Raw genomic sequence first — 922,746 nt, forward strand, 5'->3', positions numbered from 1 at the left:
CCTCCCTACGCCGAGTACCGGCAGGCGATCATCGACTCCGGCGTGACGATCGTCGAGACCGCCGGCTCCGACCCGACCAGGCATGTCGAGCATCTGAAAGAGCACGGCATCAAGATCATTCACAAGTGCACGAGTGTGCGGCACGCCCTCAAGGCCCAGCGGATCGGCGCCGACGCGGTGAGCATCGACGGTTTCGAGGCGGCAGGTCATCCCGGCGAGGACGACGTACCCGGGCTCGTCCTGATCCCCGCCTGCGCCGACGCCCTCGACATCCCGTTCATCGCGTCGGGCGGCTTCGCCGACGGTCGCGGACTCGCCGCCGCTCTCACCCTCGGCGCCGACGGCATCAACATGGGCACCCGCTTCATGTGCACGCAGGAGAGCCCCATCCACGAACGCATCAAGCAGCAGATCGTCGGCGCGAGCGAACTCGACACCCAGCTCATCTTCCGGCAACTGCGCAACACCATGCGGACCGCGCGGAACTCGGTGAGCGAGGAGGTCGTGGACATCCTCGGCAAGGGCGGGCGGTTCAAGGACGTCAAGGATCTCGTCGCCGGATCGCGGGGGCGCACCGTCTACGAGGACGGTGATCCGGAGGCCGGCATCTGGACGGTGGGGCAGTCGCAGGGGCTCATCCGCGACATCCCGCCGGCCGGTGAGCTGGTGCAGCGGATCGCTGCCGAAGCCGAAGCGAGACTGCGCTCCCTGACCGCTGACATCGTCGTCGACTCCGTTCCCGTCCCGTGAGGAGAAATCGATGACACGACAGGCCGAGACCGCCGAAGACGTGCGGGAGGACGACACGCCGGTGCTCGTCGAGCGCGACGGTGCCGTCACGATCCTCACCCTCAATCGTCCCGACCGCCGCAACGCGATCAACCGCGCCATGCGGAAGGCGCTGAAGAAGGAACTATGGCGCGCCGATGCCGACGACGAGGTGAACGTCGTCGTCCTTACAGGCGCAGGGACGTCCTTCTGCGCGGGTGTGGATCTGCCCGAGGCGTTGTCGGGTCCGCCTCCCGCCGCGGAAGGGCCCACCCCCACCCACGTGCTCCGCGGCATCTCGAAACCGGTCGTCGCGGCGGTCAACGGACCCTGCTACACGGGCGGTTACGAACTCGCCGTGAACTGTTCGTTCATCATCGCGTCCGAACGCGCCGAGTTCGCCGATACCCACGCGCAGATCGGTCTGCTCAACGGTTGGGGCGGCAGTGCCATGCTGCCGCGGATGATCGGTCTGCCCGCCGCGATCCAGTTCATCCTGTCCGGGGAGCCGATCGACGGCGCGACCGCCGCGCGCATCGGCCTCGCGAACGAGGTCGTCCCACACGACGAACTCCTGGACCGCAGCGTGGCCGTCGCGCAACGCATTGCCGGAGGTTATCCCGGGGCGATCCGGCGGATGCTCCGGTTGCTCAAGGAGGGCGCCGGCACGTCGCTCGCGCACGCCCTCGCCCTCGAATCCGAAGCGGCGGCGACCTACCGAGCGGACGGCGCGGACATCGGTGCCCGCTACGCGAAGCGCCGCACGCAGTCCGACTGAGCAACAGTCGGTTTCCGGCACTTACAGCACCATCACCCGGGAGGTGACGTGGAAGAAGGCAAGCCCACGGTGACGCTCGAGTCCGACGCTCGCAGCGACTGGCGTCCCCGACTGTCCGCTCTGCTCGACGACTTCCGGCGACGCCCCCGTCCCGAGACGTCCCGCGCGCGGTTCGAGGCCGCGATCGCGTGGCAGTCCGAACTCGTCGACCGTTCCCTGGCGGCGCCGGGCTGGCCCGCAGAGGTCGGTGGCATGGCATTGCCGCTCGAGGATCAACTCGACTACTACCGCGCCATCACCGAAGCCGGTGCGCCCAAGCATCCGTGCCCACTGTCGTTCATCGTCGCGCCGACGATCATCGTCCACGGCACCGCCGAACAGAAGAAGCGTTTCCTCGAGCCGTTGCTGCGCGCGGAAGAGTTCTGGTGCCAAGGTTTCTCCGAGCCCGGCGCCGGCAGCGATCTTGCGTCGCTGTCCACCCGTGCCGTTCGCGACGGCGATGTCTACCGGGTGACGGGCAGCAAGATCTGGACGACGATGGCCGATCACGCCGACTGGATCTTCACCCTCGTGCGCACCGGCCCACCCGGGCGGGGCACATCGGGCATCACCTACCTGCTCATCCCGATGAACTCGCCCGGTATCGAGGTGCGACCCCTGCGCGACGCGGCGGGCGGCCACCATTTCGCTCAGGTCTTCTTCGACGACGTCGAAGTGCGGGTCGAGAACCGGGTGGGGGAAGAGGGGCAGGGCTGGTCGATCATGCGGACCTCGCTCGGCCACGAGCGTGCGACCGCCTTCCTCGCCGACGAGTTCCGGTACCGCTCGACCGTCGACAAGGTCTTCCGCTTGGCCGGCGGCCGTGGATATGCGCACGATCCGGTGATCCGCCAGGAACTCGCCACCGTCGAGACGGGTGTGCGCGAGATCGCTGCAAACAGTGCCCGCGCCCTCGATGCCGTTCTCGCCGGGCGTGATCCGGGTGGGGTGGCGTCGATCAACCGGTTGGTGAAGGCCGAGTTCGAACAGCGCATGCACCGGCTCGCGCTGCGCCTGACCGGTTCGGCCGCCGTCCTCGGTACCCGCTCGGAAGGGGTTGTCGAGAAGGGGCGCTGGACGTACGGATACCTCATGTCCCGTGCTGCGACCATCGGTGCCGGAACCTCGGAGATACAACGCAATACGATCGCCGAGAACGTTCTCGGTCTGCCTTCGCACAGAGGTGAGGGCACCCGTGCGCCGGCCGTGGTGCCGGGGCGTCCCCTTACACCCCCGCCGGAGGACGAGGCGAATCTGCGGGAGGCTCTGCGCGACATCCTGTCCGCCCGCGTCGATACCGTCTCGCTGCTCGAGCGCGTCGACTCGGCGGGCGAACACGACACCGGACTGTGGTCCACGCTGGTGGAATTCGGCCTCCCCGGCCTGTCGTCGCCCGAGCATCTCGGCGGCGACGGCCGGTCGCTGCGCATGTTGTGTGCGGCGGTGGAAGAAGTGGCCTTCCATCTCGGGCCGGTCGCCCTCGTCCCGACCGCGATCGCGTTGGAGGTGCTCGTCGCGGCCGGCGCCGAGGAGGACGCGCGACGGGTCGTGAGTGGTTCGCCGGCAGCGTTCGTCGTGCCCGTCGGAGATCGCGGGTGGGACACTGCCGACCTCCCCGTCCTACGCGACGGAGGGCTGACCGGTCACGTGGAGCGGGTCGCGGGTGCGCCCGTGGCCGAGGTGCTCGTCGTCCTCGCGACGGACGATGCGACAGGCGAGCACGTCCTGCTCACTCTCGACCGGGCCGACGTATCTGTCACCGTGCAGACATCGCTCGATCCGACCGGGACGGTGGGGATCGTCTCGTTCGAGGACGTCGCCGCGACCGTGCTCGTGTCGGGGGTCGATGCCGACGCCGCACTCGAATCGTCCTTCCGCGTCGCGGAACTGCTCATCGCCGCCGACGCGGTGGGTGTCGCGAACAGAGCCTTGGCGATGGCGGTGGACTGGGCGGGGCAGCGTGAGCAGTTCGGCCGGCCCATCGGTTCGTACCAGGCGATCTCGCACCGCTGCGCCGATATGCTGGTCGCGGCCGAAGGTGCGCGGGGACTGGTGCTGGCGGCCGCCGACCGTGCTCCCCAGGAACCCGAGGAGGCCGCGGCGGTGCACCTGGCGACCGCGGCGGCGTTGCGGGCCGCGGTGTCCAATGCCGAGGGCTGTATCCAGATCCACGGCGGTACCGGCTTCACATGGGAGCATCCTGCTCACTTGTTGCTCCGTCGAGCGGTCGCCGACGAGGCGCGAATCGCCCGCCCCGAGGTGCTTCGGGACCGCGCGGTGGGAGAGGTGCTGGCGCGATCGACCTGAGCGGGCAGGTCGACGGGGTGACGGACGAAGCAGCGGACTCGGCACAGGATGCCGGGTCCGCTGCTTTCGGCAATCTAGTTCGCGATGTGCTCGCGAGGTAGGCCCAGCAGCCGTTCGGCGATGACGTTGCGGTTGATCTCCGAGGTGCCGCCGGCGATGGTCATCGCCCGGCCGAGCAGGTAGTAGTGGGTCCACACCGGCTCGTCGCCGAGGAGCGCTGCGGGACCGGCGATCTGCATCGCGAGTTCGCCTACGTGATGGGTGTGTTCGGCGATGAGCATCTTCGTGACGCTGCCCTCCGGACCGAAATCGCCACCGGCGACCGCCCGTACGACCTGCCGTAGGTTGAGGATCGAGAAGGCCTGCTCGCGAGCGATCAGCGACGCGATCCGGCGCGTGACGGAGACGTCGCCGGGCGCGTGCTTCGCGGCGAGATCGAGCAGCGCGTAGGCGGAGTAGGTCTCGTCGGTCTTGCCGCCGCCGATCGAGACGCGTTCGTTCCCGAGCGTCGCGCGGGCCACCGTCCACCCGTTGTCGACGGCGCCGACCACGTCCTCGTCCGGGACGAAGACGTCCTCGAAGAACACCTCGTTGAAGGCGGAGTCGCCGCTGATCTCGCGGAGCGGACGGACGGTCACGCCGGGTGCGGTGAGGTCGATGACCATGGTGGTGATGCCCTTGTGCTTCGGCACGTCGCGGTTGGTGCGGATGGTCGCGAGACCGCGCGTCGAGTTCTGCGCATTCGACGTCCACACCTTCTGGCCGGTGACGCGCCATCCACCGTCGACCTTCACCCCGCGCGTCGACACGGCCGCCGCGTCGGAGCCGGCACCGGGTTCGGAGAACAGCTGGCACCAGACCTGATCACCGAGCAGACCGGGGCGGATCCACCGTCCGATCTGTTCCGGTGTGCCGTGCTGGGTGAGGGTGAGCAGGATCCACGCACCGATACCGAGACCGTGCGGTTCGACGTCGGTGAACTCCTCGTCGATCACCAGCTGTTCGACCGGCGACGCCCCGCGACCGAACGGCGGCGGCCAGTGCGGCATGAGGTAGCCGGAGTCGACGAGCAGTGCGCGTCGCTCGGATTCGGGGGTCGCGGTGTACCTCGCGACGAAGTCGCGTGCGGCGACGCGGTATTCCTCCGCCTCCGGAGGAAGGTCGACGGCGTAGTGGCGGCGCACTCCCGAGGTGCCCGATTCGGTGAGCGAGTCGAGCGCGGTGGTCGGTTCGCCGAACAGGATCCGCAGGGCGTGGGCGCGACGAAGGAACAGATGGCAGTCGTGTTCCCACGTGAAGCCGATGCCGCCGTGGATCTGGATGCTCTTCTGGGCATTGGCGATGTACGAGTCGAACGCAATGACCCGTGCCACGTCGAGTGCGAGTCGCGCCTGCTCGCCGTCGACCCCGGCACGTGCGGCGTCCCATGCCACGCCGGTCGCCAATTCGCTCGTCGCGAGCATGTCGGCGAGGTGGTGCTTGATCACCTGGAACGAACCGATCGGCCGGCCGAACTGCTCGCGCACCTTCGCGTAGGCCAGCGCGGCCTCCAGGGTTGCGCGGGCTCCGCCGGACGCCTCCGCAGCGGCGAGCGCGCGGGCGACGTGGCTCGCGTGGCGGCCGGCGCCCGGCACCACGGCGAGCGGAGGAGTCTCCCGGAGTGCTGCCTTCGCGACCTGCGACGTGGGGTCGAACTCTCCGGTGGGCGCCACGGAGACGGAGGCGTGGTCCGGATCGACGAGAACGAGATCGTCGCCCGCGACGAGGGCGAGGAGCGTGGCGCCCGTGCCTCCCACGACAAGGTCGGCGTGACCGCTCACCGTGTCGCCGGTCGTCGTCAGGGATCCGGCCAGGCCGAGCCCGGGGATCACCGAACCGTCCGCGAACTTCGGAAGCCAGGTCGAACGCACTTCGTCGTCGCCCTTCGCGTCGAGCGCGGCGGAGACGGCGACATTCGCGAGGTAGGGGACGGGGACGACGAGTCGGCCGAGTTCCTCGGCCACGACCGCCACCTCGGGCAGGCCGGCGTCCGACCCTCCGAATTCTCCGGGAAGGTGCAGGCCGAGCCATCCGAGATCGGCGAGTTGCTTCCACAGCGTGCCGGTATCGGCGCTCGGGTCGTCGGTCACCTGCCGGGCGAGACTGCCGGCATCGTGGCCGCCGAGGAACGATCGGACGGCATCTGCAACGGCCCGGTGATCGTCGGTGAGTGGAAGTGGCATGGAGGTCTCCTCGGCCGTACACGGATCGGTTCACTTGTAGCACTATCTAAACTATGTGACGCACGCTACTTTGGGAAGCCACAGCGCAGTACCGCTCGATCGGAGGAATCGTGAAACTCGAAGTAGGTCGATCCTGGGCCAGCGCCGTCGACGGCACCGCCGTGGTCGTCGTCCGAGCCCCCGGCGACGAGGTCGCGCTCACCTGCGGCGGCGTCGAGATGGTGCAGGGGAAGAAGGGGACCGGCGACGGCACGGCGATCGACGACACGCATCACGGCCCGACCGCGCTGGGGAAGAGGTACACCGACGCCGAGGGCACGGTGGAACTGCTGTGCACCACGCCCGGTGCCGGCGTTCTCGCCGTCGACGGCGTTCCGCTGTCGGTGAAGACGGCGAAACCGCTGCCGGCCTCGGACTGACCCTGTGTCACACCTACACCGAATCACACCTGCACCAGGGGCTTACATGAACCTCACGATGTTGCTCGACATGGCTGCTGACGGGCTCGAGGACCGCATCGTGGTGGGGCGCCGCGACGACGGCATCTCCGCCCGGCGCCTGCGCGACCTCGCCGTCGCCGGTGCCGCCTCGATCCGCGAGGCGGGCGCCGATTCCCTCGTCTATCACGCAGTCAACGGCCCCGCCTTCCCCGTGGCCCTGTTCGCTGCAGCGTACGCGGGTGTTCCGCTCGTGCCGATCAACTACCGGCTCGGCAGAGAACAGGGTGAGGCGCTGCTGTCCCATCATCCCGACGCGCTGGTGATCGTGGACGATGCCGGCGACGCACCGGGTGTGTTCTCACCCGCGGCCTGGCTGGACCGGCTCGGACGGTCGGCGGTCATGGAAGCCGACGATCCCGAATCGGACGCCCCCGCTGTGGTGATCTACACCTCCGGCACCACGTCTGCGCCGAAAGGTGTTCTGCTGCAGCATCACAACCTGGTGTCGTACGTGCTCGGGTCCGTCGAGTTCGCGTCGGCCGAGGACACCGATGCGGCCCTGGTGAGCGTGCCGCCCTATCACATCGCCGCGGTGGCCAATGTCCTCACGAATCTGTACGCCGGTCGTCGGACGGTGGTGCTCGAGCAGTTCACCGCAACCGAATGGCTCGACACCGTCCGCGGGGAGGGCATCACCAACGCTCTCGTCGTCCCCACGATGCTCGCGCGCATCCTCGATTCCGGTGCCGACACCTCGGTGCCCTCGTTGCGTTCCCTGGCGAGCGGTGGTGCGCCGATGCCCCGTCGGGTCGTCGAACGCGCCCTCGTGACCTGGCCGCAGGTCGACTTCGTCAACGCCTACGGGCTCACGGAGACCAGCTCGACGATCACCGTTCTCGGCCCCGACGACCACCGGGCTGCGATGACGAGCACGGACGAACGGATCCGCGCCCGGCTCGGATCGGTGGGCCGGCCCGTCCCCGGCATCGACCTCGAGATCCGCGATGCGGACGACCTCGTAGTCGAGGCTGGTGTGCCCGGACGCATCTGGGTTCGTGGACAACAGGTCTCGGCCGAGTACGCGGGAATCGGCAAACTCGTCGACGACCGCGGATTCTTCGACACCCGCGATACCGGATTCGTCGACGAGGACGGCTATTTGTTCATCGGTGGGCGCAGCGACGACACCATCATCCGCGGCGCCGAGAACATCGCGCCGGCCGAGATCGAGGACGTGATCCTGCGTCATCCCGCCGTCACCGACACCGCGGTCGTGGGAGTGCCCGACGACGAGTGGGGACAACGCATCGAGGCCGTGGTGGTACTGCGTCCCGACGAGTCGGTCGATGCGGAGGAGCTGCGCTCGTTCGTGCGCGAGACCCTGCGTGGATCCAAGACGCCCGACCGCATCGTCTACTGGGACGAACTGCCGCGCACGGAGACGGGAAAGCTGGTGCGCCGGCATGTCGTCGAGCGTCTGGCCGGTGACGGAGTGCCCGGCCGGACGTGAGGTTCGGCAGAGTCTTTACATGTATAACTAGGTTGCCCTACTGTGGGTGATACGGGCCGCTCGCGTCGAGCGTCGTCCCCTATACGGAGGTAGTCGATGACCACGTCGGAGAAGACCGAGAAGCCTTCGGAGATCTACACCTTCCGCGATGAAGACATTGCGCGGGCGAGGGATCTCGTCGGCGTCTACCACGCCATGACGCAGCGGGAGCAGTACACGCGCGCCTCACCCGACATCATGCGGAACTTCGCGCGCAGCTACGGCGACGACAATCCGCTGTTCACCGACGAGGAGCACGGTGCCGTGACCCGCTGGGGCGGCCAGATCACACCCCCGATGGTCAACATCGCCGTCCGCAAGGAACTGCTGGCCGACCCCGTACCCCGCGAACAGCGCCGCCCCTCGTTCCGGGGGATCCACGTGTTCGTCTCCGGCACCACGACCCACTGGTACCGGCCGATCCTCGACGGCGACACGCTGTACGGCTTCCACGGCACCGAGAAGGTCGAGGAGAAGCAGTCCGAGTTCGCCGGGCGTTCGCTCATCATCACCGGACTCCAGGTGCAGTTCAACCAGCGCGCCGAGGTGGTCCAGACCCAGCGGGTCATCACCATCCACACCGAGCGCCACGAGTCGAAGAAGCGCAAGAAGTACGACTCGATCGAACCGGCCTCCTACACCCCCGACGATATCGCGAGGATCGACGAGATCTACGCGCAGGAGCAGGTGCGCGGCGCGAACACCCGCTACTGGGAGGACGTCGAGGTCGGTGAGAGTCTCGGGACGATGGCCAAGGGTCCGCTGACGACCACCGATATGGTCGTCTTCCATTCCGGTGGCTACGGTTTCGCTCCGTACACCCCGTGCGCGAGTCGTCTCGCCTACAAGAACCGGCAGCGCATCGCGCCGTTCTACATCCCCAACGAGCAAGGGGTGCCCGACGTGGCCCAGCGGATCCACTGGGACAGCAGCTACGCCCGCTCCATCGGTCTGCCGGCCGCCTACGACTACGGCATGATGCGCGATTGCTGGCTCAGCCACTACCTCACCGACTGGATGGGCGACGACGGCTGGCTCGAGTCGATGTCGAGTCAGATGCGCAAATTCAACTATCTCGGCGACACCCACACCTTCACCGGTGAGGTCGTCGGCAAGCGGTCCGAGGGCGGGCGTCGTCTCGTCGACGTCGAACTGCGCGGCACCAGCCAGCGCGGCGAGGTCACGTGCCCCGCCACCGCGACGATCGCACTCCCCTCCCGTGCCGGCGGCGCGGTCGATCTGCCTGCGGCTCCCGCCGATTTCGAGCAACTGGCGGCCCGGATGCTCCAACGCGATGCCGAACTGCGGGAGGAGCGGCGACGCGCGGCGGGAAACCGGACGACGTCGTGAAAGGCCACCCGTCCCCGCCGGCAGCGGGGCAGGATGAGGCGACACGGAGCGATCGGCTCGAGGAGGACCAGTGGACCTGACCGGCACGACCACGGTGATCGCCGAGCTGAAGGATCACGTTCTGACCATCACGCTCGATCGTCCCGACAAGCTCAACTCGTTCACCGACACGATGCGCGAGGAATTCCGGGAGCTGTGGCACTACGCCTCCGAGACCGACGATGTCCACGTCGTCGTCCTCCGGGCGAACGGCGACCGGGCATTCAGCACCGGTGTCGACGTTCACGAGGGAACCTTTCTGTCCGACAACGTCTTCAGCCGTCGTGATCCCGGTGTCGACCTGTCGCCCAAGCAGAACAACTGCTGGAAACCGCTCGTGTGTGCCGTCCACGGCATGGTCGCCGGCGGGGCACTCTACTGGCTCAACGAGGCCGACATCATCGTCGCGAGTGAGGACGCCCAGTTCTTCGATCCGCACGTCTCCTACGGCATGGTCGCCGCACTCGAACCGATCGGCCTCGCATACCGCATCCCCATCGGCGAGGTACTGCGTATGGTGCTGCTCGGTCTCGATGAACGCATGTCGGCGAAGAGGGCATACGAGATCGGCTTCGTCAGTGAGATCGTCGCCCGCGACGCGCTGTGGGACCGCGCGCAGCAGCTTGCGGAACGGATCGCCGCCAAACCACCGGCCGCGATCCAGGGCAGCATCCGCGCGATCTGGGAGTCCAAGGACCGCACACGATCCCACGCTCTCGTCGCCGGGATGATGTACACCGACCTCGGCAATCCCATCGGGCTGGCTCAGGTCGATCGGTCCCGGGTCCCCACGCGCGACTACGAGGTGCGCTGACATGGACTACGGACTGACACCCGAACTCGAACAGTTCCGCAAGGAGGTGCGCGAGTTCGTCGACACCCACAAACCGGATGTGCCGGTGAAGGCGGGTGTGCGCAGCGCCGACGACGCCGGCGAGCTCGCAGCGCTGAAGGAATGGACCCGCAAGCTCTTCGAGGCCGGCTACATCGGTGCCGACTGGCCGGAACGCTATGGCGGCGCCGGAGCGGCGCACTCACCGGAGAAGGACGTGGTCGTCGGTGAGGAGCTGGCGCGCGGCCGGGCACCGGCGGCGGTGCAGGGAGCCGGACTGCTGGTCGCGCATGCGTTGATCGACTTCGGTACGGAGGAACAGTGCGAGAAGTATCTTCCGGGTATTCGATCGGGCGAACTCGTCTTCTGCCAGCTGTTCAGCGAGCCGGGATCCGGCAGTGACCTCGCGTCCCTGCGCACGAAGGCCGTACCGGCCGAGGGCGGCGGGTTCACCGTCACCGGCCAGAAGGTGTGGACGACCAACGGGCACTGGGCCGACTACGGCTACCTCCTGGCGCGGACGAATCCCGACGCACCGAAACACCGTGGTATCAGCGCGTTCCTGCTCGACATGCGGTCGCCGGGTGTCGACGTGCGGCCGCTGCGGGAGATGACCGGGACCTCGGATTTCAACGAGATCTTCCTCGACGACGTTCCCGTCGGATCCGACGCGCTCATCGGTGATCTCGACAACGGCTGGCTGATCGCGAATTCGAGTCTCGCCCACGAACGCAGCGCCGTGGCGTCGGCCGCAGTACGCCTCCAGCAGGACGTCGATGCACTGAAGGAACTCGCGCGCAGGACGATCCGGTACGGGCGTCCCGCGATCGAGGACGGTGCGGTGCAGGAACGGATCGGCGAACTCCAGGCGTCGGTGGAAGCGTTGTCGGCACTGGTGTACGCGAACATCGGTCGCTGGTCGCGGGGTACGGAACGTTCCCACGATGCTGCCATGGCCAAACTGATGTTCAGTGAGATCGGCGTCGAGACAGCACGATTCGCCCTGGAACTCGCAGGGGAGGACGGCATCCTCGTCGAGGGCGACCCGCAGGTCGTCGACGGGGGCCGGTGGCAGGACGAATTCCTGTACGCCCGCGCGTACACCATCGCCGGCGGTACCTCGGAGATCATGCGCAACATGATCGCCGAGAGAGGGCTCGGTCTTCCGCGCTGAGGCGCGCTTCCCGGCCGGATCGCCGGCCGGCACTACGAACACCTTCGGGTCGACCGAAGAGGAGGCTCCGCGATGACGGGCATCAAAGAGGCGTTGGCCCTGCTGTGGTCGACCCCCGACAGTGCGAACATGGTGCAGGAGGACAAGACCTGGCACACCTGGGCGCAGGTGCGTGACACGGCCGAGCGGATCGACGCGGAGCTCGAACGACTCGGGTGCGGACCCCGCAGCCGGATCGGTGTCGTGCTGACCAACCGCACCGAATCCATTGCGGCACTGATCGCGATCCTGAAACACGACCGCGTGCTGCTCACCCTCAACCCTGCCCAACCGTCGCGGCGGATCGTCGAGGACGCCGCCGAGGCCCACCCGGATGTGATCCTCGCGCCGCGCGAGTACTGGGCCGATGAGGAGTTCGCCGCACCCATCGCCGCAGCGGGCATCGTCGGTGTCGCCGTGGACGGTTCGGACGTCGCATGTGTCTTCGGCGACGCTCCCGTACCACCCCGCCCGGACGAGCAGGACCCGGTCGCGGTCGAGATGTTCACCTCCGGCACCACCGGTCCGCCCAAGCGGGTTCCGCTGACCTGGCGCCAACTCGAGGCCGCCCTCGAGGCCGTGCACGGCCATACCGGCAAGGGAAGAGGCGATCACGAGCCGTTCACCGGCCCCGTCGCGCTGATCTCCCTGTCGATGGTGCACATCGGCGGGTTGTGGGGCGTGATCCAGTCGCTGTCGGAAGCGCGGCCGATCGTGTTGATGCCCCGCTTCACCGTCGAGGGATGGGTCGACGCGGTCTACGAGCACCGGATGATCGTCGCGGGTCTGCCGCCGGCTGCCATGCGGTCGGTCCTCAACGCCGACGTGCCGAAAGAGAAGCTTGCGACCCTCCGGGCGATCACCGCCGGCACCACCTTCGTCAGTCCGGAACTGGCCGACGAATTCACCGAGCGGTACGGCATCCCGATCATGATCATGTACGGGGCAACCGAATTCGGTGGTGCCGTCGCAGGGTGGACGAAGCCCCTGATCAAGCAGTGGTGGGATCGCAAGCGTGGCAGCGTCGGCCGGCCCTTCCCCGGAGTACGGATGCGCACCGTCGACGAGAGTGGCATGGTGCTGCCCGACGGCAGCACCGGCCGCCTCGAAGTGAGTTCGCCGCAGACCGGCACCGGGGTCGGTGATTGGGTCCGCACCAGTGACCTCGCTCATCTGGACGAGGACGGCTTCCTCTACATCGACGGCCGCGCCGACGACGCGATCGTCCGCGGCGGGTTCAAGATCCAGCCCGAAACCGTCTGCAACGCGTTTCGGGCCCACCCGTCGGTTCTCGACGCGTCCGTCTTCGGCCGCCCCGACGACAGGCTCGGCCACGTGCCGGTCGCCGTGATCGAAACCGTCGACGGTGCAGAAGGTATCGACGTCGACGAGCTGAAGACCTTCCTGCGTACCCGCCTGACGGCCTACGAGATTCCGGTGGAGATCCACACGGTCCACGCTCTGCCCCGGAGTGTGTCGCTCAAGGTGGACCGTCGCCGGCTGCTGGAGATGGTGGACGAGATCGAATCGTCCCGCGCCCGGTAACACGACGGGAAAGGGGCGGGATCCGACCGGATCCCGCCCCTTTCCCGTCGTCTCAGGCCACCGCGAGCCGGCGACGGTGGTACGAGACCGATCCGTCGAGGAGTTCGTCGACCTTGATGCGGCGCAGCAGCAGGTGCACGTCGTGCTCCCAGGTGAAGCCGATGCCGCCGTGGACCTGCAGCGTTGTCTGGGCGGTGGTGGACGCTCCGGAACATGCGAACGCGACCGCGGCCGACACCGCCCGGGCGCGCGCTGCGGGATCGTCCCCGTCGAGGGCGACCGCGGCGGCCCAGAGTGTCGCGCGGGATGCCTCGGTCGACGTCGCCATGTTCGCGCAGTGGTGCTTCACGGCCTGAAAACTGCCGATCGTACTGCCGAACTGAGTTCTGCTACCGGCATATTCGATACTCATCTCGACCAGGCGGGCAGCGGCACCGAGGGCATCGACGGCGCGGAAGGTCGCGAGACGGTCGTGGGCGAAGGCTACCGTGCCGGGCAGGAGGGGGAACCAGGAATCCTGCGGGAGGGTGACGTCGACGTCGGCGACGGCCCACGACCGGGTGAGATCGAGTGACTCGAGCGACCGCACGGTGAGCGTCTCCACAGGCACGACCGCCGCGACCTCCGCGCCGGTGTCTGTGACGGCGACCAGCAGGAGGTCGTGCGCGTCGATCAGGCCGGTGATCGGTGCCGTCGTGCCACTCAGCACGAGTGTTTCCCCGTCGAATCGCGCATGAAGACCGGACTTCTCGGGCGAGGACAGGGCGGGCAACACGACGCGTTCGCCGATTTCCGCCGCTGCGGCCGCGGGATGACCGATCGTCTCGAGGAGACTCGCCGCGATCGCGAGTTCGGCGAGGGGAACGGAGCTGCCGGCCCGTCCGTGCTCCTCGACGAGCACGGCCAGATCGACGTGGGTGCCGCCGGTTTCGGTGGTGAGCAGTCCGATCGACCCCGAGTGCGCGAGGTGGCGGAGTCCGTCGGCGGGGAGGCGGGCGGGGCCGTCGTCGATGACCGGTCTGCGCGCGGCGATCGGGTCGTTCTTGACGAGCCACGCGCGCTCGCTCTCGCCGAGGGCCACCTGTTCGTCGCTCAACGCGAAGTCCATGACGCTCCTTCGATGTGGTCGTCAACGTAGTTAACCATGTGTGTCGCCGTTTGTGGAGTCTGCGAACCGCGTGCGACATCGGACGAGTTTTCGATGAAGTCTGGTCCTTACATCGTTATACAGGTAATACTTGTCGCCGACGTCCACGAGGGAGTGACCGATGACGATGCCGTCGATGAACCCGACCGATCTCGCCGCCGCCTTCGGTGACAAACCGGCGATCGTCATGGTCGAGGACGGCGCGACGCTCACCTATCGCGAACTCGAGTCGTCGTCCAACCGCATTGCGCACCTGTTCCGGCAGCGTGGTCTGCGGGCGGGCGACCACATCGCGATCCTCATGGAGAACTGCCTCGACGTCTTCCCGGTGGTGTGGGCGGCGCAGCGCACCGGTCTGCTCTATACGCCCGTCAACTGGCACCTGTCCGACGACGAGGCCGCCTACGTGGTCGAGAACTGTGGAGCTCGTGTGCTCGTGCACTCGGAACGTCTCGACCGGCTCGGGGCGGTCGTCGCCGACGGAAACCCCGTCCTCGACGCGCGGGTCACCACCGGCACCCACTCGCCGAGCGGTGCCGAGATCCTCGCCGACACTGTTGCGACCCTGCCCGATACACCCGTCGGCGACGAACTCGAGGGGTATTACATGCTGTACTCCTCGGGCACCACCGGACGCCCGAAGGGGATCCTGCCCGCCCTGACCGGAGCTCCTTTCGGCACCGGCCTGGCCATCGACTCGACGATGCGCGACGCCTTCGGATTCGGCCCGCACTCCGTCTATCTCAGCCCCGGCCCGCTCTACCATGCCGCACCGCTCGGCTGGACGATGGGAACGGTCCGCAACGGAGGCACCGCGCTGGTGATGGAGACCTTCGACGCCGAACGTGCGCTCGAGGCCATCGAGCGGTACGGCGTCACCCACGCCCAGTTCGTTCCGACGATGTTCGTGCGGATGCTGAAGCTGCCCGAATCGACCCGGATGCGCTACGACGTGTCGAGTCTGCGCGTCGTGGTCCACGCGGCGGCGCCATGTCCGGTCGAGGTCAAGGAACGCATGATCGACTGGTTCGGTCCGAAGATCCTCGAGTTCTACGCGGGCAGCGAAGGCAACGGTTTCTTCATGATCACCACGCCGGAATGGCTCGAACATCGCGGTTCCGTCGGCCGTCCGACCCTGGGGCAGGTGCACATCTGCGACGAGTCCGGCCGCGAACTCGGGCCGGGAGAAGTGGGCACGGTGTGGATCGGCGACGGCCTGGACTTCGAGTACCACGGCGATCCGGCGAAGACCGCCGCCGCCTACAACGACAAGGGCTGGACGACCCTCGGCGATCTCGGGCACGTCGACGAGGACGGCTACCTGTACCTCTCGGCGCGGCGCACCGATCTGATCCTGTCCGGCGGCGTCAACATCTACCCCGTCGAGGTCGAGGACGTGCTGACGATGCACCCCGCCGTCCTCGACGTCGCCGTCGTCGGCCTGCCCGACGAGGAGATGAGCCAACGCGTCCACGCCGTTGTCACACCCGTGGACGGGGTGCGGGCCGACGATGCCCTGGTGACCGAACTCGTCGAGTACACCCGCGAACGCCTCGCGCACTTCAAGGTGCCGCGCACCGTCGAGTTCGGCGAGGTTCCGCGACTGCCGAGCGGCAAGATCCTGCGCCGGGCCCTGCTCGCCCGCTACGACGAGGTGTCGCCGGCGCCGTGACGGCTCAGGACAGCTGGGTCACCACGATGCGTGTGACGCCGTAGAAGGCGGTACCCGCTGTGACGATCGCGAACAGCGCGATCCACACGCTCGCCGGGATACGGGTGAGCCCGCGCAACTGGTCGGCGTCCGAACCCCGGCCGCGACCGCGCGAATGGGTGCGGGCGAGTTCGAGGACCGGGCGGGTCGCGCCGAGGAGCAGGACCCACGTGATGAGATAGGCCGCGGTGTACCGGACGACCGGATCGCCGAGATAGGCGGCCGCACCGACGAGCGCACCCGCGATCACCACCGAGACGAAGCCGTACAGATTGCGGATCAGCAGCAACAGGACGGCGAGCGCGGCGAGGATCGACCACAGCACCGCGGCGGGCCGGTCCAGGGTCAGCAGTGTCGCCGCCGCGAAACCGAGCACAGCCGGGCCGGTGTACCCGGCGAAGGTCGTCGCGACCATGCCGGGACCGCGCGGATTGCCGGACGACACCATCACCCCCGAGGTGTCGCTGTGCAGGCGGATACCCGAGAGCTTGCGGCCCACGAGCGCCGCGACCAGCGCGTGCGATCCCTCGTGCGCCTGCGTGATGACGTGACGGGTCTTCAACCACAGCGGCCGCACGGTGACGAGCACGAATGCGACGATGGCCGTTCCGACGACGACCATCGTCGGAGCGGGTTCGTCGACGGTCGACACGGCCTGCCACGCGGAGGACACGACCTCCGTGAACGAGGCGGACACAGATCACCTTCCTTCGGGCATGGCGGGGCCGGGCACTGAGTCTTCCGGCCCGGCGATAGCCTGATGAGCATGCCCGACCGCCGTACCCTCGAGATCCGCGCGGGTATCGCGGACTCCTGGGCCGTGGGTCTCGGACTGATTCCGCTGGGACTCGCGTTCGGTGTGGTGCTCACCCAGCGCGGGTTCGAGTGGTGGTGGGCACCGATCTTCTCCACCGTCATCTACGCGGGGTCGATGGAGTTCCTCGCGATCGGTCTCATCGCGGCGGTCACCCCGCTCGCCTCGGTGGCGGCGGCGACGCTGCTCGTGAACTTCCGGCACGTCTTCTACGGCCTGTCGTTCCCGCTGCACCGCATCCGCAGCCGGCTCGGGCGCCTCTACGGCGTCTATGCGCTCACCGACGAGTCGTACGCGATCGTCGCCCCCAAGGCACGTGAGCAGCTCTCCGGCACCCGCGTCCTCACGGTCCAGGTGCTCTGCCAGCTGATGTGGGTCGTGTCGGGCACGATCGGCGCCCTGATCGGAGCGGTGCTCCCCGAAGGGCTCTCCGGCCTCGAGTTCGCGCTCACCGCGCTGTTCGCCGTCCTCGCGATCGATGCCTTCCGCGCCAACCGTGACCTGCCGGCACCGGTGATCGCGATGATCTGCGGTCTCGTCGCACTGCTGGTCGCGAAGGAGCAGATGCTCGTCGTCGGGCTCGGCCTGTTCGTGGTGTGCCTGTTCGTGCGGTTCGTCTACCGGAACAAGGTGGCCCGTGCCTGAGTCGGTGCCCGGCGCCGGATACGTCCTCGGCGCTCTGGCGGTGATGTTCGTGGTGACGATCGCACTGCGCGCGGCGCCGTTCCTCGCGTTGTCGGCGCTGAAGAACTCCGCCTTCGTCGACTTCCTCGGCCGCACGATGCCCGCGGGGGTCATGGTGATCCTCGTGATCTACACGCTGCGCGATGTGGGGGAGTCGACCTGGCTGCCCGCGACCGTCGGTCTCGCGGGCACGATCATCGTGCATCTGTGGCGACGCAACGCCGCACTGAGCACCGTGGTCGGGACGGGTCTCTATCTCGTAGCGTCGGCGTTCTGGACCTGAGCCGGCGCGGCGACGGTCTCCTCGCGCTCGACAGTGTTCCCGGCACCGGGTCGACGACTGCGCGCGGCGAACATCGCGGCGACGAACACAGCGATCGCGGCCAGGCACTGCGAGGTGCCGAGGACTTCGAGGAGAAGCTGCTCGACCCAGCCGCCGGAGGACGCTTCACGCAGCAGGTGGTTGGGTCCGATGAGGAAGACCGTGGTGGCGGGCAGCAGCACCGGCCACCAGCGGCGGTAGGCAGGGGCGATCAGCAGCGGCACGAGGAAGAGGGCGTACACCCAGTGGTGGGTGACGGCGATCGGAGCGGCGAGCAACGAGGCCAGGCCCACCAGAGCCACCGCGACCACCGGCTCGTCGGCCCGCAGGAAGCGATAGGCGGCCCACGCGGTACCGGCCACGATGATCACCGCACCGGCCAGCCAGAGCGCCTTGGCGGTGCCGTCGGAGAAGTCGAAACGGGCGATGAGACCCGTGAGTGCCTGATTGCGGAAGAACGACGGGTCGCCGGCGCGGTCGGTCGCGAAGAACTCCGTCGTCCAGAAGTAGACGGTTGAATCGGGGCGCAACCAGTAACCGAACGCGACGGTCGCGGCGAATGCACCCAACGCGCGGAAGGCCGACGGCCAGTCGCGGCGCAGCAGGAAGATCAGACCGAAGGCGGCCGGGGTCACCTTGATCGCGGCGGCCAGCGCGATACCGACACCGCGGAAGCGCTTCGGGATCACGCCGAGCAGGTCGGCGACCACGAGCGCCATGAGCACGATGTTGATCTGTCCGAATGTGAAGTTGGAGCGGAACGGCTCGAGCCACAGCACAGGACCGAGTGACGCGGCCGCGATCAGACTCGGCTGCGACATGTCGAGTCGCTGGTAGACGACCTTGAGCACCCACCACACGAGGGCGATGAGCCCTGCCGTCCACAACACCTGCAGTGCGGTACTGCCGACCAGCGCCATCGGGGCGAACAGGAACGCTGCGAAGGGTGGGTAGATGAACCGGAAGCCGGAGTGACTGAAGAAGCCCTCCGTGTACAGCGGTGTGTGGTGCAGGAAGGCCCAGCCGGCATCGCGGAAGACGTCGAGATCCATGAGGTACTCGTTCACCGCGTCGCGCATGTATCCCGCGACTGCCAGGGCCGAAACCGTCAGACCGATGGCGATCAGCAGGGATCGAACAGGTCGGGAACGGACTTCGGTCGACAGCACGGGCGATACCTCCCGGTCGGAAACAGGTGCGTCGCTACGTTACACAATCGTTGTCTTCGAGATCGGGTGACGAGAACAATGTCTCCCCAACCGTTTTGACGGAGATTTCCGTTTCGCACGCTTGTCGGGTGACGTGGATCACGTTGTCGGAAGGCGTCGTTCCGCTGTTCTCGACGGAAGTATTCGCCTTTCTAGTGCTGATACTAGAAAGTCGAATACTTCCGTAGCGGAGTCAGTCGACGCTGCTGATCTCGTTCGGGGTGCGCGGCAGTTCGGTCGACCGGATCTCCCCGGAGGTCACATCCACCGCGTGGAGCGAATCGGTGGCGGGGTCGGTGACGAACGCAGTCCCGTCGTGCACCTCGAGTGCGGGCCGGGGCGCCTGCCACTCCTCGGGCTCGGTCCACGGCTCGAGCACCTCGATCTGCCGGACGATCTTACCGGACCCGGGATCGATCACATGGAGGTTGCCGTCGGTGCCGAGGACGAGTGCTTCACCCGCCGGCCCGCGACCGAGCGAGCGGAAGGTGTAACTCGTGCCGAGGTCGACGAGGCGCACCGACGCCGTGCGGGTGTCCACGAGCGCGACGCGCTCGGGGCGTTCGAGTTCCGCATCGGGATCGGTCTTGTAGTCGCCGAGGACGACGGTCGAGTCCTCGCTTCCGGCCTGGTTCCCGATCCGGCCGTACGGGTCGGGCGCCGACGCCTTGGTGAACGATCCGTCGCGGAAGATCACCATGCCGTCCTCGCATCCGAAGGCGACGACTCCGTCGGACGCAACCGTCTCGCCGTGGACGCCGGGGCATTCCTCGGTACGCACGATCTCGGTGCCCTTCTCGTCGAGCAGCGCCACCCCTGTCCGCTCCTCGGAGTCGCCGAGGGTGACGAGCATTCCGCCGTCGGGCATCGGGACGGCCACACCGTGGTGGGCGTCGGGAAGCGTGCGGCTGTCGAGGGTCGGGAGTTCGGTCGCCGATGCGAGATCGGCGGGGTCGAACACGTCGATGCGTCCGGTGCCGTCGTCGAACAGTGCGGTGACACCGGCGTGCGGCACGGCGTGTCCGGGCTTCTCGGCGGTGAATGTCAGGCCGGTGAGGGCAGGCGCTCCGGCGTAGTGGTGCCCGTGGTCGCCGTGGGCCTCCGTCCAGCTGCCGGTGTCGAGGGCGCGGAATCCGCCCTCGGTGGAGATCAGTACGTGGCGTCCGTCGCCGGCCGGGGAGAGGCGGTTGAAGCCGTCGAGCGCGAAGTCGCCGACGACGGTGAGGTCTTCTTCGTCGACGACGAGGACGCCGCCGTCGTAGGTGACGACGAGGCGCGGTTCGGCGCTCACCACTTCGGCGGCGGCGGATGTGGGTGTCTCGGAGGTATCGGCCTCGGTCGTGCCGGCGCATGCGGCAACGAAGGTTGCAGCGACGACGGTGAGGGCGGCGCCGCCGTAGCGGGAGAGCGTTGTCATGCAGAAAGAAATAGTCTCTATCGAAAATGAATGTCAAAGTCTTGAATGCGCATGCGTGCATGGACGCCGTAGGCACCGAGGTTGCAGTTGTTGTCGAATATTTGCCGAAACCTCGACAACAACTGCGGTTTCGAGCACGGACAAGCGCAAATACCCCCTGTCTGAGACACGCGCTGGATGAGCTCAGAATCCGATGTGCTCGCCGTTAGCATCGACGGATGGATCCTGTCCGCAACCCGTACGCCCCGGGCGCGGGACAGCGCCCGCCCGAGCTCGCCGGCCGCGAGAAGCAACTCACCGCGTTCGAGGTCGTTCTCGAACGGATCGCCCGCGAGCGACCCGAACGCAGCGTCGTCCTGACCGGGCTCCGCGGCGTCGGGAAGACCGTCCTCCTCAACCATCTGCGGTCCGCGGCCATCGCGAAGAGCTGGGGAACCGGCAAGATCGAAGCCCGCCCGGATCAGGGCCTGCGGCGTCCGCTGTCGTCCGCGCTGCACATGGCGGTTCGGGAAATCGCCGCAGCACATCCGGATCCGGAATCGGTCGAATATTTTCTCGGCGTGCTCAAGTCGTTCGCGTTGCGGGCCACTGCGGACAAGGGCATGCGCGAACGCTGGCAGCCCGGGATCGACGCACCGGCCGTCAAAGGGCGTGCCGACTCGGGGGACATCGAGATCGACCTCGTCGAACTGCTCGTGGAGGCCGCCGGGCTCGCGCGCGACGTCGGCGTGGGCATCGCCCTGTTCATCGACGAGATGCAGGACCTCGGGCCCGAAGACGTCTCCGCGATCTGCGGTGCCTGCCACGAGCTGAGCCAGGACGCCGCACCGCTCGTCGTCGTCGGGGCCGGTCTACCGCACCTCCCCGCTGTGCTCTCGGCGTCGAAGTCCTACTCCGAGCGGCTGTTCACCTACCACCGCATCGACCGACTCGACCGCGCGGCGGCGGACCACGCGCTCATCGCGCCGGCGAAACGTGAAGGCGTCGAGTTCACGCAGGAGGCCCTCGACCTGCTGTACGAAACCGCCGACGGCTACCCGTATTTCGTGCAGGCCTACGGCAAGGCGACATGGGACGTCGCGGCGGATTCACCGATCACCGCCGACGACGTGCGGGTCGCGGCACCCGCCGCGGAAGAGGAACTCGCCGTGGGCTTCTTCGGCTCCCGCTACGAACGCGCGACACCCGCCGAACGCGAATACATGCGGGCCATGGCGGATCTGTCGGGCGACGACGGTCCGGTCGCGACATCGAAGATCGCCGTCGAACTCGGCCGGAAGCCGGCTTCCCTGTCACCCGCGCGCGACGGATTGATCAAGAAGGGCCTGATCTACTCCGCCGAGCGCGGGTTCATCGGGTTCACCGTGCCGCACTTCGGGCGCTACCTGCGCGCCCAGAACGACTGATACTCGGACAGCGCCGGAACGACCGAGCGATCAGTCGTGCCACTCGACCGTCTCGTCGAGTGACGCACGATCCGTGCGACACGCATTGGCCGGATGCGCCTCGTCGGCGTAGCCGAACGAGATGGCGCAGACGATGTCGCGGTCGTCGCCGATGTTCAGTTCGCGTCGCAGCGCGGTGGAGGTCATCGCGACGGCGGCCTGCGGGACGGCGGCGATGCCGAGCGATTCGGCGGCGAGCAGCAGCGTCGAGACGTACCCGCCGCAGTCGACCGCCCCGTACACGCCGAGGGCCTCGTCGGTGGTGATGATCGCGACGTGCGGTGCGCCGAAGAAGCGGTAGTTCTCGAGCATCTGCTCGGTGCGGCGCTGATAGTCGTCGCGCGCGATACCCAGCGCGTTGTACAAGGCGTAGCCGGCGCCGCGGCGGCGTTCGGCGTACGCGCCGCGGTATTCGGCGGGCCCCGGGATGTCGGGATCCAGATCGCCGGAGGCCGCCTGCGCGTAGACGGCCTCACGCAGACGGTCGGTGGCCTCACCGCTGACGATGTGGGTCTGCCACGGTTGCGAATTGCACCAGGACGCTGTGCGCTGCCCCATGAGAAGCATGCGTTCGATGTCCTCGCGCGGGACCTGCTTGGTCAGGAAGGCGCGGCAGCTGAAACGGGTGTCGAGGAGGGACGACAGCGCGTCGGCGGCAGAAGTCATGGCACCACGATGGCACACCACTTCAATTAACGTTCGCTCAGCCTAGGAGGTATGGACGACAGCTCTTTATTCGGCTTTCTGATACCTGCCCTAGAAAGCCGAATAAAGGGTCAGACGATGTCCTCCTCATGGCCGGGAGCGACGCGACGCAACCCCCGGTACGCGTCGGTCGGGGTGCTCTTCCCGGTCACCACGGCCGCCACCTCGGCTGCGATGGGCATCTCCACCCCGTACTCGTGCGCGAGTTCCATGACGGTCGGCGCGGTCTTCACCCCTTCGGCGACCTGCCCCAGAGCCTCGACGGCCTCGTCGATGCTGAGCCCGCGCGCCAGCGCCTCTCCGATCCTGCGGTTCCTCGACGACGGGCTCGTGCACGTGGCGATGAGATCGCCCATGCCCGTGAGCCCGGCGAACGTGCGCGGGTCCGCACCCATGGTTTCCCCCAGCCGCGTCATCTCCGCCAGTCCGCGGGAGAGGACCATCGCCCGGGTGTTGTCGCCGACGCTGAGCCCTTCGGCCATTCCGGCTGCGATCGCCACGATGTTCTTGAGGATTCCGCCCAGTTCGCAGCCCAGCACGTCGGTGTTGCGGTAGACGCGGAACAGCGACGTGGCGAAGAGCGGTTGCAGTGCGGCTCCCACTGCCTCGTCCTGCATCGCGACCACCGCCGCGGCGGCCATCCCGTCGGCGATCTCCCCGGCGATGTTCGGCCCGGCCAGCAATCCGACGGGATGTCCCGGCAGGCATTCGGCAATCACCTCGGTGGGCCGGAGTCGCGTGCCCGGCTCCAGTCCCTTGACGAGGGAGACGACCGGCACCCACGCGCGCACCTCGTCGGTGACCTGCTCGAGCGTCTTGCGCATCGCATGCGACGGGACACCGACGACCAGGACGTCGGCTTCGCGCGCCGCCTCCGCCAGATCCGGGGTTGCGCGCAGACCTTGCGGCAGAGGACGTTCGCCGAGATAACGGTGGTTGCGATGCTCGGTATCGATCTCGCGGGCGACATCGTCGTTCCGCGCCCACAGTGTCGTCGGAGTGTTCCGCGCGGACAAGGAGGCGAGCGTGGTGCCCCACGATCCCGATCCGAGAACGACGACGCGAACCGCACGAGCCATCGGTGACCTTTCGTCCGTACATGAGCAGGTAGGGACAGGTTGTCAGTTTTCCGGGTTCGGCGGGTCGTGTTTGTGCTTCCATGGTCCCCGTGGGGTGAATCGGCTGTGGACTCCCACGAGGAACGGTGTGTGACGCCATCCCGTGGCACGATCGGACCGTGCCCGGTAAGACCGTCACCGATCAGCGTCTGCGCGACCTCGCGTTGCTGCGCCGCGTCCGCGATCGCATCGATCGCGAGTACGCGCAGCCCCTCGATGTGGAGGCGCTCGCGCGGGGTGTGAACATGTCGGCCGGACATCTCAGTCGCCAGTTCCGCATCGCATACGGCGAGTCGCCCTATTCGTATCTCATGACCCGGCGCATCGAACGGGCCATGACTCTGCTGCGCCGCGGCGATCTCACCGTCACCGAGGTGTGCTTCGAGGTGGGGTGCTCGTCGCTCGGCACCTTCAGCACCCGGTTCACGGAACTCGTCGGTGTGCCACCGAGCGTGTACCGCAAACAGGCATCCGAGGAGACGAACGGGATCCCGTCGTGCGTGGCCAGGAATGTCACCAGACCGATCAGGAATCGAGAAGCGCGGACGGGCCCGCCGGTCCTACCGTGATCGACATGGACATCACCATTCACCAGACATTCCTTCCGCACATCGATCCCGAGGCGTCCCTCGCGTTCTACCGCGACCTGCTCGGCTTCGAAGTCCTCAACGACGTCGGCTACGCCGGAAAGCGCTGGATCACGCTCGGCCGCAGCGACACTCCCGGTACGTCCTTGGTGCTGTACCCGCCGGACGCCGACCCCGGTATCACCGAGGACGAGAACGCCACCATCGCCGAGATGATGGCCAAGGGCACGTTCGCGTCGATCATCCTCGCGACGAAGGATCTCGACGCGGCGTTCGAACAGTTGCAGGTCGGCGACACCGAGATCGTCCAGGAGCCCACCGACCAGCCGTACGGCGTCCGCGACTGCGCTCTCCGCGATCCCGCGGGCAACATGGTCCGCATCCAGCAATTGCGCTGACCGATCCTGCGATCGGCCTTACTCTCCGATCGTTGTACTCGTTTCCGAGTCCGTACCGATACCAACACTGGAGTCTTCGAACATGACCTCGACGAAGGACGCACCGGCACACGAAGTGCACGTCGCCGACACTCACGACGCGATCCGGGTACACGGAGCGCGGGTGAACAATCTCCGCGACATCAGCGTGGAGATCCCGAAGCGGCGGCTCACCGTGTTCACCGGTGTGTCCGGCTCGGGGAAGAGTTCGCTGGTGTTCAGCACCATCGCCGCGGAGTCCCAGCGGTTGATCAACGAGACGTACAGTGCGTTCGTACAGGGTTTCATGCCGACTCTGGCCCGCCCGGACGTCGACGTGCTCGACGGCATCACCGCGGCGATCATCGTCGGTCAGGAGCGGATGGGATCGAACCCGCGCTCGACGGTCGGTACCGCCACCGATGCCAACGCGATGCTGCGTATCCTGTTCAGCCGGGTCGCGCAGCCGCACATCGGCCCGCCCAACGCGTACTCGTTCAACGTGCCGTCGGTGCGGGCCAGCGGCGCGGTCACGGTGAACAAAGGGGAGGGGAAGACGCAGGCCGAGAAGGTCACCTTCAACCGCCTCGGCGGCATGTGCCCGCGCTGCGAGGGCAAGGGCTCGGTATCCGATTTCGACCTGACAGTGCTCTACGACGACAGTCTCTCGCTCAACGAGGGTGCGCTGAAGATTCCCGGCTACAGCATGGAAGGCTGGTACGGGCGGATCTACCGTGGATGCGGCTTCTTCGATCCCGACAAGCCGATCGCGAAGTTCACCAAGCGGCAACTCCACGACCTGTTGTACAAGGAACCCACCAAGGTCAAGGTCGAGGGCATCAATGTCACCTTCGAAGGGTTGATCCCGAAGATCCAGAAGTCGTTCCTGTCCAAGGATCTCGAGGCGATGCAGCCGCACATCCGCGCGTTCGTCGAGAAGGCGGTCGTCTTCTCCACGTGCCCGGACTGCGAGGGCACGCGCCTCGCTCCCGAAGCCCGGTCGTCGAAGATCGACGGCAAGAGCATCGCGGACGTGTGCGCGATGCAGATCAGCGACCTCGCGGAATGGGTTCGTGGACTGGACCTCCCGCAGGTCGCTCCGCTGCTCGCCGGGCTCCGGCATCTGCTCGACTCCTTCACGGAGATCGGGCTGGGTTATCTCTCGCTCGATCGTCCCACCGGCACTCTGTCCGGGGGAGAGTCGCAGCGCACCAAGATGATCCGGCATCTCGGCTCGTCGCTGACCGACGTGACCTACGTGTTCGACGAACCGACGATCGGTCTGCATCCGCACGACATCGCCCGCATGAACAACCTGCTGCTGCAGTTGCGCGACAAGGGCAACACCGTGCTCGTCGTCGAGCACAAACCGGAGTCCATCGAGATCGCCGACCACATCGTCGATCTCGGTCCGCGCGCCGGCACCGAAGGCGGGCAGGTGGTCTTCGAGGGCACGGTCGACGAACTGCGACGTGCCGACACCCTCACCGGCAGGCACCTCGACGACCGCGCGTCGCTGAAGCCCGAGGTGCGTACCCCCTCCGGGGCACTCGAGATCCGCGGCGCCGACACCCACAACCTGCAGAACGTCGACGTCGACATCCCCCTCGGTGTGCTCGTCGTGGTGACCGGCGTGGCCGGCTCGGGCAAGAGCTCACTGATCCACGGTTCGGTGGCCGACCGCGACGGGGTGGTCTCGATCGACCAGAGCCCCATCAAGGGGTCGCGTCGCAGCAATCCCGCGACCTACACGGGTCTGCTCGAACCCGTCCGCAAGGCGTTCGCGAAGGCGAACGGCGTCAAACCGGCGCTGTTCAGTTCCAACTCCGAAGGTGCCTGCCCCACCTGCAACGGCGCCGGCGTCGTGTACACCGACCTCGGAGTGATGGCCACCGTCGAATCGGTCTGCGAGGACTGCGAGGGCAAACGCTTCCAGGCCGCCGTGCTCGAGTACACCCTGGCGGGGCAGAACATCGCCGAGGTGCTGGGCATGTCCGTGGCGCAGGCGCAGGAGTTCTTCGCCGAGGGGGAGGCGCGTACACCGGCGGCGTCGAAGATCCTGCAGCGACTGTCCGACGTCGGGCTCGGCTATCTGCGGCTGGGTCAGCCCCTGACCACTCTGTCGGGAGGTGAACGGCAGCGGCTCAAGCTCGCCACGGCGATGGCCGAGAAGGGCGAGATCTACGTCCTCGACGAACCCACCACGGGTCTGCACCTCGCCGACGTCGAACAGCTGCTCGGGCTGCTCGACCGGCTCGTCGAGTCCGGGAAGTCGGTGATCGTCATCGAACATCACCAGGCCGTGATGGCCCATGCCGATCGGATCATCGACCTCGGTCCCGGCGCCGGCCACGATGGTGGACGCGTCGTCTTCGAGGGCACCCCCGCCGAGCTGGTGGAGAAGCGGTCGACGCTCACCGGCGAGCACCTCGCCGCATACGTCGATGCCGGTGTCAGCGGCTGAAATCCGGGCGTTCCATCAGCCACGACACGGCCACGCCTGCGACGAGCCCCCAGAAGGCCGCACCGATGTTCCACACGGTGATGTTCGAGGCGGTGACCACGAACGCGACGAGCGCACCCATCGTGTGTTTGTGTGCGAACCCGGCCACGAAGGCGCCTTGCAGCGCCTTGAGCATCGCCAGTCCACCGAGGGTCGCGACGAACGAGGCGGGGGCGGCGATCATCCACCGGACGAACAGCGGGGCGAACAGACCGAAGGCGATCGCCAGCGTGCCGCACGTGATCGCCGCCGTGTACTGACGCGTGCGTTCCCCGGAGGCGACGAGCAGCGCGTTGGTCGGTCCGGTGAGGCAGGTCGACACGGCGCCGACGCAGGCGGCGGGGAAGGACCACAGTCCGCACGCGATGGCGGAAACATTCACGGGCGGGTTGTGCCCGGCCGAACGCAGGACCGCGATCCCCTGACCGTTCTGCACGACCAGCACGGTGATGGCGAGCGGCACGACGAGTTCGAGGATCGCCGACCACGTGAAATGGGGCGCGGTGAACACCGGTGCGGCGAACACCGCGCTGTCGGTCCCGGACGGAGCGAACCGGCCCGACAGCGCGACCGCGCACACCCCGGCAAGGAGTGCTCCGAGGATCGGTGGCATCCACTTGCCGAGAACCGCAACGGAACCGAGCAGGAGAAAGACGATCACCATCGGTGCGGCGATCGCCACGTCGGAGCCGAGCGCGGTCACCAGATCGAGGCCGAACTTCAGGAAGACTCCCGCGACCATCGCCATGACGATCGGCATCGGCAGCGCCTCCATCACTCGGCGCACCAGACCCGATGCTCCCAGCACCGTCACGAGGGCAGCGGTCACGAAGAACGCGCCGACCACTTCCGCCCAGCTCAGATGCGTCAGCGACCCACCGACGAGCACCGTGCCGGGGATCGTCCAGAAGAACCCGAGGGGCTGCCGGTAGGCGACACTCATCACGATCGTGAGCAGGCCGTTGAGTACGAACACCCCGAAGATCCACGACGCCAGTTGCGGTGCACTCAACCCACCGGCGGCGCCGGCCGCGAGGATCACCGCGACCGGGCCCGTGCACGAGAAGATGAGGCCGATCAGACCGTTCGCGGCGTAGCGCGGTCCGAGATCCCTGAATATGCCGCGCGGCCCGACGACGGGACGTGCGGGGCGTTCGAACAGGTCGGTCTCGGCGGTGGGGCGATCGTCCACGGCGGTCATCGGATCGTCAACCTCAATTCTGTTGTCGGAACTTTGCGGCGAGTTCGCTGCGCGAGCGGATGCCGAACTTCGAGTACACGCGGGTCAGGTGGTACTGCACCGTCTTGACGGACAGGAACAGCTCACCGGCGACCTCCTTGTTGGTGCGTCCCGACGCGACGAGTGTGGCGACGGCGCGCTCCTGCGGAGTGAGCGTCGAGAAATCCGAACGGGGCGAATCGGTCTCGCCGTCGCCGGTGCGGAGTCCGCCGGCCTTGAGCTCCCGATCGCAGCGCTCGACGTACGAGACGGCGCCGAGAGACGAATACAGCTCGCGCGCAGTGCGGACCACGGTGTCGGCGTCGCGGCGACGTCCGGCGCGGCGCAACGTCTGGCCGTACGCGAAGTTGATGCGCGCGCGGTCGTAGGGCAGTGGCAGCGTGTCGATCTCGTCGAGCGCGTTCTCGAAGGCATCGCGGGCGGCGTCGATGTCGCCGCGTGCGCCGTGGATCCGGCCGCGTACGTAACCGAGGCGTGCCTTGGCGGATCGGTGCCCGCGCTCGGCGGCAAGTTCCTCGTGCGGCCGCAGGAAGTCGTCGGCATCGTCCACGCGTCCGGTGAGCACGAGAGCGTTGCCGTAGAGGTCCGGCCACGGCCAGTGCCCGGGTTCGTCGATCGCACCCCGGTCGCGCATGGTGACGATCGGCTGCAGGTAGCGCAGGACGCTCGTGTAGTCGGACACGACCTCGGCGCACTGTGCCAGACACAGGCAGGCCGGTACCAGCATCAGTGAGTAGTCGTTGTTCCCGGCGCGAGCCCGATGGGCGTGTTCTCGTGCTGCACCCCAGTTCCCGCGCAGAGCATGGACCTGGGCCCCCGTCCAATGGACGAGTGGTCGCAGCAGGTCGAGTTGCGTCGCCTCGAGTTGTGCCGCGGCACGGTCCACGGTGCGGAGGGCATCGGACCAGGCACCCAAGGCGAATTGTGTTCGTGCGAGCCACGCCTGCGCCCACAGGGAGATGCGGAGCGACCCCCCGCGGAAGGTGGTCGGTTCTGCGGCTTCGAGTTCCGTGCGCGCCAGGTCGGGCCGGTCGAGCACCAGCGCGAGCCATCCCTCGGCCATGCGGATGCGCTGACTCTGCGCACCGAGCCGGATGGCGTCGGACAGGGCCGAATACGACTCGACCGCGTCGTCCACCCGGCCGGTCATCGCCAAACCGAGACCTCGGATGGCCTGCGACTCGACGACGGGTGGCGCCGTGTCGGGGAGGGTGTCCGAGGCGCGATCGGCCCACAGGACGAGATCGTCGCCGCGCAGCCGTGCCAGCGAATGCAGTACCAGTCGTTGGGAGATCGTCGCGGCGAGTTCGGGTTCGGCACTCGGGTCGTCGAGCATCGACCATGCTTCGGTGAGCAGGTGATGTGCTTCGGCGGCCCGCCCCTTCTGGATCGCGAGATAGCCCAGCACGGCATTGCGCATCGGTCCGCTGGGCACGCCCTCGATTTCGGGAACGAACGTCTGCGCCTGAGGGAGATCCGCGGCGCCGGTCAGTGCGTCGACTCCACGGATCATCCGCTGCGTCCGCAGATCCCGGTCCAGGCTGATGCGACTCGCGGTGATCAACGCTTCGGCGGCCTGCGACCACGCACCGTCGGCAGCGCAGCGCCGGGCGTAGGAGTCGAGGCGGGCAGCGAGTTCCTCGTTGCCCGTCGGCGTCGCGGAGACGAGGTGGAACAGCCTGGCGCCTTCGTCGTCGACGAGCACCGCCGCCCGGGCGTGCAGACTGTGCCAGCGCGCCGGGCCGATCCCGTCGGCGACTGCCGCGCGTGTCATGGGATCCGGGAACGACAGCGACACCACCCCGCGTTGTTCGCGCATCGTGAGCAGCCCGAGGCGGTGGGCTTCGTCGAGCGGTTCGGTGGTGTCGTCGATTTCGGCGAGTTCGGCAACGAGTGCAAGTGATTCGGCGGAAGCCTGCACGGTGGCCGTGCCCAGCACGGCGACGGACTCGACGAGTGCGCGCGTGTTCGGCGAGCAGCGGTCGAGGATGCGGCTCACCCGGCCGGCATGTTGCTTCGGGGCGGGAAAACGTGCCTGCCACCGATGCCACTCACCACGGGGTATCTCGTCGAGGAGCTGCAGGATCGAACGAGGATTGCCGAGTGTGTGCTCCTGAAGTCGGCGTGCCGTCCACGCGGACAGGTCGACACCGATGCGATGCAGGGCGAGTTGCACGATGTCGGGTGGTGCCAGCGGACCGACATGGAGCGTGTCCACGCGGTGGCTGTTCGAGAGAAGGTCGGCGGTCGCCTGGGCGACGTCGTCGGGAAGCACGTCGGGCACGATCCAGATCATGAGAAGGGGGCGTCCGTGCGCTCGCCGCATCGAGGATGACAGCGACTGCAACGACTCGACGTCTGCGTAGTGCGCGTCGTCCACGACGATCACGGTCACCTCGTCGATCCGATCGAGGAGAGTGCGGGCCGCTTCGACCGGGTCGTCCGCGACGACGGTGTCACCGAGAAGCTGCTCGAGCACGGACCAGGGATGACCGGCCTCCCACGGCGCGCCGGATGCGTCGTGGACGATCAGATCGTCGTGGCGATCGACGAAATGCGAAACCAGCAAAGATTTTCCGACGCCGGAAGCCCCCTCGACGAGGACGAGCGAGGGGACCCCCGCCCGCGCCTCGTCGAGGAGGCGTTCGAGTTGCATCAACTCGGAGTTCCGGCCGATGAGCACAGCGTTGTCCGTCACGCATCCACGGTAGTCGGCGCGGGACGGTCGGAACTGCGGACCGGCGAGACGCCGTGGACCGGCTTGGGAACGAACCAGGTGACCAGACCGCCGGCGAGCGCGATACCCGCGAAGATGTAGAAGTTCACGTTGTTCGCGAAGCCTGCACCGATGAGCAGACCGCCGATGACCGGGCCGACGATACCGCCGAGGCGGCCGAAGCCGGCACACCATGCGACACCTGCGGCGCGTGCCGGGGTGTCGTAGTAGTTGGACACGAATCCGTAGATGAGCACCTGGGTACCGATCGTGCCGACACCCGCGATCGCGACGGCCGTCAACAGCACCGGCAGCGGGAAGCCGAGGGTGAGCAGGATCAGGGCCACAGCGGCGAGGAAGAAGGTGGTGACGATGACGGACTGTGGTCCGCGGCCGTCGGCGACCTTCGAGGCGAGCAGGCCGCCGAGGATGGCACCGCCGTTGAGGACGAGCAGGAAGGCGAGCGATCCGTTGGCGTTGTAACCGGCGTCGGCCATGATCTTCGGCAGCCACGTGTTGAGACCGTAGGTGAGCAGCAGGCCGGCGAAGCTCATCATGCCGAGCAGTCCCGTACCGAGCGCGTACTTGCGGGTGGCGAGTGCCGCGAACCCGATCTTCTCGGTCGGGGCGGTGGGAGTCGCGGACGGCAGGGGGAAGCCGAACTTGGCGCACACTGCCCGTGCCTCCTCGGAACGTCCACGCGACTGCAGCCAGGCAGGCGACTCGGGAAGCTTGATCAGCGCCAGCGGAAGCAGGATCACGAGGGGCAGCGCGCCGATGAGGAACAGTCCGCGCCAGCCGATGGCGTCGCGCAGCAGGATGGCGAGCAGCGAGGCCAGGACACCACCGGCGGGAACGCCGCTGTAGACGATGGCGTTGAAGAGGTTGCGCTTGCCGGGCGGAGCGAACTCGGCGACCACGGCACCGGCGGTGGCGACCAGGCCCCCGACACCGATGCCGGTGAAGAAGCGGAGCGCACCGAACATCGGGATGCTCGTGGCGAAGGCGGCTGCGCCCATGCCGATCGAGAACCAGACGATGTTGATCAGCATCATCTTCCGGCGACCGACGCGGTCGCCGAAGGCTCCCGTCGTCAGTGCGCCGACCATGACGCCGATGAGGGCGTAGGAGCCGAGGGCACCGCCTTGCTGGGCGGAGATCTCGCCGAGCTGAGTGGGGTCGGCCATCAGCGTGGGGAGGACGGTGCCGTACACGACGAGGTCGTAGCCGTCGAAGATGATCGCGAGGGTGGCGAGCGCGACGATCCAGACGACGCTGCGCCGATGCTGTGGACTGGCCCAGGTCTGCGTGGCATGGGTCATGAGTTGCTCCGGTCTGTGAGGGGAGTCACAAGCGAATTCGGGGAGAAAAGTGGCCTCACCGGAGGGACTGGCGCCTCCGGTGAGGCCGAGCGAGGGGCGGTCAGCCCAGATCGCCGCCGGCAACGGGAAGAACCGTGCCGGTGATATAAGAGGCCTCCTCGGAGGCCAGGAAACAGATCGCGGCGGCCTGCTCCTCGAGTGTGCCGTACCGCTTGAGCAGGGAGGATTCGACGGTCTGGTCCACGATCTGCTGGTACCAGCCCTTCTCTTGCTCCGACTGCGGGGACGGACCGCGAGCGATCCGTCGTTCCGGCGCGACGGTGCCGCCGGGCGCGGTCGCCACCACACGAACGCCGTAGGGCGCCAGCTCGAGTGCGAGCGACGCGGTGATCGCATTGACACCGCCCTTCGCCGCCGAATACGGGACGCGGTTGACGCCGCGGGTCGCGACCGACGAGACGTTCACGATCGTCCCGGCACGTCGCTCGATCAGATGCGGAGCGACCGCGCGGCACGTCCACAGAGTGGGGAACAGCGAACGCCGGATCTCCTTCTCGATCTCTTCCGGCGCGTAGTGCTCGTAGGGCTTCGCCCAGATCGTTCCGCCGACGACGTTGATGAGCACGTCGATGCGGCCGGTGGTCTGGATCGCATACGAGATCGCTTCCTCGGCGCCCTCGAAGGTCTCCAGATCCGCCGTCACCGAGTGGGCCTTGCCGCCCGACTCGCGGAGCTGCTCGGCGACCTCGTGCACGAGGTCCGCGCGGTCGACGAGCACGACCTCACCACCCTCGGCGGCGATCCGCGTCGCGACCTCGAGGCCGATGCCTTGCGCCGCACCCGTGATCGTCAGGCACCGTCCGTCGAACCGACCGGGGAAGATCTTCGTGTCGGTCATGAGGATGCACCGGCCGTGGCACCGCTGGCGATCGCCCGGCGCATCGTCTCCTTGGCGTGCTGGGAGTGGACGACGATCAGATCCCGTGCGGCGGCCTTGTCGCCCTTCTCGAACGCCTCGACGATCTTCATGTGCTCGTCGACGATGTGTTCCTCGATCCACTGCGCGTCGCGCAGGACCTGCTTCATCAGCCGGGTCACCTCGAGCTTGTTGTAGGCCTCGAGAAGAACAGGGTTGATGCAGCAGCGGAAGAGGAACTCGTGGAAGGCCGCGTTGGTGTCGGTGAACGCCGCGGCGTCGGTGAAGTGGTCACCCTCGACCGAGGCGCCGGAGGCCTCGGCCAGGATCCGGAACTCGACGAGTTGCTCGGGGGTGAGCCGGCCGATCGTCAATTCGACGACACCGAGTTCGAGTGCCATGCGGGCATCGAACTGCTCGTCGGATTCGGCGACGGGCGGATGCTCTTCGCCGATCTCGTAGTTGCCGGGCTCGGGATTCTCGAGCACCACCGGACGGCCGGTCTCGGCAGCGGCCTTCTCTGCAGCGGCCTTCTCCGCGTCCGTCGCCACCGGCGCGGTCGCTCCGCCCGGGGTCGCGGACGTGTTGAACTTCTCGAAGTAGAAGTTCGTCGGGTTGATGCCGTTGTCCGACAGATGGTTACGCACTGCCTCCACCATGGGCGGCGGACCGCACAGGTAGATGTCGACGTCCCCGTCGTTGAGGTGCGACGGCTCGAACAGACCCGTTACGTATCCCTTGTTGGGAGCGGACGACGATTCGTCGGCGACGCAGTAGTCGAACGTGAAATTCGGGAGCTTCTTCGTGTACTCCTCGAGCTTGTCGAGTTCGACGAGGTCGTGATCGAAGGTGACGCCGTAGATCAGGTGCACCGGATGGTCGGAGCCGTCGGCCTCGATCTTCGACAGGATCGACAGCAGCGGCGCCAGGCCGGTGCCGCCGGCGAGCAGCAGCGACGGGCGCTTGCGCTCGCGCAGGAAGAAGCTGCCGAACGGGCCGGTGAACTCGAGGGTGTCGCCGACCTGCGCGCGGTCGCGCAGATACTCGGACATCAGACCGCCCTCGGTGATCTTCACCAGGAAGGCGAGCGAGTTCTCGTTCGGGCCGGTGCTGAAGGAGTACGAGCGGGTCGCGAGCTTGCCGGTGCCGTCGTCGCTGCCGGGCACACCGATGTTGACGTACTGGCCGGGCAGGAACACCAGGTCGTCGCGGTTGTCGATCTCGACGGTGAACCCGACGACGCTCTCGGAGAAGCGGCGCAGGTCCGTGATGGTCGCGGTGTACGACGCGGCCGCGGTCTTCGCGACATCGGAGGTGCTCGCGATCTGCACCACGAGGTCGGACTCGGGCATCATCTGGCACGGCAGGCAGTAGCCCTGCTCGGCCTCTTCGTCGGTGAGGGCGTCCTCGATGTAGTCGCCGCCGTCGTAGCTGCCCGACTCGCAGAAGGCCTTGCATGTTCCGCAGGCGCCGTCACGGCAGTCGAGCGGAATATTGATGCGAGCCTTGTACGAGGCGTCGGCAACGGTCTCGTTGGGGTTGACCTTGATGAAGCGGGTGACCCCGTCCTCGAAGCTCAATGCCACCTGATACGCCATGGCACGTGCCTCCTTTCGTGTCGGGGTCGGACTAGACGACGTAGACGTCGACGATGTGATGGATGTAATCGTTCTTGAGGACGATCTTCTTCTTCTTGATCACCGGCTGCTCACCCGACACATCGAGAGTGAGGAAGGTGGTCCCGAAGTAGGTGTCGGTGGTGTTGTACCGGAAGTACAAGGAGAACCAGTTGTGGCGCAGATCGATCTCGGTGCCGCGACGCTCGAGGATCTCGACGTTGGTGATGTTGTGACCCGTGCGGGGCTCGGGCAGTGAGGTCGCCGACGAGCGGTCGGTGCGGATGCGGAACACGCGGTCCTCGAGGCCGCCGCGGTTCGGGTAGTAGATCAGCGAGATCTCGGTCTGCGGGTTCTCCGTGAGCTCACCGGCGTCGTCCCAGGCCGGCATCCAGTACTCGGCGTCGGGGTGGTAGCACTCGAGCCACTTCTCGAACTCGCGGTCGTCGAGCAGCCGGGCCTCGCGGTAGAGGAACTGTTCGATGTCGGTCTGCGTGAATTCGCGTACAGCAGTCATGATCTGAAGTCCTCTCAGAGCGCGGAGGGGTCGGCGGCGGAGCTCTCGGATGCGATGGCGTCGCGCATCACTTCGAGCCAGTAGCCGTGCTGGATCGGGTACAGGCCCTCGTCCTCGGTCTTGACACCGCTCGACAGCACCTTCGTCATCCCCAGATCCTGTGCGACCTCGTCGGGTCCGTTGAGGATATGGGTCGCGCCGCGGCTCATGTCGTTCCAGGGCGCGGCCGTCGCGAGATAGGTCTTCTGGCAGGAGCGGAATTCCTCGAGATCGTCCGGGGTGGCCATGCCGGTCGCGTTGAAGAAGTCCTCGTACTGGCGGATCCGGTTGGCGCGGGACTCGGGGCTCTCACCCTTCGGCGCGATGCAGTAGATCGTCACCTCGGTCTTGTCCACGGAGATCGGCCGGAAATGCCGGATCTGCGAAGAGAACTGGTCCATGATGTACACGTTCGGGTACAGGCACAGGTTGCGCGACGCACCGACCATGAACTCGGCCTTCTTCTCGCCGAACTCCTTCGCCAGTTCATCCTTGCGCGGGTACAGCGGGCGATCCTCGGGGTTGCCCCACCACATCCACAGCAGCAGGTGGCCGTGATCGAACGAGTAGTAACCGCCACCCTGCTTGCCCCACGTGCCGGCGTCCATCGCCTTGGTCTCGTTGGCGGACTCACCGGCGGTGCGGCGCGCCGTGGTCGCGGCGTAGTTCCAGTGGGTGGCCGAGACGTGGTAGCCGTCGGCGCCGTTCTCCGCCTGCAGCTTCCAGTTGCCGTCGTAGGTGTAGGTGGACGAACCGCGCAGCACCTCGAGGCCCTCGGGGGACTGGTCGACGAGCATGTCGATCATCTTCGTGGTGTCACCGAGGTGCTCCTCGAGCGACTTGACGTCCGGGTTGAGGCTGCCGAACAGGAAACCGCGGTAGCTCTCGAAACGGGCGACCTTCCGCAGGTCGTGGCTGCCGTCGGTGTTGAACTGCTCGGGGTAACCGGCGTCGCGGGGATCCTTGACCTTCAAGAGCTTTCCGTTGTTACGGAACGTCCAGCCGTGGAAGGGGCAGGTGAAGGTGGTGCGGTTGTCGGTCTTGCGACGGCACAACATCGCGCCACGGTGGCTGCACGCGTTGATCAGGCAGTGCAGCTCGCCTTCCTTGTCGCGGCTGATGACGACCGGCTGCCGCCCGATGTTCGTCGTGAAGTAGTCGCCGACGTTCGGGATCTGGCTCTCGTGCGCGAGGTACACCCAGTTGCCCTCGAAGATGTACTTCATCTCGAGCTCGAAGATCTCTTCGTCGGTGAAGACGTCACGGCGGATCTGGTACCGCCCGGTGGTCGGGTCCTCGATCAGAGCGCCGTCCAGTCGAGCGCGCACGTGTTCCACGGTGTCGGTCATGAGATCCTCCAGGTATCGGCTTCGTTCCGGGACGGACGGGCTGGGTCCGACGCGGCCGACGCGGGCGGAAAGGGCGGCGGACGAGTGTGTCGTCCGGTCCTGTCCGGCCGCGGGGTGTCCGGCAATACATCCACGATGACAGCCTGTGGCCGCAGTCACACCGGGTAAATGCCTAGGGATACCTAGGACCCCTGGGGATCGGGTCGGAGGACCCTCGACAAGCGAACGCCGCCCGTGAACACACGGGCGGCGCTGCCGAATTCCTGGTTCAGCCGGCGGTACACAACTGCCGGCTCAGCCGGCGGTACACAACTGCCGGCTCAGCCGGCGGCAGTGAATCGTTCCCGCCGGATACGCCGCGGCGCCATACGGCGCCGCTTGAACGACTTGACCGATGCTTCCACGAATGCGTCGGATCCGCAGATGTAACCGGTGAACTCTTTCGCGGACGATACGTCCTCCACGAACGCGTCGGTGACGTAACCCTCCCGATCGCCACCGGTCTCCCGGCTGACGCAGGTGACGTACCGGAAGCCCGGATGGCGTGCCTCGAGTTCGCGGAAGAAGTCGGCGTCGTACACATCGGCACAGGTGCGGACCCCGTGGTAGAGAAGGATCTCCCGATCGGAATTCAGGGCGAGTGCATGCCGGACGATGCCCTTGAGCGGCGCGAGGCCGGTACCACCACCGAGCAGCGCCATCGGTCCGGTGCTCTCGGCATCGAACGTGAAGTCGCCGTAGGGACCCGTGATCTCCACACGTTCACCCACCTCGATGTTTCCGAACACCCATTCGCTCGCGACCCCACCCGGTTGCCGCCGGACGTGCAGTTCGAGCAGTTTCGGCTCCGACGGAGGGTTGGCCAGGGAGTACTGGCGACGAACGGAGGTCCCGGGCACCGTCAGCTCGACGTACTGCCCGGCCGAGAACTCGAGCGGCTCGTCGGTGGTGAGCAGGACCCTGCGGGTCCCGGCGGCGATGTCCCGGACCTCGATGACGGTCGCCGCGACGTCGCGCAGCGTGTGCGTGCCCGTCGTATCCTGCCCGGCAGGGGTGTCCAGGACGGCGTCGCTGCAGGGGGTGGTCTGACACGCCAGTGCGTAACCTGCGGCGCGTTCGTCGGGTGTGAGCGTCTGCTCCGGCGAGTTCCGGTGATCCACCTCGCCGCTGCGAACCCTGATCTTGCAGGTGCCGCATGTGCCCTGATTGCACGAGTTGGGCATCCACTGTCCGCTGCGCAGGAACGCGTCGAGCACCGTCTGATCGGGTTCGCACGGCACTGCGACGGTTCCGGCGGTCAGTGTGTACGTCACGGTCAGATCTCCCATCGGGCGTGCAGAGCCTTCGGTCCACGGAAGCCCCAGCCCCAGAACTCGACGTCCTCGGAGGTATCGCGCTCGAGGTTGGGGATCGTCTCGAGCAACTCTTCCAGGCCGATGCGGCTGACGTTGTTCGCGAAGTAGATGCCTGCGCAGGCATGCTTGCCGGCACCGAAGGCGAGATGCGGAAGCGGCGGACGCGTCATGTCGTATCGGCTCGGTGCGTCGAAGATGTCGATGTCGTGATTCGCCGACCCGTACGACAACATCACCACCGAACCCTCGGCGATCTCGATTCCCGAGACGATGCTGTCCCGCTTGGCGATACGCGCCGTTCCCGACCAGATCGGGGCAGTCCAGCGCATTCCTTCGGAGATCGCACGGGGGATCAGCGACGGTTCGTCGACGACCGCTTCGAATTGCTCCGGACGGGTGAACAGACCGGCCAGCGTCGAACTCATCGCGTGACCGGGCTCCTGCATCGCTCCCAGCAGGAAGACGTACAGCGTGGGGTAGATGTAGTCGCGGTCGCGTGTCTTCCCCTCGGGCATGCCGTCGTGCAACCAGTGCGAGATGGCACTGTCGTCGGGATGCTCGATCCAGTGGTCGATCAGCGGATCGACGACGGAGCGGATCTCCTCCTTGGCGCGGTCGCCCTCGTCGAAACGTTCCTGGCTCAGGAAGTTTCCGTCCTCGTCCATCGCTGCGTTGGTGAACGAGTCCGACAGCTTGTGAAACCATTCGCGCAGTTTGTCCGAACTCACGTCCTTCAGTCCGAGCAGGTCTCCGAGCGACCGCACACTCACCGGCTCGCAGAACTGGGCCACGAGATCGGCCCTGCCGTCGGCTTCGAACGCCTCGACGTAGCGTCGTGCGATCGGGCGGACGAGATCCTCGATCCAGCGGTCCACCTCGGCGGGCTGGAGGGCGGGTTCGACCATCGACCGCAGGTCGCGGTGGATGTCGCCGTTGACGCCGATGATCGCCGGATGGCCGAAGGTGCGCCCGCCCGCCGGCGTGATGATGCCGTCGAAGTCGTCGCTGGTCGCGACTTCGCGGCAGGCCTCCATCGTCGAGGCGACGTAGGCGCCGAGAACAGGGACGAAGGCCACCTGCGCCTCGGCGCGAAGACGCTCGTAGACGGGATACGGGTTCCGCTCGAGCTCTTCCATCGTGACCTCGTCGAGCCACGAAAGGGTGCTGGTCATAGTGCTCTCCTACACGTCGGGGAACTTCGGTCCTCCGGGCGGGACCATCGGTGACTGTGATGTGGACCATATTGATGGTCGGGGTGGAGGTCGATGCACATTGCGCGGAGTCGGGACGAATCGCGCGACAATGTGATCGGCGTCTCGGTTCTGGCTAGTCTCGAAGACGTGAGTGTGCCCGAGATCGAGGATTGGGACGAGGCTTCCCGTGCGGTGGCGGATGTCTACTTCCCGCACCGGCTCACGGACCTGGGGAAGGCGGATCGACCCGAACTCGAACTGGTGTCGGCCGATCTCGGTGGTGTGACCATCGGCCGGATGAGTTGGGGAGCAGACGTTGCGATCGAGTGCGACTATCCCGGCGCCTACGAGGTGAACATCCCCCTGAGTGGACGTCTGGAATCGCGGGGCCGGTCGGGAATCGTCGTTTCCGAGCCGGGCTCCGCGACCGTCTTCCGCGCCGACACTCCCTCGCTCATCACCCGCTGGGATGCGGAATGTTCCGTCCTGGGAATCAAATTCGATCGCGATCACCTCGAACGCGAAGCGGACCGGATCCTCGGGGGGCCGTTGCGATCACGACTCGAGCTTCCCGATCGGATCGACCTGAAGGGTTCCGCGCAGGAATGGCACGGGCTGGTGGCATCACTGAGCGACCAGCTCACCGGTGCCACGCAGGTGTTGACGAACCCTCTGGTGTCCGCTCAGCTCGCCGGAGCGGTCACCACCGCTTTCGTCCTGGCGGTCGCGCCGGTCGACGGGCTGTCACCGGCGCCGCGTCCGGGGATGGTGCGCCGGGTGTTGAACGCTCTGCGGGAGGATCCGGGCCGTGCCTGGACGGCAGCCGACATGGCGGAGATCGCCGGAACGAGTGTGCGTCGACTGCAGGAGGCGTTCTCCGAGTACGTGGGAAGCAGCCCGTCCGCATGCCTGCTCGACATCAGATTGGACCGGGCGCACGCCGACCTCGCGGCAGGAGGAATCACGGTGGCGGACGTAGCCTTCCGATGGGGCTTCGGTCACCCGGGACGTTTCGCTGCGGCCTTCCGGAAGCGGTACGGTGTCACTCCCGCCGAAGTCCTGCGTGGCTGAGCAGCAGGGAGAGCGAACGCACGCGAGCGGGTGACGACATCGTTGTCGTCACCCGCTCGGTACCCTGTCCGGACAGCTCAGCCGAACCAGAGCATCGGCGTCGGCCGGTCGAACGACAACTCGGGGAAGTCGTCGTCCGCGACCGGCGTCCGCAGCCTCCGTTCGACGTAGTCCAGACCGTTGCTGCGCATGTACTCGATGCAGGACACCGTGTACCCGACGGGGTCCGTGTGCGTAGCGACGATGGGGCGGAACAGGTTCGGGAAACCGTTCACCGTCACGGTGTGCCGGTCGAGCGTGCTGTCCTCGCGGCCCTGCATCGTGAGTCCGCCGTGTCCGTCGACGACGAACTTGGCTCGGGTGACGACGGTGTCGCCGATGAGGATCTCCCATCGGTGGTCGATGTCGTCGTAGCGGGCGAGAGTGGCATTGCCGATCTCGTGGATCGACAGGCGCAGTTCGTTCCTCAGCCGTCCGGCCGAACGCTGGGATGCGAAGGAGCGTCCGAGAACCACCACATCGAATTCCGGGACCGGATGGGGGGATACGGAGTTCGAGGCAGAGGTGATCATCTCGGACGCTCCTTCGCAGCGGAGTGGTCTTGGGACCGCGCGCGGGCGGGCAGGGGGAACGGAGATCATCCGCCCGCGCGCGGAGTGCGGGTTTCTACTTGTAGTACGCGCTGACGTCGGCGTTGCCGATCAGGTCGGGTACGGTCCAGCCGTCGAGGTCGTACTCGCTCATGAACTGCTCCGCGAAGCCCTTCATGGAGGCGACGTCACCGCGACTCTCGGCGGCGAACAGCAGTTCGGCCTTGACGTTCTCGTGGTTGCCGGCGTAGTTCCGTTCGTACAGTTCGTGGCGACCACCGAACTCGGAGCCGATCGAATCCCACAGTGCCTTCATGACCTTCACGCGGTCGACCGCCTGGATGCCGTCGGAGCCGCGGACGTACTTGTCGAGGTACGGACGTACGTCCGGGTTCTTGAAGTCGGCGGCGGACGAGGGCAGGTAGATCAGGCCCGAGGCGACGTCCTGCTCGATGATCTCCTTGATGCGCGGGTAGCCCTGCATCGCGAACATACGGTAGGTGAGGCCGTATTCGAGCTTGGGGATCACGGTGCCGTCGATCCACGGTTCCGGGTTGTTCACCATGGAGTCGGTGAGCGACCAGAACAGGTTGCGCCAGCCGATCACCTCACCGACACGAGTCTGCACGCCGCGGAATCCGCCGGCGCCGGTGGCGTCGAGTGCCTTCATGAGCAGACCGGCGATGAAGTCGAGCTTGACCGCGAGTCGCGTGCAACCCTGCAGCGTGAAGCGCTGGAGGAAACCGGAGCCCCCGAGGAAGTTGTTGATCTTCTCGACGTCGCCGTACATGAATACGTTCTCCCAGGGCACGAGCACCTTGTCGAAGATGAAGATCGCGTCGTTCTCGTCCATCCGCGACGACAGGGGGTAGTCGAACGGCGAACCGACGACGTTCGCGTTCTGCGAGTAGGAGGCGCGCGAGATGAGCTTGATGCCGGGTGCGTCCATCGGCACCGTGCAGATCAGCGCGAACTCCTTCTTCTTGATCGGCAGACCGTAGTGGGCGATGAAGTTGTAGTTCGTGATGGCCGAGCCGGTCGCGACGACCTTGGCGCCGGAGACGATGAGGCCGGCGTCGGTCTCCTTCTCCACCTTCATGAACACGTCGCCGACCTGGTCCGGCGGCAGCTGACGGTCGACCGGCGGGTTGATGATCGCGTGGTTCCAGTACAGGACCTTCTCCTGCGACTCGCGGTACCAGCGCTTCGCGTTGTCCTGGAAGGGCGAGTAGAACTCGTCGTTCGCGCCGAGCGTGCCGAGGAAGGACGCCTTGTAGTCGGGGCTGCGGCCCATCCAGCCGTAGGTCAGCCGCGCCCAGGTGGCGATGGCGTCGCGGTCGGCCCGCAGGTCGTCGGCGGACTTCGGGGTCCGGAAGAACGGCATGGTCACGCCGCCGTTACCGGTGTCGGTCGGGGTGGTGAGGGTGTTGACGTGCTCGCCGGTGTGCAGGGCGTCGTAGAGACGCGCGGTCATCCGGATGGAGTTGCGGAAGGCCGGATGGTTGGTGAAGTCCTTGACGCGCTCACCGTGCAGGTAGATCTCGCGGCCGTCGTCGATCGAAGCGATGTACTCGTCGCCGGTCATCGGACGGGAGGCGAAGTTCTTCTGCTGGTTGGCCGGGGAGTCCGCGGCGACGTTCACCTTGGAACGGTCGAGGGTTTCCGTGGGCCGGGGTTCGGTGGTGGTCATGGAATGTCTCCTTGTCCGGGGGTCTGTCCGGGGAAATCGGAAGATGTTCAGGCGTGGACTGCGGCGGTGTGGAACGGCACGAATCGGGTCCGGGAGTCGAACCATCCGTTGTGCGGGTCGTCCAGGCAGCCGTTCCACGCGGCCGATGCGCTCGGGGCACCGAGATCGTGGAAGGTGCTGCGGTAGAAGAGAAGCGGGTCCGCGGTCTCGTCGAAGGTCGCGTCGACGATCTCGCCGATGTAGATGACGTGATCGCCACCGTCGTACTCCCGCCACGGAGTGCACGACAGCGTCGCGGCCGTACCGGCGAGGATCGGGGCGGTCGGTCCCTGCTCCCAGACGGGCTCGGGGGATTGCGGCCGTCCGGCGAAGTGCATGGCGGTGCCGAGCTGATCGGCCGCGAGAATGTTGACGGCGAACGGAGCGTCGGAGAGGAATCCGCAGGCCTTGGATGTGCGGGTCAGGGTGACCTGGCACAGGCGCGGTTCGAGCGAGATGGCCGTGAACGCGGTGACGGTCGCGCCGTGAGGCTCCCCGTCACTGTTCGCGCAGGTGATGACGGTGACGCCGCTGGCGAACTGTCCGAAGATGTTGCGGAGTGTGCGCTGATCCATGTCTGCGTCCTCCTGTCCGGTGCGAATTGCTGGACTTCGATCTGGTGTGACACAGACCATATGGACGTGGAAGGGCTTGTGCGATCCGGTGAGCGCGGTCACTATCCACCTAGCGCGACGAATGAGTCCTAGGTCCCTGTTTGCTCGGGACCGTGTTCCGCATCACACTGGATCGCACGCGCTCGAATCGCAGGAAATGTGCAGGTCGGCGACGACGACGAGCTGGGAACGAAGGTGGGGAGCCGATGGCAGTGGAGCCGACCCCGAGGCCGGTCGATTGGGGAGAAGTGGAAGAAGTCGTCTCGAATGCGTATTTCGAGCACGATCTGACACCGCTCGACGATGTCGCGCCTTCGCTGCAGCTCCGCACCCTGCCGCTCGGTCCGATCCGTCTCGCCCGGATCGGCTGGGGAGCTGCGGTCTCGATCCGGAGTGAGCACCCCGGTGCCTATGCGGTGAACATCCCGATCGCCGGGCGCATCGCGGCCGGCAACGGGGTGATCTCCGAGGTCGGTCACGCCGCCGTCTTCCGTCCCGACACCGCCGCGCCGGAGCAGAAGTGGACGAACGACTGCGAGATCGTCGGGATCAAGCTCGAGCGCGACTACCTGCAGCGAGAGATGTCGCGCATTCTCGCCCGCCCCGACCTGCAGCTTCCGGACCAGGTGGATCTGACGACCCAGCCGGGGCGCAGCTGGATGACATTGCTGCGCTCGATCGTCGAACAGGTGAAATCGGATGAATCGCTCTGGCGGAATCCGCTTGTCGCGGAACAACTGTCGGGTGCCCTGACGACGTCGTTCATTCTCGCCGTCATGCCGGACGATGCGGATCCGACCGGCGGTGCCCGGCCTCGCATCATCAAGCGGGTGCTCGATCGGCTGCACGAAGATCCCGCGGCGGCGTGGACCAGCGCCGACATGGCAGAGGTAGCCGGAGTCAGTGTGCGGCGCCTGCAGGAAGGATTCCGCGAGTACCTCGGAGTGTGCCCTCGCGACTACCTGCTCGACCTGCGCCTCGAGCGCATCCACGAGGAACTCGCGGTGGGTGATGCTTCGGAGCTGTCGGTCACCGATGTTGCCCTCAAATGGGGCATCACTCATACCGGCCGGTTCGCGGCGGCCTACAAACGCAAGTACGGGGTGCCGCCGTCGACGACATTGCGTGGATGAGGTGGGCCGTCCTCAGTGGTGACGGTAGCCGAGTTCGCTGCTGAGGCGCTCTGCGCAGTCCACCACCCGTTTCGCCGTGAGATCGCGGAAGGACTCGAGCGTGTGCCGGCCGGTCGACGTCGAACATGCGAGCACTCCGACCGCGTGGCCCGAGGGGTCGAAGACGGGCGCGGCGATCGTGATGAGTCCTTCTTCGAGTTCCGCGGCGGTGATGGCATACCCCCGACTCCGCACATGAGCAAGTTCGGCCCGCAGGTCGTCCGGGTTGTCGATCGTTGCGCTCGTGAGTCGCTCGAACTGCGTCCGGTCGAGTACGTGATCGACCAGTTCACGTGGTGACCAGGCCAGGAGTGCCCGGCCCATCGACGTGGCGTAGGCGGGGACGCGGGTGCCCACGGACACGTTGATGCTCATGATCCTGCGGACCGGAACACGTGCGGCGTAGACGACCTCGGTGCCGTCGAGCACGCCGAGCGACGCCGATTCGTTGGTGTGTTCGGCGATCTCGACCAGTTTCGGTAGCGCCGAGTCCACGAGGGTGTGGGAGGCGGTGTAGTGCTGACCGATGCTGAGCACGCGCGGAGTGAGCGACCACCGCGTCCCCTGCGAGGTGACGTACCCGAGCCTCTGCAAGGTCAACAGGATACGTCGAACCGCAGGCCGGGACAGGTGGGTCTTGGTGGCGAGTTCGGCAAGGGTGGGATTGGGGTCCTTGTCGTCGAAGGCGTGCAATACCGCAAAACCACGCTCGATGCTCTGAATGAAGTCCCGCTCGTTGCTAGGACCATTACCTAGGTCGATGCTCGGCATCCCGCCTCCTACCTGCGTACTCGTCGATGTTGCCCGATCCGGTGTTGACAAGCTGTGTGACACCACGCACAGTATGTGGTGTACGCACTGCGATACACAAGTACGCACAGCGTACATACCGGTGATCACCGCAGCCCCGTGTCGCACCGGCCCCACACTTTCCGATAGTTCAGTCCCTCACGAGGAGAGCCATGACCACCATGGAGAACCCCACCGCCCACGGGTCCGGCAACGCTGCGACCGACAAGTTCAAGTCCGAGCGGGTCACGTCCGACACCTCGGTCGAGCGCGCGTCGGCGATCTACAAGGACCTGCTGGACGCTCTCGCCGGTATCGTCGACAAGCACCAGGTGACCTACGACGAGTACCGCGTGCTCAAGCAGTGGCTCATCGACGTGGGTGAATACGGCGAGTGGCCGCTGTGGCTCGACGTCTTCCTCGAGCACGAGATCGAGAAGGTGCACTACAACCGCAAGGGCTTCACCGGCACCAAGGGCTCCATCGAAGGCCCCTACTACGTCCCGGACAGCCCCAAGCTCCCGTCGAAGTGCACCATGCCGATGCGCGAGAAGGACAAGGTCGCCCCGCCGCTGGTCTTCAAGGGCCAGGTCACCGACCTCGAGGGCAACGGTCTGCCCGGCGCCACCGTCGAGCTGTGGCACGCGGACGAAGAGGGCTTCTACTCGCAGTTCGCCCCCGGTATCCCCGAGTGGAACCTGCGCGGCACCGTCCAGGTGGACGAGAACGGCAACTTCGAGATCACCACGCTCAAGCCGGCTCCCTATCAGATCCCGTCCGACGGCCCGACCGGCTGGTTCATCAAGTCCTACGGCGGACACCCGTGGCGTCCCGCGCACCTGCACCTGATGGTGAAGGCTCCCGGCAAGCGCGCCATCACCACCCAGCTGTACTTCCAGGGCGGCGAGTGGGTCGAGGACGACGTCGCGACAGCGGTCAAGCCCGAGCTCATCCTGGATCCGCAGCCCAACGCCGACGGCATCGCCGAGGTGACCTACAACTTCGTGCTCGACCCGGAATCGTGATCCGGACCGCGGACGCGGCCTGATCAAATCCGAACGAGAGTGCGGTTCGCATCGTGAATGCCGGTGTCCCTCTGGGGCACCGGCATTCATGCTGACTACGCCGGCGACGTACCCCCTGTCACACCCCGACCCGATTGTGAGCAATTCCGATGTCCGATCCCGATCTGAAGATCGCATCCGTCACCACGACGATCATCGACGTGCCGTTGATCCGGCCCCACAAGTTCGCCACCACCACTTCGGAGGCGCAGCCGATCCTGCTCGTCGCGGTGACCACCGAAGGTGGTGTCACCGGTTACGGTGAGGGCGTCGTGCCGGGCGGACCGTGGTGGGGCGGCGAGTCGGTCGAGACGATGCAGCAGATCGTCGACCGCTACATCGGTCCCTACATCATCGGGCGCGGCGTCGACGAAATCAGCGGCGTCATGGTCGATATCGAGCGCATCGTCGCCAACGCGCGATTCGCGAAGGCCGCTGTGGACGTCGCGATGCACGACGCGTGGGGTCGCGCACTGGGTGTGCCGGTCGCGTCGCTGCTCGGCGGAGCCTTCCGTACCGGCGTCGACGTGCGCTGGGCGCTCGGCGCGGCTCCGCTCGAGGAGATCGTCGAAGAGGTCACGCACAAGCGTGAGCAGCGCCTGAACTTCTCCTTCAAGCTCAAGATGGGTGCGCTCGACCCGGTCGTCGACACCGACCGTGTCGTCAAGATCGTGGAGGCGTTCGGCGGCGAGGTCGGATTCAGCATCGACGTCAACGCCCGCTGGGACCGCTTCACCGCGTTGCGTCACGTCCCGCAACTCGTCGACGGCGGTGTCGAACTCATCGAACAGCCGACTCCCGCAGATCAACTCGATGTGCTCGCCGAGATCAACCGCCGCGTCTCGGCGCCGGTGATGGCCGACGAATCCGTACAGACTCCGCACGACGCGTACGAAGTGGCCAAGTTGGGTGCCGCCGATGTCGTCGCGCTCAAGACCACCAAGTGCGGCGGGCTGCAGCGCAGCAAGCAGGTCGTCGCCGTCGCGAAGGCGGCAGGCCTGCGCTGCCACGGCGCGACCTCCATCGAAGGACCCATCGGCACTGCGGCGTCCATCCACTTCGCCTGCGCCGAGCCGGGGATCGACTACGGCACCGAACTGTTCGGTCCGCAGCTGTTCGCCGTGGAACTTCTGCAGAAGCCGCTCGACTACTCCGAGGGCCAGGTGCACCTGCCCGAGGGACCGGGGCTCGGCGTCGACCTCGACATGGATGTCGTGAACAAGTACGCGCGCTCCTGATCCGCACTTTTCGTCAGAACACAAGAAGGAGAAACATCATGGCACTGTTCCATGTTCGGATGGACGTCGACATCCCCCGTGATCTCGACCCCGACGTGCGCGCCGAGACCGTCGCCAAGGAGAAGGCCTACAGTCAGGATCTGCAGCGCCAGGGCAAGTGGCGCGAGATCTGGCGGATCGTCGGCCAGTACAGCAACATCTCGATCTTCGACGTCGAGTCGGCGGACGAGCTGCACGAGATCCTGTGGAACCTGCCTCTGTTCCCCTACATGAACATCGAGATCATGCCGCTGACGAAGCACGGGTCCGATATCAAGTGACACCCGCGCGCGGGGCCGTGGCTCATACTCGGAATATGAGCTTGCCCCTGCGCGACGTCTACGCCGAGCCGACCCTCGCCGACCTGATGCCGTCGGTGCTCTCGTCCGCGGGGGTCGCCGGTGAGAACAATCGGCTCGATCTCGCCCCGGCCGACCACACCGTCGTCCTGCTCGTCGACGGGATGGGATGGGAACTGCTGCAGCGCAATGCGAAAGCAGCCCCGTACCTGACACAGACGCCGGGGAGCCCGATGCGTGCCGGTTTCCCCACGACCACAGCGGTCAGCCTCGCCTCCCTCGGGACGGGACTGCCGTCCGGCCTCCACGGCATCACCGGCTACCAGTCGTACGTCGACGAGATCGAAGCCCCGGTGAACTGGCTGCGCTGGACCCTCGCCGGAACCGCGGTCGACCAGCGCGACGACCTCGTCCCGGAGACCGTGCAACCCCACCCGACGGTGTTCGAACGCGGCCGCGAGGCCGGCCTGACCGTCACCACCGTCGTGCCGAAGGCCTTCGAAGGGAGCGGCCTCACCCGGGCCGTGCTGCGCGGCGGCAACTTCGTCGGGGTCTCCGCCTACGGCGATCTCCTCGCCCAGGTGGTCGCCGCGGTGCGCACCGGCGACCGCAGCCTCGTCTACTGCTACATCGGTGAGGTCGACACGCTCGGGCACGTCTACGGGCCGGAGTCCGCGGCGTGGCTCGCGCAGCTCACGGTGGTCGACCGTTTCGTCGAGCAACTCGCCGGGACGCTGCCGGACGGCACCCGCCTGCTCGTCACCGCCGACCACGGCATGGTCGACGCCTCACGCGGCCGTCGCATCGACTTCGACCACACCCCGGGTCTCGGCGAGGACGTCACCGTCATTGCCGGCGAACCACGATGCCGTCACATCTACACCGACCACGTCGACCGGGTCCTCGAACGCTGGCGCAACGAACTCGGCGACCACGCGTGGGTCGGCACCCGCGACGACGCGTTCGCGGCGTGTCTGTTCGGACCCGATCCCGATCCGTCGCTGATCAAGCGGATAGGCGACATCGTGGCTGTCGGGCGAGGCGAATCGACGGTGATCCGCAGCGACGGGGAGCAGGTCATGTCGAACCTGCCCGGACAGCACGGGGCGTTGACCGACGAGGAACTGCTCGTGCCACTGCTGCGGATCGGGTGACCCGCATCCCTGCCGAGACTCGCGGGTGTCGGAACTCTCGATGCCCGAACCGTATCGGTCACATAGTGTGTGCACATGCGTACCGATGCGGTGACCTGGCACGACCGCAGCAGTAGGGTCGCGCTGATCCTCCTGTGGGTGGTCCGGATCCTCTTCAAGCCGATCCTGAGCTTCTGGCCGAGCAACGACTTCGGAATCGCGGTGCTCGGCCGGCTGTCGTGGGTGGTCGACAGGATCACGCCCACCCCGCGTGCCGTGTACGTCACGCAGACCGAACTCGGCGGAGTGCCCGGTGAGCGGATCATCTCCCCGAAGCCGGTCGACGACCCGCTCGAGGACGCCACCATCCTCTACTTCCACGGCGGCGGCTTCGTCTTCTGTGGCCCGTCCACCCACCGTCAACTGTGCGTGCAACTGGCCCTGGACTCCGGTGCACCGGTGTACTCGATGGACTACCGGCAGGTGCCCGCAGTGCCGATCGCAGGATCGGTGCAGGACGCGATGAACGCGTACACCGCGCTGCTCGAAGTGGCCGACGACCCCACCCGTATCGTCGTCGGGGGTGATTCGGCCGGGGGTTATCTCGCGGCGAAGGTCGCCGAGCTCGCCGCGCGGCGCGGTATCCAGCGACCGGCAGCGGTGATCGGTTACTCGCCGCTGCTCAACCTCGATCTCGACAAGCACGATCCGAAGTACATGGCGAGGGACGCCTACCTACCCATCAAGGCCCTCGGGAAGATCCGTCCGCGCTGGTTCGCCGGAGAAGAGGCAATCGAGGGTGAGATGAACCCCGTCGACGCCGACCCCGCGCTGTTCCCTCCGATGTTCATGTGCGCGGCCGAATACGAGCTGACCAGGCCGGACGTGGAGATCATGACCGAACGCCTCGCGTCGGCAGGTCGGCCGGTGGAGACACATCTGTGGCGCGGGCAGATCCACGCATGGCCGGTCCTGGCCCGCGCGATTCCCGAGGCCATGGAGCTGATCGGGCTCAGTACGCGGTTCGCGCGACGCGCGATCGTGGCAGTGGACGACGCTGCCTGAGCGCTCACAGGTTGGTGTCGGGTGGCTCCGGGCTCTCGGGTAGTCCGGCGCCGTGACCGTCCCCGTCGCGCGGCGGGCAGTTCCCGCCGACGGCGTAGGACGTCATCGACAACGATCCGTATTCCACACCGTCCACGAGGGTCGTCGGCTGTTCGCCGGACTCGGCGGCCAGACCCGCGACGTACAGCAGCGGCAGGAAATGGTCCGGGGTGGGCACGGCCTTGTGATAGTCGGCGTGCTCGTGCAGCGCAGCCGCATCTCCGGGACGGTCCTGCAGGACGGTAAGGGCGTCCTCGTCGAATCGATGCGCCCAGTCGAATCCCGCCCCCGGTTGCCGCGGATCCATTGCCCCGAGGTTGTGGACGACGTTGCCGCTCGCGACGATCAACACCCCGCGGTCGCGCAATCCGGCGAGGCGGGCGCCGAGATCGACGTGATAGTCGAGTGGTTTGTAGGCGTTGAGGCTGAGCTGCACCACCGGGATGTCCGCATTCGGGAAGGCATGGGTGAGGACCGACCAGGTGCCGTGGTCGATGCCCCACGAGTCGACGTCGGCGCCCACCCACGTCGGGTGCACGAGATCGGCGATCTCCTCCGCCAGTTCCGGAGCACCCGGAGCCGGATACTCCACGTCGAACAGATCCTGCGGGAACCCGAAGAAGTCGTGGATCGTGCGCGGAGATCGCATCGACGTCACAGCGGTGGCGTTGATGTACCAGTGCGCGGAGATCGCCAGGATCGCGCGGGGAGTCGGAACGGAACGTCCGAACGCTGCCCATGCCTGCGTGTAGCGGTTCGATTCGAGAGCGTTGAGCGGACTGCCGTGGCCGAGGAAGGCGACCGGCATGCGTGTCTGCACGAGTCCTCCTATCGGTCGGCGAGCCGGGCCTTCAACCACGCCGTCAGATCGTCGAGCACGCGGTCCTTCTCCGGCTCGTTGAAAATCTCGTGGAACAACCCGTCGTACAACTTCAGCGTCAGATCCTTGGAACCGGCACGGTCGGCGATGAGTTGCGCCCCGGCCGGATCGGCGAGGGTGTCCTCGGTGCCGTGCATGACGAGCAACGGCAGGGTCAGGTTCGGAAGGCGCTGCTCGAGGCTCTGCTCGTTGAGCACCAGCACTCGAGCGAGCCCGGCGGGCACGAGACCGTGGTGCACGAGCGGATCGGCGTCGTACGCTGCGACCACGGCGGGATCGCGCGACACCGCCTTGCTGTCGAGCTTCTGCACCGGCACACCCGGCAGGAAACGTCCGATCAACTTCCCGATCTCCACGACGGGCTTCGGTGTCCCGGACGTGACGACCACGGCCGGTCCGGACAACACGAGCGCGGTGAGCCGGTCCTGATGGTCGAGCGCGTAGGCGAGAGCGATGGCACCACCCATGGAGTGCCCGAGCATGAACACCGGCAGTCCGGGATGTTCGTGGAGCGCCAGATCGATCAGGGTGTCGAGATCCTCGGTGAACTCGCGCATCTCGCGCGCGTGTACACGCTTGCCGCCCGACCGTCCGTGACCGCGGTGGTCGGGCGAGTACACGACCAGGCCGAGGTCGGTGAGCCGTTCGACGACGTGGTCGTAGCGACGCGCGTGCTCGCCCAGTCCGTGGCTGAGGATCAGCACGCCTGTGGGGGCCTCCGGCGACCACACGTCGTACACGATCGGGATCGCCCCGCCGCCGGTGAACGACGATTCGGTGTGCTCCATGAGCGCCTCCTGCGGCCTCGTCGACTACTGCTCCTCGCATCCTCGCACGAGTGTCGGTTCGAAGGCTTGTGTCCGGCCGGAGACGGAGAGACCCTCGAAGAGGGGCGCGGCCGAGGAGACCTGTGATGGAAACCGAGATCACCGAGATCGCTCAGGATGTATACCGTTTGTCCACATATCTCGACGCGGCGGATCTGACGATGAACCAGTTCCTCGTGGACGGTGACGAACCTCTGCTGTTCCACACCGGTTATCGTGTGCTGTTCCCGTCGGTGTCGGAAGCGATGGCGCGATTGATACCGCTGGATCGGTTGCGGTGGATCACCTTCGGGCACGTCGAGGCCGACGAGTGCGGGTCGATGAACTCCTGGCTGGAGGTCGCGCCGGCGGCCGAGGTTGCCCACGGCGCGATGGGGTGCTTCGTCCAGGTCGCCGATCTCGCGGACCGCCCACCGCATCCTCTGCAGGACGGGGATGTCCTGGATACCGGGCGCCGCCGCGTACGCCATATCGATACCCCACACGTTCCGCACGGATGGGACGCGGGTCTGATGTTCGAGGAAACGACCTCGACCCTGTTGTGCGGTGACCTCTTCACGGCATTCGGCAGGTACCCGGCGCAAACGACGAACGAGATCGTCGGTCCGGCTCTGCAGGCGGAGGATCTGGGCCGCGCAACGTGCTTGACCCCCGAACTCGGACCCACCATCCGCGCACTCGCGAGTCTGAACCCGAGCAGCCTCGCACCCATGCATGCCCCGGCCTATGCGGGTGATTGCGTCGCGACTCTCGAAGAATTGGCCGCGGCCTACGAAGAACGGTTCACCGCGGCTACCGATGCACTGCGCGACCGGGGACGGAAACTCGATTGACGGTACTCGGACGATCGGTACCCTGGACATCGTGATTCAGGCGCTCTACTTCCACTGACGACACCCACTCCGCGCCTCGTGATGTGATCCGAGGTCGCGGTACGAGGTGTACCCACATCCGGCCGACTCTCGGCCGTTCGTCAGCGAGCGCATCCTTCCCACCCGTGGTTTCGGGACGAGTGCGCCTCCACTCGGAGGAATCCATATGACCACCACCATCACCCTGCCCCGGCGATCCCGCGCCCAACTCGGCGCCGTCGACGTTCACCTCGCACGCGACGGCCATCCCGTCCTGCGCGGAGTCGATCTCGCGGTCACGCCGGGTTCCAGGCTCGGTGTCGTCGGAGAGAACGGCCGCGGCAAGTCCACCCTGCTGCACGTGCTCGCCGGTCGCCTCGAACCGGACTCGGGGACCGTGCGTCGGTTCGGCTCGTTCGGGATCGCCGAACAGGAGATGACCGTCGCCGAGGGGCGCACCGTCGGCGATCTCGTCGACATCGAACTCGCGCATGTCCGCGTCGCACTGCAGGCGCTCGACGAGAGCACCGAAGCGCTCGCCGATGAGCGGCCGGGAGCCGCCGACGCGTATACCGACGCCCTCGAGATCGCCGAGCAACTCGACGCGTGGGACGCGGATCGTCGCGTCGACACCGCCCTCGAAGCGCTCGGAGCCGTCACCGACCGTTCGCGACCCCTGGCAGAGATGTCGGTCGGACAGCGCTACCGTGTGCGCCTGGCCGCGTTGCTCGGCGCCGAACACGATTTCCTGCTGCTCGACGAGCCGACCAACCACCTCGACGCGTCGGGCCTCGACTATCTCACCGAACGTCTGCAGCAGACCCGTAGCGGAGTGGTCCTCGTCAGCCACGATCGCGCCCTGCTGACCGATGTGGCCACGTCGATCCTCGACCTCAACCCGAGTCGCGACGGTCGTCCACGTTTGTACGGTGGGGGATACGCCGGGTTCCGGACGGGACGCGAGGCCGAGTATGCGCGCTGGGTCAGCGAATATGCGCGCGAGCAGGCCGAGCGAGCCCGGCTGGAATCGGACCTCGGGTCCGCTCGGGATCGCCTCGTCACGGGCTGGCGCCCGGAGAAGGGCACCGGCAAGCATCAACGTGCCACTCGTGCGCCGGCGCTCGTGCAGTCGGTGCACCGCCGTCAGGAAGCACTGGACGACCATGCCGTGGCGGTACCCGTACCGCCGCTGCAGTTCTCGATGCCGGCGCTCGGAGCGGAGGCCGATGGGATCGACCCGGACACACCGTTGGTGCGGGTCGAGGACGCCATGGTGCGCGGCCGGCTCGACCGTCCGGTCAGCCTGGCCGTGCTTGCCGGCTCGCGGCTCGTGATCACCGGACCCAACGGTGCCGGCAAGTCGACGTTGCTCGCGGTGCTGGCCGGCGAGGTCGAACCGACATCGGGGACCCGCGAGAGCGACCCCGTCGTGCGGATCGGACGGCTCGCCCAGGAATCGCCGGCACCGTCGGCGGCCCGGGTGCAGCAGGTCTACGACGCGCACGTCGGTGAGCTGGTCGTCGCCGGACTCGTCCCGGACCAGGGAGCAGTGGATCTCGGCGAACTCGGATTGTTCACCGAACGCGATCTCGGCAAGAGGGTCCGCGACCTGTCGATGGGGCAGCAGCGACGCCTCGACCTGGCGATGGTTCTCGCCGCACGCCCGCACGTGCTGCTCCTCGACGAGCCCACCAACCACCTGTCCATCACTCTGGTGGACGAACTGACCGACGCCCTGGGGGCGACAGACGCGGCGGTCGCCGTGGCCACCCACGACCGGCAGATGCGACGCGATATCGCCCACTGGCCGCACCTGGCGCTGGGGCTCGCGCCGAAGGAGTGCACACGAGGGGGTCCGACGACATGATCGCCCGGGTGCGTGCGTCGGCGCCGCTGCGGCACCGAGAACAACGTCATTGCGCGACTGGAGTTACCTCATCGGCGCGCGAAATGGTCGTCAGAGCGCGAAGTTTCGCGACCTGACGACCACTTTGCGCTCCGATTCTCGCGCCGGATGAGCTACGTAACGGAGAGTCCGCAACGAGCGCGTCGCTATCGTGGTGGCACCGGGTCAGCGGCCCGATTCCGTGGAGACGGAGGCCGGCACCGGTTCGGACGAGGCGTCCGCTGATCGTGCCGGACGCAGCGCGAACAGCGCCACCGCGGCGAGCACGACCACGCCGGCCACTCCGAAGTAGAGCTGCTCGGGCGTCCATCCCGCGTCGAGGAGCATCCCGGCCGCGGTCGGTGCGAGGATGGCGCCCGCTCGGCCTATGCCGATGGCGGAACCGACGCCGGTGGCCCGAACCTGCGGACCATAGAGAGACGGTGCGAGGGTGTACAGGCCGGCGATGCACCCGTTGATGAGTCCACCGATCAGGATGCCGAGCGCGAATGCCAGCGTCAGTGTCGAGATGGACACGATGAAGACCGTCATGGTCGCGGCGGCGGCGATGGTGAAGGTGATCAGGACCGACCGGGTGGTCCAGCGGCTGGCGAGGACTCCGAAGAGCACCGACCCGACGGTGCCGCCGAGGGTGAGCATCATTCCCGCCGTGGCGCTCTGGTCCTTGGTGAGACCGGCGGTCTCCATCAGGGTCGGTGTCCACGAGTTGACGAAGTAGAAGCCGAACATGGTGGCGAAGAAGGCCGCCCAGAGCAGCACCGTCGAGCGGGTGTTGCTTCCGGAGAACAGATCCGAGATCCGCCCCGCTCGCGGTGCCGATTCGTCACCGGAGCGGTGGAGTGCGGAGACGGGGCTCTGGCCGATGCGTCGCGCGATCGTGTTGATCCGGTCGAGATCGCCTGCGCGTCCCCGGCTGGTGAGGAAGTCGAGGGATTCGGGCAGCAGAACGACGAGAAGGGCGAGCGCCAGACCGGTGAGCCCGGCACCGGTGACGAACACCGCACGCCAACCGTATTCGCTCTGGAGACCGACGGCGGCGATACCGCCGATCGTGGCACCCACGCCGTATCCGGCGGTGTAGATGCTGATGGCCAGCCCTCGCCAGCGAGCCGACGAGTATTCGCTGGCGATCACGGTGGTGCAGGCGAGGACGCCGCCGATGCCGAGTCCGGTGATCACCCGCCAGATGCCGAGTTCCCATGCGGATCCGGCACTCGCGGACAGACCCATGCCGGCGGTGGCGAGTGCAACCGACAGCAGGATCAGAGGCCGGCGTCCGATCCGGTCGGCCATCGGTGCGAGAGCGAGAGCGCCGACGGCCATTCCGATCAGACCGGCACTGAGCAGCACGCCGAGTTCCGATCCGCCGAGGCCGAAGTCGCTACCGATGCTCTTGGCGGTGAACGCGAGTGCCATGACGTCGAAACCGTCGAGGATGTTCAGCACGACGCACAGGGCGACGATCATCCATTGGTAGGGATGCATCGGCGAGGCGTCGATGCGTGCGCGAAGGTCCATCGTGTTTCCTCGTGGTGTGAAATGCGCAGTGGTCAGGGAAGGTCGAGCGTGACGACACCCGTCGTCGATCGGGACGACGCCGAATCGCGCACCACGCGTGACACGCATGCGCACATTCGACTCGCGGTGCTCTTCTGCTCTTCGCTGAAGAAGACGTCGCGGTGGTCGACTCGTCCGTCGAGCGAGGCGACGGAGACCTCGCACAGTCCGCATTCGCCCTTGCGGCAGTCGAACATCATGTCGACCCCGGCGCGGCAGAGGGCGTCGAGCATCGTTTCGTCGGAGCCGACAGTAGTGGTGACACCGAGTTCGGGTACGGTCACCGTGAATTCCTCGGCCTCGAACCATCCACTGTTGCCGAAGGTCTCGTAGCGGAGGTTCGGCATCGGGAGGTCGCGATCGTGCCACCGGCGTCGCACGGCGTCCATGAGCCGGATCGGACCGCACATGTACAGCTCGGTGCCGTGGTCGATGCCGTCGACGAGTGCGGCGACATCCAATCCGGTTCCCTCGTCGTCGATGTGGACGTCGAGGCGGTCGTTGTGGAGGGCTTCGAGTTCGGGCAGGAAGGCCATCGCGGAGCGGCTACGGCCCACGTACACGAAGCGATAATCGGCGCCGAGGCGCCGGAGGACGGCTCCCATCGCGCGGACCGCGGTGATGCCGATGCCGCCGGCGAGCAGAACGTATCTCGGTGCGCCGACCCGCAGCGGGAAGTTCTGGAGCGGCTCGGTGATGTCGAGTTCGTCGCCGGGACGCAGGGAGTGCATGAATTCGGAGCCGCCGCGCGAAGTGGGGGAGCGGTGGACGCCGAGCGTGAGCCGACCGTCCGGGCTACCCGCCACGAGGGAGTACGAGCGCGTGTCGCCCGAGGGGAGTCGCACGTCGATGTGGGCGCCGGGCTCGACGCGGTGGGCGGTGTCGGCGGCGAGGGTGATCTCGGCGATCGAATCGGCTGCCCGCTCGATCCTCACGACCCGCGCTCGCTGCCAACGGATCTGGTTGCTGCTCATGTCAGTGGGCTCCCTCGGGAACGACGGTGGCCGAGGCGAGGTTCCGTTCCGCTTCGATCATGCGCTGGATCAGCCTCCGGACCCACATGCCGCCGGCGTCGATGTTGAGGTTGTAGAACTCGTGATCCGGGTTCGCTTCGATGGCCTTCTGCTGCGCGGTGAGCATCGCCTCGTCCTCACCGAACACACCGTGCACGCCGTCGCGCAGCTGCGTGGTGATGAGCTGGCTGTCGAGGCGGTAGTTGCGCATGAACGCCCAGAAGTAGAGGGCGGTGCGTTCGTCGACGGGGGAGATGGTGTTCATGACGAATCCGTTGACGCCATGGCTGCGGTCTCCTTCGGGAGCACCGGTGCCGGCCTCGGCCACACCGACGTCGATGCGGATCGTGGAGGGCGCCTGGAACTCGATGATCTGCCAGCGGTCGACCTTGCCCTCGAAGCCGGGGAACTTGTCGCGCATGTTCTTCAGCCAGAACGGCGGTGCGTCGATGTCGTGCATCCAGCGGGTGACCGTGACGGTGCGATCGTCGTGGGTGACGACGAAGTCGGACTCGCTCAGTTCGTCCTGGCCGATGGACGACGAGTGCACGAATTCCTCGTGGGTGAGGTCCATGAGGTTGTCGAGGACGAGCTGGTAGTTGGCCTGCACGTCGATCGTGCGTCCGTCGCCGGCCCAGTCGGGGGAGTCCATCTGGAACATGTCGGGGATGAGATCGGGATCGGCCTGCGTCGGGTCGCCCGGCCAGACCCACACGAAGCGGTGCCGCTGGACGACGGGATAGGACGACACCATCGCGGACGGATTGATCGTCTGCTGGGCGGGCATGTGAGTGCAGCGTCCCGCAGAGTTGTACTGCAGGCCGTGGTAGGGGCACTGGATGCCCTCGCTGCCGACGAGCGTGCCCATCGACAACGGTGCGAGCCGGTGCCAGCAGGCGTCGGCGAGGGCGACGGGACGGCCCTCCTCGGTGCGGTACAGAGCCATCGGTTTACCGGCGATCGTGCGGGCGAGGATCTCGCGGCGACCCACCTCGTGATCCCAGGCGACGACGTACCAGGCGTCGAGCGGGTAGGCCATGTTCTTCGCGGTCGCCCCGGTGGGGCCGAGATCGGTCATGTCGGATCCTCCGAGCACTGAGGGGAAATAACTATCTGCATAGATAGTCGGTGAGCTGGAGCACACACTATCTATCGATATAGTTGTTTGCAAGGGTGGAATACTCGCCCGGGGAAAGGTGGTGGTCCATGAGCCTGCGGTACGCGCTGCTCGCGTTGCTCACCGCCGAGCCTCTGACCGGCTATGACGCAGCCAAACGGTTCGGCGGGTCGGTCGGGCACGTGTGGCATGCACCCGACTCGCAGATCTATCCCGAACTACGTCGGATGGAGCGTGAGGGCCTCGTCGAAGGCGAGCAGGTGCGTTGGGGTCCCAACAGCACCAAGACCCGGTACTCGATCACCGAGGACGGAATCCGGGCCTTCCGTGAGTGGATGTCCACTCCGCTGGATTACGCCCCGGTGCGAGACGCCGCCCATATGCGCGCGGCCTACTTCGAATGGGCCGACCCGGACAGCGCCCGCGATTGCCTGCGCCGGCACATCGATCACTACACCGAGCAGATCGCTCAATGGACCGCGGTGCGCGACGCGATCCTCGATCTCAGCAACGCGACCATCGCGAGGCGCGTGCAGAAGTACCCGGCCGAGGACCACGAACGGATCATCGCGTTCAAGGCCTTTGCGTACGACGGTCTCATCGGCCGGGGCGAAGCCGAGATCGCGTGGGCGCGTCAGGGCCTCGAACTCCTCGACAAGCTGTCGCCGCGCCACTGAGGCACTTCACGGCGCGCTGTCGGTGGGTGGCACGATCGAATGCGCGAGCGCCTGCATGAGGAACTCGAGTTCGGGATTGGGGGTCGCGTTGCTCCGCACCACCCCGCACACCGGCACCTGCAGCCGGTGGTGGATCTCGCGCATGAACTTCAGCCCCTTGCGAGGTGTGTCGGCTGCGGTTCCTGCGTAGAGCACGGTCCACGCCCGCGGATTGGTGATCACCTCGAGGGTCGCCGTGTGGTCGCTGGCGATCGGAGGGCCGAGACGCACGCGGCGACCGACCTCGACGAAAGCGTCCTCGACGACACGGTGCAACAGCACCTGGCTGCCACGCGGCGGCAGCAGCAGCGGATAGTGGGCGAGGTCGCCGAGGTCGACGGTCGAGAACGCCGACAGCGGGTGCGCGCTCGATGTGACGATCACGAGTTCCTCGATACCGAGACGCACCGCTTCCAGACCCGGGCGGTCGACGTCGCCGCGGATCAGCGCGAGATCGGCCTCCCCGGACGCGACCGCATTGACGCGGTCGGTGAAGTCCTTGATGACGAACTCCACGTCGATCTTGGGATGACGTTCCCGGACGCTGGAGATCGCGTCGAGGCTCTGCGACGCGAAGCTCATGTTCGCGGTGATCCGGATACTTTCCCGCGGCTCGTGGCCGACCTCGAGGGCCTTCGCCTCGAGGCTGAGTACCTCGGCGGCGATCGGCATCAGGCGTTGGCCGGCCGAGGTGAGCTTGACCGAACGAGTGGTGCGGTCGAACAGGGTGGTGCCCAGTTCGTGTTCGAGTTTCGCGATCTGATGGCTGATCGCCGACTGCGAGATGAAGCAGCGCTGGGCGGCACGCGAGAAGCTGCCCTCCTCGCCGACGGCGAAGAAGTAGCGCAGCTGACGGAAATCCATGGCTCCTCCCGGGATGTGTGCCACCTGCATTTATGAGCAGAACAGATAACAGTTTTTCGAATATCCCAGGTTAGTGGATAACAAGGGGCCTTCGTACCTACGTTGGGAGTCATACATCAACGGAGATGACACCCCAGCACGTGGAGGTTTACGACAGCATGGACGATGCGGACACAGCGACCCTGGTCGATCGGACAGATGTAGTCATCGTGGGTTCCGGCTTCGGAGCATTGGCCACCGCCAAGAAGCTCGCCAAGGCCGGCACACCCTTCGTTCTCATCTCGGAGACCACCGAGCACCTGTTCCAGCCTCTGCTCTATCAAGTCGCGACCGGTGTCCTTTCGCCCGGTGAGATCGCTCCCTCCGTGCGCGCGATCCTCGCCGAGTACCCCAACGCCGACGTCCGTCTGGGCCGAGTCGTCGATGTCCTGCCCGACGAGAACACGGTCGTCTACGAAGCCGGCGGTCAGCGTCTGCGCCTCGGCTACAAGTACCTCGTCGCCGCGACCGGTGCGCGTCAGGCGTACTTCGGACGCGACGAGTTCGCCGACCTGACGTACGCGCTGAAGACGGTCGAGGACGCAGAGCGGCTTCGTCGTCAGATCGTGCGGTGCTTCGAAGAAGCGCACGTCACCACCGACCCGGAGCGTCGGAAGAATCTGCTCAGCTTCATCGTCGTGGGCGCCGGCCCGACGGGCGTCGAGCTCGCGGGGCAGATCAAGGAGCTGGCGCAGCGCTACTTCGCCGAGAACATCGGCAACATCCGCGCCGATGACGTCACCGTCACGCTCGTCGAGGGCGCCGACAAGGTGCTGCCCCCGTTCGGCGGCAAGCTCAGCGAGTACTCCGAGGAGTCGCTCGAGAAGAGTGGCGTCGACGTCGTTCTCGGGACGATGGTCACCGACATCGACGAGCACGGTGCCACGCTCACCACGCCCACGACCGAGGAGACCCGCCGCCTCACCGCGGAGACCATCATCTGGTCGGCCGGTATCCAGGCCAACGATTTCGCCGACGTGCTCGCCGAGCGCACCGGCTGCGAGACGGTCCGCGGCGGACGCCTGCTCGTCGACCCCGACTTCACCGTCGGCCGCAGCGACAACATCTTCGCGATCGGCGACATGGTCACCCTCGACAACCTGCCGGCTCAGTCGCCGTTCGCCATGCAGGGCGGCCGCCATGTCGCGAAGATGATCACCGGCAAGGTCGCGATGGGCACCCCGTTCCAGTACAAGGACAAGGGCAGCATGGCGATCATCAACCGGTTCCGCGCGATCACGCGGGTCGGGAAGATCGAGCTCACCGGCTTCATCGCGTGGGTGCTGTGGCTCGCCGTCCACCTCGTCTACCTGGTCGGCTTCCGTAATCGGTACATCGCGGTCATGTCGTGGTGTGGTTCCTTCCTCGGTCACCGCCGCCCGCACTTCTATTACGCGCAGGACACCGTCCCGGTGCCCACCGCGGAGAAGGAAGAGTCGGCCACGACAGGCGAGCCCGAGAGCGACAAGGAACCCGTGCGGACGTCCGCATAACTTCCGACCTACGAAAGGTCCCGACCACCCGGTCGGGGCCTTTCGTCGTTCGCGTGCCGAACCGGGATCGACGCGGCGTGTTGCGGTAGCGAATCTCGTTTCACCGCGCGAACTGCCGATACTCGACCGGGCCCACCGGGTGAAAGTCGGGGTGATTTCCGGGATGTCCTGCACGCCGCAGGTGTTCGGACGGTGTACCTCGACCGGCCTGCGGCTACCGTGTGCAGCGCATCCCGAGGAGTGACCCATGAACGACGATGGCGGCGGTCCCCGCGTCGCGACGACACGCGTCGGCTGCGATGTCGTCACGGTCCGCGACATCGCGTCGAGCATCGACCGGTTCGGCGACCGCTACCTGCAGCGTGTCTTCACCCCGCACGAGCTGGAGGTATCCACCGGCCCGGGTCGCGCACAACGGCTCGCGGCGCGCTTCGCCGCGAAGGAAGCCGTGATGAAGGTCCTGCGTCCCCGGAACCACGCGGTGCCGTGGCGCGCCATCGAGATCCGCCGCGCGGACTGGGGCGGATGCACCGTCGTACTGGCCGGTAACGCGGCCACCCTGGCGCGAGATGAACAGGTGATCGACATTCAGGTCTCGATTTCTCACGAGCCCGCATACGCCATCGCGACGGTCGTGGCGACCCGCGTCGAAGAAGCAGAAACTGGAGAACATCCATGACGGAGCAGGTGATCCGCAAGGTCCTCGGTGAGCACGCGAAGCTGTCGGTCGACAGCATGGCGCTCGACCCCGCCGCCGATCTCTACGAACTCGGCCTGACATCGCACGCCAGCGTGAACGTGATGCTCGCCCTCGAGGACGCCTTCGACGTGGAGTTCCCCGACGAACTGCTGCGCAAGAGCACATTTGCGAGCATCGGAGCCATCAGGTCGGCGTTGACGGAACTGGGCGCCGCGTGACCTCCGTGTCCGCACCCTTCACCGTTGCGGAGAACGCCGGACTGTCGTTGCTCGCCCGCGCCGAGATCGTCGGACGCGAGAGTGCCGGCCCCGCGGCTGCCGAGGTCGATCGTGAGGGACGGTTCCCGCACGAGGCCCTCGACGCGCTCCGCGTCCACAAACTGCTGAACTGCGCCGTCCCCGTCGACCAGGGCGGAGAGGGAGTGTCGCTGGGTGAGCTGTGCGCCGTCGCGCGCATCCTCGGCCGGTACTGCGCCTCGACCGCGATGATCTTCGCGATGCACCAGACGCAGATCCTGTCGCTCGTGCGTCACTCCACCCCGGGTGTGACGGCCTTCGTCGCCGAGGCGGTGGCCAACGACTACCTGATCGCTTCGGCGACCACAGAACTCGGCACCGGCGGCGACGTGCGCAGCAGTGTCTGCGCAGTCGCCCGGGACGGAGAGGCCGTCTCGCTCACCAAGAACGCGCCGGTCATCTCGTACGGTGAGTACGCCGACGCGATCCTGGTGACCGCGCGCCGCACCGCCGACAGCCCCCCGAGCGACCAGGTGCTCGTCGTGTGCCGACGCGGCGACGTGACCCTCGAGCCCACCGGAAACTGGGACACCCTCGGGCTGCGGGGTACGTGCAGTCCCGGATTCGTCCTCACCGCCACGACGTCCGCCGACCTCGTGGTCGGCGCGGCCTATTCCGAGATCTCGTCGCGCACCATGCTTCCCGTCTCGCACAGCGTGTGGTCGGCGGTGTGGCTCGGCATCGCCGACGCGGCGATGGAGAAGGCTCGCTCGTTCGTGCGGTCGGTGGCCCGCCGGAGCCCGGGTGTCACCCCGCCCGGTGCACTGCGACTCGCCGAAGCCGCCGCCGTGCACCAGCAGTTCGCCGATCTCGTCGCCGCGTCTGCCGCTCGGTTCGATGCCGCCGCGTCGGCGCAGGACGAATCGATGTCGGGCATGGGCTTCTCGCTCGCCATGAACAATCTCAAGGTCACCGCGTCCACCCTCGTCGTGGATCTGGTGAACCGCGCGATGCTCATCTGCGGGATCGCCGGATACCGCGAGGATTCGCAGTACTCGCTCGGTCGTCACCTGCGCGACGCGCACGGTGCCGCCGTGATGGTCAACAACGATCGCATCATGAACAACTCGGCCCAGTTGTCGATCGCCTACCGGGGGACGCTGTGACAAGTACTACCGCGACAAGTACTGCCACAACCGGCGAACTGTCCGAACTCGAGCGCGCCCGCCTCGACTTCCAGCACCAGTTGCTCGAAGCCGAACTGCTCGTGGAGACCGGTGTTCCCGGCCTCTACGGACGTTCGGGTGTCTTCGAGGACATCGTCGACGGCATCGACCGCGTGGTGGTCGCGGCAGGTCCGGGCCGGGCGGCGACGCGTCTGCGCTTCCCTCCGGTCTTCCCGCGGACGAGTTTCGAGCGCACCGACTACATCGCCTCGTTCCCGCACCTGACGGGAGCGGTGAACACCTTCGCGGGCAGCAACATCGAGCACGCCGAACTTCTCGCCGCGCGGTCACGGGGCGAGGCGTGGGATCCGTGGCTCGAACCCGCCGACACCGTGCTCGTCTCCGCCGCATGCCATCCCGCCTATTCGCGCTACACCGGCACGTTGCGTGAGGGTGGTGAATTGCTCGACGTTCTCGGCTACTGCTTCCGGCACGAACCGGCAGTCGACCCCGCCCGCATGCAGGCCTTCCGGATGCACGAGTTCGTGCGTATCGGCACCGAGAACGACGCTGCACAGCATCGTGATTCCTGGGTTCAGCGAGGGCTCGAGGTGCTCGACTCGCTCGGTCTCGACGCGACCGCCGTGCCCGCCAACGACCCGTTCTTCGGGCGGGCCGGACGTATGCTGGCTGTCAATCAGCGCACCGAGAACCTCAAGACCGAACTGACGGTCCGGCTCTACGGCGACCTCGACGAAGGCACCGCCGTGGTCTCCTGCAACTGCCATCGCGAGCACTTCGGCGAGACCTTCGAGATCCGCACGGCCGACGGCGAAGTCGCACACAGCGCGTGCGTCGGGTTCGGTATGGAGCGGATCGCTCTGGCGCTGTTGCGGACCCACGGATTCGACGTCGACCGCTGGCCCGTTCCGGTGCGCGACAGGATGTTCCCGTGAGTGGTCGGCTCATCGACGTCCGCGTCGACGGGTACTCACCGCATTTCGTGCACGCTGCCGACCGGATCTGGACCGAGACCAACTGCTACGTCGACCTGTGGGTCGAGGTGCTGCATGCGCTCGGCCACGATCCGGTCCCCGCGGCCGCGTGCGCGTTCTCGGCCCGATTCGACGGCACCCAGTGGACCTTTCTCAAGTTCCGACCCGAAGACTTGTTGTCGCTGTACGGGATCGACGTCGCAGAGATGAATGTGTGGCGCCGTCCGGTGGACCACCTCGAGGACAACGCCGCTACCGGTCTGCTGTCCACGATCGAAGTGGACGCCTTCTGGTTGCCCGACACCGAGGGCACCGGATACCGGGAGAGTCGTTCCAAGACGACGATCGTGCCCAACCTCATCGACCGCGATGCCGAAACGCTCGAGTACTTCCACAACAGTGGCTATCACGTCCTCACCGGTGAGGACTTCTACGGAGTGTTCGGTCTCGACGAGCCGGTGCCTACCTGGCCGCCCTATCTCGAGCAGGTGCGGATAGAGGCGTCGCAGCAGCAGTGCGATGCCTTCGACACGGTGGTCCTCCGGCACCTGCGTATGCGCGCCGGTTCGAATCCGGTGCGCGAACTCGGAACCCGGGTACTCGTGGACGTCGAGCGGATCCGTACCGGCGGGATGGACGTCTTCCATCCGTGGACGTTCGGGGTGCTCCGCCAGTGCGGTGCGACCGCCGAACTCGCCGCCGACGTCAGCCTCTACATGGACGGTCGCGGGTACCCCGGTGCGGCGGCCGCGGCCGACGGATTCCGCGCGGTCGCCGAGGGCGCGAAGAGCGTGCAGTTCCGCATGGCACGCGCGGCGCGCGGTCGCAGTGTCGACCCCGGCGATCAGTTGGCCGCGATGGCCGATGCCTGGGGGGACGCCATGGCGACCGTCGTCCGCGCCGTCGGTGTGCGGTGACGGGGTTCGACACACATGGATCTGCTGCACGCTTCCCGATGGCGCTGTCTCCGTGTCGGTCCCGGGGAGATGGAGCATCCCGGTGACCTTCCGGAGGACGGTCGCTGGTTGCCGGTCCGCATACCCGGCACGGCCGCGGGCGCGATCCTGGATGCCGACGGCGCCGAGGCGGCCCGGGCGTCGTCTCCCGACAGCGGTGACTGGTGGTTCGTCACCGACGTCGAGGTGTCCGGACACGGACCGTGGTATCTGACCTTCGACGGGCTCGCGACTCTCGCGGACGTCTGGGTCGACGGCACGCTCGTCGCCACATCGGAATCGATGTTCGTGCCGCTCACCGTCGTTCTCGACCGTCTTCCGTCGACGGCGCGGATCGCGATCCGCTGCGCCTCGCTGGACGCCGCGCTCCGCAAGCGCCGACCGCGAGGACGCTGGCGCTCGTCGCTCGTGTCGGCCCAGGGACTACGGTGGTTCCGCACCACGATGCTCGGGCGCGCTCCGGTCTACGGTGGAGCCCCGGCACCGGTCGGTCCGTGGCGTCCCGTGCGTCTCGTCGGCTCCGGCGAGCCCGTCGTCCTCGAACGCACGATACGGACGGCTCTGCGTGGATCCGACGGGATCGTCGACATCGGCCTCACCCTGGCCGGCTCCGCCGTCTCCGAGGCGATCGTCGACATCGAAGGTGTGACGGCACACGCACGGCCCGAATACGGATCCCATGGGACGGCGCACGTGCGGATGCAGGTGATGCTTCCCGAGGTGAGACGGTGGTGGCCGCACACCTACGGTGACCCGAACCTGTATGCGGCGCACCTTCTTCTGGACGGACATCGGATCGACCTGGGCAGCATCGGTTTCCGATCGGTGGAGCGCACTTCGGGAGACGGGTTCGGGCTGCGGATCAACGACGTCGACGTCTTCTGCCGCGGATTGGTGTGGACACCGGTCGACCCCATCGCGCTGAACGACCCGGCCGGCACTCGACGCATCCTCGAACGCTGCGTGTCGGCAGGTGTGGACACGATCCGCATCTCCGGCACCATGGTCTACGAGGACGACGAATTCTATCGGTCATGTGCGGAGCTGGGCATCATGGTGTGGCAGGACGTCATGCTCGCCACCACGGATCCGCCCGACGACTCGCACTTCCGCTCGCTGCTCGAGGACGAAATGCGTGCCCTGTCGCGCCGGTGGGCCGGGAATCCGGCTCCCGTCGTGCTGTGCGGGGGGAGCGAGACCGAACAGCAACCGGCCATGCTGGGGCTGAACGGCGTGCCGATTGCTGCGCTCGGCGACTGGTTGCCGGACATCGTCGACCGCGAGTTTCCGGAAACGGTGTGGGTGTCGTCGTCGCCGTCCGCGCCCCCGGGTAGCGACACGCTTCCGATCGCGGTGGGTTCGGGTGTGGCGCACTACTTCGGAGTCGGGGGATACCGTCGTCCGACCGGCGACGTACGTGCCGCCGGTGTCCGCTTCGCCGCCGAATGCCTCGCGTTCTCGATCCCGCCGTCCGACACCGCGATCGAGGCCGAGTTCGGCAGCGTGAATGTCGCCGGTCACCATCCGCGGTGGAAGGCGGCTGTGCCGCGCGACAACGGGGCATCGTGGGACTTCGAGGACGTGCGAGACCACTATGTGCGCACGATCTTCGGAGTCGACCCTTCCGAGGTGCGGTGGGCCGATCCCGCTCGGTATCTCGCGCTCGGACGGGCAGCGATCTGCGAGGCGTACACCGAGGTGCTGCAGTACTGGCGACGATCGGGATCGGGATGTCGCGGAGCCCTGATCCTGTCCACCCGCGACCTGCAACCGGGTGCCGGATGGGGCGTGCTCGGCGCCGACGGGAACCCGAAGGCACCGTGGTGGGTGCTGGCCCGGGTATTCGCGCCCGTCACCGTGCTTCTCACCGACGACGGCCTCGACGGCCTGCGTGTGGACGCGATCAACGACACCGCCGATGCCCTCGCCGTCACGCTGCAGTTGCAGGCCCACACCGCCTCGGGTGCCGTGCCGGTGGACGTATCGCTGCCGCTGCGTCTCGATCCGCACGAGACCCGGGTGTTCTCGTGGGCCGCGGTGACGGGCGGTTTCACCGATGTCAATTTTGCGTATCGATTCGGGCCGCGCACTTTCGACACTGCGGCCGCCAGATTGGTGGATCCCACCGGCGCGGTGCTGGCGGAGTCGGTACATCTCGTGGGTGGTTCTGCGCGGCCCGTCGAGCGTGGAATCGGTCTCGCTGCAACTGCTCGATCCGTCCCGGACGGGTGGAGCGTGGAGGTGCGGACCGAGGGTGCGGCGCAGTACGTGCACCTCGACGTCACCGGCGGTGACCTGCAGGATTCGTGGTTCCACCTGCCTCCTGGAGGTTCTCGCACGATCTCCGTGCGGACCTGTGATCCGGCCGCGACGCTGAGGGGTCGGGTGGGGGCACTGAACTCGGCCACGAGCGCACCCATCCGAGTGCTCCCCACCCCCGACGGCCATGAGGTCGACAGATAGCTCCCGAGGGCGTCCGAAGAACCGCGCGCGGCTCGCCGAAATCGACAGGTGCATATCGGGCATCGAGCGGGTATATGTATCTCTCGAGGGGTCGCTCACCCGATTTGCACCTTCTGTACGGTGCCGGTGGCCACCTCTTCCCGCCTTCCGAGAGGAGACCGACATGGCGATCCGCTCCACGTCGCAGATGGGTGCCTCGCGCACCGCTTCGCCCACTCGCCGTCCTGCCCGGGTCGAGCAGGACGGACCGTCCTTCACCGAGGTCATCCATTCGCAGCTGTTCTCGAACTATCAGGTGCCTCGCGGCGAGGTGCAGCGCAGCGCCTGACCCGACACCCCTCCGGCGCGACATCGTGCCTGCCGGGGTGCCCGCGTGCAGCGTTTAGGACGCCTGCGCGTGCGGCACACTGTCGGCATGAGTGAAGCCACGACGAGTCAGAGCACCCGCATAGTTCTCGCGTCGCGCCCGGAGGGGGCACCCACCGCCGACAACTTCCGCTTCGAGACGGTGGATCTGCCCGAGGTCGGCGACGGTCAGATCCTCCTGCGCGTCGTCTACCTGTCCCTCGATCCGTACATGCGCGGCCGGATGAGCACCGCGAAGTCGTATGCCGCGCACCTCGAACTCGGCGACGTGATGGTCGCCGGGACGGTGGGCCAGGTCGTCGAATCGCGGTACGACGGCCTCGAGGCGGGCGACTATGTCCTGGCCGGTGCCGGCTGGCAGTCGCACGCCGTCCTCGACGGTTCCACGGTACGCAAACTCGATCCACAGGCCGCGCCGATCTCCACCGCCGTGGGTGTACTCGGAATGCCCGGTTTCACAGCCTATTCCGGGCTCCTGAAGATCGGGCAGCCGAAGGAGGGCGAGACCGTCGTCGTCGCGGCCGCCACCGGGCCGGTGGGATCGGCCGTGGGACAGATCGCAAAGCTGAAGGGGGCCCGCGCGGTCGGTATCGCCGGTGGGCCGGAGAAGTGCCGCGCGCTGATCGAGGAGTTCGGTTTCGACGCGGCAATCGACCACCGCGACCCGAACTTCGCCGACAAACTGACGGAGGCGGTTCCCGACGGCATCGACGTCTACTTCGAGAACGTCGGCGGACCGGTGCAGGAGGCGGTGTGGCCGTTGCTCAACACCTACGCACGAATCCCGGTGTGCGGTCTGGTCGCGCAGTACAACGGTGCAGACCTGAACCGCAAGGACCGCCTTCCTGGACTGTTCAACTCGATTCTCACGAAGAGTCTCACGATCCGCGGATTCATCCAGAGCGAATTCGTGAAGGAGATGTACGGCGACTTCCTGCGTGAAGCCTCGGCATGGGTCCGAGACGGAAAGATCAAGTACCGCGAGGACATCGTCGACGGACTCGAGAACGCCCCGGAGGCGTTCATCGGCATGCTCGAAGGGAAGAACTTCGGGAAGATGCTCGTGCGGGTCGCGCCGGAGTGACGGACACCGGTCCGCCCTCCGGCGCCAACCGCGTCAGCGTCGGGGGGTTCCGGTGGACCACAGCGCCCACAGGATGAGCACGGGCTGGAAGAACAAGCGGATCAGGCGCTTACGGTCGGTGTCGAGGCCGAAGGCGCTGCGCTTGCCGAGATACTGGGCGATGTTGCCCGGGAAGACTGCGGCGAAGAACAGCGCGGCCAGACGTCCGACACGGACGCGGTCGCGGTTCGCCACGGCGAGTCCGGCGCCGAGCATGATCTCGACACCGCCGGATGCCATGACCACGCCGTCCTTGTCCATCGGCACCCAGTCGGGCACCTGTGCCTGGAAGTCCTTGCGGGCCCAGAAGAGGTGGCCGAGCCCGGCGAAGACGAGTGAGGCGGCCAGCAGATAACGCGCGAGGGTCCGGGCTCGTGTCGTGGGCGGAGCGGGGGCATCGGTGGGTGGGGTTATCCGTACTTCGCTCATGATCACGAGCGTACGGACTGTACGGTGCTCGCGACGGAGGATCCGTCGCGAGCACCGCACCTGGAATGTCAGACGATACGGTCGAATACCGTCACTCGCCGTCAGGCGATGCGCTCGAATACAGCAGCGAGCCCCTGGCCACCGCCGATGCACATCGTCTCGAGTCCGTAGCGACCCTCACGGCGGTCGAGTTCGCGCAGCAGTGTGGCGAGGATACGTCCGCCGGTCGCGCCCACCGGGTGTCCGAGCGAGATTCCGGAGCCGTTCGGATTCAGGCGCGGGTCGTCGGCCTCGATGCCCCACGAGCGTGTGACCGCCAAGGCCTGCGCGGCGAACGCCTCGTTGAGTTCGATGACGTCCATGTCGGCGAGCGTGAGCCCGAGTCGGCCGAGGGCCTTCTCGGTGGCCGGCACCGGGCCGATCCCCATGGTGCGCGGCGGCACGCCGGCGACCGCCCAGCTCGCGAGGCGGGCCAGCGGACGCAGACCCAGCGCGGCGGCCTTCTCGGCGGTGGTGACGATCGCGAGAGCGGCACCGTCGTTCTGGCCGCTGGCGTTGCCCGCGGTGACGGTCGAATCGGGATCGACCTTGCCGCGGATCGGACGCAGCTTGGCGAGCGACTCCATCGAGGTGTCGGCCCGGGGATGTTCGTCGGTGTCGACCACGAGCGGATCGCCCTTGCGCTGCGGCACCCGGACGGGCACGATCTCCTGCGCGAACACGCCGTTCTTCTGCGCGGCGACGGCCCGCTGGTGCGACTGCACGGCCAGGGCGTCCTGGTCGTCGCGGCTGATGGAGAACTCGGCGCGCAGGTTCTCGGCGGTCTCGATCATGCCGCCGGGCACCGGGAAGTCGCGACCACCGGCGGTGACGCGGGCACGGGCGAGGCGATCGGACAGTGCGACGGCTTCGCCCTTGACGCCCCAGCGCATACCGGTCGCGTAGAACTCGGCCTGGCTCATCGACTCGGCGCCGCCGGCGAGGATCAGGTCGCTGCCGCCGGTCTGCACCTGCATGACGGCCTGCAGGATCGCCTGCAGACCCGAGCCGCAACGACGGTCGACCTGAAGGCCCGGAACGTCCACGCCGAGACCGGCGTTGAGGGCGGCGACGCGGCCGAGAGCCGGGGCCTCACCGTTGGGGGAGGCCTGGCCGAGGAAGACGTCGTCGATGTCGGAGCCGGCGATGCCGGTGCGGGCGACGAGTTCGCGGATGACGGTGGCCGCGAGATCCTCGGGGGCGATGTCCTTCAGGACACCACCGAACCGGCCCACCGGGGTGCGCAGGGGTTCGCAGATCACTACGTCGGTCATGATGTACCTCGATCGGAGTTGTTCACTGGTGGGTCTGGGTGCGGGCGAGATCTGTGGAGATCGCCTCGGCGGTGGCGAGCAGCGCCGGGACGAGCTCGTCGTGCACGGTCTCCATCCGGTAGCGCGCCGCATGGGTCGACAGGTTCACCGACGCCACAACGGTTCCCGACGCGTCGCGGATCGGTGCGGCGAGCGATCGCAGGCCTTCTTCGAGTTCCTGGTCGACCACGCAGTATCCGTTGCGACGCACCGCGGCGACCTCTTCGCGCAGCGCCTCGGCTGTGGTGACGGTGTTGCCGGTGATGGGTGCGAGATCGGCCCGGGCGAGACAGGCCTCGAACTCGTCGTCGGTCAGGCCGGCGAGCAGCACTCGTCCCATGGAGGTCGCGTAGGCGGGGAAGCGGGTGCCGAGTGTGATGGTGACGGTCATGATGCGACTGACAGGGACTCGCGCGACGTAGACGACGTCGTCTCCGTCGAGCACCGACACCGAGGTCGATTCCTTGACCTTCTCGGCGAGCGCTTCGAGATGCGGCCGCGCGACCTCCGGCAGCGTCAGCGCGGACAGATAGCTGTATCCGAGTTCGAGCACCCGCGGGGTGAGCCAGAACTGGGATCCGTCGGTGCGGACGTAGCCGAGTTCGATGAGGGTCAGCAGGAATCGGCGGGCGGTGGCGCGGGTGAGGCCGGTCGCGCGGGCGACGTCCGAGAGCGACTGCCGTTGGGTGTGCGCACCGAAGGCTTTGATGACCGACAGGCCGCGGGCCAGCGACTGCACGTAATCGGGTGACGCCCCGGGGTTCTCGCGGACGACCGTCGGTGACGTGACATCGGGAGTGGTCACGACCCGGCGCCCCCTTCAGCGTCGGCGAGGGCCTGCCTGCCGAGCGCGAACGCGCGGTTGCTGTTGGGGACACCCGCGTAGACCGCGGTGTGCAGGAACACCTCGACGAGCTCGTCGGGGTCGATCCCCGCGCGCAGGGCTGCGCGGATGTGCATGTCCAGTTCGTGCTCGTTGCCGACCGCGGTGAGGATCGCGAGGGTCAGCAACCGGCGGGTGTGATGGTCCAGACCCGGACGTGCCCAGATATCGCCCCACGCGGTGCGGGTGATGAAATCCTGGAAGGGGCGGGTGAATTCGGTGGCCGACTCGATGGACCGGTCGACGTGGGCGTCACCGAGTACGGAACGGCGCACCCCCAGTCCCTCCTCGAACACCGCGGTGCGGTGCGCGGCGGACGGAGTGGCGCGCGAGATGTGTTCACGGATGAGCTTCGTGATCCGTCCCGCCTGTTCCACATTGGCGAGGTGCGCGCCGGGGGAGACGACGTGGAAGGCCGAGTCGGCGATACCGTCGGCCAACTGCTGCATCGTCGACGGCGGGGTGGCGGGGTCCTGCTCGCCGGCGATCACCAGGGTGGGTGCGACGATCCGGGCGAGGTCGGGACGGCCGTCCCAGGTGGCCAGTGCCTCACAGCATGCGGCGTATCCCTCGTCGGTGGTGCCCTTCACCATCTCGACGTGGCGGGCGACGAGTTCCGGATCGTGTTCGGCCAGTTCGGCGGAGAACCAGCGGGAGACGATGGAATCGGCGATCGAGGCCAAGCCGTCGTTGCGGACGGAGGCGGCCCGGTCGTACCAGGGCTGCGCGGGTCGGAAGGCCGGCGAGGTGCACAGCAGCGTCAACGTGCGCACACGTTCGGGGTGATGCGCGGCGAGCCACTGCCCGACGGCGCCACCGAGCGACAGGCCGACATAGTGCACGGCGTCGAGTTCGAGAGAGTCGAGCAGGGCGACGACGTCTCCGGCGAGTTCCCCGATCGTGTAGGGACCGACAGGGGCGGGCGACGCGCCGTGCCCACGATGGTCGACAGCGACGACATTCCAGGCGGTCGACAGGGCGTGAATCTGCGGCGCCCACATCGACAGGTCCGAGCCCAGCGAACCGAGGAGCAGGACGGTCGGCTTCGTGGGGTCGCCGTACTGTTCGTAGTTGAGCGTGACGGTCATCGGGCATCTCCTGTGGTTCGGTTCGTGCTGTCGTGACGGGCGAGAACGCGATCGACGATGTCGGCGGCATGACCGAGATAGCGTGTGGGATCGAGACGTTCGCGCACATCCTGCGGATCGAGGTGTGCTGTGATGGCGGGGTCCTCGTCGAGGGACCTACCTGCGACCGCTGCGTCGGTGACGATCGAGCGTGCGTCGTCGGTGTGTTCGGCGAGTGCGGCCGTGACCTTCTCGGCAAGGATCGCACCGCCGGTCAGAGCGAGATTGCGGTCGAGGGCGTCGATGTGGACGTGCAGGCCGTTGAGGCTCGTCGAGAGTTGGTGCGCGGCACCGCCGGTGAGACGCAGAATATCGCCGAGTGTCTCCCATTCGGCGTGCCATGCGCCGGCGGCGCGCTGGAACTCGTGGTCGGTCGACGACAGGATCGTCGAGACGAGACCGGGTACACGCCGGGCAGCGGCACGCGCGGTGATGGAGGCGACGGGATTGCGCTTGTGCGGCATGGCGGACGACCCACCGGGCGCATCTTCGCTCACCTCGCCGAACTCGGTGCTCGCCATGAGCACGACATCGGTGGCGGGCTTCGCGACCGCTCCTGCGGCGACACCGAGTGCGCTCGCGAGGGTTGTGATCGGGGTGCGTGCGGTGTGCCACGGGGCGACAGGGCGTGCGAGTCCGAGCAGGTCGGCGACGGTGTCGGCGAACACGAGGCCGTCCGGGTGGACCGCGGCGAGGGTGCCGGCGGCGCCACCGTACTGCGCCGGCAGGCGGGCCAGGACGCGGTCGAGTTCGGCGACGGCGTCGTCCAGGGACAGGAGCCAGCCGGCTGCGAGCGCACCGAAGGTGGTGGGCAGTGCCTGCTGACCGAGGGTGCGCGCGACCATCGGTGTCTCGCGGTGAGTGGTGGCGAGTCGGGCTGCGCCGTCGGCCGCGGAGCGCAGATTCGCCACGACGATCCCGCCGGCGCGCCGGGCGAGCAGCATCAACGCGGTGTCGAGCACGTCCTGGCTGGTCGCGCCGACGTGCACGGCCCGCGCGGGAGCATCGGCGCGCTCCCGCAGCAATGAGACCAGAGGGATGACGGCATTGCCGCCCGCTGCTGATCGTCGTCCGAGATCGGCGGGATCGAGATCGTCGGCGAGCGACCCGGCCGCTGCCGCGACGGCATCGGCGTGCGCGTCGTCGACACGACCGAGTGCAGCTGCCGCGCGGGTCAGCGCGACCTCCACGTCGAGCAGGGCACCGATCCACGCCCGGTCCGACAGAGCAGTGCCGAGTTCGTCCGCGCCGAAGACGGGATCGAACAGTGGGCCCCGGTATCCGGCGTCGAGGGATGAGGGAGACACGGACCTCCGATCCGAAACGTTCGCGATGTGGACGGATGGACGCTATGCGAACAGGCTAGTGCCGCCGTTCTGTGCTTGCAACGATCCTGAGCGGATTTGTTCGCATAGCGGACGGAAGTTCACATGACGTACACCTGAGGGTATCGTGGCACACATGGACAAAGTCGTTGCTTCCGCCGCCGAGGCCGTAGCCGACATCCCCGACGGCGTCACGATCGCCGTCGGAGGATTCGGCCTGGTCGGCATCCCCGAGATCCTCATCAACGCAGTGCTCGAACAGGGCGCCACCGACCTCGAGACCGTCAGCAACAACTGCGGTACCGACGGCTTCGGGCTCGGTCTGCTGCTCGAGAAGGGGCGCATCCGCCGCACCATCTCGTCGTACGTCGGCTCCAACAAGGAGTTCGCACGCCAGTACCTCGCCGGTGAACTCGAAGTCGAGCTCACCCCGCAGGGAACGCTCGCCGAGCGCCTGCGTGCCGGCGGCGCAGGCATCCCCGCCTTCTTCACGCCCGCCGGTGTCGGCACGGCCGTCGAAGAAGGGGGTCTGCCGCTGCGCTACGACGGTCACGGCGGCATCGCCCTCGCGTCGCAGGCCAAGGAGACCCGCGAGTTCGACGGCGAGACCTACGTGCTCGAACGCGGCATCGTCGCCGACTACGCGCTGGTGCACGCGTGGAAGGGCGACCGCCACGGCAACCTCGTCTACCGGGCCAGCGCCCGCAACTTCAACCCGCCGGCCGCCGCCTCGGGACGCATCACGATCGCGCAGGTCGAGCATCTCGTCGAACCCGGCGAACTCGACCCCAACGAAATCCACACGCCCGGCATCCACGTGCAGCGTGTCGTACACGTCGGCCCCGTCGAGGTCGGCATCGAGAACCGGACGGTGCGCTCATGACGCAGGCAACGAAAAAGGGACTGACCCGCGAGGAGATGGCGGCGCGCGTCGCCAAGGAACTCGAGGACGGCCAGTACGTCAACCTCGGTATCGGCATGCCCACCCTCGTGCCGAACTTCCTCGAGCCGGGCGTCGAGGTCATCCTGCACTCGGAGAACGGGGTGCTCGGCGTCGGTCCGTACCCCACCGAGGAGGAACTCGACCCGGAGCTGATCAATGCCGGTAAGGAGACGATCACCGCGATCCCCGGTGCGTCGTACTTCGACTCGGCACAGTCGTTCGGCATGATCCGCGGAGGCCAGATCGATGTCGCCGTCCTCGGCGCGATGCAGGTCTCCGCCAAGGGTGACATCGCCAACTGGATGGTGCCCGGCGCGATGGTCAAGGGCATGGGCGGGGCGATGGATCTCGTCCACGGCGCCAAGCGCGTCATCGTGATGATGGATCACGTCACCAAGAAGGGCGACCCGAAGATCCTCGAGGAGTGCGTCCTGCCGCTCACCGGTCGTGGATGCGTGCAGCGCATCATCACCGACCTTGCGGTCATCGACGTCACCGACGAGGGACTGAAGCTCGTCGAGACGGCGCCCGGTGTGAGCACCGACGACGTCGTCGCTGCGACCGCGGCGAAGCTCATCGTCTGATCGGACAACGACGGCGGGGCCGGGCGCGAAGAGATCTCGCGCCCGGCCCCGTTCCCGCTTCTCAGTCGTAGTCGTCACTGTCGGCCGTGAGGTCGGGGCTGTCCGGGTCCTGCTCCTCCCCGCCCACCTCCGGGATCAGTTCGTAGCGGTGCCCGAAGGACTCGGCGAGTGCCTGCAGAATCGCGACGACCGGCACGGATACCAGAGCTCCCACCGGGCCGAACAAGGTGGCGCCGACGATCACCGAACCGAATGCCACCGCCGGGTGGATCGACACCGTGCGGGCCGTGATGCGCGGGTGCAGCACGTAGTTCTCGACCTGCTGGTAGATCGTGCCGAAGGCGATCACCCACACGCCGTCGAGCGGTTGCTGCACCGCGGCGATGAGGGCAGGGAGCCCGATCGCGAGATAGGTGCCGAGGGTCGGGATGAACTGCGAGACCACTCCGGTCCAGATCGCGAGGGGAAGCCAGTACGGAACCCCGATGATCAGGAAGAAGATCCCGGTGAAGATCGACGCCGCGGCGGCGAGGATCAACCGGGAGACGACGTAACCGCCGGCCTTCTCCACCGAGGTCTCCCACACGTTCGCGATCAGCTGCTGCTGCCGGGCCGGGAACCAGCTCGCGATCGTCCGGCGCATCTGCGGCCCCTCCGCAGACATGTAGAAGACGAACAGCAGCATCGTGAGGATCTGGAACAGGGCGCCGACGAGAGTGCTGAGGACGCCGAGGACACCGGGCGTGAACCGTTGAGCCAGATCGCGGAGGGTGTCGGGGGTGATCTTGAGCAGCTCGTCCCCGCTCTTGAAATTCGTGTCGAAGGTGCGGTTCGCCCAATCGGTGAGGCGCGTGAGCGCATCCGGCAGTGTGGTGAGCAACTGGGCGATCTGTTCGAACAGGAGCGTGCCGAACACCGCGAAGAACCCGATGGTGAGTGCGATCAGGGAGAACAGCACCAGGCCGGTCCCGGCGCCGCGACGCATTCCGAACCGCTCGAGACGATCGACGATCGGTTCGATGGTGATGCTGAACAACCACGCCAGGAACAGCAGGCCGAGAAAGCCCTTCAGATTGTGGAAGAGCCATCCCGACATCTGATAGAAGGCGACGGCGAACAGTACGCCGATGATCGTGGGCCGGAGCCAGCGGGGAGTTCGTGGACGATCGGCGACGGTCGCGCGCTTGGTCATCACATCCTCCGCTCTGCAGAGACTCTGTCGCGAAATCTACTAGGTGAGCGCTCCTGGGGGAGCGGTACCGAGACCGAGGCGTCGACACAAGAGAACCGGCCCGGACTCGTGTGAGTCCGGGCCGGTCAGTGGTAGCGGGGACAGGATTCGAACCTGCGACCTCTGGGTTATGAGCCCAGCGAGCTACCGAGCTGCTCCACCCCGCGTTGCATGTCCAACCATACACGACTTTCGAGGGTGCTCTGACCACCCCTCGTCCGGGCCACCGAATCCAGGGGGAGGTTGTGCGCGAATTTCGCGGTTTCGGCGCACACAACCTCCCCCTCGTTTCGACTCCCGAAGCTTCCCCTTGAGCCCGTTGATCTCGATCAGCGGGACCTGCAGGGTGTGCCGCGTCACAGACCCATAGGTTCGGTCGGTATTCAGGCGGCCGTGTCACGGCCGCCTCGAAATCGTTCTGCACGAATACTTTCGAGAGAGGGGCGGCATGACTGTTGCGTCGAGAAGGTCGCCGATCCGTTTGTGGGGTGCTGTGATCGGGACCTGCGCGGTATTGCTCACCGCGTGTGGGTCGACTCCTCCCGAGAACTCCGGAGTCAGTGATCCTGCAATTCCGCTGCACTATGCCACCGTCTTCGGCGTCTCGTCGTTCGATCCGCACAAGACGCGAATCACCAGTGACGCCACCATGCTCAACATGGTCTACGACCGCCTCGTCCACCGTGACGCAGCCGGACGACCGATTCCAGGACTCGCCGAATCGTGGGAGATCGACGAGACCGCCCTGACACTCCACCTGCGTGAGGGGTTGACCTTCTCCAGCGGCGCCGCCCTCGATGCCGACGCGGTGGTCGCCAATCTCCGACGTGCCCTGGAACCGGACTCGATCACGGCGCCGATGCTGGCCCGCGTCGTCGAGGTCGACGCATCGGACGATCGTACGGTCGTTATGACCTTCGACGGTCCGGGCGCCCAGTACGTGCTGGCGCTCTCCGATCTTGCCGGAATGATCGTCGACCCCGAGGCTTTCGGGACTCCGGAGAAGGACGCACGACTCGCACTCGCGCCTGCAGGTGCAGGACGTTACGTCCTCGCCGAGTCCCGACCGGGCGCCGAGTACGAGTTCACCGCCAGGGCGGATTATTGGGACCCGGATGCGATCGGCGCCGAGAACTTCGTGTGGACGGTGATGACCGATCCGCAAGCGCGTCTCAGCGCGGTGTCGGCAGGAGATATCGATGTCGCGATCACTACGCCGCTGACGATCGACGCAGCCGAACAGCAAGGTCTTCGGGTGGAGACGGCACTTCGACTCGACCACATGGCGCTGAACTTCAACCGGAACCGCAGCGAGTTCGGCAATCTCGACGTGCGCAAGGCCATCGCTCATGCAATCGACCGCCAGGCAATTGCGGACACCGCCATGGAGGGCCACGCCGAAGCGGCGACGCAGAACTTCCCGAAGGATTACTTCGCGTACGACCCGGACCTGGCCGACGACTATCCGTACGATCCCGAGAGGGCGCGGCAGTTGCTGGCCGGCGCAGGACTGCCGGAAGGTTTTTCGTTCACCGCCATCCTGTTGAATCTTCCCGAGAACGTGCAGGTCGCGCAGATCGTGCAACAACAACTGGCGCAGATCGGCATCGACATGGAACTCGAGCCGTTGCCTCCGTCCGATGCGTCACCGACCTTCTACCGAGGCGACGCCGACGCATTCCTCACGACCTTCACCGGCCGTTCCGATCCAGCGTTGTTGCTGTCCGCGCTCTACGGTGAGAATTCGCCCCAGAACCCCTCCGGTACCACTGCGCCGGGATTCCGGGAGGCGCTCGACTCCGCCAACCGCGAGACCGACCTGCAGGCCCGTGGAGACAAGCTCGGAGAGGTATCGAAGACCGTCACGGACAACGTTCTCGCCGTGCCCTTGGTCTTCTTCGAACTCGGATCGACGCTCACCGACCGGGTCGTCGGTTACGAGACGAACCTGTTGATCGACGAATGGCGTGGCGTCGGCATTGCCGCGTCCTGACCGCCCGCCCGCTTCAGAAACGAAGGAATCTCTCATGTCTCGTAGATCGCTGACCTCGGTCGTCGCTGCCTTCGCGACCGCACTGCTTCTCGCCGGCTGTGGAACGTCGGCAGCAACCGACAGCACCGCGGAGATCGACCCGCAGGCGACCCTGCGTTACGCCACGACATACGGTGCGTCGTCCTTCGATCCGCACAAGACCCGGATCACGAGCGATTCCACCATGTTGAATCTCGTCTACGACCGACTGGTGCATCGTGATCGGAACGCAGAGCCGGTGCCCGGGCTCGCCGAATCCTGGGAGTTCTCCGAGGACAGATCCACTCTGACGTTGAACTTGCGTCAGGGCGTGACCTTCTCGGACGGAACACCGCTCGACGCACCTGGCGTGGTGGCGAACCTCCGCCGCGCATTGGAACCCGACTCGATCACCGCTGCGATGCTCACCGGAGTCGAGTCGGTGGAATCGACCGACGCGCACACCGTGGTGCTCCGCCTGAACGGTCCGGGCGCCCAGCTCATCCTCACGCTGTCGGATCTCCCGGGAATGATCGTCAACCCCAACGCTTTCGGCACTCCGGACAAGGACGCCGCGCTCGTGCTCGCTCCGGCAGGAGCAGGCCGGTACACCGTGGTCGAATCCCAACCCGGGGCCCAGTACCGCTTCGTCGCCCGCGACGACTACTGGGATCGAGAAGCGTTGCAAGCCGGGGAATTCGAATGGGTTGTCATGACCGATCCGCAGACCCGAGTGAACGCGGTCGCCTCCGACCAGCTCGACGCCGCCATGGCGACACCGATGTCGCTCGACCCCGCCGAGCAGCAGGGCCTGGAGACGTACGTGCAGACGAGCCTCAACAACTACGTCCTCAACCTGAACCGAACCCGCAGCGAGTTCGGCAAGCTCGAAGTGCGGCAGGCGCTCGCCCACGCGGTGGACCGGAAGTCGGTCGTGGAGACGGCGCTCGAGGGGCACGGTGAACCCGCGAGTCAGAACTTCCCGGCAGGATATTTCGCCCACAACGACACCCTCGACGGTCGGTACGCCTTCGATCCCGACAAGGCGCAGCAACTGCTCGCCGAAGCGGGTGTTCCGAACGGATTCTCCTTCGTGGCAGGTGTCTCCAACCTTCCCGAGAACCAGATGATCGGGCAAATCCTGCAGGAGCAGCTCGCGCGCGTCGGGATCGCCATGGAGATCCGCTCCATGACGCCGACGGACCTCAATCCCGCGTTCAATCGTGGCGAGCTCGATGCCATTCTCACCACGCTCGTCGGCCGCGCGGACCCATCCCTGTTGCTGACATCGTTCTACGGCCAGGAGTCTCCTCAGAACCCTTCCCGTGACGAGATTCCCGGTTTCCGTGAAGCCATGGAAGCCGCCAACCGCGCCACCGACACCGACGAGCGTGCGGCGCTGCTCGGCGAGGTGAACGCTGTGGTAATGAATTACGCGGCGATGCTGCCGATCGCTTTCGCCGAACTGGGTGCTGTTTCTTCGGACCGGCTGGTGGGCTACGAGCCCAATCGGGTGGTCGACGAATGGCGCGGTGTCGGCGTGGCCGCCCCGTAACGCACAGGCAGTCGAACGGTCCCGCGGCCGTGATCGGTCACGGATCGCGAACTCGAGGGAGCACAGAGTGTTTCGACTTATCGGGCAGCGGCTGCTGGCGGTCGTCCCGCTGTTGATGATCGCCACGGCCATCACTTTCGGCTTGATCTTCCTGATCCCCGGTGATCCGGCACACCGGATCGCGGGGGAGTCGGCGACACCTCAGCAGGTCGAGGTGGTCCGGGAGGAACTCGGTCTCGACCAGCCGATCCTCGTGCAGTACTTCGATTTCCTTTTCGGGCTGGTGCGCGGCGATCTCGGTACGAGTTTCACCTATCAGGCGCCCGTGCTGGAGATGATCGTCGATCGCCTGCCCGTGACGTTCTCACTGGCGATGGTGGCCGTGGTCGTGGCACTGCTCGTGGGTATTCCGGCAGGAATCATCGGCGGCAGCAGACCCGGAAGCTGGCAGGACCGCGCCACCGGCATGGGATCGACGCTCGGCGTCGCCACGCCGAACTTCGTCCTGGGTCTGCTCCTCGTGCTCGTCTTCTCCCTGACCCTCCGTGCTCTCCCTGCCACCGGTTACACTCCGCTCGCAAAGGGGTTGTGGCCGTGGCTGAGCCATCTTTTGTTGCCGGCGATCGCCCTAGGGCTGGCCGCAGCTGCCGAGATCGCACGCCAGCTACGCAGTTCCATGATCGAAGTGATGCAGCAGGACTATGTTCGCACTGCCACTGCCAAGGGCCTGAGTCGACGCAGTGTCCTGTGGAAGCACGCCTTGAAGAACGCCTTCATTCCGACGGCGACGGTCCTGGGAATGCAGATTGCATTCCTGCTCGGCGGCACGGCCGTCATAGAGTCCGTCTTCGGCTTGAAAGGTCTCGGAGATTTCGCGGTGCAATCGGTGCTCTCCGGAGATTTGCCTGCCATCCAGGGAGTCGTGATCTTCGGCGTGTTCGCCACTGTGATCATGAGTCTGCTCGTCGACATCTCCTACGGCTACCTCAATCCGAGAGCAAGGAGCGCCGCATGAGTGACATCACCGTCTCGACGAAGCCGGTCGAGGACACGGCCGTAGCCGTCGGCGAATCTCCGCGTCACAGGTTCCTGCGACGCTTTCGGAACCGTCCGGGAACCGTGGTCGCAGCCGTCTTTCTCGTCCTCATCGCAGTTCTCGGTCTGCTTGCGCCTCTGATCGCGCCGTACGACCCGATCGCGCAGGAACTGACCGCGCGCCGACTGCCTCCGCTGTCCGAGGGATATCTGCTGGGCACGGACAATCTGGGTCGCGACACGCTGTCCCGCTTGCTGTACGGTGCGCGTGTCGCCGTCTCCGCGGCGATCATCTCGGTGTCGGTCGGACTGCTCATCGGTGTCGTGCCTGCTCTGATTGCCGGCTTCCTCGGCGGCTGGTGGGACACGATCCTCTCACGTGTCGCCGACGCCTTCCTCAGCTTTCCCCCGCTGCTGCTGGCCATGGCCATCGTCGGCGTGATGGGCACCAACCTCACCAACGCGATGATTGCGATCGGTATCGTCTTCGGCCCCAGATTCTTCCGCGTGGTACGCGGCGCCGTGATCGGAGTGCGCGAGAACACCTTCATCGAGGCCTCACGCAGTATCGGCACTCCGACAGCGCGGATCGTGCACATGCATGTATTGCCTCACACTCTGTCTCCCCTGATCGTCCAGATCAGTCTGGCATGCGGGTTCGCGTTGCTCGCCGAGTCGTCGCTCAGCTTCCTGGGGTTGGGTGTTCAACCGCCCGAGGCCAGTTGGGGCCGCATGCTCGCAGAGGGGCGCGAAGCGTGGAACTACACGGCGTGGCCGGTGGTGATTCCTGCCCTGACGATCATCCTGGCGGTACTGGCCTGCAACACCCTCGGCGACGGCATCCGTGATTCGGTGGGCCGCGAGAACCGGAGCGGACAATGAGCGAACCCCTGTTGAGTGTCGACAATCTCGGCGTCGAGTTCGCGACCGGCTCCGGCTGGACGTCGGTCCTGCAGGACGTCTCCTTCGACGTGGCGGCCGGTGAACTCGTCGGTCTGGTCGGCGAATCCGGCTCCGGCAAGTCCGTCACGTGTTCGTCGGTCCTGCGACTGCTGCCGGCGAACCAGTCCCGTACCGTCTCCGGAAGCATCCGGTTCCGGGGCCGCGATCTGCTGGGGATGCCGGATCGCGAACTGGCGGACGTACGTGGCAACGACATCGCGATGATCTTCCAGGAACCGATGACGAGCCTGAACCCGGTCTTCACGGTCGGCGACCAGATCTCCGAGGTGGTGCGGCGACACCGTCGTGTGAATCGGAAGGCTGCGCTGGCGAGGGCCGTCGAAGTACTCGATCTCGTCGGTATCCCGAATGCTGCCCGTCGGGTGCGTCAGTACCCGCACGAGTTCTCCGGCGGTATGCGGCAGCGGGTCATGATCGCGATGGCACTCGCATGCGAACCGTCCCTCCTCATCGCGGACGAGCCCACGACCGCGCTGGACGTCACGATCCAGGCGCAGGTGCTCGACCTGATCCGGGAGATGGCGGAACGGTTCGACATGGGCGTGCTGTTCGTGACACACGATCTCGGGGTGGTGGCCGACCTGTGCACCGAGGTGGTCGTCATGTACGCCGGTCAGGTGGTCGAGAAGGCCCGCACCGAGGAACTCTTCGCGACGCCGAAACACCCGTACACACAAGGTCTGTTGCGATCGGTCCCGACCATCGACGGTCGCAGCGATCTGCACACCATTCCCGGTTCGCCACCCGTACCGGGGTCGATGCCGATGGGCTGCCGCTTCGGGCCGCGTTGTGAGCACCGTCGCGACGAATGCGACACGGTGATACCGCTCCACCCGCTGGAGAACGAGCGCGTCTCGCGCTGTGCGCGGGTGACCGATCTTATGTTGGAGGGAACCCGATGACCGCAGAACTCGCCGACAGCGGCACCAGGAAGCCGCTCCTGACGGTGCGTGGGTTGCGCGTGGAGTTTCCCGTGGGCCGGCGGATGTCGCGTCGTAAGCAGTTGGTGCGCGCCGTGGACGAGGTGGACCTCGATATCTTCCCCGGTGAGACGTTCGCCTTGGTCGGTGAATCAGGTTCGGGCAAGTCGACGACGGCACGGGGAATCTTACGGCTCGTCGATGTTGCCCGAGGGACGGTCGTTCTCGACGGCGTCGATGTGACCGCGCTGAGCAGAAACGATCTGCGCACCGCGAGACGCCATATGCAGATGGTGTTCCAGGATCCCTATTCCTCGCTGGATCCGTCGCGCACCGTCGGTGAGGCGATCGCCGAGCCGCTGCAGGTACATACCGACCTCACGGAGGACGAACGACGACGGAAGGTCGGTCGGTTGCTCGAGCAGGTCGGGTTGCGCGCCGAGCACGCCGATCGGTATCCCTACGAGTTCTCCGGCGGGCAGCGTCAGCGCATCGCCATTGCACGGGCCATCGCCGTGGAACCGAAGTTGGTGATCGCGGACGAGGCCGTCAGCGCGCTCGACGTCTCGACGCAGAATCAGGTCGTCGCGCTGCTCGAGCAACTGTCCGCGGAGCTGGGCATCGCCTACCTGTTCATCGCACATGATCTGGCGGTGGTGCGTCACATCGCCCACACCACGGCGGTGATGTATCTCGGGCGGATCGTCGAGTGGGGCCCGACAGAACGTCTGTTCAGCGAACCGGCCCATCCGTATACCCAGGCTCTGCTGTCCGCGGTCCCCGTCCCGGATCCGGCACGGCAGCGCCGCCGCGAACGCATCCGTCTCAACGGAGAACTGCCCGACCCGGCGAACCCGCCGACGGGTTGTGCCTTCAGCACCCGTTGTCCACTGGTCATGCCGGTATGCCGGGAGACACGACCCGCTGTTACAGAAGTGACAGGAGGTGGGCAGGTCGCCTGCCACCTGCACACCTCAGAACAGCGGCCCACCCCCGAAGATATCCCGGTGTGAATCGGGTTGGTTACCTTCGACATCCACGATGCCGTACTCGAGTGCGGTCTCGGCGGTGATGAGGGTGTGGCCGCTGCGGGCATTCACCTCGGGATCGGCTGCGAGAGCGACGATGACCCGTCCGATGAACTCCGGCGTCTCGGCATCGGCCAACGAGAAGCCCTCGAAGTTGTCGATGCCACGAGCGAGCATGGCTTCGTTCTTCACCAGACCCGGCCACAGCGACAGGGTCGTCACACCGGTACCGCGGAGTTCGACGGCCATGTCGGCGGCCATCTTGTCCAGGCCGGCTTTCGACATGCCGTACAGCACAGAGTGCAGATAGCCGCGGGTACCGAACGACGAGATATTGACGACCATTCCGGCGCTACGCGGCACCATCAGCTGTGCGGCCTCGACGGAGGCGACGTAGTGCGCGCGCAACCCGACGCCGATCAGGCTGTCCCAGTCGCTGATCGGACGCTTCCAGAAGGGCTCGGAGAACCCCGCGAATCCCGGCGGTGACGCCCACACGTTGTTGACGAGCAGGTCGAGTCGGGAGTCCTGTTCGTCGGCGATGCGGCGGAACAACTCGTGGATCTGCGTGTCGTCGCGGTGATCGCACTGCACCGCGATACCACGTCCGCCGCGTTCGGTGACCTCGGCCGCGGTGCGGTCGAGCGGTCCGTCGACACCGACTGGGCCACGAGCGGTGACGTAGACGGTCCAGCCGTCGGAACCGAGGGCGCACGCGATGCCTTTGCCGACGCTGCGGCTCGCGCCGGTGACCAGCGCCACCTTCGTTTCTGTCATCACTGCACCACTTCCACGTCGTCGGTGAGGGACCGCTGGATCGACCAGAGCACCTTCACATGGCAGCGGGAGATCTTCCATTCGCCGCTCTCGACCACGTAGTCGTCGTCGTAGTCGAGAGCGGTGACCCGTTCGGTGCGGGCACGCAGATCCACCTGCCGGAACCGCAGCGTCCAGGCGCCGGTGGCGGTGTCGGATCCGGTGAAGTGGATGCTCGGATGCATGCCGTGGTGCATGTCGAGCACGACGTAACGGTCGTCGACCCGCTCGAGGGCGATACGCGAGTAGATGTCGACCAGGGCGTCGGCGTCGTCGAAGCTGCCCAATGCGGGTCCGTAGTAGATGTCGGCACCGTGTGCGACGAAGCACCTGCGCATCGCGTCCGGGTCCTTGGCGTCGCACGCCCGGAAATAGCGGTGCTTGAGCATCCTGATCTCTTCGAGGGCTTCGAGCCGGGCGAGCCGTTGTTCGACGGTCTCCATCGGGGTGCCTTCCGGTCGGGGGTGAGCGTGTCCCGGACCCTAGCCCGCAACCATATGATCGGAGGAGAGACGATCCCGTTCACCGGACTCCCGAATCCGCTTCAGCCCTTCAGCTTCCATTCTGCGAGATCGACTGCGGTGGAGATCGCCTCGAGCAACACGGCCATGCGTTCGGCGGGGCCGGGTGCGGCGAGAACCGCGTAGCGGTCCGCTTCTCCCATCGGCACGTATCGGGCAAGCGCAAACAGTCGGGCGCCGGGATCCTCCGGCAGCTCGGTGGTGGCGGGAGGTAGCGGGGCCCGACCCTCGGTGAGGCGATCGAGCACCCCGTACAGTCGGCCCATCGGTCCGGTGATCGCGGCGAAATCCACCGGCCCCGAATCGGTGTCGGGCCAGGGCTCCACCTCGGCGCGCGGGTAGGGGTCGTCGGTAAGCCATCTGGTGACGCGAATGCGTTCCTCTGCAATGCATTCGAGTTCGCGACGACCCGCACCGACCTCGTTGTCGACCACGATCCGCGCGACGGTACCGACATCGTGTCGTTGCTCGCCTCCGCCCACCTCGTGTCCCCGGGCGATGAGGACGACACCGAAGCGAGGACCGTCCGGCGATGCCGCGCAGTCCTGGACGAGCTGCAGATATCTCGGTTCGAAGATGCGTAGCGGCAGGTCGGATCCGGGAAGCAGGGCGGTGCCGAGCGGGAACATGGGAAGTATCGGCATCAGGGCATCCTCAGGCGCGGGGTCGGGGGAGCGGGAACGGTTTCGTCGCGAGCGATCTCGGTGAGCAGATGGTCGGCCCAGATCGAGAGGCCGTCGATGTCGAGCCGGTACGGCGGTTCGTCCTCGTAGTGCCGCACCCGGGCCTGTCCCTGCTTCAACAGTGACGCGGCCCCCGCCGGGTTTCCCCGGAGCAGATGGGTCAGTCCGACGGCGAGCTGCGCGAGACCCTGCCAGAGGGGACGTTCTTCGGGCGGTGCCTTCTTCCACATCGCCTCGAAGACCTCGTGCGCGTGGAAGGGAAAACCGTGATCGAGGAGACGCTGACCTTCGGCGATGGTCTCCTCGACATCGAGGTCGAGGTCTTCGGGAACACGTTCGACGCCTTCTTCGCCCGGCGGCAGCGGACGCCCCAGGGCGTCGCGCGGACGCGCGTTCTGCGGCCTGCCGTCAGGTGTGCGGTCCCGGTCCGTCATGTCGCCAGCCTAGACGACAGGCCTGATCGGGGAGGGGGTCCGAACGACGCTCAGTGCGGCCGGAGGACGTCGCTCCTATCCTCGTGCGACGACCTGCGTACCCGGGCCAGTTGCGCCGACAGTTCCCGGACGAACGCGTCGACGGTGCCCGGGGCGACCCGGAGATCGGGGCCGGGGAGGAAGAGATACCGGCCGTCGTCCACGACGTCGAACCAGCCGATGTCGGCGACGGGTGCGTACCCCGGATGCGCGTACCGCAGGATACGGATGCTGCCGGTGGCCGAACGTTCGTGACGCAGCAATCGGCGCAACGACTCTGCGTGCGTGCCGCCCGCCGGACGACGGACCGCGCCGAACTCGGACGGCTCGAGCACCTCGCGGCTCGGTGCGATGCGTGCCGGTTCGCGGCCCGCTGCCACGACCGGCAGTTCCCCGACGATCACACCCGCGAGGTCTGTGGTCGTGGTGATGCGGATGTCGCCTGCGGCAGAGGCCTGACGGGTGAGGACGGCCTGCTCGCCGGTCGCGGCGGCGCGGACGAAGACCTCGCACGCCGGATCCGTCGCACGGCCGTAGACCTCTACCGCGACCTCACCGGTCAGCAGGATCCGTATCGCGTCGTCGAGGACCGGGTCGGGTGTCTCGTGCCGCCACGCCCGGGCGGCCTGCAGGTTCGCGACGTGCTCGTCCTCCCAGATCGCCGAGGTGCGGTAGCGCAGGGGGAAGGGGAACTCGTCGCCGCCGGCGGCGGTCCAGGAGGCCAGGAATCGGTCGGGGGTGAGATGTCGGTCCACAGCGTCAGGCCCCCAGTACCGGCGGTGCGGTGTCGGGCAGCGACCCGATCAGTTCGTTCCCGTTGTCGCCGGTGACGAGATAACTCGCCACACGCTTGTCCTGCTCGTCGCCGCGGGACGACGCGGGTGGGATCATTCCCGGCATCATGCCGAACGGGCGTACGCCCGCGGCGCGCGTCGCGGCGGAACCGGGTCGGCCGGAGGCACCCCCGGCGGGTGTGGCCCCGGCGACGAGCGGAGTGGGACCCGCCGTGGGTGATGCCCCGGCGGCCGAACCACCACCCGGTAGACCACCCCCGACACCTCCACCCGACCCGGAGTACGGAGAACCGTACGGCTGACCGGTCGGGCTCCCGAGGGCCCCGCTCGCTGCCGGGGAGGTGGACGCGGGAAGGGTCGCCGCGGGATCACTCGAACCGGCTCCACCTGCAGGAGCGGAGTCTTCCGCGCGTCTGTCCGTGTCTCCCGCGGGCGTCGACGCCGCCGTACGGTTCTGCGGTTCGGTAGGCGTCGGCCCGTCCGGAGCCCGTCCGTTCTCGCCCGAGATCCCCGCCGTGCCCCCCACCGACTGGGCGCCGTCGACCGCCGACGTGCCGTAGTCCTGGGGAACGAAGCCCTCGGTCGCGCGACTCGTGGTGGCGGCATACGGCGAGGGCAGTATCGGGACCGCCGTGCCGGAATCGCGGTAGTACGGCTTGTAGAGCACCTCCATCACCCGTACTGACTGGGCACGAACGGCCTCCTCCTGCCGGGCGGCGGCGGCACCCGCGACAGGATCGAGCGCGTACAGGAGAGACGACGTGTTCGCCGAGGGCGGGGGCACGGACGATCGCACCCGCTCGCCGACGTCGGCGGCGATACGGAGCTTCTCGGACGTCGCGCGTGCGGCGTCGGACAGTTGTTGTGCGGACTCGCCGAATCGCACGGTCGCGTCCATTGCCGCCTCGGCCGCCGCGCCCTCCCAGTGCTGGGAGACGAGCTTGCGGATCATCAGCGTGCCCCACGCGACGGTGAGGCTGAATCCCTTTCCGAGATCGGCCCATTCGGTGGCCAGGGTGGTCATCGCGACGGGGTTGATGCTCTGGGCCAGCCGGTAGATGTCGGCATGCTCCATGCCGTGGAAATTCTCGAACGCCGCGATGTACTCGGGATCGACTCCTGCGTCGATGCGCGCGGCCAGTGTGTCGTAATTGGACTGCCGGCGGGAGACGGAATCGGGCACCGGGGCATCGACCCCGATCGACACCAGTAGTCGATCGACGACATCGTCATTCATGGACATGGACGACAGCTCCCCTCCGATGCTCTCGCGTCTCGAGGAGCCGACGGCGGCGCGATATCCCCCTGCCCATGTAGATCCCCCCGATCCGATGGTGGCGACGATGCTAACGCACGGCACCGACCAGGCGCAGGGCAAGATCGCCATACAGGGCGCTGATCGTCGCGGCTTCGTCGTAGCGCCCCGAGGGGTACCAGCGGCAGATGTCCACGCAGAGCGACATCAGCGCGAGAGTGACACCTTCGGCGTCGGGAAGGGTGAACTCTCCCGACGCGTGGCCGGCGTCCACCACACTCCGCACGACCTGCGTCGTCTGCCGTCGCAGTCCGACGATCGTGCGGTAGTGCTCGCGGTCGAGCGCGACCAGCTCGTACTGGATCACCCGGCTCCACCGATGGTTCTCCGCCTGCCAGCCGGCGAAGCGGCCGACGACGGAGGCGAGGCGGTCGGCCGGATCGGCGTCGGGACGGTCGGCGGTCTCGACGACCCGCAGGGCGAGGGCGTGGCCCTCGTAGGCGATGGCGAAGAGGAGTTCTTCCTTGGACGGGTAGTGCGGGTACATCGCCGCAGGACTCATGCCGAGTCGTGCCGCGATCCGGCGGGTCGTGGTGCCTCCGTAACCGTGCTCCGCGAACTCCTCTATCGCGGCCGTGCGGATGCGGGCGGCGGCCTTGGATCCACCGACAACGTCGTCCCATGCATCACTCACGAGGTCTTCCGTTCCTGTCCGATTGCTGTTGACAAGCCCGCTACGGCATCGCACGATAAGCGAGCGCTTAGAAATAAGCCAGTGCTTATCGACTTGGTAACGGTGGGTGCGACGCGGGATCCTCTCCGCGCTGCTGCGTCTGCGGCAACATAGGATCCACCGAAGAGACGAATAGGACCTGGCTCTGAAAGACAGTGCTGTCCAATAAAATTGGATACAGCCTGTTTGGTGGATGAGAAGGCGGTCGGCTATACAGTTCCTGTAGGCCCCGTCACAGCGAGGAGATGACGTATGTCCGTGCTCGACCGCTTCCGTCTCGACGGCCGCGTTGCCATCGTCACCGGTGCCTCTTCGGGCCTCGGTGTCGCGTTCGCCCGAGGGCTGGCCGAGGCGGGCGCCGACGTCGTGCTCGCTGCACGCCGGGTCGACCGCCTCGAGAAGACCGCCGAACTGGTTCGTGAAGCCGGACGGCAGGCCGTCACGGTCGAGACCGACATCGCCGATCCCGAACAGGCGCAGCGCATGGTCGATCGGGCGGTCGAGCAGCTCGGCCGGGTGGACATCCTCATCAACAACGCGGGGATCGGCACGGCCGTCCCCGCGACCAAGGAGACCCCCGAGCAGTTCCGGCAGGTCATCGACATCAACCTCAACGGATCCTATTGGGCGGCGCAGGCTGTCGCCCGTGTGATGCAGCCCGGTGGCGCGATCGTCAACATCTCGTCGGTTCTCGGTCTCACCACCGCCGGTCTGCCGCAGGCCGCGTACTCGGCCAGCAAGGCGGGCGTCATCGGCCTCACGCGCGATCTGGCGCAGCAGTGGGGAGCGCGGAAGGGGATCCGCGTCAACGCCATCGCGCCCGGCTTCTTCCACACCGAGATGACGGACGAATACCAGCCCGGCTACCTCGATTCCATGAAGCAGCGAATCATCCTCGGCCGGACGGGAGATGCCGAGGAGATCGCGGCCACCGCCGTGTGGTTGGCGTCCGACGCCGCTGCATACGTCACCGGTCAGACCATCGCCGTGGACGGCGGACTCACCATCACCTGACGGCACCACCCACCCCTACGGAGGAACGCTATGAGCCCACAACCCCGCACTGCCATCGTCACCGGAGCTGCACGCGGTATCGGCGCAGCCGTCGCGAAGCGCCTCGCCGGCGACGGGTACCAGGTCGCCGTCCTCGACCTCGACGAATCCGCTTGCAAGGACACCGTTTCGGCGATCGAGTCCGCCGGTGGCAAGGCACTCGCCGTGGGTGCCGATGTCTCCGACGAGAAGTCCGTTGCCGCTGCCGTGGAGAAGGTCGCCACCGAACTCGGCGAGCCGACCGTCCTGATCAACAACGCCGGCATCACCCGCGACAACCTGCTGTTCAAGATGACCGTCGACGACTGGGACGCCGTCATGAACGTGCACCTGCGTGGCGCTTTCCTCATGACGCGTGCCGTCCAGAGCTACATGGTCGACGCCAAGTTCGGCCGCATCGTCAACCTCTCGAGCACGTCGGCCCTCGGCAATCGTGGCCAGGTCAACTACTCGGCAGCCAAGGCCGGCATGCAGGGCTTCACCAAGACCCTGGCGATCGAGCTGGGCAAGTTCGGTGTCACCGCCAACGCCATCGCGCCGGGCTTCATCGCCACCGAGATGACCGCCGCGACCGCCGAGCGCCTCGGCCTGTCGTTCGACGACTTCAAGTCGAACATCGCGGCCAACATCCCGGTCGGCCGCATCGGCGAGGTCGACGACATCGCCCATACCGCATCGTTCCTCGCCTCCGAGGGTGCGGGTTTCGTGTCCGGTCAGGTCATCTACGTGGCCGGTGGCCCGAGGGCCTGATCCACTTCCGTACGTCCGCGGCGCCGCGTCCCATCCGGGATTGCGGCGCCGCGGACGTTTTCAGTGGATCGATCGGAACGGCCCGTCCTTGTCGGTCGCCGCGGTTAACCTCTCCGGCATGAGCGAAAAGGTCAAGGGACCCGAGTCGTATTTCCCGTCGATCGAGCAGAAGTACGGACGCCCGATCGAGGAGTGGAAGACCATGATCCGTGCGTCGGATCTCGCCAAGCACATGGAGCTCGTGAACTGGCTCAAAGAGGAACACGGGATGGGACATGGGCACGCCAACGCTCTCGTCGCGCACACTCTGAAGGAACGGAAGACCGACTGACGAGAGCGTCCGACTACGGCAGGCGCGGTGGCGCCGTGCGGTAGGTAGCGGGGGTGGCGCTGAGCCGGATCGGGTTGGCGATCTGGCGCAGCGGAGCGTCCCGCTCGGGATCGTCGATCGACACCACCGGCGACAGGCCGAGTCGTTCGGCGAGCGCGACCGCATCGGCGATGTCGTTGAGCGGACCGCACGGCACCCGGGCTGCGGTCAGGGCGTCGAACCACTCGTCGGCCGTCTTGGCCGAGAGCAACTCGTCGACGATCTTCGTCAGTTCCTCCCGGTTCGCGACACGGGCGGTGTTCGTGGTGAACCGGTCGTCGGAGGCGAGTTCGGGAGCGCCGAGAACCTCGACCAGCGAGGCGAATTGACGATCGTTGCCGACGGCGAGGACGAACGGTCGATCGGCGGTGTGGAACACCTCGTAGGGCGCGATGCTCGGATGACGGTTGCCCATGGCCTTCGGCACCACACCCGCCGCGACATAGCCGGACGACTGGTTCGCCAGCGCCGACAGCAGAGATGACAGCAGGTTCACCTCGACACGCTGGCCCTCGCCGGTGCGGTCGCGGTGCCGAAGTGCGGCGAGAATTCCTACCGCAGCGTGCATTCCGGTGATGACGTCGACCACGGCCACACCGACCTTCGTGGGTGTCGCCGGGTCGGGTCCGGTGATGCTCATCAAGCCGCCGACGGCCTGGATGAGCAGGTCGTAGCCGGGCAGATCGTTGTGTCCGCCGAAGCCGGTGATCGACGCGTAGACGATGCCGGGGTTGATTTCCCGGACCTGCTCGTATCCGAGTCCGAGCCGAGTCATCGTGCCGGGCAGGAAGTTCTCGACGACGACATCGGCGCGGGCCACGAGATCGCGTGCCTGCCCGAGTCCGTCGTCGGTGGTCAGGTCGATGGCCACCGATTGCTTGTTGCGGTTGACGCCGAGGAAGTAGGTCGACTCGTCGCCCACCCAGGGCGGGCCCCAGTGCCGGGTGTCGTCCCCGAAGCCGGGGCGTTCGATCTTGACGACCTCGGCGCCGAGGTCGGCGAGCAGCATCGTGGCGTAGGGGCCGGCGAGCACGCGACCGAAGTCGGCGATCACCAGCCCCTCGAGCGCACCGGGAGAGGTGGTCACCGGAAGGCTGCCTCGCCGGTCAGCGCCTTGCCGATGGTCAGCTGGTGCACCTCGGAGGTGCCCTCGTAGGTCAGCACCGATTCGAGGTTGTTGGCGTGCCGGATGACCGGGTACTCCAGCGTGATTCCGTTGGCGCCGAGGATGGTCCGGCACTCACGAGCGATTGCGATGGCTTCGCGCACATTGTTGAGCTTGCCGAGGCTGACCTGCTCCGGGGAGATCTCGCCGCGGTCCTTGATGCGCCCGAGGTGGTAGGCGAGCAGGTGGCCCTTGCCGACCTCGAGCGCCATGTCGGCGATCTTGGCCTGGGTGAGCTGGTAGCCGGCGAGCGGCTTGTCGAACACCTCGCGAGACTGCGAGTACTCGATGGCGGTCTCGAGGCAGTCGCGGGCGGCACCGATGGCACCGAAGACGATGCCGAAGCGGGCCTCACCGAGGGAGGTCAGCGGTCCGCGCAGGCCCTTGGCCTTCGGCATCATCGCCGAGGCGGGGAGGCGCACGCCGTCGAGGACGAGCTCCGAGGTGACCGAGGCGCGCAGCGACAGCTTGGAGTGGATCTCCGGTGCGGAGAAGCCGGGGGTGTCGGTGGGGACGACGAAGCCGCGGATGCCCTTGGCGCCCTCGTCGAGGTCGGTCTGCGCCCAGACGACGGCGACGTCGGCGATCGAGCCGTTGGTGATCCACATCTTGGTTCCGTTGAGGATCCAGTCGTCACCGTCGCGCTTCGCGTTGGTGCGCATCCCGGCGGGGTTGGAGCCGAAGTCGGGTTCGGTCAGACCGAAGCAGCCGATGGCCTCGCCTGCAGCCATGCGGGGGAGCCATTCCTGCTTCTGCTCCTCGCTGCCCCAGTGGTGGATGGAGAACATCGCGAGGGAGCCCTGCACGGAGACGAGGCTGCGGATACCGGAGTCGACGGCCTCGAGTTCGAGGCAGGCCAGGCCGTAAGCGGTGGCGCTCATGCCGGCGCAGCCGTAACCGTCGAGGTGCATGCCGAGCACGCCCAGCTGTCCGAGTTCCTTGGCGAGTTCGCGGGCCGGGAGCTTCGCTTCCTCGAACCACTGGGCCACGTGCGGGCGGATGCGCTCGTTGCCGAACTTGCGGACGGTGTCGCGGATATCGATCTCCTCCTGCTCGAGCAGGGAGTCGAGGGCGAAGAGCTGGGGCAGCGACTGAGCGTGGGACATGGCTTTCTCCGGTGGTCGAGGAAACGTTTGTCAGAACGATTGCGAGAACGTTTGCACGAACGATTGCATGGCATACGCTAAAGGCATGTTCCGGGCTCGTCAACCCGGAACGCGAACTCGATGCGAGACAAGCAGGAGAGCCGAATGCCCCGTCCCGACCGCGCCCCGACGCTCAAGGAGATAGCCGAGCGCGCCAGCGTCCACGTCTCGACGGCCTCTCGGGTGCTGCGCCAACCCGAACCGGTCGACGGCTGGTCGGACTCCGCCCAGCGGGTGCGCGAGGTCGCGGCCGAACTGGGATATCGACCCAACCTGTGGGCGGCGAGCCTGCGCACCCGCAAGACCACGACCCTCGGTGTCGTCATGCCGCGACTCACCGACGGGGTGGTCGCCACGACCTACCAGGGCATCGAGGAGGCCGCCACGAAGGCGGGTTACTCGGTACTGCTGTCGAGCCCTCCCGACGACCTCGACGCACAGCGTCGGGCAATCGCGCTGCTCGTGGGCCGGCAGGTCGACGGCCTGCTGCTGAGCAGCCTGCACCTTCCGGGCCGCGCGTTCGTCGAGTCGCTGGCACTCGGGTCGCTGCCGATTCTCGCGGTCACCCGGCACGCCGACGCAGGGTTGCCGTTCGTGGTGGGCGACGACTACCGGGGTGGGGCACTGGCCGCCCGGCACCTGCTCGACCGCGGCTACGACGACCTGGCGATCATCGCCGGTCCCGACCACGCCAGCACCGCCCGCGACCGTCGCGACGGCTTCGTCGACACCGTGAAGGACGCCTCGGTGTCGCTTCCGCCCGAGCGGGTCGTGCGGTCGAGCTTCGATGTCGCCGGAGGCGTGGAGGCCGCGCGTGCGCTGCTGGATCGCCCCGATCGCCCCCGCGCGATCTTCGCGGTCAGCGACACCATCGCGATCGGCATCCTCGGCGTCGCCCGCGACCTGGGTCTGTCCATCCCCGGCGATCTCGCCGTGGTCGGTTACAACGACATCCCCGTCGTCGCACAGTTGCCGGTTCCGCTCACCACGGTCCGTTCACCCGCGCACGATATCGGGGTGACCGCCATCGAGCGTCTGCTCGAACTCGTGCGCACCGGAGAAACGGAATCGATGAAGCTGCCCGTCGAACTCGTCGCACGCGGATCGAGCTGAGCGACCTCACCCGTTGCCGTTACCGCGGCCGCTGTTCCCGTTTCCATTGCCGTTGTTGCCGTCGTTGCCGTTGTTGCCGTTGTTGTTCCCGTTGTTCCCCTGGGAATTGCCGTTCCCGTTGTTGTTTCCGGGTCCGCTGTTCCCACGGGATTCGGGTTCGGACCTCGCGGGCCCGGCATCCGTCGGCGGTGCGACGGGAGCGGTCTCCGGAGCGGGTACGACGGGCGGAACCACGGGGGTCTCGTCCGCTGTGCGCGCCGGGACGACCGTGGATTCGGGGGTCGCAGGAAGTTCGGTGGTGGCCGGTACCCGTTGAGGCGTCGATGCGGAGATGCCCGGCGTCCGGGTCTCCGGCGTGGCCGTGGGCGGGGAGTCGCCCCGTCCGAATCCGAGCGCGAGACCGCCCACGGCGAGCGCCCCGACCAGCGTCAGACCCGCCGCGACGACAACTCCACGGGAACGGTCCGTGCCTACGGTGGTCGCCGGTCCGGCGATCTCACCCGCCGGCAGGAGGGTTGTCGCCGTGCGGTATCCGTCGAAATTCTGTAGTGCCGCGAGCATCTCGTGCGCACTGCTGAACCGGTCGGAAGGCTCTCGCGCCATGGCCCGTTCGATCACTGCGACGAGCCCCGGATGGGCATCCGGGCGGAGTTCGGTGAGCGGGATCGGCCGGTCGTGCGTGATGGAGCGTGCCAGCGTGAGGATGTTGTCCTCGGCGAACGGCCTCCGCCCGCAGAGACACTCGTATCCGACGACCCCGACCGCGTACAGATCGTCCGTCACGGATGCGGGATGTCCGGTGATGCGGTCCGGGCTCAGATAGGCGACGGTCCCCACGAGTTCACCGGTGCGGGTGAGGTCGTCGCCGACGCTCTTCGCGATACCGAAGTCGGCGACCTTGATCTCGCCGTTCTCTGCGATCAGCACGTTCGCCGGCTTGATGTCCCGGTGGAGGATCCCCGCCCCGTGCGCGGCGACGAGCGCCTCGAGAATTCCGGCGAGCACCGTGCGCACGCGATCGTCGGATAGGGGTTCGCGGGCGATGTCGTCGGCGAGGGTCCGCCCGGGGAGCCGTTCCATAACGATGTAGGGACGTCGGTCGTGTTCGCCCGTGTCGTACACGGCGACAATGCGAGGGTGGTTCAGGGCTGCGGCGGCCCGGGCCTCGCCCTCGAAACGTCGTCGTACGTCCGGTCTGCTGCCGAACTCCCGTCCGAGCAGTTTGACCGCGACGGGCCGGTGTAGGCGAGTGTCCCAACCGTCGTGGATCTCGCCGCTGCCGCCTACGCCGAGTAGGCCGCTCAGCTCGTAGCGGCCGTCGAGGACTTTGTGGACGGTCACAGAGTGACGGTAGCCGTTCGAACAGGAAGGTAAACAAAATGCGCTGGTGGGGCGAGGTGCATCCACGCTTCATCCGGGATCTTCACCCGCCGCTCGTAACGTGTTTGTAATTCGTGCCGATCTCAAGCCGGGAGAACAAGCTGCCGGAGGGTCTGAATGAAGGCGATTGTGCGAGCCGGGATCGTCGCCGGCATGGCAGCTGCATCGATGGTGTGGCCGGTGTCCGCGATGAGCGACCCGGGGAACGAGCAGGGCATCCGATACGTCGCGCTCGGCGACTCGCGTGCCGCCGGGCCCTACCTCGATGCAGCGGCGATGCTCAGCGGATGCGCCCGCGCCGATGCGGGATATCCGAACCTCGTCGCGGGTTCGCTGCAGACCGTCAGCTTCGTCAACGTCGCGTGTTCGGGTGCGCGCACCGAGCACATCACGTCCGTCCCGCAACAGACGTCGACCGGATCGGTCCCGCCCCAGATCGATTCGCTCACGCCGGACACGAATCTCGTCACGCTGAGCATCGGCGGCAACGATGTCGGCTGGTCGGGGCTCGTCTCGGCGTGCTACACCGAGCTTCCGGGCGGCGACGCGCACTGCCGCACCGATCCGGGTACCACCTCGCGCATGGATGCCGCCCTGAGCGCGCTCGGACCGAAGGTCACCGCGACACTTACCGCTGTCCAGCAACGCGCACCGCGCGCACGGGTCCTGCTGGTCGGGCACGGTGGTGTCTTCGGCAACCGGGGCTGCTGGCCGAACATTCCCACCAGCGACGCCGATGCGTCGTTCGTGACCACCTTCTTCTCGCGGATGAACCGTGTGCTCGCCAGGTCCGCCGCCGAGGCCGGTGCCGAGTTCGTCGACGTCATGGCCGGGTCGGAAGGGCACGACGCGTGTGCCCCCTCCGAGCAGCGCTTCTACGAGGGACGACAGTCGCTGTCGCTGGCGAAGGCACTGCACCCCACCGCCGCGGGGATGCGGCACATGGCGCAGCGGGTGACGAACGTCTGGTACCAGCGGGGCTAGGTAGACAACCGAAAGGTGAGGCTCACAACCCTCATGGTCGACCACCAAGGTTGTGAGCCTCACTTCTGCGTTGTGAACCCATCAACCGACGACCAGCGGCGTTTCGTTCGCGACACTCGCCGGACACGAGGGCGAAAAAGTGGAATGCTGCACTCCACTGCGTGCTCACATCCGTCGAACCGGTCCTGCGCGGGAGGCCTCGATGACGCTCTACCGACAACCGCTCGGCGGAACCGCCTACAAGTTCGACGGCCTCGTCGATCTGCTCGGGAAGGCCTCCCCGCGCCGCTCGGGTGATGAACTCGCCGGCTGCGCCGCCACCTCGGATGCCGAACGTGCCGCCGCGCAGTTGGCCCTCGCCGACCTCCCGCTGACCACCTTCCTCACCGAGGCGGTCGTCCCGTACGAGACCGACGAGGTCACCAGGCTGATCGTCGACACCCACGACGCGACGGCCTTCGCGCCGGTCTCGCACATGACCGTCGGGGAACTGCGCGACCACCTTCTGGAGGTCGCGGCCCGACCGGACTCCGCCGACGTGCTCGCGGCACTCGCGCCGGGACTCACCCCGGAGATGGTCGCGGCGACCAGCAAGATCATGCGCAACCAGGACCTCATCGCGGTCTCCCGCGCCGTGACGGTGACCAGCGCGTTCCGCACCACCATCGGGGTGCCCGGCCGGCTCGCGACGCGCCTGCAACCGAACCATCCCGTCGACGATCCACAGGGAGTCGCCGCGTCCGTCCTCGACGGTCTGCTGATGGGATGCGGCGACGCGGTGGTCGGCATCAACCCGGCGAGCGACTCGCCGCACGCCGTCGCCGACCTGCTGCATCTGCTCGACGACATTCGGCAGCGGTTCGAGATCCCCACGCAGTCGTGCGTGCTGACCCACGTCACCACCACGATCGATCTGATCGAGAAGGACGCACCCGTCGACCTGGTGTTCCAGTCCGTCGCCGGCACCGAGGGTGCCAACCGCAGCTTCGGGGTGGACCTCGCCGTGCTGCGGGAGGGCAACGAGGCCGGCAGATCGCTGCGACGGGGGACCGTCGGTAGCAACGTCATGTACTTCGAGACCGGGCAGGGTTCGGCGTTGTCGTCCGGTACACATCTCGGTACCGGTGGCAGACCGGTCGATCAGCAGACCCTCGAAGCACGTGCGTATGCCGTTGCGCGCGAATTCGATCCGCTGCTCGTCAACACGGTCGTCGGGTTCATCGGACCGGAATACCTGTACGACGGCAAGCAGATCATCCGCGCGGGTCTCGAAGACCAGTTCTGCGGAAAACTTCTCGGCCTGCCGATGGGCGTGGACGTCTGCTACACCAACCATGCCGAAGCCGATCAGGACGACATGGACACCCTGCTCACCTTGTTGGCCGTCGCCGGGACAGCATTCGTCATCACCGTGCCCGGCGCCGACGACGTGATGCTCGGCTACCAGTCGCTGTCGTTCCACGACGCGCTGTATGTGCGGGAGGTGGCAAAACTACGACCGGCACCGGAATTCGAGGACTGGCTACGCAGGCAGGGCATGGCGGACGACGTCGGTCGCATCCTGCCGGTGGACGTCGGCACGTCTCCCCTCCGAGCGCTCGGGAGTGCCCTGTGAACGATCTGTGGGACGAATTGCGTCGGCACACCCAGGCCCGGATCGGACTGGGACGCACCGGGAACAGCATCCCGACCCGTCGTCATCTGGAGTTCGTGACGGCCCATGCCGAGGCGCGCGACGCCGTGCACGTCCCGCTCGATGTGCCCGGGATGGTGCGGCGGACGAAGGAACTCGGACTCGGCGATCCGTTGGTCGTGGAAAGCGCAGCGGAGGATCGCAGTACGTATCTGCGGCGCCCCGACCTCGGCCGGCAACTCGCCGAGGGAACCACGCTGCCACGAACGGAGGTCGATCTCGGCATCGCGCTGTGCGACGGGTTGTCGTCCACGGCCCTCGACGCCCACGGACCTGATCTGCTCGCGGCGATCGTCGCCGCGCTGCGGGGGCTGACCGTGGCGCCGCCGGTGATCGCGACGCAGGCGCGCGTCGCGTTGGGTGACCAGATCGGTGAGAAGCTCGGCGTCACGACGATGCTCGTGATCATCGGCGAACGCCCCGGCCTGTCGGTGGCGGACAGCGTCGGCGTGTACCTGACGCACCACCCGAGGCCGGGACGCAGTGACGCCGAACGCAACTGCGTGTCGAACATCCACCCGCCCGGCGGGATGACCTACGACCACGCGGCGCGCGTCGTCGCGGCCCTCGTGAACGGCGCGCGGCAGTTGGGGGCGTCGGGGGTGGCGTTGAAGGACACCTCGCGGGATCCCGCGCTCACCGACCCCAACGGCGGAGCGGCAATTGGTCATCGGAGCGCGCAATAATGCGCACCTATGACCATTTCGCGCTCCGCAGCGTCGAGGACCTCCTGATTACTGCGCGGTGTAGCCGCCGTCCACGAGGAATTCTCCACCGGTGATGAACGACGCTTCGTCGCTCGCCAGGAACGCGACGAGGCCGGCCACTTCGTCCGAGGTGCCGAGCCTGCCCAGTGGTGTCAGTGCGGCCATCCGTTCCCGGCCCTGATCTCCGAGGGTGGGGGTGTCGATGAAACCCGGGTGCACCGAGTTCACACGGACACCGTCCGACGCCCAGGCGACGGCCGTGTTCTTCGACAGCGTCCGCACCGCGCCCTTCGCGGCTGCATACGCCGGAGCGGATCCGAAGCCTCCGACGACGCCGAACATCGAACTGACGTTGACGACCGAACCGTAGCCGGACGCCTTCAGTGCGGAGCTCGCCGCTCGTTGACCGAGGAAGACACTGGTCTGCGTCACCGCGATGACCCGGGCGTAGAGCTCAGTGTCGGTGTCCTCGATCAGGTCCGGGTGAGCGATTCCGGCGTTGTTCACCAGGATCCCGAGGCCTCCGAAGGTGTCGACCGTCTCGGCGATCGTCTCCTGCCACTCCGCTTCGGAGGAGACATCCAGGTGCCGGTAGACGGCTCGACCACCGCCGTCCACGATCGACTGCGCCACAGCGGTGCCGAGGTCGTCCTGGATATCGGCGACGACCACGGCCCCACCTTCGGCGGCGATGCGTTCCGCGACCGCACGACCGATCCCGCTCGCGGCGCCGGTCACCAGCGCCACCTTGTTCTCGAACCGACTCATCGACCCGCTCCCTTCTCGGAGTTCCGCATACGGGATGTCAGACTCCGAGAGCGACCCGACCGGCAGTGGCCCCACCGTCGACGATCAGATCGTGCCCGGTGACGTAGTTCGCGTCGTCCGAGGCGAGGTACAGGATTCCCGTGGCCATCTGGGAGGGGTTCGCGGCGTATCCGACGGGCTGGAGCTTGTCGAGGACGTCGACGATGCCCTCCACATCCGGCACCATGCCGCTCAGCATGGTTCCCGGCGAGATCGTGTTCACACGAATACCTTTGGGTGCGAGTTCGAGCGCGCACGCCTTGGACATCGCGACCACGGCCGCCTTCGTGCCGCAGTAGACGGCCATGCCCTCGGTGGGCAGGTAACCACCGTTGGAGGCAGTGTTGACGATGACGCCGGATCCCTGCTCCGCCATGACGCGACCTGCCGCTCGCGTGCCGTAAAAGATGCCGCCGAAGTTCACGGCGACCACGCGCTCGAAGTCGTCGTTCGTCGTGTCGAGAAGGGGGCCGGCGGCGTGGACTCCGGCGTTGTTGCACATCACGTCGAGTCGTCCGTACCGGGCAACGGTCCCGCTGACGAGAGCGTCGACCTCGGCGGGGTTGCCGACGTCGGTGCGGACGAAGTCGGCGCCGATCTCCTGCGCTGCGGTCTCACCCGTCTCCTGGCTGATGTCCGCCATGATCACGCGAGCGCCTTCGGCGGCCATCAGTTCGGCGGTTGCCCGGCCGAGACCGGAGGAGGCGCCGGTGATGATGACGATCTTGTCCTGCATACGGTGTGCCATGTCGGCCTTTCGGATGGTGGTGCCGGAAGTGGAAGTGTCAGGCGGTGGGCGAACCGAGGGTGCGCTCGGCGTGGAGCGCCTCGCTGCGCTTCTTCAGTGCGACGGCGGTGTCGTCGAACGCGCGCTTCACCCATACACCGCTGTCGGCCATGATCTGGTGCGCTTCCTCGCCGAGGAAGGCGTCGGTGGAGTAGTAGCGGCACCGGTTCTCGTCGATCGGTTCGATGACCTGATCGCGTCGCGCGGCCTGCGCGGAGATCTCGGTGGGACGGAGCTCCCACGACAGCAGGCGTTCCGGCACCACGGCACAGACGTATTCGGTGTACGGGAAGGTCTCCGTGGCGCCCGAGTAGTCGGTCAGCGTCATGTTCACCGGCGCGCCGATTTCCAGTGTCGATTCCACTGCGATGCAGAAGGGGTTCCAGTTCGGATAGTTGTCGAGGTCGGTGAGGACCTCCCAGACGACACTCGCGGGCGCGTCGATCTCGACCTCGACGGAGCGAACGGTGGTGGCGGAATCGTATTCGGGGATGGACAATTCGGTCATCGTTCCTCCGATGATCAGCGGATGAGGGTTCCCAGGTCGACCGGAATCTGAGCACCGGTGATGTGACGGGCTTCGTCGGACAGCAGCCAGGCGACGGTTCCGGCGATGTCTTCCGCGTCGGTCGCCGCGTCCGGCAGGGCGTTCATGAAGATCGGCCCCAGAGTGTCGGCATGATCGGCGATCAGCTGCTGCATCTCGACCGGCTGCATGTCGGTGGTCACCCCGGCTGGGTGAACAGTGTTGACGCGGATGCGGTGCTGGCCGAGTTCGTTGGCCAGGGTCTTGCACAGGCCGACGACCCCGTGCTTGCTGGCCGAATAGGCTGCCACGAAAGGCAGCCCACGTAGACCCGCCACCGAGCTCGTCATGACAATGGCGCCGCCGCGGCCCTGCTCGAGCAGGATCGGCACGGCCGCCTTGACGGTGTGGAAGACCCCGGTCAGGTTGATGTCGATGGTCTCCTTCCACTGCTCGAGGGCGTGCTCCCAGGTGGTGGCGGCGGTGCAGACACCGGCATTGGCGACGACGACGTCGAGGCCGCCGAGTTCGGCGACGCCCTCCGAGAGCGCCTGCTGGAGCGCGTCGAAGTCGCGGACGTCGACCTCGCGGGCGACGATGCGCCGGCCGAGCGCTTCGATCTCCTTGACGGTGACGGCCAAATCGTCGGGGGTGGCGCCGGGGTAGGCGGGGTATTCGAGGGGCTTGCAGATGTCGATGGCGATGATGTCGGCGCCTTCGCGCGCGAGCCGGACGGCTTCGGCGCGGCCCTGCCCGCGGGCGGCTCCGGTGATGAAGGCGATCTTGCCTTCGAATCGGGGTGTGCTCGTCATGATGCTCCGATCGGAACGGGAATGGGGTGCGGTCGGGTTTAGCCGAAGGACGCGCGGCCACCGGTCAAGACGGATCCACCGTCGGTGGTCACGTCGAAGCGCGCGTCGGTGGCGTCGCCCCAGGCGCGGACCTGCGCGGTGTCGCCGGGAAAGACGGGTGCCGCGAAGCGGCCGGACAGAGTCTTCAGGTCGGCCGGGTGGGCGCCGAGCATGTCGGCGAGAGGCAGGGTGGTTGCCGCAAGCGTGCACATCCCGTGCAGGATCGGCCGCGGTTGTCCGATGCGCGCTGCCGCGTCGGGATCGATGTGGATGTGGTGCCGGTCGCCGGTGAGCCGGTAGAGCACGGCCTGATCGGCGTCGGTCGTCAGTGTGCCGACCACGGTCGGATCTCCCTCGGGCGCGGCCGGTGCCGAGGGGCCGCGATCGCCGCCGAATCCTCCTGCACCAGGCGCGAACAGCGACCAGCCGGCCACGAAGTAGTCGCTCTCGACGACCACCTCGAAGACCGCGGCACGACCCTTGTCCCAGACCTCACCGACCCGTGCCGACATCGAGATCTCGCCGGACCGGGGCAGGGGAGCGAGCACGTCGAGACTCTGGGAACCGTGGAGAGCGGTCTTCGTATCGAACGCCCCGAGAGCGCCCAGCGCATCGGGTGCCCACTGTGCCAGGGTCAGGGCGAAGGTGGGCAGGACGCGGAGCCGGTCCTCGAAGACCAGGTCGAGGTCGGTGGCGTGGGCCCCGACCGCCAGCGCGTACAGGATGGCGTCGCGCTCGTCGTAGCCGACCACTCGGGTGCCCAGGTCGAGGCCACGCCACCGGGTGGGGGTCGACGTCGTTTCGGTCATCGATGGAGATCCCTTCTGGTGTTGTCGGCGCGCGTGTGGTGGGGCTGGAGGGTCACACGGCCGCCGGGGTGAATCGCGGATAGTCGAGGTAGCCCTCGGCGCCCCCGCCGTAGTAGGTGCTCGGGTCCGGTGCCGTCAGCGGCCACCCGTTCTGCAGGCGTGCGACGAGGTCGGGATTCGCGATGAACGGTTGCCCGAAGGCCGCGAGGTCGATCAGGTCCCGCTCGAACAGTTCGTCGGCGTACTCCTGGGTCACTCCGCCGGCGAGGATGATCGTTCCCCGGAACCGGGCGCGGAAGGCCGTGAGGAAGTCGGTGTCGAGAAGCCGACCGCCGGCAGGGCGCTGGTCGATGAGGTGGATGTAGGCGAGGTTGCGGCGCGACAGTTCCGAGGCCAGATACAGATAGGTCTCTGTGGCCTCGGGATAGGCGGGCATGTCGAACAGTTCGCTGAACGGGGAGAGTCGGATGCCGACCCGGGCGGAGCCGAGTACGTCGCTCACGGCGTCGACCGTCTCGAGCAGGAACCGGGCGCGATCGGTGTAGGAGCCGCCGTACCGGTCGGATCGGGTGTTGGTCGCGGGGTTGAGGAACTGTTCGAACAGGTAGCCGTTGGCTCCGTGCAACTCGACACCGTCGAAGCCGGCCACCTCGGCATTTGTTGCTGCACTGGCGAAGTCGTCGACCACACGGCCGACTTCCTCGGTGTTCAGCGGGCGGGGATCGCCGACGTCGACGAAGCCGACGTTCCCGTCGTCGTCGAGCGCGAAGATCTTGCTCTCCGGAGCAGGTACGGCGCCTGCACTGACGGGTTGTCCGCCTTCCGGCTGGAGGGAGGCGTGCGACAACCGGCCGACGTGCCAGAGCTGGGCGAAGATCCGCCCGCCCTCGCTGTGGACGGCGTCGGTGACCGTGCGCCATCCGGCGACCTGCGCCGGCGACCAGATTCCCGGGACGTACACGTAGCCTTGCGCTTCCGGGGAGATCGGTGTGCCTTCGGTGACGATCAGTCCGGCGGTCGCCCGCTGGCGGTAGTACTCCGCCGTCTCCGCGGTCGGGATGGTGTCGATGCACCGTGCCCGTGTCATGGGCGCCATCACGAGACGATTGTCGAGGACGAGTCCGCCGAGCCGATGGGTGTCGAACAACCGAGTCAACGCTGTCTCTTTTCTGGAGGAGGTCTACGACTCTTGTTCACGGCCGCGGCGCGGAACTCCATCGGACGTGGTGCCCGGAGATCGAAACGCGACAGATTGTTCACGAAAAATAATGGAGTGAAACGGATTTCACTCGCACGGGCCGTGATGGGGATCACTGTAGCCGTTGGCTTCGACAGCGTCAACACATTCCGGCCCGTCGAGCGAGTGGTGTCAGAACTCGATCTCGATCGGGCCCGAATCGGGACGCGCCTGGCATCCGAGGATGTACCCCTCGGCGATATCGGACGGATCGAGGATGTCCGACTTCTCCATCACGACCTTCCCCGAAACCACTGTGCATGCGCAGGATCCGCACTCACCCGATCGGCAGGAGAACGGCACGTCGACACCGCGGTCGAGTAGCACATCGACGAGGGTGTTGCCGCTCGGCCACTCGAACCGATGCGACTCGCCGTCCAGGTGCACGACCGTGTCCACCGCAGAGGCGGGATCGTCGTCGACGAGCGGCGCGGGTGCTTCGAAGGGGTCGCCCGAAAGCGAGACGAACACTTCCTGATGGAAGCGCTCCGCGGGAACATCTGCCGCTCGTACCCCTTCCGCCACACCGTCCATGAACGGGGCGGGGCCGCAGACGAACACCTCGCGTAAGGGGTGCTCCGCCGCGAGTGCCGCGAACCTCTCACGAGAAGGGATGCCGTGCACGTCGTCGAACCAGTAGTGGATCGTCAAACGTTCGCCGAACTTCGCGGCGTATTCCTCGAGTTCGCGGTGGAAGATCACCGAGTTGCGGTCGCGATTGGCGTAGAACAGAACGACCGACCGGTCGGACCGGAGCAGGGCCGTCTTCAGGATCGAGATGATCGGCGTGACGCCACTCCCTGCCGCGAACAGCAGGAAATCGTTCGTGAAATCCGCCGGCGTGAAGCGGCCCGAGGGCGGCAGGACGGTGAGGGAAGTTCCCGGTTCCGCGTTGTCGCACAACCAGTTCGAACCGTATCCGCCGGCGGTGCGTTTGACGGTGACCTTCAACTCGTCGTCGATGCCGGGAGCGCTCGACAGTGAATACGACCGGGCGACATGTCCGGTGCGGTCGCTCGGTATCCGGACGGTCAGGAACTGGCCGGGCCGGTACGCGAACAGTTCACGAGAGTTCTCCGGCGTGCGCAGGACGATCGACTTCGAATCCGGGGTCTCTTCGATGACGTCGGACACGGTCAGTTCGTATCCGACGCCGACTGTCTGCAAGGTGCTCACTCTCGGTCGCCTGCGCTCTCCGTTGACTACGTTGTTCTCGTGAATCCGACTGTGGATCCGGAATCCGGACTCAGGACAGGGGTACGCGCTGCTTCTTCTCGAACCCCGTGTACCCCTCGTCCGCGGCGCGGGTGCACCAGTCGGAATAGCGTTGGAAACCACCGACGTACATCAGCAGGGCCCGCGGTTTGCCGGGGATGTTCGCACCCGTGTACCAGGAGTCGGTGCGGGAATGCATCGTGCGCGAGGCAGCGGTGTCGACTTCGGCCGCCCACTCGCTCTCCTGCGCAGGGGTGGCGCCGAAGCGGGAGATCTCGTTCTCCTCGAGATGATCGATGGTCCGCAGGATCCACTCGACCTGCCACTCACCCGTGGTGATCATCTGCGCCAGGACGGACGGGCTGCCGGGGCCGTGCACCATGAACAGGTTCGGGAAACCGGCCGTCATCAGCCCGAAGACGGTCCTCGGTCCGTCGGCCCAGTGATCGGCGAGTCGCGCTCCGTCGACGCCGGTCACGTTCATCCTCAGCATCGAACCGGTCATCGCGTCGAAGCCGGTGGCAAAGATGATCACGTCGAGGTCGTATTCGGACTTGCTGGTGCGAAGGCCCGACTCGGTGACCTCCTCGATGGAATGGGCCCGTACGTCGACCAGGCTCACGTTGTCGCGGTTGAAGGTCTCGTAGTAGCCCGAGTCGATGCAGATCCGCTTGCCGCCGATCGGATAGGTCTTCGGGCACAGGAGTTCTGCGGTCTCCGGGTCGTGGACGATGGACCGGATCTTGTTGCGTACGAACTCGGCGAGGATCTCGTTCGCCTTCGGATCGCTGGAGGTATCGGTGAACGTCCGGATGAACTCGAGTCCGTTCCGGGCGTTCCACGCCCGCTCCATGACCTCTTCGCGCTCTTCTTCGGTGTAGTCGAAGATCGAACGCTGCTCGGCGACATTGCTCATGAGCACGGCGCCGTGGGTGCCGAGGATCTGCTTGCGCCGCTCGGGATAGTTGGCCTTCCACTCCTGCTGGTATTCCGAATCCAGTGTCCGGTTGCGTGAGGGAAGGCTGAAGTTCGGGGTCCGCTGGAAGACCGTGAGGTGCTCGGCGACCGCAGCCACTTCGGGTGTGATCTGGATGCCCGTGGAACCGGTGCCGATCAGACCGACGCGCTTGCCGGCGAGGTCGACGCCCTCCTTGGGCCACCGCGAGGTGTGGTACGCCTCGCCACGGAAGCGATCCAGTCCGGGCCAGTCCGGGACGTTCGAGACGTCGAGGCTGCCGGTCGCCGCGATCACGTGCCGGGCGACGAAGCGGTTGCCGGAGGCGGTACCGACATGCCATTCGTCCGCGGACTCGTCGAAGGTCAGCTCGTCGACGCGGGTCTCGAAACGGATGTCCTCACGCAGGTCGAAGCGATCGGCGACGTGGTTCGCGTATGCCTCGAGGTCCGGTTGCGGCGAGAAGTGCTCCGACCACGACCATTCCTGCTGGAGATCGTCGTCGAAGGAGTACGAGTACTGCATGGACTCGATGTCCACGCGGGCGCCGGGATAGCGGTTCCAGTACCAGGTGCCGCCCACGCCGTCGCCTGCCTCCAGACACACGACCCGACGGCCCTGCTGACGGAGACGGTGAAGCGCATACATTCCGCTGAAGCCCGCGCCGATGACGACGACGTCGAAGCGTTCGGCGGTACGGCCGGCTTCCGGGGTCGAGGTGGACATGTTCCTCCAAGGATCGGATCTGCTTCAGCGGCGCGAGGTGGCCTGCTGAGGAATTCGGGGGTGGGAGACTGCTACCCGAGCAGGGAGCCGCCGTCCGCGACGATGTCGATGCCGTTGACGAAGGACGCGTCGTCCGAGGCGAGGAAGACCACGACGTTGGCGGTCTCCTGCGGGTCGGCCTGGCGCTTGAGGCCGGTCGGGGCTTCGGTGGAACCGGTGGTCGGCGACATGTCGGTGCGAAGGTTGCCGGGCAGCACCGCATTCACCCGGATCTTCGACGGTTCGAGCTCGATCGCTGCGGTCCGCGTCAGTCCGCGCAGCGCCCATTTCGACATGCTGTACGAGCCGTGCCCGGCATAGGACGTCGTGCCGGCGAGCGACGAGACGTTCACGATCGAACCGCCACCGCGGGCGCGCATAACGGGGGCGACGGCCTGGATGCCGAGGAACGGGCCACGCAGGTTGACGGCGAGGACCTTGTCGAGGTCGGCGACGGTCTCGTCCTCGATGAGTTGCTTGCGGTAGATCGCCGCGTTGTTGACGAGGACGTCGAGGCCGCCGAAGGTCGAGGTCGCCAGGACGACAGTGGCGGCCCAGTCCTCCGGGGAGGTCACGTCGAGGTGGGTGTGGACGACGGAGTCTCCGAGGTCGTCGGCGACGGTCTTCGCCAGGTCGTCGAGGACGTCGCCGATCACGACCGAGCAACCTTCGCGCGCAAGTGTCCGGACGATCCGTTCGCCCTGTCCGCGTGCGCCACCGGTGACGATCGCGACCTTTCCTTCGAAGCGGTGCGGCATGATTCTCCGATTCCGGGATGCTCGTGGTTCAGCTGGTCAGTGCTCGCCGGATGGCGGCGGTGTAGTCGGCGTCGATCCGCTGGGAGATCGCAGCCTGGGGGAACACTCCGGACGATCCGTGGAAGGTTCCGGGGTAGAGATGCAGTTCGGTGGGCACGCCTGCCTGCGTCAACCGCTGGGCGTAGTCGATTCCCTCGTCGCGGAGCGGATCGAAGGAGGTGACCGCGATGTACGCCGGTGGCAACCCGCTGAGGTCGGTGGCCCGTGCGGGGGCGGCGTATGCCGAGGTGGCGGTCCGGTCGGCGTCGGCTCCCAGGTAGTGGTGCCAACTGTCGATTCCGTTCTGCCGGTTCCACAACGGGGAATCGATGTACTCGGTGGCAGAGGTCGTGAGCAGGCGGTCGTCGAGGACGGGGGAGTCCAGCGCCTGGAAGATCACTGCGGGACCACCGGTGTCGCGGGTCTTGAGCGCGACTGCCGCGGCGAGCCCGGCGCCGGCGCTGATCCCGGCGAGGACGATCCGGGTCGTATCTATCCCGAGGTCGTCGTTGCCGGCGACCCAGGTCAGGGCATCGAACGCATCGTCGAACGGTATGGGGAAGGGGTGTTCCGGAGCGAGTCGATAGTTGACGGAGACCACGACCGCGTCCAGGCTCGCGGCCAGTGCCGACGGAACCCGGACATCGGTCGCGGCGTCGCCGAAGACGAACCCGCCGCCGTGGAAGTAGACGACGCACGGGAGTGCTTGCGCGGTGCGGCCTTCCGGTTCGAACACGATGAGGCCGATGTCGGCTCCGTCGGTTGCGGGCGCGGTCCGGCCGTGCACCGCGACGCCTGTGGGTACGGCCGTCATCGGATCTTCGGTCCTCATCGACCGGATGACTGCGCGCGCCTTCTCGGCGTCGGCGACGTCGAGTTCGGGGAGGAATCCCGTCATCGGCCGGTATTCGGGATCGACGGCGTAGGACATCGATTCCTCTCCTTGTGCGCTAGGAACGAGTGCTCCGGTCGACCGCGACCGGAACTGTGTGACGTGACCGCGATCACTGCGGCTGAGAGAACTGTAGCCATTGGCTACTTTCTCGTCAACCGTCAATCGTGATGTTTCCCGGAGCAGGCTCGCATCGACTCAGAAACCCGACATGTCGTACGGGTATTTGTTGGTGGCTCCGCCGTCCACGATCATCACCTGGCCGGTGATGGTCCGGGCGAGGTCGCTCACGAGGAAGGCCAGGGCGCTTGCGACGTCGGCCGGCAGCGTCAACCGCTGGAGCGGAATCTGGGTGCGGGTGTTCTCGAGTGCGTCGGAGTCGAGTACTGCCGAGATCCGCGGTGTGACGACGAATCCGGGAGCCACGGCATTGACGCGAACACCGTACGGTCCCAGTTCGATCGACGCGGACCTGACCAGCGAGCCGAGTGCGGCCTTGTAGACGCCGTAGGCGGCGTGCACCGGAGAACTGCCGATACCGGAGACCGACGAGACGAACGTGACGGACCCTTCGCCGCGGTCGCGCAGCCGACGACCGAAATGCCGCAGCGTGAGTAACGCGTGTCGCAGGACGATGGACTCTTCCCAACGCCAGTCCTCATCGCTGATGTCGAGCAGAGGCCCGTAGCGCGCCATGCCGATGACGTCGACGACGCCGTCGAGCTCACCCGCCCGTTCGGCCAATGCGGCCATCTCGGAGTTGTCGGTGGCATCGACCTGCTCCGATGTGGCGCGGGAGCCGATCTCGGCGCACACCGCGTCGGCGCGGTCCCGGTCCACATCGACGACGATCACCTCGGCGCCGAGCTGGGCGAGGGCATGGGACACCTGCCGTCCCATTCCCTGCCCGCCTCCGAGCACGAGGTAGCGGCGTTGTGAGAGGTCGAATCGACTGCGGTAGTCGATGATCCGGTCGCTGTCTGCGGAGCCGTGAGACGGCGCGGAATCCTGGGGCATGGGTACTCCGATCGAGAGAGAGCAGGCGGCCTCGGGGGCGTGGAGTCATGGGCGTGACCCCGATGCGTACGGGCGCATCGGGGCCACGATCGGTACGTGTCAGACCATCTTCGGAGCCGGTGAAGGTTCCTCGACCGGATTCGCATCGACGGATTCGGTGTCGCCTGTGATGAGCGAGGCTTCGGGTGCCGCGTTGCTGTTGCTGTTCGGCATGGTGGCGATCACCACGATGCCCAGAAGTGCTGCAGCGCCGACGACACCGGACGCGGCGTAGGGATTGCCCGTGATCGCGGTGAACTTCCCTGCGAGATAGGGGCCGAGGCCTCCACCGATCGCCGAGCCGAGACCGAATCCGATGGCAGCGCCCGTGTAGCGGACCGCGGCGGGGAATACCGACGTGAGCGTCGCATAGACGGGGACGGCGGATGCTCCGGCCAGGCCGACGAGAAGCATGTGGCCGCCGGCGGTGACGATCAGGTTTCCGCCGGTGGCCTTCATGAAGTACATGATCGGGAACATCGTGACCAGGATGATGCCCAGCCCGATGACCATGGTGTTCCTGCGGCCGGCCCTGTCGATCAGGAAGCCGGCCCCGAAACCGATGGCGACGGCGAAGGTCGATCCGGCGGTGGCGATCCAGGCGGTGACGCCCGGGGCCATGTCGACCTGCTGCTGCAGGAACAACGGCATGTATGCCGGAACCACATACCCGATCGCAAGGACCGAGGTGCTGAGTGCGATCACCCGGAGCAGGGTCGCGGGGTACCGCGTGACGACCGAACGCACGGGTGAGGACTGGACCTTGTGTGCACTGGCGAGTTCCTGGAAATCGGGTGATTCCTCCAGACGCTTGCGCAGATACAGCACGTACAGCATCAACGGCAGCGACAGGAGGAGCGGAATGCGCCAGCCCCAGTTCGCCATCGTGTCTTCCGAGGTCAGCGAGGTGGTGAGGGCGACGGCCAGGGGAGCGAGGGCGGCACCGAATGCGAATCCCACCGGGGTCATCGCGCTCAGGATGCCGTAGTTCTTGGCGGAGGCGTGCTCGGCGACGAAGGTGGCCGAACCCATCTGTTCGCCGCCGGCGAAGAATCCCTGCAGCATGCGGGTGAAGACGAGCAGGACCGGGGCCATGATTCCGACGGTGGCGTGAGTCGGCAATAGACCCATGAGAATGGTTGCCCCGCCCATGCCGGAGATCGTGACGATCAGCGCGAAGCGACGACCGTATCGGTCACCGATCCGGCCGAAAACGATGCCCCCGATGGGGCGTGCGAGGAATCCGGTACCGAGAACGGCGAGCGAGCTCAGGACTCCGGCCGTGGGGTTGTCGCTGGGAAAGAACAGAGGCGATAGGTAGGCGATGAGGAAGGTGAAGACCATGAAGTCGTAGGCCTCGACGGCAGTTCCGAAGAAGCCTGCGAGCGACGCCCTGCGGGCCACGCTCGGTGACGGCGCGATCTCGGGTGAGTTCATATCGATCCTGTTCGGTTGTGTCCTCCGGTGTGCTCACCGGGAAAGTTCGGCTCCGACTCGGTGCAGGCGGGTCTCGTGAGCGGACTGCGCAGACGTCGCGGCCTCCGCCACGAGCGGGGGGCGTATGTGTCTCCGATTCGCATTCGATGTGGGTCGGTCTCGTCCGGGCCGCTACCTGGTCACGTGACCGAGCAGCGTCCGGGATCCCGACATGAATGTGTTGGTGACGCGGTCGCACCGAGCCGCCGTCGACCTAGTGACTGCCGTCACAGTAGCCATTGGCTACGCTTGCGTCAATACGTGTCGGCACGTTGTTCCGTCGAGCGGGATGACAGGGCGTAGGAGATTCGCAAAGATGGGGTGTGACATCGGAACACCGATCGGTCGCCGTTTGTACCGGCGAGCGGATTCGTCACGCGAATCCCGCTGTCGCTGATCATGATAGGGTCTGCGCCATAATGGAGCACCTCAGTGAGACCGCCGCCTTCGCCGACGACGTCTGGACCACACCACAGGTGGCGAGCTTCCTGGGTATCAGTCGTCAGGCGATCAACAAGCGTGTCCGGAGCCGGAAGATGCTCGGATATGCGGGCGACGGGGTGACGCTCTTTCCGGTGTGGCAGTTCGACACCGAGAACCACACAATCCGTCCCGAGGTCCCTGAGTTCCTCGCGGCCTTCGACGAGAACATCGAACCTGCTGCCATCGCCCTGTGGGCGATCACGAAGGTCGACGGATTCGATCGGACTCCCGCCGAGTTGCTGTTGGATCCCGAGACCGAGGACGACGCGCTGCGGTTGGCCGGCACCTGCACGACCGACTCGATCGAGGAACATCCCGCACTGCAGGCCGAGCCCGACCCCGAAATCGCGGAGAAGAAGGTCGCCGAGTGGAGGCCCACCCGGCCGGGGGCGTCCGGAGCGCAGGAGGCCATCCTTCTCGCCGCCGCGGAGCTCTTCGCGCGCAAGGGCCCTGCGAAGGTGACGCTCCGGGAGGTCGCGGCCGCGGCGGATGTGTCGTACGGATTGATCCACCGCTTCTACCGCACCAAGGAAAACTTGTTGATGGCGGTGATGGAGCTGCTGGTCAGTTACGGTGGCACGCGTCTGTCGGAGGAGAAGGACGCCTACGCCGCCATCGACAACTCCTTCGGTGCCGATCTCGACTCGGGTCAGTTCGGTCGGATGCTGATGTGGTCGATCTTCGAAGGAATCGCGCCGGATCGATTGATCGGAGAGGCACGCTCGGGTGGTTACCGCGCGCACATAGACGCCTTGTGGAAGAACCCGGTCGAGCCGGAGTTGCGCTCCGAGTTCGATTCGAGTGTGGTGGCGGCTCTGGTCGGTCTCGTCGCGTCGGCGTGGGAGGTGTACGAGCCGTACCTCACCGAACTCGCCGACGGTACCTGGCGCAGCCCGGAAGATGTCCGGCAGCAGGTGACCGAGTTGCTCAAGCTGCTCGTCTACGCTTCCCGACCCAACAGGTGAGACGAATCGACGAAATGGAACACGCGGAAGACCTCGGGGAGGTCTTCCGCCTGTTCTCGTGTGAGGTGAGTGCCGTCAGGACCGCATCAGCAGCACACCGCGGTCGAGCTTCCCGGCCCGAGCATCGTCCACGAGGGACTCGAAGTTCTCCAGCTCGTAGGTCTTGGTGACGAGCTCGTCGAGGAGGAGCCGGCCGGACCGGTACATCTCCACGTACTTCGGGATGTCCGCACCCGGTCGTGAGGAGCCGTAGCGGCAGCCCAGCACCGAGCGGTCCATGTAGAAGGTGGTGGCCGGGACCGACAACTTGGCCTCGGGTCCGGCGACACCGAGCATGATCAGCTGCCCGCCCCAGTCGAGCATCTCCATCGCCTGACTGGTGATGGCCTCACCACCGGCGCAGTCGAAGACGTGGGCGGCGCCGCCGTCGGTGAGCTCCCGGATCGCGGCGACGGTGTCGCCGGCGGTCGCGTCGACGAAGTGGGTGGCACCGAACAGGCTGGTCTTCGTCTCCTTGTCGGGATTGGTGTCGATGGCGACAATCGTCGTGGCACCGGCGATGCGGGCGGCCTGGATGACGTTGAGGCCGATGCCGCCGGCGCCGATGACGACGACAGAGTCGCCGGGGACCACACGGGCACGGTTGAACACCGCTCCGGCGCCGGTCAGCACCGCGCAGCCGATCAGGCACGCCGTCGACAGTGGGACATCCTTAGGGATCGGCACTGCCTGACCGGCCTTGACGACGATGCGCTCGGTGAAGGTGGACAGGGCTGCGTAGTTGTAGATCGGGGTGCCGTCGAGTTCGAAGGGGGTCTCCCTGTTCCCGAACGAGGCACGGCACATCGTGGGGCGTCCGGAGGTGCATGCGGCGCACTGACCGCAGGTCGCCAGGGTCGACAGCACGACGTGGTCGCCGACGGCGGGCGTGCTCACACCCGGTCCGACGGCCTCGACGATGCCGGCGCCCTCGTGCCCGAGGATGACGGGTGTGGGGAAGGGGATCTTGCCGTTGACGACGCTCAGGTCGCTCTGGCACAGGCCACTCGCGACGATGCGGACCTGGACTTCACCGGGGCCGGGGTCGCGGACGGTGACACCGTCGACCAGCTTGTTGACGGTGCCGTCGAAGACGATCGCTTTCAATTCTCGACCTCGCTGTCAATGAGACCCATCCGGACGATACGCGGAAGCGCAGTGGGATGCGGGTGGGAAACGAAGGGGTGGTGGGAAATCCGGGGCCACCGCAGTGGCACCTGTATCGATGCCGGTGATGCTATGGCCGACGGGTCCGAGCGTCAAGCGTGGCGTCAACACCGCCCAACTGGCGAAACGAGGAGAAATTCTCGACTTGTTGACGCAAGCGTAGCCAATGGCTACAGTGATGCCAGTCACGACATGAGGTTGCAGTGGCCCCGAGGCCGAGCGGAGGAAGTTTCGCCCGACGCCGGGTGGGCGCGTGTGCCCGCGCATGTCTGTCGATCACGATTCGTGAATGCCCTCGTCGTGGAAAGTCTTCTGCGCCGGTGCCCGAAAAAGCTTCTGTTGCAATATTTCAGGAGGATGAAGTGTCACCCATGGCCTTATCGATGAAGCCGACGGGGTGGTTCCAGATCGGTTGGTCCACCGACCTCGAGGCCGGCGACGTCAAGCCGCTGCGGTACTTCGGTCACGATCTCGTCGCCTACCGAACCCAGAACGGCCGCCTGGTGGTTCTGAATGCATATTGTGAGCACCTCGGCGCCCACATGGGCCACGGCGGCACGGTGGCGGGCGACGACATCCGATGCCCCTTCCACGGTTGGCAATGGAGCCCGGAAGGTCGCAACACCTGCATTCCGTACCAGAAAGCCACGAACCGGGTCCGCAGGATCGGCACCTGGTCCACTGCCGAACGCGATGGAATCATGTACATCTGGCACGACGTCGATGGCCGCGACCCGCTGTACGACGTTCCCAGCATCTTCGATCTGTTCCCCGGTTCCGGTACGGCGGACGACTACCACGAGCTGGGGGAGGCCGGCCGTTTCCAGAGCGACGAACTGCCGATCCACCCGCAGTACGCCGCCGAGAACGGTGTCGACTTCGCGCACTTCAAGTACGTCCACCGTGCCGACGAAATCCCGACCGTCGTCCACCGCGAGTTCGGCGACACCGATTTCAAGACCGAACTGGCCCTGAACTTCAAGCGCCGCGGCGCCGACGGTTCGTACGAGCTCGTCGAAGGTCGTACCCGCGCTTCGCTCCTCGGCCTCGGGCTCGGTTTCTCCCATGCCGACGGTGTCGGCTCCATCTGTTCGCTGACCGCGGTCACTCCCGTCGACGACGAGCGCTCGATACTGCGGTTCTCCGCGTGGGCGAGCAAGGAGGACGGCGAGGACGAGACCCGAGTGGCCAAGCGACAGCGGAACGCCGTCGGACAGCTGAAGGCCGATATCGCCATCTGGGAGCACCAGCGCTACACCGAGCCCCCGGGTCTCGCGACCGCCGAGGCTGCGGGCTTCCGCGACATCCGTCAGTGGGCCCGCCGCTTCTACCCCGAAGGTCACCTCGGCAGCGGTGCCGCCGAGCAGACCGCGGGTAACGACGAATTCCAGGCAGGAACCGCTTCATGAGACCGACCCTGACAGCAGACCACGAGGCCTGGCGTGCCGAGATCCGGGAGTTCCTCGACGCCGAGCTGCCGAAGGAACACGCCTTCAACCCTGAGTTCGACGACGCGCCCGAACAGTGGGCGATCGCTGTCGAATTCAGCAAGAAGATCGCCGCCAAGGGATGGATCGGCCTGACCTGGCCGAAGGAGTACGGCGGCAAGGGGTTGACCCCGATCTTCAATCAGATCTTCCTCGAGGAGCTGTACGCGGCCGACGCGCCTCTGATCAACTCCGTCGGCATCTTCCTCGCTGCCGGCACCATCCTGGTGGGTGGCACCGAGGAGCAGAAGAAGCGGTTGCTGCCCGACATCGCGAACATGCGCACCCTCTGGGCCGAGGGCCTGACCGAGCCCGGAGCCGGTTCCGACCTCGGCTCCCTGCGGACCAAGGCCGTCAAGGACGGTGACGAGTGGGTCATCACCGGCGAGAAGGCGTTCACCTCGTGGGGACCGATGTCGGACGTGCTGTACGTGGCCGCTCGCACCGATCCCGAGGCAAGCCTGAGCGCCGGCGTCAGCATCTTCGTCGTCGACCTGAACAGCCCCGGCGTCACCCTGCACCCGATGCGCAACTACGGCGGCGGCGTCCAGTCCAGCACGTTCCTCGACCACGTCCGCGTGCCGGCGTCGTCGCTGATCGGTGAGGAGGGCAAGGGCTGGCAGTACATCATGCGTGCCTTCTACGCGTCGGGGACGGTCGAACCGATCTACGCCATGCAGGAAGCGCGGCTGCGCGACCTGCTCGAGTACTGCAAGGCGATCCCCGGCAAGCTCGACGACCCGCACGTGAAGGCCGACCTGGCCGAACTCGCCGGCATCGTCCAGACCCAGCGTCTGCTCGCCTACGAGATCATCGGCGACAACGCGCACGGTCGCCAGACCCCGTGGGGCGGTGGCGTCCAGCAGGTCGCCGCGAAGGAGTACGAGCCGCTGTTCGCGCAGATCTACGACCGGGTGCTCGGCCCGACCAGCCAGCTGCGGTCGGGATCGTCGTACGCCCCCCTCAACGGAAAGCCCGAGGCGTGGTACCGGCAGTCCTTCGCCAACCACGCCGGAGGAACGTCCCAACTCAAGCGGATGGTGCTCGCGACGCGGGGCCTCGGCCTGCCCCGATAGGAGCTGAAGATGGAATTGGCATGGGGCGAGGACTTCGCTGCCCTCGCAGATGTGAGCAAGTCGGTGTTCGCGCGGTACTCGCCGCTCGAGGACCGATCCAACACGGTTCCGTTCGCGGACCAGGTCGCGCAGTTCGCCGAACTCGGCTGGCTGCAGCTCGGCGACCCGACCGGCGCCGACGCCGACAGCCCGTCGCTCGCGACGATCGCCGGCATCTTCGTCGAGGCGGGACGGTCGCTGGCCGCCACTCCGCTGCTCGAACTGACGATGTCCCGCGACGCCGCTCTGGTCCTCGGCACCGACGAGGCGACGAACCTCGCCAAGCGCATCGGCAACGGTGAGGCCGTGGTGGTCCCGGTGTTCCCCTCCCCCGAGTGGGGCTCGTCGGTGACCTACGAGAACGGCACGCTCGACGGGGTCGCACTGGCCGTGGACCACGCGGGCGACGCCGACAGCTTCCTCGTGTACGCACCCGGTGTGGAAAGCATTGTGGCGGTGGTGGAGGCGAGCTCGGCGACCGCTGTCGAGGCGATGCCGAACATGGGCGGGTACCCGATGTTCGCGGTGACCTTCGACAAGGTGCCGGTGGCCGACGCTGCCGTGCTGGCTCGCGGCGCCGACGCCGACAGTGCCGTCGAGGTCGCAGAGCAGCGCGCAGCGGTGCTACGCGCGGCGCAGCTCTACGGTGCCGGGCTGAAGCTGCTCGACATCACCGTGCTGTACGCGCAGCAGCGGCACCAGTTCGGTGGACCGATCGGACGCTTCCAGGCGGTGCAGTACCTGTGCACCGACCTCGCGATCGCTGCGCACTTCACCTCGGTGCACGCCCGGTCGGCAGCCGCCGCCCTCGACGCCGGTCTCGATCCGCAGCCGCACATCGGTCTGATGCGCAAGCAGGCGGCGAAGGCCGCGCAGGAGATCGTCCACTCGGCACACGAGGTTCACGCCGGCATCGGGTACATGATCGAGTCGAACGTGCACCTGTTCACCGACGCCGCCAAGCGCTGGCAGTTCGATTTCGGTTCTGCGGCGCGCAACGACGCCGACATCGTCGATGCTCTCGACCGCATCTACACCGGGACCGGCCGATGAGCTACATCGACTACCGCGTCGACGACGCCGTCGCCGTCATCAGCCTGAACCGTCCGGACCAGCACAACGCGCAGGACGCATCGCTGTTGCAGGACCTCGACGCCCGCTGGCAGGAGGCCGCCCGCGACGACGACGTCATGGTGATCGTCGTGCGTGCGAACGGCGACAACTTCTCCGCCGGCCACGACCTGAAGACCGTGGCCCCGGGGTACTTCAAGGAGGGTAAGACGACCCTCGAGAGCGCCTACGGCTGGGAGACCGAGCACTACCTCGGTTTCTCCCGCAAGTGGCGCGACGTACCGAAGCCGTCGATCGCAGCAGTCCAGGGTGCCTGCGTCGCCGGGGCTCTCAACGTCATCTGGCCGTGCGACCTGATCGTCGCGGCCGACAACACCTATTTCAGCGACCCCGTCGTGAAATTCGGTGTCGGTGGCGTCGAATATCACGCGCACACCTGGGAACTCGGCGCCCGTCGCGCCAAGGAGATGCTGTTCACCGCCCGGAAGTTCACCGCTGCGGAGGCGTTCGACGCCGGCATGGTGAACCGCGTCGTCCCGCTCGACGAACTCGACACGCAGACCATGGACCTCGCGCGTGAGATCGCGCAGATGGACCCCTGGGGACTGGCCACCGCCAAACGTGCCGTCAACCAGACCCTCGACATCATGGGTCAGCAGGCGGCCCTGCAGTCGGCCTTCGACATCCACTGGCACGGGCACGCGAATGCCCTGTTGCGCACCGGATATCCGCTTCTGACGCACGGCCCGCTTTCCTCGAAGACGAAGACGAAGGAGGAGAACTCGTGAACTCGGACATCGCGCCGAACGACGCAGTCTCCCTGTGGGATCTGCTGGCCCTGCGGGCCGAGACCACCGGCGACGCCGTCGCCCTCATCGACGAGCACGATCGTCGTATGACCTTCGCCGAGGTCGTTTCCGTGGCCGAACGCGTCGCGGCCGGCCTGCTGGCCCGCGGCATCGAACCCGGATCCACGGTGAGCTGGCAGCTGCCCACCCGCATCGAGACCGTCGTCCTGAGCCTCGCACTGTCGCGTCTCGGCGTGATCCAGAACCCGATCATCCCGCTCTACCGGGCACGCGAGGTCAAGGCGATGCTCGCCCAGTGCGAGTCGGAATGGCTGATTACTCCGGGGGAGTTCCGCGGTTTCGACCACGGCGCCATGGCCAAGGAGTTGCGCGCGGCGAGCGGTGACCGCCTGAAGCTGTTGACCGTCTCCTCCGAGCTGCCCGACGGCGACCCGGCCGGTCTTCCTCCCGTGCCGGTCGGCCGCGACGAGGTGCGTTGGATCTATACGACCTCCGGAACGACATCGGCACCGAAGGGTGTCTGCCACACCGACGGCACGCTCATCGCCGGCGGAGTCTCGCTCGCCGACGCGATCGGTGCGACCGCGGAGGACGTCGGCACCATCTTCTTCCCGTACGCGCACATCGGCGGCCCCGACCTGCTGATCGCCTCGCTGACCACCGGCATGTCGCTGACGCTCATGGAGGTCTACGAGCCGCGTGCGGCGGTGGACCTGATGCGTCGTGCGGGCGTGACCATCACCGGTGGTTCGACCCCGCACTACGCCCTGCTGCTCGAGGAGCAGCGGAAGAACCCGGGCGTTCGCGTGGTTCCGACTCTGCGCATGCTGACCGGCGGCGGAGCGCCCATGCCGGAGAAGCTGTTCCGGGACGTGCTCGCCGAGATGGGCATCCCGATCCTGCACGCCTACGGCATGACCGAGTGCCCGATGATCACCTCGGCGCGGATGAGCGACAGCATCGAGCAACTGGCCACCACCTCCGGTCGTCCCGTGCTCGGTTGCGAGGTGCAGATCCGCACCGAGGAGGACGACGTGCTGCCCACCGGCGAGGTGGGCCGGGTGTGGCTGCGCGGTCCGATGTTGTTCAAGGAGTACCGCGCCGACGGCGAGATCATCCGTCCCTTCGACGCCGACGGCTGGATGTTCACTGGCGACACCGGCAGGCTCGAGGCGGAAGGCCATCTGGTCCTCGTCGGCCGGGAGAAGGACCTGATCATCCGCAAGGGCGAATCGATCAGCCCCACCGAGATCGAAGAGGTGCTCGCGGCGCATTCCGCCGTCGCGGACGTCGCCGTCATCGGCCTGCCCGACGACCGGTCGGGTGAGCGCATCTGCGCAGTGCTGCAACTGCACGACGGTGCAGCCGATCCCGACGTCGACGAGATCCGTGCGTACTGCCGGGAGGCCGGTATCTCGCCGGCGAAGTTCCCCGAGGACGTCGTGATCGTCTCGGAGATGCCGAAGACCCCGACGATGAAGATCCGTAAGCAGCACCTCCGGCAGTCCGTCATCGACCAGCGGGCACTGTCCGGCGCGGCCGTCGACTGACACCACCCCGTGCCCGCCCCCGAATCCGAGAATTGGAAGTTTCCATGCCAGGACGTAGCTTCATAGAGCGCGCCGTCGAGTGCGCCGACACCAATGCGTTGCGGATGGCGCTGTACCAGGCGACCCGCGACGCGGAGATCGCCGCGATCACCCCCGAACGCGTCTTCGGCCCGACGACGGACGCGATCGTGTTCTCCGACGAGGACACCGCGCTCATCCGGGCGAAGTCCGTCGAATACCTGCTCTCGGAGCCGGACGAGTCGACGCTGCCGGTCCCGTCGCGGGACGAGATCGTCGAGCTGCTCGAGATGGCGGAAGCCCGCACTCTCGGACCCGACGATCTGATCATGCGGCACAAGCTCCTGGCCTTCCCCGACCTGCCCTATCAGGCACAATGGCACGGGGAGAAGGTGATTCCGGAGGGCTACCACGTCGCGATCGTCGGTGCCGGCTTCGCCGGTATCGCCATGGGTGTGCAGCTGGCGAATCTCGGTGTCCCGTTCACGATCTACGAGCGTCGCGCCGAGGTCGGCGGGGTGTGGAGCATCAACACCTATCCCGACGTGCGCGTCGACACGGTGAGCTTCACCTACGAGTACGCCTTCGAGAAGAAGTACCCGTGGACCGAGTACTTCGCCCGGCAGTCCGACGTACGCGCGTACCTCGACCACGTGGCACGCAAACATGGTGTGTACGAGCAGATCCGGTTCGGCTCCAACGTCACCCAGGCCCGTTTCGACGAGCCGACGCAACGCTGGACACTGACCGTGAAGGACGAGGAGTCCGTCACCGAGGTCGAAGCGAACGTGGTGGTCGCAGCCAGCGGTGTGTTCGCGACACCGCGTGAACTCTCGGTGGAGGGAGTCTCCGACTTCACCGGCCGGATCGTGCACACCGCCCGGTGGAACGAGGACGTCGAGTACGCCGGCAAGAAGGTCGCCGTGATCGGCAACGGCTCGACCGGTGTGCAGTTGCTGTCGAAGATCGCCGAGAAGGCCGAATCCGTGACGGTGTATCAGCGCACACCGCAGTGGATCTCGCCGCGAACCAATTACGGCGTGCCGATCTCCGATGAGCTGCAGTGGCTGATCCAGAAGATGCCGTTCTACTGGAACTGGAACAAGTACGTCGCCGGCCTGGCCACCATCGACCTGCGCAACGTGCTCATGCCGGACGCGGAGTGGATCGCGAACGGGGGGCAGATCAGCAAGCGCAACGACATGCTGCGCGAGATCCTGGTCGGCTACATCTCGGCCCAGGTCGACGGCCGGCAGGATCTCATCGACAAGCTGGTTCCGGACTACCCGCCGATGACGCGCCGCCCGGTGGTCGACAACAACTGGTACGCCTCGCTCACCAGGAACAACGTCGAGCTCGTCACGACCCCGATCGAGCGGATGACCGACACCGAGATCGTCACCGTGGACGGGGAGGCCCGCGAGACGGAACTCGTCATCGCGGCGGTCGGTTTCCAGACCGAGAAGTACATCTGGCCGACGCAGTACTTCGGCCTCGGTGGTGTGACCCTCGAGGACGTCTGGACCGCGCAGGGTGCGCAGGCGCACCTCGGCATGACCGTGCCCGGCTTCCCGAACATGTTCATGCTGTACGGCCCCAACTCACAGCCGGTGGCCAGCGGTGCGGGCCTGCCTGTGTGGTTCGAGGTCTGGACAGGCTACATCGCCGAATGCATCGTGGGGATGCTCGAGAAGGGCCGGGCGTCGATGGTCATCCGCAAGGACGCCTTCGACGAGTACAACGAGCAGTTGCACGAAGAGGCCAAGAAGCTCATCTACCTGATGCCGAACTCGGCGATGGAGAAGAACTACTACGTCAACGAGTTCGGCCGGCTGCAGATGAACGCGCCGTGGAACGGCGAGAAGTACTACGAGCTGTGCGAGAGGCCGGACGAGTCGCACTACGACTTCACCGCCGCGCAGTAACGCACTCTCCGCGAAGTGAAGTTCACTCTGGAGTATCCCGGTGACGTCGCGGGTGCGGCGCCCTGCTTCCGCGAAGGCGCCGCGCTCGCTCGGATCAGCAGGGACGCACAGGATCACGGTTTCCAAGCACTGTGTCTGCCCGATCATCCGGCACCGTCCGCGAAATGGTTCGACGCCGGCGGGCACGACAGCTTCGAACCAGCGGTCGCGCTGGCGTACGCGGCGGCGGCCACCACGTCGCTGAAGTTGATGACCAACCTCTACGTGTTGCCCTTCCGCAATCCGTATCTCACCGCCAAGGCATTGACGACATTGGATCTGCTCTCCGGTGGCCGTCTGGTCGTCGGGGTGGGGGCGGGATACCTGCGGTCGGAGTTCGCAGCGCTGGGTGTGAACTTCGATGACCGCGCCGCACTGTTCGACGAAGCGATCGACGCCCTGCGCCGTATCTGGTTGTCGCCGGCCACGCCGGTGACCGGCGACGGTTTCGGTGGGACAGGGGAGATGCGTCTGTACGGTCCTGTGCAGCAACCGCATCCACCACTGTGGATCGGTGGGAACAGTCGTGCGGCGATCAGGCGGGTGGTGACGGCAGGGGAGGGTTGGTGCCCGGTCGTCGGATCCGAGCAGATGACCTCCTCGGTTCGGACGGCATCGCTGGCGGGCGTCGACGACCTGCGTCGCGCAGTGGGGCGTCTGCGGGACGAACTGCTCCGTCTCGGCCGGGACCCGGCGCAGATCTCGATCCAGGTGGAGGCCCCACCGGTCGATGTGGCCGACTCCCGCTCCGTGATGAGGTTCGTCGAGCACACCGACGAACTGGCGGAGGTCGGTGTGACGCACCTGTGTGTGCATGCCGATGCCCGGTCGCTCGAAGCCGCGTCGGAATTCGTCGCGGGCTTCGGAGAGCAGATCCTCGAGCCGCTGTCGGGTTGACGCCGATATCGTCGGCGGGTTGACGCCGGTGGCCGGAGGGATCGGTGCCGGGTGTCCCGGCGCGCTCACGTCGACGTGCGATTGTCAATGGGAAATTCGGTTCCGCGAAACGGGCGGTGTCCTGAATGGGTACCCGCCGTCGCGATTTCGTGAGTGCTGTCGCGTGGACGGCCGACATTCTCCGGATCGGATCGAGTGCGGACGAAAATCCGGCGGAGTTGTTGACGCGGACGTAGCCGATGGCTACAGTGAGTCCGGTCACAAGTCGTACGGGTGGATGTCGTCGTTCACGAAGCCGATTCGCTCGTCGTTTGGCATGTCCCGAAAACGACCGACAACCACCCCCGCACCTCGTTACCGAGGACCTGATGTTGAGGAGTCGATGTTGAGCACGCGTAAGTCGAACTGGGGCCGTTGGGGCGAAGCGGACGAGCTGGGCGCCCTCAACCACCTCACGCCGGAGCGGGTCCTCGCCGCCCTCCGCCTGCCCAAAACGGGCAAGACCTACAGCCTCAGCATTCCGATCCAGCGATCGGGCGTGCCGAACCTCGAATACCGTGGCATCCCGCAGCGTCTCACCCTCACCAACCACCAGGACGAGGCGATGGCTCTCGCCAACGGTGGTGTCCCCGGCGTCGGTGCCAACGAGGACCAGCTCGTCATGCCGTCGCACACCTCGACGCACATGGACGCACTGTGTCATGTGTACTCCGAGAACAAGATCTATAACGGCTTCCCCGCCGACCAGGTCACTCCGTACTCGGGTGCAGCCAAGTGCAGCATCGACAAGGTCGGTGGCATCGCCGGCCGCGGCGTCCTCATCGACGTCGCCGCCTCGAAGGGTGTCGATCTGCTCGAGCCCGGCTACGTCATCACCGTCGCCGACGTGCAGAAGGCACTGGACGACCAGGGTGTCGAACTGCAGACCGGCGACCTGGTGCTCATCCGCACCGGATGGCTCGAGGACTACCTGGCCAACCAGGGCGAGCTGATGCCGCAGCCGGGCATCGGCCTCGAAGCTGCCGCCTTCCTCGCCGAGAAGGATGTCGCGCTGGTCGGCTCCGACAACGCCGCGATCGAGCCGATCCCGTTCGACCAGAACGTCTACCTCGGCGGACACATCATCCTGCTCGTCGAGCACGGCATCTATCTGGTCGAGAACATGAACCTCGCAGAGCTCGCCGCCGACCGGTGCTACGAGTTCCTGCTGACCATCGGCGCGCTGAAGATCACCGGCGGCACGGCGAGCCCGGTCACCCCCGTCGCCGTCGGCTGACCGAACCTCCCCTCACACGAACAGGACCCCCGGATGACTGCGAACACCGAAGCTGCCGTACACACGTACCGCACCTCCCACGTCGGACTGTGTGTCTCCGATCTCGCCAAGAGTCTTCGCTTCTACTGCGACGGACTGGGTTTCACCAAGATCATGGAATACGACCTCGACGAGCAGATCCCCGAGGTGGATGCACCGTGCAGCCTCACCTCGACTTTCCTGGAAAAGGACGGCATGCGCATCGAACTGCTGTCCTACCGGCAGCCCGGCGTGATCGGCACCCCGCCCACCCGCCGTAACCACCTGGGTATGACCCACCTGTCGTTCTTCGCCGACGACATCGACGCCGCAGCCGACGCGCTGTGCGAATACGGCGGCACCCTGGTGCCGGAGACCCGGGTCGGTCTGGGCGATCCGACCGCGCCGCAGTTCGTGTTCGTCGCCGACCCCGACGGCAACCGCGTCGAGCTCATGTACATCCCTGCCGGCACCCCCTGGTGACCGGACCTGCGCCGGATCACGGCTTCCCCTCGATACATCGCTGAATGCGGCACCGCCGACGAACCCCTCCGTCGCCGGACCGCACATTCCGACGCAGTGACGACCAAAGGACTTTCATGACCGCCCCCGACATCACACGCGATCCACATCTCTGGGAACCCCGGCGCAAGGTCGACGACCTCGAATGGTTCCGTAAGAAGTACGCCGAAGAGCGCGACAAGCGCCTACCGCTCACCGGCGCGGACAAGGTCCAGGCCATCGATTTCGAAGGCAAGTTCGCTTCCTACGACGCCGACCCCTACGTCGACGGACCGCGCACCACGGCTCCTGAGACCGCCGAGCTCGACATGCTCGTCATCGGCGCCGGATTCATGGGTATCAGCACCGCCATCGAGCTGAAGAAGATCGGCGTCACGAACTTCAAGATCCTCGATGTCGCAGGTGATTTCGGTGGTGCCTGGTACTGGAACCGCTATCCGGGCGTGCGCTGCGACGTCGAGTCGTACATCTACCTGCCGTACCTCGAGGAGACCGGCTACGTCCCCACCGAGCGGTACACCCGCGGCAGCGAGATCTTCGCCTACACGAAGTCCCTCTGCACGCAGTTCGGTCTTTACGAGCACGCCCTGTTCCAGACCCGGGTCACCGAGATGGAATGGGACGAGGACACCGCGCGGTGGACGGTCCGCACCGACGGTGGCGACGAATTCCGCGCTCGCTTCGTCTCCACCCAGAGCGGCCTGTTCAGCCGCCCCCAGTTGCCCCGCATCCCCGGCATCGAGACCTTCGCCGGCCACAGCTTCCACACCAGCCGCTGGGACTACGAGTACACCGGCGGCGACATCACCGGAAACCTCACCGGGCTCCGCGACAAGCGCGTGGCCATCATCGGCACCGGCGCCACCGGCATCCAGGCCATCCCGCACCTGGCCGAGCATGCCGGGTCGCTGGTCGTCTTCCAGCGCACGCCCACTCAGATCGCACCCCGCGAGAACGCACCGACCGATGTCGAATGGTTCAAGTCCCTGCCGGCGGGGTGGCAGAAGGAGCGTCGTGTCTCCTTCGACAAGTGCGCGATGGACCGCGCCACCGCCGACTGCGACGTCGACGACGGCTGGATCAAGTTCGCGAAGTACCAGATGCGCAAGATCTACGAGGCCGGCGGTGCGGAACCGACCCTCGAGCAGTACATGGACGCGATGGAGCGCTCGGACTACGAGTGGAACGAGATGCTCCGCGACCGGGTCGACGCCATCGTCAAGGATCCGGCCAAGGCCGAGAAACTGAAGACCTACTACCGCACCATGTGCAAGCGACCCGGCTTCAGCGACGACTTCCTTCCGGTCTTCAACAAGGAGTCGGTCGACATCGTCGACACTGCCGAGACCCCGATCGACCGGATCACCGAGAAGGGGATCGTCGTCGGCGACCGCGAGTACGAGGTCGACCTCATCATCTACGCGACAGGTTTCCAGCAGGCCCGCGCCTGGACCGACAAGGCCGGTTACGACGCGCTCGGCCGCAACGGCAACCGGCTGTCGAAGAAGTTCGCCGACGGTGTCAGCACCTACCACGGCTTCCTGAGCAAGGATTTCCCGAACCTGTTCTTCTTGGGCTTCACCCAGTCCACCCAGGTCTCGAACATCTCCAACCTCATCGACAATCAGGCGCGGCACATGGTCTACATGGTCGGGAAGTGCCTGAAGGAGGACATCCGGGCCATCGAGCCGACCACCGAGGCCGAGGACGGCTGGAACGCGACCATCGCCGAACACGCGGAGATGCGCCGGGACTGGAACGCGACCTGCACCCCTGGCCAGTACAACAACGAAGGCCGCCTCGACGACAAGCGCAGCACCCTGGTCGGTGGCCTGTACGGCCCCGGCTACGAGTACTTCGAGCTGCTCCTGAAGTGGCGTGAGGACGACACCTTCGACGGCATTGCCGCGACTCGCTGAACCGGCGGCGTACCGACAGGAATTCTCGCGGGCCGCGGGCAGCCGACCTTCCGGCTGCCCGCGGGTCCGGTTCACGAAAGTAGGAGAGAGTAATGACGTTGACTCCGGTGCGACTCGGCTACGCACTGTTCACCATGGTGGATCCGTCGCGCGGCCACGAGGTCGAGTACAACCGGTGGTACGAACGCGATCACCGCTACTCGGGCTGCATGGTGGGTCCGGGCTGGTTCACCGGCAGCCGTTGGGTCGCCACGAAGACTCTGAAGGACCTGCGCTTCCCGGAGACCGGACCGGTCGCGACGAAGACCGAGGATGGTTCGTACCTCGCGATCTACTGGGTACACGAGCCCGATGCGGAAGTCGCAGACGCGTGGGCGCAGAAGCAGGTCGGCGAACTGTACGCCGCCGGCCGCGGCTTCGCCGAGCGTGAGCACGTCCACACCGGCCAGTACCTGCCGGACTCGACCGTCTCTGCGCAGGAGGACGGCGTCCCCCTCGAACTCGCACACGATCACCATTACGGCGGTCTTGTCACCGTGATGATCGAACCAGCAGAGGGCGTCGACCGCGCCACCGCTATCGACATGATCGACAACGGACCAGCCAAGACCCTGGCCGGCAAGGGCGCCGTCGATCTGATCAGCAGCTGGCGAATGAAGCCCTGGCCCTCCGACCACAATGTGCCGATGAAGATGGGCAACGACGGCGGAACCACCGACCGCATCCTTCAGATGTTGTTTCTCGAAGACGAGCCGACCGCGAGCTGGCAGCACATCGTCGACTACGCAACGGATATCGAGAAGTCGGGTGCGGGCAAGGTCACCTTCGCGTCGCCGTTCATCCCGACTGTGGTCGGTACGGACAAGTACACCGACGAATTGTGGTGAGACCTGTGTTGAGCGGTGAGAAGATCCTGGTGACCGGGGTGACCGGTCAGATCGCGTTCCCGATCGCAAGGACGCTGGCGGCCGAGAACGAGGTGTGGGGACTGGCGCGGTACAGCCGCCCCGACGACCGGCAGCGGGTGTACGAGGCGGGAATCGTCCCGGTCACCTGCGATCTCGGCAACGGCGACTTCGACGGTGTACCGGCGGATTTCACGTACGTCGTGCATCTGGCGGCGAGCCTGGCTCCGGGATGGGATTACGACGCCGCAATTCGCGCCAACGCGGAAGGCACCGGACTTCTCCTGCAACACTGCCGGTCCGCCAAGGGTGCACTCGTGATGTCGACCCATTCGGTCTATCGCCCGCAGGACGACCCGATGTACGTGTTCACCGAGCAGTCACCGCTGGGGGAGTGCAACAGCACCCACACCCCGACCTACTCGATGTCGAAGATCAGCCAGGAGGCCACCGCGCGGTTCGCTGCGCGCGCCTTCGGCGTTCCGGTGACGATCGCTCGGATGAACGCCTCGTACGGTCCCAACGGGGGACTGCCGGCCATGCACGTCGACGCCATCGCCGACGGCCGGCCGATCACCACCCGCTGGGATCCGTGCATGTACAGCCCGATCTACGAGGACGACATCAACACCCAGGTCGGTGCCCTGCTCGAGGCGGCCTCCACACCTGCTCTCATCGTCAACTGGGGTGGCGACGAACCGGTGAGCGTGCAGGAGTGGGCGGTCTACGCCGGCGAGTTGATGGGGGTCGAGCCCGTCGTCGACGTGGCTCCCATCGAGGGAACGCTGCGCGGATCCATCGCGGACACCGCGCTGCGTGCCTCCATCACCGGGCCGTGCACGGTGGATTGGCGTGAAGGCATCCGTCGGACGGTTGCCGCTCGTCATCCGGGCAAGCTCGTCGAGACCGTCCGCTCGTGAGCATCCTTTCGTAGAACACCATTTGGGAGACGACATGCCGACGACAGTGCACGAGTCGCTGCCTGCCGAACGGGCCGGTAGGCCGGCGGGTCCGGAACTGCTGGACCGCCGCGCGATGTTCGCCGCGACCGAGATCGACCCCGCGCTGGGGGTCACCGCGGGCGATGCGGAATTCGCGGGTGTACCGTGCCGGACCGTCCGGGCCGGCGACCGGGCCACCATCCTCTATCTGCACGGCGGCGGATACCGGATGGGCAGCCCGGAGGCATACAACGCCTACGCGGCGAAGATCGCGGCGGGCGCCGAGGCCACGGTCGTCCTGCCGCGGTACCGGCTCGCGCCGGAGAACCCGTTCCCGGCCGGGCTGCGCGACGCCGTCGCTGTCTACGAGGTGCTCGCCTCCGCGGCGGAGGGACCGATCGTTCTTGCCGGCGACTCGGCGGGCGCCGGTCTCGCCGCTGCGGTGATCGTCGCGGCGAAGGCGGGCGGTCTGCGCACTCCCGACGGCTTGATGCTGCTGTCGCCGTGGCTCGACCTGCACTGCTCGTCGCCGTTCTACGAGACCGCACCCGACGTCTTCTTCCCGCTGGCGACGGCGGAGTCGGCGCGCAAGGCCTACCTGCAGGGCGTCCCTGCAAGTGACCCGCTTGCGTCGCCGTTGCTGGCCGATCACACCGGATTCCCGGCCACCCTGATCCAGGTCGGCGGCAACGAGGCGTTGGTCGGTGATGCACTCGGGTTGGCCGGATCACTCGCGAAGGCGAATGTCACCTGCACGCTGGAAGTGGTTGCACAGCAGGGACACACGTGGCCGTTGATCCAGCCTGAGCACAGCGTCTCCGTCGCATCGATCGAGTCGTGCGCCCGGTTCGTCAGGGCGCGTACAGACGAATTCGAACCAGCCCGCTGACTCGCCTTTGCCGACCCCCGACAGCGGAGCGCGAAATGGTCATCGGAGCGCACAATAACGCGCACCTATGACCACTTCGCGCTCCGCTGCCCTCGGTCGAGGGTGATGGTTACCGGAGGAAGTGCGCGTAGTCCGCGCGTCGCTCCGCCTTCAGTGTCGTGTTGAGCACCAGCCGGGTCTGGAGTCGGATGTAGTCGTCGAGGGTGTAGATGGACCCGAAGTGCCAGTGCTTGAGCGCCCACCCGTGGGCGAGCAACAGGATGTCGAACACCATCAGGTCGACGTCGATGGGCTCCATGATTCCGGCGGCGATACCGTCATCGAGGGCGGAGCGCAGCGGCGCCGACGTCTCGACCTCCAGTTCCTTGATCCGGGCGCGACCGTCGGCGTCGAGCGTGCGGCTCTCCCGGTAGGTGAGGACGGTGGCGTCGAGGTTCTCGTCGACGATCTCGATGTAGCGGCGGATGCCGGCGGCGAGCCGTTCGACCGGGTCGTCGCCGGCGGCCTCCATCGCAGGTTCGAGCTGGTCACGGAAGGTGTCGAGGATCGAGACGATGGTGGCGAGGAGGATCTCCTCCTTGCCGCCGAAGTACTTGTAGATCAATCCGACACTGACCCCGGCCTCGTCGGCCAGCGCCTGCATCGACATCTGGTGGAAACCGGTGCGCTGCATGACCTGCACGGCGGCGTCGAGCACTTGCTTGCGGCGAGAGCTGGTACGAACTGCCCGCACGGCCTCTTCCACGGGAAGTGCATCGTGGTCGGTGGTCATAAGGGCTCCTCGTCGCGTTTCGGTCCGATTCACAGTACCGAGTGTTCAGCGGTGTGAATCGTGCAGCTCGGACGGTCGTCAGATCCCGAGATCTTTCGCGACGATCGTCTTCATGATCTCGGTGGTTCCGCCGTAGATCGTCTGGATGCGGGCGTCGACGAAAGCGCGTGCGACGCCGTATTCGCGCATGTAGCCGTAGCCGCCGTGCAGTTGCAGGCAGCGATCGGCGACACGCACCTGCAGTTCGGTGGTCCACCACTTCAGTCGCGCGGCACGGGCGGCGGTGAGCTGCCCGGCCACGTGTTCGGCGATGCAGTCGTCGAGATAGGTACGGGCGAGGTCGAGCTCGGTGGCCAGTTCGGCGAGCACGAACTGGGTGTTCTGGAAGCTCGACACCGGCTTCCCGAAGGCCTTCCGCTCGCGGACGTAGTCGAGGGTCTGCGCGAGGACGCCCTCGGCGGCTGCGACCGCGCCGATGGACAGCGACAACCGTTCCTGCGGGAGGTTGTGCACGAGCTGGTAGAAGCCGCGACCTTCGTCGCCGAGCCGGTTCGCGACCGGCACCCGCATGTCGGTGAACATCAGCTCGCTGGTGTCCTGGGCATGCAGACCGATCTTCTCGAGATTACGTCCGCGGGAGAAGCCGGGGGTGTCGGCCTCGACGACCAGCAGCGTCAGACCCTTGTGCGGGTCGTCGGAGGTGCGGGTCGCGACGACGAACAGGTCGCCGTTCTGACCGTTGGAGATGAACGTCTTGGCTCCGTTGACGACGTAGTGGTCGCCGTCGCGCACCGCGGAGGTGCGGATGCCGGTGAGGTCGCTGCCGGTGCCCGGCTCGGTCATGGCGATGCCCAGCACGGTTTCGCCGCTGACGACGCCGGGCAGCCACCGTGCCTTCTGTTCGTCCGTGGTCATGTCGGTCAAGTACGGCAGCACCACGTCGTTCTGCAGGGAGAACGCGATGCCGGCGGCGGCGTTGCCTGCGCGGTTGACCTCGTTGATGAGGATGGCGTTGTAGCGGAAGTCGTCGACGCCGGGACCGCCGTACTTCTCGTCGACGGAGAAGGCGAGCAGTCCGAGTTTTCCGGCTTCGGTGAACATCGACCGGTCGAGGCAGCTCGCGTGCTCCCAGTCTTCGTGCACGGGAGTGATCTTGTTGCGGACGAAGTCGCGAGCGACCTCCCGGAACTGCCGGTGCTCGGTCTCGTATTCGAGGCGTGCGTTCATCGGGTGATCCTCGAGTCGGTGGGGGTGGTGAACAATCCTGCGGCGACCTCGTCGGCTGCCGTTCGGGTTGCCTTGTAGTGCAGTTTCTTTCCCGTGGCCGAAACCGGCAGCGACTCGACGAACCGATACGCCCGCGGTCGCTTGAAGGTGGACAGCATCGGGTGTTCGCGACAGTGCGCGTCGAGGACGTCGGCCGTGACATCGGAACTGCCGGCGACGATGTATGCGACGACGATGCGTCCCCACTGGTCGTCGGGCACGCCGACGACGAGGCAGTCGGACACACCCGGATGCGAGTTGAGCGCTTCCTCGACCTGCACCGGATGGACGTTCTCACCACCGCAGACGAGCATGTCGTCCTTGCGTCCGACGATCGTGACGAACTCTTCGGCGTCCCATGTGGCGAGGTCGCCGATGTGCAGCCATCCGTTGTTGAACTTGGCCTTCTCCTGGTCGGGCGAGTCGAAGTAGGCGTTCGAACCCTTGGGGGAGCGGACGATCACCTCTCCGACCTCTTCGCCGTCCTTGGCGACGACGTCGTCGTGGTGGGCGAGCCGGTCCTCGTAGATGTGGACCACGCGCACGTCGTCGTCGGTGCAGGCCCGACCTGCGGTGCCGGCATGCTCGGGCAGATCGGCGGGGCGCAGGAAGGTGTTCCAGAACCCTTCGGTGCTGCCGTAGCCGTTGAAGATCCGCGGGTTGAGAACCTGCTGGTAGCGCAGTGCCGCTTCACGTTCGAGCGGCGCACCCATCGTGACGATGCCGCGCAGCGACGACAGGTCGCGCGGACGGGCCTCCTGCGCGGCCGCGAGCATCGCAAGATTGGTGGGTGCTCCGATGAGGAAGGTGAGGCCGTGCTCGGCGACGAGGTCGAGGACGCGGTCGGCATCGAAGGTGCGCAGCGGCACCACTTCTCCGCCGATGTAGAAGACCGGGTTGGGTCCTCCGGAGTACAGGCCGCCGCGGTGGAACCACGGCGTCATGTTGAGCGTCTTGTCCTCGGGACTGAGCGGGAAATGCATGATGACGTCGTGCGCGCTGAAGATCTCGATCATGCTGTTGAGCGGCACGCCTTTCGGCATACCGGTGGTGCCGGAGGTGTACAGGCGAGTGGTTTCGTCCCACACCGTCCGGTGCAACGGGGGCAGAGCAACCCGATCGGCCGCGAGGTGGCGGTAGCGGATGAGGGTGGCGCCGGATGTGGTGACGGGTTCGCCGTCACCCACCGCGACGATCACCTCAGGAGTGTGAGCGGCACGTTCCAGTGCTTCCTGCACCATCGGGGTGAGTTCGGTGTCGTAGACGAACACCTTCGGGGCGCTCTTGTCGAGGACGAACGCGGTCTCGCCGGCTGCGAGCCGGAAGTTGATCGGCGAACCCACGGCACCGACGGCCTGCGTGGCGAGATACAGCTCGGCGAACTCGATGCCGTTGAACAGCTGGTAGGCGACGACGTCTCCAGCTTGTACCCCGACGTCGGCGAGGCCGGTGGCGATCCGGTCGACACGCTCGCCGAGTTCGGCGTATGTCAATTGGATTCCGGTCTCGGGATCGGTGATGGCAACGCGGTTCCCGTACCGTCCCAGGTTGCGCCGGAAGCCGTTGAGATACGTGAAGTCGTTCTCGAAGTACTCCCGGTAGGCCCGGGCGTTGTACGACGCGCTCATGATTCGATCTCCCCTGACGATGTCGGTCAGCCGGCCATGGTGAGGCCGCCGCTGACGCTGATCACCTGGCCCGTGATGAACGATGCGGATTCGGATGCGAAGAACAGGACGGGTGCGGCGACCTCGTCGGGACGCGCGAGTCGCCGAAACGGGATGGCCTTGATGAGCGCGGCTTTGAGCTTCTCGTCCTGTGCCTGGAACAGCGGCGTGTCGGTGGGGCCGGGGCACACACAATTCACATTGATGCTGTGCCGGGCCATCTCGCGAGCGAGCGATTTGGTGAGGGCGATGACGCCACCCTTTGCGCCCGCATAGATGGATTCGCCGGAACTGCCGACCCGACCGGCATCGCTGGCGAGGTTGATCACGCGACCGCCGTTGCCTGCCTCGATGATGCCGGGCAGAAAGGCGCTGCAGATGTGAACCGGGCCGAGATAGTTGATCGCGACGACCTTCTGGGCGAACTCCGGTGTGGCGTTGAGGAACTGATCGGTGCGGTCCCAGCCGGCGGCGTTGACGATCACGGTGGGCACGCCCACCTCGGCATGGGTGCGGTCGCGGAGTTCGTCGACCTGGGCGCGGTCGGCGATGTCGACCGGCAACGCGGTGATCAGCTCGGGGCTCTCCTTGGCGGTGGCTTCGGCGGCTGCGAGGTCGAGATCGGCGGCGACGACACGATCACCCTGCGCGGCGAAAGCGAGAGCGATGGCCTTGCCGATTCCGGAACCGGCGCCGGTGACCAGTGCGATGTTGCTCATGGGAGGTCCTTACGGGGTCTGGGGAACTGGGGTCAGGCCTTGACGTACTTCGCGAAGTCGGCGGGTCGCTTCTCCGCGAACGCCTTGGCTCCTTCGAGTCCCTCCTCAGACTTGCCGAACAGGTCGAGGGCCGACATCGCGAGATTGCTCAGGCCGGCCTGGTGGTCGGTGTCGGCATTGAACGACTGCTTGAGGAACTTGATCGCGGTGGGGCTCTTCTCGGCGATCTCGGCAACGACTGCCTTCGCCTCGTCGAGCAATTTGTCCTGCGGGACAACCCAGTTCACCAATCCCCAGCGTTCGGCGGTGGCAGCGTCGTACTGGCGGCACAGGTACCAGATTTCTCGCGCACGCTTCTCCCCGACGACGCGGGCGAGGAAGGCGGAGCCGAATCCGGCGTCGAACGAGCCGACCTTGGGTCCGGCCTGGCCGAACCGGGCGTTCTCCGACGCGATCGAGAGGTCGCACAGCACGTGGAGAACGTGTCCGCCGCCGACGGCGACACCGTTGACGGCTGCGATGACCGGCTTGGGGATGTCGCGGATGAGCTTGTGGAGGTAGCCGATCTCGAACATGCCACTCTCGGTGGGGCCGTAGTCGCCGGTCTCGGCGCGCTGTTTGACGTCGCCGCCGGTGCAGAAGGCCTTCTCGCCGGCGCCGGTGAGAATGATCGCCGCGACCCGGCTGTCGGCCCAGGCCGATCGGAACGCCTTGATCAGTTCCTCGACGGTCTTGCCGCGGAAGGCGTTGTAGCGCTCGGGCCGGTTGATCGTGATGATCCCGGCTGCGCCGTCGATCTCGTACGTGATGTCTTCGAAGTCGGTCATGGGGATCCCCTTTATCGCTGCAGGTAGAACCTTGATCGAACGGTCATTCCCGGTGAGTGAATGACTATTCATTTATCTTGAAGATACATTCACCTATTGCATGTGTCAACCGTCACACCGCCACTTTCACGATTCGAGTGGTTCTGGCCCCGGATTCCGGGGTCGAATCCACCTGAATCGAGATCCGTGCGTCGTAACGACGCGGGGTGACGCTCCGACACCAATCGAGGAAGGCGCTCCGCGCGTGTGCGGTCCAGAAGATGGCGGCGCACAGGGTCTGGTCGGGTCGAAGGAGAAGCATGAAGTTCGTTGTCCCCTACCTGCGCGTCGTAGCGGGGATGTTCGCCGCCATCACGCTGTGGCTGGCGATCGTAGAAGTACTCAACGGCAACGTGGCCGACGCGCTCCTGTTCCTGGCATTCGCGGCCGGCCTCGGATACCCCGCGATCGGCAAGCCCCTGCGCGACCGCCGCAAGCGGATCAAGGCCGAACAGGACGCAATCGCCGCACGCGCCGAAGCGGGCCACCGCGCATTCCTGGCGGGGGACGTGCGTGCCGCGATGGCGCCGCCGCCCGAGCCGCCGAAGCCTCCGAGGGTCCGCCGCGGGGTGCTCATCGCCGCTGCCGTTGCCGGGCTGTTCGTCTTCATGGGCATCGTCAACGACATCTCGGACGGGCTGGACTCGCCCACGAAGGACGACGCGAGCACCACCCCGCAACCCACTCCTCGTGCCGCTGCACCGACGACCACCACGCCATCCACGACGTCGGCTGCCACTACGGCGCGGACCGTCGCTCCGGAGACCGCTCCCGCAACGAGGATTTCCACCACGCAGGTCGCTGCTGTGGCGCCCGTTGCCGTGATGCCGAACGTCGTATGCATGAATCTCCAAGCAGCACAGGACATCATCCAGGCTGCGGGAGTGTTCTATTCCACGAGCGTCGACGCGACCGGCCAGGGGCGCGCGCAGGTATGGGACAGGAACTGGGTCGTCGTCGACCAGACTCCTTCGGTGGGAGCATCGATCGGTGAAGGCGACCCAGTGCTGTCCGTGTTGAAAGAAGACGAATTCAGCGGGTGCTAGGTCATCGGCTGCTCCGTGCGGGAGAGCTGTTCGGTGGTGGCGGTGTTCGACGGATGACGGCCACCCCTCGGGAATCCCACCGCTCCCGGACGTAGGGCTTCGACCCGCAGGCCCGCCATCGCGGCCTTCAACCCGAGATCCTTGATCGTCGAGGCGATCCGGCCGGAATAGGCCCGTTCCTTCGGGGTGTCGTCCCGCTCGTGAAACTGGACGACGCCGACGCGTCGGCCCAGGCTCACACCGACGCCGTTGAACCCGAAATCGAGGTTCGCGGGTTCGTCACCGGCGATACGACTGAGCACGGTATCGGCCGCAGCCAGGCCCGTCGGCAGTGCGGACTGACACGCCATCCGCAGCGGCTCTCCCGATGGTGCCGCGCAGTCGCCGGCGGCGATCACGCGGTCGTCGTCGATGCTGGTCAGCGTTTCATCGGTGAGGATGCGGCCGAGTTCATCCGTCCTGAAGCCGCTCGACCGGGCCAATTCGGGTACGCCGAATCCGGCGGTCCACACGGTGATCGCGCTCTCGAGCACAGTGCCGTCGTCGAGTGCGAAACCGTCCGGTCCGACCCGGGTGACGCGCACATGTTCGATCACATCGACCTGCAGGTCCGCGAGTCGCTCGTAAATTGCGGCACGGGCCTTCTCGGACAGCATCGGACCGATGACACCGCTGCACACGAGACGCACGCGACGTCCCTGTTCGGCCAGCTCGCCCGCTGTTTCGAGTCCGGTGAGCCCGGCGCCGACGACCGTGACGACGGAATCGTCGTCGAGTCCGGCCAGTGCGAATTTCAGGCGCTCGGCGTGCTCGAATTCGGCTACTGGGAACGCGAATTCCTCGACACCGGGAACGGTGGACCGTCTCGTGGCGGTACTTCCGACGGCGTAGACGAGATAGTCGTAGTCGAGCGTTTCGCCGGATGCGAGCTGGACGGTGTGCGTGCCTGGTTCGATGCGGGTTGCGGTATCGACCAGAAGGTCGACTCCTTTCGCCAGAAGTTTGCGGTAGTCGCCGGCCGCATGGTGGTTGCCGACGGCGAACTGGTGCAGCCGGGTTCGCTGGACGAAGTGCGGCCGGGGGTTGACGATGGTGACCGCAGCCTTCCTGCTCATACGGTTGGCGGCGACCGTTCCGGCGTATCCACCGCCGATGACGACGACGCGGGGGCGTGTGTTGGACATGGCTTCTCCGATCCGTTCGTTGGCTCTGTCGAGAGCCCTCGTCATTCAGGACCGGACAGCTACGTCGTTTGTGACATGCCGCGGCGAACAACCGGTGACTTTCAGGGTCGTTGCAGGTCGCGGAGTTGTCGGGCAAGGGTGCGTACTTCTGCGACTCGTCCCAGGTGGGCGAGTTTGTCCGGGTTGACCATGACTCGTACGGTGCCGATCTTTCCGTCGACCACGTCGAACGTCATGACCTGCACGAGCGCGCCGCTCGCGTCCCGTGCGATCACACCGGGTTGCCGATTGACGTCGTGCGGTTCGAGCACCATACCGAGCCGCGCCATAGGCGATATGTACGAGGCGAGCAACCGCATGACCTTCTCGTTGCCGACCACAATCTTTCGTATCGCGGGCGCCTTGCCGCCCCCGTCGGCGACGAGTTGGACGTCGGCGGCCAGCAGGTCGCGCAGACCGTCGACGTCACCGTCTTGGAAGGCCGTGAGGAAACGAGCGGTGAGCTGTTCGTGTGCCTGCGGATCGGTGTCGAACCGCGCCGAACCCTGATCGACGTGCCGTCGTGCCCGCACGGCGAGTTGTCGGCACGCTGCTTCGGAGCGGTCGACGATCTCGGCGATCTCCGAGAAACCGAATCCGAACGCCTCGCGTAACACGAATACGGCCCGTTCGAGGGGGCTGAGTCGTTCGAGCAGCACGAGCGCTGCTGTCGAGATCGACTCCCGCAGTTCGGCCGAGCGTGCCGGATCGTCGTACGGCTCCTCGAGTATCGGTTCCGGCAGCCACTCGCCCACATATCGTTCGCGCCGCGCCCGCGCCGATTCGAGCATGTTGATCGATACCCGGATGACGATGGTGGACAGGAACGCTCTGGCCGAATCTGGTTCGACGCCGGAGGTTTCGTATCGCACCCAGGTCTCCTGGACCGCGTCCTCGGCTTCGGTCACGCTCCCGAGGATGCGGTAGGCGATGGCGGACAACAGCGGACGCAGGTTCTCGAACTCTTCGACGCCGGTCACGTCGGCCCCTCCCGTAGACCCGTGCTTCGATCACAGCACTCGACCCGGGGTTCGCGCAACGAGGATGAAGTCGATCGGGAACGAAGCGGGCGCCCTGCGGGCGGCTGATCTCGACCGATCGGAGACCCTTCGGGTCCCTGAGCTGTCGTCCCCTTCCCCAAGGCTGCCCGGTCGCCATGCCCCGATAGACCGTCTCGGCCAGCACGGATAGCCCCACGTCGCGGAGGACGTGCGGCTCGTACTGGACCCGGTCGTTCGTGTCGACCCGCACGATCGGGTGCTCCACCACCAGCTGTGGAGACGAGGGATACTGGTGCCCAGTCGGTTTCGAGACAGGGAACGGCCCCGGCTCGCAGCGTCGGCGCGCTGACGTCGGACTGTGGGAGACGAGCGACGAGCTGCACCGACGCGCCTCGGCTACCGGAATGGCCCTCGTGCGCGACGATGCAGGTGAAACGCCTCGAGCCCTCCGATCACGGTCGGATCGGAGGGCCGGAAAGTCAGAACGTCAGGTGTGGACCCGGGGGAGCGGGTGTGCGGCGGCCGGCGCGGAAGAATGCGCTCGCGGCTCGTTGCTGGAATACGCCTCTCGAGGGCGTGTGGATAGACTCCACCTTACGGTGCATGACAGTCCCTATCTGTCTTGTGCCCAGACCCCGGTCCGGTGTTGGCGCACCTGCCGGGGTCGACCTGTTCTCAGGTTGGTGCAGGGATGGTCGCACGAGTGTGCGAAGTCGTCAACTCGAACACATGTTTTGCTCGTGCATACTCCTGGGATGCCGATCGAATCGCCGAGATCGCGGCCGACGATGGGGTGATGGTGTCGGAAGCCGGCACGGAATCGGGTCGGCGATCTCGACCGCACCCGAACGCGGGATGCGTCCGAATAGCGAGCCTTGCAACGATTGTCGTCGTTGTTCATGGATAGACCGGTGGTGCGGATGTAAAGCCGATTGTCAGACGTCATCGATCCGGCGGCGGGATGCGGTGAGACTTCCTTGCGTCGGGCCAGGTCTCCCACAAGCGTGCGTCGAGATGGCACAGTGCGGCACGGCCGACATCCGAGAAGAAGGGGGACTCGCATGGGAGCTGTGCGACGGACGATGGTGGCGACGGCAGTCGCGGCCACAGCTGCAGTAGGCGTATCGACAGGGCAGGCAGCGGCGACTCCAGCAGTCGACACTGTGGTGAACGGCGTACTGTCCATCACCCCGCTGTGCCAGGGAACCATCGACGCACTCATTGTCGTGTGCACCGAGCTCGAGAAGCTGACGCCGCACTTTCCGCTGATGCTCGACGTGAATCCGAGGGGTACGCATCTCGTCGTGCTCGGGGCCGGGCTCACCGAGGACGGCAAGATCAGACCGGTGCTCGAAGAACGTCTCGAAGCGGCTCTCCGTGCGGCGCATCGCTATCCGGAATCGCCGATCGTCGTCACCGGTGGCGTACCGCGCAATGGCGTCACCGAAGCGCGGGCGATGAAGGACTGGCTTGTGGCACGAGGGATTCCGCCGGAACGCATCACCGAGGAATCGGAATCCAGTTCCACCGTCGAGAATGCACGCTTCACCAACGATGTCCTGCTCGAACGGCGAGCAACAGGAGCTGTGCTCGTGACGAACCGCGATCACCTCGAGCGCGCGATGATCAACTTCCGGCAGGCGGTCGACGCACGCATTCCCGTCGCGGGCATTGTTGCAGCATGAGCGCCGTAAGTGTCAGCTCGATGTGTTCGCCTTCCGCGTGAGCGTCTGACTGATCTCCGAAACGTTCTTCGCCAGTTCGAAGTTGACCCACCCGGCCACTTCCCACAGGGGCGTGGGTTCGGGCATGAGGCCGATAATCGTCTTCTCGATGTCGGCCGTTTCGAGAAGGGCGACCCATTCGGTGTGAACAGTCCGGATGCGGTCGGTCGAGCCGGACCAGTCGTACGCGTCCGGCCCGACCGCAGTTCCTCCAGTGCAGACCGCGACGGTGTTCGTCCACCACCACTCGATATGCCAGAGCAGCCACGCGATCGTCGGCTCAGGAAGGACGTCGGCCGTCTCGTCCGGCCAGTCGGCGACGAGACGGCCGTCGGCACGTCGAACGCCTACGCAGTTCGGCGAGGGCTCCCAGTGCACAGCTGCCTCGTCGATCCGCGGCAGCACGTGTTGTTCTGTAAAGAGCCAGACCAGGTCGAGTTGTCTCAGCAGTGCGCGCGTAGCGAGGGCGGGGTCGTCCGAAGTCATGTGTGAATGATCGGAGGATACCGACGCCAGAGCAAACAGGTTCGCGAAAGAGCCGATCAGTTCTGGAGCGACGGGATGGGCACAGGGGTGATTCCTGCGGATCGCATCGAAGTCCGCGGTGGAGAAGTTACGGGTGGATCAGTCGGTGGTCCTCTTGCGTGGCCGGCCACGCCGCGCCGCCTTCTTGATCGGGGCTTTCGGTCGCGGAGCGGTTTGCGGCGGTTCGTCCTCCTCTTCTTCGTCTTCGTCTTCGTCTCGAACCGCCTCCTCGCCCTGGCCCTCGTCCCTCTCCTCGTCCTCCTCTTCGTCCGCCTCCTCATCCGAGTCCTCTTTCGAACTCTCGGAAGGGGAGTCGCTCCAACTGAATTCGATCTCGATCTCGACTTCGTCTCCGTCTACCTCGATCTCGAGTTCCCATCGGAGCCGGTCGGGGACGTCGACCGAAATCGAGCCTCCGTCCGAGTCCAGGTCCACTTCGGATCCCGTCGCCAAGGCGCGTCCGAGCGCAATCAGTCGCTCGGATACCTGTTTGCGGGAGAGTTGAGATTTCTGCTTGATTTCCAGCTTCGGCACGTCGACTCCTGACCTCGGTGCAGTATCCATCTACGGTATCTGCCGCGATGTGGGTAGGTGTCGTGAACGAGGGTGTCTCGTGCGCCATGTGCCGAGCAAAACAATCACCATTGCTTGCTCCGAGAGCGGTGACATGTGACGCTGATCATATGGTGGAGTCGTCCGAGCTTCCCGACGATCTGTGCGCCGGAGGCGATGCCCTCGACGATCGCGTGAACAATCCCGTGCGTATCGGCAACTGCTCCGGCTTCTACGGCGATCGTCTGTCGGCGATGCGCGAGATGCTCGACGGCGGTGAGCTGGACTATGTGACCGGCGACTACCTCGCCGAGCTGACGATGCTCATCCTCGGTCGTGACCGTCTGAAGGATCCGGGTCTCGGCTACGCCAAGACGTTCCTGCGGCAGGCCGAGGATTGCATGGGGCTCGCCCTCGACAAAGGGGTGCGGATCGTCGCGAACGCCGGTGGTCTCAATCCCGCCGGTCTGGCCGCGGCACTGCGTGCGGTTGCGGATCGGCTCGGTCTGTCACCGCGCATCGCCCACGTCGAAGGCGACGATCTCCTCGCTCGCATCGACGAGTTCGGTTTCGCCGCCGACCCGCGCCCGCTCACCGCCAACGCATATCTCGGTGCGTGGGGCATCGCTCGGTGTCTCGAGGCCGGAGCCGACATCGTCGTGACCGGGCGCGTCACCGACGCTTCCGTGATCGTCGGTCCCGCCGCCGCCCACTTCGGCTGGGCGCACGACAACTTCGATGCACTCGCCGGTGCGGTCGTCGCCGGGCACGTCATCGAATGCGGCACCCAGGCGACCGGCGGAAATTACGCGTTCTTCACCGAACTCGACGATCTCGTCCGCCCCGGATTCCCCATCGCCGAGATCGAGGCCGATGGAGCGGCCACGATCACCAAGCACCCGGGCACCGAAGGAGCCGTGACCGTCGGCACTGTGACCGCGCAACTGCTGTACGAGGTAGCGGGCGGACGGTACGCGAACCCCGATGTCACCGCGCGCATCGACACCGCCCGGCTGAGCCTGCACACACCCGATCGTGTCCGTATCACCGGGGTGAAAGGCGAACCGCCCCCACCGACGCTGAAGGTGTGCCTCAACGCGCTCGCCGGGTTCTACAACGAGGTCGTCTTCGTTCTGACCGGATTGGACATCGACGCGAAGGCGCACTTGGTGCGATCGCAGATGGAATCGAACCTGTCGAGACGACCTGCCGAACTCGAGTGGACCCTCGCTCGCACCGACCATGCGGATGCCGACTCAGAGGAAACTGCGAGTGCGCTGCTGCGATGCACTGCACGCGATCCCGATCCCCACGTCGTCGGACGCGCATTCACCTCCACGGCGATCGAATTCGCCCTCGCCGGATATCCCGGTTTCTTCGTGACCGCCCCGCCCGGCCCGGGCGCAGCCTACGGTGTCTACACGGCCGAGTATGTCGAGGCGGCACGAGTGCCGCACGTGGCGGTGTTGCCCGACGGCACCCGTCTCGACATCCCTGCCGCGGACCACATCCGTGTCCTCGAGCCGCTGCCCGACCCGAGTGTGCCCGCGCCGCTGCCACCCGGACCGACTCGCCGAGTTCCACTCGGCACGCTCGCAGGTGCCCGCAGCGGCGACAAGGGCGGTGATGCCAACATCGGCGTGTGGGTTCGATCCGATGACGAATGGCGTTGGCTCGCACATTGTCTCACTGTCGAAGCTGTGAAGGATTTACTCCCCGAGATCGAGTCCCTGTCCGTGACGCGGCATCTGCTCCCGAACCTGAGGGCCGTGAACTTCGTGATCGAGGGCATCCTCGGCCGTGGCGTCGCTTCCCGCGCTCGCTTCGACCCGCAGGCCAAGGGTCTCGGCGAATGGTTGCGAGCCCGATACATCGACATTCCCACCGTCCTGCTGGAGAAGCACACGTGAGCACATTGATCTCGACCCTCGATCCCGGCTCCACCGAATACGGCGCGGCTGCCGAGACGATGCGTGCTCGCCTGGCCGAACTCGACATCGAACACAGCAAGGCCCTCGCCGGCGGGGGAGAGAAGTACGTCCGGCGACACCACGACCGAGGCAAGTTGCTTGCGCGGGAGCGGATCGAACTGCTCCTCGACCCCGACTCGCCGTTCCTCGAGCTGTCACCGCTCGCGGCCTGGGGCACCGACTTTCCCGTCGGTGGCAGCGTCGTCACGGGTATCGGCGTGGTCGAGGGCGTCGAATGTGTCGTCGTGGCCACCGACCCCACCGTGCGCGGCGGGACCAGTAATCCGTGGACGCTCCGCAAGACATTGCGTGCCGACGACATCGCCCTGCAGAACCGGATGCCACTGATCTCCCTCGTTGAATCCGGCGGCGCGGATCTGCCCACCCAGAAGGAGGTGTTCATCCCCGGCGGTCGGCTCTTCCGTGATCTGACCCGGTTGTCGGCGGGAGGTATCCCCACCATCGCGCTGGTGTTCGGCAATTCGACCGCCGGGGGCGCGTACATCCCCGGTATGTCCGATCACGTGGTGATGATCGAGAAACGGTCGAAAGTGTTCCTCGCCGGTCCGCCACTGGTGAAGATGGCCACCGGTGAGGAATCCGATGACGAGTCACTCGGCGGTGCCGAGATGCACGCGCGTATCTCGGGTCTGGCCGATCATTTCGCCGTCGACGAACAGGACGCGGTGCGCATCGGGCGCAGTATCGTGCGGCGTCTCAACCACCGCAAGGCCGGTCCGGCGCCCCGGACCGAGGTACGCGAACCCCGGTACGACTCCGAAGAGCTGCTCGGGATCGTCCCCGAGGACCTTCGGCAGCCCTTCGATCCACGAGAAGTCATCGCCCGCATCGTCGACGATTCCGACTTCGACGAGTTCAAACCGCTCTATGGGTCGTCGCTCGCGACCGGTTGGGCACAGGTGCACGGCTATCCGATCGGGATTCTCGCCAACGCGCGTGGCGTGCTGTTCAACGAGGAATCGCAGAAAGCAGCGCAGTTCATCCAACTCGCCAACCGTGCAGACACCCCACTGCTGTTCCTGCACAACACCACCGGGTACATGGTGGGTCGGGAGTACGAGGAACGCGGCATGATCAAACATGGGGCGATGATGATCAACGCGGTTGCCAACTCGACGGTGCCGCACATCTCCGTTCTCCTCGGTGCGTCCTACGGTGCCGGTCACTACGGCATGTGCGGACGTGCCTTCGAGCCGCGTTTCCTGTTCGCGTGGCCCAGCGCCAAATCCGCAGTCATGGGCGGTGCCCAACTGGCCGGGGTCATTTCCCTCGTCGGGCGCGCGGCCGCGCAGGCGCGTGGCCAGGCCTTCGACGAAGCCGCCGACGAAGCGATGCGCGCGGCCGTGGAGAACCAGATCGAAGCCGAATCACTTCCGATGTTCCTGTCCGGTCGTCTCTACGACGACGGCATCATCGACCCCCGCGATACCCGCACCGTGCTGGGACTGTGTCTGTCGGCTGTTGCCACCGCCCCGATCAGCGGCGCCGAATCCTTCGGCGTCTTCCGGATGTGAGGTTCCCGTGACCGAATCGATCATCACCACGGTGCTCGTGGCGAATCGCGGGGAGATCGCCCGTCGCGTGTTCGCCTCGTGCCGTCGGGCCGGACTCGGCGCGATTGCCGTGTTCTCCGACGCCGACGCGAACAGTCCACACGTCAGCGACGCCGATGCCGCCGTGCGACTGCCGGGCGTCACTCCCGCCGAGACCTACCTCGACGGGAAGAAGATCGTCGCTGCTGCGCTGGCGGCGGGTGCCGACGCGGTTCATCCGGGTTACGGATTCTTGTCCGAGAACGCCGGATTCGCACGTGCGGTGCTCGAGGCGGGGTTGATCTGGATCGGACCGCGCCCGGAGTCGATCGAACGGATGGGCTCGAAGGTCGAAGCCAAGAAGATCATGGCCGACGCCGGTGTCCCCGTTCTCGCCGAACTCGACCCCGCCGACATCACCGACGCCGATCTGCCGGTGCTCGTCAAGGCCTCCGCAGGTGGCGGAGGGCGTGGAATGCGGGTGGTGCGCACGCTCGCCGACCTGCCGGGGCAACTCGACGCGGCCCGCCGGGAGGCGGCGTCGGCGTTCGGGGACCCGGCGGTCTTCTGCGAGCGTTACCTCGAGAACGGACGACATGTCGAGGTCCAGGTCCTCGCGGACCGGCACGGCACGGTGTGGGCGGTGGGCGAACGTGAATGCTCGATCCAACGACGCCACCAGAAGGTGATCGAGGAAGCGCCCTCGCCGCTCGTCGATGCGATCGAGGGGATGCGCGGGCGCCTGTTCGATGCCGCTCACCGCGCCGCGCAGGCCATCGGTTACGAGGGCGCCGGCACCGTCGAGTTCCTCGCGGAGGGCTCCGGGCAGTTCCACTTCCTGGAGATGAACACGCGCCTGCAGGTCGAACATCCCGTCACCGAATGCACGACCGGGCTCGATCTCGTCGACCACCAGTTCCGCATCGCCGATGGTGACCGTCTCGATCCCGCACCACCACCGGTGCACGGTCATTCCGTGGAGGTGAGGCTCTACGCCGAGGACCCGGCCCGGGACTGGCGACCGCAGTCCGGCACCCTGCACCGTTTCGCGCTGCCGCAGGAGGCACGTGAGTTCGACGTGCTCCGGCAGACCGGTGTGCGCGTCGATTCCGGTGTCGTCGCGGGAACGGAGGTGGGGGTCCACTACGACGCGATGCTCGCCAAGGTCATCTCCTACGCGCCGACCCGCGACCGTGCGGTGCGTCTGCTGGCGTCGACATTGGCACGCACCGAGATCCACGGCATCGTCACGAACCGCGATCTCCTCGTCGCGGTGCTGAGACATCCCGCCTTCCGTGCGGGAGAGACCGACACCGCCTTCTTCGACACCCACGGACTCGCGGAACTGTCGGCCCCGCTCGCCTCCGCGCACGCGGAAGCGGTGTCCGCGATCGCAGCCGCTCTGGCGGAGTCGGCCGACAACCGCGCTGCTGCCACGGTGAATACCGGCCTGCCCTCGGGGTGGCGGAATCTGTCCTCACAGCTGCAGCTCAAACGATTCACAGGCGTTCACGGCGACCACGAGGTGCGCTACCGGATCACGCGCGACGGTGCACACGTCGACGGCCGTGACGACCTCCGTGTCGTCGGGTTCGCACCGGATCGGGTGGCCCTCGACATCGAGGGCGTCCGCCGGCATTTCGGGGTGGCGCGGTACGGCGACGCGGTGCACGTCGACTCGTCGCTCGGACCGGTGCGTCTGATCGCTGTACCGCGCTTCGTCGACCCCACCGCGCGGATCGCCGCCGGATCTCTGCTCGCGCCCATGCCGGGATCGGTGATCCGGCTCGGCGCTGCCGTCGGCGATGCGGTGGAAGCCGGCCATCCGCTCGTGTGGCTCGACGCGATGAAGATGGAGCACACCGTCACCGCACCCACCGCCGGCACCCTCACGACGCTCGCGGTCGACGTCGGAGATCAGGTCGCCATCGGCGCCGTCCTCGCCGTCGTCACGCCGCACCACGATGCCGCACCACTGGAGAGCATGGAAGGCAGAGCATGAGCATCATCGAATCGGACGAACGCACCCTATTGAGGGACTCGGTGTCCGCCCTGGCGACGCGCTACGGCTATGTCGACTACGTTCTGCCGAAGGCTCGCCGGAACGAGCCGCTCACCGAACTGTGGAGCGCGGCCGCGGACGCCGGATTCCTCGGTGTGAACATCCCCGAGGAGTACGGCGGTGGGGGCGCGGGCATCTACGAACTGGCCCTCGTCCAGGAGGAACTCGCCGCACAGGGATGCGGATTGCTGCTCGTCGTCGTATCCCCGGCGATCTGCGGCACGATCATCGCCAAGTACGGCACGGATGCGCAGAAGCAGCAGTGGCTGCCCGGGCTCGCCGCGGGCACGAAGATCATGGCCTTCGCCATCACCGAACCCGGCGCGGGATCGAACTCGCACAACATCACCACCCTCGCGCGGCGTGACGGCGACGACTGGATTCTGACCGGCAGCAAGGTGTACATCTCCGGAGTCGACCAGGCCGACGCAGTTCTCGTCGTCGCCCGCACCGAGGACGCCCGTAGCGGGAAACTGCGACCCGCGCTGTTCATCGTCCCCGTGGACGCGCGCGGCTTCGCCAAGACCCCGATGGACATGGACATCATCGAGCCCGATCGCCAGTTCACGCTGTTCCTCGACGAGGTGCGTGTGCCCTCCGATGCGCTCGTCGGGGACCCCGATGCCGCGCTGATGCAACTGTTCGCCGGGCTGAATCCCGAACGCATCCTCGGTGCTGCGATGGCCGTGGGCATGGGACGGTACGCACTGTCCGCCGCCACCCGGTACGCCCGTGAGCGCACCGTGTGGAAGGAACCGATCGGAACCCACCAAGGCATCGCGCATCCACTCGCGCAACGCAAGATCGAGCTCGAGCTCGCCAAACTGATGATGCAGAAGGCCGCGGTGCTCTACGACAGCGGCGACGACCTCGGTGCCGCCGAAGCTGCGAACATGGCCAAGTACGCCGCGGCGGAAGCCGCCATCGCCAGTCTCGATCAGGCGATCCAGACCCACGGCGGAGCCGGGCTCACCAACGAGTACGGCCTGGCCGCGATGCTGGGTGCCGCACGCATCGCCCGGGTGGCCCCCGTCAGTCGCGAGATGATCCTCAACTTCGTCGCACAACACTCGCTCGGTCTGCCCCGGTCGTACTGACGACCGCCACAACATCGGAGGAGTGGTCATGACCGAACCGAATCCTGTGGTGGTGCGCTACGCCGTCGACCACGGTGCCGTGACACTGACCCTCGACTCACCACACAACCGCAACGCCTTGTCCGTCCCGTTGCTGACACAACTGAGCCGCGGACTCGACAATGCAGCCGCCGACCCCGATGTCCGCGCGGTCGTCCTCACCCACACCGGTGGAACCTTCTGTGCTGGAGCAGATCTGAGTGGGTCCTCCGGATCTGCGCAGGAGACGGCTGCCGCCCGCACCCGCGACATGACCGCGTTGCTCCGGCAGATTCTGGAACTACCCAAACCGGTCCTCGCTCGCATCGACGGGCACGTCCGCGCCGGCGGTATGGGTCTGATCGGGGCCTGCGATATCGTCGTCGCCGGCCCCGGATCGACGTTCGCGCTCACCGAGGCACGGCTCGGTCTGGCCGCCTCGATCATCTCCTTGACCGTGCTTCCGCGATTGTCCTCGCGCGCGGCCGCACGGTACTTCTTGACCGGCGAGCGGTTCGGTCCGGAGGTGGCGTGCTCCGAGGGGCTCGTCACCGTTTCGACGGGGGATACCGGAGCTGCCATCGCGGATCTGCTCGCGGAGATCCGTGCATGCTCACCGCAGGGCCTGGCCGAATCGAAACGTCTCGTCACAGAGCGGATCCTCACGGATTTCGATCGTTACGGAGACGACCTGGCAGCGCGTTCGGCCCGGATGTTCGGTTCCGAGGAGGCGATGGAAGGGATGACGGCGTTCCTGCAGAAGCGGTCCCCGTGGTGGGCCGACCGGTGACAGCGCATCACGCAAGAAGCCTAGGAACGTTGACAACCGCGGTGGTGTCGACGTCCGTTTCGGCTCATAGCGCCGTGGGAACCCAGCGGATCAGCACGCTGTCGTTCCTGTGGAGCGGCAGCCCTGTGAAGGAGGACGATGAAAGCTCTGACATGGCAGGGGAAACGCTCGGTGAGCGTGGAGAATGTGCCGGACCCGCAGATTCAGGAACCCACCGACGCGATCGTGCGGATCACCTCGAGCGCCATCTGCGGCTCGGATCTGCACCTGTACGAAGTGCTCACTCCGTTCATGGACAGGGGCGACATCATCGGCCACGAGCCGATGGGCATCGTGGAAGAGGTCGGATCGTCCGTCACCCATATCAAGGCAGGGGACCGGGTGGTGATCCCCTTCAACGTCTCCTGCGGCCACTGCTTGATGTGCACCCAGGGCCTGCAGTCCCAATGCGAGATCACCCAGGTGCGCGAGTACAACAACAATGCCCAGTTCCTCGGGTACTCCCGCCTGTACGGCTCGGTGCCCGGCGGGCAGGCCGAGTACCTGCGCGTGCCGCACGCGGACTACGGGCCGATCAAGGTCCCGCACGCCGGGGAGGACGAACGCTATCTCTACCTGTCGGACGTGCTGCCGACCGCCTGGCAGGCGGTGCAGTACGCCGCGCCACCGGAAGGTGGATCCTTGGCGGTACTGGGCCTTGGCCCGGTCGGGCAGATGTCCGCCCGCATCGGCCGCCACCTCGGCTACGAGGTGTTCGCGGTGGACCCGGTCCCCGAACGCCGGGCCATGGCCGAACGCCACGGCATCCACGCCTTGGACTCCACCGGTGAGGTCGCGGAGCAACTGAAGGACCTCACCGGCGGTCGCGGCCCGAATTCCGTGGTCGACGCGGTCGGGATGGAAGCCCACGGTTCCCCGGTGGCCTGGGCCACCCACCAGGTGGTCGGAGCGCTACCGTCCCGTCTGGGACGCATGGCGATGGAAGCGGCCGGGGTGGATCGGCTCGATGCGCTCTACACCGCCATCGATGCGGTGCGGCGGGGCGGGACGATCTCGATCAGCGGCGTCTACGGCGGCATGAAGGACCCCTTGCCGATGATGACGATGTTCGACAAGCAACTTCAGTTGCGTATGGGGCAGTGCAATGTGCGCCGATGGACCGAGGACTTGCTGCCACTGGTCGACGACCCCTCGGATCCGCTGGGCGTGCTCGACCTGAAGACGCATACGGCTCCCCTCGAGGAGGCGCCGGCGATGTACGAGAAGTTCCAGAAGAAGGAAGACGGCTGCATCAAGGTGGTCCTCAAGCCGTAGTCCGCTTTGCGGGGCGACTCGGCCCTCTACGGCAACGGCCTGCAACCTGTAGGCGCTGCATTCTTCACCGCGAGTCCTGTTGCCGGCCGTGGCTGTTCGATGGGGTCTACCAGGTCTTCGTCCTCGCTGAGAAGGTGTCATAGCCTCTACCTCGGTGGCCCGGTCCCAGTCGGCTGACGACCGGACGAAGAGTCGAAGGTGGCTAAGAGCGCCGGAGTGGTTTGCTGAACAAACCCGGCTACCGGGTGGCCTCAGCGACTCCCAGCGACAGCGCGCCGAAGAATTTCGGTGTCTTCTCCTCGTAGAAGGTGTCGAGTTCGCGGATGTCGAAACCCGCGCCGCGGATGAGGTCGGGAATGCGTCGTGTCAGATGGCAACCACCCGCGACCCGCTTCTGGATCGGTTCGAGTCGGTGCTGCCACCGTCGGACGCTCTCGTCCGGGGCGAGCCCGTGCTCGACGAAGTTCAGTGTGCCGCCCGGTTTGAGGACGCGCCGAACCTCGCGCAGGGCCGCGTCGGCATCCGGGATGGTGCACAGGGTCCAGGTCGTCAGTGCGCTGTCGAAGATGTTGTCCTCGAACGGAAGTGATTGTCCGTCGAGACCGGATCGCTCAATGTGGACGGGCGAATCCTCGATGCGTGAACGGGCGAGTTTCCATCCGAGATCGGCGGGTTCGACGGCGCTGACCGACTCGACGGTAGTGGGGTAGTAGGGAACGTTGAGACCCGATCCGAACCCGATCTCGACGACGCGGCCGCTCAGGCCGGCGCACACTCGTTTCCGGTTCGCTTCGGTGAACGACGGCGCACAGGCGATGTTCACCAGTCGCGGTACGACGTGATCGTTGTAGAGGCCCATGGCAGTCCTTTCGCCTCGTGGCGTACTGATCTGCTCGATCAATCATGCCACTTGCCCCGCCGAACGGAACCCCCCGATTCGTACAGGTGCGGTGCTCGCCGGCCGTCGCTTCGACCGAGGAGGAACAGGGTGTGCCGAGTGGGTTTACAGGAGGAACTCGCTCGGCACACCCGTCACGCCCCTATTTCAGCGTGCTGCCGGCATCGACGGTGAGCGTGAGTCCGGTGACGTAGCGGGCTTCGTCCGACGCCAGGAACAGGACGGCATTGCTGATGTCCTCCGGCTCCACCCAACCGACGGGCAGGACGTGCATGAACTGCGTGGCCACCTTCATGTCCTCCGGCCCGGGATTCTCGAGGTCGGGCCGGAACATCTTCATGGCACCCTCGTTCATGAACATCGGTGTGTTCACGTTGGTGGGATGTACGGTGTTGACCCGGATGGAATGCTGTCCCAGTTCGACGGCGAAGGTGCGCATCATGCCGACCACCCCGTGTTTCGCGGAGATGTACGGGCCCATGGTGGGATAGGCCTTCAGGCCGCCGACCGAACTGGTCAGGACGATCGACCCACCGTTCCCACCCGCGATCATGTGCGGCACTCCGGCTTTGATCGACTTCCACACACCCGACAGGTTGATGTCGAGCATCTCCTGCCAATCGAATTCGTCCGTCTCGTGCAGCATCGCCCCACCGGTGCCGATACCGGCATTGGCGACGATGATGTCGAGACGTCCCAGTTGCTCGACACCGTTGTCGACTGCGGCCTTCACCGCGTCGAAGTCGCGCACGTCGACCTGGGCCGTGACGATCCGCCGATTCAGACTCTTGACGGCTTCGACGGTTTCGGCCATATCCTCCGGGGTGGACGGTTCGATCTGCGCGTTCTCCCGGATCGGCCCGCAGATGTCGAGCGCGATGATGTCGGCACCCTCCTGCGCCAGCCGGATCGCATGGCTGCGTCCCTGCCCGCGTGCGGCTCCCGTGATGAAAGCGACCTTACCTTCGACTCTTCCTGCCATTGAACACCTCTCACTTCGTGCATCGTCCCGTCGGGCGATGCAGAGCCATGGGATTGCCGGTTACGTCGTGCTGCGGGTGAACTCGATGTGGAGGTCGACGAGCCCGCGCAGAAGGAAGGTGGGCTCGTAGGCGAACACGCGGTCGTCCTCCGGGCCGTGCGCGCGTTCGCTGAGACGAATGTCCTCCATCCGATCGAGCAGGCGGTTGAGCGTGACGTGTCCTTCGATGCGTGCGAGCGGTGCACCGGCACAGGTGTGCAGCCCGCGTCCGAACGCGATGTGATCGTGCGAGTTCCTGCGATCGAGCCGGAACTCGTTCGGCTCATCGAATTTACGCGGATCCCGGTTGGCGGCAGCGAGGCTCAGCATCACGACGGTCCCGGCCGGCACCTCGACGTCGCCGATCGTCGTGGTCTTGCGGGCGAGGCGGAAGTCCACCTTCGTGGGGCTGTCGAAGCGCAGCGATTCCTCCATGAACGGTTTGATGAGGTTGCGATCCTCGCGCAGGATCTTCTGGTACTCGGGACGTTCGCAGAGCACCCGCAACGACGAGCTGAGGAGTTTCGTCACCGTTTCCTGGCCGGCGGCGAACAGGAACGTCGCGGGGCGGACGACCTCGAGGAGCTCGGGTGTCGAGCCGTCCGGATAGGTCGCGGCGGCCAGCCCACTGAGGATGTCGTTGCGGGGTTCGCGACGACGGTCGGCGAGATACTTCTCGAAACGGCCGTCGAGGAATTCGAGGGGATTGATCCCGACGGGTTCGTGGTCGAGCGCGCCGACCCGGGTGCCGGGCCGTTCACCTGCGCCGAGCACCCACCGGAACTCCTCACGGTCCTCCTCCGGAACACCGAGCAGGTCGGTGATCGCCATGGTGGCGAACGGTTTTGCGTAATCACCCAGGAACTCGCAGCGACCCTCGTCGATGAACTCGTCGAGGACGTCGTCGGCCAAGCCCCAGAGATACTCCTCGTTCTCTTTCAGTCGTTTCGGGGTGAGGAGACGTCCGAGCAGCGACCGGGCACGCGTGTGGTCGGGCGGGTCCATCGTCACCATGTGCTCGAAGATCGGGAACTGGTGACGATGGGCCTCGATCTGTTCGGTGATGTCGTCGCCTTCGGGCTCGAAGGGCAACGGCGGGAACGGACCTCCGATCGAATTGACCGCGGACAGTGCCTCGCTGTTCTTGAACCCTTCGACCACCTCGTGATAGCCGGTGACGACCACGACCCCGTAGTGGGGTTCCCGATGCACCGGGTTGTGACTGCGCATGTGGTCGAAGTATTCGAACGGACTCTGGGCGATCTCTCCGTCGGTGAAATAGTCGGCTGATGCGAGATCGGTCATCGGATCACTGACCTTTCGGGGAAGGTTGGGCGGAGGGGGAGGTCTCGACGATGCCGATGGCCTGCCGGGGGCAGGCGCCGGCGGCGGAATGGGCCTTGGGCCAGAGGCTTTCCGGTGGGTTCTCGTCGCAGGTCGCGATGTCGTCGTCGGGGAGGTCGAAGATCTCGGGTGCGATCTCGATGCACAACGCGTGTGCTTCGCACAGATCCCGATCGATGTACAGGCGCTTCGGTGATCCCGTCATCGGCGCTCCAAGAGGGGGATGTGGGCTCGAACGGTGGCGGCGTGGCCGGGCCGGGTGGCCGCCACCGGGTAGGGTGTAACCGTGTTACTTAGGTCACGATAACGCGGTTACCGGTTGACGGCAAGGATGTTTTCGGAATGAGTGGTATCGCTATCCCGAACGAAGCGGACGAGGCGCGGGCACGCCTGCTCGAGACCGTCGTCGAACTCCTGGAGGAGGGTGGCTACGACGCCGTCCAGCTGCGCGAGGTCGCACGTCGCACCCGCATGTCACTGTCCACCGTCTACAAACGGTTTGCGACACGCGAGGAACTGATCCTTGCTGCCATCGAGCACTGGATGAAGGAGAACCACGCCGGCCTCGTCGAGCAGCCGCGCGCACCGGGTGAGCGCCTGCACCCGGCGATGATGCGAGTCATCCGCGCCATCTTCGAACCGTGGGAGAAGAACCCCGCGATGCTCCTCGCCTACTTCCGGGTGAGGACGGCCCCGGGATGGGAAGGTCTGCATACGCAGGGCTTCGACGCGGTGGTGCCCGTCGGCATGGCAGTCCTGGAGGATGTCGACCCCGGCTTCGTCGACGAGATGATGTCGATCTTGTCGAGCGTCGTCTTCGGGCTCGTCGGCCGGTGCCTCGAAGGGCAGATCGAGCTCGCCGACATCCTGCCGACGATCGATCGCGCGGTGTACTGGCTGACCACCGGATACGAGGCCACGCACGGCGAGGGACGCGGCCAGGATTCCTAGCCGCGTCCCGTGGTCGTCGGGTCACTCCACTTCGGCGAGTCCGTACTCGGGTCGGCCGGTCGGCCGGTACACCGTGATGACGACACCGGACGAGGTGGCACGCGATTCGACGAGATCCAATTTCGTGTCGCGACCCCCGATCGGGAACAGTCGCCGACCCTGCCCGAGGACGACGGGGAATGTGATGAGTCGGTACTCGTCGACCAGGTCGTGCTCGAAAAGGGTGTGGACGAGGCGGATGCTGCCGTGCACCTGCAATTCCCGTCCGGGCCGCTTCTTCAGTTCCGCGATCGCGGACGGGACGTCGCCCTCGAGGACGGTCGTATTCTGCCACTTCGGGTCGGTGAGCGTCGTGGACGCGACGTATTTCGGCAGGGTGTTGAGCGCACGGGCGACCGGGTCGTCGGGATCGGTCGAGTTCGGCCACGACGCAGCAAAGACGTCGTAGGTGTTCCGGCCCAGAAGGAACGCATCGACCTGCGAGAACACCTCGTCGATGAATTTGCCGGTGTCCTCGTCGAACAATGGCACCACCCAGCCGCCGCGATCGAAGCCGTCGCTGCGATCCTCGTCGGGGCCACCCGGCCCCTGGGCAACACCGTCGGCCGATACGAAGGTCGTCACCGTGAGTTTCATCGTCGTCCCCTTTCGAAGGTCGTCGACGAATACCGACCCGGGGATCTCGGAGAACTCATCGCTTGCATCCCTCGGACACGGAAGGTATCTCTGAACGCAGCGTCGCGTGTCGATGACGGACTGCGTCAGGCATGGAGGCGCAGGACCTCGAGGAGTTCTCCTTGACCATCTCGTTCAACCACACCATCGTCGCGGCAGACGACAAGCAGCATTCGGCCTATTTCCTCACGACCCTGTTCGGTCTGCCCGACCCTGTCCCCGCCGGGCACTTCCTCGCCGTCGAACTCGCCAACGGCGTCACCCTCGACTTCGCCGAGCCGCCGCCGGACGTGGAGTACCCGCCGCAGCACTACGCGTTCCTGGTGTCGGAGGAGGAGTTCGACGAGATCTACGCTCGGATTCTCGAACAGAAGATCGAACACTGGGCCGATCCTCGGCAGTCGGCGCACGGCATCAACAGGAACGACGGGGGTCGAGGAACCTACTTCCTCGACCCCGCCGGTCACTTCATGGAGATCATCACGCGCCCCTACGGTTGGCGCCCCTGAATCGTCTCGGCCTGAATCGTCTCGGCCGCAGCGCGTCGCCGTGCCAGTACCGTGCAGGTACCCGCGATCGCTGCGGTCAGCGCGCCGGTCGCGAGCAGCTGAGTGCGCGCGGCAGGGTCGAACAGTGCGAGCACCGCGATACCGGCGAGCAGGCCGAGCGTCGCGTACGACAGGTACGGGAAGCCCCACATCTTCAGCGGCAGTGCGTCCTCGGTGCCGTTGCGTCGTGCGCGACGGCGGAGTACGAGGTGCGAGACCGCGACGAACGTCCACAGCACCAGGATGGTGGAGCCGACGGCGTTGAGGAGCAGAGGCAGCACCTTGTCGGGGTAGAGATAGTTCAGGCCGACCGTGACGAAACCGAAGGCCACCGAGGCGAGCACCGCGTTGCGCGGAACTCCGTTGGAGGACAGTCGCCCGAAGGCGGGATGTGCGGACCCGCGATGTGACAGCGAGAAGATCATCCGCGAGGCGCTGAACAGCATCGCGTTGAGCGACGAAAGCAGTGCGACCACGACGATCACCGTCATCACGGCGGCGGCACCCGGAACGGCGCCGGCCTGCAGCACGGCGACGAACGGACCCGTCGCAAGATCCTCGGAGGTCCACGGCAGGATCGTCACCATCACGAGCACCGACCCGATGTAGAACACGAGGATGCGCCACACCAGGGTGCGCACCGCGCGGCCCACGTTGCGGCGGGGATCGGCGGTCTCTGCGGCGGCGATCGCGATGATCTCGGTGCCACCGAACGCGAACACCACGATGAGCAGGCCGGCTGCGATACCGGCGATACCGGTGGGAGCGAACCCGCCGTGTGCCGTGAGGTTCGCGAAACCGGTCGTCTCGAAGGTGGGCATCCATCCGGCGATCATCGCGACACCGATCACCAGGAAGGCGAGGATCGCGACGATCTTGATTGCGGCGAACCAGAATTCGACCTCGCCGAAGCGGCGCACGCCGACGAGGTTCACGCCCGTCAGCACGACCATGTAGAACAGCGCGGACGCCCACTGGGGAATCCCGGGCAGTGCCACCGCGGTGATCGCGGCAGCACCGGTGGCCTCCGCAGCGATCACGATGATGACCTGGACCCAGTACAACCACCCGATGGTCCGGCCCGCCACAGGACCCAGGGCGTTCTCGGTGTGCTCGGAGAACGCACCGCTGGCGGGGTTGGCCGCGGCCATCTCACCCATCATGTGCATCACGAACACGACGAGAACGGCCGCCACCAGGAACGAGATCAGGATCGCCGGGCCGGCGACGGCGATGCCCGCCCCCGACCCGACGAACAGGCCGGCCCCGATGGCACCGCCGAGGCTCATCATGACGAGCTGGCGGGGCCGCATGGCGCGATGCAGACCGGCGGTGCTCTGGGCACCGGTGGTGGTCGCGGGAGCCAGGGTTTCAGTCATCGATGCGCTCCCCGGCCGGGACCAGCTGGTCGAGTGCGATCTCGAAGGCCGTCGCGGCGAGTCCGGTGAGCTCGGCCGACCGGTCGTGGCACCGGCGCAGAGCCGTCTCGATGGTGGTGGACACATCGCCGAAGATCGCGGCGTCGGAGACCTCCACGTCGCCTTCCATGAGCTGGGCGAAGGCGCGGGCCATACCGCAGTTGGCGATGAAGTCGGGGATCACGGCGACGGACTTGTCGGCGTGCTCGTAGGTGGGGCCGTAGAAGATCTCGTCGTCGGCGAACGGGACGTTGGCGCCGGAGGCGATCGTCTCGAGTCCCGCAGCGACCATGCGGTCGACTTGTTCGCGGGTGACGAGTCGGCTTGCGGCGCAGGGCAGGAAGATCTCGGCTCCGAGATCCCAGATGCGGGCGTTCACCTCGTCGAAGGGAAGCATGCGGTCGCTGCGCAGGGCGTTGCCGTCGCGCTCGAGCAGCAGGGTGCGGATCTCGTCGAAGGAGAGTCCCTCGGGTTCGAGGATGCCGCCGTCGCGGTCGATGATGCCCACGATCGACGCGCCGGCCTGGGCGAGATAGTAGGCAGCGGCGGCGCCGACATTGCCCCAGCCCTGCACGACCACACGCTTGCCCGCGAGGTCGCTGCCCCGGTAGACGAGCTGGTGGTGACGGACCGACTCGGCAACACCGTAACCGGTGATCAGATCGGCGACAGTGTATTTCGTGCTGGTGGCCGGAGTGAACCGCGCGTCCTCGACAACCTTCGCGACGCCGAGCCGCAGCTGGCCCACCCGCTGGATCCGTTGGCGCTCGTCCTTGCCGAAGTGTCCGTTGACGACACCTTCCTGCGGGTGCCACAGGCCGTTGGCCTCGGTGAGCGGAACGACCTCGTTCATCTCGTCGACGTTGAGGTCGCCGCCGGTGCCGTAGTACGCCCGCAGCAGGGGAGTGACGGCCGCGAACCAGCGGCGCAGCACACCCTCCTTACGGGGGTCGGACGGATCGAAATCGATGCCGGACTTGGCGCCGCCGATCGCAGGTCCGGAGACGGTGAACTTGATCTCCATGGTCTTCGCCAGCGACTCCACCTCGCGCCGGTCGAGACCGCGGCGCATGCGGGTGCCGCCACCGGCTGCACCGCCCCGCAGGGAGTTGATGACGACCCAGCCCCGGGCGGTGGTCTCGGTGTCGTGCCACTCGAAGACGATCTCGGGGGCTTTTTCTTCGAATCGCGTCAGCAGGTTCTTCATGGCGAACGACTGTGACGGCAGTAACAAATCCCGCGCAACTGTGGCTCGGTGAACTGTGCAGCGTGCGGAGGGTCCGAATGCCCGAGGCGCATTTTTCTGTGCAATCCGGCTAGTCGGAACCGGATTGTGGGCGTGATCGGCTCAGCGCCGGTAGGCCGGTGCCTTCGCGGATCGTTCGGGCTGGAGGGTGCGGAGCAGCGGCATCGCCCGATAGTGCACGACTTCCGACAACACCATCACGCTCGTCGACCGCGCGACGATCGAGGAGCGGTTCAGTTCGATGAGGGTTTGCTGGAGACCGAGATGCGATTCGGCCCCGATGCGGCACAGGACGTCGCCTGCGCCGGTGGTGGCGAATGCTTCGAGCACCCCCGGGATGCGTTCGAGGACCTCGGTGACATCTTCGAGAGCGCCCTGCACGATCTCCATCGTCACGAACGCTTGGACGTCGAAACCTGCTGCGGCAAGGTTGATTCGGGGTTCGTAGCCGGCAATCACACCGGTGTCCTCGAGGCGTCGCAGGCGTGCCGAGACGGTGGCACGCGCGACCTTCAGGCGACGGGACAGCTCGAGCGCGCCGACCTTCGGGTCGGCATGCAGAGCCTCGAGGAGAGCGAAATCCAATTCGTCCAGCTGCACGGGCTCGCGCATCGCGCTTCCTTCCCATCGAGCGTCGAAAACTAGCCCGATTGTATAGGTGAGCCCGAGGATTCCGACGAATTCGAGTCAGTCGGACCAGTTGCTGAAGGCGACGTTGCGTCCCACCGGCGGGTGGGTTTCTCCTGGTGACACACGACACAACGACTGCGCCGCAGTGAGCGGCAGGAGGTTGCAGCCATGACTCTGGAATACACCCTGACCGACAGCGAACGCCTCGCTCAGCTCGACGCCGAGGAGCTCCAGCGCCTCGTCGGTCTCGTGGAGTACGACAGCGAACGGGATCCGTTCCCGGTGAGCGGCTGGGACGCTGTGGTGTGGGTGGTCGGCAACGCCACGCAGACGGCGCACTACTTCCAGTCGGCCTACGGCATGGAACTCGTCGCCTATTCCGGACCCACCACCGGCAACCGCGACCATCACGCCTACGTACTGCGCAGCGGCGCCGTGCGATTCGTGATCAAGGGTGCGGTCGATCCGGACAGCCCGCTGATCGAGCATCATCGGCGGCACGGTGACGGTGTGGTCGACATCGCCCTGCAGGTGCCCGATGTCGACAAGTGCATCGAACACGCCCGGCGCCAGGGAGCGACCGTCCTCGAGGAGCCCTACGAGGTGAGCGACGAGAACGGTACCGTCCGCATCGGCGCCATCGCTACGTACGGCGACACGCGGCACACACTCGTCGACCGGTCGCGCTACAACGGCCCGTACCTGCCCGGCTACGTCGAGCGCACCTCGACCTACCGCAAGCGCGAGGGTGCGCCCAAGCGGATCTTCCAGGCGCTCGATCACGTCGTCGGCAACGTCGAACTCGGGCGCATGGACGAGTGGGTCGACTTCTACAACCGCGTCATGGGTTTCACGAACATGGCGGAGTTCATCGGCGACGATATCGCGACCGACTACTCGGCGCTCATGAGCAAGGTGGTGTGCAACGGCAACCACCGCGTGAAGTTTCCGCTCAACGAGCCCGCGATCGCAAAGAAGCGTTCGCAGATCGACGAATATCTCGACTTCTACCGCGGACCGGGCGCACAGCATCTCGCCCTGGCCACCAACGACATCCTCACCGCGGTCGATTCGCTGCGAGAAGAGGGCGTGGAGTTCCTCGCGACTCCCGATGCGTACTACGACGATCCGGAGTTGCGTGCCCGTATCGGAGAGGTCCGGGTGCCGATCGAGGAGCTGAAGAGGCGAGGCATCCTGGTCGACCGTGACGAGGACGGCTATCTGCTGCAGATCTTCACGAAGCCCGTCGGCGACCGTCCGACGGTGTTCTTCGAACTGATCGAGCGGCACGGCTCGCTCGGCTTCGGCAAGGGCAACTTCAAGGCGCTGTTCGAGGCGATCGAGCGGGAGCAGGCCGCGCGCGGCAACTTCTGAGTCCGGTCCTAGACGAGCTGACCGAGCCGCGTGCGCAGCGCGTGCTCGGTCTGCCGGATCGCCGTCCCCACAACAGGTTCGATGAGCAGGCCGAGTGTGTGGCCGGCGATCCCGCCGGGCAGTCGGTAGCCGAAGTCGACGTCGAGTCGCGTCGCGTCGCCGAGGTCGGTGAAGGTCCACGACGACGCGGCGCGGAATCCGGCGATCGAGTCGAGGACGATCGTGCGGTTGCGTTCCCAATCGACGACTTCCACGCGCGAGTCGAAATCCTTGGGGCCGATCCGCATGGTCGAGTCGTAGACGGCACCGAGGCCGGAGACCTGCCCGCCCACGGGTTGGAAGCGAGCCACTCCGAACATCCAGTCGGGCACGTTCCGATAGTCGTCGACATAGGAGAACGCGAGGTCGACGGGGATGTCTGCGACGGCGCTGTGGCGGACGTGAATCATGGCAGGAGCCCTTCACGAGAAGTTGTCTGTTACCGACTGTAGCGGGTAACTCTCCGATTCGGAAGGTGTAGCCGAGCCGTTGCTCTAACGTCCGATAAGTGTTTGAATGCCGTGATGCACGTCACACTACACGTTCGGCTCAGGAGGCTCGGGTGAAGACGAAGGCAGCAGTCGTCAAGGGAATCAACCAGCCGTGGGAGATCGAGGAGATCGATCTCGGCGATCCCGTCGCAGGTGAGGTGCAGATCCGTCTCGCGGCTTCGGGTCTGTGCCATTCCGACGAGCATCTGCGTTCGGGTGCGACGCCGCTGCCGTCCTTTCCGGTCCTCGGTGGTCACGAAGGCGCCGGCGTGGTTACCAAGGTCGGTCCGGGTGTAAGGGGCCTGAAGGAAGGCGACCATGTCGTCCTCGCGTTCATCCCGGCCTGTGGCCGCTGTCGGTCCTGCGCGAAGGGCCTGCAGAACATCTGCGACGAGGGCGCCGGCCTGCTCACCGGTCAGGCCATCTCCGACAAGACCTACCGCGCGACCTTGAACGGCGATCCGGTGCTGCAGATGTGCCTGCTCGGCACGTTCGCGCCGTACGTCACCGTCAATGAAGCATCGGTCATCAAGATCGAGAAGGACATCCCACTCGAGAAGGCCGCCCTGCTCGGGTGCGGCGTCGCGACCGGCTGGGGTTCGGCCACGGAGATCGGCGGCACCAAGCTCGGAGACACCGTCGTGGTCATCGGTGTCGGCGGTGTCGGCATCAACTCCGTGCAGGGCGCGGCGCACGCCGGCGCGCGGTTCGTCGTCGCGATCGACCCCGTCGAATTCAAGCGACAGAAGGCCAAGGAGTTCGGCGCCACGCACGTATTCGCGTCGATCGAGGAGGCCGCGCCGGCGATCGGCGAGATCACCTGGGGGCAGATGGCCAACGTCACCGTCATCACCGTCGGTGAGATCACCGGCGACATCATCGGTCCCGCACTCGGTCTCACGGCCAAGGGTGGGCAGGTCGTCGTCGTGGGCATGGGCCATGCCACCGACTCGCAGGTGACGATGAGCCTGTTCGAGCTGACGCTGCTGCAGAAGCGCTTGCAGGGGGCCATCTTCGGTGGCACCGGCCCGCGCTCGCAGATCCCCAAGCTGCTCGAGCTGTACCGGAACGGGCAGCTCGATCTCGACAACCTCGTCACCAAGACCTACAAGCTCGAGGACATCAACGAGGGTTACGCCGACATGCACGCCGGCAGGAACCTCCGCGGTCTCGTCCTCTACGGCGAGGACGATTACTGATCCTTCGGTGACCGACGTCGCCGGAACCGTCCCTTACGGTGTTGACCATGGACACGCGTGAGGATTCGGTTTCCGGCGACGTCGGCGCTTGGCGGCACTATGGGCCGACCAGCCTTCCCAAGCCGCTCACCGCTGCGCTCGAGGCGTTCGCCGAGCGTGGCTACGACGGCACGTCGATCCGGGAGATCGCATCACGCTCCGGTCTGTCGGTGCCCGGGCTGTACCACCACTACCCGTCGAAGCAGGCGCTGCTGGTCTCGCTCACCACCACCGTGCTGCGCGACCTGCTCGCCCGCAGCAGGCAGGCCCTCGCCGAGGCCGGACCCACCCCGTCCGAACGGTTCGACGCGGTCGTCGAGTCGCTGCTGCGTTTCCACATGTTCCGCCGCGACCAGGCGTTCGTGGCATCGACCGAAATGCGCAGCATGGAACCCGAGGCCCGCCAGGCCTTCGTCGCGCTGCGCGACGAGCAGCAGCGCATGATCGACGAGATCGTCGAGGCCGGCGTCGGTGACGGCACCTTCTCGACGCCCTTCCCGAAGGACGCCAGCCGCGCGGTGACGACGATGTGCGTCGCGGTGGCGAGCTGGTACCGGCCCGACGGTTCGTTGTCTCCCGACGAGATCGTGCGCCGATACCTGCAGGTCGCGCGGAATGCGGTCGGCGCGGCGTAGTCGAGCACCCTTCCGGGCTTGACCCGATCGCGGGAATATGCCACGGTGAAGTCGACCGAGCGATCGATCGGTCGGTACGGAAGGAGCTCAGCATGGCGGTCGACCTGTCCTACTCGGATCACGTCCGGGACCTCATCGCGCGGACCGAGCAGTTCATCCGCGACGAGGTGCTTCCCGTCGAGGACGCCCACGGTGGCGACATCACCGCTGCCGGTGGCGACGCGATCCGGGCGGATCTGCAGAAGGCCGCCAAGGCTGCCGGTGTCTTCGCTCCGCACGCACCCGTCGAATACGGCGGTCACGGCCTGAACATGTCCGACCGCGCTCCGGTCTTCGAGGCGGCCGGCTACTCGCTCTTCGGTCCTACCGCGCTCAACATCGCCGCCCCGGACGAGGGCAACGTGCACATGCTCGCGCACATCGCGAGCGACGAGCAGAAGCAGCAGTTCCTCGCGCCCCTCGCCGCCGGCGACGTGCGCTCGGCCTTCGCGATGACCGAGCCCGCCCCCGGTGCCGGCGCCGATCCCAATGCTCTGAACACGCGTGCCGAGAAGGTCTCCGGTGGCTGGAAGATCAACGGCCGCAAGCACTTCATCACCGGTGCTGACGGAGCAGGCTTCTTCATCATCATGGCCCGCACGTCCGGCGAGCCCGGGCAGCGCGGCGGCGCCACCATGTTCCTCGCCCCCGCCGACACCGCGGGCCTGAAGGTCGGCCGCCACATCAACACCCTCGACCGCTCCATGATCGGTGGTCACTGCGAGGTCGACTTCGAGGACCTGTTCGTCCCCGATTCGGCAGTGCTCGGCGAGGTCGACCAGGGCTTCGCCTACGCGCAGGTGCGCCTCGGACCCGCCCGCATGACGCACGTGATGCGCTGGCTCGGTGCCGCCCGCCGCGGTCACGACACGGCCGTCCGCTACGTCGCCGAGCGTGAGGGATTCGGTTCCCGCCTGGGCGATCTCGGCATGATCCAGAAGATGGTCGCCGACAACGAGATCGACATCGCGGCGACCCGGGCGCTGCTCGTGCAGGCGTGCTGGGAACTCGACCAGGGTTCGCACGCCTCGAACGCCACGTCGATCGCCAAGACCTTTGCCGCCGAAGCCATCTTCCGCATCGTCGACCGGTCCGCTCAGATGTGCGGCGGTCTCGGTGTCTCCGAAGACCTTCCGATCGCACGCCTCACCCGCGAGGTCCGGCCGTTCCGTGTGTACGACGGCCCGTCCGAGGTGCACCGCTGGGCCATCGCCAAGCGTGCCGTCGGTGCCGTCCGCAAGGCAGCCCGTGAGGCCGCGAAATGACCGCGGTACACGAAGGACTCGATCTCGCTGCGCTCGAACGGTTCCTGACCGGCTCCGGCGTCGCCGTCGACGGTGAACTGCGCGCCGAGTTGATCGCGGGCGGCAAGTCCAACCTCACCTACGGCATCCTCGACGACACCTCCCACTGGGTGTTACGTCGTCCGCCCACCGCAGGTCTGACGCCGTCGGCGCACGACGTCGCCCGCGAGTTCCGTATCACCTCGGCACTGAAGAACACCGGTGTGCCGGTCGCGCCCACCGTCGTCCAGTGCGAGGACGATTCGGTGATGGGCGCGCCGTTCACGCTCGTCGGATACGTCGACGGGCGCGTGGTGCGCAGCAAGGCCGACCTCGATGCGCTCGGCGACGACGAGATCGATCGCTGTGTAGGCGAACTCGTGCGCATCCTCGCCGAACTCCACAATGTCGATTTCGAAGCGGTCGGCCTCGGGGGACTGGGTCGGCCCGACGGCTACGTCACCCGTCAGGTGAAGCTGTGGGCGAGCCAGTGGGGTCGCGTCAAGACCCGCGAGCTGCCCGACCTCGAACGGTTGCACGCCGCACTCGCCGAGTCTATTCCGGAATCACCCGCTCCCTCGATCGTCCACGGCGACTACCGCATCGACAACACCATCCTGGATACGAGTGACACGGGACGTGTCGTCGCCGTGGTGGACTGGGAACTGTCCACCCTCGGCGATCCGCTCACCGACCTCGCGATGATGTGCGTCTACCGGCATCCCGCCCTCGACGACGTGCTCGGCTTCCCGGCCGCATGGTCGAGCGATCGCCTGCCCGGAACGGACGATCTGGTGCAGCGCTACGCCACTGCGTCGGGTCGCGACATCGCCAACTGGAACTTCTACATGGGTCTTGCCTACCTCAAGCTCGCCGTCATCGCGGAGGGCATCAACCACCGGTGGCGTGCCGGAGCGACCATCGGCGACGGCTTCGACCGCGCCGGTGAAGCCGTGCCGGACCTGGTGGCAGCAGGACTCGCAGCACTGAAGGGAGCCCATACGTGACCAGCGCGCTCGTGACCGGAGCATCGCGCGGAATCGGCCTCGGCATCGCGACCCGTCTCGCCGAACGTGGCTACGCACTGACGATCAGCGCCCGCGGAGCCGAACGCCTCGAGAGCGTCGCGGATCGCCTCCGGGAAGCCGGTGCCAAGGAGGTGCGCGCGGTCGCTGCCGATCTCGCCGATCCGGAAGCCACCGCTCGCGTCGTGGAGACGCATCGTGAGGCGTTCGGCTCGATGAAGGCGTTGATCCTGAACGCCGGTGTCGGCACAGCAGGCTCGATCGCCGAGTTCCCGGCCCGACGGTTCGACAAGACCGTCGCCGTGAACCTCAATGCCCCCTTCGCATTGATCCAGGCGTCGCTGCCGTTGCTGCGTGCCGAGGCGGAGAACGATCCGGCACGCGGATCGAAGATCGTTGCGCTCTCGTCGATCACGGGTGTCTATGCCGAGGCCGGTCTCGCAGCCTACGGTGCGACCAAGGCCGCACTGATCTCCCTGGTGGAGACGCTCAATGCGGAGGAGTCGGGCAACGGCATCTCGGCGTCGGCGCTGGCACCCGCCTACGTCGACACCGACATGTCCGACTGGATCAAGGACAAGATCCCGGCCGAGTCCATGATCGAGGTGAACGACGTCGTGGAGATCGTCGACGCGCTGCTGAAGCTGTCGTCGCGGGCCGTCGTGCCCAAGCTCGTGCTGAGCCGCGCGGGCGCGGGTCTCTACACCGCCTGACTCTCTACACGGCCTGACGGTCGGGGTCGGTCGACCGCAGTCGCAGGTCGACCGGCTGCCCGTCTGACGGGAACGGTAACGACGTGAAGTCGAGCGGGGCGACGTAGCCGGGGTCGACGTGCCACTCGAAGCGCAGCAGCAGTTGGTGGACGATCGCCTTGACCTCGACCCCGGCGAAGTGCATGCCGAGGCACTTGTGCACGCCCCCACCGAAAGGCTCCCACGCGTACCGGTGGACCTTGTCCTCGCGTCGATGGTCCGCGAAGCGTTCGGGATCGAAACGTTCTGGCTCCGGCCAGTATTCCGCCATGTGGTGCGTGAAGTGCGGTGCCACGGAGGCATACGTGCCGGCCGGCACGAAGTGGCCTCGAACCTCGGTGTCGCGCACGGCTCGTCGTGCGAGGACCGGGACAGGGGAAACCAGTCGGAGGCATTCCTTCATCACCAGATCGAGGCTGGCGAGCGCATCGAGATCGGAATGGCTCGGGATGGCGGTGCCCAGTGCGAGCGACTCGGCCCGGCACCGGTCCTGCCACTGCGGATGCTGCCCGAGATACTGCATCATCGTGGAGATCGTGATGGTCGACGTGTCGTGCGCGGCCATCAGCAGGAAGATCATGTGATCGACGATCTCGTCGTCGCTGAATCGTTGTCCCGCTTCGGATTCGATATGGCACAGGACCGAGAACAGATCGTCGGTCTCCTGCGCTCGTCGCGCCGGTAGGTAGTGCCGGAAGAAGTCCTCGAGAAGGCGGCGTCCGTCGAGTCCCCGCTTCCATCTGGTGCCGGGTACGGGATACCGGATGATCGAGGTCGCCGCCTGCACACAGTCGATGAATGCCTTTTTCACCGCTTCGATCTCGGCCGGCGTGGAGTCCTCGGCGCCGCCCATGAAGATGTCGGTGGCGAGATCGAGGGTGAGTGTCTTCAGTGCCGTGTATGCCCTGAATCCGTCGGCAGGAACCCACCTGTCGAGCATTTCGGTGATCGCCGGGTTCATGACCTCGACGGTCTTCTCGAGTCGTGATCGGGTGAACGCCTGTTGCATGATCCGGCGGTGGCGCAGGTGCTCCTCCGAGTCGAGGAGCATGAGGCCATCGTGAAAGAACGGGCCGATCAGCACCGACCAGCCGTCGCCGTTGGCGAATGCTCGGTCCTTGTTCTGCAGCACCTCCTGGCACGCGTCGGGACCGAGCACCGAGATCCACCGCTGACCGGCCGCCGAGAACCAGGAGATCTCGCCGTAGCGGTCCCAGTGCTTCTGCATCATCGCGAGGGGATCGCGGATGTACTCGAGCACGTGCCCGATGCCGGGCAGCCCCGATCGCCCCGGGATCGGGCGCAGCTGTGACTGGGCGGGGGGAGCGGCCAGGATCTTCGTCACGACGACCTCCACTTCTGCGTACATCTGACAGGGCGTCCTGTCAGATTGTGGTGTAGTCTGCGTCACAACAATGCGGTCTGTCAAGATCGGTCCATGACTTCCCCCACGCCCCGCCGCTATGCCGGTCTGAGCGGTGAGCAACGTGTCGCGTTGCGGCGTGAAGCACTGCTCGAGGCAGGTCTGGAACTGTTCGCGGCCTCGGGGAAGAGCGGTGCCACCATGACCGCGATCTGTGCCCACGCCAAGTTGACGGAGCGGTACTTCTACGAGAGCTTCGCCAGCAGGGACGATCTGTTGCAGAAGGTTCTCGACAAGATCGCAGACGAGGTGCGCGAAGCCGTGCTTGCTTCTCTTCGGACGGGTACGGGGACACTCGAACAACTCGTGCGGAACGCCATCGCGTCGTTCGTCGAGATCCTCACCGACGATCCACGCAAAGGTCGTGTCGCGCTGATCGAGTCCGCCGGCTTCGAACCACTGCGCACCCACAGACGGGCGTCGCTACGAAGTTTCGCCCAGATGGTCGCCGACGAAGCGACCCGCATGTACGGCGACCGGGCGTGGCCGCCGGAGCGGGGAGAGATCAGCGGATTATTGTTCGTCGGCGGCCTGGCAGAACTGGTCACCGCGTGGTTGAACGACGAGATCGCCATCGCGCCCGAGGACATCGTCGAAGCCGCGACCCACCAGTTCCTCTCCACCGCCCACCGGTAGAGCCGACCGCGGTGCGGTCAGTCGTCCCCGACCGCGGTGCGGTCAGTCGTCCCCGACCGCGGTGCGGTCAGTCGTCCCCGTTGGTCTCCTTCTCCTCCCCGCGCCGTCGGAGGAAATTGAAACCGGGGACACCGACGATGGCCTGGCGGACGTCCTTCGCGACGAGAAGCAGTTCGTGGATCTCGGGTGAGACGGTGTCGAGTGTGGCCATGATCGGCAGAACGGCATCCACCCGCTCGGTGATCTCGGGGAGCCGGTCGATGAGCCTGATCGCGGCGTGCAGTTCCACCGACGAGAACTCCTCGACGAACTGGGTGGCCAGCGGCGCTGCCCGATCGGCGAGAGGGCGGTAGGTCTCGAGCAGTTCCGCGGCGGCATCGGAGCTGCGACCTGCGGATTCGACGACGACTCGCGCATCCGATGCCACTGCCGTCGCGTCGCGTACGACCCCGCCCGTGGAGTCGATGATCTCCGTTGCGCGCGTGACTGCGTCGGCGGCCTCCTCCACCACGCCGATGGTCGAAGCGATCACCTGCGTCGCCTGTGCGACGGCCACCGACACTCCCTCGACGATGTCGGTGGCATCGGTGACCACGCTGTCGATGCGGCGGATCAGCGACTCGACGGAGTCGATGAGTGATTCGGCGTCGTCGAGCAGGCTTTCCACCCGCGCCGGGATCGAGAGCGCGAATTCGGCGGTCTCGCGTGTGCGTCCGAGCACGGTCCGGGTGACATCGACGATGGAACCGGCAACCGAGAGTCCGAGCGCGGGCACAGGCAGCGAGATCATGTCGTCATAGTGCAGTACGACCGATCATCGTGATCACGGACCTCACATTTTCGGCATCCCGTCCGTCTACCCGGTACAGAGCACACACCGGATGGAAGGATCGAAGCCGTGACCGCATTGCGCACCCACACCGTGATCGACTCACCGATCGGCGAGCTGACATTGGTGAACACAGACGGCGTCCTGAGCGGCGTGTACATGGCCGAGCATCGCCCCGCGCCCGATCGCACCGGTTTCGGCGAGCAGACGACCGACGGTTTCGACGAGGCGATCACCCAGTTCGCGGAGTACTTCGCGGGTCGTCGTACTCGGTTCACCGTCCCGACAGCTCCCGTCGGAACCCCTTTCCAGCGCGAGGTGTGGGAGTCGCTGAAGATGATCGAGTACGGCACCACACGCACCTACTCGGAGATCGCACTCGCCCTCGGCCGGCCTACCGCGGTACGGGCGGTGGCCGCGGCCAATGCCCGCAACCCCCTCTGCATCATCGTCCCGTGCCATCGCGTCATCGGCAGCGGCGGCAAGCTCACGGGATATGCCGGCGGCATCGAGCGCAAACGCTTCCTGCTCGACCAGGAGGCGCAGATGCTGCGCTCCGGCGATGCCGGTGTCCCTGCCGATACCCATGTCCCTGCCTGATCACACACCGCGGACGAGCCTCCCACCCTTCGAGGAGGTGGTCACCCGCCACGGCGCGACGGTCCTCCGGGTCTGCCGTGCACTGCTCGGAACTGTCGACGCCGACGACGCCTGGTCCGAGACCTTCCTCGCGGCATTGCGCGCGTATCCCGAACTTCCGCCGGGCAGCAATGTCGAAGCGTGGCTCGTGACCATCGCGCACCGGAAGGCCGTCGACATCCACCGCGTGCGCGGGCGCACCCCGGTACCCATCGAGACACTGCCCGAACCCACGTCGACGACGGGGAATCCCGGTGAGGGCGACGACGAGCTGTGGACCGCGGTCGCAGAGCTTCCCTTCACACAACGGGCGGCGTTGGTCTACCACTACGTCGGGGGCTTGCCCTACGCCGAGATCGGCACGATCCTCGGCAACAGTCCGGCTGCGGCGCGTCGCGCGGCAGCCGACGGGCGGGCGGCGTTGCGTCGTCGGATCGAATACGGAACAGGATGTCGCTCATGAACTTTCCACAGCCCTCGGTCGGATCGGCCGACCTCGCATGGTTGCGGGAGAAGCTCGTACTCGACGCCGAGGCGGCCGGACTGCTCGATGTCGCGTTCCGCGTCGTCGACACCCCCGTCGGCCCGCTCCTGCTGGCCACTACCACCGTCGGACTCGTGCGGGTCGCCTATGTCGCCGACGGATCCGACGCCGTGCTCGACGAACTCTCTCGCCGGATCAGTCCGCGCGTCCTCGACGCACCGCGGCGACTCGACCTCGTGGTCCGGCAACTCGACGAATACTTCGCCGGTACGAGGACACATTTCGACCTCCCGCTCGACCTGCGCCTCGCCGACGGATTCCGCCGCGAGGTGATCACGCGACTACCCGACATCGAATACGGGCGCACGGCGAGCTACGCCGAGATCGCGGCCGCCGCCGGCAGCCCTCGGGCAGTGCGGGCGGTCGGTACGGCGTGCGCGAAGAACCCGCTGCCCGTGGTGGTGCCGTGTCATCGGGTGGTGCGCAGCGACGGCAGCATGGGGCAGTACGTCGGGGGAGTCGAAGCGAAGAAAACGCTGTTGCAACTCGAATCGGTGGCATGACCACGACCTTTCGCATCCCGGTGGCGGAACCCGTTGCGGTGGGGCCGATGCTGTCGTCGCTGCGAAGTCACACCGTCCCCGGCTATGAACACCACGACACCGCGACCGGCACCCACCGCCGCGCGATCCGCACGAACGGCGGTGCCGCACACGTCACCGTCCGCCTCGGAGATTTGGCGACATCCGCGCTCGAGAAGGGCGGGGGTGTGCGGCATCTCGAGATTTTCGTCGAGACGGCAGGTCGCGCGGACGCCGCCGACGTCGGAGACATGATACGGACGTGGCTCGATCTAGCGGCCGACCCGTGCGTCGTGGATTCGGCGTTCGCGTCCGATCCCGTGCTCGGGCCTCTCGTGCGAACCCACCCCGGTCTGCGCGTGGTCGGTACCACCGACTGGTTCGCCACCGCCGTGACGACGGTGCTCGGGCAGCAGGTGAGTGTCGCTGCGGCATGCACATTCGCAGGGCGTCTCGTCGCGGCATTCGGCGACGACGCACCGGGCGGGCTGCGGTGCTTTCCTGCGCCGCACCGACTCGCCGAAGTCGAGGAGAACGAACTGCGTGCTGTCATCGGCACGACGCGATCTCGTGCCCGCACCGTCTCCGAGCTGGCCCGAGCCGTGGCCGACGGATTGGGTCCGGAACACCCGTCGTTTGCGGAGGATCTTCTCGCGCTCCCCGGTATCGGTCCGTGGACCGTCGACTATCTGGCTCTGCGACTCGGCGACCGCGATGCCTATCCGTCCGGCGATCTCGTTCTCCGACGCGCTCTGCAGGTGACGAGCGCGCGCGACGCCGCTGAGCGGGCCGAGCAGTGGAGGCCGTGGCGAGCCTACGCCGTCACCCATCTGTGGACACACGCCACCTACTCGCCGCCGGAATCCTCGGCATAAGCGGCGCGCACCGCGGTGTCCATCGGGAAACGAACCTGCGTGTCGCCGAACATCAGTCGCGTGGCCACCTCGACGGAGGCCGTGATGTGCGACGACGCGAGTTCCGGATTGCCGGTGTGCACCACGACTTCGTCGTGCTGGAAGAACACGAGATCGCCGGCGGTCGGATCGGGATCGGTGGTCAGTCGCCGACGTAGTTCGGCGAGCACGCACAGCGCCCACTCGGCTGCGGTGGCCTGCACGACGAAGTTCCGTGTGAAGCGCCCGCGCGCGTGCGCATCGCCGTGCGAATGGAATCCCTCCGGGGCGGGTGGGCACGCCCGCCCCAGCCACGAATGCACCACCTCGCCACGCTCGCCCGCGCGCGCCGCACGCTCGACGAAGTCGACGGCGGTCGGAAAACTGCGACGCAGCACCGCAAGCAGGGCACGCGCGTCGCCGGACGTGGCTCCGTACAACACGCCGAGCACCGCGACCTTCGCCTTCGCGCGGTCGCCACCGAAGGACGCCGCTGCGACGGGGGCGTACAGATCGTCCGACCCGGCGGCCGCCACCATACGCCGGTCACCCGACATTGCCGCCAGGATGCGGGGTTCGAGCTGGCCGGCGTCGGCGACGACGAACGACCGGCCGGGATCGGCGACCACGCTCGACCGCAACGCCTTGGGGATCTGCAGAGCGCCACCGCCTCGACTCGCCCACCGACCCGAGACGACGGCGCCCGGAACGTACACCGGGCGGAACCGGTCGTCGCGTACCCAGGTGTCGAGCCAATGCCAGCCGTTCGTGCTGTACAACTTCGACAGCTCGCGGTGCCGCAGCAGCAGCGGCACCACGGGATGGTCGATCCGCTGCAACACGTGCTTGCGGGTCGACTCGACCGTGATGCCCTCGCGACGGAACGCCTCGAGCACCTCGCTGTGCGATGCGGGATTCACGGCGCGGCCGAAGACAGCGCTGATCTCCTCGACGACTTCGGCGATGCGGCTCGGCAGGTCGTAACCGGTCGGGCGGGGCCCGAGTGTGTCCTCGAGCAAACGACGATGCGCCTGCGCCGAGAACGGCAACCCGTCGAAACCCATTTCGGCCGCTGCGAGCGTGCCGGCCGATTCGGCGGCGGTGAGCAGTTCCAGGCGGGCATCGCCGGTGATGCGCCGACGCTGATGTGCGAATTGTTCGACGACCGCGTCGACGTCGATTGCGGGTGCGGCATCGAAGAGACCGGGCCGCTCGTCGACCGACTCCTCCGCGGCAGGCGGTGGCAGGCCCTCCCGCACGGCGAGGATGGCGCCGGTGGTGGCGAGGTCGTGGCATCGCTGCACTCGAACGCCCGCGCGGAGGAGCTCGGGATAGACGGTTGCCGTCGAGGTCCATACCCAGCGCGGTCGCGATTCGGCTTCGATCGTTGCGACTGCAGCTGCACATTCGGGATACTCACGTATCGGTCCGAGTGGCGCACCCGATGCGTCGACCTCGACGATGCTTGCACCGCGACGGCCCCGGCCGTCCGCAGGATGAGTAACGACGACCGTGCGCACCCATACAGTGTGCTCCATCACGGCGACAGCTTTCGACGCGCTGTAGCCCCACGATTCACCCTTGAATTCACCCGTACCGAGGGCGATCCCCGAGAGAACCGGCACTACCGTGATAGAGGAGGGGCTCCGCCGCTACCCCCGACGCGCGGCGGGGTCCCCCATTTCGTTCGCGGGCCCGTTGTTGTCGCTCGAACGCTCGCCGCCGGAAGATTCGCCCGGGTCGTCACGATCGTCGTCCTCACGATCATCGACGGTGTGGTCCGAATGAACCGTATCGCCCACGAGCACCGAATCCTGATCGTGCTGTCGGGACGGCCGCCAGGGCAGTCTCACCGGTGCGTCCGGTGCCCGATGGAATCCGATGCGGTCGTAGATCCACGTCACGACGGCGCCGACGACCAGTCCGAACACGAGTCCGACGATCGTCATGGTCACACCGTGGCCGAGCCCGGCGTCGGCGCGTCCGTCGAAGTAGAGGATGGCGCGCACCGCGAGATAGATCTGGTGCATCGGCTCGAAGGTCGACAGCCACTCGAACAGTCGTGGCGTGGCCTCGATCGGGATCGTTCCACCGGACGAAGGAAGTCCGAGCACGATGAACACGATCAGGTTCACCAACAGGCCCGCCGCGCCGAAGATCGACATCACCGCGAGTGACGTGATGCCCACCGCCGAGATCGCGAGGGCCCCGTACTCCCACAACAACAGCGCGCGTGGCGCCGGCATACCGAGGCCGGTGGCGATCCACACGTACAACGCCGAGACGATCAGCGACATGACCACCGTGATGCCCCACTTGAGTGCCAGCACCTGCAGGCGCGACATCCGGGTGGTCTCCCTCGCGATGTAGAGGGGGCCGTATTCAGTGGGTACGAAGCCGAGCTTGGTGTCGACGACCGCGTTGATGATCGTGGCACCGGTGAAGCCGGCCAGGATCAGCAGCAGGGTGTAGAAGAAGGCGGACAGACCCGCGCCCGTCCCACCCGGCAGCGGCTTGTGCTCGACGGTGAGCGCATCGATCGGTTGAGCCAGCGTCAGGCTGCCGGCTCCGGAGAGCTGCAGGTCGGGAGCAGTGTCGGCGAGTGTGGCGGTGACGGTCTCGGTCAGCTGTTCACCCACCGAATCGTTCACCTGGGTCAGTGCGCGGTCGCCGATCGTCGTGACGATGCCCGTCGCGAACGCCCCTGTGCGGGGGTTCGTGTACAGGGTGATGATCGGTTTCTCGATGTCGCCGGGAACCACCGAGGCCTGCGCGAGGATCGAGATGCGTTTGGTGAAGTCGCTCGGGATGACGATCGCCCCGTACAGGCTGCCGTCGTCGAGCCCGCGGTTGGCGGCCGAGATCCCCATCCGTTGCAGGTCGATCTCCTCGGGATCGATGCCGTCGAGGATGCCCTCGGTGATCTGGTCGCCGAAGTTCTGTCGCTCGTCCGATCCGGGCAGCACATCGCCGACGTCCTGATTGACGATGGCCATCGGGAACTGTCTCAGGTTCTCGCTCGGATCGAGGAGTGCGCCGAGGTAGAAATACGCCAAGGCACTCATCACTGCCGCGACGACAGCGAAGGGCGCGAGCCAGAAGCGTGGACTGCGCAGGGTGCTGTGGTGCGGGTCGATGGACGACTGGGTTGAACTCACCTGTCGATTGTGCACACAGGCGTGTGCTGTCGGAGGTCTCGAGTGCTCGAGTACACGCGGCGCCGGGCTGCGTGATCTGGCACTCTGCGGTCCTCACCCGCCATCGATCACCGGAGCAACTCGCCGAGGGTCGACGCTGCAGAGACCACGGCCGCCGCGAGGCGCGCTTCATCCGTGGCATCGAAGACCGAGACGCCTATCGCCGCCTGGGTGCCCCCGGGACGGCTCGGTACCGCTGCCGAGATTCCGATGGTGGTGGATACGACCTCGCCGGCGGAGACCGCATAGCCCGTCTGTCGCGCCCGGGTCACTTCCGGGCGCTCGTCGGGACGCGGAGGCATGGATCCGAGGATCGCCAGACCGGCGGAGCCCCGGTCCAGCGGATGGACCTGGCCCGGACGGAAGGCGATGTGAACATCGGATCGCCGGGGTTCGATCACCATCATCGCGCGCACCGTGGTGTCGGACTCGCGGACCACGAGGTGGGCCGTGGCCTCGACGCTGTCGGCGAGTTCCTCGAGGATCGGTCGCGCGAGGGTTCGCAGGTCCTGCTCGACGGATTCGGCGAGTGTCACCAGGCCGGTGCCCAGTGAGATGCGCTTGTGGTCGTCGCGGCGGCACAGCCGGTGTGCCTCGAGAGTCCGGACGAGTCGGTGGGCGACCGTGCGGTGTACGTCGAGGTTCTCGGCGATCTCGCTGACCGATAGGCCATGTGGGTTCCGCGCGAGCAGTTCCAGGATTTCGAGACCGTTGTGGAGCGTCTTGGACATGCCCGCGTCCGGCTCGATCCGCGGCAGATTCAAATCCTCTGTTTGCGCAGGTACATCCCGCATTTGTGTCATGACCCCCGTTACCTCTCTTGACGTCTGTGAACTGTAACACCTAGCATTTCCGTTAATCGCACATGCTGTGCGATTACCGCACACAATCACGGATGGTTTTCGTACGACATGACACGGACCGAATACGTGGACGCGGCGGTTCTCGCTCATATCCACCAGCTCTACGGGCGACAGAGCCACCTCATCGACGAGGGCTCTGCGCGCGAGTGGGCCGAAACGTTCACCGCCGACGGCGAGTTCTGCTCGCCCAGTTACCCCGCCCCCGTGGCAGGTACCGCCGAGCTCGTGGCCTTCGCCGAGCGCTTCCACGTCGGCGCGCAGGCAGCAGGTGAAGTGCACCGGCACGTCGTCACCAACCTCGCGGCCTACCGCGTCGACGACGACACCCTCCGTGTACGCGCCTACCTGCAGATCACGGCCACCGTTCGTGGGGGCGAATCTCGGCTCGTCCGGTTCACCACCATCGACGACAGCCTCGTGCGCACCGGCGGTGAATGGCGCATAGCCCGCCGCATCGTCTCCCGCGACGACAGTTGACCGTCGCACCTCTTTCCACTTCGTTTCACATTCTCGGAGGAATCACCCATGACCGTTGACGCCCAGAACCCGGGCCGTACCGTCACCACCCAGATCGTCGCCCTCTACCCGGAGATGGCAGGCAAGGTTGCCGTCGTCACCGGCGCGGCGCGCGGTATGGGTGCCCAGTTCGCGCGCGGTCTGGCCACGCGCGGCGTGCACGTGGTCGGCGGTGATATCAACGACGTGCAGATGAAGGAGGCCGCGGAGCAGATCAACACCGATCTCACCGTGGAGGCTCTCGTCGAGACGCCCGGCACGGTGATCGGAGCACGTGTCGACGTGACCGATCCGGCCGACCACGAGGCGCTCGCGCAGGTCGCACTGCAGGAGTTCGGCCACATCGACTTCTGGATCAACAACGCCGGCATCTTCCCGTTCGCCCTCGCCGAGGAGATCTCGAAGGAGCAGATCGCGACGACTCTGGACGTCAATGTCGAAGGCGTGCTCTTCGGTTCGCAGGCCGCGGCACGGCACATGGAGCCCGGTAGCGCGATCGTGAACATGTCGTCGGTCTCGGCGCTGCGCGTGCGCAAGGGCCGCGGTGCCTACTGCGCCTCCAAGGCTGCCGTCGCCCATCTGACCGAATCGTTGGCAGTCGAATTCGGCGACAAGGGAATCCGCGTCAATTCGATCGCGCCGGGATACATCGACACCGAGATGACCCGGTGGGTCCAGGAGGACCCGGCCGCCCTGAAGCACGCGCTCGACGTCGTCCCGCTGCACCGGCTCGGTGCCCCCGAAGAGGTCTTCGGACCGTTGCTGTTCCTGCTCTCCGACAGCGCCCGCTACGTCACCGGACACTCGATTGCCGTCGACGGTGGATCACGTCATGTCTGACCGCGTCGTCGAATCGGTGTCGTACCCCTCGGTCGTACTCGTCACGGGTGCGGCCGGGGGGATGGGCGCCAACCACGCACGGGTGCTCGCTGCACGGGGAACGCATGTGTGCCTTGCGGATATCCACGACCCGTCCGAGGTCGTCGAACAGATCGAGACTGCAGGCGGTTCCGCGTCGGCGCACACGCTCGACGTGTCCGACGCCGCGGAATGGGGCAGGGTCGTCGACGAGATCCGCACCCGGCACGGTGAGCTCGGCGGACTCGTCAACAACGCCGGGATCTCCCGACGCCTCGAATTCATGGACACCCCGGACGACGTCTGGGAGAAGACCATGCGGATCAACCTCTTCGGCCCCTTCTACGGAATGAAGGCGGTAGCTCCGCTCATGCGCGACAGCGGCGGCGGGTCGATCGTCAACATCTCGTCGATCTCGGGCCAGATCGGCTACTTCTCCCCGGCCTATTCGTCGAGCAAGTGGGGCCTGCGGGGTCTGTCCAAATCGGCGGCAGGGAATTTCGCGAGCTGGGGTATCCGCGTCAATTCGGTCCATCCCGGCCTCGTGGGCACGGCCCTGCTCGGCGGCGCCGACGCATTCGTCGGTGCCGCGTTGAACAGCGTGCCGGCCGGCCGGATGGCCACCGTCGACGAGATCACCGACGCTGTGCTTTTCCTGCTGTCGGACCGTTCGAGCTATATGACCGGCAGCGAAGTGACCGTCGACGGCGGTATGACGTCCAACGGCCTCTATCACCGCATCATCGCGGAGACAGGAGATCAACTCTCATGAACGACGACATCATCGACGTCGTGGTGATCGGTGGTGGCGGTGCCGGTCTCGCGGCCGCAGTGTCTGCTGCCGAATCCGGTGCGAGCGTCCTGCTGTTCGAATCCGAGAGCGAACTGGGCGGGTCGACCCAGCTGTCCGCGGGATTGTTCACCGCGGCAGGGACGAGTGTGCAGCGCGGCCTCGGCGTCGAGGACTCCGCCGAGAAGTTCTTCCAGCATTACATGGATCTGAACCATTGGGTCCTCACACCCGGACTGGTCCGTGCGTTCTGCGAGAACGCGGGCCCGACACTCGAATGGCTGATCGGCCTCGGCGTGGAGATCCCCGCCCGGGAATCGTCGAACGCGCACATGCCCGGTCTGTGCCAGGCCGGTGTCGAAGACGTCTGGCGCGGGCACGTGCCGAAGGATCAGGGCTACGGACTCGTGCAGACACTCGACCGTGCGCGTCGCGCACAGGGTGTGGAAGCCGTGCTCGGCACCCGGGTCCAGAGGCTGCTCGTCGAGGGCGGACGTGTGGTCGGTGTCGTCGCCGACGACATCGAGGTCCGTGCCCATGCCGTCGTGGTTGCGTCCGGTGGCTTCGCGCAGAACCGCGACCTGCTCGAGCAGTACTATCCGTATCCGCTCGGAGCAGGCGAGTCGCTGTTCGTCGTTGCCGCGCCGGGTAGTCGCGGCGACCACTTCCGCTTCGGCGAGCAGGTCGATTCGGCGATCGCCGGCACGGACTGGGGGCTGACCATGCCCACCGCCTACTTCCAGCGCTACCACCACTGGCAGGCCGGTTTCCCGCCCAAGTCGAGGGTGTATGTGAACAAGTCCGGCCGACGGTTCATGGACGAGGACGCGTCGTATGCGGTCTCCGGCGGTCTCATGGATCGTCAGGACGGGCCTGTATGGGCGATTTTCGACGAGAAGGCACGCACAGGGCTGCCGTCCGGCTACACCGACTGGGATGCCGACCGCATCACCGAGGAAGCCGATGCCGGTCGTACCCTGCGCGCCGACAGCCTCGCCGAACTCGCCGATCTCATCGGCGTACCGGTCGATGCTCTGATCGCCACGATCGATCGCTGGAACACCCAGCTGCCCCACGGGACCGATCCTGACTTCCTGCGCCATCGCACCCTCGTCAACAAGGGATCCGCCTCGAACCCCGACCCCATCGCGCAAGGACCGTTCTACGCGGCACGTATGCTGCCCGCCGAACTGGTCTGCACCCACGCCGGACTCGAGATCAACCCGAACGCGGAAGTCCTCGACACCCTCGGGAACGTCGTACCCGGGCTGTATGCGGCCGGAGAAGCGGGCGCCGGCATCCTCGGTCTCCGCTATGTGGGCGGCGGCAATGCCGTCGCCAACGCGTTGACCATGGGCCGCATCGCCGGCCTCAATGCGGCACGGTCGGCTGAATCCGGCGTCGCTCCACGCACCGCACTCGGTGCTGCCGGCGTGTGACGCCACCTCCCCTTACATTCGAAAAGGACACGAACATGCTCGGATCGGACGCGGTATCCCCCGCAGTGAGTCCACCCCAGGCCGAGGCTTCACAGCCGAAGCAGTCGACGCTCAAGGTCATTCGTGCTGCTGTCGTGGGCACCATCGTCGAGTACTACGACTTCGGTATCTACGGCTACATGGCGACGATGGTCGCCACCCTGTTCTTCGTCTCCGAAGATGAGACAGCTGCCCTGTTAGGTACATTCGCGGCGTTCGCAGTAGCGTTCTTCCTTCGAGTGCCCGGTGGCATCTTCTTCGGGCACATCGGCGACAAGTACGGCCGGAAGAACGCGCTCTCGTGGACGATTCTGCTCATGGTCGTCGCGACTGCGGCCATGGGCCTGATGCCCACCTATGCGACCTTGGGGGTGTGGGCGACGGTCATGCTCGTGCTCGCACGCTGCCTCCAGGGCTTCGCGGCAGGCGGGGAACTCAGCGGAGCGAACGCGTTCGTCTCGGAATCCGCACCCGCCCGCTGGCGTGCCACGCAGACGTCGATGGTCAACTCGGGCACCTACCTCGGCTCACTCGTCGCGTCTCTCGTCGCACTCGGCATCACCACGGTCTTCACCGAGGAACAGATCCTCGAATGGGCTTGGCGTATCCCGTTCCTGCTCAGCGTCGTCATCGGTGTCGTCGGCATCTGGATCCGTAACCACCTCGAGGACACCCCGCAGTTCGAGGAACTCGAGGAAAAGGGTGAGACGAAGAAACTGCCCATCGTCGAGTTGCTGAGGACGTCAGGTGGAAGCGTCGTCAAGATCATCCTGCTCGGTGCGCTCATCATCGGTGGCTACTACATCGCATCGGTGTATGCCGCGACCTACCTGCAGACCACAGGCGGTCTGTCGTCGTCCGTCGCGTTCCTGTCGACATGCCTTGCGCTCATCCTGGGTGTGATCACGTTGCCGATCGCGGGTTATCTCGCCGACAAGTACGGACGCAAGCCGGTGTTGTTCGCCGGTAGTGCGGCGTCGGCGATCGTCGGTGTCCCGATGTTCATGTTGATGTCCGGTGGCACCGTGTGGCAGGCCATCGTCGGCCAGTCCGTGCTGTTCATCTGCGTGTCGGTGGTCAACGGCGCCTCCTTCGTGACGTACGTCGAGATGCTCAAGGCCTCGGTGCGGTACAGCGGTATCGCCCTCGGAAACAACGTGACGAACATGTGCCTCGGCGGAACCGCACCGTTCATCGCGACGTGGCTGATCGACGTGACCGGGAACTCGTTGGCACCGGCAGGGTACTTCGTGTTCTGCGCGCTGCTCACCCTGGGTGCGGTCTTCTTCATCGAAGAGACGAAGGGCATCGAACTCCGCACCGACTAGTCCTGCGGTGCAGCCGGAATTGTCGGTACCCGTCGGGGGACCGACAATTCCGGCATTCGTGTATCCGGCCACTGTCGTCCGTGATTCGATGTCCGGAAGACACGGGGTGGAGGGGGAACGATGGCGAACGGATTTCGGCGGGTGCTGCGAGCGGGAGCGGTTGTCGCGGTGACGGGAGGAATCGTCCTCGGGGGCGCCGGTGCGGCGTCGGCGCAGGACGAATGGCCGGTCCAGCAGCCGAACAGCCCGATCACCGTGTCGGATGCCGATCCTCGCTCCTGGCTCACCCCGGACAACCTTGCGTACTGGAACCCGCTGGTGAACGAGCCGCGGCTGACCTCGCCGTTCGGCGCGAACACCCGCATCGTGTGCCAGGGCTTCCACGGTGTGACGACCGACTGCTGGCAGGCCGACCTCGAAGGCCGACCCCACAAGCTCACTCGTCTGCCCGCGAACCTGCCCAACGTGACGGGATCGAGCGCGCCCGGTGGGGGCGTCGGCCACTTCGTGTATCCACTCTTCTGATCACGAGATAGTAAATGGATGAATTACCCCGACTCTGCGGTACTGTGACCGCATGTCCGGACCCCGCGACCTCGACTACTGGTCCTTCGTCGAACTCGCGCAGGAGCGTCTGAACAGCAAGTTCGGTGAACATCACCGCAGCGCGACGGAAGTTCTGCTCACACTCAACCGGGCTTCGGACATCGTCACCTACGATCTCGAGTCCGCAGTCCACCGCCCGCGGGGCAGGTCGTGGTCGGCCTACCGGCTCATGTTCGTCATCTGGCTCGCGGGTCCGATCGAACCGAATGTCGCCGCGCGGCTCACCGGGATGAGTCGCGCCGCTGTGTCGAACCTTGCGAAACCCCTGGTCGAGGCGGGGATTCTCGAAAAGACTCCGGTCAGCCACGACGCGCGTTCGGTGCAGCTGTCGCTCACCGAAGCGGGGGAGAAGGAGATTCGGGACAGCTTCCGCGCCCAGAACGAGCGCGAGGAGGCCTGGGTGGAGGTGCTGACCCCCACCGAGCAGCAGATTCTCGTGATGCTCCTGAACAAACTGATCACCAACCGCAGTCAGTTCGACGTGCGCGGACGCAACTGACACAGGGTCGTGACCTCTCTGTGGTTGCGCTCACGCGCTCGGTTTAGTTAACGTATTTACTAATTCCAGGCGAGCGACCTTCCCCCGCACGCCCGAGATCCGCGAGGAGTCAGACATGGCGTTCTACCGACAGCTTGGCGTCATCCCGCCGAAGCGTCACACCCAGCACCGTGACGAGAACGGCAACCTGTACTACGAAGAGCTCATGGGCGAGGAGGGCTTCTCGTCCGACTCGGCGCTGCTCTACCACCGGTACATCCCGTCGGCGATCGTCGACGCCACCGAGTGGAAGCTGTCCGATCAGACCACCACGCCGAACCATCCGCTCAAGCCGCGGCACCTGAAGCTGCACGATCTGTTCCCCGAGACGATCTGGGCCGAGACGGATGTCGTGACCGGGCGTCGCCTGGTCCTGGGCAACGCCGACGTCCGCATCTCGTACGTCGTGTCGTCCAAGCCCTCGCCGCTGTACCGCAACGTCGTCGGCGACGAGATGGTCTACGTCGAGTCCGGTGAGGCCACCGTCGAAACGGTCTTCGGTCCGCTCGAGGCGAAGGCCGGCGACTACGTCCTGCTGCCGATGGCCACCACTCACCGCTGGGTGCCCAAGGGCGACGCACCGCTGCGCGCCTACACCATCGAGGCCAACAGCCACATCGTCCCGCCGAAGCGCTACCTGTCGAAGTTCGGGCAGTTCCTCGAGCACGCGCCGTTCTGCGAGCGCGACCTGCACGGTCCGACCGAGCTGATGCAGGTCGAAGAGGAGAACGTCGAGGTGTTGGTCAAGCACCGCACCTCGCACGGCATCGTCGGCACCCGATACCTGATGCCGCACCACCCCTTCGACGTGGTGGGCTGGGACGGTTGCCTGTACCCGTACACCTTCTCGATCCACGACTACGAGCCCATCACCGGCCGCGTCCACCAGCCGCCGCCGGCGCACCAGGCGTTCGAGGGCACCAACTTCGTCATCTGCAACTTCGTGCCTCGCAAGGTGGATTACCACCCGCTGGCCGTGCCGGTGCCGTACTACCACTCGAATGTCGACTCCGACGAGGTCATGTTCTACTGCGGTGGCGACTACGAGGCCCGCAAGGGTTCCGGCATCGCTCAGGGTTCGATCTCGGTGCATCCCGGTGGCCACGCGCACGGCCCGCAGCCGGGTGCCTACGAGCGCAGCATCGGTGTGGAGTTCTTCGACGAGCTTGCCGTCATGGTCGACACCTTCCGTCCGCTCGAACTGGGTGAGGGCGCGCTCGCGTGCGAGGACGCCGCCTATGCCGGCAGCTGGAACCGCAACGCAGGAGCGAACAAATGAGCTTCGGCCCTCTGTTGACCGGTTTGTGCGACGACGCAGCACTGTTCCCTCCCGGCAACGCCCCGCTGCCCGCTGCCGTCCCCGCCCACGCCGGCCACCGCACGGCGACGCACGCGCCGCTCGTCGGAGCATTCGTCTTCCCGGCGGGGCGTCTCGGTGAACTCCGGGAATACCTCGCTCAACACCCGTATCCCGGTGAACTGGCGCTGAGCCTGACTGCACCGACCGGCACCGACGCCGTCGGCCCCGCGCTCGAGCAGGTCGCTGCGATGGACTCGGTGTCCGTGGTGGCACTTGAGATCGCGGTTCCCGCAGAGCAATCCGTCGACGAGTTGTTCGCGGCGCTCGACGAGATCAGTACGAGCCGATCGAATATCGATGTGTTCGTGGAGGTCCCACGCGACGAGCGTCGCGCCGAGATCCTCGCCCGCCTCATCGGAACACCGTACGCCGCCAAGTTCCGCACCGGCGGGATCGTGGCGGAGGCCTATCCGGACGAAGCCGAACTCGCTGCGGCGGTGTCGACGGTCGTCACCACGGGGGTTCCGTTCAAGGCGACCGCCGGTCTGCACCACGCGGTGCGTAACACCGATCCGAAGACGGGCTTCGAACAGCACGGGTTCGTGAACCTGCTGGCCGCGGTGGACGCGGTGCTCTCCGGAGCGGACATCGACGAGGTCGCTTCCGTGCTGGCCGAACGTGACGGGGCAGTGCTCTCCGCACGCCTCGGCGCACTCTCCGACGACCGGGCCGCAGAGGTCCGGCGCCGATTCCTGTCGTACGGCACCTGCAGCATCGCCGAACCGCTCGAGGATCTGCTCGACCTCGGCCTGGTGCCCTCGACCGTTTCCCCGATCACCGAAGGAACGAACGCATGACCACCATCGCCATTCCGGAGGGTTCGCTCTTCGGCATCGACAACCTGCCGTACGGCATCTTCTCCACACCCGACAGCGAACCCCGTGTCGGTGTCCGCGTCGGCGATTCGGTTCTCGACCTGAGCCGTGTCTTCGAGGACGATGTCGTCTTCGCCGAGCCCTCGCTCAACGCGTTCATGGCTCAGGGCCGTGAACGGTGGGACGAGGTCCGCGCTGCGATCAAGGAACTCGTGGCCGGCGATATCGCCGAGGAGGCCGTCTTCGCCGTGGCCGACGTGACGATGCACCTGCCGATCGAGGTGGCCGACTACGTCGACTTCTACGCGTCGGAGAACCATGCGTCGAACCTCGGCCGCCTGTTCCGTCCGCAGAACCCCGACCCACTGATGCCGAACTGGAAGCACCTGCCCGTCGGTTACCACGGCCGGTCGAGCACCGTCGTGACCTCGGGGGTCGACATCGTGCGGCCGAGCGGACAGCGCAAGGGCCCCAACGATCCTGCGCCGGTATTCGGTCCGTCGATCCGCCTCGACATCGAGGCCGAGATGGGTTTCATCGTCGGTGTCGGCTCCCCGATGGGATCGCAGATCCGACCCGACGACTTCGCCGACCACTGCTTCGGCGCCGTCATCCTCAACGACTGGTCGGCCCGCGACATCCAGGCGTGGGAGTACGTGCCGCTGGGCCCGAACCTCGGCAAGTCCTTCGCGACGTCGATCTCGCCGTGGGTCGTCCCGCTCGCCGCACTCGAGGCAGCCCGCATCGACACCCCGGTGCAGGACCCGGAACCGCTGCCGTACCTGAAGGGCGCCGAGAAGTGGGGCCTGGACATCGATCTCGAGATCGAGTGGAACGGACACGTCGTCTCGCGCCCGCCGTACGCGCAGATGTACTGGTCTCCGGCGCAGATGCTCGCCCACACCTCGGTCAACGGTGCCGCGACCCGCACCGGTGATCTGTTCGGCTCCGGCACCATCTCCGGTCCGGAGAAGGACCAGCGCGGCGCCTTCATCGAACTCACCTGGGGCGGAGCAGAACCCGTGCAGGTCGGCGACGAGACCCGCACTTTCCTCGAGGACGGCGACGAGATCGCCATCTCGGCCACCGCGCCCGGCCCGAACGGGACCCGCATCGGCTTCGGTGAGGTCCGCACCCGCATTCTTCCCGCGATCGGGGAATAAAAGAAACAGGTCCGTGCGTCAGCCGGAGCGCCACCGGCCGGACCATCGGCGATGCCCGGAACCCACGAGGTTCCGGGCATCACCGTGCTCGGGGCCGGTCAGTCGACCGAAAGGATATCCCCCACAGAGCAATCCAGCACGCGACACAGAGCGGTGAGGGTCGAGAAGCGGATCGCGCGGGCGCGTCCGTTCTTGAGCACGGACAGGTTCACCACGCTGACACCCACCTTGTCGGCCAACTCGGTGAGGGTCATGCCCCGGTCGGCCAGCAACTCGTCGAGATGACACCGGACGGCATGCTCGGTTTCCGGAGGCATCAGACGAGTCCTTCGTTGTCGCGCGCCATGCGACTGCCGATCCGCAGCACCACACCTACGGCCGAGATCACCATGCAGAAGACGTACGCGTACCAGAATTCGGGTCCGAGGGGCGCGTTCGAGAGGACGTAGTTCATGTCCACGTCCCGAATCAGCATGTTGGTGCCCAGGGTGCGGGGGATCATGGGGACGATGATCGTCGCGATCGCGACGATCGACGTGATCCACACCAGCCGGATGACACCCCGGTCGAACAACCGGCCCCGGACGAATCGCACCATGATCCAACTCAACAGGGCCAGGGCCGTCAGGTAGCCGAGGGTCTGCACCGCCTCACCGGCGCGGATGAGACCGACGCTGACGGGCGAGAGGGAATCGGTCGGAACATCGACGACCGTCGTCGAGGTGGTCTCCAGGCCGACGCCGTTCGGGGTGGACAGCACCGGCGCCACTGCGGCGTCGTCGAATCGGACCCGGGCGGTCACGATGCCGCCGTCGAGAGAGCGAACGAGGTCGCGGACGTACGTGAAGAGCACGATCAACGAGGTCAGCGCGAAGACCGTGAGGGACGCCCACAGATCGGTGCGGTCCTTCTTCGACGTCTCGGTAGGGGAGAGCGTGTCGGGTTCGGCCCCCGGTCCCTGGGGGCGGTCGGTGTCGTGGGTGGAATTCATGGTCGTCTCCGAACTCGCGGGACAGCGGGTATATCGATTGTCGATACCATCGATAATCGTTATACCCATCGAAAAACGATATGTCCAGAGGCGGTGGAGTCCGTCGCTTGCTCTCGGGGCGGATCAGGGCAGGCGGCGCTCGATCGCGTCCCTCACTGCCAGCGCCTTCGCGCCGTAGTCGGGGAAGAGGTCGGGAGTCAGTCGCGAGGCCGGGCCCGAGATGCTGAAGCAGCCGCGCACGGTGCCACTGCGCCCGCGCAGGGCAACGGCGACGGCAGCGATGCCGTCGTGCAGCCCCTGCTCGGTCACGGCGTACCCGCGGGCGCGGATCTCGGCGATCTCCTCCCGCAGTGCGGCGGGGTCGGTGACCGTGTGCTCGGTCAGCGAGGGGAGTTCGGTCGCGAGGAAATCCTCGATCCGATCCTCGGGCAGCGACGCGAGATATGCCTTACCGGTGGACGCGGCGTGCAGGGGAAGGCGCGTGCCGAGGGCGAGGAAGGCACGCAGTTGATGGGCGCTGTCGAGTCGCTCGATCAGGACCAGCTCGTTCCCGTCCGGCACGGCGAGATGGACGGTCTCGCCCGTCTCGGCCTGCAGGCGGTTCAACTCGGGGAGTGCGACCTCCCGCAGGTCGTCGCCGGACGACATCGCGCTGCCCAGGCTGAACGCGCGGCCGGTGATGACCCACTGCCCTGTGTTGGCCGTCGAGGGGCGCAGCCAGCCGGCTTCGGCGAGGGTCTTGAGACACCGCTGGACGGTGCTCTTGGGGACGTCGAGTCGCTTGCTCAATTCCGAGAGCCCGACCGGTTGCGTGGTCGCAACCTCCTCGAACACGCGGAGTGCGGTGAGAACGCTGTTCATCGGAACCTTTCGCGCGTCGTTGACGGCAGGCGTCACGGGTTATAGGTTGATCCGGACCGCATCGTAGCACGGCGGTCCACAATACGGACCATGCGCTGCGCGACACCGTCCGGCAGGACGTCGAGAAGGGACCACCACCGATGACCACCACCACGCCCGTGCCGTTGCTGACCTCGCTCACCGAGTCCGGGGCAGGCGGCGACGACCGCAGCGCCGTCCGCGTCGGAGACGTCTCGCTCACCCGATCCGAACTGATCGCGGCTGCCGCCTCTGTGGCCGACGAGGTCGCCGGCTCTTCGCGGGTCGCCATCGACGCCACCGCGAGCATCGAGACGGTGATCGCCACGACCGGGTGCCTCATGGCCGGCGTGGCGGCGGTGCCCGTGCCACCGGATTCGGGTCCGGCCGAGCGCGCTCACATCCTGAAGGACTCGGGCGCGCAGATGTGGCTCGGCACTGCCCCCGAGGACGTCACCCTGCCCGCGATCCCGGTCGACGCGAGTGCGCGTTCGTCGTCCTCACACGCCGAGGCCGACCCGGGCAGTGCCGCAATGATCATGTACACCTCGGGAACCACCGGCGCCCCCAAGGGAGTCGTTCTCTCACGGTCCGCGGTGGCAGCCGGTCTCGACGGTCTCGCCGAGGCATGGAACTGGACGTCCGAGGACACACTCGTCCACGGCCTTCCGCTCTTCCACGTCCACGGACTCATCCTCGGTGTCGTCGGTGCGCTGCGGCAGGGCTCGCCACTCGTGCACACGGTGCGCCCGAAGCCCGAAGCCTATGCAGCTGCGGGTGGTTCGCTGTATTTCGGGGTTCCCACCGTGTGGTCGCGGGTCGTCGCCGACGAATCGTCCGCTCGCGCATTGTCGTCGGCGCGACTTCTGGTGTCGGGCAGTGCGCCCCTGCCCGTTCCGGTCTTCGAGCGCATGCTCGCCCTCACCGGTTCCGCACCGATCGAGCGGTACGGGATGAGTGAAACGATCATCACGATCAGCACCCGCCACGACGGTGAGCGCCGGCCCGGCTGGGTGGGACTGCCGATCCGCGGCGTCTCCACCCGCCTGCGCGACCAGGCCGGAACACTCGTGCCGCACGACGGTGAAACCCTCGGTCAGCTGGAGGTTTCCGGTGCGACCCTGTTCGACGGCTACCTGAACAACCCCGAGAAGACCGCCGAGTCGATGACCGAGGACGGCTGGTTCAGGACCGGCGACATCGCCGTGATCGACGACCAGGGCTTCCACCGCATCGTCGGCCGCGAATCGGTCGACATGATCAAGTCCGGTGGTTACCGGATCGGCGCCGGTGAGGTGGAGCATGCCCTGCTGAACCATCCCGGCGTGCAGGAGGCCGCGGTGGTGGGTGTGCCGGACGACGATCTCGGACAGCGGATCGTCGCCTACGTCGTCGGGGATCTCCGTGATCCGAGCGAACTCTCGGACTTCGTCGCGCAGACGCTCTCGATCCACAAGCGCCCCCGCGAGATCCGTACCGTCGACACTCTTCCGCGCAACGCCATGGGCAAGGTGCAGAAGAAGATCCTCGTCGAGGACCACCTCGCCGGGAAGTGATCCGGATTATCCGATCCCGATCTCGTCACCGACGGTGATGTCACCGGGAGCCAGGACGGTCGCGTAGACACCGATGCACGGCATCGGCTTGCCGTCCGGCACATTGGGCACCTGATGCGCGGTCGTCACCTCACGCAGCATGTCGCGCCGCGCGGGAACCTCCTGATGGGAGAGCGTCACCATGACGCACCGCGCGGTGCGCTTGTGCGGTTCGAGGACCGCGGAACCCACCGACACCCGTCGGCCGATCCACTCGTCCTCCACGAAACCGGACGAGTCGGGAGTGTCGACGACCAGTTGCGGCCGGAACCGCCGCAACGCCACGTCGGTAGGGTCGCCGGTACCGAGCGCCTCCACCGCGGAGCGGGAGACGAGATGTAGCGGTGCCTCGTCGTATGTGCGGTTGCGCGGTTCGAGACGCACGTCGTGACCGACCAGCTTCGACAGCAGGTCGTCGACCTCGGGATCATCGCCGCGGACCACCGTGCCGTCGGCCAGCGTCAGTTCGAGTGCCGCCGGATCGAGGGGATCCTCGTCGCTCAGAAGCCGAGCCGAGCAGGTCAGCAGCAGACCGTAGCGTCGGAAACGCTTCGCGCTCGCGATATTTCCGGATTCCGCGTCGACGAGGGCCCACACGTGATCACCGCGCAGACCGTCCGCTTCGATCGCTGCGGCGTCGATCCGTTCACCCCCGAACGACTTCACCGGATAACGCCACAACTGATCGATACGCACGACTCGCGAGCATACGGGGACCGGGGCGGCTGCGGGGCGGGGCCGAGCGGTCGGGCCGAAACACGCCCGGGTATGACGTGAGCCACAGTGTGGCTAGGGTGGCGGTCATGACGGAGAACACGACACGACGATGGGGCCTGACCGTCCCGCTCGACGGCATCCCTCTGCCCGACCAGCGACGCATCATCGAGGAGCTCCCCGACCTCGGGTACACGGACGTGTGGTCGTCCGAGGCGGGCGTCGCCGATGCGTTCACCCCGCTCACCCTCGCGAGCGTGTGGGCTCCCAGCCTGCGGCTGGGCACCGCGATCGTCCCCGTCTACACCCGAGGCCCCGCCACGCTGGCCATGTCGGCCGCGAGCCTCGCCGCCGCCGCGCCCGGCCGTTTCGTGCTCGGAGTGGGCACGTCGTCCGACGTCATCGTGGAGAAGTGGAACGGCATCCCCTTCGAGGAACCGTTCAAGCGCGCCCGCGACACCCTCCGATTCCTGCGTTCGGCGCTGGCGGGGGAGAAGGTCTCCGAGAAGTACGACACCTTCGCCGTCGACGGCTTCCGGGCCGGCATCGTGCCCGACCCGGCGCCGCCGGTGCTGCTGGCCGCCCTGCGCCCCGGCATGCTGCGTCTCGCCGGACGTGAGGCCGACGGCGCCATCATCAACTGGCTGTCCGCCGACGACGTGCGCACCGTGACGCCCTACGTCCACGAGGGAGGCGAGAGCAAGGAGATCGTCGCGAGGATCTTCGTGCTCCCCGGCTTCGACACCGAGACCGCCCGCGCCATCGGACGACGCATGATCGCCGCCTACATGAACGTTCCCGTCTACCGCGCCTTCCACGAATTCCTCGGCCGTTCGGACGATTTCGCCGGCATGTGGAAGGCGTGGGCGGAAGGTGATCGCAAGGCCGCCCTCGAGGCGATCCCGGATCACGTGGTGGATGCTCTCGTGATCCACGGCGAGCCCGAGGCGTGCCGCGAGCACGTGGAGCGCTACGTCGAGGCGGGGGTGACGACCCCGGCTATCGCCCTGGTGCCCTCGGGCGACCCCGCGCCGATGATCCGGGCCCTCGCCCCGCGCTGACGACCGGACGTCACGATTCGATGTCGGAGGTTAACGCCGCCCGGCGGTGACGCGACAACTCCTGCAGATCCGCTGTGCAGGAGGCGACATGGCCGACCCGATATCGAGTACGGACCGGAACATGTCCTGTCGCGTCACCGTGGTCGCCGACGACGGAGTGCCGTTGGCCGCCACGGTGACCGGCCCGCGGGATGCGGATCTGACACTCGTGTGCCTGCACGGGCACTGCCAGGACGCCGCGAGCTGGGATGCCGTCTGCGATGGCGTGGACGTGCGGGACGTCCGCATCGTCCGCTACGACCAGCGAGGACACGGTCGTTCCGGGACGGGTGACGCAACCGGCTGCACGGTCTCGGGACTGTCGGACGATCTCGACGTGGTGCTCCGGACCCTCGTTCCGGACGGGCCGGTGGTGCTGGCCGGATATTCGATGGGCGGCATGGTCGCACTGTCCTACGCCCGTCATCACCCCGACACCATCGGTGACCGCATCGTGGGCGTCGGCCTGATCGCCACCGCCGCATCGGGACTCGCGGACGGGGGTGTCGGGCGCTATCTACGCCATCCCGCCGCATCCATCGTGCACCGGGCGGTCTCGCGCGTACCTCGCGTGATGGAACTGTCGAAGCGCGCCGGAGGTCGCGTGTGCACGGTCGCCGCCCGCAGGCGCACGGCGGAGTCCTGGCTACGGGTGGTCGGGTCGGCGCTGTCGAACGAGACGTCGGTCGTCACCTGGTCGCGGCTGCTGGCCGACTTCGCGGTCCTCGACGAGTCCGCCGCTCTCGCCGTGCTCGCGAGAGTGCCGGTGGTGGTTGCGGCGGGCACGGAGGACGTCTTCGTGCCCTTGTCGCTGTCGGAGGCAATGGCGGCCCGGCTGCCGCACTCCGACCTCGTGCGGTTCGTCGGTGCCGGTCATCGCGTGCTCGCCGAGCGGCCCGAGGACGTCGCCCGCGCACTGTCGGACCTGCTCGGGCAAGTGCTCCTGGGGAGCCCTGCCGCTACCGCTCAGCGCCCATCGATCGCTACCGCTCAGCCCACATCGATCGCTACCGCTCAGCGCGAACCGACAAGGGCCGCGTCCTGATCGGCGATCAGCTTCTTTGGGACGAGCGCGAGCACGAGCAGGACCACCGCGATCGCGAAGCACGCCACGAATCCCACCTGTGGCGCGGCGAGCGAGATGACGAAGGGCACCGCGAAGCCCAGATAGATCAGGCAGTAGAAGACGGCGACGGTCTGCGCCAGTTCGTCGGAGGGCGCGATGTTCTCGACGGTGACGAGGCCGGAGACGAGCAGCATGCCGTAACCCCCGCCCAGGAAGACGGCGGTGACGAGGACGGCGAGTACCGCTCCCGGACCGTCCACGAGCACCGCGACAGCGGCCGAGACGAAGCCCAGGACACCGAGGCCCACCCCGGTCCACACCCCGCGATCCTCCCCGTGCCGGGTGATGCGCCGGGCCACGGGCTGGATCAATGCACCGGTGAGCAGGGTCAGTGCGGCGACCACACCGGTGAACGCGACGGCCACACTGTCCACCCGATCCGACACGATCGGCGGCATCGTGGCGAACGAGACGGTTGCGCATCCGAAGACCCACGGAGCCCAGGGGACGACACCCCATCGGAAGCGTGGGGACGACAGGCTCGACAGGCGCCACGAACCCTGCACGGTGCGGGGTCGGTGAGCATCGGGGACGGCCCATACCAGCGCCAGCGCGACCACCATCAGGGCGATGTGCACCAGATAGGGCAGACGGTCGGGGGCGGGCAGCCACTGCGCGATCAGACCGGCGAACAGGGCACCGCTGCCGAATCCCGCCGACAGCGAGACGGCGGCCCGGCGTGCTCCCACGCCCGGTCCCTCGCTGAGTTCCTTCATCCAGGCCGTGCCCGCTCCGAACGCCATCCCGGACGCCAATCCGGCGAGGACCCGGCCGAGATAGAGCAGGGCGGGGATGTCGGCGCCGATGAGCAGAACGATCGACGACACGACGCTCACCGGGATCATCGCCCGGATCACCGGGCGGCGGCCGATCCTGTCGGCCACCCGCCCGAAGTAGAGCAGGGCGGGGATCAACCCCACGATGTAGGACCCGAGCATGGCGGTGAACGACCCGCTGCCGAGTCCGAGGTGATCGCGGTAGACCAGTTGCATCGGAGCGAACTGATTGGCACCCCAGCTCACCGCGAACACGGCGAACGCGAGACGAGCCCAGGACGGAATCATTCCCCGATCCTCTCAGGCCGGGTTCGGCGGAAAAGTATCAACTCTTCACACCGCGGCGACCGCCTTCCTGTGGAGTGTGGACGTAGGAGGGGCCCGGAGTCGACCATAGCGTTCTCGTCGAACGCAGACGAAGGAGGGCCAGTGGCGGTAGACGGTCGATCCCCGACGCTCGACACCGAGCGCACCGGCACGTGGACCGGCGCCGACGCGCGGTCGATTGCCGCCAAGGTCCGCAGCCGCGAGGTCACCGCCCGTCGGGTCGTCGAAGACCACCTCGCACTGATCGCCGCGCAGAACCCGCTTCTCAACGCGATCGTCACCGTCGCAGCGGACCATTCCCTCGCCGAGGCCGACGCCCTCGACCAGCGCCTCGATCGCGGCGACGCGGCCGGTCCCCTCGCGGGGGTGCCGTTCACCGTCAAGGACCTCATCGCCACGACAGGCGTGCGCACGACGGCCGCCTCACGGGCGCTGGCCGGCAACGTCCCCAGCGTCGACGCACCTGCCGTCGCCGCGATGAAGGCGGCCGGTGCGATCCTCGTCGGCAAGACCAACACGCCCGAATTCGGGACCTCCGGACTCACCGACAACGAGATGTTCGGACCGACGGTCAGCCCGCTCGGCAGTCCCGACTCGCCGCGCTCACCCGGCGGATCCAGCGGGGGCGAAGCGGCGTCGATCGCGTCGGGCATGAGTGTCCTCGGACTGGGCACCGACTTCGGCGGGTCGGTGCGCTGGCCCGCGCACTGCGCCGGCCTGTGCTCGATCCGCCCCACCGTGGGGCGGGTCTCCGCGGACGGCCAGTACCCGGGGGTGCTCGTCGGCGACCACGTGCGGGCCAATCCCGCGACGGTGCACGGCACGCTGCAGACCCTCGGCCCCATGGCACGGAACCTCGACGACCTCGTCCTTGCGCTGCGCGTGATCTCCGAGCCGCACATCGCGTGGACGGACCCGTCGACGGTCGACGTCGACGCGCTGACGATCACCTGGGCCGCCGGGGAGGGCACCGTCCCCGTCGCCGACGAGATCGTGGGCGCCGTCCGGGAGAGCGCGCGTCGACTCGGTGCGCGTCCGTACCGAGGGTCGGCGCTGACCGAGGGAAACGACTTGTTCGGGCGGTTGCGAGCCACTCAGACCCACACCGACATCGACGCGTTGGGGAGCGCAGACCGATTCGGTGCCGTCATCCGCGACCTGCTGTCCACGGCGGGCCGCGCGGAGCAACGGGAGGTGGAGGACCTCTGGGCGCAGCGCACCGCGCTCGTCCATCGGCTGCTCGACGAGATGGGCGATGTGCTGGTGCTGCCGGTCGCATCCATCAGCGCGCCCCCGCTCGGTCTCGAGCGTTTCAGCGTCGACGATCGGCTGCTCACCTGGCAGGAGGCGTTGGCGAGCTGCCGCACGATCAGTGTCACCGGGTTCCCGTCCGTCGTCGTCCCCGTCGGGCGGACGAGCGACGGCATGCCCATCGGTGTACAGATCGTCGCGCGCCCCTTCCACGACCATGTCGCGCTGGCCGTCGCCGCGCGTCTGTGACACGCCTGCTGTGGCATGACTGCTGTGACATGACCGAAAGGACCGAAGGAGGTCGCTGTGCGGGACATTCTCGACGAGCTGTCGCGGTGGTTCGACGACGGTGAGGCGTTCGCGCTGGCGACCGTCGTGCGCACCTGGAAGTCGTCGCCGCGCGAACCCGGCGCCGCGATGGCCGTCTCGCAGTCCGGCGAGGTGGTGGGCAGCGTCTCGGGAGGGTGCATCGAAGGTGCCCTGTACGACATCGCGGGCGAGGCGCTCGCCGACGGACACGCGCGGACCGAAGTCTTCCGCGTCACCGATGACGACGCCTTCGGCGTGGGTCTGACCTGCGGCGGCACCATCGAGGTATTCGTGCAGCGCGTCGATGCCGCCACCTACCCGGAGTTTGCGGAGGTGGCGCGACGGATCGGTGTGGGGGAACCGGTCGCGGTGGTGACCGACCGTGAGCCCGTCGCACATCGGGTGATCACGCTCGACGGGGACGGACCCGAGACCGAGGTTCGTCTGCGTCTCGCGCAGGGCGAGTCGGAGGTGTACGTCGACGAGGAGCGTTCGCAGATCGTGGAGATCTTCGCGCCGCGGCCGCGGATGTACATTTTCGGCGCCATCGACTTCGCGTCCGCTCTGTGCACGCTGGGGAAGTTCGCCGGCTACCGGGTGACGGTGATCGACGCCCGCCCGGTCTTCGCCACTCCCGCACGTTTCCCCGACGCCGACGAGATCGTGGTGACGTGGCCGCACGTCTTCCTCGAGTCGGCACCGATCGACCCGACCACCGTTGTCGCGGTCCTCACCCACGACGAGAAGTTCGACATTCCGCTGCTCGAACGTGCGCTCCGGTGCGATGCCGGATACATCGGGGCGATGGGCAGCCGATCCACGCACGAGCGCAGGGTCGCGCTGTTGCGCGAGGCCGGTCTGTCGGCGGACGAGTTGGCGCGACTGCACTCGCCCATCGGCCTCGATCTCGGCGCGCGCACACCGGAGGAGACGGCGGTGTCGATCCTCGCCGAGATCCTCGTGAGCACTCGCGGGGCCACCGGGCGCAGCCTCGCGGCACTGCGCGGACCCATCCACCGGGTGCCGACGGGACGCGCTGCCCGACCTGCGGCTTGTCCGCCCGCGATTGACGGTGTTGCCGCAGCCCTCTAATGTCACGTGTCTCCCGATCGGGGGTGAACGACTGGCAGGTGGACGGGTATTGCTGTGACGGTGCGCAAGGCTGGGAAACCGGAACACAGCGCAGCCGAACCGGCGCGCAGCGCAGCGGTCCCATTCGGACCCTGCCCGGTCGCCGACGTCGTCTCCTCGGGTTTCCTCGTCGCACCGAAGGTGGTCGCCGGCGACGTTTCCACGGCGCGCGCCGTCACCGATGTCGCGGTGATGATGCTCCCGGAGATCGGGCCGTGGCTGCGTCCGGGACTGTTGCTCGTCACCTCCACCACGGTGCTCACACGACTCGCGGTGCCGATCGCGAGCTTCCTGGCACGACTGGACCGGAACGAAGTCTCGGCGCTCGTGGTCCGGCTCGACGCCGGACATCCGCTGCCGCAGGGCCTCACGGACGACGTTCTCTTCCCGGTGCTGACGACGCCGGAGGACGTCGTCGCAGACCATCGGCTCGCGCACGGACTTCGCGAGATGGCGGTCGCTCAGGTGGAGGCGGTGTTCGAGGCGGATCACCTCCGTCGTGGGCTGCTCGAGATCGTCATGGCGGGTGGTGGGCACAGGGCGCTCGCCGAGGGCATTGCGCGCCGGCTCGGCGGGGCGGTCCTGATCACCACCCCCGACGGCCGGCAGACCTACAGGGCCGGAAAGGAATCCGACTTCGCCTGGTTGTCGTCGACGGCGGCCGTCGACCCGACGGGCCGGGTGCGGACCGATTCGATCGAGGGCGGGCTGGGGTTGCACCGCTTCGGCGACGAGTACGTGGCGATCGCGGCGATCTCCGCCAACGGCGTCGACCACGGGCGGCTCGTATTCTTCTGTCCCTCACGTGGTCTCTCCGCGCCGGATCTGTATCTCGTGGAGCAGGCGGCGACGGTGTGCGCGCTCGTCGTCAGTCGTGAGCTCGCGGTCTCGGCGGTCGAGGAGAAACACCGGGCCAACTTCGTCCGGGACCTGTTGCGCGGCCGTGCCGGTGAGCCCGAGCAGGTGATCGTGCACGCCCAGATGTTCGGCTGGAATCTCGACCGCCCGGTCGTGGTGGTCGCCGTCGAACCCGATCGCGTGGACGACGATTCGCCGGCGACACCGGCCCGCTTGCCGGTGGTGGAACGGCAGGCCCGAGCGTTCGCGGGTGCGCTGGCCGGTCGCGACTCCGGAGCGTCCGTCACGGCGCTGGCGACCGAGACCGTCGTGCTCATGGGGGAGGGCAGCGACACCATGACCCTGGTGCACGAACTCGTCGCCCAGGTGCGCGGAGCCGGTGGGGGAGGCCGACGACCGTTCGGGGTCGGGGTCTCGCGTGCGTCGTCATCCACCGACGACCTGCCGACGCTCTACGCCCAGGCGCGCACGGCACTCGAGGTGGGACGCAAGATATCCGGGCCGTGGGCGGTGACCCATTTCGACGATCTGGGTGTGTACCGGTTGCTGAGCCTCGTCGAGGACACCGAAGAACTCGAGTCGTTCGCGCGCGAGACGCTCAAGGAACTGACCGACGGCACGGCGGAGGCACAGGACATGTGCCGCACCCTCGAGGTGCTCCTCGCCACCAACATCAACATCGCAGAAGCCGCCCGCCAGTTACATTTTCATTACAACACCCTGCGGTATCGCGTAGCGAAACTCGAAAAGATCCTCGGTCCCTTCACTGAACAGCCCGAACTCCGATTGGACCTTTCGCTCGCGCTCAAGATCATCGCGATGCGTGGAATCGATTCCTGACGATCAACCACCGATCTTGCCAATTTCGGAAGGTTGCTCCTGGCAGAATCCTCCCACGCCGGGCCGGAGCTGCTCCGTTAGCGTTTGCGGCTACCGAAGTACACGTGTGATCGGCAACACAGGCGTAACAATCCACGTGAACTCTATCGGCACCCACACCCTGCTGAAAGGTCCGATATGCCCATCTGGACAGTGCACGGAGACGGCAAGAACATAGAACCGGGACAGGTCGTGGCGCCGATGGAGCGCCTGAGTTGGGGTCGCACCATCGGTCTGGGCGGCCAACACGTGGTGTCGATGTTCGGCGCCACCTTCGTCTTCCCCATCATCATGGGTCTCAACCCGCAGCTCGCGGTCATGCTTTCAGGCTTCTGCACCCTGTTCTTCCTCGCTGTCGTCAAGGGCCGGATTCCCAGCTATCTCGGCACCTCCGCCGCCTTCGTCGGTGGCATCGCCGCGATCTATGCCCAGGGTGGGTCCCCCTCGGAGGTCACCGGCGCGATCATGGTCTCGGGGCTCGTGCTTGCCGCGGTCGGTGTGGTGATCCATTTCCTCGGCGGCTCGCTGGTGTTCAAGATCCTGCCGCCGGTGGTCACCGGTGCGGTGGTCATGCTCATCGGTTTCAACCTGGCGCCGGTGGTGGCCGGCACCTACTGGCCGCAGGACCAGTGGGTGGCATTGACCGTGATGGTCGCGCTGATCGTGGGCAGTGTCGTGTTGCGCGGATTCCTCGGCCGCATCGCCATTTTCCTGGCACTGCTGTTCGGTTACGCACTGTCCTGGATCCTCGACCGGATCAGCGGACCGATCACCTCCTACGATGCCGGTGCCGACGCCGTCACCGAACACTTCCGCGTGAACTGGGAAGGTGTTGCGTCCGCGCCGTGGTTCGGCCTGCCCCCGTTCACGGACGAGGCCGCCGGCGTCGTCGGCATCCATGCCCCGTCGTTCAGCCTCACCTTCATCGTGCTCGTCCTGCCCGGCGTCATCGCCCTGATCGCGGAGAACGCCGGACACGTCAAGGCGGTCGCCGAGATCACCAAGACCGACCTCGACCCCATGATGGGGCGCGCACTGGCCGGTGACGGTCTCGCCACCGCCCTCGCCACCGGTGTCGGCGGCTCGCCGACGACGACCTACGCGGAGAACATCGGCGTCATGGCCGCGACCCGCGTGTACTCGACGGCTGCCTACGCGGCAGCCGGCGTCATCGCCATGCTCCTCGGCTTCTCCCCGAAGTTCGGCGCGGTCATCTCCGCGACTCCGGGTGGCGTCCTCGGCGGCATCACCGTGGTCCTCTACGGCATCATCGGCCTGCTCGGCGCCAAGATCTGGAAGGAGAACGGCGTCGACTTCGGTGACCCGCGCAACCTCATGCCCGTCGCGGCCGGCCTGATCATCGCGATCGGCGACACCAGCCTCCAGTTCACCGACACGTTCTCGCTGAGCGGTATCGCGCTGGGCACCATCGTCGTGATCGGTCTCTACCACCTGTGCCGGGTCATCGCCCCCAAGGACATCGCACCCGAAGACCCCGGAACTCCCCCCGAACAGGGAGAACCGGTCCGAACGGAGCCCGACCCCGACGGGGAGAGCGGCGCGGGAAGGGTGAAGGAGTTCGCGTGACCTCTATTACATCTGACATTGTCGAGCGGTGAGCTTTGTCACTTCTCCACGAAACGTCGATCGCACTATGCGGGCAGGATCTGTCGAATGAAACCGTCGCCACTCACCTATCACCGACCGCGGTCGATCGACGAAGCCTGCGAGATCCTCGCAGGGGTCGCGCACGAGGGCAAAGTGCTCGCCGGTGGCCAGTCACTGATTCCGCTGCTGTCGATGCGCCTGGCGGCACCGGCTCACCTCGTGGACATCGGCTCGATCCCCTGCCTCGACGCGATCTCCGCCTCGCCGGAACTCGGCGTCACCTTCGACGCGCTCACCACCCACGCAGCGCTTGAATCCGCTCCGACGGTCGCGCAGGTCCAGCCCCTGCTGGGCCGCGCGCTCCGGCTGGTGGCACACCCGACCATCCGCAATCGCGGAACGACCGTCGGTTCGATCGTCCACGCCGATCCGTCCGCGGAGATGCCGGCCGTGCTGTCGCTGCTCGGCGGCACGCTCACCGTCCGCTCCGTGCGCGGAGTCCGGCAGATCCCCGCCGGCGAACTCTTCGCCGGACCGCTCGAATCGACCCTCGAGGCCGACGAGATCGCGACCAGCGTGACGGTGCCGGCGGCGCGTCCGGGCACCGGCACCGCCATCGACGAGATCGCGCGACGCCACGGCGACTACGCCCTCGTCGGCGTGGTCGCGCAGGTGGAGGTCGAGGACGGAGCGGTGACGTCCGCCCGGATGACCTACGTCTCCGCCGGAGAGCTCGGGCAGGTCGTCGACTACACCGACATCCTGCGCGGGGCCTCGGCGCACGACGAGCGCGACCCGCTCTGGCAGCAGGTCGGGGAGAAGGCACGCGAGACCGTCGAGACGGAAGCGGACATCCACGCCACCGACCGCTACCGGTCGCAGCTGGTGGCAGCACTGACCGGCCGTGTCGGGTTCGCGGCCGCACAGGACGCCGTCCGCGACGACACACGGGTACCGACGCACACGGGAGGAAGTCGATGACGAGCTCGATCCACAAGGGTGGTCGCGACGCCTCGCGGCGGACCGTCGCCGAACAGGTCGACGAGCTACAGGCGGAGACCGGTGAACACCACGTCGCCGTGACCTTCACCCTCAACGGCGTGACGCAGACGGTGGTGCTGCCCTCACGCACACTGGCATCGGACGCGATCCGTCATCACCTCCGCCAGACCGGCACCCACGTGGGATGCGAGCACGGCGTGTGCGGCGCGTGCACGGTACAGCTGGACGGTAAGCCGGTGCGGTCGTGCCTCGTGCTCGCAGCGAGCCTAGAGGGCCGCTCGGTGACGACGGTCGAAGGACTCGTCGAGCCGGATGGCACGCTGCATCCCGTGCAGCAGGCGTTCGTCGACTGCCACGGTCTGCAATGCGGCTTCTGCACACCGGGTTTCGTCACCACGATCGCCGCATTCCTCGAGGAGAACCCGTCGCCGACCCACGAGGAGGCGACCGAGGCGATCGCCGGAAACCTGTGCCGGTGCACGGGTTACCAGAACATCCGCGCGGCCGTACTCCGTGCCGCCGAGATCACGCGTGAACGGTCCGGGGGCTCGCCGCTCGGACCCGACAGCGAGGCGGCGCGCGCCTCGCTCGACGCCAAGGTCCGCGGCACCACCGCTCCGGTCGGAGGAAAGGCAGGACGAGCATGACCAGCGTCTCCGATTCGCCCGTCTCCAACTCGGTCTCGACGAGCACGGCAACCGGCCTTGCCCCTGCCGACATCGGCGGTGCCGTCGAGTCGGGCAGGTCGTTCGGCAGGCCCATCCCGCGCGTCGAGGACAATCGACTGGTCAGCGGCAACGGCCGCTATCTCGACGATCTCGGCCACGGCGCCCTCGCCGCGGCGTTCGTCCGGTCGCCGCACGCCCACGCCCGCATTCTCGACATCGCCGTCGATGCGGCTCTCGAACTGCCGGGCGTGCACGCCATCTACACCTACGAGGACCTCGAGGCCGACTCGCCCGAAATGGCCGAGAACCTCCCGCTGCTGATCCCGCATCCCGCGATCACCGCTCCACGCAACGGATATCCGCTCGCCAAGGACGAGGTGAACCATGTCGGCGAAGCGATCGTGATGGTCGTGGCCGACAACCGGTACGTCGCCGAGGACGCCTGCGCGCTGATCGACATCACCTACGAGACACTTCCCGCGGTGGTCGGCGTCGACACCGCCCGCAACGCCGAGCGCACCGTCCATCCCGATGTACCCGACAACGTCGCGGCGCACCTCCAGCACGGCTTCGGCGACATCGAGGCGGAACTCGCCGCGGCACCGCACACACTGACCCTCGACCTCGAGATCGAACGTTCGGCGTCGATGCCGATGGAGGGCAAGGGTGTCTACGCCCGCTGGGACGACGACGAGAAGGCGCTCACCTTCTGGACGTCCACCCAGACCTCGACCTCCGCCCGCGCCGCGATCGCAGCGCGACTGGGCATGGCGCACAACAAGGTCCACTGCATCGCCCCCGACGTCGGCGGCGGTTTCGGTGTGAAGATCGTCCACCCGTGGCCCGAGGAGGTCATGGTCACCTGGGCAGCCCGCAAGCTGGGGCAGGCCGGGATCTCCAACGAGGTCAAGTGGGTCGAGGACCGGCGCGAACATTTCATCTCCAGCGCGCACGAGCGCGGGCAGATCCACGAGGTCACCGTCGGGTTCGACGACGACGGCCGGCTGCTGGCCTTCGACTTCTCGATCTGGCACGACAACGGCGCGTACCTCCCGTACGGAATCATCGTGCTGCTCAACACCTCCACCCAGGTGCTCGGCCCCTACAAGCCGCGCGCATTCCGGGTGGACGCCTACTCGCTGTACACCAATACGGTCATCGTCACGCCCTATCGCGGGGCGGGACGACCCCAGGGCGTGTTCGCGATGGAACGGGCGATGGATGCCATCGCAAAGTATCTCGGCAAGGACGTCCTCGAGGTCCGTGAGACCAACTTCATCCGTCCCGAGGAGATGCCTTACGACTTCCACCTGATCTTCCAGGACGGGCGGCCTCTCATCTACGACACCGGCGACTACCAGGCCGGCGCCGACAAACTCAAGACGCTCATCGGCTGGGACGAGTTCGCGGGGTACAAGGAACGCGCCCGTGCCGAGGGACGACGTGTCGGGATCGGTGTGGGAGCGTACGTCGAGGGCACCGGTCCGGGCCCGTACGAGGGCGCCCACGTGCTCATCGAGACCTCGGGCAAGGTCAAGGCCGCCACGGGCCTGACCACCCAGGGCCAGGGACACCAGACCTCCTTCGCTCAGATCGTCGCGGACGACCTCGGTGTGCCGGTCTCCGACGTCGAGATCGTGACCGGCGACACCCGTCGATTCGGGTACGCGGTCGGCACTTTCGCCTCACGCGGCGCCGTGATGTCCGGATCCGCCTTCCACGTCGCCGCACAGATGGTGGCGGAGAAGGCGAAGAAGATCGCCGCGGAACACCTCCGCGCCGACGTCGCCGACCTCGAACTACGCGATGGGCACGTGTGCGTGGTGGGCACCGAAGCCGGTGCGGAGGGGACGTCGATTCCCCTCGGCGTGGTGGCCGTGCTGTCGAACCCGCTCCGTTACGCCTTCGACGACGCCTCCCGCCGCGCAACGGGATTCGCGAACGCCGAGACCGATATGTCGGTGCCGCCCGTCCTCGAGGGCGAACAGCCCGGTCTCGAAGCGACCGGTTACTACTCGCCGCCCACGTCGACGTTCGCGTCGGGAATCCATGCGGCGATCGTCGAGACCGATCCCGTCACCGCCGAGATCCGGGTGCTCCGGTACGCGGTGGTGCACGACTGCGGCAACGTCATCAACCCGCGCATCGTCGAGGGCCAGGTGCAGGGCGCGGTGGCGCAGGGCATCGGCGGGGCGCTCTACGAGAAGATCGTCTACGACGAGCACGGGCAGATGCTCAACGCGTCGTACATGGACTTCCTCATGCCCTTCGTGACGGAGATGCCCGATTCCCTCGAGATGGACCACACCGTCACCCCGTCCGCGCTCAATCCCTTGGGGATGAAGGGCGCCGGCGAGGCGGGTGTCATCCCGACGTCCGCGGTGATCGCCGCGGCCGTCGAGGACGCGGAGGGCATCCCGATCACCAGCATGCCGATTTCCCCCTCGGAGTTGTTCGAGCTGCGTCTGACCCACGCGGCATCCCGAAGCAAGGAGAACGAATGAGAATCGCCGGTACCGCGCAACTGCAGGCACCCCCCGACGTGGTGTACGACAGCCTGCAGGACGGCCGTGTTCTCGCGGCGACGATCCCGGGCGTGCAGGCGCTCGAGCAGATCAGCGACAACCACTACAAGCTGTCCATCACCGCCGGGGTGGCCTCCATCAAGGGCACCTACGACGGGGAAGTGGTTCTGTCGCAGCAGAATCGTCCTCAATCGTTCGTGATGACGGCATCGGGTTCCGGCGCGCCCGGCACGGTCAAGGCCGACGTGGCGGTGCGTCTCGAAGAGCGTGACGGCGGCACCGTCCTCAGCTACGACGCGGACGCGGTCGTGGGCGGCATGGTCGGTGGCGTCGGGCAGCGGATGATCACCGGTGTCGCCAAGAAGATGGCGGGCGTGTTCTTCAACGGCATCGACGGCGTGATCGCCAACGGGCTGCCGGCAGCGCCGAGCGCGGCAGAGGCCGCGGCGGTCGCGACCGTGAACGGGGCGGAGGTGGCCGAGGTCGCCGAGGGTGCGGGTGTGAAGACGACCGCACTGCCCGTCGCCGCGGGAGTTGCACCGGCACCGGCCGGAACGCCCTCGGCAGCTATCGTTCTGCTGTCCGCAGGAGTGGGCGCCGGTATCGCGCTGGCGGGCGTCGCCCTGGGAGCAATCCTCGCCCGACGCTGATCTTTTCGTCGAACCCACACGGCACCCCCGGGCCATCACGGCCCGGGGGTGCCGTCGTCTGCAGGTGGCAGGTGCACGAACCCCGAACTCGGCACGACGAGTTCGGCGAGATGTGACAAAGAAACACCGCCGCTGAGCGGGTGGAATGTCATCAGACGTCAGGTGGGACACCGGCGAGACGAACCCAGGAGGAAACATGGGATCCAGGAAGATTCGGGTCGGCATCGATACCGGCGGAACATTCACGGACGTGGTCGCGGTGGACGACGAGTCCGGCACGATCGTCACCACGAAGACCCCGTCGACACCGCAGGATCCGGCCGTCGGCTTCCTCGCCGGCATCGAGAAGGTCCTCGCGCAGCTCGGCGAGTCCGGCGACGCGATCGACGCTGTCAGCCACGGCACCACCGTCGCGACCAACAAGCTCCTCGAGGGCAAGGTCGGCACCCTCGGCTTCATCACCACCGAGGGTTACGAACACGTCCTCGAGATCGCCCGCCAGTCGGTCCCCGACGGCTACGGCAACTCCTACTTCTGGGTCAAGCCCGACCGCATCGTGCCGGCCGACCGCGTCCGCACCGTCCGCGGCCGTCTCGCCTACGACGGCAGCGAGATCCGTCCCCTGAACGACGACGACGTCCGCGCCGCCGCCCGGTTCTTCAAGGACCGCGAGATCCTCACGGTCGGCGTGTGCCTCATGCACTCCTACGCCAACCCCGAGCACGAGCGCCGCGTCCGCGACATCCTCATGGAGGAGTACCCGGAGGCGACCGTGAGCATCTCGAGCGAGGTGCTGCGCGAGTACCGCGAGTACGAGCGGTCCATCACGACCCTCGTCGACGCCGCGGTCAAGCCCAACATCCGCAACTACGTCAACAACATCGCGAACCGTCTGCGCGAGTTCTCCTCCGCCGAGGGCGAGCAGCGCGACATCCCGTTCTACGTGATGAAGTCCAACGGCGGCGTGCTCTCGGCCGAGGAGGTCGTGCACCAGCCGATCACCACCGTGCTCTCCGGTCCCGCGGCCGGCGCCCTGGGCGCGGCCCTGATCGCCGGCGTCGCCGGTGTCGACCAGGTGCTGACCTGCGACGGTGGCGGCACCTCCACGGACGTCACCGTGGTCGTCGGCGGCGAGCCGGCACTCACCACGGAAGGTCGCGTGGGTGTCTACCCGTCCAAGATCCCGATGATCGACGTGGTGACCGTCGGTGCCGGTGGCGGCTCCATCGCGTGGATGACCCCCGAGGGCACCCTGCGTGTCGGCCCGCAGTCGGCGGGCGCCGATCCCGGGCCCCTGTGCTACGGCAAGGGCGGCAACGAGCCGACCATCACCGACGCTCACGTCCTGCTCGGCCGCATCCCTCCTCACCTGCTCGGTGGTGAGATCCCGCTCGACACCGAACTCGCCCGCAAGGGCGTCGAGGAGCTCGCGCACCGTCTCGGCCTCGAGTTCGAGGCGTGCGCCACGGGCATCCTCGAGGTGTCGGCCTGGAACCAGGCCAACGCACTTCGGCAGATCACCGTCAAGCGTGGTCTCGACGTCCGCGACTTCACCCTGGTGACCTTCGGTGGCTCCGGTTCGCTGCTGGCCTGCCGCCTCGTCGACATCCTCGGTCTCAAGGACGTCCTCGTGCCGCTCAATCCCGGTAACGTCTCGGCCTTCGGTCTGCTCACCGTCGACGTCCGCAACGACTACGTGCAGACGCACGTCAGCCGGCACGACCGGTTGAAGATCGACGAGCTGCAGACCGGACTCGACGCCCTCGCGGCCGAGGCCGAACGCGCCCTGGAGGGCGAGGGATTCGGTCCCGACCAGCGGCAGTACGCCCGCTCGGCGGACCTGCGCTACTTCGGCCAGGCCTTCGAGGTGCGCGTGCCGGTCGGTGACGGCCCCATCACCCAGGAGTTGATGGACGAGGCGGCCGAACGCTTCCACCAGGCCCACCGCGAGCTCTACGGCTACGACTTCCGCAACGATCCCCACCAGCACGTGGAATGGGTCAACCTCCGCGTGAGCGGAATCGGGCCCATCAAGCGACCGGAACTCGCCGAGATCGCCCCGGGCACGGGGGCGGACGTAGCCCTCACCGGCACCCGCGAGGCGTACTTCGACGAGTGGGTCACCACCCGCGTGTACGACCGCGCCCGCCTCGGCGCCGGCGACGAACTCGAAGGTCCCGCCGTGATCGAGGAATTCAGCTCGACCATTCCGGTTCACCCCGGATTCCGCGCTCGCATCGACACTTTCGGCAACATCCGCCTCAGCAAGACGTCCGACTCGAACGGAGCCACCCGATGACTGCGACTCTCGAACCCGCCGCGGCCACGACCCGCAAGCCCTTCCGGCTGACCGACGCTTCGGGCACCGCTCCCGATCCGGTGCTGGTCGAGATCGTCGCCGGCTACCTCGCCAGTGTCGAGATGGAGGTGGAGACCTCCATCTCCAGGACTTCACGCTCGCCGATGATCCGCGACGCCCACGATTTCCGTGCCGGCATCCACGATCGCAATCTGCGCAAGCTCACCGGTCGTTCGTACTCGGCGCTCGTGCATCCGGTGGCCCGGGACTTTCCGCTCGAGACGATGAAGCCCGGCGACGTCTTCTTCCACAACGACGTCTACCTCTCCGAAGGCGGCATCGGTCACCTGCCCGACCTGTGCGTCACCGTCCCGGTCTTCGCGACCCGCCCCGGCGACACCGAGCCTTCGGTGGTCGCGTTCGTGCAGGCCTTCGGCCACCACGACGACATCGGCGGGTGCTGCCCCGGTTCCATGCCCTCGGGTGCGACCACCGTGTACGAGGAGGGACTGATGGTCCCGCCGATCAAGCTGTGGGACCAGGGTGTTCCGAACGAGGCGGCACTGCGGATCATGACCCGCAACTCGCGCATGCCCGACTCGCTCGCCGCCGACCTCGACGCCGAATGCTCGGCGTGCCTCATGGGTGCGCGCCGGTTGTCGGAGTTGTTCGAGCGCTACGGTGTCGAGACCGTCGAAGCCTGCTTCGACGCGATCCTCGACGCGACCACCGAGACGTACCGCCGCGAGATCCTCAGCAAGATCCATGTGGGCACGTACACCTGGGAGGACTACGCCGAGCACGACGGTGTGGACGAGCCGATGCTTCACGTGCAGCGCATCACGCTCACCAAGACCTCCCCGGAGGACGAGGGCGGCGAGCGCCTGATCCTGGACTTCAACGGCACCGGTCCGCAGGCGAAGGGCCCGATCAACCACTGCGGTGACTACGCCGACGGCAACTTCCTCATCAAGTGGCTGGCGCCGATCCTCCGCAATCTGGCCGACACCCCCGACCGCATGGCGGAGCTGGACGTCAATGAAGGTGTCGTGCCGCTGATCGAGATGAAGTTCCCGGAGCCGGGCACACTCATCACGCCGATCTTCCCCGCTCCCACCAACGCTCGGACGTTCGTGATCCTGCGTCTGCTCGGTGTGCTCTCCGGCGTGGTCGCCAAGGCGGTCGACGGCAACATGCCCGCTGACCAGGAGACCATCCGCTACACCGGTGTGTACGGTGAGGACTTCGAGGGCCACTCGTACCTCATGCGTGAGGTGCTCGGCGGCGGTTCCGGTGGCCGGCACTACGCCGACGGCGAGGACACCATCCACGTGGTGCCCGACTCGCGGAACCTGCCCACGGAGTTCACCGAGAGCCGCTTCCCGTTCATCGTCGAGAAGCTCGGACTTGCAATCGATTCCGGTGGAGCCGGTCGCTACCGCGGCGGTCTCGGCTACGAGAAGCACATCCGGATGCTCAAGGACGCGAACTTCATGTCCATCGCCGACCGTTCGATCCTCGCGTGCTGGGGTGTCAAGGGCGGTAAGGCCGGCAAGCCGTTCTCCGTGACGCTCGATCCCGGCGGCCCGAACGAGCGCGAGTTCGACGCTCTCACCGACGCCGAGCCGATCAAGGCGGGGGAGACGGTGCGCATCCGCACCACCGGCGGTGGCGGCTGGGGCGACCCGCTCGATCGTCCGATCGACGAGGTGGTCCGGGACGTGTTGTGGCGCAAGGTCTCCGTCGACGGTGCCCGCGAGGATTACGGTGTGGTCCTGAAGGACACCTCGGCCGACGAGCCCGTCGCCGATGTGGAGGCCACCGAGGCGCTGCGTGCGCAGCTGCGCGCCGAGCGTGGCGACGAGGAGCCCTTCTTCGACCGCGGTCCCGGTTACGCCCGCCTGTCGGGTGGTGCCGAGTTCGCCGAGTACGACTTCATCGGCAACTGATGTCGACGACGGCCGAGATCTCGCGCGGCACCGATCTCGCAGTGATCGGTGCCGCGGGGAAGACCGGAACGGCTGTCGTCTCGGCGCTGGAGACAGCAGACGCGACCCCCGTCCGCCGAGTGGTGCACACCGCTCGACGGGCGGGGGATCGCGCTGTCGACCTCGAGACCGGTGCCGGACTCGTCGACGCGCTGGCGGGTTGCCGCGGCGTCTACTTCATCGCCCCGAACATGCACCCCGACGAACCGGCACTGTTCGAACGGTTCCTGGGGGCAACGGCCGAGGCCGGTGTCGATCACGTCGTCTACCACTCCGTCGCCTGGCCGTACACGCCGGCGATGCCGCATCACCTCGACAAGGCCCGCTGCGAGGACATCCTGCACGCCTCCGGTGTGCGGTGGACGGTCCTCCAGCCCTGCGCGTACACGGAGAACTTCGCGTCGGTACTCGACGGATCGGTGGACGCACTCGACGTTCCCTACGACCCCGACGCGCCGTTCTCGTTCGTCGCCCTGGCGGACGTCGCCGCGGTGGCGGCCCGTGTCCTCGTCGACGGCGCGGACGTCCACCACGGCGCCACCTACGAGCTCGGGGGACCGGACGCGCTGAGTGTGCGGCAGCTGTGCGTCGCCGCAGGCCGACCGGTGGAGATCGAGCAGGTGTCCGTCCCGGCGTGGATGGAGCGTCACGGCCACGGCCTGCCCACCGAGACCCGCCGACGTCTGGCGGCGATGTTCGGGTTCTACGACGATCACGGGTTCGTCGCCGGGAGCGCCGTGACGGCGGCGCTGCTCGGCCGGGCGCCCGCCCGCGTCGCGGATCTCGTCTCGGCGATGCCGAGCCGGCAACCCGCCGGTGGTGTAGGAAAGGGAACGTGACGGATCGCTCTGCGGACGGCCCCGACGCCGTCGACACCCTGCCCCCGCCCGTGCTCATCGCTGTCGACGAGGCCAGCGGTATCGGGGTACTCACCCTCGACCGCCCGAAGCAGCGCAACCCGCTGTCGGTGGAGACGATGCGCGAGGTCATCGCCGGTCTGACGGCGCTCGCGGCCGATGCGAAGGTGATCGTGGTCCGCGCGGAAGGCCCGGTGTTCTCGGCCGGGCACGACCTGCGGCAGATGATCGGGCGCACGCTCGACGAGGAGCGCGCGATCTTCGAGACGTGCAACGAGATGATGCGGACGGTGCAATCGATCCCCCAACCGGTGATCGCATCGGTGCAGGGCACGGCGCTCGCGGCTGGATGCCAGCTCGTCGCGTCGTGCGATCTCGCCGTCGCCGCCACCGATGCCCGCTTCGGCACCCCCGGTGTGCGGATCGGGCTGTTCTGCTCGACACCGATGGTCGCGGTCAGCCGCGCGATCGGGCGCAAGCGGGCGCTGCAGATGCTGCTCACCGGTGAGACGATCGATGCGCAGACCGCCGCGGACTGGGGTCTGGTGAACTACGTCGTCGAGCCGGAGGCTCTGGAGACCGCGACCACCGAGCTCGCCCTGAAGATCGCAAGTTCGTCGCCCGCCACGATGCGGATCGGCAAGGAGGCGTTCTACCGCCAGATCGATCTACCGCAGGAAACGGCGTATGCCGCGATGGCGGAGACGATGGCGTCGAACGCGATGATCGACGACGCGCAGGAGGGGATGACGGCCTTCCTCGAGAAGCGGGCACCGGTCTGGAAGGGTCGCTGATCTTGAGCGATCGCTAAGTCTGGACTAGTTGGTTGGACGTCCTATAAAGTTCGCTGCATGACCCCCGATCCGCGTCAGAGCACCGTCGACGGCATCCTCCACCGCACCGCCGCGCGTCATCCCGCCCGCGTCGCACTCCGCTTCGGCGACCGGCAGTTCACTTATCGGGAACTCGACGACGCCGTGACCCGCGCCGCCGCGCACCTGCTCTCGCTCGGCCTGAGCAAGGGCGACCGTGTGGCCGCCTACGGCACCAACTCCGACGGCTACGCGATCGGTTATCTCGCGGCCGCGCGCGCCGGTCTGGTGCACGTGCCGATCAACTACGCGCTGCGCGGCGCGGAACTGTCGTACCTGCTCGGCCAGTCGGGAGCGAAGGCCGTGCTCGTCGATCCGGTGCTGCGGGAGAACCTCGACGCCGTCCTGGCCGACGTGCCGGCCGAGACCGTCGTCCCGCTCCGCGACGCCGACGATTCCCTGGTGGCGGTCGCGCAGACCGGTGACGTGCCGACGCTCGATGTCATGGTGGCCGACACCGACCTCGTCCAGCTCCTCTACACCTCGGGGACGACGTCGAAGCCCAAGGGCGCCATGATGACCCACCGGGCGCTCACCTTCGAGTACATGTCGTCGATCGAGGCGCTCGACCTGTCGGCCGACGACGACCCGCTCGTGTGCATGCCGCTCTACCACTCCGCCGCGATGCACGTCTTTCTCATCCCGTACTTCGCGGTCGGCGCGACCGTACGGCTGCTGCCGGCACCCGACGTGGCCGAGATCCTCCGGCTGGTGGAGGAGGAGCGCATCGGATCGCTGTTCCTCGCCCCGACCGTGTGGGTGCCGCTGACCAACCACCCCGATCTCGACACCCGCGACCTGTCGTCGCTGCGCAAGGCGCAGTACGGGGCGTCGATCATGCCGGTCACCGTCCTCGAACGCCTCCGCGGCCGCTACCCCGAACTCGGCTTCTACAACTGCTTCGGCCAGTCCGAGATCGGCCCGCTCGCCACCGTCCTCCGTCCCGAGGAACACGACGCGCGTCCCGCTTCGTGCGGCCGGGCCGTGCTGTTCGTCGAGACCCGCGTCGTCGACGCCGACGGCAACGACGTGCCCGACGGCGAACCCGGTGAGATCCTCTACCGCTCACCGCAACTGTGCCTCGGTTACTGGGAGAACCCCGACGCGACGGAGGATGCCTTCCGCGACGGCTGGTTCCACTCGGGCGACCTCGTCACCCGCGACGCCGAAGGCTTCATCACCGTCGTCGACCGCATCAAGGACGTCATCAACACCGGTGGCATCCTCGTCGCCTCACGCGAGGTGGAGGACGCGATCTACACGCACCCGGCCGTCGCCGAGGTCGCGGTGATCGGTACTCCGGACGAGAAGTGGATCGAAGCGGTGACCGCGGTGGTCGTCCTCAAGGACGGTCACGAACTCGATGAAGCAACCTTGATCGACCACGTCAAGCAGCGCCTCGCACCGTTCAAGGTGCCCAAGGCCGTTCGCTTCGTCGACGTCCTGCCGCGGAACCAGAGCGGCAAACTCCTCAAGCGCGAACTGCGCGGATCCTGACCACTCACTCCGAACCGAACACTGCGAAAAGGAACCTGAGTTCAATGCCGAAGAAGCACGTCGCCTCCTGGTACGACGACGAGGTCTCTGCCGTCTACGATCTCGCGCGCGAGTTCTTCGAGCGCGAGGTCATGGGCAAGGTCGAGAAGTGGGATTCGCAGCGTCGTATCGATCGCGAGGTCTGGCTCGAGGCCGGCAAGCTCGGCCTGCTGTGCTGCTCGATCCCCGAGGAATACGGCGGGGGCGGAGGCACTTTCGCGCACGACCTCGCGGTGTTCGACGCGCAGGGCTACTCCGGCGATCTCGCGTTCGGCAACTCCGTGCACAGCGGCATCGTCGCGCACTACATCCTCGAGTACGGCAACGAGGAGCAGAAGAAGGCGTGGCTGCCGGGCATGGCCACCGGCGAGATCCTCGGCGCCATCGGCATGACCGAACCCGGCGCGGGCTCGGACCTGAAGGCCATCAAGACCACCGCGGTGCGCGACGGCGACCACTACGTCGTCAACGGCTCGAAAACCTTCATCACCAACGGTTCCTCGGCCGACGTCATCGTCCTCGCCGTCAAGACCGACCCGAAGGCCGGTGCCAAGGGCGTGTCGCTGCTCATCGTGGATCTGCGTGACGCCCCGGGCTTCTCGGTGGGCCGCGTGCTCGACAAGGTCGGCCAGCACGCCGCCGACACCTCCGAGTTGTCGTTCGTCGACGTGCGAGTACCGGTGACGAATCTGCTCGGTGAGTCCGAAGGCCTCGGCTTCGGCCAGCTCATGGCACAGCTCGTGCAGGAGCGCCTGATCATCGGCGCGCAGGCCGCCGGCGCGATGGATCGGGCCGTCGAGGAGACCGTCCGCTACACCAAGGCGCGGCAGGCGTTCGGGCACAGCCTCTTCGAGTTCCAGAACACGGCCTTCGAGCTCGCCGAGTGTCAGACCATCGCGCGCACCTGCCGCATCTTCCTCGACCACTGCATCGAGCAGCACCTGAAGGGTGAACTCGACCCGTCCGACGCCGCGATGGTCAAGTACTGGCTGACCGACAAGCAGTGCGAGGTCATCGACCGCTGCGTGCAGTTGCACGGCGGCTACGGCTACATGCGCGAATACCTCATTGCGCGGATGTACGAGGACGCGCGCGTCCAGCGGATCTACGCCGGTGCGAACGAGGTCATGAAGCAGATCATCGCGCGGGCGCTGTAAGCACTCGGTTCGGAACTACCCGGCGTCCGGTCCAGTCGACACTCGGCTGCACCGGGCGCCGAGTCGTTTCCGGATGTGGGATGTCTCAACCGGCCGTGGTGGTCAGGAACTCTTCGATCGCCGCGGTAAGCTTCTCGGGCTGGTCTTCGGCCAGCAGGGTGTAACTGTCGTCGATTTCGACCAACCGTGCGGCGGGGAAGGCCTCGACGAGGCGTCGTCCGTGATCGCGCGGCATCATGCGATCCTCGGTGGCCCACACGACCAGCACCGGCCCGGAGAACTGCGCCGCTTTCGCCGCGATCTCGAGCAATTGCTGCTTGGGCGGAGCCGAGGGTGCGTATTTGGCCAGATCACGCCGGATGTTCCGGTCGACGGTGGCCGGACGGAACCAGGCGTCCATGACGGGTTCGGGTACCGGACGTTTGCTCATCCAGCCCCAGGTGCCGGGTCCTCGCCGTCCGAGTTTCGTGCCGAGCACGGCCATGAGCAGGCGTACCCCACCTGGAATCTTGACCAGTGGCAGGAGTAGTTTCACCGGGCCGGGCGGGTAGTTGTCGAATGCCTCGCATGCGGTGAGTACCAGTCGCGAGACCCGTTCGGGATTCGACACGGCGAGGAAAGCCTGGGCGCCGCCCCAATCGTTCTGGATCAGCGTGACGTCACGCAGGTCGAGGGCGTCGAGGAACTCCCCGATGAGATGGCCCATTCCGACGAGGGTGAGGTCTGCCTCCGGACGCATCGGTATGCGGTGCGAGCCGAGAGGCCAGGTCGGCACGATGCAGCGGTAGGTGCCGCGGAGTTGTTCGACGACGTGCCGCCACCCGGTTCCGTCCATCAGAAGGCCATGGATGAACACGAGAACCGGTCCGGTGCCCCTGGTGTCCTCGTACTCGATCGTTCCTGCCGAAAGCTCGATGTCGAACACGCGATCCCCCTTCGCGTCGAGTGGTCGAGATATTTCCACAACTCCGCATCGCTCGCCGACATTTCACGCATCCGGTAGACGTATTCGTCGAATAGAACTTCTTCAGCCGGGATCGCTTTCGGTGAAATCCGCCCGCAGAAACCGGGGGTGGGTCAAGATCACATGAATTCCATTATCTGGCGACAGTATGGACATCCGATGCGACATCGCGCCCGTGCTGCAGTGATCACCACCTTTGTTGTCCCTGCGGCTGTAGTGATCCCAGGAATAGCAGGAGCAGCGGAGGCAGAGGACGTTCGGTACTCGTTCTCCGTCGACGGCACGAGCGTGACCAACACGATCGTCAACAACACCGGCGAGGAGTTGATCTGCTCGACCTCTCTCGGCAACGCACCGGACGGGGTACTGCCTCCGGTCTGGGAGGTCGTCGGAGCCGGACAGTCCCTCTACGAGCAGGGGCCGGTAGCGCCGGGAACCAGCACGCAGGTCATTGCGGACGTACCTGCCGGCTCCTACGTCGCGTTGGCATCGTGCGGCAACGCTGGTTCCACCGCGATGTGGGCCTCGGACTATCCCGGTATCGAGGAAATCCTCGCGCTGTTCCCGCTCACGTCCTTCGCGGTCGAGCAGGGATCCACGGTCGTCACGGTTCCCGCTGAGACACCCGACGTACCCGTACAGCAGTCACCGTCCTTCGGCAGCAGTCAACCTGAATGATGCTCTGACAGAGCAATTTTCGAGTATTTCCGGTTGATCGCGACTCGACGGCGGGTGCGTGCGGACCTAACTCACCACGGCCGGCTGGTGGTGAGGTACTTCGCCATCTCCTGGCTCTGCGCGCGGTGCATGCGGCGGTGCTCCGCCCGCTCGTCCCCGGACTCGTTGAGCTTGCGTTCCTCGTCGGACTCGGGCAGCACCGGGGGGACATGCATGGGGCGTCCGCCGTCGTCGACCGCGACGAAGGTGAGGAAGGCGGTCGCGGCAATGCGACGCTCGCTGCTGCGCAGATCCTCGGCGGTGACCTTGACGAAGACCTCCATCGAGCTGCGCCCGGTCCAGGTCACGAACGATTCGAGGCACACCGAATCGGAAGGGCGCACAGGCTCGAGAAAGGGCCACGGAGTCGGTCGACGCCGTCACAACCGAGGCGCGACTGTGACGTGTTGCCGAGATCGACGCGGTCATATCGATGTCGCTCATCAGCTTCCCACCGAACAACGTGTTGTGGTCGTTGACGTCGTTGGGAAATACCCTGCTGGTCTTGATGACTCGGGATTCTCGGCAAGGTTTGGCCTGCACGCGTGGTCCTTTCGTAGGTCGTGCTCGCGGCGGGATCTCCGCCGGACGCACCTTTTCGAGCCTACGACTGCTGCTGCGCGGGAATCGACGTCGGTCGGGTGTGATACTCGACAAGCCTGGTCAGCATCGAGGTGAGCAGCGCCCGTTCGTCCGCGTCGAGGGGGGCGAACGCCTCGTCCTGCGCCTCGGTGAGCATCCGGTCGAGATCGAACAACCGTCTCCGTCCGCGGCGGGGGAGGGTGATGATGTTGCGCCGCCGGTCGGCGGGGTCGGGAGCGCGTTCGACGAACCGGCGGTCGACCAGGGCATCGACGGTGGCCGCGACATCACTGCGATCGAGCCCGCAGCGCCGGGCGAGGTCGACCTGGCTGGACGGGCCGTACTCCTCGAGGGCGGCCAGGATCCGATAGTGGTGGCCGCGGGCGTCGGCGGAATCGAGTCGGTCGAACACGACGCGATGCACGTGTCGCGCCGCCTGGGTCATGAGGTAGCTCGGAAGGTGTCCGAGGCGGTCGGGGCCGGCCGCGTCGTGGGTGGCGGACATGGGGTCGAGTCTACGAGCACGGACGCGAGGGATCGAGACCCTGTCACCGCCGGCGATGATCGGTGATCGGTGTGCGGGGTCCGCGCTTCGGCACTCGCGCGTACCCGCCGGACTCGACGATCAATCGCACGGCTCGATAACGTTGGGGGCGTAGCGGTTCGAGGTACTCGACCATGCCCGCGTCGTCGAGAGGGCGGGCGAGCAGTGCCCATCCGACGACCTTCGCGAGGTGGTAGTCGCCGACGGAGAGCGCGTCGGCGTCGCCGAATGCGCGTTGCGCCACCTCCGCGGCCGTCCACACGCCCACCCCCGGCACGACCCGCAGCTTCCGCCGGGCGTCGGCGGCCGGTTCGTGCACGAGACGCTCGAGCGAGTCGGCGACCTGCGCGCACCGCACCACGGTGCGTGCGCGGCCGGGATCGACATTCGCCCGATGGAACTCCCAGGACGGCACGGTCCGCCAGGTCGCCGCGGAGGGTGGCACGCGCATACCGTCCGGGGCCGGCCCGGGCGCCGGATCGCCGAACCAGGTGACGAGGCGCCGCCATGATGCGAACGCCGCCACCCCGTGCACCCGTTGTTCCAGGATGGCAGGGACGAGGGACTCGAGCACCCGGCCGGTGCGGGGGATGCGCAGGGCGGGCATTCGTCGGTGCGCCTCGACGAGGGCAGGATGTTCGGGGGTGAAGGCCGACGGATCGTCGTCGGCGCCGAGCAGGGCCGGCAGTCGTTCCGCCAGTTCGGTTGCTCCCGGTCCCCACGCCAGGCACCGCGCGCCGTGTGGGCCGTCCTGGGTGAGCCGGTAGGTCACGGCTCCGGTGTCCATGCGGGAGGTGCGCCACACGGCGTCGCCGACGACGCGATGACACGGATCCCACGGCCCGCGCTGCAACGGTCGCAGGGTACGCACCACGTCGACGGGCCACAGCACGCGTACGCGGGTGTCGAGAAGCCCGTCGTCCACCGCCCTCGCGATGCGACGGCCTCGCTCGTCGGACACGGTCACCGCCCTACCGTACTCTGTGCGCTGGAGCCGACTTTCGTGGTGTCGGAGGGTGCGGCTATGGTCGGGCGCATGATCATCGTGAGCACCGACGGATCCTGCCTTCGCAATCCCGGCGGCGCCATCGGGTGGGCGTGGGTCAATCACGAGGGGCCCAGCGCGTCGGGCGGTGAGCGTTCGGGCACGAATCAGATCGCGGAGCTCCGGGCGGTGCTCGAAGCGCTCCGTGCGCATCCGGGTTCCGAGCCGATGATCATCGAATCCGATTCGCAGTACGCGATCAAGTGCGCCTCCGAATGGCTCCCGGGATGGAAGCGCAAGGGGTGGAAGACAGCCACCGGCGCGCCGGTGAAGAACCTCGAACTCGTGCGCGCCATCGACCGCGAGCTCACCGATCGCACCGGGCCGGTGCGGTTCCGCTGGGTGCGCGGCCACGTCGGCAACCACTTCAACGAGATGGCCGACACGCTCGCCGGGCAGGCCGCGCGCGAGATCGCGGCGCAGCCCGGACCGATCGAGGTACCCAGCACTCCCGTGGTGGCGCACAAGCCGCCGAAGCGCGCCGACGACGCCGAATTGACCTTGTTCTGAGTCAGTAGTAGACCGCGAGGCGGCCGTTGGGTCCTTCGACGCACGTCACCGGAGTATCGAAGACGCGTGTCAAGGTCTCGTCCACCAAGATTTCTTCCGGCGTCCCGAATTCGACGACTTTGCCGTCCTTCATCGCGCAGATTCGGTCCGCGTAGTGGCCTGCGAAATTGATGTCGTGGAGGACGATGACGACCGTGCGCCCCAGCTCGACAGCCACCTTGTGGAGATGCTTCATCATCTGGACCGAGTGCTTCATGTCCAGGTTGTTCAGCGGCTCGTCCAGCAGGATGTAGTCGGTGTCCTGGCACAGCACCATCGCCACGTAGGCGCGCTGGCGCTGACCGCCGGACAGCTGGTCCAGGTAGCGGTGTTCGAGATCGGTGAGGTCGAAAAACTCGATGGACTTGCTGATGGCCTCCTCGTCCTCGAGGGTGAGGCGGCCCTTCGAGTGCGGGAAACGCCCGAAGCCCACGAGTTGCCGCACCGTCAGGCGGGTAACGAAGTGGTTCTCCTGTCGGAGGATCGAAACGATCTTTGCGAGGTCCTTCGACGCGGTGCTCGAGACGTCGTAGCCGGCGATCTCGATGGTGCCGGCGTCGGCGCCGAGCAACCGGCCCACGATGGTCAGCATCGTCGACTTGCCCGCACCGTTCGGCCCGACCAGGGCCGTGATGCCGCCGGCGGGAATCGTCAGGTCGATCTCACCGATCGTGACCGTGCTGCTGTACTCCTTGCGGAGTCCCTTGATCTCGATCACAGTCTGCCCTTCCGGAGGATCACGTAGAGGAAGGCCGATCCGCCGACGGCCTCGATGATGATGGATACGGCGCCCTCTGCGTAGAAGATGTTCTTCAGAACGAAGTAGGCGCCACCCAGGATGACGAACCCGGTCAGGATCGCCACGGGGAACACGAAGCGGTGATCGTGTGTGGTTGCGAACTGGTAGGCCAGGGTCGCGACAAGGAACCCGAGGAACGTCAAGGGCCCGACGAGCGCGGTGGTGGTGGCCATGAGGACCGACACGAGAAACAGGACGAGCATGATCTCGCGGCGGTGGTTCAGGCCGAGGTTGGTGGTGACGTCCTTGCCCAGCGCGATGATGTTGAGCCTGCGCGAACGCCACCACAGTGTTCCGGCCGCCGCGATGCACAGCGGGATCGCCAGCGGCAGGTAGGACGCATCCGCATTGGACACCGACCCGAACAGTTTGGCGGTGAGGATGTCGAACTCGCTGGGGGTGAGCATACGCTGCATGAAGGTCGCCACGGATCCGAGACCGCCGCCCAGGACGATGCCGACGAGCAGCATCACCTGCATGTTCCCGTACTTGCCGGAGAGCAGCCATCCGTAGAGCATCAGCGAGAAGCCGACCATCAGCACGACCATCAGGATGAACTGCGGCACCCCCGTGAGCGCCGTGACCCCGACCGCGCCCATGAAGAAGACGGCTGCGGTCTGGAGCGCGACGTAGAGGGCCTCGAACCCCATGATCGACGGGGTGATGATGCGGTTGTTCGTCGCGGATTGGAACGACACCGTCGCGACGGCCTGACAGACGACGACGAGCACGATCACGACGAGGTTGGTCGCGCGCATCTGTGTGATCCGCCAGAACCCCGCGGTCCCGAACGGCATCGGATTGTTCCAGGTCACGATCCCCACGGCGATGACGACCGAGAGGAGGATGAGGACCCCCACGAGGACCCAGTAGCGGCGTAGCTGGCGCGCGGTCGCGAATGCCCCGGAACCCGTGCGCCCTGCCTTGGTTGCAGGCGCGGCGGTCGGCGTGGCCGTGGGGATCGATTCTGCCGGCGAGATGGACGTGGTGGTGTCAGGCATTGCGGCGGCTCCGGAGCAGCAGGGCGATGAAGACGACGGAGCCGACGACGCCGAGGATGAGCGATACCGGGATCTCGAACGGCATGATGAGCGTCCGGCCGATCAGGTCGCAGACGGTCACGATGGCGATACCGAGCAGGCAGACCCAGGGGAGGTTGCTGCGCAGATCGTCGCCGCGGAACATCGACACGATGTTGGGGACGATGAGCCCGAGGAAGGGAAGCGAACCGACCACGACGGTGACCACTCCGGTGGCGATCGCGATGAGTCCGGTTCCCAGCAGGATGATGCGGTTGTAGTTCAGGCCGACGTTGGTCGCGACGTCCTCACCGAGGCCGGCGACGGTGAACCGGTCGGCGGCGACGAACACCAGGACCGCGACGATCGCGACGATCCAGAGAACCTCGTACTGTCCCTTGATGATCGAGGTGAAACTCCCCGCGAACCAGATGCCCAGGCTCTGGAGTTTGTCGGTGGCGAGAGCGATGTATGTGGTGATGGAGCCGACGACGGCGCCCAGCATGATGCCCACGATGGGCACGATCAGCGATGAGGACAGCTGCACTCGCCGGAGGAACAGGAAGAAGATCATCGTCCCGATGAACGCGGCGACGATAGCGCCGAGCATCCGGGGGAGAAGGCCCGCGGTCGGAGCGACGATCAGCATGATCAACAAGCCGAGTCCTGCCCACTCGGTCGTGCCGGTGGTGGTCGGTTCGACGAACCGGTTCTGGGTGAGCAACTGCATGACGAGTCCGGACATCGCCATCGCCGCTCCGGCCAGTACCAGCGCAATCGTGCGGGGGACGCGGGTGATGTTGAACATCTCCCAGCCGAAGTCGCCGCCGAAGATGTCGAACACCCCGGTGAACAGCGACGCGATCAGCAGGACGCCTACGCCGAGGAAACCCAGCAGCAGTTTCCAGTCGAAGAGTTTGTCCCGCGTCCGGGACGGTGAAGCTTGGGTCGTCATGTCAGTGTCTTTGCTCTGGAAGCACGTCGGCCGTGGACTCGGCTCCTGGCCGAGTCCACGGCGGTCGACGCTGTGGGTTCAGTACTCCGTTGCGCTCTGTGCGGAGGTCACTTGTTCTCTGCGTTCTGGGCGTTCTTCTCGAGCAGGTCCGCCAGGGAGTTGAAGAACTCCGTGTACGTCTGGATGCTCTCGTTGGTGTAGGTGTCGGCGGGCAGGTAGATGATGTTGCCCTCCTGGACCGCCTTCACGTTCTTCAGCGCCTGGGAGTCGTTGATGACCGTGGTTGCCGGCACGTAGTCGGGTCCGCCACCGGTCGAGGTTCCCGCATCGCGGTCCATGACGATGATCAGGCCCGGGTTGGAGGCGGCAATGGCCTCGACGGAGATGTCGTCGCCCTGGTGGTCGTCGCTTCCTTCGGGAACCTCGAGGGCCGGGGTCAGGCCGAAGATGTCGAACATGGGGCCGATGGTGCGCCCGGTGCTCGGGGCGACGTAACCGATCTCGCCGCCGGAGACGATCAGACCCATCACCGACTGATCGGCGGAGTACGCGGCCTGAACGCGGGCGATCGACTCGTCCAATGCGTCGTTGAGCTCCTGCGCCTCCGCTTCCTTGGCGAAGATCTCACCGAGGACGGTGGTGCCGCGCTTCAGCTCGTCGGCGAAGTTCTCGCCGTCGCGCGGAGCAACCTCGACGATGGTGGCGTCCGGTGCGAGATCCTGGAACTGCTCCCTGAACTGCGCGTAGCGCCCGCCGTTGATGATCAGGTCCGGCTCGACCGCGACGACGGCTTCGAGGTTGGGTTCACGATGCGATCCCAGATCGACGATGCTGTCGTCCTCCGTGTAGGAGATCGTCTTCGGCATCAGCGACACCGCGCCGGCTGCGAGGGAAACGCCCCACGTATCGAGTGTCTCGAACGTGCCGTTGTCGGTGGCGACCACGGACCGGGGCGGCACGGTGACGGTCTGCGTACCGAAGTTGTCCTCGACCGTGACGGTGGTGGCGGCGGTGTCGGACGACTCGGTGGCCGGGTCGCTCGAGCATGCCGTCAGGGCGAAGGCAGCCAGGGTGCCGAGCACGGCACCTCGGTACAGGCGGGATGCGTTCATCGATGTTCCTCGGGTTCGATCACAGGGAATGGATAAGGCATTTAGGTCACCCTATGTGATGGTTAGCTTAACCTAACCTTCAGGAATGTCCGGCGATGGGTCGGATGTCACCTGTGACCTGGTATTTTCTGCTCGGACTCCTTGGTCGACGTCGCTTCGGTACGGTCACGTCATGAACGAAGCCGAGTCGGTCGCGCAGTTCCGGAGCACCCACGGTCTCGACCACCTGGTCGATGTCCACACGCACTTCATGCCCCGCCAGGTCATGGACAAGGTCTGGGCGTACTTCGACTCCGCGGGTCCGCTCGTCGGCCGGCCCTGGCCGATCACCTACCGGCACGACGAAGAGGAACGCGTCGCGCGCCTCCGTGAGTTCGGGGTCCGGCGGTTCACCGCCATGCTGTATCCGCACAAGCCGGCGATGGCGGCGTGGCTCAATTCGTGGGCGGCCGACTTCGCGGCACGGACCCCCGACTGCCTCCACACCGCCACCTTCTACCCGGAGACCGACGCGAAGGACTACGTCGCCTCGGCGATCGATGCGGGCGCCCGCGTGTTCAAATCCCACATCCAGGTCGGCGATTACTCACCGCTCGACCCGCTCCTCGACGACGTGTGGGGTCTCCTCGAGGACTCGGGCGTGCCCATCGTCGTGCACTGCGGGTCGGGTCCGGCGCCCGGTACGTACACCGGTCCCGCCCCGATGCAGGAGCTCATGCGCCGGTACCCGAGGCTGACGGTGATCGTCGCGCACATGGGCCTGCCCGAATACCGCGAATTCCTCGACCTCACGGAGCAGTACGAGCGGGTGTACCTCGACACGACGATGGCGTTCACCGACTTCGTCGAAGAAGACACCCCTTTCCCGGAGGATCAGCTTCCCCGCCTTGACGCACTGCGACGGAAGATCTTGCTCGGCACCGATTTTCCCAACATCCCGTACAGCTATCTTCACCAGCTCGAGGTGCTCGAACGCGTCGCGCCCGACAGTGCGTGGCTCCGCGCGGTGTGCCGCGACAATGCCACCTCGCTGTTCGGGCTCGACGAGTGACCGGTGCGCCCGCCGATCAGACCGTGATCGAGCGTCGAATGATCTTTCCGGTTGCGTTGCGGGGCAGCAGGTCCTGCGTGATCCGCCATACGGTGGGGATCTTGTAGTAGGCCAACCGCTCGGCGCAGTACGACCGTAGATCCTCCTCGGTGAGCGTGCTCGTGGACCGCAGCACGACGACAGCGGCGACTACCTGTCCCAGGTCCTCGTCGTCGACACCGATCACCGCGCTCTCCACGACGTCGGGGTGCTCGTCGAGACGCTGTTCGATCTCCGTCGGATAGACGTTCTCTCCCCCGCGCAGGATCAGGTCGGACCGCCGTCCGGTCAGTCGCAGACGACCGTTCTCGATGGTGCCGTAGTCCCCGGTACGCAACCACCCCTCGGCGGTGATCGCCGCATCAGTGGCTTCCGGATCCTCCCAGTACCCGAGCATGACGTAGGGACTGCGGACGCACACCTCGCCCTCGCGGCCGTCGGGTACCCGTTCGCCGAACGGATCACGGATCTCCATACTCACGGTGATGATGGGGCTACCGAGGGTGCCCGGGAACGCTTCGAGTTCGGGGGCCGTTGCCAGAGCGACGGCCGTGCTGCACTCGGTCAGGCCGTAACTGTCCACCAGTGCCTGGTCGGCGAAGGGGAACTTCTCGCGCAACCGCTGCTTCAGCGCGGGGGAGGACGGTGCCGATGCGAGCGCGAATGCCGTGAGCGAGGACAGGTCGTACCTGCCGGGGTTCTCGTGGTCGAGCATGCGGGCTGCCATGGTCGGTACCGCGCCCCAGTTGGTCACCTTCTCCCGCTCGATGAGCGCGAACACCTTGTCGATGTCGAATGCGCCCTCGGTCATGACGACGGCGCTGCCCGTCGCCAGTCGCGGGATCGCCAGATTGTGCAGGCTCGCGATGTGGAAGAGCGGTGACGCCAGCAGGTATCGGTTGTCGCTGGGTACCGAATCGTCGTAAGGGCGCTGGTACATCGCCGCGACCAGCGCGTCCGAGTAGCGGTGGTAGTCGACCACCGCGAGCACGTTGCGGTGCGAGTGCAGGGCGCCCTTGGGACGACCGCTCGTCCCGCTGGTGAACAGGATGACCGCGGGATCGTCCTCGGCCACATCGGCGGACGGCAGCTCGGAGCCGGCTCGCTCGGCGACGATGCGAGGCACATCCTTCTCGAGGGAGAGCAGTTCGAATCCGGAGACGTCGGCAGCGGCCAGCAGTTCGGTGCGCTTGGCATCGGCGAAGATCACCTTCGGTCCGGCGAGGTCTACACCGTAGGTGATCTCGGCCGGAGTCCACCACGAGTTGAGTCCCACCGCGATCGCGCCGAGGCACTGGGCGGCCCAGAAAGCGACGATCCATTCGGGCGAATTGGCTGCCAGCACGGCCACACGATCACCCTTGCGCACGCCGTAGTCGTCGCGCAGTGCGGTGGCGAGCGCGGCCACCGCGTCGGCGTGCTCCGTGAACGAGATGCGGCGATCGGCGGTGACGAGGTAGTCGCGGTCTCCCCACTGCCGGGACGCGGCGACGAGATCGCCGATGCGACGATCGCGATTGCGCATCACCGGCATGCGGTTGCCGCGCACGTCCTCCTCGACGATCTCGAATCGGCCCCCCGGACCGGTGAGCTGGGAAACGATCGTCTGCATCATCTGCTGCAGATCTACTGGTGTTGCCAAGGATTCGCCTTTCTGAGGTCCCGCACGTATCGTCGCGCAGCACGGCGTACGCAGGGTTTACGAAGCTCGATCGAGGTGACGTCCTGCACAGAGTCTACGAGCTGTGTCTGCAATCACAGATCCGTCTCGGTGAGCGGGAGTGGTACAGGTCTCACCCGAACGGCTGGCTACCTTCGCGGCACCCGACCTTCCTTCGGGCACCCCCCTCATCGCGCCTCGGCCCCGGCCGAGACGAAGGAGTCCATCGTCGTGAAACTCAGTGCTGCATCGAAATCGATGGCGGGTCTGTTCGCCGTCGCAGTGGTGACCTCCGCCTGTGCATCGGACCGGGGCGCCGACCCGTCGGCCGGTGCGCTCGCCCCGGCGGGTGCAGGTGTCGCGGCGGCCGCCCAGCCGGCCGAGGCGTCGTTCGGAACACTCACCTCCCCGTGTGGACCTGGCGAGGCCGCCGGGAACACCGATCAGGGAATCAGCGACACCGAGATCCGCATCGGCTACGGCGACGATCGCGGTTACGCCAAGAGTCCCGGTCTGAACAAGGAGATCGGTGACGCCGTCACCGCCATGATCGACTGGTGCAACGCCCAGGGCGGCATCAACGGCCGCACGATCGTCGGCACGAACTATGACGCCGCGATGACGCAGGCCAACGCGGTGATGCAGGACGCGTGTGCGAGCGAGTTCATGATGGTCGGCCACGGGTTCGCCATGGATCAGACCTCCGAGCAGACCCGGGTCGCGTGCAATCTCGCCGCTGTTCCCGCCTTCACGGTGTCCCCGGACGCGGCCAACGGCCCGATGACCTACCAGGGGGTTCCCTTCCCTGTCGACTATGCGAACGGTTCGCAGTGGTTCCAGATCGCCGAAATGTACCCGGAGTTGCGCGGCGAGTTCGACGTCGTCGACAGCACGATGCCCACGATCATCTCGGCGAGCACCAAGATCAGGTCCATCGCCGAGGCTGCCGGTTTCACGCTGAAGAACTGTGGCGTCACCCTCAACTACGAGGGGGAGTCGAGCTATGCGCCCTTCGCCGAGAAGTTCAAGCAGTGCGGGGTCAAAGGTCTGTGGACCTCGCGTTCTCCGGTGCCGGCCGAGTTCAACTTCGTGAAGGCGCTCGATCAGGCCGGCATCGATCCCATCCTGCTCGGTGAGGCCACCTGGTACGGCAACGCCGCACAGGCGTGGAACGGCGAGAACGGTCTGCTCGACAACCTGCACGCCGGCATGACCTTCCAGATGATCGAGAATGCGGACGCCGTCCCGGCCGTGAAGAAGTACGTCGAACTCGTCACGAAGCAGGGCGGCAAGACCGCGCTGCTCGGAATGCAGGCCACCTCCTCATTTCTGCTGTGGGCGACCGCCGCGGACGCGTGCGGATCCGATCTGACCCGTCAGTGCGTCGTCGACGAGCTCTCCCGGATCCACGATTGGGACGGCGGCGGACTGCACGCGGTCACCGATCCCGGGAACAACATGCCCGCGACCTGCGGCCTCGTCGTGAAGCTCAGCGGCGCCGAGTACACCCAGGCCTTCCCCACGGAGCCGGGCACCTTCACGTGCGACGACCGCTATCGCGTCGCGACCGATCCGAGCACGTGGGGCACGGAACTCGGCCCCGACCGCATTGCGACGAAATACCTGAACCCGAACGTCATCAGACCGACCGTCTGAACGCAGGGGCCGGTGCCGGTGAGGCGTGACACGCGCTCGCCGGCACCCCGACCAGAGGTACTCGTATGGACACCTTTCTGACCTTCACGATCGTGGGGTTGGTGCTCGGATCGGTTTACGCGATCGCTGCATCGGGCCTCGTTCTCACCTACAACACGTCCGGAATCTTCAACTTCGCGCACGGCGCGCAGGCGATGCTCGGGGCGTTCGCCTACTGGCAACTGCGCTACGGCTGGGGTCTGCCCACGCCGGTCGCGTTGCTCCTCGTCCTCGGCGTGCTCGGCCCGATGATGGGCCTGCTGCTCTACGTCGTCATCATGCGCGGGATGCGCGACACCGCCGAGGTCACCAAGATCGTTGTCACGGTGTCGATCCTGCTCGGCATGCTCTCGGTGTCACACTGGTTCTGGCATCCCGAGACCGCGCGCACCATGTCGATGTTCTTCGGCGACCAGGCGAGGATCGACGTTCTCGGCGTCACCATCCGCTACCACGAGCTGATCTGTATCGCGGCCGCGGTGCTCATCGCGGTGGGGCTGCGCGTCATGTTCGTCCGCACGCGCGTCGGTGTCGCGATGCGAGGTGTCGTCGACGATCCCGACCTCCTCCGTCTGAACGGACACGACCCCGACCGGCTCGCTGCCCTGTCCTGGATGATGGGTTCGACCCTCGCAGTGCTGGCCGGTGTCCTCGTCACACCGATCAACGGCGGCACGCTCGAAGCGAACATGTTGACCCTGCTCGTCATCGACGCGTTCGCGGCGGCGATGTTCGGCCGGTTGCGCAGCATCCCCCGCACCTTCGCAGGGGCGCTGTTCCTCGGCCTGGCGGCCACCTACGTGCTTGCCTACTTCCCCACGGCGTGGACGTGGACGTCGAATCTGCGGGTCTCTCTGCCGATGATCGCGCTGTTCGTGGTTCTCGTCGTGCTACCGCAGGACCGCCTGCGCGGAGCCGTGACCCGCACCCGAGAGCGATACCACGTGCCGTCGGTGCGCAAGGCGATCGCCTGGGCGGTCGTGCTCGTCGTCATCGTCTACGCTCTGCGGCTGTTGATGGTGACGTCGGCGATCACGACCCTGACGATCGGAATGACCTTCGCGATCATTGCGCTGTCGCTGACCCTGCTGACCGGCTACGCGGGCGAGATGAACCTGGCGCCGGTGTCGTTCGGGGCCATCGCCACGATCGTGGCATTCCATTTCGGTATCTCCGGAACCGGATTGGCCGCCCACCTGAACCTGTGGGGCGTAGCGCTCGGTGTGACTGTCACCGCGGTGATCGGCGGGCTCATCGCGCTCCCGGCCCTGCGGTTGCGCGGTCTCTATCTGGCTCTGGCCACCATGGCATTCGGAGTGTTCCTGTCGAACATGGTGCTGCGCGACACCACCTGGCACGAGTTCTTCGGCATCAGGTTCTCGTTGTTCACCGACGGCAGCATCGCGATCCCGCCGTTGAAGGTGGGGCCGCTGGACCTGCGGAACGAGACTACTTTCCTCATGACGGTCACGGTGATCTTCGCCGTTCTCGGTGTGGGTGTGATTGCCTTGCGCAACAGTGGATACGGGCGTCGTCTCGCGGCGATGAAGGACAGCCCTGCTGCGGCGGCGATGCTCGGCCAGAGTCTGGTGCGTCTCAAACTCGGCGTGTTCACGCTGTCGGCGGGTATCGCGGGTCTGGGTGGTCTGTTCATGTCGAGCGCGATGGGGTCGGTGTCGAGCGAAAGTTTCTCGATCATGGTGAGCCTGTCGCTGTTGATGCTCACCGTCGTGGCCGGTATCGGATACGTCTCGGGTGCACTGTTCGGCGGCCTGCTGTCGGGCGTCGGTTTCGCCGTCATCATGGTGTCGTTCTCGAATCTCGCAGCGGAGCAACCGGAACTGGCCGGCATGTGGACATTCCTCGGGCACGTCGCCGCGGTGAGTCCGGCCTTGATCGGTATCGGGGTCGCGGCCAACCCGAGCGGCAGCGTCCATCAGATGGTCGAGGGCTACCGGCGGCTGAAGAACGCGAAACCGGTGCTCGCCGGGGGAGCTGTGGTGGTACTCGTGTCGTACCTGCTCGCACTCGTCGGCGCACTCGACAATTGGTGGTTCGCGTCGATCACCATCGCCACGGTGTTCATGCTCCCGGTGATGGGGCAGTGGCTGATGCCCGAAGCGGTACTCGGCGTGGAGGAAGCGCGACGCCGTGCCCCCTTGATCCCGGAGCGGATCGGTGTCGACGAACCCTACAGTGCGCAGGCGCGGGACGAGATCGATCGTGAACTCGGCATCGACGGATATCTGTCCGCGCGTTCCGCCGGAACGGAAAAGGAGCTGATTCCGCATGGCTGAGAACCCGATTCTGGAAACTCGCGGTATCACCGTAAGATTCGGCGGACACGTCGCGGTCAAGGACGTGAGCATCGGGATCGAGCCCGGGACCGTGACGGGCCTGATCGGTCCCAACGGCGCCGGGAAGACGACACTGTTCAACACGATCACCGGCTTGCAACGCCCGACGGCCGGCACGGTGCTCCTCGACGGTCGCGACGTCACGTCGCTGCCCCCCTACAAACGCGCCCGCATGGGCATGGCCCGCACCTTCCAGCGACTCGAACTGTTCGTGTCGCTGTCCGTGCGGGACAACCTCCGGGTGGCCGGTGACATCCACAATGCCAACGGACACGACAAGATCGATGTGGAGGAGCACGCCGATCGGCTTCTCGAGTTGACCGGACTGGCCGACATCGCGAGTACCGATGTCTCGGATGTGCCCACCGGACGCGCACGCGTGGTGGAGGTGGCGCGCGCGTTGATGACCTCGCCGCGCGTGCTGTTGCTCGACGAGCCCGCGTCCGGGCAGACGGAACAGGAAACCGAGGCGTTCGCAGGGCTGCTCGACGACCTGGCGAGCGACGGACTCGCGATATGCCTTGTCGAGCACGATATTCCCCTCGTGATGAAGATCTGTTCGCGGATCCACGTACTCGACTACGGCGCGGTGCTCGCGAGCGGCCTTCCGGATGAGATCAGGAACGATCCGGCAGTGATCAACGCCTATATCGGCACCGAGGAGGAGGCGGTATGAGTAGCGGAGCGTTGCTCGAACTGTCCGGCGTCCGAGCCGGATACGGTGCGATCGAGGTGTTGCACGGCGTCGACCTGGTGCTGGAACCGGGAGCGGTGGTCGCCCTGCTCGGTCCCAACGGCGGAGGCAAGACGACGACCCTGCGGGTGTGTTCGGGCATCCATCCCGTGGCGTCGGGGGAGTTCCGGTTGGCGGGCCGCGTCGTCAACGGTGTGTCCGCGGCGGAACTCGCACGCCTGGGGGTGTGTTCCATTCCCGAAGGGCGCGGAATCTTCCCCAATCTCACCGTGCGCGAGAACCTGTGGATCGGGACCGGCACCGGTGTCCCGCTCGCGGATCTCGAAGAGGTGGCCTACACCCGATTTCCGGTTCTCGGCGAACGCCGGTCGCAGCTGGCAGGCTCGATGTCCGGTGGCGAGCAGCAGATGCTCGCCCTGTCGCGGGCGCTCGGGACCGACCCCACGGTGCTCCTGCTCGACGAACTGTCGATGGGCCTCGCACCTCGTATCGTTTCGCAGATCTACGACATCGTCGGCGAACTCGCCGCCGACGGGGTGTCGATTCTCGTAGCCGAGCAATTCGCACGGGCAGTCCTTCCCATCGCCACCAGCGCCGCATTGATGCTGCAGGGCCGGGTGGTTCGCACGGGTGATCCGGCGGAGATGGAAGAAGAACTGTCCACCACCTATCTAGGAGGATGACCATGACCGCACTCGTCGACGAACGACGTGAACAGTTCAAGAAAGACGTCGCAGCACTGGGCCTCGACGCCGCAGGCTCGGATTCGGGTGGAAAGGCCAGGATCATCGGCCTGATCCTGATGGTGGTCGGCGCCGCCGCGGTCTTCGTCGTCTACGTCGCATCGCTGACGCTGTCCGACACGCGTGATCTGCTGTCCTACCAGTTGCTGGCTCTGGGATTCGTGGCGCTCACCGTGATCGGCGCGTCCGTCCACCTTGCGGCCGCGGTCACTCGCGTCCTGAAGCTGTGGCTGGTCAGACAGTTGCTCGAGAGCAACGCGCAGGCGGAGCGACTCGCGCAGACGCTCGCACGCAACGACTGATCGCGCATGCGCCGAACGCGGCGACGGCCCACCCCACAGGGATGGGCCGTCGCCGTTGTCGGTGTGCCGGGATCAGCTGCCCGCAGCCTCGAGACCGGTGGTGATATCGGCGAGGATGTCGTCGATGTTCTCGATGCCCACGGCGAGTCGCACGAGACCCGGGGTGACGCCTGCGGCGATCTGCTCCTCGCCGGTGAGCTGCGAGTGGGTCGTCGACGCGGGGTGGATGACCAGGGAGCGGACGTCGCCGATGTTCGCGACGTGGCTGTGCAGGGTCAACGCGTTGACGAACCGCTTGCCGGCGTCGATGCCGCCGGAGAGCTCGAACACCACGATCGCACCGGCGCCGCGTGGGGTGAGCTGCTGGGCGCGGTCGTACCACGGCGACGACTTCAGACCGGCGTAGGCGACGGAGGTGACCTCCGGGCGTCCCTCGAGGAACTCGGCGACCTTCTGCGCGTTCTCCACGTGCCGCTCGATCCGCAGGCTCAGCGTCTCGAGGCCCTGCGAGATGAGGAAGGCGTTGAACGGGGAGACCGCCGCGCCCATGTCGCGCAGAAGCTGCACGCGCGCCTTGAGCGCATAGGCCGGTGCGCCGAGATCGGCGAAGACGACGCCGTGGTAGCTCGGGTCCGGGGTGGTGAAACCGGCGTGGCGGCCCTGCGTCCAGTCGAACGTGCCGCCGTCGACGATGACACCGGCGATGGCTGTGCCGTGGCCACCGAGGTACTTGGTGGCCGAGTGGACGACGATGTCGGCACCGTGCTCGAGGGGGCGCAGCAGGTAGGGGGTGGCGACCGTGTTGTCGACGATCAGCGGCAGCCCGTTCTCGTGGGCGACACCCGAGATGCCGGGCAGGTCGAGGATGTGGTTCTTCGGATTGGCGATCGTCTCGCCGAAGAACGCACGGGTGTTGTCGCGGACGGCTTCACGCCACTGGTCGAGGTTGTCGGGATCCTCGACGAAGGTGACCTCGATGCCGAGCTTCGGCAGCGTGTAGTGGAACAGGTTGTAGGTGCCGCCGTAGAGATACGGGCTCGACACGATGTGGTCGCCGGCCTGCGCCAGGTTGAGGATTGCGAAGGTCTCGGCGGCCTGACCGGAGGCGAGCAGGAGGGCGGCGACGCCACCTTCCAGGGCGGCGATGCGCTGCTCGACCGCGTCCTGCGTCGGATTCATGATGCGGGTGTAGATATTGCCGGGCTCGGCGAGACCGAACAGCGCAGCGGCGTGATCGGTGCTGTCGAAGGTGTAGCTGGTGGTCTGGTAGATGGGCAGGGCCCGGGCCTTCGTGTCGCCGCCGGCAGGCTGGCCCACGTGGATCTGTTTGGTCTCGAAGCTCCAGTTCGCGCTGGGATCGATTGCTTCAGGGGTGGTGTCACTCATGACTCTGCTCCGGATTCGGGATGTGTTGTGATCGTCGACATGCTGACCTTCGGGCCCCGGACACGACGCCGTCGGGTGGCAGCATCGCGGGGGCGGGAACGGGTGCGGCGGTCAGCGGGCCCGGCACCCGCGGATACACGACAGGGGGGCACGACGGTGCGGCGACCGGATCGCGCGCTCGTACGTCTTGCTCACGGTCCCGACAATAACCTGTCCGAACGATTCCGACCATCCTCATAGGGATTCACTCTCGCCGGGAAACTGACTCCGGAGTACCTACAGTCTGTGTGCACCTCTTCCGGTGTGACCGCTGTTACTGCTAACGTTCTGGAACAGATTCCAGTTTCATGAGGCGCGCAGGGTCGTGGCCAGTACTTTTGGAGGTGCAGTTGACTGCCGTCGACTCCGCGCTCGAGCCTGTCGGTACCTCGTCCAAGCGAGATCTTCCTCCATCGATGGTCGATCGGATGACCCTCATCCTGGAGGCCTTCGACAGCCGCGGCGCCCTCACTCTCGAAGAGGTCACCTGCCGCTCGGGGTTGCCCCGCTCGACCGTCCACCGCATCCTCGACCACCTCGTGCGTCGCGATTGGATCGAGCATGCATCCTTCGGCTACTGCCTCGGCCCGCGTGCCCTCGGTCTCGGTGGCAGCGACACCGGTCACCGCCGCATCAGGGAGGCCGCCGCACCGCATCTTCACGACCTTGCGATGCAGACCGGCGCCGTCGTCCACTTGACGGTGCTCGAAGGCAACGAGGTGCTCTACCTCGACAAGGTGGGTGGGCAGTTCGCCTCCACCGTGCCCTCGCGGGTCGGTGGGCGATTCCCTGCCTACGCAACCGCGGCCGGCAAGTCCATCCTCGCGTGGCTCGAGCCCGAACGCATCGATTCGCTCTACGGCAAGCAACTCGTTCCGTGCACCGAGCGCACCATCCGCGATCACGTCGCACTGCATCAGGAGCTCAACCGCATTCGCAAGCGGCGTGGCGTCGCGTTCGAGCGCGAGGAGGCCGCGCGGGGCATCGGCTGCGTGGGTGTCGCGCTCCGCGGCGTCGACGGCCCCGTCGCTGCCCTGTCGCTTGCGGCGGACGCCCGCTCGACCCGCCTCGAATGGGTGGCACCGATCGTCGCCGACACCGCCCGGAAGATCACGCGCACCCTGTTCCCGGAGCAGGAGCGTGATGACAGCCTGTCGGGTGCCACCGAGAAGGTGGGCTGACACTCTTCCTTTTTCATCACGAACGACTGTGCGCAGTTCTCGTCGGAACCCCTCGCGGGGTCGACGAGAACTGCGCACAGTGCGTTCTACGGCGGTATGCCGTCTCAGAGCAGGTGGACCTTCTTGTAGAGGATCTTCGACGGTCCGCCGATGAGGCCGACGTTGTCGAGGAAGGTCATCAACTTCGCGCCGGACTTGCGCACGCGATCGTGATAGTGCTTGTTGCCCTTGGCCTCTCGCAGAGCGCGCTCGCGGTCGAGGCCCGCATCGGCGTAGACGTCGGGGTGGATCATGCTCTTGACGACGAAGAACACCACGAGCGCGGTGTTGAAGCGCTCGAACGCCAGGCGTGCGCGGCTCGCACCGGCGAGTCGGCGCGCGACCTCCTCGCGGGCGAAGCGGATGTGGCGCGCTTCTTCGAGGACATGGATCTTCGACACCGCGCGGGTGACGGGCTGGACCCGCTCGTCGCGCATGAAGTCGCGCTGCATCATGTCGAGGATCTCCTCGGCCGCCATGACCGATGCATAGGCGTTGGCGCCCTTGAACACATGACCCCACAAACGGCCGAGTTGGTGGATGTAGCGCGGCGGGCCGTAGCCCGGCATGTTCAGCCGCTCGCCGGCGCGCGCGAACATCACCGAGTGGCGGCATTCGTCGGCCACCTCGGTGAGGGCGAACTGGACGTGGCGTGAATGCTTGTCGCGGTCGTAGACGTCGCGCAGGAGCATCTGCATGAGCAGGATCTCGAACCACAGGCCGACGCTCGAGACGCTCGCGGCCTCGTGCTTCGTCAGCTCGATGCGCTGTTCGTCGGTGAGTTCGTCCCACAGCGCGGTGCCGTAGAGGGTGCTCCATTCGGGGGTCATGCCGAACTTGTCGTCCGGAACGGGAGCCTCCCAATCCACTTCGACGACCGGGTCGTACGACTTGCGCGCGGACGAAGCGAGCAGTCGTCCGGCGGTTTCCTCCCGATCGGACAGTGCGACGCCGGGGAGGAAGCCCTTGCTGGTCTCGCGGGTGAGCGATGCGGTCATGTCTCCACCTTTTTAGTGTGACGACTGGTAACTGTTATCCAGGTTAGCGTGATCGCGCGCACAGCACAATGCCCGCGACTCGTGTCGCGGGCATCGGGACGGAACGGGACGGGTGCGGCTATGAGCGTCGAGGTGCCCAGAACGCAGAGATCACCGCGCCGACCAGCAGAATCGCGGCCACTGCCCACGACGCCTGTTGCAGTCCGTCGAGGAAGGCGTTCTGTGCGAGCTCGGCGAGTTGCTCGCCCTGCGGGCCCGCCTGCTCCGCGACCTGTATCGCGGCGGCGAGGGAATCCTGCACGGCGGACCGTGCCGGTTCGGGGATCATCGGCGCCACCGGATCGATGCCGTGCCCGTACGCCGCGGCGAGGACACTGCCCGTGATCGCGACGCCGATCGCCGCACCGATCTCCCGGGTCGCGTCGTTGACGGCCGACGCCACCCCCAACTGGTCCTCGGGAGTGTTGGTGACGATCGCGTGGGTCGCGGGAGCCGTACAGATGCCGACGCCGACGCCGGCGATGGTCAGTGCGAACGCCACTTCGGCGTAGGTGGAGTCGGCGTCGAGCAGACCCATGAGGATCAGTGCGGCACCGATCAGTGCCAGTCCCGCACTGAGCAGGATGCGAATCCCCACCCGCTTCAACAGTGCGGGCACGGCGAGGGACAGGCCCATGACGACGAGGAAGATCGGGGTCAATGCCAGGGAGGCCCGCAGCGGCGAGTAGCCCAGTACGAGCTGCAGGTACTGCACGATGAGGAAGAACAGACCGAAACCGGCGAGGTACTGGAACGACAATCCCGCCGCGCCCACACCGAACGCCCGCTGACGGAACAGCCGTACGTCCAGCAGCGGTGCCGTCGACCGGAGTTCGACGAGGACGAAGCCGGCGGCTGCCGCCAGGCCCGCAACCATCGATCCGAGGGTCACCACGTCCGCCCATCCGCGATGGGGACCCTCCATCACACCGAGGACGAACAGGCCCACGGCGAGAACGACGAGGATGCCGCCACCGAAGTCGAACGGCAACGGTTGCGTGGAACGCGACGAGGCGATGGTGAACGACAGGACGACCAGCAGGAGCGCGATAGCGGCGGAACCACCGAAGATCACCCGCCACGACGCGTATTCGAGCACCAGGCCCGAGAGGATCATGCCGAGCACTGCACCCGATCCGGCCACACCGGCCCAGATGCCGATGACGCGCGCCCGATGGGCTTCGACGAAACCTGCGGTGATCAGCGACAGTGTCGACGGCATGACGAGCGCCGCACCGACACCCGCGATCGCCCGCGCGCCGATGATCCACAACGGTGCGTCGGCGAACAGCGGAAGCAGGGAACCGGCGGCGAAGACGATCAGGCCGACGATCATGACGCCGCGGCGACCGAGCCGATCACCCAGCGCACCGGCCGGGAGGAGCAACGCTGCCAGCGTCAGCGTGTAACCGTCGACGATCCATGTCAGCTGCGACTGCGTCGCGCCGGTGTCGACCGCGATATCGGGCAATGCGGTGTTGAGCGAGGCCATCGCCGCGATGACCACGGCGACGGCCGAGCATGCGACGGCGAGAAGCCGGATCTGTGCTCGCGTCATGCGAGGAGGTGCGGTCGTGGTCGCGGTGGTGTCGGACACGGGAGCCTTCCGGACGGAGGGGAATGCCGGTACCAGAAACGAGACTGTCGGTATCGTAGCTGAACCGTCGGTCTCACAACATGCTTCGCTCGCAGCGACTACAACTGGAGTCGTGAGCGTCGATCCCGAAGCAGAACCCCGCCGTGACGTCGAGTCCCGGCCCGCCGGCTCTCCCCGCGACGAGGACCCGCGCCGGGTGCGCTCGCGTGCCCGACTGCTCGACGCCGCCACCACCCTCCTCGCGACCGGCGGTGCCGACGCCGTGACGATCGATGCGGTCACCGCCTCGGCGGGCGTCGCGCGGGCCACCCTCTACCGGCACTTCGCGAACGGAACCGAACTGGTCGCCGCAGCCTTCGCGCGGCTCCTCCCGCCGGCACCCCCGGTCCCGGAAGAAGGCGACCTCCGTACCCGGCTCGTCGAACTGCTCGCCGCACAGGCACGCATCATCGAGGAGGCGCCCATCCCGTTGACGGCGATGTGCTGGATGGGACTGGGCCCCGGTCTCGGCGAACTGACGAAGGAACCGGGACGCAGTACCCGGCCCGAACTGCAGTCGCTGCGGGAGATCCTCGTCGACCGGTATCGCTCGTCGTTCGATCGGGTGCTCGCCACCGCCGAAGCCCGTAGCGAACTCGGCGAATTCGATTACGACCTGGCGTTGGTCCAGTTGCTCGGACCGATCGTCTTCAACCGCCTCGCCACGCTCGCGCCTATGGATGGGCGCGCGTGCGAGCACATCGTCGACGATTTCATCGCTGCGCGCAGGGCCCGCCGGACGGACCGCTAGAGCCCCATGTCCTCGTCGCCCAGACCGTCCGCGCCCACGGCCGTCGTCTCCCGCGGGCGACGCAGGACGTACAGGCGGGAATGCTGGAAATCCCGCAGCCGTAGCGTGCGCACGGTCTGGAACCGGAATTCGTCGCAGTCGGCGAGCGCATCGGCGAGGTTCTCGTCGACGAGGGTCGTGCCCGGTCGCGCCGCACCCGTGAGGCGGGCCGCGATGTTGACGACCGAACCGAACAGGTCGCCGAAGCGCGGCAACGCCTGACCCCACGCCAGCCCGATGCGCAGATCCGGGTAGTCCTTCTGGGCCACGAACGAATCCTGCAGGTCGAGGGCGATACGCGCGGCGTCGACCGGGCGTTCGGCCGCGAACATCACCTCGTCACCGACAGTCTTGATCACCCAGCCGTTGTGCCGGGCGATGACATCGGAGACCTCCGATTCGAAGTAGTCGAGCAGTTCGCTCAGCGCGGCCGCGTCGATCTGCCGGGTCAGCCGCGTGTAGCCGACCATGTCGGCGAAACCGACGACCAGCTCGTGGAGCTCACCGGAATCCTGCGGTCGCGCGGCGGCGCGGGCGGTCGTGGCCACCAGGTGCCGACGCCACATGTGGCTCTGGAGGCTCACCGCGAGCTCGGTCGTGCGATCGACGATGTGGTCGATCAGGGCGCGGATCTCCTCCTCCTGCGGGGGACTCTCCGATTCCTCGTAGGCGGCGGCGAGTCGCGTGAAGACGTGGGTGTTGAGCAGATTCAGCTGCCATTCGGTCAGCCGCGACATCGACTGTCCGATCGACCGGGCCGCGGGCACCTCGAGGCGTTCGTCGATCGCGCCGCTCGCGATGATGGCCGCTGTCGCGCGCAGGGCCTCGACGTCGCCGTCCGTGAACATCACGACGTCCGGATCGGGATCGACGGTCAGACCGAGAGCCTGCCAGAGTCGACGCACACGCGCAGGTTCGAGTCCGCACAATCCGGCCACCTCGTTCAGGGTGTAGCGAAGAGGACCGCCGAGCAGCGCGCTCTCCAGCTGTGACTGGATCACGGACAGCACGTCGGTTCCTGATGGTGCCGGATCGGACGGGGTCACGCCTCCATCCTTACCGTGCCCGTGGTTCATGCGCGCGGCAGGTCGTGTCGAACACGTGTGCAGGCGTGTCGTACGGATGTGCGACAGTGACCGTCATCGAAGCACTGCCGACCTTCGGCGAACCGAGAAAGGACGTCGCATGCCGCCCCGCAGACGCGCGGATCACCTGACGGAGGAACAACTCGGAGAGCTCGGTGCCGCTCTCGCCGAGGGGCGCCGCACGACCGTCTACCTCGTCGAGGGCATTCCGAGTCTCGGCATCGATCCGGGGACGTCGGCGCGGGTGGTGTCGATCAGCGGCAGCACGGTGACGGTGCGGCCGAAGGGTGTCGACGACGAGTTGCCGTTCGAGGTCGACGAACTGCGCGCTACCCGCGAACCGGCCGGAACCAAGCGTGCACCGGCGAAGGCCGCGCGCACGTCCGCCGTCGCGAAGCCCGCACCGGCCAAGGCTGCACCTGCGAAGGCCGAGACCCCGCGGCCTGCCGCACCGAAGCCTGTCGCACAGAAGCCGGCCGCCCCGAAGTTCGAGACCCCGAGGTCCGAAACCCCAGCACCCACTGCCGTTCCCCGCTCCCAGGAGAAGAAGCCCGTGACCCAGACGACCTCCGCTTCGTCCGACGCTCCCGCGTCCCGGCCGCCGGCACCGGCCAAGCCGAAGGCCCCGGCCCGCAGCAAGGCGAAGAAGGCGCCGTCGATCACGATCACCGTCACCATCGATCCGGAGAACGAGTGGACGGTGGGGGTCGCGCACGGCACCCGCAAGGTCGGAAAGCCCACGCCGGTCGCGCCCGATGCCGTCGAACGGGCGGTGAAGGAACTCGGCGATCCCACGGCCACCGAGGCCGTCCACTCGGTGATCGACGAGGCGCGTCGCGCGGCCGAAGAACGGGTCGCGCAGCTCAGCCGCGAACTCGAGGAAGCCCGTCAAGCTCTGGAAAGCTTGGGCGCAACCCGGAAATCCGGCGGAAACCTCTAGTACGCTCAGCCCGACGGCCGCCGGACGGCGCAGTGCAGGAGGGGCCCCATGTTCAGGAAACTGGTTGTTGCAATCGCAAGTGCGGTCGCGCTGGTCGGAGCGGGTTCGGGAGTGGCCGTCGCGGCGCCCCCGGTCACCCTCGGCGGCGGTTCGGGAATCACTCTCGGAGACAACGGGCAGGACATCTTCGACTGCACGCTCACCACGATCGGTAACGACGCCGCCGGTCGCCTCGTGGGTCTGACCGCAGCGCACTGCGGCGCTCCCGGCATGACGGTGAAGGCCGAATACGACGTCGCCGCCGGGCCCGTGGGTCGCATCGTCTCGGCCAACGAGAGACTCGACTACGCCGTCATCGAGTTCGACCGAAGCAAGGTGGTTCCGGTCAATCGCGTCGGCAACGTGACGATCACGGGCCTCGGCGCTCCCGCGGGCTTCCCGAACATCGCCTGCAAGGAAGGCCGCACGACAGGCAATACATGCGGAGTCGTGTGGGGCGACGTGTTCGGCTCGCAGGAGACGTGGACGCAGGTCTGCGTCGTCGAAGGCGACTCCGGTGCGCCGCTGGTGGTGGGCACGACGCTCGTCGCGATGGTCAATGCCTACCTGCTCGCGGCGTGTGTCGGTCCCGAGGTCGGCACCAACATCGACGTGATCATGGCCGATATCGATGCCAGAGGTGGGCCGGGCGCAGGTTTCCGCCCGATCTAGCAGCAGCTCGGCGGCGGAAGGGTTCACCCGACCCTCATCCGCACACCGCGCCGTTCGATGCGGAACCGACCAGCTTCGTGTACTTCGCCAGTACACCCCGGGTGTAGCGCGGCGGCAGTGGTTCCCAGCCCTGCCGCCGCGTTTCCATTTCCTTCTCGTCGACCAGCACGTCGAGGAGGCCGTTCGAGACATCGAGGCGGATCCGGTCGCCGTCGCGGACGAATGCGATGGGGCCGCCGTCGACGGCCTCCGGGGCGACGTGCCCGACACACAAGCCGGTGGTGCCACCGGAGAACCGTCCGTCGGTGAGCAGCAGGACGTCCTTGCCGAGACCGGCGCCCTTGATGGCACCCGTGATCGCGAGCATCTCGCGCATGCCCGGGCCGCCCTTGGGACCCTCGTAGCGGATGACCACCACGTCGCCGGCGGTGATGGTGCCGTCCTCGAGCGCATCCATCGCGGCGCGTTCGCGTTCGAAGACCCGGGCCGTTCCCTCGAAGACCGATTCGTCGAAACCTGCGGATTTCACGACCGCTCCGCCGGGGGCGAGACTGCCCCGCAGGATCGTGATGCCGCCGGTGGGGTGAATGGGGTCGCTCAGAGCGCGCAGCACCTTGCCGTCCGGGTCCGGGGGTGCGATGCCGGCGAGGTTCTCCGCGACGGTGTTCCCGGTGACGGTGAGGCAGTCGCCGTGCAGCAGACCCGCGTCGAGCAGCGCCTTCATGATGACCGGGACGCCGCCGATGTGATCGACGTCCTTCATCACGTGCCGGCCGAACGGTTTGACGTCGGCGAGATGCGGGACCCGTGCGCCCACTCGGACGAAGTCGTCCAGGCTCAGATCCACGCGGGCCTCGTGCGCGATCGCGAGTAGGTGGAGCACGGCGTTCGTGGATCCACCGAACGCCATGACCACCGCGATGGCGTTCTCGAACGCCTCCTTGGTGAGGATGTCCGAGGCCGTGATGCCGCGCTTCAGCAACTCGACCACCGCCTGTCCGCTGCGCCGGGCGAAACCGTCGCGGCGACGATCGGTGGCGGGCGGGGATGCGCTTCCCGGCAGCGACATGCCGAGTGCTTCGGCCGACGCGGCCATCGTGTTCGCGGTGTACATGCCGCCGCAGGCACCTTCACCCGGGCAGATGGCTCGTTCGATCGCGTCGAGATCGGCCTCGGACATCAGGCCCCGCGCACACGCCCCGACCGCCTCGAAGGCGTCGATGATCGTCACGTCGCGTTCGGTGCCGTCGGACAGTTTCGCGATGCCCGGCAGGATGGACCCGGCGTACAGGAAGACGGCGGCGAGATCGAGGCGGGCCGCGGCCATGAGCATGCCGGGCAGGGACTTGTCGCATCCCGCGAGCAGCACCGACCCGTCGAGCCGCTCGGCCTGCATCACCGTCTCGACGCTGTCGGCGATGACCTCCCGGGATACCAGGGAGAAGTGCATGCCCTCGTGCCCCATCGAGATCCCGTCGGACACGGAGATGGTGCCGAATTCGAGCGGATATCCACCTGCGGCATGCACACCCTCCTTGACCGCTCGGGCCAGCCGGTCGAGCGGGAGATTGCAGGGCGTGATCTCGTTCCACGACGACGCAACCCCGATCTGCGGCTTACCCCAGTCGTCGTCGCCCATGCCTACGGCGCGGAGCATGCCGCGCGATGCGGCCTTCTCCATGCCGTCGGTGACGTCGCGGCTGCGGGGCTTGATGTCGGGCCGGTCCGTCATGAGGCCTTCCGGGGGTCGCGGCCGGTCAGGGCGAGGAGCCGGTCCTGTGGGGGAGCGTCGTCGGGGAGCGGGACGGGATCGGCGAACAGACCGCTCGAGGCGAGCATGTCCTTCTGGGGTTCGATGTCGGCGAGCACGGCGTCCACGAGTTCGGCGTCGAGGGTCTCGTCGGCGCCGATGGCCCGCGCGAGATCCCAGGTGTGCACGGTGATGTCCGCGACCTGCTGTTTCATGTAGTCGAGGCACGGGACGGTGCCGTAGGACAGGTGGACCTCCTGGGCCGGCGCCGCCATGGCCCACGCGGCGGTCGCCTGCTCGGCGAAGCGCGCCCATTCGGCGGCGAGGTCGTCTCCGATCGGTTCGAGTGCGGCCTTCGCGTCGTCGAGGGAACGACCCGAGAGCAGCGGCTGGATCCAGCGCTGCTCGTCGACCATGTGCCACACCAGGTCGGTGACGTCCCATTCGGTGTCCGGGGTCGGGGCGTGCCAGTCGCGGATCTGCGCGACACGGTCGTCGAACTCGCGACGCGCGGTTCGTTGCAGGGAGAGCCAGTCGGTCGCCATGTCTCCCAGCGTAGGGCGCGGGATGCTCGGATCACGGCGATTTCAACTCCTGCGATCATGTGCGGGATGCGGGACGATCGGAAGCTGCACAGCGTCGCTATCGAGGAGAAGTACATGCCTGTTCCCACCGTCCAGCTCGCGCCCGGTCTCGTCGTCAGCGCCCAGGGTTACGGCGCGATGTCCGTCGCCCCCGCCTACGGCGCGGTGGACCTCGACGAGGCGCTCGCGACCCTGCATCACGCCGTGGACCTCGGGATCACCTTCATCGACACCGCCGACGTCTACGGCGACGGCACGAGTGAGAAGGTGGTCGGCGCGCTGCTCGCCGAGCGACGGGACGAAGTCCAGCTCGCGACGAAGTTCGGTCTCGTCGGTGCGGTCGGCGGCACGGGCACCGCCAACCGTCGCATCAACGGCCGTCCCGAGTACGCGAAGCGGGCCGTCGACGAGTCGCTGGGACGTCTCGGCGTCGACCACGTCGACCTGTACTACCTGCACCGCGTCGATCCCGAGGTACCGGTCGAGGACACGGTGGGTGCCCTCGCCGAACTCGTGCAGGCCGGCAAGGTGCGGCACATCGGACTGTCGGAGGCCACCGGCGACGAACTGCGCCGCGCACACGCCGTGCATCCGATCGCGGCGATCCAGTCGGAGTGGAGCATCGTCTCGCGCGACGTCGAACGGCACGTCGTGCCCACCGCTGCCGAACTCGGTATCGGCTTCGTGCCGTACTCCCCGGTGAGCCGAGGACTGCTCACCGACGCCTTCGACCCCGCGCAGGTGGTGGAGAACGACCTGCGCACGCGCTTCCCGCGTTTCGGCGCCGACGCTCTGCCGGCCAACCTCGCGGTGCGTGAGGAGGTGCGTGCCGTCGCGCAGGAAGCGGACGCGACGATTGCGCAGATCGCCCTGGCATGGCTGGATGCGAAGGGCCGCGAGTTCGGTTTGCCGTCGGTTTCGATCCCCGGCACCCGCTACGCGAGTCGCGTCACCGAGAACGCCGGCGCACTCGACGTGACGCTCACGGACGAGCAGGTCGCGCGGCTGGATCGTCTCGCCGGCAAGGTCGCCGGTGCTCGTGCAGCCGACCCGACGTGGGTGTCGCTCGGACGCGAATAATTAGCCTTGTTAACAGACCTGCGCGTATCGTCTGCTGGACATGAGGGCATGGCTGGTCTGGGGTATCGGAGTCTTCGCCTACATCGTCGCCGTCCTTCACCGGACGGCGTTCGGTGTCTCCGGGCTCGCCGCCACCGAACGTTTCGAGATCTCACCGTCGGTGCTCTCCGGCTTCGTCGTCCTCCAGCTCATCGTCTATGCGGGGATGCAGATCCCTGCCGGTGTGCTGCTCGACAGGTTCGGTTCGCGCCGGATGATCGCGACCGGCGCCGTGATCCTCGCCATCGGTCAGGCCGTCCTCGCCGTCACCGAGTCACTGCCGGTCGCGTATCTCGCCCGTGTGCTGGTCGGTGTCGGGGACGCCCTGACGTTCATCTCGGTGCTGCGTCTCGTGCCGGTGTGGTTCGCCCCGCGCCGGGTGCCCGTCGTCTCCCAGCTGACCGGCATCTTCGGCCAGCTCGGCCAGGTGCTCTCCGCCGTGCCGTTCGTCCTGCTGCTCACCGGCACGGGCTGGGCGGCCGCATACGGCAGCGCCGCGGCGCTCGGCCTGCTCGCGTGCGTCCTGGTGCTCGCGATCGTGCGCGACACCCCGCCGGGTGAGACGCGGGAGGCCACGGCGTCGGGACTGAGGGAGGTGATCGGCGGTCTCGGCACGGTGTGGCGGCGTCCCGGTACCAAACTCGGCTTCTTCACCCACATGGGCACGCAGTTCTCGGTGACGACCTTCGCGCTCATGTGGGGTGTGCCGTATCTGGTCTCCGCGCAGGGCCTGTCACCCGCGGCGGCCGGTTCGATGCTGACCGTCTCGGTGGTTACGGCCATCTCCGCCGGGCCCATCCTCGGCGTGCTGTCGGGACGTTTCCCCACCAGGCGCTCGTGGCTCGTGCTCATGATCATCCTGGCCAGTGCCGTGACGTGGTCGGTGGTACTCGCTCTGCCCGGGCCCGCGCCGGTGTGGTTGCTCGTGGTGCTCGTGATCGTCATCTCGGTGGGCGGGCCGGGGTCGATGATCGGCTTCGACTACGCCCGTACCTTCAATCCCGGGACCGCGCTGGGCACGGCCAACGGCATCGTCAACATCGGTGGCTTCCTCGCGACGCTGCTGGTCGTGCAGACGATGGGCATCGTGCTCGACCGGCTCGGCGGCTACACCTTCGACGCCTTCCGCGTCGCGTGGTTCGCCCAGTACCCGATCTGGGTGATCGCGCTCGTCGGCGTGCTCGTGACCCGAGGGCGCGCCCGCCGCGAGGCCGGCATCGAAGCCCGCTCGCTGCGGGCGGTCGTGCTCGACCGGTTCGGGCGCGGCAGACGCTGATCCTCGGTCGAGGTCGTCAGCGACCCTTCCAGACCGGCTGACGCTTCTCGGCGAACGCGCGCGGTCCTTCCATCGCGTCCTCACTGGTGAACACGACCTTCAGCGCGTTGCGATTGGCGTCCCACGCCTCGGTCTCCCAGTCCGGGCTGTTCGCGGTCCGGTGGATCATCGCCTTCGACTCGCGCACGGCCACGGGTGCGTTCGCCGCGATGGTCTCGGCGAGTTCCAGCGCGACCTCCAGTGCCGTACCGGCAGGGGCCACACGGTTGACCAGGCCCAGTTCCTTGCCCTGCGCGGCGCTGATGGGCTCGCCGGTGAGCGCGAGTTCGAGGGCGACCTTCCGGGGGATCTGCTGCTGCATACGGATCACGCCACCGGCGGCGGCGAACAGTCCGCGCTTGACCTCGGGCAGACCCAGCTTGGCTTTCTCGTCCACGACCGCGAGATCGCTCGCGAGCACGAGTTCGGTTCCGCCACCGAGGGCGAAGCCGTTGACCGCGGCGATGGTGGGCTTGGCGCTCCAGTGCTGGGCATAACCGGCGAAACCCCACTCCGGATGGCCTTCGGCCGAGGTGTCCTCACCCGCTGCAAGCGCTTTGAGATCGGCCCCGGCGCAGAAGGCGCGACCGGCACCGGTGATCACGACGACTCGCACCTCGTCGTCGTTGTTCGCCTCTTCGAGGTGGTTGCCGACCGCGGTGGCCAGGGCGCCGTTCACCGCATTGAGGGCGCGGGGGCGGTTGAGGGTGATGAGTGCGATGTTGCCGCGGCGCTCGTAGAGAGCGGCGGGTTCGGGGGTGGGGGTCTCGTCGGACATGGCGACCTTTCGGGCGATGGCGGATAACCGCTACTTATCGATCGCTAAAGAGCTATCACGACGGAGACGGCCGGTCAACGCAAGCAACCCGGCTCAGGCCTGGGCTCTCCGCTCTCCGGCCTGCTGTAATCCTCCGACATTTGTATGGTTTACCTATAGATGTTAGATTCACTTGCGTCGGTGACGATGATCACAACCCGCAGAGTCTGTGAACTCTGCCGAGCAGTGAACGGAGCAGACAGTGCCGGTGAAGTTGTCCTATTGCCGCCTGTGCCCCGCAACGTGCGGGGTGCGGGTCGAGGTCGACGGCAATCGGATCGTCAGCATCGTCGGTGACGGACTGCATCCCCTGTCGGGGGGCTATTCGTGCCCGAAGGGGCGTCGCGGTGGGGACCTCGTCCAAGGACCCGACCGTCTCACGAGCTCGATGCGGCGGACCGCCGACGGCACCTTCGAGCCCATCGAGGCCGAAGATGCGATCGCCGAGATCGCCCAGCGACTCGAAGCCATCACCGGGGAACACGGAGCGGACGCGCTGGGTCTGTTCATGGGAACGCAGCAGAACTTCGCGGCACTGACCGTGCCGCTGGTGCGTGCTTGGTTCCGCACCACCGGATCCCACAAGCTCTTCTCGACCATGACGATCGACCAGTCGGCCAAGTGGCTCGTCCAGTCGCGGATGGGGGAGTACCTGGGAGGCCGGCAGCGCTTCGACACCGCCGACGTGTGGCTCCTGGCCGGCACGAATCCGATGGTCTCGCTCAACGGCGGCGACGGGGACGGCGCGATCACGCAGAATCCGTCCGTGACGATCCGCAGGGCGCGCGACCGCGGGCTGAAGCTCATCGTGGTCGATCCGCGCCGCACCGAAACGGCAGCACGTGCGGACCTGCACCTCCAGCTCAGGCCCGGAACCGACGCCGCTCTGTTCGCCGGTCTGCTCCACGTGATCTTGTCGGAGGGTCTCCACGACCGTGAATTCTGCGAGCGTTTCGTCCACGGCCTCGACGAACTCGTCGCAGCGCTGGCACCGGCCACCCCCCAGCACACCGAAAACGTGACAGGTATCCCGGCAGCGGACGTGGTTCGCGCCGCCAGGCTCTTCGCCGAGGGGCCGCGCGGCATGGCGACCACAGGAACCGGCGTCTGTATGGGACCGCATTCCAATGTCGCCGAGCACCTCATTGCGTGCCTGAATGTGGTGTGCGGCCGCTACCTTCGTGAAGGCGAAGTAACTCCTAATCGTAACGTGCTCGCGCGGAGTGCGCCCTCGAGAGCGGAAGTCCGACCGCCGTACCGCACGTGGGAGTCCGGCTTCCGTAGCCGCATCGGCGGAATCGGAACGATGAACGGCGAACTGCCGTCGGGAATCCTCGCCGACGAAATTCTCGAACCAGGCCCCGACCGCGTCCGGGCGTTGGTGGTCTCGGGCGGCAACCCGGCACGGGCGCTGCCCGACCGGAAGAAGGCAGAACGCGCACTACGCGAACTCGAACTGCTGGTGTGCATCGATACGCGAATGTCCGACACGGCAAAGCTCGCCGACTATGTCATCGCGCCCACCATGCTGTACGAGCGGCCCGACCACACTCTGCTCTCGGAGTTCTTCTTCGAGAAGCCTTTTGCGCAGTACACTCCGAAGCTCGTCGACCCGCCCGCCGGCGTGATCGAGGACTGGCAGTTCTTCTTCGGTCTCGCCGCGGCCGCTGGGAACCCTGTGAAGTTCGCGGGCCGGATTCTCGATCCGGCTGCTCCTCCGACATCGGAGGAGATGCTCACGATGTTCGCGGAACGAGGCCGCATCCCCATGGACGAGTTGACGTCGGCGCCGCGAGGATTGCTCGCACCCGTGGAGGAGAAGGTCGTCGGGCCACCCACGGAAGGCGCGGCCGAGCGTCGGCTCGAGGTGTGCCCGGACGATGTCGCTGCCGAGATCGCCGCCGCGCTCGGTGCAGAGGCACGGGACTCCGACTTTCCGATGCGGTTGACGGTTCGTCGCATGCGGGAACTCATGAACACGTTGGGCCGGGAGTTGGACGGATTGTCCCGGCACGGCTACAACCCGGCCAATGTGAACCCGAAAGATCTGCAGCGGCACGGTATCGAGCACGGCGACATCGTTCGGATCCGATCGGCGCACGGCCACGTGCGTGCCATCGCCCACGCCGACGCGAGTGTCGGCGAACGAACGGTATCGATGACCCACTGTTGGGGATCGTCCGATCCGGACGACGACCCCAGGCTTGTCGGCAGCAACGTCAACGAGCTCACGGGCTACGACCGGGTCCAGACCATCAACGCAATGCCGACGATGACCGCGGTACCGGTAGCGATCGAGAGGGAGATGCATGTCGATGCTCGGTAGCATTCGGGATATATCCACCCGGACGGTGGCAGCGCGGATCTGCCCCTTGTGCGAAGCGACCTGCGGGCTGCTCTTCGGTCTCGAGGGACGCACCGTGGTTTCGGTCGAGCCCAATCACGACGACGTGTTCTCTGCCGGCCACAGTTGCGCGAAGGGACTGGGTCTGGGTCGTCTGGAGAACGATCCAGACCTTCTTCGTACTCCGCTGATTCGCGACGGTGACGGCTTTCGTGAGGCGACCTGGGACGAGGCCTTCGCGGAGATCGACCGCAGGCTACCCTCCATCATCGCGAACGATCCGAACAGCTGTGCGGTGTATTCCGGGAATCCGGCCGCACACCACTTGGATCCGTCGTTCTACACGCTGCCGCTGATCGCGGCGATCGGCACCCGGAATGTCTATTCCCCTGCGAGCATCGATACGCTTCCGAAGAACTACGTGACCACCCTGCTCTACGGAACAGGGCTCGGGATGGCGGTCCCGGACATCGACCGCACGTCGTACATGCTGATCCTGGGGTCCAATCCGCTCGTATCGAACGGAAGCACCATCACCGCGCCGGGAATCGGCAAGCGGTTCGACGAGCTCCGCAAACGCGGTGGCACTCTGGTGGTGGTCGATCCTGCTCGCACCCGCACCGCGGAGGTCGCCGACCGGCACCTTGCGATTCGCCCCGGCACCGATGCGTTCTTCCTCCTGGCGCTCGTGTCCGTGATCGCCGACGAAGGACTCGCGGCCCCAGGTCGCCTGGGCGAGCATGTCGATGGGGTCGACGAGATTCTCGCGCTCGCCGAGCCGTTCACGCCCGAGGCGGTCGCGGAGATCTGCGGGCTCGACCCCGACGTGATCCGCACGGTCGCCCGCGAATTCGCAACTGCCGAATCAGCGGTCGCACACTCCAGAATGGGTTCGTGCACTCAGGAATTCGGCTCGATCGCCAACTGGATCGTCGAAGTTCTCAACATCATCACAGGTAATCTCGACCGGCCGGGCGGCGCAATGTTCCCCGTCCCGCCCGCCGGCGGGCCGACGACGTGGCCGGCCAACCCGAATGCCCCCCTCGTGTTCGATCGATGGCGGTCCCGGGTCCGCAACATGCCGGAAGCCATGGGAGAGATTCCGGCAGTGTGCTTCTCCGAGGAGGTCCTCACCCCCGGTCCCGGGCAGGTCCGGGCACTGATCACGATCTCCGGCAACATGGCGCGATCGCTCCCGAACAGCAATGCTGTCGAGACCGCCTTGGCCGACCTCGACTTCATGGTGTGTATCGACGGGTACGTCAACGAGACCACCCGGTACGCCGACGTCATTCTTCCACCTCCGCCCCTGACGACACGCGGTCATCACGACCTCGCGCTCACACACTTCCAGGTGCGCAACGTGGCTCGGTACACCGCGCCGTTGGTCGAGCCCGGTCCCGGGCAGATGCCGGAGTGGCAAATTCTGTTGCGCCTGACGGCGATTGCCCGTGGCGAAGCGAATCGCCCCATCGCCGAACTCGACGACGAGGTCGCTGCCACGGCGATTCGTCGTGCAGCGAAACTCTCGGGTCGGGACCCCGAGACGGTTGCCGCTGCTGTCGACGATCGGGTCGGCCCGCAACGGTTGCTGGATCTGCGGCTGCGCAGCGGGCCGTACGGCGACCGATTCGGTGAAGTACCTGGCGGGCTGAGTCTCGAACTCCTCGAACGAAACCCCGATGGGATCGACTACGGGCCGCTGGAACCGCGGATCCCCGACGTGTTGCGCACTCCGACGGGGCGGATCGACGTCGTACCCGAAGCATTGACAGCGGACCTGTCGCGTCTACGTGCAACTCTCGTCCAGCCCGTGCCCGAACTGGTCCTCATCAATCGCCGGCAGCGCCGCGGCATGAACTCCTGGTTGCACAATTCGCTGCCACAGCCCGACGAGGGTCAGTGCGCGCTGTTCATGCATCCGGATGACGCTGCGAAACGCGGCATCGTCGACGGCGATACCGTGCGGATCGCGTCGAAGACCAGTGCCGTCGAAGCGGAAGTGCACATCACCGATTCCATGCGGCCGGGCGTGGTGAGTCTGCCCCACGGATGGGGACATGACGGTGACGGTCTGCGTACGACCCGTTCGGCGTCCACGCCCGGTACCAATGTCAACGCTCTCGTCGACGATCTCGTGGTCGAACCGTTGACGGGCGCCCCTATCTTCAACGGGTTCCCCGTGGATGTCGGCCGCGTCGTTACCCGAGATCCGGAGGTGATCGGATCGTGAACGGAAAGACGTTGGAGGGAAGAACGATCGGCGTCGTCGGTGCCGGCATGATGGGCGCTGCCATCGCCTACACCTGCGCGCGGGCAGGAGCCGACGTCGTACTCGCCGCGCGAACTCTCGACGGTGCCCGACGAGGCAAGTCCTATGCCGAGCGGCGAGAATCGCGTGCCCTCGAAGCCGGGGCCACCGAACCCTCCGTGTCGGAGGCTCTGCTCGACAGGATCACCCTCACCGAACGGACCGCCGACCTGGCGCCGGCCGGGCTCGTGGTCGAGGCAGTCTCGGAGAGTGTGTCGCTCAAGCAGCAGATTCTGGGGACGATCGAGTCCGTCACGGAGCCGTGTACGGTGCTTGCCTCTACAACGTCGACCCTTCCGATCACCACCCTGGGTTCGAAACTTGCACGACCGGAGAGCTTCATCGGAATGCACTTCTTTTCACCGGTCGACCGGATGCCGTTGGTGGAGACGGTCGTCGGTGCGTGCACGTCGCAGGCTACGGTCGACGCCGCCCTCGATTGCGTACGGAGACTCGGGAAGACGCCGATCATTGTGCGCGACAGTCGAGGATTCTTCACGAGTCGCGTGATGGAGCGCTACCTCGACGAGGCGATAATTGCGGTCGGGGAAGGCATCGATCCGGACATCGTCGAGCGCGCAGCGACCGCCGCCGGATATCCGGTGCCTCCGCTCCAACTTCTCGACGAGATCACGTTGACGCTCAATCGTGCAGTGCAGCGCGAGAACCGCCTGGCAGCCGAAGCGGCCGACGAGCCCTGGCACGGATCGGATGCCGATCGAGTCCGCGACCGGATGCTCGACGAGCACGGCCGCGGTGGACGGTCGGCGGGGCGCGGTTTCTACGATTACGACTCCACGGGAGCGCGTCTGGGGCTGTGGCCCGGTCTTCGCGACACGTTCGGTCCACCGCGGAGTATTCCGGTCGAGGACATGCGCGACCGGTTGCTGTTCATCGAGGTCATCGAAGCACTACGGTGCCTCGACGAAGGTGTCGTCCGATCCGAGGCCGACGCGGATGCCGGGTCCGTACTGGGCATCGGATTTCCTGCTGAGACTGGCGGAGTCGTGTCGTTCGTCCGTTCCTGTTCGGGCGGTCCCGAACAGTTCACGACTCGCGCCCTCGAACTCGCCGCCAGATACGGCGACCGTTTCGTCCCACCGCCACAGAGCTCGTAAAGCACAAGATCAACCGGAGTACCCATGACATACGTAGTCACTCAAGCCTGCTGCAACGACGCGACGTGTGTCGCCGTGTGTCCGGTGAACTGCATTCACCCGACTCCCGACGAAGCGCAGTACGCGCGCACCGAAATGCTGTACATCGACCCGGACGCCTGCATCGATTGCGGCGCATGCGCCGATGTGTGTCCGGTGGAGGCGATCGTCCCCGACAGTGATCTCACGCCGGAAACCGAGATCTACAAGGATCTCAACGCCGCGTACTTCCTGGGTAACCCCACCGTATCCGGACCGAGCGAGATCCCGCCCGAACCGGTCGTCGCGACCGAGCGGCCCGAGCCGCTCCGGGTGGCGATCGTGGGTTCGGGGCCTTCCGCGTTCTACGCCGCCGAAGAGTTGCTGAAGCGTCGCGACATCGACGTGGAGGTCTCGATGTTCGAGCGGCTCCATGTCGCTGGTGGGCTCGTTCGCTTCGGCGTCGCTCCCGACCACCAGACGACGAAGGCGGTCGAGCGGGTGTTCACCCGTACGGCGGGCCGGAACGGTTTCCGTGCGTTCTTCGGCGTGGAGGTCGGCCGGGACATCGGTGTCGACGAACTGCTCGATCACCATCACGCAGTGATCCATGCAAGTGGCGCCTCCGACGACCGGAAGCTCGGAATCCCGGGGGAAGACCTACCCGGTAGCTACGCCGCACGCGAATTCGTCGCGTGGTACAACGGGCACCCCGACTTCGCGGACCGCACATTCGACCTGTCGGGACGTCGCGCCGTCGTGGTCGGCAACGGTAACGTCGCCTTGGACGTCGCTCGGATCCTGGCGCGGGATCCGGAGCTTCTCGTTCCGGGCGACATAGCCGAGCACGCCTTGGACGTGCTGCGAAAGAGCGCGATCGAGGAGGTCGTCGTACTCGGACGGCGTGGTCCGGAGTACGGAGCGTTCACGACGCCGGAACTACTCGCGTTGGGATCGCTGCCCGAGGTGGACGTGACCGTCCACGGCGGATATCAGGCTCCTGAGGATGCTTCGATCAAGTTGAGGACAATCGCCGAGTATGCGCGGCGCGTCCCGCAGCCGGGCCGCCGGAAGATCACCTTGAGGTTCAACGCTGCTCCACAAGAGATCTTCGGCGACAGCCACGTCGAGGGTCTGCGGATTTCTCCCTACGACGCCGCCGGTGCGGACGAGGTCCTCGCCAGTTCGCTGGTCCTGCGTTCGGTGGGATACCGGGGACGCCCGATTCCGGGACTGCCCTTCGACACCGATCGCGGAACCGTGCCGAATGTTGCCGGGCGCGTCGTCGATTCGGTCGAGGGTCGTCCGGTACCGGGCCTGTATGTCGCGGGCTGGATCAAACGCGGGCCGACGGGGGTCATCGGAACCAATAGGTACTGCGCGGCCGAAACCGTCGAGGCGATCCTTGCCGATCACGACGGGATGCGTCTCGCGTCGCCGAGTCGAACCGTCGACGAGTTGGCCACCGTCATCGGATCACGTTGTCCCGATTCGTTCGGTTTCGACGGCTGGCGGCGGATCGATCGGCACGAACGTACCGAGGGTCGCCGTCGTGGCCGGGCTCGCCACAAGTTGGTCGACGTCGACGCGATGCTCGCGGTTGCGCAGGGCGCATCCGCAGATCGATACTTGCCCCATTAAACAACGACCTTTAGATTTAACGGGCGGATGTGACACGCGGCATCCGGTCCTTCTCGACGCCCGCGATCGACGACCCCGAATCCCTGGAGGCTTACATGAGCGGCACAGTTGTAGATGCTTTGACCTACTGGGCCCGGTCGAAGCCGGACATGACCGCGATCGACTTCGCCGGTGACAGTGTCACCTACGCCGAGTTGTCCCGGTGGGCGGACGGGGTCGCTCACGACATGGCATCGCGTGGCGTAACACGTGGCGATCGGGTGAGCGTCGTCGGCGCCAACAGTCTCGAATGGGTGGTGGCGGCGCTCGGTGCCATGAAGGTCGGCGCTATCGCCGTGGGGTTCAACCATCGGATGGTTGCGCGGGAACTCGATGCCCTCATCGAGAGCTGTGAGCCGACCGTCGTGTATTGCGAGGAGGCGCTTCTCCCTCGGCTCGAGGACGTGCAGAAGGGGCGCAATACATTCACGATCGCAGTGTTCGAGAAGGACGTGACTCCGCTGCGCGGCGGTGAGCACGCGCCCTTCCGCACTCCCGTCGTCGAACTCGACGATCCCACCGCCATCGTGTTCACCAGTGGCACCACCGGAACGCCCAAGGGCGTCATCTTCACCCATGCCACGATCGCCGGCGAGATGCACGAATGGCACCTGGCGGAGCCGATCGAGCCCAATGGATTGCGCCCCGTCCTCGTACTTCCGCTGTTCAGCGCGGCCGGAATCATCTGGGGTATCTCCCGCGTCGTCCTTCACGGTGGAACTCTCTTCCTCCAGCCGGGATTCGACCCGGCGGCGGCGTTGCGTGTGCTGACCGAGAACAAGGCCAATACGCTCACCGGGCCGCCGATTCTCTTCGAGCAGATCGCGAAGGCCCCCGGCTTCACGGAGTCGGATCTGAGCCACATGATCACGGCGCATGTCGGCGGTGCCCGAGTCCCGGTGGATCTGCTGGGTAAGTGGCAGGCGCAGGGTGTCGCGCTGCGACAGATCTACGGACAGACCGAGATCGGGGGCACTGCGACGGCAATGCCGCGCGAGGAGGCCGCCCAGCATCCCGACAAGTGTGGTTGGGGCAGCATCTTCACCAAGATTCGCGTGGTCGATCCCGAGGGCAACGATCTTCCGCCCAACGAAACCGGTCAGATCCTGTTGCGCGGCCCCGGCATGATGCCGGGTTACTGGCGTAACGAGGAAGCCACCCGTGCCGCTCTCGTCGATGGTTGGCTCCAGACCGGTGATCTCGGCAAACTCGACGAGAATGGCTACCTCACGTACGTGGACCGGCTCAAGGACATGATCATCTCGGGCGGAATCAACATCTCGCCCGCAGAGATCGAGGCCGTCATCAACCAGATTCCCGGTGTCGATGAGGTCGCTGTGATCAGCGTGCCCGACGCCAAGTTCGGTGAGACCCCTGCCGCGTTGGTGCGCACAGAAACCGACATGAAGGAATCCGAGATCATCGCGTTCTGCAACGAATATCTCGCCGACTACAAGGTGCCGCGCTACATCGTCTTCATGGACGAACCGCTGCCCCGGATGCCGAGCGGAAAGATCGCGAAGCGTCAGTTGCGTGAGACTTTCGCGGACCTTCCCGACAACTACGAGAAAGTTCGGTGACCCCGTGACGAATCAGCCGAAAGTAGCCATTGTTACCGGAGGAGGGCGAGGTATCGGCGCGGCCGTCTCGCGTCGCCTCGCAGCCGACGGGTTCGCCGTCGCGGTGAACTATTCACGCAGTGCACGCGACGCCGAGGACGTGGTCGCGAAGATCGTCGCGGACGGAGGGCAGGCCGTCGCGATCCAGGCCGACATCTCCCGAGCTGCCGACGCGGAACGGCTCGTCGCCGAGACCACCGCACAGCTCGGCGCTCCCACCGTACTGGTCAACAATGCGGGAATGAACAAGGCCGGCGCTGCCCGCAAGCAGACCCCTGAGGACTTCGACGAGGTCGTCGCGGTCAACCTCAACGGCGCGTTCTACTGCACACACTTCGCCCTTCCTGCAATGTACGAAGCGGGCTGGGGCCGAGTGGTATTCGTGAACAGCCCGTCCGGTGGACGTAGGCCTGCCCCCGGGATGAGCGCCTATTCCGCTGCGAAGGCGGGCCTCGTGGGAATGGCCAAGACCATGGCGCAGGAGGTGGCTCGTCGCGGGATCACGGTCAACTGCGTGATGCCGGGGTTCGTCGCGACCGACATCGTGTCGTCGGGCGGCGAAGCGGGCGTGGAAGTCCTCACGAAGCAATGGCCGTCCATCCTGCCGGAATCGATTGCGTCGACCGTGTCGTTCCTCGTGAGCGACGACGCCGCCGACGTATCCGGTGAGGAGATCGGTGTGTGGAGGGGCGGCCCGGTGGGCATCTGACTCCCGACAACGGCAACGGCCCATGACGTTTCGCTCGTCATGGGCCGTTTGTCGTCTCGGGGACGAGCGCGGACCCCAACCGGTGCCGCTGACCATCGACCTGGCGGAAACGCAACGAAGGTGGGTCCCGGTCGCACGACCGGGACCCACCTTCGAACTTTCTGTTACACCGACGCAGGCACTCTGTCGTCGCCCGGCGTCGCGACCGCCGGCCGGTTGCGGGACAGGAATGTTGCCGCGAAGCCGAGGAGCGAGACGATGCAGATCAACAGGCTGAGCCACACCGTGGTGTCGTCGAAGGCCAAGGCGACTGCGATCATCGGGACGAAGGCGGCACCGAGTGCGTTGCCGGCCTCGCGTCCCAGTCCGAGCCCGCTGTAGGCGTGCTTGGTATGGAACAGTTCGATGACATATGCCCCCATCGGGCCGAAGATGGCAGCCACGCCGACGCCGTTACCGAGCGCCATGACCGCCCAGAACAGCAGTGGCGGGGTGCCGATGCCGGAGAGCAGCGAGATACCGATCCATGCGAACACGGCGCTGTACAGGAACCCGAACATGATCACGGGCGCGCGTCCGACCCGGTCCGACAACGACCCGAAGAACGGAATCAGAATGCCGTTCGCCAACTGCGCGGCAATCAGGCCGACCAGGACCTCGGTACCGCCGTAACCCAGCTGGTTGGTGCCGAAGGTACCCATGAACACGATGTAGAAGTAGCCGATGCCGGTCTGACCGATGGTCATCACGAGTACGGTCAGAAGGGCACGCGGCTGTTGCCGGATCACGTCGAGGAGTGGACTCTTCGAGACGGTCTTGTTCTCCTCGATCTCCCGGAAGGCGGGTGTCTCGGGCAGGCTGCGGCGCAACCAGAGGCCGTAGGCGAGAATGCCGACGCTGCACAGGAACGGGATACGCCAGCCCCAGGAGAGGAAGGCTTCCTGGGACATCATGGCCGACACCACGAGCAGGGACAGTGTTCCGAGCACACCACCGAGAGCCGCTCCCATGCCGGGTAGTGAGCCCATCAGGCCTTTCTTCTTCTCAGGTGCGAACTCGACCGCGACCAGCGCGGCACCTCCGTATTCGCCGCTGGCGCCGATTCCCTGGAGAATTCGCAGGAAGACCAGCAAAGCCGGTGCAAGCCAGCCGATCTGGGCGTAGCTCGGCAGGAAACCGACGAGTAGCGTTGCCACGCCCATCAGAATCAGGGTGAAGACCAGGATCTTCTTCCGGCCGAGACGGTCGCCGAGACTGCCGAGGATCACACCGCCGAGTGGACGAACCAGGAAGCCGACCGCGAAGGTGCCGACCGCCTGCAATGTGCCGAGGAACGGACTCGAGCCGGAGAAGAACACGCTGGCGAATACCACGGACGCCGCTGAGGCGTAGAGGCTGAAATCGTAGTACTCGAGAAGGGTGCCTACGAAGGCCGCGCGGCTCGCCTTGCGGGAATCCGCTCGCGAACGCCCGGGCACGTCGCCCGGGGCGCCCGGTGCAGCGGAAGTACGTTCGGTCATGCGAAACCTCGCAATGTGAATGGTGGGCAACAGCCCGGACGATATGGTGACGACGAGCACACTAAGCTATAGGCATTAGATTTGTCTATTCGGTTTCACGGGGCACAACGTCGACGTTGATGCCGGTGAGCTGTGACTGGTTGCTGATGATGTCGTATCCGTCTCGACCGACCGGCGCGAGGTGATTTACGTTGACGCCGGGGTGATGTCGTGCCACATTCAGGCTACGGGCGCGCTGCCCCCACCCGTGTGTCATGGCGACGACTCCGGGCTTGAGTGCCGTGTCGTATGCCAGGACTGCGTCGAGTGAGCCGTAGCGGTTGTGGACGGTGACACAGTCGCCGTCCAGCAGGCCGCGACGCTCGGCGTCGATCGGGTTCATCCATAGTGGATTCTGTTGATGTGGAACTTGTTTGAACACAGAAATGTTGTGAAGCCAGCTGTTCACCATGTACGGGGTGCGTCGCGTGATCAGCTTGAGCTGATCAGGACTCTCTCCCGACAACTCGGTGAAGATATCCTCTGCCGTGCGGTATGCACGACGGAAGATGCTGGGGCAGCAATCCATCAGACCGTCGTCGTGTTGCACCGCAATTGTGAACACATGGGAGGGGACGGCCTCGGGCAGCACCGCGGTCTGACTCGGCATATCCTTCAGGGCTTCGATGCTCAGTCCGGCGCCGCGCATGGCCGCATCCGCGTTGGCGAGCGGATCGGGATCGGGATTGTCGAGTATCGTCTCGACCCCCATCTCCTGCTGGATGCGCGACAGGATCCACCAGTCGTCGCGACGTTCACCCTTGGGTGCCACCACTGCCGGGGTGTACTGCACGTAGGGTTCCATCGCGACCCCCATCGTGTTCAGGAAGTTGACGTCTTCGTGCTCGAGCCAATCTGTCGCGGGCAGAACGTAATCCGAGATATCGCCGGTCACTGTTCGGTACAGGTCGATCGTCACGATCAATTCCACGTCGTTCAGGGCGCGGCGAAGGTGCTCCTCGCCTCCCACCGACAACAGTGGGTTCCCGGAGATGACGATCAATGCACGAATCGGGTCGTCCGGATTCTCGATGTACTCGGACAGCCGGGCGGCGGGAAGATCTCCGCTGACCGTGCGGATCTCGCCGAGATGGTTCTCGAAGAACGGATTCTCGCGCTTGCGTTTCGAGTTCTGTACCACGTCGGCCATTCCGCGGGAGTAGATGTTTCCACCGCGCCGTCCGAGATTGCCGGAGAACAGGCTGATCATGTTGAGCATCCAGTACGCGAGTGCGCCCTGTCTGCCCTGGTTGACACCCGTCGCCATGTAGATGCTGGCGGTGGGCGCGGCGCAGAAGTCGTGTGCAACCTCTCTGATGGTGGCGACGTCGATTCCGGTGACTGCCGCGACCCGCTCGGCGGGGTACTTCGCCACGAAGTCGACGAGTTCGTCGATGTTGCGCGCGTGCTTTTCCACTGCCGCGCGGTCGTAACCGATACGGAAGACGATCTCGTGCAGAAGTGCAGCGAGAAAATAGAAGTCGGTGTCGGGTCTGATCAGCAGCACGTCGCCCGTGTCCGGGTTCGACGACTCGATCTTGCGCGGATTGACGAACAGGACCGTGCCGCCGCGCTTCTTCACCGCTTTGATCTTGGCCATCGGGTCCGAGATGTGTATGAGCGTCATGTGCGAGACCTGCGGATTGCTGCCCAGGCACAGGAAGTAGTCGGTGTGCAGCAGGTCCGGGATCGGATGAGCCATCGAAGCGCCGTAGATCGCCTCGCTTGCAGCGTACTTGGCTGACGTATCCTGGGTGCCCGCACTGAATCGCATGCGGGTATCGAAGCCGCGTGCAATTGCTGCGGCATTGGCGTAGTACGTGCCGTTGAATGCCGACGGGTTGCCTTGATAGACGGCCAGCGCGTTGCGTCCGTGTCGGCGGCGGATGTCTCCGAGGGCGTCGGCGATCTCGCGCACCGCGTCGTCCCAGTCGATCGGCACGAAATCGCCGACGTCCTCGTCGCGAGGGTTCGTGCGTTTCACAGGGCGATCGAGCCGGTCCGGATCGTTGTGGACCTCGAGAAAGTGCACGCCCTTGTGGCAGGAGAAACCCTTGTGAACCGGGTGGTCTTTGTCGGGCTGCAGTCGGACCACCTGTTCGTCCCGCACATCGGCGACCAGACCACAGGCCGGCTCGCAGATACGGCAGAACGTGTGTATTCGTCGCGTGCCCTGATCAACCACCGATACTCCCGTACTCCGTTGGTTCGGAACCGAAAAGACCGGGCCTGCGGTCAGTGGGCGGATGCCCTGCCGGATGCGGCCCGCGCCTCCTCCAGATAGTTGGACGGCCATTTCTTACCGAGGGTGAGCCCGCCGTCCACACCGAGCGACTGTCCGGTGACGAACGCCGAGTCGTCGGATGCGAGATAAGCGGCGGCATACGCAAGGTCCTCGGGTTCGCCGGCCCGGGGGATGGGCTGGAACTTGCCGAGGCTCCGGCGCACGGCTTCGACGCTGCGATCGAGGGCTTCGTCCTCGAGTCCTGCTCCGTGACCCACGATCCGGGTGGCGACGCCTCCCGGAACGAGAGCATTGACGCGAATACTGAATTCTGCGAGTTCCACCGCAGCGGTTCGCGTCAACTGCAGCACCGCGGCTTTCGCTGCGCTGTACGGATGGGGCCCGAATCCCGTGCGCACACCGGCAACGCTCGAAACGTTGACGATGCTGCCCGAGCCCTGGTCGCGCATCACGCGCGCGGCGTGCTTGGTCCCGAGGAACGCGCTGCGTGCAAGCACGGCGAAGCCGTCCTCCCATTCCTCGAGGGAGGTGTTCTCGAGGAAGGTCCACGCGCCGACCCGCCCGGCATTGTTGACCATGCAGTCCAGTCGTCCGAATCGGTCGACGGCGAGCGCCACTGCCGCCGCGACGTCCGACTCCTCCCGGACATCGGTGTGTATGTAGATGCCATGCTCGCCGAGTTCGGCGGCTACGGCTTCGCCACGGGAGTCGTCGATGTCGGCGACGACGACACGGGCGCCACGCTCTGCGAATATGCGCGCAGTGGCGGCGCCGATCCCGCTGGCCGCGCCTGTGACCACGGCTACCTTGCCGTCGAGGGTCGTCATCATCGGCTCCTTCGATTGCGTTCCGGTTCTCCGGGGCTTAATCTAAAGCCATTAGCCTCTGCCTGTCGAATCCGTCACATCTGGGAGATTGTGTGTCCGATGCGAAACTGGTCCTGACCGAACGGCCGCGTCCGGGCATTCTGCTCGTCCGGCTCAATCGTCCGGACGAGCTCAACGCCATGAACGTCGACCTCATCGATGCAGTACACGACGTGCTCGACGAGGTGCGCGACGATTCGAATACTCGCGCGATCGTCCTCACCGGCGAAGGACGCGCCTTCTGTGCAGGACTGGACCTGCGCGGATACGGGACGCCGCAGGGCGCTACGGAGGGTGAGGGCCGCGCCCAGATCGGATTGCGGGTGCAGAAGCACATCGCGGGTCTCGTCGACGCCTTCCGCAGCACCCGTGCCCCCATCATCGCGGCCGTCAACGGCGCAGCCGCCGGCGGAGGGATGTCGCTGGCACTCATGGCCGACATCCGCATTGCGTCCGAGGCCGCGGTCTTCCACGCCGCATTCATCCGCCGAGGCCTGTCCAACTGCGACATCGGGATGAGCTGGCTGCTACCGCGGATGATCGGTTTCTCCCGAGCCGCGCAGATCATGCTCACCGGACGGTCCATCGACGCGGCCGAGGCTGAGCGCATCGGGCTCGTCTCGTCCGTCGAACCGGCCGACTCTCTGCTCGAGACCGCGCTCGACACCGCCGACGCGATCGCCCAGAACAGCCCGTTCGGGGTCTGGATGACGAAGGAAGTCATGTGGTCGAACCTCGAATCGCCGAGCATGCGTGCAGCGATCGACCTCGAGAACCGCACCCAGATTCTCAGCTCGCTCACGCGGGACCACCGGGAGGCCGTCGTGTCGTTCCTCGAGAAGCGCCCGCCCGAGTTCAAGAACCACTGATCGACATCTGTCGGCGCGAGTCGTCGACACACGGCACAAAGCGATGAGGGTCGAATGAAAGTAGGAGTTGCTGCCGGCTACTGGGGCTCCGGCCCGCCACGGCACGTCGAACGGATACTCACCGAGGCGGAGGCGCTCGGCGTCGACAGCTTCTGGACGGCGGAAACGTACGGGTCCGATGCGTTGACGCCCCTCGCCTGGTGGGGAGCCCGGACATCCACCATCAAACTCGGTACGTCGGTGTGCCAGATGTCCGCGCGCACCCCTACGGCGCTCGCCATGGCGGCCCTGACGCTCGACCATCTCAGTGGTGGGCGCGCGATCATCGGGATCGGGGCGTCGGGACCGCAGGTCGTCGAAGGCTGGTACGGGCAGCCGTACCCGCGCCCCCTCGAACGCACCCGCGAATACATCGAGATCATGCGCAAGGTGTGGGCACGCGAGGAACCGGTCACCTATTCGGGACGGCACTACCAATTGCCGTTCCCGGGCGGAGCGGGGCTGGGGAAGCCGCTCAAGTCGATCGTCCACCCGCTTCGCAACGACATCCCGGTTTATATGGGCGCCGAAGGACCGAAGAACGTCGCGCTCGCCGCCGAGATCGCCGACGGCTGGACTCCCTTGTGGTTCTCACCCAAGAGTGACGACTTCTACCGAAAGGCTCTCGCCGAGGGCTTCGGCCGCGTCGGCGCGCGCCGCACCCAGGACGATTTCGAGATCGCCAACGTGTGCTGGCTCGTCGAGAACGACGATGTGGAGAAGGCGGCTTCCCGGCTCAAGCCGACGATCGCGCTGTACGCCGGCGGCATGGGTGCCAAGGACGCCAACTTCCACAACGATGTGTTCGTGCGCATGGGATGGGGCGAGGCCTGTGCTGAGATCCAGGAGCTCTATCTGAGCGGCCGTCCCGACCTCGCAGCGCAGGCCGTGCCGACCGAGATGGTCGAGGATGTGGCTCTGGTCGGCCCCGCCGACAAGATCATCGAAGAGATCGAAACCAAGTGGAAGCAGACCTGCCTCACCACTCTCATTCTCGGTGGGTGGCCCAAGCCGGAGAACCGCGAGCGAATTCTGGAGGCTGTGCAATCGTGAGTTCGGATCCGAGAACGCCGATCCTGGTAGGAAGCGGCCAGATCTGCGAACGTGACGGCGGTGTGGAGCCGATCGAACTGATGGTGCGCGCGGCGCGTGCCGCCGCGGCCGATGCCGGAGCGGAGAAACTGCTCGAACTGGTCGATTCGGTGCGTGTCGTCGGCTTGTTGTCGTGGCGGTACCGCGATCCGGGCGCACTCGTCGCCGAGCGCATCGGAGCAACCGTCCGGCACACCGGTTACTCCGGGAACGGCGGCAGCACGCCGCAGGTCTTCGTCAACGGTGCCGCCGAGGACATCGCTGCGGGCCGGGCGGACGTGGTGCTCATCGGTGGCGCCGAATCCTGGCGGACCCGCACGAAGATGCGAGCACAGAAGCTTCGTCCCGAGTGGACTGTGCAGGACGAGTCGATACCTGCTGCCGAGATCATGGTGACCGACGTGCCGATGGAGGCGGAGAGCGAGCGGCGGATCGGTCTCGACCGGCCGTCGTACGTCTACCCGCTCTTCGAGCAGGCGCTCCGCATCTCGGCGGGACGTTCGATCGAGGCGCATCGGAAATTCATCGGTGACCTGTGGGCCCGGTTCAGCGACGTCGCGGCGACCAACCCGAACGCATGGGTGCAACGCACGTACACCGCCGACGAGATCGCAGTGCCATCCCCTGACAACCGGATGATCTCGACGCCCTACACGAAGCTGCTCAATTCGAACAACATGGTCGATCAGAGCGCGATGCTGCTGATGTGTTCGGTCGAGGTCGCGACGCGACTCGGAATCCCGCGGGAGAACTGGGTCTTTCCCCAGGCCGGCACGGAGTCGCACGATACCTACGCAATCGCGGAGCGGTATGCGCTCGACGAGTCTCCCGCGATCCGCATCGCGGGGGCGCGTGCGCTGGAACTCGCGGGTATCGGCATCGACGACGTCTCGTACGTCGATGTGTACTCGTGCTTCCCGTCGGCAGTGCAGGTCGCGGCGAACGAACTCGGTCTCGCATCGGACGATCCGGCCCGGCCGCTGACCGTCACGGGTGGGCTCACCTTCGGAGGCGGCCCGTGGAACAACTACGTCAGCCATTCGATTGCGACCATGATGAACCGGTTGCGCGAGTCTCCCGGTGTGTACGGTCTCGTGACCGCCAACAGCGGGTATCTGACGAAGCACGCGATGGGTGTGTATCGCACCGAGCCGCCCGCAGGCGGATTCCGGCGCGTGGACGTGCAGGCAGAAGTCGATGTCGAGCCGCGGACCCGGGCGCTGATCGCGTACGAAGGACCGGCGACCGCGGAATCGTGGACGGTGGCCTACGGACGTGACGGTTCTCCGGAACGGGGTTTTCTCGCCGCTCGAACCCCAGCAGGTGAACGCACCCTCGCCACCTCGACGGACACCGCCGATCTCGAACGTCTGGCATCGGACGATGTTGCTGGTCAACGGGTCGATATCGCCGAAGACGGACACTTCCGTCTCGGGTGACGTTGACGAGCATTATCTAACGACATAAGGTTAATTCCAGTGGTGGGCGCGCGGTCCACGGCCGATGAACGAGGAGGGTGCAATGTCGGTTGAAGAATTCCGGATCCTGTACACGCAACACGTGGGCTACGTGGCCGACGGCGACATGAAGGCCGCACTCGCCGACATGGTTCGCGAGAACATTCCCCAGGTCTTCGAGGGTGTCGACAGTCCGCGCGAGGCACCGAAGAGCTTCGAGATCAAGGACGTCCGTGCGGAAGGCGACCTCATGGTGGGCGAAACCGTCTACGACATGGGTGACCGCACAATCGGATTGCGCTCGATCTGGGAGCTCCACGACGGACGCTGGCTCGCCGCGAAACTGGAGAACTTCCCGACCGAAACGGAAGCGAACGCATGACAGGCACGGAAATTGCTACCGAGCCGTGGGGCCCGACGCCGGACGGACTGGACAGACCGTACTGGGACGGACTCCTCGCCGGTGAACTGAGACTTCAGCGCTGCACGGACTGTCGCACCTGGATATGGGGCCCCCAGGCCATCTGCGGCAACTGCCACAGCTTCGACATCGGGTGGGAAACCGTCGAACCCGTCGGCACCGTGTACAGCTGGAATCGCAGTTGGTACCCGTACATGGAGGAATACGCGGATCGCATTCCATACGTGTCCGTCCTCGTCGAACTACCGCACGCTGACGGCCGACGGGTGCTCGGCATCCTCACCGACGACATCGACGCGGACCCGAAAATCGGCGACCCGGTCGTCGGCGTCCTGGAGCGGGCCGAGGGTGCAACCTGGCCGCTGCTGCGCTGGCACCGGAAGAACGAAACCGCAGAGGGAGAACAGTGATGAGCGCCAACATCATGCGCGGCGCAGCTGCGGTGGTCGGAATCGCCGAGCAGCACTACCGTCGCGGCGAAGCTCCCCACAGCGAGAAGCGCATGACCCTCGAGGTCATCCTGGCCGCCTGTGCCGACGCCGGCATCAATCCTCGTGAGATCGACGGGTTCGTCTCCTACGCGGGTGGAGCCAACGACGGCGCCATCATCGGCGGGGCTCTGCTGATCGACGAACTGCGCTGGTCGAACATGATGTGGGGCGGCGGCGGCGGTAGCGTCGCAGCCGCCATCACCAATGCGGCCACCGCGATCGCTGCCGGACAGGCCGATTGCGTCGTCGTGTATCGGGCTATGTCGCAGGAAGATACCGGCCGGCTCGGTTACGCGAAGTACCACTACGGCAGCCACTTCCTCGCCCACGGCGTCGGTTCGCCCGCGCAGATCTGCGCGATGCGTACCCAGCGGATGCTCGAACACGGTGGGGTGCCGCGCTCGGCGATGCGTGCGCTCGTCCTCGCGTCGTACCGGCACGCGCAGAACAACCCGACAGCACAGGGCTACGGGCGGCCGCTCGACGAAGAGACCTACGAGAAGTCCAGGTTGATCGCGGAACCGTTCCACCTGTTCGACTGCTCCCGCGAAAGCGACGGTGCGGTTGCGCTCGTGCTGGTCTCCGCCGACCGGGCCAAGACACTCCGCCCCGATCCTGCCTACCTGCTGGCCGGTGCGCAGGGCGCTCCGGGCGGTTACTCGGAACTGATCGACAACGATCTCGACGAGCAGTACATGAGCGCCGGCTTCGGGCCGGCCAACAACGGAAAGCCCGGCGTCGCCGAAAGACTCTGGGCAGCAGCTGGTCTCGGACCGGACGATGTCGATGTGGCACAGGTTTACGAGAACTTCAGCGGACCGGCCGTCGCAGCACTGATCGACCACGGCCTGTGCCCACCGGGCGAAGCCGCCGGCACCTTCATGACTGTCGACAACCTCGTCGCTCCGACCGGAAAGCTGCCGATCAACACCAGCGGTGGCAACCTCGCCGACTCGTTCATCAACGGCCTGAACCTCGCGGTCGAGGCGGTACGACAGATTCGCGGGACCTCCACCAACCCGGTGGAAGGCGCGAAGACCTCGTTGTTCATCGGTGGGCCGATGGCGCCGCTCGTCAGCTCGGTGCTGTTCGGCCACGAAGACACCCTCTGACCCTCGGCTCGACCCCTGCGGAAGGCACGGCATGCACAACAACGACACGAACCTCGACAGGAACGAACTCTTCATCGGCGGACGCTGGGTGGCACCGAAGTCCGGCGCCACGGTGGATGTGATCGAGGCGGCGACCGAGAAGGTGCTCGGCACCGCCGCCCTCGCATCCGAGACCGATATCGACGAGGCGGTTGCGGCTGCTCGCGGTGCCCTCCGCGGCCCGTGGGGTGCACTCACCAACGGCGAGCGCGCCGATCTTCTCGACAAGTTCGCGGCGGCCCTGAAATCCCGGGGACGCGATACGTCCCGGCTCGTCAGCCGCGAGAACGGTATGCCGATCGCCCTCTCCGGAGGGGTCAACGGCTTCGGGCCCGCGGCGATGGTGTCGTACTACGCGGGGTTGATCCGTGACGCGTCGAACGAAGACGTCCGTCCCAGCGCGTTCGGTGGCCGCACCGTCGTGCGTCGCGAGCCGGTGGGTGTGGTCGCCGCGATCACGCCGTGGAACTATCCGCAGCCGCTCGCCGCGATGAAACTGGCACCGGCACTGGCGGCAGGGTGCACGGTGGTGCTCAAGCCGGCACCCGAGACCGCGCTCGATGCGTTTGCGTTCGCCGAGGCGGCGGTGGAAGCGGGGTTGCCCGAGGGAGTCGTCAACATCGTCCCGGCGGGTCGTGAGACCAGTGCGTACCTCGTGGAGCATCCGGGTGTCGACAAGGTCGCGTTCACCGGGTCCACGGCTGCCGGACGTGCCATCGGCGAGGTGTGCGGGCGTCTGCTGCGTCCGGTCACCCTCGAGCTCGGAGGAAAGTCGGCAGCGATCGTCACCGAGCAGGCCGATCTCGATGTGTTCGCGAAGAACCTGCTCGAGGTGTCGCTGGTGAACAACGGCCAGACCTGCCACGCGAGCACTCGAATCCTCGCTCCGCGGTCGCGTTACGACGAGGTCGTCGACGTGGTCACCGACACCGTTCGGGCGTTGACGGTGGGCGATCCGCTGGACAAGAACACGAACATCGGCCCGTTGGTCTCGGCTGCGCAGCGTGATCGGGTGCTCGGGTACATCGAGTCCGGGCGTGCCGACGGTTACCGCATCACGGTCGGTGGCGGCGCCCCGTCCTCGCAGTCCACCGGGTGGTTCGTCGAACCGACCGTCTTCGCCGATGTCGACAACTCCGCGCGTATCGCGCAGGAGGAGATCTTCGGTCCGGTTCTGACGATCACGCCGTACGGTGACGAGAACGAAGCGGTCGCGATTGCCAACGATTCCGAGTACGGGCTCGGCGGCACCGTGTGGACCGCCGACGAGCAGCACGGTCTCGACCTCGCCGCGCGTATTCATACCGGAACGGTCGGAGTGAACTACTACGCCCTGGATCTGGATGCGCCGTTCGGTGGCGTGAAGTCTTCGGGGCTGGGCCGCGAGCTCGGTCCGGAGGGGCTCACCCCGTACTACACCGCGAAGTCCATCTATTTCGGAACCCGCTGATCGATCGCAGCCCGAGGGTTCCGCGCGAGCACACACGTTGGGAGCACACCATGGCACTACCTCTGCAGGACGTCCGGGTACTGGACGTGACGGACGGGTACGGCGACACCGCAGCACGATTCCTGGCGGATCTCGGTGCCGAGGTCGTGCGCGTCGAACTGCCGGGTGGCTCGACGACCCGATCGGCACAACCGGTGCGCAACGGTGTGAGCATTCCGTTCGCGCTGCGTAACGCGAACAAGCTCGGGGTCACCGTGGACCTGGACGACGACGAAGGGCGAGAGCGTCTGCGTGAGCTTGCCCGACGGTCCGACATCCTGATCGAATCGTTGTCACCGGGATATCTGGGCTCGCGCGGTGTCGGCGCTGCCGACCTCCGCCGGGTCAACCCTGCGCTGGTCGCCGTCTCGGTCACGCCGTTCGGCCAGAACGGCCCGTATCGTGACTGGGCCGCAACGGAATCCGTGTTGTATGCGCTCAGTGGCGTCTTGTCGCGTTCCGGAGAACCGGGTCACCCTCCGCTGCTCCCACCCTCCGGCCTCGTCGACGAGTCGGTGGGCGTCCACACCGCATGGTCGGCGCTGCTCGCCTACTACGACCGTTTGCACACGGGCGAAGGACAGACCGTGGACATCTCGGCGTTCGAGGTCATCGTGCACGGCTTCGATCCGGGGTTCGGTGTGCAGGGCTCGGCGGCTGCCGGGCGGTCCGAGGACTTCCCGCGTGGGCGGCCCGACGCGGCCAACTTCTATCCGGTCTACCGGTGCGCCGACGGGCAGGTGCGTATCTGCATTCTCGCGAAGCGGCAATGGCAGGCGATGTTCGAATGGCTCGGTAGGCCCGAGGAGTTCGCCGACCCGAAGTACGACACGATTCCCGCGCGCTTCGCGGCCTCGGACCGGCTCAACCCGCTCATCGAGGCACTGTTCGCGAACTACACCCGCGATCAGCTCGTTGTCGAGGGTGCAGCCCGCGGCATCCCCATCGGGGGGCTCAACACGGTGTCGGAGGTGCTCGAGACCGAGCATTTCGACGCGTCCGGCACCTTCGTCGACACCGAGATCGCCCCGGGGCTCGCGGCACGAATTCCGTCGGGCTACGCCAAGATCGACGGGCAGCGTGCCGGCTTCCGGTTCCGTGCGCCCGGTCTCGGTGAGCACAACGACGCGGTGTTCGACGCCGGCCGGGACGAATCCCGTGCGCCGGCGCCGGCCGCGAACCGGAAGGCCGGAACACGGCCTTTCGAAGGACTACGTGTCCTCGACATGGGTGTCGTGGTCTTCGGCGCCGAACTCGGCCGTCAGTTCGCGGACAACGGCGCCGACGTCATCAAGATCGAGAACTCCCATTTTCCCGACGGTCTCCGGCAATCCCGCCGCAAGGGCGCGCTGGCGGCGTCGGTGGCGTGGGGCCACCGCAACCGTCGCAGCATCGGACTGAATCTCCGTACTCCGGAAGGGATCCGGGTATTCAAGAAGCTTGCTGCCGAGGCCGACGTCGTTCTCGCGAACTTCAAGCCGGGCACCCTTGCTTCCATGGGGCTGTCCTACGACGAGCTCGCGGCCGTCAATCCGCGAATCATCGTCTCCGAGAGCAGCGCATTCGGAAGTGTCGGCCCGTGGAACACCCGTCTCGGATATGGTCCTCTGGTTCGGGCTGCATGCGGGGTATCGGCGCTGTGGCGCTACTCGGACGACTCGGACGGGCTGTGTGACGGTTCGACCGTGTACCCGGACCACATCGCCGGCCAGGTCACCGCGACCACCGTGCTCGCCAATCTCATCGATCGTCTTCGCACCGGCCGAGGCGCTGCAGTCGAAGTAGCGCAGGCCGACACCGCGATCGTTCAACTGGGCCACCAGCTGGTCGCCGAGCGTCTCGAGCCCGGATCGATCACTGCGCCGGGAAATTCGGATCCGTATTCGGCACCCTCCGGCGTGTTCCCCAGCGCGGGCGACGACGAATGGTGTGCCGTCACGGTTCGGGACGACGAGGACTGGCAACGCTTGTGCGTCGTGCTCGATCGGCCGGACCTTGCCGCGGACCCGCGCTTCGCGTCCGCCGGCGCCCGCATCGAGCATCGCGCGGAGGCCGACCGGATTCTGATCGACTGGCTCGCCGACCGCTCGCCGACCGAGGCGATGGAGACGTTGCAGGCGGCGGGTATACCGTCGGGCGCGATGGTGCGCCTGCCCGAATTGCTCACCAATCCGCAGCTCGTCGCTCGCGAGGCCTACACCGAACTCCACCACGAGCTACTACCGGACGCCCTGCCTACCGCCCGGAAGGTGGCACACTTCGAGACGCTTCCGGACTGGCCGCTGAAGCCGGCGCCGCTCCCGGGGCAGCAGACGCGCGAGATCTGCGAGGCGGTACTCGGGATGACTGCGGGCGAGGTGGATGCCCTCGTGCGTGACGGAGTGCTACAACCGCCGGCCGACGATCCTGCACTGTCGGCGGCTGCAACGACAGTCTGATCAGAACGGCGGACGTGGGAGGCTCGGTCCGGGGAGCGGCACCGAGCTCCGAACGGGCGCGAGGCAGGCCTACCGCGACGTACACGACGAAGAGGCGGACCACCACCGGTGGTCCGCCTCTCGTCGTCGGCACGGGCGGGTTTCCCCGGCGGGCCGCCTCCGTCCGGTGTCGAAATGCTCCCGAAGGGCTGCCGAGGGAATCGACAGGCACCGGATTACGGCGGATCGGATCTCGAACCTTGTCGAATCTATCTCCATTAGTTAATGTGTGACCTGAGCCACGGAGTGCCAGTCTTGGAACCACCTTGGTGTGCACCTCTCGGAGGTGACGCCGGGTGTGCCGACCCCCGTGTGCGCGACCGACTTGGCGAACGTAGAAGGGTCGACCGTGATGAGAGCGAAAACGAAACTCAACTGCCCGTGTGGCACCGCTGTCGCCGGTGCGGACGAGGATGATCTGGTAGTGAAAACTCAGGCTCACCTGCGCGAAGCTCATCCGGGAATGGAGTACTCCCGGGACGAGATCCTCTTCATCGCGTACTGATGTTTTACAAAAAACGATTGACGTATCACATAAATCGTATGTAGTGTGGATCACAGCCGATGCGGGTCCTGCGGACGTCCGTAGATGAGGCTTCGCGACAGTCCAAGTGAAAGTTCTTTTTGGACGGGCATATCCGCCGTCCATCTCACATTCGACACTGAGGGAGACCTGATGAAACTCGAAGGCAAGGTTGCGCTGATCACGGGAGCCGGTTCCGGCCTCGGCCGTGAAGCATCGCAGCTCTTCGCGTCCGAGGGCGCGAAGATCGCGGTGGTCGACATCGATCCCGAACGCGCAAAGGGCACGGTCGAGCTCGTCGAGAAGCAGGGCGGTTCTGCGATCGCAGTTACCGCAGACGTGCGTGTCGAGCAGCAGGTGATCGATGCCGTAGCGACCACCGTCGAGGCGTTCGGCAAGCTCGACATCGCGTGGGCCAACGCCGGAATCGTATCCCGCGGCGGCGTTCCCTCCGTTGCCGGTGGTGAGCACGTGGAGTTCCAGGACCTGACCGACGCCGATTGGCAGGACGTCGTCGGCGTGAACCTGTCCGGTGTCTTCTACACCGCGAAGGCGGCGGTTCCGCATCTGCGTGCCAACGGCGGCGGCGTAATTCTGGCGACGTCGTCGGCGGCGTCTTTCGTTGCCTACCACAGCATTGCGGCGTACTCCGCCACCAAGGCCGGCGTGAACGGAATGGTGCGGGGTCTGAGCCTGGATCTCGGTAAGTACGGCATCCGGGTGAACGCGATCGCCCCCACCCACGGCATGTCGCCCAACTTCCTGGCCCCCGCAGGTGCCCCTGTCGTGGGACAGTCCTACGAAGAGGTCTCCGGTCCGTGGGATCCGACGGTGTCGCCGATTCCGCTCAAGCTTCAGCGTCCGCCGTCACTGAAGGACAATGCGCGTGCCGCACTGTTCCTCGTCTCGGACGATTCGGCCTACATCAACGGTGTCACGCTGCCGACGACCGACGGCGGAACCCTGTCCCGCGTCGCGATGATGTTCCCCGAGGACGGCAACAACCCGCCGCCCATGGTAACCGGCGAGGAGTGATCGACATGACTGACCACGACACCGAAACATTGCGCGGCACACGCCGTCTCGTCGTGGATCGGTCGGTATGCGCCGGACACGGCTTGTGTTACAGCCGTTCACCCGAGGTCGTCGACTGTGACGATTCCGGCTATCCGGTGCTCCTGCACGACGTGCTGGAGCTCGACGAGCACATCGCGGCGGCCGAAGAGGCCGTCGCGGTGTGCCCCGAGCGGGCTCTGACACTCGAATCGGCCTGATCTTCAGAAAATACACTCCGCCAACAGGGAGTACGAAATGACCGTGACCGAGGGCCGGTCGACGCCCATCGTCGACTTCGATATCTATGACCCCTCTCTTGCGTATCCGGTGGACACCGTGCAGGAAAAGGTTGCCGAACTAGCGGCCAAGGGGCCTGTCGTCTACTCGACCGCGCACGGCGGACACTGGATCGTCACGCACTACAAGGAAGTTCACGACGTTCTCCGCAATCCGGAGATCTTCTCGAGCTTCCCGAACAATCTGGTGAACGCAGGCGACGGCAAGTTCATCCCGCTCGAACTCGATCCGCCGGAACACACCGCGTATCGGGTGGCGTTGCAACCGCTCTTCTCGCCGAATCGCATGAAGGCCCTGACGGAGCAGATCCGCTCGGTGGTCAACGAACTGCTCGACGGTTTTGCTGCGAAGGGCGAAGCGGAGTTCATCGCAGAGTTTGCCCACGAACTGCCGACGCGAGTGTTTCTCGCTCTGATGGACTGGCCGCTCGAGGACGCGCCCATGTTCACCGAAGCAACCGACATAGCGTTGATGGGCAAGCCGGGCGCGAGCGAGGAGGAATCCGCGCAGGCGCGCGCCGAAGCTGCGCAACAGATGTTCGCGTACTTCCAGAAGATCGTCGACGAACGTCGTGCGAACCCGGGAGACGACATCACGTCGGTTCTCATCCACTCCGAGATCGATCTCGCCGACGGCAAGCGGCTCCTCACGGATGAAGAACTCACCCGGATGTTCTTCCTGCTGCTCATAGCGGGGCTGCACACCGTGCAGGGCTCGCTGGCCTGGGCGATCATCCACCTGGTCAACCGCCCGGACCAGCGCGCTGCGCTCATCGCGGACGAGGGGTTGATTCCCAGCGCGGTGGAGGAGATTCTGCGTATCGAGGCGGCCGTGATCATGGGCCGGCGCGCAACGCGTGATGTCGAACTCGGTGGCGCGCAGATCAAGGAGGGCGACCAGCTCATCGTGATGCTGTGCTCGGCCAACCGTGATCCCGAAGAGTTCGACGACCCGAACACGCTCGATCTGGAGCGGAGCCCCAACCGTCACCTGTCGTTCGGTGCCGGTCCGCATCGTTGCCTGGGATCGCACCTGGCCCGGCTCGAACTGTCGATCGCATTGGAAGAACTGCATCGTCGGATTCCCGACTACGACCTCGTCGAGTCCGATCCGCCGATACTGCATGCATCACAGGTCCGCGGATGCATGCGGCTCCCCATCAAGTTCACACCTTCGGCCTGACCCGCTGACTCCGTACTGCCCGGTCGGTGCGGCGCCCGATCACCCTTTGCGTGGACGGACGCCGCACCGGTCGGCATTTCGAAGGATGTTCTGCCAGGACCGTTCATGATCCCCACTGAACTCGTCGTTTGCGTCCGATTGCCGATCACCTTCACCGAGCGCCTGACCGGCCGTAGGGCCGACGAACTCCGGCCATACGCCACGAAGAGGGGCCCGACCAGGTTGTCGGACCCCTCTTCGAGATGTTTGTATGTCAGGTCGTGGGCACGGCGACGTCACCGCACCTTGTCGTAGGTGTCGGCGATGTCCTTGTATTCGTCGCGAATGTCGGCCTTGGAGATCTTGCCACTGGCCAAACGTGGCAGCGGTGACGATCGAAGCACGACAAATCGCGGCACCTTGTAGTTCGAGAGCACACGCTCGCAATGAGCTACGACCTCGGATACCTCGAGGTCGCGGGAAGCTGTGATGATCGCGGCCGGAGTTTCGCCGAACTTGTCGTCGCGCGCCGAGATGACCGCTACTTCCTCCACCCCGTCGATGTCGCTGATGGCGATCTCGATCTCGGCCGGCGAAATGTTGATGCCCCCCGAGATGATGAGGTCCTTCGACCGTTCCACGAACCGAATGCGTCCGGCATCATCGGCCGTCCCGAGATCGCCGGTGTAGAACCACCCGTCCCGGAAAGCACTCGAGGTCGCTGTCTCGTTGTTCCAGTAGCCGGGCGTGACGATCGGACCGCGCACCGCAAGTTCACCGAGTTCGCCCGGCGCCGCTTCGGTGCCGTCGGCGCCGAAGACCCGCACCTCGGTGAAGATCGACCCGTTTCCGCAGCGGTCGGGAAACTCGAGCGCTTCGGAGACCAGCGTCGATGTGGAGACTCCGCCGGCTTCGGTTGCCCCGTAGATCTGACGAACCATGACGCCCTTGTCCGCCCACGTCCTCAACAGCGTGGGTGTGACCGCCGCACCGCCGGTCCATGCGGTACGTATCGAGCTCAGGTCCGCATCCGCGAAGAGCGGAGATCGAGATACCGCCTCGAACAGGAAGGGCACGCCGAAGAACGCCGTGACCTTGTGTTTCTCGATCAGGGGGACGAGGCGGGATCCATCGACCTCCCGCTCGAGGATCATGCGGGCGCCCAAGACCGTGCTCATCAACAAGCCGTAGACGAGCCCAGGGGTGAATGCCAGCGGAAGTGCCATGATGGTGACCGCGCCGGGCCGAAGGCCCTCCTCCGTGAGAGTGTTCTGGAAGACGATGCTCATCAGCATTCGCCCGGAGAGTAGGACTCCTTTCGGGCGACCGGTAGATCCGCTCGTGAAGATGATGGAGACGGGCTCATCGGGTGCCCGATCGATTCGGAAATCATCGACAGCACCGTTCCGTAGCGACTCCACCATCTCGAAGGTTTTCACATCGAACGTCGCACCCCACTCGCGCGCGCCGATTGCTGTGTTCTCGAGCCTCGTCTCGGCCAGAACGAGTGATAGCGAAGCGTCGTCGGAGATCTTTCCGATCTCCGCCGACGTGAGCCTCGGGTTCATCGGAACGAGGATTGCCCCGGCTTTGATCACGCCGATCGCTGCTGCCGCCCACTCGAGCGAGTTCCCGCCGTAGACGCCGACACGGTCGCCCGGTTCGATGTGGGCGTCGGCCAGACTTCGTGCGATGCGGCCGGACCAGGAGCCGAGTTCTCGAAACGTCAGGACCGACTCTTCGAAAACGATCGCTTCCTCCTCACCTTTGGTATGCGCCCACCACGCCAACGCGGATCCCAGCGTTTCCGGCATGTTTTCGTACCTTTCTTTCAGGGTGTGCAGCAGGCATTCGTCACCGGTGTCGGGTCGACGCAGTGAATGTGATGGGAAGACGTACGCACCCTCGAACCTGGGTGGCATGCATGACCGGGGGATCCGCCTCCACCAGCGCGTAGTCGGGGATGCGACGGTGAATTTCCTCGAGGGCGATGGCGAGTTCGATCCGAGCCAGATGCGAGCCCAGGCAGCGGTGAGGGCCGGCGCCGAACGAGAGGTGGCGATTCGGGGTGCGATCGACGAGCAAGTCGTCCGGGTTGTCGAACTCGTCGTCGTCACGGTTTGCGGAGCAGAGCAGCATCGCCAACTGATCACCCTCGGCTATCCGCACACCCCCGATCTCAATATCGCGCATGACCTTTCGCCCGGGAACAACTGCCGCTTCGATGCGGAGAATCTCTTCGACGGCGCTGGGAATCGAGTCGGGATCCTCCATGATCGTGCGTCGTTGTTCGGGGTTGTTCGACAGGTGCACGATCGCCCACGCGAGGGACCCTTGCACAGTGTGCAGACCTGCGATCAGGAGGAGGTAGAACATCCGGCACAATTCCTCCTTGGTGAGAAGTCTTGTGCTGCCTACCATCTGGACGGACGTGTTGATGATCTCGCCGGTGAGGCCGTGGCCCTCCTCACCCGAACGTACCCTGGTGACGATGTCCCCGAAATAGGCGAACATCCGGTTCGCGGCGTCGGCATGGGCTTTGCTCGATTCTTCCTCGGATGCTCCCGGAATGCCTTGCAGGGCAATATCGGTCATCTCGGTGAACATCTCGGCGTCCTCGAGAGGCCAGGCCATCAGAGTGAGAAACACCCGTGTGGGCAGCTCGTGAGCGAACTCGGAGATGAACTCGGCGCTTCCGGCGTCGGCAAACCGGTCGATCAACTCGTCGACCAGGCTACGTATCTGCGGTTCGAGTTCCTGCATGCGTTTGGGACTGAACAGTGGTTGCAGCGCTTGCCGGAAGTACGTGTGCTCGGGCGGATCCAACTCGAGGGGGATCGCACGGCCCTGATGAATATCGAGGAGACTGTTCGGATAGCTCGAGAAGGTCTCCGGATCTCGGAGAATCTGATGAATCTCCTTGTATCGGGTGACGATCCAATGGCCACCGAGGGCTGTGGAGTACACGATCGGGCCTCGCGCACGAAGCGCGGCCGCGCGTTGCTGGAACACATCGGTCGGCATAGCGAGAGTCGGGTCGAACACGTTGAAGTCGACAACGAGGTCTTCGGGGAGATCGGTCGTGGTAGTCATGTGTCTCCTGTCGTCCAGGTCTGCAGCGTTGCTGCGTCAGTTCGTGTCGAGGAGTTTCTTGATCTCTCGCCGGAAAACCTGATTGGCCACTTCGTTACGCCCCAAAATGAGATTTCCGGCATTTGCGCTGTTCATTACTTGCTGCGAGTCGCGAAGAATGGGGAAGTCCTCGCTGTACAGCACTGCATTGAGGATTTCGACGTTCTTGTCCCAGATGCGGTTGTAGCGTTCCTCGGTCAGGCCGCTTTCTTCGACGCTCGGCGCGATGAGCCGGATCTCCATGCGGCAGCGCTGCGGATCGTTGCGGTCGGGACGGAAGGTGAGCAGTTGGAAGTGTCCCGGTTGGTTGAGCAACGTGCTGTTGGGTCCGACGAACTGCCCGCCCGATTGGTGCTCGGCGAGACTGCGGTCGCCGGGATCCTCTTCGATCCACCGGTCGATACTCTTGCGAAGACTGAGGAACCGGCAGTGGCGGCCGAAGTCCTCGAACACCATGACGTTGGTATGGATGTGCTTGGCAGCGGTGTTCGGGTGCGCGTACTGGATGTGGTAGCCGTCGAGGAAGGCGTCCTGCATCAACTTCCAGTTGACGGGTTCGTCGAATGTCTGCACTCGGGTGGTGACCATCTTGTCCAGGCCGTACGACCCGATAATGGTGTCCATCTCGGGGCCGAGCCATTCGGCGACGTCGATCTCGGCATCGGCGTCGTCGACGACCCAGACGAAGCCGTGGCGTTCTTCGGTGGGGAGTTGGACGAGGTTGCGCTGGTCGACGTCGGCATTCTCGAAGGTGTTGTCGCGGGTGACGGTGCGCAGGGTGCCGTCGTCTCGGCGTACGACGATGACGTTGTTGCGGGGGAGTTGGAGGGTGACGAAGTCACCGGACTTGGGGATTTCGGAGCCGTGGAGAACGATCGAAGGGACGCGGCCGAAGACTCGGTCGCGTTCGAGTTGAGCGATCGTGGGGTCGGTGAATTCGCGGGGTTCGAACCAGGTGACGTGGTCGAACTCGTCGGTGGTGTCGTTGCGTAGGTGGTCGAGGGCGCGGCGAATGCGTTCCTCGGTGGGGATTCCGACCTCTGTCATGGTGGCCTCCGGCATCACACTGAACGTCGTCTCGCGGGTACCGTCTTCGGGCATCAGGCGCGAGGGACGATGGCGTTGAACCTAATTGCGGTAGATTGCAGTGTAGGTCGGGAATCGACGCGCGGGGAGTTTTCGTCCGAATACCCGACAGTCGAATTCGCTACGGACACCACTGGAGACGAAGATGCCCGAGTATGCCTTGCCGAATTTCTCGATCGACCTGTCGGGCAACGTCGCGCTGGTTACCGGTGCGACGTCCGGTCTCGGCAGACGCTTCGCGCGCGTCATCGCCGATGCGGGCGCTGCGGTGGCGATAGCCGGGCGCCGTGAGGACCGGCTGAAAGAACTGCAACAGGAGATCGAAACCGCGGGCGGCACGTGCGTGGCGACGACGGTGGACGTGACCGACGCCGATGCTCTCGTTTCTGCGGTCGATCAGGTCGAGTCGGCGCTGGGCATGGTGACCATGCTGGTCAACTGTGCAGGCATACCCGACGCGCGACGCGCACATCGTATGTCCCTCGGCCTCGTCGACGCGGTCATCGATACCAACCTTCGTGCGCCGTTCCTGCTGTCGACCGAAGTCGCCAGGCGCCTGATCGCCGCGGGGAAGCCGGGGCGAATCGTGAACATTTCCTCGATCGGTGCGTACAATTACTCCGGAAACGGTGCCGCCCTGTATTCGATGACCAAAGCGGCCGTCAATCGTATGACGGAGACGCTGGCGGTCGAGTGGGTCGAGCAGAACATCAACGTCAATGCGATCGCTCCAGGAGCCTTCGATACCGAGATGGTCGCCGGGATGATCGAGCGCGTCGGCGACTTCTCACCGTCGCTGCCCCGCAAGCGAATCGGCCACGTTGCTCAGTTGGACAGCACGCTGCTCTATCTACTGTCTCCGTCGTCCGACTTCGTCACGGGCACGATCATCAAGGTCGACGACGGACAGCACCCGAGGTAGCAGATCTGCATCTGCGTAGACCGGCACCTCGAGCCGCTGAATCCGCTCGAAAGGAATGTCGTCCATGTTCGATCCGCTCACCTTTCGCCACGGTCGGCCGATGAGCAATCGGTTCATGCTCGCGCCGCTCACCAACACCCAGAGCGAGCAGGACGGGTCCGTCTCGGACGACGAGTTGCGTTGGCTCACCATGCGTGCCCGCGGTGGGTTCGGCTCGGTGCATACGTGCGCTGCGTACGTACGTGAGGACGGCAAGGGGTTCCCCGGGCAGATGGGCATTTCGAGCGATGTCCACATGAAGGGTCTCGAACGGCTCGCAACAGCGATCAAGGCCGAGGGCGCTCTGGCATCCGTGCAGCTCTTTCACGCCGGCTACAGAGCACCGAGGGAACTGGTAGCGAATCCGGTCGCGCCGTCGCGGCATGCGGAGTCGGGCGCACGTGCCATGTCGACCGGTGAGGTCGAGGAGATCGTCGTAGCTTTTGCCGACGCCGCGCAGCGCGCCGAACGAGCCGGTTTCGACGGCGTGCAACTACACGGCGGGCACGCGTTCCTCCTGGAACAGTTCCTGGCCTCGAAGCTGAACTGCCGTACCGATCGCTACGGCGGATCGGAGGCGAACAGGTCCCGGATCTATTTCGACATCATCGCCGCCATACGTGATCGGTGTTCCCGCGATTTCCAGGTGGGTGTGCGTGTCTCGCCCGACCGTCTGGGTATCGGGCTGGGAGAGAATCTGCGTTTCTATCGAAAGTTGATCGACGGCAACGCAATCGATTATCTGGATCTCTCGCTCGGCGACGCATTGCGCGAACCGCGCGAGGAGGGTCGTCGCGGACGTTCTCTGCTCTCGTACATCACCGCGCTCGATCGGGGTGCCGTGCGGCTGGGTGCGGCGGGAAGGATATCGACCTCGAGCCGTTGCCACGAGGTTCTTCGCGCCGGCGTGGACTACCTCGCGATAGGTCTCGGCGGGATTCTTCACCACGACTTCCCGAGGAGGGTTCACCGTGACTTTGCCTTCGTTGCCGTCGCTCCACCGGTGAGCCACGGCTACCTGGAGGAAGAAGGCGTGGGACCGACATTCGTCGAGTACTTGCGGGGGTGGCCCGATCTGGTGAGTTGAGCGCGACCGGCCTCGGGACGACGCGGAGGGCACCCGATCGAATCGGGTGCCCTCCGCGAAGTTCGAGAAATCAGGACTTCAGCAGATCGCGGTGGATGATCTCCTTCATGATCTCGTTGGTCCCGCCGTAGATGCGCTGGATGCGGGCATCGATGAACGCCTTCGCGACCGGGTACTCCATCATGTAGCCGTAGCCCCCGTGGAACTGCACGCCCGCATCGATGACACGGCCCTGCAGTTCGGTTGCCCACAGTTTGGCCTTCGAGGCGTCGACTGCGGTCAACGTGCCCTTGTTGTATTCGCGAACGCATCGATCGATGTAGGTGCGAGAAACCTCCACCGCGGTCTGCAGTTCGGCGAGAGTGAAGCCCAGTCCCTGGAATTCGCCGATGCGCTTTCCGAACGCGGTCCGCTCCTTGACATAGTCGAGGGTCCAGCCCATGACGGCTTCGGCCGACATCTGCGCAGCGATGCCGATACCGAGACGTTCCAGCGGCAGGCTCTGCATCAGATAACCGAAACCCTGGCCGAGTTCGCCGAGAAGATTCTCCTGAGGGACACGGACGTCTTCGAAGAACAGTTCGGAGGTGTCCTGTGCGTGCAGACCGACCTTGTCGAGTTTGCGGCCGCGGGTGAACCCGGGCGTGCCGTCTTCGACGACGAACAGGGAGAAACCCCGGGATCCGGCCGCGGGATCGGTCTTGGCGAAGACGATGACCAGATCGGCGAGGATGCCGCTGGTGATGAACGTCTTGGACCCATTGATCACCCAGTGGTCACCGTCGAGTACTGCGGTAGTGGTGATCCCGCGCAGATCACTGCCGGCAGCGGGCTCGCTCATCGCGATCGCGCCGATCGTCTCTCCGGTGACGAACCCGGGCAGCCACCGCTTCTTCTGGTCGTCGGTGGCATGCCGGAGAAGGTAGTTCAGGACGATGTCGTCGTTGGTCGAGAATCCCGACTGCAACGCGGATGCACCGACGCGAGCGATTTCGGACTGGATCACGACACGGAATCGGTAGTCGAGTTCGCCGGGACCGCCGTACTCTTCGGGGACACTCAGCCCGAGCAGGCCTTGCCTGCCGGCGGCGCGCCACGTGTCGCGGTCGATGAGCCGATCGGCGTCCCACTTCTCCAGGTTCGGAACGACGTGTTTCTCGACGAAACCGCGGACCGAATCGCGGAACAGCTCGTGGTCACTCTCGAAGAGATCGCTCTCCATATGTAAGCCTCCTTGGGCGGGCGCCGTTCAGGCGCCCGCCATGATGTCTCGGACGGTCAGTTCTCGTCGAGGAGCGACTGGATCGACCGACGGAATACCTGGTTCGCGACCTCGTTGCGTCCGAGCAGCATGTTTCCGGCGTTCGCGCTGGCCATCGACTGTTGCGAATCGCGCAGGATGGGGAAGTCCTCATTGACCAGCACTGCTGTGAGGATCTCGATGTTCTTGCTCCAGGTGCGGTTGTACCGTTCCTCGGTGAGGCCGCTGTCTTCGAGCGTGGGTGCGATGAGACGGATCTCCATGCGGCAGCGCTGGGGATCGTTGCGGTCGGGACGGAAAGTGAGCAACTGGAAGTGATCAGGCTGCTTGAGCAACGTGCAGTTGGGGCCCACGAGGTGGCTTTCCGTCACGTGTTCGGCGAGGCTGCGATCGCCCGGATCCTCTTCGATCCACCGGTCGATGGTCTTGCGAAGATTGAGGAACCGGCAGTGGTTGCCGAAATCCTCGAAGGCCATGACGTTGGTGTGGATGTGCTTGGCAGCGGTGTTCGGGTGCGCGTACTGGATGTGGTAGCCGTCGAGGAAGGCGTCCTGCATCAACTTCCAGTTGATGGGCTCGTCGAAGACCTCGGTCCGCGTGGTGACCATCTTGTCGAGGCCGTAAGACCCCATGATCGCGTCCATCTCGGGGCCGAGCCATTCGGCGACGTCGATCTCGGCATCGGCGTCGTCGATGACCCAGACGAAGCCGTGGCGTTCTTCGGTGGGGAGTTGGACGAGGTCGCGCTGGTCGACGTCGGCTTCACCGAAGGTGTTCTCGCGGGTGATGGTGCGCAGCGTGCCGTCGGTGTCGTAGGACCAGCGGTGGTAGGGGCACGAGAAGAGGCGGCAGCGGCCCTTTTCTTCCTTCTCGACCATGGCGCCGCGGTGACGGCACTGGTTCACGAGGGTTTTGACGCTGCCGTCGCGTTGGCGAACGACGATGACGTTGTTGCGGGGGAGTTGGAGGGTGACGAAGTCACCGGACTTGGGGATTTCGGAGCCGTGGAGAACGATCGAAGGGACGCGGCCGAAGACTCGGTCGCGTTCGAGTTGAGCGATCGTGGGGTCGGTGAATTCGCGGGGTTCGAACCAGGTGACGTGGTCGAACTCGTCGGTGGTGTCGTTGCGTAGGTGGTCGAGGGCGCGGCGAATGCGTTCCTCGGTGGGGATTCCGACCTCTGTCATGGTGCCCTCCAGGTGTCCTCGGATCGATTGCACTAAATCTAACTCAAGTAGATTTAAGTGTAAACCCTGGATCGCCGTTGCGCAGGTACTCGGACCATTGCGCCGAAATATCGATCGGCATTAGATTTAGACTGCGACGACCGGCAGATGAGGAGTAGAAGGATGATCTCGTATCAGTGGTGTTCGGAGCTGGATTCCGACGATCGGGACGAAGTGCTGGCTCTCGTCGGTGCTGCAGCGGAATACGACGACGAAGCCGGGTTCTCGAAGATCCCGCCGGAGGATGTCGGCTCGACCGATCGTGACGGCACGAGGGTCCTCCACCTGCCGATCAAGGCTCGACGAGATCTGAGTGCACGGGCGGACGCTCCTCTCGTGATCGTGGCGTACCTGCACCTGCAGGTGGACGACGAGGGGTTGGGGACGGTGCAGTTCGTCGTGCATCCGGACTACCGATCCCGCGGGATCGCCACGACGCTGGTCGAGGAGATGGGCCTGGACACCACCGGCGAGGGTGGCTGGAGCGGTACGGGTGCGGCGGCGTTGCGATGCTGGGCATACAGCACGCATCCTGCCTCCCAGCGCCTCGCGCGCCGGTTCGATGTCCCGGCGGTGAGTCGGTTGTGGACGCTCTTCCGGCACCTTTCCGGTCCGTTCGCGACACCGCTGGACGAAGCGGTGATTCCTGAGGGCATCACAGTGGAGGAGTCCCGGCCGATCGACGACCCGGAGATCTCCCCGGTGATCACCGAGGTGCTGGATTCGGCAGCGCTGGTACCCGCCCAGCGTGAACGACTCCTGGACGAGGTCCGGCTGGGATCGGGCGAGGTGCTCGTTGCTCGCGACGCTTCCGGTGCGCCCACGGGATTCGTGTGGTTCGATCCCGCCCGATTCGTCCATCTCGAACTCGACGCGGCTTCGGTTCGGGCGCTGCTGCTCACCAAGGCGGCCCGGGAGTCCGGTCTGGGCACCGCGTTGCTCCTCCGCGCGCTGGAAGCCCTGAAGGAGGCAGATGCGCAGATCGCCCTGATTCGCATCGATCCGAGCGATGCCGGCGCGGTGCGGATGTGTCGTCTGATGTCGTTCGAGCAGGAGGAGGAGCACTCGTGCTATCAGGTCGGTGAATGGGCGGACGTGCCCAGTTTCTGAGGTTCGGCGACGAGACGAGGAACGAAATCTGTTCGGTGTTGACCTAATGGCTATAGGCCATTACGGTTTGTGTCGTGACTCACAAACAGTGGAGTCTCGTTCGTCCCTGCAGCGACCGTCCGCCTCGCAATCGAGGTCCGTGCACACCTGCCGACGCCGTGCGGCCGGCATCTCTCGTGTCATCCGCTGAACGCTAGGAGCAACCCTCATGACCACCACCGAAGCCGATACCGGCGCCAACCTGTCGATCGCCGACCGCGAGAAGGTGTTCGTCGGCGGCCGCTGGGTCGAGTCGACAGGCAACGACTGGATCGAGGTCGTCGACTCGTTCACCGAGCAGCCCGTCGCACGCGTGCGTGCCGCCACCGCGGAGGATGTGTCCAAAGCTGTTGCGGCAGCCCGTAAATCCTTCGACGAGGGAACATGGGCGTCGAAGAGCATGGCCGAGCGTGCCGATGTCCTCGAACTGATCGCCGATCGCCTTGCGCAGCGCGTCGACGAACTCACCCCGATCGGTGTGCTCGAGGTGGGCGTGCCGGTGAGTGTGAGCCGGCCGACGCAGGAGATGGTGGCCGGTCTGTTCAGTGCGGTCGCGACGCTGGCCCGCACATTCGAAACCAGTGAGGAGCGCCCCCGCGCCGCCGGCGGAGTCTCCCGGATCCTCAAGGAACCCACGGGTGTGGTGGCGGCGATCATCCCGTGGAACGGGCCCGTCGGCACGATCGCGTTCAAGGTCGCGCCGGCGCTGGCGGCGGGGTGTTCGGTGGTGCTCAAGACCGCGCCGGAGGCTCCGCTGTCTCCGTCGGTATTCGCCGACATCATCGCCGAACTCGTCGAGGAAGGGTACATTCCGGAGGGTGTGTTGAGCGTGCTGTGCGCCGACCGGGAGGTGTCGGAAACGCTGGTGACCAACCCCGAGGTCGACCATGTGACGTTCACCGGCAGCACCGTTGCGGGGCGTCGCATCATGTCGCTGGCAGGCGAGCGCATCGCACGGGTCTCGCTCGAACTCGGCGGTAAGTCGGCGGCGATCATCCTCGATGACGCCGACATCGATCACGTGGTGCAGAGCCTGCCGATGGGCGGCTGCATGCAGTCCGGTCAGGCCTGCATCGCGCTCAGCCGGGTGCTGGTGTCGCGCAAGCGTCACGACGAAGTGGTCGAGGTGTTGAAGGCCGCGTACGGGTCGTTGCCGATGGGCAATCCGTGGGAGCCGACCAATTTCCTCGGCCCGCTCGCCTCCAAGCGTCAGCAGGAACGGGTGCTCGGTTACATCGACATCGCGAAGCAGGACGGTGCGACCGTGGTACTCGGTGGTGGTCGTCCGGAGGGATTGGACAAGGGCTTCTTCGTCGCGCCGACGCTGCTCGACAATGTGGATCCGGATTCGCGGATCGCACAGGAGGAGGTCTTCGGGCCGGTCATCGCGGTGATCACCTACGAGGACGAGGAAGACGCGATCGCGATCGCCAACAACTCGATCTACGGCCTGTCGGGCGCGGTGTACACCGAGGACATCGACCACGGTTTCGAGGTGGCACGCCGAATCCGTACCGGGACAATCAGTGTCAACGGCTCGGTGGCGGACTTCACCCTGCCGTTCGGTGGGTACAAGCAGTCCGGTCAGGGCCGTGAGGGTGGCATCGAAGGACTCGAGGAGTTCTTCGAGATCAAGACCGTCCACATGCCGGCGTAGTCGTACGACGATCTCCGAAACGATGTGGCACCCGCCGACGGTGGGTGCCACATCGTTTCGGGAAGATCGAAACTCGGTTCAGCCGCTGCCGACGCTCAGCTCGGCCGGATCTGTGATCTCGACCTCGGCGTTGCGCACCACGCCGTGCAGAAAGCTGCGGATCATCTCCTCGAACAACTGGCGTGAGGTCTTCTCGTTCTCGGCGAGCGCGCGCGTCAACAGTGGCTGCGAATCTGGATCGACGCTCGGGAAGATCGTGGACTTCGTGCTCGGCTTGCGCATGGCTTCGGTGAGCACCGCGCCCAAGGTCAGGCGTTCCATGCCATCGAGAATCTGCACATGAAGGTGCGCGGGCACTCCCGACCGTTCGAGGAAACGGGCAGAGTCCTCGTAGGTGCCGATGAGGAGATCGCGCGGCAGGTACTGGAGCAGAATCGGGGCAGCATTGCGATGCTCGAGTATCGATCGCCGCAGATTCATGCTCAGCGTCACGAAGTATTCGGACCAGTCCGGCCCCGGTTTCCGGCGGGGCAGCGTGCCCGCGCCCGCGATGTTTCGGGCCACTGCCTCGAGAATCTCCGACTTGTCGGCGAAGTGGTGGTAGAGCGAGGGTGCACGGACGCCGAGGTGCTTTGCGAGACGGGGCAGGCTGAAGGCATCGAGTCCCTCGGAGTCGATGATCTCGATGGACGCGGCCACTGCGGACGCGCGACTGATCAGAGGCTTCGACGGTCGCGCCATCATTCGCTCTCGGTCGGTGCGGTCCACCGGGCAGGTGTACGCGGCAGAGTGAATTGAATGGCATCTGTTCCAGTTCGTTCGATGATCATGCGAGAGCAACCCCATTCAGGAACTCGGACAGGCCCTGGGTCAGCACGTCGTTGTCGTCGCCCCCCACCATGTGGCCGGCGCCGCTCACATCGATATGACGCGAACCGGGGATGAGTCCCAGCAGTTCCCGTGCCCCCTCGTCGCTCACCACATCCGACTGGGCGCCGCGGATGAGCAGGGTGGGAATTGTGACGGCGCGCGCCGCGTTTCGTGCCTGCTCCTCGCGTTCGGCAGTGGCTTCCGGCTGGTTCGTCCGGTGAGCGAGGAGCTGAGGATCCCAGTGCCAGTACCAACGTCCATCGCGTTCACGCAGGTTCTTGCGCAGTCCCTCGACACGCGGAGGCCTGCTGCGATGCGGGTTGTAGGCGATGACGGCATCGAGGGCATGTTGGAGGCTGTCGAACCCGTCCAGGCCGGCCCGCATGAAATCGGTGATCTTGGACAGTCCCTCCGGTTCGGCCTTGGGGGTGATATCGACGAGCACCAGAGCACGTGCGAGGCCCGGGTTGTTCCCCGCTGCGACGAGCGACGCCATCCCACCCATCGAGGCTCCTACGAGCACAGGCGGTTCTCCGAGTCCGTCGACGATCGAGCAGATGTCCCGGGCGTGTGCGCTGTGGCTGTAGTCGCCGTCCTCGGCCCAGTCGCTGTCGCCGTGCCCGCGCGCGTCGATCGTGTACGAACGCCATCCTTGCTCCGCGAGTCGAACGCCGGTGCGTTGCCACGAGTGCCTCGTCTGCCCGCCGCCGTGCAGCAGCAGGACTGTGCCCTTGCAGTCGCTCGGCGGTTCCCACAGGTCCGCGGCGAGAAGAACGCCGTCGCCGCGCAGTTCGCTCTTGTGACGGGTGATCGTCATCGTTGTGCCGTCCTGGGTTGTCGGGAGTTCTGGGTCGTCGAGATCAGTGCCCGGAGGTACCGCCGTCGACGGCGAGCGTCGATCCGGTGATGTAGCTCGAACCTCTGCCTGCCAGGAAGACGACGGCGGCATCCATTTCGCGTTGGGTTGCGGCGCGGCCGAGCGAACTGCCACGGAGGAACTCGTCGAGCGTGTCGGGCGACATCTCGGAGATCATGTCGGTTTCGACGAATCCCGGCGCGATCGCATTGACGCGGATCCCCTTCCGTCCCGACCACTGGTGGGAGAGGTCGCGGGTCAGGCCGATCAGTCCAGCTTTGCTGGCCGAATACGCGGCCTGGGGGAGTACCGACTTGACCAGTCCGAGCATGCTCGAGACGTTGACGATGCTCGATCCGGGCTTCATCACACGTCCACAGGCCTGTGCCGTCCAGTACGCACCGAGCAGGTTCACGTCCAGCACGGACCGGAAGTCTTCGGGTCGTTCCCGGGTTGCAGGCGCGGAACTGGTGACGCCCGCATTGTTGACCAGGATGTCGAGTCGGCCGAATTCTGCGACTGCGGCTGCGGCGAGAGCGTCGCACTGGGCGGGGTCGGTGACGTCGGTGGGGACGACGAGGCAACGCCGGCCGGTCGCTTCGACGGTCGGTGCGACGGCGTCGAGATTCTCACGCCGTCTCGCGGCGATCACCACGTCGGCGCCGGCTTCTGCGAGAGCTCGGGCGAAGCCGGCTCCCAGGCCACTACCGGCGCCGGTGACGATCGCAACGGATCCGTCCAACCGGAAAAGATCGAGGATCGAGCCGCCGTCCGTTTCGGTATTCGTCGAGGTCATCGCTGTTCTCCCGGAGTGTTGCGTAATCTGAGTCGCTGGTGCGTCTTGAACCTTTAAACCTAATTACTTAAGATTAGATCGTAGGCGATGTCCAGGGGAACGAGAACACTGATGGCCCGAAACACCGAAATGACCCACAGCAAGATGCTGGTGGTCGGCAAAGACGTGGTGGCGGACGGTGTCGTGGCGGTAAGACTCGCCGACCCGGACGGTCGAACGATTCCTGCGTGGGAGCCCGGATCGCACATCGATGTCATCATCGACGAGTCGACGGTGCGGCACTACTCCCTGTGCGGCGATATCGAGGACGACACTTCGCTGACCGTTGCGGTGCTTCGCGAGGAGGGCGGGCGGGGTGGCTCACGCTGGATCCACGACTCGCTGCAGGTCGGCGATCTCATCGGTGCGGCCGGGCCTCGGAACAACTTCGTCTTCGAGCAGACGCAGACGTATCTCTTCGTCGCAGGGGGGATCGGCATCACTCCGCTGGTGCCGATGATGCGGGCAGCCGAGGAGGCCGGTGCACAGTGGCGACTGCTGTACGGGGGACGGACCCGGGCCAGTATGGCGTTTGCCGACGACCTCGCGGACGAATATGCGGGACGCGTCGAACTCCGGCCGCAGGACGAGTACGGCATCCTCGATCTGGCAACAGCGCTCGACGACGTCCCCGCAGGCACTCACGTGTACTGCTGCGGTCCGGAACCGCTGCTCCAGGCGATCGAGTCCGAATGCCGTAAGCGTCCCGAATTGACCCTCCACGTCGAACGATTCGTGGCCAAGGAGAAGCCGGCCGATGCTGTCGACACCACCTTCGAGGTCGAGCTGGTCGAGTCCGGCACGACGATCACCGTCGACGCCAACGAGTCGGTGCTGGACGCGGTGCTGCGCTCCGGCGTCGATACCCCCTTCTCCTGCCGCGAAGGTACGTGCGGCACATGCGAAGTTGCCGTGGTGGACGGCGTGCCGGACCATCGCGACTCGGTACTCACCGAGGATGAGCAGGCGGAGAACGACTGCATGATGATCTGTGTATCACGCAGTTGTACGGCCAAGCTCACCCTGGACTTGTAGCGCCTATGGTGACGGAACATCTGACAACTGGGCACACGGCCGAGCGGAAGTCCGCGCCGGCCGTCGTGCTGATTCCGGCGATGTGTCTCATCGTGATGATCACGTCGGTCATGCAGACCGCAGTGGTTCCACTGATGCCGGCCATCACGGAACAGTTGGGGGTCGGTGCCAACGCTGCCGGGTGGATCGTCACGGTGAATCTACTTGTGGCAACGGTCTGCACACCCCTGCTGGGCAGGCTCGCCGATCGGCGTGGTGCACGGAGGGTGCTGCTCGGCATTCTGTCCGTGGTGCTCATCGGTTCGCTGCTGTGCGTCGCCCGGGATTCGTTGCCGGTGCTCATCGTCGGCCGTGCCCTGCAGGGAACATCGTTCGCGCTCTTCCCGATCGGGGTCGCTGTGCTGCGCAGCGCCCTCGGCGCTCGTGGAATCACACCGGCACTCGGGATCATGTCGGGGATGATGAGCGTCGGCGGCGGCGCCGGAATGGTTGCGGCCGGCCTGCTGTACAGCGAGGGAGACGACTACCGTCGGGTGTTCTGGCTGCTCGTCGCGCTCTCCGTGATGGCTGCTGTCATCGCATGGTTCGTCGTTCCACGGGTGCCGGGTTCCGGTTCGGGTACCGATGTCCGGGGTGCCCTCGGGTTGGCCGTCGGGCTTTCGGCTCTGCTCCTCGCGTTGGCTCGAGGAGGAACGTGGGGTTGGACGTCGGTGCCGACACTCGGCTGCGCGGTGGCCGGTGCTCTCGTGCTGGTGGCCTGGTATCGACACGAACGACGAACCGATGCTCCGCTGGTCGCGCCTGCGTTGCTGACCGCCGGATCAGTGGCGCCGACACACCTCGCCGCATTTCTGGTCGGTATCGCAATGTTTGTGCAGTTCTTGGCGATAGCGATGTTCGTGCAGGCAGATCCGGACGAAGTCGGGTACGGATTCGGAGCGTCCGTACTCGAAACGAGTCTGTTCTACCTCCTGCCGGGCCAGGTCGCCGGAGTCACGGCGGCCGTTGTGAGCGGATTGCTGGTGCGGAGGTTCCGCGCCGATCGTGTGCTCATGGTGGCATGCGCGATCGGGGTGGGTGGCTTCGCGTTTCTCATCTTCAATCATGGCCAGGCATGGCAGCTCGTCACCGCTGTTGCCGTGCTCAACGTATTCGTGAGCGTGGCCTACGGGGCACTGCCGGCGATGCTCATCGATCATGTTCCGATGCGCGACACCGGTGTTGCAAACGGGATCAACGCGATTGCGCGGACCTTCGGAAGTTCGCTGGCGAGCGCCCTCGTGGGATCGCTGCTCGCGGCGGTCACGATTGCGGGTACGGAACTTCCGTCGTCGCGGGCCTATGTCATCGCGTTCGTCGTGGGTGGCGTCACTGCATTCGCCGCCGGCCTGACCGTTGCCGTGGGCAGGTTTTTGCAAATTACAAAAATTGATTGACGTCTCATTGCTGTGGCGATAATCTGGCCACACGCGGTACGGGACTCGTCTGTCCGTTCATCTCGCGCCCGAACAATTCTGTGGAAATTCGAGTTTTCTCTCGATCAAGGAAGGCAAGGATCAGATGGCCTCCACTGTCGGCTCAGCCCTGTATTGGTGGGCAAAGACCAAGGGCGAGCAGAACGCGATCATCGTCGCGGACGAAGCACTCACCTACCGTGAACTACAGGACTGGTCCAGTCGTGTCGCGCGGATGATCGTCGACCGCGGTGTCGAAACCGGTCAGCGCGTCGGCGTACTCGGACCGAACTCACTGACATGGCCGGTCGTCGCGCTCGCCGTTCTCAAGGCCGGGGCAGTGCTCGTGCCCCTCAACCCCCGCTTCAAGCCGGCAGAACTTCGCAAGGTCGCCGACGACTCGGGTCTGTCCATGGTTGTCGCACCGAGTGAATTCACTACACTCGTCGAAGACGCCCGCACCCTCGGCGACTCTTTCGAAACCCTCACCTTCGACGACGTCGCGCCGCTGCGCGAGGGCGACCGCGACGACTTCCGCATCGACCTCGAGCCCGATGACCCCACCGCTCTGCTGTTCACCAGCGGATCCACCGGGATGTCGAAGGGCGTCGTCTGCACCAACCGGACGTTGCTCAACATCGTCTTCGAAGCCACCCTCACGGAGGAGGGCTTCCGCCCCGGATCGACCTCGCTGCTGGTCCTCCCGCTGGTCTTCACCCCGGGTCTGGTCTGGGGTCTGGTGATGACCACCGTGCTCGGCGGCACTCTGATCATCGAGAAGGAACTCGAGCCGAACCGCGCCGCGAAGCTGCTCGGCGATCACGAAGTGCAGGCGATCTTCGGTGTGCCGCTCATCTTCGAAGCCATCTCGCGTTCGCCGGAGTTCGAGAAGGCAGATCTGAGTTCGCTGCGGACCGCCATCGTCGGTGGTGCCGCCGTTGCCCCGGCACTACTGAAGCGCTGGGCCGACAAGGGCGTGGCGTTGCGCCAGATCTACGGCATGACCGAAGCCGGTGGTGTCGCCACCGCAACGCTCGTTTCCGAGGCGTTCGACCATCCCGATTCGTGCGGCTCGGGTTCGATCTTCACCGAAGTGAAGGTCGTCCGTGACGACGGCACCGAAGCCGATCCCGGTGAGGAAGGCGAGATCCTGCTGCGGGGCCCAGGTGTCACTCCCGGCTACTGGAACGATCCCGAATCCACGGCCACTGCGCTGCGCGACGGCTGGTTGCACAGCGGCGATCTCGGCACACTCGACGCCGACGGTCGCGTCAAGTTCGTCGATCGTTTGAAGGATCTCATCATCACCGGTGGGATCAACATCTCCCCGGTGGAAATCGAGCGCGTCATCAGCGAGATCCCCGGAGTCGAGGAAGTCGCGGTCATCGCTGCGAGTGACGAACGCTTCGGCGAGACACCCGCTGCGATCGTCACCGTCAAGGACGGTATCGACGAAGCGACGATCGTCGAACACTGCGACCGACTGATGGCCGACTACAAGGTTCCTCGTTACGTCGTGATCCGGGACGAACCGCTGCCGAGGCTCCCCAGTGGCAAGCTGTCGAAGACCGCGATCCGGTCCGACTACCGTGATGTCGCCGAACGATTCGACAAGGTCCGCTGATTCCGGCGGGCAGGATGTGAAGAAGGAGTCACCGTGTCCCAGACCGGCACCGAGGACCCGATAGTCCTCGAGCGTCATGGCGAGATCGCCGTCGTGCGATTGAACCGTCCCGACCGGCTCAACGCGTTCACCAACGAGATGGGTGAACGTTTGATCGAGCTGTTCGACGAGACGGACGCCGACGACGACATACGCGCCGTCGTCATCACCGGAACGGGACGGGGCTTCTGTGCCGGGGCCGATCTCGCCGCCGGGGGAGACACGTTCGTTCTCGGCGACGATCCCGAGTCCGGCGGTGCGCCGCCGGACATGGGCGGTCGGGTCACGCTGCGGATCTACCGGTCGCTCAAGCCGGTGATCGCCGCGATCAACGGTCCGGCCGCCGGCGTGGGCGTCACCATGACTCTTCCGGCCGACATCCGCATCGCGGCCGACACTGCGAAGTTCGGGTTCGTGTTCACTCGCCGGGGTCTGGTTCCCGAAGCATGTTCGACATGGTTCCTGCCGAGGGCCGTCGGAATCTCGACGGCGGTCGAATGGACGGTGGGCGGAAAGATGGTGCCGGTCGAGGAAGCACTCGAACGCGGTCTCGTCCGTGAGGTACTCCCGGCCGACCAGGTTCTGGACCGGGCCATCGACATCGCGCGCGGCATGGTGTCCGGCACGTCCCCGGTCTCGGCGGCGCTGACTCGACAGTTGATGTGGCGGATGCTCGGGGCGGAGAGTCCCGAGGTCGCGCATCGTGCCGAGTCGATCGGCATCTATGTGCGCGGTACGTCCGAGGACGTTCGGGAAGGTGTCGAGGCGTTCCTCGACAAGCGCGACCCGAAGTTCCCGAACCGCGTGTCGGACGGTCTGCCCGAGCTCTTCGACTGAGCTGCGACGTCATTCGGCGGTACTCTGCCTTCGGCCCTCTCCCGAACTTCTGGGGGAGGGCCGAAGGCATTATCGGGTGACCTTCGCTCGGGGGAGCGAGGCGTTCCACTGACAAGTGACGAATCTTGTAGCATCTGCCGTAGCGACACGGCGAACGAGAGGGTAGGAGCGGCGGTATGGCGCGACGGAGGTCGAGTGTCCTCGGCGACGACGCGGAAACCGCGCGCGGAAAAATCCTGAAAGCCACCGAAACGATGTTCCAGCGTTACGGCGTTGTGAAGACGACCATGGACGACATCGCGAAGGAAGCCGGAGTCTCACGGCCGACCGTCTACCGGTACTTCGGAGACCGCGATTCGCTTATCGTCGCGTTGATCGAGGCGAGGTCGCGGCGTCTGTTCGGCAAGGCCCGGGACTACCTGCGCGAACGCGAGACGTTCGCTGAGCAGATCGTCGATGGTTTGATCTTCCTCGTGGACCGTGGCCGTCAGGATCCCATCGTGCGGCTGATCGTCAGTCCCGAGCATATGGACATGGCGACCGCGTTGGTGGGCAGCAGCGGACTGGCCGCCCGCCTGACCTACGAAATGTGGGCTCCTCTGCTGGAAGAGGCACGTGCGCGGGGCGAGATCCGCGAGGGGCTCACCGACGAGGAGATCTGCCAGTGGATCGCTCTGGTGCAGCTCATCCTCGTGGGGCGCCTGGATTTCAACAGCGAGGACGATCCGGACAATCGCCGGATGCTCACGAACTTCCTGCTGCCGTGCATCGTCAACGATGCGCCGGCCCCGCGGCGTTCTCGCGCGTAATCTGCGCGTCGGCCACGTATCGGCCCGGCTGCGCCGTCGCCCGATCTGCTGATCGGGCGCATCGTCGATCTCTCGAGCTTCCCCACCGCCCTCCTCTGCGAGGGCAACCAAAACGCGAACGAGTCAATTTACAAAATTCGATTGACGTAACATGGATCATGTAGGTAACCTGAGTCACACGGATCGGGTGCCACCGCATCGAATCACCGAGGGGTCGGGACCGGTCACGCGTCGTCGCCGGATCAGCCTGTCCGGCAACGAATCCTGATTTCCCACTCATTCACCGGGCGCAGGAGCTCGAAAGAGGCTCGGGGACGCATCTCCGCGGCCTCCCGGCGATCGATTCGGGGACCGATCTCGATCAGGTTGCTGGGCAGCAACGTTCGAAAGGACACAACAGAGCCATGTCCGATCTTCGTCAACAGGTGCAGCGGCTCGTAGTGGATACGTCGGCCTGTGCCGGGCACGGGCTGTGCTACTCCACTTCTCCGCAATTGCTCGATTGCGACGACCAGGGGTACCCGGTTGTCCTGCAGGATCTTTCGTCCGAACACGACGTGCAGGCAGCGGAGGCTGCAGTCATCGTCTGTCCCGAACGAGCACTCACCATCGAACCCCGCTGAGGGTCCAGACGCAGAGGAAGAACCATGACAACCACAGAGAAGGCAGTGCCGGAACACCTGGTGGTCGATTTCGACATCTACGACCAGTCCCTCGCGCAGCCCGTCGACAACGTGCAGCAGCGCGTCGCCGAGCTGTCCGCCAAGGGCCCGATCGTGTACTCCACGGCCCACGGTGGGCACTGGATCGTCACGCGGTACAAGGAGATCCACGAGGTCCTGCGCGACCCCGACACATTCTCCAGTTACCCCAACAACCTGGTCACGGGCCCCGCCGGCATGGGCAAGCTTCTTCCCATCGAGCTGGACCCGCCGGAGCACACCGGTTACCGCCTTGCGATGCAGCCGCTGTTCAGTCCCAGCCGGATGAAGGCACTGACGGAGCAGATCCGCGACCAGGTCAACGAGCTGATCGACGATTTCGCCGGAAAGGGTGAGGCCGAATTCATCTCGGAGTTCGCTCACGAACTCCCCGCCCGCGTCTTCCTCGCTCTCATGGACTGGCCTCTCGAAGATGCCCCGCTGTTCACCGAGGCCACCGACATCATCCTCATGGGCAAACCGGGTCTGAACGAGGAAGAGAACCAGCAGGCCCGAGCTGCGGCCGGCTTCGAGATGTTCGGCTATTTCCACAAGATGGTGCAGGAACGTCGCGAGAACCCGGGTGACGATGTCACGTCGACGCTCATCCACACAGAGGTGGAACTCGAGGACGGCAAGCGGCTACTCACAGACGAAGAGCTCTACCGCATGCTCTTCCTGCTGCTGATCGCCGGATTGCACACCGTGCAGGGCTCGCTCGCCTGGGCGATCATCCACCTCGTGAACAATCCCGAGCAGCGCCGCGCACTGATCGAGGACGAGTCGCTGATTCCGACTGCAGTGGAAGAGATCCTGCGCATCGAGGCAGCTGTCGTCCCCGGCCGTCGCGCGACCCGCGACGTCGAGCTCGGCGGCGTACAGATCAAAGAGGGTGATCAGCTCATCCTCACACTGTGCTCTGCCAACCGTGATTCGGACGAGTTCGACGATCCGACCGAGTTGCAACTCGATCGGCACCCCAATCGCCACCTCTCGTTCGGCGGCGGCCCGCACCGTTGCCTCGGCTCGCATCTCGCGCGCATCGAGTTGTCGCTGGCGCTCGAGGAACTCCATCGCAGGATTCCCGATTACGACCTGGTCGAGAGCGACCCGCCGATCCTGCACGCCAGCCAGGTCCGTGGCTGCATGCGGCTGCCGATCATATTCACGCCGACGGCATGATCCTCGCTCGCTCGCCGGTGACGAAAGGGTACCGGCGAGCGAGCCGAACGTCCCTCCACTATAATTGGTCAACTGTAGGTAAAGGCTCGGCGAGGAGGGTGCATGGCGCGGCGCCAGGGCGTCCTCAGCGATGACGCCGATACCGCTCGTGGTCAGATCCTTGCTGCCGCCGACAGTGCGGTGGAGCGCTTCGGTATCGCCAAGACCACCATCGACGATGTCGCCCGAGAAACCGGCGTCTCGCGCCCGACGATCTACCGGTACTTCCGCGATCGCGACACGCTGATCACCGCGTTGATCGAGGCGCGAGCTCGTCGGCTCTTCGAGGATGCGCAGGCGTATGTCGCCGACCGGAACTCGTTCGCCGACCAGGTTGTCGACGGTTTGCTGTATCTGGTGGACCGGGGGCGCCGCGATCCGGCGATTCGTATGCTCGTCAGTCTCGAACACGCCGGCCGCGGAGCGACTCTCGAAGGAAGTTCCGAACTCGCGGCGCGGCTCACCGCCGAGATGTGGGCCCCACTCCTCGGTGCCGCGCGTGAGCGCGGAGAGATCCGGGACGCCCTGACCGACGCGGAAATCTGCAAGTGGATCACGCTGGTGGAACTGATCCTCGCGGGCCGCATGGACTTCGGCGATCCCTTGGGTGAGGCCAATCGCGTTCTGCTGGCCAAGCTCCTGTTACCGGGAATTGTCACCGTCGTCCCGAATCTCGTTCCGTAATTCTCTTCAGTTCTCTTCCCGTTGCGCGCATCCGCGCGAACGAACTCCTTCCCCGTAGTCGCATCCGAAATCGGGTCCGCGGGTGAATCTGTCGTTCCGAAAGGTGAGCTGTCATGTCTGTGGATCCGTCGTCGCTCGTCGTCACACTCGGGGCCGCGGTCAGCGCCCTCGTCCTCGGTGTCGATCCCCAGGGGGGAGCCGAGCAGGCCGCTGTGGTGTCCGGAGTCGTCGAGGAGAGCGTCGATCAGCTGATGGCCGGGATCGGGGCCGCGATCGGCACCTTGCCGGAAGACGCGCAGATGGCGGCCGAACAAGCGGTCGTCGATTCCACCCGTCGACTTCAGGCAGAGATCGAAATGCATCTCCCGGACCGGGAGCGTGCTGTCCCCGAGGTTACCACAGAATCGGACAATATGGACGAAACGTATTCCAGGTCAAGGGAATCCGTTTCGCCAGTAGTCCGCCTCCCGGCGGCGGCCGGTCCCGTGGGCCCGGCCGTCCTCGTTCCTCCCTCCATCTACCCGCTCATGTCGAGCGCCACGACCGCACCGATCGGTGCGGTCGCCGTGTTCGCTCCGTGGCTGAAGAAGGCCGGGAGCATCTGTGACGGCATCTCCGCACCGGTGCTCGCAGCGCTCTACTCCGTGGAGAACGGTTTCCGGTACGGCCCGGCGGCACCCGTCTCACCGGCCGGCGCACTCGGGCCCGGGCAGTTCATGCCGGGCACCTGGAAGGTCTACGGCAAGGATGCGGACGGCGACGGCACGGCCGATGTGCTGGGGATCGCGGATCCGGTCATGGCGTCAGGTCGGCTGCTGTGCGACAGCTGGGACCGGATCGAACAGTGGAAGAACGAGGGGCGAGTCGTCGGTGACACACTGTCGTTGACGTTGGCGGCGTACAACGCCGGAGCCGGAGCCGTATTGCGCTCCGGTGGAATGCCCAGCGGTCACCCCGATTACGAGAATCAAACGAAGCCGTACGTGGCCAAGATCCTGGCAGCACGACCGGCGTTCGAACGCATGCTCTCACCGTTCATGGCGCTCGAGCTTCCGGTGGGAGACGACGACCTGGGCCGACGCGTGATCGAGCATGCGTCCCACTATCTCGGCCTTCCCTACGTGTGGGGCGGCGGAAACATACACGGCCCCACCGCAGGTGGATTCGACTGCTCGGGCCTCACGTCGTTCGCGATGCATGCGGCTGCGGGAATCGTGCTGCCCCGCACATCCGAGACACAGTGGCAGGTCGGAGTCGAGGTACCCATGGACGAGGCCCGACCGGGCGACCTCGTCTTCGGCAACTGGCAGTCCGGCGGACCCGGTCACGTCGGAATTTATCTCGGCGGTGGCCTGATGGTGCACGCGCCGACCACGGGCGACGTCGTGCGTATCGGTGAGGTGTTCCCCGACATGCGAGCGCGTCGAATCGTCTGATCGTCCGTCCACATCGAGGAGTGGTGAAACGATGGCCCACGTAGTGACCCAACCGTGTTGCAAGGACGCCGGATGCGTCGCCGTCTGTCCGGTGGACTGCATCCATCCGACGTCGGCGGAACGACTGTTCCGCCCGTCCGAGATGCTGTACATCGACCCGGAAGCCTGCATCGATTGTGGTGCCTGTGTGGACGAATGTCCGGTCGACGCGATCGTTCCACCGGAAGACATCACACCCGAGACGAGGCCGTTCGTCGAGATCAATGCGGCGTACTACGAGGACAACCCGGTTCCGTCCCCGCAACCCGAACCGCAGCATGTGGAGGTGAGCGAGGCACCGGGGGTGCTCCGCGTCGCGATTGTGGGAAGCGGCCCGTCCGCGGGTTATCTCGTCGAGGCGCTTCTCGCCGAGCGCCGTGTTCCCGTGGAGATCTCGATTCTCGAGAAGCTTCCCGTGCCGGGTGGACTCGTACGTTTCGGGGTGGCGCCCGACCACCGATCCACCAAAGAGGTCACGGCAGGCTTCCTGCGGGCGATGGGACGCAAGAACGTCGATGTCTTCCTCGATGTGGAGGTAGGGGAGCACGTCACCCACGAGGATCTACTGCAGCATCATCACGCGGTGGTCTACGCCTCCGGTACGAGCGGAGACCGCGCCCTGGGAGTGCCGGGCGAAGACATGCGAGGAAGTGTGTCGGCCCGGGAGTTCGTGGCGTGGTACAACGGTCATCCCGACTACGCGGACCGGAAGTTCGACCTGTCGTGCGAACGCGCGGTGATCGTCGGCAACGGGAACGTGGCACTGGACGTGGCCCGGATTTTGAGCAGCGACGTCTCCCGGCTTCTGAAGACGGATATCGCGGCGCATGCGTTGGAGTCGCTCGCTGCGAGCCGCATCCGCGAGGTGGTGGTTCTGGGACGGCGAGGGCCGACGCATGCGGCGTTCAGCACCCCGGAGTTGCTCGGCCTCACCGAGCTGCCCGGCGTCAACGTCACGGCCTCGCATTCGTTCACCGCATCCACGGCGCTCGACCGAATCCGGGCAGATATCCTCACAGGCTGCGTGATGCAGAGTCCGGACGAGGGGGAGCGTCGTATCCATCTGCAGTTCCTGCGTTCACCCGTCGAGGTGCTGGGGAGCGGACGCGTGGAGGGCCTGCGGGTTGCCGTGAACGATCCTGAGCCCGGAACGAGTGTCGAGGACATTCCGGCGGGCTTGGTGTTGCGTTCGATCGGATTCCGCGGGACACCGGTGCGGGCTGTGCCGTTCGACGACGAGCGCGGAACCATCCCTCATCGGGCGGGTGCCGTCGTGGACCCTCGAACGGATACGCCGGTTCCCGGCGTCTACACGGTGGGCTGGATCAAACGAGGACCGAGCGGGGTCATCGGGTCGAACAGGCCGTGTTCTGCGGAGACGGCGGTGTCGATTCTCTCGGACTTCACGGCGGGCAAGTTCGCCGAACCACCTGGCGATCGACTGTCGTTCTCCGAGTTCGTGGTTGCGGCGCGTCCCGAACGTATCGATCTACAAGGTTGGCGCCGTATCGACGCGCACGAGAAGAGCTCGGGTCGTGCGGTGGGCAGGCCCAGGCTCAAGCTCGTCGACCGCGACGAGTTGGTGGCGGTCGCACTAGGCGGCGCTCTCACTGCCGGATGAGCCGGCAGGCGGGAACATCACGATGTGAATTGTCCGATTACATCCGATTATCCGAATCGCGTGAAATATCGCAACATTCGGTACGAACAAAGATCGAAATACGATTGACAAAAGGCGTACTTTGAATCACAGTTGTTCCGCGTAGGGACTTAAGTCACATCCGGTGACGACGCTCAGCTCTTGTCTGACAACAGGAGTCGACCACCACAGCCGGATATGGACGAACTATCCATTGAAAGCTGCCGTCGACCGCGCATGTCGGTACGACGAGACTTGTGGGAGGAACCGATGGGTGTCGAGGTTTCCGTCGAGGGGCTGACCAAGTCCTTCGGCTCGCAACGTATCTGGCAGGACGTGACGTTGACGCTGCCGGCGGGTGAGGTCTCTGCGCTGCTCGGTCCGTCGGGTACCGGTAAGTCGGTGTTCCTCAAGTCGCTGATCGGTCTGCTGCGTCCGGAGCAGGGTTCGATCGTGATCGACGGCACCGACATCCTGCAGTGCTCCTCGAAGGAGCTCTACGAGATCCGCAAGCTGTTCGGGGTGTTGTTCCAGGACGGTGCGTTGTTCGGGTCGATGAATCTGTACGACAATGTCGCCTTTCCGTTGCGTGAGCACACCCGCAAGTCCGAGTCGGAGATCCGGCAGATCGTGATGAGCAAGCTCGAGCTCGTCGGTCTGCTCGGCGCGGAGGACAAGTTGCCGGGGGAGATCTCCGGTGGGATGCGCAAGCGTGCCGGCCTGGCGCGGGCGTTGGTGCTCGATCCGGAGATCATTCTGGTGGACGAGCCGGATTCGGGTCTCGATCCGGTGCGCACGACCTATATTTCGCAGACGTTGATCGATATCAACGCGGAGATCGATGCGACGATCCTGATCGTGTCGCACAACATCAATCTGGCGCGGACGGTGCCGGACAATATCGGGATGTTGTTTCGTCGGCAGTTGGTGATGTTCGGTCCGCGGGAGGTGTTGTTGACTTCGGATGAGCCGGTGGTCAAGCAGTTCCTCAACGGCACGATGATCGGTCCGATCGGGATGTCGGAGGAGAAGGACGAGGCGACGATGGCGCACGAGCAGGCGCTCGTGGAGGCCGGGCATCATGCCGGTGGGGTGGACGATGTCGAGGGGATCGTGCCGCAGATGCAGGCGACTCCGGGGATGCCGGAGCGGCAGGCGGTGGCGCGTCGGCAGGAGCGGGTGCGCTCGATCCTGCACACCCTGCCGGAGAAGGCACAGCAGGCCATCCTCGAAGACCTCGACGGCGCACCCGGATACGCCGGCTTCCCGGGCTCCGACACGCCCACCGAACTGATTCCCGTGGTCTCGCACTAGCTCTCCCACCGCACGCGACCGGCGACGGGCTCCTGGATGAGCATCCGCCGGTCACGGACGACCAGAAAGGTACAGACGAGTGAGAACTCGCAGTTGCAGGCTCGCGCCTCCATGTCGTGAGGTGATCGCGCGATGACCGCCGAAGCGGCACTCACTTCCCCGGTGTCGGATTCCCGCCGTGGACTCATGGTGCCGGCGGGAATCCGCCGATACCTGATCGAGAAGCCCGCAGCCTCACTGGCCACCATCGGACGCTCGGCGCGACTCGGAGGCAACGTCGTCCGCTACGCCGTCACCGACACCATCGCGTGGCGGCTGCCGGTGCGAGAGGTGATCGAGCAGATGTGGGTCCTGCTCAAGGTTACCGCTCTTCCCGCGCTGCTCATGGCCGTCCCGATCGGTGCAGAAGTCTCGGTGCAGGTGGGTGGCATCATGAATCAGGTCGGCGCCAACTCGCTCGCCGGTGCTGCCAGCGGTCTCGGTGTGGTGGGGCAGGGTGCACCGATGGCCGCGGGACTGCTCATGAGTGGGGCCGCCGCGTCCGCCATCGCCTCCGATCTCGGCGCGCGATCGATCCGCGAGGAGATCGAAGCGATCCGTGTGATGGGTATCGATCCGGTCCAGCGACTCGTGATGCCGAGATTTCTGGCCATGCTCGCGATCGCCCCGATGCTGTGCATCATCATCATCGCCGCGGGTGTTGCTGCGGGCCTGACGATCTCGGCAAACGTCAACGACGTCGTGCCGGGCAGTTTCTGGCAGTCGTTCGGTGCCTTCGCCACCCCCACCGATCTCGCGTTCTCCGTGCTCAAGTCCGTCATCTTCGCAGCCATCGTGGTGTTGATCGCCGGTCTGCGCGGACTCGAGGCCAAGGGCGGACCCACCGGCGTCGCGAACGCCGTCAACGCCTCCGTCGTCCTCAGCGTCTTCTGCATCTTCATCGCGAACCTCGTGGTGAGCCAGCTGCAGCTGATGTTCTTCCCGGCTCGGTTGGCGTGATGACGACGGGAACACCCGCGCATCGCGGGAATACCGGATCAGCACTGTCCCAAATCGGCACGAGATTCGTGATGCGAATCCGGTCGGGAGTCGAGGAAGTCGGACAGGTCGTCCTGTTCACCGCCCGAACGGTCTACCTGCTGCCCAAGACCGTGAAGCACTACCGCAAGCAGACCACCACCACCATGAACAACATGGCGTGGGGCAACGGATCTCTCGTCGTCGACGGCGGCGTGATCAGCCTGATGTTCTTCCTCGGTATCGCCGTCGGTGCCGTGGTGGCCATCCAGGCGTTCATGGCCTTCGACCTGCTGGGATTCGGTGCACTGACAGGCATCATCGGTTCGTTCGGCAACGTACGCGTCATCGCCCCGATCATCACGGGCATCGGCTTCGCGGCCCAGGCCGGCTGCCGGATGACCGCCGAGATCGGCTCCATGCGTATCTCCGAAGAGATCGACGCCACCGAATCCATCGGCCTGCAAGCGATTCCCTTCGTCGTGGGCCCCCGCCTGATCGGCAGCATGCTCGTAGTGCTGCCGGGCTACCTCATGGCTCTCGTCGTCGCGTTCGTCACCGGCGGTGTCGTCGTGAAGACCTTCCACGACCAGCCCAGCGGGACCTACGACCATTACTTCGCGCAATTCCTCAACGTTCCCGACCTCGCGGCATCGGTCGTCAAGGCCCTGATCTTCTGTGCGGTTGTCACGATGATCCACTGCTATTACGGCTATTTCGCCTCGGGCGGGCCGGCGGGAGTGGGCTCTGCGTCCGGCCGGGCAATCCGCGCCAGCCTCGTCGCCATCGTCGTACTGAACTTCGTAATGACCGTCATCATCTGGGGCCTGAGCCCGGAACTCGTCTTCAAGGGATGAGGAAGTAACCATGTCGAGAAGTCAGGACTTTCTCCGCGGCACGGCTGCAGAACAGTCCCGCCGACTGGTCGCCGCCGGTGCAGCAGCGATCGTGTTCCTCGGTGCTGCCGGCGTCGCCGCCGCCACCCTGTATCCGAAGTTCACCGGACCCGACGGGATCGAACTCACCGTCGACGTCCCCTATCTCGGTCCGGGCGTCGCGGAGGGCACCAAGGTGGTACTGCACGGGCAGTCCATCGGACAGGTGACCGGCCTCGAACGCACGCCGTCCGAATCGGTGCAGGTGCGCATGCTGCTCGATGAATCCCAGATCGACGGACTGACAGACCGATTCGAGATCGACTACCGACCCGAGAACTACTTCGGCACCTCGGCGGTGAACGTCCTGGCGCGCCCCGGAGGTTCCCCGCTCGAATCGGGCATGGAGTTGGAAAGGACACCCGAAGGTGACTTCACGATGTCGACGATGATCGAGCAGGGATCGCTCACGATCGACGGCACCCTGACCGACGACATGATCACGTCGCTCGACAAGACCGTCCACTATCTGGACGGACTCACACCCTGGATCGACACCGGCGTGGTCCTCGCCGACCGGGTCGCCGAGACCCAGCAGGAGATGCCGAGCACCCTGCTCGCCCACTTCAACGACATTCTCGAGGCCTTCCCCGGCTTCGGCGACCAGGCGATCGAATCGCTCATGAACATCTACTACAGCAACTACAACACGCTTCCGGACGGCTCCATCGGCGTCGACGATGCGGTCTTCGACGAGGCGAACGCCGGCCTCACCCTGGCGGCGAACCAGTTGTTCGGTCAGGCGGGTGCGCTGCTCGCCTCCCACGGCGAGGAACTGACCCCGCTCATCACGTCCGTCGCCGAAGCCTCCGACGTCTTCCCCCACCTGGTCAACGGCGGAATGACCCCGGCCGCTGCCCAGGACGTGGTGCGACGTCTCGACTCCGCCTTCGTCGACACCCCGGATGGGAAGCGTCTGCGCCTGCGGGTGCTGGTCGACGCCCTGCCCGCCTTCACGGCACCGCTCGGTCTCGGACCCGTCCCGGCCGCGCTCGATCTCGGGGCCGACCCGGCCGGGACGACCGAAGGGGGAGAACGATGACGACACGAGCGACATACATCGCGACGATCGCCAAACTCGTCGTCGCGGCGATCATCTCCGCGGTGCTGTTCGCGCTGGTCATCAGCGCCATGCGCAGCCCGGTCAACGGACCGACCCGCACCTACACCGCCGAGTTCTCGGACGTGTCGGGCCTCGGCGCCAACGGCGATATCCGCACACGCGGCGTCCGCATCGGGAAGGTGTCCTCCATCGAGTTGCGCGAACGCGACGGGAAGACGATCGCCGAGGTCGAGTTCACGATGGAGGAGCCCTACGAATTGACCGACACCACCACCCTGGCGGTCAAATATCAGAACCTCACCGGCGTGCGGTACATCGACGCGGACTTCGGTGAGAAACCGGGCACACCCGTCGAGCACCTCTCGCTCGAGAGCACGAAACCGTCGTTCGACATCACGTCACTGTTCAACGGCCTTCAGCCGGTCCTGGCGACGATGAGCACCGAGGACATCAACCGGTTCACCGAGAACGCCATCGCTCTCCTACAGGGTGACGGTGGGGGACTGAAGCCGATGCTGGACGACGCACAGAAGCTCGCGAATCTCGCCGCCGACCGCGAACAGGTGATCTCGACCCTCGCCGACAATCTGGCACGCATAGCGGACAGCATGGGTGGACGCTCCGACGGCGTCGTGGAGTTCCTCCGATCCGTGAGCTTTCCGATCGCCAAGGCCATGACTGTCCTCGAGGAATTCCACAAGACGGCGACCTACGGGCCGGAATTCCTCACGCCCATCAAGCGACTGCTCGACGCCTACGGTCTCGCACCGGGTGCGGACGTCGACGCGATGGTGACCTCCGCCTTCGCTTCCCTCGAGGAGGCAGCCGAGGCCATCAGGCTCCTTCCGCCGGCCGTGGCGGGTCTCCAGATACCGGCGAGTGCCCCGGCAGGCGCCGGCGCCGGATGTTCCAACGGCATCGCGCAACTGCCGACGGATGTGCAGGTCCTTCTGAGCGGAAGCGAGGTCGTCGTATGCAACGCGGGATGAACAGGCCCCGTCGCCGGTTCGGGAAGGTTCTGTCCTTCTTCGACAACGACATTCGCATCGGAACTGTGGTCGCTGTGGTCGCCGTCCTCGCGCTCGTCGCGACCGCGGTCCTCTATACGCGACCACCGGGCCGCACTACCGTGGCATTCGAGACCACCGACGTCTCGGCGATCTCCACCGGCCAGGACGTGCGCGTCGCCGGTGTGTCGGTCGGCAAGGTCTCGGAGTTGGAACTCGGCGACACCTCGGTGAAGGTGTCCATGGAGATCGAGGACGACCTGATGGTCGGTACCGAGTCGCGGGTCGAGGTCAGGATGCTGACCCCAGTCGGCGGATACGCCGTGACCCTCTTTCCTCTCGGTCGGAACCCTCTGGGTGACAGCATCATTCCTGCTGATCAGGTGTCGGTTCCCTACTCGATCGGCGACGTCCTCCAGGCCGCACCGAACGTCACGGACAACGTCGACGGCACGGACATCGACGCCAACCTGATTCAGGTCGCGGATGCCTTGCAGAACAACCCCGGATCGATCGAGTCGATCATCTCCGGCATGTCCGCCGTCGCTCGGGTCATGGACGAGCAACGCCGGCAGGTCCACACGGTGGCGACGCTCGCATCGGAGTACCTCACGACCTTCAACGCCAGCCGAGAGATGGTGTTCGACGTCCTCCGCGAAATCGACATCGTCTTCGAGACCTACGAGAATACGCACGCCGGCTTCAACGAGGCCTACCGACTCCTCGGGTACGTCCTCATGACCGTCGCCCCCTACTCGGAGTACTACCTCGACAATCGGGATGCACTGGAGAACGGGATCACGCAGGTCCGCTCCATGATCGAAGAGTTCAACACGACCATGGGACCCTCGATCGAGGCGCTGGCGGCCACCCGTGACCAACTCGCCCAGTGGCTGACACCGGAAGGGATCGTCGCTGTCGGCGGGGGCACCCTCATGGCTTCCGACATCTGCATCCCGGTACCCGGACGGCAGTGCTGACCGATGAGTGGCGAATCGAGAACTGCAATGCTGACAAGATTGGCAGGGCCGAGTGTGAAGAGAACGAAGACACTGACAACCGTCGCCGTGGCCGTCACCACGCTCGTGGGTACGTGCGGTGCGGGAGTCGCGGCCGCGCAGCCACTGAAACACGGCGCCGAACCGGCGACCTACTGCGTGGAAATGCCGGATTCGGTCGGGCTCTACCCGGGAAATCCGGTCACGCAGATGGGATTTCCGGTCGGTAAGGTCGATTCCGTCGAGCAGAGGAGCACCCACGTCGAGGTGCGATTCACCACCGACGGCGGACGTGTCTTCCCTGCGGACGTCCAGGCTGTGACCCGCTCCAAGTCGATCCTCGCGGATCGCAGCCTCGAACTGGTGGGCAACTACGAATCCGGACCGCAACTCGCCCCGGAGTCCTGCATCCCGCTCACCAACAGTTACACCCCGAAGACGATCTCCGAGGTAGTCGGTTCGGCGGCCGACTTCATCGAGGCGCTGTCGCCGGAGGCCGGCGACGAGACCGTCGAGATGGCGGTCACGGGGCTGAACGAGGCCCTGCGCGGCCAGGGTGAGAACGCCCGGCAGATGATGATCCATGCGGCGAATGCGATGGAGAATCCCGACGGTTTCATCGCCGACATCGGATCGTCGATCTCGAACATGGCACCGCTCACCGAGGAAACGCTCGTCCAGTGGGCGGCCATCAAGAACATCGCCGACAACATGCCGAGGGTAGTGTCCGACGCAAAGGGGCTGTGGCCCGGCACGATCGACGTCTGTGTCGGCATCGGATGGCTCGTCGCGCTGCTCGACGACATCCAGCGCAACTACGGTGACGACATCTGGCCGTTCGTGCACGGGCAGGCCGTCGAAGCCATCGAACTGGCTGCGCAGCAATCCGGTTCGATCGGCGATCTCGTGTCCACGATCCCATCGATGTCGAAGGCGGTCTCCGCACAGACACGCGACGCCGGTGCACTGTCGGTCGAGTACACGCCCCCGCAGATCGCGTTGAGTGACGACGAGGCGGCTCGGCTGTGCGAGGTTCTGGAGAGCCTGAGCCCGGGAAGTTGCAAGGACGCCGGCACGGGTTCGCGCGTCACGCCCGAAGGTCTGATGAACCTGCTGAACCCGATCGGAGCGGCGCGATGATCACCCGACGTATCACTCGGACGGTCGCCGCTCTGTCCCTGATCCTCGTCGTGTCGTCGTGTTCGCTGCGGCCGGAGGATCTTCCGTCCGTGCGCGGAGGCATCGGGGACGGATACGAGATCTCGGTCGAGTTCGCCAGTGTCATGAACCTGCCGTCCGGAGCGGACGTCATCATGGACGGTGTCCGAGTCGGCGAGGTGCGCGATCTCGAAGTGCAGGACGACGGCGTCGCTGTACGTATCGGAATCCGCTCCGACACAAAGGTTCCGGCCGAAGCTCGGGCGATCGTCCGGCAGAACACCCTGCTCGGTGACACCTACGTCGCTCTGCTGAGGAATCCCGATGACAGCAGTGGAGAGTACTTGGGCGAAGGTGCGACGGTGCCCGTCGAGCGTACGACCTCGCCGCCGCAGCTCGAGGACACCATGGCGGTGCTCGCCACCTTCGTCAACGGAGGCAGTATCCGTCGCATCGAACAGGTGATGGGAAGCGTCAACGCCGTCATGCCCGACGTCGCCGAGATCGAGCGGCTCGCCGGGACCGTCGCCGTCGACCTGAACGACCTGGGGCAGCGAACCGTCGAGATCGACCGGATGCTCGACGGGATGAACGCCTCGGCGACAGCGTTGAACGACAATTCCGAGTCGCTCGTGACCATTTTCGACGGGTCGACGGTGCACTATTGGCGCAGGCTCGCCGTGGACGTCGTGTCGCACATCGGGCAGATCCTGCCGTCCGTCGGCAGCTTGTACGTCGGTGGCTACTGGCTGGTTCCGATGTTCGAGTCGCTGGCCGACACCACCGACATCTCCCGTGGGGGTCCGTCGGCGACGGTGGAACTGTCGAACTTCCTGAGGACGACGTTGATCCCGTTCGCGCAGAATCCATCCGTCGACATCGTGTCGATCGAGTCCGCCGACGGTGATCAGCTCGTATCCGATGCCGAGAACATCCTTCGAATGTTGGGAGCCGTGCAGTGAGTCGGCGAACAGTACTGTCCGTCGCGGGGATGGTGGTCATCGCGGCACTGTCCTTCGTGTACATGGGTCAGGCCGGGCTTCGGACCGGACTCGGCGAGGACGTGTACACCGCCGAGGTCGAGGTGCCCGACACCAACGGCCTGGTCGTCGGGTCGCGTGTGCTCATGCGGGGCATCGAGATCGGGGAGGTCACCGACATCACGGCGTCGGCCGACACCGTCCACGTGGCCTGGAAGTACGACCGCACTTCGCCGATTCCGGTGGACAGCACGATCCGGCTCGACAACCTGTCGGCGCTGGGCGAACCCTTCCTCGCCGTGTGGCCGCAATCCGCATCCGGGCAATATCTGGAGGACGGCGCTGTGATCGGCGACGAGAAGGTGGTCGTACCCACGACATTCGAGGAACTCTCGGAACGTCTGACAAATCTGCTCACGCAGGTCGAACCCGAAGGTGTCCGCGAGATCTTCCGGACACTCGACATCGCTCTGCCCGAGGACCCGCGCATTCACGGCAACCTCGCGCGTTCCGGTGAGCTGATGGCCGCGACGTTCACGCAGAACGCCGATACGTTCACCACGATCCTGCGCACCGTGCAACCACTGCTGCTCGACAGCGGGACCATCCCGGACGCGATGCGCGCCACCGAACCGGGTGTCGCGGAGTTCGGTAGCGGATTCACCGACCTGCTCGCCGGCATCCGCTTCGCATCCGACCGGGGGCCGCTCAATGCCGGCATCGCCTACGGCGCCAGCCCGTTCATCGGCGAACTGCAGAAGTTCCTCGACGAGACCGCGGCCGATCTCGAGGTCATCGGCGTGAATCTTCTGCCCGCCGTCTCGGAAGCGGCGAACAGTATCAGGGCCATGGACATCGGCACGCTGATGAACAACGTGCTCACCTCCACCGAATCCGGCGACGCTCTCACGCTGAACGTCGAAGTTCCCGGCTCCTGACCCGCAGATATCCGCTACCAACCCCCAATCGGAGGACGACGATGAAGACGACACTCGAGGACAGCACCGACACGCACGACCACGACGACGACATCGTGCGCGAATCGACCCGCCGGCGTCTGCCGATGCAAGGCATTGTCGTCGCCGTCGGTGTTCTGCTGGTCGCGGCGCTGGCCGTCGTCGGGTGGCAGTGGAACGACGCGCGGAACGAGCGGGACACCCTCCTGTCGGACGCGGCGACACGGACGGCAGCCGAACAGGTCGCCCTCGACTATGCGCTCGGCGCCGCGGAGATGGACTTCCGTGATCTCGACGCATGGCGGGCGCGGTTGACATCGGGCACCACTCCGGAGCTGACCGATCGTCTGGGTAAGGCTGCCACGTCCATGGAACAGATCATCGTTCCTCTGCAGTGGACATCGACGGCCGAGCCGATCACAGCCAAGGCCGTGAGCGGACCCGACGGAACGTTCACGGTGGACTGCTTCGTGAGTGTTCGCACCACGAACGCGCAGGCTCCCGAGGGCATCGTCTCCACCGCGACGTACCGCCTCGGCATGAACAATCGGGACGGTTGGACGATCACCGAGATCAGCGGCGTCGGGGCGGACGCATTGCCGGACGGGCCGCGGTAGAACCGCAGGTCGCAGGGGTAGAGGCCGCCGGTCGTCCTCGGAACTGGCACACTCGATGCCGAAGAACATCGAGGAGGGACCGAGTGACGACGACGGTGGACGAACCCGAGCCGGGGCTACCGGCACCGGATGACGTGCAGGCACCGCTGGTCGCAGTGGAGCATCTCGCGCAGGATCTCCGCCGCGCGCTCATGGTGTACAAATTCGGTATCGACGAGATGATGACGAAGATCAACATCTTGCGCGAGGAGTTCACCTACGCCCGCGAATACAACCCCATCGAGCACGTCAAGTCGCGCCTGAAGAACCCGGAGTCGATCCTCGCCAAGGCCGAACGAAAAGGTGCACCCGCCTCCCTGGGCGGCATCCGCGAAGCCGTCCGCGACATCGCCGGCATCCGCATCACGTGCAGTTTCACGTCGGATGTGTACCGGATCATCGAGATGATCACCGGCCAGCCCGACGTGAGCGTGATCGAGATCGAGGATTACATCGCGCGACCCAAACCCAACGGGTACAGCAGCGTGCACGTGATCGTCGAGATCCCGGTCTACATGTCCGACCGGGTCGAGCATGTGTACGTCGAGCTGCAGATCCGCACGGTCGCGATGGATTTCTGGGCGAGCCTCGAGCACAAGATCTATTACAAGCACGACCGCGAGGTCCCGGACGAGTTGCGCGACGAACTTCGTCTCGCAGCCGAGACCGCGCGCGATCTGGATGTGCGGATGGAAGCGCTGCACCGGCGCGTCCACGGACCGAACAACGTCGGCTGACCGAGGTACGCAACGCGGGATGAGGGTTCGCAATACGGTCGGTTACCGGCAGTGTTGCGAACCCACCACCGATGTTGCGTGCTTGTCGGTTACTCCCGACGACGCGGCGTTTCTCGCCTGATGCAGAGGCGTTCCCGCAACGGAAGAAGCAAAGAAGTTCTGGGACACCGGACGTCGCGATGAACGTATCAGTCTTGTCGTGTGCCACGAGAGATCGCATCGGCGGTGTCCGCCACGAAGGCTGCGAATGTGCGCAGCGCTTCAGGATCTACATGCAACGTCACGACTGCCCCCGACGGAATCCCCCGATACGTCCGGGTCGGGACGATAGCAGAAAGCGCCCCTACGGATCCGGAACGGACCGCAGGGGCGCCTTCGAAGGCTGTGTGGGACTTCTACTTGTAGCTGTAGAAGCCCTCGCCTGTCTTGCGACCCAGGCGACCCGCGTCGACCATGCGACGCAGCAGTGCCGGGGGAGCGTAATTCGGCTGAGCGAATTCGTCGTACAGCGACTGTGCGGCATTGAGCGCGACATCGAGGCCGACGGTGTCGAGCAGCGTCAGCGGACCCATCGGGTAGCCGCAGCCACCCTTCATCGCGGCGTCGATGTCTTCCTTCGTCGCGTAACCCGATTCGAGCATCCGCACCGCGTCGCACAGGTAGGGGATGAGCAGGGCGTTGACGATGAAGCCCGCACGGTCGCCCGCGCGCACGGCCGTCTTGCCGAGGGTGTTCTTCGCGTAGTCGAACACCGTGTCGGCGGTGGCCTCGTCGGTGGTGAGCGCCGAGATGATCTCGACGAGCGGCATCACCGGCACCGGGTTGAAGAAGTGCACACCCACGACCTTGCCGGGCCGCTGCGTCGCCTGCGCCATCTTGATGACGGGGATCGACGACGTGTTGGTGGCGAGGATGCCTTCGGGCTTCACGATCTTGTCGAGCTCGGAGAAGATCTCCACCTTGAGCGACTCGATCTCGGGGGCGGCCTCGACGACGAGGTCGCGATCGGCGAACTCGTTCAGGTCGAGGGTGACGCGGATCCGTCCGAGGACCGCGTCGGCATCCTCCTGCGTGATCTTGCCGGACTTGACGCCGCGTCCGATCGACTTCTTCAGACGCTCGCGCGCTGCGGCCGCGAACTCCTCGGTGGTCTCCTTGACGAGGACGTCGCTACCGGCCTTCGCGCACACCTCGGCGATACCGGCACCCATGGTGCCGCCGCCGATGACGCCTACCTTCTCCACTGCCACTGCGTAACTCCTGATCGCTGTGATGTTCCGGGGGTAACTTACGCGACCGGGGTCAGCGCAGCAGAGCGCGCGACATGACGACGCGCTGGATCTGGTTGGTTCCCTCGTAGATCTGCGTGATCTTGGCGTCGCGCATCATGCGCTCGACCGGGAAGTCGGTGGTGTAGCCGGCACCGCCGAACAGCTGCACGGCGTCGGTGGTGACCTCCATCGCGACATCCGACGCGAAGCACTTGGCGGCGGCGGAGATGAAGCCGAGGTTGCCTTCACCGCGCTCTGCGCGAGCGGCGGAGGTGTAGACCATCAGGCGGGCGGCCTCGACCTTCATCGCCATGTCGGCGAGCATGAACTGCACACCCTGGTTGTCGGAGATCGGCCGGCCGAACTGCTTGCGGTCCTTGACGTAGGCGATCGCCGCATCGAGGGCGCCCTGGGCGAGGCCGACTGCCTGCGCACCGATGGTCGGGCGGGTGTGGTCGAGAGTCGCGAGAGCGGTCTTGAAGCCGGTGCCCGGCTCGCCGACGATGCGGTCGCCGGGGATGCGGCAGTTCTCGAAGTACAGCTCGGCAGTAGGGGAGCCCTTGATGCCGAGCTTCTTCTCCTTCGGGCCGACGACGAAGCCCTCGTCGTCCTTGTGGACCATGAAGGAGGAGATGCCGTTGGCACCCTTCTCGGGGTCGGTGACGGCCATGACGGTGTACCAGGTGGACTTACCGCCGTTGGTGATCCAGCACTTGGAGCCGTTGAGGATCCAGTCGTCGCCGTCGGCCTTGGCGCGGGTGCGCATGGAGGCGGCGTCGGAGCCGGCCTCGCGCTCGGACAGCGCGTAGGAGGCCATCGCGCCGTTGACGATGTCGGGGAGGACCTTGGCCTTGAGCTCGTCGGAGCCGCGGAGGATCAGGCCCATGGTGCCGAGCTTGTTGACGGCGGGGATCAGCGAGGAGGAGCCACATACTCGGGCGACCTCTTCGATGACGATGCAGGCGGCGATAGAGTCGGCACCCTGGCCCTCGAACTGCTCGGGCACGTGGATGGCGTTGAAGCCCGACTTGTTGAGGGCGTCGAGGGCCTCCTGCGGAAAGCGGGAGTTCTCGTCGACGTCCTTGGCGTAGGGCGCGATCTCCTTCTCGGCGAGTGCGCGGATCGCCTCGCGCAGAGCGTCGTGCTCCTCGGAGAGCTTGAACAGATCGAAGTCGGGATTGAGGGCCATGACGGCGGACTCCTAACGGCACGCGGTGCCAGGTTTGCGAGCGTTGCTCCCTCGAGCTTAGCGAGGCGACGGTTCGCGACGTGACGGAATGAGTCGATTGTAACCACGGCACTCAGTGCCAGGTCAACGGTGCTGACGTGCGCCTTCGAGCTGGAGTCGAACCTGTTCGGCGATCTCTGCGGGTGTCAGATGGGCCGAATAGGTCACCACCGCGACCTCCGGCGGGCTCGGTGAGGCCTTCCCGTTCGCCGTGCCTTCGGGCGCCGGAACCACCCCGTACGTGCGGCGGAGCTCGAGCAACTCCTGCTCGAGGCGTTCGGCGGTGGCAGTCTCGTCACCGCGGATCATTGCGCGCAATACGAAGTTGTGTGTGGCGGTCATCGCCGCCGCGAAGCTGACGGTGCGCACCGGCTTCTCCGTCGGGGCGGCAGCGCGCAGGAAGTCGGTGAACAGCCGCTCGTAACGGTAGGTGGTGACGAGTTCGCGTTCCCGCAGCGCCGGCACCCGCTGCACCACCCGGTACCGCCACACCGCCAACTCGCGCCGGTCGCGGAAGTGCCCGAACACGAGCTTGGCGCCCTCGCAGGCCGCTGCCCAGGGATCGTCGAAATCCTGCGACAGATACTCGGCGACCTGCTCGAGCAACGACTCGTGATCGGCGAAGATCACGTCCTCCTTCGACCGGAACTGCCGGAAGAACGTCCGCCGCGACACCCCGGCGGCCGCGGCGATCTGCTCGACGGTGGTCGACTCGTAGCCGAACTCGGAGAACAGGCGGATCGCCTGCGTGACGACATGCACCCGGAACTGGGCGGGATCGGGACCTGCGGGAGCGGATCTCGTCGGGCTACCTGTACCGGTGGTCATGGTTGCCAAGTATCCCCTGTGGGACCGCCGGTTTCGTGCAGTCGGCGGGAACCGCGCGATCACCTGGACCAAAAACATTGTGTGCAATCTAATTGTGCGTAATATTCCAGCAATGGGAAACGACACCTCGCCTGCCACAGTCCGTGACTCCCGGAAGACCGGTCCTCTTCGGACTGTGGGCAGGCTGCTGCTCGGCGGTTTTCTTCTGTTCGCCGGCATCGGGCACCTCACCGCGCAGCGGCAGGAGTTCCAGGCTCAGGTACCGTCCTGGATCCCGCTGGAGCCGGATTCCGTCGTCCTGGTCCGGAATCGTGGAGATCGGCCTGGGTGCGGCACTCCTACTGGCGCCACGAGCGCTGAGACCGATCGTGGGATGGGTCACCGCAGCATTCTTCGTCGCGGTCTTTCCGGGCAACATTGCGCAGTACATGTCCGGCACCGATGCCTTCGGGCTGGACAGCGACGGTGACCGCTTGGCACGACTGTTCTTCCAGCCCGTCCTCGTCGTGTGGGCGTTGTGGTCGACCGCGGCATGGCGAGCCTGGCGGAGTCGTGACCACTAGGAGCATTTCGGACGCCCGCCGGCTCAGCCTTCGGATGCCTGGGCCGAGCGCAGCTCGAACTTCAGGATCTTCCCGGTCGATGTGCGGGGCAGCTCCAGCGGAAAGACGATGTCGCGCGGCACCTTGTATCCGGCGAGCAGCGTGCGGGTGTACTCGATGAGATCGTCGGCCGTCACGGACTCGTCCTTCTTCAGGATCACGAACGCCTTGGGGCGTTCACCCCATTTCTCGTCGGGAACGCCGACGACCGCCACGTCCAGCACCGCCGGATGGCTGACGATCGCCTGCTCGACCTCCACGGTCGAGATGTTCTCGCCGCCGGAGATGATGATGTCCTTCGCGCGGTCCTTGAGCTGGATGTATCCGTCCGGATACATCACGCCGAGGTCGCCCGTGTGGAACCAGCCGCCGCGGAACGCATCCTCCGTCGCACCCGGGTCCTTGTAGTAACCGAGCATGACGTTGTTGCCGCGCAGCACGATCTCGCCCATGGTCTCGCCGTCGGCGGGCACATCGTTCATGTCCTCGTCGACGACCCGTGCGGTCTCGGCCTGCAGCATGCCCACACCTTGGCGGGAGAGCAGCGCGGCGCGTTCGTCGGCGGGCTTGCCGTCCCAGCTGTCCTGGTATTCGCAGATCGTGTACGGGCCGTACACCTCGGTGAGCCCGTAGACGTGCACGACCGTGATACCCATCTGCTCGAGCTGGGCGATCACCGTCGGCGACGGTGGTGCGCCGGCCGTGGTGATCCGCAACGGGCGATCCAGCGGATGTGCCTGGTCGGCGTTCGCGATGGTCGAGCACACCGCAGGGGCGCCGCACAGATTGGTGACGCCGAGATTGTCGATGGCATCCCAGATCGCATCGGCGCGCACCGCGCGCAGGCAGATGTGGGTTCCTGCCGCCGCAGTCACCGCCCACGGCGTGCACCAGCCGTTGCAGTGGAACATCGGCAGCGTCCACAGGTACTTGCTCTGCCCGTCGAAGCTGTTGTGGAAGGTCTCACCCAACGAGTTCAGGTACGCGCCGCGGTGGGTGTACATCACGCCCTTGGGTTTGCCCGTGGTGCCCGAGGTGTAGTTGAGGGTGATGACGCCGAGCTCGTCGCCGATGCTCCACGGCAACGGCGACGCATCGAGCGAGTCGGCCTGGGCGAGGAATTCGTCGTATCGGGTCGTGGCCACTCCGGCAGGGACCTCCGGAACCGGCACGGTCGAGTCGGGAACCTCGACGATCTCGGCGACGCGCGGAACGTTCTCCCGGACGCTTGCCACCGATCCGAGCAGTTCGGAGTCGACGAACAGCAGCGTCGTCTCGGAGTGGTCGAGGATGTATTCGAGTTCCGGCCCCGCCAGTCGCGAGTTCAAGGCGACGAGCACGCCGCCCGCCAGCGGCACGGCGAAATGCGCGATGAGCATTTCGGGCACATTGGGCGTCAGGTACGCGATCTTGTCGCCCGGCTCGATACGGCTGCGCAGCACCCGTGCGAGTCGCTGGGTCTCGTCGGCGAACTCGGCGTAGGTGTACGTGCGGTCGCCGTGGATGATCGCGGTGCGATCGGGGAACACCGCCGCAGACCGTTCGAGGAAGCGCAACGGGCTCATCTGACTGTAGTTCGCGGCTCCGGTCGAGCCGGGACGGGCGGGGGCAATGGACACGGATACCTCCGGGGGTGGCCTACTCGGATTCCGGCGTCTTCTGTGATCGTCGCAACACCGGGCGATGTGCAGGTTACGAATCGTGGAACCGGCCCTACTACCCTCGAAAGTGGGTGTTCGGAGGGAAGAGCAGGAGCAGTCGATGGATGTCGCCGTACCGGGTGTGCTGCGTCCCGATGATCTCGACACCCTTCGCGCCACACTGCGCGACCTGAAGTCGACGACCGAACTACCGGTGCTCTTCGGTGGTGCCGTGCAGGGCTCGGACGTCGTCCTGTCCGGATTCGTCGGTACTCGCGGTCGTGTCCTGCGCAATCTGGTGATCGCCGCCGAGCGCGGACTCGGCGGGCGGGTGGTCGTCGAACAACGTCCCGGCGCGGTCGCCGACTACTTCACGTCACCGCACATCACCCATCACTACGACCGGCAGGTCGCCGGTGAGGGAATCGAGTCGTTGCTCGCGGTGCCGGTCGTGGTGCGCGGACGCACCCGCGCTGCGATCTACGGCGGGTTGAGGGTCAACCGGCCGATCGGCGATGTGGTCGCGGAGAAGGTCGTGCGGTCGGCTGCGGATCTCGCGCGGGAGATCGAGATCCGCGACGAGGTCGACCGACGGGTGTCGCTGATCGAGAACACTCGTGGCGCGCACGTCGAATCCGTTCCGATTGCCGTCTCCGAGGCGCTGACGGAATGTCTCGTCGCACTGCGGGCGATCGCGGCGCGCACCGACGACCCGGCGATCAGGGAACAGGTGCGGAACGTCGAGGAGACACTGGCCCGGGCACACAGCGGTGCGTCGCAGCCGCGGACGCACCTGACCGCTCGCGAGCACGACGTGCTGAGCCATGTGGCCCTGGGTTGCCGCAACGCGGAGATCGCCGATCGGTTGTCGCTGAGCGTGGAGACGGTCAAGACCTATCTGCGCAATGCGATGGACAAGCTCGATGTGTGCAGCAGGCACGAAGCGGTCGTCGAAGCGCGCCGGCAGGGACTACTGCCCTGATCGACTGCGGTCCTGATCACCGCGGCGCAGTCGCCGGAAGAACTCGCGGATCGCGCGCAGCGCGCGCCGGAACCTCGTCTCGGTCGCGGGACGCTCGAGGACGTCGGTGCCTGCCGGGGTGGGAAGCCGGACGGGCCAGCTGTCGTCGACGTCGACGACTTCGCGCCCGAGCCCGCGCAGATATTCGGCGAAGCTGCGTTGACGTTCGGCGTGCCAGGCGGCCTGATCGGCCATGATGTCGAGTTCGGCGAGTTCGGGATAGCGCGCGACGAGCGCGCGGGTCAAGTGGCCGGCCGCGAGCGCGTCGGCCTCGGCCTCGTGCGGATTCGGCAGTGCCACCCCGTACTCCTCGCAGACCGCCTGCAGTGTGCGCCTGCCGGGACGACTGCGGTCCATCTCGCGGTCGATGACATACGGGTCGACGACCGTGCCGATGTCGAGGCCGGGCAGGCCCAGGCGGCGGCCCTCGGCGTCGAGCACCGTCAGGTCGTAGCTGGCGTTGAACGCGACGACGGTGTGGCCGCGCGCCCACGCGTCGCACACCGCCTGCCGGATCTGCCGGTACCCCTCGAGGTAGTCGAGTCCTTCGGTGCGGGCGTGGGCGGTGGTGATGCCGTGGATCGCGGTGGTCTCCTCGGGTATCGGGATACCCGGGTCGAGCAGCCACGACCGTGCGTCGATGCGGTCGCCGTCGAAGGTCGCGACGCAGGCCGTGACGATGCGGGCGTTGCGGGGATCCCGGTCGGTGGTCTCGAGATCGAACGCGCAGATCGGTCTGTCCGGCCAGTGCGTCATGTTCGGTCCTCGCGTCCGTCGGATGATGATCTGTCGGACGCATTGTTGCGGGAGGCACCGACATGCCTCGAGGAAAGAACCGTCAGATCGTGTCGGTGCAGACCACGAAGTTGCGTTCCCGGTACACGAACCCTCCCTCGGAGGTCGCGCAGTCGTTCACGTCGGAGGTGTCGAGCAGGATCTCGGTGACCTCTTCGCCCTGGACCGCAGGCTCCCCGCATTCGATGCGTTGCGGATCCTCGCCGCCGAGGTCCATGCAGGTCCCCACCACCCAGTCGATGTCGAGACACAACGCGCCGACCTCGACGCCGCCGAACGACTCGTAGTAGGTCTGGTCGATGTCGCCGGGGCACATGGCACTGGCATCCACGACGTCGACGACCTTGTAGTTCGAACTCGGGGTGCCGCAGTCTGCGTAGTCGATGGTCGCGTCGTCGACCGTGCCGCCGAGCGCGACGCATTCGCCCGTTGCGACGTCGATGCTCAGCTCGGTCGACGACGATGCGGACGGAGTCGTGGTGGGCAGGGAGAAGGAGGGAGCCGTGGACGTGGCCAGGGCGTTCGCGGCGGACACGGCCTGTCCTTCGACCTGGCTCGTGCATCCTCCGAGCACCCCTGCTGTCGCCAACGCCATCGCGGCACCGGCCGCCCCTCGGAGAATGTTCATGGTCGAAGAGCCTACGGAAGCGCTGCCGGTACCCGTACGGGGTGGAACGATGTGCCGCATGGACCTGCCTGTGGTGCCGCCGCTCGCCCCGATGCTCGCCAAGGTCTCCTCCACCGTCCCCTCCCAACCCGAGAGCGGTCCCCCCGAGTGGTCCTACGAACCCAAATGGGACGGCTTCCGGGCGATCGTCTTCCGCGATGGTGACGAGGTGGTCCTCGCCTCGCGCGGCGGTAAGGACCTCGTCCGTTACTTCCCGGAGCTCGCCGACGCGGTGCGCGCCGAACTGCCGCACAGGTGCGTGGTCGACGGGGAGATCGTCGTCCCGCGCGAACGCGACGGCCGCACCCGACTCGACTGGCAGGCGCTGTCCGAGCGGATCCATCCGGCCGCCAGCCGGGTCACGATGCTCGCCGAGCAGACACCGGCTGTGTTCGTCGGCTTCGATCTGCTCGCTCTCGGCGACGAGAACCTCATGGAGACCCCGTTCGCCGACCGGCGCGCCCGGCTGCGGTCCGAGATCGGCGGGGGAAAGAGCTGCCACGTCACGGTGGCCACCACCGATACCGACACCGCCCGTCGCTGGTTCGAGGAGTTCGAGGGCGCCGGCCTCGACGGGGTCGTCGCCAAACGGCTCGACGGACTCTATGTGCCCGACAAACGGGAGATGCTCAAGCTCAAGCACGCGCGCACCGCCGACTGCGTCCTCATGGGTTACCGCAAGCACAAGACCGTCGAGGGTGTCGGGTCGCTGCTGCTCGGGCTGTACCACGAGGGCGAGCTCGCCATGGTCGGCGGTGCCTCGGCGTTCACGCGGGAGCGGCGCGAGGAACTGCTCGCCGAACTGCAGCCCCTGCGTCTCGGAGAGGGCGTCGTCGAACAGGGCGAACCGACGCGGTGGCGTTCGGCGGTGGATCGCAGTTGGGTACCGCTGCGTCCCGAACGTGTCGTCGAGGTCGCGTACGACCAGATGGAAGGGGTGTCCGGGGCGGGGATGCGGTTCCGGCACGCAGCGAAATTCCAGCGGTGGCGTCCCGACCGGGACCCCGAGAGCTGCACGTTCGACCAGCTCGAGGTTCCGGTGCGCTACGACCTGTCGGATGTGCTCGACCGGACGGAGGACTGACATGGCCACGAAGCGTTCGCCCGCCGAGGAGCTGGACGTCGACGGCACGCCCGTGCGCCTGTCGAATCCCGACAAGATCTATTTCCCGCAGCTCGGGGCGGACGGCGGCACGAAGCGGCATCTTGTGGAGTACTACCGGAGGATCACCACCGAGTTCGACGCACCGCTGCTGACGGCTCTGCGCGACCGGCCGACGCACCTCCAGCGCTTCCCCGACGGTGTCGAGGGGGAGGAGATCTACCAGAAGCGGGCACCGGTCAAGCGCCCCGATCATGTCGCGACCTGCGAGATCACGTTCCCCTCGGGCCGTACGGCCGATGCGCTGCGGGTGCGTTCGGCCGCCGACGTGGTGTGGGCGGCGAACCTCGGGTGCGTGACCTTCCATCCGTGGCCGGTGCGCTGCGGCGACACCGACCGCCCCGACGAACTGCGCATCGACCTCGACCCGCAACCGGGAACCGACTTCGGCGACGCCCGGGCGGTGGCATTGGAGGTCGTGCGCCCGCTCCTCGACGAACTGGGTCTCACCGGATATCCGAAGACGTCCGGCGGGCGGGGGCTCCACATCTACCTGCGGATCGTGCCCGAATGGGACTTCGTCGGAGTCCGCCGCGCCGGGATCGCGCTCATGCGTGAGATCGAGCGTCGCAGCGACGAGCGTGCGACGACGGCGTGGTGGAAGGAGGAACGCGGTGAGCGGCTGTTCCTCGATTACAACCAGAACGCCCGCGACAAGACGATCGCCTCGGCGTACTCGGTCCGACGCACTCCGATCGCGACCGTCTCGACCCCGTTGACGTGGGACGAACTGGCGGACGCCGAACCCGACGACTTCACGATCGCCACGGTGCCGGACCTGTTGGCGAAGCGGGGTGATCCGATGGCGGATCTCGACGCGCACGCCCATTCGCTGGACGTGCTGCTCGAGATGGCGGAACGGGACGCGGCGAACGGTCTCGGCGACCTGCCGTATCCGCCGAATCACCCGAAGATGCCGGGAGAGCCGAAGCGTGTCCAGCCCTCGCGCGACACCGATCGGGCGAAGGACACGTGAACGGCGGGTGGTAGGACGTTCCGAATCGCGTCCCTGTCGTGACCTCGACTATGAGACCTCCCGAAGCGGGAGTCCATAAACTGTCCGGGAAGACAGTCCTCTGAGGTTCGGAAAGGTCGATGTCGTGATTCGCTGGTGGGCGTCCGGTCGGGTTCTCGGCGTAGGGGCAACGTTCGCTGCCGCGATCGGCGCCGGATTCCTCGTTCCTCAGACCGCATCCGCGGCCACGACCTGCACGGCACCGCCGGGCGCCCCCGCCGAGGTCGTGCAGATCGACGGCGACGAAGCATGCGGCGCGTCCACCGACGGCACCGCCGATGCCTGGAGCTACGGCGAACGCGGGGTGGGATTCGCCGACGCCCGCGGTGCAGCCCAGGTAGGGGCAGCCGGATTCGACGGTGGCGTCGGAGCCGGGGAGAGCACGTCGGGACGTCTGTTCGCAATCGGTGTGGGGGCACAGGCCCTGGCTCTCGGGGTGCTCGACGGTCCGGGAACGGCAGTCGTCGCCGCGGGCCCGCAGTCCCAGGCCTTCGTGGGCGACGCCGACGATCCGGTCCTGTGTCAGGGCACAGCGGCGGCAGCGTTCGATCTCGAGGCGGCTCGCGGGTGCGTCGTGCTGGGCGACTTCCGGTACGTCACTCCCGGTGCCGAGACACCGCCGTCGACACTGCCCTGAGTTTCCGCGCGTTCCGCCCGGGGCACCGACAAACAGACTGTACGTAAACTCTTCCTTTACGTTCTGTTTCGTCGTAGCCTGTCGCATATGCCGATGGGGGTACAGCGATGACGACCGGAGCAGTCTTCGAACCTGCCGGGGCGGCAGCGCCGTTCGCGCCGGTCCACAGTCCGGAGCAGGTCGGCGCCCGACCGGCCGCGGCGCCGACCGAGATGGTCGTCGACCCGCGATTCCTGCGACTGGCCGACGCGTTCTTCTCGCTGTACAAGCGTCCCCGGGACGGCGGCGGCGCGCTCACCGCCTACCTCCACGGGGAGAAGGTCCTCGACATCTGGTCCGGCTGGTCCGCTCCCGACCGTCGATGGGGCCGCGACACGATGGCGCTGTCGTTCTCGACGGGCAAGGGTGTGGCGTCGACCGTCGTGCATCGACTCGCCGAGCGTGGAGTGATCGACTACTTCGCGCCGGTCGCGCAGTACTGGCCCGAGTTCGCCGCGAACGGCAAGGAGGACATCACCGTCGCGGACGTCCTCACCCACCGATCGGGTCTTCATCGGGTGCGAGGCCTGGTTCCGGGAACCCGTGGGATCCTCGAGTACGACGCGACCGTCGCGGCGCTCGAAGCGGCAGCACCGGACCGTCGGCGCAACGGTGGTTCGGGCTACCATGCCGTCACATACGGGTGGCTCGTCGCCGAGCTCGTGCAGCGGGTCACCGGTCTACCCTTCGTGGAGGTCGTGGAACGGGAGATCGCCCGGCCCCTGGGCGATCCCGACTTCTGGTACCGCGTTCCGCACGACGAACGGGGCCGGATCGCGAAGTTGTTCCCGCGGCTTGCCCCGGCGGGTCTGCACTGGGGTGCGAGCGCTGCAGTGCTGTCGCGACTCGGGCCGACCCGAGGTCTCGCCGAGGCCGCGATGCCGGACGGTTTCGACAGGCTCGTCGGGGATCCTGCCGTGCACGACGCAGTGATGCCGGGATGGAACGGTGTGTTCACGGCGCGTTCTCTCGCGCGCATGTACGGCGCGATCGCCGCCGGCGGGACGATCGACGGAGTGAAGTTCCTCGAGGGCGCCACGATCGACGAGATGTCCCGGGTGCGGGTACGCAGCCGGGACTACGTGCTGGGTGTGCCGATGGCGTGGCGGCTCGGCTACCACCAGCCCATCTTCGCCGGCATCCAGCGCCCTCGCGGTGCGCTCGGGCACTACGGTGTGGGTGGTTCGGGGGCCTACGCCGACCTCGACACCGGTCTGTCGCTCGCCTTCGTCACCAACCGGCTCGGAGCCGGTGCGATCCCGCTCGGGGATCTGCGCCTCGCGCGTCTCGGTGAACTCGCCCGGTCGCTCGCTCGTCGTGCGTGAATCTTTCGTCCATTTTTGCTGTTTCGGAGACGAGGGCCGCTCGGTGGCGGGACGATCCGAATCGGAGCATCGCCGATTCGAGGAGTTCAACCATGAGCCATGTCTATCGAGTGATCGAGGTCGTCGGCTCGTCGACCACCGGGGTCGACGACGCGATCGCGAAGGCGGTTGCGCGGGCCGCGGAGACCACGCGGCATCTCGAGTGGTTCGAAACGGTCAACATCCGCGGGCACATCGACGACGGACTGGTGGCTCATACGCAGGTCACCCTCAAGATCGGGTTCCGCATCGAGTCGAGCACGGAGACCGACATCTGAGCGCTACGAAAAGTCGAAAACGCGATGGTACTATTCGGAGAATGCGGTTCTCGACCGGTGGTGGAACCTGTACTAGTCTGAGGCCCGTTCGTCGTCCGGAATCGGCATTGTAGGCAGGTAGAACTGTGGCTTATGTAATCACTCAGGCGTGTTGCAATGACGTCTCGTGTGTCGAGGTGTGCCCGGTCAACTGCATCCACCCGACGCCCGACGAAGCCCCGTTCGCGACGACGGAGATGCTCTACATCGATCCGGATACGTGCATCGACTGCGGGGCGTGTGTGGACGAGTGCCCGGTCGATGCGATCGCGGCGGACAACGAGCTCACCCCGGCGCAGGAGCCGTATCTGGAGATCAATGCCGAGTACTACCGCCGTTATCCGATCGGGCCGGACTGGCCCGAGTTGCGCACGCGCCGCAAGCTGCCCGCCGAGCTGGGCACGCTGCGGGTGGCGATCGTCGGCTCGGGGCCGGCGGCGTGCTACGCGGCGATGGATCTGGTGACGCATGCGGCGGTGCAGGTCGACATCTTCGATCGGCTGCCCACTCCCTACGGGCTGGTCCGTGCCGGGGTGGCTCCGGATCATCAGAGCACCAAGGGGGTCGGCGATGTCTTCCGCAGCGCCATCGGCCACAAGAACACCCAGTGCTATTTCAACGTCGAGGTCGGCACCCACATCACTCACGAGGAGTTGCTCGCGCATCATCACGCGGTGATCTACGCCGTCGGCGCCGCGGGTGACCGCACGCTGAACATCCCCGGTGAGGACCTGGCCGGCTCGCACGCCGCGACCGAGTTCGTGGCCTGGTACAACGGGCACCCGGATTTCGCCGATCGCACCTTCGATCTGTCCGGTGAGCGGGCGGTGATCATCGGCAACGGCAACGTCGCCCTGGACGTGGCGCGGGCGCTGGTGATGGATCCGGAGGAGCTGGCCCGCACCGACATCGCCGAGCACGCCCTCGAGGCGTTGCGGAAGTCGAACATTCGCGAGGTGGTGGTGGTGGGTCGGCGCGGCCCGGCGCAGGCCGCCTACACCAATCCGGAGCTGCTGGCGCTCGGTTCGCTGGCGGGGGTGGATGTGGTCGTCGACCCGGCCGAGGTGCAACTCGATCCGGTCAGCCGCGCACTGATCGACGATCCGGAGGTCGAACCGCGGATCGCGTTGAAGGTGCGGCAGGTCGAGGGCTTCGCGCAGAACACCCCCACCGAGGGCACCAAGCGGATCGTGTTGCGGTTTCTCGCGTCGCCGGTGGAGATCTCCGGGGACGGGGTCGTCGAGTCGATCACGCTCGAACGCACCGAACTCGTCGAGACGGGCGGCCGGCTCGAGGCCCGTCCGACCGGGCAGACCGAGACCCTCGAGGTGGGGTTGGTGCTGCGGTCGATCGGGTATCGCGGGACCGCGCCGGCGGGGTTGCCTTTCGACGAGCGGCGCGGGGTGATCCCCAACGAGGGCGGTCGGGTGATCGATCCCGAGACCGGAGCGCCGGTGCCCGGCGTCTACACCGCGGGGTGGATCAAGCGGGGTCCGAGTGGGGTGATCGGCACCAACAAGCAGTGCTCTGCGGAAACCGTCGAAAAGATCCTCGACGATTTCGTCGAGGGCCGGTTGCCCGAGCCGGTCGCGGATCGGGAGAAGTTGGCGGCGCTGGTCGCCGAGCGGCGCCCGGAGCACATCGACTACCGGGGTTGGTTGCAGATCGACAAGCAGGAGAAGGCCCGCGGGTCGGCCGCGGGACGTTCGCGGCTGAAGTTCGTGTCGATCGAGGAGATGCTGGCGGCCTCGCGAATCGAATCGTGAGTCGCCGGCCGTAGTCGACAACTTTCTGCCTTTCGACGCCTCGCTACGCCCTGCCCGAGGGGTGAAACGAAATCGGTCATAATCACCATATGTTTCCGCAGGAAATGACATGAAGAGTCCGATGAGCGGTCCCGGCTGCTCGCACAGCGGAAAGGATTACGGACGTCCGCGTTTCGGCGAGGGGCACCTCGTATCGGATTTGTGTCTGTCCTGCGGACGTGCCGAGTGCACCGAGCGCCGTCACCATTCCCTGGCTGCGGCAATCGGCGCGGGGAAGGCACTCGCCGAAGCGTCGATCAGGGCCGACGACACCCGTGACCAGGTAGTTGTGGTCGGAAACGCGATTGCCAATCTCCTGCTGTATGTCGCTGATACGCGCGGCGTCGCGGCGGCTCAGGAGGCTTCCGAGCACGGACAGATCCATTTCCACGGAGACTGGATCGCTGCCGGTCGCCCGTGGGGTCCCGAGGATCCGTGAGCTGTACCTGCTGCCGGTTGTTTCGAACGGTCCCATCAGGACTTCATCCATTCGGTGTCGGGGTAGTTCGACAGGATGAAAATCCGGGGTGAAATGTCGGAGTGAAAACCTGGTGAAATTTCAGGATGAAACACTCGCGATCCACCATCGACAGGCAGGAAGATCCGGGACCGGTCCGGTGTTGAGACGGGCATGCAGGTCGCGTTGTCGTTGCTGGATCGGTCCCGGACCCGGGACGGGCAGACCGATGCTGCCGCGCTACGGCAGACCGTGCACCGCGCGGAACTCGCCGAGGCCACCGGTTATCACCGTTTCTGGGTGGCCGAGCACCATGCCGTCCCTGGCATCGCCTCGAGTGTCCCGGCGGTGCTCATAGGCACGATCGCGAACCGGACGAGTCGGATCCGGGTGGGGTCCGGTGGGGTGATGTTGCCCAATCATCAGCCGATCGTCGTTGCCGAACAATTCGCGGCGCTCGAGGCGCTGCATCCCGGCCGGATCGATCTGGGTGTCGGTCGTTCTCTCGGGTTCACCGCACCCGTGCGCGATGCCCTGCGTACCCACCGCGCCGATGCGGACGACTTCGCCGCCGACATCGCCGAATTGCGGGCCTATCTGAACGGTGAATCGGAGGTGACCGTTCGCCCTCGGGTGCCCGAGGCTCCTCCGATCTTCGTGCTCGGGACGCGCGAGGGCCTGCAGCTCGCGGCTCGCTTGGGACTTCCCGTGGTTGTCGCCGGCCCCCTTCTTCGGCAGGGCTCGGAACCGTTCGATCGCTATCGCGCGGACTTCCGGCCCGGCGCAACCGGTGCGCAACCGTATGTCGTCGTCGGACTGGACATCCTGATCGCCGACACCGAAGCCGAAGCGGAGGAATTACTGCTTCCGGAGGCCTGGGCGATGGCCGTCTCGCGCGAGTCGGGCTCGTTCCCACCGTTGTCCCCGGTCGACGAGATCCGCCGGCAGCCGATGACCGAGCGCCGGCGACGCGTCGTCGCCGAGACCGCGCGTGGCGCACTTGCCGGTACCGAGGATCGGGTGGCCGAGTCTCTGGAGAAGTTGATCGCAGTCACCGGGGCAAACGAGGTGCTCAGCTCCGCATCCACCTTCGATACCGTTGCCCTGTACGACTCCGACGCGCGGCTGGCCCGGATCTTCGGCGTCGCCTGACCACCGGACCGAAGTCTCGAGCGTTCGTGCATTCGCTCTGTGGCCGGACCATGTCCTCGGCACGACGATAGGCTGGTGGTCCCAGAGCGTGGTGTCGCTGCGACGGTGCCGCTGCTCCCGCTGCTGTCGATGCCCGTACCGAGCGCACCGACTTTCGGAAGGTGTGCTCATGGCCGACCTGAATCCTGACCGTCTGAGCCGCACGATGGCCGAACTCGCCCGTTCCTTCGACGGCGCAGGTACGGATCTCGACACGACCCTGCAGCGCATCACTGCTGCCGCGGTAGAGCTGATTCCGGGTGCCGACAGCGCCGACGTACTCATCATCGCCGACCGTGGAAAGTTCGAATCGTACGCAGCGACCTCACAGTTGCCTCCGCAGATCGATTCGCTGCAAGCTCGGGTCGGAGAAGGACCGTGCGTGGATGCTGCCATGGACACGGTGTTCACCCGCAGTGACGATCTGGCTGCGGAATCGCGCTGGCCCATGTTCACCGCGGCAGCCGTCGAAGCCGGGGTGCGCAGCATGGTGTCGTTCCGGCTCTATACCCACAACATGCAGGCGGGGGCGCTGAACCTGTTCTCCTCCGAACCGAATGTCCTCGACGAGGAGTCGATCCACATCGGGGAAGTGCTCGCAGCTCACGCTGCGATCGCATTCGTCTCGGCCAACCGGCAGCTTCAATTGCATTCGGCAATCGCGTCCCGCGACCTGATCGGCCAGGCCAAGGGCATGCTCATGGAGCGCTTCGCCGTCGATGCCGATTGCGCGTTCGCGATGATGGTCACCCTCTCGCAGGAGTCCAATGTGCCGGTGACGGCCATTGCCGGTCGCATCGTAGAGCTCGGGCCACAGCACGACCGACCTTCATAGATATGTGAAGTGCACGCTGCGGACTACCGATTCGAGTCGATCACGCGTGCACTTCCTTGCGCTGCCGCACACAGCTTCTCGGTGGCGTCGTCGGTGACGGCGTAGATCTTGCACCGGCACAACGCCTGCCTCCTGCCGGCGCTGACCACGGCGGCGACCGCTCTCAGGAGCGCACCGCTCGCGGGTCGCAGATAGTCGAGGGTCATGCCCGTCGTCACGATCGAGGAGCCGAGGGCCGTGCCGGCGGCGAAAGTGAGTGCGTTGTCCGCTGCGTAGGCCAGAACGCCGCCGTGTGCGAAACCGAATTGCTGGAGCAGTTCCGGCCTGAGGGGTATCTCCAGCACCGCTCGTCCTGATTCGTACTCGACCAGGCGGGCCCCGATCAGGACGCTGAACGGTTGGGACGCCAGAACTTTCCGGGCATCGGCGAGGGTGGGTATTCCGGCGGCCTCCTCGGACATGATCAGCAACCTACCTCGTTCCTCGTCGCCGAACGGTGAACTGCGGCGACGAACTACTGTGCAGATGCCTCTCCGGAAGCGATGACCGCGTGGAATTGTTCGTGCAGCGCATCTTCGAGATCGTCGATCTCGGGGACGAGATCGGGATCGACGGTGATCGTCACGCTCAGCGTGCCGGCATACGACAGTGCCACGAAGGCGACTCCGATGTTTCCCGTACTGACGATCATCGGAACGATCGAGGCGACCGGGGCCCCGGCCACGCTAACGGGTGATGACGGTCCCGGCAGGTCGGACAGAAAAGAATTGACCAGATGTTGGCGGTTCACGAACCAGTGGAACGCCCCGACTGCAGCGAGAATCCGGAAGAGCGGTCCCATCAGCGCAGCGGACAGACCTCGGATGGTCGACTTCTGTGCGCGCGTACGGCGGGAGACCGAAACCAGTCGCTGCTGCGCGGTTCCTTCCAGTGGCACCCGGACGGGCATGACGCCCACCCGATTGCCCAATTGCCCACGCGTGGCCGCGGTGCGGGCGGACACCGGTACCGAGATGACCAGTTCGGACGGGAACTCGCGACGCGTGTGCAGGACCGTGGCCAGGGCACCACTGACGGCGACCAGCAGCACATCGTTGACGGTCGCGTGCCATCGTCGTCCCGTCCGACGGACGGTGTCCAGATCCACCTCGACCGTCCTGAGCGCACGGCGAGTACCGGTAGGCGCATTGAACGAACATCGAGGAGCACGTCCGCCGGAGCCTCGTCCGAGTTCCGCCCACGCATCGGGAAGACGGGCGACGGCCTGCGGAACTCGTCGCAACATGTGCAGACGCCCGATGACGTTGTCGACGAGCAGTTCTCCGGTTCTCGGACTCGTGGAAGGTGGAGGAGTTTCGTACATGGGTGCTGCACTGTCCGCACCGTCGACGAGATGCGCGAGGATTGCCAGGCCACCGATCCCGTCGGCCAGGACGTGGTGCAGCACCATCACCGTCGCCGTGTGTCCGCGCGGATCTGCGATGTCGGTGACGAGGAGCGCGCGCCACAGCGGCCGGGACCGAGGCAGGGGTCGGGTGAGGGTCTCCACGGCGAGCGCCATGGCGGCGTCCAGGTCGGCATCGGCCGGGCACCGCATCTGCGACAGGTGAGCATCGATGTCGAAGTGGTCGTCGTCGAACCAGTAAGGCCGCCCGAGTCCGGGTGCAGGTTCGATCAGGCGTTGCCGCAGGCGCCGGATGCCGGAGAGCCGCTCGGCGAAGGCGGCCCGCAGAGTCGCCGGATCCGAGGCACCGTCGCCGGCGAAGAAGATCACGGCACCGACGTGCAGAGGGACCGGCCCGACGTCGGAGGCGAGTTCGGTCAGGTCGCCGGGGCCGATGCGGTCTATGCGGCTTGAATCCCACACCCTTCGAGGATCGCAGACGGATGGCTCGGAAGAGCAACAACCGCGGCGCTTCGCGAATACCGGTCCCATCGGGGCGATGCCGCCACGACATCACCTCGTCGTCGGGCTCGCGCTGCCGACAATGCCCTATTGCTTACGGCGGAGTAGGGGAGCACTGTGGAACACGGGAAACGACCGGCGACGCCGTGTCGGCGCCGCCCCGAGGAGAGGGGTGCCGATCGTGTTTGCACGTTCGACCACCATTCACGCCCATCCGTCGTACATCGACTCCGGGATCAAACACGTACGTGACATCGTCATGCCGGCACTGGCGGACATCGAAGGTTGTCTGGGGCTGTCCCTGCTGATCGATCGTGGTTCGGGCCGCTGCATCGCCACCAGTTCCTGGCGGGACGAAGATGCGTTGCGCGCCGGCGAAGGTGTGGTTCGCATGCTTCGAGACGAGGCAGCCAGGATGTTCCATGCTGCCACGGAGGTTTCGCAATGGGAGATCGCCGTCATGCATCGCGATCATCATGCGACTCGTGGGGCCTGCTGCCGTGTCACCTGGGTCGAACTGGAACCGGACCGACTCGATCGTGGAGTGGACATGTGGAAGATGGCAGCGCTGCCGCGGATGGAGGAGCTGGAGGGCTTCTGCAGTGCCAGTCTGATGGTCGACCGCGCCACCGGTCGCGGGGTGTCCTCGCTGACTTTCGACAGCGCACAGACGATGGAGAGCAACAAAGACCACGTCGACGCCATCCGGGCCGAGGTGACTCACGCGGCAGGCGCGAAGGTGCTCGATACCGGTGAGTTCGAACTGGCCATCGCGCACCTGCACGTCCCCGAACTGGCCTGAACCGCGACAAAGAATCTGGAAAATCGCCGCACTGCCGTGTATTTCGTCGAATCGCCCGGACCGCGGCAGGGCGTCATCCGCCATGTGGTGTGCGGGCATCGTCGATATCGTGACGGTTCTGCAATGACGGCAGGATCCAGAAACCGAAGAACATCACCATCGCGACGGCAGCTGCGACGATTCCGGTGGGCATATTCGCGACGAAGCTGAAGATCAGCAGGACGACGCCGACGATGGCCAGTCCCAGGACGGTGATACCTGCGATCGCCAGTCGTTGTCCGGTCGCGACGAGCGTGGCCAGAGCGTGCTGCCGGAACAACAACCGGTGCAGTCCGACGGGCGCGACCAGCAAGATCACTGCGGTCACCGAGAGGGCGACCGTGACCAGATAGATCACTTCTTGCACGTCCGACAGCTCCTCGAATCGTTGCTGGAACGGCAATGTGAGCAGGAATCCGGTCAGGAGCTGAACTCCCGTCTGCACGACGCGCAGTTCCTGCAGCAGATGGTTCCAGTTGCGGTCGAGCCGCTGGGTGTCGGTTTCACCGCGCTCCCGGTAGTTCCATGCGGCGTCGTTGCGAGAGCCCGTGTCGTCCATACACTGGCAATGCCCCCTTTTCGAGGTGATCGAACACGCTCGACGCACCGGAGTCACACGAACGTGAAGCGCCGTGTGTTCCACCGACCTGGGCAAACCCCGGAACCGGGCGCTCTCGAATTGCCCCCTCGTTATCGTCCTGTATCTAATGAACGGGTACGAGCACGCCGCGGAGGGGAACAGGACGCGGCGCACCGCTGAACGATGGGTTGTGGAATGTTCGAAAAGCGAGCTTTGTCGAACCGTCGCCGCACGGGCCGCCGATCTGCGCAGGTCGGTGCTGCGCTTGTGGGCGCAGCCGCCGTGGCACTCGCCACTGCGGGTCCTGCGAGCGCGGCACCGCTGTGGCCCGGTGGGCCGGAGGTGCCGAGCGTCCAGGAGCTGATCGAAGGACTCACCCCGCCCGGGATGACGCCGCCGCAACTCCCGCCGCAGCTCGCTCCCGAGCCGGCCGCGCCGTTCTCCGCTCCGTCCGTCAACCCGTCGAACGGGGAGACGGTGGGTGTCGCGCAGCCGATCATCATCCGGTTCAACGAGGCCGTCGGAGATCGTGCGGCCGCTGAACGCGCCATCCGCATCACTTCGCAGCCGCCCGTCGACGGGCACTTCTACTGGGCGTCGAACACGCAGGTCCGATGGAAGCCGTTCGAGTTCTGGCCCGCGAACACCGCGGTCACCGTGAAGGCCGGCGACGCACAGTCGTCGTTCACCATCGGCGACGCGCTGGTGACGGTGGCCGACAACAACACCAAGACCATCACCGTCACCCGCAATGGTGAGGTCGTCCGCACCATGCCGACGTCCTTCGGCAAGCCCGGTCACGACACCCCGAACGGGACGTACATCGTCGGCGAGAAGTACCGCGACATGTACATGGACTCGTCGACCTACGGAGTTCCGGTCGACAGCCCCGAGGGGTACCGCACGTACGTCGAGTATGCAACGCGGATGTCCAACAGCGGCATCTTCCTCCACGCGGCCCCGTGGTCGGTCGGCGCGCAGGGCAACACCAATGTCAGCCACGGCTGCCTCAATGTGAGTACCGAGGACGGCAAGTGGTTCTTCGAGAACGCCAAGAAGGGCGACCCGGTGATCGTGCAGAACACCGCCGGTGGAACCCTCAACGGGTGGGACGGTCTCGGCGACTGGAATCTCTGATTCTGTCGTACGACCGAATCCCCGCCGCACCGACGGCAGAGCCTCCGACGCCCCCTGCTCCCGATTCGTGACTCGTCCGGAGGAGCAGGGGTCGTCGGCTTTTCGGTGTTGCTACGCCGCAATCAGTTCGTCGATCTGGTTGATCGCGGACGAAGCGCCCTCGACAGCGCCCATGTCCAGAATCTGCTGGAGCGCTTCGGCGCTCCGGTAGGTGCTGGCATAGGTTACGCGCGTGCCACTTTCGTGCTCGGTGAAGGTGTACACGTTCTCGGAGACGGGCAGTTCCGGTTTCGGAGTGAAGTCCGGGTCGGCGAAACCGTCGAGGAACGAGAAACTCGTCGGCTCGTCGACAGCGGTGATGTCCCAGTATCCCGCGTATTTCTCACCTTCGGGACCCGTCATGTAGTAGGTCGTGCGGGTTCCGGGCTTCAGGTTGTGGTCGACCATCGTCGCTGGGAAGGTCGGAGGTCCCCAGATCTTCTCCAGCTGACGGGGATCGGCGTAGATCTGCCAGATGCGGGTCACCGGGGCGGCGAACTCGGCGGTGATGGTCAGACTCAGCGTGTCGGGGTCGTGCCGAACGTCGGTTACAGGCATTTCTCAGCCCTCCTGGGAGGATTCGGATGCGATGAGTTCGTCGATGCGCGCGATGCGACCGCGCCAGATCTGCTCCAGCTCGGTGAGCATGGACGCCACCGACCGCACTGCCGTCACGTCACCACTGGCCAACTGTTCCCGGCCGCTGCGTCGCTTCACGAGCAGACCGGCCTTCTCCAATACGGCGACGTGTTTCTGTACTGCGGCGAAAGACATGTCGTAGTTCGCTGCGAGAGCGGACACGGAGTGCTCCCCGGCCAGGACGCGTCGCATGATGTCGCGCCGGGTCCGGTCGGAGAGCGCGTGGAACAGGGCGTCGGCCCGGTCCTCGTCGTCTCCACTCACATCTTCAAATGTACAACCACATGGTTGTATGTCAAGGGCTCGAAGCGATCACGAGTCGGTCGCCGTAGGCTGCCCGTTTCTCTTCGTCCAGGCCGTCGTCGGTGACGACGGACGTGATCTCGTCGAGACTCGCGACCCGGGCGAGCGCACGCTCCCCGAACTTCGAATGATCCGTCACCACGATCGTCTTCTCGGCCGACCGGATCATCGCTCGCTTGATCGGGATCTCCAGTGTGTTGGTGTTGGTGATGCCGGCGGTGGGATGCACGGCATCGGCACCGAGGAACGCCCAGTCGGCGGAATAGTCCGAGAGGAACTGCACGGCATGGTCCCCGACCAGGGTGTACACCGAGCCGAGGAGTTCGCCCCCGGACACGAGGAGTCGGACGTCCGGGAATGTCGCAACGTATTTCGCGATACGCAGGTCGTTGGTGAGTACCGTCAGCGACGCCTTGTGTCGTAGTGCCACGGCTACTTCGTACGTGGTGGACCCGCTGTCGAGCACCACACTGTCGCCGTCCGACACCATGGCGGACGCAACCGCTGCGATGGCCGCCTTCTCTTCGCGACGCACGTCCTTCTTGAGGGCATACGGCACCTCGTGTCCCGCGCCCTCGACCGATCGGGCGCCCCCGTGCGTGCGCTCGACCTTCCCTTCACGGGCTAGCGCATCGAGGTCTCGGCGGATCGTGGAGGCATCGACGCCGAGGTCGGCCGAGAGGGTCTTCGCATCGACATATCCGTCGGCGAGGATGCGGTGGAAGATCTCACGGCGCCGTGCGGTCGCGGACACGATTGCTCCTCAGTCTCTGGGTACTCGACATTCTGGGTACTCGGACGCCGTGGTCGGGGTCGGTGCACGACCATAACGCACGGGGCAACACACCTTTGCGTGGATATTGACACTGTCTGCGCTCAGTGTGCATGATTTCGTGCAGGGTTTGCGCGATTGTGCGTGATCGTTTCGCTGGCACCACGTTGTTCGGAGGTTGCACGGTAATGCTGAAGTTGGGATACAAGGCGTCGGCGGAGCAGTTCGGTCCGCGTGAGTTGGTGGAGTTGGGTGTGTTGGCCGAGGCGCACGGGATGGATTCGGCGACGGTGTCGGATCATTTCCAGCCGTGGCGGCACAACGGGGGGCATGCGCCGTTCTCGTTGGCGTGGATGACCGCGGTCGGGGAACGCACCGAACGCTTGCAGCTGGGCACGAGCGTGCTGACCCCGACGTTCCGGTACAACCCGGCGGTGATCGCGCAGGCCTTCGCGACGATGGGGTGTCTGTATCCGGGGCGGATCTTCCTCGGGGTCGGCACCGGTGAGGCGCTCAACGAGATCGCCACCGGATATTCCGGGCAGTGGCCGGAGTTCAAGGAGCGTTTCGCCCGGCTGCGTGAGTCGGTGCGGCTGATGCGTGAGCTCTGGCGCGGGGATCGGGTGGATTTCGAGGGGGAGTTCTATTCGACGAAGGGTGCGTCGATCTACGACGTGCCCGAGGAGGGTATCCCGGTCTATATCGCCGCGGGGGGTCCGGTGGTGGCCCGTTATGCCGGGCGGGCCGGGGACGGGTTCATCTGCACCTCGGGCAAGGGCATGGAGCTCTATACCGACAAGCTGCTGCCGGCGGTGGCGGAGGGTGCGGGCAAGGCCGACCGAGATGTCGCCGGGATCGACAAGATGATCGAGATCAAGATCTCGTACGACACCGATCCGGAGCTGGCGTTGGAGAACACGCGGTTCTGGGCGCCGTTGTCGTTGTCGGCGGAGCAGAAGCACAGCATCGACGATCCGGTGGAGATGGAGGCGGCGGCCGATGCGTTGCCGATCGAGCAGGTCGCCAAGCGGTGGATCGTGGCGTCGGATCCGGACGAGGCGGTCGAGCAGGTCGCGGCGTATGTGGAGGCGGGGTTGAATCATCTGGTGTTCCATGCTCCGGGTCATGATCAGAGGCGGTTCCTGGAGTTGTTCGAACGGGACCTCGCTCCGCGCCTGCGCGCCCTGGCGTGACGAAAGGGCATGGGAACCAGATGAATACGGATGTGACGACCACGCCCGCCTGGAAGGCTCTGGAAGACCATCGCGACCGGCTCGAATCGGTGTCGTTGCGGCAGTTGTTCGGCACCGAACCCGGCCGGGTCTCGACGCTGACGATCCGCGCCGGCGAGCTGGTGGTCGATCTCAGCAAACAACGCCTCGACACCGCGGTGCTGGACACCTTGTTCGAGCTCGCCGAGCAGAGCGGGATCGCCGCGGCCCGCACGGCGATGCTCACCGGTGAGCACATCAACAGCACCGAGGACCGGGCGGTGCTGCACACCGCGCTGCGTCTGCCGCGCGATGCGGAGTTGGTGGTCGACGGGGTCGATGTCGTCGCGCAGGTGCATGCGGTGCTCGACCGGATGGGCGAGTTCTGCGACCGGGTCCGCAGCGGCGACTGGCGCGGGGCGACCGGGCAGCCCATCGCCACGGTGGTCAACATCGGCATCGGCGGCTCCGATCTCGGGCCGGCGATGGTCACCGGTGCGCTGCGGCGTTTTCACGACGGGCCGGCGACCCGGTTCGTCGCCAATGTCGACCCGGCCGATCTGACCGCCGCCCTGACCGGCCTGGACCCGGCGACCACCCTGTTCGTGGTGGCGTCGAAGACCTTCTCCACCCTCGAAACCCTGTCCAACGCCACCGCCGCGCGCCGCTGGCTGGTCGACGCCCTGGGCGAGGACGCGGTCGCCGCGCATTTCGTGGCGGTCTCCACGCACACCGAGCGGGTCGTCGAGTTCGGTATCGACCCGGCGCACATGTTCGAATTCTGGGACTGGGTCGGCGGGCGTTATTCGGTGGGCTCGGCGATCGGGCTGGCGGTGATGTGCGCGATCGGCCGGGAACGGTTCGCGCAGTTCCTCGACGGCATGCACAGCATCGACGACCACTTCGCCACCGCCGACCCGGCACACAATGCGCCGTTGCTGGCCGGGTTGATCGGGGTGTGGAATGCGAGCATCCTCGGTTACCGGTCGCGGGCGGTGGTGCCGTATTCCCAGGATCTGGCGCGGTTGCCGGCCTATCTGCAGCAGCTGACCATGGAATCGAACGGCAAGTCGGTGCGCGCCGACGGCACACCGGTCTCGTGCCCGACCGGGGAGGTGTTCTGGGGCGAGCCGGGCACGAACGGTCAGCACGCGTTCTTCCAGCTGTTGCATCAGGGCACCGAGATCGTGCCGGTCGATTTCCTCGGCCTCGCCCGCAGCGGGGACGATCTGCCCGCCCGCGACGGCGCCACCGGCATGCAGGTGCTGGTGCTGGCGAACATGTTCGCCCAGGCCCAAGTCCTCGCCTTCGGCCGTGACGCCGCCGAGGTGCGCGCCGAGGGCGTCGACGAGGCGCTGGTGGCGCACAAGGTGATGCCCGGCAACCGGCCCTCGACGACGATCCTCGCCCCGGAACTGACCCCGTCGGTGGTGGGGCAGATCATCGCGTTCTACGAGCACCAGACCTTCGTCCAAGGCATCGTCTGGGGGATCGACTCGTTCGATCAATGGGGCGTCGAACTCGGCAAGACCCAGGCCACCGCCCTGCAGGCGGTCCTCGCCGGCGACGACAGCCCGGACACCGGGGACGCCTCCACCGACCAGCTGATCGAGACCTACCGCACCCTGCGCGACGGAGGGAAGTAAGGACATGCCCGCGCTGAAGTTGCTTTATCTGCCGCCTCCTGTTGCCGAGGAATGGGATTGGCAGATGGACGCGGCTTGTCGCGACGCGGACGGCTCGTTGTTCTTCCACCCGGACAACGAGCGGGGCGACGCGAGAGAGAGCCGGATGGCCTCGGCCAAGAAGGTCTGTGCTCGTTGTCCGGTGCGCGAGAAGTGCCTGCAGTACGCCCTCGATTCCGGTGAACGCTACGGGATCTGGGGTGGACTCACGGAGGACGAACGCACCCGGGTGAGAAGGGCCCGCCGGCGCCGCGCGAGCCGGTGACGCCCGACCGTCCTCACCTGTCCGCGACGACTCGCCCGAGGACCCGGGCTGCCTCCCTGAATGCCGCGGGATTCGGGCCTGCGAAGTTGAGCCGGAGGTACTGTCCGGTGGGCTCTGCCGGGAACCACTCGTCACCCGCCGCGACGAGCACCCCGGCGGCCTCGCAGTCGCGCGCGACGGCTCGGGCATCGACGTCATCCGGGAGCCTGCCCCACAGGTTGAGCCCACCGGGCGGCAGTCCGTCGACATCCACATCCGGTGCATACTCACGAAGTTCGCTCGCGAGGAGGTTGCGGCGGGATTCGAGTTCGCGACGAACCACCCGCAGGTGGGTCTGCCATGCGGGTTGAGTGACGACGTCGAGCGCCACAGTCTGGAGAACACCACTCACATAGACGGATTCGGCCTGCACGTCGGCGAGGATGCGTTCGCGGGCGGGTCCTCGCGCGACGATCGCCGCGACCCGCACCGACGGCGCGACACTCTTGGTCAGCGAGCGGACGTAGACGACGTGGCCGGAGTCGTCGCGCGCGAACAACGGTACGGATGGTGCCGAGATCCCGAAGTCGTGGGCCCAATCGTCTTCGATGACGAATGCTCCTGCGCCGCGCACCACGTCGAGGACCCGCTCGCCGATCGACGACGACCATTGCACCCCAGTGGGATTCGCAAAGTTCGGTTGCGCGTAGAAGGCGCGCGCCCTGGTCCGGTGGAACGCGCGGGCCAGCTCGTCGGGATCGGGTCCGTTGGGGCCGCTCGAGACGGGTACGAGTTGCACGCCCGCCTTCGTGGCTGCGAGGATCGCTCCCCAATAGGTCGGTGACTCCACCACGAGGGGATTGCCGGCGCCGACGAGTGCGCGGAACATCGAACCGAGGCCGCTCTGGCTGCCGGGTGTGATGATCACGTCGCCCGCAGCTGGTGGCGCGGTGGGCGCGTTCGTTGCTTCCGTCAGCTCCGTGGCGAACCATGCCTGCAACTCGGGAAGTCCCGCGGCAGGAGCCCGTCCGACTGCGGCATCGCTGCGGGATGCGCGCGAATATGCTCCGCGGACAAGGCGCTCGGGAAGCAGTGTGCGGTCGGGATAGCCGGAATGGAGCGCCACCACGTCGTTGGGCACTGTGCGCAGGGCGGCGGACGCGCGGGGAAGTGGGGGAGCCGTTCCGAGTGCTTCCGTCTGCCAGCTGTGATCGATCGTGTTCGACGTGCGGATCTGCCGTACGAAGGTGCCGACACCGGATCGGCTCTCCACGAGCCCCCGGGCCTGGAGTGTTCGCAGCGCCTTCTGCACCGTGACGGGGCTGACGCCGTACTGCGCGACGAGCGACCTCGTCGAGGGCAACCGGGAACCGGGTGCCGCGGTGGCGATCCACCGGCTCAGTTCCGCGATGAGATGCGAACTGCTACTGTTCGACATGAGACTACAGAGTAGCGCTATCGTCCCGGATCGGCCAGTGCTATCGCCCGATTCTCGCGGGCTCGCCTGGGGTCTTCTCGGCGTCGCAGGCTTCTCCCTGACCGTGCCGCTCACCCGTATTGGCGTCGAGAGCGGGGCGATGTCACCGCTGTTCGTTGCCGCCGGTCGTGCGGTCGTTGCGGCGGTACTTGCCGCTCTCGCGCTCGCATTCACGGGACAACGACTCCCGAACGGACATCAGTGGGGCAGAATCGCTGTCGTCACGAGCGGCGTGGTGGTCGGATTTCCCCTGCTCACCTCGTACGCCCTGACCACGGCACCGGCGAACCACAGCGCGATCGTCATCGCGATCCTTCCGGCCGCGACCGCGGTGGTCGCGGTACTGCGCGCCCGCGAACGGCCCCCGACCCCGTTCTGGGTCGCCGCGACTGCGGGGACGCTCGCCGTCATGGTCTTCGCCGGCCTGCACGATGGAGCCTTCGAGGGATTCGGCCGAGCCGATCTGCTGTTGCTCGGTGCGGTGGTCGCCGCCGCTGTCGGTTACGCCGAAGGCGGTTTGCTGGCACGGGAGATCGGTGCGTGGCAGACGATCTCGTGGGCACTGGTTCTGGCGTCGCCGCTCATGGTGTCGCTCACGCTCGTCTCGTTCACCGCCGGGCTGCCGCACGGCGGTGTGACGCACTGGGCGTCGTTCGCGTACCTCGGTGTCGTCAGCATGTTCCTCGGCTTCTTCGCGTGGTATCGAGGTCTGGCGATCGGGCCGATGGCGCGGGTCGGGCAGGTTCAACTGACCCAACCGATCATGACGGTCGGGTGGGCCGCGTGGCTGCTGGGAGAACCGCTGACATGGGCGGTGGTTGGGGGCGGTGCCCGCGTCGTGCTGTGTGCCGGCACCGCCGTCCGCGTCCGTCGGACCTGAGGTGTGTCAGTCCTTGTCGAGGAAGAAGTCCCATCGCGGGTTGTCGCCTCCGCCGTAACGCGACAGGTCCGTGACTCCGGCCTCGGCCAGGACATCGGCGTCGACGAAGCACTGACCGGTGGTCTCCTTCGCCGGTCGTGAGAGGATCTCGACCGCGGCGTCGGCCATGATCTCGGGGCTGCGCGATGCGGCGATCAGCGCCTCACCGTCGGGGGTATTGGCCACGGCGGAGGTCGCGATGTAGGTCTCGGGCCACAGGCAGTTCGCGGCGACACCGGCGGCGGCGTATTCGGCCGCGAATCCCAGAGTGAGCAGCGACATTCCGTACTTCGACAGTGTGTACGAGGGGTGGATGCCGAGCCAGTACGGGTTCATGTTGACCGGTGGGGCGATGGTGAGGATGTGCGGGTTCGAGGAATCCCGCAGGTGCGGCAATGCCGCCTTGGAGAGCAGGAACGTTCCGCGGCAGTTGATCTCCTGCATCAGGTCGTACTTCTTCACCGACAGGGATTCGGTGGGTTCGGTGGCGATGGCGCTGGCGTTGTTCACGCAGATGTCGACGCCGCCGAACCGTTCCACCGCCGTGTCGACGGCCCGCCGGACATCGTCCTCCTTCCGGACGTCGCCCACCACCGCGACGGCCTTGCCGCCGGCGGCCTCGATGTCGGCGACGGCGGTGTGCACCGTTCCCTTCAATTTCGGGTGGGGCTCGGCGGTCTTGGCCAGGAGTACCACGTTCGCGCCCCGACGGGCAGCGGCGACCGCGATGGCCAGTCCGATACCGCGGCTCGCGCCGGAGATGACCATGGTGCGGTCGCTGAGGGCATTCTGGCTCGACATCGTTCTCCCTGGTCGACTTCGGGTATTCAGCTCTGTTCTCGCCAATGATATTGGCATTCTCTTTTTCTGCAAGTAATGTATCCGGTGTGAACGACTTCGCAGAAACCTCGTCGGGTATCCCGCTCGAGCCTGTCTACGGGCCGGGCGACCGTGCTACCGAACCGCCGGCGCCGGGAAGCTTCCCCTTCACGCGCGGGAACTTCTCCAACGGCTACCGGGGCCGGTTGTGGACGTTTCGTCAGTACTCCGGGTTCGGCACTGCGGAGGAGTCCAACCGCCGCTATCGCTACCTGCTCGACCAAGGCGGCACCGGACTGTCGGTCGCGCTCGATCTGCCGACCCAGTGCGGCTACGACTCCGACGACCCCGAGGTCGGCGAGGAGGTGGGCCGCGTCGGCGTCGCCGTCGACACGCTCGCCGATGCCGAGGTGCTGTTCGACGGCATCCCGCTCGACAAGATCAGTACGAGCTTCACCATCAACGGCACCGCCGCGATCCTGCTGGCGTTCTACGTCGCCGCCGCGGAGAAGAAGGGGGTACCGCGCGAGAAGCTCACCGGTACCATCCAGAACGACATCCTCAAGGAGTACGCCTCCCGCGGCACGTGGATCTGGCCGCCCGAGCCGTCGCTCCGCCTCATCGCCGACACCATCGAGTTCTGTGCCGCGGAAGTGCCGCGCTTCAACGCGATCTCGGTGGCCGGAGCCCACTTCCGCGACGCCGGCGCGAACGCGGTGCAGGAGATGGCGTTCACCCTCGCCGACGGTGTCACCTACTGCGACACCGTGGTCGAACGCGGACGGATGACCATCGATCAGTTCGCCCCGCAGATCTCGTTCTTCTTCTACACCCACGGTGACTTCTTCGAGGAGATCGCCAAATACCGTGCCGGACGACGTCGTTGGGCGACGATCGTGCGCGAACGCTACGGCGCCACCACCGACAAGGCGTCGATGTTCCGCTTCGGGTGTGTCGCCGGTGGGGCGTCGCTGTATGCGCCGCAGGCACAGAACAATCTCGTGCGCGTCGCCTACGAGTCCATGGCGTCGGTGCTCGGCGGCGTGCAGTCGATGTTCACCGCGGCCTGGGACGAACCGTTCGCCCTGCCCAGTGAGGAATCGGCGACCCTCGCGCTGCGCACGCAGCAGATCCTCGCGTACGAGACCGGTGTGACCCGCGTCGCCGACCCCCTCGGCGGGTCGTACTTCGTCGAGGCGCTCACCGACGCGACCGAGGAGCGCATCGTCGAGATCATGGCCGATCTCGAAGAACACGGCGGTATGGTCCGCGCGATCGAGGACGGCTACCTGCAGGGCCTCATCGCCGACGAGGCCTACAAGATCCACCAGGAGATCGAGAACGGCGACCGGCCGGTGGTCGGTGTGAACAAGTTCGTCTCCGACGAACCCCAGCCCGAGATCTCCACCTACGAACTCGACGCCGAAGGCCGCGAGATGCAGCTGAAGCGACTCGCGAAGGTCAAGGCCGAACGCGACCCCGACGCGGTGCGCACCACACTCGCGGCCCTGTCCCGCGCAGCGGAAGGAACCGACAATCTCATGCATTCCCTGATCGATTGCGCCAACGCGTATTGCACCGTCGGAGAGATGGTCTCCACGCTGAAGAACGTGTGGGGCGAGTTCCAGCAGCCGGTGGTGTTCTGATGACCGCCCGCATTCTCGTCGCCAAGCCCGGACTCGACGGACACGACCGCGGGGCGAAGATCGTCGCGCGTGCGTTGCGCGACGCGGGCTTCGAGGTCGTCTACACCGGAATCCGCCAGAAGGTCGAGGACATCGTCTCGATCGCCGTGCAGGAGGACGTGGCGGTGGTCGGTCTGAGCATCCTGTCGGGTGCGCACATCGCACTCACCACCAAGGTCGTCGAGGGCCTGCGCGCTGCCGACGCCGGCGACATCGATGTCATCGTCGGCGGAACGATCCCCCAGGGCGACGTGCCGAAACTACTCGATGCGGGTGCCGCGGCGGTGTTCCCCACGAGCACACCGCTGGACGTGCTGGTCAGCGAGATCCGCAAGTTGACCGGGACGCCGGACGCGTCCTGACCCGCATCACACATCATCGAGCTCGGGAACCTGGAGGAATCGTGCGTATCGGAGTGATGGTCGGCCCGGAACAGGGTGATACCAACCGCAAGGTCGACCGCATGCTGAAGGACGTCGAGTGGGCAGAATCGGCCGACCTCGACACCGTGTGGGTCCCGCAGATCCCCACCGACTTCGACGCATTGACGGCTGTCGCCCTGATGGGGACGAGAACGTCCCGTATCGAGATCGGTACGGCCGTCGTGCCTCTGCAGGCGCAGCATCCGGTCCACCTGGTGCGGCAGTCGCTGTCGACGCATGCCGCGCTCGGCGGCCGCCTCGCCCTCGGCGTCGGCCCGTCGCACCACTGGATCGTGCAGGACATGCTCGGCCTGCCCTACGACAAGCCCGCCAAGTACACGCGCGACTATCTCGAGGTGCTGAACGCCGCGCGCGACCTGCCGGGTTCGATCGACGTCGAGAACGACACCTTCACGGTCCACAACCCCCTCGACATCGCGCCCGTTGCGCCCATGCCGGTCCTCGTCGCGGCGCTCGGTCCGGTCATGCTGAAGATCGCCGGCGAACTCGGCGACGGCACCGTGCTGTGGATGGCCGACGAACGCGCCATCGCCGAACACATCGCCCCGCGCATCACCAAGGCCGCGGAGGAGGCGGGTAAGCCGAAACCGCGGATCGTCGCCGGTGTGCCGGTCTGCCTGTGTGCACCCTCGGAGGTCGACGTCGCCCGCGAGCGCGCCAATCGCATTCTCGCCGAGGCGGAGATCTCGCCCAACTACCAGCGGCTCCTCGAGCACGGTCAGGCGAAGGACATCGGCGACATGGCCATCGTCGGCGACGAGGACGCGATCCTCGCCGGTTTCCGACGCTACGAGCAGGCCGGGGTCACCGACCTGTCGATGCGGCTGCTGCCGATCGGCGACACCCGCGACGAGCTGGTCGCGTCGAAGTACCGCACCCGCGAGGTCGTCGCCGAGCTCGTGAAGGAACTGCGGTGACGGAAGGCCCGCTCGCGGGGATCAGGATCCTCGAGGTCGGCCACATCCTCGCCGGCCCCTACGCGACGATGCTGCTGGCCGATCTCGGAGCCGAAGTCACGAAGATCGAACCGCCCACCGGGGATCTCTCCCGCCAGGTGAGCGACGCGTACTTCGCCAGCCTCAACCGCGGCAAGCGCAGCATCTGCCTCGACCTGACCACCGACGACGGCGTGCGCCGCCTCGGTGAGCTGGCTTCCGAATCCCACGCGCTGCTGGTCAATCTCAAGCCGTCGGCCATCCGGAAGTTCGGCCTGACCTACGATGCCCTGCGCAGGTGGAACGACAAGATCGTCTGTGTCGCGATCACGGGTTACGGGCTCGACGGTGGCGACGATCCGGCTTTCGATTACGTCGTCCAGGCCCAGACCGGTGTCGCAGCGCTGACGGGCGACCCCGACGGCCCGCCGATGCTGCCCGGTTACTCGGCGGCCGACAACTCGACGGGCATGACCGCGGCGCTCGGCCTGCTCGCACAGATCGTGTCCGGTCGTGGCGGTCAGGTCGACGTGTCGCTGCGCGACGTCATGCTGTCGCAGCTCAACTACCGTGCCTCGGCGTACCTGAACGAGGGAACCGAGCCGCGGCGCATGCCGAACGGAGCACACTCGTATTACGTTCCTGCCCAACTGTTCCCGACCGCAGAGGGCACGCTCGCGCTGTTCGTCACACACGACGGTTTCTGGCGGATCTTCGCCGCCGAGGCAGGGATCGACGGGTTCCCGACCATGGCCGAACGCGCACAGCGACGCGACGAGGTGCTCGCGGTGGTCACCGAGGCACTCTCGCATGACACCGCTGCCGGCTGGGAAGCCCGCCTCCGGCCGCTCGGGGTCCCGGCTGCCGCGGTCCGGTCGCTGCCCGACGCGCTCCATGCGACTCCCGAGATGATCGTCACCGCCGGTGATTACCGTCTGGTGGGGAGCCCGATCCGGGTGGACGGGTATGAACCGCAGTACGGACCACCCCCGAAACTGGGCGAGCACACCGACGCATCGGTGACCGTGGGACCTGCCTGATCCGTCCGCAGGTTCGGTGATCCCACTCGCGACCGGCGCCCCCTCCGTAGCCTGGACGTACCACGGCTGCGGTGGGGGTGACGATGAGACGAGCGGTCCTCGTGATGGTGTTACTTCTGGTCGCGGCCTGTTCTGATGCCGGAGACCAGCAACAACCGACGAACGTTCCTGCAGTGGATGCGGAATGCGACGCCGCCGACCACCGCTTCGTCTCGTCCGTCAGCGCCGACGGTCGTCACTTCGAGGACCAGTACGGCGATCCCGTCCTCGTTCGCGGTGATTCGCCGTGGTCGGGTATGGCCGACTGGTCGCCCGAGCAGGCCGAGCTGTACTTCGCCGACCGCGAGACCAACGGGTTCGACGCGTCGATCATGTCGGCCATCGTCGTCCCCGTGAACGGCGGACCGAGCTACGAAGGTGCCACTTTCGACGGCATCGAACCGTTCGTCGACGGCGATATCACCCGATGGAACGAGGCGTACTGGTCGCGCGTCGACGACTACCTCCGGATCGCGTGCCGCCACGGGAACACGGTCTTCCTCTACCCGATGGACGGATGGAATCTCGCCCACGTGTTCGCCTCGACCACCCCGGAGGAGGCGTTCGAATACGGCCGGAGGTTCGCCCAGCGGTACTCGCAGTTCCCCAACATCGTCTGGATGACCGGCGGGGACTACTCGCCGGAGGCCGACGATCTCGCGGCCGGTGCCGAATCGGACCTTGTGCTGCGCGCGATGCTCGACGGGATCCGCGACGCGGGTTCCGACGCGCCGTTCACGATCCAGCTGGGTTGGGACAAGCTGCTGTCCACGGATCATCCGTTCTGGGAACCGATCGTGGACTGGAACTTCGTCTACACCTACGCGCCGACCTATCAAGCGGTCCTGCAGGCCTACGAGCGTGCCGACGGAACCCGCGACCCGCGACCCGCACTGTTCTCGGAGGGCAACTACGAAGGCGAGAACAACCAGGAGGACACGGCGCCGACCACCGACGAGACCCTGCGGCGTCAGGTGCTGTGGGCGTTGACCTCCGGCTCACCCGGGGAGTTCCGGGGTTCCGACGACTGGGAGTTCCTGCCGGGATGGGAGGCCCGCTTGGACACGCCCGCCGTCGCGCAACTGCGAGCGATACGCGAACTGTGGCAGTCGTGGCCGTGGTGGGAGCTCGTCCCCGACGTCGACGAACCCCTGGTCGTCGCAGGTCGCGGCACTCGCCGAACGAGTGACGAGATGGTCGACGTCCTGGACGACGACTATGTCACCGCGGCCCGGACACCCGACGGTGCACTCGCCGTCGTCTACGTTCCGACGCAGCGCACGATCCGGCTCGATCCTGCCCTGGTGCCGGAGGCGGCGACCCTCGAGTGGGTCGATCCCGCCGACGCGACCGGCCCTCGGCGGCCGGCGACTCCCGACGAGAACGGCGAGGTCTCGACGCCGGGACCCAACGCGGGTGGGGACGAGGATTGGCTCCTCGTGATCACCGACCGACAAGCGTGAGAGCGCGGGAACGGCGGAGCGACACCGCCGGCACCACCGCGAGGAGTCCGACCACACCCGCCGCGACGAAGGTCGCCGCGGTGGACGTCGAACCCAGCAGGGCTCCGAAGACGACCGATCCGGCCGCCTGGCCGGCGGCGAGGGCGATGAACAACGCGACGGTGCCTTCGGCTGCACGCTCGGACACCGAGCGTACGGCCCACACGATGAGCACCCCGCTCATGGCGATGTAGCTCGCGCCGAACAGGGCGACGGAGACGTAGGCGGGGATCGGTGAGCCGGGAAGCAGGCCCAGCAGAACGGTGGCCGCGGACATGGCGGTGGTCGTGAGCGTCCATGCGACCGGCAGGTTCCAGGTCTGCACGATCCGGCCCGCGGTCGCCCCCAGCACCCCGAAGGCGCCCAGGACCATCCACGCGAGAACCGAGTAGGTCTCTCCGCCGGTCCCGTCGCTCATGACGGACCGGCCGAATGTCCATATCGCCGCGCTCGAGGCCCCGGCCAGTACCGCTGCGACGAGAGGGCGGACCAACGGGGACAGTTCACCGAGCCGCACGGGCGTGGTGTGTGCGGGATCCCCTCGGCCGGCCGGTTGCCGGTCGGTGCGGAGGACGGCGAGAGCGACCCCGGCGGTGAGGACCGCGATGATGACCCATCCCACACGCCACTGACCTGCGGTGGCGAAGACCAGTGCCCCGGCGGCGACGAGGCCCACCCCGGTTCCCGAATTGACGATCGTCTGCGCGCTCTCCTGCCGGCCGGGAGCGATATTGCGTTCGACGAGCGTCACGAGACCGGGAGTGGCGAATCCGGACCCGGCTCCGGCGACCACCACACTCAGCGCGAAGACGACCGTGTGCGTCGACGCGGCCACGCCCAGCGCACCGATGGCCGCCGTTGCTCCGGCGCAGGCCACGACGAGACGCGGGCGTCCGCTGCTCCTCGACGCGATGACCGCAGCGACACAGTACGAGAGGAAGCTGCCTGCCTGGATGGCGCCGGCCACCGTCGAGCCCATCCCGAACGAGTCGGTGAACTGGGGCAGGAAGAGTCCGTACCCGAAGCGCGCCAGCCCGTAGGTGGTCGCGATCAGTGCCGTGCCAGCGATGACCAGTGACTGCATCGCGTCCCCCGGACGAGTCGAAGACCAGAACGATCGTTACTCTACTCCGGCACGATCGTTCTATCAGAACGAGCGTTACAGTGTGGGCATGACCACGGCTCGTCGACCCGCTCGCGCCCGTCTGCTCCGGGCCGCCGAGGAGATGCTCTTCGATCGGGGGATCCGGGCAACGCCTGTCGACGACCTGCTGCGCCGGGCCGAAGCGTCCGCGGCGTCCCTGTACACGCATTTCGGGAGCAAGGAAGCGCTGGTCGCCGAAGCGCTGAGGGTCCGGTCGGCCGAGTGGCGCACGGTGTGGGACCGGCACGTGGTCGACGCGGACGACGACATGGGACGCCTACTGGCGATCTTCGACGCCCTCGCGTCGTTCCGTGACAGCGCGGAATCGCCCGCCCGCTGGTGCGCCTTCCTCGCGACCGCGACGGAGTTCCCCGAACCGACGGACGAGATCGGTGAGGTGCTCGCAGCGGACAGCGACCTGCTCGCCGAGCGGCTCCTGCACCTCTCGAAGCCGGTGGCGGGACCGAAAGCGCAGGATCTCGCCGACGACGTACTCACCGCCTACAACGGAACGTTGGCGGCTTTCCTGCGCGGTCGACCGTCGTCGCCGATCGAGGTGGGGCGCAGGGTGGCGCGCTCGGCCGCCCTGTCCTACCGGTGACGATCAGACGTACTTGACCTTGATGTCCTCGCTGTCGGGCACGCCCTGGCAGGTGAGGATGTAGCCGTCGGCGATCTCTTCTTCGGACAGCGCGTCGTTGACGCGCATCGTCGCGCTGCCGTGGGTGATCTGGGCGATGCAGGTCGCGCAGTTGCCGGCCTCGCACGAGAACGGCGGCGCCAGTCCCGCGCGACGGGCACTCTCGAGCAGTGTCTCGCCGGCGTGCCGGGGGACCGACGCGCGCTGGTTGCCGAGGCGGATCGACACGGTGCCCTTCACCTCACCGCTCGTCGCGGGGGCAGTGTCGTCCTGGGCGTCCTCGGGCTTGATCGGTTCGGCTGCGCTGCCGAAACGTTCGCTGTAGATGTTGCCGGGGCCGGGGAGCGCGGCCTCGACCATGTCCATGAATGCTTCCGGCCCGCACAGGTAGCTGTCGGCGCCACCATCGGATCCCACGAAGGCCTGCACGGCGTCGGGGGTGAGCAGTCCGCTCTCGTCGTCGAAGTGCCGCACCACCTCGAGGCGACCCGCGTGCCGGGCGACGAGTTCGTCGGTGAGGCTCGCGAAGATCGCGGACGCGCGGTCACGGTCGGCGATCAGCAGTCGCACCGGCCGGTCGGTCGTCGCGAGTGCACTCTTGGCGAGCGACAGGATCGGCGTGATACCGCTTCCGCCGGCGAAACCGAGTACCGGACCCGCTGCCTCGCGGAGCAGGAAAGTTCCTGCCGGTCGGGTGATCTCGACCTCGTCGCCTTCCGCGATGTTGTCGTGCAGCCAGTTCGAGACGGCACCTCCGGCCACCCGCTTGACGGTGGTCATCATCTCGGTGTCGGTCTCGGGGGCGCTCGACATCGAGTACGAGCGGTACAGGTCGGTGCCGTCGACCTTCACCTTGAAGGTGCAGAACTGCCCTGACTTGTAGGTGAAGGGCCCGTCGAGGGGATCGAGCACGTAGGTGCGGGCGTCGTCGGTCTCCTTCACGATCCGGGTCACGGTCGCGCGCTGAAACAAAGGTGGTCTCGCCATGGACCGTCTCCTCCTGGTATCAATGTTCTGCAAGAACGAGAGTACTATTCTCATTCAGGAGAGCAAGACCTCTCGACCGGTATTGCTGCGAAGCGAGAGAGCGCCATGACAGAGCCCGCCGTGCTGGCCTTCGAAGACCGCGAGTACACCCTCGCGGAACTCGAGGCGCTCACCTGCGGAGTCGCTCGTGCCCTGGCCGACCGCGGAGTCGGCCCCGGCGACCGTGTGGCACTCATGTCGTCGAACCGCCCCGAATTCGTGATGGCCTACCGGGCCATCGGGAAGCTCGGCGCCGTCGTGGTCCTGCTGAGCCCGGCCTGGAAGAGCGCCGAGGTCGAGCACGCCCTGCGCCTGACAGAACCGGCCTTCGCGATCGGCGACAACCCCGTCCTCGCCGACGCGATGCCGATGCTCGACCTCGACGATCCGATCGACTCCCACGACGGTGACTTCACGACGGCCCTCGTGGACCCCGATGCCGACGCTCTGCTGGTGTTCAGCTCCGGAACCACCGGACTACCCAAGGCCGTGCGGCACACGCACTCGTCGTTCGCCGCGGCCGTGGCGCACTGGCGCCGGGCCCTCGACCTGACTGCGGACGACCGGCTCCAGATCGTCACCCCGCCCTCACACATCCTCGGCCTGCTCAACATCGCCACCGTGCTCGACGCAGGCGGATGGATGCGGCTGCACCGGCGGTTCGACCTCGACGCGATGCTGAGCTGTATCGAACGGGACCGGATCACCGTCGAGATGGCCGTCGCGCCGATCGCCCTCGCGATCGCCTCGCACCCGCAGCTCGAATCGTTCGACCTGTCGTCGCTGCGCTACATCATGTGGGGCGCCACGCCCGTCACCGTGAGCGTTGCGGAGACCGTCACCCGGCGTACAGGAGTGACCTGGTTGCCCGCCTATGGGGCCAGCGAGGTACCTGTCATCACCTGCAATCCGGTGGACGACGCCCGCCTCGACAGCGTCGGCCGGCCCGTCCCGGGTGTCGAGCTCCGGGTCGTCGCGCTCGGTACCGATCGTGAGGTCGCGGCCGGGGAGACCGGCGAGATCCAGGTGCGCTCGGCGTCGGCCATGGCGGGTTACCTGCCCGACGATGCAACCGCCGCGGCGTTCTCGGACGGCTGGTACCGCACCGGCGATGTGGGCTCGGTCGACGCCGACGGCCGGCTGCGGATCACCGACCGGGCCAAGGACATGATCAAGGTCAACGGATTCCAGGTCGCCCCTGCCGAAGTCGAGGCCGTGCTGCACGGCCATCCGGACATCGCCGACTGCGCCGTCTTCGGAACGAAGAACGGCGCGGCGGGCGAGACGGTCGTCGCGGCGATCACCACCACCGCGACGCTCGATCCCGACGACATCTCCGCCTATGTGGCCGAACGACTCGCGTCGTACAAGCGACCGGGACGCGTGATCTTCGTGCCCGACATTCCCCGCCTGCCGTCCGGCAAGGTCTTGCGCCGACAACTCGAGGAGCGCCATGGACGTACGTCTGACCATTGAACAACAGCAGTTGCGCGACGCCGCCGCCAAACTGGCCGACGATCTGGGTGCCCGCTCGGTGTCGGATCTGGACGACGCGGCCCGTCGCGCACGGCTGGAGAAGACCGTCGCGTCGACCGGTTGGCGCTCCCTGCGCTCCGACGGTGCATCGGGAGTCGAGGTCGCCCTCGTCGCAGAGGAATTCGGACGAGGGCTCGTCGACGTCCCGTTCTTCGGGCCGGTGCTCGCCGACGACCTGCACCGGCACTTCTCCGACGACCAGCCGACTCGTGCCATCGCCGTCGGTGCCGACGCTTTCGACGCGCACGGTCTGGATCGCGCTCTCGTGCTCCGGGACCGGACGGTGTCGGTGGCGGCCGTCGGGGAGCCCTCACCCGGTGCGGATTTGACCCGCTCGTTCGCGGCGTTCTCCGAACCGGACGAGACACTCGGAGAACTCTCCGCCGAGAACGCCGACCGTGCGTATGCTCTCGCGCTGGTCGTCACATGCGCGGACCTCGTCGGCGTGTCCCGGGGTGCGCAGGCGGTAGCCGTCGACTACGCGAAGATCCGTGAGCAGTACGGCAATACGATCGGGTCGTACCAGGCGGTCGCACACATGCTGGCCGAGAGCGAAGCGCTCGTCGAAGGTTCGATCAGTGTGCTCCGGCACGCCGCCTGGGCCGTCGACGAACTGACGCCCGAGGAAGCGATCCGCGCTGCGCGCATCGCCAAGATCTACACCGCGCGCGCCGCGCGCACCGTCTGCGAGACCGCCGTTCAGGTGCACGGCGGGATCGGCAACACCTGGGAGTGCATCGAGCACGTGTACCTGCGGCGGGCCTTGACGTCCACCGAACTGTTCCCCGTGAGGCTGGAGGAGATCGACCTTGGACTTTCGTGACTCGCCGGAAGAAGCCGCATTCCGCGCCCGGCTGCGGACCTGGCTCGCCGATCAGGCCGGAAAATTCCCTACCTCGGGTGACGAGTACTGGGCGCGGCAGGGCGAATGGCATCAGGCGCTCTACAGCGCAGGATTCTTCGGTCTGTCGTGGCCGAAGAAGTACGGCGGGCAGGATCTTCCGCCCGTCTACGACGTGATCCTCGACGAGGAACTCGCGATCGCCGGGTGCCCACCCCGGCCGAGCCTGGGTTATCTCGTGGTGGGTCTCGGTCATCACGCGAGCGATGAACTGTGCGAACGGTTCCTGCCCGGCATGATCGACGGCACCGAACGGTGGTGTCAGGGATTCAGCGAGCCCGGCGCCGGTTCCGACCTCGCGTCGCTCACCACCACCGCGACCCGCGACGGCGACGAGTACGTCATCCACGGCCACAAGGTCTGGACGAGCTATTCCGATGTCGCCGACTGGTGTCTGCTGCTCGCCCGCACCGAACCGGATGCGCCGCGGCACCGCGGTATCTCGGCTTTCATCGTCTCGATGCACCAGGACGGCATCGAACAGCGCCCGCTGAAGATGATCAGTGGCGTCACCAAGGAATTCGGCCAGGTGCTGTTCGACGGTGCCCGCGTGCCGGCGAGCCGCATGGTCGGTGCGCCGGGAGAGGGATGGCGGGTCGCGATGACCGTCGTCGGCCACGAGCGTGAACCGTCCACTCTCGGATTCGCCGCGCGCTACGGCAAGCTCGTGCGTCAGCTGGCGAAGCGCGTCGACGGTCCGGTCCCACAGGATCTGGCGTGGGCCGCGGTGCAGTCGGAGATGCTGCGCCTGCACGTGCGCCGGCGACTGTCCGAGCAGCTCGACGGCGTGTCGCACGGTTCGGAGGGTTCGCTCGACAAGCTGCTCATGACCTGGGTCGACCAGTCGGTCGGACACGCGGCCCTGGCAGTGGCCGGCAGCCGCGACGAGGAGCTGCTCGGCTCCTACATGTACAGCCGCGCGCAGTCCGTGATGGGCGGCACGTCGCAGATCCAGAAGAACATCATCGCTTCGCGCATCCTCGGATTGGGGGTCTGACATGTACGGCATGACCGACGAGATCGAGGTCCGCGCCGAAGGGCCGCTGCGGATCATCACACTCAACCGGCCGTCGAAATACAACGCGGTCAACGACTCACTGCATGCGGGACTGGCCCGGCTGTGGCCGCAGTTGAGTGCCGACCGTGAGGTCCGCGCCGCGGTGATCACGGGGGCCGGCAAGGCATTCTCGGCCGGCGGCGATCTCGATTATCTGGCCGAACTGGGGCAGGACGCGGAACTGCGCGCCAAGACCATCGCCGACGGCCGCGAGATCGTCCTCGGCATGGCGCGCTGCCGGGTCCCCGTGGTGGCCGCTGTCAACGGCCCCGCGGTGGGACTCGGGTGCAGCCTGGTCGCGCTCAGCGACGTGGTCTACATGGGGGAGGGCACCTATCTTGCCGATCCGCACGTGCAGGTTGGGCTGGTCGCGGCCGACGGCGGTCCGCTGACCTGGCCGCTGCAGATCAGCCTGTTGCAGGCGAAGGAGTTCGCCTTCTTCGGGGAGCGGATCCCCGCGGAGCGGGCGCGCGAACTCGGTTTGGCGAACCACGTCGTGGCCGACCCGCTGGCCGAGGCACTCGCCTGCGCCAAGCGTCTCGTGGAACAACCGCAGAAGGCAGTGGAGGCCACCAAGCGCCTGCTCAACATCCACCTGGAACGCGCGGTGCTCGCGACGCTGGACTACGCGATGAGTGCCGAGGAGATGACCTTCCAGAGCGACGACTTCCGTGCGAACATCGCGAGGATGACTGCAGGGAAGTCGTGAGCGGAGAAACCGGGTGATCGGACGGCTGCGCTCGCTGTCGAGCTTTCATCCCGATCTGCGGGCAGTGGCGCTGCTCGCCCCACGTCGTGCGGTGACCCCGAGGTCGTTGCCGGTGATGCGCATGCTCACCCGCGCGATCCGGGGCACCGACCCGGACGTGTATGTCTTCGAACCGGGAGTGTCCGTCCGCTGGTTCGGTGCTCCGGCCTCTGTGGGGGCTGAACCCGGTGCGGCTCTGCTGTGGATCCACGGCGGCGGGTACGTCTTCGGCCGGGCCGCGCAGGACGACGCGCTGTGCCGGCGGTTCGCCGATCGGCTCGGTATTGCCGTTGCCTCGGTGGACTACCGCCTTGCACCCGAACATCCCTATCCGACTCCGCTCGAGGACTGCCTGCGCGCCTACGAGTGGCTGCGGAGCCGGCCGGAAGTCGATCCGACACGTATCGCGGTCGGAGGCGCGAGTGCGGGAGCAGGTCTGGCTGCGGCACTCGCTTTTCTGATCCGGGACAGGGAATTACCGGCGCCGGCCTTCCAACTTCTGGCCTATCCGATGCTGGACGATCGCACCGGCGACGGTCCCGCGCACACCCGGATGTGGGATGTGTGCAGCAACCGTTTCGGTTGGACGAGCTATCTGGACGTGGCCGATCCGGAGGTCGCGGTGCCGGCGCGTCGAACCGATCTGTCGGGTCTGCCCCCGGCCTGGATCGGGGTGGGCACGCACGATCTGTTCCTCGACGAGGACCGCGCATACGCGGAACGGTTGCGGGCAGCGGGTGTCCCGTGTGCTCTCCACATCGTCGACGGAGCGTTCCACGGCTTCGATTCGGTGGCCTCGCGCACGGGTGTCGCGCGCGGGTTCTTCGACGAGCAGTGCTCGGCCCTGGACACCGCACTCTCCCTGGAACGCTCGTAGGGCCGCTGCCGAATCTCGGCAGCGGCCCTACGGTTTCGTCTCCCGATCAGGAGCGAGGTTTGGTGTATTCCGACTTCACTTCCATGATCCGCATCTTCGGGATCGGGCCGTAGCTGAGCGAGTCCGACATGTTCAGCTGCTTTGCTGCCGCCGCGGCGTGGACGTTGGCCTTGGCCGCCGCGGGATCACCCTCGAGTTCGTACAGGGTGACCGACGGGCCGCCGTCCGCGTCGGCGGGGGACAGTCGTGTGGCGCCGACGAATCCGTCGAGGCCCACCACTTCGGGGATGTGCACCTCGTCGTACCACCTGTTGAACTCCTCCAGCCGCTCGGGATGGGACGGGTACGACTCGACGAGCAGGTAGTGCTTCATTCGTGGTCCTGTCTGTGAGAAGGGTTGGTGTACGGGAGTTTCAGACCCGGACGACCCAGCCACCGTCGATGTTGAGGGTATGGCCGGTGACCCAGTCGCTGCCGGACGACACGAGGTACAGCAGACCGGGGATCAGTTCCTCGGGCTCACCGAAGGGGAACGGGATGGCGTGCTTGACCATCTCCTTGAGCTCGGGCGGCGACGCGATCGAACCGGCCTCGGTGTTGACCATGCCGGGAGCGATCGCGTTCACACGAATACCGAACGGCGCCAACTCGCGTGACAGCGAGACCGTCATGCTCACGAGACCGAGTTTGGTGATGCCGTAGGCCTGCGCGGCCATGAACGCGCCGCTCGAGGACTGATTGACGATCTTGCCGTAGCCGCGCTCCTTCATGTACGGCACCACGGCGCGGGTGCACAGGAGCGGGCCGGTCAGGTTGACGGCGAGGGTGCGGTTCCACAGGTCGAGTTCCATCGTCGTGAGGGATCCTTCGCCGACGACCTCGGCCATCAGTCCCGCATTGTTGACCAGGATGTCGACCGATCCGAAGTGCTCGGCGGCGGTCGCGGCCATCTCGGCCGTGCCGGCCTCGTCGCGGACGTCGACTCCGACGGCCAGGACACGGTGACCGTCCGCCGCGAGTTCGTCCGCCGCGGCCTGAGCGGATGCGAGGTTGACGTCCGCGAGGACGACTGCCGCTCCGGCCTCGGCGAGGCCGCAGGAGTAGGCCCGGCCGATCCCGCCGCCGGCACCGGTGACGATGGCGACCTTGCCGCTCAACTGGGGAGTGTCTGTCATCGTGTTCCTTCTCGATCGGAATGTGCTGGTTACTTCCGTGCCGTCACCGGCGCTGCGATTCCCTGCTCGTCGACGATCTTCTGGATCCGGGCGAGGTCTCGTCGAGTCCGTCGCCGAGGCCGATCCGTGTTCCTTGTGCACATTTTGATGATCTTCTTTCCAAGAATGCTGTTCCGGTTTGTGAGAACAGTAATGTCGCAGGTATCGAACCCGCAAGGGGCGGGATCGAAGGAGCGAAGTTGTGAGGTCGGTGTAGCTATGAGGGCATGGCAATTCGAAGGGTCCGGACGGCCGATCGCGTTGAACGAGGTGCCGGAACCGGAACCCGGGCCGGGTGAGGTGGTGATCGACGTCGCGGCGGCCGGACTGTGCCACAGCGACCTGATGTACATGGAGGTCGGAGAGTCGACCATGCCGTTCCTCCCCATGACGCAGGGGCACGAGAACGCCGGCGTCGTCAGCGCGTTGGGTGACGGTGTGGAGGGCTGGAAGATCGGTGACGTCGTCGGCGTCTGTACCTCGGGGGTGCGGCCACCGCTCGGCATGTTCGCCCACGGTGGGTTCGCCGACAAGCTTGTCGCCGATGCCCGAGATCTCGCCCGGGTGCCCGACGGGCTGGATCTGTCGCTGGCCGCCCTCGCGACCGATGCGGGAATGACCTCATACCACGCCATGATCAAAGCCGGTCGTGCCTCGGCGGGGGTGAAGGTCGGCGTGATCGGATACGGCGGTCTGGGGCAGATCGGTACCCGCGCGGCTGTGCTGGCCGGCGCCGAGGTGCACGTGGCGGAGACGAAGGAGGCGGTCTGGGATCTCGCCCGGCAGGCCGGTGCGACGGATGTCGTGCGGGACGCAGCCGAATGGGCGGGTCGGGGATTCGACCTGGTGGTCGACTATGCGGGATTCGACACCACACAGAAGGCGATCGACGCCATCGCCAGGGGCGGCACCGTGGTGCAGGTCGGTCTGGGACTCCCGACGTTCACCGTCAGGACCCCGACGATCCTCGGCAAGACGCTCGTGGGTTCACTCGGAGGGACCGTCGAGGACATCGAGGAGGTGTACGAACTGTTCGTGAAACGCGAGATCGAACCCGCATACACCGAGATCGGCTTCGAGGAGATCGGTGCCGGGCTGGAACGTCTCCGGCGCAACGAGGTGACCGGACGGCTCGTCGCGCGCTTCGGCCGCTGAGCCGTCGGGTCGGGTTCGCGCACTCGGAAACATGAAGGGAGGCCCGGCGCCGGGCCTCCCTTCATGCGGGACCTCATCCCCTCGCGGACACGAGGCTCTCCGAGCGTTGCACCGTGCCGGAGATTCCATTCGCATCCTGCTGCGCGAGCAGCACTGCGGCGGCGCCCATCGTCTCCGGCGGTTCGACCATCTCGGGTGGGATCTCGCGTCCGCCGCCGCCGGCGGTCCACCCTTCGGTAAGGACGACGCGCGACGGCGCGAGGCAGTTGACCGCGATGTTGTCGGATCTCAGGTCGGCGGCGAGCCCGACATAGAGCCGTTCGACCGCGGCCTTGGAGACCCAGTAGGCGTTCGAACCGCGATCCGTCATCCCCACGCCACTGGTGGTCACCGCGATCAGCGACCCGCCGCCGCGCTCGCGGATGTGCGGGATCGCCGCCTTGGTCACGGTGAACACGCCCGTGAGATTGACGTCGAGGCAGAGCTGCCAGCGTTTCACAGGGGTCGTCTCGATCGGTCCCATCCACAGCACCCCGGCGTTCGCGACGAGGATGTCGAGTCCGCCGAATTCGGCGACCGTCGCTGCGATCGCGGCGTCGACGGACTGCTCGTCCGTGACATCGCACGGCACCGCGAGTGCCCGTCCACCGGCACCGGTGATCCGCTCGGCGACCGAACCGATGGTGCCGGGCAGCTTGCCTTCCTGCTCCGATCGCGCTGCGACCGCCACCGCGGCCCCCGCCTCGGCAAGGGCGACGGCGATCGCCGCGCCGATGCCACGACTGGCACCGGCGACGAACGCGACCTTTCCGGCGAGTGGCTTCACTTCGGCGGGAACCTCAGCGCGCCGTCGAGACGGATGACCTCACCGTTGAGGTAGTCGTTCTCGACGATGGAGGCGACGAGCGTCGCGTACTCGGCGGGACGGCCCATGCGCTTGGGATGAGGGACCTGCGGACCCCAGTACGCCTCGAGCTGATCGCCGGCCTTGCCGTAGGCCGGAGTGAGGATGGTGCCCGGGGCGATGGTGTTGACGCGGATACCGAGCGGCGACAGGTCGCGCGCCGCGACGAGCGTCATGCCGATCACGCCACCCTTGGCAGCGGAGTAGGGGAGCTGCCCGATCTGGCCCTCGTAGCCGGCGATGGAGGCGGTGTTGACGATGACGCCGCGCGAGCCCTCGTCGTCGAAGGGGTCCTGCTTGGCGATCGCGGCAGCGGCCAGACGCATGACGTTGAAGGTCGACGTCAGGTACGACTCGATGGTCTTGGTGAAGGCCTCGAGCGCCATCGGGCTGCCGTCCTTGCCCACGAGGCGTCCGCCCCCCGCCGGACCGCCATGGCAGTCCACGGAGATGCGCAGCGGTGCGAGCGATTCCGCTTCGGCGATCGCGGCCGAGACGGACTCCTCACTGCCGGCGTCGGTGCGCACGTACCGCACACCGAGTTCCTCCTCGAGTTCCTTGCCCTTGTCGTCGTTGACGTCGGCGACGACGACCTTCGCCCCTGCCTCGTGGAGACGCCGGACGGTGGCCTGTCCGAGGCCACCCGTGCCGCCGACGACGATCGCGGAGCTTCCTGCTACCTGCATGCTGCCTCCTTCGAAACTCGAGCTCTTGAAAGTAAAGCTCTCTGTCTGTGAGAATAATGTTCTCATGAACCTAAGCATGATTCTAGAAATGGCCGCAAGCACCGGCGAGCGAGCAGTTGCGACCGTCGGGAACCGGACCCTCACCGCTGCCGGTCTCGACGCCCTCGCACGTCGTGCCGCCGCGCAGTTCCGGGATCATCCGGCGGTGCTCTACCTGGGGTCCAACCATCTCGCGTATCCGGTGGCGCTGTTCGGTTCGGCGCTGGCCGGGGTTCCCTTCGTGCCGCTCAACTATCGCCTCGGCGACCAGCAGTTGAACGCGCTGAAGGCCAAGCACCCCGGCGCCCTCGTGCTCGAACAGGAGGACCTCGACGCCCTCGTCGACGACTCCTATGCCACGGGCGATCCCGAACCGCCACTCGAACCGCAATGGGACGGCGACACGGTCGCCGCGATCATCTACACGAGTGGCACCACCTCGGATCCGAAGCCCGCGATCCTCCGGCACCGGCACCTGCTCGCCTACGTGCTCAACACGATGGAGTTCGGTTCGGCCGCCGAGACCGACGCCTCGCTCGTGTCGGTCCCGCCGTACCACATCGCCGGTCTGACCAACCTGCTGTCGAACTTCTACACCGGTCGCCGGGTGGTGTACCTGCCTGCCTTCGACCCTCAGGTGTGGCTCGAGACGGTACGGCGCGAACGCGTCACCCACGCGATGCTCGTCCCGACGATGCTCGCCCGCATCGTGACCGCCCTCGGCGACGACACGGCCGACACGCCGACGCTGGCGAGTCTCGCCTACGGCGGGTCGCGCACGCCCCGCCCGGTCCTCGAGCATGCGCTGCGGGCCTTCCCCGACACCGGTTTCGTCAACGCCTACGGTCTCACCGAAACCGCGTCGTCGGTCGCGGTTCTCGGGCCCGACGACCACCGCACGGCCTTCACCTCCGACGATCCCGACGTCCGCGACCGCCTCGGTTCGGTGGGCCGGCCGCTCCCCGGGATCGAGATCGAGATCCGTTCCGGGGAGGGCGAACCCGTCCCGGTCGGCGAGACCGGCCTGATCTTCGTCCGCGGCGAACAGATTTCGGGCGAATACGGCAACCGCAGCGTCCTCGACGCCGAAGGATGGTTCTCCACCCGCGATCTCGGCCGGCTCGACGTCGACGGATATCTGTACGTCGAGGGCCGCTCCGACGACACGATCATCCGCGGCGGCGAGAACATCGCCCCCGCCGAGATCGAGGACGTCCTGCTCTCCCATCCGGGCATCGTCGAGGCCGCCGTCATCGGTGTGTCCGATGCCGAGTGGGGACAGCGCATCGTCGCCGTCCTCGTCGGCGACGGTGATCCGGACGAGATCCGCCGGTGGGTCAAGGAACGCCTACGTTCCTCGAAGACCCCCGACAACATCGTCTTCCGGGACGAACTCCCCAAGACCGAGACCGGAAAGCTCTTGCGTCGCACCCTTCTCGCCGAACTGGAGGCCACCCATGCCTGATGCCGTGATCGTTTCCGCCCTGCGCACCCCGATCGGCACCGCCGTCAAGGGCACGCTGCGCGACACCGATGCCTTCGCCCTCGCGGAGCACATCGTCTCCGCGACCGCCGAGGACCTCGACCCGAGCCTCATCGACGACGTGATCCTCGGTGAGGGCCTGTACGGCGGCGGTGTGATCGCCCGGCACGCGGCCCTCACCGCCGGCCTGACCCACGTGCCCGGTCTCGCGCAGAACCGGCACTGCGCGGCGAGCCTGTCGACCGTGCAGTCCGCTGCCGCGAGCATCCGCTCGGGCATGGACCGCATCGTGATCGCGGGTGGCGTGAACTCCGCCTCCACCTCGCCGCGGTCGCTCATCCGGAAGGGTGAGGAGTGGGTGCCGTGGATGTCGCCCAGCCACCCCGACAGCCCCGAGGCCCCCAACCGCGACATGTCCATCACCGTCGGCTGGAATGCCGCGGTGAAGGCCGGTGTCAGCCGCGAGGAGATGGACGCGTGGGCGCTGCGTTCGCACCAGGTCGCGATCCGGGCCATCGACGAGGGCCGCTTCAAGGAGGAGATCGTCCCGATCGACACCCCGCACGGCCTGTTCGACACCGATGAGCATCCGCGCCGGGAGACGAGCCTCGAGAAGCTCGCGTCCCTGAAGGTGCTGCATCCGGAAATCGAGGGCTTCAGCATCACCGCCGGTAATGCCTGCGGAGGCAACGACGCTGCGGCCGCACTGGCCATCGCCAGCAGTGATCTCGGTCTGCCCGCGCTCGGCAGGGTCCTGTCGTGGGCATCGGTGGGCGTCGACCCGGCCATCACCGGACTCGCGCCGGTCGAGGCGATCCCGAAGGCGCTCCGCCGTGCCGGACTCACCTTCTGCGATGTCGACCTGTTCGAGATCAACGAGGCGTTCGCCGCGCAGTGCGTCGCGTGCATCAAGCTGCTCGACATCGACCCCGAGAAGGTCAACGTCAGCGGCAGCGGTTGCTCGCTCGGCCATCCGGTCGCCGCGACCGGCGCCCGCATGCTCGTCACTCTCACTCACGAACTGCGCCGCCGCGGCGGTGGCATCGGTGTCGCGTCGATGTGCGCGGGTGGTGGCATGGGTTCGGCCGTCGTGATCGAGGTGCCGGCACCGTGAACCGGGATACGCCGTGAACATCGGTGAACTGATCGACGCGGCACGCGGGGGCTCCCCGCGTGCCGCGGGTCGATTGCTGACTCTCGTCGAGGGGCCGCGCCGGAACGAGGTGCTCGCGCTGCTCGAACCTGCCCGCGCGCGCGTCGTCGGATTCACCGGCCCACCCGGCGCCGGCAAGTCCACCACCGTCGGGGCGCTCACCACCGCCTACCGCGAACGGGGACTGCGGGTCGCGGTGCTGGCCGTCGACCCGTCGTCGCCCTACAGCGGAGGTGCGTTGCTCGGCGACCGCATCCGCATGGCCGCGCATGTCGGGGACTCGGGCGTGTTCGTCCGTTCGGTGGCATCCCGCGGACATCTCGGCGGACTCGCGGCCGCCGTCCCGGCGTCGATACGGCTGCTCGCGGCACTCGGCTACGACGTGATCCTGCTCGAATCCGTGGGTGTGGGGCAGTCGGAGATCGAGATCGCCTCGGTCGCCGAACCCACCGTCGTCATCCTCAATCCCGGTGGGGGAGACGCCGTCCAGGCCGCCAAGGCCGGACTGCTCGAGGTCGCCGACCTCATCGTCGTCAACAAGGCCGATCGCGAGGGCGCCGATCAGACCGTGCGCGATCTCCGTGGAGACGTGAAGGTCCCGATCCTCAAGCTCGTCGCGGCGACCGGCCAGGGCGTCGACGACCTCGTCGACGCGATCGAGGCGCATCAACGGGCCGACACGGCCGAGCGTCGCGCTGCGAGGGCCCGCAGCCAGATCCTGTCGCTGGCACACACCCTCCTGCGCGATCACTCGGAGCTGGATGCGCTTGCAGAGGCAGTCGCGGAGGGTCGCGACGATCCGTATTCGGCGGCCGCGCGCCTCGTCGAGGGTGTGTGCGTATCCGCGCAGTCGTGATGTTCGCGCGGTGAAACGGGGTTCGCTACCGCTGTAACCGGCGCCTATCCCGTTTCACCGCGTCAACGTTCGTCGTCTCAGGCCAGAACCGGGACGACGAGCGGGAGTTCGACGGTCGTCCGGATCCCAGGCTGCGCCGCGCACACCGCCGCGATCGAGTTCACCGCACGATTGGCGGTGTACGACGGCGAGATCTCGCTCATTCGCTCGAGCGGGATGGGGAAACGCATGTCGATGTCGAGGGGTGCGTCGCCGTCGACGGTGATGTGCCATCCGGTGGCATGCAGATCCCAGTCGGCATCGAGTTGATCGGTGCAGTACCAGGTGGGCCGGAACCGCATCAATTCCCGGCCGTCGCGGATACCGGAGACCGTGATGCGTTGCGCGGCCACCGTTCCTGCTTCGATCGTGCCGGCGGCGATGGTGACCGTGGACCGTGCCGTGGCGAGTTCGCCCGTGGTGTGGATGGTGTCGAGGGTCAGGCCGAGTGCGTCGGCGAGGGCGGCCAGCGACGGTCCGAAGTTCGATTCCACGTGGGCGAGCCGGGCGTCCGCGAACTCGCCGGCATCACCGCCGAATCCCATGACGTCGAACAGGATTCCGGGCGAGTTCCGCTGGGAGAGATCGGCGTACTCGTCGATCGCGAGATGGTCCAGTCTCCGCTGGATGGATGTGAGCACGAGCGGAACGGCCTCGGTGACGAAACCGGGGCTGCTGCCGGTGCTGTGGATCGACGTACCGCCGAGTGCGCACGCGGCCGCCACGGCCTCGCGCACCACCGGATCCATACCCGCCGGTCGGTGGAACTCACCGCGGGTGGTGACGATATCGGTGCCGGAGGCGAGAATTCGGCACACTTCGTCGAGATCGAACAGCAGTGGCATGTACAGCACGCAGTCCGCCCCGAGTTCGATGATCTCGTCGGCGTTGCTGGTGGCGCGCACACCGATCGGGTCGCGTCCGCACAGCTCGCCCGCGTCGCGGCCGGCCTTGTCGTCGCTGTGCACGTACACGCCGACGAGTTCGAGCGAGGGATGATCGATCACCGCGCGCAGGGCGCGAGTGCCGATCGTCCCGGTCGCCCACTGCACCACCCGCAGAGGGCGAGGCGTCGAGATGTCGACGACGGCGTTGTCGGGGGCGGACTGTCGTTGCATGACACCTCGATCTCGATCGGTGGTCGTGGGAGAAGAACCGTCAGGGCAGGCGCAGCAGGGCTTCCTGAGCGAAAGAGGCGACGAGAGAACCCTTCTCGGTGAGCAGGTCGCCGCGGCCGAAGCACCGTCCGTGGGCCACGAGGGGGCTGTGCTGACGCAGCAGCAGCCAGTCGTCGCTGCGGAACGGGCGGTGGAACCACAGGTTGTGCGAGGTGACCGCCGATGTGAACGCCGTTCCGTTGCCGGTGTGGTCGAAGCCGTCAACGGCGAGCAGTGCGGTGCCGATCAGGTTGAGGTCGGTGGCGTAGGCGGCGAGCGCCGGCGGATACGTCTCGTCGACTCGGGGGGTGCGCATCCACATCTCGAACTCGGGGGTCGAGACCCCGCGGTCCTCGAGATCGGTCGTCGTACGGGTCTCCCACGGGATCAACGAGAACTCGGTGCGCGTGCTCTCGTCGAACACCGGCGGCACGGATGCCACGGTCTGGACCTCGGGGCCGTCCTCACCGACGTGGAGGGACACCGACGCGGTGGCGAGCACGCCCTTCGATTGACGGGCGACCGCTGTCAGCGTGGCGAAGGTCCGGCCCTCGTGCAGGCGGGTGGTCTCGTAGCGGACGGGCTCGTCGGCGCGTCCTTCGCGAGCGAAGACGGTGTGCAGGGACTTGATGCTCTTCTCGGGGCAGGTCAGCTCGGCGGCGCGCACGAACTGGCCGAGCAGCTGACCGCCGAAGAGCCGGTGGTATTCGAGGTGCTGATTGCTGCCCTCGAACACCACCGACTCGGGGTGCTCCTCGTCCCGAGGGGACGAGCGCAGGTCGAGACAGGCGAGGAGGTCGTTCCACAACTCGGTCACGAACCGAGTGTAAGTGAACTACTCCGATTTGAGAATGGGGTTCTCTCTACGAGGCGGCGAATCCCTGCGAGCAGAAGTTCCAGACCTCGTCGGACGTGATGGGGCGGTTCGTGTTGTCGTCCCCTCCGCTGGACTGAGCGATGAACATCACGGTCTGCATCGTCATGGCAGCCATCCGCTTCGGGTTCAATCCCTCGCGCAGGCTGCCTTCGGCATCGACCTTCTCCATCAGCTCCGTGAACAGCGCGAGCATGGGCGCGTGCGCGACCTTCACCTCTGCGGGGTGGGTGAGCAGCAGCTGGGGAGCGAAGTCGGTGAACAGCGGTCGCTGGGCCGTGGGATCGGGCCGGGACGACTCGAACAGCAACTCCACCGCGACGCGCAGCTGATCGAGAGGAGCCTTCTCGCCGGCGGCAGCGGCGCGGATCTGGTCGGCGGAGCGGCTCAGGGCGTCCTCGAAGAGGGCGAGCAGCAACTCGTGCTTACCGTCGAACTGCAGGTAGAAGCTGCGAAGCGACTGCTTGGAGCGGTCGACGACCTCCTGGACGGTGAAGTCGGTGCTGCCCTTTTCCGTGATGATCGCCTGCGCGGCGTCGAGGAAGCGCTGGACGCGCTGCTCGGCGCGCAGTTTGGCGGTCCGGATGGAGCGCTCGACTGCGCGTTGCTTCCAGGCTGGTTCTTCGCTGGGGCCCGTCACTGCCGGAATCGCCCTGTGTCGCGTGGGGTGGACATAGGGGCACTGTACCGGAGGGTAGGGACGCATTGCGGGACTGTCCTTCCATTTCCCGCACCGATTCGAGACTATTACTATCTTGAAAAGAGAATGTTATTCTCATCGAGTACCCCAGGCTCAGCGCCAGGAAGGAGGCAAGTCGGAATGCTTTTCGAGTTCGACTCCGATCAGCAGTTGTGGCAGAAGACCGTCCGGGAAGTGACGGCGAAGGAATGCCCGTCGACACTCGTCCGCACTGTCGTCGACAACGGAGCCGATCCGGCACCGTTGTGGAAGACGTATGTGGGCCTGGGCTGGACGGAACTGGTCGAGTCCGAGGCTGCGGTGGAGCTCGCGATCGTCCTGGAGGAACTCGGCCGGGCAACCGACCCCACCCCTTTCCTCGCCACCACCACACAGTTCGCCCCGCTCGTCGCCGGCCGGACCCGACCCGATCGTGCGGGCGCAGCCGTGTACGAGGGCATCTCCGCTGTGCGTGACGCCGACGGCTGGCTGCTCCGCGGCACAGCGCACCGGGTGCTCGACGGCGACCGCGCCGACGACATCGCCGTCGTCACCGAGGCCGGTGTGTTCACCGTTCGGGCCGATCAGGTGTCGGCCCACCGCACGTCCGCCTTCGACCCGGTCCTGCACCTGGCCGACATCGTGTTCGACGACGTGCGGGTCGATGCGGACCCGGACACCGACGTCGATGTGGAGAAGGCGCGGCACGTCGCTCTTGCCGGTCTCGCCGTCACCATGGTCGGCGCCTGCCGTCGCATCGTGGATCTCGCGCTCGACCACGTGCGCAACCGGCAGCAGTTCGGTGTGCCGATCGGATCGTTCCAGGCCGTCAAACATCGCGCCGCCGACATGCATGTCGCCGTCGAACGCGCCCGCGCACTCGCGTATTTCGCAGCACTGACGATCGCAGAGGACGACCCGCGCCGTCGCCTCGCCGCCTCCATGGCCAAAGCCGCTGCAGGAGAATGCCAGTCGACGGTCTTCCGTAGCGGTCTGCAGTTGTTCGGCGCTATGGGCTTCACCTGGGAGAACGACCTGCAATTCGCGCTCAAGCGTGCCCGGGCGGGGGAGCACATGCTCGGCTCCGCCGCGGACCACCGCGCACTGATCGCCGAGGAGTACCGTGCAACTCTCGTTTGATTCCGACGTCGAAGAGTTCCGCGCCGAGTTCGTGGCCTTCCTCGACGAGCATCTGCCCGATCCGTCCGAGGCCACCGTCCGCGCCCGATCGAGCGCCGACGTCCCCGAATGGGCACGCCGTTGGCAGCGAGTCCAGTTCGACCATGGTTGGCTGCTGCCCGGCAATCCGCCCGAATTCGGCGGCCGCAACGCGACGATCCTCCAGCAGTACGTCCACCTCGAGGAACTGTCGAAGCGGCGGATCTACCACAGCTTCAACCCGCAGGGCCTCGGCATCATCGCAGCCTCGCTGCTGTCCTTCGGCACGGAGGAGCAGAAGCAGCGCTGGGCGGTGCCCATACTCCGTGCAGAGATCACCGCAGCCCTCGGAATGAGCGAGCCCGGCGCGGGATCCGACCTCGCCTCCTTGCGGACCCGGGCGGTCCTCGACGGCGACCACTTCGTCGTCAACGGTCAGAAGGTGTGGACTTCCGGCGCCCACGACGCCGATGTACTGCTGACCTTCGTCCGCACCGATCCGGATGCACCGAAGCACAAGGGGATCAGTGTCCTGCTCATCCCCACCGACCTGCCCGGCGTCGTCCGCAGGCCGTTTCCGTCGGTCGCCGACGGCGACGACCGCGATTTCAACGAGGTGTTCTTCACCGACGTTCGTGTGCCCGCCGGGAACCTCATCGGCGAGTTGAACGGCGGCTGGTCGGTCGCGAACGGTTCGCTCGGGCACGAACGCACCCTGCTGTGGCTCAGTTTCGCCGACAGGCTGCAGGATCTCGTCGAGGACTTCCGACCCCGCACGGTGCTCGACCGCGATCGCTACGCCACCCTCGTGATGGATCACCAGGCGCTCAAGTTGCTCGGTTCGGCCGCGCTCGTCCGCGAATCTCGCGGAGCGCAGGATGTCCCGGCTCTGTCGGTGCTCAAGCTCCTCGGTTCCGAAGCGGTCCAGTCCGCCGCCGAACACGCCCTCGACGCGGCCGGGCCGGACGGTCTCGTCCATCCCGCGTCGACGTCGGCATACGTGCCGTGGAATCTCGACAACTTCTCGTCGAGCTGGTTCGAGAGGTTCGTGCGGAGCTTCGCCGGCACCATCGCGGGTGGCACGTCGGAGATCCAGCGCAACATCATCGCCGAACGCGTGCTGGGGCTGCCCCGTGGCTGAAAGCTACATCCTCTACGACGTCGCCGACCGGATCGCGACGATCACGCTGAACCGTCCCGAGGTGGCCAACGCCCAGAATGGTTCTCTGCTCGACGAACTCGACGCCGCGTGGACCAGGGCGGGCGACGATCCGGAGGTCTCCGTGATCGTGCTCCGCGCCGAGGGCAAGCACTTCTCGGCCGGGCACGACCTCCGCAGCGGGGAGCCGGTTCCCGACAAGATCACCCTCGAGATGATCTACCGCAACGAGTCCCGCCGCTATCTCGAGTATTCGCTGAGGTGGCGCAATATCCCGAAGCCGTCCATCGCCGCGGTGCAGGGCAGGTGCATCTCCGGTGGACTCCTGCTGTGCTGGCCGTGCGATCTCATCGTCGCGGCCGACGACGCATCGTTCTCCGACCCCGTGGTCCTCATGGGCATCGGTGGGGTCGAATACCACGGTCACACCTGGGAACTCGGACCGCGTAAGGCCAAGGAGATCCTTTTCACCGGCCGGCCGGTCACTGCGGAGGAGGCCGAGAAGACGGGCATGGTGAACCGTGTCGTGCCGCGCGCCGATCTCGACACCGAAGTGCGGGCACTGGCCGAGCAGATCGCGACGATGCATCCGTTCGGGCTGCGGCAGGCCAAGCGGGCGGTCAACCAGACCCTCGACGTGCAGGGCTTCTACGCCGCGATCCAGTCGGTCTTCGACATTCATCAGACGGGCCACGGAAACGCCCTGAGCGACAGCGGGTGGCCGGTGCTGATGAATCTCGACGAGATGAAGGACAACATCCGCTAGCACGCAAGGGAATCCGCTACCGTTCTCGCTTTCCGCCGCGGCGATTGCGGTCGCGGATGACGAATCTGTCCGCGGATGGACAGCGCACGACGTGTGGGTCCGACCCCGGCTGACGGGGCCGGACCCACACCTATGTCTCAGACCTTGCGGGTGACGCCGCCGTCGACGCGGATGATCGCTCCCGTGGTGAAACTCGAGGCGTCGCTGGCCAGATGGAGTGCGAGCGGCGCGACCTCCTCCGGCCGGCCCATGCGTCGCAGCGGAACGAAGGACGCCTCTTCGTCTTCCGGCGGAGCCCACGCCTTCGACAGGTCGGTGCGGAACGGGCCCGGAAGGATCGAATTGACACGCACTTTCGGTGCGTAGGCCTCGGCCAGCCCGACAGTGAGGGCGTTCAGGCCTGCTTTCGCGCATGCATAGGGGAGTTCGCGCACACTCGCCGTCAGCGACCCTGCGGTACCGATGTTGACGATCGACCCTCCGTCGTTCTCCGCCATGTACTTGCCGGCGCGGACCGCGAGCCGGAACGGGCCTTTGAGATTCACTCCGAAGGTCTTGTCGTACAGCTCTTCGGTGATGGTTTCGAGATCCTGGTAGAGCGGTGACATTCCGGCATTGTTGACGAGGATGTCGAAGCGGCCGAAGTGGTCGAGTGTCGTGTCGACGAGTGCATTGCAGTCGTCCCATTGCCCGACGTGACAGGCGACGGGCAGCACCGTGCTGCCGGTCGATGCCTCGATCTCCTTCGCGGCGAGTTCGCACGCATCGAACTTGCGGGAGGCGACGACGACGTCGGCGCCGTGTTCGGCGAGGATCTGGGCGATGGCGCGGCCGATGCCGCGTGAACCACCTGTGACGACAGCGGTTTTCCCGCTCAGATCGTGAAGAGAGTCAAGTTGTCCCATATACGGATCATGCACCAGAACAGGGGGTCTTGGAAAGGTGGTTCTCTTCTGAAAGAATGAAATTCCGGACGAAGTCGAAGGAGCCTCATGACGCCCGACGAGCTGTGCGACAAGTACGCCATCACCGAACTCCTCTACCGCTATGCGACGGCGGTGGACACCAAGGACTGGAGGAAGATGACATCGGTCTTCACCGAGGATGCCCATCTCGATTACAGCTCGGTGGGGTATCCGCCGGGACCGAGGGACGACGTGCTCACACAGCTGCAGAAGGCTCTGTCGTACCTGCCGATGTCGCAGCATTTCATCACCAACATCGAGGTGGACCTCGACGGCGACCGGGCGACGGTGCGGGCGATGTTCTACAACCCGATGCAACTCCCCGGTGTCGACGGCCTGACCTATTGCGGGGGCAACTATCACCACGAGGTCGTGCGCACCTCGGAGGGGTGGAAGAGTTGTCGCCTCGTCGAGGAGAGCCTGTGGTTCTCCAACCACCCCGACCCGGCGAAGAACGGGTCCCACTGATTGCCGATCGCAGGTCCGGGTAACCGACCGGCATGGACCAGTCGGAAGCTCCGTTGCTCGACGCTCTCGAGCAGTACCACCGGCTCGATCGCTACGGCTTCTCCCCGCCGGGACACCGGCAGGGCCGTGGCGTCGACGAACGTGTCGCGAAGGTGCTCGGACGAGATCCGTTTCGCGCGGATGTCCTCGCCTCGGGCGGCCTCGACGACCGGCTCTCGCGCAACGGATATCTGAGCAGAGCCGAAGAACTCATGGCCGACGCGGTCGGGGCCGAGCAGGCCTTCTTCTCGACCTGCGGAAGCTCCCTGTCGGTCAAGGCCGCCATGATGGCGGTTGCCGGCAACGATCCGGGCGGCCTGCTGCTCGGCCGCGACTCGCACAAGTCGATCGTCGCGGGACTGATCTTCAGCGGCGTCACTCCGCGCTGGATCACACCGCAGTGGGACGAGGAGATGCACTTCTCCCATCCGCCGTCGCCACAGCAGGTCCGCGAGATGTGGGACGAGTATCCCGACGCAGCAGGAGCGCTGATCGTCAGTCCCAGCCCGTACGGGACGTGTGCCGACATCGCGGGTATTGCCGACGTCTGCCACGAACGCGGAAAGCCGCTCATCGTCGACGAGGCGTGGGGTGCACACCTGCCGTTTCACGACGACCTGCCGACCTGGGCGATGGACGCCGGAGCCGATATCTGTGTGGTCAGTGTGCACAAGATGGGCGCCGGTTTCGAGCAGGGCTCGGTGTATCACGTCCAGGGCGACCTCGTCGACGCCGCGCACCTGTCGGCCTGCGCCGACCTGCTCATGACCACCAGTCCGAATGTGCTGATCTACTCGGCGATCGACGGATGGCGGCGGCAGATGGTCGAGCGCGGCACAGAACTGCTCGGCGCGGCCCTCGATCTGGCGCGGACCACGAGGGACCGCATCGACCGGATCGAGGGGATCGCGGTGCTCGACGAACGCCTGCTCGGCGACGAGGCCTCCCACGACCTGGACCGCCTGCAGATCCTCATGGACCTCGACGAACTCGGGGTCTCCGGATACCAGTGCGCCGACTGGTTGCGCGAGCACTGTCACGTCGATGTCGGCATGACCGACCACCGCAGAATCCTCGCCACGATGTCGATGGCAGACAATGAGGACACCGCCGACCGGCTCGTCGAATCGCTCGAGGCACTGTCTCGGGTGGCAGAGTCCTTCGATCCGCCTCCGAGGATCGACCTGCCGAGCCCGGACGAACTGCAGCTCGAATCGGTGATGTCCCCGCGCGATGCCTTCTTCGGCCGGACCGAGATGGTCGCTGCCGACCGTGCTGCCGGTCGTGTCGCGGCGGAACAGCTCACGCCGTACCCGCCGGGTATCCCCGCGGTCGTGCCGGGGGAGCGACTCGACCAGGCGGTCGTCGACTATCTCCGCAGCGGTGTGGGCGCCGGGATGAACGTGCCCGACGCGACCGACAGTGCCCTCGACGAGTTCCGGGTGGTCGTCGAGGGCTGACGTCGGACCGGACCAGGCGTCAGAGGTGGACCAGGCGCGGAGCCGAGCCCTCGGACCGGATGATCGCGCCGGCCTCGCGGGTCAGTTCGCGTGAACTGCCGAGCAGGCCGTCGAGCACCAGCGCGCGCTTGATATGCCGATGCAGGTCGTGCTCGGCGGTGAAACCGATCCCACCGAGGACCTGCTGGCAGTGCCGTGCGGCAATGATCGCCGCACGGCCGGCGGCGGCCTTCGCCAGCAGGGAACCGAGCTCGTCGGTGGCTGCACGTAGGGTGGCTTCTGCTCCCTCGACGGCGACGTATGTCTCGGCGAGCCGGTGCCGCACGGCTTGGAACCCGGCGATCGGCTTGCCGAACTGGGTGCGGTCGAGAGCGTGTGTGCGGGCCAGATCGAGCATCGCCCGGCTCGTTCCGACCAGCCACCAGCCGAGTGCGCGACGCGCCGCGGCGACCGGCACGGGATCACCCGAACGGGCTGTCGCGATCGGCAGTTCGGCGTCGAGGGCGGTGGTGCCCCGGTCCTCGCGCGCCCATTCGATCCACCGTCCACCGGTGTAGGGGAGCGGGACGACCCCACCGGCTGCGCGACCCGCATCGACGAGCACGACGTCGTTGATCACCGGAGCATGAGCGCCGGTCTCGCCGAGCAACCGGAACACCATGGGGATGGTGTCCTCGGGCATCTCGGTGAGCATGTCGTGCCAGCCCAGGTCGATCAGGGCCGTGTCGAGAGCGGCACCGGTTGTGCTCTCCATGGTCTTGCGCAGTGCGTCCTCGAGCAGGCCGAGATCCGAATCCGGCGCCGATGCAGTGCTGTAGGTCGTCACTCCGCCCCCAGATCGAGAAGTCGGCGCGCGACGATGTTGCGTTGGATCTCGGCCGTGCCGCCGTAGATCGTCGCCGCACGGGAATACAGGAATTCGGTCCGCCATTCGACGTCGGACAGTTCGAGCACGCCGGGCAGCAGATCTCGGGCGGTGTCGAACAACTGCTGTTCGGCGGTCGCGAGGAGGATCTTGTCGACCGACGTCTCGGGACCGAGCGGTGCGCCCGACGCGAGTCGCTGCTGGGTCGCGAGCGACCGGCACCGCACGGTGTGCAGTGCGAGGTAGGCCGCACCGAGTTCGTCGTCGGCCGCCGAATCCGTCTCGTCCACAAGTCGATCCAGCCGCGTGAACAGATAGGCGATGCGGTGCCAGAAGCACGTCGATCGTTCGTGCGGCAGCAGATCCATCGCGAGCTTCCAGCCGTCACCGGGATTGCCCAGCATCCGGTCGGCCGGAACGACCACGTCGTCGAAGTACACCTCGGCGAACTCGTCGACGCCGTGCATCGTGCGCAGCGGTCGGACGGTGATGCCCGGGGTGTCCATGTCGACGAAGAAGGCGGTGATGCCCTTGTGTCCCGGTGCCGTTCGGGTGAGCAGCACGCAGCGGGAGGCGAACTGCGCGAGCGACGTCCAGACCTTCTGCCCGTTGATCACCCAGTCGTCGCCGCGCTGTTCGGCCCGGGTGGACAGCGACGCGAGGTCGCTGCCCGATCCGGGCTCCGAGAAGCCCTGGCACCACTGTTCTTCGCCGCGCAACAGTTTCGGCACCATCTCCGCCGCGAGCTCGGGTCGCGCGTAGGAGATCATGGTGGGTGCCAGTACCTCGATCATCGAATAGATGCCCGGTTCTGCGAGATCGCGCGTCGCGACCTCTTCGCCGAGCACGGCACGCAGGACGGCGTCGCCGCCGAGCCCGCCGACCTCCTCGGGCCAGCCGTAGCGCATCCAGCCCGCGTCGAAGAGTTCCCGTCGCACGCGAGCGAGTTGTTCGACCTGGGCGTCGAACGAGTGATCCGGGCCGGGGGTCAGATCGTTCTCGTCGAGCCAGGCGCGGACGGCGGTCCTGAACTCGGTGATGTTCATGCCGGTTCGAAGGCGTGGGGGATGCCGGAGTCGTGGGTTCCGCTGCGGCGGATGAAGGTCATTGCGCGGGTGCGCAGACGCCAGCCGTCGGCCGTGCGGACGTAGGTGTCGTTGTAGTAGCCGATCCGCATGTCGTGGGTGGAATGCTCGACGAAGCACAACGGCTGGGTGCCGGTCGCGGTATCGCCGTCGATGTCGATGAGGGCCGTGCCCGTCATGAACAGGCCCTTCGGTGCGGCCGCGACGAGCTCGGGGAACCGGTCGAGCGGGAATGCGTCGCCGAATGCGCTGTAGGTGCCGTCGGGGGTGAACACCGAGACGACGCCCTCGACGTCGTTCTTCGTCATGTTCACTGCGTAGCGGGCGAGCAGCTGGTTGATCTCGACGAGATCGTCGGTGATCGAACGGTCAGTTGTGGACATAGACCTTTCCGCCTTTCATCACGAACCGCACGTTCTGGGTGACGGTGATGTCTTCGGTGGGATCGCCGGGGACGGCGATGATGTCGGCGAGCAGACCTTCGGCGAGGCGACCGCGGTCGTCGACGCCGATGAGTTCTGCCGCATTGATGGTCGCGGCCTGGATCACCGCGAGATGAGGAAGTCCGCGATCGACGAGTGCGACGATCTCGTCGGCGTTCTTGCCGTGGGGGATGGCCGGTGCGTCGGTGCCGACCGCGATCTTCACGCCGGCCTTGTATGCCGCGAGAACGGAGGTGCGGGCCTTCGGGAACATTTCGGCGGCCTTGGCCTGGAGTTCCGGCGGCGCGTGGGAGGTGTCCATGGCGTCGGCGAGGCGGGTGGTGGGCACCAGCCACGTACCGCGCTCGACCATCAGGTCGATCGCGTCGTCGTCGATGAGGAACCCGTGTTCGATGCAGTCGATTCCGGCTTCGACCGCGTGCCGCACGGCCTCGGCGCCGTGCGTGTGCGAGGCGACCTTCATACCGCGGCGGTGTGCCTCGTCGACGATCGCGCGCAATTCCTCGTCGGAGTAGTGCTGTGCTCCTGCGGACCCGGTCATCGACATGACGCCACCCGAGACGCACACCTTGATCAGCTGGGCGCCGTGCTTGATCTGGTAGCGCACCGCCTTGCGGACTTCGTCCACTCCGTTGGCGATGCCTTCCTCGATCGTCAGGTCGAGGATTCCGGGGGCGAACGCCGCGAACATCGTCGGATCGAGATGGCCGCCGGTGGGGGTGATGGCGTGGCCGGCAGGGACGATTCGTGGACCGTCCACCCAGCCCTTGTCGATGGCCTTTCCGAGGGCCACGTCGAGGAGGTATCCGCCGGTCTTGACGAACAGGCCGAGATTGCGGACGGTCGTGAAGCCCGCGCGCAGGGTGCGGCGGGCATTTCCGACGGCGCGCAGCATGCGCAGGGGCGGGTCGTCCTGGACCGTCGAGTAGACGGGTTTCTCGCCCCGCCCGCCCATCAGGAGGTTGACCTCCATGTCCATCAGGCCGGGCATGAGAATGAGATCGCCGAGGTCGATGACGTCACCTTCAGGTGTTCCGCCCACTCCGACGATGCGCTCGCCGTCGACGCGGATGATTCCCGGACGGACGATCTCGCCCGTGTCGACGTCGAGCAGTCCGGCTGCCTTCAGAGTCAGCATCGCTCGTCCTTTCATCGGAGAGCGACACATTGCGAGAATGTCACTCTCTATCTTGATTATGAGGTTTTCATACAACCCGGACGACGTCAATCGACCCTCGGTGGACAGAACGAAAAAGGGCGTCGGTCCGGACCTTTCGGACCGGACCGACGCCGATGTGCAGCTTCGAGCGGTGACTCAGTCGAGCCGGATCGCCCTCTCGGGGCAACCCGCTGCGGCCTCCCGCACGGACTCCTCATGCTCGGCCGGGACCTCGGACACGAGCGTGACGGCGTACCCGCCGTCGCTCAGATCGAAGACCTCCGGACAGGCGGCGAGGCAGACCCCGTGTCCGCGACAGGCGTCGTCGTCGACGAAGACCTTCACTTCGACTCACCCTCCGCCGGCGTGTACTCGAGGTGCAGTGCGAGCAGGCCGCGCAGGATGAAGGTCGGCAGGTAGCCGAACTTCCGGTCGTCCTCGGGGCCGTGCACCTTCTCGGAGATCCGGATCTCGCTGGTGCGCTCGAGCAGGCGCTGGATGCCCACGCGTCCTTCGGTGCGGGCGAGGGGGGCACCCGGGCACGAGTGCACGCCGCGACCGAACGCGATGTGGGTGCGGGCGTTCCGGCGATCGAGGTCGAACTCGTTCGGATCGGAGAACTGACGCGGGTCGCGATTGGCGGCACCGTTGACCAGCATCATGATCGTGCCGGGAGACACGTCGACCCCGCCGACGGCGGTCGGCGTCTTCGCGAGCCGGAAGTCGCCCTTGATCGGGCTCTCGAAGCGCAACGTCTCCTCGATGAAGTTCGGGATGCGGTCGGGCTCGTCCCGTAGGGTCTTCTGGAGCTCCGGCTGCTCGGCGATGATCCGCAGCGCGGAGCTCAACAGGCGTACGGTGGTCTCCTGGCCCGCGGAGAACACGTTCGCCGCGATGCGGAGGACGTCGTCGACGGGCGGCAGGGTGCCGTCGGGGAAGGTCGCGGTGGCGAGGCCCGTCAGCACGTCGTCGGTGGGGTTCGCGCGGCGGTCCTCGATGTACGCACCGAACTTCTTGTACAGGAACTCGAGGGGGTTGAGCTTCAGGGCCTCACCCTCGGTGCTGCCGAGCGAGAAACCCTTCTCCACCTGGATGTTCAGGCCCTCGATGAACTCCTGGTGGTCGCTCTCCGGGACGCCCAGCAGGTCGGCGATGACGAGCATCGCGAACGGCGCGGCGAAGCCGGTGATGTAGTCGCCCTCACCGCGGACCAGGAGGTCGTCGAGGAGCCGGTCGGCGATGCGCTCGATGAAGGCCTCGTTCTCCTTGAGGCGCTTGGGGGTGATGAGCCGCATCAGCAGGCCGCGATGGTCGGTGTGCTGAGGGGGGTCCATCGTGGGGAGCTGGTCGTTCATCGGCAGCGAGGGACGATGCTCCTCGATGAAGTCGGTGATGTCGTCGCTCTCGGGGCAGGCCGGCAGCCCGGAGAAGGGACCGGTCACCGAGATGCACGACGAGAACGTCTGCTCGTCGCTCAGGACCTGGATCGCCTCTTCGTATCCGGTGACCATCATGACGTTGTGGTGGGGTTCGCGCCTGACCGGGCATCCCTCGCGCAGGGCGTCGTAATAAGGGTACGGGTCCTCGACGAGTTCCGGATCGGTGAAGAAGTTCTTCGTCTCGATGTCGGTCATGGTTCCTCCCGGGGCAGGCTGTGGGCTGGTGCAGAGTTCGGCCTCGTCCCGCGGCCGTCCCGCGCTCGAAGCCGTGTCTCGCCGCACATCCAACCACGGGTTGGAAAGTCCGGCGCGAGGGGATGTTTCGTGCATTTCGGACTTGTGATCGATCACGTGACGATCGTGGTCGATCTGTTTTCGATCTTGAATGCGGAAGCCGTCGAAGTATGGAAACGACGACGCGCCCGTACTCGAACCCCGGAAGGTTCGAGTACGGGCGCGAAGTGCGTTCATCGCCGGAGTGCCCCGACGGAAGGCATCAGACCACCGGCTCCCTGGTGATCTCGGCCCAGGCCGCACCGCTGTCGGGAACGCGCGGTTGCTTCCACACCTCGACCGGGAAGGACACCATGACCAGCGACTGCATCACGTGCATGAGAGCACGCGCGTCGTCGTCGAGGTCGTCGAGATCGAACTTGTCGAGGTAGGTGATGGCGTCCTCGAGGCGGGCGAATGCGGCATCGTAGAACCGCTGCATCTCCGGCATGGTCGAGGCCAGTCGCTTCGCGTAGCGCTCGGGCTCGGTGGCCAGCGCCCAGTCCGCGTAGGGCTCGAGGTCGGCGAATTCGGCGGGCAGCCGCGTCTCGGTGGTGGTCATCGCTGCTGGTGCTCCTTGACGTAGTCGGCGACGGTCTTGTGCAGGTGGCGCAGAAGTACTTCCTGGTCGCAGAGGGGGAACTCGGTCACTGCGCGGGTGCCGATCATGGTCTGGGTCGCTTCCAGGGTGTTCGCGTCCTGGAGGGCGTACTCCTTGAAGGTCACCGCCGCGAGTTCGTGGGCGAGGCGCTCGCGAGCGTTCTTCGGCGGAACGAAGTAGAGGCTCGCCTCGAAGACGTGCTTGTCGACCGCGGTCGGCCAGTAGTTGTAGGTGAGGTACCAGCCCGGCTGCCAGATCAGCAGCGTCATGTTCGGGAAGAACTCGAAGCTGTCCTGGCCCCAGCTGTGGAAGTTGGCCGGGTTGAGGGCCTTCGGCAGAGTGTCGAGACCCTCGATGTCGGGCTTGTCCCAGGGACCGAACAATCCGGAGCGCAGGACGCGCTCGATGGGCTTGACCATCTCGAGGTCCTTCGGCGGCGCCATGCCACCCCAGGAGGAGATCATCGAGTGCGGGGACTTGATGTCGTAGTGCAGGGCCTCGTAGCCGTAGCCGGCGAGCTTCTCGGCCTCGTCCTTGACCGCCTGCTTCATGTGCAGGATCGGGGCATGGTAGAACTCGGCGAAGGCGTCGATGAACAGCTTCCAGTTGGCGTTGATCTCGCTGCGGTAGCTGTAGACCTCGGTCATCTTGTCGAAGGGATAGCCTTCGAGTTCCTTGGCGAAGTCGCCGAGGTAGTCGACGAGCGGAATCGCGTCGGCGTCGAGGTTGATGTAGATGAACCCTTCCCAGACCTCGCAGCGGACGTCCTTGAGTCCGTAGTCCTTCTTGTCGAGGTCGAAGAACTCGCCCTCCTGCTGCACGAAGGTCAGTTCGCCTTCGAGGCTGTAGCGCCAGGCGTGGTACTTGCAGGTGAACTGCTTGCAGCTACCGGCCGTCTCCTCGTTGGGGAAGTCGTTCCACACCAGCTTGTTCCCGCGATGGCGGCAGACGTTGTGGAATGCGCGGACGACGCCGTCGTTGCCCTTGACGATGATCAGCGAGGTGCCGGGGCCGGCCGAAGGCAGTTCCTTCGTGAAGTAGCTGCCGACGCGGGGAAGCTGCTCGACGCGACCGACGTAGAGCCAGGTGCGCTTGAAGATCGCGTCGCGTTCGGCTTCGAAGAAGGCGGGGTCGATCGAGTCTGTGTAGTCGACCGGGGCAGTATCGAGCCCGGGGAAACTCTCGGTCCAGCTTCCCTCGGCCGGTTTGGTGAAGTGGGGCAAGGCTCTACCTTTCGTCTTCGAACTCGATACCGAAGGTGTTGTAGGCCATGGCCATCAGGCTGTAGCCACCTACGGTGAAGATGAGATCCATCAGTTGTTTGGTGGTGAGATGCTCCGAGAGCGCTGTCCAGGTCTCCTCGGACAGACGCGAGGTCTCGGTCAATTCCCGAACGGAGTCGAGCAGACGCTGTTCGAAAGGATCCTCGGCCGACCCGTCGAGGGCCGCGGCGATCTCGTCCGGCGTGAGGCCGGCTTCGGTACCTGCGATCTCGACGTGGTGCTCACGCTCGTACGAGCAGTCGTGCAACGCGGCGACCCGCAGGATCACCAGTTCGCGCAGCCGGGCCGGGAGTGTGGACCGGAACAGCAGGTGCACGCTGAAACCGAGAAAGGCCTTGGTCAACTCCGGATGGTGGACGAGCGTCGCCATCGCGGTGCCGGCTTGCTCCGGGTTCCTCATGTGCCGGGGCATCAGGCCTTTCAGTGCTGCGTCGACGTCCTCGTCCCAGAGTTCCGCCGGCAGCGGGGATAGCAGTGCCACATCAACCTCCTCCCTGTTCGAGAGAATTGCATTCTCATTTCTGATCGATAGATTTCCACGTCCGCGCCGGATAGTCAACGTTCCGCGAGAAATGTCCCGTTTTTGCTGGTAGGGACTCCGTGTGTGGAGTGCGCGCCGATTCGTTCTCCCGATGGGGGTGTGGGCGCGACGCGACTTTCGTCCATACGCGCGGTCTTGCGCGAAGGTTGATTCTCCAGAAAAGAGAGGATAGTTTCCATCTACGAGCCACCCGGGTCGCGCTCGTCCGTCGAGCGATCGAAAGAGAGGTACGTCGTGACCACACCCGCACCACTTCGTCCAGGAGTGCAGCTCGCCGCCGCCGAAGGTTCCACGAGGGTCGTTGTCGTCCGCGCACCGGCCGGGGATGCTCAGGAGCTCACATGCGGTGGCGTCCCGATGATTCCGGCCCCTCCGGGCCGACCCGAACCGTCGGCCGGCGACGCTGTCACCGTCCTCGGCAAGCGCTATGTCGACGCGGACGACACGGTCGAGGTGCTGTGCACCTCCTCGGGGTCCGGGGAACTCGGCTACGGCGGTCTCCCCATGACTCTCAAGGCCGCGAAGCCGCTTCCCGCCTCCGACTGACCGACACGAAAGGGATTCTTATGAACCTCGACGACCTGCAGTCCCGCCGACAGGGCCGGAGGTGCCGACGGTGAGCGGAATGAGTTTCGAACTCAGTGAGGATCAGGAGCTCATCCGCAAGTCGGTGGCCGAGCTGACGAAGAGGTTCGACGACCAGTACTGGATGGAGAAGGACCTCGCCCACGAGTTCCCGGCAGAGTTCTACAAGGCCATGGCGGACGGGGGCTGGCTCGGTATCACCATGCCCGAGGAGTACGGCGGCCACGGATACGGCATCACCGAGGCCACCCTGCTCCTCGAGGAGGTCGCCCGATCGGGTGGCGGCATGAACGCCGCGAGCTCGATCCACCTCAACATCTTCGGCATGCAGCCGGTGGTCAAGCACGGTTCCGACGAACTCAAGGCCCGCACACTGCCGCGCATCGTGAACGGCGACCTGCACGTCTGCTTCGGTGTCACCGAACCCGGTGCAGGACTCGACACCTCGCGGATCACGACCTTCGCCCGGCGGGACGGCGACCACTACGTCGTCAACGGCCGCAAGGTGTGGATCTCGAAGGCGCAGGAATCCGAGAAGATCCTGCTGTTGACCCGCACCCAGCGGTACGACGAGGTCGAGAAGAAGACCGACGGTATGACGTTGTTCCTCACCGACCTCGACCGCAGTCGCGTCGACATCCGACCCATCCGCAAGATGGGGCGCAACGCCGTCACGTCGAACGAACTGTTCATCGACGACCTGCGGGTGCCGGTGGAGGACCGCGTGGGCGAGGAGGGGAGGGGTTTCGAGTATCTGCTCGACGGACTCAACCCCGAACGCATGCTCATCGCCGCCGAGGCGCTCGGCATCGGTCGCGTGGCGCTCGACAAGGCCGTCAAGTACGGCAACGAACGTGAGGTGTTCGGCCGCCCGATCGGCATGAACCAGGGAATACAGTTCCCCCTCGCCGATTCGCTCGCCCACCTCGACGCCGCCGAACTCGTCCTGCGCAAGGCGACCTGGCTGTACGACAACGGCAAGCCGTGTGGACGGGAAGCGAACACCGCCAAATATCTCTGTGCCGATGCGGGATTCACCGCCGCCGACCGGGCGCTGCAGACACACGGCGGTATGGGTTATTCGGAGGAATACAACGTCTCGCGGTACTTCCGCGAAGCGCGCGTGATGCGCATTGCACCGATCAGCCAGGAGATGATCCTGAATTTCCTGAGCTCACACACTTTGGGACTGCCGAGGAGCTACTGATGGCCGTGAACAATTCACTCTTCGATCTCACCGGGCGCTCGGCCGTGGTGACCGGCGCGGCCGGCGGTATCGGCTCGGCCGTCGCCGAAGCTCTCGCGGCGGCCGGTGCGGCCGTTCTCGTCACCGACGTGAACGGTGACGCCGCAGCTGCTGTGGCCGAACGGATTTCGGTTAGCGGCGGTAAGGCCGACAGCGCCGCGCTCGACGTCCGCGACCGGGAGGCGGCCGACGCCGCGATGGCGCGTGCAGCCGGTCTGACCGAGGGTGTGCTCCACATTCTCGTCAACAATGCAGGTGTCACCGACCCGGCGATGTTCGCTGCCACCACTGTCGAATCGTTCCAGCGCATCCACGACATCCACGTGCTCGGCGCCTTCAACTGCTCGCAGGCGGCGCTGCCCTTCCTTGCCACCGACGGCAAGGGGCGCATCATCAACGTGACCTCCTCGGCGGGCATCACCGGCACGCTCGGGCAGGTGAACTACTCCGCGGCCAAGGCGGGGATCATCGGGATCACCAAGTCACTCGCCCGCGAACTGGCCCGCAAGAACATCCTCGTCAACGCGCTGGCCCCCCTCGCCGCGACGCCCATGACGGAGACGATCCGCACCGACGAGAAGTTCGCGGCCACTATGCTGAACCGCATTCCTCTGCGCCGCTGGGCGTCTCCGGAAGAGGTCGCCGGAGCGTTCGTCTTCCTGGCCACGGACGCGGCGTCGTTCGTCACCGGGCAGGTGCTGCCGGTCGACGGCGGCATGGTGATGTGATGACCGAGACGGTGACAACAGGTTCTGTGGGCTCCGACGGCCCGCTCGCGGGCGTCACCGTCGTCACCCTCGAGCAGGCCGTGTCGGCACCGATGTGCACGCGTACGCTCGCGGACTTCGGCGCGCGGGTCATCAAGATCGAGAATCCCCGCGGTGGTGACTTCGCGCGCGACTACGACGACGTCGTCGGTGGCATGGCAGCCCACTTCGTGTGGGCCAACCGCGGCAAGGAATCGGTCACGCTCGACCTGAAATCGGACGACGGTCTCGCGGTGCTGCACCGGATCCTCGAGCGCTCCGACGCCCTGGTGTCGAATCTCGCGCCGGGCGCGACGGCGCGACTCGGGCTCTCACCCGACCAGCTCGAGGAACGTTATCCCGAACTGATCGCGGTCGAGATCGACGGCTACGGTCCGGGTGGCCCGCTTTCCCACAAACGCGCCTACGACCTTCTCGTCCAGGCCGAATCGGGTGCGTGCGCGGTCACCGGTTATCCCGACATGCCCGCAAAACCCGGGCCGCCCGTTGCCGACATCACCACCGGCCTGTACTCGGCCGTGTCGATCCTCGCCCTGCTGTGCGGCAAGGAGCGGCACCGGGGCCGTGGCGGAAGCCTGTCGAAGGTGTCCGTGAGTCTGTTCGACACGATGACCGAGCTCATGGGATATCCGCTGACCTACACGCGTTATTCCGGGGTGAATCAGCAGCCGCTGGGCATGTCGTCGCCGGCCGTCTCGCCCTACGGGTCGTACCGCACCGCGGACGAGCAGGTGGTCGTGCTCGGCACCACCAACGACCGGGAATGGCAGCGACTCGCACGGGAGATCATCGAACGCGACGACCTCGCCGACGACGAGCGCTTCCGCTCCAACGCCGGTCGCTGCGAACACCGCGCCGTGCTCGACGAGGCCATCGCGCAGTGGTGCGCCCGGCATCCTCTCACACACATCCAGAAGATCGCCGACGAGGCCGGTATCGGCAATTCGCGGTACAACCTGCCCAGCGACGTGATCGCACATCCGCAGCTGCAGGCCCGCGACCGCTGGCGCGAAGTCGCGACCCCCAACGGTCCGATCGAGGCGTTGCTTCCCCCGCCGGTCGTCGCGGGGTTCGAACTGCCCATGGGTGCGGTACCGGGGCTCGGCGAGCACACCGACGCGGTGTTGCAGGACTTCGGGATCACCCGCGACGAGATCGCGCGGCTGCGTGAATCCGGCGCGATCGGCCCCGCATACCGCGCACCCGGTAGGGAGGCGACCGGATGAGCGCCGACACCCTCCTCGTCGACGACCGCGACGGGGTCCGGACCCTCACGTTGAACCGGCCGCATCGCAAGAACGCGATCGACGGTCCGCTGTGGCAGGAGCTGCACGACGTGCTCGTCGACACCGCCGATGACCCGGGCGTGCGAGTCCTCGTCGTCACCGGCGCGGCCGGCGCGTTCTGCTCGGGCGCCGATATCGCGAACCCCGCTGTCGCGCACCCGTTGCGCAAGCTGCGGAAGCTCACGGATGTCGCGTTGCTACTGCACGAACTGCCCGTCCCCACCGTCGCGAAGGTCGACGGCGTCGCCTACGGCGCCGGCTGGAACCTGGCGCTGGGATGCGACCTGGTGGTCGCGACACCGCGCTCGACCTTCTCGCAGATCTTCGTGAAAAGGGGACTGTCACCCGATCTCGGCGGTACCTGGTTGCTGCCGAGGCTCGTCGGTCTGCAGCAGGCGAAACGACTGGCGTTGCTGGCCGAGGCCGTCGACGCCGACGAGGCACACCGACTCGGCCTGGTGACCTGGGTGGAATCCGAAGAGGGCATCGACGCGTTCGTCGGTGATCTCTGTGCTCGGCTGGCGGCCGGGCCACCCGTCGCTCTGGCACAGACCAAGGCATTGCTCAACGAAGCCGTCGACCGCGGCCTGCGGGATGCCCTCGCCGGTGAGGCGCGTGCTCAAGCGGTCAACTTCGGAACCGTCGATGCGCCCGAGGCGTTCCGGGCCTTCGCGGAGAAACGCGAGGCCCACTTCACCGGCAGGTGGGCGCTGAATCCGGAACCACAGACTACGAGTGGAGAAGAAGTACATGCGTGAAGCAGTCATCGTCGAGGCCGTCCGCACCCCGGTCGGCAAGCGCAACGGGGGATTGGCGGGCGAGCATCCGGCGGATCTGTCGGCGCACGTCCTGCAGGCGCTCGCCGAGCGCGCGGGGATCGATCCGGCGGTCGTCGACGACGTCGTGTGGGGCTGTGTCTCGCAGGTGGGAGACCAGTCGAGCAACATCGGCCGGTACTCGGTTCTCGCGGCCGGCTGGCCCGAGTCGATCCCGGGCACCACGATCAACCGGGCGTGCGGATCGAGCCAGCAGGCGCTCGACTTCGCCGCGCAGGCGGTGATGTCCGGGCAGCAGGATGTGGTCGTTGCCGGCGGCGTCGAGGTGATGAGCCGCGTGCCGCTGGGTTCGGCGCGCGCCTCGGGGCAGCCGTACGGGCCGAAGGCACTGGCCCGCTACGACGGTTTCTCGTTCAACCAGGGCATCTCGGCCGAGAAGATCGCCCGCAAGTGGGGCTTCTCCCGTACCCGCCTCGACGAGTTCTCGGTGCTCTCGCACGAGCGGGCCGCCGACGCGCTGGACCGCGGTGCGTTCGACGCGCAGATCGTTCCGGTGCCGACCGACGCGGGTGTGGTGTCGGTGGACGAAGGGGTGCGGCGGGGGTCGACCGTCGAGAAGCTGGCCGGACTGAAACCGGCCTTCGACGAGGACGGTGTCATCCACGCCGGCAATTCGTCGCAGATCTCCGACGGTGCGGCCGCACTGCTGGTCACGACGCCGGAGAAGGCCCGTGAGCTCGGGCTCACCCCGCTGGTCCGGTACCGGGCGGGTGTGGTCGCCGGTGCCGACCCCGTACTCATGCTGACCGGACCCATCCCCGCGACGGAGAAGGCCCTCGCGAAGGCGGGTATCGCCTTGGGAGAGGTCGGTGTCTTCGAAGTGAACGAGGCCTTCGCGTCGGTGCCGCTGGCGTGGCTGGCCGAGACGGGAGCCGATCCGGAGAAGATGAATCCGCTCGGCGGGGCGATCGCGCTCGGTCATCCGCTCGGCGGTTCGGGTGCGGTGTTGATGACCCGGATGATCCATCACATGCGTGATCAGGGCCTTCGCTTCGGCCTTCAGACGATGTGCGAGGGCGGGGGCACTGCCAATGCGACCGTCGTCGAACTGATGTGATCCAGGCGGAAACATATATGTGATGAGACCCTTGTCACACTCGGGAAAATGACCTAATGTGCGTTCAGTAGGTTGTTCTTCTTCAACGAAGTGAGGGGCTTTGTCCCAACGTGCATACGACACTCTCCTCGCCAGAGGTGAGGATCGCAGGGAGCTGATTCTCAGCGTCGCCCAGCGGTTTCTGGCGCGGAACGGGTGGCGGAGCACGAGCCTCGCCCAGATCGCCCGGGAAGCAGGATTGACCCCGGCAGGGTTGCTGCACCACTTCGAGTCGAAGGACCAGTTGTTGCACGCGGTGCTCGACGCCCGCGACAACGACGACGACGCTCGTGTGGATCGGACGGGAGATCTCGTCGATCAGCTCAGGAAACTCCCGAAGCGTTTCGAGGAGTCGCCCGAACTGGTCGGAATGTATGCGGTGCTTCTCATCGAGAACCTGGAACCGGATGCTCCTCTGCACGATCGCCTACTCGGGCGGTATCAAGCGGCTCTCGACGCGGTCGAAGCCGGCATCCGGCGTGGACAACACGCCGGGCGATACCGAACGGATGTGGACCCAGCCGTCAAAGCGGTGGAGATCGTCGCTTTCCTGAATGGAATGGAAACCTCATGGCTGCTCGATCGTTCGCTCCCACTGACCGCAATATTCGAGGACTTCATACAGTCGCTCGAGCAACAGCTCATGCCCGCCGTCACATCCTGAGAAGAAGGGTCGCGCTCGTCGCTCCTCGTGTAGCGGACGCCGTTCGCTACACCGGCGGATGGCTGTACGACCAGGTTGCAGCAGGTTGGGAAGTGGTGGTCGTCGTTCCGCAGAGTTCCGATCTGCGTCCGTTCGAGATCCTCGGTGCTACCAAGGCGGTCGACCTCGAGTCTGCTCTGAGCTCTGCGACCTACGGCCCGATGCCCGATATGGTCGCCGTCGCAGGCGATCTCTATGCCTCCGACGAACGGATACGAAACGGTGTGCTCGAGGCGATCTCGGACGGTCCCACCACGGTCGCGCTGTGGGGTGAGACGGTCCCTTCCGAACTCGACTCGCGCATCGTGCCGCTGCAGCATCGGCTGAGCCGCGCGGCCCAGGTCTTCAAGTCGCATGCCCTCGCCGCTGCCGCAGCACCGGCGACCGCGGTCGGCGTCACCGAATCGTTCCGCACCGGAGGTGCCGACGCGCTCCGCATGCGCGGCCACCTCGTCTCCATGGCCTGAGTACCGCTCGAACGACCGTGGCCCCGGCCTCCGGTTTCGGAGGCCGGGGCCACAGTCTCAGTTCCACAGGAGAATCGAGTCGCGTGCCGATCCCGGCGCGCCGAACCGGGGTTCGCTCGGCGTGTAGGACGGGTAGGGCTCGGTTCGGCGCGCGAGGGCGGTCAACGGGTCATATCGATGACGACCTTCCCGACCGCTCGTCCGTCGGCGACGTGACGAAGCGCCCGCGCGGCGTCCTCGAGAGAATAGTCCGCGCCGACGTGCGGAACCGCCGTGCCGGAGACGAGCAGTTCCACGAGTTCTGCCTCGTTCCGCCGGTACTCCTCCGGATCGAGATCCTGGAACTGGAAACCCATGATCCGGATCCCCTTGACCAGAACGAGATTCAATGGGATGCGGGGAATCGATCCGGACGCGTACCCGATGGTGACGAAGCGTCCCCCGCGGGCGAGCGACCGGAGCGCCGGCTCCGAGAGCTCACCACCCACCGGATCGACGACGACGTCGGCTCCCTCCGGCAGCGCGCTCTTCAGGGCTGAACGCAGGTCGCTCGTCCGGTGGTCGATCGTGTGCGCGGCACCGTAGGACGACGCGACCGCGAGCTTGTCGGCCGACGAGGCGACTGCTGTGACCGACGCGCCCAGTGCCACACCGAGTTGCACGGCCGCCAGACCGACTCCACCACCGGCTCCGAGCACGACGAGTTGCTCACCCGGCTGTAGGCACGCCACCGACCGGAGTGTGTGATAGGCCGTCCGGTGCGCCACTCCGAAGGACGCGGCGGTCCGGTCGTCGATCCCGTCCGGGGTCTTCTTCAGGGACGTCGTGGGAGCGACCACCTCGTCGGCGAACGCTCCGACCAGTCCGGTGCCGGTGACGCGGTCGCCGACCGATATTCCGTTCGCATCGTCCGCGATCTCGACGACGGTACCCGCGTACTCACTGCCCGGAACAAAGGGTGGCGGCACGCTGATCTGGTACTTGTTCGCCACGAGAAGGACGTCGGGGAAGTTCACCGCCGCTGCCCCCACTCGCACCCGGACCTGCCCGGGCGCGAGTGGGGATGACGGCCGCGACTCCATCCGCAGGGATTCGGGTTCCCCGTATTCGGTGCAGACGACGGCGCGAACGGTGCTCGTCGGCTCTGCCGGGGCGGTCACTGCCCCTGCCAGACCGGCGCCCGCTTCTCCATGAACGCGGTGGCGCCTTCCTTGGCGTCGTTGCTGGTGAAGACGACCGACTGCCAATGCGAGAGTCGCTCGCCGGCGCGCTCGGGATCGGCTTGGGTCAGCCGGACGAGTTCTTTCACCGCCGACAGGCCGAGCGGGGCGTTCGCCGCGACCCGCCGTGCGTAGTCGAGTGCGGTATTCAGCACCTCGCCGGGCGCGACCACCGCGTTGATCAGTCCGAGTTCGTAGCCGCGCTGCGCCGGGATCGTGTCGCCCATCAGGGTCAGTTCGAGCGCTGCCCCGACCGGGATGCGGGTGCCGATGGCGGTGCCGCCACCGGCAGGGAAGAGGCCGCGCTTCACCTCCGGTAGACCGAACTTCGCCTCCGAGGACGCCACGATGATGTCGGCACCGAGGAGAAGTTCGAGCCCGCCGCCGACGGCGCTGCCGTTGGCGGCGCCGATGACGGGAACGGTGAGTTCGCCCTTGGACAGTCGTGCATATCCGGCGGCTTCGTCGGAGTCGGTGCCGATGTCCTCACCTTCTGCGAATGCACGGAGGTCCATGCCGGCGCAGAACGCCCGGTCGCCCGTGCCGGTGAGCACGATCGCCCGGATCTCCGGATCCGCTTCGGCCCGGAGAGCTGCGGCACCTATACCTCGGATCACGGCGCCGTTGAGGGCATTACGCGCCTCGGGCCGGTCGATGCGGAGGACGAGCACCGGTCCGTGCCGTTCCTCCACCAGTCCTTCCACGACAGTTGTCATCGCAGACCCCTTCAGCCCTTGTAGTCCGTCGACTCGGCGAGATCGGCAGCCGACTTCATGAGATTGGTGATGACCGGTCCGTAGGACTGCAGCTTGGGATCGTCGCCGGCCCGCTGGAAGCCCTGTTCGAGGACGATGGCGAGCTTCCACTTGGCGAGGATCAGGTAGTAGTCGATGTCGTCGACCTGGCGGCCGGAGACCTCGGCGTAGTGCGCGAGCATCTGCGCACGACCGGGCATTCCGGTGAGGTCGACGTAGCTGACCGCACTGTCCTCGTTCGCGCTCGTGTCCTCGGGCCAGTTCATGAGCATCCAGCCGAGGTCGAGCTTCGGGTCGCCGACGGTGCCCATCTCCCAGTCGACGAGTGCCGCGAGCTTCGCGGGGGCGCCGTGCTCGAACATCACGTTGGCGAACTGGTAGTCGCCGTGCATCAGACCCGGGATGTAGTCGAGCGGACGGTGGGTCTCGAGCCACTTCGTCGCGACGTCCATGCCCTCGATCTCGCGGGCCTTGATCCGTTCGAAGAAACGGGTCCACCGGCTCACCTGCCGGTCGTGGAAGCCCTCGGGGCGTCCCAGATCCTGCAGGCCCTGCGCCTTCCAATCCACCTTCGACAGCAGGGCGATGCCCTCGGCGAGCTGGTAGGCCAGGCCGGCGCGGGCGTCGAGATCGGTGTCGAAGGGTGCGGGCCAGGTGCCGCGATGGTCCATCGGCGACCATCCGTCGACGTGGCCCATGAGGTAGAAGGAACGGCCGAGGACGGACATGTCCTCGCATGCGGCAACGGCTTTCGTGTGTGGGACGTCGGTTCCGTCCAGTCCCTGGATGATGCGCCATTCGCGCATGATCCCGCTGTCACGGTCGGCCGGCGCACCGGCCGGAGGGATGCGAATGACGCACGTGAAGTCGTCGCGCGTGAGCTTGTAGATCTCGTTCTGTGTACCGCCGGAGAGGTATTTCGCGTCGAGCGGCGCGCCCTTGCCGGGCAGGCCCTGCTCGTCCATCCATTCGGCGAGACGCTCGGTGTCGATCACAGGTTCCCCACTTCGAGTTCGATGTAGTCGGCGTACTTCTTCCGGGCTTCTTCCTGCTTCTTCGGGATCCACTCCGACGGCCACATGTCGTCGACGGGGCTGTAGTCGCGCAGGACCTGCTTGGCGACGGTGGTCTTGTGGACCTCGGTCGGCCCGTCGGCCAGACCCATCACCGCGGCCCCGTGGATCATCTTGAAGAACGGCATCTCGTTGGTGACGCCGAGCGCACCGTGCACCTGCATGGCGCGCCATGCGATGTCGTGGAGCACGGTGGGCATGATGATCTTCGCCGTCGCGATGTCCTTGCGGACCTTCTTGTAGTCGTTGTACTTGTCGATCTTCCACGCGGTGTTGAGCACGAACAGGCGGAACTGTGCGAGCTGCGCGTAGGAGTCGGCGATGTAGCCCTGCACGGCCTGCTTGTCGGCGAGGCGGCTGCCGGCCGTCTCGCGGCTCAGGGCGCGCTCACACATCATGTCCAGCGCCTTCTGGGCGAGGCCGATGGTGCGCATCGCATGGTGGATGCGACCGCCACCGAGTCGCACCTGCGCGGCGGCGAACGCCTGACCCTCCTCGCCGAGGAGCGCGTCGGCGGGCACACGCACGTTGTCGTAGTGGATGAGCGCGTGGGTGCCGTCGTTCATCGGTTCCCCGTAGAGGCCGACGTTGCGCACGATGTTCACGCCCGGGGTGTCGGTGGGGACGAGGAACATCGACGTGCCCTTGTACACGGGGACGTCGGGATCCGTCACGACCATGACGATGAGGAACTCGGCCGTCCGGGCGTTGGAGGAGAAGAACTTCCATCCGTCGATCACCCAGTGGTCGCCGTCCTTGACCGCACGGCAACGGAACTGGGCGGGATCGGCACCACCCTGCGGTTCGGTCATCGAATACGAGGAGAACACCTCGCCGTCGAGCAGGGGCTGCAGGTAGCGCTCCTTCTGCTCGGGAGTGCCGAAGTGGGCGATGATCTCGGCGTTACCGGTATCGGGTGCCTGACAACCGAACACGATCGGTGCCCACGACGAGCGCCCGAGGATCTCGTTGAGCAACGCCAGCTTGAGCTGTCCGTATCCCTGGCCGCCGAGTTCGGGGCCGAGATGGGTGGCCCACAGGCCCTCCGCGCGGACCTTCTCCTTGAGGGGGTCGATGGCCTTGCGGCGGAGTCCGTCGAGAGGGACGAACTGTTCGTGTTCCCATACGAGATCGAGCGGCTCGACCTCCTCGCGCACGAACGCATCGGCCCAGTCCAGCTTCTTCTGGTACTCGGGCTCGGTTTCGAAGTCCCAGGCCATTGCGCCTCCCTTCCATCGGTGAGAATATCTATCTCGATACCAAGAATCTCATTCTTGCACGACCGAAGAGCAATTGGAACACCTACCTCCGGAGGCGCAGAACATGAAGGCCGAAGACCTCTTCCACCTCGGGATCGTCACCGACGACCCGCGCGCCGCCCGCGACGAACTCTCGGCGCTGCTCGGATACGAGTGGGGACCGCAGGTGGGCGGAGCCGTCGACGTGACGCTGCCGGACGGCGACCGGATCGTCGATCTGCAGTGCTCCTATTCGGTCACCGAACCGCGGATCGAGATCGTCTCGGCCGTGCCCGACACACCCCTGTGGGCTGCGACCTCCGGTATCCACCACCTCGGCTACTGGTCGGACGACGTCGAGTCGGACTGCCATCTTCTCGAGAAGGAAGGATTCGCCGTCGAGGCCACCCGCGCGCTGCCGGACGGCGGTATGTTCTTCGCATTCGCCCGCAGCCGACGGGGCGTGCTCGTCGAACTCGTCACCCGCACCGCCGAATCCGGACTGTCACGGTGCTGGGCGGCGTCCTGATGATCCGAGAGGACTGCATGTCATGACCACGGTGGGGATCGCGACCGGAGCCGGTCGCGGAATGGGATACGCGTGTGCTCAGCGCATGGTCGGTACCGTCGACGCGTTGTTGCTCGTCGATCTGGACGCCGACGCCGTCGGTGCCGCCGTCGACGAGTTGGGTGGGGGCCGGACGCGAGTCGAACCGTTCGTCCTCGATGTCACCGACGTCGACGGGCTCGAGCGACTGGCTGCGCGCGTGACGGAACTCGGGACCCTGCGATCGGTCGCGCACGCCGCGGGCATCTCGCCGACCATGGCCGACTGGCGACGTATCTTCGCCGTCGACCTGGTCGGAACCGCGCGGCTCGCCCGGGTGCTGCGTCCACTCGCGACCGCGGGCACCGCGTCGGTCTACTTCGCCTCGATGGCACCGAACATCGGGCGGATGCAGCCGTCGCCGGAAGAGACCGCCGTGCTCGCGGACCCACTCGCCGAGGACTTCCTCGACCGTCTCCGGGAGGTCGTGGGGGAGGCGATCGAACATCCCGGCGTCGCCTATGCATGGGCGAAATACGGTGTGCAGCAGTTCGCGCGCGACGAAGCCGTGCGGCTCGGGGCGGCCGGTGCCCGCGCATGCTCCGTGTCGCCGGGCATCATCGACACTCCGCAGGGCCGGCAGGAGGCGGACCACAACGAGTCGATGGGCGAGATGGTGCGGGCGACGCCGCTCGGCCGCACGGGCCGTGCCGAGGAACTCGCCGCCGTCGTCGCATTCCTGTTGTCCGACGAGGCGAGTTTCGTCAACGGCACCGATGTGCTCGTCGACGGTGGTGTGGTCGCGTCGATCATTTCGGGAGCGGGACGCGCGTCAGTCCGGACGTAGGCCGCGCAGGAACAGATTCACGACCGCCCGGACGTGGGCGTCGACGTCCTCGGCCCCACGCACGATCCCGAACGAGGCCAGACGTGCGGGACCACCGGACGCCATGGCCAGGAACAGTTCCGCGAGCGTGTCGGGATCGTCGGCGACGATGCTTCCCGTCGCCGCGTGGCGGCGGAGCAGGTCTGCGACCTGCTTTCTGCGTGGCCAGTAGCCGGGTCCGAGCGCCTTCCGGGCGATGTCCGGATAGCGCGAGGCGTAGGCGATGGCGACCTGCTGGAGTTTGATCATCGACGGGTCGAGGGCGCGCCGGACGGCGGCCTCCGCGACGGCGGTCAGTGCGTCCCCGAGATCGTCGTAGTCGGGGATCTCGGGTTCGGGGGTGGGCCAGTCGGTGCGCTGCATGGCCCAACCGAGGACGGACCGGAAGACGTCCTCCTTGGCCGGGAAGCGCGCATACAGCGACGGTTTCGTGGTGCCGGCCGCCGCGGCGATGGCGTTCATCGTCGTGCCCTCGTAACCGTTCTCGAGGAACAGTCGGAGCGCGGACTCGCGTACCGCGTCGTCGAGTCGGCTCGCTTCCTCCCTGGTGGGCCGTCCACCACGGCGTCGAGTGTCCTTCTCGCTGCGGGTCGGGGTCATGAGGGAAGTGTGCCAAATCGTTCCGGGTCTGGACACGAAACTTTCCCGGCGGGTATGGTTATGGCACTTCTTTATCTATACCTCCCAGTCAAGTTATCGATGTTCCGTACCCAGAGGGCCGGAGGACTCACATGACAGAAACAACCCTGCAGAAAGACATTGCCGCGACGCTGAACGCGTACTTCCAGGAACGGCGCGACCAGGTCCCCGTGCTCGCCCAGCGCGCCGCCGACCAGGGCATCGAGGAGATCCGCTCGCGTGAGGACATGATCCCCCTGCTCTTTCCGCACACCACCTACAAGAGCTATCCCGAGACGCTCATCGCGAAAGGCCGATGGGAGCAGATGAACCGCTGGCTCGGTTCGTTGTCGAGCCACCCTGTCGACGACGTCGACGTCTCGGAGGTCACCGACGTCGACGGCTGGATCGCCGCCCTCGAGCAGGCCGGCCACATGGTGTCGAGTTCCAGCGGAACCAGCGGCAAGGGTTCCTTCCTCAACAAATCCCCGCGCGATCTCGAGGTCAACAAGCAGAACCTGCTGGACTGCTTCACCGCGCTCGGTCTGCCGCCGGAGAAGCGGTGGCACGTCATCCCGGTGGGTCCCGAGACCGGCCAGACCCAGCACAACGGCGTGCGCGACCTGATCATCCGCGAGTTCTCCCGTCCGGACGCCCTCCCGCTGTTCGAGGGGGCACCCGCCGAGGGATTCCACCGCTACATGGCCAAGCTGTCGGCCATGCGACGGGCGATGGCCGACGGCACCGCCGCACCCGACGACATCGCACGCTTCGAGGCCGAATCCGCCGAGCGCGCCGCTCAGCAGGATCGGCGGCTGCACCACTTCGCCGACCAGATCATCGCGCGCCGGTCCGAGGACATCCTCTTCAGTTCCCAGTTCCCGCAACTGTTCCGGCTCTGCGAAATTCTGCGAGAAAAGGGTGTCCGCGAGGGCGACATCACCGGCAACAACGCGCTCACCAGCGGCGGCGGTCTGAAGGGTACGAACCTTCCTGCCGACTACCAGGAACAGATCTACCGGCTGCTCAACATCGTCCCGGAGCGCTTCCTGCACTACTACTCGATGCAGGAACTCAACAACCGCATGTTCAAGTGCCCCGAGGAGGGTCGCTACCACGTGCCGGACGAGATCGTGCTGTTCGTCCTCACCAAGGACGGAAGCGCCCTCGCCGAACCCGACGGAAACATCGTCGAAGGACGTGCCGCCTTCGTCGACACCACCGTCGACGGACGGTGGGGCGGAACGATCTCCGGCGACAGGATCACCGTCGATCTCGGAACGTGCCCGTGCGGCCGGCCCGGCGAGACCGTGCTGCCGAACATCGTCCGCTACTCCGACCTCGGCGACGACGACAAGATCACCTGTGCCGGAACGATGGACGCCTACGTCCGCGGACTCTCGGGAGAATAGATGACCACCACTGCACCTGCCCGGACCCGGATCAAGGTCCCGCACTTCGTCCGCGGCGAGATCGTCTGGGGTGAGGACAGCGAATACCTCTCCCGCGACTTCGGCGTCCCCTTCGTCACCCCGAAGCTCGAATACAACGGTCTGTTCGCGCCTCGTTCGGAGGTCGGGCCGGCATTCGACGTCCCGGTCTCCGAGATCATCGACTTCCTCGTGGAGACCGCGCAGTACCTGACCCTGGAGAAGAACGAATACCTCCAGGAATCCCTCGAGATGACGGTCCAGGTGAGCGCCCTTCCCCGCCGGATCATCGAGAACACCTTCGCCCGGCCGGGGCAGTTCCTCACCCGGCAGGCCCTCGAATACCGGCTCGAGCGCACCTTCGGTGGCCTCGACGTGCTCGACGGCTGGGCCGAGCGCACGGATCCGAACGGCAACGTGAGCCGGGTCCGCGCCTTCCCGCCGCGCCTGGTCCACATGATGGCCGGGAACTCGCCGAGTGCGGCGATGACCACCATCGCCGATGCCGCACTCACCAAGGGCGTCAACCTGTTCAAGATGCCCTCGGCCGACCCGTTCACCACCGTCGCGGTGCTGCGCACCATGGCCGACATCGCCCCCGGCCATCCGGTGCTCCGGTCGATGTCCGCCGTGTACTGGCGCGGCGGCGACGAGAAGGTCGAGAACATCCTCTACCGCTCCCAGTACTTCGACAAGCTCGTCGCATGGGGTGGCGGCTCGGCGATCGAGAACGCCGCCCGCTATGCCGGACCGGGTTTCCAGTTGATCTCCTTCGACCCCAAGGTGTCGATGTCGATCGTCGGCCGCGAGGCCTTCGAATCCGACGAGACCCTGCGCGAGGTCGCCGAACTGGCCGCCCTCGACGCGACCATCTTCAACCAGGACGCGTGCCTCGCAGCGCGGCACATCTGCGTCGAGGGTGACGACGAGCAGATCGACCGGTTCTGCGCACTACTGCACGAACGACTCGGCGTGGACCGGGACTTCGCCGAGGCTATCGGACCGAAGCCCGACGCCGAGATCCGCGACGCCGTCGAGGGAATGCGTTTCCTCGAACCGGATTACAAGGTGTGGGGCAAGCCCGACGGCAGCGGTCTGGTGGTGCGTTCACCGGAGATGGTCGACTTCCATCCGACCAACAAGACCGTCAACGTCCTCCCGATCTCGACGCTGGACGAGGCCGCCTCCTACGCTACCGTGGCCACCCAGACCGTCGGCGTCTACCCGTTCCACCGCAAGGCGGAGATCCGCGACCGGCTCGCCACCGCGGGCGTGCAGCGCATCGTTCGTCTGGGCAGCGCGTTGAAGGGCAGCATGGGCGGCCCGCACGACGGCATGTATCCGCTGCACCGCTTCGTCAACTGGGTGGTGGACGACGATGCCTGAGCCTTATGACGGCACCATGGCCCAGCGCGTGCTCGGATCGTCGGGCATCCGGGTGAGCGAACTGTGTCTCGGTGCGATGACCTTCGGTACCGAATGGGGTTTCGGCGCCGACGAGGAGACCTCCCGCCGTGTGTACGACGACTACCGCGCCGCGGGAGGCAACTTCGTCGACACCGCGAACAATTACACCAACGGGGCGAGCGAAGAGATCCTCGGCCGGTTCATCGCCTCCGAGCGCGACGAGGTGGTGGTGAGCACGAAATACACCCTGCCCACCGACCCTCGTGACGTGAACTCCGGTGGCAGCAACCGCAAGAGCCTGCGCCGCAGCGTCGAGACCAGTCTGCGCCGGCTCGGTACCGACCATCTCGACGTACTGTGGGTCCACGCGTGGGACCGGTGCACGCCCGCCGAGGAAACGCTGCGCGCGCTCGACGATCTGGTGCGGTCGGGCAAGGTGCTGTCCATCGGCGTCTCGAACACGCCCGCATGGGTGATCGCGCGTTCGGACGCCATCGCGGAGCTCCGGGGGTGGACCTCCTTCTGCGCCCTGCAACTCGAGTACTCGCTGCTCGCTCGCACCCCGGAGCGTGAACTCCTGCCGATGGCCGACGGTCTCGGCCTCTCGGTGTGCGCGTGGAGCCCCCTGGCGCGAGGCGCACTCGCTCGCGACCACACCGACGAGGCCATGGCGCGCTTCCCCGAGAAGATGCGCAACGTCCTCGACGTCACGAAGGAGATCGCCGACGAACTCGGTACCTCCAGCGCACAGGTTGCGCTGGCATGGGTGCGGCACCGCGGACTGATGATCTCGGTCGGCGCCCGCACGTCCGACCAGTTGCGCGACAACCTGGGAGCACTCACGTTGCAGCTCGATCCCGCACAGATCACACGTCTCGACGAGGTGTCTGCGGTCTCGATGGGGTACCCGCACGATTTCCTTCACCAGCGACGTGAGATGTTCGATCCGGAAGCGTTGCCGCCGATGGGTTCTCCCCACACACCCGAGACGGTGGAACCGGCTGCAGCGCACTCGTCCTGAGAACCATCGGACTCCTCGCGGAAGGCGACATCATGGACAGACTCGACCATTGGATCGACGGCAAGTCCGTAGCACCGAGCAGCGGCGACTATCTCGATGCCACCGACCCCGCGACCGGTCGTACGGTGCGGCACGTCGCGAGGGGTACCGCAGCGGACGTCGATGCAGCGGTGCGTGCGGCGGTTGCCGCCGGACCGGCATGGTTGCGGATCCCCGCGCTCGCGCGCGGACGGATGCTCGTCGACCTGGCCCGGGCGATGCGCGAGGACGTGGACAACCTGGCGGCCCTCGAGACGAGCGAGACGGGTAAACCGTCGAAGGTCGCCCTCGCCGAAGTGGAGAACTCGGCCACGTACTTCGAGTTCTACGGCGGTCTCGTGGGCATGCCCGCGGGGGAGACTCTCGACGTCGCCCCGGACCAGCACGTCTACACCGTCCGTGAGCCGTTCGGCGTCATCGGTGTGGTCACTCCCTGGAACCTTCCGCTCAATCAGTCGGCGCGCGCCTGCGCACCGGCGTTGGCTGCGGGAAACACGGTGGTTCTCAAACCGTCCGAGTACACCTCGGCGTCGAGCGTGCGTCTCGCGCAACTCGCGAGCGACGTCGGATTCCCGCCCGGCACGTTCGGCGTCGTCCTCGGCACCGGCGGGGAGGCCGGTGCCGCACTCGTCCACCATCCGGAGATCGCCAAGGTGGCGTTCACCGGTTCGGTTCCCACCGGCCGGGTCATCGGCGGTATCGCTGCCGAGCGGATCGTGCCGCTCACTCTCGAACTCGGTGGCAAGTCGGCGAACATCGTCTTCGCCGACGCCGACCTCGACGCCGCGGTCGCCGGTGCTGTCCAGGCCTTCACCTCGAACGCCGGGCAGGTGTGTTCTGCAGGAACCCGGCTACTCGTGCAGCGCGAGGTGCACGACGAATTGGTGCGCCGACTCGTCGAGAAGGTCGAGGCGATCCGGGTGGGTACCGACATGGGACCGATCATCACTCGCAGCCAGTTCGAGAAGGTGCAGGAGTACTTCGAGATCGCCGAGTCCGAAGGTGTGCGCGTCGAAACCGGTGGGCGGGTCTCTGCGATCGCAGAACGGACAGGGGGATTCTTCGTCGATCCCACCGTCTATACCGGGGTGGACAACGCGATGCGGATCGCCCGGGAGGAGATTTTCGGTCCGGTCCTCGTCGTGATCCCGTTCGACACCACCGACGACGCCGTGGAGATCGCGAACGACTCCGACTACGGACTCGTCGCCGGAGTATGGACGAGGGACGTCTCCCGAGCCTTGACGGTGAGCGGACGGATACGCGCCGGGCAGGTCTTCGTCAACACCTGGTCCACGGCCTCGGTGCAGACCCCGTTCGGGGGTTGGAAGAACAGCGGTTACGGCCGGGAGAAGGGCGTCGAGGCGCTGCATCACTACGGTCAGGTCAAATGCGTGACCGTCAAACTCGATTCGTCGCGGATGTGAAAGGGCAATGATGACAACACAGGTCGGGCTCGACGATACCGTGCGTGCGGCGCACCGGACGGTCCTCGACTCGGGGCTCGCGGTGCGCCGCGAGGTCCTCGGGGACGAATACGTCGACGCCGCGCTGTCGCGCAATGCCGGCACCGACGGTGAGGGACTGCAGGAGTACGTCAGCGAATTCGTCTGGGGTGGCGTGTGGACCCGGGACGGTCTCGAACGCCGCGACCGGTCGCTCGTGACCATCTCGCTCCTGATCGCCCTCGGACAGCACAACGAACTCGCCACCCATGTGCGGACCGGAATACGGAACGGATTGTCGCGCAGGGAGATCTCCGAGACGGTCGTTCACGCGACGGCGTACGTCGGATGCCCCGCGGGCATCGCGGCGATGCGCGTCGTGCAGCAGGTCCTCGTCGACGAACTCGGTCCTCTGCAGGACGATGAGACGGCGGAGGCGGGCGCATGAGCGATTCGAGTGCGCCGGTGACCCTCAGGACCGTAGGTCATATCGGCCTCGGCGCTATGGGACGTCCCATAGCCCGGAACTTCGTCCGCGGTGGCCGGAGCCTGATCGTGCGCGACGCCGATCCTGCCGCCCAGCAGCAGTTCGTCGACGAGAACCCCACCGCGGTCGGTGCCCGCGGCTCCGAGGACTTCGCCGACTGTGACGTGGTCGTCCTGGTGCTGCCCACGAGCGACATCGTCGACTCGGTCGTGTTGTCCGAGGACGGTCTGCTGCACCATCTGCGGCCGGGTTCGGTCATCGTCGACATGGGATCGAGTGTGCCGACCCGTACGCAACGTCTCGCCGAGATCGCTGAGGAGAAGGGCGTGCGCGTCGTCGACGCCCCCGTGAGCGGCGGTGTCGCGCGCGCCGAACAGGGCACCCTCGCTGTGATGGCCGGCGGTGACGCCGCCGTGGTCGACGGGGTGACGCCGCTGCTGCAGGAGACTGGCAGCGAGATCATTCGCGTCGGACCCGTCGGATCGGGTCATGCCGCCAAGGCGCTGAACAATCTCCTCGCGGCGAACAACGTGCTCGTCGCGGCGGAAGCCCTGCTGGTGGGGAAGAAGTTCGGCATCGACCCGGCGACCCTGCTCTCGGTCTTCAATGCCGGCAGCGGCCGCAATCAGGCCACCGAGACGAAGTACGAGAAGTTCGTGCTCTCACGCACTTTCGATTCCGGTTTCGCGGCGGCGTTGATGCGTAAGGACGTCGGGATCGCCCTCGACCTCGCACACGATCAGGGCATCAGCCCTGTGCTGGGCGAGGCGATCGGGAAGGTGTGGAACGCCGCTGTCGAGGCGCTCGAGCCGGGCGTCGACCAGACTGCGGTGGTCCGGTACCTCGAGCGGGCTCACGGGGTGTCGCTGGAAGACTGACTTCGGTCCACGGCTCCGCCGTCATTCCCACGGCTCCGCCGTCATCTCTCCGGCTCCGTCGTCATCCGCTCTCGTGCAGCCGTCGCGGCACCGTTGCCCACCAGCAGCCACAGCGTGGTGATGTCGTCGATCAATCGCTCGATGCTGCCGTGCCCGGGTTCGCGGAGCCAGGCGAGTACCGCTTCCCCTGTGCCACCGACCAGGAAGGCGGGAGCGATCGTCGCGAGGCTGTCCGCTTCGAGCGCCACGTCGTGGATCGTGCGCGCGTGCTCGACGAGGAGCGCGGTCAATCCGTCGAGCGCGTGTGCGCGGTGTTCGAGGGTGCCGAGCGAGGCGGAGACCGGGCCGAAGAGGGTGTGTGCCTTGCGTGGATCCTCGACCAGACTCCGAATCACCGCGTCGAGTGTGGCGTGCGCACGAGATGCGAGATCTTCTTCGGGGGAGTGGGCCGAGAACGCGGACAGCGCGGCCGCCGCGACGGTCGCGGCGACGGAGTCGACGACGGCCCGCGCCACGTCGTCGAGGCTCGAGAAGCTCTCGTAGAAGTAGCGCTTGTTGAGTCCTGCTCGTGTGCAGAGCGCGTCGACCGTGGCAGCACGCCACACGCCGTCTCCCATCAGATCCAGCGCGGCGTCGATCAGCCGGTCCTTACGTTGCTGCGCTCGTTCGGCAGCCGGAACACCGCGGTAGTTCTGGCCGGATGTCGTGGACATGGACGCCATCGTCTCATCCTTGACCTCCTCGGTTATCTGGTACAGAATCATGCCAAATTATTCGGCGAGCCCGGGAGCTACTCGTGCCCTCACCATCCGCTCATACGAACCACACCGACCAGCACGTCGGCGCTCTTCTCACCGAACTGCGAAGCCTGGCCGAGCACTCGCCGGCAGTGGCACGCAAGGAGACGTGGGAACTCCTCGAACGTCTCGCGCGTGAGGATCGGCGTCCCGAGATCGCGACGTTGTGGGCGCAGGGCCGCCCACCCGAGGTCATGGACGGAGCGCTCGAGGGACTCATCATGGGATCGATGTGGGGCACCCCCGAAACGAAACTGGGGTCGCTGCTGATCAAGATCCATCCCACCTGGCTCGGGAAGACGTTCGACATGTCGTCGGGCACCGGCTTCAACCGGCTCGTGAGGTTCTCGCAGCCGATCTTTCTCGTGATCGCCGCGGGATACCGTTCGTTCCGTTCGGACCGCAGGGTGATCGAAGGATTCCACTTCCGGCACTCGCTGCAGACGGCGGCGATCGCGCCGCACATCCGGGTGCGGGCACTCGATTACGGTGTTCCGGAGTTCGGTAACCCCTCGGTCCGGACGTTCCCGATCGCACGCACCCGCGACGAGGTCGTCGAGTTGGTTCCCGGCGTCTACCTCGGCCGGGCGCTGCTGACGCACTCGAACGGCACGATCGCGCCGATCGCACATTTCGCTCTCCGGGACCGGCTCGGGACGGACCTGGCGTGATCTCGCTCGAGAACGCGGTCGTGGTCGTCACCGGGGGTGCGCAGGGAATCGGGCGCGCGACGGCCGCTCGGCTCACTCGACTCGGCGCGCGGGTGTGGATCGGAGATGTCGACGAGGAAGGCGTAGTCCGCACCGCCGACGAGTTGGGTGTTCGCGGTGCCCGACTCGACGTGACCGACGCGGCCTGCTTCGGTGCGTTCCTCGATCGTGTGCAGACGGACGGTCCGATCGACATGCTCGTCAACAATGCCGGTGTCATGCAGACCGGGGCGTTCCTGGACCTGCCGATCTCCGGCCACGCCGACGAGATCGGCGTCAATCTGCTCGGTGTGGTGCACGGCATGCGTCTCGTTCTGCCCGGCATGGTCGAGCGACGACAGGGACATGTCGTCAATCTCGCGTCGATGGCGGCCAAGATCACCACACCGCAGATGGCGACCTATTGTGCGACGAAGTTCGCAGTCGGGGCGCTCTCGCGGGCGGTCCGTGCGGAGATCCGTGGCTCCGGTGTCACCGTCTCCACCGTGCTCCCGGCCGCGGTGCGAACCGACATGACGAAGCGTTTCACGCTGGGGTCGGTGATTCCCACGTCCGAGGCCGACGACGTCGCACGGGCGATCGCAACGACGGTGCGTCGTCCACGGCCCGAAGTGACGATTCCGGGTTGGCTCGGCGGTATGGATCTCGTCGAGGCAGCAGTCACCGAATCGATTCTCGACCGGGTCAAGAGCATCGTCGTCACCCGGGCGATGCGCTGAACCGTGTCCGTCATACTGCAGCCGCAGTTTGTGATCCGGCGGCCCGTCTGGTAGTTGATCTTGTGTGATGCAGGTGGAGGTGCAGCAGTGGTCGTCGGGGTTCGCGGCGTTCTGTGGCCGGTTCGCGCCGCGGTTCTCCCGGGTGGAGTCGCGGCGGCGGATGGTCGCCTACATCCGGGGATTGCTCGGTGAGCTCGAACGCAAGAACGGCTGGACCCTGGCCGAGGCGGCCGGGGATGCCACCCCGGACGGGATGCAGCGGCTGCTGAACTTCTATGCCTGGGACTGCGACGGGCTGCGTGATGATGTGCGGGAGATTGTGGCCCAGACGATCGGCGACGAGACCGCCGGGGTGTTGATCATCGACGAAACCGGTTTTCTGAAGAAGGGCAGCACATCCGCCGGGGTGGCCCGACAGTACTCCGGTACTGCGGGACGGATCGAGAACTCGCAGGTCGGGGTGTTCCTGGCGTACGCCTCGCTGACGGGTCGGGCGTTGATCGACCGGGAGTTGTATCTGCCCAAGTCCTGGACCGACGACCGGCAGCGGTGCCGGGACGCCGGCATCGACGACAGCATCGAGTTTTCGACGAAACCCGAACTGGCCCAGTCGATGATCGAACGTGCGCTCGATGCCGGCCTCCCGTTCGGCTGGGTCACCGCCGACGAGGCCTACGGGCAGGCCGGCCAGCTGCGCCTGTGGCTCGAATCCCGCGGGGTGGCACACGTGTTGGCGGTACCGAAGTCGCAGATGGTGGTCACGATGCGGCTGCAGCGCCGCCGCGCCCACAGCGTGATCGCCGACCTCGACGAGTCGGTCTGGCAACCGATGAGTTGCGGCGACGGTGCGCATGGTCCCCGGATCTACGATTGGGCCGCCGCCCCGATCCGGCCGCTGCGCGAACGGGGCCGGGGTCATTGGCTTTTGGCCCGTCGCTCGCGGACCGACCCGGAGCAGATCGCCTACTACATCTGCTTCGGGGCCGCCGACACCACGCTCGACGAACTCGTCCGGGTAGCGGGCAGTCGGTGGGCGATCGAGGAGTGCTTCCAGACCGCGAAGAACGAGACCGGCCTGGATCACTATCAGGTCCGCGGTTACACCGCCTGGTACCGCCACATCACCTTGTCGATGGCCGCAGCCGCCTTCCTGACGATCCTGCGCCGCGACGCAGAAAAAGGGGCTGCGTTACCGGTTCCGAAGCGGACACCGCCGCACCGAACCCACCACCCGAGGGTCGGCATGCACTGCTGATTTCTTTCTCTGTCAACGAGATCCGACGACTGTTCAACCGCATCGTCGACCCGGTCCGTCATTCGCCCGCACACATCTGGCGTTGGTCGCTATGGCGGCGCATGCACCAAACCCGAGCACGCCTATGTCACTACGCTCGAAGACATCACAAACTGCGGCTGCAGTACGTCACCGCAGCACGGTGCCGCCGTCCACGTTGACCACCTGCCCGTTGATCCACGATCCGTCGTCGGACATCAGATAGGCGACCATGCTCGAGATGTCCGCGGCTTCACCGAGCCGAGTGCTGCGCGTGCGCGCGAGCATGCCGGCCAGCAGTTCCGGTGCCGCTCCGTTCCGGATCTCGTCGGTGAGGATCAGTCCCGGTGTCACCGCGTTCGCCCGGATACCTTCCCGTCCCCAGCGTGAGGCCACGTGCCGCGCGAGCGCGTTGATGGCCGCCTTCGTCGCCGAATAGGCAGGACGCTGCGGGTCGCCGGTGAACGAGGCGATGGACGAGGTGTAGACGATCGCGCCGCCCCCGCGCTCGAGCAGTTTCGGGACGCTGTGGCGGGTGACGAGCATGTGGCCGCGCAGATTCACGGCGACCGTCCGGTCCCAGATCTCCAGGTCGATGTCGACGACGTCGGTGTCCTTCGTGACGGCGCCCATGTCGCCGGCATTGATGTGGACGGCATCGAGCCCGCCGTACGTCTCGACGGTCTTCGCGACCAGCGCCCGCACGGATTCGTCGTCCGAGATGTCGAACTGCGCCGCCACCGCGGTACCACCGGTTTCGGTGATGGTGGTAGCCGTGCGTTCGGCGCCTTCGTAGTTCAGGTCGCCGACCACCACGCGGGCGCCCTCACGGGCGAGGCGGCGGGCGGAGTCGGCACCCAGACCGGTCGCGGCACCGGCGACCAGCACGATCTTGTCCTTCAGACCTTCCACGACATAACCTTTCGATCGATGAGAATCTGCGGCTCGAGTATGTGCGCACCGCACGGACAGAAACACCCTGCCCGACAGTCGGTTTGTGTCCGCCAGGTGTGCAAGTGCGGTGAGGCGTTCGGTGCGGACGGCGTCCCGCGCAGTGGAGCGGGGCCACCACCCGGGACGCCTCGCCGGACCGCCTACCGGGTGTGTGCGTCGATGGCCGTGTCGAGGACCCCGAGGTCTCCTCCGAGCTCCGACACGGCGGCGCGCACCACCGCTACATCCTTGGTCAGGAATTCACCGACAGCGCTGCGAAATTCCGACACCGATCCACGCATGGCGATGTTCCCCATGACCTTGCACGACGAACTGCCGTGGGGGAGAGCGGAGAACAGTGCCGCCTCGTCGACTCCGAGCTGACGGCCCAGCTCGGCCGCCTCGGCGAGCAGGCCGATCTCCGCCGCGAACAGGGCGTTGTTGACCAGCTTGACCTTCTGCCCGCTCCCGGGAGTGCCGACGTGCAGGACGGGATCACCGTAGCTCTTCAGCACCGGCGTCACGGCGGCGACAGCGTCGTCCGTCCCGCCGAGGAACAACGTCAGCGCACCGGCCGCGATGTCGTGCGGACCGCCGCTGACGGCCGCGTCGATCACCGCGACTCCGTACGGCTCGGCCGCGGCAGCCAGTGTCTCCACGGTGCGCGGGCTGATCGTGGTGTGGACGACGAGGGTCGAACCTCGCGGCATCCGTCCGAGCACACCGCCGTCGAGGCACACCTGCCGTACCTGCTCGTCGGTGAACACGCAGACGACGACGAGTTCGGCGTCGATGCCGATACCGGTGATGTCGCCGACCGCGACCGCGCTGATCTTCTCCACGGCCGCCCGAGCATCATCGTGCCGCGCAAGCACGTGCACGTCGTGTCCGCCCTCGACCAGTCGCTCGATCATGGGCAACCCCATGCGTCCGGCGCCGACGAAGTGCACGCGACTCATCGCGGGTGTCCCATCTTCTCGAGGCTCGCGTCGGCCGTGGTGAAGGTGACCCCCTCGGGGATCCCGGCTGTTGCGGCAAGACCGGCCACGAGGCTCACGTCCTTCTTCAGCAGCTCACCGGCGTGCCCGCCGATCCGGTCGAGGCTGCCCCCGGCCGACACCACGCGTCCGAGCGCGAAGCTGTTCGCGGAGCCGTGCGAGACGACCTCACCGAGACGGGCAGGATCTACGCCGAGTTCCGCACCGAGCGCCAGGGTGTTCTCGGCGAGCACCAGGTTCGCCGTGAACAACAGGTTGTTGAGGAGCTTGGTGACCAGCCCCGCTCCGGTGTCCCCGAGGTGTACCACCGGATTGCCGTAGGTGGAGAACACCGGCCGGCACCGCTCCACGACATCGCTGTCGCCGCCGACCATCACGAGCAGGGTGCCTGCGGCAGCGCCCATTCCGCCGCCGCTGACCGGAGCGTCGACGAGCGACACACCGCGTTCGCGTGCGGCCGCTGCCAGTTCGCGGCAGGTGTCCGGATGGATCGTGCTGTGCACCGCGATGACGCCGCCCTCGTTCATCCCCTCGAGGATGCCGTTCTCGCCGGTGATCACCTGCCGAACGTCGTCGTCGTCGACTACGCACAGGCAGACGAGGTCGCTGACCGCGGCGAGTTCCGCAGGTGACTGCGCATACTTCGCCGCCGTATCGGCATAGGGAGCAAGCGATTCCGGGCGGCGGGCCCAGAGCGTCGTCTCGTAACCCGACTCGACGATTCGGCGGGCCATCGGCCCACCCTGGCTTCCGAGTCCGATGAATCCGACACGCATCACAGTGCCTCCGATCGGGGATTGGACGTCATAGGGGCGGTGCCTCCCGGTGTGCGATGCACTCGTCGACGAATGCGAACACCGTCCGGTGGTAGGCCGGGCCGGCGTAACCGATGCTGAGATTGTGTCCACCTCCGGGATGAAGGTGCAAGGTCACACCCGGTGCCGCCGTGAACATCTCAGCGACGTCCTCGAGTGCCTGCGCGTCGTTGCGCCAGACCTTCTCGTGTTCGGCGGCGGTGAAGTGCACAGGCACTCGGACCTGTGCGGCGAGGGCAGGGAAGTCGACGGTCGGCCAGCCGGCGGTGACGTCGGCCTCGTAGTCGGGCGTGCGCGCGGCGATCACGGCACCGCCGACGATGTCCGGCGGGTACAGATCGGCGGGAGTCCACAGCAGTTCACCGACACCGCGGGCGTTCGCGTACCGCTCGCGGGTGCCGAGAATGCCTGCGGCGAGGGCGTGGTGCTCGCGCCCGGTGCCGGACAGTTCGACGCCCAGGATCTCCTCGTGCCGGTTCTCGACCGCCATGCGTACCGTGAGCTCGCTCCCGACCGAATGACCCCACAGGAACAGGCCCGCACCGCGGGGTGACGTGCCGAGCAGGGCGTCGACGGTGCGGTAGGCGAGATCGACACGCACATCCGGAGCACCCAGCTCCTCACGGTGCGGTCGCGACTCGCCGTAGCCGGGACGATCCGGGGCGATCACAGTGAAACCGTGCGCCACGGCCTCGCGCATCATCGACAGCTCGGGGTGGCCGGGGCAGTCCCAGTAGGCCGCGCGGGCGGCACCACCGTGCAACGCCACGATCACGGCGCGCGGTTCGGGTGCTTCGGCGACCAGAGCGGACATCGGGATGCCCTCGACATCGACGACGCGGGCTACGGGTGAGTCGTCTCCCGCGCCGCCGATGTGAGCCTCCTCGATCGGTGAGGACTGTGTGCGGGCAGTGCTCATGTGTCGCTCCGCAGCAGCATCGCACTGCCGGGAGTGAGCCCGCCGCTGCTGACCACGGCGACGCGGGCGTCGCGCACCTGGCGGTCGCCGGCCTCGCCGCGCAGCTGGGTGACCGCTTCGTGGACGAGGCCCATTCCGTGGGTGCGGCCGTGCGAGAGCTGCCCGCCGTGGGTGTTGAGGGGGAGGATGCCGTCGCGGGCGATGTTCTTCCCGCCGTCGAGGAAGTCCTTCGCCTCGCCGATCCCGCAGAAGCCGAGGGCCTCGATCCACGACAGCGCGTTGAAGGTGAAGCCGTCGTAGAGCTGTGCGACGTCGACATCCTCGGGTCGCAGCGACGTGCGGGTCCACAGATGGGCGGCCGGTCCGAGGACCTGCGGTTCATGGGTGAGCGTGCTCTGATCCCACTCGATGCGTTCGACGATCTGGGTGCCGACGGCCTCCACACGGACGGCCGGTCCGGGCAGGTCCTTCACGGTGTCCGCAGCGGAGACGATGACGGCGACTGCGCCGTCGCACGGCACGTCGCAGTCGTACAGGCCGAACGGGGTGGTCACGGGCCGGGCCGACAGATAGTCGTCCATGGTCAGGGGGTCGCGGTAGATCGCGCCCGGATTGAGTGCGGCGTTCGCGCGCTGGTTCAGCGCGATCCAGCCGAGCGTCTCGCGGGTGGTGCCGTAGCGGTGGAAGTGCCGCTGGGCGTTCTGAGCGAGGGTGTGCGCGGCGGAGATACCGCCGAAGGGCACCATCCAACTGGGGGTGCGTCCGCCGGGCGGCGTGATCTGCCCGACCTTGACGAGTTCGTTGTAGGTCGACTCCCACAGGGTGCGGTAGCACAGTACGTGCCGGGCGAGACCGCTCGCGACGGCGAGCATCGCGGCGATCACCGATCCGCTGGGTCCGGGGGTCTCGATGCCGCCGTTGAACCAGGTGGGACGCAGACCGAGAGCGGATTCGACGGCGGCGACACCGCCTTCGCCGAAACCGATGATCGGGCCGGCGCCGGGATAGGTCGACAGGCCGTCGATGTCGTCCATCGTCAAGCCGGCGTCGGCGACGGCGCGTTCGCACGCCTGCACGGTGAGAGAGACGGGGTCGACCATGAGACGCCGCCCGATGTCGGACATACCGATACCGGTGATGGCGACCTTGTCCTCGAACTTGTCCGGACTCGCGGGCGGGCGGATGTGGAGGCGGATCTGTTCCGGTTCGATCTCGTCCACGGGCAGCGGAGCAGGTGCTCCCTGCTCCGCTGCCGGACGGAAGAGCGGCAGCCAGACGTCGCCGTCCCGATGGAAGACGACCTCCATGCGCATGCCGAGTTCGAGTTGCTCGGCATCGCATTCGACCGCATTGGTGGTCAACCGCACCCGGGAATCCTCCTCGAGTGCGACCTGCGCGATGACGAACGGGGGAGGAAGGCCGGGTAGACCGAAACGGTGGTTGACGGTGAACCCGATGAGCGTCGCGTAGCCGGAGACGACGCGCACACCCATCTGCTTCTCCCGGCAGTACCGGCAGACCGGTTGCGGCGGATGGATGAGAGCCGAGCACGACTCGCATTCCTGGATCCGCAACCGGCCGTCCTCGCCGGAGGTCCAGAAGAACTTGTTCTGCAGGGTCAGTTGGGGGAGGGGGCGTCCGGACACCTTCACCGGGGCATCGCCCGTCTCCCGTTCGACCACTGTCGTCTCAGCCACCGATACCGGCCTTCCTCACTCCTGGTGCACGTTCGAGCGGTGTTACTTGGCGGCGGTGATGGGTGCCGCGAGTTCCTGCTCGTCGATCTGGACCTGCAACTTCTCCAACGTCTCGTCGAGGCCGGCGCCGAGGCGCTTGCCGGGCGTGAACGTCGCCGGGAGGTGCCGCATGCCCTGGATGACGCCGATGGAGTCGTAGTGCACCGTCGTCTCCGGATCGCACGTGTAGTCGGGCATCCGGTCGAGAACGGCGAGCAGCATCCGCTTGAACACCGTGCGTGCCAGGTTCGACCCGATGCATCGGTGGACACCCAGTCCGAAACTGAAGTGGCGGTTGCCCTTCCGCTCGAGATCGATCGAGTTGGGGTCGTCGAACAGCTCGGGATCGCGGTTGGCCATCGCCCACGACAGCCACAGACGCTCGCCCTCCTTGAACTGCGTGCCCTTGAACTCGCAATCGGTGGAGAACGTGCGACCGTCGCCCGGCGACGGGGTGAAGTACCGCAGGAACTCCTCGGTGGCGCTGTCGAGCAGGCTGTCGCGTTCGTTGCTGAGACGCTCGCGCTCGTCGGGGTTCTGACTCAGCCACTCGAATGCGTGCGAGGTCAGTGCTGTGGTGGTGTCGAAGCCACCGCCGATCAGCAGGCTGAGGATGCCGAGAAGCTCCATGTCGTCGGGCTTCTCGCCGAGCACCTCGACGTCGGCGATCGCGTTGATCAGACCGGGGCGGGGATTCTCGCGGATCTCGAACAGGTTCGTGATCAGGTCGATGCCCATGTTGCGATGCAGTTCGCTGACGCGGGCGACGTCCGGGGAGTCCGGCGGGGTGTAGATCGCGGCGTGAACGGGCTCGCAGTACACCTCCCACTTCTTGATGGGGACACCGAGCATGGCCAGGGTGATGACGGCCGGCACGATGTTCGCGAGATCGTCGACGAAGTCGATCCGTCCGCTCTCGATCTTCTCGTCGAGGCTCGCGCGCACGACCTCGTCGATGATCGGGATCCACTTCTTGATCGCCGCCGGGGAGAGGTAGGGGTTGAGCAGGGCGCGGAACTCCCGGTGCTCGGGGTCGTCCATCTCCAGGATTCCGCCGCGCACGCCGGAAGCGCGCTCGGCCGTCGGAATCATGATGCCCTTGTAGCCTTTTCGGACACCCTTGATGTCGTGGTCGTTGGAGACGTTCGGCGAGCGGACGAGGTTGAACACCTCGTCGCTGCCCGCGGCGACCCAGTGGCCGCCGTGGGTGTCCGACCAGGCCATCGGGCATTTCGACTGCATCTCTTCCGTGATCGGAAGGAAGTTGTCGCGGTAGTCGGGTGCGTGCCGGTCGAACTGGTAGACCGGAGTGCGGTGGGATGTGTCGGCAACGACGTCGTCGACGCTCATGACTGTCCTCTCTGACGCTTCGATCGGGGCTGTCGAAACGTTGGTGGTCAGGAGATCTCGATGGCCTGCTCGGGGCAGGACCGGGCTGCTTCGCGCACGTTCTCCTCGAGATGCGCGGGCACGTCCTCCACGATTGCGGTGGCGTGGCCGTCGATGTCGCTCAGTTCGAATACTTCGGGTGCGGCCATGGCACACAGGGTGTGGCCCTGGCAGCGTTCGGGGTCGACTCTGACCTCCACGGTGTTCCTCCCGGTCGATGATGTGTACTGGTCCGGTCCGGCAACGTCCTGTCGTGTACGGGGGCTGCCCGCCACGATCGAACGGTCAGATGTGGTAGTCGTACCACTTGAGGTAGCCGCCGCCGTCGACGCGCATCTGCATGCCGGTCACGTAGCGCGATTCGTCGGACGCGAGGAAGAGCACCATGTTGCTCGAATCCTCGGGTTCGATGTACGGGATCGGCATGGCCTGCTGCACACCGAAGGCGGGCTCCGCGTCCTCGCGCCTGGGATGCTCGAGGTCGGGGCGGAAGGAGCGGTACATCGGTTCGCTCTGCAGCATGTCGGTGTTGCAGTTGGTGGGGTGCAGAACGTTCGCGCGGATCATGCGCGGCGCGAGATGGGTCGCGAGCGTGTCGATGAACTGGGACAGTGCCCGCTTGGAGAACACGTAGGCGACGCCGCCGAGATCCTTGCCGGGCTGATCGACCTTCGACACGTCCATCAGCGCCGCCGTGGAACCGGTGGCGATGATGGAGGCGCCTGCCTTCAGGTGCGGCAGGGCGGCGTGGACGGCGTTCATCGTGCCCACGAGGTTGGTGTTGACCACGTCGGTCCAGGCCTGGGTCTGGGGCTCGCCCTTCATGCCGGCGACACCGGCCTGTGCGACGACGACGTCGAGCTTGCCGAACTCGGCGACACCCCGCGCCACAGCGTCGTCCATCTGCGCTGCGTCACGGACGTCGGCCTGGATCGCGACGATCCGGCGGCCTTCCTTCTCGACGAGCCGGACGGTTTCCTCGAGGTCCTCCGGCGTGGCCATGGAGTACCCCATCGAGTCGATATCCGTGCAGATGTCGACAGCGATGATGTCGGCACCCTCGGACGCGAGCTTGACCGCGTGGCTGCGGCCCTGGCCGCGCGCCGCGCCGGTGACGAACGCGACCTTGCCTTCGACACGTCCCACTGGTTTGTCCTTTCGATCGTGTTTCGGCGGAGTGGGTGGATCAGGTGTTGCGTCCGCCGTTGACTCCGAGGATCTGGCCGGTGATGTATCCGGCCTCCTCGGAGATCAGGAAGGAACAGGCGGCGGCGATGTCCTCGGGTCGTCCGACTCGGCGGACGGGTGTGCGCTGGATGTGTTCGTCGATGGTGCCGCCGAGGAGGCCCTTCTCGGCCGAGCGGTGCAGCATGGGGGTCTCGACGAAGCCCGGGGGTACGGCGTTGACCGTGATTCCGGACGGGCCATATTCCAGCGCAAGCGATTTGGTGAGTCCATTGACGCCGGCCTTGGAGGAGACGTAGGCGGTCATGAACTGCTGACCCGACTGTGCACTCGACGACGAGATGTTGACGATGCGTCCCCAGCCGGCCTCGAGCATGTCGGGCAGCGCGGCCTGCACGCAGTGGAAGACGCCACCGAGGTTGACGTCGACGACCTTCTGCCAGGTCGCGTAGTCGATGTTGTGGAAACGCTTGTAGAGCTCGAGACCCGCGCCGTTGACGAGGATCGTGACGGGGCCGAGTTGTTCGCGGATCCGGGCGAAGGCATCGTCGACCTGCGCGCGGTCGGAGACGTCGACCTTGTACTCGAGCTCCTCACCGGAAGGATTGAGATCGAGCACCGCGACCTGGTGGCCGTCCTTGCGCAGACGCTCGGCGATCGCCTTGCCGATTCCGGAACTGCCGCCGGTGACTACTGCTGTCTTCACTGCCACGGTTCGTCACCGACGATCGTGGTGCGCCGCATCAGTCGTTCCGACGACGGGTCGTAGGGGAGTGCGCGGTGCAGCATGCCGGTGTTGTCCCACACGACGAGGTCACCGACCTCCCATTCGTGCGAGTAGCTGAAGCGCTCCTGTGTGGTCCACGCGAGCAGTTCGTCGAGGAGTTCGCGGCTCTCCTCGGGACGCATGCCGACGATGTGATCGGCCGTGGCCCCGATGACGAGGGAGCGTCGTCCGTCGCGGCGCTCCCAGACCAGGGAGGACTCGCGGGGCGCGAGTGCACGCCAGCGCGCGACCTGCTCCTCGGTGGGGTCGGGATAGACCAGACGCTGGGCGGCCTCGAAGCTGTGCACGACGCGCAGACCCTCGTACCGCTTCTTCTCGTGGTCGGGAAGATTCTCGTAGGCGGCGTAGGTGCTGGCGAATTCCGTTCCGCCACCGACCATTGCAACGTGGCGAGCGGTGAGCGTGGTGGCCTTCGCCGGCACCTCGTTGGTGGTGTCGTCGATGTGCCAGTGGAACGTGCCCTTGAGGTACTCGGCCGAGGGCGTCTTGGCGGGGTCCAGCGAGACCGTGAAGATCTCCTGACCCGGCGCCGGCATGACGACCTTGCCGAGCTTGCGGCTGAAGGCGAGCTGGGCCTCATCGTCCAGGTCGATACCGCGCACGAGAAGTACGCCACGCCATTTGAGTGCTTCGAGCAGCTGCGCGACCACACGGTCGTCGTTGAGGTCATCCAATCCGGTGACTTCTACACCCAGTGCTGGGCTGAGGGCTGTAGTGCTGATCACAAGAATCTCCCTTCCGGTTGCGAGAACCATACTCTCGGCTGATTGGAGGCCGCAAGACCCGGAGAATTCGCCCATGTGAGCCACTGTCGAGTGGTGGGGATCACTTCTGGGGCTACCCCACCGGACTGCTCCTTGCTAGAGTTCTCGAAAGTCGAACAGATTTATTCTCTGATCTGAGAATGCGATTTCCATACGATGCGAGGAGACGGGATGTCAGTGCAGGAGAACGGAGCCACCGCGGTGGCCGACGCCGCGACCACCGGAGTGACGAAGCGGCTGCTGATCGACGGGAAGCTCGTCACCGCCGAGCGCACCTTCGCTTCCTACAATCCGGCGACCGGTGAACTTGTGGGTCACGCCCCCGACGCCGGTGTCGAGGAGGCCGAGGCCGCTATCCGTGCAGCGCGACGCGCATTCGACACGACCACCTGGTCGACCGACGTCGAGTTCCGGATCAAGTGCCTCGACCAGCTCTACAAGGCCCTGCGCGACAACGTCGAGGAACTGCGCGAGCTGACGATCGCCGAGGTCGGCGCCCCGCGCATCCTCACCCACGGCAACCAGGTCGATGCGCCGCTCGAGATCGTGAAGTACTACGCCGACCTCCTGCGGAACACCGAGTTCACGGAGGACCTCGGCGACATCGAGTTCCGGGGCCAGCCGCACCGGCGCTGGGTGGAGAAGGAAGCGGCCGGCGTCGTCGCCGCGATCGTCGCCTACAACTACCCGACCCAATTGGCCATGGCGAAGCTGCCGGCCGCGCTCGCCGCGGGCTGCACGGTGGTGCTCAAGGGCGCACCCGACACCCCGCTCGTCACCCAGGCCCTCGCCGAGATCATCGCCGAGCACACCGACATCCCGGCCGGTGTCGTCAACATCATCTCGTCGTCGCAGGTCGCGCCCGGCGAGCTCATGACCACCCACCCGGACGTCGACGTCGTCACCTTCACCGGCTCGACCCCCGTGGGCAAGAAGATCATGGCTGCGGCCGCGGATTCGCTCAAGAAGGTCTTCCTCGAACTCGGCGGTAAGTCGGCGCTCATCGTTCTCGAGGATGCCGACTTCGCGACCGCCGCGCAGTTCGCCGCCTTCAGCATCTGCTCGCACGCCGGTCAGGGCTGCGCTCTGACCACGCGTCTGCTCGTCCCCCGCGACCAGCACGACGAGATCGTCGCGCAGGTCGCCGGGATGATGCAGCACGTGCCCTACGGTGATCCGTCGAACCCGAAGATCTACATGGGCCCGGTCATCAGCGAGAAGCAGCGCGAGAAGATCCACGGCATGGTGGAGCGCGCTGTCGCCGACGGCGCGACCCTCGTCACCGGTGGCGAGAAGGTCGATCCGGGCTGGTTCTACAAGCCCACCCTGCTCGCGAACGTCGACCCGGACAGCGAGATCGCGCAGGAAGAGGTCTTCGGGCCGGTCCTCGCCGTCATCCCGTTCGACGACGACGACGATGCAGTGCGGATCGCCAACAACTCCAAGTACGGTCTGTCGGGCGGTGTGCTCACCGCCGACGAGGAGCGCGGCATCGCCATCGGTCGCCGCATCCGCACCGGTACCTTCTCGGTCAACGGCGGCAACTACTTCAGCCCCGACGTGCCGTTCGGTGGCTACAAGCAGTCCGGCATCGGCCGTGAGATGGGCAGGGCCGGACTCGAGGAGTTCCAGCAGCTCAAGGCGTTCTCCAAGGCGGTGACCTCGTGAAGCCGCTCGACGGCGTCCGCGTCGTCGAGGTCGCGATGTACGGTTTCGTTCCCTCCGCGGGCGCGGTGCTCGCGGAGTGGGGCGCCGACGTCGTCAAGATCGAACACGCGGTGACCGGCGACCCGCAGCGCGGCCTGCGGCAGACGGGAACCCTTCGCGTCGAAGGCGATCCGAACCCCAACGTCGAGCACGCCAACCGCGGCAAGCGCAGCCTCGGTCTGGACATCTCGATCCCCGAGGGCCGGGAGGTGCTGCTCGAGCTCGTGCGCACCGCCGACGTCTTCCTCACCAGCTTCCTGCCCAAAGTGCGGACCAAGCTGCAGATCGACGTCGACGACATCCGCGCGGTCAACCCGAAGATCGTCTACGCGCGGGGGAGTGCGCTCGGCCCGCGCGGTGTCGAGTCCGGCAAGGGCGGATACGACATGACGGCCTTCTGGGCGCGCGCCGGTGTCGCCGCCACGCTCACCCCGCCCGGCATCGAGGGGATGATCGCGCCTCCCGGACCCGCCTTCGGCGACACGATCTCCGGCACGAACCTCGCCGGCGGTATCGCGGCGGCGTTGTTCAAGCGTGAACGTACGGGCGAACCCTCGGTGGTCGACGTCTCGCTGCTCAGCAGCGGGGTGTGGGCGATGGGCCACACGATCGCACTGTCCGCGCATCTCGGGCAGCACATGGAAGCACCGAAGGCCGGTGGCCACGGAGCACCGACGAACCCGCTCTCGGGTGTCTACGGCACGGCGGACGGACGCTACATCTCGTTCGTGATGCTGCAGCCCGCACGGTTCTGGGCCGACGTGTGCAAACACATCGACCGCCCCGAACTCATCGACGATCCGCGCTTCGCGGACGCCGCGTCGATCGCAGCGAACACCGCGGATGCCGTCGAGATCCTCCGCGAGGTCATCGGCAGCCGCCCGCTCGCGGAATGGGTCCAGCGGTTCGGCACGCTCGCCGGGCCGTGGGCACCGGTCCAGGACTCGCTGCAGGTCGCGAGCGACCCGCAGGTTCGCGACAACGAATATCTGGTCAAAGCAGGGGAACTCGAACTCGTCGCCAATCCGGTGCAGTTCGACGTGACGCCGCCGCAGACCGGGCCGGCACCCGAGTTCGCCGCCCAGACCGAGGAGATCCTGCAGGAGCTCGGTCTGGACTGGGAGCGAATCATCGAGCTCAAGACAGCGGGCGCAGTCACCTAGTCGGGGGCTGCACCCGGTTCAGGGAGGGCCAATGCCTTACATCGCATCGATCGGAACGTACCTGCCGTGCTGGGGTACTCACGACGCCAGGATCGCCGGTGACGACGAGGACGCCGTCACCCTCGCCGTCGAGGCGGGCCGCGCCGCGCTCGAAGCGGGCGGATCCGTCGAGTACGTCGTCCTCGTCGGCCGGGATCTACCGCTGACCGAGAGCAGCAACGCCGCGGTTCTGCTTGCAGGACTCGGACTCGATCCCGAACTCGAGGTGATCGAGCGGCTCGGGGGTGCGCCGGCGACGCTGGACGCCCTCGGCTCGGCGCGACCACGGACACTGGTCATCGGGGTCGACCTGAACTCGGCCGGTGCCGCGGCGGCCCTCACCTCCGACCACGGGCTGCAGGTGCGCACCGCCGCACGCGTGTCGCGCAGCCTGCCCGTACGTACGCGGAACGCCTCCGGCGACATCCACGACTACGGGGACCCGAGACTGCTCCGGAAGCGGGGCTATCTCGCCTCGCTCGCGACGGCCTGGGTGGACACCCCGGCCGTCGTGGCGGGGGTCTCGGCGCAGCACGCGGCCTCGCTCGCGGCCACGCAGACCGCGGATCTGCCCACGACGGGCGCGAGTTCGGCGCTCTTCGCGCTGGCCGCGATGGCGGAGGCCGGTCTCACCGGACCTCTCGTCGGAGTCGAACAGGCCAGCCTGTCGGGGCTGACCGTCGCGGAGGGGACGGCCGAGGTCCGTCGTCGGGAGAGACCGGCACGGCCCGTGCTCGATTCGGCACAGACCCTGCCCGGCGAGATCCCGATCTCGCTGGCGGCCTACGAGCGGGCCTTCGAAGCCAAGGTGCGATGGGAGGGTGGCCGTTTCCTCGACAGCGACCAGGTCGACTTCCCGCCGCGCTACAGGGTCGACGAGGACGGCTCGCTCGACACCGAGTACACCTTCGTCGAACTGCCGCGCACCGGGACGGTCTACACCGAGGTCACCGTGCACGTGCCGGTGCCGGGTCTGCGCACCCCGTACTCGCTCGTCGTCGTCGACCTCGACGGTGTCGGAGTGCGTGCCCTGGTGCGGGTCACCGGCACCGTCGCCGGCAGCGTCGACATCGGTGACCGGGGACGTCTGGTGCTTCGCCGCATCGCGGTACGTTCGGGTGTCCCCGACTACGGATACGCCTTCGAACCCGATTCGGATCCCGTGGACGAGGAGGAAGCGGCATGAGAAAGGTCGCGATCGTCGGCGCAGGAATGACACCCTTCGCCGAACATTTCGCCCTGGGCATCCGGGACCTGCTTCCGATGGCCTTCGCCGAATGCGCGGCGAGCGTCGACAAGGGCGTGCGGAAGTCGGACATCGATGCGGCGTGGTTCGGATCGATGGGGACGACGGACGGTTTCCCGTCCGGGATCCTCGCCGACACCCTGGGTCTGCACGACGTTCCGGTGACGCGGGTCGAGAACTCCTGCGCGACCGGACACGATGCGATCCGCAACGCCGTCTACGGCATCGCATCGGGGGCGTGCGACGTCGCACTCGTGATGGGTGCCGACAAACTCCGGGAGACGGCCTCGAAGGGCATGCTCTGGGAGTGGGAATCCATGACGCGCGACATGGCGTGGGATTTCCCGCTCGGTCTCGCACAGGCGGGATTCGCGCTGCACATGCGTCGCTATCTGTACGAGTCGCCGGCCACCCGTGAACACATGGCGATGGTCGCGGTGAAGAACCACCGTAACGCTCTGAACAATCCCAAGGCATGCCGCCGATTCGAGCTGTCGGTGGAGGAGGTGCTGGCCGCCGACACGGTGGTGACACCGTTCGGCGTCTACGACTGTGCACCGCAGAGCGACGGTGCAGCCGCACTGATCCTGGTGGCGGACGACGTCGTCGACCGCTACACCGACAGGCCTGTGTGGATCCGCGGCACCGGTCTGGGTTTCGACGCCGTGATGCACCAGCACAAGCGCGATCTCACCTCCTTCGCGGCGACGCGGCGCGCGGCGAAACAGGCGTTCGGCACCGCGGGCCTGTCGCCGGGGGACATCGACGTCGCCGAGATCCACGACTACTTCACCGGAATCGAGATCATCAGTTACGAGGATCTCGGATTCGCCGAACGCTTCGAGGGTTCCAAGCTTCTCGAGGCGGGAGTCACCGAGATCGGTGGGTCGCTGCCGGTCAATCCCAGTGGCGGTCTGAACACGAAGGGGCATCCGCCGGGCGCGACCGGTGTCGCCCAGTGTGTGGAGTTGTTCGAGCAGCTCCGTGGACAGGCGGTCAATCAGGTCGACGGAGCGCGAACAGGTCTCGCGCACAATGTCGGAGGGCCGACGGCTGTTGCCGCCGTGACGATCCTGGAGGGCCCCGGGGGCTGATCCGTATCTCCACCCGGCATCGCTGTTCGGTGAGGGCCCGTGCACCCGTCCGGTGCACGGGTCCTCGTCGTGCATACGAGCCGGCCCGACGCCCCTTTCCGTCTCGAATCTCGAATATCTTGCAGCATTGCAAGATTGCCGTTCTGAATAATTGGAAATTCCATTCGTCTTTTCTGTAATCCTTATTGCCGCGGACGCGGAGAGGCTCTAATGTGTGGGGCATCACAGGTAGTGCACTCTGCTCGTGTTCTGCGTCGCCGTGATCCACGGCCTCGGTAGTACGACGAAAGTTGAGTCGGATGTTTCTCACAGTTTCGAAAAAGGTGGGCCGCAGCCTGCTGGTGGTCCTGCTGGTGACCATCGCGGTCGTCGGCCTGCTCGGTCTCGCGCCCGGCTCCGTCGCCCAGGTCATCCTGGGGGAGAACGCAACTCCCCAGGCGGTCGCCGAACTGAACGCCAAGCTCGGCCTCGACGCGCCGTTCCTGAGCCAGTACTTCGGGTGGTTGTCCGACGCGGTCCGGGGCGATCTCGGAACCTCGCCGCTGACGGGTCAATCCGTGAGCGAGGCCATCGCCGAACGGCTGCCGGTCACGCTCCAGCTCGCCGCGATGGGTCTGCTGATCGCACTGATGGTCGCACTCGTCATGGGTGTGATCTCCGCGTCCCGTCCGGGTAGCGCCGTCGACCGCGGCATGAACGCCCTGTCGGCCGTCTTCCTCTCGGTGCCCGCCTTCATCGCCGGCCCCGTCCTGATCTACTTCCTCGCGATCAAGCTCCAGATCTTCCCGGTGATGGGCTGGTCCCGGATCGGCGAAGGTCTCGGCGACAACTTGCGCAGCGCGATGCTCCCGGCGCTCGCCATCGCTCTCACCGAGATCGCGGCCTTCCACCGCCTGCTCCGTACCGACCTCATCGGCACACTCCGTGAGGATTTCATCGCCGCGGCCCGGGCCAAGGGGATGCCCTCCTGGTACGTGATGTTCCGGCACGCACTGAGGCCCTCGTCGTTCTCCCTCATCACCGTCGCCGGTATCAACCTCGGCCGTCTCATCGGTGGCACGGTGATCGTCGAGACCCTGTTCGGCCTCCCGGGTCTGGGTCAGCTCGTCGCCTCCTCGATCACCTCCCGCGACGTGATCATGGTGCAGGGGGTCGTGGTCTTCATCGCCGTCGTCTACGTGGGCATCAACACCCTCGTCGACCTCAGCTACCAAGTCATCGACCCGCGGGTCAGGAAGGTGGTCGGAGCATGACGCAGGTCGCGCTCGAGAAGAAGGACGACGCACAGCGGGTCGAGTCGGCCACCCAGGATCTGCCGAAGGTACCCGCGGCCAAGAAGACCCGCTCGGTGCTGGTCTACCTGTCGATCGTGTGGCTGGTGCTCATCATCGGTGCCGCGATCTTCGCAAGCGTGCTTCCGCTGGCGCAGTACAGCGTTCCGGTCGGGCCACCGCGGACGCCTCCGAACCTCGACTCCCTCGACACTCTCCTGGGAACCGACACCCTCGGCAGGTCGATCCTGTCCCGCGTCGTCTACGGCGCCCAGGTCTCCCTCGTCATCGGCGCCGTCGCCGGTCTCGTCGGCTTCCTGATCGGATCGTTCTTCGGCATGATCGCCGGCTACTTCGGCAAGCGTGTCGACGCCGTGATCTCGCTGCTGGCCGACGCGATGCTCGCCTTCCCGCCGCTGATCCTGCTCCTGGCCCTCGCCTCGATCCTTACCCCGAGCGTGCGGACCATCCTCTTCGGGCTGGGCCTGCTGGCGATCCCGTCGTTCATCCGCCTGTCGCGAGCGAACACCCTCGCCTGGTCGTCGCGTGAGTTCGTCAGGGCCGCGAAGAACATGGGTGCCGGCAGCGGGCGGATCCTGTTCCGGGAGATCATGCCCAACGTCCTCGCGCCCCTCGCGTCGTACATGCCCATCGTGATCGCGGCGCTCATCGTCGCGGAGGGATCGTTGAGCTTCCTCGGCCTGGGCATCCCGCCGCCGCAGCCCAGCTGGGGCGGAATGATCAACGACGGCAAGGACGCCCTCGCCACGTCGCCGCACCTGGTGTTCGTACCGGCACTCGTCATCTTCTTCACGGTGTTCGCCCTCAATCAGGTCGGCGACCACCTCCGCACCAAGTACGACCGCACCCTGCACGACTGAAAGCCCCGGAAGCGCTCGTACTCAGAACTTCCCGATGAAAGGTCGACAATGATTCGACGTAGAAGAATGTTCGCGGCGGTCGCCGTGGCCTGTTCCGCCGTACTGGTCCTCGGGGCCTGCGGATCGGGCGGTTCCGACACCGCCTCGGCCCAGGACACCGCGGCGGTCGGCGATCCCGTGGCGGGTGGTTCCGCCACCGTCCTCCAGGCCGGTGAACCCCGTTCGCTCGATCCGGCCGCGCTGTCCAATACCTGGGCTCATCAGCCGGTGCTGGGCAACGCTCTCTACGGCGAGCTGATGATCACGAACAACGACACCTTCGACGTCGAATACCGCATGGCGACGGACTTCTCGACCGAGGACAACGGGAAGACCTTCACGCTCACGCTGCGACCGGACCTGAAGTTCAGCGACGGCACGCCGCTCGACGCCGCCGCGGTGAAGTTCAACTGGGACCGTCTCAAGGATCCCGCGCTCGCCTCGACGACGATCCGTCAGGCCGTCCAGATCGAGTCCACCGAGGTCGTCGACCCGGCCACCCTGCGCGTGACGATGGTCGAACCCAATCCGCAGTTCGCCCAGGCCATCGTGGCCGGTGCGCTGAACTGGATCGCATCGCCGGCCGCCCTCGAGCAGGGGCAGCAGGCGTTCGACGAGAACCCGATCGGCGCGGGACCGTTCACCCTCGTCAGCTGGACCCGCCAGGATGCGGTCGAACTCGAGAAGAACGAATCCTACTGGGACGCACCGAAGCCCTACCTCGACCGCCTCACCATCCGGACGGTCGCCGACTACAACCAGCGGATCAACGCCGCATCGACCGGTGCAGCCGACCTGTCCATGGAGTCGAGCTGGACCAGCCTCAACCGTGCCGAGGGCGCCGGCCTGGCTACCCAGGTGACCGAGACCGGCGGTGGGCAGTTCGTCGCGATGAACTTCCGCAGGGCTCCCTTCGACGACGAGCGCGCACGCCGCGCCGTGTCGCTGGCGGTCGACCTCGACGCGCTGAACACCGTGGTCTACAACGGTGAGGGCGAGGTGCCCCACACGCTGTTCCCGGAGAGCTCGCCGTACTACTCCGACATCAAGCTCTCGGAGACGAACGCCGAGGAAGCACAGAAGCTGTTCGACGAACTCGCGGCCGAAGGCAAGCCCGTCTCGTTCACCTACCTGTCGTACCCCACCACCGAGAGCCGCTCGCTCGGTGAGGCGATCCAGGCTCAGCTCGCCGCTTTCGACAATGTGGACATGAAGGTCGAGGTGCTCGACTTCCCGACGCTCACGGCACGGAACGGCGCGCGTGACTTCGACATGGTCATCTCGTCGTCCATCACGCAGGACCCCGACTTCCCGCTGTCGATCGCGTTCGACTCCACGTCCACCGGCAACTTCACCGGTGTCAACGATCCCGAGCTCGACGCAGCTCTCGAACGTGGCCGGTTCGGCGCGACCGTCGAGGAACGCAAGGAAGCGTACGACGTCGTTCAGCAGCGCCTCGCCGATCAAGTGGTGGGTCTATGGTACGTCCGGGCCACCCCGTCGGTCGCCTACTCGAAGGATCTGCAGGGCGTGCAGCTCTACACCCTCGGATCGCCGATCCCGGCCGAGTTCTGGCTCAGCAACAACTAGCCGATACAGCCGACAAGACGGAAGGGGCCGGCTCGCCGTGACCACTCAGCCGATTCTCGAAGTGAGAAATCTCCGTGCCTACATCGGCACGCCGCGAGGCACCGTCCGCGCAGTGGACGACGTGTCGCTCGATCTGGACTCCGGACAGGCGCTGGGTATCGTCGGCGAGTCGGGCTCCGGAAAGTCGGTGATGGCCCGGGCCATCATGGGGCTCATGCCGCCCCGCTCGGGCCGATCCGGATCGGTGACCTTCCAGGGCCGCGACCTGCTGGCCCTGACCAAGAAGGAGAAGCGGGAGATCTGGGGCAAACAGATCGCGATGGTCTTCCAGGATCCGGGTCGTTCGCTCAACCCGGTCGTCCGGGTCGAGCGACAGCTCACCGAGGGGATGCGCCAGCACCTCGGCGTCAGCAGGTCCGAGGCACACACGCGGGCGCTGAAACTCCTCGAGGAGGTGGGCGTCCCCGACCCGGAACGGCGCCTCCGCAATTATCCCCACGAGATGTCCGGTGGCATGCGCCAGCGCGTGATGATCGCGATCGCGCTGGCGTGCGAACCGGATCTGCTCATCGCCGACGAGCCGACGACCGCCCTGGACGTGACGATCCAGCGCCAGATCCTCGACCTGCTGCGGCGCGTCCAGCGCGACCGCGGCATGTCGATGATGCTCATCAGTCACGACCTCGCGGTGGTCGCCGGTCGAACCGACCGGGTGTCGGTGATGTACGCCGGACGGCTCGCAGAGGTCGGTTCCACCCGTGAGGTGTTCGAGCAGCCGATGCACCGCTACACCCATGCACTGCTCGGGGCGACCCCGACGATCGACCACGTGCGGCACGCGCCGTTGCGGGTGATCGGCGGGTCGCTGCCCGACCCGACCTCACCGCCCGAGGGGTGCCGGTTCGCGCCACGCTGCACCCACGCGTCGGACGAATGCCACACCATGCCGCCCCCGCTCGAGTCGGTGGGCGTCGATCATCACGTTGCGTGTCTGAGCCCGGTGACCGTTCCGGTCGGGGCCGTTTCCGGAGGTGAATCCCATGGCCGGTAGTGGTGCCACTCATCTGCGCGGCGACGAGGCCCTGCTCAGTGTGCAGGACCTGGTGGTCGAGTACCCCACCGACAACGGCACGGTGCAGGCGGTTTCGAAGATCAGTTTCGACATCCTGCCCGGTGAAACCCTCGGCATCGTCGGCGAATCCGGGTGCGGCAAGTCGACGACCGGTCGTGCGGTGCTGCGCCTGGACCGCATCACCGCCGGCCGTATCCGGTTCGGCGACGAGTGGATCGAGGAGGCGAGCGAGAAACGCATGCGCTCCCTCCGGCGCGACATGCAGATGATCTTCCAGGACCCGGTCGCCTCGCTCAATCCGCGCCGGTCGGTCGCCGACATCGTCGTCGAAGGCCTGACGGTCGCGAAAACACCTGCGAAGGAACGAGCAACGACATCGGTGTCGGTCCTCGAACAGGTCGGTCTGCCCGGCGAGCGATTCGCCGGCATGCTGCCTCGTCAGCTCTCGGGTGGTCAGGCACAGCGTGTCGCCATCGCGCGAGCGCTCGCCCTGAACCCCCGGCTGCTCATCTGCGACGAACCGGTCTCGGCGCTCGACGTGTCGGTGCAGGCGCAGATCCTCAACCTGATCGAGGAACTCAAGGCGGAGTTCGATCTCACCGTCGTGTTCATCGCCCACGATCTCGGTGTGGTGCGCACGGTGAGCGACAAGGTCATGGTCATGTACCTGGGCAAGGTCTGCGAATTCGGTGACTCCATCGAGATGTACGACGACCCGGCGCATCCCTACACGCGCGCGCTGCTCGATTCGGTGCCGCTGACCGACCCGGAGAAGGGTTTTGCCGGACCGCCCCTGGCCGGCGACGTGCCGTCGCCGCTCGCGCCTCCCACGGGCTGCCGCTTCCGCACCCGCTGCCCGATGGCCCAGGACCGTTGTGCCGAAGAGGAACCCGAGATGCGTGAGGTCCGTCCGGGCCAGTACGCAGCCTGCCATTTCCCGCTCCCGTCCGTGACCGGACGCGATCTTCCCGAACCCGCCGCCGTCGGTGCCGGTGCCGGTGCGGACGCCTGACGGACGGAAGGATCATTCGATGACCGATCCTGCAGAGTTCGCCGATCGATACGGCCCGTGGGCGCTGATCCTCGGGGCATCGGAGGGGGTGGGCGCAGAGTTCGCGCGGACGTTCGCTGCACGCGGGCTGAACGTCGTCCTGCTCTCCCGCCGGCCCGAGGCACTCGAGGAGGTCGCCACCGAGATCCGTTCGGGCGGCGACGCGGAGACGAGGATCCTGGCGGTCGACCTGTCCGCTCCCGACGCAATGGAGGTCATCACGGAGGGTACGGCCGATCTCGAGATCGGCACCGTCGTGTACTGCGCGGGCGCAGATCCGAATTTCCAGCCCTTCCTTGATAATCCGGTCGAGACCGCCGTCGGACGCGTCCAGCGCAACTGCATCACGAACATGCGTGTGTGCCATCACTTCGCACACGGCATGGTCGAGCGGGGAAAGGGAGCACTGATCCTCATGTCGTCCGCCGCCGGTCTGCGCGGTGGGGCGAACATGGTGGCCTACGGTGCCTCCAAGGCGTTCGACATGGTGATGGCCGAAGGGCTGTGGTCCGAGCTGAAGCCTCACGGCGTCGACGTCCTGTCCCTCGTGGGGGGCCGCACCGATACCCCGGCACTGCGTCGACTCCTCTTCGCCCGCGGCGCGATCGACAGCCTCGACGCCGCCGTTCCCGGCCTCGCGACGCCCGCGTCCGTCGTCGCCGAGGCGCTCGACAATCTGGCCGACGGGCCGACCCATCTCGTCGGGGAACAACTGCAACAGGCGTGGCGGGACATGACATCCATGACGCGCAGTGAAGCGGTCCGGGAAGCCGCCGCCCGCCAGGCCTCCTTCGCCGCGACCGCACGTTCCTCCTGATCTTCCTTTCTCGGCCCTGCAGTACCTGTGTGCTGCAGGGCCGGTCCGTATCCGGGTTCGGTGTTCGAAAGGTGACGCATGTTCGGAAAGCGACATCTCGCCAGGGGGGTCGCGGCGGCCTGCGCCGGCGTTCTCCTGCTGTCCGGTTGCGGCGGTGGCGACACCGCAGACGCGAGTGAGACCACCGCGGCGGGCGATCCCGTCGCGGGCGGTGAACTCGTCGCACTTCAGCTGAGCGAGCCCCGCACCCTCGACCCGGGAGGACTGTCCAACACGTGGGCACACCACCCGATCGTGGGCAACGCGTTGTACGGGACGTTGCTGACCAACGACCCGACGACGCTCGAGGTCGAGTACGGCCTCGCCACGGGGTTCACGACCGACGACGGAGGTCGCACCTTCACCCTCACACTGCGGCCGAACGTGACCTTCACGGACGGAACACCCCTCGACGCAGCCGCCGTCGAGTACAACTGGAAGCGGATCGCCGAACCGGCGACCGGTTCGAGCGGTATCAGGCAGGCCGCGCAGATCACCGGCTACGAGGTGATCGATCCCGGAACCTTGAAGATCACACTCGCCGAACCCAATCCGCACTTTGCGCAGGGCGTGATCGCCAATGCGCTCAACTGGATCGCATCTCCCACCGCTCTGCAGAAGGGCCAGGCCGAGTTCGACGCGAATCCCGTCGGAGCCGGACCGTTCACGTTGGTGAACTGGACCCGGCAGGCAGAGATGACCTTCGAGAAGAACCCCGAGTACTGGGACGCCCCGAAGCCGTATCTCGACCGGCTGGTCGTGCGCGGTGTCTCGGACGGCGCTCAGCGGCTCAACGCCGTGACGACCGGGGCTGCCGACCTGTCGCTCGAAGCGAACTGGTCGAATCTCGCCAAGGCGGACGCCGCCGGGTTGCAGACCATGGTGACCGAGGTCGGTGGTGGCCAGACCCTCGCCCTCAACCTCCGTCGCGCACCCTTCGACGACGAACGCGCACGACGCGCAGTGGCCCTCGCCCTCGATCTCGACGGCCTCAACAGCGTCGTCTACAACGGTGACGGCGTCGTGCCGACCTCGTTGTTCGCCGAGAGCTCGCCGCTCTATACGGATGTGGACTGGCCCACGGCGAACGCCGAGGAAGCCCGGAGATTGTTCGACGAACTCGCTGCCGAGGGCAAGCCCGTGGCCTTCACCTTCCTGTCGTATCCGACAACCGACACACGGACCACGGGTGAGACCGTCCAGGCGCAGTTGAGCGCCTTCGACAATGTCGACGTCCAGGTCGAGGTGCCCGACTACGCGCAGGCCACGGCCCGGTCGAACGCCCGCGACTTCGACATGATGGTGTCCTCCGCCGCGGTGCAGGATCCCGACTACACCCTGTGGACGGCCTTCCACAGCAGGTCGCCGGGCAACTTCACCGGCGTCGCGGATCCCGAGCTCGATGCCGCGCTCGATCGAGGTCGCCTCTCGGAGTCGACGGACGAACGCAAGGACGTCTACGCCGAGGCCGAACAGCGGATCGTCGAACTCACCCCGGCGGTCTTCTACATCGCGGCGGCTCCTTCGGTGATGGCGTCACCCGAGGTGCGGGGCATCGAGATGTACACCCTCGGATCGCCACTCCCCGAAGAGATCTGGATCGAGGACTGACATCGGCACGGTCCCGGGGTGGAGTCCCCGGGGCCGTCCCGCTCCCACGAACGATCGAATCAGGAGAATCCAGGGTGGACGGAACATCGACGACGGGCTTCGCCGGCCGGACGATCTGGGTACTGGTGTTCGCGGGCATCGTCACCACGGTGATGTCGACGCTGGTCATCCCACTGCTCGGTGAACTGCCGGCGCTACTGGGGACCAGCCCGTCCAATGCGTCGTGGGTGGTCACGGTGACACTGCTCTCGGGTGCCGTCGCGACACCCGTGACGGGGCGGCTGGGTGACATGTACGGCGCGCGGCGGATGCTGCTGGTGTGCACGATACCGCTCGTCGTCGGCTCGTTCCTCTGTGCGATGTCCTCGTCCCTGGCGCCCATGCTCATCGGGCGTGCGCTCCAGGGTGCCGGTTTCGGAATCGTTCCGTTGGGCATCAGTGCGCTGCGTTCCCTCGTGCCGCCCGCGCGTCTCGGATCGGCCATCGCGTTGATGAGTTCTTCCCTGGGGATCGGGGGAGCGCTCGGGTTGCCTCTCGCAGCGGCCGTCATCCAGTTCACGAGCTGGCGAATGTTGTTCTGGGGAGTCGGTTTTCTCAGCGTGCTCGTCGCGGTCCTCATCGCATGGCTCGTGCGGGACACGCCGGTGCCGTCGGAGGCGGGCCGGTTCGACGTCTTCGGCGCACTCGGTCTCTCGCTGGCCCTGGTCACCGGACTACTGGCGATCTCGAAGGGTGGCGACTGGGGCTGGACCAGCGCGACCGTGCTGACCCTGTTCGCCGTGTCGATCGTCGTCTTCGTGGTGTGGGGAAGGTGGGAACTGAGATCCGCGGCACCGCTCGTCGATCTCCGTGTCGCGAGGGGAAACCGGGTTCTGGTCACCAACATCGTCGCGACCCTCATCGGCTTCTCGATGTACTTTCAGGCGTTGCTGGTTCCCCAGATCCGGATGTTGCCCGAAGCAACGGGATACGGGCTGGGGCAGTCGATGGTGGTCATGGGCTTGTGGTGCGCGCCCGCCGGACTGTTGATGATGGCGATCTCCCCGGTGGGAGCTCGCCTGACGACCCTCCGTGGCCCCCGCGCGACCCTGTGCGTCGGGTGTCTGATGATCGCCGTCTCGTACGCCTCGTCGGTGTTCCTGATGGGGTCGACCTGGGGACTGATGGTGATCACGTGCGTCATCGCCGCGGGAATCGGACTGGCGTACGGCGCGATCCCCACGTTGATCATGGGAGCGGTTCCGCCGACGCAGATCTCGTCCGCCAACAGCGTCAACACCCTGTTGCGTTCGGTCGGAGGGACGGCATCGGCCGCGGTCGCGGGAGTGGTGCTGGCGCAGATGAGTGTCGACTTCGCGGGAACCGTGATCCCCTCGGAGAACGGATTCCTCACCGGAATGCTGATCGGCGCGGCGACCGCCCTGCTGGCGGCCGCCGCGACCATGACCATTCGTCGTGCATCACCTGTGGATCGGGACGGTACGCGACCCGCGACATCCGCTTCCCGCCTGTGACAGGCTCTGCGTCATCGTGCGACAGGGCAGTGTCAGCTGCGGGACAGGGCGGTGGGGTGCGCTCGGGTGTCGACACCCGGGATACCGCGCCCGCGCAGCGATGCGCCTGCCGTCTCCGCCACGAAATAGAGCGCGACGAGACCCACCACGCACGCGCCCATCATGTAGAAGGCCGGGACGAGATCGTTCCCGGTCCGTTCCACCAACCATTCGTTGATCGCCGGTGCCGTGCCACCGAAAATCGACGTCGACAAGTTGTAGGAGATCGCGAAACCGGCGAACCGAACGTGCGTGGGGAACATCGCGGGGAAGGTCGCCGAGATGGTCGACAACTGCATCACGTACAGCAGGCCGAGGACGGTGAACGCGACGACCGCCCAACCGAAGCCCACGGACATCAGCATGTACATCGGGACGGCGAGAACGAACAGGCCCGCCAGCGAGGCCGCCCAGAGCGGCTTGCGACCGATTCGGTCCGACAACGCGCCGGCGAACGGGATGACCGCCATCATCGCGAGCTGGCCCATCAACACCAGAACCAGGGACGCCGTGCTCGTCAGTCCGATCCGGTTCTCGAGATAGGTAGGCATGTAACTCAACAGCGTGTAGTTGCACACGTTCAGCGCGATGACCAGACCCATCAGCTTGACGATCGGCCGCCAGTACCTGGTGATCAGGTCCTTGAACTCGGCGCCGATGCTGCTCTCCTCCTCGTGCGCAAGCTCGAGCTCCTTGAAGACGGGCGTCTCGTCGAGCTTCGAACGCAGGTAGAGGCCGACGAGCGCGAGCGGGCCGGCGACGAAGAACGGAAGACGCCAGCCCCACGTGGCCATGAACGCGTCCGTCGACAGCAGATCGATCATCAGGACGAGGAACGCCCCGGCCGAGAAGCCGCCCAGCGTGCCGAATTCGAGGAAACTGCCGTAGAAGCCTCGTTTGCGGTCGGGGGAGTATTCGGCCATGAAGGTTGCCGCCCCGCCGTATTCACCACCGGTGGAGAAGCCCTGGACCATGCGCAACAGTACAAGCAGCGCAGGCGCCCAGAACCCGATCGATTCGTACGACGGAACCGCACCGAGCAGCACCGTCGAACCACCCATCAGCAGGATGGTCAGTGCCAGGATCTGGCGGCGCCCCAACCGGTCGCCGAGCGGACCCCATACGAAACCGCCCAGCGGACGCATGACGAAGGAGACTGCGAAGACACCCAGCGTGAGCAGTGTCGCGGACTCGAGGTCGCCGGGGAAGAACGAATCGGCGATATAGGTGGCCGTGTAGGCGTAGACGCCGTAGTCGAACCACTCGGTGAAATTACCCATGGCCGACGCGCCGATGGCGCGTCGCACCTGCTCCGGGGGCACAGTCGAGGCCTCCGGCGTCGGGTTGACGGAACCGGTATCCACGGTCGTTCCCTTCGATCGAGAGATCGAGATCGGTGCCCCGTCGCGTACCCGGGTGGAAGGGCCGTGAAACCGATGCCGGCGAAGATTCCTCGGGGCCGGGATCAGGCGGACATTTTGCTGAGCGGGTGCGCCGACGAGGCGTACCGCGCCCGGTCACGTCGGCCCGCTGCGGAGCCGAGGTCGACGGTGTGGAGCCGCTCGTCACAGATGTGCACGAGTTGCTCGAGGATGTGCGGTTCGAACCGGTTCCACCGGTGCTTGGTCAGCAGACCACGCAAGCGGTGGAAGTATTCGTCCGGAGTGATCCCGAACGTGACCCAGATGTCCTCGTCGGGCCCGCCGTTCCAGTGCCGCCACTTGACGGCGAAATCGAGCATCGCAGCTTCGTCGGTCATGACGGAACTCCTGTCTGATGTGGGATGTGTCGGTGTCTGTGGGATGTGTCGGTGTCGACGGACCGGTTCGTCGTCAACGGAGTAGTTCCTTGACGACCTTGCCGGTCGCGTTGAGAGGCAGCGCGTCGATGTACTCGACGACGCGGGGGACCTTGAATCCCGCCATGCGCGTGCGGCTCCAGGCGATCAGTTCCTCGGCAGGGACGGGATCGCCCGAGACGACGAATGCCTTGCCCACCTGGCCGAGTCGTTCGTCGGGTATCCCGATCACGGCCACCTGGTCGACGGCCGGGTGCTCGAGCAGGAAACCTTCGATCTCGGCGGGATAGGCGTTGAACCCGCCGACGACGAACATGTCCTTCTTGCGTCCGATGATCCGGAGGTGACCGTCGGCGTCGATCTCGCCGAGATCGCCGGTGTGGAGCCACCCTTCGGCATCGACGGTGTCTGCGGTGGCTTGCGGATCGTCGAAATAACCCTGCATCACGTTGTATCCGCGGATGAGGACCTCGCCGTCGTCCGCGATGCTCACTTCCACTCCGTCGCAGGGTTTTCCGACGGTCGTCGCGATCTGCTCGAAGGTATCGCCACGACGGGAGGCGGTCGCGGTGCCGGCCTCGCTGAGTCCGTATCCCGTCATGATCGTCCGGAACGGCAACTCGCTCCGGATCCGCCGGATCAGATCGACCGGGATGTCGGCGGAGCCGGTCACGGCGGCACGCAGCGACGACAGATCGTGAGTCCGGTGTTGCTGCGCTGCGAGGAGCGAGTGGTAGAGCGTGGGCGGACCGGGCAGCATGGTCACACTCTCCCGCTCGATCAGGTCGAGCACGGTGTCCGTCTCGAAGACCGGGACGGGAATCATCGTGGCGCCCCGGATGAACGACGCGACGAGACCCGCTTTGTAGCCGAACATGTGGAAGAACGGGTTGACGAGCAGATAGCGGTCGCCGCGCCGCAGATCGGCCAGATCGCACCATTCGGTGAACATCCGCAGCGTCTGCAGGTGGTTCATCATCACGCCCTTGGGGCGCCCGGTGGTGCCCGAGGTGTACATGATGTCGGCGATGTCCTCACCGTCGATGTCGTGTACGAAGGGACGTCCGCTGTCGAGGAAGCCGGACGCGAGATCGATCCGCGGGATGCCGGCCGGCACCGCGTACTCCTGGTCGAGGAAGCCGTCCTGCACAAGGGCCAGCTTCGCTCCGCTGCGACGGATGATGTCACCCGCCTCGTCCTCGCGGTAGCGAGTGTTCACCGGGACGAGCACGCCGCCCGCGGTGAGGAGCCCGAAAGCCGCGACGATCCACGCCGCGGAGTTGGGAGCCCAGATCGCCACTCGATCACCTTTGCCGATACCTGCGTCGGCGAACGCTCCGGCGGCACGGCGGATTCGATCGGTGAGATCGGTGAAGGAGATCCGGAGGTCCCCGTCGACGACCGCTTCGGCATCACCGAAGCGGTCGCCGGCGCTGAGGACCATCTCGGGGATGGTCCGCCAGCTCATACCTTCAGGAGCCTTGCGAGATTGCCGCCCATGACCAGCTTCTGGTCCTCGAAGGGCAGGTGCTGGATGTGATCGATGTAGGTGGTCGGCTCGGCCAGGCCCTCGGGGTGCGGGTAGTCGGAACCGAACAGCACGCGCTCGGCGCCGATGAGGGCGGTGAGCTTGCTGAAATCCTCTTCCCAGAAGGGACTGACGTGGATGCTCTTCTTGATGGCGGCGACCGGGTCCTGCATGCCGAAGCCCTCGGGTGCCTTCTTGTAGACGTCGGTGAGGGTCTGGAGGACGTGCGGGAGCCAGGACGCGCCGTTCTCGATGACGGCGATCCGCAGTTCCGGGAAACGGAAGAGAGCTCCGTGGCATACCCATGACGCCACCGCGTCCTGGATGGGGCGCCACTCGCTGACCATGCGGAAGGCGTTGGTGACGAACGGGAGCATCTCGTCGGAGGAGCCTTCCCAGTCCTGGTTGTACCGCGCGTAGCCGCTGTCCGAGGAGTGCTGGGTGACCAGCACGTCCAGCTCGACGACGCGCTTCCAGAACGGGTCGAACTCGGGGAGAGCGAACGAGCGCGGCCCCTTGTAGCCGGGGACCGGTGCGGGGCGCACGAGGATGGCCTTCGCACCGCGCTCGACGCACCACTCCAGCTCCTCGATCGCCTTCTCGACGATGGGGAGGCTGATGACGGGAACGGTGAAGATGCGGTCCTTGTAGTTGAAGGACCACGTCTCGTACAGCCACTGGTTGAGCGAGTGGACGACCGCGTGGATCAGCTCGGGGTTGTCGCGCATGCGCTCCTCGACGAGGCTGGCCAGCGTCGGGAACATCAGGGTGCGGTCGATCTGGAGCTCGTCCATGAGCTCGAGGCGCGCGGCGGGATCACGGAAGGCCGGGATCGACTTCATCGGCTTTCCGAAGATCTCCCGCTTGCTCTTGCCCTCGGGATTGCCGTTCTTGAAGTAGTCCTCCATCGCGCCCGGGCGGGCGACGACCTCGAAGGTCGGGTTGGGGATGTACTCACTGATCTGGCCACGTATCGCGATCTTCGTGCGGCCGTCGACCTGCACGTATTTGATGGCACCTTTGTACTTGTCCGGGAGGAATTTGGTGAGAGCTTCCTCGGTCTCGTACAGGTGGTTGTCCGCATCGAACAACGGGTACGGCAATTCTTTCGCGGGCATTGAATCCTCCTTCTCCTGTTGAGAGAATACTATTCTCATAGTTGGGCGGTCGCAATATCCTGGCGCACGCGGAACTTCTGGATCTTCCCGCTGGCCGTGCGCGGGAAGTCGTCGACGCGGTGCAATTCCTCCGGCCACTTCTGCTTGGCGATACCTGCCTGGCCGAAGTGCGCGCGGACGTCCGCGAGCGTCGGCATCGCGTGCCCGGGCCGCAGACGCAGGACCGCGGCGGCATGCTCGCCGAGGCGATCGTCCGGCGCCGACACGACGGCGGCCTCGGCCACCGCGGGCAGGGTCAGGAGCACTTCCTCGACCTCGAGAGCGCTGATGTTCTCGCCTCCGCGGATGATGAAGTCGGCCTTGCGGTCGGTGATCGTCAGGAAGCCGTCCTCGTCGACGATCGCGACGTCCCCGGTGTGGTACCAGCCGTCCTCGTCGAACGCACGGGCCGTGAGTTCCGGGTTCGTGTACCCCATGCACAGGTCCGGTCCGCGGCTGAGGATCTCACCGTCGTCGGCGATGCGGATCTCGACACCCGGGCATGCGTTGCCGTCGGTGAACAGGCGCTTGTCCACCGGATCGGTGACGAGTGAACTCGTGATCGACGGGTGCTCTGTGCTGCCGTAGGCGCGGAAGACCGTGATGCCGAGATCGTCGAGTCGGCGGGTGACCGCGGCGGGCACGGTCGACCCGCCGAGTCCGGCGTACTTCATGTACCGCAGGTGCCGGTCCGGATCGAAGTTCGGGTGATCGAGCAGGCTCGTGATGAAATACGTCGCGCCGCCGCCGATCACGAGGCCGTCGCTCTCCATGAGTTCGATCGCGCGGGCCGGATCCCAGACGTCGAGCAGATTGATGGGGGAGTGGTCGAGGATCGGGATGAGGAAAGCGTTGACCATGCCGATGAAATGACCGACCGGTGCGCCCGTCAGCTGCGACCCTCGGTCGGCGGGATACCGCTCGGAGAGCTGCCTCGTCTCGAAACCGAGCGTCCGGTGCGTATGGATCACGCCCTTCGGGTCGCTCGTGGTGCCGGACGTGAACGCCAGCAGCGCGGGCTGCGAGGGGTCGACGGGGAGCACGCCCTCGAAGGGGCTGTCGTCCAGCAGATCGTCGAAGTCGCGTCCGACGACGCCGACGATCGGGACGTCGGCGCACAGTTCGGGCCGGTACTCGGTGTAGCCGAACTTCTCGGCGCACACGAACACCTTGGGGGTCGACTCGCGCAGGATGTACCCGAGCTCCTTCGGGCCGTAGAAGTGGACGATCGGCACGACGGTCGCGCCCAGGAAGGACGAGGCCCAGAAGACGGCCGCCGCCTCCATCCAGTTGGGGAGCTGGAAGGCCACCACGTCGCCGGGGCCGACGCCGCGGCGGTGCAGACCGGCCGCGAGGCGCCGGGCGATCTGCTCGACCTCGCTCACCGTGCCCGACCACGGGCGGATACCGGAGTGGATGCGGAACTCGACGTCCGGCGCGGCTTTCAGCCCGCCGGCGAGCATGTCGCCGATCGTCTCGCGTGTCCACCACCCTTCGCTCTCGTAGCGTTCGACCAGTTCGGAGGGGATCTGCCGCATCTGAAAGCTCCAGTGTCCGGGATGGCGTCACGCCGCCGTTCGTCGCGGCGCGACCGGTGCAGTCCGGCCTCGGCCGGTTGTGGAGATGGTATTCTCCTAAAAGTAGAATTCCAATATCAGTTCGGAGAGCAGACCATGGTGGAGCTGGAGCTCGACGACGGACTCGCCGTCGTCACCATCGATCGCCCGCACGCGCGCAACGCCATCGCCCCCGAGACGATGGACCAACTCGAGAAGGTGCTCGACGAAGCCGAGCAGGCGCAGGCGCGTGCGCTGGTGATCCGTGGTGGGGGCGACCGCGCCTTCGTCTCCGGCGGCGATCTCAAGGAACTCGCCAAGCTCCGCACCCACGAACAGGCCGCAGACATGGCCCGGCAGATGCGCACAGTATGCGACCGGATCGCGGGTTTCCCGGCTCCCGTCGTCGCTGCGCTCAACGGGCACGCACTCGGCGGCGGTGCCGAGGTGGCCGTCGCCGCCGACATCCGCATCGCGGCGGACGACATCAGGATCGGCTTCAACCAGGTGTCGCTGGCGATCATGCCGGCCTGGGGCGGTGCCGAACGGCTGGCATCACTGGTCGGGCGGGGGCGGGCTCTCATGCTCGCCGGTGCCGGCGACATCCTCCGCGCCGAGGAGGCCGAACGTATCGGACTCGTCGACAAGGTGATCCCGCGGGAGACCTTCGACGAAGGATGGCGCACTCTCGGCCGTGCCCTCGCCAATCCGTCCTCCGCGTCGATCAAGCGTGTCGTGAACGGCGCAAGTACAGAGGAAGCGGTCGACGCGTTCGCGCGATTGTGGATCGCCGACGCCCATTGGGATGCGGCCGACAAGGTGCTCTCGCGCGGTAAGTAGGGCGCAGCGGGGAGTCGGAGGGCGGGCACTTCCCGATGCTCGAGGTTCCGATATCTACGTGCGCGAGTTGCGGACGGTGTTCGAGCGACGACCCCGACGGGAAACTGCGAAGTCGGGCAGCATGTCGAACAGCGTGTCGCGCAATCTATCCGGAACCGTACCCGTGGAGTCCCTCGTCGAGGATCCGGCGATCGCAGTCTTCTCACGTTCGGTGAGGTGCGCGACGAGGGCCGCGACGAACAGACCGTCGAGTATCGCGTAGGCGGTATCGGGGTCGTACCGCAGTGTCGTGTCCGACAGTTCCGCGTAGCGCGTGAGTACGCGGTCGATCATGTCGCGCAAACCGTTGTCGATCGACGAAACATCTTCCCGCAGAGAAGGGTCGAACATCGACTGGTTGCGCAGGTCGTACCAGAGACGGTGCATCGGGGCTTCGTCCCGGAGTGTCTCGGCGACCTTGCCGGCGAAACCGCGACGGAGTTCGTCGGCGGTCGTCGCGCTCTCGATCACCTCGTCGTATCGCGTCACGCATCGTGTCTTGTAGTAGCGCACGCAGTGCAGGATCAGATCGGTCTTGTCCTTGAAGTAGTAGTGCACGACACCGTGCGAGAACGGGGAGTTCTGGGCGATCTCCCGCAAGGACGTTCGTGCATAACCGAGTTCGCCGAGTGTTGCCAGGGCGGACTCGGCGAGCTGGGTGCGACGTTCGTCGTACCTGTTCTGCCGGCTTCGGAGCGACCGGTCGGCGGGAGCTGCCGAATGGTTCATCGTTCGCCAGTGTAGGTGCGCCGGCGAGTTCATGACACCGACCGGGCTGGACAGAGCGCGTGGGCAGGGCGATCGTCCGGCGTCCTCTTGACAGCCGTCAAGATTTCACAGATCCTGTGACCTGGACCACATTTCCGAGCCGCCTTGCACGGCGGTGCGGGGCATCTCGTCGGCCCACGCGAACCCTGTTCCTCCGAACCGCAGACTTCAGGAGGCCATTCGATGACGGTGTTCGATCTCACCGGGCGCCGAGCCCTCGTCACAGGCGGGGCCCAGGGCCTCGGTGAAGGAATGGCCCGCGCACTGGCCTCGGCCGGGGCGAGCGTCGTGGTCGCCGACATTCAGGACAGCGGCGAACGGGTCGCGGCCGATCTCCCCACTGACGACGGCGGTCGCAAGCACGCCTTCACCCGCCTGGACGTCACCTCGGAGGCCGACTGGGAACGCGCTGTCACCGAGACGATCGCAGCCGTCGGCGGGTTGGACATCCTCGTGAACAACGCAGGCATCGAGATCACAGGACTGATCACCGAGGTCTCGCCCGACGACATCCGCCGCATGCTCGAGGTGAACGTCCTCGGCACCACGCTCGGACTCAAACACGGGCTGCGCGCGATGCGTCCGGGCGGAGCCGCAGGCGACGGCGGCTCGATCGTGAACGTCGCCTCGGTCGCTGCGACGATCGCATTCCCAGGAATCTCCGTCTACTCGGCTACCAAATCGGCCGTCGACCGCCTCACGCGGGTCGCCGCGATGGAGAGCGGAAAGCTCGGCTACGGTGTCCGCATCAACTGCGTCTACCCGGGGCTCGTCCCGACCGCGATGGGTGCCGGACTGGCAAACGACATGGCCACGATCGGCCTGTTCGGCTCACCCGACGAAGCGGTCGCCGCTGTCGTCGACCAGACCCCGTCCGGCCGGCTCGGGACGGTCGAGGACATCGCCGACGCAGTCGTGTTCCTCGCTTCCGACGCAGCACGATTCGTCACCGGTGCCGGCCTTCCGGTCGACGGTGGCATGGGAATGTGAGGGGAAGCCTGTGAGCGCACCGACCACACGTCGCGTCATCGTCTACGGCGCCTCGGGCTACACCGGGCGACTCGTCTGTGAATACCTGCGCGAGTTCCGCATTCCCTTCATCGCCGCCGGTCGCGACAAGGACAAGCTCGACGAGTCCCTCCGTGCACACGTACCCGGTGTCGAGACGGCCGACTTCGAGGTGGTGCAGGTCGAACACACCGTCGAGGCACTGACCGATCTCTTCCGTGGGGCGGCCGTCGTCCTGAACACCGTCGGACCGTTTTCCGCGCTCGGGAACGAAGTGGTCCGGGCATGTCTCGCTGCCGGCGCACACTACACCGACACCACCGGCGAGCAGGACTGGCTCATCACGTGCGACGAGCAGTACGGCGCCGACTTCGCTGCTGCGGGCCTGCTGCTCGCGCCCGGAACCGCGCAGATGTACACCGTCGGTGAGATCGCCGCTCAATTGTGCCTGGAGACACCGGGACTCGACACACTCGACATCGCAGTGTTCTGGGGCGGCAGCCCGACCATCGCGTCCACGCGCACGATTCTCGTCAACGCCGCCACCTCGGCCGCGCACTACCTCGAACAGAACGACTACGTTCCGTTCGACCCCACTCAGGGTCTCGTCCCACTCGTCGTGCCGGGGCAGCACGAACTGGCCCAGTCGCTGCCCTGGGGTGGCACCTCGCACCCGGTATGGTTCCGTCGTGACCCGCGTGTCGCGAATGTGAAGGCGCAGGGTGGTGTCTTCAATGCTGCTCTGATGCACGGTGTTCCGCAGATCGTCGCACAGGCGCTCGAAGCGACCAAGGACATGTCTCCGGAGGATCGCGACGAAGCCCTCACCGCGACCGCGCGGCAGGTCATGAACGTCATGCCGCCCCGCGAGAATCCGCGGGTCAACAAGTCCCTGGACTCGGTGCACGCCTCCGGCCCGCTGGCGCGCGCACACTGCGTCATCCACGGCAACAGCAACTACAAGCAGACCGGGCTGCTCCAGGCGTTCTCCGCGAACTGGCTGGTGCAGCAACCCCCGAAGCAGGTCGGCTTCGCCAGCGCCTGCCAGGCATTCGGTCACCACGAGCTGATCGGTGTGCTGCGCAATTTCGGCCTGATATCGAAACCGGTTCTCACCGTGCAGGACTACTGAGATCCGAGCCGGATCACCGGGAGGGTTCGATGCGGATCGTCGACTATCTCGACAAGGGGGCGTCGCTCGGACCGGACCGGCCGTGCTTCACCACGGACGGTGACAGCTGGTCGTACGCCACCGCGCAGTCGGTGGCCGACGATGTCGCCCGCGCACTGGACGCGCGCGGAGTGCGTCCGGGCGGGAAGATCGCGGTGCTGTCCGGCAACGATCCACGCGCGTTCGCGTGCGTCTTCGGCATCAGCCGGGCCGGGACCGTGTGGTGCCCCATCAACCCCCGTAACGAGGCGGCCGAGAACCGTGAACTGCTCGACCGGTTCGACTGCGAGGTACTGCTGTACGCCTCGGGCTATCGCGAACTCGTCGAACGGTTCCGCACCGACCTTCCCGCGATCCACACCTGGGTGCAGCTCGACGGAGAACCCGCCGACGGGTCTCTGGGGTGGGAAGAGTTCATCTCCACAGCTCGAGGTTCCGCGGATCCGGTCGACCGGCACGCTCCCGAGGATCTCGCGATGATCGTCGGCACGGGCGGCACCACGGGCAGACCCAAGGGTGTGATGCTCACCGGTACGAATCTCGAGACGATGACCGCGCTCACGCTCATGAGCTATCCGTTCCCCGGTCGCGGCGAGCGACCGGTCTATCTCGCGCTCGCGCCCCTCACCCACGCCGCGGGCGTGCTGTGTTTTCCGGTGCTGGCCGCCGGCGGCGAGATCGTCATCATGCGCAGCCCCGATGTGGGGCGGTTCCTCGAACTGGTGCCGGCGCATCGCGTCACTCACACCTTCCTGCCTCCGACCCTGATCTACATGGTCCTCGCGCATCCCGCCTTGGACTCGACGGATCTGTCGAGCCTGCACTGCTTCTGGTACGGCGCCGCCCCGATGAGTCCCACGCGGCTCGCCGAAGCGCTCGAACGGATCGGGCCGATGGCCCAGCTCTTCGGGCAGACCGAGGCACCGATGATGATTTCAGTGCTTCCCCCCGACGAGCACCGCCGGCCCGACGGCTCGATCGCCGAGGAGGTCCTGATGTCGGCCGGCCGGCCGACGCCGCTCGTGACCGTCGCGGTCATGGGTCAGGGCGGTGAGCTACTGCCGCACGGGGAGCGCGGCGAGATCGTGGTGCGCTCGTCCCTCGTGATGGCCGGCTACTACAAGAACCCCGAGGCCACCGAGGAGGTGAGCCGGTTCGGTTGGCACCACACCGGCGACATCGGGTACCTGGACGATTCGGGTCTGCTGTTCATCGTCGATCGGGCCAAGGACATGATCATCACCGGCGGCTTCAACGTGTACTCGATCGAGGTGGAACAGGCGATTCTGGCCCACCCGGAGGTTCAGGACTGTGCGGTGATCGGTCTGCCCGACGAGAAGTGGGGCGAACGGGTGGTCGCGGTCGTGCAGCCACAACCGGGAGCCGAGGTCGACCCCGACGAACTTACGGCCTTTGTCAAGGCTCGCATCGGCTCGGTCAAGGCACCCAAGCAGGTCGTGGTCCGGTCCGACCTGCCCCGCTCGAAGGTGGGGAAGGTGCTGAAGAACGAGATCAAGGCGACCTTCTCCTGAGACCCCTCCCAGAGTGGACGCACGACTCCGGGACGGGCTCTTCCACGGTGTGTGGCAGTGGTAGTCCGGGCGCGATGACACATCCCGACCCCGGAATGTCAGTGGTCGACGACTGCGGAAGTGGATCGGGTAGTGGACCACGTGGTTGTCACGGTGTGTCGACGGCGAGCACCGGCCATTGTGATTCCCGTCATATGTAGTAGCCCGCCGGGCTGCATGGAAGGGAGTCCGAGATGACTGCGATCGCGGAGGCATCGGTAGACACACAGGAAGCGCGCGGCGCCGAGTATCTTGCTCGGGCACGGCAGGTTGCGAAGGTCATCGAGGCCGAGGCTACTGCCATCGAAGCGCAGGCCACCATTACCCGGCCGGTCTACGAAGCGCTTGCGGACTCCGGTCTCTTCTGGATTCTCGTACCCGAGGAATACGGCGGGGCCGGCCTCGATATCGTCAGCGCATTCAAGGTGGTCCAGGAGATCACCCGCGCCGACGGTTCCACGGGCTGGGCGTTCATGGCCAACTCGTGCAGCACCGGTGTCGCGGTCGGGTACACGAATGCCGAGGGCGCGCGGGAGATGTTCGCCGGACCCGACAAGGCCGTCACCGCGGGCATGATCGTCCCGACAGGGAAGGGCGTCAGGGTCGAAGGCGGGTATCGGGTCAGCGGACGCTTCCAGTTCGCCAGCGGATCCGCCCACGCTTCCTTTATCGGTGCCGGATTCGTCGTCCACGACGACCAGGGCAACCCCGTCGTCGACGCCGACGGTCAGCCCGAGGCCCGCATCGCGTGGGTTCCTCGGGACCAGGTGGAATTCCTGGGTAACTGGGACGTCATGGGTATGGTCGGTACCGGCTCGTACGACTATCAGGTCACGGATCGGTTCGTGCCCGAGCGGTTCACGATGAGCACCTTCTCCACCGTGCCCGTCCGGCCCGAGGCCGTCTACAAACTCGGACTTCTGGGGATCGGTGTCGGCGGGCACGCTCCGGTCGCTCTCGGGCTGGCCGAGCGTGCGTTACAGGAGATCTCGCATCTCGTCGCTGCCAAGGTCCGTCCGGGATACGACGGTTTCGTGGGCGATTCCGACGTGTTCAAAATCGAATTCGCGCGGCACGAAGCGTTGTACAGGGCAGCTCGTTCCTATGTCTACGAAGTGTTCGGTGACGCGGAGCAGACGGCTGCTGCGGGCCTGCCGCTCACCGACGAACAGCATGCGCGTCTGCGTCAGGCGGCGACCTGGGTCCAGGAGGTCGCCGGTGATGTGGTCATGTTCGCCCACCGCTGGGCCGGCAGCGCGACAGTTCGCAACCCCAGTGCACTGGGACGGTGTGTGCGTGACGCGGCCGTAGCCACGCAGCATGCCCTCATCGATCGGATGACGCTGAGTGATGCAGCTTCGGCGATCCTGCCCGGTTACCGGCAGAGCTGATCACCGGTCCACGCTCGTTGCACTGTCCGGGCCGGTTCGCGGCCCGGACAGCGCGACATCTCGATAGAGCGGCCGCCACAGGTCTATCGGCTCGTCAGCCGAGCGCTCGGGCCACTTCCGCGCGCCGGGACAGGCCCAGTTTGCGCAGTAGATGCTCGACATGACCCTCCACCGTTCGGGGGGACAGCACCAGTTTCTCGGCAATCTGCTTGTTCGTGAGGCCCTGGGCGACCAGTTCGGCCACTTCACGCTCGCGGGGAGACAGGCACTCCCGGCTGCCCGGATCGACACCGGCCGGCGCGTCGACACGGGTGCTGTCCGAGACGGTCTGCGAGGATGCGGACCCTTCGCCTTCGTCGAAGATGAAGTCGAGCAGCTCGCGCGTCGACATCGCTTGTCCCCGTGCCCACGCCGCGTCGAAGTGCGAAGGGCCGATGTGCGTGCGCGAGTGGTTGACGGCCTTCTCTCGCAGCGTGCCCCAGTGCTCGGCACCGTAGAGTTGCCGGCCGATCGAGCCCCACATGGAGGAGGCCGCGCCGAGCACGACTGCGGCCCGGTCTCCATCCCCCTGCTCCGCAAACGCCCAGCCCAGAAGGTCCGCCATAACTGTTTTTCCTATGGTGTCACCGAACTTTCGCTGGATCTGCAGAGCCTGCCGCGCCAGTCCTTCGGCGGTGTCACAGTCGCCTTCGAGCAGCGCGACGTGTCCGAGCCCGTATGTTGCATAGGAGTGGAACCAGGACTCGCCGACGCTTTCGGTCCTGGCGAAGACCTTGCGGAACTGGTCCGCTGCGGCGCCGGTATCCGACGTCGAACACAACAGCATGCCGCGATGTATCTGCAGCATCGAAACGAAGTCCGGACTGCAGCCGTGCTGCTGATAACTCCGCTCGGCCTCGTCGAGACTCGTCAGAGCCGAATCTGCTCGCCCGGCGAAGAAGTCGCGCAGGCCGGCGATATGAACAGCGAATGCTCCGGTCACCGGATCGTGCTGGTTTCCGGTGATCTCGCGTGCTCGACGTAAGGTGAAGTCCGCAGCGTCCCGGTCGCCCTGAAGTGTCTGCACCAAGGCGAGAACAGTGAGAATGCGACCTTTCGCTTCCTTGGATATCCCGGGGAGATCGAGTGCCTGCGTCAACCACATACGATGCTCACGCACCGATACCCCGCACGCCCAGAGGAAACGCGACGATCCCAGTGTCTCGGCGGCACGATGCCCGAGTGCATGATCGGTCGTATCGCTCATCGCAGAGTGCAGAGCGGCTCTGATATTGCCGCGGTTGACCGAGACTGCGGTTGCCTTTGCCGGCTGTTCGGGGCCGTACCAGCGGGCCGTCGACTCTTCGATCAGTTGTGCGCAGTACTCGAGCAGGCGCGCGTTGGCGTCGTGTCGTTCGCTGGAAGTCAGTTTTCCCCAGCCGTATTCGCGCATCGATTCGAGCAGGCGGAATCGAACACCACCGTCGGATGTCACGCGCACGATCACCGACTTCGCTACCAGTGAGGCGATCGAATCCAGGATCTCGTCGTCGGACAACGAGTCGCCGGAACACACGGCCAGGGCCGTTCCGAGGTCGAAGCTGTCTGCCAGCACCGATGCGCGGCACCAGAGTGCGCGCTCGGTATCCGAACACAGTTCGTAGCTCCAATCGATGGTGGCTTGGAGACTACGGTGCCGCGGGCTGCGTCCGCGTGCGGACACCGTGAGCATCGACAGGCGTCTGTCGAGCAGATCGGCGAGTTCTTCGACCGAGAGCACATTCAGACGGGTGCAGGCCAGTTCTATTGCCAGAGGCAGACCGTCCAGGCGTTCGCAGATCCTCCGGACCGCGGGGATATTCGAATCGTCGAGTTCGAACCCGGACAGCGCGGAGTCGGCCCGGCGGGCGAACAGTTCGATCGCGCCCGAAGTGATATCCCCGTCGGTGGGTAGTGGTGCCAGATGGAAAATGTACTCGCCGGGAACCGCGAGATACTCGCGAGACGTGACGAGGATTCGTAGATTTGCGGTCTCCTGGACGAGCCGGCTGACGAGGGTGGCGGTTCCTTCGACGAGATGCTCGCAATTGTCGAGTACCAGCAGGATTCTGCGGTTCCGCAGGTGCTCGATCAGAACATCGTCGGCGGAGCTGCCGGGGTCGTCGCGCGTCTCCAGCCCGAGTCGATCGCAGATCGTCTGACTCAACAGGTTTTCGCTTCGGAGAGAGGCGTACTCGACGAAGCGGACCCCGTCGGGAAAGGCTCTGCGGAATTCTGCCGCTGCTTGTACCGACAGCCGGGTCTTCCCGATCCCTCCGGGGCCGACAATCGAGACCAGTCGATGATCGCCGAGCAGCCGGCGCAATTCCCGCAATTCGGCATGGCGGCCGACGAAGCTGGTGGGTTGTTGAGGCAACCCCGTTCCGGTCCATCCACTTGCGGAGTCCTTCATCTCGGATCTGAGGTGATTGACCTTGCGCGCAAGAAGTGTGCGCGAGTGCTTCCACTCGATCCGCCTGGCCACTTCGGCGATCGAGATGTCCGGGGACTGGTGGAGTGCATTACGGATATGCACATCGGCGTCATCTGCTGCCGATCCTTTGAGGCGACGGTGGTCGCTCGGGGGCTCCGACATCGACAGCGCTCTGCGCACGGTGTTCCTCGAGATGCCGAGTCGCTGGGCGACGCCCTTGATGGACTCGCCCTCGGCGTGACACCGGCGGATCTCCGACCATTCGTCGACGTTCACACCGTTACCTCCGCTCTGAGACGTACATCACTATCGCCGTCTTGAACCACGGTGTGCAACCAAGGGGGTCAGGATGTGTCGACGGCGCACTGCCGGTACTCCACATATACCCGGCTCGATGACGCATCACCGGCATTCAGCAGGCAAAACGCTGCAGGAGTCCACCCGCGTCCCATGCCGGTACGAAACCACGTAGTCGGACGGTTCCCTGCCGCCGAGCACGGAGAGAAAGTGATAGCGAACACACCGGCACCACGATCCCGATCGAAAGGTAGTTTCGATGACCCAGCAGAACGCCGACGCGCTCACCAAGGCCTTCGCCGCTGCGGACCAGGGCGATCCCGGACCGCTGTTGAACCTCTACGACGACTCGATGACGTGGGCGGGATTCACCTTCGACGGCACACAACGCGTCTACACCAAGGCGGAGTTCTTGGAGGGCCTCGGTGTACTGGCCAAGCTCGACGCCTCGGCGAACGAGGTGATCGGTTGCGACGTGATCGACGACGAACTCGTGGTCGCCAAGATTCGCGCGTACCGCAAGCTCGGTAAGCACGAACTGGATATCACCATGGTGATGGGCCACCGTTTCATCGACGGCAAGGTCGTCCGTGGCAACGATCTCGTGCCCTCCTCGTTCGAAACGTTCTGGTCCGCGACCGGACTGGCCGGCTGACAGGCAATGGCGATGAGCATCACTCGCACCCGCACTCGCGTTGTGGCCATCGACGTAGCACTCGAAGCGCTGCAGGCCGGTCGGCCCGTGATCGCCCTCGACGACGTCGACGGCACCGGAATCGGGATGATGATCCTGGCCGGGACGGCGTCGGTACACTCGGTGGCCGAAATGATCCGTGACGGCAGCGGATTCATCTGCGTCACCGTGACCGAGCCATATGCTCATCGCCTGTGCCTTCCGCCGATGACCTGGGAAGCAGGCACCACTTTCGGGGGCCGGATGTGCGTGGCGGTCGATGCGGCCGAGGGCGTTACAACCGGGATCTCCGCGCACGACCGTGCAGTCACCCTTCGAACGTTGGCGGATCGTCGGGCCACCCCGGCCTCGTTCACCCGACCCGGGCATGTGGTTCCGGTCCTTGCTACGGATGCGGATCGACCCGACAGAGCGCGGCTGATCGCACAGGCCGGGCATCTGTGCGCCCGGCGTGCGGGTGACCCACAGGGGTGGCCGGTCGCGTTCACTTCGCTGGTTTCGCGAAGAGATCCGCGCCGTGACGCGGATACGAGCGAGGTCGGGCACTGGGACCTGCCGGTGATTCGTCATTCGGATCTGTGGGCTTCCATCACCGACACCCACCGCGATGTTGCCTGAACGGCGCTGCACACCGTATCCCTCGTCCCAGGAGAACGATCACTCATGACCATACCGATCTCGGCCGGCACCACGACCGACCTGCCCGCCGATTTCAGAGAAGCGATGGCGCACATGTGCGCACCGGTCACAGTCGTCACAGCGATGGACGACGAGCGTCCCCACGGCACGACGGTGAGCGCGGTGATGTCGCTTTCGGTCGACCCCTTGTTGATCGCGGTGGCGATGGCGACAACGTCCGAGAGCTTGTCGACGATCAAACGCGCCGGACGATTCGGAGTGAACGTCCTCGGCGCACATCAACAACACATCGCGATGCGATTCGCGACCAAGGGTGACGACAAGTTCGCGGAGATGCCGTGGCAACGGCACAATGCGATCCCTCGACTCGATGGGTCGGCGATCTGGTTGTCCTGCCGGCTCGATTCGATACTCCCCGGTGGTGATCACGAGATTCTCGTCGGCGCCGTAACGGAAGTCGAAACCGACAGTAGCGCTGAGCCGTTGACCTACCACGGGCGGCAGTTCGGAACGCACACCGTCTTGTGAGAGGCTTCCGCCCGTCTGTCGACTTCCCGGCAGCGAGGAGCGGCTATCCCGTGAGTACGACCGCCTTGCCTTCGATCTCCCCGCGGTCGAGGCATTCCAGTGCACGAGGTAGATCCTCGAATTCGAATCGAGCCCCGACATACGGATTCACCACACCGGCGGCGATCATTCGATCCAAGGACTCCGCCTGTTCTTTCATCAGCCGGGGATCGACCTCGAGGAAGGCTCCGAAAGCGGCACCGACGACACCGATGTTTCGCAGCAGGAGCCGATTGACCTTGATAGCGGGGATCTTTCCTGCGGCGAAGCCCACGACGAGCAGGCGTCCTTCGGGAGCGAGACTCCGAACGGCTTCGTCGAACAACCAATCACCGACGGGATCGAGCACCACGTCGACGCCGCGCCCGCCGGTCATCTCCCGGATCGTCGATGCGAATCCCGCTTCCAGGACGACGGTTTCGTCGGCTCCCGCGGATTCGGCGATGTGGGCGCGATGCGCAGCGGACACCCCGGCGACCACTCTCGCCCCGAGGCCTTTTGCGACCTGGATGGCGGCTGTGCCGATTCCACCGGCGGCTCCCATGACGAGAACGGTCTCACCGGGTGTGAGACGGCCTCGTCGAGACAGTGCGAAATGCACGGTGTGGTAGTTGACGACCATGGCCGCGGCGGTTTCGAAGCTCACCGACTCCGGAATCGGCACGAGCGAGTTCACCGGCACCACAGCGTGTTCGGCGAACCCGCCCTGCCAGACGAATGCGGCAGCACGGTCGCCGGCCTGCCATCCCGAGCCGGCCGGTGCATCGACAACCGTGCCTGCGATCTCACAACCCGGGACCACCGGAAGCTCGGGCCTGTGCTGATACAGGCCCTTCGTCATCAGCAGGTCGGGAAAGTTCACACCCACGGCCTTCACATCCAGCAGGACTTCGCCGTCACCGGGACGCGGAGTTTCGACCTTCGTGAGGGTCAGGCCGCCAGGGCCGGTGTAATCGCCGAGTTCGAACGCTCGCATAGCTCACTCCAGGGTGCTGGTCAGGGACTCATCTGTTCTTGTCCGGGGTCTCACGTCGGGGGTCTCATGTGGGGGTCTCATGTCGGGGTCTCACGTCGGTGGTCTCACGCTGCGTACGCGAGATAGATCGACTCCCCGACCATGGCAGGTCTTTCCTGACCACGAAGTTCGACACGGACGGCGATCCTGTACCGGACTCCGCCGTCGCCACGGACGCGTGCCTCCGTCAGATGCGCTGCCAGACGGATTTCCGAGCCGACGGGCACAGGGCTCGTGAACCGTACGCGGTCCATGCCGTAGTTGGTGCCGCGTACCTGATCGGAGATCGTCAGAAGCTGGTCGAGCAAGCGGGGCACCAGCGAGAGCGTGAGGTATCCGTGAGCGATGGTGGATCCTAACGGGCCGGAGGACGCCAGTTGCGGATCGACGTGGATCCACTGGTGATCGTCCGTGGCGTCGGCGAAGGTGTCGACGCGCTGCTGCTCGATCCTCATCCAATCGGTACAACCGAAGTCATGTTGTCCGAATGCGGCGAGTTCTTCGACGGTGGTAGTCAGGGTCGGCACAGTAAGTCCCTTCGTCGGCAATCTTTCTCTGTGAGACCTACCTCGGGTACTTGCGGAGCTCGGTCTTGGCGATCGTGCGGACATGCACTTCGTCGGGTCCGTCGAAGATCCGCATCGCCCGGTGCCAGCCGTACATCGCGGCAAGTGGGACATCGTCGCTGACCCCTGCACCACCGTGTACCTGGATGGCACGATCGATGACCTCGAGAGCGACCCGGGGGACCGCCACCTTCGCTGCGGACACGTAGGGTGCTGCAGCCTTGTTGCCGTGCTCGTCGATCGTCTTGGCGGCGAGCTGGCACAGCAGACGCGCTTGGTCGAGGGCAATGCGTGATTCGGCGATCTGCTGCTGCACGACCCCTTGGTCGGCGAGCGGCTTTCCGAACGCGACACGCGACTGGGCACGGGCCGTCATCAGGGCGAGAGCGCGTTCCGAGGCGCCGAGCGCGCGCATGCAGTGATGGATGCGTCCCGGGCCCAGCCGAGCCTGCGCGACCGCGAAGCCGGCGCCCTCTTCTCCGAGGATGTTCTCGACCGGGACGCGGACGTCGTCGTAGACGACTTCGCAGTGGCCGTGCTGGTCGTAACGTCCGAAGACGGGAACATCGCGCACGACGGTGACACCGGGTGTGTCGATAGGGACGAGAACCATGGATTGCTGGCGATGTGCCGGTGCCGTGGGATCGGTCTTACCCATGACGATCAGGACTTTGCATCGCGGGTCTGCGGCCCCGCTGGTCCACCACTTGCGTCCGTTGATGACGTAGTGGTCGCCGTCGCGTTCGATGCGGGTTTCGATGTTGGTGGCGTCGGAACTCGCGACGTTCACCTCGGTCATGGAGAACGCCGATCGGATCTCTCCGTCGAGAAGTGGTTCGAGCCACTGCTTCTTCTGCGTATCGGTACCGAACAGATGAAGTAGTTCCATGTTTCCTGTGTCGGGTGCCTGACCGTTGGTCGCTTCGGGTGCCAGGTGCAGACTCCATCCGGTGACTTCGGCGAGGGAAGCGTAGTCGAGCTGGCCGATGCCGGATTCCGCGGGGAGAAAGAGATTCCACAGACCGCGGGCGCGGGCCTCCTTCTTGAGTTCCTCGACCACGGGCGGCAAGGTGTGATCGTCGGGTCCGGCCTGCCGGCGGTACTCCTCGTACGAGTGCTCGGCGGGGAAGACATGGCCGTGCATGAAGTCGACGAGCTTGTCGCGAAGCTCGAGAGCCTTGGCGGAGGGGCGAAGGTCGAGCGAGTCGGAGTCGAGAGGCGCGGACCTGAGGGCGCTGAGGTGAGAAGTCATGCCAATCCTTGTGATGAGTGCCCGATGGGACGAGATGAATTGTGCGGCAGAGTGGATCAGCCGGCCAGGCCCGGAAGCGACGAGAGCGATGCTCGCTCCAGAGCGCGCTCGAGCAGCGGGCCGACCATGTCGCCGATGTCGTCGAAGCCGTCGCCTTCGGTATGTCCCTGTAGGTGACGGGCATGAATACCTTCGAGGATTACTGCGATCTTGAAGTCCGCGAACACCAGGTACCAATCGATCCCGGATACGTCGATTCCTCGGGCCTTCGCGTAGGCGTGCACGAGGTCGTCACGTGTGGGAAAGCCCGGTAGTGCTGTCGCACCCGCGGTGATGGGGTTGTGGAACTCACCTTCATGATCCCAGAACGAACACAGGATGCCGAGATCGGTGAGCGTGTCTCCGAGCGTCGACATCTCCCAGTCCAGGACACCCAGAATATGGGCCGGGTCGGAGGCATCGACCATGAGATTGTCGATCTTGAAGTCGCCGTGCACGATTCCGGGATGCCGGCTCTCCGGCATCGATGCCAGGAGCCGGGAGTGCAACTCGTCGACCTCCTTGCGGGGCGCGGTCATGGACGAGTTCCACTGTCGTTGCCACCGGCCGAGTTGTCGTTCGAGATAGCCGTCGGGGCGTCCCCAGTCGTCGAGCCCGACCTCGGAGGGGTCGATCTCGTGCAGGGCGACGAGCGTGTCGATCATCGAGTGCGCCAGTGCGGACCGTTGGCTCGGAGTGAGTCGTGCGGTGTCCTCCGCCGTGCGGAGCGTGATTCCTTCGAGCTTGTCCATGACGTAGAAGGGGGCGCCGATGACCGCGATGTCCTCACACAGCCCGACCGTTCGGGGGACCGGGACGGCGCTGTCGCGTAAGGCGGTGAGGGCCCGGTATTCACGGCCCATGTCGTGCGCCGTGGCCAGCACGTGTCCGAGCGGAGGTCTGCGGAGAATCCATCGGTGGCTGCCGTCGGTGAGTTCGTAGGTCGGGTTGGAGCGTCCACCTGCGATCAATCGTGTCGTGAGTTGCTCTCCGATGGTTCCGGTTTCGCTCTCGGAAAGCCAGGGACGCACTCGTGCGCCGTCGAGAGTGGATGCGGTGACGACCGGCGGAGGAATGTTCTGCGTCGTGTTCGGCTTCGTGGGCACACTCATGTGTTCGGCCTTTCGGCAGTGGGAGTCGGATACGGAGTCGGTCGGCTGAGGGGGTGGCTCGCAGGCGTGGTGTCGGCGAGGTCGGCGCCGGCGGTTCCGAGCGCAAGCGCGGCATAACGATCGGCCAGTTCGTCGGGGGAGAGTTCACCACCGGGGCGGTACCAGCTCGCGATGGAGTACCCCATGTTGATGATGGCTCGCGCAGCCTCGCGCGGGTACGGAGTGGTGAACGAACCATCGGCGACCCCGCGGTCGATGACCTCGTGGAACAGTTGCTCCTGGTGGTCGCGCAGGGTGATCACCAGCCGATGTCCCACGTCGTCGAGACTGCGGATCTCCGACGCGCCGATCAGTGCTTCCGCGCGCCGGCTCGTGTGGAACAGGACCCAGGTCCGCACGAGTGCCTCGAGTTGCGACACCGGGGTTTCGCCGGCGCGTAGTACAGCTGCTCGCGTCAACGAGATGACGTCGCCGAGGACCTTCTCCATGATCTCCTGGAGAATGATCTGCTTGGAGGCGAAGTGGTGGTAGATCGAGGCCGGGGTGATGCCCGCGTCCCGAGCGATGTCCCGCACGGAGGTGCCGTGGTAACCGAGACGTTGGAAGTTCTCGACCGCTGAATTGAGAATATTCTCGCGGCCGGTTGCGACTTCTGTTTGCAGGCGCGCAGGCTCTCTGCCGCGGTCGGGGGGACCGGACTTCGACTCACCCATTGCGCAGCTCCCGGCGCAGTAGTTTGCCACTGGCGTTCTTGGGCAGTTCGTCGAGAACGACCACGGAACGCGGATACTTGTAGGCGGCCATCCGGTCCCGGCAGAACGCGATCAATTCCTCTTCCCGGGCTGTCGCACCGGGGACGAGGGAAACGAACGCTCGGACGGTCTCGCCGCGATACTCGTCCGGAACTCCCACCACGGAGGCTTCTCGCACGGCGGGATGCTGGTAGAGAACGTCTTCGACATCACGCGGTACGACCTTGTATCCACCTGCATTGATCAGGTCTTTGATCCGGTCCACCACGAACAGCCATCCGTCCTCGGTCATCTTGCCGAGGTCGCCGGTATGCAACCATCCGTCGCGGATGGCGTGGGCGGATTCTTCCGGTAGTTGCCAGTAGCCCGGGACCACCATCGGTCCGGCAACGACGATCTCACCGGCCTCACCCGGGTCGACGTCCCGCCCGTCGACCGGGTCGACGATGCGGATCTGCGCGCCGGGAACGGGGACTCCGACGGACAAGGCACCGCTTTCCGGATCCGTCGGAGGATCGATGTCGGGCGGCCCGAGGTGCGTCGGAGACGTCGTCTCGGTCATACCGTAGGCACCGCGCAGGGTCCATCCCGAGGCGGCGCGGATCCGATCGACGAGCGCCTGACTGACGGGCGCTCCCCCGGAAGGCGTCTTGGTCAGCGAGGAGACGTCGACCTCGCGAAGGCAGGGATGGTTGGTCAACGCAATGAATGCGGTGCTCGCGCCGATCATGAAGGTTCCTCGCCGGCGTTCCACGGCCCGCAGTGTTGCTTCGGCGTCGAATCGGTGCAGTAGCACGAGCGGGGCGCCGCTGACGATGTGCACACCGAAACCGGCAACGAGCCCGGTGATGTGGAATACCGGTGCGAGGCCGATGATGACGTCGCGTTCGGGCCGCAGATCCCACCACCGCGTGTACACCGTGGAACTGTGCACCATCGCGCTGTGCAGGTTCATCGCACCCTTGGAACGCCCTGTTGTTCCGGAAGTGTAAGTGAGCGAAGCGATATCACTCGAGCTGCACTCTGTGGGCGTCGGGCGGCGATCGCGATACTCGGCCATCGACGATCGCCAGTCCGATGTGTCGGCGAAGACCTTGCGCGGCGGCACGTGCGGTTCGATCGCGGCCGGCATGGTCGCGTTCGGAGTCATGTCGAGGGGGTGGGTGGTCACTACGGTGTGCAGTGGCGTGCGAGGTCGGATGTCGGCGACCACCGATTCGTAGAGCTCGTCCAGGCAGATCAAGGCCACCGCGCCGGAGTCCGTGAGGATGTGGAGGAGTTCTCCGGCGCGCAGCATCGGATTGACCGCGACAGGGACCGCGCGCAACTTCCACGCGGCCAGGAGCGCGACCAGCCATTGCGGATCGTTCTGCAGGTAGATCGCGACTCGGTCGCCCGCTGTCACTCCTTTGTCGTGCAGAGCAGCAGCCAGCGCGTCGGCTGCACCGTCGATATCCGCGAACGACAACGTGGCGTCGAAGTAGTGCACCGCGGGGTCGTGGGGGCGTCCGGCCGCGTGCTCGTTCCATGCATCGAGCATCGTCGGGAACGATCCGGTCAGGTCGGGAGACACGGACGCCGGGTAGTGCTTCGTCCATGGGGATATGGCTGCATCCATTCGGTTCACCATTCTTCACCTCGACTGTGTACGAGTACGTCACCCGCTGCGTGGTTCTCCGGCGTGCCGGCGTAGCGAAGCGGAGACCCGATTTCTCCGCTCCCTGCATGCTTACAACCGAACGATCGTTTGTCAATATCAACTTTACTGCAGATATCGCCGGTTTGAACAGGTAAAACGTTCGAAGTTGATGATTGAGGTTGACAATCGATCGTTAGGCGGACAACGATCACCGGCAATGACCTGGATCACACTTCAATCTGGAGGGTCCGACACATGACCGCACAAGACGTGGGAGCTCGCTCCTCGCGGACCACGACGGATCAGGATCGACGGAAGTCGCGCAGAGCTGCCCTCGCCGGCGGTGTCGGCACGCTGATCGAGTACTACGATTTCAGTCTCTACGGCTACATGGCAGTCGTCATCGCTCCCATGTTCTTCCCGAGCGACGATCCGGTGACGTCGCTGCTGTCGGCATTGGCGGTGTTCGGAACGGCGTACCTGGTTCGGCCGTTGGGCGGAATCGTGTTCGGCCATATCGGTGATCGCTTCGGCCGCAAGAAGGCGTTGATGGCCACGCTGGTCTGCATGGGTGTCGGCAGCACGGCAATGGGTCTGCTTCCGACCCCTGCGCAGATCGGGATCTGGGCAACCGTCCTTCTCGTCCTCGTCCGGGTGATCCAAGGTTTCTCGGCCGGTGGTGAGGTGGGAGGGTCCGCAACCTTCATCTCGGAATCGACACCGCGCCATCTCAAAGCCACTTACGGATCGTTCACGCCACTCGGTTCCACGGGTGGTTTCGCACTCGCTGCGGCCGTGGCAGGAATCGTGTCGGCCCTCACCACGGACGTGCAGATGGAATCGTGGGGATGGCGCATCCCGTTCCTTCTCGCCCTGCCTCTCACATTGTTCTGCCTGTGGGTCCGGACCCGCGTCTCGGAGACCCACGACGTCTCGGAAAGCGCCGAGGCAGCCCACAGTCCGGTCGGATCGGTTTTCCGGAAACAACCGCGAGCACTTCTCCAGGCCACTGCGATCAGCGCTGCGGTCAACGGAACCGCATACATCGGCTTGACCTACATGGCAATCCACCTTTCCAAGCAACTCGGATACGACACGGCACCCGTCTACTGGGTGACCACGCTGGCCATCGGCATCGCAGCGCTGAGCATGCCGCTCGGGGGTCTGCTCGGCGATCGCATCGGACTGAACCGGCTGATGACTCTGGGATTCGTCGGTTTCGTGGTGCTCACCTATCCGATGATGGGCATCATGCAGCACAGCTTGTTCATCGCGGCGGTCGCGTTCATCGTGATCATGATGAATTCTGTTGCCACACAGGTGGGTGCCTACACGCTGCTCCCTCAGCTCTTCGACAAGCGCTCCCGGTACACCGGTGTCGCCATGGGATGGAATCTCGGAGTCATCATCGCCGGCGGCACCGCACCGTTCTTCGCCGTCTGGCTCGTCGAACGGACCGGGAACATCTTGGCCCCGTCGTTCTTCGTCATCACCCTGGCCTTGGTCGGCCTGCTCACAGTGCTGACGATCCGCGCGAACCACACCACCGAAACCGAGGACGAGCCCGGCGTCACCGGGTAGGCGGCGATGATGGAACCGCGGGCATGGCACGACGAACTCTCGAGAAAGCAGGCACTGGGGATTCTGGCGGTGCTGGAGCAATGCGAAGAGGCCCGGGGTGGAAAGGCTTTCAAGGAAGCCATGGTGTGTGCGATATCCACCCACTTCGGTGTACGGGATGTCACGTTCTTCCACGGGAGAACATACGCGGAGATCTTCGATGATCCGGCTCCCGTACTGACCGGCGCGGCAGCACCGCTGCTCACCGCTTACCGAGATCGATGGCAGGACAAGGACGTCTTCGCGTTGCCTCGGTCTCGCCGAGTGCTGTCCTCCTGTGGATTTGCGACCCTGGACGAATTGCCGAAACTGCCTTCGCCGCAACACTCCTATGTCGTCGACTATCTGCGCCCGAACGATATCGGAACCGCCTCCGCCATCCACCTGCCGCTCGCCGATGGCCAAGCACTGGTCGGAATGTTCGACAAGGTGCGTTCATGGGACAGGTCCGATCTGATCGCGATGCGTGTGCTTGCACGCCACTTGCGCTCGCGGACAGCGACGATCGCGATAACCGAGGAATCGGTGGATCCGTTGGGGAACCTCACTCGGCGTCAGCTCGACGTCGCAGAGTTGGTCGGTCACGGGTTGAGCAACGCCGAGATCGCCGAGAGATTGTCCCTGTCGGAGCTGTCGATCAAGAAGTACATCAGCCGGATCTTCGACGTGACGGGCCACCGCAATCGGTCGGAACTGGCAATCGCGGTGCTGCGCCGCGACCGAAAGTCACATGCGCAGCACCGCGATCATGAAGCCGACGCGGGTGTGTAGGCGATGACGCTCAATCCGTTCGGGGACCTCAGCGGCACTCGAACCTCGTGACCACCGCGGGAAACGTCGCCGACGTCCCACCCGAGTGATCGGGCTCGTTCGACGGTGGCCGTGAGGTCGGCGGTGCGGGCGAGCAGAGACCACGCCGGCCCCTCGGACTCGTCGGAGATGCTGAGGACATCCCATGTGGCCCAACCGGTTGCATCGGAGAACTTGGGACGGCCCAGGACCGTGGACAGGTCGTTCGCGGTCGCAGCCCACCGATCGGTCGAGTGCATCACCGTCACGCGCTCGAACAGGGTGCCGAAGCTCTCCGATTCCGGCAGATCGCGTTGTGCGTCGATGTCCGCCGTCGTCATCCGCGGCCGAGCTCTGCTTCGTACTTCTTGGTCATGTGCTCGACGGCCTTGACGTGTTCGGCGGCTTGCCCCTCACGAACCGCCTGCGCGCGCTCGGCGGCGTCGATCATCGGCTGCGCTTGGCCTTGGAAGTACGGCATGACATCCTGCGCGAACAATTCGTAGGAGCGACGTGTGGCCTGCGGGTCGGCCCAGTCGTGTCCCTGGAGGAGCAGGGTACCGAATCCTCCGGACTGGTCGATCAGACGCTGCACCTGTCCGCGCGCTTCCTCTGCGGTGCCGATGACGCCGATGCCCGAGGTGTTGATGAAGTCGATCATCTCGTGCTTGTTCGTGCCCCGGACGTCCATCTGAGGGAAGGCGGCTACGTGCTGGAGATAGTTGAACCAGTACTCGATTCCGTGCTCGACGTCCTTGTACGCCTGTTCCTTGGTCTCGGCGATATGGAACGGGCCGACCAGGCGCCACGTGGACCGGTCCACTTCGTCGCTGCGGCCGGCCTGGGCGGCGAATTCCTCGAGCAGGCCCCAATGATGTTGCAGAGCACTGAAACCGTCGGCGGTCAACGTTGCCGCGATGGAGAGCAGACCGATTCCGTACTTGCCGGCCAGACGCGCACCGGTCGGAGAGGCGATCGCAGCCACTACGACGTCGAAGAGCGGGTCCGAATACGGTGCCATCTGGATCTTGGCGTCGAACAGTTCGTGCGTACGCGTCTTGGCGGAAACGGTCTCGCCTCGGAGCAACCGCATGATGATGTCGGTGTTCTCCGCAAGCAATTCGCGGGTGTCGATCTGCGACAGACCGAGCATCGCTGCATCTGTGGGCAGAGAACCGGGGCCCAGTCCGAACAACACTCGGCCTCGGGTGAGGTGATCGAGCATGACCATTCGTTCGGCCGCCCACAACGGGTTGTGATACGAGACCGACGTGACGCCCGTGCCGAGCTTGATCCGGCTCGTGCGTTCCCCTGCGGCGGCAATCATGATCTCGGGCGACGCGTAGATCTCGGCGCCGGCCGAGTGGTGCTCGCCGAACCACGCCTCGTCGTACCCTAGCTGCTCGAGATACTGCACCAGTTCCAGATCACGCTGCAGGAGCAACGTGGGATTCTGTCCTGGCTCGTGGATCGGGGCGAGGAAGGTTCCGAACTTCAACCGGCTCATGCGGCACTCCCTTTGTCGGTGGCGTGAGTGATAGAAGGCAAAGCTATGACTCGGGCCACACGCGGGGTAGTCCGCAAAAGTAGACATTCGACGAACGAACTAGGGGAGGGGGTGCACGGGCTCCCTCTGCACCATCGCCAACGCGAGATCTGCGTATCGATGCGCCAACTCGTCGGGTGTCAGCGGTCCGTCGGCCCGCCACCACGTGCACACCGACTGGCCCATGTTCACGATCGCGCGAACCGCGTCTCTCGGGTACCGCACGGCAAAAGCGCCCTCTTCGACGCCTCGGTCGATCACGTCACGGAACAGCCCTTCCTGTTCGTCCCGTAAGGCGACGATGAGCCGGCGCCCCGCCTCGTCGAGACTTCGCATCTCGGTTGCCCCCACCAGAGCGTCGAGCTGGCGGGTGGTGTGGAACATGACCCAGGCGCGTACCAGGGTCTGCAGTTGGGCTTCGGGGGTGCCGCCCGCCCGCAGCAACGCACCGCGGGTCATGGAAATCGCGTCGTGCAATGCACGGACCATGATGTCCTGCAGGATCTCCTGCTTGGACGCGAAGTGGTGATAGATCGAAGCCACGGTGATGTCCGCCCCTCGGGCGATGTCGCGCATGGACGTTCCGTGGTACCCCCGCTCGTTCATGTGGCGCAGCGCGGAGTCGAGGATCGCCTGCCGACCGTTACCCGCACTCACCGAATCCGACTTTGCTGCGCACATGCTGGATCCGCCCTTCCTGCTGAAACCGGTGTCAGCGTAGTCGCCCCCGCGGAGACCACCGGACGGAGTCCGTCTTCCGGAGTTGCCTGTCCGGAGGGGCGGGGGCGACTACTCATGCCGACGCTGAAGCGAAGTGCTCCTGCAGGGTTCGTTTCACCAACTTGCCGGTTGGGGTCCGCGGCAGATCGTCGGTGAAGACGATCCGACGGGGAATCTTGTACTTGGCGATACGTTGCTGCAGGTAGGCGCTGAGTTCGTCGGCGAGGGTCTCGTCGCCGACGACGCCGGTGCCGGGTTGCACCACCGCGGTGACGACCTCGCCCATCTCGGCGTCCGGCACTCCGATCACTCCCGCGTCGAGCACCTTCGGGTGTTCGACGAGAACATTCTCGATTTCTTGTGGATAGATGTTGACTCCACCCGAGATGATGAGAAACGAGCCTCGGTCGGTCAGGAACAGGTAACCGTCCTCGTCGAGATAACCGACATCTCCCGTAGTCGTCCAGGTGGGGTGATCCGGGTGCTGGGCGTCGCGCGTCTTCTCCGGGGCGTTGTGGTACTCGAACGGCAGCGTCTCGCGCTCGAAATAGATGGTGCCGATCTCTCCGGTCGGCAGTTCCGTCCCGTTCTCCCCGCAGATGTGAACGGCACCGAGAACAGGCCGTCCCACCGTTCCGGGCTTGCGCAGCCATTGTTCGGTATCGACGATCGTCAATCCGTTGAGTTCCGTGGAGGAGTAGTACTCCGAGAGTATCGGGCCCCACCATGCGATCATCTGCCGTTTGACCTCGACCGGGCAGGGCGCTGCAGCGTGCACCGCAACCCGCAGACTCGACACGTCGTAGCGGCCTCGCACCTGCTCGGGAAGCTTGAGCATGCGTACGAACATGGTGGGCACCCACTGGCTGTAGGTGACCTGATACCGCTCGATGTACTCGAGTGCCTTCTCGGCGTCGAAGCGATCCATCACGACAACCGTGCCGCCGAGGGCCTGAACCGCCGCGCACGTGCGCAGCGGTGCGGCGTGGTACAGCGGAGCGGGCGACAGATAGACGGTGTCGGAGTCGACGTTCCACACCTCGGCGTTCATCGCCGTCATCGTGTCACCGGGTTCGTGGACCTGTCGCTCGGGCAGTGCAGGTTTGATGCCCTTCGGTCGACCGGTGGTGCCGGACGAGTACAGCATGTCGGTCCCGCGCGGTTGGTCGTCGAGAGGTGCATCGGATTCGCCGGCCGCCGCTACGTCCAGGTCGGAGAATCCGGCAACTGCGCCTCCGAAGGAGAGTCGGTGCGTCGTGGTCGGGATCAACGGCACCAAGGCGTCGGCGATCTCCGCCAATGCCGCGTCGACGACGACGGCCCTCGCGCCACAGTCGGTGACGATGTATGCCGCTTCGGCAGGGGTGAGATGCCAATTCACCATGGTGATGTACAAACCTGACCGCATGGCAGCCCAATAGATATCGAACACGCGCAGGTTGTTGGTGGACAATACCGCCAGATGGTCTCCGCGCCGCAGTCCCAGCGTCTGCAGGTGGCGGGCGACGCGAATCGAATTGGAATCGAGTTCGGCGAAGGAGACCGTGTCGCCTGTTCCGGCCATGATCGCGGCCGGCTTGTTCGGTGTGGTGTCCAGATATGCACCGGGATACATGACTACTCCAAGGGGTCGGGAGGGTCAGCGGCGTCGGCGAGCGAGGGCCACCAGACAGATGAGGGCGAACACTGCGAGCGCTACGTTCATCATGCCGACCCGCCAGAAGTTCGCCACGTCGCCGTTGATCAGTGCAACCATCGCCATGGGTGCCATGCCACCGAGGATCGCTGCGGCCTGGTAACCGAGTGACGCTCCGGAATAGCGGATTTCGGGCGGGAAGAGTTCGGAGAACAACGCGGCCTGCGGACCGGTCTGGAATGACATGACCACGCACGAGACGATCAAGGCGACGGCCAGCGGCCAGATGTTCTCCGGCGTGGAGGACCCGATGAGAAGCCACATCGGTACCGCCCACAGTCCCATACCGACGATGCCGATTCCGTAGATGAGCTTGCGGCCGTACAGATCCGACAGGTACGCGGTCAGGGGAACCATCGGCACGAGCACGCCGGCGGCGATCAGGATGATCGTCAGGACATCGGAGCGCGCGATGCCGAGGTCGGTGGTCGCCACCTGCACCGAGCCGGTGATGGTGATGTAGAACATGACGATACCGACGAGATAGGTGCCTCCGGCCATGAGGACCGTGCCGCTGTTGTGGCGTAGGACCTCGAGGATGGGGGAGCGGCGCTGCGCCGGCGCTTGCGCGAGTTTGGCTTCTACTTGCTGGAACTCGGGGGTTTCCTCGAGGTAGCGATGGATCACGAATGCGACGACGAGCATGAAGAGGCTGATCCAGAACGGCACCCGCCATCCCCACGAGGTGAATGCTTCGGGAGAGACCGCCCAGGCCATCACGAGGAAGACGGCATTTCCCACGACCACGCCGATCGGGATGCCGAGCTGGGCGAAGCTGCCGTAGAAGCCGCGTCGGTTTGCGGGAGCGTATTCGGTGGCCAGTAGAACTGCGCCACCCCACTGGGCTCCGACCGCCAGGCCCTGGCAGATACGCAGGAGTACGAGCATCGCTGGTGCGAGCCAAGCGATCGAGGTGTTCGGCACGAATCCGATCAGTGTCGTCGCGACACCCATGATCAGAATGGCGGCTACCAGAACGGGCTTGCGACCGTATTTGTCACCGAAGTGGCCCGAGACGATTCCACCGATCGGACGAGCGATGAATCCGACAGCGACCGTCGCGAACGAGTTGAGTGCTGCGACCACTTCACTGTCGGTGGCGAAGAACGTGGTGTTGAACACCAATGCCGCGGCAGTGGCGTAGATGAAGAAGTCGTACCACTCGAGGGAGGTCGACACCGCGGCAGCGAAAGCGGCCTTGCGGGCGGGTCGGCGTGACTGGAGACGCGCAGCGTGCACGGACTCGTCGAGAGGCGCGTCCTTCGCTCGGGAACCCGAATGGGTAGCCATGAGGCCCTTCCTGTCGAAGATTATTGCCAAGCGATCGTTCGGTCGGCGTCCGAGACGATATGTGACCCACAGCACCGCGTCAACTTCGTGCTCGTTCGCTCCGAGTCGCCGCGTCGTCGACGACTCTTCTTTTGCTACTGGGAAATAGGCTGCACGATGTCGATATCCTTCCGAAATCGACGAAAAGCGCCGAACCGAACGGTGACGGAAGGCGAACATTCGTTCGTCTGAGGATGGGTTTTCCCCCAGGGTCTGCAGCGCCGCCGAGGCGGCCGTCACCGTCCCGCCGGACTCACTGCGTATCGAGTTCGAGGGCAGGATCAAGGTGACGACGTTCGAGCCGACGGGAAATCACCGGTACGAATTCGGCGAGCTCATCAGCCCGAGGACCTCGCGAACGCCGTGGTCCGCGTCATCGACCGACCGTGGGGTATCGGTCTGTCCGACGTCACCGTGCGCGCGAGCGGTGAGGACTACTCGTACTGAACCGGGTGCATGTCCTCGGCCCTCCGTGGCTCCGGAAGGTCGCTCCCCGCGTTTGAACGCGGTCGTGTGGGGGATTCTCCATAGGTCCTGTCCCCTCGACGCCGGGAGCACCTGTGCCTGCAACGACCGCGACCGTTTCGCCCACCGACGCCGTTCGGCTCCTGGGACAGGTGGCCGTGCCGTTCGTCGCGGTGGGACCGATCGCTCGGCGACGTTGGGCCATGAAGTTGCTCGAGAAGAACCAATCGGACGCTCGCGTGGTCCGCTTGGTCGCGGATCTGCGTAAGCGGCACGGTGACGGGCCGCTCGTCGTGCCGATCCCCGGACGCACGCTCGCGCTCGTCCTGACGTCGGACGATGTGGATCGGATCCTGCGCACCGACACGGCGTCGTTCACCGCGGCCAACAAGGAGAAGATGGCTGCGCTCAGCCCGTTCCAGCCCAACGGTGTGCTCATCTCCCGAGGTGACATCCGCGCCCAGCGGCGTGCCTTCAACGAGTCGGTGCTCGAACCGGAACACGCCCTGCACCGCCTCGCGAGCGAGTGGGTCCCCGTGATCGAGCAGGAAGCGCAGGGGCTGCTCGATCAGGCGAGGTCGCGCGGTGAACTCGACGCCCCGGATTTCGTGCGGGCCTGGTGGCGGCTGGTCCGGCGACTCGCGTTCGGCGACGCCGCTCGTGACGACGAGGGCATCACCGACCAGCTGTGGACGCTGCGCTCGAACGGGAACTGGTCGTTCGCGCATCCCCTTCGGCACCGCCTGCGCGATCGATTCACCCAGAACCTGCACCGCCACGTCACTGCGGCTCCCTCCGAAAGCCTGGCAGGGGTGGTCCGAGATCTCGCAGCACCGGCGTCCGTGGACCCGATCGGGCAGATGCCGCACTGGCTGTTCGCGTTCGATGCCGCGGGCATGGTCGGCGCCCGCACCCTCGCCGTACTGTCCACCCACTCCGAGCAGCGCCTGCGCGTCGAGTCCGAACTGACGGGAACCGAAGCCGGGACACCGCAGGTCTACGAGTACCTGCGGGCCTGCGTGCTGGATACGACCCGGCTGTGGCCGACCACTCCCGTGATCCTCCGGGACTCCGTGGAGGAGACCACGTGGAGCGACGGCGCAGGAGGTACCACGACCATCCCTTCGGGGACGGGTTTCGTGATCCTCTCCTCGGCCTTCCATCGCGCCGACGACCTACCGTTCGCCGACACCTTCGAACCCGAGATCTGGCTGGACGGTCGAGCCGAACGCTATCCGGCGCTCGTGCCGTTCAGTGCCGGCCCGACGGTGTGCCCCGGACGCAGCATCGTCCTCTTCACGGCGAGCACCTTCCTCGCCTGTCTGCTCCGCTCCGCGGACTTCACCGTGGTGTCGGACGTGAAGCCCGATCCGGCGCGTCCGTTGCCCGCTACATTCGACAATTTCGGCTTGCGTTTCGCGGTGCGATAACCACCTCGCATACCCCATATCGGGGTGACCTACGGGCAGCCTGTGACATGACGTCGCTCACTGTTTGCCGCGGTTCCACCCCGAACAGGTGAGAGCGATGTTGTCCCTGTGACTCGAGTGGGGCGAAACGGGCAGTTTTTGTCCGGTACCGGTCGGTTTTCTGTCAACTCGACACGCTGGCATCGTCAAACATCGAAGTACTCTGTGATGGAATCGTGACCCTATCGTTACCGAGGGCCTGTCCCAGAGGAACTGTTGTGAGCCGAAATCCTGAATCCACTCCCATCCGAGCAACCACCGACATCCGTCGCCGTGCAGCACGTACCGGCAGGTGGATGGCCGTCGCGGTCCTTGCGAGCGCAGTGACGGTCGGTGGCACGACGGTCGCGAACGCCGCGGGCGACCAGATCCGCGCCGAGTCCGGTGCGGCATGGACCGGTGCCGGCGAGAACCTGTCCACGGCACCCCAGGTGCTGAAGGTTGCCGATGTCGATGCGTCGCACTACACCGAAAAGCTGAACCGCGCCGCCGAGCGGGAAGCGCAGCGCGTCGCCGAGGCGATCGCTGCCCAGGAAGCGGCACAGCGGGCCGACGCCGAGCGGATCGCCCGCGAAGCCGCCGAACAGGCAGCTCGCGAAGAAGCCGCTCGTCGTCCTGCCCTCGCATTCCCGGCCGCCGGCACTCTCACCTCGGGCTACGGCCCGCGCTGGGGCACCAACCACAACGGCATCGACGTCGCCAACGCGATCGGCACCCCCATCGTCTCGGTCACCGACGGTGTCGTGATCGAGTCCGGTCCGGCCTCGGGCTTCGGCCTGTGGGTGCGCATCGCCCAGGACGACGGCACGACCGGCGTGTACGGCCACATCGACCAGTCCCTCGTGTCGGTCGGCCAGCACGTCCGCGCCGGCCAGCAGATCGCCACGATGGGCAACCGCGGCCAGTCCACCGGCCCGCACCTGCACTACGAGGTGTGGCAGCCGGGTGGCGCCAAGATCGATCCGATCCCGTGGTTCCACGCGCGCGGCGTTCCCGTGCCCAGCTCTCACCTGGGCTGATCCGGTGCACGACGGCCTGTGAACGAAGCCTGAAACGAGCACTGCCCCGACGTATTCCGCGTCGGGGCAGTGTCGTTCGTGGAGCTACCAGATGCGCACGCGCTCCGAGGGGTCGAGATACAGTCCGTCGCCTTCGTGGACGTCGAACGCGTCGTAGAACGCGTCGATGTTGCGGATCACGCCGTTGCAGCGGAACTCCGGCGGCGAATGCGGATCGACCGCGAGCCGACGTGACGCCTCCTCGTCGCGAACCTTCGTGCGCCACACCTGAGCCCACCCGAAGAACACGCGCTGCAATCCGGTCAGGCCGTCGATGACCGGCGCAGGCCTACCGCCGAGCGCGATCTCGTAGGCCTTCAACGCGATCGACAGACCACCCAGATCTCCGATGTTCTCGCCGATCGTGAAACTGCCGTTGACGCGCTGTCCGGGAAGGGCTTTCGGCTCGAACCCGTCGTACTGCGCGATGAGTGCCGCGGTGCGCTTGCCGAATTCCTCGCGGTCCGAATCGGTCCACCAGTTCTCCAGGTTGCCGTCGCCGTCGTACTTCGCACCCTGATCGTCGAAGCCGTGACCGATCTCGTGTCCGATGACCGCGCCGATGCCGCCGTAATTCGCGGCGTCGTCGGCATGCAGGTCGAAGAACGGAGGCTGGAGAATCGTTGCGGGGAAGACGATCTCGTTCATCCCCGGGTTGTAGTAGGCGTTGACGGTCTGGGGCGTCATGAACCACTCGCCGCGATCCACCGGACCACCGAGCTTGCCGAGATCGCGGTCGTACTCGGCGGCGTACCCGCTGCGGTAGTTGCCCACCACGTCGTCGGGTGCGATCGTGACGGCGGAGTAGTCGCGCCAGGTGTCGGGATAACCCACCTTGGGTGTGAACTTCTCGAGCTTGCGCAGGGCGGCCTCACGCGTGGCCGGACTCATCCATTCGAGGTCGGTGATGGACTGCCGGTACGCCTCGGTGAGATTGTCGACGAGCACCTGCATCCGCGTCTTCGCCTCGGCGGGGAAGTGCCGTTCGACGTAGAGCTTGCCGACCGCCTCACCGAGCAGGTCCTGCACGAGCGACACACCGCGCTTCCAGCGGTCGCGGATCTCCTGCGTACCGGTGAGCGTGCGGCCGTAGAAGGCGAAGTTCTCCCCGACGAAGGCATCGGACAGATACGGGGCCCGCGCGCGCAGAACCCGCCACACGGCCCACGCCTTCCAGTCGTCGAGGTCCTCGTCGGCCCACAGCGCGGCGAACGTCTCGAGGAAGCTCGGCTGGCGCACCACGATCTCGGCCCACTGTTCGGTGGTCGCGCCGGTCGCGGTGATCCACCCCGCCCAGTCGAACTGCGGGAGTTCGGTGAGCAGCGAGTCGAGGGTGAGCAGGTTGTAGCTCAGGTCGGCGTCGCGACGCTTGACCACGTCCCAGTGGCCTGCGGCCAGCTTCGTCTCGAGCGCGACCACCTTCGCCGCGTCGTAGGGGAGGTCGGCGAGCGCGAACATCCGGCCGATGTGTGCGGTGTACTGCTCACGGATCTCGGCGTAGCGGTCCTCGCGGTAGTACGACTCGTCGGGCAGGCCGAGCCCGCCCTGCGAGACGTGCACGAGATACCGCTCGGAATTCTTCGAATCGGTGTCGACGTAGTGCGCGAGCGCGCCCGTCACGCCGGCGCGCTGCAGGCGTCCGAGCACCGCCGCGAACGCAGCACGGTCGGCAGCGTCGGATACGGCTCGGAGTTCGGCACGGATCGGGTCGAGACCGGCGGCCTCGATCGCCGCGGTGTCCATGAACGAGGTGTACAGGTCGCCGATCTTCTGGGCGTCGGTGCCCGGTTCGGCGCCGGACGCCGCGGCCTCCTCGATGATGGTCCGGACGTCGACCTCGGCCTTGTCGGCGAGGGTGCGGAACGCGCCGTCGAGTGCGCGATCGGCAGGAATCTCGTGTTCGGCCAGCCACCGGCCGTTGACGTGTTCGAACAGGTCGTCCTGAGGGCGGACCCGCTCGTCGACGTGTCCGAGGTCGATGCCGGAGCGGATCTCCGAGTTCTGCGCGAGGGTCATGCCTCACATCCTTACACTCGATTCGCCCGGCGTGCAGACACCGACGTGCAGATATCTGTGGAAGTGGGAGAACACGCACGCGGCCGGACGCAGGCTCCTAGCATCGGGCACATGACCGAAGGTTCCACGGCGGAGCCGCCCGCGGCGACCCCGTCGACACAGATGTTGGTGGATCCCCGCTTCATGCCCGTCGCGGATCTGTTCTTCCGCATGTTCTACAAGCCGAGCCAGGGTGGTGGCGCTCTCGCGTGCTACCTACACGGCGAACCCGTGCTCGACATCTGGGCGGGCTGGGCTGCGCGCGACAAGCGGTGGACGCGCGACACCGTCGTGCTGTCGTTCTCCACCGGCAAGGGGGTGGCCAGCACGGTGGTGCACCGCCTCGCCGAACGCGGGTTGCTCGACTACGACGCCGCCGTGGCCGAGTACTGGCCGGAGTTCGCCGCGGCCGGCAAGGAGACGATCACGCTGCGGCAACTCATGTCGCACCGTGCCGGACTGCACAGGGCGCGTGGTCTCGTGCCCGGCCGCGAGGGCCTGCTCGACTCCGAGTCGGTGGCCGCCGCGCTGGCCGCCGCACCGCCCGATCCCCGCCGATTCCACGGGCCGGGCTATCACGCCGTCACCTACGGAAACCTCGTCGCCGAGGTCGCGTCGCGCGTGTCGGGGGTGCCCTTCCAGGAACTGGTGCGCACCGAGATCGCCGAGCCGCTCGGCATGGACGAGTTCTGGTACTACGTGCCCGAGGACCAGCGACACCGCATCGCCCGGGTGTTCCCGAAGGTCAACTTCCTGCCGGCGCCGTGGACGACATCAGCGGCAGTGCTGTCGCACGCACCGGGAGTCCGAGGGTTGGCCGAGGCGGGCATGGCAGAGGGGTTCGACGAGCTGATGCGCAGTCCGTCGGCGCACGACGCCGTCATGCCGGGATGGAACGGTGTGTTCACCGCCCGGGCTCTCGCTCGCATGTACGCGGCGATCGCGAACGAGGGAGCAATCGACGGTGTCCGCCTGCTGAAAGAGGACACCGTCCAGCAGTTGCTCGAAGTGCAGACGCGGCGGCGAGACTACGTGCTCGGCATCCGGCCCAACTGGCGGCTGGGTTACCACCCCGGATGGGTCGCGCTGCGCGAGCAGCCGCTGCGCTCGGTCGGCCACTTCGGATTCGGCGGCTCGGGAGCGTTCGCCGACCCGGACACCGGGCTGTCGGTCGCTTTCGTCACCAACCGCATGGGCAACACCTTCACCACGATCTCCGACGGCCGGTTCCCGAGGCTCGGCGCGGCGGCCGTCACCGCCGCGCGCCGAGCAGCGTGATCAGAGGTCCACACCTACGTTGACCCGCTATGCGCGGGCGAGCAGCTGGATGTTGGCGTGTGCGCGCACGTAGACGGTGCCGTCGGCGCCGCACAGCGTCGTCTCGAAGGACGCGAGTCGCCGTCCGGCCCGCACCGCTTCGGACCGCAGTTCGATGACGGGACCGGGGGCAGCGGGCGAGCGGAGGTAGTCGAGTCCGATCTCCAGCACGCGATAGTCCTGACCGATACCCGTCAGGGTCTGCGCCGCCAGGCCGGTGACGGCTTCCGCCATCGACACGAGCACACCGCCCTGCACCGAACCGATCACGTTGGCCATCCACTCGAGCGGCGACACTCGGGCCTGCACGACGCCGCGCTCGGCAGCCGTCACCTCGAGTCCGAGCAGTCCGGCGAGGGGACCGCGCGGAAGGGAACCGGTGGAGATGCCCGTGACGATGTCGACGCCGGGCAGCTCGGCCAGAACGGCCGCGTCGGACCACGCTTCCGGCTCGCCGCGTTCCGGCACGGTCTCCGCCGCGTCCGGCCCGAGTTCCATCGGTGTGCGCCCGACGACGACGGATCGCCCGACCAGATGCGCGACGAGAGCACCCTGCTCGTCGCGCACGTCGGTGCGCGACACCGCGGTCGAGTCGTCGTAGTACAGGCTGCTGCCGCGGCCGACGAGAGTGCCCGAAGAGGGGAAGGGGTGCGCGAGCGTCGCCGTCAGGTGCGACAACACGGTTTGCGGCCGGTCGCCGGTCTCGGCGAACCGGGCGAGGCCGGCGGGTGCGCCCGCAGCGAAGTCGGTGAAGACGCCGACGGAGGCGAGGGTCGTCTGCCCGCGGTGGTCGAACAGGTGCGGCCCGACAGGTTGGGTGACCGAGACCGACGCGTCGTCGGCGACCTCGATGTCGACGCCCATGAAACGACCCGGACGGTCGACGGAGAAGTGTGCGGTCTCGATAGCCATCCCTTGCTTCTATCAGGGACGGCGCAGCGGAGCGCGGGCGGGGAGTGGTTCGCCCGGGCGCAGGGGCGGTGGGCTCAGCTCTGCGGCGTCTCCGGACCGCGACGACCCTCCAGTTCCCGGATCCGCTTCGACGCCTCCTCGAGCCGCTTCTTCCGTTCCGCGGCCTCCGATTTCTTCAGCTCCTCGTAGACCTTCTCGTCGTCGTCGCTGTACTTCAGGATCAGACGCGGAACGCTGAGCGTGACGATCAGCGACGGCCACACGATCCACGCGTAGCTCCAGTCGAGGGCGATCTGCAGGACGAGGAAGGTCACCAGGGTGATGCCGATGATGATCCAGTCCAGTGTCTCGACCATGCTCCCGCGTTCGCGGAGCGACGCCAGTTCGTCCTCCGCCGACTGCGGCGCTGCAGGAGATGCGGCGGGGTGAACCGCCGGGGCCGAGACGTCGGGGATCATCCGGATGTGGCCGTCGATCTGCTCGAGGGGCACCCCGCCGGGCAACCCTCGGAAGGAGGGGGACAACGCCGAAAACGTTCGCGCCGAAGATATCTCCCCGGACCGTTCGTAGAACTCGGCACTGTCGAGGCGGCCCGCGGCGTAGTGCTCGCCGAGCGTGTTCAACGCGTGCATGCGTTCGGCGTCGCTGAGCAGCAGGTCGTCGTGATCGAAATTGCCGGTCATTGCTTTCCCGCGCTTTCGGAGTCGGTTGTCGAGTCCTCGTGCATCCCTGATCCTAGGGCCGGCGACCGGACATGTCCCGGGCGAGGATGGCCGCCTGGATCCGCGATTGCACACCCAGTTTGTGGAGCACCCGGGCGACGTGGGTCTTCGCCGTGTTCTCGCCGATGACGAGACGGGTTGCGATCTGGCGATTGGACAGGCCCTCCCCGAGGCATGCGAAGCCCTCCTGCTCACGAGCGGTGAGGGCATCGACATCCGGTCCGTCCGGAAGGTCTTCCTGCCGAGGAGAGTTGGAGACGAATGCGTCGATCACCGTTCGGGTGATCTGCGGAGAGAGTGCGGACTCGCCCGCGTGCACCGCCCGGATCGCGTCGAGCATGGCGTCCGCCGACGCGGTCTCGAGGAGATATCCGGCTGCTCCGGCACGCAGGCTCTCGAAGACGTACTCGTCGATCTCGAAGCTTGTCAGCACCAGCACCCGGGCTCTCGTCTCCCGAGTGATGGTGCGGGTCGCAGCGATCCCGTCGACATGCGGCATACGGATGTCCATGAGGACGACATCCGGGTCGAGCGCACGGGCCCGGGACACTGCGACGGCCCCGTCGGCGGCTTCACCTGCCTTCCGCAAGGAATGTGCGGACTTCGGGCGGTGGCTGATCGCGGCCGGAATCAGCGGGGCACCGTTCTCGGGCTCGGATCGACGGTCGCGAACACCGACCAGGCCTCGGCACTGTACGGAATCTTCCCCACCCTGGGCGTGATCACGGTGATCTGGCTGATCACGGGACCGGTATGGGTGCTCGGGAAGCAGTGACGAAGACGTCGTACCAGGAGATTTCGGGGTGGGTGATGAGTTCTCGCCGAGTATTCGGTCTGTATCCGTGACATCCACACCGCGTCCCGCACGGGGACGATCGAACACAGGAGAAACCATGTCGCGCATGCTGTTCGTCAACCTCGCCGTCGAGAACGTCGCCGCCTCCCGCGAATTCTTCGACAAACTCGGATTCATCTTCAACGACATGTTCTGCGACGAGAACACCGCGTGCCTGGAGATCAACGAGCAGACCTACGTGATGTTGCTCGAGAAGCCACGTTTCCGCGACTTCATCAACGACGACATCTGCGACACCACGAAGGCCCGCGAGGCGCTGCTGTGCGTGTCGGCCGACAGTCGCGAGGCCGTCGATGCGCTCGTGGACGGTGCCGTTGCCGCGGGTGGTAGCGAGTGGGCGACGTCCGGCGGTCAGAAGGCACAGGAGGAGATGGGGGACTTCGCCCACCAGCGGGCCTTCCTCGACCTGGACGGTCACGTCTGGGAGGTCATGTGGATGGACATGTCGGCCGCGGCGCAGGCGTGGGCACCGGAGGACGCCGAGGAGAGCGCCGCCGCCGAAGCCTGACCGTGCGGTTCAGCGGGCTGCCGGGTCCTCCGGCAGCCCGAATCGCGCGAACAACGCGGCGGTGTCGTCGGAGAAGAAGACGGTGGCGTGCGTGACTCTACCGCCGACGATGTCGAGCACTTGCAGTTGGAAAGGGTGGTGGCGGCCGTCCTCCCCCCGCATGTACAGCCCGAATGCCGGTTGGCCGTTCGCCACGGTGGGCAGCAGCACCTGGTCGCCGGGGCCCTTTGCGGGGCAGTTCTTCTTGATGAGGGTGACGATCGCGTCGGGGCCCTGGTACCAGCCCTCGAACGGCGGCATCTCCCAGACGGCGTCCTGAGTGAGCATCTCGACGAGCGAGTCGATGTCGTACTTCTCGAAACCGTCGACCCAGCGCTGCAGCAACGCCTTGGTCTCGGCGCTGTCGGGTTCGGCGAGCTCGTCGTCGCGGACATGGGCGTCCTTCAGCTGTGCCCGCGCCCGCTGCAGGAGGCTGTTGACCGCGGCCGTCGACGTGTCGAGCGCGGCCGCGACCTCGGTGGCGCGCCATTGCAGGACTTCGCGGAGCAGCAGGACCGCCCGCTGGCGGGCGGACAGATGCTGCAGGGCGGCGACGAACGCGAGACGCACGGAATCGCGGGAGGCGGCGATGGTGGCGGGATCCGACGGATCGTCGGCGGTGTACCCGACGGGTAACGGTTCGAGCCAGGGCACCTCGGGACGGGTGACCAGGTCCTCGGTGGGATCGGAACTCGGCGCGCCGAGCCCGGTGGGCAACGGCCGGCGACTGCGACTCTCGAGCGCCGTCAGGCACACATTGGTGGCGATGCGGTGCAGCCACGTGCGCAATGAGGAGCGGCCGCCGAAGTTCTCGTAGCCGCGCCAGGCGCGCAGGTAGGTCTCCTGGACCAGGTCTTCCGCATCGTGCAGCGACCCGCTCATGCGGTAACAGTGTGCGAGCAGTTCTCGGCGGAACGGCTCGGCGAGCTCCATGAAATCGGTCGACGTCGATGTCGAGCCGGCTGATTCTTCGAGCAGTTGTTCGGTCATGAGCGCGATACCCCCGGCTGGTCGGACCCGAATCCGCTACCCGTCAGAGAGTAGTCGGGGGTACCGACAGACGACAGCGATAATTGCCGGGTCTCGATCGAGGCGCCGGATGCAGGTACCGTGCACGAAGTCGCGCCGAGGTGAGCGCGTGGTGGACGGAGTGGGGACAGATCGTGCACGAGTACACGCTGCGCGAGGGCGTATCCGACGGACAGAACCGCAGCGGACCCGACTGCACCGCACCGGTCGGCCCGTACGCGAACGGCCTCCCACCCGGTGCCCTGGACGTCGAACGACCCGCGCTCGACCGATTCGGGCCGGCCGAGCTCGGGCGGGCCGTGGTCGTTGCCGCCGTTCTGATCGCCTTCGTGGTGTGGGCGGTGCTGTGGTGGACCGTCCGGCCCCGGCAGCACAGCGTCGTCGAAGCGGCCGCGCACGGCACCGTCGATGCCTTCGAACATCTCGGACCGACCTTCGTGAAGCTGGGCCAGCTCATCGCGTCGTCGCCCGGATTGTTCCCCGCCGCCCTCGCCGATGCGTGCCTGCGCATGCTCGACGACGTTCCCACCTTCCCTTCCGCGCAGGCCCGCGCGGTGATCGAGGAGGATCTCGGACATCGCATCGACGAGATGTTCGAGTCGTTCGACGACGTGCCGCTCGCCGCCGCGTCGGTCGCCCAGGTGCACGGGTGCGTGCTGCGCGACGGCCGCCGGGCCGTGGTGAAGGTGCAGCGACCGGGGATCGCGCACCGCATGCTCGTCGATCTGCGGGCCGCCTACATGGGCGCGAAGTTGCTGCAGATCTTCGAGTTCTTCCGCATCGCGAACACGCCGGGAATCATCCGCGATCTCTACAACGCGACGATGACCGAGCTCAACGCGGCGGTCGAAGCGGATCGTCAGGATCGCTTCCGCCGCAACATCTCCGCCTTCGGTGACAACACCTTCGTCACGGTGCCCGAGGTGTACTGGCAGTGGTGCGGGCCGCGGGTGATCTGCATGGAGCGACTGCAGGGCAAGCCGGTCGACCGGGTGGTGCCGGGTCAGGACGATCTCGACACCTCCCTGCTGGTGCGCCGCGGCGTGAAGGTGTGGATGGAGGCGGTGCTGTGTCACGGCCCGTTCCACGGCGACGTGCACGCGGGCAATCTCTGGCTGCTCGACGACGGGCGCGTGGCGCTGCTCGACTTCGGCATCGTCGGCGAACTGCCCGAGAAGTGGCGCTCTCTGCTGCGGGCGTTGTTCCGCGCCGCGCTGCTCGACGGGGACTTCACGGCGGTCGCGCAGAGTGTGCGGGCTCTCGGGGTCGCCGCCGACCTCGACGTCGACGACGTGGCGGTCGGACGGCAGGTCGCCGAGATCTTCGGTCCGCTGCTCGGTCAGGACGTGGGGGAGTTGCGGCTCAGTGAGCTGATCGGCGCGCTCGTCTCGCTCGGACGCAAGTGGAATACGTCCACTCCGGAGGAACTCGTGTTGTTCGGGAAGCAGCTCGGATACTTCGAGCGGTATGCGACCGCTCTGGCACCCGGTTGGGTGCTCGGTCGCGACCCGTTCGTCTTCCGGAACATCTTCCCGGAGGAAGTCGCCATAAGAATCGCCGAATCGAACGTGAGCCTGCCCGACTGAGTCAGGACCCCCTGCGGCCTTTACAGGATCCGGCGCACCCCGTAATTTGAACGATCGTTCGACCTAATTATGGTGCGAGCCACACTGGCTACCGGAAGGACCGCGACCGCAATGGCAACTTCGCAGGACGTCGTACTGAGCACGCGCGACGGCAACGTCGTGACCTGGACGATCAATCTTCCGGAGGCGCGCAACCCGATCTCCGGCGACGACGTCGTCGACCGCTTGGTCGAGCTCGTCGAGGAGGCCAACCGCGACATCGACACCCGCGTCGTCATCCTTACCGGCGCCGGATCGGCCTTCTCGGCCGGCGGCAACGTCAAGGACATGGACGAGCGTCGCGGCATGTTCGGCGGTGCACCCCACGCGCTGCGTGAGGGTTACCGCCGCGGCATCCAGCGTCTGCCTCGCGCCATCTATCACTGCGAGGTCCCGATCATCGCCGCCGTCAACGGACCCGCGGTGGGTGCCGGTTGCGACCTCGCGATGATGTGCGACATGCGGATCGCCTCGACGAAGGCGTTCTTCGCGGAGAGCTTCGTCAAGCTCGGCATCATCCCCGGCGACGGGGGCGCCTGGCTGCTGCCGCGCGCGATCGGTGCGGCGCGCGCCGCCGAGATGGCCTTCACCGGTGATCGTGTCGATGCCGCGACGGCACTCGACTGGGGCATGGTCTCGCAGGTCGTCGACCCTGAGCAGCTCCTCGACGCCGCGAACGCGCTCGCCGCGCGTGTCGCCGTCAACCCCCCGAACGCACTGCGCATGACGAAGAAGCTGTTGCGCGAGGGCCAGCGCGTCGATCTCGACACGCTGCTCGAACTCTCGGCCTCCCTCCAGGCCCTCTCGCACCACAGCGAGGACCACCGCGAAGCCCTCTCGGCGTTCCTCGAACGACGCACCGGCGACTTCACCGGCAACTGACCTCCCCATCCCCCCGACTCCAGAGGACAAGCCATGCAGCGGACGATCTTCACCGAAGAACACGAGCAGTTCCGGAAGATGGTGCGCGACTTCATCGAACGTGAGGTCGCGCCGCATCGCGAGGAATGGGACGAGATGGGTCGCCCGCCCCGCGAATTCTTCCGTCGGCTGGGCGAACTCGGCATCCTGGGGATCCAGGTCCCCGAGGAGTTCGGCGGAGGCGGCGAGTCCAGCTTCAAGTTCAACACGATCGTCTTCGAAGAGGTTGCCCGCGCAGGAGTCTCCTTCGGTTCCTACACGGTGCACGCCTGCCTGATCCTCCCGTACCTGCTCGAATACGCCACCGAGGAGCAGAAGCAGCGCTGGCTGCCCGGCTTTGCCGACGGCTCGATCATGACGGCGATCGCGATGACCGAACCGGGCACCGGATCCGACCTGGCGAACATCGCCACCTCGGCGAAGCTGTCCGAGGACGGCAAGCACTACATCATCAACGGTGCGAAGACGTTCATCACCGGCGGCGTCACCGCCGACCTCATCCTGACGGTGTGCCGCACCAGTCCGTTCGATCCCGAGAACCGCCGCGGCGGACTGTCGATCATCGCGGTGCCCACCGACAGCGAGGGTTTCGCGGTGGGCCGCAAGCTCGACAAGATCGGCCTGCACCAGCAGGACACCGCCGAACTGTCGTACACCGATGTGAAGGTGCCGGTCGAGAACCTCCTCGGCGAGGAGGGCGCGGGCTTCGGGTACCTCACCCACAACCTGCCCCAGGAGCGTCTGAGCATCGCCCTGAACCAGGTCGGCTTCGCCGAGGCCGCCATCGCGCACGCGATCGCATACACCAAGGAGCGCAAGGTGTTCGGCAAGCCGGTCGCGTCGTTCCAGAACACGAAGTTCGTGCTCGCCGAGTGCTCGGCCGAGACGCAGGCCGCGCGTGTCTACGTCGACCACTGCCTCGAGCTGCTCGACCGCAAGGAACTGACGGTCGCGGATGCGGCCCGCGCGAAGCTGTTCTGCACCGAGGTCTCCGGCCGTGTCATCGACAAGTGCCTGCAGCTGCACGGCGGCTACGGCTACATCACCGAGTACCCCATCGCCCGGTTGTACGCCGACACCCGCGTGACCCGGATCTACGGTGGCACCAGCGAAGTCATGAAGACGATCATCTCCAAGGATCTGGGGCTGTAGGCATGTACCCGGGCCGTCACGCCGCTGTCGCCCCGGACCGGCCCGCGGTGCACGAGGCCGCGACCGGTCGGACGCTCACCTATCGGGAACTCGAGGACGCGTCCGTCCGGTTCGCGCACTGGTTGCGCGCACACGACGTCGGGAAGGGCGACCACATCGCGGTCGTCACCGTCAACGACGCCACGGCGTTCGAACTGTACTGGGGTGCAGTGAGGTCGGGGGTGTACGTCACCTTCGTCAACACGCACCTCGCTCCGGTCGAGGCCGCGTACATCGTCGACGACTGCGACGCGAAGGTGCTCGTGGTCTCGTCACCCCTCGCCGACCTCGCCGAGGCGATCGTGCCGCTCACCCCGAAGGTGGCGCACCGCGTCGCATTCGGGGGAGTCGTGCCCGGACACATGGTGTACGAGGAGGAGGTGGCGGGTCTTCCGATCACTCCGATGGCGGACGAGCCTCGCGGCAGCGACATGCTGTACTCCTCGGGCACGACCGGCCGCCCCAAGGGCATCAAGCCGGCTCTCTCCGGGGCTCAGGTCGGTGACGAGCCCGGTCCTCCTCTCCTGAAACAAGTGCGCCGGTTCGGTTTCGACGAGAACACCGTGTACCTGTCTCCGGCGCCGATCTACCACGCCGCGCCCTTGCGGTACGGCGTGTCGACGCAGGCGCTCGGCGGCACGGTCGTGCTCATGGACCGGTTCGATCCCGAGCGCAGCCTCGAGTGCATCGAGCGCTACCGCGTGACCCACAGCCAATGGGTGCCCACGCATTTCGTGCGCCTGCTGAAACTGCCGCGCGAGGTCCGGGAGCGCTACGACCTGTCGTCGATGCGGTGTGCGCTGCATTCGGCCGCGCCGTGCCCGGTCGAAGTCAAGCAGGAACTCATGCGGTGGTGGGGCGAGATCGTCTACGAGTACTACTCGGCGACCGAGGCGATCGGTAACACCCTCGTCACGCCGCAGGAGTGGCTCGACAAGCCCGGCACGGTCGGGAAGACCGGCGGCCCGGGCACTCTCGGCCTTGCGCGGATCTGCGACGAGCGGGGAAGTCGGTTGCCTGCCGGGCAGACCGGAACCGTCTACTTCGAGCGGGACGACTTCTCGTTCGAGTACCACAAGGATCCGGAGAAGACGGCGTCCACCCGGCATCCCTTCGAGGGGAACTGGTTCACCACCGGCGACATCGGATATCTCGACGAGGACGACTATCTGTTCCTCACCGGGCGCGACAAGTTCACGATCATCTCTGGTGGGGTGAACATCTATCCGCAGGAAATCGAGAACGTCCTCGCGTTGCACCCATCGATCGCCGACGTTGCGGTGGTCGGTGTGCCGGATGCGGACCGCGGTGAACGTGTCGAAGCGTTCGTGCAGCTCGTCCCTGAGGTGGACGGATCCGACGAGCTCGAGGACGACATCATCGAGTTCTGCCGAGAACACCTCTCGCGTTTCAAGTGCCCCCGGCACGTGCGGTTCGTCGACGAACTTCCGCGCACGCCGACGGGCAAGATGGTCAAGGGTCGGCTCGGTGAGCTGATCGCGCAGTACGCCGATTCGGGAGCGTTGTCGTGAGAGTGCTGTCGCCGAAACAGCGCATCTTCATCGAGGCGGGCCGGAAGGAGTTCGTGCGCAACGGATACGGCTCGTCGTCGATCCGGACGATCGCGCAGGAGGCAGGCGTGAGCCTGTCCGCGCTGTACTACCACTACAAGAACAAACAGGATCTGCTGCTGGCGATCCTGCTCGACGGCGTCGACACCTACGACGCGGTCTGCGACGCCGAACTCGCCCGCGTCGGCGACCATCCGGTCGAGCAGATCCGCGCGTTCGTCAAGGGAAACGTCATCTTCCGCACGCAGTTCCCAGAGCAGGGGCGGATGATCGCCACCGAGGTGCGCAACCTCGAACCCGAGGGTGCGCGCCTGTACGAGGAGCGCCGGCGTGCCGGCCGGCAGCGAATCCGCGACATCATCGATCGCGGTGTGGCACAAGGTGTCTTCACCACGAAGTATCCCGACGATTGCCGCCGATCGATTCTGGCGATGGTCTCTGCGATCGCCAACTGGTACGACCCTGCCGGACCGGACACCCCGGACGAGATCGCGGAACGTTACGCGGACCTGTCGCTGGCGCTGTTGTGTCCTACCGTCACCGGTGGAGAAGGAGATTCACGATGAGTGCACGACTCGTGCCGAGGGCGGGCACCCCCGACCCGGCACTGACCGAACTCCGTGCCGAGGTGCGGGCGTTCCTGAAGGAACAGATCGACGCGGGAGTGTTCACGCCGGGTATCGATACCTGGCTGACGCGATGGAACCCCGAGTTCACTCGGGCGCTGGCCGCCCGCGGCTGGGTCGGCATGACGATCCCTGTCGAATACGGCGGACACGGAAGAACTTTCATGGAGCGGTTCGTCGTCACCGAGGAGTTGCTCGCAGTGGGAGCGCCGGTCGCCGCTCAGTGGGTCGCCGACCGCCAGGCCGCTCCGTCGCTGCTGAAATACGGCACCGAGGAACAGAAACAGCGGTTCCTGCCGGGCATCGCGGCGGGTGAGATCTGCTGGGCCATCGGCATGTCCGAGCCGGACTCCGGATCCGACCTCGCCAGTGTGAAAACCAAGGCGACCCGGGTCGACGGCGGGTGGCGGATCTCCGGCACCAAGTTGTGGACGTCGGGAGCGCACCACGCCGACGCCTTCTTCGGCCTCGCCCGCTCGGCCCCGCTCGATCCGGCGCACCGCCACGACGGGCTGAGCCAGTTCATCGTTCTGCTCGACTCCCCGGGTGTGACGATCCGCCCGATCCTGTCGATGTCCGGCGACCACCACTTCAACGAGGTGCTGCTCGACGACGTCTTCGTCCCGGACGACCTGGTGCTCGGGCAGATCGGTGCCGGCTGGGAACAGGTGACGAGCGAACTCGGCTACGAGCGCAGCGGTCCCGAACGTTTCCTGTCGACCTTCGGGGTGCTCGAGTCCCTTGTGCACGGTGTCGTCGACGGCAGCGTCGAACCGGACACCCGTATCGGAGCGACCATCGGACGCATCGCGGGAATGCATCGCATGTCCACCGCGGTCTCCGAATCCCTCGAGCGTGGCGAGAACGCCGAGCTCGCGGCGTCGGTCGTGAAGGTGCTCGGCACGAAGACCGAGGGTGATCTCGCCGATCTCGCCGACGAGATCGCGGGATACACCGCGGCCGACGCACATCTGGCCGAGCTCGTCCGGGCAGGCGTCATGCAACGACCGGGTTTCACACTGCGCGGCGGCACGAGCGAAATCCTCCGCGGGGTCATCGCACGAGGATTGGGGATGAGATGAGCGGGCAGGACGCACTGCAGTCGACGGAACTGCGCGACTTCACACAGATGCTGTCCGAGGTGTTCACCTCGGGTGACGACCACCGCATCGGCGAGGTCGTCGAACTCGATCGCGCCCTGTGGTCCACCCTCACCGAACTCGGCCTCGATCGGCTGACCGGTTCGGAGGAGAGCGGTGGAAGCGGCGCGGGGTGGCGCGAGGCCGCTCTGCTGCTCGAAGCGACCGGCGGTGCGGCTGCTGCCGTGCCGGTCGCGGAGAACGACCTGCTCGCGGGGTGGTTGCTCGAGACCGTCGGGCTCGACGTCACGCCGGGTGTGCGTACCGCGGCAGTCCTCGACGCCGATGGCCGGGCACGTCACGTGCCGTGGGCCCGATTCGCGGACTCCATCGTCGTTCTGTGGGAGTCGCCGCAGGGATGGCAGGTCGCCGAGGTCGCGCGCGGCGACGTCGAACTCGTCGAGGCCGTGAATCTGGCGGCGGAGCCCCGCGACCATCTGCGTGTCGATCTGTCGGCGCTCTCCGGACGGGACGTTCCGGCAGGTGTCGCCGACGAGTTCCGCTACCGTGGTGCGCTCGCGCGGGCTCTCGCCTCCGCGGGCGCCATGGATCGGATCCTCGAGCTCGTCGTCGAACACACTACGGCGCGTGTGCAGTTCGGTCGCCCGCTGGGCAAGTTCCAGGCCGTGCAGGCACTCGTCGCCGACCTCGCCACCGAGGCCTCGCTCGCGCACGCTGCCGCCGATGCGGCGGTGGATGCCGTTCTCGCAGGAGGATTCGGGGACGCGTCGACGCGTTTCGCGATCGCTGCTGCGGCGTCGTGCGCAGGTCACGCGGCCTCGATCGTCGCCCGCAACGCGCATCAGGCACTCGGCGCAATCGGTTTCACGATGGAACACGAACTGCACCGACATGCCAACCGGATCCTGTCGTGGCGCAGCGAATTCGGCACCGTCTCATCCTGGGATGCCGAACTGCTCGCCGCGGCCGGTGAGGCCGGGGATGTGTGGGCCTTGATCACCGGTGGCCCGGCACGCTGACGAGCACGAGACATGTCGGGCCGGTCACCGTGGTGACCGGCCCGACATGTCGGCGCATGCTTCAACGTGATCTCATCGATGTCGTTCACAGGGGCGAGGAGTGCACACCACGCGTCCCGGGATCTTCGAACCAGTAGCAGTGACAGTTCACGCCACCGGGGATCTCCCCGGCATCTCCGCAGGGTGGGACGGGGGCGAACCACTGCTGGTACCGGCCGGATTCGGATCGGATTTCGCCCGCGCAGCAGCGACCCGTCGACGCAGGGCAAGGGTGACCGTCACGGCTTGCCAGAAGAGAATGCCGACCAGAATCGACAGGGCGAACGCCAACCAGGGATGGTCCTCTCGCAACGGCAGATACACCTGGAAGTGCGTCAGGTAGATGTAGAGCGACGCGCTCGCCAGCACCCCTGCGATTCGGCTCAGCACAGGTGGGCAGGGAACGGACTCGAGCCACACCAGCAGGCCCAGCCCACCGATGACGAGAAGTTCTCGCTGGAGATCACCCGAGAAGTATCCGGGCACCGTGGCTGCGATCACCGCCGTGACGATCATTCGGTGCCACACGGTCGTCGACGTAGCGGCAGCCCAGCCCAGGGCGAACAACCAGAAGACCATCGACGCGCTCAGAATCAGATTGTTGCCGTCCCCGAGCTCGATCACGCGGTAGCGGGGGAGCAGACCCACACCCACCAAGGCCATCGCGAACCAGAACGAGTGCCTGCGCTCAACACGGTCGATGAGCGGGATGGACAACACCGCGATGACTACGAGCAGGATGTACACGATCGCTTCGATGAACCAATACCGCCATTCGGGCGTCCACCCGTCGGGGCCGAGAATGCCGTTGAGCAACAACGCACTGGTCACGAGATAGTCCCCGGTCAGTGCGATCACGACGCCGAGCCAGACCATGCTGGGTACGGCAATCCGGGCGACGCTGCCCAGGACATGTCGCACCCGCTCGGTACGGGGAGTGGCGAGATGAAAGCGTGCGAAGTTGTAGCCGGCGACCCCCAGCAGCACATGCGCGCCGCCGAGCGCGCCGAACAACCGGATGTGCGAACCGACGATCAGCACGATCGCAACAGCGCGGAGCAGCACGTTGGTCTCGACCGCCCGCCACCATCGTCGCCGGGGCGTAGGCACGAAATCCTTGATCGCGGTGGTGTGCCAGTTCTGGGGTAGATAGCCGAGCATGCGCTCGAGCCGCAGAGACATCTGCACATAGGACAGCGAGTCGCCGCCCAGGCTCACGAACGAGCTGTCGTCGGTGACCTGCCCACTGTGCAGCACCTCGGCATACAGGGCCCGCAGGGCGGCCGTGTCCACGACGGTGCTCTCTGCCTCGGGTGAATCGGGCGTCGCGTGGTGCACGAGCTCGGCCACTGCCCGAAGGTCGGGTTTGCCCGTGCCGGTCCGCGGAAGCTCGTCGACGAGACACACCCGCACGGCCGCGACGGGAAGACCGCAGGCCCGTGCGCTCGCGGACCGGATCGCCTCGAGATCGCTCGCGCCTTCGACCGCCACGATCATGTCGTCCGTCCCGCCGACACAGCATGCCGTCAGTCCCTGTTCGGCGAGGGTCGTCTCGACCTGCTGCAGGTCGATCCGTAGCCCGAAGATCTTGACGAAACGGCTGCGTCGGCCCACCACCTCGTACACGCCGCCGTCGATCTGCCGCGCGAGGTCGCCGGTCCGCAGTTCACCCTCGAGGACGTCCCCGAGACCCAGATCCTCGGGCGTGTGCGCGTAGCCGAGCATCACGTTCGGCCCCGTGTAGATCAGTTCACCGGTGCCGTCCGGAGCGTCCGGTATCGGCTCGAGCCGGAAGGATCCACCGGGAACAGCTCGTCCGATCGACTGCGGATAGTCGGAGGCGAGTTCCGGAGGCAGGTACGCCATCCGTGCGGTCGCCTCCGTCTGCCCGTACATGACGAAGAAATCCCAGCCCCGCTCACGGCCCGACTGCGTATAGGCACGGACCCGATCCGGTGAGAGTCGACCGCCGGCCTGGGTGATGTAGCGCAGGTCGGGTAGGTCCAGTTCGTCGAATCCGAACCGATCGAGCAGATCGAACGTGTAGGGCACGCCGGCGAAGCTGGTGCCGCGGTGGTCTCGGAACAGCTCCCAGAACGCCGGGTCGGTCACCGAGCGGCTCGTGAGGATCACTGCGGCTCCGCGCAGTAGGTGGCTGTGGATGACAGAGAGCCCGTAGCAGTAATGCATCGGCAGCGTCGTCACTGCCCGGTCGGTACTACGGATGTCGAGGTACTCCGCGATCGACTCTGCATTGGACTGCACGTTGCGATGGGACAGGCGGACGAGTTTCGGGGAGCCCGTCGAGCCGGAGGTGCTCAGTAGCAGCGCCAGGTCGGGGTGCAGTACATGCGCAGAACCGTCACCCCGTTCCTCGATCGTCACGGTCCCGTCGATACTGCGCACCACCACGTCGGGTCGGTATGCGGCGATCAGGCCTTCCAGGGCGGCGGGGTTGTCGCCCGGCGCCAGCAGAACCGGGTGTCCGGCGAGTAGGGCTGCAAGGTAGACGACAAGTACATCGATCTCGTTGGCACCTGCGATCAACACCAGTCTGCGGGTGTTGCCCAGCCGGGCAGTTGCCCGATGGACTCGGTCGGCCAGGTGGCTGTAGGTGACGGTTTCCTGCTGGGTGATCAAGGCTGGGGCGTCACCGAAGTCTTCCAGATGGAGGACGAAACGCACGCGAGGATGTTCCTTGCGGAAGGACGGGCTGAGCACCGACAGAGTGTAAGGGCTGCCGAACCCGATAACCGAGGGCTTGAAAAAGCCTTTACCACCACCCTATGGGGTGCGTCCCCACGCACATGTCGCCGCGGTCGTGGGTGGATCCGATGCTGCAGTCGTGTCCGAGGTGTTGCGGCGCGCGCACGTGGCGGGCGCACTGCTACAGCAGTCGGCTGCGAGCCGGCCGGACGCCGTCACGCGTCCCTTGCTGTGATCAGGCAGCGGGTGCTGTGCCCGCGTCGCAGGGTGCGGCATCGGCTGTGACGTCGAGGCCGGGAGCGAGGATGTCGAGCAGCATGCGCACCTGGCGTGTGGGTGCCACGATGTGGAAGAGGCCGGGGCGGATGTGGTCGGCATCGGCGAGCGTCGAGGCGACTTCGGAGTACATGAAGGTCACCTCGGACAGGTCGACGACGACGTGATCGCCCGAGTGCGCGAGGTCGCCGAGAGTCGCGGCGAACTCCGCTCGGGCGGTCATGTCGAGGTCGCCCTTCGCGCGCAGGACACTGCAGCGACGGGACGGAGAGTGGACGTCGAGGCGGTAACGCGGTGCTCGGGTGACGGAAGCGGAGTCGACTCGTCGCAGTGCGACGGTGTTCAGGGTGCTCGTGCGTGTGCTCATTGCGGTCTCCTGTCGGCGTGGATTCGTGCCGTCCGGTGCGGGCTGGATCCGAAGCAGGCGGTCGGCCTGCTGGGGAGAAGCAGGCCATCGCCGTCTCGGGGTCGGGATGAGAACTCGCGTCGGGCTTGCACAGAGACTGTCCGACGGAGGTCGCTTCGCAGCGACCCGTTCCATCACGGAACGATAACGAAAGATTACTTTTCGGTAACGCGGGTGATCTGAGCTGCAGAAATGCTCGAAGGGGTCTGTTCCGTCGGCCCGAGCGGACGATCGGTGCCCGGAAATGAGATGCTGAATCGATGAGCGCTGTTCCTGCCGACGCTGCCGCCGACGCGGAGGCCGCGTTCGGCGGCCTCGTCGTGGAGACGGAGCTCGCCCCGATCCACCGGCTCGACAACGGCGCCCTGTCCGCCGTCGAACTGCAGCTGCGGGGACCGGAAGGCTCCTCGTTGCACGACGCGACCGCGTTGAGTGAGACCGCCCGGGCCATGCACCAGAAGCCGGTGCTCGACCGGATCAAATGGCAGCGGGCCGGCAGGCACTCCCAGTCGGCGGTTCCGCATCTGATCACCGTCGATCTCGATTCTCTCGACGAACTCGGTGTGCTCGATGATCGCCCGGAACCGGTGACGGTCGTGCTGATCACCGAGCAGGCGCTGATCGCGAGCCCCGCCAGAACGCTGCGCACCATTGCGGCAGCGCGCACGGCGGGCATGCTCGTCGCAGTGGACGGTGTGGGGGCGCGAGCCCAGGCGCTGGCGCTGCTGCCGCTCGTCGAACCGGATGTGATCATCACGTCGCCCGCGTTGATCGACCGCGCCGCCGATGCCTCGACGGCGAGGATCGCGCACGCCGTCGCGGCCTACATCGAGTCCAGCAATGCGGTCGTGATCGCGCAGGGCGTCGATTCGGAGCTGCATCGCCGCCGCGCTCTCGGATTGGCCGCCGAATACGGTATGGGGAAGCTGTATCCGGTGCATGGGACACGCCGAGATGCCGCGCAATCGAATTCGGTCGTCGATCCCATGTCGTTGCTTCCCCGTCCGGCTATCGCGGACGATCCTGCGCTCACCCCCTTCGCCTTGGCATCCGAAGGGCGCAGGCGCACACGCAGTTTCAAGCGGCTGCTGGTGTCGATGAGCAAGCTGCTCGAGACCAATGCGGTGGGAGCCGGACCGGAGACGATCGTCCTCGGCACTTTCCAGCGCGCCGAGCACTTCACGCCGACCTCACGGGCACGATGGGCGCAGCTCGCCGAACAGGTCGCCTACACCGGCATCTACGGCGTCGGAATCGACCCCTACGTCGACTCCGCAGTACACCATGCGCCGTTGGACCCGGACGATCCGATGGTCGACGAATGGAACGTCGTCGTCCTCGGACCGCACTTCGCGTGTGTGCTGGCTGCGCTCGACATGCACACCGACGCAGCCGATCTCGACCGCGAGTTCCACTACGTGCTGTCCTACGACCGCGGCACCGTCATTCGGTGCGCCCACAGCATTCTGGCTCGTTTCGAGGGATGATCCGCGGGTCGCGGGTCGCGGCTCAGGGCGACGGCGGAGCCTCCACGGGTGCCGGTCGGGGACGGGTCAGGGTCGCGCGCGCCGCGCGGGCGACGGCCCCGCGATCGTAGGAGACGACGTACTCGAACTCCCGCTCACCGCCGGCCGTTCGACGGTGCAGGTCGAGGGCCGAGAGCGCGCACGCGAACGACTCTCCCAGGAGGATGACGTTCCACTCGTCGACGAGTGGATCGTGCGGCTCGATCCGGACGAGGTTCGGGCCCGAGACGCTCGCGCCGAAGCCGACCGCGAAGACCGCGACGTGCGCGAGGGTGTCGGCCATCGACATCCAGCGTCTCCGCGCCGCTCCGGTGAAATGGTCGTGGTGCTGGAAGGTGCCGAGGGCGACCGTGTCGGGGCCGGCCTTCTCGGCTCGCACCTCGAGGTCGGCGCTCATGGAGACCAGCAGGCCCTTGCCGCTCCGCACGCGTTCCCGCCCCGCCGACAGGATGCGGAAGGGCGTGGCGGTCGCATCGTCGAGCGGTGCGCTCCAGGTGGGTTCACGGAACAACCCGCCGTTCGGCGACGAAGGATCGGCCTCACTCTCCGCAGTGTGTAGTGCTGCACCGCAACCGAAGTCGATACCGTGGGCGAGGGCTGCCTGGCGATGCAGGTCGGAGTCGACGCCCTCGGCGAGAACGACGGAGTTCGTGCGCTCGCAGTGTGCCCGCAACGACAGCAGGGTCGTGGCGGCCCGCACGTCGGATGCGACGAACGCCTCGGCCGGTACGACGACCACCTCCGGTTCCACCAAGGCCAGTACCACCGTGGCGCGCGACGCCGAGTCCGCGACGCGTACCGCCACGGCGAATCCGCGCTCGCGCACAGCGGCGATCCCGCGCAGGGCCGTCGGGGGATCGGCGAACACCTCGTGCTCGTCGACCAGTGCGACGGAAGCGCGTCCGGCCACCGGCCTGCGCGCGAGGTCGGTCAAGGGCGTCAGGACGGGGACGCCCCGATCCGCGCCGGAATCCGCCGCGGTCAACGGCATCACGGCCGCGACGACCGTGCCGTCCACGAGGTCGTGGATCGCGTTCGCGTGCATGACGTGCCGCCTTCCCGCATCACGCGGCGGTCCGTCCGCCGAGCACCACAGGGACGCGCAGGTTCGCAGGATCCGGGCGTCGTCCGTTGCGGACATCCTGCCAGCCGCCACGTCGGTCACGTCGACGGGCTCGGCGGGATCACCGCAGATACAGGCGGACCTTGTCGATCTCGTTGCGCAGCAGATCGATCTCCTCGGCCGTGGGATCCTCCGTGCGTGTGAGGTCGTCGGAGACCTTCAGATCCCACCCGGTCGCCGCGCGAACCTCGTCCACCGTGACACCGCGGTGGATGCTGGTCAGTTCGAGTTCGTCGAACGGGTCCTTCCGGGACAGCACACCCAGGCTCGTGAACACCTTCGTCACCCCGCGGCCGCGCGGCATGATGCCGACACCGGCCTCGCGGGCGCGCACCGGGCTCGGCGACGTGCAGAAGTCCAGTTCGGCGGGGAATGCGCTCGGATCGTGGCGTCGCATGATCACGAAGACCTCGCCCGCGTTGGGCATGATCTCGACGGCTCCGCCGCCGCCCGGCAGCCGCACGGTGGGTTTGTCCCAGTCGCCGATGACGCTGGTGTTGAGGCTGCCGTAGCGGTCGATCTGAGCCGCGCCGAGGAATCCGACGTCCACGTTGCCGCCCTGCAGCACGTACCCGAACAGGGATGCCATCGACACGACGGATTCGGCGCCGGAGACCACGACGGAGTCGGCGATGCCCTCGGCCATCGCCTCGGGGTGCGCGCCGCAGACGCCGGATTCGTAGATCAGCTCGACGTCGGGATTCGACGTGCGGGCGGCGAGATCGACGGCGAGGGTCGGCAGACCCACCCCGGCGAAGACCCGGGCCTTTCCGGCCAGAGCCCGCGCGGCGACGGAGACGATCAGCTCGGTGGTGGAGAAGGTTTCGGTGGCAGTCACTTTCGGCTCCCGTAATCGACGGTCCCGGAGGGGCGCGGGGCGACCTCGAGGTCGGCCCAGTAGTCCTCGCCCAATCTCTCGAGGTATTCGGAGTGATCGTTGGTGGTGAGGACCCATTCCTTCAGCCACGTGCGCAGCTGCTGGGGGTCTTTGCTGATCGCGGTCCAGCGACGGTAGAACGCGCAGTCACGGTCGTAATAGCCCTGCGCGTAGGAGGGGTGCGCTCCGCGCGGGCACAGCACGACCGCGTCCACGGCGTGCGACGGGACGAGCGTGCGGCTCGGGTCGGAGCGGATCACGTCGTCGTCGACGATCTCCTCTACCACCACGATGGCCTTCTTCGCCGCATAGACCGCTTCCTGCTGGACACCGGCGATGCCCCAGATCTGGACGTTGCCGGAGCGGTCGGCGCGCTGGGCGTGGATGATCGTCACGTCCGGGTTCAGCGGCGGGACGACGTACACGCTGCCGCCGCCGAAGGGGTCTTCGACCAGCCGGATGTTCGGGTTGATCTTCGGCAGGTCGCTGCCGGCATAGGACCGTAGGGGGAAGAAGGGCAGCCCCGCGGCGCCGGCCTGGTAGCGGCAGACCATGCCGTAATGGCTGTACTCCTCGACCTCCAGCGCGACGGGGTCGTGGTGCTCGATGCGCCGGCGGATCTCGTACAGCGAACCGGCCGAGCCGCTCGCGAAGAACGACGCGACGAGCTTCGATACGCAGTCGGCGGCGATGAGCTGGTCGGAGATGATGTCGGGGGTCATGCGGCACAGCGTCAGGTCGCGCCTGCCCTGCCGGATGATCTCGTGCGCCGCGGCGAACGGGATGAGATGCGAGAAGCCCTCGAGGGCAACGGTCATCCCGTCCTCGACATAGGTGGCGATCGCCTCGCGCATGGTCATGAGTTTGTCCGGCATACCGGTCGTCCTCCGTGTGGTCGGTGATTCGGTGTCGGGTGTCCGGCGCCCGCAGGCGTGATAATCGACGAGTGGAGATCCAGCAGGTGAAAGCGTTCCTGGCGGTGGCGGAGGAGCTGCATTTCGGTCGGGCGGCGCAGCGGCTGCATATGGCCCAACCGCCGCTCAGCCGCACGATCCGCAGACTCGAGAAGGAGCTCGGAGCCGAACTCTTCGAACGCAACACCCGCAGTGTGCGGTTGACGGAGAGCGGTCGGGCGCTCGTGGAACCGGCCCGGAACATCCTCGACGCCTGCCGATCGGCGGAGATGGCGGTGACTGCTGCGGGGTCGGGTCGGACCGGCAGGGTCCGTATCGGTTTCGCCGGTTCGTCCTCGCACTACTTGGTAGGCCGTTGGGCGAAACTCGTGCGGCGCACCCATCCCGGCATCGAGTTCGTGCTCGACAGTTCGGCGTACGCGAGCGAGGCACTCAACAAGCTCGCAGCGGGGAGGCTCGACATCGGTATCGTGCGGCTGTTGTTCTTCCCGCCGGGTATCGCGACGCGCGTGGTGGCCCGCGAGAACCTCGTCGTGGCACTGCCCACAGAGCACCCGCTGGCCGACCGGGAGAGCGTCCGGCTGGAGGATCTCGCGAACGAGGCCTGGGTGATGCTGCCCGCCGAACCCGGATCGATGTTGCGCGAACTCCTGCTCCGGCTCGCCCACGATGTCGGGTTCACACCCAGAATCGTTCAGAGCGCCCCGGACTCGCTGTCGCTGATCGCCCTGGTGTCGGCCGGCGTGGGATGTTCGATGACGGTCTCGTCGGTCGCGGCGAACGTCATCAACCCCGAGGTCGTGTTCGTCCCCCTCGCCGACCATCCCGAGCCGCTCGACGTGCGGCTGGTGTGGCGGGAGGACGACGACAGTGCCGCCCTGCGGGAGGTTCTCCGTCTGTCCGAAGAGGCACTGCCGACCCCGGAGTGACCGGGGCCGGCCGGCGACTGCGCCGGCCGGCCCCGAATGCGAGGGATCCGCGCTATGCATGGACGCGATCTCGGGGGGTGTCATCGGGGCGAGGGGTGTCCTCGGTCACCGGCGTACGACGCTCGCGCTCGGCTGCCTCGGACTGCTCGAGAGCAAGTTCCTCGGCGTCGGACTGCTCGGCGACCGACGGTGCCTTCGGGTCGTACCCGGTGCGCTTGAGCAGGGCCAGGGTGCACACGAGGGAGACCGCTGCGTAACAACCGGCCGCGATGGCCACGCCGGTGACGTCGCCGGACGAGTTGAGCAGGTACTGCGCGAGCACCGGGGTGCCACCACCGACGATCAGCGAGCACAGCTGGTAGGCCAGCGACAGGCCCGAGTACCGGATGTTCGCGGGGAAGGCGCGGGCCAGGATGCCGGCGATGGCGCCGTAGAACATCGAGTGGGGAATCGTCGCGAGACACATGCCGATCACGGCGACCGCGAAGGTCTCGGTGCGGATGGCGTAGAACATCGCGGGCATGAGGAACAGCTCCGGGACGATCATCAGGAGCATGGCCTTGCGCATGTCGATCCTCGACACGAGGACGGCACCGAAGGGCTGCACGATGAACTGCACGACGAGGGCGATCGCGATGATCGCGAGGAAGGTGCCACGCTCGTAACCGAGTTCGCTCGTCGCCCACGACAATGCGAAGGTGTTCTTGAAATAGGTCACCTGGGCGAGGGGCAGCGCGCCGGCACCGAGCAGGACCAGGACCCAGTGCTTGCGCAGCACTTCCTTGATCGGGAGCTTGACGGTCTTCTTGCGTGCCAGAACGGCTTTCATGGCATCCGACTCTTCGAGCTTGAGCCGGATGACCATGCCGACGATGACGAGCAGCGCCGAGAACAGGAACGGGATGCGCCAGCCCCACATCAGGAACTGCGGGGTGGGCAGTGCTGCGAGGAAGAAGAATGCCATCGTCGACAGCAGGTTGCCGGCGGGCGAACCCTGCTGTGCGAAAGCCGAATACAGAATTCCCTTGCCCTTGGGTGCGTTCTCGCTGGCGATGAGGACAGCGCCACCCCATTCGCCGCCGACCGCGACACCCTGCACGATGCGCAGGAAGACCAGCAGGACCGGCGCCCACATTCCGATCTGCGCGTAGGTGGGGAGCAGACCGATACCCACCGTCGCGATGCCCATCATGACGAGCGTGATGACGAGGGTGTTCTTGCGGCCGATCCGGTCGCCGAGATGGCCGAAGATGACGCCGCCGAGCGGACGGGCGAGGAAGCCGGCCCACAGGGTGACGAACGCGAGGAGGGTCGCGACACCGCTCGAGAGTTCGTCCGAGAAGAAGACCTGGCCGAACACCAGTGCGGCGGCCGTGCCGTAGATGTAGAAGTCGTACCACTCGATGGTGGTGCCGATGAAGGAGGCGATGCCGGCCTTGCGGGCCTTCTTCGCGATCTCCTGATCGGTAGGTGTGGACGAACTCATGCGCCCTCCGTCTGTTACGCCCTCGACGGGGCGGGTGGAATGTGGTCTGCGTCTCAGCAGAGAGTGTCAGGGCTCGGCTTTGCAGTCCAATACCCAATAGGACGCGAATCGATACCTCAGAGGTATTACTGAGGAGTTCCTGTTCGTCCTGGTAGACATACAGCGACGCCGGATGGGGAACCGCGGACGCGAAAGGACACCAGGGTGACGAGCGACGGAACCAATCGGAGTGGGGTGGAGGTTTCTGCCGGCCTGCCGCTGGAGGGCATCACCGTGGTGAGCCTCGAGCAGGCGGTCGCCGCGCCCCTCGCGACGCGCCATCTCGCGGACCTCGGAGCTCGTGTCGTCAAGGTCGAACGCGTCGGCGACGGCGATTTCGCGCGCGCCTACGACGGTGCCGTGCACGGCCTGGCCGCACACTTCGTCTGGCTCAACCGCGGCAAGGAATCGTTCGCGGTGGACCTGAAGGCGTCCGAGGGTATCGACGCGGTGAAGAAGCTGATCCGCGGCGCCGACGTCTTCCTGCAGAATCTCGCCCCCGGCGCGGTGGAGCGACTCGGGCTCGGCGCCGACGATCTGCGCGCGGACCACCCGGAACTGGTGGTGGTCAACATGTCGGGATACGGCACAGACGGACCCATGCGCGACCGCAAGGCCTACGACATGCTCGTGCAGTCGGAGACCGGTCTGTGCTCGATCACCGGTACGCCCGAGACGGCGGTGAAGACGGGCATCCCCACCTCGGACATCGCCGCGGGCATGTACGCGCTCACCTCCATCCAGGCGGCGCTGCTGCGCCGGCACCGCACCGGCGTCGGCGCGACGATCGACGTGTCGATGTTCGACGCGACCGCCGAGTGGCTCGGCTACCCGATGTACCTGCAGATGTACCAGGGGCGGCAGGTGCCGCGGATGGGTCTGTCGCACACGTCGATCGCGCCGTACGACAAGTACCCCACCGCGGACGGCGAGATCCTCATCGGCGTCCAGAACGATCGGGGTTGGCGCACGCTCACCGAGGTCCTCGGCATTCCCGAACTGGGCGACGACCCGCGCTTCGCCACCAACCTCGAACGGGTGCGTCACCGCGAGGAAGTCGATGCGCTGGTCGCGCGGGCCACGAAGCAGTTCACCAGCGCGGAGCTCGACGAGAAGCTCGCGGACTCCGGTGTTCCCGCCGCGCAGCTGCGGGATCTGCGCGGGCTCATCGAGCACCCGCAGCTCGCGACGCGCGACCGCTGGCGTGAGGTGCAGACGGAGGCGGGGCCGGTGCGCGGCATCCTGCCGCCGATGAACTTCCGCGACGTCGAACTGCCGATGGGTGCGGTGCCGGGGCTCGGTCAGCACACCGACGCGGTGCTCGCCGATCTCGGGCTCACGGACGAGCAGATTGCGGGCCTGAAGAAGGCCGGCATCGTCGGCTGATCCGCTCCGTGTCGGCCGCTGGTCAAATGTGCGGCCATAGCGTCCGGTGCTTATAGGTATCCGAAGCGACTGCCATCGTCGATTCTGATGGATCTGCGCTGTTCAGCGATTGACGATCCTCGTCGGGTACCGAAAAATGGCCGTACAAATACTCGTTCGGCGAGTGCGGGTCCGCGATGGCCCGAGGGCAAGGAGGCGGCGATGTACGGATCCGGTGACCGCGACTGGGTGGTCGCGGCGCGGTGCCGCGGGGTGGACACGGCGATGTTCTTCCCTCAGCCCGAGGACGGCCGCGGTGCGGTGCTCCGGGCCGAGCGGCAGGCGAAGGAGGTCTGTCGCTCCTGCCCGGTGATCGACGCATGCCTGGCGCACGCCGTGCGCACCGGAGAGACGCACGGCGTATGGGGCGGCATGAACTACGCAGAACGGCGAGCGTTCGAACGTGCGACCAGACTCGGCCGCCTCCAGTCGGTCTGAGTTCAGCCGACGTTGGTGACGGGGATCAGGCCGCCGGTGATGGAGGCGCCCGCATCGGAGATCAGGAACTCGATGACCTTCGCGATGTCGGCCGGCTTCGACCAGCGACTCGTGTCGGCGTCGGGCATCGCGGCGCGGTTGGCCGGGGTATCGATGACGACGGGCAGCAGCGCGTTGACGCGGATGTGGTCGTCGCGGTACTCGAGCGCCATCGTCTCGACGAGCGCCGAGACCGCAGCCTTGGAGGCGATGTAGGACGCGCCGCCGGGGAAGGGGTTGAGCGTCGCGGCGGTGGAGATGCAGACGATCGATCCACCGCCGCGGCGGATCAGGTGGGGCAGTGCGGCCTGGCTGACGGAATAGGCGGTGCGCAGGTTGAGGTCGAGCTGGGAGTCGAGCACCTCGATCGGAGTCTCGTGTACCCGCGGCCCCGACGTGAAACCGCCGACGAGGTTGACGACGCCGAACAGGGGAGCCTCGGGATCGTCGCACGCCAAGTTCAGGGCGTCCTCGAGCTGCTGCTCGTCGGAGAGGTCGGCCTGCACGAGCTGGAGATTCGGATGCGTACCCACGCGCTCGAGCTCGTCGCGGACCAGCCACGGCACCACGACCCGCCATCCGGTGTCGAGGAGATGTTTCGTCACGGCGCTGCCGAGGCCGCCGGTGCCACCACTGACCAATACGGTGCGAGCCATCTGCCTGTATCCCTTTCGAGCGTGCCGTCTGCCGTGCTCCGACCACCCGCCGGTGCATGAGAGGAACGATACCGCAAAACGGAAATGATGTTCTCATTTTTTTTCGGTGAGTGGGACGAGCGGTGCGTGAACTGCGCCGACGGGCGCATCCGCTGCCCGGGAGACGACTTCGTACGAAGATCATGACGAACAATCGACGCAAGTGGAAGGACGGTCGATGACCGACATCGAGGCAGAATTCGTTCACATCGCAGGCCTGCGCGCCTATCTGGCCAGGCCGCTCGGCGGTGCCACCGGAGGAATGCTGCTGCTACCCATGATCACCGGCATCGACGCCCAGGTCCGCGAGTACGCGCACGACATCGCCGGAACCGGAGTGACCGCACTCGTATGGGATCCGTGGCACGGACCGAGCGCCGACGACACCTCGCGCGACGAGCTCATGGAGTTGATGGGCGGCCTCGACGACGAGAAGAGCCTCGCGGAGATGGCAATCCTGCTCGACCACGCCTTCGGCGAACTCCGGCTCGAGAAGATCGGCGTCATCGGGTGGTGCCTCGGCGGTCGTCTCGCCCTCATCCTCGGCGCCCGCGACATGCGGGTCGCGAACGTGGTGGCCTATCACCCGTCGATCGCGGTGCCGCCTGCCCCGAACCACACGCTCGACGCCGTCGACCACGCAGGTCGCGTCGCTGCACCCGTCATGGTGCTGCACGCCGGGGCCGACACGATCATGAGCGCCGAGACCTTCGGGAACCTGCAGGCCACGCTGCAACAGCGGGAGACCGGCGCGACCCTCACCCACGTCTACCCCGGCGCCGAACACGGTTTCTCCTCCCGCAACCGGCACGGCAATCCCGTCAATGCCGAGGCCTACGCCGTGTCCTGGCCTCAGGCGCTGAGCTTCATCGGGGACACCGTCCGCTCCTGATCGGCAGAAAATTTTCGGGAGAAACGGTTGCACATGCGCGCGTGAGGGCCACGATGGAGCGCATGGCGTCGAGCGCGAAACTCGAACAGGTCGTCATCCGCATCGCCGGCGACTCCGGCGACGGCATGCAGCTCGCCGGTGACCGGTTCACCGCCGAGGCGGCGGCCTTCGGCAACGACCTGGCCACACAACCCAACTTCCCCGCCGAGATCCGGGCCCCGCAGGGCACCCTGCCCGGAGTCTCGAGCTTCCAGATCCAGATCGCCGATCACGACATCCTCACCGCCGGCGACCGGCCGGACGTCCTGGTCGCGATGAATCCGGCGGCCTTCAAGGCCAACGTCGGTGACCTGCCCAGGGGTGGCACCGTCATCGTCAACAGCGACGAGTTCACCAAACGGAATCTGAGCAAGGCGGGATACGACGCCGATCCGCTCGGCACCGACGCCGTGGAACACCTGACCGTCCACGCCCTGCCGATGAGCACGCTCACCGCCGGTGCCGTCGAACCGGCCGGCGTGGGCAAGAAGGACGCGCAGCGCTCGAAGAACATGTTCGCGCTCGGTGTGCTGTCGTGGATGTACGGGCGTCCGATCGCGCCGGTCGAGACGTTCCTCGAGCGTAAGTTCGCGTCGAAACCCGACATCGCCCACGCGAATGTTCTCGCCCTGCGTGCCGGGTGGAACTACGGGGAGACCACCGAAGCGTTCGCCACGACCTACGAAGTGGCGCGCGCGTCGCTGCCGTCCGGGACATACCGGCAGATCACCGGCAACACGGCGCTCGCCTACGGCCTCGTCGCCGCAGGTCGCGCGGCGGGCATGGACGTCTTCCTCGGCACCTATCCGATCACCCCGGCCTCCGACATCCTGCACGAACTGAGCAAGCTCGAACGCTTCGGTGTGCACACCTTCCAGGCCGAGGACGAGATCGCGGGCATCGGCGCCGCGATCGGCGCGTCCTACGGCGGGGCGCTCGGCGTCACCAGCACCTCCGGTCCGGGGATCGCCCTGCAATCCGAGGCCATCGGTCTGGCGGTGATGACCGAACTGCCGCTGATCGTCGTCGACGTCCAGCGCGGTGGACCGTCCACGGGACTGCCGACGAAGACCGAACAGGCCGACCTGATGCAGGCGATGTTCGGCCGCAACGGCGAATCGCCCGTCGCGATCGTCGCCCCGCAGTCGCCCGCCGACTGCTTCGACGCGGCACTCGAGGCCGCGCGCATCGCGATCACCTACCGCACGCCGGTCATGTTGTTGTCCGACGGCGCGATCGCCAACGGATCCGAACCGTGGCGGATCCCCGACATCGACGACCTGCCGCGCATCGACCCGCGCTTCGCACAGTCGCCGGACGACGACGACCCCGGCTACCTGCCCTACGCACGCGACCCCGAGACTCTCGCGCGCGACTGGGCGATTCCCGGAACCGCAGGTCGCGAGCACCGGATCGGAGGTCTCGAGAAGGCCGACGGTACGGGCGACATCTCGTACCACCACACCAACCACGAGCTGATGACCCGACTGCGGGTCGCGCGGGTGGCCGGCATCGACGTCCCGGACCTCGAGGTCGACGACCCCACCGGCGACGCCGAGGTGCTCGTTCTCGGGTGGGGTTCGTCGTACGGTCCGATCGGTGAGGCGGTGCGCCGCGCCCGCCGTGCCCAGCATCGGGTGGCCCGAGCGCACCTGCGTCATCTCGCACCGATGCACAAGAATCTCGGGGACGTGCTCGGTCGCTACCGGCGAGTCCTGGTTCCCGAGATGAACCTCGGGCAACTGTCGTTCCTGCTCAGGTCGCGGTTCGATGCCGACATCCAGCCGGTGACGAAGGTGTCCGGCATGGCGTTCCGCGCCGACGAACTCCATGACGCCATCGAAGCCGAGTTCGCCGGGACACTGGCCGACATCGAACGGTCCCGGACACCTGACGCGGTGGCCTCTTCGACGAAACTCGACCCGACAGCAGAGAGGGCACGAGCATGACCGGACTCCTCGGCCACGATCTCGGACTCCGCCCGCACATCGACGCGCTCGACGGTGTGCCCCGCACGGACGACCCGCAGAAGGCGAAGGACTACACGTCCGACCAGGAAGTGCGGTGGTGTCCGGGCTGCGGCGACTACGTCATCCTCGCGACGGTCCGCAGCCTGCTGCCCGAATTGGGCGTCCGGCGTGAGAATCTCGTGTTCGTGTCCGGCATCGGATGCTCGTCGCGGTTCCCCTACTATCTCGACACCTACGGTGTGCACTCGATCCACGGACGCGCGCCGACGCTCGCGACCGGACTCGCGGTCACACGTCCGGATCTGTCGGTGTGGGTCGTCACCGGTGACGGCGACGCCCTGTCGATCGGCGGCAACCATCTCGTCCACGCCCTGCGACGCAACGTGAACATGCGGATCCTGTTGTTCAACAACCGGATCTACGGTCTCACCAAGGGACAGTATTCGCCGACCTCGGAAGTCGGTAAGGTCACCAAGTCGTCGCCCGCGGGCTCGGTCGACGCTCCGTTCAACACCCTGTCGCTCGCGCTCGGTGCCGAAGCGTCCTTCGTTGCGCGCGCTCTCGACTCCGATCGCGCCGGGCTGACGGACGTGCTGCGCGCGGCGGCACACCATCGCGGTGCGGCCTTCGTCGAGATCCTGCAGGACTGCCCGATCTTCAACGACGGATCGTTCGACGTGCTGCGCAAGGACGAAGCGCCGTCGCACCTGATCCCGCTGCGGCACGGCGAACCGATCATCTTCGGAGTCGACGACGAGCTGTGCGTCATCCGAAAAGGTTTCGGTCTGCGGGTGGCGCAGCGCTCCGAGGTGGATGCCGCCGACATCGTCGTGCACGACGCGCACACCGACGACCCCGAGTACGCGTATGCACTGTCGCGCCTGTCGGATCAGGATCTTCGCTACGTCGTCACGGGAATCGTCCGGCAGGTCGTGCGGACGACCTACGACGATGCCGCCCGCGCACAGGTGCGGAGCGCCCAGGAGTCCGGCACGGCCGACCTGCAACAGTTGCTGCGGGGCGACAACACGTGGACCGTGCCCTGAGTTCGGTGTCCGCTACCGTCCCGGTTATCCGCTACGGCAAATTGCTGTGGCGGATAGCCGAAGTCGTAGCAGATCAGGTGTGGTGGACGACGCGGCCGCCGATGACGGTCGCGCGGACCGCGTCGGCGGTGGGTGCGGCGAGGGCACCGGCCAGTGGACGGTCGAGCAGGACGAGATCGGCCGGCGCCCCGCCCTCTACACGACGAGCAGCTCCGCCGGGGTTGTCGAGCGGGGCCAGGTACCGGGCCAGCGCGGTCGCGGCAGGGATACGTTCGTCCGCCCCGACGACGTCGCCGGTGGGGCACGTGCGGGTGACCGCGGCGGACATCACCGTCCACGGATCTGCGGGTCCGTACGGTGCATCGCTCGACAGCGCGAGCGGCACTCCGGCGTCGAACAGACTTCGACAGCGGTAGAGATCGGGCAGGTCGCCTGCGGGCACGTCGCGCAGATAGGCATCGCCACGGTCGGCGAGGAAACCCGGCTGGGTGACAACCTGTAGGCCGTGGCATCGAAGGTCGTCGATCGATTCGGCCGGGACGAGAGCGCCGTGTTCGATGCGGTCGCCGGGCACGGTACCCACTTCGGTGAGAACGGCGAGCAGGATCGCGAACGCCTCGCGGCTGACGCAGTGCACCGCCACGCCACGGCCCGCATCGTGGGCGCGGCGGATCGTCGTCGCGAGATGGTCGAGGTCGGGTAGCCCGGAATCGGCCAGCACGATCTTGTACGGTCCCGCGGCGAACGTCCCGGATCCGGCGAAATCGAGTGGCGCGCCGAGGAGTCGGATGCGTTGCGGGACGGACCCGTCGACATGGGAGGCGCGAAGGTGTTCCAGGGTCGACGGGGTGAGGTCGGGTGTCGCGTCGGTGAGGCCCGTGATGCCGTAGGACGCCAGCTCGGCACCCACATCGGCGAGCGACGGAGGGGCCGAGTCCGGTAGCCGGTCGCGGAGCCACGTGTCGGCGCGCCACACCCGCCCCGTCGGGTGTCCCTTCTCGTCGCGTTCGACGCCGGGGTGGTCGGCGGTCGCGAGGCCCGTGAGTACGGCGGCGGGAGAGTTCAAGAACCACACTGCGCCGCTCCGGTGCTGGATGCGCACCGGACGGTCGGCGTGCAGCGCATCCAGTGAAACAGAATCCAACAGGCCTGCAATGTCTTCCGAGTACCCGACACCGCGGACCCATCCCTCGCCGGGAGCGGTTCCGAGTGCGCGGGCGAGGTCATCGGCGGTTCGGACGGCAGGCGGGCCGCACCGGACCGATGCACGATCGGCCGCAAGGGCGTGCAGGTGGATGTGGTGGTCGTGGAGTCCTGGAAGCAGCGCGCCTCCGTCGCCGTCGACGACCTCCGCGGACGAAGGCACGGGCGTTTCCGGGGCAACGGCCGCGACAGCTCCGTCGCGGATCAGAACATCCGCCCCACCGACACCGTCGATCTCGACGTTCCGTACGACGAGGATGGTCACGACCGGATGCCCAGATCGGTGAGGACACGTCGGGTGTCCCGTCCGGATTCGGCTGCCTCGCCGATAATGTCGCGTTTCCGTGGTTCGGCCACCGGAACGACACCGGACGGTGACGGGAACACCCATTGCTCGCCTTCACGAATGGCGGGTCGGGACACGGTTGTCGGCTCGTCGAGGGTCGCCGCGACGACCGCGGACATCGAGATGTCCCAGAGCATTCCACGTCCGTCGGGCGGAGCCGACATCGCCAGCGCCGCGGCGGTGAGACCGGTGAGCGGATCGGCGATCGCATCACCGACGAAGACGGGACCCTCCGCGTCGTACGCGATCAGGCCGGCGGAGGCGGCGATGTCGTCACCGAAACCCACGCGGTGCGAATCGCGTCCGTGGGCGGTGATCGAGATCCACGTGGTGCCCTCGTTCACGGCCCTCGCGGCGTCGAGGCCGAAACCCGCGAGTGCGCGTGGTCGCGACGCCTCGATCACGATGTCGGCCGCTGCCACCAACTCCGCGAGTTCACTGCGCTGCGTCGCATCGTCCGGGTCGAGCACGACGGACTCGTGCCCGCCGTGCAGCAATCGGTAGAAGTCGACATTGCCGCGACGCGCACCGTCCGGCCGCGACGGCGTTTCGACCTTGACGACGCGCGCACCGGCGAGGCCGAGCAGGTGCGCGCACAACGGCCCGGCCCACAGGGCACTGAAGTCGACGACGAGCAGACCGTCGACCGAGCGCGGTTCCGACGGTGCCGGGGGAGCGGCCGCACCGTGTTCGACGGGGCCCGCCGCGATCCCGAGCAGTTCGGCGCGCTCGGCCAGCTCTGATCCGGTGTGTTCGACGAGCCAGTCGGCGACGGCAGGCCACGGATCGTCGGGGATCTCCGCACCGATCAGGGCGCCGAGCAGCAGCGGATCGTCGGGACGCGCGCACGAGACCGCCGCCCATCCGTCGATCGTCGGCAGCAGGCGGCACGCACCTCCGGCCGACACCGCTCCACTGCGACGATGACCGGTGAACGCGGCACGCTCGGACAGCAGGCGCGCGCCGTCGACGTCGACGACACCACCCGATGCCGCTGCGATCCACGCGGAACGTTCGCGGGCGACAGTGGTGGCACGGCCGGGAGGGAGGAGTGGGGGCCCGTCGACTCTGCCGGTCAGAGAGGCAATTCCGCTCTCCGCCCAATCTCGTACCGGGTCCGCCGCGAGGTCGATGGCCACGACCGTGATGTTACATTTCGTGCCGGATGGGGCCTGGTGGAGCACAAGGACGGACCACATGGATACGGCACGAGCGGTGACTCTTTCCGCTGCAGACCTGGCGAACGGCGGGGCGGGAGAGCCTCTTCTCGGTGACGGGGGTGCCGTGAACCGTCCGATGGTGGTCGTCGACCTCGACGAGCACATTCCCGACATCGAGCGCGCGGTCGAGCGGGCCGCACTCGCCGACCGGATCCTCGTCGGCCGCGCGACCCGCGAGATCCCCGCCGAAGTCGGTCCGTTGATCGACGCCCTCGACGTCACGTACGCGCCGGTGGCTTCGTCTCGCGGGGTGGTGGACACTCCGGACCCGGACGCGAGTATCGCGGAGTTCGCCGAGGCGGTCTCGAGGAACCCACAGGCGGCGCTCGTCGCTCGGCAGGTCGTGTGCGCGTCGGAGACGCTCGCGGTACCGGACGCGATCGACGTCGAATCGTTCGCCTATTCGACCCTGCAGGGAGGACCGGAGTTCGCCGCCTGGCTCACCGAACGCGGCCCGCGCCCCCTGCCGCCGCCCTCGGACGAGCCGGTGCTGATCGCCCGGGACGGCGACGACCTGCACATCACGCTCAACCGTCCCGAACGACGCAACGCCTACGGCACGGTGCTGCGCGATGCCCTCGTGGACGCGCTGCGTCTCGCTCTTGTCGACGACAGCGTCGAACGAGTGGTGCTCGACGGGGCGGGATCGTCGTTCTGCGCCGGCGGCGACCTCGACGAGTTCGGCCGCACCCCGGACATCACCCTCGCGCATTTCATCCGCACGCGCGGGGGAGCGGGACGTCTCGTCGCCGAACTCGCCGATCGCATGGAAGTGCGAGTGCACGGTCATTGCATCGGCGCGGGTATCGAGATCCCGGCCTTCGCGGGACGGGTCGTCGCCGCCTCCGGCACCGTCTTCCGTCTCCCTGAGGTCTCGATGGGTCTCATCCCAGGGGCCGGCGGGACGGTCAGCATCCCGCGGCGGATCGGCAGGTGGCGGTCGCTGCACCTGTTCGTCACCGCCGCGCCTCTCGACGCCTCCCGCGCACTCGACTGGGGGTTGGTGGACGAGATCCGCGAAGGGTAACGACGAAACCGACGTTGTGCGCGATGTTCCAAAGGATTTCGCGCACAAGGTCGGTCTCGGCAGCAGGGCCGTCAGGCCATGAGCGCGGTGAACCGCCAATCCAGGACGGGCGCCGGCTCGGCATCACCGCGGTGTGCGTAGACGAGCGACCGCAGGTTCAGCACGCCGCCACCCTCGGCCAGGGGTTCGGCCGATTCGACGTGCAGGTCGCTGGTGAGGGTGTCGCCCTCCTGTACCGGCCCGGTGTGGTCGCACGACTTCCAGCCCAGCACCGTCACGAGATTCGGCAGGGCGCGCGTCGCCTGCGAGAACGCCAGTCCGATGGTGTGGCCGCCGTAGACGAGACGACCCGACGCGCCGACCCGCTCGTCGTGGTGCGTCGCCGCGATGTTGAGGCTCAGGCGCGCGAGTTCCGGTGCGCTCGAGACGACGTCGCCGCTGGACTGCAGCACGGCGCCGGTGAGGGACTTGTCGAAGTGGTCGCCCGGTACCTTCGCCCGGTAGACGTCGAGGTCCCAGTCGGCGGGTGCCGACCACTGCGGTTCGTCCTGCGGGCCGATGGCCGACAGGTCGTCGGAGTGCACGACGCGTGCGGGGTCGGGATTCTCGCTCAGCGGCAGCATCGCACAGCGGTAGAAGTCGAGGACGGTGTTGCCGTCCTGGTCGACGGTGTTCATCCGCAGCGCCGCAAGACCGGTGGGCTTGCGGCCGGGCTTCGCCGAATTCTCCTTCAGCCCGACCACTTCGGTGGTGGTGTAGAGGGTGTCACCGATGTGCGGGAAGCGGCGGAAACGTAGGCCGCGGTAGAAGAGGTTGGCCTTGACATGGTGCGTGACGAGCGTGGACTGGCCGATCGCGATGTCGGTGACGAAGCCGGCATGGGCGACCGGGCCCCCCGCGACGGCGGCGGACAGGTGCTTGTCGAGCGGAAGACGCAGGCGGTCACCGAGAATGCTCTGGTGCGCGGCGGCGAGACCGTCGGTGAGTGTCACGGCGGGGGCGGTGTCGAAGACCTGGCCGACGGTCAATTCGTCGAAATAGGGTCCGCCGACGTACGAGGTGGTCATGGTTGTCAGGCTCCGATCTTCGACAGGGTGCGACGGGCGGCGACGGCGACGGCCTCGTCGAGCATCTGGCCGTCGAGCTGAGCGGCTCCGGCGCCACGGTTCTCGGCGTCCTCGAGTGCGGTGAGGACCTTACGGGCGGCATCCACCTGATCGTCCGTGGGGGTGAAGGCCGCTGCGGCGGAGGTGATCTGCGCGGGGTGGATGACCCATTTGCCGTCGAATCCGAGATCGGCGACCCACTGCGCCGAGTGGCGGAAGGCGTCGTCGTCGGCGATGCCGAGGAACGGCCCGTCGATGGCCTGGACACCGGCGGCCCGGGCGGCGTGCAGCACGCGGTCCTGCACGTAGAGCCAGTGCTCGGGGGCGGCGGTGCGGGCGCGGCCCAGGGAGGCGCCGAGGTCGGCGTAACCGATGATCACGCCGGCCACCCGGGGTCCGGCGACGATCTCGTCGATGCGCTGGACCCCGGCGGGTGTCTCGATGAGGGCCTGCACCGTGACGGCCGAATCGGTCCCGAGGACGCGGTCGGCCTCGACGAGATCGTCGGCGCTCTCGACCTTGGGGATCACGATCGAGGCGAGGGCATCGCCGAGCGCGGCGCACGCGCGCAGATCGTCCTCGAACCAGGGGGTGCCGCGGCCGTTGATGCGCACGGAGACGGTGCGTTCGCCGCCGTGTTCGCGGACCAGCGGAGCCACGAGTGCGCGGGCGGCGTCCTTCTGCGCGGCCGTGACGGCGTCCTCGAGGTCGAGGACCACTTCGTCGGCGGCGGAGGCGAGGGCCTTACCGGCTTTGCGTTCGTCGGAGCCGGGGGCGACGAGAACGGCGCGCCGGCGGAGGTGTTGCTCGGAAGACACGGGGACCTCGGGGAGTTCGGTCGGCAATGACGGCGCTAAATGTACGGCCATTATTGGCGACATGCCACCCCGTGGAGAGGCGTGCTCATAGGAAGGTGCAGTCGTTCGTATCGGCGAAAACTCTGCAATCACGGCGTCGAATGGTGGCCTTCGCGTTGACACGCCCGAACTTCGTCCACAAAATGGCCGTACAAAGTTTCCCGGGTCCGTGGGGCCCGTCCCGACCGAAGGATCGCCCGTGACCTACCTGAACGACGAAGAGACTTTTCTGGTCAAGACCGTCCGCGACTTCATCGATCGGGAGGTCAAGCCGTCGGTGCAGGAGGTCGAGCACGCCAACGAGTACCCCGAGAAGTGGATCGAGCAGATGAAGCAGATCGGCATCTACGGGCTCGCCGTGCCGGAGGAATACGGCGGATCGCCGGTGTCGATGCCCTGCTACGTGCAGGTCACCGAGGAACTCGCCCGCGGGTGGATGTCGCTGTCGGGTGCGATGGGCGGGCACACCGTCGTCGCCAAGCTGCTGACCCTGTTCGGCACCGAGGAGCAGAAGAGCAAGTACCTGCCCAAGCTCGCCACCGGCGAGATCCGCGCCACGATGGCGCTGACCGAGCCCGGCGGCGGTTCGGACCTGCAGGCGATGACCACCGTCGCCAAGCGGGACGGCGACGAGCTGGTGATCAACGGCGCCAAGACGTGGATCACCAATGCCCGTCGCTCGGGGTTGATCGCGCTGCTGTGCAAGACCGACCCGGCCGCCCAGCCGCGCCACAAGGGCATCTCTGTCGTGCTCGTCGAGCACGGCCCGGGACTGACCGTCTCGCGCGACCTGCCCAAGCTCGGCTACAAGGGCGTCGAGTCGTGCGAGCTGAGCTTCGACAATTACCGCATCTCCGCCGACGCGATCCTCGGCGGCGAGCCCGGCAAGGGCTTCGCCCACATGATGAAGGGCCTCGAGACCGGCCGCCTGCAGGTCGCCTCGCGTGCTCTCGGTGTCGCGACCGCCGCGCTCGAGGATTCGCTCGCCTACGCGCAGCAGCGCGAGAGCTTCGGCCAGCCGATCTGGAAGCACCAGTCCATCGGCAACTATCTGGCGGAGATGGCCACCAAGCTCACCGCGGCCCGGCAGTTGGCGCGTTACGCGGCGGAGAAGTACGACAGCGGCGAGCGGTGCGACATGGAGGCCGGCATGGCCAAGCTGTACTGCTCGGAGATCGCGATGGAGATCGCCCTGAACGCGGTGCGCATCCACGGCGGGTACGGCTACTCCACCGAGTACGACGTCGAGCGCTACTTCCGCGACGCACCGTTGATGATCGTCGGGGAGGGCACCAACGAGATCCAGCGCAACGTCATCGCGAGCCAGCTCGTCGCACGCGGCGGACTGTGACGACCGGCCGCTAGGATCGGTCCGTCATGGACTACAAGGTGCGGGAAACGGAACCGGCCTACGCGCAACTCGCGCGCCTGCTCCGGGAGGCCGTGGAGGCGGGACGGTACAGCGACGGTACGCGGCTGCCGACGGAAGCCGAACTCGCCGAGGAACACGGGGTGAGCCGTCAGACAGTGCGCCGCGCCTTCCAGGATCTCGTCGCCGACGGCATCGTCTACCGCGTGCCCGGACGCGGCACCTTCGCGAACGAGTCGGGCCGGCGCTACCGGCGTCAGCTCGGCTCGATCGAGGATCTGCTCGCTCTGTCCGCCGATACCGTCATGCAGATCGTCTCGCCGCTGCGGCGCGGAGTCGACATCGATGCCGCGAGCCGGCTCCGCCTCGACACCGACGTGCTGTACACGGCGGTGTTCAAGCGTCTGCACGACGGAATTCCGTTCGTGCTCACCACCGTCCATCTGCCCGAGCAGGTCGCGGCGTACGTGCTCGATTCGCCGGAGCTGCAAGTGGGCGCGTCGAGCCGGAACACGATGATCGGCCTGCTCGAACCCCATCTCGACAGTCCCATCGTCGAAGCCGCACAGTCCATCACGGTCTCGCTCGCCACCGAGCAGGTGGCGACGGAACTGAACTGTGCCGTGGGGCATCCGCTGCTGCGCGTCGACCGGCTGTACTCGAACGACGCCGGGGCGCCCACCGAGCTGTCGGTGAGTTACTTTCTGCCCGAACACTACACCTATCGCGTCACACTCAGACGAGCCGGTCTCTGACCGTCGCCACATATCGACAGGAGCAACAATGCGGGTTTTCAACGGAATCGACGAGGTCGAGAAGGCCGTCGGCGAGCACCTCGGCTACAGCGACTGGCTCGAGATCGACCAGAAGCGGATCGACCTGTTCGCCGAGGCCACCGGCGATCACCAGTGGATCCACGTCGATCCCGAGCGTGCCAAGGACGGCCCGTACGGCAAGACCATCGCCCATGGCTACCTGACCTTGTCGCTGCTGCCGATCCTCGGCACCCAGATCTTCTCCCTCGAAGGGTTGAAGATGAAGGTCAACTACGGCAGCAACAAGGTCCGCTACCCCGCGCCGGTCCCTGTCGGTTCGCGGATCCGTGGCGGTGCGGAGTTCAAGTCGCTCGAGCGCACCGCCAAGGGCGCGAACCTCGTCGTCGGATACACCATCGAGATCGAGGGCGGGGAGCGTCCGGCGCTGGTCGCCGAGACGGTGGTCGTTCTCGTTCCCTGATCGTCAGGAGATCTCGACCCGGAGTATGCGATCGTCGTCGTCGGCCGGGCTGCCGCGACCGTCCCGGTTGGACGTCGTCAGCCACAGCGAGCCGTCGGGCGCGGCGACGACGGTCCGCAACCTCCCGTATTCACCGGCGAGGAAATCGGTGGCGGTCGCTGCCTCGCCCTCTCCGACGTCGATCCGCCACAGCCGTTCTCCACGCAGACCCGCCATCCACAGGCTGCCGTCGAACCACGCCAGCCCGGACGGGGACGCTTCCGAGACCGGCCAGGTGAGCACCGGATCGACGAATTCGTCGGAGCCACCGATCCCCTCGACCTCGGGCCAGCCGTAGTTCGCGCCGGCCGTCACGAGATTCAACTCGTCGACGTCGTTCTGCCCGAACTCCGACGCCCACAACCGTCCCCGGCCGTCGAACGCGAGTCCCTGCACGTTGCGGTGGCCGAGCGAGAACACCGGCGACGCCGGATCGGGGTTGCCGGGTGCGGGCTCGCCGTCGCCGGTGATACGAAGAATTTTGCCGCCCAGCGATTCCGGATTCTGGGCGAGTTCACGCTCACCCGCCTCGCCGGTCGCGACGTACAGCATCCCGTCGGGGCCGAAGATCATCCGCCCACCGTCATGGATCCGGCCGGACGGGATGCCGTCGAGGATCACCTCCGGTTCCGCGAGGGCGGTGCCGTCGAAAGTGGTGCGCAGTACCCGGTTGTCGCTCTCGGTGGTGACATACAGGTATACGAATCGGTCGGAGTCGAAGGCCGGGGAGACGGCGATCCCCAGCAGTCCCGCTTCGCCCTGTGCGCGCGTGTCGTCGATGCGGCCCACCTCGCGGGCCGTGCCCTCGCTGACCTCGACGATCCGGCCGGTGTTGCGCTCGGTCACCAGGGCAGAACCGCCGGGCAGAAAAGCAACTCCCCACGGAGTGTCGAGACCGGACGCGACGGTGCCGGTCACGCGCGGAGTACCCGTTTCGGGCGTCGAGGGCTCGGCGACGGTACTCACCCGGGTGGGGCCCTCGTCGACGGACGGGCTCGACGGGGACGCGCATGCCCCGAGATACACGGCTGTTGCTGCGGCGACCAAGCTCGCGAGAAGTGTCCGTGGCATGGGCCGATTCTCTCGTGCCGAGGTCCGTTCCGTCGGCGAATTCCCGGCGCTCGGCGTCAGGACGAGAACGCGAGCCGGACCTGGGTCTTGCCGAGCACCCGCCGGTCGCCGACGGATACCGTGAGATCGATGCGTGCGATGCGCTCCACCTTCTCGAGGTGGCTCACCTTCGCAGACACCGACAGGACGGCCCCGTGCACCGGATCGACCACAACGGGTCGCGTGAACCGTGTCTCGTAGGAGATCACCGCGGTGGGATCCCCGAGCCACTCGGTGACGGTCTGCAGGGCGAGGGCTGCGGTGAGCATTCCCTGGCAGAGCACGCCGGGGAGCCCCTCACCGGCTGCGACGGTGTCGTCGTAGTGGATCGGGTTGAAGTCGCCCGAGGCTCCGGCGTAGCGGACCAGATCGTTGCGGGTCACCGTCAGCTCGGTCTTCGCGATGACCGCGCCGACATCGAGTTCGTCGAATCGTAGTGCGGTGCCGAGGGTCATGCGCCGTCTCCTCGGTGAAGCAATGTCGAAGTGACCACCGCGACCAGATCGTCTGTGTCGTCCCGGATCTCGCAGACCGTGGACAGGATGTGGTTTCCGGCCCGTTCGGTGACCTCCGTGATGGTGAGCGTGGTGGTGAGATCGTCGCCGGCCACGATCGGTCGCCGGTGCTCGACCTTCTCGGACCCGTGCACCACCCGGTGCAGCTCGAGACCGGTACCCGGCGTCTCCAGAAGCTGTGTCACCGAAGGACTCTGGACGACGGTGGTGAAGGTCGTAGGAGCCACGACATCGGTGAAGCCGGCGGCTCGGGCTGCCTCCGGGTCGAAATGAATCCGATGTGTCGATCGGACGGCGCGGGCGAATTCCCGGATCTTCTCCCGGCCGACGAGATAGGACGTCGGCGGAAAGGTGCGTCCGGCAAGGTCGGCGTTCAGCGGCATCAACGCAGCGTAACGGCGCGAGGGACGGATCGGTGTCGTGTTCGTGACCTACACGCCGAGTTCGAGGTGATCGTGGGGGACTGGCTCGGAATCACGTGTTGCACCCTCGTGCCGCGACCTTCCATCGCTCGACCACAGCGTCGCCGGAGACCGCGATCAACTCGTCCGCGAGGTTCACGGCGTTGCATACGTGGTTGGGAATCACCCGCACCCTCTGCCCGAGATGCGGGCGGGTCGACGGGTTCGGCCAGTGCACCGTCGCGTGATGCTCCGACAACGCGGTGATGCGGGCATCGGGCTCGCCGAGGATGCGTCCGTACCCGGTGGCCCAGGCTGGCCGATCGGCGCCGAGCGCCTTCGAACCCGCATCGAGGACGACGACCTCGTCGCGAGCCGAGACGACGGTGGCGAGTGCCGTCAATGCGATGTCGGCTTCGGCCGCCGCCCCCAGCTCGAGTTGCTGGGCATCGCCGAAGACGTACACACCGGGACGCAATTCGGTTGCGGTTGTGGGCACGTCGAGAAGGGCGGTGGGCGAGGACCCACCGCTGATCACGGACGGGTCGATCCCCGCAGTGCGAAGAGAATCGGCAGCCGTAGCCAGTGCGCCGGCCTCGTCCCGGGCAGCATTGTCCGGAGCATCGAGTGCATACGAGTGGCCGGGGAAAGTGAAGACACCGCGCACGTCGAGACCCGCACTGCGAGCCGCCTTTGCCACCGTTCCGGCCTGCTCGGGCCGCACGCCGGTGCGGTGGTGACCGCTGTCGATCTCGACGAGCACACCGATGGCCGTGCCGGCGTGGTCGGCGAGTTGCCGAGCGCCGCTCTCGGAGTCGATTCCGATGGTGAGCCGCACCCGATCGGTCAGAGCGCGCAGGCGGGCACCGCGAGCCGTGTCGACCCACAGCGGGTACGCGACGAACAGGTCGTCGAAGCCCGCATCCGCGAACACTTCCGCTTCGGAGACGGTCGCGACGGTCAGTCCCCGGGCCCCGGCATCGAGTTGGCGACGCGCGATCTCGAGGCACTTGTGCGTCTTCGCGTGGGGTCGCAGCGACATGCCCCTCGAGCGGGCGGACGCCACCATACGCGCGATGTTGCGATCGAGGACGTCGCGGTCGACGAGCAGTGCCGGAGTGGTGTCGAGATCCATGGCCGAACCGTAGACGCTCGGGGCCGGGAATATAGAGAGTGCGCGACCTCTTCTTCGTGTTACCCTCGCGCCATGAGTGGTGTGGATCACAATCATGGGGATTTCGACGTCATCGTCCGGGGCGGTCTCTGGTTCGACGGAACGGGCGCTCCGGGTGTCGTCCGTAACCTCGGCATTCGCGACGGTGTCGTCGTCACCGCAACCCCCGACGAACTATCGGCAGGTCCGGACACCGAGGTCGTCGACGCGCACGGCCGCTGGGTCATGCCCGGCTTCGTCGACACCCATACCCACTATGACGCCGAAGTGCTCGTGGGTCCAGGCCTGCCCGAGTCGGTGCGGCACGGTGTCACGACGGTGCTCATGGGCAACTGCTCGATCTCGACGGTGTTCGTACCGCCCGTCGACGCCGCCGACCTGTTCAGTCGCGTCGAGGCGCTCCCGCGCGAACACGTCCTGTCGGCGCTCGAGAAGTCGAAGACCTGGACCGACCCCCGCGAGTACGTCGATGCGCTGAACGCGTTGCCACTCGGACCGAACGTGACTGCCTTCGTCGGTCATTCGGACGTCCGCGCCTCGGTGATGGGACTCGGCCGCTCCACTGAATCGGCGAACCGGCCGACCCGCGCCGAACTCGCCGACATCGACGCGCGGGTCGAGGACGCCCTCGACGCGGGCTTCCTCGGCGTGTCCACCATGACGAACCCGTGGGACAAGATGGACGGCGACCGTTATCGCTCGCGCACGCTGCCGTCGACCCACGCCTCATGGTCGGAATTCCGCCGCCTGCACAAGATCCTGCGCCGCCGCGGTCGCACCCTGCAGGCCGTGCCGAACCTGAACACCAAGTACGACGTCGCGTTCTTCGCTCTGGCCAGCACCGGCATCGGACGCAAGCCGATGAAGGCCTCGGTCCTCGCGGCGGCCGACACCAAGGCCGAACGGTGGGTCAACCGCATCTTCGCGCCGATCGCGTTCGCCGCCAACAAGATCGGCAAGGGTGCCTTCCGCTGGCAGCACCTGCCCACGACCTTCGAGGTGTACTCCGACGGCATCGACCTCGTCGTCTTCGAGGAGTTCGGATCGGGCCGTGCCGCACTCCATCTGCAGGACGAACTCGCCCGGAACGACCTGCTGCGCGACGAGGCCTACCGTCGCTGGTTCCGGGAGGACTTCGAGAAGAAGTTCTCGCCCCGGGTGTGGCACCGCGATTTCGACGACACCCGGATCGTCGAATGCCCCGACGCCTCGCTCGTCGGCCGGTCGATCGGCGACGTCGCGCGCGAGCGTAACCTTCATCCGGTCGACACCTTCCTCGACCTCGTCGTCGAGTACGGGCGGAATTTCCGGTGGCACACCGTCATCGCCAACGACCGACCGAAGGTCGCGGACCGGCTCATCCGCACGCCCGGCGTCACCGTGGGATTCTCGGATGCCGGCGCCCACCTGCGGAACATGGCCTTCTACAACTTCGCGATCTGCCTGCTCCGCCGCGTCCACGATGCCGAGAGGAAAGGCGTCCACGACGCCGGGAAGAAGGGCAGGCCGTTCCTGACGCTTCCCGAAGCAGTCCGCAAACTCACCGGCGAACTCGGCGACTTCTACGGAATCGACGCCGGCTATCTGCGGGTGGGGGATCGTGCCGACTTCGTCGTCGTCGATCCGGCCGGGCTGAACGGTGACGTCGATGCCTATCACGAGGCTCCGCTCGAGGAGTTCGGTGGCATCCGCCGCATGGTCAATCGCAACGATCGCGCGGTGACGGCGACGGCGGTCGCCGGGCGGGTGGTCTTCCGCGACGGTGAGTTCGTGCCCGGTTACGGACGTACCGTCGGCACCGGCCGGTTCCTGCGCGCGGGGGTGGAGGAGCGGGGACCCGCGCCGATCCGCACCCCGGCGGGCCAGCCCGTCGCATGAGTGCACCCGCAGTACGCCGCACCCAGCAGGAGCGCAGGGAGGAGACGATCGGCCGCATCCTCGACGCGGCCATCACGTCCCTTGCCGAGCTCGGCTACACCGCGACCACGATCGGCGAGGTGTGCCGGCGCTCGGGGGTGTCGTCGGGTGGGGTGTTCCGGCATTTCCCGACCCGGCTGGACCTGATGATCGCGGCGGCCGACGCCGTCCGGGAGCGACAGTTCGCGAACTTCGAGGCGGGACTCGCGGCGCTCGGCGACGAGCGGGCGGACGCCGTCGAATCGGTGCGGGTGTGCCTCGAACTGTTGCGCACCGCGTGCCGGGCACCGATGAACGCCGCCTGGTACGAACTGCTCGGCGCGGCGCGCACCGATCCGGCGCTGCGGGAGCATCTGGCGCCGATGGCCGAGCAATATCACGCCCAGATCGTGGATTTCGGCAGGTCGCTGCCGGTCGCGGCGCGGTTCCCGTCCGAGGTTTTCGACACCCTCCTGCTCTCGCTCGTCCACATGTTCGACGGCGAGGCGCTCGCGTCGACGGTGCATCCGCAGCCGGAACTCGAGGAGCGACGGATCGAACTGGTGGCCCGGATGTTGGCGCTCGTCACATCTGACATAGGTTCGGATGATGAGCAATAACGCATCTGCTCCTCGGTGGTTCGTCGACGCCCTCGCCGCACCTGTCGAGACGGGGAAGGTCGAGGTAGCGGGGGCAACCATCGCCTACCGGGCGTGGGGCGAATCCGGCCGGGAAGGTGTCGTGCTGGTGCACGGCGGTATGGCGCATTCGGGGTGGTGGGACCACATCGGCCCGCAGCTCGCGGCCGGTCGGCGCGTCGTCGCACTCGACCTGAGCGGCCACGGCGACAGCGACCACCGCGAGCACTACAGCCTGGAAGCGTGGGCCGAGGAGGTCCTCGCCGCGGCCGAAGCCGGCGGGATCAGCGGCCCGCCGGTCCTGATCGGCCACAGCATGGGTGGGATCGTGTCGTTCGCAGCCTCGCACCTGCACGGCGACAAGCTCACGGGCGTGGTGATCATCGACTCGCCGATCCGCGACATGACGCCCGAGGAACTCGAGATGCGTGCGAAGGCCGTCGCGAGCGCGAGGCCGCCGAAGGTGTACGCCGCGGTGGAGGACGCCGTCGCGAGGTTCCGTCTCGTGCCGCCGCAGGACGACGCCGAACCCTACGTGCTCGAGCACATCGCCCGCGGGGCGCTGAAGCAGGTGGACGGGGGCTGGTCGTGGAAATTCGACAATCTCCGGATGGGCCGCGAGGGACGCCGTAGCCTCGAGGTGATGAATCCGGGATGTGCTGTCGCCTACTTCCGTTGCGAACGCGGCATCATCGACGATGCGCTCTACGGGCGGATCGTCGACAACCTGGGCCCGGATGCACTTCTGATCGATCTTCCGGCCTCGGGACACCATCCGATGATCGATCAACCACTCGCCGTCGTCGCTGCAGCACGTACGCTGCTGGGTGCCTGGGGGAGATAACCGCATGAATCCGCTCCGACCGGTCGCTGTCCGTATCGGAGCGTTGCCGTGGTTGCCGCGGTATTCACGGCCGATCATCGCGGTGGACAAGACCATCCAGCGCGTCACACGCGGCAAGGTGACCCTGCTCGCGATCGCGGGGCTGCCGTCTCTCGTCCTCACCGTGAAGGGCCGGAAGACCGGCGAACCGCGTTCCACACCTCTGTTGTGTGTACCGCACGACGGGGGATGGCTCGTGGTGGGGTCGAACTGGGGGCACCCGAAAGCGCCGGCCTGGGCCGTCAACCTGCGCGCGGCCGACCGGGCCGAGGTGCTGTACGACGGGCACGAATATGCGGTGTCGGTGCGGGTCGCGGAGGGTGAGGAACGCGAACGGCTGTGGCAGGTGCTGCTGCGGACATGGCCGAACTACGCGCTGTACGCGAAGCGCACCGACCGGGAACTTCCCGTGTTCGTGCTGATGCCGCTCGGATCCTGATCCGGGATCAGAAGGGGCGGTCGGCTTCCTCCACGCTCACCGGCTTGCGGCGTTCGCGCAACAGATGCCGGGCCGCCCAGTCGAGCCAGAAACCGAGAAAACCGATCACGACGATCACGGCCATGACCTGGTCGTAGGCGAGCTGGTCGCGGGCGTTGAGGATCTGGTAGCCGAGACCGGAACGCACACCGAGCATCTCGGCGGGGACGAGCACGACCCAGGCGATACCGAGACCGACCCGCAGACCGGTCTGCACCTGCGCGCGGATGGCGGGCAGGACGACGGTGGTGAGCAGTTCGAGGCGGGTTGCGCCGAACGAGCGGGCGACCATCAGGTAGCCCTGGTCGATGCCGTGCACGCCGGCCGCCGTGTTGATGACGATCGGCCAGATCGCCGCGGCGGCGATGAGGAAGAAGACCGGCTGGTGACCGATACCGAACAGCGCCACTGCGATCGGCGCCCAGGACAGCGGCGAGATCATCCGCAGGAACTGCATGATGGGCATCGTCGCGCGCTCGACCAGCGGGTTGAGCCCGATCAGCAGCCCGAGCGGAATGCCGAGGGTGGCGGCGATCAACAACCCCACCAGCAGACGCCACAGGCTCGCGAGAGTGTCGGGCAGCAGGACACCGCGCGCGAACAGATCCACGATCGCCGGGAAGACGTACTGCGGAGCGAAGTCCCGCACGAGCGAATCCGGTGCGACGAGCACGGTCGTGACGAACCACCACAGGGCCACGGCGATGACGATGGCGACGGCCTGGGGGACCAACGGCAACCGCCGGGCGGTGCGGGTCGGTTCCGGAGCGGTGCTGGTCGGGGCGCTCACGATGGATCGACCTCCTCGGTGCGGGTGAGATCGGCGGGAAGGCCGAAGGCATCGGTGCCGTCGACGCGGGTGAGGGACGTGCGGACGAACCGGTCGTCGACGAGATCGTCGTGCACGGTCGCAGGATCGAGACGCGACAGGAAACGCGTGTCGCCGTCGACGACGGTGTCGTGCATCGCTTCGATCAGCGCCGCGGTGAAACTCGGGAAGGGGAACGGCTGGTACCCGATGCGCTGCGGCTGCCACTGCGGATGCACCGTTCCGGCCTCGCGGTCGGGATAGGTGAGCGCCTTGGTGATCGCGGGCAGCGGCTGCGGCAGATATCCGGACGACAGCATCGCGGCGGCGGCCTGGCGGTCGGCACCGATCTGCAACTGGGCGGAGACCGCCGAGTCGGTGAGGGCCTGGACGCCGACGGGGTCGCGTTCGATCAGGTCCTCGTGCACGAGCAGGGCGCAGCACGCGTGGTCGCGCCAGACGTCGCCGAGGAACCTGTGGATCCGACCCACTCCGCGGACCTCCGCGGCGGCGTTGAACGGGTCGGCGACGGTGAACGCGGCGATCGACCCGTTCGCCAGCGCCGGGATCATGTCGGACGGTCCCATGACGACGAGTCCGACGGTGCGGGCGGACTTCGACGGCGCCTCCCGCACGACAGGCGTCAATCCGTGCGCCCGCAACAGCTGCTGCAGGGCGATGTTGTGGATCGACCACCAGAACGGGATTGCCACCTGCTGCCCGGCGAGATCGCTCAGGTCGGTGATGTGCGGCGCGACTGTCAGCGCCGAGCCGTTGGTGTGGTTCCAGCCGAGGATCCGCACGGAACTGCCCAAGCTGTACCGCAACTGGACCGCCATGGGCATGAGCAGGTGCACGACGTCGACGCGTCGGCTGATGAAGGCCTCGGCGAGCGACGCCCAGCTACGGAAGAGCACCGGCTTCGCCGAATCGACCACACCGGCGGGATACAGACTCGACCCGTGCGCGACGAGCAGCGGTGCGGCATCGGTGATCGGCAGGTAGCCGATGCGCAGTTGCCCCGTGCGGTTGGTGCGGTCGGCGGTCGCGGTGCGCGCGAGGTCGACGACACCCGCGACACCACCGGCAGCCGCAAGCCCGAGCGCCCCGCGCATCAGGGTGCGACGGCTGAACAGACCCGGATCGGTCATGTCGCGGACAGCGACGAATCGCGGTAGTGCGCAAGGATCGCCGGGCGCAGAGCGTCGCGGTCGAGTGCCGACATGTCGCCGAGCGACCATTCCTGCTGCACCACACCCGAACTCCCGAAGAGTGCGATGCGATCGGCCAGTTCGAGCGCCTCGTCGATGTCGTGGGTGACGAGGACCGTCGTGAAGCCGAGATCGCGGGCGAGTTCGCCGAGCCACGACCGCAGATCGGATCGGGTGGCCGGATCGAGGGCGCTGAACGGCTCGTCGAGCAGCAGCAGCCGCGGACGCACCGCGACGGCACGGATCACCGCGATGCGCTGCGCCTGACCACCGGACAGCTGGTCGGGGTAGTAGCCGGCGAGCGAGGAGAGGCCGAAGCGTTCGAGGAGGGAATCGGCGTAGACGGTGTCGAACCGCTCGCGGTGAGCGGCGAAACGTCCACCGAAGGCGATGTTCTCGCGAACCGTCAGCCACGGCATCAGGAAGGGCTGCTGGAAGACCATTCCCGTGTGCGGACGGTTGTCGCCCTCGGTGTCGGGCCAGTCGACGGAGCCGCGATCGAGATGATCGAGACCCGCGACGATCCGGAGCAGGGTCGACTTGCCGCTACCGCTGCTGCCGAGCACGACGAGGAACTCACCGGTCGCGATGTCCAGGTCCACTCCCTGGAGGACCGGGGCCCGACGACCGGCGAAGCTCTTGTATCCGTTCGTTATTCGTACTGCGACAGTTCCCACCGAAGCTGTCCTTCCGACGGCGACTGAATGGGCAGGAAAGCCGCCTCGCGGAACCGGCGGTTGGTGGCGCTCGCCGTCGCGTACCCGGCACCACCGCGCAGGGTCGCTTCGAGGCGGGTCGCGGCGACCGCGACGACCGAACCGTCGAGACGCAGGCGGATGAACTCCGCCGGATCGATCGCGCCGGGGTCGGTGGCGAAGCGGTACAACCGCTCGCGCAGCGACTCGTAGCGGGCCGAGAGTTCTTCGTACTCACCGGTGAACTGTTCGCCGAGTCCGTGCAGGCGTGCTGCGGCCTCGGTGAGCGACGCGCGTGCGATGCCGACGCAGAACGAGGTCTGCAGCATCATGAAGGTGGGCCGGATCGAGCCGCAGAAGCCGGCGAGGTTCTCGGTGAGGATGTGCGACTGCGGGATTTGCACACCGTCGAACTTCAGGGAGGTCGACGACGTGGCACCCAGCGCGAGTAGTTCGGGCGAATCCGCGATGGTGATGCCGTCGGTGTCGGCGCGGACCACGGCGACGAGGCGATCCCCGCCCGCCGTACGGGCCGGGAAGACGATCACCGAATCGGGAAAGACGTTGGACGCCCAGTGGATCGGTCCGGTGACGGTGATTCCGTCGTCGGTCCGCTCGGCGACGAGGGGGAGTTCGCCGAGTCCGGCGAGGTGCTTGAGGGCCGCGGCCATGGCGGTGACGCCGATCGTGCGGCCGGATGCGAGATCGTCCCGATACCGGTCGCGCAGGAATTGCGGTGCGCGATCGATGTATTCGAGTGCCATACGCTGCGCCCACAGCGAGAAACCGACGGTGAGCGATTCGGCGGCAACCTCGTCGATGACCGCGACCATCTCGGAGAGACATTCCCCGTCCAGCCCCTTGTGGAGCAGGCCCAGTTCGCCCGTGCGGGCGATGTCGGTGCGGATGTCGGTTTCTCCGCGATCGAGAGCAGCGGCGCGATCGCGTACGAATTCTGCGATCGCCGCGCGCTGTTGCTCGCTCGTTCGGTCAATGGCCGCGGTCATCGGGTGCTTATCCTTCGAGGGAGTGGAGACGATCGATGGGCGTGCTGACGACCTCGCGGGCGCGGACGACCGCGGCCTCGTCGGGGGCGTTGTAGAAGCACAGGCACTTGTCCATGTCCTCGCGGACGTAGGTGCGCAGGAAGCTCACCTCGGGGACATCGGCATACTTCGGCGAGTTCGCCTTCTTGCGGGCGAGGTAGGTCTCCATGTCGATCGTGTCGGGGATGTCCCATTCGACGAGGTAACCGGCCTCGGGGCGGGTGGCCTTGATCTGATCGAGCTCGGCGCCGACGAGGCGGACCTCGTTCGGTCCGACGACCTCCGCGACCTCGAGGGAGGCGGACTCGAGCTGGGCGGGGCGGCACGCGTCGAACTCGGCGATCGCGAACACACGCGTGCCGCCGGTGGTGACCTGCGATTCGATCAGTTCGCCGCCGGCAGCGACGACAGCGTCGTCGAAAGCCTTGATGGCAGCCTCGGCCTGGCCCTCGGTGGGTACGAGTTCGTAGAGATACAGCGACATGGGGTCACCTTCCGGGAAGAGCGGGTTGGAACTGTGACCGGTCCGGGCGCGACGGGGCCCCGCTTCGTCTTCGGACGGGGCGACTACGACATGCGGCGCGCGCAGACGAAGCCGGTCAGAGAGGGGAGCGACAACACGCAGCAGTCGACACCCGCACGAGATCCACGTGCAGGCGGCGAGTCAGAAGGCTGCGTGTCACGTGCTCCACCGTACTGTGAATAGAACGGTCTGTCTATCGCGCCGTGTCCGTTACCCTGGGTACGTGCGTACGTCCGTCGAGAGTTCTGCAACCGGTTCTCCGGAGGGCACGGCCGAGCCGAAGGGGACGGCCGAGTCCTCGCCGTCCAAGCCCTCGCCCGCCGCGCGTCTGCTCGACACCGCGAGCAGGCTCTTCGCCGAACACGGCATCCGTGCGGTGGGGATCGACCGCATCCTCGCCGAGGCCGGCGTCGCCCGTGCGAGCCTCTACTCGTCGTACGGGTCGAAGGACGCACTGGTGCTCGCGTATCTGAACGATCTCGACCGGCGTGACCGGCAGCGATGGCACGCCGCCGTCGAACCGCTCGACGATCCGATCGCGAAGATCCTCACCTTCTTCGATCTCGCGATGCAGTCGGCGCCGAAGAAGAACTTCCGGGGATGCCAGTACGCCAACGCCGCGACGGAGTTTCCGCAGGAGTCCCTCGAACCGGTACTCGCACACCGGAAATGGCTGAATTCGACGCTCATCGACCTGCTGAATCTCGCCGGGGCGACCGAATCCGAGGTCGTGGCCCGGCGCGTGCAACTGATCTACGACGGTGCCCTGTCGGGCAGCAAGTTCGAGCACGCCGTCGAACCGATCCGGTTCGGCCGCGCCATGGCAGCAGCGACCGTCGAGGCGCACCTCCGCCGCTGACCGACGGCCCGTGTCGCCTGCGGACTCAGCCTGCGGAGTTGCTCCGCTGCTGCGTGTTCCGCTCAGGGGTGGCAGTGTTCAGGGGGCGCGGTACGAGAGCACGGAAACACACGCTTGCCAGGACGAAGGTGCCGAGTGTTCCCAGCACCGCGGCCACGCCCGTCGAACCGGGGCGGCCGTCGATCGTGTAGTCGGCGAGCGCGCTGTCGGCGAGTCGGTGCTCCTCGACGTCCTGTGCCATGCAGTCGCCCGAGAGGTCGTCGGCGAGCGTGTCGATCTCGCAGCCGCGCGTGGTGGCCACTTCGAGAGCGCCGGGGGTGTCGACGGCGAGCGGTGCCAGGATCCCCGCCACGACGAGTGAGGTGAACGCCAGGCCCACGAACAGCGTGCCTCGGGCGCGCGGGCGCGGAGGCGGCGGCGGGGATGCATTCGCGTCGAGGGGGTTGACCGGCAGTCGCGTGAGATGGACGGACTCAGGGGAGACGCGCGCGACGGCTAGTACCACGGCGGCCGTCACCAGGCCTTCGACCATCCCGACCGGAACGTGCGTCGCATAGAGGAACCCGATGTTCGACACCGGCACCGTGGAGGTGCCGCCGAGTGCGTATTCGACGACGAAGCCCGTCACCGCGGCGAGGACCGAGACGAACCCGCCGACGAACGAAACCAGGCCGAGCGTGACGAACGGCCGAATGCCACGGTGCTCGCACAGTGCGCGCAGCGCCGTCGCGGTGAGAAAACCGGCGGCGACAGCGACGAGCACCATGTTGGTGACGTTGGCGCCCAGCGCCGACAGGCCCCCGTCGGCGAAGACGAAGGCCTGCACCACCAGGACGATCGTCAGCGCGACCGCGCCCACGAACGGGCCGAGCAGGATCGCCGCGAGCGCGCCGCCCACGACGTGCCCGCTGACCTCCGGCAGGACCGGCACGTCGACCACCTGCAGGGCGAACAGCAGGGCGCAGACCGCCGCCGCCGTCGGCACCATCCGCTTGTTCAGGTCGCTGCGCGCATACCAGGCGGCGATGCTGATCCCGATCACGGCGATGACGAAGAACCACGCCGATGCGCGGTCGGCGATCAGGCCGTCGCCCATGTGCAGGGCGAGGACGTCGGTGCCGGCAAACCCACTCGTATCGACCATCTCCGATGTCCCTCTCGCCGACGGAGCGCTCTGCGGCGAAGGCTAGTACCGGCACGCGGTATGTGGAGGGTTTTCGGGTGCCCAGTGGGACGAAACCGCGGGTCGGAATCGCCACCTGTTCTATGTTCGGTGCATGTACGAGTGGTCCGACACAGACCTCATGTTCCGCGATGCACTGCGCGGATTCATAGAGAAGGAAATCCGTCCGCACGTCGACAGTCTCGAGTCGGGAGAATTGCCGCCGTACGACATCATCCGGAAGTTGTACGCGACTTTCGGCATCGACGAGATGGCTCGCGAGTCGCTCGACCTTGCCCTCGCGAAAGAGGAACGCGGAGAGAAGTCTTCGGGGTCGTCCGGGGGTACCGGCGGGTCGCCGGGGATGGCGGCGTTGCTCAACATCGAGATCGCCGGGGTCAGTCTCGGGCTCATCGCCTCGCTCGGCGTCAGCCTCGGCCTGACCGCGGGGACGATCCGCAGCCGCGGAACCCTCGCGCAGAAGAAGCGGTGGTTGCCGGAGCTGGTGACCTTCGAGAAGGTCGGCGCATGGGCTATCACCGAACCCGATTCGGGCTCCGATGCGTTCGGTGGGATGAAGACGACGGTGCGCCGCGACGGGGAGGATTACATCCTCAACGGGCAGAAGACCTTCATCACCAACGGTCCGTACGCCGACGTGATCATCGTGTACGCGAAACTCGACGAGGGGGATCCCTCGGTGGATCGCCGCGACCGCAAGGTGCTCGCATTCGTGCTGGACAAGGGCATGGAGGGACTCACCCAGAGCCCGCCCTTCAAGAAGATGGGCATGAATTCCTCGCCGACGGGAGAGTTGTTCTTCGACAACGTGCGCCTGACCCGCGATCGGTTGCTCGGGGAGACCGAGGAGGGTGGCCGCAGCGACGGCAAGGACAGCGCACGGGAATCGTTCGCCACCGAGCGTATCGGCATCGCCTATCTGGCTCTGGGCATCATCGAGCAGTGCCTGAAGCTGTGCACCGAGTATGCGAAGTCGCGGAAGCTGTGGGGCAAGGAGATCGCGCAGTTCCAGTTGATCCAGCTCAAGCTTGCCGAGATGGAGATCGCGCGAGTGAACGTTCGCAACATGGTCTTCAGCGCCATCGAACGCACGCAGGCGGGAAAGCCGGTGAGCCTGTCGGAGGCGTCCGCGATGAAGCTGTACTCGTCGCGGGCGGCGACCGAGGTGGCGATGGAGGCCGTGCAGTTGTTCGGTGGGAACGGATACATGGCCGAATATCGCGTGGAACAACTCGCCCGGGATGCGAAATCGCTGATGATCTACGCCGGGAGTAACGAAATTCAGGTAACACATATCGCGAGGGGATTACTCGCACAGTAACCCCTGGATATCACCGCTCGAAACACGCAAAAGGGACAAATGCCGGGTAGGGGGATGACAATTCGCCCGGTGTGTCGACTATTGTTCGCCATGAGAAAAGTTATGCCGGTCACCGACGAGGGGAGTGACCGGTTCCAGAGGGGAATCCGAGCGGAAATCGGGGGAGCGATGTACGCGGAACGAAAGGGCGGCGAAAAGCCGCCGGTCACGACGGACGGTCGGAGCGCTCGTGCAGAGCGCACCCGGCAGGCCGTCATAGAGGCTCATATCGCGCTCATCCGGGCGGGAGAGCTCAAACCCACAGGGGCGCAGATCGCCTCGCGGGCCGGGGTGTCCCTGCGATCGCTGTGGGGACACTTCGGCGATCTCGAGACGTTGTTCGCCGCAACCGGCGCCGAACTCATGCGGCGCCAGGACGACGCCTACGAGCCGATCGACCCGTCGCTGCCGCTCGAGGAGCGGATCGACGCCTACTGCAAGCAGCGGGCGGAACTGCTCGAATACATCGCGCCGTTCGCGCGGTCGTCCGAGATCCGCGCGCCGTTCTCGCGGGAGTTGCAGCGCAATCGCGTGCGTTATCTCGACCGGGCGCGGTACGAGATCAGGGCGTTGTTCGCCGACCAGTTCGAGGGGGTCGACGACACCGTCCGGACCCACATCGAGAATCTGCTGGGAGTGTCGACGACCTGGCCGACCTGGGTGTCGCTGCGGGACGTACTGCGACTGTCCGTGCCCGAAGCCGTCGAGGTCATGAAGCGGGCGGTGTCGGCGCTGCTGATGGAAGCCTCCGGTGCCGGCCGGCAGCAGGCGGTCGCCCGCGCTGCGCAGGAGAAAGCGGCGATGGTGCCGCACCGGATCGCTCCGCAGTCCCGGACTGCAGCGACGATGACGCCACGCGAACAGGTCGTCGTCCCGGCCTGAGCAGGCCGGCGCGCCGGTCAGTTCAGGCGTGCGCGTGCCGAGAGAAAGGTCTCGACCGCAGGTAGTGCGGCCGAGACCGTCTCGGCATGATCCACCCCGCGCAGGATCGCGAGTCGCGCACCGGGCACGGTGCGCGACAACGCGCGGGTGTCCTCCACACGCAGGCGGTCCTCCGACCCGACGACGGCGAGGACGGGCACGTCGATGCCGGCCAGCGTGTCGTCGTCGATCCCCGGTTCCCGATCCGACCGGCGGAAGTAGGCGGCGAGGGCACGCGCGTCGTTCTTCAGGAACGCCGAGCGTGTCGCGGGATCGACAGGACTGCGACGCCGTTCTTCCCAGGCACGGACGAAACCGTCCATGCCGTCGCGTTCGAGCACGTCGACTGTGCCGGGGAAGAACATCGCGTCCATCGATCCCTCTTGGGGCCGGGCGCTCCCACCGAGCAGGGTCAGGCTCGCCAGCCGCTCGGGGGCTGCGACGGCCAGCGCGAGTCCCGCACGGGCACCGAACGAATAGCCGACGTAGTGCACCCGGTCGGCCCCTGCTGCGTCCAGAACGGCGAGCAGATCCCCGACGATCGCGTCCATCGCGTAGGCGTCCTCGTCGTGAGGGGTGTCGCTGCGGCCGTGTCCACGCAGATCGGGCATGACCAGCCGGAAATCCCCACCGAGCGCCTTCACGTAACCGAATGCTTTCCACACCGCCGACGACAGTGCACTGCCGTGGACGAGCAGAACCGCCGGTGACTCCTCCGCGCCCGCCGTGGTGAACCGGATCCGGGTGCCGTCGGCGGGATTCGTCGCGTGGTTCATCCCAGCAGTATGTCCGAACGGCTCATCCCCCGAGTTCGACCGACCGATCCACCTCGACCTCCTCGAGGAATCGCTCGTCGTGCGAGACCACCACGAGCGCACCGTTGTAGGCGCGCAAGGCCTGGGTCAGATGCGCGAGGCCGGCCAGGTCGAGGTTGTTGGTGGGCTCGTCCAACAGGAGTAGCTGCGGAGCGGGATCTGCCGCGAGCACGATCGCGAGCGCAGCCCGCAACCGTTCGCCGCCCGACAGTGCGCCCACGGGCACCTCGGCCTGGCGTCCGCGGAACAGGAAGCGCGCCAGACGTGCCCGCACCTGCTGCGGAGTCAGGTGCGGCGCCCGATCCTCGGCGTTCTCCGCGACCGAACGATCGTCGTCGAAGATGTCGAGGCGCTGCGGGAGCAACGCGAAGGGAACATGGGGTTCCGCGTCGACGATGCGGTGCAGCAGGGTCGTCTTCCCCGACCCGTTGGGCCCGCGCAGTGCGATCCGTTCCGGTCCGACGATCTCGAGCGGTGCGTCCGCCACCCGCCGCCCGGGCGGAACCGCGGTCCCGGGCAGGTCGATGCGGATCTCCGGATCGTCGCGCACCGCGTCCTTCGCACGGTCCAGGTTCTCCCGTGCCGTGGTCAGATCCTCCTCGTGCTCGCGGCGGAAACGCCCGGCGGATTCCTGCGCCTGCCGTTTTCGCGCGCCCATGACGATCTTGGGTTCGCGCTTCTGCTCGTACATCTTCTGCCCGTAGCGTTGCCGCCGGGCGATCGTGACGTGTGCCGCCGCCAGTTCGCGGGCCTGGCGCCGTACGTCGTTGCGGGCGTCCCGCACCGCGGCCCGCGCAGCCTCCTGTTCCTCCGCGACGATCCGTTCGTACTCGCCGAAACCACCGCCGAACAGGCGCAACGAGCCGTTGCGCAGTTCGGCGATCGAATCCGTCCCCGCGAGCAGTTCCCGGTCGTGCCCGGCGACCAGCACCGTACCGGGGAACCTGTCGAGCGCGTCCTCCAGTCGCTCACGACCGTCGGCGTCGAGATTGTTCGTCGGCTCGTCGAGCAGCAGCACGTCCGGTTCGTCGAGCAACCGGGCGGTGAAGGCGAGCAGCACGGTCTCGCCACCGGAGAGCTGACCGACGGTGCGATCGAAATCGCCGGTATCGTGCAGGATCCGGTCGAGACCCACGCGATGCATGAGCGCGAGCGCGTGGTCCTCGATGTCCCATCGGTCGCCGACGATCTCGAAATCCCGATCGTCGAACGATCCGGATTCGATGCGTCGCAGAGACTTTCGGATCTCACCGATGCCGAGGACCGAATCGACCGGCACCGCCGGATCGAGCGTGACGTCCTGGGGGAGATAGGCGACCCGCCCCCGTACGGTCGACGAACCCGAGGTCGGGCGGAGTTCGCCCGCGATCAGCCGGAGCAGAGTGGTCTTCCCACTTCCGTTGCGGCCCACCAGGCCGATCCGCCCGGCCGGGACGACGGCATCGAGATCCTGGACGGCGGAGGTGCCGTCCGGATGGACGTAGGAGAGTGCGGACAGCGTGATACCGGATGAAGACATGGTGGCTCCCGAAAGGTGAGGGTCGGCGGCGCGACTGCGCGGGGACGGAACCGCTCACAGGAGCAACGGACTTCTCCGATCGACGGGTACGGGATGCGAACACCATGGTGGATCCTGCACCGTCCGGGATGCAACCGAATATTTCACCCCGACTCCTACCTGCGGTAACGGGCACGGGACCGAAAGTGCAGGCATGATCGGGACCGTGCGGATCCGACTGCTGACCCTGGGTGTCGCGACAGCGACGGTGCTGTCGCTGCCGGCGTGCGCGACCGGCCCCGACCAGCCGGAGACGATCGCGGAGGAGTTCGCGGCCGCTCTCGATGCCGGCGACGTCGCCGGGGCGGCCGCGCTGACCACCGATCCGGCGGCTGCGGAAGCCGCCATCGACGCCCTCTTGGAGGGGCTCGGCAACGACGATCCCACCGTGAGTGTCGCGGGCACGGGCGACGGCGACACCTTCGATCTCGACGTGACGTGGACCTTCGGGGAGGGCCGCGCCTGGTCGTACCGCACCACCGGCAGCGCGACGGAGGATCCGGCGGCCGACGCGTGGCGTGTCCGCTGGGATCCTGCCGTACTCTCGCCGGAGCTGACGGGCGGCGCGACGCTGCAGTACCTGACGACGGCCGGTGCCCCGCCGACGATCTTCGACCGGGCCGGGCAGCCGCTCATGGGGGAGCAGGTCGTCACCGTCGTGAACCTCGATGCCACCGCCGACCCCGCTGCGGTTGCGCCCGTGCTGGCCACGGTCGTCCCGACCATCACGGCGGAGAGCCTCACCGAGCAGGTCGCGGCGGCCGGTGGCGGTGCCGCGGGGGTGATCACCCTGCGCGAGGACGACCTCGCACCCATCGAGGACCGCCTCGCTGCGCTGCCCGGCGTGACGCTCGTACCGCAGACCCGTCTGCTCACCACCGAGCGCGCTCTCGCCTCACCCGTGTGGTCCGGTCTCGCCGAACTCTGGCAGGAAGGGCAGGACGCCTCGGCGGGCTGGGTGGTCCGGCGGGTCGCAGCGGACGGTGCCACCACTCAGGTCGCAGGCGAGTCGGGACCGGAGGCCCCGGACCTGACCAGCACGATCGACCTCGACCTGCAGCGACGGGCCGAGGACGTCCTCTCGACCTTCGATACTCCCGCGGTGATCGTCGGGATCGAGCCCGCGACGGGTGCGATCCGCACGATGGCCCAGAACGAGGCGGCCGACGCCGAGGGGCCGGTGGCCACGACAGGGCTCTACCCGCCGGGCTCGACGTTCAAGGTGGTGACGACGGCGGCAGCACTCGGTGCCGGGCTCGCCGAACCGGACACCGTGCTGCCCTGCCCGGGGGTCGCCTCGATCGGCTCGCGCACGATTCCCAACGACGAGAACTTCGACCTCGGGCCCGTGCCGCTGCACACCGCGTTCGCGTTCTCGTGCAATACGACCATGGGGCAGCTCGCCCTCGATCTGCCGCCCGACGCCTTGCGCGCGACGGCCGAACGGTTCGGTCTCGGCATCGACTACGTCACGCCCGGTCTCGTCACGGTCACGGGTGACGTGCCGGTCGCCGACACCGATGCCGCCCGCGTGGAGGCAGCCATCGGACAGGGTCGGGTGACGGCGTCGCCGTTCGGGATGGCGCTGGTCGCGGCCTCGGTCGCGAACGGCCGGACGCCCGCCCCGATGCTCGTCGAGGGACAGCCGGCCACACCCGATCGGGACGCCGAACCCGTGCAGGAGAACGTGCTCGCGGCACTGCGAGAGATGATGCGCGAGACTGTGATCGAGGGTACAGCGGGTACGTTGCGCGACATTCCCGATCTGACGGGGAAGACGGGGACGGCGGAGTACGGTGACAACGTCGGGGCGCACGGCTGGTTTATCGGCTCACAGGATAATCTTGCCTTTGCGGTGTTCGTAGCAGGGGCGGACGGCTCGGCCCCCGCAGTCGAAGCGGCGGGGCGATGGCTGAGGGGGTAGGGCGCGTGGCGCAATTGTGATTGGTTCGTGCACAACGCGTGCTGGTATCTCGTGTGACTGAAGTGAAGGTTGTTACATATGAGATTTCGTGATTGGCGGGGGAAACGAGGGCGTATCGTCGCGCTCGCCGTGTGCCTCGTCGTGGCTGTCGTCGCGCTGACGACAGTTGTGTTCTCGGATTCTCGAAGCGAGCCGCAACGCCTCGTCGACGACTTCGTCGCCGCCCTCGACGATCGGGATGCAGCCGCAGCGGCGGCCCTGACCTCCTATCCGAACGCGGCGGAGGAAACGATCGCGCAGATGTACGACGGCCTGTCCGACGGCACCGTCGACTACGACGTCACCCAGCTCGTCGAACTCAACGACGAGTCGGGATACTTCACCCTCTCCGCGGGATGGAACTTCGGCGAAGGCAAGGACTGGTCGTACCAGGTCACCGGAGCGGTGCGGAAGCTCGCCGTCGGCTGGCGTGTGTCCTGGGACCCGGAGGTCGTCGTACCCGACCTGTCGGGCGGGCGCACCGTCCACCACGTGCGCACCGATGCCGCGCCGCCGAAGATCTTCGACCGCACCGGCCGTCTCCTCATGGAGGAACAGACCATCAACGCCGTGGTGCTCGACCCGGCGGTCATGCCCGACCCCGCCGACACCACCAGGCGCCTGGCCGCTGTTCTCGAGCCGGTCGCGCCCGTCGTCACTGCCCAGCTGATGCAGGAGCGGATGGACGAGAACCCCGGCAACCGGGTCACCGCGGTCAAGCTCCGCGACCAGGACTACCAGTTCCTCGAGGACGGCATCGTGTCCATCCCGGGTGTCGAGGTGCTCACCACCCCCACCTTGATCAGTGCCGATCGCCGGATCTCCACACCTCTGCTCGATTCGCTGCGCTCGGCCTGGCAGCTCGAACGCGACCGGACCGCAGGCTGGGCGGTCACGCTCGAGGATCCCGAGAGCGGCCCGATCCAGGTGGCCGGTTTCCAGGGTCCGCCGCCTCCGGATCTGCAGGCGACGGTCGATTCCCAGGTGCAGCTCGCCGCGAAGGAAGCGGTCGTCACCGCAGGTACGCCGGCCGCGCTGGTCGCCATCCAGCCGTCGACCGGCGGCGTCCTCGCCGCCGACGTCAACAACTGGGCTATGGAACTGGGCCCGGTGCTCACCCACGGTCTCTACCCGGCCGGGGGCGTCCTCGATCCGCTTCGGCTGGCAGCCGGCCTCGAGCGAGGAGTCGACCCGAACGATGTGAGCTCGGACGACATCGCCACGACGGCCCGCAGCCTCGGACTCGGCCTCGACTACGAGGTACCGGGCTTCGATTTCGAGACCGCACAGATCGGGCACAACCGCTCCGGTGTGGTCCAGTTCGCCGGATCGGACTCCGACGAGAATCTGATCACCCCCCTCGGTGCCGCGGTGCTGGCCGCCTCGGTCGCTCGGGGCAGCGCCGCTGTCCCCACGATCGTCCAGGGACAGGAGACCGTCGTCCACGAGGCCCCCGAGGCGCTGCCCGGCTCGGTGATCGACGCCCTGCGCGGCATGATGATCGACAACGTGCAGAACGGTCCCGCGTCCTACCTTCGCGGACACGCCGGTCTCGCGGGTATCGCCGCGGCGAGCGGCGACGACCGGTGGTTCTTCGGCTACACCGGCGGCGATCTGGCCTTCGCGGTCTTCGTCGCCGACGCGGACGGCGGCGACCGCGCGATCAAGATGGCCGACACCTTTCTGCGCAAGCTGGGCGAACCACTGCTCGGCGACTGATCCGCCGGGGACCGCTCCGCGGCGCACGGTACGTTGAGCGACCGTGACTGTCCTCGACGTGGCCCTGCTCGTGGGTGCCGGATTCTTCGCAGGTGTCGTCGGGTTCGTCACCGGCCTGGCGTCGATCGTCTCCTATCCGGCGCTGCTCGCCGTCGGCCTCCCGCCGGTCGCGGCGAACGTCACCAACACCGTGGCGATGGTCGGTGTGGGCGTCGGAGCGCTGTCCAACTCGGCGCGGGAAGTCGTCGACACCGGTCCCCGGGTGTGGTGGTGGACGCTCTACGCCGCGCTCGGCGGCGTGACCGGGGCGGTCGTCCTGCTCGTGGCCCCGCCCGATTCGTTCGAGGCGGTCGTGCCCGGCTTCGTCGCGCTCGCCGCCCTGGCGTTGTTGCTCCAGCCACGCATCCGCACCTTGGCCGGCGGCCGCGACCTGCCGCGGGTGTTCTCCGTGGCGGTCTTCGTCGTCGCGGTCTACGGCGGCTACTTCGGTGCGGGAGCGGGCGTGGTCTTCTACGCGCTGGTGCTGGTCTGCACGTCCGAGCAGATCTGGCGCGCGAGCATCCTCAAGAGCTACCTGCTCGGCGTCGCCAATCTCGTCGCGGCGATCGGGTTCGCCGTCTTCGGGCCCGTGCACTGGGGTGCGGCGGCGGCGATGGCGGTCGGCGCGTTCGCCGGTGGCTACTGCGGCCCGCCCCTCGTGCGGCGCATACCCCCGAACCTGCTGCGCGTGGGTGTCGCGCTCGCAGGGTTCGGGTTGGCGGTATGGCTGGCTCTCCGCTGAGTGGCGTTACTGCACGCCGTGCATGAGCTTCTTGATGCGCGGCGAGAACAGGGCGAGCACGATGCCCACCGCAATCGACGCTCCGCCGATCCACAGGTAGTACGGCACCTCGTTGCTCTCGTCGTAGAACCCGGCGAGGGTGCCGGCCATGGCCGTGCCGCAGGCGACGGAGAGATAGAACAACGCGACCATCTGCGTATGGAAGTTCTTCGGCGCGAGTTTCGTCGACAGCGACAGTCCGACGGGGGACAGGAACAGCTCGGCGAAGGTGAACAGCAGCAGGATGAAGACCAGCCCGAGCAGGGGAGCGCTGTTGGCGCCGCCACCGGCCATGGGGATGAAGCACAGGAATGCGATGCCCATGATGATCGTGCCGGCCGCGAACTTGATGGGCGACGACGGCTGTCGCGGCCCGAGCCTGGTCCACATGGCGGCGAACACGCCGGCGAAGATGATGATGAAGACCGGGTTGATGGACTGCACCCAGGACGGCGGGAACTCCCAGCCGAACAGGTCGCGGTTCAGGCGCGTGTCGGCGTAGACGGCGACCATCGTGAACTGCTGCTGGAAGAGCGACCAGAAGACCGCGCTCGCGATGAACATCGGGATGAACGAGAGCACCCGGCTGCGTTCGATCGACGTGATCTGCCTGCTCGACAGCATGATGACGAAGTAGGTGACGGTCGCGACGATCGTCAGGACGACGACGATGTCGGACATGTTGTTCGTCGTGATGAGGCCGGTGAGCGCCGCGATCGCAATGAGGACCACGGCGACCAGACCGATCCCGGCTGCCTTCGTGCGTGTCTCGGCGGGCAGGGGGTGCGGTGGCACTTTGCCGATGTCGCCGAGATGCTTGCGGTAGATCGTGTACTGCAGCAGGCCCAGGAACATACCGACTGCGGCGAGACCGAAGCCCCAGTGGAAACCGTGGCGATCGGCCAGGAAGCCCGTGAGCAACGGACCGACGAGTGCGCCGATGTTGATCCCCATGTAGAAGATGGAGAACCCGGCGTCGCGCCGAGGGTCCTGCTCGTCGTACAGATCGCCGACGATCGACGTCGCCGTGGCCTTGAGACCACCGCTACCGAACGCGACCAGCACCAGGCCCACCCCGACCCCGGCGAAACCGGGCAGGACTGCAAGGGCGATGTGGCCGAACATGATGAGCACGGCGCTGTAGAACAGGGTGCGTTCGGAACCGAGCAACCGGTCGGCGATCCACGCCCCGAGAATCGTCGACAGATAGACCGTGCCGCCGTAGGCGCCGACGATGGAGGTCGCGGCCGCCTGGCTGATCCCCAACCCGCCCTCGGATGCCGAGTAGTACAGGTAGTAGATCAGGATGCCCTGCATGCCGTAGAAGGAGAAACGCTCCCACATCTCGACACCGAACAGATTGGCCAGGGGCAGGGGCTGGCCGAAGAACCGATGGTCGGATCGGGACCCGGTCAGGGTGGGTGGTTCCAGCGTGGACATGATCTCCACTGTGGCACTGGGAGGGCCGCACACGCGAAGCAATCGCATATCCGGCGGAGGGAGATCACATGTCCCGTGGCGGTGTGAAGATTTACGTCACACGCCGATCGGGGCCCGGGGATCAGCCGGCATGGACCTTTCGGCGCTGTACTGTGCGGACGACGAGGCGCCATCCCACGAGGAAGACCCCCAGGAAGATCGTGGCGACGACGATGAAGGCCGTCGCGGTGCCCTGTCCGGTGACGGCACGGAGCAGCATGCCGATCACGAGGGTGCTCACCCACACCAGCAGACCGGTGGGGACGGCGGCGAACGCGTCGAACTTGTCGCGGTAGAGCCACGCGGTGAGGAACCATCCGACGGTGAGGCCGCCGAGGAACGGCCACGCCGTTCCTGCGAGTCCCACGAGATCGAGCACTTCGTCGTGACTGGAACGACCGAGCGCGGCGAATACGACGACGAGCACGACGTCGACCGCCAACGCCGGGATGTACTTCTTCACGGCTCCAGAGTAGCGGCGACGCGGAGGGAGCCGGAACGTCCGACGCGTGCTCTCGAGCACGATCCGAGCCGGTAGAGCACGGAACGCCTCTCCCGGAGGAGAGGCGTTCCGTGTGTGAGAAGACTCAGGCCTGCAGGCCGGCCTCGATCTCGAGGGTGATGGTGATCTTGTCGCCGACGACGGCTCCGCCGCCTTCGAGCGGCATCTCGATGCTGATGCCGAAATCCTTGCGGTTGATGACGGTGGTGGCCTCGAAGCCGGCGACCGGGCCCTGGCCCATGCCGGGGTTGACGCCGTTGAACTCGAGCTTCAGCTCGACCGGGCGGGTGACACCGTGGAGGGTGAAGTCCCCCGCGACGATGTAGTCCTCACCGTTGGCGCGGACGCCGGTGGAGGTGAAGGTCGCGGTGGGGAACTGCTCGGCGTCGAAGAAGTCGGCGGAGCGGATGTGGGCGTCGCGATCGGCGTTCTTGGTGTTGATCGACTTGACGTCGATCTCGGCGTTTACCGATGCGGTGCCGTCCTCGGCGACGGTGATGGCGCCGGAGAAGTTCTCGAAGGTGCCGCGAACCTTACTGACGACGAGGTGCCGGACGGTGAAGCCCACGTTCGAGTGGACGGGGTCGATGGCCCAGGTGCCGGTGGTCAGGCCGGGGAAGGTGGTGGTGGCGGTCGTCATGGTGGTCCTCCTCGATGGTTCAACTTTCAACTGCTTGACTGCAACCATGCCACCAAATAGTTGCTTGCGCAACTACATTGTGAGGTGTATCACGCCGGTTCGGGATTCTCGACCGGACGACGTCGCCGCTCGAGGGTGCTGCGCTCGTGTTCGGCGCGCTCGGCGATCGGGTCGATCTCGTCGCTGCCGTTGCCCCGGTACATCGCGGCGACCGTACTCCAGCCCGCCAGTGCCACGAACGCGAAGCTCACCATCCGGTACACGAAGACCGCGGCCAGCGACTGCGACGCGCTCAACCCTGCGGCCGTGAGCGTTGCGATGAGGGTGCCGTCCACGAATCCCAGGCCGCCGGGTGCGAGGGGCACGCTCCCCACGGCCTTCGCCGCAGCGAACGCGATGAACAGGCCCGCCACCGACGGGGAACCGCCCACCGCCCAGCACGCCAGTCCGAGGCACGCGACGTCGGCCGCGCGGTGCACGGCCGACCACGCCACGGCGGCCAGGCCGTCGCGGCGGGCGAGCTCGACCGCCTCGAGTTGCGCGAGGGTGCGTTCGAAGACGTCGAAGCCGGTGTCCCGCGGCTTCCTCGTGATGCGGTTGACCTTGCGGAGGACCCACGCACCTGCCGACTCGATCGAGGTGGGGTTCTTCGCGACGTACCGCAGCCCGAAGATCAACGCGACCGCACCGGCGAGCGACAACACGAGAGTGACCGGGCTGATCCGGCTACCGACGGCGAACGCGCCGATCATGCCCACCGAGGCGAGCGTCGCCGCTGCGATGACGCCCGAGACGGCGAGCTGCCACGAGGCGACCACGGGGGTCGCGCCCCACTTGCGCGTCTGCTTGTAGGTGAACGCCGTGGAGAAGACCGGTCCTGCGGGCAAGGTCACCGCCATGGCGGTGCTGCCGTAGATCACCGACGCCGAGCGCCAGTGCCCGACACGCACTCCGCCCGCGCGGAGCAACCGTTGCTGCACCCCGGCGAAGCCGCTGAGGGAGATCATCTGGGCCAGCACACACGCTGCGAACCAGCCCCAGTGCATCTCGGTGACTGCACGCCACGAGTCGCTCATCGTCGGCCACAGGTAGATCGCCTCGACGGTCAGCAGGGCGACGAGCGCGATTGCCGACACCCACTTGAGCCACCGGAACGAGCCCCGGCGCGGCGTGGCGTCGGGGCATGGAGGATCGTCGTGCGGCTGCGCCACGCTGTTCACCGTAACCGACCGTGGGGTAGCGGAGAGGGCGCTATGGGCGTTCCGCACCGCCGACGGGCCCCGCGGAACGGACCGTCACTCGTCCGCCGAAGCGTCCGATTCGTCCGTCCGACTCGACCCTCCGGGAACTCCGGGATAGCGAACCGGCCACGCGAGATGGGTCATCCGCCGCCTGCCGCGCAGCTGCACCTCGTCGCCGAGTTCCCAATGGCTGCGTTCCTCGTCGCCCGCGAAATACAGCGCGCTCGACGACGCAAGAACCCTGCTGGGACGCAGTTTCGCCAACTCGGTCAAGCGCGAGGCCTCGTTGACGGGGTCGCCGATCACCGTGTACTCGAACCGCTCGGCCGCGCCGATGTTCCCGGCCACCGCGAGTCCTGCGGACACGCCGATTCCCACGTCGAGTCCGGTGATCTCGTCCAGAGCGAAACGGAGTTCGCGTGCAGCCGCGAGAGCCGCCGTGGGGGCGTCGGGCCGGTCGAGGGGAGCGCCGAAGATCACCAGCGCGGCGTCACCCATGAACTTGTTGACGAAGCCGTTGTGTCGATCCACCACCTCGACGACGACACGGAAGAACTCGTTGAGCAGTTCGACGACCTCGCTCGGTGGTCGCTCGGCGGCCGTTGCCGTCGACCCCACCATGTCGACGAACAGCACCGCGACGTATCGGGTCTCGCCGCCGAGTTCGGTGCCGTACTGCAGGGCGCGACGCGCGACGTCCTCACCGACGTGCTGACCGAACAGTTCGCGCAGCCGCCGGCGCTCGTCGGACTCGGCCATCATCCGGTTGAAGCCGACCTGCAGGCGGCCGATCTCGCTACCGTCGAACACCTCGACCTGCACCCCCGAGGCACCGCGTTGCACGCGTTCGATCGCCCAGCGCAACTGCTTGATCGGGTCGGAGATCTGCGCCGACGTGAGCAGCGACAGCACGAGAGCGAGCCCGATCGACGTCACGGCGAGCGCAAGCACGGACAGTGCGAGCGCGTCGGCGTCGAAGTCGGTGTTCGCGCTCAGCTGGGTCACGCACAGCAGCACGATCCCGGCGACCGGCATGAGCGTGCCCAGCCCCCAGGTCATGGCCAGGCGCGTGCCCACGCCCGGAGCCATCGTCCGGTCGAAGTTGCCCTCGCTCAGCGCCCGCGCGGCGACCGGCCGCAGGATGCGTTCGCCGAGCATGTAGGTGAAACCGAAGGTGCTGGTCGCGGCCATCGCGACGGTGACCGAGACCGCCACCGCGAGCGACGGCATCTCCTCGGCGGTGAGGAAGACGAACAGCACGCCGCCGAGCAGCCACAGTCCGAGGTGGACGATCGCCTGTCGCAGCGGGGCGTGCAGGGCCGCCATCTGTTCCGCCCGGGTGGGCGGGCCGCCGCGCAGCTGCCACCGCACGACCGAGCGCAGCGTGATCGCCGCAGCACCGAGACTCACGATGCCGGCGAAGACGAGGTACACCGCGAAGACCGCGAAGTTACGGACGCGATCGGCGACGATCGCCTCGGTCTCGGCGATCGGGATCCCGTAGCGGACGAAGGCGAACACGAGCAGCGCGCCGAACAGATTCGAGGCGCCCATGGAGACCATGTAGAGCGGCCAACGACTCCGAAGAGTGGCGGCGACAGCTCGGTACGACCTCAGCACGACTTCAAATCAAACCACTGTGCGGACGGTCACAGGATGGGGCGGTCACCGTAGGGGGTGCGGAGTGGTTGGATTCACTCGCCCACCCACCGTGACGAAAGGTGCGAAACGTACAGATGAGGCCGTCTCCGACCGGTCCCGACGCGGACGCACCCCTGTGGCGGGCCGCCCAGGCGTTCCGGCTCGTGACCGTCGCGTACGCGGTGGGATCGCAGTTCTCGACCGTCGTGAACTACACCCGTCCGAACCTGTCGTGGCTTTTCGTCGGGGTGCTCGTGGCGTGGTCGCTCGTCTCGGCGGTGCTGCTCTCCCGGGAGGCACGTCTGCGCCGCACCGTCACCGCGGTGGACCAGATCCTCGCCGTCGCGCTGATGGCGGCCACCAGGCTGGTCGCCGACCACGAGTGGTACAGCAACCACCAGACCATGCCCACGACGTTATGGGTCGCCAACGCCGTGCTGTCGGCGGCGATCCTCGGCGGTCCGCTCACCGGCATCGGATCGGCACTGCTGATGTCCGTCGTCAGCGCGGTCGTGCGCGACCAGATCAATCTGGATCTGTGGCGGGACGCGACGGCGCCCGTGCTCGTCGCATGTGGCGTGGCGATGGGATTCGCGACCACCACCGCGCGCAGCGCGCACCGGCAGCTCGAGCAGGCGGTGCGAGTCGCAGCCGCCACCGAGGAACGGGACAGACTCGCCCGTCAGGTGCACGACGGAGTGCTGCAGGTACTCGCCCTCGTACAACGGCGCGGACTCGAGCTGGGTGGGGGCGCGACGGAACTCGCGGAGCTGGCACGGGAGCAGGAGGCCGCGCTGCGGCAACTGATCTCCGAGCAGGAGACCCATGTCGATCGCGGTGGCGAGAACGCCGACCTCACAGCCCTCGTGCGGGCCCGCGCCGGTACCGCCGCGACGGTGTCCGCGCCGGCCGATCCGATCATGCTCCCCCGGGATCGGGCCGAGGAACTCGCTGCGCTCACGACCGCGGCCCTGTCGAACACGCACTTGCACGCCGGGGCCGGAGCCGCCGCGTACATCCTCCTCGAGGATCTCGGCGACGAGATCGTCCTCAGCATCCGGGACGACGGCGTCGGGATCGGGCCGGGCCGACTCGACGAAGCTCGCGACCAGGGACGCATGGGGGTGTCCAAGTCGATCGTCGGGCGCGCGGAATGGCTCGGCGGTGTGGCGCTGCTCGACAGCACCGCAGGCGAAGGAACCGAATGGGAGATCCGGGTACCGAAGGGGGAATGAGTGGCCGAGATCAATGGGGAAGCCCACGAGAACACCGCACAGATGCGTGGCGCTGTCAGCGTGATGGTGGTCGACGACCATCCCATCTGGCGTAACGCCGTCGGACGCGACCTCGAGGAGGCCGGGTTCACGGTGGTTGCCGAGGCCGACGGTGTCGCGAGCGCCGCGCGCCGCGCCGCGGTCGTCCGCCCCGACGTCGTGCTCATGGACATGGCGATGCCCGACGGCACCGGCACCGAGGCGACCCGCGCGGTCCTCGAGGTCTCTCCGGACAGCCGGGTGCTCGTCCTGTCGGCGTCCTCCGAACGGGACGACGTCCTCGGTGCGGTCAAGGCCGGGGCATCCGGTTATCTCGTGAAGAGCGCCTCGGTGCACGAACTCGTCGACGCTGTCCTTGCGACCGCGCGGGGGCAGGCCGTCTTCACTCCCGGGCTGGCCGGCCTCGTGCTCGGCGAGTATCGCCGCATGTCGAACGACGTCGCGGACAGACGCCCCCCGCCCACCCTGACAGGACGCGAGACCGAGGTGTTGCGGCTGGTCGCGAAGGGTCTGTCGGCAAAACAGATCGCTGCGCGGCTGACGCTCAGCCACCGCACGGTGGAGAACCACGTCCAGGCGACGCTGCGCAAACTGCAACTCGCCAACCGGGTCGAACTCACCCGGTACGTCATCGAACAGGGTCTCGAGTGACTGCTGAGGCATACCGAGTGTCCCGTTAAGCTCGTGGGCATGGAACCGAGGGATCTGCGGGTGTCGGACGCCGAGCGCGAGCACGTCGGGGAACTTCTCCAGCGGGCGGTCGGGCAGGGAATGCTCTCCCTCGGCGAGTTCACCGAGCGGATGGACACCGTCCTCGCCGCCAAGACCCGAGGCGATCTGAACCAGGTGCTCGTCGACCTGCCGGGCATCCAGATCCGTCCCGAGTTCCAGGAACACAATCTTCCCGGGATGTCGCAGGCCTCGTACCCGGCGCCGACCGCAGCGGCGTTCCCCGCTCCCGGCCAGGGTGCTCCTCTGGTGATCAAGGGGCGTGTCTCCAGCGTCGAACGGAAGGGCCGCTGGCACGTGCCGCCCGCAATCGCCCTGGACACCGTCGCGTCCTCGGTGACCCTCGATTTCACCGAGGCGGTGATGCAGACGCAGGTGGTACGGATCGACGTGAGCGACTACCTCAGTTCGATCAGCATCGTGTTGCCCGCCGAAGCCACGGCGGACGTCAACGGTGTGGAGAATGTCGCGTCGAGCGTGTCGTCCAAGGTGCGTGGCGGTGCGCCGTACGGACCGCTGCACGTCGTGGTGACCGGCAAGGTCCGCGGTGGAAGCCTCAACGTGACGCATCCGCTGTCCACGAGACTGCGCAAGTTCTTCAACGGCAACTGAGCCCGACAACACCCGAGGCGACCCGCGAGCGGGTCGCCTCGGGTTGTTTCGGATCGTCAGTCGCGACGCTGCCGGGCGATCAGTTCGCTGACGCTGATCGAGCGGCCGCTGTCGGGACCGTGGCGTCCGCGGCTGCGTGAATTCTCGTCGTTCTGCTCCTGCTGCGAGTCGTCCGCTCGTTGTTCCGATCGCTCGGCACCACCCGGGAGGGGCGGTTGCTCAGAGCCCCGGGACCGGGTGGGCAGAGGCGGACGGGGAGCACGCTGCGTGGGCGGCTGCATGCCCTGCGTGGGCGGCTGCTGCGTTCCCGGCACGGGGGGCCGGGCCGGTCCCTGTGCCGGCGGTCGCGGTCCTTCCGGCCTCGGGGGGCGCTGTGCCTCCGGGACGGAAGGTCGCTGGGGCTCCGACGCCGGGGAGCGCTGCGCTTCGGGTGCCGGCTGACGCGGTGCGTCCGGTGCGGGCCGCGGCCGCTGCGCGGAAGGCTCCCCGCCGGGCGAGGTGCGGCGCAACTGCGACAACCAGTTCTCGATAGCCTGCGGATCCCGTCCCCTACCGATGCCGGGCTCGCTCGGGCGCGGTGTCCGAGCACCCGGCACGGCCTCGGACTCGCCTGGGTCGGCAGGAGGCCGGACGAACGACTGCGGCAGCGGCGGCGGAACCTCCCCGCGCTGACGGCGGGGGAGTGGCGGCACCGCCGACGTCGGCGACGGGTCGGATGCTCGGCTTCGGGGTGTCTCGGGGACACCGCGCTGTGTGGGATCGAGCGCACCGCGCTGTGTGGAATCGAGCGCACCGCGCTGTGTGGAATCGAGCGCACCGCGCTGTGTGGAATCGAGCGCACCGCGCTGTGGCAGCGACATGCCGTTCCGCTCGTCCACCTGCGGCCGATCCTCCGAACGACGCCGCGGTTCCGGCATCGGTCGCGACGGACGTCCCGGGGCTGCAGCGGGCGGCGCCGGACGGCTCGCCGGCGTCGGACGGCCGGTTGCGGGCGGCACCCGCTCACCGTTCCGAGGTGCGGGGGGACGACCTGCAGCGGGCGCTGCCGGGCGGACAGGGGGACGACCGGTCGCCTGGCGACGCACCGGCGGCGGCGTGAGATCGCGGAGTTTGCGCTGTTCGGCGGCCGGACGCGGCGGAGCGATCTTCGGCAGCGGCTGCGTGAGGTCGGAGCCACCCTCGAAGGCGCCGGGGAAGCGATGCGCACCGGTGGCCGCGACCGTCGCCGGACCGAACATGCCGACGGTGATGAGCTCGGGAACGTCCTGGGGCATGAGTTCGTCGGCGAGGATGGGTTCGCCCAGGCCGATCTTCTCCTGGATGCGTTTCATCCACGCCGGAGCCCACCAGCAGTCGTCGCCGAGCAACTTCATCACGGCGGGCACGAGGAACATGCGGATGACCGTGGCGTCGATGATCAGCGCGGCGATCATGCCGAACGCGATGTACTTCATCATCACCAGTTCGGAGAACCCGAAGGCGCCGGTGACGACGATGAGGATCAGGGCTGCCGCGGTGATGATGCGGCCGGTGTGGGCGGTACCGATGCGGATGGACTCGGTGGTGCTCGCCCCCAGCGATCTCGCCTCCACCATTCTGGAGAGCAGGAACACCTCGTAGTCGGTCGACAGGCCGTACACGATCGCGATGATCAGCACGAGCACCGGCGACATGATCGGTCCCGGGGTGAAATTGAGCAGCTCGGCGCCGTGGCCGTCGATGAAGATCCAGGTGAGGATGCCGAGGGTCGAACCGAGACCCAGGGCACTCATCAACACTGCCTTGACCGGCAGCACGAGCGAGCCGAACGCCAGGAACATCAGCAGGGTCGTCAGCAGGACGACGACCACGACCATCAACGGCAGGGTGTCGAGCAGGGCTGCGATCGAGTCCTGTTCGATCGCCGGAGTGCCGCCGACGAGCACTTCGACACCCTCGGGCCATTCGGCCGCGTGCAGATACTCGATGGTGCCGGAGGACTCGTTGCGGTCGGTCAGGCCGGCCTTGAGGACACGGACGCCGTCCTTCGCAGGACCGGTGATCGTGAACTTCTCGACGAGACCGGGAGCTTCACTGGCCGTCGTGATGATCTTGTTGAGGTCGCCGCCCTCGGCACCGCGGACGACGAGCTTGACCGGTTCGGCGCGCTGGCCGGGGAACAGTTCGTCGAAGGTCTCCTGCGCGACACGCGTGGGGTGCTCGGGCGGCAGGTAGGTCTCGTTGATGCCGCCGAACTTGATGCCGGTCAACGGCATGATGAGCAGCAGCAGGCCGATGACCGTCGGGATGGTCACCTTCATCGGGTTGACCATCACCCAGCGGCACAGGCGGCCGAGGAAGCTGTTCTCGACCTGCTCGTTCGACTGGATCTGCCCGAATCGCTTCATGCCGAACTTGTCGATGCGCTTGCCGAGGATGCTCAGGATGGCGGGCAGGATCGTGATGGACAGCAGGGCGGCCAGCGACACCGCCGAGATCGCGCCGTAGGCGACCGACTTGAGGAAGCCCTGGGGGAAGAGCACGAGACCACCGAGACTCGTGACCACCATGGTCGCCGAGAACACCACCGTGCGGCCTGCGGTCATGACGGTACGCCGCACCGCTGCACGCGTGTCGTAGCCCTCTGCGAGCTCTTCGCGGAATCTCGACACCATGAACAGGCCGTAGTCGATCGCCAGACCCAGGCCGATCAGCGAGACGACCGGCGCGACGAACGAGTTGACCTCGGTGAAGTTGGTGATCAGCCGGACGATGCCGTTCGCCGCGATGATCGTGAGGCCGCCGGTGATCAACGGCAGCGCGGCCGCGACGACACCGCCGAAGACGAAGAACAGCAGGATGCCCACCGCGGGGATCGCGAGGATCTCCATGCGTTTGATGTCGTTCGCCATCGTGTCGTTGAGCGCGCCGGAGATCGGCTGCAGACCGGCGAGCTGCACGTCGACACCGTCGACGTAGAACTCGTCCTTGACGTCGCGGAAGTTGCCGGTCAACTCCGTGTCGTTCTCGCCGGCGATGGCGATCGACGCGATCGCGTGCTGGCGCGACGGGTCGGCCAGCGTCGGCAGCGACGGCGCGTTGTCGGTAGGCCAGTACGCGCCGTTGATCTTGAGAATTTCGTCGGGGTGCTCGGCCACCAGCGAGTTCAGGCTGTCTGTGACCTTCGCCGCGAACTCGGGATCGTCGACCGTCTTACCCTCGGGCGCCGTGTAGAGCACCAGAACGTCGCCCGCGGTGTCGCGGCCGAAGGTGCCGTCGGCGAGCTTGGCAGCGGCGACGGACTCCGAGCCGGGATCGTCCCAGCCGCTCTGGCTGAGATGATCGTTCAGGCTCAGCCCGTACCCGGCGAGCGCGAGCAACCCCGCGACCATCACCGCGATGACGGTGAAGCGCGCGCGGTAGACGAGCTCTCCCCAACGGTCGAACACGTAAGTCTCCTATTCGGCGACGCTCTTGCGCCCCACGAGGAGAGCAGAAAGCGGTCGGAACGGCTGCAGCCAGGCACCCTCGTCGGGCAGCGATTCCAGGCTGACGCGGGGCAGCGGTTCGCGGAACACACCGGGAATGTCCTCGAGATCGAGGAACTCGATGATCTCGGAGGTCACCGCCCAGCTGGCGTGCTCGCGGAAACCGAGCACCGTGGTGGCGATGCCCTGCTGCGCGAGCAGCTCGAGGGGTTCACGGAAGGCCTGCCCGTCGGCGGAGGCCACCATCACACCGGCGAGACCCTCCCGGTGCCTCAGCTCGATGTGGTGCAGCATGTCGGAGTCGACATCGCTGTCCTCGTCGATCTTCGGCTTGGCGAACACCGCGAAGCCCACATTACGCAGGGCCTCGACCCAGGGGCGGACGACGTCGGCGCTGCCCGGTGCGATGTTGGTGAATACCGTGGCCTCGGGCTCGAGGGTGGTGGAGTGCTGACGCGACAGTTCGGCGGTGCGCCCGAGCAGCCAGCGGCCGAGAGCGTCGAAGCGCGGGCGGTAGGCGGCGGTGGGCCGTCCGCCGAGAATCGCGCCGAGGCCCATGTCGAGGTTGGGTGCGTCCCAGACGAGCAGGACCTTGCGGACCGGCTCGACGCCGTCGATCGCGGAGGAGTCGGTCACGCCGGGGAGCTCTTCATGGACACTCATGCTCCGATCTTCCCCCACACGAACTCGTTGATCGCGCTCCCCACCTGGTGTGCCTTGTCCTCGAACTTCGTGACGGGTCGCTCGAGGCTGATCGGAGCGGTGCCGGAGAACCGGGCGAGTCGCGGCTCGGCGTCGCCCACCTCGGCGATCGCTTCGGCATAGTCGGCGTGGTCGGTGGCCACGTGCAGCACTCCGCCGGGCTTCAACCGGTCGGCGATCAGCGCGAACGTCGGGGCCTGCAGGAGCCGGCGCTTGTGGTGGCGGGCCTTGGGCCACGGATCCGGGAAGAACACCCGCACCCCGGTGAGCGACTCGGTGGTGAGCATCTTCTCGAGCACCTCGACGGCGTCGCCGCGCAGGATCCGCAGATTCTCGATCGGCGCGTCGCTGTCGTAGCTGCGCTCGATGCCCTGCAGTGTCTGGGCGATGCCCGGCTTGTAGACCTCCACGGCGATGAGGTTCACCTCGGGCTCGGCCCGAGCCATGGAGAGGGCGGCGGTTCCCGTTCCGGATCCGATCTCGAGGACGAGCGGCGCGGAACGGCCGAACCACGCTTCGATGTCGAGCGGATCGTCGCCCACCTCCTTGCCGAGTTCGGGCCAACGACGGTCCCAGCACTCCTGTTGGGGGTCGGTCAGCGATCCACGGCGGGACCGGAAACTCGTCACCCTGGGGTACAGGCGGTTCCCGCGGGTCGGGCGCTCGTCGAGCGTCTCGGTGGTGTGCTGATCGGCTTCGTTCACCCGTCCATTGTCGCGTATCTCGGGAGTGTGTGGCGGGAGTGACCTGAGGGGCCACAGTGTTTTCTCAGGGAAGCATTCGTTCCGCTGCCGACCTGCGGTCTCTCTGCCACAATCTCCGGCGACGATCGGGGGATCATGACGGGGGACTTGTGGCATCGCCTCGCCGCGCAGGTCGAGCAACTCGACGCGGAGGCCGGGCGTGCCCTGCGCAGTGCGCTGGCCGGGCACGCGGCCGCGCTGCGGGTGCAGGTGGCGGGGCGCGCGGGGACGGGCCGCGAAGTCGTCGAGGCACGGGTCCGGGAATCGCTGCCCGAGGCGAGTGCCGACGCGATCGTCGTCGGAGCGGCAGTGGACACACCGGACGGTCCCGATCCGGTGCTCGACGCCGACCTCCTCGTCTACGTCGTGCCGCGTCGCCTCGACCCGGCCGTCGTGCACCCCGCCGACCGCGCCGCACTCGCGACCGTCGATCCTCGTCGCATCGTCCTCGTGGTCTCGGGCGGGGCAGCCGCCGCGGAGTGCGCCGTCGTCGCCCGCGCGACCGGCGTGGCGCCCGGGCAGGTGGTCGCCGTTCGTGCGGAGGAGCTGCTCGCAGAACTGATCGCCGCGCGTGCGGCCGTCGCCCGTGGCCTGCGTGACGAGGAGCTCGCCCGGGCCGCTGCCGGCATTCCTGCGGCTCCGCAGGTGCGGGAACTCGTCGAACACACCCTGGATGTGTCGGCGGGACCGCGGTGAACGAGGACGACGTCCTGCGCCGATGGAACCCGCGCGGATGGATGCGGTTGCACGAACCACCCGCGACCGGCATACGGGTCGTCGGAGTGCCCGGCTCCGGTGTGGGCGGGCTGGCATCGGAACTGCGGCACCAGGGTGGCGTGGACATCGCGGACGACGACAGGGCTGCTGCTGATGGGCCCTCCGATCGGGCGGCGGTCACCCTCGTGGTGTTCGACCCGTCCGCCGTGATCGGCCGGACCGAACTTGCGCTCGTGCGCGCGGCAGCCGCCGGGTCGATCGAGGTGGTCTGTGCCCTGACGGGCAGCGACCGCTACCCCGACCACCGAGCGGTGCGCGACGCCGACGTCGAGATCCTGCACCGGCACGCACCCTGGCTGCCGCGCGTCGTGGTGCTGCCCGTTTCCGCCGAGGCCGCGCGGCGGGCCCGCGAGCACGAGGCGAGCGAGGCCCTTCGGCAGACCGTGCTCGCCGGTTCGGGGATCGTCGAGCTGCGGGACGTCCTGGCCGCCGCCGTCCGGTCGTCGCACGACCCGCGACGGGTGCGCACAGCGCTCGTCGCCGCCACGCGACCGATGATCGGTGAGGAGATGGAGCGTCTGAGGACGGAGGACGACGAAGCGGACCTCCGCACGGAACGTTCCCGCCTCATCACCGCCGCACCACCCGCGACCTCCGGTCCCGACCTGCGCCGACTGCAGGTGACGCTCGCGCACGAGGTCGCAGTGCGGGTGCGAACGGCATCCACCGAGGCGGTCGAGGTGCTCGAGACCGCGGGTGGGGACGCGGTGGTCGCGACGATCGACGCCCACATCGACGACCTGCGTGCGCGGCTCACCGACGAGATGACCCGGATCGCACCGGGGACACCCGGCCCGGAAGCCACGCGCACGTTCCGCCCACCCGAGACCGCGCGGTCGATGGAGGACACGCTGACGGTGGTGTTCGGCGCGTCGGCGGGTGCGGGTCTCGGCAGGCTGCTCGTCACCCCGTTCGGGAATCTGCCGGGCTGGATGTCGCTGGTGGTCGCGATCGCGTGCGCGGTGCCGGCGGCGGGCTGGCTGATGCGGGTCCGCAGGCGTATCGCGTACCGGGAACGGATGCGCCGGTGGATCGCCGAGGAGCTCGCCACCGTGCGCGCGGAGCTCGACAGCTGGATCCGCACCCGCATCCACGAGGCGGAATTGCAGTCCGCCGCGCTTGCGGCCGCCACCCGTGACCGGCACGCGACCCGCGTGCGCGAGCGCATCGCGGCGATCGACGCGGAGATCACCCGCCGCCGCGGGGAACGACGCGCCCGCATTGCGGCATGCGAACGCGACCTCGCCGTGCTCGGACGCGACTCGGAACCGCGGGATGCCGGGGTGCGTCGAACCGGATAGGAGCGATCCGGCAACCGCCCGGGTCGGAAAGGAAACGATGGCCGAACTCGCCGGCGGATCGGGCGGAGCGCCCCAGCCGTTCACCGATCCGTTCGATCCTTCCGTGTTCGATCCGTCCGAGGTGGCCACCTGGGCCGATGTCCTCGATCCGACCACCGACCTCGACGGCGACGGTGTTGCCGAGACGGTGGTCGCCGACAGCGAGCGCTGGGGAGGCGGCGGCGACTGGGGCGACGGCCTCGTGGTCGCCACCGACACCGATCTCGACGGCAGCAGCGACCGCCTGTCGGTGATCGCGGACGACGGTCGCTACGGAGTGTGGGAATACTGTCGCGAGCTGGACGGATCGGGTCGCTGGAGCCGTCTCGACACAGGTAGCCTGGAATACGACGTACACCACGGAGACGGGTCGAAGTGATCCATCTCCGGCTGCGTAGCAGGGGGAGGGGACGGTATTGTGCGCACGCTCTGAATCGTTTCTGTGAGATTTCCGACCGGCCCCGAGTGACGCCGGTCGGCCTTCCGACGTTAACCTCTATGAAAAGGACATCCGGCGCCTACTTCGCCTGTTCGGCCACGGACGACGTAGGTGGTACCCCTGCCGAGAGGGGAAAGCCCGGGTCTGCCATCATCTGCACCGACAAGTGCAGGTCGGAGGCGGGATCCGGTTCCGGGCACACCCCAGGAGAGTTTTGATGACCTCAGCGACCATTCCCGGTTTGAACGGTACCGACGACAAGCTCCCGACCCAGCATGCCGAGTTGCTTGCCTGGGTCCAGGAGATTGCCGAGCTCACCCAGCCCGATCGTGTCGTATGGGCCGACGGCTCCGATGAGGAATGGGACCGTCTGACCTCTCTGCTGGTGGAGGCCGGGACCTTCACTCGCTTGAACGACGAGAAGAAGCCCAACTCGTTCCTCGCGAACTCGGATCCGTCCGACGTCGCCCGTGTCGAGTCGCGCACCTTCATCTGCTCGAAGAACGAGATCGACGCGGGCCCGACCAACAACTGGGTCGACCCCGACGAGATGCGCGCCACGATGACCGAGCTGTACCGCGGCAGCATGCGCGGACGCACCCTGTACGTCGTGCCGTTCTGCATGGGCCCGCTCGGAGCCGACGACCCGAAGCTCGGCGTCGAGCTCACCGACTCGGAGTACGTCGTCGTCTCGATGCGCATCATGACCCGCATGGGCACCGCGGCTCTCGAGAAGCTCGGTACCGACCGTCCGTTCGTCAAGGCTCTGCACTCGGTGGGTGCGCCGCTCGAGGCCGGACAGCAGGATGTCCCGTGGCCGTGCAACGACACCAAGTACATCACCCACTTCCCCGAGACCCGTGAGATCTGGAGCTTCGGTTCCGGCTACGGCGGCAACGCCCTGCTCGGCAAGAAGTGCTACTCGCTGCGTATCGCGTCGGCGATGGCCCACGACGAGGGCTGGCTCGCCGAGCACATGCTGATCCTCAAGCTCATTTCCCCCGAGGACAAGGCCTACTACGTCGCCGCGGCATTCCCGTCGGCGTGCGGCAAGACCAACCTCGCGATGATCCAGCCGACCATCCCCGGCTGGCGTGCCGAGACCCTCGGCGACGACATCGCGTGGATGCGTTTCGGCAAGGACGGCCGTCTCTACGCCGTCAACCCGGAGTTCGGCTTCTTCGGCGTCGCCCCGGGCACCAGCGCGGATTCGAACCCGAACGCGATGGCCACCATCGAGGCCGGCAACACCATCTACACCAACGTCGCGAAGACCGACGACGGCGACATCTGGTGGGAGGGCATCGGCGGCGAGACCCCGGCGCACCTCACCGACTGGCTGGGCAACGACTGGACCCCCGAGTCCGGCACCAACGCCGCGCACCCGAACTCGCGCTACTGCACCCCGATGTCGCAGTGCCCGATCCTCGCTCCCGAGTGGGACGACCCGCAGGGTGTGCCGATCTCGGCGATCCTGTTCGGCGGACGCCGCAAGACGACGGTGCCCCTCGTGAGCCAGTCCTTCGACTGGCAGCACGGCACCTTCCTCGGCGCGACCCTGTCGTCCGAGCAGACCGCCGCGGCCGAGGGCAAGGTCGGTAGCGTCCGTCGCGACCCGATGGCGATGCTGCCGTTCCTCGGCTACAACGCCGGCGACTACCTGAATCACTGGATCACGCTCGGCAAGAACGCCGACGAGGACAAGCTGCCGAAGATCTTCTACGTCAACTGGTTCCGTCGCGGCGACGACGGCCGCTTCCTGTGGCCCGGTTTCGGTGAGAACTCGCGCGTGCTCAAGTGGATCGTCGACCGCATCGAGCACAAGGGCGGCGCGCAGTCCACGCCGATCGGCTACGTTCCCACCGCCGCCGACCTCACGCTCGACGGTCTCGATGTCGAGCCCGCCGACGTCGACGAGGCCTTGAAGGTCGACGTCGACGAGTGGAAGGCCGAGATCGACGGCATCGCCGAGTGGTTCGACTTCCTCGGTGAGAAGGTGCCCTCGGGCATCCGCGACGAGTTCGAGGCCCTGAAGCAGCGCCTGGGCTGATTCGGTCCTGTCACAGCAGATGCCCGCTTCCGGTACGTCCGGAAGCGGGCATCGTCATCTTCGTACCGGCTCACGGGCGGAAGACCGCGCGCAGGCAGTCGTCCTCCTTGTTCTCGAACATCTCGTATCCGCGCACCGCCTCGGTGAGCGGAAGGTCGTGCGTCATGAGCCAACTCGGGTCCAACCTGTTCCCGAGAACGTGTTCGAACAGGGCGGGCATGTACCGCTGTCCGTGTTGCTGCGCTGTCCGCAAGGTGAGGCTCTTGTTCGTCAGCACGGCCATCGGGAACTTGTCGGTGACACCGTAGATGCCGAGCACCGACACCACACCGCCCTTGCCGCAGGACAGGATCGCCTCCCGCAGGGAGGTCGCGCGGTCGCTCTCCATCCGTAGTGCTTGTTTGACCTTGTCGTAGGCCTGCATGACGCCGGTGCCGTGTCCTTCCATGCCCACCGCGTCGATACACGCGTCCGGTCCGCGCCCACCGGTGCTCTCGCGGAGCGTCTCGTAGACGCTGTCGACCTCGGTGTAGTCCACCGTCTCGGTGCCGACCTTCGTCGCGGCGCGGTCGAGGCGGTCGCGGAAACGGTCGATCACGATCACCCGTTCGGCGCCCATGATCTTCGCGCTCGCCGCGGCCATGAGGCCGACAGCGCCGGCGCCCCAGACCGCCACGGTGTCCCCCGGTGAGATGTCGCAGAAATCGGCACCCATGTACCCCGTCGGCACCGCGTCCGACAGGAACAGGGCCTGCTCGTCACCGATACCCTCGGGGATCCGGAAGCAGTTGACGTCGCCGAAGGGCACGCGGATGTACTCGGCGTGCGAACCCTGATACCCGCCGAAAGGGTGGGTGTACCCGTAGATGCCGCCGGTGGGATAGCCGAGCAGAGGCTGCTGCATGGCGGCGTTCGGATTGGTGGTGTCGCACGCCGCGTGCAGTCCGTCGGCGCAGTACGGGCATTTTCCGCATCCGATGAACGACGGCACGACCACCCGGTCGCCGACCTGCACCGAGGTCACCTCCGGGCCGGTCTCCACGATCTCGCCCATGAACTCGTGGCCGATCACGTCGCCCTCGCGCATCCCGGGTAGGTAACCGCCGAGGAAGTGCAGGTCGGAACCGCAGGTCGTGGTGAGGCGGACCTTCACGATCACGTCGTGCGGGTTGACCAGGCCGGGATCGTCGACCGTCTCGACCGACAACTCGTTCACACCCATCCAGCACAGGGCTCGCATCAGGCGTCTCCTTCCGATTCACGGGCACTCGGGCTGCCCTGCAGCGTGGGGATCTCGCCGGTCTGCATGAGGGCGCGCGCACGATAGAGCGCGGTGAACGTCCACGCACCGGTGACCAGGTCGGGAGCGGGAACCTCGGCACGCAGGGTCATCCCGGTGCCGCCGCGCGGTGCGTCGGATACCGCGAGGACCACCCGTGGTCCCGGAGTGTCCGCGTCGTCCTCTCCGACGAATGCGAGCCCCTCCGAGGTGACATCCACCCGGGTGTCCCAGATCGTGGACCTGCCGGCGGTGTCCCAGGTCCAGCGCAGACGGTTCGCCTCGACCGTCTCGACCCGCACGTGGTCTCCGAACACCTTGCTCAGGTTCTCCGGATCCCGCCAGAACTGCATGACCTGCGCCCGTGGAGCCGCCACGGTCACCGTCTGCGGTTTGCGCGCGTCGACGGGTCGGTCCACGGCGCGCCGGACGAATCCACCGACCGTGTGGCCGGCATCGTTCACGGCCTTGCCCGCGCTGTCGACGACTCTGTTCGCGTTCTGTACGACTCTGCCGAAATCGACCACCGTCGTCTCCTCACCGGTACGGACGGACAGGACCGCCGGTCGCCGAATCGAGGACGAACGCCACAGTGGGCGTCGGGAAGATCGAGGCGGCCGCTGACGTTGAGTACCCGTGTACGCCGGACCGACACACCGTCGCCGCCGCACTGTGCCCGCGCCTGCGCGTGGCCGGGTGGGCGCACGGCTCCCCGGCTGCACAGCACGTATCAGCGAATGATGCAATGGTGTGACGGAAACGACCCGGTCGTCGCTACGACCGCAAGGAGGGATCGGCCCATATGAGCGGCATCTACAACAATGTCACCGAGCTGGTCGGGCGCACCCCGATCGTCAAGCTCAACCGTCTGACCGAGGGGTCCGGCGCGACGGTCGCCGTGAAGCTCGAGTTCTACAACCCGGCGAACAGCGTCAAGGACCGCATCGGTGTCGCGATCATCGACGCGGCCGAGAAGTCCGGTGAGCTGAAGCCCGGCGGCACGATCGTCGAGGGCACCTCCGGCAACACCGGCATCGCGCTCGCCATGGTGGGCGCTGCGCGCGGCTACAAGGTCATCCTCACGATGCCCGAGACGATGTCCACCGAGCGTCGCGTCATGCTCCGCGCCTACGGCGCCGAGATCGTCCTCACCCCGGGTTCCGAGGGCATGAAGGGTGCCGTCGCGAAGGCCGAAGAGATCGTCGCGAACACCGAGAACGCGATCCTCGCCCGCCAGTTCGGCAATCCCGCGAACCCGGAGATCCACTACAACACCACCGGTGAGGAGATCTGGAAGGACACCGCCGGTGAAGTCGACATCTTCGTGGCCGGCATCGGTACGGGCGGCACCATCACGGGCGCGGGCCGCAGGCTCAAGGAGTACAAGCCGGATGTGAAGGTCGTCGGTGTCGAGCCGGTCGACTCGCCGATCCTCAACGGTGGCGAGCCCGGACCGCACAAGATCCAGGGCATCGGCGCGAACTTCGTGCCCGACGTGCTCGACCGCGAGATCTACGACGAGATCGTCGACGTCTCGTTCGAGGATTCGATCCGTGTCGCGCGCGATCTGGGCACCCAGGAAGGCATCCTCGGTGGCATCTCGTCGGGTGCGATCGTCTGGGCGGCCCTCGAGTTGGCGAAGCGCCCCGAGAACGCCGGCAAGCTGATCGTCGCCGTCGTCTGCGACTTCGGTGAGCGGTACATCTCCACCCCGCTGTTCGAACACATCCGGGACTGATCGCCGTCGTGGGTATCCTGCACACTCTGCGGGAGGATCTGCAGTCTGCGCGCGGCCACGATCCGGCCGCGCGCAGCGACGCGGAGAACGCCATCGTCTACTCGGGGCTGCACGCGATCTGGTCGCACCGCATCGCGCACCGGATGTGGCAGGTGCCCGCGCTGAAGGGACCTGCGCGGATCCTCGCGCAGTTCACCCGATTCCTCACCGGCATCGAGATCCATCCCGGTGCGACCATCGGGCGGCGCTTCTTCATCGACCACGGCATGGGCGTGGTCATCGGTGAGACGGCCGAGATCGGCGACGACGTGATGCTCTACCACGGCGTGACGCTCGGTGGCCGGTCGCTGGCGAAGGAGAAGCGTCATCCGACGCTGGGCAACCGGGTCACCGTCGGAGCGGGGGCGAAGGTCCTCGGCCCGGTGGTGATCGGGGACGACACGGCGATCGGTGCCAACGCCGTGGTCACCCACGACGTGCCGGCGGATTCGATTGCCACGGGTATCCCCGCGACCGTCCGATCCCGTAAGAAGCACGAACCGCTCGTGGATCCGACGACCTACATCGACCCCGCGATGTACATCTGAGGTCGCGTCCTGTCGAAGACACGATCGAGGGGGAGGATATGTGCGTTCTCGTCGGAGAACTCGCACACATCCTCCCCCTCGTCGTAGGGGATCAGCCCTCGTAACCGGGCGGGTAGAGCACGGACTTCAGTTCGCAGAACGCCTCGAGTCCTTCGGGGCCGTTCTCGCGTCCGATGCCGGAATTCTTGAATCCACCGAACGGTGAACCGGGATCGAAGGCGTACCAGTTGATTCCGTAGGTGCCGGTGCGCACGCGCGACGCGATCTCGAGGCCCTTCTCGACGTCGGCGGTGTACACGGAACCGGCGAGGCCGTAATCGGAGTCGTTGGCGATCTTCACCGCCTCGTCGACGCTGTCGTAGGGCAGCACGCACAGCACCGGACCGAAGATCTCCTCGCGGGCGATCGTCATCGAGTTGTCGACATCGGCGAAGATCGTCGGCTCGACGAAGTAACCCTTGTCGAGATGCGCCGGACGGCCACCGCCGATCACGATGCGGGCGCCTTCCTCCTTGCCCTTGGCGATGTAGCCCTCGACACGGTCGCGCTGCTTGGCGGAGATCAGCGGACCGATCTGCGCTGCGTCGTCGCCGGGAGGTCCGACGGGGAAGAACGCGGTTGCGCCGGCCACCTTCTCGACGACCTCGTCGTAGCGGGAGCGGGGAGCCAGGATGCGGGTCTGGCCGACACATGCCTGGCCGGTGTTGATCAGACCCGACATCACCAGCATGGCGATGGTGGAGTCGAGGTCGGCATCCTCGAGGATGATGGCCGCGGACTTGCCACCGAGTTCGAGTGAGCAGCGCTTGAGATTGCGCGCCGCGATCTCGCCGATGTGCTTGCCCACCGCGGTCGACCCGGTGAAGGTGATCTTGTCGATGTCCGGATGGGACACGAGGCTCTCGCCGGTTTCCGCGCCGCCCGGAACCACCGACAGCACGCCCTCGGGAAGACCGGCCTCGGTGAAGATCTCGGCGATGAGGTTCACGGCCAGCGGGGCCTCGGGGGCAGGCTTGAGCACCACGGAGCATCCGGCGAGCAGTGCGGGCGCGATCTTGTTCGCGCACAGGAACAGCGGCACGTTCCACGCGATGACGGCGGCGACGACGCCGACGGGTTCGCGGGTGACGCGGGTGCGGCCGAACGAGCCGACCCGCTCCTCGACCCAGTTGAACGAATCCGCCAGTCCGGCATAGAAGTTCAGCGTCCCGAGGGCCGGGGTCATCTGCACCATCTGGACGGAGGGGCCCGGCTGTCCGAGTTCGGAACCGATGACGGTGGCGATCTCGTCGTTGCGTTCCTCGATGAGCGCGACAGCCTTGGCGAGCACCTGCGCGCGTTCGGCCGGCGAGGTGCGCGGCCACGGTCCGTCGTCGAAGGCGCGCCGGGCGGCGGCGACCGCGGCGTCGACGTCCTTCGGTCCCGCGACCGGCACGGAGCCGACGCGCTCCTCCGTGGCGGGGGAGAACACCTCGAGTCTCTCGTCGGTCGACGGTGCCACCCACTCGCCGCCGATGAACAACTTGTCGTAGTCGGTCATGTCTTCCTCATCCGTTGCTGTGTGCTCACGTCTCGGATCGCGCGGCCGTCGAACGGGCCGCGGTGCTGTGACCCCGAACACTAGAACACGTTACAGCCTGAGGCCAGGGGGTCACCAGATCCGATGGGACCGGTTCCTCGAAGGACGGGTGGCGCGAATCGGCGACCGTCACCACACTGGAGTGTGCCCAACGGTCAGGAGACATGTCATGGCGGAGAACAATCCGTTCGGATTCGACCCCGAAGACCTCGACCGCGTGGTGAGGGAAGCCGGGGAGGAATTGCGGGAGCTGAAGGACCGCATCTTCTCGTTCCTCGAGCCACCGGCGGCGCCGACCCGCACGCAGCCGCGGCCCGAGACCACCGGTGAGAAGGGTGACGGAGTCTGGGTCGTCTACACCACCGACGACGCCGGCGTCGCCCGCGTCGACCAGGTCCATCGCACCGAACTCGACGCGCTGCGCACACTCAAGGGCAACACCGATCCGCGACGCTCGGTGCGGTTCCTGCCCTACGGGATGAGCGTGAGCATCCTCGACCGCCCGAGCGCCACCGAGGGCGGTGCCGGCGAAGACGGTGCCGGCGAGGACACTGCTCCCGGCGACGACGCGACCGGCGAGAACTGACCCGGAGGTTCATCCACCGTCGTGGATGTAGGAGGCGAGCTGATCGCGTTCGGTCTGTAGCTCGTCGATGCGGCTCTTGACCACGTCGCCGATACTGACGATCCCGACCAGCCGAGCGTCGACCACGACCGGCAGGTGCCGGATCCGTTGCTCGGTCATCGTCTCGGCGAGACTGTCGACCGAATCGGTGGGCAGGCAGGTCGTCACCGTCCGGGACATCAGTTCGTGTGCCGGTGCGGCGAGGATCGATGGGCCGCGTTCGTGCAGGGCACGCACGACGTCGCGTTCGGTGACGATGCCGGCGACGGTCTTGTCCTCGCACACCACCATCGCGCCGATGTTGAACCGCGCGAAATCTCCGATGAGCTCGCACACCGTGGTGTCGGGCGCGACCGTGCGCACCGCCGAGCCCTTGTTCCGCAAAATGTCAGCAATCCGCATCCGGTACCGCCGATCCGCTCGCCGAGCATCCCGGCGGACCGCCACCGGTTTCCGCCGGGACTCCGATGTGGTCCTCAGGGTAGGCCGGAAAGCGCGGCGTGCCGGGTCAGGTTATCCAGTCGTGACCTGCGGCGACGATCGATGCGCCGGTGAGAGTGCCCAGTGCGCCGAGTTCGGCGGGGACGATTCGCAGGTCCTGCACGAACCTCAGGCGGGCGTGCCGGGCAGCCGACGCGAGCATGGGCCGCCACAGGTGACCGCCCGACTGCGCGAAGCCCCCGCCGACGACCACCCGTCCCACATCTGCCAGTGCGGCTGCCGACGCGAGGACCTGGCCCAGTGCAGTCCCGGCCCGTTCGAGTGCCGCTGCGGCGACACCGACTCCGGCCTCGGCGTCCGCGGCGAGCGCGACGCCGTCGGGCCCGTCCCAGCCGTGGGCACGGGCCCAGCGAACCGCCGACGGGCCGCTCGCCACCGTCTCGATGCAGCCGACACCTCCGCACGCGCACACCGTCGTGCCGTAGGGCGAGACGATGTGCCCGATGTGGCCGGCGTTTCCGGTGCGGCCACGCACGATCCGGCCACCGAGCACCAGACCGCCGCCGATGCCGGTGCCCAGCACGACGCCGAGCAGGTCGGCGACGTCGCGTCCGGCCCCGAAGCGCTGCTCGGCCAGGGTCGCGGCGGCGCCGTCCATCACCAGGTCCACCCGGGCGTCGGGGAACAGGCCGCGCACGGTGTCGACGAGTGCGAAGCCGGCGCTCCATTCGGAGATGTTGATCGGACCGATCGTCCCGGCGTTCGTGTCGACCGGTCCTGCCGCGGCGATTCCCACGGAGGTCACCGGTCTCTCACCGATCTCGGCGACCTGCCGTAGCAGTCCTGCGCACGCGCCCCACACGTCGTTCCGGGGGACCGGCACGGATCGCACTTCGAGCGGGGTGCCGTCGTCGGCTGCGACGGCCGCGGCGAGCTTGGTGCCGCCGACGTCCAGAGCCAATGCGGTCATGGCGACGACACTAAGCGACCGGTCACCGTCGCCGCAGGACCAGTACCAGGTTGCTGACGAGGAACTCCCGGACGCCGGGCACGTTCACGAGCCACCACGCCCACCTCGGGTGGTAGCGGGGAAAGGCCGCGAGCAGTTCGCCGTCCGGCGTCGAGCGTGCCCAGTGCAGGCCGTCGCTCGCGCCGACGTCGAACAGCGACACCCCGTACCGGTTCTTCGGTTCCCTGCCGTGCTTGCGGGCGTAGCGCCTGGCCGCGTACTCGCCTCCGAAGGCGTGCCACGGACCGGTCTCGTGCCCACCGAACGGACCCCACCACAGGGTGTACGACAGCACCATCAACCCGCCGGGACGCGTGACGCGCAGCATCTCGTCGGCCATCGCCCACGGTGTCGCGACGTGTTCGGCGACGTTCGACGAGAAGCACACGTCGACCGCGCCGGTACGCACCGGCAGCGCCAGTCCGGAGCCGCGGATCGCGCCCCCCACCTGCAGGCCGGCGGCGTGCATCTCCGACGGGTCGGGCTCGATCGGCACGTACCGGGATCCCACTTCGGTGAACGCGTCGGCGAAGTATCCGGGACCACCACCGACGTCGACGACCGTGGTTCCCGTCAGGTCGGTGCCGGTCATGCCCGTGTAGAGGTCGCCGATCAGATCGACGGTGTCGCGAGCGAGACCGCCGTAGAACTTCTCCGGTGCCGTCTGCTCGAACCTGAAACTGCCGAGCAACCCCGCGGAACGGCGCAGTGTGGCGCGGCGGGCGAACAACCGGGTCACGTCGGTGCGGGATGAGGTCGTCGAAGGCACGTCCAGTCACCTTAGTGCTGCGCTTGTACTCGTCCCTCACCTGTCGTCGACGGGCACCCGCTACTGTGTCCCTGTCATCGTCCGAGTCACATCTGCCCGGCCGGGTGGTCGAGTCGACACCGGCAGGCTGGTCGAGCCAACACAGGGGGTCGCCGCGTGCGGGAGGTTCTGCTGCTCTGCTGGCGTGACAGCGGGCATCCGCAGGGGGGCGGCAGCGAGCGGTATCTCGAACAGGTCGGAGCGCAGCTCGCGGCGCGCGGCGTCCGGGTCGTCCTGCGGACCGCCGCCTACCCCGGAGCCGCGAAGCACGACCGTATCGACGGCATCACCGTCAGTCGCGGCGGTGGACGACTCACCGTCTACCCGCGCGCACTCGCCGCGATCCTCGCGGGCAGATTCGGTGTGGGGCCGCTCGCCGGCATCCGCCCCGACGCCGTCATCGACACCCAGAACGGCATCCCGTTCTTCGCTCGGCTCGTCGCCGGTGCGCCCGTCACGGTGCTCGTGCACCACTGCCACCGCGAGCAGTGGCCGGTCGCGGGCAGGCTGATGGCCAAGCTCGGCTGGTGGATCGAGTCGTCGCTGTCGCCGCGCGTGCATCGCCGCAACCAGTACCTCACCGTCTCGCTCCCGTCCGCCGACGAGCTGCGCGCTCTCGGCGTCGACCGGGAACGGATCGCGGTGGTCCGCAACGGCGTCGACGCCGTCCCCACCGGTGTCACGGCAGGCGGCGACGACACGCGAACGACCCATCCGAGCGTGTGCGTGCTCTCGCGGCTGGTGCCGCACAAGCAGATCGAGGACGCCCTCGCAGCCGTTGCGGCGCTGCGCGGCACCGTGCCGGGTCTGCACCTCGACGTCATCGGCGGCGGCTGGTGGGAACAGAACCTCCGCGACGCGGCCGCCGAACTCGGCATCGGCGACGCCGTCACCTTCCACGGCCACGTCGACGAAGATCGGAAGCACGAATTGCTCTCCCGCGCATGGGTTCACGTGATGCCCTCGCGTAAGGAGGGCTGGGGGCTGGCGGTGGTCGAGGCCGCCCAGCACAGCGTGCCCACCATCGGCTACCGCAGCTCCAAGGGGCTCACCGACTCGATCATCGACGGCGTCACCGGCGTGCTCGTCGACTCGCCCGCCGAACTGACCGCCGCCGTCGCCGATCTGCTCGCCGACGCGGACCGTCGTCGTCAACTCGGCAACAAGGCCCGCATCCGTGCCGGCGAGTTCTCGTGGGAGGCCACGGGAGAGGGTGTCCACGAGGTCCTGTCCGTCACGACCTTCGGGCACACCGTCTCAGGATTGTTCCCGCGCGCCGACGAGCCGTCGTCTCTCACCGACCCGCTGCCCGAGCGCACACCCAGCGCCGCCGGCCAGTACCAGTAGCCACACCACGTGCGCCCCTGTGGCGACCGGCCGGTGAGGTGACCGGCTCGAGGCGACTCCCTCCACCCGGTACAGACTCAGGTCGTCGTCGCGGTAGGCGACGTCGAGGGCGTCGAGCGTGCTCTGCGCGTCGCCGAGTTCGCCCGGCGTGCCGTCTTCGACGAGCACCCAGCCCACCCCCTGCGCGGCGAGCGCACCCGGGTCCGCACCGGACAGCAACAGGGCCTCGACGTCGGCCGCGCGGCGCCCCTCACCGGCGACGCTGCCGTCGGCGACGACGAGGGTTCCGGTCTGCAGAACGTCGGCGCGCAGCATGCGCGGGGACGGATCGAGAACCGGCACCGGACCGGAGAAGTCGAAGACCCGGAACATACCGGTGGGCAGCACGGCCACATCTCCGTCGTCGGCTGTCACGATCTGCGACACCCGCTCCCATCCGGACGGATACCGCACGGGCCGCAGTTGCCCGCCGACGCCCCACACCAGGTCGGGGAGTGAGACCAGCACGGTGACGATCGCGGCCGTCGCCCACACCGGTTCGGACGCCGCGAAGCGCCGCGCGAGGACCGTCGTGCCTGCGGCCGCGGCGAGTGCGTAGGCGGGCATCGCCCACGCGACCCACTTCTGGGTGTCGCGCAGCAGTCCCGCGCCGGGAACGTGCACCATCGCCCATTCGCCGAGGGCCAGTCCCGGGCCGGTCGCGGCGAGGGCGACGACGAACACCGCGAGGACGGCCGGGGCGACGAGCGCGACGACGACGGGATTGCTGCGCCGCCGCCACAGTGCCGGCACACCGCACGCCACCACCGCGAGCAGCAGCAGGGTGCTAACCAGCGCCCACCCCGTCGTGCGCGAGGAAGGGACGGCATCGGCGTTCCAGATCCCGCCGAGCCCCGCCACCGAACCGATCGTGCCGAGAAGGGGTTCGGCCCGCGCGGCGAAGGCGCGCACACCGGCGGGGTCCGCTTCGGTGCCGCCACCGGCGACCGCCGTCGCGACCAGCCACGGCAGCGACACCGCGACGCCCAGCGCGAGCGCGCCACCCACGCGCGGCAGCACCCGCGTCCGCCCACCGGGCGCGACGAGGACCGCGCAGGCCGTCACGATCGCCAGCAGGGCGCCGGTCGGGGTCAGGCCCGCGGCGGCCAGGCAGACCGCCAGCGACGCCCACCCGCCGCGCCGTCGCCGCCGGATCGCGACGGCCGCGCAGATCGTCCACGGCAACGCGGCATACCCGGCGAGCAGACTCCAATGCCCCTGCAACAACCGCTCGGCGACATACGGATTCCAGATCGCCACCGTCCCCGCCACGAGCCGGGCACCGGTGCCGCTCGTCGGCAACACCACCGCGACCAGCCGTGCCGCACCCCATCCCGCGGCCCACAACGACGCGGCCAGAAGTGCCGTGACCGCGACACCGCCGTCGACGACGGTGCTCACCCACGCCAGCAGGGCGTCCTGCGGCACCGCGCGGGCCGCGGCGTCGGACAATCCGAGCGCGGACTCGGTCGGGAACGATCGGGGAGTGCTCACCGCGTCGCGGAAGAGCAGATAACCGGGGGAGACGAGGAACGGACCGAGCACGGCGACGGTCAGCGCCAGCGACCACACTGCAGGCAGTGCCGCCCGGACGGGCATGCGGGACGGCTCCGGGCGTGGCATGGCGGCAGAATACGGTGTCGTTCCGGATGGGAGGATGAGCGGATGCCGCGAACACCCCGACCCGCGTCGGAGGGCGCCGAGACGACCCGCGGTTCGACGACGGGTACCGCCGTCGCCGGGATGACGCTGGTGACGGTCGGCGCGATGACCGCGAACCTCGCGTCCTATCTGTTGCATCTGCCGGCGGGACGCTGGCTCGGGCCCGCCGGATACGGCGAGTTCGCGAGCCTGCTCGCCGCTCAACTCGTCCTCGCCGTGCCGGCCCTGGCGTTGCAGACGGTCGTCGCCCGGGAGGCCGTGCACGGCACCGGTGCCGCCGCTCTGCGTCGTCTCGGTTACCGCTGCGCCGTGCTCGCCTTCGTCGTCGCGATGCTCCTCGTGCCCGTCGCGGCGTGGGCGCTCGACACGAGCGTCGGGGGAGCGTTCGGATCGCTCGTCACCGCACCGCTGCTCGTCCTGCTCGCCGCCGAACAGGGTCTGTTGCAGGGACGGGGCAGGTTTGCGGCGCTCAGTGTCGTCCTGGCGGCCGCGGGCATCGCGAAGGTGGTGCCGGCGGTCGCGGTGCTCGCGGTCGGAGGTGGTCCCGGCGCCGCGCTGTTCGCCGGTGCGATCGGGACGGGTGCGGTCGCGCTGGCCGCGCGCGTGCTGGTAGGCCGGACGTCCGGTGGCGGGCAGGGGCAGGTCCCGACCGCGGGGGCGGTTCTGCGCGCGTCCCAGGTGCAGCTGGCCCTCATCGCGCTCACCTCGCTCGACCTGCTGCTCGCCCGCATGCTGCTCGACCCCGATTCCGCCGGCCTGTACGCCCTGGGGGCGGTCGCGACGAAGGTCGCCTTCTGGCTGCCGCAGGCGGTCGGGGTGGTGCTCTATCCGCGGATGGCGAACCCCGCGCAGTCGGCGGCCGCGGTGCGCTCGGCCCTCACCGTCCTCGTCGCGATCGGCGCGGTGCTTGTCGCCGGGGCCGCGATCTGCGGGCCGCTCGTCCCGATGCTCGTCGGCGACGCCTACGGTCCCGTGCAGTCGCTGCTGTGGCTGTTCGCGCTGCAGGGTGCCTGTCTCGCGGTGCTCCAGGGCGCGTTGCTGTCGGCGATCGCCGGGGAGCGCACCCATCTCGCGCTCGTCGCGTGGGCGGGTCTCGCCCTCGAAGCGGTGCTGATGTTCACGGTGGCATCGACCCTGCAGCAGTTCGTCGGCGTCGCCGTCGGTGTGGCCGCCGCGACGGCCGCGGTGGTCGCGGTACTCGCGGTGCGGGGTGCTGCAGCGACCCGATCGTCCACGGACGACGCAGTGACGCGGTCGTCCACGAACGACACCGCCCCCCACCGGGATCGGTGAGGGGCGGCTCGGTTCGTCTACCGGACGATCACTCCTGCGTCGGAGGCTTGCGCAGATCGGTGCGCGGGATCTCCTGCGTCTGATCGGTCGTCCAATCGCGCTGCTGCGTGTTCGGATCGGTCTGACGCGGGATGACCTCGGTGCGGTCGTCGGTGTGGTCGCGCTGCGTGCCGGCCGAATGCGCCGGGCCCACGGTGGTGGTGGTGGCCGGGCCTGCCGGAGCGGGACCACCGGTCGCGGTGGCCGGACGACGGTTGCCGCCGCCGCGCAGGCCGAGCACGAAGCCGACGATCAGCAGGATGACGCCGAGGATGCCGAGGATGATCGGCAGGGTGCGGCCGAACAGCGAGATGGTGTCCTGGCCGTCCTTGGCCTGGCCGACCTGGTACTCGATCGTCTCCTCGTTGAACGGGAGCGTCACGTTGAGGACCGTCACCTCGGGCTTGTCGGCCTCGCGGGCGTAGTACTGGTCCTGCTGCTCCTGTCCCTTGACGACGACGCCGGTGACCGGGTCGACCCACAGGTCGCGGGTGTTGTTGTACCAGCGGGTCATCGTGATCGGTTCGTCGCCCTCACCGACACCCCACGTGGAGGCGGGCAGGCTCAGCTTGTAGGTCGGGACCTCGCGGTCGGCCTTCGACAGGTCGATCGGGCCGACCTCCTGACGGAAGTGGTAGACCTTCAGGCCGTTGATCTCTTCCTCACCGACGAAGTCGAGGGGGAAGTTCTCGCGCGCATTGATGTCGTAGTACGGGTACGACTCCTGCTTGACGTCGAACGGGAACTTGTACTGCAGGCCCGCGCGATTGTCGATCTCGACGGGCGGCTTGTCGGCGCTGGTCTGGATCGTGCTCACACGATCCGGGAAGTCCTCCGCCGAGACGGGCATGGCGGTCTTCCGGTCGATCGTAACGCGGTCGACGGTGGCCGAGACGAGGCCCGTGTCGCCCTGCATGTCGAGGCGTCGTACCGTCTGGCCGGACTGCAGCGTCATGATGTCGGCGTCGGCGGGATCCTCGACGGTGACGAAACGCTGCGCGACGATCGGCACGTCGCGGTCGACCTGCGCGTTACCGGCAAGCAACTGACGGGAGTTGAGGATGTCGCCCGTGCCCTCGGCGACCGTCGTCACCTCGAGGTCGAGCGGCGTCGTCTTCAACTTCCCCAACGTGTACGTCGGCACGAGAATCGCGATCACCAAGAGGAAGGCACCCAGGCCCACCAGAATCATTGCCAGTATCCGGCCGGAGCTCGAACGCTCAGCCATGCTTTCTCCTCACTCAACGGTCGTCATCGAGTACCCCCACCGGCAGCAGCAGGGCTGCACGGATCGCCTGGCATCCGGCCCGCGAACACCACGTGAGCTCAGACACTAACAGCCCGGTATGGCAATATGCGCGTCCGATCGCCGCCGGGACGGATCGGTAGTCGATCTTCGTCGCTGCCGGGATCGTCCCGTTCGACGTGATCCTGCTCTGTCCGTTGTTTCCGCGACACGGCACACTGGTGCCCGATGACCATCACCACCGACCGGAACCGCAGCGTGAGCGGATTCCTTCCGGCACTCGAAGGGATGCGCGGGTTCGCCGCGGTGGGCGTGTTGATCACGCACGTCGCGTTCCAGACCGGTGCGGTGCACGACCCGCTGATCGGGCGGGTATGGGCACGATTCGACCTCGCCGTCGCACTGTTCTTCGCACTGTCCGGCTTCCTGCTGTGGCGTCCGCATGCCGCGGCGGCCCGCGGGCTGGGCCCGGCCCCCTCGGCCACTCGCTACTTCCTCTCCCGCGCGACCCGCATCCTCCCCGCCTACTGGACCGTGGTGATCCTGGTGCTGTGGCTGCTGCCCGGTGCGGGAGGTGGCATCACGGTGTGGTGGTCGAATCTCGCGCTCGTGCAAGTGTTCGTCCCACTCACCCTCACCGAGGGCCTCACCCAGATGTGGAGCCTGTCGGTGGAGGTGGCCTTCTATCTGGTGCTGCCCCTGCTGGCCGTGGCGGTGAGCGGACTGCGCGGGGCCGCCGCCCGCTACCGTGTGCCGCTGCTGCTCGCGGTGAGCGGACTGTCGCTGCTGTGGGCGTGGGTGCCGGTCGGCACCCCCGACCACATCAACCACACCAACTGGCTGCCGGGTTTCCTGCCCTGGTTCGCGGCGGGCATGATCCTCGCCGAACTCGTCACCGGACCCGAGACGTGGGTGCACCGGCTCGCGGCGCGGCGCACGGCGATGGGAGTGCTCGCCGTCGCCGCCTTCGCGGCTGCGGCCACCCCGTTGGCAGGGCCGGAGACGCTCACCGACCTCGCACCGACCGAATACCTCGCCAAGATCGCCCTGGGCGCGATCATGAGCTTCGCGCTGCTCGCCCCGCTGACCCTCGCGCCGCGCCGGCATCACCGCGTCCTGGCGAGCCCGGTCGCGCTGGCGGTCGGACGCTGGTCGTACGGCGTGTTCATCTGGCACCTCGCGGTGCTGTCGATCGTCTTCCCCGTGTTCGGGATCCCGGCCTTCGCGGGCCACTTCTGGTTCGTACTGACGGTGACGACCGTGCTGAGCCTGGCCGTCGCCTCCGTCAGTTACGCGCTCGTCGAGGAGCCGGTGCGGGCCGCCTTCCACCGCTGGGACAGGGCCCGGCGCGGCACAGCCGCCAGACCGACCGCGACGACACCGACGAGCGCCGCGAACTGAATCAGGAACGAGTGCCCGACGTATCCGTCGGGTGATCGCCACGGTCCGGTGGACAACAGCGCCATCGCCAGCATCGTCGCGCCGCCCGCGGTGCCCACGAGCACGCGCGACGCGAGCGCGGGACCGCGGCGCAGCGTGAGCGCGCCGATCCCCACCGCGCCCGCGGCCGCGACGACGGCACCGACCCATCCCGTGAGGAGCGTCGCGGCGACCACGACGCCGGCCAGCGCGACCGTCGACGACTCCCAGGTGCGCGGCATCGGACCGGGGTCATCGGTGCGCCGCAGGGTCGATGGTGGTGCCTCGCGACGCGGCGGCCACAGTGCCGCAGCGAACAGCGGGACGAGCAACAGCAGCCCGCCGAAGATCCCGAGGCGGTACCAGCGGTCGGTCGCGAACTCGAGCGTCAGCACCTGTTCCGGTCCGGCCGGCACGATCCAGCCCTGCTGCCAGCCGTCCACGACGACCGGCGTGGCCACGCTGCCGTCCGGGGTGCGCGCCACCCAGCCGACATTCGTGCTCTCGGGTACCACCACGAGCCGATCCTTGTCGCCTTCCGGAACCGTCACCTCACGCAGGTTCTCCGTCCAACGGCCCTTCTGCAGTTCGGTCGGCTCCGCACCAGGCGCGTCGGATCCGGGGACGGCGAACCGCAGGCTCGAGACGACGAAGGCCGCACCGGGATCGACGTCGATGTCGACACGGCCGGGGTTCATGCCGACGACGTCGGACTCGCACAGCGTCGCGGGAACCTCCACACCCGCGGCGAGGTCGGCGACGCTCGCGGTGACGGACGTGCGGTAGCTCCGCCCCTCGATGTCGACGACGGGTCCGTTCTCGCAGTCGATCGTCACCGTCTCGTCGTAGACGGACTGCTGCGCCCCGATCGGCCCGTCGTCACCGAGCACCGACACCTCCGCGAGCCCGGGCGGGGTGAGCTTCGAGAAACCCAGCACGGTGCGATCGAGGGTGTCGCGCCAACGCACCACTGTCAGCTCGACCCGGTCCGTGAAGTGCGGGGTCAGATCGACTGTCGTGCCGTCGAGTTCGCGCACCTGCGGTCCGTTGCCGAGATTCACCGCGACCGCCGACGGCGCGACCGGCAGAGCTCCCAGCGCCGACCTGATGTCCAGCCCGGTCACCCGGTGCTCGCCGGGCAGTTCCAGGGTGAGCGACGGTCGCGGGGCACCCCGTTCGAGCGAACTCTCCTCGGCGGTCCACGACGTCCGCAGCTCGCCGTCGGTGAGCGCGAAGGCCGATCCGTGCAGGTCGACGACGTCGGCATCCCCGCGCGCGACGACCCGATCGGACCGGTCCACGAGCTCCTCGAGCGCCGGCCCGGGGCGCGCACGCAGGAACAGCTCCGGACGCACCCACGTCTCCTGCGGCACGGTCAGGCTGCGCGTGAACGTGCCGGGTTCCTCAGCGGAGGTGGCGAGCCCGCGCGCGCAGCGCACGCGGTCGTCGGTGTCGACGCAGCTGCCGCGGCCGGGGAACTCCTGGCCGAGCTGCCATCCGCGCACCGAGGCGTCCTCGGCCGGGCCCGGCACCACGATGCGGCGACGGATGTCGATCGGGCGCGGTTCGTTCCGGTCGGTGAAATCCTCGACGACCACCTCGGTGAGACCGAACTGGTTGCCGACCGTGCCGCGTTCGGTGTGCACGGACGTGATGCGGATCCACGACGTCGTGCCGAGCGGGAGCGCCACGGTCTGCTCGCGTCCCGGTTTGTCGACGCGCACCGCCGTGCTGCCCCGGTCGGTGGACACCTCGAGCCACTTGACGGGATCGCCGAGGGCTCCGGAGCTCGTGGTCAGGTGCAGCAGACCCGCCTCGATCGGCCGGTCGAGATCGAGCTGCAGCCACTGGCCGATCGCCGATTCGAGGCCGTTGCTGTGCCAGCCGGTCGTGGGGTCGCCGTCGACCACCGCGGCCGGGCTGCTGGCCACCGAGGTGCCGCCGAGCTGGGTGGCGTCCGACGCCGCGCTCGACACGCTGATGCGGGCGCCCTCCCATTCGGCCCGGACGAGTTCGGTGTCGGGCACCGGATAGTCGGGAACGGCGTTGTGGGTGCGGCGCGGGTCGTCGGCCGCCCGGATCGTCGACGAATGATGATCGACCTGCCCGTAGTCCGTCTCGCGGTCCGTCGGGGTGTCGGTGATCGTCATCCCGTCGACGGGAAGACCGGCGCGGGCCGCGTCGGCGGCGAGGAGGGTGGGCCCGACGAAATCGGGCTGCGCGGTGTTGCGGCGCAGCAGGGCTTCGGGGCCACCCTGCACGACCGGCACGTCCGCGACGTCCACGGCGTAGGGACCGAAGGGCGCCGCGGCGGGCTCGGCGACCCGGTAGATCTCCACGGCCGGGTAGACCGGTCGCAGGTCGGCGTCGGTGACGAAGTCGTCGGGGTTGTCGAACACGATGTCGTCGCCGAACCCGGCGGCCTTCTCGATGCCCGGCGAACCCTCGAGCGCGCGGTGCACGAGTGCCGGTCGTGCGGCGGGGGAGCTGTCGGGGTCGAGGTCGTTGCGTACCACGAGGAAGCCGATGCCCTGACCCCTCAGGGTCGCGGCGAGGCCGTCGGACGGGCGGCCGTCGGCGATGTCGCGCTGCACGGCGTCGAGGGCCCGGATCGCTCCGGGCGGCACGAGCGGGACGGCGTCGCGGACGGCCCACGGCGTCGATGCGAGGGCCTGCAGCGGTTCGTCGCGGGTGAGGCCCCACAGTTGGCTGCCGAACGGCGCGCCGGGAACGATGAGGGCGCGTTCGCCGCGGTCGGTCGTGTTCTCCTCGAGCCACGCCGCGGTGGCGTGCCAGTACCCGGGGACCTCGTCGTACGCACCGCGCGGGGCGAGCCGGCCGGTCCACGCGAGCGACGTCGCGAGCGTCATCGCGACGAGGATCAGCGTCGTCACCGCGACCATCGGATTGCGTTCGGGATGCGCGAAGGCGTTCCGGGCGCGGGGCCACGGCACCGACCCCGGCAGCGGCACGGCACGCAGCAGGTGCGCGAGCCCGAGCACGATCGGCAGCCGCACGAGGGGTTCGAGTTTGTGCACGTTGCGCAACGGCGCACCGGTGCTGTCGAGGAACGACCGGACCTGCTCGGCGAACAACGAGTCGAGCTGACCGACGTAGCCGACGCCCATACCGACGAGGCCCACCACCAGAATCAGGGTGAGGCGACCGCGCGCGGGCATCGAGCGCATCGCGAGACCGGCGAGCCCGGCCGCGGCCAGGGCACCGGTGACGAGGACTGCGGCAGGTTGCGTGACGAGGACGGCGCCCGCGATGCGTTCGGGGGAGACGAACGGTGTCCAGCTGCTGGTGCCGCGCAGCACCTCGGCCAGCGACGTCCACTCGGTGGTGACACCGGACGATTCGATGAAGTCGAGGAAGGGCGGGCTGACGCGGCCGAGCAGCAGCAGCGGCACCATCCACCACGTCACCGCGACCACACACAGCGGCAGCCACCACAGGGTGAAGCGCCACCAGCGCCGATTCGGACGGTGCGCAGCCCACCACAGGCCCGCGACGAGACACGCCGCAGCGGTCGCGACGGCATTGATCGCACCCATGAGGGCGACCGCCACAGCGGACTGCGCGGCGAGCCGGCGGGCCGAGCCGGCATTCGGCGTGTTCAGGTACCGCACCAACGGCAGCAGCACCCACGGCGCCAACATCATCGGATGTGCTTCCGACGAGATGGAACCGAGCGTCGTGAGCACGCGGGGGGACAGCACGAACACCGTCGCCGCGATCAGGCGGGAACTACGGCTCCCGATGCCGAGCGCTTCGGCGAGGCGGACGAGACCCCAGAATCCGGCGACGAGCAGCAGCACCCACCACACCCGCTGGGTGATCCACGGGGGGACGTGCAGCAGTTGCCCCGCGGCGAAGAACGTGCCGTGCGGAAAGAAGTAGCCGTACGCCTGGTTCTGCACCTGCCCGAGCGGTGCCACACTGCTCCACTGGTGAGCGGCGCGCGTGAGGAAGCCGATCGGGTTCTGCGTCAGGTCGTACTTGGTGTCGGCGACGACCAGGCCGGGAACCTGGGCGAACGACAGGACCACCGCCACCGCGGTGACTGCGACCAGCCACCGCCGGGACAGTGGTTCGGCGGACGGGAGCTCCGTCTCGCCTCGGTACGTGCGTGAACTCGAAGCGTTGCCGGCGCCGTCAGCGGCTGCCGTACTCAACCTGGTTCAGGAGGGACGAATCGGCGTTGCCACTGCGATCGATCTGAGGGCGCGAATTCTCCTGTACGGCGGCCGTCACACCGAAGACAGCCACGGCGCCGAGTACGGCACCGACGACCACGCTACCCAGGCCCGGTCCCAGGAACTTCCCCATTCCGTCTCCCCATCTCCAGTGACGCAGGCAGTCATCGCCGGACGCCACGCTGTCTATCGGTCCGCGCCAAACTATCACCCCGGAAGGCGTCCGCGGACGGTGCGAGCCTCCGAGGTGATCTTCACGCTCGCCGGGGCGGTCTACACGCCCAGCGCACCGAGCAGCGTGCGCAGTTTCGCGGTGGTCTCGTCGAGTTCGGCGAGGGGGTCGGAATCGGCGACGATGCCGCCTCCGGCCCAGGCCACGGCACGCCGGCCGTCGGAGCTCAGCTCCGCACACCGGATGGCGACGAACCAGTCGCCGTCGCCCTGCTCGTCGCACCAGCCCACCGCGCCGCCGTAGAAGCGGCGGTCACCCTCGATCCGGGAGATCACGTCCAGCGCGGCCTCGGTGGGGGTACCGGCCACGGCCGGGGTCGGATGCAGGACGTGGGCGAGGGTGAGCGCGTCGGTGCCGGGGTCGCGGAGGGTGCCCGTGATCGGGGTGGCGAGATGCCAGACATCGGGTGTCGCGGTGAGTTCGGGCTTGTCGGGGATGTCGAGGTCGCTGCACAGCGGCGCCAGCCGCTCGCGGATCCGGTCGACGACGTAACCGTGCTCGGCGAGGTTCTTGCTCGACATCAGCAGTTCCTCACCGGCACGACGATCCTCGTCCGGGTCCTCCCGGCGTGCGGCGGTACCGGCGAGCGGGCGGCACGTGACGGTCTCGCCGCGGCGGCTCACGAGCAGTTCGGGGGTGGCGCCGACCAGCGTGTGTCCCCAATAGCGTTCGCCCGCCGCACTCAGGTCCAGTGCGTAGGTCGTCGCATCGGGATGACGTTCGATCATGCGCGCGGCGAGAGCGAGCGGGTCGAGGGGTTCGTCGGCCTCGAGCGCGACCCGCCGGGCGGCGACCACCTTCTCCAGCTCGCCGAGGGACAACCGCTCCACGAGCCGGCGTACCCGCTCGACGTGCACCCGGGGCAGGGGGAGTTCGGCGGACACCCGAACCGGGGGCAGTTCCGACAGGTCGGGTGGGGCCTGCCACGGACCGTCGGTGATCTCCACGTCGTCGGGCTGCGCGAGGGCCACCGGACGGTGCGGCGAGAACGGCAGCGCACCGACGACGAGGGTCGCCTTGCCGCTACGGAGTGCACGCGTGGCGGAGTGGACGTCGTCGAAGAACCGGCGGGTGCCGGTGGCGTGCACCGAGCGTTCGGCGCGCGAGAGCAGGAATCCGTCCATGGTGGATCGACAATATCCCTGCCTGTACCCGGCACCGGTGACCCGGTGCGGGACGTCAGCGGCCCGGCGGCACGATGAGGACCGGCCGGTGACTGTGCCGGAGCACGTGATCGGCCACCGACGACTGCAGCAGCGAACGCAGACCGGTGGTGCCGCGGGTGCCGGTGACGATGATGTCGACGTCCAGTTCGTCGGCGGCCTCGATGATCGCCGACCACACCGCGTTGACAACCTCGACGGTGCGGCCCTCGGCGTGCAGACCCGTCGAGCGGGCCAACTCGAGGCCCTCGTCGTTGGTGATGCGGGCGTCGGACAGTGCCACGTCCTCGCTGTCCTCGTCGGGAACCCAGTCGGGCTGCATGACACCGGACAGACCCGACATGCGGGCGGCCTGCCGGACCATCGGTTCCCAGGCGGTGACGACGACGGCGCGGCAGGATTCGAGGAAGCGGCCCGCGTACTGCACGGCACGTTTCGAGTTCTCGGAACCGTCGTAGGCGATGAGGATCAGATCTGCGCCCACCGCGTACCCCCTGGATCGGATTCGGATGTTCGGGTGCACCTTAACCTGCCGGGACGTCCGTGGGGGAGGTTCGAGCTGTGGGTCTTCGAGGTTCGTCCGCTACCGTCGGCACCATGCGGATCCGTCACACTGTCGCCGCCGTCCTCGCGGTCGCCCTCGCCACCGCGGGATGCGGTTCGTCCGACTCGGGCGGTGACGACCCGGCCGGCTCGGCGACGGCCTCGTCCACTGCTGCCGCGACGGCCTCGTCCACGACTACCGCCACGGCCACCACCACCGAGGCGACCGCTGCCGCGACGTCGGCGACCTGCGGCGACGAGCTGCTCGCCCGGCTGACCCTGCGACAGAAGCTCGCCCAGCTGCTCAACGTCGGGGTCACCGGGGCCGCCGATGCGCAGGCGATCGTCGAGTCCGAGCAGATCGGCGGCATCTTCATCGGTAGCTGGACCGACGCGTCGATGCTTACCGACCGTCTCGTGCCACAGGTGGCCGCGCAGAGCGCGTTGCCGCTCATGGTCACGATCGACGAGGAGGGCGGCCGCGTGTCGCGCGTGGGCGCGCTGTTCGGTCCCGATCCGTCCGCGCGGGAGACGGCGCAGACGATGACGGTCGACGAGACCTACCGCATGGCGTTCGAACGCGGACAGGAACTGAAGTCGCTGGGTATCACGGTCGACTTCGCCCCGGACGTCGACGTGAGCAGCCAGCCCGACGACTCCGTCATCGGCGACCGGTCGTTCTCCGACGATCCCGAGATCGTCACGCAGTACGCCGGCGCCTATGCGCGGGGACTGCTCGACGCCGGAATCATGCCGGTGCTCAAGCACTTTCCGGGTCACGGCTCCGCCTCGGGGGACTCGCACACCGGCGCGGTGACCACCCCGCCGATCGAGCAACTCCAGCAGAGCGATCTGGTGCCGTACCGCAGCCTGGTCTCGCCCGAGGTGGGCGTCATGCTCGGGCACCTCGACGTGCCCGGGCTGACCGGCGGGCTGCCCGCGAGCATCAGCCCCGCAGCCGTGGACCTGCTCCGCTCGGGTGCCTACGGCGGCCCCGCCTTCGGTGGCGTGATCTTCACCGACGACCTGTCGGGCATGCGTGCGATCACCGACACCTACGACATCACCGAGGCCGTCGAGGCCGCGATGGTAGCGGGTGTGAACCAGGCGCTGTGGCTGACCACCGCCGAGGTGCCCGCCGTGCTCGACCACCTCGAACAGGTGGTGGCGGACGGCACCCTCTCGCCCTCGTGGGTCGACGAATCGGTGCGGACGGTGACACGCGCGAAGGGCGCTCTGGACTGCTGAAATAGTGCAGGTGGCTTCGGCGGCAGGCTTCCTACCGTAGAGTCAGAACTTCATTCGAGGAGTCCGGGAGGAGTCATGGCGGGCGGAACCAAGCGACTGCCGCGTGCAGTGCGCGAGCAACAGATGCTGGACGCCGCCGTCGAGGTGTTCTCCGAGCACGGTTTCCACAACACGTCCATGGACGCGATCGCGGCGCGGGCATCGATCTCCAAGCCGATGCTCTATCTGTACTACGGGTCGAAGGACGAGCTGTTCGCGGCGTGTATCGCCCGTGAGGGGCAGCGGTTCGTCGAGGCGCTGACCCCGGCGGGCGACCCCACCCTCGCGCCGCGCGAACAACTGCGGGTCGCGCTCGAGTCGTTCCTCGGCTTCGTCGACGAGCACCGGCCGTCGTGGATGGTCCTGTACCGGCAGGCACTGTCGCAGCAGGCGTTCGCGCCTCAGGTGCAGGGCAGCCGCGACCGGCTGATCGAACTCACCGCGCACTTGCTCGAATCGAGCACGCGCGAACCGGAACCCGACACGAACTACACGATCATGGCCGTCGCGCTCGTCGGGGCCGGTGAGGCCGTCGCCGACCGCATCGCCGGCGGCGAGATCGACGTGCAGCAGGCCGCGGATCTGCTCGAGAATCTCGCCTGGCGCGGACTCGCGGGCCGTAAGCGTTCCGACCGGCTGCACTGACTGGCCGAGTCGAACAGCGTTCGGGCACAAGGGGTTCGGTACAAAAGGGTTCGGGCGGGACGGAACGCCCCCATCGCGTCCCGTCCCGCCCGAAATCTCGGTACTTCCCCCCTCCTACCGCAAGGTGGCGGTCAGGTGCGGGTACTGCTTCTTCGGATGCCGCAGCGCGAGATCCCATCCGTCCGCGGCGCGCTGGGCGTACAGGCTCAGCGCCGATGGCAGCAGGACCGGCTTACCGAAACGCACGGCGTAGGTGACCTTCTCGGGAATGCGTCCTTCGACCGTCGAGAGGGTCGCCGCCGCACTCCACATGCCGTGGGCGATGGACTTCGGGAATCCGAATGCCTTGGCGCCCAAGGTCGAGACGTGGATCGGGTTGCGGTCGCCGGAGACTGCCGCGTAGCGGTCGATGATCTTCTGATCGACCCGCAGCGTGGAAGTGGGGACCGGTGGGATCTCCTCCTCCTTCGGCTCCGGCTTGGGCTGACCCGACAGCGACGTGCGCTGTTGGTGCAGGAAGGTCGACGTCTGCCGCCACACGAGTTCGCGCCCGACGTTGACCTCGCTGACGAGATCGACCAGGAGGCCCTTGCGGTGTTCGCGCATGTTCTCCGCGTGCACTGCGATGTCGAGCGGTTCGGTGACCGAGATCGGCCGGAACTGTTCGATCACGTTCTCGGCGTGGACGGAACCGACGGCGGCGAACGGGAAGCCCTTGGACACCATCAGTTTCATCACGAGCGGGAACGTGAGGATGAACGGATAGGTCACCGGCAGGGTGTCGCCGAAACGCAGCCCGCACACCTTGGTGTACTCGGCGAGATTGTCGGGATCGACCTTCAGCGACCGCAGTACCAGGACGTCGTCGGGCAGGCTGTCGCCCGACGCACCCACCACGGGCAGTGCTCCGAGCACGGCCCGACTGTAGATGTCGAAGGTCGACGGCAGTGAGGACAGTTCGATCCGTGCCATCTAGGCCCCCAGCATGGACTGGCCGCACACGCGCACGACCTGCCCGGTCACGGCGCTCGACGCCGGGTTGGCGAACCACGCGACGGTCTCGGCGACGTCGACGGTCTCACCGCCCTGCTGCAACGAGCTCATCAGGCGGCCGGCCTCGCGGGTGGCGACCGGGATGGCGGCCGTCATGGCGGTCTCGATGAAACCGGGGGCGACGGCGTTGACGGTGATCTTCTTGTCGGCGAGCACCTCGCTGGTGGACTGGACGAGCCCGATGACACCGGCCTTGGACGCGCCGTAGTTGGTCTGGCCGCGGTTACCGGCGATGCCCGCGATCGACGACACGTCGATCACCCGGCCGCCCTCCTTCAGCGCACCCTTCTCCACGAGCACCTCGGTGATCTTCTGCGGGGCGATGAGGTTGACGGCCATCACGGCGTTCCAGCGGGCCGCGTCCATGTTCACCAGCAGCTTGTCGCGGGTGATGCCGGCGTTGTGGACGATGATGTCGGCGCCGCCGTGCCGCTCGAGCAGGTGCGCGGCGAGCTTGTCGCCGGCGTCGGGCGCGGTGACGTCGAGTGCGAATGCGGTGCCGCCGACCTTGTTGGCGGTCTGGGCCAGCGCGTCGCCTGCTGCCGGGACGTCGGCGGCGACGACGGTCGCGCCGTCGCGCGCGAGCACCTCGGCGATCGTCGCGCCGATACCGCGGGCCGCGCCGGTGACGACGGCGACCTTGCCGGCGAGCGGACGCTCCCAGGACTCGGGGGCGGTGGCGTCGCCTTCACCGATGCGGATGACCTGGGCGTCGACGAAGGCCGACTTCGCCGAGAGCAGGAAGCGCAGCGTCGACTCCACGCCGGACAGGCCGGTGGCCGCCTTCGGGGAGACGTAGACGAGCTGCACGGTCGCGCCGCGACGCAGTTCCTTGCCGACGCTGCGCGTGAAGCCTTCGAGTGCGCGCTGGGCGATGCGCTCGTCGACCGATCCGGCTTCCTCGGGCGTGGTGCCCAGGACGACGACGCGCCCGCTCGGGGTGAGATTGCGCAGGGCGGGCTGGAAGAACGTGAAGAGCTGTTCGAGGCCCGCGGGGTCGGCGATGCCGGTAGCGTCGAACACCAGAGCGCCGAACTTCGTGTCGGACGGCTCGGCGAACGTGTAGTCGCTCAGGAGGTTGCGGATCGGTTCGACCAGGCGGCCGTTGCCGCCGAGCAGCACAGGACCGGGCAGCGCGGGCTCGCCGGGCTGGTAGCGCCGGAGCTTCTCGGGCTGTGGCAGACCGAACTGCTTGGCGAGGAACGCTCCGGGTGCGGACGAGATGAGCTGGGCGTAGAGCTTGGGTGCGCCCTTGGCTTCGGCCACGATTCCACCTTCTTCGATTCGGTCGTCGGTGCAGTGTTCGACAGCAAGCGTGTTCGACAACAAACTTACCCGTGAGTAAGAATAGTAGCCAGAATTCGAATCCGTCCGAAACCGGGAGACACCAGTGACCACCAAAGCCCGTTCCACGCAGCAGCGCCGTGTCGCCGTCCTCGGAGGCAACCGGATCCCGTTCGCCCGGTCCGACCGCAAGTACGCCCGCGCGTCCAATCAGGACATGTTCACCGCCACCCTCGACGGCCTCGTCGGCCGCTTCAATCTCCAGGGCGAGCGGCTCGGCGCCGTCGTCGGCGGTGCCGTCCTCAAGCACGCCCGCGACTTCAACCTCGTGCGCGAGAGCGTGCTCGGTAGCGCACTGAGCCCCTACACCCCGGCCTGGGATCTCCAGCAGGCATGCGGCACCGGTCTGCAGTCGATCATCGCGGTCGGCGACGCCATCGCCGCCGGACGGATCGAGGCCGGTATCGGCGGTGGTGTCGACACCACCTCCGACGCCCCGATCGCCGTGAACAACCAGCTGCGCGAGTTCCTGCTGTCCCTGAACCGGGCCCGCTCCACGGCCGACCGGGTCAAGCTGCTCGGCAACGTCCGCCCCTCGATGCTCGGCATCGAGATCCCGCGCAACGGCGAGCCGCGCACCGGCCTGTCGATGGGTGAGCACGCCGCGATCACCGCCAAGGAATTCGGGATCGCCCGCGAGGCGCAGGACGAACTCGCCGTCGCGAGCCACCGCAATATGGCTGCCGCCTACGACCGCGGCTTCTTCGACGACCTCGTCACCCCGTTCCTCGGGCTGACCCGCGACGACAACCTGCGTCCCGATTCGTCGGTGGAGAAGCTGTCGACGCTGAAGCCGGTCTTCGGCAACAAGCTGGGCGACGCCACCATGACCGCCGGCAATTCGACGCCGCTCACCGACGGCGCGTCGGCTGCTCTGCTGTCCAGCGAGGAGTGGGCTGCCGAGCGCAAGCTGCCGGTGCTCGCCTACCTGGTGGACTCCGAGACCGCCGCCGTCGACTACATCCACGGCGGCGACGGTCTGCTCATGGCCCCCACCTACGCGATCCCCCGTCTGCTGAAGCGCAACGGCCTGACGCTGCAGGACTTCGATTTCTACGAGATCCACGAGGCGTTCGCCTCCGTGGTGCTCGCCACGCTGCAGGCGTTCGAGTCGGAGGAGTACTGCAAGGGCAAGCTGGGCCTCGACGCACCGCTGGGATCGATCGATCGCAGCAAGCTCAACGTCAACGGTTCGTCGCTGGCGGCGGGCCACCCGTTCGCGGCGACCGGCGGCCGCATCGTCGCCTCGCTGGCGAAGATGCTGCACGAGAAGAAGCAGGAGACCGGCAAGCCCGTCCGCGGTCTGATCTCCATCTGCGCCGCAGGTGGACAGGGTGTGACGGCGATTCTCGAGGCCTGAGCGACCCCCCTCGGAGATCGTTGAGGAAAAAAGTTCCGTTCGGTGTGTAACGCTCCGCGACGGACAGCGATAGACCCAGCGACCCCGCGCTGCTGCCTGACCCCCGACCTGGTAGCAACGCGGGGTCTTCGCATTCCGGACGCAGCCGTGCCGAACAGGCGCACTACCCTTGAGAGCAGGTAGTTCGGCGCGCGGATTCGAAGGCGCGCCCGGCTTTGCGAAAGGATCTGGGTGAGCGGCAGCAACGGGACCGACGACTCCCATCACGAGCACGACGACGCACGGACCGAGAATGTCGGTTCGTCGCCGGAGTCCGCTCGTGAGGACGAGGGTGCGTCGGCTCCTACCGAGCGTTTCGAAGCAGTCGATCCTCACCGGCAGGTGGTCGAGCCGAAGGCGAGCGATGTTCCGGAGCCGAAGGCGAGTGATGTTCCGGAGCCGAAGGCGAGTGATGTTCCGGAGCCGCAGGTAGAAGCTGGGGCACAGCCGCAGGCGAACGAGCCGAAGACGGAGGCCGTGGCCGAGCCGCACACTTCCGGTGAGGCCCGAACCGAGCACGAGAATGCGGATCAGGGTCGCACCGACACCGCAGATGGGCCCCCGACGGAGAACGTCCATCCCTCGGAGGCACCCACCGCGGTGATCCCCGTCGTCGCGTCCGCGAACCGGGCACCGGGTGACGGACCGTCCGCCGCCACCGATGGCCTCCATCGCTCGCCGGGGGAGCAGAGCCAGGGACAAGCCCACCCGCCGCAGGGCGATCAGCCGACCCGGCAGATGCAGGCGGGACCGCCGCCGCAGGGTCCGCCTCCTGTCACTCCTCCGCCCACGGGTGGTCCGGGAGGGACCGGGGACGGGGACGAGCCGGGCAAGTCGGGGTCGAACCTGCCCCGGCGGACGATCGCATTGGTCGTCGGTGGGGTCGTCGCGCTGCTCGCCGTGCTGTACGTGGCCGATCTCGCGATGTCGTCGGGCAAGGTTCCGCGCGGGGTCACCGTCGCGGGAGTCGAGATCGGCGGGATGTCGCTCGACGCGGCCGAGGCGGAGCTCACCGAGCAACTGACGCCGCGGCTCGACACTCCTGTGGACGTCACCGCCGGCGACACCCAGGGGCAGATCGTGCCGTCGGAGGCCGGCATCGGGATCGACTGGCCGGCCACCCTCGACAATGTGGGTTCGCAGCCGCTCAATCCGTTCACGCGCTTGGCGTCCTTCTTCGGGAGCGACGAGGTCGGTGTGGTCTCCACACGCGACGAGGTCGCTCTCGCCGCTGCCGTCGAGAAGGCAGCTGCCGCCGCGGCGCACGAACCGCGCGAGGGCAACATCGTCTTCGAGGAGGGCACACCCGTGCCGGTGACCCCTCAGCCCGGTCAGCGGCTCGACGTCGCCGTCGCGGGTGACGTCTTCGCCGAGCGCTGGCCGTTCGGCGACGTGTCGCTGCCCGTCGAGAGTGTCGATGTCACCGTTACCCGCGAGGGCCTCGACCGGGCGCTGGCGGAGGTCGCCGTTCCGGCCGTGGCGCAGGATCTGGTCGTCCGGGGACTCGACGGAGCCGTCGGTGTGCTGCCGCGTGATGCCGTGGGCGCCGTCCTGTCGTTCGTGCCGGACGGTTCGGGAGGACTCGAACCGCAGTACGACACCGAGGCCGCGATCGGCATCCTCGCGCCGCAGCTCGCGCCGTCGGAGACCGAACCGAAGGATGCGCGGATCGTCCTCGACGGTGGTCGTCCGACGATCGTGCCCAGCGAGACCGGTGAGATGGTCGACTGGCCCGTCACCCTCGAGAAGCTGCCCGACCTGCTGAAGGAGGAGGGCGACCGCAGCATCGACGCGGTGTACGAGAAGGCCGAACCGGAACTCACCACGGAAGGTGCCGAGAAGCTCGGCATCAAGGAAGTGGTCGCGGAGTACACCACCGGTGGGTTCGAGTACGCCTCCGGTGTCAACATCCGGCTGGCCGCCCAGGAGATCAACGGTGCCATCGTCGAGCCGGGGGAGACCTTCTCCTTCAACGACTACACCGGGCCTCGCGGTGCGGCGCAGGGGTACATCGAGTCGGGCATCATCGAGGCCGGACGTCCCGGCAAGGCCGTGGGCGGTGGCATCAGCCAGCTCGCGACCACTCTCTACAACGCGACCTATTTCGCCGGCATGGAGGACGTCGAGCACACCGAGCACAGCTACTACATCTCCCGGTACCCGGCGGCGCGCGAGGCCACGATCTACGACGGTGCGATCGACCTGAAGTTCCGCAATCCGTTCGACACGGGTGTGCTGATCCAGACGATCGGTACCAGCTCCGACATCACGGTGCGTATCTGGGGAACGAAGACGGTCGACGTCCAGTCCATCACCGGTAACCGCACGAACTACACGTCGCCCAACACCATCACGCTTCCTGCCGGCTCCTCGTGCATTCCGTCGAGCGGCGCGCAGGGCTTCACGGTCACCGATACCCGGATCGTCACCGACGCCCGGACGGGCGCGCAGATCTCGAACACGACGCGCACGGTGCGCTACGACCCGGTCCCGGTCGTCAAGTGTGTCAGCCCCGAACCGGAACCGCGCGACGAACCGGAGCCCTCGGGCGGTGGAGACGCCGCGGCCTCCGGCGACGCCGAGGCGGATGCGCCCGCGTCGGCACCCGCACCTGCACCCCAGGCGCCTGCCGAAGAACCCGCGCCGGGCGGAGCCGAAGAGGAGTAGCGGCCGTCTACGAACGAGGGGGAGGTTGTGTGCGTATCCGGCGACGGGTCGCGCACACAACCTCCCCCTTTTCGTCACTCCGGAAGGGGCACCACGTCGGGGATCTCGCCGTCGAGGATGCGCAGCTGAGCATCGCGCAACTGCTTCTCGCCGTGCCGCTGGAGCCACGCCTTGCCGGCCGGGACGCGGCCGATCACATGGTGTCGTACGACGTTGACGGCGAAACGGCCCACCGGATACCAGGGTGGTCGCATCGGAACCTTCAGGGCACGTACTCCGGACGGGCCGAGAAGGGTTGTCGCGAGCGACAGTCCGCGTTCGTATTCGTAGCGTCGGCGCAACGCCTGGAAACGCGGATAACGCGTGCGGAGCGGAAGTTCGACGAGCGACGAGGCGAGCATGTAACTGTTCTCGTCGGCGGCGGGGGAGGACGAGCCGATCTGGTACATCATCCGCAGCCCTGCCCGCTCCTCGAAGCGCAGCCATTTCGGGTCTACGCCCATCAGCCACCCGACGTAGGCCCACAGGTGCAGGACTGCCTCGGCCTCGCGCCGGGTGTACCGCACTCCCAGCACGCGGGTGTGGAGCAGGAAGGTGATCGAGAACAGACCCAGCGTGCCGGCCTGGTCGAACTGGTTGACGGGCAACCCGCGGAACTCGGTGTCCCACTCGGCGTCGTGTTCGTGGTGATAGTCGACGAAGGCGTGCATGAGACGCACGTGCACCGAGAGTGTGAATCCTTCCCCGAACCGTTCGAGCCCGCCGTCGGCGACGCACGCGTTCCACCACGTCCCGGTTTCGGCGATGCGCCGACGGGTGCGTTCGCCGGTAAGGCGTCCCGACGACGTCAGTACCGGTAGGGGGCCGGAGTTGTTGTATCCGCCGAGCAGCGAACCGTAGGCGAGGACGTCGCCGGCGTCGGAGCCGACCCTGCGCAGGGTGCGCGCACCGAGGGCGATCTTGTCGCGGTCGACCCACTCGGGGGTGTCCTCGAGCATCTCGAAGTACTTCCGGAGCACGGGAGGTGCGTCCGGAACGGCATCGATGCCCTCGGTGAGCGCGGTCCGGAACTGCGCGAGGGTGACGGTGCGGTCGCGCCGGATGGCCCGCACCAGTTCGGCGCTGGGTTCGTCGCGTTCGAGCAGGGCGCGGCGCAGCGCGTCCGCTTCCTCGGGTGTGGCGTCGGGGGCCCGTCCCGCGAAGGGACGCAGCGGCGCAGTGATGCGTGCCGCCTTCGTGCGGTCGCGCATGTACCTGGTGGTCCCCTGCGGCTTCGACGTGGTGGTCACGGTCACAGCGTGCTACTGACAACCTATGTTGTCAACATGCTGCGGTGCCACTTTCCGAACGCACCCCGGGCTTCTACTCTGAGTGCACGACAACCGTTCGACGGACCATGGAGACCACGATGTCTCGGTCGGCTGAAAACACTCCGTCACCTCGACCGCCCTCGGACCCGGCCGGGACGGATCACGATGCTGTGACTCCGCCGTCTGCTCGCCGAGCAGCCCCACGAGTGCTCGAGAGCGCCGTCGGCATGATCCGTCTGCTTCGCGCCCGGCTGCTGCACAATCCCCGTGGCAATGTGGGGCAGCGGGTGAGGTTCGCCGACGGCAGTAGCGCTGTGGTGTATCGCGAGACCCGAGTGGGCGACGGCAGAGCAGAGGATCCGGCCCTGCTGGTGGTCGGATTCGTGCTGCGCGGCATCCGCGGTCCCGCTCATCGTGCCTTTCGACTGGAGAGTTGGCTGAACACTCCGATGTTCGTCGGGTTCCCGGGCTTCCGCTCGAAGCTGTGGATGACGCACGACGAGCACGGCTGCTATCGGGGTATCTACGAATGGGACGGTGCCGAGCGGGCTGCTTCCTACGTGCACGCCCTGAGTTGGGTGCTCGGGTTGGTCAGTGTCCCCGGTTCGATCCGGGCGCACATCGTGCCGGGAACGCACCGGGACGATGCACTGAGCCACCCGGAACTACTACCGGGTTCGGACGCAGAGAAGACGACGACATGGTGGCAGCCCGCGGTCCCGGCCGACCTGCGCTGAATCGAGTCGACATCCTGGTCGTCGGTGCCGGTCCCGTCGGTGCCGCGGTGGCGCTGCATGCCCACAGGCACGGTGCCGGTGTCTGCATGGTGGAACGTCGCCCCGAGTTGCAGCGGCCCTCCCGCTCGATGCTGTTGTGGCCGCGCACACTCGAATCGCTGCACCGGCTGGGTGTCGCCGACGAACTGGAATCGCGGTCTCTCGCGCGACTGCGCACGAAGCTGCACCTCGGCGCCCGGACTGTCGACGTCGCGCTCGCCGATGTCGCGGTGCCGGATCGTTCCCGGCAACCGCTGATGGTTCGGCAGGCGCTCCTGGAATCGGCACTGCACAGGGCAGTGGCCGACAGCGGAGTTCCCCTCCTGACAGGTGCCGAGCTCGACGGACTGTGGAACGAACAGGACGGGGTTCTCACCCGGTTGCGTACCCGTGGCGGGCACCGGTACGTGCAGTGCCGGTTCCTGGTCGGTTGCGACGGGGCGGACAGCACGGTGCGCCGCTCGATTCGGATCCCGTGGCACGGTCACACCTATCGCGAGGAGGCGGTACTCGCGGACCTGAACATCGAGGATCTGCCCCCGACCACGGCTCACATCGGGGCGGGTCCCGCCGGCATCGGCTTCCTCTTCCCGGAAGGGGAGCATGGAGCGCGCTGGCGGCTCGTCGCTACCCGGGCCGCGACCGGAGACGACGTCCCGCCGGGGCGCGACGGCCCTCCGGTCCCCGTACCCGAAATCCGGACCGTGCTCGAGGGCGCGAATCTTCCGGGGCGAGTGGGCGCGGCGGCGTGGTCCACACGCGTGCGGTTGCAGCGTGCCCGGGCGGACCGATTCCGATCGGGCCCGGTATTTCTTGCAGGGGACGCAACCCACGTGTTCTCACCTGCCGGTGCGCAGGGAGTCAACACCGGGCTGCAGGATGCCGCCAACCTGGGATGGAAACTCGCTGTCGCATGCGGCAGTTCGACCGATCCGAAGCTTCTGCTCGACTCGTACGAGGCGGAGCGACGGCCTGTCGCCGACAGGGTCGGCACCCTCACCGAGCTGATCCTGCACGCGGAAGGGGATTCGCGACTGCCGTTCCGGTTCCTTCGTACCGCCGTGCTGCCGGCAGTGGCCCCGGTCGTGCCCGCCCTGCTGAGGGTTCATCTGCTCACCGCGGTAGCAGGCGGGATGCTGTCGCAGGACTGGGTTTCGTACCGCGCCGGCCCGATCACCGAACGACATCGATGCCGGGGGGCCGAACGACTGCAGGCGGGCGACCCGCTTCCGGACATCGAGGTGGTCACCGGAGGACGAGCGAGCCGGGTGCACGACCTGACATGCTCACCCGGCATGCACGTATTGCACGGCACGGCAACGCTTCTGCACCCGGCATCCGGGGCGGTGCCGGTGACCTGTCATCCGATCGACACGTGGCCGCCCCGCCGGATTCTCGCCGTCAGGCCGGACGGATACATCGGCTACCGCGACGACGCCGGTGATCCGTCCACTCTGGATCGGTGGCTGTGCGCGGTGACAGGTAGGGCCGAGCCTACCGGGGCGGGGCGACCCGACGGATGACGACGGCCGCTGCGACCCTCTTTCCGAGAGTCGCAGCGGCCGTTCGTATCACCGTCGGAGCGGTTCGATCAGAAAGCCGCTTCGTCGAGCTCCATGATGTCGAGGTCGACGTCGGTGATGATCTGACGCGCGACGCTCAGCTCGGGCAGCACGTTCTTGGCGAAGAAGGACGCTGCTGCGACCTTGCCCTCGTAGAACGCCTTGTCTGCGGCGTCGGTGCCGGCATCGAGCGCACCGAGGGCGATCTCGGCGTGCTCGAGCAGCAGCCAGCCGATCATCAGGTCGCCGAACGCCTCGAGGAAGCGGACCGAGCCGAGGCCGACCTTGTACAGCTCGGTGGGCTGCTCCTGCGCACCCATGAGGTGCTGGGTGAGCGTTGCGACCATCGTCTGGGTCTCACCGAGTGCGGTGGCCAGGAGCGTGCGCTCCTTCTTCAGACGCTGGTCGGCGTCGTCGCGCTCGACGAACTTCTTGATCTCACCGGCGACGTGGGCGAGGGCGACACCGCGGTCGCGGGCGATCTTGCGGAAGAAGAAGTCCTGCGCCTGGATGGCCGTGGTGCCCTCGTACAGCGAGTCGATCTTCGAGTCGCGGATGTACTGCTCGATCGGGTAGTCCTGCAGGAAGCCCGAACCACCGAGGGTCTGGAGCGAATCCTTCAGGTACTGGTAGGCCCGCTCGGAGCCGCAGCCCTTGACGACCGGCAGCAGCAGGTCGTTGATGCGGTGCGCGAGACCGGCGTCGGCGCCCGAGACCTGCTCGGCGACGACGTCGTCCTGGTGCGCCGCGGTGTACAGGTACACGGCGCGCAGGCCCTCGGAGTAGGCCTTCTGCATCGCCAGTGAACGACGCACGTCGGGGTGGTGCATGATCGACACGCGCGGTGCGGTCTTGTCGGACATCTGCGTCAGGTCGGCGCCCTGGATGCGCTCCTTGGCGTAGTCGAGGGCGTTGAGGTAGCCGGTCGACAGGGTCGCGATGGCCTTGGTGCCCACCATCATGCGAGCGTGCTCGATGACGTCGAACATCTGCGCGATGCCGTTGTGGACCTCACCGACGAGCCAGCCCTTGGCGGGAACGCCGTGACCACCGAAGGTGACCTCGCAGGTCGCGGAGGCCTTGATGCCCATCTTGTGCTCGACGCCCGTGACGAAGACGCCGTTGCGCTCGCCCATCTCGTTCTTCTCGAAGTCGAAGTGGAACTTCGGGACGAAGAACAGCGACAGACCCTTGGTGCCGGGGCCGGCACCCTCCGGGCGTGCGAGGACGAGGTGGAAGATGTTCTCGAACAGGTCGTCGGAGTCACCCGAGGTGATGAAGCGCTTGACGCCCTCGATGTGCCAGGAACCGTCGTCCTGCTTGATCGCCTTGGTGCGACCGGCGCCGACGTCGGAACCGGCGTCGGGCTCGGTGAGCACCATCGTGGCACCCCAACCGCGCTCGACGCAGGTGGCCGCCCACTTCTTCTGCTCGTCCGTGCCGTTCTTGTAGAGCACGCCGGCGAAGCCGGGGCCGGCCGCGTACATGAAGGCCGCGGGCTGGGCGCCGAGCATCATCTCGTTGACGGCCCACAGCAGGGCCTGCGGCGACTCGGTGCCGCCGATCTCCTCGGGAATGCCCATCGACCAGTAACCGGCATCCCACCAGGCGCGGAACGACTTCTTGAAGCCTTCGGGAATCGACACCGAATGGGTCTCGGGGTCGAAAACCGGGGGGTTGCGGTCGGTGTCGGCGAATGCCTCGGCCGCCGGTCCTTCGGTAAGCGCCTTGACCTCGGCGAGGATGCCGCGCGCGGTGTCCTCGTCCAGGTCGCCGAACTTGCCGGCTTCGAGGACCTTCTGAATCTTCAGGAACTCGAACAGGTTGAACTCGAGATCGCGGAGGTTGCTCTTGTAGTGGCCCATGTCGTCGGTGTCTCCCAGTGTGGTGCGGTCCAGCTGGCTTCAAGTACCGCCCAAGTTATTACTCGTCGGTAACATCTCTATGTTACTCGCCGGGCAACTAACTGCCAAGGGGTGGTTTTCTTGCCACGACGAGGGCGTCGATCGCTGTTCCCGCGTCGGTTTCCCGATATCGCCGTTCGGCAATCGTGATTTCCAGTCGCCCGGCGATCTCGTCGACGAGATCTGTTGGCGTGTAGAGGATTTCCTTGTCCTGCGGTCCACCCACACCTTCCTCGGGATTAATTGCGTCGTGACCGAGAAATATGAGGATTCCTTCAGGTTTCAGTGAATTGATCGCCCGTTCGAGAAGAGCCCTCCGCTGTGGCGGAGGGAAATGCAGGTAGACGGAGAGTATGAGGTCATATTCACCCTCGAACGAGTCGGCTGTCACATCTCCACGGACGTAGCGAAGTCGGTCTCGCGACCGGGAGGGCGCCTGTGCCGCGATTCGCCGCGCCTTGTCGAGTGCCACCTCGGAGAAGTCGACACCCACCACCTCCCAGCCGCGCGTGGCCAACCACAACGAGTGACGACCTTCACCGCATCCGAGATCGAGGGCGCGCCCGTGCGGCAGCGAGGCCGCGTACTCGACGACCACCGGATTCGGGGGCGCGCCCCAGATCAGTTCCGACGCTGCGTACTTCTCGTCCCAGTCCTGTGCATCCATGACCGCGACGCTAGCCCTGCGTCGTGAACGGGACCCGCGCTTGCGGTAAGGGTTACGGAAGCGCATCGTCGGGGTAGCGCTGTGACGAAATCGTGACCTGCGATATCGTGGACCGGATGCGATGTGCCGACACGCGGTGCGTCGAGGAGGAGGAGTTCGTCTGATGGGTGCACAGATCGCTGTCCCTGCCCCGCTGAGGAACAGCGCGCTGCTCGGTCTGGGTGTGCACCGCCCCGAGCGCATCGTCACCAACGACGAGATCTGCGAGCAGATCGACTCGAGCGACGAATGGATCCAGTCGCGGTCCGGTATCAAGGAGCGCCGCTTCGCCAAGCAGCATCCGGAGGAGTCGGTCGTCGACATGGCGACGAGCTCCGCCGAGCAGGCCCTCGCGGCCGCCGGCCTCACCGGTGCGCAGATCGACACGGTGATCGTCGCGACCTCCACCTACCCCTTCCAGACTCCGCAGTCCGCGGCGCTCGTCGCCGACCGTATCGGCACCGGCGGGGCTGCCGCACTCGACATCGCAGCGGGCTGTGCCGGTTTCTGCTACGCGCTGGGCGTCGCCTCCGACCTCGTGCGCGCCGGCTCCGCCGAGCACGTGCTGGTCGTGGGTGTCGAGCGCATGAGCGACACCACCGAGCCCACCGACCGCTCGGTGCGCTTCATCTTCGGCGACGGCGCCGGTGCCGTCGTCGTCGGTCCGTCCGACGAGGTGGGTATCGGCCCGACCGTCTGGGGCTCCGACGGCTCGCAGGCCAACGCCATCCGCCAGGAACCCGACTGGGTCGACTTCGCGAACAATCCCGATCAGAAGCGTCCCTGGATCATCATGGAAGGCACTGCGGTCTTCCGCTGGGCCGCCTTCGAGATGAGCAAGTTCGCCCGGCAGATCGCCGACAAGGCCGGCGTGGCCCTCGAAGACCTCGACGCCTTCGTTCCGCACCAGGCCAACCTGCGCATCAACGACGTCATCGTCAAGCAGCTCGAACTGCCCGAGACCGTCGCCGTCGCCGACGACATCATCGAGACCGGCAACACCTCGGCCGCCTCCATCCCGCTGGCGATGGAGAAGATGCTGCGCACCGGCCAGGTCGAGACCGGCTCCACCGCGCTGCTCCTCGCGTTCGGTGCCGGCCTGTCCTATGCGGGCCAGGTCGTGAAGATGCCCCCGCTCGCGAAGTAGGAAGCAGCGGTAGCAGTACGACTCGGTAGCAGTATCGACATATGGCGAGTACTCGCACGTCGTCCGTTCCCCGTTGGGTCTGGATCCTGTGCTTCATCGTGGTCTCCGTGGCCGTCGTCCTCCTCGAACCGATGGGGGACGACGAGCCGGGCGGTACCGGCGGGAGCACGGTCGAGAACCCCTCCGAAGCCCTCGCGGCGCTGGCGGCACTGCCCGTCCGTCCCGCCGAATCGCAGAGCGGCTACGACCGCTCGTTGTTCGGCTCGGCATGGACCGACGAGGTGACGGTCGACCTGGGGGGCAACGGTTGCGACACTCGTAACGACATCCTCCGGCGCGACCTCGTCGACGTCTCATTCGAGCCCGGGAAGAAGCAGTGCACCGTCACGGCCGGCACCCTCGAGGACCCGTACACGGGGAAGACGATCTCCTTCCGGCGTGGGATCGAGACCTCGTCCGCCGTGCAGATCGACCACGTCGTCGCCCTGTCCGATGCGTGGAAGAAGGGCGCCCGCTATCTGGACGATCAGGAGAAGCGGAATCTCGCGAACGATCCGCGCAACCTGATCGCCGTCGACGGCCCCACCAACCAGGGCAAGGGCGACTCCGACGCGTCGGAGTGGCTGCCGCCGAACACCGCCTTCCACTGCGAGTACGTCGTGCGGCAGATCGAGGTGAAGACCACCTACGAGCTGTGGGTCACCCGGTCGGAGCACGACGCGATGGCGCGGATCCTCGCCTCCTGCTGATCAAGCCTCACACAATGCCGCGACGATGTCGTCCTCCGACATCAGGACATGCGCGGCCGCGGGGCCGAGGGGTACGTAGCTGTCCCGGGAGGTGACCCGGGTGATCCGGCCCTCCCATTCGTCGTCGACGAGGGTCGCGACGACCCCTTCGGCGACGCCTCCGCTGCGACGGGTCTCGTCGACGACCACCACGCGCTCGAACTCGCGGGCATGCTCGAGCAGCGCGGTCGTCGGGAGCGGCGCGAGCCACTGCAGGTCCAGGACGGTCGCCGCGACTCCCGAGCGACGCACGGCACGCAGACTCATCGGCACCCCGTTGCCGAAGGTCACCACCAGCACGTCGCGGCCGTGTCCGTAGGTGCACACCGATCCCGGTGGTAGCCCGGCGGTGTCGGGGGCCTGTTGCCACAGTCCGTCACCGTCGTCGTACAGGTCGCGTCGGTGGTAGAGCGCGATCGGTTCCAGGTACACGCACACCCGTCCTTCCTCCCGAGCCAGCGCGATGCAGGTGCGCAGCAGCGCGCCGGCCGTGGCCGGCGAGCTCGGCACGGCCAGCACCAGGCCCGGGATATCGCGGAGGACGGCGACGGAATCGTCGTTGTGGAAGTGCCCACCGAAGCCGCGCTGGTAGGGCAGGCCCGCGATCCGCACGACCATCGGGTTGCGGTACCGCCCGTCCGAGAAGAACGCCAGACTCGCGGCCTCCCCACGCAACTGGTCCTCGGCGTTGTGCAGATAGGCCAGGTACTGGATCTCCGGGATCGGCAACATCCCCGCGACGGCGAAACCCAGTGCGGTGCCGAGGATCGTCTGCTCGTCGAGCAGGGTGTCGAATACGCGCAGGCGGCCGAAGCGCTCCTGCAGCCCGCGGGTGACGCCGTAGACCCCGCCCTTGACGCCGACGTCCTCCCCGAACACGCATGCGTGGGGGTCCTCCTCGAGGAGGTGGCCGAGTGTGCGGGTGACGGCCCGGGCGAGGGTGAGCGGTTCGCCGGCCGGATGCGGATCGTCGGCGATGCGCACGAGCCCGGATTCCAGCGGGCGCATCACCTCGGCGGCGGTCGCCAGTCGCGGCGGCCTGTACAACGAGTCCGCGACGGACGCGACCGCGACCCGCGTCCGTTCGTACCGGTCGAGTACCTCTGCGGCATCGAGCACTCCGCGCGCCACGAGCTCGCGGGCAGTGCCCACCAGCGGGTCCCGTTCGTGATCGGCGGCGAGATCGGATGGGCTTCGGTAGGCCGCTTCGACGTCGGAGCCCGCGTGACCGAGGAAACGCACCGCCCGCACGTGCAGCAGAAGCGGGGTGTGGCTCTCGCGCACCGTCTCCACCGCATCGGCTGCGGCGGCGAGCATCTCCACCGGATCGGCCCCGTCCACCGACCGGTACCCGATCCCGGGATAGGACGACAGCGACCGCTCGAGCCAACCGGGCGGGGTGGGGACGCTGATGCCGAGTCCGTTGTCCTCGCACACCAGCAGCAACGGCAACGACAACCCGCGGTAACGGCAATAGGCGGCCGCGTTCAGGGCACCGACCGCCGTCGAATGGTTCGCTGAGGCGTCACCGAAACTGCACACCACCACCGAATCCGTCGGCCAGGCCGCGTCGAGCCCGAGTCGCTGCATCCGCGGCAACGCGAGGGCGAGCCCGACGGCGCGCGGCAGGTGCGAGGCGATCGTCGACGTCTGCGGCAGGATGTTCAGCGCGGCATTGCCGAACACCTTGTGCCGACCGGCCGAGATCGGATCGAGTGTGGACGCCGCGCATCCGGCGAGTACGTCGCGGATCGGGGTGCTGCCCTCGACGAGCGACGCGCGTGCCGCATAGAAGCCACCCGAACGGTAGTGCAGCAGAGCGGGATCCGTCACGCGCGAACACAGACCGAGCGCCGCGTTCGATTCGTGCCCCGCCGACGGGATGGTGTAGAAACCTTCACCGCGTTCCTGCAGTGTGCGGGCTGCGACATCGAGGTGCCGCGACTGCGACTGGGCGTCGAAGTACCGCACCAGCAGGTCGTCGCCGACCCGTCGGTCGGCCGCACGCGACGGTGCGTGCCCGGGCAGGGCGCGCACCGCGGTGACGAAACGTTCGTCGAGTTCGTCGGCGGCGGTCACTCCCTCTTTCTACGCCGTCGTCACCTCGGTCGGAGGTCGATCGGGCCACCGTCGTTCGGGTACGGCAGCGACGTGAAGTTCATCGGTGCGACGTAGTCGGCCGGCACGTGCCACCGATAGCGCAGCAGCAGGTGGTGCAGCACCGTCTTGATCTCGGCCCCGGAGAAGTGCATGCCCAGGCATCGATGCGCGCCGCCCCCGAAGGGCGCCCACGCGTACTTGTGCACCTTGTCCTCGCGGCGCTCCGGTGAGAAGCGTTCGGGATCGAAACGTTCCGGTTCCGGCCACAATTCGGGCATGTGGTGGGAGAAGTGCATGCCGAGATTGAGGAGGGTGCCCTTCGGGACGAAATGACCGAGGATCTCGGTGTCGGTGGCGGTACGTCGCACCACGCCCGGCACCGGGGTCACGAGCCGCTGACATTCCTTGATCACCAGGTCCAGCGAGGTCAACTCGTCGAGTCGGTCGAAGCTCGGTGTGGTGGTGCCGAGAGCATCCGATTCGTCGCGGCACCGTTGTTGCCATTCGGGGTACTGGCCGAGATACTGCATCGCCGTCGACAGGGTGATCGTCGAGGTGTCGTGCGCCGCCATCATCAGGAAAATCATGTGGTTGACCACGTCGTCATCCGAGAACCGTTCGCCCTCTTCGGATTCGACATGGCAGAACACGGAGAAGATGTCGTCGCCGTCGCCCGCGCGGCGCGCGGGGAGATAGTGCCGGAAGAACTTCTCGAGGTGCGCCCGGCCCACGATGCCGCGGCGCCATCGCGTGCCCGGCAGTGGGTAGCGCACGATGGCCGTAGCCGCCTGCACGCATCCGATGAAAGCCCGGTTCACCTCGTCCATCTCGCGGGCGGACGACCCTTCGGCGCCGCCCATGAAGATTTCCGTCGCGAGACCCAGCGTCAGTTCCTTGAGCGCCGGGTACACGCGGAAACCCTCGCGCGGGATCCAGCCGTCGAGGGTCCGTTCGATCGACGGGTGCATGCGGTCGGTGTAGAGGGCGAGTCGGTCGCGGGTGAACGCCTGCGACATGATGCGACGGTGCGCGGTGTGCTCGTCGCCGTCGAGCAACATGAGCCCGCGGTCGAAGAACGGTCCGATCAGGGCGCGCCAGCCCGGTCCGTTGAGCAGTGCACGGTCGCGATTCTGCAGGGCCGTGCCGACTGCGTCGGGTCCGAGCAGGACCACCCAGGGGCGTCCGGCGAAGCGGAACCACGAGACCGGACCGTGCTCGTGGTACCGATGTGTATATGCCGCAATGGGATCGCGCATGTACTTCAGCGCGTATCCGACGTAGGGGAGGCCGCTGTCGCCCGGGACGGGAGCGAGGCCGGGAGGTGGGGGAGCGAGCATCTTCGTCACGGGGCACATCTCCGGGTGGTCGGATCTGACGCTGGCTGTAGTCAGATCCAATGTAGCGTGCATCACATCCCGGTTGCGTCGATTCGTCCCACGGGACGACCGCTGGTCGCGCGTGCGGGTGCGTGCCATGCTGGCGCCATGGATGTCGAACGCCCCAAGCTCGAAGGCACCGTCGCAGTCGGGGAGGGTCGCCGGCTCGGTTTCGCGGAGTTCGGGTCGGCTCAGGGCCGGACGGTGTTCTGGCTGCACGGCACGCCCGGCGCACGCCGTCAGGTGCCCATCGAGGCTCGCGCCTTCGCCGAGCGGAACCACATCCGCCTCATCGGGATCGACCGTCCGGGGATCGGATCGTCGACGCCGCACATCTACGAGAACGTCCTCGCGTTCAGCGACGACCTGCGTATCGTCGCCGACACTCTGGGTGTCGACCGCATGGCGCTGGTCGGACTCTCCGGCGGCGGCCCCTACACCCTCGCCTCGGCCTATGCGCTGCGCGAACGAGTCGTCGCGGCCGCGGTCCTCGGCGGTGTGGCACCGGTCGTCGGTCCCGAGGCGATCGGCAGCAACCTGATGAAGCTGGGCACCTTCGTCGCGCCGGCGTTGCAGACCGCGGGCGTCCCGATCGGCGTGGCGGTGAGCGCGGCGATCCGCGTGGTGCGCCCGTTCGCGTCGCCGATCATCGACCTGTACGGGCGGTTGTCACCCGAGGCCGACCGCCGGCTGCTCGCCCGCCCCGAGTTCAAGGCGATGTTCCTCGACGACCTGCTCAACGGCAGCCGACGCCAGATCTCGGCGCCGTTCTCCGACATCGTCGTGTTCACCCGCGACTGGGGCTTCCGCGTCTCCGACGTGAAGGTGCCCGTGCGGTGGTGGCACGGCGACACCGACCACATCATCCCGATCGAGCACGGCCTGCACATGGTGGACCTGCTGCCCGACGCACAGTTCCACCACCTGCCCGGAGAGAGTCATCTGGGTGGTCTCGGTGCGTCGGAGGAGATCCTCACTACTGTTCTGGAGTTGTGGGACGACTGAGCGAAGCCACCTCCGCGGCACCGGGACCGCTGCACCTGCAGCCCTCGGCGCTGGTCGCCGTCGCAGCGGGCGGACTCATGGGCACCGCAGCGCGCTACGCGCTCGGCACGGTCTTCCCGGTCGAGAACGGTGCCTGGCCGGCGACGACCTTCGCGATCAACGTCGTCGGCGCCCTGCTGCTGGGGATCCTGCTCGAGTCGCTGGTGCGGATGGGTCCGGATACCTCCTGGCGTCGCGTCGTCCGACTCGGTGCGGGCACCGGCGCGCTGGGCTCGTTCACCACCTACAGCGCGCTCGCGGTCGACACCGACCTGCTGCTCCGCGACGGTGAGTTCGTCGCCGCGGCGACCTACGCGTTGGGTACGGTGCTGGTCGGCCTCGTCGCGACCGGCATCGGTGTCGCGCTGGGAGCGTGGTTCGGGCACCGCCGAGGTGCACAGCGGTGATCGCGGTGTGGGTGGCGCTGGCCGGCAGCGTCGGTGCCGTGACGCGGTTCGTCATCGACAGCGCGTTGCGTGCCCGCTTCGCCACCTCGCTGCCCTGGCCGACCGTCCTGATCAACATCGCCGGGTCGTTGCTGCTGGGGATCCTGGCCGGCGCCGCGCTGTTCCACGACGCCCCGACGACGATGCTCACGATCGCCGGGGTCGGTTTCTGCGGCGGCTACACGACCTTCAGTACGACGAGCGTCGACTCGGTACGCCTGATCGTGCAACGCCGGTACGTGGGCGCCGTGGCGATCGCCTTCGGCACTCTCGCGACCACGCTCGTCGCGGCCGCTGCCGGGCTGGGTCTCGCCGCCGCGTGGTGATCAGCGCGAGCGGTCGATCAGCTCGAGTACCGAGCGCAGCTCGTCGGCGTCGACCTGACCGGGCGCCGACGCGGTGCCGACCATCCCGAACGTCGCCGCCGACCCGAAGACCTGACCGGCGATTCGCGACACCACACCGAGGCCACCCATCGACATGGTGATCAACGGGCGGTCGGCGTGGTCCTCGTGCATCGTGCGGGTCGCGTCGAGCAGGGTCAGCACGTCGGCCGTCGACCGCGGCATGACGGCGATCTTGCAGATGTCGGCGCCGAGATCCTGCATCTGTCGCAGCCGCGCGACGATCTCGTCCTTCGGCGGCGTGGCGTCGAAATCGTGGTTCGACGCCACCACCGCGACATCGCGGGCGTGCGCCGCCGCGACGATCCGCTCGACGGCGGCGCGGTCGCGTCGGTACTCCACATCGACGAGATCCACACTGCCGCTCTCGGCGAGCGCGACCGTCAGATCGGCGTACGCGTCGTCGCCGATCGCGATCTCCCCGCCCTCGTTCGACGTGCGGCACGTCGCGAGCAGGGGAGTGCCCTGCACTTGCTCGGCCAGGGCACCGGCCTGCGCGACCACCGAGGCGACGTCGTCGACGGTGTGGAAGAAGTCCACGCGCCATTCGACGACGTCGGCCCGACCGGCGACGGCCGCGAGCTGCTCGCGCAACGTCTCGGGGGTCCGGCCGGTGACGGGGACGACGATCGTGGGTGCGCCTTCGCCGATCACCACGTCCTTGACGCGAACCGGTGTGATCGTTCGTCCCACGTGCCGTCTCCGTTCCCTCGTCCGATGGCCGGACCTATTCGATCACGTGCGCTTCGAACCGCTCTCCGCAGTGTCTTCGGATCCCTCGACGACCACGACGGTGTCGTCCTTCGACGACTTGGCGGGGTCGGCGACCGCCTCGCCGCGCGCGACCATGAGCGCTTCGTCGGAGAGCGGGATCTCCTTGATGAAGCACGCGAGGACGAACGCGATGAGCAGGAACGGGATGAGGTACCAGAACACCGGGGCCAGGGAGTCGGCGTAGGCATCGACGACGCCTTCTCGGACGGAGTCGGGCAGGAGCTTCATCGCTGCCGGATCGACGGTCGCGGTGGCCTGGCCGGCCTGTTCGGGTGTCGCGCCGGCCTCGATGAAGACCTCGACGAGCTTCTCCGACAGACGGTTGGTGAAGATCGTGCCGAAGATCGCCACACCGAGCGCCGCACCGACTTCGCGGAAGTAGTTGTTCGAACTCGTCGCGGTGCCGATCTCGTCGGCGGGCACGGCGTTCTGCACGATGAGGATCACGACCTGCATGATCAGGCCGAGCCCCAGGCCGAAGACGAACAGCATCGAGCAGATGACCCACAGCGGGGTGTCGCCTTCGAGCGTGGTCAGCCACAGCATGCCCGCGGCGGTGATCAGCGACCCCGCGATCGGATAGATCTTGTACTTCTGGGTCTTGGTGATGGCCAGACCCGACCCGATCGAGGTGATCATCAGACCGGCCATCATCGGCAGCAGCAGCAGGCCGGAGACCGCGGCCGACGTACCCGACGACATCTGCAGGAAGGTCGGCATGAACGCGATCGCGGCGAACATGCCGAGTCCGAGGACGAAACCGATGGCGGTGGCGTTGACGAAGATCGAGTTGCGGAACAGCGACAGCGGGATGATCGGATCCTGCGCCCGCGACTCGATGAGCACGAACAGGCACACGAAGATCACCAGGCCGGCGCCGAACGACCAGGTCAGCGGATCTCCCCAGCCGCGGTCGGCGTCGCCGCCGAAGTCGGTGAAGAAGATCAGGCAGGTCGTGGCGAGTGAGAGGGTGACGACGCCGAGGATATCGATCCTCTTGGTGGGCTTCTTCGACGGCAGACGCAGCGCGATCCAGGTGATGACGAAGGCGATGATGCCGATCGGGACGTTGATGTAGAAGCACCACTCCCAGGTCAGATGGTCGACGAAGAAGCCACCGAGCAGCGGGCCGCCGACGGCCGACAGGCCGAAGATCGCACCGAGCGGACCCATGTACTTACCGCGCTCGCTCGCGGGCACGATGTCGGCGATGATCGCCTGCGACAGGATCATCAGACCGCCACCACCGAAGCCCTGGATCGCGCGGAAGACCACGAACGTCCAGAAGTCGTCGGTCAGGGAGCACGCTGCCGACGCGACGGTGAACACGCCGATCGCGATGAGGAACAGGTGCCGGCGACCGAAGACGTCACCGAACTTGCCGTAGATGGGCATGACGATGGTGACGGCGAGCAGGTAGGCGGTGGTGATCCAGGCCTGGTGCTCGACGCCGCCGAGTTGCCCGACGATCGTGGGCATGGCGGTCGAGACGATCGTCTGGTCCAGGCTCGCGAGCATCATGCCCGCGATGAGCGCGGAGAAGATGATCCAGATCCGGCGCTGGGTGAGAACCAGTGGTTCCGAGGTGGTGGTCACGGTGTTCCTGTCGGAGGAGTGATATCGAGGTGTTGCCCGAAGAGTCGCCGCCCGAACTCGATGTTCCGGTACAGCAGTTCGTCGAACGGCCGGTGGTTGTCGTCGGCGAGCAGTTCGTCGACGGCATCGAACGCGAGTCCCATGACGAGCTTGACCGCGAGGCGCGGACGCGGATCGTCGGGCGGCAGCTTCTCGCGGAGCGCGATCAGGTGGGCCAGTTCGCGTTCTTTCGTCTCGCCGATCGCGAAGAGCCGGGCCAGCAGGTTCGGTTCGTTGCGGACGATGTCCTTGTGGAGTGGACGCTGCTCGCGCATGAGGTCGTTGTCGTGGCACCACCCGAGAGCCAACTCGACGAGGTCGCCGAGCAGGGTCGGGGACAGTCCGTCCTCGTCGTGCCGTCCACGCGCGACGAAGGTGTCCTTCTCCTCCTGCGTGAGCTCGGGTGGGGCGGTGCCCAGCACCGCATCCTCCTTGGTCGGGAAGTAGTTGAAGAACGTTCTGCGCGAAACGCCGACCCGCGTGCACAGTTCTTCGACTGTGAAGCCGGCGAGACCGTGTTCGGCGGTGAGAGCGCGGGCCTGTTCGACGAGCGCGTGCCGGGTGCGCTGCATGCGCCGGCTACGTGTGCCGCTCGTTGTCGCCCTGGAAACCACGAGGCGGAATTCTTGCACTATGTGCGCAGGGGTGCAAAATGTTTTTCGGAAGGGTCAGTCGAACCACGACCGTACGGGCGGCTTGACCCACATGATCTTCTCGTCCTCGTCGGTACGTCCCGCTGCCGGATGATCGGGGTGCTTCTGCGCCCATGCCGTCTTCTCGTCCATCAACCTCGCGGCGAGTTCCCAGGTCTCCATCGTGCGCGGCGGATGGGCGTCCGCCGCCCGCGCCAGTTTGCGTCGCGTCTCGTCGGTCATGGCGAGCAGTTCCGCTCCCGAGATGCCGCGATTCCATGCGTACCGGGCCAGGGTCAGGGCCTTGTCGCGGCGGTTCTTCTCGGCGCGATCGGTGTGGGCGAAGTCGGCGTCGCTCATGACTTCAGACGGTACGCGTCGTCGAGATCATGGTCGTGTTCCAAAAGCGACCTTCTTTCGCGCATCCCGGCGGACTCGGCTGCCTACGCTCGACGAGGGGGGACAGGAGGTCGAGATCGTGCCCGACAGTCGCATCCCGGACGGAACGCCCGACGAGGTCGCCGAGCGCGCGGCCGCGCCACCGCGAGTGCCCGAATTCGATCCGACGCTGGGTATCGACCTCGTCCCGCCCGCGGGGCAGGGGACGCCGTCACATCGTCTGGTGGCCATCGGCGACTCGCTGTTGCAGGGATTCCAGAGCGGCGCGATCTACCGCACCGACCTGTCCGTTCCCGCGATCGTCGCGCACGAACTCGGCCCCCACGAACTCGGCACGGCCTTCCGCTACCCGCGATTCGGTGGGCCCGGTGGTCTTCCGCTCAACGTCGAGCTCCTGCTGCGCCGGATCGAAGAGCGTCACGGGCGGAGTCTCGAACCGTGGGAGTTGCCTGTCGCGGCGTTCACCGCCCGCGGTTTCATGGACGAGGTCGAGGACTACTGGGAACGTGGACCCGGCGCGGTACCACCCGTCACCGGTTTCCAGCACAACCTGTCATGCTTCGGATGGGATCTGCGCGACGCACTCGAGAAGACCGCCGCGCTGTGCGAGGCCGCCATCGAGACACCGCACGATCAGCCGCTCGCCCAGATCGTCGAGAACAACGGCGAGCGCGCCGCGTTGCGCGTCTACCCGAACGGCGACGAGCGGCAGCGCGCGATGACGTTGTTCGACGTCGCGGCCGCACTCGGCGCCGATCACGACGACGGAGACGACGCCGGTATCGAAACGCTCGTGGTGTTCCTCGGCGCCAACAATGCGCTGCGCACCGTCACGGAATTGCGGGTCGCGTGGAGCGGCGACGACTTCCGCGACCTCGACGCGAAACGGGCCTACACCATCTGGCAGCCCACGCACTTCGATGCCGAGTTCGCGGAAGTCGTTGCACGCCTGCGGGGCATCGAAGCGAGACACGTGATCCTGTGCACCGTCCCGCACGTGACCATCGCACCCATCGCTCGCGGACTCGGTCCGAAGGACGGTTCGCGCTATTTTTCGTACTACGTCCGCCCGTGGGTCGACGAGCGACGCTTCAGCGCGGCACGCGACGAGCACATCACCGGCGACGAGGCCCGCGTGGTCGACGCTGCGATCGACATGTTCGACGACACGATCACCCGCGCGGTCGCCGATGCGCGTGGCGACGGTCTGGACTGGTACCTGCTCGACGTCGCCGGCATCCTCGCCCGATTGGCGGCCCGGCGGTACGTCGACGATCTCGACGCCCGGCCCGCCTGGTGGGAGCCGTACCCGCTACCGCCGGCACTTGCGGCTCTCGACCCGGTACCCGACACGCGGTTCCTCACCGCGGACGGTCGCGGGGGACGGGCCGGCGGCGGTCTGTTCTCCCTCGACGGCGTGCACCCCACGACCGTGGGTTACGGGATTCTCGCGCAGGAGATCGTGAACATCATGTCCCGTGCCGGTGTCGGGTTCCGAAATCCGAACGGCGCTCCACGAAGCGGCCGGGTGGAGGTGGACTTCGCGCGACTGCTGCGCCAGGACACGTTGATCCACACCCCACCGCAGAACGTCGACTCGGCGCTCTCGGTGCTGGGCTGGGTGGACGAGGTACTCGATCTCTTCCGTATCGAATGGCGACTGGGATTGTAGGAATCAGGTCAGGTTGACGACGTGTTCGTGCGATGCGACGGCGCCCTGCATCTTCTTACGCGAGAGTGTTCGAGGACCGCACGCACAGCCCGAGGGGATTTCGTCGTCCTCGAACTGTGTTGCCTCGAGGGTGTCCACGAATTCCGAATTGAGCGATGTGCCGTTGTGCGGTGTGGATTCCCGGTCGCGGTTGCCGCGTCCACCCGGGCCACTACGGGAGACCACCACCTGCCCCTCGGAAGTGTTGTACACCGCGGCGAGGGTGTGCCCCTTGGGGCAGCGCACCTTGACGACGGCCTTCTCGGTGCGTTGGGGACCCAGCTCTTTCACCGCGGCGAGTGCGAGCTTGCGACGTTCGGTCGGGGGTGTCGTGGCGATATCCATTTTCCTATTCCACCTCACAGTGTCGGGGTTCACAGGACTTCGGGAGAACCGATTCGGGGTTTGTTTTCAGATGATCTCGTCGGTGAGCCGGTGCGGTGTGCCGAATCTGTGTGCGGTGATCGAGACGGCCTGCTCGGCCAGGAAAGGCAGCATTTCGATTCGTCCGGATCCGGTCACCGGATGGTCGAACACCGCGATGTCGCATCGGGTGTTCCACTCGGCGGGTGGCGCTGCGCCGATCAGGCGGACCCGCGCCGGGGCCACGTCGACGATCCGTTCCTCCCATTCCGCGTCGCTCTCCACACGCACGCGACCGTCGAAACGTGCTGTATTCGTGCATCTTACGAGATCAACGGCGAAAGCCGAAGAGATGTCCACCGGCGCGCCCGTCCGGGCGGCGGCACCGAGCACGCGCACGAGTTCGGTCGGACGTCCACCCTCGCCGAGGCGCACGTGTGTGCGAACGGGCCGGTACCGGAACAGGTTCCGCTCGGCCGACAGGTCCGTGACATCGTGTGCCACAGCGAATTCCGACGTCCACATCCGCTCGTCGTCCTCGAACGACCGGCGCAGTGCATCCTCGTCCGGCACGGTACGTTCCCAGGAACCGAAGCCGAAGAGATAATTCGGCCCGCCCGCCTTGAAGCCCGCTCCCACCGACGACTGCTTCCATCCCCCGAACGGCTGCCGGCGCACGATGGCTCCGGTGATACCGCGATTCACGTACAGATTTCCGGCCTCGACGCGATCGAGCCACCGGGCGATCTCGTCGGAATCGAGCGAATGCAGACCCGCCGTCAGTCCGTAATCCACCTCGTTCTGGATCGCGATCGCCTCGTCCAGATCGGCTGCGGTCATCACCCCCAGTACCGGACCGAAGAATTCGACGAGATGTGTGCGCGACCCGCGTCGCACACCGGTGCGCACACCGGGGCTCCACAGCCGCCCCTCCGCGTCGAGCCGTCGCGGTTCGACGAGCCACGACTCGCCGTCCTCGAGTTCCGTGAGCGCAGTGAGCAGTTTGCCGCGGGCCGGTTCGATCAACGGCCCCATGCGGGTTCGCGGGTCGTGCGCGGGCCCGACCGGCAGCGAACGCACCGCGTCGACGAGCTGATCCCGGAAGCGACGCGACGTCGCCACGGAACCGACGAGGATCACGAGCGAGGCCGCCGAGCACTTCTGCCCGGCATGCCCGAATGCCGACTGCACGACGTCGCGCACCGCCAGATCCGGATCGGCGCTCGGCGTCACGACGATCGCGTTCTTGCCGCTGGTCTCGGCGAGCAGCCGCATGCCGGGACGCAGCGAGCGGAACAACTCCGCCGTCTCGTAGGCACCGGTGAGCACCACCCGGTCGACGCGGGGGTCGGCGACGAGTGTCGAGCCCAGCGACCGTTCGTCGGCATGGACGAGATGCAACACATCACGCGGCACCCCCGCGTCCCACATCGCCTCGGCGAGCACCGACCCGCACCGCGCCGTGAGCGTCGCGGGCTTGAGGATCACGGCCGAACCGGAGGCCAGCGCCCCGAGCGTCGACCCCGCCGGGATCGCGACCGGGAAGTTCCAGGGTGGTGTCACCACCGTGAGGGTCGACGGCACGAACCGCGCACCGTCGATCGTGTCGAGTTCGCGGGCCCGCCCGGCGTAGAACCGCGCGAAGTCGATCGCTTCGGAGACCTCCGGATCGGACTGGTCGAGAGTCTTTCCGCCCTCGGCCGCCATCACCTCGAGCAGATCGGCACGGCGCGCTTCGAGCACGTCGGCGACCTGCTCGAGAATCCCCGCGCGCTCGGCACCGCTGCGGGCGCCCCACGAACGTCCGGCCGCGGTCGCGTCGACCAGCACACGCTCGAGCTCGCTCTCGGAGGAGAGCATGTGCGCCTGCACCGTGTCGATGCCGAGTTTCGACGACGGCACCCGCTCGAGGATGCGACGACCCCACTCGCGATTCTGCGGCAGCGACGGGTCGGTGTCGGGGGTGTTCGTGAAGACCGGCGGTGCCTGCGGTGCCTGCGGTGCCTGTCTGTTCTGCGTGCGATGAGGGGAGGGGACGCCGTCGTCGAGCGCCGCCACCGACGCGCGGAACCGCTGTTCCTCCCGCTCGAACAGGGCGGGGTCGTCGGCGAGATCGAACACGGCGGACATGAAATTGTCCTGCCCGGACCCCTCGTCGAGCCTGCGCACCAGATACGAGATGGCGACGTCGAACTCGTCGGGACGCACGACGGGTGTGTAGAGCAGCAGGCTGCCGACCTGTCGACGGATCACCTCGGCCTGGCTCTGCGCCATGCCGAGGAGCATCTCGACGTCGATCCCGTGCCGCACCTCCCGGCAACCCGCGAGCACCCACGCGTAGGCGATGTCGAACAGATTGTGGCCGGCGACGCCGATCCGCACGTTCTCGATCCGCTCGGGTGTGAACGCGTAGTGCAGCAGGCGCTTGTAGTTCGTGTCGGTTTCCTGTTTGGTACTCCATGTCGCGAGCGGCCAGCCGTGCAGCGACGCGTCGACCCGCTCCATCGGCAGGTTGGCGCCTTTGACCACCCGCACTTTGATCGCCGCGCCCCCACGTGCGCGTCGCGCCGCCGCCCACTCCTGCAGCCGCATCATCGTGCGCAACGCATCGGGGAGATAGGCCTGCAGCACGATTCCGGCCTCGAGATGCAGGAACTCGGGCCGGTCGAGCAGGGTCGTGAACGCCGCGACCGTCACCTCCAGATCGTGGTACTCCTCCATGTCGAGGTTGACGAACTTCGGCGTCGGCGAGTTCGCGGCGAGCCGATACAGGGGAGTGAGCCGGTCGACGATGTCCGCGACGGTCTCGTCGAACGCCCACGGCGAGTGTGGCGCGACCGCCGCCGAGACCTTGAGCGAGACGTAGTCCACGTCCTCGCGTGCCAGCAGGGCGAGGGTGCCGTCGAAACGGCGTCGGGCCTCGGCGTCGCCGAGTACGGCCTCGCCCAGCAGGTTGAGGTTCAACCGGATGCCGGGACGCCGCAGTCGTGCGATCGCCCGGCCGAGCGCGGCGTCGTCGGTGTCGACGACGAGGTGCCCCACCATCGCGCGGAGAGCGCGACGGGCGGCGGGGACGACGAGTTGCGGGAAGCGGGGACCGATCGCTCCACCCGCCCGCACCGCCGCCCGCAGGTGGACGGGCAGGAAATCCGGTACGTTCCGGGACAATTCGGCCAGGGCGTGCGCTGCGACCGCCGGGTCCTCGGGGCGGATCACTTCGTCGACGAAGCGGACGGTGAACTCGAGTCCGTGCGGGTCCTTCAGGACGTCGGCGAGGTGGCGGGCGGCACGGTCGGGAGCGACATCCGCCGATTCCTCCACCCACCGGCGGGCAAGGGCGACGGCATCCTCGACGATCCGCACGATGCGCCTCCGATCGATGGCGTTGACGAACCTGACGCCAATCTACCCACCGGAGGCGGTTCGCGTTTGCGGTCCGCGGTCTCGGGAATACAGCGCGAAGGGGACAGTCCCGATCAGCGAGGAGACGAGAGTGAACCGTCAGGCCCCGGCGTCGCGTGGCGCGTCGACATCCGCCGAGCGCGTCGCGCAGAACGGCGTGTTCGAGAAGTTCGCCCGTGCCGGCTACATCGGCAGTGGCATAGTGCACCTGCTCATCGGTTACCTCGCGATCCGGGTCGCGTTCGGCCGCAGCGAGCAGGAGGCCTCGCAGTCCGGGGCGATGGCAGAACTGGGCGAACAACCCGGCGGGAAGATCGCGTTGTGGATCGCCGTCGTCGTATTCGTGATGATGGGCCTGTGGCGCTTCGCCGAAGCGACCTTCGGCAAGGCGTCGGAGCCCGAACGGCCCGACGCCGACACGAAGGACAAGGTGTTCGATCGGTTCAAGGCGTTCTGCGTCGGCGTGGTCTACCTCGCGTTCGCATACACCGCGTTCGGGTTCGCCCGCGGCAGCGGCAAGTCCAGCGGTGAGCAGAACGCGGGACTCACGGCGAAACTGTTGCAGTCCGGCGCCGGCAAGTTCGTTCTTGTCGTCGCGGGACTCGTCATCCTCGGTGTGGGTGCCTATCACGTCTACAAGGGGGCGTCGAAGAATTTCGTCGACGACCTGAAGAGTCATCCGAGCACGTTCGTGAAGCGCCTCGGTGTCGTCGGATACGTCGCCAAGGGGCTCGCGATCGGTCTCGTCGGTGTACTGGTGATCGTCGCGGTCTTCCAGGCCGACCCGCAGAAGGCAGCGGGACTCGACGGGGCACTGAAGACGTTGGGCTCGCAGCCTTTCGGTGCAGTTCTGCTCGTCCTCATGGGCCTCGGTATCGCGGTCTACGGCCTGTACAGCTTCGTCATGGCGCGCGACGCGAAGATGTGACGCTCAGTCGTCCGCGTCGTCGAACCAGAAGTGCTCGGTGGCGACATAGTGGAGGGTCGGTGGGCCGGGCAGGTCGAACTCGATCGCGCCCACCGGCCGCAGCTCCCCGTCGTTGTCCTCGCAACTCGCGGTCGCCACGTTGCGTCCTGCGGAGATCCCCTTGAACTCGAGGGTCTGGTAGTTCGCTCCGTAGATCTCCGCGGTTCCGGACTCACCCGTGCCGAGCGCTGCGACGCAGAGGAAGGGATAGTCCTCGTCCGGTGGGGACGTATAGATCAGTTTCACCACCACGGTGTCTCCGCGGGTGCTGACCGTCCACAATCCTCGGGTGTCGGTATCCGCTGCGCCCGCGCCGGGTGCGAAACCGGCGAGAAGTGCGAGTGGTGCGAGCAGCGCGACCGTTGTGCGCAGGATTCTGCGATGGTGCATGGGATCTCCTCGGAACCGGTGAGCCCCCGACGCATTCATCGTCTCCACCCGACATCGGCGGGAAGGGGCGAACCGGGTGGTTGTGAAGAAGACGTGACGGCGCCGAGATCGTCGTACCCGGCCTGTGACCCCCGCGGTCTCGAAGTGCTACCGTCTCCGCCAAACTAGTTGACAATGCAACTAAATAAGGCGATCCTGGTGGTTGAGAACGCAACTACACCGGGAAGAGGTGGATCGATGACCACCGACGAGCGGCAACGCTCCGAAGAGTTCGAGCGCCGGCGCGCAGTCATTCGTGACGCGCACCTGAAGCCGGCCGAAGCGCGTCCGCAGTCCTCGGCGCGGGGGCTGCATCACACCGCGCTGATCAGCAGCGACGTCGAGCGGACCGTGCGCTTCTACCAGGACCTTCTCGAGTTCCCACTGACCGAGTTGATCGAGAACCGCGACTACCCGGGGTCGTCGCACTTCTTCTTCGATATCGGCAACGGCAACCTTCTCGCCTTCTTCGACTTCCCCGGCCTCGACGTCGACCCGTACCGAGAGGTCTTCGGCGGACTGCACCACATCGCGATCAGCGTGGCCCCTCCCGCCTGGGAACGACTGCGCGCCAAGCTCATCGACGCGGGAATCGATCTCGTCGAACACAGCGAGGTGTCGCTGTACTTCCGTGACCCCGACGGAGCGCGCCTCGAACTGATTGCCGATCCGCTCGGCGAGATGTACGGCTCGAAGGTCCTGTAACCACCGAAGGGGAGGTTGTGTGCGGGTCCGTCGACCGGGCCCGCACACAACCTCCCCCTCGTCCGTCCCTCGAACGCCTATTCCACGATCGGGAAGATCGACTCTCCGTCCTCGGGGGCGCCACTGATCTGACCGCGGTCGATACGCGAATCCTGCACGATCACCCCGTCGACCTCGTCCGCGAGTTTCGAGTCCTCCGGGGCGCCGGTGGTGGCGTCGTCGATCACCTCGTCGACGTCCTCGGTGAGTTCGTCCTCCGGCGTCGCCGCGACAGGCTTGTCCAGCGGTTCGGCGGGTTCGATATCGGGTTCCTCCTCGGCGAGACGCTGGTCCAGCGACTCGCCTTCCTGCTCTTCACGCTGGGTCGTTCCGAACTTGTCGGCTCCGCTCCAGCCCTCGGGCGGATCGACGACCTCATCGCCGTCGTCGTTGCGCACCTCGTCGGAGTCGAGGCCTTCGCTGGGGCTGAGGGTGTCGCCGGGTCCGTCTTCGATGCTCATGTCGAGGAGATACCCGGCCGGTCGGGTGCGAAACCGTCGGCGGTTTCACTCCGGCCCGATCAGGCTATGCCGACGAAACGCGGCATCGAGGGAGTCACACATGGACGAGAACGATCTTTTCCAGCACATCGAGAAGCTGGTGGACGAAGAGAAGTCGCTGCGCTCGCGGACGAGCGCGGACGGACTGGGCGACGAGGATCTGCAGCGGCTGCGCGCGGTCGAGAAGCGACTCGACCAGTGCTGGGACCTGCTGCGGCAGCGTCGCGCGAAGGCCGAGTTCGGGGACGATCCGGACGAGGCGGAGGCGCGACCGGTCGACGAGGTCGAGTCCTATCGGCAGTAGGCGTCGGTGGCCCGCGCGGCGGTCCGGCGCACGAGGTCGACGATGGCCTCGGGGCAGTCGGACTGCGGCGCGTGGCCGGCCCAGGGGAGCGGGACGAACCGTGCCCCCGGGATGATCGGTGTGTACCGCACGGTCTGCGCCGACGCGACCGTGTCGAGAACGCCCTGTGCGAGGGTGACGGGGCACGTGATGCGGTCGAGTCCGGTCGGCACGTCGGTCAGGACGGCATCCCACAGCATCGACCAGAATCCGTCGGACTCGGCGAATCCGCCCTTGACCGAGAGCGCTTCGGCACGGGACGTCGTCCACGGCCTCGCGCGGAGTCCTGCTGTGAGTGCCGTACGGCCCACGACAGTTCGCGCCATCGGTTCGATGAACGGGCTGCGGGCCTTGTTGAGCAGGCGCGAGATCGTCATGAGCGCGCCCTGGTAGATCCGTTCCGGGGGCATGCCGAGGCCTGAGGGGGACAGGGCGACCACGGAGAGGGCTCGGTCGCGCACGGCGAGCTCGATCGCGAGCCGGCCGCCGAGCGAGTTCCCCAGTACGTGCACCCGGTCGAGCCCGTGGGCATCGAGAGTCGTGACGAGGGTGTCGGTGAGGGCCCCGATCGTGGGACGGCCGCTCTGCTGCGGCGACGAACCGTGACCGGGTAGGTCGACGTTCAGCACGTCGAAATGCTCGGCGAGTCGTGGGACGAGTGCGGAGAAGTCGTCCATCGTGGCGCCGATGCCGTGAAGGAGGAGGAGGGGTTCACCGGATCCGGTGCGGCGGTAGGTCAGTCGTGAGTCCATCGGTTCCATTCTGCCCTGCGGGACGGGTCGGATGGCTCTGTCGCAGAGGTTGTGTGTTCTGTCACATTTGTGAGGAACGAAATGAAGCGAGCTGGTCAAATGCTGTCTTATAGCCCTTCCTTATCGAACTTCTAGAAACTATCGATTGGCACAATTAATGGTTCGCGGATAACGTCGGAGCCGTCAACCCCATCGAGACGAGTGAGGTTCTTACATGTCGCTGATCAACAAGAAGATCAAGCCGTTCAAGGCGGAGGCTTTCAAGGACGGCGCCTTCGTGACCGTGTCCGACGAGGACATCAAGGACAAGTGGGCGATCTTCTTCTTCTACCCCGCAGACTTCACGTTCGTCTGCCCGACGGAGCTCGGCGACCTCGCGGACCACTACGAGGAGCTTCAGAAGCTCGGCGTCGAGGTCTTCTCCGTCTCGACCGACACGCACTTCACCCACAAGGCGTGGCACGGTTCGTCGGAGACGATCGGCAAGATCAAGTACGCCATGATCGGTGACCCGACCCTGCAGATCAGCACCGACTTCGAGGTGCTTCGCGAGGAGCAGGGCCTGGCCGACCGCGGCACCTTCCTGGTCGACCCGGACGGCGTCGTCCAGTTCACCGAGGTCACCGCAGAGGGCATCGGCCGCAACGCTGCCGAGCTCGTCCGCAAGGTCAAGGCCGCTCAGTACGTCCGCAGCCACCCGGGCGAGGTCTGCCCCGCCAAGTGGGAAGAGGGCGACGACACCCTCGCTCCGTCGCTGGAGCTCGTCGGCAAGATCTGATTCGTCGACGGAAAATCGTTCCGGTGGCACGGGATCGAGCGTCCCGTGCCACCGGGCACCGTCCGGGTCCGCTCGGCTCGAGCTGAGAAGTTCGCCGACTCCCATCTTTTCCGGTCACAGTTCTTCCACCTCTGGAGTAGATCCTCATGCTCGATGCCTCCCTTGCCGCCCAGTTGAAGTCCCTCCTCGAGAAGGTCACCCAGCCGATCGAGCTCGTGTCGTCCCTCGACGACCGGCCGAAGTCGACGGAACTCGCCGACCTCCTCGACCAGATCGCCGGCATGTCCGACCTGGTCACCCACGTGCGCGACGGTGAAGCCACCCGTCGCCCCTCCTTCCTGATCCGCCGGGTCGGCACCGACATCGAGGTCGAATTCGCGGGCATCCCGCTCGGGCACGAGTTCACCTCCCTCGTGCTCGCCCTGCTGCAGGTCGGCGGCCACCCCTCGAAGGAAGCCGTCGAACTGCTCGAGCAGGTCCGCGACCTCGAGGGCGATTTCCACTTCGAGACCTTCTTCTCGCTGTCGTGCCAGAACTGCCCCGACGTGGTGCAGGCCCTGAACGTGATGTGTGTGACCAACTCGCGCATCAAGCACACCGCGATCGAAGGCTCCCTCTTCCAGGACGAGGTCGACGCCCGCCAGGTCATGGCCGTGCCGACCGTCTTCCTCAACGGGGAGCTGTTCGGCTCCGGGCGCATGAACCTCGAGCAGATCGTCGGCAAGCTCGACACCGGATCCGCCGAGCGCACTGCCGCCGCGATCAGCGAGAAGGATCCCTTCGACGTCCTCGTCGTCGGTGGTGGCCCGGCCGGCGCGACCGCCGCGATCTACGCTTCCCGCAAGGGAATCCGCACCGGTGTTCTCGCCGAGCGGTTCGGCGGCCAGGTGCTCGACACCATGGCCATCGAGAACTTCTCCTCCGTTCCCTACACCGAGGGCCCGAAGTTCGCCGCCGAGCTCGAGAACCACGTCCGCCAGTACGACGTCGACATCATGAACGTCCAGAAGGCCGCGAAGCTCACCCCCGCCCCCACCGAGGGCGGACTGGTCGAGGTCGAGCTCGAGAGCGGCGCCCGGCTGCTCTCGCGCAGCGTGATCCTCGCGACCGGTGCCCGCTGGCGCGCGATGAACGTGCCCGGCGAGGACGAGTACCGCAACAAGGGCGTCACCTACTGCCCGCACTGCGACGGTCCGCTGTTCAAGGGCAAGCGCGTCGCGGTCATCGGTGGCGGCAACTCCGGTGTCGAGGCGGCCATCGATCTCGCCGGTGTCGTCGCTCACGTGACCCTCATCGAGTTCGACTCGGTCCTGCGCGCCGACGAGGTGCTGCAGCGTAAGCTCCGCAGCCTGCCCAACGTCGACATCATCGTCAGCGCCCTGACCACCGAGGTGCTCGGCGACGGTTCGAAGGTCACCGGCCTGAGTTACACCGACCGCACCACCGACGAGTCGCGCACCCTCGAGCTGGACGGCGTGTTCGTCCAGATCGGTCTGCTGCCGAACACCGAATGGCTGTCCGGCACCGTCGAACTCAGCCAGCGCGGCGAGATCGTCGTCGACGACCACGGCCGCACCTCGGTGCCGGGTGTGTTCGCCGCCGGCGACTGCACGACCGTCCCGTACAAGCAGATCATCGTCTCCGCGGGTGCGGGTGCGACGGCCGCGCTCGGCGCGTTCGACCACCTGATCCGCACGAGCGCCCCGGCCGAGGACGCGGTCGCCGCGACCGTCTAGACGTCACTGCAGCCCCGTGGCCGTCACCCCTTCCGGGGTGGCGGCCACGTTGCTTCGAGTGAACTTCGGGGAGGTTGTGGTCGATAATTTCGACGAGAGCGACCACAACCTCCCCCAATTCACCCCGCGCAGGCATTGACGCGCTCTCGCCCTGGGCGTTCACTGAAATGCACACGTGTGTCCCCATCGCGACGGCGTCCCGGGAGGTCGACCTATGCGCAGCACACGGAAGTCCGGCCGGCGGCACAGACGTGGAGGGCATCTGCATCGCAGAGGCGCCACGGTGGTGGCGCTCATGGGGCTCCTCACCCTGTGGGCGACTCCCACGACGTCGGCGGACCCCGGCACCGGCTTCTCGATTCCCTTCTCCGGCGCACCGGATTACGAGCATCTGGCGCCGACGCAGGTCACCGAGCCGTCCCAGTTGCACGCTCCGCTCGGTCAGCAGAGGGCCGACGACATCGCCCGGCAGATCGGGCTGAGCCCGGAAGATGCGTTGTCCGAGCAGCAGGCCCGCGACCTCACCAGCGGCGGAGGAGTGGGCGGTAGCCGCGAGGCGGCGGACATCATCAATGCCTGCGTGGACATCCTCACCAACACGACCGGTCGCCCGCTGTACTCCGACATCGTCGGAGAATCCGTTCCGTCGACCCTTGCCAGTTACGGCCTCTATGTCAATCCCGACGGACTGCTTCAGAGCCCGGCCAACGCGGATGCGCCGACGAGGCAGGTGAACACGCTCATCGCGCCCGGCGGTTACGTCGGCAACTGGTTGAGGGACAACGGTGCGACGCGAACTCTGATCGCGCTCTACCGTTCGGCGTACACCGTGCAAGCCGTCTACGGGTTTGCAGCGCAGCAGATTTCCGGATCCGCCCAGCTGGTGACGAACACGAAGGACGGCGTGGAGTCGGAAGTCGGCATGTCGATGGCGCCGCCGCTGTGGATCGTGAACTTCGCCCTGATCTACGTCGTGGACCCTGCCCTCGCAGCCGCGATGCCGGCCTACTGGGCTCCCATCCCGCCCGAGGTCGTCGAGGCCGTCAAGGCGAGCCCCACCGGTCAGGTGCCCTACGCCGATTACGCGTCCTACCTCGAGTGAACTTCGGGGAGGTTGTGGTCGAGAAATCCGACGAGAGCGACCACAACCTCCCCCTCGTTACGATGTGTCATGGCTGTTGTGGTGATGGGTGTGAGTGGATGTGGGAAAACGACATTCGCGCGGAAGCTTGCCGACGCGATCGGTGGCTCATTCATCGACGCGGACGATTACCACAGCGCGTCGTCGATCGAGAAGATGCGCGCCGGTCGGGCGCTCGACGACCGCGATCGTAAGCCCTGGCTGCGTGCCGTCGCAGTGGCTGCTGCCGAATGCGTCGAGACGCCGGTGATCGCGTGCTCGGCACTGAAGCGGTCGTATCGAGACATCCTGCGTGCCGGTATTCCGAGCGTCTTCCTGCATCTGGACGTGCCCATGGACGTCGTGCGGTCCAGGGTTCGCGAACGCGGCGACCACTTCTTCTCCGAAAAGCTGGTCGCCTCGCAGTTCGAGACGCTCGAGCCGCTGGAACCCGACGAGCACGGCGTCGTCCTCGACGGCACCCTGTCGCTCACCGAACTCCTCGACGCCGCGTGCTCGTACGTCGCGGGCCGATCGGATGGTCGCGGGTGATACGACGGAGACCCGACCGTGTGGCCGGGACTTTCGTCGCGGAGGGGTGTTCACCAACGCCGGATCACGCCGGGCAGCACAGAGACATCGACAACGCCACTCTGATCGACAGTGGCGCAGTGCCGCAGCGGATCATGCCTCGTGACGTGGAATATAGCCAGCGCCGTACAGCACGAAGTCGCAGAGCATTCGCTTGATGTCCGACTCGTCGGTGTCGCGTGGGAACAGGTTGTTCGCGCTGAGGGTCGCGCCCAGGATCAGGGCCAGCGCCATTCGAACCGAGCTGCGCACCTCCCCGGTCGCGTTGCTGCGGCCTATCTCGACGTACCGTTCGACTCCCCTCACCAAAGCATCCAGGCAGGCTTCGAAAACGGGTTCGTCGACCGACCCGGTGTTTTCGGCCGGAACCCTGGCGCTCAATGACACCAAGATCTGCCTGTTGGACATACACAGGTCGTAGAGGCCTGATACGAAGCGGAACGTGACATCGCGGGGGTCGTCCTCGGGGCGTGTCGCGATGCTCCTTGCGAACTCGTACATGAACCGAACGAGTGGACCCGCTGCTGTTGCCCGGAAGAGTTCGTCCTTCGACGTGAAGTGCCGGAAGATCATCGACTCGGTGACGCCTGCTCGCTCGGCGACCGAGCGGATGCTGGTGCCGTCGAGGCCGGTTCTCGCGAACTCTTCGTATGCAGCGCTGGTGATGAGTGCGCGTACCTCATTGCTCGATCGGCGTTTCCGTGCGGGGCTGGCGGTCACCGCCCCATGGTCTCACGACCCCAAATAGGGGAGTGACACTCCCTTGACATGAGATGCAGATTACAGTTGAATCATTCCGAGAGTTAAACCACAAATGACCGGCTCCTGTCCGACGCGCGGACCTCGTGCGCGGGCACGCGACGAGCGGGTTCTCGCACCCCGGCAAGAGGAGAATTTCATGGACACAACACAACCCGAGGGACGACTGTTCATCGATGGCGAGTTCCGCGAGGCAAAGTCCGGACGACGCTATCCCGTCATCAACCCTGCCGATGAGTCCGTGATCGCGCAGGCGGCGGACGCGGGTACGGAGGATGTAGACGACGCCGTCACTGCAGCGCGGAGGTTTGCCGACACATCCGGCTGGGGGACCGATCACGAGTTCCGGAAGCACTGCATGGTTCAGCTGCAGAACGGACTTCGCGCTCGTGCGAGCGAATTCGAAGAGTTGCTGATCGCAGAGGCGGGTGTCGTGCGGTCCAATCTGGCCACGCACGTGCGCTTCATGATCGAAGGGATGGACTTCTTCAACAACCTCATCACATCGTTCCCCTGGGAAGAGGATCTCGGCCCCTACGAGGTGCTGGGCACGCACAGCGAGCGGCAAGTTCGCTATGAGCCCTACGGCGTCGTCGGTGCGATCACGCCGTGGAATGCGCCGTTCATGACCGCCATATGGAAGGTGCACCATGGTCTCGCGACCGGCAACGCGGTGATCCTCAAGAGCGCCCCGGACACCCCCCTGACTGCAGCGCTCCTGGCCGAGGTCATCAGGGACTCCACCGACATCCCGGCAGGCGCGTTCCATGCGCTGAGTTCCGCGGACAAGGGGATCGTCGGTGACGCGATGACCGCCGACCAGCGAATCGATCTGTTCCACTTCACCGGCTCGCCGGGCGTGGGTCAGCGGATCGCCGAGCGCGCGGCCAACGGCATCCGGCACACGGTTCTCGAACTGGGAGGAAAGTCGGCCAACATCATCCTTCCGGACGCCGACTTGGACATGGCATGCGGCCTCGGGGTTGCGATGTGCATGGCCAACAGCGGTCAAGGTTGTGCACTCGCGACGCGCATGGTTGTCCACAGTGATGTCTACGACCAGGTTCTCAAACGCTTGGAAGCGTTTGTCGGAAACCTCCCCTGGGGCGATCCGAACGATCCTGCGAACGTGGTCGGCCCGATCATCCGGGAGGACCAGCTCGAGCGCATCGAAGGGTTGGTCGACCGTGCGCGCGCCGAAGGCGCTCGAGTCCTTGTCGGCGGTGAACGCGGCGACCGCAATGGTCGCGGCTTCTGGTATCGCCCGACAGTTCTGGTGGATGTCGACGAAAACTCGGAGATCGCACAGACGGAGGTGTTCGGCCCCGTGCTCTCCGTGATCCGATACGAGGGTGACGACGACGAAGCGGTCCGTGTAGCGAACAACTCGCGGTATGGGCTCTCGGCCTACGTGCAGTCTGCCGACGAGGATCGCGCGTGGGCGGTGGCTCGTAGGCTCAGGGCAGGAACCGTCAACATCAACAACTCCTTCTACCTCTCACCCGACGCCCCGTTCGGTGGGTACGGAATCAGCGGCGACGGTGTCGAACACGGCGTCGCCGGATTCCGGGAGTACCTGCGCATCAAGTCGATCGCCAGCCCCAGCCACTGAAAGGCCAGCGCATGCGTATGAAAGACAAAGTTGTTGCAATCACCGGGTCGGGATCCGGACTCGGACGTGAAGGAGCGCTGCTCTTCGCATCCGAAGGAGCGTCTGTCATCGTCAGCGACGTCGTACCCGGTCGCGCACAGGCGGTCGCACAGGAGATTCTCGACCAAGGTGGCGCCGCGTCGGCTGTCGATGCAGACGTCCGCGTCGAAGCGGACATGGATGCCTTGGTATCGATTGCCGTCGAGACCTTCGGACGCATCGATGTGATGTGGGCGAATGCCGGTATCCCCGAGCCCGGATTCGGGATGCAGCCGCTGGCCGAGTCCTCGCTGGCGGATTGGAACAACATATTCGCGGTGAACTCTACTGGCGTCTATCTCGCATGGAGGTCCGCTGCGCGATGGATGATCGCACACAGCCGACCCGGGACACTGCTCGCCACATCGTCCGCGGCTTCCTACAACGCCTACCCCGGATTTCCCATGTACACCGCATCGAAAGCGGCGGTGAACGGCCTGGTGCGCGCGGCGGCCCTGGAATTCGGCAAGTTCGGCATTCGCGCCAACGCCCTCTGCCCGACCCACGGCATGTCTGTGAACTTCGCGCTGCCGTCCGACGCCGAGGTACTGGGGAAGTCGTACGAAGAGATGCAACCGTGGGATCCCGACAACCGGGCGATGCCGCTGCGTCTCGACCAGCCGCCGCTGATCCGTGACAACGCAAATCTTGCACTCTTTCTTGCGTCCGACGAGTCGAGATACATGTCCGGTCAGTCGATTCAATCCGCAGACGGTGGCCAATTCGCCCGAACATCGATCATCTTTCCGACCGATCTGGGTCAGGACCAGGACATCACGTCGGGTTCCATCCCGGATGAACTGCGCGACCAGATCGACCGTTGAGTGGTCGACGAACACGGTCGGTTGAACCGGACCGTTCTTCGTCGACGCGCGTGCGCCGGGCCCCGGCATTCAACCCCCCCGGGGTCCGGCCGGTGCTCGCGCACAACAACGCTCGTTCAGGCCCGGCTATATCTGCCCCCTTGGAGGTGTGCACGCATGGACTCATCGGTTCGATTCGATCCGCGAATCTCAGGACTGTCCCAGCAGGTCAAGACCCTCGCCGAGCCACAGGCCGTCTACTCGGAGAAGGCGCGGAACGTTCGCGCCGAGCACATCGACGGTGCTCTGCATCTCTATCGGTACGAAGACATTCTCACCATGAACAGGCATCCTAGCGTGCTTGGAAACGGCGGCCGGGGAGGGAGTTTCGGTTACGAAGGCCGGCTCATCCCGCTGGAAATCGACGGTCCGGACCACATGAAGTGGCGCCGACTACTCGACCCGATGTTCGCGCCACGAGCGATGGCCCGCCTCGAGAACCAGATCCGGGGGCTCGCCCGCGGTCTCCTCGAAGCGATTCGGGACGGCGGGGGCGCGGAACTGTACGGCAGCTTCTGTGTTCCGCTGCCGTGCCAGAGTTTCCTTAGCCTGGTTGGGGCCCCGGTCGAGGACCTCGGTTTCTTCCTCGAGTTCAAGGATGGGGTGATCCATCCCAAGGGGGAGACCACCGAGGAGATCGACGCGAACATGGCGCTCGCAGGTGGGAAGCTCCTCGAATACTTCGACGGGTTCCTGAAGGAGAAGCGTAGGAACCTCGATGACAGCGCAGATGATGTCATCGCGAACCTGCTGCGATCGGAGGTCGATGGCCGGCCGATCGATGAGTTCGATCTGATCAACATCCTGTTCTTGTTGATGTTCGCCGGCCTCGACACAGTGACGGCCTCGATGTCATGCCTCGTCACATGGCTCGGCAAGAATCCGGATCGGCGTCGACAACTTGTCGACGATCCGGGAAAGCTGCGGAAAGCCATCGAAGAATTGATGCGATACGAATCCCCCGTCCCTTCCGGCATGCGGTATCCGGAAGTTGACATCGACCTCGGCGATGGATTGATCGTTCGTGCTGGAGAACAGGTGAACGCGTTCTGGGCTGCAGCGAACGTCGATCCGACATTCCACGTCGACCCGCTCAGCGTCGATTTCGACCGAAAGAAAAGCAGCCACATGACTTTTGCGAGCGGACTGCACCGATGCCTCGGCTCACACCTGGCACGGCTCGAAGTCCGAGTCGCCCTGGAAGAGATCTTCCGCCTCATCCCCGACTACGAGATCGACATCGACGCATTGGTATATGACAACGTCGCTGTTCGCACGGTCACCAATATCCCGATGACCATATGAGGTGACGGAGATGGAAACCCACGGAGAAAAGGCGATGACTGTGTACCTGGAGCGTGACAGATGCGTCGGGCATGCGCAGTGCTTCGCGGTCGACGAGCACCTGTTTCCCGTTGACGACAACGGATACTCGACAGTCGAGTCGTTCTATGTCCGAGCGGGAGACGAGGACTCGGCACGCCGCGGAGTGGACACTTGTCCCGAGCACGCACTGGTGATCGGTGAAGAGGTCGAACAGGCCGAGGGGCCGAACTGACGGAGATCGCATGGAATTGCACGCCGACGCCACCGCTCCGACCACCGGAAACTCACCCGCCAGATGAGCGAGACACGCGCTTCACCACCCCGCTGATACGGCTGCAGAAGCTTGACGAGACCAAGATCGTGGTGGCCACCCTCGCCGAAACCACACCGCGCGTCGAAGCCACCGGCCTGCAAGCCGACCTCGAACGCGTAGGCATCTGCCCGTAAGCGTGGGTGGTCGACAATTCCCTCGCCGGCGCGCACCCGACATCGTCGCTGCTGCAGCGACACGCCGCCGCCGAGGCCACCGAACTCGACACCATCATCGCCGAGCACTCCGACCGGTATGCGATCGTGCCGATGATGCCCACCGAACCGGTTGGGATCAACGCTTTGCGGGCACTCACCTGGAGAGTCGGGTGCGGGCATCGGCCGATCGGACGGGATGATGACGGTGACAGCGGAATTTCGTGGCGTGTGCGGAGCAGGTCATGCGCGGCGGTGACAAACGGGTGGACCGCGCGGCGATCATCGCCGAGTACGATCGCGTCGCCGTGGATCTGCGCCACCTCGTCGCTTCGGCGGACGAAGCGGCACTGCGACGGCCGTCGCACGGCACCCGGTGGACGAATGAGCAGCTGCTCTTCCATATGGTCTTCGGCTACATGGTGGTGCGTCGGCTCCTGGTGCTGGTGCGGCTGATCGGCCGGCTTCCCGACCGGATCGGAAGCGGATTCGCCGCGCTGCTCGACGCCGGGACTCCGATTTTCGATGCCGTGAACTATCTCGGCGCCGTCGGGGGTGCCCGGGTGTTTCACGGTGACGCGCTGGTGCGCCGCAGCGATCGGGTGATCGACGCGCTGCACCGCTCCCTGGAGCGGGAACCGCAGGGGAACTTCGGTCTGCGCATGCGGTATCCGACGAGCTGGGATCCGTTCTTCTCTCGATACATGGACCTCGAGGACATCTACCGGTATCCCACCCGGCACTACGACTTCCATCGCGACCAGCTCACTCTCGACGGAGGGTGACGCACTGGGTCGCCCCAGTCGATCTGCCCGTCGGCTCGTTCAACCGGCGACGACCCCGCCCCGGCAGCGAAATCCACGGATTTCGCGACTCGACTTCGGCCACACCGCGGAATTTGCCAACCGACAGGCTCAACGGGAGCGAAACTCGGCTCAACCTTGTGAGAACCGCGCCGCGGCCCGGTCGAGACCAACCGAAACCGGCCAACCAGACGCCGCAAACGGGGAAACCGGATTCGAATCAGGCCCTCGGACTCGATTGATGAACACAACGGGTCCTATCGGGTGAACACCCGATGGAGCCGATGACGGGAATCGAACCCGCGTATTCAGCTTGGGAAGCTGATGTTCTACCATTGAACTACATCGGCACGCTGGGCTTTTGCCGATTCTCACCGACTCCGACCCGAGCTTCGGAGCAAACTGTAGCAGACTCTCCCCGTCGATCGCGGGACACCTAGACCAGGGATCGTCCCGTCCGGATCCGCCGGCGCATGTCGGCCAGGAGCACGCGGTAGGGCAGTTCCCGCACCGCGACCGGCAGCCTCTTGTTCACCGCACCGAGGGCCCGCATGACGCGGTCGAAGCGGCGCTGGTCGCGCGGCGTCCACGGCAGGAGCATCTGCTCGCGGAACAGTGGCGGCAGAAAGCCGGCGGTGAAGAACAGATTGAGCTTGCCGAACAGGGCCGGGACGGGCTGGGGCAGGAACTCGATGCGTGCGATCGACAGCAGGTGCTCGCGGATCGTGTCGTCGATCTTCACTTTGTGGAGGTTGTCCTCCCAGTACTGCTCGAAGGCTGCGCGATCCTTCGGCCACATATGCTGCGGCACCTGCAGTGTCGTCCCGAAGGTGGCACCGTTCTGGTAGAAGTACTCGATCGCGTCGTCGGGGATCGGCCCGTACAGCGCGCGGTGCACGTCCTCGAATCCGCGGTAGATGCACGACGCGACCCACAGTTGGAGTTCCGGGTCCATCGCGTTGTACTCGACCGGACTCGACTCGGTGGAGCGCACCTGCGCGTGGGCCTTGTTCACGCCGCGACGGAACAATCGCTTCTCGTCGTCGGTGCCGCGGGCGGCGACGGCGAGGTAGGTGAGGGTGGTGCGGGTGCGCTTGATCGGGTGGTCGAACAGCCGGCCCGACTCCACGCGGGATTCGTAAACGCCGTAGCCGACGCCGGGCCACGACAACTGCATGATGATGTTCGCCGCTCCGGCGGCCAGGCCGAGGCCGTCCATCGTGTCGTCCAGGCCGGCGGGTTTGTCGACGGTCGTCGTCATCGAGATTTCCTCCATCGTTCGAAGTGACCACGACTGTACTCAGATACTGTCGGGCGGTAAAGACCGGACGGTGCGAGGAAGGGAGACCGGACGCTGCGAAGATAGGCGTATGGCAACTGGACGGCTCTACGGTGGACGCGCAGGCGAGGAACGACAGGCCGATCGGCGAGCGCAGCTGATCGAGGCGGGTCTCGACCTTCTCGGGGCTGCCGACGGCGAACCTACGCTGTCGGTGCGCGGTGTCTGCAAGCGTGCGGGTCTGGCGTCGCGCTACTTCTACGAGAGCTTCGCCGATCGCGACGAGCTCACCGGCGCCGTCTACGACCACGTCGTCCAGCGCATCGCCGAAAGCACCCTCGCCGCCGTGACCTCCGCCCCCGCCGGCGACGACCGGGCGATCGTGCGTGCCTGCGTCGAGAACATCGTCCGCGAGATCGACGAGGACCCGCGGCTCGGCCGCATGCTGTTCTCCGTCAGCCAGGCCAATCCGCAACTCGCGAAGCGGCGTCTCGACTCGACCCGCATGTTCGCCGGTCTGGTCACCGCCCAGGCGGAGAACATCTACGCCATCACGCCGAGCCCCCGGCTCGATCTGGCGGCGCACTACGTCGTCGGCGGGCTCGCCCAGGCACTGACGGCCTGGCTCGACGGCACCGTGCCCTTGAGCCACGACGACGTCGTCGAGGAATGCACCGAACTGCTGCTCACGATGTCCACCCAACTGCGGCGCGACTCGGCCACGTAGAACCCCGCGACCGGGCGATTGTTAACCTCTACTCGTGCTGCTCTCCGATCGCGATATCCGCGCTCAGATCGCCTCCGGGCATCTGGGCATCGACCCGTTCGATCCGGAGCTCGTGCAGCCGTCGAGTGTCGACGTCAGACTCGACAGCTTGTTCCGCGTTTTCAACAACACGCGCTACACCCACATCGACCCGGCCAAGCAGCAGGACGAACTGACGTCGCTGGTGCAGGTGCCCGAGGGTGAGTCGTTCGTGCTGCATCCGGGCGAGTTCGTGCTCGGGTCGACGATGGAGCGGTGCACCTTGCCGGCCGACCTCGCCGGTCGCCTCGAAGGCAAGTCGTCGCTGGGCCGGCTCGGCCTGCTCACGCACTCGACGGCCGGTTTCATCGACCCGGGCTTCGACGGGCACATCACCCTCGAGTTGTCCAACGTCGCGAACCTGCCGATCACGCTGTGGCCAGGTATGAAGATCGGTCAGCTGTGCCTGTTCCGGCTGACGAGCCCTGCCGAGCACCCCTACGGCAGCGCGAAGGTCGGGTCCAAGTACCAGGGTCAGCGCGGGCCCACGCCGTCGAAGGCGTATCTGAACTTCGTGCACAAGCACCCCGACGCGCGTCCCAGTTAGTTCTTCCCGTCCCGCCTGTCCGGGTCCACAATGATCCTCATCCGCACGGAGGAGGGGGACCGTGGCGCTGCACGCGAAGAACATCGCCGAAGTGATCCGGCTTCTCGACGGCATCGTCGCCGACACCGCCGCGCGCGGCGATCCGCGGGGATGCTTCGCGGCCGTCTATCGGCAGATGACCCTGGCCGTCCAGCAGGGAATGAAGGACGGTGTCTTCGCCGACAAGGACCGCATGGACCGCATCGACACCCTGTTCGCGAACCGGTACTTCGAGGCCTACGAAGCAGTCGCCCCGACGAGGGCGTGGCGGGTCGCGTTCGACGCCGCGGAACACGACCGGCTGATCGTGCTGCAGCACCTGCTGCTGGGCATCAACGCGCACATCAATCTCGATCTCGCCGTCGTCGTGGGTGAGAACCTGTCGGGCAGCCGGCTGGCCGATTTCCGCGCCGACTACGACGAAATCAACAACACGATCGCGGCGGTGATGCCGAAGGCGCGCGACACCATCGAGTCGTTCTCGCCCCTGATCAAGGTTCTCGAACCCATCGACGAGGTGAACCCGGTCCTCGATTTCACCTTCGACCGCGCGCGGGAGACCGCGTGGGTGTGGGCCGAGATGCTGTCGCAGATGGACCCGCGACTGCGTCCGGCCGCGATCGACGTCCTCGACCTGAACGTCGCCACCCTCGGCAGGGTCATCGCACGTCCCGACCCGCTGACGTCGATCCTCGTCGGCCTCGTGTACAACACCGAGAGCAAGGACATGCGCAGGATCATCTCCGCGCTGAACACGCTGTGACGCCGGAGACGGCGCCTCTCACGGCAGCGGCGGAAGAGTGACCGTGGGATCACCGAGCAGCACCATGCTCTGGCGATCGACCGCCGTGAGACGCAATCTGGTGAGGAGGGGGAGTACCGACATGTCTCCCTTCGCGAGTTGTTCCCGCTTCTGTGCCCAGTCGGTGTGCAACTGGCCGACGCCGGCCCGGTAGTCGCCGAAGGCATATCCGAGCGGTTGTCCGTGGTGGATGTTGGACGACAATGCCTGCACGATCGTCCCACCGAGCAACTGTCCGGTGTCGTCGGCACGGAGTGTCCAGTCGAAGGTGGGTTCGACGTGTCCGATCACGGCGCGGACGGGATCGTCGCGCGACAGGAGGCGCAGGGCTGCGGGCGCGACGACCGGCCCCAGTCCGGCGACGGTACGGACGACCGCGGCGGCAGATCCGTCGCCGAGCAGACCGTCGTACGAGCTGGATCCGGCACCACCCGCGGAGCAACACGCTTGCGCGAACCACACTGCACCGGAAGGCATCGCCGCGGCGAGGTCGTCGACAGGGGTCGCCGTGTGTGCGGTGTCGACCGGCGTACCGAGCGTTGCGCGCAGCAGTTCCGGGTTGCTCGTGGGTGTCGCTCCATGGCTGGAGGTGACCACCAGAGCAGGATTGCGCTCGAGCGACTCCAGCAGGTTGGTGGAGGTCGCGGCGTCGTCCGTGAGATGTCTTCTGCCGTCGAGGGTGCCGTCGAACGCCTTGTCCAGCGGTGCTGTGACGGCGGCGCGCATCAGGCGGGTGATGTCCGTGGGGCCGTGGTCGACGGTCCACAACAGGGGCGCGGTGACATCCACGGCGGAGCCGGACCAGTCCCGGAGGAGTGCGTCCACGTACCTGTCGAGACGTTCGTCGCTGAACGGCAATCGTCCTACCGCGTGCCGTATCGACAGCGAATACTGCACCGACCAGGGGATGACCTCCGGCCCTCCGGCGACCAGGACGTAGCGGGGGAGGAAATTCCCCTGCGCTGCACCGAACTTGGTCAGACCCACGAGAAGGTCCTGGGGGTGACCGTCCGGCGTGTACCGACGCAAGTACCTGTCCTCGAGTTCGGGACTCCACCGCAGCAGTACGGTTCCCGGGCGTTCCTTCAGGATCCGCAGTACCCCGGAGGGCGCATCCTCACCTGTGGCCTTCGCGGTGCCGGACACGGCCGGATCGTCGAGCAGGAGAACGCCGTAGCCGACTGCGTGATGACGCCAGTTGCTCGGGTCCGCGGGTGCGTCGAACGCGAGGGGTTTCTGACTGTGCGGCAGTCCTCGGCGGGCGCCCCAGTTCACAGCCGTGTCGGCGAGCGGACCGGTCGCTGCGATGCTGCCGGTCCATGCGTCCATGGACACCTCGGCGGGAAGCGTCATTGCAGGGCCTCGAGTGTGCGTTCGAGCCGTCGTACGGTGGAGTTGACCTTGTCGAGCAGTTCTTCCGGTGCGTCGGACGCTTCCATCAAGTTGCGGAACTCCCGCCAGGTCGTCAATTCCTCCTTGGCCGTTACCAACTCGCCGATACGGGCTTCCGATGCCGCGGGTTCGGCGTGGTAGATCCGGAGTTGTTCCGCTTGGGCGTAGAGCACCGGATCCGACCACGTGCCCATCCCCTCGGGATCGGCACCGCTCAATACGCGACGCGGCACCGTGAGGGCAGTGACCCAGTCGATCGTGTGGACGCGGCCGTTCCCGCTGGAATTCAACGAATCGCGTATCACTCTCAACAGTTCGGGGTACAGCGCCGAGCAGAAGCTGTCGGCCTCGGAGATGTCGAGCAGGCGCCGCATTCCGATCACTGCCGGGATGTTGCGAGCGGTGAGATCCTGTGCGAGAGCGGGTCCTTCACCGACACCGGCACTCTCGCAGGCGACCAGCACGATCAACCAGGGGTTGCATGCCGCGAGCTCACGTACGAGATCCGAGGCGGTCAACGAGACGAGTCCCGTCTCTTCACCTCCCAGGAAATCCGCCGGTGTGGCGAGCAGCAGACTGTGCACACCGCCGACAGCCTTGCCGTGACACAGCACGTGAACGATATCGGGTCTGTGGGCGGCTATCTGCCGGGCGACGGTGGTGCCGGCGGTGGTCATCTCTTCGCACGTGAAGGCCGGTTCGTGTACGTGCTCGGCCGCGTCGAGAACCGAGGGATCACCGGTGATCACGTGAACCGACAACCCGACGTTCCTTGCATCCGGACTCCGGAGCGCCTTCACGAGACTGTCGAGTTGTGGGACGCCGGAACGCCCGGCGGCCGAGAGCAGCGCGACCACCCGTAACGACGACGTGAAGGTGCGGTCGGAAAGGTTGATCCAGCGGTTGACGATTCGGCCCACGGGCCAGCGGTGGTCGAGTGCACAGAAACCGTGGGCAGCCGAGTACAACTCCTCCCACGGTAGTGCGTCGATCTCGGGGGTGCGTACACGTAGATAGAGGGGTCGGGGCGGCCCCTCCGCCGGCTGCGCGAGCGCCATCCGGAGCGCTTCGGCCACCGGCCGGTGCGATTCGAGCAGGGTCATCAGGGTCGCGCCGCGTTCTCTCGGGTTGTTGCTCAGCAGTCCGGGGAGTTCGACGGGATCGCATCTCCCGTCGTCGGGCACGTCGTTCGGCGACTGTTCCAACGTGACCACTGCGCCGTTCCCGACTTGCGACAGGCCCACGACGGTGCGCATCACTGCCTCCTCGAATACCGGGCGGTCAACTCTTCGATCTCGGACAGCGCTCTTTCGATTCCCTCTGCTCGGGCACGGTCGCGTGGGTTCGGCACGGCAAGGGATCTCGTGTTCACCGCTGCACGATTCCTCTCGACGAAGCGCAGTGCGGACGCCACCCACGCCGGTGCGGTGTCCTCCCGGTCGTACCGGCCCTGCACCTCGCGCGCTGCCGGGCTCGGAGACGAGATCGGCGTGCGGCCGGGACCCACCGTCGCGACATCGTCGGCGAGTGCCTGGGGGACGACGGGCCACGACAGTGGTTCGTGGTCCACGACCGTCTCCGGTGGGATGTAGCCGAACAGGGACCTGCTCGCGAACGGATTCCGGTGATCCCGTTCGTAACGGAGCGTTCGGGCGTCGGCGATGAAGGCGTGCGCGGCGACCAGTTCGGCGGCGTCGCGATCCCCCGTGAGCGAGCAGTACAGGGTCGGACCCGGGCGGGTGCGTCCGATGGTGTCGGCGAGCATGCGTACCGCGGCGTCGGAGTGCCTCGTCGGCGGGGAGCCGAGCGAGACGAGCGTCGCTCCCGTCATGTCGGCCAGCCGGATCACCTCCTCGGCGGGAGCGAACCTCCTGTCCGTGAATCCGGTTGCTGTGGGCCGAGGTCGGTAGGTGAGCATCGGGATCTCACCGTGGAAGGCGCCTTCGCCGACGATGTGGACCGCACGTACGGCCCGCCCGTGCAGGCCGTCGAGGGTCCAGTTGGTCCACACCAGATTGCGGTCGTCGATGGCGTCGACGGTGTCCTTCCCGTCGCCACCTCTCGCGGCGCTGCGCGCCTTCTTCCGACGCAGCCGCCGTTCGTGGGCCTCCAGATCGTGGGTCGGCATGTGCAAGCGGATGTTCGGGGCGGAAGCGAATCCGGGATCAGCGGCGAGGAGTTCGTATGTGCCGATGTCCACGAAGATGTCCACCTCGAACGGAGTGGACATCTGAACATCCATCTGGTGCAGAATGTCTCGAATGTGCCGAGCGCCCCAGCGTTGACCCGCAGGCGTATCGAGCAGGATCGCGATCGACCACCTGCGTCCGAGTTCGACGGCCACCGGAAGGCTGTTGGGGACACGGAGAACCGGCAGATGGATGCGGCTGCCGAGTTCCTCCCAGGGGACGACGCCGAGAAAGCCGTAGGGCGGACTCAGGCGCAACCACAGCGACGGCTCCATCCGCAATTCGTCGGTCAGCGTCGATTCGACCGCGCGGCGGAGCCCCGCCGCAACCCGGAGGCGTCGCGGTGGAACGCTGCCCATCCGGAGGCCGAAATCCTCGAGGGGATCCCGCCGGTCCCAGAACTGTCGCTCGTCTCCGTCCGGGAAGGCCGTCAAGGTGCTGCGGACGGCCGGGGTACGACCGGACAGATCCAACCGGACTCGCAGCACCGCGAGCTTCCATCGTTTGGTGAGCCGGACCGCCATCACCGGTCACCCCCTGTCGGGGCCAGGAGGTTGTGGAGAGCCCAGTAGGTGACCGGGTTACTGACGTCGCTGTGGCCGTTGATCGCCGGACGGTGTCCGATGGGGACGCTGCCGTCGACCGCGATCACCTCGGCAGGGCCGGCGAGATCGTAGCGACCGGCGCCGGCAGCGAGTGCCGGAGTCGTGACGCAGCGTCCGTCGAGTCCCTCGGGTCCGTAACCGCCCAGCGCGCCGTACAACCAGGCATCACCGAGGGCTGCGACCCGCGGTTCACCGAGCGAACTGCCCCGAACCGCGAGGTGGAAGAACGTGTGCAGGGGTTGGTCGAACGACGAGAACGTCGTGAGAATCGGGTACTCGACTCGGGCCGTCACCGGGCGATAGCCACCTTCGACGCCCGTGACCGCTACTTTCGACGCGAAACACCACCGGTTGACGGCGGGCTGGAGCAGCAGCATCGACCGGGCCGGCCGCGGCGGTTCGGCGCTCGCGACCGCCGACAGCACGACACGAGCACCGAACGAATGTCCGACGAGATGCAGTCGAGTGGTCGAGTTCCCGGCGAGCACCGCGCGGATCAGGGGCCCGACGCCTTCGGCGCCTACCACCCCGGCGCGAGCCTTCATCTTCCATACGGTGGCCGTACGCAGCAGGTTCCGCGGGTCGAGGTCGCTCGCACCCGCTGCCCGGGGCGACGTGCCGCCGGTGGCGGCGCCCCCGACCGTGCCGATGTCGTCTTCGTCGACGGGCCCCGTCCACGGTGCGGTGGCGGAATCCAGCGACCGCCACACCTCGAGGAGCGACTCCACGTCGGGCGGCTCCGAGCCCGTATCCGGGTCTGCCTCCCGCGCGAGTTCGGCACTCACGATCTCCACAGCCCGTCGGGCATCCCGATCGGCCAGCCCCGTCTGTCCGTCCACGAGTTCGACCAGAGTGGCCACGTCGGAGGAGTCGAGAGAATCGGTGACGAAGGACAACATCTCCTCCTGCCGGCGAGCCGATTCGTCGGACCCGGACGCCGCAATGTCCGGTCCGGATTCCCACGGCATCACGAAGCTCGTCGACGGCCAGATGATCCCGAGAAGCACGGGTCGATAGTTCGGTGGCAGAGGCAGGCCGAGGTCCCTCCGCTGAGCGATGAAACCTCCGATGAAGTCCCTGTATGCGCCGAGGGCTCGGGCGTAGATGTTGTTCCAGCCGTGCGAGAAGCAGATGACATCCGTGGCTTCCCGGGCCGCTGCGAGGAACATCTCCGCCGTTCGCGGACTGATGAGTCTGCCGTTCTTGTCGAACCTCAGCAGGTACAGATCAGCGGTGAGGTCTGCTGTGATGTCGAAACTGTCGACCGGACCGATCATGGTCGTCCCTCCGTCCGGCATGGATACGGTGGTGTGGGTAGCGCCTGGACAGACCAGCGGGTCTTGTCATCTCAGTGTGCTCCTGGATTCATCTCCGGTGAAGAGCCCTTCTGTATGTACCTCCCGGGTCGCCACTCCACTGTCACCCCGGGGCGGATGAGATTCACGAGTAGTGCACTACTCGAACGCCGAGCGTCCCCCTCGGCAGGACCGGAGGTGATCATTCTCGTCCGGTACCCGCTCGGGAACACTCACGACCCGGTTAGTCTCTGGACGTGCGCGTCGCTGTGGTTGCCACCACACTGTTGTTCCTGCTCGCGGCCTGTGCGCAGGACACCTCGTCGCGCCCCTCGCCTCCGGAGGACCTTCCGGTGGTCCGCGCGGATGGCGACCGGCTCGTTCTCGACGACCGCCCGTGGTGGCCGGCCGGGCTCAACGCCTACCAGCTGGGTACGCGCTGGGAGGTCAATCAGGGATGCGGCGCCGAGGTGGATCTCGACGAGTTCTTCGGCGCACTGGCGCCCCGATCCGTGGTGCGGTTCGACGCCTTCCAGTCCCACGCCGTGCACCGGATCGGCGGCACACTCGACTTCTCCGCGCTCGACGCCGTCTTCGACGCCGCCGAACGGCACCGGGTGTACGTGATCCCGGTTCTCGCGCCGCAGGACAGTGATTGCGACGCGGGCGGGTACAAGCAGGCCGGCTGGTACGACGCCGGTTGGCGCGACCCGCTGCCCGGTCATGTGCTCGCCTACGACGACTGGGTCGCGACGGCCGTCGAGCGGTGGGGGTCGTCGCCCTCGGTGGCGATGTGGGAGTTGATCGGCGAACCGGAGACCGCGACCTGCACCGACGACGAGTGCGCCCTCGAACGACGCGAGTGCTTTCCCGGCGGTGCACGACTGCTCCGCAACTGGATCGACGAGGCGGCAACGATCGTCCGCGAACACGACCCCGACCGGCTCATCACGGTCGGCACCATCGGAGGTGACCAGTGCGGTTCGGCCGGAGACGATTTCGGGGCCGTGACGGACGCGGCGCAGCTCGACGTCGTGCAGTACCACGACTACGACGACGCGCAGTTCCTCGAGCAGCGACTCGCCGGGTTGTCGAAGCCGATGCTCGTCGCCGAACTCGGTGTCCGGGCCGGCTCGTGCCTCGACACGAGCGACCGTGCCGAGATCGTCGACCGTACGCTCACGCGGTACCGCGAACTCGGCGCCGACGGTGCGCTGATGTGGTCGTTCGTCCCCGACCCACGGCAGGACGAGTGCACCTACGACATCGGCCCGGACGACCCGGTCCACTACGTCCTACGCCGCCACCATCGCTCAGGGTGAAGCACGGTCGAGTACCCGGAAAAGCCTCCAATCGGGTTGGTCGGCACCGTCGTTGGGAATCTCGAGTTCGAGCACCGCGATGTCGCTGCCGGTCTCGTAGATCGTGGGATAACGACGGTTGACGGCATCCGACACACCGCGTCCCTCGTTCGGGACCGCGAGTATGTACTCGACTCCGAACTCGGCGGGTCGGTTGAGCAGTGTGGTGAAGTCGCCGTCCGACGGAATGACGAACGTGTCGGGTCGCTCGGTGGCCGAAAAGATCGCGAAGCCGTAGACGGTGTCCATCAGCACCGAGCCGGGTGGCAGGTCCATCGCGTCGAGGTAGTCGGCGATGCGCCGTTCGGTGGAGAACGCCGTGATCACCCGTCGCTGTTGCTCACGCACGTCGGACGGGTCGCCGTCGTCCGGGAACAGGACCGTGCGCAGCGCGTGCTGTTCCTGCGACAGGGTGGGGGAGAGCATGGCGACGAACGTGACGGGCAGACTGCACACCAGCAGGATCGCACCCAACGGGGCCGCGCCGCTGTTGTCCTCGGCTCTCGGAACGGTGTGCGGGCCGGGCCGTCGCGCCGCGAACCGCCCGCGTCGCGGCGCCAGCTGCACGACCCACACGGCGAGCAACGGGATCGCGCAGATGTAGAAACGCAGGAACGGAAAGGTCATTCCGCGCGCGTACGACAGTGCCGCGAAGCCCAGGACCGCCCCGAAGACCACGAACGGTACGAGCGGTTCGAGATCGCGTCGTCGCCACGCGAGCACCGCCACGATCGGAATCGACAGGGGGAGGGCGGGTCCGAGCACCACGATCTCGGAAATCGAGAACGCGATCGCTTCCAGGCCCCCGGACGACCCGCCACCGCTCTGTTCGAGGATGGCGGCGTTGCCGTAGGTGGAGGTGAACTGGGCGAGTGCTTCTCCGGTCACGAGCCAGCTCGTGGCGACGAAGGCGACGAAGGCGAGTGCGAGAGGAGCGGCGACGAGGATCGCGTCCATGAGCGCCGGATGCCAGCCCGAACCGGGGGCGTATCTGCGGGAGCGATACCGCACGAGCAGTGCGACGAACACCGTCACCGCCGCACCGACGGCCAGGGCGTCGTAGCGAGCGAGATACGCGACGGCCAGGGCGATACCCGCCAGGGCGAGGTCGTGGATGTCGTCGGTGCTGCACCACCGGATGAGCCGGCGTGCGGCCCAGCACAACGCGAACAGGAACGGCGCCTCGCTCATCCCGTTCGCGCCGTAGTAGACGATCATCGGATTCAGCGCGAACACCGCCGTCACCGTCCACACGAACCACGGGGCACATCCACGATCGCACGCGATCTTGTGGATCTGTACCGCTGCGCCGGCCATGAACGGCGCCGACATGAGCACCGCCGTCACCGAATAGGCCGTCAGTCCGGGAAACCACGCCGACAGGCCGGCGAGAGGCACCTGGACGAGTGCGGTGAGCGGCGTGAACACGAATCCGATGGCGGCGAGATGCGGGTCGCGGCTCAGCAGCACCGTCCGCGCAGCGCTCACACGACTCAGCGAATCCCCTTGGTAGTACTGCACGTCGAGCGCGAGCCACAGACCCGCCGCCAGATAGATCAGGCACGAGGTCCAGAACACCCATCGGCTGCGGGCCTTCACGACGACAACCCGTGGAAGGTCTTCTCCCAGTAGGAGGGGTTACGGATGAGCTGATAGGTGCCTTTGATCGCTGCGATGGACATGAGCACCCAGTACAGCGGGACGGTCAGGCACGGCCACCACAGGTTCGCGTGCCCGGTCTCGCGACACGCGACGAAGTTCATGTACATCACGGCAACGTTGCCGAACACGAGCGAGATCAAGGCGGGGAAGTAGGCGTACCACGGAAAGATCTCCTCGATGAGATCCGCTTGTCCGAGCAGCCACGACAGCGTCGTCATCCAGAACACCATGTTCAGGCACGCGATGATCGGTGTGCCCGCCAGCAGGGTCGTGAACCGCAGCATCCCGACGGTGCCGATGACCCGCCACAGTCGGACGGGACGGCGCATGTGGACCAGCCAGGTCTGCAGATAGCCCTTGTACCACCGGGACCGCTGCCGCACCCAGTTGATCGGATCGCTGTTCGCCTCCTCCAGTGTGGTGGAGTCGAGAACTGCAGTGGAGTAGCCGGATTCGGCGATCCGGACGCCGAGATCGGCATCCTCGGTGACGTTGTACGGATCCCACGCACCGATCTCGTCGAACACCGATCGGCGGATGTGGTTCGACGTCCCGCCGAGCGGAATCGGCGAGTGCGACTTCATCAGGCCGGGCAGGATGAAGTTGAACCACAGCGCGTAGTCGGCGGTGAACCAGCCGGTCAGCAGATTCTGGGTTCCGTTGTGGAAGGCAAGTTTCGCCTGCACGCACGCCACGTCGTCGCCGAGACGGTCGAAGACTGCGACCACTCGGCGCAGCTGCAGAGGTTCGGGGAGGTCCTCGGCGTCGAAGATCGTCACGATCTCGCCGGTCGTGAAGTGCAATCCGTAATTGCACGCCTTCGGTTTCGTGCGCGGGTCGGCGGCCGGAACGAGCAGGATCTCGACGCTCTCGCCGAGTCCGGCCTTCTCCGCGGCGTCGATCGTGACGGTGTCGTCCTCCTCGAGCAGCAACAGCACCTGGAGCTTGTCGGCCGGATAGTCGAGCGCGGCCATGGCGGCGAGCAGGTCGCCGACCACCTCGGGTTCGTTGTAGGCGGGGACGAGCACCGTGTACGGCGGGAGCCGGTCGTCGGGGAGGGCGCGCGCTTCCTCGTCGTCGACGATGAACTGGGCGTCGCGTGCCATGCCGCGGGTGAAGAGCAACAGCCGGTCGGCGAGGGTCGCGATGTACCCGAAGGTGCACAGCACGGTGAAGACGATCAGGGTAGGTTTCGTCGCCACGACGAGCGAGGCCGCGAAGGCCGCGGCGAGGGCGAATCCGAGATACTTCTGCCACGGCACGAATGCGACCGACGCCGACGAGACGGGGCTGCGTTCGCGGAGTCCGTGTACGGCCTCGTGCAGCGCCGCCTTCCGGTAGGCGTCGAACTCGGCGGTGTCTTCGACCGGAACATCGTGTCCGGAGCCGACGTTCACGCGCCCTGCCATTGCGCCTCCACGAGTTCGCGACCCACTTCGATCAACATGGAACGATCCTTGTACTCGGGCTCGTTGTCCTCGACGGTACCGTTGCCGCGCAACAACACTCGCATCAGGGTGCGCGCGTTGGCGACGGTGTTCGGTTCGGGTTGCGGGAACGGCGCATCGAGTTCGTGGTTGTCCACCGTCAGCAGGCTCACCCGCTGGGCGACGGTGTCGCTGCGGGTCCAGACGAAGCTGAGCAGGCTCCACGTCAGGAGCAGTGTGTCGTCGACGACGGTGAAGTACTCGGCGGTCACGCCGCGACCCAGATCGACGTATTCCTTCGGGCTCACCCGTGATTTACCCAGTGCGTACATCGATTCGGTGGGGTACACGGCGAACGAACCGACACGACGCACCTGCAGGGTCTGCACTGCGACGGTGCGGGGACGCAGCAGTCGATCCCACTCCGGGTTCGGTTCCTCCGCTCGGAGCATCTGCCGGCGCAGCACCGATCCCTGGCGGAAATAGGCTCGGGGCCAGTCGTAGTCGACGGACGACAACTGCACCCATCCGGGGGGAACGATCTGGGTGGCGGTGCCCGAATAGGGCGGGCCGGCCGAGACGGGTGTCAGACGTTGGTCGGGGAGTGGCAGGAGCGCGGCGAGCAGTGCGGCCACCGCTATGCACATCGCTCCGCGCACGGCCTGGGGAATCGACACCGGGTTCGCCGGCAGTGTGCGGGGGGCGAGTCCGCGGAACGTCCACAGGTAGGCCCCGGATCCCACGACCACCGTGGCGATCAGGGCCGGAACGTACTGGTCCACGGCGATGGGTGCGTCCGGCCATCGTCGATCGATCACGACGAGCGCGATCAGTCCGGTCACGAATGTCGCGGAGCCGTAGAAGAATCCACGAGCCCGGTTGCGCCGCGTCGCCAGTCCGATCGCGGAGGCGGCGAGCACGAGGGTGACCGCACCGGCGACGAATTTCGTCCCGCCGAGCTCGATGAGCACGATGCGGTACACGATGGGCGAGCTGAGGAAGAGCATCATCCATGCTTCCCAGTACGCCGCGGTCACCCGCAGGCCGAACATCGCGACGCACGCGCCGCACACGAACACCCACGCGGCAAGCACGTCGAGATGCATCGCCTGATAGTTCGTCGGGTACCTCGGCATCAGCAGTCCCTTGATCGCGAGGGCGATCAGCAGCAACAGGACGGACGTGATGATGTCGGTCTGCCGGTCGTGGATGGGTAGTTCGTTCCGGCGCCGACGCGTGACACCGATCGCGACCACCGCGACGAGCGGCGGCACGATCAGGACGTAGCCGCCCGTGGTGCCCGCGCGCATCTCGTCGATCAACTGCAGCCACGTGGAGTGGAAACCGATCAGGGTTGCGGCGACGATCACGATCCACCGATTGGTGGTGTGCAGCATCGCGTTCGTGAAGAACCGTTCGGTGAACGGCGGTTGCTCGACTGTCGTGGTCATAGCGTTCACCGCGACTGCGGACGGCGCCGGCGGGAGATCGCCCACACCGCGGCGCCTACCGCACCGACGACGAGCAGGACGACACCCGCAACGACCACCGCGGTCACCGTGCTGTTCGTTCCCGACGACGCCGCGTCGACGTCGTGGTCCTGGGTCTGTGGATCGATGAGCGTGATCGGATCACGGTCGGGTGCGGTGAACAGCACGCTGCCGTCGAGCTCGAACCAGCGGCCGGGCTCGGCGGAGAGCCAGTCGATCGTCCGATCGAGTTCCTCGGGGACGTCGGTGGAGGTGGCGACCAGCACGGTGCGTCCGTCGTCGCGCACGACCTGCAGAGAGGCGAAGTCCACCTCGGTGCCGAAGGTGAGGCTGGTGCTCTCGCCGTCGGCATTGCGGACCTCGAACCGGCGGTCCTCGGTGCGGACGAGCGGCAACTCCGACTGCAGTCGTTCGGGGAGGACGCCGTTCGCCGCCACGACCAGCGCGGGCGCCGACGAGCTGAGCGCGTCGTCGATCGACACCCAGGTCGGATCCAGCGGGCGCGTGGTGAGCGACTGGAGCCCGGCGACGAGTTCGACGGCACGTCCGACGTCGACGAGTGTGCGACCCGCGGTGGCGACGTTCAACTGTGGCATCAGCGTCTGGGGCAACGACGGAAAACCGACGGGAACGGGCGGGTCGGCGATGGTGCTCGACACGCGGCTGTTGCCGTCGATGCGGAGTGTGACGGGCTGCTGGAGACCGCACTGCTGCTGGGAACCGGTCGTGCGGAGCGCGACGGTGATGTCGGTGAGACGCCCGAGGGAAGAGTTCGGCACCGTGACCACGCGGTCGATGACACCGCTCGCATCGGCTGCCCACGCGTCGAGCTGGACGTCACCGGCCGAGACGGTGATCAGCCCACCCTGGGCGGCGGGGAGCGGGGTGTAGGAACCCTTCAGATCGATGGCGACATCCCGGACGGGCCGGCCGAACTCGGCCTGGTCGAGGAACAGGTGCACGTCGGCGATGCCGAGGCCGCTCGTCTCGAGGTCGGACACTCGCAGGTCGTACAAGGTGGTCGAGTCCGGAGCAAGGATGGGCGGGACGTCGAAGGCGCCGACGGCGACGTCGGAACCGACGGCGAGACCGGACAGGATGCTGTTCACCAGGTGTCCCTGGTCGAGGAGAGTGTCCGCGTCGCCTCGGACGTACAGGGCGGGAGGGCCGTCGGGAACGGCGCCGAGCTCCACACCCGTGTCCTCGCCTTCGCGGACGACGATCTGGCGGACGAAAGGACTGTCGGCGGCCGGGGGAATGCCGTTCGGCGGCAGTTCACGCACGTCCACCGGCACCTGACGTCCCGAATAGCGCGCGATCACGTCGGCGGCGAGATCCAGGGTGACGGTCGACTCGGCGTCCGTCGGTCCTTCCGTCAGATACAGCTCGAGACGTTCGAGGACGGGAGGTAGAAAGTCGGCGACCACGGACGGGAGCGTGGGGGTACCTGCGTACCGCACCACACCGTCGCGCAACCGCACCGAACCGAGGGTCCAGTCGTCGGGGCAGATGTTGTCGACGGCGGTCAGGGACAGACCCAGCGAGATCACCGCGGCGTCGTTCTCCACCTTCGCGCCGGAGAGCGGAATCGACAGGGGCACGATGTCGCCACCGGCCGGAAGTTCCACCCGGGTGAGCAATCGTCCGTCCGAGGTGACGTCGATCCATCCGCGCGCGACATTCGTGGGCAGCTGAGCGGTGGTGTCCAGGAAAGCGGGGGTATTGCCGTCGGGGATCGGAACTGTGAGCGTGACGATATCGGAATTGCCACGGAATTCGATGTTCGGGCCGAGGCCGAGAGTGCGGGTCGGGAAAGTCACCTCGCCCGGACCGGTTGCTCCTGTCGGCTCGAGCTCCTGTGCTGCAGCGGTAATGGGGTTCGCGCACAGCGTCATCGAGACGGCAAGGGCCAGTATGAGACTGCGCCGGGAACGACGACCGGTTCGGGAGAATGTCACCCGAGCAGCGTATTGCGCCGGGTCACGAAGTTATTGCAGACGCGTCGAGAATTCGGTGTGACGTTGTGCTGTTGTAACAAAAGCAGGTGCAGACCCGATTTCGGTCGACGACCACAATTCGGACGAACGGGAGGACTCCGTGGCGGAACCGACGACGGATCGGACGGTTGCTGCGCAGTGAGTGGTTCGCTGTTGTTCGTCGGGCACACCGGTGAGTGTTCGGGTGCCGAGAAGGTGATGTTGACGCTCGTCGACGTCGCCCTCGCACAGGGTCGTCGGGTCGTCGTGGCGTGCCCCGGCGGACCGCTCGCCGAGGCGCTCCCGGCCGGATGCGTGCACGTCCGGCTGCCGCGGCTGGGCATGTGGGGTCAGACGGGACTCGGGCGGATCGTGGGCCTGGCAGGTCTTCCGGTGCGCTGGCTGACGGGAGCACTCCGACTCCGCCGTGTGCTCGCCGTCGAGCGACCCCGGGTGGTGTGCAATTCGCTGTTCGCGTTGCCGTCCCTGCGACTCGCCGTGGCGGGTACGTCCCATCGCACACATGCGAGGTGGCTTGTGCACGACACGCTGTCGTCGCGGAAGCAGCGCCTCGTCGCCCGGTGGGGCAGGGCGGCGGTGGCGGGTGCGGTCGCGGTCTCCCGCGCCTCGGCGATCCCGGTCCGTGAATGCGGGTATCCCGTGGTCGTCGCACCGCACGGCGTTCCGATCCCTCCGTCTCTGTCCCGTAGCGCGCCGCGTGCGGACTCGACGGCGCGGGTGGGCATCCTCGCATCGGTGACCGAATGGAAGGGGCATCGTGTCCTCCTGGACGCGGTCGCCCAGGTGCCCGATGTCCGGCTCGACGTGGCAGGCACGCCGTTCCCCGGCGACGAACCGTTCCTCGACGAGTTGCGGCGGCGCGCCGAGCAGCCCGATCTACGTGGACGGGTGTCGTTTTTGGGCCGGGTCGATCCGGCCGAGGTCTTCGCGGTCTGGGACGTGACGGTCTCGGCGAGCACCTCACCCGAGGCGGGGCCGCTGGTCGCGCTCGAGGCGATGGCGCACGGTGTGCCCGTCGTGGGCACCGATCACGGGGGCACCGCCGAGCATCTGGCCGACGGCGCGGGAATACTCGTGCCACCCGGTGATGCGAAGGCACTGGCAGAGGCGTTGCGGCTGCTGGTGACCGAACCCGGCCTGCGAAACGAACTCGTGATCACCGCGCGTCGCCGGGTGGAGGAACATCACGACATCGAGGTGACGCTTCCGGCCATGGTGGACGCGTTATGGGGGACCAGCGTCACATTGTGAGCCGTCCTCGAGTATTGCTTTTGCAACCATGTTGTGATCCCCGATGTTTGGTGTTGGCGGCGGATTCGCGCACACTGTGAGCCATGTGGGTGTGGATCGCATCGGCGCTGGCGGCGTGGCTGAGTCTCTCGGCTCTCGGCGCGCTCGCGGTCGGTCGGTTCCTGTTCGTCGCCGAAAGCGAGGAACAGCTCGTCGAGATGCAGCGGGAGCAGCGTGATTCTGCGAATCCTCCCGTGGCTTCCTGACACGCCGGACGATCGCCTGCGCGATACTCGCGAGTAACAGTTTCTCGTGTCTAGACTCTGCTTCGCGTCGTCCTCCTGTCCCCCCATGTGAGGACGGCCGCACGGGTCGGTTACCCCCCATCACCGATCCGTGCAGAAGCCCCGGCCGATCCACCACCACGATTGCCGGGGCTTCACCCATTTCTGCCGGAGATATCCTGTGGCTCATGACCGAGCAGACTCCCCGGGTTGCGATCACCTATTGCACACAGTGCCGATGGTTGCTGCGCGCCGGGTGGATGGCGCAGGAACTGCTGAACACTTTCGGTACCGCGCTCGGCGAGGTCGCCCTCGTTCCGGGAACGGGTGGAGTGTTCCGCATCGTCGTCGACGAGACGGTCGTGTGGGATCGTAAGGAAGACAAGGGTTTTCCCGAGATCGCCGTGCTCAAGCAGCGGGTGCGCGATCTCGTGGAGCCGGATCGTGATCTCGGGCACGTGGATCGGGCCGCCTCTGCCGACGACGCCCCTCGTCGCGACAGCACCGACGCCCCTCGTCGCGACAGCACCGACATCTCGCGGTAACGTTCCCGCATATGTGCCCGCGTTCTACGCGCGCGGGCACGGTCGACGGCGTGCCGCTCACGAAAGCGGTCGCCGACATCGAAATACGGGGAGGAAAATCGATGAATTCTGTTGCGAAGAAGGCTGCCGTCGCAGCGTCGGGTGCCGCACTGCTGGCACTGGCAGTGCCGGGAGTGTCGTCCGCTGCGGGTCCGAGCGTGTCGGCGAATGCGGAGAACGGCGCCATCGTCGTCGACTTCGATCTGAGCCGGGCGGACGTCGATCGCGGCGTCACCTGCGTCACCTACGTCCTGAAGCCGGGCACCGTCGACACGGCCGATCCGTCGGGCCGCATCGACGCGCAGCCCGCCGGCACGAGCTTCTCGGTGACCAACACCAGCACCTCGAGCGCGTTGTACATCAAGGACGGCGCACCCTCGCAGGCCGGCCCGGAGTCGATCACCGACGGCACCTACAACGTGTTCTGGGGCTGCCAGGACGCCTCGGGTACGCAGTACGAGAACATCTTCGACGCGTCCGGTCGTCCCTTCACCGGTGGCATTTCGGTGACGGTCGGCGGCGGGTCCGCACCGCAGGGTGAGGCGGCTCCGGCCCCGCAGGCGCAGCCGGCACCGCAGGGTCAGGCCGCACCGCAGGGCCAGGCCGCGCCCGAGGCCGGGAACGTGCCCGAGGCTCCCCAGGCGCAGCCGGAGCCGGTCGACCCCTTCCAGTTCGTGATCAAGTTCCTTCGCGACCTGATCGGCGCCTACCTCTGATCGGCGTCCCACCGGTCCACGAGTGACCCATCGGCGGCACCCCTGTGGGGTGCCGCCGATGCTTTTCGCACCGGCCCTGCAGATGTCGTCGCGTCCGCGCTGGCTGCCCGGTAGCCGACGGACCGTACGGGTCGGTAACATTTGCCCGATTCGTCGCGACACACTGGCAACGTGCCCCTCTCCGGGGCGGCAGCGAAAGGCCTGTGCATCGTGTCCGAACGAAGCATCCGCGACGCCGAACTGCGTCGTGAGCTCGGTGTTCCTCCCACTGTCGATCTCGTCGGGCATGCCCGTGACCTCGCTCGGGTGGCCGTGCCCGCCGCACTCGTCGCCGCGCTCGCCGCGGTCGCGGTGTTCTTCGTCCGCGACAGTGGTCCCGGGGTGTACGAATCGTCGCTCGTCGCGGAGATCCGTTCGTCCTCCACGGTGTCCGGCTCCGACGCGACGCTCGGGCAGCTCATCGCCCCGTATGTAGCGCTGTCGCAGGACTCGGCCGTCGTGGCTGCGATCGCGGCCGAGACGAACGAAGATCCGGTGAAGCTGCCGTCGAGGATCGACGTCGGGTACGGCTCGTCGCCCACACTGCTCACCGTGACGGCCCGCGACGATTCGCAGGCCGACGCCGACCGGCTCGCACAGACGGTCGTCACGCAGCTCGACCGCACACAGACCGAGCGCAATCGTGCCGCCCTCGACGCGCGTATCGCCGAACTCGATGGCGTCGTCGCCGGACTGCGCGCCGATCTCGCCGCAAGTGTCGCGTCCGGTGAGGAGGGCGCAGGCGACCCGGTGGTACAGGCCGAACTCGACGCACGCCTCGAACAGCTCCGCCAGGCACGTTCGGGCACGAGCCTGGAATACCTGCAGGTGCTGTCGATGCCCGCGGGCACGGGGACGAAGGTGTCCCCGCAGCCGCGTGCCGAAGCCGCAGTCGCCTTCCTCGCAGTGTTCGTCCTCGTGGCCGAGTTGCTGGTCGCGTTGAACGGGCGCTTCGGCGCGACGAACAGTGCGGCATGGGCCCGTCGGGTCGCGCGTCGCTACCGGACGGCGGTGCAGGTGGAGACGAACGACCGGACGACGCTACCGCTCGACACGATCGTCGTGCTGCAGCAGCGCGCATCGCTCGGCGACCGCATCCTGCTCCTGAGCGGAGACGGAGTGGACATCGACATCGACGCTTTCGGCGACGCCGGCGACCGGATCGTGTGGTGCGGGATCGGCGAACAGTGGTGGACCCGGGCGCACACGGAGGGTCTCGCGCTCGCCGTGATCGTGCTGCAGGCCGAGGCCGAGGGGCGTGCGGAGGCAGAGGACACGCTGCGTGCCCTGGCCGAGATCGAGGTGCCCACGCGTCTCGTCGTGCTCGGTGCCGGACGCGAGTTGGTGCCCGTGCTCCCGACCCGCCGTCGCGAACCGGCCGCGGAGGCCGCTTCCGGCAGCCCTGCGCCCGTACCGCCGGCGCGTCCCGCTCCCGACGACCGCTATCGGGCGCAGCAACCGGTGTCGTCGCAACCCGAGTCGCTGTTCGTGCCACCGGAGGACCCGGCCTACCAGCAGTACCGCTACGACGAGGGATACGGCTACGGATATCGGGAGCAGCACGCTCACGGGGAGCAACACGGCTACGACGAGCGCCAGGAGGCGTCGCCGCGCTACTGATCCGGTTTCCGCCCGAGTTGAAGCTCTGCGCCGACACGCTATAGTGATGACGGTCACTCCAGGGGATGGGTGTGGCCTGCGCAGCCGAGCACATCGGCGACACGACGAGGGAAACAATTTGTCTATCTGCATTGCCGGCACCCCGCAGCACAACACCGCGACGCCGGGAAGCACCGAATGGATCAAGGCTCATCTCGCCCGCATGGACGACGGCGCGAACTCTGTACCGTCCACCGAGGACGTTGCCGCCGAGAGCGTCGTCGACGCGCGTCGTTAGGCTCCGGGTCGAGGACTGCGACGAGGATCGGCCGGGTACACGTGCCGTGAGCCGAGCGAGGGAGGGAGCGAGACATGAGGGAGTTGTTCAAGGGACAGCTCGACGACCTGGTCGGACGACTCGGTGAGCTCGCAGCGGTCGCCGGTGAGGGCCTCGAACTGGCCACCCGCGCGTTGTTCGACACCGATCTCGACGCGGCTCAGGCCGCTCTGGATCTCGATGCGCGGATCGCCGAACTCGACACCGATTGCTCCGAGCGAGCGGTGCGGATCCTCGCGCTACAGGGTCCCGTGGCCGCCGACCTGCGGTTGGTGTTCTCCGCAGTCCGCATCACGAGCGATCTCACCCGGATGGGCGAACTGAGCCTGCACATCGCGCGGGTCGTGCGGCGTCGTCATCCCGAGTCGCTCGTGTCCGATCTCCTGCGGGACGATCTTCGCCGGATGGCCGAACTCGCGGCGCAGATCGTCGCGATCCTGCGCGACGCGTTCACCGACTTCGACCTCGACACGATCAAGGGCACGCACACCATCGAAACCGAACTCGATGCGGTGCATTCGCGACTGCTGTCTCTGCTCGAGAGCCCCGAATGGGACGGCGACATCCGGACCGCGGTCGACACCGCGCTCCTCGCGCGTTTCTACGGGCGTTTCGGCGACCAGGCTGTCGACGTGGCGGATCGGTTGATCTTCTTCGTCACGGGCCAGCGACCGGCCGCCTGACTTCGGCGCGCGGCGCGTGGCGAACCGTGCGATTCTTCTGCCATGACCAGCGACGAGCGCCTCTCGGTCGACGGTCCTGGGGTGCCCGGGTTCGACGACCTCGACTTCGACGCCCTGTCGGCGCGGTCCGGTGCCAAGTGGGCACGGGCGGCCGCCGACGGGCTGGCCCCCGCGTGGGTCGCCGACATGGATTTCCCGGTCGCACCGCCGATCGCGCGTGCGCTGCACGACCTGGTCGACCGTAGCGACCTCGGCTATCCCGACTGGTTCCACGGCACACCGCTGCGCGAGGAGTTCGCGCAGCGCATGCGCACGCGCTACGGCTGGGAACCCGATCCCGGTGCGGTCCGCGAGCAGACGGATCTCATCCAGGCATTGCAACTCGTGCTGCATCTGAGCACCACACGCGGGGATGCGGTAGCGATCCAGACACCGAACTACCCGCCGTTCCTGGCGTCACTGCGACGGATGGGTCTGCAGCAGATCGACTTTCCGTTCGTCGACCGAGGCGACGGGTGGGTGCTCGACTTCGATGCGTTCGAGCAGTCGGTGGCGCGGCGTCGTCCGCGGGTGCTGGTGCTCGTCAACCCGCACAACCCCACCGGGCGGGTGCACACCCGTGAGGAACTCGAGCGGATCGCCGACCTCGCCGACCGATTCGACATGCTCGTCGTCAGCGACGAGATCCACGCGGAGCTGGTCTACGAACCGCACCGGCACATCCCGTTCGCCTCGCTCGGACCGCAGGTCGCTGCGCGGACAGTCACCCTCACGTCGGCGAGCAAGGCGTTCAATCTCGCGGGTCTGCGGTGCGCGGTGGTGCACTACGGATCCGGGACCCTGTTGAGACGGCGCGACGCGGAACCCTTCGACCTGTACGGGACCGTGTCGGTTCCGGGGGTGGTCGCCACGCTCGCGGCGTGGCGCGAGGGCGACGCGTGGCAGCGCGATCTGCTGCACGTACTCGACCGGAATCGTCGGCGAGTGGACGACGTTCTGCGCGAACGAATCCCGGAGCTGCGGCATCATCTGCCGCAGGGTACCTACCTGACCTGGTTGAACACCGGTCCGCTCGGCATCGATGATCCGGTGTCGACCGTGCGCGATCGGGGCCGTGTTCTCGCCGACGGTGGGGTGCGGTTCGGCTCGGGAGCACGGAACTTCCTGCGCATCAATTTCGCGACGTCGGGTCCGATCCTCGATCGGATCCTCGATGGCGTCACCGACGCGTTCGGCTCCTGACCGTCACCACACCGCGTCGGCCGGAGACGGGTTCACGGCGCCGAGCGAGTCGCTGACGGCCGCGCACGCCGAGGCGGCCGAAGCGACTACGGCGCGTGAGGGTTTGGCCGAGAAGTTCTGGTAGAGCACCCCGAAGTTCTGTTCGACGTCGGCGCGGTTCGTCCCGCGGTCGCGCATCGAGTAGACGAACACCTTCTGCACCCATCCGAGCCGACGCGCCTCCGCGATGCCGTCGGCGATGATGTCCGCCTGCCGTTGGGCGCTCACCGCATTCGAGGCGGTGCCGGTCGGAGCGCCGAACTCGGTGGCCCACACCGGTGTGGCCCCGTCGCCGTACTGCACCATGGTGTCGCGCATCAGACGCATGCGGTAGAAGGTGTTCCAGCTCTGCGTGCTTGCGTCCGACGGCAGCGCCGGATAGCTGTAGGGGTGGACGGACAGGATGTCGAAGTACTGGTGCGCCCCGCGCGCGTAGAGCTGCTGCACGTAGGTCACGGGGGAGATGTCGGAGCCGTTGTCCACCGCCGGAGCGAGTCCGCCGTTGAGGATCCGGGCGCCCGGCTGCACGGACCTGACGGCCGGAGCTGCCGCGGCGAGCAGTTCGACGTACTTCCCGACATCGGGACGGGGACGGAAGAAGTTCGTCAGATTCGGTTCGTTCCAGATCTCCCAGTGCGTCACGCGAGTCGAGTAACGCTGGGCCGCCTGCCGGGCGAAGTCGGCGAATGTCGCAGGATCGGCGGGATATCCGTGGGTGTCGCCGCCACCGGCGACGCGCGCCCAGGCCGGCGTGTACGCGATGATGCCCACCACTTCGAGTCCGCGGCTGCGGGCGCGGTCCACCACGCGGTCCGGGACCGACCAGTTCTGTTGTCCGCGGTTCGGTTCGATCACCGACCAGTCGATGTCCACGCGTAGCCACCGGGCGCCGACCGCACGGATCGCGTCGAGTTCGCGGTCGAGTTCGGAGTCCGGCAGGTACATCAGCGGCGCACCGGCGGCGATGCCGATGTCGTCGCTCCCGCACGTCGTCGGTGGAGCCGGTTGTGTCGGTGGGGCGCACGCTGCGAGTGCTGCAAGGGAGCACGAGAGGGCTGTGGCCAGTACGGCGCGTGCGAGACGACCCATCGACTCTCCTGCTGATAGAACGGACAATTCCGGCATCGGTCGTAACGTCGCGCCTCCGACCTGCGATTCGTCCGGTGGAGCGAGCGGCAGACCGATGCCGCGGGTTCACTGTAACGAGGAGAGGACCGGAAGATGCGGGATTCGTGGACCGAAGGATCCGGTGCATGCGCACCGTGAATTTCGAGATCCACGACGAGGCATCGGCCACCCGGCTGTCCGAGGAATGGGACGACCTCGCACAGGAGCTGGGACAGCGTGTCGCGACACGGCCTTCGTATGCACTGGCGTGGAACCGGATGGGACGCGGACGAGCGGCGGTGTGTACCGTCCGGCGCGGTGGTCGACTCGTCGGCCTCGCACCCCTGCACGCCCGCACCCGCATGGGGGTCACCGCTCTACGCCTGCCCGCCCACGGCCTTGCCACGATAGGCACCTTCCTCGCGACCGACGAGGCGGCGCTCGCCGACCTGCTCGACGGCATCGCCGAGCGGAACATGGCGATGCAACTCGACCACGTCGATCTCGCCGACCCTCTCCTGAAAATGCTGCACGCGTCACCGCGGTGGAGCGTCGAGGTCGCCGGGACGGAACAGTGCCTGACGATCGATCTCGCCGTCGGTGCCGGCGCCGAGTCGCTGCGAGGTCGACGCACGTTGAAGACGCTGTCCCGGCTCGAACGTTCGCTGGAACGGGCAGGCACCCCGGCGTCCGTCGAAGTGGTGTGCGAGCCGGAACATCTCGCGCGGCGATGGCCCGACATCACCGCGGTTGCCGCGGCTGCCGACGAGAACAGCGGACGCGACAACTTCTGCGCGCCGCCGTTCACCTCCTTCACCAGACCACTGTTCGAGGCCGAAGCACGTGCCGGCAGGCTGCTCGTCGTGGGCTTACTCGTCGGTGGCCGATGGAGTGCCCACGAGATCATGTTCCGCACGGGAACGACGGCGGAGATGTGGATGGGCCGCTTTCATCCCGAGGTGCGCCGCCACCAGCCCGGCCAACTGCTGCATCGCCATCTCACCGACCGGCACGGAGAACTGGGCATCGACCGCTTCGACTACCTGCTCGGCACATCGGAATTCAAGTCGCAGTGGGCGAACGGAGGCTACGAGGTGGGTCGGATCGTCGCCGTTCCCACCTCGGGACCGCACCTCCGGTGGGCCCTCCGCATTGCAGACCTCGGAGCGGATCTCGTCCGTCCCCTGCGCCTGGCCGCGCGCGACGCCTTCACGTCGAACCGCTCGTGATCAGAGGCAACCGGGGGTGACCGCGGCCGTGCGCAGCACGTCCCAGGCGGGCTTGGGCGACCCGTCGTGCGCGAGGACCCCGAAGTTCTGCTCGCGATCGGACACCTCGGTGCCCAGGTCGAGGAGGCTGTAGACGAAGAGTTTGTCGACGAAACCCAGCGCGCGCTGTTCGGTGATCCCGTCGCGCAGGATGTCCGCTTGTTCCGTAGGTCCCACCGCGTCGGTGCCCGTACCGGTCGGCGCTCCGAACTCCGTTGCCCAGATGGGCTTGTCGGAGTCCCCTCGCTCGACCATGACGGTGCGCATCTCACGCATCCGGTAGAAGGCGTTCCACTCGGACGTGGAGGCATCCGACGGCAGTGCCGGGTAGCTGTAGGGATGCATGCCCACCACGTCGAAGGCCGACGACACGCCCTGGTCGTACAGTTCGGCGAGGAAGGTCGTCGGGGCGATGTCCGATCCGTTGTCGGTGCCGGGGGACAGGCCGCCGGTGATCACCACCGCCTCCGGGGCGACGTTGCGGATCGCGTCCGACGCCGCCACGAGCAGATCGGCGTACGCGCCGACATCGGGTTGCGGGGTGAAGAAGGCCGTCAGGTTCGGCTCGTTCCAGATCTCCCAGTGCGTGACGCTGTCGGAATAGCGATCGGCGACGTCGCCTGCGAAGCGCCCGAATTCGCCGGGGTCGGCGGGCATCCCGTGCGGGTCGCGGGGATCGGCCTCCGACGTCCGCGCCCAGCACGGAGTGTGGGTGAGCAGGCCCAGCACCTGCAGGTCGTGCGAGTCGGCTGCGGCGACGATCCGGTCGGTGCCGCTCCAGTCGAAACGACCGCGTGCGGGTTCGATGATCGACCAGTCCATGTCGAACCGGATCCAGCCGGCCCCGCTGTCGGCGACCGTCGACATGTACGCGTCGAGATCTGCGTCGTCGAGGGTGTCGAGACCGGCCCCGGTCGCGATGCCCAGACTGCCGTCTGTCAGATCGGTGCGGCAGTCGCGTGCTTCGGTGCTCTGCGTACACGACAGAGCGAACACACCGACGAGGGTGAGAACGGCGCGGAGCGGTATGGATCGCGACACGCGACGCGGCATCGACCGCGAAAGGGACACTGCAACCTCAACGGGACTTGACGAGACCGGCCAGGCCGAGCCCGTCGGTGATGGGAAGGACGTGGGTTCCGGCCAGAACACAGACAGCCGAGACGGCAGCGGTGACGGGCCAGGGAAGATCGTAGCGCTCCGCCAGGAGCGACATCCACACGGCCACCGCAACACCCAGCATCGCGATCGCCACGGTCTGGGCGAAGGGGAACAAACCCGCGATCCGCACGCTTCGGGCCACGACGATCCAGATCGCGACGAGCATCGCGGCCTCGGTGAGCACCGTCGCCACCGCCGCCCCGCCGAACGACATACGGGGAATGAGGACGAGGTTGGCGCCGATGTTCCCGGCCAGAGCGGCCAGCGCCACCCAGGGATACACGCGGTGACGACCGGTCGCGATGAGCACCATGAGACCGAGTTCGGTGAGCATCGACAGGGCACTGCCGAGCACCAGCATGCGCGAGGCGTCGGCGGCTTCGGCGAACCGCTCACCGTAGAGGAGCGACAGCACGCCGTCGGCGGAGGACCAGAATGCCGCCGTGGCGGCCGCGCCCAGCACCGCCAGGAGCATCGCCGCTTCGCGCGTGCGCTGCCGGAACTGGTCGCTCTGCGCTGGCCAGGTCGCGACCAGCAGTGTCGTCACCGGGCCCACGACGGTCGACGACACCATCGACAGCAGGTCGGCGAACTTGTACCCGACGGTGTAGAGGCCCACCGAGTCGAAGGTGTCCATCCGCCCGAGCATCAGCACGTCGATCTTCGACAGCAGGGTGAGCAGAGCGAAACCGATGCTGAGGGGGATCGCCTCGACGAGCATCTCCCGCCAGCGCCACAACTGGGCGCGCGCGGCGGGCAGGGGACCGGCCTTGCCCGCACGCACACCGCGCACGAGGATGCCCGCGCCGACGATCTCGTTGACCACGGCCGGTACGACGAGCACGAGCAACACCGGATTCCACAGCACCGCCGCGACGGTGGCGACCAGTTGGGCGAGTTGGCCGAAGGTCTCGGCAACCGCCACCGACGCCATCCGCAGGCGACTCTGATACATGACGGACAGAGCGTTGCTGGGGGTCGCGATCACCACGACGAGTCCTGCGACCACCGTTGCCCAGACCACATCGGACGAATATCCGAGCACCACGACGTACCCGACTGCCAGCGTGTATCCGAGCAGACCGAGCGCACCGCGCAACGCGATGAACGCCGTGGTGACGTACGAGACCTCCCATGGATTGCATTCGACGAGCTTGGCGAGCACCACGCGTCCCACGCCGAGATCGGTGACGACGGACAGCAACCCGAGCAGACCGAAGACGAAGGAGAACTTGCCGAAGTCCTCCGGTGCCAGCACCCGGGCAACGATCATCGAGCCGGCCCACCCCATCGACGCGACGGCCAGCCGGCTGCCGAGCATCACGACGGTGTTGCGTCGCGCCGCCTGCCCGTCGAGTTCGGGTGTCTGCGGTTCGTGAAGAGTGCCACCGGGGTCGTGCGCCGCGACGATCCGCTCCATCACGACGGTTTCGGCCATGCGATCGGCCAGCGAATGTCTACCCACGGGGCGGCCTTCTCAGATTCTCAGGCCCGTGGTGCGGTAGGCGTCGCGCGTGAGTTCGGCGGTGCGCGTCCACGTCGAAGCCGCGGCGACCTCGCGTCCGCGTGTGCGCAGCGCGTCCGCGGTGTCGGTGTCGTGGACGACCACGCGCAGCGCCGCGGTCCACGACGTCTCCGTGTGTTCGGTGACGAGCAGTGCTCCGTCGTCGACGACGTCGGGCAGAGCGCCGACGGCGCTCGTCACCACGGCCCCACCGCACGCCATCGCCTCGAGTGGCGGCAATCCGAAGCCTTCGTAGCGCGAGGCGTACGCGACGGCAGTCGCCGCGGCGTACAGGGCCGGAAGGTGTGCGGTGGGAACGTAACCGAGACCGATCGAACCGGCCGGCGCGTCGGGCCCGGTGGATCCGGCTCCTGCCAGCACCAGCGGGATATCGAGGATGCGGCACGCGGCGGCGACGAGCGCGACGTCCTTGCGGGGTTCGACCGTGCCGACCTGCAGGACGAACCGGCCGGGCAGCCGGTAGGCCCTGCGGATGTCCCGTGCCTCCTCGGCGGTGGGAGGTTGCGCCCATGGGGCGGGCGCCAAGGGCGTGACGACGGCCTCGCGCCCGCACAGCGCGTGCAGACGTTCGGCGGTGAAGTTCGAGACCGCGACGAGCACGTCGGCCCGCCTCATCGCGTCGCGCAACAGCACGCGCTCACCGGCAGCACGGTGTTTGCCGAACGCCCACGGGGTGTCGAAGACGGCGAGGTCGTGGAACGTCGAGACGGTGACGCCAGAACACAGGGCGGGCAGATCGACGTCGAGGCTGTGGAACAGGTCGACGCCGCGCACGGGCACCTTGGCATACAGCATCCGCCGCACCCCGTCGGCGACCGGCCGCACCTGTGGGGTCACGCGAGGAGGCAGCTCGCCCGTGGCGTCGCATTGCACGGTGGCCCGCAGCGCCGCCGCGGGGAGCAGGGGGTCGAGTGCGTTCAGCAGTTCGCGGACGTAGGTCTGGACTCCGCTGCCGGAGGGGCGGAGTGCGAGCGCCCCGAACCCGATGCGGTGAGCGAGCTTCGGTGAGGTGACCAGTGTTGGGTCAGTGCGCATCCGACAGTTCCTAACAGTAACCAGAAATAGACGTCGAGAGGGAAGATCTCGAGATAGGTCGCCACCGTGGAGGCGACCGCTGCCGCGACGATCGTGCCGCTGACCCCGAGTGCGAGGGCGGCGTCCTGCCCGCTCAGCACCCGAGACGCGCGCAGGGTCGAGACCGCGGCGCATACGAGCACCAGGACGAACAGCCACACGCCGAGCGGGCCGAGTTCCACGGCGAGCTTCATGTAGTAGTTGTCGGGCTGATAGGGCATGAACCCGAACTGCACGGCCGCCAGGTACGACAGCTCCGACAGCATCGGGTTGCTCTGGGCCACCGTGTCGGCTGCGGCCGAACCGGTCGCGCCGAGTCCCTGGCCGAGGGGGTGCACCCACAGCGACGACAGCGTCTGCGACCACCCGTCGCCACGCTCACCGAGACTCGACGAGGAGAACAGCGGCGCGAGAATCGAACTCGGTACGGCGAACAGGACGAGCGGTGCGAGCGCCGCGGCGGCGCCGAAGCCGAGGAAGAGAGGGCGGTAGCGGTGCACGGCCAGCCACAGCAGTGCGACGGCGACTCCGATGTAGCTGGCGCGCACGATCGTCACGCCCATGCCGAGCAGCATGACCGGCGTCGCGCACAGGAAGAGTCTGTTGCGGAGCCGATGCGGATCGGCGAAGGCGACGGAGCATCCCACGATGAGGCCGACCATCACGAACAGGCCGAAGGCGAAGGGTGTCGTGAATGTGCTGAAGCTGCGCAGGATTCCGCCGCTGATACGTAGGTGCTCGTCCCAGCGGTAGCCGAGTTCCGCGAGCCGTTCACCGCCGATAGCCTGCTGGGCGAGTCCGACGACAGCGGTGACGGCCGTGGTGCCCATGAGGATCGACACCAGATGGTCGCGGTCGCGGGCGTCGAACGGTGCGCGCCACAGGATCACCGGAATGACGAGATAGAAATAGGTGATCTTGATGGCGATGATGCCGGCCAGTCCCGAGACGAGCAGCGCCGACAGGACTCCCATCGCCACCCACGCGACCACGGCCGGCCACCACGGATACGACGGTGCGGGGAGTCGGCTTCGATACGGACCGACGACGGTCGCGGCGAGGGTGAGCAGCAGCAGGCCCTCCTTCCACGGCGACAGGGTTTCTCCGCCGGGAATGATCGCCAGCAGGCCGTGGAACGGAGTGAGCGCGGCGATCAGCAGCAACCCTCGCTGGGGGCGCCGCCGGAGCAGCACTCCCAGCACGAGTACCGCGGGTACGGCGAGCAGCAGGAGAGTCACGAGACACGCTCGTCGGCAACAGGAGCCGTTGTGCTGGTTCCGAATCGGGCCAGCACGGCGGAGATGATCGCCGTACGGAGGAACTCGCGGCCGTCCCGCTGCCGACCGGTGTGATCGCCGACATCGCTGGTGAGGATGTCGCCGGTGAAACCACGACGCCGTACCCGGCGAAGGCCTTCCTCACCCCGCTGGGACAGGAACCATCGATGGTCCTCGGCGGACAGCACGACCGTGGTCGACACGCCCGCGCGGCGCAATGCTTCGAGCCCCACCTCGGGAACCTGTGTCACGCCGAGCCTGCCGAGGAGCAACCACAACGGATACGGCAGATACTTCTGCGCCCACGGCTTGATGCGGGCCCGTAAGGACACTGTCTCCGGCTCCGCCGGTGCGCCGGCGGCCGGCACATCGGGCGCGTCGGGGCTGAGGTTGGCGCGCAGCGACTTCCGTCGGTGGGTGCACCACAGGATCACGTTCACGAGCACGGTGAGGTGCGCCGCGCCCCGGAGGGCGGCCCACGACGAGTACCACGCACCCGAGCACAACCCGATCGCGGCGAGATCCTGCGGGTCGATGCCGAGCGCGGCGACAGCGTCGAGGGCATCGCGGTCGGAGGCGTCGGAGTACAGCGGGGTGGGTGCCGACCCGTGCGCCGTGCCGGTGTCGCCCACCCCGGTCCGGTCGAACCGGACCGAGGAGATACCGTGCGCGGCGAACTCCCGTGCCAGCTCGACCCAGAGGCGGCTCGGGCCCAGTCGGTGTTCGTAGGCGGTCCCGAAGAACAGCACCGTAGGAGCGGGCGGGCGCGGGCCGTCGGCGTCCTCGGTGCCGACACCGTGCGTGCGCAACGCGAACATTCCCTTGGGGCCGAGATACTCGACGCTCTCGTGGATCGGGAGCCCGGTGCCGGTGGTCGCGACGACGGCGCGCTCCCGGGCGGGGAAGCGGACCTCGCGTGCGGTGCTCGATGCGACCGCCGCCGCGATCCAGTCGGCGATGCGGGTGAGGTGTTCGGTCGGGATGGCAGGGTGGAGCGTGCTGGGGGTGGTGAAGGACTCGTGGCCGTCGAGGGACAGTTCGTCACCGTCGAGCGCGGCGGCGAGCGCCGACACCGTCGCGGTCTCGCGCGCCACGGGCCGGGTCGCGAGCAGTGTGCGTGCGCCGGCCAGTGAGCAAGGGTCGATCCTCAGGGCACCGAGTGCGTCGGCGGCCTCGGGAGCGAGTACGCCACCGACGATCGAGACTCGGGGGTCGTCGGGATCATCGGCACCGAGGGCAAGGCGGTAGAGGGCGCGCTGCTCGCGTAACAGTGCTCGTCCCGAGACGATCGGATCCCACAGCACGGCGGCATCGACCGGTCCGCATCCCGGCAGAGCGGTTGCGGCGATCAGTGCGCCCGCGCGCAGTCCCGCGACGGTGACGTGTTCGACTCCGCTCGCGCGGGCCGTCGCCACGGCGGTGGCGACACTGCGGTGCCAGGCTGCGACCGCATCGGGTGAATCCTGGTCGCCCGCGGAGTCGCCGGTGCCTTCGTAGTCGAAACGCAATGCCGCGAGTCCGCGCTCGACGAGTTGTTCGGCGAGGGCTTTGACGCCCCGATAGGTGTCGAGGTGTTCCTTGCCGAGAGGTGGGCACAGCACCACCGCGCCGCGTGCGCGGCCGTCGGCGGGAAGGTGGACGTGGCCGAGGAGTGGGGACTCGGCGTCACCGAACCATGACGCGTGTCGCACATCCACTCCGTGACCTCCACTGTCGAAGGGGTGAAAGACGGGGTGATTTCTCGACCCGTTGTTCAACCCTGAATCTTCTTGCCGTTCGGACGTATTCGTATCGAGGGATCGCACCGGCCCGTTACCTTCCACCCTCGGCAGGGTCATAAAGTACCTTCCCTGTCGGTTCGAGGTCTTCGGAGGGATGGCTGTGCCCGGAATCTTGGTGCACGAATGGATCGCGCGCGACGGAGGTTCGGAGAAGGTTCTCGACGAGTTCGTCCGCACCTTTCCCGACGCCGACGTGCTGTGCCTGTGGGACGACGCCGATCGGTATCCGGAGCGGACGGTGCTCGAGAGCGGTCTGGCGCGTACGCCTCTGCGACGGAACAAGGCTCTGGCCCTGTCCGCCATGCCCTACATCTGGCGCCGGCGGCCCGGCGCGTACGACTTCGCCCTGGTCAGCTCGCATTGCTTCGCCCATCACGTCACCTTCCGGAGTGCTCCGAGCGGGTTCGAGAAGTTCGTCTACGTGCACACTCCGGCGCGCTATCTGTGGAATCCGGAGCTGGACGATCGCGGTGCCTCGCTCGCGGTGCGGTGCGCCGCGCCCCCGCTGCGGGCCCTGGATCGGCGCCGCGCACGGGAGGGTGCGCACTTCGCCGCGAACAGCGATTTCGTACGTCGCCGCATCGAACGCGCGTGGGATGTCGAGGCGCGCGTGATCTTCCCTCCCGTCGAGACGGCCCGCATCTCGTCGGTGCCCGACTGGCGTGACGAACTGTCCGCGGCCGAATCCGCTCTGCTGGAGCAGCTTCCCGGAACCTTCGTGCTGGGAGCATCGAGGTTCGTACCGTACAAGCGACTGGATTGGGTGCTCCGGGCCGCCGACCGCGCCGGTGTGCCCGCGGTGATCGCGGGATCCGGGCCGGAGGAGGGCCGGTTGCGACAACTCGCCGCCGAGGCGAAGGTGCCGGTCCACATCCTCGCGCGGCCGTCGGACGCGCTGCTCTATGCGCTCTACCAGCAGGCGCACGTCTACGTCTTCCCTGCGGTGGAGGATTTCGGAATCATGCCCGTCGAGGCGCGCGCCGCGGGGGCGAGCGTGATCGTCAATGCGCTCGGCGGCGCCGGCGAGACGGTCGTCGAGGGGGTCGACGGCCTGCGCTTCCACGAGGACACGGTGGAGGCCGTCGCCGAGTGCATCACGGCGATCGACGCCGTCCCGAAAGGGCGCGACGACGCCGTGACCGCGTTGTCCTCGGAGAACTTCCGGCAGCACATCCGCGATTGGATAGACGAGGAAATCGGACAAAGGTGATCTACCTCATACTACTTTCCAGTAGCAGACCTCTTGTCGTCGGTTCGTCCCTGTTGTACCTTTCTCCCCGGGTCGGGAGCCTGCTGGTGGGTTGATGGGGGATCGTCATGGCGCTGTGCCACCGACCGAGCTGCGCGCGCCGCCGCTCCGAAAATGTGTTCTTCTGCGAAGTAACCACGCGCACAAGCGATTCGAGTTCTTCGTAATAGTTCCGTTTCTGTAGGAAATCGCCAACGATTCTGTGATCCGTTCCACTGGAATGTAATTCGCGTTTCCTTCGATGAAACGGACATAATCACCAGATCGTTCATCGGGCTGTCGGGGCCACACTCCGGGTGGAGTAGGCAAGCAGGAGAAGCATGGGGATCGGACCCGAGGTGGCGCGGCGCAGTGCGCCGACCGACGACACCAGCGATGGCCGCACGAGCGACAGCCGCGGAAGTGTCCCGCGCAGGCATTGGCAGCGAACCTATCTGCGGTCGCTGGCGATCACCGACACCACGATCGTCATCGCGATCGTCGCCATCGTCGCCCTGGCGCAGGGGGCCGGGGCGATGACGGACGGACCGGTCTCCGGCGACACCTCGATGCCACGCGGACTCGGATCGTCGATCGTGGTGGCAGGTCTGTGGCTTGTGGTTCTCGCGCTCAACGGAACTCGGAAGAAGCCGATCGTGGGCAGCGGTGAGGAGGAGTACCGGCTCGTCACCAGAGCGACCCTGCAGGCCTTCGGTCTGCTCGCGATCGCCTCGTTCCTCGTCGACTCGTTCGCCACCGATCTCGACACCATCCGGATCTATCTGCTGCTGGCCCTGCCCGTCGGGCTCCTCGCACTCCCACTCGGACGCCGGTGGTGCCGTCGTGCGATCGAACGACGCCGGGTGCGGGGCGAGTTCCGGACCTCGGTGCTCGTCGTCGGCTCCGAACACGCGGTGGACGCGATGGTCGGATCGTTCGTCCGCGACACCTCGGCCGGCTACCGCGTCGTCGGCGTGTGCACCACCGGGTACACCGGGGAGAGCGACCGCACCATCACCGTCGCCGGGCAGGAGATCCCGGTGCTCGGGGCGGAGACCGACGTGATCAACGCCGTCAAGCTCTCCGGAGCGGACACGGTCGCCATCGCGGCCGGAACCCACTGGGGCAACGGCGACATCGGCGATCTCGCCTGGGAGCTCGAGCCCTACCGCGTCGATCTCGTGGTGGCTCCCGGCGTCACCGACATCGCCCTGCCGCGTCTGTCGATGCACCCCGTAGGTGGGTTGCCGTTCGTGCACGTCGAGGAGCCGCAGTACCGCGGATCGCACCGGCTCGCCAAGACGACCTTCGACCTCGTGTGTGCCGTCCTCGCCCTGACCGTGGCGGCGCCGGGCATGCTCGTGGTCGCCGCGCTGATCAAACTCCAGGACGGTGGTCCGGTCTTCTACCGGCAGGAGCGCGTCGGACTGGGCGGCACCGTCTTCCGCATGTGGAAGTTCCGGTCCATGGTCGTAGACGCCGATCGGATGGTCGATGCGGTCCGAACCCGGACGGGTCAGAACGACGCGACCTTCTACAAATCCTCCCGTGATCCGCGGATCACGCCCGTCGGACGGTTCATCCGCCGCACCAGCATCGACGAACTACCCCAGCTGTTCAACGTCCTCACCCGCGACATGAGTCTCGTCGGCCCGCGTCCGCTCGCGGTCGGTGAGGGGGAGAAGATCCCGGGCTTCGTCCCCCGCCGCATCCTGGTGCGTCCCGGTATGACGGGTCTGTGGCAGGTCTCCGGACGGTCCGATCTGTCCGAGGCCGACCGCATCCGACTCGACCTGTTCTATGTGGCGAACTGGTCGATGGTGCAGGACCTGCTCATCGTCGTGAAGACCGTGCGTGCGGTGCTGGCAAGCGACGGCGCGTACTGACCCCTCCCCGCCGCAGGGTTTCGTCGCCGAGGAGTGGGGAACCCTTCGAGCTCGTCCTGGAGTGTCGGCAGGAGGAGGAGAAGGTGAACACGTCCGTCCGAAGTTTCCATCCCGATCCCGACGACATCCCGCTCATCACCTCACTCGACCAGCTGGCCGATCTCGCGACGGATCCGCTGCTGTACCTGCGATATTCGAAAGGCCCGGCAGCGGACGCCGAGGACGGACCGAGTCGCGACCACGAAGCGAACGTGACCCTGCCGGGACTCTCGGTCACCACCCTCGCCCCCGAGCCGTGGTGGCGGCGCCCCGTCAAGGACTGGGTCGCCCGACGTATCTCCAAGTGCTCCGAGCTCGGCGAGGAAGACGGCCGGTTCGCGTGGATCCTCACAGGAAGGATGGTCGGCCGCGGTCCCGATCACGAACCGTTGCTCGTCGACGTCCGTCCCCACGCACGGCTGAGCACAGGCGTCCTGGACGAGGCCAGACGCTGGTACGACGAGCATTTCCACGTCGGCAGCGATTCCAGCAGGAGTGCGTGAGTATCGTTCGCGCAGAAGGCCGGCAGCCCACCCCGGCATGTCGCGGGGTGGGCTGCCGTCGCTGTCGTCAGACCAGATCGCGCGGTATGCGACGCTGCCAGTTCTGCGAATGGACCCGTCGATCACCGTGATCGTCGTCGAGTTCGAATGCATCGAGCTCGGCGTTGATCACGAACTCCTCAGGAGTGGAGGTGAGGATCGTGCGGGTGCGGACCTCGGTGCGCCAGTCGTCCCGTTCGTAGCGGCGCAGGGTGCGTGTCTCGCCGCGCACCGAATTCGGATCGTTGCCTCCGAAACTGAACCATTCCTGGGTGCGGCGCCGGATGACGGTACCGGTCTCGTCGATCCGGAACGACCCCTGGTCGTCGAGGATGTCGAGGGTCGACACGCCGGTCGCGAGGTCGCGGGTCGTCCGCCAGTGGTGTTCACCCGGCTGCAGGAGCGTGATCCCGAGTTCCGGAGCCGCCTCCGGCTCCCCGAACTCGCGCAGATGTGCGTCCTCCGGTCGCGGTGGCCGCACCGGCAGATGCAGATGTCCGCCGGTGTACACCGTCACCTCGGCGGGTGTCGGCGACGGCCACGCCAGGGGGAAGTAGGAGGTGGACAGCGACAACCGCAGGCGGTGCCCGGCCGGGAACACATGGGCCGTCCCGTTGAGCTCGATCCGGATGCGATAACGCCGTCCCGGTTCGAGGGCTTCCGGCTTCTCGCTGCTGTCCCGGTGAGTGAGGTTCAGCAACCCGTAGGTCACCCGGGTCGCCTCACCGTTCGGCGCGACGTCGGACAACCGCGCAGCGAGCATCGACACCGGACTGTCCGACGAGACCTCGAGCTCCACCTCGGGGCGACCGAGGATCTCCGTCGTGGTGTCGAGCGCCTCGGTCTCGAAGACGAGCGCACCACCGTCCTCCTCACGCTGGTCCGACGGGAGGTCGGGCGTCGCAGCGTAGGAGGCCCACTTGCCGGCGAACATGCCTACGCTCAAAGGGGACCGGAGCGCCAGCGGCCTCTCGTCGACCACAAGGGTGCCGTCGTCGTCGGGATGCAGCGCATGCCGATCGAAGGTGAAGCGGCGATTCCCGATGTTCGGTGACGGCCACGACGGTTCGGCCACCCACCGGCCCGGACGCTCCGCGTAGGACGGGTTCGGTGCGATGGCGTCCTGCATCCAGGCCCGCACCATCGGTTCGTCCATCACCCCGGTGTCGACGCCTTTGAGCCAGTGGTGCCACCACCGCACGACCTCCTGCAGGAACCCGATCGCCGGGCCGGGTACGCCGAGGTGCGGGTACTTGTGGCCCCACGGCCCGATCAATCCCTTGCGGGGGACGTCGAGATGTTCCATCAGCCGGAAGATGGCGTTGGTGTACCCGTCGGCCCAACCACCGACGGCGAGGACCGGGCACTGCACGGCCGAGTAGTCCTCGTTGACGGAGGCCCGTTTCCAGTAGTCGTCCCGGTGCTGATGTTCGAGCCACTTCTCGATCCACAGTCCGCTGCCCTCGAGGCGTTCGTGCCACATCTCGCGCCACCGGTCGCCGACGATCGCGGGATCGGGGGGCAGGCTGTTGAAGGCGAACATCACCGTCGCTTCGGAGAGGTTGTCGGACAACAGACAACCACCCATGTAGTGCATGTTGTCGACGTACAGATCCTCGGTGGCCGAGGCGCTGACGATCGCCTTCAGCGCCGGTGGCCGGCGCGCGGCGACCTGCAGGCTGTTGAAGCCGCCCCACGAGATGCCCATCATGCCGACGGAGCCGTCGCACCACGGTTGCGACGCCAGCCATTCGATGACCTCGCAGGCATCGTCGTGCTCGTCGGCGAGGTACTCGTCGCGCAACACCCCGTCGGAGTCGCCGCTGCCGCGCATGTCCACTCGCACACAGGCGTAACCGTGGCCGGCCATGTAGGGATGGTTCAGCGCGTCCCGACCGCGGGTGGAATCGCGCTTGCGGTAGGGAATGTACTCGAAGACCGCGGGTACGGGGTGATATTCGGCGTCGACCGGCAGCCAGATCCTCGCCGCGAGCCGCGCCCCGTCGCGCATCGTGATGAAGACGTTCTCGATGACACGGACCTCGTGTGGGAGGTCTGTGATCGTGTGCATGCCAACCTCCTCTCAGTTCTCCGGTGCAGGATCGAAGGTGAACGGAAGTGCCTCGAGCCCTTGTCGATAGCGCTGCTCGAGTTGTTCGACGCTGTCGGCACCGATGTACATGGTGCCCAGTTCGTAGCGATAGGCGTCCTGGTTGGGCAGGTCGGCGAGCCGGTCTCCGGGAGCGACGTCGATGCACACCAGGGCGCCGGGAATCGCTTCACGCAGGCGGGCGATGTCCGCTTCCGTGGGCACCGACGTCACGATGCCGTCCTCGTAGCGGGGGATGATGCACTTCGCCGCGACGGCGGATTCACCCTGCCGGTACGGCATCCGGGGCGGTCGGCCGAGCGCGATGTCGATGGCCACCTCGTGGTTGGAGCTCCCGTCGACCTTGGTGAACAACTCGCTGTGCGACTGGGAGATCCGCGTGTTGACCTCGATCAACCAGAGCTTGTCGTTCTCCTCGTCCCACATGAACTCGGAATTGAAGCAGCCGTTGTCGAAGCCGACGTGCCGAAGGTATCGCTCGGTGATGTCGATCATGCGTGCCTGCACCTCGTCGGGCACGGTGCTCGCCGGGTAGTCGAGGCGTTCGAAACTGTGCCCCGCCGCGTCCTTGCGCATGTCGAAGACACCATGAATGCCGAACTGTCCCTGGAACATCGTGCCCTCGGGGGCGGCCTGGATGCCGCTGACGACCTGCTCGGCGAGGCAGGTCGTGCCCGAGCTCTCCCCGATCTCGTCCGGAAGGTCGACGCGGCGCAGCACTTCGTCGAACGCATTGCCGACGAGTCCGATCTTCTCCCGGATCTCCACGAGAGCGTCGGCGAACTCCTGCTCGTTGCGGATCTCGAACCCGAGTTGCGACGAGTGCGACTTCACGGGCTTGACCCAGAACGGGAAGTCGAGGTCGATGCTGTCGAGTGCGTTGTCGTCGAAAGGGTCGAACGAATCGAACTTCGGGACGCACTCGGGGACGGATTCCTTCTGGGCCAGGCGGCTCCAGTACTTGTGTTCGGTGGCGACGATGCTGCGCAGCGACGGCGAAGGAATGTTGCGCTCGGCGGCGAGGATCGGAGCGAGCACGCTGGTGGGGAAGTCCCAGTGGGCGATGATTCCGTCGACGGTGCCGGGGAAGTCGTCAAGTTCGCGCCGGCAGGCGTCGAGAAGATCGTCGAACACGTATTCGTCGGGCTCGACCAGGCTTTCGTAGTCGAGCAACCCGTAGAAGCTCAGCTGGTCGGCTCCGCGTACGGTCTCGAGTTCCTTGCGCTGGATGTCGGTGAGTCCGAGAACGAAGATGTTGGTGCTCATCGATGAAGCCTTCCCGCTCTGTCGCGATATAAAACAAACAGGTAACGAAACAAACCGTCGGGAAGGTACATTCACGCGCAACCGCCCCGGTTCGCAGGAGCCGGGGCGGTTGCATGGAAAAAATCAGGGAGTGTCGGGATCGAGGGCGTCCTTGACCTTGCCCACAAGTCCCTTCTCCGTTCCCATTGCGGCAGAACGAGGCTTGCCCTGGGAACCGTCGTAGGTCGCATACAGCTTCGGGTCCGGCGGCGGCGCGCTCGCGACGTCGCCCAGCGGGACAGGGTCGGCGAGGAACGACATGGGTGTCGTGCCGTCGGGTCCGGTACCGTGCGCCCAGCGCCCCTGATCGGCGGCGGCGCCGTCCGACAGATGCCACAGGCTCGACGCGTGTTCGGAGTGTTCCTCGTCGAACAGTGCGTTCGGTGCGATCGGGCTGGGCTCGATGCCGTCGGCCTTCAGTTCCTCGATGGCGGCCAGCCACAGATTCTGGTGGTAGGTGTCGCGGGCGAGGTTGAACCGGAGCATGTCCTTGACGCCCGGATCGTCCGTCATGTTGTACAGCCGGGCGGTCTGCACCCTGCCCTGCGCTTCGGCAGCGACGTTGGCGTGGAAATCGGCGAGGAGGTTACCGCTGGCCACGATGAAACGGCCGTTCCACGGAACGCCGTTGCTGTCGGCGAGGGTCGGGCCGCCACCGGAGATGATGGCCTGCTGCGGATCCATGCCGCCGAGTACCGCTGCGACCACCGGGTCGGCGGCGGCGTTCTTGGTCGACTCCGTGGCGGGTGCGCCTTCGAGGAGACGCGCCACCATGGTGGCGATCATTTCGACGTGCCCGATCTCCTCGGTGGCGACGTCCATGATCATGTCCTTGTACTTGCCGGGCATTCGACAGTTCCAGCCCTGGAACAGGTACTGCATGGTCACGGTCATCTCGCCGTACGCGCCGCCGATCAATTCCTGGAGTTTGCGAGCGTAGACCGGATCCGGCTTTTCGGGCTTGACGTCGAATTGCAGATGGTCGGTGTGACGAAACATAGGTGTCCCCTCGAATGCCGAGTGTCGTGTGAGAATCACCGGCGACGCCGTGGTCTCGACGCCGTATCGGGAAGCCCGTGGGGGCTACGAGCGGCTACCCCTGTCGAGACGCTCTAAACACGATCCGGTATCTCCCCGTGCTCGTTCCGGTTTATGCCAACGTGGAGGTATGGAAGGTTGGTCGGATTCGACATTCGCAGATGTCGGGGAGGTGGCCCGCAGCCGAGCCGTGGGATGGCTGCGCACAGCCGCCGCGGTTCTGCTGACCCTGGTCCTGGTGGCCGGCGGGGTCGGGTTGCTCGGTGTGCGCAGTTCCACCGCGTCGGCCCGGGGTGGAGGCTACGACCTCGAGTTGACCTACCCGCGGATCGCGCGTCCCGGGCTCGATGTTCCGTGGTCGGTGAAAGTACATCGTGACGGGGGCTTCGAGGGGGAGATCGTCCTCGCGATCGACACGTCGTATTTCGAGGTCCTCGAGATGCGGGGGCGTCTACCCGAACCGTCCTCGGAGACAGCAGGCGACGGGCTGGCATATCTGACCTTCGATCCGCCGCCCGGCGACGAGTTCACCTTCGCGCTCGACGTGCGGATCCGCGCGGGGAAGCAATGGGGCGAATCGGGCTCCGTCTCAGTGATGGACGGCGAGAACTCGGCAGTGACAATCTATTTCGATACCTGGTTGGTGCCCTGATGGAAATCGTGATCCGCGCGCTCGTCCTGTTCCTGTTCCTGTGGGGAATCACCCGCCTCGTCGGTCGTTCCACCGTCGGTGAACTGAGTACATTCCAACTCGTGCTCTTCGTGGCCATGGGTGATCTCGTACAGCAGGGCATCACGCAGGACGACGTATCCGTGACGACCGCGGTCCTCACCATCGGCGTCTTCGCCATCCTGACCTTGGGGCTGGCGACGATCAACGCCCGGTACCCGAGAATGCGCGGGATCACCCATGGTGTCCCGGTCGTGATCGTCAAGGACGGCGAGCCGGACATGCAGAATCTGAAGCGAGAGCGCTTGTCCCTCGACGACCTTCTGGCGGCAGCGCGGCAGGAAGGGATCCGCCGTTTCTCCGACATCGAACTCGCAGTGCTCGAGACGAACGGCCGGATCTCCTTCTTCACCCGCACGCGTACGCAGGACGGCGCGCCGGAGGAACCGGACCCGGCCTGAGGACGGATGTCAGTCGGTGCGCCGTCCCGTCAGAGCATCGCGCAGCCGGTCCACCATGCCGATCCCCGGACCCACCGTCTTGTGGAACAGTTCGGAATGGGGCGCGGACGGATGCGGTCGGGTCGGCGCCAGCTTCTTGGCAGCTTGTACCTTCGTGCCCACCTCCACGAGCCTGTCGTGCCCGAGATGCGTCCTCAATGCCGGAAACTGCTCGGACTCCTCATCGTCCGCGTGGTGACGTAACAGATCCTCGAGCTTCTTCACCAGAGACGTGAATTCGGCACTCGCCGCATCTGCACCCTCGAGCTGCTTCATCACCTGCACGATCTCGTCGTGCTCCTCCTTGTCGTGTTCGACGGCTTCGGTCCCCCCGGGTAGGTGTTTCTCCATCTCCGGATAGACGAACATCTCCTCGGCAACCGCGTGCCTCATCACCTCGGCGATCGCGGCGTCGGTGAGGTCTCGGCGGTCGTCCGCATCGAGGGTGGTCTCTGCTCGACTCAGAAGTTCGAGCATCTCTCGATGGTCGTCGGTGAGGATGCTGACAACATCCGTGCTCTCGTGAGCGGATTCGTTCATCGGTGTCTCCCCTCGAATGGGTCAGGATTGTCCGGTATTGCCGGTCTCGGCCGGTTCGTCTTCGCCCTCCGCCTGGTCCGGCTGCTGCGGGGCCCTCGAGAGGAGATTGTCGGGATCGGCATCGGGATCCTGGGCCGGGTCGTACGAATCGGCGGAACCTTCTGTGCTGCTCATGTATGAAGGGGTTCACCGGTGTTGATTTCCGCAAACACAGGCATATCGGTGGACACAGGGGAGGCGGGAGCCGTGGACGAACCCCGGTCGATGAGAGCGTGGCAGGTGACCGAGCCCGGCCCCGTCGCCGGCCATCCGATGAGCTTCGGATCCGTTCCGCTTCCGGAAGCGGGCGCAGACGATCTGCTGGTGCGCGTGCTGGCGTGTGGCGTGTGCCGGACCGACCTGCACGTCGCCGAAGGTGATCTACCCGTCCACCGGGCGGGGGTCGTCCCCGGGCACGAGGTCGTCGGGGTCGTCCATCGGGTGGGCGAGGCGGTGGAGGGGTTCGCCCCCGGCGACCGCGTCGGGGTGGCATGGTTGCGGTCGACCTGCGGGCAGTGCCGCTACTGCCGTCGGGGCGACGAAAACCTCTGCCCGAATTCGAGATACACCGGTTGGGACGACGACGGCGGATATGCCGAGTTCGTCGCCGTGCCGGCGGCGTTCGCGCTACCGCTCCCCGACGGATACGACGACGTCGAACTCGCTCCGCTGCTCTGCGCCGGCATCATCGGCTACCGCGCACTGAAGCGCGCATCCGTCCCGGACGGGGGCAGGCTCGGCATCTACGGCTTCGGCGGCAGCGCCCATATCGCTGCGCAGGTCGCCATGGCGAAAGGCGCCGAGGTCCACGTCATGACCAGGAGCGAGGACGCGCGGACCCTCGCCCGCGAACTCGGGGCCGCGTCCGTGCAGGGTGCTGCGGACGCGCCACCGGTGCCCCTCGACGCCGCCATCCTCTTCGCGCCCGTCGGAGGCCTCGTGCCGCCCGCGCTCGAGGCACTCGATCGCGGCGGCATCCTCTCGATCGCCGGCATCCACCTCACCGATATCCCGCAGCTGAACTACCAGCGTCACCTCTTCCAGGAGCGCGAGATCCGGTCGGTCACGGCCAACACCCGCGAGGATTCACGGGAGTTTCTCGCCTTCACCGGGCAGCACCGCATCAGGGTCGCGACGATGCGGTACGGGCTCGTCGACGCCGACCGTGCGCTGGAGGATCTCGCAGGTGACCGCGTACGAGGCGCTGCCGTCCTCGTCCCCTGAGAGTTCGGAGATCGATACTGCTCGGATACGCCCGAGATCACCAAGTCGGGACTTTCTACCCTACGGCAGAATCCTGCCCGGGGCGACGATAATGGTGTCGGACCCAGGAGGGCCCCTCGGACTTCTCACTCACGAGGAGATGAGGACAATGTCGACATCATCGGCTCACTCTGCAATGCATGCTCATCCCGACATCGTCGAGATGCGCGAACGCTACGACCGGATGGGCGAACAGCCCACCGTGCAGGTCACCGACGGATTGATGATGGTCGCCGGGCTGTATGCGGCGGCATCCGCATGGATCATCGGATTCGCCGACCAGACGGCACTCGCCACCACCAATCTGATCTGCGGGCTCGCGGTCGCACTGCTCGCCATGGCACTCGGTTCGGCGTACGGCCGCACCCACGGCCTGGCGTTCGTAGCGCCTCTGCTCGGTCTGTGGCTGTTCGTTTCGCCGTGGCTGGTCAGCGGCGTCGATACCAGTACCTCCATGATCTGGTCCCACGTCATCGTGGGTGCGATCGTGTTCGTCCTGGGCGTGGCCACGGCCGCGATGGGAAGCGGTCTGATGGACCGTTCTCGCTGACCGGTTCGGTGCGGTAACCCCGGGCGGTGCTGCCGGCTGCAATTCTGAACCGGCAGCACCTGGCCGGGCGCGGCGTCCGGACGCCGCTTCCGGCTACCGGGGGCAATACCCCCCGGTCGAACGCCGCAACCCCGTTGCCGCTTCGGTGCCACGATGAAGTGATGGACACCGGCGAGCATGGCGGCACTCGTACTACGAACTCGGCAAGGTTCGAACGGCAATTGCGAGCATCCATAGAGGAACTCGCTCGGGAGATGCACGACGAGCATGCCTCCTTGGCGAAGACGCTCGACGTGATAACCCGAGCGGCGGTCGAACTCGTACCCGGTGCCGAACATGCCGGGATCACCTTGGCCGCCCGGGGCTCGAGGTTCGAATCCAGGGCCGCGACGTCCGCTCTGCCGAGCAGGATCGACGAACTCCAGTACAAGCTGCAGGACGGCCCGTGTGTGCAGGCCATCTGGGAGAGGGAGACGATCCGCGTGGACGACATGGAGCACGAGGACCGATGGCCCGCGTTCGCTTCCGAAGCGGTCCGTCTGGGTGCTCGTTCCATGCTCGCGGTCAGGCTGTACACGACGGACGACACGGTCGGGGCCCTCAATCTGCACAGTTCGCAGGTGGGCGCGTTCGACGACGCCAGCGTCGACATCGCGTCGACCCTGGCGACGCATGCGGCCTTCGCCGCGGTGGCCGCGGTGCGCGAGGAACAGTTCCGCGCGGCACTGGCCTCGAGGGATGTCATCGGGCAGGCCAAAGGCATCCTGATGGAACGCTTCGGCGTCGATGCCGAGGGTGCCTTCGGAATGCTGCGCAGGTTGTCCCAGGAGCGCAACAAACTCCTGCGCGAGGTCGCCCTCGCAGTGGTCGAATCCGTCCGGCCTCCGCGCGAACGGTAGAGCTGCTCGTCACGGCCGATGCGCCGGATGGTCCGGAACTGAGCACCGTGCGCATTCACCATGTGTGCTGTGGGTCACATCTGATCAAAATGACGCGCTGGAAAATCTTCTGTTGACGGGTTCGTCTAGCTACCTCGACTATTGCTGTACCAAATGACGCGATCGAAGCGGCGCAGACACAATCGGATGCCGCGACGAAGGACGGTGGTACGCAATGACCGAGACCGTGATCCGCGAAAGCGAACGACTTCCGTACGACCTCGACGACCGATACCGCTCGGGGTCCGGCACCGTACTCCTCACCGGTGTCCAGGCGATCGCCCGCCTGTTCGTCGAGCAGCAGGTGCGTGCCATGCGGGAGGGTCGCCGGGTGGCGACCTTCGTCTCCGGATACCAGGGCAGCCCCCTCGGCGGTCTCGACAAGATGCTCCACGGCATGCCGAAGGTCCTCGCCGAACACGACATCACCTTCGTGCCCGGATTCAACGAGGAACTCGCCGCCACCTCCGTGTGGGGAAGCCAGGGGCAGCTGGGCGCCGGTACACCGACCCACGACGGCGTCGTCGGCGTCTGGTACGGCAAGGGTCCAGGTCTCGACCGCGCCACCGATGCCCTGCGCCACGCCAACATGTACGGGGTGAACCCGAACGGTGGCGTGCTGCTCATGGTGGGCGACGATCCCGCGTCGAAGTCGTCGACCGTCCCCGCCGTCAGCGAGCGGTCCCTCGCCGCGCTCGGCATTCCGGTCCTGTTCCCGCGCAATGCCGCCGAGATCGTCACGATGGGTCTGCACGGGGTTGCGCTGTCGCGCGCCTCGGGATGTCTCGTCGCCCTCAAGATCGTCGCGGACGTCGCCGACGGCGCCTGGTCCGTCGACGGCTCGATCTCCGACCTGCCCATCACGGTCCCCGAGATCCAATGGGAGGGAAGACCGTTCGTCTACAAGCAGCGCCCGATGGCCGCGCCCGGTGACAGCGTCGTCGCCGAGGCCGACCTCTACGGCCCGCGCTGGAAGATCGTGCAGGAGTACGGCCGTCTCAACGGCCTCGACGTGATCGAGGTCGACCCGCCGCAGGCCCGCGTCGGCCTCGCCGCCACCGGCACCACCTTCGACGCCCTGCGTCAGGCGCTTCTCGACCTCGGCGTCGACGACGCCGCGCTGCGCCGCGCCGGCATCCGCCTGCTGCGCATCGGTATGCCGTACCCGATCGGTCCCGAGATCGTGCGCGAATTCGCCCGCGGCCTGGACGAACTTATCGTGGTCGAGGACAAGACCGCTTTCGTCGAGACCCAGATCCGCGAGATCCTCTACGGCACCGCCGACGCCCCGCGGATCGTCGGCAAGAAGGACGCCGACGGCCGACCGCTCGTGCCCGTCGACGGTGAGCTCACCGCAGGTCGGCTGCGCGGGCCGCTGCGTCGCGTGCTGCGCGGCCACGTCGAACTCGGCCCCGCACCCCTGCCACAGCTGTCGCTCGAGGTGCTGTCGGCCACGCGCACCCCGTACTTCTGCAGCGGCTGCCCGCACAACCGTTCCACCGCCCTTCCCGAAGGATCGATCGGCGGCGGCGGTATCGGCTGCCACACCCTGGTCACGCTGTCCGGCCGCAAGGACAGTGCCGTCACCGGCCTGACCCAGATGGGCGGTGAAGGTGCACAGTGGATCGGCCAGGCGCCGTTCACCGACATCGGCCACATGTTCCAGAACCTCGGCGACGGAACGTATTTCCACTCCGGTCAGCTTGCCGTGCAGGCGTGTGTCGCCGCCGGTGTGAACATCACCTTCAAGCTGCTCTACAACGACGTCGTCGCGATGACCGGTGCGCAGGACGCCGAAGGTGCCCTGAAGATCCCGGCGCTGACCCACAAGCTCACCACCGAGGGTGTCCGTAAGATCATCATCTGCTCGGACGAGCCGAAGCGTCTCCGCAAGCGCACCCTCGCCCGTGGCACCGTGGTGTGGCACCGCGACCGGCTCGACGAGGCACAGAAGCTGCTGCGCGAGATCGAGGGCGTCACCGTGCTCATCTACGACCAGCACTGCGCCGCCGACGCGCGCCGTCAGCGCAAGCGCGGCACCCTGCCCGCCCGCACCACCCGCGTCGTCATCAACGAAGCGGTGTGCGAGGGCTGCGGCGACTGCGGCGTCAAGAGCAACTGCCTGTCGGTGCAGCCGGTCGAGACCGAGTTCGGTTCGAAGACCCGCATCGACCAGACCTCCTGCAACACCGATTACTCGTGCCTCGACGGCGACTGCCCGTCCTTCGTGACCGTCGAGACGTCGCCGGAGAAGCCGAAGCGCCGCACGGCGCCGACTCCGCCGCGCATCCCGGACGCCGCCATCGACACCCCGAAGGGAACCCGCAACGTCTTCCTCGCGGGCATCGGCGGCACCGGCATCGTGACTGTCAACCAGGTTCTCGCCACGGCCGCCCTGCGCGCCGGATTCGAGGTCGAGTCGCTCGACCAGATCGGCATGAGCCAGAAGGCCGGGCCGGTGGTCTCCCATCTGCGCTTCGCGGCCGACGGACTCGAGCCCGGCAACCGCATCGGCCCGGGCGGTGCGACCGCTCTGCTCGCCCTCGACCTGCTCACCGCGACCGAGCCGAAGAACCTCGCCTACGCGAACCGTGAGGAGACCGTGGCGGTCGCGTCGACGAGCCGCGTCCCCACAGGCGACATGGTCTACGACCGGTCGGTCCGGCACCCCGACGAGCAGGATCTGCTCACCCGCCTCGACGCCGCGACCCGCACGACCGTCTCGTTCGACGCCCTGGCGGCAGCCCACGCGCTGTTCGGTGAGACCTCGGCCGCGAACTTCCTCGTCGTGGGCGCCGCCCACCAGCTCGGCGGACTCGAGATCCCCGCCGACGCCATCGAGGAGGCCATCGAGATCAACGGTGTGGCGGTCGCGACCAACATCGCAGCCTTCCGTTGGGGCCGGGTGGCCGTCGCGGATCCCGCGGCCTTCGCCGCCGTGACCGAACCGGCCCGCACGGAGCGCGCCGCCACCGTCGCGCCGGAGCGTCTGTTCGCCGGCACCACCTTCACCGGTGAGGTCGAGCGGCTCGTGCGGATCCGCGCCGCTTCGCTGATCGACTTCCAGAGCGAAGCCCTCGCCGCCCGCTACATCGCGCAGGTACAGGCAGCCTGGGAGGCCGAGCGTCGCGTCACGAACCGCACGGACTTCAGCGAGGTCGTCGCCCGCGGACTGTTCAAGTTCACCGCCTACAAGGACGAGTACGAGGTCGCCCGCATGCTCGTCGACCCGGCTTTCCTCGACGAGGTGCAGGGCGAGGTTCCCGGTGGGCACAAGCTCACCTACCGCCTGCACCCGCCGGCGCTGCGTGCGCTCGGCCGCGAGAAGAAGGTCGGCTTCGGGCCGAAATCGCATGTCGCGCTGAAGGCTCTGGCCAAGGCGAAGCGTCTGCGGGGCACGAAACTCGATCCCTTCGGCTACGCACACGTCCGCCGCGTCGAGCGTGCTCTGCTCGCCCACTACACCGCCACGATCCAGCGGCTCGCCGCCGACCTGGACGTCGACTCCTACGACCGCGCCGCCGAGATCGCGGCCCTGCCCGACATGGTGCGCGGTTACGAGGACGTCAAGCTCCGCTCCGTGGAGCAGTACCGGGCCCGTCTCGCCGAGCTCGGCGTCGACACCGACTTCTGATTCGCACACGTCTTCTGCTGGAAAGGACCACACGCGTGACCACCTCGATTGCCGCCCGCCCCGATACCGGATCCGCCTCGGGAGTTTTCGGTCGATCCCGTCGCCTGACCGACCGTCCGCACGAGCAGGTCGTCTTCCACCAGGACGCCGAGACCGGCCTGCGTGCGATCGTCGCGATCCACTCCACGGCCCTCGGCCCCGCTCTCGGTGGAACCCGCTTCTACCCGTACGCCGACGAAGCCACGGCCCTCGAGGACGTGCTGCGCCTGTCGTGGGGCATGACCTACAAGGCGGCGGTGTCGGGTGTGGACCTCGGTGGCGGCAAGGCCGTCATCATCGGCGACCCGAAGACGGACAAGAACGGCGAATTGCTCGCTGCCTACGGGCGATTCGTCGAATCCCTCGGTGGTCGCTACATCACCGCGGCCGATGTCGGAACCCACGCGGAGGACCTCGACGTGGTGGGCCGGCACACCGCCCACGCGGTAGGGCGCACCGTCGCGGCCGGCGGATCCGGTGACAGCTCGCCGCTCACCGCCCTCGGTGTCTTCCAGGCGATGCGGGCCGGAGCCCGGACCGTGTGGGGTGAAACGACTCTCGCGGGTCGCACGGTCGGTGTCGAGGGACTCGGGAAGGTCGGATACGAGCTCGTGAAGCTGCTCGTCGCAGACGGGGCAGAGGTGATCGTCTCCGACGTCAACCCCGCGGCCGTTGCTCGGGTGCTCGACGAGTTCCCGGCGCAGGTCACCGACAGCGTCGTCGCCTCGTCCGCCGACGTGTATGCGCCGTGCGCGCTCGGCGGCACTCTCACCCCGTCGACGGCTTCCCTGCTCGACGCGCGGCTCGTGTGCGGTGCGGCCAACAACCAGCTCGCGGTACCGGAGGTGGAGAACATCCTCGGCGAGCGCGGAATCGTCTGGGTGCCCGATTATGTCGCGAACGCGGGCGGGCTGATCCAGGTCGCCGGCGAGGTCGACGGATCCGACGCCGAGGTCGTCCGCGGACGCGTGGAGTCGATCTTCGACCGCACCGCCGAGATCTTCGACGTCTCCGGCACTCTCGGCGTCACGCCGGGTGCAGCCGCGAATCGTATTGCCGAGCGTCGCATCGATACTGCCTGATCCGCACAGGGGAACAAGGGGAGGCACCGCGAGGTGCCTCCCCTTCTCGTGTCTTCGAGCCGTGCTGTCGGTGTTGGCGTGCTGTCAGGGGTTGCCGGGCGAGGACGAGCGGCCGTGTCCGGCGTCACGGGTGATGTGCTCGACGAGCGGCTGTGTCCGGTACGGGATCGGCGTGGTGAGGGCGAGGGTCGTGGTGGTGTGGGCGACGCCCTCGATCGCGTGGATGCGTTCGAGCACCAGCAGTAGATCTTCCTGGGATTGCGCGGCCATCCGGATCAGGAGGTCCTCCCGGCCCGTTGTCGCATGCACCTCCAGGACCTCCGGAAAGCGCCCCAGCTGGGCGATCACGTGACCCATGCGCGCCTGCACGAGCTCGGCGCCGATGAACGCCTGCAGCGGTACGCCCAACTTCGGCAGGTCGACGACCGGTCGGTATCCGGTGACGGCACCGGACTCCTCGAGTTTCTTGATCCGCGACTGCACGGTGTTGCGGGCGACGCCGAGCTTCGCCGACAGGTCAACGATCCCTGCCCGGGGGTTGCGAGTGAGCTCGCCGAGGAGAGCTGCGTCGAGCCGGTCGAGACTGAACACGATGACACCCTTTCCGTTGTGATGCGCGTCACCACTCGAGCATAATGCTCAGCCGAACAGAAAGATATTGACACTTCACCAGCCAGTGCCATGATTGCTGCATCAAATGCTCATGCAAACACGCACTGCTGCAACGTAATGCGTCGCACGAAGTGAGCGAAATGCCTTCCCCTCGCCCGGACCGGGCGCGGCGGGCGCCGCAATCACCCCGAGGAGCACACAATGCCCGGAGTCGGCATCTGGCGGACCAAATCCGTCGAACAGTCGATCGCGGATACCGATGAACCCGGTTCGCGGCTACGACGAGAACTCACCGCCAAGGATCTGACCGTGTTCGGCGTCGCCGTCGTGGTCGGAGCCGGAATCTTCACCCTCACCGCCCGCACCGCCGGCAACCTCGCCGGACCGTCCATCTCGCTGGCGTTCGTCCTCGCCGCGATCGCGTGCGGCCTCGCCGCGCTGTGTTATGCGGAGTTCGCGTCCGCTGTACCGGTCGCCGGCAGCGCCTACACCTTCTCCTATGCCACCTTCGGTGAATTCGTCGCCTGGATCATCGGGTGGGATCTGATCCTCGAATTCGCACTCGCCTCCGCGGTCGTCGCCAAGGGCTGGTCGATGTACCTCGGGGGCATGTTCGGCGGCGACGCGTCGATCGACCTGGGGCCGATCACGGTGGACTGGGGGTCGCTGCTCATCGTCGGCGCCATCACGATCATCCTCGCGATCGGCACCAAGGTGTCGTCGCGGGTCTCCGCCGTCGTCACCGCCATCAAGGTCGCGGTGGTTCTGCTCGTCATCGTCGTCGGCATCTTCTACATCGACAAGTCCAACTACTCGCCCTACGTCCCGCAGGCCGAGGAAACGCAGAGTGCTGCGGCCGGCATGCACCAGTCGCTGTTCTCGGCGCTCACCGGCGCCGGTGGCAGCACCTACGGTTGGTACGGACTCCTCGCTGCGGCGAGCCTGGTCTTCTTCGCCTTCATCGGCTTCGACGTCGTCGCCACCACCGCGGAAGAGACGAAGAACCCCCAGAAGGCACTGCCTCGCGGCATCTTCGGCTCACTGGCGATCGTCACGGTTCTCTATGTCGGTGTCACGCTCGTGCTCACCGGCATGGTGAAGTACACCGATCTGCGTACCGGCAGCGAACTGGTTGGTGACGGCAGCGCCACGCTGGCCACGGCCTTCGAGGCACACGGCATCACCTGGGCGCAGATGGCCATCAACATCGGCGGTCTCGCCGGCCTCACCACCGTCGTGATGGTGATGATGCTCGGCCAGACCCGCGTGCTGTTCGCGATGTCCCGGGACGGACTCGTCACCCGCAAGCTCGCCGTGACGAACCACAAGGGCGTGCCCGTGCGCATCACCCTGATGGTCGGTGGTGTCGTGGCCGTCCTCGCCGCAGTATTCCCGATGGGCGTGCTCGAGGAGATGGTCAACATCGGCACGCTGTTCGCCTTCGTCCTCGTGTGCATCGGCGTGATGGTGCTTCGTCGCACCCGCCCCGACCTGCCCCGCGGATTCCGGGTGCCGCTCGTGCCGCTGGTCCCGATCCTCGCGGTGCTCGCCTGTGGCTGGCTCATGCTCAACCTTTCGGTCGAGACGTGGATCCGGTTCACCGTCTGGATGCTCCTCGGCGTGGCGATCTACTTCGCCTACGGTCGGCGCAAGTCGGTGCTCGGACAGCGACTGAAGCTCGAAGCGGCCCAGCGGGAAGCCGCGCAGCACGAGACGAAGGAACCCGAACCGGTGTAGATCCGTCGCCCACGAGCCCGCCCGCACCGAACAGGTGCGGGCGGGCTCGTGTGTCGGGGCGGTTGCGGGTATCCGGCCAAGAGGAGACCGGACGCCGTCCGGTCGCGACACCGAACGGAGGACGGTCATGGCCACCTGTGACACCTGCGGAAACGACTACGACAAAACCTTCACGCTCACGCGCGGAGATGTCTCGGGCACCTTCGACAGTTTCGAGTGTGCGATCACGGCGATGGCGCCGCAGTGCGCTCACTGCCACTGTCGCATCCTCGGCCACGGTGTGGAGTCGGCAGACGCCGTGTACTGCTGCGCGCACTGTGCTCGCCAGGCCGGGCACACGGAGTTGACGGACCGCGCCTGAGAAATTGCGAGAAGCGGGCAAAAATAGCAAAACGGACTCTGCGCGTAGACTTTTCGATGAATTCGAGAAAGATCTATGCACACGGGTGAGCAGATTGCTCTATGCTGTGAGCAGCGCCGCAGAGACGAGGGTCACAGGGGTTGCCGGGCGTTTCGTTCGAACGCAGGACGAATTCGGTGTCCGGGAACGCTTACCCTTCGATCTGCCCCTGTCGTCGGGGAGGCAGACAGGGAAGGGCCCCGCCAGCGATTCGAGGGGAGGAGCCGGCGGGGCCTCGCGCTGTATCTCCTGTGTCGGGGAGGACTCTAGGGAGACACGGCCACCTACGCCGTGGCCGCTTTGGAGCTTAGGTGACAGCTGGGCGGTCGTCCAGAGTCGATACTGAAACGAGACCTGAGAAATTTTCTCGGGGTCGAACCGGGACACTCATCCGGCTTTGCGGCCGATCGGGCCCGTCTCGGCATCGCTTCCCGCGGGAAAGACGGCGGTGGGCATGGCTCGGGACCGGTCCGGATGCCCGCGGTACGACGACGTCCGCTGCACGCGCCGACGTCGTCGACGATTCCGCGACGTCCAGAATCCCCAGGCTGCGATGCACACACCCACTCCGGAGAGCAGGTCTGCTTCGGTCAATCCGTGGTTCGGCGTCACCGAATACAGCACGCGACCCTCCAGTGGGCCGTTCATCAGTACCCAGAGCCCGGAGGCGACGAGCGCAGCCGAGCTCGACAGCAGGAGTGGGCGCGACAGACACCAGGTCGACGCGGCGAACAGCGAGCACATCGCGACGAGCGAGTAGAACACCGCATTCTGCACGGTCGACTCCTCTCGCTCCTGCCGGATATCGATCCACTGTACTGGCGGAGGAGTCGGGCCTACCGAGTCGCAGGTGGTGACTCTCGCAACAGGGGTATCAGCGCAACGGCAGGCGTTGCAGGGTGACGGTCGTCAGGGCGAGTACCTGGTCGTCGGCTCCCGCGTCCACGAGGCGGACGTCGACGACCGCATGGTCCGGCGTCTCACGGACCACCGTGACGTGCGAGCGCGCCGGGCCTTCCTTCACCTGCGACAGATAGTGGGCCTGGATGTCGGTGGCCACGAAGCCGGGGAGGACGGTGTGGGCCGCATGCTCGGCGAGCAGTGCCTGGGCGCCGCCCTGGATGGTGCCGATCATGTTGGCCACGAACGGGGTGAGGTCGAGTTCGAGGACACCGGTGCGTGCGTCGAGGGTGCGCACCCCGAGGCGGGCGTAGATCGACCCTTCGACGGGTTCGCTGGGGTACTCGCGGATGGTGCCCACCCACTCTCCGGGGTTGTAGGAATCGGATCCGGCTGCTGCGGTGCGGGGGAGTCGTGCGAAGGTGACGAGGCCGCGTCCGGCCGGGCGCAACGCGCCGTCGTCGATGGCGGCGACGAGTTCGTCCATGTCGGTGACGCCGCGCCCGTCGAAGATCTCGGCGGCGACGTGCACGGTCTTCTTGCCGATGCGCACGAGGCGGGTGTCGACGACGACCGGTCCCTCCGTAAGGGGTTCGGCCGCATGGATGGAGAGGTCCTGTGTCGCTGTCCAGTCCGGGCTGCACGCGGCGAGGGCCGGGGTGGACGTGACGATGTCGACCACGGTGGTGAGCATCCCGAGTGCTGCGGCGCCGGCGTCGTTGCGCAGCTTGTCGTGCAGGTCCACGCGCATGACGGCGCGTTCCTTGCTCACCTGGAGCGACGTCAGGCCGAAGTCGGCGGTGAAGGTGTACTGGCTCATCGTCACGGTCGACCGACTGGTGGAAATGGCATTCTCGCTCATGAGAGTGATATTGCCAGCCTGTCCGCGACGACGGAAGAGCCCCCCGGCCTACTCGGGCCGCGGCGTCTCCGCGAACGAGTCACGCTGCTGGACCATCCACACCGGGGCGATGAAGATGCCTTCCGCTTCCACGCAGACTCCCTCGGCATCGGCGACGTGCCCGACGACGAACGCCTTCCGTCCCTCGATGCGGTCGAGTTTCGCCTCCACACGCAGCGCGCCGAGGGGAGTGCGCTTGCGGTATCGGATGGTGAGCGTGCCCGTCATCCCGGGATGTCCCGAGATACGCGCGGCGTCGCCGAGGACCTGGTCGAGCAGCAGTGCGGAAACCCCGCCGTGGACGTGCCCGGCCGGTCCCTCGTGGATCGGACCGAGGTGGACGTCGGCCCACACGCGACCGTCGCCGTCCTCCTGGATCTCGGCGATGGGGGCGATCGCGTTGCGCAGACCGATCGCGGCATTGCCCCAATTGCGGAATCGGCCGGAGTCGTTGAACCGTGTGCCGTACGGGCCGTCCTCCCGGTCCTGTCCGAGGATCTCGCGAGCGGCCGCGAGGTGCTCACGCGCCCGCGCGACGTCGTCGGCGTCCGCGCGCGTCTGCAGTGCGAGCTGGATCAGCTCGCGCACGTCCTCGGTGAGCGGGCCGTAGACGGCCTTCTGTCGATCGATTTCCTCGTCGGACAATCCGTCGTTGACGTAGAGCTCGAGCGTGGAATCGGTCATCAGGGTCTCCGTGATCGTGAGCGTGGTTAAGGAAGTAGTCGACCGCGCGCACTGTCGGTGAGTCAAGCCCCGCTGCCGCTGCACGGGACACCACAAAGTCCGCAAAACAGACCGTTTCGTACGAAAGTGTGTGAACCCGGTCGGGGGCGGGAACGAGATGAGAGAACCCCGTCGGCTTACGAGGGGAGGGGCCGACGGGGTCCGTCCGTGCCGAGCCAAAAGGGGAGGAGGCGCGGCACGCTTTGTTGCGAGGAGCAACAACGTCTCTACGCTATCGACGATTGTGTCATCTGCCAACCTCACCGGTGGGTGATCGACGGGGTGAAATTCGCCCGATCTGCACCTCTGGCGAGCGTCGTACTACAAGCGTACCGTTCGCTTCTGCGTGCGCGGGTATGCGCCGGACAGGAGTCGGTGGTCGTGGCCGTAACCATCCACAAGGGCCGTGACAGCGTCACCAAGCGAGTGCTGCTGGGAAGACCGCTGCGAAGCGACACGCTCGGCCACACGCTGCTGCCGAAGCGCATAGCCCTGCCGGTCTTCGCGTCCGATGCCCTGTCGTCCGTCGCCTATGCGCCGGAAGAGATCTTCCTCGTGTTGTCGGTGGCGGGTCTGTCCGCCTACGCATTCTCCGGTTGGATCGGTCTCGCGGTCGCCGTCGTCCTCGTCGTGGTGGTCGCGAGCTATCGGCAGAACGTGCATGCCTACCCGTCCGGGGGTGGCGACTACGAGGTGGCGACGAAGAACCTCGGTGCGATGGCCGGCCTGACGGTGGGCAGCGCGCTGATCGTCGACTACGTGCTGACGGTCGCCGTGTCGATCTCGTCGGCCGCCCAGAACATCGGGTCGGCGATCCCCTTCGTCGAACACCACAAAGTGCTGTTCGCCATCACCGCGATCACACTCCTCACCGCAGTCAATCTGCGCGGACTCCGGGAAGCCGGAACAGCTTTCGCCGTGCCCACCTACGCCTTCATGTTCTGCGTCGGGGTGATGCTCGTCTGGGGATTCGTGCGTCTCGTCGTGTCCGATGCCCCTCTGCGCGCCGAGTCGTCGCACTACCAGCTCGCCGCCGAACAATCCCACCTGGCCGGACTGGCCTTCGCCTTCCTCCTCGCCCGCGCGTTCTCGTCGGGATGTGCCGCCCTGACCGGAGTAGAGGCCATCAGCAACGGGGTGCCGGCCTTCCGGAAACCGAAATCGCACAACGCCGCCACCACCCTGCTCATGCTGGGTGTCATCGCGATCACGCTGCTGATGGGCATCATCGTCCTGGCCGAGCGACTGGGCGTCGTCGTCGCCGCAGATCCCGCGACGCAGTTGAGCGGAGCACCGGCCGGATATCACCAGAAGACGCTGATCGCGCAGGTCGCCGAGACGGTCTTCACCGGTTTCCCGCTCGGTTTCTACCTCGTCACCGCCGTGACCGCGTTGATCCTCGTCCTCGCCGCCAATACGGCATTCAACGGGTTCCCGGTTCTCGCGTCGGTGCTCGCGCAGGACAAACACCTGCCGACGCAGCTGCGCACGAGGGGTGATCGACTCGCGTTCAGCAACGGCATCGTCTTCCTGGCACTCGGAGCCATCGTGCTGGTATGGATGTTCGACGCCGAGGTCACGCATCTCATCCAGCTCTATATCGTCGGTGTCTTCGTCTCCTTCACATTGAGCCAGACCGGCATGGTTCGTCACTGGACGCGACTGTTGGCCAACGAGACCGACTCGCGTCACCGCCGGAGGATGCAGCGCTCGCGCGTGGTCAACGGTGTCGGCCTGGCGATGACGGGGACCGTCCTGATCATCGTGCTCGTCACGAAATTCCTTGCCGGCGCGTGGATCGCGATCCTCGCCATGGTGGTCGTCTTCGCGACGATGCGGGCCGTCAACCGCCACTACCGACGCGTGGCGGTCGAACTCGACGCCGGCAAATGGGACGGTCTGCTGCCCAGCCGCACGTATTCGATCGTGCTCGTGGCCAAGCTGCACCATCCGACACGTCGCGCGCTCGCGTACGCCTCGGCCACCCATCCCGACACCCTCGAGGCGATCACCGTCGACGTCGACGAGGCGGACACCCGTGCTCTCGTGCGCGAATGGGAGGCCAGCGACATCACGATTCCGCTGAAGGTGCTGGAGTCGCCGTATCGAGAGATCACGCGCCCGGTGCTCGACTACGTCAGGCGGGTGCGGGGTTCCTCGCCGCGCGACGTGGTCACCGTCTTCATCCCCGAATACGTCGTGGGGCACTGGTGGGAGAATCTGCTCCACAACCAGAGCGCGCTGCGGCTCAAGAGTCGTCTGCTGTTCCAGCCCGGGGTGATGGTGACGAGCGTGCCGTGGCGGCTGCATTCTTCGGAGAAGGATCGACGGCAATAACGTTCTGATGTCACCGATCCCGTTCGGGATCGCCCTCGAAGAAGGACGTCACAGTCTCGACCGTGAAGCGGTGACGCAGGCGGCATGCCGAGTTCTGGTTCGCGAACAGGCCCGGGATGCGGAAGGCATCCTCACGCGCGACGGTGTGCGTCCACTGCACCGGCACGATCCACTCGCGGTGGTCCTCGTGCGGGTCCGTGCCCTCGCTCTCGTGGGTGTACGGCGCCTTCAGATCGAGGCTGCGGAACGGCACCTGCCGGCCGTCGACGACGAGTGCCACCTCGTCGGCCGGAGCCGCCGGGCCGGTCACGACGCCGATGCCCACGTACCCGCTCTTCGGGATGTAGACGAAGACGCGTCCACCTATCGGCAACTCCTGCAAGGAGTCCGAGTACCACCGGCCACCGCCGGCGGCGAGGAAACCGTAACGGCGGCCGTCGTCCCAGTTGCGCGACGGGCTGCGCTCACCGAAGTTCACGTACCAATCCCGGCCGTTCCATTCGGACTCGGGACGAGTCGACCCGGACGATTCCGCCACGCACACTCCTTCGTCGGGAACACCTCGTTCCACGGTAGGCGCGAACGGTACCGCCGGTGTGATCAGTGCCAGTCGCTCCGCCTCCCGAGGGTCTCGACGGGAGTCGCACCGGGCCGGGTCCACTGCGGCACCGGGCGGCTCGTCTCGCCCCACGTCGTGTGCCCCTCGGCGTCCGTGCGCCAGAACCAGCACGGGTCGTCTCCCTCCGGCCAGCCTTCGGGCTTGTCCTCCCACCTCTCGCCACGCCCGTACGGGGTCATGTCGAGCAGGCCGGCGGAACTGTTGGCCCGTTCGGTGCCGCGACCCGTCGTGGAGTAGGTGAGGAAGGTCCGGTCTCCGTCCCGGAGATAGGAGGTGAGATAGCCCATCGCTCCGCCCACGGGTTCGTCGACGTCGCGCACCGAGTACCAGGGCTGGGTGTAGCCCATGAACTCGACGAACGCGGCCACCTCGTTCCACGGACCCGTGGTCACGAAGGCGAGCGAGACCCCGCGGGCCTCGAGATAGACGGCATCTCGGAGGTGCCAGGCCGTTGTGGTGCAGCCCTCGCACTGTCCTTGCGGGGGTGCACCGTCGTACCACATGTGTTTGTAGACGACGAGTTCGTTGCGGCCCTGGAAGAGGTCGAGGAAGGGGACCGGACCGTCGGGTCCGACCACCTCGACCGTCCCGTCGAACTCCACCATCGGCAGTCGGCGGCGAGCCGCGGCGATGGCGTCGCCTTCCCTGGTGTGGGCCTTCTCCCGGAGCAGAAGCTCGTCGCGGGCGGCCTGCCAGGCGGCGAGGTCGACCACGGGTGGGCGGTCCGAGCGCGATGCGGTCACGGTGACCTCCTGATGATCGGACGGGCTTACACGCGGCTCGGTTGCAGCACGTCGCGGAGCACGGCGGCGAAGGCTCCGGGGTCGCCGGGCATACCCTGCTCGGCGCCCATGAAGCCACCGTGGTCGCCGGGGAACAGCGTCGGGGTGGTGCCGAGCCGGTCGGCGAGTGCCGCTGCGGTCCGCCCGCACAGTTGACGCGTCGACTCGCGGCCACCCGCGAGGACGATGCGCGTGGACGCGTTCGCCAGAGCGTCGAGATCGGGGTGGTAGCCCGTGCCCGACAACCAGTTCTGGCTCAACAGCACGTCGTCGCGGGTTCCGTCGTCTTCGGTGGGCAGACCGAAGTCGGCCGGATTCGGGGCGGGACGATCGAGATAATCGGAGGTCAGTTCGCCCTCGTAGCTGATCAGTGCGATGAACTTGGCCATGGCAGGGCCGGTGCCGCCGTGCTGATAGGTGTCGTAGATGTCGTCGCGTACCGCTTCGGCCTGGACGCGATCGGGCAGCAGTCCGATGATCGGCGGTTCGTGCGCGACCAGCGTGCGCACCTGTTCCGGATGCCGCGAGACGAGTTCGAGCGCGTTCACCGCACCGCCGCTGCTGGCGAAGACGTCGACGGGGCCGAGATCGAGTTCGACCAGGAGCCGGTGCAGGTCGTCGGCGTGCAGCGCGGGGGTGGACTGCATCGACGTGTCGGTGCGCATGCCCCGGCCCGTGCCGCGCGGGTCGTAGGTGATCACCGTCCGGTCGTCGAAGAATGAGGCGAGGGTGGTGAAGCCACTCGCGTCCATAGGAGATCCGGCGAGAAGCAGCGGAGTTGTGTCGCCGGGGAGCGGGCGGATGTCGTAGACGAGTGTCGCACCGGGGACTTCGAGCGTGCGGGTGACGGGTTCGGTCATGTCGGCTCCTTCGCGGGTCGGTGACTGTACCGACCCGCGCCGACCGGAAAATTCATCGCACAAACGACGGCGTCCGCACCCATCGGTGGGTGCGGACGCGGCGTGCGCTGGCTCAGTGGGCGATGTCCGGTGTTGCGGGCAGTCCGCCGAGGGGGAGCGCAAGAGATCCTAAGTGCATATGTGTTCCTCCTGTCGTTCGGGAATCCGGACTGCGTCCGCACCGGGACGCTGACCGAGGAGTACCCGTCGCTGCGCCGTGAAACCCTGCAGACGGTCGAGAATTCACTTCGTTACGTTTTCGTGCCCTCCGGGAGTTTCTGCGCGGTGGGACCCGGCCGGGTCTGCGACTCGCTCGGCCGCAGCGGCCCGTGGCCGTGCGCGCAGTGCACGATCGCTTCGACGGGAGCGCCGCAGTCGCGGTGCTCGATGAGCAGCGACGGACCGTCGGGATCGGCGCAGTACTTGTCGCCCCACCGGAGCAGGGCGACGAGGATCGGATAGAGATCGCGGCCCTTCTCGGTGAGCCGGTACTCGTTGCGGGTGCGGCGGCCTTCCTCGCGGTAGGGGACGGTGTCGAGGATGCCGGCGTCGACGAGGGTGCGCAGCCTGGCCGACAGCACGGGGTCGGAGATGCCGGTGTGCCGGCGCATCTGCTCGAAGCGTCGGACACCGTTGAACACTTCGCGTAGGACGATCATCGTCCACTTCTCGCCGATGACGTCCATGGTTCGCTGGACCGAGCAGTTGTCGGTGCTGTAGTCGAGCCACTGCATGCGCATATCGTAGCTGACTTAATCCTTGACAGTCAGCCCTCGGAGTGGCTAACTGTGGATGTCGAAGTCAGCGAGAGTGAGGAGTTGTCATGACGGCAATCGAGGACTACGAGCGGAAGGCGCCGAGTCGCTTCGTCGAGGCGAGCGGCTTCGTCGTCGAGGAGGCCACCGGTACGAAGGTCACCGGATATGTCGATCTGGGACCCGACCATCACACCCCGTGGGGAGTCGTGCACGGCGGGCTCTACGCGACCATCGTCGAAAGTGCCGGCAGCATCGGCGCGAGCGCTGCCGTACTCGATCGCGGTCAGTTCGCCGTCGGCGTCAACAATTCGACCGACTTCCTGCGCTCGACCACGGGATGTCGCGCATCTGTCACCGCAGAACCGTTGCAGCAGGGGAGAACTCAGCAGCTGTGGCTGGTGATCATCACCGACACCGCGACCGGCAAGGTTCTCGCTCGTGGCCAGCTGCGACTGCAGAACATTCCGCTGCCGGAGTAAACGTTTGCGCGCGTCGGCGCCGGGAATCCGTATCCATGGCAAGCATGGAACCGTTTCTCCCCATCAAGCACACAGGCTCGAACGAGATCGACGCGGCCGATCCGGGCCCGGGAGCGCCCGGCACCGATCCCGGACCTATGCCTTCGGGTGAGGACGTCGATCCCGAGATGGCGGAGCGGGAGAAAGAAGAATTCGAGAAGCGAATGGCCGAGAAGCGCCACGAGGACTCGGTTTTCCGAACTCCCGAGGTGCATCCGGATTCGTCCGAACGATGACCGAGCCGCGCCCGCACACAGGGGGAGTGCGGGCGCGGAGTCGGTCTGCGGCCGTCAGAGAATGATGCCCAGCGCAGCGAGCAGGCCGACGAGAGCGAAGCCGAGGGATCCGAGCAGCATGATGTACCTCCATTGTTGTTCGTACACTGGCATGTCCACGAGGGACGGTGCGGAAGTGGACGTGTCCGAGGACGTTTTGTTCACTCCCGCCTCATACGTCGCAACCGTCCCATTTGTTGTTACCCGGCATCAACAGCTGTGATTATTTTGTGATCTTGAAGTCCGATTCGCCCGAAATATCGTCACCTATGGGCGTTTTGAGCCTTTCCTCGTTCGATTACCGAAGCCCGCCGCTCGGCGACCCGCGACGGCGAGAACTCCCGCATCCACGCCTCGGAGGTCTGCTGCTCCACGCGCAGAGCGGGTTCGACGACGTGCTCCTCCGCGCGCCGGTACGACGCGAGCAGTGCCCGCACACCGGGCTGGTCGTTGCCGGCGATCGCCCGCGCAACCTCGAGTGTCGTGTCGAGGAGTTCGTCATGCGCGACCACCTGTGTCACCAGACCCACGCGCAGTGCCTCCTCGGCACTCACGAAGTTGCCGGACAGGCTCATGCGACGCGCGAAGCCCGGACCCACGGCCGCGGGCAGGCGCTGGGTGAGTCCCCAGCCCGGCAGGACACCGACGCGCGCGTGGGTGTCGGCGAACCGGGCGCGTTCGGACGCGATGAGGAAGTCGCACGCGAGCGCCATCTCGAGGCCGCCGGTGATAGCGGCACCGTTCACCGCGCCGATGATCGGCTTGGAGATCGGCGTCCACGGGTGACCGACCGGGAGGTCGGCGCCCGAGACCAGCGAGAGGTTGCCTCCACTCTCTCCGAGTTCCTGCAGGTCGAGTCCGGCGCAGAAGGCCGGATCGGTGCCGGTGAGGACGACGACGCTCGTCGCGTCGTCCACATCCGCTGCGGCGAGCTCGGTGCGCAGTGCGTCGATGAGCGCCGAGCTCAGCGCGTTCCGCGCCTCCGGACGGTTGAAGGTGAGGATGCGGACGGCGTCGCGCTGCTCGACGAGCAGGATCTCTTCGGAAGTCATGGGCCGACAGTATCCGTAACTTCAGTGGACCCGCCCCCACTCAGCGGGGCTGGATCCACTGAAGCTGTGCCTGCGCACGTTCTTCGATCCACGAGCGCATCGAGTCGACGCTCTCCTGCAGCGCCTCTGCAGTGAGCCCGTCGGAGGTCGGCACCGACGCCGCCACCTCGTCGAGGACCTCGAGTGCCAGACCGTTGCCGTAGATCTGCTCGGACAGCTCCCGGTACGCCTCGTGGTAGGCCCCCGTGAAGGCGTCGGAGTCGAGGAAGCGGGTCTTCAGGGTGTTGCCGCCGCCAAGTCCGCGACCTTCGCCGTCACCTTCCGGCATTCCGGGTGGCATGCCCTGTGGGGGACCGCCGCCCGGGGGCATTCCCTGCGACGCGCCGACCTCGGTGTTTCCTCCGGGAGCACCCGGTCCCATGCCGCCCGTCGTGGAGACGGTGTCGTCGGGACCGGCAGAAGTGTCGCCCTGCATGGCCATGTTCAGATCCCACGAGACCACCGACAGCTTCTTCGTGTCGAGGTCGTACCAGAGGTAGTAGTTCTGGCCCGGCCCGGCCATGTCGTCCCCGTTGACGAGCAGGTTCTGGGTGGCGACGTAGCGGGCGAAGGAGTCGACGTCGACCCGGTCGGCCAGGTGCGCGTCGAACTCTGCGTCGTCGGCCGAGTCCAGCCACTTCAAGAAGCTGATGATCGGCTGCAGCGTGCCCGAGTCGGCGGCATTGATCTGCTCGAACTGTTCGGAGTAGTCCGACTGGTCGTCGCCGACGTACTCGAAGCGTGACGACGCATCGGCCTTGTAGAGATAGCCGGGGGAGTCGAACAATGAGTTGGCGTACTGCTCGTCCGGATGCTCGAGCACCAGACGCGTGACGGTGGCACTGTCGTTGACCGAGTACACCGTGTACGCGTACCGCTGAGTGGGTTGCTCGGTCTCGGCGGTGAGAGACAACGCCATCGCCTCGTTGATCACCGGCGAGCCCGGCCGCACCGACAGTTCGGTCATGCCCTGATAGGCGCGACCGTCGACGTACTTGTCGAAGCGGATCAGCAACGGCAGCGACGTAGGATCCTCCGGATCCACCTGCGCCATGCCCTCCATGCCGGGCGGGTCCTGTGCCGGATCGAATCCTTCGGGCAACTCGAAGCCCTCGGGTAGTTCGAACCCTTCCGGAGCTCCGAGCCCAACCGGGCCGTCGCCGTTCTCGTCCTGCAGGCCACGCAGCGTCGAGTTGCCCTTCAGGCGCACCCCCACGTCGTCGATGCGGGTGCCGTCGATGACGACATCGGCGACCACCCATTCCTTGTCGCCGTCCTCCTGATATGCGGAGATCATGTCGTCGTACTCGGCGTCGCCGATCTCGACCGACAGCTCGTGCGGGACGGAGCTGTCGAACAGATCGACTGCGCCGGCGACGTTCTCGGTGATCTCCGAGGAGATGATGGTCGGATCGCCGGTGATGTAGGGCCGCACGCGTGTCGCTCCGAAGGCGGTGGCCACGATCGCGACGAACGCGATGAACGCCACCGGCAGTTTCCAGTGCTGACGCAGCGAGGCCGGTATCCGGTGCCGCAAACGGCGCCGCGGGGTCGGTGCCGTCATCACAGGTCGGTCTGGTCGTATCCGGTCAGGACGGTCACCCGCTGGCCGGCGTTGACGGTGCCGAGGGCGGAGATCAGATCATTGGAGCTCGTGCCCTTCTTCAGCCGAGCCGTGTAGTACAGCTCCACCAGAGCGCCGGCGCGGACGGATTCGGTGGACACCAGCTCGTATTCATTACAGTGCTCGATGAGTACGTCCTCGACGGTGGCGGCGTAGGCCGGCTCCGGCGGCACCTGCACCTTGACCACCTGGCGTTGCACGTCGAGCTTGAACCAGTCGAACTTGTTCATGATCAGCAGCACGAGGCAGATCGCGACCGTCGCTGCGATGGCGAGCACGTAGAAGCGGGTACCGGTGGTCATGCCGATGGCCATCACCAGGAAGATGAACCCGACATCGCGAGTTTCCTTGATGGCGTTGCGGAATCGAACCACCGACAGTGCGCCGACGAGAGCGAACGCCCGCGCGATGTTCGAGCCGACCACCAGCATGATGAGCGCGATGACCATGCCGACGATCACCAGCGTCTGTACATAGGACTGGCTGTAGGAGACGTTCTTGTGGGTGTAGCGGTAGACCCACGCGATCACGCTCGACAGCACGAACGACAACGCCAGCGACACCACGATGTCGAAGGTCGTGAACGTGCCACTGAGGTCCTGGAAATCGAAATTCATATCCGTCCTTGATTCGGAGAAGGGAAGGTCAGCGAACCGGAATCGGTTCGGTGGAACGAAGATCGGCGGGCACTCGCGTGTCGAAACCGTCCGGCAACACCAGCTCCGGTGCACCGAAACGCGATCGAGGCGCAAGCCCGAATGCCTCGACCGACTGGCAGTACTTCGACACCCGGATCACCGACATGCCCAGCCGCGCCGTCAGATCCGTCGCCCAGTACGGGACACGTTCGTTGGCCTTGAGCTCCACGATGGCCAGCTTCGGCGGAATGATGAACCGGTTCCCGGCGCCGGACGCGAAGTGGAAGTCGCGGTCGCGGCCGTGCACCTTGTGGTCGATCGTCACGCGCAAACCGAGGTCGGCGTCGCGGCCGACGAACGCCTCGCGCAGATAACCGGTCGTCACGATCGGTCGCAGATCCAGGTTCCCCAGGAGACCGGAGACCTCGTCGACGAACGGCCGCTGCGAGTCGTCGCACTCGATGTCCTCGCGCCCGTTCAGCCACCGCAGCGCGACACCGTAGGGCAGGGCGATGCGACGTTTCTGCGTCACCCGGTTGACGCGCTGCTTGATCTCGACCTGCACCGGAGTGTCGTCGGTGCACGCGGCCGGATCCCCGTAGAGGCGCATACGCACCTTGCGGCGGAACTTCAGCCCCTCGATCTTCTCCCAGTAGAAACGCAGATCCGCGGTGTCGTAGTACAGCGACGTCACCGGATAGCCCCCGTGTGGGGAGTACGGATCGGTGTCCATCCGGGCGGCGAGCTCGCGCCGTAGTTCGGGCACCTTCATCTCGTCGACGAAATACTTGATCTCGTACCGGTTGAACGCGTGCAGTCTGCTCGCGGTCTGCTGATAGCCGTTGTTCACCCCCACAGCACACACTCGTGATCTCGAGGTTCCGTGGAGTTCTCCTGGCAACTTCCTGACAATCGGAAAGCTCACAGGAACCTGCCAGGAAACCTCGAGCGGGGTACCAGCCCTACCCGCGACAATCGAAGTCGTGACCGACCGGATTCCCGAAGCGCGCGTGCTCGTCGTCGACGACGAGCCGAGCATCGTCGAACTGCTGTCCGTGAGCCTCAAGTTCCAGGGCTTCGCGGTAGAGACCGCGAGCAACCGGGGCAGAGGGCCTCGACACGGCGCGACGTTTCCGGCCCGACGCGGTGATCCTCGACGTGATGATGCCCGGCATGGACGGCATGGGCATGCTGCGCCGCCTGCGCGCCGACGGCATCGACGCACCCGTACTGTTCCTCACCGCGAAGGACGCGGTGGAAGACAAGGTCGTGGGCCTGACGCTCGGCGCAGACGACTACGTCACCAAACCGTTCAGCCTCGAAGAGGTCATCGCCCGGCTGCGCACCATTTTGCGTCGCGCCGGCACGGTGTCCGAGGCCGAACGCAGTTCCCGCATCACCTTCGCCGACCTCGAACTCGACGAGGACACCCATGAGGTGTTCAAGGCCGGCACGCCGGTGTCGTTGTCGCCCACCGAGTTCACGCTGCTGCGGTACTTCATGCTCAACGCCGGCACAGTGCTGAGCAAACCCCGCATCCTCGAGCACGTGTGGAACTACGACTTCGGTGGTGAGGTGGGGGTGGTCGAGTCGTACGTGTCGTATCTGCGCCGCAAGGTCGATACCGGCGACGTTCCCCTCATCCATACCGTGCGCGGCGTCGGATACGTGATGCGGGAACCCCGCACATGAACCGACTGCGGGCGCTGCCGCTGCGCTGGACGCTGGTGGCCGCCCTCGTGCTCCTGGCCGGCATCGGTCTGCTCGCCTCCGGTGTCGCGGTCACCTCGGCCCTGCAGAACTCTCTGCTGTCGCGCGTCGACCGCGACCTCGAAGAGGCTGCACGCACCTGGGCACGACCCGATCGACCCCCACCGGCGCCCCCGCTGGATGCCCCCAGCTCGCGGCGACCACCGAGTCCCTTCTACGTGCAGGCCGTCGACGCCGACGGACAGGTGCTGTTCGTCGTGAACGACGAGTCGACCGCACCCGACGTGCCCGAGGGACCCACCGGCAGGCCTGTCACCGTCGGATCCGCCGGTGACGACGGCCCGCACTGGCGGGTGATGAGCACCGAGAGCATCTCCGGTGTCGTCACCACCGTAGGGATGAGTCTCGAGGAGACGGAGGCGACGGTCGATCGGCTCGTGGTCCTGCAGGCTGGGATCGGTACCGCGGTGCTCGTCGCACTGGCAGTGGCCGGTGGCATCGTGGTGCGGATGAGCCTGCGTCCGCTGGACGAGGTGGAGCGCACCGCCGCGGCGATCGCCGAAGGGGACCTGAGCGAGCGTGTGCCGGAACGTGATCCGCGTACCGAGATCGGCCGGCTATCGGTGACCTTCAACAGGATGCTCGGCAAGATCCAGTCGGCCTTCGCAGCCACCGCAGCGTCGGAGGAGTCGGCGCGGCGCTCGGAGGAGAAGATGCGCCGATTCGTCGCCGACGCCGGCCACGAACTGCGCACCCCGCTCACCACCATCCGTGGCTTTGCCGAGTTGTACCGGCAGGGCGCGAGCACCGACACGGGCATGCTCCTGGAACGCATCGAAAGTGAGGCCCGGCGCATGGGTCTGCTCGTCGAGGACCTGCTCATGCTCGCCCGCCTCGACGAACAACGCCCCCTCGATCGGTCCCCGGTCGATCTCCTCGCGGTGGCAGCCGACGGTGTGCACGGCGCGCGGGCCGTCGCACCCGATCGTCACGTCGAGCTCGAGATCATCGATGGCCCCGGTACTCCCGAGGTTCTCGGTGACGACGCACGTCTACGTCAAGTGTTGAGCAATCTCGTCAGCAACGCACTGACCCACACCCCGCCCGAGGCCGAGGTCACGGTGCGGGTGGGGACAACGGAGTCCGACGCGATCCTCGAAGTGGTCGACACAGGCCTCGGTCTCGACCACGAGGACCGCGAGCGCGTCTTCGAACGCTTCTATCGCGCCGACGCCTCACGCACCCGTGCCTCGGGTGGCAGCGGGCTGGGGTTGTCGATCGTCGCTGCGCTGGTCGCGGCGCACGGCGGCAAGGTGGAGGTGGAGTCGGAGAAGGGTGTCGGCTCGACCTTCCGTGTCCGCATCCCGCGGCTGACCCGGGGTTGACGCGCTGAAACGAGGTTCGCCCCTGCAACACGCGGGGCGAACCCCGGTTCACCGCGCGAGACGATCGGTGGAACGCCGATTGTCCCGCTGGGCTGAAAAGCTGTGTCGCCGGACACATCGCGGTTCCTAGTCTCGGCTCATCCGAGGAAGGGAACCGGCAACAATGCAGTCGCTCGCCTGTCACACCTGTGACGCCCGCGTGCTCGTCGCGAAGTACAGCCCCGCTCATACCAGCATCCAGTGGTCCGACGAGGCCCGGCAGTCGTGCCGCGAGATCGCGGCCGCCGCTGCCGTCGACAACGGCTCCTATGTGATGCGCTGCGAGGCCCTCGACCGCACGGTGGACGAGGCTGTCTCCGACGGGCTGATCCGGCCCAGCCGTCGAGTCGATCCGGCAATCGCGCCTCTCGCTTCCACGGAGGCTGTCACCTCAGCCCGGTGACTGCCGTTCTCTTTCGCCCCCTCTTCAGCCCAGCCTCTATGGAGAAACCATGACCGTCCCCCAGGAGCGGATCGAGATCCGCAACATCGATCCCGGTACCAACCCCACCCGCTTCGCGCGCGGATGGCACTGCATCGGCCTCGCGAAGGATTTCCGTGACGGAAAGCCGCATCAGGTCAAGGTGTTCGGCACCGACCTCGTGGTCTTCGCCGACACGGCGGGAAAGCTGCACGTGCTCGACGCGTTCTGCCGGCACATGGGCGGCAACCTCGCGCGCGGCGAGATCAAGGGCGACACCATCGCGTGCCCGTTCCACGACTGGCGCTGGAACGGCCAGGGCCGTTGCGAAGCGGTGCCGTATGCGCGCCGCACGCCGAAGCTCGGTCGCACCAAGGCGTGGACGACGATGGAGCGCAACGGCGTTCTCTTCGTCTGGCACTGCCCGCAGGGTAGTGAGCCCACCCCGGAACTCGCGATCCCCGAGATCGAGGGCTACGAGGACGGTCAGTGGAGCGACTGGACGTGGACGACCATCCACGTCGAGGGGTCGCACTGCCGCGAGATCGTCGACAACGTGGTCGACATGGCGCACTTCTTCTACGTGCACTTCCAGATGCCCGAGTACTTCAAGAACGTCTTCGACGGGCACATCGCCGGTCAGCACATGCGCTCCTACGGACGCGATGACATCAAGACCGGCGTGCAGATGGATCTTCCCGAGGCGCAAACGATCTCGGATGCCTTCTACTACGGTCCGTCCTTCATGCTGGACACGATCTACACGGTGGCCGAGGGCACGACCATCGAGTCGAAGTTGATCAACTGCCACTACCCGGTGACGAACAATTCGTTCGTGCTGCAGTTCGGCACGATCGTCAAGAAGGTCGAAGGCATGTCGGAGGAGCAGGCCGCCGAGATGGCAACGATGTTCACCGACGGTCTCGAGGAGCAGTTCGCGCAGGACATCGAGATCTGGAAACACAAGTCCCGCATCGAGAATCCGCTCCTCACCGAGGAGGACGGCCCGGTCTACCAGTTGCGCCGCTGGTACAGCCAGTTCTACGTCGACCTCGAGGACGTCACGCCGGACATGACGCAGCGTTTCGAGTTCGAGGTCGATACCTCCCGTGCGCTCGAATCGTGGCACAAGGAGGTCGAGGAGAACCTCGCCGGTTCGGCGGAGTGACACGATGATCCGTCCCGCCTCACGGGGCGGGACGGATCACGCGTCGCGGCGGCGGAAGCCGTCGACGAACAACGACACGATGGTGCGGGCGAGGTCGGCGAGGGTGCGGTCCGGCCCGGGCCGGTACCAGCGGGAGGCGTGCCAGACGGCGTCGTAGATCAGTTCCCGGAACGCCTCGGGGTCGATGTCGGTGCGGAAGGCCCCTTCGGCGATGCCGTCCCGGATGGCTTCGCGCCATGCGACTTCCATGGCATCGGCCGAGGAGACCATGTCGGCCTCGACGACGCGCTCGCGCATGTATTCGCCTTCGCGTCGCCAGATGGAGGTCGCGCCGTGGTAGTCCTCGGAGGTCTCCAACGCGATCAGAGTGAACGCCTCGAGCCGTTCGACGGGCGGAAGCGACCGCGCCAGCACCTCGCGGCACCGTGCATTGAGGTCGGTGATGTATTCGCGGATGAGTTCGGTGACGATCGCTTCCTTGGACGGGAAGTAGTGGTAGAGCGCTCCGGAGTACACGCCGACCGCGTCGGCGATCTCTCGGATGGTGGTGGCGGTGACGCCCTTGCGGGCGAAGATCTCTGCCGACCTGTCGAGTATCTGTCGCTTGCGCTCCTGCGGATCCACCATCGTCCTCTCCCGGGGCCTGAAGAAGGCCTGTTCTCGGACCACATTGTGCCACATCCATTGATCAAACGATCAATGGAGTTCAGTCTCGACGTCTTCAGGAGTATGCATGGCCGTGTCCCGCATGGACCCGATCGTTCCCACAACCCCGCTCGACGGCGCCACGGCCCTCGTGACCGGAGCCGGTCAGGGCATCGGACGAGGGATCGCCCTTGCTCTCGCCTCGGCGGGTGCCTCGGTGGCCGTCGTCGGCCGCACCGCGGAGACGATAGGTGCCACCGCCGTCGAGATCGAAGCACGGGGTGGGCGTGCGGTGCCGTACGTGTGCGACGTGACCGATCCGGTGGCGGTCGATGCGACGGTCGCGGACGTGGTGCGGGAGTTCGGTGGGCTCACCATCCTGGTGAACAATGCGCAGTCACCCGCGCCCGGAACGCTGCTCGAACTCGATGAAGCCGTGTATCGCGACGGCATGGAATCCGGACCCACTGCCACTTGGCGGATGATGCGGGCGTGCCACCCCCACCTGCGTGGCGGTGGTTCGATCGTCAATCTCGGATCGGCGGCGGGTATCCGATGGAACCCGTCGGGGACAGGGGGATACGCGGCGGCGAAGGAGGCGATCCGGGTACTCACCCGCACCGCCGCCTGTGAGTGGGCGGCAGACGGCATCCGCGTCAACAGCATTCTTCCGCTGGCCGATTCGGTTGCCATGCAGGAGTGGGCGGAACGTGAACCCGACGAAGCGACCGCATATGCCAGGTCGATTCCGCTCGGTCGGCTCGGCGACCCCGAGACCGACATCGGGCCGGCCGTGGTCTTCCTGTGCAGCGAGGCCGCCCGTTACATCACCGGCCACTCGCTTCCGGTGGACGGAGGTCAGGCGCTGGTGCGCTGAGGCGCCTGCCCATGGCGGTGCTGCGCGTCGTATTGCGACAGGGCGCGCCACACCGTCCGGGCCGCAAGGCGAACCGGGGTGGCCAGGCCGACGGTGTCGATGCTGCCCACCGGGCCCGTCACGGACAGTGCCCCTACGCACGTCCGTCCGTTTCCGACAGGGGCCGCGACGCATGCGACACCCGATACCGATTCCTCGCGCTCGTATGCGATGTGACGCTCGCGTATGCGTGCGATTTCCGTTCGGGGCAAAAGATTCTCGATGCGGGCGGCGCCACTGCCGGGCGTGCATCCGGAAAGTGGACGCGCGGTATCGAACCGGGAGTGTGCGAGAAGGGCCTTGCCGAGCGCGGTGCGGTGGGCCGGCTGCCGTCCCCCGATGCGCGAGGGCAGGTCGATGTCGCTACGGCCGACCTTGTCGACGTAGCGGATGCTGCTGCCGTCGAGCACGGCCAGATGGACGACGAGGCCGGTCGCCGAATGCAGGTCGTGCAGGACGGGGTTGGCCACTCGGTGCAAGCGGTCGTGGTTCCGTGCCAGTGCTCCCCATTCGAGGGGAGTGCGTCCCAGGCCGTAGGCCTTGCCTCGTTTGCTCACCCACCCGTGCTCGGCGAGTTGGGTGAGCAAACGGTGGGTGGACGAACGCGGCAGGCCTGTCCGCGACGACAGTTCGGACAGGGTGAGGCGATCGCCGGCGTGGAACTCGTCCAGAAGTCCGGCCACGCGGGCGATGACGGCGTCCGGAAAGTCGTCGGTGCGTGTCACGAAAATCCTCCATCAACGGGGCGGGCAGGGGCGGCACATTGATTGATCGGTCGATCAATCAATGGTTGCGACGGTAACAGGATCGGGGCTTACGTGGCCAGCGTCACTTGGAGATGGTCGGCCGCGCGACGTACCCGGCGAGCCGCGTCCTCGGGGATCGCCTCGGCCGGCCCGGCCAACGACAGTGCCGCGATTTCGCCGTCTCCGGCAGCGAACGCCGCAACCACGTGACGGAAGCACGTGCCTCCGTACGCGACACCGTCGACCATCGAACACCCGCTACCGGCCAGGAGTGCGGGGTGCGTTCCGTCGCGCCGGGCCAGGAGCGCGAGGCCTGCGACGGTTTCTTCGGCCGGCCTGCGTTGACCCGCCCACGAGCTGTCGGCCACCCGGATCCCACTGACTTTCTCCAGGTAGACGAGCTGATCTCCGTCGAGAACCGTCAGGTGGACGACCAGTCCGGTATCGCGGTGCAGGTCGTACATCGCCGGCAAGGCTGCGCTGTGGATTCGGTCGTGGGCCTGTGCGAGGGCGCCGAGTTCGACGATCTTCGGGCCCAGGTGGTAGGTGGTGCCGCTACGGCGCATCCAGCCGACCCCCACCAACTGCAGCAGCATCCGGTGGGCGGACGACCGGGGAAATCCCGTCCGGCGGCAGAGTTCGGTGAGGGTCAGACCGTCGGTGTCGCGGAACGGTTCGAGCAACAGGCTGACGCGTCCCATGACGGACGAGGGGGTGTCGAGGACTTCGGACATCGTGTTCTCCGAGGGCTGGCGTGCGGTGATTGATCGACCGATCAATGATGCCTACGACTGTAGCGCCGGATTCGCCGAACGAAAAGAACGAATTTCATAAGAGAACGAAAAGTGCCCCGCGACCTGCGTCGCGGGGCACTCTTCGGATCGAGGTGAAACGCCTCGGATCAGGCAGACGGCGGGATGAATGCCTTCAGTGGCTCGGAGCCCGTCTGGTCGTGACCCCAGTACGCGTCGGCGGTGATCTCCTCGGAGGTGTAGTGGCGCTCGTCGACGAGCATGCCCTCCGTGCCGAACTCGAGATCCCAGCCGCCGGGTGCACGGACGTAGAACGAGATCATCTTGTCGTTGGTGTGCCGGCCCAGAGTCGACGAGATCGAGAAGTCGAGCTTGTTCACGCGATCGAGTGCCTGGCCGACCGCGTCGAGGGTGTCGACCTCGGTCATCAGGTGCACCAGTCCGGGCTCCTCGTTCGGCGGAGCCGGGCACAGTGCGAGGCTGTGGTGACGCTCGTTGATACCCAGGAAGCGGACTCGCACCAGACCGTCCTCGTCGAGACGGATCGATCCGCGCGGCAGGAAACCGAGGACCTGCGTGTAGAACTCGTACGTCTCGGCGAAGTTCGCCGTCGGCAGCACCACGTGGCCGAGGCCCAGACCGCCGGTCACCCAGTGCCCACCGAACCGCGTCACGACCGGGCTGTGGTCGAGCACCGGACCGAAGAACACCTCGAGGCGGGTTCCGGCCGGATCCTCGAACGCGATGGCACCTTCCGCGTCGATGTACGTCGCTTCCTTGTGGGAGAGCACCTCGACGGTGCGTCCCGACTTCTCGACCGCCTCGCGCACCCGCTGGAGTGCGAACTCGTCACGCACCTCCCAGCCCACGGCCAGCGCCTTGTCGGACTCGCCGGGCAGCACTTGGATGCGCGAGCGGCGCTCGTCGACGCGGGCGTAGAAGCCGTCGGCCTCCGGGCCCGAACCCTCGGCCATGCCGAGTCCGTCGAGGAGGAGGGCGCGCCAGCGCGGCACGTCCTGCGTCTGGATGCGGAGGTAGCCGAGACCTCTCAGTTCAGTCATGTTGTCGTCCTCGAAAGTGAAGGGGAGATCAGATCATTGCGCGGTAGGGACCCTGCGGGTCGCCACCGAGCTGAGTGAGGGCCGCGGAATGGTAGATCATGCCGGGCACGTGGATGGCGTGGGTCAGGCCGACGTGAGCGTCGCGCCAGAACCGCTGCATCGGGGTCTTCAGATGCACTGCGGCACCGCCGGCGCGTGCGAAGACCTCGTCCATCGCCCGCACGGCACGCCAAGCGGCCGAGATCTGGGTGCGCCGGCCGATGGCGCGCTCCTCGAAGCTGATCTCCTCACCTCGGTCCGTCTTGTCCCAGAACCGGTCGACGGTCTCGAGCAATGCGAGTCGCGACGCGGAGATCTCCGATGCAGCCTCGCTGATCGCGAACAGGATGTACGGGTCCTCCTTGATCGGGACGCCGGTGACCTGGACGCGTTCCTTCTGCGCCGCGATGTAGCAAGCCAGTGCACCCTCGGTCATTCCGATCAGCGACGAGGTGATGCCCAGCGGGAAGATGTACGAGAAGGGGAACTTGTACAGCGTCTCGTCGCGACCCGCGTGCCGCCAGCCGTTGCCGCTGAGGACGATGTCGGCGTCGATGGTGCGGTGCTCCGGGATGAAGGCGTCCTTGATGATCAGGTCCTTCGAGCCCGTGCCGCGCAGGCCGATGACGTTCCAGCTGTCCTGGTCGATCTCGTAGTCGGAGCGGGGAAGCACGACGTGCAGCACCTGGCCGGTGCGGTTGCCGTCCTTGTCACCCACAGCAGCGCCGATCATGACCCAGCCGCAGTGGTCCGTGCCCGACGAGAACGACCAGCGGCCGTTGAGAATGTACCCGCCCTCGACGGGCACCGCGACACCCATCGGTGCGTACGGCGATGCCATCCACATGTCGTTGTCCTCGCCCCAGATCTCCTCCTGGGCCTTGGGGTCGAAGAAGGCGAGCTCCCACGGATGGACGCCGACGATGCCGGCGACCCAGCCCGTCGCGCCGTCGAGGGCGCCGAGTGCCATGACGGTCTCGGCCGCCTCACGCGGGTGGCCTTCGGAACCGCCGAACTCCTTCGGCTGGAAGGTGCGGATGATGCCGGAGTCGCGCAGACGCTTCGCGGTGGTATCGGTGAGGCGCATGATCTTGTCGCCTTCGATGCCCTCGGCGCGGATCTCCTCCGCGTGCTGCATGATCCTGTCCAATACCTGACCCATGACGGTGACTCTTCCTGGGAATCGGCTGTTGACGAGCCGGGACTACGTGGAGGGGGTGTGCTCCGCCGACCGGAGCGACCTGCGCGGTGTGCAGGTGTGGTACGTCGAACAGTCCCAGCTGTGATGTGAGCGCGCACCGATGTTTCCGTTCAACGGGACGGCCGGGGCGGGGGGCACGGACCCTCGGTACAAAGAGACGGACAGCACAGTGATGCCCTCACCGTGACCGCTCGTCCCGGAAGGATCGACATGACCGACACCGCAGACCTGGTGGCTTCGCTCGTCGAGCGCGTGCAGCTTCTCGAGGACAAGGCCGCCATCCACGAGGTGCTCACGGCCTACGGTCCGGCCGTAGACGCCGGCGACGCTGATGCGGTGGGCGAGTTGTGGGCGGAGGACGCGGTCTACGACATCGACATCCGCGTGATGGAGGGTCGCGACGCCATCACCGAGATGGTCCGCACCCGTCCTCATCAGGACTACATCAACGAAGGATGCGGCCACCTGCTCGACCCGGTCCACATCCGCGTCGACGGCGACACCGCCGTCGCGACCTGCCATTCGCTGCTGTTGCGTCGCAACCTCGATTCCGACTCGTACCGTGTGTGGCGGGTGACGGCCAACCGCTTCGAGCTCGCGCGCATCGACGGTCGCTGGAAGATCAAGCGCCGCACCGCACGAGTGCTCGACGGCAGTGCCGAGGCCCGCGAGCTGCTCGCGAGGGCCTCCCGATGAGTGAATTGTCCGCGGCGGAACAGCTTCTCGCCATCCATGAGATCCAGCAGGTCTTCTCGGCACGTCTGCGCGTGATGGACACCAAGCAGTGGGAGCTGTACCCGACCCTGCACACCGAGGACGTGGTGAGCGAAACGTGGGGCGGGCTGCCCAGCGACAAGCAGCCCCGCACCGGTGACGACGCCGGCCGCGTCGTGGGCCGCGAGGCGCTGACCCGCGCCATCAGCAACTTCCTCGACGGCCCCGTCTCGGTCACCTCGGCCCATCACGGCCACTGCCCGGAGATCGTCCTCGAATCCGACACCACCGCCCGCGGGATCTGGGCGATGGAGGATCAGCTGTGGTGGGACAACGACGGCGTCGAGGAATCGCTGCACGGGTGGGGCCACTACCACGAGGAATATCGCAAGGTCGACGGGGTCTGGCTGATCTCCTACCGCAAGCTCACCCGCCTGCGCGAGGTGCACACGCCCGGCTTCTTCAGCTTCCTGAAAGGATCACCAGATCCGAGCTGACGCGGTGAAACGAGGCTCGCCCCTGCAACACGCCGGGCGAGCCCCGCTTCACCGCGTCAACGTCCGACGTAGCAGCTTTGCGACGTGTCGTTGAAGGAGAAGGCAGGTCCGGTCACGGACAGCGTGGTTCTGCAGCCGCGGCGAATCTCCTTGTCGCCCGCGAACGAGTTCACGTACAGGTACAACGTCTTCTTGTTGTTGTTGTTGTTGTCCGCGACGTAGGTGTGGCCCTCGACCCGGTCGTAGGCCCAGGTCGTCAGCTCCACCCTGTCGACGAAGGTCTGCTGCGGCGCGGTGGTCGTCGTCGGAGTCGGAGCCGCAGTCGTCGGTCGTGTGCTGCGAACCTGGAACGTCTTCACCGCATTGCCGGTGAAATCCTTCAGGGCGCCGGCCATGAGGTCCATCAGCTGTCGGGACAACGAAAACAATTGGAGCGCAGCGCCGACACGCTCACCTCCATGCAGGATGCCGGCGCATTGAGCGACATCGGTGAAGCGCCTCTGATTTCGGTCGTCGGATCCGACAGAAGCAAGCGGAGAAGACAGATACACGGATGACGACATCGTGTATCTGTCTTCTCGGCTTGCGTACTGGGGTCGAGGAGTCTCAGTAGAGGTTGTCGAGCTTGTCGAGATCGACGCCCTTGGTCTCCCGACTGGTGGCTACAGCGATCACGGTGATCGACATGGTGATCACCAGGTAGACGATGACCGCGGTGGCGCTGAAGCGGTCGACCAGCCACACGGCGATGAACGGCGCCGGAGCACCGGCGATGATCGAGGAACCCTGGAACACCAGCGACGAACCGGCGAAGCGGTACTTGGTGGGGAACAACTCCGTGATCCATGCGGCCTCGGGACCGGCGAGCATCCCGTGCAGCAATGCGCCGACACAGACACCCACACCGAGGGCGGTCATGTTCTCGGTGTGCACCAGGGAGAAGAAGATCGGTGCCCAGATGATGAGCGAGACGGCCGGGACGAGCATGGCGATCTTGCGCCCCACCCGGTCGGACCACCATCCGCCGCCGATCATTCCGAGGAACTGGCAGACCGACGCGAAGGCGACGGTGGTGACGATCGCGCCACGGGTGTAGTCGAAGTAGGTTGTGGCGTAGGCGATGACGAAGATCGTATAGACGTAGAACGCGATGTTCTCGCCGAGACGCATGCCGAGGCCGTGGAGCAGGGGGCGGGGCTTACGCAGAGCTTCGACGATGCTGGACGAATCCTTGCGGGCAGCATTTTCCTCGGTGGATTCGGCCTTCGCCTGCGCGGCCTGGTAGACCGGCGATTCCTCGACACCCCGACGGATCAGGAACCCGATGATGAGAAGGGGCACGGCGAGGAGGAAGGCCACGCGCCAACCCCATTCGTCGAATGCGTCCCCGGGGAAGACGACCGCGAGTATGCCCACTGTGACGGTGGCCAGGACGGTGCCGGCCGGAGCCCCGGACTGGGGCCATGCCGCCCAGAATCCACGACGCTTGGGTTCGCCGTATTCGCTGACCAGGATCACCGCAGCCCCGAACTCACCACCGAGAGCGAAACCCTGAATCATGCGCAGGACCACCAGGGCGACGGTGGCCCAGATGCCGATCTGACCGTAGGTCGGCAACAGTCCGATCGCGGCCGTCGCGCCACCGAGCATGAGGAACGTTGCCACCAGGATGGGCTTGCGTCCGAACTTGTCACCGAGATGACCGAAGACGATGCCGCCGAGCGGTCGGGCGACGAACCCGAGTCCCTGCGTCGCGAGGGCCATCAGCAAGGACGCAACGGCGTTGCCGCTGGGGAAGAACAGAGGGCCGAGGACGGTCGCGGCAAGGATGCCGTAGATCGCGAAGTCGTACCACTCGAGGACGGCGCCGGCCATGCTGCCGGCCAGAACCCGCTTGAACGGAGTTCTCGTGGTCGGTGTGCCGGTGTCCGGTGGAACCGGTGGCGTACCCGACTGCTCGATGGTGGTCATGTCGTGCCTTTCGGATCAGGTTCGAGTTCAGCCGTGTGTCACAGCTGGAGGGTCAGCTTGTCGCCGCATGCGCGGGAGCAGCAGGTCATCATGGTTTTTCCGGCTGCGCGCTCGGCCTTGGTGAGGACCAGGTCGCGGTGGTCGACCTCACCGTCGAGGACGGGTACCTCGCAGGCGCCGCAGATGCCTTCTTCACAGTCGCTCTGAGCGTCGATGTTGGAGGCTCGCAGTGCTTGGAGCACGGTTTGGTCGGCGGCGACCGGGACGGTGATGCCGGAGTCCTTCAGCACCACGTCGAACCCGTGTTCCTTGGAAGGATCCAGTTCTTCGAGTGTGGAGGAGAAGTGTTCGACGTGCAGTGTGTCGTCGGACCAATGGGAGGTGGCCTCGCTCAATGCGGAGAGCAGACGTTCGGGGCCGCACGAGTACACCTGTGTGCCGTCCTCCGGATCGGCGAAGAGCGAAGGAAGGTCCATGCGGATGCCTTCGTCGCCGGGATAGACCCGGACACGATCGCCGTGGTTGCGGGCGAGACGGTCGAGGAACGCCATCGAGGTGCGCGAGCGTCCGGCGTAGTGGATCTCGTAATCGCCACCTGCAGCCTTGACCTGATCGGCCATCGCGATCACCGGGGTGATGCCGATGCCGCCGGCGACGAAGACGTACCGCTTCGCGTCGGGGTCGAGCTTGAAGTGATTGCGGGGACCACGTACACGGAGCGTGGCCCCTACGGACAGTTCGGTGTGAATCCATCGGGACCCGCCCCGGCTCTCCGTGTCGTGGAGGACGGCCACCTGGAAGGTGTTGCGGTCGTTCGGATCACCGCACAGTGAGTATTGCCGCGACACCGTTCCACAGTCGATATCGATATGCGATCCCGCCGACCACTTCGGTAGCGGTCGTCCGGAGGTGTCGCGCAGGGTGATCAACAGGATGTCGTCGGCGACCGTTTCGAGTTCGGTAACCGCCATCGTGCGAGCGATGGTGTTCTTGGACGGTTCGCCGATCTTGACCGGCTGGTGCCGGGACAGCACTGTCGGGTCGGCTCGTTCGGGGTTGCGCGCCGGATCCCACCGGACCCACACGTGATCGGGTCCGCGGAACGAGGTGTTGGGCAGATAGGTGAACTCCTGATCCGGTACCAGTTCCATGTGGGGCAGTCGTCGCGTGAGCTCTTCGAGAAAGATCTGAATCTCCATGCGCGCGAGATTCTTTCCCATGCACTGGTGGCTGCCGTAGCCGAAGGTGAGATGGTCGCTGGCGTTGTCGCGCCGGATGTCGAAGTCGTCGGCCTGATCGAAATGACGTTCGTCGTGGTTGGCGGACGAGTTGACGATCAGCAGCTTGGCTCCGGCAGGAATCTCGACGCCGTTGATCGTGGTGTCCGCGGTGACGAGCCGTCGCCACGCGGCGACCGATCCGGAATGTCGTAGGCACTCTTCGACGGCATTCGGGATCAGGCTCGGGTCGGCGCAGATCTCCTCCCACACGTCGCGATGCTCGAGCAGTAGACGCAAGGCGTTTGCGGAGGCGTTGGCGGTGGTCTCGTGGGCGGCGACGATGCCGGCCATCATCATCGAGTGCAGGTAGGAGTCGGTGACAACGTCCGGCTGTTCCTCCTGGACGCGGATGCCGAAGGGCATCCAGCCGTGTCCGCTGGGATCCTTGCGCATCTTGTCGAGGACGGTGCCGGCGAACTGCCAGAACTTGCCTACGGCATCGGCGACGGCGACCTGCTGCTCGGGAGCGGGTCGTCCCCATGTGTTGACGGTGTGCGCGATCGAGTACTCGCGCAGGGTGTCCATGTCTTCCTCGGGCACGCCGAGGAAGTGCAGGGCGACGGTGAGCGGGACCTCCCAGAGCATCTCGTCGACGAGGTCGACGTGCCCGGCATCGATGAAACGATCGACGTATTCGCGGGTCAGCCGGCGCACCATCGGCTCATGGTGGGCGAGTGCGGCGGGAGTGAAAGGTTCCATCAGCGCTCGCCGACGAGGCATGTGCGCCGGTTCGTCCTCGTTGACGAGGGTGCGGTTCATGGCATAGCCGTAGCGGGCCAGGACAGCGTTCGCCTCGTCGGAGGTCGGGGTGATCTTCTCGAGAGCGATCGAGGGGGAGAACAGTTCGTTGTCGCGGAAGACGGCTTTGACGTCTTCGTAGCGAGTGACCACCCAGTAGCCGAGTTCGGGACTGTAGAAGACGGGCTCTTCGTCTCGGGACCAGCGCAGTGATGCGGCCGGGTCCACCTGATACGGCCCGGTGAAGGGATCGAACGCCGCGGCGCGCGGCGAGACAGGGCAGCCGGTAGGGGAGGTGAAGGCGGTGTGGTCGACAGGGCAACGGCTTTCTGTGGCCGGTTGCGGGACTTCGAGGACGGTGCCGCTCGACTGACTCGTCATGATGCTCTCCAAGCTACGAACTGCTGATTTACTAATACCGAACACAAGTGTTCGTTGAACGCACAGGGAGACGGTAATGGCGGTCACACTCGTCGTCAACACCGGGGTGCATCTCTGTGCTGAGAGCACAAAAAAGGGACGCCCTCACAGGGCGTCCCTTCGCTCGGCGAAATAGGTCAGGTACGCAGCAGGCTGTTGATCCGTGCGGCAGTCGCCGCGACCGCAGCTGCGGCAGCCTCGGTGTCGAGTCCTTCGATTGCCACGACCCCGACGCTCGACTCGAAACCCACGCCTTCGGCGTCGACCGGTGTGCGCACGCCGGCCGCCACGCCGACGGCGCCGTGTTCGATTTCGCCGGCCGTGATGCTGAAGCCGTCCTCACGTGCGCGGCGGACCGCGTCGGTGTCGGAATCCGATGCGGGGCGGCCGGCGAGGATCGCGATACCGGCCGCGCCTTTGGATACGGGATGTCTCGTGCCGACCCGGTAGCCCACTCGGAGAATTCCTGAGTCGGGTTCGGCCACCGCGATCACCACGCACTCGTCGCCCTCCAGGGTCGACAGGAACGCTGTGGCCGACGTCTGCTGCGCGAGGTCTCGCAGTAGCGGTTGCGTGACTTCACGCACTCGGGGGCGGAATCGCGAACCGAGTAGCGCTGCTCCTGCGGCCAGCCTGATACGGCCGTCCTGTGTTCGCGCCACGAGCGAGTGTGCCTCGAGGGTCGCCACGATTCGGTAGCTGATGGCACGAGCGATACCCAGCTCCGCCGCGAGTTCTGCGATCGAGATTCCCCCTGGGCGCTGGGACACGATATCCAGCGCGCGTAAACCGCGATCCAGGGTCTGCAGGGTGCTCAACGGTTCTCCTCAGGGGCTCTCGCTAGGGGTGCCGAAGCCTATCCCGACCATATCTCTGGGTATCGGCATGAATGTATGGGCGGGCTTCCGGGGATGGATTTCCGGGGATCGACCGAATTCTCGCGCGCTGAACCGAGGCTTGCGTACCCTGCAACCCGCGCGAACCCCGCTTCGGCGCGCACGACTCCCGTGGTCGGCGACCCGTACTCGGGACGCCGTTTCACCCCATTGGCCCTCGACTGTCTTCTGAATGCGATCCCGTACTTCGTCTCCACGGAATCGGCGCAGATGAGGGAGGAATTGCTCGTCTCGTAAATCCGGGAATGAACGTTACGTGAATGTGATTATCATCACTTTGGGTTTCTTCGGCCGTTCGGACTACACCCAGGTAGGCGCACCCGAAGGTCAAGGGATTCAACCGAACACAGGACACGATCGCGTCGTCGCCCCTGACTTTGGGGCTGGATTTCCCTGCTGATCTGCGACAAGACTTCAATTCACACGTAACGCTCAGCTATTTCTTAGAGATAGCTCGGGTAACGCTTCAATCAAGTCAGGTCCAGCGCCGGCCCTGACTCGTCGAAGGAAGAATCTTGTCTCGGGGAGGAGACATGGTCATGGGGAGGACTGCGGGATGACGACGGTCGACGATCGAGGGGTCGATCCGTCCGACGCTCCGCGGCGCGCGCAGAAGCGCGCGTCCGCGGACGCGTCGCCCGGCACCGGCGTCAATCGGTGGAAGTGGCAGAACGCCTACGTCAAGCGGCTCTACGTCACGGACGCACTCGTCGTGGTGCTGTCCGTGCTGCTGGCGCAGTGGGTTCGGTTCGGGTACGAGGAACTCTTGCTCGCCGGGGAGGGCGCAGCACTCGAGTACTCGTTGACGTCCGCGACCATCATCGTTGCGTGGCTGGGTGCGCTGAGTCTCTTCCGCACTCGGTCGCGTCGCGTCATCGGCGCCGGCTACGACGAGTATCAGCGGGTCATCTCCGCGACCATCGGCATGTTCGGTGCGATCGCGATCATCGCGCTCATCTCCAACGAGCAGATCGCGCGCGGGTTCCTCGCCATCGCGTTGCCGGTCGGTCTCACCGGTTTGCTGCTCACTCGGTGGTTGTGGCGGAAGGTGATCGCGCGCAAGCGGGCTCGCGGGGAATTCCAGACGTCGGTGCTGGTGGTCGGTGGCGCGCGGGCGGTACGGCATATGGCGCGCACCTTCGCCCGTAAGGACGGCGAGGGTTACCGCGTCGTGGGCGTGTGCGTACCCCGCTATTCGGGTGCTCCCGGTGACGTGATCGACGTCGACGGTCGGGAGATCACCATCTACGGCGACGAACACTCCGTCGTGGAGGCACTGAAGCTGTCGCAGGCCGACACGGTGGTGGTCACCGCCACCGAAACCCTCGGCAGCGAGGGGTTGCACGATCTGGTATGGCAGCTCGAACCGCTCGAGACCGATCTGGTGGTCGCGACCGGGGTGGTCGATGTGGCCGGTCCGCGGATCGAGATGCGTCCGGTGGCCGGCCTGCCGCTCATTCACGTGGAGAAGCCGAGCTATCACGGGGCGAAGCGGTCGGGGAAGCGGATCTTCGACTTGGCGTTCGCGGGCGCGGCGTTGCTGGCGTTGGCGCCGGTGTTCGCGGTGGTCGCGCTGCTCATCAAGCTCGAGGATCGGGGTCCGGTCTTCTACAAGGCCGAGCGGATCGGTCTCGATGGTGAGCCGTTCGGGATGGTGAAGTTCCGGTCGATGGTCACCAATGCCGACAAGATGGTCGATCGGCTGCTCGCGCAGAACGAGGGCGCCGGCCCGCTGTTCAAGATGAAGGACGATCCGCGGGTCACCCGCGTGGGCAGGGTGATGCGGCGGTTCAGCATCGACGAGTTGCCCCAGTTCCTCAACGTGATTCGCGGGGAGATGAGTGTGGTGGGTCCGCGTCCGCCGTTGCGGCGTGAGGTGGAGGCCTATGACGGTCGGGTCAAGCGCCGGCTGCTTGTTCGCCCCGGTGTGACCGGACTGTGGCAGGTCAGCGGTCGGTCGGATCTGTCCTGGGACGAGTCGGTGCGGCTGGATCTGTCGTATGTGGAGAACTGGTCGATGGTCTCGGATGTGTTGATCATCGGTAAGACCGTCAAGGCCGTGCTCGCCAGCGACGGCGCCTACTGAGCGACAGCGTGAACAGAACGGCCTCGGAGCGCGACTCCGAGGTCGTTCTCGTTCTGCGGAAAGACTCGAATCGCCATGAGTACATGCACAGGCGGATACCGTGGACGAAACAGTTCGGAGGTAGTCGCATGTGCACAGCCGCCAACTACATTGCCAAGGACCACTACTTCGGCCGGAATCTCGATCTCGAATTCTCCTACCGGGAAGCGGTGACGGTCACGCCGCGAAACTTCCCCTTCGAGTTCCGCAAGGTGCCCCCGCTGAACACTCATCACGCCATGATCGGCATGGCGACCGTCGCCGAGGGTTATCCGCTCTACTACGACGCGACCAACGAGAAGGGCTTGAGCATGGCGGGGCTGAACTTCCCCGACAATGCCGACTACAAGCCCGTGTCGGAGGACGGGACGAACGTCGCGTCGTTCGAGTTCATTCCCTGGGTCCTCGGGCAGTTCGAGACCGTCGCGCAGGTACGGGACGCACTATCGGACGTGCGCATCGTCGACCTCGCATTCAGTGAGGAGTTTCCGCCGTCCCCACTGCACTGGATCATTTCCGACCGGGACGAGTCCATCACCGTCGAATCCGTCGACGAGGGCTTGAAGGTCCACGACAACCCGATCCAGGTCCTTACGAACAACCCGACGTTCGACTTCCAGTTGTTCAACATCAACAACTACATGAGTCTGTCGGTCGACCCGCCCGAGCCGCATTTCTCGAAGGAAATCCCTTTCGACACCTACAGTCGCGGGCTGGGTGCACTCGGATTGCCCGGAGATCTGTCGTCGGTATCGCGCTTCGTCAAAGCCGCCTTCACCAAGGTGAATTCGGTGTCGGGTGAATCGGAATCCGAGGCGATCAGTCAGTTCTTCCACATCCTCGGCTCTGTGGAGCAACAACGGGGATGTGTCCGGCTCGAAGACAAGTACGAGATCACCATCTATTCGTCGTGCTGCAATACGAACAGGGGCATCTACTACTACCGCACCTACGAGAACAGTCAGATCACCGCCGTGGACATGCACAAAGAGGATCTCGACGGTAGCGACCTGGCGTCGTATCCGCTCGTGAAGGGTCAGCAGATCCTCATGCAGAACTGAACACCCCTCGACCGGAACGGCCTCGGAGTTCGCCTCCGGGGCCGTTCTCGTACGGGAGACGTGTTCGAGACTTGACTTCTCGTGTGATGACCCGCACAGTATGTACGCACAGCGTTCATTGCGTACGCAGTGCGTACAAGTCTCTCGTTCCCTCGGAAGGAACCTTCGGTGTCACGACGCTCATTCGAATTCGGCCGGCTCCGCACGGCGGCAGTAGCGGTGTCGGGTGTTCTCGCGCTCGCACTCACGGGCTGCAGCTCCGGTGAATCTGCAGCTCAGGAGACGCCCGCAGCGCAGGAAACGACGGCGTCGGATGGTTCACCTTCGGACTCCGCTCACCCTGCCTCCGACGCTCCCGCCGAGGGAGAGATGCGTGTGACGCTGCTCGGTACGGGCAGCCCGGTGCCGAGCACCGAGCGCTACGGCATGTCCACGCTCGTGCAGGCCAACGGCTTGAATCTCGTGATCGATGCTGGTCGCGGCGCGACAGTGCGTTTGACCGAGGCGGGCGTTCCGGTCGGTCAGGTCGACGCCGTCTTCCTCACCCACTTCCACTCCGACCACATAAACGGCCTGTCCGACCTCTGGATGAGCAGCTACGTCCCCGCACTCGGCGGTCGCGAAGGCACCTTCCAGCTGTACGGTCCCGTCGGCGTCCGCAACATCGGCGACGGTATGCAGAGCACCTACCGCAACGACATCGACGTGCGCGTCGCGGACAAGGAAGTGGACCCCGCGACCACGCCGATCGAATCGCACGAGTTCGCGGAAGACGGAGTGGTCTTCGACCAGGACGGCGTCACGGTCACGATGTTCACGGTGGAGCACGACCCTGTCGGTGCCATCCAGCCCGCGGTCGGATATCGCGTCGACTACGCCGGCAAGTCGGTGCTCATCAGCGGCGATACCGTGCCCACCGAGAACGTCCTGAAGTTCGGTGAGGGCGTCGACGTGCTGGTGCACGAGGTTGCGGACTTCGAGGATCCGTCGGCGCTTCCCAGCGTGTACGCGCACCACACGAATCCGCAGCAGGCCGGCGACATCTTCGAACAGACCCAGCCGAAGATGGCCGTGTACAGCCACATCGTCAACGGCATTCCCGGCCGCGTCCCCGGCATCTCCGATGAGATGCTCGTCGAACGCACCCGGGAGAACTACGACGGCCCGCTGACCGTCGGCACCGACCTGATGAGCTTCCTCATCACCGGCGACGAGGTGCGCGTGGACAGCTGAGCGTCAGCTCGAACAGAACCCGCCGGTGTTCCGGCGGGTTCTGTCGATCGCCGAGGGTTTCGTTCCGGGCCCGCGTGGTCACACATCCGATGTACTGCGTTCCGCACTGAGGAGGACCCGACATGGCGGCTACCGTCTCCGACCGATTCGACATCGACGCCACACCCGAGCAGGTGATGCGCGCCCTCGAAGATGTCGAACGCATCCCCGAGTGGTCCTCGGCCCACAAGAGCGTGGAGGTACTCACCCGGGACGCCGACGGTCGCCCGCAGCGGGTTCGCATGACGCTGTCGTTGTTCGGCTTCTCCGACACCCAGACCATCGAGCACGACTGGACCGAGCGGTCGACGTCGTGGACGCTCGTCGAGAGCGCGATGCAGCGCAGTCAGGACGGCGAATACGCGCTGGAGCAGATCTCGCGCGGCACCCGAGTTCACGTCACCATGTCGCTCGAACCGAAGGTTCCGGTTCCCGGTTTCGTGCTGAAACGCGGGCAGAAGCATGCGGTCGAAGCGGTCCGGAAGGGGCTGACCGAGTTCGTCCTGACTCACTACATCTGACACTCCCCGAGACGATCACCCATGACGGATCAGGTCTGCGGCTTTCTCGCCGATCAACACCGTCGGTGCGTGGGTGTGACCGTGGATGGTGGTGGGCATGACCGACGCGTCCGCGATACGGAGTTTGTCGATGCCTCGGACCCGGAGTCGCGAAGTAACGACGCCGGTGCCGTCGCGACCCATGCGGCAGGTGCCGACCGGGTGGTAGATCGTCTGGCCGAGTTCCTCCAGCGCATGGACGAACATCTCCTCGTCATGGGTTCCGGGACGGGGGATGGGCCGGATACGCGGACCGAGTCGGGATTTCAGCGAGGGCGCGGAGGCCAGAACCGAACAGAGCCGTAGGCCTTCGAGCATCGCGTTCCGGTCGATTCCCGCGCTGTCGCTGAGATAGCGAGGGTCGATGATCGGCTTCACGGTGTGATCGGCGGATCGCAACGTGATCTGTCCGCGGCTGACAGGCGCGAGAAGTATCGCGCCGATGATGACGGTGTGCTGGGTGGGAACGACGAGTCCTTGATCGAAGAACGGCGCCGGGGAGAAGAAGATCTCGAGGTCGGGGACAGACAGGTCGGGTCGACTGCGAACGAATCCGTAGGCCTCCTCGACACAGGAGGTCAGCGTGCCCTTCCGCCGGAGCAGATAGTTGACGAACTCGGAGATTGTGCCGGCCGAGAACAGTGAACCGTCGTCGACGCTGTAGCCGAGACCGGCGACGAAGTGGTCCGTCAAGCCCTGCCCGACTTCGGGGAGATGATGGTGCACCGAGATGCCGTGCCTGCGGAGATGCTGCTCGTCGCCGATACCGGAGAGCATCAGCAGTTGAGGTGTGTTGACGGCCCCGCCTGCCACGATCACTTCGCCTTGGGCGCGGATGATTCGGCGGGCGCCGTCCTTCTCGTACTCGACACCCACCGCGGCGGTTCCGTCGAGCAGGATCCGGGTGGCGTGAGCCCCGGTGAGAACGGTGAGGTTGTTCCGTCCCCGGGCAGGCCGGAGGTAGGCATCGGCCACACTCCACCGAGCGCCGCGCCTCTGGGTCACCATCGATCGCGAAAACCCTTCGGGACGAGAACTGTTGGCTCGCTCGACAGGAAATCCGGTTTCTGCGGCCGCGTCGAGGAACGCGGTGGTGAGCGGTCGTGGACTGCGTTGCTCGGTGACGATGATCGGCCCGGAGTGTCCGGACTCGGGGTCGGTATCGTCCTGTACGCTTTCGATCCGGCGGAAGTACTCGAGCGCTCCGGAGAACGACCACGATGCGTCGCCGGTCAGCTCGGCCCATTCGTCGTAGTCTGCGGCGAAGCCTCGTACCCACATCATCGCGTTCATCGACGACGAGCCGCCGAGCATCTTGCCACGCGGCCAGTAGATCTTTCTGCCGCCGAGCGCTGGTTGTGGCTCCGTCAGGTAGTCCCAGTCGAGTTCGCTGCGGAACAATTTCGAGAACGCGGCGGGGATATGGACGAACTTGTTCTTGTCCTCTGGCCCGGCTTCGAGTGCGACCACCCGTTTTCGGGGGTCGGAGCTGAGTCGGTTGGCGAGCACGGCTCCTGCGGAACCGGTGCCCACGATGACGTAGTCCGCTACTGATGGCTGTTGAGTCATGTCCATCTCCGAGTGTGAGACGACTGCTCCGAGATTTCTGGTTCCGGTCCGAGCGTAGGCGCTCACCTGCGGAAACGCGAGACCTACGTCCTGGCTCACTACGCCTGACGTGCCGTCGGCAATTCGAGGGTGAACCGGGCTCCTCGACCCGGCCCTGCGCTGTACGCGCGGATGCGACCGTCGTGGGCTTCGACGAGCGCCCGCGCGATCGTGAGCCCGATGCCGGTGCCGCCGTGGTTCCGGTCGCGCGCGGTGTCGGCACGATAGAACCTGTCGAAGAGATGGTCGAGGTGATCGGACGAGATTCCGCTGCCCGTGTCGGCCACGGTGATCTCTGTCCGCGCGCGGTCGAGCATGCACGTGGCGACGGTGACGGTGCCACCTTCCGGGGTGTGTCGCAGAGCGTTGTCCAGCAGGTTCGCCAGTACCTGCCCGAGCCGATCCGGATCGACCGTCACCGGCGCGGATTCGGCGACGTCGACGTGCAGCGCCACCCCTTTGCCGTCGTACTGTTCACGCACCGCGCCGACTGCCGTGGTGACAAGCGTGCCGGTGGTGGTGGGCACTGGAGTGATGCGCGTGATGTGCTCCTCGGCGCGGGAGACGGCGGTGATGTCCTGCGCCAGGCGGCTCAATCGGTGGGTGGCGCCTCGCAGGATCTGCCGGGTGTCGTCGTCGAAGCTGCGGACGCCGTCCTCGAGTGCTTCCAGGTAGGAGTCGAGTGTGGCGATGGGCGTGCGCATTTCGTGACCCAGGTCGGCCAGCATCCTGCGGCGGGTGGTTTCGGTGGCTTCCAGTCGTCGCGCGAGTTCGTTGAAACTGGCTGCCAGTTCGTCGAATTCGTGGCCGAGTTCGGGGCTGGGGACGCGGGTGTCGTAGCGACCTCCGGCGATCTGTGCGGTGGAGGTGGTCACCGTGTCGAGCGAGCGCTGGATGCGACGCGCGATGTACCAACTGACCACCGATGCCAGCAGCACCGCGATCGCGATGGCCAGGCCCCACGCGAGGATGATGGCTCGGGTGAAGGCTTCTTCGACGTGGGCGGCCTGGCTCGAGTTGTGATCGATCCCGGCTTGCCCGAGATGGTCGTGGAAGATTCCGGGGGCCAGGGCGGACGCGACGAGCCATGCGCTGACGGCACATCCGACGACCACGGCGAACAGGGCGACGAACAGGCGCGTGCCGAAGCTCGTCGCGGCGGGGGAGCGGGACGTCATTGCCCCGTTCCCATCCGGTAGCCGACGCCCCGTACGGTGCGCACGAAACGTCCCTGGTTCGCGTCGTCACCGAGTTTGCGGCGCAGATGGCCGATGTGTACGTCCACGAGGTGTTCGTCGCCGACCCAGTTCTGCCCCCACACGGCCGCGATGAGCTGTGCCCGGGTGAACACGACGCCGGGGTCCTGGGACAGGGCGGCGAGGATGTCGAACTCGGTGCGGGTGAGCGCGACCGGTGTGCCGGACACGGTGACCTCCCGTCCGTCGACGTCGATGGACAGATCCCCGAACACGCGGTCCTGCCGGCCCGGAGAGGCTGCGATCGGCGCGGCGGTTCGGGGACGACGCAGCATGGCCTGGATGCGGGCCATGAGTTCGCGCGGGCTGAACGGTTTCGTGAGGTAGTCGTCGGCTCCGACGGACAGGCCGATCAGGGTGTCGATCTCGTCGGTGCGGGCGGTGAGCATCACGACGTAGGCGTCGGAGAAGGTGCGCAGTTGCCGGCACACCTCGATGCCGTCGAGTCCGGGTAGGCCGAGGTCGAGCACGAGGATGTCGGGGTCGACCCGGCGGGCGAGGGTCACGGCCTCGGATCCGTCGCCGGTGATCGTCACGTCGAAACCGTCGCGTTCGAGATACGAACCGACGAGGTTCGCCAGCGACTCCTCGTCTTCGACGACCATGGCCCGCATCCGGGCGGTCGAGCTCGCGGCGGGTGCGGATCCGCCGGATGGTCCCGTCGGGCGAACAGAGGAAGGCATGGGATCCATCATCGTCACCCGCCGTGGTGCTGACGACGTGCCCGCACTTCTTGAGCAAATCTTCATGCGATCTCCATCCGAACCCGGGAGCACGCGGGTGAGGGTGGGCGGTATGAACAAGAAGGCTCTGACCGCCGGTGCGATCGCTCTGGCAGTGGCATTCACAACGTCTGCATGCAGTGGTTCCGGTGGTGACGAGGGAACGACCAGCGCCCCGACCGCCGCGACGTCCGACGCGAACATCGCGTCGTTCGATCAGGAAGACGTCATGTTCTCCCGGATGATGATCCCGCACCACGCGCAGGCCATCGAGATGAGTGACATGCTGCTCGCCAAGGACGGGATCCCGGAGCCGGTGAGAGCGCTGGCCGAGCAGATCAAGGCCGAGCAACAGCCCGAGATCGAACAGTTCGAGGTGTGGCTCGACGAGTGGGACATGACGCCCATGCACAGGGAGGACACTCCCCGGATGGACAGACTCGACATGCCCGGCATGCCACACATGGGCGACATGCCACACATGGACGGGATGATGAGCGAGCAGGACATGCAGGCACTGTCCGACGCCCAAGGCGTCGCCGCCGCCCGTATGTACCTGGAGCAGATGATCGTCCACCACGAGGGAGCGATCGAGATGGCGCAGGGCGAGATCGAGGACGGGCGGTATCCCGACACTGTCGAGCTGGCTCGCACCATCGCCGACACCCAGCAGAAGGAAATCGACACGATGCGTCAGCTGTTGACCACTCTGTAGCCGATCTGCGTCGCGGGTTCGTCCCGTCGGCCGAGTGAGGAGCCGTCGATGTCCCAACAGGTGCACGAACACACCCACGAACACGCCGGTCGCGATCGGCATGCCGGACACGGCGCGCACGGTGAGATGTTCCGGCGACGGTTCTGGGTCAGCCTGATCCTGTCGGTGCCGGTCGTGGTCTTCAGCCACATGGTTGCCGAACTCTTCGGCTATCACCTGCCGGATGTTCCCGGAATCGAGTGGATCCCGCCGGTGCTGGGCACCGTCATCTTCTTCTACGGTGGCGTCCCGTTCCTCACCGGAGGCTGGGCCGAACTACGGTCCCGCCAACCGGGAATGATGCTGCTGATCGCCATGGCGATCAGCGTCGCCTTCGTCGCGTCGTGGGCCACGACACTCGAGGTCGGCGGGTTCGACCTGGACTTCTGGTGGGAATTGGCGCTGCTGATCGTCATCATGCTGCTCGGCCACTGGCTCGAGATGCGGGCGCTGGGTTCGGCGTCCGGCGCACTGGAGGCGCTGGCCGCGATGCTGCCCGACACGGCCGAGAAGATCACCGACGACGGTGTGGTCGAGGTGCCGCTGCATGAGGTGACCCTCGGTGACGTGGTGCTCGTGCGCGCGGGGGCGCGCGTGCCCGCCGACGGCACGGTCATCGACGGCGCCGCCGAGGTCGACGAATCGATGGTCACCGGTGAATCGAAGACCGTCACCCGCGACGTCGGCGATACGGTGGTCGCGGGCACCGTCGCCACCGACAGTGCGTTGCGGGTGCGGATCACGGCGGTGGGGGAGGACACCGCGCTGGCCGGCATCCAGCGCATGGTCGCCGATGCCCAGGCGTCCTCGTCCCGCGCGCAGGCCCTGGCGGATCGCGCTGCGGCCTTCCTCTTCTACTTCGCCGCGATCGCGGGCGTTCTTACCTTCCTCGTCTGGACGCTGCTCGGCAATCTCGACGAAGCTGTGGTCCGCACGGTGACCGTTCTGGTCATCGCCTGCCCCCACGCGCTGGGTCTGGCGATCCCGCTGGTGATCGCCATTTCGACCGAACGTGCGGCCCGGGCGGGTGTGCTCGTCAAGGATCGGCTGGCGCTCGAACGCATGCGCACGGTCGACGCGGTGCTGTTCGACAAGACCGGCACCCTCACGCAGGGCAGGCACGAGGTCACCGGCGTCGTCACCACGGCGGGAACCGACGAGGAACGTCTGCTCGCCGTGGCAGCAGCGGTCGAAGCCGACAGCGAGCACCCCGTGGCGCGGGCCATCGTGACGGCCGCCGACGCTCGCGTGCCGGCGGCGGAGCGGATGGCGGTGACGGACTTCCGGTCGTTGCCCGGTCGCGGGGTGCGTGGGCTGATCGACGGTGTGGAGGTGACGATCGGTGGACCGTCCATGCTGACGTCCCTTCAGTTGTCGGTGCCCGACGACGTCGCCGCGGCCACCGAAGGATGGGTGCAGCGTGGTGCGTCGGTGCTGCACGTCTCCTACGACGGTCGGGTGCTCGGGGCTGTGGCGCTCGAGGATGCCGTGCGCGACGAATCCCGCCAGGCCGTCGACGCTTTGCATGCGCGCGGCGTGACGGTAGCGATGATCACCGGTGATGCCCGGCAGGTGGCCGACGCCGTTGCGGCCGATCTCGGCATCGACGAGGTGTTCGCCGAAGTACTGCCGGAGAACAAGGACGCGAAGGTCGCCGAATTGCAGGAGCGCGGGCACACCGTCGCGATGGTCGGTGACGGCGTCAACGATGCTCCGGCTCTGGCTCGCGCCGATGTCGGCATCGCGATCGGGGCAGGGACGGACGTGGCGATCGAGTCGGCCGGCGTCGTCCTCGCGGCGAACGATCCACGGGCGGTGCTGTCGATCGTCGAACTCTCGCACGCGAGTTACCGCAAGATGTGGCAGAACCTGCTCTGGGCAACTGGATACAACATCGTCGCCGTTCCGTTGGCGGCCGGCGTGCTCGCCTTCGCCGGTGTCGCGATCTCGCCGGCAGTGGCCGCGGTGCTCATGTCGGCGTCGACGATCGTCGTGGCGCTCAATGCTCAGACGCTCCGCCGTCTCGATCTCGACCCTGCTCATGCCGCCATGGGACGACGTTCGCAATAACTTCCCTTTTGTTGTCGCGCGCAAGCAACAGATCTGTGAGACGATCTCAATCGCATAACGTATCGGTGCCGCTACGGAGGACGCGACATCGATATACGGGGTTGCCGACGTCCGAGTGCAGGGAGGTACTCGAGTGTCGGCGCGTCTCGGGGAGGAGACACACAATGAGGGTTCTTCCGTCATGACCACGGTTCGTCACACGAACGACGATGCTGTGCAAGACATTTCGGGTATCCACACCAGTACCGGTGCGCCGGTCGGCGGTCGGATGTCCACCCGATGGGACTGGCAGAAGTCCTACGTCAACACTCTGTTCGTCACCGACAGTCTGGTGGTCGCGCTGGCAGTCGCCCTCGCGCACGTGATGCGGTTCGGGCAGGACTCGCTCGTCACCATGGACGGCGTCGGAACGCTGAGTTACACGCTCATTTCCGTCGCATTCGGCGTCGCGTGGATCGCTTTCCTGGCTCTTTTTCGCACACGGTCGAGGCGGGTGATCGGGGCCGGCTTCGAGGAATATCAGCGCGTCGTCTCGGCAACGCTCTATCTCTTCGGTCTGGTCGCCATCGTCGCGCTCATCTTCCGGATGGAGCTCGCGCGTGGCTATCTCGCCATCGCTCTGCCGGTCGGTCTCGCGGGCCTGCTGTTCTTCCGATGGGTCTGGCGACGGGCCGTCGCACGGAGGCGTCGGAAGGGTGAATTCACGACGTCGGTGCTCGTGGTGGGTGGCGCTCGCGCAGTTCGTCACATGGCCAGCACATTCCAGCGCCGCAGCGGCGAGGGTTATCGCGTGGTGGGCGTGTGCGTGCCGCGGTATTCCGGCGTGCCGGGGGAGAGCATCGATGTGGACGGACGCCAGATCCCGATCCATGGCGACGAGAGCACCGTCGTCGAAGCGCTGCGGGCCTCCGGGGCCGACACCGTCGCGGTGACCGCCACCGAGACCCTCGGCCACGAAGGCATCCGCGACCTGCTGTGGGAGCTCGAACCCGAGCGCGCCGATCTGGTGGTGGCCACCGGTGTCGTCGACGTCGCCGGTCCGCGCATCGAGATGCGCCCGGTTGCCGGGTTGCCGCTGATCCATGTGGAGAAGCCGAGCTATCACGGTGCCAAGCGCAGCGGGAAGCGTCTGTTCGACCTCGCGTTCTCGCTCGGCGCTCTGCTCGCGCTGGCCCCGGTCTTCGCTGTGGTCGCTCTGCTGATCAAGCTCGAGGACGGCGGTCCGATCTTCTACAAGTCCGAGCGCATCGGACTCGACGGCACCCCGTTCGGAATGATCAAGTTCCGCTCGATGGTGCAGAACGCCGACAAGATGGTCGACACCTTGCTCGATCAGAACGAGGGCGCCGGCCTGCTGTTCAAGATGAGGGAGGATCCGCGCGTCACTCGTGTGGGCCGGGTCCTGCGCCGGTTCAGCCTCGACGAGTTGCCGCAGTTCCTCAACGTCGTGCGCGGAGAGATGAGCGTGGTGGGTCCGCGTCCGCCGCTGCGTCGCGAGGTGGAGAGCTACGACGGCCGGGTCAAGCGTCGCCTGCTCGTGCGTCCGGGTGTGACGGGTCTGTGGCAGGTCAGTGGCCGCTCGGATCTGTCGTGGGACGAGTCGGTGCGTCTGGATCTGTCGTATGTGGAGAACTGGTCGATGGTCTCCGACGTGCTGATCATCATGAAGACCGTGAAGGCGGTCGTCGCCAGCGAAGGCGCGTACTGACCTTCGATCGGAAGCGACGCTGGCAGCAAGATCAACTAAGCGCTAGTGTCACAGTCTGTCGCCGTCCCCTGCACGGCGACGTCGAGCCCCGCCGGAAGGTTACTCGCATGCCCTTCCGGCGGGGTCTCTCTGTTTATCGGGCACGTTTTCTCTCGTCCGGGGTACGTCTTGCGCCGAGCTGCAGGGTGAATTCTTCGGGTGATATCCGGCCGGGCAGGTAACGAAGCGCGAAGTTGGACCGTTGTCCAAGTTGTGTATTGGCTTGCGTTCGTACTCCTCGGCTGGGGTGTCTTGTCCGTCGCCGCAGCGTTGATCTTCGGACGAATCATTCGTGTTCGCGACCAGCGCGAGGTCCCCCCGCCGTTTCATGAAGGCGGTGGTACGCGGGTGCAGGACGCCGGTCGAGTCGGCGGCGGCCGCCGTTGAAGTCTTCGAATATCCTGTGGCGTTTGCAACGTGGGTCTGGCGGGAAGCCGACTGTCGACGACATCTACGCAGTTCGACGACTCCACTGATCCACAGGACGGTATTCATGCCTGAAGAAGACGTACACACCACTAAGACCGATCAACTGAAGTTTCAGGATCCGACTACTCGCTACCCGTCCATCTCACCTCCGAAGCAGGACCAGCCCGAGCCGGGACTCGACGCCGACATGGTGCCCAAAGCCGACATCGGCGAGTTCTCGTACAGGGGCACGGGCCGCCTCGAAGGTCGCAAGGCGCTGATCACCGGTGGTGACTCCGGCATCGGCGCAGCTACTGCCATCGCATTCGCTCGTGAAGGTGCGGACGTCGCGATCTCGTACCTGCCGGACGAAGAACCCGACGCCAAGAACGTCGCACGCATCATCACCGAGAGCGGGCGCAAGGCGGTCACGCTTCCCGGTGATCTGACGGATGCGTCGTTCTGCTCCGACGTCGTGAACCAGGCGGTCGAGCAGCTCGGCGGACTGGACATCCTGGTCAACAACGCGGGCAAGCAGATTGCGGTCGAGGGCCTCGACGACCTGCCTGACGATCAGCTCGAGCAGACCTTCCAGGTCAACATCCTCGCGATGTTCCGCACCACGCGTGCGGCGCTCAAGCATCTGCAGCCGGGCTCGACGATCATCAACACCACCTCGATCGTGGCGTATCAGCCGTCGCCGGCGTTGATCGACTATTCGTCGACGAAGGCGGCCATCAACAACTTCACGAAGAACATGGCGACCCAGCTGGCGGAGAAGGGTATCCGTGTGAATGCGGTTGCGCCCGGACCGATCTGGACTCCTCTGCAGCCCTCGGACGGTCAGCCGAAGGAGGAGCTGCCCGAGTTCGGGCAGAACACTCCGCTCGGACGCGCGGGGCAGCCGACCGAGTTGGCACCGGCGTACGTGTTCCTGGCGTCGCCGGAATCGAGCTACGTGGTGGGTTCGACGATCCACGTCAACGGAGGGATGCCGTCGCCCTAGGAGCCGGACAAAAGATCGTGCGCGTCGGTGATGTCCACCGACGCGCACGACTCGTTCTGGAAAATCAGACCGCGCTGCGTACAGCCTGTCCGGAAGTGCGTCCCCTAGCTGCCGAGATCGGCACGACCGAAGCAACGTCGGCGGAGGCTTCCGCAAGGATCTGCTCGGGACCGGCGCAGGTGCTTGCGCACGTGATCCCTCGAGCACGGAGCTTCTGAAGAATGAGTGCTTCGGCGGCGGTGCAATAGCCGTCGAGGATGTCTTCGGTGAGGATCGCGTAGTCCACTTCGTCTTCGAAAGCGGTCGTAGTTTCGATGCCTGCGTCGTCGAGGCGCTCCTGCAGTTCTGTCCACCGGTCGAGTGCGACGGCGTTGGAGGGAGTGCCGAGAAAAAGTACCCGTGCCGGTCGGTCGGAAAGCAATGAGGTCGTCACAGGCTGCTCCAGGGTGCGAGTAGGTCAGGTGAAACCGAATAGCCACTCCCGGTAGGGAGTTACACCTTCACCTGCGAAATGTGTTGTTTCACACTGTGTACAGGACCTGTTCACCCGCCGCTACCCGGACAACCATCAGGAAACACGAATGTGACAGAAGTGGTTACGGTTCGGACCGAGCGGCAAGGACTTTCGTCCCGAAATTCTTCATCAAACTCGCGAAAGCGACAATCTTTCATGAGTGAGCGGTGAGCCCCATTGATCGCACTACTGCCTGCGAGGAGGCCCGAGCACAACCGCGCCTGGCCCGACGCCCTGCGACAGAGCCGCAAGAACCTCGACCACCGACCAGGCAGTGATTGCGGAGGTGCGCCCGCTCGAAGTCGGGTCGATCGAGTTCTCGAACGCGAGCTTGTACCGACCGAGCGGCGACGCCCACTCCACGATGTGGCGGGTGCTGGTGGCATCCGGGTCGGCCACGACCACCACCTCGACCCGATCGAGTCCGAGCGTTGCAAGTGCGAGAGCCACCGACGAGTTCGAGGTTCGAGGGAAGGCCAGCGCTGCTTCTCGGGCCGTTCCCCGGAACACCTCGCGTTGGGCGTTTAGGCGTTCTTCGATGCCGAGAGCATTGGGTCGTTTGATCGTGGTGTGGGTCAGGCAGGCGTCGCGTGTTCCTGCTCGTGCCGCCGCAGCCAGAATGTCGAAGCCGCCGATGGCACCCGTCGGCAGCAGCACACGTCCTGGTCCGGCACCGAACGATTCCACGTCGAAGCCCCGCTCCGCGAAGACACCACATGAGCAGACGATGATGTCCTTGCCGCGTTTCACCACGTCGGGTAGAAGAGTCCGAGCGGCGTCAACCGTGGCAGCTTCCACCACGATGTCGGCGGTGTGGAGCGCAGCGTCGGTCTCCTCCGCACTGCCGCGTGAGGTCAACACGGCCGTGAGGCCTACGTCCGGCACCGCGCCCTCGCGTAGAGCGTCGATCACCGTCTGCCCGATCGCGCCGGCTCCAACGACGCACACGGCGATCGGTTGACGCTCGATCCCTTCGGCGGCCAGTTGCCTCACATCCTTCGCGGCCTATAGCCGTCGACGACTGCGGATTGTGGGGTCATGGTACCCGGCGGTGGGAAGACCGGAGGGGAGGCGACCTGACCTTCATTGCTCGTGCCACGGCGCTCACCAAGTAGATGCACCCGCTGCAGTGCTCCGAACACGATGAGCCGGAAGACATATCCGCCGGCACTGGGCAGCTCGATTTCGGCCGCGGCAAAGAGTGTGTTCATCGTGTTCCACATGAGGGCGCTACTCAGCGTCAGTGGCGGACCCATGAGGAACACACTGAGTACGAGCGAGACCCCTGTTGTGCCACCGTAGATGCCGATGACGAACGGAGTGTCGTTCTTTCGCGCTGCCTCCGCCAGCGGATCGTGACTGTAGCTCGCCTCGCACACCGGCCATGAGCGCGGCATGGGCTTTGTTTGCCATGTAGATCTCCTTCTCGCCTAACCGATGCGGAAAGCGTAAGGAGCCGAGGGTGAGTCGGGAATCCGTTGATCGGACTACGCCCGGAGGGGTTCGGTCATGCCGCCGACGGCATCACCTCCTGACCGCAGGCCTGATGCTCGTGCGGTGTCATGCGGCGGCACGGGCAGCGCACTGCGCGTCCGAGATCGTCATCCGGAAGCCAGCCGTATTCGTCGCACCGACCACACCGGGGTGGGAGTTTCGGTCGAGGCGGCCGCAGCGACTGCCAGACCGGGATCCATGCCGTCGCGGAACGAGCTGGATCCCACGGTCGGTGACGATCGAGGGCGGCGCGGACGAGAGTTTCTACTCCATGGATATCAATCACTTGCTCGACGAGTGTGCGCTTCCCGGGCGTCAAGGTGTCGAATCGTGCTGTGAGGCCGGCCCGGCGGCACGCCGTGGCCAGCCGATCGATGGGAGACGGCCGCTGCCCCTCATCTTCTGCTTCGCGGGTGCGCTTCGTCGCGCGGGGGAGTGCAGCAGGTTCATCTCTTGGTTCAAGGACGGTTCGGGTGACTGGCGTGTCACCCCGCTCCGTCGCTCCGGTCACCCCGTGGGCCGCGCTCGTGTCACCCCGTTCGGGCCTCCGGGGTGACGGATTGTCACCCCGCTTCATCGACAGGTCGTAGAGAACGGGCCGACGATCCTCGCGTGGGATCGTCGCCGCCACTCGCCCCTGCTGGCCTTGCGAGATAAGGCCCAAGGCAACGAGCGCCTTCAGGCAACGCTGTACTTGCCGTTCACTGATGCGGGCGTAACCGGCGAGCTTCCGTACGGACGGATACGCGTCGGCGCCGTGACGGGAGGCATGGTTGGCCAGGCCGAGCAGGACCACTGTCAGCGCTGGTGCCGACGGCATGCCGGGCGGGGTAGGGGATGGAATAGCCGCGTGCTCGAGTGCCCAGGTGATCGCTTCGATGCTCACGACGTCACCTGCGCATAGGTATGCTGACGCATGTTCGACTCCCAACTAGTCGGACATCCGGCCCGTCGCGATGCCAGTCGCGGCGGGCCATCTGTTTGAGTTGTTCGCACATCCGTTCGGGTGTGGTTGATCATCTTGGCATCGAGCGTGGGGTGCGTCAACGACTTCGGGGAGCGAACGGCACACCGCGTCCAGGGCATGAATTGTCCCCCGCTCGGATGAAAAACGGGGGTGATTCACGAAAAGGGCGTAACGGAGGAATCGAACTTCGCGAATGTGCAGTGTCAGTGCATCTTCGATTGGGGTCCCCATGAATGAGCGTCTGTCGGCCGAGCAAACGGCCGATACGATCCAGTTCCAGCGCATCGGCCACGGGCCATCGCACCGCCGAGGCGGGGTGTCGTCCTTGCGAAGCGGCGGCGATGAGTCAGAGCGATCGCGCTCATCGGCCGGTCATGCTCCTTCGAAGCGGATCGTGTTCAGAGAGAGGAACGGCCCCAACCTGTGGCTGATCACCGCGATCGTGGCACTGATAGCAGCGGTAGCGGTCTTCGTCGGAGGTGTCGTGGTGAGTCAGTCTCGAGATTCGACCCCGAGGTACCAGTCGGTGTACGTCCCCGAAAACACACTCGGTGGAGCGCAGAAGTAGGACGCGTCGTTCGATGTCGACGAGCCCCGCCGGCGAAGGGGGAGGAGGCCAGCGGGGCTCGATTGCCGCCAATTCCCGGGGAGGGGAACCAGGGCATGTTGCGGGGAGGCAACACACTTGAGAGTTTAACCAGAAGTGGTGTCCTTCGGCATCGCGGGCAGGGACCTAAGTCCCATCGTGCACGACCTAGTCGTGTCCGCTCAGTTCGTGCTGGATCCGTTCTGCCCCAATCGTTCCTGTAGCCATAAACGGAGGCCGTCGCCGTACTCTTCGCTGTCGAGCGCAGCATCGACGGCGGCCCGGAGATATCCACCAGGATTACCCAGGTCATGGCGGGTCCCGCGATGTACTACGACGTGGACCGGATGACCTTCTTCGATTAGTAGCGCGATCGCGTCGGTCAGTTGGAGCTCTCCGCCAGCGCCCGGCTTGATCCGACGTAATGCATCGAAGATCTCACGGTCCAAGAGGTAGCGGCCGGCAGCGGCAAGTGTGGACGGAGCGTCTGCAAGAGCCGGCTTCTCCACCATGCCGCGGACTCGCAGAACATCCGGATTCGCGACGTTGGGTACTTCCTCGACCTCGAACACGCCGTACGAGCTCACCTGGCTCTTCGGAACATCGATGGCGCACAAAACGCTTCCCCCACGCTTGGCGCGGACGCGAGCCATAGTCCCCAGGATGCCGCTCGGTTGCACGATGTCGTCGGGAAGTAGAACTGCGATCGCATCCTCGTTTGCGTCCAAGGCTGCTTCAGTACAGCCAACAGCGTGGCCTAGGCCAAGAGGCTCGGCTTGTACTACAGATTCAACCGTTAGGAGGTTGGGTGCGCGTCGCACTTTCTCAAGCAACTTGAACTTGTGTTTGGCTTCAAGGTGCTTTTCGAGATCAAAGTCTTCCACAAAATGTGCCACAACCCCCTCTTTGCCGGGCGACGTCACGATGAGGAGTCGACGGGCGCCAGACTGGGCAGCCTCCGTCGCGACAAGTTCTATGCCCGGTGTATCGACTACAGGTAGTAATTCCTTGGGTACCGTCTTTGTCGCCGGAAGGAACCGAGTGCCCATACCCGCTGCCGGCACGACGGCAGTGCGGAACACTTCGTGGAACTGTGAACCTGGATGCAAAGTCTCCCCTGTCTCCCTAGTTGAGCGCAGCAGACGAGTGACTGTAAGCGCTAAACAGAAATGTCTCCCCGGAAGGTCCTGTAATTCTCTGCAGTCAGCCTTCGGCACGAGCAACGAGCGTCTGTGAGACAGAAGTCTACGGGCCACTTAGCTGGCACGCATATCGACCACAGGCTCATCTCGAGACCCCCACGTACACAGCCGTGGTGGAGGCGGGGTGCCCTGCGGCCCGGCTCGTGCCTGCGGCCAGGCTCCTTAGCTACCGCAATCCTTCTCCGCGTATCCGCTTCACGATGCTCCAATAGCGGTGCCGACGGTCGATCGAGATGATTTGGCGTGTACCACTAAAGGATGCTTGACGGCGGACGCACTCACACGTGTGGAAGATGACGATGCCACCACGAGTGCTACCAGCACCCATGTCATTGAATTAACGACACCGATTGAGAGTGGGCGCTCGGCGACGCCAAGGATACATACGGAAAGGAGCAAAGGTAGGACGAGAAACTTACGTGCCCTATCGCCAATCACAAGCATGGAAAGAAACCCGAGCAAGAAAATCAGGCAGGCCACCACGCCGCCAAGTAGCAGCATCTCAACCCACTGATTGTGGGTCGAATACGCTGCGGCCGCGCCAAATTCACCAGCTTGATAAAAACGGTTCCACGTGGTCAAACCTGCGCCGACGAACGGCGTCTCCTCAAACTGTGCAAGTGCCAACCGCCAGAGGTATCCACGGCCCGTTGCAAATCTATCCTCGGTGACGGCGAACGGCAAAATCAGGGCAACTGTGATCGCTGCGAGGGCTCCTAGAGTCAGCACCGGAAGGTTTCGTCCGCGAGCTCCATCTCCTTCCACAGCAGGCTGAGTAATGATCAATACCACCGCCGTTACAGCAGCTGCCGTCAGTGCTGTGCGGCTACCACTTGCGAGCAGATTCAACGCTACATACAGCACCATCCATAGCCTTGCCCTTCCAGTGAATGCGAGCCAGACGAACGGAAGACCCGCGGCCGCGATCAAGCCGACAGTGTTTCCGTGTGTAGCTGCCCCCGTGTAAATTTCACCGAACACGGAACACTTTGCGCTACATTCGACGAATGCTTGATCTGGCCGGATCGCGGCGAGTATTCCTCCGACGAAAGCAAAGGAAAGCGTAAATACCGCGCCGCCAGAAATTGCGCCCCGACGGGATGGTGCTGCGAACGTCGCAGCAGCAAGAAGAACGAGCAGAACTGCCGGTTGTCCTGTCGCGAAGTTCACCCACCCCGCAGGCTCGATCGACATGGCGACAACCAAAGTTAACATTGCCGCTACGCCGAATGCGGAAATGGTGCGCAAGGCGGGCTGGCGAATACCACGCCAGAGAAGAATGAGTGCAACAAACAGAATAATTGCATTGGAGGCCAGTATTGCGGCCTCAGGTGGTCGAGCGGAGACTTCGGTTAGTTCCCCCCAGAGATTGCGTTGATATCGAACCTCTGTTGTGAGGCGAGTAAACAAGGCGGGGACCTGAGCCGACCAACCCACTACGAGTATAAGCGTCGACCCCATGTCCCAGGGCAGTGTGCCCCGCACGAACTGCCTGCGGAGTAGTGCCGCCGTAAGTAGGGCCAGCGCAGCCAGAATTGCGATAGTCACCCGCCTACAATACGGCGGAGTCCACTGCAGGGCAGCGTGTGTGCATATGTACGTCGGCGTGCAATCTCAAAGTATCATGAGGTGCGCTAGCCAGTCGTCCGCGTATGCATCCGCCAGTTTGGCTCTCCCCCAAAGAAAGTCGCTTCTCCCGTGAGGTTGGGGTCCGCGCATCCGACACTCGATGAGTGCTGCTGTGTCCCCCGCGCGGCGCAATCGCAATCGCTGCAACATCTGTGACTGCTTTAATCCATCTGTCGTGAATGTCCGGCTGTCCGGACGACGTTCCAGCTTGCCTGTAGACGGTGACGTGCCTGTCACGATGTCGAGTCGTCGCTGGCTCGGGAGGATGATCAAGCGGTCGGTGAGCTCGATCGTGGGCGATCCCGCTCGACGAAGCCTGGTTGTCCCCCGTTCAGATGAAAACGCGAAAGTTAAGTAACGAAGAATTCGGGCTGGGCGACGATGGAGCAGTAGCGCAACTTCGAAGGGGAACCTACATGTGAGCATTCAATGGTTGATCGGGCTGTGGACGCGAGCAGGCGCTGTGCGCCGACAAGAGTGCGGTGAGCAGTCGAGCGGTAATTCCTGTGGCCACAGTGGCTACGGTGGCCTGAACGGGTCTTTTCTCAGAAATCCAAATTCGATGGATTGAATCGAGTCTAAGAGCCGGTTGCACACATTTGGGATTTCAGCTGCCGTATCGGCACAGTGAAGGCAGCCTTAAGCCTAAAAGCAGCGCTACATAAACCGGCAACCTTATTTTCAAGTCTACGATTTTGTGGAATTCGTATGTCAATTAGCGAACCGAGCACGGGATTGATCCGCACGTCGAATGAGACTTTCCAAAGGATTACTAATGATAGCGATTTTTCCGATTCTAGGGCAGAGCAACGCTGTAGGGGCTGCTCTCGACGGACACAAAGTGAGCCATCCGAGAGTGTATCAATGGTCCGGGGGAGCCATCGTTCCAGCGGCGGAGCCGCTCGCCCATCTACCTCCGGTCGGTTTTGGATTCGGAACCACATTTGGGGCGCTTTATGCAGAGAAGTATCCGGCTCGCCAGGTGGTTTTGGTGCCCTGCGCACGATCAGGCTCAACGTTGCGTCCCAGCCGCAACCACGAGAGATTTGTATGGGAATCCGGTTGGCGGCCGCCTCCTGGTGGCGCAAACATGCTCGAACTAGCGGTTCAGCGAACCACCGATGCCCTCGCCGCCGTGGGAAAGGAGGGGCATGTCGCTGGTTACCTGTGGCATCACGGCGAAACGGACGGTCTCACCGGCATCTCGCGGGGTGAGTATGCTCGTCGGCTTCGTGCAGTAATTGTCACAATGCGGCGGGTCGCGGACGCACCGTTCATTATGGCGCAGATGGTTCCCGAGGGGATCGTTGATGTACCCGGCCGAATCGAGACTCACCACGCAACGTTGGAGGTTGCTAACTCAACACCACGAGCAGCCTTTGTATACTCCCCTCGGAATTCTTTTCGATGGTACAAAGGAAAGCCTGACACGACGCATTTCAACGCGGCTGGACAGGTAGAGATTGCGCATCGTCTACTAAATATGCTATGCCGATTGGAGGGAACAGCAACGGACGACGAGCGCGGACGGAATCCCGATCTAGGCCCAGAACTGCGGCGACGCGCGCTCCACGAACGTTTGGCGCGACGCATTCGGCGAGTCTCTTTGAGGCCGTGAGCAACGCTTGATTGTAACAAGGGCTGTGAGCCCGTTTTGTAGGGGGTAGGTGGAACCATGTGGCCCCAAACGTAAGTGCGCACTGGGAATGAAATATTCGCGTCGGAACGTTAAATGCAGGTGTTGCGGCTCTTTAACGGTATGAAGAGTGCGTCACTTAGCAATGCGGTGCAAGGTCGCCTATTTCAGCGCTCGCCCGTAACGCTAATGACACAAAGGTGCGACATGCACGAATGGCGTCTGATCGTCGTCGTACGGCAGGATCGTTCATAGCGGGGAGGAGGCGGCTGCAGCCGGGCGGCGCGACGCATTCGCCGAGACGTCAGAGCTGATACCTCGCTCCGGGAGTCGGATGCCTACATTGAGAAACCCAATCTGCCCGTTACACGGCCATCGCCGAGGTCCTGGGGGCGCCGGTCATCGGTCAACGGGTGATCGACCTTCCTAGTCGGGCAGCTCCGCCGAACCGCACTTCTTGGGCCCTCCATCTAAACGTGTCCTTGATCACTGAGGACCTGGACTGCCGCAGAGTTCAGGATCCGCAACCGGCTTCGAGTCTCTCTGTAGGCCGATGAGCTGCGCCTTCTCCGATCCGGTTCAATGCACGCCCGAGGCCTGTTGGGAGCCTTGTCGTGCGTCTGGGGTGTAGCCGCACCCCCGGAGATGCGAAATCTCGCTGCATGCTCGAATATGGATGACTGAAGACGGGTGGGTCGGTCGCTCTGCGTGTGCCTGGGGAGGAACTCACAGAGCGGTGGCCATGCGGAAGGCTGCGACCACTCGGCACTGTTGGTTCGGGGAGGAGCCGGAATGACGTCAGGTCGACCATCACGCGTACGTACCTCTAGCTGTTCAAGCGAATACGGCCTACCCCGCCTCATCGATCCAGGCGGAGATTTGTCCTGCAGCGGCATCGACGTCGCGTCCTCATCGCGGTGATCAAAGGTTTCAACCCGCGTGTGCTGTTCTGGCCGCGCCGCCTTACACCAATCCGCAAGTCTGACCGAGCACTACGTTCTGGGAGCGCAGCAAATTGAGTAGTCGTATAGCCGTATTTGGAACCGGGTACCTGGGGGCAACGCACGCAGCCTGCATGGCAGAACTCGGTCACGACGTCGTCGGCGTAGATGTGGACGCGGCAAAAATCTCCAAGTTGGAGGCGGGCGAGGTTCCTTTCTATGAGCCTGGCCTCGAAGAAGTCCTGAAGCGCAATCTCTCTTCGGGTCGACTTCGTTTTACGTCCTCTTACAAGGACGCCGCCGAGCATGCAGATGTGCACTTCATCGGGGTAGGGACGCCCCAAAAAAAGGGTGAGTATGCAGCCGATTTGACGTATGTAGACGCTGTGGTCGAACAACTTGCGCCTCTGCTTACTAAGCCAGCAGTGATATACGGAAAGTCTACTGTTCCGGTTGGTACGGCTCAGCGACTGGGCGAACTCGCACGTCGGCTCGCACCTGTAGGCGACGAGGTCGAGGTTGCTTGGAACCCCGAGTTCTTGCGGGAGGGATACGCAGTTGAGGACACGCTGCACCCCGACCGCTTAGTTCTTGGAGTCGATCCCAAACGACCTGGACGTGCGGAATCAGTTGCACGTGAGGTGTACGCGCAACTTCTCGACGAGGAAATACCCTTCCTGGTTACAGACCTCCCGACTGCCGAACTGGTTAAGACCGCGGCGAACGCGTTTCTCGCTACAAAAATCTCCTTCATCAATGCTATGGCTGAGGTATGCGACGCCGCAGGAGCCGATGTAACTGTCCTCGCCGATGCGATCGGTCGAGACGCGCGAATCGGACGCCGGTTCCTCAACGCCGGCATCGGTTTCGGAGGCGGATGTCTTCCTAAAGACATTCGGGCCTTCATGGCGCGTGCCGGTGAGTTGGGAGCCGACCAGGCGCTCACCTTCCTTCGCGAAGTCGACAACATCAATATGCGCCGTCGTACCCAGATGGTCGAACACGTCCGAGAAGCTGTAGGCGGATCCCTCTTGGGAACACGAGTGGCCGTCCTTGGAGCCGCATTCAAGCCGGACTCCGATGACGTCCGCGACTCCCCAGCGTTGAACGTCGCCGGCCAGATCCAGCTGCAGGGCGCGGCCGTTACAGTTTACGACCCGCGCGCCATTGAAAACTCCAGAGCACTCTTTCCGACGTTGAATTACGCGACAAGCGCAATAGAAGCCTGCGTGGGTGCGGACGTGGTGTTGGTCCTCACCGAGTGGAAAGAGTTCCGGGAAATCGAGCCGGACTTGCTGGCGAAGCACGTTCGAGAGAGGCGCGTACTGGATGGACGAAATTGTTTGAATCCAGTTCGTTGGAGGACGGCAGGCTGGGACTACCGAGGTGTTGGTCGCCCGTAGAATTCGCGAATTACACCCTCAGTTACGAACAGTCAACTCCCAGCAGCATCTAGGAGCCTACGTGGGCGTGGTACGCACCCTCAAAATCCAATTAATTAAACGGCTGAAGGGTGGCGACGTCGCAGCACGCGCCCTTGGCATGAAAGTCGGCACTGATTGTCGGATCCTCTCACTCGAGGCCGGTTCGGAACCGTGGCTCGTATCGATTGGTGACAGAGTCACCGTGAGCAGCGGAGTCCAATTTCTCACGCATGATGGCTCAGGTTGGCTATACCGAGACGAACGCGGACGTCGGTACCGCTACGCAAGGATCCTGGTTGGTAGCGACGTCTTTATCGGCAATCGCAGCATTATAATGCCGGGGGTGAAAGTTGGTGACAAGAGTGTCATCGGCGCTGGCTCAGTAGTAACCAAGTCTGTTCCCTCTGGATCTGTGGTAGCGGGAAATCCGGCCCGTTTCATCACCACGTATGACGAACTCATGTCACGAATTTCAAAGTGGACCCACCACGCTGATGTCCAAGGCTTAGATATTCGTGAACGGTCAGAGCGTGCACTGGACCGTGAGTTTCTTCCGTACTTGCAGACCGCACGCGTAGATCTGCCCGATCATCCCGTTAGTTGACATACTGCGTGATAGGAGAATTGTGAAGGCAATCGTCACCGGTGCAGCCGGCTTTATTGGTCACACTCTAGTGAAGCGCCTACTAGGTGAAGGCTATGACGTAGTCGGCGTGGACTGCTTTACTGACTATTACAACACCGATATTAAACGTCGCAATATTGATGCGATCCCCGACAAGAACAACTTTACCTTGGTAGAGGCAGACCTTCGCACCGTTGATTTGCGCAGTCTACTGTCCGATGCGGAGGTCATATTTCATCAAGCGGGCCAGCCTGGTGTAAGAAAATCTTGGGGTAATGACTTTCTGCACTATACCGAGATGAACATAAACGCAACGCAGCGATTGCTTGAAGCTGCACGTGAAGTCAAGAAGCTGAAGCGACTTGTGTACGCATCGTCTTCGTCGGTTTATGGAGACGCGGAAGCTTACCCGACAAAAGAGACGGACCTTCCGCGTCCTGTGAGTCCTTACGGTGTCAGCAAACTGGCGGCCGAAAATTTGTGCTCGTTGTACGCAAAGAATTTTGGAATTCCGGTCACTTCGCTTCGGTATTTCACAGTATACGGGCCGGGTCAACGGCCCGATATGGCCTTCACGCGATTTCTTCGTTCGGCTATCGATCGTTCGACCATCTCCATTTTTGGGGACGGAACCCAGATCCGAGATTTCACCTACGTGGACGACATTGTCAACGCTAATTTGATGTGCTCTCAAGCGGCAGAGGATCCGGGATCAATTTACAATGTTGCCGGAGGGTCAAGCGCCTCGGTTAACGACGTACTTAAGGTAATCGAGGAAATTTCAAAATCCCCTCTGAATGTCGAGTACGTGACCTCCGTGGTAGGTGATGTCAAGCGTACTGGCGGTGATATCAAGTCGATATCCTCGTCTGTGGGGTGGGAGCCGAAGGTAGATCTAAGAAGCGGACTCAAGCGTCATTGGGAATGGGCGCAGAGCGTCTACCGAGGCTAAGACCACCCGTCATCACGCTAAAGGACAAATATGGAAGACCAGCTTCCTTGCATATCTATCGTCACCGTTGTCAGAAACAACCTTCAAGGCCTAATAACTACTGCGGAAAGTATTCAACGTCAAAAGTATAACAAAATCGAACACGTCATCGTCGACGGAGCGTCGACCGACGGGACGCTAGATTGGCTCGCTGCTTACAAACCGAACTACCGGGTCTCATTCATTAGCGAGCCGGACAACGGAATCTACGACGCGATGAACAAGGGTATAAACCTTGCGTCCGGCGACGTCGTCCAGTTCCTGAACGGTGGTGATGAGCTCGCATCTGATTCTGTTCTTAATATCGTGGCACAAAGTTACCATGAAAGTCGCTGGGACTGGGCGTATGGACAAATCCGGTACGTCAACGGGAAGTACGAACGGATTCGCGAATATAGTTTTTCTCCGTTTTCTTTGAAAAAGCTTTCAATGGGACTAGCATTCACTCCCCACCCTGCCACGTTTGTAAAAAGGTCGGGAATTGAGACGATGGGCGGATTCCGGTCCGAGTTTGGCTTCTCTGCGGACCAAGAAATGGCCGTACGGCTGGGAAAGCAAGCCTCACCAAGTATAATTGACACGGTCATTACCAACTATCTAATCGAAGGTGCGCATGGTGCGAGCAAGCCCGCGGATACCGCTCGGCGCTACGCTCGGATACGCCGGGCAAATGGGCTGCTGGTCGGCGGTTCACGTGTACTAGATGCTGGCTTTACAATTGCGCTTGCGACATTTTGGACGGCCCGGGCCCAAGCAGGCCGATTGCGGCAGTATACGAACCGATAAAGATACGTAATTTCCGTACGTGCGGACACCGAGCAGGAACCAGGAGTCGGACAATCCAATGGCGACAAGATGGAATCCAATCCGAAGTAAAGCCGATTACCGTCGATTCTTGGACGAAGACCTGAAGGCGCACAATCTCAAGCGTTGGGGAGTCACCTCGCCGCTTCGCAAGCCTGAGGTCTACTACCAACGATTGATGCGACGAGTTGAGTATTTTAACTCAAAGAGTGGTCCCGCCAATCGAATCTTCCTGTTCTATGCTCGCTATCGCCTACAGCGATTTTCAATTCGGACGGGAATTTCCTTCCCCGCGGGTGTGTCCGACATGGGGCTGTCGATTGCTCACTACGGAAGTATCGTCGTCAATGCCAAAGCGCGAATCGGAAAGTACTGTCGGATCCATTCCGCGACAAATATTGGTACTGCAGGTGGAGGCGTTCCGACGATCGGTGACTATGTTTACATCGGTCCCGGCGCTGTCATCTACGGGGACATCACGGTGGGGGATAGTGCGGTAATTGGAGCCAACGCGGTCGTGAATCGGGATGTTCCACCTGGGGTTACGGTCGCCGGGGCTCCCGCGCGGGTGATATCTGCACGGGATTCGTCCTACATTGTGCCTATCTGGTTTCCTAACCACCGCGGCCGTAGCAGTGAATCGCAAGCGCAGAACATCTCCGAAACCGTGGATGAGAGCACGGCATCATGAGGGTCGCCATACTCGTCCCAAGCCTCGGCGGTGGAGGCGCCGAGTTCGTTGCTCGCGAATGGGCCAGGTGGTTAAACACTACGGGAGTCGACGCGCGACTTGTAGTGTGCGGACCCGTCGACCCTCTGCTCCGTCCTGACGGAGTACAGGTGCACTCCATTCCCGACAAGGGGTTCATTCGCCGGCTTCTCGCGGTCCGTCGATATGCGGCGTCCTCGCGTGTAGATATCATTTTAGGGTTGATGCCGTACTTTAATTTATTGGCTCTAATTTCACAGTTCGGAAGAGTTGGCGGGCGTGCGCGTGTTGTAATTAGCGGTCGCAATGTCGAAGTTCCTCTACGTAAGATCTTCGGAATCAAGTTTCGTGCTATTCAGGCGATCGCAAAGATTTGCTACCCTTTTGCCGATGCATATATCGCAATTTCTCATACGGTTGCAGCAGAGGCAGCCGCGTTGTACCGGATAGAGCCAAAGAACATTTATGTCGTGCCGAATCCCGCCACAGCGAAGGTCGACGTGCGTGCCGCGCACGCAACTATTAAATGTTCGAGAGATACCTTAGCCCCTCAACATTCGCTCAACCTTGTCGTCCCTGCTCGACTCGTGGAGCAGAAGCGGCCCCATATACCCGTTCTGGTTGCTTCTGAAATTACCAAACATTTCGAGCACGTCGAAGTTCATTTCTTCGGCATCGGGCCTTTGGAATCAGAAATTCAACAGCTCGCGCAGGGTTGTTCGGTGTCGGTCAAGTTTCATGGGTGGGTAGAAGCCTGGTTTGAAGAATGCCCGCCAAATTCTGTCGTACTATTGGCGTCTCTGGCAGAAGGGTTTGGCAATGTCCTTGTCGAAGCCGCTTCGGTGGGGATTCCTTCCGTCGTGTCTTCCCGTTGCCTGGGTTCTTCTGACGCAATTGTCCCGGGATTGACTGGAGAGCTTTGCGCGGGCGACTCTGTGAATGACTATGCCGAGGCGGTTTTGGCAGTTGCAGATCTCACTATGAACGGGGCCGAGTCTGCATGGCTTTCGAGATTCACCTTGGAGTCTAGCGGAAACCGCGTACTCCGGGTGCTTCGCGACGTGTACAAAAAGGGTGTGAGGTCCGAAATTGTCCCTCTTGCGGTCGAGTTGGCGGACCGGAGTGAGTAATTCTCCAGTTCACATGGCCAACGCACGATCTCCATTTGTGAGCGTTCGAAGGTTAGGTGAGGCTCAATGAACAGCGACAGTAATGCCGTAATGAAGGACAGTTATGTCCGGGTGGGGAGAGTCCCCTTTATCGCGACCACCGCAGATGAAGCGTGCGGTGATGTAATTCGATGGGGGTTGGAACGTAAGGCGATATCGGTTCGGTTATCGAATGCTTACTGCGTGGCCGTGGCATCAAATGATCGGTCCTACGCCGAGGTGTTGAACGATGAAGGAGTCAATTTCCCGGACGGTCGACCGGTGGTATGGGCAATGAAGGCGAGATCGCGCGGTAGAATTCTCGCGGGCCACGTCCGTGGGCCGTCTCTGTTCCGCAATGTCCTCGATCGGGGCCGCTCTAAGAATCTGAAGCACTTTTTTCTTGGTGCAACCGATGAGACTTTGGAAGACCTTTACAGAGCGGCCTGTAATGAATATCCAGGCATTTCTATCGCGGGCATGTATTCCCCTCAGTTCGGGCCGGTGGATTCTTCATTTCTCGAAGATGTATCAAACCGGATTAACGATGCCGATCCCGATATCGTGTGGGTTGCGCTTGGGACTCCCAAACAAGATTTTTGTACGGCCGCGTTGTGCAGAATGGTCCAACGTCCATGCGTGGGGGTCGGTGCGGCATTTGATTTTGTTGCGGGAACTATTTCGGAGGCGCCTAGATTCTTTCAAAAGTTCGGCATCGAGTGGTTATACCGATTCGCCTCTGAGCCTCGCAGGTTGTGGAAGCGGTACGTGTTCGGCAACGTCACTTTTATTCGTTCGGCGCTGACCGAATCGGGTAACTGACCGCGTATGAACAGTATCGGGAACGGGCCGCTTGCGCGTATCGTGAAGTCCGCAGGTGCGCGCGCGTTTGTACTGCCTTTATCGGGCGGAGCTGCGCTCCTTATTACGCGGCTGATAACTTCCGAATATGGTCCGGAAACTTATGCTGTATTCTCTCTCGCCGCTGCATTGCCCTTTCTAATTCCTATGATGGATCTTGGAATTGGGTCGGCTGTGACAAATGCCGCCGCAGGCTTGCCCGGCCATTCCGATTCTTTCAACGCCGTGCTCCGAAAGGCTCAACGAATTCTGATTTCGGTGGGCGCCGCACTTGGCGCCGCGAGTCTCGCGTTAGGAGCGTCCGGTTTATGGACTACCGTGCTCAATCTTGAGTCGAGCCGAGAACTCAACTGGTCGATTGCAACCGCAGTTCTTTTAATCGCGATTTCGGTACCGTTGTCGTTGGGCGCGCGCATTCTTCTTGGAATTAGACGGAACGCCTTCGTGGTCCTGATCCAGGGAACGACCTCGGTCGTAAATCTAGCCGCAGTGAGTATCTTGTTCGTGGCTCGGGCGGAACCGCCTGTCTTGATCGCGGTTTCCACAGTGGGCGTATTGGCGACAAACGTATTGCTGAATTGGGTTGCTTTGCGGTCGCCTGCAGTCCGGGCGGCACGAGCCGATAGAAAACCGTCTAAACGAGGGCATAGTACTGCAATTTGGTCAACGGCGGTACCAATGGTAGTAGTCTCGATCGCACTGCCGTTCACTTTCCAATCGGACCGAATTGTTCTCGGATGGACTTCGTCGCTTGAACAAGTGGCGATCTATTCGGGTGCTGCGATGGTCTTTCTTCCAGTTCTTTCAATTGTGCAAGTAGCTGGCCGATCGTTGTGGGGTGATTTTGCGGAAGCCCGTCATTCTGGACGGGATGTCAGCAAGTTGTTCAGTCAGGCGGTTCTTCTGAGTACTTTCCTGGGTATCGGTGGCGCACTTGGCTTGGTCATTTTTGGTCCCATCATCGCGAGGTGGGCGACGAGTGGCATAGTGGATATCCCGTACGCGCTCTACTTTGCATTTGCGGGTGTAGTGATTTGTCAGGCGATTCAGCAGCCTGCGGGTATGTATCTGACGGACGTTTCGGGTCTCCGGTTTCAGGCTGTAACGACGGTCGTGACGGCACTTGCGAGCCTCGTTCTATCGATCTATTTTGCTTCGAAGCACGGTGCGATCGGTCCGGTCCTTGCAACAGTGGTGGTTCTTGCGTTTCTACATGTCGTCCCGTGTTTGCTGTATTCGTACATGAGAATTCGCAACGAAAGTGTACGCCGTTCTCAGTTGGCTGTGGTGTCAGTAAGCGATGGATCGTTGGGTAAATTAAGGGGTTAATCGATGAATGAAATAAGCGGCCCGCACGCAGCCTTAGATCGGATCATTGTTGAACATGTAGATCCTGAGAATCTCGTACCGGGTGGTATCGACACGTGTATCCACGACCTTATCAAGTACGGTGATGGCTTTCAATTCGGATTGGTAGGCATCACGCTCAATAAACAGCATAGGGTCGGTGTGTGGACTAAGGTTGAGCTTGCTGGCCGGCAAGTAGACTTTATGCCTGTCGCCCACTTCGATCGGAGCGAGGCATCACGTAGCCGGGTTCGTGTTCCGCATTCGATGCGCCTGCTGTGTGGCGTTGTGAAGTATAACCGCAGGATCCCGCGAGTGCTTTTGCAAGCGCATAGGGTAGAGACGGGATTTCTTCTCTCCTACCTTCGGCGTAGCAGGTTTATCCAGTTCATTCATAATGATTCGAACGGCCTGACCGGTGCACATTCAGATTCCTCGTGGAAGGGACTCGGGTCGGTTTATCGGGCCCTTGAGAAACGCGTTCTTCGGCGTGCGGCAGGTATCGTGGTTTTTAATCGCACGGATGGAACGCGGCTGCTTCAAGCACGGCCTGATGTTCATGTTGCGCAGACTTGGTTCGATCCGCAGGTCTACCAGCGCGCTAATCGCGTTAAGTGGGATGGGAAACGTGCACTTCGTGTGTGCTGGGTCGGACGATTGGAGTCCCAGAAGGATCCCTTGTTGGCGGTCGATACTATCTTCCGGCTCTTGAAACATGTTCCGAGTGCTGAGTTGGTGATGGTTGGTGACGGGTCGATGCGCGATGGCGTAATCGGCCGTGCTGCAGAGCTAGGCGTGTCCGGATCAGTGCACCTACTTGGGAGCCAGGATCGGGCAATGGTTGCGAAAGTCATGAGTGAGTCCGATTGTCTCCTGATGACATCGCACTACGAGGGCTCTCCCCGCGTGTTGGTCGAGGCCGGCGGTACCGGACTGCCGGTGGTGGCGACGAAAGGTGCGGATCCGGATGGTGCGCTTAAGGTTGGTTTTAATGGTATTGCAGCGGAGCATCGAGACCCTGCTTTGCTCGCAACGGGCCTGATTGAGGCCTGCCAGTATTCGGAGGAAGACTGCTGTACGGCGGCTGAACATCGAGCAGCGGGACCATCGGTGAGGCGGATTCTCTCGATAGGGGTTGCATGATTGCTCGGGATGACACCGACTAGCTAGAGATTATTTGTAATGTCGATCATGAACGGAAAAGAGGAGAAAATGAAGACTGCGCTGATCACTGGTATCACAGGTCAAGATGGATCGTATCTCGCTGAATTTCTTCTGCAAAAAGGGTACGAGGTTCATGGACTCATTCGTAGGTCGTCTTCGTTTAATACGTCGCGTATTGACCATTTGTATGTCGATCCCCATGAACCCAATGCAAAGTTGTTCTTGCACTATGGAGATCTGAGTGACGGTGCACGACTTGTTACATTGCTCTCGCAGATCAACCCCGACGAAGTTTACAACCTTGGTGCTCAGTCGCATGTCAGGGTGAGTTTTGATGAACCCGAACACACCGGTAATACAACGGGAATTGGATCCATCCGCCTTCTGGAAGCTGTTCGGTTGGCAGGGGTCAACTGCCGGTACTACCAGGCCTCGAGCTCGGAGATGTTCGGTGCTACTCCTCCGCCTCAGAATGAGGAAACCCCGTTCTATCCGCGTTCGCCGTATGGTGCTGCGAAGGTGTACTCCTACTGGGTGACGCGGAATTATCGCGAGGCATATGGCATGTTCGCGGTGAACGGGATTCTGTTCAACCATGAGTCGCCCCGTCGCGGTGAGACATTTGTGACTCGCAAGATCACGCGCGCGGTGGCGCGCATCAAGGCCGGCGTCGAGAAGCACCTGTACATGGGAAATCTCGATGCGGTGCGAGACTGGGGATACGCCCCGGAGTACGTGGAAGGCATGTGGCGCATGCTTCAGGCTGACGAGCCTGACGACTTCGTACTGGCAACAGGCGAGGCCTACTCTGTGAAGGACTTCCTGCAGGTTGCGTTCGAGCATGGCGGCATGAACTGGGAAGATCATGTCAAGTTCGACGAGCGGTATCTCCGGCCGACTGAGGTTGATTCGCTGATCGGTGATGCGTCGAAGGCTCATGAAAAACTGGGTTGGAAGGCTCGGGTTCATACACCGGAGTTGGCACGGATCATGGTCGACGCGGACATCGAGGCTCTGACGCACGAAGGACGAGCCTGGATCGATAAGCCGGCTCACCCCGATTGGGAGATTCTCTGATGAGCGACGCGTTCGTTCCTCGCCCACTCGATCGCACAGAGCCGTTCTATGTTGCAGGACATCGCGGACTGGTGGGTGGTGCGATTTGGCGGCTTCTGAAGGCCGAAGGGTTCGAGCGCCTGATCGGGCGATCCTCGTCGGAGCTTGATCTTCGGAACCGGGACGCTGTGTTTACTTTCTTCGCGGAGCAGCGTCCGGTCAACGTGGTGCTCGCCGCCGCGAAGGTTGGTGGCATCCTTGCGAACAACACGTATCCGGTGGACTTCCTCTCGGAGAATCTCCGTATTCAGGTGAATGTGTTGGATGCGGCCCGCGAGTTCGGTACTCGACGGCTGCTGTTTCTCGGTTCGTCGTGCATCTACCCCAAGCTCGCGCCACAGCCAATCAAAGAAGAGTACCTCCTCACCGGCCATCTGGAACCGACGAACGATGCATACGCGATCGCCAAAATCGCAGGTATCTTGCACGTCCAGGCGGTCCGACGTCAGTACGGTCTTCCTTGGATCTCCGCGATGCCGACGAACCTGTACGGTCCCGGTGACAATTTCTCACCGAAGGGCTCTCACGTTCTTCCTGCTCTGATCAGACGATTCGATGAGGCGCGACGTGACGGCTCGAGCAGCGTGACGAACTGGGGCACTGGTTCACCGTTGCGGGAGTTTCTGCATGTGGACGACATGGCCGCGGCTTGCTTGCATCTGATGGAGAATTACGACGGTCCCGATCAGGTGAATGTGGGCACTGGCGAGGACCACACGATCAAGGAGATCTCTCAGATCGTCGCGGAGGAAGTCGGGTACACGGGAACGATCGAGTGGGATACCACCAAGCCGGACGGTACCCCGCGGAAACTGTTGGACGTCTCGAAACTTCGTTCGTCAGGTTGGGAGCCGAAGATCGACTTGAGATCAGGAATCGCCTCGACGATTGCGTGGTATCGAGAGAACGTTGAGTCTATCCGGACCTGACTGCTGGGACACTTATGGCCACGAGATGAGCCTCGTGGCCATAAGTATTTTTGGAGAAGTCAGACAGGATCTACCCGCACACTGGGACGTCCACCACCACTTGGGGATCGTCGATCAGCGGTTGGATAGGGATGCGAGCGCTTCCCCTTACGGTGGGCTCGGTCAGTTCGTAGACCACTTCGACGGTCTCACCAGAGGGGACCGATGTCTGCACGTTGAACATCGGGTGCCCCCTTTCTACTGCGGTGTATGCGAACGCTGGACGCCCGTCGACGGTGACCTTGTTCAACTTTGCACCTTGAGTCGCCAACAATCCGATATCGGTGAGATTTGTGCCGACCGGAGCCCCGACGGGGTTATCGAACATTCCGGCGACGTAGTCGGTGTAGTTTCCAGGAGGAACGCTATTGGTCAGCTGTACCGTCACTTTCGAGTTGCGGGTGTCTCCCTCGCATGAATCCGCGATGTATTCGATCTCCCGATTCAAGTAGTAGTCGAGTTTGTTTCCGCCGAGATTGTTGATTACGACTTCCGCATACGGAGCTGGGTCATCAGGGACGATGTGGCCCAGCGGAGTTGTTTCCAGCACCGCTTGCTCGTCCGGAACGGAACTCCATACGGCAAGTCGACCTTCGCCTGCTGCGCGCCCTAATGCTTCGAGGAGAGCTTGGGGCCGTGAGATGCTTCCGGTGAGTTTCTGTACGACAGTCTTTGCAACTGTCTCGAGGTAGCGCTTACGAGCGGCCTGATCGTCGCCGAAGCGCGAATATGCCGTGGACTCGCTCAGTTCCACTACATTGTCGGCAGAGATCTTCTCGCCTCCGGGCAAAGTGACGTCGCCGACCACTTCGAGGACATAGCTCAGCGCTACAGGGTCGGTCGCAATGGCACCATCGACCCGTTCGCCCGTCTCCTGCTGCCACATCGACTGCCAGATCTGGCCGGCGTATGGGAAGTGGGGGCTGACATTGCTGTTGCGGAAGTCCTGGGTGGGGCGGCTGTGGCCGTAGGCCCGCTGGAAATCGGGGCCGAGGTCGATCGGGTCGTAGTCGAAACGGAATTCGCGGTTGCTCGTCACATCGTCGACCGAGACTGCTCCGTTGTTCGCCCGAATGACGGTGAAACCACCCAGCAGGCCACCCGTTCCGCGTGCCTCTGCGTTCGTCTGGAAACCGACGAAGTAACTACGCGGACCGTCTGCGCCAAGCATGGCCGGCGCGATCTGCGCTGCGAGCGACGTGTTGTTCAGCAGACCGGACAACTCGGACACCTGCTCCTGCAGGTCGACTCGCGCGTCGTCGATCAGGCCGAGCCACGTGCTGTCGACGTTCTGCGCTTGCTCGTCGAGGTCGGTGATGGCCGCGGATGTCGCCTCGAGGACGGGGGTGGCATCGCGGAGGGCCGCGAGATTGATGCGTGCACCGTCCAAAATCAACTGATCCGGAGATACGGCGCTGCCTGCATCGACCGCCGGCAGGAGGACTTGCTCTGTGAGACCGCTCACAATGGTGGTCATCTGGCGAGTGGAATCGAACGGGCTGCCCAAAAATGGGACTGCGCCTGCGATGCGCCACGGCACCGAGTCGACCGAACTCTGGGCGTCCTGGGCGTAACGATCGGCGTCGCCTGCGACGATGCGGGCCTTGTCGGTATCGCCTACGAGGAGTGCGTCTTTCGCCTGCGTGGCGAGATTCTGTGCCTTCTCCAAATTCGATTTCGCCTGCAGGCCTTCGTAACCCAGCCAGCCGATGAATCCGACGACAACGAGTGCGCCTACGCCGCAGCCGATCTGCACGCGACGGCGCTTCGTGCGCTGAGCTGCGATCTCCTCGTCGGACAGGCGCCTCCGCACCTTGCGTCGACGCCGTTCGGGCGAATCTGACTCACCGGTAACATCGTTCACGCCGCTTGTGCCCCCTTCGTGGTTTCCGCTCGAGACGATAACCCGATTCTGATCTGGCCGACCGTTCAAGTGGTGGGTAACCGTGACTGTAAGTAAACTTCTGCACGGTGATCGTGACAGTGGAGTTGGGAGGCTCCGTCCACGATCGCACGATAGGGGAGGATTCTGCACGTCCCCTGTCCTGAATTGTGTCGGGCGAGGGCGAGGGGAGCGTGGTGCATCTACTTCCGCTGTCCCCGAGTCAGCGGGGCCTGTGGTTCGCGCAGCAACTGAATCCCGACATACCGTTCACCACGGCGCAATACGTGGAGTTCCGTGGCGATCTCGACGCGGACCTGGTTCGGGACGCCTGTAATCAGGCTGCGCGCGAGGTCGAATCGGGCACTCTCGTGCTCGTCGAACATGACGACAAGCCGTTCCAGAAGGTCGTCCCCGATATCGAGGACGCGCCGCGTTATCTGGACCTGCGGTCCGAAAAGGACCCGGAAGCTGCAGCTCATCGCTGGATGACCGAGCAGTACACAAAGCCCCTCGACCTGCTGAGCGACCGGCTCATCGCCACCACCGTGCTGCGTATCGCGGACGACCGCTATTTCCTGTCGAGCTACGTCCACCACATCGCGCTCGACGGGCAGGGCGCGGTCAACATGCTCAACCGCGCCGCCGAGTTGTATTCGGCGTGGGTCTCCGGCTCCGACGCTCCGCCGCTCAAGGCGATGCCAATCGCCGACATTCTCGATGTCGAGGCTGCCTATGTGGGCTCGAAGCGTCAGGACACCGACCGCCAGCACTGGCTCAAGCGCCTCGCCGACCTGCCCGAATCCGTGTCGTTCGTCGACCACGAAGCACCTCTCGGGGTGCCGGCGCGCCGGGCGAACTCCGAACTCGACGCCGACACGGCTGCTGCGGTCTCGGCGCTCGCCCACGACGCGAACTCCACCGACGTGCCGATCGTCCTCGCGGCGTTCGGCGCGTTCCTCGCCCGCACGACGGGTGTGGTCGACGTCGTGCTCAGCCTGCCCGTCTCCGCCCGCACCACCGCCGCGCTGCGTCGATCGGCAGGTGTTCTCGCCAACGTCGTGCCGTTGCGCCTGTGCGTGGATCCGGCAGCAACGCCCGTCGAGCTCATCCGCGACGTGCAGGTGGAACTGAGCAGCACCCTTCGCCACCAGCGGTATCGGTACGAAGACATGCTTGCGGATCTGCGCAGCCTCGGCCGCTCACGCGACGAGGCAGCAAGCCCGTTCGGCCCCACCGTCAACCTGATGATGTTCCATCCCGAGATCGCGTTCGGTGACGTGACGGGGGAGTACCACCATCAGTCCAGCGGCCCGATCGACGATCTCGCCGTCAACGTCTACCCGGGCGTCGCCGGCCGCACCATGCGCGTCGATTTCGAAGCCAACCCCAATCTCTACAGCGGCGAACACCTCTCGTCGCTGCACAGCCGTTTCCTCGGATTCCTGAAGGAATTCGTGCAGAACACCGGCGTCGCGGTGGGCGATCTCGCCCTTGCCGAACCGGCCGAACTCGACGGCCTGGCTCCCGCCCGCGGACGCACCGCGCCCGAGCCGGAACTGCTGCCCGACGTCCTCCCCCGCCACGCCGCGAGCGACACCGTCGCCGTCGTGGACGGAAGCGACAGCATCACCTACCGCGAACTCGACGCTCGCTCCGCCGCGCTCGCTCATGCGCTGGTCGCGGCGGGTGCCGGCCCCGAAGAGCGCGTCGCAGTGCTGCTGCCGCGTTCGATCGATTCGGTGGTCGCACTGTGGGCCGTCGCCAAGACCGGCGCCGCCTACACCCCGCTCGACCCCGAACTTCCCGCCCGTCGCCTCGACCAGGTGCTGCGCGACGTGCGGATCGCCGTCGCCCACGACCATCCGGCGCTGCCCGAGCACGTCACCCGCATCGTGCCGCCCGTCGCCGACGCATCCGGCGAGACCTTCACGGCCGAGCATCGTCTGCGGCCGCTGCACATCGACAACGCGGCGTGGATCATCCACACCTCCGGTTCCACCGGCACCCCGAAGGCCGTCGCTGTGGGCCACCGCGGCGTCTCGGCGCTCGTGTCGACACTGCGCGATCGCTACCGCGCCGACGAGACGTCGCGTGTGCTGCACCTCGCCGCACCGTCCTTCGACGCGTCGCTGCAGGAACTGCTCCTCGCCTTCGATGCCGGCGCCACCCTGGTGATCTGCCCGCCCGACGCCGTGGGTGGACCGGCGCTCGCCACCCTGCTGCGCAGCGAAGCCGTCACCCACGCGATCACCGCACCGGCGATCCTCGCCGTCACCCCCGACGACGCCCTGCCCGACCTGCAGGTTCTCGACGCGGGTGGTGAAGCTCTGCCGCAGGCCGTGGCTGATCGCTGGTCCACTGGCCGCATCATGCTCAACGCCTACGGGCCCACCGAGACCACGATTCTCGCGACCCTCAGCGACCCGCTGCAGCCCGGCGCGGGTGTGCCCATCGGCCGGCCGATCGACGGCACCACCGCCGTCGTCCTCGATGCCCGCCTGCATCCCGTGCCCGCCGGCGTGATCGGCGAGCTGTATCTCGGGGGACCGGGTGTGGCGCGCGGCTACCTCGGCGCACCGGCCCTCACCGCCGAGCGATTCGTCGCCTCGCCGTTCGGTGGTCGCATGTACCGCACGGGCGACCGCGCCCGCTGGACCACCGACAGGCAGCTCGAATTTCTCGGCCGCGCCGACCAGCAGGTGAAGATCCGCGGCTACCGCATCGAACTCGGCGAGATCGAATCGGCGCTCGTCGGTTTCGACGAGGTGCGGACCGCGACCGTCACCGTCCACGGCGACCACATCGCCGCCTATGTCGTGGGCGACGTCGACCCCGCCGACCTCACCGTCCGCCTCGCCGACGAACTGCCCACCTATCTGCGTCCGTCGTCGATCACCGTGATCGACGCGCTGCCGCTCACGCCGGGCGGCAAGGTGGACCGACGCGCGCTGCCCGCACCGGAGCGTGCCGTGGCCGCCGGGTCACGCCCGCCGAACGGCCCGACGGAGAAGGTCGTCGCCGAGCTGTTCGCCGAGCTCACCGGTGTCGACGACATCGGTGCCGACGACGACTTCTTCGCCCTCGGTGGTCATTCGCTCGGCGCCGCCCAACTCGCTGCTCGTCTCGGTGCCGCGCTGGGCCGCGACGTGCAACTGCGCGACGTGTTCGCCCACCCCACCGTGGCTCGCCTCGCGGCGGCCGCAGCGAAGCGACCGGAATCGGAATCGCGACCGGTCGCCACCCCCGACACCGGGCCGTCGCCGCTCGCCCCCGCGCAGCGCCGACTGTTCCTGCTCGCCCGGGCACACGGCGACCCGGCCGCCTATCACCTGCCGTTCGCGCTGCACCTCGACGGGACCCTCGACCTGCCGGCTCTGCAGGCCGCGGTGGTGGACGTCCTCGACCGGCACGAAACCCTCCGCACGCTGTTCCGCCTCGAGGTCGACGGCCCGGTGCAGGACGTGCTGCCGCTCGAGCATGCCGTCGCCGGTCTCGCCCTCGAACCCGAAGCCGCCGAGGGCGACGTCGAAGCGCTCATCACCGAGTGGGCGGCCGAACCGTTCGACCTCACCGCGCAGATCCCGTTCCGGATCCGGTTGCTGCGCCTCGCCGACGACAAGCACGTGCTCGCCGTCGTCGCCCACCACATCGCGCTCGACGGTGCGTCGTTCGTGCCGCTCACCGCCGACGTGGCCACCGCCTACCTCGCCCGCACGGCGGGGGAGGCACCCGCATGGACGCCGCTGCCGCTGCACTACCGGCACTACGCGCAGTGGCATCTCGATCGTCTCGGTGACCCCGCCGTGTCCGACACGCGTGCCGGTCGCGAGATCGACTACTGGACACGCACACTCGACGGACTCGCCGACGCCGCGCCGCTGCCCACCGACCGTCCCCGCAACGGCGGCTTCGGTCCCGCTGCGGCCGTGGACTTCACGGTGCCGGCCGACCAGGTCGCGGCGCTGCGGGCCGTCGCCACCGCGCACGACGCCACCACCTTCATGGCCGTGCACGCTGCCGTCGCCGTGTGGCTGGCTGCCTGGACCTCCGGGCACGACATCGCCATCGGCACCGGAGCGGCGGGTCGCGACCATCCCGACCTCGATGCGCTCGTCGGCATGTTCGTCGGCACCGTCACCCTGCGGACGAACGTCGACCCGGCACAGCCGTTCACGGCGCTGCTCGCGCAGGCCCGCGACACCGACCTCGACGCCTTCGCACACGCCACCGTGCCGTTCGACTACGTCGTCGACGCCGTCGGTTTCTCGCCGTTCCACGTGATGCTCGCCTACGACAACGTGGACGTGCCCGACCTCGAACTGCCCGGACTCACCGTCCGGCCGCAGGAGATCGCCTCGGCGCAGGCACGATTCGACGTCGAGATCTCGCTGCGCGAACTGCGCGACGGATCGCTCACCGGTCGCCTCGTCTACGACACGAAACTGTTCGACGACGACACCATCGCCCGCTGGGTGATCCGACTGAGCGGAGTGCTCGAGCAGGTCGCGCAGCATCCGTCGCTGCCCGTCGGCGACCTCGACCTCGGCACCCTGTCGGTCGAAGCCGCCGAACCCGGACCGGAAGCGACGTTCGCCGAGATCATCGACCGATCGCCGGCCTGCGTGACCGAGCCCGGGGGACAGGCCGTCGAGATCCGCACGGCGGCCAGGCCGCTCGCGTGGACGCTCGTCGAACGTGGCATCGGGACGGAAGATCGTGTGGCCGTCGTGCTCTCACGCTCGACACGCTCGGTGCTCGCCGCCGCGGCCGTCGCGCTGAGCGGCGCGGCCGTCGTGCCTGTCGACCCCAATCAGCCCGCCGCGCGGATCGCCCAGTTGCTCGGCGCATCCGGCGCGCGGTACGCGATCGTCGACGGCGAGGTCGCGCTTCCCGACGGGGTCGAGCCGATCGCCTTCACCCTCGACGGTGACGCCCGCCCGATCACCGACGCCGATCGCGTGCGGCCGCTGCACCTCGACAACACCGCCTACGTCGTCTACACCTCGGGCTCCACCGGCCGGCCCAAGGGCGTGGTGGTCTCGCACCGCGGACTCGGCCCGCTCGCACAATCGTTCGTCGAACGCTTCGACCTGCCCACCGTCTCCGACACCGACACCGTGACCGACGCGCGGGTGCTGCACTTCGCGACCCCCGCCTTCGACGGCGCGGTGCTCGAATACGTCCTGGCACTGACCTCCGGCGGCACGCTGGTGGTCGCGCCCGCCGACCTGTTCGGTGGCGACGAACTCGTGGAACTGCTTCGCACCGAAGGCATCACACACTGGTTCTCGACACCCTCGGTGCCCACCCAGCTCGACCCCACCGGACTCGACGCCCTGCGCACCATCGCGATCGGCGGTGAGGCGTGGCCCGTCGAGACCGCCGAACGCTGGGCACCCGGCCGCACCCTGCTCAACGTCTACGGACCCACCGAGACGACAGTGCTCGCCACCTCGAGCGAACCCTTCGAATCCGGCGACCGGCTCACCATCGGCACCGGCCTCGTCGGCGTCACGGTGGTGGTGCTCAGCGAGCGCCTGCGTCCGGTGCCCGAGGGTGTGACCGGCGAGCTGTATCTCGGGGGACAGGGCGTGGCCCGCGGTTACCTCGACGCTCCCGCACTCACCGCCGACCGGTTCGTCGCGAACCCGTTCGGAACCGGACGTCTCTACCGCACAGGCGATCTCGTGCGCTGGACCGGCCGCGACGACGAGCGCGCCCTCGAGTTCGTCGGCCGCAGCGACCACCAGGTCAAGATCCGTGGCTTCCGCATCGAACTCGGCGAGATCGACGCGACCCTGCAGACCCATCCGGGTATCGGCACCGCCGTGACCGTGGTGCGCGGCGACACGCTTGCCGCCTACGTGCACAGCCGCAACGGCCGCCTCGATCCGCACGAGATCCGCGACTGGGCCGCCGAGCGGCTGCCCCGGCACATGGTGCCCGCGACCGTCACCGTGCTCGACGCACTGCCGCTCACCAGCACCGGCAAGATCGACCGCGCTGCACTGCCCGAGCCGGTGGTTGCCGCGACCCGCACCGACGGATACCGCAGTGCCACCGAGGAACTCGTCGCCGGTGTCGTCGCCGATCTGCTCGACCTGCCGAGCGTCGCCGGATCCGACGACTTCTTCGCAGTCGGCGGTAACTCGCTGCTCGCGACCCAGCTCGCCGCGCGCCTGCGGGGAGTCGCGGGTCGCCGGGTGGGTGTGCGCGACATCTTCGAGCACCCCACCGTCACCGAACTCGCGAACCTGCTCGCCGAGGAACCCGCCGGTGAGCACCTGCCGCTCGTGCACGTCGACGACGACGCCGATGCACCGCTCGCCCCCGCGCAGCAGCGCATGTGGCTGCTCAACCGGTTCGACGTGGCCGACCGCATCGACGGCGGCGACCACATCGCCTTCGCACTCGACCTCGACGCCGACACCGACCTCGACGCCGTGCGTGCGGCCGCCGCCGCCGTGCTGGCGCGTCACGACTCGCTGCGCACGGTCTTCCCCGACAGCCCGTCCGGCCCGCGCCAGCGCGTGCTGCCGACGGTAACGCTCGACCTAGAACCCGTCGAGGCCGGCACCGACCGCGATGCAGTACTGGCCGAATTCGCCCGCGTGCGTTTCGATCTCACCGTCGACCCGCCGATCCGTACTCGGCTGTACCGCACGGACGCCGGTTATGTGCTCGCCGTGGTGATCGACCACATTGCCGCCGACGGCCTGTCGCTGCTGCCGCTCGGACGCGACGCCGTCGCCGCCTACCGCGCGCACCGCGACGGCGAGCCGGTGGACCTGCCGGCTCCGGCGGTCACCTACCGCGACTACGCGCGCTGGCACCGGGCCGTGCTCGGCGACGAGAACGACCCCGAGAGCCTCGCAGCCCGGCAGCTCGCCTTCTGGAAGCAGGCCCTCGACGACGCACCGCCGCTGCTCGCGCTGCCCACCGACCGTCCCCGCACCGCCTCGACGGCGGGTACCGCGGGTCGCGCGAGCTTCACGATCCCCGCCGAACTGCACGCCGTCATCGACAAACTCGCCCGCGCCCACGACGTCACTCCGTTCATGGTGATGCACGCGGCGCTCGCGACACTGCTGTCGGCGCTCGCCGCCACCGACGACGTCACCGTCGGCTCGCCGGTCTCCGGGCGCAGCGACGCCGCGGTCGACGACCTGGTGGGCATGTTCGTCGGCACCGTGCCGCTGCGGTTGCGGGTGCCCCCGCGGCGCACCTTCGCCGACCTGCTCGCCGATACCCGCCGCGCCGACCTCGATGCCTTCGCCCATGCCGACGTGCCGTTCGATCGCATCGTCGACGCCGTGGGTGCGGGCACCGACGCCCATCACCCGTTGTTCCAGGTCATCCTGGCGTACGAGTCGTTCTCTCTCGACGAGTTCACGGTGCCCGGCAGCGCCACGACGATCCGTGAGATCCCGGTGGGCCTCGCGCGCGTCGACCTCGAGGTGACCGTCCGGGAACGTCGATCCGAGACCGGTGTACCGGCCGGTTTGGAGACGATCCTTACGTACGCGGACGAACTTTTGGATTCGCACACGATTGTGCAGTGGCAGGCGTGGTTTGTGCGTATCCTCGACGCTGTTACCGCCGATCCGGCCGTGTCGGTCGGCGGTATCGAGTTGTGCGGCGCCGACCTCACCCCCGTCGGCGCCGCACAGCAACTTCCGGCCGAGTCGCTGCCCGAGCTGGTCGCGCAGCGCGTAGCCGACGATCCCGAGGCCGTCGCCGTGGTGGGGGACGGGTACTCCCTGAGCTACGGCGCGCTGTGGTCGCGCTCGGGCGCGCTCGCCAAACTCCTCCGTGAACGCGGCGTCACCGCCGAGGACGTCGTCGCCGTCGCACTGCCGCGAACCCCCGAGCTGGTCGTCGCGATCCTCGCCGTCTCCCGCGCCGGCGGCATCTACCTGCCCGTCGACGTCACGCATCCCGCCACGCGACTGCAGGTCCTGTTCGACGACGCGCAGCCCTCCCTGGTCGTCACCGACAGCGACCTCACCGACATCCGCGTGCCGACAGTGCGACTCGACGACCCGGAGGTGGCCGCCCGTCTCGACGACGGTGCCCTCTTCGACTTCCCGCTCGTCGCGGATCTCGGCGCCTATATCGTCTACACCTCCGGTTCCACCGGCACCCCCAAGGGTGTGCAGGTGTCGCACCTCAACGTGCTGTCGCTGCTCGCCGCGACCGTCGACGAGTTCGGCCTGCGCGCCGACGACGTCTGGACGCTGTTCCACTCGCCGGCCTTCGACTTCTCCGTGTGGGAGATGTGGGCGCCGCTGGCCACCGGTGCCCGCGTCGTCGTGGTCGACCACCTCACCGTGCGCGACCCGGCGGCCTTCGTCGACGTGCTCACCCGCCACCGGGTGACGGTGCTCAACCAGACCCCCACGGCCTTCTACCAGCTCGCCGCCACCGAGCACGCACCGCTCGCAGACCTGCGGCTGCTGATCTTCGGCGGCGAAGCCCTCGACCCCGCGCGCGTGCGCCCGTGGGCCGAGAACCATCCGCACGTGCGGACGATCAACATGTTCGGCATCACCGAGACCACCGTGCACGTCACCTACGGCGACGCCACCGCGACCGGCATCGGTGCGCCGCTGCCCGGACTCGCCGTGGACGTGCTCGACGCGTCGCTGCGGCCCGCACTGCCCGGTGCGATCGGCGAACTGTACGTGCGCGGAGACCAACTCGCGCGCGGCTACCGCGGACGCCCCGCCCAGACCGCGACGCGGTTCGTCGCCGCCCCCGGTGGCACCCGCCGCTACCGCACCGGCGACCTCGGCCGCCGCGACACCGGCGGTGCGCTGCACTATCTCGGTCGCGCCGACCAGCAGATCGAATTACGTGGCTACCGCATCGAACCCGGCGAGATCGAAGCTGCTCTGCTGCGCTGCGAGGGTGTGCGTCAGGCCGTCGTGCTGCTGCGCGACGACCGGCTCGTCGCCTATCTCGTCGGCGGTGACGCCACCGCTGCCCTGCGCGATCTGCGCCGCAGCCTGCCCGACTATCTCGTGCCGTCGGCCGCGGTGGTCCTTGAGGCGCTGCCGCTCACCGCCAACGGCAAGCTCGACCGCGCCGCTCTGCCCACCCCCGACGTCACCGCCGGTGGGGGAGCGGCACCGCACGGACCGGTCGGAGAACTCGTCGCGGACGTGTGTGCCGAACTGCTCGGCGTCGCGCCCGGCACCCTCGGTGCCGACGACGACTTCTTCCACCTCGGTGGTAACTCGCTGCTCGCGACGCGTCTGGCCGGTCGCCTGTCGGACGTGCTCGACGCCGACGTCACCGTGCGGGACGTCTTCGAGAACCGCACCGTGGCAGCACTGGCCGACTTCGTCACCGAGAACGGCGAGACCGGCTCTCGCCGCGTGCCTCTCGTCGCCGACCCCGACGCACCCGCCCCGCTGTCGGCGGCGCAGCAACGCCTGTGGTTCATCAACCGCTTCGACCCGGCCTCCCCGAGCTACAACCTGCCGTTCGCGGTGCGGCTCGACGGGACCCTCGACGTCGACGCGCTCGCCGCCGCCGTCGGCGATGTCCTCGAACGGCACCGCACGCTACGGACCGTCTACCCGTCCGCCGACGAGTACACCGTGCTGCCCGCAGCACGCCCCGATCTCGACCCGGTGGCCGTGCCCGAGGACGCCCTCGACGAGTTCGTCCGCGACTACGCCACCACCGGCTTCGACCTCACCGTCGAACCCCCGGCCCGCATGCGGCTGTACCGGACGGCACCCGACCGGCACGTGCTGCTCGTCGTCCTGCACCACATCGCGGCCGACGGCTGGTCGCTCACACCGCTGTTGCGCGACATCGCCGTCGCCTACGACGCCCGCCTCACCGGCGCGGCCCCCGAGTTGCCGGCGCTGCAGGTGCAGTACACCGACTACGCGCGCTGGCAGCGCAGCGTCGCCGACGAGCAGATTCCGTACTGGCTGGGCGAACTCGCCGACCTGCCCGACGAGGTGACCCTGCCCGGCGACCGTCCGCGACCGGCGAAGCCCACCGGACACGGCGCCGCCCACACCGTCTCGCTCGACGCCGACCTCGTCCGCGGTCTGCACACGCTGGCCCGTGAGGGTCGCGCGACGGTGTTCATGGTGCTGCACGCCGCGCTCGCGGCGCTGCTCGCGCGGCACGGCGCCGGTCGGGACATCCCCCTCGGCACCGCCGTCTCCGGTCGCGGCGACCCGCAGCTCGACGACGTCGTCGGCATGTTCGCCGGCACCCTCGTGCTGCGCACCGACGTCGATCCCGATGCCACCTTCACCGACCTGCTCGCGCAGGTGCACCGCCGCGACCTCGCCGCCTACACGAACCCCGACGCGCCGTTCGAGACGCTCGTCGAGAAGCTGCAGCCCGCCCGCAGCGAAGCGCGGCACCCGCTGTTCCAGGTGGCGCTGTCGCAGGCGCGGCCCGTCTCGTCGACCTTCGCGCTGCCCGGCCTGACCGTCACCGCCGCGCCCGTCGACACCGAACACGTCAACGTCGACGTGCAGGTCACCGTCACCGAGCAGCAGGACGGCATCGACCTCGAATTCTTCTACAGCACAGACCTGTACGACGCCGACACCATCGCGGCCTACGCCGACAGGATGCGGACGATCCTGAGTGCGGCTGTCGCGGATCCCGATGTGCGGGTCGGGGAGATCGATCTGCACGTCGACACCGACCTTCCCACCGTCGGTGCCACTCCGGGTGCTCCGAGGTCGCTGCGGCAGTGGCTGGCGCAGGGCGCAGCCGCCGGTGGCGAGGAGCTCGCAATCGTCGACGGCGACCGCGAACTGTCGTATCCCGAACTGCTGTACTACTCCGATGCTCTCGCCGCGCGCCTCCAGCTGGCCGGGGTGCGCCCGGGCGATGCGGTGGCATGCGCCTACCCGCGCTCGCTCGAATCGGTGCTCGCCGTGTGGGGCATCATCGGCGCCGGAGCCGCACCGATGCTCGTCGACCCCACCGCCCCTGCCGCGCGACTGGCCGAGATGCTCGCCGACGTGCACGTGGGTGTCGGTGAAGCACCGGCACTTCCGGCAAGCGTGCGGTGGCTCGAAGTGACCTCCGACGACGAGGAACCGCTCGCCGACGTCGTCGACCCCGCACCGGATGCACCCGCCTACTTCGTCTTCACCTCCGGTACCACCGGAAACCCGAAGGCCGTCACCGTCACCCAGCGCGCCGCCAGCGCGTTCGCCGAGGACATCGGCGAGTACATCGCGGCCTTCCCCGGCGATCGCGTACTGCATGTCGCGGCACCGTCGTTCGACGCCGCGATGCTCGAGATGCTCACCGCCGGCATCTCCGGCGCGACCCTCGTGGTGGCCGACGCCGACAGCTACGGCGGCGCCGCCCTCGGCGACCTGCTCGACAGCGCCGCGATCACCCACGCGGTGATGACGCCGTCCACCCTCGCCACCGTGCCGGTGCGCGACCTGCCGGCCCTGCGCACCCTCGTGCTCGGCGGCGACCGGCTCACCCGCGAGATCGTCGACCGCTGGGGCGGCGACCGCAGCCTCGTCAACAGCTACGGCCCGGCCGAGGCCACGATGTTCGTCACCAACTCGAAGCCGCTGCGCCCCGGCGACGACGTCGTCATCGGCACGCCCGTCCGCGGTGTCACCGTCGAGGTCCTCGACGAGCGGCTGCGTCCCGTGCCCGCCGGGGTGGTCGGCGAACTGTACGTCTCGGGACCGCGACTCGCATCGGGCTACCGCAGCGCTGCCGCGCGCACCGCGGCGCGGTTCGTCGCCGGCCCCGACGGCCGCCGCTACCGCACCGGCGACCTCGTGCGCTGGACCCGCGCCGGTGCCCTCGTATTCGTCGGCCGCAGCGACAACCAGATCAAGCTGCGCGGCGTGCGCATCGAACCCGGCGAGATCGACACCGCCCTCACCGCGCTCGACGGCGTCGACCGGGCCGTGACCCTCGTGCGCGGCGGCCGCCTCGTCTCCTACGTGACCGGCGAGAACCTCGACGGCTCCGACCTGCGGGCGCAGCTGCGCACCGTCCTGCCCGCTCATCTCGTGCCCACCGCGATCGTCCCCCTCGACACGATCCCGCTCACCTCCCACGGCAAGGTCGACGCCACCGCGCTGCCCGAACCCATCGCCGGGGAAGGCAGCGAACCGCGCACGGAGACCGAAGCGCTGGTCGCTCGCATCGTCGGCGAGGTGCTCGGCGAGGGCACGACAGTGGGACGCACCGACGACTTCTTCGCCGTCGGCGGCAACTCGCTGCTCGCCACCGTCCTCGTCGGACGACTGCGCGACGAGACCGGCACCGCCGTGCCGCTGCGCATCGTCTTCGCGAACCCCACGGTCGACGCGCTGGCCGCCGCCCTCGATGCCGGCGGTTTTAACACCGACGCAGGGCCGGTGGCGGTGTCGCCGCGACCGGCCCGGATCCCGCTGAGCCGCGCCCAGCGCCGCTTGTGGGGACTGAGTTCGCTTGCCCCCGAGGCATACCGGCTGCGCAGCGAGGTGAACCTGAGCGGACCGCTCGACCTCGGAGCTCTGCAGGCCGCGCTCGGCGACATCGCGCTGCGCCACGAGATCCTGCGCACCGACTACATCGTCGACGGCGACGGCGTGTACCAGCAGGTCCACGAGGCGCCGCGCAGCGACCGGTGGCGGGTGCGACTCGAACGCACCGGCCCCGACCAGCACGTGTTGTACCTCGACGTCGACCATTCGATCGCCGACGGCACGTCGCTGCGCCCGCTGCTGCGCGACCTCACCATCGCCTACCTCGCCCGCGTCGACGGCACGGCCCCACAGTGGGAGCCCTTGCCCCTGCAATACGCCGATTACGCCCTGTGGGAAGCCGAACGCGGCATCCCCGAACGCGACGTCGAGCACTGGCGACGCGCCCTCGACGGACTGACCGTCACCGAACTGCCCGCCGACGCCTCCGGAACCGATACCGGTGCGCGCGGCGTGGACTTCACGGTGCCCGCCGACGTACGCGACGCGCTCGCCGAACTCGCCCGCGCGCACGGCGCCACCGAGTTCATGGTGCTGCACGCCGCGCTGTCGGTGCTGCTCGCGCGACTCGGCGGCAGCGACGACATCGCCGTCGCCGCCGTGGTGGGCGGACGTCGCTGGGCGCAGCTCGAAGACCTCGTCGGACCGTTCCTTGACACGCTCGTGCTGCGCGCCCGCGTGGACCCCGACATGTCGTTCGCCGGACTGCTCGGCCAGGTCCGCGATTTCGACGTCGCCGCCTTCGACCACGTCGCCGTGCCGTACGAGCAACTGCTGTCGGAGCGGCAGAGCGGCGCACCGCAGGTCGCGCTGGCACTGCAGGACTTCGGATTCGACCCGATCACCCTCGGGGAGCTCACCGTCGAGGCCCGCGAAGCCCTCGACGACACACCGAAGTTCGACCTGCAGTTCACGCTCGCCCCGCGCCCCGACGGTTACACCGGCACGCTCGTCTTCGACGCTGCCCGCTTCGCCGGCCGCACCGCCGAACTGCTCGCCACCCGATTCGTCGCGCTCCTCGGCACCCTGGCGAGCGCGCCTGGCAGTCTCATCGGTGAAGTGGCCGTCGACACCCCGGCCCCCGCCCTCGACGGCGGCGAGCCGGCCCCGGCACGCACGCTCGCCGAGATGCTGCGCGCCACCGCCGCCGCCCATCCCGATCGCGAAGCCCTGCGCGGCGATGGCGAATCGCTCACCTACCGCGAACTCGACGAGCAGTCCGACGCCCTCGCCGACGAGTTGCGTGCCGAGGGTGCGCAGGACGGCCGGATCGTGCGCATCGACGCACCGCGCAGCGTCGACTACATCCGCACCCTGTGGGCAATCACCAAGACCGGTGCGGCCTTCACACATTCGCGGCAGGTGGGGGAGACGTGCCTGCCCGGCACCGCCTACGTCGTGTCCACTTCCGGGTCCACCGGCACCCCGAAGCGGGTCGCGGTGACGCACCGCGGCCTCGCCCCGCTCGCCGCCGAAGTGGCGACGCGCTACCGGGTGGAACCCGGAGACCGCGTGCTGCACGGCTATTCGCCCGAGTTCGACGCGGCCCTGCTCGAACTGCTGCTCGCCCACACCACCGGCGCGACCCTCGTCGTCGCACCCCCGGAGGTCTACGCGGGCAAGGACCTGCACCGCTACCTCGCCGACCAGCGCATCACCCACTACCTGTCGACCCCCACGGTGCTCGGCACTCTCGACCCCGAGGGCCTGCCCGACCTGAAGATCGTCGCGTCCGGTGGCGAATCGCTGTCGCCGTCGCTCGCGGCGCGCTGGGCCGACGGTCGCGTCATGCTCGACGCGTACGGGCCGACCGAGGCCACGATCGTCGCGACCCTCGTCGAGATCGAACCCGGCACGCGTCCGAGCATCGGCCGGCCGGTGCCGGGCACCGTCGCCCACGTGCTCGACGCGCGGCTGCGTCCCGTCCCGGCCGGTGCGGTCGGCGAGCTGTACCTCGCCGGTGAAGGCCTCGCCGCCGGTTACCTCGACGACCCGGCCCGCACCGCCGAACGTTTCGTCGCCGCACCCGGCGGCACGCGCATGTATCGCACGGGCGACCGCGTCCACCGCCGCGTCGACGACACCCTCGGCTACCTCGGCCGCACCGACCGCCAGCTCAAGGTGCGCGGCGTGCGCATCGAACCCGGCGAACTCGAGGCGACGTTGCTCGCCCAGCCCGGCATCCGGCAGGCCGCGGTGGTCGCGGTGGCGGGCACGCTCGTCGCGTTCGCCGCCGGACCGGACCTGTCGGCCGACGACATCACCGCGCGAGTCGCGCTCGTCGTGCCGCCGCACCGCATGCCCACCCGCATGCACGTGCTCGACCAGCTGCCCCTCACGCCCAACGGCAAACTCGACGTCGCCGCCCTCGAACTGCACGACGCCGCCGCGCTCGACGACGACGCCGCCCTGGACCGCCCGCTCACCGACGCCGAGGACCTCGTGGTCACCGTCGCCGAGGATGTGCTCGGCGCCCGCCCGGCCGCACACCGCGGGTTCTTCACGGCCGGCGGCGACTCGCTCTCCGCCGTCGTCTTCGCCGCACGGCTCAGCGAGGCGTTCGGCACCGACGTGCCCGTGCGGGAGGTGCTCGCCGCCCCCACCCTCGCTGCGCTCGCTGCCCGCATCGAATCCGGCGACGACCACCGCGTCGCGCTGCGGCACTATGAGGACGACACCCCGGCGCCGATCGCCCCCGCACAGCGCCGCCTCGGCATCGTCGCGCGCGCCGAGACCGGCACCGCCGGCTATCTCGTGCCGGTCGTGCTGTCGCTGACCGGCGAACTCGACGTCGACGCCCTCGCCGCCGCGGTGAGCGACGTCGTCGACCGGCACCGCGTGTTGCGCACCGCCTTCACCGACGACGTGCAGGTGCCCGTCGACCCGCCGGTGCTCGAACACTCCGCGCCGGAAGATGTCGCCGCGGCCGTCACCGCCACGATCACGACGCCCTTCGACATCACCGCGCAGGCACCGATGCGCATCCGGTTGTTCGACGTCGAACCGGGCCGCTGGGTGCTCGCCGCTGCCGTGCACCACATCGCGTTCGACGGCGCGTCCGTCGGGCCGCTGCTCACCGATCTCGCCGTCGCCTACGCCGCGCGCCGCGGGGGAGAGGCACCGGTCTTCGAGCCGCTGCCCGTCACCTACGGCGACTACGCGCGCTGGCAGCACGAACTGCTCGGCGACGTCGGCGACCCGTCATCCCTCGCCGCCCGCCAACTCGACTACTGGGCAGCCACACTGGCCGGCCTGCCCGACAGCCCGCTGCCGCTGCCCGCCGACCGGCCGCGCCCCGCGCAGCCGAGCCACCGTGGCGCGCAAATTATCTCGAAGCTCGACGCCGAGACCCATCGCCGCCTGCGTGATGTGGCGCGCAGCCACGACGTCACGGTGTTCATGCTCGTCCACGCCGTCTTCGCCGCGATGCTCGCGCGCCGCAGCGGCCGCACCGACATCGCCGTGGGCACGGCCATCGCGGGTCGCACGGATGCGCGCCTCGACCGGCTCGTCGGCATGTTCGTCGGCACCGTGGTGCTGCGCACCGCTGTCGACCCGTCCCGCCCGTTCACCGACCTGTTGCGCGAGGTAAGGGCCACCGACCTCGGTGCGCTCGCACACGCCGACGTGCCGTTCGACGAGGTCGTCGCCCGCCTCGCGCCGCGCCGCGATCCGTCGTACAGCCCGCTCTTCCAGGTGTTGCTCACGCACCGCGTCGAGCTCGGTGAGACGGTGCTGCAGTTGCCGGACGTGCAGGTCGCGGACACCGACGCCGGGGAACCGGCCGCGCAGTTCGACGTGGTCGTCGAACTCGTCGAACGCGAAGCCGGACTCGACCTGCGCCTGGTGTACGCGACGGATCTGTTCGACGACACCACCGGCGACGCGATGCTCACCGACCTCGTCGCGATGCTCGCCGCCGCGCTCGCCGAACCCGAGCGTGCCGTCGGTGATCTCGCCGTGCCGGTGCCCGCACCGCTGTCGGCTCCGGCCGTCGAACCGCGCACCCTGCCCGAGATCTTCGCGACCAGCGTCGAACAGCACCGCGGCCGTATCGCGGTGCGCTCCGGCACCATCGCCTGGACGTACGGCGGACTCGACGCCCGCGCCGACGAGATCGCCTCCGTGCTCGCCTCCCACGGCGTGCGACGTGGAGACCTCGTCGCGATCGCGGTGCCGCGCAGCGAGTACTGGCCGCTCGCCGTCTGGGCGATCACGAAACTCGGTGCGGCCTGGGTGTCGGTCGACCTCACCCAGCCCGACGCGCGCAGCGCCGCGATCCTCGCCGACTCCGGTGCCCGCATCGGCCTGACCGTCGGCTACCGCGAACTCGGACATGTGACGTGGATCGACCTCACCGCCGAGCGCAGCATCGATTTCGACGCCGTCGAACCTCCGCGCCCCGCAGTGACATCCGACGATCTCGCGTACACGATCTACACGTCCGGCACCACGGGCACCCCCAAGGGCGTCGACGTCACCCATCGCGGACTCGCGGCGCTGCTCGACGTGCAGAGCACTCTGCTCGACCTCGGACCGGAATCGCGCGTACTGCAGGTCGCCTCGCACACCTTCGACGCCGCCGTCTTCGAACTGCTCTCCGCCCACGCGCACGGCGGCGCCCTCGTGATCGCGCCCGATCACACCTTCGCCGGGGAACCCTTGCAGGAACTGATCGTCGACGAGCGCGTCACGCACCTCAACCTCACACCCACCGTGCTCGGCACACTCGACCCCGAGGCATTCGAGCCCACGACGATCGTCGCGGCGGGCGAGTCGCTGCCCGGTGCGCTGGTGGACCGCTGGTCGCGGCACCGGATCGTCAACGGCTACGGACCCACCGAGTTCACCGTCGCCGTCTCGTATTCCGCTCCGCTGAGCGGCGACGAGAAGCCGAGCATCGGCACACCCGTCGCCGGAGCCACCGCCTACGTGCTCGACTCGCGTCTGCATCCCGTGCCGCGCGGTGCCGTCGGCGAGCTCTACGTGAGCGGCGACAGCACCGCCCGCGGTTACCGCTACGGATCCGGGCTCACCGCAACGCGATTCGTCGCGAATCCGTTCGGCGACGGCGGGTCGCGGCTGTACCGTACGGGCGACCTGGTTCGGATCCTGCCGAACGGGGTACTGGATCACGTGGCCCGCATCGACGATCAGGTGAAGATCCACGGGATCCGCATCGAACCCGCCGAGGTCGACGCCGCTCTGCTGACCCGCCCGGGAGTCGGTGCGGCCGTCACCGTGCCGCGTCCCGGACGGGCCGGAGACACCGTGCTCGTCTCCTACATCCAGCCCGAGACCGGCGCCGCACCCGACGTCGCTGCACTGCGCCGCGCGCTCGTCGCCGATCTGCCCCGGCACCTGCGGCCGGCGAGCATCACCGTCGTCGACGCGCTGCCGCTGCTGCCGTCCGGCAAGGTCGACCGTGCGTCGCTGCCCGAACCCGACGCCGCGGCCGGCGAACCGCTCGTGGCGCCGCAGGGACACATCGCGCAGACCGTCGCCGCGGTGTTCGCCGCCCATCTCGACCTGCCCGTCGACGAGATCTCCGCCGATCGCGGATTCTTCGACCTCGGAGGCAGTTCCATCGGCGCCGTCGGTGTGGCCGGTGAGCTGCGCGAGGCACTCGGCACCGACGTCCCCGTCGAATGGTTGTTCACCAGCCCGGATCTCGCCGCTCTCGCCGACCGCATCGAGCACGGCCGCAGCAATGACGAGCGCGACCCGCTCGGCAGCATCGTCGAGATCGCCGGTCGCGGCGACGAACGGCCCCCACTGTTCTGCGTCCACCCCATCAGCGGACTCGCCTGGATGTACGCAGGATTGGCGCCGCACCTGGACGGCCGCACCGTCTACGGCCTGCAGGCAACGGGCTTCGACGACATTCCGGACAGCATCGGCGAACTCGCCGCGCGGTATGTGGCCGAAATCCGTAAGGTGAGGGCCGATGGTCCCTACCACCTGCTGGGCTGGTCGGTGGGCGGCACCATCGCACACGAGATGGCCGTGCAACTGCGCGAGCGTGGAGAGCAGGTCGGTGCGGTAGTGCTGCTCGACACGCTCACGCCCGAGACTGTGCCTGCCGATCCCCACCCCGCGGCAGAGAACGTGCCCGACATCGCCGGGCTGCCCGAAGAACTCGTCGCCGAGGTCCGGCGCCGCACCGACGCCGCCGCGCAGGCCGTCGAAGCCGCGGTGCGCAGGCACACCCTCAGCGAATACGACGGCGACATCGACCTGGTGGTCGCCGCCCCCGATCTCGACCGGCACCCAGATCTCGCTGCCACCTGGCAGCGGTATGTGCGCGGTCTCGTCGTCGAACATCCGGTGCCGTTCACGCACTCGGAACTGGCCGATCCGGACGCGGTGCGTGCGATCGGCCCGGTGCTCGACAGCGTGCTCGAGCGCCACGACGACACCCACACCGCGCCCACCGGGTGCGCACGCAGTGTTACCGCAACGAGGGAGACGCCCTGATGGAAGTACATGATTACCTGCGAATTCTGCAGGCGAGGTGGAAGATCGTCGCCGTCACGACGGTGGTGGCGGTTCTTGCCGCTCTCGGCGCCTCCCTGCTGACCACGCCGCAGTACGAAGCCAAGACACGCCTGTTCGTGTCGACCTCGTCGGGCGCATCGGTGCAGGAGATCTACCAGGGCAACCTGTTCTCGCAGCAGCGCGTCACCTCCTATACCGAACTGCTCGAGGGCACCACCCTCTCGCAGCGCACCCTCGACAAGCTCGGTCTGGGCGACCTGTCGGCCGTGGACCTCGCCGGCAAGGTGACCGCCTCGTCGACCCCCGACACGGTGCTCATCGATACCGCCGTCACCGACGAGTCACCCGAGCGCGCCCGCGATCTCGCCAACGCACTGTCGGACGAGTTCGTCGTCATGGCCCGCGAACTGGAGACCCCCGAGGACGGCGGCCCGCCCACCGCCCGCGTGGTGGTCGAGCAGTACGCGGCCACGCCGTCGTCGCCGGTGACGCCGAAGACCACGCGGAACGTCGCGCTGGGCCTGGCCGTCGGTCTGCTGCTCGGTATCGCCCTCGCGGTGCTGCGCGACCGTCTCGACAACACCATCAAGGACCGCAACGCCGTCGAGGACATCGCCGGCACCGGTGTGGTGGGTGTGATCCCGCTCGACAAGGCCCGGCACGAGGAGCCCGCGATCGTCTTCGCCGACGCCAACAGCGGCGACGCCGAGGCCTACCGCGAGATGCGGACCAACCTGCAGTTCCTCGAGGTCGACAACCCGCCGCGCGCGATCGTCATCACCAGCTCGCTGCCCAGTGAGGGCAAGACCACCACGGCCGTCAACACGGCTCTCGTGCTTGCCGAGGCCGGCCACTCCGTGGTGCTCGTCGAAGCCGACCTGCGCCGTCCGCGCGTGACGAAGTACCTCGGCACGCTCGGCGACGCCGGCCTGTCGACCGTGCTGGCGAACCAGGCCTCCCTCGAGGACGTGCTGCAGCCGACCCGCTTCGACGGCATGTGGGTGCTCGCCGCCGGCGGACTGCCGCCCAACCCGTCCGAACTCCTCGGTTCCGCGCACGCCCGCGAGGTCATCGAGGACCTGCGGTCGCGCTTCGACTACGTCATCATCGACGCGCCGCCGCTGCTGCCCGTCACCGACGCGGCGATCCTCACGAGCATCGCCGACGGCGCGCTGCTCATCGCGCGGTACGGCAAGACCACCCGTGAGCAGTTCGCGCGGGCCGTCGGCAACCTGCGTGCGGTCAACGCCCCCGTGCTGGGCACGATCCTGGCGATGACCCCGACCAAGGGTCGCGGCAGCGCCTACGAGTACCGGTACTACTACAGCTCCGACAAGGACGGCGCCGCTGCGGTCGCCGCCCAGACGAGCACGCCGGCGACGCAACGTGTCGGTGCGCCGGCCCCGACTGCACCGGCTTCCCAGCCGACGGCGTCGGCACACTCGGCACAGCCGACCGCGTCGGCACACTCGGTACAGCCGTCGCAGGCACCCGTCGAAGGACCGGCCCGCCCGCAGAACGGTCACCGTCACGCCGAGCCGCCGGCCACGCAGGCCTACCCGGCGCCGAGCAACGACGCCTACCACTACCGCGCGGCGGATCAGTTCCCGCCCGCGCCGCAGCCGGCGTCGGAACGGTACGGCAGCGAGCCCTACCAGGCGCCGCAGGCGTACTCCTCCGCAGAGCCGCTGTCGCGACCCGTGGTGCACGCACCGCGGCGCCCGGTGAACGATTCAGGATCGGAGACCGGCGAGGACAGGTAGCAACAGGTCGGCGATCTCGGATCCGACCGCGACGAACGTCTCCTCGTCGCGGCCGATCGGGTCGACGATGTCCTCCGGCCCGGGCGCAGACATCTGCGCCCGGGCCGTCGCCAGTTCTGCGACGGTCTGCGCTCCGGTGGCCTCGTGCAGCCGGGCGGCCTCACGCAGAGTGAACGTCACGCGCATCCTGCGCGGTGCGAGCTGGATGACCTTGGCCCGGTGCCGCTCGCTCATCGTGATGATCATGTCGGAGTCCTCCGCGATCTGCGGGGTGATCCGACGCGCGGCGAAACCGTCCGGATCGCCTCCGAGCTGCTGCAACACGAGTGCCGCGGTGGGTTCCATGCCGTAGCCGACCATCGCCCGGGTGCCGGCGCTGTGCGCCGAGAGATCGTCGCGGCCGACCTCGGCCGCGTACGCGGTGGTGAGCCTCTCTGCGGTCGGTGATCGGCAGATGTTTCCGGTACACACGTAGAGAATCCGCATTGCGCGATCCTATGGGAGACGCCGCCGAGGTGCTCGGTCCCGGTGTACGTCGTCCGAACGGCCCTCGTGACCGGTCGGTAACGTTCTGTACCATCGTCGGTGTTTTCGGGCGCCGGGGGAAGCTACACGGCTGGCGCAACCAACGTCGAAGGCGGCTGATGAGTTCTATTCTCGGGGTGACCGTGGGGGAGAGCGCCGTTCGGGTGGTACGGCCGGTGGATCGAACGACTCCGACCGCAGGATTCCAGTTCCAGGTGGTCGAGACAGGTAAGGACGATCCGGCGCGTCTGGCTGCCGGCACCCTCGGGGTGCTCTTCCAGACGGGTGTCGCGGGCGACCCGATCGAGCGTGTGGGGGTGGTCTACCGCGACCAGGCCCAGGCCGAGCGCCTGCGCGCGGCGATGGCCGTCGAACACATCGACCGGTACCTGCTCGTCTCCGAACCCGAGGCCGCGGTCACCTATCTGCAGGCCACCGGAGAACTCGGGAGCAACACCGCAGTCTTCTACGACCTCGGCGACGCCGGACTCACCGTCACCGTCGTCGATCTCGTCTCCCGGGAAGTGCTCGCCGAACGCACCGACAGCATCGGCGGCCGGGTCTTCGACAACGTCATCCGCGACCACCAGCTCGACACCAACGGCGTGTGGCGTCCCGACGATCCCGCCACCGACGACGAACTGTCGGCGCAGTGCCGCGAAGCCAAGGAGAAGCTCTCGCAGAGCGACACCGTGGCGGTGCCGGGCGCTGCGGGGGTCGTGTTCATGTCGCGCGAGACGTTCGACCCGCTCATCGGGCAGTGCGTCGAGTCGTCGGCCCAGTTCGTGCACCAGGTGATCTCCCGTGCCGGTCGCAACCCCGAGGCGGTGGTCCTGCTCGGCGGCGGTGCGCACATCCCGCTCGTGCAGGAGGTACTGCGCTCGTGGCTCGGCCTGCCCCTGGTGGTGCCGCACGAGCCCGAACTCGTCCTCGCCAAGGGTGGGGCCATGGCCGCCGCGAAACCGGCCACCTCGCAACCGGTGAGCACCCTCACGCGCATCGTGCCGGGCCGGCCCCCGTCGACGAGTGCCGACACCGAACAGATCCCGGTCGTCGCCACCGCGGCCGCTGCGCCCCCCGCTACCGCCACCGGTCCGGAGTCTGCCGACGCGAAGAAGCCGTGGTGGTCGTCGCTGGCCGGTCGCGGTCCGTCGGTCAGCGGCAGGCAGATCTCCGGCGCCGGTATCGCGGGCACGGCCCTCGCGGTGGTCGCGGTCATCGGCGTGGCGCTGAGCACCGGATTCACCGGTTCCTCCGCCGACGAGTCGAGCCCGACCCAGTCGTACGTCCCGTCCACCACCAGCGCGCCGCGTCCGAACCCGGCACCGGCGGTGGCTCCCACGCAGGTCACCACGACCACCTCGGCCACCCCGGAACCGATCCCGACGACCTACACGCCGCGCCCGGTTCCGCCGGCGCCCGAGCCGGAACCCGCGCCGCCGCCGACCATTCCGGGTCTCGGCGTGCCGTTGCCGACGCTGCCGCCGCTGCCGACGATCGAGCTGCCGCCGCTGCCGCAGATCCGGCTGCCCTGAGGTCGCTGAGTCGCCGGGTCACGCGCGTCGCGCGTGCCGGCCACCCGTCTGCTGTCCGGGGGCGTCGGTGCGCGCGAGCACGGCGGCGATCGCCGTGGTGAGCGGCACCGACAAGGTGAGCGCGATGCCGCCCACACACGCGCGGACCACCTCGATGGCCACGGCGTCACCGGTGATGACATCGGTGATCGACCGCCCCGCTACCGAGAACAACAGCAGCAACGGCAGCGCGCCGCCCGCATAGGCCAGCACGAGCGTGTAGACGGTGCTCGCGATGTGGTCGCGGCCCACGCGCATCGCCGCAGAGAAGATGTCCCGGCGCGACGAGTCGGGATCGAGCCCGGCGAGCTCGAACGCCGACGACGCCTGCGTGATGGTGACGTCGTTGAGCACACCGAGCGAGCCGATGATGAATCCGGCCAGCAGCAGGCCCGAGATCGACACGTGCCCGATGTACAACTGCACATCGGTGTTCTGCTCCTCCGACAGACCGGTGAGGTTCGTCAACCGGATCGCGACGTAGGACAGCAGGGCCGCGACGACCATCGAGGCGAGGGTGCCGAGCAACGCCGAACTCGTCCGCAGATTCACGCCGTGCGCCAGATAGAGCACCGCGTAGAGGATGAGCGCACCGCCGACGAGCGCGACCGGCACGGCGGGTTTGCCGTCCAGGAGCGCCGGAAGCATGAACACCACCAGCACGCCGAACGCGACGACCAGGCCGATGAGGGCGCGCAGGCCGCGCCACCGGGCGATCGCGACGACGACGATCGCGAACGCCGCGACCACCAACGCGAGCGGGAAGCCGCGGGCGTAGTCGTAGAAGGAGTACTGGGTGGTGCCCGTCGGGTCGGTCTGGCGGACGAGGCGGATCTCGTCGCCGGCCTTCAGCTCGGGCTGGCCCGGACCGGGGATCACCTCGAGGAGTGTCCGGGCGCCGTCGTCGGGCCCGGACTCGATGGCGACGATGCTGCGTTCGCAGTCGAAGGTGTTGATCGCGGGCGGGGACGGGTCGCCGGTGAAGACGCGGCCGAAGGACGGGCTTCCGCACGGCCCGGTGTTCTGTTCCACGACCGTCCCGGCCTCGGTGACGACTGCATCCCCACCGGTGGTCTGGAAGGGAGCGGGGATGTCCACGGAGCGGCTGCTCGGCCACAGCAGTGCGGTGCCGAGAAGCACCAGGGCGCCGATCGCGGTCAGCAGGCCGACGACGATCTTCGCGGCGATCGGTCCCAAGGGAGCGGGACCTTCGGCCTGTCCGTGGCTGTGGCCGTGTCCGAGATGGCCGTGTCCGTGATTCATCAGGACAGGCTAGCCAAGAGGCGGGAGAGAGTTGGGCTGGTGGTGGCGGGGAGCAGGGGGGGTGTCCCCGCCACCGTCACCTGATCTCGCACAGGGGGGATGGCGATCGATCAGGGAGCCCGGCACCGTGCGTAGTGCGTAGTGCCATAAGACAAATTACTGGTTCCGACCCCGACTTGGGGAGGGGTTGACATGTGTCGATGGTCACGAATCCGACAAACTGTCCGATCGGGCAGGTGCCACGTGCCCTCAGGCAGGGACTTTGGTCCCGAAAACCCCGAAGTCACCATCCGGTAACGATCTGGTCCCCGGGTTCGAAATGTCCCTTACCTACTGTTTGTAGGACGAAAGGAAGTTCCCGATCCGCTCGATCGCCACCGCGAGATCACGCGCCCACGGCAACGTGACGATCCGCAGATGGTCGTGGTTCGGCCAGTTGAAGCCCGTGCCCTGGGTGACGAGGATGCGCTCCTGCAACAGCAGATCCTGCACGAGCTTCTCGTCGTCGTGGATGTCGTAGACCTCCGGATCGAGCCGTGGGAAGGCGTAGAGCGCACCCCGCGGCTTCACGCAGCTCACGCCCGGGATCGCATTGAGCCGCTCCCATGCCACGTCGCGCTGCTCGAGCAGACGCCCGCCGGGCAGCACGAGATCCTCGATGCTCTGATAACCGCCGAGTGCGACCTGGATGGCGTGCTGCGCCGGCACGTTGGGGCACAACCGGGTCGACGCCAGCAGATCGATGCCCTCCAGGAAGCCTGCCGCGTGGTCCTTCGGTCCGGTGATGACCATCCACCCCGATCGGTAGCCGGCGACGCGGTAGGCCTTCGACAGCCCGTTGTAGGTCAGGCAGAGCAGATCGGGAGCCAGCGAGGCCAAGGAGATGTGCTTCGAGTCGTCGTACAGGATCTTGTCGTAGATCTCGTCGGCGAGCAGCAACAACTGGTGCTTGCGCGCGAGCCGCACGATCCCCTCGAGGACCTCGTGCGAGTACACGGCGCCCGTCGGGTTGTTCGGGTTGATCACCACGATCGCCTTGGTGCGTTCGGTGATCTTGGACTCGATGTCGTCGAGGTCCGGGTTCCAGTCGTTGGTCTCGTCGCACAGGTAGTGCACGGGAGTGCCACCGGCGAGCGAGGTCATCGCCGTCCACAACGGATAGTCGGGTGCCGGGATGAGCACCTCGTCTCCGTCGTCGAGCAGGGCCTGCATGGTGATGGTGATGAGCTCGGAGACGCCGTTGCCCAGGTAGACGTCGTTGATGTCGAACTTGGGGAAGCGCGGCACGAGCTCGTAGCGCGTGACGATCGCGCGACGGGCGGAGGCGATGCCCTTGGACTCCGAGTAGCCCTGCGCGTGGGGCAGCGCCGCGATCATGTCCTGCACGATCGTGTCGGGCGCTTCGAATCCGAACGGCGCGGGGTTGCCGATGTTGAGCTTGAGGATGCGATGCCCCTCGGCCTCGAGCCGCGCGGCGTGAGCGTGCACCGGCCCGCGGATCTCGTAGAGCACGTTCTGGAGCTTCGACGACTGCTCGAGCCGACGGCTGATGTGATGGTGAAGTTGGCCTTGCTCCTCGGTAGTCACGGGTTACATCGTGCCACCGTGCTGCAACACGATTTCATCCGCGTTTTGTCGGTTGCGGTAACGAGTTGGGAAACAAGGCGCGACGAATGTCCGGATCAATGCGATGATCGAGGTCCATCTAGGCTCCACGTCGGGGTGACGTGGGGGAATGCAAGGAGCAAGTGGTATGGCGCAGGGCACCGTCAAGTGGTTCAACGCGGAAAAGGGCTTCGGCTTCATCGAGCAGGATGGTGGGGGAGCAGACGTTTTCGTCCATTACTCCGAAATCCAGGGCTCGGGCTTCAAGTCCCTGGACGAGGGAGCACGAGTCGAGTTCGAGATCGGCCAGGGTCAGAAGGGCCCGCAGGCTCAGGGTGTGCGCGCCATCTAGGTCGCACACTTTCGGATTCCCGCGTACGACGGCGTCGCACTTTTCGTGCGGCGCCGTCGTCGTGTGCCGTCCGCCACACACGGCACCACTGGTCCTACCGGTCGGTAAGTGCAGCTTGTAGGGTGTATCCGGGTCGTGGGGTTACAGTTTGTTTCCTCCGGTGTCGAGGGTATTCGTACCGGACGGTTGTTCTTCCTGGGGGATGGGTGTTTGTGGATTCGGCGACTCCTCGCAGCGCGACGTACGATCGATGGACCGACCCCAGGAAACACCTCTGGCTGTACGGACTCGTCGTCCCTCTGAGCCCGTTCCTCGCCTACCTGCTCGTCGAACACCTGAAGTTCGGCGTCTTCTGGGCTGCAGGTGCACTGATCATCGCCGTCATCTGCCCGCTGGTGGACGCCTTCGCGCGACTGGACACGAGCAATCCGCCCGAAAGCATGATGCGGACGCTCGAGAACGACCGGTACTACCGCTACTGCACCTACCTTTACCTCCCGCTGCAATATGCGGGCCTGGCCTTCGGGTGCTGGATGTGGGTGTCGCAGCCCATGGGCGGCGCCGAACGGTTCGCGATGGCCGCCACACTCGGCATCGTCGGCGGTGTCGGGATCAACGCGGCGCACGAGCTCGGGCACAAACGCACCACCATCGAGCGGCGCCTCGCGAAGATCGCTCTCGCCCAGTCGTTCTACGGCCACTTCTACGTCGAACACAATCGTGGGCACCACGCGCGCGTCGCGACCCCCGAGGACCCGGCCACCGCCCGCATGGGGGAGAGCTACTGGTGTTTCCTTCCCCGCTCGGTGTTCGGCAGCCTCCGCTCCGCGATCCGCTACGAGAAGGGCCGGCTCGAACGCCGCGGCACGTCGTTCTGGAATCTGCGGCACAACGACATCCTGAACGCGTGGGCGCTCAGCGTCGTCCTCTTTGCCGTGCTCATCGCGGTGTTCGGCTGGGCGATCACTCCGTGGCTGGTCGTCCAGGCTGTCATGGCCGTCATGTTCCTCGAGGGCGCCAACTATCTGGAGCATTACGGGCTGCTGCGCGACAAGCGACCCGACGGCGGCTACGAACGCGTCCAGCCCCAGCACAGCTGGAACAGCAACCACGTCTGTTCCAACCTGTTCCTCTACAACCTGCAGCGTCACAGCGACCACCATGCCAACCCGCTGCGCCGCTACCAGACCTTGCGGTCGATGCCGCAGGCGCCGCAGCTACCCGCCGGTTACGCCGTATTGATCATCCTGGCCCTGTTTCCGCCGCTGTGGCGGCGGGTCATGGACCCGCGACTGCTCGATCACTACGGCCATGATCTGACGCGGATCAACATCCAGCCTGCGAAGCGAGCGGCAATTCGGGCACGATACGGTGGTCGTGTTTAGGCGCCGGGTCGGGGAGACCGCGCCGTTCCTGTGATGCGCACGCCCGTGCGGATCACGCGCGCCCGGGGAGATGAGTGGAACAGCAGTATGTGCCTGCAACGTCGCAGGTCGGGGAGGCCCACGGCGGATTTGCGCTCTCGTCGGCACAGCGAGGAATCTGGTTCGCCCAGCATCTGCTCGGCGACATCCCGCTGACCATCGCTCAGTACGTCGACGTGCGGGGCGAGTTCGATCCGGAGATCTTCGCCGACGCCGGCGCCGCCACCGCCCGGGAACTGGGCACCGGCATGCTCCGCATCCTCGAGGTCGACGGGCATCCTCGCCAGGTCATCGACCACACCCTCGAGGACCGCGCCACGATCCTCGACCTGCGCGACGAGGACGATCCCGAAGCAGCGGCGCTCGCCTGGATGCGGGCCGAGTACCGCACCCCCCTCGACATGCTCGAGGACCGGTTGATCGTGTGCGCCGTCCTGCGCATCGCCGACGACCGCCATGTCGTCTACACCCGGATCCACCACATCGCTCTCGACGGTTACGGGGCGACCACCTTCGACACGCGCACCGCCGAGCGCTACACCGCCGCGGTGCAGCACCGTGAGCCGGCCCGCTTCGACGTGAGCCCGCTGCCGGAGATCGTCGAGGACGAACAGCGCTACCGCGCCTCGCCCCGGTTCGAGAACGACCGCGCCTACTGGGCCGAACGCATCCGCGAGCTGCCGCACCCCATCAGCCTCGCCGGACGCGCCGCACCCGTCGGTCCGCACCCCGTCCGGTACAGCGCGCCGCTGCCCGAGCGCGTCGAGGCCGCGATCGACCGGATGCTCACCGAGCGCGAGAAGCCCACGACCTTCGCGACGGCCGTCGCCGCCGCCTTCGCGGCCTTCCTCGCGCGCGTCACCGGCGAGACCGACGTGGTCCTCAGCCTCCCGGTCTCGGCGCGCACCACCGTGCGCCTGCGCCGATCCGGCGGCATGGTCTCCAACGTCGTCCCGATCCGTGTCGCCGTCGAACCGGACGGTACCCGCGACGACCTGATCGACCGGATGCAGCTCGAATTCACCGGGGCGCTACGTCACCAGCGCTACCGGCACGAGGACATGCGCCGCGACACCGGTTACGGCAGCACCGATCGCGGCTTCTTCGGGCCCGCGGTCAACGTCATGATGTTCGACCACGAGATCCGTTACGGCGATTCGGTCGGACGCCGGCACGTGCTGAGCACCGGCCCGGTCGACGACCTCTCGCTCAACATCTACCCGAGCGCGCCGGGCCAGCCCGCCCACATCGACCTCGAAGCCAACCCCCACCTGTACACGATCGACGAACTACGCTCGCACCACACACGATTCGTCGAGTACCTGGCCGAATTCGCCGACTCCGACCGCGCCATCGGGACGCTCCCGGTGCTGCACGACGACGAACGCGAGAGCCTCGTCCCGTATCGCGGGCGGCCCGCGCACCCCGCGCGGTTGTTCGCCGACTTCCTCGCCGCCGGCGTGCGCCGCAATCCCGACGGTGTCGCGATCGTCGACGGCGACCGGCAGGTCACCTACCGCGAACTCGACGACCTCTCCGATCGCATCGCGGCGCAGCTCGTCGACGCCGGGGCCGCCCCGGAGACCTTCGTGGCCCTGAGCATGGACCGCAGCGCCGACGCGTTGATCGCGGTGTGGGCGGTCGCGAAGACCGGCGCGGCCTTCGTCCCGATCGACCCGGCGCTTCCCGGTGATCGGATCGCCTACATGGTTCGTGATTCCGGCGCGCAGCTCGGACTCACCGTGCGCGACCGCTTGATGGACCTGCCGTCCGGGCCCCGCTGGATCGCCGTGGACGACCCGATCCCCTCGAGCATCGACGTCGGTGCAGGGCGTTCGCGGGCCGTGCCGGAGAACCCGGCCTACATGATCTACACCTCGGGCTCCACCGGCACCCCGAAGGGTGTGGTGGTCACCCATCTCGGGCTCGCGACCTTCGCCGCCGACGCCCGCCCCGAGCTCGCCCTGGGCGCCACCTCACGGATGCTGCGGTTCTCCTCCGCGAGCTTCGACGCGTCGATCTTCGAGATGCTGCAGGCCTTCAGCGCCGGGGCCGCCATGGTCGTGGCGCCGCCCCACGTCCTCGGCGGCGACGAACTCGTCGACGTCCTGCGCACCCAGCGGGTCACACACATCGTGTCGGCGCCCACCGTGCTCAACACCGTCGACCCCGTCGCGCTCCCCGACCTCGAGGCCGTCGTCGTCGGCGGCGACGTGTGCACCGCCGACCTCGTCGAACGATTCGCTCCCACTTGCCGTTTCACCAACAGTTACGGCCCCACCGAGACGACGATCGTCGTCACCGCCGGCGAGCCCCTTGCCCCCGGAGACCCGATCACCATCGGCCGTCCCCTCGACGGTGTCGTCGCCGTCGTGCTCGACCGTCGCCTGCGACCGGTGCCCGTCGGCTTCGTCGGCGAGTTGTATCTCGGCGGACCGGCGCTCGCCCGCGGCTACCATCGCCGTCCCGGGCAGACCGCAGACCGGTTCGTGGCCAACCCCTTCGACCCCGGAACGCGCCTGTACCGCACCGGCGACGAAGTGCGGTGGACGCCCGACCATCAGCTCGATTTCGTGGGCCGCTCCGACTTCCAGGTGAAGATCCGCGGTTTCCGCATCGAACTGGGCGAGATCGACAACGCCCTGCTCGACCAGGACGGCGTCGACTTCGCCACGACCGTCGTGCACGACAGTGGTAGCTCCGTGGTCCCCGCGTCGTACGTACGTATGGACTCCGGCACGGCTTTCGACATGCAGGCACTGCTCGACGGGGTCGCCCGCGTCCTGCCGTCCCACATGGTGCCCGCCGCGATCGTCGAACTCGCCGAGATCCCGGTGACCCCCGCCGGCAAGCTCGACCGTGCCGCGCTGCCGGCACCGCAGTTCGCCACCGCCGAATTCCGTGCCCCGGAGACCGAATCCGAACGCCTCCTCGCCGAGGTGGCTGCCGGACTGCTCGACGTCGAGCGCATCGGCGTGGACGACTCGCTGTTCGCTCTCGGCGCCGACAGTATCGTCGCGATGCAGTTCGCCGCCCGCGCCAAGGCCGCCGGGCTGCACATCACCGCCCGGCAGATCTTCGAGCACAAGACGATCGCGGCACTCGCGCGGGTCGCCGCCGCCGTCCCGACCGCCCTCGTTCTCGACGAACTGCCCGGTGGGGGAGTGGGCGAGATCCCGATCACCCCGATCGTGCACGAGATGCTCGGTCGCGGAGACCATTCCACCTTCGCGCAGGCCGTGCTCGTGTCCACCCCGGCCGACCTCACCCACGAGCACCTGCGGGCTGCGCTCGGCGCCGTCGTCGCCCGGCACGACATCCTGCGCTCGACATTGCGCGACGGGCAGTGGTGGACGCGCGCCGAACTGCCGGACCTCGACGCGTGGATCACCCGCGTCCCCGTCGCCGACACGGCCACCGCGGAGGCGCTCGTCGACGACGAATGCGACTCGGCCGCACACGACCTCGATCCGCGGTCCGGTCCGGTGTTGCGGGCCGTGTGGTTCGACGTCGCCGAGGCGGGAGAGCAGGGCCGGTTGCTGCTCGTCGCGCACCACCTCGTGGTCGACGGCGTGTCGTGGCGGGTACTGCTGCCCGACCTCGGTCAGGCGTGGATGCAGGTCGCGGCAGGGCAGACTCCCACTCTTCCCGAGGTGGGCACCTCCTACCGCCGCTGGGCGCACGCTCTGCACGACACCGCCCGCGACCGTGCGGTCGAGATCGACCACTGGACCGAAACCCTCGGTGGTGCAGTACCTCTGGCGGGAGCTGCGCCGCTCGATCCGGAGATCGACACCCTCGCGACCACCGCGACCGTCCGCGTCGACCTCGACCCCGCCGTCACCGACGCGGTGCTCACCCGGCTGCCCGAGCTCTACGGCAGCGGCACCGCCGACGGACTGCTCACGGCTCTCGCCCTCGCCGTCGCCCAGGGCGGACAGCGGTCGCTGTTGCTCACCCTCGAAGGACACGGACGCGACCTCGACGCCACCGGCACCGTCGATCTCGCTCGTACCGTCGGCTGGTTCACCAGCGCGTATCCCGTGCGCATCGACCTCGCCGACGATCTCGACCTCACCGACGCCACCGCCGGAGGGCGCGCGAGCGCCACCGCGATCAAGACGGTCAAGGAGCAGCTCGCCGCCGTCCCGGACAACGGTGCCGGATACGGCATCCTGCGGCACCTCGACCCGGAGACCTCGCCGGTCCTCGCCGCGCTGCCCACCGCGCAGGTGTCGTTCAACTACCTCGGCCGTCTCACCTCCGGCCACATCGCCGACGAGATCTGCGAGATCGGCTGGGTGCCACTCGAACTCGACCTCGATCCCAACCGCACGTCGCAGATGGCCGCGGCGGTCGCCGTCGACATCAACGCCATGGTCGTCGACGGACCCGACGGCCCGCACCTCACCGCATCGTTCACCTACGTGCCGCGGGTGATCTCCGCCGAGACGGTCGGTGCGCTCGCCGAGCGGTGGCAGGACGCGCTCGTCGGCCTGGCCGCGCACACGCAGCGACCCGACGCCGGCGGCCTCACCCCCTCCGACGTGCCGCTCGTGCACACGCACCAGCAGCAGATCGAGCAGTGGGAGAACCGCTTCGGACGGCTCACCGACATCTGGCCGCTCTCGCCGCTGCAGAGCGGCCTGGCCTTCCACGCCGCGTTGTCCGTGAACGCGGTCGACGTCTATACCGCACAACTGCGGCTCGACCTCACGGGCGACATCGATACCGGTCGCTGGCAGGGCGCCTTCGTCTCCCTCCTGGCCCGCCACGCCGCGCTGCGGACGGCGTTCGTGCACGATGACACCGGAAACCCGGTGCAACTCGTGCTGGACCAGGTCGAGATGCCATGGCGAGAAGTCGATCTCACCGGTACCGCCGACGTCGAGTCGTCCTTGGGTGCACTCCTCGACGAGGAACGATTCGCGCGGTTCGACCTCACGCGCCCGCCGCTGATGCGTGCCGTTCTCGTCCGGCTCCCCGGACAGCGCGCCGTCCTCGCCCTGACCAACCACCACATCGTGCTCGACGGCTGGTCGATGCCGCTGCTCGTGCGCGAACTCCTCGTCGGGTATGCCGCCGGTGGGCAGGCGGCACTGCCCGCACCGGTGTCCTACCGCGACTACCTGGCCTGGCTCGACCGGCAGGACACCGAACGGGCCCTCGACGCGTGGGCCGAGGCGTTCGCCGACCTCGACGAACCCACGCTGGTCGCGCCCGGCTCGGCCGATGCCGTCGACGACGCGCCCGTCCAGATCGACATCGCTCTCGGCGCCGACGACATCGACGCCCTCGGACAGCTGTCGCGTCGCACCGGTGCGACGCTCAACACCATCGTCCAGACCGCCTGGGGCCTGCTGCTCGCCCGGCACTGGGGCGCAGGCGACGCGGTGTTCGGCGCGACCGTCTCCGGGCGGCCCGCCGACCTCCCCGACGTCGAGAACATGCTCGGCCTGTTCATCAACACCCTCCCGGTTCGGGTGCGGATCGACGAGACCGAGAGCGTCGCCGACCTCGTGGTGCGCCTGCAGGGCGAGCAGACCGCCCTGCTCGACCAGCAGTTCGTCGGCCTCGGCGCGATCCAGGACCGCATCGGCGCCGGCACCCTCTTCGACACGCTGACCGTCTTCGAGTCGTATCCCGTCGACCGCGCCGGGTTCGACGAGAACACCGACATCGCGGGCATGCGCGTCACCGACCTCGACGCGCGCGACGCCACGCACTATCCGCTCTCGCTGATGGCGCTGCTCGAACCGCACCTGCGGCTGAGCGTGCGCTACCGCACCGACGTATTCGACGCCGAGACCGTCGACGAACTCGCCAGGCGCTTCACCCGGATCCTGAAGTTCGTCGCTTCGCAGCCGGATGGCGTCGTCGGCGACGTCGACGTGTTCCTGCCCGGCGAACGCGAACGAGTGCTCGACTCCTGGAATCGCACCGCGCATTCGGTGCCCGGCGGCGACGTCGTCGCAGAGTTCGAACGGCAGGTCGCGCTGCGGCCGAGCGCGCCGGCAGTGGTGGCCGACGGGGCGGTGCTGACCTACGCGGAGTTCGCCGCAGACGTGTATCGGCTCGCCCGCGCACTTCTGTCCGAGGGTGTGGTTCCGGAAACTCTTGTCGCCGTGGATGTTCCGCGGTCGTACGACCAGCTCGTGGCGATCTACGCCGTGCTCGTCGCGGGTGGTGCGTACGTACCGGTCGACCCCGACCAGCCCGCACAGCGCACCGCCCACGTCCTCGCCACGGCCGCACCGCACCTCGTGCTCGCGACCGACGAGACCCGCCACGGGCTGCCCGCCGACCTGCGGGTGCTCGATGTGTCCGAGGCCGACGGCTACTCCGGCGACCCGCTGACCGGCGACGAACGACCCACGCTCCGGCCCGGCAACCTCGCCTACGTGCTGTTCACCTCCGGCTCCACCGGCCGGCCCAAGGGTGTCGCGGTGACGCACGGAGCGCTGCACAACCAGCTCGCGTGGATGCGCTCGGCTTTCGCGCCCGACGCCTCCGACGCCGTGCTCTACAAGACGCCGGTCACCTTCGACGCGTCGGTATGGGAGTTGTTCCTGCCGCTGCAGAGCGGGTCGCGCCTGGTGATCGCCGACCGCGACGGGCACGCCGACCCCGCCTATCTCGCCTCCGTCGTCCACCGCGAAGGCGTCACCATCGCGCAGTTCGTGCCGTCGGTGCTGGATCTGTTCGTCGCCGAGGTGGAGCATGCCGGGATCGACGCGTCGTCGTTGCGCGCGGTGTTCTCCGGTGGTGAAGCACTCCGGTCGACGACCGCTGTCCGGGTGCGCGAGGTGCTCGGCGCCGAAGTGCACAACCTCTACGGGCCCACGGAGACGACCGTGCAGGTCGCGCACCGGGTAGCGGGTCGTGACGACGCCGAACAGGTGCCGCTCGGCCGGCCCGTGTGGAACACCCGCTTCCTGGTCCTCGACTCCGCGCTGCGTCCGGTTCCCGTCGGGGTGCCGGGCGAGCTGTACGTGGTGGGCACGCAGGTCGCCCGCGGCTACCAGGCCGGTGCCGCCGTCACCGCAGACCGCTTCGTCGCGAACGTCTTCGGGAACTCCGGTGATCGGATGTACCGAACCGGCGACCGCGTGCGGTGGAACCGCGACGGCGAACTCGACTACCTCGGCCGCACCGACTTCCAGGTGAAACTCAACGGTCAGCGCGTCGAACTGGGCGAGATCGAGAGCGCGCTGCTCGCGCACCCCGGCATCACACAGGCCGTCGTCACCCTGCGCACCGGCCGGCACGGCGACCATCTCGCCGCCTACGCCGTCGCCACCGGGGACGGCCCGGACGAGAACGCGGTGCTCGCCACCGTCGCCGACCGTGTGCCCCGGCACATGGTGCCGTCGGTGCTCGTGCTGCTCGACGAACTGCCCGTCACCGCACACGGCAAGATCGACCGAGCGGCCCTGCCGGAACCCGACGTCGACGCCACCGCCGCCTACATCGCGCCGCGCACCGACACCGAGGTGGTCGTCGCCCGCATCATGGGTGAGCTGCTCGAGGTCGAGCAGGTGGGGGCGTCGTCGAACTTCTTCCGGCTCGGCGGAAACTCCCTCGGCGCAACCCGGCTGATCGCCCGTGTCAACGAGACGTTCGGCGCGACCATCGGGATCCGCGCGCTGTTCGACGATCCCACCGTCGAAGGCCTCGCCGCCGCCGTCGACCGTGTGCGCGGCACCGGGGACGGGCAGACCGTCCCGACGGCCGGTCCGCGCCCCGACCGGATTCCGCTGTCCCCGGCACAGACCCGCATGTGGTTCGTGAACCGCTTCGATCCCGGCTCCGGCGCCTACAACGTCAGCGCCGCCCTGCGGCTGCGCGGCGATCTCGACCTCGATGCCCTGCGCGCCGCGGTTGTCGACATCCTCGATCGGCACGAGACGCTGCGCACGATCTACCCGGACTCCGGTGCCGGGCCGTACCAGAACATCCTGTCCGTCGACGATGCGCTGCGCGATCGGCCCGTGCTCGTGGCCGACACCGAGACGGTCGCGGAATCCGACCTCTCGGAACGCCTCCGGAAGCTCACGGCACGCGGGTTCGACATCACCGTCGAACCGCCGCTGGAACTGACGCTGCTCGAGTGTGTCGACGGCAGCCACGTCGTCGTGATGGTCGTGCACCACATCGCCATCGACGGCTGGTCCACCCAGGTCCTCGCCACCGACCTCGTGCTCGCCTACTCGGCACGGGCAACGGGGCGGGCACCGATGTGGGAGCCGCTGCCGCTGCAGTACGCCGACTACGCGCTGTGGATGCGCGAGTTGCTCGGCGCACCGGGCGAACCCACCGAGATCGCCGCGCGCGAACTCGACTACTGGACCACCACTCTCGCTGGTTCGCCCGCCGTCCTCGAGCTACCGACCGACCGGCCGCGACCCGCGAGCTCGTCGTTCCGGGGCGCGGCGGTGCCGTTCACCGTCGACGCCGACATCGTCCGACGCCTCGACGACTACGCCCGGAACCACGGCGTGAGCCGGTTCATGGTGCTGCACGCCGCGCTCGTCGTGCTGCTCGCGCGGCTCGGTGCAACCGACGACGTGTCGGTGGGCACGCCGGTCGCCGGTCGCGGCGACCGGCGCCTCGACAACCTCATCGGCATGTTCGTCAACACCCTCGTGCTGCGGACACCCGTCGACCCGGCCGCGGGCTTCGACGAGATCGTGGCCGCCGTCCGCGACATCGACCTCGATGCCTTCGCACACGTCCAGGTGCCGTTCGAGCAGGTCGTCGAAGCCGTCGACCCCGTGCGCTCGCAGAACAGCGCACCGCTGTTCCAGGTCGCGCTGTCGGTCGAGGAAGCGCACCCCAGCGACCTCGAACTGCCCGGGCTGCGGGTCGAACCGATCGTGCCCGATTTCGGCATCGCCAAGTTCGACCTCGAGTTCACGCTCCGCGACGACGCCGGCGCCCTGGCCGGCACCCTCACCTACGCCACCGACCTGTTCGACGCATCCACCGCCGCCCGCACCGCCGAGCGCTGGAACCGCACGCTGGCGCTGCTCCTCGACGACCCGCGCACCCCTGTCGGGGACCTGCCCTATCTCGATTCCGGCGAGACCGCACGAGCACTCGACGCGGCCCGGCCCGAACCGATCCGGATCCGGACGCTGCCCGACATCCTCGCCGCCGGTGTCGTCGCGTCGCCGCACGGCGTTGCGGTGATGGACGAGACTCGGCAGCTCACCTACCGCGAACTCGACGAGCGTTCCAACGCGCTGGCCCGCGTCCTCGTCGCCGAGGGTGCCGGGCCGGAAACCGTTGTGGCGCTGGCCTTCGAACGGACCATCGAATCGCTGGTCGCGGTGTGGGCGGTCGCGAAGACCGGCGCGGCCTTCGTGCCGATCGACGTGAAGCTCCCCGTCGACCGCATCGCCTTCATGCTCTCGGACTCGGGTGCTGCCTTCGGCCTGACGATGAGCGATGTCGCTCCGTCGGTCGACTTCTCCTGGCTCTCTGTGGATTCCGGGGATGTTGTCGACCGATGTGCTGCCGCCTCTACCGAGGCCGTCGGCGTCGGCGTCGTACCCGATTTCGCGGCCTACATGATCTACACCTCCGGATCGACCGGCACCCCGAAGGGTGTCGTGGTCACCCACCGCGGACTCAACGCGTTCACTGCCGAGTGCCGCAGCGAACTCGGGCTTACCGCGCAGTCGCGGGTGCTGCGGTTCTCGTCGGCGAGCTTCGACGCGTCGGTGTTCGAGATGCTTGCGGCCTTCGGGGCGGGAGCGACGATGGTGGTCGCGTCGCCCGAGATCGTCGCCGGCGCCGACTTCGAATCATTCCTGCTGCGCCACAACGTCACCCACGTACTTACCGCGCCGGCCGCGCTCGGTGGCGTCGACGCCGCGAGACTGCCGGACCTCGAGGCCGTCGTGGTCGGTGGCGACGTGTGCCCGCCCGACCTCGTCGAGCGGTTCGCGCCGCGCTGCCGGTTCTTCAACAGTTACGGCCCCACCGAGACCACCATCGTCATCACGATGACCGATCCGCTGGTCGTGGGCGGTGCCATCACCATCGGACGGCCCATCCGGGGTGCGGGCGCGGTCGTGCTCGACGCACGTCTTCAGCCGGTGCCCGACGGAGTGCTGGGTGAGCTGTATCTGGCGGGGCAGGCCTTGGCCCGTGGCTACCACGACCGGCCCGGCATGACGGCCTCGCGGTTCGTCGCGAATCCCTTCACCGGTGGGCTGATGTACCGCACGGGCGACCTCGTGCGCCGACACGTCTCGGGCGAACTCGACTTCGTCGGCCGCAGCGACGCGCAGGTCAAGCTTCGCGGTCTGCGCATCGAGCTCGGCGAGATCGAAGCGGTGCTGAGCCGTCAGGGCAGCGTTGCGCACGCCGTCGTGGACGTCTACCGCGACGCCCACACCGGCGAACGGCTCGTCGGCTACGTGGTACCCCGGATCGGCGCCGATGTCGACGCCGATGCGCTGCGCAGCGCCGTCGCCGACGTCCTGCCGTCGTACATGGTGCCTTCGCAGATCGTGCCGATCGAGACGGTGCCCGTCACAGTCAACGGCAAACTCGACCGCACGGCCCTGCCCGCACCCGACCCGGTCACCCGCGAGTTCCGTGCCCCCACCAACCCCGTCGAGGAGACGGTGGCCGAGATCGTCGCCGAACTTCTCGGCGTCGAACGCGTGGGCCTCGACGACGACTTCTTCGCGCTCGGCGGCAACTCGCTCATCGCGACCCGTTTGGTGGCCCGGATTGGGGAGGCGCTCGGCACCACGGTGCCGGTGCGCGCGGTGTTCGAGGGATCGACCGTGCAGGCGCTGGCCGAGACCGCCGGCTCGCACCTCGGTACCGGGGAGCGGGTGCCGCTCGTGCCGCAGGAGCGCCCCGAACGGGTGCCGCTGTCGTACGCCCAGCAGCGCATGTGGTTCCTCAACCGCTTCGATCCGTCGTCGCCGCTCTACAACATTCCGCTCGCGGTGCGCCTGCGCGGCGACCTCGACGTCGATGCCCTCACCGCCGCCGTGCGCGACGTGCTCGACCGGCACGAAGCGTTGCGGACGGTGTTCCCGGAACACGAGGACGGACCGGCGCAGCAGCTTCTGGATGTTCGAGAAGTGCCGCTCGACCTCACCCCGATCGCCACACCCGACGCCGACGCGGTGCACGCCGCGATCGCCGAGGTGCTGGGACGCGGCTTCGACGTCACCCGCGAGGTCCCCATTCGTGGAGCGCTGTTCCGGGAGAACGACAGTTCGCACGTGCTCGTGGTGGTCGTCCACCACATCAGTGCCGACGGTGCGTCGACCGTTCCGCTCGCCCGCGACGTCCTCGTCGCCTACTCCGCACGCCTCGACGATGTGCCGCCGTCCTGGGAACCGCTGCCGGTGCAGTACGCCGACTTCGCGCTGTGGCAGCGGACCGTGCTCGGCGACCCGCGCGATCCGCAGGCGCCGATCGTCCAACAGCTCGCCTACTGGACCGCCGTCCTCGACGACACCCCGGCCGTTCTCGAGCTACCCGCCGATCGGCCGCGACCCGCGGCGGCGTCCTACCGGGGCGCCGACACCGGCTTCCGGATCGCACCCGACGTGCTCACCCGCATCGACCGGCTCGCCCACGCCCACGGCGCGACCCGCTTCATGGTGCTGCACGCCGCGCTCGCCGTGTTGCTCGCGCGTCTCGGCAACACCGACGACGTGTCGGTCGGCACGCCCGTCGCCGGTCGTGGCGATCGTGCCCTCGACGACCTCGTCGGCATGTTCGTCAACACCCTCGTGCTGCGCACCCGCATCGATCCCGCGAGCTCGTTCGCGGAGTTCCTCGAACAGGTCCGCACCGCCGACCTCGCAGCCTTCTCTCATGCCGACGTGCCGTTCGACCAGGTGGTCGAGGCCGTCGATCCGGTGCGCTCGCAGAGCCATTCGCCGCTGTTCCAGGTCGCGCTGTCGCTGCAGAACCAGGGCATCGGCGAATTCGAACTGCCCGGGCTGCGGGTCGAACCGCTCGAAGCGGATCTCGCCATCGCGAAGTTCGACGTCGACATCGCGCTGCGTGAGGACGAGAGCGGCGGACTGATCGCCGAACTCACCTACGCGACCGACCTGTTCGACGAGGCGACCGCCGCCGGCCTCGCGGCTCGGTGGGTGCAGGTGCTCGACGCGAGTACAGCCGACCCGACCGCTGCCGTCGGCGACATTGCGCTCCTGTCGGATCCCGAGACCGATCGGGCGTTGGGATGGTCTGTTCCTGCACCGTTGCCGCAGAAGACCTTCCCGGAGATCCTCGCTGCCGGTGTCGCGGCGAACCCGGACGGGGTCGCCGTGGTGGACGGCGACCGGCAGCTCACCTACACGGAACTCGACCGCGCATCCAACCGGCTCGCACACAAGCTGGTCGACCACGGCGCCGGTCCGGAAACTGTGGTGGCACTGTCGTTCCCGCGTAGCCTCGACGCCGTCGTCGCGCTGTGGGCCGTGGTCAAGACCGGCGCGGCGTTCGTACCCGTCGATCCCGCGCTCCCAGCAGCGCGTATCGCATACCTGCTCACCGATTCCCGTGCCGTTCTCGGACTCGGCGACGGGCCGTCGCATGTGCCGTGGCTCGGTGTCGACGCCGACGATCATTCTGCTGCGCCGCTGACGCCAGCGGTGAGTGCGGAGTCGGCGGCGTACATGATCTACACGTCCGGCTCGACCGGCACTCCGAAGGGCGTCGTCGTCACCCATCGCGGTCTCGCGGCGTTCACCGCCGAACACCGCCCCGAACTCGGGCTCAGCGCCGACTCGCGGATGCTGCGGTTCTCGTCGTCGAGCTTCGACGCATCGGTGTTCGAACAGATCTCGGCGTTCTCCGCCGGTGCCACGGTGGTGATAGCTCCTCCGGAGATCGTCGCCGGTGTCGAACTGACCGACCTGGTGCGACGCGAACGCATCACCCACGTCATCACCGCGCCCGCTGCGCTCGGCACCGTGACTCCCGACGACCTGCCCGACCTCGAATCCGTGGTGATCGGCGGCGATGTGTGCCCGCCGGAACTCGTCGAGAAGTTCGGTCCCGTCTGCCGTTTCGTCAACAGCTACGGTCCCACCGAGACCACCATCATCATCACCGAGACCGCGCCGCTCACCCCCGGCGACCGCATCACCATCGGTGCGCCCATCGAGGGTGCCGGCGCCGTCGTCCTCGACGCGCGTCTGCATCCCGTGCCCGACGGCGTCATCGGAGAGCTGTACCTGTCGGGTGCCGGCCTCGCGCGCGGCTACAACGCGCAGCCGGGGCTCACGGCGGCGCGTTTCGTCGCGAATCCCTTCACCAGCGGACTCATGTACCGCACGGGCGACCTCGTGCGCCGCACCGCGACCGGCGAGCTCGACTTCGTCGGCCGCAGCGACGCTCAGGTACAGGTGCGTGGCCTGCGCATCGAACTCGGTGAGATCGAAGCGGCCCTGAGCCGAGCCGACGACGTGGCCCAGGCCGTCGTCGTCCTGCACAGCGACACGCGGACCGGTGACCGGCTCATCGGCTATGTCGTCCCGGCGACCGGTGCCGCAGCCGATCCGCAGGCGTTGCGCGATCGGCTCGCCGACGAACTGCCGTCGTACATGGTGCCCACGCAGATCCTCGTGCTCGACGCACTGCCGATCACCGTCAACGGCAAGCTCGATCGGAAAGCGCTGCCCGTCCCCGGTTTCGAGGCGCGCGCCTTCCGTGCTCCCGAGACGCCGGTGGAGCAGACGGTCGCGTCGGTCTACGCCGACCTGCTCGGTGTCGACCGCGTGGGCCTCGACGACGACTTCTTCGCGCTCGGCGGCAACTCGCTCAACGCGACCCAACTCGTCGCGCGGCTCGGTGCCGCCCTGCACACCACGGTGCCCGTGCGCACCGTCTTCGACGCTCCGACGGTTGCCGCGCTGGCCGCTGCGGTGGCGCGCACTGCCGGTTCCGGCGGTCGTCCCGAGCTCGTCGCCGTCGAGCGACCCGCCCGCATCCCGCTGTCGCTCCAGCAGCAGCGCATGTGGTTCTTCAACCGCTTCGATCCCGGCTCGGCCGCCTTCAACATCCCGATGGTGCTGCGCCTGAGCGGCGACCTCGACGTGTCGGCGCTGCAGGCCTCGCTGCTCGACGTCCTCGACCGGCACGAAGCGCTGCGCACCGTCTTCCCCGACAGCGACGCCGGGCCCTCCCAGGTGATCGTGCCCGCCAGGGAGGCCGCCTCCGATATCGGACCGGACGTCGTCGCGGCCGACGCGATCACCGCTGCCCTCACCGACTTCGTCACGCGCGGTTTCGATCTCACTGTCGACGTGCCGGTGCGTGCACGATTGTTCCGCATCGCCGACGACGAGCACGTCCTCGCCGTCGTCGCCCACCACATCGCGAGCGACGGCGGGTCGCAGGCACCGCTGTCGCGCGACGTTGTCACCGCCTATCTCGCGCGCCGCGAAGGTGCCGAGCCTGGCTGGTCACCGCTGCGCGTCCAGTATGCCGACTACGCGCTGTGGCAGCAGAAGCTGCTCGGCAGCGAGGACGACCCGCACTCGCTGCTCGCCCGTCAGCTCGCGTACTGGACCGACACCCTCGCCGACCTGCCCGACCTGGTGGAACTGCCCACCGACCGGCCGCGTCCGCCCGTGCAGTCGTCGCGAGGCGCGACCGTCCCGATCGCCCTCGACGCCGAGCTCGCCGACCGCGTCGAACAGTTCACCCGCGAACGCGGCATCACGCTGTTCATGCTTGCCCACGCTGCCGTCGCGGTGCTGCTGGCCCGCTGGTCGGGGAGCAGCGACATCCCGATCGGCACCCAGATCGCCGGTCGCGGCGAGGAAGCCCTCGACGACCTCGTCGGCATGTTCGGCAACACCCTCGTGCTGCGCACCCGCATCGATGCCGGCGCCACCTTCGACGAGATCCTCGACCAGGTGCGCGACGTCGATCTCGCGGCGTTCTCGCATCCGGACGTGCCGGTCGAGCGGCTCGTCGAACTGCTCGACCCGGTCCGGTCCACGGCCTACTCCGCGCTGTTCCAGACGCTGCTCGTCGTGCACAACTTCACCCGCTCGGAGATCGACCTGCCCGGGCTGCGGCTGAGCACCGTCGAACCCGGCACGACCGGAGCCAAGCTCGACCTCGAGATCCACCTCGGGGAGACCTTCGACGCCGACGGTCGGCGCCTCGGCATCGACGGCTCGATCACCTACGCCACCGACCTGTTCACCGAACACACCATGACGCAGGCCGCGCAGCGCCTCGTCGCGCTCGTCGATGCCGCGGTGAGCGCACCGGATGTCGCGGTCGGCGACATCGACCTGCGCGGCGACGACGAGATTCGTCTGCTCGCCGACATCAATGCGACCGATGCGGGTTCCGTCGACGAGACCCTGCTCGTCCGCTTCGACGAGCAGGTCGCCCGCACCCCGGACGCGCCGGCGCTGATCTTCGAGGACACGACCCTGACGTACGCGCAGTTCGCGTCGCGGGTCAACCGTCTCGCGCGGCACCTCGTCGGACTCGGAGTGGGTCCGGAGAGCCTCGTCGGCGTGTACACCGGCCGGTCGCTCGAGATGATGGTCGCGATCTACGCGATCCTGCAGGCCGGGGGAGCATACGTTCCGCTCGACCCCGAACATCCCGCCGACCGCACCGAGTACGTGCTCGACCTCGGGCAGCCCGTCGTCGTGCTCACCACCGCGGCCGATCGGGGATCGTTGCCCGCCGCAGCGCCGGTGCTCGAGATCGACGTTCCGTCGGATTCCTCCGATGCGCCGCTCACCGATGCCGACCGCGTCGCACCGCTGCGACCGGACAACACCGCCTACGTCATCTTCACGTCCGGCTCCACCGGACGTCCGAAGGGTGTTGCGGTGAGCCATCGTTCGGCTGCGAACCAGATAACGTGGATGCGCGAGCGATACGACCTCGGCGCCGGCGACGCCGCGCTCCACAAGACACCGATCACGTTCGACGCGTCGGTGTGGGAGTTGTTCTACCCCTTGCAGGTCGGGGCCCGGCTCGTCGTCGCCGTACCGGGTGGGCACCGCGACCCCGCCTACCTGGCACGCGTGTCGCGCGAGGAGCGCGTGAGCATCCTCGAGTTCGTTCCGTCGATGCTCGCGGTGTTCCTCGCCGATCCGGCACTGGAACTCCCGAAGTCGTTGCGCTACCTGTCGGTCGGTGGTGAAGCCCTGCCGGCCGATCTTGCCGCCGACTTCGCCGCGCGGTCGCACGCGGCACTCGACAACACCTACGGTCCTACCGAAACCGCCGTCACCGCAACGGTTCTGCGGGTCGATGGAGAGCATGCGGGCAGCGTCCCGATCGGCCGGCCGATCCGCAACACCACCGTGCACGTCCTCGACGCACGACTGAATCCGGCGCCGGTCGGAGTGCCCGGTGAGCTCTACCTCGGGGGAGTGCAGATCGCGCGTGGCTACCACGGGCGCCCCGATCTCACGGCCGAACGGTTCGTCGCCGCGCCCGGAGGCGGACGTCTCTACCGCACCGGTGATCTCGTCCGGATACTGCCGAGCGGCGACCTGGATTTCCTGGGCCGCACCGACTTCCAGGTCAAGGTCCGTGGTCTGCGCATCGAACTCGGCGAGATCGAGAGTGCTCTGACCGCACTGCCGGACATCACCCAGGCCGTGATGGTCGTGCACGGCGGGGACCACGGACAGCAGCTCGTCGGTTACGTCGTCCCGTCGTCCGGCGCGAGCATCGACGTCGAGGCCGCGCGTGCGGCGGTCGGCAGGTCGCTGCCGCGGTACATGGTGCCCGACGTCCTCATGGTGCTCGACGCGTTGCCGCTCAACGCGTCCGGCAAGCTCGACCGCCGCGCCCTGCCCGAACCCGTCGCGGCGATGCGGGAGTTCCGTCCTCCCGTCACCCCGACGGAACGGGCCGTTACTGCTGCGATTGCCGAGGTGCTCGAGGTGGAGCGGGTCGGTCTCGACGACGACTTCTTCGCGCTCGGCGGCAACTCGCTGATCGCGACCCGCGTCATCGCTCGCATCGGTGCCGCGCTCGGTGCGGATATCCCGCTGCGCACCCTGTTCGAACACCCCACCGTCGAAGCGCTCGCCGCCGCGGTGGCCGAGCACGGTGGGCGGGCTCCGCGACCCGCGCTCGTCGCGGGGGAGCGACCCGAGCGGGTGCCGCTGTCGCTCGCCCAGCAGCGGATGTGGTTCCTCAACCGTTTCGATCCCGACTCGGCGGCGTACAACCTGCCGATGGCGATCCGCCTGTCGGGTTCGGTCGACGTCGATCTGCTGCAGGTCGCGGTCGCGCACGTCGTCGCGCGGCACGAATCGCTGCGGACCGTCTACCCCGACAGCCCGGACGGGCCGGTGCAGGTGGTGCTGCCCGCCGCCGACGCCGTGCCGGATATCGAGGTCCACGCCGTCACAGGTGGGGACGACGCTCTGCTCGCGGCGGTCGCGCCGTTCGCGACCGGCCGCTTCGACGTCACCACCGACGTACCGCTGCGCATCGGGCTCTTCGAACTCGGCGTGGACGACTACGTCCTCGCGATGGTCGTGCACCACATCTCGGGCGACGGCTTCTCGATCGCCCCGATGGTGCGCGACCTGCTCGTCGCCTACACGTCTGCTCTCACCGGCTCCGAGCCCGAGTGGGCGCCCCTACCGGTGCAGTACGCCGACTACGCGCTGTGGCAGCGTCGTGTGCTCGGGTCCGAGGACGATCCCGACTCGCTGGTGTCGCAACAACTCGACTATTGGCGCGGTGCCCTCGCCGGGCTGCCCGACCAGCTGTCGCTGCCGACCGACCGCCGGCGACCCGCCGTGCAGTCCTACGAGGGCGGACGCGTCGAGATCCGCATCGACGCCGATCTCCACGCCCGGCTCGTCGACCTCGCCCAGAGCCGTCATGCCACGCTGTTCATGGCCGTGCACGCGGCCCTGTCGGTGCTGCTCGCGCGACTGTCCGACAGCGACGACATCGCGGTCGGCACGCCCATCGCGGGTCGCGGCGAGCGCGAACTCGACGATCTGATCGGCATGTTCGTCAACACGCTCGTGCTGCGCACCCGGGTGTCCGGCGCGCTGACCTTCGACGATCTGCTCGCTGTAGTTCGCGAAACCGATCTGCGGGCCTTCGCACATGCCGACGTGCCGTTCGAACGACTCGTGGAGGTGCTCAACCCGCAGCGCTCCACCGCACGGCATCCGCTGTTCCAGGTGGGCTTCTCGTTCCAGAACTTCGAGCAGGGCACCCTCGCGCTGCCCGGACTCGACGTCGCCCTCGTCGACCTCGAACACGACACCTCGCAGTTCGACCTGCATTGGATCGTCCAGGACCGCTACGACGAGTCGGGCACACCCACCGGCATCGTCGGCTACCTCACCTACGCGTCGGCGCTGTTCGACGAGTCGACCGCCCGCGTGTTCGTCGATCGCTTCGTCCGGTTGCTCGACAGTGTCGTCGCCGAACCCGACCGTCCCGTCGGTGATCTCGACATCCTGGACACCACCGAGCGCACGCGGATCCTGCAGGAGTGGAACGACACTCGACACGACGTTCCCGCCGGGACGTTGGTGTCGCTGTTCGACGCACAGGTCGCGGCCCGGCCGGACGTCATCGCGCTCGATCACGAGACCGGCACCCTCACCTACCGCGAGTTCGACCGGCGGGTCAACCGTCTTGCCCGTCACCTGATCGACCTCGGTGTGGGGCCCGAGACGGCTGTCGCGTTGGGGATGCGCCGCTCCGTCGAGCTGCTTGTGGGCATGTACGCCGTCGCGAAGGCCGGCGGCGCGTACGTCCCGCTCGACCCCGACCACCCGCGCGAGCGGATCGACTACATCCTGTCGGTCGCCGACCCCGTATGTGTGTTGACCGGTCGCGACGACGACTTCGATGCCGGCGGTCGCCTCGTCGTGCACGTCGACGCCCCCGAACTCGACGCGCTCGACGACAGCCCGGTGCGCGACATCGAACGCCGCGCTCCGCTCCACCCGCAGCACCCCGCCTACGTCATCTTCACGTCGGGTTCCACCGGGCGCCCCAAGGGGGTCGCGGTGCCGCACGCGGCGATCGCCAACCAGTTGCTCTGGAAGACGGAACATTTCGGTCTGTCCTCCGACGACGCTGCACTGCTCAAGACGGCGGCGACGTTCGACCTGTCGGTGTGGGAGTTCTGGTCGGCGCTCGTCTCGGGTGGGCGCCTCGCTGTTGCAGCACCTGACGGTCACCGCGACCCGGCATATCTCGACGCGGTCATGCGCCAGAAGTCGGTGACGACCCTGCACGTCGTGCCGTCGATGCTCGAGGCGCTGCTCGACACCGCCGGCGGTGCACTGAGCCCGTCGGTGCGGCGCGTCCTCGCGATCGGTGAGGCGCTGCCCCCCGCGCTTGCGCAGCGCTTCCGCTCGCTCCACCCCGACGTCGAGCTGGTCAACCTGTACGGGCCGACCGAGGCCGCCGTGTCTGTGACCGACCACGCCGTCACCGATGCCGACACCGACTCGGTGCCGATCGGCGCTGCGGAGTGGAACACCCGCGTCTACGTCCTCGACGGGCGCCTCCGCCCCGTGCCGGTGGGTGTGACAGGCGAGCTCTATCTCGCGGGTGCCCAGCTCGCGCGCGGCTACGCCGGACGCCCCGATCTCACCGCCGACCGGTTCGTCGCCGACCCGTTCGGTTCCGGTGAACGCCTCTACCGCACCGGTGACGTCGTCGCGTGGAACGAGGACGGCACCCTCGACTACCGCGGCCGCGCCGACTTCCAGGTCAAGCTCCGCGGTTTCCGCATCGAACTCGGCGAGATCGACACCGCGTTGCGGGCACAGCCAGGCGTGGCGCAGGCCGTGACGGTCGTACACAGCGACCCGCACACCGGCGACCGGATCGTCGCCTACCTCACCGGTGACGACTCCCTGCGCGAGGATTCGGTGAAGGACGCACTCGCACAGAGCCTTCCGAGCTACATGGTGCCGTCGATCGTCATGATTCTGGACGCCCTGCCGCTCAACGCGAACGGCAAGATCGACCGGAAGGCGCTACCGGTACCCGAGGTCGCGATGCGTGTGTACCGCGCGCCGTCCACCCCGATCGAGGAGATCGTCGCCGGTATCTACCGCGACCTGCTCGGCGTCGACCGCGTCGGTGCGGACGACGACTTCTTCGAACTCGGCGGCAACTCGCTGGTCGCCACCCAGGTGATCGCACGACTCGCGACCGCGCTCGACGCGCGGGTCCCGCTGCGCGTGCTGTTCGAGGCACCCACCGTGGCAGCACTGGCCGTGCGGGCCGAGGAACACGCCGGATCCGGTGGCCGCCCGGCACTGCAGGCGCAGCCGCGACCCGACTCGGTGCCGCTGTCGCTCGCGCAGCAGCGGATGTGGTTCCTCAACCGTCTCGACCCCGACTCCGCCGCGTACAACATCCCGGTCGCCATCCGCCTCACCGGATCGCTGGACCTGAAGGCCTTGGAAGATGCCGTCGCGGATCTGTTCGCGCGCCACGAAATCCTGCGCACCGTCTACCCGGAAGCCGACGGTGTCGGACACCAGGTCGTGCTGCCCGTCTCCCGAGTGCGACCGGACGTCACACCCGTGCCGATCGACGAGATCGACATTCTGCCTACCGTCGTCGAATTCGTGAACGCAGGGTTCGACGTCACGGCGGAGGTGCCGGTCCGTACCCGCCTCTATCTGGTCGGTGACGACGAGTACGTCCTCGTCTTCGTCGTGCATCATGTTGCCGCCGACGGTTTCTCGATGGGCCCGCTGACCCGCGACGTGATGGTCGCCTACGACGCGCGCCGCCGCGGGGAAGCCCCCTCGTGGTCGCCACTGGCCGTGCAGTACGCCGACTACGCGCTGTGGCAACGCGAACTGCTCGGATCCGAGGACGATCCGGACAGTCTCGTCGCACGCGAACTGGCCTACTGGACCGAACGACTCGGTGATCTGCCCGAGCCGCTCGAACTGCCGCTCGACCATCCGCGTCCGCCGGTCGCCACCAACCGCGGTGCGCGCCACACCTTCGAGATCGATGCCGCCACCGTAGGGGCGCTGCAGCGTCTCGCACGTGAGCACAACGCCACGACGTTCATGGTGGTGCACGCGGCGCTCGCCGTTCTGCTCGCGAAACTCGCGGGCACACGCGACGTCACCATCGGCACGCCTGTCGCGGGTCGCGGGGAGGCCGAACTCGACGACCTGATCGGCATGTTCGTCAACACGCTGGTATTGCGCAACGACGTCGATCCGTCTCTGTCGTTCGCGGATCTGCTCGCGCAGGTGCGCGACACGGACCTCGGCGCCTTCGGCAACGCGGACGTGCCGTTCGAGCGACTCGTCGAGGTGCTCGATCCGCCCCGCTCGCAATCGCGGACACCGCTGTTCCAGGTCATGCTCGTCTTCCAGAACATGCAGCAGTCGACGTTCGAACTCGACGAGCTGACCATCTCCGCACTCGACACGGACTTCGCCGAAGCACGCTTCGACCTGCAGCTGACCGTGGGGGAGTCCTACGACGATGCTGGGCGGCCCTCGGGATTGACAGCGGAATTCATCTATGCGACAGACCTCTTCAACGATTCGACGATCGCCGCGTGGGCGGATCGGCTGACCCGGGTGCTGGCCGCGGTGACGGCCGAACCAACCCGCCGGATCGGCGACGTCGAGATCCTCGACCCCGCCGAGCGCGCACGACTGCTGACGCCCGGCCACGAGAGTGCGTTCGTCCCGGTCGCCGACAGGACCCTGGTCGACCTGTTCGACGCACAGGTCGCCCGTACACCCGACGCGGCTGCCGTGATCGCCGGTGACCGAACCCTGACCTACGCCGAGTTCGACGCCGAGGTGAACCGGCTGGCGCGTCACCTCATCGAGGTGGGCGTCGGCCCGGAGACCACAGTGGGTCTCGCGATGGCACGGTCGCTGGACCTGCTGGTCGCGATGTACGCAACCGTCAAGGCCGGCGGCGCCTACGTACCGATCGACCCCGATCTGCCCGCCGCGCGAAACGAGTACGTCCTCGAGGTCACCGCCCCCGTCGTCGTCCTTACGACCGAACGAAACGGCTTCCCGGTACCGGACGGCATCCGCTCCCTGACCGTCGACACGCTCGATCTCCGCCACGTCGAGAGTGGTCCGGTGACCGACGCCGAACGTCGACACCCCCTGCGACCGGACAACACGGCCTGGGTGATCTTCACGTCCGGTTCCACCGGCCGCCCCAAGGGTGTGGCGATTCCGCACGGCCGCGTGGCTGTGGCGTTGGCGTGGCGTCAGAACGCCTACCGGCTGGACGAGCAGGACACCGTCCTGCAGAAGACACCGTTCACCTTCGACGCGTCGGGACGCGAATTCTGGTGGCCGCTGACCGTGGGCGCGCGACTCGTCATCGCCGCTCCGGACGGCCACCGCGATCCGCAATACCTCGCGTCCGCGATCGCCGAACACGGCGTGACCTCGTCCTACTTCGTTCCCTCGGTGCTGTCCGAAATGCTTGCCGTCGCCCGTGACGAGGACTTGTCGTCGCTGCGACAGGTGTACTGCAGCGGTGAAGTGTTCACACCCGGCCTCGCCCGGGCGTTCCGCGCCCGGAACGAGCACGCGGAGCTGTCCAACGAGTACGGCCCCACCGAGTTCACCCTCTCCGTCACGCGCCACATCCTCGACGCCGCCGACTCGGACTCGGTACCGGTGGGTGCGGCGCAGGGTAACGTCGCCGCATACGTCCTGGATCGGTGGCTGCAGCCTGTCCCCGAGGGCGTCGCGGGCGAGCTGTACCTGGCCGGGGCTCAGCTGGGTCGCGGTTACATCGCGCGCCCGGACCTCACGTCCGAACGATTCCTGGCCGACCCGTACGGAGCCGCCGGCACGCGCATGTACCGGACCGGCGACCTCGTGCGCAGGACACCGTCGGGCGAACTGCACTACATCGGACGCACCGACTTCCAGGTCAAGCTCCGAGGTCTGCGAATCGAGCTCGGCGAGGTCGAGGCGGCGGTCGCCGCGCATCCGAACGTCCGTCAGGCAGTCGCGCTCGTCCGTACGGACGCTCTGCGCGGTGATCAGCTGGTCGCCTACGTCGTCGCCGAAGACGGAACGACGATCGACATCGACGATCTGAAGGTTGCGGTCGGCCGCCGCGTCCCGGGCTACATGGTGCCGTCGACGGTGATGGTCCTGCCACAGATGCCGCTCAACCCCTCCGGCAAGGTGGACCGAAAATTGCTGCCGCAGCCGGAATTCGAAGCACGCGAGTTCCGCTCCCCGACGACGCCGGCCGAGCAGGCCGTCGCGGACGTCTTCGCCGACGTCCTCGGGATCGAACGTGCCGGTCTCGACGACGACTTCTTCGAACTCGGCGGCAACTCGCTGGTCGCGACACGTGTGGCGGCGCGCGTCGGCGCGGCACTCGGAACCACGATCGCGGTGCGTACCGTCTTCGAGGCGTCGACGGTTGCCGCGCTGGCGGCGGCAGCGGAACACGCGGGGCGCGGCGCACGTCGTCCACTGGTGCCGATGGTCCGGCCCGACCTGATTCCGCTGCTGCCCGCACAGCAGCGCATGTGGTTCCTCAACCGGTTCGATCTCGCTTCCGCGGCCTACAACATCCCGGCCGCCCTCCGGTTGTCCGGCGCGCTGGACGTCGAGGCTCTTCAGGCAGCGGTGAACGACCTCGTCGCGCGCCACGAGATCCTGCGGACGATCTACCCCGAGATCGATGGCATCGGCTACCAGCAGGTGCTGCCGATCGAGGACGTCCGCATCGACCTGGCGCCGAGAGACGTCGAGGAGGACGCTGTTCTCCGGGCCGTCGCAGAGGTGGTGACCGCCGGGTTCGATGTCACCACGCAGGTTCCGCTGCGCGGTGCGCTGTTCCGCGTGGCTCCGGCGGACTTCGTGCTCGTGTTCGCGGTGCACCACATCGCCGCAGACGGCTACTCCATCGGGCCGTTGACCCGCGATGTGATGATCGCGTATGGGGCACGGGCCGAAGGCTACGCCCCCGGCTGGGCACCGTTGCCGATCCAGTACGCCGACTACGCACTGTGGCAACGAGAGAACCTGGGTTCGGAGGGCGATCCCGCCAGTGTGATCTCGCAGCAGCTCGAGTACTGGACGGCGTCCCTGGCCGGTGCCCCGGACGAACTTGCTCTTCCGTTCGACCGGCCGCGTCCGGTCGAAGCGTCCAATCACGGTGCGTCCTACCGCTTCACCGTCCCTGCCGAACTGCATGCTGAGCTCGTGCGGCTCGGGCGCGAACACAATGCGACGCTGTTCATGGTGCTGCACGCCGCACTGGCAGTGGAGCTTGCGAGGTCGAGCAACACCGATGACATCGTCGTCGGCACACCGATCGCAGGTCGCGGTGAGGCAGAACTCGAAGACCTGGTCGGCATGTTCGTCAACACGCTCGTGTTGCGGGCCCGGGTCGATGGTGGGGAATCGTTCACCGATCTCCTGGCCCGGATCCGCGAGGTCGATCTGGGCGCCTTCGGCCATGCCGACGTGCCGTTCGAGCAACTGGTCGAAGTCCTGAATCCGCCGCGTTCCCGCTCGCGGAATCCGCTGTACCAGGTGTTGCTCACCCTGCAGAACATGTCGCCGTCGACTTTCGAACTCGGTGGCGTGACAATCTCCCCGGTCGAATCGCCGCTCGACCAGGCGAAGGGCGACCTTCAGTTCACGCTCTTCGAGTCCGCCGACCACACCGGTCGCCCGTCCGGATTGGCGTGCGAGCTCACCTACGCCACCGAACTCTTCGACGAGCAGACGGTGCAGGGTATCGCCGACCGTCTGGTCCGCATTCTCGATGCAGCGGTGACGGATCCGTCCGTGCCCGTGGGGGATCTCGAACGGCTGAGCCCTGCCGAGTACGCAGCGCTTCACGGCCTCGGCCGCGGCCCCGAACGGGGCTTCTCGGGTGCTGTCACGTTGCCGGACAGGTTCTCCGCGCAGGCTGCGGTATCGCCCGACGCGGTGGCGGTCGTGTACGAGGGCGCCGGCCTGACCTATGCGGACTTCGCCGGTCGCGTGAATCGCATGGCGCGGCATCTGATCTCGCTCGGTGTCGGGCCGGAAGTGCGTGTCGCGGTGGCGATGGAACGCTCTCTCGACATGGTGCTGAGCATCTACGCGGTCCTCGCGGCCGGTGGTGCGTATGTTCCGCTCGATCCGGAACAGCCGGCAGAGCGCAACGACTACGTGCTCGCCATCGCCGATCCGCAGGTGGTGCTGACGACCTCGCAGCACGACATCGGGACGGGACGAACCGTTGTTCGTGTGGACGAGCAGATTGCTTCCGATGAGTCCGACGCCCCTGTCGTGGATGCCGATCGTCGTGCACGTCTGCTTCCGCAGAACACTGCGTATGTGCTGTTCACGTCCGGTTCGACCGGTCGACCCAAGGGAGTGGCCGTCACGCATGCGGCGGTCGTCAACCAGCTTGCGTGGATGCAGGACCGCTTCGCAATCGGGTCCTCCGATGCAGTGCTGCTCAAGACTCCCGCGACCTTCGACGCCTCGGTGTGGGAGTTCCTGGTGCCGCTGATGTCCGGTGCCCGGCTCGTGATCGCATCGCGCGATGGACACCGGGACCCCGCCTATCTCGCCCGGACGCTGGTCGACTGCGACATCACGATCGCGCAGTTCGTGCCGACGGTGCTCGACGCCGTACTCGACCAGCCGACGGCGCCGACCCCGGCATTGCGAGCACTGTTCGCCGGTGGAGAAGCCTTGTCGTCGACGACCGCCGAACGGGCCCGCTCGAAGTTCGGCGCGGACATGCACAACCTGTACGGCCCGACCGAGGTGACGATTCAGGCGACACACCGTCAGGCGAGCGACGACGGCGCCGTGATTCCCATCGGTACACCTGTATGGAACACGCACGCGCGTGTACTGGACGCGCGACTGCGGCCCGTGCCCGTGGGCGTCACGGGCGAGCTGTATCTGTCGGGCATTCAGCTCGCGCGAGGATATGAGAGACGCGCGGGACTGACTGCCGAACGCTTCGTAGCCGATCCCGCTGGTGACAGCGGCGCGAGGCTCTATCGCACCGGCGACCTCGTCCGGTGGAACCGCGACGGCGAACTCGACTACATCGGCCGGAACGACCTGCAGGTCAAGCTGCGCGGTCAGCGCATCGAAATCGGTGAGATCGAAGCAGTGTTGCGGGGCATGGATCGCGTCGCTGCCGCAGCGGTCGACGTGCGGTCGGACCAGCTGATCGGCTACATCGTGCCCACAGGTGACGTGGATGGTGCGGAACTGCGCGGTACGGTCGGCGAACGGTTGCCGTCGTACATGATCCCCACGCAGTTCGTCGTGCTGGACTCGCTGCCACTCAATGCCTCCGGAAAGCTCGACAGAAAGGCGTTGCCTTCCCCGGAGATCCAGGAGCGGGTGTTCCGTGCCCCCGTGACAGCGGCCGAGCGGGCGGTGGCTTCGGTCTTCGCCGAGGTGCTCGGTGTCGAGCATGTCGGCTTGGACGACGACTTCTTCGCCCTCGGTGGCAACTCGTTGGTAGCGACGCAGGTCGTGTCCCGCCTGGGCGCGGCCCTCGACTCCCGCGTGCCGTTGCGAGCACTGTTCGACGCGCCGAGCGTCGGAGGTCTCGCCGCACGTCTCGAAGGAGAGTCCGGTACCGGCGCTGTCGTCCCGCTCGTAGCGCAGGAACGGCCCGCGGTTGTGCCCTTGTCGTTGGCGCAGCAGCGGATGTGGTTCCTCAACCGGTTCGATCCCGAGTCGGCGGTGAACAACATTCCCGCTGTCATCCGGTTGTCGGGCGTGCTCGATGTCGAGGCGTTGCGGGCTGCGGTGTCGGATCTGGCCGAGCGGCACGAGGTCCTGCGGACCGTGTATCCGGAGGTCGAGGGTGTCGGCCACCAGGTCGTGCTCGGTGTCGGAGATTCCGGTGTCGAGTTGGAGGTCGCGAAGGTCTCCGAGGCCGAGGTGTACGACCGTGTCGTCGCGTCGGTGAGCGCCGGGTTCGATGTGACGGTGGCGCCGCCGTTGCGAATCGAGTTGCTGCAGCTCTCGGAGACCGAGCATGTGCTGGTCGTGGTTGTGCATCACATTGCGGCGGACGGCTTCTCGATGGGACCGCTGTCTCGCGATGTGATGGTGGCGTACGCGGCCCGTTCAATGGGGGAAATCCCGGCGTGGGAGCCGCTCGAGGTTCAGTACGCGGACTACGCGATCTGGCAGCGCCGGGTCCTCGGATCCGTCTCTGATTCAGAGTCTCTGATCTCGCAGCAATTGTCGTACTGGACAGAACAACTGACAGATCTTCCCGATGTACTTGCGCTGCCGACGGACCGGCCACGTCCGGCGGTGGCATCGAACCGAGGTGCGACGCACGAGTTCGTTCTCGATCCGTCATCCCTGGCCGGCATCGATGCGTTGACCGCCGAACTCGGCGTCACTCGCTTCATGGTGGTGCATGCAGCCTTGGCGGTGTTGTTGGCTCGGTTGTCGGGCACGGATGACATTGCGATCGGTACTCCGGTGGCGGGTCGTGGTGAGCGTGCCTTGGACGATCTGATCGGCATGTTCGTCAATACCTTGGTGTTGCGGACGCAGGTCGACGGGTCGGAGTCGTTCGCGGACTTGCTCGGCAAGGTACGCGAAATTGATCTGGGTGCGTTCGGTCATGCGGATGTGCCGTTCGAGCGGTTGGTCGAGGTGCTGGATCCGGTTCGGTCGACGGCGTGGAATCCGTTGTTCCAGGTGATGTTGACGATGCAGAACATGGCGCCGACTCGGTTCGAGTTACCGGGTCTGTCGTTGTCGGCGGTGGACGCGGATGTGTCGTTGGCGAAGTTCGATCTGCAGGTGACGGTGTCGGAGCAGTTCGACGACCGTGGCGAGTGTGCAGGGATGGCGGTCGCGCTGACGTATGCGACCGATCTGTTCGACGAGGCGACGGTGGTCGGCTTCGCCGAACGATTCCAACAAGTGCTGTCGGCAGCGTCGAACGACCCGGAAACGAGCATCGGCGACATCGACATCGTGGCTGTCGAGGAGCGCGAATGCGTTCTGGCTCTTGGCCGAGGACGCGAAATTTCACTGGTCGACGGTGTGATTCCTGCTCTGCTCGAGTCGCAGGCGGGGCGGACGCCGGATGCTGTGGCGGTGTCGGTCGGGGACGACGAACTCATCTATGCGGAGTTCGCGGATCGGGTAGGCAGGTTGGCCCGGCACCTGATCTCGGCGGGGGTGGGGCCCGAGGTGCGGGTCGCGGTGGCGATGGACCGTTCGCTCGACATGGTGTTCGCGATCCATGCGGTGCTCGCGGCGGGCGGTGCGTATGTGCCGATCGATCCGGAGCAGCCGGACGATCGCATCGAATACGTGCTCGCGTCGTCCGATCCTCTGATCGTGCTGACGTCCTCGGACCACCGTATGCGGGTCGAACGGCCCGTCGTGGCTGTCGATGCTCTCGATCTGTCGGGATATGCCGGCGGACCGATCCGTAATGACGAGCGACATGCAGCGTTGCGACCGGAGAACGCGGCGTACGTGCTCTTCACCTCGGGTTCGACAGGACGCCCCAAGGGCGTCGTGGTTTCGCACGGCGCTGTGGTCAACCAATTGCTGTGGATGCAGGAACAATTCGATCTGAACGCATCCGACTCGGTGCTCCTCAAGACAGCCGCAACGTTCGACGCGTCGGTGTGGGAGTTGTTGCTGCCCTTGGTCTCCGGTAGTCGAATGGTGATCTCCTCCGCGGACGGGCATCGCGATCCGAGCTATCTGGCGCGGATGTTGACCGAGTCGGGTGTCACGGTGGCGCAGTTCGTGCCGACTGTGCTCGATGCGGTGCTCGACGAGATCGACGGTGTGGCACCGTCGGCGGTGCGGTTGGTGTTCGCCGGTGGTGAGGTGCTGGCCGCGGCAACGGCCGAGCGCGTGCGAACCGTGCTCGGTGCGGAGGCGCACAACCTGTACGGGCCGACCGAGGTGACGATGCAGGCCACGCACCGTGTCGCGCACGAGGTGGACGGTTCGTACGTCCCGATCGGCCGGCCTGTGTGGAACACCGACGCCTGGGTCCTCGACACGCGACTGAAGCCGGTTCCGGTCGGTGTCGTCGGGGAGTTGTATCTGTCCGGTGCCCAGCTCGCGCGCGGCTATGCGGATCGCCCGCAGTTGACGGCCGATCGGTTCGTGGCGAACCCGTTCGGTGAGGCAGGGGAGCGCCTGTACCGAACCGGCGACGTCGTGCGGTGGGCGCGCAGTGGGGAGCTCGAGTACGTCGGCCGACGCGATCTGCAGGTGAAGGTGAGGGGGCAGCGCATCGAACTCGGGGAGATCGAAGCGGTGCTGCGCGAGCAGTCCGGGGTGGCTGCGGGTGCAGTAACCGTCGTCTCCGATCAGCTGGTCGGCTACGTGGTTGCGTCCGGCGACCTCGACGTTCGGGCCTTGCGGTCCGTGATGAGTGAGGTTCTGCCCGGCTACATGGTGCCGTCGCAGTTCATCGTGCTCGAAGCGTTGCCGTTGTTGCCGAACGGCAAGCTGGACAGGCGGGCACTCCCGAGTCCGGTTGTCGAGGAACATGAGTTCCGGAACCCGATCACCGATGCCGAACAGGCTGTCGCCGCGGTGTTCGCCGAGGTGCTCGGAGTCGAACAGGTGGGCCTGGACGACGACTTCTTCGCCCTCGGCGGCAACTCTCTGGTGGCCACCAGGCTCGTCTCCCGGTTGAATGCGGAACTCCCCACACGAGTCCCCCTGCAGTGGCTGTTCCGGGAACCAGGTGTCGAAGGGCTCGCGGCACTCATCGATCGCGAAAGTGGCGGCGGCGTAGAAGAGTCCGTCGCCCCCCTCCTCCCGATCCGGACGCAGGGCACGGGTACGCCATTGTTCTTCGTCCACCCGATCGTCGGATTGTCGTGGTGCTACACCGGTCTCGCGCGACAGCTCGATCACGACGCGCTCGTTTACGGTCTGCAGACCCCGGCCGTCACCGAGGACGACTTCGAGCCCGCGACTCTCGACGAACTCGCGGCGCGCTACGTCGACGAACTGCGGGCCGTCCAGCCCGAGGGGCCGTACCGGTTGTTCGGCTGGTCGCTCGGCGGCGTGATCGCCCACGCCATGGCTGTTCGTCTGCAGGCGGAGGGAGAGCGTGTGGACACGTTGGTGATGCTCGACAGCTTCACCAGCAACGGTGCACGGACCGGCGAGTCGAGCGAGGTCTCGATGAGTGAGCTGCTCGCCGGCTTCGGGATCGACGACGCGGACGCAGCAGGCGCCGAGAACATCGACGACCTGGTCGCGTCCGTCGCATCACTCACCGGTAACACGGAGGACGACACCCGGCGTGTGGTGACCAGGCTGGTCGCGGCGGCGCAGCGCAACTCCGAGTTGATGGCGGAGCATCGTCCGGGGCTGTACGACGGCGACGTCGTCTACTTCACCGCCGCGGCCGACGACCCGACCGGGACGCGAGGCGCGTCCGGTTGGAGGACGGCCGTGACGGGTGCCGTCGACAACCATCAGGTGCCGGCGACGCACTGGCAGATGACCTCACCCGACGCACTCGACGTCATCGTGCCCGTGCTCGACGCGGTGCTTTCCGAGAGGGAGAGCTGAGGTGCTGTCAGTCGACACAGCCGGTGAGCGCCGGAACGGTCTCGTCGAGGGCGGAGAGCACCAGTTCCGTGGTGAGCCGGTCGGCGAGCATCTCCAGGTGCGTGGTCTTCGCGGAGGCGCATACGTCCTGCAGCACGATGTCGGTGACGTTCGGATCCTCACCCAGGCCGCTCGTGTATGGCTGCACGACGTCGTCGTGGGCGGTGAGGATGTTCGTGTACTCCACCGACTCGACGAACCGGCCGGTCGCGGCGAGATCCTCGAGGAACTGCGAACCGGGAAGCATGTCAGCGCAGGCGGGGCACGTCGCGTACTCGAAGTCGCGCATCAAACCATCACTGGTGACGATGGTCGTCCCGTCCCACAGGGGAGCGAGCGACACGAGCCGGTCGACCTTGTCGGCTCCGCCGTCACCGATCCACTTCGCGGCGACCAGCGTTCCCTGCGAATGGCCCACGATGTCGACCTTCTCGGCGCCGGTCTGCGCGAGCACTTCGTCGACGAATGCGGAGAGCTGGTGTGTGCTCGGCTCGAGCGGCGCCATCCCACCCAGAGCGCTGAGAGGCCACGGCCCCGGGAACGCGCCGAAGGTGGGGGCGAAGACGCAGTAACCGGCGTTGGCGAGCAGAGGCGAGAACGTCTGCCACGCGACCTGTCGATTGCCGCTGGTGTTGTGGACCAGCACAACGGGATTGGGCTTGTCGGCGGTCGGGCGACAATTCGGGTCGTTCGAGCCGGGAGCCGAACCACCCGGATTCTCGAGCTCCAGCGCCACCGTGTCGGGAAGTTCGTACGGCACGGGAAGCGCGTCGGGGGAGGCGGCGGCCGTGCCGGATCCGAGAAGACCCACGGCGAGAACGGTCAGCAGGAGCGATCGGCCAAACACGGGTCATCCTTCGAACAGTGACGATCATCGGCAAGTGCACCGCGGCCCTATAAGGTGTTCCGGGGCTGCGCAGGGGAACGGAATCGGAGTATATCTATGCGGCGGATTTCCGCGTTGGCGGTCGTGACGACCGTCGTGGCGTCGACCTGGGGACTCGGAGCGTCGACGGCGTCCGCGGAACCCGGTGAGGCCAGGCTCGTGAGCACGACCGTCGTCGACGACCGGCAACTCGACATCGAGGTCTACTCGCCGTCCATGGACGAGAACATCGAGCTGCGGATCCTGCGGCCCGCCGACACCGTCACCCCCAGCCCTACGCTGTACGTGCTCAGTGGCGTGGACGGCGGGTCGTACAACAACAGCTGGATGGACCAGTCCGACATCGTCGAGTTCTTTTCCGACAAGCACGTCAACGTCGTCATCCCGGAGGGTGGCGAGTCGAGCTACTACACCGACTGGAAGCACGACGACCCGAACCTCGGCCGGTACAAGTGGGCCACCTTCCTCACCGAGGAACTGCCGCCCGTCATCGACAGCGCCTACGCGACCACCGGCACCAACGGCCTGATCGGCTTCTCGATGTCGGGCACGTCGTCGCTCAATCTCGCGATTGCCGCACCGGATCTGTACGACGCGGTGGGCAGCTTCAGCGGGTGCGCGCGCACAAGCGACCCGCTCGGCCAGGCCTTCGTCACGACGACCGTCGTCAACTTCTTCGGCAACCCGCTCAACATGTGGGGTCCGTTCGACGACCCCACCTGGGTGGCCAACGATCCGTACATCCACGCGGAGAAACTGCGCGACACCACCCTCTACCTGTCGTCGCGCACGGGTCTGCCCGGTCGGTACGACCATCTCGAATCCGAATGGATCAAGGACGAGGAGGACCTCGCCGACGTGGTCATCAAGGGCGGGCTCATCGAGGCCGCCGCGGCCGACTGCACCCGACGCATGGCAATGCGCCTCGACGAACTGGGCATCCCCGCCACCATCGACATCCACGACGACGGCACCCACAACTGGGGCTACTGGCAGGACGACCTGCACAACTCGTGGCCTGTACTCGGACCCGCGATCGGCGCGTCCTGACGAGTTCTCCACAGGCGGTCGGTTCATCCACAGATCCGACCGATTCGTCCTTGTAGGCATCTGCCTGCTCCGGGCGACGGGTGATGCTGAGCGCCATGGGGGAGCTGATCCTACGGCGCGAGGCACATGCGCGCGGCGTCACCGATGGGGAGATCCGACGTCTGGTACGGAACGGAACGTGGACTCGCCTCGCGTCGGGAATCTTCGTCTCGTCCGAGCGGTACGCGAAGACCGACGAGCGCGGTCGACACGCTCTCCGCGCGAGGGCGTTCATCGCGAATGCAGCCCCCACCTCGGTGCTGAGCCACGTGTCGGCCGCCATTCTGCACGGCCTCGACGTCTGGCAGATCCCCCTCGACGACGTGCACCTCACCCGCAACGCGCCGAGCGGCGCGCGAAGGACTGCCGGACGCGTCATGCACGCCGCTCTCTTCCGTGAGGAGGACGTCGTGGACCGAATAGGAGCGCGGGTGCTGTCGGTCGCACGGACGGTCACGGATGTGGCCGCCACGGTGCCGGTGGAGCAGGCCGTCGTACTTGCCGACAGTGCGCTGCGAGCAGGGCTGGTTGCTCCCGACGATCTGACCCGTGCCGTGGAACGGATGGGCAGTCATCCCCGCATCGCGCACGCCCGTCGTGCCGTGCAACTGTCGAGCGGATGCAGCGACAGCGCCGGTGAATCACGGAGCAGGGTCCTGTTCGTCCGCGAGCAGATCCCGATGCCGCTCACGCAGGCAGATGTCTTCTCCGCCGACGGCAGATGGCTCGCTCGCGTCGACTTCCTGTGGCCGGAGCACGGTGTGATCGGCGAGTTCGACGGTCGGATCAAGTACCGCCGCGACGGGGTCGCGACCACAGCCGCCGAGGACGTGGTCTACCGCGAGAAGCTGCGGGAGGACGCACTGCGTCACGCGGGGTGGACGGTGGTGCGGTGGACGTGGCAGGACCTCGGGACCCGCGGCGCTGTCGCGGCGAAAGTGCGGGAGGCGTTCGCACGGGCGGCGCGGGGGAGTGGTCCGACGGGGAGGTACGCAACAAAGAAGTGAGGCCCGCAACACCAGCAGTCACTGCCAGCGTTGCGAGCCTCAACCTCGTGTTGCGTACCTACTTGCGGCCCGGTGCCTTCGCCCCGGCCTTGAAGCCGAGCGCGCCCGGCTTCGCCTTCGGTGCCTCGACCTCCTGCTTCGCCGGGGTCGCGGGCGCCTCGGGCTCCGCAGGAGCCTCGGCGACCGGCTGGGGTTCCGGCGTCGGCTCTGCCTTCGCCGGAGCGGCGGGCGCAGTCTTCTTCGCGCCCGGTCCCTTCAGGCCGCTCTTGAGTTGCAGTCCGCCCGGCTTCGCCTTCGGGATCGCCGACTCCTTAGGCTCCTCCGCACGCGCCGCGGGAGCTTCGGCAACAGGTGCTTCCTCGGCAGGAACTGCAGGAGCTGCGGATGCCGCCGGAGCTGCCTTCTTGGCGCCCGGTCCCTTCAGACCGCTCTTGAGCTGGAGGCCGCCCGGCTTCGCCTTCGGCACCGCGGGTGCCTCGGCAGCGGGAGCGTCCGACGGCTCGGCAGGAGCAGCGGGAGCAGCAGGTGCGGCCGGCTTCGCAGCGCCCGGGGCCTTCGCGCCCGGAGCCTTGAGTCCGCCCTTCATCTGCAGCCCGCCCGGCTTCGCCTTCGGCGCTGCCGGCGCCTCGGCCGCAGGAGCAGCAGGAGCCTCGGATGACGTGGCCGGTGCAGCCGGAGCCGCAGCCTTCTTCGCGCCCGGACCCTTCAGGCCGCCCTTCATCTGCAGCCCGCCCGGCTTCGCCTTCGGAGCTGCCGGCGCCTCGGCTGCCTCGGCAGCAGGAGTCTTCGCGCCACCGGGAGCCTTCGGTCCGCCCGGCGCCTTGAGACCGCCCTTCATCTGCAGGCCGCCGGCCTTCGGGACACCGGTGGTCTTCGGAGCAGCCGGCGCTGCGGCTGCCATCTCGACCTCCTCGACGCGCTCCTTCTCGACCTCTTCCGCGGTCTCCTCGACCTCGACCGGAGTCTTCGGCTGCTGGACGACCTTGATGTTGTCGCTGAGCTTGGCGGCCTCGACACGGGAGATGGACTCGAGCATGAGCTGCGCGACGTCGATGACCTCGACGCCCTCGCCCTTGCCCTCTTCCTGACGCGCCGTCACACCGTCGGTGAGCATGACGCGGCAGAACGGGCAGCCCGTCGCGATCTTGGCGGGATTCGTGGTGAGCGCTTCGTCGACGCGGTCGATGTTGATGCGCTTACCGATCTTCTCCTCCATCCACATGCGGGCACCACCGGCACCACAGCACATGGACCGCTCGCCGTGACGCGGCATCTCGACGAGCTTCGCGCCCGACGCCGCCATCAGCTCACGCGGAGCGTTGTAGACCTTGTTGTGCCGTCCGAGGAAGCACGGGTCGTGATAGGTCACATCCTGGCCGACTGCCTTGACCTGGACGAGCTTCTTCGACCGCACGAGACGGTTGAGCAGCTGCGTGTGGTGGACGACCTCGTAGCTGCCACCCACCTGCGGGTACTCGTTGTTCAGCGCGTTGAAGCAGTGCGCACAGGTCACGACGATCTTGCGCTTGCTCGGCTCGACGCCCTCGAACACACCGTTGAGGACCTCGATGTTCTGCTGCGCCAACTGCTGGAACAGGAACTCGTTGCCCGCGCGGCGAGCGGAGTCGCCGGTGCAGGTCTCCTCGGCGCCGAGGACCATGAACTTCGTGCCGGCGGTCGCGAGGAGCTCGGCGACGGCTTTCGTGGTCTTCTTGGCGCGGTCCTCGTAGGCGCCGGCACAGCCGACCCAGAAGAGGTACTCGTAGCCGTCGAAGCTGTCGGCATCCTGGCCGAAGACCGGGATGTCGAACTCCATCTCGTTGATCCAGTTGAGACGATCCTTGGCGTTCTGGCCCCAGGGGTTGCCCTTGTTCTCGAGGTTCTTGAACAGACCCGCGAGTTCGGACGGGAAGTCCGACTCGATGAGCACCTGGTAGCGACGCATGTCGATGATGTGGTCGACGTGCTCGATGTCCACCGGGCACTGCTCGACACACGCACCACAGTTGGTGCACGACCACAGGGTCTCGGTGTCGATGACGGGAGCGAGCTCGCCCGCGTCGACCAGCGCCTCGGTCTCACCGACCAGCTTGCGGCCGGCTTCCTCACGCGCCGACGCCGGGATCTTCGCAAGCTTGGCCTCGTTCGGGTTGCCCTCCGCGTCGACCAGGCCGACCTCGTCGCCGCCGATGTCCGTGCGGCCACCGGCCAGCAGGTACGGAGCCTTGGCGTAACCGTGGTCGCGCAGCGAGGTGATGAGCAGCTTCGGCGACAGCGGCTTGCCGGTGTTCCAGGCGGGGCACTGCGACTGGCAGCGACCGCACTCGGTGCAGGTCGTGAAATCCAGCCAGCCCTTCCACGTGAAGTCCTCGATGCGACCGGCACCGAAGGTGTCCTTGTCCGGATCGGCATCTTCCATGTCGACGGGCTTGCCGCCGGACATCATCTGGCGTGCGGCGCCGAGGGCGGGACCGCCGTCGTCCTCACGCTTGAAGTAGATGTTGAAGAAGGCCGAGAAGCGGTGCCACGCGACACCCCAGGTGATGTTGCGGCCGACGATGTACAGCCACACCATGCCCGACATGAGCTTGACGAATGCGAACACCGACACGAGTTCGGGGCTCGCCGGGAGGATCTTGGCGACCTGCATGGTGAAGAAGTCGGTCGCAAGGTGGCCACCGCCGAAGGTGGCGATCTTGCCGGCCTTCACCAGGATCATGCCCAGGCCCTCGAGCAGCACGACCGCTTCGACGAAGTAGGCAGCCTTGAAGTTCGAACCGCTGAAGCGCGACATCCGGCCGGGCTGACGCGGATGGTTGCGCTGGCGGATGTAGATCAGCACGAGGATGCCGATCACCGTGCCGAGGCCGAGGATCTCGTCGATGAAGTGGTAGACGGCAGTGTCGCCGATGAGGGGCCAGTGGAACTCGGGATTGAACGTCTGGCCGTAGGCCTCGAACCAGACGATCGCGCCGAGCATGAAGCCGACCATCACCAGCCAGTGCGCCCAGCCGACGGTCCGGAATTTGACCATCTTCGTGTGCGCGAGGAATTCGACGACCATCTGCTTGAAGCGCGGGAAGAACGGCCGCCAGCGGTCCGGGGCCGGCTGGCCGACCCGGATCGTGTTGACCATCTTCAGCGCGCCGCTGATGAACGCGAACCAACACACGAGGCTCAGCAGCACGCCGATCGTGCCCAACGTAATCGTCAGGGCATTCATACGTGGCCTTTCGTGTCGGGGGCGGCGTCGTGCCGCCTGGTATGAGTCACCGCATCGTAACGCAAGCTAAGTTACCCATCGGTAACTTGGTCTGAACTGGAGTTACCCGTCAGTAGCAAAAACTGCGCCGAATCGGAGACCGTGTGCCCGGACACGCTAACGGTCAAACGTGACGTCTCCGTCATGCAGGATGTCCTAAGTCGACCAAAGCAGGAGATTGCGAAGAGGTCTCGTCACCGGTGAATCGTGATACGGCAAGGTCACTTTTGGGCGGATAGGGTATAACGCCCGGGATGTGATGTCGGTTATGATCTGCCGCGTACGTGGAGTTCGAAAAGCGGAGACACTGTCGGGGGCTGCGGAACTCTACGTCGATCACATAAATGGGGGGCGTCCCGACGGGCGTGCGCCATGTCACAGAACGGAAACAGATGAAGCTCAAGAAGCTTGCCGCTGTGGCGACGATGACGATCGCCGCCATGGGCATCACCGCCGGCACTTCCTACGCTGCACCTGCAGCGCAGGACGAAGACACCATCAACTACGAGGTTCGTCCCGACGGTGAGTCCGTCGAGACCGTCATCGATGCGGGCCAGTTCCGGATCTCGGGCGACGGCGAAAGCGTCGAACTGCAGGACGACAACGGCAACACCGTCCTCAGCCTGCCCCTCGCGATCCAGCTCGGCGATCTGCAGCTCCCCTTCGAGCGCGAGATCAGTGAGGACGGCAAGACCCTCACCCTGACCCCGCCGACGGACCTCAGCAAGGCCGTTCCGGTGGCTCCCGAGGACAAGGTCGGGCCCTCGATCACCCCGGTGGCTCTCAAGCTGACCGACGTCGCCTCGCCCGAGGAAAACCTGAAGTCGCAGCAGAACTTCATTTCCCAGCTCGGTATGGCAACGGCGATCGGCACCGTTGCCGGCGCGATCATCGGTTGCATCGTCGGTGCGATCCCCGGATCGATCGTTCCTGGTGCAGGGACCATTCTCGGCTGCGGTGCAGGCGCGGGCGTGGGCGGCACCATCGGTGCGTTCGTCGCAGGTGGACCGACAGCCGTCATCGCGGGTATCGCCGTTGTCCAGGACCTGCTGGCTCCCCCCGGCACTACGCAGTGGGCTCAGGGCAACTAGTTCGTAGCCCGGGCAAAGAGCAGCCCCGACGCCCGAAAGGGCGCCGGGGCTGCTTTCGTTTCGAGGATCAGGCCGTGATGACGAGCCTGATCAAGTTCCACAACACCTGCGGATCGGTGAGCACCGCAAGGCTTCCGATAAGTGACGATCCGAGCACCATTCCTCCTTTGTCGTCCGGTCCACCCGAAAGGGCGCGAACCAGGTTCCGGGAGCTTAACCCGGTGTGATCTTGGTTCCGGTGCGGCGCTCCGTGAATGGCGGAACCATGGGCACACGAAAGAGGCCCCAGCCTTCCATACGGAAGGCCGGGGCCCTGTGCTTCGTAGGCTTGCCCGATTACCAGGTGCGGACCTTCAGGCCCGGGTTCTCCGCCAGGACCGTCTTGATCGGCGTGGCGAACAGTTCGGGGGTCTCACCGAGCAGACCGCTGACGAAGCCGGCGATCTCGCACATGCCGTACTGGCCGACGTTGGACGCGCTGGAGATGCCGACGGCGAGCGTGCCGGTGACCAGGGTGCCGCCGCTGTCGCCCTGCAGGGCGCACAGGTTGGTGGAGAAGCCGTTCTCGAGCACGCGATGGCCGATCTCGACGTTCTGGTTGGCGGCCGTCACGACGCCGCAGCTGTAGCCGGTGCGCAGGCCCGACTTGCAGACCGGGGTGCCGACGACGGGATCCGCGACACCCGTGATGGGCAGCGGAGCGGCGAACGGAACGCGCACACCGTTGTTCTCGAAGCGGGCTGCGGCCTCGGCGGAAGGACGGATCAGCGCGTAGTCGCTGCGGTCGAGCACGGTCTTCTCGAACGAGCCGAGGTGCTGACCGAGGTTGTCGCCGACGAGCTGGTGGACCTGGGAGGCCCATCGCGTACCGGCCTGCGCGCGGTTGGGGTCGCAATGACCGGCGGTGATGTTCACGGGACGCCCGCTGCCATCCTCGGCGTTGAAGCCGAGCGAGCAACGCAGCCCTTCGCCGGCGCCGAGCGCGGCGTAGGCGTCGCCGCCGAAGAGGGCGTCGGGTGCGCCGAGACCACCGGCGATGGGCTGCAGGTCGGTCGCGCCCTCCGGGGTCAGCTCGGCGGGAGCGAACAGTACTCGCACGCCGTCGAGGAAGTCGGGGAGCTCGACGCCGGAGACGTTGTCGGTGCGCACGACGACGTCGTTGTTGACCACGTCGATGGCGATGCCGCGGATGACGTCGGCGACGGCGGGCGGCTGGGTCTCGAGCCAGTCGCCCAGTGCGCCGAGCTGGTCTTCGAGGGCGTCCTCGCTGCGCTGCGTCTCGGCGACGGTGAATCCGGCATCCTCGGCGGCCGTGCGGGCCTCGTCGAAGCCGTCACCCTCGGTGAGACCGACGGTGGGGGTGCCCTGGTCGTCCAGCCACACACCGGCGAAGACGGCGTCGAACTGCTCCCGTGCCTTCTCGGCGAACGCGGCGAGGTCCTGGCTGCGCTGCGCATCGGTGAGGAAGCGCTCGGCATCGATCTTCAGGTCGCGCTGCAACGCCTCGACGAGCTCGGCCGGCAGAGACGATGTCTGCGCGGGTTCGGTCTCGGGTTCGGCCTGCGCGATGGCAGCGGCAGGACCGAGGAGCAGCAGTGCGGCCGAGCCGATGACGGCCGTCCGACGTGCGAAGGTGCGTCGCATGGATACCTTTCTCGTTCCTTCGCGGCCTGCGCGCGCGAAGGCGCCGTCCCCCGCGGATCGGCGTCCGTCCGATCCTAAGGGGTGATCGAGGAAGTACATAGGTACTTCTCGGTTACGGGTGAGACTCGTGTGACTGCTGTGACGAACCGCCCGGACGGTTCCGGACGTTATGCCGGGTTCGCCGCAGTACGGACTCGCGTGCCGGTGGCGTTCTCGATGTCCTGGATCGGGATGCCGAGGCTGGAGGTGCCGCCGTTGGGTGCGAGAACCAGATTGGCCTCGACGCAGTTCGGGGCGCCCGCACTGTTCGATCCGCTGATCACACCGAGCGCGAGGGTGCCGGTGACGATCGCGCCGCCGCTGTCGCCCGCGAGGGTGCACGCCGAGGTCGCGAAGCCTCGGATGGTGCTCGAGAAGCCCGAGTCGTAGGTCAGCTGTGTCTCGATGCGATCCGCGACGACGAGGCCGCACGTGAACGACGAGGACTGTCCCGACTTGCAGACGGGCGCGCCGACGACCGGAACGGCCGTGCCGGTGACCGTGAGGGTCGAGCCGTTGCCGCCACGGACCGCCGGGCGGTCGAGGCCGGCCTCGACGCCTGCCTTGTCGAGCGTGACGATGCCGTAGTCGAGGGTGCTGTCGGTGCCCACCGTGGAGTCGGTGAACTTGCCGATGCGGACGCTGTCGTCGATGTTCGCGCGGTTGGGGAGGTAGACCGTCGAACCGCCGTCGGCGCGAGCCACCGCGTCGCAATGACCGGCGGTGAGGTTGACGGCGTTGCCGTCGGCGTCGACACCGTTGAAACCGAACGAGCAGATGCCGATGCGCTCGATGGGCGTGTTCCGGACGTCGCCGTCGGCGGTGATGTAGGTGTCGCCACCCATCGGGGCCGGATCGTTCGGCGGCATGCCCGGTGACAACTGGACCTGCACGTTCGCAACGAGGGACGGAAGGTTCAGTGCGCGCCCGATCGGCGAGTTCACGATGTCGAGGACGATTTGGTTGTTGAGCACATCGATCGACGCAGAGTTGATCTGAGACGACACCTCGCGCGGGAGTCCCGCCACCCAGCGGTTCAGCTCGGCGAGAGCCTGCTCGAGTCCGTCGGCCGAGACCGGCGCGACCGTCGCGTGGTAGCCGTCCTGAGCTGCCTTCTCGGCGGCCTCGCGGTTCGTGACGGCGATGACCGGCTTGCCGTCCTCGCCGAGCCAGGCACCTGCGAACTCGGAGGGGCGCTCGGAGCGGAAGTCGCGGGCGTAGTCACCGAGTTCCTGCGCCAAGGCTGCACGGTCGAGGTATTCCTCGGGCGTCAGACCCAGGTCGCGCTGGATCGCTTCGACGAGTTCGGCGGGAAGCTCGGGAGCAGGCAACTGTTCGGCGGGCGCGGCGCTCGCTGTGGCGCTCAGAGGCACTGCCAGCAGAACCGCAGATGCCGCTGCGACTGCGACGCGGCGGGTGGTGGAACGGACTGCGGCGCGCGACGCCGACGAGAGACGCATGGAAGCCTTTCATGTGTGCTCGATGTGCTCTTGATCAGGTGCTTCGAGGATTCGGCGAGCCGACCCGCGGGACAGCCTACGGGACGACCCGACGAGCGCCGATAGTGCCGTAGGTCACCACTCGGAGGCCTGCTTGTCTAGTTGCCGGTCTCGGTCTCCGGGGGCTCCGAAGTCTCCGTCGGAGTCTGTGTTTCGGAGGGCTCGGATGTGGGAGTGACGGTCGACGACGGGGTCGTCGGGGTGCTTCCACCGCCGCCGCCTCCTCCGCTGCCGCGGTCGCCACCGGACGAATCGTCGGGCTGGTTCCGCCGCGACCAGCCGGTGCTCGACGTGGTCGAGGACGTGTTCGACGTGCCCGAGGTGCTCGAACCCGGCGAGGACGACGAAGAAGAGGACTGCTCGCTCGTGCCGGTGGTGGGATCGACCCAGGTCTGCTGCACGACCGGCGGGGCGACCGGGACCGTCTCCTCGGCGGTGGCCGACTCGCTCGACTCGGTGGTGGTGGTCTCCTCCGTGCTGCGGGGAGCCGGAGGCGGGCTCGACTTCGAGGTGGTGGTGGTCGCGGGTGCCGTCGGCGTCTCGGCGACCTGCGTGCCCGCGGTGGCCGTCGGAGAGTCCCGCAGGCCGAACACCAGCGCGCCGACACCGACGAGCAGCGCGATGGCTGCGGCCGCCGCGATGGCGGTGACCTTCGACGATCGTCCGGAGGGCTTGTCGTCGGCGGAATCGCCGGCCGCCGAGACGGCAGCGACGGTCGCCTTCGACGTGTTCGCGGCGGGCGCTGCCCCGGCAGCGGCGGGCGTCGCACCCGGCGGGGGAGTCGTCGTGATCTTCGCGATCACCGCGGTGATCTCGGGATCGAGTTCGCTGCGGCGGGGTTCGGCAAGCTTGGCGGTGGGCAGGATCTGCGTCGAACCGAGAAGATCGACCGAGCCGGCAGCGGCGGCGAGCGCGGCGCCGCGCACCATCGTCTGATGCGGCTCGGGAGCGAGGGCGCACCGCACGCCGAGACCGGTCTTCACCGACTGCGCGACGAGCTGCGCGGCACTCGGATCGACGGCTTCGTCGACCGTGACCACGATGGCGTCGAGGTTGCTCACGAGCCAGCCGAACGCACCGAGCGCCGCCGAGAGCTGCGCCGCGACCGATGGCGCGTCGCCCTCTGCGAAACGGAACGCCTTGCCCGCCGCGACTCCCGAGCGCACGAGCGTGACGGTCGAGCCCTGCGGGTCGATGTGATAGACCGCGACGAGTCGTCCCGTCTGGTGCGCGACCTGCGATTCGAACCAGGCCGCGGCGGCCTCGGCGTCGGAGACGAGCGAGACATGGCGCAACCCGACGTAGTCGAGAGCGTTGCGCAGCACCGCGACCGTCGAACTCGGCCAGTCGGTGGGGTACGTCGCCACCGCGGTATACGGGGTATCGCCGATGACAGTGGCCGCGTCGGCGAGGAGGCATTCCATGGCCGTGGCGACCAGGTCCTCGGCGCGGGAGAGCGAACCGTCGTTGGCGCGGACCCCGCCGGAGTGCCCGAGGCGGTCGACGAAGCCGGTGAAGGAGCTGGTGTGTCCGTCGACGACGTCGTGGTCGCCCAGCGTCGCGGTGCCGTCGGAATGCAGATGGACGGCGGTGAACCGCTCGATCGGCGCGGGGTCCGGCCGTCCCGGCGTCGGTGAGGTGACCGCAACCGACGACACGGTGGTCCCCACCCTCAGGCCTACGCCTACGGACATGCCGGCTTGCCTCCATTCCGGTCGGAGTGTGTGTGACGGGGTACATCTGCGCCGTGCCCCATGGCCCGGAGCAGTGACAGGAGCTCCGAGCGGGAACCGGCACCGAGTCGGCGCCGGATACGGGCGACATGATGTTCCACGGTCTTCGCGGAAATGTACAGGTGGTTTCCGACTTCCCGGTAGGTGAGGCCCGAAACCACCAGGTCGGCCACCTGCGCTTCGCGTTCGGACAGTGCACCCGGCTTCTCCCGGGCGCGGAGGGGCGAATCGTCCGGCTCGCTCGGGGGAGTGTCGGGGACGGCGTCGATGGGTGCTCGACCGCCCGGACCGTCCTGCCTGATCGTCCGCGCGACCTGCAGTAATCCGGTGGCCACGGTGGTGTCGGCAGCGCGGAGTGCGGCCTCGCCCGCCAGCTTCGCGCCGTCCCACGGAAGACCCACGGACGCGAGGGCTTCCGCTGCCTCCCGGATACGCGTCGCGTCGACCTCGCCGCGCAGCACCCCGAGCCATGCGTGGCCGGCCCGCGCGAGCACCGCGGCGTACGCGGTGGTCTCCGCGGCCAGCGCCAGGGCGCGTGCGTGGGGGACGAGGTCCGACGGCCGGTCCGCGGCGATCGCGGCCTGCACTCCGTACCAATGCAGCGTGGCGCCCCACAGCGGTGGCTCGCCGAGGGTGGTCAGCAGCGCGCGGGCGCCGGCGACGAGATGGGCGACGCGCGCGGATTCCCCGAGCCGGACGGCGGCCAGCCACAGCTCACCCAGCGGTAGCAGGCCGAACAGATCGACGGAGTACTCGGCCACCACCGATTGCGCGGCCTGCCACCGCATCGTCAACGCCCCGAGATCTGCGTTGCGTCGCGCCAGCCCGACCTGCAGAGCATGGAAGAACAGGAGATCGCGCTGCCCGCTCACCTCCGAGGCGACGGCCTCGGCGGTCGCGGCTGCGGCGGCGAGATCACCGCCGAGCATCTCGGTCCACGCCACCAGTACCCGATTGCGCACGGTGGGTGTCCCCGGGCGATCCAGGATGGCGCGCGCGTGCCCGAGTTCGCCCGAGTGCAGGCAGAGCAGTGCGGCGACGGCGTCGACCGTGTCGGGCCAGGCGCGCAGCGAACCGTCGGATCCGAGGCTCGTCAGTGCGCGGGCGAGGCGGTTCATCGCGATACGGCCGTCGCCGCCGACGGATTCGCGCAGGCCTTCCTCGAGCAGTCGCGCGGCGGAGGCCGACGAGGTGGGCGCACCCGAGGCGGCGGCACCGCGGAGATGTTCTGCGGCAGAGGGCCGTCCGGCGGCGAGCAGCACCGTGGCGGCGAGAGGGGCGTCCGTACCGACCCGTTCGGGTCCGAGCCATTCGAACAGGTCCGCGCTGCGGTCGAGCATGCCGCGATGCGCGGCGATACTCGCCGAGATCCGGGTGGCGGCGCGCACGTCGTCGACGTCGGTCGTATCGGCGCGGTCGAGCAGCCGGTCGGTGATCTGTTCGGCCTTCTCGAGATCCCCTGCCGCGAAGGCAACTTCGGCTCGTCGCACTGCGAGGGCATCGGGATCGGCTCCCGCCGGTACCGCGGCGTCGAGGAGATCGGCGGCCTCGCGCGGCGTTGCATCGGCCGCGAACTCCACGAGCCGATGGGCGAGGTGCGGATCGGTGAGGCCGATCGTGGCGAGGCCCCGGGCGAGGTGCGGCGTGAGCGTTCCGGCGTCGATGCGTGTCGCGAGGAGGCGACGGGCGACGGCGAACAGGTTGTGTCTCCCGAGGACCGCGGCGGGCACACCGCTCGCTCCCGCTGTGAGACTCGCTGCATCGGTCCCGAGCAGACCGCTCGCGCGGGCGGCGTCGACAAGATCGAGGGCCCGCTCGACGGGTACCTCGAGGACGGCCGCGAGCTCGCCGGGATCGAGCGTCGCGCCGAGATCGACGAGCGCCAGAGCTGCGGTGAGATCGAGGTCGGCGAGGAGCTGGCGGCGGATCGCCTCTCCGACGGCGTGCCGGACGTCGCCGTCCCTCCGCAGGGCCTCGAGAGCGGTGTCGACGAGTTTCGGTACTCCACCCGTGAGGCGGTGCAGCGCACGCACCTGGGGCGGTGCGAGCCGCAGTTCGAACGACGCCGCGCGACCGGCGGTTTCGCGAGCTGTCCACCAGCCCAGTTCCACCACCGTGCCCTTCCCCGCGAATGCTGCTGTCAGCGAACGCATCTCGGTACGATGTGGACGCGGTTCGGTGGACACGACGATTCCCGTCGGCGCATCGCGGACGTGGTCGGCCAGGTCCTGCAGTTCCGCGGCGGTCATGCGGTGCGCGTCGTCGACGATGCGCACGTCACCGAGATCGTCCCGGAGCGACGCGAGTACGGCGGACTTCCCGGTTCCGGTGCCGCCGACGAGCAGCAGTCGCGGGGGAACGGACGTGGTCAGGGCACGCGTGACCTCCCGGGGCACCGGTCGTTGCGGGGGAGCGGGGGCGGACGTCATCGCGATCGGTCAGCGTCCGGTTCCGAGCAGCCCGCCGACGACCTGTCCCGTGCCGTCGAGGACACCGCCGACCACGTTGCCGGTGCCGTCGAGCACCCGGCCGACACCGTTGCCGACACCCTCGACGACTGCGCCCGCACCCTGGCCGGCGCCCGACAGGGCATCGCCGGCGCCGCTGCCACCCGTGCTCGGCGCGGTCGGCTGCGGCGCGGGCTGAGGAGCGGGTGCCGGGGCAGGGGCCGGGGCCGGGGCTGGTTGCGGTGCCGGCTGGGGAACCTGCGTGGTCTCCCCGGGTGCCGCCGGGGCGGGGGCGGTGGGATCCGGTGCGGGCACGGCCCCGGTGGGCGCGGCGCCGGCAGCGGGCGTCGCGGCGGCCGGGACAACGGTTACGGAGCCGTCCGGTCCCTGCACCCGGACCGGGACGACGGATCCCGCGTCGGTCGGTTGTGCGCCGGTCGTGCCGGGGACGGCCGAACCGGTCGTGGTCGCGGTCGTCGGATTCCCGGCGACGGCTTCGCTCGTCGTGCGTGGGTCCGAGCCGGTGGTATCGGCTTCCGACGACATGGTGCCGATCGCAAGTCCGCCACCGGCGAGGACGACGACGGCGGCGACAGCGGCACCCACGAGAGCGAAGGAGCGGGCACGGGCGCGGACGGGTGTGCCCGTCGCGGTATCGACGACTGCCGGCCGATGTGCTGTGGTGGCCTGCGGTGTCTCGGCGGCAGGCACCACCGGCAGCGCGACGGTCTCGGGTTCGTCGTCGACGGTGGGTGCCGGCGGGGCAGCAGCAGTCGCGGCCTCGGCCGCAGCGGCTGCGAACGCGGCTCCGTGGGCTGCGGTGTAGGCGGGTCGCGGCGACGAGACGATCGGCAGACCCAGCTGCGACGAGATCAGTTCGGCGACGAGCGGGGTGGACGAGCCGCCACCGGTCAGGAGCACGCGACCGATGTCCGAACGGTCGAGGCCGGCCCCGCGGATCGCGTCCTGCACCACCGCCAGCGATGCCTCGAGCGGTTCCCGGGCGAGCTCCTCGAACTCGCTGCGTACCAGACGCAGGTCGCGGTGCAGGCCGGGCAACGCGACCGGCACCACCGTCTCGGTGTCGCTGGACAGGGCCTCCTTCGCCGCACGGCACCGGGCACGGAAGTCCGCGAGCGCCGCGACGGTCGCGGAATCGAACGGGTCGAGGCCGGCCGCGTTCTCGCCGAGGGTTCCCAGCAGATAGGTCGTGACCAGATGGTCGAGGTGGTTGCCGGAGACGTCGTCGCTGCTCAGGGCACGGCCCAACAGCCTCGGATTCGTCCCGCCCTGCACGACGGCGACGTCGAGGCTGCACGCACCGAGGTCGTAGACCACCGTCACGTCGTCACCCAGCGGTCCGTGGGTGGCGTCGAGCCAGCGCACGGCCGCGATCGGTTCGGGGATCGTCCGGGCAGCGACGCCTGCGCGGACGAGCGCGGCGCGCAGGGCTTCGACGGTGTGAGCCGACCACGTGGCGGGATGCGCCAGCATCGTCGGCACCTCGGTCGTGCCCGTTCGGTACTGCAGGCAGCCCACGGTCGCCGCGACGAGATCCTCACCGAGGTAGGTGGAGCCGTCGTCGGCGAGGATGCCGACCGGATCGCCGACCCGCGAGGCGTAGCCGGAGAACACCTGCATGCCGGGAGCAGGGGAGCCGGCACCGAGGACGGGGGCACCCTCGGCGGGGAGATGGAGTTCGGTGGGGGTCGACAGGGCACCGGGATCACCGGCTCCCGGCTGGTCGAGCACGGTGACAGCCACCGAATTGGCCGTCCCGATCATGACGCCGAGTCCTGTGTACATGCACGCTCCAGGGTTCAGGGCGGACGTCGGTCCGCGATCTCATTCCACCGTTCGGTCTCGATGAGCCTGTCGTTCCCACCGCGGGGCCCGTTAGCTCCCACGCCGTCCGCCGACCCGATCGGGGGGATGATCCCCTAACGCCCCCGGTACCCCCCGACCCGGATCCCCTAACGGCCGGCGACAGACAGGGGGCCGCACCCCCTGTGCCCGTGACCGGCGGTTTCGTAGCTTCGTTCGTAGATCCCGACGACTCAGGAGACACGCGATGGCCACCAACGCCGTACTCGACTTCATCCTCAGCCTGTTCCGTGACGAGAACGAACTCGCCCGGTACTGCAGCAATCCCGCCGCCGTCCTCGCCGAAGCGGGACTGGACGACGTGTGCCACGCCGACATCGTCGCCGTCGCTCCACTGGTCGCCGACAGCGGTCTGTTCGCCGGAACCGCGGCGGAACTGACCGCAGCGCTGAACGGCGCGGCGAACGTCGGAGCGTCGATCGCCGGTACCGCCGCAGCGGGCTTGGGCGGGGCAGCGGGCCTGGGTGGAGCAGTGGGCCTCGGGGGTGCCGCCGGCCTGGGACTCGGTGTCGGCGCAGGACTCGGCGGGGGACTGGGTCTCGGCGGTGGCCTCGGTCTCGGTGGGGGTCTGGATATCGGCGGGGCCGTCGGAGCGCAGACGGGGATCGTCGCCGATCTCGGTGCACAACTCGGCGCAGCGCTCGAAGCCGGTGGCGAGCTCGGCGCTTCCCTGGGTGCGGCGCTCGGTGGTGCACTCGGCGCGGGCCTCGAACTCGGTGGAGCCCTCGACGTCGGGGGTGCTGTGGCCGGTGCTCTCGAAGGCGGACTCGGCCTCGGTGTCGGCGCCGCTGCCGATCTCGCCGCCGCGATCGATGCGGCCGTCGAGGCTTCGGGTGGGCTCGGCGCCGACCTCGCGACCACCCTCGAAGGAGCCCTGGGTATCGGAGGCACGCTCGGTGTCGACATCGGGCTCGCCCTCGGCGGACTGCTGGAATCGGCCGTCGAAGCCGGCGGCGCATTCTCGACCGAGCTGAATCTGGCTCTCGAAAGCGGCGCCGAACTCGGCGCTGCGCTCGGCACGAGCCTCGGCGGTGTACTCGGTGTGGGGACGGAACTGACCGGCGCGCTCGGCACGAGCCTCGGCGGTGTCCTCGGCGGGGTGGCCGATCTCGGTGCCGGACTGGGAACCGACCTTTCCGCCGGTCTCGACGCCGGCGTGGGCGCGACCCTCGGTCTCGGTGCCTCCCTCTCGGCCCTGCTCGGAGCGGGCGGCGGAGCTGCGGCCGATCTCGGCGCCGCGCTGGGGACCGTCATCGAGAGCAGCGCGCAGGGCGGTCTGCTCGGCGGCGTCGACCTCGACGCGGTGCTCGCGGGTGGCGGCGAGATCGATGCGGATGCCGGGGCGGGCATCGAACTCGGCACGCTGGTCGGTGGGGTGCTCGGCGGCGCGCTCGGTCTCGAGACCACCGCGACCACCGAACTGTCGTCGGCCTTGAACATCGCCATCGGTTCGGCCGCGGGCGTCGGTACGACCGTCGATTCGACCGTGCAGGTGGGGACGAGCCTCGGATCGGATCTGTCCTCCGTCCTCGGCTCGACCTTCGCGACCGGCGGTTCGGCCGGCGCCGAGCTCGGCCTGCAACTCGGCAGCGCACTCGACACGGCCGCGGGGTCGGTGTCCCTCGACGCGGGTGCCGATCTCGGCACGCAGCTCGCTACGACGATCGGTGGCAGCCTCGGCGCAGGCGCCGAAGCCACCGGTCAGCTCGGGTATGCCCTCGACGGCGCACTGGACGCGGCAGCGGAACTCGGGGCCGGGGCGAACCTGGGAGCGGATCTCGGCGCGGCGATCGACTCGGGAATCGGGGCGGCCGGTGGGCTGGGTACGTCGGTCGACCTCGGTGCCGCGACCGACTTCGAGAGCGCGTTGGATCTGGGGACAGCGGCCGACCTGGGCGCAGCAGCAGATCTCGGTGTCGCCGGCGGCCTGGAGAGCGCGGCCGACCTGGGTGCGGAACTCTCGACACAGGTCGGGACGGCCCTGTCGGGGCAGGTCGATACAGCTCTGTCCGGCGGTGCGGAGGGCTGGGCGTCGGTCGGCGAGGACGTCTTCGGATCCGCATCGGGCGAGGCAGGCCTGTTCGGCGAGGGCAGCCTCACCGCGACCTCCGGTCTCGGCGGCGGCCTGTTCGCCGGTGCCGGTGGCGACTCGTCGCTCGGCGCCACCGACTCCACCGACGTCGACGAACTGCTGCCCTGACCCGCAGCGGTGCGGGCTCCGGGACATAATGTCCGGAGCCCGCACCGACGGAAGGCGAGTCGACGCAGCCCATGCAGCATTCACCGGATACGCAGCGTTCATCCGATCCCTCGAGACGCCGAGCGCTCCTCGACCTGATCGACTCCGCGATCGAGCGCTCCTGCAGCGCCGGACGCAACGATCTCACCGACAGGCTCACGGCCGCCCGCACGAAGGTCTCCGACCCGCGACTGCGGGTGGTCGTCGTCGGGGGACTGAACCAGGGCAAGAGCCGCTTCGTGAACGCACTGCTCGGCGTCGAGGTGTGTTCCGTCGGCGACGACGAGACCACCGCGGTCTCCACGCTCGTGCAGCACGGACACGAACCGTCCGCCGAACTCGTCCCGTCGGGCTCGGCCCCGCGCATCCCTGTTCCCTTCGACGACCTGCAGCAGGTCGCGCCGAGCAGCGCCGGTCGGGACATCGAACGGCTCGAGGTGAGTGTGCCGAGTCCGCTGCTCGCCGACGGACTCGTGTTCGTCGACACCCCGGGCGTGGGCGGACACGGAAATCCGCACACCGCAGCCACATTGACTCTGCTCGCCACAGCGGACGCGGTCTTCGTCGTGTCGGACGCGAGCCAGGAGTTCACCGCACCGGAGATGTCGTTCCTGCGGCAGGTGCAGACGCTGTGCCCGGCCTCGGCGGTGCTCGTCACCAAGACCGACGTCTATCCGCACTGGCGTGCGATCGTCGACGCCGACCGTGAACACCTGCAGCGAGCCGGGCTCGACCTGCCGCTGCTGCCCGTCTCGTCCCTGCTGCGCGAATACGCTCTGCGCACCGAAGACGCCTCGCTGCAGCAGGAATCCGGCTTCGACGCGATCTACGACTTCCTGCGCGAACAGGTGGTCGCGCGGAACGCCGATTCGGCGCGACTGTCGGTCGCACACGATGTGAAGACCGTCGTCGACCATCTCGCGCTCGGGTGCGAGAGCGAACTCGCGGCTCTGCGCGATCCCGAATCCGGCAGTGCCGCGATCGAGGACCTGAACCGGGCGCGCGCCGCGACCGAAGCGTTGCGCACGCGGGCGGCGCGGTGGCAGATCACGTTGTCGGACGGCATCGCCGACCTCGCGGCCGACATCGACCACGACCTGCGCGACCGGCTGCGCACGGTCACCCGCGACGCCGAAGCGTCCGTGGACGAATGCGATCCCGGCAAGGAATGGCCGCGCCTCGGGCAGTGGCTGGCCGAGCAGGTCGCCGAATCCGTCGGCGACAACTTCGTGTGGGCGCACGAACGCGCCGAGACGCTCGCAGGCAAGGTCGCCGAGCACTTCGCGCTCGACGACGCCTCCTTGCCGTCGTTGCATCTCGAAGACCTGTCGAGACTGCTCGAACCCGTCGAGAACCTGTCCGATCTCGAATCCGGCCGGATCGGGATCGGTCAGAAGGTGCTCGTCGGCATGAAGGGCTCCTACGGTGGCGTGCTCATGTTCGGTCTCGTCACCACCCTGATGGGCATGGCCCTCGTGAACCCGATCTCGGTGGGAGCCGGAGTCGTGCTGGGCACCAAGGCATACCGAGACGACAAGCAGGTACGGCTCACCAAGCGTCGCGCCGACGCGAAGAACGCGATCCGCAAGTTCACCGACGACGTGAGCTTCCAGGTGGGCAAGGAATCGAAGGACCGGCTGCGTCTCATCCAGCGTCAGCTCCGCGATCATTTCACCGAGATCGCCGAACAGACACTGCGTTCGCTCGACGAGTCGCTCGACGCGGCGCGGCAGGCCGCGACGGTGCAGGAGCAGGAACGCCGACGTCGGATCGGTGAACTCGACACGCAGGTCGCGGAACTGGGCCGATTGCGCACCCGCGCGGCGGAGCTCGCGGGAGTGCAGGCGTGACCCCGGCTCTCACGCGCGCCCGCGATCTGCTCGACCGGGCCCGCGCGTCGTACGGCGGGAACCCGGCTGTCGCAGACCGGCTCGACGAGTGTGCCGCGCGACTCGACCAGCCGCTGCGGGTCGCGCTCGCCGGATCCCTCAAGGCCGGCAAGTCGACCCTGCTCAACGCACTCGTGGGACAGGACATCGCGCCCACCGACGCGACGGAATGCACGCGCGTCGTCACCTGGTACCGCAACGGGCCCGTACCGTCGGTGAACGCCTGGTACGACGGGGATCGTCACATGCCGGTGCCCGTGCACCGCCCCGACGGGAGGCTGACCTTCGACCTCGGCGACCTCACCGCCGACCGCGTCGATTTCATCGACGTCGAATGGCCGGCCAGTGCCTTGGCCCAGACCACCATCATCGACACACCGGGCACGTCGTCGCTGTCGCAGGACGTGTCGGCGCGGACCCTCGCGCTGCTCACTCCGGAGGAATCGGCCTCCGGTGCCGACGCTGTCGTCTACCTGATGCGTTCGCTCGGCGCCGCCGACGTCGAGTTCCTCGAACGGATCGGCCGGCACGTCGGCGGGGGGTCGGGTCCGCTCGGCATCGTCGGGGTGGTGTCGCGTGCCGACGAGGTCGGTGCCGGTCGCGCCGACGCGATGATGTCGGCGAAGCAGGTCGCGGTGAGATTCACCGATGAACTCGAACGCACCGGACTGTGCCAGGCCGTCGTGCCGGTCGCCGGATTGCTCGCGCTCGCCGCACGGACGCTGCGGCAGAACGAGTTCGCGGCGTTCGAAGCGCTCGCGCAGGTGCCGGCGGAACAACTGCAGGTCGCGATGTTGTCGGCCGACCGCTTCGCGCGACCGGACGTCGACCTGCCCGTCGATCCCGGGATGCGCGCGCGTCTGGTCGACCGGTTCGGTCTGTTCGGCATCCGCACGGCGGTTCTGCTCGTGCAGCTCGGGGCGCGCGATTCGCCTTCTCTCGCCGCCGAACTCGTCGCGCGCAGTGGGCTCGACGAGCTGCGTCAGGTGATCGACGTGCAGTTCGGTCAGCGTGCCGATCAGCTCAAGACCCACTCGGCGCTGCTGGCACTGGAACGGGTGCTGGACGCGTGTGGCGACCGCGACCTGCTGGGAGCGGTGCGACGAGAACTGGCCGACGACCACGGCTTCGCCGAGCTCCGCCTGCTGGGCAGGTTGCGGTCGTCGTCGATGTCGTTGCCCGACGAGGAGGTTCTCGCGTTGCAGCGCATGGTCGGTGGATTCGGGATCGGCGCCACCCGTCGCCTCGGTCTCGTCGACGATGCCTCGCCCGCCGAGATCCGCGCGGCGGCCGTGGATGCTGTGCGGCACTGGCGGTCGCGGGCCGAACACCCGCTCCTCGATCCGTTCACCACCCGCGCGGCTACGGTGGCGGCGCGAAGCGCGGAAGGGCTGGTCGCGGGGGTGAGTTGAGAGGTCTGCGCGTGGCGCGGACACATACACCAGCTCCGTAACGGTGTATGTGTCCGTTACGTCAGCGAGCCCGCTTATCCACAGACTGCCGATTGCTCCACAGATCCGGGTACCAGGTGCACGGAAGCGCGGATCCGGTCCCACCGGCGGGTGAGGCTGCCGGCCATGAACGAACCGACACTTCTCTTCCGATCCGACCTGCTGGCGTCCGGAACCACCGCCGACGAGATTCGGCACGCACTGCGGGCCGGAAGGTTACGACTTGTCACCAGAGGCGTCTACATCGACGGCACGCTCGAACTCGATCCGATCGAGCACCACCGAGTCCGCGCGCGAGCGATTCACGGGGCGGAGACGGGTGCGGCGGTGATCAGTCACGTCTCCGCTGCCGTGATGCACGGCTTCGATCTCTGGGACGTCGATCTCTCTCGCGTCCACATCAGTCGCGAGTGGGCGTCGGGGGGACGCAGAACGGGGAGTCTGCACCTCCACACGACGTCCTTTCGCTCCGACGAGGTCTGTCGTATCGCGGACGTGTCGGTGACGTCCGTCGCGCGGACCGTCGTCGATCTTGCACGAACGTTGCCTCCTGATCAGGCCGTGGCGTCAGGTGACTCGGCGCTTCGGATGTACCCCGAGGCGGCGGCATCGATCCCTGATGCGCTGGCATCTGCGTGCAACCGGAACGGGATCGCAGCAGCACGTCGTATCGCGCAGTTCCTCGACGGACGCAGTGAGAGCGTGGGAGAGTCGCTCAGCCGCCTGCGGATCAGTACTGCAGGGTTACCGGCCCCGGTGCTGCAGTACGAGTTGCGGACTGCGTCGGGTGCCTTCGTCGCTCGTCCCGACTTCTACTGGAAGGGCGCCGGGGTGGTGGGGGAGTTCGACGGTAGAGGGAAGTACGGCTTCGGGGAGCCGGGTGTGACGGCAGAAACGGTTCACCGGGAAAAGCTTCGAGAGGATGCGATCCGGACGTTGGGTCTCGAGGTGGTGCGGTGGACATGGCGGGATCTGTTCCACTTCGAGGCTGTGCGTGACCGTCTCGTTGCGGCGGCCACCCGTGCCCGTCGGCGATAGTTGCCAACGCAGGAGACATCTACACCACTTCCGAGCCGGTGTATCTGTCCGCGGATCGAGCAAATGCGGCCGCTTGAAGTGATGTGCATCACTGCCGGAACAAATCCCCACGACCTGCCGTTGGACGGGTCAGACAACTTGAGCGCAACAGGCTCAACTTCACTTGACGACGAGAGTCGCTCGGGTGCAGGCTTGAGTCGACCGCGCTCACCTGAGTCGAACAGGCTCAGGTCGGGCATGGAACGTTTTCGCGGTGCACATGCGCCGCGGCAGGAACATTGGAGGAAAATTATGGCTCGTGCGGTCGGCATCGACCTCGGAACCACCAACTCGGTCGTTTCCGTTCTGGAAGGCGGCGAGCCCGTTGTGGTCGCCAACGCCGAGGGGTCCCGCACCACCCCGTCCGTCGTCGCATTCGCGAAGAACGGTGAGGTTCTGGTGGGCCAGCCCGCCAAGAACCAGGCGGTCACCAACGTCGACCGCACCATCCGTTCGGTCAAGCGCCACATCGGCACGGACTGGACCGTGGCCATCGACGACAAGAAGTACACGCCGCAGGAGATCAGCGCCCGCACGCTGATGAAGCTCAAGCGCGACGCCGAGGCGTACCTCGGTGAGGACATCACCGACGCGGTCATCACCGTCCCGGCGTACTTCAACGACGCCCAGCGTCAGGCGACGAAGGAAGCCGGCACCATCGCCGGCCTCAACGTCCTGCGCATCGTCAACGAGCCCACCGCGGCCGCGCTCGCCTACGGCCTCGACAAGGGTGAGAAGGAACAGACGATCCTCGTCTTCGACCTCGGTGGCGGCACCTTCGACGTGTCCCTCCTCGAGATCGGCGACGGCGTCGTCGAGGTCCGCGCGACCTCCGGCGACAACCACCTCGGTGGCGACGACTGGGACGAGCGCGTCGTGAGCTGGCTCGTCGACAAGTTCAAGGCGCAGCACGGCGTCGACCTCACCAAGGACAAGATGGCGCTGCAGCGTCTGCGTGAGGCCGCCGAGAAGGCGAAGATCGAGCTGTCGTCCTCGCAGTCGACCTCGATCAACCTGCCGTACATCACGGTGGACGCCGACAAGAACCCGCTGTTCCTCGACGAGCAGTTGTCCCGCTCGGAGTTCCAGAAGATCACCGGCGACCTCCTCGAGCGCACCCGCGCTCCGTTCCAGCAGGTCGTCAAGGACGCCGGCATCTCTGTCGGCGACATCGACCACGTCGTGCTGGTCGGCGGCTCGACCCGTATGCCCGCCGTCACCGACCTGGTGCGCGAGCTCACCGGTGGCCGCGAGCCCAACAAGGGTGTGAACCCCGACGAGGTCGTCGCCGTGGGTGCCGCCCTGCAGGCCGGTGTCCTCAAGGGCGAGGTCAAGGACGTGCTCCTGCTGGACGTCACCCCGCTGTCGCTCGGTATCGAGACCAAGGGCGGCGTGATGACCAAGCTCATCGAGCGCAACACCACGATCCCGACCAAGCGCTCGGAGACCTTCACCACGGCCGACGACAACCAGCCGTCCGTGCAGATCCAGGTCTTCCAGGGTGAGCGTGAGATCGCGGCGCACAACAAGCTGCTCGGCTCCTTCGAGCTCGGCGGCATCGCCCCGGCTCCGCGCGGTGTCCCGCAGATCGAGGTGACCTTCGACATCGACGCCAACGGCATCGTCCACGTCACCGCCCGCGACAAGGGCACCGGCAAGGAGAACACGATCAAGATCCAGGAAGGCTCCGGCCTGTCCCAGGAGGAGATCGACCGGATGGTCAAGGACGCCGAGGCCCACGCCGAGGAAGACCGCAAGCGTCGCGAGGAGGCCGAGGTCCGCAACCAGGCCGAGTCGCTCGTGCACCAGACCGAGAAGTTCATCAAGGAGAACGAGGACAAGGTGCCGGCCGACGTCAAGGAGAAGGTCGAGGCTGCCGTCAAGGAAGCCAACGACGCCCTCTCCGGCTCGGACATCAACGCGGTCAAGGCCGCCGTCGAGAAGCTCGCGACCGAGTCGCAGGCCCTCGGCCAGGCCATCTACGAGTCGCAGGCCGCCGACGGTGCCGCTGCCGGTGACGGCGCAGCTGCAGGTGCCGACGACGTCGTCGACGCCGAGGTCGTCGACGAGCCGAGCGATTCGGAGAAGAAGTGACTGCCGACAAGCCCGAGCAGGAACCGGTGACCGTCACCGACAAGCGACGGATCGACCCCGAGACCTTCGAGGTGCGCGACCCGGCCGACGAGCCGCGCGCCGAGGAGGGTGAGGTGATCGAGTCGGTTCCTGCGGAGGGTGAGGCCGAGAAGGCCGAGCAGACCGAGGGACAGTCGCAGGAGGCGAAGGAACTCGCCGAGCGCACCGCCGACCTGCAACGGGTGAGCGCGGAGTTCGCGAACTACCGGCGCCGCGCCGAGGCGCAGCGCACGGCCGTCGCGGAGGAGGCCAAGGCCTCCGTCGCAGCGAAGTTCCTCGACGTCCTCGACGACCTCGACCGGGCCCGTGCCCACGGCGACCTCGAGTCGGGTCCGTTGAAGGCATTGTCCGACAAGCTCACCGGCGTGTTCGACTCCCTCGGGCTGGCTGCATTCGGTGTCGAGGGCGATGCCTTCGATCCCGAACTGCACGAGGCCGTCCAGATGGAAGGCGACGGCAACCATCCGGTACTCGGGGCGGTGCTCCGTAAGGGCTACCGCTTCGGCGACCGCATCCTGCGGCACGCGATGGTGACGGTGACCGACGGCGATCCGGTGGATACGCCGTCGGGCGGGTCCGGCACAGAGTAAGAACAAGAAGACGCGAGAGGAGGAGACGCCCGGTGAGCCAGCGGGAGTGGATCGAGAAGGACTTCTACAAGGACCTGGGCGTCTCCCCCGACGCGACGCAGGACGAGATCAAGAAGGCCTACCGGAAACTGGCACGGGATCTGCATCCCGATGCCAACCACGGTGACGCGAAGGCCGAAGAGCGCTTCAAGGCCGTCAGCGAGGCCAACGCCGTCCTGTCGGATCCGGCCAAGCGCAAGGAATACGACGAGACCCGGCGCATGTTCGCCTCCGGTGGTTTCCCCGGCGGCGGTGGCTTCCATGCCGGCACCGGTGGTTTCTCCGGCGGCACCGGAGCGACCTTCGACATCGGCGACCTGTTCGGCGGTGGCGGCGGCGACGGCGGGCTCGGCGACCTGTTCGGCGGACTGTTCAACCGCGCCGGTGGTGGCACCGCTTCCACCGCCGGCCGTTCGCGTCCGCGCCGCGGGTCCGATGTCGAGACCGAGACGACCCTCGACTTCCGCGACGCCGTTCGAGGCGTCACTGTTCCCCTGCGGATGACCAGCCCGGCGCCGTGCACCACCTGCCACGGCAGCGGTGCCCAGCCGGGGACGAGTCCGCGGGTGTGCCCGAACTGCAACGGAAGCGGTGTCGTATCCCGCAACCAGGGGGCGTTCGGTTTCTCCGAGCCCTGCGACGACTGCCGGGGCAGCGGATCGATCATCGACAATCCCTGCACCGACTGCCGCGGCACCGGTGTCCAGAACCGCACTCGCACCATCACCGTGCGCGTGCCCGCCGGCATCAAGGACGGTTCGCGTATCCGTCTCGCCGGCCAGGGTGAGGCCGGATTGCGCGGTGCCCCGTCGGGCGATCTGTTCGTGACGGTGCACGTGCGACCGGACCGCGTGTTCGGCCGTGAGGGCGACGACCTCACCCTCGTGCTGCCCGTCAGTTACGGCGAACTCGTCCTGGGCGCGACCGTCTCGGTGCCGACGCTCGACGGCCGGGTCGGACTGAAGATTCCCGCGGGAACGGCAGACGGTCGGGTGCTGCGCGTGCGTGGCCGTGGCGTTCCCAAGCGCGGTGGCGGCGCCGGAGATCTGCTCGTGACCGTGAAGGTCGCGATCCCGCAGAATCTCGACGAGAAGGCGACAGAAGCACTTCACAACTATCTTCGTGCAGAAGAGGCAGGCGGTTTCGATCCTCGAGAGGGATGGGCAGGTGCGTGATGAGCGAGACGAGAATGCCGCGGGATCTGTCACCGGACCCCGATGCGCGCGTCTACGTCATCTCGGTGGCAGCAGAACTCGCCGGGATGCACGCGCAGACGCTGCGTAACTACGACCGACTCGGACTCGTCACCCCGCACCGCACCAGCGGCGGCGGCCGCCGGTATTCGCCGCGCGACGTCGAACTGCTGCGCGAGGTGCAGCGCCTCTCCCAGGACGAAGGTGTCAACCTCGCCGGGATCAAGCGGATCATCGAATTGACCAACCAGGTCGAGGCGCTGCAGCATCGCGTCGCCGAACTCAACGCCGAGGTCGTGCAGTTGCGTTCGACGCGCGGCGATCTGGTGCCGGTGGCGCGCAGCAACGCCCTCGTGGTCTGGAAGCCGCGCAACAGACGGGACTGACCGCACCGCGGTCGAGCGGGACCGACCGCACCGCGGTCGAGCGGGACCGACCGCACCGCGGTCGAGCGGGACTGATCGGACGATTTTCTCCCGCACAGCGAGACGAGCGTGTCGCGACCCTTCGCCTCCTGCCTAGTGTGGCGTGTTCCACACGAACGGTCGACGGAAGGCAGCAGTCATGGCGGAGTGGGCGGAAGAATGCGACGTCCTCGTGGTGGGGTCGGGAGCCGGAGGGTGCTGCGGTGCGTACACCGCTGCACGTGAAGGACTCTCGGTGATCCTCGTCGAGGCGTCCGAGTACTTCGGCGGCACCACGGCGTATTCCGGTGGCGGGGGTGTCTGGTTTCCCACCAACGCGGTCCTGCAGCGTGCCGGTGACGACGACACCATCGAGGACGCGCTGACCTACTACCACGCGGTCGTCGGCGACCGCACCCCGCGCGAGCTGCAGGAAGCCTATGTCCGCGGCGGCGCCCCATTGATCGACTACCTGGAATCCGACGACGACCTCGAATTCATGGTCTATCCGTGGCCCGACTACTTCGGCAAGGCCCCGAAGGCCCGTGCCCAGGGCCGTCATATCGTTCCGTCGCCGATGCCCGTCGCCGACGATCTCGAACTCAACGAGTCGATCCGTGGCCCGCTCGGCCGCGAACGCAACGGTGAGGCTCTGCCCGATGTGCTCATCGGTGGTCGCGCCCTCGTCGGCCGATTCATCATCGCCATGCGCAAGTACCCGAATGTGGAGCTGCACCGGAACACCCCGCTCGAGGAACTGATCGTCGAGGACGGTGTGGTGGTGGGCGCGATCGTCGAGAACGACGGTGAGCGGCGGGCGATCCGCGCTCGCAAGGGTGTCGTCCTCGCCGCCGGCGGTTTCGATCAGAACGACGAGATGCGCAGTAAGTACGGCGTGCCGGGCGCTGCGCGGGACTCCATGGGTCCGTGGTCGAATCTCGGCAAAGCACACCAGGCGGGTATCGCCGTGGGCGCCGATGTGGATCTGATGGGCGAGGCCTGGTGGTCGCCGGGTCTGACCCATCCGGACGGACGCTCGGCGTTCGCACTGTGCTTCACCGGCGGCATCTTCGTCGACCAGGACGGCAAGCGGTTCACCAACGAGTACGCGCCCTACGACCGACTGGGCCGTGATGTCATCGCCCGCATGGAGCGCGGTGAGATGACCTTGCCGTTCTGGATGATCTACGACGACCGGCGCGGCGCGGTTCCGCCGGTCGGGGCGACGAATGTGCCTCTCGTCGAGACCGAGAAGTACATCGACGCGGGGCTGTGGAAGACCGCCGACAGCCTGGAGGAACTCGCCGAGAAGATCGGAGTGCCTGCCGAGACCCTGCAGGCGTCCGTGGCGCGATGGAACGAGTTGGCCGCGAAGGGCGTCGACGAGGACTTCGGCCGCGGTGACGAGCCGTACGATCTGGCCTTCACCGGCGGCGGGTCCGCACTGGTTCCGATCGAACAGGGACCGTTCCACGCGGCGCAGTTCGGCATCTCGGACCTCGGCACCAAGGGCGGGTTGCGGACCGACACGGTCGGCCGTGTGCTCGACGGCAACGGCGAACCGATCCCCGGGCTGTACGCGGCGGGCAACACGATGGCCGCACCGAGCGGCACCGTCTACCCCGGCGGCGGCAATCCCATCGGCGCGAGCGCGTTGTTCGCACACCTGTCCGTGATGGACGCGGCGACGCGCTGACGCATATACGACCGGGCCCGGAGGGATACGCAGGTATCCCTCCGGGCCGGGGTCGTGTCAGGGACGGGTGACGGCGAAGTCCGCTGTCATGAACGGATATCCGTCCTCCACGGTCGTCGCGACCGCGAATCCGTGCCGGTTGACGCCTTCGATGTGGGTGCCGTCGCCGTTCGCGACGCCTGTGCCGTAGTTGTTGGCCATGAGCGCCACGGTCGCGTCGCCGGGCATCGTGTAGTCGATCTGGATTCCGAACCCGCGCCGGTCGGCACTGCTCGCCGACACCGTCTCGGTGGAGCGGGCCGGAACCACGGTGGCCGGTTCGTCCACCCACGTGCCGTAGGGATTGTCCTTCGACGTGAGGACCATCGGTGCGTCGGTGTCGTTGTGGATCGTCACCGAGATGGTGGGTCCGTCGGTGGGTAGCGAATCGGCGGTCGCGGTGGCCGGTGCGGTGAGTGCCGCCGCAGCGGCGAGAACTGCTGCGGCGACAGCGCGGGTGCGGTACATCATCGTGCTCCTGGCGGTTGACGACTCGTGGTTCACAGCCGTGCCTGGCCGGCCGCCAAAGTGTACCCGCCGGTAGCCTGACGCGTCAGTCTTCGACGATCACGCCGGGACCAGGTCGCTGACCTGGGCAAGTAGTTCGAGCGAGCGCAGCCACGCCTCGCGTCCGGGTGCCGACGACACGACGATCAGTTCGTCGGCCTGCGCGCGTTCGGTGAACCGGTCGAGGTACTCGCGTACCTCCTCCGGCGTACCCACGGCGGTGTACCGGAGCATCTCGAGCACCTGCATGCCGGCGGGGGAGTCGAGCAGCATGTCGATCTCCTCCTCGGTGAAGGTGCGTCCGCGTCCGACCATCTGCACGACCCGTGCGCGCTTGGTCGCCTCGAGCAGGGACTGTGCTTCTTCGGTGGTGTCGGCGGCGATCACACCGACTCCCGCGATCACGTGCGGCTCCGGATGGTCGGGGGAGGGCTGGAACTCGCGGCGGTACAGTCGCACCGCGTCCTCGAGTGCCTGCGGCGCGAAATGCGACGCGAACGCATACGGAAGCCCGAGCAGCGCAGCGAGTTTTGCCCCGAACAGCGACGACCCCAGGATGTACAGCGGCACGTCGGTGCCCTTACCGGGAATCGCGTCGACTCCCGGTATCCGCGACTCGCCCTTCAGGTAGGCCTGTAGTTCGAGGACGTCCTGCGGGAAGCTGTCGGCCGACGTCGGGTCGCGTCGCAGCGCGCGCATCGTCTTCTGATCGCTGCCCGGCGCGCGCCCGAGACCGAGATCGATGCGGCCGGGGTGCAGCGTGGCGAGGGTGCCGAATTGTTCGGCGATGGTCAGCGGCGAATGGTTGGGCAGCATGATGCCGCCCGCGCCGAGGCGGATCGACGAGGTGTGCGCGGCGACGTGCGCGATGAGCACGCTCGTCGCCGACGAGGCGATCGTCGGCATGTTGTGGTGCTCGGCGTACCAGATCCGCTTGTAGCCCCACTGCTCGGCGAGCTGGGCCATCTTCACGCTGGCGTCGAAGCTCTCGCGGGCGGTCTCGCCCTTGCCGATGTGGGCGAGGTCGAGGATGGAGAGGGGAACGGTCACCGGTAGTCCTTCGCGTCGGGGCCCGGTATCGGCCGCCGGGCACACCTTCGGAGCAACCTCGGCCGGTGACCGTCTATTCCCGTCACCTCCGTTCGAAACCGCCGTAGGTTCCCTGGAAGAACAACAGAGGGCCGTTGGTGTGCAGCGATGTCAGGCCGGTGACCCGGGCCAGCACGATCGTGTGGTCGCCGGCGTCGTACTCGGTCTCGACGGTCGCCTCGACCCGCGCGAGAGCTCCCTTGATGGCAGGCGCACCGTTGTCGCCCGGCTCCCAGTGCACGCCGCGGAACTTGTTCCCACCGCTCACCGCGAACGCACCACACAGCGTGCGTTGGCTCTCGGACAGGACGTTGACGGCCAGGGTGCCCACCTCACGGATCTTCGGCCAGGTCGTCGACGTGCGTGCGGGGCAGAACGAGATGAGCGGCGGATCCAGCGATACGGACACGAACGACTGGCATGCGAACCCGAGAGGTTCGTCGCCGTCGAGAGCCGTGATCACGGTGACTCCCGTGCAGAAATTGCTCATCACGTCGCGGATCCGTCGAGGATCCAGCACCGCATGCTCGGCTGTCATCGAGAAATCTCCTATCGGTCGGCGTTCGTTCCAGTGTCCGTCACCGACGGCACAGTGTGCGAACCGTGTCCCGCCGACCGGTCAGCGAACACGCATGTCGCCGGGAGCCCAGACGGCCCGCATGCTGGTGATGCGTCCCTCGTCGTCGAAGGTCATGACGTCGATCGGTTCGACTTCGTAGGTCTGCCCGCCCGCCTTCGTAACCACTCGGAAGTGGAAGGCCGCGGTCGACCCGCTGATCCTCAGCGTGAGCAGTTCGGTGGTGTTCTCCGTGGCCTCGACACCCTTGTAGAACTCGGCGATGGCTGCCTTGCCGACGCGGGGTTCGCTGCCGGCAGGATCTTCCAGGGTGGCGTCCTCGACGTACAGTGCGGCGATGTCGGCGGCAACACCGGCGGCGACGGCGTCGAGATAGGCGTGCACGGTGGCGCGGATGCGCTGTGTACGGGCGTCGGCGTCGGAAACGGTCACGGTCGCTCCTGTGTGGTGCGGGACGAAAGGTGTCGCGCCGACGCTAGCGACCTCTCGGCGCCCGGCATCGATGCTCTCCCGGCCAGCGGGAGATGTCGGGGTCACCGCTTCTCGAGATGGCCGAATTCCCTGCCGAACAGTTCGGCGAGGGCGAGGAGCTGGTCGCAGTAGTGGTCGGCGGATCCGGCGTCCACACCGGCGCCGACAATCGTCGCACCCGCTGCAATCGCCCGGTCGAGCCGCCTCCGCGTCGTGTCGGGATCGCCGAGCGGGTCGAGTCGTGCGGCCGACAGCACGACATCGAAGCTGGGCGGCGGTTGCCTCTTCGCGAGCATCGTCTTCACCTCGTCGAACGCCAGACCGAAAGGCACCCAGCCGTCTCCGAACTCGTATGCGCGTCGCAGGGAACGCGGGGTGCGGCCGCCGATCCACATCGGAACCCGCGGTTGCACGGCGCACGGTTCGACGACCACATCCGCATACTCGAAATACTCTCCACGATAGGAGGGTTCGCGCTTCGACAAGGATTCGCGCAGAGCCGAGAGGGCGTCGTCGGCCCGGGCGCCGCGCTCCGTGAAGGGGACGTCGAGCAGGGCGAACTCCTCCTCGAGCGAACCGACACCGAGCCCGAGGACCAGACGTCCCGCGCTGACGGCGTCGAGTGTGCCGTAGCGTTTGGCGATCTCCAGCGGATGGTGGTAGCCGAGGACGAGGACCTGGGTCACGAGCCGGATCCGTTCCGTGCGGGCCGCCAGGAAGCCGAGGGTCGCCAGCGGATCCCAGTACGTCCCGCCCCGCGTCTCGGCTACCGGCACCGGTACGGCGACGTGCTCGCTGCAGGTGAGGTGGTGGAATCCTGCACGATCGGCGACGACCGCAATCTGCGACAGTTCCTGGATACCCGCATCGGCCTCCCATTCCGCGGAGACCCCGGGGACCCGGGTGACGATCGGGCTGGTGATTCCGATGCGTACCGCCGCGTTGCGGTTCGATCCGTCGCTCATCGCACTCCTTCATAGATCGGTCCGAGTGGGAGTGTGCGCTCGGATGGGCCCGCGGAGCACGTCCGGTCCCGCTCGCCGATACACGGCCCGCTGGACGGGACATCGCCTTCCTGGGCGTTCGGCCCTCGACCTAGCGTGGCCTCACCTATCGACTGCCGAGGAGACCGACATGCCGATGCATCCCGAAGTGGCGTCCATGCTGGAGGCCTTGGAGGCGGGCTTTCCGGACGTCACGGCGATTCCGCCGAGGGAACTTCGGGAGATCATCCGCAGCGGCCGGGCGCCGCTCGAGCACCTGCCCGCCATGCGGGAGGTGCACGATCTCGTCGTCGACGGACCAGGAGGCGGTCTTACTCTGCGGCTCTACCATCCAGGGTCATCTGAGGTCGTGCTTCCGGTGGTGGTGTTCGCGCACGGTGGGGGATTCGTCTTCTGCGACCTCGACAGTCACGACGAGTTCTGCCGGTCGATGGCGGAGGGGGTGAGGGCCGTCGTCGTGTCCGTCGACTACCGCCTGGCCCCCGAACATCCGGCGCCGGCCGCGCACGACGACATGTTCGCGGCGCTCGAATGGACGGCTGCGAATATCGCGTCGTACGGGGGAGACCCGGCGCGCATCGTGCTCGCCGGCGACAGTGCAGGCGGGAATCTCGCCGCGACCGTCGCCTTGGCCGCCCGCGACAGGGGCGGGCCGACGGTGCTCGGCCAGGCGTTGTTCTACCCGGTGATCGACGACGACTTCGACACCGAGTCGTACCGGAAGTACGGGACGGGCTACTACAACTCCGCTGCGGCGATGCGGTGGTACTGGGAGCAATACGCACCCGACGGCACTGACGATCCCCGCCTGATCCCGACCCGCGCCGAGTCGCTCGACGGACTGCCGTCGGCGGTCGTCGTCGCCGCCGAGCTCGATCCGCCGTGTTCGTCCGGCGACGACTACGCCGACCGTCTCGCCGCCGCCGGGGTGCACGTGCAGCACCGGAGATTCGACGGTCTGTTCCACGGATTCCTGACCTTCCCCGCGATGTCGCTCACCGAGCCGGCGCGGCAGGAGGTGTGGAAGATGATGCGCCCTCTGCTCGACGACCGGATCTCCCGGTGAACGGGACGATCCGCCTCCGGTCCTGAGGAACTGCCCTACCGTCCCGCAGACAACGATGTGAAGGAGACAACCGATGGCCACGACACCCGTACCGGCCGCGACCCCCGCCCGCGACACCACTGTGGACCTGCTCGTGATCGGGTCCGGTACCGGCCTGGCTGCCGCACTCACTGCACACGAAGCGGGGCTGTCCACCCTCATCGTGGAGAAGTCGGAATACGTCGGCGGATCCACCGCGCGTTCGGGTGGTGCCTTCTGGGTGCCGGCCAATCCCGTTCTCGTGGAGTCGGGTTCGGGAGACACCGTCGAACGCGGCCACACCTACGTCCGGTCGGTCGTGGACGGTACCGCTCCGGTCGAGCGGGGTGAGGCGTTCGTCGACCACGGTGCCGAGACCGTCGAGATGCTCCGCCGCACCACGCCCATGAAGCTGTTCTGGGCGAAGGGCTACGCCGACTACCACCCCGAACTGCCCGGTGGCTCGGCCGTCGGACGCAGCTGTGAGTGCCTGCCCTTCGACCTGTCGGTGCTCGGTGAGGAGCGCGGCCGCCTGCGTCCCGGCCTCATGGAGGCGGGCCTGCCGATGCCCACCACGGGCGCCGATTACAAGTGGATGAACCTCATGCTGCGCGTGCCGCACAAGGGTTTTCCGCGCATCTTCAAGCGACTGGCGCAAGGTGTCGCCGGACTCGCGATGAAACGTGAGTACGTCGCCGGTGGGCAGGCGATCGCCGCGGGGCTGTTCGCGGGTGTGCTGAATGCCGGTGTGCCCGTGTGGACCGAGACCTCACTGGTGCGTCTGGTCACCGAGGGTGATCGGGTAACCGGTGCCGTCCTCGTACAGAACGGGCGGGAGGTCACCGTGACCGCGCGTCGCGGTGTGGTGCTCGCCGCCGGCGGTTTCGACCACGACATGGCGATGCGGCACAAGTTCCAGTCCGAGAGTCTGCTCGACCACGAGAGCCTCGGCGCGGAGACCAATACCGGCGATGCGATCAAGGCGGCACAGGAGGCCGGCGCGGCTCTCGACCTCATGGATCAGGCCTGGTGGTTCCCCGCCGTCGCGCCGACCCGACCGGGCAGACCTCCGATGGTCATGCTCGCGGAGCGTTCGCTGCCGGGCTCGTTCATCGTCGACCAGACCGGGCGGCGATTCACGAACGAGTCGTCCGACTACATGTCGTTCGGACAGCTCGTTCTCGAACGCGAACGTGCCGGCGATCCGGTCGAGTCGATGTGGATCGTCTTCGACCAGAAGTACCGCAACAGCTACGTGTTCGCGGCCGGGGTGTTCCCGCGTCAGCCGCTGCCGGAAGCCTGGTACAAGGCGGGCATCGCCCACCGTGCCTCCACCGCCGAAGAACTCGCGGCGTCGATGGGGGTACCGGTCGACACCTTCGCAGCAACCTTCGGAAAGTTCAACGACGATGCCGCAGCGGGAACGGATTCCGAGTTCGGCCGTGGACGCAGCGCCTACGACCGCTACTACGGCGATCCCACGGTGCAACCCAACCCGAACATGCGGCCCCTGACCCACGGACCGCTCTACGCCGTGAAGATGACCTTGAGCGATCTCGGCACCTGCGGTGGCGTGCGCGCCGACGAGCGCGCGCGGGTCCTCCGGGAGGACGGTAGTCCGATCGCCGGTCTCTACGCGATCGGCAACACTGCCGCCAACGCCTTCGGACACCGTTATCCCGGCGCCGGCGCCACGATCGGACAGGGCCTGGTGTTCGGGTACATCGCAGCCCGCGACGCGGCTCAGTACGGGTCGTAGCGGATGTTCTCGATCGGGGTTCCGGTCTCGATCAGACGCTGAGCGGTGGTGCGCACCATGGCCGCCGGCCCGCACACGAGCACCTGGTGGTCGCCGAACGCGCCGTAGGACGTGACGACCTCGTCGATGCTGCCTTCGAGCAGTTCTTCGGGGTCGGGGCCGAACTCGTCGATGCGCGGCGCGATGCGGTCGAACCACGGGTCGGGGACGTCCGGAATCTCGAGGGTTTCCACGACCGGCACCACCGTCAGCCATGGCAGCGCCTCCGACAGGAGGGTGAGCATGTCGGCGGCGTACAGGTCGCGCGGGTTGCGGGCGCCGGTGAACAAGAAGGTGCGGGGCGGTTCCGGCCGGCGCGCCGCGTCGAGGATCAACGACCGCAGCGGTGCGAGGCCCGTCCCGCCGGCCACCATGATGACGATGCGGCCGGTGTCGTCGATGTGGAGGTCGCCGCCGCGGGCCGCGCCGATCTGCCACACGTCGCCCGGCTGTGTGTCGGCGACGATCGCGCCGCTCACCCAGCCTCCCGGGACCGTGCGCACGTGGAACTCGAGCTTGCCGTCCAACGACGGCGGCAGAGCGGGTGAGAGGCGACGCGGCAGTGTGGGACGCTGGGGCACGGCGACGTCGACGTACTGGCCGGGGCGGAAATCGACGATCGCGTCGTCGCATTCGAGACGGACGACGGCGAGGTCGTGCCGGAGACGATGATGTTCGACGACGGTTGCGGTGACTGCCGTCTCGGTCTCGCTCGGTGACGGCGTGGCCGACTGCATGCGTGATCCCCCGGGTGTGCTGTGGCAACGAATCGGCGCCGTCGCCGGATGTGCCCAAGACTCTAGGCGAGAAATCGCCGGAAAGGCAGAGTGGAACGTGTTTCAGTTTTCGGCCGGAACGGTTATCGTGACCATCGGCAGGTGATGGTCACCACAGCGGAGAACGCCGACCGGTGACGTCACATATCGGACCGTCACAGCACACCGGAAGGACGACCATGCCCGAGGAGTACGCCGACCTCTACCGTCCCGCATTCACGCCCGATCTCCTCATCACCGCACTCGATCGCAGCGCCGACCGGCCCGCGTTGCACCTCGGTGACGTCGTCCTCACCGGAGCCGAGATGCGCGCCGCCATCAGCCGGTTCCAGCAGGCGCTCGCCTCGGTGGAGGTCGGGCAGGGATCGGCCGTGGCGATGCTGTCCAAGAACCGGCCCGAGGTGCTCATCTCGATGGGCGCCACGATGGTCGCCGGCTGCCGCAACACCGCGCTGAACCCCATGGGTTCGCTCTCCGACCACCTGTACATCTCGACCGACGCCGAAATCGAGACTCTGATCTTCGACCCCCGCCACTTCGAAGAGCGTGCCGCGGAGCTGCGCGAGCAGGTGCCGACCTTGAAGAACTTGTTCTCTCTCGGTCCCTCCTCGGTCGGCACCGACATCCTCGCCTTGTCGGAGCGGTTCACCGAGCAGCGGCTCGTGTCCGCGCCCGTCGACATCGAGGACACCTCGTCGATCGTCTACACCGGCGGCACCACCGGGAAGCCGAAGGGCGTGATGGGCTCGTTCCGCTCTGGCGCGGCCCTCAATCAGATCCAGATGGCCGAGTGGCAGTGGCCCGAGCAACCCCGCTTCCTCGTCTGCACCCCGCTCTCGCACGCCGGTGCGGCCTTCTTCGTCCCGACGCTCCTGCGCGGCGGATGCCTCTACGTGCTGCCCCACTTCGACCCCGCGCTCGTGCTCGAAGTGATCGAGAAGCACCGCATCAACGCGACCATGCTCGTGCCGACGATGATCTACATGCTGCTCGACCATCCCGACTTCGACAGCCGCGACCTGTCGAGTCTCGAGACCCTGTTCTACGGCGCCTCGGCCATGTCGCCGTCCCGCCTACGCGAAGGGATCGAGCGGCTCGGCCCGATCTTCTTCCAGTTCTACGGACAGTCCGAATGCGGCATGACGATCTCGGTGCTGCGCAAGGAAGAGCACCTGGCCGACGATCCGGGTCGCCTCGCGTCGTGCGGTCGACCCGTGCCGTGGCTCGACGTCCGCCTGCTCGACGACGACCTGAACGAGGTGCCGCAGGGTGAACTCGGCGAGATCTGCGTGCGCGGCCCGCTGGTGATGAAGGGCTACCTGAACAAGCCGGAGGAGACCGCCGACGCGTTGCGCGGCGGATGGCTGCACACCGGCGACGTCGCGCGCGCCGACAAGAACGGCTTCATGACGATCGTCGACCGCAAGAAGGACATGATCGTCACCGGTGGGTTCAACGTCTTCCCCCGCGAGATCGAGGACGTCATCTCGTCGCACCCGGCGGTCGCGTCCGTGGCCGTCGTCGGTGTGCCCGACGTCAAGTGGGGCGAGGCCGTCAAGGCGTGTGTCGTGGTGCGTGAGGGGCAGTCGGTACCGGCAGAGGAACTGATCGAGAAAGTCCGTGCCGCAAAGGGTTCGGTGCACGCACCCAAGTCGGTCGATTTCCTCGACTCGCTGCCGCTGACGCCGCTGGGCAAACTCGACAAGAAGACGTTGCGGGCGTCCTATCGCTGACCGTCTTCGCTCGTTGTGTAGTCCCGGATCCTGAAACAGGTCTCGGCGACCGATCGCGGTCGCCGAGACCTGTTGCGTTTCAATTGTTTTCTGTCTCACCACTGGTGCGCGACGTCCAGCACCACCCGTGAACCGCTACCGGGGCCGTCGAGGGTGAACACCCGGAACGGCAGCCGGGCGCGCACTCCGACTCCGAGGGTCGTCTGGCCTTCGAAGCTGTTGGCCCACGCCACCTGTCGCAGAGTGCGGTAACCGCTGACGTCGACGACCTCGCGGCGGTTCGCCGGCACGTAGTACGCGGGAGCGAGAATCACCACCTGGAGGTAGGCGCCTCCGCGCAGTGGCACCTCGAACCCGGAACCGTCCTCGTAGACGGCGGGGACGTAGCCGACGCGGTAGCCCGCCGCGGGCCCGGCGAGATCGACGACGATCCGGTCGAAGCACTCGTGCCGTCCCGATCGCACGGCGGTGAACGGGGAGGTGACCATCGTCGGGTTCGATTTGTCGAGCGAACCCCAGGTGATGCCGCAATAGGGCGTTGCGGCGGACGCGGTCGGGCCGATCAGTCCGATCCCCGCGATGGCGACGACCATCGCGAGCCACACGTGAATCCTGCTCATGTCCGTTCCTCTGTGTGTGGCTGATGATGGGCTATCGCGAGGAGTGTGATCTGCGTTACATCATGCTTCTCTGCTCTGCCGTCGGATGAGGTCGTCGCAGGGCGTCCCTTCCAGCGTGGCGAACACCGGAGCGACGACATTGTCGAGCATCCTGGAGAACGCCTCGGTCCGGGCGAGTTCCCGCACGCCGAGCCGGCCGGTGGCGACCTGCTCGACGAGGCTCTTCAGGGCCGGGTCGTCGACGGCGCCCGCGATCGACTGCAGCGCGGTGACGACGTCGCGGGACAGTTCCGTGTCGCCGCGGGCGACGTCGACGACGATCTCTGGTTCGTTCATCGAATCTCTGTTCCTGTACGGACGGGTATGTCGTTCACGGCGAGGGAAGGCGAGGGATCTCGACGTTCTCGATCGTCGAGAGATGCCCGGTGAGCAGACCCATCAGGCCCTGCACGGCCGTCCACGTCGTGGTGTGGATCGTCATCGCCTCGGACCACAGATCCAGGATCTTCTTCAGCTCGGCCACGGACGTTCCGCCCACGATCACCGAGCCCGCGAGACCGACCCCGGTGGCGCTCGAGACGGTGACCGCCGCCCATTTGATCGCCGCGATGAGGGCGGCATCGGTTATCGCCGAGAGGATCTCGGCAAAAGCCTGACCTGCTTCGTACATGCCGAGCGCGACCCCTTCGAGTTGCTTCCCGATTTCGTGTACGGACCAGGCCTGCTCGCGCAGTGCATCCGCCAGCGTGTCGAGGTGGTGTCCGGCGGCGTCGCCCGAGGGTCCGGTCCACGACGCGATCGAGCTGCGGACGTCCCCGGCGGCAGTCGAGTAGGCACGATGGAAGTCGGCGAGCCTGGCGACTCCGTCGCTCGCCTGCAGCACGGCCGCCCAATCGCCCGCGTAATGTTCGGCGGCCCATGCGTACGGGTCGAGGTCCAGGACGTACTTGCACAGTTCGGCGACCCAGAAGCTGGGGCTCACGTAGTACAAACCCAGGGTGCGTTCGAGCAGGTCGGGCACCGGGTCCGAGGCGGTCGGCTGGGTCAGCGCCTCGATCGGGTGGACGTTCATCGGGCCGCGTCCGGGTTCGTCCGGGCGAGCCGTTCGGACGCCGCGAGAAGTTCCTCCTCGTAGATCCGTGCCGATTCGCTCAAGGCCACCGAAGTGGTGTCGGTGGCCCCGGCCATCTCCTGGTAGAGGGCCGACAACCGGGAGCGCACCCCGTTCACCCGCTCCACGACGTCGAGGAAGACGAACCCGCCGGTCTCCGGTGCCGTCAGCCAGGTCTCGGCATACCTGCGAGCACTCGCGGCCTGTTCGGCCAGTTCGCGCAGATGATGTGCTCCGGCACGTAGGTCGTCCGGTTGCACGTGCAACGTCGGTTCCGTCAAGACACCCCCCGAGTCGTGATCGGACGAGAGTGTAGGGCATCGACACGCCTGTCGCGACCGCCCGCTACACTCCCCGCCCATGAGATTCGGGGGGATCACGAAAGACGGTCGCGCGCATGTGCATCTGGAACTGAAGCGCCGCGACGATGTGAAGCCGGCACCGGAAGGGGGAGTGGATGTCTTCCTCACAGTGCGTGACCCGCTCCCACCGGTCTGCCCCCTTCACGGGGAGCCCGAGGTCCGGACTCTGCGCACCTGGGTGACGACGAAACGGAAGACCCGCCACACCCGTGGTCAGATCCGCATCCTCGGGGCCGAAACGGCTGCGAAGGCACACACCTTCCGTTCCCGCTCGAAGCACTGTTCGCGGCACATCACCGTCCGGATGCCGCTGTGCCGGCGCTGCGTCGTGGTGAATCGGGTGGCGCGAGGGTTCATGTCGTTCTTCCTCGGACTCTCGGCACTGCTCCTGCTCGTGGCGGTGATCATCGGCGCAGTCGGGGCGGCACCCGACAACGCGGCGCTGTTCACGATGGCATTCTTCGGGGGTCTGTGGTCGCCCGCCCTCGGCCTCGGAGTCTCGTACATCCGGCAGGGTTGGCTGGGGCTCGAAGCCCCCATCGACGCCTCCGTGCTGGTCGTCGCCGATGCGCACCCCAACTTCGTGCGTGCTTTCGAGAGCGGACGGGCGGGGAGCCCTCCCGTCCCCGCGCAACCGTACGAGCACTGATCGACGCAGTCGACCGCGGGGAGAAACCGTTCCGACGCGGGCGGTCTTTCACTGCCGGCGGCGTGCTGACATACTCCCTCGCATGGTGAACGGGGACGCCCAGCGGGTCGAAGTGCGGTTGGCGGTCGAGTATCCGGGTTCCGGAGCGACGAACACGCACGGAGACGGTTCGATTCGACCGACCGATCCCATTCCTCCGATCTGTCCGCGGCACGGCGAACCCGAAACCGGTCGTGTCCGAGTGACGGTCGCGGCCGAGGCGTCGGAGCCCCGCGGTGGGTCGAACCGGATCGGCTCGGCGCTCGAAGCCGCCTACACCGTGCAGGTCGCCGCAGTCGATTGGCCGGTGTGTGCCCGATGCGTCGCCGTCCGCACGCGGTGGCAGATCGCCGCCGCCGCGACCTGCACGGTCCTCGGCGTCATCTTCCTCGCACTGGTGTTCGCACTCGTACAGGGTGCCCCGAAGATCTACGGTCTCGCGCTGCTCAGCGTCTTCGGCCTGTCGTTCCTGCCGATCTACGTCGCCCTGCGGGTGCTCGAACCGAAGCGGGGAGCCCTGGGAATGTCGGTGGCGGAGGACGGTTCGGAACTCGTCGTGTCGCAGGCGCACCCGGAATTCGCACGGGCGGTTGCGGCGCAGCGGATGTAGCTGCCGGTCGGTTCTCCTGCGGCGTTGACTTCCGGAAGCGTCGGCTCATACTCGGAGCGGGGGGTCGATCGTCTCGTTTCACAGGCAGGAGAAGTGCCGTGAACATCGAACATTCCACTCCGGCGTCCGTCCCGGAACTCGGATCCGAGGAGAAGAAATCCCTTGCCGTGCGGGCCGTGATGATCATGGCGAACGGTGATCGCGCCGCGTTCGACGAGGTAGTGGCGGAGGACGCCGTCAATCACGAAGCCAAGAGCGAACCGCCCGCCGCCAGAGTGCACGGACCCGAAGGCTTCTTCGCGACCGCACTGTGGTTGCGCGATGCGTTCGCCGACCTGAAGTTCGAGGTCTCGAACGTCGTGGAGCAGGACGGTCTCGTCGTCGTCGAGGCCGTCATGTCGGGGCGGCACGAAGGCCTGTTCGCCACCTACGACGAATACGGGCGCGTCGATCAGGTGTTCGCGCCCACGGGAAAGAGTTTTTCGGTGCGTCAGGCCCATTGGTTGCGGGTGACCGGCGGAAAGGTGGTCGAGCACTGGGCCGTGCGCGACGATCTGGGTATGGCGACGCAGGCGGGCTGGGTGCCGCCGAACCCGGTGTCGTTGGTGCGGAACATCCTCGCAGCACGGAAACTGCGCAAACGGATCAGAGCGGATCGAAGCTGATGTTCTGACGCGGGGTGCCTGCCGCCGACAGCGCGTACAGCGTGGTCCGGATCATCGACGGCGACCCGGCGATCTGGATCTGACGGTCGGCCCACGTACCGAACTGCCCGGCGACCTTGCCGAGTTTGCCGTACACCGGCCGGTTGAGGCCGCTGGGTGGTTCCTTCACGGGAACCGGGTGCCACCAAGGGTTTTCCTTCTCCTCGAGTACGGGCACGATGGTCAGCCACGGGTTGGTCATGGCGATCTGCCACAGGGTCTCGAGGTCGTACAGGTCGCACGGATACTTGCCGCCGTAGAACAGGTGGACGCGCGGGTTGTCGCCGCGCATCGCCATCTCCATGATCTGCGCGCGCATGGGTGCGAGGCCGGTTCCGGAGGCGATCATCAGGACGTCCCGGCCGCTCTCGCGGTCGACGTGCAGGCCGCCGAGCGGCGGGCCGATCGTCCACCGGTCGCCCACGGCGGTCTCGCCGACGAGCGCGGGGCTCACCCAGCCGGTGGAGACCCGTCGCACGTGGAATTCGATCTGCCCGTGTGGATTCGGAGGAATGGCTGCGGACAGGTACCGCCACATGTGCGGACGCTGCGGGATCTGCACGCTCATGTACTGACCCGCGTAATAGGGGATGGGACTGTCGGACTCGAGCCGGATGATCGCCAGGTCGGGGAGCACGCGTTCGTGGCCGACGACTGTGGCACCCCACGATGCGGGCAGGTCGTCGGTGGCCGCGGCGGTCGCCATCGTCTCGACGAGCCGGTCGATCACCTCTGCCCAGGTGCGCTCGAGCGCGGCCGTCCACAGGATCAGCGGGGTGCATTCGCGGACCGCGGCGAGCAGCGCATTGCCGGCGACCCGGTAGTGCACCGGTTCGACACCGTACTTCCGGTGGTCGCGGGCGAGCTGGGCGAGGAACCTGTCGACGGTGTCGGGTTCGTGGAGACGGGCGACGACCCAGCCCACCGCGGTCGCGAAACGCTGCCGCATCGATTCCATACCGGCGGGGAACAGTGAGCGGATGCCGGTGGATTCGGCCCACATGGCGGTGTAGAACGCCGTCGCGAATCGTTCGGCCCCGGTCGGGGTGGCGATGATCGATGCGAAGCTGAGCTGAACCCGGGCGATGGCGAAAGCCTCCACGCCATCCTCCCTGTATCCGTGCTGCGCGAACGCCGCCACTGTAGTCGTTCGGAGGGCGCCGGGCCACCGACCACCAGGTTCGTCACAACCTACCGACGGTGTGTGACCAGAGTCACTACACTTAGGAAAGTTGAGCGGAACAAACTCAACTTACGATCAGTTGGATAGTTCGACACCGCCGAGACCTGTCTGCCAGAGGGGATCGGTTGCAGAATCGACATGGAGCACTCGACGCGCGTGGAGTGCACCGAGAAAGAAAGGGGCGCGCAGTGGACTCGTTCAATCCGACGACCAAGACCCAGGCCGCACTCACCGCTGCACTTCAGTCGGCGTCCGCTGCGGGCAACCCGGAGATCCGTCCGGCCCACCTGCTCGTGGCGCTGCTCGACCAGGCCGACGGCATCGCCGGCCCGTTGCTCGAAGCAGTGGGTGTCGATCCCGCCGCGGTCCGCAGGGAAGCCGAGGACCTCGTCCGCCGTCTTCCGCAGACCAGTGGGGCGACCACCACACCACAACTCGGCCGCGAAGCGATCGCGGCCATGACGACGGCGCAGAAACTCGCCACCGAACTCACGGACGAATTCGTCTCCACCGAGCACGTCCTCGTCGGTCTTGCGAGCGGCGACTCGGACGTCGCGAAACTGCTCGCCGGACACGGCGCGACGCCGACCGCACTCCGTGACGCGTTCACCACCGTCCGGGGCAACCGTCGTGTGACCAGCGCCGATCCGGAGGCCAGCTACCAGGCGCTCGAGAAGTACTCCACCGATCTGACCGCGCGGGCGCGTGAAGGCAAGCTCGACCCGGTCATCGGCCGCGACAACGAGATCCGTCGCGTCGTGCAGGTGCTGTCGCGGCGTACCAAGAACAACCCGGTTCTCATCGGTGAACCGGGCGTCGGCAAGACGGCGATCGTCGAGGGCCTCGCGCAGCGCGTGGTCGCCGGCGACGTCCCCGAATCGCTGCGTGGCAAGACCGTCATCTCGCTCGATCTCGGCTCGATGGTCGCGGGCGCGAAGTACCGCGGCGAATTCGAGGAACGACTCAAGGCCGTGCTCGACGAGATCAAGGAATCCGCCGGGCAGATCATCACGTTCATCGACGAACTCCACACCATCGTCGGTGCCGGCGCGACCGGCGAGTCGGCGATGGACGCCGGCAACATGATCAAGCCGATGCTCGCCCGCGGTGAGCTGCGGCTCGTCGGTGCCACGACTCTCGACGAGTACCGCAAGTACATCGAGAAGGACGCTGCCCTCGAGCGCCGCTTCCAGCAGGTCCTCGTCGGGGAGCCGAGCGTCGAGGACACCGTCGGCATCCTGCGTGGTCTCAAGGAGCGCTACGAGGTGCACCACGGGGTGCGGATCACCGACTCCGCGCTGGTCGCCGCGGCGACGCTGTCCGACCGCTACATCACGTCGCGGTTCCTGCCCGACAAGGCCATCGACCTCGTCGACGAGGCGGCGTCGCGTCTGCGCATGGAGATCGACTCGCGTCCCGAGGAGATCGACACCGTCGAACGCATCGTCCGGCGCCTCGAGATCGAGGAGATGGCGCTGGAGAAGGAGACCGACGAGGCATCGAAGGAACGCCTCGACAAGCTCCGTTCCGAACTCGCCGACGAACGCGAGAAGCTCAGCCAGCTCACGACGCGCTGGCAGAACGAGAAGACCGCGATCGACTCCGTGCGGGAGGTCAAGGAACAGCTCGAAGCGCTGCGTGGTGAGGAGGAACGCGCCGAACGCGACGGTGATCTCGGTAAGGTCGCCGAACTCCGCTACGGCCGTATCCCCGAACTGCAGAAGAGGCTCGATGCTGCTGCCGAGGCGACCGGTGCGTCGGCCGACGGCGACGTGATGCTCAAGGAAGAAGTCGGGCCCGACGACGTCGCCGACGTCGTCGCGGCGTGGACGGGCATCCCGGCCGGTCGCATGCTCGAAGGCGAGACGGCGAAACTGCTGCGGATGGAAGACGAACTGCGTCGTCGGGTCGTGGGCCAGGACGCCGCGGTGCAGGCCGTCTCCGACGCCGTGCGGCGAGCCCGCGCAGGCGTCGCCGATCCGAACCGTCCGACCGGCTCGTTCCTGTTCCTCGGCCCGACCGGTGTGGGTAAGACGGAACTGGCCAAGGCCCTCGCGGACTTCCTGTTCGACGACGAACGCGCCATGGTGCGGATCGACATGTCCGAGTACAGCGAGAAGCACTCGGTGGCCCGCCTCGTCGGTGCGCCTCCGGGCTACGTCGGCTACGAGGCCGGCGGTCAGCTCACCGAGGCCGTGCGGCGCCGCCCCTACACGGTGGTGCTGTTCGACGAGGTCGAGAAGGCGCATCCCGACGTCTTCGACACGCTGCTGCAGGTGCTCGACGACGGTCGCCTCACCGACGGTCAGGGCCGTACCGTCGACTTCCGCAACACCATCCTGATCCTCACCTCGAACCTCGGTGCGGGTGGCGATCGGGAGCACATCATGGCGGCGGTGCGGGCGGCGTTCAAGCCGGAATTCATCAACCGGCTCGACGACGTCGTGGTCTTCGACCCGCTCTCGGAGGAGCAGCTCGAGAAGATCGTCGACATCCAGCTCGATCAGTTCGCCGCACGCATGTCGGCGCGGCGACTGACACTGGACGTCTCGAGCACCGCGCGGTTCTGGTTGGCGGTGCGCGGCTACGACCCGCAGTACGGTGCGCGTCCGCTGCGTCGCCTCATCCAGCAGGCGGTCGGCGACCAGCTCGCCAAGAAGCTGCTCGGCGGTGAGATCAAGGACGGCGACACCGTCCATGTGGGCGTGAGCGAGGACGGCGATCACCTCGTGATCAGCGCCTGACGGCACCCGTGCGCGTTTCCGGCAGCTCCGGCTACCGGAAACGCGCACGGCCTACTCTGGAAGGCGTTATGACGAATCCCCAGGATCCGCGCACCCCACAGGAACGGGCCTACGCACTCGACGAGTCGTCGAACGGGACGGACGACGACTCGACGCGCGTGCTGCACACCGACGACCCGACCGAAGCGTACGGGCGACCGGTGACCAACCCGACGGTGGCGTACACCCGCTACGAGCAGTGGGGCGCACCGGGGAGCGAGTACCAGCCCACGCAGGCCTATCCCTCGTCCCAGTCTCATCCGTCGCAACAGCCCTATTCGCCGCAACAGGCTTATCCGTCGCAACAGCCGTATCCGCCCCCGCACGGCTATCGGTCCACGCAGGTGTTTCCCGCCCAGGGGCAGCCACCCACGGGCCCGGTGCCCGGCACGGATCCCGGGAAGTCGCCGCGCGGGCCGCGCTGGGGACTGATCGCACTCGCCGCGGTGGTCCTCGTCGCGCTCGGCGGCACCATCGGTTTCCTGCTCAGCCGGCCCGACGACTCCACCTCGCGGGTCGCGTCGGATCGCGCGCCGGCGACCGTCGCGCCACCGCCCACGGCGACCCTTCCGCCGCCGGCCGAGCCGACCACCCCGGGGCTGCCCCTGGACCGGCTCCCGGGCGGACTCGGCGAGGTCATGGGTGATGCGGGCGCGGTCGTGGGCACGATCACCGCGAACGACGGCGGCAGCATCACGCTCGGCGTCATCGGCGGTTCGACCGTCACCGTCGTCCTCACACCCGACACCGAGATCATCACCCTCACCGGTGACACCGCCGACAGTCTCGAGGTCGGAGCGACCGCCGTGGCGACCGGCAGCGCCGTCGACCAGGGGCGCATGACCGCCGAGACCGTCGTCAGCGCGTCCCTCCCATCCTTCGGTGGTTCGGGCCGCTGACCCGCTAGGCTGACTCGACGATGACTGTCATGTGGTTCTCTCTGGCCGCGGTCGCACTCCTGGGTGCGGTCGCGCTGCTCTATGTCGACCGGACACGGCGAGAGCAGTCGGGTCGTATCCGGGAGATCTGGGCCAAGGCACAGGGCTACAAGTACACCTCCGCCGAGGACAACCTGCCGTCCAGCTGGCACCGCGCGGCGCTCGCCAAGCAGGAGTATCTGGGCGCGATCGACATCGTCCGCGGGGTCCGCCGCGGCGAGGAGTTCGTCCTGTTCGACATCGAGGAGACCGCGACGGTCATCGCGGTCCGGCGCAAGGTCGGCTCCGACGTCGACATCGACCTGCGACTGAAGTCGACACCGCCGCCGAAGGACCCGGACATGAACCTGCTCGGCTCCATCGGGCCGCGCATCGTCTTCGCCACCGACCTCGAGATCGCGCGCCGCGTGTGCGATCAGCGGATGGTCGCGTTCACCGAATCCATCCCGGACCACGTGCAGATGCTGTGGAGCGAAGGCGAATGGACCCTCGGATCGATCCCCGTCGGCAGCACCGGCCGCGAGTGGGACTCGGCCATCGAGACGGTGGCCCGGCTCTCCGGCATCCTCCACGTGCTGCCGCCCGTCGTCGAACCCGACGAACTCGATCGCGGCACGCAGGATCCGGGACGCCCGTCCGCGTATCGCTGAGAGACATCGCCGAGAGGTAGTCGCGCACGCTGCGTGTCATTAGTGTGACGGCCATGACTTCCGCCCGACCCGTTGCGCTCGTGACCGGACCCACCTCGGGAATCGGTGCGGGTTTCGCCCGCACCCTCGCCGGTCGTGGTTACGACCTCGTGCTCGTCGCCCGCACCCGTCCCGCCCTCGACGAACTTGCCACCGAACTGAAGCAGAAGTTCGGCGCGTCGTCGGAGATCATCGTCGCGGATCTGGCGACCTCCGAGGGCCGCGACCAGGTCGTCGAGCGGCTCGGGCGCGGGGTCGACATGCTGGTCAACAACGCCGGCTTCGGCACGACCGGCGAGTTCTGGACCGCCGACCCGGCTCTGCTGCAGGCGCAGCTCGACGTCAACGTCACCTCGGTGGTCGCGTTCACCCGCGCCGCGCTCCCGTCGATGATCGAGGCGGGTAAGGGCGACATCGTCAACGTCGCCAGCGTCGCCGGTCTGCTTCCCGGGCGCGGTTCGACCTATTCGGGCAGCAAGGCCTACGTCGTGTCGTTCACCGAGGGGCTGGCCGGTGGACTCGCCGGCACGGGCGTGCGCGTACAGGCGCTGTGTCCCGGATTCGTGCGCACCGAGTTCCACCAGCGCGCCGGGATCGACATGTCGTCCACCCCGAAGCCGATGTGGCTGGACGTCGATCAGGTAGTGCGCACCTCGCTCGCCGACCTCGACAAGGGCAAGGTCCGCAGCATCCCGGGGCTGCAGTACAAAGTGCTCGCGACGGCCGGACGGCTGGTGCCGCAGAACCTCGTGCGGAAGCTGACCAACACCTTCGGCAGCGGCCGCGGCCGCACCTGATCCGCGGCAGATGCACTGACGGCGCGCGTTCGAAGATCACAGTACGGATACACCGCGACGGACACGCCGGGTGCGGTATTCGGCGCGATTCATACGCTGGGTACATTTCTGCGCGTGACGTCTGTGGCTGTGGTGCTCTGTGTTGCTGTCGTGGTTGCGGTGGTGCTGTGGTTGCGCGCAGGCGTGCGCCGTCTGCGGACGCTGCAGCAACGCCATCGGGAGAGCCTTCGGCTGCTCCTCCACGAACTCGACGACCGCTACGATCTCGTGCCCGCGCTCATCGCGGCGTCGGCCGGTGCCGGCGTCGAACGCGAACGCATCCGGCCGGTCGTCGGCGCCCGCTCGCTCGCCATCGGTGTGCGCGACCAGCGTCTGGGCCTGACCGAACGCGCCGGCGCCGAGAACGCACTGTCCGCGACGCTGCACGAGCTCATCAGCGGACTCGAGGGTGTCAATCACTGGCCGTTCATCCGGGTCGCCCGCGAACTGCAGACCCGCGAGCAGCGCATCGCCGGAGCGGTCCGCGTGCACAACGACCTCGGCAGGGCACTCGACACCGCGATCGGCCGATTCCCCACCTCCCTGTTCGCGAAGCTCGCAGCGGTCGGACCGGTCGCGCTGTTCGAGGCGCCCGCGCCCGTCGCCGCACCGGCCCGGACCACCGAGACCTCCGCGTCGACCGAGACCGAGGTCCGGCAGCCCGAGCCGGCATCCGACACCGTCGCTGCCTGACCGGCAGGTCGCAGCGACTAGGCTCGTTCCCCGACACGAGCGCGACCGCACCGGCGTCGCGCCCACGAACGACGGGTGAGGACGCAATGAGTGACCGCGACGAACTGGCAGCACTGGTACGCGAGCTGGCGGTGGTGCACGGCCGCGTGACCCTGTCGTCCGGGAAGGAAGCCGACTACTACGTCGACCTGCGTCGCGCGACCCTGCACCACAAGGCCGGACCGCTGATCGGCACGCTCCTGCGCGAACTCGTCTCCGACTGGGACTTCGACGCCGTCGGTGGCCTCACCATGGGTGCCGACCCGGTCGCCCTCGCCGTCATGCACGCCGCCGGCCGGCCCATCGATGCCTTCGTCGTCCGTAAGGCCGCCAAGGCCCACGGCATGCAGCGGCAGATCGAGGGACCGGACGTGACCGGCAAGCGGGTGCTCGTCGTGGAGGACACAACCACCACCGGCAATTCGCCGCTCACCGCCGTCAAGGCGCTGCGTGAGGCCGGTGCGATCGTCGTGGGTGTCGCGACCGTCGTCGACCGCGCGACCGGCGCCGACGAGGTCATTGCGGCGGAGGGCGTCGAGTACCGCTCCCTGCTCGGCCTGGCCGACCTGGGTCTGGACGACGACGAGTAGTCGCGTGGGGGCGCGGGTCCGGCAGACCGTCACGCATCTCGCGGACGGCCGGGAACTGATCTACTTCGACGACACCGAACCGTTCGTCTCCGGTGCCGCGACCCGCCACCTCCACGACCGCCGCGACCTGCCGCCCGTCGCGGCGACCTCCGAGATGCGCCGCGACCCGCTGACGGGGGAGTGGGTGACCTTCGCGGCGCACCGAATGGACCGCACCTTCCTGCCGTCGGCCGTCGACTGCCCGTTGTGCCCGAGCAGGGCGGGCGCGTGCACCGAGATCCCGGCCGACGACTACGACGTCGTCGTGTTCGAGAACCGGTTCCCGTCGCTCGGGGCACCGTCGACCGGTGAGGATCTCGTCGACGGCGACGGGCTGTGGCCGCGCCGACCGGCGACCGGCCGCTGCGAGGTCGTCGCGTTCACCCCCGACCACGACGCCTGGTTCGCGGACCTCTCCCTGCCCCGGGCGCGCACCGTCATCGATGCGCTCGCCGCCCGCACCGCCGCGCTGTCGCGCCTGCCGGACGTGCGGCAGGTCTTCTGCTTCGAGAACCGCGGTGTGGAAATCGGTGTGACGCTGCAGCATCCGCACGGTCAGATCTACGCCTATCCGTTCGTCCCGCCGCGATCGCAGACTCTGCTGGATCGTGCCCGCGAGCATCGCCTGCGGACCGGCAGGTCGTTGCAGGGCGACATCCTCGACGCCGAACGTGGGGCGGGCACCCGACTCGTGTGGTCCGGCGACACGTGGTCGGCCTACGTCCCTGCCGCGGCCCGCTGGCCCGTCGAGGTGCATCTCGTCCCGCACCGCGACGTCCCGGACCTCGCAGCCCTCGACGAGTGCGAACGCGACGAACTCGCCGTGGTCCATCGCGATCTCCTCGGCCGCGTCGACCGGTTCTTCCCCGGCGTCGACCGCGCCCCCTATATCGCCGCCTGGCATCAGGCACCGGTCGGTGCGGGGCGCGAGGAAGTGCGGTTGTTCTGCCAGATCTTCTCGTTGCGACGGGCCCCGGACAAGCTGAAATATCTCGCGGGATCGGAATCGGCGATGGGCGCGTGGATCAGCGATACCACCCCCGAACGAATCGCGGCACGCCTTCGGGAGGTCGCGACATGAACATCCGGGCGCTGTTCGAAGCGGAATTCGGCGTCGAACCCGAGGGCTCCTGGTGTGCTCCGGGGCGCGTCAATCTCATCGGTGAGCACGTCGACTACGCCGGTGGCCTGTGCCTGCCGATGGCTCTCCCTCAGGTCACCGCCGTGGCGGTGCGCCGCCGCTCCGATCATCTGCTGCGCGTGCGCAGCGCCGGATTCGACGCCGTAGACCTCGATCTGCGCGACCGGCACGTCGACGGCTGGGCCGCCTACGTCGCCGGGGTGATCTGGACGCTCGATCCGCCGGGATTCACCGGCGCCGATATCGCGGTCGCGTCGGACGTGCCGGTCGGAGCGGGACTCTCGTCGTCCGCCGCGCTCGAGACATCGGTTGCGGTGGCACTCGCCGACCTGTGCGGGCTGCCCCTCGACGAGGACGGCCGTGATCGGCTCGCCGCGGCATGCGTGCGCGCGGAGAACGACTACGCCGGGGCACCCACCGGCGGGCTCGACCAGCGGATCGCGCTGCACGCCCGCCCCGGACACGCGCTGCTGCTCGACTTCGCCGACGGCAGCAGCGAACACATCCCGTTCGACGCGGAAGCGCAGGGACTGACCGTGCTGGTCGTCGACACCGGCACCGGGCACCGGCTCGCCGACGGGCAGTACGGAGAGCGTCGTCGTCAGGTCGAGGACGCCACCCGGCTCCTCGGCGTGGAATCCCTGCGCGACGCGCCGTCGGCGGACCCGCTCGGCGATCCCGTCCTGCGTCGCCGCGCCCGGCACGTGATCGACGAGATCGCCCGGGTCCGTGAGGCCGCGGAGTTGTTGCGGGCTGGGCGGATCCGGGACCTCGGTCCGCTGCTCGACGCGTCGCACCGCTCGCTGCGCGACGACTTCGAGGTCAGCTGCCTCGAACTCGACACCGCCGTCGACGCGGCCCTCGCAGCGGGTGCTCTGGGCGCCCGGATGGTCGGGGGCGGCTTCGGCGGGTCGGCGATCGCGTTGTGCGAGAACGATCGCGTCGACCCGGTGCGGCAGGCGGTCGCCGCCGCCGCCGCACGCGGCGACCTTGCGGCACCGACCTTCCTGCGCGCCACGGCGTCCGGCGGTGCGCGCCGCTGCTGATCATCTCCGGGTACTGTGCGCGCATGGGTTGGTTCGATCGGAAGAAGTGGGGCGTCGAGCACGCGGTGTTCGCCGCGGCGTCGGCTGCCACCGTCATCGGTGGGGTGTCCGGGAACGAGAAGCTGCAGCAGCTCGCCAAACCGCTCATCGCGCCCGCGCTCGCCGCGCGGGTGCTGCGCCGATCCCGCGACACCGAGCGCGCCGACACCGCCCTGCTGGTCGCGGGTCTCGCAGCGGCCACCCTCGGCGACATCGCCATGATCCGATCCGACGAGGACCGTCGGATCCTGAGCGGCGCAGCCTGTTTCGGTGTCATGCAGACGGCCTACTCGACGATCCTCGTCCGCCACGGTGCGCGCATGTCGAAGCCGGTCGCGGTGCAACGCGCCGGTGCGCTGGCCGGTGCGGCCGGTCTGCTCGCCGCCCGCAACCGATCGGTGGCCGCGCCGCTGACCGGATACGGTGCGCTGCTCGCCACCACCGCCACCCTCGCCGGCGATCCCGCCCTCGCGCCCGGTGCACAGGTGCGCGCGGGTCTGCCCGTGCCGGGTTCCGACCGGCGGAGTCGGCTCGGGCTGGGCGGGCTGATCTTCACGCTCTCCGACGGCTCCATCGCCGTGCGTCGTACCCTGCTGAAGGACAAGAAGACCCGCGCGGCGGCGGAAGGGTTCGTGCTGGTCACCTACGTCGTGGCCCAGCTGCTGCTCGTGGAAGGACTGCTCGCGCTCAGCCGCCGGTCGCGTTAGGCGCCGCGGGGAGTGCTACGGGTAGAGCACGATCCGGTCGCGGTCGAAGGGGTCCACCCAGATGCTCACGACCTCGCCGGGTGCATAGCGGTGCAGGTTGCGGCGGTCGACCTCGTAGACGACGGTGCCGCGATAGGACTCCGAACCCGGGACCGTGAGTTCGAGGTCGAGCCGGGTCAGCTGTCCGGTCGAGGTGAGATTCAGCGGCGTTGCCGAACGTATGGTCGCCCACCCTTCGTAACCCTCGCGTTCGATCCGGCGCAGGGCCTTCGAACTCCGACCCGCGAGCGCCAGGGACAGGCCGAGCACGGTGCCGTACAGGCAGACGAGGAAGACCACCTGGAAGCCCTCGGTGCCCGGTTCGGAGATCGGCAGGAACAGGTTCAGCCACAACGCGAGAACGACGACATATCCCGCGGTGACGAATGCGACAGTAGCGACGATACGACGATTCACAACTCCTCCGATTCCAGCCTATCCCCGCTCGGCCCCGCCGGCTCCCGCCCGTGATTAGGGTGATGCCATGTCCGCTCCCACCGTGGTCGTCACCGGAGCAGCCGCCGGAATCGGCCGCTCCACCGCCCTGCTCTTCGCCCGTCACGGTTACCGCGTCGGTGCCTTCGACGTCGACACCGCGGGGCTCGCGAGCCTCGCCGACGAGGCCGCCCCGATCACCTCGGGACAGATCGTCACCGGCGTCCTGGACGTCACCGACACCTCCGCGTGGACCCGTGCACTCGAGGAGTTCTGCACCGACGGCCGGCTCGACATCCTCGTCAACAATGCGGGCCTGCTGTCGTCCGGCCCGTTCGAGGACACCCCGGCGAGCCGCCACCGGCAGATCGTCGACGTCAACGTCACCGGTGTCGTCCTCGGCTGCCACGCCGCCTTCCCGTACCTGCGCGACACGCCCGGCGCACAGATCGTGAACATGTGCTCGGCGTCGGCGCTCTACGGACAACCCGACCTCGCCACCTACAGCGCCACCAAGTTCGCGGTGCGGGGCCTGACCGAAGCCCTCGAACTCGAGTGGGCGCGCCACGGCATCAGGGTGCAGGCACTGTGGCCGCTGTTCGTCGACACCCACATGGTCGACGGGTTGGATATCGGCGCGCGGCGCTCCCTCGGGGTGAACCTCGGCGCCGGTGACGTCGCCCGGGCGGTCTTCGACGCGACCCGCCCCACCCGGTGCTCCGCACGGGTGCATCGGCCCGTCGGCCGGCAGGCCACCGTGCTGGCCATGCTCGCCCAGGTGTCGCCCGGATGGGCGAACCGGCTGGTCAACCGGCGCCTGACGGGCCGCTGACGCCGGTCGATAGAGTGACACCCGCACGTCGTCGGGAAGGGTGTTGCGTGAGAATTCGGATGTGGCCGGTCGCAGTCGTCACGGGTGCGGCGCTGTTCGTCGCAGGATGCGGAAGATCCTCGGACGGCACGGGCGCCGACCCCGGAGCGACGTCGACGACCACCGCAGCGAGCTCCTCCACGACCGTCGCCCCGAGCACGACCGAGGAGACGGCACCGTCGTCGACCACCGAGGCGGCCCCTGAGCCGGAGACCTCCCCGGAGGAACCGGCACCGCTCGCGCAGGTCGAGTACCAGCGCAACGAGTCGTACTATTTCAGCAGCCCCGACGGCACCTTCGAATGCGGCATCGTCCGGCTGCCCACCCGCACCGAGGCGGGCTGTGAAGGTCCCACCGATCCGATCCCGCCGCGCCCCGAGGACTGCATGGTCAACTGGGGACTCGGTATCCGCGTGCAGGACTCCGGCGAAGGGGAGTTCGTGTGCTCGGGCGGGCCGGTCTACCTCTCGCCCGACGGTGCGAGCCCCGCCCTGCCACCGGGATCGTCGCTCTCACAGCTCGGGTACACGTGTGCCACCACCGCAGCCGACGTGACCTGTACCAACGACGCCACCGGTCACGGCTTCCGCGTCGCAGCGGGTTCTAACGAAACGTTCTGACGGTGACCGATACGCATTCCGTGCCGGCCGTCGAGGACGTGGCGGGACCCACCGAATGGGGTGAGCACCCGCACGGGGTCGGACCGTGGATCGAGGAGTTCGGCACCGAGCCGCCCACCGACCCGCGATACGACCCCGAGCTGCTCGCCCACGGCGACCGGCGCAACGTCGTCGACGCCTACCGCTACTGGACGCGGGAGGCGATCGTGGAGGACATCGACCGTCGTCGCCACCCGCTGCATGTCGCCATCGAGAACTTCGCCCACGACGCGAACATCGGCACGGTCGTCCGCACCGCCAACGCATTCGCCGTGGGCACCGTGCACATCGTCGGACGACGCCGATGGAACCGGCGCGGAGCGATGGTCACCGACCGCTACCAGCATCTGCTCCACCACGCCGACGTCGACGCCCTCGTCGCCTGGGCGGCCGAGCAGGACCTCGAGATCGTGGCCGTGGACAACACCCCCGGTTCGGTGCGGCTGGAGACGGCGACCCTGCCGCGTCGCTGCCTGCTGTTGTTCGGCCAGGAAGGCCCCGGTGTCACCGAGCAGGCCCGCGATGTTGCGTCGATGACGGTCTCGATCGCCCAGTTCGGCTCCACACGGTCCATCAATGCGGGTGTCGCCGCGGGCATCGCGATGCACGCGTGGATCCGGCAGCACGCCGATTTCTCGGACGCCTGGTAACACCCGACCCGCTTTCCGGGATGAAAGTCGCGCGGACCGTCGTCGGGGCGGCCGCAGGTCGGGCAGTGTGGAGGGTGATGAACACCGCAGCAGCACTCTGGTCGGAACGGGCCGATGCCGCCGAGGGAGCGATCGTGTCGCGGCACGTCCGTAGGCTCTGGGCCCTGCCCGGCACAGCGCTCGGAGTGGTCGGATGGCCGGCCGTTCGTCGTGAGCGACTGTTCTTCTCCTGGCACTACTGGTGGCAGGCGCACCTGATCGACACCGCCGTCGACGCCGCCGAGCGCGACGCCACCCCGCGCCGGCGTCGCCGCGTCGTGCGGCTCGCGCGCACCCACCGCCTCCGCAACATCACCGGCTGGACCAACAACTACTACGACGACATGGCGTGGCTCGGCCTGGCGCTCGAACGTGCCGAACGGCACCTGTACGTCGATCACCGCGGCGCGATCGCCACCCTCGTCGACGAACTCGTCGACGCCTGGCAACCCGAGGGCGGCGGCGGCATCCCGTGGCGCCGGCGCGACACCTTCTTCAACGCCCCCGCGAACGGTCCGGCGGCGCTGCTGCTCGCCCGCACCGGCAAGGTCTACCGCGCGGAGGAGATGGCCGACTGGATCCACGACGTCCTGCTCGACCCCGAGACCGGTCTGGTTCTCGACGGCATCCGCGACGGCGTGCACGAACGCGCGATCTACAGCTACTGCCAGGGCGTGACGCTCGGCCTCGAGACCGAACTGGCCCTGCAACTCGACGACCCTCGCCACCGCCGGCGGGTCCACGTGCTCGTCGCCGCGGTCGACGACCACCTCACCGAACGCAGCGTCGTCACCGGCGGGGGAGGCGGCGACGGGGGATTGTTCAACGGGATTCTGACCCGCTACCTCGCGATGGTCGCCACCACGCTGCCCGTCGTGGACGGCGACGACGTCCGCGCCCGCAATGTCGCGGCACGCATCGTGCTGGCGTCGGCGGAGGCCGCCTGGGAGAACCGACTGCAGGTCGAGGAACTGCCCGTCTTCGGACGTGATTGGTCGCGGCAGGCGCGGCTGCCCGGCCTCGGCACCTCGGTCGCGCGGTTCGCGGGCGGCACGGTCCGCGAGTCGGCCGTACCCGAACGCGACATGTCCGTGCAGCTCGGCGGCTGGATACTCATGGAAGCAGCCCACGCCGTCGCGGCGTCCCGGTCCTGATACGGAAGAAGGTGGATTCTCTCCCGTTCGTTCGACGGGAGAGAATCCACCCTCCGGGGTGTGGGGAGCGTTCCTGGCTGGACCGCTCCTCGGACTCGTCCTACTTGGACTCGATGCGGTTGATCGGCATGGTCGCGTCGTCGACCTCGGCAGCCGGCGTCTGAGCGTTCTTGGCCCGACGCGCGCTGAGCACGCGCTTGCCGACCTCGGTGATGATCGGGATCACCGAGACGAACACGATGCCCAGGAAGATGATGTCGATGTTGTCGGCGATGAAGCCGATCTGTCCCAGCAGGTAGCCGAGCAACGTCACGCCGGCGCCCCACACGATGCCGCCGATGATGTTGTAGGTGATGAACACGCGGTAGGGCATCTTCGCGGCGCCCGCGACGAGCGGGGCGTAGGTGCGCACGATCGGCACGAAACGTGCCAGGAAGATCATCGCGGGTCCGTGGCGCAGGAAGAATCGGTGCGCTTCGTCGATGTAGGCCTGCTTGAAGAGCTTCGCATCCGGCTTGAACAGCTTGGTTCCGCCCCTCGCGCCGATGAGATAGCCGACCTGGTCGCCGAGGACCGCCGCGATCGGGATCGTCACCATCAGCACCCACAGCGGGGCGAACGGTTCGACCTCCGCCGATTTGGCCGCCGCGATCAGGCCCGCGGTGAACAGCAGCGAGTCGCCGGGCAGCAGCGGGAACAGCAGGCCGGATTCGATGAACACCACGAGCAACAGCCCGATGAGCATCCAGGTACCGAACGAATTGAGTAGATTGACAGGATCCAGAAACCCCGGTAGCAGGGCCAGATTGGTCACGGACTCCGAGGCTTCGAGCACAGTCACGCGATCCAGGGTACCGGCGGCGTCCATCTCTTCCCGAATCTCGACACCCACCGGGACGGCCCGAGTATCGAACAGGCGTGTCACTTGACATACTGCAAGGACAACCCGGGCACCCACCACATCCCGGTGGGATGCCGATCGACTCTCATCTGGAGGACAGCCGCTGTGCCTATCGCGACTCCCGAGGTCTACGCCGAGATGCTGGCCCGCGCCAAGGAGCACTCCTTCGCGTTCCCGGCGATCAACTGCACCTCGTCCGAAACGATCAACGCCGCCATCAAGGGCTTCGCGGACGCCGGCAGCGACGGCATCATCCAGTTCTCGACCGGTGGTGCCGAGTTCGGCTCGGGCCTGGGTGTGAAGGACATGGTCACCGGTGCCGTCGCGCTCGCCGAGTTCGCGCACGTCGTCGCCGAGAAGTACGACGTGACCATCGCCCTCCACACCGACCACTGCCCGAAGGACAAGCTCGACGGCTTCGTCCGTCCGCTCATCGCGATCTCCCAGGAGCGCGTGAACAACGGACAGAACCCGCTGTTCCAGTCGCACATGTGGGACGGCTCTGCCGTTCCGATCGACGAGAACCTCGAGATCGCGCAGGAGCTCCTCGCTGCCGCCAAGGCCGCGAAGATCATCCTCGAGATCGAGATCGGTGTCGTCGGCGGTGAAGAGGACGGCGTCGAGAACGCCATCAACGACAAGCTCTACACCACGGTCGAGGACTTCGAGAAGACCGTCGACGCGCTCGGCGCCGGCGACCAGGGTCAGTACCTGCTCGCCGCGACCTTCGGCAACGTCCACGGCGTCTACAAGCCGGGCAACGTCAAGCTCAAGCCGTCCGTCCTCGCCGAAGGCCAGGCCGTCGCGTCGAAGAAGCTGGGTCTGCCGGAGGGCTCGAAGCCGTTCGACCTCGTCTTCCACGGCGGTTCGGGCTCGCTGAAGTCGGAGATCGACGAGGCGCTGAGCTACGGCGTCGTGAAGATGAACGTCGACACCGACACGCAGTACGCGTTCACCCGCCCGATCGCGGCACACATGTTCAGCAACTACGACGGTGTGCTCAAGATCGACGGCGAGGTCGGCAACAAGAAGGTCTATGACCCGCGCAGCTACCTCAAGAAGGCCGAGGCGTCCATGACGCAGCGTGTCATCGAGGCCTGCAACGACCTCAAGTCGGCGGGACGCTCGGTCTCGGCCAAGTAGCACCCACCGCTACACGAAGGGCGCCGACGTTCTCGTCGGCGCCCTTCGTCGTCCGGTCGGTGTGCAGTTGTCGTCGCGACACGCCGAGCGCACTCGACGACTTCTGCGCGTTCGGCACTGCCGTTGTTCAGGGCTGCCGTTATTCGCTGCAGACCTTCCACTGCTCGCCGTCGAGGGCGAGATCGAAGGTGCGGTCGGTGACATCGGACGGATTGTTCGCGGTGTGCGCGGTGACCTGGGCGATCGCGGTGCCGTCGGTGATCTGGATGCGATCGACGCTCGTCACCACCGGGATCTCGCCCTGCTCGACGGCGAGCCGATGGATGTCGCGGAAGTTCTGCGGTTCGACCGTCGCGTAGAAGTCGGAGAGCGCTCCGCAGGTCGATTTCTGCAGGGTCGCGAGGTCGCCCGATTCGAGTGCTCCGACGAAGGTGTCGATGCTCGAGCGGATGCGGCTCTCGGGGGAGTTGTCGGCGCGTTCCTGCAGGAACACCACCACCGCGGCCACGACGATCGCCACGACTACCAGCGCGGCTGCGGCCCCGGCGGCTCCCAGCCACCGTCCGCGTCCTTTGTCACGTGCGGGCGGGATGCGCGTGGGTGTGGGCTGGACGGCCACCCGGACGGGTTCGGGCCGCGCCGGCGGTTCCTCGCCGCGCGGCGCGATGCGCTGCGGTGGCGCCTTGGGCACATGGTTGCGGACCGGGATCTGCACCGTCGGCGCATCGGCGACGTCGGGCGCGGGTTCGGGCGCCGGGCGGGACTCGACGGCCTCCTGCTCGACGACGGGCAGCGCCACGGTCTCGTCCGTGGCGATGCTCTCGTTCGTGTCGCGCTCGTCCGTGTCGGCTGTCTCGTCCATATCCGCATCCGGGGGCGTGGCGTCGGAGTCCGGCTTCCCGGTGTCGTCGGCAGGCTCGTTCTCCGTGTCCCCGTCCGGTGTTCCGACATCCGGGGTCGTCGAAGTCTTCTCGGGTGTCTCTTCGTTCTTCGGGTCCGACAACGTGCTGCACCTCGCTCGACGGCCTGCGGTTACCCGGGGACTCTATCGAGCCTTCACGACGGGAGGGCAGAATGACCCCATGACGTCTTTCGGTGATCTTCTCGGCCCGCAGCCCACCCTGCTCCCCGGCGACGACGACGCGGAGTCGGCCCTGCTGAACAACGAGGACCCGGCGAAGGTCGCAGCCGACCATCCCACAGCCTCGATCGCATGGGCTTATCTCGCCGAGGCCGCACTCGATCGTGGTGAGACGATCCAGGCCTACGCCTACGCACGCACCGGCTACCACCGCGGTCTCGACCAGCTGCGTCGCAACGGCTGGAAGGGCTTCGGTCCCGTGCCCTACAGCCACGAACCCAACCGCGGTTTCCTCCGTTGCGTCGCCGTGCTCGCCCGGGCAGCGAAGACGATCGGTGAGACGGACGAGCACGCCCGCTGCCTGGACCTGCTCGAGGACTGCGACCCGCGGGCAGCGGAAGCTCTGGGCGTCGAATAGACACCGCTGAATGTCTGCGGCGAACAAGCGCCGCCCCACTCGTCAGGGGGTTCGCACACGCCTGTCGGATTCGGCCGGGCGGTTGCGCTCGTCCGCGCTGCCGATCGTGCAGTGCGCTCTGGCGGCCGGGTTGGCGTGGTGGGTGGCGAAGGATCTCGTCGGCCACCCCCAACCCTTCTTCGCTCCGATCGCGGCGGTCGTCTCGCTCGGCCTGTCGCTCGGGGCGCGGATGCGGCGTTCCGTCGAGTTGGTGTGCGGCGTCACCGTCGGCATCGGTGTGGGCGACCTGATCGTCTCTCTCATCGGTAGTGGACCGTGGCAGATCGCACTGGTCGTGATGATGGCGATGGGTACCGCTGTGGCGCTCAACAGCGGCCCGATCTTCTCGATGCAGGCGGGTAATTCCGCGGTGCTCGTCGCCACCCTTCTGCCGCCCGGCGGCACCGGGGGTGTCGACCGTATGGTCGACGCTCTCATCGGTGGGCTCACGGGGATCGCAGTGGTCGCGCTCATTCCCACGCATCCGGTGCGGCGGGCGCGTCGCAATGCGGCCGAGATCCTCGCCACCGCGAGCGAGGTACTGCGCAAGGTGGAGTCCGGCCTCGTCGAGAACAATCCGAAACCGATCGAGGAAGCGCTGCGGCAGGCCCGCGCCACCCAGCCCGCGATCGACGCGATGCGATCCAACCTCAAGGGCGGCAAGGAGATCAGCCGGATCTCGCCGCTGTACTGGAACAGCCGCAAGCGTCTCGCGGTCCTGACGGCTGCCGCCGACCCGATCGATCACGCGATGCGCAATATCCGCGTGCTCGCGCGACGTTCCCTGACTCTCGTCCGCGACGACGAGATCCTCGACTCGCGGCTGGTGCACCGTTTCGTCGAGGTCGCCGACGCCGTGGACGTCCTTCGTGAGATGGTTCTGGCCGAGCCGGGGGAGCAGCCCGACCAGGCCGAAGCCGCGCGGGTGCTGCGCAGCGTCGCGAAGAAGATGGGTCCGGAACTGGTCGCTGGGGCGGGGGTGTCGGCGACCGTCGTGTTCGCGCAGATGAGGTCGTTGATCGTGGACCTGCTGCAGACCGCCGGACTCAAGCGGATCTCCGCGATCGCCACCCTTCCTCCCACAGTCGAACACCCGGCCTACGAACCGGACGAATGAGGCCTCGGGCCCGGCCGGACGGCAGGCCGTTGAAACATATGCGCATTCATGCATACGATGGCCCGAAGTTCGGAGAGGGAGATCGATGGGTTCGGGTCACGGGCACTCACACGGCGTCGGCCACGGTCACGGCCGGGGCGCCGGTCCCACGCGCGGCGTCATCCGACGCATGGCCTCCGCGCTGGGCATCCTCGGCGCGTTCTTCGTGCTCGAGGCGTTCGTCGGGCTCCTGATCGGATCCCTCGCGCTCCTCGCCGACGCGGGCCACATGCTCACCGACGTCGTCGGGGTGTCCATGGGCATGGTCGCCCTCATCCTGGCCCGGCGCGGAAGTGCCGCCGCATCGCGCACTTTCGGCTGGCACCGCGCCGAGGTCCTCACCGCGATGGTGAACGCAGCACTGCTGCTCGGCGTCGCAGGCTGGGTCTTCTACGAGGCGATCGACCGCATCGGGGACGCCCCCGAACTCCCCGGATTCCCCATGATCGTCACCGCCCTCGCGGGACTCGCCGCCAACATCGTCGTGATGCTCATGCTCCGGGCCGACGCGAAGGACAGCATCGCGGTGCGCGGCGCCTACATGGAGGTACTCGCCGACGCCGTCGGATCGGTCGGCGTCCTCATCGCGGGCGCACTCGTCATGATCTTCGGCTGGAGCCTCGCGGACGTCGTCGTCGGTGTGCTCATCTCCCTGTGGGTCGTGCCGCGCGCACTGCGACTGGCCGCCGAGTCGCTCCGGATCCTCACCCAGACCTCGCCCGCGCACCTCGACGTCGACCTCCTGCGCACCGACCTGCTCGCGCTGCCCGGTGTGTGCGGCGTGCACGACCTGCACGTGTGGACGCTGACCACCGGTATGGACGTCGCCACCGTGCATCTCGTCAGCGACCACGACCCTCAGTGGATCCTCGACTCGGCGCGCACCGCGCTGTCGTCGCACGGCCTCGAGCACGCGACCGTCCAGGTCGAGTCGACCGTCGACGGGAAGCAGTGCGAGAAGGACGTCACCTGGTAGCTCACCGCGGGAATCGGTTCGGACGCAACGTCCACCGACCCGGCCGGCCGTGCAACCGGACGACGTCCAGCGGCCGCACGTCGACCCGCCAGAAGGCGGCCGCCGGAGCGTCGAGAGCGCACACCGTCGCGGCCCGGACGACCGCGGGGTGCGTCACCGCTGCGACGCGTTCGTAGCCGTCGTCCCGTGCCGCCAGCCAGGTGCGGACCCGGCCGAGCAGGTCCACGACGGATTCGCCGCCGTGCGGTGCTGCCGCCGGATCGGTCAGCCATTCCTCCAGCTCGCTCTCGGGTACGTCGTCCATCGCGGTTCCGGCCCACGTGCCGTAGTCGAGCTCGCGTAGGGCGGGGTCGATCTCGGCGGGGAACCCGAAGGCACGGACGGTGTCGTTCGTGCGTCGCTCCGGTGCACACACCCACCGATCGACGACCGGTGCGGAGGCGCGCTCGAATTCGCGCCGGCCTCTTTCCGAGATCGGCTCGTCGCAGGGAAATCGGGCCTGCTCCGTCGCAAGGGTGGATGCGTGTGCGACGAGAAACAATCGGGTCACGGCAGGTATGTCCTTTCCGCTTGACATCGTCGACCGAGCGGTGCGAAGGTTCGTCGGTAAAGATGTGCCGAGGTGTAGGCAATCCGGTGGGAAGCCGGAGCGGTCGCGCCACTGTAACCGGAGAACACGAGATCTCCGGAAGCCAGAAAACTCCCGCGGCGCATGACGGAATCGAATGGGACGCGAAATCCCTGGAGGATTGTCATGGCTGTTGTCCATACGCCCGACGAGTCGCTCGGCGCTGCCGCACTCGCAGTCGCTCTCGCCGCAGTGATCGTGGCGGCATTTCTCGTTCTCTATCTGGTCGGATTCGATCAGGGCGCGATCTCGCGCACCGGCATGTTCATGCACGAACTGATGCACGACGGCCGGCATCTGCTCGGTCTTCCGTGCCATTGAGAACGGGAACCACGATGCCCGGAACCTACATCCAGTTGTTGCGCAGGGGCCTGCTCGCCGGACTCGTCGCGGGTCTGCTCGCGGGCGGTGTCGCCTTCGTCGTCGGCGAACCCCACATCGAATCGGCGATCGCACTCGAAGAAGCTGCGGGCGAGGCACATTCGCACGATCATGATCACGCGACGGCCGCGGGTGAATCCCACGGTCACAGTCACGGCGACGATGCGCTCGTCGGTCGTACCGGTCAGAAGGCCGGGTTGTTCCTCGCGACCGGCCTGGCAGGTCTCGCACTCGGTGCCCTCTATGCGTCGGTGCTGCACTTCGCGCGCCGTCTCACCGACATGCCGGGCTGGAAGCTCGGGCTGGTCGGTGCGGCCGGGGCGTGGCTGGCGGTCGAAGCGATTCCGTTCCTGAAGTATCCGGCCAACCCGCCGGCCGTCGGCGATCCCGACACGATCGATCAGCGCACTCTGCTGTGGCTCGCCGCGGTCGTCCTCGGACTCGTCGCGATCGCCGTTGCCGTGGCGGTGGCCAAGGCACTCGCCACCCAGGATCTGCACACCGTCCGCATCGCCGGTCCTGTACTCGCTTTCCTCCTCGTAGTGGGTCCGGGATATCTCGTGCTGCCGAGGGTCGACGAGGTCGGAGCAGATTTCCCCGCGACGCTGCTGTGGGAGTTCCGGGTCGCGTCGTTCACCGTGCAGCTCACTCTGTGGGCGACGCTGGGCCTGGTCTTCGCGTACCTCACCGAACGCGCCTCCCGTCGCGCGCCGATCCCGGCCTGACCGCATGGGTTCGGGTCTGCTCGTCGCCGGAACGACGTCGGATGCAGGGAAATCTGTCGTCGTCACCGGCGTCTGCCGATCCTTGTCGCGGCGCGGCCTGAAAGTCGCGCCGTTCAAGGCACAAAACATGTCGAACAACTCGATGGTGACGAGCGAGGGTGCGGAGATCGGTCGTGCCCAATGGATCCAGGCGGTGGCCGCGCGTGCGATCCCCGAGGCCGCGATGAACCCGGTGCTGCTCAAACCCGGCAGCGACCGGCGCAGTCACGTCGTCGTGCTCGGCCGGCCGGCCGGTGCGCTGGAAGCAGGCGAGTTCGCCGGTGGTCGACGGCATCTCGCCGAGGCCGCGTTCGGCGCGTTCGACGATCTCCGCGACCGGTACGACGTGGTGGTGTGCGAAGGTGCCGGTAGTGTGGCCGAGATCAACCTGCGTGCCCACGACTACGTGAACATGGGTCTGGCGCAGCATGGTTCGATGCCGACCGTCGTCGTCGGCGACATCGATCGCGGTGGTGTGTTCGCATCGATGTACGGGACGCTGGCCCTGCTCGATGCTGCGGATCAACAGTTGGTCCGCGGCTTCGTGATCAACAAGTTCCGTGGCGACGTCTCGCTCCTGAAACCTGGGCTGGATTCGCTCGAACAGCTCACCGGCCGCCCGGTATTGGGTGTGCTGCCGTGGCAACGCGACCTGTGGCTCGATTCCGAGGACTCGCTCGCCCTCACCTCCCGTCCCGCTCACGACGGCGACGGCGCTGTGACCATCGGCGTCGTGATGCTGCCGCGCGTCAGCAATTTCACGGACGTCGACGCGTTGTGCCTGGAGCCGGACGTGCGGGTCCGTTTCGTCGACGATCCTCGGGCGCTCGCCGGAGCCGATGTGGTGATCGTGCCCGGAACCCGCGCGACCCTGGCGGATCTCGCGTGGCTTCGTTCGCGGGGTCTCGACACCGCGATCGTCGAACACGCGAGCCGGGGATACCCGGTCCTCGGTATCTGTGGGGGATTCCAGATGCTCGGCACGCACATCGACGACCCGTGCGGTGTCGAAGGTGTGGCCGGCGCGAACGCGACGGGCCTCGGACTGCTCCCTGTGCGAACCACATTCGGCCCGGAGAAGGTTCTGCGGTTACCCAGGGGTTCGGCATTGGATGCGGCTGCCTCCGGATACGAGATCCATCACGGACGCATCACCGTCGACGGCGGCACGGATTTCCTCGGTGGCGCCCGTGTGGGTTCGGTGTTCGGCACCATGTGGCACGGCGCCCTCGAAGGGGACGCTCTGCGGTGGGCATGGCTGCGCGAGGTCGCTGCGGCGGTCGGCCGCGAGATCCGTACCGGCGAAGTGAGTTTCCCGGCAGCGCGCGAGTCCCGCATCGAGGCACTCGCCGACCTCGTCGACGAGCACCTCGACATGGATGCCCTGCTCGACATGCTGTCCGACGAGCGGACCCTGCCGGTGTTGAAGGGGACTCTGCGATGACGGTCCTGATCCTGGGCGGAACCGGTGAAGCACGCGCTCTCGCCGCTGCTCTGGACGACGACGCGATCGAGTTCGAGTCCTCGCTCGCAGGCCGGGTCCGCAACCCGCGCCTGCCCGTCGGCCCGGTGCGCATCGGAGGGTTCGGTGGTGCCGAGGGCCTCGCCCGGTACCTGAACGAGCGCGGTATCCGAGCCGTCGTCGACGCCACCCATCCGTTCGCCGCCGGCATCAGTGCGAACGCCGCTGCGGCCTGCGCCGCTGTAAACGTGCCGTTGCTGCGTCTGCAGCGACCCGGCTGGCACGACCGGCACGGCCGGTGGACATGGGCCGACGACCACCACGCCGCCGCGGAAGCCGCCGCGACCGGCCGGCGGATCTTCCTCAGTACGGGACGGCAGACTCTCGACCGCTTCGTCGGACCGCTCGTTGCGCACGACGTGCTCGTGCGCGTGGTCGACCCGCTCGCGATCGAACTGCCACCGAATTGGTCCGTGCTGCTCGGACGCGGCCCCTACGACAGGGACGACGAACGGAGTCTGTTGCTCGACAACAGCATCGACACCCTCGTCACGAAGGACTCGGGTGGTTCGCTCACCCGCGGCAAACTCGACGCCGCGGACGAGTTGGGCGTACGCGTGATCGTCGTGCGCCGGCCTGCCGCACCCCGCGGGGTCGCCACGGTGGATTCCGTGGCGACGGCGCGGGACTGGGTTCTCCGAGTCGCGGAGGTCAGACCTGCGGACCTTCGGAACGCAGATCGTCGACCTTCTTCATCGCTTCCCGCAGCTCCTGGAGCCACTGCTCCGAGTGCTGACCTACGAGCCTGACGGTCCACTTCAGCGCGTCGGAACGGGACCGTGCGACCCCCGCGTCGACGAGGGTGTCGAGCACCTTCCGCTCGGGTTGACGCAGCCGCGTCATGACCGGGACGGCGAGGTGGGTGAACAGGACCGTCCGGTCGCCGACCTTCACGCCCCAGGCCACCTTGCGGCCGTAACGGGCCTCGGCCTCGTCGGCGATGCGCATCCGGTCGGCGCGTGTGGTCTCGCGGAATCGAGCGATACGTCCGTCGATCTCGGTGTCGCTCGTGCCGTCGGGCACCCCGAGGGTGCCGACGACGAAGATCTCCTCCCTGTCGATCTCGATGTCGGGTTGTCCGGTGAACCAGTCGTCGGGGAGCCTGCCGGCGAACCACTCGGCGGCGTCGCTCGCGTCGGGGATATCGGCCTGTTGCCAGCCGCCCGGTCGTCCGAATCCGTGGATGTGTGAATGTCGCATGATGTCCTCCCTGGGACGCGACGATGCGTGCGTGTTGCACTGATTACAGTGTTGCACCGAAAGCGTGACGCGCGCCACTGCGGAGTCGGTGAAGGCGAGATCAGCGGCCCTGTCGGGGTGTCAGAACTCCGGCCGTGATCGGAGGAGCGCTGCGCAGGGGAGCAGTGGAGAGTACGACGGGCAGCCACACCGCGGTGGACGCGATCACCGCGCCCCAGCACAGATACAGCCCGACCTGCGGTGCGTGCGGGGTGTGGGCGACCATCCCGGCCTGCGACCAGACGGCGAACAATCCCACCATCGACGCCGCGCCCGAACCGAGCATCGCGATCGCCGCGGCACCCCAGCGGCGACGGAGCAGCGCGACGAGCGGTACGACGATGCCGAACACCACTACGAAGGCGTCGAAGATCCGCAACGGCAGGGCGACGGAGTCGGAATCCCAGCGCACGAGGGTCGTCAGAGACGTCACGGACGTGGCCTGCGGAAGCAGCAGACCTACCACCAGCAGTGCGACACATCCCGCCAGGATCCGGACGCGTGAGCGGCCGACGGTCACCTCACCGGCGACGCGGTGTTCGATGCGATCGAGATCGTGACGGAATTCGGCCAGGTCGTCCATGGTGTACCCCCGAACGCGGCGACGCTTCGGTCCCAGTATGCGACGCGGGTCACGCCGGCGTGGGGTGTTCGACGGGCCCGTTTCGGGAGGGCGTGATCGGGCATGCTCCGGAGCGTGAGCCGATACGACGCGTACATCTTCGACGTGCAGGGCACCCTGATGGATTTCTACACCCCGGTCACCCGCGCGGTGACCGACGCCCTCGGACCGGATGCCGATCCGGCGACCGTGGGCGACCTGGTCCGGGCCTGGAGGAGCGACTATTACGAGCGCATCCTCCGTCTCGACCAGTCGGTGGAGAACTGGTACCGCGTGCAGGACTCCTACGTCGACGGACTCGGCGACGTGTGTGAGCAGTTCGGGATCGACCTTCCGGACGACGTGCGCATCGAGACGGCGCGGGCATGGCAACGTCTCGAAGCGTGGCCGGACGTGCGACCCGGACTGAAGGAACTCCGCTCGCGGGCCGTGGTGGCGACCCTGTCCAACACCGACATGGCCACGATGGTGAAGCTCTTCCGCGACCAGCACCTCGAGGCCGACGCCATCCTCACGGCCGAGTTGTTCGGCGCCTTCAAACCCGAACACTTCCTCTACGAACGCACCTGCCGTTATCTCGGGATCGATCCGTCCCGTGCGGCGATGGTCGCCTCGCATCCCTACGACCTCCGCGCCGCCCGCGAGGTCGGCCTGAACACCGTCTTCGTGTACCGCCCGCTCGAGAACGGACGCCTCGAGGACGCGGTCGACGACACCGACGGCGAATTCGACCATCGCATCGACGACCTGCGTCACATGCCGTGACACACATCTGTCGGTCCGGCCCGGCAGAATGCCGGCCATGGCCGAGAACAAGACGCAACCCACCGACCGCCCGGTGCCGGAGTTCCTCGATGCCGTCGACCATCCGGTGCGTCGCGCCGACGGATGGGCACTGCACGACCTGATGCACGACGTCACGGGGCAGCCGGCGGTGATGTGGGGGCCGTCGATGGTCGGTTTCGGCCGCTACCACTATCGGTACGCCAGCGGCCGCGAGGGAGACGCACTCGCCGTCGGCTTCTCGCCCCGCACGACGAATCTCGCCCTGTACGGGTTGACGATCGCGCCCGGCGCGGAGGAACTCCTCGCAACCCTCGGTCCGCACAAGCGCGGTGCCGCGTGCCTGTACGTCACCAGGCTGTCGGCCGTGGACACCGACGTGCTGTCGGAGTTGGTGCGCGTCGGCTTCGACCACATGACCACGGTCGAACACACTCCCTGAGTCTCGGTGCTCAGTCGAGGACGAGGTGCCGGGCGGCGATCACCGCCTCCTTCCCGGAGTTCACGCCGAGCTTCCTGTACAGCGACCGCAACTGTGTCTTCACCGTGTTGACGCTGACGAATTCGGCCTTCGCGATGGTGCGTGCCGAGCGGCCCGCGATCAACCCCTCGAGGACGACACGTTCCCGCGGCGTCAGCCGCACCACCGGCTTGGACTTCGGATAGGTGGCCGTGTCTGCCGTCGCCTCGACAGCGATCGGCAGGTCGACTCCCAGTGCGCCGAGATGCCGGGCCGTCAACGGCGAGATCATCGTGAACGGTCGCAACAGCCCCGTCTGCTGCGACAGTGCGATCGCCCTGTCGAGATGTGGACGGGCCTCGGCGTCGCGTCCCAGCGCGCACGCCGCAGCAGCGCCGAGCACGGCCAGTTCCATCGCCTGGCGGGGTGTGCAGTTCGAGTCGGTCCCGTAGTGATGGACGAGGGCTTCGGCACCGGCGGGGTCGCCGGTCAGCAGCCGCATCCGGGCATGGACGGGCGCGGTGAACAGATACATCGAGTCGGCGATGAGGTTCTGTGCTCTGTCGAAGTCGCCCAGGGCGAGTTCGAGGTCGGCCCGAATCGCGTTCACGAGCACCGCGTTGTATCCGGCGTGGAGTTCGGGATGCTTCCGGATCTCGGCCTTGATGCGTCGCAGTCCGTCGGCCGGGGTGCGGGTGAGCAACGCGAGGGAGCCTTGGGCGTAGAGGACGAACGCCCAGAGTTCACCGGGGGCAGTGGATGCGTCGACGTCGACGAGGATGTCGAGCGCGACGTCGGGTTCGAGCCGGTCGAGCGCCAGCAGCGCTGCCGCGACGCGCTCGGCGGTGTACGGGAGTCGTGCGCTGCCGGAACGATCTCGTCGCTGCGATCGATCCGTGGAGACCGCCCCGCGCGCCTCCGGCCCTTCCCCACGCAGGGCGTGGAGGAGTCCGAGTACGGCAGCGGCATCGTCACCGACGGGGGTTCCCGTTCCCGCCGCACGGGCTCGGCGCAGCATCCCCATCGCCTCGTGCGGACGCACGGCGAAGAAATAGGTCAGGCCCGCCTGGAAACAGAATGCGGCGTCGGAAACGGCCGGCGCGCCGGGCGTCTCGACGGAGGAGGACATCGATTTCGACGCGAGTTCGTCGCAGATCGACGCGGCCTCGGTGAACCGTCCCTCCTTGCGCAGGGTGACGATCTGCCCGAGCATCCGATCGCCGTCCGATTCGTGATCGTCCGTTTCGTGTCCCCGTACCACCAGGTAGGTCCTGTTCGACTCTCCGGACGGATCGGCCACGGCACGCCGCAACAGTGACCGGCGGACAGCGCCCGGGTACACCCGGGCCGAGCCGCCTGACCCTGCCACGGGTTCGACCAGACCGAGGGATTCGAGTGTGGCGACGAACGTCGGGGCGTCCACCACCGACTCTGCGACGGAGGCGCAGGTCAGCGACTCGGTCATCGCCGACATCAGAACCGATCGGAGCAGCTGCGCGAGGAGCGGCTCGTCCTTGATCGTTCGAGCCGTCACCGAGTCGGTCGCCGCGTCCACGAGCCGGTCGAGGTGCTTCTGCTCCATCGCGCCGTGGGCCGGAGCAGAAGACAGGACTGCGGGGAGGACCCCGATCACGGCCGGTAGTCCTTCGGTGCGGTGAACGATCCGCTCCACGAGCCACGGGTCCTGCGGAACGCCGGCCTCACGCAGGTAGGCAGCCGTTTCGTCGACGGTGAAGGCGAGGTCGTCGGAGGTGAGGATCCGTCTGTCGGATCGTATGCCCGCCACAGCCGAACCTGTGGTGCGGGTCGAGGCGACGATGCGGAGCCCGGGGTTGTCGGCGAGCAACGTTTCGATGCCCTCGACGACATCGTCGTCGAGTCGGACACCGTCGAGGACGAGGGTGAAGGGTGCGTGCACGGCCGAAACGATCGCGCGCAGGGCGTCGAATGCCCGGCTCGCGCGCCTCGGCGGTTCGAGGCCGGTGCAGCGGCGTACGGAATCGCACGACCGGCCCCAATATCGTTCGGCGGCGGAATCCGCTGCGGGCGGACCGACATATACGATGACGCCACCGGGTAGGGGATCGGTCATGAGCCAGGTCCGCAGAAGTGTCGTCTTCCCCGAGAATCGGTGACCACGAACGATCACCAGCGGTGGGGCGTCGGACAATTCCGAGAACAGGCGATCGCGCCAGTAAGGAAAAATCTCGACACCTCCACGTCGGCTTCCCCCTGCGCAACGGTTCCGTATTCGTTTTCCGAATTCGAGATCGTCCGAATAGTGAACAAGGTTACGTTCTCGAGCCGAACGACCAGGGATTCACCCCGAAATTTCACCCTCCGGTGGGATAGTCCCCATTCGGGGACGGGGCGAAGGATAGAGGGAGAATTATCGACGGCTCACGAGTGCGACGGCGACTGCCGTCACCACGGCGCCGATTCCCACCTTCGAAGCGAGTCGAGCGGTCCGGCCGATATCGCCGGGGGACGGCGCGGTTCCGTCGCCGAGCGTGCCGCGGTCCTCGACCACCCCGTGATAGATGTTCGTGCCGCCGAGCCTGATGCCGAGAGCGCCTGCGAACGACGCCTCGACCGGGCCGGCGTTCGGACTCGGATGCTTGTGCGCGTCCCGCCGCCACGCACCGATCGCACCCCGAGCATTGTCACCCAGCACCACGGCCAGCAGAGCCGTCAGCCGCGCCGGGGCAAGGTTGAGCAGGTCGTCGAACCGCGCCGACGCCCACCCGAATCGTTCGAGTCGCGGCGTGCGGTGGCCGACGCGCGCGTCGAGGGTGTTCGCGGCCCGGTAGCCGAGCAGACCGGCGGGACCGAGGAGCGCACCCCACCACAGCGGCGCAACGACGGCGTCGGAGGTGTTCTCGGCCACCGACTCGATCGTGGCGCGGGCGATCCCGTTCTCGTCGAGCTGTGACGGGTCGCGGCCCACCAGGTGGGTTACCTGCCGCCGCGCCGCGACGAGATCACCCTCGCGGAGCTGGGCATCGATCGTCCGGGCTTCGTGCCCGAGCGAGCGGCCGCCGAGCACGATCCAGGTCGCGAGCGCCGTGACCGCGATCGACAGCACCGGGCGACGGCGGGTCGCGTGGTCGGCGACGTACCCCACCGCTCCGACGGAACCCACCAGCACCGAGGTGAACACCACCCCGGCGGCACGGTTGTCGGCATAGAGCCGGCCCTCGGCGACGCGCGCCAGCTTCCCGAAGCCGCTCACCGGATGCCACCGTTGCGGATCGCCGAAGACCTGGTCGGCGGCGTAACCGAGCGCCAGTCCGAGTGCCCTCTGCTTCACAGAATCGTTCTCCACGCCTCGACGAGCGCCGCCGTGGTAGCGGCATCGCGCACCGCGATACGCACCCACCCGTCACCGAGACCGGGAAAGGTGTCACCGCGACGCAGCGCGAAACCTTTCTCCCGCAGCTTCTCCCGAGTCCCCTCGGGTACCTCCGCCAACACGAACGGGGCCGTAGCGGCCGGGACCACGTGGATCCCGAGACCGGAGAGCTCGTCGACGAGAACCGCCCTGTCGGCGGCGAGCTCCCGGGCGATCACGGCGGTCTCGCGTGCCGCCTCGTCGGAAGCGCACGAGATCATCGCGGCCGCGGCGGGAGTCGACACCGACCAGGGTGGTTGTTGCGCAGCGAGATCCGCGAGCACCTCGCGGTCGCCGACGACGTACCCGGCGCGCAGGCCCGGGATCGCCCATGTCTTGGTGAGCGACCGCAACACCACGAGCCCCGGAACGGACCGGCCCGTCAGCGATTCCGACTCACCGGCAACGGCGTCCATGAACGCCTCGTCGACGACGACGACCCGCCCGGGCCGCACCAGTGTCAGGAGCATTCCGGACGGATGCAGCACCGAGGTGGGATTGGTGGGGTTACCCACCACCACCAGGTCTGCGTCCTCGGGCACTGCATCCGGATCGAGAACGAATCCGTCACCGCGGCGCAGCACGACCCGTGTGACGCGGTGCCCGGCCGCCAGCAGCGCCGCTTCCGGCTCGGTGAACTGCGGGTGCACCACCACCGGTTTCCGCCATGCTCGCGCCCTGGCGATCAGCGTGAACGCCTCGGCGCCTCCGGCCGTCGGGAGAACCTCGTCGACGCTGCGGCCGTGGCGGACGGAGAGAGCGGCGCGGGCGTCGCTCGGGTCGGGATAACGATCGAGACGGTCGAGCGAGGAACGCAGGGCGTCGTCGAGCCAGGCCGGTCGCGGTCGGCGCGAGACGTTGACGGCCAGGTCGACCAGGCCTTCGGTTGCGTCGCGGTCGCCGTGGTGGTGCAGATCGGGTTCGTGCGCTCGCCGCCGTGCCGGTGACGAGGTGGGTTCGGGCGCGGGGCGGGCCGTGCGCGCGGCCTCCGCGAAACGTCGTGCGAGTTCGGGATGGCCGGCCCAGTGCGTGTGCAGATACGACGCGTGCACGGTCGCGGTCGCGACACCGTCCGGACGGCCGTCGAGCAGCCACGCCGGAGGCGAGCCGGAATCGATCACGGTGCGGTGGAATTCGTGACCGGTGACGCGGCTGCCGGCAGGAGCGAGAAGAGTGTCCTGCGGGGCGATCGCCGTGCGGTAACCGAGTGTCAGGCGCGGTGTCATCCGCGCCGACGTGTCGAGTGCGCCCACCATCTCGTGCCCGTCGACGTCGCGTCCCAGGTAGAGCAGACCGGCACATTCGGCGACGGTCGGAACCCCCGCTGCGATCACGTCGCGCAGGTGTGCGCGCAGAGGCGCGTTCGCGGCGAGGTCGGCGGCATGCACCTCGGGGAAGCCGCCACCGAGGTAGATGCCTGCGGTGCCGGTGGGAAGCCGTTCGTCACGGAGCGGGTCGAACGCCACGGGCCGGCATCCGTGGGCTCGCAGCAGTTCCTCGGTCTCGGTGTACCGGAAGGTGAAGGCCCGGCCGCCGGCGACGGCGATCACCGGTCCGTCCCCCGCGGAGGATCCCGGCTCCCACGCCGTGGCCGAAAGATCCGGTGCCGCCGAGGCGATACCGACGATCTCATCGAGGACGATGCGCTCGGCGATCTGCGCCGCGAGCCGATCGACCTGTGCTGTCGCCTCGTCGCGCTCCTCGGCCGGCACGAGTCCGAGATGCCGTGAGGGGACTGTGATGCCGTCGTCGCGGCCGAGGACTCCGAGGACCGGGATGCCGGTCGGTTCGAGAGCGCGGATCACCTCGTCCGAATGTCGCCGGGATCCGGCCTTGTTCAGGATCACCCCGGCGATCCGTGTGCCGCGGTCGTAGGACGCCATGCCGTGCACGATCGCCGCGACCGATCGGGAGGCGTGCGAGACGTCGACGACGAGGATCACCGGCGCGGACAGCAGGGCCGCGGTGTGGGCGGTGGACGCGTACCCGTCGGTGCCGATCATCCCGTCGTACAACCCCATGACGCCTTCGATCACGGCGATGTCCGCACCGGCGGCGCCGTGCAGGAAGAGGGGAGCGACGAGATCCTCGCCGACGAGGTGCGGGTCGAGGTTGCGGCCGGGTCGCCCGGTGGCGAGCGAGTGGTACCCGGGATCGATGTAGTCGGGGCCGATCTTGTGTCCCGACACGACGTGTCCTGCGCGTCGCAGAGCGGCCATGAGACCGGTGGCGACAGTCGTCTTGCCGTGTCCGGACGCGGGTGCAGCGACGACCACACGTGGAACTCTCACCACTCGATCCCTCGCTGGCCCTTCTGCCCCGCATCCATCGGATGCTTGACCTTCGTCATCTCCGTCACGAGGTCGGCGACCTCGACGAGTTTCGGGTGGGCCCGGCGGCCCGTGATCATCACGTGCTGGCGCCCCGGTCGCGATGTCAGGGTCTCGACGACCTCGTCGATGTCGATCCAACCCCATCCGATGGGATAGGTGAACTCGTCCAGCACGTACAACCCGTGCTGTTCCGCGGCGAGACGTCGCTGGATCTCGCGCCACCCGGCGAGCGCATCGGCGGCATGATCCTCCTCGGTGCCCTCCTTACGCGACCACGACCAGCCCGACCCCATCTTGTGCCACTCGATGGGACCGCCGGTACCCCGCTCGTCGTGCAGGTCGGCGAGAGTCTCGAAGGCCGCCTGTTCACCGAGACGCCACTTGGCGGACTTGACGAACTGGAAGACGGCGACCGACCATCCTTGATTCCATCCACGCAGAGCGAGACCGAAAGCTGCTGTCGACTTTCCTTTTCCGTCACCGGTGTTGACCATCAGCAGGGGCCGGTTGCGACGCTGGCGGGTGGTGAGACCGTCGTCGGGCACGACGGTGGGTTGTCCCTGGGGCATCAGGCGGCCCTTTCCCTGACGATTCCGGCGAGTGCGTCGGCGTCCACCTCACCGACGGGTACGTACTCGGCGCCGAGATGTTCGGCCAGGCGCAGTGCGAGCCCCATTCGGAATCGGCCGGTCTCGGAGTCCACGACGACCGACGAGAGTCCCTGAGCGGCAATCACGTCCGCAGCCTCGAGTGAACGCCGGACGGCATCGGGACCGGCGGTGGCGCGACCGTCGGTGACGACGACGAGCAGGGTGCGGCGATGCGGATCCCGCAGCGACCGGCGCCGCGCGGTCTCGGCCGCCGCGATCAGACCCTCGGCCAGCGGTGTGCGTCCACCGGCGGGGAGTTCCTGCAGACGCGCGGCGGCCACGTCCACCGAATTCGTCGGCGGGAGCGCAACCGTTGCCCCGGTGCCGCCGAAGGTCACGAGACCGACGGTGTCGCGGCGACGGTAGGCGTCGAGCAGCAACGACAGGACTGCGGTCTTGACCTGGACCATCCGATTGCGTGCCGCCATCGATCCGGAGGCGTCGACGCACAGCAGCACCAGATTGGCCTCGCGGCCCTCGACGATCTTGCGGCGCACCTGCCGGTCGTCCTCGCCGGCGAACGCCGTGGCGCGAATCGTCGCAGGCAGATGGACGGGACCGGAATCGCCGCGACGGCTGCCCACGGTGCGGCCGATCGTGGTGACCGCCCGCGACCGGCGACCGGCCGCGCCGCGTCCGACCCGGTCGACGGAGAACACCCTGGTGCGATACGGATCCGATGCCGACGACAGCGTGGAGGACGACCGGCCGGCCGAGTCGGAGGGCACATCGCCCGCAGTCTCCTCCGGTGCGCTCCCGCCGCCGGGATCGTCGGGGCCGGGATCGGGATCGGGATCCGGGTCGGTGTCGTCCCCACCCAGCAATTCGTCGAGTAGATCGTCGCTGCTCGTGGGTGCATCGAAGGGATTGCGCCGCCGCCGATGCGGCAGTGCCAGTCGCGCCGCTGCCGCGATGTCCTCGCGTGTCACTTCGGTGCGCCCGTGCCACGCCGCGTGTGCGATCGCGGTGCGAGCAGTGACGAGGTCTGCGCGCATGCCGTCCACGTCGAAGGCCGCACACACCTCGGCGATCGAGACCAGTGCGTCGTCGCTCAGCACGACCTGCGGGACGAGTTCGCGCGCGGCGACGATGCCCCGCGACCATTCGGCGTCCCGATCCGCCCACCGGGCGGCGAACCCGGCGGGATCGGCGTCGAAGGCCATCCGTCGCCGCACGATCTCGGCACGCACCTGCGGGTCGCGGGGCGCGGCCACGTCGACGGCGAGTCCGAAGCGGTCGAGGAGTTGCGGCCGCAGTTCGCCTTCTTCGGGATTCATCGTTCCGACCAGCACGAACCGGGAAGCGTGTTCGACGGACACACCGTCACGTTCGACGGTGGAACGGCCCATCGCGGCGGCGTCGAGCAGCAGGTCCACGAGGTGGTCGTGCAGGAGGTTGACCTCGTCGACGTACAACACGCCCCGATTGGCGAGGGCCAGGAGACCGGGTTCGTATTCGGCCCTGCGTTCGGACAATGCCTTGCCGAGATGCAGCGACCCGGTGACGCGATCCTCCGCCGCACCGACGGGTAGTTCCACGAGCCGCACCGGCCGGATATGCGCGGCCGCACCGGCAGGATGAGGTCCGTCCGGACAGGACGGATCGGGTGCGGTCGGATCGCACGAGAATCGGCACCCCTCCACGACGGTGACCTGCGGCAACAGTGCGGCGTGGGCACGCACCGTCGTCGATTTCGCGGTGCCCTTCTCGCCGCGTACCAGCACACCGCCTATCGACGGCGACACCGCACACAGGGTCAGGGCCAGCGCGAGGTCGTCGGAACCGACCACCGCACCGAACGGATACACGTGCACTCCAACCTCCACAGGCTCCCGCTGGGATGTTCTCCGGGGCAAGCTGTTCGAAGGCCGGTATTCGGACTTCCCGGTCGGACGCCGTGCGATCACCTTCCCGGACCGTGTGGTCCAGTGGCTGCGCGTATGCGCATGATCGACGACTCCCGGGTCACCGCAGCGGGCCTGTGCCGGATTCTCACCGGCTTCCCGATTATCCCCGTGAGGGGCACCTTCGATTGCCTTGCTGCGGCCGAGTCTAACCCCAACCCGTGGGCTAGGGTTCACCGCCATGGGTTCACGCATCACCGTCGTCGGTATCGGGGCGGACGGGTGGCCGGGTGTGCCGTCGGGCGTCCGGGAACGAATACTCGCCGCCGACGTTCTGCTCGGCGGCCGGCGGCACCTCGACCTGGTGCCCGCCGGCCGTGCGATGCGCGAGGAGTGGCCGTCGCCGTTGCTGCCGGGCCTCGACGATCTCCTCGAGAGGCACGCAGGGAGGGATGTCGTCGCCCTCGCGTCGGGCGATCCGCTGGTCTCCGGGATCGGTACCACCCTGATCCGCCGACTGGGCCGCGACGCCGTCCGGGTGATCCCCGCAGTGTCCTCGGTGGCGCTCGCCCGCACCCGCATGGGCTGGTCCTCGGAGGAATGCGAGACGGTCACCGTGGTGGGACGCGAGATCGACTCACTGCGAAGATTTCTCACCCGCGGCCGGCGACTCGTCGTCCTCGTCGACGGAGCGCGGGTGCCGGACGTCGCGGCGCTGCTGGCCGACGGCGGGTTCGGCAACTCCCGTGTCTCGGTGCTGTCGAATCTCGGTGCCGTGGACGAATCGCGAATCGATTCGACCGCCGCTGATCTCGTGGATGTTCCGGTTCCGTCGTTGAGTCTGCTGTGTATCGACGTCGACGGTTCCGCAGGATTGTCGGCAGTGCCCGGTCTCGACGACGAGCTGTTCGAACACGACGGCCAGCTCAGCAAGCGGACCGTGCGTCTCGCCGCGGTGTGTGCCCTCGCGCCGCGTCCGGGGGAGCTGCTGTGGGATGTCGGTGCCGGCGCCGGTTCCGTCGGAATCGAATGGGCGCGCATCGATCCCCGTTGCCGCACGATCTCGGTGGAGAGCAACGCCGGTCGTGCCGACGCGATCGAACGCAATGCCGCCGCGTTGGGCGTTCCGTCCACCGTGCGCGTCGTCCGCGGACCCGCCCCCGCTGTGCTCACCGGTCTCGAAGCACCCGACGCGATCTTCGTCGGTGGGGGAGGAAGCCGTGAGGGTGTGCTCGACACATGCTGGGACGCACTGGCTCCCGGCGGACGGCTCGTCGCGCACGCGGTGACCCTGGAGACCGAGGCCGTCCTGGTGCAGTGGTGGAAGGTGCACGGTGGTGAACTCGTGCGCCTGTCCGTCGAACACGCCGATCCGATCGGAACGTTCACCGGATGGCGCGCGCAACGACCCGTGGTGCAATGGAGTGCAGTGAAAGGTGAACGATGACCGTCCATTTCGTCGGATCCGGGCCGGGAGCGGCCGACCTGCTCACGCTGCGAGCGGTGAACCTGCTCCGCGAGGTTCCGGTCGTTCTGTACGCCGGTACCTATCTCGATGCCGAGACCCTCTCGCACTGCCGTGACGACGCCGAACTGATCGACACGCAACATCTGGACCTCGACGAGATCACCGCCCACCTCGTCGACGCACACCGGCGCGGGTCCGATGCAGTGCGGCTGTGCTCCGGCGACCCGTCGCTGTACTCCGCGCTCACCGAACAGACGCGACGACTGGACGCCGCGGGTGTGCCCTGGGACGTCACGCCCGGTGTTCCGGCCTACGCTGCGGCGGCCGCGGCGCTCGGTACCGAACTGACCGTCCCCGAACTCGTACAGACGGTCGTGCTGACCCGGACCCAGGCCCGGTCGACGGCGATGCCCGACACCGAGGCGCTCGCGCGGGTCGCCGGGCTCCGGGCGAGTCTCGTCCTGCACCTGGCGATCACGCGCATCCGCGTCCTCGCCGAGGAACTCACGGTGGAGTACGGCGTCGACTGCCCCGTCGCGGTGGTCGCGTTCGCCTCGCGCCCGAACCAGATCGTGCTGCGCGGCACCCTCGCGGACATCGCCGACAGTGTCGAGGCAGCGGGGCTGAAGCACACCGCGGTGATCGTCGTCGGACGGGCACTCGGGGTACGGGAGCAAGCCGACGTCGCCTGCTCGCACCTCTACGACCCCGCCCGCGAACGCGACGGCCTCCGATAACGCTTCATCCGAACCTGTTGACAAGCCGGGGGTGAACACCGTTCACTCGATCAGGGTGAACGGTGTTCACCCCGCAGGTGGCAACGGAGATGGGGACATGGCACGAACGAAATCGGCGTCGAGCACCACGATCACGACGCTGCTGAGCCTGGCGGGTCTCGTCGCGGCCCTGCAGACCACACTGGTCATTCCGCTGCTCCCGGACTTCCCCGAGATCCTCGACGTCTCGCCCGGCACCGCGACCTGGCTGGTCACCATCACGCTGTTGACCGGAGCGGTCGCCACGCCCATCGTGTCCCGCTCCGCCGACATGTTCGGCAAGCGCCGGATGATGGTGTTGTCGCTGGCGATGATGGTCGTGGGGTCGCTGATCGCCGCGTTCGGCGGGAGCTACCTCGCAGTCCTCATCGGGCGGGCCCTGCAGGGCTTCTCCTCGGCCCTCATCCCGGTGGCCATGGCGGTACTGCGAGATCTGCTGCCCCGCGAGAAGGTTGCCGGCGCGGTGGCGCTGACCAGCGCCACGATGGGCATCGGTGGCGCCCTGGGACTACCCGCAGCAGGCGTTCTCTACGACACCCTGGGATGGGCGTCGGTCTTCTTCGTCTCGGCGGCTGCCGGTGTACTCCTCCTCGTCGGCATCCTCGTCACGGTTCCGGCGAGCGCATCCGGTACCCGGGGCCGCTTCGACCTCGTCGGCGCAGTGTTGCTGTCGCTCGCGCTGGTGGCGCTGCTCCTCGGCATCTCGAAGGGCCCGGTGTGGGGCTGGGCGAGTCCGCAGACCCTCGTCAGCCTGGGGGCGGCCGCCGTCGTCCTCGCACTCTGGGTGCCCTACGAACTGCGCGTGCCCGTTCCCATGGTCGACCTGCGGGTCTCGTCCCATCGGCCCGTTCTGCTCACCAACCTCGCGGGACTCTTCGTCGGCTTCGCGGCGTACGCGAACACCCTCTCCACCACGCAGCAACTGCAACTCCCGGAGATCACCGGTTTCGGATTCGGACTCAGCGCAGCGACCGCGGGTCTGTGCATGGTCCCAGGCGGACTCACGATGCTCGTCGTTTCTCCGTTGTCGGCCCGACTGACCGCACGCTTCGGCGGCCGCACCACACTCCTGGCCGCGGGCCTGCTCATGACCGGGGCCTACGGATTCCGGATGATCTTCGACGACACGGTGGCACTCATCGTCGTGGGTGCCGTACTCGTCAGCATCGGCAACGCGATGGCCTTCGCCACCATGCCGGCACTGATCATGGGTGCGGTCCCGCTTTCGGAGACCGCTGCGGCCAACGGTCTCAACAGCCTGCTCCGGACGATCGGATCGTCGAGTATGAGTGCGGTGGTCGCAGCCCTGGTCGCCGGTCTCACCATGGAGGTGGCCGGGACGGTCTTCCCGTCCCACAGCGCCTTCACGGTGATGTTCGCGATCGCGGGTGCCGCGACGTTCTCCGCTAGCCTGGCAGCCGTGTTCCTTCCCAGGCATCGACCGTCGACGACGAGCGTCCCGGACGCGTCCGTGGAGGCGAAGGCATAGGTGACCGAACGATCCACTCGCGAGGTCATCCTCGACGCCGCCCGGCCGCTGTTCGCCGAGCGGGGTTTCAACGGCACCACGATCAGGGACATCGCCGAAGCGGCAGGTGTCTCACCGGCTCTCGTGATGAAACTGACCGGCAGCAAGGCCGAGCTGTTCCAGGCGGCGGCTCCGGATTCTCCAGGGCTCGCCGACGCCGCCCGTCACGACGAGCCGGTCGGATACCGGATGGTGCGTGCCGTCGTCGAACGACGAGATTCGGACGACTACGAATTCTGGGCGGTGGCACCCTTCCTGGTTCGTGAAGCAGCGGATCCGGCGGTAGCCCGCGCGCGCACGAGCGAGCGGGTCGTCGCCCGGATCGCGGCGCTGATCGGCGACCGGTCGGCGGGGATGGTGCGCTCGCAGATGGTCGTCACGCTCCTGCTGGGGCTCGCAGGCAGCCTGAGGACGTTCGAGATGCTGCCGCCCGACGTGATTTCCAGCGCGACCCTCATCGAGACCTACGGCCGGCTCGTCCAAGCGATCGTCGACGATTCCGAACTCTGAACGTCGACCGACCGTTTCGTCCACACGGCACCGGTCGACGTCACCGATGTACCTGCAGCGCCGACGATGATCAGGCACTTCATGTCGATGCTCACCGGATCCAGTTTCTCGAGTGTCGTGACCTCGAGCGACTCGCCGGGCCGTCCCACATCGCGCCCGATCACGACGACGGTGTCGGCCGGACGATGTTTCATCAGTAGCGCTTTCGCATCGGCGACCTGCGTGGTGCGCGAGCGTGACGCCGGGTTGTAGATGCCCAGAACGAGATCGGCCTCGGCGACCGCCGCGAGTCGCTTCTCGATCACGTTCCACGGCTTGAGGCGATCCGACAGGCTCATCACCGCGAAGTCGCCACCGATCGGGGCGCCCGCCCGCGCAGCCACGGCCTGCACGGCCGATATCCCGGGCAGGACCCGGATCGGGACCGACGCGTACTTCTCGTCCTGCGCGGCCTCGAAGACCGCCGACGCCATCCCGAACACTCCGGCGTCACCACCGGAGACCACGGCGACCTTCTCGCCGGACAGCGCGAGATCGAGCGCGAACCGCGCGCGGTCCACCTCCACGGTGTTGCCACTCGAATGACGCTGCAGCCCGGTGCGAACCGGAACGCGGTCGACGTACGGTCCGTATCCGACGACGTGATCGACCTGCGTGAGTGCGTCCGCAGCTTCGGGCGTCAGCCACTTCTCGTCGGCCGGGCCCAGCCCGACGACGAGCAACTCGTTCGACACGTCCGCTTCCGGCGACTCCACCACGACCGGCCGGGACCGGTCACCGATCTCGCGGTTCTTCGGCGCACGGTCGCCGGCGGTGAGGATCACCGAGAAGTACGGCACCGCGTCCGCGTCGACCTCGGCAACCGGCAGGATGCGTTGCCGATCCATCGATGCGCGTTCGACGTAGACCGCGTCGTCGAGTCGACCGGACTGGGCGAGCGCCTCCCGGACGGCGGGGAACGTCCTGCCCAGCTTCATGATCGCTGCGCCGTCGGTGTCGGCGAGCCGGCGTGCCAGCTCCGGGGTGGGAAGCGTGCCCGGAAGGATGGTGAGTACATCGGTGCGACGGACCATCGGTTCGGCTGCGGCTGCCGCCGCAGCGGAGACCGACGTCACACCAGGTACCACCTCGGTCGGGTATCGCGGCGCGAGACGGTCGTGCAGGTACATGTACGAGCCGTAGAACAACGGGTCGCCCTCGCAGAGCACCACCACGGTGCGTCCCGCGTCGAGATGGGCGGCCAACCGGGCGGCGGACTCGTCGTAGAAGTCGGCGATCGCGCCGTCGTACCCGCCCGGGTGATCGGTGGTGCCCGTCGTCACCGGGTACACCAGCAGTTCCTCGATCATCCCGTCCGGGATCAGGTCGGCGGCGATCGACCGGGCGATGGAACGGCCGTGCGTGCCGGAGTAGTAGGCGAGGACATCCGCCTCCGCGATCAACCGCGCGGCCTTGCGTGTGATGAGTTCGGGATCGCCGGGGCCGAGACCCACTCCGTAGAACCTGCCGGACACCGTGTCGCTCATTCCTTCTCCTGCGCGAGTGCATTGATCGCGGACGACGCCATCGCCGACCCGCCACGGCGACCCCGCACCACCAGATGGGGTATCCGCAGCGGATGTTCGAGCAGCGCTTCCTTGGATTCGGCGGCGCCGATGAACCCGACGGGCACCCCGACGATCGCGGCCGGCCGAGGAGCACCGGCGTCGAGCATCTCGAGCAGGTGGAACAAGGCCGTCGGGGCATTACCGATCGCGACGACCGCGCCCTCGATGCGGTCGGCCCACAGGGACACCGCCGCTGCGGAGCGGGTCGTGCCCCAGCGCGCGGCGAGTTCGGGGACACGCGGATCGGCGAGCAGGCACACCACGTCGTTGTCGGCAGGCAGTCGTGTGCGCGTGACACCCGACGCCACCATGTTCGCGTCGGTGAGGATCGGAGCGCCCGCGTTCAGCGCATCACGCGCGGCCGGAACAAGATCGGGATGGATCACGAGATCCCGTGCCAGATCGGTCTGTCCGCTCGCGTGGATCATCCGGACCGCGACCTTCTCCGCCGTCGTGGGGATCGCGGTCAGGTCCGATTCGGCGCGGATCGTCGCGAACGACCGGACGTAGATCTCGGCGCCGTCGGTGATGTAGTCGTACCGGCGAGGCGGCGCGGACGCGTGCGCAAGGTGCGGCGGTGGAAGAGTCACGGTGTGCTCCTGGCGAAGACAAGGCGGTGAGGTGAGTGCGGCGCGCCGCAGGCGCGTTCGCAGCCGACGACATGAATTCGGGAATCGATTGTGTTTCCGGCGACGAGCCGGCGAGCCAGCGCTCGGGTGTCACCTTCGGCGAGGCTACACCCGGGCGCTCCCGTGCACGCGGTCACCCGCTGCCATGAGGATTCGGCAGCGGTCTCGAAGCCGACATTCCGCAGCGCAACGAGATTCGATTCCACCGGAAGAACCAGGCCTCGCCAGGGGGTGACGACGACACCCCGATCCGGCAGGACGGCCACCATGTCCGGGGTGAGAATTCCGAGCGGGACCAGCACCGATACCGCGCCGCCGAGCCTGCCGTACGGCATCGTGCAGACCGGTGGACGGGGCGCCGGATCTCGGCCCCCGAGTTCGGCTCCGACATGCGGGAGTTGGCGCACATGCCACACCGAATCCCGGATCCCGGCGAAGTGCCGAGCCAGCCGGATGAGTGTCGCCGGCACCTGCGCGAGCGGCACCGTCGGTCCGCTGAGGGCACCGATCGTGATCGTCGCCGTGTCGGGGTCGCGGAGGATCGCGGTCAGATCGCAGCGCATCGCGGCGATATCTCCGCGACCGTCGTCGATGCCGAACAAGAACCGTCCCGACAGGTCGGCGAGCGCCGGATCGGCACACAACTCGGCGTCGAGTTCACGGACGAGTGGACGCACATCGGCGAGTCCTCCGTAGAGCCCCGAGAGGGGAGACGCGACGATGTTGCGCACCCGTTCGTGACTCGCCGACGGCAACAGACCCGTCGCGGCCACGGCCTCGGACAGGGCCGACGGCACGGATCCGCACTCGTCGAGTTCGATACCTCTGAGCTGCAGGTTTCCGCGCGACGTCAGGTGCACGTCGCCGTCCGCGCAGGCAACCGAGACCGCCGACAGTGCTCGAAGCGCACCGTCGGGGAGCTGTCCTCCGGGCACACGCAGACGCACCAGCGCCCCGTCCGCAGCGACGTGCGGGCGGAGGATTCCGGGACACCGATCGGGAGGAAGAAAGGGTGGGAGAGCATCCACGGACGCACATGGTTGCACACCTTTCCGGCTCGGTGCGCTACTCTCGGTTTGCCGTGGTGCTCGGGAAGCCGGTGAGAAACCGGCGCGGCCCTCGCCACTGTGAGCGGATAGTTGCTCGTCCTCGTCCGTACCGGTCCGCCGGTACGGAGGCCACTGGATCGGTCCGGTAAACACTGGAACTCGGTCCGGGAAGGTCGGCGCAGCAGCGACGACCCGTCAGCCAGGAGACCGGCCACGGCACGTGAGGTCCACGAGGGTTTTGGAGACTGAACATGGCTGTACGCCTGTGGTTTCGGGTTGCGTCGTGACGCGCCTGACTTTGTTGTCGACGTCCGACACCGACCTGCTGTCGGCACGGTCGAGCGGTGCCGACTGGGTGCTCGGCAACCCGTCGCGCCTCGACGTGTCCACCGAACTTCCCGCGCTGCTCGACGGATCCGGCCTGGTCGTCGTACGGATATTGGGTTCCGCGCGCAGCTGGCGGGACGGACTCGACACCGTGCTGGCAGCCGGGGTCCCGGTCGTCGTCCTGGGCGGTGAACAGACGCCGGACGCCGAGCTCATGGAACACTCGACTGTTCCGATCGGCCTTGCGGCCGAAGCGCATCGCTATCTCGCGCACGGCGGACCCACCAATCTCGAGCAGTTGCACGCCTTCCTGACCGACACCGTGCTGCTCGGCGGCGAAGGCTTCGAACCACCCGCCGAACTGCCCGAATGGGGCGTACTCGATCGGTCTGCGCCGCCGGCCGGCGGAGAGTTGCCTCGCGTGGGCGTGCTGTTCTATCGAGCCCACCACACCAGCGGAAACGTCCAGTTCGCGCACGATCTCGCCGACGCGATCGACGCCACCGGCAAGGCCCGCGGCGTCGTGATCCACTGCGCGTCGCTGCGCGGAGCACCCGACGGCCTCCTTGCCGAACTCGGCACCCTCGACGCGCTCGTCGTGACGGTGCTGGCGGCGGGTGGAACCAAGCCCGCCACGGTGAGTGCCGGCGGCGAGGACGAGGCATGGGACGTCGGGGCACTCGCCGCACTGGATATCCCGATCCTGCAGGCCCTGTGCCTGACCTGGAGCCGTGACGACTGGGCGGAGTCGGACGACGGTGTGTCGCCGCTCGATTCGGCCACACAGATCGCGGTCCCCGAGTTCGACGGTCGCATCATCACGGTGCCGTTCTCGTTCAAGGAACTCGACGCCGACGGCCTGCCCCGCTACGTCACCGACCCGGAGCGATGCCGTCGTGTCGCCGGTATCGCGGTGGCGCACGCACGATTGCGGCACGTACCTCCGGCGCAGCGCCGCATCGCGATCATGCTGTCCGCCTATCCCACCAAACATTCCCGCGTCGGCAACGCCGTCGGACTCGACACCCCGGTGTCGGCGATCCGGATGCTGCGTGCTCTGCGCGATGCCGGATACGACCTCGGCGGCGGTTTTCCCGGCATGGACGTCGAGGATGACGCCGAGGCCGGCAACACCCTCATCCACGCCCTGATCGATGCCGGTGGGCAGGACGAGGAATGGCTCACCGCCGACCAGCTGGCTGGAAACCCGGTGCGCGTGAACACGTCCGACTATCTCGCGTGGACCGGCGATCTTCCGGCCGAGCTCACCGACGCCATGGCCGAGACGTGGGGGCCGGCACCCGGGTCGCTGTTCGTCGACGGCAGCGGTGACGACAAGGCGATCGTGCTGGCGACCCTGCAGGCCGGCAACGTGGTGCTGATGATCCAGCCGCCGCGCGGCTTCGGCGAGAACCCGGTGGCGATCTACCATGATCCCGACATGGCGCCGTCGCACCATTACCTCGCCGCGTACAAGTGGGTCGAGCACGGCTTCGGTGCCGATGCCATGGTTCACCTGGGCAAACACGGTTCGATGGAGTGGCTGCCCGGGAAGAACGCAGGCCTGTCCGCGGCGTGCGCGACCGACGCGGCCATCGGCAATCTGCCGCTGATCTATCCGTTCCTCGTCAACGATCCCGGTGAAGGTGCACAGGCGAAGCGTCGTGCCCACGCGATCATCGTCGATCACCTGATCCCGCCGATGGCGCGCGCCGAATCGTACGGCGACATCGCCCGTTTGGAACAACTACTCGACGAGTACTCCAACATCGCGGCGATGGACCCGGCCAAGCTGCCCGCGATCCGGGCTCAGATCTGGACGCTGATCCAGGCCGCGAAACTCGATCACGATCTCGGGCTCGACGATCGCCCGCACGACGCCGAGTTCGACGACTTCCTGTTGCACGTCGACGGCTGGTTGTGCGAGGTCAAGGACGCTCAGATCCGCGACGGCCTGCACGTCCTCGGCGCCGTGCCGGTCGGTGAGGCACGGGTGAATCTGGTGCTGTCGATCCTGCGCGCCGCGCAGGTGTGGGGCGGCAGGAGCAACGCCGTCCCCGGTCTGCGCACCGCACTCGGATTGAAGCCCGACGCCCCACTCACCGAGGTCGATGGAATCGAAAGCGTGGCGCGGTCTCTCGTGCAGGCCATGGAGGACGACGGCTGGCATACCGAGTCCGCTTCGCGCATCGTCGAATCCGTAGTCGGCCATCCCGATACCGAGGTCGCTCGCGTACTCGCCTTCGCCGCCGAGGAGGTGGTTCCTCGCCTCGCGGGTACCGACGCCGAACTCGATGCCGTGCTCCACGCACTCGACGGCGGGTACGTCCACGCCGGACCGTCGGGGTCGCCGTTGCGCGGCCTGGTCAACGTGCTGCCGACGGGCCGTAATTTCTACACCGTCGACCCGAAGGCCGTCCCGAGCCGGCTCGCGTACGACACCGGTGTCGCGCTCGCGAACAACCTGATCGAGCGGTATCTCGCCGATACGGGGGAGTATCCGCAGTCGGTGGGCCTGTCGGTGTGGGGGACGTCCGCGATGCGCACCGCCGGCGACGACATCGCCGAGGTGCTCGCACTCATCGGTGTGCGTCCCGAATGGGACGCCGAGTCGCGGCGGGTCCGCGAACTGACCGTGATTCCGCTCGCGGAACTCGACCGGCCGCGCATCGATGTGACGGTCCGTATCTCCGGTTTCTTCCGCGATGCGTTCCCGCACGTCATCGGCATGCTCGACGACGCGATCCGCATGGTCGCCGCCCTCGACGAACCCGACGAGCAGAACTATGTGCGAGCGCATGCCCGGCGCGACGAAGCCGAACACGGCGATGCCGATCGTGCGGTGCGCCGCATCTTCGGGTCGAAACCCGGCTCGTACGGCGCGGGCATCCTGCAGCTCATCGACTCCGGCAACTGGCGCACGGACGCGGATCTCGCCGAGGTCTACACGGCATGGGGTGGATTCGCCTACGGGCGCGGTGTGCACGGAGTTGCTGCCGCCGACGACATGCGCACGAACTACCGCCGGATCGCGGTGGCGGCCAAGAACACCGACACCCGTGAACACGACATCGCCGACTCGGACGACTACTTCCAGTACCACGGCGGCATGGTCGCGACCGTGCGGGCACTGACGGGCACCGACCCGAAGGCGTACATCGGCGACTCCACCACACCCGATGCGGTGCGGACACGCTCGCTGGCGGAGGAGACGGCGCGGGTATTCCGGGCGCGGGTCGTCAACCCGCGGTGGATCGGTGCGATGCGCCGGCACGGCTACAAGGGTGCGTTCGAACTCGCCGCCACCGTCGACTACCTGTTCGGTTACGACGCCACCGCCGGCGTGGTCGAGGACTGGATGTACGAGTCGCTCGCACAGAACTACGCACTCGACTCGGAGAACCAGGAATTCCTCCGCGAAGCGAATCCGTGGGCGTTGCGCGGCATCATCGAACGCCTCACCGAGGCAGCCGATCGAGGGTTGTGGGCCGAACCGGACCCCGAGACGGTGAGCAGGCTGCAGCAGACCTATCTCGACGTCGAAGGCGACCTCGAGGACCGCGCTTGAGGGTGCGGCTCATCGGTATCGGACCCGGGGGACCGGACGATCTCACGGTGGCGGCGGTGCGCGCTCTCGAGAGCGTCGACGTCTTCCTCGTGGCCGACAAGAACCGGGGCGTGGACGATCTCGTCGAGATGCGCGAGGACATCCTGCGCCTCCACACCTCCGGTGCGCATCGGGTGATCGTGGTGCCCGACCCGCCCCGCGACCGGAATCCGGAACAGTACGGCGACGAGGTGCGCGACTGGCACGCCGCCCGCGCCGAAGCCTACGAATCCGTTCTGCTCGAACAGGTTCGGGACGACGAAACGGTCGGCTTCCTCGTGTGGGGAGACCCGAGCCTGTACGACAGCACGATTCGTGTCGTCGACCGCATCCTCGGGCGGGGGAACGTGCGGTTCGACTACGACGTCGTTCCCGGAGTCAGCAGTGTGCAGCTGCTGGCGGCCCGACATCGTCTGGTGCTCAACACCATCGGCGGACCGATCACGGTCACCACCGGCCGCAGACTGATGCAGGAGGTCGCAGCGGGTGCTGCGAACATCGTGGTGATGCTCGACGGTGGCCTCGCCTGCGCAGACCTCGAGGGTCCGTGGAACATCTGGTGGGGTGCGAACCTCGGGACGAGCGACGAAGAACTCGTCGCCGGTCCGCTCGCCGAAGCACTCCCGGTCATCCGTGAGGCCCGAATCCGCGCGAAGCGGGCGCGCGGCTGGGTGATGGACACCTATCTGCTGCGCCACGAAGGCTGAGCTGCTCTGCTGCGGAAGGAAATCCGCGGTCAGCGGGTTGCCGGCACGGTTCCACACGCGTACCAGGCGCGGGCGTCGAGCGAGAACGGTCCGGACGGAAGAGCCGCCCGGCAGGCGTCCCGTACTGCACCTCGTTGTCTTTCGGGCATCGACACCAGGTGTCGCCCGGCCGGTCCCACCCCGAACGTGAACGGTTCCCAGAAGTCGGAGAAATCGGTGTAATCCGCGCGTGCGGACAGGGCGCCACCGACCACGTCGTTCAAACCGGCGTGTCGGAACCGCTCGGCGATGTCGCTCTCCGTGGTACCGGCCAGTCTCGTCTCGCCGGGCGTGCCGGGCTCGACCGTTCGCACCGCGGTCCAGAAGATACGGAGCATCGCCATGCCGCCGGCCGCGGTGTCCCACATACACGCGGCGACGGTGCCGCCCGGGCGGGTCACGCGCGCCATCTCCCGCACGCCCTGCTCTGGGTCGTTCATGAACCCGAGGACCAGCGACGCCAAGGTGACGTCGAACGTGCCGTCCGGCCACGGGAGGTTCTCGGCCACTCCGACGCGGACATCGATCTCCGGAGCGATCTCCTGGCACGCCGCAGCGAACTGGGGAGCCGGGTCGATCGCCGCGACCTTCGCTGCCCCCACCCGGGAGACCAGTTCCCGGGTGAGCCCACCGGGGCCGCAGCCCACATCGCAGACCCGCTGACCCGCGGTCACCCCGGCGGCATCCGCCAAGGCGGGTGCGAGCGTCGGGGCGTACCTGCCCATGAATCGGTTGTACCGGTCTGCAGGTGCGGCGAACTGCATATACCCAACCTATCGGTCGCCACGGCGTCCTCGTGGCCGTTCACGTCGTATCGGGTGTCGATCAGTCGTCCTTCTCGTCCGAGCGTTCCACCACGTCCGGAGCGTTCTCCCGGGTCGCCATGCCGCCGTCGCGTCCGTGATCGACCGGGCCCGGCGGGTCCTTGCGCACCTCGTCGTCCTTCTTCTTCGACGTCGTCACTTCTACCTCCGTACGCTGGGGCGATTCGTGTCCGGAGGGGTACCCCCAGACGTCGGCGCGCACACTTCGGGTGGCGACGGTGCGGCGGACCGGATTGACTGGATACAACGACACGAGGAGGCAGCATGCAGATCCGTGACAAGGTTTTCGTCGTCACCGGGGGAGGCAACGGGATCGGACGCGACGTCGTCCTCGAACTACTCGTGCGTGGTGCGCGGGTCGCGGCGGTCGATCTCCGCACCGAAGCGCTCGACGGCACCCGTGCGCTGGCGGTTGCGTACGACGACCGTCTCACCACCCACACGCTCGACGTCTCCGATCGCGCTGCCGTCGAAGCGCTGGTAACCGAGGTGACCACCGCACACGGACAGGTGGACGGCGTCGCCAACGTCGCCGGCATCATCCAGAAGTTCGTCCCGTTCGTGGAGCTGCCGTACGACGAGATGAACACGGTCCTCGACGTCAACTACTGGGGTGTCGTGCACATGTGCAAGGCGTTCCTGCCCGCGCTGCTCACCCGTCCCGAAGCAAGCCTGCTCAACGTCTCGAGTATGGGAGCCTTCGTGCCCGTCCCGGGCCAATCGGTCTACGGCGCGAGCAAGGCTGCCGTCAAACTGCTCACCGAAGGTCTCTACGCCGAACTCCGCACCACGAAGGTCGCGGTGACGCTCGTGTTTCCCGGCGCCGTCCGCACGGGGATCGCCGAGAACTCCGGCGCCGCGATCCCCGGCCGCAGCACCGATGCCTCCGTCAAGATCACCTCGTCGGCCGAAGCCGCCCGCCGGATCGCCGATGCGATCGAGAAGGGCACTTTCCGCGTGTGCATCGGCAAGGACGCAACGATGCTCGACCTGCTCGCCCGGCTCATGCCGCGCCGCAGCATCGAATTCCTGGCGAAGAAGATGGGCTCGCTCGTCGACCGCTGACCTACCGACGACCGGTGCGCATCGGATGCGGCCGGGGCGGCATGTCCGTGGGTGCGCGGCTCAGCACGATCGGCAACCACTGCGAGGTCATCACGATCATCACGAGCCATTCGACGATCATCGCCGCCGTCGGCCGATGCGGGGCGTTCGTGATCATTCCCGACTGCGACCAGTAGGCCAACAGGCCGAAGAACGACGACAGGCCGGAGCCGAGCATCGCGAGCGACGCCAGCTTCCACCGCCGCAACCACAACGCGAGCGTCGAGATCACCACACCGAAGACCAGGGCCAGCACCGTGAAGATCCGCAGCGGCACGGCCACGGGTGCGGTGGTGCCGAACCAGCTGCCGAGCACCGTCCAGGACCACGCCGACGACGTCTGCGGCAACAGAAGGCAGACCGTCAGGACGACGATGCAGAGCGCCAGGAGCCGGCCCCGGCGACCGGCCTCGAACTCGCCGGCGACCTTGTTCTCGATTCGTGCGAAGTCGTTCCGATAGGCCGACAGGTCCGCGCTCATGCCTCAGCCTTTCCGTTCCGACACATGAGTGGCCATTATGCGCCGGGTGCCGGTGTGACCTCGCTCATGTCGTCCACCAGCAGATATGCTCCCGCACAGCTTGGGGCGACCGCTGCCGGTGTGACCCCGCCGCGCATCGGGTATCGCACCTTACGAACTCGATCGAGGGAGGGTGAGAATGCCGGAGAAGGACCAATACCGCATGCAGCATCCGGGGGAGCAGCACCCCGTCCCACCGCTCGAGGAGCAACCCGAGATCGCGTACCCGGGGGCGACCGCCGATCTCGTCTCCGCACCCGACCACGGTGAGGAGACATACCGGGGGAGCGGGCGACTCGAAGGTCGGCGCGCACTGATCACCGGTGGCGATTCCGGTATCGGACGGGCGGTCGCGGTCGCCTTCGCCCGAGAGGGCGCCGACGTCGTCCTGGCCTACCTCGACGACGAGGACGAGGACGGGCGGCGGACCGCCGAACTCGTCGAGCAGGCCGGTCGACGTGCGGTGCGTATGCCCGGGGACATCCGGGAGGAGGAGTTCTGCCGGCGACTCGTGGACACGACGGTGTCCGAACTCGGCGGCATCGACATCCTCGTCAACAATGCGGCCTATCAGCATCTCGAACCCGGTGGCATCGGTGACATCTCCACCGAGCAGTTCGACCGGGTGATGAAGACGAATCTCTACGCCCTGTTCTGGTTGTCGAAGTTCGCGGTCGCCGCGATGCAGCCGGGTTCGACGATCGTCAACACCACGTCCATCCAGGCGGTGAGCCCGTCATCGGGTCTGCTCGACTACGCGACCACGAAGGCCGGCATCGTCGACTTCACCAAGGGTCTCGCCTCGGACGTGGCGAGCAAGGGCATCCGCGTCAACGCCGTTGCACCCGGCCCGATCTGGACGCCCCTCATTCCCGCGACGATGCCGAAGGACGCGTACGAGCAGTTCGGTAAGGACACCCCGCTCGGACGTCCCGGCCAGCCCGCCGAACTCGCGCCCGCCTACGTCTTCCTCGCTTCCCAGGAGTCGAGTTACATCACCGGGGAGACCATCGCCGTCACCGGCGGAGTCCCGTTCACCTGAGAATCAGAGCGCGAGATGGTCATCGGAGCGCGTAACAGCGCGCACCGATGACCATGTCGCGCTCCGAAGTTCACGAGGACTGCATGTCGAGCAGTTCCGACACCGTCACGAACCGGTAGCCCCCGGCGCGCAGGCCGTCGACGATCCCGGGAATCGCGTCCAGCGACGCTGTCCGGGAGGGGTACATGACGTGCAGCAGGATGATCGAGCCGGGACGGGTCTCGTCGAGTGCGGTCTGCACGATCGCGTCGGTGTCGGACGAGTCGGAATCCGGTTCGACGTCCCACATCACGGTGGTCCGGTCGTGCTGGTCGAGATAGCGGGGGAGCGCGACGAGTTTCTTGCCGTAGGGCGGGCGGAAGGTGATCTCCCCGTCGAACCCGGTCTCGCGGATCGCGGCGTCGGTGCGCTCGATCTCCTCGGCCACCGTGCCGCTGCCGACGAGCATCATCCTGCGGTGCGTCGCGGTGTGGTTGCCGAGTTCGTGGCCGGCCTCGACGATCGCCCGGCCGAGTTCGGTGCGGGAGTTCGAAAGCTGGAAGATCGCGACGGCGACAACGACCAGCACCACGAGCACGGTGGATACGACGACGAGGGTTCTTCGGCCGGATGCCATTCGGACATGGTGCCTCATCCGGTGTGGATGGGTGGCGGACGCCCGGTTGCGCGGTTCCGGGACCGACGCCGGGTCTTGTACTGTTCGTAGCGACGTAGGGAACAACGGTGCGAATCCGTGGCTGTCCCGCAACTGTCACCGAGGAGTGATCCCCCGATTTCATGGTCACGGCCCACACGGGTTGGAAGGCCGGGGGTGAGCGTCGATCCGGGAGCCAGGACACCTGCGTCGGCCGAAGCAGGACCACGAGGATGGACATGAACAATTCGATATTCACCGCCCGTTGGGGGCGGAAATCGGTGCTGCGCTTCGGCGTCGCACTGGGCGCAGCAGCCTTGATCGTCTCGGGGTGCTCATCGAGCGACGAGGCGACGGCCGAAGCCGAGCAGGGCACAGCCACATCGGCCTACCCGCTCACAGTCGAGAACTGCGGCAGGACACTCACGATCGACGCGCCACCGCAGCGTGCGGTCTCGCTCAATCAGGGTTCCACCGAGATCCTGCTGTCGCTCGGCCTGGCCGACCGCATGGTGGGCACCGCGACCTGGACCGATCCGGTACGGGACAACCTCGCCGAGGAGAACGCGAAGGTTCCGCGCCTGGCCGACAACCAGCCGTCGCTGGAGGTCGTGCTCGATACCGAGCCGGACTTCGTCTCGGCGTCCTTCGGCGGCACGCTCGGCCCGGGCGGGGTTGCCGAACCGGCGCAGCTCGAACAGCTCGGTGTGCCCGCCTATCTGTCACCGACGGACTGCGACGGCAAGGACGACAACAGCGTCAACTCCGACGGCAATCGCACCGAGCCGCTGACGATGGACGCTGTCTACAAGGAGATCCGGGAGCTGGCCGCGATCTTCGACGTACGGGACCGTGGCGAAGGATTCGTCGACGAGCTTCGACAGCGTTACGACGCCGCAGCCGGGGAGATCGACGCTGCCGACGTGTCGCTGGCGTTCTGGTTCGCGGACACGAGTACACCGTATGTGGCCGGTTGCTGTGGCTCCTCCGGCATCATCACCGACTCCGTCGGGGCGAAGAACGTCTTCGACGACACCACCAACGAGTGGCCCCAGGTCAGCTGGGAAGCGGTGCTCGATCGTGACCCCACCGCGTTGGTCCTCGGAGACCTGAGCCGGCGCAGCATCGCCGGTGATGCACTGGACAGCAAGATCGAATTTCTCGAGTCGAATCCGGTGACCCGACGCCTGTCCGCAGTGCAGGACAAGCGATACATCGTGGTCAACGGTGCCGACATGAATCCCTCGATCCGCACGGTCGACGGCATCGAGAAGGTTGCCGACGCCCTGCGCGAGTGGAATCTCGGAAGCTGATGACAGTCGAGACCAAGACCCGGTTGCCCGCCCACGGCAACCGGGTCCCGGTCGTCGGTGTGGTCGCGGCGGGACTCGCAGTTCTCGTGCTGTCGATCGCCGTCACCGTCACGATCGGGCCCGCAGACCTGTCCGTCGGGGACGTGTATTCGGTCATTTTCGATCGGCTGGGGTTGACCGATACGACGATCAGTGCCATTCGTGAGGGCATCGTATGGGAGTTGCGGCTCCCGCGAACACTGCTCGCGGCGGTCTGCGGTGCGGGCCTTGCGGTCTGCGGTGTGATCATGCAATCGCTGTTGCGCAACCCGCTGGCGGACCCATTCGTCCTCGGTATCTCGTCGGGTGCGTCCACGGGTGCCGTGATGATCGCCGTTCTCGGTCTGGGAGGCGGGGCCGTGTCCCTGTCGGGCGGCGCGTTCCTCGGGGCGCTCGTCTCGTTCGGCCTGGTGTTGCTGCTCGCGACCGGCGCCGGTGGTGGAACGTCCCGTGTGGTGCTCGCAGGTGTTGCCGGGACACAGCTGTTCTCGGCTCTCACCTCCTTCATCGTCATCTCCTCGGCCGACGCGGAACGCACCCGAGGGGTGTTGTTCTGGTTGCTGGGCTCTCTGGCCGGGGCAGACTGGAGCGACGTCATCCTGTGCGCCTCGGTGTGCGCCGTCGGCATTGCGGTGTGCTTGTTCAACGCTTCCGCACTCGACGCGTTCACCTTCGGCTCGTCCACGGCTGCCACCCTCGGAATCGCGGTCGGACGGATCAAGCTGATGTTCCTGGTGATCACCGCGCTCATCACGGCCGTTCTGGTCAGCGCGGCCGGTGCGATCGGTTTCGTGGGTCTGGTCCTGCCGCACGCTGCCCGGTTCCTCGTCGGTCCCCGGCACAGTCGTCTCGTCCCGGTCACTGCGGTCGTGGGTGCGATCTTCATGGTGTGGGTCGACGCGGTCGCCCGAACGGTGTTCGCGCCCCAGGAAGTTCCGGTCGGTGTGGTGACCGCGCTGATCGGTGTACCGGCCTTTGCCCTGATCCTCTTCCGTACGAGGAGTGCACCGTGACACTGGCCGCGAAGTCGTTGCGCTGGAGCCGCGCAGGGAATCTCGTCGTCGACGACGTGACGATCGATCCCGTCCCCGGGGAGACGATCGGGCTGCTCGGACCGAACGGGTCGGGCAAGTCGTCGTTGCTACGGTTGCTGGCCGGAGTCGACCGGCCGGACGAAGGAGCGGTGACGCTCGACGGCACGGATATTCGAAGCCTCGGCCGCCGAACGATGGCCCGCCGTGTCGCAATGGTCGGGCAGCATGCACACACCGAAGTCGATATCCGGGTACGGGATGTCGTGCGTCTGGGAAGGATTCCGCACGCCGATGTCTTCGGACGCGACGACGGGGGTGACGTCGCCATCGACCGTGCGCTCGAGGTGACCGGAATGACGGAACACGCCGACCGGTTGTGGCGCGCGATGTCGGGTGGTGAACGCCAACGCGCACAGATCGCCCGGGCCCTGGCGCAGGAGCCCGAGGAACTGCTGCTCGACGAACCGACCAACCACCTCGACATCCAGCACCAGCTCGACATCCTCGAACGAGTTGTGGCGTTATCGGTGACGAGTTACGTTGCCTTGCACGATCTCAACCTCGCCGCGATGTTCTGCGATCGAGTGGTGGTACTCGAGAAGGGACGGGTGGTCGCCCACGGAACTCCTGCCGAGGCACTGACGGAGGAGATGATCGAGCAGGTGTACGGCGTGCGTGCCGCGGTCTCCTACGAAGGGGGGACGCCCGTCATCCGCTACCACCGTCTTCGTGCGACCTACGCGTAGCAGGATTGCCGCGCGAAATGGTCATAGGAACACGCAATTACGCGCACTCATGACCATTTCGCGCTCCGCAGTTCACGAGGTCGGTGGAGTGAGGAAGAAACAATCGCCGCACACCCCGCCCGGCGGGACCCGATAGTACAGACAGCAGCTACGGCGTCGACCGGTCTCCGGATCGAGGGCCTCGGCGAGACGCGGGTCGGTCAGCAGGGCGTCGACACGGGGCCGCGCCTCGGCGCCGATCATCTGCGCGGCCCCGATCAGGGCCGAGGCCGCGTTGCCCCACAGCAGACCGGACGCGGCCACCTCGCTCCACGCGCCGACGAGCGGTTCGACCTGCTCGTCGAGCACCTCGATCGCTGCCTCGCCGCCGAATTGTGGTTCGACGATGTGCAGCTGCAACCCGGCGTCGTCGCGCCACAGCACATGCTCGCGATCGAGGCGGACGCAGCGGCCGGAGTCGACGACGGAACCGAGGGCCACCGACCAGAGGCGCGCGACGTAGCCGAAGAAGAACGTCGACGCCGCGACCCGCGTCTCGTCGGTGCCCATCCGCTCGGCGGTGATGGCCACCAGGGCATCGCGGGTCGCCGGGTCGCGAAGCTCGGCGGTGGGACGCCACGTGTCGTCGGCGGGACCGGTACTCACCCGGAAGAACGGGCTCCGCGCACCGATGCGCTCGAGCATCCCGACGACCTCGGACACGGACTTCCTTTCAGGGTCGCGGCGTGGCCACCTGTATCCATCGCTCCTCGGCGGCATCGTATTCGACAAGACCCATGCGTTCGAACTCGTCGAGCCATCCGCGCATCGGCCACCAGCCCCACCGCCGGTGGAACAGCGCGGCGTTGACGAGGATGTCGTCGAGGTGTTCGACCGGCGGACTCGACACCGGGTGGTACTGATGGAAGGCGTGTGCACCGCCGACCCAGGCCATCGGCACCCCGGCACTCGCGGCCTTCTGGCCGAAGTCGGTGTCCTCACCGCCGTATCCCCGGTAGACGGTGCAGAATCCACCGATGCGGCGCCATACGAGTTTTCGGACCGCGAAGGAGAGCGACCAGAACAACTCGTGTGCGTCGTTCAGCACGATGTCGCCGTCGGGTGGGAACGGTCGAGCGGGATGGGGATCGATCGAATCGCCGAGCCGCTCGAGGTCGTAGCCGTCGGCTCCGGGCTCGGGCAGGTACGTGACAGGACCGTTGAGCAGCGCGGCGGGATGACGGTCGGCCGCTTCGGCATACCGCTCGATCAGGTCGGGAGCCGGAATGCAGTCGACGTCGAGGAACACCAGCAGGCCCGGCGATGCCGTCCTCGCTCCCAGATTCCGCGCCGCGGCGACCGGAAGTTTCCCGGAGTCGGCCTCGATCTCCACCACCCGCGCCGATGACCCCGCAGCTGCGACCACCTCGGCGACCTCCGGGTCGCCCATCGCAACGACGATGTGCTCGTCGGGCACTCGCGTGCTGCGCGCGAGTCCGTCGAGTTGCCGCCGCAGATGCGTGCTTCGGCCGGCGGCGACGGTGATCACCGAGAGGATCACGGCGCCCCCGCGAACTCGTCCAGAATTGCGGCCGCACGCGCCGCGGCACCGTCGACCTGCCAGCGTTTCCACTCGATCGGCTCGAGGCCACGTGCCCGTTCGATCAGTTCGGGCCATCGAGACGGATCGGGCCAGCCGTCGAGGCCGACCGCCAGGCCGGACCGGTCGAGAGCGGCCGCGGTGGAGTGCTGTTCGTCGAACGGTCGGGGTTCGGCGATCACCACTGCAGGTCGTGCGGCAGCTGCGATGTCGGCGACGGTGTTCTGTCCCGCGTGCCCGATCACGACGTCGGCCCCCGAAAGGACGGGCCACGGGTCGTCGATCCACGGACCACCCGTGACGCCGAGACCGTCCCATGTGTACTCCGGGAAACGGGTCGAGAAGCGGTGCAGATCGTCGACGGTGATAGACGACCCGCCGCTGCCGCTCATCACCAGGACCTTCGGCTTCGCACCCTGTGTCGGTGTGGGGGACGGGCGGCCGTCGAAACGGCTGATGCCCCCGACATACGACGTCCTGTCGGCATACGGGCGCAGCCAGTGCGGGTCGTAGACCTCCTGCGCCCACGGCGCGACGATGTGGTCGGCGACGCGGTACGCCAGGGTGTGCGCGGTATCGGTGCGTTCGCCCGGCATCGCCAGTATCACCACGGGAATGCCGTACAACCGGGCGAGGAGTGTCACCTCGACCGATACGTCCACCACGAGCAGACTCGGGCGCGTCGCGGAGATCCACGAACCCAGTGCGTGCATGCGTTCGCGGAGGCCGTCGTCGTGGGTGGGAACCCAGTGCAGGACGTCGTGGGCCGTCGGATCCTGCGCAGTGTCGACGGCGAGGTCGTCGCGGGGGAGCAGCACCACGTCGTCGAAGGCATCCGAAGCGCTGCCGAGCGGCGCCGACGACAACGCCGTCACCCGCGTCCGTAGATGCGCGCAGATGCTGCTCGCACGGGTGCGATGCCCGTGCCCGTGGTGATGGATGTAGTAGCCGATCATGCTGCCCCTGCGAGCTCCCGATACAGCGAGACGTATGCGTCGACCATCGTGCGTTCCGAACAGCGCGCCTCGGCGCGGGCCCGGGCGGACGCACGGGACAGACCGACCGCGCGGGGGACCGCCGCAGCCAAGCCGTCGATGTCGTCCGGCGCGACGAGGCATCCGCTGCTCTCGTCCACCACCTCCGGGATCCCGCCGCGGGCGAAAGCGACCACGGGTGTCCCGCACGCGAGGGACTCGGCGACGACGAGCCCGTACGGCTCGTCCCACTGCGGGGTGATGAGCGCTGCCGCCGAACTACCCACCACTGCAGCGAGATCGGGCTGCGAAAGGTGACCGAGATAGGTCACGCCGGGACCGAGGAACGGTTCGACGTGTTCGGAGAAGTACTCGCGATTGCTGATCGGGCCCGCGAGCCGCAATCGGTAACCGGCTCGCCGCGCGGCCTCGATCGCGAGGTGCGCTCCCTTCTCCGGTACGAGGCGGCCGAACCAGATCAGGTCGTCACCGCCCGGGCCGACGGGCCATGCGCCGAGATCGACGCCGTTGGGCACGACCGCGACCGGACCGGGGGTGGCGTGTTCCCACTCCGCGGCGGTGTGCCGGCTGACCGCGACGAACGTACCCGGACATCCACCCGGCGCCGCCATCGCCGACTCGAGCCAGGGCGTCGGCGGCGTGTGCAGGGTGCACAGCAACGGGGCGCGCAGTGTCCGGGCCATCGCGATCGGCAGGTAGTGCAGGCTGTGGTTGTGCACGACGTCGAAGGCGTCGGCCGACGGCCCTGCGAGATCGAGCATCAACGACAGGTAGGCGTGGTGGTCGCCGAGGAAACCGTCCGCCGGCGGCATCGACACGTCGCTGCGGGCGAGTTCACTGACCTCGAAGGAGGGCACTTCGAGGAACTCGGCCGGAAGTGTGGGGTCCGATCCCGGTGCGGCGAAGAGTGTCACCTCGTGCCCGTCCTTGCCGAGCGCGTGCGCGAGGTGCCACACGTGTGCTTCGAGTCCGCCGGCGAAGGGCTGGCGAATCGGATACCTGTTGGACGCGATGAGGGCTACGCGCAACGGTGTCGACGTCATCCGTTCCGGCCTCCCATCGCGCGTAGGTAGATGTCGCGGTGCGCACGGGCGAGTGCACGACGCTCGTCCATGCGTTGCGACCAGTCGGCTCGCGGAAAATCCCTGTTCTCGTACAACTCCCGTACGCAACGGTCGAGCGAGTCGGCGTCGAAGGTGTTCTCGTCGAAGGTGTACACGCCGCACCGGCGTTGTTCACCGTAGAAGCCGCAGCTCGGCGCGATCACCGCGGTGCCGAGGTCGTAGCACGCCTCGAGCCAGCCCGAATGGGTGCCGAAGCGGTAGGGAAGTACCGACACCGACAGGTCCGAGAGGTACTGCCACAGTTCGTCGTCGGAAAAGTACGGATGCACCTGTACATCCACGTGGGGTTGCTCGCCGTACCGCAGGATGCGCGACCCGGCTTCCGGGTTGTACCAATACGCGTCGGCGGGATCGAAGATCTCGTCGTGCACGTCGATCTGCAGTACGGCGCCCGGCAGGGATCGCACCGTCTCGGCGAGCGTGTCGAGAACGGGGAACAGATCCATGTTCGCCCGCAGGCTCTTCGCGTGTACGCCCACGACGAACGGCCCGTCGTTGCGGCGCGGTCGCTCGAGCCAGTGCTGTTCGACGACGTGCGGGTGCGGCAGGACCGTCGCCTCCCGTCCCCATCGCACACGGATCCGCTCGGCAGCGCCCGGCGTGAGGGTGATCAGTTCCTCCGCTGCGGGAATCAGCACGTCGAGCTGCTTGTGGTGCTCGCCCGGGTCCGGGTGGTGCGGGTTGCGCAGATCGTGGACGGTGTACACGAGTGGCTTGTGATGCTCGGCGAGTTCGGCGACGACGTCCTGCAGCTGTTCCGCGCCGATCGCGTCGAAGCCGAAATGGATGTGGAAGACGTCGAATTCCTTGCGGTGGTCGTTCACCCAGCCCGGTTCGAGCATCAACGGCGGCCACCACCCACCGGGCACCTTGCGGCCGTCGGCCGGAACCGGGTCCGTCAACCGGATCACGTCGTCACCCTCCGGGCACGCGAGGTGCCGGACGTAGACGTGTGATGCAGGAACCGACGCGACCCGAATCACCACAGCCGACCCTCTTCTCACTCGCGCGACATCCGCCGTACACACCGAATGGCCGGGAACGCCGTCCCCGGCCACCGTCCGGTGCTCCGCGCATACCCGTGGGAGAGGGCCTTCACACGTCGCTGCCCGACTCGTCCGATCTTCACTAGGGTGGCGGCAGAAGGACCATCGAGCGAAGGGATTCGGTATGGGTGTCAGCTTGGCCAAGGGAGGCAACGTCTCGCTGTCGAAGGAGGCGCCGAACCTGACGGCGGTGACAGTGGGTCTCGGCTGGGACGTGCGGGCGACGACCGGCGTGGATTTCGACCTCGACGCCAGCGCGTTGTTGACGAGTGAGAACGGCAAGGTCCTGTCCGACCAGCATTTCGTCTTCTACAACAACCTGCGTTCGCCCGACGGCTCCGTCGAGCACACCGGCGACAACCTCACCGGTGAGGGAGAGGGCGACGACGAGAGCGTGAACGTCGATCTCATTGCGGTTCCGCAGGAGGTCAAGTCGATCGTCTTCCCGGTGTCGATCCATGACGCGGACGCTCGTGGCCAGTCGTTCGGCCAGGTGCGCAACGCGTTCATCCGCGTCGTCGACCGTGCCGACAACCGCGAACTCGCCCGCTACGACCTCACCGAGGACGCGTCCACCGAGACCGCGATGGTCTTCGGGGAGTTGTACCGCCACGGTGGTGAGTGGAAGTTCCGCGCCATCGGGCAGGGCTACGCGTCGGGCCTCGCGGGCATCGCCCGGGACTACGGCGTGAACATCGGCTGAGAAGGGTTCAGCGGACGAGCTTCCACTTCTTGTCGTGCCGGTAGAAGGTCGACCGCTTGAGGGCCCTGGGGTTCGCGACCCCGTCGCGGGTGACGACCGTGGCGGGGGAACCGAGCTGCATCGCCCGGCCCGTCAGCCACTTGTATCCGCCGAACCAGCGGGGCCGGTCGATCGCGGCCCGCAGGCCGGGCATCGCCGGTGTGGGTTCGACGCGGATGCCGGGCACCGTGCCGGAGAACAGGCGGGTGTCGTCGACGTAGGCCTCTCCGACGAGCGCGTCGTCACCCTCACCGCACAACAACGCGCGGCCGACGAGGGCGATGCCGGCGTCGTCGCGGATGAGCGGCAACGGTTTCGCGACACCCTGGAGGGCGACGGTGGCGGCCTTGGACCCCGTCCGCAGCCCGTACGCCTCGGTGGCGGGGGTGCGCTTCTCCGGGACGTACGCGATCTCCAGGTCGAGTCGTTCGGTGCGCATGAGCCGTGTGACGGTCGCGGCGAAGGCCGCGTCGTCGCCCACGAGGACCAGACGAGGGTCCTCCACCGACTCGAGGTGGGCGAAGACGTCCTCGAAGTCGTCCTTCTCGGGGAGGGCAGGCGCAGAGAGTGCGGTCACGGGCGTCAGCGCCAACGGCAATGGCACGTCACCGCATCTGAGCACTACCGGGGTCAACGGGTCTCCTCGAGGGGTCGGGTTCGTCGGGCTCTCGGCTGCGTCCACTGTAATGGGAAGCCGGCAGCCGAGTGGGTCGGCGACCCACCGCCGCGCGCCGCAGCTCCGAGCGGTTCTGCCGTCCCGTCATCCGCGCTCGCCGGAGGGTGGACTACACTGTGGTCCCGGCTGCTGCCCGGTTGGGCAGGACCCTGCAGGCGAGACCGCCCGCACGTAGACACCTGCCTGAGGAGAGCGCGACATGCCGGCAATCGTCCTGATCGGAGCCCAGTGGGGCGACGAGGGCAAGGGCAAAGCTACCGATCTACTCGGCGGACGTCTGCAGTGGGTCGTGCGCTACCAGGGCGGCAACAACGCCGGTCACACGGTGGTGCTGCCCAACGGCGACAAGTTCGCCCTGCATCTGATCCCGTCGGGCATCCTGACCCCCGGCGTCAACAACGTCATCGGCAACGGTGTCGTGGTGGATCCGGGTGTACTGCTCACCGAACTCGAAGGCCTCGAGAAGCGCGACGTGGACACCAGCCGTCTGCTGCTCTCGGCCGACGCGCACCTGATCATGCCGTACCACGTGGCCATCGACAAGGTCACCGAACGCTTCCTCGGCAAGAAGAAGATCGGCACCACCGGCCGTGGTATCGGCCCCTGCTACCAGGACAAGATCGCCCGTGTCGGCGTGCGGGTCGCCGACGTGCTCGACGAGAAGATCCTCACCCAGAAGGTCGAGGCCGCACTGGAATTCAAGAACCAGGTGCTCGTCAAGATCTACAACCGCAAGGCACTCGACCCGCAGCAGGTCGTCGACGAGGTGCTCACGCAGGCGGAGAGCTTCAAGCACCGCATCACCGACACCCGCCTCGAGCTGAACAAGGCCCTCGAGCGCGGCGACACGATCCTCCTCGAGGGTTCGCAGGGCACGCTGCTCGACGTCGACCACGGCACCTACCCGTACGTGACGTCGTCCAACCCCACCGCCGGTGGCGCAGCAGTCGGTTCGGGTATCGGCCCCGCCAAGATCACGACGGTGCTGGGCATCCTCAAGGCGTACACCACGCGCGTCGGCTCGGGTCCGTTCCCGACCGAACTGTTCGACGACCACGGCGCCTACCTTGCCAAGCAGGGCGGCGAAGTCGGTGTCACCACCGGTCGCGCCCGCCGCACCGGATGGTTCGACGCCGTCATCGCCCGCTACGCGACCCGCGTCAACGGCATCACCGACTACTTCCTCACCAAGCTCGACGTGTTGTCGGGGCTCGACACCGTGCCGATCTGCGTCGGTTACGAGGTCGACGGTGTTCGTGTCGACGAGATGCCGATGACGCAAACCGACGTGCATCACGCCAAGCCGATCTACGAGGAGATGCCGGGCTGGTGGGAGGACATCTCCCATGCCCGCACCTTCGAGGAGCTGCCGCAGAACGCACAGAACTACGTGCTGCGTCTCGAGGAGCTCTCCGGTGCCTACATCTCCTGCATCGGTGTGGGGCCGGGCCGCGACGAGACCATCGTCCGGCGCGACGTGATCCGCTGATCCCACCGGCCCGACCGGGCCGGGCCGGTTGCGTGATACTGGACCGGTGATCACACGCGCGATAGGGGCGGCCTCGCTCGTCCGCGACCTCGGCAACTGGCAGGAGGCCCGTGACACGAGGCCGGCCTACCGGGCACTCGCGGACAGCATCCGCCTGCTCGTGCACGACGGTCGCGTCCCGCTCGGTGTCGCCCTGCCCAGCGAGCGGGAACTCGCCACGGCGCTGTCGCTGAGCCGTACCACCGTCGCGTCCGCCTACGCGGCCCTGCGGGACGAGGGCTATCTGCGCAGCCGCCAGGGCGCCCGCAGCACCGTCGCCGTGCCCGCCCGCCGCGGTTCCGAGAACACCGGCTCCCGGATGCCGATCGGTCCGGCGATCGATCTGAGCAACGCCTCGCTGCCCGCACCGGCGGCGGAGATCGAAGCGGCGTATGCGGCGGCGTTGCGGTCGATGTCGACCTATCTGGACTCGCACGGCATGGAACCCATCGGGGTGTCGGTGCTGCGCGAGGTCATCGCCCGTCGCTACCGCGAACGCGGACTGCCCACCACACCCGACCAGATCATGGTCACCTCCGGCGCGCAGCACGCGATGCGACTGCTGCTCGGCGTGCTCGACGATCCCGGCGACCGGGTCGTCGTCGACCACCCCACCTATCCCAATGCGCTCGAAGCCATCCGCCGCTACGGCGCGCGCCCGGTTCCGGTTCCGGTGCGTCCGGAGAACGGCCCGCACGGGGGTTGGGATCTCGAGGGTGTCGACAGCGCCGTCCGGCAGACCGCCGCACGCACCGCCTTCCTCGTCCCCGATTTCCACAACCCCACGGGTCTGTGCCTCGACGAGGACGGCCGCGCCGAACTGGCCCGCATCATGCGCGACACGCGGACGACGCTTGTCGTCGACGAGTCGATGGTCGATCTGTGGCTCGACGCCCCGCCACCGCCGCCGGTCGCGGCGATGCCCGCCGGCTCCTCGGTGGTGACGGTGGGCTCGACGGCGAAGTCACTGTGGGGCGGCCTGCGGGTGGGGTGGATCCGCGCCGATCGCGACACGATCGTCCGGCTGGCCGGAGCCCGTACTGCGGTCGACCTGGGCACACCCGTGATGGAACAGCTCGCGGCCGCGCATCTGCTCTCGGACGTCGACGAACTGCTCGAACGCCGACGCGCCGGATTGCGGGAGCGACGTCGTGCGCTGTGCGACGCCCTGGACCGGCGCCTGCCCGCCTGGGAGTACACGCCGGGGCAGGGCGGCATGTCGCTGTGGGCGCGGATGCCCGAGCCGGTGTCGACCTCGCTCGCGGCGGCCGCGCCCTCCCACGGTGTGCTGCTCTCCGCCGGCCCGCGATTCGGTGTCCAGGGCGCGTTCGAGCACTTCGTGCGGTTGCCGTACACGCAGGACATCACGGTCCTCGACGATGCCGTCGAGGCCATGGCCGCCGCCTACGACCAGGTGGCTTCCGGCCGGACCCCCGACGAGGCGCGGCTCGTCGTCTGATCGGCCTGCCTCAGGACATCTCGATCAGTTCGCGCAGCGCCGCCGAGACCTCACGGGGTCGTTCGAGGGGGCCGCAGTGCCCGCTGTCGAAGGTGCGCAGTTCGAGCAGGTTCGGCAGGCGCTCGGCGATCCACTCGGATCGGCCCGGCGGTGAGATCCGGTCGTGGCGGCCCGCGATCACGAGGGTCGGTGCGGTGATCGCGGCGGGATCCACCGTGTCCACCATGTCGACCAGCAGCCGTCCGTAACCGCCGCGTCCCCGCGCCGACGTGCGGCCGAGCATGCGGTCGACGTCGGCGGTGATCGTCGCGGCCGCACCCGTCCCGACTGCGACGCGCGACAACAGGTGCTTGCGGAGCGGCATCCGCTTGGGCAGCGGCATCCGTGCGAGCGGAACGACGGTCTGCGCGACGCGCCGTCGCACCCGCGTCAGGCTCTGCGGTCCGCGCAGGAACTGCACGTTGTCGAAGATCTCGCCCGGCGTGGTGTTGACCAGACCTACCGCCGACACTCGTGCGTCGACGTCGCGCGGATACCGCTCGGCCCAGGCCATCACGGCGATCCCGCCCATGGAGTGCCCGGCGACCACGACGGGACGGCCGTCGGGTGCGGCCGCGCCCAGCACGGCGTGGAGATCGTCGGCGAGGTGGTCCATCGTGTACGCCCGGGCGGGGGCGGCCTGGCTGCGTCCGTGACCGCGGTGGTCGAAGGCGACCACCCGGTAGTCGTCGCTCAGGGCGCGAATCTGATTGCGCCAGAAGCCGAGTTCGCACAAAATGCCGTGCGCCAGGACGATTGTCGGGGCGTCGGCGGGGCCGTAGGCCTCGGTGTGGATGCGGGTGCCGTCCGTGCTGCGGACGTCGAGTACCTCCGGGACACGGCCCGGGACCGCGGTGCGTGCTCGTGCTCGTGCCGTGGCCGCCGATCGATGGATCGCGGCTCCCACCCCATCACTCATGGGGGTGTTGATAGCACAACGGTTACGGCGGGATCGGTGGTTCTCCCACCGATGGGACAGGCCCGGAACCGTATCGGTGGAACACCGTTACGATCCCGGGCCCGGGCTGCCGGATCAGACCCAGAGGGTGTCGATGTCGGTGGCCTCGGCCGCCGGTGCCGCCGGCTCGCCGGCGGGTGTGCGCGAGAAGCGCGGCGCCGGAGCATGCTGCACGATGCCGTCGATCTCGACGAGCGAACCGCGCGCGACGAGGTGCTCGTTCTCCTCGGCTTCCGCGAAGGTGAGGACGGGGGAGACGCAGGCGTCGGTGCCGAGGAAGATCTCGCTCCACTCGTCGCGGGTCTTCGACAGGAACTTCTCGGTGAAGATCTTTTTCATCTCCGCCCAGCGGGAAGTGTCGAGCTGCTGCGGCAGCTCGGCCGGATCGAGCTCGAGGCCCTTCAGCAGAAGGGCGTAGAACTGCGGCTCGATCGAGCCGACGGCCATGTACTTGCCGTCCTTGGTCTCGTAGACGTCGTAGAACGGTGCGCCGGTGTCGAGCAGGTTGACGCCGCGCTCGTCCGACCACACGCCGCGACCGCGGAACGCCCACATCATGTGCGAGAGTGCGAGGGCACCGTCGACCATCGCCGCGTCGACGACCTGGCCCTTGCCGGAGGTCTGCCGCTCGACGAGGGCGGAGAGGATGCCGAACACGAGGAACATCGAACCGCCGCCGAAGTCGCCGACCATGTTCAGCGGCGGCACCGGACGTTCGCCCTTACGGCCGATCGCGTGCAGGACACCGGTGAGCGAGATGTAGTTGATGTCGTGGCCGGCCGCGTTCGCGAGCGGACCTTCCTGGCCCCAGCCGGTCATGCGGCCGTAGACGATGCGGGGGTTGCGCTCGAGCACGACGTCCGGTCCGAGGCCGAGCCGTTCGGTGACACCGGGACGGAAACCTTCGATGAGGACGTCGGCGCGCTCGAGCAGACCCAGGACCTTCTCGATATCCGCAGGATCCTTGAGGTTGGCCTCGACGATGCGGCGGTTGCGCTGAATGGGATCGCGCTGACCCGCCGGCGGGATCTCACCGGGGCGCTGCACGATGACGACGTCGGCGCCGAGATCGGCGAGCAGGGTCGCGGCGTGCGGGCCGGGACCGAGCCCCTTGAACTCGACGACGCGGACACCCGCGAGCGGACCCTTCTTCTCAACAGCTTCAGCGGACACTCGACGAACCTCACTCCGATACGTAGGGACTGTCGCAACGGAGAGTACCTTAGCGAGCGTTCAGAATATGGTTCCGGTCACTCGAGCGGATCACTCCTCGTAGAGGTCCGCCTCGCTCAAGCCGGTCGCCTCGAAGGCCTCCGCGAGGTCGGCGTGGCGGACCACGATGACCACCTGGTCGTCGACCACCCGGAAGGCGATCGCCTCCTCGCGGGGACTCGGGTCCGCCGCCCAGGTGGCGGTCTCCTCGACCACCACGATGCCCTGATGGACGAACATGCGGCCCGGCTCGAGGGTGACGCCGGCCGTCGTCGCCCACTCGCGCAGCTCGTCGAGTCCCTGATCGGGATCGTCGTCGGGGGTGGGCAGCACGATGTCGTCGCTCGACAACTGCACGAGCGTGTCGATGTCGTTGCTGTTCACGGCGTCGTGCCAGGCCAGGACCGTGGCGATCTCCGATGTGCTCATGATCGAGAGCCTAGTCGTCCGGTCACGGGCAGAGCAGCGTGAATCCGCCGAATCCACTGCCGCGCTCGGGCGCTCCGGAGCACAGTGGACGTATGACGATCACCGGCCAACTCGTGAGCTTCATTCCGAGCACCGACCTCGACGTCTCGGAGATGTTCTACGTCGACACCCTTCGCTTCCGGAAGATCTCCCGCGACCCCTTCGCGCTCGTCCTCGACGGCGGCGACGGCGCGCCGGTCCGGGTGACGCTCGTGCAGTCGCGCGAGGAGACCGGGTACACAGCGCTGGGCTGGCGGGTGTCCGATCTCGACGGCATCGTCGAACGACTGCGCGAGCACGGCGTGGAATTCGTGCGCTACAACGGCATGGACCAGGACGACCACGACGCGTGGACCGCGCCCGACGGCATGCGGGTCGCCTGGTTCCGCGACCCGCACGGCAACGTCCTGTCGCTCCTCGAAGAACACACCTGACGGAACGTCAGCTGCAGCCGCTGGTGTTCCCACAGGACGGACACGCATGGCACGACCCGGCACGTTGCATCTTCACCCCGCACTGCATGCAGTACGGCGCGTCCGGATTCGACGGTGACGGAGCTGCGAGCCCACCCGGGGAGGCCGCACGCGTGCTGCGCCGTGCGGTGGCCGGCGGATCGGGCACACGCACCGGCGGCGTGCTCGTGTACGGGGTGAGCGTCGGAGTGTCCGGGACGGAACGCTCGGCGACGGTGAGGATGCCCAGTTCGGCTCGCTCGTCGGGTTCGAGATAGTCGACAGCCAGGCGCCGGAAGATGTAGTCGAGGATCGACGTGGCGATCCGCAGATCCGGATCGTCGGTGATCCCGGCCGGCTCGAACCGCGTGCTCGTGAAGGCCCGGACGAACGTCCGCAACGGAACCCCGTACTGCAGACCGTAACTGACCGACATGGAGAAGGCGTCCATGATGCCGGCGAGCGTCGAACCCTGCTTGGACACGCGCAGAAACATCTCGCCGGGACGCCCGTCGTCGTACTCGCCGATCGTCACGAATCCCTTGCAGTCGGCCACCCGGAACTCGAAGGTCCGCGAATTGCGGGTGCGTGGGAGGCGTTCGCGGCGAGGTGCGGTGGACGGTGCCGCCGACTCCGTGACCGCCGGGCGCGACGACGTCGACAACGGTTGCCCCAGTTTGCAGTTGTCGCGGTAGATCGCCAGCGCCTTCACACCCAGACGCCACGCGTCGACGTACATGTCGGCGATGTCGTCGACCGTCGCGGACTCGGGCAGGTTCACCGTCTTCGAGATCGCACCCGACAGGAACGGCTGCACCGCGGCCATCATCGCGACGTGGCCGCGCGGCGAGATGACGTTCTCGCCCATGGACGTCGCGAAGACCGGAGCGTGCTCGTCACGCACGTGCGGTGCGCCCGCGAGGTCATGGTGCAGATCGAGATGCGCGACGATGTCGGCGACCTCCGACGGGCCGTAACCCAGGCGCGACAATGCTCGCGGCACACTGCGATTGACGATCGTGAGACTGCCTCCGCCGACGAGTTTCTTGGTCTTCACCAACGCCAGATCCGGTTCGATCCCGGTGGTGTCGCAGTCCATCGCGAGCCCGATGGTGCCGGTGGGGGCGAGGACACTGACCTGGCTGTTGTGCACACCGTGTTCGGTGCCGTCGGCCACCGCACGATCCCACGCCTGCCGTGCGGCTTCGAGCACGTCGGCCGGTGCGAGATCGGCGTCGATGTCGTCGAGCGATCCGCGATGCTTGCCCAGCACGTCGAGCATCGGTGCGCGGTTCTCGTCGAACCCGTCGAACGGGCCGAGGCGCCGCGCCAGATCGGCCGAGACGGCGTAGGCGTGCCCGGTCATCAGGGCGGTGATCGCCGCCGCGGTCGCGCGGCCCGCCGCGCTGTCGTAGGGCAGCCCCGAAGCCATGAGCAGCGCACCGAGATTGGCGTAGCCGAGTCCGAGCTGCCGGAACCGACGCGACGTCTCACCGATCCTCGCGGTGGGGTAGTCGGCGCGGCCGACGAGGATCTCCTGCGCGGTGAGCATCACCGCCACGGCGTGACGGAAACCGTCGACGTCGAAGGTGCCGTCCTCGCGGAGGAAGGTGAGCAGGTTCAGGCTCGCGAGGTTGCAGGCCGAATCGTCGAGATGCATGTATTCCGAACAGGGATTCGACGCGTTGATCCGGCCGGTCGCGGAGGCGGTGTGCCAGGCGTTGATCGTCGTGTCGTACTGGATTCCGGGGTCGGCGCACTCCCAGGTGGCGGATGCTATGCGCTCCAACAACTCTCGAGCGCGCACCGTGCGGACGGTCTCGCCGGTCGTCACGGCGCGCAGGGGCCACTCGGCGTCGGCCGTCACCGCGTGCATGAACTCGTCGGTCACGCGCACCGAGTTGTTCGCGTTCTGGTACTGCACCGAATGGATGTCGGTGCCGTCGAGGCCCATGTCGAAACCGGCCTCGGCGAGCACCCGCGCCTTGCGTTCCTCGATCGCCTTGCAGTCGACGAACTCCTCGACGTCGGGATGGTCGACGTCGAGGATCACCATCTTGGCGGCCCGCCGGGTCTTGCCACCGGACTTGATCGTGCCGGCCGACGCGTCGGCGCCGCGCATGAAGCTGACCGGACCGGATGCGCTTCCGCCGCCGGTCAGTGGTTCGGCCGACGAGCGGATCCGGGAGAGGTTCACCCCGGCCCCCGATCCGCCCTTGAAGATCACTGCTTCCTGGCGGTACCACTCGAGGATCGAGTCGATGCTGTCGTCGACCGAGAGGATGAAGCACGCGCTGGCCTGCTGAGGAGTGTTCGGCACGCCGATGTTGAACCAGACGGGGCTGTTGAACGAAGCCCGTTGGTGGACCAGCAGATAGGTCAGCTCGGCGGCGAACGCCTCGGGATCGTCCAGGTGGCCGTCGGTATGCCCCCACGCCGTGATCGTATCGACGATCCGTGCGATCACGTCGCGCAGCGAGTGCTCGCGATCTGGATGCCCGAGCTGCCCGCGGAAGTACTTCTGCGTGACGATGTCGGTGGCGTTCTGCGACCAGAAGGCGGGGAACTCCACGTCCGTCTGTTCGAAGACGACGTAGCCGGTTCCGTGGTGCACGATCCGCGCGTCGCGCCGCTGCCAGTCGACCGTCTCGGCCGGATCGACGTCGGGTGTCGTGAAGTAGCGGACGTCGCCCCGGATCTCGCCTTTTCCGACGTCCGGCACACTCTTCGGGCTGCTGTGAGGCTTTGCACTGCTCATCGCGTCCCTCCCGGGGCCGTGGACCGGTGGCACATATAGTCCCACCATGGTCTCACCGCGTCTCGATACTCGGCTTTCTTCCACGGCGCCGCTCGGACCGGTCGCGCCGTGAGCGCCGGAGGCGAACTGCTCGTCGGGCTGGCGATCCTCGTCGGCCTGCTCGGAATCGTGCTGCCGATCCTGCCCGGCGTCCTGCTGATCTTCGGTGCGATCGCGGTGTGGGCGTTCGTCACGGGAGGCACCACCGCGTGGGTCGCGCTCGGTGTGGCGACGGCGGCGCTGCTGGTCACCGGCATCGTGAAGTACACCTGGCCCGGGAAGCGACTGCAGGAGGCGGGCGTGCCGAACCGGTCGCTGATCCTCGCCGGGCTGCTCGGCATCGTCGGGTTCTTCGTCGTCCCCGTGGTCGGCCTGTTCCTGGGCTTCCTGCTCGGCATGTACCTGTCGGAGGTGCAACGGCACCGCACCCATCGCGACGCGTGGGTCTCGACCGTGGCGGCCACCAAGGCCGTCGCGTTGTCGATCCTCGTCGAACTGCTCGGCGGACTCGTCGCGGCCTCGGTGTGGCTGGGAGCCGTCCTGTTCGCCTGAGCCCGGAATACGAGGAGGGGACCCATCCGTGCGGATGGGTCCCCTCCTCATTCGTTCAGCTCAGGCGCAGGTCACGTCAGGTCCGGCTCACGACTTGTGCGGCTCGCTCGCGCGGAACATGTCCTCGCGCTCGACGACCTTCACACGCTCGCGGCCCTCGGCCTCACCGAGGCTGCGCTCGTGCGCATCGAGGCGGTACCAGCCCTGCCAGGTCGTGTACGGCAGCTGCTTGTCCTCGAGGAACTTCACGATCGCGTCCTCGGAGGGATCCTCGGGGGTGTTCAGGCGGCCGGCGGCACGATCCTCGAGCAGGTTCGCGACGGTCTCGTTCGCGTCGCCCTTGGTGTGGCCGATCAGGCCCACGGGGCCGCGCTTGATCCAGCCGGTGACGTAGGTGTGCGGCATGAACCGGCCCTCGCCCTCGGCGCTCTCGTCGGCGAGAACACGCCCGGCCTCGTTCGGCACGGTGCCGGCCTGCTCGTCGAAGGGCAGTTTGGCGATGTTCTGCGACAGGTAGCCGACCGCGCGGTAGACGGCTTGGACGTCCCAGTCGCGGAACTTGCCGGTGCCGCGCACGTTGCCGGTTCCGTCGAGCTCGGTGCGCTCGGTGCGCAGGCCGACGACCTTGCCGTCCTCGCCGAGGATCTCGTGCGGGGACTCGAAGAAGTGCAGGAACAGCTTGTGCGGGCGGTCGCCGACGTCGCGGATGGCCCAGTCCTGCAGGGTGTTGGCGACCATGTCGACCTGCTTGGAGTTACGCCGCGCCTGCTCGGAGCCCTCGTCGTAGTCGATGTCCTCGGGGTCGACGATGACCTCGATGGTCGGGGAGTGGTCGAGTTCGCGCAGCTCGAGCGGCGTGAACTTGGCCTGCGCCGGGCCGCGGCGACCGAAGACGTGCACCTCGACGGCCTTGTTGTTCCTCAGGCCCTCGTAGACGTTCGGCGGGATCTCCGTCGGCAGCAGCTCGTCGCCGGTCTTGGCGAGCACGCGGGCGACGTCGAGCGCGACATTGCCGACACCGAGGACGGCGACCTTCTCCGCCTCGAGCGGCCAGGTGCGCGGCACGTCGGGGTGACCGTCGTACCAGGACACGAAGTCGGCGGCGCCGTAGCTGCCGTCGAGGTCGATGCCGGGGATGTTCAGCGCGCGGTCCGCGTTCGCGCCGGTGGAGAAGATCACCGCATCGTAGAAACGCTGCAGGTCGTCGAGGTTGAAGTCGCTGCCGTAGTCGAGATTGCCCAGCAGACGGATCTGCGGCTTGTCGAGCACCTTGTGCAGGGCGGTGATGATGCCCTTGATGCGCGGATGGTCGGGCGCGACACCGTAGCGGATCAGACCGAACGGTGCCGGCATGCGCTCGAACAGGTCGATGCTGACCCCGGGATCCTGCGCAGTGTCGGACTTCATGAGTGCGTCGGCGGCGTAGATACCGGCAGGGCCGGCACCGACGATCGCGACGCGAAGGGGACGAGTCTGATCGGTCATCAGGGGATCAACTACCTCTTCGGTGTGCGGACGGACATATCCAGCTTAAATTAAGGCTGCCCTCAGTGGGCCGGGCGCAGGTCGCGCGGGGATGACGGCGAAGGAGGATGAATCGAGCCGTCGAGCGAATCGCTTCAGCGACAACACATGTGGGCACCCATACGACACAGGTCGACGGCGAGGCGTCGAACGAGCTGCGTGGTGGCCATGCCACAATTCCTACCTCGAGAGGGTTTATAGGGCAAATGCGGTCGCGACAGGCCACGATCTCGCTCCCACTAGGATCGGGCGCATGGCGAAGCGCGGAGCCCCCGAACCCGAACCCGATCCCGGTCCGGATCCCGACGGTCCCACCAGTAGCAGCACAGGGCCCTTCCTCGGAGCCCTCGCCGTCCTGGTGGTGCTCGTCCTCGTCGTCTTCGGCGCCCAGATGTTCTCCCCGGCGGGTGACGACCTCACCGAGGACGAGATGGTGCGCCGCGCCGTCACCGACTACGTCTCCGCTCACAACGAGAACGACGGACCGATCCTCGACCGGCTGCGGTGCAGCGAACTGTCCCCCGACGATGCGCCGCTCGCGGACGTCGAGGGACGTGTCGAGCTGCAGGCCGCGCAGAACATCTCCGTGGACGGCGATCGGGCCACCGTGGACGTCCGGACCGGCGTCGATGGGCAGGCACAGACCGAGACGTGGCAGGTCGTCCGCATCGACGACGTGTGGCGGATCTGCCGGTTCTGAATCGGTGCCCGTGCGTATACGAAGCGGTGCCCGCGTGTACGTCACGGCCCGACCTGTGAAAACATGTCCGGGTGAGCTACGCAGGTGATATAACGCCGCGGCAGGCATGGGACCTGCTGCACGGTGATCCGGATGCCGTGCTCGTCGATGTGCGTACCGAAGCCGAGTGGAAATACGTGGGGGTCCCCGAGACCTCGTCGCTCGGTCGCAGGACCGTGTTCGTCGAGTGGGTTCGTTACCCCGACGGCGCCCCGAACCCGACCTTCGTCGAGGATCTGCGGGCAGCGGGTATCGGCGGCGGGCCGGTGATCTTCCTGTGTCGCTCGGGTCAGCGCTCGATCGGTGCGGCCGAAGCCGCCACCGCCGCGGGCCTGACCCCCGCCTACAACGTTCTCGAAGGATTCGAAGGCGCTCTCGACGGTGAAGGCCATCGAGGCGCCGAGGGCTGGCGGGCCGCGGGCCTGCCGTGGAGGCAGTCGTGAGTTCCATCCCCCAGGGCGGCGCGTTCAGCAAGGCGCTGCCCGACACCGTTCGTCCCGCCACGCTCGGCGTGCGCGGCGGCACCCTCCGATCCGGTTTCGAGGAGACCTCCGAGGCCCTCTACCTCAACTCCGGGTTCGTCTACGAGTCGGCCGAGGCCGCCGAAGCCGCCTTCACCGGCGACGTCGACCATTTCGTCTACTCCCGTTACGGCAACCCCACGGTGAAGATGTTCGAGGAACGTCTGCGCCTGCTCGACGGTGCCGAGGGGGCGTACGCCACTGCGTCCGGCATGTCCGCGGTGTTCACCGCGCTCGCCGCGCTGCTCGGCAAGGGCGACCGCCTCGTCGCGGCACGCAGCCTCTTCGGTTCGTGCTTCGTCGTGTGCAACGAGATCCTGCCCCGCTGGGGCGTCGAGACGGTGTTCGTCGACGGTGAGGATCTCGAGCAGTGGGAGAAGGCGCTGTCGGTGCCCACCACCGCGGTCTTCTTCGAGACCCCCTCGAACCCCATGCAGACCCTCGTCGACGTGCGTCGCGTCTCCGAGATGGCGCATGCGGCGGGCGCGAAGGTGGTGCTGGACAACGTCTTCGCCACCCCGCTGCTGCAGCGCAGCCTCGACCTCGGCGCCGACGTCGTCGTGTACTCCGGCACCAAGCACATCGACGGCCAGGGCCGTGTGCTCGGCGGTGCGATCCTCGGTCCCAAGGACTACATCGACGGACCGGTGCAGCAGCTCATCCGCCACACCGGACCGTCGCTGAGTCCGTTCAACGCGTGGACGCTGCTCAAGGGCCTCGAGACCATGCCGGTGCGGTTGCGTGCCTCGGTCGATTCGACGTTGCGCATCGCGCAGTTCCTCGAATCGCAGGACGCGGTGCGGTGGGTCAAATACCCCTATCTCGAATCGCACCCGCAGTACGAGCTCGCGAAGTCGCAGATGAGCGGTGGCGGCACGATCATCACGTTCGAACTCGACGCCCCCGAGGGCGAGGGCAAGAAGCGCGCCTTCGAGTTGCTGAACAAGCTGCGCATCGTCGACATCTCGAACAATCTCGGCGACGCCAAATCGCTCATCACCCACCCGGCGACCACCACCCACCGGGCGATGGGGCCCGACGGCCGGGCCGCGATCGGTCTGTCCGACGGTGTGGTGCGACTGTCCGTCGGCCTCGAGGATCCCGAGGATCTGCTCGAAGATCTCGAGCAGGCGCTGTCCTGACCTGCGAAGCCGTGAGCTACGCTGCGGGTGTCCTGCCGCTCCGGTAGGGCACCCGCTGCGTTTTCGGTGAAGTCGGTGAGAATCCGGCGCTGTCCCGCAACTGTGAGCCCCGATATCGGGTGAGCCAGGTCAGCCGGCGCGGAGGGTCCGTACGTACTGGTCCTCGGACGAAGGACGGTGACGTGCCGCAACCGCCCGTTGCAGCCGTGCTGTTTTCGTCCTCCGAACCACGGAGGATGGCTGTGCCACTCGACAACTCCCGACGGCTGCTCGCCGCCGGACTGACCGCTTTCGCGCTCCTCGCCGCAGGATGTTCGGGCAGCGACGATTCGTCACCGGCCGGTGAAACCGACACCGCTTCCGCCGACGCTCCGCAGGCCATCGTCTCCCTGAGCCCCACCAGCACCGAGATGCTCTACGCCATCGGTGCCGGCGACCAGGTGATCGCGGTCGACGACCAATCCGATTACCCGGCCGATGCGCCTGTCACCGACTTGTCGGGCTACACCCCCAACGTCGAAGCGATCCTCGGTTACGAACCCGACCTGGTCGTCGCCAACGCCGACACCGCAGACCTCGTCGCCGGGCTCGAACAGGCCGGCGTCGAGACGTTGATCCTCCCGGCTGCCGAGAATCTGGACGACACCTACGCTCAGATCGAGCAGCTGGGAGCCGCCACCGGACACGTCGGCGATACCGCCGAACTCGTCGCGCAGATGAAGACCGACATCGACGACATCCTCGCCGGTCTCCCCGAGCGGGAGATCCCGTTGACCTACTATCACGAGCTCGACAACACCTTCTACACCGTCACCGACGACACCTATATCGGCGAGATCTACTCGATGCTGGGCCTGACCTCGATCGCGACCGGCGGCAACGGCTACCCGCAACTGTCCGCCGAGTACGTCCTCGAACAGAACCCCGACGTGATCTTCCTGGCCGACGGACAGTGCTGCGGCGTCACGCCCGAGGTCGTCGCGCAGCGTGCGGGATGGAACGAGCTCACTGCCGTCCGCGACGGTCACGTCTACGTCCTCGACGAGGACATCGCGAGTCGCTGGGGTCCGCGCGTCGTGGACTTGATGCGCGAGATCGCCCGGATCGTCGGCGCCATCCCCGCGGCCCAGCCCACGCCTTGATCTCTCTGTCGCGCCGCAGTACCCGCGCACTGCCTCCTGGTGGTGCGCGGGTACTGCCGCGCAACGTGCTCGTGCTGACCGGCGCGGTGTTCGTCCTGTTCGCCGCGATGCTGGTCGGGATCCTCGTCGGACCGGCCGGTCTCACCCCGGGAGGAGTGATGCTCGACATCGCCGACCGCCTGCCGTTCGTCGACGTCGATTCGGGACTGAGCACGCGTCAACAGGCCATCCTGTGGAACATCCGCATGCCGCGCGTCGTGCTCGGCGTGCTGGTCGGCGCGATGCTGGCCATCGCCGGTGCGGCCTACCAGGGTGTCTTCCGCAATCCGCTCGCCGATCCCTACCTGCTCGGGGTGTCCAGCGGTGCCGGTCTCGGCGCCACCCTCGCCATCGTCGTGGGCGGTGCGGCCGGGTTCGCCGGTGTGCCCGTCGCAGCGTTCGCGGGCGGACTACTCGCCGTCGGCGCGACCTATTCGCTCGGCCGCACGGTCGGCGGAAGCCGCTCGGAAGTCGTCATCATCCTCGCCGGGGTCGCCGTCGCCGCCTTCGCCAACGCGATCCAGACGTTCTTCATGCAACTGCACGACGACACCCTGCGACAGGTGTACTCGTGGATGCTCGGGCGCCTGTCCACCGACGGATGGTCCGACGTCGTGGTGGTCCTGCCGTACGTCGTGGTCACCGTCGCGGTCATCGCGCTGCACCGGCGCACACTCGATGTCATGGCGGTCGGCGACGTCGAAGCCGCGAGCCTCGGGATCAACCCGGCGCGCGTACGGCTGTTGCTCGTGTGCGTCGCGACGCTCGGAACCGCCGCCGTCGTCTCGGCGAGCGGTCTCATCGGCTTCGTCGGCATCGTCGTGCCCCACGCGGTTCGGCTGCTCGTCGGACCCGGTCACCGGCTCCTGCTGCCGCTGTCGCTGCTGGTGGGCGCATCCTTCCTCGTCCTTGCGGACGTCCTGGCCCGCACCGTCATGTCGCCCGCCGAACTGCCGATCGGTGTCGTGACCGCGGCGATCGGGGCGCCCTTCTTCCTCGTCGTGCTCAGACGTAGCCGAGGTGTCCGATGAAAAGCGATGTTCTCACCACCGGGACCGTGACGGTGTCGTGCCGGCAGCTCAGCGCCGAACGCGGCGGCATCGAGGTGCTGCACCGCGTCGACCTGAATGTCACCGCCGGCTCCTGGGTGTCGCTGGTCGGACCCAACGGGTCGGGCAAGACCACCCTGCTGCACGTCCTTGCCGGGTTGGTGCCGGCCACCGGTCGGCTGCAGGTCTCCGGCATCGTGCCGGGGCGCGCCGGACGCCGGGACATGGCACGCGCGGTCGCGCTGATGCCACAACGCCCCGTCGTGCCGGAAGGTGTCACCGTCAGGGAACTGATCCACCTCGGCCGCACCCCACACATCCCGCGCTTCGGATCCGAGACCGCGCACGACCGCGAGGTGGTGGACCGGGTCGTCGAACGGCTCGAGCTCGAAGCGTTCGCACCGCGACTCGCGACCGAACTGTCCGGCGGCGAACTGCAGCGGGTCGTCCTCGCACGCGCCCTTGCCCAGCAACCACGGGTGCTGCTCCTCGACGAACCCACCAGTGCCCTCGACATCGGACATCAACAGCAGGTGCTCGAACTCGTCGACTCCATGCGCACCGAAGGGGACCTGACCGTCATCGCCGCGATGCACGACCTGACCTCCGCCGCGCAGTACGGGGAACGACTCGTGCTCCTCGATCGCGGACACGTCGTCGCCGACGGAACGCCCGACGACGTGCTCACCGCCGAACGTATCGCGCAGGTCTACGGCGCCCGCGTCGAGATCCTCGACCGGCCGGCAGGACGTGCCGTCCTTCCGCTCCGCGACACCTCGAAGGACTGCTGATGGAGGTCGTACTCCTGGGGACCGGCGCGGCGGACGGATGGCCGAATCCGTTCTGCACATGCGAATCCTGCGCAGACGCCGCGCGTCGCGGCGAGATCCGCGGGCAGACCGCGGCGCTCGTCGACGACGTGCTGCTGCTCGACTGCGGTCCGGAGGCACCCGGTGCGGCAGTGCGGCACGGCAGGTCGCTGGCGACAGTGCGGCACATCCTCCTGACGCACGCGCACGCCGATCATCTCGGGCCGCAGGCGTTGCTGTTCCGATCGTGGGTCGCGAACGGCGACGAGCTCGACGTGATCGGTCCCGCCGACGCTCTCGACGTGTGCAGACCGTGGGTGGGTCCGGACGACCCGGTGCGCTTCGTGCCGGTCGAGGCCGGGGATTCGCTTGCCGTCGGTGAGTACTCGGTGCGTGTTCTGCCCGCGAGGCACACGGTGTTCCGGGACGGGGATGCGGTGCTGTACGACCTGTCGGGTCCCGGCGGGTCGCGGCTGCTGTGGGCGTGCGACACCGGTCTGTGGCCCACCGAGTGGTTCGAAGCCGTGCGCGACGCGCAGTTCGACGCGGTGTTCCTCGAAGAGACCTTCGGCGACCGCTCCGAGCTGTCCGAGGGGCACCTCGGCCTCCCGGAATTCGGCGCGATGGTGGACGGTCTGCGCGGTGCCGGTGCCGTCACTGCGGACACCGACGTAGTCGCAGTGCATCTGGGCCACCACAATCCGCCCGCCGACGCACTACGGAAACGCCTGCAGCAGTTGGATGCTCGTCCAGGTCGTGACGGTGAGGTGGTCTACGTGGGTGCAGGGACTCCGGTCGGGCCGCATCGGACGCTGGTTCTCGGAGGAGTGCGGTCGGGCAAGTCGCGGCATGCCGAGGAGTTGCTCGCGTCGTACCCCTCCGTCACCTACGTTGCCACCGGCGGGACGCGTGAGGGTGACCCGGAGTGGGCGGAACGTGTTGCGCTGCACCGGGACCGGCGACCCGACTCGTGGTCGACGGTGGAGACCGTCGATGTCGCCGAGGTGCTGTGCACCGCCACGGAACCGCTCCTGATCGATTGTCTCGGAACGTGGTTGACGGCACGGCTGGATCGCCACGGTGTCTGGGAGGGTGGCGACCTCGACCCTGTCCATTCCGACGTGGACGAGTTGATCGCCGCGTGGCGGAAATGTGCGGTGCCGGTGGTCGCCGTGAGCAACGAGGTCGGTAGTGGAGTGGTACCCGCAACTTCTTCGGGCCGATTGTTCCGGGACATGCTGGGCCGGCTCAATGCGCGCGTCGCGGAGGCCAGTGAATCGGCGACTCTCGTAGTAGCGGGAATTCCTGTTTCTCTGAAGCGAAACTGATTTCTGTATTTTCTCGTACCACATAATTCTACTCATGGAATTATTGTCTTCAATGTCCGGTTATGGTCTTCCGGCGTATCCGTAAGAGTCGTTCCTCTGCGATGCTCGGAAGTGTCGATTTTCGAGGGTGAAATGCCGGGTGAAACGTCAACTACTGTCCGTGAGCTGCGATGAAGAGAAAGAAGACCGTCCAGGATGATCTATGTCACATGGGATTGAGTTCTCTTACTCCTCGGTAACATACTCCTGAGTAAGTCCGATTCGACGGACGAAAGAAAAACAGACCAAGACTCGCAGAACCCCACTCGATCGAAATTCGATATTCGGTCGTGCGGTAGCCCATGCCTGTTTCGGGGAGGGCCGAAGGCGCCGGGGCCGACAAGCGACACGATCGGGCACGCACGCTGCTGCCCAGAGGAGAGAGTCATGACGACCGACAACGCCGACAACAAGGCGCAGAAGCGTCGCAAGGTCCGCGCGATCCTGGCATCCGGTCTCGTTCTCGGTGTGGGCGCGGCAGTGACCCTTGCCGCATGGAACGACTCGGTGTGGGGCAAGGCAGAATTCGGTACCGGCGCCAACAGCTGGAACGTGCAGGGCAACTTCACCGGTGCGCCGGACGGGTGGAACGAGTTCGTCACTGCGAACGACGCCGGATCCTTCAACTTCGGCGTGAATGCATCCGCTCTCGTGCCCGGCGACACCGTTTACGCGAAGGTGGGTCTCCGGGTCGTGTCCGAAGGCCTCGGTGCGAACATCACCATGCCGGCTGCGCAGAATGCGACGAACGCGGCGCTCGCCGGCGTGCTCGATCTGAAGGTCGCCTCCATCGCAGGCTCGTCGACCGCGTGCGATGCAGCAGCTGTGAACGGCACCACCCGCGCGAGTGGAAAGATCGCCGGCGCCGCAATCACCGCACCGATCGCCATACTCTCCAAGAACGAGCACTGGCTCTGCTTCGCCGTGACCCTGCCCGCCGGGACCACCCCCGGCCAGCTCGGTACCGCGAACGAAGGAAAGTACTCGACATCGGTGAACTGGGAGTTCAAGGCTGCGAGCACGGACCCCGTGAACCCCACCCCGTGATGCGGATCGGCTCGTCGACTCGATCGTCCGGCATCGGGTCGACGAGTCCCGTCTCCTTCTCTCCATAGAAACGGTCGAAACTGTGCACGTCCTCCACGAACCGACGAAGCCCCGCCGCTCGCTGTGGTCCCGGGTCGAGAACGCTCTCCTCAACCTGCTCGCAGCAGGAGGGGTGGTGTGCATCGGCCTCGTCATCGCGGCGGTCGCCTTCGACATCTCGTTGATCCTGTTCAAGACGGGCTCGATGTCTCCGACGATTCCCCAAGGTTCCATGTCTGTCGTGCAACGCATCTCGGCGGACGAGATCGAGGTGGGCGACATCGTCACCGTCGATCGTGCGGAGGAGGAGCTGCCGGTGACCCACCGCGTCATCGCGGTCCACCCGCAGCGGGCCGGCGAGGCACTCATCGAGATGCAGGGCGACGCGAACCCCAATCCCGACCCGGGTCCGTATCGCGTGACCGAGGTACGGAAGGTCCTGTGGTCGGTCCCCGGTGCTGCCGCGGTGATCGTGCGGTTCTCCGACCCCTGGGTGCTGGGCGGCCTGACGCTTTCCGCCGCGACACTCGTGCTGTGGGCATTCTGGCCGCGAGAGACCGAGGACGACGGTCGGCAGGCCGGGCATGACCCCGACGACGTGAGTGGCGGTCGACGATGAACAGCAGATCGCTGCGCACGCTCGTCGCTCTGGTGGGTGTACTCGGAGTGGTCGGTCTGCTCGCGTCCAATTCGGGCTTCGCGGGTCAGACTCTTGCGAACTGGAACGATCGGGTCTTCGGGTCGGCGAAGTTCGACGTTCCAGGGGCCTATGGAAAGGGATACGCGCGTGCCGTAGCTGCCAAGTACTCCATGTCCCGCCCGGTGGGCTCGAGTGTGCGCAGCGGACTGGCGGCCACCCGTGAACCGGGGCAGATGCCGGCCTATGCCGATGTGCGATTCGGCAACCAGAACAGCACAGGTGGCACCCTTGGTCTCCTGTTGCCGGTGGAGATCGAAGGTGCATCGTGTGCGGTCTACGCGAGCCCGGTTGCTGTCCCGTGCACGAATGGTCGAAGCGCCGGAGCCTCGGTCGTCTTTGCTGCTGCGGCAGCCAGAGGCCTACTCGTGGAGACGACCTCCGGCGGCATCGACCTCGCGCGATTCGGCTCGACGGACGTGGTTTCGACAACTGCCTCTTGTCCGATCGGGGGTTCGCCGGTGGCAGGCGGAATCAACTCGATCTTCGGCGGTGTCGTGCTGGCCGGAATGGGCAACACCGAGAAGCTTCCCTTTCCGTCCGATCCTGGCCCGAACAATTCCGGATCCACCCGTCAGACCCGAAGCGGCTTCGGCTACGACTACGACGCGCAATTGACCTGGACGAAGACTCGGACCTCTACGAGCGCGTCGTCAGAGCTTCGCCTCGAGATGACCAGTACCGGAAAAATCTCGAAGGACGAAAAATGGGAACTGGACATGGTTCTCGCGTATGCGGAGTGTGGAATCGGAACCGATGCGCCCGTTCGCTGGGCAGAAGTGAAGCCGTCGATCTCCGGGCTGACAGCAATGACGACGACGCAGCAGGACGTTCCGTCGCCGATCGATTCACTGTTCGACGAAGGTGTCGTCGGTGACGCCGAGAAGCAACCCGTGACTCCCGGTGACGATCCCGTCGACCCGGATGGGACGAAGGTCGACGCGGACGGCGACCTCGACGAACGTCACGAGAACGACAATGCTGCAGAGCCGGACTCGGATCCTCCTGTCGAGACAGGTGAGATCGCTCCTTTACCGGATGACGCACCACTCGAGGATGATCCCGCTGTAGCACCGATTCCGACGATATCCCCGGCGCCCATCCCGAGCGGACCTACCATTCCGACACGCGTCGGCATGTCGTCGCCGTTCCCGCTCGTCGCGAAGGACGGAAGCGACCTGGGGACCGTGACCGTGGAACGCATATCGAGGACTCCCGGATGCGTCGCCGTGCGGTTGAGTGTGACGACTTCGGATGGTTCGGGTTATCTGAAGGGGTTGCGCGAATCCGACTTCCGGGAAGTTCTCGCCGACGGTGGCACGGCGTCGGTCGGCTCGCCGAGCGGGGAGTGCGACGCCGGCGCGTCGCTACCGGCGACATTCGATCCCGAGAGTACCTACTCGGGCTGGGTCACCTTCGACGTGACGAACGATGGAACCGGCGTGATGGTGCGGCCGGACGGAACAGCGGGATGGATCTTCTCGCTACCTGCGACGGAAACCCGATCGGAGCCCGTCGTCACCACTCCACCACCGGTCCAGGCGGACAACGCGGAGACGACCGACTCGGAATCCGGACCGGCGACCGCGGAGGAGGATTACTCGTCGACCGCCGACGAGTAACGGTCGGTCCTCCGATCTTCGTATCAGCCTTCCGATTCGTCGTCGGCCGGCTCGCCCACCGGAGCGTCGTCGCTCGGGGAGGTCGGCGCAGGTTCGGCCGGCGTTTCCTCGGGAATCGGTGCAGGAGCGGGCTCGTCGGTCGGCGAAGGAACAGGCGCGGGCGGGGGAGCCGGGATCGGATCGACCACTGCACTCTTCACCCACGAACCCGACGCCTTGGCGATCACCCATGCCCCCGAACTTCCGGTGATGCGTAGATCGTGCTTCCGACCTTCATCAGGTCCCCGCTGTGACCGACTGCATACCAACCATCTGGTATTTCCGTGACTGATGTTGCTCCTGGGGCGATAAGAGACACTTTCGTTATCGTGGGGAAGAAACGACCGAGTCAGAACAGCAGACGGTACAACCCGATCAGGCCGACGACGACGATGACGATCCGCAACGCGACCGGCGACAGGCGTCGGCCGTAGTGGGAACCGAGGTAGCCGCCGATCAGGGAACCCACGGCGATCAGTGCGGCCACGGTCCAATCGATCCGGTCGAACGCCACCAGGATGTAGGCGCAGGCGGCCACGACGTTCACGACCAGCGACAGCAGGTTCTTCGCGGCGTTCTGCCGCTGGATGTGGTCGTGCAGCAACGCACCGAACAGGCCCATCAGCAGAATTCCCTGCGCCGCCGTGAAATAGCCGCCGTAGACACCGACGGCGAACGTGCCGACGACGAGCAGCGTCATCCGTATCGGTCCGAGACGGCCGTCGGCGTCGCCACCCGTTCTGCGAGCCACCCAGGCCTGGATCTTCGGTTGCAGTACGACGAGCGTGAGCGCCAGGACGAGCAGGATCGGCACGACCGTCTCGAAGACGGTCTCCGGCAGGTGGAGCAGGAGCCATGCTCCGACCAGTGCCCCGCAGAACGACGCCGGGATCTGCCATCGCAACCGCTCCCATTGCCCGCGCAGTTCGCGCCGATAGCCCCAGGTACCCGAGACGCCCCCGGCGACCAGGCCGATCGCATTGGACATCGTCGCGGTCACCGGCGGTACACCGAACGCGATGAGCGTCGGGAACGTGATGAGGGTGCCGGATCCGACGAGGGAGTTGATCGCTCCGGCTCCGAGACCGGCAAGTGCGACGAGGAAGAGTTCGAGCGGGGTCACCGAGGCGAGTCTACGTCTCGTCGAAACCGACATCGTTGTCGATGTCGGGGCTCCACGGCGACATCGACATCGGTCTCGATGAGCGACGCTATTTCCGTCACGGTGAGAGAAAGGCTGTCCGCAGCGCGCCGCACTCCGTAGCTTGGGCGGCGACCATCCAGAGCGACCGAGAGACCTGGCTCCACGACGTCGCAGCAACCCCCCGTGCGCGGGTGCGGGTGCTACCGCCGGGACCGATGGAGGAACGAGCATGACCCGCTGGACCGAGCGCGCTTCGTGGCGCCGCCGGCACATCGACCTGTGCCGCGGGAGGTCGCATCGGTGTCGTCACTGACGTAGATCGTCCACCGGAACCTCCCGCCGTTCTTCACCGCGTGAGTCCCGGCCCGTCCGCAGGGGGACGGGCCGGGACCCACGTCTGCATCCCGTCCCCGTCCCCGACCGCCCCCGCTGTCCCGAAAGGCCTTCCCGATGCCTCCCGCTACCAGGACGTCGCCGTGAGCGCGTCCACCGATATCCGCGTCCCCGACGCACCGGCCGAACCCGCCGACGACGAGAACCTGGTCGTCGCCAGAAAGTGGCATCCGTGGCGTTGGGTGATCAGCGCCGGCGTGCTGATCGTCGTCGCCCAGTTCGTGCACGGCCTGGCCACCAATCCCGGTTGGGACTGGGCCACCTTCACGCAATACTTCACTGCGTCGTCCGTGCTCTCCGCACTGTGGATGACGATCGAGCTGACGTTGTGGGGCACGTTCCTGGGCTTCGCGCTCGGTGTGCTCCTCGCGATCGGCCGGCTGTCGAACAATCCTGTTCTGCAAGTGGTCTCGTGGACGTACATCTGGGCGTTCCGATCGATCCCGCTCATCGTCCAACTGCTGTTCTGGTTCAACATCGCGTACCTGTACGAGACGCTGTCGATCGGTATCCCCTTCGGTCCCGCCTTCTTCGAGTTCGGTGTGGCCGGGGTGATCTCGGGATTCACCGCCGCCGTCATCGGCCTGGCACTCCACCAGGCGGCCTACTCGGCCGAAATCATCCGGGCCGGCATCATCTCGGTCGATCACGGTCAGATCGAGGCGGCCAATGCGCTCGGCATCCCGCGGTACCGGCAGTTCGTGAAGATCGTGCTCCCGCAGGCCATGCGGGCGATCCTCCCGAACGCCGCCAACGAGGTGATCAGCCTCTTCAAGGGAACCTCGATCGTCTCCACCATGGCCATCGCCGAGCTCTTCTACCAGGTGCAGGTGATCTTCGGCCGTACCGGACGCGTCGTACCGATGCTCATGGTCGCGACGGTCTGGTACATCATCCTCACCACGATCCTGTCGATCGGGCAGTACTACGTCGAACGGCATTACGCTCGCGGTTCGGCACGGGCACTCCCGTTCACCCCGTGGCAGCGCGTGGTCGCGAAATACCGGGAGATCCGCGACAGCGGTATCGGTGCACCCCGGGGAGCCACGAAGTGACCGCGACCCGGGACGACGTCGACTACGTCGTCGACGTGCGCGGAGTCCACAAGTCGTTCGGCACACTCGAGGTGCTGAAAGGGATCGACCTGCAACTACGCAAAGGCACGGTCACTGTGATCCTCGGGCCGTCCGGTTCCGGGAAATCCACCCTCCTGCGCACCCTCAACCACCTCGAGAAGGTCGACCGCGGCACCGTCCGCATCGACGGTGAGCTGATCGGCTACAAGCGTCGCGGAAACAAGCTGCACGAGTTGCGTGCCCGCGACATCCTCCGTCAGCGTTCCCGCATAGGCTTCGTCTTCCAGAACTTCAACCTGTTCCCGCACCTGACCGCCCTCGAGAACGTCGTCGAGGCACCGCTGTCGGCGCAGGGCCGCGACCGAGCGGAAATCGAGGCGGAGGCCCGCGCCCTGCTCGACCGCGTCGGCGTGGGCGACAAGCTGCACGACTACCCGAAACAACTGTCCGGCGGACAACAACAGCGCGTCGCGATTGCGCGGGCCCTGGCCCTGCGACCCGCCGTGATCCTCTTCGACGAGCCCACCTCGGCTCTCGACCCCGAACTCGTCGGCGAGGTTCTCGCCGTCATCCGCGACCTTGCCGGCGACGGCGCGACTCTCGTGATCGTCACGCACGAGATCGGTTTCGCCCGTGAGGTCGCCGACACCGTCGTCTTCATGGACGGCGGCGTCATCGTCGAACAGGGACCACCCCACGAGCTCCTCGACAACCCGCAGCAGGAACGCACCGCGTCGTTCCTGTCCCGTGTTCTCTGATTTTCCGCCCCACCACCGCATTCGAGAAGGTAACGATGTTCGCTTCCTCCCGCCGGGTCCGCCTGCTGACCTCGATCCTGACCGCCGTCGCTCTCCTGGGTGTCGCGGCCTGCAGTTCCGACGCAGATGCCGGAACCGACACCGACGCCGCCACCACGGCCGGTTACAACCTCACCGCGGACCAGAACCGCATCACCACCGACCCGGTCGAGGAGATCGCCGCCAAGGTTCCCCAGGAGATTCGCGACCGCGGCACACTCGTCGTCACCGGATCGGCCGGTACCGCACCGCCGTTGCGCTTCTACGCCGACGACGACACGACGATCATCGGATCCGAGACCGACTTCGCCCATCTCATCGGGAACGTGCTCGATCTGGACATCGAACTCACCGCCGCCGACTGGGCGCAGAACTTCGTCCGCGTCGACTCCGGTGAGGCCGACGTGTTCATCTCCAACGTGACCGTCACCGAAGAACGCAAGGAGAAGTACGACTTCGCTACCTACCGTCTCGACAGCCTTGCCGTCGAGGTCGGCAAGGACAGCGGCATCACCTTCGACGGGCCCGAGGACATTGCGGGCCTTACGATCGGTGTCGGCTCCGGGACCAACCAGGAGGCGCTGCTCGTCGAGTGGAACGAGAAGAACGTCGCCGCCGGGCTCGAACCCGCGGAGATTCTCTACTACCAGAACGCCGTCGACTACTACCTCGCGCTCGGCTCCGGTCGCATCGATGCCTATGTCGGCCCGAACCCGACCTCGGCGTTCCACGTCCTGCAGGCCGGTGAGACGGAGATCGCCGGCACGTTCTCGGGTGCGGGTCTCGACCTGCAGGGTGAGATCGCGGTGCTGACGAAGAAGGACAACGGGCTGATCCGGGCGATCAACGAGGCAATCAACCACCTCATCGAGAACGGCGCCTACGCAGAGATTCTCGAGCGGTGGGGCATCAGCAACGAGGCAATCGAAGTCTCGCGCATCAACCCGCCCGGCCTGCCCAAGACGTCCTAGGCCGGAAGCGACAGGAGGACAGCATGACTCGCGTCAACAAGCTCGTCGACGTCGTGGTGGTCGGTGGCGGTGTCATCGGCTCCGCGGCGGCATGGCGACTCGCCGCACGTGGCCGCACGGTGGTCCTGCTCGAACAGTTCGAACACGGGCACCATCGCGGTGCCTCGCACGGCAGTTCCCGCATCTACCGGCAGGCCTACGACGGGAAGTTCTACACCACCCTCGCCGCCCGCGCCCTGCCGCTCTGGCGGCGGCTCGAGGAGGCCACGGGCAACCGGCTCCTCGAACTCACCGGCGCCGTCGACCACGGTCTACCGACGGCAGTCCACACCAAGGCGACGACACTACTCCAGCTCGGCATCGCGCACACCGTCCTCGAGCCGACCGAGGCACAGCGTCGCTGGCCCGGCATCAGGTTCGACACCACGGTGCTGCACCACCCCGACGCCGGGCGCCTGCACGCCGACCGCTCTGTGGCCGCGTTGCAGCACGCTGCGGCACAGGCCGGTGCGGACATTCGGCACACCACCCCGGCCCGCACCGTCTGCGAGACCGATCGCGGCGTCGAGATCGTGCTCGACACCGAGGTGGTCACGGCGAGGCACGTCGTCGTCGCGGCGGGAGCATGGACGCGTGCCGTCCTCGACGGGGCGGGCAGCGGCACGACACCCCGCCTGCCGGCCCTGCGTACGACGCAGGAGCAACCGGCGCACTTCGTCCCGCTCACGGACGCGCAGTGGCCGAGCTTCGTCCACCACCGCGGCGCGCAACTCGACGGGGAGGGCATCTACGGCCTCGGCTCCGTCGACGGCATCAAGATCGGGGAGCACGGCACCGGCCCGCAGGTCGAGCCGGACAGCCGTAGCTTCGTGGCGGATCCGGACGGCGTCCGCCGGCTCGTCGACTACGCGCGGGCCTGGCTCCCGGGCGTCGACGCCGAGAGCGCACGGGTGGACACCTGCCTGTACACGACGACCCCGGACTCGAACTTCGTCGTCGACCGCGCAGGGGCCGTTACCGTCGCCGCAGGCTTTTCCGGTCACGGATTCAAATTCGCGCCGGCGATCGGGGAGCTCGTCGCAGGCCTTGCCGACGGCACCGCCACCAGCCCCGAACCGTTCCGGTTCGGCGCGCGGGAACCGGTGGTGGTCTCGTGAGCGGGACCCGCGGACTCGAGGTCCGAGCGGTGCGGCAGGACGATCCCCTCGCCGCACCGCTGCTCGAAGAACTCGCGGTCGAGTACAGCACCCGCTACGAGCACTCCTTCGAGGAGCAGTACGAGAGCCTCGTCGGCTACCCGGAGGACCGGTTCGCGCCACCCCACGGTGCGCTGCTCGTCCTCGTCGAGGAGGGAGCGCCGGTCGCGGGCGGAGCGTTCCAGCGCTACGACGGGAACACCGCCGAACTCAAGCGGATCTGGACGTCGAAAGACCATCGACGTCGTGGTCTCGGCCGTATCGTGGTCGCCGAACTCGAGGCCGAGGCCCTGCGTCGCGGATACACCCGCATCTACCTGACGACGGGATGGCGGCAACCCGAGGCCGTCGCGTTGTATCTCGCGGCCGGGTATACCGCCCTGTTCGACCCCCGGCGGCCTGCCGAGGAGATCGGACCACATCCCTTCGAGAAGTTCCTGGTCCGAAAGGTGGCTTCCGCGTGAAGTTCCTGCTGCTCAGTCTCATCACCCACCATCCCGACCCCGTGACGGGGGAATGGCTCTCGCCGTCCGAACGGATCCGCGAGGTCGTCGACACCGCTGTGCTCGCCGAACAGCTCGGCTTCGAAGGATTCGCGGTGGGGGAGCGGCACGAGAGGCCGTTCCTCGCGTCGTCACCTCCCGTCGTCCTTGCAAACATCGCTGCGCGGACCAGCACACTCGAACTGTGGACCGGCGTCACGACCTTGAGCCTGCTCGACCCTGTCCGCGCGTTCGAGGACTACTCCACGCTCGACAACCTGTCGGGCGGGCGACTGCAGCTCATGATCGGCAAAGGCAACGGCACCGCCCAGGCCGACCTGTTCCACGTCACGCCCGAGGATCAGTGGGATCGCAATCGCGAAGGATACGAACTGTTCCGCGCCCTGTGGGAGAACGAGACGGTCACCTGGGAGGGCCGGTTCCGGCCGTCGCTCACCGATGCCGTCACCGTGCCGCGGCCGCTGCAGCAGCGTCTGGCGATCTGGCACGGCAGCGCCACGAGTCGCGAATCCGTGGATCTCGCAGCGCGGTACGGTGATCCGATCTTCTCCGCCAACGTCACCAACCCGATCGAGCCGTATGCCGAGCTCATCGACCACTATCGCGAACGCTGGGCGGCCTACGGTCACGATCCCGTCGAGGCGCGGGTGGGCGCGGGGACGGCGGGGCTGTATGTTGCGCCCACCTCTCAGGAAGCGATCAAAAGTTACCGGCCGCAGTTCGAGCAGCGGCTCGATTTCGCCTGGGAGAACGGCCTTCCCGTCGTCTTCGAGTCCATCGAGGATTTCGTCGAACGCAGCTCCGCACTCATCGGGAGTCCGCAGCAGGTGATAGACAAGGTGCTCCGCTATCACGAGCGGTTCGGTCACGAGGTCATGCACGTGACCGCCGACCGCGGCGGGTTCTCGGTGGCGGAGCAACGCGCGAGTCTCGAACTGTTCCAAGCGGAGGTCGTGCCGGCGCTGCGCGCGGCCATTCCGCACCGCGAGGCCATCACGATCCCGCACAGCGAGGCGTCACCGCTCGAGTCGGCGGGATCGGAACCGTTTCGATCGCGGTGAAATTAACGGTGTGCCCGAGCCCCGCGGCTCCGTAACCTCGCGTGACGAACCATCCAGAGCGACCGAGAGACCTGGCTCGACGACGTCGCAGCAACCCCCTGCCGTGGGCAGGTGAGGGTGCTACTGCCGGGACCGATGGAGGAGAAGATGATGAGCGAAGGCCTGGTGGGGGCGTGGGAACGCCTCCATGTCGATCTGTGCCGGCACTGCGGCGCCAGGTGTCGCAGCGGTCGAGATTCGCGCTGAAACCCCGTTCCTTCCAAGGACGGCATCCCACAACTTCCCGCTCGGCGGCATCCGCACGGTGATGCCGCCGGAGCCCCGTCCAGATCACGGAGCCCGTCGTTGTCCATCTCGTCCTCCTCCGCGTCCCGGTTCGTCGTCACGGCCGCTGCCACCGCCGTACTGGGAGCAGCGCTGACCGCGTGCGGCACCGGCGCCGCGGCGAACTCGGAGCCCACCGGCGACCCGCAGCCCGGCGGCACCCTGCGCTACGGACTGTCGCAGGCGCCGACCTGCGCGGATCCGGCACAGGCCGGCACCAACCAGACCATCTACGTCGTCCGGCAGGTCGTCGACTCGCTCACGGACCAGGACCCCGCGACCGGCGAGATCGTGCCCTGGCTCGCCGAGAGCTGGGAGTCGAACGAGGACGGCACGCAGTTCACCTTCCGTCTGAAGGACGACGTCACGTTCAGCGACGGCACCCCGCTCACCGCGGAGTCCGTGAAGAAGAACTTCGACGCGATCGTGAACACGCTCGGGGGTGTGAAGGCACCGTCGGCCGTCGGTTACCTCGCCGGGTACACCGGCACGACGGTCGTCGACGACCGCACGGCCCAGGTGAACTTCTCGGCTCCCAACGCTCCCTTCCTGCAGGCGACCGCGACTGTGCAGCTCGGATTGCTCTCCGATGCCGACACCGCCGAGAGTGCCGAGGAGCGCTGCGCCGGCGACCTGTCGGGCACCGGTCCGTTCGTTTACGAGGACTACCAGCAGGACAAGTCGGCCACCCTCGTCAAGCGTACGGGCTACTCGTGGGGATCGGAGGTATTCGGGCACGACGGTGAGGCCTACCTCGACCGGATCGAGTTCACGATCGTCCCCGAATCGGGTGTCCGCACCGGATCGCTCGCCTCGGGGCAGCTCGACGTCATCTCGGATGCACTGCCGCAGGACGCCCCGCAGATCGACGGGGCCGGCGGCCGCATCCTCACCACTCCGAATCCGGGCATCCCGTTCGGATTCCAGCCCAACCTCAGCCGCGGTGTCCTCGCCGACCCGGCAGTCCGCAGCGCGATCGTCCCGGCGATCAACCGGCAGGAGCTCGTCGACACGGTGCTCGGACCGGACTTCCGCCCGGCGACCAGCACCCTCGCGTCCGCGACCCCCGGTTACGTCGAACTCACCGATGTCACCTACGACCCGCAGAAGGCCGAGCAGATCCTCGACGAGGCCGGCTGGGTGCCCGGACTCGACGGGATCCGCGTCAAGGACGGGCAACGTCTGAGCTTCCCGGTGCTGTTCAGCTCGGTCTTCGCCGGTAACCAGGCCATTCTCGAACTGGTGCAGCAGCAGCTGCGTGCGGTCGGAATCGACCTGCAGCTCGACCTCGTCTCCACCCCGGAGAACACCGCACGCCAGAATGCCGGCGACTTCGAGGCGTCCTACTACAACAGCACCCGCGCCGACGGCGACATCCTGCGCACCGCCTTCGGGCTGGAAGGCCGCAATCTGAACCAGCGCGGTCCCGTCCCCGAGCTGGACGAGGTGCTGAACCGTCAGCTGTCAACGACCGATCCTGCCGCACGTGCCGAGCTCATCGAGCAGGCACAGCAGCTCGTCCTCGACAACGGGCTGTGGATCCCGACGGTCGAACTGTCGCAGGCGATCGGCGCCGGACCGAACGTTGCCGACCTGAAGTTCGAGGCATCGGCGCGACTGCAGTTCTTCGATACCTGGCTGAGCGAGTAGATCATGCTGCGCTATCTCGGTTTCCGTGTGCTCCAAGCCGTGGGGGTGCTGTGGGCGGCCTTCACGGTGTCGTTCGCGGTCCTGTTCCTGCTGCCCTCCGACCCGGTCTCCATCGCCGCCGGCGCCGACGCCGGAACACCGGTCGACGCCGCCGCGATCGAACAACTCCAGGCGCGGTACGGACTCGATCAGCCGGTCGCGGTGCAGTACTGGAACGCGCTGAGCAACGCGGTCCGAGGTGACTTCGGTATGTCGATCTCCACCGGACAGCAGGTGGCCGACGCCATCGCCACCGCCCTGCCGAGCACCCTCGTCCTGGCGGGCACTGCCCTGGTATTCGCTCTGGTGTCCGGCACGGCGGTCGCCTTCCTTGCGACCTACACCCGGACCAAGTGGCTTCGCAGCCTGCTGTTCTCATTGCCGCCGCTGGGCGTGGCGGTGCCGACCTTCTGGGTGGGCCTGATCCTGTTGCAGCTCTTCTCGTTCCGGCTGCGACTGTTCCCGGCCTTCGGTGATCAGGGCATCGAACACGTGATCTTGCCCGCGATCACTCTGGCCCTGCCCACCGGTGCGGTGATCGCCCAGGTCCTCGCGACCAGCCTGCAGACGACCTGGCGGCAGCCGTTCATCGAGGCGGCACGCGCGAAAGGCGCCTCCCGCCTGCGGATCCAGACACGGCACGCCCTGAAGCTGTCGAGCATCCCCGCCTTCACGATCGCCGGCGTCATCGTCGGCAACCTGCTCGCGGGATCCGTGGTGGTCGAGACCGTCTTCTCCCGGGCCGGTATCGGACGCCTGACCCAGATGTCGGTGATGGCGCAGGACATTCCGGTGGTGCTGGGCATCGTCGTGTTCTCCGCCACCGTCTTCGTGCTCGTCAACCTCGCCGTCGACCTGCTCTACCCCTTCATCGACCCGCGGATCACCCACGGCATCGACCGCGGCGGTACGGCTACGGCGACGGAGGACGACCCGACCCACGACGACACTCTCCTGGAGGTCGAGGCACGTGTCTGACACACTCGTCCGCGAAGCGCTACCGGTGACGTCGTCACCGGAAGCACCTTCGCGCAGAAGAATCCGGATCTCGTCCGCCGCGACGGTGGTGCGCCGCCATGCCGTGCTGATCGTGTCGTCGATCGTGCTGCTCCTCGCGGGGGGTTTCGCCCTGTTCCCGTCGGTGTTCGCGTCGGGCGACCCCCTGCAGGGCGTGCCCGCCGAGAAGCTGCAGGGACCGAGCGCCACACATTGGTTCGGCACCGACAATCTCGGCCGCGACGTGTACACGCGCGTCGTGCACGGCGCCGGACTGTCGCTCACCGCGACGCTCGTCGCGGTGGGGATCGCTCTGGTGGTGGGCTCCCTCATCGGACTGCTGTCCGGCGCGGTCGGCGGTGCCCTCGACGCGGCACTCATGCGCCTGGTCGACGTCCTGCTGTCCATCCCCGCGCTGCTGCTGTCACTCGCCCTGGTCACCGCCCTCGGCTTCGGCACGATGAACGTGGCGATTGCCGTCGGCGTCAGCCTCGTCGCGAACTTCGCGCGTGTCATGCGCTCGGAAGTGCTGCGGGTCCGCAAGGCGCTCTACGTCGAAGCGGCCTTCGCGTGCGGCGTCCGGTGGCACACCGTGCTGCGCCGGCACGTGCTGCGCAACTCGTACGCGCCCGTCGCGGCTCTCGCCGCCGTCGAGTTCGGTATGGCCGTGCTGGCCGTGTCGTCGCTGAGCTTCCTCGGTTTCGGTGCCGTACCGCCGACACCCGAATGGGGGTCGCTGATCTCGGAAGGCCGCAACTATCTCGCCGCCGCCTGGTGGATGACGACCCTTCCGGGCCTGGTCATCGTCGCCGTTGTGCTCTCGGCCCACCGCATCGGGCACGCCGTCGAGGACAGGAGCGCACGATGACCCTGCTCGAGGTCCGCGACCTGCAGGTCGTATACGGATCACTCCGTGAACCCGTCGTGGCGGTGGACGGCGTCGACCTCACCGTCGCCCGCGGCGAGGTCGTCGCAGTGGTCGGCGAATCGGGATCGGGCAAGTCCACAACGGCGCACGCGATCATCGGGCTGCTCGCCGGAACCGGTCGCGTCACCGGCGGATCGGTGAGCTTCGACGGCACACGGCTGAACGACCTGTCGGAGCGTGCCTTCGAACGAATCCGCGGTGCTCGGATCGGCTTCGTCCCGCAGGACCCGACGACCTCGCTCAATCCCGTCATCCGCATCGGCGACCAGATCACCGAGGTGTTGCGTATCCACGGTCTCGCGGACCGGCGCACCGCGAAGATCGAGGCGCTGCGCATCCTGGAGGAGGCCGGACTCGACGATCCGGCGCTGCGCGCGAAGCAGTACCCGCAGGAATTGTCCGGCGGTCAGCGGCAACGCGTGCTCATCGGTATCGCCCTCGCGTGCCGTCCCGAACTCGTCATCGCGGACGAGCCGACCAGCGCGCTGGACGTGACCGTGCAGCGCCGCATCCTCGACCACCTCGACGCGCGGATCGCCGAGACCGGCACCGCGGTGCTGCTCATCACCCACGATCTGGGGGTCGCGGCGGATCGCGCCGACCGCATCGTCGTCATGCAGGGCGGGCGCGTGGTCGAAACCGGACCGGCGGCGCAGGTCCTCACCGACCCGCAACACGAGTACACGCGGTCGCTCATCGCGGCGGCGCCGAGCCTCGCGGAACCTGCCGTGCGACCCGCCCTGAAAGAGGACGCTCCGATCCTGTCGGTGTCGAAGGTGTCGAAGACTTTCCGCATCGACCGGAAGTCCTCACTGCACGCGGTGCGCGAGGTGTCGTTCGACGTTCCTCGCGGCGGAACCCTGTCGCTGGTAGGGGAGTCGGGCTCCGGCAAGTCCACGGTCTCGCGCATCGCGATCCGGCTCGAAACCCCCACAGCAGGAGCCGTGCGATTCGACGGCGACGACATCACCACGCTGAGCGGCCGGGCGCTACGGGCGCTGCGCCGCAGGGTGCAGATCGTGCACCAGAACCCGTACGCCTCGCTCGACCCGAAAATGAGGATCCGCGACATCGTCGCCGAGCCGCTCGAGGCGTTCGATATCGGCACCAGAGCCGAACGCGCCGAGCACGTCGCCCGCCTCCTCGATCAGGTGGCGCTGTCGACGGCACATCTGGACCGCAAACCCGCCGAACTGTCGGGTGGGCAACGGCAACGCGTGGCCGTCGCGCGGGCTATCGCCTTGAACCCCGAACTGCTCGTCCTCGACGAACCCGTCTCGGCGCTCGACGTGTCCGTCCAGGCCCAGATCCTCGACCTGCTCACTTCGCTGCAGACCGAACTCGGGCTCAGCTACCTGTTCATCTCGCACGACCTCGCGGTCGTCCGGCAGATCAGCGACACCGTCGCTGTGATGCGCGCCGGCCGGGTCGTCGAATACGGCTCCACCACAGAAATTTTCGACAACCCCCAACACGAGTACACGCAGACGTTGCTCGAGGCCATCCCCGGGAAGGTCCACCATGTCCGATAGTTCAGAATTGTTGCTGGCCGTCGACTTCGCCGGCACCGGCATCCACCCCTCGTCCTGGCGGCGCGACGATTCACGCGCCGAAGAACTGTTCACCGCCCGGTACTGGACCGACCTCGTCGGTGCCGCTGATCGTGCCGGCGTCGACTTCGCGTTCTTGCCCGACACCTTCGGCGTCGTCTCGGACTCGACCACCGTGCGCGGCCGCCTCGAAGCCGTCGGCCTCGCGGCACGCCTGACCACCGCCACCGCACGTATCGGCCTGATCCCCACGGCCACCGTCACGCACACCGAACCGTTCCACGTGGCCAAGGCGATCCAGACGATCGACCACACCACCCTCGGTCGCGCCGGTTGGGAGGTCGCGGTGACACCCGGCGTCGTGAAGTCGTTCGGCCGCAAGGACGAGCAGGGCACCGCGTCGCTGTGGGCCGAGGCGCACGAGGCTGCCGAAGTCGCGGCACGACTATGGGACAGCTGGGAGGACGACGCCGAGATCCGTGACGTCGCCACCGGCCGCTTCCTCGACCGCGACAAGGTCCACTACATCGACTTCGTCGGCGAGTACTTCTCGGTCAAGGGATCGTCGATCGTGCCGCGGTCTCCGCAGGGGCAACCGCTGGTCGCGGTGACGGCGACCGGTGACGAATCCCTCGGATTCGCGTCGCAGCGTGCGGATCTCGTGCGGATCCGCGCCACCGACCTCTCAACCGCGTCCGAACTGGCCACCCGCATCCGCGCCGCCGCCGGCGACCGGCGCGTCTTCGTCCTGCTCGACGTCGACGTATTGCTCGGCGACGATGCCGCAGCGGATCTGGCCCAGCTCGAGGAATGGGCGGGCGAAACCTACCGATCCGACACACTCGTCCACGCCGGCACGTCCGCGAGCCTGATCGAACTCCTCGGAGAGGCAGGGGGTGTGGACGGTGTGACCCTGCGGCCGCTCGCCCTGCCGTCCACTCTCCGCCGGCTCGTCGAGAACGTCCTGCCCGTTGTCCGTCCCGAGGTCGCGCCCGTCACCGGAACGCTCCGGGACCGGCTCGGTCTGCCCCGCCCCGCCAATCGCTTCGCTGCTGCTCACTGAAGGAACGATCATCGTGTCTCGCAACACTGTTCGTAAGCAGATCCACCTCGCCGCACATTTCCCCGGTGTCAACAACACCACGGTGTGGGCCGACCCCGCGTCGAAGAGCCAGATCGACTTCTCGTCGTTCCTGCACCTCGCCCGCACCGCCGAGCGCGGGAAGTTCGACTTCTTCTTCCTCGCCGAAGGACTTCGACTCCGCGAGCACCGTGGACGTATCCACGACCTCGACGTCGTCGGCCGCCCCGACACCCTCACCGTGCTCGAGGCCCTCGCCGGGGCTACTACACATCTCGGCCTGGCCGGCACCATCAACACGACCTTCAACGAACCCTACGAACTGGCCAAGCAGTTCGCGACCCTCGACCATCTCTCGGACGGTCGCGCCGCGTGGAACCTCGTCACCTCGTCGGACGCCTTCACCGGTGAGAACTTCCGGCGCGGCGGTTTCCTCGAGCACTCACAGCGATACGTTCGCGCCGCCGAAGTGGTCGACGTGGTGCGCGAACTGTGGGACGGCTGGTCGGCCAGGGGCCCCGTGATCGACCGCGAAGCCGGTATCTTCGCTCCCGACGGCGACATCGCGTCGTTCGACATCCACACCACCCAGTTCGACATCGCGGGTCGTTTCGAGGTGCCGCGCAGCCCCCAGGGGCATCCGGTCCTCCTGCAGGCCGGCGACTCCGACGAGGGCCGCGAGTTCGGGGCCGCCAAGGCCGACGCCATCTTCAGCCGCCACGGCACCCTCGAGGAGGGGCGAGCGTTCTACACCGATGTCAAGAACCGCCTCACGAAGTACGGACGTAGCTGGGACGAGTTGAAGATCCTGCCCGCCGCGACCTTCGTTCTCGGCGATACCGAAGAAGAAGCCCACGAACGTGCTCGCCACATACGCCTGCAGCAGGTGGGGCCGCAGACGGCCATCGCCTTCCTCGAGCAGGTGTGGGGCAAGGACCTCTCGTCGTACGACCCGGACGGCCCGCTGCCGGACGTCGACCCCGAGGACAACGTCACCATCACGCGCGGACGCGTGCGCCACGCCAAGGATCCGCTGGCCGTCGCCCGGCAGTGGAAGGAGAAGGCGCACGCCGAGAATCTCAGCATCCGCGAACTCGTCATCGAGGTCACCGCGCGCCAGCAGTTCATCGGAACGCCGCAGCAGGTCGCAGACGAGATCGACCTCTATGTCCAGACCGACGCGAGCGACGGCTTCATCCTCGTCCCGCACCTCACACCCGGTGGCCTCGACGACTTCGTCGACACGGTCGTTCCGCTGCTGCAGGAACGCGGCAGCTTCCGTACCGAATACGACAGCACCATCCTGCGCGGCCACCTCGGCCTGCGCGACCCGCACGCCGTCACCGAAGGAGCCCGCGCGTCATGACCGCAACCCTCGATCAGTTCGTCGACGATTGGCGGCAGTGGCACGCCGAGCGCAACGACGGCCTGCGACAACCGCTCGGCTGGCTGAGCCTGACCGCACTGCACTGGCTCGACGAGACCCCCACCGCCTTCGACGAAGCACCGGGTCGGTGGCATGTCGAGGGGGAGTCGGTGATCCACGACCTCGACGGTTCGGTCAGCACCTACGGTCCCGTCGAGGGCGCGCCCGGTGTCGAAGCCGAATTCGATCGCGGATTCGTCGAGATCATCCGACGCACGGGACGATTCGGCATCCGCATCCACGACCGTACGGCACCGGCCCTTGCGTCGTTCACGGGTGTTCCCGCCTACGAACCCGACCCGTCCTGGGTGCTGACCGGCCGGTTCGAGGCATTCGACGAACAGCAGGTCGTGACCACGGGCGCGGTCGTCGCCGGGCTCGAGCACCACCACCCGGCGGCGGGTGTGGTCCGGTTCGAGTACGGCGACGCCGAACACGAACTCGTCGCCTTCGGGGACGCCGGGGGCCCGCTGCGCGTGCTGTTCACCGACGCGACGAGCGGCGTGACCACCTATCCGACGGCGCGAATCCTGCAGGTCGGTACGCCGGACATCGACGGCACGGTCACACTCGACTTCACGCGCGCCGCGAACCTGCCGGCTGCATTCACGGACGCCGCGACGTGCCCCGTCGCTCCGGTCGAGAACCGTCTGTCGTTCGCCGTCGAAGCCGGTGAACGCAATCCGCGTGTCCGGGAGTCGTTGTGAACGCCGTGAATCCGGTTCCGCTGTCCGTGCTGGATCTTTCGCCGGTCAGCGAGGGGTCCTCGGTCCCGGAAGCGCTGCGCAACACCATCGACCTGGCTCGCCACGTCGAGGCGTGGGGGTACAAGAGGTACTGGGTCGCCGAGCACCATTTCGTAGCCGTCGCCTCGTCCGCACCTGACATCCTCATCGGTGCGATCGCCGCCGCGACCCGCACCATCCGAGTCGGTGCCGCCGCGGTCCAGCTCGGGCACAACACCGCGATCGGCGTCGTCGAATCCTTCGGTACCCTCGACGCCCTGTACCCGGGACGTATCGATCTCGGTCTCGGCAGGTCGGGGCAGCGGCGGGCGGAGGCGCTGGCCGGTGCGGCCGCTCCCGAACCCGCTCCGCGGGCGACGGAGATCCGCGACGGGCTGATCATCCCGCCGCCCTTCTCGCCGGTGAAGCTGCTGTCGTCGTCGCGGCTCGCCGCGAGCTTCGGCGTCCTGCAACACCCCGGCGCCGAGTCGCCCGACTTCTCACAACAGGTCGAGGACATCCTCGCCTTCCTGAACGGCACCTACACGACGCCGGACGGAATCGACCTGCACGCCGGGCCGGGGGAGGGCGCCGACCTCGAGCTGTGGGTGTTCGGATCGAGCGCCGGACCGTCGGCGGAACTCGCGGGTCGTCTGGGCCTGCCGTTCGGTGCGAACTACCACGTCAGCCCGGGAACGACGGTCGAAGCGGTCGAGGCGTACCGGGCGGCGTTCCGTCCGTCACCGATCCTGTCGGAGCCGTACGTCGTGGTCTCGGCCGATGCGGTGGTCGCCGGCGACGACGTCACCGCGCGCGAGCTGGCATCGACCTACGGACACTGGACGCACAGCATCCGCGCGGGTCGCGGTGCGATCCCGTACCCGAACCCGAAGACCACCCCGCCGCTGACCGACGAGGAGCGTGCCCTCGTCGACGACCGCATCGTCACTCAGTTCGTGGGGTCGCCGAGCACGGTGGCGGAGCGCCTCGACACCCTCCGCCGGGTGACGGACGCCGACGAACTCGTCGTCACCTCGGTCACCCACGGCCATGAGGACCGCCTGCGTTCCTACGAACTCCTCGCCCGTGAGTGGGGTTTGGCGCGGGTCCGCGCCGCCTGATCGTCCGGCGAGGGGGAGGTTGTGTGCGTTCGTCTGGCCGGAGACGCACACAACCTCCCTCTCGGTCGTCAGGCAGGGGCTCCTGCGCGACGGAGAGCGCGCCGAACCCGCTCGACAAGGACGTCCGGTCGTCGATAGAGCAGGTCGGCGCCGACACGGATGACCGTCCAGCCCAACTCGGCCAGGATCGTGTAGCGATCGATGTCGCGGGTGCGTTGGTCGGCGTCGGCCCAGTGGTGGACGCCGTCGTACTCCACCAGCACCCGCCATTCCTTCCAGCCCATATCCGCTCGCGCCACGAAGGCGAGTCCGTCGAAGACCTCGATCTGGGTCTCGGGTCGCGGTAGCCCGGATCGGGCCAGTAGGAGCCGCGTATGGGTTTCCGGTGGCGACTCGGCGCCACCGTCGACGAGCTCGAGAACGCGGGGCATCGATGCGAGTCCTCGGGCTCCCTTGTTACGAGCCGCGACGGCTTCGATCTCGGCGACCTTCAGACCGGTGGCATTGCACAGGGCGTCGAGGACTTCGACCCGTCGGTCGTCGCGTCGGGCGAGGTCGAATCCTGTCCGTGCCGGTGTGGTGACCACAATCCCGTCGATCACGCACGAATCGAGGCCTGGCGCCTTCTGCACCACGATCCCGGGTACCGATCGGACGTGGTGGGATCGCGCGAGTTCGGCTGGGGCACAGGAGTCCAACCACCGCGTTCCGTGTACGGCTGCGGCGGACATCCCGACGAGCACGCCCCGCGAACCCGACCACAGCCACGCCGCTTTCGCGCGCAGGAGAGCGGTGGGACGTACGGCCGGGTCGATGTAGACGTCGCGGTGGAGGCGGACGAACCTGTGCCGCAACGCGTGTCTCGTCGTGAGTCCGGCAGCGACGGCCTGCGTGCCGACGAACGGCTGCTCGAAGTCGATCACGAGGTCAGGGTGCATTGCCTTGGGCAGGTGAACGCTCGCGATCGCCTGGTTATCCACAGGTCCGGACGCCGCGGAGGCCAAGCGAGGGGGAGGTTGTGCGCGCCGAACCCTCGAAAGTCGCACACAACCTCCCCTTCGATTGCATGGACGGTGGGCATACTCGGGGACATCGGAAAACGCGAACGGTC

802 protein-coding genes, 2 tRNA genes, 4 pseudogenes and 7 riboswitches (1 of these 815 only partly in view) are annotated in these 922,746 nt (G+C 66.8%); of the genes and pseudogenes, 459 read left to right on the forward strand and 349 right to left on the reverse strand.

Going from position 1 to position 922,746, the window contains the following annotated elements; genetic code table 11:
* The 3 genes in view from GON09_RS18955 to GON09_RS18965 are tightly spaced (at most 48 nt apart) and all read left to right on the forward strand, a layout consistent with a single transcriptional unit that may run on beyond the window.
* Positions 1–750 carry the 3' portion of an NAD(P)H-dependent flavin oxidoreductase gene (locus GON09_RS18955; protein WP_213933149.1) on the forward strand. Its footprint begins 240 nt before the window's first position, so the window shows 750 of its 990 coding nt (coding positions 241–990); the start codon falls outside the window, past its left edge; it ends in the stop codon at positions 748–750.
* Between the two features lie 10 nt (positions 751–760).
* Positions 761–1,546 carry an enoyl-CoA hydratase-related protein gene (locus GON09_RS18960; protein WP_213933150.1) on the forward strand — a complete coding sequence of 262 codons (786 nt, stop codon included), beginning with the start codon at positions 761–763 and terminating at the stop codon, positions 1,544–1,546.
* Between the two features lie 48 nt (positions 1,547–1,594).
* The gene (locus GON09_RS18965) at positions 1,595–3,892 is read left to right on the forward strand and encodes an acyl-CoA dehydrogenase family protein (protein ID WP_213933151.1); all 2,298 of its coding nucleotides are present in this window, start codon (positions 1,595–1,597) and stop codon (positions 3,890–3,892) included.
* A gap of 74 nt (positions 3,893–3,966) precedes the next feature.
* On the opposite strand, the gene GON09_RS18970 is transcribed toward GON09_RS18965, so the two are convergent.
* Positions 3,967–6,114, reverse strand: coding sequence for an acyl-CoA dehydrogenase (locus GON09_RS18970; protein ID WP_213933152.1), 2,148 nt, complete (start codon positions 6,112–6,114; stop codon positions 3,967–3,969).
* Between the two features lie 110 nt (positions 6,115–6,224).
* On the opposite strand from GON09_RS18970, the gene GON09_RS18975 reads away from it, so the two are divergent.
* From GON09_RS18975 to GON09_RS19000, 6 genes are all read left to right on the forward strand, one after another.
* Positions 6,225–6,533, forward strand: coding sequence for a hypothetical protein (locus GON09_RS18975; protein ID WP_213933153.1), 309 nt, complete (start codon positions 6,225–6,227; stop codon positions 6,531–6,533).
* Between the two features lie 46 nt (positions 6,534–6,579).
* Complete coding sequence (locus tag GON09_RS18980) at positions 6,580–8,064, forward strand: class I adenylate-forming enzyme family protein (RefSeq protein WP_213933154.1); 1,485 nt, start codon at positions 6,580–6,582, stop codon at positions 8,062–8,064.
* A gap of 96 nt (positions 8,065–8,160) precedes the next feature.
* Positions 8,161–9,453 (forward strand): FAS1-like dehydratase domain-containing protein, encoded by a 1,293-nt coding sequence (locus GON09_RS18985; RefSeq protein ID WP_213933155.1) that lies wholly within the window; start codon positions 8,161–8,163, stop codon positions 9,451–9,453.
* A 70-nt stretch (positions 9,454–9,523) separates the two neighbouring features.
* Positions 9,524–10,306, forward strand: coding sequence for an enoyl-CoA hydratase/isomerase family protein (locus GON09_RS18990; RefSeq protein WP_213933156.1), 783 nt, complete (start codon positions 9,524–9,526; stop codon positions 10,304–10,306).
* A gap of 1 nt (position 10,307) precedes the next feature.
* Positions 10,308–11,498: an acyl-CoA dehydrogenase family protein gene (locus tag GON09_RS18995; RefSeq protein ID WP_213933157.1), complete on the forward strand. Its 1,191-nt coding sequence runs from the start codon at positions 10,308–10,310 to the stop codon at positions 11,496–11,498.
* Positions 11,499–11,570: 72 nt separating this feature from the next.
* Entirely contained in the window at positions 11,571–13,082 is a 1,512-nt protein-coding gene (locus GON09_RS19000) for a class I adenylate-forming enzyme family protein (RefSeq protein WP_213933158.1), read from the forward strand.
* Between the two features lie 52 nt (positions 13,083–13,134).
* Here the strand turns inward: GON09_RS19000 and GON09_RS19005 are convergent, their stop codons facing one another.
* On the reverse strand, positions 13,135–14,190 hold the full coding sequence (locus tag GON09_RS19005; RefSeq protein ID WP_213933159.1) for an acyl-CoA dehydrogenase family protein: 1,056 nt from the start codon (positions 14,188–14,190) through the stop codon (positions 13,135–13,137).
* Positions 14,191–14,350: 160 nt separating this feature from the next.
* On the opposite strand from GON09_RS19005, the gene GON09_RS19010 reads away from it, so the two are divergent.
* Positions 14,351–15,901 (forward strand): acyl-CoA synthetase, encoded by a 1,551-nt coding sequence (locus tag GON09_RS19010; RefSeq protein ID WP_213933160.1) that lies wholly within the window; start codon positions 14,351–14,353, stop codon positions 15,899–15,901.
* A gap of 4 nt (positions 15,902–15,905) precedes the next feature.
* Here GON09_RS19010 and GON09_RS19015 read toward each other — a convergent pair whose 3' ends face one another.
* Positions 15,906–16,637: a M50 family metallopeptidase gene (locus tag GON09_RS19015; protein ID WP_213933161.1), complete on the reverse strand. Its 732-nt coding sequence runs from the start codon at positions 16,635–16,637 to the stop codon at positions 15,906–15,908.
* 63 nt (positions 16,638–16,700) lie between these two features.
* Between GON09_RS19015 and GON09_RS19020 the strand changes: the two genes are divergently transcribed.
* Together GON09_RS19020 and GON09_RS19025 are read left to right on the forward strand one after the other, a co-directional pair.
* Entirely contained in the window at positions 16,701–17,399 is a 699-nt protein-coding gene (locus tag GON09_RS19020; protein WP_213933162.1) for an AzlC family ABC transporter permease, read from the forward strand.
* Positions 17,392–17,721 (forward strand): branched-chain amino acid transporter permease, encoded by a 330-nt coding sequence (locus GON09_RS19025; RefSeq protein ID WP_213933163.1) that lies wholly within the window; start codon positions 17,392–17,394, stop codon positions 17,719–17,721. Before GON09_RS19020 ends, GON09_RS19025 begins: the two co-directional genes overlap by 8 nt.
* On the opposite strand, the gene GON09_RS19030 is transcribed toward GON09_RS19025, so the two are convergent.
* Together GON09_RS19030 and aztD are read right to left on the reverse strand one after the other, a co-directional pair.
* Positions 17,691–18,929, reverse strand: coding sequence for a glycosyltransferase 87 family protein (locus GON09_RS19030; RefSeq protein WP_213933164.1), 1,239 nt, complete (start codon positions 18,927–18,929; stop codon positions 17,691–17,693). The two genes, GON09_RS19025 and GON09_RS19030, sit on opposite strands and share 31 nt — an antisense overlap.
* Before the next feature lie 232 nt (positions 18,930–19,161).
* Positions 19,162–20,385 (reverse strand): zinc metallochaperone AztD, encoded by a 1,224-nt coding sequence (gene aztD / locus GON09_RS19035; RefSeq protein ID WP_213933165.1) that lies wholly within the window; start codon positions 20,383–20,385, stop codon positions 19,162–19,164.
* 218 nt (positions 20,386–20,603) lie between these two features.
* Here aztD and GON09_RS19040 point away from each other — a divergent pair, with 218 nt between their 5' ends.
* A complete protein-coding gene (locus tag GON09_RS19040; protein WP_213933166.1) occupies positions 20,604–21,791 on the forward strand; it encodes an AAA family ATPase in 1,188 nt (395 codons plus the stop codon).
* A 30-nt stretch (positions 21,792–21,821) separates the two neighbouring features.
* Here the strand turns inward: GON09_RS19040 and GON09_RS19045 are convergent, their stop codons facing one another.
* Positions 21,822–22,496: a nitroreductase gene (locus GON09_RS19045; protein WP_213933167.1), complete on the reverse strand. Its 675-nt coding sequence runs from the start codon at positions 22,494–22,496 to the stop codon at positions 21,822–21,824.
* A gap of 110 nt (positions 22,497–22,606) precedes the next feature.
* Positions 22,607–23,614 (reverse strand): NAD(P)H-dependent glycerol-3-phosphate dehydrogenase, encoded by a 1,008-nt coding sequence (locus GON09_RS19050; protein ID WP_213933168.1) that lies wholly within the window; start codon positions 23,612–23,614, stop codon positions 22,607–22,609.
* Positions 23,615–23,772: 158 nt separating this feature from the next.
* Between GON09_RS19050 and GON09_RS19055 the strand changes: the two genes are divergently transcribed.
* The 3 genes from GON09_RS19055 (at position 23,773) to GON09_RS19065 (ending at position 27,120) form a co-directional block, all read left to right on the forward strand.
* Positions 23,773–24,222, forward strand: a complete 450-nt coding sequence (locus tag GON09_RS19055; protein WP_213933169.1) for a helix-turn-helix transcriptional regulator — start codon at positions 23,773–23,775, stop codon at positions 24,220–24,222.
* 5 nt (positions 24,223–24,227) lie between these two features.
* Complete coding sequence (locus tag GON09_RS19060; protein WP_213933170.1) at positions 24,228–24,638, forward strand: VOC family protein; 411 nt, start codon at positions 24,228–24,230, stop codon at positions 24,636–24,638.
* Between the two features lie 82 nt (positions 24,639–24,720).
* The gene (locus GON09_RS19065) at positions 24,721–27,120 is read left to right on the forward strand and encodes an ATP-binding cassette domain-containing protein (RefSeq protein ID WP_213933171.1); all 2,400 of its coding nucleotides are present in this window, start codon (positions 24,721–24,723) and stop codon (positions 27,118–27,120) included.
* Here GON09_RS19065 and GON09_RS19070 read toward each other — a convergent pair.
* The 9 genes from GON09_RS19070 to GON09_RS19110 form a co-directional block, all read right to left on the reverse strand.
* Positions 27,110–28,360, reverse strand: coding sequence for a benzoate/H(+) symporter BenE family transporter (locus GON09_RS19070; protein WP_213933172.1), 1,251 nt, complete (start codon positions 28,358–28,360; stop codon positions 27,110–27,112). The two genes, GON09_RS19065 and GON09_RS19070, sit on opposite strands and share 11 nt — an antisense overlap.
* A 13-nt stretch (positions 28,361–28,373) precedes the next feature.
* Positions 28,374–31,097 (reverse strand): helix-turn-helix transcriptional regulator, encoded by a 2,724-nt coding sequence (locus tag GON09_RS19075; protein WP_213933173.1) that lies wholly within the window; start codon positions 31,095–31,097, stop codon positions 28,374–28,376.
* A complete protein-coding gene (locus tag GON09_RS19080; RefSeq protein WP_213933174.1) occupies positions 31,094–32,437 on the reverse strand; it encodes an MFS transporter in 1,344 nt (447 codons plus the stop codon). Before GON09_RS19080 ends, GON09_RS19075 begins: the two co-directional genes overlap by 4 nt.
* A 100-nt stretch (positions 32,438–32,537) precedes the next feature.
* Positions 32,538–33,335 (reverse strand): benzoate diol dehydrogenase BenD, encoded by a 798-nt coding sequence (gene benD, locus GON09_RS19085; protein ID WP_213933175.1) that lies wholly within the window; start codon positions 33,333–33,335, stop codon positions 32,538–32,540.
* On the reverse strand, positions 33,332–34,951 hold the full coding sequence (gene benC / locus GON09_RS19090) for a benzoate 1,2-dioxygenase electron transfer component BenC (RefSeq protein ID WP_213933176.1): 1,620 nt from the start codon (positions 34,949–34,951) through the stop codon (positions 33,332–33,334). The genes benD and benC overlap by 4 nt, the downstream gene beginning before the upstream one ends.
* 31 nt (positions 34,952–34,982) lie before the next feature.
* Positions 34,983–35,486 carry a benzoate 1,2-dioxygenase small subunit gene (gene benB, locus GON09_RS19095; protein WP_213933177.1) on the reverse strand — a complete coding sequence of 168 codons (504 nt, stop codon included), beginning with the start codon at positions 35,484–35,486 and terminating at the stop codon, positions 34,983–34,985.
* Between the two features lie 14 nt (positions 35,487–35,500).
* Positions 35,501–36,874, reverse strand: a complete 1,374-nt coding sequence (benA, locus tag GON09_RS19100) for a benzoate 1,2-dioxygenase large subunit (RefSeq protein ID WP_213933178.1) — start codon at positions 36,872–36,874, stop codon at positions 35,501–35,503.
* A 320-nt stretch (positions 36,875–37,194) separates the two neighbouring features.
* Entirely contained in the window at positions 37,195–38,202 is a 1,008-nt protein-coding gene (locus tag GON09_RS19105; RefSeq protein ID WP_213933179.1) for a 2Fe-2S iron-sulfur cluster-binding protein, read from the reverse strand.
* Positions 38,190–39,401 (reverse strand): cytochrome P450, encoded by a 1,212-nt coding sequence (locus GON09_RS19110; protein WP_213933180.1) that lies wholly within the window; start codon positions 39,399–39,401, stop codon positions 38,190–38,192. The genes GON09_RS19105 and GON09_RS19110 overlap by 13 nt, the downstream gene beginning before the upstream one ends.
* Before the next feature lie 132 nt (positions 39,402–39,533).
* Here GON09_RS19110 and GON09_RS19115 point away from each other — a divergent pair, with 132 nt between their 5' ends.
* Complete coding sequence (locus tag GON09_RS19115; protein ID WP_374195401.1) at positions 39,534–40,493, forward strand: AraC family transcriptional regulator; 960 nt, start codon at positions 39,534–39,536, stop codon at positions 40,491–40,493.
* A 77-nt stretch (positions 40,494–40,570) separates the two neighbouring features.
* Here GON09_RS19115 and GON09_RS19120 read toward each other — a convergent pair whose 3' ends face one another.
* The 3 genes from GON09_RS19120 to GON09_RS19130 all read right to left on the reverse strand — a co-directional run bounded on the left by GON09_RS19120 (position 40,571) and on the right by GON09_RS19130 (position 43,387).
* Positions 40,571–41,065 (reverse strand): hypothetical protein, encoded by a 495-nt coding sequence (locus GON09_RS19120; RefSeq protein WP_213933182.1) that lies wholly within the window; start codon positions 41,063–41,065, stop codon positions 40,571–40,573.
* A gap of 94 nt (positions 41,066–41,159) precedes the next feature.
* Positions 41,160–42,773 carry a 4-hydroxyphenylacetate 3-hydroxylase family protein gene (locus GON09_RS19125; protein WP_213933183.1) on the reverse strand — a complete coding sequence of 538 codons (1,614 nt, stop codon included), beginning with the start codon at positions 42,771–42,773 and terminating at the stop codon, positions 41,160–41,162.
* A 47-nt stretch (positions 42,774–42,820) separates the two neighbouring features.
* On the reverse strand, positions 42,821–43,387 hold the full coding sequence (locus tag GON09_RS19130) for a flavin reductase family protein (protein WP_213933184.1): 567 nt from the start codon (positions 43,385–43,387) through the stop codon (positions 42,821–42,823).
* 245 nt (positions 43,388–43,632) lie between these two features.
* On the opposite strand from GON09_RS19130, the gene GON09_RS19135 reads away from it, so the two are divergent.
* Positions 43,633–44,559, forward strand: coding sequence for an AraC family transcriptional regulator (locus GON09_RS19135; RefSeq protein ID WP_244865563.1), 927 nt, complete (start codon positions 43,633–43,635; stop codon positions 44,557–44,559).
* A gap of 12 nt (positions 44,560–44,571) precedes the next feature.
* Here the strand turns inward: GON09_RS19135 and GON09_RS19140 are convergent, their stop codons facing one another.
* On the reverse strand, positions 44,572–45,369 hold the full coding sequence (locus tag GON09_RS19140) for an IclR family transcriptional regulator domain-containing protein (protein WP_213933185.1): 798 nt from the start codon (positions 45,367–45,369) through the stop codon (positions 44,572–44,574).
* 191 nt (positions 45,370–45,560) lie between these two features.
* Between GON09_RS19140 and catA the strand changes: the two genes are divergently transcribed.
* The 5 genes from catA (at position 45,561) to GON09_RS19165 (ending at position 50,225) form a co-directional block, all read left to right on the forward strand.
* The gene (gene catA, locus GON09_RS19145; protein ID WP_213933186.1) at positions 45,561–46,412 is read left to right on the forward strand and encodes a catechol 1,2-dioxygenase; all 852 of its coding nucleotides are present in this window, start codon (positions 45,561–45,563) and stop codon (positions 46,410–46,412) included.
* A gap of 149 nt (positions 46,413–46,561) precedes the next feature.
* A complete protein-coding gene (locus tag GON09_RS19150; RefSeq protein WP_213933187.1) occupies positions 46,562–47,689 on the forward strand; it encodes a muconate/chloromuconate family cycloisomerase in 1,128 nt (375 codons plus the stop codon).
* A gap of 38 nt (positions 47,690–47,727) precedes the next feature.
* On the forward strand, positions 47,728–48,009 hold the full coding sequence (gene catC, locus GON09_RS19155) for a muconolactone Delta-isomerase (RefSeq protein WP_064062455.1): 282 nt from the start codon (positions 47,728–47,730) through the stop codon (positions 48,007–48,009).
* A 35-nt stretch (positions 48,010–48,044) separates the two neighbouring features.
* Positions 48,045–49,181, forward strand: coding sequence for an alkaline phosphatase family protein (locus tag GON09_RS19160; protein ID WP_213933188.1), 1,137 nt, complete (start codon positions 48,045–48,047; stop codon positions 49,179–49,181).
* Between the two features lie 75 nt (positions 49,182–49,256).
* Complete coding sequence (locus tag GON09_RS19165) at positions 49,257–50,225, forward strand: alpha/beta hydrolase (protein ID WP_213933189.1); 969 nt, start codon at positions 49,257–49,259, stop codon at positions 50,223–50,225.
* A 4-nt stretch (positions 50,226–50,229) separates the two neighbouring features.
* Here the strand turns inward: GON09_RS19165 and ygiD are convergent, their stop codons facing one another.
* Both ygiD and GON09_RS19175 read right to left on the reverse strand, forming a co-directional pair.
* Positions 50,230–51,072 carry a 4,5-DOPA dioxygenase extradiol gene (gene ygiD, locus GON09_RS19170; protein WP_213934524.1) on the reverse strand — a complete coding sequence of 281 codons (843 nt, stop codon included), beginning with the start codon at positions 51,070–51,072 and terminating at the stop codon, positions 50,230–50,232.
* Between the two features lie 20 nt (positions 51,073–51,092).
* On the reverse strand, positions 51,093–51,932 hold the full coding sequence (locus GON09_RS19175) for an alpha/beta hydrolase (RefSeq protein ID WP_213933190.1): 840 nt from the start codon (positions 51,930–51,932) through the stop codon (positions 51,093–51,095).
* 125 nt (positions 51,933–52,057) lie between these two features.
* On the opposite strand from GON09_RS19175, the gene GON09_RS19180 reads away from it, so the two are divergent.
* Together GON09_RS19180 and GON09_RS19185 are read left to right on the forward strand one after the other, a co-directional pair.
* Positions 52,058–52,804, forward strand: a complete 747-nt coding sequence (locus tag GON09_RS19180; protein ID WP_213933191.1) for an MBL fold metallo-hydrolase — start codon at positions 52,058–52,060, stop codon at positions 52,802–52,804.
* 205 nt (positions 52,805–53,009) lie between these two features.
* On the forward strand, positions 53,010–54,689 hold the full coding sequence (locus GON09_RS19185; RefSeq protein ID WP_213933192.1) for an ABC-F family ATP-binding cassette domain-containing protein: 1,680 nt from the start codon (positions 53,010–53,012) through the stop codon (positions 54,687–54,689).
* Positions 54,690–54,893: 204 nt separating this feature from the next.
* Here the strand turns inward: GON09_RS19185 and GON09_RS19190 are convergent, their stop codons facing one another.
* The 3 genes from GON09_RS19190 to GON09_RS19200 are packed head-to-tail and all read right to left on the reverse strand — an operon-like array spanning position 54,894 to position 58,376.
* A complete protein-coding gene (locus GON09_RS19190; RefSeq protein WP_213933193.1) occupies positions 54,894–56,246 on the reverse strand; it encodes an MFS transporter in 1,353 nt (450 codons plus the stop codon).
* Between the two features lie 32 nt (positions 56,247–56,278).
* Entirely contained in the window at positions 56,279–57,259 is a 981-nt protein-coding gene (locus GON09_RS19195) for a PDR/VanB family oxidoreductase (protein WP_213933194.1), read from the reverse strand.
* A 1-nt stretch (position 57,260) separates the two neighbouring features.
* Positions 57,261–58,376, reverse strand: a complete 1,116-nt coding sequence (locus GON09_RS19200; RefSeq protein ID WP_213933195.1) for an aromatic ring-hydroxylating dioxygenase subunit alpha — start codon at positions 58,374–58,376, stop codon at positions 57,261–57,263.
* Between the two features lie 128 nt (positions 58,377–58,504).
* Here GON09_RS19200 and GON09_RS19205 point away from each other — a divergent pair, with 128 nt between their 5' ends.
* Positions 58,505–59,092: a PadR family transcriptional regulator gene (locus tag GON09_RS19205; RefSeq protein WP_213933196.1), complete on the forward strand. Its 588-nt coding sequence runs from the start codon at positions 58,505–58,507 to the stop codon at positions 59,090–59,092.
* A 6-nt stretch (positions 59,093–59,098) separates the two neighbouring features.
* On the opposite strand, the gene GON09_RS19210 is transcribed toward GON09_RS19205, so the two are convergent.
* On the reverse strand, positions 59,099–59,995 hold the full coding sequence (locus GON09_RS19210) for a LysR family transcriptional regulator (RefSeq protein ID WP_213933197.1): 897 nt from the start codon (positions 59,993–59,995) through the stop codon (positions 59,099–59,101).
* Between the two features lie 158 nt (positions 59,996–60,153).
* On the opposite strand from GON09_RS19210, the gene GON09_RS19215 reads away from it, so the two are divergent.
* The 9 genes from GON09_RS19215 to GON09_RS19255 all read left to right on the forward strand — a co-directional run bounded on the left by GON09_RS19215 (position 60,154) and on the right by GON09_RS19255 (position 69,493).
* A complete protein-coding gene (locus GON09_RS19215; RefSeq protein ID WP_213933198.1) occupies positions 60,154–61,527 on the forward strand; it encodes an NAD(P)/FAD-dependent oxidoreductase in 1,374 nt (457 codons plus the stop codon).
* A 247-nt stretch (positions 61,528–61,774) separates the two neighbouring features.
* Positions 61,775–62,206 carry a holo-ACP synthase gene (gene acpS / locus GON09_RS19220; protein ID WP_213933199.1) on the forward strand — a complete coding sequence of 144 codons (432 nt, stop codon included), beginning with the start codon at positions 61,775–61,777 and terminating at the stop codon, positions 62,204–62,206.
* Positions 62,203–62,445, forward strand: a complete 243-nt coding sequence (locus GON09_RS19225) for an acyl carrier protein (RefSeq protein ID WP_213933200.1) — start codon at positions 62,203–62,205, stop codon at positions 62,443–62,445. The genes acpS and GON09_RS19225 overlap by 4 nt, the downstream gene beginning before the upstream one ends.
* Positions 62,442–63,629, forward strand: a complete 1,188-nt coding sequence (locus GON09_RS19230) for an acyl-CoA dehydrogenase family protein (protein ID WP_213933201.1) — start codon at positions 62,442–62,444, stop codon at positions 63,627–63,629. The genes GON09_RS19225 and GON09_RS19230 overlap by 4 nt, the downstream gene beginning before the upstream one ends.
* Complete coding sequence (locus GON09_RS19235; RefSeq protein WP_213933202.1) at positions 63,626–64,585, forward strand: amino acid--[acyl-carrier-protein] ligase; 960 nt, start codon at positions 63,626–63,628, stop codon at positions 64,583–64,585. The genes GON09_RS19230 and GON09_RS19235 overlap by 4 nt, the downstream gene beginning before the upstream one ends.
* Complete coding sequence (locus GON09_RS19240) at positions 64,582–65,541, forward strand: DUF1839 family protein (protein ID WP_213933203.1); 960 nt, start codon at positions 64,582–64,584, stop codon at positions 65,539–65,541. Before GON09_RS19235 ends, GON09_RS19240 begins: the two co-directional genes overlap by 4 nt.
* A gap of 15 nt (positions 65,542–65,556) precedes the next feature.
* Positions 65,557–68,043 (forward strand): glycosyl hydrolase 2 galactose-binding domain-containing protein, encoded by a 2,487-nt coding sequence (locus GON09_RS19245; RefSeq protein WP_213933204.1) that lies wholly within the window; start codon positions 65,557–65,559, stop codon positions 68,041–68,043.
* A 163-nt stretch (positions 68,044–68,206) separates the two neighbouring features.
* Positions 68,207–68,371 carry a hypothetical protein gene (locus tag GON09_RS19250; RefSeq protein ID WP_213933205.1) on the forward strand — a complete coding sequence of 55 codons (165 nt, stop codon included), beginning with the start codon at positions 68,207–68,209 and terminating at the stop codon, positions 68,369–68,371.
* Positions 68,372–68,458: 87 nt separating this feature from the next.
* A complete protein-coding gene (locus GON09_RS19255; protein ID WP_213933206.1) occupies positions 68,459–69,493 on the forward strand; it encodes an NADP-dependent oxidoreductase in 1,035 nt (344 codons plus the stop codon).
* A 33-nt stretch (positions 69,494–69,526) separates the two neighbouring features.
* Here the strand turns inward: GON09_RS19255 and GON09_RS19260 are convergent, their stop codons facing one another.
* The 5 genes from GON09_RS19260 to pcaB all read right to left on the reverse strand — a co-directional run bounded on the left by GON09_RS19260 (position 69,527) and on the right by pcaB (position 74,630).
* The gene (locus GON09_RS19260; protein ID WP_213933207.1) at positions 69,527–69,961 is read right to left on the reverse strand and encodes a DoxX family protein; all 435 of its coding nucleotides are present in this window, start codon (positions 69,959–69,961) and stop codon (positions 69,527–69,529) included.
* 101 nt (positions 69,962–70,062) lie between these two features.
* The gene (locus tag GON09_RS19265; RefSeq protein ID WP_213933208.1) at positions 70,063–71,274 is read right to left on the reverse strand and encodes an acetyl-CoA C-acetyltransferase; all 1,212 of its coding nucleotides are present in this window, start codon (positions 71,272–71,274) and stop codon (positions 70,063–70,065) included.
* A gap of 22 nt (positions 71,275–71,296) precedes the next feature.
* Positions 71,297–72,118, reverse strand: a complete 822-nt coding sequence (locus GON09_RS19270; protein ID WP_213933209.1) for an IclR family transcriptional regulator domain-containing protein — start codon at positions 72,116–72,118, stop codon at positions 71,297–71,299.
* Positions 72,115–73,284 carry a bifunctional 3-oxoadipate enol-lactonase/4-carboxymuconolactone decarboxylase PcaDC gene (gene pcaDC / locus GON09_RS19275; protein ID WP_213933210.1) on the reverse strand — a complete coding sequence of 390 codons (1,170 nt, stop codon included), beginning with the start codon at positions 73,282–73,284 and terminating at the stop codon, positions 72,115–72,117. Before pcaDC ends, GON09_RS19270 begins: the two co-directional genes overlap by 4 nt.
* Positions 73,281–74,630, reverse strand: a complete 1,350-nt coding sequence (gene pcaB, locus GON09_RS19280) for a 3-carboxy-cis,cis-muconate cycloisomerase (protein WP_213933211.1) — start codon at positions 74,628–74,630, stop codon at positions 73,281–73,283. The genes pcaDC and pcaB overlap by 4 nt, the downstream gene beginning before the upstream one ends.
* A gap of 154 nt (positions 74,631–74,784) precedes the next feature.
* Between pcaB and GON09_RS19285 the strand changes: the two genes are divergently transcribed.
* A complete protein-coding gene (locus tag GON09_RS19285) occupies positions 74,785–75,531 on the forward strand; it encodes a CoA transferase subunit A (RefSeq protein ID WP_213933212.1) in 747 nt (248 codons plus the stop codon).
* Positions 75,528–76,175 carry a CoA transferase subunit B gene (locus GON09_RS19290; RefSeq protein ID WP_213933213.1) on the forward strand — a complete coding sequence of 216 codons (648 nt, stop codon included), beginning with the start codon at positions 75,528–75,530 and terminating at the stop codon, positions 76,173–76,175. The genes GON09_RS19285 and GON09_RS19290 overlap by 4 nt, the downstream gene beginning before the upstream one ends.
* Before the next feature lie 61 nt (positions 76,176–76,236).
* Here GON09_RS19290 and GON09_RS19295 read toward each other — a convergent pair whose 3' ends face one another.
* On the reverse strand, positions 76,237–77,367 hold the full coding sequence (locus GON09_RS19295; protein WP_213933214.1) for an AI-2E family transporter: 1,131 nt from the start codon (positions 77,365–77,367) through the stop codon (positions 76,237–76,239).
* A 129-nt stretch (positions 77,368–77,496) separates the two neighbouring features.
* A tRNA-Met gene (locus tag GON09_RS19300) sits at positions 77,497–77,573 on the reverse strand.
* A 281-nt stretch (positions 77,574–77,854) separates the two neighbouring features.
* Here GON09_RS19300 and GON09_RS19305 point away from each other — a divergent pair.
* The 6 genes from GON09_RS19305 (at position 77,855) to GON09_RS19330 (ending at position 84,903) form a co-directional block, all read left to right on the forward strand.
* Complete coding sequence (locus tag GON09_RS19305; protein ID WP_213933215.1) at positions 77,855–79,399, forward strand: ABC transporter substrate-binding protein; 1,545 nt, start codon at positions 77,855–77,857, stop codon at positions 79,397–79,399.
* Between the two features lie 34 nt (positions 79,400–79,433).
* Positions 79,434–80,972: an ABC transporter substrate-binding protein gene (locus GON09_RS19310; protein ID WP_213933216.1), complete on the forward strand. Its 1,539-nt coding sequence runs from the start codon at positions 79,434–79,436 to the stop codon at positions 80,970–80,972.
* A 67-nt stretch (positions 80,973–81,039) separates the two neighbouring features.
* A complete protein-coding gene (locus GON09_RS19315) occupies positions 81,040–81,987 on the forward strand; it encodes an ABC transporter permease (protein WP_213933217.1) in 948 nt (315 codons plus the stop codon).
* A complete protein-coding gene (locus tag GON09_RS19320; RefSeq protein WP_213933218.1) occupies positions 81,984–82,889 on the forward strand; it encodes an ABC transporter permease in 906 nt (301 codons plus the stop codon). The genes GON09_RS19315 and GON09_RS19320 overlap by 4 nt, the downstream gene beginning before the upstream one ends.
* Complete coding sequence (locus GON09_RS19325) at positions 82,886–83,872, forward strand: ABC transporter ATP-binding protein (RefSeq protein ID WP_213933219.1); 987 nt, start codon at positions 82,886–82,888, stop codon at positions 83,870–83,872. Before GON09_RS19320 ends, GON09_RS19325 begins: the two co-directional genes overlap by 4 nt.
* A complete protein-coding gene (locus tag GON09_RS19330) occupies positions 83,869–84,903 on the forward strand; it encodes an ABC transporter ATP-binding protein (protein WP_213933220.1) in 1,035 nt (344 codons plus the stop codon). Before GON09_RS19325 ends, GON09_RS19330 begins: the two co-directional genes overlap by 4 nt.
* On the opposite strand, the gene GON09_RS19335 is transcribed toward GON09_RS19330, so the two are convergent.
* From GON09_RS19335 to GON09_RS19365, 7 genes are all read right to left on the reverse strand, one after another.
* Entirely contained in the window at positions 84,865–85,695 is an 831-nt protein-coding gene (locus GON09_RS19335) for an SDR family NAD(P)-dependent oxidoreductase (RefSeq protein ID WP_213933221.1), read from the reverse strand. The two genes, GON09_RS19330 and GON09_RS19335, sit on opposite strands and share 39 nt — an antisense overlap.
* Complete coding sequence (locus tag GON09_RS19340; RefSeq protein ID WP_213933222.1) at positions 85,695–86,177, reverse strand: nuclear transport factor 2 family protein; 483 nt, start codon at positions 86,175–86,177, stop codon at positions 85,695–85,697. The genes GON09_RS19335 and GON09_RS19340 overlap by 1 nt, the downstream gene beginning before the upstream one ends.
* A gap of 101 nt (positions 86,178–86,278) precedes the next feature.
* Entirely contained in the window at positions 86,279–86,899 is a 621-nt protein-coding gene (locus tag GON09_RS19345) for an LON peptidase substrate-binding domain-containing protein (protein WP_213933223.1), read from the reverse strand.
* Positions 86,899–87,372, reverse strand: coding sequence for a DUF309 domain-containing protein (locus GON09_RS19350; RefSeq protein WP_213933224.1), 474 nt, complete (start codon positions 87,370–87,372; stop codon positions 86,899–86,901). The genes GON09_RS19345 and GON09_RS19350 overlap by 1 nt, the downstream gene beginning before the upstream one ends.
* Positions 87,373–87,422: 50 nt before the next feature.
* Complete coding sequence (locus GON09_RS19355; RefSeq protein WP_213933225.1) at positions 87,423–88,166, reverse strand: ESX secretion-associated protein EspG; 744 nt, start codon at positions 88,164–88,166, stop codon at positions 87,423–87,425.
* 4 nt (positions 88,167–88,170) lie between these two features.
* Positions 88,171–89,448 (reverse strand): PPE domain-containing protein, encoded by a 1,278-nt coding sequence (locus tag GON09_RS19360; protein ID WP_213933226.1) that lies wholly within the window; start codon positions 89,446–89,448, stop codon positions 88,171–88,173.
* Positions 89,449–89,551: 103 nt separating this feature from the next.
* On the reverse strand, positions 89,552–90,154 hold the full coding sequence (locus GON09_RS19365) for a TetR/AcrR family transcriptional regulator (RefSeq protein ID WP_213933227.1): 603 nt from the start codon (positions 90,152–90,154) through the stop codon (positions 89,552–89,554).
* Between the two features lie 291 nt (positions 90,155–90,445).
* Between GON09_RS19365 and GON09_RS19370 the strand changes: the two genes are divergently transcribed.
* The 3 genes from GON09_RS19370 (at position 90,446) to GON09_RS19380 (ending at position 92,327) form a co-directional block, all read left to right on the forward strand.
* Entirely contained in the window at positions 90,446–91,207 is a 762-nt protein-coding gene (locus tag GON09_RS19370) for an SDR family NAD(P)-dependent oxidoreductase (protein WP_213933228.1), read from the forward strand.
* A gap of 30 nt (positions 91,208–91,237) precedes the next feature.
* On the forward strand, positions 91,238–91,996 hold the full coding sequence (fabG, locus tag GON09_RS19375) for a 3-oxoacyl-ACP reductase FabG (RefSeq protein WP_213933229.1): 759 nt from the start codon (positions 91,238–91,240) through the stop codon (positions 91,994–91,996).
* 118 nt (positions 91,997–92,114) lie between these two features.
* Complete coding sequence (locus tag GON09_RS19380; RefSeq protein ID WP_213933230.1) at positions 92,115–92,327, forward strand: DUF4287 domain-containing protein; 213 nt, start codon at positions 92,115–92,117, stop codon at positions 92,325–92,327.
* Positions 92,328–92,340: 13 nt separating this feature from the next.
* On the opposite strand, the gene GON09_RS19385 is transcribed toward GON09_RS19380, so the two are convergent.
* Together GON09_RS19385 and GON09_RS19390 are read right to left on the reverse strand one after the other, a co-directional pair.
* The gene (locus GON09_RS19385; RefSeq protein ID WP_213933231.1) at positions 92,341–93,453 is read right to left on the reverse strand and encodes a CaiB/BaiF CoA transferase family protein; all 1,113 of its coding nucleotides are present in this window, start codon (positions 93,451–93,453) and stop codon (positions 92,341–92,343) included.
* Positions 93,450–94,637 carry an acyl-CoA dehydrogenase family protein gene (locus tag GON09_RS19390; protein ID WP_213933232.1) on the reverse strand — a complete coding sequence of 396 codons (1,188 nt, stop codon included), beginning with the start codon at positions 94,635–94,637 and terminating at the stop codon, positions 93,450–93,452. The genes GON09_RS19385 and GON09_RS19390 overlap by 4 nt, the downstream gene beginning before the upstream one ends.
* Before the next feature lie 144 nt (positions 94,638–94,781).
* Between GON09_RS19390 and GON09_RS19395 the strand changes: the two genes are divergently transcribed.
* Entirely contained in the window at positions 94,782–95,789 is a 1,008-nt protein-coding gene (locus GON09_RS19395) for a LacI family DNA-binding transcriptional regulator (protein WP_374195347.1), read from the forward strand.
* Between the two features lie 6 nt (positions 95,790–95,795).
* Here GON09_RS19395 and GON09_RS19400 read toward each other — a convergent pair whose 3' ends face one another.
* Complete coding sequence (locus GON09_RS19400) at positions 95,796–97,130, reverse strand: serine/threonine-protein kinase (protein WP_213933234.1); 1,335 nt, start codon at positions 97,128–97,130, stop codon at positions 95,796–95,798.
* 156 nt (positions 97,131–97,286) lie between these two features.
* Between GON09_RS19400 and GON09_RS19405 the strand changes: the two genes are divergently transcribed.
* The 3 genes from GON09_RS19405 (at position 97,287) to eutC (ending at position 100,532) form a co-directional block, all read left to right on the forward strand.
* Positions 97,287–98,153, forward strand: a complete 867-nt coding sequence (locus GON09_RS19405) for an SGNH/GDSL hydrolase family protein (protein WP_213933235.1) — start codon at positions 97,287–97,289, stop codon at positions 98,151–98,153.
* Positions 98,154–98,355: 202 nt separating this feature from the next.
* Positions 98,356–99,768: an ethanolamine ammonia-lyase subunit EutB gene (locus GON09_RS19410; RefSeq protein WP_213933236.1), complete on the forward strand. Its 1,413-nt coding sequence runs from the start codon at positions 98,356–98,358 to the stop codon at positions 99,766–99,768.
* Positions 99,765–100,532, forward strand: a complete 768-nt coding sequence (gene eutC / locus GON09_RS19415) for an ethanolamine ammonia-lyase subunit EutC (protein WP_213933237.1) — start codon at positions 99,765–99,767, stop codon at positions 100,530–100,532. The genes GON09_RS19410 and eutC overlap by 4 nt, the downstream gene beginning before the upstream one ends.
* Positions 100,533–100,580: 48 nt before the next feature.
* On the opposite strand, the gene GON09_RS19420 is transcribed toward eutC, so the two are convergent.
* From GON09_RS19420 to GON09_RS19475, 12 genes are all read right to left on the reverse strand, one after another.
* On the reverse strand, positions 100,581–101,321 hold the full coding sequence (locus tag GON09_RS19420) for an SDR family NAD(P)-dependent oxidoreductase (protein WP_213933238.1): 741 nt from the start codon (positions 101,319–101,321) through the stop codon (positions 100,581–100,583).
* A gap of 37 nt (positions 101,322–101,358) precedes the next feature.
* Positions 101,359–102,108 carry an SDR family NAD(P)-dependent oxidoreductase gene (locus GON09_RS19425; protein ID WP_244865566.1) on the reverse strand — a complete coding sequence of 250 codons (750 nt, stop codon included), beginning with the start codon at positions 102,106–102,108 and terminating at the stop codon, positions 101,359–101,361.
* A 37-nt stretch (positions 102,109–102,145) separates the two neighbouring features.
* Complete coding sequence (locus tag GON09_RS19430; RefSeq protein ID WP_213933239.1) at positions 102,146–102,655, reverse strand: SRPBCC domain-containing protein; 510 nt, start codon at positions 102,653–102,655, stop codon at positions 102,146–102,148.
* Positions 102,656–102,669: 14 nt separating this feature from the next.
* Entirely contained in the window at positions 102,670–103,485 is an 816-nt protein-coding gene (locus GON09_RS19435) for a mycofactocin-coupled SDR family oxidoreductase (protein ID WP_213933240.1), read from the reverse strand.
* A 38-nt stretch (positions 103,486–103,523) separates the two neighbouring features.
* Positions 103,524–104,333: a MaoC/PaaZ C-terminal domain-containing protein gene (locus GON09_RS19440; RefSeq protein WP_213933241.1), complete on the reverse strand. Its 810-nt coding sequence runs from the start codon at positions 104,331–104,333 to the stop codon at positions 103,524–103,526.
* A gap of 52 nt (positions 104,334–104,385) precedes the next feature.
* A complete protein-coding gene (locus GON09_RS19445) occupies positions 104,386–105,489 on the reverse strand; it encodes an alkene reductase (RefSeq protein WP_244865567.1) in 1,104 nt (367 codons plus the stop codon).
* Between the two features lie 213 nt (positions 105,490–105,702).
* On the reverse strand, positions 105,703–106,746 hold the full coding sequence (locus tag GON09_RS19450; RefSeq protein WP_213933242.1) for a ferredoxin--NADP reductase: 1,044 nt from the start codon (positions 106,744–106,746) through the stop codon (positions 105,703–105,705).
* Between the two features lie 70 nt (positions 106,747–106,816).
* Positions 106,817–108,466, reverse strand: coding sequence for a flavin-containing monooxygenase (locus tag GON09_RS19455; RefSeq protein ID WP_213933243.1), 1,650 nt, complete (start codon positions 108,464–108,466; stop codon positions 106,817–106,819).
* Positions 108,467–108,537: 71 nt separating this feature from the next.
* Positions 108,538–109,263: an SDR family NAD(P)-dependent oxidoreductase gene (locus GON09_RS19460; RefSeq protein WP_213933244.1), complete on the reverse strand. Its 726-nt coding sequence runs from the start codon at positions 109,261–109,263 to the stop codon at positions 108,538–108,540.
* Positions 109,264–109,291: 28 nt separating this feature from the next.
* A complete protein-coding gene (locus GON09_RS19465; protein WP_213933245.1) occupies positions 109,292–110,233 on the reverse strand; it encodes an alpha/beta hydrolase in 942 nt (313 codons plus the stop codon).
* Between the two features lie 159 nt (positions 110,234–110,392).
* Complete coding sequence (locus GON09_RS19470; RefSeq protein ID WP_213933246.1) at positions 110,393–111,211, reverse strand: SDR family NAD(P)-dependent oxidoreductase; 819 nt, start codon at positions 111,209–111,211, stop codon at positions 110,393–110,395.
* A 99-nt stretch (positions 111,212–111,310) separates the two neighbouring features.
* Positions 111,311–112,687 carry an MFS transporter gene (locus GON09_RS19475; protein WP_213933247.1) on the reverse strand — a complete coding sequence of 459 codons (1,377 nt, stop codon included), beginning with the start codon at positions 112,685–112,687 and terminating at the stop codon, positions 111,311–111,313.
* Between the two features lie 458 nt (positions 112,688–113,145).
* Here GON09_RS19475 and GON09_RS19480 point away from each other — a divergent pair, with 458 nt between their 5' ends.
* On the forward strand, positions 113,146–114,174 hold the full coding sequence (locus tag GON09_RS19480; RefSeq protein ID WP_213933248.1) for a TetR/AcrR family transcriptional regulator: 1,029 nt from the start codon (positions 113,146–113,148) through the stop codon (positions 114,172–114,174).
* Positions 114,175–114,249: 75 nt separating this feature from the next.
* On the opposite strand, the gene GON09_RS19485 is transcribed toward GON09_RS19480, so the two are convergent.
* Positions 114,250–115,320 (reverse strand): Zn-dependent alcohol dehydrogenase, encoded by a 1,071-nt coding sequence (locus tag GON09_RS19485; RefSeq protein WP_213933249.1) that lies wholly within the window; start codon positions 115,318–115,320, stop codon positions 114,250–114,252.
* 431 nt (positions 115,321–115,751) lie between these two features.
* On the opposite strand from GON09_RS19485, the gene GON09_RS19490 reads away from it, so the two are divergent.
* The 13 genes from GON09_RS19490 (at position 115,752) to GON09_RS19550 (ending at position 130,761) form a co-directional block, all read left to right on the forward strand.
* Entirely contained in the window at positions 115,752–116,789 is a 1,038-nt protein-coding gene (locus tag GON09_RS19490; RefSeq protein ID WP_244865568.1) for a Rieske 2Fe-2S domain-containing protein, read from the forward strand.
* Positions 116,786–117,943: an acyl-CoA dehydrogenase family protein gene (locus tag GON09_RS19495; protein ID WP_213933251.1), complete on the forward strand. Its 1,158-nt coding sequence runs from the start codon at positions 116,786–116,788 to the stop codon at positions 117,941–117,943. Before GON09_RS19490 ends, GON09_RS19495 begins: the two co-directional genes overlap by 4 nt.
* A 9-nt stretch (positions 117,944–117,952) precedes the next feature.
* Positions 117,953–119,035: an acyl-CoA dehydrogenase family protein gene (locus tag GON09_RS19500; protein ID WP_213933252.1), complete on the forward strand. Its 1,083-nt coding sequence runs from the start codon at positions 117,953–117,955 to the stop codon at positions 119,033–119,035.
* Positions 119,032–119,841, forward strand: a complete 810-nt coding sequence (locus GON09_RS19505) for an enoyl-CoA hydratase (RefSeq protein ID WP_213933253.1) — start codon at positions 119,032–119,034, stop codon at positions 119,839–119,841. The genes GON09_RS19500 and GON09_RS19505 overlap by 4 nt, the downstream gene beginning before the upstream one ends.
* Positions 119,838–121,412 (forward strand): class I adenylate-forming enzyme family protein, encoded by a 1,575-nt coding sequence (locus tag GON09_RS19510; RefSeq protein ID WP_213933254.1) that lies wholly within the window; start codon positions 119,838–119,840, stop codon positions 121,410–121,412. The genes GON09_RS19505 and GON09_RS19510 overlap by 4 nt, the downstream gene beginning before the upstream one ends.
* A 44-nt stretch (positions 121,413–121,456) precedes the next feature.
* Positions 121,457–123,355, forward strand: a complete 1,899-nt coding sequence (locus GON09_RS19515; RefSeq protein WP_213933255.1) for a flavin-containing monooxygenase — start codon at positions 121,457–121,459, stop codon at positions 123,353–123,355.
* 15 nt (positions 123,356–123,370) lie between these two features.
* Positions 123,371–124,291, forward strand: a complete 921-nt coding sequence (locus GON09_RS19520) for a TIGR03619 family F420-dependent LLM class oxidoreductase (RefSeq protein WP_213933256.1) — start codon at positions 123,371–123,373, stop codon at positions 124,289–124,291.
* Positions 124,292–124,673: 382 nt separating this feature from the next.
* Positions 124,674–125,567 carry a cyclase family protein gene (locus GON09_RS19525; protein ID WP_213933257.1) on the forward strand — a complete coding sequence of 298 codons (894 nt, stop codon included), beginning with the start codon at positions 124,674–124,676 and terminating at the stop codon, positions 125,565–125,567.
* A 33-nt stretch (positions 125,568–125,600) separates the two neighbouring features.
* Entirely contained in the window at positions 125,601–126,068 is a 468-nt protein-coding gene (locus GON09_RS19530; protein WP_213933258.1) for a VOC family protein, read from the forward strand.
* 116 nt (positions 126,069–126,184) lie between these two features.
* Entirely contained in the window at positions 126,185–128,026 is a 1,842-nt protein-coding gene (locus tag GON09_RS19535; RefSeq protein WP_213933259.1) for a flavin-containing monooxygenase, read from the forward strand.
* 92 nt (positions 128,027–128,118) lie between these two features.
* Positions 128,119–128,913, forward strand: coding sequence for a hypothetical protein (locus tag GON09_RS19540; RefSeq protein ID WP_213933260.1), 795 nt, complete (start codon positions 128,119–128,121; stop codon positions 128,911–128,913).
* Entirely contained in the window at positions 128,910–129,851 is a 942-nt protein-coding gene (locus GON09_RS19545) for an NAD-dependent epimerase/dehydratase family protein (protein WP_307854413.1), read from the forward strand. The genes GON09_RS19540 and GON09_RS19545 overlap by 4 nt, the downstream gene beginning before the upstream one ends.
* A gap of 34 nt (positions 129,852–129,885) precedes the next feature.
* Positions 129,886–130,761, forward strand: a complete 876-nt coding sequence (locus tag GON09_RS19550) for an alpha/beta hydrolase fold domain-containing protein (RefSeq protein ID WP_213933261.1) — start codon at positions 129,886–129,888, stop codon at positions 130,759–130,761.
* A gap of 109 nt (positions 130,762–130,870) precedes the next feature.
* On the opposite strand, the gene GON09_RS19555 is transcribed toward GON09_RS19550, so the two are convergent.
* The 5 genes from GON09_RS19555 to GON09_RS19575 form a co-directional block, all read right to left on the reverse strand.
* Positions 130,871–131,533 carry a TetR/AcrR family transcriptional regulator gene (locus tag GON09_RS19555; RefSeq protein ID WP_213933262.1) on the reverse strand — a complete coding sequence of 221 codons (663 nt, stop codon included), beginning with the start codon at positions 131,531–131,533 and terminating at the stop codon, positions 130,871–130,873.
* A gap of 78 nt (positions 131,534–131,611) precedes the next feature.
* On the reverse strand, positions 131,612–132,760 hold the full coding sequence (locus tag GON09_RS19560) for an acyl-CoA dehydrogenase family protein (RefSeq protein WP_213933263.1): 1,149 nt from the start codon (positions 132,758–132,760) through the stop codon (positions 131,612–131,614).
* Positions 132,757–134,427 carry a class I adenylate-forming enzyme family protein gene (locus GON09_RS19565; protein WP_213933264.1) on the reverse strand — a complete coding sequence of 557 codons (1,671 nt, stop codon included), beginning with the start codon at positions 134,425–134,427 and terminating at the stop codon, positions 132,757–132,759. The genes GON09_RS19560 and GON09_RS19565 overlap by 4 nt, the downstream gene beginning before the upstream one ends.
* Before the next feature lie 26 nt (positions 134,428–134,453).
* Complete coding sequence (locus tag GON09_RS19570) at positions 134,454–135,185, reverse strand: SDR family NAD(P)-dependent oxidoreductase (protein WP_213933265.1); 732 nt, start codon at positions 135,183–135,185, stop codon at positions 134,454–134,456.
* Between the two features lie 32 nt (positions 135,186–135,217).
* Positions 135,218–136,012 carry an enoyl-CoA hydratase-related protein gene (locus GON09_RS19575; protein ID WP_213933266.1) on the reverse strand — a complete coding sequence of 265 codons (795 nt, stop codon included), beginning with the start codon at positions 136,010–136,012 and terminating at the stop codon, positions 135,218–135,220.
* Between the two features lie 299 nt (positions 136,013–136,311).
* On the opposite strand from GON09_RS19575, the gene GON09_RS19580 reads away from it, so the two are divergent.
* Positions 136,312–137,097, forward strand: a complete 786-nt coding sequence (locus tag GON09_RS19580) for a PASTA domain-containing protein (RefSeq protein WP_213933267.1) — start codon at positions 136,312–136,314, stop codon at positions 137,095–137,097.
* Here GON09_RS19580 and GON09_RS19585 read toward each other — a convergent pair.
* Both GON09_RS19585 and GON09_RS19590 read right to left on the reverse strand, forming a co-directional pair.
* Positions 137,094–138,281 carry an NAD(P)/FAD-dependent oxidoreductase gene (locus GON09_RS19585; protein ID WP_213933268.1) on the reverse strand — a complete coding sequence of 396 codons (1,188 nt, stop codon included), beginning with the start codon at positions 138,279–138,281 and terminating at the stop codon, positions 137,094–137,096. The genes GON09_RS19580 and GON09_RS19585 overlap by 4 nt on opposite strands.
* Before the next feature lie 101 nt (positions 138,282–138,382).
* A complete protein-coding gene (locus GON09_RS19590; RefSeq protein WP_213933269.1) occupies positions 138,383–139,300 on the reverse strand; it encodes an RNA polymerase sigma-70 factor in 918 nt (305 codons plus the stop codon).
* Between the two features lie 1,091 nt (positions 139,301–140,391).
* Between GON09_RS19590 and GON09_RS19595 the strand changes: the two genes are divergently transcribed.
* Positions 140,392–141,006: a YdcF family protein gene (locus GON09_RS19595; protein ID WP_307854517.1), complete on the forward strand. Its 615-nt coding sequence runs from the start codon at positions 140,392–140,394 to the stop codon at positions 141,004–141,006.
* Positions 141,007–141,018: 12 nt separating this feature from the next.
* Here the strand turns inward: GON09_RS19595 and GON09_RS19600 are convergent, their stop codons facing one another.
* Together GON09_RS19600 and GON09_RS28890 are read right to left on the reverse strand one after the other, a co-directional pair.
* Positions 141,019–141,531 (reverse strand): DinB family protein, encoded by a 513-nt coding sequence (locus GON09_RS19600; RefSeq protein WP_213933270.1) that lies wholly within the window; start codon positions 141,529–141,531, stop codon positions 141,019–141,021.
* 138 nt (positions 141,532–141,669) lie between these two features.
* Positions 141,670–142,104, reverse strand: a complete 435-nt coding sequence (locus GON09_RS28890) for an amphi-Trp domain-containing protein (protein WP_213933271.1) — start codon at positions 142,102–142,104, stop codon at positions 141,670–141,672.
* A gap of 272 nt (positions 142,105–142,376) precedes the next feature.
* On the opposite strand from GON09_RS28890, the gene GON09_RS19610 reads away from it, so the two are divergent.
* From GON09_RS19610 to GON09_RS19635, 6 genes are all read left to right on the forward strand, one after another.
* The gene (locus GON09_RS19610; protein ID WP_244866812.1) at positions 142,377–144,032 is read left to right on the forward strand and encodes an acyclic terpene utilization AtuA family protein; all 1,656 of its coding nucleotides are present in this window, start codon (positions 142,377–142,379) and stop codon (positions 144,030–144,032) included.
* Entirely contained in the window at positions 144,029–145,627 is a 1,599-nt protein-coding gene (locus GON09_RS19615) for an acyl-CoA carboxylase subunit beta (protein ID WP_213933272.1), read from the forward strand. Before GON09_RS19610 ends, GON09_RS19615 begins: the two co-directional genes overlap by 4 nt.
* Before the next feature lie 7 nt (positions 145,628–145,634).
* Positions 145,635–147,647, forward strand: a complete 2,013-nt coding sequence (locus GON09_RS19620; RefSeq protein ID WP_213933273.1) for an acetyl/propionyl/methylcrotonyl-CoA carboxylase subunit alpha — start codon at positions 145,635–145,637, stop codon at positions 147,645–147,647.
* Entirely contained in the window at positions 147,644–148,804 is a 1,161-nt protein-coding gene (locus GON09_RS19625) for an acyl-CoA dehydrogenase family protein (RefSeq protein ID WP_213933274.1), read from the forward strand. Before GON09_RS19620 ends, GON09_RS19625 begins: the two co-directional genes overlap by 4 nt.
* A 28-nt stretch (positions 148,805–148,832) precedes the next feature.
* A complete protein-coding gene (locus GON09_RS19630) occupies positions 148,833–149,612 on the forward strand; it encodes an enoyl-CoA hydratase family protein (protein WP_213933275.1) in 780 nt (259 codons plus the stop codon).
* A gap of 138 nt (positions 149,613–149,750) precedes the next feature.
* A complete protein-coding gene (locus GON09_RS19635; protein WP_213933276.1) occupies positions 149,751–150,926 on the forward strand; it encodes a zinc-dependent alcohol dehydrogenase in 1,176 nt (391 codons plus the stop codon).
* A gap of 238 nt (positions 150,927–151,164) precedes the next feature.
* On the opposite strand, the gene GON09_RS19640 is transcribed toward GON09_RS19635, so the two are convergent.
* The 4 genes from GON09_RS19640 to GON09_RS19655 form a co-directional block, all read right to left on the reverse strand.
* Positions 151,165–151,785 carry a class I SAM-dependent methyltransferase gene (locus GON09_RS19640; protein ID WP_213933277.1) on the reverse strand — a complete coding sequence of 207 codons (621 nt, stop codon included), beginning with the start codon at positions 151,783–151,785 and terminating at the stop codon, positions 151,165–151,167.
* A gap of 181 nt (positions 151,786–151,966) precedes the next feature.
* Positions 151,967–152,806: a mycofactocin-coupled SDR family oxidoreductase gene (locus tag GON09_RS19645; RefSeq protein WP_213933278.1), complete on the reverse strand. Its 840-nt coding sequence runs from the start codon at positions 152,804–152,806 to the stop codon at positions 151,967–151,969.
* Positions 152,807–152,866: 60 nt separating this feature from the next.
* Positions 152,867–154,150: a cytochrome P450 gene (locus GON09_RS19650; RefSeq protein ID WP_213933279.1), complete on the reverse strand. Its 1,284-nt coding sequence runs from the start codon at positions 154,148–154,150 to the stop codon at positions 152,867–152,869.
* 4 nt (positions 154,151–154,154) lie between these two features.
* Positions 154,155–154,394, reverse strand: coding sequence for a ferredoxin (locus GON09_RS19655; protein WP_213933280.1), 240 nt, complete (start codon positions 154,392–154,394; stop codon positions 154,155–154,157).
* Positions 154,395–154,531: 137 nt separating this feature from the next.
* Here GON09_RS19655 and GON09_RS19660 point away from each other — a divergent pair, with 137 nt between their 5' ends.
* Positions 154,532–155,140, forward strand: coding sequence for a TetR family transcriptional regulator (locus GON09_RS19660; RefSeq protein WP_213933281.1), 609 nt, complete (start codon positions 154,532–154,534; stop codon positions 155,138–155,140).
* A 21-nt stretch (positions 155,141–155,161) separates the two neighbouring features.
* On the opposite strand, the gene GON09_RS19665 is transcribed toward GON09_RS19660, so the two are convergent.
* The gene (locus GON09_RS19665; RefSeq protein ID WP_213933282.1) at positions 155,162–155,776 is read right to left on the reverse strand and encodes a dihydrofolate reductase family protein; all 615 of its coding nucleotides are present in this window, start codon (positions 155,774–155,776) and stop codon (positions 155,162–155,164) included.
* Positions 155,777–155,907: 131 nt separating this feature from the next.
* On the opposite strand from GON09_RS19665, the gene GON09_RS19670 reads away from it, so the two are divergent.
* Positions 155,908–156,324 carry a VOC family protein gene (locus tag GON09_RS19670; protein WP_213933283.1) on the forward strand — a complete coding sequence of 139 codons (417 nt, stop codon included), beginning with the start codon at positions 155,908–155,910 and terminating at the stop codon, positions 156,322–156,324.
* On the opposite strand, the gene GON09_RS19675 is transcribed toward GON09_RS19670, so the two are convergent.
* The 3 genes from GON09_RS19675 to GON09_RS19685 all read right to left on the reverse strand — a co-directional run bounded on the left by GON09_RS19675 (position 156,306) and on the right by GON09_RS19685 (position 159,639).
* Positions 156,306–157,742 carry an amino acid permease gene (locus GON09_RS19675; RefSeq protein WP_213933284.1) on the reverse strand — a complete coding sequence of 479 codons (1,437 nt, stop codon included), beginning with the start codon at positions 157,740–157,742 and terminating at the stop codon, positions 156,306–156,308. The genes GON09_RS19670 and GON09_RS19675 overlap by 19 nt on opposite strands.
* A complete protein-coding gene (locus GON09_RS19680; RefSeq protein WP_213933285.1) occupies positions 157,735–158,988 on the reverse strand; it encodes a Glu/Leu/Phe/Val dehydrogenase dimerization domain-containing protein in 1,254 nt (417 codons plus the stop codon). The genes GON09_RS19675 and GON09_RS19680 overlap by 8 nt, the downstream gene beginning before the upstream one ends.
* A gap of 141 nt (positions 158,989–159,129) precedes the next feature.
* A complete protein-coding gene (locus tag GON09_RS19685) occupies positions 159,130–159,639 on the reverse strand; it encodes an Lrp/AsnC family transcriptional regulator (protein WP_016932974.1) in 510 nt (169 codons plus the stop codon).
* Between the two features lie 186 nt (positions 159,640–159,825).
* Between GON09_RS19685 and hppD the strand changes: the two genes are divergently transcribed.
* Positions 159,826–161,031 carry a 4-hydroxyphenylpyruvate dioxygenase gene (gene hppD, locus GON09_RS19690; protein WP_213933286.1) on the forward strand — a complete coding sequence of 402 codons (1,206 nt, stop codon included), beginning with the start codon at positions 159,826–159,828 and terminating at the stop codon, positions 161,029–161,031.
* Positions 161,032–161,039: 8 nt separating this feature from the next.
* Here hppD and GON09_RS19695 read toward each other — a convergent pair whose 3' ends face one another.
* A complete protein-coding gene (locus GON09_RS19695; RefSeq protein WP_213933287.1) occupies positions 161,040–161,480 on the reverse strand; it encodes an SRPBCC family protein in 441 nt (146 codons plus the stop codon).
* Between the two features lie 152 nt (positions 161,481–161,632).
* On the opposite strand from GON09_RS19695, the gene GON09_RS19700 reads away from it, so the two are divergent.
* From GON09_RS19700 to GON09_RS19720, 5 genes are all read left to right on the forward strand, one after another.
* On the forward strand, positions 161,633–162,760 hold the full coding sequence (locus GON09_RS19700) for an NDMA-dependent alcohol dehydrogenase (RefSeq protein ID WP_213933288.1): 1,128 nt from the start codon (positions 161,633–161,635) through the stop codon (positions 162,758–162,760).
* A 47-nt stretch (positions 162,761–162,807) separates the two neighbouring features.
* Positions 162,808–163,434, forward strand: a complete 627-nt coding sequence (locus GON09_RS19705; RefSeq protein ID WP_213933289.1) for a TetR/AcrR family transcriptional regulator — start codon at positions 162,808–162,810, stop codon at positions 163,432–163,434.
* 92 nt (positions 163,435–163,526) lie between these two features.
* Positions 163,527–164,738, forward strand: a complete 1,212-nt coding sequence (locus GON09_RS19710; protein WP_213933290.1) for an acyl-CoA dehydrogenase family protein — start codon at positions 163,527–163,529, stop codon at positions 164,736–164,738.
* Positions 164,735–165,763: a phosphotransferase family protein gene (locus GON09_RS19715; RefSeq protein ID WP_213933291.1), complete on the forward strand. Its 1,029-nt coding sequence runs from the start codon at positions 164,735–164,737 to the stop codon at positions 165,761–165,763. The genes GON09_RS19710 and GON09_RS19715 overlap by 4 nt, the downstream gene beginning before the upstream one ends.
* Complete coding sequence (locus GON09_RS19720; RefSeq protein ID WP_213933292.1) at positions 165,760–166,494, forward strand: SDR family NAD(P)-dependent oxidoreductase; 735 nt, start codon at positions 165,760–165,762, stop codon at positions 166,492–166,494. The genes GON09_RS19715 and GON09_RS19720 overlap by 4 nt, the downstream gene beginning before the upstream one ends.
* 4 nt (positions 166,495–166,498) lie before the next feature.
* Here GON09_RS19720 and GON09_RS19725 read toward each other — a convergent pair whose 3' ends face one another.
* Positions 166,499–167,878, reverse strand: coding sequence for a cytochrome P450 (locus GON09_RS19725; protein ID WP_213934530.1), 1,380 nt, complete (start codon positions 167,876–167,878; stop codon positions 166,499–166,501).
* A 93-nt stretch (positions 167,879–167,971) separates the two neighbouring features.
* Between GON09_RS19725 and GON09_RS19730 the strand changes: the two genes are divergently transcribed.
* Positions 167,972–168,592 carry a TetR/AcrR family transcriptional regulator gene (locus GON09_RS19730; protein ID WP_213933293.1) on the forward strand — a complete coding sequence of 207 codons (621 nt, stop codon included), beginning with the start codon at positions 167,972–167,974 and terminating at the stop codon, positions 168,590–168,592.
* Between the two features lie 67 nt (positions 168,593–168,659).
* On the opposite strand, the gene GON09_RS19735 is transcribed toward GON09_RS19730, so the two are convergent.
* On the reverse strand, positions 168,660–169,382 hold the full coding sequence (locus tag GON09_RS19735) for a ribulose 1,5-bisphosphate carboxylase large subunit (RefSeq protein ID WP_213933294.1): 723 nt from the start codon (positions 169,380–169,382) through the stop codon (positions 168,660–168,662).
* Positions 169,383–169,490: 108 nt separating this feature from the next.
* Between GON09_RS19735 and GON09_RS19740 the strand changes: the two genes are divergently transcribed.
* Genes GON09_RS19740 through GON09_RS19755 form a run of 4 tightly spaced genes read left to right on the forward strand, consistent with a single transcriptional unit; the run spans position 169,491 to position 172,000 of the window.
* Positions 169,491–170,021, forward strand: coding sequence for a methylated-DNA--[protein]-cysteine S-methyltransferase (locus tag GON09_RS19740; RefSeq protein WP_213933295.1), 531 nt, complete (start codon positions 169,491–169,493; stop codon positions 170,019–170,021).
* Entirely contained in the window at positions 170,008–170,523 is a 516-nt protein-coding gene (locus tag GON09_RS19745; protein ID WP_213933296.1) for an RNA polymerase sigma factor, read from the forward strand. Before GON09_RS19740 ends, GON09_RS19745 begins: the two co-directional genes overlap by 14 nt.
* Positions 170,511–171,107, forward strand: a complete 597-nt coding sequence (locus GON09_RS19750) for a methylated-DNA--[protein]-cysteine S-methyltransferase (protein WP_213933297.1) — start codon at positions 170,511–170,513, stop codon at positions 171,105–171,107. The genes GON09_RS19745 and GON09_RS19750 overlap by 13 nt, the downstream gene beginning before the upstream one ends.
* Positions 171,104–172,000, forward strand: a complete 897-nt coding sequence (locus GON09_RS19755; protein ID WP_213933298.1) for a DNA-3-methyladenine glycosylase family protein — start codon at positions 171,104–171,106, stop codon at positions 171,998–172,000. The genes GON09_RS19750 and GON09_RS19755 overlap by 4 nt, the downstream gene beginning before the upstream one ends.
* Here the strand turns inward: GON09_RS19755 and GON09_RS19760 are convergent.
* The 3 genes from GON09_RS19760 to GON09_RS19770 form a co-directional block, all read right to left on the reverse strand.
* Positions 171,973–173,556, reverse strand: coding sequence for a bifunctional 3'-5' exonuclease/DNA polymerase (locus tag GON09_RS19760; protein WP_244866814.1), 1,584 nt, complete (start codon positions 173,554–173,556; stop codon positions 171,973–171,975). The genes GON09_RS19755 and GON09_RS19760 overlap by 28 nt on opposite strands.
* 114 nt (positions 173,557–173,670) lie before the next feature.
* Positions 173,671–175,176, reverse strand: a complete 1,506-nt coding sequence (locus tag GON09_RS19765) for a YhgE/Pip domain-containing protein (RefSeq protein ID WP_213933300.1) — start codon at positions 175,174–175,176, stop codon at positions 173,671–173,673.
* A gap of 107 nt (positions 175,177–175,283) precedes the next feature.
* Complete coding sequence (locus GON09_RS19770; RefSeq protein WP_213933301.1) at positions 175,284–175,946, reverse strand: IclR family transcriptional regulator; 663 nt, start codon at positions 175,944–175,946, stop codon at positions 175,284–175,286.
* 180 nt (positions 175,947–176,126) lie between these two features.
* Between GON09_RS19770 and GON09_RS19775 the strand changes: the two genes are divergently transcribed.
* The 10 genes from GON09_RS19775 (at position 176,127) to fahA (ending at position 185,530) form a co-directional block, all read left to right on the forward strand.
* Positions 176,127–176,555 carry a nuclear transport factor 2 family protein gene (locus GON09_RS19775; RefSeq protein WP_213933302.1) on the forward strand — a complete coding sequence of 143 codons (429 nt, stop codon included), beginning with the start codon at positions 176,127–176,129 and terminating at the stop codon, positions 176,553–176,555.
* A 48-nt stretch (positions 176,556–176,603) separates the two neighbouring features.
* Positions 176,604–177,434, forward strand: a complete 831-nt coding sequence (locus GON09_RS19780) for an SDR family NAD(P)-dependent oxidoreductase (RefSeq protein WP_213933303.1) — start codon at positions 176,604–176,606, stop codon at positions 177,432–177,434.
* A complete protein-coding gene (locus tag GON09_RS19785) occupies positions 177,427–178,224 on the forward strand; it encodes an SDR family NAD(P)-dependent oxidoreductase (RefSeq protein WP_213933304.1) in 798 nt (265 codons plus the stop codon). Before GON09_RS19780 ends, GON09_RS19785 begins: the two co-directional genes overlap by 8 nt.
* Positions 178,221–179,681 (forward strand): FAD-dependent oxidoreductase, encoded by a 1,461-nt coding sequence (locus tag GON09_RS19790; protein ID WP_213933305.1) that lies wholly within the window; start codon positions 178,221–178,223, stop codon positions 179,679–179,681. The genes GON09_RS19785 and GON09_RS19790 overlap by 4 nt, the downstream gene beginning before the upstream one ends.
* A gap of 35 nt (positions 179,682–179,716) precedes the next feature.
* Positions 179,717–181,048: an MFS transporter gene (locus tag GON09_RS19795; RefSeq protein ID WP_213933306.1), complete on the forward strand. Its 1,332-nt coding sequence runs from the start codon at positions 179,717–179,719 to the stop codon at positions 181,046–181,048.
* A gap of 120 nt (positions 181,049–181,168) precedes the next feature.
* Positions 181,169–181,573 (forward strand): hypothetical protein, encoded by a 405-nt coding sequence (locus tag GON09_RS19800; protein WP_213933307.1) that lies wholly within the window; start codon positions 181,169–181,171, stop codon positions 181,571–181,573.
* 52 nt (positions 181,574–181,625) lie between these two features.
* Positions 181,626–182,153 (forward strand): MarR family winged helix-turn-helix transcriptional regulator, encoded by a 528-nt coding sequence (locus GON09_RS19805; RefSeq protein ID WP_213933308.1) that lies wholly within the window; start codon positions 181,626–181,628, stop codon positions 182,151–182,153.
* Positions 182,154–182,268: 115 nt separating this feature from the next.
* On the forward strand, positions 182,269–183,471 hold the full coding sequence (locus GON09_RS19810) for a homogentisate 1,2-dioxygenase (RefSeq protein ID WP_213933309.1): 1,203 nt from the start codon (positions 182,269–182,271) through the stop codon (positions 183,469–183,471).
* Positions 183,468–184,349: a hypothetical protein gene (locus GON09_RS19815; RefSeq protein WP_213933310.1), complete on the forward strand. Its 882-nt coding sequence runs from the start codon at positions 183,468–183,470 to the stop codon at positions 184,347–184,349. Before GON09_RS19810 ends, GON09_RS19815 begins: the two co-directional genes overlap by 4 nt.
* The gene (fahA, locus tag GON09_RS19820; protein ID WP_213933311.1) at positions 184,346–185,530 is read left to right on the forward strand and encodes a fumarylacetoacetase; all 1,185 of its coding nucleotides are present in this window, start codon (positions 184,346–184,348) and stop codon (positions 185,528–185,530) included. The genes GON09_RS19815 and fahA overlap by 4 nt, the downstream gene beginning before the upstream one ends.
* Before the next feature lie 98 nt (positions 185,531–185,628).
* Here the strand turns inward: fahA and GON09_RS19825 are convergent, their stop codons facing one another.
* The 3 genes from GON09_RS19825 to GON09_RS19835 all read right to left on the reverse strand — a co-directional run bounded on the left by GON09_RS19825 (position 185,629) and on the right by GON09_RS19835 (position 187,418).
* A complete protein-coding gene (locus GON09_RS19825; protein WP_064256486.1) occupies positions 185,629–185,847 on the reverse strand; it encodes a helix-turn-helix domain-containing protein in 219 nt (72 codons plus the stop codon).
* Entirely contained in the window at positions 185,847–186,521 is a 675-nt protein-coding gene (locus GON09_RS19830) for a hypothetical protein (RefSeq protein ID WP_213933312.1), read from the reverse strand. The genes GON09_RS19825 and GON09_RS19830 overlap by 1 nt, the downstream gene beginning before the upstream one ends.
* 123 nt (positions 186,522–186,644) lie before the next feature.
* Positions 186,645–187,418: an IclR family transcriptional regulator gene (locus GON09_RS19835; RefSeq protein ID WP_307854418.1), complete on the reverse strand. Its 774-nt coding sequence runs from the start codon at positions 187,416–187,418 to the stop codon at positions 186,645–186,647.
* 104 nt (positions 187,419–187,522) lie between these two features.
* Between GON09_RS19835 and GON09_RS19840 the strand changes: the two genes are divergently transcribed.
* On the forward strand, positions 187,523–188,956 hold the full coding sequence (locus GON09_RS19840) for an acyl-CoA synthetase (protein WP_213933313.1): 1,434 nt from the start codon (positions 187,523–187,525) through the stop codon (positions 188,954–188,956).
* Positions 188,957–188,962: 6 nt separating this feature from the next.
* On the opposite strand, the gene GON09_RS19845 is transcribed toward GON09_RS19840, so the two are convergent.
* A complete protein-coding gene (locus tag GON09_RS19845) occupies positions 188,963–189,691 on the reverse strand; it encodes an MOSC domain-containing protein (RefSeq protein ID WP_213933314.1) in 729 nt (242 codons plus the stop codon).
* Positions 189,692–189,798: 107 nt separating this feature from the next.
* Here GON09_RS19845 and GON09_RS19850 point away from each other — a divergent pair, with 107 nt between their 5' ends.
* Together GON09_RS19850 and GON09_RS19855 are read left to right on the forward strand one after the other, a co-directional pair.
* Positions 189,799–190,770: an LLM class F420-dependent oxidoreductase gene (locus tag GON09_RS19850; protein WP_213933315.1), complete on the forward strand. Its 972-nt coding sequence runs from the start codon at positions 189,799–189,801 to the stop codon at positions 190,768–190,770.
* Between the two features lie 88 nt (positions 190,771–190,858).
* Complete coding sequence (locus GON09_RS19855; protein ID WP_213933316.1) at positions 190,859–191,854, forward strand: alpha/beta fold hydrolase; 996 nt, start codon at positions 190,859–190,861, stop codon at positions 191,852–191,854.
* Here the strand turns inward: GON09_RS19855 and GON09_RS19860 are convergent.
* Positions 191,824–192,999, reverse strand: a complete 1,176-nt coding sequence (locus tag GON09_RS19860; protein WP_213933317.1) for an MFS transporter — start codon at positions 192,997–192,999, stop codon at positions 191,824–191,826. The two genes, GON09_RS19855 and GON09_RS19860, sit on opposite strands and share 31 nt — an antisense overlap.
* 141 nt (positions 193,000–193,140) lie before the next feature.
* Here GON09_RS19860 and GON09_RS19865 point away from each other — a divergent pair, with 141 nt between their 5' ends.
* The 14 genes from GON09_RS19865 (at position 193,141) to GON09_RS19930 (ending at position 212,628) form a co-directional block, all read left to right on the forward strand.
* Positions 193,141–194,538: an amidase gene (locus GON09_RS19865; RefSeq protein ID WP_213933318.1), complete on the forward strand. Its 1,398-nt coding sequence runs from the start codon at positions 193,141–193,143 to the stop codon at positions 194,536–194,538.
* 57 nt (positions 194,539–194,595) lie between these two features.
* Positions 194,596–195,690 (forward strand): XdhC family protein, encoded by a 1,095-nt coding sequence (locus GON09_RS19870; protein WP_213933319.1) that lies wholly within the window; start codon positions 194,596–194,598, stop codon positions 195,688–195,690.
* A 54-nt stretch (positions 195,691–195,744) separates the two neighbouring features.
* Complete coding sequence (locus GON09_RS19875) at positions 195,745–197,427, forward strand: helix-turn-helix domain-containing protein (protein ID WP_213933320.1); 1,683 nt, start codon at positions 195,745–195,747, stop codon at positions 197,425–197,427.
* Positions 197,428–197,604: 177 nt separating this feature from the next.
* Complete coding sequence (locus tag GON09_RS19880; protein ID WP_213933321.1) at positions 197,605–199,053, forward strand: uracil-xanthine permease family protein; 1,449 nt, start codon at positions 197,605–197,607, stop codon at positions 199,051–199,053.
* Between the two features lie 87 nt (positions 199,054–199,140).
* Positions 199,141–200,055 carry an FAD binding domain-containing protein gene (locus GON09_RS19885; protein WP_213933322.1) on the forward strand — a complete coding sequence of 305 codons (915 nt, stop codon included), beginning with the start codon at positions 199,141–199,143 and terminating at the stop codon, positions 200,053–200,055.
* On the forward strand, positions 200,052–200,723 hold the full coding sequence (locus GON09_RS19890) for a (2Fe-2S)-binding protein (RefSeq protein WP_213933323.1): 672 nt from the start codon (positions 200,052–200,054) through the stop codon (positions 200,721–200,723). Before GON09_RS19885 ends, GON09_RS19890 begins: the two co-directional genes overlap by 4 nt.
* A complete protein-coding gene (gene cutA, locus GON09_RS19895) occupies positions 200,720–203,248 on the forward strand; it encodes an aerobic carbon-monoxide dehydrogenase large subunit (protein ID WP_213933324.1) in 2,529 nt (842 codons plus the stop codon). Before GON09_RS19890 ends, cutA begins: the two co-directional genes overlap by 4 nt.
* On the forward strand, positions 203,245–203,919 hold the full coding sequence (locus GON09_RS19900) for an SRPBCC family protein (protein ID WP_213933325.1): 675 nt from the start codon (positions 203,245–203,247) through the stop codon (positions 203,917–203,919). Before cutA ends, GON09_RS19900 begins: the two co-directional genes overlap by 4 nt.
* Positions 203,920–204,115: 196 nt before the next feature.
* Positions 204,116–206,218: a hydantoinase/oxoprolinase family protein gene (locus GON09_RS19905; RefSeq protein WP_213933326.1), complete on the forward strand. Its 2,103-nt coding sequence runs from the start codon at positions 204,116–204,118 to the stop codon at positions 206,216–206,218.
* On the forward strand, positions 206,215–208,167 hold the full coding sequence (locus GON09_RS19910; RefSeq protein WP_213933327.1) for a hydantoinase B/oxoprolinase family protein: 1,953 nt from the start codon (positions 206,215–206,217) through the stop codon (positions 208,165–208,167). The genes GON09_RS19905 and GON09_RS19910 overlap by 4 nt, the downstream gene beginning before the upstream one ends.
* A complete protein-coding gene (locus GON09_RS19915; protein ID WP_213933328.1) occupies positions 208,167–209,045 on the forward strand; it encodes an SDR family oxidoreductase in 879 nt (292 codons plus the stop codon). The genes GON09_RS19910 and GON09_RS19915 overlap by 1 nt, the downstream gene beginning before the upstream one ends.
* Positions 209,042–209,857 (forward strand): enoyl-CoA hydratase, encoded by an 816-nt coding sequence (locus tag GON09_RS19920; protein WP_307854419.1) that lies wholly within the window; start codon positions 209,042–209,044, stop codon positions 209,855–209,857. Before GON09_RS19915 ends, GON09_RS19920 begins: the two co-directional genes overlap by 4 nt.
* 57 nt (positions 209,858–209,914) lie before the next feature.
* Positions 209,915–211,432: an acyl-CoA synthetase gene (locus tag GON09_RS19925; protein ID WP_213933329.1), complete on the forward strand. Its 1,518-nt coding sequence runs from the start codon at positions 209,915–209,917 to the stop codon at positions 211,430–211,432.
* Positions 211,433–211,476: 44 nt separating this feature from the next.
* Positions 211,477–212,628, forward strand: a complete 1,152-nt coding sequence (locus GON09_RS19930) for an acyl-CoA dehydrogenase family protein (RefSeq protein WP_213933330.1) — start codon at positions 211,477–211,479, stop codon at positions 212,626–212,628.
* Positions 212,629–212,713: 85 nt separating this feature from the next.
* On the opposite strand, the gene GON09_RS19935 is transcribed toward GON09_RS19930, so the two are convergent.
* Positions 212,714–213,553, reverse strand: coding sequence for an alpha/beta fold hydrolase (locus GON09_RS19935; RefSeq protein WP_213933331.1), 840 nt, complete (start codon positions 213,551–213,553; stop codon positions 212,714–212,716).
* A gap of 327 nt (positions 213,554–213,880) precedes the next feature.
* On the opposite strand from GON09_RS19935, the gene GON09_RS19940 reads away from it, so the two are divergent.
* Positions 213,881–214,270: a hypothetical protein gene (locus GON09_RS19940; protein ID WP_213933332.1), complete on the forward strand. Its 390-nt coding sequence runs from the start codon at positions 213,881–213,883 to the stop codon at positions 214,268–214,270.
* A 71-nt stretch (positions 214,271–214,341) separates the two neighbouring features.
* Here the strand turns inward: GON09_RS19940 and GON09_RS28400 are convergent, their stop codons facing one another.
* The 3 genes from GON09_RS28400 to GON09_RS19955 all read right to left on the reverse strand — a co-directional run bounded on the left by GON09_RS28400 (position 214,342) and on the right by GON09_RS19955 (position 216,402).
* A complete protein-coding gene (locus tag GON09_RS28400; protein WP_244865573.1) occupies positions 214,342–214,653 on the reverse strand; it encodes an acyl-CoA thioesterase in 312 nt (103 codons plus the stop codon).
* 260 nt (positions 214,654–214,913) lie between these two features.
* Complete coding sequence (locus GON09_RS19950) at positions 214,914–215,396, reverse strand: MarR family winged helix-turn-helix transcriptional regulator (RefSeq protein WP_213933333.1); 483 nt, start codon at positions 215,394–215,396, stop codon at positions 214,914–214,916.
* Positions 215,397–215,439: 43 nt separating this feature from the next.
* Entirely contained in the window at positions 215,440–216,402 is a 963-nt protein-coding gene (locus GON09_RS19955) for a DNA-3-methyladenine glycosylase family protein (RefSeq protein ID WP_213933334.1), read from the reverse strand.
* Positions 216,403–216,471: 69 nt separating this feature from the next.
* Here GON09_RS19955 and GON09_RS19960 point away from each other — a divergent pair, with 69 nt between their 5' ends.
* The gene (locus tag GON09_RS19960; RefSeq protein WP_213933335.1) at positions 216,472–216,990 is read left to right on the forward strand and encodes a ribonuclease H family protein; all 519 of its coding nucleotides are present in this window, start codon (positions 216,472–216,474) and stop codon (positions 216,988–216,990) included.
* A gap of 1 nt (position 216,991) precedes the next feature.
* Here the strand turns inward: GON09_RS19960 and GON09_RS19965 are convergent, their stop codons facing one another.
* The 4 genes from GON09_RS19965 to GON09_RS19980 form a co-directional block, all read right to left on the reverse strand.
* Positions 216,992–217,747 (reverse strand): iron ABC transporter ATP-binding protein, encoded by a 756-nt coding sequence (locus GON09_RS19965; RefSeq protein WP_213933336.1) that lies wholly within the window; start codon positions 217,745–217,747, stop codon positions 216,992–216,994.
* A complete protein-coding gene (locus GON09_RS19970) occupies positions 217,744–218,829 on the reverse strand; it encodes an iron chelate uptake ABC transporter family permease subunit (protein WP_213933337.1) in 1,086 nt (361 codons plus the stop codon). Before GON09_RS19970 ends, GON09_RS19965 begins: the two co-directional genes overlap by 4 nt.
* On the reverse strand, positions 218,822–219,802 hold the full coding sequence (locus tag GON09_RS19975) for an ABC transporter permease (RefSeq protein ID WP_213933338.1): 981 nt from the start codon (positions 219,800–219,802) through the stop codon (positions 218,822–218,824). The genes GON09_RS19970 and GON09_RS19975 overlap by 8 nt, the downstream gene beginning before the upstream one ends.
* 107 nt (positions 219,803–219,909) lie before the next feature.
* A complete protein-coding gene (locus tag GON09_RS19980) occupies positions 219,910–220,914 on the reverse strand; it encodes a siderophore ABC transporter substrate-binding protein (RefSeq protein WP_213933339.1) in 1,005 nt (334 codons plus the stop codon).
* A 172-nt stretch (positions 220,915–221,086) separates the two neighbouring features.
* Between GON09_RS19980 and GON09_RS19985 the strand changes: the two genes are divergently transcribed.
* A complete protein-coding gene (locus tag GON09_RS19985; protein WP_213933340.1) occupies positions 221,087–221,965 on the forward strand; it encodes an amidohydrolase family protein in 879 nt (292 codons plus the stop codon).
* Positions 221,966–221,981: 16 nt separating this feature from the next.
* On the opposite strand, the gene GON09_RS19990 is transcribed toward GON09_RS19985, so the two are convergent.
* Entirely contained in the window at positions 221,982–223,619 is a 1,638-nt protein-coding gene (locus tag GON09_RS19990; RefSeq protein ID WP_213934533.1) for a class I adenylate-forming enzyme family protein, read from the reverse strand.
* A gap of 303 nt (positions 223,620–223,922) precedes the next feature.
* On the opposite strand from GON09_RS19990, the gene GON09_RS19995 reads away from it, so the two are divergent.
* From GON09_RS19995 to GON09_RS20015, 5 genes are all read left to right on the forward strand, one after another.
* The gene (locus GON09_RS19995) at positions 223,923–225,320 is read left to right on the forward strand and encodes an ABC transporter substrate-binding protein (protein ID WP_213934534.1); all 1,398 of its coding nucleotides are present in this window, start codon (positions 223,923–223,925) and stop codon (positions 225,318–225,320) included.
* A gap of 65 nt (positions 225,321–225,385) precedes the next feature.
* Complete coding sequence (locus GON09_RS20000) at positions 225,386–227,656, forward strand: ABC transporter permease (RefSeq protein ID WP_213933341.1); 2,271 nt, start codon at positions 225,386–225,388, stop codon at positions 227,654–227,656.
* Positions 227,649–228,392: an ABC transporter ATP-binding protein gene (locus GON09_RS20005; protein WP_213933342.1), complete on the forward strand. Its 744-nt coding sequence runs from the start codon at positions 227,649–227,651 to the stop codon at positions 228,390–228,392. Before GON09_RS20000 ends, GON09_RS20005 begins: the two co-directional genes overlap by 8 nt.
* Positions 228,389–229,093, forward strand: a complete 705-nt coding sequence (locus GON09_RS20010) for an ABC transporter ATP-binding protein (RefSeq protein WP_213933343.1) — start codon at positions 228,389–228,391, stop codon at positions 229,091–229,093. Before GON09_RS20005 ends, GON09_RS20010 begins: the two co-directional genes overlap by 4 nt.
* A 2-nt stretch (positions 229,094–229,095) precedes the next feature.
* Positions 229,096–229,455 carry a hypothetical protein gene (locus GON09_RS20015; RefSeq protein WP_374195349.1) on the forward strand — a complete coding sequence of 120 codons (360 nt, stop codon included), beginning with the start codon at positions 229,096–229,098 and terminating at the stop codon, positions 229,453–229,455.
* 72 nt (positions 229,456–229,527) lie between these two features.
* On the opposite strand, the gene GON09_RS20020 is transcribed toward GON09_RS20015, so the two are convergent.
* Positions 229,528–230,841 carry a bifunctional o-acetylhomoserine/o-acetylserine sulfhydrylase gene (locus GON09_RS20020; protein ID WP_213933345.1) on the reverse strand — a complete coding sequence of 438 codons (1,314 nt, stop codon included), beginning with the start codon at positions 230,839–230,841 and terminating at the stop codon, positions 229,528–229,530.
* Positions 230,842–231,230: 389 nt separating this feature from the next.
* Here GON09_RS20020 and GON09_RS20025 point away from each other — a divergent pair, with 389 nt between their 5' ends.
* Positions 231,231–232,061, forward strand: a complete 831-nt coding sequence (locus GON09_RS20025) for an IclR family transcriptional regulator (protein ID WP_374195350.1) — start codon at positions 231,231–231,233, stop codon at positions 232,059–232,061.
* Between the two features lie 104 nt (positions 232,062–232,165).
* Here GON09_RS20025 and GON09_RS20030 read toward each other — a convergent pair whose 3' ends face one another.
* A complete protein-coding gene (locus GON09_RS20030; RefSeq protein WP_213933346.1) occupies positions 232,166–233,098 on the reverse strand; it encodes an AurF N-oxygenase family protein in 933 nt (310 codons plus the stop codon).
* Between the two features lie 118 nt (positions 233,099–233,216).
* Positions 233,217–234,695 (reverse strand): MFS transporter, encoded by a 1,479-nt coding sequence (locus GON09_RS20035; protein ID WP_213934536.1) that lies wholly within the window; start codon positions 234,693–234,695, stop codon positions 233,217–233,219.
* Between the two features lie 235 nt (positions 234,696–234,930).
* Here GON09_RS20035 and GON09_RS20040 point away from each other — a divergent pair, with 235 nt between their 5' ends.
* Positions 234,931–235,524, forward strand: coding sequence for a TetR/AcrR family transcriptional regulator (locus GON09_RS20040; protein ID WP_213934537.1), 594 nt, complete (start codon positions 234,931–234,933; stop codon positions 235,522–235,524).
* On the opposite strand, the gene GON09_RS20045 is transcribed toward GON09_RS20040, so the two are convergent.
* Positions 235,521–236,609 (reverse strand): adenylate/guanylate cyclase domain-containing protein, encoded by a 1,089-nt coding sequence (locus GON09_RS20045; protein WP_213933347.1) that lies wholly within the window; start codon positions 236,607–236,609, stop codon positions 235,521–235,523. The two genes, GON09_RS20040 and GON09_RS20045, sit on opposite strands and share 4 nt — an antisense overlap.
* A gap of 139 nt (positions 236,610–236,748) precedes the next feature.
* On the opposite strand from GON09_RS20045, the gene GON09_RS20050 reads away from it, so the two are divergent.
* Positions 236,749–237,588, forward strand: coding sequence for a DUF6319 family protein (locus GON09_RS20050; RefSeq protein WP_213933348.1), 840 nt, complete (start codon positions 236,749–236,751; stop codon positions 237,586–237,588).
* Positions 237,589–237,636: 48 nt separating this feature from the next.
* Complete coding sequence (locus tag GON09_RS20055; RefSeq protein WP_213933349.1) at positions 237,637–238,299, forward strand: serine protease; 663 nt, start codon at positions 237,637–237,639, stop codon at positions 238,297–238,299.
* A 34-nt stretch (positions 238,300–238,333) separates the two neighbouring features.
* Here GON09_RS20055 and ilvD read toward each other — a convergent pair whose 3' ends face one another.
* Both ilvD and GON09_RS20065 read right to left on the reverse strand, forming a co-directional pair.
* A complete protein-coding gene (gene ilvD, locus GON09_RS20060) occupies positions 238,334–240,031 on the reverse strand; it encodes a dihydroxy-acid dehydratase (RefSeq protein ID WP_213933350.1) in 1,698 nt (565 codons plus the stop codon).
* A complete protein-coding gene (locus GON09_RS20065; RefSeq protein WP_213933351.1) occupies positions 240,028–240,594 on the reverse strand; it encodes a TIGR03086 family metal-binding protein in 567 nt (188 codons plus the stop codon). The genes ilvD and GON09_RS20065 overlap by 4 nt, the downstream gene beginning before the upstream one ends.
* 114 nt (positions 240,595–240,708) lie before the next feature.
* On the opposite strand from GON09_RS20065, the gene GON09_RS20070 reads away from it, so the two are divergent.
* Together GON09_RS20070 and GON09_RS20075 are read left to right on the forward strand one after the other, a co-directional pair.
* The gene (locus GON09_RS20070) at positions 240,709–241,713 is read left to right on the forward strand and encodes an aldo/keto reductase (RefSeq protein WP_213933352.1); all 1,005 of its coding nucleotides are present in this window, start codon (positions 240,709–240,711) and stop codon (positions 241,711–241,713) included.
* Positions 241,714–241,753: 40 nt separating this feature from the next.
* Positions 241,754–243,028, forward strand: a complete 1,275-nt coding sequence (locus GON09_RS20075) for an MFS transporter (RefSeq protein WP_213933353.1) — start codon at positions 241,754–241,756, stop codon at positions 243,026–243,028.
* Between the two features lie 16 nt (positions 243,029–243,044).
* On the opposite strand, the gene GON09_RS20080 is transcribed toward GON09_RS20075, so the two are convergent.
* Complete coding sequence (locus GON09_RS20080) at positions 243,045–243,845, reverse strand: crotonase/enoyl-CoA hydratase family protein (protein ID WP_213933354.1); 801 nt, start codon at positions 243,843–243,845, stop codon at positions 243,045–243,047.
* Between the two features lie 241 nt (positions 243,846–244,086).
* On the opposite strand from GON09_RS20080, the gene GON09_RS20085 reads away from it, so the two are divergent.
* The 6 genes from GON09_RS20085 (at position 244,087) to GON09_RS20110 (ending at position 253,683) form a co-directional block, all read left to right on the forward strand.
* Positions 244,087–246,210 (forward strand): molybdopterin-containing oxidoreductase family protein, encoded by a 2,124-nt coding sequence (locus GON09_RS20085; protein WP_213933355.1) that lies wholly within the window; start codon positions 244,087–244,089, stop codon positions 246,208–246,210.
* Entirely contained in the window at positions 246,200–248,461 is a 2,262-nt protein-coding gene (locus GON09_RS20090) for a molybdopterin-dependent oxidoreductase (RefSeq protein WP_213934538.1), read from the forward strand. The genes GON09_RS20085 and GON09_RS20090 overlap by 11 nt, the downstream gene beginning before the upstream one ends.
* Entirely contained in the window at positions 248,458–249,657 is a 1,200-nt protein-coding gene (locus tag GON09_RS20095; protein WP_307854422.1) for a 3-hydroxyacyl-CoA dehydrogenase family protein, read from the forward strand. The genes GON09_RS20090 and GON09_RS20095 overlap by 4 nt, the downstream gene beginning before the upstream one ends.
* A gap of 24 nt (positions 249,658–249,681) precedes the next feature.
* Positions 249,682–251,316: a 4Fe-4S binding protein gene (locus GON09_RS20100; protein WP_213933356.1), complete on the forward strand. Its 1,635-nt coding sequence runs from the start codon at positions 249,682–249,684 to the stop codon at positions 251,314–251,316.
* 95 nt (positions 251,317–251,411) lie between these two features.
* Positions 251,412–252,935, forward strand: coding sequence for a class I adenylate-forming enzyme family protein (locus GON09_RS20105; protein WP_213933357.1), 1,524 nt, complete (start codon positions 251,412–251,414; stop codon positions 252,933–252,935).
* Between the two features lie 4 nt (positions 252,936–252,939).
* Positions 252,940–253,683: an SDR family oxidoreductase gene (locus GON09_RS20110; RefSeq protein WP_213933358.1), complete on the forward strand. Its 744-nt coding sequence runs from the start codon at positions 252,940–252,942 to the stop codon at positions 253,681–253,683.
* A gap of 164 nt (positions 253,684–253,847) precedes the next feature.
* On the opposite strand, the gene GON09_RS20115 is transcribed toward GON09_RS20110, so the two are convergent.
* From GON09_RS20115 to GON09_RS20125, 3 genes are all read right to left on the reverse strand, one after another.
* Positions 253,848–255,203, reverse strand: coding sequence for an MFS transporter (locus tag GON09_RS20115; RefSeq protein WP_213933359.1), 1,356 nt, complete (start codon positions 255,201–255,203; stop codon positions 253,848–253,850).
* Positions 255,204–255,288: 85 nt separating this feature from the next.
* Positions 255,289–257,427 (reverse strand): molybdopterin-containing oxidoreductase family protein, encoded by a 2,139-nt coding sequence (locus GON09_RS20120; protein ID WP_307854425.1) that lies wholly within the window; start codon positions 257,425–257,427, stop codon positions 255,289–255,291.
* A gap of 50 nt (positions 257,428–257,477) precedes the next feature.
* Positions 257,478–258,314 (reverse strand): glucose 1-dehydrogenase, encoded by an 837-nt coding sequence (locus GON09_RS20125; protein WP_213933361.1) that lies wholly within the window; start codon positions 258,312–258,314, stop codon positions 257,478–257,480.
* 92 nt (positions 258,315–258,406) lie between these two features.
* Between GON09_RS20125 and GON09_RS20130 the strand changes: the two genes are divergently transcribed.
* The 11 genes from GON09_RS20130 (at position 258,407) to GON09_RS20185 (ending at position 270,897) form a co-directional block, all read left to right on the forward strand.
* Positions 258,407–259,222: an enoyl-CoA hydratase/isomerase family protein gene (locus GON09_RS20130; RefSeq protein WP_213933362.1), complete on the forward strand. Its 816-nt coding sequence runs from the start codon at positions 258,407–258,409 to the stop codon at positions 259,220–259,222.
* A 54-nt stretch (positions 259,223–259,276) separates the two neighbouring features.
* On the forward strand, positions 259,277–260,314 hold the full coding sequence (locus tag GON09_RS20135; RefSeq protein ID WP_213933363.1) for an LLM class F420-dependent oxidoreductase: 1,038 nt from the start codon (positions 259,277–259,279) through the stop codon (positions 260,312–260,314).
* On the forward strand, positions 260,311–261,792 hold the full coding sequence (locus GON09_RS20140) for an acetyl-CoA acetyltransferase (protein ID WP_213933364.1): 1,482 nt from the start codon (positions 260,311–260,313) through the stop codon (positions 261,790–261,792). Before GON09_RS20135 ends, GON09_RS20140 begins: the two co-directional genes overlap by 4 nt.
* An 82-nt stretch (positions 261,793–261,874) precedes the next feature.
* Positions 261,875–262,192 carry a hypothetical protein gene (locus GON09_RS20145; RefSeq protein ID WP_213933365.1) on the forward strand — a complete coding sequence of 106 codons (318 nt, stop codon included), beginning with the start codon at positions 261,875–261,877 and terminating at the stop codon, positions 262,190–262,192.
* Positions 262,189–262,641, forward strand: a complete 453-nt coding sequence (locus tag GON09_RS20150; protein ID WP_213933366.1) for a Zn-ribbon domain-containing OB-fold protein — start codon at positions 262,189–262,191, stop codon at positions 262,639–262,641. Before GON09_RS20145 ends, GON09_RS20150 begins: the two co-directional genes overlap by 4 nt.
* Positions 262,641–263,834, forward strand: coding sequence for a thiolase C-terminal domain-containing protein (locus GON09_RS20155; RefSeq protein ID WP_213933367.1), 1,194 nt, complete (start codon positions 262,641–262,643; stop codon positions 263,832–263,834). The genes GON09_RS20150 and GON09_RS20155 overlap by 1 nt, the downstream gene beginning before the upstream one ends.
* A gap of 31 nt (positions 263,835–263,865) precedes the next feature.
* Positions 263,866–265,323 carry an aldehyde dehydrogenase gene (locus tag GON09_RS20160; RefSeq protein WP_213933368.1) on the forward strand — a complete coding sequence of 486 codons (1,458 nt, stop codon included), beginning with the start codon at positions 263,866–263,868 and terminating at the stop codon, positions 265,321–265,323.
* Between the two features lie 50 nt (positions 265,324–265,373).
* A complete protein-coding gene (locus GON09_RS20165; protein WP_213933369.1) occupies positions 265,374–267,800 on the forward strand; it encodes a CaiB/BaiF CoA transferase family protein in 2,427 nt (808 codons plus the stop codon).
* A 715-nt stretch (positions 267,801–268,515) separates the two neighbouring features.
* The gene (locus GON09_RS20175) at positions 268,516–269,397 is read left to right on the forward strand and encodes an SDR family NAD(P)-dependent oxidoreductase (RefSeq protein WP_213933371.1); all 882 of its coding nucleotides are present in this window, start codon (positions 268,516–268,518) and stop codon (positions 269,395–269,397) included.
* 5 nt (positions 269,398–269,402) lie between these two features.
* Complete coding sequence (locus GON09_RS20180) at positions 269,403–269,636, forward strand: ferredoxin (RefSeq protein ID WP_213933372.1); 234 nt, start codon at positions 269,403–269,405, stop codon at positions 269,634–269,636.
* A gap of 37 nt (positions 269,637–269,673) precedes the next feature.
* Positions 269,674–270,897: a cytochrome P450 gene (locus GON09_RS20185; RefSeq protein WP_213933373.1), complete on the forward strand. Its 1,224-nt coding sequence runs from the start codon at positions 269,674–269,676 to the stop codon at positions 270,895–270,897.
* Positions 270,898–271,172: 275 nt separating this feature from the next.
* Here the strand turns inward: GON09_RS20185 and GON09_RS20190 are convergent, their stop codons facing one another.
* The 3 genes from GON09_RS20190 to GON09_RS20200 are packed head-to-tail and all read right to left on the reverse strand — an operon-like array spanning position 271,173 to position 275,055.
* Complete coding sequence (locus GON09_RS20190) at positions 271,173–272,690, reverse strand: class I adenylate-forming enzyme family protein (protein WP_213933374.1); 1,518 nt, start codon at positions 272,688–272,690, stop codon at positions 271,173–271,175.
* 40 nt (positions 272,691–272,730) lie between these two features.
* The gene (locus GON09_RS20195) at positions 272,731–273,969 is read right to left on the reverse strand and encodes a cytochrome P450 (protein WP_213933375.1); all 1,239 of its coding nucleotides are present in this window, start codon (positions 273,967–273,969) and stop codon (positions 272,731–272,733) included.
* Between the two features lie 36 nt (positions 273,970–274,005).
* Positions 274,006–275,055: an SRPBCC family protein gene (locus tag GON09_RS20200; protein ID WP_213933376.1), complete on the reverse strand. Its 1,050-nt coding sequence runs from the start codon at positions 275,053–275,055 to the stop codon at positions 274,006–274,008.
* Between the two features lie 184 nt (positions 275,056–275,239).
* Here GON09_RS20200 and GON09_RS20205 point away from each other — a divergent pair, with 184 nt between their 5' ends.
* Together GON09_RS20205 and GON09_RS20210 are read left to right on the forward strand one after the other, a co-directional pair.
* Positions 275,240–276,016, forward strand: a complete 777-nt coding sequence (locus GON09_RS20205; protein ID WP_213933377.1) for an SDR family NAD(P)-dependent oxidoreductase — start codon at positions 275,240–275,242, stop codon at positions 276,014–276,016.
* Positions 276,017–276,080: 64 nt separating this feature from the next.
* Positions 276,081–277,142, forward strand: coding sequence for an NADH:flavin oxidoreductase (locus GON09_RS20210; RefSeq protein WP_280521634.1), 1,062 nt, complete (start codon positions 276,081–276,083; stop codon positions 277,140–277,142).
* Between the two features lie 70 nt (positions 277,143–277,212).
* Here GON09_RS20210 and GON09_RS20215 read toward each other — a convergent pair whose 3' ends face one another.
* Complete coding sequence (locus tag GON09_RS20215) at positions 277,213–278,364, reverse strand: acyl-CoA dehydrogenase family protein (protein WP_213933379.1); 1,152 nt, start codon at positions 278,362–278,364, stop codon at positions 277,213–277,215.
* Positions 278,365–278,420: 56 nt separating this feature from the next.
* Positions 278,421–279,590: an aromatic ring-hydroxylating oxygenase subunit alpha gene (locus GON09_RS20220; RefSeq protein WP_213933380.1), complete on the reverse strand. Its 1,170-nt coding sequence runs from the start codon at positions 279,588–279,590 to the stop codon at positions 278,421–278,423.
* 162 nt (positions 279,591–279,752) lie between these two features.
* Between GON09_RS20220 and GON09_RS20225 the strand changes: the two genes are divergently transcribed.
* Positions 279,753–280,739 carry a GNAT family N-acetyltransferase gene (locus GON09_RS20225; protein ID WP_213933381.1) on the forward strand — a complete coding sequence of 329 codons (987 nt, stop codon included), beginning with the start codon at positions 279,753–279,755 and terminating at the stop codon, positions 280,737–280,739.
* Between the two features lie 208 nt (positions 280,740–280,947).
* Positions 280,948–282,435 carry an aldehyde dehydrogenase gene (locus GON09_RS20230; RefSeq protein WP_213933382.1) on the forward strand — a complete coding sequence of 496 codons (1,488 nt, stop codon included), beginning with the start codon at positions 280,948–280,950 and terminating at the stop codon, positions 282,433–282,435.
* A gap of 78 nt (positions 282,436–282,513) precedes the next feature.
* Here the strand turns inward: GON09_RS20230 and GON09_RS20235 are convergent, their stop codons facing one another.
* From GON09_RS20235 to GON09_RS20245, 3 genes are all read right to left on the reverse strand, one after another.
* A complete protein-coding gene (locus tag GON09_RS20235; protein ID WP_213934539.1) occupies positions 282,514–283,176 on the reverse strand; it encodes a TetR family transcriptional regulator in 663 nt (220 codons plus the stop codon).
* Positions 283,177–283,261: 85 nt separating this feature from the next.
* Complete coding sequence (locus GON09_RS20240; protein WP_213933383.1) at positions 283,262–284,122, reverse strand: alpha/beta fold hydrolase; 861 nt, start codon at positions 284,120–284,122, stop codon at positions 283,262–283,264.
* Positions 284,123–284,165: 43 nt separating this feature from the next.
* The gene (locus GON09_RS20245; RefSeq protein WP_213933384.1) at positions 284,166–284,957 is read right to left on the reverse strand and encodes an SDR family NAD(P)-dependent oxidoreductase; all 792 of its coding nucleotides are present in this window, start codon (positions 284,955–284,957) and stop codon (positions 284,166–284,168) included.
* A 111-nt stretch (positions 284,958–285,068) separates the two neighbouring features.
* Here GON09_RS20245 and GON09_RS20250 point away from each other — a divergent pair, with 111 nt between their 5' ends.
* From GON09_RS20250 to GON09_RS20350, 21 genes are all read left to right on the forward strand, one after another.
* The gene (locus tag GON09_RS20250) at positions 285,069–286,031 is read left to right on the forward strand and encodes a PDR/VanB family oxidoreductase (RefSeq protein ID WP_213933385.1); all 963 of its coding nucleotides are present in this window, start codon (positions 285,069–285,071) and stop codon (positions 286,029–286,031) included.
* A 92-nt stretch (positions 286,032–286,123) separates the two neighbouring features.
* Complete coding sequence (locus tag GON09_RS20255; RefSeq protein ID WP_374195351.1) at positions 286,124–287,467, forward strand: MFS transporter; 1,344 nt, start codon at positions 286,124–286,126, stop codon at positions 287,465–287,467.
* Positions 287,468–287,591: 124 nt separating this feature from the next.
* Complete coding sequence (locus GON09_RS20260) at positions 287,592–289,109, forward strand: class I adenylate-forming enzyme family protein (RefSeq protein WP_213933388.1); 1,518 nt, start codon at positions 287,592–287,594, stop codon at positions 289,107–289,109.
* A gap of 33 nt (positions 289,110–289,142) precedes the next feature.
* A complete protein-coding gene (locus tag GON09_RS20265; protein ID WP_213933389.1) occupies positions 289,143–289,985 on the forward strand; it encodes an enoyl-CoA hydratase-related protein in 843 nt (280 codons plus the stop codon).
* Between the two features lie 176 nt (positions 289,986–290,161).
* Positions 290,162–290,794, forward strand: a complete 633-nt coding sequence (locus GON09_RS20270; RefSeq protein ID WP_213933390.1) for a TetR/AcrR family transcriptional regulator — start codon at positions 290,162–290,164, stop codon at positions 290,792–290,794.
* A 404-nt stretch (positions 290,795–291,198) separates the two neighbouring features.
* Entirely contained in the window at positions 291,199–291,417 is a 219-nt protein-coding gene (locus GON09_RS20275; protein WP_213933391.1) for a ferredoxin, read from the forward strand.
* Positions 291,418–291,441: 24 nt separating this feature from the next.
* Positions 291,442–292,677: a cytochrome P450 gene (locus GON09_RS20280; RefSeq protein ID WP_213933392.1), complete on the forward strand. Its 1,236-nt coding sequence runs from the start codon at positions 291,442–291,444 to the stop codon at positions 292,675–292,677.
* A gap of 102 nt (positions 292,678–292,779) precedes the next feature.
* Positions 292,780–293,400, forward strand: coding sequence for a TetR/AcrR family transcriptional regulator (locus tag GON09_RS20285; RefSeq protein WP_213933393.1), 621 nt, complete (start codon positions 292,780–292,782; stop codon positions 293,398–293,400).
* Positions 293,401–293,513: 113 nt separating this feature from the next.
* A complete protein-coding gene (locus GON09_RS20290) occupies positions 293,514–294,836 on the forward strand; it encodes a C40 family peptidase (RefSeq protein ID WP_213933395.1) in 1,323 nt (440 codons plus the stop codon).
* A 31-nt stretch (positions 294,837–294,867) separates the two neighbouring features.
* Positions 294,868–296,496, forward strand: a complete 1,629-nt coding sequence (locus GON09_RS20295) for a 4Fe-4S binding protein (RefSeq protein WP_213933396.1) — start codon at positions 294,868–294,870, stop codon at positions 296,494–296,496.
* Positions 296,497–296,784: 288 nt separating this feature from the next.
* Entirely contained in the window at positions 296,785–297,828 is a 1,044-nt protein-coding gene (locus GON09_RS20300) for an ABC transporter ATP-binding protein (RefSeq protein WP_213933397.1), read from the forward strand.
* Positions 297,829–298,014: 186 nt separating this feature from the next.
* Positions 298,015–298,827: an MlaE family ABC transporter permease gene (locus GON09_RS20305; RefSeq protein ID WP_213934540.1), complete on the forward strand. Its 813-nt coding sequence runs from the start codon at positions 298,015–298,017 to the stop codon at positions 298,825–298,827.
* Positions 298,828–298,898: 71 nt separating this feature from the next.
* Entirely contained in the window at positions 298,899–299,702 is an 804-nt protein-coding gene (locus GON09_RS20310) for an MlaE family ABC transporter permease (protein WP_244865577.1), read from the forward strand.
* Between the two features lie 10 nt (positions 299,703–299,712).
* The gene (locus GON09_RS20315) at positions 299,713–300,822 is read left to right on the forward strand and encodes an Mce family protein (protein ID WP_213933399.1); all 1,110 of its coding nucleotides are present in this window, start codon (positions 299,713–299,715) and stop codon (positions 300,820–300,822) included.
* Entirely contained in the window at positions 300,819–301,832 is a 1,014-nt protein-coding gene (locus tag GON09_RS20320) for an MlaD family protein (protein ID WP_213933400.1), read from the forward strand. Before GON09_RS20315 ends, GON09_RS20320 begins: the two co-directional genes overlap by 4 nt.
* Positions 301,829–302,830 (forward strand): MlaD family protein, encoded by a 1,002-nt coding sequence (locus GON09_RS20325; protein WP_213933401.1) that lies wholly within the window; start codon positions 301,829–301,831, stop codon positions 302,828–302,830. The genes GON09_RS20320 and GON09_RS20325 overlap by 4 nt, the downstream gene beginning before the upstream one ends.
* A 54-nt stretch (positions 302,831–302,884) precedes the next feature.
* Positions 302,885–303,988, forward strand: coding sequence for an MlaD family protein (locus GON09_RS20330; RefSeq protein WP_307854426.1), 1,104 nt, complete (start codon positions 302,885–302,887; stop codon positions 303,986–303,988).
* A complete protein-coding gene (locus GON09_RS20335; protein ID WP_213933403.1) occupies positions 303,985–304,968 on the forward strand; it encodes an MlaD family protein in 984 nt (327 codons plus the stop codon). Before GON09_RS20330 ends, GON09_RS20335 begins: the two co-directional genes overlap by 4 nt.
* Positions 304,965–305,924: an MlaD family protein gene (locus GON09_RS20340; protein WP_213933404.1), complete on the forward strand. Its 960-nt coding sequence runs from the start codon at positions 304,965–304,967 to the stop codon at positions 305,922–305,924. Before GON09_RS20335 ends, GON09_RS20340 begins: the two co-directional genes overlap by 4 nt.
* A 41-nt stretch (positions 305,925–305,965) precedes the next feature.
* The gene (locus GON09_RS20345; RefSeq protein WP_213933405.1) at positions 305,966–306,559 is read left to right on the forward strand and encodes a hypothetical protein; all 594 of its coding nucleotides are present in this window, start codon (positions 305,966–305,968) and stop codon (positions 306,557–306,559) included.
* An 83-nt stretch (positions 306,560–306,642) separates the two neighbouring features.
* Positions 306,643–307,335 carry a GTP pyrophosphokinase gene (locus GON09_RS20350; RefSeq protein WP_213933406.1) on the forward strand — a complete coding sequence of 231 codons (693 nt, stop codon included), beginning with the start codon at positions 306,643–306,645 and terminating at the stop codon, positions 307,333–307,335.
* Positions 307,336–307,730: 395 nt separating this feature from the next.
* Here GON09_RS20350 and GON09_RS20355 read toward each other — a convergent pair whose 3' ends face one another.
* The 3 genes from GON09_RS20355 to GON09_RS20365 all read right to left on the reverse strand — a co-directional run bounded on the left by GON09_RS20355 (position 307,731) and on the right by GON09_RS20365 (position 310,662).
* Positions 307,731–308,579, reverse strand: coding sequence for a 3-hydroxybutyryl-CoA dehydrogenase (locus tag GON09_RS20355; protein ID WP_213934541.1), 849 nt, complete (start codon positions 308,577–308,579; stop codon positions 307,731–307,733).
* Between the two features lie 58 nt (positions 308,580–308,637).
* Positions 308,638–309,795 (reverse strand): acyl-CoA dehydrogenase, encoded by a 1,158-nt coding sequence (locus GON09_RS20360; protein ID WP_064065225.1) that lies wholly within the window; start codon positions 309,793–309,795, stop codon positions 308,638–308,640.
* 123 nt (positions 309,796–309,918) lie between these two features.
* Positions 309,919–310,662 (reverse strand): TetR family transcriptional regulator, encoded by a 744-nt coding sequence (locus GON09_RS20365; protein WP_213933407.1) that lies wholly within the window; start codon positions 310,660–310,662, stop codon positions 309,919–309,921.
* A 112-nt stretch (positions 310,663–310,774) separates the two neighbouring features.
* Here GON09_RS20365 and GON09_RS20370 point away from each other — a divergent pair.
* A pseudogene (locus tag GON09_RS20370) lies at positions 310,775–311,225 on the forward strand (DoxX family protein).
* A 23-nt stretch (positions 311,226–311,248) separates the two neighbouring features.
* Here the strand turns inward: GON09_RS20370 and GON09_RS20375 are convergent.
* A complete protein-coding gene (locus GON09_RS20375) occupies positions 311,249–312,829 on the reverse strand; it encodes an acyl--CoA ligase family protein (RefSeq protein WP_213934542.1) in 1,581 nt (526 codons plus the stop codon).
* A gap of 196 nt (positions 312,830–313,025) precedes the next feature.
* Here GON09_RS20375 and GON09_RS20380 point away from each other — a divergent pair, with 196 nt between their 5' ends.
* Entirely contained in the window at positions 313,026–313,886 is an 861-nt protein-coding gene (locus tag GON09_RS20380; RefSeq protein WP_213933408.1) for a response regulator transcription factor, read from the forward strand.
* Here the strand turns inward: GON09_RS20380 and GON09_RS20385 are convergent.
* Together GON09_RS20385 and lppU are read right to left on the reverse strand one after the other, a co-directional pair.
* Positions 313,875–314,681, reverse strand: a complete 807-nt coding sequence (locus tag GON09_RS20385; RefSeq protein ID WP_213933409.1) for a 3'-5' exonuclease — start codon at positions 314,679–314,681, stop codon at positions 313,875–313,877. The genes GON09_RS20380 and GON09_RS20385 overlap by 12 nt on opposite strands.
* Before the next feature lie 82 nt (positions 314,682–314,763).
* Positions 314,764–315,348, reverse strand: a complete 585-nt coding sequence (gene lppU, locus GON09_RS20390) for an LppU family putative lipoprotein (RefSeq protein WP_213933410.1) — start codon at positions 315,346–315,348, stop codon at positions 314,764–314,766.
* A gap of 58 nt (positions 315,349–315,406) precedes the next feature.
* Between lppU and GON09_RS20395 the strand changes: the two genes are divergently transcribed.
* From GON09_RS20395 to GON09_RS20435, 9 genes are all read left to right on the forward strand, one after another.
* Positions 315,407–316,471: an ATP-dependent DNA ligase gene (locus tag GON09_RS20395; RefSeq protein ID WP_213933411.1), complete on the forward strand. Its 1,065-nt coding sequence runs from the start codon at positions 315,407–315,409 to the stop codon at positions 316,469–316,471.
* A 1-nt stretch (position 316,472) separates the two neighbouring features.
* Entirely contained in the window at positions 316,473–317,525 is a 1,053-nt protein-coding gene (locus tag GON09_RS20400; protein ID WP_213933412.1) for a DNA polymerase domain-containing protein, read from the forward strand.
* Positions 317,526–317,649: 124 nt separating this feature from the next.
* Complete coding sequence (locus GON09_RS20405) at positions 317,650–318,201, forward strand: DUF6764 family protein (protein ID WP_213933414.1); 552 nt, start codon at positions 317,650–317,652, stop codon at positions 318,199–318,201.
* A gap of 107 nt (positions 318,202–318,308) precedes the next feature.
* Positions 318,309–319,565, forward strand: coding sequence for a serine hydrolase domain-containing protein (locus GON09_RS20410; RefSeq protein ID WP_213933415.1), 1,257 nt, complete (start codon positions 318,309–318,311; stop codon positions 319,563–319,565).
* A gap of 92 nt (positions 319,566–319,657) precedes the next feature.
* Positions 319,658–319,882, forward strand: coding sequence for a dodecin (locus GON09_RS20415; RefSeq protein ID WP_213933416.1), 225 nt, complete (start codon positions 319,658–319,660; stop codon positions 319,880–319,882).
* Positions 319,883–320,007: 125 nt separating this feature from the next.
* Positions 320,008–321,687 (forward strand): FAD-dependent oxidoreductase, encoded by a 1,680-nt coding sequence (locus tag GON09_RS20420; protein WP_213933417.1) that lies wholly within the window; start codon positions 320,008–320,010, stop codon positions 321,685–321,687.
* A 109-nt stretch (positions 321,688–321,796) separates the two neighbouring features.
* Entirely contained in the window at positions 321,797–322,165 is a 369-nt protein-coding gene (locus GON09_RS28405; protein ID WP_244865578.1) for a hypothetical protein, read from the forward strand.
* A gap of 192 nt (positions 322,166–322,357) precedes the next feature.
* Entirely contained in the window at positions 322,358–323,335 is a 978-nt protein-coding gene (locus GON09_RS20430; RefSeq protein ID WP_213933418.1) for an MsnO8 family LLM class oxidoreductase, read from the forward strand.
* A gap of 169 nt (positions 323,336–323,504) precedes the next feature.
* A complete protein-coding gene (locus GON09_RS20435) occupies positions 323,505–324,209 on the forward strand; it encodes a GAF and ANTAR domain-containing protein (RefSeq protein ID WP_213933419.1) in 705 nt (234 codons plus the stop codon).
* A 23-nt stretch (positions 324,210–324,232) separates the two neighbouring features.
* Here the strand turns inward: GON09_RS20435 and GON09_RS20440 are convergent, their stop codons facing one another.
* Together GON09_RS20440 and GON09_RS20445 are read right to left on the reverse strand one after the other, a co-directional pair.
* A complete protein-coding gene (locus tag GON09_RS20440; protein ID WP_213933421.1) occupies positions 324,233–324,670 on the reverse strand; it encodes a PaaI family thioesterase in 438 nt (145 codons plus the stop codon).
* Between the two features lie 53 nt (positions 324,671–324,723).
* Positions 324,724–326,076: a wax ester/triacylglycerol synthase domain-containing protein gene (locus GON09_RS20445; protein WP_307854427.1), complete on the reverse strand. Its 1,353-nt coding sequence runs from the start codon at positions 326,074–326,076 to the stop codon at positions 324,724–324,726.
* Positions 326,077–326,287: 211 nt separating this feature from the next.
* Here GON09_RS20445 and GON09_RS20450 point away from each other — a divergent pair, with 211 nt between their 5' ends.
* On the forward strand, positions 326,288–326,917 hold the full coding sequence (locus tag GON09_RS20450; RefSeq protein WP_213933423.1) for a hypothetical protein: 630 nt from the start codon (positions 326,288–326,290) through the stop codon (positions 326,915–326,917).
* A 73-nt stretch (positions 326,918–326,990) separates the two neighbouring features.
* Here the strand turns inward: GON09_RS20450 and GON09_RS20455 are convergent, their stop codons facing one another.
* Positions 326,991–327,515, reverse strand: coding sequence for a DUF6328 family protein (locus GON09_RS20455; RefSeq protein ID WP_213933424.1), 525 nt, complete (start codon positions 327,513–327,515; stop codon positions 326,991–326,993).
* A gap of 216 nt (positions 327,516–327,731) precedes the next feature.
* On the opposite strand from GON09_RS20455, the gene GON09_RS20460 reads away from it, so the two are divergent.
* Entirely contained in the window at positions 327,732–328,673 is a 942-nt protein-coding gene (locus GON09_RS20460) for a L,D-transpeptidase (RefSeq protein ID WP_213933425.1), read from the forward strand.
* A 111-nt stretch (positions 328,674–328,784) separates the two neighbouring features.
* On the opposite strand, the gene GON09_RS20465 is transcribed toward GON09_RS20460, so the two are convergent.
* From GON09_RS20465 to GON09_RS20475, 3 genes are read right to left on the reverse strand one after another with little or no spacing between them, the layout of a single operon-like run.
* The gene (locus GON09_RS20465) at positions 328,785–329,270 is read right to left on the reverse strand and encodes an SRPBCC family protein (RefSeq protein WP_213933426.1); all 486 of its coding nucleotides are present in this window, start codon (positions 329,268–329,270) and stop codon (positions 328,785–328,787) included.
* Positions 329,271–329,273: 3 nt separating this feature from the next.
* Positions 329,274–329,615: an ArsR/SmtB family transcription factor gene (locus tag GON09_RS20470; RefSeq protein WP_213933427.1), complete on the reverse strand. Its 342-nt coding sequence runs from the start codon at positions 329,613–329,615 to the stop codon at positions 329,274–329,276.
* A gap of 31 nt (positions 329,616–329,646) precedes the next feature.
* Complete coding sequence (locus GON09_RS20475; RefSeq protein WP_213933428.1) at positions 329,647–330,408, reverse strand: DeoR/GlpR family DNA-binding transcription regulator; 762 nt, start codon at positions 330,406–330,408, stop codon at positions 329,647–329,649.
* Positions 330,409–330,614: 206 nt separating this feature from the next.
* Here GON09_RS20475 and fgd point away from each other — a divergent pair, with 206 nt between their 5' ends.
* The 3 genes from fgd to GON09_RS20490 are packed head-to-tail and all read left to right on the forward strand — an operon-like array spanning position 330,615 to position 333,587.
* Positions 330,615–331,619: a glucose-6-phosphate dehydrogenase (coenzyme-F420) gene (gene fgd / locus GON09_RS20480; RefSeq protein ID WP_213933429.1), complete on the forward strand. Its 1,005-nt coding sequence runs from the start codon at positions 330,615–330,617 to the stop codon at positions 331,617–331,619.
* A 20-nt stretch (positions 331,620–331,639) separates the two neighbouring features.
* Complete coding sequence (gene pgi / locus GON09_RS20485; protein ID WP_213933430.1) at positions 331,640–333,283, forward strand: glucose-6-phosphate isomerase; 1,644 nt, start codon at positions 331,640–331,642, stop codon at positions 333,281–333,283.
* A gap of 4 nt (positions 333,284–333,287) precedes the next feature.
* Positions 333,288–333,587, forward strand: a complete 300-nt coding sequence (locus GON09_RS20490) for a WhiB family transcriptional regulator (RefSeq protein WP_213933431.1) — start codon at positions 333,288–333,290, stop codon at positions 333,585–333,587.
* Between the two features lie 13 nt (positions 333,588–333,600).
* Here GON09_RS20490 and GON09_RS20495 read toward each other — a convergent pair whose 3' ends face one another.
* The gene (locus tag GON09_RS20495) at positions 333,601–335,004 is read right to left on the reverse strand and encodes an aminotransferase-like domain-containing protein (RefSeq protein ID WP_213933432.1); all 1,404 of its coding nucleotides are present in this window, start codon (positions 335,002–335,004) and stop codon (positions 333,601–333,603) included.
* 37 nt (positions 335,005–335,041) lie between these two features.
* On the opposite strand from GON09_RS20495, the gene GON09_RS20500 reads away from it, so the two are divergent.
* Positions 335,042–335,923 (forward strand): DMT family transporter, encoded by an 882-nt coding sequence (locus tag GON09_RS20500; protein ID WP_213933433.1) that lies wholly within the window; start codon positions 335,042–335,044, stop codon positions 335,921–335,923.
* A gap of 6 nt (positions 335,924–335,929) precedes the next feature.
* On the opposite strand, the gene GON09_RS20505 is transcribed toward GON09_RS20500, so the two are convergent.
* On the reverse strand, positions 335,930–336,763 hold the full coding sequence (locus GON09_RS20505) for an SDR family oxidoreductase (RefSeq protein WP_213933434.1): 834 nt from the start codon (positions 336,761–336,763) through the stop codon (positions 335,930–335,932).
* Positions 336,764–336,807: 44 nt separating this feature from the next.
* Here GON09_RS20505 and GON09_RS20510 point away from each other — a divergent pair, with 44 nt between their 5' ends.
* From GON09_RS20510 to GON09_RS20530, 5 genes are all read left to right on the forward strand, one after another.
* Positions 336,808–338,427: a methylmalonyl-CoA mutase family protein gene (locus GON09_RS20510; RefSeq protein ID WP_213933435.1), complete on the forward strand. Its 1,620-nt coding sequence runs from the start codon at positions 336,808–336,810 to the stop codon at positions 338,425–338,427.
* On the forward strand, positions 338,427–338,828 hold the full coding sequence (locus tag GON09_RS20515; RefSeq protein WP_213933437.1) for a cobalamin B12-binding domain-containing protein: 402 nt from the start codon (positions 338,427–338,429) through the stop codon (positions 338,826–338,828). The genes GON09_RS20510 and GON09_RS20515 overlap by 1 nt, the downstream gene beginning before the upstream one ends.
* A gap of 41 nt (positions 338,829–338,869) precedes the next feature.
* On the forward strand, positions 338,870–339,826 hold the full coding sequence (locus tag GON09_RS20520; protein WP_213933438.1) for an LLM class F420-dependent oxidoreductase: 957 nt from the start codon (positions 338,870–338,872) through the stop codon (positions 339,824–339,826).
* Positions 339,823–340,884 (forward strand): CaiB/BaiF CoA transferase family protein, encoded by a 1,062-nt coding sequence (locus tag GON09_RS20525; protein WP_213933440.1) that lies wholly within the window; start codon positions 339,823–339,825, stop codon positions 340,882–340,884. Before GON09_RS20520 ends, GON09_RS20525 begins: the two co-directional genes overlap by 4 nt.
* Before the next feature lie 83 nt (positions 340,885–340,967).
* Positions 340,968–342,386, forward strand: a complete 1,419-nt coding sequence (locus GON09_RS20530) for an apiosidase-like domain-containing protein (RefSeq protein WP_213933441.1) — start codon at positions 340,968–340,970, stop codon at positions 342,384–342,386.
* Here the strand turns inward: GON09_RS20530 and GON09_RS20535 are convergent.
* Positions 342,367–343,509: an MFS transporter gene (locus GON09_RS20535; protein WP_213933442.1), complete on the reverse strand. Its 1,143-nt coding sequence runs from the start codon at positions 343,507–343,509 to the stop codon at positions 342,367–342,369. The two genes, GON09_RS20530 and GON09_RS20535, sit on opposite strands and share 20 nt — an antisense overlap.
* An 88-nt stretch (positions 343,510–343,597) precedes the next feature.
* Between GON09_RS20535 and GON09_RS20540 the strand changes: the two genes are divergently transcribed.
* Positions 343,598–344,170: a TetR/AcrR family transcriptional regulator gene (locus GON09_RS20540; RefSeq protein ID WP_244865580.1), complete on the forward strand. Its 573-nt coding sequence runs from the start codon at positions 343,598–343,600 to the stop codon at positions 344,168–344,170.
* A gap of 3 nt (positions 344,171–344,173) precedes the next feature.
* Here GON09_RS20540 and GON09_RS20545 read toward each other — a convergent pair whose 3' ends face one another.
* Positions 344,174–345,196 (reverse strand): ferredoxin--NADP reductase, encoded by a 1,023-nt coding sequence (locus tag GON09_RS20545; RefSeq protein WP_213933443.1) that lies wholly within the window; start codon positions 345,194–345,196, stop codon positions 344,174–344,176.
* Positions 345,197–345,301: 105 nt separating this feature from the next.
* On the opposite strand from GON09_RS20545, the gene GON09_RS20550 reads away from it, so the two are divergent.
* From GON09_RS20550 to GON09_RS20570, 5 genes are read left to right on the forward strand one after another with little or no spacing between them, the layout of a single operon-like run.
* On the forward strand, positions 345,302–346,711 hold the full coding sequence (locus GON09_RS20550) for a class I adenylate-forming enzyme family protein (RefSeq protein ID WP_213933444.1): 1,410 nt from the start codon (positions 345,302–345,304) through the stop codon (positions 346,709–346,711).
* Positions 346,689–347,594: an acyl-CoA dehydrogenase gene (locus tag GON09_RS20555; RefSeq protein ID WP_213933445.1), complete on the forward strand. Its 906-nt coding sequence runs from the start codon at positions 346,689–346,691 to the stop codon at positions 347,592–347,594. Before GON09_RS20550 ends, GON09_RS20555 begins: the two co-directional genes overlap by 23 nt.
* Positions 347,581–348,669 (forward strand): acyl-CoA dehydrogenase family protein, encoded by a 1,089-nt coding sequence (locus GON09_RS20560; protein WP_213933446.1) that lies wholly within the window; start codon positions 347,581–347,583, stop codon positions 348,667–348,669. Before GON09_RS20555 ends, GON09_RS20560 begins: the two co-directional genes overlap by 14 nt.
* A gap of 1 nt (position 348,670) precedes the next feature.
* Positions 348,671–349,438, forward strand: coding sequence for an enoyl-CoA hydratase/isomerase family protein (locus GON09_RS20565; protein ID WP_213933447.1), 768 nt, complete (start codon positions 348,671–348,673; stop codon positions 349,436–349,438).
* Between the two features lie 13 nt (positions 349,439–349,451).
* Complete coding sequence (locus GON09_RS20570; RefSeq protein ID WP_213933448.1) at positions 349,452–350,354, forward strand: alpha/beta hydrolase; 903 nt, start codon at positions 349,452–349,454, stop codon at positions 350,352–350,354.
* A 46-nt stretch (positions 350,355–350,400) separates the two neighbouring features.
* Here the strand turns inward: GON09_RS20570 and GON09_RS20575 are convergent, their stop codons facing one another.
* A complete protein-coding gene (locus GON09_RS20575; protein ID WP_213933449.1) occupies positions 350,401–350,727 on the reverse strand; it encodes a DUF4286 family protein in 327 nt (108 codons plus the stop codon).
* Between the two features lie 40 nt (positions 350,728–350,767).
* On the reverse strand, positions 350,768–351,529 hold the full coding sequence (locus GON09_RS20580) for an SDR family oxidoreductase (RefSeq protein ID WP_213933450.1): 762 nt from the start codon (positions 351,527–351,529) through the stop codon (positions 350,768–350,770).
* A 258-nt stretch (positions 351,530–351,787) separates the two neighbouring features.
* Here GON09_RS20580 and GON09_RS20585 point away from each other — a divergent pair, with 258 nt between their 5' ends.
* Positions 351,788–352,723 (forward strand): zinc-binding dehydrogenase, encoded by a 936-nt coding sequence (locus GON09_RS20585; protein WP_213933451.1) that lies wholly within the window; start codon positions 351,788–351,790, stop codon positions 352,721–352,723.
* A 73-nt stretch (positions 352,724–352,796) separates the two neighbouring features.
* Here the strand turns inward: GON09_RS20585 and GON09_RS20590 are convergent, their stop codons facing one another.
* Both GON09_RS20590 and GON09_RS20595 read right to left on the reverse strand, forming a co-directional pair.
* Entirely contained in the window at positions 352,797–353,549 is a 753-nt protein-coding gene (locus GON09_RS20590) for an SDR family NAD(P)-dependent oxidoreductase (protein WP_213933452.1), read from the reverse strand.
* The gene (locus GON09_RS20595) at positions 353,546–354,313 is read right to left on the reverse strand and encodes an SDR family NAD(P)-dependent oxidoreductase (protein ID WP_213933453.1); all 768 of its coding nucleotides are present in this window, start codon (positions 354,311–354,313) and stop codon (positions 353,546–353,548) included. Before GON09_RS20595 ends, GON09_RS20590 begins: the two co-directional genes overlap by 4 nt.
* 64 nt (positions 354,314–354,377) lie before the next feature.
* Here GON09_RS20595 and GON09_RS20600 point away from each other — a divergent pair, with 64 nt between their 5' ends.
* From GON09_RS20600 to meaB, 3 genes are read left to right on the forward strand one after another with little or no spacing between them, the layout of a single operon-like run.
* Positions 354,378–355,817, forward strand: coding sequence for a class I adenylate-forming enzyme family protein (locus GON09_RS20600; protein ID WP_213933454.1), 1,440 nt, complete (start codon positions 354,378–354,380; stop codon positions 355,815–355,817).
* Entirely contained in the window at positions 355,810–356,949 is a 1,140-nt protein-coding gene (locus GON09_RS20605) for a thiolase family protein (RefSeq protein WP_213933455.1), read from the forward strand. The genes GON09_RS20600 and GON09_RS20605 overlap by 8 nt, the downstream gene beginning before the upstream one ends.
* Positions 356,950–356,962: 13 nt before the next feature.
* On the forward strand, positions 356,963–357,844 hold the full coding sequence (gene meaB / locus GON09_RS20610) for a methylmalonyl Co-A mutase-associated GTPase MeaB (protein WP_213933456.1): 882 nt from the start codon (positions 356,963–356,965) through the stop codon (positions 357,842–357,844).
* A gap of 77 nt (positions 357,845–357,921) precedes the next feature.
* On the opposite strand, the gene GON09_RS20615 is transcribed toward meaB, so the two are convergent.
* The 3 genes from GON09_RS20615 to GON09_RS20625 are packed head-to-tail and all read right to left on the reverse strand — an operon-like array spanning position 357,922 to position 360,554.
* A complete protein-coding gene (locus GON09_RS20615; RefSeq protein ID WP_213933457.1) occupies positions 357,922–359,001 on the reverse strand; it encodes an NAD(P)H-dependent amine dehydrogenase family protein in 1,080 nt (359 codons plus the stop codon).
* Positions 359,002–359,041: 40 nt separating this feature from the next.
* Complete coding sequence (locus tag GON09_RS20620) at positions 359,042–359,857, reverse strand: acyl-CoA thioesterase (RefSeq protein WP_213933458.1); 816 nt, start codon at positions 359,855–359,857, stop codon at positions 359,042–359,044.
* A gap of 46 nt (positions 359,858–359,903) precedes the next feature.
* Positions 359,904–360,554: a TetR/AcrR family transcriptional regulator gene (locus tag GON09_RS20625; RefSeq protein ID WP_213933459.1), complete on the reverse strand. Its 651-nt coding sequence runs from the start codon at positions 360,552–360,554 to the stop codon at positions 359,904–359,906.
* A 180-nt stretch (positions 360,555–360,734) separates the two neighbouring features.
* Here GON09_RS20625 and GON09_RS20630 point away from each other — a divergent pair, with 180 nt between their 5' ends.
* The 3 genes from GON09_RS20630 to GON09_RS20640 are packed head-to-tail and all read left to right on the forward strand — an operon-like array spanning position 360,735 to position 363,676.
* Positions 360,735–361,733 carry an acyl-CoA dehydrogenase family protein gene (locus tag GON09_RS20630; RefSeq protein ID WP_213933460.1) on the forward strand — a complete coding sequence of 333 codons (999 nt, stop codon included), beginning with the start codon at positions 360,735–360,737 and terminating at the stop codon, positions 361,731–361,733.
* Entirely contained in the window at positions 361,717–362,892 is a 1,176-nt protein-coding gene (locus GON09_RS20635; protein ID WP_213933461.1) for an acyl-CoA dehydrogenase family protein, read from the forward strand. The genes GON09_RS20630 and GON09_RS20635 overlap by 17 nt, the downstream gene beginning before the upstream one ends.
* Entirely contained in the window at positions 362,885–363,676 is a 792-nt protein-coding gene (locus tag GON09_RS20640; RefSeq protein ID WP_213933462.1) for an enoyl-CoA hydratase, read from the forward strand. The genes GON09_RS20635 and GON09_RS20640 overlap by 8 nt, the downstream gene beginning before the upstream one ends.
* Before the next feature lie 137 nt (positions 363,677–363,813).
* Here the strand turns inward: GON09_RS20640 and GON09_RS20645 are convergent, their stop codons facing one another.
* Entirely contained in the window at positions 363,814–364,581 is a 768-nt protein-coding gene (locus GON09_RS20645) for an SDR family NAD(P)-dependent oxidoreductase (RefSeq protein WP_213933464.1), read from the reverse strand.
* A gap of 87 nt (positions 364,582–364,668) precedes the next feature.
* Between GON09_RS20645 and GON09_RS20650 the strand changes: the two genes are divergently transcribed.
* Positions 364,669–365,109, forward strand: a complete 441-nt coding sequence (locus GON09_RS20650; protein WP_213933466.1) for a nuclear transport factor 2 family protein — start codon at positions 364,669–364,671, stop codon at positions 365,107–365,109.
* Positions 365,110–365,141: 32 nt separating this feature from the next.
* Entirely contained in the window at positions 365,142–366,608 is a 1,467-nt protein-coding gene (locus GON09_RS20655; RefSeq protein WP_213933467.1) for an aminotransferase class I/II-fold pyridoxal phosphate-dependent enzyme, read from the forward strand.
* Positions 366,609–366,627: 19 nt separating this feature from the next.
* Here GON09_RS20655 and GON09_RS20660 read toward each other — a convergent pair whose 3' ends face one another.
* The 9 genes from GON09_RS20660 to GON09_RS20700 all read right to left on the reverse strand — a co-directional run bounded on the left by GON09_RS20660 (position 366,628) and on the right by GON09_RS20700 (position 374,237).
* A complete protein-coding gene (locus GON09_RS20660; protein ID WP_244866838.1) occupies positions 366,628–367,362 on the reverse strand; it encodes an acyl-CoA dehydrogenase family protein in 735 nt (244 codons plus the stop codon).
* A gap of 68 nt (positions 367,363–367,430) precedes the next feature.
* Positions 367,431–368,519, reverse strand: a complete 1,089-nt coding sequence (locus GON09_RS20665; RefSeq protein WP_213933469.1) for an acyl-CoA dehydrogenase family protein — start codon at positions 368,517–368,519, stop codon at positions 367,431–367,433.
* Positions 368,516–368,941: a nuclear transport factor 2 family protein gene (locus tag GON09_RS20670; RefSeq protein ID WP_060650211.1), complete on the reverse strand. Its 426-nt coding sequence runs from the start codon at positions 368,939–368,941 to the stop codon at positions 368,516–368,518. The genes GON09_RS20665 and GON09_RS20670 overlap by 4 nt, the downstream gene beginning before the upstream one ends.
* Positions 368,928–370,139, reverse strand: coding sequence for a metal-dependent hydrolase family protein (locus GON09_RS20675; RefSeq protein ID WP_213933470.1), 1,212 nt, complete (start codon positions 370,137–370,139; stop codon positions 368,928–368,930). The genes GON09_RS20670 and GON09_RS20675 overlap by 14 nt, the downstream gene beginning before the upstream one ends.
* Positions 370,140–370,316: 177 nt before the next feature.
* Positions 370,317–370,505 (reverse strand): ferredoxin, encoded by a 189-nt coding sequence (locus GON09_RS20680; protein WP_059384035.1) that lies wholly within the window; start codon positions 370,503–370,505, stop codon positions 370,317–370,319.
* Positions 370,502–371,794: a cytochrome P450 gene (locus GON09_RS20685; protein ID WP_213933471.1), complete on the reverse strand. Its 1,293-nt coding sequence runs from the start codon at positions 371,792–371,794 to the stop codon at positions 370,502–370,504. The genes GON09_RS20680 and GON09_RS20685 overlap by 4 nt, the downstream gene beginning before the upstream one ends.
* Positions 371,795–372,095: 301 nt before the next feature.
* Entirely contained in the window at positions 372,096–372,434 is a 339-nt protein-coding gene (locus GON09_RS20690; RefSeq protein WP_213933472.1) for a hypothetical protein, read from the reverse strand.
* Positions 372,431–373,696 carry an aromatic ring-hydroxylating oxygenase subunit alpha gene (locus tag GON09_RS20695; RefSeq protein WP_213933474.1) on the reverse strand — a complete coding sequence of 422 codons (1,266 nt, stop codon included), beginning with the start codon at positions 373,694–373,696 and terminating at the stop codon, positions 372,431–372,433. Before GON09_RS20695 ends, GON09_RS20690 begins: the two co-directional genes overlap by 4 nt.
* Positions 373,697–373,700: 4 nt before the next feature.
* Positions 373,701–374,237: a carboxymuconolactone decarboxylase family protein gene (locus GON09_RS20700; protein WP_213933476.1), complete on the reverse strand. Its 537-nt coding sequence runs from the start codon at positions 374,235–374,237 to the stop codon at positions 373,701–373,703.
* Between the two features lie 294 nt (positions 374,238–374,531).
* Here GON09_RS20700 and GON09_RS20705 point away from each other — a divergent pair, with 294 nt between their 5' ends.
* From GON09_RS20705 to GON09_RS20740, 8 genes are all read left to right on the forward strand, one after another.
* Positions 374,532–374,843, forward strand: coding sequence for a hypothetical protein (locus tag GON09_RS20705; protein ID WP_307854428.1), 312 nt, complete (start codon positions 374,532–374,534; stop codon positions 374,841–374,843).
* A gap of 79 nt (positions 374,844–374,922) precedes the next feature.
* A complete protein-coding gene (locus GON09_RS20710) occupies positions 374,923–376,089 on the forward strand; it encodes an acyl-CoA dehydrogenase family protein (RefSeq protein WP_213933478.1) in 1,167 nt (388 codons plus the stop codon).
* A complete protein-coding gene (locus tag GON09_RS20715) occupies positions 376,089–376,856 on the forward strand; it encodes an SDR family NAD(P)-dependent oxidoreductase (protein ID WP_213933481.1) in 768 nt (255 codons plus the stop codon). The genes GON09_RS20710 and GON09_RS20715 overlap by 1 nt, the downstream gene beginning before the upstream one ends.
* Entirely contained in the window at positions 376,856–378,121 is a 1,266-nt protein-coding gene (locus GON09_RS20720; RefSeq protein WP_213933483.1) for a CaiB/BaiF CoA transferase family protein, read from the forward strand. Before GON09_RS20715 ends, GON09_RS20720 begins: the two co-directional genes overlap by 1 nt.
* Positions 378,118–378,939 carry an enoyl-CoA hydratase/isomerase family protein gene (locus GON09_RS20725; protein WP_213933484.1) on the forward strand — a complete coding sequence of 274 codons (822 nt, stop codon included), beginning with the start codon at positions 378,118–378,120 and terminating at the stop codon, positions 378,937–378,939. The genes GON09_RS20720 and GON09_RS20725 overlap by 4 nt, the downstream gene beginning before the upstream one ends.
* Positions 378,932–380,074, forward strand: a complete 1,143-nt coding sequence (locus GON09_RS20730) for a thiolase family protein (RefSeq protein ID WP_213933485.1) — start codon at positions 378,932–378,934, stop codon at positions 380,072–380,074. The genes GON09_RS20725 and GON09_RS20730 overlap by 8 nt, the downstream gene beginning before the upstream one ends.
* Before the next feature lie 100 nt (positions 380,075–380,174).
* Positions 380,175–380,777 (forward strand): TetR/AcrR family transcriptional regulator, encoded by a 603-nt coding sequence (locus GON09_RS20735; RefSeq protein ID WP_213933486.1) that lies wholly within the window; start codon positions 380,175–380,177, stop codon positions 380,775–380,777.
* 92 nt (positions 380,778–380,869) lie between these two features.
* On the forward strand, positions 380,870–381,283 hold the full coding sequence (locus GON09_RS20740; protein ID WP_307854429.1) for a hypothetical protein: 414 nt from the start codon (positions 380,870–380,872) through the stop codon (positions 381,281–381,283).
* Between the two features lie 161 nt (positions 381,284–381,444).
* Here the strand turns inward: GON09_RS20740 and GON09_RS20745 are convergent, their stop codons facing one another.
* The 4 genes from GON09_RS20745 to GON09_RS20760 are packed head-to-tail and all read right to left on the reverse strand — an operon-like array spanning position 381,445 to position 385,551.
* Entirely contained in the window at positions 381,445–382,443 is a 999-nt protein-coding gene (locus GON09_RS20745; protein ID WP_307854430.1) for an NADPH:quinone oxidoreductase family protein, read from the reverse strand.
* On the reverse strand, positions 382,440–383,219 hold the full coding sequence (locus tag GON09_RS20750; RefSeq protein WP_213933487.1) for an enoyl-CoA hydratase-related protein: 780 nt from the start codon (positions 383,217–383,219) through the stop codon (positions 382,440–382,442). The genes GON09_RS20745 and GON09_RS20750 overlap by 4 nt, the downstream gene beginning before the upstream one ends.
* An 11-nt stretch (positions 383,220–383,230) precedes the next feature.
* Positions 383,231–384,253 carry a phosphotransferase family protein gene (locus GON09_RS20755; protein ID WP_307854431.1) on the reverse strand — a complete coding sequence of 341 codons (1,023 nt, stop codon included), beginning with the start codon at positions 384,251–384,253 and terminating at the stop codon, positions 383,231–383,233.
* Positions 384,250–385,551 carry an acyl-CoA dehydrogenase family protein gene (locus GON09_RS20760; RefSeq protein WP_213933488.1) on the reverse strand — a complete coding sequence of 434 codons (1,302 nt, stop codon included), beginning with the start codon at positions 385,549–385,551 and terminating at the stop codon, positions 384,250–384,252. Before GON09_RS20760 ends, GON09_RS20755 begins: the two co-directional genes overlap by 4 nt.
* A 103-nt stretch (positions 385,552–385,654) precedes the next feature.
* Between GON09_RS20760 and GON09_RS20765 the strand changes: the two genes are divergently transcribed.
* The gene (locus GON09_RS20765) at positions 385,655–386,098 is read left to right on the forward strand and encodes a VOC family protein (protein WP_213933490.1); all 444 of its coding nucleotides are present in this window, start codon (positions 385,655–385,657) and stop codon (positions 386,096–386,098) included.
* A 22-nt stretch (positions 386,099–386,120) separates the two neighbouring features.
* Entirely contained in the window at positions 386,121–386,963 is an 843-nt protein-coding gene (locus GON09_RS20770) for an SDR family oxidoreductase (RefSeq protein WP_213933491.1), read from the forward strand.
* Here GON09_RS20770 and GON09_RS20775 read toward each other — a convergent pair.
* Positions 386,949–387,602: a TetR/AcrR family transcriptional regulator gene (locus GON09_RS20775; protein WP_213933492.1), complete on the reverse strand. Its 654-nt coding sequence runs from the start codon at positions 387,600–387,602 to the stop codon at positions 386,949–386,951. The genes GON09_RS20770 and GON09_RS20775 overlap by 15 nt on opposite strands.
* A 131-nt stretch (positions 387,603–387,733) precedes the next feature.
* Between GON09_RS20775 and GON09_RS20780 the strand changes: the two genes are divergently transcribed.
* The 6 genes from GON09_RS20780 to GON09_RS20805 are packed head-to-tail and all read left to right on the forward strand — an operon-like array spanning position 387,734 to position 394,327.
* The gene (locus tag GON09_RS20780; protein WP_213933493.1) at positions 387,734–389,032 is read left to right on the forward strand and encodes a hypothetical protein; all 1,299 of its coding nucleotides are present in this window, start codon (positions 387,734–387,736) and stop codon (positions 389,030–389,032) included.
* Positions 389,033–390,436 carry an acyl-CoA reductase gene (locus tag GON09_RS20785; protein ID WP_213933494.1) on the forward strand — a complete coding sequence of 468 codons (1,404 nt, stop codon included), beginning with the start codon at positions 389,033–389,035 and terminating at the stop codon, positions 390,434–390,436. It begins immediately after the preceding gene.
* Positions 390,429–391,478: an aldo/keto reductase gene (locus tag GON09_RS20790; RefSeq protein WP_244865582.1), complete on the forward strand. Its 1,050-nt coding sequence runs from the start codon at positions 390,429–390,431 to the stop codon at positions 391,476–391,478. Before GON09_RS20785 ends, GON09_RS20790 begins: the two co-directional genes overlap by 8 nt.
* 32 nt (positions 391,479–391,510) lie before the next feature.
* Positions 391,511–392,944 carry an aldehyde dehydrogenase family protein gene (locus GON09_RS20795; RefSeq protein ID WP_213933495.1) on the forward strand — a complete coding sequence of 478 codons (1,434 nt, stop codon included), beginning with the start codon at positions 391,511–391,513 and terminating at the stop codon, positions 392,942–392,944.
* A gap of 10 nt (positions 392,945–392,954) precedes the next feature.
* A complete protein-coding gene (locus GON09_RS20800; protein ID WP_060650806.1) occupies positions 392,955–393,410 on the forward strand; it encodes a carboxymuconolactone decarboxylase family protein in 456 nt (151 codons plus the stop codon).
* A complete protein-coding gene (locus tag GON09_RS20805; protein ID WP_213933496.1) occupies positions 393,407–394,327 on the forward strand; it encodes an NAD(P)-dependent oxidoreductase in 921 nt (306 codons plus the stop codon). The genes GON09_RS20800 and GON09_RS20805 overlap by 4 nt, the downstream gene beginning before the upstream one ends.
* A gap of 41 nt (positions 394,328–394,368) precedes the next feature.
* On the opposite strand, the gene GON09_RS20810 is transcribed toward GON09_RS20805, so the two are convergent.
* The gene (locus GON09_RS20810) at positions 394,369–395,040 is read right to left on the reverse strand and encodes a TetR/AcrR family transcriptional regulator (RefSeq protein WP_213933497.1); all 672 of its coding nucleotides are present in this window, start codon (positions 395,038–395,040) and stop codon (positions 394,369–394,371) included.
* An 83-nt stretch (positions 395,041–395,123) separates the two neighbouring features.
* Here GON09_RS20810 and GON09_RS20815 point away from each other — a divergent pair, with 83 nt between their 5' ends.
* The 3 genes from GON09_RS20815 (at position 395,124) to GON09_RS20825 (ending at position 397,808) form a co-directional block, all read left to right on the forward strand.
* Entirely contained in the window at positions 395,124–395,795 is a 672-nt protein-coding gene (locus GON09_RS20815) for a hypothetical protein (RefSeq protein WP_213933499.1), read from the forward strand.
* Positions 395,792–396,553, forward strand: coding sequence for an SDR family NAD(P)-dependent oxidoreductase (locus GON09_RS20820; RefSeq protein WP_213933500.1), 762 nt, complete (start codon positions 395,792–395,794; stop codon positions 396,551–396,553). Before GON09_RS20815 ends, GON09_RS20820 begins: the two co-directional genes overlap by 4 nt.
* Positions 396,554–396,620: 67 nt before the next feature.
* The gene (locus GON09_RS20825; RefSeq protein ID WP_213933501.1) at positions 396,621–397,808 is read left to right on the forward strand and encodes an IS701 family transposase; all 1,188 of its coding nucleotides are present in this window, start codon (positions 396,621–396,623) and stop codon (positions 397,806–397,808) included.
* A gap of 168 nt (positions 397,809–397,976) precedes the next feature.
* Here the strand turns inward: GON09_RS20825 and GON09_RS20830 are convergent, their stop codons facing one another.
* The 10 genes from GON09_RS20830 to GON09_RS20875 all read right to left on the reverse strand — a co-directional run bounded on the left by GON09_RS20830 (position 397,977) and on the right by GON09_RS20875 (position 407,313).
* Positions 397,977–398,738: an SDR family NAD(P)-dependent oxidoreductase gene (locus tag GON09_RS20830; protein ID WP_213933502.1), complete on the reverse strand. Its 762-nt coding sequence runs from the start codon at positions 398,736–398,738 to the stop codon at positions 397,977–397,979.
* Positions 398,739–398,920: 182 nt separating this feature from the next.
* Positions 398,921–399,718, reverse strand: a complete 798-nt coding sequence (locus GON09_RS20835; protein ID WP_213933503.1) for an NAD(P)-dependent oxidoreductase — start codon at positions 399,716–399,718, stop codon at positions 398,921–398,923.
* A complete protein-coding gene (locus GON09_RS20840; RefSeq protein WP_213933504.1) occupies positions 399,715–400,533 on the reverse strand; it encodes an NAD(P)-dependent oxidoreductase in 819 nt (272 codons plus the stop codon). Before GON09_RS20840 ends, GON09_RS20835 begins: the two co-directional genes overlap by 4 nt.
* 28 nt (positions 400,534–400,561) lie before the next feature.
* A complete protein-coding gene (locus tag GON09_RS20845; protein WP_213933505.1) occupies positions 400,562–401,491 on the reverse strand; it encodes an alpha/beta hydrolase in 930 nt (309 codons plus the stop codon).
* Complete coding sequence (locus tag GON09_RS20850; protein ID WP_213934550.1) at positions 401,488–403,143, reverse strand: thiolase C-terminal domain-containing protein; 1,656 nt, start codon at positions 403,141–403,143, stop codon at positions 401,488–401,490. Before GON09_RS20850 ends, GON09_RS20845 begins: the two co-directional genes overlap by 4 nt.
* 87 nt (positions 403,144–403,230) lie before the next feature.
* Entirely contained in the window at positions 403,231–404,577 is a 1,347-nt protein-coding gene (locus GON09_RS20855; RefSeq protein ID WP_213933506.1) for a cytochrome P450, read from the reverse strand.
* Between the two features lie 47 nt (positions 404,578–404,624).
* On the reverse strand, positions 404,625–404,816 hold the full coding sequence (locus GON09_RS20860) for a ferredoxin (RefSeq protein WP_213933507.1): 192 nt from the start codon (positions 404,814–404,816) through the stop codon (positions 404,625–404,627).
* Positions 404,817–404,901: 85 nt separating this feature from the next.
* Positions 404,902–405,762: a mycofactocin-coupled SDR family oxidoreductase gene (locus tag GON09_RS20865; RefSeq protein ID WP_213933509.1), complete on the reverse strand. Its 861-nt coding sequence runs from the start codon at positions 405,760–405,762 to the stop codon at positions 404,902–404,904.
* Between the two features lie 40 nt (positions 405,763–405,802).
* Positions 405,803–406,507, reverse strand: coding sequence for an SDR family NAD(P)-dependent oxidoreductase (locus GON09_RS20870; protein ID WP_213934551.1), 705 nt, complete (start codon positions 406,505–406,507; stop codon positions 405,803–405,805).
* Complete coding sequence (locus tag GON09_RS20875; RefSeq protein WP_213933510.1) at positions 406,504–407,313, reverse strand: TauD/TfdA dioxygenase family protein; 810 nt, start codon at positions 407,311–407,313, stop codon at positions 406,504–406,506. Before GON09_RS20875 ends, GON09_RS20870 begins: the two co-directional genes overlap by 4 nt.
* Positions 407,314–407,523: 210 nt before the next feature.
* Here GON09_RS20875 and GON09_RS20880 point away from each other — a divergent pair, with 210 nt between their 5' ends.
* The 12 genes from GON09_RS20880 to GON09_RS20935 all read left to right on the forward strand — a co-directional run bounded on the left by GON09_RS20880 (position 407,524) and on the right by GON09_RS20935 (position 422,486).
* The gene (locus GON09_RS20880; RefSeq protein ID WP_213933511.1) at positions 407,524–409,020 is read left to right on the forward strand and encodes an aldehyde dehydrogenase family protein; all 1,497 of its coding nucleotides are present in this window, start codon (positions 407,524–407,526) and stop codon (positions 409,018–409,020) included.
* On the forward strand, positions 409,017–410,222 hold the full coding sequence (locus tag GON09_RS20885) for a CaiB/BaiF CoA transferase family protein (protein WP_213933512.1): 1,206 nt from the start codon (positions 409,017–409,019) through the stop codon (positions 410,220–410,222). Before GON09_RS20880 ends, GON09_RS20885 begins: the two co-directional genes overlap by 4 nt.
* Positions 410,223–410,253: 31 nt before the next feature.
* Positions 410,254–411,447 carry an OB-fold domain-containing protein gene (locus GON09_RS20890; protein WP_213933513.1) on the forward strand — a complete coding sequence of 398 codons (1,194 nt, stop codon included), beginning with the start codon at positions 410,254–410,256 and terminating at the stop codon, positions 411,445–411,447.
* A complete protein-coding gene (locus tag GON09_RS20895; protein WP_213933514.1) occupies positions 411,444–412,601 on the forward strand; it encodes a thiolase family protein in 1,158 nt (385 codons plus the stop codon). Before GON09_RS20890 ends, GON09_RS20895 begins: the two co-directional genes overlap by 4 nt.
* Positions 412,602–412,900: 299 nt before the next feature.
* The gene (locus GON09_RS20900; RefSeq protein WP_213933515.1) at positions 412,901–413,854 is read left to right on the forward strand and encodes an ABC transporter permease; all 954 of its coding nucleotides are present in this window, start codon (positions 412,901–412,903) and stop codon (positions 413,852–413,854) included.
* Complete coding sequence (locus GON09_RS20905) at positions 413,851–414,753, forward strand: ABC transporter permease (protein ID WP_213933517.1); 903 nt, start codon at positions 413,851–413,853, stop codon at positions 414,751–414,753. Before GON09_RS20900 ends, GON09_RS20905 begins: the two co-directional genes overlap by 4 nt.
* Before the next feature lie 48 nt (positions 414,754–414,801).
* Positions 414,802–416,382, forward strand: coding sequence for an ABC transporter substrate-binding protein (locus GON09_RS20910; RefSeq protein ID WP_244865584.1), 1,581 nt, complete (start codon positions 414,802–414,804; stop codon positions 416,380–416,382).
* A 37-nt stretch (positions 416,383–416,419) separates the two neighbouring features.
* Positions 416,420–417,433 carry an ABC transporter ATP-binding protein gene (locus tag GON09_RS28895; protein ID WP_213933518.1) on the forward strand — a complete coding sequence of 338 codons (1,014 nt, stop codon included), beginning with the start codon at positions 416,420–416,422 and terminating at the stop codon, positions 417,431–417,433.
* Positions 417,423–418,466, forward strand: a complete 1,044-nt coding sequence (locus GON09_RS20920; protein ID WP_213933519.1) for an ABC transporter ATP-binding protein — start codon at positions 417,423–417,425, stop codon at positions 418,464–418,466. Before GON09_RS28895 ends, GON09_RS20920 begins: the two co-directional genes overlap by 11 nt.
* 19 nt (positions 418,467–418,485) lie before the next feature.
* Entirely contained in the window at positions 418,486–419,322 is an 837-nt protein-coding gene (locus GON09_RS20925; protein ID WP_213933520.1) for an SDR family NAD(P)-dependent oxidoreductase, read from the forward strand.
* A gap of 78 nt (positions 419,323–419,400) precedes the next feature.
* Entirely contained in the window at positions 419,401–420,972 is a 1,572-nt protein-coding gene (locus tag GON09_RS20930; RefSeq protein ID WP_213933521.1) for an ABC transporter substrate-binding protein, read from the forward strand.
* Positions 420,973–421,046: 74 nt separating this feature from the next.
* The gene (locus tag GON09_RS20935; protein WP_307854432.1) at positions 421,047–422,486 is read left to right on the forward strand and encodes an MFS transporter; all 1,440 of its coding nucleotides are present in this window, start codon (positions 421,047–421,049) and stop codon (positions 422,484–422,486) included.
* A gap of 32 nt (positions 422,487–422,518) precedes the next feature.
* On the opposite strand, the gene GON09_RS20940 is transcribed toward GON09_RS20935, so the two are convergent.
* The 5 genes from GON09_RS20940 to GON09_RS20960 form a co-directional block, all read right to left on the reverse strand.
* Complete coding sequence (locus tag GON09_RS20940) at positions 422,519–423,805, reverse strand: MFS transporter (protein WP_244866847.1); 1,287 nt, start codon at positions 423,803–423,805, stop codon at positions 422,519–422,521.
* Between the two features lie 185 nt (positions 423,806–423,990).
* The gene (locus tag GON09_RS20945) at positions 423,991–424,284 is read right to left on the reverse strand and encodes a DUF3263 domain-containing protein (RefSeq protein WP_213933523.1); all 294 of its coding nucleotides are present in this window, start codon (positions 424,282–424,284) and stop codon (positions 423,991–423,993) included.
* A gap of 73 nt (positions 424,285–424,357) precedes the next feature.
* Positions 424,358–425,791 (reverse strand): FadD3 family acyl-CoA ligase, encoded by a 1,434-nt coding sequence (locus GON09_RS20950; RefSeq protein WP_213933524.1) that lies wholly within the window; start codon positions 425,789–425,791, stop codon positions 424,358–424,360.
* Positions 425,788–426,969: an amidohydrolase family protein gene (locus GON09_RS20955; protein WP_213933525.1), complete on the reverse strand. Its 1,182-nt coding sequence runs from the start codon at positions 426,967–426,969 to the stop codon at positions 425,788–425,790. Before GON09_RS20955 ends, GON09_RS20950 begins: the two co-directional genes overlap by 4 nt.
* Before the next feature lie 35 nt (positions 426,970–427,004).
* Entirely contained in the window at positions 427,005–428,546 is a 1,542-nt protein-coding gene (locus tag GON09_RS20960) for an AMP-binding protein (RefSeq protein ID WP_213933527.1), read from the reverse strand.
* Between the two features lie 135 nt (positions 428,547–428,681).
* Here GON09_RS20960 and GON09_RS20965 point away from each other — a divergent pair, with 135 nt between their 5' ends.
* Positions 428,682–429,404, forward strand: a complete 723-nt coding sequence (locus GON09_RS20965) for an enoyl-CoA hydratase/isomerase family protein (RefSeq protein WP_213933529.1) — start codon at positions 428,682–428,684, stop codon at positions 429,402–429,404.
* Between the two features lie 54 nt (positions 429,405–429,458).
* Here GON09_RS20965 and GON09_RS20970 read toward each other — a convergent pair whose 3' ends face one another.
* The gene (locus tag GON09_RS20970; RefSeq protein WP_213933531.1) at positions 429,459–430,172 is read right to left on the reverse strand and encodes a TetR/AcrR family transcriptional regulator; all 714 of its coding nucleotides are present in this window, start codon (positions 430,170–430,172) and stop codon (positions 429,459–429,461) included.
* Between the two features lie 222 nt (positions 430,173–430,394).
* On the opposite strand from GON09_RS20970, the gene GON09_RS20975 reads away from it, so the two are divergent.
* The 4 genes from GON09_RS20975 to GON09_RS20990 all read left to right on the forward strand — a co-directional run bounded on the left by GON09_RS20975 (position 430,395) and on the right by GON09_RS20990 (position 435,352).
* Positions 430,395–431,201, forward strand: a complete 807-nt coding sequence (locus tag GON09_RS20975) for an SDR family NAD(P)-dependent oxidoreductase (protein WP_213933532.1) — start codon at positions 430,395–430,397, stop codon at positions 431,199–431,201.
* Positions 431,202–431,211: 10 nt separating this feature from the next.
* Positions 431,212–432,351: a DUF5938 domain-containing protein gene (locus GON09_RS20980; RefSeq protein ID WP_213933533.1), complete on the forward strand. Its 1,140-nt coding sequence runs from the start codon at positions 431,212–431,214 to the stop codon at positions 432,349–432,351.
* A gap of 29 nt (positions 432,352–432,380) precedes the next feature.
* A complete protein-coding gene (locus GON09_RS20985) occupies positions 432,381–433,922 on the forward strand; it encodes an AMP-binding protein (RefSeq protein WP_213933534.1) in 1,542 nt (513 codons plus the stop codon).
* A gap of 233 nt (positions 433,923–434,155) precedes the next feature.
* Positions 434,156–435,352, forward strand: coding sequence for an acyl-CoA dehydrogenase family protein (locus tag GON09_RS20990; RefSeq protein ID WP_213933535.1), 1,197 nt, complete (start codon positions 434,156–434,158; stop codon positions 435,350–435,352).
* Positions 435,353–435,446: 94 nt separating this feature from the next.
* Here GON09_RS20990 and GON09_RS20995 read toward each other — a convergent pair whose 3' ends face one another.
* Positions 435,447–438,080, reverse strand: a complete 2,634-nt coding sequence (locus GON09_RS20995; protein ID WP_213933536.1) for a LuxR C-terminal-related transcriptional regulator — start codon at positions 438,078–438,080, stop codon at positions 435,447–435,449.
* 280 nt (positions 438,081–438,360) lie between these two features.
* Here GON09_RS20995 and GON09_RS21000 point away from each other — a divergent pair, with 280 nt between their 5' ends.
* The 3 genes from GON09_RS21000 to GON09_RS21010 are packed head-to-tail and all read left to right on the forward strand — an operon-like array spanning position 438,361 to position 439,962.
* Positions 438,361–438,756 (forward strand): nuclear transport factor 2 family protein, encoded by a 396-nt coding sequence (locus tag GON09_RS21000; RefSeq protein ID WP_213933537.1) that lies wholly within the window; start codon positions 438,361–438,363, stop codon positions 438,754–438,756.
* Between the two features lie 12 nt (positions 438,757–438,768).
* A complete protein-coding gene (locus GON09_RS21005) occupies positions 438,769–439,413 on the forward strand; it encodes a 3,4-dihydroxy-2-butanone-4-phosphate synthase (protein WP_213933539.1) in 645 nt (214 codons plus the stop codon).
* Positions 439,414–439,458: 45 nt separating this feature from the next.
* Complete coding sequence (locus tag GON09_RS21010; RefSeq protein WP_244865585.1) at positions 439,459–439,962, forward strand: flavin reductase family protein; 504 nt, start codon at positions 439,459–439,461, stop codon at positions 439,960–439,962.
* Positions 439,963–440,005: 43 nt separating this feature from the next.
* Here GON09_RS21010 and GON09_RS21015 read toward each other — a convergent pair whose 3' ends face one another.
* The 6 genes from GON09_RS21015 to GON09_RS21040 form a co-directional block, all read right to left on the reverse strand.
* Positions 440,006–440,977, reverse strand: coding sequence for an NADPH:quinone oxidoreductase family protein (locus GON09_RS21015; RefSeq protein ID WP_213933541.1), 972 nt, complete (start codon positions 440,975–440,977; stop codon positions 440,006–440,008).
* Positions 440,978–441,081: 104 nt separating this feature from the next.
* The gene (locus GON09_RS21020) at positions 441,082–441,543 is read right to left on the reverse strand and encodes a MaoC family dehydratase (RefSeq protein WP_307854433.1); all 462 of its coding nucleotides are present in this window, start codon (positions 441,541–441,543) and stop codon (positions 441,082–441,084) included.
* Positions 441,544–441,580: 37 nt separating this feature from the next.
* Positions 441,581–442,834, reverse strand: coding sequence for an acyl-CoA dehydrogenase family protein (locus GON09_RS21025; RefSeq protein ID WP_213933543.1), 1,254 nt, complete (start codon positions 442,832–442,834; stop codon positions 441,581–441,583).
* A 56-nt stretch (positions 442,835–442,890) separates the two neighbouring features.
* Positions 442,891–443,985: a phosphotransferase family protein gene (locus GON09_RS21030; RefSeq protein ID WP_213933544.1), complete on the reverse strand. Its 1,095-nt coding sequence runs from the start codon at positions 443,983–443,985 to the stop codon at positions 442,891–442,893.
* Positions 443,982–444,698 carry a TetR/AcrR family transcriptional regulator gene (locus GON09_RS21035; protein ID WP_213933545.1) on the reverse strand — a complete coding sequence of 239 codons (717 nt, stop codon included), beginning with the start codon at positions 444,696–444,698 and terminating at the stop codon, positions 443,982–443,984. The genes GON09_RS21030 and GON09_RS21035 overlap by 4 nt, the downstream gene beginning before the upstream one ends.
* Positions 444,691–446,310 (reverse strand): class I adenylate-forming enzyme family protein, encoded by a 1,620-nt coding sequence (locus GON09_RS21040; protein WP_307854434.1) that lies wholly within the window; start codon positions 446,308–446,310, stop codon positions 444,691–444,693. Before GON09_RS21040 ends, GON09_RS21035 begins: the two co-directional genes overlap by 8 nt.
* A gap of 321 nt (positions 446,311–446,631) precedes the next feature.
* On the opposite strand from GON09_RS21040, the gene GON09_RS21045 reads away from it, so the two are divergent.
* Positions 446,632–447,957 (forward strand): MFS transporter, encoded by a 1,326-nt coding sequence (locus GON09_RS21045; RefSeq protein ID WP_213933547.1) that lies wholly within the window; start codon positions 446,632–446,634, stop codon positions 447,955–447,957.
* A gap of 6 nt (positions 447,958–447,963) precedes the next feature.
* A complete protein-coding gene (locus GON09_RS21050; protein ID WP_213933549.1) occupies positions 447,964–448,767 on the forward strand; it encodes a response regulator transcription factor in 804 nt (267 codons plus the stop codon).
* Here GON09_RS21050 and GON09_RS21055 read toward each other — a convergent pair.
* The 5 genes from GON09_RS21055 to GON09_RS21075 all read right to left on the reverse strand — a co-directional run bounded on the left by GON09_RS21055 (position 448,743) and on the right by GON09_RS21075 (position 454,037).
* Positions 448,743–449,126 (reverse strand): hypothetical protein, encoded by a 384-nt coding sequence (locus GON09_RS21055; RefSeq protein WP_213933551.1) that lies wholly within the window; start codon positions 449,124–449,126, stop codon positions 448,743–448,745. The two genes, GON09_RS21050 and GON09_RS21055, sit on opposite strands and share 25 nt — an antisense overlap.
* On the reverse strand, positions 449,123–450,292 hold the full coding sequence (locus GON09_RS21060; protein ID WP_213933553.1) for an LLM class flavin-dependent oxidoreductase: 1,170 nt from the start codon (positions 450,290–450,292) through the stop codon (positions 449,123–449,125). Before GON09_RS21060 ends, GON09_RS21055 begins: the two co-directional genes overlap by 4 nt.
* 99 nt (positions 450,293–450,391) lie before the next feature.
* Positions 450,392–451,012: a TetR/AcrR family transcriptional regulator gene (locus GON09_RS21065; protein WP_213933554.1), complete on the reverse strand. Its 621-nt coding sequence runs from the start codon at positions 451,010–451,012 to the stop codon at positions 450,392–450,394.
* A gap of 112 nt (positions 451,013–451,124) precedes the next feature.
* A complete protein-coding gene (locus GON09_RS21070) occupies positions 451,125–452,666 on the reverse strand; it encodes an acyl-CoA synthetase (protein ID WP_213933555.1) in 1,542 nt (513 codons plus the stop codon).
* A gap of 24 nt (positions 452,667–452,690) precedes the next feature.
* Positions 452,691–454,037 carry an MFS transporter gene (locus GON09_RS21075; RefSeq protein WP_213933556.1) on the reverse strand — a complete coding sequence of 449 codons (1,347 nt, stop codon included), beginning with the start codon at positions 454,035–454,037 and terminating at the stop codon, positions 452,691–452,693.
* 250 nt (positions 454,038–454,287) lie between these two features.
* On the opposite strand from GON09_RS21075, the pseudogene GON09_RS28415 reads away from it, so the two are divergent.
* The 3 genes and pseudogenes from GON09_RS28415 to GON09_RS21085 all read left to right on the forward strand — a co-directional run.
* Positions 454,288–454,523: pseudogene (locus GON09_RS28415) on the forward strand (SDR family oxidoreductase); the annotation flags it as partial.
* A 113-nt stretch (positions 454,524–454,636) separates the two neighbouring features.
* On the forward strand, positions 454,637–455,971 hold the full coding sequence (locus tag GON09_RS21080; protein ID WP_213933557.1) for a cytochrome P450: 1,335 nt from the start codon (positions 454,637–454,639) through the stop codon (positions 455,969–455,971).
* 335 nt (positions 455,972–456,306) lie between these two features.
* Positions 456,307–457,029 carry a M23 family metallopeptidase gene (locus tag GON09_RS21085; protein ID WP_213934555.1) on the forward strand — a complete coding sequence of 241 codons (723 nt, stop codon included), beginning with the start codon at positions 456,307–456,309 and terminating at the stop codon, positions 457,027–457,029.
* Positions 457,030–457,113: 84 nt separating this feature from the next.
* Here GON09_RS21085 and GON09_RS21090 read toward each other — a convergent pair whose 3' ends face one another.
* Positions 457,114–459,084 (reverse strand): M13 family metallopeptidase, encoded by a 1,971-nt coding sequence (locus GON09_RS21090; RefSeq protein WP_213933558.1) that lies wholly within the window; start codon positions 459,082–459,084, stop codon positions 457,114–457,116.
* A 111-nt stretch (positions 459,085–459,195) separates the two neighbouring features.
* On the opposite strand from GON09_RS21090, the gene GON09_RS21095 reads away from it, so the two are divergent.
* Complete coding sequence (locus GON09_RS21095; RefSeq protein ID WP_213933559.1) at positions 459,196–460,401, forward strand: serine hydrolase domain-containing protein; 1,206 nt, start codon at positions 459,196–459,198, stop codon at positions 460,399–460,401.
* 27 nt (positions 460,402–460,428) lie between these two features.
* On the opposite strand, the gene GON09_RS21100 is transcribed toward GON09_RS21095, so the two are convergent.
* The 3 genes from GON09_RS21100 to GON09_RS21110 all read right to left on the reverse strand — a co-directional run bounded on the left by GON09_RS21100 (position 460,429) and on the right by GON09_RS21110 (position 462,663).
* Positions 460,429–461,352 carry a PaaI family thioesterase gene (locus GON09_RS21100; RefSeq protein WP_213933561.1) on the reverse strand — a complete coding sequence of 308 codons (924 nt, stop codon included), beginning with the start codon at positions 461,350–461,352 and terminating at the stop codon, positions 460,429–460,431.
* Positions 461,353–461,426: 74 nt separating this feature from the next.
* On the reverse strand, positions 461,427–462,035 hold the full coding sequence (locus GON09_RS21105) for a DUF1707 SHOCT-like domain-containing protein (protein ID WP_213933562.1): 609 nt from the start codon (positions 462,033–462,035) through the stop codon (positions 461,427–461,429).
* Positions 462,036–462,087: 52 nt separating this feature from the next.
* Positions 462,088–462,663 (reverse strand): response regulator, encoded by a 576-nt coding sequence (locus GON09_RS21110; protein ID WP_213933563.1) that lies wholly within the window; start codon positions 462,661–462,663, stop codon positions 462,088–462,090.
* Between the two features lie 21 nt (positions 462,664–462,684).
* Here GON09_RS21110 and GON09_RS21115 point away from each other — a divergent pair, with 21 nt between their 5' ends.
* Together GON09_RS21115 and GON09_RS21120 are read left to right on the forward strand one after the other, a co-directional pair.
* Positions 462,685–462,849, forward strand: a complete 165-nt coding sequence (locus GON09_RS21115; RefSeq protein WP_374195354.1) for a hypothetical protein — start codon at positions 462,685–462,687, stop codon at positions 462,847–462,849.
* A gap of 118 nt (positions 462,850–462,967) precedes the next feature.
* A complete protein-coding gene (locus GON09_RS21120; protein ID WP_213933564.1) occupies positions 462,968–463,438 on the forward strand; it encodes a VOC family protein in 471 nt (156 codons plus the stop codon).
* Positions 463,439–463,447: 9 nt separating this feature from the next.
* On the opposite strand, the gene GON09_RS21125 is transcribed toward GON09_RS21120, so the two are convergent.
* Complete coding sequence (locus tag GON09_RS21125) at positions 463,448–464,467, reverse strand: sigma-70 family RNA polymerase sigma factor (RefSeq protein WP_213933565.1); 1,020 nt, start codon at positions 464,465–464,467, stop codon at positions 463,448–463,450.
* A gap of 188 nt (positions 464,468–464,655) precedes the next feature.
* On the opposite strand from GON09_RS21125, the gene GON09_RS21130 reads away from it, so the two are divergent.
* The 7 genes from GON09_RS21130 (at position 464,656) to GON09_RS21160 (ending at position 472,559) form a co-directional block, all read left to right on the forward strand.
* Positions 464,656–466,092 (forward strand): ABC1 kinase family protein, encoded by a 1,437-nt coding sequence (locus GON09_RS21130; protein WP_213934556.1) that lies wholly within the window; start codon positions 464,656–464,658, stop codon positions 466,090–466,092.
* Positions 466,093–466,203: 111 nt separating this feature from the next.
* Complete coding sequence (locus tag GON09_RS21135; RefSeq protein WP_213933566.1) at positions 466,204–467,013, forward strand: crotonase/enoyl-CoA hydratase family protein; 810 nt, start codon at positions 466,204–466,206, stop codon at positions 467,011–467,013.
* A 33-nt stretch (positions 467,014–467,046) separates the two neighbouring features.
* A complete protein-coding gene (locus GON09_RS21140) occupies positions 467,047–468,204 on the forward strand; it encodes an acyl-CoA dehydrogenase family protein (protein WP_059384086.1) in 1,158 nt (385 codons plus the stop codon).
* Positions 468,205–468,206: 2 nt separating this feature from the next.
* Positions 468,207–469,775, forward strand: a complete 1,569-nt coding sequence (locus tag GON09_RS21145; protein ID WP_213933567.1) for an acyl-CoA synthetase — start codon at positions 468,207–468,209, stop codon at positions 469,773–469,775.
* Positions 469,772–470,380 (forward strand): TetR/AcrR family transcriptional regulator, encoded by a 609-nt coding sequence (locus GON09_RS21150; RefSeq protein WP_307854435.1) that lies wholly within the window; start codon positions 469,772–469,774, stop codon positions 470,378–470,380. The genes GON09_RS21145 and GON09_RS21150 overlap by 4 nt, the downstream gene beginning before the upstream one ends.
* Complete coding sequence (locus tag GON09_RS21155; RefSeq protein WP_213933569.1) at positions 470,377–471,522, forward strand: acyl-CoA dehydrogenase family protein; 1,146 nt, start codon at positions 470,377–470,379, stop codon at positions 471,520–471,522. The genes GON09_RS21150 and GON09_RS21155 overlap by 4 nt, the downstream gene beginning before the upstream one ends.
* Positions 471,519–472,559, forward strand: coding sequence for an acyl-CoA dehydrogenase family protein (locus GON09_RS21160; RefSeq protein ID WP_213933570.1), 1,041 nt, complete (start codon positions 471,519–471,521; stop codon positions 472,557–472,559). Before GON09_RS21155 ends, GON09_RS21160 begins: the two co-directional genes overlap by 4 nt.
* 147 nt (positions 472,560–472,706) lie before the next feature.
* Here GON09_RS21160 and GON09_RS21165 read toward each other — a convergent pair whose 3' ends face one another.
* Positions 472,707–475,319 carry an AMP-binding protein gene (locus tag GON09_RS21165; RefSeq protein WP_374195355.1) on the reverse strand — a complete coding sequence of 871 codons (2,613 nt, stop codon included), beginning with the start codon at positions 475,317–475,319 and terminating at the stop codon, positions 472,707–472,709.
* 220 nt (positions 475,320–475,539) lie between these two features.
* The gene (locus tag GON09_RS21170) at positions 475,540–475,947 is read right to left on the reverse strand and encodes an STAS domain-containing protein (RefSeq protein ID WP_213933571.1); all 408 of its coding nucleotides are present in this window, start codon (positions 475,945–475,947) and stop codon (positions 475,540–475,542) included.
* A gap of 299 nt (positions 475,948–476,246) precedes the next feature.
* Between GON09_RS21170 and GON09_RS21175 the strand changes: the two genes are divergently transcribed.
* Positions 476,247–477,473, forward strand: a complete 1,227-nt coding sequence (locus GON09_RS21175; protein ID WP_213933572.1) for an EAL domain-containing protein — start codon at positions 476,247–476,249, stop codon at positions 477,471–477,473.
* Between the two features lie 22 nt (positions 477,474–477,495).
* Here the strand turns inward: GON09_RS21175 and GON09_RS21180 are convergent, their stop codons facing one another.
* From GON09_RS21180 to GON09_RS21190, 3 genes are all read right to left on the reverse strand, one after another.
* Positions 477,496–478,557, reverse strand: a complete 1,062-nt coding sequence (locus tag GON09_RS21180; protein WP_213933573.1) for a DICT sensory domain-containing protein — start codon at positions 478,555–478,557, stop codon at positions 477,496–477,498.
* A gap of 139 nt (positions 478,558–478,696) precedes the next feature.
* Positions 478,697–479,473: a CoA-transferase subunit beta gene (locus GON09_RS21185; protein WP_213933574.1), complete on the reverse strand. Its 777-nt coding sequence runs from the start codon at positions 479,471–479,473 to the stop codon at positions 478,697–478,699.
* Positions 479,470–480,387, reverse strand: coding sequence for a CoA transferase subunit A (locus tag GON09_RS21190; protein WP_213933575.1), 918 nt, complete (start codon positions 480,385–480,387; stop codon positions 479,470–479,472). The genes GON09_RS21185 and GON09_RS21190 overlap by 4 nt, the downstream gene beginning before the upstream one ends.
* Before the next feature lie 71 nt (positions 480,388–480,458).
* Between GON09_RS21190 and GON09_RS21195 the strand changes: the two genes are divergently transcribed.
* Positions 480,459–481,355 carry a LysR family transcriptional regulator gene (locus GON09_RS21195; protein ID WP_213933576.1) on the forward strand — a complete coding sequence of 299 codons (897 nt, stop codon included), beginning with the start codon at positions 480,459–480,461 and terminating at the stop codon, positions 481,353–481,355.
* A gap of 52 nt (positions 481,356–481,407) precedes the next feature.
* On the opposite strand, the gene GON09_RS21200 is transcribed toward GON09_RS21195, so the two are convergent.
* Positions 481,408–482,841 carry an MFS transporter gene (locus GON09_RS21200; protein WP_213933578.1) on the reverse strand — a complete coding sequence of 478 codons (1,434 nt, stop codon included), beginning with the start codon at positions 482,839–482,841 and terminating at the stop codon, positions 481,408–481,410.
* Between the two features lie 204 nt (positions 482,842–483,045).
* Here GON09_RS21200 and GON09_RS21205 point away from each other — a divergent pair, with 204 nt between their 5' ends.
* Complete coding sequence (locus GON09_RS21205; RefSeq protein WP_213933580.1) at positions 483,046–484,266, forward strand: CaiB/BaiF CoA transferase family protein; 1,221 nt, start codon at positions 483,046–483,048, stop codon at positions 484,264–484,266.
* Between the two features lie 201 nt (positions 484,267–484,467).
* Complete coding sequence (locus GON09_RS21210) at positions 484,468–484,743, forward strand: WhiB family transcriptional regulator (RefSeq protein WP_213933581.1); 276 nt, start codon at positions 484,468–484,470, stop codon at positions 484,741–484,743.
* Between the two features lie 2 nt (positions 484,744–484,745).
* Here the strand turns inward: GON09_RS21210 and GON09_RS21215 are convergent, their stop codons facing one another.
* Positions 484,746–485,438: an SDR family NAD(P)-dependent oxidoreductase gene (locus GON09_RS21215; protein ID WP_213933582.1), complete on the reverse strand. Its 693-nt coding sequence runs from the start codon at positions 485,436–485,438 to the stop codon at positions 484,746–484,748.
* 217 nt (positions 485,439–485,655) lie between these two features.
* Here GON09_RS21215 and GON09_RS21220 point away from each other — a divergent pair, with 217 nt between their 5' ends.
* Genes GON09_RS21220 through GON09_RS21230 form a run of 3 tightly spaced genes read left to right on the forward strand, consistent with a single transcriptional unit; the run spans position 485,656 to position 489,424 of the window.
* A complete protein-coding gene (locus tag GON09_RS21220; protein WP_213933583.1) occupies positions 485,656–486,369 on the forward strand; it encodes a dienelactone hydrolase family protein in 714 nt (237 codons plus the stop codon).
* A gap of 53 nt (positions 486,370–486,422) precedes the next feature.
* A complete protein-coding gene (locus GON09_RS21225) occupies positions 486,423–488,357 on the forward strand; it encodes a 2-oxoacid:acceptor oxidoreductase subunit alpha (RefSeq protein WP_213934559.1) in 1,935 nt (644 codons plus the stop codon).
* Positions 488,354–489,424, forward strand: coding sequence for a 2-oxoacid:ferredoxin oxidoreductase subunit beta (locus tag GON09_RS21230; protein ID WP_213933584.1), 1,071 nt, complete (start codon positions 488,354–488,356; stop codon positions 489,422–489,424). Before GON09_RS21225 ends, GON09_RS21230 begins: the two co-directional genes overlap by 4 nt.
* Positions 489,425–489,497: 73 nt before the next feature.
* Here GON09_RS21230 and GON09_RS21235 read toward each other — a convergent pair whose 3' ends face one another.
* Complete coding sequence (locus GON09_RS21235; RefSeq protein WP_213933585.1) at positions 489,498–490,892, reverse strand: amidohydrolase family protein; 1,395 nt, start codon at positions 490,890–490,892, stop codon at positions 489,498–489,500.
* Positions 490,889–492,112 (reverse strand): CoA transferase, encoded by a 1,224-nt coding sequence (locus GON09_RS21240; protein WP_307854437.1) that lies wholly within the window; start codon positions 492,110–492,112, stop codon positions 490,889–490,891. Before GON09_RS21240 ends, GON09_RS21235 begins: the two co-directional genes overlap by 4 nt.
* A gap of 58 nt (positions 492,113–492,170) precedes the next feature.
* Here GON09_RS21240 and GON09_RS21245 point away from each other — a divergent pair, with 58 nt between their 5' ends.
* A complete protein-coding gene (locus tag GON09_RS21245; RefSeq protein WP_213933588.1) occupies positions 492,171–493,220 on the forward strand; it encodes an enoyl-CoA hydratase/isomerase family protein in 1,050 nt (349 codons plus the stop codon).
* A 71-nt stretch (positions 493,221–493,291) separates the two neighbouring features.
* On the opposite strand, the gene GON09_RS21250 is transcribed toward GON09_RS21245, so the two are convergent.
* Together GON09_RS21250 and GON09_RS21255 are read right to left on the reverse strand one after the other, a co-directional pair.
* Entirely contained in the window at positions 493,292–494,287 is a 996-nt protein-coding gene (locus GON09_RS21250) for a MaoC family dehydratase (protein ID WP_213933589.1), read from the reverse strand.
* 5 nt (positions 494,288–494,292) lie between these two features.
* Positions 494,293–495,171: an HpcH/HpaI aldolase/citrate lyase family protein gene (locus tag GON09_RS21255; protein WP_213933590.1), complete on the reverse strand. Its 879-nt coding sequence runs from the start codon at positions 495,169–495,171 to the stop codon at positions 494,293–494,295.
* A gap of 211 nt (positions 495,172–495,382) precedes the next feature.
* Here GON09_RS21255 and GON09_RS21260 point away from each other — a divergent pair, with 211 nt between their 5' ends.
* From GON09_RS21260 to GON09_RS21270, 3 genes are read left to right on the forward strand one after another with little or no spacing between them, the layout of a single operon-like run.
* Positions 495,383–496,534 carry an acyl-CoA dehydrogenase family protein gene (locus GON09_RS21260; protein WP_213933591.1) on the forward strand — a complete coding sequence of 384 codons (1,152 nt, stop codon included), beginning with the start codon at positions 495,383–495,385 and terminating at the stop codon, positions 496,532–496,534.
* 26 nt (positions 496,535–496,560) lie between these two features.
* Positions 496,561–497,307, forward strand: a complete 747-nt coding sequence (locus tag GON09_RS21265; protein WP_213933592.1) for a GntR family transcriptional regulator — start codon at positions 496,561–496,563, stop codon at positions 497,305–497,307.
* Positions 497,308–497,335: 28 nt separating this feature from the next.
* Entirely contained in the window at positions 497,336–497,788 is a 453-nt protein-coding gene (locus tag GON09_RS21270; RefSeq protein ID WP_060650304.1) for a MaoC family dehydratase, read from the forward strand.
* Positions 497,789–497,791: 3 nt separating this feature from the next.
* Here GON09_RS21270 and GON09_RS21275 read toward each other — a convergent pair whose 3' ends face one another.
* The 4 genes from GON09_RS21275 to GON09_RS21290 form a co-directional block, all read right to left on the reverse strand.
* Positions 497,792–498,898 carry a PQQ-dependent sugar dehydrogenase gene (locus tag GON09_RS21275; protein ID WP_244865587.1) on the reverse strand — a complete coding sequence of 369 codons (1,107 nt, stop codon included), beginning with the start codon at positions 498,896–498,898 and terminating at the stop codon, positions 497,792–497,794.
* Between the two features lie 56 nt (positions 498,899–498,954).
* Positions 498,955–499,392 (reverse strand): MaoC/PaaZ C-terminal domain-containing protein, encoded by a 438-nt coding sequence (locus GON09_RS21280; RefSeq protein ID WP_213933593.1) that lies wholly within the window; start codon positions 499,390–499,392, stop codon positions 498,955–498,957.
* Positions 499,389–499,835 carry an FAS1-like dehydratase domain-containing protein gene (locus tag GON09_RS21285; protein ID WP_213933594.1) on the reverse strand — a complete coding sequence of 149 codons (447 nt, stop codon included), beginning with the start codon at positions 499,833–499,835 and terminating at the stop codon, positions 499,389–499,391. The genes GON09_RS21280 and GON09_RS21285 overlap by 4 nt, the downstream gene beginning before the upstream one ends.
* A gap of 91 nt (positions 499,836–499,926) precedes the next feature.
* Positions 499,927–500,988 carry a D-TA family PLP-dependent enzyme gene (locus tag GON09_RS21290; RefSeq protein ID WP_213933596.1) on the reverse strand — a complete coding sequence of 354 codons (1,062 nt, stop codon included), beginning with the start codon at positions 500,986–500,988 and terminating at the stop codon, positions 499,927–499,929.
* 72 nt (positions 500,989–501,060) lie between these two features.
* On the opposite strand from GON09_RS21290, the gene GON09_RS21295 reads away from it, so the two are divergent.
* Genes GON09_RS21295 through GON09_RS21310 form a run of 4 tightly spaced genes read left to right on the forward strand, consistent with a single transcriptional unit; the run spans position 501,061 to position 504,883 of the window.
* Positions 501,061–502,905, forward strand: coding sequence for an N-acyl-D-amino-acid deacylase family protein (locus GON09_RS21295; protein ID WP_213933597.1), 1,845 nt, complete (start codon positions 501,061–501,063; stop codon positions 502,903–502,905).
* The gene (locus GON09_RS21300; RefSeq protein ID WP_213933598.1) at positions 502,902–503,543 is read left to right on the forward strand and encodes a TetR/AcrR family transcriptional regulator; all 642 of its coding nucleotides are present in this window, start codon (positions 502,902–502,904) and stop codon (positions 503,541–503,543) included. Before GON09_RS21295 ends, GON09_RS21300 begins: the two co-directional genes overlap by 4 nt.
* Positions 503,533–504,405, forward strand: coding sequence for an alpha/beta fold hydrolase (locus GON09_RS21305; protein WP_213933599.1), 873 nt, complete (start codon positions 503,533–503,535; stop codon positions 504,403–504,405). The genes GON09_RS21300 and GON09_RS21305 overlap by 11 nt, the downstream gene beginning before the upstream one ends.
* Positions 504,406–504,409: 4 nt before the next feature.
* Positions 504,410–504,883, forward strand: a complete 474-nt coding sequence (locus GON09_RS21310) for a nitroreductase family deazaflavin-dependent oxidoreductase (protein WP_213933600.1) — start codon at positions 504,410–504,412, stop codon at positions 504,881–504,883.
* A gap of 7 nt (positions 504,884–504,890) precedes the next feature.
* On the opposite strand, the gene GON09_RS21315 is transcribed toward GON09_RS21310, so the two are convergent.
* The 6 genes from GON09_RS21315 to GON09_RS28995 form a co-directional block, all read right to left on the reverse strand.
* A complete protein-coding gene (locus GON09_RS21315; protein ID WP_244866860.1) occupies positions 504,891–505,661 on the reverse strand; it encodes an ABC transporter permease in 771 nt (256 codons plus the stop codon).
* A gap of 47 nt (positions 505,662–505,708) precedes the next feature.
* Positions 505,709–506,881, reverse strand: a complete 1,173-nt coding sequence (locus GON09_RS21320) for an ABC transporter substrate-binding protein (RefSeq protein ID WP_213933602.1) — start codon at positions 506,879–506,881, stop codon at positions 505,709–505,711.
* Entirely contained in the window at positions 506,878–507,618 is a 741-nt protein-coding gene (locus tag GON09_RS21325; protein ID WP_213933603.1) for an ABC transporter ATP-binding protein, read from the reverse strand. Before GON09_RS21325 ends, GON09_RS21320 begins: the two co-directional genes overlap by 4 nt.
* Positions 507,594–508,643, reverse strand: coding sequence for an acyl-CoA dehydrogenase family protein (locus GON09_RS21330; RefSeq protein ID WP_213933604.1), 1,050 nt, complete (start codon positions 508,641–508,643; stop codon positions 507,594–507,596). Before GON09_RS21330 ends, GON09_RS21325 begins: the two co-directional genes overlap by 25 nt.
* A gap of 7 nt (positions 508,644–508,650) precedes the next feature.
* Positions 508,651–509,166, reverse strand: a complete 516-nt coding sequence (locus GON09_RS21335; RefSeq protein WP_213933605.1) for a DUF4242 domain-containing protein — start codon at positions 509,164–509,166, stop codon at positions 508,651–508,653.
* Between the two features lie 115 nt (positions 509,167–509,281).
* Entirely contained in the window at positions 509,282–509,374 is a 93-nt protein-coding gene (locus tag GON09_RS28995) for a putative leader peptide (RefSeq protein ID WP_374195356.1), read from the reverse strand.
* Positions 509,375–509,428: 54 nt separating this feature from the next.
* On the opposite strand from GON09_RS28995, the gene GON09_RS21340 reads away from it, so the two are divergent.
* Positions 509,429–510,064, forward strand: coding sequence for a TetR/AcrR family transcriptional regulator (locus tag GON09_RS21340; protein ID WP_213933606.1), 636 nt, complete (start codon positions 509,429–509,431; stop codon positions 510,062–510,064).
* A 25-nt stretch (positions 510,065–510,089) separates the two neighbouring features.
* Here the strand turns inward: GON09_RS21340 and GON09_RS21345 are convergent, their stop codons facing one another.
* A complete protein-coding gene (locus GON09_RS21345; RefSeq protein WP_213933607.1) occupies positions 510,090–511,208 on the reverse strand; it encodes an energy-coupling factor ABC transporter permease in 1,119 nt (372 codons plus the stop codon).
* A gap of 133 nt (positions 511,209–511,341) precedes the next feature.
* Between GON09_RS21345 and GON09_RS21350 the strand changes: the two genes are divergently transcribed.
* Positions 511,342–512,568, forward strand: a complete 1,227-nt coding sequence (locus GON09_RS21350; RefSeq protein ID WP_213933608.1) for an acyl-CoA dehydrogenase family protein — start codon at positions 511,342–511,344, stop codon at positions 512,566–512,568.
* A 330-nt stretch (positions 512,569–512,898) separates the two neighbouring features.
* Entirely contained in the window at positions 512,899–513,489 is a 591-nt protein-coding gene (locus tag GON09_RS21355; protein ID WP_213934561.1) for a TetR family transcriptional regulator, read from the forward strand.
* Between the two features lie 17 nt (positions 513,490–513,506).
* On the opposite strand, the gene GON09_RS21360 is transcribed toward GON09_RS21355, so the two are convergent.
* Both GON09_RS21360 and GON09_RS21365 read right to left on the reverse strand, forming a co-directional pair.
* Positions 513,507–514,304 (reverse strand): alpha/beta fold hydrolase, encoded by a 798-nt coding sequence (locus tag GON09_RS21360; RefSeq protein WP_213933610.1) that lies wholly within the window; start codon positions 514,302–514,304, stop codon positions 513,507–513,509.
* A 22-nt stretch (positions 514,305–514,326) separates the two neighbouring features.
* Complete coding sequence (locus tag GON09_RS21365) at positions 514,327–515,862, reverse strand: ABC-F family ATP-binding cassette domain-containing protein (RefSeq protein ID WP_213933612.1); 1,536 nt, start codon at positions 515,860–515,862, stop codon at positions 514,327–514,329.
* A 193-nt stretch (positions 515,863–516,055) separates the two neighbouring features.
* Here GON09_RS21365 and GON09_RS21370 point away from each other — a divergent pair, with 193 nt between their 5' ends.
* The 3 genes from GON09_RS21370 to GON09_RS21380 all read left to right on the forward strand — a co-directional run bounded on the left by GON09_RS21370 (position 516,056) and on the right by GON09_RS21380 (position 520,364).
* Complete coding sequence (locus tag GON09_RS21370) at positions 516,056–517,825, forward strand: penicillin-binding transpeptidase domain-containing protein (protein WP_213933613.1); 1,770 nt, start codon at positions 516,056–516,058, stop codon at positions 517,823–517,825.
* 78 nt (positions 517,826–517,903) lie between these two features.
* Positions 517,904–519,583 carry an NTF2-like N-terminal transpeptidase domain-containing protein gene (locus tag GON09_RS21375; RefSeq protein ID WP_244865589.1) on the forward strand — a complete coding sequence of 560 codons (1,680 nt, stop codon included), beginning with the start codon at positions 517,904–517,906 and terminating at the stop codon, positions 519,581–519,583.
* A gap of 43 nt (positions 519,584–519,626) precedes the next feature.
* Positions 519,627–520,364 carry a sulfite exporter TauE/SafE family protein gene (locus GON09_RS21380; RefSeq protein WP_213933614.1) on the forward strand — a complete coding sequence of 246 codons (738 nt, stop codon included), beginning with the start codon at positions 519,627–519,629 and terminating at the stop codon, positions 520,362–520,364.
* A 6-nt stretch (positions 520,365–520,370) separates the two neighbouring features.
* On the opposite strand, the gene GON09_RS21385 is transcribed toward GON09_RS21380, so the two are convergent.
* The 5 genes from GON09_RS21385 to GON09_RS21405 form a co-directional block, all read right to left on the reverse strand.
* Entirely contained in the window at positions 520,371–521,843 is a 1,473-nt protein-coding gene (locus tag GON09_RS21385; protein ID WP_213933615.1) for a peptide MFS transporter, read from the reverse strand.
* Positions 521,844–521,964: 121 nt separating this feature from the next.
* A complete protein-coding gene (locus tag GON09_RS21390) occupies positions 521,965–522,345 on the reverse strand; it encodes a DUF3054 domain-containing protein (protein ID WP_213933616.1) in 381 nt (126 codons plus the stop codon).
* A 124-nt stretch (positions 522,346–522,469) separates the two neighbouring features.
* Positions 522,470–523,024 (reverse strand): YceI family protein, encoded by a 555-nt coding sequence (locus GON09_RS21395; protein WP_060650323.1) that lies wholly within the window; start codon positions 523,022–523,024, stop codon positions 522,470–522,472.
* A gap of 89 nt (positions 523,025–523,113) precedes the next feature.
* Positions 523,114–524,235, reverse strand: coding sequence for a lysylphosphatidylglycerol synthase transmembrane domain-containing protein (locus GON09_RS21400; RefSeq protein WP_307854442.1), 1,122 nt, complete (start codon positions 524,233–524,235; stop codon positions 523,114–523,116).
* Between the two features lie 84 nt (positions 524,236–524,319).
* Positions 524,320–525,828, reverse strand: a complete 1,509-nt coding sequence (locus GON09_RS21405) for an adenylate/guanylate cyclase domain-containing protein (protein ID WP_213934563.1) — start codon at positions 525,826–525,828, stop codon at positions 524,320–524,322.
* 173 nt (positions 525,829–526,001) lie between these two features.
* On the opposite strand from GON09_RS21405, the gene macS reads away from it, so the two are divergent.
* The 3 genes from macS to GON09_RS21420 all read left to right on the forward strand — a co-directional run bounded on the left by macS (position 526,002) and on the right by GON09_RS21420 (position 528,521).
* Positions 526,002–527,141: a MacS family sensor histidine kinase gene (gene macS, locus GON09_RS21410; protein ID WP_213933619.1), complete on the forward strand. Its 1,140-nt coding sequence runs from the start codon at positions 526,002–526,004 to the stop codon at positions 527,139–527,141.
* Positions 527,142–527,204: 63 nt separating this feature from the next.
* Positions 527,205–527,831 (forward strand): response regulator, encoded by a 627-nt coding sequence (locus GON09_RS21415; RefSeq protein WP_060650815.1) that lies wholly within the window; start codon positions 527,205–527,207, stop codon positions 527,829–527,831.
* A gap of 39 nt (positions 527,832–527,870) precedes the next feature.
* Positions 527,871–528,521: a DUF1707 SHOCT-like domain-containing protein gene (locus GON09_RS21420; protein ID WP_213933620.1), complete on the forward strand. Its 651-nt coding sequence runs from the start codon at positions 527,871–527,873 to the stop codon at positions 528,519–528,521.
* Positions 528,522–528,577: 56 nt separating this feature from the next.
* Here GON09_RS21420 and GON09_RS21425 read toward each other — a convergent pair whose 3' ends face one another.
* From GON09_RS21425 to trmB, 3 genes are read right to left on the reverse strand one after another with little or no spacing between them, the layout of a single operon-like run.
* Positions 528,578–531,949 carry an MMPL family transporter gene (locus GON09_RS21425; protein ID WP_213933621.1) on the reverse strand — a complete coding sequence of 1,124 codons (3,372 nt, stop codon included), beginning with the start codon at positions 531,947–531,949 and terminating at the stop codon, positions 528,578–528,580.
* 9 nt (positions 531,950–531,958) lie between these two features.
* Complete coding sequence (locus GON09_RS21430; RefSeq protein WP_026003512.1) at positions 531,959–532,651, reverse strand: NYN domain-containing protein; 693 nt, start codon at positions 532,649–532,651, stop codon at positions 531,959–531,961.
* The gene (gene trmB, locus GON09_RS21435) at positions 532,648–533,394 is read right to left on the reverse strand and encodes a tRNA (guanosine(46)-N7)-methyltransferase TrmB (protein ID WP_213933622.1); all 747 of its coding nucleotides are present in this window, start codon (positions 533,392–533,394) and stop codon (positions 532,648–532,650) included. Before trmB ends, GON09_RS21430 begins: the two co-directional genes overlap by 4 nt.
* A gap of 135 nt (positions 533,395–533,529) precedes the next feature.
* On the opposite strand from trmB, the gene GON09_RS21440 reads away from it, so the two are divergent.
* The 4 genes from GON09_RS21440 to GON09_RS21455 all read left to right on the forward strand — a co-directional run bounded on the left by GON09_RS21440 (position 533,530) and on the right by GON09_RS21455 (position 538,039).
* Positions 533,530–534,129, forward strand: coding sequence for a hypothetical protein (locus tag GON09_RS21440; RefSeq protein ID WP_213933623.1), 600 nt, complete (start codon positions 533,530–533,532; stop codon positions 534,127–534,129).
* On the forward strand, positions 534,126–535,511 hold the full coding sequence (locus tag GON09_RS21445) for a hypothetical protein (RefSeq protein ID WP_213933624.1): 1,386 nt from the start codon (positions 534,126–534,128) through the stop codon (positions 535,509–535,511). The genes GON09_RS21440 and GON09_RS21445 overlap by 4 nt, the downstream gene beginning before the upstream one ends.
* Before the next feature lie 37 nt (positions 535,512–535,548).
* The gene (locus GON09_RS21450; protein ID WP_213933625.1) at positions 535,549–535,929 is read left to right on the forward strand and encodes a DUF6802 family protein; all 381 of its coding nucleotides are present in this window, start codon (positions 535,549–535,551) and stop codon (positions 535,927–535,929) included.
* A 277-nt stretch (positions 535,930–536,206) separates the two neighbouring features.
* Positions 536,207–538,039 (forward strand): phosphoenolpyruvate carboxykinase (GTP), encoded by a 1,833-nt coding sequence (locus tag GON09_RS21455; RefSeq protein WP_213933626.1) that lies wholly within the window; start codon positions 536,207–536,209, stop codon positions 538,037–538,039.
* A 70-nt stretch (positions 538,040–538,109) separates the two neighbouring features.
* Here the strand turns inward: GON09_RS21455 and GON09_RS21460 are convergent, their stop codons facing one another.
* Positions 538,110–539,279, reverse strand: coding sequence for a zinc-dependent alcohol dehydrogenase (locus GON09_RS21460; RefSeq protein WP_213933628.1), 1,170 nt, complete (start codon positions 539,277–539,279; stop codon positions 538,110–538,112).
* The gene (locus GON09_RS21465; protein WP_213933629.1) at positions 539,279–539,845 is read right to left on the reverse strand and encodes a hypothetical protein; all 567 of its coding nucleotides are present in this window, start codon (positions 539,843–539,845) and stop codon (positions 539,279–539,281) included. The genes GON09_RS21460 and GON09_RS21465 overlap by 1 nt, the downstream gene beginning before the upstream one ends.
* A 275-nt stretch (positions 539,846–540,120) precedes the next feature.
* Between GON09_RS21465 and cysK the strand changes: the two genes are divergently transcribed.
* Positions 540,121–541,056 carry a cysteine synthase A gene (gene cysK, locus GON09_RS21470; RefSeq protein ID WP_213933630.1) on the forward strand — a complete coding sequence of 312 codons (936 nt, stop codon included), beginning with the start codon at positions 540,121–540,123 and terminating at the stop codon, positions 541,054–541,056.
* A gap of 8 nt (positions 541,057–541,064) precedes the next feature.
* Positions 541,065–541,643, forward strand: a complete 579-nt coding sequence (gene epsC, locus GON09_RS21475) for a serine O-acetyltransferase EpsC (protein ID WP_213933631.1) — start codon at positions 541,065–541,067, stop codon at positions 541,641–541,643.
* Positions 541,644–541,734: 91 nt separating this feature from the next.
* On the opposite strand, the gene GON09_RS21480 is transcribed toward epsC, so the two are convergent.
* Positions 541,735–543,183, reverse strand: a complete 1,449-nt coding sequence (locus GON09_RS21480; protein ID WP_213933632.1) for an aldehyde dehydrogenase — start codon at positions 543,181–543,183, stop codon at positions 541,735–541,737.
* A gap of 208 nt (positions 543,184–543,391) precedes the next feature.
* Between GON09_RS21480 and GON09_RS21485 the strand changes: the two genes are divergently transcribed.
* A complete protein-coding gene (locus GON09_RS21485; protein ID WP_213933633.1) occupies positions 543,392–543,808 on the forward strand; it encodes a hypothetical protein in 417 nt (138 codons plus the stop codon).
* 9 nt (positions 543,809–543,817) lie between these two features.
* Here the strand turns inward: GON09_RS21485 and GON09_RS21490 are convergent, their stop codons facing one another.
* The 3 genes from GON09_RS21490 to GON09_RS21500 form a co-directional block, all read right to left on the reverse strand.
* Positions 543,818–544,249: a CBS domain-containing protein gene (locus tag GON09_RS21490; RefSeq protein ID WP_213933634.1), complete on the reverse strand. Its 432-nt coding sequence runs from the start codon at positions 544,247–544,249 to the stop codon at positions 543,818–543,820.
* A gap of 106 nt (positions 544,250–544,355) precedes the next feature.
* A complete protein-coding gene (locus GON09_RS21495; RefSeq protein ID WP_213933635.1) occupies positions 544,356–545,258 on the reverse strand; it encodes an ROK family protein in 903 nt (300 codons plus the stop codon).
* A gap of 22 nt (positions 545,259–545,280) precedes the next feature.
* Positions 545,281–546,036: a class I SAM-dependent methyltransferase gene (locus GON09_RS21500; RefSeq protein ID WP_213934564.1), complete on the reverse strand. Its 756-nt coding sequence runs from the start codon at positions 546,034–546,036 to the stop codon at positions 545,281–545,283.
* Positions 546,037–546,222: 186 nt separating this feature from the next.
* Between GON09_RS21500 and GON09_RS21505 the strand changes: the two genes are divergently transcribed.
* Entirely contained in the window at positions 546,223–547,452 is a 1,230-nt protein-coding gene (locus GON09_RS21505) for a glycosyltransferase family 4 protein (protein ID WP_213933636.1), read from the forward strand.
* On the opposite strand, the gene GON09_RS21510 is transcribed toward GON09_RS21505, so the two are convergent.
* Positions 547,363–549,114 (reverse strand): hypothetical protein, encoded by a 1,752-nt coding sequence (locus GON09_RS21510; protein ID WP_213933637.1) that lies wholly within the window; start codon positions 549,112–549,114, stop codon positions 547,363–547,365. The two genes, GON09_RS21505 and GON09_RS21510, sit on opposite strands and share 90 nt — an antisense overlap.
* A 42-nt stretch (positions 549,115–549,156) precedes the next feature.
* Here GON09_RS21510 and GON09_RS21515 point away from each other — a divergent pair, with 42 nt between their 5' ends.
* Positions 549,157–550,446, forward strand: a complete 1,290-nt coding sequence (locus GON09_RS21515) for a lipopolysaccharide biosynthesis protein (RefSeq protein WP_374195357.1) — start codon at positions 549,157–549,159, stop codon at positions 550,444–550,446.
* Between the two features lie 28 nt (positions 550,447–550,474).
* On the opposite strand, the gene GON09_RS21520 is transcribed toward GON09_RS21515, so the two are convergent.
* Entirely contained in the window at positions 550,475–551,713 is a 1,239-nt protein-coding gene (locus tag GON09_RS21520) for a DUF3068 domain-containing protein (protein WP_213933638.1), read from the reverse strand.
* A gap of 246 nt (positions 551,714–551,959) precedes the next feature.
* Here GON09_RS21520 and GON09_RS21525 point away from each other — a divergent pair, with 246 nt between their 5' ends.
* Positions 551,960–553,132: an acyltransferase family protein gene (locus tag GON09_RS21525; RefSeq protein ID WP_213933639.1), complete on the forward strand. Its 1,173-nt coding sequence runs from the start codon at positions 551,960–551,962 to the stop codon at positions 553,130–553,132.
* Here the strand turns inward: GON09_RS21525 and GON09_RS21530 are convergent.
* The 4 genes from GON09_RS21530 to GON09_RS21545 form a co-directional block, all read right to left on the reverse strand.
* A complete protein-coding gene (locus GON09_RS21530; RefSeq protein ID WP_213933640.1) occupies positions 553,021–557,328 on the reverse strand; it encodes an alpha-(1->3)-arabinofuranosyltransferase in 4,308 nt (1,435 codons plus the stop codon). The two genes, GON09_RS21525 and GON09_RS21530, sit on opposite strands and share 112 nt — an antisense overlap.
* Positions 557,309–557,482 (reverse strand): DUF2613 domain-containing protein, encoded by a 174-nt coding sequence (locus GON09_RS21535; protein ID WP_006552672.1) that lies wholly within the window; start codon positions 557,480–557,482, stop codon positions 557,309–557,311. The genes GON09_RS21530 and GON09_RS21535 overlap by 20 nt, the downstream gene beginning before the upstream one ends.
* 140 nt (positions 557,483–557,622) lie before the next feature.
* Positions 557,623–558,705: an isochorismate synthase gene (locus GON09_RS21540; protein ID WP_213933641.1), complete on the reverse strand. Its 1,083-nt coding sequence runs from the start codon at positions 558,703–558,705 to the stop codon at positions 557,623–557,625.
* A 55-nt stretch (positions 558,706–558,760) separates the two neighbouring features.
* Positions 558,761–559,228, reverse strand: coding sequence for a universal stress protein (locus GON09_RS21545; protein WP_016695522.1), 468 nt, complete (start codon positions 559,226–559,228; stop codon positions 558,761–558,763).
* Positions 559,229–559,341: 113 nt separating this feature from the next.
* On the opposite strand from GON09_RS21545, the gene GON09_RS21550 reads away from it, so the two are divergent.
* Both GON09_RS21550 and GON09_RS21555 read left to right on the forward strand, forming a co-directional pair.
* Positions 559,342–560,535, forward strand: coding sequence for a glycoside hydrolase family 3 N-terminal domain-containing protein (locus GON09_RS21550; RefSeq protein ID WP_213933642.1), 1,194 nt, complete (start codon positions 559,342–559,344; stop codon positions 560,533–560,535).
* Between the two features lie 75 nt (positions 560,536–560,610).
* A complete protein-coding gene (locus GON09_RS21555; RefSeq protein WP_213933644.1) occupies positions 560,611–561,219 on the forward strand; it encodes a TetR/AcrR family transcriptional regulator in 609 nt (202 codons plus the stop codon).
* Positions 561,220–561,333: 114 nt separating this feature from the next.
* Here the strand turns inward: GON09_RS21555 and GON09_RS21560 are convergent, their stop codons facing one another.
* On the reverse strand, positions 561,334–562,191 hold the full coding sequence (locus GON09_RS21560) for a MaoC/PaaZ C-terminal domain-containing protein (RefSeq protein WP_213933645.1): 858 nt from the start codon (positions 562,189–562,191) through the stop codon (positions 561,334–561,336).
* The gene (locus GON09_RS21565) at positions 562,192–563,538 is read right to left on the reverse strand and encodes a 3-oxoacyl-ACP reductase (protein ID WP_213933647.1); all 1,347 of its coding nucleotides are present in this window, start codon (positions 563,536–563,538) and stop codon (positions 562,192–562,194) included.
* Positions 563,539–563,662: 124 nt separating this feature from the next.
* Between GON09_RS21565 and GON09_RS21570 the strand changes: the two genes are divergently transcribed.
* Together GON09_RS21570 and GON09_RS21575 are read left to right on the forward strand one after the other, a co-directional pair.
* Entirely contained in the window at positions 563,663–564,976 is a 1,314-nt protein-coding gene (locus GON09_RS21570) for an acetyl-CoA C-acetyltransferase (RefSeq protein WP_213933648.1), read from the forward strand.
* Positions 564,977–565,207: 231 nt separating this feature from the next.
* Positions 565,208–567,682 carry a VanW family protein gene (locus GON09_RS21575; RefSeq protein WP_213933649.1) on the forward strand — a complete coding sequence of 825 codons (2,475 nt, stop codon included), beginning with the start codon at positions 565,208–565,210 and terminating at the stop codon, positions 567,680–567,682.
* 74 nt (positions 567,683–567,756) lie between these two features.
* On the opposite strand, the gene GON09_RS21580 is transcribed toward GON09_RS21575, so the two are convergent.
* Positions 567,757–568,971, reverse strand: a complete 1,215-nt coding sequence (locus GON09_RS21580; RefSeq protein ID WP_307854443.1) for an oxygenase MpaB family protein — start codon at positions 568,969–568,971, stop codon at positions 567,757–567,759.
* Between the two features lie 248 nt (positions 568,972–569,219).
* On the opposite strand from GON09_RS21580, the gene GON09_RS21585 reads away from it, so the two are divergent.
* Positions 569,220–569,729 (forward strand): hypothetical protein, encoded by a 510-nt coding sequence (locus GON09_RS21585; protein ID WP_244865591.1) that lies wholly within the window; start codon positions 569,220–569,222, stop codon positions 569,727–569,729.
* A complete protein-coding gene (locus tag GON09_RS21590) occupies positions 569,693–571,291 on the forward strand; it encodes an FAD-dependent monooxygenase (protein WP_213933651.1) in 1,599 nt (532 codons plus the stop codon). Before GON09_RS21585 ends, GON09_RS21590 begins: the two co-directional genes overlap by 37 nt.
* A gap of 68 nt (positions 571,292–571,359) precedes the next feature.
* Here GON09_RS21590 and GON09_RS21595 read toward each other — a convergent pair whose 3' ends face one another.
* Both GON09_RS21595 and GON09_RS21600 read right to left on the reverse strand, forming a co-directional pair.
* The gene (locus tag GON09_RS21595) at positions 571,360–573,195 is read right to left on the reverse strand and encodes an acyl-CoA dehydrogenase (RefSeq protein WP_213933652.1); all 1,836 of its coding nucleotides are present in this window, start codon (positions 573,193–573,195) and stop codon (positions 571,360–571,362) included.
* A gap of 97 nt (positions 573,196–573,292) precedes the next feature.
* Positions 573,293–573,901 carry a class I SAM-dependent methyltransferase gene (locus GON09_RS21600; RefSeq protein WP_213933653.1) on the reverse strand — a complete coding sequence of 203 codons (609 nt, stop codon included), beginning with the start codon at positions 573,899–573,901 and terminating at the stop codon, positions 573,293–573,295.
* Between the two features lie 163 nt (positions 573,902–574,064).
* On the opposite strand from GON09_RS21600, the gene GON09_RS21605 reads away from it, so the two are divergent.
* The gene (locus GON09_RS21605) at positions 574,065–575,087 is read left to right on the forward strand and encodes a beta-ketoacyl-ACP synthase III (RefSeq protein ID WP_213933654.1); all 1,023 of its coding nucleotides are present in this window, start codon (positions 574,065–574,067) and stop codon (positions 575,085–575,087) included.
* Positions 575,088–575,128: 41 nt separating this feature from the next.
* The gene (locus GON09_RS21610; RefSeq protein WP_213933655.1) at positions 575,129–575,836 is read left to right on the forward strand and encodes an HNH endonuclease family protein; all 708 of its coding nucleotides are present in this window, start codon (positions 575,129–575,131) and stop codon (positions 575,834–575,836) included.
* Here GON09_RS21610 and GON09_RS21615 read toward each other — a convergent pair whose 3' ends face one another.
* Positions 575,837–577,954: a thiamine pyrophosphate-dependent enzyme gene (locus GON09_RS21615; protein WP_213933656.1), complete on the reverse strand. Its 2,118-nt coding sequence runs from the start codon at positions 577,952–577,954 to the stop codon at positions 575,837–575,839.
* Between the two features lie 20 nt (positions 577,955–577,974).
* The gene (locus GON09_RS21620; RefSeq protein WP_213933657.1) at positions 577,975–579,321 is read right to left on the reverse strand and encodes a cytochrome P450; all 1,347 of its coding nucleotides are present in this window, start codon (positions 579,319–579,321) and stop codon (positions 577,975–577,977) included.
* Between the two features lie 138 nt (positions 579,322–579,459).
* Between GON09_RS21620 and GON09_RS21625 the strand changes: the two genes are divergently transcribed.
* The 3 genes from GON09_RS21625 to crcB are packed head-to-tail and all read left to right on the forward strand — an operon-like array spanning position 579,460 to position 581,167.
* Complete coding sequence (locus GON09_RS21625) at positions 579,460–580,356, forward strand: alpha/beta fold hydrolase (protein ID WP_213933658.1); 897 nt, start codon at positions 579,460–579,462, stop codon at positions 580,354–580,356.
* The gene (locus tag GON09_RS21630) at positions 580,344–580,802 is read left to right on the forward strand and encodes a fluoride efflux transporter FluC (RefSeq protein ID WP_213933659.1); all 459 of its coding nucleotides are present in this window, start codon (positions 580,344–580,346) and stop codon (positions 580,800–580,802) included. Before GON09_RS21625 ends, GON09_RS21630 begins: the two co-directional genes overlap by 13 nt.
* On the forward strand, positions 580,799–581,167 hold the full coding sequence (crcB, locus tag GON09_RS21635; protein WP_213933660.1) for a fluoride efflux transporter CrcB: 369 nt from the start codon (positions 580,799–580,801) through the stop codon (positions 581,165–581,167). The genes GON09_RS21630 and crcB overlap by 4 nt, the downstream gene beginning before the upstream one ends.
* On the opposite strand, the gene aroD is transcribed toward crcB, so the two are convergent.
* The 4 genes from aroD to GON09_RS21655 all read right to left on the reverse strand — a co-directional run bounded on the left by aroD (position 581,168) and on the right by GON09_RS21655 (position 584,646).
* Positions 581,168–581,938, reverse strand: coding sequence for a type I 3-dehydroquinate dehydratase (gene aroD / locus GON09_RS21640; protein ID WP_213933661.1), 771 nt, complete (start codon positions 581,936–581,938; stop codon positions 581,168–581,170).
* A gap of 42 nt (positions 581,939–581,980) precedes the next feature.
* Positions 581,981–583,615 (reverse strand): MDR family MFS transporter, encoded by a 1,635-nt coding sequence (locus GON09_RS21645; RefSeq protein ID WP_213933662.1) that lies wholly within the window; start codon positions 583,613–583,615, stop codon positions 581,981–581,983.
* Positions 583,612–584,226, reverse strand: a complete 615-nt coding sequence (locus GON09_RS21650) for a TetR/AcrR family transcriptional regulator (RefSeq protein WP_213933663.1) — start codon at positions 584,224–584,226, stop codon at positions 583,612–583,614. The genes GON09_RS21645 and GON09_RS21650 overlap by 4 nt, the downstream gene beginning before the upstream one ends.
* A 96-nt stretch (positions 584,227–584,322) precedes the next feature.
* Entirely contained in the window at positions 584,323–584,646 is a 324-nt protein-coding gene (locus GON09_RS21655) for a hypothetical protein (protein ID WP_213933664.1), read from the reverse strand.
* Between the two features lie 118 nt (positions 584,647–584,764).
* Here GON09_RS21655 and GON09_RS21660 point away from each other — a divergent pair, with 118 nt between their 5' ends.
* Complete coding sequence (locus GON09_RS21660) at positions 584,765–586,357, forward strand: hypothetical protein (RefSeq protein ID WP_213933665.1); 1,593 nt, start codon at positions 584,765–584,767, stop codon at positions 586,355–586,357.
* Positions 586,358–586,360: 3 nt separating this feature from the next.
* Here GON09_RS21660 and GON09_RS21665 read toward each other — a convergent pair whose 3' ends face one another.
* Together GON09_RS21665 and GON09_RS21670 are read right to left on the reverse strand one after the other, a co-directional pair.
* Positions 586,361–586,741, reverse strand: a complete 381-nt coding sequence (locus GON09_RS21665) for a hypothetical protein (protein WP_213933666.1) — start codon at positions 586,739–586,741, stop codon at positions 586,361–586,363.
* A gap of 66 nt (positions 586,742–586,807) precedes the next feature.
* Positions 586,808–590,122 (reverse strand): bifunctional proline dehydrogenase/L-glutamate gamma-semialdehyde dehydrogenase, encoded by a 3,315-nt coding sequence (locus GON09_RS21670; protein WP_213933667.1) that lies wholly within the window; start codon positions 590,120–590,122, stop codon positions 586,808–586,810.
* A gap of 130 nt (positions 590,123–590,252) precedes the next feature.
* Between GON09_RS21670 and GON09_RS21675 the strand changes: the two genes are divergently transcribed.
* Positions 590,253–591,089, forward strand: a complete 837-nt coding sequence (locus GON09_RS21675; protein WP_213933668.1) for a DUF1206 domain-containing protein — start codon at positions 590,253–590,255, stop codon at positions 591,087–591,089.
* 3 nt (positions 591,090–591,092) lie between these two features.
* On the opposite strand, the gene GON09_RS21680 is transcribed toward GON09_RS21675, so the two are convergent.
* Positions 591,093–591,518: a hypothetical protein gene (locus GON09_RS21680; RefSeq protein WP_213933670.1), complete on the reverse strand. Its 426-nt coding sequence runs from the start codon at positions 591,516–591,518 to the stop codon at positions 591,093–591,095.
* A 237-nt stretch (positions 591,519–591,755) separates the two neighbouring features.
* Between GON09_RS21680 and GON09_RS21685 the strand changes: the two genes are divergently transcribed.
* Positions 591,756–592,262: a VOC family protein gene (locus tag GON09_RS21685; RefSeq protein WP_213933671.1), complete on the forward strand. Its 507-nt coding sequence runs from the start codon at positions 591,756–591,758 to the stop codon at positions 592,260–592,262.
* 77 nt (positions 592,263–592,339) lie between these two features.
* On the opposite strand, the gene GON09_RS21690 is transcribed toward GON09_RS21685, so the two are convergent.
* Complete coding sequence (locus GON09_RS21690) at positions 592,340–592,762, reverse strand: hypothetical protein (protein WP_213933672.1); 423 nt, start codon at positions 592,760–592,762, stop codon at positions 592,340–592,342.
* A 100-nt stretch (positions 592,763–592,862) separates the two neighbouring features.
* Here GON09_RS21690 and GON09_RS21695 point away from each other — a divergent pair, with 100 nt between their 5' ends.
* Positions 592,863–593,105: a DUF2630 family protein gene (locus GON09_RS21695; protein ID WP_213933673.1), complete on the forward strand. Its 243-nt coding sequence runs from the start codon at positions 592,863–592,865 to the stop codon at positions 593,103–593,105.
* Here GON09_RS21695 and GON09_RS21700 read toward each other — a convergent pair.
* Positions 593,093–593,896, reverse strand: coding sequence for an alpha/beta fold hydrolase (locus GON09_RS21700; RefSeq protein ID WP_244865593.1), 804 nt, complete (start codon positions 593,894–593,896; stop codon positions 593,093–593,095). The genes GON09_RS21695 and GON09_RS21700 overlap by 13 nt on opposite strands.
* 214 nt (positions 593,897–594,110) lie before the next feature.
* Between GON09_RS21700 and ahpC the strand changes: the two genes are divergently transcribed.
* From ahpC to GON09_RS21720, 4 genes are all read left to right on the forward strand, one after another.
* Positions 594,111–594,674, forward strand: a complete 564-nt coding sequence (ahpC, locus tag GON09_RS21705) for an alkyl hydroperoxide reductase subunit C (RefSeq protein WP_213933675.1) — start codon at positions 594,111–594,113, stop codon at positions 594,672–594,674.
* Between the two features lie 146 nt (positions 594,675–594,820).
* The gene (gene ahpF / locus GON09_RS21710; RefSeq protein ID WP_213933676.1) at positions 594,821–596,410 is read left to right on the forward strand and encodes an alkyl hydroperoxide reductase subunit F; all 1,590 of its coding nucleotides are present in this window, start codon (positions 594,821–594,823) and stop codon (positions 596,408–596,410) included.
* Between the two features lie 214 nt (positions 596,411–596,624).
* Positions 596,625–597,512: a hypothetical protein gene (locus GON09_RS21715; RefSeq protein ID WP_213933677.1), complete on the forward strand. Its 888-nt coding sequence runs from the start codon at positions 596,625–596,627 to the stop codon at positions 597,510–597,512.
* A gap of 69 nt (positions 597,513–597,581) precedes the next feature.
* The gene (locus GON09_RS21720; RefSeq protein ID WP_244865594.1) at positions 597,582–598,082 is read left to right on the forward strand and encodes a gluconokinase; all 501 of its coding nucleotides are present in this window, start codon (positions 597,582–597,584) and stop codon (positions 598,080–598,082) included.
* Positions 598,083–598,214: 132 nt separating this feature from the next.
* Here the strand turns inward: GON09_RS21720 and GON09_RS21725 are convergent, their stop codons facing one another.
* Together GON09_RS21725 and GON09_RS29000 are read right to left on the reverse strand one after the other, a co-directional pair.
* Positions 598,215–598,622 carry a hypothetical protein gene (locus tag GON09_RS21725; protein ID WP_244865595.1) on the reverse strand — a complete coding sequence of 136 codons (408 nt, stop codon included), beginning with the start codon at positions 598,620–598,622 and terminating at the stop codon, positions 598,215–598,217.
* Between the two features lie 39 nt (positions 598,623–598,661).
* Positions 598,662–598,841 (reverse strand): annotated as a pseudogene (locus GON09_RS29000) (helix-turn-helix domain-containing protein); the annotation flags it as partial.
* Positions 598,842–599,019: 178 nt separating this feature from the next.
* On the opposite strand from GON09_RS29000, the gene GON09_RS21730 reads away from it, so the two are divergent.
* From GON09_RS21730 to GON09_RS21750, 5 genes are all read left to right on the forward strand, one after another.
* On the forward strand, positions 599,020–600,492 hold the full coding sequence (locus GON09_RS21730) for an aldehyde dehydrogenase family protein (protein ID WP_213933679.1): 1,473 nt from the start codon (positions 599,020–599,022) through the stop codon (positions 600,490–600,492).
* A gap of 11 nt (positions 600,493–600,503) precedes the next feature.
* The gene (locus GON09_RS21735; RefSeq protein ID WP_213933680.1) at positions 600,504–601,394 is read left to right on the forward strand and encodes an SDR family NAD(P)-dependent oxidoreductase; all 891 of its coding nucleotides are present in this window, start codon (positions 600,504–600,506) and stop codon (positions 601,392–601,394) included.
* Positions 601,395–602,738, forward strand: coding sequence for a cytochrome P450 (locus GON09_RS21740; RefSeq protein WP_307854444.1), 1,344 nt, complete (start codon positions 601,395–601,397; stop codon positions 602,736–602,738).
* 34 nt (positions 602,739–602,772) lie between these two features.
* A complete protein-coding gene (locus tag GON09_RS21745) occupies positions 602,773–602,991 on the forward strand; it encodes a ferredoxin (protein WP_213933681.1) in 219 nt (72 codons plus the stop codon).
* Between the two features lie 478 nt (positions 602,992–603,469).
* Complete coding sequence (locus tag GON09_RS21750) at positions 603,470–604,009, forward strand: DinB family protein (RefSeq protein ID WP_213933682.1); 540 nt, start codon at positions 603,470–603,472, stop codon at positions 604,007–604,009.
* Positions 604,010–604,303: 294 nt separating this feature from the next.
* Here GON09_RS21750 and GON09_RS21755 read toward each other — a convergent pair.
* A tRNA-Gly gene (locus tag GON09_RS21755) sits at positions 604,304–604,377 on the reverse strand.
* Between the two features lie 86 nt (positions 604,378–604,463).
* A complete protein-coding gene (locus GON09_RS21760; protein ID WP_213933683.1) occupies positions 604,464–605,288 on the reverse strand; it encodes an oxygenase MpaB family protein in 825 nt (274 codons plus the stop codon).
* 109 nt (positions 605,289–605,397) lie between these two features.
* Between GON09_RS21760 and GON09_RS21765 the strand changes: the two genes are divergently transcribed.
* From GON09_RS21765 to GON09_RS21775, 3 genes are all read left to right on the forward strand, one after another.
* The gene (locus GON09_RS21765) at positions 605,398–606,033 is read left to right on the forward strand and encodes a TetR/AcrR family transcriptional regulator (RefSeq protein ID WP_213933684.1); all 636 of its coding nucleotides are present in this window, start codon (positions 605,398–605,400) and stop codon (positions 606,031–606,033) included.
* 34 nt (positions 606,034–606,067) lie between these two features.
* Positions 606,068–606,658: a dCTP deaminase gene (gene dcd / locus GON09_RS21770; RefSeq protein WP_213933685.1), complete on the forward strand. Its 591-nt coding sequence runs from the start codon at positions 606,068–606,070 to the stop codon at positions 606,656–606,658.
* 61 nt (positions 606,659–606,719) lie between these two features.
* Complete coding sequence (locus GON09_RS21775; protein WP_213933686.1) at positions 606,720–607,460, forward strand: DUF5995 family protein; 741 nt, start codon at positions 606,720–606,722, stop codon at positions 607,458–607,460.
* An 18-nt stretch (positions 607,461–607,478) separates the two neighbouring features.
* Here the strand turns inward: GON09_RS21775 and GON09_RS21780 are convergent, their stop codons facing one another.
* Genes GON09_RS21780 through GON09_RS21795 form a run of 4 tightly spaced genes read right to left on the reverse strand, consistent with a single transcriptional unit; the run spans position 607,479 to position 612,962 of the window.
* Positions 607,479–608,852: a hypothetical protein gene (locus GON09_RS21780; protein WP_213933687.1), complete on the reverse strand. Its 1,374-nt coding sequence runs from the start codon at positions 608,850–608,852 to the stop codon at positions 607,479–607,481.
* Complete coding sequence (locus GON09_RS21785; protein ID WP_213933688.1) at positions 608,849–610,147, reverse strand: CHAT domain-containing protein; 1,299 nt, start codon at positions 610,145–610,147, stop codon at positions 608,849–608,851. The genes GON09_RS21780 and GON09_RS21785 overlap by 4 nt, the downstream gene beginning before the upstream one ends.
* Positions 610,147–611,604 (reverse strand): hypothetical protein, encoded by a 1,458-nt coding sequence (locus tag GON09_RS21790; protein WP_213933689.1) that lies wholly within the window; start codon positions 611,602–611,604, stop codon positions 610,147–610,149. The genes GON09_RS21785 and GON09_RS21790 overlap by 1 nt, the downstream gene beginning before the upstream one ends.
* A complete protein-coding gene (locus GON09_RS21795) occupies positions 611,604–612,962 on the reverse strand; it encodes a hypothetical protein (RefSeq protein ID WP_213933690.1) in 1,359 nt (452 codons plus the stop codon). Before GON09_RS21795 ends, GON09_RS21790 begins: the two co-directional genes overlap by 1 nt.
* A gap of 275 nt (positions 612,963–613,237) precedes the next feature.
* On the opposite strand from GON09_RS21795, the gene GON09_RS21800 reads away from it, so the two are divergent.
* Entirely contained in the window at positions 613,238–614,302 is a 1,065-nt protein-coding gene (locus tag GON09_RS21800) for a beta-mannosidase (RefSeq protein WP_213933692.1), read from the forward strand.
* On the opposite strand, the gene GON09_RS21805 is transcribed toward GON09_RS21800, so the two are convergent.
* Genes GON09_RS21805 through GON09_RS21820 form a run of 4 tightly spaced genes read right to left on the reverse strand, consistent with a single transcriptional unit; the run spans position 614,294 to position 620,878 of the window.
* Entirely contained in the window at positions 614,294–615,940 is a 1,647-nt protein-coding gene (locus GON09_RS21805; RefSeq protein WP_213933693.1) for an ArnT family glycosyltransferase, read from the reverse strand. The genes GON09_RS21800 and GON09_RS21805 overlap by 9 nt on opposite strands.
* Positions 615,937–617,412, reverse strand: a complete 1,476-nt coding sequence (locus GON09_RS21810) for a glycosyltransferase (protein ID WP_213933694.1) — start codon at positions 617,410–617,412, stop codon at positions 615,937–615,939. The genes GON09_RS21805 and GON09_RS21810 overlap by 4 nt, the downstream gene beginning before the upstream one ends.
* Entirely contained in the window at positions 617,397–618,881 is a 1,485-nt protein-coding gene (locus GON09_RS21815; protein ID WP_244865596.1) for an archaeosortase/exosortase family protein, read from the reverse strand. Before GON09_RS21815 ends, GON09_RS21810 begins: the two co-directional genes overlap by 16 nt.
* A gap of 5 nt (positions 618,882–618,886) precedes the next feature.
* The gene (locus GON09_RS21820; protein ID WP_307854445.1) at positions 618,887–620,878 is read right to left on the reverse strand and encodes a hypothetical protein; all 1,992 of its coding nucleotides are present in this window, start codon (positions 620,876–620,878) and stop codon (positions 618,887–618,889) included.
* Positions 620,879–621,055: 177 nt separating this feature from the next.
* On the opposite strand from GON09_RS21820, the gene GON09_RS21825 reads away from it, so the two are divergent.
* The 8 genes from GON09_RS21825 (at position 621,056) to GON09_RS21860 (ending at position 627,631) form a co-directional block, all read left to right on the forward strand.
* Positions 621,056–622,168 carry a glycosyltransferase family 4 protein gene (locus tag GON09_RS21825; protein WP_213933696.1) on the forward strand — a complete coding sequence of 371 codons (1,113 nt, stop codon included), beginning with the start codon at positions 621,056–621,058 and terminating at the stop codon, positions 622,166–622,168.
* Positions 622,169–622,251: 83 nt separating this feature from the next.
* The gene (locus tag GON09_RS21830) at positions 622,252–622,413 is read left to right on the forward strand and encodes a hypothetical protein (RefSeq protein WP_213933697.1); all 162 of its coding nucleotides are present in this window, start codon (positions 622,252–622,254) and stop codon (positions 622,411–622,413) included.
* Positions 622,414–622,619: 206 nt separating this feature from the next.
* The gene (locus tag GON09_RS21835) at positions 622,620–622,976 is read left to right on the forward strand and encodes a SelT/SelW/SelH family protein (RefSeq protein WP_213933698.1); all 357 of its coding nucleotides are present in this window, start codon (positions 622,620–622,622) and stop codon (positions 622,974–622,976) included.
* Between the two features lie 101 nt (positions 622,977–623,077).
* Positions 623,078–623,731 (forward strand): hypothetical protein, encoded by a 654-nt coding sequence (locus GON09_RS21840; RefSeq protein ID WP_213933699.1) that lies wholly within the window; start codon positions 623,078–623,080, stop codon positions 623,729–623,731.
* Positions 623,732–623,941: 210 nt separating this feature from the next.
* Positions 623,942–625,390: a hypothetical protein gene (locus GON09_RS21845; protein ID WP_213933700.1), complete on the forward strand. Its 1,449-nt coding sequence runs from the start codon at positions 623,942–623,944 to the stop codon at positions 625,388–625,390.
* Positions 625,391–625,508: 118 nt separating this feature from the next.
* Positions 625,509–625,667 (forward strand): hypothetical protein, encoded by a 159-nt coding sequence (locus tag GON09_RS21850; protein ID WP_213933701.1) that lies wholly within the window; start codon positions 625,509–625,511, stop codon positions 625,665–625,667.
* Between the two features lie 74 nt (positions 625,668–625,741).
* Positions 625,742–626,389 (forward strand): phosphate signaling complex PhoU family protein, encoded by a 648-nt coding sequence (locus GON09_RS21855; protein ID WP_213933702.1) that lies wholly within the window; start codon positions 625,742–625,744, stop codon positions 626,387–626,389.
* Positions 626,390–626,431: 42 nt separating this feature from the next.
* A complete protein-coding gene (locus GON09_RS21860; protein WP_213933703.1) occupies positions 626,432–627,631 on the forward strand; it encodes a MalY/PatB family protein in 1,200 nt (399 codons plus the stop codon).
* 3 nt (positions 627,632–627,634) lie between these two features.
* Here GON09_RS21860 and GON09_RS21865 read toward each other — a convergent pair whose 3' ends face one another.
* Entirely contained in the window at positions 627,635–628,759 is a 1,125-nt protein-coding gene (locus tag GON09_RS21865) for a cellulase family glycosylhydrolase (RefSeq protein WP_213933704.1), read from the reverse strand.
* A 164-nt stretch (positions 628,760–628,923) separates the two neighbouring features.
* Between GON09_RS21865 and GON09_RS21870 the strand changes: the two genes are divergently transcribed.
* Complete coding sequence (locus GON09_RS21870; protein WP_213933706.1) at positions 628,924–630,006, forward strand: GNAT family N-acetyltransferase; 1,083 nt, start codon at positions 628,924–628,926, stop codon at positions 630,004–630,006.
* On the opposite strand, the gene GON09_RS21875 is transcribed toward GON09_RS21870, so the two are convergent.
* From GON09_RS21875 to GON09_RS21895, 5 genes are read right to left on the reverse strand one after another with little or no spacing between them, the layout of a single operon-like run.
* The gene (locus GON09_RS21875) at positions 630,007–631,086 is read right to left on the reverse strand and encodes a cellulase family glycosylhydrolase (RefSeq protein WP_307854446.1); all 1,080 of its coding nucleotides are present in this window, start codon (positions 631,084–631,086) and stop codon (positions 630,007–630,009) included.
* A gap of 37 nt (positions 631,087–631,123) precedes the next feature.
* A complete protein-coding gene (locus GON09_RS21880) occupies positions 631,124–632,671 on the reverse strand; it encodes a flippase (RefSeq protein WP_307854447.1) in 1,548 nt (515 codons plus the stop codon).
* Positions 632,672–632,683: 12 nt separating this feature from the next.
* Entirely contained in the window at positions 632,684–633,766 is a 1,083-nt protein-coding gene (locus GON09_RS21885; protein ID WP_213933707.1) for a glycosyltransferase family 4 protein, read from the reverse strand.
* Entirely contained in the window at positions 633,649–635,043 is a 1,395-nt protein-coding gene (locus GON09_RS21890; protein WP_213933708.1) for an O-antigen ligase family protein, read from the reverse strand. Before GON09_RS21890 ends, GON09_RS21885 begins: the two co-directional genes overlap by 118 nt.
* A complete protein-coding gene (locus GON09_RS21895; RefSeq protein WP_307854448.1) occupies positions 635,040–636,773 on the reverse strand; it encodes a serine aminopeptidase domain-containing protein in 1,734 nt (577 codons plus the stop codon). The genes GON09_RS21890 and GON09_RS21895 overlap by 4 nt, the downstream gene beginning before the upstream one ends.
* Before the next feature lie 184 nt (positions 636,774–636,957).
* Here GON09_RS21895 and GON09_RS21900 point away from each other — a divergent pair, with 184 nt between their 5' ends.
* The 3 genes from GON09_RS21900 (at position 636,958) to GON09_RS21910 (ending at position 640,519) form a co-directional block, all read left to right on the forward strand.
* Positions 636,958–638,073 carry a glycosyltransferase gene (locus GON09_RS21900; RefSeq protein WP_244865598.1) on the forward strand — a complete coding sequence of 372 codons (1,116 nt, stop codon included), beginning with the start codon at positions 636,958–636,960 and terminating at the stop codon, positions 638,071–638,073.
* 359 nt (positions 638,074–638,432) lie between these two features.
* Entirely contained in the window at positions 638,433–639,977 is a 1,545-nt protein-coding gene (locus GON09_RS21905) for a sugar transferase (RefSeq protein WP_213933710.1), read from the forward strand.
* Between the two features lie 83 nt (positions 639,978–640,060).
* Complete coding sequence (locus tag GON09_RS21910; protein ID WP_213933711.1) at positions 640,061–640,519, forward strand: DUF6098 family protein; 459 nt, start codon at positions 640,061–640,063, stop codon at positions 640,517–640,519.
* 67 nt (positions 640,520–640,586) lie between these two features.
* On the opposite strand, the gene GON09_RS21915 is transcribed toward GON09_RS21910, so the two are convergent.
* The 3 genes from GON09_RS21915 to GON09_RS21925 form a co-directional block, all read right to left on the reverse strand.
* On the reverse strand, positions 640,587–642,629 hold the full coding sequence (locus GON09_RS21915; protein ID WP_213933712.1) for a CocE/NonD family hydrolase: 2,043 nt from the start codon (positions 642,627–642,629) through the stop codon (positions 640,587–640,589).
* A 12-nt stretch (positions 642,630–642,641) separates the two neighbouring features.
* Positions 642,642–643,934: an ATP-grasp domain-containing protein gene (locus GON09_RS21920; protein WP_213933713.1), complete on the reverse strand. Its 1,293-nt coding sequence runs from the start codon at positions 643,932–643,934 to the stop codon at positions 642,642–642,644.
* Between the two features lie 123 nt (positions 643,935–644,057).
* Positions 644,058–644,972 carry a manganese catalase family protein gene (locus GON09_RS21925; protein WP_213933714.1) on the reverse strand — a complete coding sequence of 305 codons (915 nt, stop codon included), beginning with the start codon at positions 644,970–644,972 and terminating at the stop codon, positions 644,058–644,060.
* Positions 644,973–645,141: 169 nt separating this feature from the next.
* Between GON09_RS21925 and GON09_RS21930 the strand changes: the two genes are divergently transcribed.
* Both GON09_RS21930 and GON09_RS21935 read left to right on the forward strand, forming a co-directional pair.
* The gene (locus tag GON09_RS21930) at positions 645,142–645,663 is read left to right on the forward strand and encodes a hypothetical protein (RefSeq protein WP_213933715.1); all 522 of its coding nucleotides are present in this window, start codon (positions 645,142–645,144) and stop codon (positions 645,661–645,663) included.
* Positions 645,663–646,142, forward strand: a complete 480-nt coding sequence (locus GON09_RS21935) for a DUF421 domain-containing protein (RefSeq protein ID WP_213933716.1) — start codon at positions 645,663–645,665, stop codon at positions 646,140–646,142. Before GON09_RS21930 ends, GON09_RS21935 begins: the two co-directional genes overlap by 1 nt.
* Before the next feature lie 9 nt (positions 646,143–646,151).
* Here GON09_RS21935 and GON09_RS21940 read toward each other — a convergent pair whose 3' ends face one another.
* Together GON09_RS21940 and GON09_RS21945 are read right to left on the reverse strand one after the other, a co-directional pair.
* Positions 646,152–646,721, reverse strand: coding sequence for a hemerythrin domain-containing protein (locus GON09_RS21940; protein WP_213933718.1), 570 nt, complete (start codon positions 646,719–646,721; stop codon positions 646,152–646,154).
* Positions 646,722–646,742: 21 nt separating this feature from the next.
* On the reverse strand, positions 646,743–646,895 hold the full coding sequence (locus GON09_RS21945; protein ID WP_213933719.1) for a hypothetical protein: 153 nt from the start codon (positions 646,893–646,895) through the stop codon (positions 646,743–646,745).
* Between the two features lie 90 nt (positions 646,896–646,985).
* Between GON09_RS21945 and GON09_RS21950 the strand changes: the two genes are divergently transcribed.
* From GON09_RS21950 to GON09_RS21970, 5 genes are all read left to right on the forward strand, one after another.
* Complete coding sequence (locus tag GON09_RS21950; RefSeq protein ID WP_213934573.1) at positions 646,986–647,984, forward strand: zinc-binding alcohol dehydrogenase family protein; 999 nt, start codon at positions 646,986–646,988, stop codon at positions 647,982–647,984.
* A 175-nt stretch (positions 647,985–648,159) separates the two neighbouring features.
* Positions 648,160–648,573 (forward strand): SPW repeat protein, encoded by a 414-nt coding sequence (locus GON09_RS21955; protein ID WP_213933720.1) that lies wholly within the window; start codon positions 648,160–648,162, stop codon positions 648,571–648,573.
* 254 nt (positions 648,574–648,827) lie between these two features.
* Positions 648,828–649,472: a GAF and ANTAR domain-containing protein gene (locus tag GON09_RS21960; protein WP_213934574.1), complete on the forward strand. Its 645-nt coding sequence runs from the start codon at positions 648,828–648,830 to the stop codon at positions 649,470–649,472.
* 214 nt (positions 649,473–649,686) lie between these two features.
* Positions 649,687–653,145, forward strand: coding sequence for an indolepyruvate ferredoxin oxidoreductase family protein (locus tag GON09_RS21965; protein ID WP_213933721.1), 3,459 nt, complete (start codon positions 649,687–649,689; stop codon positions 653,143–653,145).
* Positions 653,146–653,180: 35 nt separating this feature from the next.
* Positions 653,181–654,266, forward strand: a complete 1,086-nt coding sequence (locus tag GON09_RS21970; RefSeq protein ID WP_213933722.1) for a Glu/Leu/Phe/Val family dehydrogenase — start codon at positions 653,181–653,183, stop codon at positions 654,264–654,266.
* A gap of 84 nt (positions 654,267–654,350) precedes the next feature.
* Here GON09_RS21970 and GON09_RS21975 read toward each other — a convergent pair whose 3' ends face one another.
* Entirely contained in the window at positions 654,351–654,857 is a 507-nt protein-coding gene (locus tag GON09_RS21975) for an Lrp/AsnC family transcriptional regulator (protein WP_016933667.1), read from the reverse strand.
* A gap of 222 nt (positions 654,858–655,079) precedes the next feature.
* On the opposite strand from GON09_RS21975, the gene GON09_RS21980 reads away from it, so the two are divergent.
* Together GON09_RS21980 and GON09_RS21985 are read left to right on the forward strand one after the other, a co-directional pair.
* Positions 655,080–656,615, forward strand: coding sequence for an amino acid permease (locus tag GON09_RS21980; RefSeq protein ID WP_213933723.1), 1,536 nt, complete (start codon positions 655,080–655,082; stop codon positions 656,613–656,615).
* A gap of 127 nt (positions 656,616–656,742) precedes the next feature.
* A complete protein-coding gene (locus tag GON09_RS21985; protein WP_145692247.1) occupies positions 656,743–656,976 on the forward strand; it encodes a hypothetical protein in 234 nt (77 codons plus the stop codon).
* 426 nt (positions 656,977–657,402) lie between these two features.
* Here the strand turns inward: GON09_RS21985 and GON09_RS21990 are convergent, their stop codons facing one another.
* From GON09_RS21990 to GON09_RS22000, 3 genes are all read right to left on the reverse strand, one after another.
* Positions 657,403–657,792: a hypothetical protein gene (locus tag GON09_RS21990; RefSeq protein WP_213933724.1), complete on the reverse strand. Its 390-nt coding sequence runs from the start codon at positions 657,790–657,792 to the stop codon at positions 657,403–657,405.
* Between the two features lie 97 nt (positions 657,793–657,889).
* Positions 657,890–658,777 carry an acyl-CoA thioesterase domain-containing protein gene (locus tag GON09_RS21995; protein ID WP_244865599.1) on the reverse strand — a complete coding sequence of 296 codons (888 nt, stop codon included), beginning with the start codon at positions 658,775–658,777 and terminating at the stop codon, positions 657,890–657,892.
* Positions 658,778–658,825: 48 nt separating this feature from the next.
* A complete protein-coding gene (locus GON09_RS22000) occupies positions 658,826–659,500 on the reverse strand; it encodes a PaaI family thioesterase (protein ID WP_213933725.1) in 675 nt (224 codons plus the stop codon).
* A gap of 420 nt (positions 659,501–659,920) precedes the next feature.
* Between GON09_RS22000 and GON09_RS22005 the strand changes: the two genes are divergently transcribed.
* Positions 659,921–661,876 carry an APC family permease gene (locus GON09_RS22005; RefSeq protein WP_307854452.1) on the forward strand — a complete coding sequence of 652 codons (1,956 nt, stop codon included), beginning with the start codon at positions 659,921–659,923 and terminating at the stop codon, positions 661,874–661,876.
* Between the two features lie 10 nt (positions 661,877–661,886).
* Here the strand turns inward: GON09_RS22005 and GON09_RS22010 are convergent, their stop codons facing one another.
* The 4 genes from GON09_RS22010 to GON09_RS22025 all read right to left on the reverse strand — a co-directional run bounded on the left by GON09_RS22010 (position 661,887) and on the right by GON09_RS22025 (position 664,916).
* Positions 661,887–662,414, reverse strand: a complete 528-nt coding sequence (locus GON09_RS22010) for a hypothetical protein (protein WP_307854453.1) — start codon at positions 662,412–662,414, stop codon at positions 661,887–661,889.
* A gap of 62 nt (positions 662,415–662,476) precedes the next feature.
* Positions 662,477–663,238, reverse strand: coding sequence for a DUF899 family protein (locus GON09_RS22015; protein ID WP_213933729.1), 762 nt, complete (start codon positions 663,236–663,238; stop codon positions 662,477–662,479).
* A gap of 26 nt (positions 663,239–663,264) precedes the next feature.
* Positions 663,265–664,137: an alpha/beta fold hydrolase gene (locus GON09_RS22020; RefSeq protein ID WP_213933730.1), complete on the reverse strand. Its 873-nt coding sequence runs from the start codon at positions 664,135–664,137 to the stop codon at positions 663,265–663,267.
* Between the two features lie 290 nt (positions 664,138–664,427).
* Positions 664,428–664,916, reverse strand: coding sequence for a winged helix-turn-helix transcriptional regulator (locus tag GON09_RS22025; protein WP_213933731.1), 489 nt, complete (start codon positions 664,914–664,916; stop codon positions 664,428–664,430).
* 83 nt (positions 664,917–664,999) lie between these two features.
* Here GON09_RS22025 and GON09_RS22030 point away from each other — a divergent pair, with 83 nt between their 5' ends.
* Positions 665,000–665,413, forward strand: coding sequence for a PaaI family thioesterase (locus GON09_RS22030; RefSeq protein ID WP_213933732.1), 414 nt, complete (start codon positions 665,000–665,002; stop codon positions 665,411–665,413).
* A gap of 44 nt (positions 665,414–665,457) precedes the next feature.
* Positions 665,458–665,688: a hypothetical protein gene (locus GON09_RS22035; RefSeq protein ID WP_244865601.1), complete on the forward strand. Its 231-nt coding sequence runs from the start codon at positions 665,458–665,460 to the stop codon at positions 665,686–665,688.
* Positions 665,689–665,990: 302 nt separating this feature from the next.
* On the opposite strand, the gene GON09_RS22040 is transcribed toward GON09_RS22035, so the two are convergent.
* The 4 genes from GON09_RS22040 to GON09_RS22055 are packed head-to-tail and all read right to left on the reverse strand — an operon-like array spanning position 665,991 to position 669,930.
* Entirely contained in the window at positions 665,991–666,779 is a 789-nt protein-coding gene (locus GON09_RS22040) for an enoyl-CoA hydratase (RefSeq protein ID WP_213933735.1), read from the reverse strand.
* A 40-nt stretch (positions 666,780–666,819) separates the two neighbouring features.
* Complete coding sequence (locus tag GON09_RS22045) at positions 666,820–668,382, reverse strand: CotH kinase family protein (protein ID WP_213933736.1); 1,563 nt, start codon at positions 668,380–668,382, stop codon at positions 666,820–666,822.
* Positions 668,382–669,059, reverse strand: coding sequence for a DUF4956 domain-containing protein (locus tag GON09_RS22050; protein WP_213933737.1), 678 nt, complete (start codon positions 669,057–669,059; stop codon positions 668,382–668,384). Before GON09_RS22050 ends, GON09_RS22045 begins: the two co-directional genes overlap by 1 nt.
* Positions 669,060–669,087: 28 nt before the next feature.
* On the reverse strand, positions 669,088–669,930 hold the full coding sequence (locus GON09_RS22055) for a polyphosphate polymerase domain-containing protein (protein WP_213933738.1): 843 nt from the start codon (positions 669,928–669,930) through the stop codon (positions 669,088–669,090).
* A 133-nt stretch (positions 669,931–670,063) separates the two neighbouring features.
* On the opposite strand from GON09_RS22055, the pseudogene GON09_RS22060 reads away from it, so the two are divergent.
* The 4 genes and pseudogenes from GON09_RS22060 to GON09_RS22075 all read left to right on the forward strand — a co-directional run bounded on the left by GON09_RS22060 (position 670,064) and on the right by GON09_RS22075 (position 673,803).
* Positions 670,064–670,772: pseudogene (locus GON09_RS22060) on the forward strand (response regulator transcription factor).
* The gene (locus GON09_RS22065) at positions 670,769–672,175 is read left to right on the forward strand and encodes a sensor histidine kinase (RefSeq protein WP_213933739.1); all 1,407 of its coding nucleotides are present in this window, start codon (positions 670,769–670,771) and stop codon (positions 672,173–672,175) included. Before GON09_RS22060 ends, GON09_RS22065 begins: the two are co-directional and overlap by 4 nt.
* Before the next feature lie 163 nt (positions 672,176–672,338).
* Positions 672,339–672,617, forward strand: coding sequence for a hypothetical protein (locus GON09_RS22070; RefSeq protein WP_213933740.1), 279 nt, complete (start codon positions 672,339–672,341; stop codon positions 672,615–672,617).
* Positions 672,618–672,666: 49 nt separating this feature from the next.
* Complete coding sequence (locus tag GON09_RS22075) at positions 672,667–673,803, forward strand: Rieske 2Fe-2S domain-containing protein (RefSeq protein ID WP_213933741.1); 1,137 nt, start codon at positions 672,667–672,669, stop codon at positions 673,801–673,803.
* A gap of 36 nt (positions 673,804–673,839) precedes the next feature.
* On the opposite strand, the gene GON09_RS22080 is transcribed toward GON09_RS22075, so the two are convergent.
* Entirely contained in the window at positions 673,840–674,427 is a 588-nt protein-coding gene (locus GON09_RS22080; RefSeq protein WP_213934576.1) for a TetR/AcrR family transcriptional regulator, read from the reverse strand.
* Positions 674,428–674,536: 109 nt separating this feature from the next.
* Between GON09_RS22080 and GON09_RS22085 the strand changes: the two genes are divergently transcribed.
* Positions 674,537–675,325 (forward strand): SDR family NAD(P)-dependent oxidoreductase, encoded by a 789-nt coding sequence (locus tag GON09_RS22085; protein WP_213933742.1) that lies wholly within the window; start codon positions 674,537–674,539, stop codon positions 675,323–675,325.
* On the opposite strand, the gene GON09_RS22090 is transcribed toward GON09_RS22085, so the two are convergent.
* The 4 genes from GON09_RS22090 to GON09_RS22105 all read right to left on the reverse strand — a co-directional run bounded on the left by GON09_RS22090 (position 675,307) and on the right by GON09_RS22105 (position 679,124).
* Positions 675,307–676,089 (reverse strand): IclR family transcriptional regulator, encoded by a 783-nt coding sequence (locus GON09_RS22090; RefSeq protein ID WP_213933744.1) that lies wholly within the window; start codon positions 676,087–676,089, stop codon positions 675,307–675,309. The two genes, GON09_RS22085 and GON09_RS22090, sit on opposite strands and share 19 nt — an antisense overlap.
* Positions 676,090–676,178: 89 nt before the next feature.
* A complete protein-coding gene (locus tag GON09_RS22095) occupies positions 676,179–676,844 on the reverse strand; it encodes an IclR family transcriptional regulator (RefSeq protein WP_213933745.1) in 666 nt (221 codons plus the stop codon).
* A gap of 167 nt (positions 676,845–677,011) precedes the next feature.
* Positions 677,012–677,923, reverse strand: a complete 912-nt coding sequence (gene bphC, locus GON09_RS22100; RefSeq protein ID WP_213933746.1) for a biphenyl-2,3-diol 1,2-dioxygenase — start codon at positions 677,921–677,923, stop codon at positions 677,012–677,014.
* Between the two features lie 28 nt (positions 677,924–677,951).
* Positions 677,952–679,124 carry an acyl-CoA dehydrogenase family protein gene (locus GON09_RS22105; protein WP_213933747.1) on the reverse strand — a complete coding sequence of 391 codons (1,173 nt, stop codon included), beginning with the start codon at positions 679,122–679,124 and terminating at the stop codon, positions 677,952–677,954.
* Positions 679,125–679,373: 249 nt separating this feature from the next.
* On the opposite strand from GON09_RS22105, the gene GON09_RS22110 reads away from it, so the two are divergent.
* Positions 679,374–679,859 carry a nuclear transport factor 2 family protein gene (locus GON09_RS22110; RefSeq protein WP_213933748.1) on the forward strand — a complete coding sequence of 162 codons (486 nt, stop codon included), beginning with the start codon at positions 679,374–679,376 and terminating at the stop codon, positions 679,857–679,859.
* Positions 679,856–680,374: a nuclear transport factor 2 family protein gene (locus GON09_RS22115; protein ID WP_213933749.1), complete on the forward strand. Its 519-nt coding sequence runs from the start codon at positions 679,856–679,858 to the stop codon at positions 680,372–680,374. The genes GON09_RS22110 and GON09_RS22115 overlap by 4 nt, the downstream gene beginning before the upstream one ends.
* Positions 680,375–680,430: 56 nt before the next feature.
* On the opposite strand, the gene GON09_RS22120 is transcribed toward GON09_RS22115, so the two are convergent.
* From GON09_RS22120 to GON09_RS22135, 4 genes are all read right to left on the reverse strand, one after another.
* Positions 680,431–680,793 (reverse strand): hypothetical protein, encoded by a 363-nt coding sequence (locus GON09_RS22120; RefSeq protein ID WP_213933750.1) that lies wholly within the window; start codon positions 680,791–680,793, stop codon positions 680,431–680,433.
* A 187-nt stretch (positions 680,794–680,980) separates the two neighbouring features.
* A complete protein-coding gene (locus tag GON09_RS22125; RefSeq protein WP_213933751.1) occupies positions 680,981–682,345 on the reverse strand; it encodes an MFS transporter in 1,365 nt (454 codons plus the stop codon).
* A gap of 38 nt (positions 682,346–682,383) precedes the next feature.
* Entirely contained in the window at positions 682,384–684,744 is a 2,361-nt protein-coding gene (locus GON09_RS22130) for a cytochrome P450/oxidoreductase (RefSeq protein ID WP_213933753.1), read from the reverse strand.
* Between the two features lie 176 nt (positions 684,745–684,920).
* Positions 684,921–685,601: an IclR family transcriptional regulator gene (locus GON09_RS22135; protein ID WP_213933754.1), complete on the reverse strand. Its 681-nt coding sequence runs from the start codon at positions 685,599–685,601 to the stop codon at positions 684,921–684,923.
* Between the two features lie 634 nt (positions 685,602–686,235).
* Here GON09_RS22135 and GON09_RS22140 point away from each other — a divergent pair.
* The 4 genes from GON09_RS22140 (at position 686,236) to GON09_RS22155 (ending at position 690,658) form a co-directional block, all read left to right on the forward strand.
* Positions 686,236–687,765: a sugar transferase gene (locus GON09_RS22140; RefSeq protein ID WP_213933755.1), complete on the forward strand. Its 1,530-nt coding sequence runs from the start codon at positions 686,236–686,238 to the stop codon at positions 687,763–687,765.
* A 128-nt stretch (positions 687,766–687,893) separates the two neighbouring features.
* Positions 687,894–688,865 (forward strand): choloylglycine hydrolase, encoded by a 972-nt coding sequence (gene bsh / locus GON09_RS22145; protein ID WP_213933756.1) that lies wholly within the window; start codon positions 687,894–687,896, stop codon positions 688,863–688,865.
* 168 nt (positions 688,866–689,033) lie between these two features.
* The gene (locus GON09_RS22150; RefSeq protein ID WP_307854454.1) at positions 689,034–690,098 is read left to right on the forward strand and encodes an MBL fold metallo-hydrolase; all 1,065 of its coding nucleotides are present in this window, start codon (positions 689,034–689,036) and stop codon (positions 690,096–690,098) included.
* Between the two features lie 122 nt (positions 690,099–690,220).
* Entirely contained in the window at positions 690,221–690,658 is a 438-nt protein-coding gene (locus GON09_RS22155) for an SRPBCC family protein (protein WP_213933757.1), read from the forward strand.
* 15 nt (positions 690,659–690,673) lie between these two features.
* Here GON09_RS22155 and GON09_RS22160 read toward each other — a convergent pair whose 3' ends face one another.
* The 3 genes from GON09_RS22160 to GON09_RS22170 form a co-directional block, all read right to left on the reverse strand.
* Positions 690,674–692,266: a GMC family oxidoreductase gene (locus GON09_RS22160; protein WP_213933758.1), complete on the reverse strand. Its 1,593-nt coding sequence runs from the start codon at positions 692,264–692,266 to the stop codon at positions 690,674–690,676.
* 98 nt (positions 692,267–692,364) lie between these two features.
* A complete protein-coding gene (locus tag GON09_RS22165; RefSeq protein ID WP_213933759.1) occupies positions 692,365–693,483 on the reverse strand; it encodes a sensor histidine kinase in 1,119 nt (372 codons plus the stop codon).
* Entirely contained in the window at positions 693,480–694,166 is a 687-nt protein-coding gene (locus tag GON09_RS22170; RefSeq protein WP_213934578.1) for a response regulator transcription factor, read from the reverse strand. The genes GON09_RS22165 and GON09_RS22170 overlap by 4 nt, the downstream gene beginning before the upstream one ends.
* Positions 694,167–694,356: 190 nt before the next feature.
* Here GON09_RS22170 and GON09_RS22175 point away from each other — a divergent pair, with 190 nt between their 5' ends.
* The 4 genes from GON09_RS22175 (at position 694,357) to GON09_RS22190 (ending at position 700,268) form a co-directional block, all read left to right on the forward strand.
* Entirely contained in the window at positions 694,357–694,998 is a 642-nt protein-coding gene (locus GON09_RS22175; RefSeq protein WP_213933760.1) for a DUF305 domain-containing protein, read from the forward strand.
* A 48-nt stretch (positions 694,999–695,046) separates the two neighbouring features.
* Positions 695,047–697,107: a heavy metal translocating P-type ATPase gene (locus tag GON09_RS22180; protein ID WP_213933762.1), complete on the forward strand. Its 2,061-nt coding sequence runs from the start codon at positions 695,047–695,049 to the stop codon at positions 697,105–697,107.
* A 181-nt stretch (positions 697,108–697,288) separates the two neighbouring features.
* Positions 697,289–698,815, forward strand: a complete 1,527-nt coding sequence (locus tag GON09_RS22185; RefSeq protein ID WP_244865603.1) for a sugar transferase — start codon at positions 697,289–697,291, stop codon at positions 698,813–698,815.
* Positions 698,816–699,347: 532 nt separating this feature from the next.
* Complete coding sequence (locus tag GON09_RS22190) at positions 699,348–700,268, forward strand: SDR family oxidoreductase (RefSeq protein WP_213933763.1); 921 nt, start codon at positions 699,348–699,350, stop codon at positions 700,266–700,268.
* Positions 700,269–700,332: 64 nt separating this feature from the next.
* On the opposite strand, the gene GON09_RS22195 is transcribed toward GON09_RS22190, so the two are convergent.
* The 6 genes from GON09_RS22195 to GON09_RS22215 all read right to left on the reverse strand — a co-directional run bounded on the left by GON09_RS22195 (position 700,333) and on the right by GON09_RS22215 (position 706,579).
* Positions 700,333–700,701: a hypothetical protein gene (locus tag GON09_RS22195; RefSeq protein ID WP_244865604.1), complete on the reverse strand. Its 369-nt coding sequence runs from the start codon at positions 700,699–700,701 to the stop codon at positions 700,333–700,335.
* A gap of 267 nt (positions 700,702–700,968) precedes the next feature.
* Positions 700,969–701,775: an aspartate dehydrogenase domain-containing protein gene (locus GON09_RS22200; RefSeq protein ID WP_307854455.1), complete on the reverse strand. Its 807-nt coding sequence runs from the start codon at positions 701,773–701,775 to the stop codon at positions 700,969–700,971.
* Positions 701,772–702,179 carry a hypothetical protein gene (locus tag GON09_RS22205; RefSeq protein ID WP_213933764.1) on the reverse strand — a complete coding sequence of 136 codons (408 nt, stop codon included), beginning with the start codon at positions 702,177–702,179 and terminating at the stop codon, positions 701,772–701,774. The genes GON09_RS22200 and GON09_RS22205 overlap by 4 nt, the downstream gene beginning before the upstream one ends.
* A gap of 110 nt (positions 702,180–702,289) precedes the next feature.
* Positions 702,290–703,096 carry a helix-turn-helix domain-containing protein gene (locus tag GON09_RS29005; protein ID WP_374195402.1) on the reverse strand — a complete coding sequence of 269 codons (807 nt, stop codon included), beginning with the start codon at positions 703,094–703,096 and terminating at the stop codon, positions 702,290–702,292.
* 915 nt (positions 703,097–704,011) lie between these two features.
* A complete protein-coding gene (locus GON09_RS22210) occupies positions 704,012–704,938 on the reverse strand; it encodes a UTP--glucose-1-phosphate uridylyltransferase (protein ID WP_244866896.1) in 927 nt (308 codons plus the stop codon).
* Between the two features lie 288 nt (positions 704,939–705,226).
* Complete coding sequence (locus tag GON09_RS22215) at positions 705,227–706,579, reverse strand: O-antigen ligase family protein (RefSeq protein ID WP_213933766.1); 1,353 nt, start codon at positions 706,577–706,579, stop codon at positions 705,227–705,229.
* Positions 706,580–707,435: 856 nt separating this feature from the next.
* Here GON09_RS22215 and GON09_RS29010 point away from each other — a divergent pair.
* From GON09_RS29010 to GON09_RS22275, 12 genes are all read left to right on the forward strand, one after another.
* Positions 707,436–708,278, forward strand: coding sequence for a sialate O-acetylesterase (locus GON09_RS29010; protein WP_374195404.1), 843 nt, complete (start codon positions 707,436–707,438; stop codon positions 708,276–708,278).
* Between the two features lie 1,033 nt (positions 708,279–709,311).
* Positions 709,312–710,640 carry a UDP-glucose dehydrogenase family protein gene (locus tag GON09_RS22225; RefSeq protein ID WP_213933768.1) on the forward strand — a complete coding sequence of 443 codons (1,329 nt, stop codon included), beginning with the start codon at positions 709,312–709,314 and terminating at the stop codon, positions 710,638–710,640.
* Positions 710,641–710,701: 61 nt separating this feature from the next.
* Positions 710,702–711,265 carry an acyltransferase gene (locus GON09_RS28765; RefSeq protein ID WP_307854456.1) on the forward strand — a complete coding sequence of 188 codons (564 nt, stop codon included), beginning with the start codon at positions 710,702–710,704 and terminating at the stop codon, positions 711,263–711,265.
* A gap of 22 nt (positions 711,266–711,287) precedes the next feature.
* Entirely contained in the window at positions 711,288–712,238 is a 951-nt protein-coding gene (locus tag GON09_RS22235) for an NAD-dependent epimerase/dehydratase family protein (protein WP_213933769.1), read from the forward strand.
* 30 nt (positions 712,239–712,268) lie between these two features.
* The gene (locus GON09_RS22240) at positions 712,269–713,063 is read left to right on the forward strand and encodes a glycosyltransferase family 2 protein (RefSeq protein WP_213933770.1); all 795 of its coding nucleotides are present in this window, start codon (positions 712,269–712,271) and stop codon (positions 713,061–713,063) included.
* Between the two features lie 109 nt (positions 713,064–713,172).
* On the forward strand, positions 713,173–713,772 hold the full coding sequence (locus GON09_RS28770; RefSeq protein ID WP_280521635.1) for a serine O-acetyltransferase: 600 nt from the start codon (positions 713,173–713,175) through the stop codon (positions 713,770–713,772).
* The gene (locus tag GON09_RS22250) at positions 713,769–714,920 is read left to right on the forward strand and encodes a glycosyltransferase (RefSeq protein ID WP_213933772.1); all 1,152 of its coding nucleotides are present in this window, start codon (positions 713,769–713,771) and stop codon (positions 714,918–714,920) included. The genes GON09_RS28770 and GON09_RS22250 overlap by 4 nt, the downstream gene beginning before the upstream one ends.
* A gap of 66 nt (positions 714,921–714,986) precedes the next feature.
* Positions 714,987–715,760: a WecB/TagA/CpsF family glycosyltransferase gene (locus tag GON09_RS22255; protein ID WP_244865605.1), complete on the forward strand. Its 774-nt coding sequence runs from the start codon at positions 714,987–714,989 to the stop codon at positions 715,758–715,760.
* A 6-nt stretch (positions 715,761–715,766) separates the two neighbouring features.
* Positions 715,767–717,128: a lipopolysaccharide biosynthesis protein gene (locus GON09_RS22260; RefSeq protein ID WP_213933773.1), complete on the forward strand. Its 1,362-nt coding sequence runs from the start codon at positions 715,767–715,769 to the stop codon at positions 717,126–717,128.
* A 3-nt stretch (positions 717,129–717,131) separates the two neighbouring features.
* Positions 717,132–718,289, forward strand: a complete 1,158-nt coding sequence (locus GON09_RS22265) for a glycosyltransferase (RefSeq protein ID WP_213933774.1) — start codon at positions 717,132–717,134, stop codon at positions 718,287–718,289.
* A gap of 69 nt (positions 718,290–718,358) precedes the next feature.
* Positions 718,359–719,387 (forward strand): GDP-mannose 4,6-dehydratase, encoded by a 1,029-nt coding sequence (gene gmd / locus GON09_RS22270; protein ID WP_213934584.1) that lies wholly within the window; start codon positions 718,359–718,361, stop codon positions 719,385–719,387.
* Positions 719,387–720,355: a GDP-L-fucose synthase family protein gene (locus GON09_RS22275; protein WP_213933775.1), complete on the forward strand. Its 969-nt coding sequence runs from the start codon at positions 719,387–719,389 to the stop codon at positions 720,353–720,355. The genes gmd and GON09_RS22275 overlap by 1 nt, the downstream gene beginning before the upstream one ends.
* A 70-nt stretch (positions 720,356–720,425) precedes the next feature.
* Here GON09_RS22275 and GON09_RS22280 read toward each other — a convergent pair whose 3' ends face one another.
* Positions 720,426–722,258: a DUF4012 domain-containing protein gene (locus tag GON09_RS22280; protein ID WP_374195358.1), complete on the reverse strand. Its 1,833-nt coding sequence runs from the start codon at positions 722,256–722,258 to the stop codon at positions 720,426–720,428.
* A gap of 215 nt (positions 722,259–722,473) precedes the next feature.
* Here GON09_RS22280 and GON09_RS22285 point away from each other — a divergent pair, with 215 nt between their 5' ends.
* Both GON09_RS22285 and GON09_RS22290 read left to right on the forward strand, forming a co-directional pair.
* Complete coding sequence (locus tag GON09_RS22285; RefSeq protein WP_307854457.1) at positions 722,474–741,247, forward strand: non-ribosomal peptide synthetase; 18,774 nt, start codon at positions 722,474–722,476, stop codon at positions 741,245–741,247.
* Complete coding sequence (locus GON09_RS22290) at positions 741,247–743,031, forward strand: polysaccharide biosynthesis tyrosine autokinase (RefSeq protein ID WP_213933776.1); 1,785 nt, start codon at positions 741,247–741,249, stop codon at positions 743,029–743,031. Before GON09_RS22285 ends, GON09_RS22290 begins: the two co-directional genes overlap by 1 nt.
* On the opposite strand, the gene GON09_RS22295 is transcribed toward GON09_RS22290, so the two are convergent.
* On the reverse strand, positions 743,002–743,517 hold the full coding sequence (locus GON09_RS22295) for an arsenate reductase/protein-tyrosine-phosphatase family protein (RefSeq protein ID WP_213933778.1): 516 nt from the start codon (positions 743,515–743,517) through the stop codon (positions 743,002–743,004). The genes GON09_RS22290 and GON09_RS22295 overlap by 30 nt on opposite strands.
* Before the next feature lie 158 nt (positions 743,518–743,675).
* On the opposite strand from GON09_RS22295, the gene GON09_RS22300 reads away from it, so the two are divergent.
* Positions 743,676–745,091, forward strand: coding sequence for an Hsp70 family protein (locus tag GON09_RS22300; RefSeq protein ID WP_244865606.1), 1,416 nt, complete (start codon positions 743,676–743,678; stop codon positions 745,089–745,091).
* Between the two features lie 18 nt (positions 745,092–745,109).
* Here GON09_RS22300 and GON09_RS22305 read toward each other — a convergent pair whose 3' ends face one another.
* Both GON09_RS22305 and GON09_RS22310 read right to left on the reverse strand, forming a co-directional pair.
* A complete protein-coding gene (locus GON09_RS22305; RefSeq protein WP_213933779.1) occupies positions 745,110–746,393 on the reverse strand; it encodes a YibE/F family protein in 1,284 nt (427 codons plus the stop codon).
* Between the two features lie 330 nt (positions 746,394–746,723).
* Positions 746,724–747,980, reverse strand: coding sequence for a pyridoxal phosphate-dependent aminotransferase (locus tag GON09_RS22310; RefSeq protein WP_213933780.1), 1,257 nt, complete (start codon positions 747,978–747,980; stop codon positions 746,724–746,726).
* Positions 747,981–748,146: 166 nt separating this feature from the next.
* Between GON09_RS22310 and GON09_RS22315 the strand changes: the two genes are divergently transcribed.
* The 3 genes from GON09_RS22315 to GON09_RS22325 all read left to right on the forward strand — a co-directional run bounded on the left by GON09_RS22315 (position 748,147) and on the right by GON09_RS22325 (position 780,343).
* A complete protein-coding gene (locus tag GON09_RS22315; protein WP_169618985.1) occupies positions 748,147–748,350 on the forward strand; it encodes a cold-shock protein in 204 nt (67 codons plus the stop codon).
* A gap of 212 nt (positions 748,351–748,562) precedes the next feature.
* Entirely contained in the window at positions 748,563–749,735 is a 1,173-nt protein-coding gene (locus tag GON09_RS22320) for an alkane 1-monooxygenase (protein WP_213933781.1), read from the forward strand.
* A 74-nt stretch (positions 749,736–749,809) separates the two neighbouring features.
* On the forward strand, positions 749,810–780,343 hold the full coding sequence (locus GON09_RS22325; protein WP_213933782.1) for a non-ribosomal peptide synthase/polyketide synthase: 30,534 nt from the start codon (positions 749,810–749,812) through the stop codon (positions 780,341–780,343).
* Between the two features lie 7 nt (positions 780,344–780,350).
* Here GON09_RS22325 and GON09_RS22330 read toward each other — a convergent pair whose 3' ends face one another.
* Positions 780,351–781,229 carry an esterase/lipase family protein gene (locus GON09_RS22330; RefSeq protein ID WP_213933783.1) on the reverse strand — a complete coding sequence of 293 codons (879 nt, stop codon included), beginning with the start codon at positions 781,227–781,229 and terminating at the stop codon, positions 780,351–780,353.
* A gap of 96 nt (positions 781,230–781,325) precedes the next feature.
* On the opposite strand from GON09_RS22330, the gene GON09_RS22335 reads away from it, so the two are divergent.
* Positions 781,326–782,318, forward strand: coding sequence for an alpha/beta hydrolase (locus tag GON09_RS22335; RefSeq protein ID WP_244865607.1), 993 nt, complete (start codon positions 781,326–781,328; stop codon positions 782,316–782,318).
* A gap of 95 nt (positions 782,319–782,413) precedes the next feature.
* Positions 782,414–783,364, forward strand: a complete 951-nt coding sequence (locus tag GON09_RS22340) for a hypothetical protein (RefSeq protein WP_213933784.1) — start codon at positions 782,414–782,416, stop codon at positions 783,362–783,364.
* Positions 783,365–783,422: 58 nt separating this feature from the next.
* Here the strand turns inward: GON09_RS22340 and GON09_RS22345 are convergent, their stop codons facing one another.
* Positions 783,423–786,587 carry a heterodisulfide reductase-related iron-sulfur binding cluster gene (locus tag GON09_RS22345; protein WP_213933785.1) on the reverse strand — a complete coding sequence of 1,055 codons (3,165 nt, stop codon included), beginning with the start codon at positions 786,585–786,587 and terminating at the stop codon, positions 783,423–783,425.
* 431 nt (positions 786,588–787,018) lie between these two features.
* Here GON09_RS22345 and GON09_RS22350 point away from each other — a divergent pair, with 431 nt between their 5' ends.
* A complete protein-coding gene (locus GON09_RS22350) occupies positions 787,019–787,717 on the forward strand; it encodes an ammonium transporter (protein WP_213933786.1) in 699 nt (232 codons plus the stop codon).
* A 336-nt stretch (positions 787,718–788,053) separates the two neighbouring features.
* Here GON09_RS22350 and GON09_RS22355 read toward each other — a convergent pair whose 3' ends face one another.
* The 5 genes from GON09_RS22355 to GON09_RS22375 form a co-directional block, all read right to left on the reverse strand.
* Positions 788,054–789,361, reverse strand: a complete 1,308-nt coding sequence (locus tag GON09_RS22355) for a S1 family peptidase (RefSeq protein WP_213933787.1) — start codon at positions 789,359–789,361, stop codon at positions 788,054–788,056.
* Between the two features lie 167 nt (positions 789,362–789,528).
* Positions 789,529–790,860, reverse strand: coding sequence for a S1 family peptidase (locus GON09_RS22360; protein ID WP_213933788.1), 1,332 nt, complete (start codon positions 790,858–790,860; stop codon positions 789,529–789,531).
* A gap of 137 nt (positions 790,861–790,997) precedes the next feature.
* Complete coding sequence (locus GON09_RS22365; protein WP_244865608.1) at positions 790,998–792,593, reverse strand: hypothetical protein; 1,596 nt, start codon at positions 792,591–792,593, stop codon at positions 790,998–791,000.
* A complete protein-coding gene (locus GON09_RS22370; protein WP_213933789.1) occupies positions 792,584–795,061 on the reverse strand; it encodes a LuxR C-terminal-related transcriptional regulator in 2,478 nt (825 codons plus the stop codon). The genes GON09_RS22365 and GON09_RS22370 overlap by 10 nt, the downstream gene beginning before the upstream one ends.
* A gap of 9 nt (positions 795,062–795,070) precedes the next feature.
* A complete protein-coding gene (locus GON09_RS22375) occupies positions 795,071–796,885 on the reverse strand; it encodes an Hsp70 family protein (RefSeq protein ID WP_244865609.1) in 1,815 nt (604 codons plus the stop codon).
* Positions 796,886–797,150: 265 nt separating this feature from the next.
* Between GON09_RS22375 and GON09_RS22380 the strand changes: the two genes are divergently transcribed.
* The 9 genes from GON09_RS22380 (at position 797,151) to GON09_RS22420 (ending at position 809,674) form a co-directional block, all read left to right on the forward strand.
* Positions 797,151–799,163 (forward strand): IniB N-terminal domain-containing protein, encoded by a 2,013-nt coding sequence (locus tag GON09_RS22380; RefSeq protein ID WP_213933790.1) that lies wholly within the window; start codon positions 797,151–797,153, stop codon positions 799,161–799,163.
* Between the two features lie 71 nt (positions 799,164–799,234).
* Positions 799,235–801,052, forward strand: a complete 1,818-nt coding sequence (locus GON09_RS22385; RefSeq protein ID WP_213933791.1) for a dynamin family protein — start codon at positions 799,235–799,237, stop codon at positions 801,050–801,052.
* Entirely contained in the window at positions 801,049–802,503 is a 1,455-nt protein-coding gene (locus GON09_RS22390) for a dynamin family protein (RefSeq protein ID WP_213933792.1), read from the forward strand. The genes GON09_RS22385 and GON09_RS22390 overlap by 4 nt, the downstream gene beginning before the upstream one ends.
* A gap of 165 nt (positions 802,504–802,668) precedes the next feature.
* The gene (locus tag GON09_RS22395; RefSeq protein ID WP_213933794.1) at positions 802,669–803,580 is read left to right on the forward strand and encodes a hypothetical protein; all 912 of its coding nucleotides are present in this window, start codon (positions 802,669–802,671) and stop codon (positions 803,578–803,580) included.
* Between the two features lie 291 nt (positions 803,581–803,871).
* On the forward strand, positions 803,872–805,713 hold the full coding sequence (gene dnaK, locus GON09_RS22400; RefSeq protein ID WP_213933796.1) for a molecular chaperone DnaK: 1,842 nt from the start codon (positions 803,872–803,874) through the stop codon (positions 805,711–805,713).
* Positions 805,710–806,342, forward strand: a complete 633-nt coding sequence (grpE, locus tag GON09_RS22405; protein ID WP_213933797.1) for a nucleotide exchange factor GrpE — start codon at positions 805,710–805,712, stop codon at positions 806,340–806,342. Before dnaK ends, grpE begins: the two co-directional genes overlap by 4 nt.
* A 32-nt stretch (positions 806,343–806,374) precedes the next feature.
* On the forward strand, positions 806,375–807,556 hold the full coding sequence (gene dnaJ, locus GON09_RS22410) for a molecular chaperone DnaJ (RefSeq protein ID WP_213933798.1): 1,182 nt from the start codon (positions 806,375–806,377) through the stop codon (positions 807,554–807,556).
* On the forward strand, positions 807,556–807,960 hold the full coding sequence (locus tag GON09_RS22415; RefSeq protein ID WP_016933859.1) for a heat shock protein transcriptional repressor HspR: 405 nt from the start codon (positions 807,556–807,558) through the stop codon (positions 807,958–807,960). Before dnaJ ends, GON09_RS22415 begins: the two co-directional genes overlap by 1 nt.
* A 178-nt stretch (positions 807,961–808,138) precedes the next feature.
* Positions 808,139–809,674: an FAD-binding protein gene (locus tag GON09_RS22420; RefSeq protein ID WP_213933799.1), complete on the forward strand. Its 1,536-nt coding sequence runs from the start codon at positions 808,139–808,141 to the stop codon at positions 809,672–809,674.
* 57 nt (positions 809,675–809,731) lie between these two features.
* Here GON09_RS22420 and GON09_RS22425 read toward each other — a convergent pair whose 3' ends face one another.
* The 5 genes from GON09_RS22425 to GON09_RS22445 form a co-directional block, all read right to left on the reverse strand.
* A complete protein-coding gene (locus GON09_RS22425; protein ID WP_213933800.1) occupies positions 809,732–810,184 on the reverse strand; it encodes a hypothetical protein in 453 nt (150 codons plus the stop codon).
* A gap of 96 nt (positions 810,185–810,280) precedes the next feature.
* Positions 810,281–811,270 carry an LLM class flavin-dependent oxidoreductase gene (locus tag GON09_RS22430; RefSeq protein ID WP_213933801.1) on the reverse strand — a complete coding sequence of 330 codons (990 nt, stop codon included), beginning with the start codon at positions 811,268–811,270 and terminating at the stop codon, positions 810,281–810,283.
* Positions 811,271–811,352: 82 nt separating this feature from the next.
* Positions 811,353–811,847, reverse strand: a complete 495-nt coding sequence (locus GON09_RS22435) for a flavin reductase family protein (protein ID WP_213933802.1) — start codon at positions 811,845–811,847, stop codon at positions 811,353–811,355.
* 81 nt (positions 811,848–811,928) lie between these two features.
* Positions 811,929–812,318, reverse strand: coding sequence for a nuclear transport factor 2 family protein (locus GON09_RS22440; protein WP_213933803.1), 390 nt, complete (start codon positions 812,316–812,318; stop codon positions 811,929–811,931).
* A 101-nt stretch (positions 812,319–812,419) separates the two neighbouring features.
* Complete coding sequence (locus tag GON09_RS22445) at positions 812,420–813,322, reverse strand: LLM class F420-dependent oxidoreductase (protein ID WP_213933804.1); 903 nt, start codon at positions 813,320–813,322, stop codon at positions 812,420–812,422.
* A 169-nt stretch (positions 813,323–813,491) separates the two neighbouring features.
* On the opposite strand from GON09_RS22445, the gene GON09_RS22450 reads away from it, so the two are divergent.
* Together GON09_RS22450 and GON09_RS22455 are read left to right on the forward strand one after the other, a co-directional pair.
* Entirely contained in the window at positions 813,492–814,427 is a 936-nt protein-coding gene (locus tag GON09_RS22450) for an alpha/beta hydrolase (protein WP_213933806.1), read from the forward strand.
* 73 nt (positions 814,428–814,500) lie between these two features.
* Positions 814,501–816,204, forward strand: a complete 1,704-nt coding sequence (locus tag GON09_RS22455; RefSeq protein WP_213933807.1) for a 3-ketosteroid-delta-1-dehydrogenase — start codon at positions 814,501–814,503, stop codon at positions 816,202–816,204.
* Here GON09_RS22455 and GON09_RS22460 read toward each other — a convergent pair.
* The gene (locus tag GON09_RS22460) at positions 816,189–816,980 is read right to left on the reverse strand and encodes an FAD-binding oxidoreductase (RefSeq protein ID WP_213933808.1); all 792 of its coding nucleotides are present in this window, start codon (positions 816,978–816,980) and stop codon (positions 816,189–816,191) included. The genes GON09_RS22455 and GON09_RS22460 overlap by 16 nt on opposite strands.
* A 218-nt stretch (positions 816,981–817,198) precedes the next feature.
* Here GON09_RS22460 and GON09_RS22465 point away from each other — a divergent pair, with 218 nt between their 5' ends.
* Positions 817,199–818,752, forward strand: coding sequence for an AMP-binding protein (locus GON09_RS22465; RefSeq protein WP_213933809.1), 1,554 nt, complete (start codon positions 817,199–817,201; stop codon positions 818,750–818,752).
* A gap of 95 nt (positions 818,753–818,847) precedes the next feature.
* Here the strand turns inward: GON09_RS22465 and GON09_RS22470 are convergent, their stop codons facing one another.
* The 4 genes from GON09_RS22470 to GON09_RS22485 are packed head-to-tail and all read right to left on the reverse strand — an operon-like array spanning position 818,848 to position 820,764.
* On the reverse strand, positions 818,848–819,372 hold the full coding sequence (locus GON09_RS22470; protein WP_244865610.1) for an AMIN-like domain-containing (lipo)protein: 525 nt from the start codon (positions 819,370–819,372) through the stop codon (positions 818,848–818,850).
* Positions 819,373–819,432: 60 nt separating this feature from the next.
* Positions 819,433–819,708, reverse strand: coding sequence for a hypothetical protein (locus tag GON09_RS22475; protein WP_213933810.1), 276 nt, complete (start codon positions 819,706–819,708; stop codon positions 819,433–819,435).
* 34 nt (positions 819,709–819,742) lie between these two features.
* Positions 819,743–820,444: a hypothetical protein gene (locus GON09_RS22480; RefSeq protein WP_213933811.1), complete on the reverse strand. Its 702-nt coding sequence runs from the start codon at positions 820,442–820,444 to the stop codon at positions 819,743–819,745.
* Positions 820,441–820,764, reverse strand: coding sequence for a type VII secretion target (locus tag GON09_RS22485; protein ID WP_244865611.1), 324 nt, complete (start codon positions 820,762–820,764; stop codon positions 820,441–820,443). Before GON09_RS22485 ends, GON09_RS22480 begins: the two co-directional genes overlap by 4 nt.
* Positions 820,765–820,843: 79 nt before the next feature.
* Here GON09_RS22485 and GON09_RS22490 point away from each other — a divergent pair, with 79 nt between their 5' ends.
* The 3 genes from GON09_RS22490 to GON09_RS22500 all read left to right on the forward strand — a co-directional run bounded on the left by GON09_RS22490 (position 820,844) and on the right by GON09_RS22500 (position 822,808).
* On the forward strand, positions 820,844–821,494 hold the full coding sequence (locus GON09_RS22490) for a hypothetical protein (RefSeq protein WP_213933812.1): 651 nt from the start codon (positions 820,844–820,846) through the stop codon (positions 821,492–821,494).
* Between the two features lie 82 nt (positions 821,495–821,576).
* Positions 821,577–822,143, forward strand: a complete 567-nt coding sequence (locus GON09_RS22495) for a hypothetical protein (protein WP_213933813.1) — start codon at positions 821,577–821,579, stop codon at positions 822,141–822,143.
* A gap of 98 nt (positions 822,144–822,241) precedes the next feature.
* Positions 822,242–822,808, forward strand: coding sequence for an ester cyclase (locus tag GON09_RS22500; protein WP_213933814.1), 567 nt, complete (start codon positions 822,242–822,244; stop codon positions 822,806–822,808).
* Here the strand turns inward: GON09_RS22500 and GON09_RS22505 are convergent.
* Positions 822,789–823,949 carry an FAD-binding oxidoreductase gene (locus tag GON09_RS22505; RefSeq protein WP_213933815.1) on the reverse strand — a complete coding sequence of 387 codons (1,161 nt, stop codon included), beginning with the start codon at positions 823,947–823,949 and terminating at the stop codon, positions 822,789–822,791. The two genes, GON09_RS22500 and GON09_RS22505, sit on opposite strands and share 20 nt — an antisense overlap.
* Positions 823,950–824,218: 269 nt before the next feature.
* Here GON09_RS22505 and clpB point away from each other — a divergent pair, with 269 nt between their 5' ends.
* From clpB to GON09_RS22550, 9 genes are all read left to right on the forward strand, one after another.
* A complete protein-coding gene (clpB, locus tag GON09_RS22510; protein ID WP_213933816.1) occupies positions 824,219–826,774 on the forward strand; it encodes an ATP-dependent chaperone ClpB in 2,556 nt (851 codons plus the stop codon).
* A gap of 68 nt (positions 826,775–826,842) precedes the next feature.
* On the forward strand, positions 826,843–827,712 hold the full coding sequence (locus tag GON09_RS22515; protein ID WP_213933817.1) for a hypothetical protein: 870 nt from the start codon (positions 826,843–826,845) through the stop codon (positions 827,710–827,712).
* Positions 827,713–827,741: 29 nt separating this feature from the next.
* The gene (locus tag GON09_RS22520; protein WP_213933818.1) at positions 827,742–828,401 is read left to right on the forward strand and encodes a hypothetical protein; all 660 of its coding nucleotides are present in this window, start codon (positions 827,742–827,744) and stop codon (positions 828,399–828,401) included.
* Between the two features lie 53 nt (positions 828,402–828,454).
* The gene (locus GON09_RS22525; protein ID WP_213933819.1) at positions 828,455–829,237 is read left to right on the forward strand and encodes an SDR family NAD(P)-dependent oxidoreductase; all 783 of its coding nucleotides are present in this window, start codon (positions 828,455–828,457) and stop codon (positions 829,235–829,237) included.
* A 159-nt stretch (positions 829,238–829,396) separates the two neighbouring features.
* Entirely contained in the window at positions 829,397–829,969 is a 573-nt protein-coding gene (locus GON09_RS22530; protein ID WP_213934593.1) for a LemA family protein, read from the forward strand.
* Positions 829,970–830,055: 86 nt separating this feature from the next.
* The gene (gene pyrE, locus GON09_RS22535; protein WP_213933820.1) at positions 830,056–830,598 is read left to right on the forward strand and encodes an orotate phosphoribosyltransferase; all 543 of its coding nucleotides are present in this window, start codon (positions 830,056–830,058) and stop codon (positions 830,596–830,598) included.
* Between the two features lie 4 nt (positions 830,599–830,602).
* Positions 830,603–831,718 (forward strand): galactose-1-phosphate uridylyltransferase, encoded by a 1,116-nt coding sequence (gene galT / locus GON09_RS22540; RefSeq protein WP_213933822.1) that lies wholly within the window; start codon positions 830,603–830,605, stop codon positions 831,716–831,718.
* The gene (galK, locus tag GON09_RS22545) at positions 831,715–832,824 is read left to right on the forward strand and encodes a galactokinase (RefSeq protein WP_213933823.1); all 1,110 of its coding nucleotides are present in this window, start codon (positions 831,715–831,717) and stop codon (positions 832,822–832,824) included. The genes galT and galK overlap by 4 nt, the downstream gene beginning before the upstream one ends.
* A gap of 23 nt (positions 832,825–832,847) precedes the next feature.
* Complete coding sequence (locus GON09_RS22550; RefSeq protein WP_213933824.1) at positions 832,848–833,570, forward strand: lysoplasmalogenase family protein; 723 nt, start codon at positions 832,848–832,850, stop codon at positions 833,568–833,570.
* A gap of 15 nt (positions 833,571–833,585) precedes the next feature.
* Here the strand turns inward: GON09_RS22550 and GON09_RS22555 are convergent, their stop codons facing one another.
* Positions 833,586–834,026, reverse strand: coding sequence for a hypothetical protein (locus GON09_RS22555; RefSeq protein ID WP_213933825.1), 441 nt, complete (start codon positions 834,024–834,026; stop codon positions 833,586–833,588).
* Positions 834,027–834,093: 67 nt separating this feature from the next.
* On the opposite strand from GON09_RS22555, the gene GON09_RS22560 reads away from it, so the two are divergent.
* The 4 genes from GON09_RS22560 to GON09_RS22575 all read left to right on the forward strand — a co-directional run bounded on the left by GON09_RS22560 (position 834,094) and on the right by GON09_RS22575 (position 837,417).
* Positions 834,094–834,876, forward strand: coding sequence for an SDR family oxidoreductase (locus tag GON09_RS22560; RefSeq protein WP_213933826.1), 783 nt, complete (start codon positions 834,094–834,096; stop codon positions 834,874–834,876).
* A gap of 59 nt (positions 834,877–834,935) precedes the next feature.
* A complete protein-coding gene (locus tag GON09_RS22565) occupies positions 834,936–835,535 on the forward strand; it encodes a hypothetical protein (RefSeq protein WP_213934594.1) in 600 nt (199 codons plus the stop codon).
* 2 nt (positions 835,536–835,537) lie between these two features.
* A complete protein-coding gene (locus tag GON09_RS22570; RefSeq protein ID WP_213933827.1) occupies positions 835,538–836,224 on the forward strand; it encodes a TrmH family RNA methyltransferase in 687 nt (228 codons plus the stop codon).
* A gap of 77 nt (positions 836,225–836,301) precedes the next feature.
* Positions 836,302–837,417 (forward strand): glycoside hydrolase family 76 protein, encoded by a 1,116-nt coding sequence (locus GON09_RS22575; protein ID WP_213933828.1) that lies wholly within the window; start codon positions 836,302–836,304, stop codon positions 837,415–837,417.
* A gap of 100 nt (positions 837,418–837,517) precedes the next feature.
* Here GON09_RS22575 and GON09_RS22580 read toward each other — a convergent pair whose 3' ends face one another.
* Positions 837,518–838,285, reverse strand: a complete 768-nt coding sequence (locus GON09_RS22580) for a VTT domain-containing protein (RefSeq protein ID WP_213934595.1) — start codon at positions 838,283–838,285, stop codon at positions 837,518–837,520.
* 138 nt (positions 838,286–838,423) lie between these two features.
* On the opposite strand from GON09_RS22580, the gene fbaA reads away from it, so the two are divergent.
* Positions 838,424–839,461: a class II fructose-bisphosphate aldolase gene (fbaA, locus tag GON09_RS22585; RefSeq protein WP_213933829.1), complete on the forward strand. Its 1,038-nt coding sequence runs from the start codon at positions 838,424–838,426 to the stop codon at positions 839,459–839,461.
* 139 nt (positions 839,462–839,600) lie between these two features.
* On the opposite strand, the gene GON09_RS22590 is transcribed toward fbaA, so the two are convergent.
* Positions 839,601–840,464, reverse strand: a complete 864-nt coding sequence (locus GON09_RS22590) for an Rv0361 family membrane protein (RefSeq protein WP_213933830.1) — start codon at positions 840,462–840,464, stop codon at positions 839,601–839,603.
* 79 nt (positions 840,465–840,543) lie between these two features.
* Here GON09_RS22590 and GON09_RS22595 point away from each other — a divergent pair, with 79 nt between their 5' ends.
* The 3 genes from GON09_RS22595 to GON09_RS22605 all read left to right on the forward strand — a co-directional run bounded on the left by GON09_RS22595 (position 840,544) and on the right by GON09_RS22605 (position 843,131).
* Complete coding sequence (locus GON09_RS22595; RefSeq protein ID WP_213933831.1) at positions 840,544–840,960, forward strand: DUF3151 domain-containing protein; 417 nt, start codon at positions 840,544–840,546, stop codon at positions 840,958–840,960.
* A gap of 10 nt (positions 840,961–840,970) precedes the next feature.
* Positions 840,971–842,116 carry an FUSC family protein gene (locus tag GON09_RS22600; protein WP_213933832.1) on the forward strand — a complete coding sequence of 382 codons (1,146 nt, stop codon included), beginning with the start codon at positions 840,971–840,973 and terminating at the stop codon, positions 842,114–842,116.
* An 85-nt stretch (positions 842,117–842,201) separates the two neighbouring features.
* Complete coding sequence (locus GON09_RS22605) at positions 842,202–843,131, forward strand: cation diffusion facilitator family transporter (RefSeq protein ID WP_213933833.1); 930 nt, start codon at positions 842,202–842,204, stop codon at positions 843,129–843,131.
* Between the two features lies 1 nt (position 843,132).
* Here GON09_RS22605 and GON09_RS22610 read toward each other — a convergent pair whose 3' ends face one another.
* Positions 843,133–843,681 (reverse strand): histidine phosphatase family protein, encoded by a 549-nt coding sequence (locus GON09_RS22610; RefSeq protein ID WP_213933834.1) that lies wholly within the window; start codon positions 843,679–843,681, stop codon positions 843,133–843,135.
* A 29-nt stretch (positions 843,682–843,710) separates the two neighbouring features.
* A riboswitch (cobalamin riboswitch) is annotated at positions 843,711–843,850 on the forward strand.
* 35 nt (positions 843,851–843,885) lie between these two features.
* Between GON09_RS22610 and GON09_RS22615 the strand changes: the two genes are divergently transcribed.
* From GON09_RS22615 to GON09_RS22630, 4 genes are read left to right on the forward strand one after another with little or no spacing between them, the layout of a single operon-like run.
* Positions 843,886–844,080 (forward strand): CbtB domain-containing protein, encoded by a 195-nt coding sequence (locus GON09_RS22615; protein ID WP_213933835.1) that lies wholly within the window; start codon positions 843,886–843,888, stop codon positions 844,078–844,080.
* Positions 844,081–844,094: 14 nt separating this feature from the next.
* Positions 844,095–844,865, forward strand: a complete 771-nt coding sequence (locus tag GON09_RS22620) for a CbtA family protein (RefSeq protein WP_213933836.1) — start codon at positions 844,095–844,097, stop codon at positions 844,863–844,865.
* 4 nt (positions 844,866–844,869) lie between these two features.
* Complete coding sequence (locus GON09_RS22625) at positions 844,870–846,348, forward strand: cobyric acid synthase (RefSeq protein ID WP_213933837.1); 1,479 nt, start codon at positions 844,870–844,872, stop codon at positions 846,346–846,348.
* Positions 846,345–847,175, forward strand: a complete 831-nt coding sequence (locus tag GON09_RS22630) for a cobalt-precorrin-6A reductase (protein ID WP_213933838.1) — start codon at positions 846,345–846,347, stop codon at positions 847,173–847,175. The genes GON09_RS22625 and GON09_RS22630 overlap by 4 nt, the downstream gene beginning before the upstream one ends.
* Here the strand turns inward: GON09_RS22630 and GON09_RS22635 are convergent.
* Complete coding sequence (locus GON09_RS22635) at positions 847,078–847,626, reverse strand: hypothetical protein (protein ID WP_213933839.1); 549 nt, start codon at positions 847,624–847,626, stop codon at positions 847,078–847,080. The two genes, GON09_RS22630 and GON09_RS22635, sit on opposite strands and share 98 nt — an antisense overlap.
* A gap of 100 nt (positions 847,627–847,726) precedes the next feature.
* Complete coding sequence (locus GON09_RS22640) at positions 847,727–848,248, reverse strand: Rv2732c family membrane protein (protein ID WP_213933841.1); 522 nt, start codon at positions 848,246–848,248, stop codon at positions 847,727–847,729.
* A gap of 102 nt (positions 848,249–848,350) precedes the next feature.
* On the opposite strand from GON09_RS22640, the gene GON09_RS22645 reads away from it, so the two are divergent.
* The gene (locus GON09_RS22645; RefSeq protein ID WP_213933842.1) at positions 848,351–849,052 is read left to right on the forward strand and encodes a haloacid dehalogenase type II; all 702 of its coding nucleotides are present in this window, start codon (positions 848,351–848,353) and stop codon (positions 849,050–849,052) included.
* Between the two features lie 37 nt (positions 849,053–849,089).
* Positions 849,090–849,512: a DUF1801 domain-containing protein gene (locus tag GON09_RS22650; RefSeq protein WP_213933843.1), complete on the forward strand. Its 423-nt coding sequence runs from the start codon at positions 849,090–849,092 to the stop codon at positions 849,510–849,512.
* A 10-nt stretch (positions 849,513–849,522) separates the two neighbouring features.
* On the opposite strand, the gene GON09_RS22655 is transcribed toward GON09_RS22650, so the two are convergent.
* From GON09_RS22655 to GON09_RS22675, 5 genes are all read right to left on the reverse strand, one after another.
* Positions 849,523–851,622, reverse strand: a complete 2,100-nt coding sequence (locus GON09_RS22655; protein ID WP_213933844.1) for a LuxR family transcriptional regulator — start codon at positions 851,620–851,622, stop codon at positions 849,523–849,525.
* 297 nt (positions 851,623–851,919) lie between these two features.
* Positions 851,920–852,840, reverse strand: a complete 921-nt coding sequence (locus GON09_RS22660; RefSeq protein ID WP_213933845.1) for a cobalamin biosynthesis protein — start codon at positions 852,838–852,840, stop codon at positions 851,920–851,922.
* A complete protein-coding gene (locus tag GON09_RS28780) occupies positions 852,837–855,212 on the reverse strand; it encodes a cobyrinate a,c-diamide synthase (RefSeq protein ID WP_307854464.1) in 2,376 nt (791 codons plus the stop codon). Before GON09_RS28780 ends, GON09_RS22660 begins: the two co-directional genes overlap by 4 nt.
* Entirely contained in the window at positions 855,209–855,823 is a 615-nt protein-coding gene (gene cobO / locus GON09_RS22670) for a cob(I)yrinic acid a,c-diamide adenosyltransferase (RefSeq protein WP_213933847.1), read from the reverse strand. Before cobO ends, GON09_RS28780 begins: the two co-directional genes overlap by 4 nt.
* Positions 855,823–857,718 (reverse strand): VWA domain-containing protein, encoded by a 1,896-nt coding sequence (locus GON09_RS22675; RefSeq protein ID WP_307854466.1) that lies wholly within the window; start codon positions 857,716–857,718, stop codon positions 855,823–855,825. The genes cobO and GON09_RS22675 overlap by 1 nt, the downstream gene beginning before the upstream one ends.
* A gap of 35 nt (positions 857,719–857,753) precedes the next feature.
* Positions 857,754–857,949, reverse strand: a riboswitch (cobalamin riboswitch).
* A 40-nt stretch (positions 857,950–857,989) separates the two neighbouring features.
* Between GON09_RS22675 and cbiE the strand changes: the two genes are divergently transcribed.
* The 4 genes from cbiE (at position 857,990) to GON09_RS28900 (ending at position 862,030) form a co-directional block, all read left to right on the forward strand.
* Positions 857,990–859,195: a precorrin-6y C5,15-methyltransferase (decarboxylating) subunit CbiE gene (cbiE, locus tag GON09_RS22680; protein ID WP_213933850.1), complete on the forward strand. Its 1,206-nt coding sequence runs from the start codon at positions 857,990–857,992 to the stop codon at positions 859,193–859,195.
* The gene (locus tag GON09_RS22685) at positions 859,192–859,953 is read left to right on the forward strand and encodes a cobalt-precorrin-4/precorrin-4 C(11)-methyltransferase (RefSeq protein ID WP_213933851.1); all 762 of its coding nucleotides are present in this window, start codon (positions 859,192–859,194) and stop codon (positions 859,951–859,953) included. The genes cbiE and GON09_RS22685 overlap by 4 nt, the downstream gene beginning before the upstream one ends.
* A gap of 97 nt (positions 859,954–860,050) precedes the next feature.
* Positions 860,051–861,481 (forward strand): MFS transporter, encoded by a 1,431-nt coding sequence (locus GON09_RS22690; protein WP_213933852.1) that lies wholly within the window; start codon positions 860,051–860,053, stop codon positions 861,479–861,481.
* Positions 861,482–862,030 (forward strand): TetR/AcrR family transcriptional regulator, encoded by a 549-nt coding sequence (locus tag GON09_RS28900; protein ID WP_213933853.1) that lies wholly within the window; start codon positions 861,482–861,484, stop codon positions 862,028–862,030. It begins immediately after the preceding gene.
* Here the strand turns inward: GON09_RS28900 and GON09_RS22700 are convergent.
* The 3 genes from GON09_RS22700 to GON09_RS22710 are packed head-to-tail and all read right to left on the reverse strand — an operon-like array spanning position 861,985 to position 865,294.
* Positions 861,985–863,556: a precorrin-2 C(20)-methyltransferase gene (locus tag GON09_RS22700; RefSeq protein WP_213933854.1), complete on the reverse strand. Its 1,572-nt coding sequence runs from the start codon at positions 863,554–863,556 to the stop codon at positions 861,985–861,987. The genes GON09_RS28900 and GON09_RS22700 overlap by 46 nt on opposite strands.
* A complete protein-coding gene (locus tag GON09_RS22705; RefSeq protein WP_213933855.1) occupies positions 863,553–864,227 on the reverse strand; it encodes a precorrin-8X methylmutase in 675 nt (224 codons plus the stop codon). The genes GON09_RS22700 and GON09_RS22705 overlap by 4 nt, the downstream gene beginning before the upstream one ends.
* A complete protein-coding gene (locus GON09_RS22710; RefSeq protein WP_307854469.1) occupies positions 864,224–865,294 on the reverse strand; it encodes a cobalamin biosynthesis protein CobG in 1,071 nt (356 codons plus the stop codon). Before GON09_RS22710 ends, GON09_RS22705 begins: the two co-directional genes overlap by 4 nt.
* A gap of 37 nt (positions 865,295–865,331) precedes the next feature.
* Positions 865,332–865,545, forward strand: a riboswitch (cobalamin riboswitch).
* A gap of 53 nt (positions 865,546–865,598) precedes the next feature.
* On the opposite strand from GON09_RS22710, the gene cobN reads away from it, so the two are divergent.
* On the forward strand, positions 865,599–869,210 hold the full coding sequence (gene cobN, locus GON09_RS22715; protein ID WP_213933856.1) for a cobaltochelatase subunit CobN: 3,612 nt from the start codon (positions 865,599–865,601) through the stop codon (positions 869,208–869,210).
* Positions 869,207–869,956, forward strand: coding sequence for a precorrin-6A synthase (deacetylating) (gene cobF, locus GON09_RS22720; protein ID WP_213933857.1), 750 nt, complete (start codon positions 869,207–869,209; stop codon positions 869,954–869,956). Before cobN ends, cobF begins: the two co-directional genes overlap by 4 nt.
* A gap of 29 nt (positions 869,957–869,985) precedes the next feature.
* On the opposite strand, the gene GON09_RS22725 is transcribed toward cobF, so the two are convergent.
* Both GON09_RS22725 and GON09_RS22730 read right to left on the reverse strand, forming a co-directional pair.
* Positions 869,986–870,759 (reverse strand): class I SAM-dependent methyltransferase, encoded by a 774-nt coding sequence (locus GON09_RS22725; protein ID WP_213933858.1) that lies wholly within the window; start codon positions 870,757–870,759, stop codon positions 869,986–869,988.
* Positions 870,760–870,820: 61 nt separating this feature from the next.
* A complete protein-coding gene (locus GON09_RS22730) occupies positions 870,821–870,958 on the reverse strand; it encodes a hypothetical protein (RefSeq protein WP_213933859.1) in 138 nt (45 codons plus the stop codon).
* Between the two features lie 125 nt (positions 870,959–871,083).
* Between GON09_RS22730 and GON09_RS22735 the strand changes: the two genes are divergently transcribed.
* A complete protein-coding gene (locus GON09_RS22735) occupies positions 871,084–871,884 on the forward strand; it encodes an SDR family NAD(P)-dependent oxidoreductase (protein ID WP_213933860.1) in 801 nt (266 codons plus the stop codon).
* A gap of 1 nt (position 871,885) precedes the next feature.
* Here GON09_RS22735 and GON09_RS22740 read toward each other — a convergent pair whose 3' ends face one another.
* The gene (locus tag GON09_RS22740) at positions 871,886–872,404 is read right to left on the reverse strand and encodes an Rv2732c family membrane protein (protein ID WP_213933861.1); all 519 of its coding nucleotides are present in this window, start codon (positions 872,402–872,404) and stop codon (positions 871,886–871,888) included.
* Between the two features lie 178 nt (positions 872,405–872,582).
* On the opposite strand from GON09_RS22740, the gene GON09_RS22745 reads away from it, so the two are divergent.
* Positions 872,583–873,485 carry an SDR family oxidoreductase gene (locus GON09_RS22745; RefSeq protein WP_213933862.1) on the forward strand — a complete coding sequence of 301 codons (903 nt, stop codon included), beginning with the start codon at positions 872,583–872,585 and terminating at the stop codon, positions 873,483–873,485.
* Between the two features lie 70 nt (positions 873,486–873,555).
* Here GON09_RS22745 and GON09_RS22750 read toward each other — a convergent pair whose 3' ends face one another.
* The gene (locus GON09_RS22750; RefSeq protein ID WP_244865614.1) at positions 873,556–874,101 is read right to left on the reverse strand and encodes a polysaccharide deacetylase family protein; all 546 of its coding nucleotides are present in this window, start codon (positions 874,099–874,101) and stop codon (positions 873,556–873,558) included.
* Between the two features lie 48 nt (positions 874,102–874,149).
* Positions 874,150–874,346, forward strand: a riboswitch (cobalamin riboswitch).
* 12 nt (positions 874,347–874,358) lie between these two features.
* Between GON09_RS22750 and GON09_RS22755 the strand changes: the two genes are divergently transcribed.
* The 3 genes from GON09_RS22755 to GON09_RS22765 are packed head-to-tail and all read left to right on the forward strand — an operon-like array spanning position 874,359 to position 877,251.
* Positions 874,359–875,432 carry an ABC transporter substrate-binding protein gene (locus GON09_RS22755; RefSeq protein ID WP_213933863.1) on the forward strand — a complete coding sequence of 358 codons (1,074 nt, stop codon included), beginning with the start codon at positions 874,359–874,361 and terminating at the stop codon, positions 875,430–875,432.
* Positions 875,432–876,484 (forward strand): FecCD family ABC transporter permease, encoded by a 1,053-nt coding sequence (locus GON09_RS22760; protein WP_213933864.1) that lies wholly within the window; start codon positions 875,432–875,434, stop codon positions 876,482–876,484. Before GON09_RS22755 ends, GON09_RS22760 begins: the two co-directional genes overlap by 1 nt.
* Positions 876,481–877,251: an ABC transporter ATP-binding protein gene (locus GON09_RS22765; protein WP_213933865.1), complete on the forward strand. Its 771-nt coding sequence runs from the start codon at positions 876,481–876,483 to the stop codon at positions 877,249–877,251. Before GON09_RS22760 ends, GON09_RS22765 begins: the two co-directional genes overlap by 4 nt.
* Before the next feature lie 72 nt (positions 877,252–877,323).
* Here the strand turns inward: GON09_RS22765 and GON09_RS22770 are convergent, their stop codons facing one another.
* From GON09_RS22770 to GON09_RS22790, 5 genes are read right to left on the reverse strand one after another with little or no spacing between them, the layout of a single operon-like run.
* Positions 877,324–877,953: a (2Fe-2S)-binding protein gene (locus tag GON09_RS22770; RefSeq protein WP_213933866.1), complete on the reverse strand. Its 630-nt coding sequence runs from the start codon at positions 877,951–877,953 to the stop codon at positions 877,324–877,326.
* A gap of 10 nt (positions 877,954–877,963) precedes the next feature.
* Positions 877,964–878,791: a glycosyltransferase family 2 protein gene (locus tag GON09_RS22775; protein ID WP_213933867.1), complete on the reverse strand. Its 828-nt coding sequence runs from the start codon at positions 878,789–878,791 to the stop codon at positions 877,964–877,966.
* Positions 878,788–879,786: a glycosyltransferase gene (locus tag GON09_RS22780; protein ID WP_213933869.1), complete on the reverse strand. Its 999-nt coding sequence runs from the start codon at positions 879,784–879,786 to the stop codon at positions 878,788–878,790. The genes GON09_RS22775 and GON09_RS22780 overlap by 4 nt, the downstream gene beginning before the upstream one ends.
* Positions 879,783–880,868 (reverse strand): glycosyltransferase, encoded by a 1,086-nt coding sequence (locus GON09_RS22785; RefSeq protein WP_213933870.1) that lies wholly within the window; start codon positions 880,866–880,868, stop codon positions 879,783–879,785. Before GON09_RS22785 ends, GON09_RS22780 begins: the two co-directional genes overlap by 4 nt.
* Positions 880,865–881,932 carry a glycosyltransferase family 1 protein gene (locus tag GON09_RS22790; protein WP_213934598.1) on the reverse strand — a complete coding sequence of 356 codons (1,068 nt, stop codon included), beginning with the start codon at positions 881,930–881,932 and terminating at the stop codon, positions 880,865–880,867. Before GON09_RS22790 ends, GON09_RS22785 begins: the two co-directional genes overlap by 4 nt.
* Before the next feature lie 187 nt (positions 881,933–882,119).
* Between GON09_RS22790 and GON09_RS22795 the strand changes: the two genes are divergently transcribed.
* On the forward strand, positions 882,120–882,698 hold the full coding sequence (locus tag GON09_RS22795) for a TerD family protein (RefSeq protein ID WP_213933871.1): 579 nt from the start codon (positions 882,120–882,122) through the stop codon (positions 882,696–882,698).
* A gap of 7 nt (positions 882,699–882,705) precedes the next feature.
* On the opposite strand, the gene GON09_RS22800 is transcribed toward GON09_RS22795, so the two are convergent.
* On the reverse strand, positions 882,706–883,359 hold the full coding sequence (locus GON09_RS22800) for a hypothetical protein (RefSeq protein ID WP_213934599.1): 654 nt from the start codon (positions 883,357–883,359) through the stop codon (positions 882,706–882,708).
* A gap of 253 nt (positions 883,360–883,612) precedes the next feature.
* Here GON09_RS22800 and GON09_RS22805 point away from each other — a divergent pair, with 253 nt between their 5' ends.
* Positions 883,613–884,902: an adenylosuccinate synthase gene (locus GON09_RS22805; protein ID WP_213933872.1), complete on the forward strand. Its 1,290-nt coding sequence runs from the start codon at positions 883,613–883,615 to the stop codon at positions 884,900–884,902.
* A 46-nt stretch (positions 884,903–884,948) separates the two neighbouring features.
* Positions 884,949–886,400 (forward strand): MocR-like transcription factor YczR, encoded by a 1,452-nt coding sequence (yczR, locus tag GON09_RS22810; RefSeq protein WP_213933873.1) that lies wholly within the window; start codon positions 884,949–884,951, stop codon positions 886,398–886,400.
* 10 nt (positions 886,401–886,410) lie between these two features.
* On the opposite strand, the gene GON09_RS22815 is transcribed toward yczR, so the two are convergent.
* The 3 genes from GON09_RS22815 to GON09_RS22825 all read right to left on the reverse strand — a co-directional run bounded on the left by GON09_RS22815 (position 886,411) and on the right by GON09_RS22825 (position 889,038).
* Positions 886,411–887,358, reverse strand: coding sequence for an alpha/beta fold hydrolase (locus GON09_RS22815; RefSeq protein ID WP_213933874.1), 948 nt, complete (start codon positions 887,356–887,358; stop codon positions 886,411–886,413).
* Positions 887,359–887,472: 114 nt separating this feature from the next.
* Positions 887,473–888,570 (reverse strand): CaiB/BaiF CoA transferase family protein, encoded by a 1,098-nt coding sequence (locus GON09_RS22820; protein WP_213933875.1) that lies wholly within the window; start codon positions 888,568–888,570, stop codon positions 887,473–887,475.
* Between the two features lie 90 nt (positions 888,571–888,660).
* Entirely contained in the window at positions 888,661–889,038 is a 378-nt protein-coding gene (locus tag GON09_RS22825; RefSeq protein WP_213933876.1) for a nuclear transport factor 2 family protein, read from the reverse strand.
* A gap of 92 nt (positions 889,039–889,130) precedes the next feature.
* On the opposite strand from GON09_RS22825, the gene GON09_RS22830 reads away from it, so the two are divergent.
* Complete coding sequence (locus tag GON09_RS22830) at positions 889,131–889,511, forward strand: VOC family protein (protein WP_213933877.1); 381 nt, start codon at positions 889,131–889,133, stop codon at positions 889,509–889,511.
* Positions 889,512–889,518: 7 nt separating this feature from the next.
* On the opposite strand, the gene GON09_RS22835 is transcribed toward GON09_RS22830, so the two are convergent.
* The gene (locus tag GON09_RS22835) at positions 889,519–892,287 is read right to left on the reverse strand and encodes a vitamin B12-dependent ribonucleotide reductase (RefSeq protein WP_244865617.1); all 2,769 of its coding nucleotides are present in this window, start codon (positions 892,285–892,287) and stop codon (positions 889,519–889,521) included.
* A gap of 108 nt (positions 892,288–892,395) precedes the next feature.
* Between GON09_RS22835 and GON09_RS22840 the strand changes: the two genes are divergently transcribed.
* Positions 892,396–892,878: a DUF456 domain-containing protein gene (locus GON09_RS22840; RefSeq protein ID WP_213933878.1), complete on the forward strand. Its 483-nt coding sequence runs from the start codon at positions 892,396–892,398 to the stop codon at positions 892,876–892,878.
* 87 nt (positions 892,879–892,965) lie between these two features.
* On the opposite strand, the gene GON09_RS22845 is transcribed toward GON09_RS22840, so the two are convergent.
* Complete coding sequence (locus GON09_RS22845; RefSeq protein ID WP_213933880.1) at positions 892,966–894,363, reverse strand: FAD-dependent oxidoreductase; 1,398 nt, start codon at positions 894,361–894,363, stop codon at positions 892,966–892,968.
* A 292-nt stretch (positions 894,364–894,655) separates the two neighbouring features.
* On the opposite strand from GON09_RS22845, the gene GON09_RS22850 reads away from it, so the two are divergent.
* The 10 genes from GON09_RS22850 to GON09_RS22895 all read left to right on the forward strand — a co-directional run bounded on the left by GON09_RS22850 (position 894,656) and on the right by GON09_RS22895 (position 904,615).
* A complete protein-coding gene (locus tag GON09_RS22850; RefSeq protein ID WP_213933882.1) occupies positions 894,656–895,102 on the forward strand; it encodes an Rv0361 family membrane protein in 447 nt (148 codons plus the stop codon).
* A 71-nt stretch (positions 895,103–895,173) separates the two neighbouring features.
* The gene (locus tag GON09_RS22855; protein ID WP_026003257.1) at positions 895,174–895,584 is read left to right on the forward strand and encodes a rhodanese-like domain-containing protein; all 411 of its coding nucleotides are present in this window, start codon (positions 895,174–895,176) and stop codon (positions 895,582–895,584) included.
* Positions 895,581–896,804: an O-succinylhomoserine sulfhydrylase gene (locus GON09_RS22860; protein WP_213933883.1), complete on the forward strand. Its 1,224-nt coding sequence runs from the start codon at positions 895,581–895,583 to the stop codon at positions 896,802–896,804. Before GON09_RS22855 ends, GON09_RS22860 begins: the two co-directional genes overlap by 4 nt.
* Positions 896,805–896,828: 24 nt before the next feature.
* Positions 896,829–896,956: riboswitch (cobalamin riboswitch) on the forward strand.
* 84 nt (positions 896,957–897,040) lie between these two features.
* Positions 897,041–897,946 (forward strand): ABC transporter substrate-binding protein, encoded by a 906-nt coding sequence (locus tag GON09_RS22865; RefSeq protein WP_213933884.1) that lies wholly within the window; start codon positions 897,041–897,043, stop codon positions 897,944–897,946.
* 107 nt (positions 897,947–898,053) lie between these two features.
* Entirely contained in the window at positions 898,054–899,016 is a 963-nt protein-coding gene (locus GON09_RS22870) for a FecCD family ABC transporter permease (RefSeq protein WP_244866923.1), read from the forward strand.
* Positions 899,013–899,825: an ABC transporter ATP-binding protein gene (locus GON09_RS22875; RefSeq protein ID WP_213933885.1), complete on the forward strand. Its 813-nt coding sequence runs from the start codon at positions 899,013–899,015 to the stop codon at positions 899,823–899,825. The genes GON09_RS22870 and GON09_RS22875 overlap by 4 nt, the downstream gene beginning before the upstream one ends.
* A complete protein-coding gene (gene cobU, locus GON09_RS22880) occupies positions 899,825–901,171 on the forward strand; it encodes a bifunctional adenosylcobinamide kinase/adenosylcobinamide-phosphate guanylyltransferase (RefSeq protein ID WP_213933886.1) in 1,347 nt (448 codons plus the stop codon). Before GON09_RS22875 ends, cobU begins: the two co-directional genes overlap by 1 nt.
* A 426-nt stretch (positions 901,172–901,597) precedes the next feature.
* The gene (locus GON09_RS22885; protein WP_213933887.1) at positions 901,598–902,257 is read left to right on the forward strand and encodes a SipW-dependent-type signal peptide-containing protein; all 660 of its coding nucleotides are present in this window, start codon (positions 901,598–901,600) and stop codon (positions 902,255–902,257) included.
* A gap of 82 nt (positions 902,258–902,339) precedes the next feature.
* Positions 902,340–902,915, forward strand: coding sequence for a signal peptidase I (locus GON09_RS22890; protein ID WP_307854471.1), 576 nt, complete (start codon positions 902,340–902,342; stop codon positions 902,913–902,915).
* Positions 902,912–904,615: a hypothetical protein gene (locus GON09_RS22895; protein ID WP_213933889.1), complete on the forward strand. Its 1,704-nt coding sequence runs from the start codon at positions 902,912–902,914 to the stop codon at positions 904,613–904,615. The genes GON09_RS22890 and GON09_RS22895 overlap by 4 nt, the downstream gene beginning before the upstream one ends.
* 388 nt (positions 904,616–905,003) lie before the next feature.
* Here the strand turns inward: GON09_RS22895 and GON09_RS22900 are convergent, their stop codons facing one another.
* Entirely contained in the window at positions 905,004–905,777 is a 774-nt protein-coding gene (locus tag GON09_RS22900) for a sulfite exporter TauE/SafE family protein (RefSeq protein WP_213933891.1), read from the reverse strand.
* 150 nt (positions 905,778–905,927) lie between these two features.
* Positions 905,928–906,020, forward strand: a riboswitch (SAM riboswitch).
* A 254-nt stretch (positions 906,021–906,274) separates the two neighbouring features.
* On the opposite strand from GON09_RS22900, the gene GON09_RS22905 reads away from it, so the two are divergent.
* The 14 genes from GON09_RS22905 (at position 906,275) to GON09_RS22970 (ending at position 921,635) form a co-directional block, all read left to right on the forward strand.
* Positions 906,275–907,246, forward strand: a complete 972-nt coding sequence (locus GON09_RS22905; RefSeq protein WP_213933892.1) for an amino acid ABC transporter permease — start codon at positions 906,275–906,277, stop codon at positions 907,244–907,246.
* Positions 907,243–908,025 carry an amino acid ABC transporter ATP-binding protein gene (locus GON09_RS22910; protein ID WP_213933893.1) on the forward strand — a complete coding sequence of 261 codons (783 nt, stop codon included), beginning with the start codon at positions 907,243–907,245 and terminating at the stop codon, positions 908,023–908,025. Before GON09_RS22905 ends, GON09_RS22910 begins: the two co-directional genes overlap by 4 nt.
* Before the next feature lie 35 nt (positions 908,026–908,060).
* Positions 908,061–909,035, forward strand: coding sequence for an ABC transporter substrate-binding protein (locus GON09_RS22915; protein WP_213933894.1), 975 nt, complete (start codon positions 908,061–908,063; stop codon positions 909,033–909,035).
* A gap of 23 nt (positions 909,036–909,058) precedes the next feature.
* Positions 909,059–910,192 (forward strand): FAD-dependent oxidoreductase, encoded by a 1,134-nt coding sequence (locus GON09_RS22920; RefSeq protein WP_213933895.1) that lies wholly within the window; start codon positions 909,059–909,061, stop codon positions 910,190–910,192.
* Positions 910,189–910,695: a GNAT family N-acetyltransferase gene (locus GON09_RS22925; protein ID WP_213933896.1), complete on the forward strand. Its 507-nt coding sequence runs from the start codon at positions 910,189–910,191 to the stop codon at positions 910,693–910,695. Before GON09_RS22920 ends, GON09_RS22925 begins: the two co-directional genes overlap by 4 nt.
* A complete protein-coding gene (locus GON09_RS22930) occupies positions 910,692–911,795 on the forward strand; it encodes an LLM class flavin-dependent oxidoreductase (RefSeq protein ID WP_213933898.1) in 1,104 nt (367 codons plus the stop codon). The genes GON09_RS22925 and GON09_RS22930 overlap by 4 nt, the downstream gene beginning before the upstream one ends.
* A gap of 46 nt (positions 911,796–911,841) precedes the next feature.
* A riboswitch (SAM riboswitch) is annotated at positions 911,842–911,937 on the forward strand.
* A 203-nt stretch (positions 911,938–912,140) separates the two neighbouring features.
* Positions 912,141–913,769, forward strand: coding sequence for an ABC transporter substrate-binding protein (locus GON09_RS22935; protein ID WP_213933899.1), 1,629 nt, complete (start codon positions 912,141–912,143; stop codon positions 913,767–913,769).
* Between the two features lie 3 nt (positions 913,770–913,772).
* Entirely contained in the window at positions 913,773–914,786 is a 1,014-nt protein-coding gene (locus GON09_RS22940) for an ABC transporter permease (protein WP_213933900.1), read from the forward strand.
* Between the two features lie 61 nt (positions 914,787–914,847).
* The gene (locus GON09_RS22945) at positions 914,848–915,672 is read left to right on the forward strand and encodes an ABC transporter permease (RefSeq protein WP_374195405.1); all 825 of its coding nucleotides are present in this window, start codon (positions 914,848–914,850) and stop codon (positions 915,670–915,672) included.
* Positions 915,669–917,264: a dipeptide ABC transporter ATP-binding protein gene (locus tag GON09_RS22950; protein ID WP_213933902.1), complete on the forward strand. Its 1,596-nt coding sequence runs from the start codon at positions 915,669–915,671 to the stop codon at positions 917,262–917,264. Before GON09_RS22945 ends, GON09_RS22950 begins: the two co-directional genes overlap by 4 nt.
* Positions 917,254–918,345 carry an LLM class flavin-dependent oxidoreductase gene (locus tag GON09_RS22955; RefSeq protein WP_213933903.1) on the forward strand — a complete coding sequence of 364 codons (1,092 nt, stop codon included), beginning with the start codon at positions 917,254–917,256 and terminating at the stop codon, positions 918,343–918,345. The genes GON09_RS22950 and GON09_RS22955 overlap by 11 nt, the downstream gene beginning before the upstream one ends.
* Before the next feature lie 13 nt (positions 918,346–918,358).
* Positions 918,359–919,729: an NtaA/DmoA family FMN-dependent monooxygenase gene (locus GON09_RS22960; RefSeq protein ID WP_213933904.1), complete on the forward strand. Its 1,371-nt coding sequence runs from the start codon at positions 918,359–918,361 to the stop codon at positions 919,727–919,729.
* Entirely contained in the window at positions 919,726–920,496 is a 771-nt protein-coding gene (locus GON09_RS22965) for a DUF1684 domain-containing protein (protein ID WP_213933906.1), read from the forward strand. The genes GON09_RS22960 and GON09_RS22965 overlap by 4 nt, the downstream gene beginning before the upstream one ends.
* Positions 920,493–921,635 carry an LLM class flavin-dependent oxidoreductase gene (locus GON09_RS22970; RefSeq protein ID WP_213933908.1) on the forward strand — a complete coding sequence of 381 codons (1,143 nt, stop codon included), beginning with the start codon at positions 920,493–920,495 and terminating at the stop codon, positions 921,633–921,635. The genes GON09_RS22965 and GON09_RS22970 overlap by 4 nt, the downstream gene beginning before the upstream one ends.
* A 68-nt stretch (positions 921,636–921,703) precedes the next feature.
* On the opposite strand, the gene GON09_RS22975 is transcribed toward GON09_RS22970, so the two are convergent.
* Positions 921,704–922,558, reverse strand: coding sequence for an endonuclease domain-containing protein (locus GON09_RS22975; RefSeq protein WP_213933909.1), 855 nt, complete (start codon positions 922,556–922,558; stop codon positions 921,704–921,706).
* Positions 922,559–922,746 lie beyond the last annotated feature (188 nt).

The sequence above is a fragment of the Rhodococcus sp. B50 genome (assembly GCF_013602415.1).
GTDB lineage: Bacteria > Actinomycetota > Actinomycetes > Mycobacteriales > Mycobacteriaceae > Rhodococcus.

What these genes read in the sequence shown, in the direction of transcription:
- GON09_RS21810 (WP_213933694.1), bottom strand. Translation starts at nt 617,412, where the DNA reads ATGGCAGGGCGCGTGAACGTCGGCTCCGGACACGATGTTCCGGTCGAA.
- GON09_RS22650 (WP_213933843.1), top strand. Translation starts at nt 849,090, where the DNA reads ATGGCCGAGAACAAGACGCAACCCACCGACCGCCCGGTGCCGGAGTTC.
- GON09_RS22870 (WP_244866923.1), top strand. Translation starts at nt 898,054, where the DNA reads ATGCTGGTCGGGATCCTCGTCGGACCGGCCGGTCTCACCCCGGGAGGA.
- GON09_RS20855 (WP_213933506.1), bottom strand. Translation starts at nt 404,577, where the DNA reads ATGAGCGTCGACGACGTCGTTGCCGACACATCCCACCGCACTCCGGTC.
- GON09_RS21510 (WP_213933637.1), bottom strand. Translation starts at nt 549,114, where the DNA reads ATGCCACGCCCGGAGCCGTCCCGCATGCCCGTCCGGGCGGCACTGCCT.
- GON09_RS20165 (WP_213933369.1), top strand. Translation starts at nt 265,374, where the DNA reads ATGGCACTACCTCTGCAGGACGTCCGGGTACTGGACGTGACGGACGGG.
- GON09_RS19630 (WP_213933275.1), top strand. Translation starts at nt 148,833, where the DNA reads ATGACCGAACCGAATCCTGTGGTGGTGCGCTACGCCGTCGACCACGGT.
- GON09_RS20270 (WP_213933390.1), top strand. Translation starts at nt 290,162, where the DNA reads ATGGCGCGACGGAGGTCGAGTGTCCTCGGCGACGACGCGGAAACCGCG.
- GON09_RS21760 (WP_213933683.1), bottom strand. Translation starts at nt 605,288, where the DNA reads ATGACGACGACCGTCGACAAACCCGCCGGCCTGGACGACACGATGGAC.
- GON09_RS21695 (WP_213933673.1), top strand. Translation starts at nt 592,863, where the DNA reads ATGGACGAGAACGATCTTTTCCAGCACATCGAGAAGCTGGTGGACGAA.
- GON09_RS22030 (WP_213933732.1), top strand. Translation starts at nt 665,000, where the DNA reads ATGACGGCAATCGAGGACTACGAGCGGAAGGCGCCGAGTCGCTTCGTC.
- GON09_RS22750 (WP_244865614.1), bottom strand. Translation starts at nt 874,101, where the DNA reads ATGGCATCCGGCCGAAGAACCCTCGTCGTCGTATCCACCGTGCTCGTG.
- GON09_RS20910 (WP_244865584.1), top strand. Translation starts at nt 414,802, where the DNA reads ATGATTCGACGTAGAAGAATGTTCGCGGCGGTCGCCGTGGCCTGTTCC.
- GON09_RS22630 (WP_213933838.1), top strand. Translation starts at nt 846,345, where the DNA reads ATGACGGTCCTGATCCTGGGCGGAACCGGTGAAGCACGCGCTCTCGCC.
- GON09_RS20335 (WP_213933403.1), top strand. Translation starts at nt 303,985, where the DNA reads ATGATCACCCGACGTATCACTCGGACGGTCGCCGCTCTGTCCCTGATC.
- GON09_RS19265 (WP_213933208.1), bottom strand. Translation starts at nt 71,274, where the DNA reads ATGACCGACGTAGTGATCTGCGAACCCCTGCGCACCCCGGTGGGCCGG.
- GON09_RS19550 (WP_213933261.1), top strand. Translation starts at nt 129,886, where the DNA reads ATGCCGACGACAGTGCACGAGTCGCTGCCTGCCGAACGGGCCGGTAGG.
- GON09_RS20385 (WP_213933409.1), bottom strand. Translation starts at nt 314,681, where the DNA reads ATGACGCACTGGCCGGACAGACCGATCTGCGCGTTCGATCTCGAGACC.
- hppD (WP_213933286.1), top strand. Translation starts at nt 159,826, where the DNA reads ATGACTCTGGAATACACCCTGACCGACAGCGAACGCCTCGCTCAGCTC.
- GON09_RS19000 (WP_213933158.1), top strand. Translation starts at nt 11,571, where the DNA reads ATGACGGGCATCAAAGAGGCGTTGGCCCTGCTGTGGTCGACCCCCGAC.
- GON09_RS22040 (WP_213933735.1), bottom strand. Translation starts at nt 666,779, where the DNA reads ATGACTTCCGAAGAGATCCTGCTCGTCGAGCAGCGCGACGCCGTCCGC.
- GON09_RS22785 (WP_213933870.1), bottom strand. Translation starts at nt 880,868, where the DNA reads ATGACGTCGACACCGTTGCGCGTAGCCCTCATCGCGTCCAACAGGTAT.
- GON09_RS21265 (WP_213933592.1), top strand. Translation starts at nt 496,561, where the DNA reads ATGGACTACAAGGTGCGGGAAACGGAACCGGCCTACGCGCAACTCGCG.
- GON09_RS20685 (WP_213933471.1), bottom strand. Translation starts at nt 371,794, where the DNA reads ATGACCGACATCGAGACGAAGAACTTCTTCACCGATCCGGAACTCGTC.
- GON09_RS21600 (WP_213933653.1), bottom strand. Translation starts at nt 573,901, where the DNA reads ATGGATGCACAGGACTGGGACGAGAAGTACGCAGCGTCGGAACTGATC.
- GON09_RS21120 (WP_213933564.1), top strand. Translation starts at nt 462,968, where the DNA reads ATGTCGCGCATGCTGTTCGTCAACCTCGCCGTCGAGAACGTCGCCGCC.
- GON09_RS22915 (WP_213933894.1), top strand. Translation starts at nt 908,061, where the DNA reads ATGTTCGCTTCCTCCCGCCGGGTCCGCCTGCTGACCTCGATCCTGACC.
- GON09_RS19800 (WP_213933307.1), top strand. Translation starts at nt 181,169, where the DNA reads ATGGCGAACGGATTTCGGCGGGTGCTGCGAGCGGGAGCGGTTGTCGCG.
- GON09_RS19750 (WP_213933297.1), top strand. Translation starts at nt 170,511, where the DNA reads ATGTCGCTCATGAACTTTCCACAGCCCTCGGTCGGATCGGCCGACCTC.
- benB (WP_213933177.1), bottom strand. Translation starts at nt 35,486, where the DNA reads ATGACTGCTGTACGCGAATTCACGCAGACCGACATCGAACAGTTCCTC.
- GON09_RS19910 (WP_213933327.1), top strand. Translation starts at nt 206,215, where the DNA reads ATGACTGCGACTCTCGAACCCGCCGCGGCCACGACCCGCAAGCCCTTC.
- GON09_RS20210 (WP_280521634.1), top strand. Translation starts at nt 276,081, where the DNA reads ATGTTCGATCCGCTCACCTTTCGCCACGGTCGGCCGATGAGCAATCGG.
- GON09_RS20305 (WP_213934540.1), top strand. Translation starts at nt 298,015, where the DNA reads ATGGTGCCGGCGGGAATCCGCCGATACCTGATCGAGAAGCCCGCAGCC.
- GON09_RS20655 (WP_213933467.1), top strand. Translation starts at nt 365,142, where the DNA reads ATGGACCAGTCGGAAGCTCCGTTGCTCGACGCTCTCGAGCAGTACCAC.
- GON09_RS21125 (WP_213933565.1), bottom strand. Translation starts at nt 464,467, where the DNA reads ATGACCGAACAACTGCTCGAAGAATCAGCCGGCTCGACATCGACGTCG.
- GON09_RS21585 (WP_244865591.1), top strand. Translation starts at nt 569,220, where the DNA reads ATGATCCGTCTGCTTCGCGCCCGGCTGCTGCACAATCCCCGTGGCAAT.
- GON09_RS20900 (WP_213933515.1), top strand. Translation starts at nt 412,901, where the DNA reads ATGTTTCTCACAGTTTCGAAAAAGGTGGGCCGCAGCCTGCTGGTGGTC.
- GON09_RS21885 (WP_213933707.1), bottom strand. Translation starts at nt 633,766, where the DNA reads ATGCGCACTGACCCAACACTGGTCACCTCACCGAAGCTCGCTCACCGC.
- GON09_RS20880 (WP_213933511.1), top strand. Translation starts at nt 407,524, where the DNA reads ATGTCAGTGCAGGAGAACGGAGCCACCGCGGTGGCCGACGCCGCGACC.
- GON09_RS22645 (WP_213933842.1), top strand. Translation starts at nt 848,351, where the DNA reads ATGCTCCGGAGCGTGAGCCGATACGACGCGTACATCTTCGACGTGCAG.
- GON09_RS22615 (WP_213933835.1), top strand. Translation starts at nt 843,886, where the DNA reads ATGGCTGTTGTCCATACGCCCGACGAGTCGCTCGGCGCTGCCGCACTC.
- GON09_RS21345 (WP_213933607.1), bottom strand. Translation starts at nt 511,208, where the DNA reads ATGGTCGATACGAGTGGGTTTGCCGGCACCGACGTCCTCGCCCTGCAC.
- GON09_RS22760 (WP_213933864.1), top strand. Translation starts at nt 875,432, where the DNA reads ATGACAGTCGAGACCAAGACCCGGTTGCCCGCCCACGGCAACCGGGTC.
- GON09_RS22620 (WP_213933836.1), top strand. Translation starts at nt 844,095, where the DNA reads ATGCCCGGAACCTACATCCAGTTGTTGCGCAGGGGCCTGCTCGCCGGA.
- GON09_RS21515 (WP_374195357.1), top strand. Translation starts at nt 549,157, where the DNA reads ATGCCGCGAACACCCCGACCCGCGTCGGAGGGCGCCGAGACGACCCGC.
- GON09_RS22115 (WP_213933749.1), top strand. Translation starts at nt 679,856, where the DNA reads ATGAGTGAATTGTCCGCGGCGGAACAGCTTCTCGCCATCCATGAGATC.
- galK (WP_213933823.1), top strand. Translation starts at nt 831,715, where the DNA reads ATGAACATCCGGGCGCTGTTCGAAGCGGAATTCGGCGTCGAACCCGAG.
- GON09_RS22045 (WP_213933736.1), bottom strand. Translation starts at nt 668,382, where the DNA reads ATGACGGCACCGACCCCGCGGCGCCGTTTGCGGCACCGGATACCGGCC.
- fabG (WP_213933229.1), top strand. Translation starts at nt 91,238, where the DNA reads ATGAGCCCACAACCCCGCACTGCCATCGTCACCGGAGCTGCACGCGGT.
- GON09_RS20615 (WP_213933457.1), bottom strand. Translation starts at nt 359,001, where the DNA reads ATGCAACGACAGTCCGCCCCCGACAACGCCGTCGTCGACATCTCGACG.
- GON09_RS20535 (WP_213933442.1), bottom strand. Translation starts at nt 343,509, where the DNA reads ATGCAGTCACTGGTCATCGCTGGCACGGCACTGATCGCGACCACCTAC.
- GON09_RS21360 (WP_213933610.1), bottom strand. Translation starts at nt 514,304, where the DNA reads ATGAACCACGCGACGAATCCCGCCGACGGCACCCGGATCCGGTTCACC.
- GON09_RS21310 (WP_213933600.1), top strand. Translation starts at nt 504,410, where the DNA reads ATGAATCCGCTCCGACCGGTCGCTGTCCGTATCGGAGCGTTGCCGTGG.
- GON09_RS22180 (WP_213933762.1), top strand. Translation starts at nt 695,047, where the DNA reads ATGTCCCAACAGGTGCACGAACACACCCACGAACACGCCGGTCGCGAT.
- GON09_RS22070 (WP_213933740.1), top strand. Translation starts at nt 672,339, where the DNA reads ATGCAGTCGCTCGCCTGTCACACCTGTGACGCCCGCGTGCTCGTCGCG.
- GON09_RS20055 (WP_213933349.1), top strand. Translation starts at nt 237,637, where the DNA reads ATGTTCAGGAAACTGGTTGTTGCAATCGCAAGTGCGGTCGCGCTGGTC.
- GON09_RS19405 (WP_213933235.1), top strand. Translation starts at nt 97,287, where the DNA reads ATGAAGGCGATTGTGCGAGCCGGGATCGTCGCCGGCATGGCAGCTGCA.
- GON09_RS19020 (WP_213933162.1), top strand. Translation starts at nt 16,701, where the DNA reads ATGAGCATGCCCGACCGCCGTACCCTCGAGATCCGCGCGGGTATCGCG.
- GON09_RS21075 (WP_213933556.1), bottom strand. Translation starts at nt 454,037, where the DNA reads ATGGCTACCCATTCGGGTTCCCGAGCGAAGGACGCGCCTCTCGACGAG.
- GON09_RS19560 (WP_213933263.1), bottom strand. Translation starts at nt 132,760, where the DNA reads ATGAACGCACGCCTCGAATACGAGACCGAGCACCGGCAGTTCCGGGAG.
- GON09_RS20955 (WP_213933525.1), bottom strand. Translation starts at nt 426,969, where the DNA reads ATGCCCGCGAAAGAATTGCCGTACCCGTTGTTCGATGCGGACAACCAC.
- GON09_RS20240 (WP_213933383.1), bottom strand. Translation starts at nt 284,122, where the DNA reads ATGACGATCACCCGTCACAAGAGCGAACTGCGCGGCGACGGCGTTCTT.
- GON09_RS22240 (WP_213933770.1), top strand. Translation starts at nt 712,269, where the DNA reads ATGGAAGACCAGCTTCCTTGCATATCTATCGTCACCGTTGTCAGAAAC.
- GON09_RS21295 (WP_213933597.1), top strand. Translation starts at nt 501,061, where the DNA reads ATGAGTGGTGTGGATCACAATCATGGGGATTTCGACGTCATCGTCCGG.
- GON09_RS19205 (WP_213933196.1), top strand. Translation starts at nt 58,505, where the DNA reads ATGAGCCTGCGGTACGCGCTGCTCGCGTTGCTCACCGCCGAGCCTCTG.
- GON09_RS21745 (WP_213933681.1), top strand. Translation starts at nt 602,773, where the DNA reads ATGACTGTGTACCTGGAGCGTGACAGATGCGTCGGGCATGCGCAGTGC.
- GON09_RS19460 (WP_213933244.1), bottom strand. Translation starts at nt 109,263, where the DNA reads ATGCCGCACCGCTTCGAAGGAAAGGTCGCGATCGTCACCGGTGGCGCA.
- GON09_RS22475 (WP_213933810.1), bottom strand. Translation starts at nt 819,708, where the DNA reads ATGAACGAACCAGAGATCGTCGTCGACGTCGCCCGCGGCGACACGGAA.
- GON09_RS20075 (WP_213933353.1), top strand. Translation starts at nt 241,754, where the DNA reads ATGAGGGCATGGCTGGTCTGGGGTATCGGAGTCTTCGCCTACATCGTC.
- GON09_RS19855 (WP_213933316.1), top strand. Translation starts at nt 190,859, where the DNA reads ATGGCCGACCCGATATCGAGTACGGACCGGAACATGTCCTGTCGCGTC.
- GON09_RS22580 (WP_213934595.1), bottom strand. Translation starts at nt 838,285, where the DNA reads ATGGACGCCGCCGGTACCCTGGATCGCGTGACTGTGCTCGAAGCCTCG.
- GON09_RS20285 (WP_213933393.1), top strand. Translation starts at nt 292,780, where the DNA reads ATGGCGCGGCGCCAGGGCGTCCTCAGCGATGACGCCGATACCGCTCGT.
- GON09_RS22130 (WP_213933753.1), bottom strand. Translation starts at nt 684,744, where the DNA reads ATGACGAGTCAGTCGAGCGGCACCGTCCTCGAAGTCCCGCAACCGGCC.
- GON09_RS20965 (WP_213933529.1), top strand. Translation starts at nt 428,682, where the DNA reads ATGGTGGAGCTGGAGCTCGACGACGGACTCGCCGTCGTCACCATCGAT.
- GON09_RS22175 (WP_213933760.1), top strand. Translation starts at nt 694,357, where the DNA reads ATGAACAAGAAGGCTCTGACCGCCGGTGCGATCGCTCTGGCAGTGGCA.
- catC (WP_064062455.1), top strand. Translation starts at nt 47,728, where the DNA reads ATGGCACTGTTCCATGTTCGGATGGACGTCGACATCCCCCGTGATCTC.
- GON09_RS19475 (WP_213933247.1), bottom strand. Translation starts at nt 112,687, where the DNA reads ATGAACTCACCCGAGATCGCGCCGTCACCGAGCGTGGCCCGCAGGGCG.
- GON09_RS19175 (WP_213933190.1), bottom strand. Translation starts at nt 51,932, where the DNA reads ATGGAGCACACCGAATCGTCGTTCACCGGCGGCGGGGCGATCCCGATC.
- GON09_RS22250 (WP_213933772.1), top strand. Translation starts at nt 713,769, where the DNA reads ATGAGGGTCGCCATACTCGTCCCAAGCCTCGGCGGTGGAGGCGCCGAG.
- cobU (WP_213933886.1), top strand. Translation starts at nt 899,825, where the DNA reads ATGGAGGTCGTACTCCTGGGGACCGGCGCGGCGGACGGATGGCCGAAT.
- GON09_RS21690 (WP_213933672.1), bottom strand. Translation starts at nt 592,762, where the DNA reads ATGAGCATCGAAGACGGACCCGGCGACACCCTCAGCCCCAGCGAAGGC.
- GON09_RS19710 (WP_213933290.1), top strand. Translation starts at nt 163,527, where the DNA reads ATGGCGGTCGACCTGTCCTACTCGGATCACGTCCGGGACCTCATCGCG.
- GON09_RS20205 (WP_213933377.1), top strand. Translation starts at nt 275,240, where the DNA reads ATGCCCGAGTATGCCTTGCCGAATTTCTCGATCGACCTGTCGGGCAAC.
- GON09_RS21950 (WP_213934573.1), top strand. Translation starts at nt 646,986, where the DNA reads ATGAGAGCGTGGCAGGTGACCGAGCCCGGCCCCGTCGCCGGCCATCCG.
- GON09_RS19975 (WP_213933338.1), bottom strand. Translation starts at nt 219,802, where the DNA reads ATGACGACCCAAGCTTCACCGTCCCGGACGCGGGACAAACTCTTCGAC.
- GON09_RS20410 (WP_213933415.1), top strand. Translation starts at nt 318,309, where the DNA reads ATGACGACCGGAGCAGTCTTCGAACCTGCCGGGGCGGCAGCGCCGTTC.
- GON09_RS21365 (WP_213933612.1), bottom strand. Translation starts at nt 515,862, where the DNA reads ATGTCTTCATCCGGTATCACGCTGTCCGCACTCTCCTACGTCCATCCG.
- GON09_RS19780 (WP_213933303.1), top strand. Translation starts at nt 176,604, where the DNA reads ATGACCGTTGACGCCCAGAACCCGGGCCGTACCGTCACCACCCAGATC.
- GON09_RS19665 (WP_213933282.1), bottom strand. Translation starts at nt 155,776, where the DNA reads ATGAAACTCACGGTGACGACCTTCGTATCGGCCGACGGTGTTGCCCAG.
- GON09_RS20455 (WP_213933424.1), bottom strand. Translation starts at nt 327,515, where the DNA reads ATGGACGACACGGGCTCTCGCAACGACGCCGCATGGAACTACCGGGAG.
- GON09_RS22965 (WP_213933906.1), top strand. Translation starts at nt 919,726, where the DNA reads ATGACCGCAACCCTCGATCAGTTCGTCGACGATTGGCGGCAGTGGCAC.
- GON09_RS22885 (WP_213933887.1), top strand. Translation starts at nt 901,598, where the DNA reads ATGACGACCGACAACGCCGACAACAAGGCGCAGAAGCGTCGCAAGGTC.
- GON09_RS19470 (WP_213933246.1), bottom strand. Translation starts at nt 111,211, where the DNA reads ATGCCCCAGGATTCCGCGCCGTCTCACGGCTCCGCAGACAGCGACCGG.
- benA (WP_213933178.1), bottom strand. Translation starts at nt 36,874, where the DNA reads ATGACCGACACCGTGGAACACGTGCGCGCTCGACTGGACGGCGCTCTG.
- GON09_RS19150 (WP_213933187.1), top strand. Translation starts at nt 46,562, where the DNA reads ATGTCCGATCCCGATCTGAAGATCGCATCCGTCACCACGACGATCATC.
- GON09_RS21860 (WP_213933703.1), top strand. Translation starts at nt 626,432, where the DNA reads ATGACCAGCGACGAGCGCCTCTCGGTCGACGGTCCTGGGGTGCCCGGG.
- GON09_RS21750 (WP_213933682.1), top strand. Translation starts at nt 603,470, where the DNA reads ATGCGCGGCGGTGACAAACGGGTGGACCGCGCGGCGATCATCGCCGAG.
- GON09_RS19070 (WP_213933172.1), bottom strand. Translation starts at nt 28,360, where the DNA reads ATGACCGCCGTGGACGATCGCCCCACCGCCGAGACCGACCTGTTCGAA.
- GON09_RS19585 (WP_213933268.1), bottom strand. Translation starts at nt 138,281, where the DNA reads ATGTCCAACACACGCCCCCGCGTCGTCGTCATCGGCGGTGGATACGCC.
- GON09_RS19135 (WP_244865563.1), top strand. Translation starts at nt 43,633, where the DNA reads ATGGCAGTGGAGCCGACCCCGAGGCCGGTCGATTGGGGAGAAGTGGAA.
- GON09_RS22340 (WP_213933784.1), top strand. Translation starts at nt 782,414, where the DNA reads ATGGGGGAGCTGATCCTACGGCGCGAGGCACATGCGCGCGGCGTCACC.
- GON09_RS20300 (WP_213933397.1), top strand. Translation starts at nt 296,785, where the DNA reads ATGGGTGTCGAGGTTTCCGTCGAGGGGCTGACCAAGTCCTTCGGCTCG.
- GON09_RS20970 (WP_213933531.1), bottom strand. Translation starts at nt 430,172, where the DNA reads ATGAACCATTCGGCAGCTCCCGCCGACCGGTCGCTCCGAAGCCGGCAG.
- GON09_RS19250 (WP_213933205.1), top strand. Translation starts at nt 68,207, where the DNA reads ATGGCGATCCGCTCCACGTCGCAGATGGGTGCCTCGCGCACCGCTTCG.
- GON09_RS19970 (WP_213933337.1), bottom strand. Translation starts at nt 218,829, where the DNA reads ATGCCTGACACCACCACGTCCATCTCGCCGGCAGAATCGATCCCCACG.
- GON09_RS19430 (WP_213933239.1), bottom strand. Translation starts at nt 102,655, where the DNA reads ATGACCGAATTGTCCATCCCCGAATACGATTCCGCCACCACCGTTCGC.
- GON09_RS20220 (WP_213933380.1), bottom strand. Translation starts at nt 279,590, where the DNA reads ATGACAGAGGTCGGAATCCCCACCGAGGAACGCATTCGCCGCGCCCTC.
- GON09_RS19185 (WP_213933192.1), top strand. Translation starts at nt 53,010, where the DNA reads ATGACCACCACCATCACCCTGCCCCGGCGATCCCGCGCCCAACTCGGC.
- GON09_RS21005 (WP_213933539.1), top strand. Translation starts at nt 438,769, where the DNA reads ATGAGCATCACTCGCACCCGCACTCGCGTTGTGGCCATCGACGTAGCA.
- GON09_RS21155 (WP_213933569.1), top strand. Translation starts at nt 470,377, where the DNA reads ATGAGTGCACGACTCGTGCCGAGGGCGGGCACCCCCGACCCGGCACTG.
- GON09_RS21200 (WP_213933578.1), bottom strand. Translation starts at nt 482,841, where the DNA reads ATGAGTTCGTCCACACCTACCGATCAGGAGATCGCGAAGAAGGCCCGC.
- GON09_RS21550 (WP_213933642.1), top strand. Translation starts at nt 559,342, where the DNA reads ATGCGGATCCGTCACACTGTCGCCGCCGTCCTCGCGGTCGCCCTCGCC.
- GON09_RS20585 (WP_213933451.1), top strand. Translation starts at nt 351,788, where the DNA reads ATGAGGGCATGGCAATTCGAAGGGTCCGGACGGCCGATCGCGTTGAAC.
- GON09_RS21375 (WP_244865589.1), top strand. Translation starts at nt 517,904, where the DNA reads ATGAGATTTCGTGATTGGCGGGGGAAACGAGGGCGTATCGTCGCGCTC.
- GON09_RS20310 (WP_244865577.1), top strand. Translation starts at nt 298,899, where the DNA reads ATGCGAATCCGGTCGGGAGTCGAGGAAGTCGGACAGGTCGTCCTGTTC.
- GON09_RS21900 (WP_244865598.1), top strand. Translation starts at nt 636,958, where the DNA reads ATGGCTGTGCCCGGAATCTTGGTGCACGAATGGATCGCGCGCGACGGA.
- GON09_RS20235 (WP_213934539.1), bottom strand. Translation starts at nt 283,176, where the DNA reads ATGGCGCGACCGTCGAAGCCTCTGATCAGTCGCGCGTCCGCAGTGGCC.
- GON09_RS19925 (WP_213933329.1), top strand. Translation starts at nt 209,915, where the DNA reads ATGACCCCCGATCCGCGTCAGAGCACCGTCGACGGCATCCTCCACCGC.
- GON09_RS22105 (WP_213933747.1), bottom strand. Translation starts at nt 679,124, where the DNA reads ATGGGTCAGGTATTGGACAGGATCATGCAGCACGCGGAGGAGATCCGC.
- GON09_RS22020 (WP_213933730.1), bottom strand. Translation starts at nt 664,137, where the DNA reads ATGACCGAACCCGTCACCCGCACGCTCGAAGTCCCCGGTGCGACACTC.
- GON09_RS21455 (WP_213933626.1), top strand. Translation starts at nt 536,207, where the DNA reads ATGACCTCAGCGACCATTCCCGGTTTGAACGGTACCGACGACAAGCTC.
- GON09_RS21780 (WP_213933687.1), bottom strand. Translation starts at nt 608,852, where the DNA reads ATGACGCTTCCCGCCGAGGTGTCCATGGACGCATGGACCGGCAGCATC.
- GON09_RS19480 (WP_213933248.1), top strand. Translation starts at nt 113,146, where the DNA reads ATGGAGCACCTCAGTGAGACCGCCGCCTTCGCCGACGACGTCTGGACC.
- GON09_RS20575 (WP_213933449.1), bottom strand. Translation starts at nt 350,727, where the DNA reads ATGAAGCACTACCTGCTCGTCGAGTCGTACCCGTCCCATCCCGAGCGG.
- GON09_RS20100 (WP_213933356.1), top strand. Translation starts at nt 249,682, where the DNA reads ATGACATACGTAGTCACTCAAGCCTGCTGCAACGACGCGACGTGTGTC.
- GON09_RS19435 (WP_213933240.1), bottom strand. Translation starts at nt 103,485, where the DNA reads ATGACGAGCACACCCCGATTCGAAGGCAAGATCGCCTTCATCACCGGA.
- GON09_RS22465 (WP_213933809.1), top strand. Translation starts at nt 817,199, where the DNA reads ATGCCCGAGGAGTACGCCGACCTCTACCGTCCCGCATTCACGCCCGAT.
- GON09_RS21490 (WP_213933634.1), bottom strand. Translation starts at nt 544,249, where the DNA reads ATGCGGATTGCTGACATTTTGCGGAACAAGGGCTCGGCGGTGCGCACG.
- GON09_RS20160 (WP_213933368.1), top strand. Translation starts at nt 263,866, where the DNA reads ATGCACAACAACGACACGAACCTCGACAGGAACGAACTCTTCATCGGC.
- GON09_RS22260 (WP_213933773.1), top strand. Translation starts at nt 715,767, where the DNA reads ATGAACAGTATCGGGAACGGGCCGCTTGCGCGTATCGTGAAGTCCGCA.
- GON09_RS20345 (WP_213933405.1), top strand. Translation starts at nt 305,966, where the DNA reads ATGAAGACGACACTCGAGGACAGCACCGACACGCACGACCACGACGAC.
- GON09_RS20380 (WP_213933408.1), top strand. Translation starts at nt 313,026, where the DNA reads ATGGATGTCGCCGTACCGGGTGTGCTGCGTCCCGATGATCTCGACACC.
- GON09_RS20260 (WP_213933388.1), top strand. Translation starts at nt 287,592, where the DNA reads ATGGCCTCCACTGTCGGCTCAGCCCTGTATTGGTGGGCAAAGACCAAG.
- GON09_RS22575 (WP_213933828.1), top strand. Translation starts at nt 836,302, where the DNA reads ATGAACACCGCAGCAGCACTCTGGTCGGAACGGGCCGATGCCGCCGAG.
- GON09_RS21955 (WP_213933720.1), top strand. Translation starts at nt 648,160, where the DNA reads ATGCATGCTCATCCCGACATCGTCGAGATGCGCGAACGCTACGACCGG.
- GON09_RS19500 (WP_213933252.1), top strand. Translation starts at nt 117,953, where the DNA reads ATGGAATTGGCATGGGGCGAGGACTTCGCTGCCCTCGCAGATGTGAGC.
- GON09_RS22350 (WP_213933786.1), top strand. Translation starts at nt 787,019, where the DNA reads ATGAAGCTCAAGAAGCTTGCCGCTGTGGCGACGATGACGATCGCCGCC.
- GON09_RS20190 (WP_213933374.1), bottom strand. Translation starts at nt 272,690, where the DNA reads ATGCCGGAAACGCTGGGATCCGCGTTGGCGTGGTGGGCGCATACCAAA.
- GON09_RS22360 (WP_213933788.1), bottom strand. Translation starts at nt 790,860, where the DNA reads ATGCGTCTCTCGTCGGCGTCGCGCGCCGCAGTCCGTTCCACCACCCGC.
- GON09_RS20430 (WP_213933418.1), top strand. Translation starts at nt 322,358, where the DNA reads ATGCAGGTCGCGTTGTCGTTGCTGGATCGGTCCCGGACCCGGGACGGG.
- GON09_RS22125 (WP_213933751.1), bottom strand. Translation starts at nt 682,345, where the DNA reads ATGACCACCATCGAGCAGTCGGGTACGCCACCGGTTCCACCGGACACC.
- GON09_RS22425 (WP_213933800.1), bottom strand. Translation starts at nt 810,184, where the DNA reads ATGATGTACCGCACCCGCGCTGTCGCCGCAGCAGTTCTCGCCGCTGCG.
- GON09_RS21010 (WP_244865585.1), top strand. Translation starts at nt 439,459, where the DNA reads ATGACCATACCGATCTCGGCCGGCACCACGACCGACCTGCCCGCCGAT.
- GON09_RS20185 (WP_213933373.1), top strand. Translation starts at nt 269,674, where the DNA reads ATGACCGTGACCGAGGGCCGGTCGACGCCCATCGTCGACTTCGATATC.
- GON09_RS20710 (WP_213933478.1), top strand. Translation starts at nt 374,923, where the DNA reads ATGAGTTTCGAACTCAGTGAGGATCAGGAGCTCATCCGCAAGTCGGTG.
- GON09_RS20465 (WP_213933426.1), bottom strand. Translation starts at nt 329,270, where the DNA reads ATGCCTGTAACCGACGTTCGGCACGACCCCGACACGCTGAGTCTGACC.
- GON09_RS19770 (WP_213933301.1), bottom strand. Translation starts at nt 175,946, where the DNA reads ATGTCCAAGACGCTCCACAACGGTCTCGAAATCCTGGAACTGCTCGCG.
- GON09_RS20105 (WP_213933357.1), top strand. Translation starts at nt 251,412, where the DNA reads ATGAGCGGCACAGTTGTAGATGCTTTGACCTACTGGGCCCGGTCGAAG.
- GON09_RS19850 (WP_213933315.1), top strand. Translation starts at nt 189,799, where the DNA reads ATGACGGAGAACACGACACGACGATGGGGCCTGACCGTCCCGCTCGAC.
- GON09_RS21685 (WP_213933671.1), top strand. Translation starts at nt 591,756, where the DNA reads ATGACCACCGACGAGCGGCAACGCTCCGAAGAGTTCGAGCGCCGGCGC.
- GON09_RS22385 (WP_213933791.1), top strand. Translation starts at nt 799,235, where the DNA reads ATGCAGCATTCACCGGATACGCAGCGTTCATCCGATCCCTCGAGACGC.
- GON09_RS19305 (WP_213933215.1), top strand. Translation starts at nt 77,855, where the DNA reads ATGACTGTTGCGTCGAGAAGGTCGCCGATCCGTTTGTGGGGTGCTGTG.
- GON09_RS20550 (WP_213933444.1), top strand. Translation starts at nt 345,302, where the DNA reads ATGACAGAGCCCGCCGTGCTGGCCTTCGAAGACCGCGAGTACACCCTC.
- GON09_RS20395 (WP_213933411.1), top strand. Translation starts at nt 315,407, where the DNA reads ATGGACCTGCCTGTGGTGCCGCCGCTCGCCCCGATGCTCGCCAAGGTC.
- GON09_RS19840 (WP_213933313.1), top strand. Translation starts at nt 187,523, where the DNA reads ATGACCACCACCACGCCCGTGCCGTTGCTGACCTCGCTCACCGAGTCC.
- GON09_RS19645 (WP_213933278.1), bottom strand. Translation starts at nt 152,806, where the DNA reads ATGGCAGGAAGAGTCGAAGGTAAGGTCGCTTTCATCACGGGAGCCGCA.
- GON09_RS21320 (WP_213933602.1), bottom strand. Translation starts at nt 506,881, where the DNA reads ATGACCGATCCGGGTCTGTTCAGCCGTCGCACCCTGATGCGCGGGGCG.
- GON09_RS20795 (WP_213933495.1), top strand. Translation starts at nt 391,511, where the DNA reads ATGGACAGACTCGACCATTGGATCGACGGCAAGTCCGTAGCACCGAGC.
- GON09_RS19565 (WP_213933264.1), bottom strand. Translation starts at nt 134,427, where the DNA reads ATGAGCGCGTCGTACAACGCCCGGGCCTACCGGGAGTACTTCGAGAAC.
- GON09_RS22780 (WP_213933869.1), bottom strand. Translation starts at nt 879,786, where the DNA reads ATGATCGGCTACTACATCCATCACCACGGGCACGGGCATCGCACCCGT.
- GON09_RS29005 (WP_374195402.1), bottom strand. Translation starts at nt 703,096, where the DNA reads ATGCCGTCGGCACCAGCGCTGACAGTGGTCCTGCTCGGCCTGGCCAAC.
- GON09_RS20200 (WP_213933376.1), bottom strand. Translation starts at nt 275,055, where the DNA reads ATGACAGAGGTCGGAATCCCCACCGAGGAACGCATTCGCCGCGCCCTC.
- GON09_RS20460 (WP_213933425.1), top strand. Translation starts at nt 327,732, where the DNA reads ATGTTCGAAAAGCGAGCTTTGTCGAACCGTCGCCGCACGGGCCGCCGA.
- GON09_RS19215 (WP_213933198.1), top strand. Translation starts at nt 60,154, where the DNA reads ATGGACGATGCGGACACAGCGACCCTGGTCGATCGGACAGATGTAGTC.
- GON09_RS29010 (WP_374195404.1), top strand. Translation starts at nt 707,436, where the DNA reads ATGATAGCGATTTTTCCGATTCTAGGGCAGAGCAACGCTGTAGGGGCT.
- GON09_RS21050 (WP_213933549.1), top strand. Translation starts at nt 447,964, where the DNA reads ATGATGGAACCGCGGGCATGGCACGACGAACTCTCGAGAAAGCAGGCA.
- GON09_RS19685 (WP_016932974.1), bottom strand. Translation starts at nt 159,639, where the DNA reads ATGCGCGAGCCCGTGCAGCTGGACGAATTGGATTTCGCTCTCCTCGAG.
- GON09_RS21030 (WP_213933544.1), bottom strand. Translation starts at nt 443,985, where the DNA reads ATGAGTGTGCCCACGAAGCCGAACACGACGCAGAACATTCCTCCGCCG.
- GON09_RS20030 (WP_213933346.1), bottom strand. Translation starts at nt 233,098, where the DNA reads ATGACCGCATCGCTCACCCGCGAGACCAGCAAGGGCTTCCTCCCCGGC.
- GON09_RS21420 (WP_213933620.1), top strand. Translation starts at nt 527,871, where the DNA reads ATGGAACCGAGGGATCTGCGGGTGTCGGACGCCGAGCGCGAGCACGTC.
- GON09_RS21725 (WP_244865595.1), bottom strand. Translation starts at nt 598,622, where the DNA reads ATGTACGAGTTCGCAAGGAGCATCGCGACACGCCCCGAGGACGACCCC.
- GON09_RS22550 (WP_213933824.1), top strand. Translation starts at nt 832,848, where the DNA reads ATGGGTTGGTTCGATCGGAAGAAGTGGGGCGTCGAGCACGCGGTGTTC.
- GON09_RS21980 (WP_213933723.1), top strand. Translation starts at nt 655,080, where the DNA reads ATGCCCGGAGTCGGCATCTGGCGGACCAAATCCGTCGAACAGTCGATC.
- GON09_RS20365 (WP_213933407.1), bottom strand. Translation starts at nt 310,662, where the DNA reads ATGACCACCGGTACAGGTAGCCCGACGAGATCCGCTCCCGCAGGTCCC.
- GON09_RS20035 (WP_213934536.1), bottom strand. Translation starts at nt 234,695, where the DNA reads ATGACGCGAGCACAGATCCGGCTTCTCGCCGTCGCATGCTCGGCCGTC.
- GON09_RS19340 (WP_213933222.1), bottom strand. Translation starts at nt 86,177, where the DNA reads ATGGAGACCGTCGAACAACGGCTCGCCCGGCTCGAAGCCCTCGAAGAG.
- GON09_RS19815 (WP_213933310.1), top strand. Translation starts at nt 183,468, where the DNA reads ATGAGCTTCGGCCCTCTGTTGACCGGTTTGTGCGACGACGCAGCACTG.
- GON09_RS20320 (WP_213933400.1), top strand. Translation starts at nt 300,819, where the DNA reads ATGACGACACGAGCGACATACATCGCGACGATCGCCAAACTCGTCGTC.
- GON09_RS22520 (WP_213933818.1), top strand. Translation starts at nt 827,742, where the DNA reads ATGTGGTTCTCTCTGGCCGCGGTCGCACTCCTGGGTGCGGTCGCGCTG.
- GON09_RS22830 (WP_213933877.1), top strand. Translation starts at nt 889,131, where the DNA reads ATGACGATCACCGGCCAACTCGTGAGCTTCATTCCGAGCACCGACCTC.
- GON09_RS21605 (WP_213933654.1), top strand. Translation starts at nt 574,065, where the DNA reads ATGGGTGCACAGATCGCTGTCCCTGCCCCGCTGAGGAACAGCGCGCTG.
- GON09_RS19525 (WP_213933257.1), top strand. Translation starts at nt 124,674, where the DNA reads ATGTTGAGCACGCGTAAGTCGAACTGGGGCCGTTGGGGCGAAGCGGAC.
- GON09_RS20800 (WP_060650806.1), top strand. Translation starts at nt 392,955, where the DNA reads ATGACAACACAGGTCGGGCTCGACGATACCGTGCGTGCGGCGCACCGG.
- GON09_RS20415 (WP_213933416.1), top strand. Translation starts at nt 319,658, where the DNA reads ATGAGCCATGTCTATCGAGTGATCGAGGTCGTCGGCTCGTCGACCACC.
- pcaDC (WP_213933210.1), bottom strand. Translation starts at nt 73,284, where the DNA reads ATGACCGTCACGCTCAACTACGAACAGTACGGCGACCCCACGAAGCCG.
- GON09_RS20065 (WP_213933351.1), bottom strand. Translation starts at nt 240,594, where the DNA reads ATGGCGACCGACTGGCTCTCCCTGCAACGAACCGCGCGTCGCGAGTTC.
- GON09_RS20070 (WP_213933352.1), top strand. Translation starts at nt 240,709, where the DNA reads ATGCCTGTTCCCACCGTCCAGCTCGCGCCCGGTCTCGTCGTCAGCGCC.
- GON09_RS19535 (WP_213933259.1), top strand. Translation starts at nt 126,185, where the DNA reads ATGACCGCCCCCGACATCACACGCGATCCACATCTCTGGGAACCCCGG.
- catA (WP_213933186.1), top strand. Translation starts at nt 45,561, where the DNA reads ATGACCACCATGGAGAACCCCACCGCCCACGGGTCCGGCAACGCTGCG.
- GON09_RS22085 (WP_213933742.1), top strand. Translation starts at nt 674,537, where the DNA reads ATGGCCGTGTCCCGCATGGACCCGATCGTTCCCACAACCCCGCTCGAC.
- GON09_RS22755 (WP_213933863.1), top strand. Translation starts at nt 874,359, where the DNA reads ATGAACAATTCGATATTCACCGCCCGTTGGGGGCGGAAATCGGTGCTG.
- GON09_RS21015 (WP_213933541.1), bottom strand. Translation starts at nt 440,977, where the DNA reads ATGCGAGCGTTCGAACTCGGCGATTACACCGGCCCTGGCGGCCTGACC.
- GON09_RS19125 (WP_213933183.1), bottom strand. Translation starts at nt 42,773, where the DNA reads ATGACCACCACCGAACCCCGGCCCACGGAAACCCTCGACCGTTCCAAG.
- GON09_RS19005 (WP_213933159.1), bottom strand. Translation starts at nt 14,190, where the DNA reads ATGGACTTCGCGTTGAGCGACGAACAGGTGGCCCTCGGCGAGAGCGAG.
- GON09_RS19195 (WP_213933194.1), bottom strand. Translation starts at nt 57,259, where the DNA reads ATGAGCAGCAACCAGATCCGTTGGCAGCGAGCGCGGGTCGTGAGGATC.
- GON09_RS21665 (WP_213933666.1), bottom strand. Translation starts at nt 586,741, where the DNA reads ATGGATATCGCCACGACACCCCCGACCGAACGTCGCAAGCTCGCACTC.
- GON09_RS21985 (WP_145692247.1), top strand. Translation starts at nt 656,743, where the DNA reads ATGGCCACCTGTGACACCTGCGGAAACGACTACGACAAAACCTTCACG.
- GON09_RS21145 (WP_213933567.1), top strand. Translation starts at nt 468,207, where the DNA reads ATGTACCCGGGCCGTCACGCCGCTGTCGCCCCGGACCGGCCCGCGGTG.
- GON09_RS21905 (WP_213933710.1), top strand. Translation starts at nt 638,433, where the DNA reads ATGGGGATCGGACCCGAGGTGGCGCGGCGCAGTGCGCCGACCGACGAC.
- GON09_RS21035 (WP_213933545.1), bottom strand. Translation starts at nt 444,698, where the DNA reads ATGGGTGAGTCGAAGTCCGGTCCCCCCGACCGCGGCAGAGAGCCTGCG.
- GON09_RS21840 (WP_213933699.1), top strand. Translation starts at nt 623,078, where the DNA reads ATGAATTCTGTTGCGAAGAAGGCTGCCGTCGCAGCGTCGGGTGCCGCA.
- GON09_RS19010 (WP_213933160.1), top strand. Translation starts at nt 14,351, where the DNA reads ATGACGATGCCGTCGATGAACCCGACCGATCTCGCCGCCGCCTTCGGT.
- GON09_RS22950 (WP_213933902.1), top strand. Translation starts at nt 915,669, where the DNA reads ATGACCCTGCTCGAGGTCCGCGACCTGCAGGTCGTATACGGATCACTC.
- GON09_RS20675 (WP_213933470.1), bottom strand. Translation starts at nt 370,139, where the DNA reads ATGCTGACTCTGAAGGCAGCCGGACTGCTCGACGTCGACACGGGCGAG.
- GON09_RS22365 (WP_244865608.1), bottom strand. Translation starts at nt 792,593, where the DNA reads ATGTCCGTAGGCGTAGGCCTGAGGGTGGGGACCACCGTGTCGTCGGTT.
- GON09_RS19675 (WP_213933284.1), bottom strand. Translation starts at nt 157,742, where the DNA reads ATGACTGAAACCCTGGCTCCCGCGACCACCACCGGTGCCCAGAGCACC.
- GON09_RS28405 (WP_244865578.1), top strand. Translation starts at nt 321,797, where the DNA reads ATGAAGAGTCCGATGAGCGGTCCCGGCTGCTCGCACAGCGGAAAGGAT.
- GON09_RS20720 (WP_213933483.1), top strand. Translation starts at nt 376,856, where the DNA reads ATGACCGAGACGGTGACAACAGGTTCTGTGGGCTCCGACGGCCCGCTC.
- GON09_RS20280 (WP_213933392.1), top strand. Translation starts at nt 291,442, where the DNA reads ATGACAACCACAGAGAAGGCAGTGCCGGAACACCTGGTGGTCGATTTC.
- GON09_RS20960 (WP_213933527.1), bottom strand. Translation starts at nt 428,546, where the DNA reads ATGCGGCAGATCCCCTCCGAACTGGTCGAACGCTACGAGAGCGAAGGG.
- fahA (WP_213933311.1), top strand. Translation starts at nt 184,346, where the DNA reads ATGACCACCATCGCCATTCCGGAGGGTTCGCTCTTCGGCATCGACAAC.
- bphC (WP_213933746.1), bottom strand. Translation starts at nt 677,923, where the DNA reads ATGACTGAACTGAGAGGTCTCGGCTACCTCCGCATCCAGACGCAGGAC.
- GON09_RS19930 (WP_213933330.1), top strand. Translation starts at nt 211,477, where the DNA reads ATGCCGAAGAAGCACGTCGCCTCCTGGTACGACGACGAGGTCTCTGCC.
- GON09_RS19065 (WP_213933171.1), top strand. Translation starts at nt 24,721, where the DNA reads ATGACCTCGACGAAGGACGCACCGGCACACGAAGTGCACGTCGCCGAC.
- GON09_RS21250 (WP_213933589.1), bottom strand. Translation starts at nt 494,287, where the DNA reads ATGACCACCTCGTACGTCGGCGGACCCTATTTCGACGAATTGACCGTC.
- GON09_RS19420 (WP_213933238.1), bottom strand. Translation starts at nt 101,321, where the DNA reads ATGAGTCGGTTCGAGAACAAGGTGGCGCTGGTGACCGGCGCCGCGAGC.
- GON09_RS21870 (WP_213933706.1), top strand. Translation starts at nt 628,924, where the DNA reads ATGCGCACCGTGAATTTCGAGATCCACGACGAGGCATCGGCCACCCGG.
- GON09_RS19245 (WP_213933204.1), top strand. Translation starts at nt 65,557, where the DNA reads ATGGATCTGCTGCACGCTTCCCGATGGCGCTGTCTCCGTGTCGGTCCC.
- GON09_RS19580 (WP_213933267.1), top strand. Translation starts at nt 136,312, where the DNA reads ATGAAGTTCGTTGTCCCCTACCTGCGCGTCGTAGCGGGGATGTTCGCC.
- GON09_RS22025 (WP_213933731.1), bottom strand. Translation starts at nt 664,916, where the DNA reads ATGCGCATGCAGTGGCTCGACTACAGCACCGACAACTGCTCGGTCCAG.
- GON09_RS20920 (WP_213933519.1), top strand. Translation starts at nt 417,423, where the DNA reads ATGGCCGGTAGTGGTGCCACTCATCTGCGCGGCGACGAGGCCCTGCTC.
- GON09_RS22690 (WP_213933852.1), top strand. Translation starts at nt 860,051, where the DNA reads ATGGCACGAACGAAATCGGCGTCGAGCACCACGATCACGACGCTGCTG.
- GON09_RS19465 (WP_213933245.1), bottom strand. Translation starts at nt 110,233, where the DNA reads ATGTCCTACGCCGTCGATCCCGAATACCGGCCGATGACGGGATTCCTC.
- aztD (WP_213933165.1), bottom strand. Translation starts at nt 20,385, where the DNA reads ATGACAACGCTCTCCCGCTACGGCGGCGCCGCCCTCACCGTCGTCGCT.
- GON09_RS19050 (WP_213933168.1), bottom strand. Translation starts at nt 23,614, where the DNA reads ATGGCTCGTGCGGTTCGCGTCGTCGTTCTCGGATCGGGATCGTGGGGC.
- GON09_RS20150 (WP_213933366.1), top strand. Translation starts at nt 262,189, where the DNA reads ATGACAGGCACGGAAATTGCTACCGAGCCGTGGGGCCCGACGCCGGAC.
- GON09_RS21735 (WP_213933680.1), top strand. Translation starts at nt 600,504, where the DNA reads ATGCGTATGAAAGACAAAGTTGTTGCAATCACCGGGTCGGGATCCGGA.
- GON09_RS22875 (WP_213933885.1), top strand. Translation starts at nt 899,013, where the DNA reads ATGAAAAGCGATGTTCTCACCACCGGGACCGTGACGGTGTCGTGCCGG.
- GON09_RS18985 (WP_213933155.1), top strand. Translation starts at nt 8,161, where the DNA reads ATGACCACGTCGGAGAAGACCGAGAAGCCTTCGGAGATCTACACCTTC.
- GON09_RS21715 (WP_213933677.1), top strand. Translation starts at nt 596,625, where the DNA reads ATGCGCAGCACACGGAAGTCCGGCCGGCGGCACAGACGTGGAGGGCAT.
- GON09_RS21790 (WP_213933689.1), bottom strand. Translation starts at nt 611,604, where the DNA reads ATGGCGGTCCGGCTCACCAAACGATGGAAGCTCGCGGTGCTGCGAGTC.
- GON09_RS19165 (WP_213933189.1), top strand. Translation starts at nt 49,257, where the DNA reads ATGCGTACCGATGCGGTGACCTGGCACGACCGCAGCAGTAGGGTCGCG.
- pyrE (WP_213933820.1), top strand. Translation starts at nt 830,056, where the DNA reads ATGAGTGACCGCGACGAACTGGCAGCACTGGTACGCGAGCTGGCGGTG.
- GON09_RS22000 (WP_213933725.1), bottom strand. Translation starts at nt 659,500, where the DNA reads ATGACCGATTCCACGCTCGAGCTCTACGTCAACGACGGATTGTCCGAC.
- GON09_RS20775 (WP_213933492.1), bottom strand. Translation starts at nt 387,602, where the DNA reads ATGACCCCGACCCGCAGCGAGAAGGACACTCGACGCCGTGGTGGACGG.
- GON09_RS21395 (WP_060650323.1), bottom strand. Translation starts at nt 523,024, where the DNA reads ATGACGACCGCCACCACCACCTTCCCCGGCCTGACCACCGGCACCTGG.
- GON09_RS21525 (WP_213933639.1), top strand. Translation starts at nt 551,960, where the DNA reads ATGACCATCACCACCGACCGGAACCGCAGCGTGAGCGGATTCCTTCCG.
- GON09_RS19200 (WP_213933195.1), bottom strand. Translation starts at nt 58,376, where the DNA reads ATGACCGATCTCGGCCCCACCGGGGCGACCGCGAAGAACATGGCCTAC.
- GON09_RS20645 (WP_213933464.1), bottom strand. Translation starts at nt 364,581, where the DNA reads ATGGGACAACTTGACTCTCTTCACGATCTGAGCGGGAAAACCGCTGTC.
- GON09_RS21090 (WP_213933558.1), bottom strand. Translation starts at nt 459,084, where the DNA reads ATGACCCTCGCGCAGAACTCGGAGATCCGCTCCGGCATCGACCTCGGA.
- GON09_RS20490 (WP_213933431.1), top strand. Translation starts at nt 333,288, where the DNA reads ATGCCCGCGCTGAAGTTGCTTTATCTGCCGCCTCCTGTTGCCGAGGAA.
- GON09_RS22315 (WP_169618985.1), top strand. Translation starts at nt 748,147, where the DNA reads ATGGCGCAGGGCACCGTCAAGTGGTTCAACGCGGAAAAGGGCTTCGGC.
- GON09_RS22395 (WP_213933794.1), top strand. Translation starts at nt 802,669, where the DNA reads ATGAACGAACCGACACTTCTCTTCCGATCCGACCTGCTGGCGTCCGGA.
- GON09_RS19860 (WP_213933317.1), bottom strand. Translation starts at nt 192,999, where the DNA reads ATGATTCCGTCCTGGGCTCGTCTCGCGTTCGCCGTGTTCGCGGTGAGC.
- GON09_RS21965 (WP_213933721.1), top strand. Translation starts at nt 649,687, where the DNA reads ATGACCGAGACCGTGATCCGCGAAAGCGAACGACTTCCGTACGACCTC.
- GON09_RS19330 (WP_213933220.1), top strand. Translation starts at nt 83,869, where the DNA reads ATGACCGCAGAACTCGCCGACAGCGGCACCAGGAAGCCGCTCCTGACG.
- GON09_RS20215 (WP_213933379.1), bottom strand. Translation starts at nt 278,364, where the DNA reads ATGGAGAGCGATCTCTTCGAGAGTGACCACGAGCTGTTCCGCGATTCG.
- GON09_RS21300 (WP_213933598.1), top strand. Translation starts at nt 502,902, where the DNA reads ATGAGTGCACCCGCAGTACGCCGCACCCAGCAGGAGCGCAGGGAGGAG.
- GON09_RS20275 (WP_213933391.1), top strand. Translation starts at nt 291,199, where the DNA reads ATGTCCGATCTTCGTCAACAGGTGCAGCGGCTCGTAGTGGATACGTCG.
- GON09_RS19555 (WP_213933262.1), bottom strand. Translation starts at nt 131,533, where the DNA reads ATGACCACCGACCACGATGCACTTCCCGTGGAAGAGGCCGTGCGGGCA.
- GON09_RS20975 (WP_213933532.1), top strand. Translation starts at nt 430,395, where the DNA reads ATGACGGTGTTCGATCTCACCGGGCGCCGAGCCCTCGTCACAGGCGGG.
- GON09_RS21995 (WP_244865599.1), bottom strand. Translation starts at nt 658,777, where the DNA reads ATGAGCGAGAATGCCATTTCCACCAGTCGGTCGACCGTGACGATGAGC.
- GON09_RS19495 (WP_213933251.1), top strand. Translation starts at nt 116,786, where the DNA reads ATGAGACCGACCCTGACAGCAGACCACGAGGCCTGGCGTGCCGAGATC.
- GON09_RS19505 (WP_213933253.1), top strand. Translation starts at nt 119,032, where the DNA reads ATGAGCTACATCGACTACCGCGTCGACGACGCCGTCGCCGTCATCAGC.
- GON09_RS22415 (WP_016933859.1), top strand. Translation starts at nt 807,556, where the DNA reads ATGAGCGAGACGAGAATGCCGCGGGATCTGTCACCGGACCCCGATGCG.
- pgi (WP_213933430.1), top strand. Translation starts at nt 331,640, where the DNA reads ATGAATACGGATGTGACGACCACGCCCGCCTGGAAGGCTCTGGAAGAC.
- GON09_RS19825 (WP_064256486.1), bottom strand. Translation starts at nt 185,847, where the DNA reads ATGCCTCCGGAAACCGAGCATGCCGTCCGGTGTCATCTCGACGAGTTG.
- GON09_RS21835 (WP_213933698.1), top strand. Translation starts at nt 622,620, where the DNA reads ATGACCGAGCAGACTCCCCGGGTTGCGATCACCTATTGCACACAGTGC.
- GON09_RS21535 (WP_006552672.1), bottom strand. Translation starts at nt 557,482, where the DNA reads ATGGGGAAGTTCCTGGGACCGGGCCTGGGTAGCGTGGTCGTCGGTGCC.
- GON09_RS22455 (WP_213933807.1), top strand. Translation starts at nt 814,501, where the DNA reads ATGGCCACGACACCCGTACCGGCCGCGACCCCCGCCCGCGACACCACT.
- GON09_RS21865 (WP_213933704.1), bottom strand. Translation starts at nt 628,759, where the DNA reads ATGGGTCGTCTCGCACGCGCCGTACTGGCCACAGCCCTCTCGTGCTCC.
- benD (WP_213933175.1), bottom strand. Translation starts at nt 33,335, where the DNA reads ATGACCGACACGAAGATCTTCCCCGGTCGGTTCGACGGACGGTGCCTG.
- GON09_RS22335 (WP_244865607.1), top strand. Translation starts at nt 781,326, where the DNA reads ATGCGGCGGATTTCCGCGTTGGCGGTCGTGACGACCGTCGTGGCGTCG.
- GON09_RS20505 (WP_213933434.1), bottom strand. Translation starts at nt 336,763, where the DNA reads ATGTCGAGCCAGAATGCCCTCAGCGACCGCACCATGGTCATCTCCGGC.
- GON09_RS21945 (WP_213933719.1), bottom strand. Translation starts at nt 646,895, where the DNA reads ATGAGCAGCACAGAAGGTTCCGCCGATTCGTACGACCCGGCCCAGGAT.
- GON09_RS19490 (WP_244865568.1), top strand. Translation starts at nt 115,752, where the DNA reads ATGGCCTTATCGATGAAGCCGACGGGGTGGTTCCAGATCGGTTGGTCC.
- GON09_RS19760 (WP_244866814.1), bottom strand. Translation starts at nt 173,556, where the DNA reads ATGGAGCACACTGTATGGGTGCGCACGGTCGTCGTTACTCATCCTGCG.
- GON09_RS22065 (WP_213933739.1), top strand. Translation starts at nt 670,769, where the DNA reads ATGAACCGACTGCGGGCGCTGCCGCTGCGCTGGACGCTGGTGGCCGCC.
- GON09_RS19120 (WP_213933182.1), bottom strand. Translation starts at nt 41,065, where the DNA reads ATGATCACCTCTGCCTCGAACTCCGTATCCCCCCATCCGGTCCCGGAA.
- GON09_RS21270 (WP_060650304.1), top strand. Translation starts at nt 497,336, where the DNA reads ATGCGGGTTTTCAACGGAATCGACGAGGTCGAGAAGGCCGTCGGCGAG.
- GON09_RS19325 (WP_213933219.1), top strand. Translation starts at nt 82,886, where the DNA reads ATGAGCGAACCCCTGTTGAGTGTCGACAATCTCGGCGTCGAGTTCGCG.
- ygiD (WP_213934524.1), bottom strand. Translation starts at nt 51,072, where the DNA reads ATGCCGGTCGCCTTCCTCGGCCACGGCAGTCCGCTCAACGCTCTCGAA.
- GON09_RS19985 (WP_213933340.1), top strand. Translation starts at nt 221,087, where the DNA reads ATGAACGAAGCCGAGTCGGTCGCGCAGTTCCGGAGCACCCACGGTCTC.
- GON09_RS19425 (WP_244865566.1), bottom strand. Translation starts at nt 102,108, where the DNA reads ATGGCACACCGTATGCAGGACAAGATCGTCATCATCACCGGCGCCTCC.
- GON09_RS20750 (WP_213933487.1), bottom strand. Translation starts at nt 383,219, where the DNA reads ATGACAACTGTCGTGGAAGGACTGGTGGAGGAACGGCACGGACCGGTG.
- GON09_RS22170 (WP_213934578.1), bottom strand. Translation starts at nt 694,166, where the DNA reads ATGGTCGTCGAAGACGAGGAGTCGCTGGCGAACCTCGTCGGTTCGTAT.
- GON09_RS21595 (WP_213933652.1), bottom strand. Translation starts at nt 573,195, where the DNA reads ATGGGCCACTACAAGAGCAACCTCCGCGATCTCGAGTTCAACCTGTTC.
- GON09_RS22420 (WP_213933799.1), top strand. Translation starts at nt 808,139, where the DNA reads ATGGCGGAGTGGGCGGAAGAATGCGACGTCCTCGTGGTGGGGTCGGGA.
- GON09_RS19730 (WP_213933293.1), top strand. Translation starts at nt 167,972, where the DNA reads ATGACTTCCCCCACGCCCCGCCGCTATGCCGGTCTGAGCGGTGAGCAA.
- GON09_RS21160 (WP_213933570.1), top strand. Translation starts at nt 471,519, where the DNA reads ATGAGCGGGCAGGACGCACTGCAGTCGACGGAACTGCGCGACTTCACA.
- GON09_RS18995 (WP_213933157.1), top strand. Translation starts at nt 10,308, where the DNA reads ATGGACTACGGACTGACACCCGAACTCGAACAGTTCCGCAAGGAGGTG.
- GON09_RS21385 (WP_213933615.1), bottom strand. Translation starts at nt 521,843, where the DNA reads ATGTCCACGCTGGAACCACCCACCCTGACCGGGTCCCGATCCGACCAT.
- GON09_RS20770 (WP_213933491.1), top strand. Translation starts at nt 386,121, where the DNA reads ATGACCACGGTGGGGATCGCGACCGGAGCCGGTCGCGGAATGGGATAC.
- GON09_RS21170 (WP_213933571.1), bottom strand. Translation starts at nt 475,947, where the DNA reads ATGAGCACACGCACGAGCACCCTGAACACCGTCGCACTGCGACGAGTC.
- GON09_RS19660 (WP_213933281.1), top strand. Translation starts at nt 154,532, where the DNA reads ATGAGTGGTATCGCTATCCCGAACGAAGCGGACGAGGCGCGGGCACGC.
- GON09_RS20665 (WP_213933469.1), bottom strand. Translation starts at nt 368,519, where the DNA reads ATGAACATCACCGAGTTCAGGACCGCCGTCCGCGCCTGGCTCGACGAG.
- GON09_RS20825 (WP_213933501.1), top strand. Translation starts at nt 396,621, where the DNA reads ATGCAGGTGGAGGTGCAGCAGTGGTCGTCGGGGTTCGCGGCGTTCTGT.
- GON09_RS21830 (WP_213933697.1), top strand. Translation starts at nt 622,252, where the DNA reads ATGTGGGTGTGGATCGCATCGGCGCTGGCGGCGTGGCTGAGTCTCTCG.
- GON09_RS20530 (WP_213933441.1), top strand. Translation starts at nt 340,968, where the DNA reads ATGAGACGAGCGGTCCTCGTGATGGTGTTACTTCTGGTCGCGGCCTGT.
- GON09_RS21025 (WP_213933543.1), bottom strand. Translation starts at nt 442,834, where the DNA reads ATGACTTCTCACCTCAGCGCCCTCAGGTCCGCGCCTCTCGACTCCGAC.
- GON09_RS20925 (WP_213933520.1), top strand. Translation starts at nt 418,486, where the DNA reads ATGACCGATCCTGCAGAGTTCGCCGATCGATACGGCCCGTGGGCGCTG.
- GON09_RS19140 (WP_213933185.1), bottom strand. Translation starts at nt 45,369, where the DNA reads ATGCCGAGCATCGACCTAGGTAATGGTCCTAGCAACGAGCGGGACTTC.
- GON09_RS22595 (WP_213933831.1), top strand. Translation starts at nt 840,544, where the DNA reads ATGACGTCTTTCGGTGATCTTCTCGGCCCGCAGCCCACCCTGCTCCCC.
- GON09_RS19795 (WP_213933306.1), top strand. Translation starts at nt 179,717, where the DNA reads ATGCTCGGATCGGACGCGGTATCCCCCGCAGTGAGTCCACCCCAGGCC.
- GON09_RS20115 (WP_213933359.1), bottom strand. Translation starts at nt 255,203, where the DNA reads ATGACCGAACGTACTTCCGCTGCACCGGGCGCCCCGGGCGACGTGCCC.
- GON09_RS19295 (WP_213933214.1), bottom strand. Translation starts at nt 77,367, where the DNA reads ATGACCAAGCGCGCGACCGTCGCCGATCGTCCACGAACTCCCCGCTGG.
- GON09_RS22445 (WP_213933804.1), bottom strand. Translation starts at nt 813,322, where the DNA reads ATGAGCGACGGATCGAACCGCAACGCGGCGGTACGCATCGGAATCACC.
- GON09_RS22165 (WP_213933759.1), bottom strand. Translation starts at nt 693,483, where the DNA reads ATGACGTCCCGCTCCCCCGCCGCGACGAGCTTCGGCACGCGCCTGTTC.
- benC (WP_213933176.1), bottom strand. Translation starts at nt 34,951, where the DNA reads ATGGCGTATCAGGTGGCATTGAGCTTCGAGGACGGGGTCACCCGCTTC.
- GON09_RS21430 (WP_026003512.1), bottom strand. Translation starts at nt 532,651, where the DNA reads ATGAGTGTCCATGAAGAGCTCCCCGGCGTGACCGACTCCTCCGCGATC.
- GON09_RS22480 (WP_213933811.1), bottom strand. Translation starts at nt 820,444, where the DNA reads ATGAACGTCCACCCGATCGAGGCGCTGACCCAGCCGACCGCCTCGGAC.
- GON09_RS19255 (WP_213933206.1), top strand. Translation starts at nt 68,459, where the DNA reads ATGAGTGAAGCCACGACGAGTCAGAGCACCCGCATAGTTCTCGCGTCG.
- GON09_RS22205 (WP_213933764.1), bottom strand. Translation starts at nt 702,179, where the DNA reads ATGCCGCGCTCATGGCCGGTGTGCGAGGCGAGCTACAGTCACGATCCG.
- GON09_RS21555 (WP_213933644.1), top strand. Translation starts at nt 560,611, where the DNA reads ATGGCGGGCGGAACCAAGCGACTGCCGCGTGCAGTGCGCGAGCAACAG.
- GON09_RS20155 (WP_213933367.1), top strand. Translation starts at nt 262,641, where the DNA reads ATGAGCGCCAACATCATGCGCGGCGCAGCTGCGGTGGTCGGAATCGCC.
- GON09_RS19105 (WP_213933179.1), bottom strand. Translation starts at nt 38,202, where the DNA reads ATGGGAGATCTGACCGTGACGTACACACTGACCGCCGGAACCGTCGCA.
- gmd (WP_213934584.1), top strand. Translation starts at nt 718,359, where the DNA reads ATGAAGACTGCGCTGATCACTGGTATCACAGGTCAAGATGGATCGTAT.
- acpS (WP_213933199.1), top strand. Translation starts at nt 61,775, where the DNA reads ATGAACGACGATGGCGGCGGTCCCCGCGTCGCGACGACACGCGTCGGC.
- GON09_RS19360 (WP_213933226.1), bottom strand. Translation starts at nt 89,448, where the DNA reads ATGTCCATGAATGACGATGTCGTCGATCGACTACTGGTGTCGATCGGG.
- GON09_RS19785 (WP_213933304.1), top strand. Translation starts at nt 177,427, where the DNA reads ATGTCTGACCGCGTCGTCGAATCGGTGTCGTACCCCTCGGTCGTACTC.
- GON09_RS21085 (WP_213934555.1), top strand. Translation starts at nt 456,307, where the DNA reads ATGGCCGTCGCGGTCCTTGCGAGCGCAGTGACGGTCGGTGGCACGACG.
- GON09_RS20145 (WP_213933365.1), top strand. Translation starts at nt 261,875, where the DNA reads ATGTCGGTTGAAGAATTCCGGATCCTGTACACGCAACACGTGGGCTAC.
- GON09_RS21305 (WP_213933599.1), top strand. Translation starts at nt 503,533, where the DNA reads ATGAGCAATAACGCATCTGCTCCTCGGTGGTTCGTCGACGCCCTCGCC.
- GON09_RS20090 (WP_213934538.1), top strand. Translation starts at nt 246,200, where the DNA reads ATGCTCGGTAGCATTCGGGATATATCCACCCGGACGGTGGCAGCGCGG.
- GON09_RS19410 (WP_213933236.1), top strand. Translation starts at nt 98,356, where the DNA reads ATGACGCTCTACCGACAACCGCTCGGCGGAACCGCCTACAAGTTCGAC.
- ahpF (WP_213933676.1), top strand. Translation starts at nt 594,821, where the DNA reads ATGCTCGATGCCTCCCTTGCCGCCCAGTTGAAGTCCCTCCTCGAGAAG.
- GON09_RS21700 (WP_244865593.1), bottom strand. Translation starts at nt 593,896, where the DNA reads ATGGACTCACGACTGACCTACCGCCGCACCGGATCCGGTGAACCCCTC.
- cutA (WP_213933324.1), top strand. Translation starts at nt 200,720, where the DNA reads ATGACCAGCGTCTCCGATTCGCCCGTCTCCAACTCGGTCTCGACGAGC.
- GON09_RS22185 (WP_244865603.1), top strand. Translation starts at nt 697,289, where the DNA reads ATGACCACGGTTCGTCACACGAACGACGATGCTGTGCAAGACATTTCG.
- GON09_RS21650 (WP_213933663.1), bottom strand. Translation starts at nt 584,226, where the DNA reads ATGCAGCGCACCCGGCACGCGCTCGTCGAACAGGCCCGCGCTCTCACC.
- GON09_RS21680 (WP_213933670.1), bottom strand. Translation starts at nt 591,518, where the DNA reads ATGCACCATCGCAGAATCCTGCGCACAACGGTCGCGCTGCTCGCACCA.
- GON09_RS21610 (WP_213933655.1), top strand. Translation starts at nt 575,129, where the DNA reads ATGGCGAGTACTCGCACGTCGTCCGTTCCCCGTTGGGTCTGGATCCTG.
- GON09_RS20845 (WP_213933505.1), bottom strand. Translation starts at nt 401,491, where the DNA reads ATGAGCACTGCCCGCACACAGTCCTCACCGATCGAGGAGGCTCACATC.
- GON09_RS20015 (WP_374195349.1), top strand. Translation starts at nt 229,096, where the DNA reads ATGACCGCACTCGTCGACGAACGACGTGAACAGTTCAAGAAAGACGTC.
- GON09_RS19210 (WP_213933197.1), bottom strand. Translation starts at nt 59,995, where the DNA reads ATGGATTTCCGTCAGCTGCGCTACTTCTTCGCCGTCGGCGAGGAGGGC.
- GON09_RS19225 (WP_213933200.1), top strand. Translation starts at nt 62,203, where the DNA reads ATGACGGAGCAGGTGATCCGCAAGGTCCTCGGTGAGCACGCGAAGCTG.
- GON09_RS19805 (WP_213933308.1), top strand. Translation starts at nt 181,626, where the DNA reads ATGTCCGGACCCCGCGACCTCGACTACTGGTCCTTCGTCGAACTCGCG.
- GON09_RS20765 (WP_213933490.1), top strand. Translation starts at nt 385,655, where the DNA reads ATGAAGGCCGAAGACCTCTTCCACCTCGGGATCGTCACCGACGACCCG.
- GON09_RS21415 (WP_060650815.1), top strand. Translation starts at nt 527,205, where the DNA reads ATGGTGGTCGACGACCATCCCATCTGGCGTAACGCCGTCGGACGCGAC.
- GON09_RS21590 (WP_213933651.1), top strand. Translation starts at nt 569,693, where the DNA reads ATGGTGGCAGCCCGCGGTCCCGGCCGACCTGCGCTGAATCGAGTCGAC.
- GON09_RS20595 (WP_213933453.1), bottom strand. Translation starts at nt 354,313, where the DNA reads ATGCAGGTAGCAGGAAGCTCCGCGATCGTCGTCGGCGGCACGGGTGGC.
- GON09_RS21105 (WP_213933562.1), bottom strand. Translation starts at nt 462,035, where the DNA reads ATGACCGGCAATTTCGATCACGACGACCTGCTGCTCAGCGACGCCGAA.
- GON09_RS22470 (WP_244865610.1), bottom strand. Translation starts at nt 819,372, where the DNA reads ATGAGCAGGATTCACGTGTGGCTCGCGATGGTCGTCGCCATCGCGGGG.
- GON09_RS21060 (WP_213933553.1), bottom strand. Translation starts at nt 450,292, where the DNA reads ATGAGCCGGTTGAAGTTCGGAACCTTCCTCGCCCCGATCCACGAGCCA.
- GON09_RS19745 (WP_213933296.1), top strand. Translation starts at nt 170,008, where the DNA reads ATGTCCCTGCCTGATCACACACCGCGGACGAGCCTCCCACCCTTCGAG.
- GON09_RS19345 (WP_213933223.1), bottom strand. Translation starts at nt 86,899, where the DNA reads ATGCCGATACTTCCCATGTTCCCGCTCGGCACCGCCCTGCTTCCCGGA.
- GON09_RS21495 (WP_213933635.1), bottom strand. Translation starts at nt 545,258, where the DNA reads ATGACCGCATTGGCTCTGGACGTCGGCGGCACCAAGCTCGCCGCGGCC.
- GON09_RS22110 (WP_213933748.1), top strand. Translation starts at nt 679,374, where the DNA reads ATGACCGACACCGCAGACCTGGTGGCTTCGCTCGTCGAGCGCGTGCAG.
- GON09_RS22190 (WP_213933763.1), top strand. Translation starts at nt 699,348, where the DNA reads ATGCCTGAAGAAGACGTACACACCACTAAGACCGATCAACTGAAGTTT.
- GON09_RS20990 (WP_213933535.1), top strand. Translation starts at nt 434,156, where the DNA reads ATGACTGCGATCGCGGAGGCATCGGTAGACACACAGGAAGCGCGCGGC.
- GON09_RS19755 (WP_213933298.1), top strand. Translation starts at nt 171,104, where the DNA reads ATGACCACGACCTTTCGCATCCCGGTGGCGGAACCCGTTGCGGTGGGG.
- GON09_RS19600 (WP_213933270.1), bottom strand. Translation starts at nt 141,531, where the DNA reads ATGACTTCGGACGACCCCGCCCTCGCTACGCGCGCACTGCTGAGACAA.
- GON09_RS22075 (WP_213933741.1), top strand. Translation starts at nt 672,667, where the DNA reads ATGACCGTCCCCCAGGAGCGGATCGAGATCCGCAACATCGATCCCGGT.
- GON09_RS20400 (WP_213933412.1), top strand. Translation starts at nt 316,473, where the DNA reads ATGGCCACGAAGCGTTCGCCCGCCGAGGAGCTGGACGTCGACGGCACG.
- GON09_RS20780 (WP_213933493.1), top strand. Translation starts at nt 387,734, where the DNA reads ATGACAGAAACAACCCTGCAGAAAGACATTGCCGCGACGCTGAACGCG.
- GON09_RS21795 (WP_213933690.1), bottom strand. Translation starts at nt 612,962, where the DNA reads ATGATCGGTCCGGTCGACAGTTTCGACATCACAGCAGACCTCACCGCT.
- GON09_RS21485 (WP_213933633.1), top strand. Translation starts at nt 543,392, where the DNA reads ATGGCGGAGAACAATCCGTTCGGATTCGACCCCGAAGACCTCGACCGC.
- GON09_RS20905 (WP_213933517.1), top strand. Translation starts at nt 413,851, where the DNA reads ATGACGCAGGTCGCGCTCGAGAAGAAGGACGACGCACAGCGGGTCGAG.
- GON09_RS21070 (WP_213933555.1), bottom strand. Translation starts at nt 452,666, where the DNA reads ATGTATCCCGGTGCATATCTGGACACCACACCGAACAAGCCGGCCGCG.
- GON09_RS20175 (WP_213933371.1), top strand. Translation starts at nt 268,516, where the DNA reads ATGAAACTCGAAGGCAAGGTTGCGCTGATCACGGGAGCCGGTTCCGGC.
- GON09_RS20495 (WP_213933432.1), bottom strand. Translation starts at nt 335,004, where the DNA reads ATGTCGAACAGTAGCAGTTCGCATCTCATCGCGGAACTGAGCCGGTGG.
- GON09_RS21225 (WP_213934559.1), top strand. Translation starts at nt 486,423, where the DNA reads ATGGAGCGCATGGCGTCGAGCGCGAAACTCGAACAGGTCGTCATCCGC.
- GON09_RS22805 (WP_213933872.1), top strand. Translation starts at nt 883,613, where the DNA reads ATGCCGGCAATCGTCCTGATCGGAGCCCAGTGGGGCGACGAGGGCAAG.
- GON09_RS19610 (WP_244866812.1), top strand. Translation starts at nt 142,377, where the DNA reads ATGCGCGAGATGCTCGACGGCGGTGAGCTGGACTATGTGACCGGCGAC.
- GON09_RS22635 (WP_213933839.1), bottom strand. Translation starts at nt 847,626, where the DNA reads ATGCGACATTCACACATCCACGGATTCGGACGACCGGGCGGCTGGCAA.
- GON09_RS21855 (WP_213933702.1), top strand. Translation starts at nt 625,742, where the DNA reads ATGAGGGAGTTGTTCAAGGGACAGCTCGACGACCTGGTCGGACGACTC.
- GON09_RS20195 (WP_213933375.1), bottom strand. Translation starts at nt 273,969, where the DNA reads ATGACTACCACGACCGATCTCCCCGAAGACCTCGTTGTCGACTTCAAC.
- GON09_RS19335 (WP_213933221.1), bottom strand. Translation starts at nt 85,695, where the DNA reads ATGACAGAAACGAAGGTGGCGCTGGTCACCGGCGCGAGCCGCAGCGTC.
- GON09_RS21245 (WP_213933588.1), top strand. Translation starts at nt 492,171, where the DNA reads ATGGATACGGCACGAGCGGTGACTCTTTCCGCTGCAGACCTGGCGAAC.
- GON09_RS19640 (WP_213933277.1), bottom strand. Translation starts at nt 151,785, where the DNA reads ATGGGCCTCTACAACGATCACGTCGTACCGCGACTGGTGAACATCGCC.
- GON09_RS21940 (WP_213933718.1), bottom strand. Translation starts at nt 646,721, where the DNA reads ATGAACGAATCCGCTCACGAGAGCACGGATGTTGTCAGCATCCTCACC.
- GON09_RS18970 (WP_213933152.1), bottom strand. Translation starts at nt 6,114, where the DNA reads ATGCCACTTCCACTCACCGACGATCACCGGGCCGTTGCAGATGCCGTC.
- GON09_RS19950 (WP_213933333.1), bottom strand. Translation starts at nt 215,396, where the DNA reads ATGTCCGCCACCCACGACGCGGCCGGCCCCGACCGCCTCGGACACCTT.
- GON09_RS22725 (WP_213933858.1), bottom strand. Translation starts at nt 870,759, where the DNA reads ATGCAGTTCGCCGCACCTGCAGACCGGTACAACCGATTCATGGGCAGG.
- GON09_RS20230 (WP_213933382.1), top strand. Translation starts at nt 280,948, where the DNA reads ATGACCACCACCGAAGCCGATACCGGCGCCAACCTGTCGATCGCCGAC.
- GON09_RS21960 (WP_213934574.1), top strand. Translation starts at nt 648,828, where the DNA reads ATGCACGACGAGCATGCCTCCTTGGCGAAGACGCTCGACGTGATAACC.
- GON09_RS19530 (WP_213933258.1), top strand. Translation starts at nt 125,601, where the DNA reads ATGACTGCGAACACCGAAGCTGCCGTACACACGTACCGCACCTCCCAC.
- GON09_RS19990 (WP_213934533.1), bottom strand. Translation starts at nt 223,619, where the DNA reads ATGATGCAGACGATCGTTTCCCAGCTCACCGGTCCGGGGGGCCGATTC.
- GON09_RS19395 (WP_374195347.1), top strand. Translation starts at nt 94,782, where the DNA reads ATGCCCCGTCCCGACCGCGCCCCGACGCTCAAGGAGATAGCCGAGCGC.
- GON09_RS19260 (WP_213933207.1), bottom strand. Translation starts at nt 69,961, where the DNA reads ATGAGCGAAGTACGGATAACCCCACCCACCGATGCCCCCGCTCCGCCC.
- GON09_RS20020 (WP_213933345.1), bottom strand. Translation starts at nt 230,841, where the DNA reads ATGAGTGACACCACCCCTGAAGCAATCGATCCCAGCGCGAACTGGAGC.
- GON09_RS19890 (WP_213933323.1), top strand. Translation starts at nt 200,052, where the DNA reads ATGACGAGCTCGATCCACAAGGGTGGTCGCGACGCCTCGCGGCGGACC.
- GON09_RS21055 (WP_213933551.1), bottom strand. Translation starts at nt 449,126, where the DNA reads ATGACGACGGCGGACATCGACGCACAACGCGATCTGCCGGAATCGGAG.
- GON09_RS19285 (WP_213933212.1), top strand. Translation starts at nt 74,785, where the DNA reads ATGGACAAAGTCGTTGCTTCCGCCGCCGAGGCCGTAGCCGACATCCCC.
- GON09_RS19885 (WP_213933322.1), top strand. Translation starts at nt 199,141, where the DNA reads ATGAAACCGTCGCCACTCACCTATCACCGACCGCGGTCGATCGACGAA.
- GON09_RS22560 (WP_213933826.1), top strand. Translation starts at nt 834,094, where the DNA reads ATGTCCGCTCCCACCGTGGTCGTCACCGGAGCAGCCGCCGGAATCGGC.
- GON09_RS19350 (WP_213933224.1), bottom strand. Translation starts at nt 87,372, where the DNA reads ATGACGGACCGGGACCGCACACCTGACGGCAGGCCGCAGAACGCGCGT.
- GON09_RS22565 (WP_213934594.1), top strand. Translation starts at nt 834,936, where the DNA reads ATGTGGCCGGTCGCAGTCGTCACGGGTGCGGCGCTGTTCGTCGCAGGA.
- GON09_RS22920 (WP_213933895.1), top strand. Translation starts at nt 909,059, where the DNA reads ATGACTCGCGTCAACAAGCTCGTCGACGTCGTGGTGGTCGGTGGCGGT.
- GON09_RS20375 (WP_213934542.1), bottom strand. Translation starts at nt 312,829, where the DNA reads ATGAGCCCGTTGCGCTTCCTCGAACGGTCTGCGGCGGTGTTCCCCGAT.
- macS (WP_213933619.1), top strand. Translation starts at nt 526,002, where the DNA reads ATGAGGCCGTCTCCGACCGGTCCCGACGCGGACGCACCCCTGTGGCGG.
- GON09_RS22435 (WP_213933802.1), bottom strand. Translation starts at nt 811,847, where the DNA reads ATGACAGCCGAGCATGCGGTGCTGGATCCTCGACGGATCCGCGACGTG.
- GON09_RS20890 (WP_213933513.1), top strand. Translation starts at nt 410,254, where the DNA reads ATGCCTTACATCGCATCGATCGGAACGTACCTGCCGTGCTGGGGTACT.
- GON09_RS19160 (WP_213933188.1), top strand. Translation starts at nt 48,045, where the DNA reads ATGAGCTTGCCCCTGCGCGACGTCTACGCCGAGCCGACCCTCGCCGAC.
- GON09_RS19670 (WP_213933283.1), top strand. Translation starts at nt 155,908, where the DNA reads ATGGAGGCGCAGGACCTCGAGGAGTTCTCCTTGACCATCTCGTTCAAC.
- GON09_RS20945 (WP_213933523.1), bottom strand. Translation starts at nt 424,284, where the DNA reads ATGACCGACGAAGCTGCGATGCTCGATTTCGCCGTCAAGTGGCGGCAC.
- GON09_RS22155 (WP_213933757.1), top strand. Translation starts at nt 690,221, where the DNA reads ATGGCGGCTACCGTCTCCGACCGATTCGACATCGACGCCACACCCGAG.
- GON09_RS21280 (WP_213933593.1), bottom strand. Translation starts at nt 499,392, where the DNA reads ATGACCCTCGGCACCGCACTACGATTCGACGAACTCGATGTCGGCGCG.
- GON09_RS22735 (WP_213933860.1), top strand. Translation starts at nt 871,084, where the DNA reads ATGCAGATCCGTGACAAGGTTTTCGTCGTCACCGGGGGAGGCAACGGG.
- GON09_RS21815 (WP_244865596.1), bottom strand. Translation starts at nt 618,881, where the DNA reads ATGACCACGACAGTCGAGCAACCGCCGTTCACCGAACGGTTCTTCACG.
- GON09_RS20605 (WP_213933455.1), top strand. Translation starts at nt 355,810, where the DNA reads ATGCCTGATGCCGTGATCGTTTCCGCCCTGCGCACCCCGATCGGCACC.
- GON09_RS22955 (WP_213933903.1), top strand. Translation starts at nt 917,254, where the DNA reads ATGTCCGATAGTTCAGAATTGTTGCTGGCCGTCGACTTCGCCGGCACC.
- GON09_RS22895 (WP_213933889.1), top strand. Translation starts at nt 902,912, where the DNA reads ATGAACAGCAGATCGCTGCGCACGCTCGTCGCTCTGGTGGGTGTACTC.
- GON09_RS22345 (WP_213933785.1), bottom strand. Translation starts at nt 786,587, where the DNA reads ATGAATGCCCTGACGATTACGTTGGGCACGATCGGCGTGCTGCTGAGC.
- GON09_RS20135 (WP_213933363.1), top strand. Translation starts at nt 259,277, where the DNA reads ATGAAAGTAGGAGTTGCTGCCGGCTACTGGGGCTCCGGCCCGCCACGG.
- GON09_RS19575 (WP_213933266.1), bottom strand. Translation starts at nt 136,012, where the DNA reads ATGACCGACTTCGAAGACATCACGTACGAGATCGACGGCGCAGCCGGG.
- GON09_RS19830 (WP_213933312.1), bottom strand. Translation starts at nt 186,521, where the DNA reads ATGAATTCCACCCACGACACCGACCGCCCCCAGGGACCGGGGGCCGAA.
- GON09_RS22525 (WP_213933819.1), top strand. Translation starts at nt 828,455, where the DNA reads ATGACTTCCGCCCGACCCGTTGCGCTCGTGACCGGACCCACCTCGGGA.
- GON09_RS21065 (WP_213933554.1), bottom strand. Translation starts at nt 451,012, where the DNA reads ATGTGCGCAGCAAAGTCGGATTCGGTGAGTGCGGGTAACGGTCGGCAG.
- GON09_RS19045 (WP_213933167.1), bottom strand. Translation starts at nt 22,496, where the DNA reads ATGACTTCTGCCGCCGACGCGCTGTCGTCCCTCCTCGACACCCGTTTC.
- GON09_RS21210 (WP_213933581.1), top strand. Translation starts at nt 484,468, where the DNA reads ATGTACGGATCCGGTGACCGCGACTGGGTGGTCGCGGCGCGGTGCCGC.
- GON09_RS21350 (WP_213933608.1), top strand. Translation starts at nt 511,342, where the DNA reads ATGTACGAGTGGTCCGACACAGACCTCATGTTCCGCGATGCACTGCGC.
- GON09_RS20225 (WP_213933381.1), top strand. Translation starts at nt 279,753, where the DNA reads ATGATCTCGTATCAGTGGTGTTCGGAGCTGGATTCCGACGATCGGGAC.
- GON09_RS20080 (WP_213933354.1), bottom strand. Translation starts at nt 243,845, where the DNA reads ATGTCCGACGAGACCCCCACCCCCGAACCCGCCGCTCTCTACGAGCGC.
- GON09_RS22815 (WP_213933874.1), bottom strand. Translation starts at nt 887,358, where the DNA reads ATGAGTGATGGGGTGGGAGCCGCGATCCATCGATCGGCGGCCACGGCA.
- GON09_RS20810 (WP_213933497.1), bottom strand. Translation starts at nt 395,040, where the DNA reads ATGTCCACGACATCCGGCCAGAACTACCGCGGTGTTCCGGCTGCCGAA.
- GON09_RS22605 (WP_213933833.1), top strand. Translation starts at nt 842,202, where the DNA reads ATGGGTTCGGGTCACGGGCACTCACACGGCGTCGGCCACGGTCACGGC.
- GON09_RS19695 (WP_213933287.1), bottom strand. Translation starts at nt 161,480, where the DNA reads ATGATTCACGTCCGCCACAGCGCCGTCGCAGACATCCCCGTCGACCTC.
- GON09_RS19180 (WP_213933191.1), top strand. Translation starts at nt 52,058, where the DNA reads ATGGAAACCGAGATCACCGAGATCGCTCAGGATGTATACCGTTTGTCC.
- GON09_RS21920 (WP_213933713.1), bottom strand. Translation starts at nt 643,934, where the DNA reads ATGAGCACCAACATCTTCGTTCTCGGACTCACCGACATCCAGCGCAAG.
- GON09_RS20510 (WP_213933435.1), top strand. Translation starts at nt 336,808, where the DNA reads ATGATATTGGCATTCTCTTTTTCTGCAAGTAATGTATCCGGTGTGAAC.
- GON09_RS22845 (WP_213933880.1), bottom strand. Translation starts at nt 894,363, where the DNA reads ATGACCGATCAGACTCGTCCCCTTCGCGTCGCGATCGTCGGTGCCGGC.
- GON09_RS19060 (WP_213933170.1), top strand. Translation starts at nt 24,228, where the DNA reads ATGGACATCACCATTCACCAGACATTCCTTCCGCACATCGATCCCGAG.
- GON09_RS19380 (WP_213933230.1), top strand. Translation starts at nt 92,115, where the DNA reads ATGAGCGAAAAGGTCAAGGGACCCGAGTCGTATTTCCCGTCGATCGAG.
- GON09_RS20315 (WP_213933399.1), top strand. Translation starts at nt 299,713, where the DNA reads ATGTCGAGAAGTCAGGACTTTCTCCGCGGCACGGCTGCAGAACAGTCC.
- GON09_RS18980 (WP_213933154.1), top strand. Translation starts at nt 6,580, where the DNA reads ATGAACCTCACGATGTTGCTCGACATGGCTGCTGACGGGCTCGAGGAC.
- GON09_RS21520 (WP_213933638.1), bottom strand. Translation starts at nt 551,713, where the DNA reads ATGGCTGAGCGTTCGAGCTCCGGCCGGATACTGGCAATGATTCTGGTG.
- GON09_RS19540 (WP_213933260.1), top strand. Translation starts at nt 128,119, where the DNA reads ATGACGTTGACTCCGGTGCGACTCGGCTACGCACTGTTCACCATGGTG.
- GON09_RS22380 (WP_213933790.1), top strand. Translation starts at nt 797,151, where the DNA reads ATGGCCACCAACGCCGTACTCGACTTCATCCTCAGCCTGTTCCGTGAC.
- GON09_RS19705 (WP_213933289.1), top strand. Translation starts at nt 162,808, where the DNA reads ATGGACACGCGTGAGGATTCGGTTTCCGGCGACGTCGGCGCTTGGCGG.
- GON09_RS20555 (WP_213933445.1), top strand. Translation starts at nt 346,689, where the DNA reads ATGGACGTACGTCTGACCATTGAACAACAGCAGTTGCGCGACGCCGCC.
- GON09_RS20250 (WP_213933385.1), top strand. Translation starts at nt 285,069, where the DNA reads ATGGCCCGAAACACCGAAATGACCCACAGCAAGATGCTGGTGGTCGGC.
- GON09_RS21290 (WP_213933596.1), bottom strand. Translation starts at nt 500,988, where the DNA reads ATGGATCTCGACACCACTCCGGCACTGCTCGTCGACCGCGACGTCCTC.
- GON09_RS22495 (WP_213933813.1), top strand. Translation starts at nt 821,577, where the DNA reads ATGGTGAACGGGGACGCCCAGCGGGTCGAAGTGCGGTTGGCGGTCGAG.
- GON09_RS21190 (WP_213933575.1), bottom strand. Translation starts at nt 480,387, where the DNA reads ATGCCGGACAAACTCATGACCATGCGCGAGGCGATCGCCACCTATGTC.
- GON09_RS19960 (WP_213933335.1), top strand. Translation starts at nt 216,472, where the DNA reads ATGATCATCGTGAGCACCGACGGATCCTGCCTTCGCAATCCCGGCGGC.
- GON09_RS21175 (WP_213933572.1), top strand. Translation starts at nt 476,247, where the DNA reads ATGAGCGCTGTTCCTGCCGACGCTGCCGCCGACGCGGAGGCCGCGTTC.
- GON09_RS21000 (WP_213933537.1), top strand. Translation starts at nt 438,361, where the DNA reads ATGACCCAGCAGAACGCCGACGCGCTCACCAAGGCCTTCGCCGCTGCG.
- GON09_RS21275 (WP_244865587.1), bottom strand. Translation starts at nt 498,898, where the DNA reads ATGCCACGGACACTTCTCGCGAGCTTGGTCGCCGCAGCAACAGCCGTG.
- GON09_RS22625 (WP_213933837.1), top strand. Translation starts at nt 844,870, where the DNA reads ATGGGTTCGGGTCTGCTCGTCGCCGGAACGACGTCGGATGCAGGGAAA.
- GON09_RS20805 (WP_213933496.1), top strand. Translation starts at nt 393,407, where the DNA reads ATGAGCGATTCGAGTGCGCCGGTGACCCTCAGGACCGTAGGTCATATC.
- GON09_RS21230 (WP_213933584.1), top strand. Translation starts at nt 488,354, where the DNA reads ATGACCGGACTCCTCGGCCACGATCTCGGACTCCGCCCGCACATCGAC.
- GON09_RS22050 (WP_213933737.1), bottom strand. Translation starts at nt 669,059, where the DNA reads ATGAATTTCGATTTCCAGGACCTCAGTGGCACGTTCACGACCTTCGAC.
- GON09_RS19980 (WP_213933339.1), bottom strand. Translation starts at nt 220,914, where the DNA reads ATGAACGCATCCCGCCTGTACCGAGGTGCCGTGCTCGGCACCCTGGCT.
- GON09_RS21655 (WP_213933664.1), bottom strand. Translation starts at nt 584,646, where the DNA reads ATGAGCGACGCCGACTTCGCCCACACCGATCGCGCCGAGAAGAACCGC.
- GON09_RS21095 (WP_213933559.1), top strand. Translation starts at nt 459,196, where the DNA reads ATGACCGAAGGTTCCACGGCGGAGCCGCCCGCGGCGACCCCGTCGACA.
- GON09_RS19110 (WP_213933180.1), bottom strand. Translation starts at nt 39,401, where the DNA reads ATGACCAGCACCCTTTCGTGGCTCGACGAGGTCACGATGGAAGAGCTC.
- lppU (WP_213933410.1), bottom strand. Translation starts at nt 315,348, where the DNA reads ATGAACATTCTCCGAGGGGCGGCCGGTGCCGCGATGGCGTTGGCGACA.
- GON09_RS19995 (WP_213934534.1), top strand. Translation starts at nt 223,923, where the DNA reads ATGGCGGGTCTGTTCGCCGTCGCAGTGGTGACCTCCGCCTGTGCATCG.
- GON09_RS20540 (WP_244865580.1), top strand. Translation starts at nt 343,598, where the DNA reads ATGACCACGGCTCGTCGACCCGCTCGCGCCCGTCTGCTCCGGGCCGCC.
- GON09_RS20440 (WP_213933421.1), bottom strand. Translation starts at nt 324,670, where the DNA reads ATGTCCGAGGAGGCCGCCGGAATACCCACCCTCGCCGATGCCCGGAAA.
- GON09_RS20790 (WP_244865582.1), top strand. Translation starts at nt 390,429, where the DNA reads ATGCCTGAGCCTTATGACGGCACCATGGCCCAGCGCGTGCTCGGATCG.
- GON09_RS21540 (WP_213933641.1), bottom strand. Translation starts at nt 558,705, where the DNA reads ATGGACGGATTCCTGCTCTCGCGCGCCGAACGCTCGGTGCACGCCACC.
- GON09_RS21215 (WP_213933582.1), bottom strand. Translation starts at nt 485,438, where the DNA reads ATGGCTCGCACCGTATTGGTCAGTGGTGGCACCGGCGGCCTCGGCAGC.
- GON09_RS20600 (WP_213933454.1), top strand. Translation starts at nt 354,378, where the DNA reads ATGAACCTAAGCATGATTCTAGAAATGGCCGCAAGCACCGGCGAGCGA.
- GON09_RS21560 (WP_213933645.1), bottom strand. Translation starts at nt 562,191, where the DNA reads ATGGCACGGATCGAACTGTCCTCACTGCCGTCGACCTTCGACATCTAC.
- GON09_RS22835 (WP_244865617.1), bottom strand. Translation starts at nt 892,287, where the DNA reads ATGAGCAGTGCAAAGCCTCACAGCAGCCCGAAGAGTGTGCCGGACGTC.
- GON09_RS22460 (WP_213933808.1), bottom strand. Translation starts at nt 816,980, where the DNA reads ATGCAGTCGGCCACGCCGTCACCGAGCGAGACCGAGACGGCAGTCACC.
- GON09_RS21405 (WP_213934563.1), bottom strand. Translation starts at nt 525,828, where the DNA reads ATGGTCTCCATGGGCGCCTCGAATCTGTTCGGCGCGCTGCTCGTGTTC.
- GON09_RS21935 (WP_213933716.1), top strand. Translation starts at nt 645,663, where the DNA reads ATGGAAATCGTGATCCGCGCGCTCGTCCTGTTCCTGTTCCTGTGGGGA.
- GON09_RS21180 (WP_213933573.1), bottom strand. Translation starts at nt 478,557, where the DNA reads ATGCACGCGAACGCGATCCACGACCTCGTGGACGGCACGGTCGTCGCG.
- GON09_RS22515 (WP_213933817.1), top strand. Translation starts at nt 826,843, where the DNA reads ATGACGAATCCCCAGGATCCGCGCACCCCACAGGAACGGGCCTACGCA.
- GON09_RS21930 (WP_213933715.1), top strand. Translation starts at nt 645,142, where the DNA reads ATGGAAGGTTGGTCGGATTCGACATTCGCAGATGTCGGGGAGGTGGCC.
- GON09_RS20290 (WP_213933395.1), top strand. Translation starts at nt 293,514, where the DNA reads ATGTCTGTGGATCCGTCGTCGCTCGTCGTCACACTCGGGGCCGCGGTC.
- GON09_RS20930 (WP_213933521.1), top strand. Translation starts at nt 419,401, where the DNA reads ATGTTCGGAAAGCGACATCTCGCCAGGGGGGTCGCGGCGGCCTGCGCC.
- GON09_RS22490 (WP_213933812.1), top strand. Translation starts at nt 820,844, where the DNA reads ATGAGATTCGGGGGGATCACGAAAGACGGTCGCGCGCATGTGCATCTG.
- ahpC (WP_213933675.1), top strand. Translation starts at nt 594,111, where the DNA reads ATGTCGCTGATCAACAAGAAGATCAAGCCGTTCAAGGCGGAGGCTTTC.
- GON09_RS19790 (WP_213933305.1), top strand. Translation starts at nt 178,221, where the DNA reads ATGAACGACGACATCATCGACGTCGTGGTGATCGGTGGTGGCGGTGCC.
- GON09_RS20000 (WP_213933341.1), top strand. Translation starts at nt 225,386, where the DNA reads ATGGACACCTTTCTGACCTTCACGATCGTGGGGTTGGTGCTCGGATCG.
- GON09_RS21335 (WP_213933605.1), bottom strand. Translation starts at nt 509,166, where the DNA reads ATGTCGCTGTATCTCTACGAACTCGTACCCACCGAGGGCCAGGCCGAG.
- GON09_RS20545 (WP_213933443.1), bottom strand. Translation starts at nt 345,196, where the DNA reads ATGGCGAGACCACCTTTGTTTCAGCGCGCGACCGTGACCCGGATCGTG.
- GON09_RS20005 (WP_213933342.1), top strand. Translation starts at nt 227,649, where the DNA reads ATGGCTGAGAACCCGATTCTGGAAACTCGCGGTATCACCGTAAGATTC.
- GON09_RS21925 (WP_213933714.1), bottom strand. Translation starts at nt 644,972, where the DNA reads ATGTTTCGTCACACCGACCATCTGCAATTCGACGTCAAGCCCGAAAAG.
- GON09_RS21730 (WP_213933679.1), top strand. Translation starts at nt 599,020, where the DNA reads ATGGACACAACACAACCCGAGGGACGACTGTTCATCGATGGCGAGTTC.
- GON09_RS20050 (WP_213933348.1), top strand. Translation starts at nt 236,749, where the DNA reads ATGCCGCCCCGCAGACGCGCGGATCACCTGACGGAGGAACAACTCGGA.
- GON09_RS20630 (WP_213933460.1), top strand. Translation starts at nt 360,735, where the DNA reads ATGCTTTTCGAGTTCGACTCCGATCAGCAGTTGTGGCAGAAGACCGTC.
- GON09_RS22255 (WP_244865605.1), top strand. Translation starts at nt 714,987, where the DNA reads ATGAACAGCGACAGTAATGCCGTAATGAAGGACAGTTATGTCCGGGTG.
- GON09_RS20715 (WP_213933481.1), top strand. Translation starts at nt 376,089, where the DNA reads ATGGCCGTGAACAATTCACTCTTCGATCTCACCGGGCGCTCGGCCGTG.
- GON09_RS19810 (WP_213933309.1), top strand. Translation starts at nt 182,269, where the DNA reads ATGGCGTTCTACCGACAGCTTGGCGTCATCCCGCCGAAGCGTCACACC.
- GON09_RS22825 (WP_213933876.1), bottom strand. Translation starts at nt 889,038, where the DNA reads ATGAGCACATCGGAGATCGCCACGGTCCTGGCCTGGCACGACGCCGTG.
- GON09_RS19635 (WP_213933276.1), top strand. Translation starts at nt 149,751, where the DNA reads ATGAAAGCTCTGACATGGCAGGGGAAACGCTCGGTGAGCGTGGAGAAT.
- GON09_RS20725 (WP_213933484.1), top strand. Translation starts at nt 378,118, where the DNA reads ATGAGCGCCGACACCCTCCTCGTCGACGACCGCGACGGGGTCCGGACC.
- fgd (WP_213933429.1), top strand. Translation starts at nt 330,615, where the DNA reads ATGCTGAAGTTGGGATACAAGGCGTCGGCGGAGCAGTTCGGTCCGCGT.
- GON09_RS21440 (WP_213933623.1), top strand. Translation starts at nt 533,530, where the DNA reads ATGACGGGGGACTTGTGGCATCGCCTCGCCGCGCAGGTCGAGCAACTC.
- GON09_RS19570 (WP_213933265.1), bottom strand. Translation starts at nt 135,185, where the DNA reads ATGAGCAACATCGCACTGGTCACCGGCGCCGGTTCCGGAATCGGCAAG.
- bsh (WP_213933756.1), top strand. Translation starts at nt 687,894, where the DNA reads ATGTGCACAGCCGCCAACTACATTGCCAAGGACCACTACTTCGGCCGG.
- GON09_RS20125 (WP_213933361.1), bottom strand. Translation starts at nt 258,314, where the DNA reads ATGACGACCCTCGACGGCAAGGTAGCCGTGGTCACAGGCGCGGCCAGC.
- GON09_RS22850 (WP_213933882.1), top strand. Translation starts at nt 894,656, where the DNA reads ATGGCGAAGCGCGGAGCCCCCGAACCCGAACCCGATCCCGGTCCGGAT.
- GON09_RS21915 (WP_213933712.1), bottom strand. Translation starts at nt 642,629, where the DNA reads ATGCACACGATCACAGACCTCCCACACGAGGTCCGTGTCATCGAGAAC.
- GON09_RS21330 (WP_213933604.1), bottom strand. Translation starts at nt 508,643, where the DNA reads ATGACCGCGGCCATTGACCGAACGAGCGAGCAACAGCGCGCGGCGATC.
- GON09_RS20295 (WP_213933396.1), top strand. Translation starts at nt 294,868, where the DNA reads ATGGCCCACGTAGTGACCCAACCGTGTTGCAAGGACGCCGGATGCGTC.
- cobO (WP_213933847.1), bottom strand. Translation starts at nt 855,823, where the DNA reads ATGCCCCAGGGACAACCCACCGTCGTGCCCGACGACGGTCTCACCACC.
- dnaK (WP_213933796.1), top strand. Translation starts at nt 803,872, where the DNA reads ATGGCTCGTGCGGTCGGCATCGACCTCGGAACCACCAACTCGGTCGTT.
- GON09_RS22300 (WP_244865606.1), top strand. Translation starts at nt 743,676, where the DNA reads ATGAGTTCTATTCTCGGGGTGACCGTGGGGGAGAGCGCCGTTCGGGTG.
- GON09_RS20760 (WP_213933488.1), bottom strand. Translation starts at nt 385,551, where the DNA reads ATGGCCTGGGACTTCGAAACCGAGCCCGAGTACCAGAAGAAGCTGGAC.
- GON09_RS22095 (WP_213933745.1), bottom strand. Translation starts at nt 676,844, where the DNA reads ATGTCCGAAGTCCTCGACACCCCCTCGTCCGTCATGGGACGCGTCAGC.
- GON09_RS20985 (WP_213933534.1), top strand. Translation starts at nt 432,381, where the DNA reads ATGCGGATCGTCGACTATCTCGACAAGGGGGCGTCGCTCGGACCGGAC.
- GON09_RS19655 (WP_213933280.1), bottom strand. Translation starts at nt 154,394, where the DNA reads ATGACGGGATCACCGAAGCGCCTGTACATCGATCGGGATCTGTGCGAA.
- GON09_RS21785 (WP_213933688.1), bottom strand. Translation starts at nt 610,147, where the DNA reads ATGCGCACCGTCGTGGGCCTGTCGCAAGTCGGGAACGGCGCAGTGGTC.
- GON09_RS22600 (WP_213933832.1), top strand. Translation starts at nt 840,971, where the DNA reads ATGTCTGCGGCGAACAAGCGCCGCCCCACTCGTCAGGGGGTTCGCACA.
- GON09_RS21285 (WP_213933594.1), bottom strand. Translation starts at nt 499,835, where the DNA reads ATGCCGCTGAACGCCGACCTTGCCGGACGCACCTTTCCGCCGACGTCC.
- GON09_RS22640 (WP_213933841.1), bottom strand. Translation starts at nt 848,248, where the DNA reads ATGGACGACCTGGCCGAATTCCGTCACGATCTCGATCGCATCGAACAC.
- GON09_RS22940 (WP_213933900.1), top strand. Translation starts at nt 913,773, where the DNA reads ATGCTGCGCTATCTCGGTTTCCGTGTGCTCCAAGCCGTGGGGGTGCTG.
- GON09_RS21370 (WP_213933613.1), top strand. Translation starts at nt 516,056, where the DNA reads ATGATCGGGACCGTGCGGATCCGACTGCTGACCCTGGGTGTCGCGACA.
- GON09_RS19320 (WP_213933218.1), top strand. Translation starts at nt 81,984, where the DNA reads ATGAGTGACATCACCGTCTCGACGAAGCCGGTCGAGGACACGGCCGTA.
- GON09_RS22700 (WP_213933854.1), bottom strand. Translation starts at nt 863,556, where the DNA reads ATGAGCGACACGGTGTCCGGCAGGTTCTACGGAGTGGGTCTCGGCCCC.
- GON09_RS20360 (WP_064065225.1), bottom strand. Translation starts at nt 309,795, where the DNA reads ATGGCCCTCAATCCCGACTTCGATCTGTTCAAGCTCTCCGAGGAGCAC.
- cysK (WP_213933630.1), top strand. Translation starts at nt 540,121, where the DNA reads ATGAGCGGCATCTACAACAATGTCACCGAGCTGGTCGGGCGCACCCCG.
- GON09_RS19625 (WP_213933274.1), top strand. Translation starts at nt 147,644, where the DNA reads ATGAGCATCATCGAATCGGACGAACGCACCCTATTGAGGGACTCGGTG.
- GON09_RS19190 (WP_213933193.1), bottom strand. Translation starts at nt 56,246, where the DNA reads ATGGACCTTCGCGCACGCATCGACGCCTCGCCGATGCATCCCTACCAA.
- GON09_RS22140 (WP_213933755.1), top strand. Translation starts at nt 686,236, where the DNA reads ATGACGACGGTCGACGATCGAGGGGTCGATCCGTCCGACGCTCCGCGG.
- GON09_RS22865 (WP_213933884.1), top strand. Translation starts at nt 897,041, where the DNA reads ATGGCTGTGCCACTCGACAACTCCCGACGGCTGCTCGCCGCCGGACTG.
- GON09_RS19040 (WP_213933166.1), top strand. Translation starts at nt 20,604, where the DNA reads ATGGATCCTGTCCGCAACCCGTACGCCCCGGGCGCGGGACAGCGCCCG.
- GON09_RS20435 (WP_213933419.1), top strand. Translation starts at nt 323,505, where the DNA reads ATGGCCGACCTGAATCCTGACCGTCTGAGCCGCACGATGGCCGAACTC.
- GON09_RS22290 (WP_213933776.1), top strand. Translation starts at nt 741,247, where the DNA reads ATGGAAGTACATGATTACCTGCGAATTCTGCAGGCGAGGTGGAAGATC.
- GON09_RS22450 (WP_213933806.1), top strand. Translation starts at nt 813,492, where the DNA reads ATGCCGATGCATCCCGAAGTGGCGTCCATGCTGGAGGCCTTGGAGGCG.
- GON09_RS20670 (WP_060650211.1), bottom strand. Translation starts at nt 368,941, where the DNA reads ATGTCCACAACTGACCGTTCGATCACCGACGATCTCGTCGAGATCAAC.
- GON09_RS21140 (WP_059384086.1), top strand. Translation starts at nt 467,047, where the DNA reads ATGCAGCGGACGATCTTCACCGAAGAACACGAGCAGTTCCGGAAGATG.
- GON09_RS19370 (WP_213933228.1), top strand. Translation starts at nt 90,446, where the DNA reads ATGTCCGTGCTCGACCGCTTCCGTCTCGACGGCCGCGTTGCCATCGTC.
- GON09_RS19455 (WP_213933243.1), bottom strand. Translation starts at nt 108,466, where the DNA reads ATGTCCACCTCGACCCCGGAAGCCGGCCGTACCGCCGAACGCTTCGAC.
- GON09_RS22685 (WP_213933851.1), top strand. Translation starts at nt 859,192, where the DNA reads ATGACCGTCCATTTCGTCGGATCCGGGCCGGGAGCGGCCGACCTGCTC.
- GON09_RS20325 (WP_213933401.1), top strand. Translation starts at nt 301,829, where the DNA reads ATGAACAGGCCCCGTCGCCGGTTCGGGAAGGTTCTGTCCTTCTTCGAC.
- GON09_RS20785 (WP_213933494.1), top strand. Translation starts at nt 389,033, where the DNA reads ATGACCACCACTGCACCTGCCCGGACCCGGATCAAGGTCCCGCACTTC.
- GON09_RS22375 (WP_244865609.1), bottom strand. Translation starts at nt 796,885, where the DNA reads ATGTACACAGGACTCGGCGTCATGATCGGGACGGCCAATTCGGTGGCT.
- GON09_RS19130 (WP_213933184.1), bottom strand. Translation starts at nt 43,387, where the DNA reads ATGGATCAGCGCACACTCCGCAACATCTTCGGACAGTTCGCCAGCGGC.
- GON09_RS20580 (WP_213933450.1), bottom strand. Translation starts at nt 351,529, where the DNA reads ATGACAGACACTCCCCAGTTGAGCGGCAAGGTCGCCATCGTCACCGGT.
- GON09_RS22275 (WP_213933775.1), top strand. Translation starts at nt 719,387, where the DNA reads ATGAGCGACGCGTTCGTTCCTCGCCCACTCGATCGCACAGAGCCGTTC.
- GON09_RS22295 (WP_213933778.1), bottom strand. Translation starts at nt 743,517, where the DNA reads ATGCGGATTCTCTACGTGTGTACCGGAAACATCTGCCGATCACCGACC.
- GON09_RS19715 (WP_213933291.1), top strand. Translation starts at nt 164,735, where the DNA reads ATGACCGCGGTACACGAAGGACTCGATCTCGCTGCGCTCGAACGGTTC.
- GON09_RS19905 (WP_213933326.1), top strand. Translation starts at nt 204,116, where the DNA reads ATGGGATCCAGGAAGATTCGGGTCGGCATCGATACCGGCGGAACATTC.
- GON09_RS22370 (WP_213933789.1), bottom strand. Translation starts at nt 795,061, where the DNA reads ATGACGTCCGCCCCCGCTCCCCCGCAACGACCGGTGCCCCGGGAGGTC.
- GON09_RS21460 (WP_213933628.1), bottom strand. Translation starts at nt 539,279, where the DNA reads ATGCGAGCCCTGTGCTGGATGGGTGTGAACGAGTTGTCGGTCGAGACG.
- GON09_RS21135 (WP_213933566.1), top strand. Translation starts at nt 466,204, where the DNA reads ATGGCAACTTCGCAGGACGTCGTACTGAGCACGCGCGACGGCAACGTC.
- GON09_RS19440 (WP_213933241.1), bottom strand. Translation starts at nt 104,333, where the DNA reads ATGACCGAAACGACGTCGACCCCCACCCGGTGGCGTGGCCTCGACCTG.
- GON09_RS20895 (WP_213933514.1), top strand. Translation starts at nt 411,444, where the DNA reads ATGAGAAAGGTCGCGATCGTCGGCGCAGGAATGACACCCTTCGCCGAA.
- GON09_RS20650 (WP_213933466.1), top strand. Translation starts at nt 364,669, where the DNA reads ATGACGCCCGACGAGCTGTGCGACAAGTACGCCATCACCGAACTCCTC.
- GON09_RS19310 (WP_213933216.1), top strand. Translation starts at nt 79,434, where the DNA reads ATGTCTCGTAGATCGCTGACCTCGGTCGTCGCTGCCTTCGCGACCGCA.
- GON09_RS21720 (WP_244865594.1), top strand. Translation starts at nt 597,582, where the DNA reads ATGGCTGTTGTGGTGATGGGTGTGAGTGGATGTGGGAAAACGACATTC.
- GON09_RS19900 (WP_213933325.1), top strand. Translation starts at nt 203,245, where the DNA reads ATGAGAATCGCCGGTACCGCGCAACTGCAGGCACCCCCCGACGTGGTG.
- GON09_RS22035 (WP_244865601.1), top strand. Translation starts at nt 665,458, where the DNA reads ATGGAACCGTTTCTCCCCATCAAGCACACAGGCTCGAACGAGATCGAC.
- GON09_RS19735 (WP_213933294.1), bottom strand. Translation starts at nt 169,382, where the DNA reads ATGATCTCGCTGCCTGTGCCCGCGCTCGGACTCTCGGTTGCCGGTTCC.
- GON09_RS21765 (WP_213933684.1), top strand. Translation starts at nt 605,398, where the DNA reads ATGGCAACTGGACGGCTCTACGGTGGACGCGCAGGCGAGGAACGACAG.
- GON09_RS20835 (WP_213933503.1), bottom strand. Translation starts at nt 399,718, where the DNA reads ATGAGTCGCGTGCACTTCGTCGGCGCCGGACGCATGGGGTTGCCCATG.
- GON09_RS21220 (WP_213933583.1), top strand. Translation starts at nt 485,656, where the DNA reads ATGACCGACATCGAGGCAGAATTCGTTCACATCGCAGGCCTGCGCGCC.
- GON09_RS19680 (WP_213933285.1), bottom strand. Translation starts at nt 158,988, where the DNA reads ATGAAGAACCTGCTGACGCGATTCGAAGAAAAAGCCCCCGAGATCGTC.
- GON09_RS19915 (WP_213933328.1), top strand. Translation starts at nt 208,167, where the DNA reads ATGTCGACGACGGCCGAGATCTCGCGCGGCACCGATCTCGCAGTGATC.
- GON09_RS20690 (WP_213933472.1), bottom strand. Translation starts at nt 372,434, where the DNA reads ATGACCACCACCGAGACGCGGCTGCCCGCCGAATTCGCCGACCTCGAG.
- GON09_RS22740 (WP_213933861.1), bottom strand. Translation starts at nt 872,404, where the DNA reads ATGAGCGCGGACCTGTCGGCCTATCGGAACGACTTCGCACGAATCGAG.
- GON09_RS21100 (WP_213933561.1), bottom strand. Translation starts at nt 461,352, where the DNA reads ATGGCTATCGAGACCGCACACTTCTCCGTCGACCGTCCGGGTCGTTTC.
- GON09_RS19390 (WP_213933232.1), bottom strand. Translation starts at nt 94,637, where the DNA reads ATGTCCCACGCTCAGTCGCTGCCCCAGCTCTTCGCCCTCGACTCCCTG.
- GON09_RS20010 (WP_213933343.1), top strand. Translation starts at nt 228,389, where the DNA reads ATGAGTAGCGGAGCGTTGCTCGAACTGTCCGGCGTCCGAGCCGGATAC.
- GON09_RS20840 (WP_213933504.1), bottom strand. Translation starts at nt 400,533, where the DNA reads ATGCGTGTCGGATTCATCGGACTCGGAAGCCAGGGTGGGCCGATGGCC.
- GON09_RS21045 (WP_213933547.1), top strand. Translation starts at nt 446,632, where the DNA reads ATGACCGCACAAGACGTGGGAGCTCGCTCCTCGCGGACCACGACGGAT.
- cbiE (WP_213933850.1), top strand. Translation starts at nt 857,990, where the DNA reads ATGGGTTCACGCATCACCGTCGTCGGTATCGGGGCGGACGGGTGGCCG.
- GON09_RS22355 (WP_213933787.1), bottom strand. Translation starts at nt 789,361, where the DNA reads ATGCGACGCACCTTCGCACGTCGGACGGCCGTCATCGGCTCGGCCGCA.
- GON09_RS21480 (WP_213933632.1), bottom strand. Translation starts at nt 543,183, where the DNA reads ATGACCGACTACGACAAGTTGTTCATCGGCGGCGAGTGGGTGGCACCG.
- GON09_RS22795 (WP_213933871.1), top strand. Translation starts at nt 882,120, where the DNA reads ATGGGTGTCAGCTTGGCCAAGGGAGGCAACGTCTCGCTGTCGAAGGAG.
- GON09_RS20940 (WP_244866847.1), bottom strand. Translation starts at nt 423,805, where the DNA reads ATGGGTAATTTCACCGAGTGGTTCGACTACGGCGTCTACGCCTACACG.
- GON09_RS21450 (WP_213933625.1), top strand. Translation starts at nt 535,549, where the DNA reads ATGGCCGAACTCGCCGGCGGATCGGGCGGAGCGCCCCAGCCGTTCACC.
- GON09_RS19880 (WP_213933321.1), top strand. Translation starts at nt 197,605, where the DNA reads ATGCCCATCTGGACAGTGCACGGAGACGGCAAGAACATAGAACCGGGA.
- GON09_RS20245 (WP_213933384.1), bottom strand. Translation starts at nt 284,957, where the DNA reads ATGACCTCGACGAATACCGAAACGGACGGCGGCTCGATCCTCGATCTT.
- GON09_RS20180 (WP_213933372.1), top strand. Translation starts at nt 269,403, where the DNA reads ATGACTGACCACGACACCGAAACATTGCGCGGCACACGCCGTCTCGTC.
- GON09_RS20565 (WP_213933447.1), top strand. Translation starts at nt 348,671, where the DNA reads ATGTACGGCATGACCGACGAGATCGAGGTCCGCGCCGAAGGGCCGCTG.
- GON09_RS22745 (WP_213933862.1), top strand. Translation starts at nt 872,583, where the DNA reads ATGCCGGAGAAGGACCAATACCGCATGCAGCATCCGGGGGAGCAGCAC.
- GON09_RS20730 (WP_213933485.1), top strand. Translation starts at nt 378,932, where the DNA reads ATGCGTGAAGCAGTCATCGTCGAGGCCGTCCGCACCCCGGTCGGCAAG.
- GON09_RS22305 (WP_213933779.1), bottom strand. Translation starts at nt 746,393, where the DNA reads ATGAATCACGGACACGGCCATCTCGGACACGGCCACAGCCACGGACAG.
- GON09_RS18960 (WP_213933150.1), top strand. Translation starts at nt 761, where the DNA reads ATGACACGACAGGCCGAGACCGCCGAAGACGTGCGGGAGGACGACACG.
- GON09_RS22655 (WP_213933844.1), bottom strand. Translation starts at nt 851,622, where the DNA reads ATGACCGATCCCCTACCCGGTGGCGTCATCGTATATGTCGGTCCGCCC.
- GON09_RS19080 (WP_213933174.1), bottom strand. Translation starts at nt 32,437, where the DNA reads ATGACCCATGCCACGCAGACCTGGGCCAGTCCACAGCATCGGCGCAGC.
- GON09_RS20515 (WP_213933437.1), top strand. Translation starts at nt 338,427, where the DNA reads ATGACCGCCCGCATTCTCGTCGCCAAGCCCGGACTCGACGGACACGAC.
- GON09_RS19515 (WP_213933255.1), top strand. Translation starts at nt 121,457, where the DNA reads ATGCCAGGACGTAGCTTCATAGAGCGCGCCGTCGAGTGCGCCGACACC.
- GON09_RS19650 (WP_213933279.1), bottom strand. Translation starts at nt 154,150, where the DNA reads ATGACCGATCTCGCATCAGCCGACTATTTCACCGACGGAGAGATCGCC.
- GON09_RS20660 (WP_244866838.1), bottom strand. Translation starts at nt 367,362, where the DNA reads ATGGAGAGCACAACCGGTGCCGCTCTCGACACGGCCCTGATCGACCTG.
- GON09_RS19290 (WP_213933213.1), top strand. Translation starts at nt 75,528, where the DNA reads ATGACGCAGGCAACGAAAAAGGGACTGACCCGCGAGGAGATGGCGGCG.
- ilvD (WP_213933350.1), bottom strand. Translation starts at nt 240,031, where the DNA reads ATGACGGACCGGCCCGACATCAAGCCCCGCAGCCGCGACGTCACCGAC.
- GON09_RS22160 (WP_213933758.1), bottom strand. Translation starts at nt 692,266, where the DNA reads ATGACTCAACAGCCATCAGTAGCGGACTACGTCATCGTGGGCACCGGT.
- GON09_RS21625 (WP_213933658.1), top strand. Translation starts at nt 579,460, where the DNA reads ATGGATGTCGAACGCCCCAAGCTCGAAGGCACCGTCGCAGTCGGGGAG.
- GON09_RS20950 (WP_213933524.1), bottom strand. Translation starts at nt 425,791, where the DNA reads ATGAGCTGGCGGACCATCCCCGAGATGGTCCTCAGCGCCGGCGACCGC.
- GON09_RS19775 (WP_213933302.1), top strand. Translation starts at nt 176,127, where the DNA reads ATGACACGGACCGAATACGTGGACGCGGCGGTTCTCGCTCATATCCAC.
- GON09_RS22265 (WP_213933774.1), top strand. Translation starts at nt 717,132, where the DNA reads ATGAATGAAATAAGCGGCCCGCACGCAGCCTTAGATCGGATCATTGTT.